Origin of the sequence: Pantoea phosphatilytica (assembly GCF_051025615.1) — a bacterium.
GTDB lineage: Bacteria > Pseudomonadota > Gammaproteobacteria > Enterobacterales > Enterobacteriaceae > Pantoea.
Genome location: NZ_JBPFDF010000001.1, coordinates 1,415,667 through 2,149,231, shown reverse-complemented (window position 1 = coordinate 2,149,231; position 733,565 = coordinate 1,415,667). Strand labels below are relative to the sequence as shown.

Sequence of the window (733,565 nt, the reverse complement as noted above, 5' to 3'; positions counted from 1 at the left end):
CAGAATCTGCCTGGCGGCTTTAGCGCGGTGGTCCCACCTGACCCCATGCCGAACTCAGAAGTGAAACGCCGTAGCGCCGATGGTAGTGTGGGGCCTCCCCATGCGAGAGTAGGGAACTGCCAGGCATTGTATAAGTGAAGAAGCCCCGCACGCGAGTGCGGGGCTTTTTTACGTCCTTAATCTGCTACTTTGTGCTGAAATTCTCATCAATAAGCCTGCTATCTGCTCACTGTATCCCGCCGGACATCTGCAAAAAACCGCAGCAACCCGCTGATTTCCCGATAATTAGCGATGCAGCTCACAATAACAATCTCAGAATAGGTCGCCTTTACCTTCAGTAGACTTAAATGCTTTACTCACCCTTTATACGCTGTTGATCAGCAAGGAGCAGAGGTAAAGCATGACACACACAAACAATAATATTCAGCCGGATGATGCAAAGAAACGGATCTGGGCGATCGTCGGTGCCTCATCAGGCAACCTGGTCGAGTGGTTTGACTTCTACGTCTACTCATTCTTCTCACTCTATTTCGCGCACATCTTCTTTCCCCAGGGCGACACGACAACGCAGCTGCTACAGACGGCCGGTGTATTTGCAGCCGGGTTTTTAATGCGTCCGATTGGTGGCTGGCTGTTCGGCTATATCGGCGATAAGCATGGCCGGAAAAATTCGATGCTGGTTTCGGTCTGTATGATGTGTTTTGGTTCACTGGTGATCGCCTGCTTACCCGGTTATGCCACCATCGGAGTCGCGGCTCCCGTCATTCTGCTGCTGGCACGCATGTTTCAGGGCTTGTCAGTCGGTGGGGAATATGGCACCAGCGCAACCTACATGAGCGAAGTGGCACTCGAAGGTCGCAAAGGGTTTTACGCCTCCTTTCAGTATGTCACGCTGATTGGCGGGCAGCTGGCGGCGGTCCTGACGGTCGTGGTGCTGCAGTTCCTGCTTACGGATGCTGAGCTGCGAAGCTGGGGCTGGCGTATTCCGTTCTTCCTTGGCGCGCTGCTCGCCGTTGTCGCACTCTGGTTACGCCGCTCACTGGAGGAGACATCAGACAAGAGCAGCCGCGAGCATCGCGATGCCGGCAGCGTCATCGGCTTACTGCGCAACCATACCCGACCTTTCCTGATGGTGCTGGGTTTCACCGCGGGCGGCTCTCTGAGCTTCTATACCTTTACCACTTATATGCAGAAGTATCTGGTGAACACCTCGGGTATGGATCCCAAAACGGCCAGCGGCCTGATGACCGGTGCGCTGCTGGTCTTTATGCTGATTCAGCCGCTTATCGGTGCGCTGTCAGATAAAATCGGTCGTCGCACCTCAATGATGATTTTTGGTGCGGGCGCGGCCATCTGTACGGTGCCGATTCTGACCCTGCTGCAAAGCGTACAGAGTCCCGGCGTCGCGTTTCTGCTGATCATGCTGGCCCTGCTGATCACCAGCTTCTACACCGCCATCAGCGGCATTCTGAAAGCCGAAATGTTTCCGCCCCAGGTGCGCGCGCTGGGCGTGGGACTCTCTTATGCGGTAGCGAATGCGATTTTCGGAGGATCGGCGGAGTATGTGGCACTGCTAATGAAGCAGCAGGGGATTGAGACGACCTTCTTCTGGTATGTTTCCGCGATGGGCGCGGTCGCGTTCCTGGTGTCGCTGTTGCTGCACAGGCGCGGCAAGGGCATTAAACTCTGATACGCCTGCTGGCTGAAATTCCACAGGGCGATGCCGCTGGCTGCACCGGCGGCATCCCAGGCGAAATCTTTCCAGCGCCAGCCAGCGCAGCGGCGGCAAAAAAGTGTTCCGCTTTATCCCGTCCGGTTCAGGCATCCTGTGCCATATGGGCACATCCACTACACACCAGCACAGCAGGCAGTACAGTTCGCATAGCAGATGCCCCGCAGGCGGCGCACATTAGAGAATACGGCTGATCAGGCGATCGATTCGGATCCGACGCAGACGACGGATCAGTTTCCGCACCTTAGCCGGGTAATCGGCAATGCTCTCCAGTTCGCGGAAGTGAGTGACGACCTGGGTATGCTGCCGGATCAGCGTCAGCTCTTTTTCACGCTGAGCCGCTAACTGCTGATGAGGATCGTGGATCAGTACCGCATTTTCCAGATCGAGTCGCCACGCGCGCGGATTGAGGTTATTACCGGTGATCAGCTGCCATTCGTCATCCACCCACATCCCTTTAAGGTGATAGCTGTTCTCGCCATCCTTCCAGAGCCTCACCACCAACTGATTGGTGGTGACGTAATATTGCAGACGGCTCAGGAAGCGGCGCAGGTTGATTTCATAGAGATAGGGCAGGGCGCCGATGATTTTAAACGGCTGATCGGGCGCAATATAAAAATCATTAGCGGTTTTATCACCGACGATGATTTCGACCTGTTTTCCCTGTCGCAGCAGATGAATGATGTTCCGCACCAGCAGGGCAGGCAGGTTGAAGTAGGGGGTACAGATGACCAGCTTCTCTTCCGCACAGGGCATCAGATGGAAGATGGTTTTATTAAGCAGGCTATGCTTGCCCAGGCCGACCAGCGGCGTGACGGCCAGCTCTTCGTTACCGGCATCCCCTTCAAACTGATAGTTAAAGCCGCGCAGATCCTGACGGAACTGCCGCGTTTCATTTTTGATTTCAGGGCTGGAGGGACGCTCCGCGAAGTCCAGACGGTTCACCGCTTCGGCCGGCTTAAGATTGAGGGTGATCCACTCATACATGGTATCAGTCAGCCGGGCATTGCGGATAAGCTGGTAGCGGTCGTAACGATACTTATCGTGCTGATGCAGATAGACATCGTTGATGCTGGCACCGCTGTAGAGCAGCGTATCGTCGATGATAAAGCCTTTAAGATGGAGTACGCCGAGCGCCTCACGGGTATTCACCGGAATGCCATAAACCGGGATGGCGATATCGGGATAGCGGGTCGCCATTTCGCAGTACCAGTCGGCGTTGGTCACGCCCCGCGCGGCACCAATCCGGCCACGCTGCGCGCGATGCCAGTCCACCAGAATCGAAATATCCAGCTCCGGTCGCGCCTGCTTAGCCTGGTAAAGAGCATCCATGACCGCACGTCCGGCATCATCGTTTTCCAGATAGAGCGCAACGATGCAGATGCGTATTTGTGCGGCCGCAATCTTTTCCAGCAGCGTGGTGCGAAATTCGGCAGGCGAATAAAGTGTCGACACATCCGCAACGGATTGTGACAGTTTCGGCAACTGTGCGAGGTGTTGTTGATGTTTGTTACGTTTGAATTTAGACAACATCGCAGTGCACTTCTTCTCTGTTCATTGCATGGCCTTTTGCCATCAAATCAGGGTTATAACCATAAATAATAACATCAACTCCGTCGATTCGAACGTTTTTTACCTTTCTCTACAAGGTTAGTTGATCTCATTCTGTAAAGGCAGTTTAAGGCTGACAATACCCTCATCCAGTTGAATATCAACATGAAAGTTAAGTTTTCGTGCCAGCGTAATCATGCCGCGATTATGGGGCATAGTGATACCGTTCAATTGTTGCAAGCCGTGATGCCGGGTGTAACGGATCATTTTTTCCAGCAGACGACGCCCCATGCCTAATCCTTTCAGATCAGAGCGGACCAGCACCGAAAACTCCGCATCAATGTTATCGGCATCCGAGATGGCGCGGGTCACGCCGATGATCTCCTGACCGCCCTGATGCGGACGCACCGCCACAATCGCCATCTCGCGGTCATAATCAATCTGAGTCATGTTGGCGAGGTCATCATGCGTAAACTCATTGATTTCGCTGAAGTAGCGATAGTAGAGATCCTCTTTGGTGACCTGACTGATGAAATCGCGCAGCAGCGGTTCATCTTCAGGCAGGATGGGCCGAAACAGGCAGAATTGCCCATCCTTTAACTCCACCTGCTCTTCCAGATGCTGAGGATAAGGGCGGATGGCCAGACGCGCTTCGTTGTCGCCACTGAACGGTGCCAGCGTCAGGGTGACATCCAGCAGGGTAAAATCATTGCCCGCCGCCAGCAGCGGATGGATATCGAGCCGCTGGATTTCCGGGCAGTCCACCACCAGATCCGAGACCTGAACCAGCAGCTGACTCAGACCAGGGATATCCAGCGGATTCAGCCCGCCGCGGCTGCGGATTTTGCCGCTCTTGATCGCCTGAATGACCAGATAGCGTGCCAGCGTCATATTCAGCGGAGGCAGGGCGACGGCCGCCTGTTTGTCGGCCTGCCACTCCACGCCACCTTCGCCCAGCATAATAATGGGGCCAAACAGCGCATCCTGCTCCACCACTACCCGCAGCTCCTGTGCGCCCGCGCGGCTGGCCATGCTCTGCACCAGTAAGCCCTCAATACGTGCCTGCGGCAGCGTCTCGCGAACCCGGTCAAAAATGGCCTCCGCGGCATGCTCCACTTCGCTGGCGTTGCGCAGATAGAGCATCACGCCCTGAACCTCTGACTTGTGCGCGATATCCGGCGAGCGCAGTTTCAGCGCCACCGGATAGCCAATCTGGTCGGCGATTGCCACGGCGGCCGCGCTGTCGCTGGCGATCCAGGTCGGCAGCGTAGCCAGACCGTACGCCTGCAACACCGGCTGCACCTCGTGGGTATCCAGCGCAGTCACGCCGCGCGCCAGCGCCTGCGACAGCAGCCGGTGAGCATGGGCGCTGTCCTGGTTCAGCGTTGCGGGCAGGGCGGGGGTTTCGCGCAGCTGCTTCTGATTGCGGCGGTATTCAACCTGATGCATAAAGGCGGTCACCGTACCTTCCGGCGTACGCCAGGTCGGAATGCCTGCCTGGGTAAACGCCCGGCGCGCGGCCTGGGAGGAGAACTCACCACACCAGTTGGTCAGCAGCGTTACCAGCTTACCGCGCGGATGACGGGCGAGGGTCTCGATCAGATGCGTGGCCGTTTCAGTGGCGGGCGCGACCGCGCTGGGCGCATGAATAATCATCAGCGCATCCAGCTCATGGCTGTCGAGCAGGACCTCAATACAGGCCGCATAACGCTCTGCCGTAGCGTCATCTTTTAAGTCCAGCGGATTGCCGCGACCCACACCGGCGGGCAGCAGCGCCTCAAGTCGCTGAAGGGTCTGCTCGCCAGGCTGCGCCAGCTTGCCGTTGCGCGCATAGAGTTCATCCAGCGCCAGCGCGGCGGGCGCGGCGCCATTACTGACGATCATCAGACGGTCGCCACGCAGCGGCCGCATATGACTCAGCGACTCCACGGCGGAGAACAGCTCATGGGTGTCCTGCACCCGCAGCAGCCCCGCGCGCTGAATGGCGGCATCCCAGGCGGCGTCCAGTCCGCTGTGCGTGCCCAGCAGCGCCTGTGCTTCGCGGCTGCGCCCACTCTTGATCACCAGGATCGGTTTATTGCGCGATGCGCTGCGGGAGGCGGAGACAAAGCGTCGCGCATCGCTGAGGTGCTCCAGATAGAGCAGGATGGCGCTGGTCTTACCGTCGCGGGCCAGGAAGTCGAGCAGGTCATCGACATCGGTATCCAGACTGTCGCCCAGCGCGATAAACCAGGAAAAGCCGAGGTTACGCTGCTGAGCCCAGTCGAGGATGGTATTGGAGACGGCGGCCGACTGAGAGATAAACGCGATACGCCCTTTAGCGATCGGCACCGGCGAGAAGCTGGCATTTAACCCCTGCCAGGGTGCCAGCAGCCCCAGACTGTTTGGCCCCAGCAGCCGTATCTGCCACTGGCTGGCGCAGGCTTTGAGTTCGGCCAGCTGGCTGGCGGGCGCAGAGAGGATAATGCAGGCTTTGCAGCCTTTCTCGCCGAGCTGCTGCAGCAGAGTGAGATTACGCTTTGAATGGGTGCAGATCACCGCCAGGTCGGGCGCAAAAGGCAGGCTGTCGATCGTGGGCCAGGCCAATACGCCGCTGACCGCCTTATATTTTGGCGTGACAGGCAGGACCGGGCCACTGAATCCGCCCGCCAGCAGGTTGCGCATCATGAAGTAGCCTGCACGCCCGGGCGTCACCGAGGCACCAATTACCGCAATTGATTTAGGTCGTAACAGTGCTTCCAGTCCGCGTTGGCTCATCTCGCCCTCCAGAGATCGGGATTTGCGTGATTGTAAACGCTTTTTGCGGGCGCTGCTTCCGGGCAGATCGCAGGCTGTGCATCGCAATCCCCTTATCGCTACAGGCAGGCATCCGCCCGCCAGAAGAGAACGAGGGGGTTAAGCCTGACCGGCGTGATGCGGTTTACCCGCCAGGTAGGCCGTGCGGAACCGATCGAAATGGTGTGAGAGCGCCTCTGCCGCCTGCGCGTCACCCACCTGCGCCAGCAGCGCCGCGGCCACCTCTGCGGTACAGTGCTGGCCTTCACCGTGCGCTTCACGCAGCGTGTAGCGTGAAGGTGCGCTGACCGCCAGTGACATCACCGGAAAGGCGTCCAGCCACGGGCTTTTGCGAAACATTTTGCGCGCTTCGGTCCATGTGCCGTCGAGCATAATAAACAGGGGCGGCTTGCCCTCAGCCGGGGGCGCTGTCAGCACTTCGCGGCCCGGATCGGCATAGGCGGCCGGAAAGACCACCACCGGCTGATAGTCGGGATTGCGGACGGCCGCCAGCAGCAGCGGGTCCGGCTCGGTGCGTGACCAGCCAAACGCCTGGGTGTCCGGCAGAATATCGGCAATCAGACGGCCGGTATTGCTTGGTTTCATCGGCTCGGTATCGAACATCACCAGGCAGAAACGGCTTCGGGCGGCGTGCGGGACGATCTGGCTGCAGAGGCAGTGGGCTTCAGGCAGCAGACAGCCCTGGCAGCGAACTACCCGGTTTCCACGCGCGAGGAATGGGCGGGTGGCACGGGCCAGACGTTGGGTGCGCAGGCGCAGAACAGCATTATCAGACATGGGCATTCAGGGCAGGAAAAACGTCAGTGTAATCGAAGCGCAGAGGAAAAGGAAAAGGCCAGACAGGCTGGCCTTAATGGTCAGAGCGATTCATCCAGCCATTCGTTGAACGGCGCTTTGGGCATCGCTCCGTTCAGCATGTCGACCCGCTGGCCATTTTTAAACAGCATGATGGTCGGAATGCTGCGGATGTTAAAACGGGCACTCAGGGCCGGTTCTGCCTCGGTGTTCACTTTAATAAAGCGGACTTTGCCGCTGCGCTCACTGGCGACATCTTTAAACACTGGCGCAAAATTAACGCACGGCCCGCACCACGGGGCCCAGAAATCGATCACTACGGGCAGATCGTCCTGCAGATATTTGTCAAAGTTGGCGCTGGTGGCATTGACCACTTCGCCATCGAACAGCGCATTTCCACAGCGACCACATTTCGCCACGTCGGCAGGGCGATCGTCAGGAACGCGATTGGTTGCCTGACAGGAAGCGCATACCGTATTCATAGGAACCTCTGATGTTGAAAAGTGTCAGTCTGGCAATAGTCGGTCATTATGAAAGGGGGCGGATTTTCGCTCAATCTGTATTGCTCTATAGGTTCAATAGTTGATAGCTAAGCGCCAGCACATCAGGTAATCTGCGCGCTCTCAATGCAGGAGGAAGATATGAACGACGAATTTAAAGGTAAAAGCGGTAAAGTTAAGGTGATGTACGTGCGTGGCGAGGACGATAAAAGCGCGCGTGCGCCGAATCCTCGTACAGGCAAAGGTGGTCACTCTGCTGCCCGCCCGGATGATAACCGTCGTTCATCTGGCTCCCGTACTGAACGCAGCCAGGAAGGGGGCCACTCAGCTTCCGCGGGTCGTCGCAGCGACGACGCCGGTCGCAGCAGCTCACCACGCCGTGCTGACGATGGACGTGGCGCACCGCGCCGCAACGATCGGGGCGATGAGCGCCGTGGCGGCTATGGCAACAGCGATTCACCGTGGCGCACCGTCTCCCGCGCGCCTTCCGCGGATCGGTCAGCGGCGGCTGATAATGATAAGTCGGATCACGGCGGCATCAGCGGCAAAAGCTTTGTCGATCCGGAGCAGATCCGTCGTCAGCGTAACGAAGAGACCCGCGTCTACGGTGAGAATGCCTGTCATGCGCTGTTCCAGAGCCGCCCGGAAGCGATCGTTCGCGCCTGGTTCGTGCAGGAAGTGACCCCTCGTTTCCGCGAAACCCTGCGCTGGCTGGCGGCCAACCGCAAAGCCTATCATGTGGTGGAAGATGCCGAGATCACCAAAGCCTCAGGCACTGAGCATCACGGTGGCGTCTGCTTCCTGATCAAAAAGCGCATGGGGATGGCCGTGGCGGAATGGCTGAGCCAGGCGAATACCAAAGATTGCGTGCTGGCGCTGGAAGATGTCAGCAACCCGCATAACCTCGGCGCGATTATGCGCAGCTGCGCGCACTTCGGCGTAAAAGGTCTGCTGGTAAACGACGCCTCACTGCTGGAGTCCGGTGCGGCCGTGCGTACCGCAGAAGGCGGTGCTGAGCATGTGCAGGCCATCAGTGGCGCCACCTTCAGCGAAGGTCTGGAAGCGTTCCGTAAAGCGGGCTATACCATCGTGACCACCTCCAGCCATCAGGGAACACCGCTGGCGCAGGCAACGCTGCCGGAGAAAATGGTGCTGGTGTTAGGGCAGGAGCGCGAAGGCCTCTCCGATACCGCTTTCCAGCAGGGTGACATGAGCCTGTCGATTGGCGGAACCGGCAACGTGGAAAGCCTCAACGTCTCGGTGGCAACCGGTGTTCTGCTCGCCGAATGGTGGCGTCAGAACGCATAAAAAAAACGGGCCGAAAGGCCCGTTTTTTTATGTCAGCGTCAGTGTGCACCACCGCCGCCACCGCCTGCACCAAATGGCGGGCGGGCAAACCAGATCAGCACCAGCAGGATCAGGAAGACGCCTGCCGACGCCCAGAAGATTTCATTCGCTGAAATAATCAGTCCCTGATTGGTAATCTGCTGTGCGATCCAGGCGGACGCCTGCTGCTGCGTCATCCCCATGCTCTCCAGCTGGCTGTACATCTGCTGCGAATTGACGTTGTAGGGGGTTATCGACTCCGCCAGATAGCTGTGATGCATCGACTCGCGATTCGTCCACATGGTGGTAGTGATCGAGGTGCCTATCGAACCGGCCAGCGTTCGCACAAAGTTTGACAGACTGGAGGCGGCGGCCAGTCGCTCCGGCGGCAGTCCCGACAGCGTAATGGTGGTCAGCGGCATAAAGAAGCAGGCCACGGCAAAGCCCTGGATAAACTGCGGCCACGCCGAGGCACCAAAATCCATGCCCGGTTCAAAGGTATAGGCGCGCCAGTAGAAGCAGACGGCATACATAATGAAGCTGAAGGTCACCAGCCGGCGCATGTCGAGTTTATGGGCGAAACGACCAATAATCGGCGACAGGATCACCGGGATAATCCCCACCGGCGCTGAGGCCAGCCCGGCCCAGGTGGCTGTATAGCCATAGACCTCCTGAAGCAGCTGCGGCAGCAGAACGATCGAGCCGAAGTAGAGCATGTAGGCCAGGCTAATCGACAGGCAGCCGATGGTGAAGTTGCGCGATTTAAACAGAGAGAGGTCGACGATCGGATTATCATCCGTCAGCTCCCAGACCAGCAGCACCGCCAGCGCAATGACAGCTATTACCGCCAGCACGATGATCTCCGTTGAGCTGAACCAGTCGAGCTCTTTACCGCGATCCAGCATCACCTGCAGACAGCCGATTCCCACCACCAGCAGCACCAGGCCGACCATATCAATCGGGCGGATCTCGGTTTTGGTTTCGCGACCGCGCAGGGTCTGCAGCGTCAGCAGTACGACAACCGCACCAATCGGCACGTTGATAAAGAAGATCCAGCCCCAGTGATAGTTATCGCTGATCCAGCCGCCCAGAATCGGGCCGCAGATTGGCGCGACGATCACCGTCATTGCCCAGAGCGACAGCGCGATGCTGCGCTTCGCGGGCGGGTAGTTGCTGAGCAGCAGGCTCTGCGACAGTGGAATCAGCGGGCCTGCCACGATCCCCTGCAGCACGCGGAAGAAGATCAGCATCTCCAGGCTCTCTGACATGCCGCACGCCCAGGAGGCGACAGCAAACAGAATGGTGGCCCAGGTGAACAGCTTCACTTCGCCCACGCGCTTTGCCAGCCAGCCGGTGATCGGGATGGAGATCGCGTTAGCGACACCAAACGAGGTGATCACCCAGGTGCCCTGTGAGTTAGAGGCACCCAGATTACCGGCGATGGTCGGAATGGCCACGTTGGCGATGGTCGAGTCCAGAACCTGCATGAACGTCGCCAGCGACAGCGCAATGGTCATCAGGACCAGCGGCATCCCTTCAAGCGGTTTTTTTGCCATTACAGCCTCCGCGTCATCATCCGGCGTTGGCACGGACGATATCGGTGATCAGCTGATTGACCGGTGCAAGGTCAATCGCCAGGGCGTTGCTGCTGTAAGCGGCCTGCTGACGGACGCTGGTGGCCAGTGTACTGCCCTCCTGGTTAGCGGTGTCGATTTTAACCAGCGTGGAGAGACCGATACGCAGGGGATGTCTGGCGATATCTTCCTGATTCAGTTCGATACGTACCGGCAGACGCTGAACCACTTTGATCCAGTTACCGGTGGCATTCTGTGCGGGCAGCAGAGAAAAGGCGCTGCCGGTGCCCATATCCAGACCCACGACTTTGCCGTGATAGACCACATCGTCGCCGTAGATATCGGCAACCACAGTGGCAGGCTGACCGATGCGCACGCCCGCCAGCTGGGTCTCTTTGAAGTTGGCATCGACCCACAGGTTGGTGGCCGGTACGACGGCCAGCAGCGGGGTGTTGGTGGTAATCTGCGAACCGACCTGCACGCTGCGACGGGAGACAAAGCCATCCATCGGGCTGCGAATCTCGGTACGCTGCAGCGCCAGCCAGGCGTCACGCAACTCCGCGGCACTCTGCTGCACGGCAGGCTGATTTTCCAGCGAGGTATTGAGGATCATCGCCTGGTTCGCATTATATTGCTGAATCGCCACGTCGAGCTGCGCTTTGGCGGTCGCGACGGCATCGCGGGCGTGCTGCAACTCTTCCCGACCAATCAGGTTAGCGGCACCCAGCGGTTCACGGCGTTTCAGATCGGCCTGAGCCTGATCCAGCGCGGTCTGCCGCAGCGTAATGCTGGCCTGATACTGTTTGCCGTTAATCATCAGCTGATGCGTCTGACGAACGCTGGAGGCGAGGGCCGTCTGCGCTTTTTCAAACGCCTGCTCCGCATCGGTCTTATCCAGGGAGACCAGCACATCACCTTTTCTGACGAAGTCGGTGTCTTCAAACCAGACTTTATTTACGCTGCCGGAGACCTGTGCCATCACCTGCACCTGATTACCTGCAACGTAGGCGTCATCGGTTTCCTGGAAATGACGCAGGACCAGGAACCAGTAAACGCCCCAGGCAATACCCGCCAGTACAATGATCAGCGCCAGCACAATCAGCACATTTTTGCGCTTCTTCTTTTTGTTGGCTGACGGTTGCGGGCGTTGTGCTTCTGCCGTTGCACTCATGACTTTCTCCACATTTTCCATTTAGTCGGGGGGCAGCGATCCCTGTCCGCCAGCGCCCGGGTCGAAAAAAGCCAGCGCCTGAGCGCTGGCCAGATAAAAAAGGAAATTAAAATAACGATTCCGACAGGTGATTGTGTCGCACTTATTGCTATTAGCGGGACAGCGAGGCGATCAGTTGATCTTCATCCATTTTATCGAGACGGTTAAGCAGCTTACGGGTGATCCCTTCCAGCTGAGACTTCTCATCACCGGACAGCGAAGACCAGAGGTATTGCAGGCTCTGATGCTGAGGTGGCAGCAGCTGCCGCAGGAACTCCATGCCTTTATCGGTCAGATGCAGGTGCAGGCAGCGACGGTCGTGATCGCTTTCACGACGTTCGATCCAGCCGCGTTTCTCCAGTTCATCAGCAATGCGCGTTGCATTGGTGCGTGAAGAGCCCAGCGCAGAGCTGAGTTCAGACGGCTGAATGCTGTGATTTTCCTGCGCATCCAGCGTAATCAACGCCATGAACAGAGTCTCATTGATGCCCTGTGCTTTCAGCATCTTGTTACGGTTGTCCAGCAGTTTACCCTGCATATGCATACAGAGACGCGTCAGGATAATTTCCTGCAACGGAAAATCCTTATGGCGATTGGCACGGATGTTTAGCATCTGCTCAATGGGAGTAAACGAACTTTCCATTAAAAAAAACCTCACTAATTGCAACTTGTATAATAACTATGGTGACAGGCTAAGCGTAGTCACTTTTTGTCAGGTGATCGCTGTCAGATTCTCGCTGCACCATCAAAGGCATTCCAGGCCATTCCCTGGCCCTGGGTCAAAAACCCGTCCGCCCGGCGACAATGACGGTGCCGGGACGTTATCAAAAAGGGGGCAAATTTAATAATATCGCGAGGAAAAATAACTGAAGTGAATAGGTTTGCTACTAACCATAACAAACCTAACCATTTGTGACCAGATGCAATACGCGCTCCGGGCAGCGTTCAGTTGATTTTTTCCGGCTCAAAACGCGATCCACCTGCCCAGATCAGCAGATTCATCAGCGTCAGCAGCACGCCCGCGCCACAGACGCCATACCAGCCCGCCAGGTGGTAGGCAGTGGCGGAAAGCAGTGAACCGGCGGCCCCGCCGATAAAATAACTGGTCATGTATCCCGCATTCAGACGGTTGCGCGCGTCCGGCATCTGCGCATAGATCACGCTCTGATTGGTGATGTGCACGGCCTGTACCGCCAGATCCAGCAGCAGGATGCCCAGGATCAGCGGCACAAGCTGCTCTGCTCCCCACGCAATCGCGGCCCAGGAGACGAGCATAATCAGCAGGCCCAGCCGGGTCGTCAGCTTCGCTTTGCCTTTGTCGGCCAGCGAACCGGCCTGACGGGCAGCCAGCGCACCCGCCGCCCCGACCAGCCCCAGTAAACCAATCTCACCTTCGGAGAAGTGGTAGGGCGCGCCGGAGAGCAGGAATGCCATCGAGGTCCACAGCAGGCTGAAGTTGGCAAAGGAGAGACAGCCCGTCCAGGCGCGGGTGCGGATTACCCGGTTACCGGCATAAAGACGAAAGATAGAGGCCAGCAGCTGCGGGTAGCGCAGGGGAACGGACTGTTTAACGCGCGGCAGCGACCGCCACAGCGCCAGGGCCATCACGGTCATCAGCAGGCTGGCGGTCCAGTAGACGGTCCGCCAGCCACCGAGCTGGGCCAGGCCTCCTGCGGCCGTACGCGCCAGCAGGATCCCGAGCAGCAGACCGCTCATGACCGTTCCGACGATCTTACCGCGCCGTTCCGGCTCAGCCAGTGTCGCGGCCAGCGGCACCAGGATCTGGGCGGCGACCGAAAACAGACCAGTCATCACCGTGCCCAGCAGCAGTAACGCAAAGGTGTGCGAAAGGGCGATGATCACCATTCCGGCCGCGGCCAGCAGGATCATCGTCACAATCAGACTGCGGCGTTCAAACCGATCGCCCAGCGGCACCAGCAGCAGCAGGCCGCAGGCGTATCCGAGCTGCGCCGTGGTGACGATAAAACCGGCGAGGCTTACCGAGAGGTCGAACTGTCGGGCAATCGTATTCAGCAGTGGCTGAACATAGTAGTTACTGGCGACGCAGAGGCCGGTGGCTACCGACATCAGCATCACCAGGGCAGGCGTCAGCCCCTGGCGCGTCATATTCATAAACCGCATCGGTCGCTAATAATCATTTGAGGTTAATAATAACCTAAAAAACTATTTCAGACGTATGTTTATTAACAGGCCATACCAGTCATGACAAGAGGTTTAAACAGGGGCAGCGGCGGCGTCTCCTGCCTGCCATCAGAAGTTCCAGTCCTCATCTTCCGTTTCAACGGCTTTGCCCATCACATAGGAGGAGCCTGAACCGGAGAAGAAGTCGTGATTCTCATCAGCGTTGGGCGACAGCGCCGACAGAATCGCCGGATTGACCGCCGTCAGCGCCGCCGGGAACAGCGCCTCATAGCCCAGATTCATCAGCGCCTTGTTGGCGTTGTAGTGCAGGAAGGTTTTCACCTCCTCTGCCCAGCCAACTTCCCCATAGAGCGCCTCGGTGTAGGCCACCTCATTCTCATAGAGCGCCAGCAGCAGATCATAAGCAAACTGCTGTAATTCCTCGCGACGGCGATCGTCGGTGTCGGCCAGCGCCCGCTGATATTTGTAGCCGATGTAATAGCCGTGTACCGCCTCGTCGCGGATGATCAGGCGAATCAAATCTGCGGTGTTGGTCAGTCTGCCCCGGCTTGACCAGTACATCGGCAGCCAGAAGCCGGAATAGAACAGGAAAGACTCCAGGAAGACGCTGGCGATCTTCTTCTTCAGCGGATCGTCGGCCCGGTAATGCTGCAGAATGATGCGCGCCTTATTCTGCAGCGGCGCATTCTCTTCGCTCCACTGGTAGGCGGCATCCACCTGCTGAGTGTTACACAGGGTGGAGAAGATCGAACTGTAGGAGCGGGCGTGCACGGCTTCCATGAAGCTGATGTTAGAGAGCACGGCCTCCTCATGCGGGGTGATCGCATCGTCTATCAGCCCCGGCGCGCCGACCACGTTCTGGATAGTGTCGAGCAGCGTCAGCCCGGTAAACACCCGGATGGTCAGCTGCTGCTGCTGTTTATCCAGCGCCTGCCAGCCGGGCAGATCGCCGGAGAGCGGCACTTTCTCCGGCAGCCAGAAGTTGCTGGTCAGACGGTTCCACACCTCAAGATCTTTCTCATCCTGCAGGCGGTTCCAGTTAATGGCCTGAATCTGTTTACGTTTCATCATATTTATCACAGGGAGCAGGAGACGCAGCCCTGAACCTCCGTACCCTGAAGCGCCATCTGACGCAGGCGAATGTAATAGAGCGTTTTGATCCCTTTTTTCCACGCGTAGATCTGCGCTTTGTTGATGTCACGGGTCGTGACGTCATCGCGGAAAAACAGGGTCAGCGATAATCCCTGATCGACGTGCTGCGTGGCTTCCGCGTAGGTATCAATAATCGCTTCCGGCCCAATCTGGTAGGCATCCTGATAGAGATGGCGATTCTCGTTGGTCATAAAGGGCGCGGGATAGTAGACGCGGCCGGTCCTGCCCTCTTTGCGGATCTCGATCGGGGAGACAATCGGATGGATGCTGGAGGTGGCATGGTTGATGTAGGAGATCGATCCGGTGGGCGGGATCGCCTGCAGGTTCTGATTAAACAGCCCGTGCTGCATCACCGCCTCGCGCAGCCTCTGCCAGTCCGCCTGAGTGGGCAGCGTTATGCCTGCGTCGGCAAACAGCTTTGCTATGCGTGGGGTGCGTGGCAGCCATTCGCGCTGCAGATATTTATCGAAGTAGACGCCGCTGGCGTAGTCCGACGCCGCAAAGCCGTCGAAGGTCTGCTGATGCTCCTGCGCCAGCTGATTCGACGTCGAGAGCGCATAGTAGGTGATGCAGCAGAAGTAGAGATTGGTGAAATCCAGCGCTTCCGGTGAACCGTAGGCGATCCCTTCACGCGCCAGATAGCCATGCAGGTTCATCTGCCCCAGGCCGATGGCGTGCGACCGGCGATTGCCCTCGGCAACCGAGGGCACTGAGCCGATCTCGCTCATCATCGACACCGCCGTCAGCGCCCGCACCGCCACATCCACGGTGCGGGCCAGATCGCCGGAATCCATTGCGTGCGCGATATTCAGAGAGCCGAGATTGCAGGAGATATCTTTGCCGACCCGGCGATAGCTGAGATCCTCGTGGTACTCGCTGGCGCTGTTTACCTGCAGGATCTCGGAGCAGAGGTTACTCATATTGATACGACCGGCAATCGGGTTACTGCGGTTTACGCTGTCCTCAAACATGATATAGGGATAGCCCGACTCGAACTGAATCTCGGCCAGCGTCTGAAAAAGGTCGCGTGGCTGAATCCACGTTTTGCGGATGCGGTCGTCGGCTAGCATCTCATCATACTTTTCGCTGATGCTGATATCGCCAAAGGCCCTGCCGGTGACCCGCTCCACATCATAGGGCGAGAAGAGCGCCATCGGTTGATTCTCTTTCGCCAGCCGGAAGGTGATGTCGGGGATCACCACGCCCAGCGACAGCGTCTTGATGCGGATCTTCTCGTCAGCGTTTTCGCGTTTGGTGTCCAGGAAGCGGAGGATATCGGGATGATGCGCGTTGAGCCAGACCGCCCCGGCCCCCTGACGGGCGCCCAGCTGATTGGCATAGGAGAACGCATCCTCCAGCATTTTCATCACCGGAATCACCCCCGACGACTGATTTTCGATGCGCTTGATCGGCGCACCGGACTCGCGCAGGTTCGACAGTAAAAAGGCGACGCCGCCGCCCCGTTTCGAGAGTTGAAGTGCCGAGTTCACGGCGCGGCCAATCGACTCCATGTTATCTTCGATGCGCAGCAGGAAGCAGGAGACCAGCTCACCGCGCTGCTGTTTGCCGCAGTTGAGGAAGGTCGGTGTGGCCGGCTGGAAACGGCCGCTGAGGATCTCGATCAGGATGGCACGGGCCAGCGCGGCATCGCCCCGGGCCAGCGTCAGCGCCACCATGCAGGCGCGCTGCTCAAAGGTTTCCAGATAGCGTTTGCCGTCAAAGGTTTTCAGGGTGTAGCTGGTGTAAAACTTCCAGGCCCCGAGAAACGTTTTAAATTCGAATTTCCAGTTCTCCGCGAACGTATGCAGATCGATCAGGAAGTCAGGATCGTACTGATTAAGCACCGCCGCCTCGTAGTAGTTCTCCTGCACCAGATAGCGTAACCGTTCGGCGCAGCTGGCGAACGGCACGGTATTGGGCTGCACATGCTGCAGATAAAACTGACGCACCGCGTCGCGATCCCTGTCGAACTGGATGCGACCCTCCGCGTCGTAGAGATTGAGCATGGCATTAAGGGCGTGATAGTCGGGCGTCACGGCGTTGAAAATCTCTGTTGTTGCCAAAATTGGGTTACTCCCGCTTTTACTTTCGCAATGTCGTCCGGGGTGCCCATCAGCTCAAAGCGATAGAGGCAGGGCACCTGACATTTGGTTGCAATGATGCTGCCGGCCAGGCCGTAACCGGCTCCGAAGTTCCGGTTGCCCGCCGCGATGACGCCACGGATACCGCGGCGGTTTGCTTCATCATTCAGAAACTGAATCACCTGACCGGGCACCGCACCGCGCCGGGTGCCACCGCCATAGCTGGGCACCACCAGGATATAGGGTTGGTCGATATGCAGCTGTTGCCCGGCATCGATCGGGATGCGGCGGGCGGGCAGGCCCAGGCGTGTAATAAACCGGTGGGTGTTTTCCGACTGGCTGGAAAAATAGACCAGCGGGAACATCTGCTTATTCCCCGACAGCACAAAGTGAACGCAGGGTCGCGATTTTGTCCGGGCGGAAGCCGCTCCAGTGGTCGCTGCCGGCCATTACCACCGGCACCTGACGGTAACCCAGGGCTTTCAGGCTGTCGGCCGCCTCCGGCTGGCTGTCGAGGTTAACGAGCTGATAGGTCAGGCCCTGACGATCCAGAGCATTTTTCGTTGCCGTACACTGGACACAGTGATCTTTGGTGTAAATAATAATGCGCATGATTCGTATTTACCTCTATGGGCGGATTCACTGTCGGGTCAGAAAGCTCAGGTACAAATCGCGAGCTTTATTCCGGCAGGAACCAGAGCGTGTAGTGATGAGATAAATACTAGATGTAGCGGTTATGGCGGTCAAGCCTACCATATATGGGGTTTCTCGGTTTTTCTTTCCGCAGGCGACGCAAAGCCAGCAGGCATGCGCTTTATGGCCCGCAAAATTTTTTTCTGCCGCGCAGTCGCTGAAAAAAAGCAAAAAAAAGCCCCGCACGGGGCAGGGCTCGGGGGATTTAGTGAGTGCTTAGCGGCGTGAAGCCAGCAGGATACCAATGACGATACCGACGGTCGCGCCGATACCCACACCGTGCCATGGCTTGTCATGCACGTAGGTGTCAACCTGCGCACCAGCGTCACGCGCGGCCTGTGATACGCGGTTGCTGCCGCCGTTGAGTTTAGCGCGGGTCTGCTTCAGCAGCGCCTCTGCCTGACTGCGCGCGGAGTCCACTTCATCTTTTGCGTCACTGCCGTAGGATTTCAGCAGGGCTTCCAGTGAATCAGCCAGCTCGTTAACGTCCTGATTGATATCAATGTCATCGTTTTTTACAGTGCGATTAAACATTTTTTAGCTCCCTTTGAATTAAAAACGTAATACTAGTGTAGACGACCCTGAGATAAACGAGACGCGGGGGGGTTCTTTAGGGAAAAATCCGAATGCCCACTCTGTCATGCTGTTGTAAGGTTGCGAAGCTTTTGAAAGAGGAGAGGATCGAGCATGTATTTACGACCAGATGAGGTAGCGCGCGTACTGGAAAAAGCGGGTTTCGAAGTCGATGAGATTACCCCACGGGCCTATGGCTATCGCCGTGGAGAGAACTACGTTTATGTGAATCGCGAGGCGCGCATGGGGCGCATGGCCTTAGTGATCCACCCGACGCTGAAAGAGAAGAGCCAGCCATTTGCTGAACCCGCTTCAGAAATGAAGACCTGCGATCACTACACCCAATTCCCTCTCTACCTGGCGGGTGATTCACAGGAACACTATGGCATCCCGCACGGATTCAGTTCCCGCATGGCGCTGGAACGCTACATTCAGAGCGTTTTCGGTTAATGCATCAGGCCCCGCCGCGACGGGGCACTGAACCTTCTGTATTACCTCCCTGTTTCCCTGCCGTTGCAATTCCCGGCTGTGACGCGTATAAAATTGTCCACTATAGATGTTTAGACGTCCATACGGATAAAAGTGATGAGCGAACAGCCAACTTCCTCGCAGGAAAAATTTAAACGCACCATGAAAGTGCGCCATCTGGTGATGTTATCGCTGGGTGGTGTCATCGGCACCGGCCTGTTTTTTAACACCGGCTATATTATCTCCACGACCGGCGCAGCGGGCACGCTGCTCGCCTATCTGATCGGCGCGCTGGTGGTCTGGCTGGTGATGGTCTGTCTGGGTGAACTCTCGGTGGCGATGCCGGAAACCGGCGCTTTCCACGTCTACGCCGCACGCTATCTCAGCCCGGCCACAGGCTACACCGTAGCCTGGCTCTACTGGCTGACGTGGACCGTGGCGCTCGGCTCCAGCCTGACGGCGGCCGGTTTCTGTATGCAGTACTGGTTCCCGCAGATCCCGGTCTGGGCCTGGTGCCTGGTCTTCTGCTGCGCCATCTATCTGCTGAACGTCATCTCAACCCGCTTCTTTGCGGAAGGGGAGTTCTGGTTCTCGCTGATTAAAGTGGTGACGATTGTCGCGTTTATCCTGCTTGGCGGCGCGGCGATGTTCGGCTTTATCCCGATGAAAGATGGCACCCCCGCACCGGGCCTGAGCAATCTTACCGCGCACGGCTGGCTGCCCCACGGCGTCCTGCCGATTCTGATGACGATGGTGGCCGTGAACTTCGCCTTCTCCGGCACCGAACTGATCGGCATTGCGGCTGGAGAAACGCAGCAGCCGGAGAAAGTGCTGCCGCTGGCGATCCGCACCACTGTCGTCCGGCTGATTATCTTTTTCATCGGCACCGTGTTCGTGCTGGCGGCGCTGATCCCGATGGACCAGGCCGGCATCGTCAAAAGCCCGTTTGTGCTGGTGTTTGAAAAGATCGGCATCCCCTATGCGGCCGATATCATTAACTTTGTGATCCTGACCGCTATCCTCTCGGCAGCCAACTCCGGCCTCTACGCCTCCGGGCGGATGCTCTGGTCGCTGGCCAATGAAAATACGCTGCCGCGCGCCTTCGCCCGGGTAAACAGACGCGGCGTGCCGCTGCTGGCGATCACCGTCAGCATGGCGGGCGGCTTACTGGCGCTGATCTCCAGCGTGGTGGCACCGGATACCGTGTTTGTCGCGCTGTCAGCCATCTCTGGCTTTGCGGTGGTGGCGGTCTGGCTCAGCATCTGCGCCTCCCATTTTATGTTCCGTCGCCGTCATCTTCAGCAGGGCAAATCGCTGGCCGAGCTGACCTATCGTGCGCCGTTCTATCCGCTGGTGCCGGTGCTGGGCTTTCTGCTCTGCCTGCTGGCCTGTGTGGGACTGGCGTTCGATCCCACCCAGCGCATTGCGCTGTGGTGCGGCATCCCGTTTGTCCTGTTCTGCTACGCCGCTTACCATCTGACCCACAAAGCATCCACCCGGCCTGAGGAGGCTAACGATGTCGCATAACCCTGTCGCACAGGCTTTAACGGAGTCACCGCTGCTGATTCTCGATGGCGCCCTGGCCACCGAACTGGAAGCCCGCGGCTGTCATCTGGCCGATGCGCTCTGGTCAGCCAAAGTGCTGATGGAAAATCCTGAACTGATCTATCAGGTTCACTACGACTATTTTGTTGCCGGTGCACGCTGCGCCATCACCGCCAGCTATCAGGCGACCCCGCAGGGGTTTGCCGCGCGCGGTCTGGATGAGGCGCAGTCGCTGGCGCTGATTGCGCAGAGCGTGGAGCTGGCCCGTCGCGCCCGTCAGGACTATCTGGCGGTGCGGCCCGACGCGAAAACGCTGCTGGTGGCGGGCTCGGTCGGCCCCTATGGCGCATTCCTGGCGGATGGTTCGGAATATCGCGGCGACTATACGCTGCCGGAAGCGGAGATGATCGCGTTCCACCGTCCGCGCGTGCAGGCGCTGCTGGCAGCCGGTGCCGATCTGCTGGCTTGCGAAACCCTGCCCTCCTTTGCCGAAGCGCAGGCGCTGGTGAAGCTGCTGGCGGAGTTTCCTGAGGGCCGGGCCTGGTTCTCGTTCACGCTGCGCGATGCCGGACACATCAGCGACGGCACGCCACTGACCGAGGTGGTGAGCTGGCTGAATCAGCAGCCGCAGGTTGTGGCGCTGGGCATCAACTGCGTGGCGCTGGAGAGCGTCACGCCCGCGCTGCAGCAGCTGCAGAAACTCACCGACAAGCCGCTGGTGGTCTATCCTAACTCCGGCGAACAGTATGATGCGGGCAGCAAAACCTGGCACTCCGCGCCGTCGGGCTGCACGCTGCATGACAAGCTGGGTGAGTGGCAACAGGCGGGCGCCAGGCTGATCGGCGGCTGCTGCCGCACCTCACCCAACGACATCGCCTCTATCGCCCGCGCTTGTCAACCGCAATAAGCTGGCTGAATCGGGCGATGATAGCCCGATTGAGTTGAAAAGGGCGGTCTACACTCTGATCATTGATCACTCTGTGGACCCCTTCATGAAACAGCGAATTCTGGCTCTGGCCGCCGCGCTGCTGCTCAGCGGCTGTGCCACCATCGTCGGCAATGAAACCCAGCTGGTGCGCATCGACTCTCTGCCGCAGGGCGCGCGCTTTACGGTGCAGGATGAGCGTGGCTATGCGGTCGCGCAGGGTTTCACGCCGCAGACCGTAGAGCTGGCGAAATCAACCGGCCGCTACTTCGGTAAAAAACATTACCTGCTGATGCTGGAAAGTCCGGGCTATGTGCCGGTGACGGTGCCGATCGAAGCACGCGCCAACCTCTGGTATCTGCTGGGCAATATTCCGCTGGGCGGTTTCCCCGGCTGGCTGCTGGTCGACCCCTTCTACGGCGGCATGTATGACCTTAAGCCGGACCACCCGCGTCCCTATATGAACCCGGTTGGCGCGCGCGGCTGATTACTGTGCGGTAGGCTTCACCATTCCGCCTGGCGTTTTGTGGTGCTCCAGATACTGATGCTGGAAAATGCACATGCGGATGGTGTTGCGATACTCCCCGTTAATAAAGAACTCATGCTTCAGCACGCCTTCAATCCCGAAGCCGAGCTTGGTGTAGATGTGGATCGCTTTCTCATTCTCCTGATCGACAATCAGGTAGAGCTTATAGAGATTAAGCACCGAGAAGCCGTAATCCATCGCCAGCTTCGCTGCCTGCGTGGCCAGCCCTTTGCCCTGATGCGCCGGGTCGATAATGATCTGAAACTCGGCGCGACGATGCACATGGTTAATCTCGACCAGCTCCACTAATCCCGCCTTCTGCCCGCTGTGCTCCACCACAAAGCGCCGTTCGGTCTGATCGTGAATATGCTTGTTGTAGAGGTCGGACAGCTCCACAAAGGCCTCATAGGGCTCCTCAAACCAGTAACGCATCACGCTGGCGTTGTTATCGAGCTGGTGGACAAAGTGCAGATCTTCCCGCTCCAGCGGACGCAGTTTTACCGTCATGACCTTTTCCTCTTCTGAAAAAATTGCCGCGATTATATCCCATCAGCCCGCCGCTGCGTTTTGATCGACGCGCGCAGGCGGTGCCATTCCGGCATCAGATCGGAAAGGGCAGCGTGAAAAACAGCGAGAGGCAGGTGCAGGCAGGGGGAAAGGCGGAGCAGGGCGAGACAGACCGGACAGCCACGGGGGCCGTCCGGCCTGGCGTCAGGCTGAGATCTGCTCGATGATGCGGCCCTGCGCCATCCGCACGGCGCGATCGCACATGTGGTCGATCACATCGGGATCGTGGCTGACCAGCACCATCGTCAGGCCATCCTGCTGTTTCAGATCGTTGAGCAGGTTTAAGATCTCCGCCTGCACTGACATATCCAGCGCCGACGTCGGCTCATCGAGCAGCAGGATCTTCGGCTGCAGCAGCAGCGCGCGCACGATGGCGACACGCTGACGCTGACCGCCGGAGAGCTGATGCGGATAGCGGTCGGCCAGCGCGGGATCGAGGCCGACGTGGCGGAAGCCCTGGTCGATCCGGTCATTGATGTTGTCGCGTTTCAGCAGCTTCAGCGGCTCTGCCAGGGTGCGGCGCAGCCGGTGACGCGGATGCAGCGAGGCATAGGGGTCCTGAAACACCATCTGTACTTCCTGCCGCAGCGCACCGGTGAAGGCTTTGCCTGGCGTAACCGGATGACCGGCCAGCTGCATCTGGCCCTGCCAGTGCGGATTGAGGCCCGCCAGCACCCAGAGCAGCGAAGACTTGCCGCAGCCCGACGGCCCGACCAGGCCGAAACACTCGCCCGCGTTAACCTCCAGGTTAACCTCATGCACCACGGTGCGCAGATCGTAGCCCTGCTTATGGGCAACGCTGAGATCGGTCAGCTTAATCATATTTTGCCTCCAGCGCCGCGCGATCCAGCACCGGCAGTGGCTGACCGTGGGTCGCTTTGCCCGGCCGGCAGGCCCAGAGTGTGCGGGTGTAGGGATGGGTGGCACGCGGCAGATCGGCGGCCGGCAGCGTATCCAGCAGACGCCCCTTGTACATCACTATCACGCGTTCACAATGTTCCGAAACCTGCTGCAGGTCGTGGCTGATCAGCAGCAGTCCCATGTTGCGCGCTTCCACCAGACCGCGGATCAGCGCCAGTACCTGGTCGCGCATCGCATGATCCAGCGCGGAGGTGGGTTCATCGGCGATCAGAAAGTCCGGATCGGTGATCAGGGCGATCGCCAGCATGACGCGCTGGCCCATTCCGCCTGAGAGCTGATGAGGATACTGCTGCATCAGGCGACGCGGATCGGGCAGGCCGACCGCATCCAGCATGTCGCACACTTTCTCTCTGCGTTCGTCGCGGCTCAGACGGCGATGCAGGATCAGCGGCTCTTCCACCTGCCAGCCAATGGTGCGCGTCGGGTTAAGCGCATACTTCGGGTCCTGCATCACCATCGCCACGCGATTACCGCGCAGCTGGCTCCAGCGGCGCTCGCTCAGCGTCAGCGCATTCTCACCGGCGACCTGAAGCTGGCTGGCCTGCAGATGCAGCGCGGGCGACAGCAGCCCCATCAGGCTGCGGGCGGTGAGTGACTTGCCGGAACCGGACTCGCCGACCAGCGCGACGCGCTCGCGACCCACGGAAAAACTGATGTGATCGACCAGCAGCGCATCATCACTGCGGATGGTCAGCCCCTCAGCATAGAGAAGATTATTTTGCATGACGGGTATCCAGTCGGTCGCGCAGGCCGTCGCCTGTCAGGTTAAAGGCCAGGCTGGCAAACAGGATTGCCGCGCCCGGAGCGGCGGCCACCCACCATTGGTCGAAGATTACTTTACTGCCTTCGGCCACCATCGAGCCCCATTCGGCGGTGGGCGGCTGAACGCCCATCCCCAGGAAACCGAGCCCGGCCGCGGCCAGGATAATCCCGCCCAGGCTGAGCGCCGCCCGCACCACGGCCGTCGGCAGGCAGAGCGGCAGAATATGACCGAACATCAGGCGGAAGCCGGTGATGCCCTGCATCCGGGCGGCAGCCAGATAATCGCTGCGGCGCAGCGCCAGAGTTTCAGCGCGCGCCTGGCGGGCAAAGGGTGGCCAGCTGGTCAGCGCCAGCGCCAGTGCGCCGTTCATCAGGCCGGGGCCAAGGATCGCCACCAGCGCCAGCGCGATCACCAGGTTCGGCAGCGACAGGAAGATATCCGTGATGCGCATCAGCAGGCGTTCGGTCCAGCCGCCGACGTAACCGGCGGTGATGCCGATCAGCAGGCCAGCCGGAATGGTCAGCAGCAGAATCAGCGACACCAGCAGCAGCGTCGGCCGCGTGCCATAAATTACGCGCGACAGCAGATCGCGGCCAAAGCCGTCGGTGCCAAACCAGTGCTGCGCCGAGGGCGCCAGCAGGCGGCTCGACATGGTCTGCACATTCGGATCGAAGGGCGCAATCAGCGGGGCCAGCAGCGCCATCAGGATAAGAATTGCGACCAGCGTCAGCCCTACGGTTAACGAGGTCACGCGTTGACGGCGGCGACGTGGTCGCACCGTTTCGAGTTCAGAGAGTTGTTGCGTCATCGGGTTCTCGGATCGGTTAACCAGGTTAAGACATCCGCCAGGGTGTTAATCAGGATAAAGCAGGTGCCGATTAACAGGGTTGAGCCCAGAATCGCCGGCACATCGCCGGAGAACAGCGCGTTGGTCATGTAGCGGCCGACACCCGGCCAGGCGAAGACGGTTTCGGTCAGCACGGAGCCTTCCAGCAGGGTGGCGTAGGAGAGGGCGATCACCGTCACCAGCGTACCCAGTACGTTGGGGAAGATATGGCGCAGCAGGATGCGCACCCGACCCGCGCCTTTGGCACGCGCCAGCACCACATACTCTTTGCTGCTCTCTTCCAGCAGCGCCGCACGCAGCAGACGGGTAATGCCCGCCATCGCCAGCAGGCCCAGGATCACCACCGGCAGCCAGAGATGGGCTATCGCATTGCGGAACATCTCCGGTTCGCCCGACAGCCAGCTGTCGATCAGCACAAAGCCGGTCTTCGGCTCCAGGGTGTAGACCCAGATATCATCCAGCCGTCCCGGCCCGGCGGACCAGTGCAGCACGGCATAAAAGAGCAGCAGGCCCAGCAGACCGAGCCAGAACACCGGCACCGAGTAGCCCAGCAGCGAGATAAAGCGGGCGAGGTTATCGATCCAGCTGCCCGGTTTCCAGGCGGCCAGCAGCGCCAGCGTGACGCCAAAGACTACGGCGAAGATCATCGCGCAGGTCGCCAGCTCGATGGTGGCGGGGAAGGTGGTCATCAGATCGCCGCTTACCGACTGGTTGGTGAGGCGGGAGACGCCCAGATCGCCGTGGGCTAAATGTTCGATGTAGCGCCAGAACTGCATCAGCACCGGCTGATCGAGACCGAGGTCGTGACGCACCTGGGCATAGGTCGCTTCACTGGCGTGATCGCCGGCAATCTGCTGCACCGGATCGATTGGCGAGAGATGCGACAGCATAAAGGTAAAGGCGAGCAGGCCGAGCAGCGTGACCAGCAGCGACAGCACGCTACCGATCAGACGCCCGCCACGCTGCCAAAAAAGCCGGGCGAACCCGGCTGAAGGAACAGACTGTGCCATTACTTAGTGACCTGCGAGTAATACACCATGTCCGGGTTGATGCCCTGAACATAGCCTTTCAGGTTGTCGCGCAGCGCGATCAGGTTCTTCGCCTGCATCCCAATCACATACGGGGAGTTCTTCATCACCTCACGCTGCATCGCTTCATACAGGGCGATACGCTTCTTCGGATCGCTTTCGGCCGTGGCGGCAATAACCTGCTTGTTCAGTTCCGGGATATGCCAGTCTGAACGGTAAGCGATGGTTTTACTGCCATCTTCCGGGTTGTAAGCAAAGGAGGCAGCGTTGGTATTCGGATCGAAGTAGTCGGAGCCCCAGGCGTTCAGCGTCGCTTCATATTTATGCGCTTTCACGTTGGTCGAGACTTCAGAACTCAGGCCCGGCACCACTTCCACCTTCACACCGCCTTTAGCAAAGCTGCCCTGCAGCGCCTGCGCGATATCCAGATAAGGCGGCTGGTTGCTGGTAGAGAGTTTAAAGCTGACGTTGTTCAGGCCCGCTTTCTTCAGGATCGCTTTGGCTTTCTCCGGGTCGTAGCTGTAAGGCGTGTCGTTGATTGCGCCCAGGAAACCTTTAGGCAAAAAGCTCTGATGCACGTCGAACTGGCCTTTCAGCAGCTCGTTAGCGATGCCCTTGTAATCCCACAGGTAGCGCGCCGCTTCCCAGAAGGCCGGGTTCTTCAGCGTATCGTTGCCGCCGATGTTGAACTGGATGTAGTAGAGCGACGCCATCGGAATGGCTTCGGTCTTCACGCCCGGTTTGCCGTTCAGCGCCGCGATCTGATCGGCACCCAGGTTACGGGCGATATCGGCATCACCCTGCTCCAGCAGCAGACGACGCGCCGCAGGCTCCGGGACGTTCTTGATCAGGATGTTCTTCATCTTTGGTGCGCCCGCCGGTGAAGAGGGGTTGGCGCTGAGCAGCACGGCCTGATGCAGGACGACCTTGCGGATCTGATACGGGCCGCTGCCCGCAGAGTGCGTGGCCAGCCAGGCGTTACCCAGGTCACCGCTCTTCTGGTTGGCCATAACGGTTTTTTCATCGACGATCGAGGAGACCGGGGCGGAGAGCAGGCTCAGCACATAGGTCGGGCTGACGTCGGCAGTCCAGCTGATCTGCACATGATTGTCGTCAACCTTCTTCAGGAAGCCATCGACGTTATCTTTGGTCCAGCCGAGCTGCGTCAGGATGAAAGAGGGGTCGAGGTTCAGCTTCACCACGCGGCCCAGCGAGAAGATCACATCTTCCGGGCGCAGCGGATTGCCGGTAGAGAATTTTGCATCTTTACGCAGTTCAAACGTCAGGCTGCGGTTGTCGCTGCCTGGCTGCCAGGAGGTGGCCAGCGTCGGCTTCAGATCCACCGGATTCTGCGGGTCGGACTGAACCAGACGCTGATAGATGTTCGTGAAAGCCTGTACGCTGGTGAGTTCAAACCCTTTGGCCGGGTCAAAGCTGTCGGCATCGTCCGTTGACTGGGCAATGACCAGCGTATCTTTGGGTGTTGCGGCCTGGGCTGTGAAAGCGGCAGCCAGCGTCAGCGCCAGCAGGGATGGAATTATAGTTTTCATGAAATTTCCTTGCCTCTAAAAAGTTACGCGAGTTTACGAAAGGGGAGATATGAAGAATAGTCGAATATGGGCTAATCATATGACTAAAAGTTATAAGGGTGAGGTTGTTGTTATAAGAAAATCGCCATTTTGTTAGCGAAGCGGCAGGCGGAGCAGAAACAAATCCTCAACAGGGCGTTTATTTGTGCCTGAACAGCTTTACCCGGACTTTCCTCTCTTTATAATAGCGGCAAATCATTTCAGGAGAATTCAGTTGGACAGTCACCCTGGTTTAATCATTATTCTGGCAAGCTGATTCTTCTCTGCTGCTTGCCACCCGGCGAGCAGCGATCCCCGCTTTAATTCACGATCGCGCTCCTTATTTTTAATCCTGTCATTTACAGGAGTGCGCGTTATGCTGCTGTTTATTCTTGCACTTTTTCCTCCGCCTCGATCGGCGTAGCCCTGGCTGCGCCCGAACGCCGATATCAGACCTTTATTACGCTGAGTAAAACCAGCGTCATGTTCACCTGCGCGCGTCACTATTTCTGGCGTGGGCGAAATATTTTCAAAGGTCGTCAGAGTAAATAACCCGGCTCTGCCAGGTTCCTGCCATGCACATTATTTTCGTGCAGGACAACACATGCTTTAAATCAGGGAGATGTCGAAATGAGCGACATGAAACTGGAGCAGGTTGCGATGCGTTCATCCGGCAACCGTAACGATAAAAAAAGTAAAAAAATGTACGCTGTGGCACAGCATGCCGGTCAGCACGTTGAGATGACACTGGCCGATCTCCGCAGCCATCGCCAGGGACTGACCGGGGACGAGGCCGCGAAGCGCCTGGCCATCTATGGCCGTAATGAAGTGGCACATGAGAAAGCGCCCCCCGCGCTGGTTCAGCTGCTGATGGCGTTTAACAACCCCTTCATCTATGTCTTACTGGTCCTGGCGCTGGTGAGTCTGTTTACCGACTATATCCTGCCGCTGCGCGCAGGCGAGGAGACGGATCTCTCCGGGGTGATCATCATCTGCACGATGGTGATCCTGAGCGGGCTGCTGCGCTTCTGGCAGGAGTTCCGCACCAACCGGGCGGCGCTGGCTCTGCAGTCACTGGTTCGCAGCCAGGTGACTGTGCTGCGGCGTGAACCGGGCAGCGAAACTGCCCGGCGGCAGGATGTGGATATGAGTGAGCTGGTGCCGGGCGATGTGATTCTGCTGAGCACCGGCGATCAGGTGCCTGCCGATGTCCGCCTGCTGAGTGCACGCAATCTGTTTATCAGTGAAGCCGTGCTGACCGGTGAGTCACTGCCGGTGGAAAAGCAGAGCAGTGAAGCAGGCATCAAAGAGGAAGGACAGACCGTTCAGGAGCGGCTCTCATCAGCCAATATCGGCCTGATGGGCACCAGCGTTGCCAGCGGCACCGCCAGCGCAGTCGTGGTCGCCACCGGCGGCGACACCTGGTTTGGCTCGCTCGCCTCATCGCTGGTGGGAAGCCGTCCGCAGACCGCCTTCGATCGCGGGGTCAACAGCGTCAGCAAGCTGCTGATCCGCTTTATGCTGGTCATGGTTCCGGTGGTGCTGCTGATCAACGGCTTCACCAAAGGTGACTGGATGGATGCCACGCTGTTTGCGCTGGCCGTCGCGGTCGGCCTGACGCCGGAGATGCTGCCGATGATCGTCAGCGCCAACCTCGCCAAAGGGGCGATTGCGATGTCGCGCCGCAAAGTGATCGTGAAAAAGCTCAACGCCATCCAGAACCTGGGCGCGATGGATGTCCTCTGCACCGATAAAACCGGCACGCTGACCCAGGACACCATCCTGCTGGCGCATCATCTGGATGTGCACGGCCGGGAAGATCAGCAGGTGCTGCTGCTGGCCTGGCTCAACAGCGGCAGTCAGAGCGGCGTAAAAAATCTCATGGACCGCGCGGTGCTCTGCGCGGGTGACAGCGTGATTTCACCGGCTCAGCGCAGCCAGTTCCAGCTGGTCGATGAGCTGCCGTTCGATTTTACCCGCCGCCGGGTATCGGTGCTGGTGGAGGATCTGACGCAGCACCGTTCGCAGCTGATCTGCAAAGGGGCCGTGGAAGAGATGCTGGCGGTCAGCGTCGCCGTGCGGCAGGGCGATGCGGTGGTGGCACTGGATGCGGACCAGCGTGCCGCGCTGATGGCGCAGACCGAACGCTATCATCAGCAGGGCTATCGTGTACTGCTGGTCGCTACCCGGGAGGGGGCGCTGCATACGCCGCTCAGCGACAGTGATGAGCGCGACCTGGTTATCCAGGGGATGCTGACCTTCCGCGATCCGCCCAAAGCCAGCGCAGGCAGGGCGATCACAGCGCTGCGCGACAGCGGCGTGGCGGTGAAGGTGCTGACCGGTGACAATCCGCTGGTCACTCAGCGGGTCTGTGCCGATGTGGGGCTGACCGATCCGGCGATGCTGACCGGCGATCAGATCGAGGCGATGAGCGATGAGGAGCTGGCGCAGGAGGCCGAACGCTGCACGCTGTTTGCAAAACTGACGCCGCAGCAGAAATCCCGGCTGGTGCGCCTGCTGCAGCAGAACGGTCACACCGTGGGTTTCCTGGGCGATGGCATCAACGACGCGCCTGCGCTGCGGGCCGCCGACACCGGCATTTCCGTAGACAGCGCGGCGGATGTGGCGAAAGCCTCTTCAGATATCATCCTTCTGGAGAAGGATTTACAGGTGCTGAATGAGGGGGTACTCAAAGGACGCGAGACCTTTGGCAACATCATCAAGTATCTCAACATGACCGCCAGCTCAAACTTCGGCAACGTCTTCTCGCTGCTGGTGGCCAGCGCCTTTATTCCGTTTCTGCCGATGCTGTCGATTCATCTGCTGATTCAGAACCTGATGTATGACGTCTCCCAGCTGGCGCTGCCGTGGGACAAGGTGGATCGGGAGTTCCTGAACAAGCCGCGCAAATGGGATGCCGGTAACATCAAACGCTTTATGCTGTGGATGGGCCCGACATCGTCAATCTTTGACGTCACCACCTTTGCGCTGATGTGGTTCATCTTCGGCGCGAACCATGCGGGCGTGCAGTCGCTGTTTCAGTCCGGCTGGTTCATTGAGGGGCTGCTGTCGCAGACGCTGGTGGTGCACATGCTGCGCACCCGGAAGATTCCGTTTATTCAGAGCCGCGCCACCTTACCGGTCATGCTGACCACGCTGGCGGTGATGGCGCTGGGCATCCTGATCCCGTTCTCACCGCTGGGCACGATGGTCGGACTGGTGCCGCTGCCATGGCAATATTTCCCCTGGCTGGTGCTGACGCTGTTCAGCTACTGCCTGGTGGCGCAGGGCATGAAACGGTTCTATATCCGTCGCTTTGGTCAGTGGTTCTAGGATCACAGGGAGGCAAAGATGAAAAGAAACCGGCTCGACAGCGTTTTTGTCGGCGTGATGGTCATCGGCTTAACCCTGATCGCGCTGACGGTAGTGGTACGCTAATCCCCGCTTAAACTAACAGGCAGCGAAGTGATTCGCTGCCTTTTCTGTTTAATCGCTGTCGCGCTCGCGCCTGGCGCGCTGGCGCTCGTAATGGTCATCCTCTGCGGTAATGATCTCATCCAGCAGCGAATCCATATCGACCGCGCGCTCCACTTCCACAAAGTGTCCGGTCAGCGGCGTCTCAGGCGTCAGTTTGCCATCTTCATAGAGCTGCCAGATCTCTCTGGCGTAGCGCGTCTTCAGCAGCTGCGGGGCGAACTGGCCGTAGTACGCGGTAATGTTATTCACGTCACGTCTGAACATCGACCCGGCATGGTTGTTGGCCGCCGCATCGACCGCCTGCGGCAGATCGATAATCACCGGGCCCTGATCATCCAGCAGAACGTTGAATTCAGAAAGGTCACCGTGCACGATGCCCGCACAGAGCATGCGGACGATATTACGGATCATGGTGTTGAAGTCGGTAATCGCCTGCGCTTCGGAGAGGGTGACATCGCTGAGGCGCGGCGCGACCGCGCCATTGTCGTCGGTGACCAGCTCCATCAGCAGCACGCCGTCAATGCAGAGGTAGGGCTGAGGCACGCGAACCCCCGCGTTTGCCAGGCGGAACAGCGCATCGACTTCGGCAGTCTGCCAGGACTCTTCCTGCTGCTTACGACCAAACTTCGAGCCTTTCTGCATCGCGCGGGCATTGCGGCTGTTGCGGGTTTTGCGGCCTTCCTGATACTGGACGGCCTGTTTGAAGCTACGCTGAGACGCTTCTTTATAGACTTTGGCGCACTGCACCTTGTCGCCGCATAGCACGGTGTAAACGTCTGCTTCCTTGCCGCTTTTGAGCCGCTGCAGCACATCGTCAATCAGGCCGTCATCGACCAGAGGCTGGATTCTGTTTGGGATCTTCATGCAGCGTTAACCCTTATTTCACCCGCTTTTCGTATCAATCTGCGATGATGGAAGCCGTGATAATCACGGAAAGAAGTCTCTGATTCTACCCTGGAAAATGGCTTAATGGGGATGATCCTTGATGAGATACGCTTCTGAGCGCGCTTTTCGCCTGACCCGCCAGGCGGTGCGGCGAAGCGGACGACGCTCAGCCAGCGGATTGCGCCAGCGTAATCGGCGTGTGGGTTTTAAAAAGGCGTCGGCTGACTGTCAGGCAGGCTGGCCGGGCATGGGCGGGCAGGCCCCCGGCCAGCCTGAAGATTACTTCAGGCTTTTGAGCAGCTTAACGGTGCTCTCAACGTCGATCTCATCTTCAGAGAAGATCAGGGTCGTGCCCTGGAAAGTGGTGACCGCCAGTTTCTTCAGGGAGCGCATCTCACCCGCTCTGATGTCAGATTTTGGCCGGATATTATTCAGCAGCAGACCCACTGACAGCACCGCATTCTCTTTATCAATACCGGTATCTGCCGGGACCTCTTCGCTGTAGACCAGGTAAGATTTAATCGAAGTTATCTTGATACGTTCACCGGCGATAAAGATATATTTGCTTTCCGGGGCCACCTTCACCGCATAGGCCGACAGGCCTTTGTTGTTGGTGGTCGGCTCAAACGTCACCGCCGCATCTTTCTTAATCAGATCAGGATTGGCGACCTTGATCACATGAAAATAGCGGTTGTCGCCGTTTTCATCTTTGATAAAGCCGAATCCTTTATCTTTAAACCAGGTTGTGATTGTTCCGTTCATCGCCATTTTTTGCCTGCTTAATCTACTCAGTTTTTTACAGCGCGCAGTGTAAAGCACAATGCCTGCGCAGACTATATCAGTCTGGATGATAATTCAGGGCGGTGCCAGAGGGCAGGTGCCGCGTGGAAGGCGTGGCTGCCCGACCCGGAGAAGGAGGAGGCGCAGGCTCAGATGCACGCCTCAGGCTGACCGGATGCGCCGCTTCAGCTGCACCAGGCCGCTTCTGCGTTACTCATTGCCCCAGCGGTTCAGGAACTCAGCGATATCATCGATACGCTCCTCGTCGATGCCGGCTTCACGCGCCATCTCCTGCTGCGATTCTTCGCTAATCTCTTCGTTGTTCATTAAACGGGTGATCAGCAGCTGAAAGTAGTAAGCCAGCGGCGTGCGCTCGGCTTCGCTCACCGGCTTAGCGGACTCCGTCGCATACTCATCTGCAACATCGTAGTATTTGAGAGAAATTTCGTTATTCATAATGGGGTCCGCAGCGTTGAGGTTAGGTTCAGGCCGCGCCAGCATCTGTGGCCCGGCTTACCGGGGGATTATTTCGTGTTTAGACCGGGGCTGTAAAGGGGAAGCGGCGGCCTTCCTGAATACGTCAGGTAAAACGCGCATGCTGCCCTATTTATAGTCAAAGGTCAGCGTATAATCGGCGCTGAAACTGCCTGTCGGTGCCGGAGAGGATGCCAGCTGCGGAGAGAATTTCAGCTGGTAAGTGTTAATCCCCTGTTGAAAAACCTGCGTGCTGGTCTGATTTAAAACGACCGGAGAACCATTCCGGGACACCTGCATGTTCAGACCGGCGAGTGACGTTTTTGACAGGCCCTGTGTCGCGTTCACAATTGGCTTACCGGCGTTCAGCTGCACATCGACATTGGTCCGTGCCGGACAGTTTACCGCGATCGCCAGCTCGCGGTAGGGATTGTCAGACAGACGGTTATCCAGATCGCCAAAGTTAACCGCGAAATTTGTATCGGCGACGGTACAGGGCCTGGCTGCAACGGTATAGGTGTAATAAAAACTGGTGATCTGTTCTGAATATCCGACCAGAACTCTGGGAGTTTGATATAAATTTATTTTTCCTACAAAAGTTCCGATTCCAGCAAGATTGATTAATATACGGTATCGCATGGAAAAAGAGAGCCTTGAATTAGCGCCCAGAGGAAAGTTGCAGGCGAAATTAGTAGGCCCGATACATATATTTGTCGGTTTATTAATCTGGTAGGTCGGAACCTGGGTGTTATTATAAACCATAGGGATCAGGAAGCCAGCTTTCAAACCATTGACGGGTTCGCTTTTATATGAAAGTGAGGCGCCATATAAAAAACTCCTGTTTACATTGCAGGTAAATTGATTAAGAGGTCCATCGATATAAGCATTATAATCAGTGGTGACCCCTTGCTGAACAACCCCTAAATCCACCATCATAAGAGACGGTGTACATACCATATCTGCGGCTTTACAGGTAAAGGCAGAAATCAGGAGAATCAAGATAAACCCTGTCTTTAAAATAATGGACATAACGCTCTCCTGGAAAAATAGTAAAAATATAAAATTGCTGATCTTACACAGCAAATATCAGCGGTACTCAATGCTCAGCAGGGCTGATGCAGAATAACTCCCGGCGGCTGCGCGGCTCTCATCGATAATGACCGGCCTGGCCTTTATGATGAACAGCGCCTCATTCAGCAGTGCGTGATTAATTGTCTCGCCAGGTTTAACGAGTCCGGTCAGGACGCCTGCCTGACTCAGGCCGTAGCCCATCTCCAGGCCGATGCCACTCAGATCCGTTTTCACCACGCCTGTCGGATCCGTCTGATCGGTTCGCAACGTAAAACTGACCGCAGTCAGCTTGTAGCAGCGTATTTTTATCGTTGCAGAGGTGGGTTTACTCTCCCCTTTGTAGAGCTGAGCAAGGCTCACCTCGGGAAGCGTAACGAGGCTGTCCGCGGGGAGTTCGGCCGTACAGGCCGGAGCCAGCAGATTCCCGCTGACATTCACATCCAGCCCCAGGGCGCCGCGACAGAGCGCAATATACATCACTCCCGCCATCATCCATCGTTTCATCAATACCGCCAGCCCGTCAGTCGTAATCAAGTTCAACGGTGAAACTGGCGCTGAAACTACTGACGCCCAGATCGGCCAGTTTAACCAGCCTGGCCGTCATTGAGAGATCGGCCTGACCAGAGAGCCCGCTGAGTATTCTGTTGCCGGTCAGGCTGACCCGTTGTTGTTGTCCACCGGTCAGCGCCTGAGTCCCGCTCCACCAGAGCTCTATACCCAGGTTCCTGTAGCTGGTGACCGCCGTTGTCGTTGAACCACTGGCCAGTGAGGTTCCGCTGCCTGGCCGGACTGTTACCGTGACGGCTGAACCCGGCGGGCATTGTAATATCAGCGGAATATTTCCCGAGACAGTGTCATATTTGTCATAAGTGACCTCTCCCATATTGACACTGATTGATTTACTGGCAGCGTAAGTACAGGGTGGTTTTTTCAGCGAGCCGGTCACGCTGATATTCACCGTGTCTTTGGCATAAAGCGCATGAAAAGCGGTGAGAATATAAATAACGACTATCCGGGACAGAATTAATGACATAAGGTATTCACCTTTATAACGCCTGATTTAGCGGATTGATGATTGCGGGTGGCGATTTCTCCGGCGCACCAACGCTCACTGTTAACTTTAATTTCAAAGCGCGCGTTGTCCGGCACGCCGGTTAAATAGGCGCTGCCATTATCGGACACCAGCGCGTCTGGCGTTATCTGCGCCTTTTCGGCGTCGATAAATACTTCAGCAGCGAAAGGTGCCGTCTCCCCCTGGCCATTTACGGCGTGTAATATAATTTTGTTGCCTTTCCTGCCGGAGAAATCAATGACGCTGAATGCCCCGCGTGTTGGCGTCACTTCGCCGACAAGTTTCTCAATTTCAACATTGTCATCCAGCGTATTGGTCCTGACCGACACCCGGTTCCGGGTATAGGGCGACGCATTGGTTAACATCGCATAGCCACTTTTATTGGTCCGGCTTTTTGACTGAAAATCAAAACCGACATTTTCGATGTTATTTGTCCGGGCAATAATGTTCGTCTCACCCAGCGTGGGCGATGCGATCAGCGAACCCCTATACAGCGTTAACCCGCCTTCGCCGCCGATATCCAGCTGATTGCGCAGATCGCTGTGTGACAGGTTGGTTCGCAGATTGCCTTTCGCACCGCTGTACTGCGCGGAAACGCCATAAGCCTGGGTCTTTCCCACGTCACCACGCATTGAGGATGCGTTGGCGCTGTAACTTAATCCCGGCAGGCTGTCCGAGGTATCCGATATCGTCACGCTATTGTTCAGGTTATTCGCGCTGTAACCTGACGTGGTGAAGAGACGCGGAGAGTGGCTGGTTGCACTCAACGGCATGCTGAAGGAGAGGGCAAACGCCGAGGTCTGCTTCTCCTGCAGATGACTGAATGTCCCGGAAAGCGTAATGCTTGCCCGACCGACGTTAAAACTGTACCCGGTCTGTAGCGTCTGGCGTGCCCGCTGTGACTGCCAGAAATCATCTTTGTTGTAGTTCAGATAGACGCTGCTGTTGTCGGTTAACCGCTGTGAAACCGTGGCAGAGACGCTGTTTTTCAGGCCGGATGTCAACAGGATGGCGTCACTGCTTTGCGAAACGGCGCGAGAATCGTCAAAGGCTTCACTGAATCGTCTGAACCCGCGGGTGTTATACCGATAGCCCGCCAGCGTCAGGTTAGTACCGGTGCCGCTGAAATCTTTTGCATAGCGCAGGCGAAGCGCATTGCCGCGCTGCGGCGCATCCGCTGCGCCTGCAGGCTTAAACACCGACAGCGTCGAGTCTGCGGACAGTGCACCATATCCCGCAAGATTGCGTGAAAAGCCCAGGTTATAGGCCTGATAGTTGCTGTTCAGTAAGGTACCGCCAAACAGGGTGGTGCTGCCGTTTAAGCCGTAGCGCGCCGTGCCCGCCACAAAGTAAGGTTCGGGCGTGTGATTCCCCGGATAGAGCGTGCGATATTCACCGGCGTTAACTTCATAAAAGAACTGGCCGCCGCGCACCATCACCGGCAGAGCGGACGCGGACTGGCGGTAAAACTGCTTCTCTCCGGCTTCATTTTCAATCGTGACCAGCAGGTCATCCCCGCCGCTGACCGAGGGGATATTGCCGATATTAAACGGGCCGGATGGCACCCAGCGCTCGAAGATCTTAAATCCGTTCTGCGAAACCGACACTTTCGAGCGGCCATTCGCCGTTCCCCGCAGGGTGGGCGCAAATCCCTGCGATTCGACGGGCAGCATGCTGATATCAGACGCCAGCTGCACGCCGCGATAGTTAATGCCCTCCAGGATCTCGCCATTTGAATAGACATCTCCCAGACTCAGGTTGGCATCAAGCTGCGGCAGCGGACGCTGCACATAATTCTGCGGTGAGGTGATCTCTCGCCTGTTCTCGCCATCATCCTGAATGTAGGTGACGTTCCTGAATCGCCAGGCACCATAGTTGAAGCCATTATTGAGTGAGGTAAAAGATGTCTTCTTACTCTTAACGGCGCTGTTTGCCGACCAGATTTGGGAATGGCTGAGGCTGTAGCCTGAAAAAAGAACGGTTTCGCCGTTATCCCAGCCCGCCTTGATCCGCGTTCTGTCTGCATCGTTCAGAAACGCCTGCGGAAGAGTGATCAGGAGTTTCTGCCGGGCGAAGTCATAGACGAAGTCAGCCCCCTCTAACGCCTCTGTGAAGGCGACACAGTTCCCCGAATGCTGCAGGCGAGACCACGCATCCTCCTTTAGTCCGGCATTTTTAAAAAACTCGCTGTCAAGGCAGGGCGTAATTTTATCGCGCTTTTTATCGTAGCTGAAATTAACCGACTGCTTCGCATACAGACTCTCGTTGATATAGATCTCAACCCAGTATTCACCGGCAGGCTGCGTGCGGGAGATATTGTCAACCTGCTTTTTAAGAGCATCCATATCTGCCGGGCTGCCGTTCAGCTCCAGGAATGAGGTGTTAAAACTGACGTCAGCAAACGAGAGTGTTGTATTAAACAGCAATAAAAAGGCCAGACAGGATACTTTATTCATGGCGGTAATATTTCTATTCTTTCTTTATTTTTGTCTTAACGACACCACCGTAGTCATTGATATATTCAATCCCGATGTCGCTGATGTTTTTCTTCTGAATGTTCAGGGTCATCTTGCCTTTTGCCGGTAAACTGCTCTGTGACACTGCAGTCTGAACACCATTAACGTCCACTTTCGTTATCGCGATATTGAACGGCGTAGGGTTAATCAGGGTGAGGTTGTCAGCCGACTGCCGCCATGTGACTTTTCCCGCCTCATCTTCCAGCTTTATATTTTTCATCAATGCCGGGCGGTAAAACAGTTTGATGCTGGTTTTAATCGCAATCTGCAGCGTATTCGCGGATTTATCTTTATCGGGGGCTGGCGGAATCGCTTTGACGTTAATTTTAAACAGGCTCTCTCTGTCATTCGGTAACGCAGAAGAGGTGTCCACAACCCGCAGCAGATTCTCTTCGCCCGGCCCCATCTTAAATAGCGGTGGCGTTAATAAAAACTGGTCGGTCGTTTTATCACTTTTCGCCGGGTCGCTTATCCAGGACTGCACCAGAAACGGTGTTTCGCTGGCGCTGTTGCGGACGAACAGGGTCACATCTTTACTGCCTTCATTAAAAATGACGCGCGTCACGCCCAGGCTGATGCTGGCCTGACAGCCCCAGGTGAGGGTGGCAAAAAATAAGCCAATTAAAAAACGCATTACACATCTCCGAATCCAGGGGCTGGGCAGCCCCTGTGGGTTTAGTTATATTCGACGTTAACAGCCGCTTCGGCATAGACATCGCCCGGCACGATGCCTGGAATAGCGTCACCGTCATTAACAGCGGTGTCGGCAATAGTTCTGACCAGTCCCGCCTGGAAATTAAAAGAGTTTTCACCATTACGGAGCGTATCCGTAAATGTATTACTGGTAAGCTGGACTTTATTTGAATCAGCAAGCACGACAGCAACGCCTCTCGCGCGTGAGGCACCCGTTAAACCAATATAATTTCCATCTGGCTGAGCAGCCTGGAAAGAAATTTTAACGTTGTTTTTAGTCGTTTTACGACAGTCCGTAAGTGAAATGGTAAAGGGTTTCCAGCTTTTAGCGTTAACGTCGCCGACATTCGCGCCGAAATCTGCCGAACGCACTTCCGGCATATCCACTTCAAGGCGGCCATTGGTACCGACATTTACCAGACAGGCGGCATCATTAACCTTGCCTTTAAAGACGATGGTATTATCGTCGGCACAGGCGGTATGGACGACCGTTGAAAGAAGTAATGCTGACAGACTCATGCTGAACTTTTTATTCATTTTTTATTCCTTTCAATTTTATTAATTACGCCTGTGAACTGGCGTGTAAGCAGGTTGATTTGCATGCCATAGCGTGACAACGCATCGATTACCGGCCTGTATCTGTCAGGCAGATTAGTGATGCGGTTCAGGGATGTTCATGCAGACTCAGCAGCCAGCATAATAAGAATCGCCAGGGGCGGGTTCAGGCTGCTAAGTTGCGATGAACTTTAAAAAAAAAGCGGATGGGTGTCATATTAATTAAAATTTAGTTGTTTTTAATTTTAATTAAATGCAGCGTTTCTTTTAAACCGCCAGGCGAGCAGGAAAATTCTTAAGTGGACTAAGTGCCTGCTTTGTAAGCGATTATGGTTTAGTTAAGAGAAGTAAAAAGTGCATCGGGATGACATCTTATCGCGCAGTGGGATGAATGAACGACGCATTTCATCCCACTTACGCTGGATTAATGGCGGCAGCGTCAGTGCCGCTGAGTACAGACATAATAGGGAACGAACTCACCGGAGAGCATTACTGAATTAATATTCAACCGGGAAATAAACAGTTCGACCTTACTTTTTGGCTCACGATAAAATGTTGGAAACCACGCGCTGGCCATTTCGGGTGTGAGTTTATCGTCAATCGAAGCGAGGATCTCATCCGAGACCCAGGTATACCGCGAGCCAACATGATGACTGGTAAAGACCACCGTCCGGTTTACATTTTCCCGGGTGCCATCTTCGCGAGTTACAAACCCGTTCATTGAGAGTGTTCCGCTATTTTCATCAATATTCAGTTTCGTCGAAAGACGCAGAATACCCGACTCTCTGTGAAAGTTTACGTTGCCGGAGCAGGAGAAGCCGGACGTAATGCCATATCTATACCAGATCGTAAAAGCCGTCAGTGCGACAGCCAGCCCCACGGTTGAGAGAAAAAAAATCCTTTTAATCATGATAATAACCCGTGTCTTTGTAAATAAAATAGTTTGAATAGCAGATGTCGTCCGAGAACAGGGCGATCTTTTCGCGGCAGTTTATCGCGGAGACCTTATTGCTGTAGGGATAATTGGTCAGATAAAGCACCCTGGGCTCTTTACAGAAACGACTGAGGTAATCCACCATTTTAAGATTTTTGAAATCGTAAGCACGGTTATTCTGATAAACCTCACAGGCCCCCAGTTTTCCCGTATTAACATAATTCCCGGGGGAAACCGCAGGGTAGAGGATGAGTGAGCAGGCGATAATCAGCAGGATGCTGAACAGCAAAATATAACGCGGCCACGCAATGGTGACAGCACGCTTTTTTACCGCTGGCCCGCACGAAGTGTCTGATGTTCTGACAGAGGCCGAATAATTAATCGTTACTCCCTCGGGCTGAATCAGGCCCGGACTGCTGAATGTCTCACTGCTGCTTTTCATCTCTGACTTAGCCTTTACTGATTCTGTCTCACCGGCCTGCCGCGGAGCAGGGCGGGTTTCCGGCGGATTCGCCTGTCCGGCCATTGCGCGTGGCGCGTCGCTGTTTTGCTCCTCAGCCCTTTCACTCTCTGCCGGGAAGAGAAAGCCCTCCGCGTCATCGCTGTCCTGATCCTGCTCCTCCGCCTGCATCGTTTCTTCTTCTTCAGGCGTGTCCATATTGATATAGGTTAGCGCAACAGAAACCTGCAGATTGAAGATAAAGCCCCGCCGGTGAATGGTTTCGATAATCCCATTGTCGAAATCCCCCGCCTGATTCAGCATTTTTCGTAAATAGAAAATGGTGTTATGCAGCACATTCAGCGAAGCTGTCATGCCAAAGCGTTCCCAGCCGAATTTATACAGGTCATCGTGGGTGACCAGTTTGCCATGATTTTCAAGCAATAATAGCAGGCAAAAGGCCGCTGATGCCCTTAATTTGACTTTAGTATCATTGTCCAGCCTGACCAGACATTTTTCAGAAAGGATAAATTTGACGTTATCGCCAATAATGTAAATGCGTTTCATTTTTATTAAAGCCCTGGCAGGTGATTGAAACAACGCTCTGTGAAAGGCGTTTTAATTATTTTTATCGCTGTTACTGTGCGTCTAAGAAAATTCCTAATCATTATTTATAATCCATCCGGCGGAAAAAAGTAAATATTTTGAGTAATGTACCCGCCTTTATCCGTTGGTTTTCCTGAGGATACCAGGCGATCGCTTTTAAACTAAAAATTTAAATTACTGAATGCAAAGGGATTTTCATGGGTTATTAAAGTAAATAAAATTTAAGATGCTCTGCAGTCAGATTTTCTTAAGATGGGTTTACTTTTTTATAAGAATGACTAAAACCCATGCAACACAAAAGGTTTTTACCTGAAAGAGCAGAGCAGAATACAATGCGCGTTATTAACACCGCCGGAACCGAAATTCGCCTGAAGAGTCAGGAGGTTTGTATCATCTGGTTTCTTATGACCGGCATGAAACCCAGGGATATCTCGCTGTTCCTGCAGATAACCGAGCAGAATGTGAGTTATTACAAAAGAAAAACCATGAAAAAGTTGCAGGTGAAAAACAACTTTGAACTTTTTTCATGGTTCCGGTGTAACAGAAGTGTGTTTAACAGCGAGAAGGCTGAGTCTTATATATTAAAGCGCAGTGAATTCTGACAGTATTGATAATTACCGTTATAAATTAACTGGCTTCGAAGGGGCGTAAGATGAGTGAATCTTTTAGTGATGCAGAGAAAAAAATTATCAGTGAGACAATCACGTTCTATGTTGAGAAACTGATCAACGACACTGTTGAGCTTATTCATCAGACCGAGCGTGAGGCGGATAAGCGACTCAGTGAAGCCGGCATTCAGTTCGACCTCTATTCGCCGGCAAACCGCGATTACCTTACCGCAGTACTGCACGAGAATCTGTTTGACCGTCTGCACAAAGGTGACCCTGAAACAGCCAGGCTCATTCTGACCATGAACGGTAAGCGGGTGGGCGTCTATAAAGATGATGAGGCGTGACATCCCTGAGAGGAGAAAGACGTGGGACATTCTGTGCCACGGCGCGTTCACTCACGCACTCCAGGTGTGATGCGCCGCGCGGAGACACAGCATCGCGCGGCCGCCCTGATGCCCTGCACTCGTTGACGTACTGACGGCAAACGCGCTCAGCAGGCGGCCCTGCTGAGCCTGACCTCAAAGCCGCCTGTGTTCAGATGACATCGCCGCAGATGCGGCCTCTCTGCTCAGGCGGTAAGACTCTCAATCGGTTCGACAATGCACTCCGGGTGCGCCTGCAGGCGTGCCAGCGCCTCGGCATAGGAGGGCATGGAGTCGGCCGCGCCAGCACGCTCGACACAGAGTGAGGCAAAGGCCGCAGCAAAGCGCGCCGCCTGCGGCAGATCGTCGCCGGACGCGAGCCGGGCGGCAAGCGCGCCGTTGAAGGCATCACCCGCGCCGGTGGTATCGCGCGGCTGCGCCGGAAAGAGCGGAATGCGCTGCTGCGCCTGAGGCGTTGAGAGCAGGGCGCCCGCTATGCCCAGCGTAATGATCACCTGACGCGCCCCTTTCCGATGCAGCACCGCCGCGGCACGGCGGGCACTGTCGAAATCGGTGACGGTTATGCCGGTGAGCTGGCTCGCTTCGGTGCTGTTAGGCGTCAGCAGATCGACCTTTGCCAGCAGCGCATCGCTGACTTTCTGCCACGGTGCCGGATTGAGGATCACGAAGGTGCCGCTGGCACGGGCATTATCGATCATGCGCTGAATGGCGCTGAGGTTATTCTCCAGCTGCACCAGCAGGATATCTGCGGCGGCTACCGTTGGCTGGCAGCGCGTCACCTCTGCGGCAGTCACGGTGGTATTGGCTCCCGGATAGACCGAAATCATATTTTCCGCATCATCGCCTGCGACATAGATTAGCGCGTTACCGGTGGGCTTCTCCTTGCAGGTAAACAGCGTAATGGCGTCAAAGCCGGTTTTTTCCAGATGACGACGCGCAAAGAGGCCGAAATCGTCATTACCCACTTTGCCGATGTAGTGCACCCGCGCGCCCGCGCGCAGCGCCGCCGTGGCCTGATTCGCGCCTTTACCGCCTGCGCCCATCATGCTGTGGTGCGCCGTCAGCGACTCACCCGGTAGCGGAAAGCGACGCATCACGGCCACGACGTCGAGGTTAAAAGAGCCGAAAACACACACTTTTCCTTTCATCCTGCGCTCCTGAACAGGCGTTCGGCGGCGAGACAGGCACCGCGACAGCCCGTGTAGTCGGTTGAGTGGCTGAAAATAATCTTCAGGTTTTCGCGTGTGACCGGTGGCCGCAGATGCTGCTGGATCTGGCTGCGCAGCAGGGCCAGCGGAAAATCTGCCATCGCCAGCACGCCGCCGCCAAGGATCAGATATTCCGGGTCGAGTATATTCATCTCGGTGGCGATCAGCTGCGCCAGCCGTCGCACAAACGCCTGAAGCTCCGGCTGTTCCCCGTGGCGGGTAAACAGCGCGGCGATCGGGGTGTCGGCGGCGTTCTGCGCGGCCCAGTGACTCAGCCAGTGGCCTGAGGTCAGGGTCTCCGCGCAGCCGCGATTGCCGCACGGGCAGGGGAGATCGTTCCCCGCGACCGGCACATGGCCCAGTTCGCCTGCGCCGCCATGCTCGCCGTGATAAAAGTGACCGTTCAGCCACAGGCTGTTGCCCATCCCGGTGCCGGGGTAGAGACCCACGGCGTTATCCGGCAACTGCTCCAGCTGCAGCAGGTCCCACAGCATCAGATGGTTCACATCCTTGTCCATCGCGACCGGCACGCCGAGCTGCGCCGCCAGACGCGCCGCCACCGGCTGATGATCCAGTGCCTGAATAAAGGGCAGGGAGATCACCTGTTTTCTGTCGCGGCTGAGGATGCCGGGCAGCCCCAGCATGATGCCGCTGACCGGCTGCTGCTCCAGGGTTTCGTCAATCAGCTGTGCCAGCGCCTGCAGCGCGTCGGGCTGCTGCGCCCAGCTGGCGGTGGGCACCTTGCGAAAGCTGCTCCAGACGCCCCCCTCTTCCATCAGCTGCAGCCGGGTACCGGTGCCGCCGATATCGATACCGAGCCAGCGTGATCTCATGCGGACACCTTCGTCAGCCCCTGGGCCTCATCAATGCTGTCGCGCATCATCTCCCACGCGGTGGCCAGATCGTCATGAATGTTGAACAGGCCGGAGGTGCCGACAATCAGCACTTCCGCGCCCGCGCCGATCAGCTGGTGGTAGGTGCGGGTGTTGCAGGAGCCGTCGATCTCGATCAGGTAGTGATAGCCGTGCTGCTCCTTCAGGGCTTTCAGCTCCCGCACCTTCTCCACCATCTCCGGGATAAAAGGCTGGCCGGCATAGCCGGGATCGACCGTCATCACGGTGATCTTATCCAGCAGATGGATATAGTGCTGGATGTAGGACACCGGCGTCGCCGGATTCAGCACCACGCCCACCTTTTTACCGAAGCTGCGGATCAGGTTAATGACGCGGAACGCATCGCGGTTGATGGTCTCCGCATGCGGACAGATATAGTCCGCCCCCGCCCTGGCAACCGCCTCAATAAAATCGGTGGGCTCTTCCACCATCAGATGCACGTCGATCGCCACACGGGTAAAGGGACGGATCTGCTCAATAAAGAAGGGGGAGAGCGTAATGTTCTTAACGTAGTGACCATCCATGATATCCACATGAAGAAAGTCAGCGCGCGAGTCGAGAACCTGCAGCTGGTGCTTGATCTCCATCAGGTTCATACACATCAGTGACGGGGAGATTTGAGTACGCATCATACTTCCTTCTTTTCAGTCAGAGGATTAAGCACCGCGGCCAGCCTGCTGAGCTTTACGGCACGGTGTTCGTTGAATCGGGTTTTGAATTGTTTAAAGGCGAGAACCACAATCAGCACCGCGCCCCACATGGCCAGGCTGACGTGCTGGCTGATGTTCATCAGATTGAAACCGGTGGAGAGCACCTGCAGCGCGATCAGCGCCAGCACCACGCCGGTCACACGGCCGAAACCGCCATTGGGGTCGGTGCCGCCGAGAATAATCGCCAGCACCGTCAGCAGCAGATAGGCGTCGCCGTAGCCCATGCGGGCGGAGTTGAAGCGCGCCATCATGATCAGCCCGGCCAGTACGCAGAGCAGGCTGGAGATCACATAGACCAGCATCACCATGCGATGGGTATTGATCCCGCTGAACCAGGTGGCGTTGATGTTGCTGCCGCCCATATAGATACATTTACCGGCGCGGGTTTTACCCAGGAACAGCGCCAGCAGCGCGGCGGCGACCAGGAACACCCAGAGCGGCAGCGGCATACCCAGCAGCGTATCGGCACCCAGCGCCTGCACCACCGGCGGCATACCGCTGACGGCCGCGCCGTGGGTCAGCCAGATCCCGATGCCGTTCAGCGTCATCATCGTCGCCAGCGTCACCAGAATCGGGTGTGCGCCGATCCGCGTCACCATCAGCCCGGTCACCACACCGATGGCGGCTGCGATCAGCATGGCCCCCACGATAGCGATAAACAGCCACAGCAGCTGCAGCGCCATTCCGGCACCCGCGGGCAGGGCGCTCATCAGCGTCCAGGCGATAAACAGCGCCGTGAGGTTCGCGGTCGCGATGATCGCCAGGTTCAGGCCGCCGCTGAGGATGGCGATAAACATCGCCAGCGTCAGTAAACCGAGTTCCGGCAGCTGAAACGCCATGCTCATAAAGGTGGAGTCGGTCAGGAAGCGACCCGGCAGCATCACCGTGAAGGTGGCCAGTGCCAGCGCGATCAGCAGCATCAGGCCGATGTTGGTTCCGTCGGGTCGCAGTGCAGTCAGTGATTTCATCATCAGTGCCCTCGGTCACACGAAACTGACGTCAGTTTCTTTGCGTTTCTTGTAGTGGGTCACGGCGATCGCAATCATGATGACGCCGCCGACCACGATGTTCATGAAGTAGTTCGAGACGCCGACCAGGTTGAGGCCGTTCTTCAGAATGGCGATCAGGAAGACCCCCATCAGCGTGCCGCTCACCGTGCCTTTGCCGCCCATCAGGCTGGCACCGCCCAGCACCGTGGCGGCCAGTACGTCCAGTTCGCCGCCAACCAGCGCATTGGGCACCACCTCGCCCATGCGATAAACCTGCACCAGCCCGCCGATGGCCGCCATCGCGCCCAGCCAGCCGTAGGCGAACACATGAATCAGACCGACGCGGATACCGATACGACGGGCCGACTCCGCATCGCCTCCGACGGCGTAGAGCTGGCGTCCGAGATTGGTTTTGTTCAGCAGCAGGGCGGTGATCGCGGCGATCAGCAGCATGGTGACCAGCGGCAGTCCGACCTGGAAGCTCTCACCCTGCCAGCTGAATGGCAGCACGTTGCGCAGCGTGATCCACCACTCCGGCAGCGAGTAGAGGCTGCGGCCGCCGGTGACCCACATCAGCAGCCCGAACAGCAGCGACTGCATGCTGATGGTGATGATGATCGAGACCACCCGCAGCGTGGTGATCAGCAGCGCGTTGATCACGCCGAACAGCGTGCCGCACATCACGGCCAGCAGAATGCTGAGCAGCGCACTGTCGAACTGGAACTGCACAAACAGCGACGCCAGCAGGTACTGCACCACCGAGGCGACGGCCGCAAACGAGATATCGATCCCGCCGGTGACCAGCACCACAAACAGGCCCAGCGCGAAGATGCCGGTGACGGCGTAGCTCTCCGCCAGATCCAGCAGATTCTGCATGGTGAGAAACTGATCGCTGGCGATCGAGAAAAACAGAATGAACGCCAGCAGCACCCAGGCGAGCCAGCCCTGACTGGAGTGCGGACGGAAACGGGAAAAGTCAGGCATTGATTACCTCCGCCAGTTGCTGCTGTTCGACGCTATCGGGTTGGTATTCGGCATGGATCGTGCCATCGCGGAAGTGCAGGATCCGGTCGCAGTTGTACCAGACCTCCGGCACCTCATCGGAGATCAGGATGATCGACAGCCCCTCTTTTGCCAGCTCGTGGATCAGCTGGTAGATGCTGGCCTTCGCACCCACGTCGACGCCGACGGTGGGGGAATCCAGGATCAGAATGCGCGGCTGGGTCAGCACCCATTTCGCCAGCACAATTTTCTGCTGGTTGCCGCCGGAGAGAGTGGAGATGGCAAGATTGGGATCGGCGACCCGCACGCCAAGCTGCTGGATCCACTGCAGGATCAGCTTGTTTTTGCGATACTCATCGATCAGGTGAAAACGGTTCTGCAGCTTGTCGAGGATCGGCAGCACCATGTTGTCCGCCACCGACTGCTGCTGCACCAGGCCCAGCGTCAGCCGATCTTCGGAGACGTAGCCGATGCCCGCCTTGATCGCATCCTCATGGCCGCGAAAGCGCACCGGCTTGCTGTCGAGCCAGATCTTACCGCTGTCGGGACGGGTCATGCCGAACAGCGACAGCGCCAGCTCCGTGCGACCGGAGCCGAGCAGGCCGCACAGCCCCAGTACTTCGCCTTCATAGAGTTTAAAATTAACGTCGTGATACTGCCCGGCGCGGGTTAACGACTCGATCTCCAGAATGGCGCGATCGCCGTTGCGCGTCGGGGCTTTGAGCTGGTAGTCGAGCTTCAGGCCGGTCATCAGCTCCGTCAGATGGTGCGGCGTCATCTCCCGCGCAGGCCAGCAGCCCATTTTGCGCCCGTCGCGGATCACCGTGACGCGGTCGGAGATCTCCAGCACCTCATCCAGCCGGTGGCTGACAAATACCACGCAGATATTTTTGTCCTTCAGGTAGCGCACGGTACGCAGCAGCTGATTGACCTCGGTGCGGGTCAGCGAGGCGGTCGGCTCATCCATGATCACCAGCCGCGCATCGGCGACCAGCGCCCGGCAGATCGCCACCTGCTGACGCTGCGCGATAGAGAGCGCAGCGACCTTTTCATCCAGATCGAGATCGAACTTCAGTTCGGTAATGATATTGCGCGCGCTCTCCCGCAAACGGGCGCGGTGGTGCCAGCGCAGCAGGCCGTTGAGGTTATGCTCAAAGGCGATGTTCTCTGCCACGCTGAGGTTAGGGAACAGCGACAGATCCTGATAGATCACCTGGATACCGAAGTCGCGCGCCTGCCGGGTGGTGAGGCGCGGCAGCGTCGGGCCGTCGCCCAGCGTGATGCGGCTGCCGCTGTCCGGGGCGTGTACCCCGGAGATAACTTTGATCAGAGTGCTCTTGCCACAGCCGTTGGTACCAGCGAGACAGTGCACTTCACCTGCCAGCAGGGTCAGGGAGATATCGCTCAGCGCGCGGTTACCACCAAATGTTTTCGACAGATTCTCGAGCGCAATCAGCGTCTGTGGAATGACCTCTTGCATATCAGAGCCCCATTTTGACCAGTTTTGGCAGGTTGTCTTTGTCCAGACTTTCGGTGCTGTTGCCCAGAATGGTGTGGGTGGCTTCATCCACTTTGACTTTGCCCAGCCCCTCAATCGTCATGCCGTCGGTGATTGGCTCTTTCTTCTGCATCATGTCGGCGATGCGGACAAAGACTTCGCCAGCGGTCTGCGGATTCCAGATGTAGCCGCCCTTAATGGCGTTACGCTGCACCAGCGAGGCACCCTGGCCCGGACTGAAGGAGCCAATGACGCAGACCTGGTCGATTTTTTTCCGGTTCATAACCGCACGACCCGCGCCGATAGGTCCCTGTGAGCCAAACGCCAGGATCCCTTTCAGATCCGGGTATTTGGACATCAGCTCATTGGTGGTACGGATGGAGTCATCCAGCGATTCGCCGACGCCAAATTTGTCGGTGACCAGCTGCATTTTGGGATAGTGCGCTTTCTGATAAGTGAGCGCGGCGTCGGTCCACTGCTGATGCAGCGGCACCGTCAGGCTGCCGACATACATGGCATATTTGCCTTCGTCGTGCATGCAGTTCGCCAGGGCTTTCATGTGGTTGATGCCGTGGGTGGTCGCATCGACCAGTTCGAAGTCCCAGTTGGCGCCCTGCTGGCCGGGGGACTCATGCGTAATCACTTCGATACCGGCGTCACGCGCCCGTTTCAGCACCGGCTCCAGCACTTTCGGATCGTTGGGCACGACGCCGATGATATCGACCTTCTGCGCGATCAGATCTTCAATGGCGCGCACCTGAAGCGCCGGGTCAGCGGCGGTCGGCCCGACCATCCACGCATCAATACCGCGTTTGGCGGCTTCGCTTTTGATGCCCGTTTCCATGGCATTAAACCAGGGAATACCGCCTATTTTGACCACGATCCCCATACGTAATTTATCAGCGGCCTGCGCACCGGTGGCGGCAAACAGGGCAAGCAGAGAGCAGGCAATAAGATGTTTTTTCATACAGACTCCTGGTTAATTTTTAATTAGCTGCATGGATTGATAACGCTGAGAACAGACAATGACGTTGACACCATTCCATGCCAGTTCCTGTTCAAGCTCTTTATCTTTTAATTGGTCGGTAATAAGAAAATCGACATCACGGTAGTGACAGATACGGGCAAAAGAGGGGCGCAGAAATTTACTGCCATCCATTAAAAGATGTTTTCTTTCTGCGGCCAGCAGCATCTGTTGTTTCAGGTGCGCATTATTCTCATTGCCTTCGCGTAAATATCCGTCGTTGCCCAGACTGCTACAGGAAAAAAAGATTTTATTAATCTGAAATTCGCGCAGCGGCTGTTCGGCCACCACGCCGTGAAAATCTTCATCGCGATCGGAATATTCCCCACCCAGGCAGATGGTACGGATACTGCCGCGCGCCGCCAGCGTCTGCACGATGCGCAGCGAATTGGTTAATACCGTTAACTCAATGTCCGGCAGCTGTCGCGCCAGATACCAGCAGGTGGTACTGCTGTCCAGCAGGATACAGTCACCGGGGCTGATAAAGTCGAGCGCACGCTTGGCGATGATCATTTTTTCATCAGCGTGCTCATTAATGCGCTGACGGAATGATAATTCATTCTCTTTAGCGATCCTGTTATTTCCCGCCGTGCCGGTGCTCTGTTTTTTTATCAATACCGCACCGCCGTGGCTGCGCTGTAATAAACCGCGCTTTTCGAGCTGGCTTAAATCCCGGCGAATGGTTTCCTGTGAAACCTGACACAGCGTGACCAGTTCTGAGACAATTACCCGGCCATTAATATTAATCTCATTAATAATTCTCTGCTGTCTTTCAATCGGCAACATACATTTCCTCCGATGGAGATAAATTACTGGAAGCGAGTACGGGAAAATGTGGACTGGGCAGGAGTCCACGCGGGCAAATAGCGACGCCCTGTATTAAGTGATGAAGTCAAAATAAATCATGCAAAGCCATGCGATTAATTGCATGTAAAGGTGATTTGACTCACGTATTTTCGCTCTGCGGGCCGGTGAAAATAAAATACCGGACAGACAGACTACACCGCTATTGCGGTGACAGCATGACTGTTTATGACCGTTTGTGTGGGTTTGACCGTTTTAGCTCACGCTTTCACGTCTTCAGTCAGCAGACGACGATAGAGGGAAGCCGGGCAGGGGAGATCGCGTGGCGATTCAAATGTAAATCGAATTGATAATAGTTATCGTTTCTTTTATTGTTTGCACCTCTTCAGGGAAACGTAAAGGAATCGGAAGAAGATGACTCTTTATCAGAAAACAGACAGAGCGTTTTTGGGCAGACAGCTGGCTGCCGGATTAGCCGGACTGACGCTGGGCCTGCTCAGCTTCACGGCTCAGGCGGTTACCGTTACCGATGTGGCGGGGCGCACCGTCACCGTGCCGGATGACGTTCAGCGCGTGGTGCTCGGCGAAGGGCGGCTCTTCTTCGCGCTTTCGCTGCTGGAAGGGCAGAAACCTTTTGACCGCATCGTCGGCTGGCAGGGCGATTTTCGCAAGCTGGACCCGCAGACCTACGCCACGTACCGGGCGAAGTTCCCACAGATCGACAACATCCCGCTGATCGGCACCACCAGCGCCGACAGCATCAGCCCGGAAAATGTGCTGAAGCTGAATCCGCAACTGGCGATTTTCGGGTTGTCGGGTCACGGGCCGGGCCGCGAAAGTGAGCTGGTTAAGCAACTGCAGAAGGCGGGCGTGCCGGTGGTATTTGTCGACTTCCGCACCTCGCCGCTGAAAAATACGCTGCCGAGTATGGCACTGCTGGGCAAGGTGCTGAACCGCGAGAAGCAGGCGCAGGACTATATCCGCTTCTATCAGGAGAACATCAGGCGCGTTACTGACGTCACGCAGACCATCCCACAACAGGATAAACCCACCGTCTTTATCGAGCTGCGCGCCTCCACGGCGGATGAGTGCTGCCGCTCGGCCGGCAAGGGCAACATGGGCGATTTTATCGATCTGGCGGGCGGAGTGAATATCGCCAGGCCGCTGCTGCCGGGCCCGCTTGGTCAGGTGAACCTGGAAAAGGTCATCGACGCGCAGCCGGATGTCTATCTGGTCAGCGGCGGAGCCAGACCGCCGAAAGCGGGCGATCCGCAGCCTGCCGGTTTAGTGCTGGGTGCGCAGACCACGCCAGCGCAGGCAAGCGCCAGCCTGAAGCCACTGCTGGCGCGCAAAGGCATCAGCACGCTGAAGGCGGTGGAAGCGGGCCGCAGTTTCGGCATCTGGCATAACTACTACAACTCCCCCTATAACGTGCTGGCCGTTCAGGTTTTCGCCAAAGCGTTTTATCCGCAGAAGTTTGCCGATCTCGATCCGCAGCAGACACAAAAACAACTTTATAAACAGTTCCTCGCCGTCGAACCGACCGGCACTTACTGGACAGAGTAAAAAGGGACGCGGCTCCGGGCTGCCGGGGCTTTTTACCTCACGGAGAGAAAAAGCGTGAAGATTTCAATGACACCGGCAGTGAAAGCCGGGCTGCTCGCACAACTGATTGCCGCCGCGATGCCGGTGATGGCGGAGGATGTCCGCGAAGCTGACGACAGTGAAGATCAGATGGTGGTGACGGCCTCTGCGATCCAACAGAACCTGAAGGATGCGCCAGCCAGTATCAGCGTGATTACCCGCGACGATCTGCAGAAAAAACCGGTACAGAACCTTAAAGAGGTGCTGAAGGATGTGCCTGGCGTGCAGATCACCAACGAAAGTGACAACCGCCAGGGGGTCAGCCTTCGCGGACTGGGCAGCAGCTATACGCTGATCCTGATCGATGGCAAACGCGTCAACTCCCGCAACGCCGTCTTCCGCCACAACGACTTTGATCTGAGCTGGATCCCGGCCGACGCGATCGAACGCATCGAAGTGGTGCGCGGGCCGATGTCCTCCTTATATGGTTCCGATGCGCTGGGCGGTGTGGTCAACATCATCACCCGTAAAGTGGGCACCGAATGGCACGGCACGCTGAGCGCCGACACCACCGTTCAGGCGCACCGCGATCGCGGCGACAGCGGCAACGGAAGCTTCTTTACCAGTGGGCCGCTGGTGGAGGATTTACTGGGCGTGAAAGTCTATGGCGCGCTGGGTAAACGCAACAAAGATCAGGCCCGCTCCGCCAGCGGCAGCACGGGTCAGCCGCGCATCGAAGGCTCGACCTCACGTAAGGCCAACGTCGAATTCTCACTGACACCGGACAAGGATCAGGACATCACGTTCGGCTATGGAAAGGATCGTCAGGATCGGGATTCCGACACCCTGGATAAAAACCGTCTCGAACGCGAAAACTACTCGCTCGGCCATACGGGCCGCTGGGGCGGGGCAAATACCGAACTGCGTTTCTACGGTGAGAACATCGAAAATAAAAACGCGGAAACCATCACGTCAAAAAACAACTCACTCGACGGCAAAGTGGTGATTCCGCTGGGCGAATATACCCAGTTCCTGACGTTCGGCGGCGAATACCGCAACGATAAGCTGGACGATGCCGTAAACATGAAAAACGGCGGCAGCACGCAGGCAAATCAGTATGCGCTGTTCCTGGAAGATGAGTGGCACATCCTGGAAAATCTGGCGCTGACCGGCGGCGTGCGTATGGATGACCACGAAAACTATGGCGTCAACTGGAGTCCGCGTGCCTATCTGGTCTATGACGCGACGGAGAGCATCACGATGAAAGGGGGCTGGGCATCTGCATTTAAAGCGCCGTCGCTGCTTCAGCTCAGCCCGGACTGGCAGAGCACCTCCTGTCGCGGCAGCTGTAACGTCGTCGGCAGTAAAGATCTGAAAGCGGAAACCAGCGAAAGTCTGGAGTTCGGCCTCTATTACACCGGTCAGAAAGGGCCGCTTGAGGGCGTCACCGCCAGCGCGACGGTGTTCCAGAACGACATCGACGATATGATCACGGTGATCCGCACCGCTAACCGCGGTCTGGCCCCGACCTATCAGAACTTTGCCGGCTTCGACGCCAGCGGCAATCCGATCTTCCGTTATTACAACGTAAACAAAGCGCGTATCCGCGGGCTGGAAACCGAGCTCGGCCTGCCGTTGAGCGACACGCTGAACCTGAAGCTCAATTACACCTACAACGACGCCCGCGACCTGAGTAATGGCGGCAATAAACCGCTGTCTGAACTGCCGTTCCACACCAGTAACGCCACGCTCGACTGGACGCCGCTGGTGGACTGGAGCTTCTACCTTTCCGCGAACTACAAAGGTCAAAGCCGCACCGTCACCAACGGCAACGCCACGCCAGGCGGCTACACGATCTGGAATGCGGGCGGGTCATATCAGGTGAGTAAAGCGGTGAAGATTCGGGCCGGGGTGCTGAACCTGACCGATAAAGATCTCAATCGCGACGACTACAGCTACAACGAAGATGGCCGCAGATATTTTGCGGCGGTGGATTACAGTTTTTAAGGGGAAGTGCTGGCCGGGGCTTCGGGTCCCGGCTAAGCCCATCATGTTTGAGTCGCCAGCGTCCATTCCGGCCAGCCCTCGCGGGGCAGGGCAGCACTGAATACGGCTGATGCTATCCGCTTCGCCGGACAATCATCTGACATCCTTATCAACCGGAGAACCAGTCGCCTGGGCTGACAGCGCCATCTGAGATTCCACAGCAGGCAGGCGACCGGGGTTCGCGGCTTTTAAAATTACTGCTGCGCACGCATAAATCGTGCCCGCCACGGCTTAAGAACCCATAACGCCAGCCCGGCAGTAATAAAGTCGAAGGTGATCGCGCAGCCAAAAACTAAATGCCAGTTGTGGGTGTGCTGATACATCAGCGCCGCCAGCGGGCCGCCGAAGATCGAGCCGATTCCCTGAGAGATGTAGAGCCAGCCATAGTTGGCTGAGGCATTTTCACTACCGAAAGTGTCGGTGAGCGTGGAGGGGAACAGCGAGAAGATTTCACCCCAGCCGAAGAAGACGACACCTGAGAGCAGGACGAACAGCAAGGGGTCTTCGCGGCATGCCAGCCACAGCGTCATCGCCACGCCTTCCAGCGCGAAAGCAATAAACATGGTGTTTTCGCGGCCATAACGGTCGGAGATAAAACCAAACAGCGGTCGCGTCAAGCCGTTGGTAAAACGATCGATGGTGAGCGCGAGGGGCAGTGCGGCCATACCGAAAACCACCGCCTTGCTGATGCCGAAGTCTTCGGCAAAAATCGCCATCTGCGACGTCACCATCAGTCCCGAGGTCGACATCATCGTCATCATCATGAACATCAGCCAGAACAGCGGCTGGCGCAGCATTTCCCCGGATTTAAACTGGCGCTGCCCCACTACGGGTGCGGATTTTCTGCTGACCGGTGTCATCATGCTGGTTTCAGGCAGCCTTAAGTACTGGCTGGCGAGAAGACCCACGGCGGCGAAGATCAGGCCAAAGACCGTCATGGTCTGTTCGAGGCCGTAACTGTTAAGCGAGATGGAAATGGGGAAGGTGGTAAAAATCGCGCCCATGCCGTAGCCCGCTGCCACGGTTCCAGCAGCAAAACCGCGCTGCTGTGGAAACCACTTCATCACCAGACCGACCACGCCAATATAAACGATCCCCGTACCCAGCCCGCCCAGGCAGCCATAGACCAGATAGAGGGAGGCCAGGCTATTGACGTGGGCGGCGATCACCCAACTGAAGCCAGCCATCAGCGTACCGATAGAGATCAGTAGTCGCGGGCCAAAACGCTCGACCAGCCGACCCTGAAAGGGTGAGAAAAAGGTCTGCAGAATAATCAGCAGCGAGAAGGTCACCTGCAGTTCCGCGAGCCCCACGCCAAGTTTAGCTATCATCGGTTTAGTCAGCAGCGTCCAGACATACTGCGGGCTGGAAATCGCCGCCATGCAAAGTAAGCCAAGCAGAAGCTGCACCCATTTACTGTGTTTCGCTATTACCACCGGTTCGCTAATTGAGGTCATTGCACTCTCTCCCAGAATTACGCTCTGTTATGCAGCCAGATTCAGCCTGCTCTGTTCAGAATTTGCTGATGTCGTCTGCATCCAGACGGTTAATGGCTGATGCAGGTCTGAGATCCTCAGCCCTGCAGAGCTACGTAATTAAAAAGTTTGCAGGAACTGTGCCAATGTAAAAAACTTTTATTATCAATGGGTAAGTAAATTATCGAAGTGATAAGTGTGATGCAGTGCAAAATATCAGTGCGCTGGGTTGGTGCGGTGAAAAGGGATGCGCGTGGGAAGAGGATCGAGGGTAACTGAGCTTAAGATGGGCAGGTTAGAGTGGTTTTTGGGAAATTAAAGAGACGAAAAAGCCTGCGGGGTTGCAGGCTTTTTAGGGGGAGGTGGGGGGGATTGTTAGTCAGGGCTGGTGGAGTGCAAACAGATAGGTCGATCTGTCCTCTTTCGGGTTATTCGATTCTTTTTTTGCGCCTCACCGGGCACTTATTTTTCCTCATCAAACTCACCTCCCAGACGTTTATTTCTCAGACGAAAGCTTTCGCACTGTCATCAGAAATTCATGTGCAGTGGTTTCCCAGAGTTCAGGTGAGAAGTCAAACTCGTATCGTTGCCTGAACGCCTCTTCAACACCAGAGCCATAAGCGGCGATAAATTCGTCCACCTCTTCAATAAGATCGATAAGCATCCAGTCTGGCGCAGACTTTTTGTATAACCGGATGATTCACTCGATCGTATCCTCACCATCATTGATGATGTCAGCGTCCTGGTTGAAGTAACCAAAAACCAGTTGATCAAGAAATTAGAAGTTTTGCATTTTGTACCTATCAATCCGGGAACGCGGTGAGAATGTAATAAGGTTTGCCGTTATAGCGTTGAAACTCAATGATGATGACCAGCTACCCGTTGATTAACACACCGCGATGTTAGTCATGTCTTCATCAGTCACATGAGGACTCCCCCATGAAGAAGCGTTTTTCAGACGAACAGATCATCAGTATTCTCCGCGAGGCTGAAACCGGGGTTTCTGCCCATGAACTCTGCCGTAAGCACGCTATTTCCGACGTCCCTTTTACACCTGGCGCAAGAAGTATGGCGTCATGGAGGCGCCCGGGGTTAAGCGCCTGAAGTCGCCTCAGGAAGAGAACGCCAGACTCAAGAAATTGCTTGCCGAAGCCATGCTGGATAAGGAGGCACTCCAGGTGGCTCTGGGGCGAAAGTACTGACGACAGGCCAGAAGCGGGAGGTCGTGATGTTAATGTGTGATGTGACCGGTCTGTCGCAATGTCGTGCCTGCAGGCTGACAGGTTTGTCCCTGTCGACCTGCCGCTATGAGGCTCAGCGTCCGGCGACTGATGCGCATTTATCAGAGCGCATCACTGAGCTGGCACTGGAGCGCAGGCGTTTTGGCTACCGCCGCATCTGGCAGTTACTGCGCCGTGAAGGCCTTCATATTAATCACAAGCGCGTGTACCGCCTTTATCATCTGAGAGGGCTGGGCGTAAAACGCAGACGGCGTCGTAAAGGGCTGGCAACAGAACGTCTGCCGCTGCTCCGCCCGGCGGCGCCCAACCTGACCTGGTCGATGGATTTTGTCATGGACGCGCTCGCCACCGGTCGCAGGCTCAAGTGCCTGACCTGTGTGGACGACTTCACGAAGGAATGCCTGACGGTCACTGTTGCCTTTGGGATTTCAGGCGTGCAGGTGACACACATTCTGGACAGCATTGCGCTGTTTCGAGGCTATCCGGCGACGATAAGAACTGACCAGGGGCCGGAGTTCACCTGCCGCGCACTGGATCAATGGGCTTTTGAGCATGGTGTTGAGTTGCGCTTAATCCAGCCGGGCAAGCCAACGCAGAACGGATTTATTGAGAGCTTTAACGGACGATTTCGCGATGAATGTCTGAATGAGCACTGGTTCAGCGATATCGTTCACGCCAGGAAAGTCATTAATGACTGGCGGCAGGATTATAACGAGTGTCGTCCGCATTCAGCACTCAATTATCAGACGCCATCAGAGTTTGCAGCACGGTGGCGGAATGGAAAATGTGAGGGTAAACAAACCGACATTACTAACTGATGGTTGTATCTAATACTGGGGGCAGGTCACCAGAGGGATGAGTAGGGAATATATCATTGAAGGGTTCAAATTCCCTCTTGGAAATACATACGAAATCACCTATACATTGTTGCGGCATGAAACCGCAGGTATTATTTTTGGGCCAGTAATGGTTGGAGGGTTGATGTATAATGTTTGGTATGGAGTTCAGCAATGATAACGGAAAGTAAAGCTGTTGAAATTGCCAAAGAATATGCGAGAGAAACCGGTCATGGTTGGGATGAGCGTTTTCATGAGGCTGTGAGAACCTCTTTTGATGGTAAGTCTGTTTGGGTTATTTCAACTTCAGATTTAAAATTCTCTGAGGTTCTTCCATGGATGATGGAAAGTATGCCTAATCCAATTAAATATTATATAGATGTCTATAGTGGCGAATGTATTGCTGTAGGGGGGAGAGGTAGTGCGATTCTTCGATTGAACAAATGAAGGTGTTCATCAATGACTTTATAAAGCATGAGAGTGTTTTCTCGAAGATTTAAATGCTTTGTCTGCAGGTTTCAAAGGAATAAAGTTATAGGGAATCATGAAGCCTGCTAACAACGTTATCGAGTAAGATACAAGGTTTTCTTGTATGCCACTGCGAATGGTATAAATGAGTGCTGCAAGAAGGATGGCGATTAATATCATTGCAACTATGGATCATCCGTAAGCATATGGGCATTTCAAGCTATCCAAACCTTCTTAATAATCCCCTCTATCAGACAGGCAGCGATAGCTTAGTTCTCTGACTCTTAGCGTAATCACTCCACTATTGCATCAAGTACTGTCGCTCTATCAGATATTCTGCACGATTGTATGCTGCGATAATTTCATCTTTTTTTTGGGTGAGCAAGTGCTGCCTCGAGAACTTCAGATCTGTAATTACCGGACTCTTCTGCCACTGTTCCTGCAATAGAACGTATGCCGTGAACTACAAGCTCACCTCCAAACCCCATTCAGATGATAGCTGCATTGCGTTTGGTTCATACATATGATTAAGCGGCGCTTTAATACTGGGGAAAACCTATTCTCTATGGCAACTTATTGATTTCATCAATTCAAGGACGCCCAAAGCTTCTTTACTCAAAAGAACTTTGTGAGGCTTTTTCATGAAATCAGCAGGAAGGTTCCAAATGCTGTTGGTTGTATCGATATCAGACCATCTTGCACGAACGGCTTCACCCGGACGCACCCATGTTTATCATTGCCATTCAATCAGCAGCCATGTCTCCAGTCGAAAGGATGCATTGTTTAATGTAGTCAGAAAGCGCGGTAATTCAGAAGGTGGTAGTGCTGGCATATTCTGCTTTGTGGGCTTTTAAAGCGCTGAGCAAGCTTATCAGCAGGGTTGAACTCAATCAGTTCCTCAGTAGCTGCCCAACGGAAAATTTCGTATAGCCGTGAGATAATGCGCCTCAGGGTTTCAAGAACCCATATTGTTCAAATGGGTCTAGCTGTTGCTTCAAGAGTTTGGGGCGAATCTGTTTTATCGGAATATTACCCAAGCCGGGGAAGACGTTACCTCGGTGGACTGCTACAGACACAAAAAAGCCCGCAGGACTTGTGCCGTGTGGGCTTTCAGGACTTCAGCAGGCAATCCTGATATCGCCGCAAAAGAATTTTAGGCTGGCGGAGTCTGAATAAATTCCGCAAGTTCATGTAATTTTGGATATTTTTTTATATTCAACTTTGTGTTGTGTACCTAAACGTGTACCAATTATTGGATCTCATGTCTTTGAACGGCTTGGCAAAGATAATGAACGCTTGGCAGTAAGCCTCCAAAAAAAATGATTTTAAGAAAAGGTGTTCACACTCTTCACGTCTCTAATTATATCTTTTAAAATCAATGAATTATTCCGATCATGATATGAGGTGAAATGTGCATGAGTGTACACTAAAAGTGATCACCGCGACTGAGACAATAAGAAACCGGCCTAAGCCGGTTCATAAGTAAGATTATAGGTTTGCTTCATGATTCTTTAAACTGAATACAATCATTAGGCTACTTTGGGGCTGCTATTTTATTGTTGATGAGTGTCTTGAGGTCTTCGATATCCATGCAACCATTCTTATTATTTATGGTTTTGTTGTGAACGATACGGTGGCAGTTTGCACAAAGTAAGATTAAATCAGAAAGGGTCGTTTCAGTTTCACCAGAATTGGCTAATTGATTCTTATGGTGACACTCAATGTAATCATTTTCATCTCCATACACGTCACTAAACGAAAAATTACAAACCTCACAAAAAACTTTACCGTGTTGTGCTCGAAATCGCGACTTTTTTAGTTTAGCCAAGTTCGAATTACGTTCGATGTGTTTGGTTATTCGATATTTTGTGGCACCTTCTTTGGCTACCAATTCAGGTTGTATTATCGAAATTGGTTGTGAATTGTATAGAGTGATATTTTCTAACGCAGCCACATCTCCTTTGCCGTGGAAGGATAAAAGTGCTTTTTTTACCAAATCATGGCCTCTGAAATCCGCAGTAAACAGAGCATCTGGTTCCACATACTCAATCTTGAAGTTGAATCGGTGTTCATATGTTTCATCATTCCACAATTGCTGTGATGAACTATAGTAATCGCTTGTAATAACTCCATAAGCGATTTCTTCTGCTACACCTTCAAATCGAGTGTACTCATCATTTTTCACCCTTGGAAAACCGGGCGCAGGTTCAGGGAATAAATTTTTGGGAGTTGTGAGGTTAAAAATAAATGTTATTTTGTCGCCAGCCATTATTGATTGGAATTCAGAATTCTTTTTTAGCTTCTTGATGCCCCAAGTCCCATGCTCTTTTCCCATCTCGTAATTCTTTAACGCTCTTCCATTGACATAAATCACCCAACTATTCAATGTTTTCTCCTTGTTATTATAATTGCCGTTTTTTTATCAGTGATATTAGATTCAATCTTAATAGTTCATCTAACTGGCATCAATAACAATAAACCGGCCTGAACCGGTTTGTGTTTTGCAAAGGTCAGTGATTGCATGAGGGCAGCCAATCTGCCTCGCTGTCATCATGTAGCATAAGATTTGTTTGTATACCGTTATTCGTCCTCCGCTTGAGCAGCACGCGCTCGTACTCCTTCAGCGTCTGCGGCACCGCGTGGCCGAATGCAGTCAGGCTCAGCGGGTGCTGATGGCCGCGTGACTCCATGAATGACAGGTAGGCATGGTACAGATAGCGTTTCGGATTTAGCGGGCGGATATTGGCATTACCGATAAACAGCCCATTGGGTGTGCTCAACGGCATCAGATAAACACAGAAATCGACCAGCGGGTCAGCCTGGCGTTTAATCTCCAGCGCCTCGCCAGACGTCTGCTGCGCCTGTAACAGCTCGCGCGCTTCATCGGGTGACGTGAAGCGCTGCATCAGATGACGAACAATCACGGCCAGCTCGGTACTGATTTTGTCCAGTAACTGCGGATCGCGCTCTTTTGCCGGTATGACTTCCGGGAACGTCAGGATAACCCGGCGGCGCGACACGCCGCCGCTGCGGTCGCTGAAGCGCATCGGATTGTTGTTCACCGCCAGAATGACCGCCGGGATGTGCGTTGAATAGGCGTCACGGTATTTCGGATCGATTGCCACCGCATCGCCGCCAGTAATCGCCTTGATGCCCGCGCCGTCGCCGCTCCATTTCTCCTGGTCAGGCAGGATAATCAGCGAGAAGCCCACCACGCTGGCGCGCTCGCGCGAGGACTCCAGCGTGTCGATGGTGGCCGACGTGGTGTTGTCTTTTCCGGCCAGCAGAGTGGCTATCGAGGCCATCACACTCTTGCCGCTGCCGCCGGGGCCGGTGACTTCGAGAAACATCTGCCAGTCATAGCGGTTTGCCAGCACCATAAATAACGCCGCGAGAATACGCTCCTGCTTGTCGTGATTGTGTCCGGCAGCCCGCGTTAACCAGCGCCAGAAAGCCGGAGCGTGGTCTGCGATGTTTTCACCCGGACGCGGGGCGGTAGAGTCCACGCTGTTGACGGTGCGCATCCACTAACCGCAACGGAGCGGGCTGGATGTAACGGTGGCGATATGAAACATGGCGTCATAAAAGCCAATCTGAGGAATGCCAGCCCTGACAATTAATTCGCTCTAAGTTCAGTACAGGCAGGCTGCCTTGCCAGTCGATTAGCGTGCATCAGCGTTTCGTGGACTACAGCGAGTCTTTTCAGAGAGTTACAGACACAAAAAAGCCCGCAAAGCTTTCACCTTGCGGGCTTTCAGGACTTCGTTGAAGGTTCTGGTAACCGTCAACCAAGAATTTTGGTGGAGCTGGCGGGAGTTGAACCCGCGTCCGAAATTACTACACCGTCGGCACTACATGCTTAGTCAGTTTTTACATTCGCCGGTTAGCTGCGAACAGACACGCCACTAACAGACTATCCTGATTGGATTTAACGCTTCAACCCCAGGCAAGGCATCCACGCGATCTCTTTTGGGTTTGACCTCTCTTGATCCCCGTCTTAAGAGCGGAAGCTAGGGAGAGAGGGCTCAGAGCAGGTTATTAAGCTGCTAAAGCGTAGTTTTCGTCGTTTGCGACTATTTTTTTGCGGCTTTTTACGAGGCAAACCGCCCCTCGGCATGCTCCTAAGGCTTCACAATCCCGTCGAGTCCAGAATCAGCCCCAGAACTTCAAATACTAGCAACTAAACAGCTTAAAATCCAGTGGTTAGCGCGCTGAATTCTTCATAATACGTGCTTTATCCAGCTTCCATTCGCGGTCTTTGATGTCGTCACGCTTGTCGTGCTCTTTCTTACCGCGTGCAACACCAATCTTCAGTTTGCACCAGGCGTTCTTCCAGTACAGCGACAGCGCCACGATGGTGTAACCTTCGCGATTGACGCGGCCATAAAGGGAGTCAAGTTCACGTTGCTTCAGCAGCAGCTTACGGCTGCGCGTCGGGTCACAGACCACATGGCTGGAGGCAACGGCTAAGGGTTGAAAGGTTGAACCGAACAGAAAGGCTTCCCCATCGCGCAGCAGAATATAGCTGTCGCTGATGTTGGCTTTACCGGCACGAAGCGATTTGACTTCCCATCCTTGTAACGATAATCCCGCCTCATACTCCTCTTCGATGAAGTATTCGTGACGGGCGCGTTTGTTCATGGCAATAGTGGCAGAACCGGGTTTGTGTGCTTTTTTCTTTGTCATAGTGCGGCGTATTTTACATCACTTAGTCGGTTATCGCATCCCCAGTCCAGCAGGGCGGCAGGAAACGGGATATTCTAGCACACCCTTACTCAGGGACATTTTTGTTTAATCGCTGAAAATGCTATTATTCAGCGGTTTCGTGATGAACAGGAACCATTATGGCTCAGATTAGTCGTTCGGCGCTGGTCCCGTTTAGTGCCGGGCAGATGTACCAACTTGTAAATGATGTGGATGCCTATCCGCAATTCCTGCCGGGCTGCACCGGTAGCCGCGTACTGGATGCGTCTGAAAATGAGATGACCGCGTCGGTGGACGTGTCGAAAGCGGGCATCAGCAAAACATTTACCACCCGCAACACCCTGACCGACAACCAGAGCATTCATATGCAGCTGGTTGACGGGCCGTTCCGCAAGCTGACCGGCGGCTGGAAGTTCGTCTCGCTGGGCGATGACGCCTGCAAGGTTGAGCTCAGCCTGGAGTTCGAATTCACCAATATGCTGGTTGAGATGGCCTTTGGACGCATTTTCAAAGAGCTGGCCAACAGCATGGTGCAGGCGTTCACGCAGCGCGCCAAAGAGGTCTACCGTGCCTGATGATATCACCGTCGAGGTGGTCTATGCGCTGCCCGATAAGCAGTATCAACTCTATGTGAAGGTGGAGCAGGGCAGCACGGTCGAACAGGCCATCAACGCCTCCGGATTACTTGAGCTGCGTCGGGAGATCGATCTCAGCAGCAACAAAGTGGGCGTTTACAGCCGTCCGGTGAAGCTGGATGACGTGATTAATGAGGGCGATCGTATCGAGATTTATCGTCCGCTGATTGCCGATCCTAAAGAGCTGCGGCGTCAGCGCGCAGAGCGCGCGGCGGAAAGCGAAAAGTAGGGCCATGTCGCGCCAGTGCTGGCGGATAACGGCCATAAAAAAAGGCGCTCAGTGCGCCTTTTTGCTGTCTGTCGTGCAGACTCTCCGGGATGCAGACGGTCTGCTGTTCGATCAGTTGCCGCTCTGGGAGAGATTCTGCTTGTTATCGATGTTGGTCAGTACACCGTTGCCATCGAAGGTCAGCGTCAGCGTCTGCTGTTTCACATCTTCATGACCCGGCTCCTGACGGAAAATGTAATACCAGACGTTGCTGCCGAACGGATCTTTCATCATCGGTGTGCCCAGCGTATAGGCCACCTGCTGCTGTGTCATACCGTTATGGATCTTGGCCACATCGTTGGCAACCAGGTAGTTGCCCTGGTTGATATCAGGACGATAGACCACGCGCTCTAAGGTGGAACATCCGGCGGTCATCATTAACATTACCACTGCCGCGGCAGTCAGCGTTTTACAGCGCATCTAAACATTCCTTTTCCGGGGCCAAACGCCTTTAACAGGCGGTTTCTTGCCATCAAAATCTGAACTCTGCCTGCGGCAGGCTTTATTACTCTGGCGACATAAGTGCCGATGATAATAAACCTTTTCGCTGTTGGAAACCTCTACAGAGCAAGCATATGACCACGGTGGGTTAAAAAAGTGCGCTGCTATGCGGCTAAAAGTTCTTTTGCGTTCGCCAGGGTATTGCGGGTGACCTCGCTGCCGCCCAGAAGTCGCGCCAGTTCCTGCAGACGCGCCCGCTTGTCCAGCGGCTGCATGTGGGTTTCGGTCATCGCGCCATCGGTCTCTTTACTCACGTAGAAGTGCTGATGACCACAACCCGCGACCTGCGGCAGGTGCGTCACACACATGACCTGCGTGGACTCGCCCAGCTGACGCAGCAGTTTACCGACCACCGCAGCGGTCGGGCCGCTGATCCCGACATCGACTTCATCGAAAATCATCGCCGGGGTTTCCATTTTCTTCGCGGTGATCACCTGAATCGCCAGCGCGATACGGGACAGCTCACCACCGGAGGCGACTTTGCCCAGCGGCTGCAGAGGCTGACCCGGGTTGGTTGTCACCTGGAAATCGACGCGGGTGGCACCGTCTGCGGTGAGCTGGTCCGGATTAAAGGCCAGCGCGATGCGGAACTGGCCATGCGGCATAGAGAGCAGGTGCATACTCTGGGTAATCAGTTGCTGCAGCTCATCGGCGTAGTGACCGCGCTGCTGATGCAGCTGCTCCGCGCTTTTCAGCGCGGCCTGATAGTGCTCACCAACCAGTGACTGCAGGCTCTCCTGGTCGCTCTCATGCTGTGACAGCAGCTCGGCTTCTGCCAGCAGCTGCTGATGCAGTTCAGGCAGCCCTTCCGGCGTGACGTGATGCTTACGCGCCAGAGCAATCTGACGCGAAATACGCTGTTCCAGTTCATACAGGCGGTTCGGATCCAGATCCAGGCTGTCGCAGTAGTGGCGCAGCTCGTCGCTGGCTTCGCTCAGCTGAATCGCCGCCTCTTCCAGCAGGTTGTGCACGCCGTTCAGCTTCTCATCCAGCGAGGTGAGTTCAGCGATCATCTCACGCGCGCTGTAGAGCAGACTGTGAAGGTTGTTGTCATCGCTGTCAGCTAACAGTTGCAGCGCCTGCTGACTGGTGGAGAGCAGCTGGCCGCTGTTGGCCAGGCGCTTGTACTCTTCGTCGATCTGCTCATATTCGCCCTGCTGCGGCGCAAAGTCATTCAGCTCTTTCAGCTGATACTGCAGCAGCTCGCGACGTGCTTCGCGCTCCTGCGCCTGCTGCTGATGCAGCGCCAGGGTGCGACAGCTCTGGTGCCAGGTCTGATAGCTGGCGCGCATCTGCTGCAGCAGATCGTCGTGACCGGCATAGGCATCCAGCAGATGTTTCTGGTGATCGGGCTTAAGCAGAAGCTGATGGGCATGCTGACCGTGGATCTGAATCAGTAACTGGCCGAGATCGCGCAGCTGAGAAAGCGGCACGGCCGTGCCGTTGATAAAGCCGCGGGAGCGACCGTCTGCACTGATGACGCGGCGCAGCAGACACTCGTTGCCGTCATCCAGATGGTTTTCTGTCAGCCAGCGCTGGGCAGAAGGGGAGGATTTAAGCTGGAAGCGGGCGCAGAGATCGGCCCGGCTGGCACCCTGACGCACCATGTCGGCATCGGCACGACCACCCAGACATAACCCCAGCGCATCGATCGCAATGGACTTACCGGCACCGGTCTCACCCGTGATTGCTGTCATACCGCGTTGGAAATCAATGTCGAGCTCACGAACGATAGCAAAGTTACTGATGGTCAGTTGGGCCAGCATAGGTTCACCTGTACGAATAAACACATATGGTTTTTCATACAGTATAAACTGGTTTTTTATCCAGTAAAGAGGGGAGGCCGGATTTCAGAACAATTTTTTTGACCAGCCCAGTTTAGAGCTCAGCGTATTGAAATAACTGTAATTTTTCGGGTGAATCAGGTTGAGATGATGGGCGCTGCGCCGGATAAGCACATCCTCACCTTCCTGGATCGGCAGTGCGATCTGGCTGTCGCAGCTGATTTCCAGGTCGCTGCGGCGCGAAGAAAAGCGCAGTCGAATGGTGCTGCTGCTATTGATCACCAGCGGTCTTGCCGAGAGCGTATGCGGGAACATCGGCACCAGCACGATAGCTTCCAGAGAAGGTGTCAGGATAGGCCCGCCCGCAGAGAGAGAGTAGGCTGTCGAGCCGGTCGGCGTGGAGATAATCAGTCCGTCGGAGCGTTGAGAGAAGGCGAACACTTCATCGATATAGACTTCGAATTCGATCATGTGCGCGACTTTACCGGGATGCAGCACCACCTCATTGATGGCGGAGCCGATGCGCGGCGAGCAGTCCGACTTACAGACCTGCGCTTCCAGCAGAAAGCGGCTCTCGACGAAATAGTTGCCCTGCAGCACCTCATCCAGCTGCTGCTGCGCATTGTCCGGGTCCAGGTCAGTCAGAAAGCCCAGGTTCCCGCGGTTAATGCCGATCACTTTGATGTCATAACGCGCCAGCACGCGCGCCGCGCCCAGCATGTTGCCGTCACCGCCGACCACGACCGCTAAATCCGCCTGCTGACCAATCTCCGCCAGCGTGCCCGTTTCTACGTCGTGAAGCGACAGCTCCTGCGCAATCTGCTTCTCAACGATCACTTGATAACCTTTGGCCGTCAGCCAGCGCCAGAGCATCTCATGCGTGGTTAACGCGGTGGGATGGCGCGGATGACCCACAATACCAATGCAGTTAAAGTGTTTGTTCATCTGGTCGGTGTTCCTTATAAGCCAAAACGGCAAGGCAATGTGATAGGTTCCCTTGAATCCGTCATACCAATCCCCATAATAAGCCAACCAGCGAAATGAATGTGCAAAACGCGGAGAAATTCATGAGTAGTAAAGAACAGAACACCCCAAACGAGCAAGTCTCAGACGAAATTCAGCAGGATCAGCAGCAACCTCAGGACGCGGAGACAGCAACAGAGGTGGATCCGCGTGATGAGCGTATTGCTCAGCTCGAAGCTGAATTAGCGCAGTCGCAGACCGGTGTACGCGATGCCCAGCTGCGTGCGCAGGCTGAAATCGAGAACATTCGTCGTCGTACTGAGATGGACGTTGAGAAGGCGCACAAGTTCGCGCTGGAAAAGTTTGCCAACGAACTGCTGCCGGTTATCGACAGCCTGGAACGTGCGCTGGAAGTCGCGAACAAAGAAGACCCACAGCTGGCGTCGATGATTGAAGGGATCGAACTGACCCTGAAAGGCCTGCTGGGTGCCGTGCGTAAGTTCGGTGTCGAAGTGGTCGGAGAGACAGGCGTGCCGTTCAACCCGGAAGTGCATCAGGCGATGTCGATGATGGAGTCTGAAGAGTTTGAGCCGAACCATGTCATGCTGGTGATGCAGCGTGGCTATACGCTGAATGGTCGCCTGCTGCGTCCGGCGATGGTGGCGGTGGCCAAAGCCAAAGGCTGATTCATCCCGGAATCCCTGACACGGCCGCGCACTGACGCGGCCGTGTGCGTTCTGGCGTTAAGCCGGTAACACCGGCGTCCAGTCCACCGGCTTTTTACCGGCCGCAGTCAGCAGTTCATTGGTGGTGGAAAAGTGTCTGCTGCCGAAAAAGCCGCGATGCGCGGAGAGCGGCGACGGATGCGGCGCCTGCAACACATGATGGCGCTGGCGATCGATGATGCTGCCTTTCTTCTGCGCGTGGGATCCCCACAGCAGGAAAATCACCCCTTCGCAGTGCTGATTGATCGCCGCGATCACGTTGTCCGTAAACGTCTCCCAGCCGAATTTCGCATGAGAATGCGCTTTCCCCGCCTCAACCGTTAACACCGTGTTCAGCAGCAGCACACCCTGTTTAGCCCAGCTTTCGAGAAAACCGTGGTCAGGCTTCTCAAAGCCGGGAATATCCTGCACCAGCTCTTTATAGATATTCTGCAGCGAGGGCGGCACCTGAACGCCAGGCAGCACCGAGAAGGCCAGGCCGTGCGCCTGATGGGGGCCGTGATACGGATCCTGACCCAGGATCACCACGTTAACGTCTCCCAGTTCCGTCAGGCGAAAGGCGTTGAACACATCTTTCTGGGGCGGATAGACGGTCACGCCCGCCGCACGTCGATCGGCGACCTGCTTCAGCGTCTCGACAAAATAGGGTTTCTCTTTCTCTTCGGCCAGCACGTCGTGCCAGGTCAGCTTCTCAGCCATATTTCACTCCCTTCGCGTTAATGTCAGTAAGCTTAGCGGTTCCGGACACAGAGCAGAAGGTAAAATAATTTGAAAAAATACAAATTAAGTTGAAAGCGAGGGCGTTGTGAGATCAAGGGGTTAGCGTGAAAGGCGCTTTTATGGCTGATTAATATTGATACAGGTCAAAGCTGCCATAAATTTAGGGTGGTATACCGGGGCCTCAAAATTGATTTATTCACGTATTACCCGGGAGACGCAATTATGATCACTGGAATCCAGATCACTCAATGCAGCAATGCAGAATTACTGAACTCATTCTGGCTGCTGGACGAAGAGAAAGGCGAAGCACGCTGCCTCTGTGCCAAAGCGGGCTATGAAGAAGATCAGGTCGTCGCCATCCGTGAACTGGGCGAATTCACTTACCGTGAAGTGCCGGTTGAAATCAAGCCTCAGGTGCGTGTGGAAGGCGGACAGCATCTGAATGTCAACGTTCTGCGCCGCGAAACGCTGGAAGATGCCGTTAAGCATCCGGAAAACTATCCGCAGCTGACCATCCGTGTTTCAGGCTACGCGGTGCGTTTTAACTCTCTGACGCCAGAGCAGCAGCGCGACGTCATTACCCGTACTTTTACTGAAAGCCTTTAAGCGCCTGAGTTTACGGGTGCTGAAAAAGAGCGCAAAGCGCACACAGCAACTATTAGCAGACAAATTAAGGGGATAGGGCATCTGACTCTGGATGCCCGGTCAGCACTTTTTTAAAGCGCATACGCTGACCGTAAAAACGGGATGAAAGGGCTGTTACTCTCTGTTAAATAAAAAAAATCGCCTCCTGCGAGGCGATTTTTTTATTGCGGCGACGATTTATTCCGCATTCTCGTTCGCTGGTGCACTGCCGCTTGCCTTGCGGCGTTTGCCGACATTTTTCGCGTCGCGATGACGTTTCTTCACGCGCGGTTTTTCCGTTTCGCTTGCTTTCTTCTCGGCACGCTTCGCCAGAACCTTTTTCGACGGTTTTCCGGTGGTTTTAGGACTCGGTGCGCGCGTGACCGGGCGCAGCTCATCAATCACACGCGCTTTGATCGGCTCGTTCACGTAACGGGTGATCTTGCCCAGCAGAACGAAGTCATGCGCCTCAACCAGCGAAATGGCGATGCCTTTACGGCCCGCGCGACCGGTACGGCCGATGCGGTGCAGATAGGTATCGGCGGTGCGTGGCATATCATAGTTGAAGACGTGGCTGACCTCCTCAACGTCGATACCGCGTGCGGCGACGTCGGTCGCCACCAGCACGTTTACGCGGCCTTCGCTCAGGCGTTTAATCGCTTCGTTACGCTTGGCCTGCACCATTTCGCCTTCGAGATAGCTGGTGCGAATCCCCGCTTCGTGCAGCCAGCTCACCAGCTCATGCAGACGTTCACGCTTGCGCACGAAGACGATGCTGCGCGTCACGTCCTCCTGCTTCAGCAGGTGGATCAGTAATTTGGTCTTGTGGTCCAGATCGTCCGCGCGGTAGTACCACTGCTGGATCTTTTTGCGCTCGCGGCGGCTCGGATCGGCCTCCAGCTCCACCGGATCGTTCAGCAGACGCTCCGCGAAGTCGCGGATGTTGTCGCCTTCCAGCGTGGCGGAAAAGAGCAGCGTCTGTTTGCGCCAGCGGGTTTCTGCCGCGATGGTTTCGATATCCTGGGCAAAGCCCATATCAAGCATCCGGTCCGCTTCATCCAGCACCAGCGTCTCGACGGCGCGGCAGTCGAAGTTCTCTTCTTTGATGTACTGCAGCAGGCGGCCGGTGGTGGCGACCACGATGTCCTGGTTTTCGCTGAACACTTCGGCGTGGTTCATATAGGCCACACCGCCCGTGATGGTGGCGATATCCAGATGGGTATGTTTCGCCAGCTCACGCGCATGGTCGGCGACCTGCATCGCCAGTTCGCGGGTCGGGGTCACGATCAGGATACGTGGCGGGCCGGATTTCTTGCGCGGAAAATCAAGCAGGTGCTGCAACGCCGGTAACAGATACGCGGCCGTTTTCCCGGTCCCGGTAGGTGCCGAACCCAGAACGTCGCGGCCCTCCAGTGCGGGCGGAATTGCAGCAGCCTGGATCACTGTTGGGCGCGTAAAGCCTTTTTCCTGCAACGCTTGTAGCAGGCTTTCGTCAAGTTCGAGTTCGGAAAATGTGGTTACTGTCATGGTCTACCTCAGTTTGGGGCGCTGATTATAGACAGATCAGAGTGAATCTTCATCTGTTAATCCGTTCCGGCTGTGTCCGGCGTTGTCTGTTACGTGAAATCACGCTGTTGTCACGTTACACTCATGCGCTGCCGGACGGCAGGAAAAATCGATGGTAGTGACGAATGATGCAGGATAAGCCGCGTAAACGGCCACAGTTAAACAATAACGGATTTACCTTTAAACAATTTTTTGTCGCACACGACCGCTGTGCGATGAAGGTGGGCACCGATGCCATTCTGCTGGGGGCCTGGGCGCCGGTTGCCGGGGTCAGGCGCATTCTTGATATCGGCAGCGGCAGCGGACTGATCGCGCTGATGCTGGCGCAGCGTACGCCGTCAGATATTGCCATCGATGCGGTGGAGCTGGATGCCGACGCCGCGCAGCAGGCGCAGGAAAATGTGCAGCAGTCACCCTGGCCGGCGCGTATCGCAGTTCATCAGCAGGATATCGCCAGCTGGGCGGAGGCGTGCGATAAACGCTATTCGCTGATTGTCAGCAATCCGCCCTATTTTGCGCCGGGCGTAGCCTGCGCCAGCGCGGCCCGCGACAGCGCCCGCGCCACGGCCTCGCTGGACCATCAGACGCTGTTGCGCAGTGCGGCGTTACTGATCGAAGAGGAGGGGATGTTCTGCGTGGTGCTGCCCGTGGACATTGGTCAGACATTTATCACGCTGGCGCAGGCCGATGGCTGGCATCTGCGCTTCCGGCTGGACGTGGCGGAGTATGCTCATCGTCCGCCACACCGCGTCGTGCTGGGGCTCTCGCCGCAGGCCGGAGAAACGCTGCTGGAGCGCCTCGCTATCCGCGCGCCCGACACCCGCTATTCGGATGAGTGGTGCGGCCTGACGCAGGCGTTCTACCTTTTTATGTAGCCAGAAGGGGCCAGCACGGTCGGCAGCGCCTCCGGCAGTAATGCCGGATAGTCGCGGATAAAGTGCAGGCCGCGACTCTCTTTCCGCGCCAGCGCACAGCGCACCATCAGTTCCGCCACCTGCACCAGGTTCCGCAGCTCCAGCAGATTATTGGAGAGGCGGAAATGACGATAATATTCATCTATCTCCTGCTGAAGCAGAGTGATGCGGCGTAATGCCCGCTCCAGCCGCCGGGTCGTGCGGACAATGCCGACGTAATCCCACATGAACAGCCGCAGCTCGTGCCAGTTGTGCTGGATCACCACGCGTTCATCCGCATCATCCACCTGGCTCTCATCCCAGGCGGGCAGCGCCGTAACGGCCTCAATGGCGGGCAGGGTGCGCATCAGCTCTTCGGCCGCGGACCAGCCGTAGACCAGACACTCCAGCAGCGAATTGGACGCCATGCGGTTCGCGCCGTGCAGGCCGGTGTAGCTCACTTCACCGATGGCAAACAGGCCGCTGACGTCGGTCTGTCCATGCTGGTCGACGACCACGCCGCCACAGGTGTAGTGCGCGGCGGGCACAATCGGGATCGGCTCTTTGGTGAGATCAAAGCCAAAGGTCAGCAGCTTCTCATAGATCATCGGGAAGTGGGCGCGCACAAAGGCTTCGGGCTGGTGGCTGATATCCAGATACATACAGTCGACGCCGAGCCGCTTCATCTCATGGTCGATGGCCCGGGCGACGATATCGCGCGGGGCCAGCTCTGCGCGTTCATCGAAGTCGGGCATAAAACGGCTGCCGTCGGGACGCAGCAGCCAGGCCCCTTCGCCGCGCAGGGCTTCGGTTAACAGGAAATTCTGCGCCTGCGGATGAAACAGGCAGGTTGGATGAAACTGATTAAACTCCAGATTGGCGACCCGGCAGCCCGCACGCCACGCCATCGCGATGCCGTCACCGGAGGCGATATCGGGGTTGGTGGTGTATTGATAGACTTTGGCTGCGCCGCCGGTGGCGACCACCACGGCTCGCGCCTGACAGGTTTCAACCTGCTCGCGGTTCCGGTTCCAGATCCAGGCCCCTATCACCCGGCGGGGGCCAGGCAGGCCGCTTTTGTCTGAAAGGATGAGATCGACCGCGTTGGTTCGCTCCAGAATCCGGATGTTGGGATGGCTTAGCGCCTGGCTTACCAGAGTGGTTTCCACCGCGTGGCCGGTGGCGTCCGCGCTGTGCAGAATACGGCGATGACTATGGCCGCCTTCACGCGTCAGGTGATAGCGCATATCGCCAGCGGCCTGGGGATCGAGGTCAAAGGCCACGCCATTGTCGATCAGCCACTGCACGCAGTGACGCGCATTGCTGGCCACAAAGGAGACCGCCTCGCGGTCGCACAAGCCTGCGCCAGCAATAAGCGTATCTTCGATGTGTGACTCGATGCTGTCTGTCTCATCAAATACCGCAGCAATGCCGCCCTGTGCATAGAGCGTCGAGCCTTCATTAACCTGCGCTTTACTGAGAACGGTCACCTGATACTGCTTTGCCAGCCGTAACGCCAGCGACAATCCGGCAGCACCGCTGCCGACAATTAAAACATCACACTGATAATCCGGGGTTGTTTTCATCATAATGTTTAATTTACTAAACAGGACCTGACCTGAGCATAAGCCCGAACGGGTCTGCTGTGAAGTATTTTAAACAGCGCAGTGTGTGTTTTGGCGAACGGCTTTCTGAATCCGAATCTGATCAATGAGTTAAAATGGTGCGCTTCTTCGTCATGTTTTTTATAGCAAACGCATAAAACCTGACGGATTTAATGATGAAAAAGCTGTTGTCATAGGTTACTCTGCCAGCGATTTGTGCTCCTTACACTGAACGAAAACGAACAACCCGTGTAACGGCCATCGGAGCGGTAAATATCAGGGCGAAAAGTGAACTTCGCACCACATCACAACTCTAAGCGCATGCTTGCTCAGAATGATGAGATGTGCTGGCAGTTACTTTATGCATTTAGAATTTGGGGAGACATTACCTCGGATGAGCGAGCAGTTAACGGATCAGGTCCTTGTCGAGCGGGTACAGAAGGGAGATCAAAAAGCGTTTAACTTACTGGTGATTCGTTACCAGCACAAAGTGGCGAGTTTGGTTTCACGCTATGTTCCTTCGGGCGACGTGCCAGACGTAGTACAGGAATCCTTTATTAAAGCGTATCGCGCACTGGACTCTTTCCGGGGCGATAGCGCGTTTTATACCTGGCTGTACCGCATTGCGGTTAACACAGCGAAAAATTACCTGGTTGCTCAGGGGCGTCGTCCGCCATCCAGCGATGTGGATGCGATTGACGCGGAAAATTTCGAAAGTGCGAGTGCATTAAAAGAAATTTCGAACCCTGAGAACTTAATGTTGTCTGACGAATTGAAACAAATTGTCTTTCGTACCATCGAGGCGCTACCCGAGGACTTGCGTATGGCAATCACCCTCAGGGAACTGGACGGTCTGAGTTATGAAGAGATCGCCGTCATTATGGATTGCCCGGTAGGCACTGTTCGATCACGTATCTTTCGTGCGCGAGAGGCCATTGATAACAAAGTTCAACCGCTTATCCAACGTTAGTGATAACGGCTACTGGAAGGGTACATAGGCATGCAGAAAGAAAAACTTTCCGCTTTAATGGATGGTGAAACCTTAGACAACGAGCTGTTTTCCGCCCTGTCGAAGGACGCAGAATTACAGAAAAGCTGGGCGAGCTATCATCTGATTCGCGACACAATGCGCGGTGATGTTGGCGAGCATCTGCATTTTGATATCTCTGCGCGCGTTGCGGCGGCCATTGAAAAAGAGCCGCTGCGTACGGTGACTACGCTGATCCCTGAAGCTCAGCCAGAACCTTCCCGCTGGGAAAAAATGCCGTTCTGGAAAAAAGCGCGTCCGTGGGCTGCGCAACTGACCCAGGTGGGCGTCGCGGCCTGTGTTTCTCTGGCGGTCATTGTGGGTGTTCAGCACTACAACCAGCCGCAGGGCAGTGCCACGCAGACATCCGACTCGCCGGTCTTCAACACGCTGCCAATGATGGGCAAAGCCTCTCCGGTCAGCCTGGGCGTACCTTCTGATGCGTTTGATACCAACAGCGCCAATCAGCAGGTGCAGGACCAGCGTCGTCGTGTAAACGCTATGCTGCAGGACTATGAACTTCAGCGTCGCCTGCACGCGGATCAGCTGCAGTTTGAAACCAGTGCGCCAAAACAGGCTCAGGTTGATGTTCCCGGAAACCAATCATTAGGACAGCAGCAGCAGTAATGAAGCCGCTTTGGTATGCTGTTAGCCTGCTGGCAGGCAGTCTGTTCTGGTCATCTGCGGCCCCGGCGCAAACCTCTGCGTCCGGGGCGCTATTGCAGCAGATGGAGCAGGCAAGCCAGAACCTCAACTACGAATTCGCCTATATCAACGTCTCCCGCATCGGCATTGAATCGCTGCGTTATCGTCACGCGGTGATCGATAACCGGATTTTTGCGCAGCTGCTGCAGATGGATGGACCGCGCCGGGAAGTGATCCAGCGTGGCAACGATATCAGCTATTTTGAACCCGGACTCGATCCCTTTTCCCTTCCCGGCACGCACATCATCGATGCACTGCCTTCGGTGATTTTTGCGGATTTCGCCAGGCTCTCCTCCGCCTACGATTTCATCACGGTTGGCCGCTCGCGCATCGCCGATCAGATGTGCGATGTGCTGCGCATCGTGTCGCGTGACGGCACCCGCTACAGTTATGTGGTCTGGCTGGACGTGGACACCAGGCTGCCGCTGCGCATCGATCTGCTCGACCGCGATGGTGAAACGCTGGAGCAGTTCCGTGTTATCAGCTTTGCGGTGGATGAGGGCGTACGCAACCTGATGCAGGGGCTGGAAAAGGCGAATCTGCCGCCATCGCTCTCCGTGCCGAAAGGGGACGCGGTGACGCTCAGCTGGCAGCCTGGCTGGTTACCCGCCGGGATGTCGCTGGTGTCGCAGAACCGTCGTACGCTGCCGGGCCTGAATAAAAATATGGAGTCAAAGCTCTACAGCGATGGACTGTTTAGCTTTGCCATTAACGTGACGCCGGCCGATAAAACCAGTAACACGCAGACATTGCGCACTGGACGTCGTACGGTCCAGACCGTTGTGCGCAATAATAGCGAGATTGCGGTGATCGGCGAACTGCCGCCCTCTACCGCGAAACGCATTGCGGACAGTATTGACCTGGGGTCACAAAAATGATGAGAGAATGGGCCACCGTGGTGGCATGGCAGGATGGTATCGCCACGCTGCACACGGAAGCAAAAACCTCCTGCAACAGCTGCCAGGCCCGTAAAGGCTGCGGCAGCCATATGCTCAACAAGCTCGGCCCGAAGAATGCGCATGTGATGCAGATCGCCAGCAGCAAGCCGCTGCAGCCGGGCCAGCGCATTGAGCTGGGCATTAAAGAGAGCAGCCTGCTCGGATCGGCACTGCTGGTCTACATGACGCCGCTCTTTGGTCTGTTTCTGGTGGCGGGGCTGTTTCAGTCGCTCTTCGGCAGCGACCTGGCGGCCGCCTGTGGCGCGCTGCTGGGCGGCATCGGTGGATTCATCGTCGCCAAAGGCGTGTCGATGAAATTTGGCGATCGCGAAGCCTTTCAGCCCGTCATTCTCAGCGTTGCCTTACCGCCCGATGCGCTGCGTGTTGAAAGCGAAGCGTAACCTGTGTCCAGGCCGCGTACTCCGCGGCCTTTGTCTGTTCTGCCCTGCGCAGATATCTGTTTCGCTTCCACCACGTTCCATTCTTTTATGCGCGGCGTTAACAGTGTAATATGCGTCGTCATTAATGAGGCTGACAGGATTGTGGGTAAAGAGCGATCTTCCTGAATGTGTCTGTGCTCAGATTTTCAACTGAATTTTAAGCGAAGATATCCCAATAAATGAAGCACATAAGAAATTTCTCCATCATCGCTCACATCGACCATGGTAAATCTACGCTCTCTGACCGCCTTATTCAGATCTGTGGTGGCCTCACTGACCGTGAGATGGCTGCGCAGGTTCTCGATTCCATGGATCTGGAGCGCGAGCGTGGCATTACCATCAAAGCCCAGAGCGTGACACTCGATTACCACGCGAAAGACGGCGAAACTTACCAGCTCAATTTCATCGATACCCCGGGCCACGTTGACTTCTCCTACGAAGTCTCCCGCTCACTGGCAGCCTGTGAAGGCGCACTGCTGGTGGTGGACGCCGGTCAGGGTGTTGAAGCGCAGACACTGGCGAACTGCTACACCGCGATGGAGATGGATCTGGAAGTGGTGCCGGTTCTGAACAAGATTGACCTGCCCGCCGCCGATCCCGAGCGCGCCGCGCAGGAAATTGAAGATATCGTCGGTATCGACGCTGCCGATGCGGTGCGCTGTTCCGCCAAGACCGGCGTTGGCGTACCGGACGTGCTGGAACGTCTGGTGCGCGATATTCCGCCGCCGGAAGGCGACCCGGATGGCCCGCTGCAGGCGCTGATCATCGACTCCTGGTTCGATAACTACCTGGGTGTTGTCTCGCTGGTGCGTGTGAAAAACGGCACCATGCGCAAAGGCGACAAGATCAAAGTCCTGAGTACCGGTCAGACCTACAATGCTGACCGTCTGGGGATCTTCACGCCGAAACAGGTCGACCGCACCGAACTGAACTGCGGCGAAGTGGGCTGGCTGGTCTGCGCCATCAAAGACATTCTCGGCGCACCTGTGGGCGATACGCTGACCACCGCGCGTAATCCGGCGGACAAAGCGCTGCCAGGCTTTAAAAAAGTGAAGCCGCAGGTTTATGCCGGTCTGTTCCCGATCAGCTCTGATGACTATGAAGCCTTCCGCGACGCGCTCGGCAAACTGAGCCTGAACGACGCCTCCCTGTTCTATGAGCCGGAAAGCTCAACGGCGCTGGGCTTTGGTTTCCGCTGCGGCTTCCTGGGTCTGCTGCACATGGAGATCATTCAGGAGCGTCTGGAGCGCGAATATGACCTCGATCTGATCACTACCGCCCCGACGGTAGTCTATGAAGTGGTGACCACCAGTGGTGAAGTGGTGTATGTCGACAGCCCGTCCAAGCTGCCGCCGCTGAACAACATCGAAGAGCTGCGTGAGCCGATTGCCGAATGTCACATGCTGCTGCCGCAGGAGTACCTGGGCAACGTCATTACGCTCTGTATTGAGAAGCGTGGCGTGCAGACTAACATGGTTTATCACGGCAAGCAGGTTGCGCTGACCTATGAAATTCCGATGGCAGAAGTGGTGCTCGACTTCTTCGACCGTCTGAAGTCAACCTCGCGCGGTTACGCCTCGCTGGATTACAACTTCAAACGCTTCCAGCCTTCGGACATGGTGCGCGTTGACGTTCTGATTAACAGTGAACGTGTGGATGCGCTGGCGCTGATTACGCACCGCGACAACGCCCCTTATCGCGGACGCGACCTGGTGGAGAAGATGAAAGATCTGATCCCGCGTCAGCAGTTCGACATCGCGATTCAGGCTGCCATCGGCAACCACATCATCGCCCGTTCGACGGTAAAACAGCTGCGTAAAAACGTGCTGGCCAAATGTTATGGCGGCGACGTCAGCCGTAAGAAGAAACTGTTGCAGAAACAGAAAGATGGTAAGAAACGCATGAAGCAGGTAGGTAACGTTGAGCTGCCACAGGAAGCGTTCCTCGCCATTCTGCATGTCGGTAAGGACAGCAAATAAGGATTTCTGATGGCTAATATGTTCGCCCTGATTCTGGCGATAGCGACGCTGATTACTGGCATCGTCTGGGTTATTGATCGGTTCAAATGGGCGCCTGAGCGTCGTGCGAAACAGGCGGCGGCCCAGGCCCAGACCGGTAATGCGCTCGACAGCAAAACGCTGGCGAAGGTCTCTTCTCAGCCAGGCTGGGTGGAAACCACCGCCTCCGTGTTCCCGGTGCTGGCCGTGGTCTTCATCGTGCGTTCGTTTATTTACGAGCCGTTCCAGATCCCGTCGGGCTCGATGATGCCGACTCTGCTGATTGGCGATTTTATTCTGGTGGAGAAGTTTGCCTACGGCATCAAGGATCCGATTACCCAGACCACGCTGATCCCGACCGGTGAGCCAAAACGGGGTGATATCGCGGTATTCAAATACCCGAAAGATCCGAGCCTGGACTACATCAAGCGCGTGATTGGCCTGCCGGGCGACAAAGTCATCTATGATCCTTACAGCAAAACGCTGACGGTGAAACCGGCCTGCACCGATGAAAAAGCCTGCGTGTCGGCGTTAGCGGTGACCTACACTGACGTGGAACCGAGCAATTTTATTCAGACCTTCAGCGGCTTTGATGGCAACGAAACCGGCAACGGCTTCTATCAGGTGCCGCAGGGCGATACGCTGCGCGGCGGACTGCGCCTGGGAACCCGCAAAGAGACCATCGGCAACGTTACGCATGACATCCTGCTGGTTAACGAAGCGCAGAGTCAGGCGGGCATGTATTTTCAGCAGCCGGGTCAGCCGCAGGCGACCTGGGTAGTGCCGAAAGGGCAATACTTCATGATGGGCGACAACCGTGATAACAGCGCCGACAGCCGCTACTGGGGCTTTGTCCCTGAGCGTAATCTGGTGGGTAAAGCGGTCGCTATCTGGATGAGCTTTGAGAAACAAGAAGGGCAGTGGCCAACCGGCGTGCGATTCAGTCGCATCGGCGGTATTCACTAAATTATTGTCTGATTAACAGGCAAATCGGGTGGCCTCCTCAGGGAGGCCACTGCACACCAAACGGAACGTGTTGGATTGCCAGCCCCGTTTGGTATGCAGAGTCACAGACGCAACAAAGAACTGGAATCGCATGAACCCCATCCTGATTAACAAGCTTCAGCGCAAACTGGGCTACACTTTTACTCATTCGGAACTGTTACAGCAGGCCCTGACTCACCGCAGCGCCAGCAGTAAGCACAATGAACGCCTGGAATTTCTTGGCGACTCTATTCTTAGCTATGTGATTGCAAATGCCCTCTATCACCGCTTCCCGCGGGTTGACGAAGGTGACATGAGCCGCATGCGCGCCACGCTGGTACGCGGTAATACGCTGGCGGAGATGGCGCGCGAATTTGACCTCGGCGAGTGCCTGCGTTTAGGGCCGGGTGAGCTGAAAAGCGGCGGTTTCCGTCGCGAATCAATCCTCGCTGATACGGTGGAAGCGCTGATTGGCGGTATCTTCCTCGACAGCAGCATTGAACGGGTTGAGCAGCTGATCCTGGACTGGTATCAGACCCGCCTCGACGAAATCAGTCCGGGCGACAAGCAAAAAGATCCGAAAACGCGACTGCAGGAGTATCTGCAGGGGCGTCATCTGCCGCTGCCCAGTTATCTGGTGGTGCAGGTCCGTGGCGAAGCCCACGATCAGGAATTTACCATTCACTGTCAGGTGAGTGGCATGGCCGAGCCGGTTGTCGGTGTCGGCTCCAGCCGCCGTAAAGCTGAGCAGGCAGCAGCGGAACAGGCGCTGATAAAATTAGGTCTCGAATAGTTCTGCCGGCGTCACGGCGTCCGCTGTGGCGCGATAACACCAGACGCAGAGCTGTCCCGGCGTCAGCAGACGCTGAATGACACACGATTCAAATAGCACTCTTTCGGCGCCCTTTCAGGCGCTGAACAATTCAGGACTCGAATGAGCGAAAACGTTACTTATTGCGGCTTTGTCGCGATTGTTGGCCGACCCAACGTCGGTAAATCCACCTTACTGAACCAGTTGCTGGGGCAGAAGGTGTCGATCACCTCGCGCAAGCCGCAAACCACGCGCCACCGCATCATGGGCATTCACACCGAGGGCGACTATCAGGCGATCTACGTCGATACCCCCGGCCTGCACATGGAAGAGAAGCGTGCCATTAACCGTCTGATGAACCGCGCAGCCAGCAGTTCGATCGGCGACGTTGAGCTGGTGATCTTCGTGGTCGAAGGCACGCGCTGGACACCCGATGACGAGATGGTGCTGAACAAACTGCGCGACAACAAAGTGCCGGTGGTGCTGGCGGTCAATAAGGTCGACAACATCCAGGACAAAACCGTTCTGCTGCCGCATCTGCAGTTCCTGAGCCAGCAGATGAACTTCCTCGATATCGTGCCGATCTCGGCGGAAAGCGGCAAGAACGTCGATACCATTGCGGCGATTACCCGCAAGCATCTGCCGCAGGCCGATCATCACTTCCCGGAAGATTACATCACCGACCGCTCTCAGCGTTTCATGGCGTCGGAGATGATCCGTGAAAAACTGATGCGCTTCCTGGGCGCGGAACTGCCTTACTCGGTGACGGTGGAGATCGAGCGTTTCGTGACGAACGAACGCGGCGGTTACGACATCCACGGCCTGATTCTGGTTGAGCGCGAAGGCCAGAAGAAGATGGTGATTGGCAACAAAGGTGCCAAAATTAAAGTCATCGGCACCGAAGCGCGCAGGGATATGGAAGAGATGTTTGAAGCCAAAGTGCATCTCGAACTGTGGGTGAAAGTGAAATCCGGTTGGGCAGACGACGAACGTGCGCTGCGCAGCCTGGGTTATACAGACGATCTCTGATTCAATGGAAGGCTGGCAACGCGCCTTTGTGCTGCATAGTCGTCCCTACAGCGAAACCAGTCTGCTGCTCGACCTGTTCAGCGAAAACGAAGGGCGGGTGCGGGTACTGGCTAAGGGCGCCCGGTCGCGGCGCTCGCAGCTGAAAGGTGCGTTACAGCCTTTTACTCCGCTGCTGGTGCGCTGGAGCGGGCGCGGTGAAGTTAAAACCCTGCGCAATGCCGAAGCGGTGTCGCTGGCCTTACCGCTCAGCGGCATCACGCTCTACTGCGGTCTTTACGTCAATGAGCTGGTCTCCCGCGTGCTGCAGCAGGAGTTTCCCTTCTCCGAACTCTTCTTCGATTATCTCAACTGCCTTCAGGCGTTAGCCTCCACCCACGGTCAGCCGGAACCGGCGCTGCGCCGCTTTGAGCTGGCGCTGCTCGGTCATCTGGGTTATGGCGTCGACTTCCTGCACTGCGCCGGCAGTGGCGAGGCGGTCAGCGATGAGATGACCTACAGCTACCGCGAAGAGCGCGGCTTTATCGCCAGCCTGGTGGTCGGTCAGCGCAGCTTTACCGGCCGCGAACTGCGGGCCCTGTCTGAGCGGAATTTTCCTGACGCCGCCACGCTGCGCGCCGCCAAACGCTTTACCCGCATCGCCCTCAAACCCTATCTGGGCGGCAAGCCGCTGAAAAGTCAGGAGCTGTTTCGCCAGTTTGTCCCGAAGAAAAAGCCTGAACAGGCAGATGAATAGCGCGGGTCGTACCGCCTGGCGTGGTTTGCGCGGTACACTCAACATCACGATGGAAAAGAAGTGAGGATGGTCATGGCTGAGTTGCTGTTAGGCGTCAATATCGATCACATTGCCACGGTGCGTAATGCCCGCGGCACAAACTATCCCGATCCGGTGCAGGCGGCGTTTATCGCCGAGCAGGCGGGCGCGGATGGCATTACCGTTCACCTGCGCGAAGATCGGCGTCATATCACCGACCGTGATGTGCGTATCCTGCGTGACACCATCCAGACGCGCATGAATCTGGAGATGGCCGTTACCGATGAGATGATCGGCATCGCCTGTGATATCCGCCCCCATTTCTGCTGCCTGGTGCCGGAAAAACGTCAGGAAGTGACAACCGAAGGCGGTCTGGATGTGGCCGGGCAGCAGGAGAAGATGAACGCGGCGGTGCGTCTGCTGAGTGATGCGGGCATTCTGGTGTCGCTGTTTATCGATGCCGACCATCGCCAGATCGAGGCGGCGGTGGCCAGCGGCGCACCCTACATCGAGATCCACACCGGTGCCTACGCCGAAGCACCAGAGGGGCTGGCACGCGACGCCGAGCTGGCGCGGATCCGTCACGCCGCGACCTTTGCCGCCAGCCTGGGGCTGAAGGTGAATGCCGGTCACGGTCTGACCTACCACAACGTGCTGCCGATTGCGGCGCTGCCGGAAATGCACGAGCTGAACATCGGCCATGCCATTATCGGCCGGGCCGTGATGAGTGGCCTGCCGGATGCCGTGAAAGAGATGAAACAGCTGCTGCGTGAAGCGCGTCGCTGATGGCTATTCTGGGACTGGGCACCGACATCGTTGAGATTGAACGCATCGCCGGGGTGATTGAACGCGCCGGTGACAGGCTGGCGCGTCGGGTCCTGAGCGAAGCGGAATGGCAGCAGTATCAGGCCCATCATCAGCCGGTGCGCTTTCTCGCCAAGCGGTTTGCGGTCAAAGAGGCGGCGGCCAAAGCCTTTGGCACCGGCATTCGCGGCGGGCTGGCGTTTAATCAGTTTGAAGTTTACAACGATGAGCTGGGCAAGCCGGGGCTCCGTTTCTTCCAGCATGCGGCGGAAGTGGCGCAGAACCTGGGGGTAAACCGGGTTCATGTCACCCTGGCCGATGAGCGTCACTACGCCTGTGCCACGGTGATTATCGAAAGCTAGCCGTGCAGCAGCACAAACTTCTCCCACAGCGCATCGCGTGATTCGATGTGCTGTGGGTTGGTAATAATGGTGTTGTCGATAGGGCAGACCTGCTGACAGGTCGGCACCTCATAGTGGCCGACGCATTCGGTACAGCGACTGACATCGATTTCATAGATCGCATCGCCCAGTGAAATGGCCTGGTTCGGGCACTCCGGTTCACACATATCGCAGTTAATGCATCGGGACGTAATCAACAGCGCCATCTTTCCCACCTGATAACAACAGAAAAAGCGCGGGTATTATACGCGCTGCCGCTGATCAGACCAGCTTTTTCACCAGCGCCTCGCTGTGGCGGATATGGCTGGAAGCGCGTTCAGGATCGTTCTGCACCAGCGCCATAAACAGCAGATCGGTCAGCGCCAGCTGCGCCGTGGTGGAGGAGATCGCCGCACTGCGGGTGCTCTGCTCTTCGGCCACCGTGTAGAGACAGTAGCTGGCACTTTGCTGCAGCGTATTAGGGGTAAAGCCGGTAAAGGCCACCACGTCGGCGCCCACCTGCGCGGCTTCCTGCGCCGCCAGATTGATCTCTCGCCGCTCTCCGGTATAGGAGATAGCGAGCAGCACGTCGCCAGGCCCCATCGCCTGAACGCTGGCCAGCAGCGCGTGCATGTCCTGCTCCGCGACCGCATTGATGCCGATCTTCATCAGCTTCCAGGAGAAATCTTTTGCCACCAGGCCCGATGCGCCGATGCCCACCAGCAGAATACGCCGGGCATTCTTCAGCAGCTGCAGCACGTCGTTAAGCTTCTCTTCGCTGTTAATATCCAGCGTGGCACGGATCGCCGAAAGTTTTTCGGTCAGCAGCTTTTCGCCCACCATCTTGAGCGGGTCGTCGCTGAGGATATGGTTATGCACGGTAATGGCATCCTTGTCCGCCAGTGACTCACTCAGGGCCAGCTTCAGCGCCGGGAAACCTTTGTATCCCAGTTTCTGGGCAAACTTGACAACGCTTGACTGGCTGACGCCGGACTCTTCCGCCAGCTTCTGCGAACTCAGGTGGCGCGCCCGATCGGGCTGCGACAGTAAAAAATCCGCCAGCCGACGCTCGTTCAATGCCAGACGGGGATAAAGCTGGCGAATGCGCAGCAATGAACTCATGCCCAATCCTCAATATTCAGGGATAATCGGAGAAGAATAAACTATTCATCAGGCATTGTAGTCATCGGAATTAAAAATGACACACATCGCCGAGCCGCCTGATGATGGCTACACTACTCTTAACATCCCGGAATCTGTCTGAAGGAGAGCTGTTTGACCAGGGGAACACATCGTCGCATCGTATTTTTCGACCTGGATGGCACATTGCACCAGCAGGATATGTTTGGCACCTTTATGCGCTATCTGCTGCGTCGCCGCCCGCTCAATCTGCTGCTGGTGGTACCACTGCTGCCGGTGGTGGGGATCGGCCTGCTGCTGAAAGGGCGGGCAGCCCGCTGGCCCATGAGCCTGCTGCTCTGGTCGATTACCTTTGGCCGCTCAGAACAGACCCTGCTGCGGCTGGAAGCCGAATTTGCGCAGTGGTTCCGTCTGCGCGTCAGAGCCTTTCCGGTGGTGCAGCAGCGCCTGACCGAATATCTGGGCAGTGATGATGCCGATGTCTGGCTGATTACCGGATCGCCGCAGTCGCTGGTGGAGCAGGTCTATTACGACTCGGCGTTTCTGCCGCGGGTCAAACTGATCGCCAGCCAGATGCAGCGCGGCTGGGGCGGCCGGGTGCTGTCGATGCGCTGCCTGGGGCATGAAAAGGTGGCGCAACTCGAAGAGAAAATCGGCACACCGCTGCAGCTCTACAGCGGCTACAGCGACAGCAAGCAGGACAACCCGCTGCTCTTTTTCTGTCAGCATCGCTGGCGCGTGACACCTGCCGGTGAGCTGCAACAGCTGGAATAAGTTTCGACACGCAGGAGGAGATCGCTATAATGCGCCGCTTTTCAGTCGCCTGGAGTGGTCTGCATGAAAGAACAAGATGAATACTGGATGCGCCATGCGCTTGACCTGGCACGCCGTGCCTGGGCGCAGGGCGAGGTGCCGGTCGGGGCCGTGCTGGTGCAGAACGATCGGGTGATTGGCGAGGGTTGGAACCGGCCCATCGGCCAGCACGATCCCACGGCGCATGCGGAGATCATGGCGCTGCGGCAGGGCGGTAAGGTGCTGGAGAATTATCGTCTGCTGGATACCACGCTCTACGTCACGCTGGAGCCATGCGTGATGTGCGCCGGTGCGATGGTGCACAGCCGCATCACCCGGCTGGTCTATGGCGCGCACGATATCAAAAGCGGGGCGGCGGGGTCACTGCTGGATGTGCTCGGCCATCCCGGCATGAACCATCAGGTTGAATTACACAGCGGCGTGCTGGCAGAGGAGTGTGCTGCCATGCTGAGCGACTTTTTCCGTATGCGGCGCGAGCAGAAAAAAGCGCTGCGTCAGGCGCAACGCCAGGGTTAGTTCATGGCGATTGTCGGTTCGACCGCCGGATAGCCTCTGGCCAGCTCCGCCTGCGCTTCCGTCTGCCGTGCCAGGCGCTTCTCCTGCTCCTGCAGGTAACCCACCAGACTTATCTGATATTTGCGGATATTTTCGACATAGTTATAGGCTTCGTGCCCGCGCGCGTAGCCATAGGTCGTCTGCGCGTAGTAGCGCTTCTGGCTCAGCATCGGCAGGCGCAGCTTCACATCCGCCCAGCTATCCGGGTTTCCGCCCTGACGCGCCGTCAGCTTGCGCACATCCAGCATATGGGCATAGCCCATGTTATAGGCCGCCAGCGCAAACCAGATGCGCTCATCTTCAGGGATGGTCTGCGGCACCTTCGACATCATATCCTGCAGGTACTGACTGCCGCCGCGAATGCTCTGTTCCGGATCGGTCCGGTCGCCCACGTCCAGACTGTCGGCAGTGTTACGGGTCAGCATCATCATGCCGCGCACGCCGGTGGGCGAGGTGGCCTGCGGATTCCAGTGCGACTCCTGATAAGAGATGGCCGCCAGCAGCCGCCAGTCGATGCTGGTGGCATACTTCTCAAACAGCGGTTTGATGTCGGGCAGCGTATTGTCGATGGCGCGCAGGAAGGTGCGGGTATCGACATAATCGAAGGTGCCGACATGGCCGAGGTATTTCTCCTCCAGCCGCGCCATCGCCCCTTCTTCGCCCATGCCATTAAAGAAGTCGAGCATCGCGGCATTCAGGCTGTCATCGTCGCTGTGACGCACATACCAGGTGACCGGCTCTTCATCAGTTACGTCGAATGCCACCGCCAGTTGCGGATAGATGCGCTGCAGCAGGGCGATCGTCACGGAGTCGCCAATCGTGTAATCCAGCTTGCCGTCGGCCACCGCTTCCAGCAGGGCTTTAGGACTCTGGTCGGTGGCGATCGCCCAGTCCAGGTCGGGGAACTGACTGGAACGCGCGCTCTTAAGCGTGGAGAGATAGGCCGAACCGGAGGCGACCGTGAGCCGCCCCTTTAAATCACCGAGGTTTTTAGGGCGCGGCTTATCCACGCGATAGACCAGCTGCTGCGAAACATTGTAGTAACCCGGCCCGGTCTGATAGCGGGTCAGGCGCTCGCGGTTGTAGTTCAGGCCCGCAGCCAGCACATCGGCTTTGCCATCGTCCAGATCGTCAAACAGGTCGCTCAGGTTAGGTCGAACCGTCACTTTGAGTTTAACGCCCAGATAATCGGCGAAGCGTTTTGCCAGCTCATAATCCATACCGGCCGGAGATCGGTTCACTGTGTAGTAAGTTAACGGGGAATTGATGGTACTGACACGCAGCACTCCCCGTGATTTGATCTGTGAAATCGCGTCCTGACCGCCCCCATACCAGGGAACGGAGGGCCACAGCGCCAACGCAAGCAGCACGGCAACCAGACCGATAAACAGATAATTAAATTTTAGGCGTTTCAAATATTTATCTCTCGCTGGCTCTAAGGCCTCTGTCTTTTAAAGGCAGTATTTATCTTCTTTGAACTCCCAGAGCGAGGGGCATTCTGCGCAACAAAATGACGCTGAGCAACTTTTATAGCAGCTTTTGCACAAAATTCAGGCAAATCCGGGTCGCCAAAAATTCTGCGCAAACGGTTTCGTCGCGAGGTCGCTTTCTCTATAATACGCCCCGTTTTCCCTGTTGCGCCCAATTTGCGTCGCCCGGCGCCCTGACGAGAGACTTATTAATGGAAATTCTGCGTGGTTCGCCCGCCCTGTCGGCATTTCGTGTAAATAAACTGCTGACCCGCTTTCAGGACGCTCATCTGCCGGTGAGTGATATTTACGCTGAGTACATCCATTTCGCTGATGTCAGCACGCCCTTAAGCGCCGACGAACAGAGCCGTCTGCAGCGCCTGCTGAAATATGGTCCCTCTCTGGCTGAACATGCCCCGCAGGGGCGTCTGCTGCTGGTGACGCCCCGTCCCGGTACCATCTCCCCCTGGTCCTCCAAAGCCACCGACATTGCCCACAACTGCGGACTGCCGCAGGTGCGCCGTCTGGAGCGCGGTCTGGCCTTTTATGTGCAGGCTCCGCAGCTGACGGAAGCACAGTGGCAGACGCTGGGTACGCTGCTGCACGATCGCATGATGGAAACGGTCTTCAGCGATCTGGCGCAGGCTGAGCAACTCTTCGCGCACCATACGCCGCAGCCGGTGAAAAGTGTGGATCTGCTGGGCGAGGGCCGTGAGGCGCTGGTTCAGGCAAACACCGCGCTGGGTCTGGCGCTGGCCGACGATGAAATCGACTATCTGGTGGCAGCGTTTACTGCCCTGGGCCGCAATCCAAACGACATCGAACTCTATATGTTCGCCCAGGCGAACTCGGAGCACTGTCGTCACAAGATCTTCAACGCCGACTGGGTGATCGACGGCGAGAAGCAGCCGAAATCGCTGTTTAAGATGATCAAGAATACGATGGAGCAGACGCCGGACTACGTGCTCTCTGCTTATAAAGATAACGCCGCCGTCATGGAAGGCTCCGAAGTGGGACGCTTCTTTGCGGACGCCGGAGAGGATGAATATCGCTGGCATCAGGAAGCGGCACACATCCTGATGAAGGTCGAAACGCATAACCACCCAACGGCGATCTCGCCGTGGCCAGGTGCGGCGACCGGTTCCGGGGGGGAAATCCGTGATGAGGGTGCCACCGGACGCGGCTCCAAGCCAAAAGCGGGCCTGGTGGGCTTCTCGGTCTCTGACCTGCGTATCCCGGGCTTCGAACAGCCGTGGGAAGAGGACTTCGGCAAACCGGCCCGCATCGTCAGTGCGCTGGAGATCATGACCGAAGGCCCTCTCGGCGGCGCGGCGTTTAACAATGAATTTGGTCGTCCTGCGCTGAACGGTTACTTCCGTACCTATGAAGAGCAGGTGACCAGCCACAACGGCACCGAACTGCGCGGCTATCACAAGCCGATCATGCTGGCGGGCGGCATCGGTAATATCCGTGCCGACCATGTGCAGAAAGGGGAGATCTCCGTAGGCGCGAAGCTGGTGGTGCTGGGCGGTCCGGCCATGAATATCGGCCTGGGCGGCGGTGCGGCGTCATCAATGGCCTCAGGTCAGTCGGATGCCGATCTCGACTTCGCCTCGGTCCAGCGTGACAACCCGGAGATGGAACGCCGCTGTCAGGAAGTGATCGACCGCTGCTGGCAGCTGGGCGACAAAAACCCGATTCTGTTTATCCACGACGTGGGTGCAGGCGGTCTCTCCAACGCCATGCCGGAGCTGGTCAGCGACGGCGGTCGTGGCGGCCGCTTTAACCTGCGCGACATCCTGAGCGACGAGCCAGGCATGAGCCCGCTGGAAGTGTGGTGCAACGAATCGCAGGAACGTTATGTGATGGCCGTGGCCCCTGACCAGCTGGCGCAGTTTGAGGCGATCTGCCAGCGCGAGCGCGCGCCGTTCGCCGTCATCGGCGAAGCGACCGAAGAGCTGCATCTGAGCCTGGAAGACAGTCACTTCGGCAATAAGCCGATCGACATGCCGCTTGATGTCCTGCTGGGTAAAACACCGAAGATGACGCGGGATGTCGTCACCCTGCAGGCTCAGGGCGAGGCTCTGCAGCGTGACGGGATCACGCTGGTCGATGCGGTGAACCGTGTCCTGCATCTGCCCGCCGTGGCAGAAAAAACCTTCCTGATCACCATCGGTGACCGCAGCGTGACCGGCATGGTGGCGCGCGACCAGATGGTCGGTCCGTGGCAGATCCCGGTTGCCAACTGCGCGGTCACCACCGCCAGCCTCGACAGCTATCACGGCGAAGCCTTTGCGCTGGGCGAACGTTCGCCGGTGGCGCTGCTGGACTTCGCGGCCTCGGGACGCCTGGCGGTCGGTGAAGCCCTGACAAACCTGGCGGCCACTCAGATTGGTTCACTGAAGCGCGTGAAGCTCTCGGCCAACTGGATGTCTGCAGCCGGTCATCCGGGTGAAGATGCCGGGTTATATGCGGCGGTGAAAGCGGTCGGCGAAGAGCTTTGCCCGGCGCTGGGGATCACCATCCCGGTCGGCAAAGATTCGATGTCGATGAAAACCCGCTGGCAGGAAGGCACCGAACAGCGTGAGATGACCTCGCCGCTGTCGCTGGTCATCACCGCCTTTGCGCGCGTCGAAGATGTCCGCCGCACGGTTACGCCACAGCTGCAGGCCGATCAGGATAACCTGCTGCTGCTGATCGACCTTGGTAATGGCGCGAACACGCTGGGCGCAACCGCGCTGTCGCAGGTCTATCGCCAGCTTGGCGACAAACCGGCGGACGTGCGTGATGCCACACAGCTGGCCGGTTTCTTCAATGCGATTCAGGCGCTGGTGGCGGAGCAGAAACTGCTGGCCTATCACGACCGTTCCGATGGCGGTCTGCTGGTGACACTGGCGGAGATGGCCTTTGCGGGTCACTGCGGCGTCGACGTGGATATCGCCTCGCTGGGCAGCGATGCCCTGGCCGCGCTCTTCACCGAAGAGCTGGGCGCGGTGATCCAGATCAACGCCGCCGATCGCGCAGCGGTTGAGCAGATCCTGGCGGATCACGGCCTGGCGGCCTGCACTCATCTGCTGGGCAGCGCACAGCCGGGCGATCGCTTTGTGATCCGCGCCGGAGAGAGCGCGGTCTACAGCGAAAGCCGCACCACGCTGCGCACCTGGTGGGCTGAAACCACCTGGCAGATGCAGCGCCTGCGTGACAACCCGGCGTGTGCCGATCAGGAGCATGACGCGAAGAAAAACGACAGCGATCCTGGCCTGAACGTCCATCTGACCTTTAATCCGCAGGAAGATGTGGCGGCGCCGATGATCGCGACGGGCGCACGGCCAAAAGTGGCGGTGCTGCGTGAGCAGGGCGTTAACTCACATGTAGAGATGGCGGCCGCCTTTGACCGGGCCGGTTTTACCGCGATTGACGTGCACATGAGCGATCTGCTGGCCGGACGCCGCGATCTGGATGGCTTCCAGGCGCTGGTTGCCTGCGGCGGCTTCTCTTACGGCGACGTGCTGGGTGCCGGTGAAGGCTGGGCGAAATCGATTCTGTTTAACCCACGCGTGCGTGACACGTTCGAAACCTTCTTCCACCGCCCGCAGACCCTGGCGCTGGGCGTCTGTAACGGCTGCCAGATGATGTCGAATCTGCGCGAGCTGATCCCGGGCAGCGACCTCTGGCCGCGCTTCGTCCGCAACCAGTCTGAGCGTTTTGAAGCACGCTTCAGCCTGGTCGAAGTGGCCGCCAGTCCGTCACTGCTGCTGGATGGCATGGCCGGTTCACATATGCCGATCGCCGTTTCCCACGGTGAAGGCTTTGTGGAAGTTCGTGACGCTGCGCACCTGGCGGCGCTGGAGTCGAAAGGCCTGGTGGCCCTGCGCTTTGTCGATAACTTCGGCAAGGTGACAGAAACCTATCCGGCTAACCCGAACGGTTCACCGAACGGCATCACCGCCGTGACCAACGAAAGTGGTCGCGTCACCATCATGATGCCGCATCCGGAGCGCGTGTTCCGTACCGTCAGCAACTCCTGGCATCCGGCCGAGTGGGGCGAGGATGGTCCGTGGATGCGTATCTTCCGTAATGCGCGCAGGCAACTGGGTTAATACCGACCGCTGAAAAAAAACAGGAGGCCAGTGTGCCTCCTGTTTTTTTGTGATGCTGTTGGCAAATAGCGACAGCGGGTACAGGGCACTGTCGCTGTATGGCGACATCTATCCTGTTGATTTTCAATGACAGCGTCCGGGCCGCCGATTAGTGTCGCCTGTCGGAGACAGATCGGACAATGACCATCAGACTTTTCGCAGCCTCTCAGCGGCATAAAGATTCAATCCGCTGAAAAATATAATGATTTATTTTCTGGCACGGAACTTGCTATAATTCTGGCACTGCTCATTCACCTGTTTATGATTGCCCCGCCTGGCGGAAAAGAGCTCATAAAGCCCGAATGACGCACCAAACGGAGCCTGCCGTCCACCTGACCGATAATCGCTTGCGTTATCAACCACCGGACGTCACGTTGAGTAAGGCTCCACCCATTTTTACGCGATGCCTCACGCGTCGCGCCAGCGGCAGGCCATTGAGCCTGCCGTTTTCTTTTCTTCCCCTTTCTTCCGCCAGCAGAGTCCGCTAGCATCCAGACAGCAACTTTCTGAGGAAACGGCTGCGTGAAAAAATGGCGTTTATTTCCCCGCTCGCTGCGTCAGCTGGTGCTGATGGCGTTTGTTCTGGTCCTGCTGCCGTTACTGGTGCTGGCCTGGCAGGCGTGGGAGAGTCTCTCTGCGTTAAGCGAACAGGCCGCGGACACCAACCGCAACACCTTCACCGACGTGCGCAGAAGTGAGGCGATGGCACGAACGGCTGTTGAGCTGGAGCGCGGCTATCGTCAGTATTGTGTGCTGGATGATGCCTCGCTGGCTCGCCTCTATCAGACTCAGCATACCCGTTACAGTCAGATGCTGAACTCGCACAGCGCCAGCCTGCCTGAGCTGCCGGTGTTCCGGATTTTGCAGGCGACCCTGCCGCTGCTGACGCCGCTGCAATGTGATAACGGCAACCCCGTTCCGCGCGCCGCCGAGGCGCTGGACCGCTTCTCCGTCACCAACGCGCAGATGGTGCAGGAGACGCGCGAGGTGGTCTTTTCGCGCGGCCTGCAACTGCAGCGCGAAATCGCCGATCGTGGCCAGTTTTTCGGCTGGCAGGCGCTGATTCTGTTTATCATCAGCCTGGCGCTGATGCTGCTGTTTACCGGCATGATCATCGGCCCGGTTAAGCGCATCGAACGCATGATCAACCGGCTGGGAGAGGGCCGGGAGCTGGGCAACAGCGTAATATTTCGCGGCCCGCGTGAGCTGCGCTCGCTGGGGCAGCGTATCGTCTGGCTCAGCGAACGGCTGCAGTGGCTGGAGTCGCAGCGTCACGAGTTTCTGCGCCATCTCTCTCACGAGCTGAAAACGCCGCTGGCCAGCCTGCGCGAAGGCACCGAGCTGCTGGCTGATGAGGTCGCCGGATCGCTGAACGCCGACCAGAAAGAGGTGGTGACCATCCTCGACGGCAGCAGCCGCCATCTGCAGCGCCTGATCGAGCAACTGCTGGATTACAACCGCAAACTGGCGGATGGCCCGATTCAGCTTGAACCGGTCAGCGTGACGGAGATCGTGGAGAACGTGGTTAACGCCCATGCACTCTCTGCGCGCGCCAAACTGATGCAGACGGTGGTCGATCTCCAGGTCAGCCACTGCCTTGCTGAACCGACGTTACTGATGCGGGTCATTGATAACCTCTATTCGAACGCCGTGAACTACGGCAGCGAATCCGGTACCATCTGGCTGCGCAGTCAGCAGCAGGGCGACAGGATATGGATTGAGGTCGCGAACAGCGGAACGCCGATCCCGCCGGAAGAGCAGGCGATGATTTTCGAACCCTTCTTCCAGGGCAGCCAGCAGCGCAAAGGGCCGGTAAAAGGCAGCGGGCTGGGACTCAGTATTGCCAAGGATTGCCTGCGCCGGATGCACGGCGACCTGACGCTGGTCCCCTGCGAGCAGGCTGACGTCTGTTTTCGAATTGAACTGAACACCACAGCCGGGAATGTCTGACCGATGAAATATTTACCCGCTTTGCTGCTGAGCACGCTGCTGCTCTGCGGCTGTACGACCTCCCCGGCCACCTCCTCTCTGCCGTCAGGCCATCAGGTGGCGGAACCCGAGGTCAGAGTCGCTGATTATCTGGCGATCCGCTGCAACGACCTGTGGCCGGTGGAGAAGGGCGAGGCGCTGAATAATCCCCTCTACTGGATGCGGGCGATCGACTGCGCGGAGCATCTTTCCCCCGCCGAAGCCCGGGCAGAAGCCCACCGCTGGCCAGCTGAGAGCTGGTCGCGCGCCTTTAAGCAGGGCGTGCTGATGTCCAACGGCAACGTCACGCCCGTCGAGCGTCGTCGCTATGTGGAAACCCTGGATCGCTACAGCAGCGACTTCCCCTCCTCTTTGCGCCCGCTGATTCAGCTCTGGCGCAGCAATCAGACCGCGCAGCTCGACCTGAGCGAGGCACGCACCCGTTATGCGCATCTCCAGCAGAGCAGCGATGCCCAACTGGAGGCGACGCGCCAGCAGATGGTGAAACAACAGCAACAACTCAGTGACACACAGCATAAGCTGGAGCGGCTGACTGACATTGAGCGTCAGCTCTCGTCACGCAAAGCGCCGGATGTCTCTGACAACGGTCACGGCACGGCGCTGCCGCAGGAGGAGGAACAGTAATGGTCAGACAGGCGGCAAAACTGCTGCTGGTGGATGACGATCCCAGCCTGCTGAAGCTGCTGGGAATGCGTCTGCGCAGCGAAGGTTATCAGGTCACCACAGTGGCCAGCGGACCCGAAGCGTTACGTCTGCTGCAGAAAGAGAAAATCGAACTGGTGATCAGCGATCTGCGGATGGATGAAATGGATGGCCTGGCGCTGTTTGGCGAGATTCAGAAACGCCATACCGGTCTGCCGGTGATTATCCTGACCGCGCATGGCTCCATCCCGGATGCTGTTTCCGCCACTCAGCAGGGCGTGTTCAGCTTCCTGACCAAACCGGTGGATCGGGATGCGCTCTATAAAGCGATTGATGAGGCGCTGGCTCAGCAGGCACCGGTCAGCGACGACCGCTGGCGCGAAGCGATTGTTACCCGCAGTCCGCTGATGCTGCGGCTGCTGGAGCAGGCGCACATGGTGGCGCAGTCAGATGTCAGCGTGCTGATTAACGGCCAGAGCGGCACCGGCAAAGAGATGCTGGCACAGGCGATCCACGCCGCCAGCCCGCGCAACGGTAAACCCTTTGTGGCCATCAACTGCGGCGCACTGCCGGAGCAGCTGCTGGAGTCCGAGCTGTTCGGACATGCGAAAGGGGCTTTCACCGGTGCGGTCAGCGCCCGTGACGGCCTGTTTAAAACCGCGGGCGGCGGCACGCTGTTCCTGGATGAGATCGGCGACATGCCTCAGCCGCTGCAGGTAAAGCTTCTGCGGGTGTTGCAGGAACGCAAGGTCAGGCCGCTGGGCAGCGATCACGATATTGATATCGATGTACGTATCATCTCTGCGACGCATCGCGATCTGCCAAAAGCGATGGAGAAAAAAGAGTTCCGCGAAGATCTCTTCTATCGCCTCAACGTGGTGAACCTGAAAATTCCGGCGCTGCATCAGCGCACGGAGGATATCCCGCTGCTGGCGAATCATCTGCTGCGTCAGGCCGCGGAGCGCCATAAACCTCAGGTGCGCAGTTTTTCGGTCGATGCGATGAAGCGCCTGATGGCCGCCAGCTGGCCGGGCAACGTCCGCCAGCTGGTGAACGTGATTGAGCAGTGCGTTGCGCTCAGCTCATCGCCGGTGATCAGCGATGCGCTGGTGGAGCAGGCGTTAAGCGGCGAAAACAGCGCGTTGCCGACCTTTGCGGAGGCCCGCAATCAGTTCGAGCTGAACTACCTGCGAAAACTGCTGCAGATGACCAAAGGCAACGTCACCAATGCCGCACGCCTGGCCGGACGCAACCGCACCGAGTTTTACAAGCTGCTCTCCCGCCATGAACTGGATGCCAGTGATTTTAAAGAGTAGCCCGGAAACACCTTGTGCTGACCGGGTGTGCCACGGCCCGGATCGGTCGCAGTACCTGGCGTAGTCTGACAGCGCTTGCGGCCGCCCGAAGAATCCCGGATATTACCGCCCGACAGCGCCAGCAACATTTATACTTGATATACCCTCTGACCATGGAGGGAGTGAAAAAGGGTCTGACATGAAAAAGATTGATGCGATTATTAAACCATTCAAACTCGATGATGTTCGTGAAGCCTTAGCGGAAGTGGGCATCACCGGGATGACCGTGAGCGAAGTCAAAGGTTTTGGCCGCCAGAAAGGGCACACCGAGCTCTATCGCGGCGCAGAATATATGGTCGACTTTTTACCGAAAGTGAAAATCGAGATAGTGGTTGGCGACGATATCGTTGATACCTGCGTCGAGACCATTATGCGCACCGCGCAGACCGGCAAAATCGGTGACGGTAAGATCTTTGTCTTTGACGTGGCGCGCGTCGTGCGTATCCGTACCGGCGAAGAGGATGAAGAGGCGATCTGATTCTCTCTTCGGCAGAACAAAAAGCCCGCGCTGCGGGCTTTTTTTATGGGGCTGTCACATCCCTTTATGCGGGCCAAAGAGTTCGTAGTGGATATGTGTTTCTGTCACCCCGGCATCACGCAGCTGCGCCACCACATGCTGCATGAAGGCCAGCGGACCACAGAGGTAAAAGTGCGTTTCGGGTAAGGTGAGCCGCGCAGAGAGCTGACTGATATTCATCACGCCCTCCGCATCATAACGACCGGCATCGTCAGCCGTAGGATGGCGATACCAGACCCGGCTGGCGAAATCGCAGAGCGGTGCCCCCGTGTCACGAACTTCTTCGGCAAAGGCGTGCTGTTTACCGTTCTCCGCCGCGTGCAGCCAGCTGACAGGCGCAGGATGGTGGCTGGCCGCCAGCGCATGCAGCATCGCCAGCATCGGCGTCTGCCCGACGCCCGCAGAGATCAGCGCCACCGGGGTGACAGAGTCGATATCCAGGAAGAAGTCGCCGTGCGGCGCGGCCAGCTGCAGCACATCGCCCACCCGGCCGTGCTCATGCAGCCAGCCTGAGACCGTGCCCTGCGCCTCACGTTTCACCGCGATACGATAATCTTTGCCGTTGCTGAGGTGCGTCAGTGAATACTGACGAATCTGGTGATGGGCGAAACTGGCGGGTTGCAGATGAATCGTCAGATACTGACCTGGTTTAAAGGCGGCAACCGGGCCGTCACCGACCGGCGTGAAGGTAAAGCTCTTGATCGCCTCGCTCTGCGGCTCAATGGCGCTGATGCGAAAGGCGCGGGTGCCGCGCCAGCCGCCGGTCTGCTGTTCTGTTGCCTGATAGATCTCCTCTTCCCGCCGGATAAACAGATCCGCCAGCACGCCATAGGCGCGTCCCCATGCCGCCAGCACCTCATCGCCCGGATTCAGCATTTCCTGAATGGTCGCCAGCAGATTCTCGCCAACGATGGCGTACTGCTCAGGCTGAATATTCAGGCTGGTGTGTTTCTGGGCGATCTTCTCTACCGCAGGCAGCAGCACGGCCAGGTTCTCCAGGTTAGCACCGTAGGCGCAGATCGCATTGAACAGTGCTTCCCGCTGATCGCCGTTGCGCTGGTTGTTCATGTTAAAGACATTTTTGAGTTCCGGATGGCGCGACAGCATGCGGTCATAGAAGTGTGCGGTCAGCGCCGGGCCGCAGGCGGCGATGGCAGGCAGGGTCGATTTAACGGTGGCGATTGTCTGGGCATCAAGCATAAAAAGGACCTCAGGTTAAAAGATGTATTTTAAATGCATCTTATGGCTGAACGGTCCACGCTGTAAATATGCGGCTCCTTTTTCAGGCTGTCAGAGTGGCAACTTTTGTGTGCATGGCATAAAACGGCGGTCGCGGGCGGGGGAGGAACACCGTGTGGCAGGCACGGCAAAAGGTGTAAAAAGGCGATGCCAGTCGCTAGCCAAACGTTTGCGTAAAAAGAGGCGGTTCACCCTACCTTCACCTGTTAAAACGGTTTACACTGTGGGCCTTCGCCCCTGAAGAGGGGTAAATACCGTCAGAAAGTTAGCTGAGTCAGGAGATCCGGATGTTAAAGCGTGATATGAACATTGCCGATTACGATGCCGAGTTGTGGCAGGCAATGGAGCAGGAGACAGTGCGTCAGGAAGAGCACATTGAACTGATTGCTTCTGAAAACTACACCAGCCCGCGTGTTATGCAGGCGCAGGGTTCTCAGCTCACCAACAAATACGCTGAAGGTTATCCGGGCAAACGCTACTACGGCGGTTGTGAATACGTTGATATCGTTGAGCAACTGGCTATCGACCGCGCTAAAGCGCTGTTTGGTGCCGATTACGCTAACGTGCAGCCACACTCCGGTTCCCAGGCTAACTTTGCGGTTTACACGGCGCTGCTGCAGCCGGGCGATACTATTCTTGGCATGAACCTGGCGCACGGTGGACACCTGACTCACGGTTCACCGGTTAACCTGTCAGGCAAACTCTATAACGTCGTGGCTTACGGTATCGATGAAGCCGGTAAAATTGACTACGACGAACTGGCTGAACTGGCGAAAACCCACAAGCCAAAAATGATTGTCGGCGGCTTCTCAGCTTACTCCGGCGTCTGCGACTGGGCGAAAATGCGCGAGATCGCGGACAGCGTCGGCGCCTGGCTGTTTGTTGATATGGCACACGTTGCCGGTCTGGTGGCCGCTGAGGTCTACCCAAGCCCGATCCCGCATGCCCATATCGTGACCTCCACCACCCACAAAACCCTGGCGGGTCCGCGCGGCGGCATCATCCTGGCGAAAAACGGCGACGAAGAGTTCTACAAGAAACTGAACTCGGCGGTCTTCCCGGGCGGTCAGGGTGGTCCTCTGATGCACGTTATCGCCGGTAAAGCCGTGGCCTTCAAAGAGGCGATGGAGCCGGAATTCAAAACCTACCAGCAGCAGGTAGCAAAAAACGCCAAAGCGATGGTAGAGGTGCTGATTGCGCGCGGCTACGACATCGTTTCTGGCGGCACGCACAACCATCTGTTCCTGATCGATCTGGTGAGCAAGAACCTGACCGGTAAAGAGGCGGATGCGGCGCTGGGCCGTGCCAACATCACCGTCAACAAAAACAGCGTACCAAACGATCCGAAAAGCCCGTTTGTTACCTCCGGTATCCGTATCGGCACTCCGGCAGTAACCCGTCGTGGCTTCAAAGAAGCTGACGTGCGTGAACTGGCGGGCTGGATCGCCGACGTGCTGGACAACATCAATGATGAAGCGACCATTGAGCGCACCAAACAGAAAGTGCTGGATATCTGCGGCCGTCTGCCGGTTTATGCATAATCGCTAACCCGTTGTGAAACAGCATAAAAAGGATGGCATCTGCCATCCTTTTTTATTGCCTGTACCGCGGCGCTCTGCCAGAGTAGCGCCCACTTATGCTGCCATGCGGCACACCTGCTGGAGGGAATATGGCAATCGCGTCTGCCAGATGGCTCGGACTGGGCTACTTCACTTACTTCTTCTGTTACGGCATCTATCTGCCATTCTGGGGCGTCTGGCTGAAAGGCACCGGGCTGGATGCGGAAAAAATTGGCCTGCTGCTGGGCTGCGGTATGGTGGCGCGTTTTGTCGGCAGCCTGCTGATCGCCTCGCAGGTCCGTAATCCCGGCCGGCTGATCACCGCACTGCGCCTGCTGGCACTGATGACCTCTCTGTTTGCTGCTGGTTTCTGGGCAGGGGAGCAGTGGATGTGGCTGCTGACCGTGATGATCGGTTTTAACCTCTTCTTCTCGCCGCTGGTGCCGCTTAGCGATGCACTGGCCGCGACCTGGACGCAGCAGATTGGCCTGGCGTACGGGCCGGTCAGATTGTGGGGATCGCTGGCCTTTGTGGTCAGCTCAGCCTTAACCGGCGTGCTGGTCAGTGCTTACTCCTCTCAGGCGATTCTGCTGCTGCTCTCCGTCGGCGTTATCGCCATGCTGAGTGGGATGATGCTGAAGCCCGCGACTCAGCCGCACGGCAACGAACGGCAGAGCGCCGCAGGCGGCGGCTGGCAGGTCTGGCGTGACCTGCTGCGGGAAAAGGCGGTCTGGCGATTTATGCTCTGCGTGACGCTGCTGCAGGGGGCGCATGCCGCCTATTACGGCTTCAGTGCGATCTGGTGGCAGGAGAGCGGCTATTCTGCCTCGATGGTGGGCTATCTCTGGTCGCTGGGCGTGGTGGCGGAAATCATCATCTTTGCCCTGAGCAATCGCCTGTTCCGCCGCTGGAGCGCGCGCGATCTGCTGCTGCTCTCGGGCGTCTGTGCCCTGATCCGCTGGAGCCTGATGGGAGCCAGCACCGCGCTGCCGCTGCTGATTGTGGCGCAGATCCTTCACTGCGGCAGCTTTACTGTCTGTCATCTGGCGGCGATGCGCTTCATTGCCGCGCGGCAGGGCGCGGAGGTAATCCGGCTGCAGTCGCTCTATTCGGCGCTGGCGATGGGCGGCGGGATTGCGATCATGACCATGATCTGCGGGGTGCTGTTCGCCCATCTGCAGGGACATCTTTTCTGGGTGATGGCACTGGTCGCGCTGCCTGCGCTGTTTCTGCGTCCGGGCTACGACTCCAGCAAATAACGAATGCGCTGCTGATGGTGTAGCGTCAGCGGCAATTCAGCATGCACCAGCGGCGGCGAGAAGAGCGGCAGTGAGGTGGGGTAGGGTGAAATGATAATGTCCACATCCCGCGGCGCGCCCTCCCGCTGAAACAGTTTCACATCCTGATAGGTAATGTTGACGGGCAGCAGGGTAATCTCCCGGATCTGCTGCTCAACATCCTGTTCCAGATCGGCATCGTCACCGGTCAGCAGCAGCACCTGCTTCTCCTGCAGCGCGCTGCCCTGCATCAGCCAGGCCCCAAAAATGATGGTCACTAAACTGACCTCTTCCTGAGAAAACGTCACCTGATAGTGCTGCTCAAACCGCTGCAATGCCTGTTGCGTGGTGCGCAGCAGCCGGGGATAGAGGCGGCTGACATCCAGGGCCACGCTATTATCAATACCGATACTGAAATGGGTGCGGTCCAGCGCCTGGGTCAGGTGCGGATAGAGCTGGTGCAGCAACTCGGCGCGGTCGGCGAAGGTGACCCCGGCACACTGCTCAAAGTCATCGATCAGCTGCTGAGTGGCCTGCAGAAGTTGCGTTTCCGCAGGATGGGCAACTGTCTCCACGCCAGGCGTATGGATCTGGCTGAACAGCAACGTCCAGAAGTCCGTTTCACTGACGGGCGGGGCAGGATTACAGCGTTTTCGCCAGTGATGAATCACATCCTCTGCGGCCTGGCGTTCAGCTTTATGCTGTAGCCACGCGCGCTGGGTTTCACTGAACAGCACCGGCTGACGCTGACACAGGCCATACTTCATATAGATTTGCAAAAACAGCCGGTCGCGGTCGCTGAAATCACGCTTCATGCGCAGGCTGCAGTGCTGGATCAGCGCCTGCAGATTGGTCTCATCCCACAGCGCCTTCTCGATCTTCATTACCTTCAGGCGCTGACGCAGGGGGGCGGCGAACTGCTCGCAGACGAAATCCGTCGACAGGCGCAGACTGCGTCGCAGGTTGTGCAGCAGACAAAGGCGTCGATCCAACTCTGTACCATGAAGGCGAAAGCTGCCATCGACCATCTGGTGCAACTCCAGCTGGTGATATCGCTGTATCTCAAGGCCCACATCCGCGATATCCTGTCGGGCAACAGCAGGATCGACGCCATTCAGCTGGCAGACTTTTTCAAGTGTAAGCGCGGGTGTTGGCAGAAATAGCAGCAATAAAAGATGGCACTGACGCTGTGAACGGGTGAAGAGTGGTGCCAAAGGGGTAGCAGAACTCATCAATCAGATTTCCAGCAGGCTATTTTGAGCTAAGAATAGTCAACCCCGTTAGCGGTTGCGCGGTTTGCGCGGTTTATTTGCCGGAGGTTTAAGGCGGGTCACAAAATTTAGTTACCTCTGGATCCTTTTCATCGGAAACGTTACTTTATAACATTATGAAACGTGCACTTTTTCTTTTGCTGATGACCGCGAGTCCGGCGCTGCTGGCCCATCCGCATAGCTTCATCGACATGAAAACTGAGCTGGTGGCGAAGGATGACACCTTTACCGGCCTGAAGATGATCTGGACCATGGATGAGATTACCTCTGCCGATCTGCTCTATGACGCAGGCGAGGCGAAGCCTGGCAGCGTGGTGTGGAAGAAGCTGGCGGCGGAGGTGATGGCCAACGTGCTGGGACAGCACTACTTTTCGGAAATCTGGCATAACCAACAGCGGGTAAAGTTTTTGAATCTGCCAACGGAATACAACCTGTCGCGCAGCGGCCACAAAGCAGTGCTGGAGTTCATTCTGCCGCTGGCGGAACCGCCAACGCTGGCCGGACAGCGCTTTGAGATCCTGACGTTCGATCCCACCTATTTTGTCGATATGTTCTATGACAACCCCGGTGCCCTGACGCTGCCACCCGCGCTGCAGACGCGCTGCCGGTTTACCCTGAACACGCCAAAGCCTGACGACGCGCTGAAGCAGTATGCGCTGTCACTGGATAAGGCGGACGCACCGGCGGAAGAACTCGATCTGGGTCGCCAGTTTGCGCAGACGGTGGTGCTGACATGTCAGTGATCGCCCGGTCGAACCGGATCGCCCGGCGCTGGCCACTCTGGCTGATGGCGGTACTGTTTATCAGCACTGCGGGGCTGGTCTGGTTCTGCTGGCCGCAGATCCTGCTGCAGAGCGTCCTGTGGCAGAAAGATCTGCACCAGCAGATGACCTGGCTGTTACAGCAGGTGGCGGCGCAGCCTCATCAGGCTGGCCTTTCACTGGTGATCTTCAGCCTGCTCTATGGCGTGCTGCACGCGCTGGGGCCGGGCCACGGTAAAGTGGTGATCACTACCTTTCTGGCGACCCATCCGGGCCGCGTAAAAACCAGTATCAGACTCACGCTGCTGGCCTCCCTGCTGCAGGGCTCGGTGGCGATCGCCCTGGTGACGGTGATGCTGGTGCTGCTGAAAACCTCGTCGCGTCAGCTGCACCTCAGCAGTTTCTGGCTGGAGAGGGGCAGTTACCTGCTGGTGATGGGGCTGGGGATCGTGATGGGGTATCGGGCGCTGCGGGCGCTGTGGCGGGCGCTGCGTCCGCGAGCGGCACCGCCGTTTCAGTCGTTCCAGCCGCTGACGCCGCATTCCCCTCACCATCAGCACAGCGATCAGTGTGGGTGTGGTCATGCACATCTGCCGACTCCGCAGCAGCTGAGCGGCAATGTCAGCGTGAAAACCCAGCTGCTGGTGGTGCTATCGATGGGACTGCGCCCCTGTTCCGGCGCGATTATGATGCTGCTGTTCGCCAAAGTGATCGGAGTCTATCTCTGGGGCGTTCTCTCCGCTGCGGTGATGGCGCTGGGCACGGCGCTGACGATTTCGGCCATTGGTCTGCTGGTTCAGCAGGCGCGTACGGTGGCGCAGCGCCTGGCGCAGCCGAGCGAAGAGGCCGGAACGTCCCGGCTGCTCATGCCGCTGCTGACCCTGATCGGGAGCCTGATTTTAATCGTAGCCGGAGTGGCCTTATGGCAGGCCGCCCGGATGACGCCAGCCGGTGGTATTCGTCCTTTCTGACTGAAACGCAGCGGGAATTAAATTCCCGCCGTCCGCGTTTCCCCGTTAATTATCTTTAAATTCACTCCGTTAATTTTTTCTCTATCCGCTTTAGTGGAGAAAAAACTATTCCCTGTCTACGCTGTTAATACCTAAACGGCATTCCGCCGTCAGGATGATAAAAGTTCAGAACAGTTTCTGTTTATTGTGAGGAGTATATTTCATGGCTGATACCCGTTTTAATAATGGCTACACCGAAACGCTGGCGACCGGGCCCGCGGGATTACCGTTAAAGCGTATTTCCTGGAGCGCCGTATTTGCCGGTGTTATTTGTGCGTTAATCGTTCATATCATTCTGACGCTGCTGGGTACGGCCATTGGTGCCACCACCATTGATCCGATGAAAGAACAGAACCCTCTCGACGGCATTGGTACTGGTGCACTGGTCTGGACGGCCATTGAAATGCTGGTCGCGATGGCGGCGGGTAGTTATGTCGCAGGCCGTCTGGCTCAGCGTGAAGGCGCCATGCACGGTTTACTGATGTTCGGCGTTAGCACAATTTTCACTATTTACCTGGCGATTGCGCTGGCAACCAGCGTATTAGGTGGTGCCATGAATATTCTGGGTTCCGGTTTCCAGGCACTGGGCAGTGGTATTTCCGCCGCCGCGCCTTCGGTTACTCAGATGGCGAAAGAAAAACTGCAGGAAAATAATATTAATCTCGACAGCCTGCAGAATGAACTGGAAACCACTTTACGTCAGACCGGCAAGCCGGAATTACAGCCAGAGAACCTGAAGCAGGATGCGAATAATGAAGCGCAGAACGCTGAGAACCAGGCAAGTAATACCGCGAATCATCCTGAGACAGCTGATACTGATCTGACTAACTGGTTAAAAGGCGTGATGGATCGTCACTCGGATACGCTGCAGGCTGCCGACCGCGATGCGCTGAAAAATATTATCAAAGCCCGCACCGGTAAAAGCGATGAAGAAGTGGATCAGATCGTAGCTAAAGCCGAGCAGAACTATCAGCAGGCGATGCAGAAATATCAGGAACTGAAACAGCAGGCTGAACAGAAAGCGCGTGAAGCCGGTGAGAAAGCCGCTGCCGCGACCGCTAAAGCAAGCTGGTATGCCCTGATCCTGCTGGTTATCGAAGCTGTGCTGGCTGGCGTGATGGGGATGGTGGGTCGTCGTACTCAGCCTCGTCAGGTGCTGTCACACGAACGTCGTTAATCGGCCTTAACAGGCAATAAAAAAGGCGGCCAGGAGGCCGCCTTTTTTTGCGTCTGCAACTTAGCGTTTTAACGCTTCGCTCAGCTCATCGCGCATGCCTGACAGCATCGCTTTCACCACGCGCGGGTTACCTGCCACCAGGTTTCCTGACAGCAGATAGCCGTGGTTACCGGTGAAGTCGGTGACCAGACCGCCCGCTTCACGCACCAGCAGTTCGCCCGCGGCGAAATCCCACGGCTTCAGGCCAATCTCGAAGTAGCCATCCACGCGACCGGCCGCGACATAAGCCAGATCCAGCGCAGCAGAACCGGTGCGGCGGAAATCGGCGCACTGCGTAAAGAGCTTAGTGAGGATGTTCATGTAGGCAGGCGCATGCTGCTTCATTTTGAACGGGAAACCGGTCGCCAGAACGGTGCCATCCAGATCGCGTGCAATGCTGCCGCGCAGACGGTAGCCGTTCAGCTGCGCGCCCTGACCGCGTGACGAGGTGAAGAGCTCATTACGCATCGGGTCGTAAACCACCGCGACTTCAGTGCGGCCTTTGATGCGCACTGCGATAGAGACGGCAAAGTGGGGTAAACGTTTAATAAAGTTGGAGGTGCCATCCAGCGGATCGATAACCCATTGAACGTCCTGATCTTCACCCGCCAGTTCACCGCTTTCTTCGGTGATGATGGTGTGTTTTGGATAAGATTTACGAATAATTTCGATAATCAGGCGTTCTGCTTCGCGGTCAACATTGGTTACGAAGTCGTTGCTGCCTTTCTGGCTGGCTTCGACGGCGTCCGGGGTTTCATAATATTTGGCAATTAAATTTCCGGCCTTGCGCGCTGCGCGCACGGCAATGTTGAGCATTGGATGCATCGGTATCTCTCGCTGGATGTTAAAGAACGGGGAAAACGGCGCCGAGTATAGCAGTGTGTTCGGTAAATGTCCTGCTTTATGTTAGGATTCTCTCCACTGATTTTACTGACCCGTTTCTGAGTATCCCTAATCATGTTGCAAAATATCCGTATCGTGCTGGTCGAAACTTCCCATACCGGTAACATGGGTTCCGTGGCCCGCGCCATGAAAACCATGGGCTTAACCAACCTCTATCTGGTGAATCCGCTGGTCAAGCCTGACTCCCAGGCGATCTCCCTGGCGGCCGGTGCCAGCGATGTGATCGGCGACGCTAAAATCGTCGACTCGCTGGATGAGGCGATTGCCGGATGCAGTCTGGTGGTGGGCACCAGCGCCCGTTCCCGTTCGCTGCCCTGGCCGATGCTGGATGGACGCGAATGTGGCGTGAAAAGTGTGGAAGAGGCCCAGCAGGCACCGGTTGCGCTGGTATTTGGTCGCGAACGTGTTGGCCTGACCAATGAAGAGCTGCAGAAGTGCCACTATCATGTCGCCATTCAGGCGAACCCGGAATACAGCTCGCTGAATCTGGCGATGGCCGTGCAGATCATCGCCTATGAAGTGCGTATGGCCTGGCTGCAGTCGCAGGAGCAGGCGACCCCACAACCGACGTATGAAGCGTCTCCCTATCCGCTGGTCGATGACCTCGAACGCTTCTATCAGCATATGGAACAGATGATGCTGAACAGCGGCTTTATCCGTGAAGCGACGCCGGGCCAGGTGATGAGTAAACTGCGCCGTCTCTACACCCGTGCGCGTCCCGAACGCGACGAACTCAATATTCTGCGCGGGATGCTCTCGTCGTTTGAAAAGCCGAAAAGCGATAAAAAATAAGCCGTTAATAGTTGAGTAAATTACCAGGTTAAATACCTGAGTGTTTTACCAGGTTAAATAGTTGACCAATTTACTCAGGAATGTCAGACTTCATCGCATCTGTTGCTAATCCTCCGATAACCGGACGCTATTGAGGTCGTACGCTATGAGACTGACATCCAAAGGACGTTATGCCGTGACTGCCATGCTGGACGTTGCCCTTCACTCTCATGAAGGCCCCGTTCCGCTGGCTGATATTTCTGAACGTCAGGGCATCTCGCTCTCCTATCTGGAGCAGTTATTTTCGCGGCTGCGTAAAAACGATCTGGTCTCCAGCGTCCGTGGGCCGGGCGGGGGTTATCTGCTGGGCAAAGCATCCAATACCATCTCCGTCGGGGAAGTGATCACCGCTGTTGATGAGTCCGTCGATGCCACGAAATGTCAGGGTAAAGAGGGCTGTCAGGGGGGCGAACGTTGCCTGACCCACGTCCTGTGGCGCGACCTGAGCGTGCGCATCAGTGATTTCCTGAACAACATCACGCTGGCGGAGCTGGTAAACAATCAGGAGATCCTGGATGTGGCCGACCGCCAGAATGCCAACGATAATCGTCGCTTCCAGAGCCCGCGCGCTCAGGAAATTAACGTTAACCAGCGCGCCTCCTGATCCCCGCTGTTCCGGCCCTTACTGCTAACGCGGTCAGGGCCGAATCTGCTATAAAGACGTATGATTTTTAATACGGAGCTGTAGCGCAATGAAATTACCGATTTACCTGGATTATGCCGCCACCACGCCGGCCGATCCGCGTGTGGCCAGCAAAATGATGCAGTTTCTGACGCTGGATGGCACGTTCGGTAATCCGGCCTCGCGATCGCACCGTTTTGGCTGGCAGTCTGAAGAGGCGGTGGATGTCGCCCGCAATCAGATCGCCGAACTGGTCAATGCCGATCCGCGCGAAATCGTCTTCACGTCCGGCGCTACCGAATCGGATAACCTCGCGATTAAAGGGGCGGCCCACGCTCATCAGGCGCGCGGCAGACATATCATCACCAGCCAGACAGAACATAAAGCGGTGCTCGACAGCTGCCAGCAGCTTGAGCGCGAAGGCTTTACGGTCACCTATCTGGCTCCGGCTGCAGACGGCATTATCTCGCCCGACCAGCTGCGCGCGGCGCTGCGTGATGACACCATTCTTGTCACCCTGATGCATGTGAATAATGAAACCGGCGTGATTCAGGATATCGCCGCCTTTGGCGAACTCTGCCGCGAACGGGCGATTCTGTTTCATGTGGATGCGACCCAGAGCGTTGGCAAACTGCCGATCGATCTCAGTGTGCTGCCGGTGGACCTGATGTCCTTCTCTGCCCACAAACTCTATGGCCCGAAAGGGATCGGTGCGCTTTATGTGCGGCGCAAACCGCGCGTGCAGATTGCGGCGCAGATCCACGGCGGCGGCCACGAGCGCGGTATGCGCTCCGGCACGCTGCCGGTGCATCAGATTGTTGGAATGGGGGAAGCCTGTCGTATCGCCGCCGAAGAGCGCGAAACCGAGATGGCGCAACTGCAGCGCCTGCGCCTGCGCCTGTGGGAGGGGATCAGCGTGCTGCCCGGCGTTTCTCTTAATGGCACTCTTCAGCAGGGCGCGCCGAACATTCTCAACCTCAGTTTTGCTGACGTTGAGGGGGAATCCCTGATTATGGCGCTGAAAGATCTGGCGCTCTCTTCCGGCTCCGCCTGTACTTCTGCCAGCCTGGAGCCCTCTTATGTCCTGCGGGCGATGGGGCTGAACGAGGAGCTGGCGCACAGTTCGCTGCGCTTCTCGCTGGGGCGTTTTACCACAGAAGAAGAGATTGACTACGCCATTGCCCTGGTGCAGAAATCCGTGACCCGCCTGCGCGCCGTCATGAAATCCTGACACCCGGCCATAATCCGGAAACGGCGTCCTGTGATGCCGTTCGCTGGCAACCGCTGACGGAATCTGTTATCAGGTCTCTGCGAGTTACATTTAACATCTTATTAAAGCCGTTATAACAATCAGGCTGGATGAAACAGATAACGACTATGGAGCTTTTCGATGACCACACAACCGATGAACATTACGCTTAGCAGCCAGCCCGCCGATGCGCGCTGGGGCGAGAAAGCGATTCTCAGCAGCAACGACAGCGGCATGACGCTGCATCTGACCGGCGCAGATGCGCTGAATATCATTCAGCGTGCGGCGCACAAAATCGACAGCCAGGGGATCCGCCATGTGGCGCTGACCGGCGAGGGCTGGCACCTTGAGCAGTGCTGGGCATTCTGGCAGGGCTTCCGTGGTCCCAAAGGCCAGCGTCAGGTAGAGTGGCCTGCGCTCGGTGAGCATGAGCAGGCCGAGTTCGATCGCCGCCTGAAAATCATCGACTGGGTGCGCAATGTCATTAACCTGCCAGCGGAAGATCTGGGGCCGGAGCAGCTGGCGCATAACGCCATCGATCTGATCAGCGAAGTGGGTGGCAGCGCGGTCAGCTACCGCATCACCAAGGGTGAGGATCTGCGTGAGCAGGGCTATATGGGCCTGCACACCGTTGGTCGCGGGTCGAACCGTCCGCCGGTCTTCCTGGCGCTCGACTACAACCCGACCGGTGACGACAACGCTCCGGTCTACGCCTGTCTGGTCGGTAAAGGCATCACCTTTGACACCGGCGGCTACAGCCTGAAGCAGAGCAGCTTCATGGACTCCATGAAATCGGACATGGGCGGCGCGGCAACCGTTACCGGTGCACTGGCGATGGCGATCTCACGCGGCCTCAACAAGCGCGTGAAACTCTATCTCTGCTGCGCCGACAACATGGTCAGCAGCAACGCCTTTAAGCTGGGCGACATCATTCGCTATCGCAACGGTAAATCGGTGGAAGTGATGAACACCGACGCGGAAGGGCGTCTGGTGCTGGCCGACGGATTGATCGACGCCAGCGAGCAGAATCCGACGATGATTATCGACGCCGCCACGCTGACCGGCGCTGCCAAAACCGCGCTGGGCAACGACTACCACGCGCTGTTTACCTTTGATGAGGTGATGGCGCAGTCGCTGATGGGCAGCGCGGTCAGTGAGAACGAACCCTTCTGGCGTCTGCCGCTGGCCGAGTTCCATCGCAGCCATCTGCCGTCTAACTTCGCCGATCTTAATAACATCGCCAGCCCCTCCCATGCGGCGGGTGCCAGCAGTGCGGCGGCCTTCCTCTCTTACTTCGTCAGCAATTATCAGCAGGGCTGGCTGCATATCGACTGTTCCGCGACCTATCGTAAAGGCGCGGTCGATCAATGGGCGGCGGGTGCCACCGGTCTGGGCGTGCGCACGATTGCCAATCTGTTACTGAAATAAGCCGAACGCTGCGGTGACCAGAGTCACCGCTGTTCAGAGGGGAAGTATGAACCGTCTTGAAGAGGTGCTGAAGCTGGCGGCGACCGAGCCCGCCCATCGGCCCGAATTTTTTCAACTGCTGCTGGCGTCGGATGTCTGGGTGCCAGGCGAAAGCACCCAACAGCAGTTTGATGCCAGCACGCCCGTCGATCTGCAGCACTGGGAAAAAGAGGATGGCAGCAGCGTCATTCCTTTTTTCACCTCGGAAGAGGCGATGAGCGAAGCGGTCAAAGGTGAACAGGCCTGGCTGCGTCTGCCGGTGCGGACGCTGTTTGAGATCACGCGCGGCGAGACGCTGTTTCTCAATCCCCGACTTCCTTCCGGCAAGGAGTTTACCGCCTCCGAGATCACGCATCTGCTGGCGGAAGAGGGCAGTGCGCTGACTCAGCAAACCGTGCTGGAGGGCGGCACCTCGCTGCTGCTTTCTGAAGTGGCCGAACCGCCTGCGCAGATGATCGACTCGCTGACGCAGCTGTTCAGCAAGCATAAGCAGGTGCGTCGCGCGTTTATCGCCACCCTTCGTGAGCAGGCCGATGAGGCGCCGAATCTGTTGATTGGGATCGAAGCGGACAGCAACATCGAGGCGATTATTCAGGCCGCGGGCAGCGTGGCAACCGACACGCTGCCGGACGACGCGCCAATCGATATCTGTGAGGTGAGGGCAGAGGAACGCGGCATCAGCCACTTCTTCACCGCCCACATCACGCCCTTTTATGAACGTCGCTGGGGCAGTTTCCTGCGTGACTTTAAGGGCAGCGAACGGATTATCTGACAGGCAAAAAAAGAGGCGGCTCACGGGCCGCCTCTTTTTATTTCGCGATCGGTAAGTCGTCGCGACTGCCCCATTCACCCCAGGAGCCGTCATACAGCGTGGCATCCCGAACGCCCAGCGCGGTCAGTGCCAGAATCAGGACGACCGCCGTGACGCCTGAGCCGCAGCTGGCGACCACCGGGCGGCTGATATCCACGCCCGCGTCGGCAAACAGTTGGCGCAGTTCCGCATCCGGTTTCAGTTTTCCCTGCTCGACCAGCATATTCCACGGCACGTTCAGGCTGTTGGGAATATGCCCGCGATGCAGGCCGGGACGCGGCTCGTCCACCTCTGCGTTAAAGCGATTAGCGGCACGCGCATCCACGATCTGTGCGCCGCCCTCATGGCTGATCAGCAGCACATCCGTCAGGCGTTTCACCCGGCTGTCATCTGCGTGCGCCTCAAACTCACCCTCCGGCAGATCCACCTCGCCAGTTGCCAGCGCATACCCGGCGGCTTTCCAGCCCTGCAATCCGCCCGCCAGGATCGACACCTGCGCCACACCAAAGGTGTGAAGCATCCACCAGGCGCGCGGAGCGGAAAAGAGATTCCCCTCGTCATAGACGATCAGGTGCTTATCGCTGCTGATGCCCAGTTCGCGCATGGCGACGGCAAAAGCCTCGGCACGCGGCAGCATATGCGGATAGGGACTGGTGTGATCGGAAAGGGCTTCGATATCGAAGTAGGGCGCATCGGGCAGATGCTCCGCCAGATATTCAGCCTGAACATCGCGCACCGTCTCCATCCCGGGTGGCAGCAGCCGGGCATCCAGCACCTGAAGCCCCTCATCATCGTAGTGCTCATGCAGCCAGTCGGCGGACACAAACAGGGGAGTCGTCATAACAACCTCATCTCAGCAATCTGTCGTACCAGTGTCGGGGAATGTGCGCCCCATCTCAAGAGAAGCGTTGATTAAATGCGAGCATTGATATGAAATTGCCCTGCGTCATCAATTGACACTCTCTGCGTCCCGGTGAAGGAACTACCATGAAAAAACGCACTAACCGACTGCTGTTCAGCATGTTGTTCGGAGGGTCGCTGCTGGCAGCCACCCTGTTTCCCGTTCTGCCGCTCTACGCGGCTGAAGCCCCAGCGACAACCCAGGTCAGCAAACCGCTGACGATTATCGACCTTTCAGAACTGCAGATCGACGGTGCCGCCGCGCTGGTTCTGACCTTCAGTCAGCCGCTCGATGAGAAACAGGATTTCGCGCAGAGCGTCAGGCTGACCGACGACAAACAGGGCCGGGTGGATGGCGGCTGGGAGCTTTCCGGCAATCGCAGGACGCTGCGCTTCCGCCATCCCGAACCCTCACGTCACTTTACCGTCACGGTCGCGGCGGGCCTGCGCGCCGCCAGCGGTGAGACGCTGGCCGCCGGTTACAGCCAGAAAATCGTCACCCGTGATATCCAGCCGATGGTAGGCTTTGCCAGCCGCGGCGCTCTGCTGCCGCTGCGCATTACTCAGGGGCTGCCGGTGCTGGCGCTCAACGTGGATCAGGTCGATGTCGATTTCTTCCGGATAAAGAATGCGGGCCTGGCGGAATTTCTCGCGCAGTGGAACTACGGCAACAATCTCTCTACCTGGCAGTCTGAAGATCTGCTGAAAAGTAGCCAGCTGGTCTATTCCGGGCGCTTTGCACTCAATCCGGCGCGCAACACCCGCGAAAAACTGCAGCTGCCGATGAGTGATATCGCCGCGCTGCAGCAGCCAGGCGTCTATCTGGCCGTGATGAAGCAGGCCGGGACCTATCGCTACAGCCAGCCTGCCACGCTTTTCACCCTCAGTGATATCGGCCTGTCGCTGCATCGCTTCCCGGCGCAGCTCGAACTGTTCGCCCAGAGCCTGGCTAACGGCCAGCCGTTGTCTGGCGTCAGCGTCCGGTTGCTGGATGAGAAAGGGCAGGTGCTGCAGAGCGGCACCAGTGACGGGAGCGGCCATCTTCGCCTCAGAGCGGAGGAGAAGGGCAAGCTGCTGCTGGCCGTGCAGGGTGAGCAGACCTCGCTGATCGACCTGGCGCGTCCGGCGCTGGACCTGGCGGAGTTTCCGGTGGCCGGGCCGCAGGGCTACGAGAAGCAGCTGTTTGTGTTCGGGCCGCGCGACATCTATCGGCCCGGTGAAACGGTCATCGTCAATGCGCTGCTTCGCGATGCCGATGGCAAGCCGTTGCCCGCCCAGCCGATTAAAGCCGAGCTGGTTCAGCCCGATGGTCAGGTGATGCGGACATTTGTCTGGCAGCCGGAAGCGGGGCTCTATCAGCAGCGTCTGCCGATCCCTGACGCCGCCATGACCGGCGACTGGATGCTGCGGCTCAATACCGGCGATAACCTTAAGCGCGAGTGGCGGTTCCACGTCGAGGATTTTCTGCCGGAGCGCATGGCCTTGACGCTGAAAAGCGACCCGCAGCCACAGCCCGCGGATGCCAGCATTGAGTTTGGTATCGAGGGGCGCTACCTCTACGGCGCGCCTGCGGCGGGTAACACGCTGCAGGGGCAACTCTATCTCCGGCCCGCGCGCGAAGCGGTGGCGGCCCTGCCGGGTTATCAGTTTGGCGACATTACCGAGGACGGGCTGAAGCGCACGCTGGATGAGGTGGAGCTGAAACTCGACGCCAGCGGTAAAGCGACGCTCGCGGTCGAAAATCAGTGGGATCAGCTGCACTCGCCGCTCAGCCTGATCCTGCAGGCCAGCCTGCTGGAAACCGGTGGCCGCCCGGTAACGCGCCGGATTACGCAGGCGATCTGGCCCGCCGGGGCGCTGCCCGGCATCCGGCCGCTGTTCGGCAACAAGGCGGTCTATGACTACCGCACTGACCGCTACCACGATGAGCCTACCGTACCGGAAGGCGGACTGGCCGAATTTGACATCGTCTATGCCAGCAGTCAGGGCAAAAAACTGGCGGCAGATAAGCTGACGGTGCGACTGATTCAGGAGCGCCGCGATGACTACTGGAGCTTCTCAGACAGCGAAGGCTGGCAGTCGCAGTACAGCAATAAAGATCTGCAGGAAGATGAGCGGATTATCGCGGTGCCTGCAGACGGCAGCACCCGGGTCAGTTTCCCGGTCGAGTGGGGCCACTACCGGCTGGAAGTCCAGGCGGGCGAAAAGATCGTCAGCAGCGTGCGGTTCCAGGCGGGATATGACTGGCAGGACAACACCAACGGCACGGGCGCATTGCGGCCCGATCAGGTCAGGCTGAAGCTGGATAAAGCGGCCTATCAGCCTGGTGACACGGTGCACCTGCAGGTTGAATCACCGGCCGCCGGGAAGGGCTATCTGATGGTGGAGTCGGCCAGCGGCACGCTCTGGTGGCAACCGCTGACGGTGCCGCAGGGTGGCATCCAGGTCGATGTGCCGGTAGCGGAGAGCTGGCGGCGACACGATCTTTACTTCAGCGCCATCGTGGTGCGCGACGGCGATAAGGCCAGCGGTGCCACGCCGAAACGTGCGGTGGGGCTGCTGCATCTGCCGATGGCAACAGAGGCGCGGCGTCTCACTCTGACGCTGGATGCGCCCGACAAAATCCGGCCTGAACAGACGCTGACGGTCAGGGTTCATGCCAGTCGTGACGGCGGCCCGCTGCCTGAAAAAGTCAACGTACTGCTCTCTGCGGTGGACAGCGGTGTGCTGAGCGTAACGGATTTCAGAACGCCCGATCCATGGCAGGCTTTCTTTGGCCGCAAACGCTACAACGCCGATCAGTATGATGTCTTCGGGCAGCTGATCGACGGCGGGGGCCGGCTGGCGGCGCTGCGGTTTGGCGGCGACGGGGATGACGATTCGATGACGCGCGGCGGTAAAAAACCGGTTACGCACGTCAATATTGTGGCGCAGCAGCTTCAGGCGGTAACACTGGATAAAGCGGGCAACGGCGTGATAACGCTGCCGGTTCCGGCTTTTAACGGAGAGCTGCGGCTGATGACCCAGGCCTGGAGCGAGGACAGCTTCGGGGCGGCAGAGCGCAGGCTGACCGTGGCGGCACCGCTCATCAGTGAGCTGGCGACCCCTCGCTTCCTCGCCAGCGGCGACTCGGCGTCCCTGGCGCTGGATATCACCAACCTGACGGATCTGCCGCAGACCCTGAGCGTGGATCTGAGCAGCACCGGGCTGGTGGATCTGGCCGGTGCGGCCAGCCAGCGCGTGACGCTGGCCAAAGGTGCGCGCACAACCCTGCAGATTCCGGTCACGGCGAAAACCGGCTTTGGTGATGGTGCGGTGACGGTGGCCATCTCCGGGCTGAATCTGCCCGGCGAGACGCTGCGGCCCATGAAACAGCAGTGGAAAATCGGTGTCAGGCCGCCTTATCCGGCCAGCACGCTGAGCTTTGATGCGGTCATTAATCCTGATCGGCCCTGGCAGGTCGCGGCCGCCGCCTTTACCGGGCTGGATCCTCAGACCCTGAGCGGACAGCTGACGCTGAGCAATCGTCCGCCGCTCAATATTGCCCGCTATATCAGCGCGCTTTATGCCTATCCGTACGGCTGCCTGGAGCAGACCACCAGTGGCCTCTGGCCGTCTCTCTACACCCGCCACGCCGAACTGAGCGCGATGGGAATAAAAACCAGCAGCGATGAGGCGCGCCGGGCCGCGATCGATACTGGCATAGCCCGCCTGGCCGGGATGCAGCGGGCCAACGGCAGTTTCGGGCTGTGGGATAAACAGAGTGAAGAGGAGTTCTGGCTGACGCCTTACGTAACGGACTTCCTGCTGCGTGCCAGCGAGGCGGGCTATGCGCTGCCGGATAATGTGGTGGATCGCGCGAACGCCCGTCTGCTGCGCTATCTGCAGGATCCCACGCAGATTAGCGGTGGCGACAGTGACAGTCACGCCGCCCTGCGGTTCAGCGTTCAGGCTTACGCCGGACTGGTGCTGGCGCGTCAGCAGCGCGCGCCGCTGGGGGCGCTGCGCGCGATCTATGAGCAGCGTGAGCATGCCCGCTCCGGTCTGGCGCTGATGCAGCTGGGTGTGGCGCTGAAGCTGATGGGTGACGGGCAGCGCGCGCAGCAGGCGATCATGCAGGGGGCCACGCTGACGCGACCAGAAAAAACCTGGTATGGCGATTACGGCAGCACGGTGCGCGATGAGGGGATGATGATCGCCCTGTTAGCGGAGTATAAGCTGCAGCCTCAGCTGCAGAACAGTCTGCTGCTGGCGCTGTCGAAAGAGGTCAACGGTAAACGCTGGTTCTCAACCCAGGAAAATAACGCGCTCTGGCTGGCGGCTCACACGCTGCAGCAGGGGCAGGGTGGCGGCTGGCAGGCGCTGCTGGCGGGCTCGCCACAGCCTTTGCAGGGCGATGCGCCACTGAACAGAGGGCTGGGGGCTGAGCGGTTATTGCAGGGCGTTGAGGTGCAAAATCCGGGCAGTGCGCCGCTCTATGGTCGTCTGGATGTCACGGGCTATCCGCTGACCGCGCCACCACCGGAGAGCAACCAGCTCGGAATAAAACGCGACTATTTCACTCTGGATGGTAAAGCTGCCGATCTCAGCAATCTGCGCAGCGGTGAACTGCTGGTGGTCCGTCTGACCGTTTCTTCGAAGCGTAGCATCAGCGATGCGCTGGTGGTGGATCTGCTGCCTGCCGGACTGGAGCTGGAAAACCAGAACCTGGCAGACAGCAGCGCCAGCCTCGGTGACAGTGCGGATGCGCTCAAAGAGAGCATGGGTGACATGCAGCAGGCGGACATCAGGCACATCGAGTTCCGCGACGACCGCTTTGTTGCCGCGCTGGCGATCGACTCTTATCGTCCCGCGACGCTGGTCTATCTGGCGCGGGCGGTAACGCCGGGCCGTTTCCTGATGCCGCCACCCCAGGTCGAATCGATGTATGTGCCGGAGTGGCGCGCGACCGGTAGCACACCGTCGCAGCTGCACATTCAGTAAGTGACGGGACCTGTGATAAAACGCAGTCGCCTCAACAGGCGGTGGCTCGCGCTGCCGCTTTTTTTCCTGATGCTGTGGCTGGCGGTCTGGGGGCTGGATCGTCTGTTCCCGCTGCCGCTTAAGCAGGTGCAGCCCGCGCGGGTAGTGGTGGCCAGCGACGGTACGCCATTATGGCGTTTTGCCGACGGCAACGGGATCTGGCGTTATCCGGTAACGCCGGAGGAGGTCGCACCGGCCTATCTGCAGGCGCTGCTCACCTATGAAGATCGCTGGTTCTGGTATCACCCTGGCATCAATCCGCTGGCGCTGCTCCGTGCCGCCTGGCAGGATCTGCGTCATCAGAGCGTCATTTCTGGCGGCAGTACGCTGACGATGCAGGTGGCGCGTTTGATCGATCCGCAACCCCGTACGCTGCGCGGCAAGCTGATCCAGGCGTGGCGGGCGCTGCAGCTGGAGTGGCATCTCTCGAAACGTGACATCCTGACGCTCTACCTGAACCGCGCCCCCTTTGGTGGCACGCTGGAGGGTGTGGGGGCGGCCAGCTGGAGCTGGCTCGGAAAAGCGCCGTCGCAGCTGACGCCGGGCGAGGCGGCGCTGCTGGCCGTCCTGCCCCAGGCGCCCAGCCGCCTGCGCCCCGACCGCTGGCCCGACAGGGCGGAGGCCGCCCGCAACAAAGTGCTGGATCGGCTGGCGGAGTATCACATCTGGTCTGCCGGACAGGTCGCCGAAATCCGTCAGGAGCCGGTCTGGTTGCCGCCGCGCCAGATGCCGCAGATGGCGCCGCTGCTGGCCCGGCGACTGCTGTCCGTCAGTCACCGCGACAAGATTGTCTCTACGCTCGATCCCGCCCTGCAGCGTGAACTGGAAAACCTGGCGCTGAATGTTAAAAATCAGCTCCCGCCACGCACCTCGCTGGCGATGCTGGTGGTCGATCACACCACGATGGCGGTGCGCGGCTACGTGGGCTCGGCTGATTTCAGCGATGACAGCCGGTTTGGTCATGTCGATATGATCGCCAGCGTACGGTCGCCCGGCTCGGTGCTGAAACCCTTTGTTTACGGCATGGCGCTGGATGAGGGGCTGATCCATGCCGAATCGCTGCTGCAGGATGTGCCGCGCCGCTTCGGCGATTACCGGCCCGGCAACTTCGACACCGGCTTTCACGGGCCGGTCAGCGCCAGTGATGCGCTGGTCCGATCCCTGAATCTCCCCGCTGTTCAGCTGCTGGAGGCGCTGGGACCGAAGAATGTTACAGCGCGCCTGCGCAATGTCGGTCTGCCGTTACGTTTTCCATCTGGCGCCGAACCGAATCTTTCGCTGATTCTGGGCGGCACCGGCGCGCGCATGGATGAGCTTGTGGCGGCCTACAGCGCCTTTGCCCGCCACGGCTACGCCGCTCAGCTGCGCTGGATGCCCGATCAACCCTTGCAGCAGCGGCCGCTGCTGTCGCCGGAATCGGCGTGGATCATCCGGCGTATTCTGGCTGGTGAAGCCCAGCCTGCGGCCAGTGGCATCGTCCCCGACGTGGTGCCTCTGGCCTGGAAAACCGGCACCAGTTATGGCTATCGCGATGCCTGGTCGGTGGGCATCAATCCCCGCTATCTGATCGGCGTCTGGGTCGGGCGACCGGATGCCACGCCCGTCGCCGGACAGTTCGGTTTTGCCTCTGCCGTGCCCGTGATGAATCAGATCAACAGCCTGCTGATGAGCCGCCTTAACCGGCGGGATGTTCCGGTCGATCCGCGCCCGGCGACGGTAACGGTGGCGACTATCTGCTGGCCTGGCGGTCAGCCGCTGCCCGACGGGGATGAAAACTGTCGGCAGCGCCGGCAGAGCTGGGTCGCCGCCGGAACACTGCCGCCCACGCTGCTGGCTGCCGGGCAGGAGAGCCTCAGCGGATTGCACCTGAGCTACTGGCAGAACCGGCAGGGGCTGCGCGTGGCCGCCGATTGCCCCGATGCGACCCGCCGCGAACTGCTGGTCTGGCCGCTGCCGCTGGAGGCCTGGCTGCCGCCTCAGGAGCGGCGCGCACAGCGCCTGCCGCCGGTGGATATGCGCTGTCCGCCGTTACAGCAGGGCAGTGGCGCACCGCTGATCGTCACCGGCGTGACGGAGGGACAGATCGTCAGACCGCTGCCGGGCAGAGGTTCGCTGACTATCCCGGTTGCGGTACAGGGCGGGCAGGGCACACGGCGCTGGTGGTTTCTGAATGGTGAACCGCTGGTGACGCAGGACGCCGCCACACACCTGGCGCTGCCGCTCGATCGACCCGGTGAATATCAGCTGGTGGTGATGGATGAAGAGGGGGGCGTGGTCTCGGTCACTTTCCGGCGGGATTGACGATTTTTTGCGCTAAATCATAATATTGGCGCCTCTGCTTCGACTCAGATCAAGAATTTTCACCAAATTAGGGATCTCTGATAGGCAATGCCGGACTCAGCCCCTATAATCGGCGCCGTTTCTTAACCGGGGCGGATGCCACCGGTTTCTTCAGAACGTCAAGACAGAGGTCATCATGGCAATCGAACGTACTTTTTCTATCATCAAGCCAAACGCCGTCGCTAAAAACGTGATTGGTGCTATCTACAACCGTTTTGAGAGCGCAGGCTTCAAAATCGTTGGCGCAAAAATGCTGCAGCTGAGCAAAGAGCAGGCTGAAGGTTTTTACGCTGAGCACCAGGGCAAGCCATTCTTCGATGGCCTGGTTGAATTCATGACCTCTGGCCCGGTTGTTGTTTCCGTGCTGGAAGGTGAAAATGCCGTTCAGCGTCACCGCGACCTGATGGGTGCCACTAACCCGGCAAACGCACTGGCTGGCACACTGCGTGCTGACTACGCTGACAGCTTCACCGAAAACGCGACCCACGGTTCAGATTCTGCTGAATCCGCGGCCCGCGAAATCGCCTACTTCTTCGGCGAAAACGAAATCTGCCCACGTACCCGTTAATCGCCTGGCGATAAACGTTACAGCGGCTTTACAAAAATCTGCCTGGGGGAGGTGACTCCCGCCTGTTATCAGGCCGCAGATGTTGTACAATATTGCGCCTTCATTGACTCCGCTTAATGAAGGCGCAATTTTTTCACCTATCCCTGAACAGCGCCATAACGTGTAACAACGAGGCCAGAGAATATTATGTCCGAACAGATTGTGACGTCCGCGTCCGCATCCCCCATTGTCGTTTCCCCGAAAAGCCAGAAAATCAACCTGCTCGATCTCAACCGTCAGCAGATGCGCGAATTCTTCCAGTCGCTGGGCGAAAAGCCGTTCCGCGCTGACCAGGTCATGAAGTGGATCTATCACTACTGCTGCGACGATTTCGAGCAGATGACCGACATTAATAAAAAGCTGCGTAACCGGCTGATGGAACTGACGGAGATCCGCGCGCCAGAAGTGGCGGAAGAGATGCGCTCCACCGACGGCACCATTAAATGGGCGATTCGCGTGGGCGATCAGCTGGTGGAAACGGTCTACATCCCGGAAGGAGACCGCGCCACGCTCTGCGTCTCTTCCCAGGTTGGATGTGCACTGGAGTGTAAATTCTGTTCGACCGCACAGCAGGGCTTTAACCGTAACCTGCGGGTGTCAGAAATTATTGGTCAGGTGTGGCGCGCGGCGAAGATTGTCGGCGCAGCTAAAATCACCGGCCAGCGTCCTATCACTAACGTTGTGATGATGGGCATGGGCGAGCCGCTGCTCAACCTCAACAACGTGGTTCCGGCGATGGAGATCATGCTGGATGACTTCGGATTTGGTCTGTCGAAGCGTCGTGTGACCCTCTCCACCTCTGGCGTGGTGCCTGCCCTGGATAAACTGGGCGATATGATTGATGTCGCGCTGGCGATCTCCCTGCACGCGCCTAACGACAAACTGCGTGACGATATCGTACCGATCAACAAAAAGTACAATATCGAAACCTTCCTGGCGGCGGTAAAACGCTACATCGGCAAATCCAACGCCAATCAGGGTCGCGTAACGATTGAGTACGTGTTGCTGGATCATGTTAATGACAGCACAGATGATGCGCATGAACTTGCCGCATTACTGAAAGAAACACCGTGTAAAATCAACCTGATTCCCTGGAACCCCTTCCCGGGCGCGCCGTATGGCCGTAGCTCCAACAGCCGCATCGATCGTTTCTCCAAGGTCCTGATGGACTACGGTTTTACCACCATCGTGCGCAAAACCCGAGGCGACGACATTGATGCTGCCTGCGGTCAGTTAGCCGGAGAGGTCATCGACCGTACCAAGCGGACCATGCGGAAAAAGATGGCGGGTGAAGCCATCTCTGTGAAGGCGCTCTAGAAGCGTAATCGCAGACGTTTCCTGACGGGATAACGCGTGGCAGGCTGCTGCCTGTGAACGTCAACCGGAGGGAAACGATTATGCGTAACGGATTACTGCTGGCGCTGTTAGTTGTAAGCGGGTGTGTCAGTCAGCCTCATCAACCCGGCGCTGCAGAGGTGCGTCTGCAACTCGGCATGCACTATCTGGCCGGGGGCGACTACGCCGCCGCAGAGCGAAACTTCCTGCGTGCGCAGGCCGCCGCTCCCGGGGATTACCGGGTCTCGCTTGCGCTGGCACGACTGGCACAGGCGCAGGGGAATCAGACAGCGGCGCAGGCTCGCTTTATACTGGCACAGCAGCAGGCGCCGGATAATGGTTTCGTCGCTAACAATTACGGTGCGTTTCTCTGCGCTTTAAGGCAGTATGATGAAGCGCATCAACAGTTTAGTCGGGCAAGAGCAGCACAGCAGTCTGATGCACGTAATGACGCGCTTGAGCTGGCAGGATATTGTTATCTGCAGGCTGGCGAATATGCCGCAGCCCGCAGGACGCTACGGCTGGCCATTGAAGCAGACCGTCGCAAGGCGGACGCGTTGCTGGCTGAAGCTGAAAAGCAGATGAGTGATAACCATCTGACAACCGTGCCGGTTTTGCTCGACGTTTACCAGCACTCGCTGCCTGAAACGGCACGAAGTCTGGCGTTACACTTACGTTTCGCCGCGCTACAGGGAAATGCCGCTGACGTTTTACGTTATGGCGACCAGTTAGCGCGACGTTTTCCGCAATCGATACAGTACCAGCGTTATTTAGCTAATGAATACTGAAGCCACTCAAGAAAACTCTGCATTACACTCTACAGGCGAACGCCTGCGTCTGGCTCGTGAGCAGATGGGGCTGACGCAGCAGAACGTTGCTGAACGCCTGTGCCTGAAACTGACCACCGTGCGTGATATCGAGGAAGATAAATCACCTGTCGATCTCGCCTCGACGTTTTTGCGCGGTTACATCCGCTCCTATGCGCGTCTGGTGCACATTCCTGAAGAGGAACTGCTGCCGATGATGGCGAAACAGACGCCGGTCCGGGCAGCCAAAATTGCGCCCATGCAAAGTTTCTCCCTGGGCAAGCGCCGCAAAAAACGCGATGGCTGGCTGATGATTTTCACCTGGCTGGTGCTGTTTGTTGTCGTGGGGCTGACCGGTGCCTGGTGGTGGCAGAACCACAAGGCGTCACAGGATGATCTGGTGTCAGTGACCGATCAGAACGGCAGCGGAGATAACAGCCAGTCTATTCCGCTGGGTGAAACCAGCGGTGACAGCGCGACCCCGGCGGCGCCTGACGAAAGCAACAGCGCCAACAGCGACAACAGTGCAGCAGCCAGCACGCCTGCCACGGCGGCACCGGCTGCCAGCGCCAGCAACAGCACCGCCACTACTCAGCCGGATGCGGCCAGCAACACTGTGGTGTCGCCGAGCCAGGCACCGACAGAGAATACGGCGGCAGCGCCTGCTGCGACCAGCAGCACCGGCACCGCCTCTCAGATGCCCGTCGGAGCTGCCGCAGTCAGTGAACCTGCAGCTGACCCGAATGCGGTCGTGATGACCTTCACTGCGGACTGCTGGCTGGAAGTCAGCGATGCCACCGGCAAAAAACTGTTCAGCGGCACGCAGCGCAGTGGTGGTAAACTCAGCCTGGCAGGAACACCTCCGTATCGTCTGAAAATTGGCGCGCCATCGGCGGTTCAGGTGCAATATCAGAATCAGCCCGTTGATTTAAGTCGTTTTATCCGTAATAACCAGGTTGCTCGCCTGACATTGGGTGCGCAATAACAGCGTATTCTGTACCGGGCAATTGTGGAGAAGAAATATATGCATAACGAAGCACCCATTATCCGTCGTAAATCTAAACGTATTTACGTCGGCAAGGTGCCGGTCGGTGACGGCGCCCCAATCGCTGTTCAGTCGATGACCAACACCCGCACCACGGACGTGGAAGCGACGGTAAATCAGATCAAAGCCCTTGAGCGCGTCGGTGTCGACATCGTGCGTGTCTCGGTGCCTACCATGGATGCCGCAGAAGCATTCAGGCTGATCAAGCAGCAGGTAAACGTGCCGCTGGTGGCAGATATTCATTTTGACTACCGCATCGCCCTGAAAGTGGCTGAGTATGGCGTCGACTGTCTGCGCATCAATCCCGGTAATATCGGGAACAATGAGCGCATCCGCATGGTTGTCGACTGCGCACGCGACAAAAATATTCCTATCCGGATTGGCGTTAACGCCGGTTCGCTGGAAAAAGATCTGCAGGAAAAGTATGGCGAGCCGACGCCGCAGGCGTTGCTGGAATCCGCCATGCGCCACGTCGACCATCTTGACCGCCTCAACTTCGACCAGTTTAAAGTCAGCGTAAAAGCGTCTGACGTCTTCCTGGCCGTCGAATCCTATCGTCTGCTGGCGAAGCAGATCGAACAGCCGCTGCATCTCGGCATTACCGAAGCGGGCGGCGCGCGTGCCGGTGCGGTGAAATCCGCGATCGGACTCGGCCTGCTGCTTTCCGAGGGCATCGGCGATACGCTGCGTATCTCGCTGGCGGCCGATCCGGTAGAAGAGGTCAAAGTTGGCTTCGACATTCTGAAGTCACTGCGCATCCGTTCCCGTGGGATTAACTTTATCGCCTGTCCGACCTGTTCACGTCAGGAGTTCGACGTTATCGGCACGGTCAACGCGCTGGAGCAGCGTCTGGAAGATCTGATCACCCCGATGGATGTCTCTATCATTGGCTGCGTGGTTAACGGACCGGGCGAAGCGACCCTCTCGACGCTGGGCGTGACCGGCGGCAGTAAGAAGAGCGGCTTCTACGAGGATGGCGTGCGTCAGCGCGATCGCCTCGACAACGACAATATGATCGACCAGCTGGAAGCGCGTATCCGTGCCAAAGCGTCGATGCTGGATGCCAGCCGCCGTATCGACGTGCAGCATCTGGAAAAATAATGGCGTGCGCGGCCTGCGTACGTGACTTTTTTGACTGAACCTGTGCGGTTTCATCCTCATAAGGTATGATGCCGGACAGGTTTTTTTGCATTAAGAGATTTTAACGTGGCGAAGAATATTCAGGCGATTCGCGGGATGAACGACTACCTGCCTGCGGATACGGCCCTCTGGCAACGGATTGAAGGCGTGCTCAAGCAGACGCTGGCGAGCTACGGTTACAGCGAAATTCGCTTACCGCTGGTGGAGCAAACACCACTGTTTAAACGCGCCATCGGTGAAGTCACCGATGTGGTTGAAAAAGAGATGTACACCTTCGAGGACCGCAACGGCGAAAGCCTGACGCTGCGCCCGGAAGGGACCGCAGGCTGTGTGCGCGCCGGTATTGAACACGGCTTACTCTATAACCAGGAGCAGCGTCTCTGGTATATGGGGCCGATGTTCCGCTATGAGCGTCCGCAGAAAGGCCGTTATCGCCAGTTCTACCAGATCGGCGTGGAAGTCTTTGGTCTGCAGGGACCGGATATCGATGCGGAACTGATCATGCTGAACGCCCGCTGGTGGAAAGCGCTTGGGATCGCCGATCATGTCCGTCTGGAACTGAACTCTATCGGTTCGCTGGAAGCGCGCGCGCACTATCGTGACGCGCTGGTCGCGTTTCTGGAACAGCATAAAGCGTCGCTGGATGAGGATTGCAAACGCCGCATGTACAGCAATCCGATGCGCGTGCTCGACAGCAAAAATCCTGAGATTCAGCAACTGCTGAACGATGCGCCGCAGCTTGGCGACTATCTGGATGACGAATCCCGCGAACACTTCAGCGGCCTGTGTGCCCTGCTGGACGATGCCGGCATCGGCTATACCGTCAATCAGCGTCTGGTGCGCGGGCTGGACTATTATAATCGCACCGTGATCGAGTGGGTCACCGATAGCTTGGGTTCTCAGGGCACGGTCTGCGGCGGCGGCCGCTACGATGGCCTGGTCGAGCAGCTCGGCGGTCGCGCCACGCCAGCCGTAGGTTTCGCGATGGGAATGGAGCGGCTGGTGCTGCTGGTTCAGGCCGTTAACCCGGAATTTGAACCGACGAGCAATGTGGATGTCTATGTAATCGCTTCCGGTCAGGGCGTGCAGTCTGCTGCGATGCAGCTGGCTGAGAAACTGCGCGACGAAGCGCCGGAACTGCGGCTGATGACAAACTTCGGCGGCGGCAACTTCAAAAAACAGTTTGCCCGTGCTGACAAGTGGGGCGCGCGCGTCGCGCTGGTGTTAGGCGAGGATGAAGTCAAAGCGGGTCAGGTCGTGATTAAAGATCTGCGCCGTGGCGAGCAGCAAACGCGGGATCAGGCAGAGGCTGCTGCTGTATTACGTTCGCTGTTACAGTAAGCGTGACGCAGCACCAACCATAGAAAGGAGAAGGATTGCGTGGAAGTGTATAGCAATGAAAACGAGCAGACTGAAGCGCTGCGCAACTTTTTTGCCAACAATGGGAAAGCGTTAGCCATTGGCGTGGTAATCGGCATTGCTGCGCTGGGGGGCTGGCGTTACTGGAGCAGTCATCAGGACGATACGGCGAAGACAGTCTCCGCAGAGTATCAGCAGCTCACCACCGCCATGCAGGCGGACAAACCTGAGACGCTGGAAGCCGTTAACCGTTTTGCCAGCGAAAACAGCAACACTTACGGTGCGCTGGCCGCGATGGATCTGGCAAAGCAGTATGTCGACGCCGGTCAGCTTGATAAGGCCGCAACGCTGCTGCAAAACGGACTGAAAGATACCAAAGATGCCAATCTGCAGGCGGTGATTAACCTGCGCCTAGCACGCATTCAACTGCAACAGAATCAGGCGGACGCGGCGCTTAAGACCCTTGACGGTGTGAAGGGTGATGGCTGGACAGCCATTGTGGCCGACATCCGCGGCGAAGCGCTGCTGACTAAAGGCGACAGGCAGGGCGCGCGCGATGCCTGGAGTAAAGGGGTGGAGTCTGACGCCTCTCCGGCACTGAAGCAAATGATGCAGATGAAGATGAATAACTTAAGCTAAGCCAGTCAAGAGAGAGCGCATGGAATTACGTAAATACCTGCTGCCGGGACTGATTTCAGTCACTTTGCTCAGCGGTTGTTCGCTGTTTAGCGGCGAAGAAGATGTAGTGAAAATGGCCCCGTTGCCTCAGGTGGAAAATCAGTTCACGCCACAGAAAGTGTGGAGCACCTCGGTAGGCGATGGCGTCGGTGATTTCTACTCAAACCTGCATCCTGCCTGGCAGGACAGCACGGTTTACGCTGCTGACCGCTTTGGTATTGTCAAAGCACTGGATGCCGCAGACGGTAAAGAAAAATGGAAGGTCGATCTCTCTGAGAAAACCGGCTTCTTTTCGAAAAATCGTTCCGCGCTGTTATCTGGCGGCCTGACGGCAGATGGCGACCGCGTCTATGTCGGCAGCGAACGCGGACAGGTTTATGCCCTGAACAGTAGTGATGGCAGCCTGGCCTGGCAGACCAAAGTCGCCGGTGAAGCGCTGTCGCGTCCGGTGGTCAGCGATGGCCTGGTGCTGATTCACACCAGCAACGGTATGCTGCAGGGTCTGGACCAGAGCAGCGGCGCCGTGAAGTGGAGCGTCAACCTGGATATGCCTGCGCTGTCTCTGCGCGGTGAGTCTGCCCCTGCGGTCGCATTTGGCGGCGCTATTGTGGGGGGTGACAACGGACGCGTCAGTGCGGTTGTGATGAACCAGGGTCAGCTGATCTGGCAGCAGCGGATTTCTCAGGTGAGCGGCGCCACAGAGATTGACCGTCTTAATGATGTCGATACGACGCCGGTGATTGTCAACGGGGTGGTTTACGCGCTGGCTTACAATGGCAACCTGACGGCACTGGATCTGCGTTCCGGTCAGATTTTGTGGAAACGCGAAATTGGCGGCGTGAAGGATCTGATTGTCGATGCGGGCCGCATCTACCTGGTGGATCAGGACGACCGTGTGATCGCACTGAATGCTGACGGCGGCGTGGCGATCTGGCGTCAGAGCGATCTGCTGCATCGCAACCTGACCTCACCAGTGCTCTACAACGGCTATCTGGTGGTCGGCGACAGCGAAGGCTATCTGCACTGGCTGAACACCACCGACGGTCGTTTCGTCGCACAGCAGAAACTGGACAGCTCAGGCTTCCAGACCGAGCCGGTGGTCGCCAGCGATAAGCTGCTGATCCAGTCGAAAGATGGTGAGGTTTACGCGATTACCCGCTAACGGGTAAACGTCCGGCAGGGAAAATCCTCCGTTCCGACGGCTCCTGATTTAATCAGGGGCCGTTTCGTTTTTAGTCAGGCATGGTATTCTTTGCGCCTTAAGCCTGAACTTGACGGCCAGAGCCGTTATAATCACGCCATTCGGGCGATTCATTTTCTATTGAGGCATTTTGTTATGGTACCTGTGGTCGCGCTGGTTGGGCGTCCCAATGTGGGAAAATCTACGCTATTTAACCGCTTAACCCGCACTCGTGATGCGCTGGTAGCGGATTTTCCTGGACTGACTCGCGATCGCAAATATGGTCGCGCCGAAGTGGAAGGGCGCGAATTTATTGTTATCGATACCGGCGGTATCGACGGCACCGAAGAGGGCGTCGAAACGCGGATGGCTGAGCAGTCACTGCTGGCGATTGAAGAAGCGGACGTCGTGCTGTTTATGGTTGACGCGCGTGCCGGCATGATGGCGGCCGATCAGCAAATCGCGAAACATCTGCGTTCCCGTCAGAAAGCGACCTTCCTGGTGGCGAACAAAACGGACGGACTGGATCCCGATCAGGCAGTAATCGACTTCTACTCCCTGGGCCTGGGCGAAATCCATGCGATTGCCGCCTCCCACGGTCGTGGCGTCACCAGCCTGATCGAAACGGCGCTGCTGCCGTGGATGGAGAAGGTTGAGCAGGTCGAACTGACCGAAGAAGAAGAGAACCAGGCCTACTGGGCGGCGCTGGACGCTGAAGAGTCGGCGGGACAGCAGGCTGCAGAGGAAGAAGAGAACTTCGACCCGACGGGCCTGCCGATCAAACTGGCGATTGTTGGCCGTCCGAATGTAGGTAAATCAACGCTTACCAACCGTATCCTCGGTGAAGACCGCGTTGTGGTCTATGACATGCCGGGCACCACCCGCGACAGTATCTATATTCCGATGGAGCGCGACGAACGTGAATACGTTCTGATCGACACCGCAGGCGTGCGTAAGCGTGCCAAAATCTCAGACACCGTTGAGAAATTCTCGGTCATTAAGACGCTGCAGGCGATCGAAGATGCCAACGTGGTTATGCTGGTTATCGATGCCCACGCCGGTATTTCCGATCAGGACCTCTCGCTGCTGGGCTTTATCCTCAACAGTGGCCGTTCGCTGGTGATTGTGGTCAACAAATGGGATGGCCTGTCGCAGGAAGTGCGTGACGAAGTCAAAGAGACGCTGGACTTCCGTCTGGGCTTTATCGATTTCGCGCGTATCCACTTTATCTCTGCGCTGCACGGTAGCGGGGTGGGTAACCTGTTCGAGTCGATCACCGAAGCCTATGACTGTTCGACCCGTCGCGTAAACACCTCGCTGCTGACCCGTATCATGAACATGGCGGCAGATGACCATCAGCCACCACTGGTGCGCGGCCGTCGCGTGAAGCTGAAATATGCGCACGCCGGAGGCTATAACCCGCCTATCGTGGTGATCCACGGTAATCAGGTTAAGGATCTGCCGGACTCTTACAAACGCTACCTGATGAACTACTTCCGTAAATCACTGAACGTGATGGGAACACCTATCCGCATTCAGTTCAAAGAGGGTGAAAACCCTTATGAAGGCAAGCGTAACCTGCTGACACCGACTCAGCAGCGTAAGCGTAAGCGTCTTATGGCGCACATGAAAAAGAACAAGCGTTAAACGGAGAGGGCCAGCAGGCCCTCTTTTTTTGCCCGAAACCGGCTACCGGAGGTGCAGAATGTGTGAGCGTTGTGAAACCTGTCAGCATCCGCTGTTGCTCCGCGACGGTGAATTTATCTGTTCTGCCTGTGGCGCTCATTTTCCTGCGCAGCCCTGCTGCCCGACGTGCCAGGCGCCCCTTGAGGTGCTCAGAGCCTGCGGCGCAACGGACTATTTCTGCCGCAACGGACATGGCCTGATCGCCCGCGCGCGCCTGCTTTTCCGCTTACCGGCCCACTGAGCCTGCTTTTTCTCCTCTGCCAGGACCGGGTTACTGCGGCCTTTTTGTAGCAAAAATGCTATTGCGTCGTAACAAATGCGTTGTATATGTTCACTCTGTAATGTACCAGGTGGTACAATCCTGCCGCGTCGTGGGAGAGGCAGCGCAATTCATGCTCTTCCGGCCCACAGAAACTCACGGACGCGGGTCTGTTTATATTCGATTTGAAACTGAGCAACGCTCTGTGCAGCGCTAATCGCGCGGCAGAGTCAGGATGCGTCCTGTCCGGTCGCTCTGTTTATTCAGGAGAGTAAGTGTTATGGCTGAAACATCCCCCCACTCCGGAAAGGGGCTGGGAATTGCATCCGTGCTGCTCGGGCTGGTGCTGCTTGCCACCGGTCTGTTTTTTGCCATCGGCGGCGGCAAACTGGTCGCCCTTGGCGGCAGCTGGTACTTTTTAATTGCGGGTATCGTCACGATCCTCTCCGCAATTCAGTTCTTCCGCCGCAAATCGTCGGCAGCGATTCTGTTCCTGCTGGTCTTCGTCGGCACCCTCATCTGGTCGCTGTTCGACGCGGGTCTGGAGTTCTGGCCGCTGGTCTCCCGTCTGATGGTGCCTGCCGGACTGACGCTGCTGGCCTTCCTGATCTGGCCTTCACTGCGCAGGCAGGAAGGTAAGCACGCACTGGCAAAACCCGCTTATCTCTTCTCTGCGCTGCTGGCAGCCGGCATGGTGGTGACCCTGGTGCAGATGTTCCAGCCGCACCCGACCGTGGCAGGTACAGGCGAAGAGCTGCCGCTGATCCCGGTGGATAAGGCAAAACAGCAGAAAGACTGGGACAACTACGGTAACACCCCTCAGGGCAGCCGCTTCGTCGCGCTGGATCAGATCACCCGCGACAACGTGAAAGATCTGCAGGTGGCCTGGACCTTCCGCACCGGCGATACCCCAATCAGCCCGACCGGTAACGGTGCAGAAGATCAGCAGACCCCTCTGCAGGTCGGCAACACGCTTTACCTCTGCACGCCGCACAACAACGTCATCGCCGTTGAAGCTAATACCGGTAAGCAGATCTGGAAACGCGAAATCAACGCTCAGGCGGAAGTCTGGCCACGCTGCCGTGGTCTGGCCTACTTTGATGCGACCAAACCGCTGCAGCAGCCAGACAAGCCTGACTCCACCCCGGTGCCTGCCGCTGTGCTGCCCGCCGGCGACAGCTGTCAGCGCCGTATCCTGATGAACACCATCGATGCGCGTCTGATTGCCATCAACGCGGATAACGGTGAGTTCTGCGAAAACTTTGGTAATCACGGCATTGTCGATCTCAAAGCGGGCCTGGGTCAGGCGCCGGATCCGCAGTATCAGCTGACGTCCGCGCCAACCCTGGCGGGCACCACCGTGGTGGTCGGCGGTCGTGTTGCCGACAACGTGCAAACAGACATGCCGGGTGGGGTCCTGCGTGGCTTCGACGTCATCACCGGCCAGATGCGCTGGGCGTTTGACCCGGGCAACGTGGATCCGAATGCGATCCTGATGCCAGGCAAAGATTACACCCGCAGTACGCCGAACTCCTGGGCACCGATGTCTTACGACCCGGAAATGAACACCGTGTTTATTCCGATGGGCAGCTCGTCGGTTGACCTCTGGGGCGCAAACCGTACCGAACTGGATCACAAATATGGTGCGTCGGTTCTGGCGCTGGATGCCACCACCGGCAAAGAGAAATGGGTCTATCAGACCGTTCATAACGATCTGTGGGACTTCGACCTGCCGATGCAGCCAAGCCTGATCGACTTCCCGCAGAAGGATGGCAGCACCACGCCAGCGGTGGTGATTGGCGGTAAAACCGGCATGATCTTCGTGCTTGACCGTATGACCGGCAAGCCGCTGACTAAAGTCGAAGAGCTGCCGATGCCGCAGGGTCATATTCCGAACGAGCAGTACACCAAAACTCAGCCACACTCGACCGGCATGCCGCAGATTGGCAACCAGACGCTGAAAGAGTCTGACATGTGGGGCGCAACGCCGTTTGATCAGCTGGCGTGCCGCATTGGTTTCAAATCAATGCGCTACAACGGCCTGTTCACCGTACCGGATACCGACAAGTCTCTGAGCTTCCCGGGTTCGCTGGGGGGAATGAACTGGGGCAGCATGTCGATGGATCCGAACAACCATCTGCTGTTCGTCAATGACATGCGTCTGGGCCTGTGGGTGCAGATGATCCCGGCGGATACCCGCAACACGGCGCGCGGCAGCAACGGTGGTGAAGCGATCAACACCGGTATGGGGGCGGTTCCGCTGAAAGGCACGCCTTATGCCGTAAACAAAAACCGCTTCATGTCACCGCTGGGCATCCCCTGTCAGAAACCGCCATTCGGTACGCTGTCAGCGATCGATATGAAAACCCAGAAAATCGTCTGGCAGGTTCCGGTCGGCACGGTGCAGGATACCGGTCCGTTTGGCATCAAGATGCGCATGAAAATGCCAATCGGTATGCCAACGCTGGGCGGTACGCTGGCAACTCAGGGTGGCCTGGTGTTCATCGCCGGTACGCAGGATTACTATCTGCGCGCCTTTGATGCCTCAACCGGTAAAGAGGTGTGGAAAGCACGTCTGCCGGTCGGCAGTCAGGGCGGCCCGATGAGCTACGTCTCGCCAAAAGATGGCAAGCAGTACATTGTGATCTCAGCGGGTGGCGCACGCCAGTCACCGGACCGGGGTGACTATGTGATTGCTTACGCGCTGCCAGACAGCAGATAACGACCAGCAAGCAAAAGGGCCGACACTGTCGGCCCTTTTTTTATTTCCCGTCACGCCAGAGCGCCTGCAGTTCAGGCGGCGCCACCTGTTCCGGAATCAGCAGCACGATGGTGCCGGACTCACGACGGGTCGCATACTGAATCTGAATGCGGAAATAGCGCTGGTCGCCGCTGCCCACCTGTGCGGCCTTCTCCTCGGGTTCTCCTAGCGGCATGGCCTGCTCCAGCGCATGACAGACCCGCTGCTTCTCAGGCGGAGGCAGTTCGCCCAGCATAAAGCGCCGCTCGGCGCGCAGCCCCGGAATAAAAGCCATGCCGCCTTCCCGTGCGACGACGACGGTAGCATCATCGGTAAGTTCGGGCAGGTCACTCATAGCACGCCAACCTCCTTCCACGCCTGTTCAATCGCCCCGCTGACCGACTGATTAAACCGTTTTTCGCCGTGCTGAACCGTGAAGCGGGCAAAGGTTTTGAAGTCCGCATCCTGCGGGAGTTCATCGTCACACAGGGTGTCATACCAGGCGTAACCCGCCTGTTCCCATGCATAGCCGCCCAGCGCCGTGGCCGCCAGATAGAACGCGCGGTTAGGAATGCCGGAGTTGATATGCACGCCGCCATTATCCTCGCGCGTTTTCACATAGTGATCCATATGCGCAGGCTGTGGGTCTTTGCCCAGCATCGGGTCATCATAGGCGGTGCCCGGATCAGACATGGATCGCAGGCCACGCCCGTTAATCCCTTTTGCCAGCAGACCTTCGCCGATAATCCAGTCCGCCTCATCGGCACGCTGTTTTTTACTGAACTGCTTCACCAGCGAGCCAAAGACATCGGACAGCGATTCGTTCAGCGCGCCCGCCTGCTCGAAATAGATCAGCCCGGCTTCATTTTCCGTGACGCCATGGGCCAGCTCATGTGCCACCACGTCGATCGCAATCGTGAAGCGATTGAAGATCTCGCCGTCACCATCGCCAAAGACCATCTGCTGACCGTTCCAGAAGGCGTTCTGATACTTATCACCGTAGTGGATGGTACCCGGCAGCTTAAGGCCCTGACCATCCAGCGAGTTACGCTGATACGCCTGCCAGAAGAAATCGTAGGTGACGCCCAGATAGTCCCAGGCTTCATCCGCCGCCACGTCGTCATTGCCCGGCAGGCCCTCCTGGCGGATCAGCTTACCCGGCAGGGTCTGCTGGCGCTGGGCATCATAAATTTCACGATCCACATGACCGCCTGCGGCCGTTTTTGCCACTGCCGGCTTCTGCCAGTGTTCGGCCATCAGGTGCTGAACGTGGGTCAGGGTGCGGCGCGCCTGCTCCTGCTGATGGCCGGAACCGTGAGCGATGATCTTACGAAGGATATAGGGAGGAATAACGCAGTAAGCCATGTGAGACTCCTTGGCATCAGGAATGGTCCAGAAAGTATAGACCCTCAGGCTGGATGGGCCTCATCCGTGAGGCCAGCGTTAATCAGAGAAGCGGGCAGGGCGGCGGAATCAGGCGAAGTTTTTGCGGCGGCGTTTTTTCTCGGGCACTAACTGCGTGACCTGGCTTTCCACCCAGCCATCATCAAGACGGGTGCGCAGCAGGTCGCCGCTCTGAAGCTGTCCGGTGTTTTTCACCACCTGACCGGCGGTGTCGGTGGTCACGCTGAACCCTCGCGCCAGCGTGGCCAGCGGACTGACGCCTTCCAGCTGAGCGACCCGCTGACCAAAGATCTGTTTGCGGCTGTTCAGCTGTTTTTCCATGCTCTGCTGCAGGCGATAGTGCCAGCTCTGCAGCTGTTTCTGCGCCTCAAACACACGCTGCTGCGGCTGCTGCGCGCTGAGGCGATGGAGCAGACGATCCTGCTGGCGCGTGGCGTGGCGCAGACGATTTTCCATCGCCTCACCCAGACGCTGCTGCAGACGGAACAGGGCCGTCTGCTGGCGGGCCAGGCGCAGCTGAGGATGCTGCTGTTGCAGGCGATGCTCCAGACGACTGTAGAGCCGCTGCTGGCGGGCCAGATAGTAATCCATCGCCATCTCCAGCCGCTGCTGCTGCGACTGTAACTGACGCAGCAGCTCAACCTGATTCCGGCTGACCAGCTCGGCCGCGGCGGAGGGGGTGGGCGCACGCAGATCCGCCACAAAGTCGGCAATGGTCACGTCCGTTTCATGGCCGACCGCGCTGACGATGGGAATGCGGCTGGCAAAGATGGCGCGCGCGACGCGTTCGTCGTTAAAGCTCCACAAATCTTCCAGCGATCCGCCGCCGCGACCGACAATTAACACGTCGCATTCATTGCGCAGGTTCGCGATTTCGATCGCCCGGACGATAGCCGCCGGGGCATCAACGCCCTGAACCACGGTGGGGTAGATCACGACGGGCAGGGAGGGATCGCGACGATGCAGCACGCGCAACACATCATGCAGCGCCGCGCCGGTAGAGGAGGTGATCACCCCGACCTGACGCGCCGGGTCCGGCAGCGGTTGCTTGTGCTGTGGCTCGAACAGACCCTCGGTTGCCAGCTTTGCCTTCAGCAGTTCAAACTGCTGCTGCAGCAGACCTTCGCCCGCCGGATGCATACTTTCGGCAATCAGCTGGTAGTCGCCGCGCGGCTCATAGAGTGTGATATTGGCGCGGACCAGCACCTGCTGACCATGCTGAGGCCGGAAAGTCACGCGGCGGTTGCTGTTGCGGAACATGGCACAGCGAACCTGCGCGCCATCATCTTTCAGCGTGAAGTACCAGTGACCGGATGCCGGCTGGGTGAAATTGGAGATCTCGGCGCTGATCCAGACCAGGCCCATCTCTTTCTCCAGCAGCTGACGCACTGTCGTATTAAGGCGGCTGACGGTAAAAATATTGGCGATCGGTGGCAGCGACATGTGACGAAGATCAAATTCCAAATCAGGAGGTTAATTCATCGATACTACAGTCCTGCCAGAGCGGATCAAGAGTTTTTCTTAAAAAATAGTGGAGGCAATCGATTACGGCCTGTATAATGCCGCGGCAATATTTTATCTAATCTCAATCACCCGAGGTGGAGTATTGCCATGTTAAGAATCGCTAAAGAAGCACTCACTTTTGACGACGTTCTGCTCGTTCCTGCTCACTCCACCGTCCTGCCAAACACGGCCGACCTCAGCACGCAGCTGACCAAAAATATCCGTTTAAATATTCCGATGCTCTCCGCCGCGATGGACACCGTAACCGAAGCGGGCCTGGCGATTGCGCTGGCACAGGAAGGCGGTCTGGGCTTCATCCATAAAAACATGTCAATCGAACGCCAGGCAGATGAAGTGCGCAAGGTGAAGAAGCACGAGAGCGGCGTCGTTACCGAACCGCAGACCGTTCTGCCGACCACGCCGCTGTCTGACGTCAAAGCGCTGACCGAGCGTAATGGCTTTGCGGGCTATCCGGTGGTGAACGGCGACAACGAACTGGTGGGGATCATCACCGGTCGTGACGTGCGCTTTGTGACCGATCTTTCTCAGCCTGTTTCTGCCGTCATGACCCCGAAAGATCGCCTGGTCACGGTGAAAGAAGGCGAGGCGCGCGACGTTGTTCTGCACAAAATGCATGAAAAACGTGTCGAGAAAGCGCTGGTGGTGGATGACAGCTTCCACCTGCTGGGCATGATCACCGTTAAAGATTTCCAGAAAGCCGAACGTAAACCTAACGCCTGTAAAGATGCGCAGGGTCGTCTGCGCGTCGGTGCGGCTGTCGGTGCGGGTGCCGGTAACGAAGAGCGTATCGATGCGCTGGTCGCGGCGGGCGTTGACGTGCTGCTGATTGACTCTTCTCACGGCCACTCCGAAGGCGTGCTGTCACGTATCCGTGAAACCCGTGCAAAATATCCCGATCTGGAGATCGTTGGCGGTAACGTGGCGACCGGTGCGGGCGCACTGGCGCTGGTTGAAGCGGGCGTGAGCGCGGTGAAAGTAGGTATCGGCCCAGGCTCTATCTGTACGACCCGTATCGTGACCGGCGTGGGTGTACCGCAAATCACGGCCGTTTCTGATGCCGTCGCCGCGCTGGAAGGCACCGGGATTCCGGTGATTGCCGATGGCGGTATCCGCTTCTCTGGTGACATCGCGAAAGCGATCGCTGCTGGCGCATCCTGTGTGATGGTCGGTTCGATGCTGGCAGGAACCGAAGAGTCTCCGGGGGAGATCGAACTTTATCAGGGCCGTGCATTCAAATCGTATCGCGGTATGGGTTCACTGGGCGCGATGTCCAAAGGCTCATCTGACCGCTACTTCCAGACCGATAACGCTGCCGACAAACTGGTGCCGGAAGGTATCGAAGGCCGCGTAGCCTATAAAGGCCGTCTGAAAGAGATCGTTCATCAGCAGATGGGCGGACTGCGTTCGTGCATGGGCCTGACCGGTTGCCCGACCATTAACGACCTGCGTACCAAAGCGGAGTTTGTCCGCATCAGCGGCGCGGGCATCAATGAGAGCCATGTGCATGATGTGACCATCACCAAAGAGTCACCGAACTACCGCATGGGTTCATAATCCCGATTTCCCGCCCGGCTTTAGCCGGGCGCTTTTATTGTTCAAGTCACCGTTCTGGAAAACCCTCAATGACGACGGAAAATATCCATAAGCACCGCATTCTGATTCTCGATTTCGGCTCACAATACACTCAGCTGGTCGCACGCCGCGTGCGCGAACTCGGCGTCTATTGTGAACTCTGGGCATGGGATGTCACCGAAGAGCAGATCCGCCAGTTCAACCCAAGCGGCATCATCCTTTCCGGTGGTCCGGAAAGCACCACCGAGCTGAACAGCCCGCGCGCGCCTGAATATGTTTTCAACGCGGGCGTGCCGGTGCTGGGCGTCTGTTACGGTATGCAGACCATGGCGATGCAGCTGGGCGGTAAAGTGGCGGGCTCAACCGAGCGTGAGTTTGGTTATGCGCAGGTGGAAGTGACCACGCCAAGCGCCCTGGTTCGTGATATCGAAGATGCGATAAGCGCCGCCGGTAAACCGCTGCTGGATGTCTGGATGAGCCACGGTGACAAAGTCACGGCTATCCCGGCAGACTTCGTGACCGTTGCCAGCACAGAAACCTGTCCGTTTGCCATCATGGCCAACGAAGAGAAGCGCTTCTACGGCGTGCAGTTCCACCCGGAAGTCACCCATACCCGCCAGGGTCTGCGGATGCTGGAGCGCTTCATCATCGACATCTGTGAATGTGAAGCCCTGTGGACGCCCGCCAAAATCATCGAAGATGCGGTTGAGCGCCTGCGTGAGCAGGTGGGCAACGACAAAGTGATCCTCGGTCTGTCCGGCGGTGTGGACTCCTCCGTAACCGCGATGCTGCTGCATCGTGCGATCGGCGACCGTCTGACCTGCGTATTTGTGGACAACGGCCTGCTGCGCCTGAATGAAGCACAGCAGGTGATGGATATGTTCGGCGACCACTTTGGTCTGAACATCATCCATGTCCCGGCCGAAATGCGCTTCCTGGACGCGCTGGCTGGCATCGACGATCCGGAAGCGAAGCGTAAAACCATCGGTCGCGTCTTTGTGGAAGTGTTCGACGAAGAGGCGCTGAAGCTGCAGGACGTGAAGTGGCTGGCGCAGGGCACCATCTACCCTGACGTGATTGAGTCGGCGGCGTCGGCCACCGGTAAAGCGCACGTCATTAAATCGCACCACAACGTCGGTGGCCTGCCGAAAGAGATGAAGATGGGCCTGGTTGAGCCGCTGAAAGAGCTGTTCAAAGATGAAGTGCGCAAGATTGGTCTGGAGCTGGGCCTGCCGTATGACATGCTGTTCCGTCATCCCTTCCCGGGTCCGGGTCTGGGCGTGCGTGTGCTGGGCGAAGTGAAGAAAGAGTATTGCGACCTGCTGCGTCGTGCCGATGCCATCTTCATCGAAGAGCTGCACAAAGCGGATCTCTACAACAAAGTCAGCCAGGCATTCACCGTCTTCCTGCCGGTCCGTTCGGTTGGTGTGATGGGCGATGGTCGCAAATATGACTGGGTTGTCTCGCTGCGTGCGGTGGAAACCATCGACTTTATGACTGCTCACTGGGCGCACCTGCCGTATGAGTTCCTGGGCCGTGTCTCTAACCGCATCATCAACGAAGTCGACGGCATCTCCCGCGTGGTGTATGACATCAGCGGTAAGCCACCGGCAACGATTGAGTGGGAATAATCCCTCACCGGCGGATTAACGCCTGACCCTTTTGAAGCCCGCAGACACGCGGGCTTTTTTACCGGCTTAATCTCCCGCCACGCCCGTTTTAACCTTTCAGCACATCCACACCGGCCACTGACGGTTTTCTGTTCACTTTGCCAGGAAATACGCTATTCTCCCTGCAGTAAAAGCCTGCACCTGCCACTTGTTGTGTCCCGCTTTTATCCGCCGCTTTGATAATCCGTATCCTCAAGCCGCTTACTGAAATGCCTGCTGATCGGGCGCTTTGTGATCCTTACGCCATCAGGAATGTTGTCATGCTCTCACTGAAAGTGTTCAGCCTGTTTTTTGTTGCCGTACTGCTGCTGTCGCTGGGTGCCAGCATCGCGCAGGCGACGCGTCACGGCGAAACCGCAGAGTCGGGCGGCTGGGCAACGGCCCGCCGCGATTCGGCCGGCATTGCGCCCGACCCGCGCGCGCTATACAGCCTGGCTATCGTTCAGGTCTACGCCGCGCCGACCTATGGCTGGAAAGGGCGGGTAGCGGTGCATCCCTGGATCATCTTCAAACGTGCCGGTGAAACGCGCTACACGCGCTATGAAGTGATCAGCTGGGGCAGCGGCGATAAAGTTCGCCGCAACACTAACCTGCCGGATGGCTACTGGTATGGCGCAAAACCCAGGCTGCTGGTGGATCACCGTGGGCCGGAAGCGCAGGCGATGATCCCGCAGATTGAGGCCGCGATTCAATCTTATCCGTGGCCGAACACTTACCACGCCTGGCCAGGGCCGAACAGCAACACCTTCCTGGCGCATATCGGCCGGGAAGTGCCAGCTCTGAAGCTTGATCTGCCTGCCAACGCGCTGGGTAAAGATTACCGGCCACTGTGGCGTCCGGTCGGGCTGCCACCCTCCGGGCGCGGCGTGCAGGTGTCGATTCTGGGGGTGGCGGGCGTGACGCTGGGCGCGGAAGAGGGGTTTGAAGTGAATCTGCTGGGGCTGAATATGGGGCTTGATTTCATGCCGTTCCGGCTGCGGCTGCCGTTCATTGGCGGGCTGGGCAATGACAATCTTCAGCAGGATAAGCCCTGATGGTCAGGCCCCGACAGGGGCCATTTCACTTCAGCAGACGCCAAAGTCACCCTCTTCGTGATAGAGGTTGACGCTGTCTGCTTTGACTTCAATCTCCTTCTTTGTCGCATCATCCACCCGTGCACACCACAGGGTGTCGCCTTCTACCCGAAGCACCTGCATTTTAGGGCCGCCGGTTTTCGACTGAACAAAATCCTCTGCTTTAAACATCCTGCCTCCGCTGTTTGCTGTTGATGACGCCATGTAAAAAGTGGCACTGATGATTTTTTGCGTACCGTTTTCCAGTTTATACCCTGGCTGTTTTACTGTGAGAAAAAGTCTGCGCATGCTGAGCCGCACGAAGATATTTTCACTGAGTTGTCAGTTGACAACTATTCAGTTCAGCGTCATGCTAGGGAAAAAATATGGCAAGGAAACGGCATCCCAACAAAGAGATCGAGACGGCTTTGCGTTACGCCGAATCTCATGGCTGGCTGGTGGTTACCAGCGGCCATCACGCCTGGGGAAAGATGTACTGCCCGAAAAATCTGCTGACGTGCCGATGCGGGGAATTTTGTCTGACCTGTATCTGGAGCACACCCAGAAATGCACATCAGCATGCCTGCGCACTGCGGCGGGTGGTCGATAACTGTCACTATCTGAAGTCCTGATGCAGCACAAGGAGAGGCATATGGAATATTGTTTTACACTGCGGTTCAGCCTGCCGGACGGGCATGAGCCGGCAGACGCGATGCTGGAAACGCTGGCCGCGGCAGGCTGTGATGATGCGCTGATCGGCCTGGGGATGCCAGGCCGGATCGCCCTGGAGTTTACCCGGGAAGCGGACTCCGCAGCGGCGGCGCTGATTCAGGCGGAAGAGGATGTGCAGCGTGCCATCCCGGGCGCGACGCTGGTGGAGGCCGCACCCGATTTTGTCGGCTTAACCGATGTAGCAGAGATGGTCGGCATGACCCGGCAAAATATGCGCAAGCTGATGCTCAGCCATCGTCCGCCCTTTCCGCTGCCAGTGCATGACGGCAAAACCGCCATCTGGCACCTGTCAGATGTGCTGGAGTGGTTGAGCCAGCGCGGTGACTATGCGCTGCCTGCCGCAACCCGCGAGCTGGCCCGGGTCACCCGGCAGCGCAATCTCAGCGGGTCGCTGCAACGCTATGGCGTACAGGCCTGATCAGTGCGGCAGCAGGAAAAGTGTTGCCAGACCCAGGAAGATAAAGAAGCCGCCGGTATCAGTCAGCGCGGTGATCAGGACGCTGGAACCCACCGCCGGATCGCGCTTCATTTTGGTCATGACCAGCGGCACCAGGACGCCCATCAGTGCGGCCAGCAGGAGATTCAGCGCCATCGCCAGCATCATCACGCCGCCGAGCGCCATATTGTCATACATCAGCCAGGTAATGGCGCCCATGATGCCGCCCCAGAACAGGCCGTTAATCAGCGCGACGCCGAGTTCACGGACGATCAGAAACGAGAAGTTACCCGGTTCAACCTGATGTAAGGCCAGCGCCCGCACAATCATGGTGATGGTCTGGTTGCCGGTATTACCGCCGATACCGGCGACGATCGGCATCAGCGTTGCCAGAGCCACGATCTGGGAAATGGTGCCTTCAAACAGGCCGATGACCCGGGATGCGACAAAGGCGGTACAGAGGTTGATAGCCAGCCAGGCCCAGCGTTTACGCACCGATTTGCGGACCGGCGCGAAGACATCCTCTTCCTGACTGATACCGCCCATTTTACGGATGTTGCTTTCGTTTTCGGCATTCACCAGGTCGATGATGTCTTCGATGGTGACACGGCCAATCAGTTTGCCCTTTGCATCAGTGACGGCGGCAGAGATCAGGTTATAACGTTCAAAGGCGCTGGCCGCATCTTCGGCTTTGTCATTAAGCTGAAAGGTGGTCGGCCGCGGATTCATCACGTCGCTGACCTGCGTGGCAGGCTTGTTGAGCAGGATATCGGTCAGCATCAGCTCGCCCAGCAGCTGATTCTGTTTATTGGTAATAAAGAGTTTATCGGTACCGCCAGACATGCTTTTGCGCTTGCGCAGAAAACGCTGCACGGTCGCCAGCGTGACATCTTCGCGCACCGTCAGAATATTGAAATCCATCACCCGGCCCACGCGGTCACGGTCAAGCTGCACCATGCTCAGCATACGGGCACGCAGCGCAGGCTCGACGGTCGCCAGCAGGCGTCCGGTGAGGTCGCGAGGCAGATAACGCGCCAGCCAGACCTGATCGTCGATGTCCAGCGGCTGGATGGCACGCAGGATATCGCGGTCGCTCATCTCTTCGGTGAGGCTGGCCCAGACCGTTTCAGAGGCTTCTACCAGCACATGGCCGCGCCGTTCATTCGGCACCAGTCGCCACAGCGCCTGACGCTCCTCCTCGGGCAAGGCTTCGAGAATATCTGCGAGGTCAGCGGCGTGCAGTTGCAGAATGTCCTGTTCCAGCGCATCGCGCCGGGCCGCATTTTCACGTTGCTGCTCAGGGCTGAGATCGCCGGATTTCTCCAGCAGCGCATCAACCAGATCGTGCTCGTTGAGCAGCAGCGTCAGAATGCGATGACGTATTTCACTTAAACGTTGAGAGTGAGAGGCAGACACAATTTATCCCTTTAGTCTGAAAGCACCAGCACGAAGTGTAGCGTTTCGCCTGAAAAAGGGGTGCAGAAATGCGTCCGGTTGTCCGGATTATGTTCAGATTTCAGGCGAAAAAATCACGATTCGTTAGCGCGTATCACCTGTTGTGATGACAACCGGCTCGGGGATCGTTTTCTGTTGCTGATGGTGCTCAAAGGCAGCAGGCAGGATAAAAATCAGGCGGCTAAAAAGAATGATAAAACTGATCAGCAACACAATACGGGTCATGGTGCCGGTTTTCTGACGTCTTCGGGGAGAAATAGCGCTGTTCACGCGGGGTGGTTCCTGTGATGACCCATGCAGGGCGACTGCAATATTTAGTCACAGTCGCCTGATGAAATCAATCGCTGTAGAAAAAAACAGCAAATAAAGATCAGTAGCTCGCCTTCTGCGCCAGCAGCGTAGCGAAACGGCAGGTAATGCGGTTGCCATTTTCGTCAGTACGATGCAGCTGGCCGGGATGCTCGTTGTACTTCACGATGTGCCAGTTGCGGTAGTAGTGACTGAGTTCGCCCGACTTAAACGCAAAGGCGAAATCGGACGGGCAGGGCATATCCGGCGTGTTCATTGCCGCAACAATCAGGTTATACCCATTTCTGACGGTGCAGGCCTGCATATCAGCAATCAGCTGAGGGATGGTCTGCGGCTGCAGAAACATCATCACCACGGTCGACAGCACAAAGTCGAAGCCGCCATTGAAGCGGGTATTATTCAGGTCACGCTGCTCAGTATGAATGCCACTGAGCGCCTCCTGCTCAATAATCGACTGCAGGCGCGCCAGGCTCTGCGGGTTATGATCCCACGCCGTAACGTCAAAACCGTGCTGGTTCAGAAACAGCGTATTGCGGCCCACGCCACAGCCCAGATCAAGTGCCTTGCCGACGGTCAGCTGAGGCAGCGCCGCCACCACTTCGGAGTGGGGCGGCGTCAGGCCATAGGTTTCGGCGAAATAGTTATCGCCTGAAATCGGTGCGGTTGGTTGTGTCATCGTCTTCAGTTCAGTTAAAAGGGCGCCAGGCGCCCGGGTAATCAGGCTTCTTCTTCGAGGATCAGTTTCCATCCCGTGACGTCATTCCAGTAAACCTGCTCGCGTTCAAGATCGAGCTGGACCAGGTTGTTCTGACTGAAGTAGCCCGCCGGGAAAACCAGCGTCCAGTGGCCATCATCACACTTCAGGGTTAAGGAGTCGGGACGGGTGGTGGCCTGGCGCTGATTATTCAGCAGCGTACCCAGGCGCAGCAGGAAAATCAGCGGCACAAACTGCTTTTTCTTAAACAGCGTGACGCGCGGCAGCTCATCAAGCTTCACCGCTTTACGGTGGAATCTCACCAGCGCCGCCAGCAGCATCTGCTGATCCTGATTGAAGCCTGGCAGATTAGTATTTTGCAGGATATAGGCCGAGTGGCGTTGCAGGCCGCTGTGATTGATGGTCAGACCCACTTCATGCAGCATCGCCGCCCATTTCAGCAGGGCAGCCAGCTGCGGGTTTGCCAGTTTCGGGTTCTGCTCGCGCCATTGCAGATAGAGCTGCTCGGTGGTTTCCAGCACACGACGCGCCTGATCGCTGTCAATGGCGTAGTGGTTCGCCAGGCTCTGCGCGGTCCGGCTGCGAATATCCTGATGACGGAAACGGCCTTCCATCTCATACAGCACGCCTTCACGCAGCGCGCCGTCGGAGAGGCGCAGCTCACGAATCGCCAGCGCATCAAACACACCACACAGAATTGCCAGCCCCGGCACAAACACTCCTTTGCGCTCTTCGGAGAGGCCCGGCAGGCTCAGGGCCGCAAAGGATTTGTGTTTCATCACCTCGTCATAGAGTTTGTCGAGGCGCTCCGGCGTAATCAGCTTCTCTTTCTCATCCATCGCCTGCAGCACTTCGCAGGCGGCTTTGATGGTTCCGGAGGCGCCCAGCGCATACTGCCAGCCGTGCAGACGATATTGCCACGCCAGTGTTTCCAGTTTCTGCGCCGCCGCTAAACGGGCTCGACGGAAGTTTTCACGGCTGATTTCGCCTTTCGGGAAATAGAGCTGGGCGAAGCTGACGCAACCCATACGGCGGCTCTCGACCAGCTGGGGTTCAAAATCCTCGCCAATGACCAGCTCGGTGGAGCCGCCGCCGATATCGATCACCAGCTTACGGCCTTTCTCCGGCTGCGTGTGCTCCACGCCCATGAAGATCAGACGTGCCTCTTCATGGCCCGAAATCACCTCGATAGGGTAGGGGATCACCTCGGCAGCGCGCTGCAGGAAGGTTTCGGCGTTCACCGCTTCACGCAGCGTATGGGTGCCGACGATCGTCACGTTGCTGGGGCTGAACCCCTGCAGGCGCTCGGCGAACAGGGCCAGACAGGCCAGCCCGCGCTCCATCGCTTCCTCACTGAGGTTGTGCTGTGCATCCAGACCATCAGCCAGGTGAACGCGCTGCTTAAGGCGCCCCAGTACCTGCATCGCACCATCGACAACCCGCGCGATCACCATGTGGAAACTGTTCGAGCCCAGGTCAATCGCCGCAAACTCCTGGGGTTTTGGCGTACTTTTATGAGAAATTGGCATAGGATTTATTCAGGTTGTTCCAGGTTCTTGATGTAATCATATATCGCCAGCTGTGAGCGCACTTTACGACGGTTGCCGCGCTGGACGTAGTGATTACTCAGCTCTTTATCAACGATGCGGGCTTTCACCGTATCACTCAACTGAATCGCAATAATGTCGAGTATGCGCTGCCGGATGCGGGGATCGAGGATCGCCACGGCCACTTCGATGCGGTAATCGATGTTACGCGTCATCCAGTCAGCGGAGGAGAGGAACACCTTTTTATCGCCGCCATTCTCAAAAATATAGACGCGATCGTGTTCCAGATAACGGTCAACAATACTGATGACGCGAATATTTTCACTGATCCCGGGCAGATCCGGGATCAGCGAGCACATTCCGCGCACCAGAAGATTCACCTTCACCCCTACGCTGGAGGCTGTATAAAGCCGATCAACCAGCCCTTTGTCCACCAGATTGTTGATTTTCAGAGTAATGCCGGAAGGCTTATTCTGCTGGGCGTTGGCGATTTCAGTGTCGATCAGCTCATACAGCATCCGGCGCGAGTTCTGCGGTGACACCATCAGGTGATCGAAGGTGACGGGCCGGTAGGGATTCTCAATGAAGTTGAAGACCCGGCGCACCTCATTCGTGATGCGCGCGTCGGCCGTCAGCAGGGAGTAGTCCGTGTAGAGTCGCGCGGTTTTCTCGTTAAAGTTACCGGTGCCGATATGCGCGTAGCGCACAATCTCTTCGCCTTCGCGGCGCGAGATCAGGAACAGCTTGGCGTGGATCTTCAGACCCGGCGCGGAGAAGATAACGTGAACGCCCGCTTCGGTCAGGCGCTTGGCCCAGTAGATATTGGCCTCTTCATCGAAGCGCGCCTGCAGCTCCACCACCACCGTAACCTTTTTGCCGTTATAGGCGGCATGGATCATCGCATCCATAATGCGCGAATGTTTCGCAACGCGGTAGATGTTGATCTTGATCGCCAGCACGCTGGGGTCAAACGACGCCTGACGCAGCAGTTCCAGCACATGTTCAAAGGTGTGATAGGGATAGTAGAGCAGCACGTCGCGGTTGCGAATCGCATCAAAGCCGTTGCGGAAGCCATCGAAGCCGATGTGACGGATCTGCGGCAACGGTCGATTGATCAGGTTGTTTTTGCCGACGTTCGGGAAGCCGATAAAATCTTTGAAGTTGTGGTAGCGGCCGCCCGGCAGTATGGAGTCAAAATTCGAGATAGAGAGTTTGTGGCAGAGTAATTCGACCATCGCCTCAGGCATATCGCGCTGATAGACGAAGCGCACCGGCTCTGCAGTCAGACGTTGTTTGAGGCTGGAGGACATCAGCTCCAGCAGGCTGGACTCCATCTCCGTCACCAGATCGTACTCCGCGTCACGCGTCATTTTCATTGAATAGGCGTTGAGCGCGTCGTAGTCATAGAAACCTTTGAAAATGTCATCCAGGCAGTAACGCAGAATGTTATCCAGCAGGATCATCGGCTTGCGGCGACGCGGCGGCTCTGCCGGCAGGTTAATAAAGCGCGGCACCTTATCGGACGGGATCTCCAGCAGCGCATAGCGGATGTCGTCACCGCGAATAATCTCTACCGCCAGGTAGGTGTAATCATCTTTAAGAAATTCGGTCAGATCGGTTTCATGCGTGATCAGAATCGGCGAGATATGCTGACGCAGTTCATGCTTGAAATAGTGGCGCAGCCACGCCTGCTGGTTAAGGGAGAGCTGACGTTCGTTGATCAGGAAGATCTGATTGCGCGCCATCTCCAGCAGCAGCTCGTTATAGAGCGCATCAAACTCCTGATCGGACTTCATTACCCGCTGCTGAATTTTCTTGAACAGATGGCGTGGCGTACTGGCGGAACCCTGCTCTTCACCAATCAGAATGCGGCGTTTCAGATCGGCAAACCGCACTTTATAAAATTCGTCGAGATTGTTGGAGTAGATGCCCAGAAAGCGCATCCGCTCAATCAGTGGATTGCTTTTGTCTGCGGCTTCCTGCAAAACCCGTTCATTAAAAGATAACCAGCTTAATTCTTTTTCAATGTAAAGCTTTACCTGACCCATTCTCACTCCATTTAGCGGTTGCAGGACTGAAGATCCAGTATCCACAAACATTATGGCGAGAGTATGGCAGCGTTGTCCAACGCCAGCAGTTGTCTTATCAATCGGCTACGGGCAACATAGCGGCTTATTTTAGCCTGCTACCGGAACCGCATGAGCGTAAACCACATTCCTGTCCAATTCAGCGATCGTAAGCGTCGTGCCGTTGATCGGCTGACGCGGCGGCTGATCACCTGCTGTGGCGTGGCGATCCTGCTGTTAATGCTGCTGCTGTTTTGCTGGCTGATTGGCGTGGTGCTTCCGCTCTTCAGTGCGCCGGGCGTGCAAGTGATGCCCAGCCAGCAGCTCTGGGATCGTGCGCCTGCTGTCGCAACAGGCAATCTGGGCCGGATAGGCTGGCGTATCAGCAGCCAGGGCGCTGCGCGTTTTATTCCGCTGGATGGTCAGCCTGCTGAACCGGCGCTGGCGCTGACGCCGCCGCCCGATGAGGTGGTGCGGAGCAGTGATGAACAGACGCTGCTGCTGAACATGCAGGGCGCGCTGACGCTGTTACAGCCCACCACTGACGGGCAGTGGCATTTTCCGCTGGGCGACAAACCCTTTCATCTGCCCGAGGGTGCGGTGACAAAGATGGCGCTGGCAACGCGCCAGGCCGGTCAGTGGCGTATCGCGGCGCTCACGGGTGCCGGACTGCGGGTGCTGACGCTGGGCACCGATCGCCAGGCCTCAGTGTTCTCACTGCCTCAGGATCAGCTGGATCTGCTGGTTCTCTCTCCCTCAGGCGATCTGCTCTACACCACGGAGGGCAGCCTGCTGCGCGTCTGGCAACTGGATGACGATCGGGCGCATCTGCGCGAAACCCACACGCTGCCGCAGCGCCCGCAAAGTTTGCATCTGCTGGTGGGCGGCAGAAGTCTGCTGATTCAGGATCGCACCGGCGTGACACAGTGGTTCGCTGTCGCCAGCGAGCAGGGGCCGCGCCTGCAGCGTATCCGGACGTTTGCCGACAGCCGCAGCGACGACGGCACGCTGCTGGTGACAGAATCACAACGGCGGGTATTTGCGACGATCAGCCCGCAGGGGCTGTTACGCCTCTTTGCCAGTAAGCAGCCTGGCCCGATTCTGGAGCGTCAGCTGGCGCCTGGCATTGTGCAGGCGCAGTTTTCACCTCAGGGCGACAGCCTGCTGATTGAGCGGGCGGGAAGCTGGCAGCGCCTGCGGCTGGATAATCCCTGGCCGGACGTCACCTGGCGCAGTTTCTGGCAAAAAATCTGGTATGAAAATTATCCCGGACCGGACTGGGTCTGGCAGTCCACTGCGGCGGGCGACAGCTATCAGGCAAAATTCAGTCTGATGCCGATGGTGACAGGAACGTTAAAAGCGGCCAGCTTAGCGCTGCTGTTTGCCACACCGCTGGCGCTGGCCGCGGCGATGTACACCGCCTGGTTCATGTCGCCCGGATTACGGCGCTGGGTAAAGCCAGCTATCGAGATGATGGGCGCGCTGCCGAGCGTAGTGGTGGGGCTGATTGCCGGGATCTGGCTGGCGCCGCATATCGGACAGGCGCTGGTGGGCGTCCTGCTGCTGCCGCTGACGCTGGCGGGCACGCTACTGCTGTGCGGCATACTCAGCGCCCGCTTACCGTCGCGCTGGCGGCGGCCGGGCCGTGAGGTGCTGATTCTGCTGCCGCTGTTGCTGCTGGTCACGCTGCTGACGCTGTGGCTGCCCACGCTGTTTATCCCGGATGCGGGCGACTGGCTGCCCCACTATGAGCAGCGCAATCTGCTGGTCGCGGCGCTGGCGATGGGCTTTGCGCTGGTGCCCCTGATTTTTACGCTTTCCGAAGATGCCCTGTTCAGCGTCCCGGCCGCCCTGGGACAGGGGTCGCTGGCGCTGGGGGCCACGCCGTGGCAGACCCTGACACGCGTCGTCCTGCCCGGTGCCTCGGCCGGTATCTTTGCCGCGCTGATGATCGGGCTGGGGCGGGCCGTGGGCGAAACCATGATTCTGCTGATGGCCACCGGTAATACGCCGCAGAGCGAAGGCGGACTGTTCAGCGGCCTGCGCGCGCTGTCGGCGAATATCGCTATCGAGATGCCCGAAGCGGTGGCGGGCAGTGCCCATTATCGCGTGCTGTTTCTCAGCGCCCTGATGCTGCTGATCTTTACGCTGGTGATCAACACCGTGGCCGAACTGATCCGTCAGCGGCTGCGCCAGCGTTACAGTCAGCAGGAGGAGCAGGCATGAAGGCGATGCGACAGAACGACCGCTGGCGCTGGTTAACCGCCGGGGCCGTAGCGGTCTGCCTGCTGGCCTTTACGCTGCTGATCGGGCTGCTGGCCTGGCAGGGGGTGCGTGCCTTCTGGCCGCAGCGGGTGGATCTGTATACGTTCAGCCAGCCAGCGGGCGGCGAGACGCGCCTGCTGGGCGAAACCCTGGATCATCAGCGTCACTTTCCGGCTCCGGCCGATGAACAGGGCAATAGCGGCGGGCAGGTTCACCGCTACCTGGTGAAAACCGGTAACCGCGACTGGGATGCGCCAGACTTCCGGGTCATCTACAGCCGGAGTGCGGCGAAGGTCAGCCAGCCAGCGGAGGTCATGGTGCTGCAGCGGCGCAGCCACGGCCTGGCCTATGGCTGGTTTGTCGGCCTGCGGGAGGACAATGAAGAGTTAACCGCACAGCATCCCGATGCGCTGCTGCATCAGCGGCTGGGGCAGGTACAGATGCTGGTGCGGCAGGCGAATCAGATCCGTCGGGTCGATATGGCGCGCCTGAATAACCAGCGTGAAGATCTTGACGAGCAGGCAGCCAGAAACCGCGCTGCCGGGCGCTTCGATCTGCAGGCCGAATCGGAATATCAGGCCAATCAGGCCGCCCTGCAGCGCCGCTTTAATCAGCTGAGCGAGACGCTCGCGGCTCTGCAACTGCAGAGTCAGCGTGATCAGCTCATCCTGCGTGATGTCCAGGGCACTGAACATGCGATCCCGCTGACCGAAATCGTCGACAGCTGGCAGCCGAACGCCATGAAGCTGAGCGGCAAGATAGTGCATTTTCTGCATCAGTTATGGCGGTTTGTCAGTGATTCACCCGCCGAAGGGGAAAGCGAATCCGGGGCGTTTCCGGCCATCTTCGGCACCGTGCTGATGGTGCTGCTGATGTCGGTGGTGGTGATGCCACTGGGCGTTGTCGCCGCTATCTGGCTGCATGAATATGCGGGGCGTCATGCGCTGACGAGGCTGGTACGTATTGCGGTAGTCAATCTGGCTGGCGTGCCCTCCATCGTCTATGGCGTCTTTGGCCTGGGATTCTTTGTCTGGCTGGCTGGCGGCACGATTGATCGGCTGTTTTTCAGCAGCGCGCTGCCCAATCCCACGTTTGGCACGCCCGGCCTGCTCTGGGCGTCGCTGACGCTGGCCCTGCTGACGCTGCCCGTAGTGATTGTGGCGACCGAAGAGGGGCTATCCCGCATTCCCAACAGCCTGCGTCAGGGATCGCTGGCGCTGGGGGCCACTCAGGCGGAAACGCTGTGGAACGTGGTCCTGCCGATGGCGGTGCCCGCCATGCTGACCGGTCTGATTCTGGCCGTCGCGCGTGCTGCCGGGGAAACCGCGCCGCTGATGCTGGTGGGCGTGGTCAAGATGGTGCCGGAGCTGCCGGTGGACGCAGTGTTCCCTTATCTGCATCTGGACCGCAAGTTTATGCATCTGGGCTTCCAGATTTACGATCTGGCGTTTCAGAGTCCGAATATTGAAGCAGACCGTCCGCTGGTCTTCGCGACCGCACTGCTGCTGGTGCTGATTATTCTCTCACTGAATCTGCTGGCGATGGGTCTGCGTCACCGTCTGCGTGAACGCTTTCGTCTTATGACTCAATAACAGGCTATGACTATGACGTCCGACACGGATATCGCGCTGACCGTTAACCATCTGTCGCTGTGGTATGGCGAGCGCCAGGCGCTGCAGGATATTTCGCTGCAGGTGCCAAAAAACAGAATCACCGCGCTGATTGGTCCTTCAGGCTGTGGTAAATCGACGCTGCTGCGCTGCTTTAACCGCATGAACGACGTGATCGATCACTGCCGGGGCGAGGGTGACGTGCTGCTGGGATCGCAGTCGATCCTGCGCCCCGAACAGGATCTCTCGGCGCTGCGCCGTCGGGTCGGCATGGTGTTTCAGCGGCCCAACCCCTTTCCTAAATCGATCTATGAAAATGTGGTCTACGGACTGCGTCTGCAGGGCGTGCGCGATCGGCGGGTGCTGAACGAAGCCTGCGAACGGGCGCTGCGGGCGGCGGCGCTCTGGAGTGAGGTGAAAGACCAGCTGTCGCAGAATGCGCTGACGCTCTCTACCGGCCAGCAGCAGCGTCTGGTGATCGCCCGCGCCATCGCGATTGAGCCGGAAGTGCTGCTGCTGGATGAGCCGACTTCCGCGCTGGATCCCATCTCTACGCTGGTCATTGAAGAGCTGATGACCACGCTCAGGCAGCATTTCACGCTGGTGCTGGTGACGCATAACATGCAGCAGGCGTCGCGCGTCTCCGATTACACCGCATTTATGCATCAGGGCACGTTAGTGGAGTTTGACGAGACCGATCGCATCTTTACCGCGCCGAAACAGCGTCGGACCGAAGATTATATTACGGGGCGCTACGGCTAAGTCGGGGGCAGGGGGCAGACGGCTTTCAGGGCGGCTCATGTCATCGAAGCGATAAAAGCCTGTGCCCGCAGTAGCAACTGACGGGCCAGGGATAAAAACGCCGGGAGCGTTTTCAGACATCGCAAAATGTTAGCCTTCAGGGAGGGGACGTCATCGCCTGCGCTGAGCGAGGGCTTTTTTTTACCGCTTTGCTCAGGCTCGCTGCGCCGTTACTCTGCCAGAAAGCACCGGCTTTCCCCGCCGCCTCAGTCGTTAGCATAGCCCTGTGGCGGCAGCGGTTTGCCATCCAGCCAGGCTTTACCGTCACGCATCGTCAGCCTGCCCTCGACAAACCAGCCGATCACCAGCGGATAGATCGCATGCTCCTGATGCTGAACCCGTTCGGTAATCTCCGCTTCACTATCGCCAGGGAAAACCGGGACTTTCGCCTGCAGGATCACCGGGCCACCATCCAGCTCTTCGGTGACAAAATGCACGGAGGTGCCATGTTCGCTGTCGCCATTCTCCAGCGCCTGACGGTGCGTATGCAGGCCCGGATATTTCGGCAGCAGAGAAGGGTGGATATTCAGCAGGCGATTGTGAAAATGGGCGACGAACGCGGGGCTGAGGATCCGCATATAGCCCGCCAGCACAACCAGATCGGGCGAGTACGCCTCGATCGCCGCGATAAGCTGGCGATCAAAGGCTTCACGGTCGGCGAAGTCGCTGGCGGCAAGCGCATGCGCGGGCACGCCCGCCTCCTGCGCCCGCGTCAGGCCATACGCGGCGGCACGGTTGCTGAACACGGCAGCCACGCTGCCGTGAATCCGCCCGCTTGCACAGGCGTCAAGGATGGACTGAAGGTTACTTCCGTTGCCGGAAATCAGTACAACCAGCTTTTTCATCCGTTAATAACCACACGCTCTTCAGCATCAGATGCTTTGATCACGCCCAGCTTCCAGGCTTTCTCGCCCGCCGCCTGCATCAGCGCAATCGCCTTATCGGCGTCGGCCGGACTCAGGGCAATGACCATGCCCACACCGCAGTTAAAGGTGCGATACATCTCGAAACGGCTGACGTTGCCCGCCTGCTGCAGCCAGCTGAAGACGGCCGGCCACTGCCAGCTCTTCTCGTCGATGACCGCCTGGGTGTTGTCAGGCAGCACGCGCGGAATATTTTCCCAGAAGCCGCCGCCGGTCAGATGCGCAATCGCGTGCACATCGACCTGCTCAATCAGGCTCAGGATGTTCTTCACATAGATGCGGGTCGGTTCCAGCAGATGGTCGGCCAGTGGTTTGCCTTCCAGCTGTTCAGACAGCGGATCGGTGTTGCTGACTTCCAGAATTTTGCGCACCAGCGAATAACCATTAGAGTGCGGGCCGCTGGAGCCGAGGGCGATCAGTACGTCGCCATCCTGCACCTTGCTGCCATCAATGATTTCTGACTTTTCGACCACGCCGACGCAGAACCCGGCCACGTCATAATCTTCGCCGTGATACATGCCTGGCATCTCGGCGGTTTCACCGCCTACCAGCGCACAACCTGACTGCAGACACCCTTCAGCGATACCGGTAATCACCGCAGAGGCCGTTTCCACATCCAGTTTCCCGGTGGCGTAATAGTCGAGGAAGAAGAGCGGCTCGGCGCCCTGAACCACCAGATCGTTGACGCACATCGCGACCAGGTCAACGCCGATGGCATCGTGACGTTTGAGATCCATCGCCAGACGCAGCTTGGTGCCCACGCCATCGGTGCCGGAAACCAGCACGGGTTCACGGTATTTCTGCGGCAGCGCGCAAAGCGCACCAAAACCGCCCAGTCCACCCATCACTTCCGGGCGACGCGTCTTTTTCACTACGCCTTTAATACGGTCAACCAGAGCGTTACCAGCATCAATATCAACACCGGCGTCTTTGTAACTGAGAGAGGTTTTGTCGGTCACTGCGAGGTCCCCACGCGAGTTGCGGTTGGTGGTTTAAAATAAAGCGCGGCAATTCTATCAGTGCAGGCAAACGTTTGCGAGTCCGGGATTGCCCATCGGACGAATTTCATCAATCCTCTGTTTATCCCTGTAAAAGCCGCGGTATTGCGCAAGGAGAGGTGGCGCGCCGTCCAAAAGGCGGTATAATCCCGCGATTTTTTTTAGCTCAACTCATTCCGGGAGAACACCAATGAAGATCGTGGAAGTCAGACACCCGCTGGTCAAACATAAACTGGGCCTGATGCGTGAGCATGATATCAGTACAAAGCGTTTTCGCGAGCTGGCGTCGGAAGTGGGCAGCCTGCTGACCTACGAAGCGACTGCCGATCTGGAAACAGAGCGCGTCACCATTGAGGGCTGGAACGGCCCGGTAGAGATCGACCAGATCAAAGGCAAAAAAATCACGGTGGTGCCGATTCTGCGTGCCGGTCTTGGCATGATGGAAGGGGTGCTGGAGCACGTTCCCAGCGCCCGTATCAGCGTGGTGGGCGTCTACCGCGATGAAGAGACGCTGGAGCCGGTGCCTTACTTCCAGAAGCTGGTGTCTAACATCGAAGAGCGCCTGGCGCTGGTCGTCGATCCGATGCTGGCTACCGGTGGCTCTATGATCGCTACCATCGACCTGCTGAAGAAAGCGGGCTGCTCCAGCATCAAGGTGCTGGTGCTGGTGGCGGCGCCGGAAGGGATCGCGGCACTGGAGAAAGCGCATCCGGATGTTGAGCTGTACACCGCATCAGTGGATCAGGGGCTGAACGAAAAGGGTTACATCATTCCCGGACTCGGCGATGCCGGGGACAAAATTTTCGGAACCAAATAAATCGCATAGCCGACCAGAGAGTCGGCTTTTTTTTGGCAAAAAAAAGTGCCCGGAACGGGCGCGCCTGCTGCTGCGGCGCGGACCGGCGGGAGAGATAACCTAAGGGGATAAATGATGACTCGTCGCGCCATTGGCGTCAGTGAACGACCGCCGTTACTGCAAACCATTCCGCTCAGCCTGCAACACCTGTTCGCCATGTTTGGCGCCACCGTGCTGGTGCCGATTCTGTTCCATATCAACCCGGCCACCGTGCTGCTGTTCAACGGGGTGGGCACACTGATTTATCTCTTTATCTGTAAGGGCAAAATCCCCGCCTACCTGGGATCCAGTTTTGCGTTTATCTCGCCGGTGTTGCTGCTGCTGCCGCTGGGCTATGAGGTGGCGCTGGGCGGATTTATTCTGTGTGGCGTGCTGTTCTGCATTGTGGCACTGATCGTCAGACGCGCCGGGACCGGCTGGCTCGACGTGATGTTTCCGCCCGCAGCGATGGGGGCGATTGTCGCCGTCATTGGTCTGGAACTGGCTGGCGTGGCCGCCAATATGGCGGGCCTGCTGCCCGCTGAAGGCAGTGCGCCCGACAGTAAAACGGTACTGATCTCGCTGGTGACGCTGGCGGTGACGGTATTCGGTTCGGTGCTGTTCCGCGGTTTCCTGGCGATCATCCCGATTCTGGTTGGGGTGGTCGTGGGATATCTGCTCTCCGCAGCGATGGGTATCGTGGACTGGAGCGGCGTCGAGCGCGCGCCGTGGTTTGCCCTGCCAACCTTCTACACGCCGCGTTTTGAGTGGGTGGCGATGCTGACGATTCTGCCTGCGGCGCTGGTGGTCATCGCCGAGCATATCGGTCATCTGGTCGTTACCGCCAATATCGTGAAAAAGGATCTGATCCGCGACCCGGGTCTGCATCGTTCGATGTTTGCCAACGGCTTATCGACGGTCATCTCCGGCTTCTTCGGTTCCACGCCGAACACCACCTACGGCGAGAATATTGGCGTGATGGCGATTACCCGTGTCTACAGTACCTGGGTCATCGGCGGCGCGGCAATTCTGGCGATCCTGCTCTCCTGCGTCGGCAAGCTGGCGGCGGTGATCCAGGCGATCCCGGTGCCGGTCATGGGTGGCGTCTCGCTGCTGCTGTATGGCGTGATCGGCGCATCCGGTATCCGCGTACTGATCGAATCTAAAGTCGATTACAACAAGGCGCAGAACCTGATCCTCACCTCCGTGATCCTGATCATCGGCGTCAGCGGCGCGAAGGTGCATATCGGCGCGGCGGAGCTGAAAGGCATGGCGCTGGCGACGATCGTGGGTGTTGGCCTGGCGCTGATCTTCCGTGTGATCTCGCTGCTGCGCCCGGAAGAAGTGGTGCTGGAAGCCGACGAACCGCGCGAACCGTGATCCCGGCCTGAGTCACGGGATCGGGGCAGGGACGCCCCATTCATCTCTTTCTGAAAACTGTGTTAGACTTCCCCCGATTTTTTGCTTGTTCTCTTGCTGAGGTGCTTCTGAACACGCCGGCACAATTGTCATTGCCACTTTATTTACCAGACGACGAAACCTTCTCCAGCTTCTGGCCGGGGGAAAACCCGTCGCTGATTGCCGCACTGAAAGGCGCTCTTAATCAGCAACATGGCAGCTATCTCTACTTCTGGTCACGCGAAGGGGGCGGACGAAGCCATCTGCTGCATGCCGCCTGCGCGGAGATGTCAGCGCGCAATGAGGCGGTCGGCTATGTGCCGCTCGATAAACGTACCTGGTTTGTGCCGGAAGTGCTGGAAGGGATGGAGCAGCTGTCGCTGGTCTGCATCGATAACATCGAATGTATTGCCGGCGAGCCGGAGTGGGAAATGGCGATCTTCGATCTCTACAACCGTATCCTCGAAACCGGTAACACGCGCCTGTTTATTACCGGCGATCGTCCACCGCGTCAGCTTAATCTGCAACTGCCCGATCTCGCGTCACGGCTGGACTGGGGCCAGATCTATCGCCTGCAGCCGCTCTCTGATGAAGATAAACTCCAGGCACTTCAGCTGCGCGCCGGATTACGCGGATTTGAACTGCCGGAAGATGTGGGCCGTTTCCTGCTGAAGCGGCTGGATCGTGAAATGCGCACCCTGTTCGATACACTGGATCGGCTCGATCGCGCTTCTATCAGCGCCCAGCGCAAACTCACCATTCCATTCGTAAAAGAGACGCTCGGCCTTTAAAGAATGTCGAGCACCGCTTCCGGCGGACGGCCGATGCGTGCCCTGTCGCCATTAATTACAATCGGCCTCTCAATCAGCACCGGATTATTCACCAGCGCATCCAGCAGCACACTTTCGCTTTTGTCGCTGAGTGCCAGCTCGCGATAGATCGTCTCTTTAGTCCGCATCAATGCCCGTGCGCTCTGCATCCCCAGCTTCTGCAACAGGATTTGCAGCGTTTCGCGATCGGGTGGTGTCTGCAGATAGAGCACCACCTCCGGCTCTATGCCGCGAGCGGTAAGCAGCGCCAGCGTTTCGCGGCTCTTGCTGCAGCGCGGGTTATGATAGATCGTCACCATCCTGATTCTCCTTCTGTGGCGGTGAATTTTACCCTTTCTGATACTGTTTAAAGCGCTGCTGTAACTGACGCAGCTGGTCGATACGGGCGTCGTAGCGCGCCTGCTTCAGGCTGCCGAGCGGCACCTGGGCGCTGGCGCTGCTGAGGGTGGTAATCGCCTGGTCGAGCTGACCATTCAGCGCCAGACTCTCCGCCCGCGCGGAGAGCTCTTCATCATTCAGTCCCTGCTGGGCAGACGCCTGCGCCAGCAGGTCCCAGCCGTTGGGGTCATCTTTGTTGGTCCAGGTGTAGCGATTCAGGATCCGGCTGGCGCTGGCATACTGCTTCGCTTCGACATAGGCATTGGCGAGGTTAAGCTGGACCACCGGGCTGTTTTTGGCTCCGCTGGCGGCGCTCAGCAGCGCAATGGCCTGCTGCGGCTGATTCAGGCCGATGTCGATGTCCGACATGATATCCAGGAACCAGATATTGTTGGGCTGCTTCGCCAGTAACGGCGTCATGATGCGCTTCGCATCGGCAAAGCTTTTCGCCTGCAGAAACTGTATGGCTTTGCCATATTGTGACGCCATCTGCTCACGGGCATTGCCGCCCGCATACTGACTCAGCAGTTCGTCGGTCAGCTGATTGCGTCCGGTCGGGTACATCCCCAGCGCACGCACCTTCGCCAGATAGAAATCTTCCGTCGACTGCACCACTACGGGCCGCATCTGATTCGCCCGGTTGCGGGCATCCGCCAGACGGCTGTCGGGCAGCGGGTGCGTCAGCAGGATCTCAGGCGGCTTTGAGGAGAAGCGGCTCTGATCGGCCAGCTTCTGCAGGAAGTTCGGCATCGCCTGAGGATCGAACCCGGCACGCTGCAGAACCTGAATCCCGATACGGTCGGCCTCCTGCTCATTACCCTGGGTAAAGCTGATGATGCCCTGCTGTGTGCCTGCCAGGGTGCCGGTCAGGGCGGCCATGCCCGCCTGCGGACTGGCCATCGCCAGCAGAATTGAGCCCAGCGCGCCGACCCAGGTCAGCGGCGCATTGCGCTTCTGGTCTTCCATCGCGCGTGCCAGGTGGCGCTGGGTAACGTGTGAGATCTCATGCGCCATCACGGACGCCAGCTGGCTTTCATTCTCGGTAAAACGGAACAGGGCCGAGTGCAGCACCACGTTGCCCCCAAAGAAGGCAAAGGCATTAAGCTCATCGTTCTGGATCAGGAAGAAGTGGAAAGGCGTTTTCACGGCGTCGGCGTGCGAAACCAGGCGCTGGCCCAGCTGATTGATGTACTGATTCAGCAGCGGATCGTTAATCAGCGGGGCACTGGCGCGCAGCTGGCGCACATAGAAGTCGCCCATCTGCAGCTCCTGATTAATCGACAGCGTCGAACCGGCTGTGGTGCCGATATCGGGAAGCGAATCACTGATATCGGCATAAGCCGGTGAGAGTGTCGTGAAGATGAGTGTCGGAAGGAGCGCGGCGATCAGCGTTTTCTTTAACCGGTTCAACATGCCTTAATCCTGTAGAGGGGCCCTGAGAATGGACAGATGCGCAGCGGGAACGTTCCCCATTTCGCCGATCGCAGCAGTCCGGCCCTATCTTAACCAGAGCACTAAAAGAAAGAAATGGCGTTTTCTGCCTGCTGCCCGGCGTAATTTGTGCAAGATCGTGGATTTTGGCGAAAAAAATTGAATATAACGGTAACCTAAACGGCAGTTAAACGATAGCAGCCCTGAAGGGATTGCCGCGTGAGCGAAGAGGAAAATGGCGGGTTATTCAATGGATCCGCTCAGGCATCGCCAGAATAGAGCAGAAAATGCTGGGTGAGGATAAAAAGGGTGCCGGCCCTTTTTTTAAAGTTATGTAAATTCACTCAAAAAAATTGAATGTGGCACGGTTTTTTCCAGGTCTACTCTGAAAAAGTCACGCCAGAAATTCAGAAATCTTTTATTCTGCCATCGACAAATTAAATCGTTATTCCCCTTTCTCTTTTTTTTATTCCAGCTAAGCCTGGCTGCTTTTTATTTCTTAATGGCGAGAAACTGTGAGGTGAAGGGTTGAATCATCAGGGCCATTTCTAAGAATACCCTTTTTCACGCTGTATGAAACTTTTCGATTAATTCTGCCGGTGAATCATTTTGGCGGGTTATCACTGTGGTGCTGACCTGAATTTACACAGGCGTGAGTTATACCCGTGCTGTGATATAGATAGCCGACCAGATTCAGTCCTGAATCTGCCAGACCTTATTTGATTTGCCGGAGAGAAGTAATATGCGTTCAGTGGTTTCTTACGCGTTAATCGCCATTATTGGCGGCGTTGTTGGCGCGGCTGTCACTCAGAGTGGCGATATTTATGACAAAGTTTCACGCCATTTTGCAACCGAGCCTCAGGAAGCCGAAGGATTCTGGAGCACACCCGCCATTGAAGGATACGGCAAAATTCATTACGAGCCTGATGCCGCGTTTAAACCGGTCGCGGGCCTCAGTAATAAAATCGTTTTTCAGATCACCCGCAGCGACGGCGCCATGACCGCCCCTAATCTGGGACTGGAGCGCGTGGCGCGCGTGGTAAATCTCTATATCGCCTCGGGTGTCCCGGCGGATCAGCTGAAGTTTGTGGTTTCGGTCACCGGTGATGCGACCCCGGCCATGCTGGATAACGCCCATTTCAGACAGTTTTATGGCATCGACAATCCCAACCTCAAGCTGATTAATGAGCTGAATCAGGCGGGTGTGAAAGTCTCAGTCTGCGATCAGTCTGTGGCATTCCATCACTATCCGAATAACTGGATTGATAAATCGGTCATCCATGCGCTTTCCAGTCCGACCACCGTATCAACCCTGCAGAATCAGGGCTACGCGTGGCTGGCAATGTAATGAATATTTTTAATAACCAGGAGAAGAGTGAATGCGTCCAGCAGCGTTAGTGGTCATGGCGGCCGTGGCCGGATTTATCGGGGGCAACGTTTTACAGTTGCCGGCGTTATTTGACAAAGTCAGCGGCAAAGTAGCAGATAATAAAGCTGAGCCTGCTGATTTCTGGAGTACGCCAGCCATTGAAGGCTACGGAAAAATACATTATGTCGATACGCCCGCGTTTAAACCCGGCACCACCGCTGGTCTGAGTAATAAAATTGTTTTCCAGATCAACCATAATGAAGGGGATATCCGCAAGCCGAATCTGGGGCTGGAGCGCGTGGCACGCGTTACTAACCTCTATTATGCGGCGGGTGTACCACTCGACCAGCTGAAATTTGTGGTCTCGATTAATGGCGATGCGGTTTCTTCAGCCCTGAATAATGCGCAGTTCAGCAAAGCCTACGGCGTGGATAACCCGAACCTGAAGCTGATTAGCGAACTGAAAAAAGCGGGCGTGCAGGTCACCATCTGCGACCAGTCAGTGGCGTTTCATCAGCTTGAGCGCAACTGGATCGACCCGATGGTTACACACACCATCTCCAGCGGCACCACTGTGGCGACACTGGAAAACAGCGGCTACGCCTTCCTGATGCTGTAAACGTCTGACAGCGGCGTCACTGCCGCTGTCACCTGCTGCTCCCTCGTCAATCCTGCTTCCCTTATCTGTTCCCGGCCCGCGCAGAGGGCTGTCGTTCGTTGTCAATGACAGCGACAAGGTCAGATGTCATCACTCATTCTCCCTTCTCCTGGCGTACTGACAATCTTGCATAGACGTGAATCAGGGCCGGGCTAATCTGGATTCTGTACGCTAAAATTTGTCTTAATGCTGCTCAAAAAGAGTGACACCGTGTAGACTTACGCCCGGATATCAGGGCTTCTGGCACATTAAAATAATCAGGCATTCAGGACATGACACTCTTCTTCAGGGCGGCGACGCCATGCTAAAGCTCTTTCGGCCCAAGGCCGATTTGCGCAATCTGATCGCCCTGCTGGTGATTGTCAGCATTGTCATCACGCTGGCAAACACGCTTTACGCCACCTGGCGGGTACAGCGGCAGGTGCTGATTGATACTACGCTCGAAGCTAACCGGGCCTATGCCGCCAAGCTGGCTTCCACCAGCGAAATTTTCTTCCAGCTGGCGCAGTCCCAGCTCCATTACAGCGCCAATCAGCTGAGCCGTGACTTTTACAATGATGCGCTGCTGAAAAGCGAGGTTAACCGCCTTCGTGAACAGACCACCAGTTTCAACTCGGTGGCGGTGGTAGATGCGCAGGGGATGGTTAAAGCGATTTCGCCGGAATCACTGACGCTGCAGGGAATACGTCTTACCAGCGACGCCTCGCGGGAAGCGCTGACCCTGCGGCAGCCGATCATCAGTAAGCCAACGCTTTCTGCCGCCAATAATCTGCTGGTGTTTGTCTCCTGGCCAATCTGGAGCGCCGATGGCGACTATCTCGGCTATGTCGGCGGCACGATCTATCTGAAGAAAAAAAGCATTCTGAATGCGCTGCTGGGTGAGCAGTTCTACCGGGATGGCACCACGGTTTATGTGCTCGACAGCAATAATGAGGTGCTCTATCACCAGAATCGTCAGCTGATAGGCAAAATTCTGCCCGCCATTGTCAGCCCCCGTGACGAGCAGACCAATGGGTCGCTGATACTCGACGGCTCCGGGGAATCCATGCAGCTGGCCGGATTTGCAGTGGTGCCGACGACAGGCTGGACGGTGGTGGCGCTGAAGCCAATCAATACGACGCTGAATCCGCTCTCGGGCCTGTTGATGAAAGTGCTGAAAAACTCGGTCCCCTTTGCGCTGCTGACCCTGCTGGTTGCCGTGGTGCTGGCGCGACTGATTGCCCGTCCGCTTTTCCAGCTGGCCCGCAAAGCCAGCCGGATGGATGTGCAGGGGGTCTCGAAGGAGATTGGCGGCATCACCGCATGGTATTTCGAGGCGGCGCAGGTCAAGCGGGCGCTGCTCACCGGCATCGGTCTGGTGCAGGATAAAATCGGCCGTCTTAACTCGGAAGCGCAGACCGATCCGCTGACCCAGTTGCTGAATCGCCGGGGGCTTAACGCGGTGCTGGAGTACTACCGCACGCTGCGTCAGCCATTTGCGGTGCTGGCACTGGATATCGACCACTTCAAAAACGTTAACGACACCTGGGGACACGACGTAGGCGATCGGGTCATTCAGCAGGTGGCGAGCACGCTGCGGGCCAGCGCCCGTCAGTCTGATGTGGTGTGTCGCAACGGCGGAGAGGAGTTTCTGATGCTGCTGCCGGGAACGTCACTGGATGAGGCGCAGATCATCGCAGAGCGCGTGCGGCTTGGTATCGCAGAAGCGTGGCTCACCGATGTCGGCAGGATCACCCTCTCTATCGGCGTGGCGGCCTGGAACGGGTCAGCGGAGGGGGGGCTGGAAGGCAGCTTAAAACAGGCGGATGCGGCGCTTTATCAGGCGAAAAATGCCGGGCGCAACTGCGTGATTGTTGCGGCGTCCTGAAGTCCGGGCGAGAAAAAGGGGCAGCGCAGGGATAACGCGGGGCAGGCAGGGCGCGGCTCAACGGCCGCGCCCCTGAACATCAGGCTGACTTAACGTACTCCAGCACCATGTCATGATGATTCGAGGTTTTAAAGTTATCAAAGACTTTTTCAACCTTGCCTTCAGCATCGACCAGGAAGCTGATGCGATGAATACCGTCATAGGTTTTCCCCATGAACGTTTTTTCACCCCAGACGCCAAACGCCTGGCAGACTTCATGATTCTCATCTGAGAGCAGGGTAAAGTTCAGCAGCTCTTTTTCAGCAAAGCGTGACAGTTTTTCTGGTTTGTCAGTGCTGATACCCAGCACTTCCACGCCCGCTTTCTTCAACTCATCCATATTGTCACGCAGACCGCACGCCTGCACGGTGCAGCCCGGTGTCATCGCCTTCGGGTAGAAGTAGACCAGAACGCGCTGTCCCTGGAAGTCGGTCAGATTTACGTGTTCACCATCCTGATCGGGCAGGCTAAATGCGGGTGCGGTATCTCCGGCTTTCAGTGGATTCATCACATCTCTCCATTTTTTTATTCAGGCTGTGGGTAATACACTATCCGGCCAGAAACGGCCAGAGGCAAAATCACCTTCAGGGGTATTTCACCACATAGCCGCATACTCAGCCGCCAGTCATGTGGAGAAATACCTCCGGCTTACAGACCAAGCTTAGCGTACTGCGCTCACAGATTCGCTGCTGTCGGCATCTGATGCGCTATAGAGGCGCAGCGACCCCTGCGCATTCAGCTCCTGACAGAGCGCGTTAAACGCCTGCTCAAACGTTGTGCCGCTGGTCCGTGTCGGACAATGGGCTGTCATTTGAATATAGAGCGTTGGCGGCAATTCGCGCTGCGCGGGTATAATGCGCGACACCAGTTCCGCCACATTCATCTGATGTTTATCGATCAGATCGGTAAAGCGTTCAATGGTATGCGGCGAATCGGCGACCTCAACCTGAATAAACGCGGTGTCGGGCATTGGCGGACGCAGCCGGGCATTGGTGCGCTTCATCACGATCAGCAGTTCCAGCTCTGCGCCTTTCAGCGGCAACGTCGACTCAATCAGCGTAATGGCGTTCCAGCTGCCCGACAGCAGCATAATAAAGGTGAACTCATCCCCAAGCATGGCAAGACGGCTATCTTCGATATTGCAACCGCAGCTGCTGACGTGTCGGGTAATGGTATTGACGATACCCGGACGGTCAACACCGAGGGCGGTGATCACCAGATGATGGGGCTGAGATGGCGACAAAATGGCTTTTCCTCTGCTTTCGCTAATAACCATAAGGTAAACATAAAAAAAACTGCTGACAAGCGCGGGAATAGCGAGGCTGGCTTGCTTTTCCCTAAGTGTAAAACGTACCATGAAGCACTTGTTTGTCGAGGGGATCGCCAATGTTTACGGGAAGTATTGTTGCACTCGTTACGCCAATGGATGACAGCGGTAATGTCTGCCGGTCGAGTCTGAAAAAACTGATTGATTATCATGTCGCCAGCGGCACCGCGGCGATCGTTTCCGTGGGCACCACAGGCGAATCCGCTACCCTGAGCCATGAAGAACATGGTGATGTGGTGATGCTGACCCTGGAACTGGCCGATGGCCGTATTCCGGTGATTGCCGGAACCGGCGCCAACGCCACCGCTGAAGGCATCTCTCTGACGAAGCGTTTTGAACATTCCGGTGTGGTGGGCTGCCTGACCGTCACGCCTTATTACAACCGCCCGACGCAGGAAGGGTTGTTCCAGCACTTTAAAGCCATCGCGAACAGCACCAGCCTGCCGCAGATGCTCTACAACGTGCCTTCGCGCACCGGGTGTGACATGCTGCCGGAAACCGTCGCCCGCCTGGCCGAAATCAAAAATATTATCGGAATCAAAGAGGCGACCGGGAACTTATCGCGGGTTAGTCAGATCCAAGAGCTGGTTGATGACGATTTCATTCTGGTCAGTGGCGATGACGCGACTGCACTGGACTTTATGCAACTGGGCGGCAAAGGCGTCATTTCGGTGACGGCAAACGTGGCTGCGCGCGAAATGGCTGAACTGTGTCAACTCGCACAGCAGGGCAATTTCGTCGAGGCTCGCCGCCTGAATCAGCGTCTGATGCACCTGCACCAGACGCTTTTCTGTGAACCCAATCCTATCCCGGTGAAATGGGCTGCGAAACAGCTAGGATTAATCGCTAACGACACGCTGCGTCTGCCAATGACGCCACTGACTGCAGCCGGCCAGCCGAAAGTGGAGCAGGCGCTGGTGAAAGCGGGTTTGCGATAATTTAGGGAGTTTGAATGAATTACTCAGTAAAGCGGTCAACAGTCGCCACAGTAGTGGGCCTTTCTACTCTGATGCTGTTGTCGGCCTGTTCCAGCGATCAGCGTTATAAACGTCAGGTCAGCGGCGACGAATCTTATCTTGAAGCCAGCCAGTTGAGCGAGCTCAAAGCGCCTGCCGGCATGATCCTGCCGGTTCAGCGCGGTGACTATGACGTGCCGCGCACCGCCAGCCAGGCACCTGTCGGCAAACAGCTCGACATTCGTCCGCCAGCCCAGCCGCTGGCGCTGATGAACGGCACCCGCGCACAGTTCAGCAACAACAGCGGCGCACTGATGATTGAAAACAGCCGGGGTTCAGTCTGGCCTCAGCTCGTTAACGTTGTACAGTCTTACAACTTCCCTATCGCTTCACGTAATGATGCAGGCCAGCAGCTGACGACCGACTGGGTGCAGTGGAACCGCGCCGATGAAGACCAGCAGTATCGTGGTCGTTACCAGATCAGCGTGCAGTCCCAGAGCTATCAGCAGCAGGTGACCGTGCGTCTGCTGGAACTGCAGCAGGCGGGTAAAACCGTCACTTCGCCGGTGCAGATCCAGCGTTACACCGCACAGATGCTGAACGATCTTAGTACCGGTCTGGATAAGATCGAAACGGCCAGTGAAAACGCCGCCTCCGGCCGCGTGACCGGATCGATTGACGTGCAGAGCGGCGCGGACGACACCGGCCTGCCGATGCTGATCCTGCGGTCACCGTACAACACGGCCTGGCAGCGACTGCCGGATGCGATGAAGCGTGTCGGCATGGAAGTCACGGATACCACCCGCTCAACCGGCAGCATGAAGGTGACCTATAAGTCACTGAGCAGCAGCGAATGGGATGAGATTGGCGCGAAAGATCCTGAATTGCCGAACGGCGATTACAAGGTGCAGGTCGGCGATCTCGACAACCGCACCAGTCTGCAATTCATCGACCCGAAAGGGCATGTGCTGACCCAGTCGCAGAACGATGCGCTGGTGGCCGTGTTCCAGGCGGCGCTGAACAAATAAAGTTGCCTCGGGCCGGAGATTCTCCGGCCTTTTTTTTTTGTTTTTGGCATAATAGCGCGCGGCGAAGTAAACGATTGCGTCAAGGCAATCGCCGCAGCGGCACTGGCCGCTCACCACCCGTTATTTCAAGTCTGGAGTGAACAAGATGCAAAAGCGAGCTGAGTTGTATCGCGGTAAAGCGAAAACCGTATACAGCACCGATAACCCGGATCTGCTGATACTCGAATTCCGCAATGATACGTCAGCAGGTGATGGCGCCCGAATCGAGCAGTTTGATCGCAAGGGAATGGTTAACAACAAGTTTAACCACTTCATCATGACCAAATTGCAGGAAGCGGGGATCCCGACCCAGATGGAAGCGCTGCTGTCGGATACCGAAGCGCTGGTGAAGAAGCTGGAGATGGTGCCCGTAGAGTGCGTGGTTCGCAACCGCGCCGCAGGCTCGCTGGTAAAACGTCTGGGCGTGGAAGAGGGAATGGTGCTCAATCCGCCGCTGTTTGATCTTTTCCTGAAGGATGATGCAAAGCATGACCCGATGGTCAACGAATCCTACTGCGAAACCTTCGGCTGGGTCAGCAGACAGAACCTGGCGCGTATGCAGGAGCTGACCTTTAAAGCTAACGACGTGCTGAGCAAACTGTTCGACGATGCGGGCCTGATCCTGGTCGACTTCAAGCTGGAGTTTGGCCTGTTTAACGGCGAAGTGACGCTGGGCGATGAGTTTTCGCCAGACGGTGCCCGCCTGTGGGACAAAGAGACGCTCGACAAAATGGATAAAGATCGCTTCCGTCAGAGCCTCGGCGGCGTGGTGGAAGCCTATGAAGCGGTCGCGCAGCGTCTGGGTGTCACACTCGACTGAGTCTGCCCAGCGCACCGCAGCAAAAGGAGAGCCCCGGCTCTCCTTTTTCATTTTGGCGTAAAGCTGGTGATTGCGTCGTCACACAACTAAAATCATGCCATCTGAAAATGTCTGAGGGAATACAGCATGCGCTGGCAAGGGCGTCGCGAAAGCGACAATGTAGAGGACCGTCGTGGTCAATCGTCCGGTTTTGGCGGCGGAGGCCGTCAGATTCGTCTGCCGCGCGGCAAAGGTGGCATTGTCATTCTGATTGTGGTGGCCATTGCCGGTTATTACGGCTACGACCTGACCGCGCTGCTGACGGGGGGCGAGGTGGCACCGACCAGTCAGCAGCAGACGCGCAGCGTCAGCGCCAATGATGAAGAGGCCGCGAAATTCACCAAAGTCATTCTGGCGACCACCGAAGATACCTGGGACAAACTGTTCCGGCAGATGAATAAACAGTATGTCGCCCCGAAACTGGTGATGTATCGCGGCGCAACCCGTACCGGCTGCGGCACCGGACAGTCGGTAATGGGGCCGTTCTACTGTCCTGCCGATCAGACCGTCTATATCGACCTCTCTTTCTATGACGAGATGAAAACTAAACTCGGCGCGGGCGGCGACTTTGCGCAGGGCTATGTCATCGCGCATGAAGTGGGCCATCACGTTCAGAAGCTGCTGGGTATTGAACCGAAAGTGCGTGAGATGCAGCAGGGCGCCAGTCAGAAACAGGTCAATCAGCTCTCTGTGAAGATGGAGCTGCAGGCAGACTGCTTTGCCGGCGTCTGGGGACACTATATGCAGCAGCAAAATATCCTTGAGGCGGGCGACCTGCAGGAAGCACTGAATGCCGCCGAGGCGATTGGTGATGACCGGCTGCAGCAGAAAGGTCAGGGCCGCGTCGTGCCGGACAGCTTTACCCACGGCACCTCCGAGCAGCGTTACACCTGGTTTAAGCGCGGTTTTGACGGTGGCAATCCGGGACAGTGCGACACCTTCGCCAGCAACTGATGCCTTTGCAGCGTCTGACGCAGGAGATGGAACAGGCCGGTGTGCGTCGTCTGGCGGTGATCAGCGGCGACCCGGCCTGGTGTTTATCGCAGGCGGCAGAGTGGCGTCACACGCTCGCGGGTGACTGGCCGATCGTCAGTCCGGCACCGCTATTTGCGGATCCGGCTGACGCACCGGCTCTGCACGTACCGCCTGCTGCGGTTCGCACGCTGCTTGGCCGTGAATTTCGTCATGCCCTGTTCGACGCCCGTTACGGCTTTCACGCCGAGGCGTTCGCGGCGCTGGCTGGTACGCTCACCGCCGGAAGCTGGCTCCTGCTGCTAGTGCCGCCCTGGGATCAGTGGCCGCAGCAGCCCGATGGTGACAGCCTGCGCTGGGGGGACGTTGCCAGCCCCATCGCCACGCCGCATTTTGTTCATCATCTGCAACAGCTCATCACGGCGGACGACCAGCTCCTGCTGGCGCGTCAGCATCAGCCCTGCCGGTTTCCGTCCCGGCCCGCGTGGCCGCGATGGCACTGCCAGGCACCGCAGCAGCAGCAGGCGATACTCCATCAGCTGATGGCTATGCCCTCGGGTGTGGCGGTACTGACCGCTGCCCGGGGCCGCGGTAAATCGGCGCTGGCGGGAATGCTGGCGCGCCAGGCGGGTGCCTGTCTGGTCACGGCCCCCGCCAGAGCCTCCACGACGGTGCTGGCTGCCTTTGCCGCTGAGCAGTTTCACTTTATGGCACCGGATGCGCTGCTGGCGCTGGAGACGCCGCCCGCGGCGGAGTGGCTGATTGTGGATGAGGCTGCGGCCATCCCGGCGCCGTTGCTGCAGGCGCTGGTCGGCCGCTATCCCCGCGTTCTGCTGACGACCACCGTTCAGGGCTACGAAGGCAGCGGGCGCGGCTTTATCCTGAAATTCTGCGCCGGACTGGCGGACGTGCACTATTTTACGCTGGATGAGCCTCTGCGCTGGTCGCGTGCTGACCCGCTGGAGCAGTGGCTGAATCAGGCGCTGCTGTTTGAGGATGCGGCGGCGGTCGAACCGGCATCCGCTGCGCCGGTCACGCCGCAGCGGGTAGCACCGGGCGATTTCAGCGCGCTGGAGGCCGCTTACCGTCTGCTCACCAGCGCACACTATCGCACCTCGCCGCTCGATCTGCGCCGCCTGCTGGATGCGCCCGGTATGCAGTTGTGGCGCGCTGGCTCGCTGTCCGCCCTGCAGGGCGCGCTCTGGCTGGTGGAGGAGGGCGGGCTGGAGCCGGACCTGGCGCAGGCGGTCTGGGCGGGCACCCGGCGACCCCGGGGCAATCTGGTAGCGCAGTCGCTGGCGGCGCACGCGGGACTGCCGGAGGCGGCGACCCTGCGGTCGCTGCGGATCAGCCGCATAGCCGTGGCGGCGGAGAGCCGTCGTCAGGGCATCGGGCAGCAGCTGGTGGCCGCCGCGGCCAGCGCGGCCGCCGGGCACGACTATCTTTCCGTCAGCTTCGGCTACACTCATTCACTCTGGGCCTTCTGGCGCGCCTGTGGTTTTACGCTGGTGCGGATAGGTACCCAGCGTGAAGCCAGCAGCGGCTGCTACGCCGCGATGGCGATGCGGCCCTGTTCGGCGGCGGGCAACGCATTGCAGCGCCGCGCCGTCGCGCAGCTGGCGCGCGACTGGCCACGGATGCAACACTTTCTTGAGCTGGAACTGACGCTGGAAACCGTCGCGGATGACGGCCTGAACGATCAGGATATTCAGCTGGCCGCCGGTTTTGCCTGGGCGCAGCGGCCACTGGAAGCAAGCCTGCCGGTGCTGCAGCGTCTGGTGGAGGCTGCTGCCGTGCCCGATCCACTGCTGCTGGCGGCGGTGACAACCCCTGAAGCGCTTAGCGAACTCGCTCAGCAGGCGGGCGTCAGCGGACGTAAAGCGCTGATTGCGGTGCTGCGTCAGCGAGCTGCAGCCGGACTCCATTCCCTGGGTGTGACAGCGGAGCAGCTCTGCCTGCCGTTGAAATAATTCGACCAGCGGGTTCAAATAATCCCCCTGTCATTTTGCGTCAGGCGGCGTAGAGTGGCTTCAGGAGGTCAACATGACACTGAAATATGTAATCGTTCAACAGCCAGCCACCGCCGCTCAGCTATTTCTGCTCTACCACGGCGTCGGCGATAACCCCGATTCAATGGGTGAAATCGGCAGCTGGTTTGCCAGGACCTTCCCGGAGGCGCTGGTGGTCTCCGTCGGCTCGCCGGGCGCAGTGCGTCAGTGGTTCGGTGAAACGGACCTGCACGATCAGACTATCCAGCAGCGGGTGGATGCGGCGATGCCGCAATTCGTGGAGTCGGTGCGTCACTGGCAGAAGAAGAGTGGCGTGCGGTCGGAGGCGACCGCCTTAATCGGCTTTTCGCAGGGCGGCAGTATGGTGCTGGAAGGGGTTAAGGCGCATGCCGATCTGGCGAGTCGTGCGGTGATCTTTAACGGGCGGTTCATTACGCTGCCGGAAAAGGCCACGACCCGCACCACGATCCATCTGATCCACGGTGATTACGATGAGCAGATCCCGCTGCATCATGCGCAGCAGGCGGAGCAGCGTCTGATTGCCCGCGGCGGCGACGTGACGCTGGATATCGTTGACGATCTGGGCCACGCTATCGACCACCGCAGCATGGAACTGGCGCTCAATCATCTGCGTTATACGGTGCCGAAACGCTACTTCGATGAGGCGCTGAGCGGCGCAAAACCCGGCGACGATGATGTGATCGCGATGATGTAAAAAAAGCCCCTGCATCACAGGGGCTTTTTTCATTTACTTCTTCTTCGGCCAGTCGTCTTCGTCATCCCACTTATCGTTGAAATCACGATGCGGCGGCAGATCCGGTTTGTTCTCCATAAACTTTTTGTGATCGATGCGTTTCAGATCTTTATAGACGTTCATCAGCACGCCAACCATCAGCAGGATCACCAGGATCCACCAGTAATCTTTAATAAATTCCATTTGCTGCTCCTTTAAACCGCCGTCAGGCGATCAGTTGTTCCATGATGCGCTGGTACATCCGGCTCAGCATCTGCAGGTCGGAGGCTTTCACACACTCATTGATTTTATGAATGGTGGCATTCACCGGCCCCAGCTCCACCACCTGCGCACCCATCCGGGCAATAAAGCGGCCATCGGAGGTGCCGCCCGTGGTCAGCAGCTGTGGCTTAATTTCATTATAGTGCGCTACAGCTTTTACAACGGCATCAACCAGCTTACCGCGTGCGGTCAGGAAGGGCTGACCGGAGAGTTTCCACTCGATGGTGTAACGCAGCTGGTGACGATCCAGCAGCTCTGCCACCCGCTGACGGATCAACTCATCGGTCAGTTCGGTGCTGAAGCGGAAGTTAAACTGCACAAACAGCTCACCGGGGATCACGTTGTTGCTGCCGGTGCCCGCCTGCACATTGGCAATCTGCATGCTGGTCGTCGGGAAAAACTCATTCCCCTGATCCCACTCGGTTGCCACCAGCTCATTCAGCGCAGGCATCGCCCGATGCACCGGGTTATCTGCCAGATGCGGGTAGGCGACGTGGCCCTGCACACCGTGAATGGTCAGGTTGGCTGTGATTGAACCGCGACGGCCATTCTTCACGACATCACCGACGACTTCGGTGCTGGAGGGCTCGCCGACCAGACAGTAGTCGAGCCGTTCCCGGCGCGCCATCAGCCGCTCTACCACTTTTACTGTGCCATTGGCCCCGCTGGCCTCTTCGTCCGAGGTGATCATAAAGGCGAGCCGTCCTCTGTGATGCGGACGCGCCGCCACAAAGCGTTCGGCCGCGACCACCATCGCCGCCAGCGACCCTTTCATGTCAGCCGCACCGCGACCAAACAGCATGCCGTCGCGGATGGTGGGCTCAAACGGCGGATTGATCCAGCGACTGGCATCGCCAGGCGGCACCACATCGGTATGGCCGGCAAATGCCAGCGTTTCCCCTTCGCCCCGGGTGGCCCAGAAGTTCAGGGTGTCGTCGATGTTCATGGTTTCGATCTTAAAGCCAATGGCTTCAAGACGGGCGATCAGCAGAGCCTGACAGCCGGCATCATCGGGGCTGAGAGAGGGGCGACGAATAAGCTGCTGCGTCAGCTCAATGACCGGGCAAAACATATTATGACTTCTCCTGGATAGCATTCTGATAGGTGGCTTCGTTAAAACCGGCGAGCAGGGTGCCATCCGGAGTGCGCAGCAGTGGACGCTTAATCATGGCGGGATGGGCCAGCATCAGTGCGCGGGCGCTGCTGGCGTCGGTGACGGCTTCACGCTCAGCGTCGGGCAGTTTGCGCCAGGTGGTGCCACGAGTGTTGAGCAGTGCCTCATAGCCCAGCGCATCGATAAACGCCTGCAGCAGGGCTTCGCTCAGGCCATCGGCACGGTAGTCGTGAAAGTGATAGTCGATACCCGCCGCCGTTAAAAAACGCCGGGCTTTTTTTATGGTGTCGCAATTTTTAATCCCGAACATCACCCACTGCGTGCACATCGCCTGATCCTTATTGTCATGTTGAGCGTTAAGCTGAAAAAAGCAGCCAGAGCGCGAGTTTAGCATAGTGTGATCCGTTGCGGCATCTGCGCGGACGCGGGAAACGGCCCCGAATGAACCGGCGGCCATGCGCCGTTTCTCAGTGGGTAATCGCTATCAATTTCATCTGCAATCATTACGTTTGTCATCATTGGCACATTAAGAATTTCGCTATGTTGATAAAATCGTCTACCGCTGGGCTTAAAAAAAATTAATTTCAACCGTCTCAGTCAGTTGCTGAAATGTGCGTCAGCTTACAAAATCAGCAACATTCATGTTTTTCGTGCTGCTGCCGATAAAGTTAACAGGTGTAACCGTATTCACCTGAATAAAAAAAAGGCGTAACATTGCCATCACAATAAGAGAGGGCATCATGATTGACACCGAAATGGGAACCTGGAAAGAATTTATCGAAGCGATGTTACGTAACAAGTAACCCACCTCGGGAATAGCAGGACCATCCCGCTTGCTGGAATTCTTACCACACACAGAAACAAGGCGGTCACTGATTTCAGTGGCCGCTTTTTTATTGGGCGCTAGTCTTGCGGCTTCTCTTTCAGCGGGAAGCGACGGCGGACCAGCACAAAGAACAGCGGCACAAAGAAGATCGCCAGCAGAGTGGCAGAGATCATCCCACCCATCACGCCGGTTCCCACAGCATGCTGGCTGCCAGAGCCTGCTCCGCTGCTGATAGCCATCGGCAGCACCCCGAAGATAAAGGCCAGCGAGGTCATCAGAATCGGCCGCAGGCGCTGACGTGACGCCTCCAGCGTTGATTCCACCAGTTCACGGCCTTTACTGTTAATCTCGTTGGCAAATTCCACAATCAGGATGGCGTTTTTCGCGGAGAGGCCTACCACCGTCAGCAGACCCACCTGGAAGTAGACATCGTTTTCCAGGCCGCGCAGCCAGGTGGCAATCAGCGCGCCGACCACCCCCAGCGGCACCACCAGCATCACCGAGAAGGGGATCGACCAGCTCTCATACAGTGCGGCCAGGCAGAGGAACACTACCAGTAGTGAAATGGCATAGAGCGCCGGAGCCTGGGAGCCGGAGAGCCGCTCCTGATAGGAGGCACCGGTCCACTGGAACCCCACGCCCAGCGGCAGCGCGTTCACCAGCTTCTCCATCTCATCCATCGCCGTGCCGCTGCTGACGCCGCTGGCCGCTTCACCGACAATCTCCAGCGAGGAGTAGCCGTTGTAGCGTTCGAGTCGCGGTGAGCCGGTCTCCCAGCGGCTGGTGGCAAAGGCGGAGAAGGGCACCATGCCGCCGCTGCTGTTGCGCACGTACCATTTGTTGATGTCATCCGGCAGCATGCGGAATTCGGCGGCGGCCTGCACATAGACCTTTTTCACCCGGCCGCGATCCAGGAAGTCATTGACGTAACTGGAGCCCCAGGCGGTGGTCAGGGTGTCGTTGATGGTATCCAGCGAGACGCCCAGTGCCTGCGCTTTACGCGCATCCACATCAATCTGCAGCTGCGGACTGTCATCGAGACCATTGTGACGCACCCGTGACAGCGCCTTATCGTTACCCGCCATCTCCAGTAGCCGGTCGCGCATCGCCATCAGCTGAGTATGGCCGATGCCCGCATGATCCTGCAGTTGCATATCGAAGCCGGAGCTGCTGCCCATGCCGGTGATGGCGGGCGGACTGCTGGCAATCACCCGCGCCTCGGTGATCTTCTGAAACGCCCGGGTCGCGCGTTCAATAATCGCGAAAGAGGTGCGATCAGCGCCGGGTCGCGCTTCCCAGTCTTTCAGCCGCACAAACAGGCGCGCCACGTTCTGCCCATTGCCACCCGGACCAGCGCCGATGGTGGCGAAGACCGACAGCACGTTCGCCTTCTCCTCCGTCAGGTAGTAGTTTTCGACCTTCGCTACCACGCTGGCCGTCTGCTCAAGCGTGGCGCCAGCCGGAAGCTGAACCTGTGTCAGGAAGACCCCGCGATCCTCCAGCGGCAGAAATGAGGTGGGCAGACGCAGAAACAGGAAGGCCATCAGGCCGATAAGGGCGAGATAGAGCAGCAGCCAGCGACCGCCCCGTCGCAGCAGCGCCGCCACACCGCGCTCATAGCGGTCTGCGTTGCGATTGAAGTGACGGTTAAACCAGCCGAAGAAGCCGCGCCGCGCGTGCGGATCGCCCCCGGCGACCGGTTTCAGCAGCGTAGCGCACAGCGCCGGGGTCAGGATCATCGCCACCAGCACGGACAGCACCATCGCCGAGACGATGGTAATCGAGAACTGACGATAGATGGCCCCGACGGTGCCGCCGAAAAAAGCCATCGGCACAAACACCGCAGAGAGCACCAGCGCGATGCCGACCAGCGCACCCTGAATCTGCCCCATCGATTTTCGTGTGGCGGCGCGGGGCGAAAGTCCCTCTTCCTGCATCAGCCGTTCCACGTTTTCCACGACCACGATGGCGTCATCCACCAGCAGCCCGATCGCCAGCACCATGGCAAACATGGTCAGAGTATTGATGCTGAACCCGCAGGCGTAGAGCACGCTGAAAGTGCCGAACAGCACCACCGGCACCGCAATCGTCGGGATCAGGGTGGCGCGGAAGTTCTGCATAAACAGATACATCACGCCAAAAACCAGCACGATCGCCTCCAGCAGCGTCTTTACCACGTCCGTAATTGACGCCTTAACGAACGGGGAGGTTTCATAGGCAATTTTTGCTTCCAGCCCGTGCGGGAAGTAGTGCGATAACTCCTCAATGCGCGCCCGCACCAGCTTGTCGGTGTGCATCTCGTTGGCGCCGGAGGCAAGCTTCACCCCCAGGCCAGAGGCAGGCTGACCGTTGTAGCGACTCAGATAATCATACTTCTCGGCACCCAGCGCCACGCTGGCGACATCCCCCAGCGTGACCACGGAACCGTCGGGATTGTTTTTTAAAGTAATCGCCCGGAACTGCTCGGGCGTCTGCAGCATCGACTGGGCGTTCACCGTGGCGTTCAGCGCCTGTTTCTCCACCGACGGCAGGCCACCCACCTGACCCACGGCCACCTGACTGTTCTGGGACTGAATGGCGCTGACCACATCATTGGTGGTCAGCGCGTAGGCGATCAGTTTGTTGGGATCGAGCCAGATGCGCATCGCATACTGTGAGCCGTAGGCGTCAACCTGACCCACGCCGTCGATGCGGCTCAGCGGATCCTGAATATTACTGGCCACATAGTCTGAAATATCCTGCTTATCCATGCTGCCGTCGGTGGAGACAAAGGCCACCATCAGAATGTTGCTGTCACCGGTTTTGTTGACCGTAACGCCCTGCGACTGCACCGCCTGCGGCAATTTACGCAGCGCCGACTGCAGCTGATTCTGCACCTGCTGACGGGCTTCATCGGGATTGGTGCCGGCGCGGAAGGTGAGGGTGATTTGCGCCTGGCCGGTGTTACTGCTGTTGGAGGACATGTACATCAGGTTGTCGATGCCGGTCATGTTCTGCTCGATCACCTGGGTGACGGTATTTTCCAGTGTCTGAGCGGACGCGCCCGGATAGTTAGCGGTGATCCGCACGTTGGGCGGCGCCAGGTCGGGATACTGTTCCACAGGCAGTGACATGATCGACAGGGCTCCGCACAGACAGAGCAGAATCGCCAGCACCCAGGCAAAGATGGGGCGGTCGATAAAGAAATTCGACATTAAATCGACACTCCTCAGTATTTATTATACTCGGTCAGCCCCACCAGCCACGGGCGCACTGGCAGACAATCGGATGGTCTTTGCCACGATTCTCCTCCGCCATTTACTCTACGTGCGGCGGCGGGGGAAATCGTGGAGAAATTGAGGAGAAAGTGTAAATTCGTTGGCTATTTGCGGCTTTCCAGCCACATCACCGTGGCCGCCACCCGTGAGCGGACATCCAGCTTGCGCAGCAGATTGCGGATATGCACTTTCACGGTCTCTTCCGAGATATGCAGAATGGCGGCAATCTCCTTATTCGACAGGCCGCGCGCCACCTCCTGCAGGACATCCCGCTCACGTTCGGTGAGCTGACGCAGCGGATCGGCGCTGTGCTGACGACTGGACAGATAGCTGGCAACGCCGTCGCTGAACACCTTCTCACCACGCGATGCCTGCAGGATATGTTCCAGCAGGATATCCGGCTCGCTGTCCTTAAGCAGATAGCCGTCGGCACCGGCGTCCACCATGGCAAAAATATCGCTGCGGGCGTCGGAGACCGTCAGCACCAGAATGCGTGAATGAATGCCATCCTGACGCAGCGCCTTCAGCGTATCCAGCCCGGACAGGCCCTTCATATTCAGATCCAGCAGAATGATGTCAGGTTCCTGACGGCGTGCCTCTGCCAGCGCCTCGGTGCCGTTGCTGGCTTCGGCAATCACCGACAAACGGGGCTCCAGCGCCAGCAGCTGACGCACACCGCGGCGCATCAGCGGATGGTCATCCACAATCATCAGGGTTAAAGCGGGCTGTTGCATAGTTTCTCCTGTTTTCGGTTTCAGACGATGACGGCGCAGGGGGGTGGGGGTCACTGTCTGTGCTGTCCCGTAACGTCTGCTGTCAGGCTAAAGGATCGTTTTAATCGGGCCCGGCGCGCTACTCCAGCGCGCGTGCGGGCTGCGGTGGAAAGCGCAGCGCAACCTGGGTGCCGCGCTCCCGGGCGAGAATGGTCAGCTCGCCGCCGAGGCGCTGGGCGCGTTCCGCCATAATCGTCAGTCCGTAGTGGCCGGGCGGTTCCTTCGTGCTGCCGATCCCCGAGCCATCATCCGTAATTGTCAGTAAGTGCTCACCTTTATCGCTGTGCTGATAATCCACCCGGATGACTCTGGCGCTGGCGTGCCGGATGGCATTCAGTAACGCCTCCCGGGCAATCTGCAGGAGATGTACCTGCTGCTGCGCCTCCAGCGTCTGCAGGCCGCGCTGATAGTTAAATTCGATCGCTGCGCTGCTCTTCTCCTGCAGCGAGGCGATCATTGCTTCCATCGCCGCAACCAGATCTGCCTGTTCGATGGTGAGACGGAAAGTGGTCAGCAGCTCACGCAGCTGGCGATAGGCGTCGGCCAGCGCCTGATCGAAATCCGCGATAATGGTATGTGCGGCGTGGTCCTCTTTATTCACGGTGCGGCGCAGCAGGGTCAGCTGGATGCGTAAAAAGGAGAGGGACTGCGCCAGCGAGTCATGTAACTCGCGGGCGATCGTGGTGCGTTCTTCAATCAGCAGCATCTGCTGGTACTGCTGCTGCGTCTGCCAGATCCAGAGTGTCCGTCCCAGCATCCCCGCCAGGCTGCGCATCAGCGCCTCCGGCGGAGAGAGAGCGGCGATCTGCCAGCGCAGTTCGCCAATCGGCTGATCGGCCTGCTGCAACGGCAGGGCGTGCCACTCACCGGCGGCCTGTTCACTACCGGCGGAGAACGAAAACTGTTTGCTGTCGAGCCGGATGGCCCTCAGCTTCTCGCGCTGCAGCACCGTGGTTAATACCGCTTCAAACAGCGCCGGATGCAGTGGACTGGCGGTCAGCATCTGGGAGCTTTCATAGAGCAGCGACAGGGTGCGATTGGCCTGGGTCAGATCTTCCGTTTTCGCGCGTACCGTGCTTTCCAGCAGCTGGTAGTGCGAGTGCAGACGTGCCGCCATGCCGCTGAAGGCGTGCGAGAGTACCCGCAGTTCATTCTGCTGCTCCACCTCTAGCGGCGGAAAAGCGAAATTGCCGCTCTCGACGTAACGGCTGGCCGTGACCAGCGCATTCAGAGGGCGCACCACCTGCTGACGGGTAAAGTGAATCGTCATCAGCGCCAGCGCCACAATCGCAATGACCCCCACCAGACTGCTGGCGGCCACCAGGTGCATCTTCAGTTCGGTATAGCGTTGCAGGCTCAGAACAAAGCGGTCGATTTCGCCGACATAGATTGGGATCTGCTGCTGATAAGCCGCAATGTTTTCCTGCTGTAGCTGCTGCTGCAGCGCGGGCCAGGCGGCGCGCAGACGTTGATAGCGAACGCTTACTTCACGAGGTACCCAGGGTCGATCCAGTTTCTGCAACACCGGGGCATCCAGCGTTTGCTGATAGCGTGCCAGATGAACAGGCAGATTCTGCGGCTGACGGCTGGCATCCCAGGCCATGCGATAGCTCTGCATACGCAACGAGCCCGCCAGATTGATCGCCTCTGCATCACGCTGGCTGCTGAGCAGCGTGACGAGTGCCAGGCCGGTGGTCAGCAGCGACAGCAGAACGATGGCGCTGAGCGCCTGAGCGATGCTCTGAGTTACGGAACGTTTAACAATCACATGAATAGCCCTGTCTGAAGTGTGGGAATTATAAGAGGGCCGTCACCTCACGCCAATGATCCATTCCCTGTTTATCGCACAGGGCATTACACATCGCACACAAAATGACCGCAACTGACAGTTCCCAGGAATAGCTGCGGTTTGGCGGCTAAAAAACGAACAGGTTTACATCGGCCCGATGTTGCTTTTCATTGCAGCGCCAATAATTTCTCCAGTCATTACTCACCACCTCAATCCCTGAATGCAGATTAAGGAGCACCCAATGAAAAAACTGACTGTTGCACTGGCGGGCGCACTTCTGGCTGCCACCTCATTTGGTACCTTTGCCGCCGCGCCGGTCGACCCTTCTCAGGCGCAGAACATGCAGAGCCTCGGCAGCGTATCGGTATCCGGTGTACGTGGCTCACTGGATGACGCCAGCCGCCAGCTGTCGCAAAAAGCGGAGGAGATGGGCGCCAGTCACTACCGCGTGATCGGTGTCGATAATCCCGGCGACTCCAGCCTCTGGAGCGGAACCGCAGAGATTTACCGCTAACCTTACCCTCCTGTTTCCATCCCTGTAGCGTTTACCGGCCTGAATTGGCCGGTTTTTTTGTTTTTGTGCATCAGGATGGATTCTTACAAATCAGCCTGTGCATTCGCCCGGTATATTTTGCTTCGTTCTTGCAGAACGGGTAGGATTCATCGCCGTAAATTCCCGCGTTGCCTGGCACTCACTCACTGGCCAACGCATAGAGGAAATACCCCATTTCACAGAGCATTACGCCTGCACTGGGGTAGCAACGACTGATGGTTCGGACAAACAGGAATGCTATGAAATCTATAAAGAAAACCCCAGGCGAGATGCGCGCTGCGAAACGACGCTGGCTCAACTCTCATGACGCCGGTTACCAGAAGGCGATGGGTAACCGTCACGTACAGATGATTGCGATCGGCGGTGCCATCGGTACCGGTTTGTTCCTGGGCGCAGGGGGCCGTTTACAGGCTGCCGGCCCTGCGTTAGCCATTATCTATCTGGTCTGTGGCATCTTCTCCTTCTTTATTCTGCGTGCGCTGGGCGAACTGGTGTTACACCGTCCGAGCAGTGGCAGCTTCGTCTCTTATGCCCGTGAGTTCCTCGGTGAAAAGGCCTCCTATGTGGCCGGCTGGATGTATTTCGTCAACTGGGCGATGACCGGCATCGTCGACATCACCGCTGTGGCGCTCTACATGCACTACTGGGGCGCGTTTGGCGATGTGCCGCAGTGGGTCTTTGCGCTGGGTGCGCTGGCGATTGTCGGCACCATGAACATGATCGGTGTGAAATGGTTCGCCGAGATGGAGTTCTGGTTCGCGCTGGTCAAAGTGCTGGCGATTGTGGTCTTCCTGGTGGTGGGTGTCATCTTCCTGGGCACTGGCAAACCGCTGGATGGCAACAGCACCGGCTTCCATCTGATCACCGATAATGGCGGTCTGTTCCCGCACGGCTTGCTGCCTGCGCTGGTGCTGATCCAGGGTGTGGTATTCGCCTTTGCCTCTATCGAGCTGGTGGGCACGGCTGCGGGAGAGTGTAAAGATCCCAAAACCATGCTGCCGAAAGCGATTAACAGCGTGATCTGGCGTATCGGCCTGTTCTACGTGGGTTCTGTGGTTCTGCTGGTGCTGCTGCTGCCGTGGAACGCCTACCAGGCGGGTCAGAGTCCGTTCGTGACCTTCTTCTCGAAGCTCGGCGTGCCCTACATCGGCAGTATCATGAACATTGTGGTGCTGAGCGCGGCGCTCTCCAGCCTTAACTCGGGCCTCTACTCCACCGGACGTATCCTGCGCTCCATGTCGATGGGCGGTTCTGCGCCGAAATTTATGTCAAAGATGAACGGTCAGCAGGTGCCTTACGCCGGTATCCTGGTCACCATCTGCGTCTACGTGATCGGTGTGGTGCTGAACTACTACGTGCCTTCTCAGGTGTTTGAGATCGTGCTGAACATCGCCTCGCTGGGCATCATCTCCTCCTGGGCCTTTATCGTGATTTGCCAGCTCCGTCTGCGCAAAGCGATCAAAGAGGGCAAGGCGGATGATGTCAGCTTCAAGCTGCCGGGTGCGCCGTTTACCTCATGGCTGACGCTGCTGTTCCTGTTCAGCGTGCTGGTACTGATGGCGTTTGACTACCCGAACGGCACCTATACCATCGCCTCCATTCCGCTGATTGCCGTGGTACTGGTGCTGGGATGGTTCGGAGTGCGTAAGCGTGTGAACGCGATTGCCGCGACAGAACACGATCACCATGAAGAGGATGCGAAGCCTGCACAGCTGGCTGACGACACCTCACGCTAACCGGCCCTGCCGCGATCAGGCCAGCCTCCGGGCTGGCCTTTTTTATGCGCGCCGCCCGCCACGCGGCGGGTGAAAATAGGATAGTTTTTCCGCCAGCCAGCCCCTATGATGATAGGCTCCCTGTATGCGGTAGCGGAGTCATCGTGTCCTTTAAGATCAACATTATCAAAGACAAACTCCTGTCTGAAAACTGGTTTGTACTGCGTAACTACACCTATGAGATCACCGATGGCCGGGGTGAGCCGATCCGCCATAAACGCGAGGTTTACGATCGCGGAAACGGGGCGACCATTCTGCTTTATAACCGTGAAAAGAATAGCGTGGTGCTGACGCGCCAGTTCCGCATCGCCACCTACGTCAACGGAAACGAAGGCGGCATGCTGATCGAAGCCTGTGCCGGTTTGCTGGACGACGACTCCCCGGAAGATTGCATCCGCAAAGAGGCGATTGAAGAGACGGGCTATGCGGTAGGCGAGGTGGAGAAGCTCTATGCCTGTTACATGTCGCCGGGCGGCGTGACGGAACTGATCCACTTCTTTGCCGCCGAATATCACGAATCGTTGCGCGAAAACGCAGGCGGCGGCGTCGACGATGAGGCGATTGATGTGCTGGAACTGCGCTTCCCCGAGGCGCTGGCGATGGTCGCCGATGGCCGGATCTGCGACGGCAAAACGGTGATGCTGTTACAGCATGCGCTGATCGCGGGCTGGCTGACGCCCTGACCGGGCCTTTAATCGTGCTGAGCAGAGTAGCAGCAGAACTTAATGCTTTTATGCACGCTTTTTAAGCAGTTAGCTGCGCTTTTTGCACCGGTTCACAGAATGCGAACTCTGCCTGGCGCATTGATGCGCTATCCTCTTCTCTCTGGCTATTCGGAGATCGATTTTCTTAATGTCGTACTGGATGAAATCGCTGTGGCTGTTGCCATCTTTGTGGGCTGCCTCTGGTCAGGCGGAACCGTTGCAAAAGTCATTCAACGACTGGCAAATCACCTGTAACAACGAGGCCTTTTGCGTGGCACGCAATATTCCGGGCGACAAAGGGCTGGTGATGACGATTTCGCGTCATGCGGGCGTCAGCGATCGCCCGTTGCTGCGAATCGACTACGGCAGCGCCTACAGCGGGGCGTTGCCTGGCGGTCCGCTTAAAGATAACCTGCTGCTCGATCAGCGCCGTCTGAAACCCGACCTCAAGCACTGGACGGTCGAACCTCATCATCTCGCGACCAGCAACGCCATCGCCATCGACGAATTTCTCGATCTGGTAATGGAGGCGAAAGCCCTGCAGCTCACCTACGACCCGAATGCACTCATCTCCCTGCGGGGCATGAAAGCGGCCCTGCTACTGATGGATGATACACAGGGGCGAATTAACAGCATGAGTGCCTGGGTCAGGCGTGGCAATCGCGCCAGCTGGGACGTTCCACCGCCGCCTGCGCTGCCGCCTCTGCCGCCGGCCGTGATGCCGCCTGCGGCACTGACGCGCGAAGAGACCAGCGGCTTGATCGATTATGGCACCTGGCGGGTGAATACCGACGCCTGCTCGCTGGACCCGCTGCGCCGTGAGGTCAGCGTGGCACCGCTGACCGACCAGCGCGCGCTGCTGCTGGTGAGCTGTGAGATGGGGGCCTACAACGTGATCGATCTGGCATTTGAAGTGACGCGCAGCCCGCCTTTTGTGGCGCGCGGTATCACGCTGACGCTGCCGTTCACGCCACCGGGTGCCAGTGATCGGCAGCTTGAGCTGATCAACGCCGATTATGATGCGGCCAGCGGTCAGCTTTACACCTTTGTCAAGGGTCGGGGGCTGGGGGATTGCGGCAGCGCCACACGCTGGCAGTTCGATGGCACCCGCTTTGTGTTAGCGGAGTATGCGGAAGAGTCCACCTGTGACGCCTGGCACAGCAGTGACGACTGGCCAACCCTGTGGGTCAGCCAGCCTGATGGCGGTGTACAGCAGCGTTAGCGGATCGCCTGCACCATCATCGGGGAGCCGGACTGGTTGCCAACCAGTTCGGCCAGCAGGTTATTCACGCCGTCGCTCATCGGCGTAAAGCGGGTCAGCGGTGAGCGGGTCACCACCACAAAGACGCCCACGTTATGCTGCGGCACCATCGCCATATAGGTAATGAATCCGCCGCCGCCGCCGGTTTTCTGGATGATGCCAGGGCGACCGCTTTTCGGCCCCATATAGACCCAGCCCATACCCAGCGCATCCGCCTTGCCCGGCACATCCATGCCTTCCACTTTGTTCAGCTGGTCGCGACGATAGATCAGCGTCTGCAACCGGTCGATCTGCGGCGTGCGGTGGTTAACCGAAGAGTTCAGGAACTGCTGCATCCAGCGGCCCATGTCATCCGGGGTAGAGTAGACGCCGCCGCTGCCAATCGCCGCCAGGGTGTTGTTGCAGGGGCTTGCCCCTTTTTCCGCCACCATCAGGCGGCCGCACTGCTCTGGCGATGGCGTAAAGGTGGTATCTTTCATGCCGAGCGGGCGGGTGATTAACTGCTGAAACAGCGCCGGATAGGGGGTGCCGCTGGCGCGTGCCAGCGCATCGCCCAGCAGATCGTAGCCCAGGTTAGAGTAAGCAGCGCTGCTGCCCGGGGCTGCTTTGAGGTTCGCGTGCGACAGCCAGTTCCAGCGTTCGCTGCGTGTCGGCCAGACAAAGACCGGACGCTGCGCTTTACCGCCAGGCTGCTCACGCGGCAGTCCGCTGGTGTGGGTCGAAAGGTTAATCAGGCGAATCGGCTGGCCGTTCCAGGCGGGCACGCGGGTGCCGGGCGGCGCATATTTACTCAGGGGATCGTCGAGCCGAATCTGTCCGCGCTCCGCCAGCTTCACCATCACCTCGCTGGTCATCAGCTTACTCAGCGAGGCGATGCGAATCAGCGAATCTTTCTGCGGACGGATGTTGTTGCCGGGGCGGGTTTCACCGAAGCTGGCAAAGACCCGCTGATTGCCATCAATCGCCACCAGCGCCATGCCGGTCGCGCCACTGCCGTAGAAGATATGCTCGGCATAGCGATCGACAATCTGTGAAGCCAGCAGCGGATCGGGCGCGACCTGCGCCATGCTTTTCAGGGGAAGCAGTGAAACTATCAGGGCCAGTAAATAGGGAGTGCGCATGTTCAACGGAGGTGGCTTCGCTATAAGAATCAGTGGAAATCTGCCTTAACCCGGCGGGAACAGACCCGGTCAGCAGGGTGTCAGCCCGGGGAAACAACCGCAGGAACAGACGCACAGCCGTGCAGAGGCAGCATTAAACAGGTGTTCTATAGTAATCAGTTTACGCAGGGCGTGAAGGGGGGCGGGGAGATTTTTTTCGGTGGCGGACAATAAGATGAAATGGCCCTTCCCGCCGCAACGGAAAGGGCCAGTGCATTATGCAGGTTTCAGAAGTGCTTCAGCGTGGCTGACGATGTTCTCTACCGTGAAGCCAAACTCCGCGAAGAGATCGCTCGCTGGCGCGGATTCACCGAAGGTGGTCATACCGACGATCGCGCCTTCCAGGCCCACATACTTAAACCAGTAGTCGGCAATGCCCGCTTCGACCGCCACACGCGCTTTCACGCCAGAAGGCAGAACGGATTCGCGGTACGCGGCATCCTGTGCATCAAACAGATCAGTCGACGGCAGTGAGACGACACGGACCTTGTGACCGCCCGAGGTGAGCTTCTCCGCCGCGCCCAGGGTAATCTCCACCTCTGAACCGGTGGCGATCAGAATCACGTCCGGCGTACCGTCGCAATCCTTCAATACATAGCCGCCGCGTTTGATGTTGTCGATCTGCGCCGGGGTACGTTCCGGTTGCAGCAGATTCTGACGGGAGAGGATCAGCGCCGTCGGACCGTGATGGCGTTCGATCGCCGCTTTCCACGCCACCGCCGTTTCCACCTGATCGCACGGACGCCAGACGCTCATGTTCGGCGTGAGGCGCAGGCTGGCGATCTGCTCAACCGGCTGGTGCGTCGGGCCATCTTCGCCCAGACCGATGGAGTCATGGGTGTAGACCAGAATCTGACGGGCCTTCATCAGCGCCGCCATACGCGCAGCGTTACGCGCATATTCCACGAACATCAGGAAGGTCGCGGTGTACGGAACGAAACCGCCATGATGCGCGATGCCGTTACCAATCGCCGTCATCCCGAATTCACGGACGCCGTAGTGAATATAGTTACCGGCCGGGTCCTCTTTAATCGATTTAGAGCCTGACCAGATGGTAAGGTTACTCGGCGCGAGGTCAGCGGAACCGCCCAGAAATTCAGGCAGTAATTTGCCGTAGGCTTCCAGCGAGTTCTGCGAGGCTTTACGGCTGGCGATTTTCTGCGGATTCGCCTGCAGTTCCTGAATGAAGCGGGTCGCTTCAGTCTCCCAGGTGGAAGGCATCTCGCCGTTCATGCGGCGTTCATACTCTTTCGCCAGTTCAGGATGGGCCGCTTTATAGGCCGCAAATTTCTCATTCCAGGCTTTTTCGCGCTCGGCTCCGGCGGCTCTGGCATCCCACTGCTGATAGATTTCAGCCGGGATCTCAAACGCCGGATAGTTCCAGCCAAGCTGCTTACGCGTCAGGGCGACTTCGGCCTCACCCAGCGCGGCACCGTGCGACTCCTCTTTACCGGCCTTGTTCGGTGAACCGAAACCGATAATGGTGCGGCAGATAATCAGCGACGGCTTATCGGTCACGCTCTGCGCTTCCTCGATTGCCGCCCGGATAGCGTCGGCATCATGGCCGTCAATATCGCCGATGACGTGCCAGTTATAGGACTCGAAGCGTTTATGAGTGTCGTCGGTGAACCAGCCTTCGGTTTCACCATCGATCGAAATGCCGTTGTGGTCGTAGAAGCCGATTAATTTGCCCAGACCCAGGGTGCCTGCCAGTGAGCAGACCTCGTGCGAAATCCCCTCCATCAGACAGCCATCGCCCATAAACACATAGGTGTGGTGGTCGACGATCTCGTGGTCCGGACGGTTAAACTGCGCGGCCAGGGTGCGTTCAGCAATCGCTAAGCCCACTGCGTTCGCCAGCCCCTGGCCCAGCGGACCGGTGGTGGTTTCCACGCCGGGGGTGTAGCCGATCTCCGGGTGACCCGGCGTTTTAGAGTGCAGCTGACGGAAATTCTTCAGCTCTTCAATCGGCAGGTCGTAACCGCTCAGGTGCAGCAGGCTGTAGAGCAGCATCGAACCGTGGCCGTTGGAGAGAATAAAGCGGTCGCGGTCAAGCCAGGCGGGATTGGTCGGGTTGTGCTGAAGGAAGTCGCGCCATAACACCTCGGCGATATCGGCCATGCCCATCGGGGCGCCGGGGTGGCCGGAGTTTGCCTTCTGTACCGCATCCATACTGAGTGCACGGATCGCGTTTGCCAGTTCTCTGCGTGAGGACATAAAGTTCTCCCTTATTAAGCATCAGGGCGGGAAAGTCCCGCCCGACTAAAATGAAGACTACAGGCGTGCGGCAAGCACATCTTCCAGCTTCTGCTGGTCAACGGCGAACTGACGAATACCGTCAGAGAGTTTTTCCACGGCCATCGGGTCCTGGTTATGTTCCCAGCGGAACTCCGCTTCGGAGAGCGGCGACGGCTGATGGAAGCCTTCGGTAGAGGGCTCCAGCTTGCGCTCCAGCGGCGCATCGCTGTTCTGCAGCTCTTCCAGCAGGTTAGGTGAGAGGGTCAGGCGGTCGCAGCCGGCCAGCGCAATGATCTGCTCCACTTTACGGAAGCTGGCACCCATGATGATGGTGCTGTAACGATGCTTTTTGTAGTAATCGTAGATACGACGCACGGATTTCACGCCCGGATCTTCATCCGCCACGTAGGGTTCCATCGGTTTACGCGAGTTATACCAGTCGTAGATACGGCCTACGAACGGCGAGATCAGATAGACGCCCGCTTCGGCACAGGCACGCGCCTGAGCAAAGGAGAAAAGCAGCGTCAGGTTACACTGGATGCCGTTCTTCTCCAGCTCTTCCGCCGCGCGGATGCCTTCCCAGGTGGAGGCCAGCTTGATCAGCACGCGGGAGCGGTCGATGCCGTGCTCTTCATACATCCTGATCAGTTTTTCTGCTTTGGTCACACACATGCCACGATCGAAGGAGAGGCGCGCATCCACTTCGGTCGAAACACGGCCCGGTATGCTTTTGAGGATCTCCATACCGAGATTAATCGCCACTTTGTCGCTGGCGTTGATGATCTGCGTCTCTTTGCTGCCACCCTGCTTTTTCGCGTACTCAATCGCATCATCCATCAGGTGCTTATACCCTTCGAGACCGGACGCTTTCAGAATGAGTGACGGGTTGGTGGTGGCATCTTCCGGGTGATAATGACGAATCGATTCGATATCACCACTGTCAGCCACCACGGTGGTGAACTGTTTTAGGGCTTCTAGCTGGTTCATCTCTAAACTCCTTGAAAAGAAAAGTGACAGCGAACAGGGAGCACCTCAGGCCTCGCAGCCGGTCTGTGGCGAATTCTGCTACCGGTAACGTGAACCCATAACATTGCAACAGCGCGTTTCTGATGAAAATGCGGTTTCTCTGATTGTTGCGCTGCGAGGCGGTGCGAAGAAGCCGTCATGCGGTGTAAACCGTGGGGTGCGCCATATTCCATCCTTAAGCATAGCAGTCAGGACAAATGACGCAGGCAACACTGTAGCAATCCGTGCCCTGTGATTCGGGAGATGCAGAAGGGGAGAGCGGTAAGCGCAGCGCGGGGTCAGGCCCGCGCTGCGGCGGCAGGCGCAATCAGCGGGGCAGGTTGAGCCAGTTTTTCACCGGCAGGAAATCGCGATAGAGGGCGGCTTCCGGCGAGCCCGGCTCGGGCTGATAATCATATTCCCAGCGCACCAGCGGCGGCATCGACATCAGGATCGACTCCGTACGGCCACCGGTCTGCAGACCAAACAGCGTGCCGCGGTCCCAGACCAGATTGAACTCGACATAGCGGCCACGGCGATAGAGCTGGAACTGGCGCTCGCGCTCGCCAAACGGGTGATCTTTGCGGCGCGCCACAATCGGCCGGTAGGCGTCGATGAAACCACGGCCCACCGCCTGCATAAAGCTGAAGCTCTGCTCAAAGTCGGGCGTATTGAGATCGTCGAAGAACAGACCGCCGATGCCGCGCTGCTCATCCCGGTGTTTCAGATAGAAGTAGTCGTCGCACCACTTTTTATAGCGCGGATAGACATCCTCGCCAAACGGCTGGCAGAGATCGGCGGCCGTCTGATGCCAGTGCAGCGCATCTTCTTCGAAGCCGTAGAAGGGCGTCAGATCAAAGCCGCCGCCAAACCACCACACCGGATCGGCTCCTGGTTTCTCGGCGATAAAAAAGCGCACGTTGGCGTGGCTGGTGGGCACGTAAGGGTTGTTCGGGTGGATCACCAGCGACACGCCCATCGCTTCAAAGCTGCGACCCGCCAGTTCGGGACGGTGTGCCGTCGCCGAGGCGGGCATCTGATCGCCGTGCACATGGGAAAAGTTTACGCCTGCCTGCTCAAATACGGCACCGTTGCGCAGAACGCGGCTCTGACCGCCGCCGCCGCCGGGACGCTGCCAGCTATCCTCGGCAAACTGCGCACCGCCATCTTCAGCCGCCAGCTGGTTACAGATCTCATCCTGCAGGGCGAGCAGGAACGCTTTTACGCGGGAAATATCAGCCATCTTTTCGCTTATCGTTTGTCAAAGTCTGACGCGATTATACGCCAAACCGCGCCGCTTGCATGAGTGTGGCGCGCGGCAGGGCGCAAACCGGCCCGTCGCATCAGGCATTGCGCCGGTCAAACTCATCAAAGTAGTTAACGATGCCGCTGGCAATCGCAGAGGCGATTTTCTGGCGAAATGCGGTGGTGCCGAGCAGTTGCTCTTCGCGCGGATTGGTAATAAAGGAGGTTTCGACCAGCACCGACGGAATCGACGGTGACTTCAGCACCGCGAAGGCCGCCTGCTCCGTATGCTGGCTGTGGAGATGATGCACCGGACGGATCTGATCCAGCACATGCTTGCCCAGCGTCAGGCTGTTCCTGATGGTGTCGGTCTGCACCAGGTCGAACAGAATCTGCTGCAGATAGTGATCCTGCTGCTGCGCTTTCACGCCGCCCACTTTGTCCGCATCATTCTCGCGCTGAGAGAGGTAGCGCGCCATCGAGCTGCTGGCTCCGCGATTGGAGAGCGCAAACACAGAGGCGCCACTGGCCTCAGGGCTGGTAAAACCGTCGGCGTGGATGGACATAAACAGATGCGCGCCGTGCTGATGGGCGATCTCCACCCGCTGATAGAGCGGAATAAAGTGGTCGCTGTCGCGGGTCAGTCGCACTTCGATGCGTGGATGGCTCTGAAGCTGGCGTTTCACATTACCGGCAATCTCCAGCACGATGTGCTTCTCTTCCGATCCCTCTTCGCCAACGGCACCCGAATCGATGCCGCCGTGACCGGGATCGATCATCACGATGCGCTTACCGTTTTTAGTCGGTGGTGCCGGGCGCGGATGACGCGGGTTCTCTGTAAGAGCCGACTGCTCTCTGGCCTGAACCGCGCGCGGCGATAAAATGGCCAGCGCCAGCCCGGAAAGCAGTAACTGACGACGGTGAATCAAACGTTTAAGCAGATGCATGTGCGGGTCCGGTAACAAAAATCCTGCCGGTGTTATAGCCTAAGGCTCCGCTGCCTGCGATCACAGAACCATTTCAGGGCATTACTTTGTATTGCAGGCCGCAAACAGAAAATTTGCGCTTTTTTATTTGCCGCCACTCAGACCAGGGTTGCGTGCAGCAGAGAATGCGTGATAATCAGCAAATTGTGCTTATTTACAGGTAAAGAAGATGGAAATCCGCGCCTTCCGCCAGGAAGATTTTGAAGAAGTGATCACCTTGTGGGAACGTTGCGATTTGTTACGGCCATGGAACGATCCGGAGCTGGATATCGAACGCAAAATGCAGCACGACCCCGATCTCTTTCTGGTTGCGGAAGTGGGCGGGGTGGTCGTGGGCACGCTGATGGGGGGGTACGATGGTCATCGCGGTGCGGCCTATTATCTGGCCGTGCATCCTGACTATCAGGGACGCGGCTTTGCCAATGCCCTGATGAACCGTCTGGAGAAGAAGCTGATTGCGCGTGGCTGTCCGAAACTGCACCTGATGATCCGCGAAGAGAACGATCAGGTTGTGGCGTTCTACGAGAAGCTCGATTACGAACCGGTGGACGCGCTGCTGTTTGGCAAACGCCTGATCGAAGATCGTGAGTACTAAACCGTCGCCGCGCTATCTGCCGGACGAATATGATGCGAGAGGGCAGCTGCGGCTGCCGTTTCTTTTCTGGCTGATCCTGTTGCTTCAGGCGCGGACATGGCTGCTGCTGGTGATGGCCGGTGCCTCGCGTCAGCAGGGCAACGATCTGCTGGCGCTCTTTTATCCGGATCGTCAGGCGTTCTGGATTGGCCTGGCGCTGGGCCTGCCGGCGCTGGTCGGGCTGCTGCTGACCGGCTATCGTCTGCGCCTGCCGCGATTCTGGCAGCACTGGCGCAGCGTGCTCTCGCTGTCGCTGCTGGTGAACCTGATCTGGCAGACCATGCAGTTTATTCAGGGCGACCTGCTGAGTTCACCGCTGCCCCTGATGCTGACGCTGTTCGACCTGCTGGCGCTGCTCTGGCTGCATTTCAGCCAGCGCTGCCGCGACTGCTTTCTGCCCGAACATCATCTTAATTAAACTTTTTGGCGCTTTGCGACTCCAATCAGTTCCGCCTTTCCGGCCTCGTATTAACAGGAGTTTTCATGAAAGCTGTTCGTTCCACGTTACTGCTCGCCGCTGTGGTGTTGAGCGGCTGTGCCAGTTCGGGTTCCGGCACAGACAGCAGCCAACAGGTAAGCTGGTGGAATCCGCTCAGTTATCACTGGTCCTCGGCGCTGCCGTGGAACTGGTTTGGTGGCACGTTAACCGCGACTGAACAGGGTGTGGGCGGCCTCACGGCCTCGACCGCCATGAAAGAGGAGGCGATTAACGCCGGGCTGAACGGTGACTATACGCTGCGTCAGGGGATGCGCAGCCAGAATGGCCAGGTGGTCTCTTTCTGGCAGGCGCTCCGTGATGGCAGGGTCAGGCTGGTGATAGAAGGGCAGTCGCAGGTCGAGCGCATTGAGGTGATGGACAGTGCGATTGTCAGCCACGACGGCAGCAAAGTGGGTGACGCCTTCAGCGACAGGTTCACGAAAGCCTTCAACAACTGCACCCTGGCCAGCGGCGCCGATGCGCGTGACGTGGCCTGTCGTGCGCCGGGCAGTCAGCATCTGACCTATCTTTATCACGGCGACTGGCATGGCCCAGAGGGACTGATGCCTTCTGACGATACGCTGAAAAGCTGGAAAATCAGCAAGATTATCTGGCAGCGTTAAGTGCCCGCCCTGTCAGCGTGCCGCCCGCGAGGCGGCCGCTGACGCACGCCCCATCCCGCTCCGCACACCGCTTATCATCCCCATCGGCTTTTGCTGAATTCAGCATAAACTCTGCCGCCGTCTTATGCTTTTTTCGACTTTGAAATCATCAAACGATATATAAAACCGTTACTCGTTTTCACGGAGTTATAAATAAACTGATGCATCAGCGGGCGAGATCCGCATCAAACTTTTTCAGGGTGCCAAATGACATTACAAGCGATGAATAAAATCGTGAGCGGTATCGCGTTGTCGCTGAGCCTGGCTGGCGCAGTCAACGCCACTGAACTCCTTAACAGCTCTTACGATGTGTCGCGGGAGCTGTTTGTTGCCCTGAATGCCCCCTTCGTTAAACAGTGGGATGCCGCGCATCCGGCCGATCCGCTGACCATTAAGATGTCACATGCCGGTTCATCGAAGCAGGCGCTGGCGATTCTGCAGGGACTGCGTGCGGATGTAGTGACCTATAATCAGGTCACGGACGTGCAGGTGCTGCACGATAAAGGCAACCTGATCGCCGCAGACTGGAAAAGCCGTCTGCCGAACAACAGCTCGCCTTTCTACTCCACCATGGCGTTTCTGGTGCGCAAAGGAAATCCTAAACAGATTCACGACTGGTCCGATTTAACCCGCAGCGATGTGAAGCTGATTTTCCCCAATCCGAAAACCTCCGGCAATGGCCGCTATACCTATCTGGCCGCCTGGGGCGCAGCAGATAAGGCGGACGGTGGCGACAAGGCTAAGACCCGGGCCTTTATGACGCAGTTCCTTAAGAACGTGGAAGTGTTCGACACCGGCGGCCGCGGCGCGACCACAACCTTTGCCGAGCGCGGACTGGGTGACGTGCTGATTAGCTTTGAGTCGGAAGTGAACAACATCCGCAACCAGTACGGCAAAGATGAATATGAAGTCATCGTGCCAAAAACCGATATTCTGGCGGAGTTTCCGGTTGCCTGGGTGGACAAGAACATTGCCCTTAATAACACCAAAGACGCCGCCAGTGCCTATCTGAACTACCTCTACACGCCTGAAGCGCAGAATATCATCACCCGGTATTACTACCGCGTGAACAACCCTCAGCTGATGTCGGCGCAGAAAGATCGCTTTCCGCAGACGACGCTGTTCCGGGTAGAAGAGGCGTTTGGCGGCTGGGATAACGTGATGAAGACCCATTTCGCCAGCGGTGGCGAGCTTGATCAACTCTTAGCGGCGGGGCGCGGATAATGTTTGCAGCCAGCCATAAACGTGTTCTGCCTGGTTTTGGCCTCAGCCTTGGCACCAGCCTGCTCTTTACCTGTCTGATTCTGCTGCTGCCGATCAGCGCCGTCATCATGCAGCTGTCGCAGATGACGCTGCAGCAGTACTGGGATGTGGTGACCAATCCGCAGCTGGTAGCGGCCTATAAAGTCACGCTGCTCTCGGCTGGCGTCGCCTCTCTGTTTAATGCGGTGTTCGGCATGCTGATGGCGTGGATCCTGACCCGTTATCGCTTCCCGGGCCGCGCGCTGCTGGATGGCCTGATGGATCTGCCGTTTGCGCTGCCGACCGCAGTCGCGGGTCTGACGCTGGCCGGCCTCTTCTCCGTCAGCGGCTGGTACGGACAGTGGTTAGCCCATTTCGACATCAAAATCTCCTACACCTGGATCGGTATCGCCATTGCAATGGCCTTTACCAGCATCCCGTTTGTGGTGCGTACCGTACAGCCGGTGCTGGAAGAGTTAGGCCCGGAGTATGAAGAGGCGGCCGAAACCCTGGGCGCGACGCCGTGGCAGAGTTTCCGCCGCGTCGTGCTGCCGGAAGTGGCGCCGGCGCTGCTGGCGGGCACGGCGCTCTCGTTTACCCGCAGCCTGGGCGAGTTCGGTGCGGTCATCTTTATTGCGGGCAACATTGCCTGGAAAACGGAAGTGACCTCGCTGATGATTTTTGTCCGTCTGCAGGAGTTTGACTATCCGGCGGCCAGCGCCATCGCGTCGGTTATCCTGCTGGCCTCGCTGATTCTGTTGTTCGCTATTAACACATTACAGAGCCGCTTTGGCCGTCGTCTGGGAGGTCACTAATGGCTGAGGTTTCGCAACTCAATCACGCGGCGCGTCAGCCGGTGAACTGGAGCAAATGGCTGCTGATTGGCATCGGGGCGCTGGTCTCGATTCTGCTGCTGGTGGTGCCGATGATCTCCATCTTCTGGGAAGCGCTGAATCACGGGCTGATTGCGGCCCTGAGCAATCTCTCCGACCCGGACATGCTGCACGCGATCTGGCTGACGGTAATGGTGGCGCTGATCACCGTACCGGTTAACCTGGTGTTCGGCACGCTGCTGGCCTGGCTGGTGACGCGCTTTACCTTCCCGGGACGCCAGCTGCTGCTGACCCTGTTCGATATTCCTTTTGCCGTGTCGCCGGTGGTGGCTGGTCTGATGTATCTGCTGTTCTGGGGCGTCAACGGCCCGGCGGGCGGCTGGCTGGATGCCCACAATATTCAGATTATGTTTGCCTGGCCGGGCATGGTACTGGCGACGGTGTTTGTGACCTGTCCGTTCGTCGTTCGCGAGCTGGTGCCGGTGATGCTGAGCCAGGGCAGTCATGAAGATGAAGCGGCGGTGCTGTTGGGCGCTTCCGGCTGGCAGATGTTCCGTCGTGTGACGCTGCCGAACATTCGCTGGGCGCTGCTGTACGGCATCGTGCTGACTAATGCCCGTGCGATTGGTGAGTTTGGTGCGGTCTCGGTGGTCTCGGGATCGATTCGCGGTGAGACCTATACGTTACCGCTTCAGGTTGAATTATTGCATCAGGACTACAACACGGTGGGCGCCTTTACAGCGGCCGCGCTGCTGACCCTGATGGCAATTGTGACGCTGTTTCTGAAAAGCATTCTGCAGTGGCGCTTAGAGCAGCAGCACAAACGTCTGCAACAGGAGGGAAATCATGAGCATTGAGATTAACAAGATCAACAAATCCTTTGGTCGCACCTCGGTGCTGAACGATATCTCTCTGGATATTGCCTCGGGTGAAATGGTGGCGCTGCTTGGTCCATCAGGCTCGGGTAAAACCACGCTGCTGCGCATTATTGCCGGGCTGGAGCATCAGAACAGCGGCCAGATCCGCTTCCATGGTAACGATGTCAGCCGCCTGCATGCGCGCGATCGCCAGGTCGGCTTTGTGTTCCAGCACTATGCGCTATTCCGTCATATGACCGTCTTCGACAACATCGCATTTGGTCTGACCGTTCTGCCACGCCGTGAGCGCCCTTCCACGGCGGAGATCCGGCAGCGTGTCACCCGTCTGCTGGAGATGGTGCAACTGGGCCATCTGGCGAACCGTTTTCCGGCGCAGCTTTCGGGCGGTCAGAAACAGCGAGTGGCGCTGGCGCGTGCGTTAGCGGTGGAGCCGCAGATCCTGCTGCTGGATGAACCTTTCGGTGCGCTGGATGCACAGGTGCGAAAAGAGCTGCGCCGCTGGCTGCGCGAGCTGCACGAAGAGCTGAAATTTACCAGCGTGTTCGTGACCCACGACCAGGAAGAGGCGATGGAAGTCGCCGATCGCGTGGTGGTGATGAGTCAGGGCAACATTGAGCAGGTCGGTACGCCAGACGATGTGTGGCGTGAACCGGCGACCCGTTTTGTGCTGGAGTTCCTGGGCGAAGTGAATCGCTTTGATGGCGAGATCCAGGGATCGCAGTTCCACGTCGGCGCGCACCACTGGCCGCTGGGCTACACCTCTGCCCATCAGGGCGCGGTGGAGCTGTTCCTGCGTCCGTGGGAGATCGACGTGTCGCGCCGCAGCAGCCTGGAAACGCCACTGCCGGTTCAGGTGCTGGAAGTCAGCCCGCGCGGCCACTTCTGGCAGCTGGTGGTTCAGCCTGCGGGCTGGCAGAGCGAGCCGTTCTCGCTGGTGTTTGAAGGCGAGCAGACGGCCCCGATTCGCGGTGAGCGTCTGTTTGTGGGATTACAGCAGGCGCGCCTCTACAAGGGCGATAAGCCGCTGCGCGCAGTTGCCTTTGCGCAGAGCGCCTGATATTTTCACCTCAACAGCGGGCGGGAGTCTCACTCCCGCCTTTTTTTCGCCTCTCGTTTGTAACAGGCCAGGAACCACACCGTGACGACTCTTGAGAACACCATCGGCAATACGCCGCTGATCAAATTGCAGCGCCTGACGCCCGCCAACGGCAGTGAGGTCTGGCTCAAGCTGGAGGGCAATAATCCGGCCGGTTCGGTGAAAGATCGCGCGGCCTGGTCGATGATCCATCAGGCGGAACTGCGCGGGGAGATTTCACCCGGCGACCAGCTGATCGAAGCCACCAGTGGCAACACCGGCATCGCGCTGGCGATGATCGCGGCCATGAAAGGCTACCGTCTGCGTCTGCTGATGCCGGACAACATGAGTCAGGAACGGCAGGATGCGATGCGGGCCTACGGCGCAGAGCTGATTCTGGTGCCACGGGAGCAGGGCATGGAAGGCGCCCGCGATCTGGCGCAGGCGATGGCCGCACGCGGTGAAGGCCGGGTGCTGGATCAGTTTAACAATCCCGACAACCCGCTGGGCCACTATCAGACTACCGGCCCGGAGTTGTGGCAGCAGTCGAACCAGCGCATGACCCATTTTGTCTCCAGCATGGGGACCACCGGCACCATCACCGGCGTCGGACGCTATCTCAAAGAGCAGAACAGCGGTGTGCAGGTGATCGGTCTGCAGCCCAGTGAAGGCAGCAGCATTCCCGGCATCCGGCGCTGGCCGCTGGCCTATCTGCCGGGGATCTACCGGCCCGATCTGGTGGATGATGTGATGGATATGACGCAGAAAGAAGCGGAAGAGACGATGCGGGAGCTGGCACGACGCGAGGGGATTTTCTGCGGCGTCAGTTCAGGCGGTGCGGTCGCGGGGGCGCTGCGTATTGCGCAGGCCAATCCGGGCAGCGTGGTGGTGGCGATCGCCTGCGATCGCGGCGATCGTTATCTCTCTACCGGGCTTTATCATCAGTAATCTTCACTGAGACGGTATCAGATCTGTGCGCGCGTGCATCGCCCACAGGTCTTTTTTTTGGCCAGAATCGCCTGCTGCGGGGATAATGAATCTGTAAGGATCGCGTAAAACAGGCTGCGTGAACGCCGGCTACAGGACAAAATAGCGCCAGTTCTGCTGAGAGATAACAATGAAAATTTTGCTCGTTGATGATGATGTTGAGTTAGGCACGATGTTAAGCCAGTACCTGATTGCCGAAGGGTTCGATGCCCAGCTGGTTCTGACTGGCAGCGCCGGAATAGAGGGGGCGCTTTCGGGGGCGTTCACCGCCCTGATTCTGGATATCATGCTGCCCGATATGAGCGGCATCGATGTGTTGCGTCAGGTGCGTCAGAAAAGCCGGATACCGGTGATTATGCTGACCGCGAAGGGCGACAACATTGATCGGGTCATCGGTCTGGAGATGGGGGCGGATGACTATATGCCTAAGCCCTGTTATCCACGCGAACTGGTAGCGCGTCTGCGTGCAGTATTACGCCGTTTCGAAGAGCAGCCGCTGCAACCCGAGTCGAAAGAGCCGCTGCGCTGGGGCGAGCTTACGCTCAATCCCGCGACCCGCATCAGTGAGTGGCAGGGTACGCCGTTTGACCTGACCGCCTCGGAATTTAACCTGCTTGATCTGCTGCTGCGTGCACCGGACAGAGTGGTCTCTAAAGATGAGCTTTCAGAAAAGGGGCTGGGGCGCCCGCGCGAAGCTTATGATCGCAGTGTTGATGTGCATATCAGCAATATCCGCCAGAAGCTCAGTGCGCTGACGGCAGACAGCATTAATATCGAAACCGTTCGCAGCATCGGCTACCGCATCCGATGAAGCAGAGTTACCGGGGACGCATGTTCTGGAAGATCTTCATCGGCTTCTGGATCGTGTTCGTCATCATGAGCCAGCTTATCTGGCTCGGTTTTACGCTTTCGGGTAAACGGCATGAGCCGCCTGAAATCGTGGCGATTCGGCGCATTGTCGATCTGCAGATGACCTCTGCCGCGTCGGTGCTGGAGCGCAACGGTCCTGAGGCGCTGAATGTGATGCTGTCGGACTGGAATGAGAGTGACCGGCAGTTCTTCCACGTCACCCGGCAGGCACAACCGTTGCCCGCTGAGAATCGCGTCAATCAGGATATCCGTGGACGTTTTCCTGAAGAGGTGGTGCGCCAGGTGCAGGGCGCGGATGGCAACGCCTATCAGCTGCGCTATGACCTGGATGGCATGCGCAAAGACAGCATCATGAACAGGATGCCACGCCGGTTCCTGAACATCCCGGAACCGATGTTTATCTTTGCCGGCTCAGTGGGACTGCTCTTCAGTCTGCTGCTGGCCTGGAACCTGACGTGCCCCCTGCGTCAGCTGCGGGAAGGCTTTTCCCGGGTCGCAGAGGGGGATCTGCGCGTCCGGCTATTTCCGGCCATGCGTAAACGCCGCGACGAACTCTCTACCGTTGCGCAAGCTTTTGATGCAATGGTCGAACGGCTGGATACCCTGGTGCGCGCCCGTGAAGAGCTGCTGCACGACATCTCTCATGAGCTGCGTTCACCGCTGGCGCGGCTGCAGCTGGCAACCGGACTGGCACGCCAGACGCCCGAAAATGTCAGCAGTTCACTCGATCGCATTGATGAAGAGGCGCGCCGGCTGGATAAGATGATCGGTGAGCTGCTGACGCTGTCACGAGCCGGGCATGAAAGCATCCCGGATGAGCAATATTTCGATCTTACCGGCCTGCTTGAGGCCGTAATCGCCGACGTGCGCTATGAAGCGCAGATCCCTGGCGTGCAGGTGGTGCTGCAGGTGGACGATCGGGCGGATTACACCGTTCGCGGTAACGCGGAGCTGATACGGCGCGCCACCGAGAATGTGCTGCGCAACGCGCTCCGCTTCTCCCTGCCGGGGCAGCGTATCGACGTGCATCTGCGCACGGATCAGCAGTGGCTGGCGATTCAGGTGCGCGATCAGGGCCCGGGCGTGGATGAGGAGAAACTCTCCAGCATCTTTGACCCCTTTGTCCGGGTTAACTCTCCGCTGATGGGGAAGGGGTATGGTCTGGGGCTGGCTATCGTGCGTAAGGTGGTGCTGGCACATCATGGGGAAGTCGAGGCGCGGAATCGTCCCGAAGGGGGGCTGGAGCTGACGCTGCGTCTGCCACGCTGGCAGCCTTAAGCCTTAAGCGCGTACAGCAGAAACAATAACGGCACCCGCAGGTGCCGTTATGTTACAGATAAACGCTTACTTTCTGATGCGAATTACCGGGGTTTCCCCCACGGTAACCTGGCCAGACAGCTTAATCAGTTCCTTGATCTCATCCATGTTGGAGATGACGACCGGGGTCAGGGTTGATTTTGCTTTCTCTTCCAGCAGCGGCAGATCGAACTCGATGACCACATCGCCTTTTTTGACATTCTGGCCTTCTTCAGCGATACGCTTGAAGCCTTCGCCTTTCAGTTCAACGGTATCGATACCGAAGTGGACGAACAGCTCAATGCCGTTGTCAGATTCGATCGAAAAAGCGTGATTGGTTTCAAAAATCTTGCCGATAGTCCCATCAACAGGGGCAACCATTTTGTTGCCGCTTGGCTTGATGGCAATACCGTCGCCCACGATTTTTTCTGCAAACACCACATCTGGTACGTCTTCAATATTCACGATTTCGCCTGACAGAGGCGCTACGATATCAATAGTCCCAGCGCTATCCGTTTTTTCGCCAAAAAGTTTAGAAAACAAACCCATGATCTTCTCCTAAGCAGTAATTTGGGGCCAGCATCATGCAGATTAGCAGAGCGTTTTTTCCTTAATGAATCTGTTGACCAGGTTCATTAAATCTTCCGCAGTCGGTTGAGCCAGTGCCTGCTCTGCTAATGCCTTCGCATCTTCAAAATTAGTATTACGAATGATTTTCTTGATGCCAGGGATAGAAATGGCACTCATGCTGAACTCGTCCAGCCCCATTCCCAGTAACAGTAGTGTAGCACGTTCATCACCTGCCAGCTCACCACACATGCCGGTCCATTTACCTTCAGCGTGAGATGCATCAATGACTTGCTTAATTAAGTTAAGCACAGACGGCGTCATTGGGTTGTACAGGTGCGAGATCAAATCATTACCACGATCGACCGCCAGAGTATACTGCGTCAGATCGTTTGTGCCGATACTGAAGAAATCAACTTCTTTCGCCAGGTGGTGGGCGATCACAGCTGACGCCGGGGTTTCCACCATGATGCCGACTTCGATGCTTTCATCAAAGGCTTTGCCCTCTTCGCGCAGCTGCGCTTTCAGCAGTTCGAGTTCGGCTTTCAGGCTGCGGACTTCTTCAACCGAGATGATCATCGGGAACATGATGCGCAGTTTACCGAACGAGGAGGCGCGCAGGATAGCACGCAGCTGAGCATGCAGAATCTCTTTGCGGTCCATGGCGATACGGATTGCGCGCCAGCCGAGGAACGGGTTCTCTTCTTTCGGCAGGTTCATGTAAGGCAGATCTTTGTCACCGCCGATATCCATGGTACGCACGATAACGGCCTGTGAACCCATCGCTTCCGCGACGGCTTTGTATGCCTGGAACTGCTCTTCTTCGCCTGGCAGCGAGTCGCGGTCCATGAACAGGAATTCGGTGCGGTAGAGGCCTGCGCCTTCTGCGCCGTTACGCTCAGCCCCGGCGATATCGCGCACGGTACCGATGTTGGCACAGACTTCAACCTGATGACCATCCAGCGTGACCGCGGGCAGATCTTTCAGCTTGGCTAATTCATGTTTTTCCGACAGATACTGGTTCTGTACGGCTTTCAGCTCTTCCTGAATCGCTTCTGAAGGGTTGACGTGAATCGTGTTGTTGACACCATCCAGAATCAGGAAATCGCCGTTTTTGATCGTGGCGGTGACGTTACCGGTGCCGACAATGGCCGGGATCTCCAGCGAACGCGCCATGATAGAGGTGTGCGAGGTACGGCCACCCAGATCGGTAATAAAGCCCAGCACCTTTTTCAGGTTCAGCTGTGCGGTTTCTGACGGCGTTAAGTCTTTGGCCACCAGAATGGATTCTTCCTGAATCGCGCTCAGGTCAACGATGTGCAGACCGAGAATGTTTTGCAGCAGACGCTTACCGATGTCGCGCACGTCAGCCGCACGCTCTTTCAGGTATTCATCATCTAACTCTTCCAGTGCTTTCGCCTGGCCATCGATGACTGAGTAGGCAGCGGCATCGGCAGACGCGTGATCTTTCTTGATCAGGTCAATGATTTCCTGCTCCAGCTCTTCATCTTCCAGCAACATGATGTGGCCTTCGAAGATCGCTGCTTTCTCTTCACCCAGGGTTTCACCCGCTTTGACGCGAATCGCTTCCAGTTGTGTTGCCGCTTTGCTACGGCCATCAAGGAAGCGCTGAACTTCCTGCTCAACCTGGTCATCAGAAATTTTCTTGCGATTGATGACGATCTCGTCTTCTTTCAGCAGCAGTGCTTTGCCGAAAGCGATACCTGGTGATGCTAAAATGCCTGAAATCATAACGCTACCTTTTAATCACGATGGCTGATGGGACTCTTTGCGGTGCCATTGTCGCGGGACACGTACTCTACGAAAGCAATAACGCGGACAGGTTGTCCGCGATCAAGATGTTTGCACTCAATGGCGCAGAGGAGTCGATTTGCTGGAGAGCTGAGCGGAGATTACTCCAGTTCAGCCATCAGTTTGACCAGATGTTCAACGGCCTTCTGCTCATCTTCACCTTCTGCAGAGAGTGTCACGACGGTGCCCTGAGTCAGACCCAGCGTCTGCAGTTTGAACAGGCTTTTCGCACTCGCTGATTTACCGTTAGAGGTCACGGTAATTTCTGACTGGAAAGCTTTGGCTTCTTTAACGAATTGCGCAGCTGGGCGAGTATGCAGGCCGTTTGGTGCAGTAATAGTAACTTCTTGCTGGAACATTCTATTTCCCCAACGTTATCAGAATGAGTTTTATGGATCTAAAGTCTAGCCTGGAGCCTCTACTTTAGCCTGTGTCGGTGCGCGGGTATAGCATCCTGCTGACCAGAGACGCGCATGCGTCAATACGACAATCCGTTGCGTCTCAAAACCGATTCTACACGTCACCGGTTAATTATGCCGTGATTCGCCGTTTCACTGAATCCGTAAATCGATTCAGCTTGATCCACTTCAAACGCGGATTAATTTCAGGCATCGAAATAATTGGCAGTCTAAATACCAGAGCGGCATCACTGAAATCAATCTGCCGGGTGATGAAAGTGAGATCTGCGCCACAAAAAAGCACCCGTGCGGGTGCTTTTTTATCCATTTTAAGACTTTCGCCGCGACTAGGGCTGCAGCTCTTTTTCGGTGAAAAGATCGGCAAACAGCGCAGTACTCAGGTAACGTTCACCGGAAGAGGGGAGGATGACAACGATATTTTTGTTGGCGAAGGTCTCATCTTCCTGCAGCTTCAGCGCAGCAGCAACCGCAGCACCGGAAGAGATACCGGCCAGAATACCTTCCTCTTCCATCAGACGACGCGCCGTGCTAATCGCCTCTTCGTTGGTAATTGCCACGACGCGATCCACCAGGTTCAGCTCCAGGTTACCTGGAATAAAGCCTGCACCGATGCCCTGAATCTTGTGCGGGCCTGGTTTGATCTCCTCACCGGCCATCGCCTGAGCAATCACCGGCGAATCGGTCGGTTCAACCGCAACGGTAATCAGATCTTTTTTGCCTTTGGTGTTTTTGATGTAGCGGCTCACGCCGGTCAGCGTACCACCGGTGCCGACACCGGCAATAAAGACGTCTACTTCGCCATCGGTGTCTTCCCAGATTTCCGGGCCGGTAGTCTTTTCATGAATTTCCGGGTTGGCCGGGTTGCTGAACTGCTGCAGCAGAACATATCTGTCTGGATCGCTGGCGACAATCTCTTCCGCTTTGCCGATAGCGCCTTTCATACCCTTTGCGCCTTCGGTCAGAACCAGCTTCGCGCCCAGCGCTTTCAGCAGCTTACGACGCTCCACCGACATGGTTTCCGGCATGGTCAGCGTCAGTTTATAACCGCGTGCGGCTGCCACATAGGCCAGCGCGATACCGGTGTTGCCGCTGGTCGGCTCCACCAGTTCAACACCCGGTTTCAGAATACCGCGTTTTTCTGCGTCCCAAATCATATTGGCACCGATACGGCATTTTACGCTGAAGCTCGGGTTACGGGATTCAACTTTCGCAAGGATGCGGCCGTTACCGATGCGGTTCAGTCGAACCAATGGCGTATGACCAATTGTCAAAGAGTTGTCTTCATAGATCTTACTCATAGCCTGTCCTTAACTGTATGAAATATTGGGAACCCTATGAGCATACCTGTTCTGCCTGGGGGCGGAAGGAAAGAAATCGTATATCTATATGTCACCCGGCAATAAGCCTCTGTGAAAAGAGCATAAGGCGCGCTGATGGTTTCAGCGCACGTCGCTGCGAGCCAGCTGCGACCGATAGCGATCCACCCACATAGCCGTCGCACCGCAGACGGCTACCGGCATGATGACCAGGTTCAGCACCGGAATCATGGTGAACAGGCTGGTCAGCGCGCCAAACTGCATGTTGGCCGTTTTGTGCTGACGCAGGGCATTACGCATCTGCCGGAACGGCACTTTGTGGTTATCGAACGGATAGTCACAATACTGGATAGAGAGCATCCAGGCGCTGAACAGAAACCAGAGCACTGGCGCAATGGTCTGACCAAACCCCGGAATAAAGTAGAGCAGCAGCAGGCCCAGCGCGCGGGGCAGGTAGTAGCCCAGTTTCTGCAGTTCCCGCTTCATGATGCGCGGCACATCTTTCACCATCGCCGCCCAGCCGCTGTCGGGCAGTGGTTTACCGGTCAGACGGCCTTCAAGCTGTTCTGCCAGCAAACCGCAGAACGGGGCGGCAATCAGGTTGGCCAGCGTCGAGAAGAAGTAGCTGAACACCAGCACAATCGCGATAACCGACAGCGGCCACAACAGATAACTCAGCCACTGCAGCCAGTCGGGAATATGGGCCATCAGGCGCGGGATCCAGTCGCCCAGCCGATAGAAGAGCCAGACGAAAGCGCCGCCCAGCATGATGATGTTGATCAGCAGCGGCATCACGACAAAGCGGCGAAGGCCAGGCAGGCGCACCAGTTTCCAGCCCTGGTTAAAATAGTGCATGCCATTAAAATCTGAGACGGAATTCTCACGGGCCATAAAGCCATTTCTCCTGAAGGTGTGAAGGCGCGCTCACTATAACCTGGCTTTTTCTCCAGTCCAGGTACCGTTTGGGTAAAAAAACAGCGAAAAAGCGTGGGTTGCCTATCTTATTTGTCAGAAAATAGTGCACAGACTTGCACTTGTGTAGCAGGGCAAATACAGTTAGAGGATAAAGTTTGCCGCGGTGGCAAGGTATTGGAACAACAGAGAATACAATGATGCAGGATTTGCGTCTGATATTAATCGTTGTTGGCGCGATCGCCATTATAGCGCTCCTTCTTCACGGACTGTGGACCAGCCGTAAAGAGCGTTCGTCAGTGTTTCGCGATCGCCCGCACAAACGTCTGAAACAACGTGATGACCATGATGAGCAGGACCTGACAGACGACGAAGATGACGGCGTCGGCGAGGTTCGTGTTCGTTCTGAGCGCAGCGTACACCAGGAACCGCGTTTCGATGCGATCCGCGACCCTCAGCCAGAAGCGCCGCGTCAACAAGCGCCTGCTGAGCCTGTGCGTCAGCCTGCGCCACGTCCCGCACCGCAGCCCGAACCTGAAAGCGATCCGCTTTTCAGCTCAGCACCGCAGCCTGCTCCGCAGCCGCGTCCTGAACCGGTTCGTCAGCAGCCTGCGCCGACTTTTGTCGCGCCGCCTGTTCAGGCCGATCCGCTGCTGGATCTCGATCCGCTGGAACCGGTACAACCTGCACCGCAGTACCAGGCAGAACCTGAGCCTCAGCCTCAGCCTCAGCCTCAACCCGTGCAGCCTGAACCGGCCCCGGCGCCTGCGCCAAAAGCCGCAGCGGAAAAACCGAAAGAAGCGGTGCTGGTGCTGCATGTTGCCGCGCATTCGGGTGGTGAGCTGAACGGTGAAGCGTTGCTGCAGGGGATTCTGCAGGCGGGCTTCCAGTTTGGCGAAATGAACATTTTCCACCGTCATCTTAGTCCGGCAGGCAGCGGTCCCGTGCTGTTCAGCCTGGCGAACATGGTTAAGCCTGGCTCGTTCAACCCGGACCTGATGACCGATTTCAGCACGCCAGGCATCTCTATCTTTATGATGGTGCCTTCTTACGGCGATGCGAATCAGAACTTCAAGCTGATGCTGCAGTCGGCGCAGCGTATCGCTGATGATGTCGGTGGCGTTGTGCTGGATGATGAGCGTCGCATGATGACGCCGCAGAAGCTGGAAACCTACAAAGCGCGAATCCGCGATGTGACTGGCGCCTGAGCATTGCGCTAATCACTGTCTGAATTGTTAAAACAAACCCCCGCCTGTCGGGGGTTTTTTATCTGATGGGGCTTTATGAAATCCGTCCAGGATCACATCACCGAACTGCGCACCACGTTGCGCCATCATGAATACCTCTATCACGTCATGGATGCGCCGGAAGTCCCGGATGCTGAGTATGATCGCCTGATGCGCGAACTGCGTCAGCTGGAAGAGGATCACCCCGAGCTGGTTACCCCTGACTCGCCCACCCAGCGCGTCGGGGCGGCACCGCTGACGGTATTTGAGCAGGTACGTCATGAGGTACCGATGCTGTCGCTGGACAACGCCTTTGATGAAGCCACCTTTATGGCCTTCAACAAGCGCGTGCAGGACCGGCTGAAAAGCAGCGATGATCTGACCTACTGCTGTGAACTCAAGCTCGATGGCGCGGCGGTCAGCCTGATGTATGAAAATGGCCTGCTGGTCAGGGCCGCCACGCGCGGCGACGGCACCACCGGTGAGAACATTACCGCCAACGTCCGCACCATCCGCGCCATTCCGTTGCGGCTGAAAGGGGACAACATCCCGGCCCGGCTGGAAGTACGTGGTGAAGTCTTCATGACGCAGCGTGGCTTCGAAAAGCTGAACGAGGAAGCGCGCCGAACCGACGGCAAAGTCTTTGCGAATCCGCGCAACGCGGCAGCAGGATCGCTGCGTCAGCTGGATCCGCGCATCACCGCCAGACGCCCGCTGACCTTCTTCTGCTACGGGTTTGGTCTGCTTGAAGGCGGCGAAATGCCGCACAGCCACATGGGGCGTCTGCAGCAATTAAAAGCCTGGGGCCTGCCGGTCAGCGATCGCATTAAGCTGGTGCATAACGCGGAAGAGGCTCTGGAGTTCTACCGCGATATTGAGCAGCAGCGGCCGACGCTGGGCTTCGACATTGACGGCGTGGTCATCAAGGTCGATTCGCAGGCGCTGCAGGAGCAGCTGGGCTTTGTGGCGCGCGCCCCGCGCTGGGCGATTGCCTTTAAGTTCCCGGCGCAGGAGCAGCTGACCTGGGTGCGGGATGTTGAATTCCAGGTCGGGCGCACAGGGGCGATTACGCCGGTTGCGCGTCTTGAACCGGTGCAGGTGGCGGGCGTGATCGTCAGCAATGCCACCCTGCACAATGCGGATGAGATAGAACGCCTGGGCTTACGCATCGGCGATCGGGTCGTGATTCGCCGCGCAGGGGATGTGATCCCGCAGGTGGTCAACGTCGTTACCGCCGAGCGCCCCGCAGAGACGCGTGAGGTGGTGTTCCCGGCGCATTGTCCGGTCTGCGGCTCCGAAGTAGAGCGGGTCGAGGGCGAATCGGTCACGCGCTGCACCGGCGGCCTGATCTGCGGCGCTCAGCGTAAAGAGGCGCTCAAGCACTTTGTGTCGCGCCGGGCGCTGGATGTGGACGGTATGGGCGACAAGATTATCGACCAGCTGGTCGAGAAAGAGTATGTCAGTACGCCAGCCGATCTGTTCCGGCTGACGGCGGGCAAGCTGACCGGGCTGGATCGCATGGGGCCGAAATCGGCACAGAACGTGGTCGACGCGCTGGAAAAAGCGAAATCAACCACCCTGGCGCGCTTCCTTTATGCGCTGGGGATACGCGAAGTCGGCGAAGCGACTGCGGCGAATCTGGCCAACCATTTTGGCGAGCTGCAGAAGGTTATGGATGCTGATCTTGATGCGCTGATTGCGGTGCAGGATGTCGGCAAAGTCGTCGCTACTCATGTGCGCAACTTCATGGAAGAGGAGAGCAACCGCGAAGTTATCCGCCAGCTGACAGAAGAGATCGGCGTGCACTGGCCGCAGGTGGTGGTGGTGAAGGCTGACGAGATCGACAGTCCGTTCGCCGGTAAAACCATTGTGCTGACCGGTTCCCTGTCACAGATGAATCGCGATGATGCCAAAGCACAGCTTATCGCGCGGGGGGCTAAAGTCATTGGCAGCGTTTCGAAGAAAACCGATCTGCTGATCGCCGGTGAGGCGGCCGGGTCAAAGCTGGCGAAAGCGCAGGAGCTGGGCATTGAGGTGATTGATGAAGCCGAAATGATCCGTCTGCTGGGAGCCTGAGATGGATGAGCACCAGCTGGTGGCGATAGCCAACACGCCGATGCCGTTTGGCAAATACAAGGGGCGGATGCTGATCGACCTGCCGGAGCCTTATCTGCTCTGGTTCGCCCGCAGTGGCGATTTTCCATCCGGTCAGCTGGGCGATCTGATGCAGCTTACGCTGGTCATCAAAACAGAGGGTCTGGAGGGGTTAGTCAGACCGCTCCAGACCCGCAGCTAATCGTGCCCGCGCAGGCGGGCCCGGTTACTTCTGTGACTCCATTACGGAACCTTTCACCTGCAGCGCCTGCTGCTTCTCGTTGCTCTTCTTGTAGCGTCCGGCAATAAACGAACAGACCATCAGCTGCACCTGATGGAAGATCATCAGTGGCAGCACGATAATCCCCACCGTACTGGCCGGGAACAGGATGTTCGCCATCGGCACGCCATTCGCCAGACTCTTCTTCGAGCCACAAAACAGCACCACGATCTCATCGGCGCGTTTAAAGCGGAACAGGCGCGACGCCAGCAGATTGATAATCAGCACGGCGGCCAGCAGCAGAACAGAACCCGCCACGATCCACATCAGCGTCGTCAGACCCACGCGATGCCAGATGCCGTTCACCACCGCTTCGCTGAAGGCGGAGTAAACCACCAGCAGGATCGAGGTCTGGTCGGTTTTACCAATCAGGCTGCGGTGTTTCTCAATCCAGCCGCCAATCCAGCGACGTGAGAGGTGGCCCAGCATGAACGGGACCATCAGTTGCAGCATGATTTTGCCAATCTGCTCCAGACCGTCGCTCGGCGCGCTGCTGTGAATATCCATCACCAGATTGACCAGTAACGGCGAAATAAAGACGCCCAGCAGACTGGATGCCGAGGCGCTGCAGACAGCAGCCGCAACGTTACCCCCGGCCATGGAGGTAAATGCAATGGCGGACTGCACTGTGGCAGGCAGGATACAGAGATAGATAAAGCCGGTATAAATTTCCGGGCCGACATCGACCGGATGCCACCAGACCAGCAGCAGGCCCAGCGCCGGGAAGAGCACAAAGGTGCTGAACATAATCCAGAGATGCAGCTGCCAGTGGCTGCTGCCGGCGATGATCTTTTCTCGCGACAGTTTGGCACCGTGCATAAAGAACAGCAGGGCTATCGCGGCCGTCGCAAGGTAGCTGAAGATATCGACATAGATCCCTTTTGCGGGCAAAAAGGAGGCCAGTAACACCGTGATGATGAGTTTGACCATCATCGGATCAAGCTTTAAAAATCCCATTGTTAAATTCCGGTAAATTTTCAATAGGGCGATTGTGCGTGAAACGTGTTTAGAAATAAAATTGATTTATTAAATTAATCTATGAGCGTAATCGATGAATTATACCCTTCGGCAGCTTCGCACCTTTATCGCCGTCGCACACTACGGGGGTTTCAGTCAGGCCGGACAGGCGATAGGTCTGAGCCAGTCGGCGGTCAGCCACAGCATCAAAGAGCTGGAGGCGGAAACCGGCGTCCGTTTGCTGGATCGCACCACCCGCGAAGTGATGCTGACCGAAGCGGGTAAACAGCTGGCGTCACGCATGGAGCGGCTGCTGGAGGAGATCCACACCACGCTGCTGGATATCCGCAGTTTTGGCGAGCAGCGCAGCGGCACGGTCAGAGTCGCAGCCAGTCAGACTATCTCCGCCCATCTGATGCCCCAGTGTTTGGCCGCCAGCCAGCACCATTTTCCCGATATCAAAGTGATCCTGCACGATCGTGCTCAGCATTGGGTGCTGCAGAGTGTGCGGAATGCGGAAGTGGATTTTGGCATTGTGATCGGGCCACTCAGCGACACCGACTTCGACAGCATCGCGATTCTGGATGAGCCTTTCCTGCTGTTATGCCGTGAAGACGATCCGCTGGCGCAGGTGGAAAGGGCGGAATGGCCGATGCTGGAGGGGCGGATGATGGTGTTGCAGGATTACGCCTCCGGCAGCCGGATACTGATTGACGCGGCAATGCAGCAGCAGAATGTCAGGGCCGAAGTGGTACAGGAGATCGGCCATCCCGCAACGCTCTTCCCGATGGTGGAAGTGGGGATTGGCATCAGTATTCTGCCCGCGCTGGCGTTGCCGTTGCCCGCCGATCGCGCATTAACGGTGCGGCGGATCTACCCGGAAATTAATCGCAGCCTGACCCTGATAAAACGGAAAAACCGCTCGCTGACGCCCGCAGCCGAAGCGATCTGGCAGGAGGTGCGCCAGCAGGCGGCGCTGCTGGCGCAACAACGCGCGGCCAGACCGGCGTTTTAGGGTCAGATATAAACGTTTACTTTATTGCTGTCGGTTGGCCGGTTAATGCCATCCGCCTTGTTCTCACTGACGGTCATCGGGTCACTTTTCGGCTGATCCTGCTCGGCCTGCTTCTGTTCCAGCTGTGCAATCTGAGCCTGAATCATGGTGATTTGTGACTGGTACATCTGCTGCATTTCGGCTTTCTGTTCGTCAGTCAGCTCGTGGTTGTCGGCCAGTTCTTTAACCTGGGTTAAAACGTTCTGAATCTGTTTATTCAGCGCAGAGATCTGCGAGGCAATACTGCCACCGCTGCTGTCACCGCCACTGACGGCACTGCTTAAAATTCCGGAAATTGAAGACATCATTTTCTCCCTGTAAGTCGTCACCTACGTTATCGGCACGCAGCGAAACGACTTGAATGAATAGGGTAGTAAAAGGACGTAAAGAGGAAAGCCCGTAAATGGCGGTTCAGCAGAAACGAAAAAAGCGCCTTAAAGGCGCTTTCTTCTGAATGGGTGGGTCGTGCAGGATAGCCATCAGCCCGATGGGTGAGGCTGTCGCCTCAGCCTGAATCGCAGGCGATTCAGTCGAACCTGCTGCAGGTTCTCATCCTGCACGATTATCACTGTGCGTCAGAAACGAAAAAAGCGCCTTAAAGGCGCTTTCTTCTGAATTGGTGGGTCGTGCAGGATTCGAACCTGCGACCAATTGATTAAAAGTCAACTGCTCTACCAACTGAGCTAACGACCCGAAGTGGTGGGTGATGACGGGCTCGAACCGCCGACCCCCTCCTTGTAAGGGAGATGCTCTACCAACTGAGCTAATCACCCACTTCGTACTTCAGTACTGCTTTAACAGATAAGATATGGTGGGTGATGACGGGCTCGAACCGCCGACCCCCTCCTTGTAAGGGAGATGCTCTACCAACTGAGCTAATCACCCATATCTTCATACCTGTTCACTGCGGGCACCCTGTTAAGAGTGGTGGGTGATGACGGGCTCGAACCGCCGACCCCCTCCTTGTAAGGGAGATGCTCTACCAACTGAGCTAATCACCCCCGCTGTGTGGAGTCGCATTATAGGGATAGTTGATTTTGAGTCAACGCTTTTTAAAACATAAATGTGCGTTCGGTTTATTTTTAAACATCCTGTCGCGCTTTTAGCCAATGTGCTGGTTTTTCTGGCAGAAAAGCGCCTTTTCACGGCGGCCAACTGGCGGGCACGCATTGAGGATTCACCATCAGATGCTAGAATGTGCCCACTGTTTTTCGCGTCTAACCTGTTTTTTGTCATCCAGACAGAGAACCTGCGCATCTAAGGCACTATTTAATGAAAATCAAAACACGCTTCGCGCCCAGCCCGACGGGCTATCTGCATGTCGGTGGCGCTCGTACCGCTCTTTACTCCTGGCTCTTTGCCCGTCACAACCAGGGCGAGTTCGTACTGCGCATCGAAGACACCGACCTGGAACGCTCCACGCCGGAAGCGATCGAAGCCATCATGGATGGCATGAACTGGCTGAGTCTCGACTGGAATGAAGGCCCTTACTACCAGACTAAACGTTTCGATCGCTACAACGCGGTCATTGATGAAATGCTGGAAGCCGGTACAGCCTATAAATGTTACTGCTCCAGAGAGCGTCTGGACGCGCTGCGTGAAGAGCAGATGGCGAATAATGAAAAGCCGCGTTATGACGGCCGCTGCCGTGACAGCCATGAACACCACGCCGACGATGAGCCGTGCGTCGTGCGCTTCCGCAATCCGCAGGAGGGGTCGGTGATCTTCGACGACCAGATCCGTGGCCCGATCGAGTTCAGCAACCAGGAGCTGGATGACCTGATTATCCGCCGCACCGATGGTTCGCCAACCTACAACTTCTGTGTGGTGGTGGATGACTGGGATATGGGGATCACCCATGTTATTCGCGGTGAAGACCATATCAACAACACGCCACGTCAGATCAACATCCTGAAAGCGATTGGTGCACAGGTTCCGGTTTATGCTCACGTTTCAATGATTCTGGGCGATGACGGCAAAAAACTCTCCAAACGTCATGGTGCGGTCGGGGTGATGCAGTATCGTGATGATGGCTATCTGCCAGAAGCCCTGCTCAACTACCTGGTGCGTCTTGGCTGGTCACATGGCGATCAGGAAATTTTCAGCGTAGCCGAAATGGCAGAGCTGTTCACCCTGGATGCCGTCAGCAAGTCCGCCAGTGCGTTCAACACCGAAAAACTGCAGTGGCTGAACCACCATTACATTAATGCGCTGCCGCCGGAATATGTGGCAACCCATCTGCAATGGCATATCGAGCAGCAGAATATCGATACCCGCACCGGCCCCGAGCTGGCGAAGCTGGTGAGTCTGCTGGGCGATCGCTGCAAAACGCTGAAAGAGATGGCGGCATCCTGTCGCTACTTCTATGAAGACTTTGCTGAGTTTGACGCCGATGCGGCGAAGAAACATCTTCGTCCGGTGGCGCGTCAGCCGCTGGAAGTGGTGCGTGACAAGCTGGCTGCCATCACGGAGTGGACAGCAGAAAACGTGCACCAGGCTATTCAGAGTACCGCAGATGAACTGGAAGTCGGGATGGGCAAAGTCGGCATGCCGCTGCGTGTCGCCGTGACCGGTGCCGGTCAGTCACCCGCTCTGGATGTCACCGTCGAGGCGATTGGTCGCAGCCGTAGCGTGGCCCGTATCGAGCAGGCGCTGGCCTTTATCAGTGAGCGTGAAGCGCAGGCTTAATCTATACAGCCGGAAGCATCACGCTTCCGGTTTCTTTATGCTTCCTCACCAATACCCAGTCGCTGCAACACGCCTTTAATCCCTTCACGTAAGATTAATGCGGTGAACTGATCCTGCTCATCCTGACTCATTTGCTGGACAGAACTTATCAATAACGCAGGTAACGAATTGGTGACCGCGCCATAGGTTGCTGCGGGTTCATTGAGATTGCGGGTTGACTGAATAAAACTTTTTACACGTTCGTCAATATGGATAAGACGTGCCTTACCGCCCTGTACGCCGGGCTTTGGCGTGGTTGTCCAGTTTTCCCGCTTGATCCATTTATTTACCGTTTGCCGACTGTAACCCGTTTCTGCAGCCAGCTCTTCGGGAGTAAGCCATTCCTTTTTCACGATGCTGTCCCTGTTCAATACATTAGCGGTACATATTACAGCAAAACGTAACGGGAGAAAGTAACTGAAGCTGAAATTGCCTTTTGTCACCGGACAAAAGGCAAAACAGAATTACTGCGGATTGCTGACAGGTTCAGCGGCAGGACGGAAGGCCAGGAAGTAGGCCAGACCGACGAAGACGGCACCACCCACGGCATTACCCAGGAAGACGGCAACAAAGTTTGGCAGGTATTCTGCCCAGCTCATCTGACCGGCAAAAATGGCGGCAGGGATGATAAACATGTTGGCAACAACGTGCTGGAAGCCGATCGCGACAAACGCCATAACCGGGAACCACATACCGAAGATCTTGCCGACCATATCTTTACTGGCAAACGCCAGCCACACCGCCAGACAAACCAGCCAGTTACAGCCGATACCGGAAATAAAGGCGTGCAGGAAATCGGCATGGACTTTGGCAGAAGCGATTGCCACGGTTTTCTTCAGGTAGTCACCTTCAGTCATGCCCAGCATGTGTCCAAAGAACCACGCCACGGCCACGCTGCCGATAAAGTTAGCCAGGGTAACCCAGAACCAGTTGCGCGCCACGCTCGTAAAACGGATGCGGCGGGCGAACCAGGCGACTGGTAAGGTCATCATATTGCCGGTCAGCAGTTCACCGCCAGCCAGCACGGTCATGATGATCCCGACCGGGAACACGGCCGCGCCTAACAGGCCGCCAAAGGAGCCCCATTCGGCAGGCAGGGAGTTAATCACATGCAGATCCAGCAGGAAGCCGGTCGCAATAAATGCGCCCGCCATAAAGCCAAGGATCAGGAGGGTGCTGACAGGCGAACGGCTTTTAGCCACGCCTGACTGGATCGCCAGTTGGGCGATTTCTTTGGGTGTATGCAGCGACATAGTATCTCAGTAATTTTTTATGATTAAGGGGACGTTAACGCCTGGTGGACGCGGGGTGCGCGGGAAAGGGTCCCGGCTGCCATTCAATTAGCGGGCTAAGTTTTGCATGTGAAAAAGCCGAAGACAAGAAAATTCCTATAACATATTTAACCGGGAATTAACCTGAGGAGAGTCTTAATAACAGTTCAGAGGCGCTATCTGTTGAGCTGGCACGATTTTCCCCTGCGGCATGCTACTGAAATCTGGCAGGTTGCCGCCTTTTTCAGCGATCAGACACAGAATGTCATTTTGCCGTTGACACCCAGAGGGCGGTTTCATATTATGCCGTCCGTCGCTTAACGCGATAGTTTTTCGGTTCGGGGCTATAGCTCAGCTGGGAGAGCGCCTGCATGGCATGCAGGAGGTCAGCGGTTCGATCCCGCTTAGCTCCACCAAACTTCTTCCCAAAAGTTTGGCACTGAAAAACGATTCCAGATGTGGGGGTATAGCTCAGCTGGGAGAGCGCTTGCATGGCATGCAAGAGGTCAGCGGTTCGATCCCGCTTATCTCCACCATTTTCTGACACGTCGCTGTCAACTTTCTGCTTATCAATCATCACGTCGTCGTTTCGCACGGATCTGAATCGCTGTTGCGTATTCTGCTGCAATCCAGTTGTCGTCTTAAATCGCTTTACTGTCGCGTCTGGCAGGGCTTTGTGCTGTCTGTGGCATGGCGCTAAGACGTGGTCATGGCGTGCAAGCGAGAGAGGACAGAAGGGGATTCAGGCGGGCAGAGAAGAGAACGGAAGAGAAGGGCGAGACCGGCTCGCCCTTTTATCGCTGGAATCGTACTTAGAACGCCAGAACCAGACCGGCGATAGCGGCAGAGAGCACGCTGACCAGGGTTGAGCCGTAGAGCAGCTTCAGACCAAAGCGGGAGACCACGTTGCCCTGTTCTTCGTTCAGGCCTTTGATCGCACCGGCCACAATCCCGATAGACGAGAAGTTAGCGAACGACACTAGGAACACGGACAGAATCCCTTCTGAGGTCGGCGACAACTGACCGGCGATTTTCTGCAGATCCATCATGGCCACAAACTCATTCGAGACCAGCTTGGTCGCCATAATACTGCCGACCTGCAACGCTTCGCCAGACGGCACGCCCATCATCCAGGCAAACGGATAGAAGACAAAGCCGAGCACGCCCTGGAAGCTGATGCCGAAGATCAGGTCAAACAGCGCATTCAGACCGGAGATCAGCGCGATAAAACCGATCAGCATCGCAGCTACGATAATCGCAACGCGGAAACCGGCCAGGATATATTCACCCAGCATCTCAAAGAAGCTCTGCCCTTTGTGCAGATCCTGCAACTGCAGATCTTCTTCGTTCTCGACGCGGTAAGGGTTGATCAGCGACAGCACGATAAAGGTACTGAACATGTTGAGTACCAGCGCGGCGACCACATACTTCGGCTGCAGCATGGTCATGTAGGCACCGACGATAGACATCGAAACGGTCGACATCGCGGTTGCGGCCATGGTGTACATGCGGCGCTGTGACATCTTGCCCAGGATATCTTTATAGGCGATGAAGTTTTCTGACTGTCCCAGTATCAGCGAACTCACGGCGTTGAAAGATTCCAGTTTTCCCATGCCATTCACTTTCGACAGCACCGTACCGATAGCGCGGATAACCCACGGCAGGATACGGAAATGCTGCAGAATACCGATCAGGGCAGAGATAAAGACGATAGGGCAGAGTACGTTCAGGAAGAAGAAGGCCAGACCTTTGTCGCTCATGTTACCGAAGACAAAGTTGGTTCCCTGTGCAGCATACTTCAGCAGGTGGTCAAAGAAGCCGGCGAAGCCTTTGACAAAGCCCAGTCCCGCTTCGGAGGTCAGGAAGAACCAGGCGAGCACAATCTCAATCACCAGAAGCTGTATAATGTAGCGAACGCGAATAGATTTACGATCGTGACTGACCAGCAGGGAGAGTATCCCGACCACCACCAGTGCGAGAAGAAACTGCAAAATATGGGACATGATTGCTCCAAATTTGAGGAGGATTGTATTTTGCTGCGTATTCTATGTAACGCGTTACTTAAAAACGAGATCTGAACCACAATATAAGTATTCGCTATCGCTATATTTTCCAGAAAAGTTCCAGAGATCACGTCCTGTTTACAAATCATTCACCTCAAATATCCACATAATGATTGTCTATATTTTACTCCGGGCGTAGAGTGACATCATTGCTCACATTTTTAGCAATCACGTCCTTTACTGTAAGATATAGCAATGGCTATACTTTATAGCAGCATCTATTACACCGATAACAATAAACAAATTTCACTTGCACAGGCTAACCCCTAAGCTGCCGGGGCAGGCTAATCGTCGACAGGGTACCGGATATGTTTGAGAGTCGTACCGCCGAGCGTGCCGCTCGCGGAGTCAGAAAAGTCAAACTCGCACTGCTGGGGCCCGCCTTTATTGCCGCTATCGGCTATATCGATCCGGGTAACTTTGCCACTAACATTCAGGCGGGCGCAGCCTATGGCTATAAGCTGCTGTGGGTGGTGGTGTGGGCCAACGTTATGGCCATGCTTATTCAGCTGATGTCCGCCAAGCTGGGTATCGCCACCGGCAAAAATCTCGCCGAACATATCCGTGACCGCTTTCCCCGTCCTGCCGTCTGGTTCTACTGGGTGCAGGCGGAGATCATTGCGATGGCGACAGACCTGGCGGAATTTATCGGGGCGGCCCTGGGGTTCAAACTGCTGCTCGGCATTTCATTGATGCAGGGCGCGGTGCTGACGGGGATCGCCACCTTTCTGATACTGATGCTGCAGAGCCGTGGACAGAAACCGCTGGAGCTGGTGATTGGCGGGCTGCTGCTGTTTGTAGCGGCAGCCTATATTGTCGAACTCTTCTTCTCTCAGCCCAATGTCCGGGAGCTGGTCGCGGGTATGGCCGTGCCCGCATTGCCAACGTCGGATGCCGTTCTGCTGGCGGCGGGCGTGCTCGGCGCCACCATTATGCCGCATGTGATCTATCTGCACTCTGCACTCACCCAGGGCAAGAGCGAGGACAGCAAAGCCCAGCGTTACTCTTCGACCAAACTGGATGTGGCTATTGCGATGACCATTGCCGGATTCGTCAATCTGGCGATGATGGCGACTGCTGCGGCGGCCTTTCACTTCAGTGGCCACAGTAAAATCGCTGAACTCGACCAGGCCTACCTGACGCTGCAACCGCTGCTGGGTCAGGCGGCGGCGACGGTATTCGGTCTCAGCCTGGTAGCCGCAGGCTTATCTTCAACGGTAGTGGGCACCCTGGCGGGACAGGTAGTGATGCAGGGCTTTATCCGCTTTCATATTCCGCTCTGGGTGCGGCGTACTATAACCATGCTGCCCTCTTTTATTGTGATATGGGCTGGCTGGGACCCGACCCGGGTGCTGGTCATGAGTCAGGTGCTCCTGAGCTTCGGTATTGCGCTGGCGTTGATTCCGCTGCTCGCCTTTACCGGCAATCGCGAGTTGATGGGGGAGGATATGGTTAACTCCCGTCTGATGCAGAACACCGGACGGCTGATCGTCGTGCTGGTGATCGCGCTGAATCTCTATCTGCTGGTGGGAGAGGCGCTGGGGCTGTAAGGGCTTCGCAAAAGAAAAAACGCCCGGGTTTGCCGGGCGTTTTTTTAGTGGCGATCGTGACCGTGCGGGCCGGGACCACCGGGGCCATGAGGCCCAAAGCCGTGCGGGCCAGGGCCGCGATAGTCATGACGATCCCAGTCGCGATCGCGGCGATGCTGATGTTCCCAGCGGCGTTCACGGTCGCGCTCATGCCAGCGGCGCTCACGCTCCCACTGCTGGCGACGACGCCATTCCTCATGACGCCACCAGCGCCGTTCGTTGTAGGTATAGCGGTCATTCCACCAGCGTGGTTCACGCCAGCGTCCCCCATCCCAGTAATATCCCCGGCGATCGCGATCGCCAAGATTCAGGGTGACGCCAGGAGCCAGAGTAATAGAGGCGCTGGAGGCCTGGGCTGTGTGGTGTGCCAGCGGCGACAAGGTGGCCAGCAGGGCAGCAAAAATAAGCGCTTTTTTCATTTTATTCTCCTCATCAACAGTCTGATGCTGTTGCGGCGCAGTCAGCCTGCGTAGTGCTGTTGTTACCACATTATTGTGTCGGAAAATTGTGAGGAAATTGGGGAGAAGCGGGGGTTTGAGACTATTCTGGCGCAGAAATCGCCCGGCCTGCACCGGGCGGTAAAACTGTTACAGCAGGGCCGCGTCAATCGCCGCTAATTCGCTGTCACTAAACTGACGGCGTGCCAGCATCGCCACCGCGTCATCGACCTGCGCTGTTTTACTGGCACCAATCAGCACCGAGGTAACACGTTCATCGCGCAGGACCCACGCCAGTGCCATCTGCGCCAGCTTCTGTCCGCGCTGCTGCGCTATCAGGTTCAGCTTACGGACCTTCTCCATCTTCTCTTCGGTCAGCTGACTCTCACTCAGGAATTTGCTGCCGCTCGCCGCGCGTGAATCATCCGGGATGCCCTGCAGATAGCGATCGGTGAGTACGCCACCGGCCAGCGGCGAGAAGGCGATACAGCCGACGCCTGCATCTCCCAGCGTCTGAAGCAATCCCTGCTCGGGCGTGCGTTCAAACATCGAATAGCGCGGCTGGTGAATCAGGCAAGGCGTGCCGAGATCGCACAGTATCGCGATCGCCTGCGCAGCCCGATCTGCCGGATAGTTAGAGAGGGCCACATACAATGCTTTTCCCTGGCGCACAACGTGGTCCAGCGCCCGCATCGTCTCTTCCAGCGGTGTGTCCGGGTCGGGACGATGATGATAAAAAATATCGACATACGACAGCCCCATGCGCTTCAGGCTCTGGTCCAGGCTGGCGACGAGATATTTGCGCGAACCCCAGTCCCCATACGGCCCCTCCCACATGGTATAGCCCGCTTTGGTTGAGATAATCAGCTCATCACGATGGGCACGAAAATCTTCGCGCAGGATCCGGCCAAAATTTTCTTCCGCAGAACCGGGTGGCGGGCCGTAGTTGTTGGCTAAGTCAAAGTGCGTGATGCCCTGGTCAAACGCGTGACGCAGCAGGGCACGGCTGTTATCGACCCGGGTCGCGTCACCAAAGTTATGCCAGAGCCCCAGCGAAATAGCGGGCAGTTTAATACCACTGCGACCGCTGCGACGATATTCCATCTGTTGATAGCGATCGGGATGAGGAAAAGAGGACATTCAACGCTCCAGGTTAAAAAACGGGAATTTGTGCCAGAACGCTATCAGTGTATACGGTTACACTCAGTGACAGCGCGCTGCAGATCGCGCTTTTACAGAATATTCCGCCAGCGTAACGCCGGCTTTCCAGGCATTGTGGCTGGCGAAAAGCGTTCTACACCTCGCTAATTTAATCGTCTGTCAGATACTTAACCCAACTCTTCCCTGAAAGGAATGCACAATGTCCACGTTCACTGTTGGAGATTACCTGTTGACCCGTCTGCAGGAGATTGGTATCAGGCATCTGTTTGGCGTGCCGGGCGACTACAACCTGCAGTTTCTCGATCGGGTTATTGCGCATCCGCTCATCAGCTGGGTGGGCTGTGCCAACGAGCTGAATGCCGCTTACGCGGCAGACGGCTATGCCCGCTGCAAGGGCGCAGGCGCGCTGCTGACCACCTTCGGCGTCGGTGAGCTCAGTGCGATTAACGGCATCGCAGGCAGTTATGCGGAGTATCTGCCGGTGATCCATATTGTCGGCGCACCGGCGACCCAGGCGCAGCGTCAGGGTGACTGTGTGCATCATTCGCTGGGGGATGGCGATTTTCAGCACTTCATTCGCATGGCCGGAGAGGTGAGTGCGGCTACGGCACTGCTTACCGCCGATAACGCGACGGCCGAAATTGATCGGGTGATTGCCAGTGCGCTGCAGGCCCGCCGCCCCGGCTATCTTTCAATCGCTGTTGACGTCGCGGCCCATGAAGTCGCTCCGCCGACGCAGCCGCTGCAGATCGTGCAGCCCGCATCGGCGGCGGTTCGTCATGCGTTCCGCGAGGCGGCGCAACGCCTGCTGGCACCCGCAGAGCGGGTTTCCCTGCTGGCTGACTTTCTGGCGCTGCGCTGGCAGCAGCAGTCTGCGCTGGCCGCGCTGCGCAGAGAGCGTGCCATTCCCTGTGCCTCGCTGCTGATGGGTAAAGGAGTAGTGGATGAGCAGCAGCCCGGTTTCGTCGGCACCTATGCCGGTGCGGCGAGCGCGGGTCAGGTTCGTGAGCAGATAGAGCAGGTGGATGTGGCCATCTGCGTTGGGGTGCGCTTTACCGATACTCTGACCGCAGGCTTCACGCAGCAGTTTGACGCGGCACGACTGATCGATCTGCAGCCGTTCAGCGCCACGGTGGCGGGTGAAGATTTTGCGCCGCTGTCGATGGCGGACGCGCTCGCTGAACTGCAGCCGCTGTTCAGGCGCTATGGCGCGCAGTGGCAGCTCGCCGCCGCGCTGCCTGAAACGTCGTCAGCTGAACCGGCGGCCGCGATCAGTCAGCACGCCTTCTGGCAGGCGATGCAGCGCTTCCTGCAGCCGGGCGATCTGATCGTGGCCGATCAGGGTACCGCCGCCTTTGGCGCGGCGGCGCTGAGGCTGCCTTCGCAGGCGCAGCTGCTGGTCCAGCCATTGTGGGGCTCAATCGGCTATACTCTTCCGGCAGCGTTTGGCGCACAGACCGCCCATCCCGATCGCCGGGTGATCCTGATTATCGGCGACGGTTCGGCGCAGCTGACCATTCAGGAGCTGGGTTCAATGCTGCGCGATCGGCAGCCGCTGATACTCTTTTTACTGAACAATGAAGGGTATACTGTCGAACGCGCGATTCATGGCGCCACGCAGCGCTACAATGATATCGCGCAGTGGAACTGGACAGCCCTGCCGCACGCCTTCAGCCTGCAGGAGCAGGCGCAGAGCTGGCGCATCAGTGAAACGGTGCAGCTGGATCAGGTAATGGCGCGGCTGGCTGAACCTCAGACGCTGTCGCTGATTGAAGTGATCATGCAGAAAGAGGATCTGCCGCCACTGCTTCGAAAAGTCACCGCCTGCCTGAATCAACGCAACGGCGGCTAAGATTCAGATAGTTGCCGCTGTGCAGGGTGGCCTATCGCGGTTAGGCTGTAGCGCACCTGAGTAAGACGCTCACCAATCGCACCGGTGAGCGTTGTTGTTTTATGGGCAGAAATTTATAGTGTCCTCCAACTCTTAAGACCCCAAGCGGAGCAACAGAAGAATGACAACTTATGCCTTGGTCGGCGATGTCGGCGGTACTAACGCACGCCTCGCCCTTTGTGAGGTGGACAGCGGCAGCATCACCCAGGCCAAAACATTCTCAACATCAGAATACGACAGCCTCGAAGCCGTCATCCGCCACTACCTTGATGAACAACAGCAGGATGTTAAAGATGGCTGTATTGCCATTGCCTGCCCGATTACCGATGACTGGGTTGAAATGACCAACCACGACTGGGCGTTTTCCACGCGCAAGCTCAAAGAGAACATCGGTTTTGAACACCTGGAAATCATTAACGACTTCACCGCGGTATCTATGGCGATCCCGATGCTGACTGCCGATAACGTGATTCAGTTTGGCGGCACCGAGCCGGTTAAGGATAAACCTATTGCGATTTATGGTGCCGGAACCGGACTGGGCGTCAGCCATCTGGTGCACGTCGACAAGCGCTGGGTGAGTCTGCCGGGCGAGGGCGGTCATGTCGATCTCGCGGCCAACAGTGAGGAAGAAGATCAGATTCTGGAAGTGCTGCGCGAAGAGCTGGGCCATGTTTCAGCCGAACGTGTGCTGTCAGGCGCGGGTCTGGTTAACCTCTACCGGGCGATTGTGAAGGTCGATAATCGCGTGCCGGAAAACCTGAAGCCGAAAGATGTGAGCCAGCGTGCGCTGGATGACAGCTGCATCGACTGCCGTCGTGCCCTGTCAATGTTCTGTGTCATCATGGGGCGTTTCGGCGGTAATCTGGCGCTGAATCTCGGCACCTTTGGCGGCGTCTATATCGCGGGCGGCATTGTGCCTCGCTTCCTGGAGTTCTTTAAGGCTTCCGGCTTCCGTGCTGCTTTCGAAGATAAAGGACGCTTCCGTGACTATGTGGCCAGCATCCCGGTCTATATGATCACGCACGATCAGCCAGGCCTGCTGGGCGCGGGCGCGCATCTGCGTCAGACGCTGGGTCGCATTCTCTGATTCTGCTTTATCCCGCCTGAATTTCCGGTCCGCCCTGTCTGACGACGCCGGATCGGAAATTCCGCCACCCTTATTATTCTCTCTCCTGCCTGACCAGGTCTACAGACGCATCAGCTGTCGGAACTGCTTCACCTTACTGCGGCTGACGGGCACCTGAAACTCCAGATCGCGCAGCTTCAGCAGATAGGTATTATTAAACCAGGGTTCGATTTCGCGAATCTTGCTGAGGCTGACGCAGAAGGAGCGGTGGCAGCGGAAAAACTGCTGTTCCGGCAGGCGTGAGCAGAACTCGGTGATGTTCATCGACATCACGTAAGATTCGCGCCGGGTATAGACAAACGTCAGCTTTTCATGCGCTTCCACGTAGTAGATATCATTCACGTCAGTAACGATAATCCGCTCATCCTTAATCAGGTTCACCGTCTGCGGCGCGGAGGCGGCGTGAAGCGGATTGACCGCCTGCTGCGCCTGAGCCGTGGCCTCCAGTTTGTTCAGCATGGTGACGATCCGCGACTCCTGATAGGGTTTGAGTATGTAATCAAACGCCTCCAGCTCAAACGCCTCCACGGCATGCTCTTTCCACGCGGTGATAAAGACAATCAGCGGCTTATGCGCAAACTGATGGATATTCTTCGCCAGCAGCATCCCATCCAGTGAGGGGATGTTGATGTCGAGGAAAATCACATCAACCCGATGCTGCTGCAGATACTTCAGCACGTCGAGGCCGTCGTCGAAACAGGCCGCAATCTCAATGTTGCTGTGATGCTGGATCATCCAGCTCAGCTCCTGCTGGGCCAGAAATTCATCTTCCACAATAATGGCTTTCATAACAGATTCTCCGCCAGGCGCTGGCCGTTCTTGCTGAGCGTAAAGGCTATCTCTGTGCCTGGCTGATGACGCTCGATCTGTAATCCCTGGCCCGACAGCAGTTTAACCCGGTGATGAACGTTGAGCAGGCCGATTTTATTGCCGGGCATCTCGTTGCGCGCCACCCGCGCCATCACATCATCGCTGATGCCCTGGCCGGTATCCCGCACCGCGATCCGCACCCGATCGCCCAGATCCCTCACGCTCAGCGTCACCACGCCTTTACCCTTACAGGGCTGGATGCCGTGCACGATGGCGTTCTCCACCAGCGGCTGGATCAGCAGGCTCGGCAGAAGAAAGTGCAGATCGTCATCAACGTCATAGATCATCGTCAGCTTGTCGCCAAACCGTGCCTGCTCAATAGCGATGTAATCTTTGACCTGCCAGAGCTCCTTGCGGATGTCGATCAGCTCGTCGTCATTCAGCTCCAGGTTGTAACGCAGATAGCGCGACAGGTTAATGACCAGCTGGCGGGCAGTATCAGGATTGAGGCGGATAGAGGAGGAGATAGCATTCAGCGCGTTGAACAAAAAATGGGGATTTATTTTGCTTTGCAGCGCGCGCAGTTCCGCTTTATTGGCCATCTCGCGCAGCTGCTCCGCGCGGGAGACCTCAAGCTGAGTGGAGATGATTTGCGACAAGCCGATCGCCATCTCCTTCAGCGAACCGGTGATCCGGTGAGCGCGGCGATAGTAGATTTTCAGCGTGCCGGTCACCTTGCCTTTCTCCCAGAGCGGGATCACGATCATCGAATGGATATCTTTGGTGCGGTGCGCTTCATCGTTGTTTTTGATAATAATCTTACCGCTGGCGATCGACTGTGCCGTGGTGGGGCTGATGCCATCATCCCCGTGCTGATAGTTGTGTTCACCGTAGCCGACATAGGCCAGAATCTGCTTTTTATCGGTCATTGCGACGGCATCAGCCTTAATCTCCCGCCGGATAATGTCACAGACGTTGCGCAGCGAGTCGCTGTTGACCTGCCGGAACAGCGGCAGGGTTTTGTTGGCGATCTCCAGGGCCAGCTTGGCCTGACGGGCAGCGATCGCCTCTTTTTCACCCTCCACGCTCTGCACCAGCAGCACGATAATCCCGATGCTGGAGGCGCCGAGGATCATCGGCAGGGCGATCTCCGATACGATCGCCAGCCCGAGTGAGGTGGGGCGCGCCCACAGCACGATCAGCACCATCGTCAGGGCTTCGCACAGCATGCCGCCGAGGATTCCGGCGCGCCAGCGATGCTCTTTTAACACCCGGCGGTTGATGCCGCCCGCAACGATCCCGGCAATGACGCTGGTAATCAGGCAGGGCACGGAGGTCACGCCGTGAATGTCGATCAGGAAACGGTGCACGCCGGCAATCATGCCGGTTGCGATGCCGACCCAGGGACCAAACAGGATGCCGCCAGCCATCACGGCGATCACCCGCACATTCAGCAGCGAGCCATCGACATTCACACCCGACCAGGTACTGAACAGCGCAAACAGAGAAAAGATAACGGTAACCGCGATTTTCTCCGCGCGGGTATGTTCATCCTTCTGCAGCAGCTGGCGAAACGAACGGGTACGCGTCAGAAAAAACAGGCAGATCAGCATCAGGGCGGCGCGATCAAACACTGCCAGTAACATCGTAAAGTGGGAGGACACGGGCGCCTCGTCGGCAATGGAAAGTCTCTCTATGATAAAAAATGTGATCGGGAACCGCTAGCGTCCTGACAACGCATGCCGTCAGAGGCTGTTCCAGATCAATTCTGGCACCATCCGGTTAAAAAGGGGAAAAGTTGAGTCAGCATAAGGGGAACTGTTTTTCCCCCTCCGGGACTGGTCGCTGCGATCGCGTTTTGCTATGTTGCGCGATAACGCATTTCAGCGACTGCTGGAAATCGCGTCCATCGGGAGCCGCACATGCAACTTGTTACCCCCAGACTCACCCTGAGTAAACTGCAGCCGGAAGACTGGCAACTGTTCCGCGCCGTACACGAAGATCGCGACACCATGACCTGGGTCAGCGACATTCCGGACGAAGCGGATATCCGTCAGCGTTTCACTGAGCGTCTGGCCCCCTGGCAGCCGGGCAGTTTTCATATGCTCTGTCTGGTGGCGCGGCGTCGCGACAACGGCGAGCCGATTGGCCTGTTTGGCTGCAGCCCGGAATGGGAGCCGCACCGCCAGGCGGAGATCGGCTACATGCTGCTGCATCGCTACTGCGGCCAGGGATATGGCAGTGAGGCGCTGGCCGCGCTCTGCCAGTTTCTGTTCGACGCCGAATTCCACAAACTCACCGCAATGGTCATCGAAGGAAACGGGGCCTCACGGCGTATTCTGGAGAAGAACGGCTTTCAGCTTGAGGGAGTACTACGGGATAATTATCTGCTGAACGGCTGCTGGGTGAACGATTGGCTGCTGGGACGACTGAATCCGCAACAATAAAAATATTTTCCCCCACGCTCGACAAAATGATCCTCAGCACGTTATGTTCGTAACGGGTCACCACCGTGACCCGCGTCGCTCGGACGGTCCGGGCGCTTACGTAATCCAGAGGTCATCATGGCTGATAACAGCACACCCCGTCGTTTCTCGCGTATTGAACGTTTACCCCCTTACGTTTTCAACATCACCGCTGAACTGAAGATGGCTGCGCGCCGGCGCGGCGAAGATATTATCGATTTTTCGATGGGCAACCCGGATGGGGCCACACCGCCGCACATCGTCGAAAAGTTATGTCAGGTGGCACAGCGTGACGATACCCACGGCTACTCCACTTCACGCGGCATTCCGCGTCTGCGTCGGGCGATATCGCGCTGGTACGCTGAACGTTATCAGGTGGAGATTGATCCCGAATCTGAGGCGATTGTCACCATCGGCTCCAAAGAGGGACTGGCGCACCTGATGCTGGCGACGCTGGATCACGGGGATACCGTGCTGGTGCCGAACCCCAGCTATCCGATTCATATCTACGGTGCGGTGATCGCCGGGGCGCAGGTGCGCTCGGTGCCGCTGGTGGCGGGCGTCGACTTCTTCAACGAGCTGGAACGCGCCATTCGCGAGAGCTACCCCAAGCCAAAAATGATGATCCTGGGTTTCCCCTCTAACCCAACGGCGCAGTGCGTGGAGCTGGACTTTTTCGAACGGGTTATCGCGCTGGCGAAACAGTACAACGTGCTGGTTGTTCACGATCTGGCCTACGCTGACATCGTCTACGATGGCTGGAAAGCGCCGTCGATCATGCAGGTGCCAGGCGCACGCGACGTTGCCGTCGAGTTCTTCACGCTGTCAAAAAGCTACAACATGGCGGGCTGGCGCATCGGTTTCATGGTCGGCAACAAAGAGCTGGTCGCCGCGCTGGCGCGGATCAAAAGTTATCACGACTACGGCACCTTCACACCGCTGCAGGTGGCAGCAATTGCGGCGCTGGAGGGGGATCAGCAGTGCGTGCGCGATATTGCAGAGCAGTATAAACGGCGGCGCGATGTGCTGGTGAAGGGCCTGCATGAGGCGGGCTGGATGGTGGAGAATCCGAAAGCATCCATGTACGTCTGGGCAAAAATTCCCGACCACTATGCGCAGCTGGGATCGCTGGAATTTGCCAAAAAGCTGCTGCAGGATGCGAAAGTCTGTGTCTCACCCGGCATCGGCTTTGGCGACTATGGCGATACACACGTACGTTTTGCGCTAATCGAAAACAGCGATCGCATTCGTCAGGCGGTACGGGGGATTAAGGCGATGTTTCGTGCCGACGGTGTCCTGCCAGGCAGTCTGAAAACAGAAGAGGCGGAGTAACAGCTAGCAGGGGCGACTCAGAGGTCGCCCCGTAGCGGCACTGTCGCGCCATTACTTCAGCAGCAGAACGAAGGTTCCGAACCAAAGTAACGCGAAAAATGATATTCCCATCAAGGCATATTTCACAAAGCAACTCCTCTGAGCGGTTACGATGATGGCGATCCCAGACCAGTGCAACGCGAACAGACAGGGAATCGAGGTCACCATTATTCTGTATGGCTTACTCTCTTCCGGGTTGATCTGAATAACTCAGAACAGGATCGAGCGCTAATTTACGCGGAATCCGGACCAAATGAAATAGGTCCGTTCTGAGATATTGCTCACAATTCTATTTCACGTCAATTTCGGGGATCGCCGACATGCCGACACGTAACTGGGCCAGATGCTGTTGGTCACTATCCAGCACAATTTTCACCGGCAGACGCTGAACGACTTTAGTGTAGTTGCCCGTGGCGTTATCGGGTGCGATGGCAGAAAAAGTTGCACCCGTCGCCGGGGCGATGCTGTCGACATGGCCGGTAAAGGTCAGACCCGGCAGGGCATCGATCCGCACGCTGACCGGCTGACCCGGACGCACATCGCGTAGCTGCGTCTCAAGATAGTTAGCCGTAATATAAGTCTGCTGCAGGGGCACCACCGCCAGCAGGCGGGTGCCGGCTGAAACATAGGCGCCGGTGCGCACCGCGCGCTGACCGACCATCCCATCCACCGGCGCGGTAATCCGGGTATAGGAGAGATTCAGCCTGGCCTGATCGACGCTGGCTTTCGCCGCCGCGACATCCGCCTCCGCTGAACGTACCGCAGCCTGGAGCACCCCCACCTGTTTCATGGCCGACGCCAGCGCCGCCTGACTCTGCTGTACGGCCGCCAGCGCGGAACGCTGGTTTGAGCTGGCTTTCTGCTGGTCGTCGGCAGCTACCGTGCCGCTCTTATAGAGACGGTTGTAGCGATCGGCGCTCTGCCCGGCATACTGCGCGGACGCCTGGCTCGCCGCCACGCTGGCTTTCTGCTGATCGATGACTGACTGCTGCTGTTCCAGCTGCGCCTGGCTGCTCAGCAGCTTTGCCTGACTCACCTGCAGATCGGCTTCGGCACTCTCCAGCGCCACCCGGTAATCGCGATCGTCGAGCGTGGCCAGCAGCTGGCCCGCCCTGACCGGCTGGTTATCCTGCACCTCAACGCGGCTGACATAACCCGATACCCTGGGTGCGACCAGGGTGTAGTCGGCGTTGACGTAAGCGTCATTGGTTCGATGATCGTTGCCGCTCATCAGTGACCAGACCACAAAGGCCACGGCCAGTAACACCAGCAGCATCAGGCTCAGCAGCAGGGTTCTTCTCATTTCGAAAGCACGCATATTTATTTATTCCGGAGGGGGTTTTGAATCAACGTCTGCGGCGGCCAGACCCGTTTAGGCAGGATGGCGGTCAGCATTAACAGGCAGGCGGCGAAGCCGATCAGCATCAGCCAGCTGTCGCTCAGGCCGAGCACCGTCGCCTGGTGTCTCACCAGGGTGGCAAAGCCGCTGAGATTTTCGCCGTTGCTGATGCTGCCATCCGGCAGCAGCGGCAGGCTTCGGCTGGCCTGACCGGCCACCGGCGCGGTCATCAGCCAGCTGCGATCGGCCGCCTGACTGAGCAGGACACTGGAGTGAAACTGCTCACGGTGTGAAAGAAAGACCTCAACCAGCGTGGAGGCGGCGATGCTGGAAAAACCGCGCACGGTATTAAACATCGCCGAGGCAAAGGGACCTTCGGGTGGCGCGACCACGCTGGTGGCGCTCATCAGTATCGGCAGAATAATCATCGGCTGTCCGAACGCCTGCAAAATCTGTGGCAGCCAGAAATTCTGCCGCGCCCACTCACTGGTGATCTGCGAGCCGAGCAGGCAGGCGGTCACCAGCAGACCGACGCCCGCCGTCAGTACCCAGCGGCAGTCAATCCAGCGGATAGTGAGCAGGGCGGCAATCAGCGGTGCAATCAGCAACTGTGGCAGACCGACCGTCAGCGCCAGCGGAGCAAACTCAAGCGGACGGAAACCGCTGACCTGCGCAAAATAGACTGACGGCAGCGCGGAACCGGAAAGCCCGAGGATCAGTACGCAGGCCAGCCCCAGCAGGCCGTGCGCCAGATTGGGGCGGCGGAGCATCTGCAGTCTGAACAGCGGCAGTGGGTGATACCACTCATTGATCAGGAAGACCAGCAGCAGCGGCAGTGCGGTCAGCAGCATGCCAGCAATCAGTGGCGAATTGAGCCAGTCAAGGCGTTCGCCCTGCGTCAGCACCAGAACCAGCAGCGCCACACTGCTGCAGCCGGTGACCATGCCAAACAGATCGATCTGCTGAAAACGTTCCGGCCGCAGCGGATCCTGAGGTACGCCCCAGCCGATCAGCAGCATCGCAATCAGCATGCCGGGCACCACCTGCCAGAACACCATCATCCAGCTGACATGATCGGTCCATAACGACGCCAGCGAAGCTGCCATGTTGGGGCCGAACGTGGCAGTAAGGGCATAGCCCGCCAGACCAAACAGCTTAAACGGCGGCGGCAGAAAGCGCAGGGCGACGGTCATCAGCATCGGCGGTAAGGCACCGCCAAACAGCCCCTGCAGAACGCGCAGGCTGATAAACAGCGTGGGATCCGGCACCAGCGGCAGCAGCAAACCGGTCAGCATAAAGCCCGCCGAGACGCCGAGCGTAAAACGCCGCAGCGACAGGGTGACGGCAAACCAGGGCGCGATCATCATGGCGGCGACTTCGGCCGCCTGATAACCGGAAATAATCCAGCTACCCTGATCGTAACCGAGGCCAATAGCGGCACGGATATCGGACAGGGCAATATCACTGACGCGATCGTTCAGCCCGGAGGTCAGTGCGGCGATAAGCACGCCAATCAGACCGAGTGCCAGTCGCAGTGTAAAAGGATGGGGGGCCGGCGCAGGCGCAGGCTGGGTAGTCATGGCAGGCGATCTCGTTATTATGATGCAGTGTACTGCAATGTGATACAGCGCGTAATATTACATCCCGGTATGCTGTATTGCAATGTGGTACAGGGTGTAAAACGTGCGCCATTCGCGCTACAGTAAGGCAGCTCAAACAGGACGACGCTATGGCACATCAACCCTCCAGCCGTGAGGATGAAAAATCGGGCGGTATTCAGGTCATTGCCCGTGCGGCAAAAATTCTTAATGCCCTCGGCGAACAGCCGGGCGGCATGAGTCTGGGTGAGATCGCCCAGGCGGTCGCGCTGCCCCGCTCAACGGTTCAGCGTATTGTCGCTGCGCTCGACAGCGCAGAACTGGTGCGCAGCACCGGTGCGGGCGGCCTGCGCCTGGGACCGGCGCTGTTAAAACTCATCTCCAGCGTTCATACCGATGTGGTTGATCTGGTCAGCCCGCTGCTGGAAAAACTCTCCTCTGACACCAACGAAACCGTCTCACTGGCACGCGCCAGCGGCAGCCAGCTGGCGATAATCCATCATGTGGTGGCGTCGCGTGAACTGCGGGTGGTGCCGCATATGGGCCTCAATCTGCCGCTCTACAGCACCTCCGGTGGCCGGGCATTACTGGCGCTGGAGTGCGAAAAAGATGTGCAGACGATCGTTGGCGACGCCTGGCAGGAGTTAACCGATATGACGGTAAAAACGCTGCCGCAGTTGCTGGAATTGATCAGGGAGGTGCGCGAAACCGGTATCGCCGTGGATCGCGGTGAAACGCTGGAAGGTATCTCGACTATGGCGTTTGCGCTGGATACGCTGTTTGGACGTTTTTCTGTCTCTTTGCTGGTGCCCTCTGCTCGTTTTCTGCGTCATGAAGCGCGTTTTCGTGACGAGATGCTGAAGTGCAAAGAGGCGCTGGTGCGTGAAATCGGCAAAGTCGCCGCGATTGAAGGATAAGCCCCTGATGAAAACTCTGCTGATGGCCATTGACCACTCTCCGATCGCCGAAAAAGTGGTCGCGTTAACGATTGAAGAAGCGCTGGCGCATCGCGCCGGGGTCGTAGTGCTCTGCTGTGTCGATCCTGCCTACTCCGCCTGCAATCAGCCGATGGAGATCGATGCGGGTGAAGATCCCACTGATTTTGTGGCGGCACAGGATGAGCAGAATACGGCTGAGATGGCGGTACGCCATGCCCTTGCACCGCTGCTGCGCGCGGGTATCGATGCGCGTGGCATGATTCTGGCTGGCGAAGCGGCCGATACCATCGTCGCGCAGTCGCAACAGCTCAAGGCCAGTATGATTATCATGGGCCGACGCCATCTCTCCTCGTTCAACCGGCTGTTAAAAGGCTCGGTCAGCGCGTCGGTTATCGAACGCGCTCACTGTCCCGTGCTGATTGACGTGCGTAAGGATTAACTCCGCAGCATGAACTTACTGCCTGTTATGACGCTGGCGGCGTTTGCGCTGCTGGCACTGATCGTCATTGTGTTGATCAAAACTACCCGGCTGCGTCTCTGGCAGGGGCTGCTCATCTTCCTGCTGCCGCTGATCGTGGCGAATCTGCTCTGGTTCAGCTGGGTTGCGCCGCAACAGAGACAGGCCGCTCAGCGTGAGCAGGCGGTCAGCCAGCTGTCAGCGATGCCCGGCTTCCGGGTGCTGCAGACGCAGGAACCAACGCTCTGGCTGCTGCTGACTCAGGAGCTCACGCGACGTATCCGCGCCGGAGAACCGGCGGATAAGGCCACGGGCGAGCTGCGGGGCTGGCTGATTGAGGTGATCAATCAGCGGCTGATGCGCGGTACAGATGCCGCCGTTGTTCATTACATCAGCGTCTCGGTCGAAGAGATGCAGGCGCTGAACCAGATCGATCCGGGCCTTTGCTTCCGCTATCTCTATCCGCAGGTGAGCGGGGGCATTAATCTGCAGACCACGCTGTCACCGGCTCTGAACCGCAGAGAGGCGGAAGCGATGGAGCAGCTGCTGCTGAACAGCCCGCCGCCGGAGCAGCCACTGGATAAAACGCAGGCGCAGGCCGATCTGCAACAGATCACAGGCCAGCTTTATCAGAAGTGGGGCGACAGGCTGCAGCAGCTGAATATGCCTGCTGACACCGCCGTGGATCGCTCATCGCTGTGTGCCATGTCAATTGACCTCTACAGTGCGATTCTGGCATTACCTGACAAGCGCGCCGCAAACCTGTTACGTAGAATGATTGCAGTGACTGGCCAGTAACCGGCAGCGATAGCGGGCGAAAAAAAGCCCGCTAAGCGCGGGCAGGGAAGAGAGAGAGGCAGAGTCTTATTATTGGCATTTCCTGGTGTGGTGCACTTTTCGTATCGTCTGAGTGCATACTGTCATGCCTGACACGATAGTAAAAGCCATTTAATCGTATTGAATTAATCGGTAAAAGCTTCGTAATTTTTCGTTTTTTCGCGCATTTATCCTATGGATGCGTGACAGGCTGCGTCTTAAACTGCGCGGCAACGTGAGGACAATCTGATGAAAAAACTCATTACCGGCGCGGTAGCGCTGATATTGCTGACAGGCTGTACTGCCAGCAAACCCGGGGCATTTGAACGTGTTGATGAAGATCCGACCTCAAATACTGTGCAGTATCGTTTTGATCCGCTCAAGGTCAATCGTGATGCGATGGATATCGATCTGGCGAATTACTGCAGTAATAAAGGATTCGATAAAGTCGAGGCGCTGCCAGCGCAGGAAAGTCATATTCCGGGACTACAGAAAGCGTGGTTCCAGTGTAATTATGCGTTGAAAAGTTAAATAAATCGGGCGGGATAATTATCCCGCCCTTAAAGTGTGTTTCTTTTATTTTATGCTGTGTGACATCTTTGCCCGTCAGTGGCGATGGTGACCGCCATGATACCCACCGTGATAGCCTCCATAGTAGCCTCCATAGTAGCCTCCGTGATACCCGCCGCCACCTCCGCGGTGCCAGCCGTTATCATGTCTGGGAGTGATGATACATCCGCTTAATAACGTCATCAGCGCAATGACCGAAGCGACTTTTATCAATCTCTTCATAGGAATTCTTCTCCTCTTTTCCCATGAGGACAACACTACGCTGAAAAAGTGGAGTAAAGATGCAGGCTTTGTAGAGTTATTTAATCAGATATGACGAAATATTTCAGAATGCGGATTTTTGCAGCGGATCGAAATAAGAGAATCAGAATGGGCTGAATAATAAATACTATCAGAGAGAATAGTCTCAAAATCAAGCGAAAATAATCTTCCTCTGAAAGTTTTTACAACTACATTATTAGCATGTCAGTTCAACAGGAGAGAAACATGGCGCACGACGTGAAACATAGACTGGCTTTGCAGGCAGAGCTGGGCGAATGTCCGCTCTGGTCGGTCAGGGAACAGGTGCTGTGGTGTGTCGATATTCTGGCACCCGCCATTCACCGGTTTGACCCGGTCAGTGGCGAGCTGCAAACCTTTCCGCAGGCGGAGCATGTGGGCTGCATCGGTCTGCGTGAGCAGGGAGGGCTGATCGCCGCTCTGCGTAGTGGTGTCTGGCTGCTGGATGCGCAGGGTAAACCGGAGAAAAAGATTGCAGACAACCCTGGTGAGGCCGCGCAGAGCCGCTTTAACGATGGCCGCGTCGATCCGTGGGGCAATTTCTGGTGCGGCAGCCTGTGGGAACCACAGGATAAAAATGGTGGGCTGCTGTGCCGCGTAACACCCGACCTCAGGCTGGAGGTGAAAGCGCGCGACATTAAAATCTCCAACGGACTGGCCTTTTCGCCTGACCGGCGCTGGATGTATCACAGCGACACGCCGAATGCGGCGCTCTACCGCTATCCGTTAGATGAACAGGGCGAACCGGGTGAGCGCACGCTGTTCCGCCGTTTCGACGCCAAAGGCGGCTTACCGGATGGCGCAGCGGTGGATAGCGAAGGTTTCTACTGGTCAGCACAGTTCGATGGCGGGCGCGTGGTGCGTATCGATCCTCAACGTGGAGAGATCGTCGATGAGATCCTGCTGCCGGTGAAGTGGCCAACGATGGTGGCTTTTGGCGGTGCCGATCTGAAAACGCTGTTTATCACCAGTTCGCGGGAAGATCGCACGGTAGAGGAGCTGGCGCGCTATCCACACTCCGGCGATATTTTTGCGGCGGAGGTCGCTGTCGCAGGTATGGCAGAGCCGCTGTTTCGCGGTTAGAGAGAAGCGGGCCACGTAAGGCGGCCCGCGCTGTTTAATGACGTTGCAGAACCGGCGCCGTCGTGACGGAACTCTGTGGTAAGCGGATGGTGAGTGACAGGAACAGGGAGATAACCAGCAGCGTCATGATCAGGCTGAAGGTGACGGTGAAACCGCCAGACAGCGAGGCGACCAGGGAACCCAGCACGCTGCCGATACCAAATCCCAGATAGAGCAGACCGTAGTTTTTGGTCAGATTGTTGAGACCGAAAAAGTCACTGACCAGCGACGGGAACACCGTGATGGTTCCGCCAAAGCTGAAGGCGACACAGGCGAGCGAGAGGAAAAAAGTCACCTCGTTCATCCGGGTAAAGAGCAGCACGCTCATGCCGATCAGTGAGACGATCTGCGCCAGCGAGATAACCCGGATACGCAGCATTCTGTCAGACAGCACTCCAAGCACCAGACGGCCGCTCAGGTTAGCGATCGCTATCACGGTGACGGCGCTGGCGGCACTCTGAGTCGAAAGATGCACCAGACCTTCGCCGATATCTTTGGCGACACCGATAACGTAGAGCCCGCTCATGCAGGCGGTCAGAAACATCAGCGCCAGCATCCAGTACTGCGGCATACGGACGGACTGGGCCAGTGTGTAATCCCGCGCAGGCTGTTGTCCCTGATGACGGGAACTTTTTTCCTGAACGGGCGCGTCACGCATCAGCAGCGCACCCAGGATGATCATCGACATCGCTATCACGCCCCAGATCATAAAAGTCTGCTCCAGACCGATCGTCGCCAGCAGGGCCCCGCAGATAAATTTGAAGCCCAGGCTGCCCAGACCATACGCGCCAATGGCGCAGGCGGAGATCATCCCTTTGCGTTCCGGGAACCACTTCACACAGTTAGAGAGCGTCATCAGATAGCCCGCGCCATCGGCCAGACCGACCAGCAGACCGGCGCTGAAATAGAGCATCATCAGGTTATCCGCCTGCGACGTAAGCCAGAATCCCATTGCCATCAGGATCCCGGCGCCAATCGTCACGCGGCGTACCCCAAACCGCTCCTGCAATTTACCGGCCAGCGACGAGGCAATAGCCAGACCCAGACTCAGCAGGCCAAACGAAAAAGCAACCTGACTGATGGGTGCATCCAGCTTCTGCGACAGCTGGCCGTTGAACAAACTCCATGTATAAACTGACCCCAGTGCGAACTGAGTGATGACGGTGCCGAATAATGTCAGCCAGCGTGAACGCTGGTAAGAAACCTGCTGAGTCTGGTTCATCATTTATCTCTCCCATCCGGGAATCTGGAAACTGCGGTCAGCATAAAGCAGTCGCGTGCGCGGGCAGGCGGCAAAGGTATGAACGGAACGGATCGGGGAATGAAATGCCTTTCATCGGGTATGAATGGCATTGCGTCGTAAATCGCGGCACGGCGGTGCTGCGTGAAAAGTAACCAAAAAGGCAGCTTAATCAGGAAGCGTAACCACCCGTAAGATAATGTTTCAGCGCGTCGGTTAGGTGTGCAGGTTTGCGGATTATTTGCCAGGCTAATAGTTCACTTAACAGGAGGAAATATGAAAGACCGGACATATGAATCCACCACCAGTGAGGATGAAGTTTGCTGCATCATCGGTCAGGCCGTGATTGAACTGAGTACAGAACAACAGCCTGTGACCAAATCGACGCTGGCATTGAAACTGCTGTCGATGGCCGATCGCGACAGCGATGATGAGCGTGTTCTGCTCTACTGGATCGCCCGTAAGGCGATCAATCAACCACAACAACTTCTTCAGCAGCAGTGGGCATAGTGCCTCTCCGGATGCGGGCCACCGCCCACTCTCTTGTCAGACGGTGACCCGGCGACGGCTTGACGGCCAGCGGGCAAACATCACGATATTGCCCAGCAGAATCATGACAAGGCCAGGGATGGCGCTGGCATGCCATTCATATCCTTCGTAACGGGTAGAGAGTGCCAGCGCCACCAGCGGAAACAGAACCGTCGTATAGGCTGCCCGACTGGCGCCAATCCGTCCCACCAGTGTGAAGTAGGCCCCGAAACCGACCACCGATCCTACGATAGCCAGATAAGTTAACGCCCCCAGCCACTGCGTATTCCAGGTCGGTTGCAGTGAAACGCCCTGCAACAGCGAAACCAGTGCCATGATCAGCGCACCGTACAACATGCCGTAACTGTTGGTGGTCAGCACATCGCGTTGTAACCGCTGATGCCGCTGGCTGATCATATTGCCGAAGGAGAAGCCCAGCGTGCCCAGCGCACTCAGACCGATGCCCCACATCAGTCCGGCCGAGGCTTCCGTATTGCGCAAATCGTGCCAGAACAGCGCAACGATGCCGGTCATCCCCAGTACGATGGCCGGGATCAGGCGTACGGAAGGGCGCTGACGGAAGAACAGCCAGCCGTTGATGGCGTTATACATCACGGCCATCGAAAAAATGACCGATTCCAGGCCACTGCTGATATAGCCTGAAGCGTAATAAAAACAGACAAAATTAAAACCAAAGACGCAGCAGCCCTGCAACAGACAGAAAAGATGGTCCTGCAGCGTCAGCGTGTGAAGGCGCTTTATCAGTTTAAGCAGCACTAGCATCACCAGCGAAGCCAGCAAAAAACGCCAGAACACCGCGACGGTAACCGCGCCGATGCCCGCAGACTGTTGCGCGTAGATCGCAATCCAGGTCGTTCCCCAGATCAGCACGACAGAGAGATACAAAAACAGGTTCATCGCCAGGTCTCCTCCATAAAACACTGATTTTGCCCCTGAAGCCGCCTCTGCGCTTGCAACGGGTTGCGCCGGTTTTGCAAAATCTTGCGCATTTTTACCCTCTGTTCCGCTACGGTCTGTTTTCTGGCGAGCGCAACCCGTAAACTGGCACCCTGTTTAATCTGAACTGACACGCCGATGAGCCGATACCAGACCTTTGACATGCTGCAGCGCCACAAAGCCCAACTGCGTGATCAGGTGCAGCTTCAGAGCGGTATTCAGCTGGCAGCCTGGTTTAACAGCGGCGACCGCGTAACCAACCACAGCGATCACCATACGCTGAGCCTCTATGTGGCGGGCGGTTACGACGCCTGGCACAAAACACCGCATGGCTGGCGCAACGGTGGCGCGCCGGATCGTTTCTGCCTGATGCCCGCCGGTACAGAATCTACCTGGGATCTGCGCGCCGATCTCGCCTTTGTGCATCTCTACTGCAGCGAGGCCTATCTGCGACAGATGGCCGAACGGGTCTGGGATCGCAGTCCGGCGCAGTTAACGCTGGATGAGAAAATCTTTTCTACGGACGATCGCATCACCCAGCTCTATCGGCACTTTCTGTTAAGCAGTGACTGGCAGCAGCCCGCCAGTCAGTTAATGCTGAGCAGCGCCTCCACGCTGCTGCTGACCCATCTGCTACAGCACTACAGTGAAGTGAACTGGCAGCTGCCTCCGGTGCGGGGAGGGCTGGCGCCGGTGGTATTACGCCGGGTGCTCGACTTTATCGATGCCCATCTCGACCAGCCTTTAACACTCTCCGTGCTGGCGCACGAAGCGGCGCTGAGTGAGTTTCACTTTGCCCGTATGTTCCGTCACACTACCGGCGAAGCACCGCACCAGTTTGTGATGCGACGCCGTATGGATCGTGCCCGGATGCTGCTTGAACGGCCCGACCTGACCCTGACCGCCATCGCCTTACAGTGTGGTTTTCACTCGTCAGCCCACTTCAGTCACCGTTTTCGCCAGGTGTATGGAACCACACCCTCTGCCTGTCGCCGGGCACTCAGCTAAGCATTCTGTCCTGCGTAACGGTTTTTTCTTTCTGCGTACAGCCTCAGGCCTGAGCGGAAAGCATGAATGCCGGGAGCGTCAATAAAAGGCTCTGCCGTCAGGCCTCGTTTCTGACTCTTCTTACCTGCTTCTGATTGCTGTTAATCATCCTCTCATCTGACAGCATCAACCCGGTAAGGGTAAAACAGATTACCTGATTGTATATTCCGTAATATAAGTGTTAAAAAAATCAGTCATGGTTGACTCTGGATTTAAATCATTAATCTGGATCAATTTAATTATTTTTTATCACCCATCTGTTGTTTAATTTATCAATCCCGACATAAATGTTTGCCTGATAGATATAGAACAGTTCAATTAGCTAATATAGCAGAACTTTTCTCCTTTCTTCCGTGGCATAAAACGCTTGAGAAAATTCTTATTGAAGTTTAATGGTCTGTATGTTTGATCTTTCGTCGATCTTTATTCTATTATCGCGTGCAGAGAGCCCAGGGCTGAAAATATCTATGGCGATAAGAAAAGGACGATGAAATGGCTGAAAGTTTCCAGAACGAAGTGCCAAAAGCACGTATTAATTTAAAGCTTGATCTTCATACGGGAGGCGCAGGTAAGAAAACAGAACTTCCTCTTAAATTACTGGTTGCAGGTGATTTCAGTAATGGGCAGGATGCTTCACAATTATCGGAGAGGAAAAAGGTTAATTTAGATAAAAATAATTTTGATTCTGTTCTTTCCGAATATTCCCCAAAAGTGAACCTTACCGTTAAAAATACACTCGCGGGTGACGGCAGTGAAGAAAACATCAGTCTGACATTCCGCAGCATCAGGGATTTTTCTCCGGAACAGATCTCCCGGCAGATACCTCAGCTTAAGGCGATGCTCTCCATGCGCAATCTGCTGCGTGATCTCAAGGCCAACCTGCTGGATAACCAGGCCTTTCGCAAGGAGCTGGAAAAAATCCTGCTCGATCCGGCCTTAAGCGCAGAACTCCGGGCCGAACTCTCCGCGCTGGCCCCTCAGCAGCCATAACTTTCGCGATGAATTAATGGATTAATAAGGAAGATGTTGATGTCTGTACAAAATGAGAACGCCACGGGTGGCGACTATGCGGTGACTGAGCGTCCTGCTGCGGGTGGGGTTTATGCCTCTCTGTTTGAAAAAATTAACCTGAACCCGGTTTCAGAGCTGAGTGCGCTGGATATCTGGCAGGACGCACAGGCCATGTCGGATGCCACCGCAGATGAACGAATCACGGCCGGTATGCAGGTCTTTCTCGAATGCCTGACTAAATCAGGCTCTAAGGTCGAAAAACTCGATAAAAACCTGATTGACCAGCATATCGCCGAACTGGATTACCAGATCAGTCGTCAGCTCGATGCCGTAATGCATCATGAAACTTTTCAGGCGGTAGAAAGTTTGTGGCGCGGCGTAAAGTCACTGGTCGACAAAACAGATTTCCGTCAGAACGTAAAAATCGAACTGCTGGATATGTCCAAAGAGGCGCTGCGTCAGGACTTCGAGGACAGCCCGGAAATCATTCAGAGCGGGCTCTATAAGCAGACTTATATCGATGAGTATGACACGCCGGGCGGTGAACCGATTGCTGCTCTGATCTCGGCATACGAATTTGATGCGTCGGCACAGGATGTGACCCTGCTACGCAATATTTCGAAAGTGTCCGCTGCAGCGCATATGCCATTTATCGGCTCTGCAGGCCCGGCATTCTTCCTGAAAGATTCCATGGAGGAGGTAGCGGCCATCAAAGATATCGGCAACTATTTTGATCGTGCCGAATACATCAAGTGGAAATCCTTCCGCGAAACCGATGATGCCCGCTATATCGGGCTGGTGATGCCGCGCGTTCTGGGTCGTCTGCCGTATGGTCCGGACACCGTTCCGGTGCGCAGCTTTAACTACGTCGAAGAGGTGAAAGGCCCGGATCACAACAAATATCTGTGGACCAACGCCTCCTTTGCCTTTGCGGCCAATATGGTGCGCAGCTTCATCAACAACGGCTGGTGTGTGCAGATCCGTGGCCCGCAGGCGGGCGGTGCCGTTCAGGATCTGCCGATTCATCTCTACGATCTGGGCACCGGCAATCAGGTGAAGATCCCGTCTGAAGTGATGATCCCGGAAACCCGTGAATTTGAGTTCGCCAGCCTGGGGTTCATTCCGCTGTCGTACTATAAAAACCGCGATTACGCGTGCTTTTTCTCTGCCAACTCCGCCCAGAAACCTGCGCTGTATGACACGGCTGACGCGACCGCGAACAGCCGCAGCGCCGACCTTCAGCGCTGGCAGGCTATCCCGATGAACCACTATTCCCCGAAAGCGCAGGCCCTGCACGCCCTGCAGCAGGATGCATTGTTGCTGGAGCGCTGGCAGCGTCAGGGAGAGCCATATCGCTACGGGCTCGGGCTGTATCCGGGCAACTGGTCATGAATGACATTACCCAACGTAAGATTAAAACCGGCGGTGACCCGCGCTCGCTACCGGACTATGCCGCCCTGCGTGATGAACTGAGTAAGCTGACACATCCGGCTCGCCCGGATGTGAACTGGCGTTATGCAGAAAAACTCTGTCTCTCACTGTTTGAGCAGAACGGCGTGGAATTGCAAACAGCAGCCTGGTATACGCTTGCGCGTACGCAGCTGGCCGGTTTATTCGGGCTCAATGAAGGGCTGACGATACTCGAGGCCCTGATAAGCCATCAGTGGGCGGCTCTGTGGCCTCAGCCAGTCCATGCGCGCATGGAAATTCTCAGCAGTCTGAGTCAGCGTCTGCAGCAACGAATGCGCTCGCTCCCGCTGAATTACAGCGACCTCAGCCAGTTGTACCGGGCGGAGCAACTGCTTACAGGTCTGGGAGAGGTACTGCAGCGTCTGGAGCTTAAGCATCTGAGTCAGCTCGATACGTTGCGTACCCTGATGCACAACAGTGCTGTTCGGCTGGAAAATAGCGATGGTATAACCACTACCGGGTCGAGCATTCAGCCTGGTATCGTATTGCCCGCCACCGTGATGAATGAGGCGACAGCATCCACGAGAGACTTTGCTGGTGGACCGGATGAAGATAAGTCAGAGAGTGCAGTGAAGTGGGTTTACGTTGCGCAACCGGAACCGCAGTCGAATGTGGAAGTGCTGTCGACAATACCTGTTCCGGTTAAAAAGTGGAAATCCTTCGCTGCCGGCATGTGTACCATGCTGGTGATAAGCATCATTACAGTGTGGAGCTGGCAGTATGTTCACCGGCCAGACCCGCTGCGGACTCAGCTTGCTGCTTCATTGGCACCGTTCCCCGTACCTCTCACGTCTGAACAGCTGGGGATGTTGCGTCAGCAGACTCCGTTACCTCAGGACCTTATCGCACAGACACAGCAGCAGCTTGCCCGACTGGATAAGTTGCCGCCTGACTGGGATATTGCATACAGCAGAAAACTCATCGAACAGGTTCAGGTATTGTGGCCGGAACAGGCTAAGCCCCTGATACAGCAGTGGCAACAGCAGATTAATATCTCAGTTCTTCCTGTCGATAAAACGAACGGCTGGCATGAAGGTATGACGCAGCTTCAGGCTCTTGCCGATAAACTGAATGCACTTGATGGTCAGAAGGGAAAATACATCACCGTCAGTGAACTTAAATCGCAGGTCTTTGGCATGCTGACGAGTTTCCGGCAGACCGTGCCGGTGGAAGAACAGCTTCGGCAGTTGAAGCTGCTCCCTGAAGACTCTCCGCAGCGTCAGCAGCAGATTCAGCAGGCTGAGCAGCACCTCCGGGCTCAAGTCTATATGCTGGCGCAGGAAAAACATCGTGAGTGATGTAAAAGGAACTGACGGGGTGGGTAAAACACAGCGACACCGTAATCACCGGACACAGTGGACGGTCGCCGAAATTACGTTTGTGGAACGACATTATGGTCAGCTGTCTGCCCGTGAAATCGGGGAGCGGATTGGCCGGTCATCCAATGGGGTGGCCCGGATTGTTCAGCTTTACGGTCTGTCCCGGGGCGTGGCACCGCCCTGGTCTGAAGAGGAGCTGGCATTGCTCCGGACCCACTATGCAGAAGGCATAGAGTATGTCATGTCACTCTTGCCCGGGCGTTCACGCAAGGCTATCTTCCGGCAGGCGTCCCTGGCAGGGATCACCAGTCGTGGCAGCTGGAGCAGTGAAGAGAAGGCATTTCTGGAAAAACATTACAGAAATCTGCCAACAAAAGAGATTGCCGCCAGACTGGGCAGAAGCGTCAGTGCAGTGAGGGCGGCAGTGGTCAAATTTGACCTTGGAACAGGGAAAAACAGACCCTGGACGGAAAGGGAACAGGTGTTGATGCAGGCACACTACAGTAATGGGATTGATAAAATAAAAGCGTTGCTGCCGGATCGTACCCGGGAGGCCATTTTTGCCCAGGCCGGAAAAATGGGGCTGACTGAGGCCCGGCTCTGGCAGCCAGTTTAGGATTGCGTATTAAGGGATATATATCCTGAAAGAGGTGTTCCAGGTGTGCGGGAGAGGCTTCCCCACAGGACGCTCCCTGCTATCAAACATCGGGTGAAGGCTTTGGGGCTGAGGTCCTTCAGAAGGAAAAATGGATAAAAGGAGGTCATGTGAACCAAGAAGATGATGAGAAGTATCCAGCCAGATTGAAGCCGGTTATTCCTGATTATGACTTGAGCATATTCGGAGGCAGGGTCATGCACCGCCATTATTAACTGGCGGTTGTATCTAATCCTGGGGGCAGGTCAATCGCTTTGTTAACATCGTTGCGTCCTGCAAAAATAAGCTGGTAGGTTCCTGTTAGTTCTTTCAGTTGACAAAGAGCGCTCAAGGATTGAGCCGATAACGGGATTACATGAGGACGTTTCATTTTCATTCTATTTTTGGGAATTTCCCAGATACGATTATCGAAGTCAATTTCACTCCATTCAGCCAGACGTAACTCTACTGTTCTCAAGCCTGTCAGCATGAGCAAACGGGTTGCAAGAAGAGTAATAAGACTTCCAGAGTAGCTTGATAGCTTTTGCAAAAACTCCGGCAGCTCACCGGCGGTAAGGAAGGGATAGTGCTTTTTCTCATGGCCTTGCAAAGCGCTACCAAGATCAGCAGCAGGGTTGTATTCGGCACGACCTGTAACAATCGCGTACCGAAAAACCTCACTACAACGCTGGCGTACTTTGCTTGCAAGCTCAGGCGCTCCCCGCTTTTCCATTCGTTGTAATACGGACAAAAGCTCCAGTGGTTTTATTTCATTAACTGGCTGAGAGCCTAGATAGGGGAAGACATTATTTTTAAAAGCTCGCTTGACGTAATCAGCATAACTCTTTGACCAACCAGATACTTTTGCGCTGTACCATTCGAGAGCTATTGCTTCAAATGTGTTGGTAACCGAGAGTTTTTTAGCTAATTGCGTGGCTTTTTTGACCTCTCCGGGATCCTTATCATTCGCCAATACCTTTCTTGCCTCATCTCGTTTAGTGCGAGCTTCCGAAAGTGAGATGTCCGGGTAGGTTCCGAATGAGAGCTTTTTCTCTTTCCCGGCAAATCGATATTTCATGCGCCAGTACTTTGAACCGTTAGTATTGACCATGAGATAGAGTCCTCCGCCATCAGCGAGCTTATAGGCTTTGTCTCTTGGCTTTGCAGTCTCGACCTGACGCGCATTTAAGGTCATTTTTGGGGGTCTCGTTTTTCATTGAACAGGATAAGCCCCCACTAAGGCCCCCAAGTGTTTATTGATTCACGTTGAAATGGGTAGACATCAGTTGACGTCGCATAGCCAGAATAGAGGGTTTCTCACTGATTATAAGAGGGTTTTATTGAATTTGGTGGATGTCAGGAGAGGTGTGTATGGTGTCCCCTGCAGGAATCGAACCTGCAACTAGCCCTTAGGAGGGGCTCGTTATATCCATTTAACTAAGAGGACCGCGGCGCGCAGTATAGCGCAAACAGGCCGGGAGATTCACTACATCGGTGTGCGTTTGCTCATTCCGCCAGCAATCGGGTAATTTGCCTGAGCATAACAGGGCACCACGTGGCGGAAACCGTTACATTCTGGCGCGGGATGATGCTCAGTTGCAGAGGCGGTGGTAACCGGCAGAACAGAGGCGCGTGCGGCCAGGGCGGGTGCAGGCGTTGCTGCACCCGTTAAGTTCCCGCTGGCGGCGCAAACGCTCAACTGCTGCACTATCTCAACGCAGAAAGCAGACCGGTCCGCTAAAGTGGCGCTGTCTGCCAGAGCGTTACTCTGCGTTTTCCTGCTCTTCGCGCTGACGGCGCTTCTCCTGCTTACGCTTCTCCGCCTTCGCTTTAGCCACGGCAGCTTCACTCATGTCATTGCGGATCTGCGCATGACTGATCAGGGCAAAAATCAGCGTGCCGCCGGTAATGTTGCCGAGCAGGGTCGGCAGGGCAAACGGCCAGAGGAACTCATGCCAGCTTATGCTGCCACTGAACACCAGATAGAGCACTTCTACCGATCCTACGACGATATGCGCCAGATCGCCCAGCGCAACCAGCCAGGTCATCATCACAATCACCAGCAGCTTGGCCCCGCCCGCAGAGGGGAACATCCAGACCATAGTGGCGATAATCCAGCCGGAGATCACCGCATTGGCAAACATCTCGCCAGGCGTGTTCTCCATTACCTTCTTACTGATCTCCGTAAATGCCTGACGGGTCGCCTCGTCGAATATCGGCATCTCATTAAAGGCCAGCGCACCCAGCGCTGTGCCAATCAGGTTACCCAGCAGCACAATCCCCCACAGCCGTAACAGCAGCCCGCCATTACCCCAGGTGGGCTTATGCATCACCGGCAACACGGCGGTCACGGTGTTTTCGGTAAAGAGTTGCTGCCGGGCCATGATGACGATGACAAAACCAAAGGTATAGCCGAGGTTCTCCAGCAGGAACGCACCCGGAACGCCATCAAGGTGGACCTGGAATATACCTTTCGCCATCAGTGACGCGCTCATAGAGAGGCCCGCCGCAATCGCAGACCAGAGCAGCGCCATGCCGTCGCGCTCCAGCTCTTTTTCCCCATCCTGGCGGATCTCTTCATGGATTGCCGCTGCACGGGAGGGCAGCGCCTCCTCATCGACTTCAATATCAGTGCCCTGTTCCTTCTCTTCACTGTCTACGTCATTAGGACCCTGTTCATTACCTGATGAAGGCTTCATATTTTCTCCTGGTGATAGTGCTGCTGCGTAATAAGCGTAGCCCTTTTTTATTTGCCGATAATGTTACGGCTGATGCGAATAAGCGTAACAACCTTTTTCAGAACTGCATTTTTATTCAGATGCCAGGCAATACCGCACGAATAAGCCGCTGAGAGCAAAACTGAGCGGTAGCTCACACTTCGGCCCGCAGCAACATTGTGGTAATATCCCGGCCACTTTTTAGCTGGTGTGACTCCCCCCTCGATGTTGGAAATCATTACGCTCACTTGTGCTTATGACGAACGTTCGCTGTTCCGTCGGCTCTCATTTCGCGTTTCCGCAGGTGACATTGTGCAGATTGAAGGGCCCAACGGGGCGGGCAAGACGTCGCTGCTGCGCCTGCTGGCGGGCCTGAGCCGTCCGGAGGAGGGTGAAATACGCTGGCAGCAGCAGCCGATTCAGCGGCAGCGTGAAACCTGGCATCAGGCGATGCTCTACCTGGGTCATCATCCGGGCATCAAAGGCGTGCTCACGCCACTGGAAAATCTGCGCTTTTATCATCCCGACCGCAGTGACGCACAGATCTTTGCGGCGCTGGAGGCGGTGGATCTTACGGGGGAGGAAGAGGTGCCGGTCAGCCGTTTATCCGCGGGGCAGCAGCGCCGCGTGGCGCTGGCGCGACTCTGGCTCAGCCCGGCGCGCATCTGGATCCTCGACGAGCCACTCACCGCCATCGACAAAGCGGGTGTTGAAAAATTAATGGCACAATTTGCCCGCCATGCCGATAACGGGGGCGCTGTGATCCTGACCACCCATCAGGATCTGCCTGCGGAGGCGGCACGGGTGCGCAAAATCCGTCTCGGCGATGAGGAGGCTGACTGATGCTGTTTCGCCTGATCCAGCGTGAACTGCGCATCGCCTTTCGTGGCGGGGCGGATGTGATTAATCCGCTCTGGTTTTTCCTGATCGTGATTACGTTATTCCCGCTGGGCATCGGACCCGATCCGCAGCAGCTGGCGCGCATCGCCCCGGGGGTGGCCTGGGTTGCCGCCCTGCTGGCGTCGCTGCTGGCGCTGGAGCGGCTGTTTCGTGACGACTTCAGCGACGGTTCGCTGGAGCAACTGGCGCTGCTGCCAACGCCGCTGCCGGTCATCGTCATCGGTAAAGTGATGGCGCACTGGCTGGTGACCGGCGTGCCGCTGATTGTCCTGTCACCGCTGGCCGCACTGCTGCTGTCGCTGGATATAAACGGCTGGTGGGCGATGGCGTTAACGCTGCTGCTGGGCACACCGACCCTCAGTTTCCTCGGGGCGATTGGCGTGGGACTGACCGTAGGTTTACGGCGCGGCGGTGTGCTGCTCAGCCTGCTGGTACTGCCGCTGGCGATTCCGGTTCTGATCTTCGCCAGCGCGGCGATGGAGGCGGCCAGTCAGGGATTGCCGGTCGGCGGTTATCTGGCGATTCTCGGCGCGATGCTGCTGGGCAGCGCCACGCTCTCGCCGTTTGCCACGGCGGCGGCGTTACGCATTACTTTGCAATAACCGGTGTGGGAGTAACGCGCGTAAAAGACGCGGCAACCCTTTTTTATCGTTAATGTGAGCACTTGATATGTGGAAAGCGTTACATCAGCTGAGCAGGCCCGAACGGCTCTATCAGTTGTCAGGGCGACTGGTGCCCTGGTTCGCCATTTCAGGGCTGGCGGCGTTGCTGCTGGGCTGGGTCTGGGGATTTGGATTTGCACCCGCTGACTATCAGCAGGGCGACAGTTTTCGCATCATGTACATTCATGTGCCCGCCGCGATGTGGTCGATGGGCATCTACGCCTCTATGGCCATCGCCGCTTTCATCGGCCTGGTGTGGCAGCTGAAAATGGCCGATCTGGTCTCTGCCGCGATGGCACCAGTGGGCGCGATCTTTACCTTTATTGCGCTGGTCACCGGGGCCGCCTGGGGCAAGCCGATGTGGGGCACCTGGTGGATCTGGGATGCACGCCTGACTTCGGAGCTGGTGCTGCTGTTTCTCTATATGGGCGTGATTGCGCTCTATCACGCGTTTGACGATCGCCGCACCGCAGGCCGGGCCGCGGGCGTTCTGATTCTGGTCGGCGTGGTGAATCTGCCCATCATTCACTTCTCGGTGCAGTGGTGGAATACCCTGCATCAGGGATCGTCGGGCATTCTCCAGCAGGCGATTGCGCCGGTGATGCGCACGCCGCTGCGCTGGGCCATCATCGGTTATCTGCTGCTGTTTGTGACGCTGACCCTGATGCGGCTGCGCAACCTGATTCTGTTAACGGAACGTCACCGCCCCTGGGCCCTGACGGTTGCAACACGGGGAGAGCAGGGATGACGCCAGCCTTTTCCTCCTTGCATGCCTTCTTTGCGATGGGGGGCTACGCCTTCTACGTCTGGCTGGCGGTGGCCTTCACGCTGCTTCCGCTGATCGGTCTGACGCTGCACACGCTGCTGCTGCGCCGCCGCCTGCTGGCTGAGATCCGCCAGCGCGAGGCGCGTGAACGTCGTATCCGGGCAGCAAAAACTAAAAAAGCCGCAGCTGAAGCGGCAGGAGAGAGATTGTGAATACCCGTCGACGCAACCGCCTCTATGCGGCGGTGGCGATTCTGCTCGGCCTTAGCCTGGCGACCGCGCTGGTGATGTATGCGCTGCGCTCAAACATCGATCTCTTCTATACGCCGGGTGAAATCCTCTACGGCAAAGGCGAGTCACACGAGAAGCCCGAAGCGGGCCAGCGACTGCGCGTGGGCGGCATGGTGATGCCGGGCAGCGTCCGGCGCGATCCGAAAACGCTGGCCGTCTCCTTCAAACTCTACGATGCCCGCGGCGTGGTCAGTGTCACTTTCGAGGGCATCCTGCCGGATCTGTTCCGGGAAGGGCAGGGCGTGGTGGCGCAAGGCGTTCTCACTGCGGGTAACCGGGTTGTCGCCAAAGAGGTGCTGGCGAAACATGATGAAAAATATACGCCGCCGGAGATCGAAAACGCGATGAAGAGTCATCCGGGTGACCCGCAGTCGCCTTACCTGGCAGGAAGTAAATCATCATGATGCCAGAAATTGGAACCTTTCTGCTCTGTCTGGCGCTGGGCCTCGCGCTGCTGCTGAGCAGCTATCCGCTGTGGGGGGCCGTGCGTCAGGACGCCCGCCTGATGGCGATGGCGCGACCGCTGGCCGGTGGCCTGTTTGTCTGCATCGCGGCGGCGTTTGCCCTGCTGGTCTGGGCCTTTGTCAGCAACGATTTTACCGTTGCCTACGTTGTCACCAACTCGAACAGCCTGCTGCCGGTCTACTACCGTATCGCCGCCACCTGGGGCGCACATGAGGGGTCGCTGCTGCTGTGGGTGCTGCTGCTCAGCACCTGGACACTGGCGGTGGCGATCTTCAGTCGCGGGATGCCGCAGGATGCGCTGGCGCGGGTGCTGGCGGTGATGGGGATGATCAACCTCGGCTTCCTGCTGTTTATCCTGCTGACCTCCAATCCCTTTGCCCGCACGCTGCCGGACTTCCCGATCGACGGGCATGACCTGAATCCGATGCTGCAGGATATCGGCCTGATCTTCCATCCGCCGCTGCTTTACATGGGCTACGTCGGCTTTTCCGTGGCGTTCGCTTTTGCCATCGCCTCGCTGATGGCCGGACGGCTGGACACCGCCTGGGCGCGCTGGTCGCGTCCCTGGACAACGGCAGCCTGGGTCTTTCTGACCATCGGGATTGTGCTCGGCTCTGCCTGGGCCTATTACGAGCTGGGCTGGGGAGGCTGGTGGTTCTGGGACCCGGTAGAGAACGCCTCCTTTATGCCGTGGCTGGCGGGAACGGCCCTGATACATTCGCTGGCGGTTACCGAAAAGCGCGGCACCTTCAAGGCCTGGACCGTGCTGCTGGCTATCACCGCGTTTTCACTCAGCCTGCTGGGCACCTTCCTGGTGCGCTCCGGTGTGCTGGTGTCGGTGCACTCTTTTGCCTCCGATCCGGCGCGCGGGATGTTTATCCTCGCGTTTCTGGTGATTGTGATCGGCAGTTCGCTGCTGCTCTACGCCATTAAAGGCGGTCAGGTGCGTGGCCGGGTGCAGAATGAGACCTGGTCGCGCGAATCGTTTCTGCTGGGGAACAACGTGCTGCTGATTGCCGCGATGCTGGTAGTGCTGCTCGGTACGCTGCTGCCGCTGGTGCACAAACAGCTGGGCCTGGGCAGCATTTCGGTCGGCGAGCCGTTCTTCAACACCCTGTTCAGCTGGCTGATGGCACCCTTTGCGCTGCTGATGGGGATCGGCCCGCTGGTGCGCTGGCGGCGTGATGAGCCGCAGAAACTGGCTAAGCGCCTGGCGCTGGCGCTGGTCGTCACTCTGGCCTGTTCCATCATCATTCCGTGGTGGCTGCAGGATCGCATCGCGGCGATGAGCGTGGTGGGTCTGCTGATGTCCCTCTGGATTATCATCCTGACGCTGCTCGAACTGCACGAGCGCGCCACGCATCGCCATCGCTTCTTTGCCGGTTTACGGCACCTGTCGCGCAGCCACTGGGGAATGGTGCTGGGGCATCTGGGCGTGGGCGTCACGGTTATCGGCATCGCGTTCAGCACGCAATACAGCGTGGAGCGCGATGTCCGCATGAAGGCGGGCGACAGCATTGATATCCATCACTATCACTTTGTTTTCCGCGGCGTGCAGAATCTGCAGGGGCCTAACTACAGCGGCGGCATGGGGATCATCGAAGTCACCCGCGACGGCAAACCGGAAGCGACACTGCAGGCAGAAAAGCGCTTTTATACGGCTGCCCGCACCATGATGACCGAAGCAGCGATTGATGGCGGCTTCAGCCGCGATCTCTATGCGGCGCTGGGTGAAGAGCTGGATGACGGCGGCTGGGCCGTGCGCATCTACTACAAACCCTTTGTGCGCTGGATCTGGGCCGGTGGCGTGCTGATGGCGCTGGGCGGCCTGTTCTGCCTGTTTGATCCCCGTTACCGTTCGCGCAAAAAAGCCGAACGTGAGGAGCGGACGTGAACAAAAAAATTCTGTTTATTCCCCTGATGCTGTTTCTGCTGCTGGCGGCGGCGCTGCTGTGGCAGCTGACACGCAACGCAGAGGGCGACGATCCGACCCGTCTCGAATCTGCCCTGATTGGCAAGCCAGTGCCGCTGTTCCGGCTGGAAGCACTGGATCAGCCGGGCCAGACCTACGATCAGCGCGTGCTGACGGAGGGTAAACCGATCCTGCTGAACGTCTGGGCAACCTGGTGCCCGACCTGCCGCGCCGAACATCACTACCTGAACAGCCTGGCGGAGCAGGGGATTCGGGTGGTGGGACTGAATTACAAAGACGATCGTCAGAAAGCGGTGAACTGGCTGAACACGCTGGGGAATCCCTATGCGCTGAGTCTCTATGATGGCAACGGCATGCTGGGGCTGGATCTTGGCGTCTATGGCGCGCCGGAGACCTTCCTGATCGACGGCAAAGGCATTATCCGTTATCGCCACGCGGGCGATCTCAATCCGCGCGTCTGGGAGCAGGAAGTGAAACCGCTGTGGGTGAAATACAGCGCGGAGGCGGGATCATGAGAGCGCTGATAGTGATCTGCGGCCTGCTGTTCAGCTTCTCACTCTGGGCCGCCATCGACACGTTGCAGTTTGACTCGGTCGCGCAGGAGGAGCAGTACCGCGATCTGACCGCCTCGCTGCGCTGCCCGAAGTGCCAGAACAACAGCATCGCCGATTCCAATGCGATGATTGCTGCCGATATGCGCCTGAAGGTCTATCAGCTGATGAAGCAGGGCCAGAGCCGCCAGCAGATCATCGACTATATGGTGGCGCGTTACGGCAATTTCGTCAGCTATTCGCCGCCGGTCACCCCTGCAACGCTGATTCTGTGGGTAGGGCCTGCGCTGTTTGTGCTGCTGGGCGGCGCGGTGATTATCGTGCGCAGCCGTCAGCGCAAAACCCGCAGTGAGCTGAGTGAAGATGAACAACAGCGTCTTGATGCGCTACTGAAATCTGACAGGAAGCCGTCATGAGTGCATTCTGGATCACCCTTTTTCTATTACTGCTGGCGGCCTGTACGCTGTTTCTGGCCGCAGGCTGGCGGCAGCGTGAGGCCAGCCCGGGCGATCGCGACCGTCTTAACCAGCGTTTCTACCATCAGCGGGTTGAAGAGCTGGCACAGGATGAGGCGCAGGGCGTCGTTGCTGAGCGACCGCTGATGGAGCGGGAGCTGCAGCAGACGCTGCTGGCAGATATTCCGCCAGCAGAAGCCCAGGCCTCACACCGCAGCCACCGCTGGATTCTGCTGCCGGGCGTTGTCGTGCTGGTTGTGGTCTCGCTGGGCACTTATCTGAAAACCGGCGGCCTGGCACAATTCTCCGGCTGGATGCAGGTCCGGCAGGCGTATCCTGAACTGCGGGCTCGCCTGATGGACCCTGGCGCGAAACCGCTGAGCATGGAGGAGCTGGCGCGTCTGCAGCTCGGATTGCGTACCGCACTGCAGCAGGAACCGGATAATCTGGCCGACTGGACGATGCTGGGACGGCTCGGCATGGTGCTCAACAATGCGGAGATCGCCAGCCAGGCCTTTGAGCGCGCATTGCAGCTCGCTCCCAACGATCTGGCGCTGAAGCAGGATTATGCAGAGGTACTGACGCGATCTTCCGATCCGCAGGATAACCGTCAGGCGACCCTGCTGCTGCAATCGCTGCTCAAAGCGGATCCGCAGAATCTGCGCACCCTGAGCCTGCTGGCGTTTAACGCCTACGGGCAGCAGCAGTACGATCAGGCTATCGACGCCTGGCAGACGCTGCAGGGGCTGCTGCCAGCGGGCGATGCGCGCCATGCGATGATCGCCCGCAGTATCGAAAAGGCCCGGAGTGCGGCCGGACAGCAGGGGCGTCAGCTGGCGCTTAAGGTGACGCTGACGCCGCAGGCAGAAAAAATGTTACCGCAGGACGGAGTGTTGTATATTTCGGTTTCTGACGGGGTGTCACCGGTGCCGGTGGCGGTTAAACGCCTGCCGCTCAGCCACTTCCCGCTGGCGCTGACGCTGGATGACAGCAACGCCATGATGCCGGATCGTCTGCTTTCGGCGCTGCATCAGGTGGCGGTCCGGGTGCGGATCTCCCGCGACGGCAGCGCCACTCCTCAGCCGGGCGACTGGCAGGGCCAGAGCGCGGTAACGCCCTGGGACGGGCAGCAGCCGATAGCGGTAGAGATTAGCCAGCAGACCCCCTGATGAGGCTCTGCGACAACATTAATAACCACAGGTGCCATTGCCTGCTGCCTCTGGCACAAAGTCAGCTATGCTCATCGGGTAAGCCGCTTCGATACCCGGCCGTAACCTGAACGATGGGTAGACCTTTTTCATCCGCACAGGGAGATTGGAATGAATTTTCGCCTGACCAGCCTGGCTGTTGCCAGCGTCCTTCTGGTGGGTTGTGCCAGTTCAAAGCCGGCGAATAGCGATCCTGCTGAACGCAGCGATCCGTTCGAAGGCTTTAACCGCACGATGTTTAACTTTAACTACAACGTGCTGGACCCCTATCTGCTGCGTCCGGTAGCGGTGGCCTGGCGTGACTATGTGCCGGTCCCGGCGCGTACCGGCCTGAGCAACTTCCTGGGCAACCTTGAGGAGCCAGCCAGCATGGTCAACGCCATTCTGGTAGGGGATGGACGCGATGCGGGCATTCACTTTACCCGTTTCTTCCTGAACAGCGTGCTGGGTCTGGGCGGTTTCATCGACGTTGCCGGTAAAGCGAACCCGGCGCTGGCGCGTGAAGAGCCGCACCGTTTCGGGACCACGCTCGGCCACTATGGCGTCGGCTATGGCCCCTACGTCGAACTGCCTGCGTACGGCAGCTTCACGGTCCGTCAGGATGGCGGCGACTACGTGGATACGCTCTATCCGATCCTCGGCTGGCTCACCTGGCCGATGTCGATCGGTAAGTGGACGCTTGAAGGGATTGAGTCCCGTGCGCAGCTGCTGGATTCCGATGGCATCCTGAAACAGCAGCGCGACCCTTATGCCTTTATCCGCAACGCCTACTTCCAGCGTCACGACTTCCTGGCGCGCGGCGGTAAGCTGAAGCCGGAAGATAATCCTAACGCGGCGGCGATTCAGGATGACCTGAAGGATATCGACGCGCCGTAGTTGCAGGCGAGCAGGCTGCGGATCCGGTATGCGATCCGCAGCCATAAAAAAAAGGGCGACTCATCCGGGTCGCCCTTTTTTTCATGCCGTCTGTCAGAACTTATAGTTAAAGTTTGCGCCGTAGAGCCACGCCTTACCTTCAGAGGTAAAGGTATAGGGGCCTTCTTTCACCGTCACTTTCTGTCCATGCATGTAAGAGATGCCTACATCCACCGAGGCATCATCGTTAAAGGCATAGGAGGTCCCGGCGCTCAGCCACAGACGATCCTGGTCGGGAATGGAGATGGAACGCTTGTCGGCGGGCACCGGACTGTCGTCAAACGCGATACCGGTGCGGAAAGTCCAGTTTTTGTCGTAGGAGTAGGTGGTGCCCAGCGCGATGCGGTAGGCATCGTGGAAGCTCTCATCTTTATAGAACAGCGTCTGGCCATTCGATCCGGTCGCTTTCAGCTCCTGGAACTGACTCCAGCTGGTGTACGCCATGCTGTAGTGCACTGCCCACTGCGGTGCCACTTTATGCCAGCCCGACACTTCCCACATCTCAGGCAGATTCAGGGTCAACGCACCCGGAACGGTGGTGCCGCTGGTGCCATAAGGGATGCCGGTCACGGTCGGATTGTTCACCGCATTCAGGCGCGATGAGAGGCTGCTCTTATAATCGCCATCGAAATCGACTTTGACTTCTGAACGGTAGGTAAAGCCGAAGCGGTTATTCTCATCCACTTCATACAGGACACCGGCGTTCCAGCCGTAGCCCCACTCGTCGCCTTTCAGATGGGCCACCTGCGTGTCTGCCGGTACGCCCAGTCTCGCGCCGGATTCACCCGCATAACGTTCAATTTTAGCTTTTGCATAGACCGCATCAAAACCGACGCCCACGCTGAAATGTTCATTTAACCGGTAGGCGGTGCTCAGATTGAAGTTGCCGGTGACCAGGTCGGTCTTGCCGCCATAGCCGCCTGCGGTGTAACCATTATTAAACTCTGTTGCTAAGCCGTAGTTAGAGGTGGCTGACGCCCCGATCCACCACTGATCGTTAATAGGCTGAACGTAATGAATATTCGGCACCCACTGATTCGGGGCAATATTATTCGCATCCAGGCTGCGTCCGCTGGGACTGCGACCACTGATATTGACGTCCGGCGCAATATACACCGCACCGATAGAAAACTCGGGGCGATCCATTAACGCCATGGTTGCCGGGTTACGGCTGGCGGAGGCTGCCGTATCACCCATTGCCCCTTCGCCTGAATATGCGCGACCTAAACCAATCGAAGAGAACTCATTTAACTGAAACCCAGCTGCGTAAACGTGTGAAGAGACAAGCGCCACTGCAGCCGCCACGGCTGACTTTGCAAACAGGTTTTTATGGTTCATGACCACAACCTCATGTGAATTATTATTTAACGCTATAACGTCGCGTAACAAAGGACGGCGGATTGTAGGGACTGACGTAAAGCGCACATATCAGACCAGTGCGGAGAGTATAGGTCCGACCTGTGTGCAAGTTGCAATATTGTTTTTAAAATATTTCAGGTTTGATCGTTTAAAAGTCGATCTGCATAACAAAACTGACCTGATTCTGCACAGCATACCGATTCCAGTTTGTTCTGGATCAATTTCTATTGTGATATTCGTCACTTAGCGCCAGGCGCGTGGCACATCCTCAGGCAAGCGGGTAAAATTTCGGCCATAAAATCGCTCAACCACCCGATTGCGGGTCAGGAGAATGAAATGACTGATGCCATTAAAAAATGCAGTGCGAATGAAACCGCCGCCTGCTGTTGTGTCGATGTGGGTACGGTGATGGATAACACCGATTGCACCGCCAGCTGGTCTGAGTGGTTTGCCAGCCGCGCGGAAGCGGACGCTAAATTAGCGCAGCTGACCCGGCGCGCCCGCGAGGTAGAGTCGGAACCCTGTGTCATTGCAGCCCGCTTCAGCGACGTGAATCAGGGCGTGCAGCTCGACATCGATTTCACGTTCAGCTGCCAGGCAGAAACCCTGATTTTCCAGCTCGGTTTGCGCTAAATCCCCCGACGCCGCGTCACTGCGGCGTTTTTCATTTTCGTGTTTCTCTTCGCACTTTTTCCTTTCCGGTATTGGCGGCTCACCCGCTTGTGGTTAACACTGATCAGGTCAGACCTCTTCAGGCAATGATGCCACAGTCCCAGCCACAGGTGAGAACAATGAGCAAAGCGCAGCCGCTGCTGACGCGCGATGGTGAACGCATCGCAATAACCCACGGGTTACGCACCCCTTTCCTGCGCCAGGCGACCGGCTTTCATGGCATCCCCGCCATTGAGCTGGGGCGAATGGTGGTCAGCGAATTAATGGCGCGCAGTGAGCTGCCGCCGGAGGTTATCGAACAGCTGGTCTTTGGTCAGGTGGTGCAGATGCCGGAAGCGCCAAACATTGCGCGCGAGATTGTCCTGAGCAGCGGGCTCGGCGTGCAGACCGATGCTTACAGCGTCAGTCGCGCCTGCGCCACCAGTTTTCAGGCGGTTGCCAACGTGGCGGAGAGCCTGATGGCGGGCACCATCTCGGCGGGCATCGCCGGTGGCGCGGACTCCTCGTCCGTGCTGCCTATTGGCGTCAGCAAAACCCTGGCGCGTGCGCTGGTGGATCTCAACAAAGCCCGCAGCGTCGGACAAAAACTGCAGATCCTGCGCCGTCTGCGCCCGCGCGATCTGCTGCCGGTGCCGCCCGCCGTGGCGGAGTACTCCACCGGGCTGCGGATGGGCGACACGGCAGAGCAGATGGCGAAAAGTCACGGCATTACGCGGCAAGCCCAGGATGCGCTGGCGCTGCGTTCTCATCAGCGTGCCGCCCGAGCCTGGCAATCCGGCGTTCTGCAGCAGGAGGTGATGGCAGCCTTTGTGCCGCCGTGGAAAAGCGCCATCGATCAGGACAACAATGTGCGCATGGACGCGAAAGCTGAAGATTACGCCCGGCTGCGTCCGGCGTTTGACCGTCAGCACGGCAGCGTCACCGCCGCCAACAGCACGCCGCTGACCGATGGTGCGGCCGCGGTGATTCTGATGCGCGAAGGCCGCGCCCGGGAGCTGGGCCTCAGCCCGCTGGGCTATCTGCGCAGCTACGCCTTTACGGCAATTGATGTCCAACAGGATATGTTGCTGGGGCCTGCGTATGCCTCGCCGCTGGCGCTGGATCGGGCCGGGGTCACGCTGGATGATCTGACGCTGATTGATATGCATGAAGCTTTTGCAGCCCAGACGCTGAGTAACCTGCAGCTGTTCCGCGATGAGCGCTTTGCCCGGGAGGTGCTGAATCGTCCGCATGCGCTGGGCGAAGTAAATGAAGAGCGCTTCAACGTGCTGGGCGGATCGATTGCCTATGGTCATCCGTTTGCCGCGACGGGCGCGCGCATGATCACGCAGACGCTGAACGAACTCCGGCGGCGCGGCGGCGGGCTGGGACTGGTCACGGCCTGCGCGGCGGGTGGTCTGGGTGCGGCAATGGTTCTGGAGGCCGAATAATGGAGCAGAAAGCGTTTCATCTGACGATGCGCGGCGATCACGTCGGCATCATTACTATTGATGTTCCCGGCGAGAAGATGAACACCCTGAAAGCGGAATTTGCCGCAGAGATCACGGCCATTATTGCGGAGGCGCGGCGCGATCCGCAGCTGGCGGGGCTGGTGCTGATCTCCGGTAAAACGGACAACTTTATCGCTGGCGCAGACATCAACATGATCGACCGCTGCCAGAGTGCGCAGGAAGCCGAAGCGCTGGCAAAGCAGGGCCAGGAGGTGATGGCCGCCCTGGATGCGCTGCCGTTTCCGGTGGTCGCGGCGATTCACGGCGCCTGTCTCGGTGGCGGCCTGGAACTGGCGCTGGCGTGCGATGCGCGCATCTGCTCGCTGGATGATAAAACCCGGCTCGGGCTGCCGGAAGTACAGCTCGGCCTGCTGCCGGGGTCAGGCGGTACCCAGCGATTGCCGCGGTTGATCGGCGTCCGGCAGGCGCTGCCGCTGATCCTGACCGGCAAAAGCGTGCGGGCGAAGCAGGCGCGCAGGCTGGGGATCGTTGACGACGCCGTGCCCCGGTCGATTCTGCTGGAAACCGCCATCGCCAGGGTAAAGAAAGGCAAGGTCAGCGGACGAGCGCTGCCGCTGCGTGACCGTCTGCTGCAGGGTCCAGCCGGTCGTCAGGCGCTGTTCACGCTGGCGGCCCGCCAGACGGCCGCGAAAACCCAGGGTAACTATCCGGCGGCACAGCGCATCATCGATGTAGTGCGCACCGGGCTGGCGCAGGGCAGCCGGGCCGGTCACGAGGCGGAAGCGCGCGCCTTCGGTGAACTGGCGATGACGCCCGAATCAGTCGCACTGCGCGGGATTTTCTTCGCCACGACCGCCATGAAAAAGGAGCGGGGCGGAGAGGCGGAACCCGCCAGCGTCAGACATGTTGCGGTGCTTGGCGGCGGTCTGATGGGCGGCGGTATCGCCAGCGTCACCGCCATCCACGCCGGCTTGCCGGTGCGCATCAAAGATATCAGCCTGGAAGGGGTTAACCACGCGCTGAAAAGCAGCTGGGAACTGCTGAGCAAAAAGGTCAGGCGACGTCAGATTACTCCGGCACAGCGTCAGCAGCAGATGGCCCGCATTACCGGCGGCATCGATTATCAGGGCTTTGCCCGGCGCGATGTGGTGATCGAAGCCGTCTTTGAGGATCTGGCGCTGAAGCAGCAGATGGTTCGCGAAGTGGAAGCACACTGCCAGCCCCATACGCTGTTTGCCTCCAACACCTCCTCGCTGCCGATTGCGGAGATCGCCGCAGGTGCGCAGCGCCCGGAGAATGTGATCGGGCTGCACTACTTCAGTCCGGTAGAGAAGATGCCGCTGGTGGAGGTGATCCCCCATCTCAATACCTCCACCGCGACGCTGGTGACCACGGTGGCGCTGGCGCGCAGCCAGGGCAAAACGCCTGTTGTGGTGGCGGACAAGCCTGGCTTTTATGTTAACCGTATCCTGACGCCCTACATCAATGAGGCGATGCGTTGTCTGCTGGAAGGGGAGCCGATCGACCATATCGATCGCGCGCTGGTGAAGGCCGGGTTCCCGGTAGGGCCGCTGCAGTTGCTGGATGAGGTCGGTATCGACGTTGGCAGTAAAATCAGCCCGATTCTGGAGCAGGCTTACGGTGAACGCTTTGCCGCGCCCGCCGCGTTTGATGCGGTGCTGAAGGATGGGCGCAAAGGCCGTAAAAACCGCAAAGGCTTCTATCGCTATGACCAGCCTCGCTGGCAGCGTAAAAAACCTGATGCTTCGCTCTATGCGCTGCTGAAGGTGACGCCGCAGGCCCGTCAGAGCGAAGCGGAGATTGCGGAACGCTGCCTGATGATGATGCTCAATGAGGCGGCTCGCTGTCTTGATGAACAGGTGATTCGCTGTGCCCGCGATGGGGATATTGGCGCGGTGTTTGGCATCGGTTTTCCGCCTTTCCTGGGCGGTCCGTTCCACTACATCGACCGGCTGGGGGCGGCAGAAGTTGTTAACCGATTAACCCGGCTTACGCAGCGTTATGGCGACCGGTTTATCCCCTGTGACGCGCTGATTCAGGCGGCCAGAAAATAGACGAAATTTTACATTTCTGCTGAAAGTGGAATAACCAACCCAATTCAGCGGGTTAGAAATGCGCCGCCAGAGTGTGCGGCGCAGCATGATTCTGAGAAGTGCTTATTTAATAAACAACCGGTTGACTATACTGAAGTCATTAGGGTAAAACACAGCGTTCACTCGCAGAGTGAAGAGTCAGGCGCGACGCGCCGGGCGATATCGACAAACAACAGCGGTGCTTTATGCAAGTTTTTATCATGCGTCACGGCGATGCGGCTCTGGAAGCAGCCAGTGATTCTGTCAGGCCTTTAACCTTATGTGGCTGCGATGAATCCCGTCAGATGGCTCACTGGCTGAACAGCCAGACGCCGGAAATTGAGCGTGTCCTGGTGAGTCCCTATTTACGCGCGCAGCAGACGCTCGCTACCGTGCGTGAAGCCTTCTCCCTGCCTGAAAATCAGGATGTGCTGCCGGAGTTAACGCCGGGTGGCGATCCCGAACGCGTCGGCTGCTATCTGCAGATGCTGGCGAACGAAGGCGTGAAATCGGCTCTGGTGATCTCACACCTGCCGCTGGTTGGCTATTTAGTCTCTGAGCTCTGCCCGCAGGAAGCACCGCCGATGTTTGCCACGTCTGCGATCGCCTGCGTAGAGTTTGACCCTGCAGAGCATGCCGGCAAACTGCTCTGGCAGGTCAGTCCGAAAAAGCTGGCCAAAGCTATCTGATCCCGCCGGGCCGCTAACACCGGCCCTCTTCTCAAGGCAACACGGGCGGTTGCCACTCCTCAATTTCAATCAGCACCAGCAGCGCGGCGTCGCCGCCGAACAGTTTCGGTGCCTGATGAAAAGCCATCACCCACGGATGCTGGGCCAGCCAGAGCGGCGTCTGCTGCTTCAGAATATGTTTTCCATGACCGGTCATAACGCTGGCGCAGAACAGATGTTCACGGCGGCAGGCGGCGATCAGAGCGCCCAGCTCCTGCTTGGCCTGCTGCTGTGTCAGGCCGTGCAGGTCGAGGAAAATTTCCGGCGTGTAGTCGCCGCGACGCAGTTTTTTCAGCTCAAAGTGGCTGACGTCGGCGCGCACATAGCGGGTTGCGCCTTCGGTCGACAGCAGCGGCTGAAACTCATCCGAGAAGTAGTGGCTGTTGTCCGCCTGCTCTGAAAGCAGACGTTTTATCGGCACCTGGCGCGTTTTTACTGGCGCTTTATGGACAAAAGTGTCCTGTTTTAACTGACGCGTGCCAGTCATTAACTGGCGAAACAGCGCCTGATCATCCGGGCTTAAGGGCGTTTTTTTACTCATGGCAGGTCAGTCATATCAGAAAAGGCTGTCACACAGCAGAGCCGATACCTTACCGTTAAGTATGATTAATTGTCAGCTTTTTCACCTCGCTGCGCTGAATTCTCTCCGGCTTCATGGCACACTACTGGCCGATTTAGCAAAAGGCCTGCGGAGGGCTACGTGGACAAAATTTTCGTCGATGAGGCAGTGAACGAACTGCACACTATTCAGGACATGCTGCGCTGGGCGGTCAGCCGCTTTTCCGCTGCCGGAATCTGGTACGGGCATGGCACAGATAACCCCTGGGACGAAGCCGTTCAACTGGTCCTGCCGTCACTCTGGCTGCCGCTGGATATTCCTGAAGATATGCGCAATGCGCGTCTGACCGCCAGCGAACGTCTCTTAATCGTTGAACGCGTGATCCGTCGCGTCAACGAGCGCATCCCGGTCGCCTATCTGACCAACAAAGCCTGGTTCTGCGGCCACGAATTTTTTGTGGATGAGCGCGTGCTGGTGCCGCGTTCACCCATCGGCGAACTGATAGAGAACCGCTTTGCCGGTCTGGTCAGCACACCACCACGTCATATTCTTGATATGTGTACCGGCAGCGGCTGTATCGCGATCGCCTGCGCCTACGCCTTCCCGGAAGCGGAAGTCGATGCGGTTGATATCTCGACCGGTGCGCTGGCGGTGGCCGAGCAGAACATCGAAGAGCATGGCCTTATCCATCAGGTTACGCCAATCCGCGCCGACCTGTTCCGTGAACTGCCGCCGCTGAAATATGATCTGATCGTCACCAATCCGCCTTATGTGGATGCGGAAGATATGGACGATCTGCCGAACGAATATCGCCACGAGCCGGAGCTTGGTCTGGCGGCCGGCAGCGACGGCCTGAAGCTGGTGCGCCGCATTCTGGCCTGCGCGCCTGACTACCTCAGCGAGCAGGGCGTTCTGGTCTGCGAAGTGGGTAACAGCATGGTGCACATGATCGAGCAGTATCCTGATGTGCCGTTCACCTGGCTGGAATTCGACAACGGCGGGGATGGTGTCTTTACCCTGACGCGCCAGCAGATCGTCGACGCACAACACCATTTCTCTTTTTACAAAGACTAAAAGTGGGGCGACGCCTCGCCCGCCGAACTCTGACAAGGAAACAGCATGGCCGGAAACAGCATCGGGCAATTTTTTCGAGTAACCACCTTTGGCGAATCCCACGGTCTGGCGCTGGGCTGTATCGTTGACGGCGTGCCGCCGGGCATTCCGCTGACGGAAGCCGATATCCAGCACGATCTCGATCGTCGTCGTCCTGGCACCTCCCGCTACACCACACAGCGCCGCGAGCCGGATCAGGTGAAAATTTTGTCGGGTGTTTTTGAAGGGGTCACCACCGGCACCTCCATCGGCCTGCTGATTGAGAACACCGATCAGCGGTCGCAGGATTACGGTGCCATTAAAGATCTCTTCCGTCCGGGCCATGCTGATTACACCTACGAACAGAAATATGGTCAGCGCGACTATCGTGGCGGTGGCCGCTCGTCAGCGCGCGAAACCGCGATGCGCGTGGCGGCGGGGGCGATTGCCAAAAAGTATCTGCAGATGAAGCATGGCGTGGTGGTGCGCGGCTATCTGGCGCAGATCGGTGACGTCGCCTGCGAGCTGAAGGACTGGAGCATTGTTGAACAGAACCCGTTCTTCTGCCCGGATGCCGACAAGCTGGAGGCGCTGGATGAGTTGATGCGTGGCCTGAAAAAAGAGGGCGACTCCATTGGCGCAAAAGTCACGGTGATGGCGGACAACGTGCCGCCGGGCCTGGGCGAGCCGGTGTTTGACCGTCTGGATGCCGATCTGGCGCATGCGCTGATGAGCATCAATGCGGTGAAAGGGGTCGAAATCGGTGACGGTTTTGCCGTCGTGAACCAGCGCGGCAGCCAGCATCGCGACGAAATCCGCCGCGAGGGTTTCCAGAGTAACCATGCGGGCGGCATTCTGGGCGGCATCAGCAGTGGCCAGACCATCAGCGCCAACCTGGCGATGAAACCGACCTCCAGCATCACCGTACCGGGCAAAACCATTACCCGTGACGGCGAAGAGGTGGAGATGATCACCAAAGGCCGCCACGATCCCTGCGTCGGGATCCGCGCTGTGCCGATCGCCGAGGCGATGATGGCGATCGTCCTGATGGATCATCTGCTGCGCCAGCGGGCGCAGAACGGTGACGTCAACAGCACCGTGCCGCGCTGGTGATGGGATGAAGAGACTCCTGCTTATCCTGAGCGCGCTGCTGGTCAGCGCCTCCAGCCTGGCAGCCACGCCGTGGCAGCGTATTCAGCAGCCTATCAGCGGCGCACCGCAGTCCATCGGTGGCTTCGCCAACGGCTGCATTGTCGGCGCCGAGGCGTTGCCGCTCAATTCGCCTCACTATCAGGTGATGCGTCAGGATCAGCGTCGCTATTTCGGTCATCCCGATCTGATTCAGTTTATTCAGCGACTCAGTAACCAGGTGCACAACCTGCAGCTGGGCAATGTGCTGATCGGCGATATGGGGATGGCAGCAGGTGGCCGCTTCAGCAGCGGTCACGCCAGCCACCAGACCGGGCTCGACGTCGATATCTGGCTGCAGCTGCCGAAAACCAGCTGGAGCGCACAGCAACTGCTGAAGCCGCAGCCGCTGGATCTGGTGGGGCCGGGCGATCGCAATGTGATTGCCCGCCACTGGCAGCCGGAAATCGATAGCCTGATCAAACTGGCTGCGAAAGATGATGAAGTCACACGCATTTTCGTCAATCCGGCGATCAAAAAGCAGCTGTGTGCCGATGCCGGAAGCGACCGGGCATGGCTGCGAAAAGTGCGTCCGTGGTTCGCTCATCGCGCCCATATGCATGTGCGGCTGCGCTGCCCGGCGGGCAGTCCCGGCTGTGAAGAGCAGCCAGAACCGCCTGTGGGTGACGGCTGTGGTGCCGAGTTGCAGAGCTGGTTCCTGCCGAAGCAGCCAGGTTCCGGTGCGCCCGTGAAACGCGAGCCGCCACCGCTTCCGCCTGCCTGTCAGGCCCTGCTAGATAAACATCTACTGTAAGGGATTCCATGGATTGGTTTGTGGTCAGCCCGCTGCTGGTCGGGCTGCTGTTTTTAATCGCTATGCTCGCCGGTTTTATCGATTCCATCGCGGGTGGCGGCGGGTTACTGACCGTGCCTTCGCTGCTGGCTGCGGGTCTCTCTCCGGCTCAGGCGCTGGCGACCAATAAACTGCAGTCGGTTGGCGGATCGTTCTCCGCCAGCCTCTATTTTGTCCGGCGCGGTGCCGTCAAACTCAATGAGCAGTGGCTGAACATCGCCATGACGCTGCTGGGCTCGGTGCTGGGGGCAATCCTGATCCAGCGCCTGCAGGCTGATTTCCTGCGCCAGATGCTGCCGCTGTTTTTAATCGCTATCGGCCTGTGGTTCCTGCTGATGCCCCGCCTGGGGGAAGTGGATCAGACGCGCCGCCTGCACGGCCTTGCCTATGCGCTGGTCGGCGGCGGGGCGATTGGATTTTACGACGGATTTTTCGGACCCGGAGCAGGCTCCTTCTATGCGCTGGCGTTTGTCACGCTCTGCGGCTACAACCTCGCCAAAGCGACTGCCCATGCCAAGGTGCTTAACTTCACCTCCAACGTGGGCAGCCTGCTGTTCTTTATGTTTGGCGGCAAAGTTGTCTGGGGAACCGGTCTGATTATGATGCTCGGTGCGTTCTGTGGCGCACGCATGGGCGCCCGGCTGGTGCTGAGCCGCGGACAGAAACTGATCCGCCCGATGGTGGTGATTGTCTCCGCCGTCATGAGCATGAAATTATTGTGGGACAGCCACGGCAGCGCCGTTATGGCCTGGCTTGCCACGCTGCAATCGTAACTTTTCGCGTGATACCGTCATGAACCCGACCCATCATTACGAACAGCTGATTACGCTGTTCGATCGCTGCTTCAGCGATGAATTTCAGACCCGTCTAATTAAAGGCGACGATGAACCCATCTATCTTCCCGCTGACGAAACGTCGCCGTGGAACCGGGTGGTCTTCGCCCACGGCTTTTACGCCAGCGCCCTGCATGAAATCTCTCACTGGTGCATCGCCGGGGAAGCCCGTCGCAGGCTGGTCGATTTTGGCTACTGGTATTGCCCGGATGGCCGCGATGCACAGACGCAGAGCCAGTTTGAAGCGGTCGAAGTGAAGCCGCAGGCGCTGGAGTGGATGTTTTGTACCGCGGCAGGCTTTCCCTTCAACGTGAGTTGTGACAATCTCGATGGAGATTGTGAGCCGGATCGCATTGCGTTTCAGCGTAAGGTACATGCTCAGGTGATGAGTTATCTGGCGTCGGGCATTCCCGCTCGTCCCGCGCGTTTTATTACCGCCCTGGCGGAATTTTATGGCAGACCGCCATTAACCGCGTCACAGTTTCCCTGGCCGGACGATCTGTGATGCAGCAAGGCATGATTAAAAGAGGAATTGAGATGATCGCAGAATTTGAAGCGCGTATTCTGGCCCTGATTGACGACATGGTTGATCATGCCAGCGACGATGAGCTGTTCGCCAGCGGTTATCTGCGCGGGCACCTGACTCTGGCGGTCGCGGAAGTCGAGCAGCTGGATGAACACACCCCGGAGGCGCTGCAGATCCAGGTGTCACGCAGCCTGCAAAATGCCATTGCCGCCGGTGAACTCTCGCCGCGCGACCAGGCCCTGGTCGTCGGCATGTGGGATAACCTGTTCGTTCAGGCTCGTCAGATTTCCGCGTAAATCGTGTCGGGCGGCGTGCCGCCCGATGCGTCTGTCAGACTGCTTTTCCCTTCAGTAATTTTCTGACCCAGTAACGATTCGGATTGAGCGCCGCCAATGTCGCAGCATCCAGCGGCTGCGGTTCGCCCGCCAACTGGGCTGCCAGCACTTCGGCCACCAGCGGTGCACTGCACAGGCCGCGTGAACCCAGCGCGCCAGCGATAAACAAGCCCGGCAGATCGGGTGCCTCAGCGACCTCACCGCCGCTGGCCAGTGTAGCCTGCAGGTCGGCATACTGCGCCAGCGTCGCCGCATAATCGGGTACGCTGCCCACCATCGGCAGGTGATCGCGCGATGCGCAGCGCACGCCCATTCTCGCTTCGCCGTCACTGACATCGACGGTTCTGGCCCACTCGCCGTCCGGCAGACAACGCACCAGGCGACTGCGGTTCTCCTGCTGATCCGCTTCGCGATAATCGGTGGCCGTCTCGCCCCGACGGTAGCTGGCACCAATGCAGTGCGTTCCAAACTGCGGGCTGACAGGCGTCAGATAGCCGTCGTAGCAGAGCACCGTCTGCAGCGCATCGAGGCCCGGCGTAGAAGGAACGTGGCTGACCTGACCGGCCACCGCATAGGTCGGCAGCGGGGCGCTTTGGATAAAGTCAGCAATCGTGTGACCGTTCGTCAGCACGACGCTGGTGTGGCGAACCGCCGGACGATCGCGGAAGGTCAGCGTCCACTGTTCATCTTCGCGTGAAAGCGCCTCGACACGGTGCAGCCAGTGAATGCGCAGACCCTGGGTTTCGCCCCAGGCCAGCATCGCTGTGGTCAGTTCAGCCGGTGAGAGCCAGCCGCCCTGCGGATAGAAAATACCCTCATGACCATGTTTAACATTCGCCAGCCTTTCTGCCTCAGCGACATCGACACGATGGGCGATCGTCTCAGGCAGCCCCATCGACAGCATCTGATCGATCTTTTTACGGCTCTTCTCATCCCAGCCCAGCTGTAGCACGCCGCTCCAGGCGTGTTCATAGCTGACGTTCAGCTGGTCATAGCACCGCCGGGCGAAGCCAAAGGCCGCCGGAAAGAAGGTCGCCAGGGCTGGATCGTGCTGGTTAAGAAGCGGATAGAGCGCCCCCTGACGGTTGCCGGAGGCACCCAGTGCAGGCGCTTCATCGGCACAATAGAGCGTCACCCGCCAGCCACGACGCAGCAGCGCCAGCGCCAGGGTGGCACTGGCAACGCCACCGCCAATCAGGGCCACCTCGCGCTGTTCAGCGGCGCGACGGTGATACCACGGCTGCGGGCAGCGCAGTAAAGGCGCATCCTGCAGTGTGCCGCACAGCATCTCCCGCTTGGGGCCAAATCCTTTGCGACGGATAACCTCAAAGCCCGCCTGCTGCAGCCCGCGCCGCACAAAACCGGCGGCGGTGAAGGTAGCAAAGGTCGCCTGCGGCCGCGTCAGCCTTGCCATCATGCCGAACAGCTCTGGCGTCCACATATCGGGGTTCTTCGAGGGGGCAAACCCATCCAGGAACCAGGCATCCACCTGGCGATGCAGACTTTCATCCAGCTGATCCCTCAGCGCGTTTATATCCCCCAGCCAGAGATCCAGCGTGACGCGGCCGCCATCAAACAGCAGCCGCTGACAGCCGGGCAGGGCGGCAGGCCACTGCGCCTGCAGCGCCCCGGCCCAGTGTGCCAGTTCAGGCCAGTGCTGATGGGCCGCCGCCAGATCGGCGCGGGTCAGGGGGAATTTTTCAAAGCTGATAAAATGCAGCCGTCGGAGGGTGGCATCCGGCTGTTCACGCTGGAAGGTGTCAAACGCCTGCCACAGTGTCAGAAAATTGAGGCCGGTGCCGAATCCGCTTTCCGCCACGATCAGCAGGTCGCGTGGATGCGCAGCAAAACGTTGGGGAAAACCGTTCCCGCCGAGGAAGACATAGCGCGTCTCCTCCAGACCGTTGTCATTGGAGAAATAGACGTCATCAAACGCTCGGGAAACAGGTGTACCCTGTTCATTCCAGTTTAGCTGTGCATGTTCAACCGGGGTTAATTTCACGGCAAAGGCTCATTTTTCAGGCAGTGGCGCGATTCTAACGACCCGCGTGACATGACGCAAATTTACAAAAGGAAATAGCTGATCGGACTTGTTCGGCGTACAAGTGTACGCTAGAGTGCATGCCAATTAAGAAGAAGTGGATGAGGAAGATTGAATGAAACGTGCTGTGATTACTGGCTTAGGGATCGTTTCCAGTATTGGTAATAACCAGCAGGAAGTGCTGTCATCTCTGCGTGAAGGACGCTCTGGCATCACCTTTTCTGAAGAGATGAAAGATTCCGGCATGCGTAGTCACGTCTGGGGTAACGTTAAATTAGATACCACCGGCCTCATCGATCGCAAAGTTGTGCGTTTTATGAGTGATGCGTCCATCTATGCTTATCTCTCCATGGAAGAAGCGATTAAAGATTCCGGCCTCAGCGCTGAAATGTATCAGAGCAACCCGCGCGTGGGTCTGATTGCAGGTTCAGGCGGCGGTTCGCCACGTTTTCAGGTCTTTGGTGCCGACGCCATGCGCAGCCCGCGTGGTCTGAAAGCCGTGGGTCCCTATGTCGTGACTAAGGCGATGGCTTCCGGTGTCTCTGCCTGCCTCGCCACGCCATTTAAAATTCATGGCGTAAACTACTCGATCAGCTCCGCCTGTGCCACCTCTGCGCACTGCATCGGTAACGCGGTTGAGCAGATTCAGCTGGGCAAACAGGATATCGTTTTTGCCGGTGGCGGCGAAGAGCTGTGCTGGGAAATGGCCTGTGAGTTTGATGCGATGGGCGCACTCTCTACCCGCTACAACGACACGCCAGAAAAAGCGTCACGCACCTATGATAACGAGCGCGACGGCTTTGTTATCGCCGGTGGCGGTGGCATGGTTGTGGTTGAAGAGCTGGAGCATGCGCTGGCCCGTGGTGCGCACATCTATGCCGAAATCGTCGGTTACGGTGCAACCTCCGACGGTGCAGACATGGTTGCGCCGTCAGGCGAAGGCGCAGTGCGCTGTATGAAGATGGCGATGAACGGTGTGGATACCCCAATCGACTATCTGAACAGTCACGGCACCTCCACGCCGGTGGGTGACGTGAAAGAGCTGGGTGCCATCCGTGAAGTGTTCGGCGACAACACGCCATACATCTCTGCAACCAAAGCTATGACCGGTCACTCACTGGGTGCGGCGGGCGTGCAGGAGGCGATCTACTCACTGCTGATGCTGGAACATGGCTTTATCGCGCCAAGCATCAACATCAGTTCACTCGATGCGGCGGCGGAAGGCATGAATATCGTCACCCAGCCGATGGAAAAAGAGCTGACCACGGTGATGTCCAACAGCTTCGGCTTCGGTGGCACCAACGCTACGCTGACCATGCGTAAATATCAGGCGTAATCGTTACGTCAGGACAGAGAAGGGCCGGCCTGCCGGCCCTTTTTATTTGCCCGCCGCCGCGCGCTTCGCTGTCACATTGACGTTTCACCTGGCGTAGGGCGCATCCGTCTGAACGCTCCCTCCCCGCACCTGTTTCACGCTCCGCCTTAACCCGCCTGCAGCAGCTCTGACAATTTTTCGCATCCTGCCACGATCTCGTCCGGCGTCAGCGCCGCAAAGCCCAGGATCCAGCCCTGCTGGGGCATGGGCCCGGCATAGAGCGGGCTCAGACGCGGCAGCAGCAGACCCCGTTGTGCCGCCAGCGCCGTGAGTCGCACCTCCTCCTTTGGTGCCTGCTGCTGAAGTTTCACCGTGACCTGCAGGCCGCCGCCGCTGGCCATCGGGGTGAGCCAGGGTGACAGCCGCTGCGTAATCTGCGCCAGCAGAAGATCCCGACGACTGTGATAGAGCTGCCGCATCAGCCGCAGATGGCTGGCGAAGTGTCCCTGTTGCAGAAAAGCGGCGGTGATCGCCTGTGACAGCAGGGCACTGTGGCCGTCCAGCACGCTGCGCGCCTGGCCGAGAGGGGTAATCAGCGCGGGCGGAACCACCATCCAGGCCAGCCGCAATGAAGGAAACAGCGACTTAGAAAAGGTGCCCAGCGTGATCACCCGCTGACAGCGATCCAGGCCCTGTAGCGCCGGAATGGGACGTTCGTCGTAATGAAATTCGCTGTCATAATCGTCCTCGATCAGCCAGCTCTGGTGGCGCTGCGCCCACGCCAGCCACGCCAGACGTCGTGGCAGGCTCAGCGTGACGCCCGTGGGATAGTGATGCGAGGGGGTCAGGTACATCAGCTTTGCGCTGTCGCTGGCGGGCAGGGCACCTTCAGCGTCCACCTCAATGCCGCGCACCTGCGCGCCTGCGGCCAGAAACGCATTGCGGGCGCCGGGATAACCGGGCTCCTCCATCCACACCTCATCACCCGGATCGACCAGCATCATAGCCAGCAGCTGTAGTGCCTGCTGCGAACTGGTTAGAATGATGACCTGCTCCGGCTGGCACACGACGCCCCTGGCAAGCGACAGATAATCGGCGAGGGCGCTGCGCAGCGGCAGATAGCCGCACGGGTCGCCATACCCCATGGCAGCACTGCCCAGGCTGCGCTGCACGCTGCTGGTTAACCGCCGCCAGAGATCGTGAGGAAACGCGCGCAACTCCGGCGAACCGGCGGCAAACGCATGGGGAAAAGGGGGATCCTGACAGCCGCCGGTCGCCAGCACCTGCCGGCCTCGCGCCGAGAACCGGGCAGGCTGAGGGCGGACCGGCGACGACGGCGGGCTGACGGGAACGGTAATGGCAACAAAGGTGCCACGGCCTGTCTCGCGTCGCAGATAGCCTTCACTCTCCAGCTGCCCGTAAGCCGCCTCCACCGTGACGCGGGAGAGTCGCAGGTCCTGCGCCAGCTGTCGGCTGGAAGGCAACTGCTGCCCGGCGTGCAGATGGTGACGGTGGATTGCCAGCCGCAGTGTGGCGCAGAGACGTTCCCGCACGCCGCCGCTCGTCTGATGCTGAAAAAGCTGTAACAGCGGAGAGCTCATATGGGTCTTATACCTGATGGGGAATGGGTATCAGAAAGCAGTCCAATTTGCCCTAAACTGGTCGTTCACCACAACAGGAGAAGCGCGATGTCATCAGTTTTACGCACAGCGGCCGCAACGCCGCAGGAAAGCCTGGCGTATTTACAGGCAAAACTCACTTACTACACCGATGCCTGGGATCTGGCGGAAGACTTAGGGCAGCAGTGCACCGGGATCGTGGTGATCGATGCGCGCGCCCCGGACGCCTATCGCGCCGGGCACATCAGCGGCGCGATTAACTTCCCGCATCGCAGCATGAACGCGGAGACCACGGCCCGGCTCGACCGCAGCAAAGTCTATGTCACCTATTGTGACGGCATCGGCTGCAACGGCTCGACCAAAGCGGCCCTGAAGCTGGCTTCGCTGGGATTTCAGGTCAAGGAGCTGACTGGCGGGCTGGATTTCTGGAAACGGGAGGGTCATCCGCTGACGTGGGGGGAGGCGGCGGGCGAATGGCCCGTTTCCGGGCCTGCGGCATCCTGTGGCTGCTGATTCAGAACACCAGCCAGAGCAGGAAGATGACTAAGAGCGCGACAAACAGGCCCAGCAGGGGACGCTGAGCCAGAGGTTGCAGGCCCGCGGGCAGGGAGGCGACAAACGGCGACCAGATCGGCTGCGGCCTGATCTCGCCGGGCGCCAGCGGCTGCTCATGCAGCTTTTCTGCCCGCTCAGCGCGACGGCTGAACAGGAAGTTAAGCAGATCCTGCGTCTGGGTCACGGTGAGCACGGTCTGCGGCGTCGCCTGGAAACGCTGCTGGCTGTACTCCTCCAGCTGACTCTGCTCCTGCTTATCCAGCGGCTGTTTCAGGGACGCTTCCAGCAGTTGCAGCGTCGGTGCGCTCTGCTGGCTCAGCGTCTGGCGCACCTGCAGATACTGGGTCAGCAGCGGAAAGTGGCGCGACGGGATCGGGTCGCCGCTGGTCAGATTCACCAGCTTCAGGGCCGCCGACCACAGCTTGCCGGTTGATTCACCGGTAGCAGCCGCCAGACGAATGACCTGCTGGTTCAGCGTATGGTGCTCGGCAGGCAGCAGGGTGCGATCGCTGACGCGGATCTGCTGCGGCTGCGGGATCGTCATCTGCCCGTTCTGCAGCATGGTCAGCACCTGGCGCAGCTGATCCTGACTCAGTGCGCTCAGCACGGTCTGACCAAACTGCTGACGGATAAAATCGCTGACCGCCTGACGGTTGTTGCCTTTTGGCAGCAGTTCGGTGAGCTGGGTCATCAGCTGACGCGTGGCATGCCCGTTCTGGGCCTGGGTCAGACGGCTGTTAAGATACTGTTCCGCTAAGGGAAAGTGGCGCGACTGCAACTCAGCTTCGCTCTTCACGCCGACCTCATGCCGCACACCCGCCCAGAGTTCAGGCGCTTTGAGATTGCTGAGCGAAGAGATACGCACGATCAGACGTTCTAAGGTGGTGCGCTGAGCAGGGGAGAGCGGCTGCTCACCCGCCACCGAACCGTGACGTGACGCGCCGGTTTGCGGATTGACAGATGAACGATCGCCGACCGGCACACCGGGGCCGCTGAGAGGTTGCATGGCGGATTCCTTGGAAAAACAGAACAGCGTGGGGTGCGCCGGAATAAGAATAGGCCATGATAGCAAAAGCCCCCGTGAAATCCCACGGGGGACATCTGTTTGATGTGAGATTTACTCTTCCGCCAGCTTCAGGCGATGACGACGCCAGCGTTTCCAGAGTGGCGGGACAAGCAGGACTGCAATCGCCAGCACCAGCAGCACTTTGCAAATCAGGCTTTCCCACAGGATCACCAGATTGCCGTTACTGATCGACAGGGCGCGGCGCAGGTTCTGCTCCAGCATTTCACCCAGCACAAAGCCCAGGATCAGAGGCGACATCGGGAAGTCCATTTTGCGCAGGATATAACCGAATATCCCCAGGCCGACCATCAGCAGCAGATCGAAGGTGGTGCTGTGCACGGCATAAACGCCCACGGCGGAAATCGCGGCGATGGCTGGCACCAGGAACCAGAGCGGGATGCTCAGCATGCGGGCGAAGACGTTGATCATCGGAATGTTCATCACCAGCAGCATAACGTTGCCAATCAGCAGTGCCGCGATCAGACCCCAGACGATATCCGGCTGCTCGACAAACATCGCCGGCCCCGGCGTGATGTTATAGAGCGTCAGGGCGCCGACCATCACCGCCGTCGTGCCGGAGCCAGGGATCCCCAGCGTCAGCATCGGGATAAAGGAGCCACAGGCGGAGGCGTTGTTTGCCGCTTCCGGGGCGGCCACGCCGCGAATATCACCTTTACCGAACTGGTCACTGCCGCTGATTTTTTTCTCCGTCATATAGGCGATGGCGCTGGCGATGGTCGCACCGGCACCCGGCAGAACGCCGACAAAAAAGCCCAGGAAGGAGGAGCGCAGCGTTGCACCGGTTGCCATCGCCGCCTCTTTCATGTTGAACATCATGCGGCCGCTGGCCCGCACCGCCTTCTGACCACTGCTGGTGGATTCCAGCATCAGCAGAATTTCACTCACCGAGAACAGGCCAATTACGACGACCACAAACTGAATGCCGTCGGAGAGGTGGACGCTTTCGAAGGTAAAGCGGTAGACGCCGGTATTCGCATCCACCCCGACCGTCGCCATGCCCAGGCCGATTAAGGCGGCAAGGAACGACTTCAGCGGATTGTGGCTCATCATGCTGCCCAGGCAGGCGATGGCGAACACCATCAGGGCAAAATATTCTGCCGGGCCGAACGCCAGCGACCAGCTGGCCAGCAGCGGAGCAAACAGAATGATCCCCAGGATAGCGATGGTGGAGCCGATAAAGGAGCTGACCGCCGAGATGGAGAGGGCAACGCCCGCTTTGCCCTGTTGCGCCATCGGGTAACCATCCAGCGCGGTCATGATGGCTCCGGCATCGCCCGGCACGTTGAGCAGAATCGAGGAGATTCGCCCTCCATATTCACAGCCGATGTAAACCGTTGCCAGCAGGATCAGCGCCGATTCGGCCGGCAGGTGCAGCGCAAACGCCAGCGGCATCAGAATCGCCACCCCGTTAATCGGGCCGAGACCAGGCAGCAGGCCGACGATGGTGCCGATAAAGCAGCCGATCAGGGCAATCAGCAGATTCTCTGGCGTCATGGCGACGGCAAAGCCCTGCATTAAAAAGGACCAGGTATCCATGATGCTCTCCTTAACTCAGCCAGCTGCCGAACGGAAGCGTGACTTCCAGCAGACGGTCAAATGCGTAAAACAGTGAGGTGCCCATCACCAGCCCGGCCAGCGCGGCGGCCCACCAGCGCGCGCCAAACAGCAGGCCAATGCCAAAGGTCAGCAGCGTCGTGCAGATGGCAAAGCCCAGCGTCTCGAACAGCCAGCCATAGAGCATCATCATCACCGCCAGCGCCGCCAGCCGTTTCAGGGTGCCGCTGGCAGGCCACTGAATAGTGTCCGGTTTACGAAAAAGCATCAGCACGGCGCAGATAGCCATCAGGCCCAGGATCGCCATCGGGAACGGACGCGGCCCCACCGGTTCGTAACTGTATTCACTCTGGATCTGCCAGGCCACCACCATGCCGCCGAGGCACAGTGCCAGCCACAGGGCAGCAAAAATACGATCGCTCATCATCTGCTCCCGTTATTTGTTATTTGGCCAGGCCAAAGGATTTTGCCTGCTCACGGTAATCTGCCACCTGCTTCTTCACGTAGCTGTCGAGCGCCTGACCGGTCAGGTTAAACTCGAACAGGCCGCGCAGGTCGCGCTGCTTTTTGAACTCCGGCGTCTCTGTCATCTTTTTGAACGCCTCTTCCCACCACTGATAATCGGCATCGCTGACTTTGGGACCCAGGTAGTAGCCGCGGATCACCGGCCAGACGATGTTAAAACCCTGCTCTTTGGCGGTCGGCACCTCCGCCAGCTGGCCCGGCAGACGCTGATCGGACATCACGGCCAGCACCCGCATTTTGCCGCCCTGCAGGTGCGGCACCATTTCACTCATGTCACCGGAGACCACCTGAATGTGGTTGCCGAGCAGCGCCGTCACCGGCTCACCGCCGCCCTCAAAGGCGACATAGCGCATCTTGCGGGGATCGATACCGGCTTCGCGTGCCAGCAGCGCGGTCTTCATCCAGTCCTGGCTGCCGATGGACGCTCCGGCACCCACCACCACTTTGGTGGGATCTTCTTTCATAGCCGCCATCAGCTCACCCAGGGTTTTCCACGGCGCGTCATCACGCACCGCCACCATGCCGTAATCGGTGCCGACGGCCGCCAGCCACTTCACGTCGTCAACGGTATAGCGGCCAAATTTGCCCTGAGAGAGGTTGAGCAGCGAGCCGCCGGAGAAGGCGACAACGGTGCCCGCTTCGGCCGGACGCTGGGCGATAATGGCGTTATAGGCGACCGCACCGACGCCGCCGGGCATGTAGGTGACGCGCATCGGCGTCTTAATCTGGCCGGTTTCCTGCAGTGAGACCTGCAACAGTTTGCAGGTCAGATCAAAACCGCCGCCGGGTTTCGCGGGCGCGATACATTCGGTGCGGCCCGGCCCCTCTGCGGCGACGGCATGGGTCGCCATCAGCGTCAGCAGGGTGGTGGCGAGGGCGGCAGGCATTAATTTTTTCATTGCAGGCTCCATTCATTCATCCAGAGTGTGATTGCTGCTGAAACATCAGCGTTATCGAATTGTTAAGACAGCTACCTTTCATTTACCTTTCAGGGAGCGGATTTAATAACAGGATGTGATATGCGTCTCTTACTGGTGGAAGATACGGCTGACCTGGCGCGCTGGCTGCAGAAGGCGCTGACGCAAAAAGGGTTTGCGGTTGACTGGGTAGCGGATGGCGTGGCGGCCGATCACGCGTTGCAGTGTGAAGCCTATGCGCTGGTGGTGCTGGATGTCTCTCTGCCTCGGATCGATGGCCTGGAGGTGCTGACCCGTCTGCGGCGGCGGGGTCAGAGCGTGCCGGTGCTGTTGCTGACCGCGCGCAGCGCGCTGGACGATCGGGTGCGCGGCCTGAACCTGGGCGCGGATGACTACCTGACCAAACCCTTTGAGCTGGATGAGCTGGAAGCGCGGCTACGGGCGCTGCTGCGGCGCAGTCAGAGTCAGACCCCGCAGAATCAGTCGCTGGGCCAGCTGAGGCTGGACAGCGAAGGCTATTTCCTGCTGGCCGACAGGCCGCTGGCGCTGACGCCGCGCGAATCGAGCGTCCTGACGACGCTGATGCAGCGTCATGGCCGGCCGGTCTCCCGGCAGTTTCTCTATGAGCAGACCTTCAGCCTGGCGGATGAAGCCAGCCCGGAGAGTATCGAGCTTTACGTGCACCGCGTCAGAAAAAAACTGGCAGGCAGCGATGTGGCGATTGTGACGCTGCGCGGGCTGGGCTACAGCCTGGAAACGCTGCCATGCGGCTGACGCATTCGCTGCGGGGTGAGCTGCTGGCCTGGTTTGGCCTGCCGCTGCTGTTGCTCTGGGCGCTGTCGGTTTACACCCACTATCAGAGCGGGCTGGCGGCCGCGAATCAGGCTTACGATCGCTCGCTGCTGGCGTCCGCCCGGACGGTGGCGGAGCGGCTGGTGGTGCGGCGGCAGCATCTGGAGGTGGATGTCCCCTGGGTCGTGCTCGACAGTTTTGAGCGCAACATGAACGATCAGCTCTTCTACCAGGTGATCTCCCCGGAGGGCAAAACGTTATCCGGTTACAACGACCTGCCGCCGATCCCCATCACCAGCAAAATGTCCACTGCCTATCCGGCGCTGGTGCACTTCTATGACGGCCGCTATCACCAGCAACGCATCCGGGTTGCAGCACTCTGGCAGCCGGTGAGCGAGTCAGGTGTGGATGGCATGGCGCTGGTGCTGGTGGCCGAAACCATTCACTCCCGGCAGGAGTTTGCCCGCGGGCTGATGCGAACCGCGCTGATCAGCCAGAGCGGACTGGTACTGATGACACTGCTGCTGGCGGGCCTGATGCTGCGCCGGGTGTTGCGCCCGCTGCGGCGGCTGTCCCGCACCGTGTTACAGCGCGACGGCGGTGAATTGACGCCACTTCCCTCGCTGCCCTGGTCGGAACTGCAACCGCTGATCATCGCCTTTAACCGCTATCTTGCCCGGTTGCGGGGGCTGCTGGCGCGCCAGGATCGTTTCAGTGCTGACGCGGCGCACCAGCTGCGGACGCCGCTCACCATCCTGAAAACGCAGGTCAGCGTTGCGCTCAGCAGTGAACGTCCCGAAGCCTGGCAGGAGAGTCTGCTCGGTATGCGCCATACGCTGGATGAGACTATTGTCCTGACCGATCGGCTGTTGCAGTTAGCCCGCATCAAAGCGCGTCACGGCGAGGATAAACCGATGACGCGGGTGGATCTGGCGGCCATCGTGCGCGACGCCTGCTTCAGCCGCTATACGGCGGCCCGCACCCGGCAGATCGATCTGGGCTATGAAGGGGAAGAGAGCAGCCTGATCGCGGGCGATGGCGTGCTGATTGGCGAACTCTGCGCCAATCTGCTGGACAACGCGATTAAATATACCCCCTGTCACGGCATTGTCACCGCCCGGGTAAGGGCGGGCGGGCTGGAAATTGAGGACAGCGGGCCGGGCATCGAGGGGGCGGAGCAGCTGAAAGCGTTACAGCCTTTTCAGCGGCTGGACAATGCCGGGATGCAGCCGGGCGCCGGTATCGGCCTGGCGCTGGTGCAGGATATCTGCGCCTGGCATGGCGCGACCCTGCAGCTGGATCGCAGTTCGCAGCTCGGCGGACTGCGGGTGACGGTACGGTTTACAACGGATGCAGGTTAGTCGCTTTTCGCCGGGTGAGGGGAGTACGCAGCCGCTGCGCCAGGATCACACCAGCGAGGGTCAGACCGCCACCGATCCAGTGGTAGCTGTGCAGATGTTCATGCAGAAACAGCACGGCGATCAGGGCGGTAAACAGCGGGATCAGATTCATAAAGATACTGGTGGTGCTGGCCCCCAGGCGCTGCACGCCGTGGATCCACAAAAAGGGCGCGATGATCGAGGCGAACAGGCCGGCAAACAGCACCAGCGGCAGGTTGTGCAGGTTCAGTGCGATCGTCGGTGCCAGCAGGAAGCCTGGCAGTAACAGCAGCACACCAAAGAAAATCTGTACGTAGAGGCTGTGCCAGATCGGCAGCGGCAGCGCCCAGCGGCGGGTCAGCACGCCATAGAGCGCATAGGCAGTCGAGGCGGCCAGCATCATCAGTTCTCCCTTGCCCAGCCCCTGGCTCAGCAACCGGGTGACGTTGCCCTCGCTCACCAGCCACACCAGGCCGGTAAAGGAGATCACACTGCCGAGCAGGATCCCGAGCGTCGGGGCAATCCGCAGGATCACCACGCTCAGCAGCACCGTAAGCAGCGGGATCAGCGCACCAATAATCCCCATAAAGAGCGCGCTGACGCTGTGCGCGGCGTAATAGGCCAGGCTCTGATAAAGTGCCATTCCCAGCAGACCGAGCAGTGCCAGCCGCCACAGATGCGGCTTAATCGTCTGACGCGTGCGCCAGACGCCAGGCAGCACAAACGGCGTCAGCACCAGCAGCGCCAGCAGCCAGCGATAGAATGAGATCGCCGAGGGATCGATCGCGCTGGCCGAAAGCTTGCTGACAATCGAGTTAATCGACCAGATCACGACCGCAACAAGCGGGTAAAGAAAAAACATGCTGACGCTCCGGAAACCTTAAAGAGGCGCAGTGTACGCTTCTGCGGATTTATTCCGATAGTGAATATCGGACAAAATAATGTGTCAGGGGGACAGAATGATCCTGCAAGTCACCAGGCAGCCGCCGATGGATACGCCGCAGTCAGGCTACGTTCTGCGTCATGAGCAGGCAGGCACACCGTCAGATCGCTACCGCGCGCGGTTAGGCTAACGCGCCGCTTTATGCCAGAATAATCCCCCTCATATGTAACTGACAGGAAAGCCGTGGTGAAAATTCTGGTCGATGAAAATATGCCCTATGCCCGTGAGCTGTTCAGCCGGACCGGCGAGGTGGTTGCGGTGCCGGGGCGTCCGCTGCCGGTGGCAGAACTGGCCGACGCTCAGGGGCTGATGGTGCGCTCCGTCACCCAGGTTAATGAGGCGCTGCTGGCGGGCACGCCGGTGAAGTTTGTCGGCACCGCCACGGCAGGCACCGATCATATCGACGAGGCGGGACTGCAGCGGGCAGGCGTCGCGTTCTCCGCAGCGCCCGGCTGCAACGCCATCGCGGTTGTGGAGTATGTCTTCTCCGCGCTGCTGCTGCTGGCGGAACGTGATGGGTTCCAGCTGCGCGATCGTACCGTCGGGATTGTGGGGGTTGGCAATGTTGGCGGGCGGCTGCAGAAGCGGCTGGAAGCCTGGGGCATCCGCACCCTGCTGTGCGATCCTCCGCGCGCCGATCGCGGTGATGAAGGCGAGTTTCTGTCGCTGGACGCCGTGGCAGCGCAGGCCGATATCCTGACGTTCCACACGCCGCTGTTTAAAGAGGGCCCCTACAGGAGCTGGCATCTGGCCGATGCGGCGCTGCTGATGGGGCTGAAACCCAATACTATTCTGATTAACGCCTGTCGCGGCGCGGTGGTGGACAACGCCGCCCTGCTGGAGGTGCTGAACATGCGGCACGATCTGAGCGTGGTGCTTGATGTCTGGGAGCCGGAGCCGGATCTCTCGCTGGCGCTGCTGGACAAGGTCGATATCGCCACGCCCCATATCGCGGGCTACACGCTGGAAGGTAAGGCGCGCGGCACGACCCAGGTGTTCGAAGCCTGGTGCGACTTTATCGGTCAGCCGCAGCAGGTGCCGCTCAGCACTTTACTGCCGGTGCCGGAGTTCAGCGAGATCACCCTGAATGGCCCGCTGGATCAGCCAACGCTGAAACGCCTGGCGCATCTGGTGTATGATGTGCGCCGCGATGATGCCCCCTTGCGTAAAGTGGCGGCAAAACCCGGTGAGTTCGATCGCCTGCGTAAGCAGTATCAGGAGCGCCGCGAGTGGTCATCGCTGCAGGTAAACTGTGATGATGCCGCCACGGCGGCGATGCTGAATCAGCTGGGCTTTAATGCACTCTTCTCCCCAACATAATACCGGCTGCGGGCCTGCCAGCTGTTTCCGTATGGAATAAGACGGAACGGTCGCGGTGCGCAGTGCTGACGCCCCATCGGACGGCGGGTTAAAGGGGGGGATAAATCTGAATCCCCGGGCGGTGAATATCACCGCCTTCTGTTTTTATGTCATTGTCTGGAGTAAACCAACATGTCTGACGGCTGGAATATTGCGCTACTTGGCGCGACAGGCGCAGTAGGGAACGCTGTACTGGAACTGCTGGCGGAACGCCAGTTCCCGGTTGGTGAATTATATTTACTGGCCAGCGAGAACAGCGCGGGCGAAACGAAACGCTTCGAGGGCCGCTCGCTGCGGGTTGAAAATGCAGAGTCGTTCGACTGGTCACAGGCGCAGCTGGCCTTTTTCGTCGCGGGACGTGACGCCTCCGCGCGCTACGCCGACGACGCGGCCAACGCGGGCTGTCTGGTGATCGACAGCAGTGAGCTGTTTGCGCTGGAACCCGACGTGCCGCTGGTGGTGCCGGATGTAAACCCGCATGTGCTGGCGGATTATCGCAATCGCAACATTATCAGCGTGGCCGATAACCTGGTGAGCCAGCTGCTGACCGCCATTAAACCGCTGGTGGATGTGGCGGGCCTGGGGCGTCTGCAGGTGACGAATCTGCTCTCCGTCTCCAGCTACGGCAAAGTCGCCGTGGATGCGCTGGCGGGTGAAAGTGCCCGTCTGCTGAATGGTATTCCGGCCGATGAGCACCATTTTGGTCGCCAGCTGGCCTTTAACCTGATGCCACAGCAGGCCGATGCCGAAGGCAGCGTGGAGAGCGAGCGCCGTCTGATCGATCAGGTGCGTAAGGTGCTACAGGACGAAGGCTTACCGATTGCGGTCAGCAGCGTGCAGGCGCCGGTGTTTTACGGCAATGCGCAGATTGTCCACATCGAAAACCTGCGTCCGCTCTCGGCGGAAGAAGCGCGTGCCGAACTGGCGCTGGCGGCAGATATCCGTCTGAGCGAAGAGGATGAGGTGCCGACACCGGTGACGGATGCGTCGGGCAATGGCGAGCTGAGCATTGGCAGCGTGCGCAATGACTACGGTATCCCGGAGCTGCTGCAGTTCTGGTCTGTAGCGGACAACATTCGCTTTGGTGGCGCGCTGATGGCGGTGAAAACCGCCGAGAAACTGGTTCAGGAGTACCTGTAACCATGTCAGAAGGTCAGACGCACAAACTGGCGCTCGGCATCGAGTATGACGGCAGCCACTACTATGGCTGGCAGCGTCAGAACGAAGTCCGCAGCGTGCAGGAGAAGGTGGAGCGCGCCCTGTCGAAAGTGGCTGACCATCCGGTCAGCATTTTCTGCGCGGGCCGGACCGATGCGGGCGTGCATGGAACCGGGCAGGTGGTGCATTTCGACACCACCTCGCAGCGACCGGATGGGGCCTGGACGCTGGGCGTCAACGCCAATCTGCCGCCGGATATTGCAGTCCGCTGGGTAAAGGCGGTGCCGGACGATTTCCATGCCCGTTTCAGCGCCACGGCGCGACGCTATCGCTACCTGATCTACAATCAGCGCCTGCGTCCGGCGGTGCTGGCGAAGGGCGTGACGCATTTTTATCATCCGCTGGATGCGGAGAAGATGCATCGCGCCGGGCAGTGCCTGCTGGGCGAGAATGATTTCACCTCGTTCCGCGCGGTGCAGTGTCAGTCACGCACGCCGTGGCGCAACGTGATTCACCTCAACGTCACGCGCCTGGGCGCTTACGTGATTGTGGATATCAAAGCCAACGCCTTTGTGCATCACATGGTGCGCAATATCGTGGGCAGCCTGATGGAGATAGGCTGCGGCAATCAGCCGGAGTCATGGATGGCAACGCTGCTGGCGGCGAAGGATCGGACATTAGCTGCAGCCACAGCCCGGGCAGAGGGGTTATACCTGGTGGCGGTGGATTATCCATCGCACTTTGCGTTACCACAGCCGCCGATGGGACCCTTGTTCCTCGCGGATTAATTCACTTTCAGGACTTTAAAGGGCGCGCTATGGAGTTTCTCCATTTTCTGGTTGATTTTATTTTGCACATTGATGTGCATCTTGCCGAACTGGTTGCGCAGTACGGTGTCTGGATTTACGCTATTTTGTTCCTGATTCTGTTCTGCGAAACCGGACTGGTGGTCACGCCGTTCCTGCCAGGTGACTCGCTGCTGTTTGTCGCGGGCGCGCTGGCGGCGCTGCCGGGCAACGATCTCAATGTGCACCTGATGGTGACATTGCTGGTGGTGGCGGCCGTGCTGGGCGATGCGGTGAACTACACCATTGGCCGTCTCTTCGGTGAGCGGTTGTTCAGCAACCCGAACTCGAAGATTTTCCGTCGCAGCTATCTGGATAAAACCCATGCGTTTTACGCCCGTCACGGCGGAAAAACCATTATCCTGGCGCGTTTTGTACCGATTGTCCGGACTTTTGCGCCGTTTGTGGCCGGAATGGGCCATATGTCTTATCGCCACTTCGCGCTGTTCAACGTGACGGGTGCGCTGTTATGGGTGCTGCTGTTCTCCTATGCCGGCTACCTGTTTGGCGATCTGCCGGTGGTACAGGAAAACCTGAAGCTGCTGATTGTGGGCATTATCCTGGTCTCTGTTCTGCCGGGTGTGATCGAAGTCTGGCGTCATCGCCGTCAGGCTAAGCAGCAGAAGCTGCCATAACGTTTCGCTCAGGGGTAAGACCAGATTTTTATCCACAGTCTGAACAGGTTGTGGTTTAATGAGCGACATTTACCGTCTGCTGAAGCGGTTTTCAGCAGTATCAAGACGACTGGACCAGGTCAGTTTTAAACAGAAAGGTCATCAATGAGCTGGATTGAACGCATTCTTAATAAAAGCACCACGACGCCTGCGCGCAAAGCTAGCATCCCGGAAGGGGTGTGGACGAAGTGTGACAGCTGTGGACAGGTGCTGTACCGCGCTGAACTGGAGCGCAATCTTGAGGTCTGCCCGAAGTGTGACCACCACATGCGTATGCATGCCCGCGAGCGCCTCGGCAGTTTCCTCGATCAGGGCACTATGGTTGAGCTTGGCAGTGAACTTGAACCCAAAGATCTGCTGAAGTTCCGTGACTCGAAAAAGTATAAAGATCGTCTGGTTGCAGCGCAGAAAGCGACTGACGAGAAAGATGCGCTGATCGTAATGAAAGGTCAGCTGCACGGCATGCCGGTTGTGACAGCCGCCTTTGAATTTGCCTTTATGGGCGGCTCAATGGGCTCTGTCGTCGGCGCCCGTTTTGTCCGTGCCGTTGAGCAGGCGCTGGAAGATAACTGCCCGCTGATCTGCTTCTCCGCCAGTGGTGGCGCACGTATGCAGGAAGCACTGATGTCGCTGATGCAGATGGCGAAAACCAGTGCGGCGCTGGCAAAGATGCAGGAGCGCGGTCTGCCTTACATTTCTGTGCTGACCGACCCGACCATGGGCGGCGTCTCCGCCAGTTTTGCCATGCTGGGCGACCTCAACGTCGCGGAACCGAAAGCGCTGATCGGCTTTGCCGGTCCACGCGTTATCGAGCAGACCGTGCGTGAAAAACTGCCGCCGGGCTTCCAGCGCAGTGAGTTCCTGATTGAGAAGGGCGCGATCGATATGATCATTCGCCGCCCGGAAATGCGCTACAAACTGGCGAGCCTGCTGGCAAAAATGATGAACCTGCCGGCACCGCTGCATGACGGTGAACAGTCCGTTCCTGCGACGACTGAATCGGAAAGCAACGAGGCCTGACAGGAGATAGAGAGGCACGCCCGTCGTGCCTCTTACCAATGCACCGTATACCGCAGCATCAGTCTGACGGGTATCAATAAGCAAAACGGGACATATGGACAATCTTCACCTTCCTCAAGCCACGTCGCCTTTGGCCGCGTGGCTTTATTATCTTGAGCACCTGCATACTCAGGCTATCGAACTGGGTCTGGACCGTATTCGCCAGGTGGCACAACGTCTCGACCTGCTGAAACCCGCCCCTTTCGTCTTTACCGTCGCCGGAACCAACGGCAAGGGCACCACCTGCCGCACGCTGGAAGCGCTGCTGATTGCCGCAGGCTATCGCGTGGGCGTCTACAGTTCGCCACATCTGGTACGCTACACCGAACGCGTCCGGGTGCAGGGTGAGGAGCTGAGTGAGGCGCAGCACTGCGCCAGCTTCGCGGAGATCGAGGCCGGACGTGGCGAAATCTCGCTGACCTACTTTGAATTTGGCACGCTCTCGGCGCTGAACCTGTTCCGCCAGGCGCAGCTCGATGTGGTGATCCTCGAAGTCGGTCTGGGCGGACGGCTGGATGCCACTAATATTGTGGATGCCGATGTCGCCGTCATCACCAGCATCGCGCTGGACCATACTGACTGGCTTGGCCCGGATCGCGAAAGCATCGGGCGCGAAAAGGCCGGTGTTTTTCGAGCCGGCAAGCCGGCCGTCGTCGGCGAAGCTGATATGCCGCAGAGCATTGCCCGCGTTGCGCAGGAAAAGGGCGCGCAGCTGCTCCAGCGCAACATTGACTGGTCATGGCATGCGCAGGCCGGGAGCTGGTCGCTGCGCGACGCGATCGGTGAACTGAACGATCTGCCACTGCCGCAGGTCCCGCTGCCGAATGCGGCGACCGCGCTGGCGGCGCTGCGGGTTTCCGGGCTTACGGTCAGCGAGGCGCAGATCCGCGCCAGCCTGCCGCTGGCGATGCTACCGGGGCGCTTTCAGACCCTCAGCGAGTCACCGCGCGTGATTCTGGATGTTGCTCACAATCCGCACGCAGCGACCTATCTGGCGTCGCGGCTGGCGGCGCTGCCGAAAAAGGGCAAAGTGCATGCCGTTGTGGGCATGCTGCATGATAAAGATATCGCCGGTACGCTGGCGGCGCTGGTACCGGTCGTCGATGCCTGGTACTGCGCGCCGCTGGAAGGACCGCGCGGCGCTACGGCTGAGCAGCTGCTGGATGCGCTGCCGCAGGGCGAGGCGTTTGGCTCGGTTGAGCTTGCCTGGCAGCAGGCACGTCAGCGTGCCGCGCCGCAGGATATTGTGCTGGTCTGTGGTTCATTCCACACCGTAGCACAGGTCATGGAATCGATTAAAACGGAGAAAGGACGTGGCGAGTAAGTTTCAGAACCGTTTAGTCGGTACCATTATTCTGGTGGCCGTGGGCGTGATTGTGCTGCCCGGCCTGCTGGATGGTCAGAAAAAGCATTACAAAGAGGAGTTCGCCGCCATTCCGCTGGTGCCCAAACCCGACGATCAGCAGGATAGCGAGATGGTGCCGCCGGTCACGCAGTCGTTACCGGCTCAGCCGCCGGAAGGCGCGGGCAGTGCGGTCAGCAGCAGCAACAGGAGTAACGCTACGGCGGAGCAGGGGCGGACGCAACCTGAAGAAGAGAGCGAGCCGGTTGTGGTGTCGCCACCGCCTGTGCATCAGTCTGTGCCTGCACAGACGGTGACGAAGCCGAAAGCGGAAGAGACGCGCAAGCCCAAAGTGACCGAGCAGACGAAGCCGAAAACGGTCGAGCAGCAGAAGCCAAAAACGGCAGAGCAGCCTAAACCGAAGCCGGTCGAACAGCCAAAAGTGGTGGAGCAGCCGAAGCAGGAGCAGCCGAAGCAGGAAGAACCGCCGAAAGCCGCAGAGAGCACGGCCCCGGCAGGGCAGGCTTACGTTGTACAGCTGGGTGCGCTGAAGAACGCCAGCAAGGTGAATGAGATCGTCGCGCAGCTGCGGCTGTCGGGCTACCGCGCCTTTACCGTGCCTTCCACGCCGGTACAGGGCCAGATCACCCGCATTTATGTGGGACCGGATGCCTCCAAAGCCAAAATGCAGAGCGCGGTGGGCGAGCTGAAAAGTATCTCCGGGCTGGGCGGCGTCGTGAAGCCGTACAGCGCACGCTAAGGGATCATTGACGCTGCCGATAGCAGTAACAGGCAGCGTCTTTGCGCCGCCAGACTCACCGGTTAAGCCGGTCTCTGGTCTGAAAATATGAAGATTTTCAACGGATTGTCTGGCTGAAAATCACCCGGGCGATGGTCTTTTTTTTCATCGCCCTTTTTATGGATGCAGAAAAAGAAAACCGCTACGCAAACGTTTTCTTTTTCTGTTAGAATGCGCCCCGAACTGGATGCAGGGGTGCAATTGCACTGGCGCTGGAAAAGTTCATGATCTGGATTGATTACGTCATTATTGCGGTAGTTGGTTTTTCGGCTCTGGTCAGCCTCGTTCGCGGGTTTGTCCGGGAAGCCTTATCTCTCGTTACCTGGGGATGCGCGTTTTTTGTCGCCAGTCATTACTACGCCTACCTTGCAGTCTGGTTTACAGGCTTTGACGACGAACTGGTTCGTAACGGTATCGCCATCGGTGTGCTGTTTGTGGCTACCCTGATTGTGGGGGCTATCGTGAACTACGTTATCGGCTCGCTGGTGGAAAAAACCGGCCTGTCGGGAACCGACCGGGTGTTGGGCGTCTGTTTCGGGGCGTTGCGGGGTGTGCTGATCGTAGCCGCTTTGCTGTTCTTCCTTGATACATTCACTGGCTTTTCCAGAAGTCCGGACTGGCAGCAGTCCCAACTCATTCCCGAGTTCAGTTATATCATCAGGTGGTTTTTTGATTACCTGAAAAGCACGTCGAGTTTTTTACCCCGGTGATGTGACCGGGAGTGCGGCTTAATGAGGAAATGACAACATGTGCGGTATTGTCGGTATCACCGGTTTCATGCCGGTCAACCAGTCGATCTATGACGCGTTAACGGTGCTCCAGCACCGCGGGCAGGATGCCGCAGGCATTTGTACTATCGATGCGCTGAAATGTTTTCGCCTGCGAAAGGCAAACGGCCTGGTCAGCGACGTTTTCGAAGCACGCCACATGCAGCGTCTGCAGGGCAACATGGGGATTGGTCACGCGCGGTATCCCACAGCGGGAAGCTCCAGTGCCTCTGAAGCGCAACCTTTCTACGTAAACTCGCCGTATGGTATTACCCTGGCGCACAACGGTAACCTGACTAACGCCCATGTGCTGCGTAAGCACCTGTTCGAAAAGGGCCGTCGTCACGTTAACACCACATCAGATTCTGAAATCCTGCTGAATATCTTTGCGCAGGAGTTAGACCGTTTCCAGAACGACCCGCTGGAAGCCGACAACATTTTTGCGGCGGTCGCCGCCCTGCATCAGCAGGTGCGTGGCGCCTACGCCGTCGTCGCAATGATTATCGGTCACGGTATGGTCGCCTTCCGCGATCCGAACGGCATCCGTCCGCTGGTGCTGGGTAAGCGCGTCATCGCGGATGGCCGCACCGAATACATGGTCGCCTCCGAGAGCGTGGCGCTGGATACGCTGGGCTTTGAGTTCATTCGTGACGTGGCACCCGGCGAAGCGGTCTATGTCACCGAGCAGGGCCAGCTCTCGACCCGCCAGTGTGCGGAAAACCCGAAGAGCAATCCGTGCCTGTTCGAGTATGTCTATTTTGCCCGTCCTGACTCTTTCCTGGACAAAATCTCGGTCTACAGCGCCCGCGTTCGCATGGGCACCAAGCTGGGCGAGAAGATTGCCCGCGAATGGGAAGATCTTGATATCGATGTGGTGATCCCGATTCCGGAGACCTCAACCGATATCGCGCTGGAAATTGCCCGTATTCTCGACAAACCCTATCGTCAGGGCTTTGTGAAGAACCGCTACGTGGGCCGTACCTTTATCATGCCAGGTCAGCAGTTACGCCGCAGCGCGGTGCGCCGCAAGCTCAACGCGAACCGTGCCGAATTCCGTGATAAAAACGTGCTGCTGGTGGATGACTCGATCGTGCGCGGCACCACCTCCGAGCAGATTATCGAGATGGCGCGTGAAGCGGGCGCGAAACGGGTCTATCTGGCCTCTGCGGCCCCGGAGATCCGTTTCCCGAACGTCTACGGTATCGATATGCCGAGCGCCACCGAACTGATCGCACACGGTCGTGAAGTGGAAGAGATTCGTCAGCTGATCAAAGCCGATGCGCTGATCTTCCAGGATCTGGACGATCTGATCGAGGCGGTGCGTGAAGAGAACCCGGAGATTGCCCAGTTTGAGTGCTCCGTGTTCAACGGCGTCTACGTCACCAAAGATGTCGATCAGCAGTATCTGGAGTATCTCGAATCGCTGCGTAACGATGATGCCAAAGCGCTGCAGCGTCAGAACGAGGTCGAGAACCTTGAGCTGCACAACGAAGGCTGATGCGGTGTTAAGCCGGGTCGCATAGAGCAGGGCGGGAGCAATCCCGCCCTGTTTGTTTTCAGAATCCCGCTGGCCGCGTATGATGGCGCACTGGCAGACATAAGGTTGGACTATGAAACGACTCATCATTGGCATCTCTGGCGCAAGCGGGGTGATCTACGGCGTGCGCATGCTGCAGGTGCTGCAGCAGGTGGAAGGGGTGGAAACGCATCTGGTCATGAGCAACGCGGCGCGTCAGACCCTGGGGCTGGAGAGCGACTATTCGCTGCGCGATGTGCAGGCGCTGGCCGATGTGGTGCATGACGTGCGCGATATTGCAGCAAACATCTCGTCCGGCTCGTTTAAAACCCTGGGCATGGCGATCTTACCCTGCTCGATGAAAACGCTGTCGGGCATCGTACATAGCTACAGCGATTCGCTGCTGACCCGCGCCGCTGATGTGGTACTGAAAGAGCAGCGCAAGCTGGTGCTGTGCGTGCGGGAAACTCCGCTGCACGTGGGACACCTGCGGATGATGACGACCGCGGCAGAGCTGGGGGCGATTATCATGCCGCCCGTGCCGGCGTTTTATCACCGTCCTGAAACCATCGACCAGCTGATCGATCAGACCGTAAACCGGGTCATCGACCAGTTTGATATTGAACTGCCGGAAGATCTTTTCACGCGCTGGCAGGGTGCATAAAGTTCCGCTGGCGCACTTATTTAGTGCATAAGCGCGCCACGGATCACTCTTCGTGCATTTGATGCACCAAAAGTTAACAACGTCGCTTTTTCTCTTTTACTTCGCTGCTATATTCCCCTCACAAACACAGCGTTTTCACCTGTCTGACATCACGCTAACTGCGTGGATTACTTGCAGAACTGGCATGAAACATGCAGATTAATTTGCGCAAGCACATCATGAACCACATAACAAAAAGCACTTTACTTGAGGGTAATCTATGAAAAAGCGTGTTCTGGCTCTTTCCCTGATGCTGGGCTTATCCAGTGCTGCCAGCGTTTTTGCGGCGGTACCGGGTTCCATCCGTATCGGCACAGACCCAACTTACCCACCGTTTGAGTCGAAAAACGCGCAAGGCAAGTTAGTGGGCTTCGACATCGACCTCGCTAACGAAATCTGTAAACGCATTCATACCCAGTGTACCTACGTGGAAAGTGACTTTGATGCGCTGATCCCGTCGCTGAAAGCGAAGAAAATCGACGCCATCATCTCCTCACTCTCGATCACCGCCAAACGTCAGGAAGAGATCGCCTTCTCAGAAAAACTCTACGCGGCAAATGCGCGTTTAGTGGCACCGAAAGGCTCTAAAATCGAACCGACCATCGAGTCGCTGAAAGGGAAAAATATCGGTCTGCTGCAGGGCACCACGCAGGAAACCTATGCCAATGAGAACTGGCGGCCAAAAGGGGTGACCATCACGCCTTACGCCAACCAGGATCTGGTTTATCAGGATCTGAATGCCGGACGTATCGATGCGGCCTTCCAGGATGAAGTGCAGGCCAGTGAAGGTTTCCTGAAGCAGCCGGTCGGTAAGAACTACGCGTTCGCCGGTCCTGCCGTGAAAGATGACAAGATTTTTGGCGTCGGCACCGGCATGGGTCTGCGTAAAGATGACAGCGAGCTGAAAGCGGCCATCGACAAAGCGTTTACTGAAATGCGTAAAGATGGCACCTACGACAAGATTGCGAAGAAATACTTCGACTTTAATGTGTACGGCGACTAACCATCCTGTCGCTTTATCCGCTCTGCAGTACGCCGTTCTGCCCGCCTGAGCCGCTTCGCTCAGGGCAGAGGGTGTCTGCAACCACGAGATAGAGCTAAACTGCCCGTCGGACGCTGGCGGGCAGCGTTTCGTTTTCACCCCACGACAGGACCCTCTCGATGCTGTATGGCTATTCTGATGTAATTCTTCGGGGCACCCTGGTGACGCTGGAGCTGGCGCTGACCTCTGTGCTGCTGGCAGTGCTGCTGGGCCTGATAGGCGCTGGCGCAAAACTGTCGCGCAACCGGCCACTGGCGTTCGTCTTTGAAGGCTACACCACGCTGATTCGCGGCGTACCTGACCTCGTACTGATGCTGCTGATCTTCTATGGTCTGCAGATTGTCCTCAACCAGGTTACCGATGCGCTGGGCATGGCGCAGTTTGATATCGACCCGATGGTGGCCGGTATCATCACGCTCGGCTTTATCTATGGTGCCTATTTTACCGAAACCTTCCGTGGCGCCTTTATGGCGGTGCCAAAAGGGCAGATCGAAGCGGCCACCGCGTTTGGCTTTACCAGCGCGCAGGTGTTTCGTCGTATTCTGTTCCCCGCCATGATGCGCTATGCGCTGCCGGGGATCGGCAATAACTGGCAGGTCATTCTGAAAGCCACCGCACTGGTTTCGCTGCTGGGGCTGGAGGATGTGGTGAAGGCGACCCAGCTGGCAGGCAAAAGCACCTGGCAGCCGTTCTACTTCGCCATTGTCGCCGGTGTGATCTATCTGGTGTTTACCACCCTCTCCAACGGGGTGCTGTGGTGGCTGAACCGGCGCTATACCGTCGGCGTGAAGAGGGCGAGTTATGATTGATATTATTCAGGAATACTGGAAATCGCTGCTCTGGACCGACGGCTACCGTTTTACCGGCGTCGCCATCACCCTGTGGCTGCTGATCCTGTCGGTGACGCTGGGCGGATGTCTGGCGATTCTGCTGGCGATCGCGCGGGTTTCGCCTAACCGCTTTATCAGTTTTCCGGTCTGGCTTTTCACCTATGTGTTTCGCGGTACGCCGCTCTATGTGCAGCTGCTGGTGTTCTACTCCGGCATGTATACGCTGGAAGTTGTGAAGGGCTCGGAACTGCTGAACGCCTTTTTCCGCAGCGGACTGAACTGTACGCTGCTCGCGTTTACGCTCAATACCTGCGCCTATACCACGGAAATCTTCGCGGGAGCGATTCGCTCGGTGCCGCACGGCGAGATCGAAGCGGCGCGGGCCTACGGCTTCTCCACCTTTAAACTCTATCGCTGCATCATCCTGCCCTCGGCGCTGCGGACGGCGCTGCCGGTTTACAGCAACGAAGTGATCCTGATGCTGCACTCTACGGCGCTGGCCTTTACCGCCACGGTGCCGGATCTGCTGAAAATCGCGCGGGATATTAACTCCGCAACCTATCAGCCGTTTACCGCTTTTGGTCTGGCGGCTGTGCTCTATCTGATTATCTCTTACGTGTTGATCAGCCTGTTCCGCCTGGCGGAACGCCGCTGGCTGGCTCACGTGAAACCCTCTTCATCGCATTGAGTAGAACTATGGCTGACAACAAATTAAGCGTCACCGAATTGCATAAGCGTTACGGTGAACATGAAGTGCTGAAAGGGGTCTCGTTGACGGCTCAGGCGGGCGATGTGATCAGTATCATTGGCTCGTCCGGTTCAGGGAAAAGTACCTTTTTACGCTGCATCAACTTCCTCGAAAAACCGAGTGAAGGCGCCATCGTGGTCAATAATCAGCAGATCACGCTGGTACGCGACAAAGATGGCCAGCTCAAAGTGGCGGACAAGGAGCAGCTGCGGGCGTTACGCACCAGCCTGACCATGGTGTTCCAGCACTTTAATCTCTGGAGCCACATGACGGTGCTGGAGAATGTGATGGAAGCACCGATTCAGGTGCTGGGGCTGAGTAAAGCGGACGCGCGTGAACGCGCCATACGCTATCTGGATAAAGTGGGCATCGATGCGCGCGCCCAGGCGAAGTATCCGGTGCACCTCTCAGGGGGCCAGCAGCAGCGCGTGTCGATTGCGCGCGCGCTGGCGATGGAGCCGGAGGTGCTCCTGTTCGACGAACCGACCTCTGCGCTGGACCCGGAGCTCGTCGGTGAGGTGCTGCGTATCATGCAGAAGCTGGCGGAAGAGGGCAAAACCATGGTGGTTGTTACCCACGAGATGGAGTTCGCCCGTCACGTCTCCAGCCATGTGATTTTCCTGCATCAGGGCAAAATCGAAGAGCAGGGGCCGCCTGCCGAGCTGTTCGGCAATCCGCAAAGCCCGCGTTTACAGCAGTTCCTGAAAGGGTCGCTGAAGTAAGCCACTGCCCGCGTCGGATCGGCGCGGGCAGAAGCTTAAGCCTTCACCACATCCTGCAGCGCCTCCTGCAGATCGTACCAGCGGAAGCCAAAGCCTGAGGCTTCCAGCCGCTTTGGCAGCACATGCTGTCCCCCCAGCACCAGAACCGACGACTCTCCCATCATCAGCTTAATGGCGCTGGCCGGCGTGCGCATAAAGGCCGGACGATGCATTACCCGGCCCAGCGTGGCGGCGAACTGCTCATTGCGCACCGCGTAGGGCGCGACCATGTTGAACGGGCCGCGCAGATCGTCATGATCCAGCAGCCAGAGGATGGCGTTGACCATATCATCCAGATGGATCCACGGCATATACTGCTTGCCGCTGCCGAGCGGGCCGCCGATCCCGAGCTTAAAGGGCAGTTTCATCCTGCTGAGCGCGCCACCTTCGGGGGCCAGCACGACGCCGGTGCGCAGCAGGCAGACGCGGGTTCGTTCGCTCTCCGCCGCCAGCGCAAGCTGCTCCCAGCGGGCGCAAAGCTGATGGGTAAACTCATCGTGACCCTGATCCTCTTCCGTCAGCACCAGATCGCCGGTATTGCCGTAATAGCCGGTCGCCGATCCTGAGATCAGCACGGCGGGCGGCGTACTGCTGGCGTTGATCAGGGAGGCGATCTGCTCGGTGATCTGCCAGCGACTCTCGCACAGTTGCTGCTTGTGAGGCTCCGTCCAGCGTTTATCGGCGATCGGTTCGCCCGCCAGATTAATTACCGCATCGATATTATTCAGGTCCGGCTGCTGTGCCAGACCGGACCAGAGCGCGACCTGATCGCCCAGTTTCTCACGCGCGCTGACCACATCCCGCGTCACCACGCTGATCTGATGCCCCAGCTGCTGCAGGCGCGGAATCAGGTGACGGCCAATCAGTCCCGTGCCACCGGTAATGAGAATGTGCATGTTGCGGCTCCCTTGATGTTTTTGTTATTTGCACCTTTCAGCATAGAAGAGTCGTGCCACTCTATCGTGCGTCGCGTCGCGCTTTCTTCTTCCGGCAGCAGAGATCGGATGAGCCCGCCGTTGCCTTCCCAAAAAAAAATCGGTAAACATGATGCAACCCTGACAGCCAATTGAGGTAACCGATGAATTATCCGCCCATCACCCTGTGGTCCGATTCATCATTTTTCAGTCCTTACGCCATGTCGGCCTATGTTGCTCTCTCCGAAAAAGGGATCCCCTTTCAGCTTAAACGCGTCGATTTGTCTCAGAATCAGCAATATGCCGAGGCGTACCGCGCGCTGTCGCTGACCTGCCGGGTTCCGACCCTGCAAATCGATACTTTTCTGTTAAGCGAATCTTCGGCAATTACCGAATATCTCGAAGAGCGGTTCCCGGCACCCGAATTTGAACGCCTGTATCCCCGTGACCGGGAGAAGCGCGCCCGCGCCCGGGAAATCCAGGCCTGGCTGCGCAGCGATTTTCTCTGGATCCGTCAGGAGCGACCGACCGAGGTGCTGTTTGCCGGAGAACGCTTTGCGCCGCTGACGGCCTCCGCGCAGCAGGCGGTGGATAAACTGATTACCGCGGTCGAGCGCCTGCTGCCGGACGGGCAGCAGAACCTGTTTGGCGAGTGGTCCATTGCCGATACCGATCTGGCGGTGATGCTTAACCGGCTGGTCCTGCATGGCGACCCCTTGCCCGCTCGTCTTCGGCATTATGCTGAGTTTCAGTGGCAGCGAGCCTCGGTACAGCTGTGGTTAGCAGAAAGTGGTAAAAATCGGTAAGCGCCAGGGCTTGCTCAGGCTGGCGGAAGTGATTACCTTACGCCACATAAAAATAACGACGTGGCAAACTGCGTACCCAGGTGTACGCCAAACTGGAAAGGGTTACTGATGGTGGATCAAACCGCGGGTGACGGCATCGAGTGGGTCGATATCGTTAACGAAGAGAATGAAGTCGTTGCTCAGGCGACACGCGCGCAGATGCGTGCTCAGTGTCTGCGTCATCGTGCCACCTATATCGTGGTTCATGACGGCATGGGCAGGATTCTGGTGCAGCGCCGCACTGAGATAAAAGATTTTATGCCGGGCAAGCTGGATGCGACCGCAGGCGGCGTAGTGCAGAGCGGTGAAGATATGCTTGAATCTGCGCGCCGTGAAGCAGAAGAGGAGCTGGGGATTGCCGCGGTGCCGTTTGCTGAGCATGGCAAATTCTACTTCGAAGATCAGCACTGCCGCGTCTGGGGCGGTCTCTTCAGCTGCGTCTCGCATGGGCCTTTCGCCATGCAGGAGTCGGAAGTCGATGAGATTATCTGGATGACGCCCGATGAGATCACTGCGCGCTGTGACGAGTTCACTGACGATTCGCTGAAAGCGCTGTCACTCTGGATGAGCCGCAACGGCGATAACCGCGCCTGAGTGAACGCTCCCGGTCGCGTGACCGGGCGTATTGCCGGCTAACCGGCAAAAAAAAAGGCATGCCCTGCGGCATGCCTTTTTCGTGAGCACCAGAGGTTAGCCTTCCGCCTGCTGGGACTGAATGGCGGTCAGAGCGATGGTATAGACGATGTCATCTACCAGTGCGCCGCGCGACAGGTCGTTGACCGGCTTACGCATACCCTGCAGCATCGGCCCGATAGAGATCAGGTCAGCTGAACGCTGTACCGCTTTATAGGTGGTGTTACCGGTGTTGAGATCCGGGAAGATGAACACCGTTGCGCGACCGGCAACCTGCGAGTCTGGCGCTTTCGATTTCGCCACATCTTCCATGATCGCGGCGTCATACTGCAGCGGACCATCAATCACCAGATCCGGACGTTTCTCCTGAGCGATACGGGTCGCTTCACGGACTTTCTCCACATCGCTGCCTGCACCTGATGTGCCGGTAGAGTAGGAGATCATCGCCACGCGCGGATCGATGCCAAAGGCTTTGGCAGAATCGGCTGACTGAATAGCAATCTCTGCCAGCTGCTCAGCCGTTGGATCGGGGTTAATCGCGCAGTCACCGTAGACCAGCACCTGCTCCGGCAGCAGCATAAAGAACACGGAGGAGACCAGTGAGCTGTTCGGGGCGGTTTTGATCAGCTGCAGTGGCGGACGAATGGTGTTGGCGGTGGTGTGTACTGCACCGGACACCAGACCATCGACTTCGCCGCTCTCCAGCATCATGGTGCCCAGCACCACGTTATCTTCCAGTTGCTCCTGAGCGACCACTTCGGTCATGCCTTTATTCTTACGCAGTTCGACCAGGCGCGGCACGTAGTTTTCACGCACCTGTTCAGGATCAACAATCTCTACGCCTTTACCCAGTTCAACACCCTGAGCCGCAGCGACGCGCTGGATCTCATCCGGGTTGCCCAGCAGAACGCAGGTCGCGATACCGCGTTCGGCACAGATGGCGGCGGCTTTCACCGTACGCGGCTCATCGCCCTCTGGCAGCACCACGCGTTTGCCCGCTTTACGCGCCAGCTCGGTCAGCTGATAGCGGAAGGCTGGCGGTGAAAGGCGACGGCTGCGCTCTGAGGTGGCGGTCAGGGACTCAATCCACTCCGCGTTGATGTAGCCGGCGACATACTCCTGCACCTTCTCAATGCGCTGCGTATCGTCAGCCGGCACTTCCAGGTTGAAGCTCTGCAGGCTCAGTGAGGTCTGCCAGGTATTGGTTTTCACCATAAACACCGGCAGGCCGGTCTGGAAGGCGCGTTCACAAAGACGGGCGATGCGGTCGTCAATCTCGTAGTTACCGGTCAGCAGGATGGCACCGATCTCAATGCCGTTCATGGCGGCCAGACAGGCGGCGACCAGCACATCGGGGCGGTCGGCTGAGGTGACCAGCAGTGAGCCCGGACGGAAATGTTCCAGCATGTGCGGGATACTGCGCGCGCAGAAGGTAACCGATTTTACCCGGCGGGTCTGAATCTCACCTTCGTTAATGATGCGGGCATCCAGATGGCGGCACATATCGATCGCACGGGTTGCGATCAGATCAAAGCTCCACGGTACGCAGCCCAGCACTGGCAGCGGGCTGTCCGAAAAGAGCTGTTTAGGATCGATGTTGGCGATGCTGGCTTTGGACGAGTCATCGAAAATCTCTGACAGGTCAGGGCGGGTACGCCCCTGATCGTCAACCGGCGCGTTGAGTTTGTTGATGATCACGCCGGTGATATTTTTGTTCTTCTGGCCGCCGAAGCTGCTCTGTGTCAGCTCGATGCGCTCTTTGAGCTGTGCCGGAGAGTCATTGCCCAGCGCCATCACGAAGACGATTTCCGCGTTCAGGGTTTTGGCGATTTCATAGTTCAGCGCGTTGGCGAACTGATGTTTACGGGTCGGCACCAGACCCTCAACCAGCACCACCTCAGCATTCTGGCTGCTGGCATGGTAACGGGAGATGATCTCTTCCATCAGCGCATCCTGCTGGTTCGAACCCAGCAGTGATTCCACGCGTGACATCTGCAGCGGTTCGGCGGCAGGAATGGAGGAGTTTTTACGGATGATGGTGGTGGTCTGATCCGGGTTGTCGCCGCCGCTGCGTGGCTGGGCAATCGGCTTGAATACGCTGAGGCGGACGCCTTTGCGCTCCATCGCGCGGATCACACCGAGACTGACGCTGGTCAGGCCGACGCTGGTGCCGGTCGGAATGAGCATTATTGTACGTGACACGTTTAAACCTCTCAGTCATGGCTGGGTGTCAGAAACAACGCCGTCAGCCTGGGCTGACGGCGAAAAGGACTCAGGCGGTCAGACGCGCGGCGTCCTGGGCGATGACCAGCTCTTCGTTGGTCGGGATCACCAGCGCCGGGCGGGTGCCTTCCTTATTGATGTAGCCTGACTTGCCGAAACGGGCTGCCAGGTTGCGATCGTGGTCAACATCAAAGCCGAGCAGCGCGAGCTTTTTCAGTGAAAGTTCACGCACCATCGCGGCGTTCTCACCAATGCCGCCGGTAAATACCACGGCGTCAAGGCGGCCATCCATCAGCGCAGTGTAGCTGCCGATATATTTCGCCAGACGATGACAGAAGACATCCATCGCACGCTTCGCATCTTCTTTAGTGGCGTAGTTATCTTCCACGTAACGGCAGTCGCTGGTCACTTCGGTCAGGCCCAGCAGGCCGGACTCTTTGGTCAGCAGTTTATTGATGGCGTCGACGCTCATGCCCAGGGTGTCGTGCAGGAAGAAGACGATGGCCGGGTCGATGTCACCGCTGCGGGTGCCCATGACCAGACCTTCCAGCGGGGTCAGACCCATGGAGGTGTCTACGCACTCGCCGTTGCGAATCGCGGAAACGGAACCGCCGTTGCCGAGGTGACAGGTAATGATGTTCAGTGACTCAAGCGGCTTGTTCAGCATTCTGGCGGCTTCGTGGGTCACGTAGAAGTGGCTGGTGCCATGCGCGCCATAGCGACGGACGCCATGCTCTTTATACAGTTTGTACGGCAGGGCGTAGAGATAGGACTCTTCCGGCATTGTCTGATGGAAAGCCGTGTCGAATACCGCCACATTCTTATCTGACAGGTGAGGGAAGTTTTTCATCGCTTCATCAATCCCGATCAGGTGAGCCGGATTATGCAGCGGTGCAAAAGAGGCGGCATCTTTAATGCCCTGAACTACCTCTTCCGTAATGACGACAGACTGCGTCAGCTTCTCGCCACCGTGAACGATGCGATGACCGATTGCAGCAATTTGTGCCGAAAGCTCAGGTTTTTGTGCCAGAATGGTTTTAACGATAAAGTTCAGCGCTTCGCTATGCGCTGCGCCAGCACCCAGAGGCGCTTCCTGTTTTTCGCCTTCCAGCTTCCATTTGATGCGGGCTTCAGGAAGGTGGAAACATTCTGCCAGGCCCGACAGGAATTCTTCACCGCTTGCAGGGTTAAGGATGGCAAACTTGAGGGAAGAGCTGCCACAGTTCAGGACCAGAACTAACTTACTCGACATGGAAGTACCTATTTTTTGAGAGTGGCTAAATAAAACGCAATCAGACTAACAGCGTAGCCCATGAAAGCTGGTAGATTAATGACAAACATCATGCGGTAGACAGAATTCTGCTTTTCCGCAAAAAATTTCGTTAATCTTACGTGAAAATTTGAAAATTGCCTTGTCGAAAATAGGGCTCAGGCCTCTTCCCAAAGGCGCATTCCGCATCCGAAGGGTATCGGAGCGGCGTCAGGATAGCCGGAGTCCCCTTTAAAGACAAAAATAATTGAAGGATGTCACGTAAAGTTGTGTAGTTGTAACTATTTTTTAATCTTTGCAGTATTAGTTGAGGTGAGCCATGGCGAATGAATCTGGCAGTACCAGTTGGTTTCGGATATTTCAGCGCGGCCAGCACTATATGAAGACCTGGCCTGCTGATAAGCGCCTGGCACCCGTGTTCCCGGAAAATCGCGTTTCAACGGCGACCCGTTTCGCCATTCGTTTTATGCCGCCTCTGGCGATCTTTACGCTGACCTGGCAGATTGCGATGGGCGGGCAGTTAGGTCCGGCCGTGGCGACGGCGCTGTTTGCCTGCAGCCTGCCGATGCAGGGGTTGTGGTGGCTGGGTAAACGCTCTGTCACGCCACTGCCGCCGACGCTGCTGAACTGGTTTCACGAAGTGCGTACCCGGCTGGAAGAAGCGGGGCAGGCGATCGCTCCGGTAGAGGGCAAGCCAACCTATCAGGCGCTGGCCGATCTGCTGAAGCGGGCGTTTAAACAGCTCGACCGCACTTTCCTCGACGATCTCTGATCTTTCCCGGGCTGGCGGTAAAATATTTACCGCTGACCTGCGGCCAAATCAATGAAAGGCGATACGGCGATGTCCGTGTCGCTGACGCTATGCAATCATCACGCTATTGTCGGTTAACTGAGCGGTCTCTGACCGGGAGCGAATGATGGAAATGACCCATGCACAGCGTTTGATACTCACCAACCAGTATAAAATCATGGCCATGCTTGAACCGGAGAATGCCGAGCGCTTTCGCCGCTACCAGACCATTATCGAACGCGGTTACGCGCTGCAGATGCGGGAGCTGGACAAGGAGTGTGGCGAACTCAGCGAAACGGTCTGCCGGACGGTTATCGACATCATGGAAATGCATCACGCGCTTCACGTCTCCTGGTCGAATCTCAAAGAGCGCCCGCAGCTGGATGAACGGCGGCTCGCTTTCCTGGGCTTCGATGCCGTCACAGAAGCCCGCCTGCTGGGCTATGTACGCTTCATGGTCAATACAGAAGGGCGTTACACTCACTTCGATTCCGGTACGCACGGCTTTAATGCGCAGACCCCGATGTGGGAAAAGTATCAACGCATGCTGGCTTTATGGCAGACTTGTCCGCGCCAGTACCATTTGAGTGCAAATGAAATTGCGCAAGTGATTAATGCCTGATGAGGAGGAGCGCGTGACCTACAGAGGTTTTCTTTTTGATTTAGACGGCACGCTGGTGGATTCCCTGCCAGCCGTTGAGCGAGCCTGGAGCCAGTGGGGTGCCCGTCATGGCATCGCGGCGGATGAGATTCTGGATTTCATTCACGGCAAACAGGCGATTACCTCTCTGCGTCATTTTATGGCAGGCCAGCCGGAAGCCGCGATTCAGGCAGAGTTTATCGCGCTGGAACAGGCGGAGGCGGCGGACACAGAGGGCGTGCAGGCGCTGCCAGGCGCAGCATCGCTGCTAAACCAGCTGAATGCGCTGCAGATCCCCTGGGCGATCGTCACGTCCGGCTCAATGCCGGTGGCGCAGGCGCGTCATCGGGCTGCGGGCTTACCGACGCCTGACGTGTTCATTACGGCGGAGCAGGTTGCAAAAGGAAAACCCGAGCCCGATCCCTATCTGCTGGGCGCGGAGAAGCTCGGCTTAGCGGCATCATCCTGTGTGGTGGCCGAAGATGCTCCCGCAGGCATCGTATCCGGCCTGAGCGCGGGCTGTGCGGTGGTCGCGATCAAGCCCTCCGCGCACACGCCACGCCTGGATGAGGTCGCGCTTCAGCTCGACTCACTGGCCCAGCTGGCGATAACCCGTAAGTCTGACGGCAGCTTCAGCTTCGGTCAGAAAGAGTAAGCAGAGCCCGGCGGCCTGGCCGTCGGGTTACAGCGGTGTCTCCTGCGAGATCTCATCCAGCGACAGGCTGAAACTCGGAATAAATACCTCAACGAAGTAATCCATCTCCGGTGAACGCCGCTGCGCCAGCGTCTTCTCCAGCCGCGCTTTGGCCAGTAAGAACTCGTTGTTCCCGGCAGAGAGCTCCTCAAGGCATTTTACATAAGCACAGAGCGCATCCGCCTGCTTTACGACGGCCTGCTCCTCTTCGCTGTGCTGATGTTCGTCGATCAGCGGCGCATAGACCGCCTGAAACTCTTCGGGCAGCATCGCGATCAGCTTCTGCTGGGCAATCTTCTCGATCTTCTTATATTCGTGGGCGATCTGCGCGTTGTAATACTTCACCGGCGTTGGTAAATCCCCGGTGAGTACCTCACTGGCGTCGTGATAGAGCGCCAGCATCGCAATGCGATCGGCATTGAGCGTTCCGCTGAACTTAAGGTTTTTGATCACGGCCAGGGCGTGCGCCACCATGGCGACCTGCAGGCTGTGCTCGGACACATTTTCGGTACGCACATTGCGCATCAGGGGCCAGCGATTGATCAGCTTAAGACGTGAGAGGTGAGCAAAGAAATGGCTTTGAGTCATGCGCGTTCCTGTTGACCGGCAGGGGAGAGATCGGCTCTCCCCAAATAGCGTCAGTATACGCGCGCGTGATTACTGACGATAGCCTTGCAGGAAACGGCCAAACTTATTGATCGCCATCTCCAGATCGTCCACACGCGGCAGCGTCACGATGCGCAGATGATCGGGCCACGGCCAGTTAAACGCGCTGCCCTGAACCAGCAGCACTTTCTCCTGCAACAGGAAATCCAGCACCATCTTCTGGTCGTCGAAGATATTGAATTTTTTTGCGTCAATTTTCGGGAACATATAGAGCGCACCCTGTGGCTTCACACAGCTGACGCCCGGGATGTCGTTAATCAGTTCCCACGCGCGCTGGCGCTGCTCATAAAGACGACCGCCCGGCATGATAAATTCGCTGATGCTCTGATAGCCGCCCAGAGCCGTCTGAATAGCATGCTGTGCCGGCACGTTGGCGCAGAGACGCATAGAGGCGAGCATCTCAAGCCCTTCAATGTAACCTTTTGCATGCTTTTTCGGCCCGTTCAGCACCATCCAGCCCTGACGGAAACCGGCAACGCGATACGTTTTGGAAAGGCCATTGAACGTAACCGTCAGCAGATCGGGTGCCAGTGCCGCAATAGAGTGATGCTGGGCCTCGTCATAGAGGATCTTGTCGTAAATCTCATCGGCGAAGATGATCAGGTTGTGCTGACGCGCAATCTCCACCACTTCCAACAACAGCTCTTTGCTGTACACCGCGCCGGTCGGGTTGTTGGGGTTGATAATGACGATCCCGCGCGTGCGGGGAGTGATCTTGCTGCGGATATCATCCAGATCCGGGAACCAGCCTGCTGACTCGTCACACAGATAATGCACTGCTTTACCGCTGGAGAGCGAAACGGCGGCGGTCCATAAGGGATAGTCCGGGGCGGGCACCAGCATCTCATCGCCGCTGTTCAGCAGCGCCTGCATCGCCTGTACGATCAGCTCTGAAACGCCGTTACCAATGTAGATGTCCTCTACCGTGACATCGCGCATCTCGCGTGCCTGGTAATGCTGCATGATCGCTTTACGGGCGGAATAGAGACCCTTGGAGTCGCAATAGCCCTGCGCGCTGGGCAGATTACGAATCACATCAACCAGAATCTCATCGGGCGCTTCGAAACCAAACGGCGCGGGGTTGCCGATGTTCAGTTTAAGAACTTTGTTGCCTTCTTCTTCGAGGCGCTTCGCCTCTTTCAATACCGGACCACGGATGTCATAGCAGACGTTATCGAGTTTTCCGGATTTATCAATTTGAAAAGTCATTGTTACCGCCTTAATGGGCAGCATCCTTTCGGCTGCCACAGAAATCGAACCAGCACAATGTACTCTCCTCACGGACACAAAAGAAGGGCGGTGCCCCGTTTTGGCGGGTTCAACAACTTTTCGCCCGGCGCACAGCGTAAAAATGATAGAGTGGGGAGAAGGGCGGTTAATAAAACCACTATTGATTACTGTTTCGATATTTTAATCTGGTGAAAGCCGAGCCCAGCCCACATATCGCTTTGCAGATGGTCGGGCAATAAAGAGGGTACGCCGCAACGTTTTTCCCGGAACAGGAAATACCCACTTAGTGAAATAGTTAAAATATATTTTACAAACGATCAATTTTCAGGCGTTTTTGGGCTATCCGCCAGGATGACGCCTTAACAGCGCTTAAGGGTCGCCATTTTAAGGCCATGCAAGCGCGGAAAAAGTGCCTGAAGAAGAGGCGCATATGAGACTCAGGTCGCACGATTGTGAGCCGCACTTAACACTTCCTCACTAAATTTCAGAATGCTGAAGGCTTAAAAAGTGATCAGTAATGTGGCATAAGGGTCCGTAAATGCCTTTGGCACAAAATTTACAGCGCTTTTCACAAAATCATTTCCATTTTGAAGTCAAAAATGATTAAGTATAATTTATTATTTAATGCACTTTGCCGCATCGTTCTGCCAGCGAGCAAAGCGTTATTTTTGTCCCGTCCGACACGTCCGGAGGGAATTGAGACAATTACGCAGCTTCCTGCATTTCCGCACCCAGTGCCATTGGTTCAGAAGTTGTCTCTGTCTTGAGGCGCATTGTGACCCCGTCAGGAGCGTCATCAGTGCAGGCTCCACATGAAAATTTCTTTGTGCCAGTCTTCACACAGGACTGTCATTGAGCACCATTACTGCTTATCACTTTGATAAGCCTGTAATAACACCAGGGTAGTAGTTCGTAAAAATCTTATAAGTGAAGAAAAAACATGACTAATGCAAATCGTCCGATACTGAATCTCGACCTCGATCTGCTGAGAACTTTCGTTGCCGTTGCGGATTTGAATACCTTTGCAGCTGCCGCTGCAGCGGTCTGCAGAACCCAGTCAGCAGTCAGTCAGCAGATGCAGCGTCTGGAACAATTGGTAGGTAAAGAGCTGTTTGCCAGACATGGACGTAATAAGTTGCTGACAGAGCACGGGATCCAGCTTTTAGGCTATGCCAGAAAAATCCTTCGTTTCAACGATGAAGCCTGTACCTCTCTGATGTACAGCAATATTCAGGGTGTCCTGACCATCGGTGCCTCTGATGATACCTCAGACACGATTCTGCCGTTCCTGCTGAACCGGGTGACCTCGGTTTATCCGAAGCTGGCAATCGATGTGCGGGTCAAACGTAATCCATTTATGATGGAGATGCTGAATCAGGGGGAAGTGGACCTGGTTGTGACCACCTCCAGCCCGGGCAACTTTACCTATCAGGTACTGCGTACTTCACCCACATTGTGGTACTGCGCCGCAGACTATATCTTCCAGCGCGGCGAAGCCATTCCGCTGGTGCTGCTGGATGAGCCAAGCCCTTACCGTGACATGGCGATCGACCACCTCAATGAGGCGGGCATTCCGTGGCGTATCTCCTATGTGGCTTCGACCCTGGCTGCTGTTCGTGCCGCGGTGAAAGCAGGCCTGGGCGTCACCGCACGTCCGGTAGAGATGATGAGCCCGGAACTGCGTGTGATGGGGGCGGCCGAAGGTCTGCCGGTACTGCCGGATACGCAGTATCTGCTGTGCCGCAATCCTGACAGCGACAATGAGCTGGCGCTGGCTATCTTTAATGCCATGCAGTCCACCAACGATCCTTATAACCTGAGCAACAACCCGGACGGTGCGCTGCTGCTGGATGACGAAGAGTAATATCGTTAACGTGTTCTCCTCAATGTCCGCTGGGCTGTCTTAATAAACGCTTATAAATAAGCCTCTCATTCCCTGAAGAGAACGAGAGGCTTTTTTATGCCTGATTCCCTCTTTTTACCTTTTTTCAGTTAACCCTCCTGCCTTTATCCTGTCTGTAAATTCCACTCAAGCCTGAACTGAAATTTATCAGCCGAAAAAATGAACGCGCCGTTTCGTATCGCCATTTGAAGTGGAGAATTTTCACGCAAAAAGGGCAAAAGTGTGTTCTGGATCAAGAAAATACCCCTGGTAAGGGGAAGGAAAACAGAGTGATACCTGTCAAAATATGTTTGTTAAATGCACGATCCATGCATGTGAATACCCGCTACACTAAAATTAACCCTACAGACTGAAGCGATTTAGCTGGAAAGCGGGGCATCATTTGTTAATAATATGATGCAGGTGTGAAATAATGTTTGGATACTTTTGTCAAAGTTGACAAAAGGTTATAGAAAGGAGTAAAAAACCCCATAAAATTGCTGTTTATTAAATAATAACAGCAACATTTAAAAGGTTTTTACCCTTCCCTTGAATCGATGTGGTCAGTTTGCTGCGGGAAACGCGTGCAGGATGCCAGCGCCACTTTTGATGAGTAAGCAATGAGTATGTCAACTACCACCGAAATCATCGCTCAGCACTGGGCGTTTATCGTCTTTATCGTTATTGCCTTTGGCCTGTGTGCTTTCATGCTGACCGGAGGATGGCTGCTTGGCGGCAGAGCACGCGCACGCTACAAAGATACGCCATTCGAATCGGGCATCGAATCCGTTGGTGATACCCATATCCGCCTGTCGGCAAAATTTTATCTGGTTGCGATGTTTTTCGTCATCTTCGACGTCGAAGCCCTCTTTTTATACGCATGGGCGACCTCGATCCGTGAAAGCGGATGGGTCGGCTTTGTGGAAGCCGCAATTTTCATTTTGGTGCTCCTGGCGGGTCTGGTCTATCTGGTACGCATCGGCGCACTGGACTGGGCGCCAGCTCGCCGTCGCGTAGTGGTGAAAACGACTACGGTCAGTCACACCAATCCTCATAAGCAGTAAAAGAGAGGCAATAAGATGGACTATACGCTCACCCGCATAGACCCGAACGGTGGTGAGAACGACCGTTACCCTCTGCAAAAGCAGGAAATCGTCAGTGATCCGCTGGAGCAGCACGTTCACCGCAGCGTTTACATGGGCAAACTCGAAAATGCCCTGCATGACATGGTGAACTGGGGACGTAAAAACTCACTCTGGCCTTATAACTTCGGCCTGTCCTGTTGTTACGTGGAAATGACGACCTCGTTCACCGCGGTTCACGACGTCGCCCGTTTCGGTGCAGAAGTTATGCGTGCCTCGCCACGTCAGGCTGACTTTATGGTCATCGCCGGCACCCCTTTCACCAAAATGGCACCAGTGATTCAGCGCCTCTACGATCAGATGCTGGAACCGAAATGGGTCATCTCCATGGGCGCCTGTGCGAACTCCGGCGGCATGTATGACATCTATTCGGTTGTGCAGGGCGTCGATAAATTCCTTCCGGTTGATGTTTATATTCCAGGCTGCCCGCCACGTCCGGAAGCGTACATGCAGGCGCTGCTGCTGCTGCAGGAGTCGATCGGCAAAGAGCGCCGTCCGCTCTCATGGGTAGTGGGCGATCAGGGCGTTTATCGCGCCAATATGCAGTCGGAGCGTGAAAGAAAACGCGGCGAGCGCATCGCAGTCACAAACCTGCGCAGCCCGGACGAAGTTTAACACCGTATGGATGGACAATCGCGCCTGCAGCAGAACATCACAATTTAATGCATGGCCCCATCCTGACGCCTTCATTTGAGTGCCTGAGACCAGGCCGGAATGGTGAGTAACGTATGACAGATTTGACCACGCAAGATCTCGCTCAGCCATCATGGCAAACCCGTGATCACCTCGATGACCCGGTGATCGGCGAGTTGCGTAACCGTTTTGGGCCGGATGCCTTTACCGTTCAGCCAACCCGTACCGGTATTCCGGTGGTGTGGGTAAAGCGTGAACAGATACTGGAAATCACCGAATTCCTGCGTAAATTACCCAAGCCTTACGTCATGCTGTATGACCTGCATGGCGTCGATGAGCGTTTACGTACCCACCGCGCAGGCCTGCCTGCAGCGGATTTTTCCGTTTTCTATCACCTGCTGTCGATTGAACGCAATCGCGACATCATGCTCAAGGTGGCGCTGTCTGAAAATGACATGCACCTGCCCACCATTACCCGCCTGTTCCCGAATGCCAACTGGTATGAGCGTGAAACCTGGGAGATGTTCGGGATTACTTTTGACGGTCACCCGCACCTGACGCGCATCATGATGCCGCCGACCTGGGAAGGGCATCCGCTGCGCAAAGATTACCCGGCGCGCGCGACCGAATTTGATCCCTTTACGCTCACCAAACAGAAAGAAGATTTAGAGATGGAGGCGCTGACCTTCAAGCCCGAAGACTGGGGCATGAAGCGCAGTACCACCAACGAAGACTTCATGTTCCTGAACCTCGGGCCTAACCACCCGTCTGCGCACGGTGCGTTCCGCATCATTCTGCAGCTGGATGGTGAAGAGATCGTCGACTGCGTTCCCGACATCGGTTATCACCATCGTGGTGCCGAGAAGATGGGCGAGCGCCAGTCCTGGCACAGCTACATTCCTTACACCGACCGTATCGAATACCTCGGTGGCTGCGTCAACGAGATGCCTTACGTTCTGGCGGTGGAAAAGCTGGCCGGTATCGTGGTGCCCGATCGCGTTAACGTGATCCGCGTGATGCTCTCCGAGCTGTTCCGCATCAACAGTCATCTGCTCTATATCTCCACCTTTATTCAGGACGTCGGCGCCATGACGCCGGTGTTCTTTGCCTTTACCGATCGTCAGAAAATCTACGACGTGGTCGAAGCCATTACCGGTTTCCGTATGCACCCGGCCTGGTTCCGTATCGGTGGCGTGGCGCACGACCTGCCGCGCGGCTGGGAACGTCTGCTGCGTGACTTCCTGGACTGGATGCCGAAGCGCCTGAAAGAGTATGACAAGGCCGCACTGCGTAACTCGGTGCTGATTGGCCGTTCTAAAGGCGTCGCCGCTTACAATATGGAAGAGGCGCTGGCGTGGGGGACCACCGGTGCCGGTCTGCGCGCCACCGGTCTGGACTTCGACGTGCGTAAATGGCGTCCTTATTCAGGCTACGAAAACTTCGATTTTGAAATCCCGGTCGGATCGGGCGTCAGCGATGCCTACAGCCGTGTTCAGCTGAAGATGGAAGAGATGTGGCAGTCGCTGCGTATTCTTGAGCAGTGCCTCAACAATATGCCAGAAGGGCCGTTCAAGGCGGACCACCCGCTGACCACGCCGCCACCGAAAGAGCGCACGCTGCAGCACATCGAAACCCTGATCACGCACTTCCTGCAGGTTTCGTGGGGACCGGTCATGCCCGCCAATGAATCCTTCCAGATGATTGAGGCGACCAAAGGGATCAACAGCTACTACCTGACCAGCGACGGCAGCACCATGAGCTACCGCACCCGCGTGCGTACGCCAAGCTTCCCGCATCTGCAGCAGATTCCTTCGGTAATCCGCGGCAGCCTGGTATCCGACCTGATCGTCTATCTGGGTAGTATCGATTTTGTTATGTCAGACGTGGACCGCTAATTATGCACGATCAACACATTGCCATTAAAACGATCGACCCTAACGAGGTCTTCGTGCTGAGCGCGGAAGAACATCACGCCATCGAGCACGAAAAACACCACTATGAAGATGCGCGTGCAGCCTCAATCGAAGCGCTGAAGATCGTGCAGAAGCAGCGCGGCTGGGTGCCGGATGGCGCTATCAACGCGATTGCTGAGGTGCTGGGCATTCCGGCCAGTGACGTGGAAGGCGTGGCGACATTTTACAGTCAGATCTTCCGTCAGCCGGTTGGCCGTCATGTGATTCGTTACTGTGACAGCGTGGTCTGTCATATCACGGGTTATCAGGGCATTCAGGCTGCGCTGGAGCAGCAGCTGAACATTAAACCAGGCCAGACGACGGCCGATGGCCGCTTTACGCTGCTGCCAACCTGCTGTCTGGGCAACTGTGACAAGGGGCCAACGATGATGGTGGATGAAGATACGCATGTTCATCTGACGCCGGAAGGCATCCCGACTTTGCTGGAGCAGTATCAATGACAATGAAAACGATCATTCGTACTGCTGAAACCCATCCGCTGACCTGGCGGATGCGTGATGACAAACAACCAGTCTGGTTTGACGAATACCGCAGCAAAAACGGCTACGCCGGTGCGGATAAAGCGCTGAAGACCATGTCACAGGATGAAATTGTCACAGCCGTTAAAGATTCCGGCCTGAAAGGGCGCGGCGGTGCAGGCTTCTCTACCGGACTGAAGTGGAGCCTGATGCCGAAAGATGAGTCGATGAACATCCGTTACCTGCTGTGTAACGCCGATGAGATGGAGCCGGGCACCTATAAAGACCGTCTGCTGATGGAACAGATGCCGCACCAGCTGGTGGAAGGCATGCTGATCAGCGCCTTTGCCCTGAAAGCGTATCGCGGCTACATCTTCCTGCGCGGCGAATATATCGAAGCTGCGGTGCATCTGCGTCGTGCGATTGCCGAAGCGACCGAAGCGGGCTATCTGGGGAAAAATATTCTCGGAACCGGTTTCGACTTTGAGCTGATCGTCCACACCGGTGCGGGCCGTTATATCTGCGGTGAAGAGACGGCGCTGATTAACTCGCTGGAAGGCCGTCGTGCTAACCCGCGTTCCAAACCGCCATTCCCGGCGAGTGCGGGCGCGTGGGGTAAACCGACCTGCGTCAACAACGTCGAAACCCTCTCCAATGTCCCGGCAATTCTGGCTAACGGCGTGGAGTGGTACAAAGGCATCTCGAAAAGCGAAGATGCCGGCACCAAGATGATGGGCTTCTCCGGACGGGTGAAAAATCCCGGCGTCTGGGAGCTGCCATTTGGTATCACCGCGCGTGAAATTCTTGAAGATTATGCCGGTGGCATGCGCGACGGACTGAAGTTTAAAGCCTGGCAGCCCGGTGGCGCCGGTACGGACTTCCTGACCGATCAGCATCTGGATCTGCCAATGGAGTTCGCCAGCATCGGTAAAGCCGGAAGCCGTCTGGGTACCGCGCTGGCGATGGCGGTGGATCACGAAATCAACATGGTCTCGCTGGTACGCAATCTGGAAGAGTTCTTTGCGCGCGAATCGTGCGGCTGGTGTACACCTTGCCGTGATGGTCTGCCGTGGAGCGTAAAAATTCTGCGTGCGCTGGAGCAGAAGCAGGGTCAGCCTGGTGATATCGAAACGCTGCTGCAACTCTGCCGTCAGCTTGGCCCGGGTAAAACCTTCTGTGCGCATGCGCCGGGTGCGGTTGAGCCACTGCAGAGTGCCATCAAATATTTCCGTGAAGAGTTTGAAGCCGGCATGGCACCGCAGGTGTTTGGTAATACCCGCGCGATTGGCGGTATTCAGCCTAACCTGCTGAAAGCACGCTGGTAATCCGCCGCAGAACACGGAACAGGCCTGGTGCCGCCGCCCCGACAATGTCGTGTGTCGGGGCAAGAATATGATTAACGCTCGTCTCTGACGAGCCTTACGGAAGCATGTCACTATGGCTACAATTCATGTAGACGGTAAAGAGTATGATGTGAACGGAGCGGACAACCTGCTACAGGCATGTCTTTCTCTGGGCCTTGATATTCCTTACTTTTGCTGGCATCCGGCGCTGGGAAGCGTTGGGGCCTGCCGCCAGTGTGCGGTAAAGCAATTCCAGAATGCCGAAGATACCCGTGGTCGTCTCGTCATGTCCTGCATGACGCCGGCCTCTGACGGCACATTCATCTCCATCGATGATGGCGAAGCGAAAGAGTTCCGCGAAAGCGTGGTGGAGTGGCTGATGACCAACCACCCACACGACTGCCCGGTGTGCGAAGAGGGCGGTAACTGTCACCTGCAGGATATGACAGTGATGACCGGCCACAGTTTCCGCCGCTATCGCTTCACCAAACGTACCCACCGTAATCAGGATCTCGGTCCGTTTATCTCCCATGAGATGAACCGCTGTATCGCCTGCTACCGCTGCGTGCGTTACTACAAAGATTATGCCGACGGCAAGGATCTGGGTGTCTACGGTGCGCACGACAACGTCTACTTCGGCCGCCCGGAAGATGGCACGCTGGAGAGCGAATTCTCCGGCAACCTGGTGGAGATCTGCCCGACCGGCGTCTTCACCGACAAGACCCACTCCGAACGCTATAACCGTAAATGGGACATGCAGTTTGCGCCGAGCATCTGTCAGCAGTGCAGCGTCGGCTGTAACACCAGCCCGGGTGAGCGCTATGGCGAACTGCGCCGTATCGAAAACCGCTACAACGGCAGCGTCAACCACTACTTTCTCTGCGACCGTGGCCGCTTCGGCTATGGCTACGTGAACCGTAAAGATCGTCCGCGTCAGCCGATGCTGCTGCGTGGCAACGACTGGGTCACGCTGAACGCCGAACAGGCGGTCAACGCCGGTGCCGATCTGCTGCGTCAGGCGAAAAAAGTGATTGGTATCGGCTCGCCGCGCGCCAGCATCGAAAGCAACTTCGCGCTGCGTGAGCTGGTCGGTGCAGAAAACTTCTCGACCGGGATGCCCGCCGATGAGCAGGCACGTCTGGAACTGATGCTGAAAGTGCTGCGTGAAGGTGGGATCTATACGCCATCGCTGCGCGAAATTGAAAGCTACGATGCGGTGCTGGTGCTGGGTGAAGATCTGACGCAGGTCGGCGCCCGCGTCGCCCTGTCGGTGCGTCAGGCGGTGAAAGGCAAAGCCCGCGACATGGCGGCGGCGCAGAAAGTGGCTGACTGGCAGATCGCTGCGATCCTGAACATCGGTCAGAACGCGAAGCATCCGCTGTTTGTCACGCACGTCGATGAAACCCGTCTGGATGATATCGCCGCGTGGAGCTATCGCGCGCCGGTTGAAGATCAGGCGCGTCTCGGCTTCGCGATCGCCAGCGCGCTGGATGAATCCGCGCCTGCGGTTGCCGATTTCGACAGCGCGCTCAGCGGAAAAATGGATGTGGTCGTTCAGGCGCTGGCCGGAGCGAAAAAACCGTTAATTATCTCCGGCACCCACGCGGGCAGCACGGCGGTAATTGAAGCCGCAGCGAACGTGGCCAGAGCCCTGAAAGCGCGCGGCGCGGATGTCGGCATTACCCTGCTGGCCGATCACGCTAACAGCATGGGCCTGGGCATGATCGGCGGTAATCCGCTGGAGCATGCGCTGGAGCAGCTGAGCAGCGGTGAAGCGGATGCGCTGGTCGTGCTGGAAAACGATCTCTATCGCCATGCGCCAAAAGCGCAGGTGGACGCCGCCCTGGCCCAGACCACCAACGTTATCGTGGTTGACCATCAGCGCACTGCAACGCTGGAAAAAGCCGGTCTGGTGCTGTCGACCGCCAGCTTCGCAGAGAGCGATGGCACCTCGATCAACCATGAAGGTCGCGCTCAGCGTTTCTTCCAGGTTTACGATCCGGCGTACTACGACAACAGCGTGGTGATGCTGGAGAGCTGGCGCTGGCTGCATTCGCTGCACAGCACCCTGGAAAGCCGTCATGTGGACTGGACGCAGCTCGATCATGTGATCGATGCCGTGGTGGCCCGTCTGCCGCAGCTGGCTGGCATTAAAGAAGCGGCACCGGATGCCAGCTTCCGTATTCGCGGTCAGAAACTGTCGCGCTCGCCTATTCGTAACAGCGGACGCACAGCGGCACGCGCCAATATCAGCGTGCATGAACCGCGCCAGCCGCAGGATCAGGACACGATGTTCGCCTTCTCTATGGAAGGGAACAACCAGCCTTCGGCGCCGCGTTCGCAGATTCCGTTTGCCTGGGCGCCAGGCTGGAACTCACCGCAGGCGTGGAACAAGTTCCAGGCCGAAGTGGGCGGCAAACTGCGTCACGGCGATCCGGGCGTGCGCCTGTTTGACGCCAGCAGCGCTCAGCTGCCGTGGTTCACCACCGTTCCGGCTGCCTTCAGTCGTGATGCGCAGTGGCGCGTAGCGCCGCTTCATCGCCTGTTCGGCAGCGAAGAGATGTCACAGCGTTCACCGGTCTTCCAGCAGCGTATGGCCGAGCCTGCGCTGGTGATTAACCCGGAAGATGCAGCGAAACTGGGCCTGAACCAGGGCGCAGCGGCAGAGTTCAGCTGTGCCGGTGAAACCGTGCGTCTGCCGGTTCGTCTCTCGGCGTCACTGCAGGCGGGACAGATTGGCCTGCCGCTGGGCATGCCGGGCGTTCCGCCATTCCTGGCGAACGGTAAAATTGAGACTCTGCAGGAGGCGGCGCAATGAGCTGGTTAACACCGGACGTTATCGACATTCTGCTGGCCATCGTTAAAGCCATCGTCATTCTGCTGGTGGTCGTGGCCTGCGGCGCGTTCATGAGCTTCGCCGAGCGTCGTCTGCTCGGCCTGTTCCAGAACCGTTACGGACCTAACCGCGTAGGCTGGGGCGGCTCGCTGCAGCTGGTCGCGGACATGATCAAGATGTTCTTTAAAGAGGACTGGGTCCCGCCGTTTACCGATCGCTTTATCTTTACCCTGGCGCCGGTTATCGCCTTCGTTTCACTGCTGCTGGCCTTTGCTATCGTGCCGGTGTCGCCGACCTGGATGGTGACAGACCTGAACATCGGTCTGCTCTTCTTCCTGATGATGGCGGGCCTGGCCGTGTATGCCGTGCTGTTTGCTGGCTGGTCGAGTAACAACAAATACTCGCTGCTGGGTGCTATGCGCGCCTCGGCGCAGACCCTGAGCTATGAAGTGTTCCTGGGGCTGTCGCTGATGGGCGTCGTCGCACAGGCGGGCTCGTTCAATATGAACGACATCGTTAACAGCCAGACGCATCTGTGGAACATCATCCCGCAGTTCTTTGGTTTCGTGACCTTCTGTATTGCGGGCGTGGCGGTGTGTCACCGTCACCCGTTTGACCAGCCGGAAGCGGAACAGGAGCTGGCAGATGGTTATCACATCGAATATGCCGGTATGAAGTTCGGCCTGTTCTTTGTCGGCGAATATGTGGCTATTACCACCGTATCAGCCTTGATCGTGACGCTGTTCTTTGGTGGCTGGCACGGCCCATTCCTGCCGCCGTTCATCTGGTTCGCCCTGAAAACGGCGTTCTTTATGATGATGTTCATCCTGATCCGTGCTGCGCTTCCGCGTCCACGTTACGATCAGGTGCTGTCATTCGGCTGGAAAGTGTGTCTGCCGTTGACGCTGCTGAACCTGCTGGCTACGGCCGCAGTGATTCTCTACACAGCGTCGTAAGGGGTTAACAAATGACTTTGAAAGATATTGTCGTAGGCTTTGGCACGACAGTTCGCAGTATCTGGCTGATCGGCCTGCACGCCTTCGCCAAACGTGAAACTCAGATGTACCCGGAAGAGCCGGTTTATCTGCCGCCACGTTACCGTGGTCGTATCGTGTTAACCCGCGACCCGGATGGCGCCGAGCGTTGCGTCGCCTGTAACCTCTGTGCGGTGGCCTGTCCGGTCGGCTGTATTTCGCTGCAAAAAGCAGAAACCAAAGATGGCCGCTGGTATCCGGAGTTTTTCCGCATCAACTTCTCACGCTGCATCTTCTGCGGCATGTGTGAAGAGGCCTGTCCGACCACGGCGATTCAGCTGACCCCCGATTTCGAACTGGGTGAGTTCAAGCGTCAGGATCTGGTGTACGAAAAGGACGATCTGCTGATTTCGGGACCGGGTAAATATCCGGAGTACAACTTCTACCGCATGGCGGGTATGGCGATTGACGGCAAAGATAAGGGCGACGCGGAAAACGAAGCGAAGCCTGTCGACGTCAAAGGCTTATTACCTTAAGGAGCAAGGCATGGAATTTGCGTTTTATCTTTGCGGACTGGTAGCGGTGCTGACGACGTTGCGCGTCATTACCCATACTAATCCGGTACATGCGTTGCTGTACCTGATCGTGTCGCTGTTATCGATCGCCGGTGTCTTCTTCTCAATGGGTGCCTACTTTGCCGGTGCGCTGGAGATCATCGTTTACGCCGGGGCCATTATGGTGCTGTTCGTCTTCGTGGTCATGATGCTGAACCTGGGCAAACAGACTGAGAAGCAGGAGCGTGAATGGCTCAGCCCGTCACTGTGGATTGGACCGGGTCTGGCTTCGATGCTGCTGCTGGTGGTGATGGTCTATGCCATTCTGACGGCAAATGATCAGGGCATCGATGGCACCGTCATCGACGCGAAAGCGGTCGGCATCAGCCTGTTTGGTCCTTATGTCCTGGCCGTTGAGCTGGCTTCCATGCTGCTGCTGGCGGGGCTGGTCGTGGCGTTCCACATTGGTCGTGAAGAGCGTCAGGGTGAAGTTCTGAGCAACCGTCCTGCTGACGCCGCCCAGGTGAAAAAGGAGAGCGCATGATCCCGTTACAACATGGATTGATTCTTGCCGCCGTGCTGTTTGTCCTCGGACTGACATCACTGGTGATACGCCGCAATCTGCTGTTTATGCTGATCGGCCTTGAAATCATGATCAACGCCGCCGCTTTAGCTCTGGTGGTTGCCGGAAGCTACTGGGGTCAGGCCGATGGACAGGTGATGTATATCCTGGCGATCAGCCTGGCGGCAGCGGAAGCCAGTATCGGTCTGGCACTGCTGCTTCAGCTCTATCGTCGTCGTCAGACGCTGAACATTGATACTGTGAGCGAGATGCGCGGATGAATCTTCTCTATTTAACTGTCTTGTTTCCGCTAATCGGCTTTCTGCTGTTAGCGTTTTCGCGCGGTCGCTGGTCTGAGAACCTGTCGGCCACGGTAGGTATGGGATCGGTGGGTCTGGCGGCCCTGACTACGGCGATGATCGGTTTCGACTTCTTCGCTAACGGTCAGCAGGCTTACACCCAGTCACTCTGGACCTGGATGCATGTCGGCAACTTTGACATGAAAGTTAACCTGACGCTGGATGGCCTGTCGCTGACCATGCTGTCGGTCGTGACCGGCGTCGGCTTCTTCATTCATATGTTCGCCTCCTGGTATATGCGTGGAGAAGAGGGCTATTCCCGCTTCTTCGCCTATACCAACCTGTTTATCGCCAGCATGGTGGTTCTGGTGCTGGCCGATAACCTGATGCTGATGTATCTGGGCTGGGAAGGGGTAGGGCTCTGCTCCTATCTGCTGATCGGCTTCTACTACAGCAACCCGGAAAATGGCAAAGCGGCGATGAAAGCGTTCATCATCACCCGCGTCGGCGACGTCTTCCTGGCTTTCGGCCTGTTCATCCTCTACAACGAGCTGGGCACGCTGAACTTCCGTGAGATGATGGAACTGGCACCGGCACATTTCGCTGCTGACAACCATATGCTGCAGTGGGCAACGCTGATGCTGCTGGGTGGCGCGGTCGGTAAATCGGCGCAGCTGCCGTTACAGACCTGGCTGGCGGATGCGATGGCCGGTCCGACCCCGGTTTCGGCTCTGATCCACGCCGCGACCATGGTGACGGCGGGGGTTTATCTGATCGCCCGCAGCCACGGTCTGTTCCTGCTGACGCCGGAAGTGCTGCATCTGGTGGGCATTGTCGGCGCGATTACGCTGGTGCTGGCAGGTTTTGCGGCGCTGGTGCAGACCGACATCAAACGCGTTCTTGCGTACTCCACCATGAGTCAGATTGGCTACATGTTCCTGGCGCTGGGTGTTCAGGCATGGGATGCGGCGATTTTCCATCTGATGACGCACGCTTTCTTCAAAGCGCTGCTGTTCCTCTCGTCGGGCTCCGTCATTCTGGCCTGCCATCACGAGCAAAACATTTTCAAAATGGGTGGCCTGCGCAAGAGCATTCCGCTGGTCTACACCTGCTTCCTGGTCGGTGGCGCGGCGCTGGCGGCACTGCCGCTGGTGACGGCGGGCTTCTACAGTAAAGATGAGATTCTGTTTGGCGCACTGGCTAACGGTCACATCAATCTGATGGTGGCGGGTCTGGTCGGGGCGTTCCTCACCTCCATCTACACCTTCCGCATGATCTTTATCGTGTTCCACGGTGAAGAGAAAATCCACGCGCACGCCGGCAAGGGTATTACTCATCACCTGCCGCTGATCGTGCTGCTGCTGCTCTCCACCTTCATTGGTGCGCTGATCACGCCACCGCTGGCGGGCGTTCTGCCAGCCAATGAATCTGGTGAAGCGGGCAAAGTGGGACTGGAAATCACCTCTGGCGTTGTCGCAATCGTCGGCATTCTGATCGCGGCTGCGCTGTGGCTGGGCAAACGTGAACTGGTTACCCGTATCGCAAACAGCGCACCGGGCCGTTTCTTCGGCACCTGGTGGTTTGCGGCCTGGGGCTTCGACTGGCTCTACGACAAAGTGTTCGTCAAACCTTATCTGGGCATTGCGTGGCTGCTGAAGCGCGACCCACTGAATGGCGTGATGAACCTGCCTGCACTGCTGTCACGTGTAGCTAACAAAGGCCTGGTGGTCAGTGAAAACGGCTACCTGCGCTGGTACGTGGCGTCAATGAGCGTCGGTGCCGTGCTGGTGCTGGCTCTGCTGCTGGTGATTTAAAGATTGATGAGCGGGGTGAGTTCGCTCACCCCAATGAAGAATGTCAAAATAACCTGAGTAATGAGCGTTATCGACGCAGCCCGTTTCATCACCGCCAGCGCACAGCGACCGGAGCATACTAAGGTATGTGAGGGTTGCCAGCACTGCCGGGGGTGAAAATGGCGAGTAGGGTAGCTCAGAAAAGGAAATATAAGGGAAGTGTGCCGTGTTATTACCTTGGCTAATTATCATACCCTTCGTCGGCGGTCTGATCTGCTGGCTCACTGAGCGCCTCGGCGCGAAGGTGCCACGCTGGATCGCGCTGATTACCATGGGGCTGACGTTGGCGCTTTCGCTGCAACTCTGGTTGCAGGGAGGCTATTCACTGACGCAGGCAGCGGGCATTCCGCAGTGGCAGTCAAGTTTCTCCGTTCCCTGGATCCCACGCTTCGGCATCAGCTTCCATTTAGCCATTGATGGGCTGTCGCTGCTGATGGTGGTGCTGACCGGCCTGCTGGGTCTGATGGCGGTGCTCTGCTCCTGGAATGAGATCTCAAAGTATCAGGGCTTTTTCCACCTGAACCTGATGTGGATCCTGGGCGGCGTGATCGGTGTGTTCCTCTCCATCGACCTGTTCCTGTTCTTCTTCTTCTGGGAAATGATGCTGGTGCCGATGTACTTCCTCATCGCGCTCTGGGGTCATAAAGCGTCAGACGGTAAAACCCGTATCTCCGCGGCGACCAAATTCTTCATCTATACCCAGGCGTCGGGTCTGGTGATGCTGATTGCGATTCTGGGACTGGTGTTTGTTCACTACAACGCGACCGGCGTCTGGACATTCAGCTATGAGCAGCTGCTGCAGACCCCGATGTCGAGTGGCGTGGAATACCTGCTGATGCTGGGCTTCTTCATCGCCTTCGCCGTGAAGATGCCGGTGGTGCCTTTGCACGGCTGGCTGCCGGACGCGCACAGTCAGGCACCGACCGCGGGCTCCGTCGACCTGGCCGGTATTCTGCTGAAAACCGCAGCGTACGGTTTGCTGCGCTTCAGCCTGCCGCTGTTCCCGAACGCCTCCGCCGAGTTTGCGCCGATTGCCAACTGGTTGGGCATCATCGGTATCTTCTACGGCGCCTGGATGGCTTTCTCGCAGACCGATATCAAACGCCTGATCGCCTACACCTCGATTTCGCACATGGGCTTTGTGCTGATTGCCATCTACACCGGCAGCCAGCTGGCGCTGCAGGGTGCGGTGATTCAGATGATTGCGCACGGCCTCTCCGCCGCCGCACTCTTCATCCTGTGTGGTCAGCTTTATGAGCGTCTGCATACCCGCGATATGCGTCAGATGGGTGGACTCTGGTCGCGCATCAAGTGGATCCCGGGTCTGTCGCTGTTCTTCGCGGTCGCCAACCTCGGTATGCCGGGTACCGGTAACTTCGTCGGCGAGTTTATGATCCTGACAGGCAGTTTCCAGGTGGTGCCGACGATTATCGTCATCGCGACCTTTGGTCTGGTGTTCGCCTCCGTTTACTCGCTGGTGATGATGCAGCGCGCTTACTACGGCGAAGCGAAATCGAAAGACCCGCTGCCAGGCATGTCCCCGCGTGAGTTTATGACCATCGGTGTTCTGGTGGTGCTGCTGGTGCTGCTGGGCGTCTATCCACAGCCGATTCTGGATACTTCGCACGCTGCCATGAGCAATATTCAGCAGTGGTTTACCGCTTCAATTTCAACTACAAGGCCGTAATTCGCCATGACAATAACTCCTCAACAATTGATTGCGTTGCTGCCGCTGTTAATCGTCGGATTGACGGTGGTGGTTGTGATGCTCTCCATTGCCTGGCGACGCAACCACTTCGTTAACGCCACGCTAACGGTGGCTGGCCTGAACCTGGCGCTGCTCTCGCTCTACTTTGTCGGGCAGGTCGGCGCGATGGATGTGACGCCGCTGCTGCGTATCGACGGCTATGCGATGTTCTATACCGCGCTGGTGATGCTGGCCAGTCTGGCGACCTGTACCTTTGCCTATCCGTGGCTGGCAGGTTATCCCGATAACAAAGATGAGTTCTATCTGCTGGTCCTGATTGCGGCCCTGGGCGGCATCGTGCTGGCCAGCGCTAACCATCTGGCCTCGCTGTTCATCGGGATTGAGCTGCTGTCACTGCCGCTGTTTGGTCTGATTGGCTACGCATTCCGCCAGAAACGTTCGCTGGAAGCGGCGCTGAAATATACCATTCTGTCGGCGGCGGCCTCCTCATTCCTGCTGTTTGGCATCGCGCTGATCTACGCGGACTCCGGCAACCTGAGCTTTGTGGCGCTGGGCAAAAGTCTGACTGACAGCATGATCCATGAACCGCTGCTGCTGGTAGGGCTGGGCATGATGATCATCGGTCTGGGCTTTAAGCTTTCGCTGGTGCCGTTCCATCTCTGGACGCCGGATGTCTATCAGGGTGCGCCTGCGCCGGTCTCCACCTTCCTGGCCACCGCCAGTAAGATTGCGATCTTCGGTGTCATCATGCGCCTGTTCATGTATGCGCCGGTGACCGACAGCGAAGCCGTTCGCACCGTGCTGGCAGTGATCGCCTTCGTATCGATTCTGTTCGGTAACCTGATGGCGATTTCGCAGAGCAACATCAAGCGTCTGCTGGGGTACTCCTCGATCGCGCACCTCGGCTATCTGCTGGTGGCGCTGATCGCGGTAAAAGATCATCAGCTGTCGCTGGAAACCTCCGGCGTCTATCTGGCAGGTTACCTCTTCAGCAGCCTGGGCGCCTTTGGCGTGGTGAGTCTGATGTCCAGCCCGTATCGTGGCCCGGATGCCGACTCGCTCTACTCCTATCGTGGTCTGTTCTGGCATCGTCCAATCCTCTCTGCGGTCATGACCGTGATGATGCTGTCGCTGGCCGGGATCCCAATGACGCTGGGCTTTATCGGTAAGTTCTACGTCATCGCATCAGGCGTCAGTGCCCACCTCTGGTGGCTGACCGGTGCCGTGGTGGCGGGCAGTGCGATTGGTCTCTACTACTATCTGCGCGTGACCGTGAGTCTCTACCTCAGCCCGCCGGAACTGCATACCCGTGACACTCCGGCGAACTGGGCGTTTACGGCCGGTGGTGTGGTGGTGCTGATCTCCGCCATTCTGGTGCTGCTGTTAGGGGTGTACCCGCAGCCGCTCATCAGACTGGTGCAGCTGGCCCAGCCACTGATGTAAACCGCACTCTGCGACGAATTAATCAGGCCTTCGGGCCTGATTTTTTTTATCTGCAGTTCGGGGCACCGGCAGGTGCGGGGGATGGCGCGCTCAGGTAATGTATCCCTTTCATTCAGCAGGGAGAGACCATGGACATTGAGTGGCAGGACAGACATCACAGTGAACTCACGCCGCATGAACTCTATGCGCTGCTGGCCTTGCGCAGCGCCGTGTTCGTGGTGGAGCAGCAGTGCGCCTATCTGGACGTGGATGGTAACGATCTGCGGGCAGACAACCGCCATCTGCTGGGTATGGCCGGGGGACAACTGGTGGCCTATGCGCGACTCCTCTCCCCGGAGGATGAGAGCAGTCCGGTGAAGATCGGACGCGTCATCGTTTCGGGTCGGGTGCGGGGTGCACGGCTGGGCAACCGTCTGATGGAGCAGGCCATCGCCCGCTGTCAGCAGCACTGGCCGGGGCGAGACCTGTTTCTCTCCGCGCAGGCTCATCTGGAAAACTTCTACCAGCAGCACGGCTTTATCGCGGTGGGGGAGACCTATCCGGAGGATGGTATTCCGCACGTTGATATGCGAAAGCGCGCGCCATAAGACATAAGAAAAGGCGAGACCGGAGTCTCGCCTTTTTTCATCAACCCACCGTCATCTGACGGTCGTCGACATATTTCCGCTGATCCGGCGCAGGCGGGTGGTACTGATAGAGCCAGGTTTCGCTCAGCGTCTCCTCTTTGCTGCGCAGGAACAGGCGCATCTCCACCGGCTGCGTGGAGTCGCTGTTCGGATACCAGTCAAACAGGATGCGATAGCCTTTCAGCGGATCGACATAGAGGATCTCAACCTGCTTCACGCTGCCGGATGAGACGGTGATCACCGGCTCAATGCCTTTGGGGGCCGCGGCCTGCAGGTCACCACCAATAAAGTCGATAGCGAAGCGGCGGCACCAGGTTTCCGGGAAGTGTTCGCCAGGCGCCCAGCCTTCCGGGAAGCCACCGATACCGGTACGGGTGGCGTCAACGCGCGCCAGACCGCTGCGCACCGGCGGCAGACCGCTCCAGTAGAGTTTATAGGCGAAGCTCAGCTCGCTGCCCGCTTTGACCGGCTCAGATGGCTGCCAGAAGCAGACGATATTATCCAGGGTTTCACCGGTGGTCGGGATCTCCATCAGGTTGATCGCGCCTTTGCCCCATTTGCCGACCGGCTCCACCCACAGGCTTGGCCGTTTGTCATACCAGCCAATCACATCCTGATAATCTTTGAAGTCGTGATTGAGCTGCAGCAGGCCAAAGCCACGCGGATTCTCATCTTCGTAGGCGTTGAACTGCAGACGCTGCGGATTGTTGAGCGGACGGGCAATCCATTCACCTTTCCCGGTCCACATCGCCAGGCGATCGGAGTCGTGGATCTGCGGATGATAGGTGTTGCACATGCGGCGCTCGTTGGTGCCGCAGCTGAACATACTGGTCATCGGCGAGATACCAATCTGACGGATCTCTTTACGGGCGAACAGGTGGTTTTCCACCTCCATCACCACGCGCTTCTCTTCGCAGTGGATAATAAACTTGTAGGCGCCGGTGAGGCTGGCACCATCCAGCAGGGCGTAACAGGTAAAGGTGGTGTCCTCCGCTTTTGGCGTTTCAAACCAGAAGGCGGTGAAATCCGGGAACTCTTCCTGTCCATTGCTGAAAGTGTTGATGGCGACGCCGCGTGCGGAGAGGCCATACTGGAAGGTTTCGTCAACCGCGCGGAAGTAGCTGGCACCGAGGAAAGAGACGATATCGCGACGAGCCAGTTCTGGTTTTTTAAAGGCGCGGAAACCGGCGAAGCCGAGATCAGTCTTGCCCTCCAGCTGCTTTGTGTCGACACCGGCATTGTTGTAGTTGAACAGCTCCGGGCGGAAGTGAATTTCGCGCGCCTCACGGCTCTCGCCATCCACAGAGAACATACGGATGCGCCGCTTAAAACCCATGCCTACATGGAAGAACTGCACATCCAGCTGACGGTCCGGCAGATTGTTCCACAGCGAGTGATTCGCATCATACTGAATTTCGTTGTACGCCTGCGGCGTCAGCGTGGCCAGGGTCTCCGGCAGTGCGCCAGGCGCGCCGCTCCAGGGCTTTTTCGCCAGTGCCGCCGCGTTTTTTTTCAGTACGTCGAAATCGAAGCGCACGGCATTCCCGTCAGCAATGCCATCTTCTGCCCATGCGGATTGCGCAAACAGCGTGGAGAGGCCGGTCATGCCGCTGACGGCCGAGAAGGCCATTGACGCTTTCATAAACATTCTTCGATTCATGCCAGAAATCATTCCTTAGCTGTTCGAGGGTGTCGTGACTGTCGTGCAGAATGCACTTTCATGGCCCGATAATCACAGGCAACAGAGGGGTACGACAGCAGGGTTACTGGAAAATTCAGTCACGTTAAAATTTATCAGATTAATCAAAGAAGCGAAGCGAAATTCAGGGGCGGCGGCCGGGTCTTACACTTCTTTGCGCAGCGAAGCGGAAGGCCGCCGGGATCGTCCGCTTTTAGCAGATGAAAAATCAGGGGATTCCTGGCGCAGGAAATCAGCAGTTCGCCAGATTGTGACTATAGTTAATGAACTGCTTTGCAATTCACACGGAGGAAACGATGGTAAATCAGACAAATCAATTCGAAACGGGCCTCGATGACGATATTGCGTTACTGACTGAAACGCTGGAAGAAGTGCTTAAATCATCAGGCGATCCGGCCGATCAGAAGTACATTGAGCTTAAAAGCAAAGCCGAACAGGCGCTGAACGACGTGAAATCCCGCGTCAGCCAGGCGTCCGACAGCTACTACTATCGCGCGAAACAGGCCGCATACCGGGCTGACGACTATGTGCACGAGAAACCGTGGCAGGGTGTCGGTATCGGCGCAACGGCTGGCCTGGTTCTGGGTCTGCTGCTGGCGAGTCGCTAATCGCGACCGGCTGACACCATGAACGTGAATAAATAAACGGCGGGGCGATCCCGCCGTTTTTGTTTTCCACTCCTGCGCCATTCCCCGGTTTTATACGCTACGTGCTGCTCCGGACGTCACAGCCATATTCGCTGACGCGACCAATTGTGTTTCTCTGGCGGACTTCCTACAGTTAAGCAAACGTGAAAAGGAGAACCCGACGTGATTAGAGTAGAGATGCTGTCAACGGGGGATGAGGTGCTGCACGGCCAAATCGTCGATACCAACGCCGCCTGGCTGGCGGATGTGCTGTTTCAGCAGGGGCTGCCCATGACCAGCCGCACCACGGTAGGCGATTCACTGGAGTCGCTGATTGCCACGCTGCAGTCACGCAGCCGCGAGGCCGACGTGCTGATTGTGAATGGCGGGCTGGGACCGACCAGCGACGATCTCAGTGCGCTGGCCGCCGCCAGAGCCTGTGGCGTGGCGCTGGAGATGCAGCACGAATGGCTGGCACAGATGGAAGCCTGGTTCGCCAGCCGGGGGCGCGTCATGGCTGCCAGCAATCGCAAGCAGGCTGAGATCCCGGCTGGCGCGGAATTGATCGATAATCCGGTTGGCACCGCCTGCGGTTTTGCTTTGCAACTTAATCGCTGCTGGATCTTCTTTACGCCCGGCGTGCCGTCGGAATTTAAAGTGATGGTGGAGCAGCAGATCATCCCGCGACTGAAAGCAAAATTCTCGCCGCCTGAGCCACCGATCTGCCTGCGGCTCACCACCTTTGGTCGCGGTGAAAGCGACATCGCCGCGGAGCTGGAGCCGCTGTCGCTGCCGGAAGGGGTGGTGATGGGTTATCGCTCCTCTATGCCGATCATCGAGATCAAGCTCACCGGCCCGGCGAGCCAGCGGGTGGCAATGGAGCAGGTGTGGCAGCAGGTTCGTCTGCAACTGGCAGAGTGCAAGATTTTCGAAGGTACGGAAGGGTTACCGGCGCTGCTGGCCCGCGAGCTGGTGCAACGGGGTGAGCTGCTCGCGGTCAGCGAGCAATACACCGCCGGGCTGCTCTGCTGGCAGCTGGCGTCGGCCAGCGTACCGCTGCGCGGTGGAGATATTCTGCCGCCGCAGACGGAGACGCTGGAGCAGCAGGTCGCCCGCACCCGCCAGCTTGCAGCGCAGCAGCAGGCGACCCTCGCGCTTTCGGTGGGCAGTCTGGATCAGGAGGCGATTTCAATCGCGCTGCACACGCCGGACGGCAGCGTGGGTCAGCGTGTGAAGTTCAGCACCGGTCGCCATAATCTGGAGACGCGGCAGAAGGTGGTGGCAATGATGGCGATGAACATGCTGCGCCGCTGGCTTCACGGCAGTGAGGTTAGCACGGGTCACGGCTGGATTGAGGTAGTGGAAACGGTCCGGCAGTAACATCTGCACATTAAAACGGGCGCCTGAGGCGCCCGTTCTGATTCTGACCTTTGCCTGCGCTGACGCGACTTCACGCAGCGCGAGATCTCCTGGCCAGCCTTATAACTCAAGCTCAATCTCGCCTTTGGCTTTGCAGCAGCAGGGCAGGATCTCATCCTGCTGCACAAAAGCCAGTGGCTGCTGCGGGTAGTGTACTTCGCCTTTCAGCAGCCGCATCCGGCAGGAGCCGCAGTAGCCTTCGCGGCACTGAAACTCCACACAGAAGTTATTCGCCTCCAGCAGCGTCAGCAGGCTGGTGTGCTCGTCCGTGCATTCCAGCCGGGTGCCGGAACTGCGCAGAATAACAACGTCGCGGCTCATAATCAGAGCTGGAAGTCGTCGAAGTCGTTAGCGCCCACTTCAGAATCGATCTGACCCACCAGATAGGAGCTCACTTCCACTTCCTGTGGCGCGACCTGCACGTTGTCAGAGACCAGCCAGGAGTTGATCCACGGAATCGGGTTTGAGCGGGTCTGGAACGGCAGATCCAGGCCCACTGCCTGCATACGGATGTTGGTGATGTACTCGATGTACTGGCAGAGGATATCTTTGTTCAGGCCGATCATCGAACCGCCACTGAACAGATAGTCCGCCCACTCTTTCTCCTGCAGTGCGGCTTTCTTAAACAGCTCGAAGCACTCTTCGCGGCACTCTGCGGCAATCTCTTTCATCTCGGGATCGTCTTCGCCGCTGCGCAGCAGGTTCAGCATGTGCTGCGTGCCGGTCAGGTGCAGGGCTTCATCGCGGGCGATCAGTTTGATGATTTTGGCATTGCCTTCCATCAGCTCACGCTCAGCGAAAGCGAACGAACAGGCGAAGCTGACATAGAAACGGATCGCTTCCAGCGCATTGACGCTCATCAGGCAGATATAGAGCTGCTTCTTCAGGGCGCGCAGGCTGACGACGACCTGTTTGCCGTTAACCTGATGTGTGCCTTCGCCCAGCTGATGCCAGTAGTTGGTCATCTCAATCAGATCGTCGTAATAGCGCGAGATATCCTGCGCACGCGCCAGGATCTGCTCGTTGGTGACGATATCGTCGAACACCAGCGCCGGATCGTTGACGATGTTACGGATGATGTGGGTGTAAGAACGGGAGTGGATCGTCTCGGAGAACGCCCAGGTTTCAACCCAGGTTTCCAGTTCAGGAATTGAGATCAGCGGCAGCAGTGCCACGTTCGGGCTGCGGCCCTGAATCGAATCCAGCAGCGTCTGGTACTTCAGGTTGCTGATGAAAATATGTTTTTCATGCTCAGGCAGTGCCTGGTAGTCGATGCGGTCGCGCGAAACGTCCACTTCTTCCGGGCGCCAGAAGAAGGAGAGCTGCTTTTCAATCAGCTTTTCAAAGATGTCATATTTTTGCTGATCGAAGCGCGCCACGTTTACCGACTGACCGAAAAACATCGGCTCTTTCAGCTGATCATTTTTGTTCTGTGAGAAAGTGGAGTAAGCCATAAATGTTGTCCAAAAAAGTAGACGAAGCCAGGCCTCGTGAAATGAATGAGGCGGGAGGGATCTCCCGCCTGACCATTAGATCTTACAGGCGCCGCTCTCGCAGCCATCATCCTGGATAGAAGGTGCCAGGTCATCCTGCGCATCTTCTGCACCGTCACGGGTGTTCTGATAGTAGAGCGTTTTCACGCCGAACTTATACGCGGTCAGCAGATCTTTCAGCAGCTGCTTCATCGGCACCTTGCCGTTGGCAAAGCGTGACGGATCGTAGTTGGTGTTGGAGGAGATCGCCTGGTCGATGAATTTCTGCATCAGACCCACCAGCTGCAGGTAGCCGTCGTTGTTTGGCATTTCCCACAGCAGCTCATACTGATCTTTCAGACGGTCATACTCCGGCACCACCTGGCGCAGGATGCCATCTTTGGAAGCCTTGATGCTGATGTGGCCGCGTGGCGGCTCAATGCCGTTGGTGGCATTGGAGATCTGCGATGAGGTCTCAGATGGCATCAGTGCCGACAGCGTGGAGTTGCGCAGGCCGTGCGTTTTGATCGCTTCACGCAGCGCTTCCCAGTCGAGATGCAGCGGTTCATTGCTGATCGCATCCAGGTCTTTCTTGTAGGTGTCGATCGGCAGAATGCCCTGCGCATAGCTGGTTTCATTGAACCACGGGCAGGCACCTTGCTCTTTCGCCAGTTCGTTTGAGGCTTTCAGCAGGTAGTACTGAATGGCTTCAAAGGTTTTGTGCGTCAGGCCATTTGCACTGCCGTCGGAGTAGCGCACACCATGTTTCGCCAGGTAGTAGGCGTAGTTGATGACGCCGATACCCAGAGTACGACGACCCATTGCACCACGCTGTGCAGCCGGAATCGGGTAGTCCTGATAATCGAGCAGGGCATCGAGGGCGCGGACGGCCAGGGTCGCCAGCTCTTCCAGGTCATCGAGGCTTTCGATCGCACCGAGGTTGAAGGCGGAAAGCGTACAGAGGGCGATCTCACCGTTTTCGTCGTTAACGTCTTCCAGCGGTTTGGTCGGCAGGGCGATTTCCAGGCAGAGGTTAGACTGGCGAACCGGCGCGATGCTCGGATCAAACGGGCTGTGCGTGTTGCAGTGGTCAACGTTCTGGATGTAGATACGGCCGGTTGAGGCGCGTTCCTGCATCATCAGCGAGAAGAGATCGACCGCTTTCACGCGCTGTTTGCGGATGCTCTCATCCTGCTCATATTTGGTGTAAAGGCGCTCAAATTCATCCTGATCAGCGAAGAAGGCGTCATACAGGCCAGGCACGTCAGACGGGCTGAACAGCGTGATATCTTCGCCTTTCAGCAGGCGCTGATACATCATCTTGTTGAGCTGGACGCCGTAGTCCATGTGACGCACGCGGTTGCCTTCAACACCACGGTTGTTTTTCAGCACCAGCAGGCTTTCGATTTCCAGATGCCACATCGGGTAGAACAGCGTAGCGGCACCGCCACGCACGCCGCCCTGAGAACAGGACTTCACTGCGGTCTGGAAATGTTTGTAGAACGGGATACAGCCGGTGTGGAACGCTTCACCGCCGCGAATCGGGCTGCCCAGCGCACGGATACGGCCCGCGTTGATGCCGATACCGGCACGCTGAGAAACATATTTCACGATGGCGCTGGAGGTGGCGTTAATGGAGTCGAGGCTGTCGCCGCACTCGATCAGCACGCAGGAGCTGAACTGACGCGTTGGGGTACGCACGCCGGACATGATCGGGGTCGGCAGCGAGATTTTAAACGTCGAGATCGCATCATAGAAACGCTTGATGTAATCCATACGTGTGTCGCGCGGATAGCCGGAGAAGAGGCAGGCCGCGACCAGAATGTAGAGGAACTGCGCGCTCTCGTAGATTTCACCGGAGACGCGGTTCTGTACCAGATATTTGCCTTCCAGCTGCTTCACGGCGGCATAGGAGAAGTTCATGTCGCGCCAGTGGTCGAGAAACTCGTCCATCTGTGCAAACTCTTCCTTGCTGTAATCTTCCAGCAGGTGGCGATCGTATTTGCCCAGATCAACCATTTTAACCACCTGGTCGTAGAGCTTCGGCGGCTCAAACTGACCGTACGCTTTTTTGCGCAGGTGGAAGATAGCCAGGCGGGCGGCCAGGTACTGATAGTCAGGGGCATCGCGAGAGATAAGGTCTGCTGCGGCCTTGATGATGGTCTCATGAATGTCAGAGGTTCTGATGCCATCATAGAACTGAATGTGAGAGCGCAGTTCCACCTGTGAGACAGAGACGTTGTTCAGCCCTTCGGCAGCCCAGTCCAGCACACGGTGAATTTTGTCGAGGTCAATGCGCTCCTGGCGGCCATCGCGTTTAGTAACGAGCAGACTCTGGTTCATGTCGCGTTTTTACCTTTGCGTGAGTATCCAAAAATTAAAAGAAATCCCGGTTTATACACAGCCTATTCATTGTGAATAATATGTGGATAAACACTACATCTAGGGGGTGATGGGAAAAGCCACAACTACATGGAGGCATATTTTAGTATTTTGCGGCGGGTTAACAAGAGCAAAAAATGATGGCGGGAGGGGTTGTAATTCTGCCGAAAATTCTCAGGCCACGCCTTGTAAGGGCTGCCATCGTGTCAACCAGATCACACTTTTTTTTCTAACTTTGATCGGGCGCGTATTTCTTATTCAATCCTCCCGATTCTTCGCCAGCGGGGAGGAAAAATAGTCAAAAGCCGCTAGCAGGGTCATCGGCAGCCTGAAATCCGGCGGTCGCAAACGTGGCCTGAGCGCCGTAACCTGCTGGTAAGGCTCAGAATAGCGCGGGATGAAAAGCGGGCGGGGAGATGATGAGGCCCGCCCGGATTCGGGCGGGCGGCTCGCTTACACGGCGCGGTGGGTGTGGACCATGTAATTGACGTCGGTCCCAGGTGCCAGTTTGAAACGGTTGGTCACCGGGTTGTAGTGCAGGCCAATGATGTGGCGTTCGCGCAGAGCGGTTTCATCAACCCAGCCCAGCAGCTCAGAAGGGCGGATAAACTTTTTCACGTCATGCGTTCCGCGCGGCACCATGCGCAGCACATATTCTGCGCCAAACACCGCCAGCAGCCAGGCTTTTGGATTGCGGTTCAGCGTAGAGAAAAAGACGTCGCCGCCCGGTTTGACCAGCTTTGCACAGGCGTGAACCACCGAGCGCGGGTCCGGGACGTGCTCCAGCATCTCCATGCAGGTCACCACATCATATTTCCCGGCATGCTCTTCCGCGTGCGCTTCCACGGTCTGCTGCACGTAGTCCAGCGTGACGCCGCTCTCCTGCGCATGCAGGCGCGCCACGGCCAGCGGTTCCGCGCCCATGTCCAGGCCGGTGACGATCGCGCCTTCACGCGCCATGCTTTCGGCTAAAATGCCGCCGCCGCAGCCGACGTCGAGCACGGTTTTACCAAACAGGCCGTTGCTGTGCTCGGCGATATAGCCCAGGCGCAGGGGGTTAATACGGTGCAACGGTTTAAATTCACCCTCCAGATCCCACCAGCGCGAGGCAACGGCCTCAAACTTGGCAATTTCCTGCGCATCGACGTTCTGCTGATGATTCTGCGGTTGTGCATTCATTGAATCGTAACTCCTGACAAAATGTGCCCACAGTATAAACGCTTAACCGCAGATGGCACACCTTTCAGGCGGAAGGAAAAGCGGGCGATATCGGTGGTTAACGTTCACCAGAGGATTGCAGTGTGATATACTTTCGCACCTTTAAAATCCGGGATTAAGTAGAGGGATAGCGGCTCCATGAGCGACCTTGCGAGAGAAATTACACCGGTCAACATCGAAGAAGAATTAAAAAATTCTTACCTCGGTTACGCCATGTCGGTCATCGTTGGCCGAGCTTTACCCGATGTGCGTGATGGCCTGAAGCCGGTTCATCGTCGTGTACTTTATGCGATGAGCGTACTGGGTAACGACTGGAACAAACCCTATAAAAAATCTGCCCGCGTTGTCGGTGACGTTATCGGTAAATATCACCCGCATGGTGATTCCGCCGTTTACGACACTATCGTACGTATGGCCCAGCCTTTCTCCCTGCGTTACATGCTGGTGGACGGACAAGGCAACTTCGGTTCCATCGACGGCGACTCCGCCGCGGCGATGCGTTATACCGAAATTCGCATGTCGAAAATCGCCCACGACCTGTTAGCTGACCTGGAAAAAGAGACCGTCGATTTCGTGCCGAACTACGACGGCACTGAGCAGATCCCTGAGGTTCTGCCGACCAAAATCCCGAACCTGCTGGTGAACGGCTCTTCCGGTATCGCCGTAGGTATGGCAACCAATATCCCGCCGCACAACCTGCGCGAAGTGATTAACGGCTGCCTGGCTTACATTGAAGATGAGAATATCAGCGTTGAAGCGCTGATGGAGCACATTCCGGGGCCTGATTTCCCGACCGCCGCCATCATCAATGGACGCCGTGGCATCGAAGAGGCGTACCGCACCGGACGCGGTAAAATCTATATTCGTGCGCGTGGCGAAGTCGAGGCCGATGCGAAAACCGGCCGCGAAACCATCATCATTCATGAGCTGCCCTATCAGGTGAACAAAGCCCGCCTGATCGAAAAGATTGCGGAGCTGGTGAAAGAGAAGCGTGTCGAAGGCATCAGCGCACTGCGTGATGAGTCTGACAAAGACGGCATGCGCATCGTGATTGAGATTAAGCGTGATGCGGTCGGCGAAGTGGTGCTGAATAATCTCTACTCGCTGACGCAGCTGCAGACGTCGTTTGGCATCAACATGGTTGCCCTGCATCAGGGTCAGCCAAAGATTATGGCGCTGAAGGAGATTCTGGACGCCTTCGTTCGTCATCGTCGTGAAGTGGTGACGCGTCGTACCATTTATGAACTGCGCAAAGCCCGTGACCGTGCCCATATCCTGGAAGGTCTGGCGATTGCGCTGGCGAATATCGATCCGATCATCGAGCTGATTCGTCGTGCGCCAACGCCGGCAGAAGCGAAAGCGGGTCTGATCGCACAGGCGTGGGATCTCGGTAATGTGTCCGCGATGCTGGAGCGTGCAGGCGATGACGCTGCGCGTCCGGAGTGGCTTGATGCGCAGTTTGGTATCCGCGACGGTCGCTACTATCTGACCGAGCAGCAGGCTCAGGCGATTCTGGATCTGCGTCTGCAGAAACTGACCGGCCTTGAGCATGAGAAGCTGCTGGACGAGTACAAGGCGCTGCTGGAGCAGATTGCCGAGCTGCTGCACATTCTGTCGAGCGCCGAGCGTCTGATGGAAGTGATCCGCGAAGAGCTGGAGCTGATGCGCGACCAGTTTGGCGACGATCGTCGTACCGAGATCACCGCGAACTCTGCCGATATCAATATCGAAGACCTGATCAATCAGGAAGACGTTGTGGTGACGCTGTCGCATCAGGGCTACGTGAAGTATCAGCCGCTGAGCGACTATGAAGCGCAGCGTCGTGGTGGTAAAGGCAAGTCGGCCGCACGTATCAAAGAAGAGGACTTCATTGATCGTCTGCTGGTGGCCAATACCCACGATACGATCCTCTGCTTCTCAAGCCGGGGCCGTCTCTACTGGATGAAGGTGTATCAGCTGCCGGAAGCCAGCCGTGGCGCGCGCGGACGTCCAATCGTCAACCTGCTGCCGCTGGAAGCCAACGAGCGTATTACGGCGATTCTGCCGGTACGCGAGTATACCGAAGGCTTCAATATCTTTATGGCGACCGCGCTGGGAACCGTGAAGAAGACTGCGCTGAAAGAGTTCAGCCGTCCACGCAGTGCGGGCATTATTGCCGTGAATCTGCGTGACGACGATGAGCTGATCGGCGTGTCGCTGACCAACGGTAACGATGAAGCGATGCTGTTCTCCGCAGCCGGTAAAGTGGTGCGCTTTGCAGAAACCGCTGTCCGTGCGATGGGGCGTACCGCCTCGGGCGTACGCGGCATCAAGCTGGCGGAAGGCGATCGCGTCGTGTCGCTGATTGTGCCGCGTGAAGAGGGTGCCATCATGACCGTGACGCAGAATGGTTACGGTAAGCGTACGGCCAACAGCGAATATCCGACCAAGTCGCGTGCGACGCAGGGTGTGATTTCCATCAAAGTGACCGAGCGTAACGGTCCGGTGATTGGCGCGGTTCAGGTTGTCGATAGCGATCAGATTATGATGATCACCGATGCCGGTACGCTGGTACGTACCCGCGTGTCAGAAGTGAGCGTCGTGGGTCGTAATACCCAGGGTGTGATTCTGATTCGTACCGCAGAGGATGAGAATGTCGTGGGTCTGCAGCGTGTTGCTGAGCCGGTTGAAGAAGAAGAGCTGGATTCCATCGACGGCAGCGTAGCGGAAGGCGAAGATGATATTGCGCCGGAAGCAGAGATCGATGATGAAGAGATTGCACCGGAAGAGGATGCTGACGGTGAAGACGACGCGGCGGAAGACGAAGAGTAATTTGTCTGGAATAAGCTAAGGTCGTTGCAGAAACGGCAGGTCAGGGGAAACCCGGCCTGCCGTTTTTTTTTGGCTGTCGGTAGAGGAGGGGTAAATCGCTTTGAGCCGGGCGCTGCCGAAAGACCCGCTATGCCCGATTGCCAGGGAGGCCCGCATCCCTGCGGATCGGCCACGCCCTCCCTGGCGTGGACGCTTTGCTCCTGGGGCATGGCGGCTCTTGCCCGTTTAAAGGTGGAGTTGCTTAAGATTATTGTGAACAGGTGTTGGTTTATGGAGCAGAAGCGACCCTCCGGGGCAGGCGTTAACGATGTTGTTACGCTGTCCTAAAAGCGTCTCAAATCCCGCGCTAAGCCTGCGGCTGGCTGGCTTTTTACGCCCGATAAAGCTAGTGTATGAGCATTAAAAATCGACGATGCGACTAACCTTGCCAACTGCGAGTTACCTTTGAAATATCCTGTCTCTTTCCGCACCACGCTTCGCATCTCGCGTTATCTTTTCCGCGCGCTGGCGCTGCTAATCTGGACGCTGGGCGCCGTTCTGACGGCGTTTTACATCATCAGCGTGCTGCACAATAAAGAGACGCAGGTTCGTCAGGAGTTTGCCAGCAACTACGGCACGATACAGTGGTATGTGCGCCATTCGGCGGACATGATGCGTGAGCTGAAATATATCACCGAGAATCGTCTGACCAACGCCAGCAGCGGGCTGGATGTCCTGACGGGCATGATGCCGGGCAAAACCACCCAGCCGCAGTTTACACCGCTGTTTTCTGATGGCGACTGCACCGCGATGAGCAACACCTGGCGCAACTCGCTCGATTCCCTGAGTTACTACATCAATTACTGGAAAAGCAATTTCGCCTCGTCCTATGAACTGAATCGGGTGTTCTTTATCGGTGGCGAGAGCCAGTGTCTGGCCGACTTCACCATCGGCAGCAGCAATGCTGACCGGGAGCGCAGCCTGAAATCGCTGCGTGAAAATGTGCTGCGCTACCGCAACAACAGCGAGGAAGAGCGCCGTAATCCGATGTACTGGATCAACAGCAGCGCGCAGCCCGGCGTCGGCACTTTCTATATGGTGGTGCCGGTTTACGTCGCGAATAAACTGCAGGCGCTGCTGGGTGTTGAGCAGAACATCCGGCTGGATGAGTTTATCCAGCCTGGCAGCCTGCCGATTATCGCCTCCATTACCGATGAAAATTACCGTCCGCTGCTGAACTCGCGGCGCGGCGGGCTGGGCTTCTCGCTCGATAGTCTGCCCGACGATAAAACCTGGTTCGGCTACCTGAACGGTTATCGTCAGCTGGTGCTGAAAAAGCCGCTGCCGCCTTCAGATCTCAACGTGGTCTGGTCGATACCGACCGACGTGATGGTGGATCAGCTTAAGCTGATGATTATCAATGCGCTGCTGCTCAACATTTTCAGCGCCGTGATCCTGATTACACTTGCCTGGATATTTGAGCGCCGGATGTTCCTGCCGGCAGAAGAGAACGCCCATCGGCTGGAGGAACATGAGCAGTTCAACCGCAAGATTGTCGCCTCGGCGCCGGTCGGGATCTGTATCTTACGCACCAGCGACGGCACCAATATTCTGAGTAATGAGCTGGCGCATAACTATCTGACGCTGCTGACTCAGGAAGATCGTCTGCGGCTGAATGAGATCATCGGCGGGCAGCAGGTCAACTTTGTCGATGTGCTGACCGGCAGCAATACCAACCTGCAAATCAGTTTTGTTCATTCGCGCTATCGTAACGAGAACGTGGCGATCTGCGTGCTGGTTGATGTTTCGGCGCGCGTGCGGATGGAGCAGTCTCTGCAGGAGATGGCGCACGCGGCAGAGCAGGCCAGCCAGTCAAAATCGATGTTCCTTGCCACGGTCAGCCATGAGCTGCGAACGCCGCTCTATGGCATTATCGGTAACCTCGATCTGCTGCAGACCAAAGAGCTGCCCAGCGGGATCGATTCGCTGGTAACGGCGATGAACAACTCCTCCAGCCTGTTACTGAAGATCATCAGCGACATTCTCGACTTCTCGAAAATCGAGTCGGAGCAGCTGAAAATTGAGCCGCGTCCGTTTGCCCCGCGTGAAATTGTCACTCACATCGTCGGCAACTATCTGTCGCTGGTGGTGAAGAAGCGGCTGACGCTCTACTGCTTTATTGAACATGATGTTCCACAGGTGCTGGATGGCGACCCGCTGCGCCTGCAGCAGGTGATTTCGAACCTGCTGAACAACGCCATCAAGTTCACCCACACCGGCTGTATCATCCTCCACGCCTATGTGGAGCAGGGCTATCTGGCGTTTCGTGTGCGTGACACCGGCGTGGGGATCCCGGCCAAAGAGCTGCCGCGCCTGTTTGACCCCTTCTTCCAGGTGGGAAATGGCGTACAGCGTAATTTCCAGGGCACCGGGCTGGGGCTGGCGATCTGCGAAAAACTGATCAATCTGATGGATGGCGATATTGAGGTCGACTCCGAGCCGGGTATGGGCAGCCAGTTCATCGTGCGCATTCCGATTTACAAAGGGCAGAAACCGTCAATGCTGCTGCTGGAAGATTTACAGGATAAGAAGATCTGGCTGGCCATGCGCAACGACTATCTTGCCGCCTTCATTACGCGGCAGATCCAGCAGCAGGGTATACAGGTGGCGGAGTACAACGGTAAGTCTGGCCCCGACGATGTGGTGATGACCGACTACGATTTCGAACCCGAACTGCCGCTGCGTGCGCTGGTCACCTTCGACGGATCGCATGTGGATATGCCGCGTGAACGTCAGCCCGGTCACTGGGTCCACTCTACCGCCACGCTGCATGAGGTTCCGGCGCTGCTGGCGCGCATTTACCGGATCGCGCTGGGACAGGATGCAGCGGATGCGCTGCTGCTGGCCGCACCGGTCGAAGAGAAGGTGCATAACGATGACATCATGGTGCTGATTGTTGATGATCATCCAATCAACCGTATGCTGCTGTCGGAACAGCTGGGTACGCTGGGCTATCAGGTGAAGACCGCCCAGGATGGCGTCGATGCGCTGAATGTCCTGAGCCGTAATGAGATCGACATCGTGCTCACCGACGTCAACATGCCGAACATGGATGGTTATCGTCTGACACAGCGGCTGCGCCAGCTGGGTCACCTCTTCCCGGTTATCGGTGTCACAGCGAATGCGCTGGCGGAAGAGAAGCAGCGTTGTATGGATGCGGGTATGGACAACTGCCTGTCGAAACCGGTGACGCTGGATGTGCTGAAGGGAACGCTGGCAATCTATGCGGAGCGGGTACGTAAAACGCGGGCAGGATAGGGCAGGTGAGGAGAGGCGGTACGGGCTGTACCGCCTCAAAAACACGTTAGTCTCTTTCGACCTGCGTCTGGCTGACAGATGACAGATAGTTCAGCAGTGCGATATCGTTATCCACGCCCAGCTTCATCATCGCTGATTTCTTCTGGCTACTGATAGTTTTGATACTGCGGTTCAGTTTCTTGGCGATTTCGGTCACCAGGAAGCCTTCGGCAAACAGGCGCAGCACTTCGCTCTCTTTCGGTGACAAACGTTTGTCGCCGTAACCGCCCGCACTGATCTTCTCCAGCAGTTTCGCCACGCTTTCCGGCGTATATTTTTTGCCTTTCTGCAGTGCAGCCAGGGCTTTTGGCAGATCCGTTGGCGCACCCTGTTTCAGCACGATCCCTTCGATATCGAGATCCAGCACGGAGCTGAGGATAGCCGGGTTATTGTTCATGGTCAGAACAATAATCGAGAGATCAGGGTAGTGACGTTTAATATATTTAATCAGCGTAATGCCGTCGCCATACTTCTCACCTGGCATAGAGAGATCGGTGATCAGGACGTTGGCGTCGAGCCTGGACAGATTATTGATCAGTGCTGTTGAGTCTTCGAACTCACCTACAACGTTGACCCATTCAATTTGTTCCAGAGATTTTCGGATACCGAAAAGGACAATTGGATGGTCATCGGCAATAATTACATTTAAGTTATTCATCTTATTGGTTACCTTGCTGCAGCAGTTGATTGACGTAAGCGTCAATATCACTGGTGGTATTTGTAATGTTTGAATCGTCACACGCTTTAATGTGGTGTTCTAACTCTTCACAAAGCTGTTTGCCGGGAGTCAGATTGAGCATGGCAAACACGCCCTTCAGGCGATGCGCTGTCTGAGCAAGCGAAGCGTAGTCCTTTTCCGCCGACTCAGTATACAGTCTCTTCACATCATCCGGTACTGTCTCCGTAAACAGCTGGAAATAGCCACCGCTCATCAATGGCGTGGCTGCGTCGTCTTCCGTGTCGTTATCCATCACATCATGCGACAGTTGCTTCTCAATCAGGGCCAGCAATGCATCAAGCAGCGCATTACTGAGATTGAAGTTAACCCGATACTGCTGGTCGTTGAGGGCATGATGCCCCAGTTCATCCCCGGCCAGCAGCAGTGCCCAGCCGCTGAGCTTTGAGGGATCGTCGGTGACCAGCACATCGTGATCCTGACCGGAGATACGCTCGTCAGGCGTCAGACAACGCGCTCCCCAGTTTTCCAGATGCCGGCAGACGATCTTATGCACGTCCTCCACGGTGATCTCCACCAGCGCGGTCACGCCATCCAGAATCTTTTCCTCTTCTTCTTCCTGCTTCTGCTCCAGGGCCAGCGGCAGCTGCATGTTGTAGCGCGTGCCGATATCCGCTTTGGCCACGATATCGAGACTGCCGCCCATCTGCTTGCAGAGCTGCTTACACAGGAAGAACGCCATGCCTGACGCCTGCCCGTAGCGATCCTGACTGGTGTCGCCCAGGAACGGGAAGTCAACGTTAGCCAGCTCATCTACCGTCAGTCCGGCCCCGGTATCGACCAGTTCGATGATCAGTCTGTCGGGCTGCTTTTCTGTCGTCTTCACTTCCAGGGTGATTTTTCCCCAGCGGGTGGTTGTCAGAGCATAGTGCATCAGCGTGGTCAGCACCTTGCGCAGGGCGCGACGGTCGCCAAAGCGCGTCTCGTCATTCGCCCGATGGTTGTTCACCACCAGCGACAGCCCTTTGCGTCGCATCAGCGGCAGGCTCTCCAGCGCAATCTCATCCAGCAGATCCTGCAGGTTAAAGACCGTCGCATCCGGTGACCAGTCGTGCGCCTCCAGACGGTTGAGCAGAACGATATCATCGACCAGCCGCGCCAGCCCCTGGCTCTCATCGAGCAGGTCGAGCACGGTTTCATCGGCATCGCGCTGACTCAGCTGCACCAGTTGCGCCACCATCTTCTCCAGCGGCTGATTCAGCGCATGGCCCAGATTGTGCAGCAGCTGCTGCCGCATCTGGTGGTTGCGATCCAGCACCTGCTGCGCCTTCTGCAGTTTTTTGTTCACCAGCAGCTCGCGATCCTGATCGCGCATCATAAACAGCTGCGTATGCGGCGACAGCACGCTGCGGGCGTGGCGGATCTCATACACTTCATTGTTGATCGTAGCCTGAAGCACGCCCTGATGCTGGTCGGACATATTAATAATCTTCTGCAGATTGAGGTGAGGCAGAAGATGTTCGGCAATTTTATTGCTCAGCAGGGTGCGGTTGCTGGCGAAGTCATAGACCAGCAGGCCAACCGGCAGGCTGGCCACGATCTCTTCATTCAGTACCCGCAGCGAATCGAGTTCCGCGCTCTGGTTTTCGCTGGGGCGCAGCGACTGCTGACGCAGCAGCACAATCCCGGCCAGCGACAGCAGGAACAGCAGCAGGTTGATCAGCAGCGGCCAGAGCAGGTTGTAGAGGCTGTCGAGGAGCAGACGGGTAATCGGCACCTGATAAACCAGCTGCAGCGAGGTGCTGGGCAGGGTCGCTGTGATTTCGATGTTCGGGTTCACCAGCGAGATGCGGGTGTTTTCCACCTCCTGCTGATCGCTGCTGCTGGCAGGCAGGCTGCTGTCCTGGCGCAGCTGGAAATTCTCCAGCGGCATGTTCTGCGGAATCAGGTCGTTGACTGGCAGATCGAAGGCGACCACCGTCGCCAGGTGGCCCGGCTGGTTAAAGGTCGTGCGCAGCGTGAAGTAGTGATCGTTCTGGAAAGCGAGATGGCGAAGCGGCGAGAAACTTTCCCGCTCATCCAGCGCATTGGCCTGCTGCAGCATCTCCGCGCGGCGCCCGTCAACCATAGAGCTGATGGCGCTCTCTTTGTAGCGCGTTGCCATATCTTTCAGCGGCAGGGTCGAGATCATAATCAGGCTGTTATCCTGACCGTTGAGAAAATACATCGACCAGGTGGGATTTTCCGCGCCCCACAGGGTATCGAGATAGTTCGACATCCGCATCGTCATATCCAGCGTGCTGCTGTCGTGCGAGCCGAAAATCAGTGCTTCGGTTTTACGCCGGGTTTTTTCCAGATAATAGACATCAGGACGCAGCCGCGTCTCCTGCAGATTATTGCCGGGTGTCGCACCTGCCGCGCTGGTGGAGAGATTTTCATAGATCTGCCAGGTCGCAAAGCGATAGGCGTCGATGCGCTTCTGTACGTCGCGCGCCAGATCGTCCATGGCATAACGTTTCCCGGTCAGCCAGGCATTCACCGAGTTATGCACCATAAAGCCCAGCGCCAGCAGGAGCACCAGATTGAAAACCACAAAAAAGCGGGTGACGTTGCCGGAGGTCAGTGGAAACTTATACAACATAGCGTGTCAGGTACCTGAATTATCGCGCAACTTTTCGCGCACTGGCGGCTACCGCTAACAGCAACAGGGCGATCACTAAAAATGCACCACTGAGGCTAATCCATTGCGAAATGAATCCGATTAAAGCCGGACCTGAGAGAATACCCGCATATCCCAGCGTTGTCATGGCAGAAATCGCCAGGTTCGCAGGCATATCCCGTTGATTCCCGGCAGCATTGAACAACATCGGCACCGTATTAGATAAACCAAAGCCGACCAGCAGGAAGGCGAGCAGGGCGATCTCCGGCCACGGCAGCCAGACGGCCAGGCTCATGCCCGCCGCGGCGGTCAGCGCACCCGTCAGCATCACCGGATAGCGGCCAAAGCGTGCGATGACCTTATCGCCGCTGAAACGACCCAGTGTCATTGCCACTGAGAAGATCGCATAGCCCAGTCCGGCGTAAGCCGGCGTCATCGCCGGATTCTGCAGCAGCAGCAGGGCGCCCCAGTCCAGGACGGCGCCCTCCGCCAGAAACAGAATAAAGCAGAGCAGGCCAAGAAATGCGACCCAGCCGCGCGGGATCACCAGCCAGGGCTGGTCGGGCTGGTGCAGGCGTTCGTTCATTAACACCGGCAGCCGCCACAGCAGCAGGATCAGCATGACCGCCATCACTACCAGCGTGGCGGCCAGCGGGGTAAAGGACTGGCTCAGCAACAGGCTGACCGTGCCCGCGCCCAGAATGCCGCCCAGACTGAAGAAGCCATGAAAGCCGGACATCATCGGTTTGTCAGCGGCCTGCTCGACCTGCACCGCCTGATAGTTCATCGCCACATCCAGCATGCCCAGCCCGGCACCAAACAGCATCAGCGCCGCCGCCATCACCAGATGCGAGTCAGCCGTTGCCAGCAGCGGCATCATCATCAGCACCAGCAGCGTCGAAAAGGCCATCACCCGGCGGCAGCCAAAGCGTGCCACCAGCGTGCCGGTTACCGGCATGGCGGCGAGCGACCCGATTCCCAGACAGAGCAGCAAGGCACCCAGCGAAGCGCCGCTGAGCTGCAGGCGATCGCGGGCAAACGGAACCAGCGGTGCCCAGGCGGACATCCCTAAGCCATTGATCAGAAAGATGGTGCGCGTGCCCCAGTTCAGGCGGCTCTGCTGTTTATGTTGTTGTGCAGCGTCCAGTGCGGTCATAGGTCAGATTCATCAAAGGTAAAGCGGAAAAGTGTAGCACTGGCCGTGAGTGAGCGGCCCTTGCACCTCTTATCAGAAGTCGTGCAGCAACATCGTATAAATCATAAAGCCGGGAGTTTACCGACTTTTATTGCGCCGCGAATTTTTTCCAGAACTTTCCTGGCATCAGTCGGCGGTGCGCCTGTCGACTTAACGCAAATTTCCTGCTCGCTTTGAACGGGTTAACGGCGGCCAGCGAAAAAAGGGCCACCAATAAATGCTGGCCGACTCGCATATTTAACAAATTTTTTAACGCGCCATAAAGTTTCTGAAACGCGGGTTTGTTCACCTTTTTACATCATTTATGGAAACAGTCAGCAATAAATTGACATGAAAAAACAATGGGGAAGCGCATTTTCAGAAAACGCTTTTCCACGTTTCTCTTATGTAAAAAGTATTAAATCATAATGAAATCTGCACATTGAAATTGATTTTTCATCGGGCTACGCTAAAAATCAATCTGTCAGAACCGTTACGTTTCCCGCGAGTCTGTACGAAAACTCCAACAAAAAAATAGCGACACTTCCCGTGATGATTCGGGTCTTTGCCGTAGTTTTGCTGCGCCGTTTATCCGGCCACCAGGTGGATATGCCTTCCGTTTCCGGGAGGATAACCTACATGTGAATTTCATAAGCATAAAAATAATTTATGTTTATGGATTCAGTATATTAGCCAGTCTGGTGGAATAGAGGTTAAAAATGGCAGAACTCACGCAAGGCCGTGTAGACATTATCTCGCGCGAAAATGGCACGCTCATCTCGCAATCTGTTGGCGGTTCATCACAATCCATTAACCTCACCGAGCCCAGCGTCGTGCGCATCAATGGCACGCGCGCCCTGGTGACCCAGTATGAACGTCAGGGCAACGACCTGGTGCTGCACATGCGCGATGGCAGCACCGTTCGCTATCAGAAATTCTTTCTGGACGACGCTGATGGCCAGCACAGCGAGCTGGTGTTCGACGATGGCGTCAATCCGCCGGAACATGCGCTTTTCCCGCAGACTGCCGAGAGCGCTGAACTGGCATCCAGTTCGGTTACGCCTACCTATGAATCCCTGGACAGCGTAGAGCCGCTGCTGCTGGCCGATAACACCAACACTTCGATGGGCGTGATCACGGCGGGCGGTCTCGGTGTGCTGGGCTTAGCCGGACTGGCCGTGGGCTTAGGCGGTGGTGGTGGCGGCGGCGGTGGCGGGGGGAACGGTGGCGGCAGCGATCCCGGAACCCCGGTCACGCCAGGCACCCCCGCCATCACCCTGAACGCCTTTGCCGGCGATGGCGTGCTGGATAACGCCGAGAAAACCAGCGATCAGGTGGTGAGCGGCAGCACCAGCAATGTCGAAGCGGGCCAGATTGTCACCGTGACGCTGGGCGGCCAGACCTACAACACTACCGTCGGGGCGGACGGCAGCTGGAGCGTCACCATTCCGGCCGCCGCGCTGGCGGCCCTCCCGGCGGGCGCCACCACCATCGATGTCAGCGTCACCAACGGCGCGGGCACGACGGCGAATGGCAGCCTGCCCGTCACCGTGGCCGCACCGGATCCCGGCACGCCCGCCACGCCTGGTATCAGCGTCAATCCGTTTGCCGGCGACAATCTGCTGGATAACAACGAGAAAACCTCACCGCAGACCCTCTCCGGCAGCACCAGTAACGTCGAGGCCGGGCAGATCGTGACGGTCACCCTGGGCGGTCAGACCTATAACGCCACCGTGGGCGCAGATGGCAGCTGGAGTGTCTCCATTCCGGCCGCCGCGCTCTCCGCGCTGGCCGCAGGCAGCAGCACCATCAACGTCAGCGTCACCAGCGCCGCCGGCACCACGGCATCCGCCAGTCTGGGCATTCAGGTGCAGGCCCCGGATACCACGCCTGGCGTGCCAGCCCTGACCATCGCGCCGTTTACCGGCGATGACGTGTTGAGCAACGCCGAAAAAACCACGCCGCAGACGCTCTCCGGCAGCACCAGCAACGTCGAGGCCGGACAGATCGTGACGGTCACCCTGGGCGGGCAGAGCTACAGCGGCAGCGTCGCGGCCGACGGCAGCTGGAGCATCACCGTGCCTGCCGATGCGCTGGCGGCACTCGCCTCCGGCACCACCACCGCCACGGCCACCGTCACCAGCCAGGCGGGCACCGTCGCCAGCGGCAGCCTGACCTTTACCGTCGAGGCACCGGTGACGCAGCCGGGCACGCCGGTTATCACCATCGATCAGTTTGCGGGGGATGACATCCTCAGCAACAGCGAGAAAAACAGCGACCAGCTGCTGAGCGGCAGCACCGCCAATGTGGAGGCGGGGCAGGTTGTGACCATCACGCTGGGCGATCAGACCTACAGTGCGGTGGTGGATGCGCAGGGCAACTGGAGCGTCACGCTCTCGTCTGCGGCGCTGAATACGCTGGCCGCCGGATCGCTCGCAATCTCCGCCGTCGTCACTAACCAGGCAGGCGCTCAGGCCAGCGAAAACCGCACCATCAGCGTTGATACGCCGGTGGTGACTGGCCCGCCAGCGATCACGCTGGATGACTTTACCGGCGACAACCAGCTGAGCAATGCCGAGAAGACCACCGACCAGACCGTGACCGGCAGCACCAGCAACGTGGAGCCGGGTCAGCTGGTGACGGTAACCCTGGGCGGACAGACATACAGCGGCACCGTGGACGCGCAGGGCAACTGGAGCGTGACGCTGCCCTCAGCGGCCCTGAGTGCGCTGGCGGCGGGCACGACGACCCTGACGGTGTCGGTCAGCAATGCGGCCGGTGACACCGCGACCAACAGCCTGCCGCTGAATGTCGAGGCCCCGGTCACGCAGGCGGGCGATCCTGTGATCACTATCGGTCAGTTTGCCGGGGATGACATCCTGAGCAATGACGAAAAAGGCACCACCCAGACGCTCTCCGGCACCACCACCAACGTCGAGGCGGGTCAGACGGTGACCGTCACCCTGGGCGGCCAGACTTACCTGGGCACCGTGGATGGCGATGGAAACTGGAGCGTGAGCATCCCGGCCGCCGCGCTGGGGGAGCTGCCTGCAGGTTCCAGCGCGATCGACGTATCGGTCAGCAACGCCGCGGGCGTCATCGCCACCGAAACCCGCGACATTGCGGTGGAGGCTCCGGCCACGCAGCCGGGCGAGCCGGGTCTTATCCTTGATAACTTCGCGGGCGATAACCTGCTGAGCAACGAAGAAAAAGCGGTCGGTCAGCCGGTCAGCGGCACGACCACCAATATTGAACCTGGTCAGATTGTCACGGTCACTCTGGGCGGGCAGACCTACAGCGCCAGCGTACAGAGTGATGGCAGCTGGAGCGTCACGGTGCCTTCAGAGGCTCTCAGCGCGCTGGCGGCAGGCAGCACCACGCTGACCGTTTCGGTCGCGAATGCGGCGGGCGACAGCGTTACCGCCACACTGCCGATCACCGTCGAGGCCCCGGCAACGCAGCCGGGCGCCGCTACCCTCACCATCGACGCCTTTGCCGTGGATGACATCCTCAGCAACAGCGAAAAAGCCAGCGATCAGCTGCTGAGCGGTGGCACGACCAACATCGGCGAAGGCCAGCAGGTCTCCATCACCCTGAACGGAGAACGCTTCACGGCTACGGTTGGCGCGGATGGCCGCTGGAGCGTCACGATCCCGGCCAGCTCGCTGGCGGCGCTGAACGCTGGCAGCGCAACCCTGAGCGCCACGGTCAGCGATCAGAACGGCACGGCGGTCAGCGAAACGCGTGACTTCCTGGTCGAGGCATCCGGCACCGCGCCCGGCGCGCCGACCCTGGTCATCAACGTTTTTGCCGGTGATAACATCCTCAGCAACGATGAGAAGCTGGAGGCGCAGGCAGTCTCCGGCAGCACGACTAACGTCGAGGCGGGCCAGCTTGTCACGGTGACGCTGGGCGGTCAGAGCTACAGCGGCACGGTCAACGCCGACGGCAGCTGGAATATCGCCATCCCGGCGGATGCGCTTGCCGCCCTGGCCGCCGGAACGGCCACTCTGGTGGCCACGGTCAGCAACGCGGCGGGAACCGCCGTCAGCGACAGCCTGCCGATCACCGTTGAGGCGCCGGTGACCCAGCCGGGCGAGCCCGTGATCACCATCAATCCGTTTGCCGGTGATGATGTGCTGAACAACGATGAGAAGAACAGCGAACAGCTGCTCAGCGGCACCACCTCGAATGTCGAGGCTGGTCAGATCGTGACGGTCACGCTGGGCGACCAGACATACAGCGCCACGGTCAACGGGGATGGCAGCTGGAGCCTGAACGTTCCCCCCAGCGCCCTGGCCGCTCTGGCGGCGGGAAGTGTGACCATCAGTGCCAGCGTCACCACCCAGGCCGGGATCGTAGCGAATGAAGATCGGGCGATTGTGGTAGAGACCCCGTCACAACCGGGCACACCGGCGATCGCGATCGCCATCTTTGCCGGTGATGACCTGCTCGATAACAGCGAGAAAGCGCTGGATCAGACCCTCTCCGGCAGCACCAGCAATGTGGAGGCGGGCCAGACGGTCCTGATAACGCTCGGCGGCCAGAACTACAGCAGCACGGTCAATGCCGACGGTAGCTGGAGCGTGTCGATTCCGTCTGCGGCACTCAGCGCCCTGGCGGCGGGGAGCGCCACCATCGCGGTCAGCGTTTCGACGGCGGCGGGGCTTCAGGCGACCAACAGCCGCGACATCAATGTGGAGCCCGCGCCAGGACAGCCGGGTGTTATCACGATCACCGAACCTGTCAGCCTGGATGGCTTCCTCAACCTGCAGGAGCTGAGCAGCGACTTGGTTATCAACGGCTCTGCGGTGGGTGTCAATCCGGGACAGGCGGTGCTGGTTGATTTCAACAACAGCACCTACAGCGCGGTGGTGAACAGCAACGGGTTCTGGAGCATCACCGTACCGGCGGGCGATCTTGCGGGGATCACCGACGGCATCAAACTGATTTCGGCGACGACCACCGACGCCACCGGCGCGCTGCTGACTGACGCCGCCCAGCTGAACGTGGTGGTGAACACGCTGCCACAGATTACGCTGGCAGAGAGCGCGATCAGCGATGGCGTTCTCAGTCAGCTGGAGGCGGGCAGCGATCTGCTGATCGGCGGCAGCACCGGGAAAGCCGTGGCGGGCCAGCGGGTCGAGCTGCAGCTTAACGGCAGAACCTACAGCACCACCGTCAACGATGACGGAAGCTGGAGCCTGTCGCTGCCAGCGGGCGATCTGGCTCTGCTGCCGCAGGGTGCCAACAGCCTGACGGTCACGGCGATCGATGAGGCGGGCAACCGCGTGGACGAGACGCTGAACTTCAGCGTCAATACGCTGCCGCCGGTTCTGATTGTGGGGGAGATCGCGGGCGGCGATGGCATCCTCAACAGCCTTGAAGTGGCGGCAGGCGTGCCGGTCAGCGGTTCAGGTGCCCGGCCGGGCGAGGTCGTTTCTGTTTCGCTGAACAACCAGACCTACACTGCTACCGTGGATGGGGAAGGCAGCTGGCGTGTGGATCTGCCTGCGAGCGCGCTGCAGGCGCTGGCCGATGGCAGCAGCTATCCGCTGACCATAACGCTGACCGACGCCAGCGGTAACACGGCTTCGCAGACCGAAACCCTGACGGTCAGCACGCAGCTTCCGGTGGCCACCGTCAATGCGCCGGGCGGCGATGGTGTCCTGACAAACAGTGAACTGACGGTGCCCCTGCAGATCAGCGGCACCGGTCAGCCAGGCGACAGCGTGTCGGTGACGCTCAATAACAAAACCTACAGCGCCCTGGTTGGCGATGACGGCAACTGGAGTGCCGCCGTACCGGTAGCCGATCTGACTGTGCTGCCGAATCAGACCCTGCCGGTGACGGTCACGGTGACCGATCCGGCCGGGAACAGCAGCACCCGGAGCACCGCGCTGCGGGTGTCGACGGCGCTGCCGTCGCTGACGCTGAACGATCCTGCTCCGGATGGGGTGATTAACGTCGAAGATGCCCGGCAGCCGCTGATCGTCAGCGGAACCGGCGATGAAGGCGATATCGTTCGCGTCACCCTGAACAACCTGACCTATTCCGCTGTTGTGGCGCAGGATGGCAGCTGGAGCGTGACCGTTCCGGCCGCCGACCTGACCCGTGTGCCTGACGGCACGCAGCTGATATCGGTCGTAGCGACAGACGCCGATGGCAACAGCACCCAGACCGGCAGTTCGCTGATCTTTGCGACCACACCGCCGCTGCTGGAGCTCGCTACGCCAGCCAGCGATGGCTATATCAATATTGTGGAACATACTCAGGATCTGGTGCTTGACGGACGTGGCGGCGCGCAGGGCAACCTGGTCAGCGTGACGTTCAACGGTGAAACCTACACGGCGACCGTGGGCACTGATGGCCTCTGGAGCGTGACGGTGCCTGCCGCGATCGTCAGCCAGCTGGGCGATGCGAACTATCCGATTAACGTGGTGCTCAGCGACGCCTATGGCAACAGCAGCACGCTGAGCTCCGGCGTCACTGTGCTGGCGGAGAACCCGCCGGTGCTGACCATCAATGCCGTCACCGGCGATAACCAGGTCGACAGCGCCGAACAGCTGACGGACATTCTGGTAACGGGCAGTGTCACCAATGTTCCGGCAGGCCAGCCGGTGCTGCTGACCATTAACGGTCAGTCTTACGATGGCGTCGTCCGGGCTGACGGCAGCTGGCTTGTCACGCTGCCCGCCGGATCGCTGGGCGCGGCGGGGGATAAACCCTTTACCGTGGCGATTTCGGACCTGGCCGGTAACCCGGCGCAGCCTTCCGGCGGACAGCTCACCGTCGTCACCTCTGCGGAACCGCTGCTCTCGATTGCGCCAGTCAGCGATGATGGCACGCTGAATGCGCTGGAAGCGGAGAGTGATCTTATCCTTAGCGGTGCATCGGCGAACCTGCCCGCAGGCAGCCCGATTAGCGTGACTCTGGTGCCGGGCGGCACCCTCTATACCACCCTGACTGATGAAAACGGTGGCTGGACGCTGAGCATACCGGCCGCCGATCTGGCGAATCTGCCGCAGGGCACGCTCACCGTCACCGCGTCGTCAGGTGGGGTGCAGGCCAGTCAGCCCCTGCTGGTGGCGACCACACCGCCAGGCGAACCGCAGGTGAATACGCCTTTTACCGATGGCATTCTCGATACGGCGGAAGCCAGCGTGGCGCAGACGCTGACCGGCTCGGTCGAACCGGGGCAGGCGGTCAGCGTGACCCTGGGCGGTATCAGTTATCCGGCCACGGTTGAGGCGAACGGCAACTGGAGCGTGACGCTGCCGCCGTCCGTACTTCAGGCGCTGGCGCAGGGCAGCAACCCGATTACCGTGACGGTCACGGATGTCGCGGGCAACAGCAACAGCATCAGCGTACCGCTGACGGTCGATACCGGACTGCCGGTGCTGACCGTCGATCCGATTGCCACCGATGGCATCATCAGCGCGGCGGAAGCGGCAGCCGATCTGACCATCAGCGGATCCGTGACGCCAGGCAGCAGCGTCAGCCTGACGCTGAACGGGGAGTCCTATGACGCGGTGGTGGACGCTGCTGGTCGCTGGACCGCCACGCTGCCCTCTGCCGACCTGCAGTCGCTGAACGATGGACGTTACGATCTTAACGTGACCGTGACCACGGCGAACGGCAATGTGGCTACCACGCCGTTCCCGGTGACCGTCGACACCGCCGCCCCGGACTTCAGCCTGAATACGCCTGCCGGGGATGGCATCCTGAATAACGCCGAGCAGGCGGCCGGCTTCAGCTTCAGCGGGTCGGGAAGCGCGGGCGACCGCGTCAGCGTGACGCTGAATGGCGTGACCTACACCGGCACGGTTGACGAGGCGGGTAACTGGTCACTGCCGGTGCCGCCTGCGGCGCTTGCCGGACTGACCAATGGCAGCAGCTATCCGGTGGTGGTGACCGTGACCGATGCCATCGGGAACAGCAACAGCCAGAACAGCGTGCTGACGGTAGACACCACGCTGCCGCCGCTGGCCGTCGCCCCGATCGGCGGGGACAATGCCCTGAACAGCAGCGAAGTCCTGCAACCGCTGCAGGTAAGCGGCAGCGGTCAGAATGGCGACATTGTCACCGTTCAGTTTAATGACCAGCTCTACAGCACCACCGTCGGTGTCAACGGTCAGTGGACGCTGCAGATTGCGCCTGAGGCGCTGGCTGCGCTGCCGCCGGGCACGCTTCCGGTTACCGTTACCGAAACCGGCACGAACGGCAACCAGAGCAGCCAGGTAGTGAATCTGAACGTTGCCACTGCGCCGGAGATCCAGCCGGTGCTGAGTGTCGACAGCAGCACCTTTGCCGGCGACGGCATCGTCACGGCGGCCGAGCAGCTGCAGCCGATTACGGTCAGCGGCAGCAGCAGTAACGTCGAGCCGGGGCAGCAGGTCATCCTCTCCCTGAATGGCACCGACTACAGCGGGGTCGTCGGGGCCAGCGGCAACTGGCGTATTATTCTGCCTGCGGGTGCGCTGGCGGAGCTGGGTGAGGGCAGTCAGAGCCTGAGCGTCAGCGTGATCAACGCCGTGGGGAACAGCACCAGCAGCCAGCTTGATTTCACGGTCGACACTACCCTGCCGTCGCTGGCGCTGGCGCCGATCAGCGGCGACAACTACCTCAGCGCGCTGGAGCGGGGTGAGCCTGTCGCGGTCAGCGGCAGCACCAGCGGCCTGCCTGCGGGCACGCTAATCACCGTGGTCGCCAGCGGCGCCACGGCCAGCACGACGGTAAATGCCGATGGCAGCTGGAGCCTGACGCTGCCGCCGGAGACCTTCAGCACGGCGGCCGATGGCCCGCAGACGATCTCCGCGACCGCCAGCGACGTTAACGGAGTGACGCTGGCAACCGGCGACGCCACCCTGACCGTGGTGGCCAGCGCCCTGCCGGTCGCCACACCGGGCGTGGCCTTTACGGATGGCATTCTCAACGCTGAGGAAGCCGCTGCCGGTGGCGCGATCACCGGCAACACCGGCGTGACGGGCGACGGCCAGACCGTCAGCATCACCCTGGGCGGGATCAGCTACAGCGGCACGGTCGATGCCGCAGGCAACTGGCAGGTGGCGCTTCCGCCACAGGCGCTGGCTGCGCTGCCCCAGGGCAGCACCCCTTACACCGTGGAAGTCAGCGATGTCGCGGGCAACAGCAGTCAGGCCGGGGGGACGCTGCAGGTCGATACGCTGCCGCCGGCGCTGAACTTTATCACCCCGTCCGATGGCATCATCAACGCGGTGGAGAGTCAGCAGCCGCTGACGCTGAGCGGCAGCAGCGACGGCAATGCGCTGATCGTGGCCAGCTTCAATGGCACCACCCTGAGCACCACCGCTGACATCAACGGCAACTGGTCGCTGGCGCTGCCCGCCACTGTTTACAGCGGGCTGGGCAACGGCAGCTATCCGCTGACGGTCACCGCCACCGATGAAGCCGGAAACAGCACCACCAGCAGCCGGGATCTGACGCTGAAAGTGGAGGCGGGCACGCTGCCCACCCTGACGCTGGATGCCTTTGCCGGTGACAACGTGGTGGATGGCGCGGAACGCCTGACCGATCAGCGTCTGACCGGCACCACCACCAACGTCGAAGCGGGCCAGCTGGTCACGCTGGCGTTCGACGGTACGGTTTACAGCGGCGTCGTGCAGGCCAGCGGGGCATGGAGCCTGATCGTGCCAGCCGGTGCGCTGGCCGCCCTTGCCGATGGCAGCGCCACCTTCACCGTGGCCGTCAGCGATGCGGCGGGCAACACCACCACCCGTGATCTGACCTTCGACGTCAACAGCAACGCCTCTGGCCTGTCGCTTGACGCCATCAGCGGTGACAACTACCTGAATGCGCTGGAGCTGGGTCAGCCGCTGATCGTCACCGGCAGCGCCGTCAACGTGCCGCAGGGCGATCTGGTTACGCTGCTGTTCAACAGTGTCAGCTACACCGCCCAGGTGTCGGCCGACGGCCGCTGGAGCGTTATCGTTCCGGCTGAGGCGCTGACGGCGCTGGCTGACGGCCCTTACACGCTGACGGTCACGGCGACGGACAGCGGGGGGGCGGCCCTGAGCAGCGAAGCCTCGCTCAGCGTGCTGACCACGCCGCCGGCACCCCAGATTGTGTCGGCCTTCGGTGACGGCACGCTCAACAGCAGCGAGATCGCCACCGCCCAGACGCTGAGCGGCACCACGGGCACCACAGGCGACGGTCAGACGGTCAGCGTGCTGCTGAATGGCCTCACCTACACCGGCACGGTCGACAGCAACGGCAACTGGCAGGTCAGCGTGCCCGCCACGGCGCTGGCCGATCTGCCGGAAGCGGTGGTGGACTACACCGTGACGGTTCAGGATGCCGCCGGGAACAGCGGCAGCAGCCAGGGCAGCGTGACGGTCGATCTGACGCCACCGACCCTGACCCTGAATGCCGTCGCGGATGACAACATCGTCAATATCGCTGAAAGCCTTGCCCCGATTGAACTGAGTGGCAGCAGCAGTGCGGAGGCCGGACAGCGGGTCACCGTGACCCTGAATAATCAGATTTGGACCACCACCGTGGGCCAGGATGGCGACTGGAGCCTGACGCTGCCTGCCGGGGCGCTGGCGGGCATTCCGGCCGGGGCCTATATCCTGACGGTAACGGTCAGTGATGCGGCAGGCAATCCGGTGACTGAAACGCGCGAGATCAGCGTGGCGACCGGCGACCTCGCGATCAGCCTTAACACCCCGTTTGGCGACGGCTATCTCAACCTGGCCGAATCGGCGCTCAGCCAGACGCTGAGCGGCACCACCGGCGTAGCGGGCAGCGGCCAGTCGGTAACGGTAACGCTGGGCGGAAATGATTACTCTGCGACTGTGGATGCGCAGGGCAACTGGACACTGACCTTAACGCCGGAACAGCTGCAGTTACTGGCCCCGGGCGTCAATGATCTGGTGGTCACGGCCAGCGATGCCGCCGGTAACAGCGGGTCGCTGACCCGCGCGGTGACGGTGGATCTGACGCCACCGGCGCTGACCCTGAATCCGATCGGCGGTGACAACATCATCAACTCACTGGAGGTGCTGGAACCCGTCACCATCAGCGGCAGCGCGTCGGTCGGGGATGCCGGACAGACCGTGACCGTCAGCTTCCAGAATGTGGATTACACCACCCTGGTACTCTCTGACGGCAGCTGGCAGGTCACGCTGCCCGCCAGCGTCCTTCAGGGGCTGGCAGACGGCAACTATCCGGTTGAGGTGACGCTGACGGATGCGGCGGGCAACCCGACCACGGTGCCGCAGACCCTGACGCTTGCTGCGGACAGCGCGAATCTGCCTGCCCTGACCATCGATCCCATCAGTGGCGATAACTTCCTGAATCAGGCCGAAGCGCAGCAGGATCTGGCTATCAGCGGCGGCAGCACCAACCTGGCGACAGGCCAGCTGGTGACGGTTACGCTGAACGGGATCCAGTACAGCGGCACGGTCGACGGAGAGGGACTCTGGACGGTGACCGTTCCTGCCGCCGATCTCGCTAATCTGCCGGATGGCGACCAGCTGCTGGTGGTGGTCTCCGCCGATGCATCGGGCAATCCGGCCAGCAGCAGCGCCTCGCTGGTCGTGCTGGCCAGTGATCAGGTTCAGCCGACGCTGACGCTCGATGTGGTGGCCGGGGATGATGTGATCAATGCGATTGAGGCCGCCGCGGATGTGGTGGTCAGCGGCGCCAGTACCCGGCTGGCCGCCGGCACGCAGGTCACGGTATCGTTTAACGGCAATTATTACACCACCACACTCGACGCTGACGGCAACTGGAGCGTAACGGTGCCGTCCGGCGCCTTTACCGGCCTGGCGTCCGGCAGCACGCAAACCTTTACCGTCACGGCCAGCGACGCGGCCGGTAATCCGGCCACCGTCAGCCAGGAGGTCAGCTTCATTACCACCCCACCTGCACTGACCGGCATCACGGTCAGCGCAGGTGATATCCTGGACGTGGCGGAATCGCTCCAGGATCTCACCATCGGGGGCACCACCACTGGTGGCCTGCCGGTCACGGTGACGCTCAATAACGTCAGCTACACCACCACGGCCGCGGAGGACGGCAGCTGGTCGGTCACGATACCCACCGCCGATCTGCAGCAGCTGGCGGATGGCACGAACGGCATCAGCGTGTCGGTCACCGACGCCGCGGGCAATGTCACGACGAACAGCGATCTGTCGATCGACGTGGCGATTAATGCGCCGCCCGCCCTGACCCTGCAGACGCCGTTTGGCGATGCGCTGGTCAGTGACGCCGATATTGCAGGGTCGCTGACGCTGAGTGGCGGCAGCACCAACCTGGCGGAAGGCACCGTACTGAGCATCACTGTCGGTTCGCAGCCGTTCAGCACCACTACCGATGCCAGCGGCAACTGGACGCTTACGCTGGATCCGGACGCGCTGGACGCGCTGGTCGATGGGGTGACGCAGGTGGTGGTCACCGCCACAGATGCGGCCGGCAATCCGGCGCAGGTAACCGCAGACGTGGAGGTCCTGAGGACACCTCCGGTTTCCGCCGTTTTCACCGATATTCTGTTTGGTGACAACATCATCAACATTACGGAAGCGGGTGTGGTTCAGCAGGTCACCGGCACCTCAACGGTGGTGGCCGGTCAGACCCTGAGCGTCACGGTGGGCGATCAGAACATCCCGCTGGCAGTCACGGTTGACGCCAGCGGGAACTGGAGCGCCAGCCTGACGCCGGAGGTGATCGCCAGCCTGGGCGCCGGTGTGCACACGCTGACCCTGGTGACGACCGACCGCGCAGGCAACACCAGCCAGCTGAGCAAAACCTTCACCTCGGCACTGACGCCACTGGCGGAGCCGACGCTGGATACGCCCTTCACCGATGGCCGTATCAATGCCGCAGAGGCGGCCGAGGGCGGTTTCCTGACCGGGGCCGTGAACAGTCAGGATGCCGAGAGCGTGACGGTGACCATCAATGGCACGCGCTATGACGCGGAACTGAGTGCAGACAGGACGCGCTGGACGCTCGACCTCTCTCCGGCCCTGCTGCAGAGCCTGCCGGACGGTAACTGGCCGGTCAGCGTGACGGTCACCTCCGCCAGTGGCAACAGCGCCAGCATCAACGGCACGGTGCTGGTGGCCATCAACACGCTGCCGGATGTCACACTGAATCTGCCGTTTGGCGACGGGGCGCTCAACGTGGCCGAGGCGCTCAATCCGCAGGTTCTGACGGGATCCACCGGTATTACCGGTGCCGGACAGACGGTGGCGGTGCTGATCTCAGGTTTCAACGACAATGAGCCACTGGCCGCCACGGTGCAGAACGATGGCAGCTGGTCGCTGACGCTCTCGCCAGATCAGTTAGCGACCTTTACCACCGGCAGCCACACCATCACCGTGACCGCAACAGACATCGCCGGTAACAGCGACAGCACCGCGCTGAACGTGGTGACGGCGGTTACCCTGCCGGTACCGACCTTTAGTCCGGACACCTTTGGCGGCGATAACCAGCTGAACATCAGCGAAGCCGCGGCCGGGGTCACTCTGACCGGTACTACCGGCAGCACCGGGGCAAATCAGGCGGTCAGCATTACCGTTGACCTCAACGGCAGCCGCTATTCCGGTACGGTGGATACGGACGGCAACTGGACGGTGGACATTCCGGCCAATGCCCTGAATTCGCTGACGAATGGCGCGCAGACGCTGACGGTTAACGTCGTGGATGCGGCGGGCAACAGCGCATCAGCGCAGCTGCCGTTCTTCGCCAGCTTCATCGCACCGAAACCGGTGGTCAGCCCGGATTTCCTGGGCAGCTATGTGAATGCTGATGAGGCTGCCGCCGGGATTAACCTGAGCGGCACGACCGGCAAGGCGGAGCCGAATCAGCGCGTCGAGCTGACGCTGGGGGGCGAACGCTACACCACCACGGCCGATAGCAGCGGTAACTGGGCGGTGCCGCTGACAGCGGACCAGCTTTCGGCGCTGACGGATGGCACCTATCCGGTCACCATCACGGTCACCGATGGCGCGGGTAACAGCGCGACGATTAACAGCTCGCTGGTGCTCGACACCACGCCGCCGGTGCTCAGCATCACGGACTTTACCGGCGACAACGTGCTGAATTACGGCGAGAGCATTCAGCCGCAGCTGCTCAGCGGCACGGCGACTGGTGCCGAACCGGGAACTGTGGTGACGGTTTCGCTGAATGACACGCTGCTTGGCACCGCGATTGTGGCGGCCAACGGCAGCTGGAGCGTGACGCTGACGCCAGAGCAGATGGCGACCTTTGGCACTGCCACAACCCTGAATCTGACGGTGACCGATCTGGCCGGCAATACCGGCACGGGCTCGGTCAGCCTGGCGGTCGATCTGACGCCTCCGCCAGGGCCGCTGGTGACGCTGGGCACCGTCTCGGGTGACAACATTATCAGCACCCAGGATCTGGCGGGCGGGGTGGTCGTGAGCGGCACCTCATCCGGGCTGGGTGCCGGTGGCGTGGTCACGGTGGTGATCGCGGGGCTGGATTACAGCACCACGCTGGATGCGCAGGGCAACTGGTCAACGGCGGCCCTGCCGGTCAGCGCGTTTGGGGAGGCGGACGGCAGCGTGACGATCACGGTGAATGCCACTGACGGCACCACGCCGGTCAGCACCAGCGGAGATATTCTGATCGACCTGACGCCACCGGCGCTGTTTATCAATAACTTTGCCGACGATAACCAGGTGAACAGCAGTGAAAGCGGTGTCAGCCAGGTCATCAGCGGCACCACCGACGCCAGCGAAGCGGGCCGCCAGGTCACCGTCACCTTCGATAATCAGACCTACAGCGCCGTTGTGCAGAGCGACGGCAGCTGGTCCACCACCGTACCCGCCAGCGCCATGCAGGCGCTGACCGACGGCTCGACGCTGGTGATCACCGCGCAGCTCACCGATCTGGCGGGCAACGTGGGCACAGCCAGCCAGCCGGTCACGGTGAATACCTCTGCGCCGCTGGTGCAGGTGGATGCATTCCTGGGCGACAACCTGATCAACGCCGCTGACCTGGTGACCAGTCAGGTGCTGACCGGCAGTGCGCAGGGGGCCGAGGGCCAGACGATCGCTCTCTACCTGGGCGATGCGGCGCCTCTCGCCACCGCGACCGTCGGTGCGGATGGACGCTGGAGCCTTAACCTGACGCCGGAGGTGCTGGCGGGCCTGACGGAAGGTGTGCTGGTGTTTGGCGTGCGGGTCAGTGACGGCGCCGGAAACCAGACAGACGCCACGCTGACGGTCAACAAAGTGGTCAACAGCGCGCTGACGCTGGTGGTCGATTCGGTGTTTGGCGACGGCACGCTCAGCGCGCTGGACGCCACCGTGGCGCAGACGATTTCCGGGGTGGCGACCTCGGCGGGCGTGGGCGCGACCGTGTCGGTGCTGCTGGGCGGAACCACGCTCTCCGCCAGCGTAGGTCAGGATGGAAAATGGGCCATCGTGGTGCCGCCGTCGGTGCTGGGTCTGTTGGGCGATGGCAATCTGGCGTTTAACGTGACCCTGACGGATAGCGCGGGCAACACCCGTACCGTGGGGGAATCCGTGACGTCGATTGTCAATGCGGTGCCGGTGGTGGGTGAGCTTACCGGGCTGTTTGGCGGCGATAACCTGCTGAACATCGCGGAAGCCGCGGCCGGGCAGCTGGTCGGCGGCGTGATCCAGAATGCGGCGGCCGGTTCGCAGGTCACGGTTACCTTTGGCAGCAAGAGCTACACCACCACGGTGCAGGCGGGCGGGGCCTGGAGCGTAAACCTGCCGGCCAGCGATCTGACCGCACTGCTCGATGGCAACCTGACGCTGGGCGTCAGCGTCCGGGATGCGGCCGGCAACGTGGCCTCCGGCAGCACAACCATCGGTGTCTTTACCCAGGCGCCGTCGGTTTCGCTGACGTCGCTGTTTGGTGATGGCGTGCTGAACCTGGCCGATATCGCCACCAGCCAGGTGATCAGCGGCGTGGTGACCAACGTTGCCCAGGGCGCCACGGTGACGCTCACGGTCGGCAACAGCCAGGTCACCGCGACGGTGGGTGCGGGCGGGGCGTTCAGTGCCACGGTCACGCCGGATATTCTGGGCACGCTGGCGCAGGGCAACCTGACCGTCGGCGCGTCGGTGACGGACGCGGCGGGCAACACCGCGTCCACCAGCGCCGGGTTCCGGGTCGATACGCTGCTGCCGACCATCACCATTAATCCGCTGTTTGGCGACGGTCTGCTGAATGTGGCAGACGCGCTGCTCGCGCAGACGGTGGGTGGAGTAATTGGCGGCGCGGAAGCGGGATCGCGCGTGGTGGTTTCTGTCGGCGCGCAGCAGTTTGTCACGTCGACCGATGTGAACGGCAACTTCAATGTTCCGCTGTCGCCAGCCCTGCTGCAGGGGCTGGCGGATGGCACGCTGACGGTCGGCGTCAGCGTAACCGACAGCGCCGGTAACACCAGCAGCGCGAATGCCACCGCCCTGGTCGGCATCCACACTCTGCCAAAAGTCACGCTGAATCCGCTATTCGGGGATGGCGTGCTGAACCTGGCGGAATCGCTGGTGACGCAGACCATCAGCGGCACCGTTTCCGGGGTCGCAGCAGGCAGCCGCGTCACGCTGGCGATTGGCAATACCACCGCCACGGCGCTGGTCAACGCAGACGGCAGCTTCTCAACGACGGTGTCGCCAGCGGTGCTCTCGACGCTGCTGAACGGTAACTTCACCGTCAGCGCGTCGGTGACCGACCTGGTCGGCAACGTCAGCAGCACCAGCGCGGGCGTTTCGCTGGGGCTGGTTCAGCCCACGCTCTCCGTCAATACGGTGTTTGGCGATGGCGTGCTGAGCGCGGCGGATCTGGCCTCTAACCAGACGCTGAGCGGCACCTCCAGCCTCTCTGCAGGCTCTGTGGTCAGCGCCACGCTGAATGGCCTGACCTACACCACCAAAGTGGTCAGCGGCGGAAACTGGAGCATCAGCGTACCGAAGGCGGATCTGACGGCGATCACCGATGGCACGAAGACCGTCACGGTGACCGGTACGGACGCCTACGGCAACGTGGTCAACAGCAGCGGTACACTCAGCGTCATCAGTCAGTCGACGCCGGTGGTCGCCATTACCTCACTGTTTGGCGACAGTGCCCTGAGCGCCGTGGATGTGAAAACGGCCCAGACCATCAGCGGCACCGCCAGCAACGCCGAGGGATCGGTGGTGCGGGTGACGCTGGGCGGCCAGACCTACAGCACCACGGTCAGCAGCAACGGCAACTGGAGCCTCTCCGTGCCGGCGGCTAACCTCGCCGCCATCGCGGATGGCCTGCAGACCGTGACCGCCAGCGTGGTCAACGGCGCAGGCAGCACCGGTACAGTGTCGTCGTCGCTGGCGGTGGTGAGCCACACGCTGCCGACGGTGAGCGTGAACAGCTTCTTTGGCGGCGATGGTTACCTCAACATCGCGGAAGCAAACAGCGGTGAAATCATCCGGGGAAGCAGCACCAACGCGGTGGGCGGCAGGGTCACGGTTAACGTGGCGGGTGCGGTTCTCACCACCACGGTCGGGGCGGATGGCACATGGAGCGTCAGCGTGCCGTCAGCGACGCTGAAAGGGATCGCGGACGGCAGTCATCCGCTGACCGTGACGGTGGCGGATATCGGTGGCAACACCGCGACCAGCAACAGCACCTTTACCGCGCTGTCGCATAACCAGCCGCTGGTCGGGGTCGATCCGGTGCTCAGCCTGGTCGGTTCTGCGCTCTATGGCCTGGTGGTGCAGGGCGGTTCGCTGAATGCGGCCCAGGGCTCGAAAGTCAGTGTGACGCTGCTGCTCTCCAACGGCAGTAACGGACCAACGCTGACGACCACGACCGATGCGCTGGGACGTTACGCCGTTAACTTCTCACCGTCGCTGCTGTCGGTTGGCGGTCTGCTGCTGTCGCTGAATACCCTGGCCAAAGTCTCGATTGTCGATGCGGCCGGAAACAGCTACACCACCACCAACACCCTGATCCTGGGCTCGCTGCTGCCGGTGACGCTGGCGGCAACCGAGTCGGTTGCCCTGTTCTCGGTGGTGGATGACAGCGCCACGCTCGCCAGTGTCGGCTCTGAGACGCAGCACACGGCCAGCACCAGCGGCGAGGAGAGCAGCGCCACGGTGGCGGTAGCCTCCACGCTGGTCACGGAGGCGGATAGCGTGACGCCGGTCAGCAGCAGCGAAACCGCTCCGGTCAGTGAGACCGTGGCGGCAGTGGCCGCAGACCCGGCCCCGGCAGAGGAGGTGGGCTACACCATCGGCGGCGTGGTGATCACGCTGGCAGATGGCAGCACGGCAGAAGGCGCCTCGGTGGTCGGCAGCAGCGGTGCGGATATCGTGACGGTCAGCGACCTGAACTTTACCCACATCGACGGCGGTGCAGGCACCGATACCCTGGTGCTTAACGGTGAGAATCTCACGCTGGATCTCACCGCGCTGGGCCTGAAGGTCGAACACATTGAGGTACTCGACCTGGGCAGAACCGGCACCAACGCCGTGAAGCTCGATCTCAATGAGGCACTCAACATCACGGATAAACAGAGTGACGATCTGCTGATCAAAGGGGCGGATGGCAGCCAGGTGACGCTGGCGAACAGCAACGGCGGGATCTGGGAAGTCAGCGGCGAGCGCACGGTGGAGGGCAGAGTCTTTGAGATCTACCACAACTCGGCACTGAGCAGCGATAACACGCTGGGGGATGTGCTGGTGCAGCAGAATCTGCAGGTTCACGTCGTGTAACGACCCCGAACGCTGACAGAGTAAGGGACGAAGCGGGTGCGAAAGCACCCGCTTTTTTGCGTGTCTTCATCCCGGCACTTTCCAGACTATCGCCACTATCCATCAACAGCCTGAAAGTTTAGGGTAAGCGCAGCAAACGGCATCGCACCAGGGGGCCCGTTCCGGCGCTCTGTATCAGCGGCCCGCGCTGACAGGTCAGACGGTTCCGGAAGCGTGACAGAGGGTGCTGTTGCCTGTTTCAGGTGGCTGATTCAGAACGGCGTCACGCGATCACTACAGACCCGCTTAAACAGCGGCTGACGCCGTCTGCGGCACGCCCGGGATCAGGCGCGAATACATTAATAAAATCACTGCCTGCTGCGCCGTACTGTTCACTCAGCCTGGCGGCATGTGAGGCTGGCAGGTGGCTATTTTTCAGCCATCCGGCAGAAATATCAAAGATTTCATCTGTTTTTAGCAGGAATCTGCGCGTGAAATGATCTAATAATGTTAAAGGTCGTGAAGCGTCTGGCTTGCGACCCATAAATAAAATATTGAAAAAGTACCATCAGCTTCTGAGCAGCACCCCTTTTGCACGCTTTGTTCACCGGGAAAAACACCATGATGATAAGAACCCCTGTTGGTATGGATAATGAACAAAGCGCGATTAACTTTTTTGCTCTACGCCCTGAGTGGTGTTGTCACTCCTGCGGCACTGGCCGCACCCTTACCTAAAGCCGAATTTAACTGGCGTGCCGCCCCCAGCGAAGAGCAGGTTGCCAGCTTAACGCTGCGTGACGCCATTCTCCGTGCCTTCGCCCGCAATCCGAAAATCTCGGAAGCGGCGGCACAGATTCATGTGGGGCAGGGCGATCTGGATGCCGCCCGCAGCGCCTGGTATCCGCAGATTGCCCTGCAGGGCGCGGCGGGGCGCTCTCATCAGACCGACTCCGCTGGCAGCCTGAACAACAACGGTTCGGGCGGGATTACGCTCAGCCAGCTTCTCTATGACTTTGGTCGCACCGGCAGTGCCATCGATGAGCAGCATGCGCTGTCGGATGCCTATCGCTATGGGTTGTTCGACTCGATGACGACCGTGGCAGAAGATACCCTGCAGGCCTACCTCGAAGTTAAACGCTATCAGGCGCTGGCCGACACGGCGCGCACCAATATCGCCTCGCTGCAGCGGGTACGCGATATTGCAAAACTGCGCGCTGATGCCGGGCTCAATTCGCAGTCAGATGTGCTGCAGGCGGAAACCCGCATCGCCGCTATGCAGGCAACGGTGGAGCAGTATCGCGCGCAGCTTCGTTCCGCTACCGCGCAGCTGACCGTGCTGACCGGCGTCGTCCCCGCCACGCTGCCTGAACTGCCTCAGGCGCTGCTGAAACAGCAGATCACCCTCGACCGGATCGCCTACGAAAGCAGCGCGGCGGTGCGCAGCGCCCAGGCGAAGCAGGAGGCGGCCCGTGAGCGGGTGCGTCAGGCCGAATCGGGCCACTGGCCGACCATCAAAGTGCAGGCGGGGCGAACCCGTTATGAAAACGATCGCCAATCCTACTGGGACGATGAAGTGCAGCTGCAGGTGGAAGCCCCGCTTTATCAGGGCGGCCTGGTCAATGCCAGAACCCAGTCAGCCGAGGGGGATCGTGAGGCGGCTCAGGCCGCGGTTCAGCAGGCCAAGCTCGCCATCAATCAGAACGCCTCGACGGCCTATGCTGACATGATCGGCGCACAGCAGCGACAGGCGGCCGGGGAAGTACAGCTCGCCAGCGCCGACCATACCCGCAATGTCTACGCCGATGAGTATCGCCTGAGTAAGCGCAGCCTCAACGATCTGCTCAGCGTAGAACAGGATGTCTTTCAGGCTGACAGCTCACGCATTACCGCGCTCTACGATGGCTGGGATGCGACCGTGCGTTATGCCGCCGCCGTAGACAATCTGCTCGACATCATGGGCATCGATCGCCAGCAAAGCAGCGGCGATCTCCTTCCTTCGCTGCAATAGGGATAAGGCATTAATCATGAGTATGAATACGGACAACTGGATCGCCGCCATGCTGCGTGTGGCCGCGCGATTCGGCAAGCCTGCCGAGGGTAAAACCCTGCGTCAGCAGATGCGCTGGTTCGAACATCTGCCGGTGGCACAGCAGCTCGAACGGCTCTCCGGGCTACTGGGGCTGCATCTGACCATGGTGCCGCAGGATTCGCTGCGCTGGCGCCAGGAGATCACGCCGGTGGTGCTGGTGCTGGAGAATGCCAGCGTGGCGGTGCTGGAGGAAATTGATGCCGATGAGAGTGCGCGTTACTGGCTCAGTGAAGGCGGCGATGTGGTGCGTGAGAGCCCCCTGTCAGAACTGCTGGCACGCGCCAGAGGTGATGTCGGTGTCGTGGGCGTGGCCGCGCGTGGCCGGGATGCGCGCATCGACGAGTTCATTCAGCCCTATGAACCGCACTGGTTCTGGAAAAATTTTCGCGGCATGGGACGGCGCATCACCGAGATCTCGCTGGCTTCGGTGGTCAGCAACGTGCTGGCGCTGGCCGGGATCCTCTTTTCGATGCAGGTCTATGACCGGGTGATCCCGGCCCAGTCGGAATCCACGTTATGGGTGCTGTTTGTCGGGGTGCTGATCGCGGCGGCCATTGAATATCTTATCCGGCTGATGCGAACCCAGGTCTCCGACCTGATGGGGAAACGCATCGACCTGAAAGTCTCGTCTATGCTGTTTGCCCGGGCGATGAGCATCCGCAATGAGGCGCGACCAAAATCGACTGGCTCCTTTATCTCGCAGCTGCGTGAGATTGACCAGGTGCGAGAGCTGCTGACCTCGACTACGGTCGGGGCGGCGGCCGACCTGCCGTTTGTGATCCTGTTCCTGTTTATCATGTCGTTTGTGGGCGGCTGGCTGGTGTTGATCCCGCTGGCGGCGATCCCACTGATCGTCATTCCCGGCCTGCTGGTGCAGATCCCGATGGCGCGGCTGGCGAAAGAGGGGTTGCGGGAAGGGGCACTGCGCAATGCGGTGCTGGTGGAAACCATCGAAGGCATTGAGGATATCAAGGCGCTGCAGGCAGAACCCTACTTCCAGCGTCAGTGGGAGCAGACGCACGAAGTCAGTGCCTCAATCAGTAATCAGCAGCGGCTCTGGGGCGCGCGTCTCACCGGCTGGGCCTCAACCGTACAGCAGCTGACCTACGCAGGAATGCTGGTGTTTGGTGTCTATCTGGTGCTCGACTCGCAGATTACCACCGGGACGCTGGTCGCCTGTAGCCTGCTCTCCTCGCGCACCATCGCGCCGCTGATGCAGCTCACCATGGTCTTCTCGCGCTGGCAGCACGCCAAAATGGCGATGAAAGGGCTCGATGAGCTGCTGAAAAAGCCGCTCGATCAGCCGGACACGGCGACCCTGGCCCACTGTCCGACGCTCACCGGCCAGTACGATCTGCGCAATGTGCATTACAGCTATGACGAGGAGAACGAAAAGAATGTGCTGAATGTGCAGCAGCTGCAGATTAAGCCCGGCGAGAAGATCGCCATTCTGGGCAAGGTCGGGGCGGGCAAATCGACGCTGCTGAAAATTCTGGCCGGTCAGGCGCTGGCGACCCAGGGCAAAGTGATTGTCGATGGCGTGGACATTGAGCGTATCGACCCCATCGATTTACGCCGTCAGCTTGGCTGGCTCTCGCACGACTCCCGCCTCTTCTTTGGCACGCTGCGGCAGAATCTGATGCTCGGCAATCCTCATGCCAGCGAGCAGGAGATGCTGCAGGCGCTGCGCATCAGCGGCGCGCTGTCGCTGATCCAGCAGGATGCGGCCAGCCTGGATCGGATTATCAATGAAGGCGGGCGCGGCCTCTCGGGCGGTCAGCGGCAGATGGTGATGCTGAGCAGGATGATCCTGCGTCAGCCGCAGGTGGTGCTGCTTGATGAGCCCACTGCGGCGATGGATGAGCAGCTTGAGGAGCATGTGATCCGTCAGCTGCAGGGCTGGATCAGCGGCCGGACCCTGCTGCTGGTCACGCACCGTCCGGCGCTGCTGAAGATGGTCGATCGTATTGTGGTGATGGATAACGGCCGGATCGTGGCCGATGGCCCGCGCGACGAGATCCTGCGCCGCGCGACGGTGCCGGCGACCTCGCCATCAACGAATAAAGGAGAGGGCGTATGAGTCTGGTTATCGTGGATAAAGATCTTGCCCGTCATGAACGCCGCACCTCGGCGATTATCTGGCTCTGCACCGCCGCGCTGGCGGTTTTCCTGATCTGGGCACACTTCGCGATACTCGATGAGGTCACGGTCGGCAGTGGCAAAGTTACGCCCTCCAGTCGCGCACAGGTGATCGACAGCCTGGATGGCGGCATCGTCAAACAGCTCAACGTGCACGAAGGTGACATTGTTGAGAAAGGGCAGGTGCTGGCAACGCTTGACCCGACCCGCTTTCAGTCAAACTTCGGTGAGGCGCAGGCTAAAGTGCGCACGCTGCGCGCCTCCTCGGAGCGACTGGAGGCGGAACTGGCGGGCACGCCGCTGACCTTCAGCGCCGAAACGCTGAAGGAGCCGCAGCTGGTGCAGCGTGAACGCCAGCTCTATGAGTCACGGCGTCGCAACCTTACGGAAACCATCAGCAACCTGCAGCAGTCGCTGCGGCTGGTCCAGGATGAGCTGCGGCTTACAGAACCGCTGGTGGCTAAGGGCGCGGCAGGGCAGGTAGAGGTGATCCGTCTGCGTCGTCAGGTCAGCGATCTGCGCGGCAAAATCGATGAGGCGCGCAACGACTATCTGGTGCGCGCCCATGAAGAGCAGGTAAAAAACAATGCGGAGCTGGATGCGCAGTTGCAGGTTGCCGCCGGTAAAGAGGATCAGCTGACACGCGCCACGCTCTACTCGCCCGTTCGCGGTATCGTAAAAGATATTCAGGTGACGACGGTGGGGGGCGTTCTGGAACCGGGCGGCAAACTCATGGAGATCGTGCCGCTGGAGGATCAACTGCTGATCGAGACGCGCATCAACCCGCGCGATATCGCCTTTATCCGGCCGGGCCTGGCGGCGATTGTCAAAGTGACCGCCTATGACTCTTCTATCTATGGCGACCTGCCCGGCGAGGTGGAAACGGTCTCGCCAGATACCCTGCAGGATGAGGTGAAACGTGACCAGTACTACTATCGCGTCTACGTCCGCACGCAGAAAGCGGAGCTGACCAACCGTGCAGGCCGAAAATTCCCGATTGTGCCCGGCATGGTGGCCAACGTGGAGATTAAAACCGGACAGAAATCCGTCATGGATTATCTGATTAAGCCACTGAATAAAGTCAAAGAATCGCTGCGTGAGCGCTGATCATCCGGCGCACCCGAAATCGCCGCCTGCTTAATTACGCAGGGAAATTAACATGGCGGATATTTCACCACCACGCGACCCGACAGCGCCGGAATTTATCAATCTGTGCGGAAAGAAGGTGGGGTTATTTTAATCCGGTGAAGAAAGTTGACAGAGATATAGCGAAACGGCGGAGAGCAGGCAAAAAAAAGCCGGACGAATAGTCCGGCGGGAAATATTAAGTTATACATCTCATTCGGGGAGAATGAAGGTAATAATGGAATAAATGATGATAGCGGGGGCTATTCTATTCCCGGATGAGACATAAGTTTTATCATTCAGTGCTTCGGAATGGTCTGATGTAACCCCTTGATAATCATAATTGCGGATCCGGATTAACGATTCGTGCGCCATTTTTTATCGATCTGTGCTGATGATAAGTTCCCCGAAAATTACATCCTGAAATAACTGTTTCGCATTATGAAACAGTTTTGGAAATTTCGTAGCATTTTCCTGGTGGATTATTACCCGCTATAAAACAACAATGGCCTGCCGGCTGAATTTTTAAGCGTTCAGCTCGCAGTGGCAAATAATAAAAGGCACATAACAGAGGGTAATAAAATGAAACGTCGCGTTCTCTCCCTGATGATCCCTGTATTGCTGGTGGCAGCAGGATCAGCAAACGCAGCTGAAATTTATAATAAAGATGGCAATAAACTGGACCTGTTCGGGAAGGTAGATGGCCTGCACTACTTCTCTGACAACAGCAGCGCCGATGGCGACCAGTCCTACGTGCGCTTTGGCTTTAAAGGCGAAACCGAAGTCAGCGATCAGCTGACCGGCTATGGCCAGTGGGAATACCAGGCGGCTCTGAACAACTCTGAAGATGAAGGCACCGCCAACAGCTTCACCCGTGTCGGCTTTGCCGGGGTGAAATTTGGTGATGCAGGCTCGTTCGACTACGGTCGTAATTACGGCGTAGCCTATGATATCGGCGCATGGACCGACGTGCTGCCTGAGTTCGGCGGCGACACCTATGGCGCGGATAACTTCATGTATCAGCGCGGTAACGGCATGGCGACCTACCGCAACAACAACTTCTTCGGCCTGGTGGATGGCTGGAACTTTGCCGTGCAGTATCAGGGCAAAAATGGCAACAGCAGCGAGTCACCGAACGGTCGTGACGTGCTGGGGCAGAATGGCGACGGCTGGGGCCTGAGCACCACTTATGATCTGGGTTCAGGCTTTGGCATTGGTGCGGCGACCTTCCAGTCCGACCGTACCAACGACCAGAACAGCGCCACCTCCGGCATCCTGGGCCGTGGCGACAAAGCCCAGGTCTACACTGGCGGTCTGAAATATGATGCGAACAACGTCTACCTGGCGGCGATGTACTCACGCTCACTCAACGCAACCCGCTTCGGCGACAGCAGCAACTCCTCAGCCTTTGGTTACGCGGATAAAGCGGATAACTGGGAAGTGGTGGCACAGTATCAGTTCGACTTCGGCCTGCGTCCGTCTCTGGCCTATGTCACTCAGCGTGGCACCGACGTTCAGAACTGGGGCAAACAGAATCTGAAAAAATATATCGACGTTGGCGCGACCTACTACTTCAACAAAAACATGTCTACCTACGTGGACTACCAGATCAACCTGCTGGACGACAACGCGTTCACCGACGCCGCCGGTATCAATACCGACGACGTAGTGGCGCTGGGCCTGGTTTACCAGTTCTGAGTTGTCAGGGCGCGCGGTTACGGCTGCGCGCCCGCCTGATCCTGCTGGCGGGGGGCATCTGCCTTTCGCCATGTCGTGGCTTTTGCCGCCACGGTCGCCGACGGCACGACGCAGCCGAAACGTGCGCCTTCAAACGCCACGCCTGCCAGGGTGAAGGCTGAAAAGCTCAGCCAGTGCTGCCAGACCGACTGCCACTTCTGTGAATTTTTCATTCTGCACCTCTCAGGGATAAACACTGTTTCAACAGTGCAGAATTCATGCCAGCTCTACCGCTCTCACAGCCACAGACGTTTCGCCCGTTTTGGTACACTTGCCGCGCTGGTCACGGCTGCGTTGCCCCAAACTGGTGCAGTAAAGCCTGTTAATGGCGCGGACGTGACGGGGCCATGTGGCGATGACGGCGCTGTTCGATGGCTTTATAACTGCCAAAAACAAACAGGCCGAGGGCGATGGCGAGAATCATATAGATCATCTGCTGCTCCTTTATGTGATTCAGAGGGATCGCCTGTCGACAGGCGGGCTCAGGATAGATGACGGGTGAATGTTCTCGTGGTTCGGAGGAAGATTCAACGCTCTTTAAGCTAATTTACCCGAAGTTTATGCTTTGTAGTGGCTATTAATAAAGTGTTACATGCGAGGAATGATGCGTTATAAGATTAATCTGCTGTTTGTGCCGCTGCTGGCGCTGATGCTGACCGGTTGCGATAAACCTGCGGCGACCTCCGCGCTGGTGCTGGAAGGTAAAACCATGGGCACCGTCTGGCGGGTAAGTCTGGCTGGCGTGGACAGCGAACGCAAAGCGGAGCTGCAGCAGCGTATCCAGCAGCGGCTGGACGCCGACGATGCCGAGCTTTCCACCTGGAAGCCGGACTCCGTGCTGTCGCGCTTTAACCAGAGCCGCGATCTCTCACCCCAGCCAGTCAGTGAGAACATGGCCGATATCGTCACCACCTCCCTGCGGATCGGCCGCAAAACCGGTGGCGCGATGGATATCACGGTCGGCCCGCTGGTCAATTTATGGGGCTTTGGCCCGACGAAACAGCCTCTGCATACCCCGGATGCGGCACAGATCGCGGCCGCCCGGGCAGAGACCGGATTACAGCATCTGCGGGTGCTGCAGGGCGCAAACGGACAGTGGCTGCAGAAAGATCTGCCGGGCCTCTATGTCGATCTCTCCACGGTGGGTGAAGGTTTTGCCACCGATCACCTGGCGCGACTGATGGAGCAGCTGGGGATAAATAACTATCTGGTGTCGGTGGGGGGCGCCGTGCTGAGCCGCGGCCTCAATGCGCAGCAGCAGCCGTGGCGGGTGGCGATTCAGAAACCCACTGACCAGGAAAACGCGGTTCAGGCGCGTGTGGATCTGCAGGGGCATGGGATCAGCACTTCCGGCAGCTATCGCAACTATTATGAACTGGACGGCCACCGCATTTCTCATGTCATCGATCCCGTTACCGGACGACCGATTGAGCATAAACTGGTGTCGGCCACGGTGATCGCCACTACGGCGCTGGAAGCCGACGGCTGGGACACCGGGCTGATGGTGCTTGGCACCGAGAAAGCCAAAGCGCTGGCGACCCAACAGCATCTGGCGGTCTATCTGATCAGCAAACAGGGCGATAAGTTTGTCAGCTGGATGTCGCCACAGTTTGCTGCTTTCCTGATCCCCGCCGAATCCGGAGAAAACTGATGTTAGATCTTTTCAGTGAAGAGCAACCCTGGCAGGAGACGCTGGCTGAGGGTGCGGTCATCCTGCGGCGCCGGGCGCGCGCTGACGCAGAGGCGCTTTATCAGCAGCTGCTGGCGATTGCCGAACAGAACCCCTTTGCCCATCGCATCACGCCTGGCGGGCATCGCATGTCGGTCGCCATGACCAACTGCGGCGATTTTGGCTGGTCGGTGGATTCGCGCGGCTATCGCTATCAGCAGGAGGACAACCTGAACGGACGTCGCTGGCCGGCCATGCCGCCGCTGTTCCGGACGCTGGCGCAGGAAGCTGCGTCAGAGGCGGGCTTCGCCGGGTTTAACCCGGATGCCTGCCTGCTTAACCGTTATGAACCGGGCGCAAAGCTGACGCTGCATCAGGATAAAGATGAGAAAGATATGCGCCAGCCTATCGTGTCGGTGTCGCTGGGCTTACCGGCGGTCTTTCAGTTCGGCGGCTTCGAGCGGGGCGATGCGACCCAGCGCGTGCTGCTGGAACATGGCGATATTGTGGTGTGGGGCGGGCCGTCGCGCCTGCGCTACCACGGTATCCTGCCGCTGAAACCGGGCGTGCATCCGCTGGTCGGCGCCTGGCGCTATAACCTGACGTTTCGCCGCGCCTTTTAATCCGTCATGCCTGCAGCGGCATGATGCGAATAACTATTGCTATCATTTGGCATCCTATTACACTGCAGGCAGTTTTTTGCTGATGGATTGCCTGCATGACGTTGCTAAGCGTTGTTTTTCGCCAGTTCCGCTGGCCTTTTATCGGGGTGATTGCGCTGACGCTGCTCAGCGCCGTGCTGGGGATCGGCATGATCGCCTTTATCAACCGCGAGATGATCGTCGCGATAAACACTTCGTTTGCCGTCCTGCCACAATTTCTGCTGCAGCTGGTGCTGCTGATGGCGGTAACGCTAGCGTCACAGCTGGCGCTGACGATACTCGGCCATCAGTTTGTCTGGCGTCTGCGTGGCGAATTTATCAAGCGGATCCTCGATACCCGGATCGAACGCATTGAGCAGCTCGGCAGCGCCCAGCTGCTGGCGGGACTGACCAGCGACGTGCGGGCCATTACCCTGGCCTTTGTGCGTCTGCCGGAGCTGTTCCAGGGCGTCATCATCACACTCGGCTCGGCGATCTACCTGGCCTGGCTCTCACCCGCGATGTTGCTGGTCACCAGCCTCTGGCTGGGCGTGATGCTGGTGGGCGGCTGGATGCTGGTGTCGCGGGTCTATCAGCACATGGCGAAGCTGCGGGAGATCGAAGATAACCTCTATCGCGATTACCAGACGGTGATCGAAGGGCGCAAAGAGTTGCAGCTCAATCGTTCACGCGCGCAGCAGGTCTATGACACCGTCTATCAGGAGGATGCCCGCGCCTGGCGTCACCACATCGTCCGCGCCGACACCTATCATCTCAGCGCCGTCAACTGGTCGAATATCATGACCCTGGGCGCTATCGGCATGGTTTTCTTCATGGCTAACAGCCTGGGCTGGGCCAACACCGCCGTCGCTGCAACCTTTTCTCTGACACTGCTCTTTTTACGCACGCCACTGCTCTCGGCGGTTGGCGCACTACCCACGCTGCTCAGTGCTCAGGTCGCCTTTCGTAAGCTCAACGCTTTTGACCTCGCCCCCTATCAGCCGGGATTCCACCCCCCTTCGGCCACCACTGAGTGGCAGACGCTGGAGCTGCGCGATGTCGCTTTTCATTATGGCGACAACGGTTTTCAGGTCGGGCCGGTTAACCTGACGCTGCGCCGGGGAGAGCTGGTATTCCTGATTGGCGGCAACGGCAGCGGGAAATCGACCCTGGCGATGCTGCTGACCGGACTTTACCGGCCGCAGTCCGGTACGCTGCTGCTGGATGGCAAACCGATCACAGCGGACGAACTCGACCACTGGCGCAGCCATTTCTCGGCGGTCTTTACCGATTTGCATCTGTTTGACAGGCTGATCGGACGCGAAGGCGTCGCGGCGAATCCCGCCCTGGTTCAGCAGTGGCTGGAGCGGCTGAAGATGCAGGATAAGCTGAAGATTGAAGGTAACAGGGTGCTGAATCTGCGGCTCTCCAAAGGGCAGAGCAAACGGCTGGCGCTGCTGCTGGCCGTCGCAGAGGAGCGCGACGTGCTGCTGCTGGACGAGTGGGCGGCGGATCAGGATCCCCATTTCCGTCGCATCTTCTATCGCGAACTGCTGCCGTGGCTGCAGCAGGCGGGGAAAACGGTGCTGGCTATCAGCCATGACGACCACTATTTCGTGCATGCCGACCGGCTGCTGGAGATGCGCGAAGGTCAGCTGACGGAGCTGACGGGCGGAGAGCGCGATCTTGCCACGCTCGACGCGGTAAAACGCACCGACACCGGCCTTTGAACGCGGCTGGCATAACTTAGCAGAAATGCGCACTGGCGCCTCTGCCGTGAATCAGGCTACGTTAGCCAGCGGCAGACGCGCCGGTTTCGGCCATCCTGAATATCTTCTTTTATCTGTGTTAACCCGGCTAAACCGCACACGCCCCGCAGCGTACTGTTTAGCCGGTTTTTTTACAGCGGATGGGTCACCTGCGTCATCACCTGATCCGCCTGCCACAGGAAGCTGGCCTGCAGTAACGTCCCCGCCGGAAAGCCTGTACTGAACGTCTGCGTCAGTCGCAGCGTGGCGCGCCCCTGCGTCCAGTCGACCGCCTCCAGCGCCGCATCCGTAAAGTCCATCGGCTGATGCAGTTGTGGCCACAACGCCTTGTACAGACTCTCTTTCAGCGAAAAGAGCAGGGTCGCGGCCGCGTGGAAGGGCACGGGCAGGGTGCCTAACAGCTGCTGCTCCTGCGCGTTCATCAGATACGCCGCCGTTTCACGCGCGGTCGTCTCAGACATCCACTGCTCAACATCGACACCAATAGCCAGATTCTGCCGGGTAGCCACGACAACGACGGTGCCTGTTGTATGCGACAGCGACGCCTGAATACCGGCGGGCCAGCGGGGGGAGCGGTCAGGGGCGCTGTTGAGAATAAAATCCGCGATGCCAAACTCCGCCATTACGGCGCGGACCAGCAGGCGGCTGGCCAGATATTCGGCCCGCCGTTTGACCACGGCGCGCTGCAGCCGCTCAGGGAGTGTAAGACCCCACTCCTCAGCCAGCGCGTCATGATAGTGCTGCGGATCAAAGTAGCAGACCGCCAGTAACGGATCACCGCGGTGAAGAAGACGGGAAAGAATAAAGCCGCCTGAAACAGGCGGCAGCGGCTGATCGGGAAAGTGCATGCGAAACCGTGACAAGGGCTAAAAAGCCATTAAATCAGGCGCAGCAGAGCAGGGCAAGGCGCCCGCGGCGATCAGTCGTTAGGCGGGATGGCAAAACTTTTCAGGGAAACGACGAAATGGTGATGACCTCTGCTGATGCGCGCGCCCCTGTCGCACCAGTGGCTTGCGAGACGAAAGAAGTCGTCGCTGCCAATGTCATACGCCAGTTCCACTTTGCTGATGCCCGAGTGCAGTAACGCTTCTGCATCTTTCAGGCTTTTCGCTTTGATCGGCATGATATTTATCCAACAATTTCCGGGGAGTTCAGAGTAAGTATTTTCTGTGACATTTTTGTTTCAGTTTGATGAAAAAGCGCTGAACGTGGCGAGTTTTGTGAGGCGGATCAGGTTATGAAATGCAGGCTAACCTGCTGTTTAGGAAGGAAATAACGGTTAAATGGGAAAACTCTGAATCTGTCATGAAGCCGGAGCAGAAACAGAAAGGCCGCGTCGGACGCGGCCCTGTGGGTTACTTCTGGTCTGGCGGGGAAGGTTGCTTGTCGCCAGATTCCGGTGCTTCAGTTGGATCGTCTTTTTCGATAAAGGTCATAAACTCTCCTCTGCTTACCCACGGACGTTTAAGTATAGAACGGATTACGCAGGGTGCCTCTTAAATCCGGACTTATAGGAAAAATGAGAGACACGAATCTCTGTTCATAAACGTATAAATTATAATTCTCTGTTTGCTTCACTACCCCAATCTAAGCTTCTTCGGACGGATCAGGTGGCATTGCATGCTTTAGTAAAATTCATTCAGCAAGGGGGGCCTTTGAGGATACGTTATTAACGGTGTAGGCGGGAATGAGTGGGATACAGGTGGTCGCTGGCTTTGAAGTCATAGCCGCTTCAGCTGCAACCGCAAATCTGACAGGGGTTGAATTTGGTGCGATGCTTTCACTTCATAGAGTGAATGGCATTCAGGAAACTGTAATGAATGTCATCGCTGGAAAAAACTATCCTGGTGTAGTTAAAGAATTTGATAGCGGATAAGAATAGCAATCAACCCAAGTAGCAGACAGCATGAAAAACCCAATAAAAACGTATAGTAAAGTGGTCTGATGCTGTTGATCTTTTTTTGATTACTTTCTTCCTGGGGAAATTTATAAGCATGGTTATTACTGTCTAAAAAAATGATTTTTTTATTCTTTTTCAACCGGGTAAAAAAGTAGGTCATTAGTGGCGAACCTAAGTACCCCATATTACTATGCAAAAGATAAGGGGTTGGCAGAGTGTGCTTTTTCTGAAAGTCGGAAATCAACTTCTGGTAGCGCGATCTGTTGGTCAGATACAAAACAACGCTAACCACTAAGCAAACTAAAGGAAGCATAATTAAAACCATGATGACCGACTTCATTTTCAAATTCCCATGTATTCATAGATAGTATCCATGATAGAGTCGCTCGCTTTGGCACCAGCATAACCGGCAGCGATCGAACCAACTGCTGCGCAGACTACCGCTCCGGTTCCCGCAGTGGCTATCCCTATTGCTGCACATGCCCCTAATCCTGCTAAAGAATCTGCTGCACCAGCCCCCACTCCTGTTAAAGTTGAAGCGCCAAACTTCCCATACTCTTTGAATGCTGTCCTTTTACATTCGCTTTCACGCCCTTTAACGCAGGCATTGACCACGTCATTCGTTGTTCCGGCAAAGGAAAAACCTATACCTATATAGCCACCAGATTTTAAAAATTTTGCCGCTTTAGCTGCATTACCTGCATAAGTTGAATAGCCTGGTATCCCCCCAAGTCCTACTGTGGACCATTCATGTACTATAGAGCGGCTGGATAGATTCAGTGCTCTGCGCATGTCTTCGTAAGGTCTGAATTTAACCGTATTACGTATCAACGATTTTAGTAGCGGCTTGTTTACAAGCTCTTTTAGTTGAGTGAAGAGCTGGTTACGCTCTGCGAAGAATTGCTGACTAATCAGTGTTCCCTGCGTACGAAACTGGTTTTGATAGCTGACTTCTATCTTTTTAAGGGTATTCTCGATTTCTGAAAAATATCTCTCACCCACGTCACCAATAGTGCTAAAAATTTTATCTCCCGCAGTTGTGAGTGCAGCGATCAAACCGTAGTGTTGCTGCATGAAACTCGCTTCTTCAGAAGTTACGCCAACGAACGCAATATTGGTTTTTTGTTTAGCTTGCCTTAGCGTGCTCAACATTTGTGCAGTTTGCGCAGAAGCTGGGTCTGCTACAATGACTATCTGACCTGGGTTCAGCCATGGCGTGTCTGCATTGGTTTTTATAAAGAGGCGTGCAGCTTCTGAATTGCTGTCATTGAAAAGCATCCTTGCCTGAAATCCTAGACTGCCAGATTGCTGAACTACACAATATGCAGGGGAGAGGTTGCGTGACATTCCATTTGCTCCGCTAAAACAATGATTTAAAGAATGAGCCAAGCCTGTTGGTCCTGAATAGCCTGAATCAATTGTGCCGGGTACTGTAAATAAATTTAATGATTATGGCAAAAACTATCACCTCTTTACCGGGGGCAGGCAACGAAAAATTTCTCCTGAAAGCAGATACAACACTACCTCTGTAATATCGTGATGTTTTTCCCTGTTTCCGTTTAGCTGTAGAGTACAAATCTAAAAGACAGGCTCAGGTAGGTTAGTGATGTTTGTGAGCAGTTTTCCTGATAGCCTGCCATTTTGCTGACAATGCTGTTCTGTCTTTCCGTACCTTCAGGGAAGATCGCTTTGCTGAAAATCGCGGGCAGACTCACCATGCTGGCGAACTCTTGAAAGCGAAGGGAAGGGGATAAACCAAAGCTGGTCGTGATGCATTCAGGCGTCCGGGGTCGGTAGTCACGACATCTTCAGAACTGTGTAACTCCGGCAGTGACCTGTGATTCCCCTTCCAGGACCAATATCCGAATGTATGCCTGGCAAACGGCATCAGGCAGGTTTTGATCAGAAAACAGCAGGTCGTGAGAAGCAGATGTTCAGAGGATTTGCACTGACAGCAGCAGGCAGAAACGAAAAAAGCAGCCTTTTGGGCTGCTTTTCGGGAGAATTTGGTCGGCACGAGAGGATTTGAACCTCCGACCCCGGACACCCCATGACCGTGCGCTACCAGGCTGCGCTACGTGCCGAACACTGGAGGATTAGTCTACTGGTTATCGTCATGAATGCAAGATACCTGTTGACTATTTGCCTGATAATTAATCAGTTAGCGATAAATCGCTTCTCTTCCGTTAATACCTGCAACAACAGTGTCAGTTCCGGCTTGTGATCTTTCAGCGCATTGCCCTGTGCATCATACGCGCGATAGCTGCCGTTGTTGTTGAGCACCAGCGTCACCTGCGGCGTGGTTATCACCAGCTTATTCTCTTCGCTGCTGGCAACCCAGTCGTGGCGACGACGTGCCGCGAACAGATCCTCACCCTGCGAGTAGTTCACCGGATTGGTCCGCACATGCAGCAGTCGCTGCATCAGCGTGGTCATCACATCCTGATGATCGGAGAGCCGATCGACAGTCTGCGCAGGCGTGTCGGGCCAGTGGATCACGAGCGGCACCTGCAGCGTCTGGCGATTACCGGCGCTGTCAGGATTGCCATCCAGCGCCAGACCGCGCTGTGCGGTGATCACCACCACGGTGTTCTTCATCAAATCACGCGCCTGCAGTTCGTTAAGCACGGCGCGAATCTGATCGTCCACCGCAGGTGCCTGACGCAGATAGCTGCGCTGACGCGCCTTCGCACTCTCACCGGTTACGTCAGGGCCGTTCAGGGCAATCCATGAGAACCACGGTGCCTGCGAGCCTTTCTGCCTGTCCAGCCAGTTCTGCCATTGCGCTACGGTACTGGCGTTAGGCTGGCTGTTGGTGGCAGGCAGCGAATAGTCGGTCAGCAGCGCCTGTCGGTAGAGCGGCGGATTAAAGCCTTCCGACGAGAAGAGGCCAAACTGATAACCCTGGGTGCTCAGCGCGCCGAGAAGGGCGGACGGCGTCCGCGAGGCCAGAATACCGTTCATATAGCTGGAGGAGATGCCGTAGAACAGGCCAAACAGCCCTTTCTCCGGGGTATCTCCGGCGCTGTAGTGCTGCGTGAAGCGCACGTTCTCGCTGGCGAACTGATTAAGTGCCGGCAGCGCCTTAGGCAGCGTAGCGTTGTTCAGGCCATCGACCGTCAGCACCAGCAGGTTGTTGCGTGTGCCGCCATCGCGGAACGTAATATCACTGAGCGGATACTCCACCGCCAGTGCTTCCGGGTCGCCCTGTTGTACCAGCCGGCGCTGATACTCCTGCGCATCCAGCAGACCATGACGCTCCAGGAAGCGACGGGCGGTCATCGGGTAGGAGAGCGGCAGGTTGGCGCGCTGCATTGTAATCGGGCGATAGAAGTTCGCATCGGCCCAGATATACATCAGGTGGCTGGCAAAGAAGGCGCTGATAAACAGGCCAGCCAGAGGCTTGCCAAACGAACGGCGGTTCAGGCTGCGCAGTTTCTGCCAGCTCCAGGTCGCAAACAGCATCTCGACCAGGAATATCAGCGGCACGCTGATAAACATCAGCTGCCAGTCACGCGCCATCTCGCTCTGATCGGGGTTAATGACCAGCTCCCACACCACCGGATTAAGGTGCAGGTGGAAGCGGCTGAAGACCGCGCTGTCGACCATCACCAGCGTCAGCCCGGCGGTGGCGACGACGGCCGATAACACCCGCATCAGCCGTTGCGACATCACCACAAAGGTCAGCGGGAAAATAATCAGCAGGTAAGTGGCGAAAACGATAAAACTGAAGTGGCCTACCCAACTGGTATAGGCGTAGATACGCCCCGCCAGAGAAGAAGGCCAGTCGGCGACCAACAGGTAGCGACTGCCTAAAATCAGCGCGAATAGGATATTAAACAGAGCAAACCAGTGCCCCCAGCTAATCATCTGAGAGACTTTTTCGCGGTAGCGCTGCCGGTTGGTTACCATATTATAAAATCAAATCAGCTAATTAATGGGCGTTGTCGTCACGCACGGATGCCTGCAGGGCATCGGCGAAAGAGCGGGCCAGTGAGCGACGCTGCGCCGGCGCGACATCGCTGTTAATTAAGTTAGTCACCATGTTTCCCAGCACCATCAGGGAGAGGTCGGTGGGGGCTTTATCCTTGTGCAGGATTTGGGCCAGATCCGCGAGGAGTTGTTCCACGCGTTCGTCACTGTAACGGGATGATTGTGCCATATCGTCGTCTAAGCTCATTTCAAAAGGCGATATATTACCGGAACAACGCACTTTTTACCGCAATTTTATCGAAAGCAGCGCGTTCGCTTTACGCATGGAGTTGAAAGCCGATGCTGGCGGTGTTTGAATACGCGCCTGTGCTAAAAGGAGAGTCTACCATGAGTCTGGATATCGACCAGATTGCCCTGCATCAGTTAATCAGACGCGATGAAAACCAGCTGGACGTGGCGCTGCGCGATTCGCTGCTGCCTGCGACCCAAACCGTCAACGCGATGGTGGAGGAGTTACACCGGGTTTACAGCGCAAAGAGCAAAGCCTACGGCCTGTTTAATGCGGAAAGTGAACTGGCAGAAGCCCTGCGCGATTGTCGTAAGGGCAACGACGATTTTCTTGCTTTTAGCCGTGCCGCGACGGGCCGCCTGCGCGACGAACTGTCAAAATATCCCTTCGCCGAAGGCGGCGTGGTGCTGTTTATCCACTATCGCTATCTGGCCGTGGAGTATCTGCTGATTGCGGTACTGAACAGCCAGTCCAGTATGCGGGTGAATGAGCAGCTGGATATCAGCAGCACTCACTATCTCGACATCAATCATGCCGATATCGTCGCGCGCATCGATTTAACCGAGTGGGAGACCAATCCTGAGTCGAGCCGTTACCTGACCTTCCTGCGCGGCCGCGTCGGCCGGAAAGTGGCGGACTTCTTTATGGACTTCCTTGGTGCCGAAGTCGGGCTGGACACCAAGGCGCAGAACCGTGGGCTGCTGCAGGCGGTGGATGACTACTGCAACGAGTCGGCGCTGGATAAGCAGGAGCGGCAGAACTATCGCCAGCAGGTCTACAGCTACTGTAACGAGCAGTTGCAGGCGGGCGAGGAGATTGCGCTGGAAGATCTGTCGAGCGAGCTGCCTCCGCTGGGCGAAAAAAGCTTCCAGGCGTTTACCCAGGAGCAGGGCTATGAGCTGGAAGAGAGTTTCCCGGCTGACCGCTCGACGCTGCGTCAGCTGACCAAATTCGCCGGCAGCGGCGGGGGACTGACCCTGAACTTTGATGCGATGTTGCTGGGCGAACGTATTTTCTGGGATCCGGCAACGGACACTCTGACGATCAAGGGAACGCCACCGAATCTGCGCGACCAGCTGCAGCGCCGGACCAGCGGCAAATAAAAAAGCCGGGCTTAGCCCGGCTTTTTTACCCCTCCCGGCGATAAGTTTCACCGGGAGGGGACAAAACAAAAGGGCCGGTTTCGCAACCGGCCCTTCTGCTTTTCAACTCTGTCAGCGATTAAGCGCGAACGAAGTCGATATGGAACAGTTTCGGCTTGAACGGGTGACGCTGAACAGCCTGAACTTTCACTTTGGTTTCTTTACCGTCAACAACCAGAGTCAGCACTTCTTCGTAGAAACCAGGCTTAGCCTGCATGTTCATTACGGAGTCGTGATCCAGGTCGATGGCAACAGCCGCTTCAGAACCACCGTAAACGATAGCCGGGAAACGGTTAGCTGTACGCAGGCGGCGGCTCGCACCCTTACCCTGCTCTTTACGTTCTACTGCATTGATAGTGAACATTAATACGTCTCTTTATATATTTCCTGCTACAGGCGACCCAGTAACAGGCAGGTTATTCAACACTGCTGATGCACATGCAAAAGCGGGCGGCATTATAGCCGTAATGCCAGGCGGTAGCAAACGATATACCCATCCGCTCGGGGCCGGGCGGTCAGCGCAGCTCATTGGCCCGGCGATAGCGCCCCTGATAGTCGAACATCTTCTCGCGGATCTGCCAGTACTGGCCTTTGGCGCGCGCCACCACAAAGTCGGGATGGCGTAACAGCGGCTGCAGCGCCACGACGTCAGCGGCGGTCTGCCAGCCCAGCGGCACGCCGGGCGCGCGCTGGTGCGGACGCATAAACAGCTGCTCGAAGGCTTTGCGCTGGGCTGGCGTCTGCAGGCGAAATCGTTCGCTGACGCTGGTGCCGTCCTCGTCAAAATAGGTCGCCTTCAGCCATTCGCCTTTGGCATCCGCCCCCTGTTCCAGCGTCATGCCGCCACAGCGCAGCACCAGCGCATCTTTGAGTTTCAGCGCCGCTTTAAGCATATCGTCCGGGTCGACCAGAATTTTGTCGCACTGGTGGCAGCGGCGGGCGGCAATATCGTTCTCTGCGCCACAGTCCGGGCAGCTCTTAAAGCGGAAGCGGAAGTCACACTGCTCACGTTCGCCCTCATCATCTTCCAGCACACCCTGGCAGCGGCGGCCAAAATGCTCGATCACCATGCCATCTTCTGTCGCTTTGCCCCAGAAGGTGTTGGCGAAACCGCAGGCCGGGCAGAAGACCTGTACCGGCTGGTTATCGCTGGCCCCTTTGGGCGCGCCGACTTCCGGCGTGAAGAGATCGTGCGGATTACCGGCATAATCGAGGATCAGACAGCTGGTTTTACCTGGCGAAAGCCGCAGGCCGCGTCCGACGATCTGCTGATAGAGGCTGACCGACTCGGTGGGGCGCAGGATGGCGATCAGGTCAACGTGCGGCGCATCAAAGCCGGTGGTCAGCACCGCGACGTTCACCAGGTATTTCAACTCCTGCGCCTTAAAGGCCAGAATCAGGGCGTCGCGCTCACGGGCGGGCGTTTCGGCGGAGATCAGCGCGCTGTTGTCGGGCAGCAGCCGCAGGATTTCATGCGCATGATCCACCGTGGAGGCGAAAATCATCACCCCGAGCCGCTCCTCCGCAAACTCCACAATCTGACGGATGATATGCGGCGTAACGCGCTGCTGCTGTTTCAGTTCACGATTGAGATCGGCCTCGCTGAACAGGCCACTGGCCTGCGCCGTCAGCCGGCTGAAGTCATACTGTACCACCGGCATATCCAGCCGCTCCGGGGGCACCAGAAACTGATGTTTGATCATGTAGCGCAGCGGCAGTTCATAGATACAGTCGCGGAACAGCGATTTTTCGTCGCCGCGCACCATGCCGTGATAGTGGAACTGATAGATCCAGCCTTTGCCCAGCCGGAACGGTGTGGCGGTCAGGCCCAGCAGACGCAGTTGCGGATTGTGTTGCCGCAGATGATTAAAGATCTGCTGATACTGACTCTCTTTGTCATCGCCAATGCGGTGACACTCATCCACGATCACCAGCGAGAAGGCGCTGTCGAACTGGTCGAGGTTGCGCGCGACGGACTGTACGCTGCCGAACACCACCTTGCGCTGGCTCTCTTTGCGCTGAAGGCCCGCCGCAAAGATATCCGCTTCCAGACCATAAGCCTGATATTTGCTGTGGTTCTGCGCCACCAGCTCTTTGACGTGCGCGAGCACCAGCACCCGGCCACGCGCCAGCCGGGCCAGTTCAGCGATGACCAGACTCTTTCCGGCACCGGTCGGCAGCACAATCACCGCAGGCTGGTGATGACGACGGAAATGCGACACGGTGGCATTCACCGCATCCTGTTGATAGGGGCGTAAGGTAAAGGACATGTTGCTCACTTTTGCAAAACTGGTGGCAATTATGCCACGAAAGGGCGGTAAACGCGCTGTCAGGCTGGCGTGGATCACGTTATACTTCCCGCACATTTTCAACGGTTAACCAGGCCGTTTCAGATTCCCTCCGCAGTAACAGGCAAAACGAATTCATGCGACTCGACAAATTCATCTCTCAGCAACTGGAAATCAGCCGCGCCATCGCCCATCGCGAGATCCGTGGTCAGCGTGTCACCGTGAACGGTGAAGTGGTGCGCGATACCGCGTTTAAACTGCTGCCCGATCACGAAGTGATGTATGACGGTAACCTCCTGCAGATGCTGACCGGCCCACGCTACTTCATGCTGAACAAGCCGCAGGGCTATGTCTGCTCTACCGACGATCCCGATCATCCCACCATCCTCTATTTCATCGAAGAGCCGATGGCCTTTAAGCTGCATGCAGCAGGGCGCCTCGATATCGATACCACCGGGCTGGTGCTGCTGACCGACGATGGCCAGTGGTCACACCGCATTACCTCGCCACGCCACCACTGCGAGAAGACCTATCGCGTCACGCTGGAGTCGCCGGTCGCGGACGATACCGCCGCACAGTTTATGGCGGGTGTGCAGCTGCACAACGAGAAGAGCCTGACCAAACCGGCCCGGCTGGAGGTGATTACGCCGACAGACGTGCGGCTGACGCTGAGCGAAGGGCGCTACCATCAGGTGAAACGGATGTTTGCGGCCGTGGGCAACCGGGTCGTGGAACTGCATCGCGAGCGCATCGGTGAGATCGTGCTGGATGAGGATCTGGAACCGGGTGAATACCGTCCGCTGACCGAAGATGAGATTGCCAGCATCGGTCTGCCAAAAGAGCTGCAGGCAAAATAGGGCCTGCGTCAGGATGATAAGGAGAGGAGAGGGCGTGCGTAAGGAAAAAAATTCGCCAACGGGATTGGTCGTTATCCTGGGGCTGTTAGCCATGCTGATGCCGTTATCGATCGACATGTATCTGCCGGCCATGCCGCAGATTGCCCGTGAGTTTGGCGTCTCCGCCGGCAGCGTGCAGATGTCGCTCAACCTCTATATCCTGGGCTTCGCGATCGGTCAGCTCATCTACGGGCCGCTGGCCGACAGCTATGGCCGCAAGCCCGTGATCGCGCTCGGTACGCTGATCTTTGCCTGTGCCGCCGCAGCCTGTGCGCTGTCGCAATCGATCGACCAGCTCATCCTGATGCGCTTTCTGCATGGCCTGTCGGCCGCCGCCGCCAGCGTGGTGATCAATGCGCTGATGCGGGACAGTTACTCGAAAGAGGACTTCTCGCGCATGATGTCCTTTGTGATGCTGATTACCACCATTGCGCCGCTGCTGGCCCCGATTATCGGCGGCTGGCTGCTGGTGCTCTGGAGCTGGCACGCCATTTTCTGGGCGCTGGCCGGGGCCGCGTTAGTGACCACCGTGCTGGTGACCACCCAGATCCGTGAAACCCTGAAGCCCGAGCAGCGGCAGCGCTTTCATCTGCGCACCACGCTGGGCAATTTCGTCACGCTGTTTCGTCACAAGCGCGCCTTCAGTTACATGCTGTCGAGCGGCTTCTCCTTTGCCGGGCTGTTTACCTTCCTCAATGCCGGGCCGTTTGTGTACATCGAACTGAATCACGTCTCACCGCAAAACTTCGGTTACTACTTTGGTCTTAACGTGGTGTTTCTGTTTGTGCTGACGCTGATTAACAGCCGCGCGGTGCGCCGCTTTGGTCCGGTAGCGATGTTCCGGCTGGGGCTGCTGATTCAGTTCTGCATGGGGATCTGGCTGTTGCTGGTCAGCGCCTTTGACCTGGGCTTTCTGCCGCTGGTGATGGGCATCGCGATGTTTATCGGCTGCGTGTCGATGGTCTCCTCCAACGCAATGGCGGTGATCCTGGATGAGTTTCCGCATATGGCCGGCACCGCGTCGTCGCTGGCGGGCACGCTGCGGTTTGGCGTCGGTGCGTTTGTCGGTGCACTGCTCTCCCTGCTGAGTTTCAACAGTGCCTGGCCGATGGTCGGCACCATCGCGCTCTGTGCCTCTCTCTCGCTGCTGCTCTTCTTCTACGCTTCCCGGCCCCGCGCATCCTCCCGCTGATTCGGCGCATTTTGCTGCCCGCCATCTCCGGCGGGCGGCGCGCCAGCACTATGTTTATTTAATGTGAAGATTTTTAGTTAAAAAAGTAACCATATTGCGTCTAAAATGATTGTTAACAGCGTGTGAACGCGGTAAATATAGCCTGAAGTGCGACATGAGTCGCAAAAATGCGCTTCTGCAGTTCGCACGGCGAAGAGATCCTGCCGGATTCCGCCACCACCGGCCGTTTTCGCGTCGGTGTCTGTGCGTTGCGACATACACTCATCCGGGGAGAGTAAATTATGCTGCAACTTTCAATCGTGCATCGCCTGCCGCAGCGTTTTCGCTGGGCCAGCGATCACCACAGTACCATCGAATCCGATGACGCTGTGCTGGATGATCAGGAGTTTGTGGCGCTGCGGCTGATCAGCCATGACGGCATACCGGCATGGGAGATCCTGCAGCAGCTGAAAGAGGTGCTGGCTGGCATTCAGGTTGACTGTAAAGTGGCCGAGTGTGAAGGACAGCCCTGCCTGTTCATTCGCCGTCGTGACGAAAGCGCGACCAACTGCTGCCTGAAAAATCAGGGCGTGGCGATCGCCGAAACCTTTATCGCAGGCTAGCTGGCGAGGCCTGCAGCAGCGCCCGGGTATACGCCGTCGCAGGTGACGTAAACAACTTTTCGCATTCGCCCTGTTCCACCACTTCCCCCTGACGCAGCACAATGAGCTGGTGACACAGGGCGCGCACCACATCGAGATCGTGACTGATAAAGAGATAACTGAGCTGGCGCTGCTGCTGTAAACGGCGTAACAGCGTCAGGATCTGCTTCTGCACCGTGCGGTCCAGCGACGAGGTCGGTTCATCCAGGATCAGTAACTCCGGTTCCAGAATCAGCGCCCGCGCGATAGCGATACGCTGCCGCTGCCCGCCGGAAAATTCAGCCGGATAGCGATGACGACTCTCAGCATCCAGGCCCACCTCTGCCATTACCGCCATCACCCGCTGCTGCTGCTGCTCCCGATCGAGCGCGGGCTGATGCACCGCCAGCCCTTCAGCGATAATCTGCTGAACCGTCATGCGTGGATTAAGCGAAGAGTTCGGGTCCTGAAAGACCACCTGGATGCGCTGCCGCAGCGGCAACAACGCCCGGCGCGACAGCTGATGCAGGGGCTGCCCCGCAAACCAGACATCACCGCGTGAGGCAATCAGCCGCAGCAGCGCCAGGCCAGTCGTGCTTTTCCCCGATCCCGACTCGCCCACCAGCCCGAGACTTTCGCCCCGGCGCAGGCGGAAACTCAGACCGCTCAGCACCGTTTTCTCATCGTCCTGCCGCCGGAACAGGCTGCGCCGCCGTGGAAAAGTGACCGCAAGCCGATCGACCTGCAGAATGACCGGCGCATCTGCGGGCAGCGGCAGCGCCCGTCCTTCCGGCTCGGCGGCCAGCAGCTGCTGACTGTAGGGATGCTGCGGCTGACTCAGCAGGATCGGGCTGCGGTTCTGCTCCACGATGCGCCCGTTACGCATGACGCTGATGTTATCCGCCAGCTGGCGCACGATGTGCAGGTTGTGAGTGATAAAGAGCATCGCCATGTTGCGCTCACGCTGCAGGTCGCGCAGCAGCGTCAGGATCTGCGCCTGTACCGTCACATCCAGCGCGGTGGTCGGCTCATCGGCAATCAGCAGCTGAGGCTCTGTCAGCAGCGCCATTGCGATCATCACCCGCTGACGTTCTCCCCCCGACAGCTGGTGGGGAAAATCATTGAGCCGGGCGGCGGGCTGGCGGATACCGACCCGATCAAGCACGCTGAGGATCTCCATCCGCGCGGCCGCGCGCCGCAGCCCGCGATGCAGCGACAGCACTTCATAAAGCTGCTTCTCTACGGTGTGCAGCGGATTGAGCGACACCATCGGTTCCTGAAAAATCATCGCGATCTGGTTGCCACGAAGGGCGCGCAGCCGCGGCTCCGGCGCCCGCAGCAGATCCTCACCGTTAAACAGGATCTCGCCGCCGGGATAAGCCACCGTCGATTCATGCAGCAGCCGCATCACGGAGAGCGCCGTCACGCTCTTGCCGGAGCCCGACTCACCGACCAGCGCCAGCGTTTCACCTGCCGCAATATGCAGGGAGAGATCATCCACCACCTGGCGAAGCGTCTCACCCTGACGAAAGGCGACAGAGAGGTGGTTAATGGCAAGCAAGGGCGTTGTCATCTAGGCTCCTTTGCCCGGATCAAAGGCGTCGCGCACCGCTTCGCCAATAAAAATCAGCAGCGACAGCAGGATCGCCAGAGTAAAAAAGCCCGCCAGGCCCAGCCAGGGGGCCTGCAGATTATTCTTGCCCTGCAGCAGCAGCTCACCCAGCGAGGGCGAGCCGAGCGGCAGACCAAAACCCAGAAAATCGAGCGAGGTCAGGGTGGTAATCGAACCGCACAGGATAAAGGGCAGAAAGGTCAGGGTGGCGACCATCGCGTTAGGCAGCATATGACGCAGCATAATCCGGCCATCGCTGACGCCCAGCGCCTGCGCCGCACGGATATAGTCAAAGTTGCGGGTTCGCAGAAACTCCGCCCGCACCACGCTCACCAGACTCATCCAGCCAAACGCGACGGTGACCAGCAGCAGCCACCAGAAGCCCGGCTGGATCACGCTGGAGAGCAGAATCAGCAGGAACAGCGCAGGCATCCCGGACCAGACCTCAATCAGCCGCTGCCCGATCAGGTCTATCCGCCCGCCGAAATAGCCCTGCAGCGCACCGATTACGATCCCGATGACGCTGGAGATAAGCGTCAGCAGTATGCCGAACAGCAGGGAGATGCGGGTGCCGTAGAGCAGTCGTGCCAGGACGTCGCCGCCATTCGCATCCGTGCCCAGCCAGTTCTGCGCCGACGGCGGCGAGGGGAAGGGAACCCGGGTGGCAAAATTGATGGTGCTGTCGCTGAAGCGGATCGGTGCCCATAGTGCCCAGCCGTTCTGGCTGATGCGCTGCCGCAGCCAGGGATCCTGATAATCCGCCGTGGTCGCCAGCACGCCGCCATAGTCGGCCTCGCTGTAGTCAGACAGCAGCGGGACCATCCAGCGCTGCTGATAGTGCACCAGCAGCGGCTTCTCATTGGCGATCAGGTCGGCGCCCAGCGACAGCAGGAAGAGGATCAGAAAGATCCACAGCGAACAGTAGCCGCGCCGGTGATGGCGAAAGCGCTGCCAGCGCTGCTGGTTAAGAGGAGAGAGCGGCATCAGCGGCGTCCAAAATCAATGCGGGGATCGACCAGCATATAGGTCAGATCGCTGAGGATATTCATCAGCAGACCTATCAGCGTAAAAATATAGAGTGTGCCAAACATCACCGGATAGTCGCGCTGCAGGGTAGCGTCGTAGCCCAGCAGCCCCAGGCCATTAAGGGAGAACATCACCTCGATCAGCACCGAACTGGTAAAGAACATGCTGATAAAGGTGGCAGGAAAGCTGGCGATCACCAGCAGCATCGCATTGCGAAACACATGGTGATAGAGGATACGTCGCTCCGGCACCCCTTTCGCGCGTGCGGTGACCACATAGAGCTTGCGGATCTCATCCAGAAAGGCGTTTTTCGTCAGCATGGTCAGCGTGGCGAAGCCGCCGATCACGGTAGCCAGCACCGGCAGGGCGATATGCCAGAAATAGTCCAGCACTTTGCCATACCAGGGCAGGGTGTCGGACTGCGCGGAGGTGAGCCCGCGCAGCGGAAACCAGTCGAGATAGCTGCCACCGGCAAACAGCACGATCAGCATGATCCCGAACAGAAACGCGGGGATGGAGTAGCCGATGATAATAAAGGCGCTGCTCCAGACATCAAAGGCGCTGCCGTTGCGCACCGCTTTGCGGATCCCGAGCGGAATCGACACCAGATAGATGATCAGCGTGCTCCAGAGCCCCAGGCTGATCGAAACCGGCAGGCTCTCTTTGATCAGCCCGATCACCGAGGCGCTGCGAAACAGGCTGTCGCCAAAATCCAGCCGCAGATAATTCCACAGCATCTCGCCATAACGCTGCCAGATCGGCTTATCGAAGCCGTAACGTTTTGTGATCTCCGCAATGACTTCCGGGTCCAGCCCGCGCGCGCCGCGATAGGTATTCCCGGCCGGGTTCAGCGGCGAGACGCTGGCGCGTGCACCGGCGCTTTCCGTCGCGCCGCCGGGCATACCGGTGGTCTGCCCGAACTGAATATTCGCCAGCGCCTGATCGACAGGTCCGCCCGGCGCAATCTGGACGATAAAGAAATTGAGCGTGATGATCGCCCACAGGGTGGGAATAATCAGCAGTAACCGGCGCAGAAAATAGACGGCCAACGGTTCTCTCCTCAGCGTTTGCTGGCCGGCAGACGCCCGGCTTTGTGCGTGTCATACCACCAGTTGTCCAGCCCGCTGCTGTAGGCGGGCTTGATGGCGGGATGAGAAAACTTATTCCAGTACGCCAGCCGCTGCTCGGCGCTGTACCACATCGGGATCATATAGGCATTCCACAGCAGCACGCGGTCCAGCGCCTGGGCCAGCGGCCGCAACGCAACGGGATCGCCCTGATGCGCGACAATCTGCTTCACCAGGTGATCGACCAGCGGATCCCGGACCCGCGCGGTATTCCACGACGAGGCGATATAGTCAGACTGCCACAATATCTCCAGGCTGGAGGTCGGAATCGGCATCGCGCCATAGACGGTGGCTATCATGTCATAGTCCCCTTTGCGCAGGCGACGCAGATATTGTGAGCTGTCGACCTGCCGCAGGTTCAGCGCAATGCCGAGCCGGGAAAGATTGTGCTGCAGCGGCAGCGCCCAGTCGATGTTGCTGCCACTGCGCAGCAGCAGCTCCACGGTAAAAAGCTGACCGGTTTTCGCATTCACCAGACGGCGATCTTTTATCTGCCAGCCCGCCTGTTGCAGCAGGTCATAGGCTTTTAACAGGCTGGCGCGATCGTAGCCGCTGCCATCGTTCACCGGCGGCTGATAGGACTGGCTGAACAGCTCAGGCGGGAGCCGGGCGCGCCAAGGTGCGAGCAGGGCCTGTTGTTCTGCGTCGGGCAGCCCGCGGGCGGCGTATGCCGTGTTCTGGAAATAGCTGCTGGTGCGCTGCCAGGCACCATAATAGAGGGCCCGGTTCATCCATTCAAAATCAAACATCTGTGAGAGGGCCTGACGAACGCGGCGATCCTGAAACAGCGGGTTTTCGTTGTTAAACGCCAGCCAGCGGGTATCGGTGGCGGCGCGAAAGGGCGTCGTCTCTTTGACGATGCTGCCTCTGGCGAAATTGCCGCCGCGATAGCGGGTCGCCCAGTTCTTTGCTGAGGTCTCTTCACGCCAGTCATAAGCGCCCGCCTTGAAGGCTTCAAAGGCCACATTGTCATCCAGATAGTAGTCATAGCGCATCCGGTCGAAATTAAAACGTCCGCGATTGACCGGCAGATCGGCGGCCCAGTAATCCTTTACCCGGCTGAACTCAATAAACTGGCCCAGTTTCCAGCGCGTGATGCGATAAGGTCCGCTGGAGAGCGGAGGGGCGCTTAACGGCTCATTAAACTTTTTATCATGCCAGAACGCCTCCGCGATCACCGGCAGCGTCAGTAATCCCAGCATCAGATCTCTGTCCGGTCTGGTGGTCTCAATACGCACCGTCCGCGCGTCCAGGGCTTTCAGGCTCACCCCACGGTAGGCGACGCGGAACGGCGGCACACCTTCGGTCATAAATTTCTGAAAGGTGAAGGCCACGTCGCGGGCGGTGATCGGGGTGCCATCCTGAAAACGGGCGCGGGGATTCAGGCGAACCTCAATCCAGCTGAAATCGCTGGCGTAGCGTGCAGATTCGGCGATCAGCGGATAATAGCTGCCCGGTTCGTCGTCGGAGCTGGTGTAGAGTCCATCATAAAGCGCGCCGGTGTTGATGCCCGGATTGCCGCGTGAGGCGTAGCGGTTAAAATTATCGTAGGTGCCAGCCACCGCCAGCGTGATGCTGCCGCCTTTGGGCGCATCGGGATTGGCATAGTCATAATGATGGAAGCCGGGGGGATATTTCGCCTCACCGAGCTGCGTAAAGGCGTAGCTTTGCAGGACGGTTACCGCCTGAAGCGAACCGCTGAGCAGGGCGCACAGCAGCAGAAGTCCGGAACGAAGCAGCATAGCGGTCTCTTCTCCTGTCAGCGATCAGCCGTTATAACGCCGGAAATAGTCTATCAGCGTTTCCGGCCGCAGCGGACGGCTGAAGATGTAACCCTGCAGATGTGTCACACCACGATTGATCAGCCAGGCCGCCTGCTCGCCGGTTTCGACCCCTTCCGCCACGCTCTTCAGGTTCAGTTTCTTCGCCAGCTGTAGCACGGTATCCAGCACCGGTGAGGTCAGCGTCTCCGTTCCGATACTCTGAACAAAGCCGCGATCGATTTTCAGGTAATCAAACGCATAACGCTCCAGGTAGATCAGCGCGCTGTGACCGGTGCCGAAATCGTCGATCGCGATATGGATCTGCTGCTGATGGAGCCAGTCAAACTGCTCGCCGACATTGTCGTCGCGCACCATCGCGCGTTCGGTGATCTCAAACACATAATTAAAGTGAGCCGCAGGCATGGTATCCAGCCAGCGCAGCACATCCTGACGGAAACTGCTGTCAGCCAGATGCAGAGGCGAAATGTTGAGACTGAGACAGGCGTGGCGGGGAATGGTATGGCACAGCAGATGCGCATCGCGGGATACCAGCTGAAACAGATGCCGGGTCAGGGGGATAATCAGGCCGTGCGACTCAGCATAGTGAATAAACACATCGGGCGGAATCGCACCCTTCGTCGGATGGGTCCAGCGGAGTAATGCCTCCATCCCATAGGGCTGCCCATCGCGCGAGGTCACCAGCGGCTGATATTCAACGTGAAACTCGCCGCGTTTCATGCCCTGAATCAGCTCTTTACCCGGACGCAGATAGATCGACAGCAGCAGCCAGCAGGCCCCGGCCACCAGCAGCGACAGCAGCAGACTGCTCAGCAGGATGGCCTGATAATCGCTGAACGCCAGCGTGGAGCCGTAGAGCGCCAGCCGGAGCGGGTAGCCTGTCAGCGCCTGCTGATCCAGCGCCGCTGGCAGATTCTGACGCTCGATGATACCGGGCTGCCAGCTGGTCAGGGCGCTGTACGGGTCGATCAGCGCCACCCCGGTGATCTCCGGCCGCGTTGACGCCATCAGCTGATAGGGCGCCAGGGTAATATTCAGCGTGGCGAAGACGCCGGATTGCAGATTGCCGGGATTTTTAATCCACAGTGCGAGCGCCGGTTTATTGGGCTGCAGCGGCGTGCCGGGCATCAGCCGCAGATCGAGATCGCGCGAAATATCACTCTGCGGCGCAATCACATTGAGCGGCAGACTGAAGCTGCCGGTCGCCGAGGAGCAGAAAGCGTTGCCATTATTGACCAGCAGGATGGCGCGGAGATTTCCGGCGAAGGCGGCGCGTGAGGTGAGTTCACGATTAATGGTATGGCAGGCGGTCTGGGTGAACGGAAGCAGGGGGCTGAGGGTACTGTTGAGCAGCGAAGAGAGCGTCTGCTGTAATGCCGTACGGCTTTTTTCCAGCAGCTGCTGATGCTGCCGTTCGCGCTTTTGCCAGGTCTGATGAAGCGTCAGTGCGGCAAACAACAGAAAAAATAAGCCGCCCGCCATCGCGCTACTCCATGCGATACGGCGAGGATAGTTGGTGTGGCGCCGCAGCGCCCCCGACAGTGGCATGAGGTGCTTCCCCTGATCAAATTATTATTATGTTATTGCGCACGACTGCTTCGGTTTAAGCGACCGAGAATATAACGAGAACGTCCGTAATGTCTCGTTAATAATCTGAAATGCAATGCTTTTATCTTATGTCACCGCTGACGCTCAGAACAGGCAAAAAAAAACGCTGCATAGGCAGCGTTTCCTGTTCTCTGGCTGAGAGAAGATCGAAGGTGATTGTCAGCTCGGGTTACGGCTTAACACGCGGCGTCCTTCACGGTAACGCTTTTTCCAGTAGTCATCATTGAGGCTGGAGATCATCACACCACTGCTGGTGGAGGCATGAACGAAGTTGTCATTGCCCAGATAGATGCCGACATGGCGGCCGGTGGAGCCAGCACGGAACATCACCAGATCGCCAGGACGCAGTTTACTGCGGGTGATCTCTCTGCCGGTGTCCTGCTGCTCAGAGGTGGAGCGCGGTAATTCTAAGCCAAACTGATCGCGGAAGGTGCGCTGAACAAAGGCGGAACAATCGATCCCGCGTTTGGTATCGCCACCAAGGCGATAGCGCACACCTTTCCAGACGGCGTATTGTTCCATGATGCGCGACTTAACGTCGACATTACGCACCATTTCTTCAAACTCATCCTGAGACGCCTGAAGTAAAAAACCATTCTGGTTGTTAACTTCATGATTCTCGTTATTCGCGTTTTGACTGCTATGGGTACTGCTACATGCTGAGAGGAGTGTTGCCAGCGCCAGTGCGGGCACGATCCGCAAGATATATCTCAGTATTGGTTGAGACTTGACCATTATTCGGGTTTTCCTTCGGGTTCCTTACGACACAATTGTCGCCAGCCAGATGACAAAGCAGGGAGATTAATAAGCGAAACAGACTAAGACAAATCCTTAATCACAAAAATGTGTTAATGGACACATTTTAATGTAAAAAAAACTGGCTTTTCTGACGCTGTGGCCTCACTGCGACTGAGGTTAACTGATTACAGACGCCGTGGCGAGTGCTTTTAATCAATTTCACATAGGTTTTTTTGATGAGAATCAAAACGTAACACAATGACTAATTTAGCGACAATTGTGAGCGAATGATGGTGAGAACAGGCGGTGAAACGGGCGTCAATTCAGGGCATAGCCCCGTTTTCGCGGTTTTCTGAAGAATTAACAGGGAATGATGACTATTTAACCGGTCTGCGGAAAAGATAACCTTTTCTTTTCGTCATATTAATTAGCAGGCTAATAGTGAGAGGGTGTTTCTTATAAGCGCGGACGGTTCAGTGGCGGATGATTAAACCGACCGCGCTTATCATTTACATCACGGGCTTATATTTGCCCGGTAATTTGCGATTAAACCAGTTAACTAGCACGTCGCTGGCTGGCGTTAATAACCACCAGCTCAGCCCGACCAATACCACCGACAGCGATCCGACGGCAATATCAGTAAACCAGTGCGCACCGGCCATAACGCGCGGCAGCGAAAATAGCACCACAATGGCGGCGGCAATTAAAAAACGGCTGAAACCAAAATAACGCCAGATAAAGCAGGCAAAAATAATCAGCATCATACCGTGGTCGCCAGGGAAGCTATCTTTCGACGCATCCTTCGCCGGGATACCGGTGAGTTCGCTGACACGATGCACATTCTCAAAGAACAGCGTCGGGCTGGAATGCTTCACCGGCAGCAGGTGGCCCAATTGATTGAGGATAACGGCCGTCAGCAGCATGGTGATGCCGATCGCCAGCATCCGGCGCCGAGCGGGCGGTGTCTCCTGACGCCAGATCGACAGATAGAGCAGGCCCATCGCCAGCAGTGATACCACATCAAAACCCCGGAAGTTGGTGATCGCGACGATCAGGGCAAACAGGGGATGAGTCACCATCTGGTTATTGAAGCCATAAAAGATCGCTTTATCGATGCCGAACCAGAAACCATGTTGTGGTGGCAGATACCAGGACAGAAACAGTACTACACCCAGTGCATTCAGCAGCAGGATGGTAACGAGGCGGGTTGCGCGCATAAGTAAACTCATTTCAAAAAAATAACCGCCGACAATACCTTTACTAGCGTAAACGGCACTTCAACAACGCCGATTGTAGTCGATTCCAGTCAGCCTGCTGAGAATGAATGACTTCAATACGGCTATCGGGTGGCGACACAGCAGAGGTTTCACTGTGCAGCGCTTTTGCCTCGCCGTTAATACGCATTGTGCCTTCGGCCGTGCGCATCACCCCTTTTATCCGATCAACCTGCGCCTGCTGCGCCCACGCCAGCAGGGCGGCGCTGTCGAACCGGGTCTCGCCATCGAACAGCCAGCCGCAGGCGCTGTAGCCCTGGCCCTGATTCAGCGACCGGCGCCAGCGCGCGCCACCCGTCAGCCGCAGCGCCGCTACGCCGCTGGCGGGCACGGCCGGATGATGATGGTGCGGAAGGGGAAGCGCGCGAGGCTGATGGGGCGCATCCAGCAGATGAAGGGGGATGCGGCCAAATTCTGTTTCTGTCACGGGACGTGGCGGCTGGCTCTGCTGCAGCCACTCAGTCAGCCGCTGGCGATCCTGCGTGTCCCAGCTATCGCGCTTGCTGGCGATGATGATATCGGCGGCCGCCAGCTGATCGCGAAAGTTTTCATTGGCTGCGATACGCGGATCGGCGAGCTGACGGGGATCAAGCAGCGTCAGGGTGGCATTGAGCTGCAGCCAGGTCTGATAGACCGGGGACTTCAGTATTTCCAGCACCCGGCGCGGATGACCGAGGCCGGTAGGCTCAATCAGCAGCCGGTCGGGCTTATCTTTCAGCAGCAGATTCAGCCCGACCTGCAGCGGCAGACCATTCACGCAGCACAGGCAGCCGCCGGGGATCTCTTTAACGGTTGCGCCACGATCGGTAAGCAGCGCACCATCGATTCCGATCTCGCCAAATTCGTTGACCAGCACCGCCCACTTTTCGTTCTGCGGCCGGGCGGCCAGAAGATGGCAGAGCAGCGTGGTTTTTCCGCTGCCCAGAAAACCGGTGATCAGATTAACGCGTGTCATGGTGCGGGCTCCTGCCTGGAATGCTGATAATGTTATATTATAACACTACCAGACTCCAGCCTGCGCCAGTTAATCGGCACGACCCATATAGCGGCGTTCAGCGATATGAATACGGATGCGGTCACCGTTGCTGAGGTATTCCGGAACCTGAATGGAGAGACCGGTACTCATTCCGGCGGGTTTGGTGCGGGCGCTGGCGGAAGCGCCTTTGATGCCCGGCGAGGTATCGACGATCTCCATATCCACCGTCTGTGGCAGCTCCAGCGCCAGCACCTGGCCATCCATCGTCAGTACGTGAATGCCAGGAATGCCGCCTTCGGGGATAAACAGCAGCTCTTCTTCGATCTGGTCCTGCTTAAAGGCGTAGGGGGTGTAATCCTCATCATCCATGAAGATATATTCGTCACCATCTATATAAGAGAAGGTGACGCTGCGACGGCTGAGCGAAATCGCATCAATAATCTCGTCGCCCTTGAAGCGCTCTTCCACTTTTAAACCGGTGCGGACATCGGTAAAGCGCATTTTGTAGAGGGTCGCCGCACCGCGTGCGCTGGGGCTCTGGACATCAATATCTTTAACCAGCAGCAGTTTGCCGTTGTGCGTGACGGCCATCCCTTTTTTGATTTCATTGGCTTTTGGCATTGCTGTTCTCGCTATCATGAGAGTGAAGTGCGCGCAACGTTACCCGCGCCAGGGAAAACTGGCAATATCGCGGGTGCGAAATTTTGTGCCAGGCCGTGGCTTTCATGGTAATTGTCGTCACGGGCTGCTATTGTCAGCGCCTCTTTTTCTGCCGGAGCACAGCATGCAATGCCGTAGCCAATGCGGTGCCTGCTGCACAGCACCCTCTATCTCATCGCCTATCCCCGGCATGCCTGACGGCAAGCCTGCCAACACGCCCTGCGTTCAGCTGGACGACGATCTTCGCTGTAAACTGTTTGGCTCGCCGCTGCGGCCTGCCGTCTGCGCCAGTCTGCAACCCTCATTCAGCATGTGTGGTCAGTCGCGCCAGCAGGCGATGACCTGGCTGCTGAAACTTGAAGCCGATACCGCCCCCTGAAAGGCTGACACAGCTGACGCTTTTTGCCTGATGAGTGGGACGTGACAGCAACCGCGTCAGCCTGACTCTTCGCTGGTCCTCTTCCTGCCGCCGAAATGTGCGTAACGTCAAAAATCTGCTACGCCGTTTGCGCATTTTCTTGCCTGACGAAAGCGTCTGCATCACAATTCCTGAAACGTTTCAGCGGTGACGGGGCTGGCTGACAGAGACAGCAAGGCGTGAAAACCTGCCTGCTAGCTGAAACGATTCAATCTCAGCAAGCGAGGAGAATTATGTTCCAGCTCGAATTGCAGGCCATCCACACCGGAGCCAGCGCCCAGAATAAAGAAGAGGCCATTCGTCAGGTTGCTGCCGCGTTAACCGCGGCGGGCAATGTGGCTGAAGGCTATGTCAACGGTATGCTGGCGCGCGAACAGCAGACCTCCACCTTTCTTGGCAACGGCATCGCAATCCCGCACGGCACCACCGACACCCGCGACCTGGTGCTGAAAACCGGCGTCCAGGTGTTTCAGTTTCCGCAGGGTATTGCCTGGGGTGACGATCAGACCGCCTATGTCGCGATCGGGATTGCCGCGAAGTCAGATGAACATCTGGCGCTGCTGCGTCAGCTGACGCATGTGCTCAGCGATGACTCCATTGCCGAACAGCTCAAAACCGCCTCTGCTGAAGATCTTCGTGCGCTGCTGATGGGCGAGAAACAAGCCGCCGAATTCAGCTTCGACACCTCACTGGTGACGCTTAACGTCGCGGCCAGCGATCTGATTACCCTGCAGGCGATGAACGCCGGCCGGCTGCAAGCCGCGGGCGTGGTTGATGCCAGCTACGTCGCCGATGTCGTCTCAACCCCGCCGCTGAGCCTGGGGCAGGGCATCTGGCTCAGCGACAGCAGCCTGGGCAATCTGCGCAGCGGCGTGGCCGTCAGCCGTACCGAGCATGCCTTTGAACATCAGGGCGAACCGGCGTCGATGCTCATCAGCGTGTCAGCCACCGATGAACGTCCGCTGGAAGTGCTGGGTTACCTCAGCGCGCTGCTGCAGCAGGGCAAAGCTGATCGTCTGCTGAAAGCCGATGCGGCGGGTGTCTACGCCCTGCTGACCAGTGAAGTCGATGAGCAGGCCGACGTGCTGACCGCCGAATTTACCATTCGTAACGAACATGGCCTGCATGCCCGTCCGGGCACGGCGCTGGTCAGTGTGATCAAGCAGTTCAACAGCGACATCACCGTGACCAACCTCGACGGCAGCGGTAAACCGGCTAACGGTCGCAGCCTGATGAAAGTCGTGGCGCTGGGCGTGAAGAAAGGCCACCGCCTGCGCTTTACCGCCAGCGGTGAAGATGCACAGCAGGCGCTGAACGCGATTGAAGAAGCGATCACCAGCGGTCTGGGTGAGGGGGCAGCATGAGCAGACGTGTCGCCACCATTACGCTGAATCCGGCGTATGACCTGGTGGGATATACCCCTGAAATTGAACGCGGCGAAGTCAACCTGGTGAAAACCACCGGACTGCACGCGGCGGGCAAGGGGATCAACGTCGCCAGAGTCCTGAAGGATCTGGGTATTGATGTCACCGTCGGTGGCTTCCTGGGCAAAGAGAATCAGGATGGCTTTCAGCAGCTCTTCAGCGAGCTGGGCATTGCCAACCGTTTCCAGGTGGTGCCGGGCCGGACCCGTATCAACGTTAAACTGACCGAACAGACCGGTGATGTGACCGATCTGAACTTCTCCGGTTTTCAGGTGACGGCGCAGGACTGGGATCGTTTTACCAGCGATTCACTGACCTGGCTGGGCCAGTTCGATATGGTCTGCGTCAGTGGCAGCCTGCCAGAAGGTGTGGATCACGAAGCCTTTACCCGCTGGATGACCGAACTGCGTACCCATTGCCCCTGCATCATCTTCGACAGCAGCCGCGAGGCGCTGGTGGCAGGACTGAAAGCCGCACCGTGGCTGGTCAAACCTAACCGTCGTGAGCTGGAGATCTGGGCCGGTCGTAAACTGCCCACCTTGCAGGATGTGATTGGCGCGGCGCACGAGCTGCGCGAACAGGGCATCGCCCATGTGGTGATCTCGCTGGGCGCAGAAGGCGCGCTGTGGGTCAACGCGTCTGGCGAATGGATTGCGAAACCGCCGGTGTGTGAAGTTGTCAGCACCGTCGGTGCCGGTGACTCAATGGTTGGCGGGCTGATCTATGGCCTGCTGATGCGTGAATCCAGCGAGCACACGCTGCGTCTTGCGACGGCGGTGGCGGCCATGGCCGTCAGCCAGAGCAACGTTGGTGTGTCCGATCGTACTCAGTTGGCCGCAATGATGGCGCGCGTCGACTTACAACCCGTTAACTGACAGCAGGAGAGCGATAATGAAAACGCTGCTGATTAAAGACCCTACACTGGGACTGGCCTCCGCCTATATGGCGCAACAACGTCTGGCTGCCGCGGCGGCGGCGGCAGGCCTGACTCTGACTGAAAACCCTGCTGAGGCGGAACTGGCGATTGTGCTGGGCAAAAAGGTGCCGGACGATGCGGCCCTGAACGGCAAGCCGGTCTGGCTGGGCGACCTCCAGCTGGCGGTTCGCGAGCCGGAAAACTTCCTGAACCGGGCGAAGGCAGAAGCCAGAACCTGGCAGGCTCCGGCTGCGGCGGCAACCCCGGCGGCGGCGTCAGCCGCGACCCCGGCGCAGGCGGGTGCACCAAAACGTGTGGTTGCCGTGACAGCCTGTCCGACCGGCGTCGCGCACACCTTTATGGCGGCTGAGGCGATCCAGGCCGAAGCGACCCGTCGCGGCTGGTGGGTCAAGGTTGAAACCCGCGGTTCCGTAGGTGCCGGAAACGCGATTACGCCAGAAGAAGTGGCGGCGGCCGATCTGGTGATCGTGGCGGCGGATATCGAAGTGGATCTGGCGAAATTTGCCGGTAAGCTGATGTACCGCACCTCAACCGGCCTGGCGCTGAAGAAAACCGCGCAGGAGCTGGATAAAGCGGTCGCAGAAGCGAAGCCTTATAAAGTGGCGGCCAGCGGCCAGAGCACGGCAAACAGCGAAGAAGAGAAGAAACAGGGCGGTGCGGGTGCCTATCGTCACCTGCTGACCGGGGTGTCCTACATGCTGCCGATGGTGGTGGCGGGGGGGCTGAGTATCGCCCTGTCGTTCGCCTTTGGTATCACCGCCTTTAAAGAGCCAGGTACGCTGGCTGCCGCGCTGATGCAGATCGGCGGAGGCAGCGCCTTTGCCCTGATGGTCCCGGTGCTGGCGGGCTTTATCGCCTTCTCCATCGCTGACCGTCCGGGTCTGACGCCGGGTCTGATTGGCGGCATGATCGCCACCAGCATCAACGCAGGCTTCTTAGGCGGGATTATCGCGGGCTTCATTGCCGGTTATGCGGCGAAGCTGATCAGCGGCAAAGTGAAACTGCCGCAGAGCATGGAAGCATTGAAACCGATACTGATTATTCCGCTGTTCGCCAGCCTGATCACCGGCCTGCTGATGATCTATGTGGTCGGTAAACCGGTGGCGGGTATCATGAGCGGCCTGACGCACTGGCTGGCAAACATGGGTACGGCGAATGCGGTCCTGCTGGGCGCGATTCTGGGTGGCATGATGTGTACCGATATGGGTGGCCCGGTAAACAAAGTGGCCTACGCGTTTGGTGTCGGCTTACTGAGTTCGCAGACCTATGCACCGATGGCCGCCATCATGGCAGCCGGTATGGTGCCGCCGCTGGCGATGGGTCTGGCCACCCTGGTTGCCCGTCGTAAATTCAACAAAGGTCAGCAGGAAGGCGGTAAAGCGGCACTGGTACTGGGTCTCTGCTTCATCTCTGAAGGTGCGATTCCGTTTGCTGCCCGTGACCCGATGCGCGTTCTGCCATGCTGTATCATTGGTGGCGCCGTGACCGGTGCGATCTCAATGGCGATTGGTGCCAAACTGATGGCCCCGCACGGCGGACTCTTTGTACTGCTGATCCCTGGCGCGATTACACCGGTGATCGGTTATCTGATGGCGATTGTCATCGGCACCGCAATTGCCGGTCTGAGCTATGCAGTTCTGAAACGTCCGGAAGAGCAGCTGGCGAAAGCCTGATTAACGCGGAAGTGAAGATAACAGGGAGCCGAAAGGCTCCCTGTTTGTTTTTGCAGCGGGCGCAGGCAGAGCAGGGCAGGGATGGCAGGGCACAGATTTTCTGAAGCTGCAGGCGATAGCCGCGAAAAGGGAGCCAGACGGCTCCCTTTGATTATCCCTGCTGCTCGGCTTTCAGCCAGGCAATCTCATCTTTCCAGATATCGGGATTGATGGTCTCCAGAATCAGCGGGATCCCGTCAAACCGGGGATCTTTCATCAGCCAGCTGAATACCGTCCGGCCGATGTTGCCTTCCCCCAGGCTGTGATGGCGGTCAACGCGGCTGTCAAAGGCGCTTTTGGCATCGTTGAGATGCATACCGCGCAGATAATTGAAACCGACGACGCGCTCAAACTCTCTGAATGTCGCTTCGCAGTCCGCTTCGGTACGGAGGTCATAACCGCCGGCAAACGCATGGCAGGTGTCAATGCAGACGCCGACGCGCGACTTATCTTCGACATGCTCAATGATGGTTGCGAGGTGCTCGAAGCGGAAGCCCAGGTTACTGCCCTGGCCTGCGGTGTTTTCAATCACGGCGGTGACGTTCTGCGTCTGATCGAGCGCGACGTTAATCGACTCGGCGATCCGCTTCAGGCAGGCTTCTTCCTCGATCTGATGCAGATGGCTGCCGGGATGGAAGTTCAGCAGCGTCAGGCCCAGCTGATCGGCCCGGCGCAGTTCGTCGATAAAGGCCGCACGGGATTTCTCCAGCGCCTCCTCAACCGGATGACCGAGGTTAATCAGGAAGCTGTCGTGCGGCAGGATTTGCTGCGGGCTGAATTTATAGGTCTCGCAGGCGGCGCGAAAAGCATCAATCATCTCTGTGGAGAGCGGGGCGGCCTTCCACTGACGCTGATTCTTGGTAAAGAGCGCGAAGGCGGTGGCTTCCAGTTCATGGGCGCGAATCACTGCCTGATCCACGCCCCCTGCCGCACTCACATGTGCGCCGATATATTTCATGCCTTTCTCCTGGGGCTATGCACGGATGAAACGGCATGATACCTGATGGCGTCAGCCCATGAAATGTTGCACCAGCAGATTGATGGTGCCGCCCCCCGCGATTAACCAGCCAGAGACCAGCGCGCCCAGCAGGAGCGGCCTGACGCCCGCCTCGCGCAGCGCCCCGAAACGGGTGGTCACGCCCAGCGCGGCCATCGCCATCGCCAGCAGCAGCCCCGCCAGCGCATTCAGCGTGGCCACCAGCGCCGCAGGCAGCAGTTGCAGTGAGTTAAACAGGGCAACGGCGATAAACAGCAGCGCAAACCACGGGAACGTCACCGGCTGACGGGCATTGCCCGCGTGGCGTTTACCACGGATGACCGCACTCAGGCAGAGCAGGAACGGAGCCAGCATCATCACCCGCAGCATTTTGGCGATCACCGCGCTGTTTTCCGCCGCCGGGCTGATGCTGTGCCCGGCGGCCACCACCTGCGCCACTTCATGGATGGTGGATCCGGTGAAGACCCCGAACTGTGCCGCACTCAGTCCCGGCAACAGATGGTGAGCCAGCGGCCACAGCAGCGGATAGACAAAGATCGCCAGGGTGCCGAATAGCACCACGGTCGCGATCGCCACCGCGACTTTCGACGGCGCGGCTTTCACCACCGGCTCGGTCGCCAGCACGGCCGCAGCACCACAGATACTGCTGCCCGCGCCAATCAGCCAGACGGTATCTCGGTCCAGCTTCAGCAGCCGGACGCCCAGCAGGCAGGTCACAAAGAACGTGCTGCTCAGCGTCAGCGCATCGATCAGGATGCCGCTAAAACCGACATCTGCGATCTGTTGTAAGGTGATACGAAAGCCAAACAGGATAATGCCCAGCCGCAGCAGCTTCTGTTTCGCCAGCACCACGCCGCTGTCGCAGCGGGAGGCCAGCGGGTGATAGAGGCTGTTGCCGACCACGATGCCCAGCATAATCGCCAGCGTCAGCGAGCCCAGCCCCAGTGAGGCGATCAGAGGCTGCTGCGCCAGCCAGCTGGCGGCGGCAGCAATAGCGGCAGTCAGCAGCAGGCCGGGGAACCAGAGCGAAAGAGGGTGGTGTGGTTTAGCGATGCTCAGTTCGGTCATGGTGGTCACTCCTCGTGGTTGAGTCATGATCATGAAGGCGACTGGCTTAAAAGTGAAATTGATAATATATTTATAATTGACCAGAATTTACGATAAGGCTGCTGTCATGATAGTGTCACGTCTGCGCCGCTGGGCGACGCTGATCAAACGAGATGTGTTTGTGCTGGGGTTCGCCTTCCGCGATCCGCGCACGCCCTGGTGGAACAAGCTGGGGATGCTGGGGCTGGTTGCGTACGGCATCAGCCCGATCGATCTCATTCCCGACGTAATCCCCTTTGTGGGGTTGCTGGATGACGCGGTCATTATTCCGACGGGCGTCATGCTGCTGCTGCGGTTACTGCCGAAAGAGGTGCGCATCAGCAGCCTTGCCCGGGCAGAGGCGCAGCGCAGCCGCGGCAAAAAGATCGCCGGCTGGCTGGTGGCGATGGGGCTGATCTGGCTGGCGCTGATCGTTTATCTCGTCAGGCAATCACTGAGTTAAGAGGCAACCATGCACATTACGCTGCGGCAGATTGAAGTGTTTACCGAAGTGCTCAAGAGTGGTTCCACCACCCAGGCGTCTCAGCTGCTGGCCCTGTCGCAGTCGGCGGTCAGCGCGGCGCTGGCCGATCTGGAGAGTCAGCTCGGGGTGCAGCTGTTTGACCGGGTCGGTAAACGGCTGGTGCTGAATGAACATGGACGGCTGCTCTATCCGCGTGCGGTCGGGCTGCTGGAGCAGGCGGGTGAGATCGAGCAACTGTTCAAAGAGGACAACGGCGCGATCCGCATCTTCGCCAGCAGCACCATCGGTAACTATCTGCTGCCCGGCATGATGGCGGCCTATCGTCGCGATTTTCCCGGCCTGCCGCTGGAGCTGAGCGTCGGCAACAGTCAGGATGTGATCCAGGCGGTGTCCGATTTCCGCGTGGATGTGGGGCTGATTGAAGGGCCGTGCCACATGACCGAACTGGTCAGCGAACCCTGGCTGGAGGATGAACTGGTGGTGTTTGCCGCGCCCGATGCGCCGGTTCTGCAGCAGCCGGTGACGCTGAAAACCCTGGCGGAGGCGCCGTGGATCCTGCGCGAACGCGGCTCCGGCACGCGGGAAATCGTCGATTATCTGCTGCTGTCACATCTGCCCAGTTTTCAGCTGGGAATGGAGCTGGGTAATTCTGAAGCCATCAAACATGCGGTGCGGCACGGCATGGGGATCAGCTGCCTGTCACGCCGGGTGATTGCCGATCTGCTGGAAGCGGGGACGCTGGTGGAACTGGCTATCCCGCTGCCGCGGCTGACCCGCACGCTCTACCGTATTCATCACCGGCAGAAGCATGTTTCAAAAGCCCTGACGCGCTTTCTCTCCTACTGTCGTGAGTGACTGCTAATAATCCGGGCGCGATCATGAACTTAACTAATAACAGCATGGCATCGCTATACAGAGGCGGTCTGGCTGCTACAATCGCGCCTCATTTTTACCCAGCGTAGCGTTAACACATGCATAATGACTCAAAAACAACACAACAACCTGCATTACGACGTGCGTTAAAAGCCCGTCATCTGACGATGATTGCCATCGGCGGCTCCATCGGTACCGGCCTGTTTGTGGCCTCGGGTGCCACCATTGCCCAGGCCGGCCCCGGCGGCGCACTTCTCTCCTATATCCTGATCGGCCTGATGGTCTACTTCCTGATGACCAGCCTGGGCGAACTGGCTGCCTTCATGCCGGTGTCAGGCTCCTTTGCCACCTATGGCGCAAAATATGTCGAAGAGGGCTTTGGTTTCGCGCTCGGCTGGAACTACTGGTACAACTGGGCGGTGACCATCGCGGTTGACCTGGTGGCCTCACAGCTGGTGATGAACTACTGGTTCCCCGACACGCCCGGCTGGATCTGGAGCGCACTGTTCCTGGGGCTGATGTTCCTGCTCAACTACATCTCGGTGAAAGGCTTTGGCGAGGCGGAATACTGGTTCTCGCTGATCAAAGTGGCGACAGTGATTATCTTTATCGTGGTCGGCGTGCTGATGATCACCGGGATTATGCGCGGCGCGGAGCACGCGGGCTGGCATAACTGGCAGGTCGGGGATGCGCCGTTTGCGGGTGGCTTTGCCGCGATGATTGGCGTGGCGATGATTGTCGGATTCTCCTTCCAGGGCACCGAGCTGATCGGTATCGCGGCGGGCGAATCTGAAGATCCGGCGAAAAACATTCCGCGTGCGGTCCGGCAGGTCTTCTGGCGTATCCTGCTGTTCTATGTCTTCGCTATCCTGATCATCAGCCTGATTCTGCCCTATACCGACCCGCAGCTGCTGCACAACGATATCAACGATATCAGCGTCAGCCCGTTCACTCTGGTCTTCCGCAATGCCGGTCTGCTCTCGGCGGCGGCGGTAATGAACGCCGTGATCCTGACGGCGGTGCTGTCGGCGGGTAACTCCGGCATGTACGCCTCCACGCGCATGCTTTACAACCTGGCCTGCGAAGGCAAAGCGCCGCGCATTTTTGCGAAGCTCTCAAAGGGCGGCGTGCCGCGCAATGCACTCTGGGCGACTACCGTGGTAGCCGGGCTCTGTTTCCTGACCTCGAAGTTCGGGAATCAGGAGGTCTACCTGTGGCTGCTGAATACCTCCGGCATGACCGGTTTCATCGCCTGGCTGGGCATTGCCATCAGCCACTATCGTTTCCGCCGGGGCTACATCGCCCAGGGATATGACCTGAACGATCTGCCTTACCGTTCCGGCTTCTTTCCGCTGGGGCCGATTTTCGCCTTCGTGCTCTGCCTGATCATCACGCTGGGTCAGAACTATCAGGCGTTTCTCAACGAGAGCATCGACTGGTACGGCGTGGCGGCGACCTACATCGGCATTCCGCTGTTCCTGATTATCTGGTTCGGCTACAGGCTGGTGCGCGGCAGCCGTCTGGTGAAGTACAGCGAGATGGAGTTCCCGGTTCATAAGGATTAACGCTGTACGCTGACGCCGTTCAGTCAGCGAGCAGACACAGCGCGTTGAGGTGCCTCTTCTGCCACTTCAATGTGTTGTGTCTGCACTTTCCCGCCCATATCAACACCCTTTTTTACTGTTTTTTCGCGTCTCGCTTGTGCTAACGAATTGATAATTATTATCACCTGGACTATTGTGGCTGCGTTTTCTGACGTGATAGCCACACAGGGTTAAAACATGACTACCGAAACTTCGCTGCTGGCGGGGGAAGAAACGCTTCACCACACCATGCAAAACTATCATCAGGTGCTGCGTCGCCGCCTTGTCTGGATTGGCGTGCTGCTGCTGGCGATCGTCGCCTCGCTGATCCTCGATTTCACGCTGGGTCCGGCCGGACTCTCCCTGGATACGCTGTGGAATACGCTGCTCAATCCTGACAACGTCGATGCCGGCACCCGCGTTATCGTCTGGGATATTCGTCTGCCGTATGCGCTGATGGCGCTGGTGGTGGGGCTGTCGCTGGGCCTGGCGGGCGCGGAAATGCAGACCATCCTCAATAACCCGCTGGCGAGTCCGTTTACCCTGGGGGTTTCCTCGGCGGCAGCCTTTGGCGCGGCGCTGGCCATCATCCTTGGCATCGGGATCCCCGGCATTCCCGATCAGTGGTTAATCTCGGCCAACGCCTTTGTTTTTGCGCTGTTAGCCGCGCTGATGCTCGATGCCGTTACCCGCTGGACGCAGGTCTCCTCGGCGGGTGTGGTGCTGTTCGGTATTGCACTGGTCTTCACCTTCAACGCGCTGGTCTCCATGATGCAGTTCATCGCCAGCGAAGATACCCTGCAGGGCCTGGTGTTCTGGACCATGGGCAGCCTGGCGCGCGCCTCCTGGGAGAAGCTGGGGGTGCTGAGCCTGGCGCTGATTATCCTGGTGCCGTTCTCGATGATGAGCAGCTGGAAACTCACGGCGCTGCGTCTGGGCGAAGATCGTGCGGTTAGCTTTGGCATCGACGTGCGTCGTCTGCGCCTGACCACCTTACTGCGCATCAGCGTGCTCTCCGCGCTGGCCGTGGCGTTTGTCGGGCCGATCGGCTTTATCGGCCTGGTCGCGCCGCACATTGCCCGCATGATGTTTGGTGAAGATCACCGTTTCTATCTGCCTGCCAGTGCGCTGGTCGGCGCCCTGGTGCTGTCGCTGGCATCGGTCGCCTCGAAAAACCTGATCCCTGGCGTGATCATCCCGGTCGGCATCGTGACCTCACTGATCGGTGTGCCGTTCTTCCTGAGTATTATCTTGCGTCATCGGGGGACAGTATGATGGAACAGGGTCTGACCTTACGCGGCTTCTGCGCCGGGTATCCCAAACATAAAGTGATTGAGAACCTGAACGTTGCGCCACTGCCGCGCGGCGAGATCACGGTGCTGCTGGGGCCGAATGGTTGTGGTAAATCGACGCTGCTGCGTGCGCTGGCAGGGCTGAATAAAGGGCAGGGCGAGATGTGGCTGAACGGCGAGGATCTGATGACCCAGCCGTTTGCCCGCCGTGCAAAGAATGTGGTCTATCTGCCGCAGTCGCTGCCTGCGGGTGTACATCTGCATGTCCTGGAGTCCATCATCGTGGCGCAGCGCGCCTCGGGCGGGCTGCACAGCGCGAGCAGCGAAGCGGAAATCATGCATCTGCTGGAGCAGCTTGGCATCGCGCATCTGGCAATGCGCTATCTCGATCAGCTCTCCGGGGGGCAGAAGCAGCTGGTCGGTCTGGCGCAGTCGCTGATCCGCCGCCCGGCACTGCTGCTGCTGGATGAACCGCTGAGCGCACTGGATCTCAACTATCAGTTCCACGTCATGGACCTGGTGCGGCGCGAAACAGCCCTGCGTAACATCGTTACGGTGGTGGTGGTGCATGATATCAATATCGCGCTGCGGCATGCGCAACATGCCCTGATGCTGAAGCAGGGGGCGCTGGTGGCGCAAGGGCAGCCGGATAAAGTGATCACGCCTGACACGCTGGCGAAGGTCTATGGGGTGAATGGCCGAATCGAACACTGCTCACGCGGCATTCCGCAGGTGATGATCGATGGGCTGACCGGCCCGGCGCTGGTCTGACAGGGCTGAAGCCCGTGATGAGGCGAGCGGCAGTAACCTTAATCCTCTCCCGCAGTAAAAATTCAGGGCCGCTAATGCGGCCCTGAAAGTCAGCTACACCAGCAGATGCTGGGCATGGAAACGCAGATGATCTTCCACAAAGCTGGCAATGAAGAAGTAGCTATGGTCATAACCCGGCTGAATACGCAGGGTCAGCGGGAAGCCCACGTCGCGGGCAACCGCCTCTAACCGCTCCGGCTGCAGTTGATCGGCCAGGAACTGATCGTTGTCCCCCTGGTCAATCAGCATCGGCAGCCGGTGTGACACCTCTGCCATCAGCTGGCAGCTGTCATACTCACTCCACCCCGCCCGATCCTCGCCCAGATAGGCCGTAAAGGCTTTCTGCCCCCAGGGCACCTGCATCGGATTGACGATGGGTGCAAAGGCAGAAGCCGAGGCGAAACGGTTGCCCAGACGCAGCGCCAGCATCAGCGCGCCGTGACCGCCCATAGAGTGCCCCATAATCGACTGACGTTCACTGACCTTGAAGTTATCCGCAATCAGGGCAGGCAGCTCGCTGCTCAGATAGTCGAACATGCGGAAATGGCTGGCCCAGGGTTGCTGAGTGGCGTTGAGATAAAACCCCGCCCCCTGGCCCAGATCGTAAGCCTCATCATTTGCGACCCCTTCGCCACGCGGGCTGGTGTCCGGCATAATCAGCACCAGACCCAGCTCCGCCGCCACCCGCTGCGCGCCCGCTTTGGTGGTAAAGTTCTCATCGTTGCAGGTCAGCCCGGCCAGAAACCAGACGACCGGTGGCGGCGCATCACCGTGCGGATCGGGCAGATAGATGCTGAAGGTCATTGGGCAGTTCAGCACCGCTGACGGATGCCGCCAGCGCTGCTGCCAGCCGCCAAAGATACGGTGTTCTTCCAGTAGCTCCAGAGTGGATGCCATAACGCCTCCTGATTACTTATTAAAATGCACGACCGAACGAATTGATTTCCCTTCATGCATCAAATCAAAGGCGTCGTTGATCTCTTCCAGCGACATGGTATGGGTGATGAAATCATTCAGCGCAAATTTGCCGTCGAGATAATCCTGCACGATGCCCGGCAGCTGCGAACGTCCCTTGACGCCGCCAAAGGCGGAGCCACGCCAGACGCGACCGGTCACCAGCTGGAAAGGACGAGTGGCGATCTCTTCACCGGCACCGGCAACGCCGATAATCACGGACTCGCCCCAGCCTTTATGGCAGCACTCCAGCGCCGAGCGCATCACGTTGACGTTACCAATACATTCAAATGAGAAGTCCACGCCGCCGTCGGTCAGCTCGACAATCACATCCTGAATCGGCTTATCGTAATCTTTCGGGTTGATCAGATCGGTGGCACCCAGCTTGCGCGCCAGATCGAATTTGCTGGTGTTAAGGTCGATGGCGATGATGCGGCCCGCCTTCGCCATCTTCGCCCCGATCACGGCGGAAAGACCGATGCCGCCGAGACCGAAGATCGCCACGGTGTCACCCTCTTTGACCTTGGCGGTGTTCATCACCGCGCCCATACCGGTGGTGACACCGCAGCCCAGCAGACAGACCTCTTCCAGCGGCGCTTCTTTGCTGATTTTAGCCAGCGCGATCTCCGGGATGACGGTGTATTCAGAGAAGGTCGAGGTGCCCATGTAGTGGAAAATCGGTTTGCCATCTTTGAAGAAGCGGGTAGTGCCATCCGGCATCAGCCCTTTGCCCTGGGTGGCGCGGATTGCCTGGCAGAGGTTGGTTTTGCCCGACAGGCAGAACTTACATTTGCCACATTCCGGCGTATAGAGCGGGATCACATGGTCGCCCACTTCCACACTGGTCACGCCTTCGCCCACGGCTTCCACGATGCCGCCACCTTCATGGCCCAGGATCGCCGGGAAAACGCCTTCCGGATCGGTACCGGAGAGGGTATAGGCATCGGTATGGCAGACGCCGGTCGCGACAATACGCACCAGCACTTCGCCTTTCTGCGGCGGCATCAAATCCACTTCTTCGATTTTCAGCGGTTCGCCAGCAGCCCAGGCAACAGCGGCACGGGTTTTGATCATGTTCATGCAATCCCTCTTCCAGTCAGATTGTGGCGCGCAGACGCGCCGGGTGGTCGTGATGATTCAGGGCCGGATGGGCCAGACTCTTAAACATAGCGCGGAACGCTTATTCCGCCGCCTGTAATGGATGTATCAGCTCATCATTGAGCGGACGATCGTCAAACTGTTCGATAATCAGGTACTTCAGCGCCTCAACATTCGGCGTAAAGGCGTCGCGTCGCCACATCAGCCAGGTGGCCGTGTCGCGGTAAGCGGGAGGCAGCGTGTGGACCTGCACACGCGACCGATCCGCCATCTGTTTCAGCACCGACGCCGGGATCATCGCGACCCCGGCGCCGCCCGCCACGCAGGCCAGCATGGCGTGATAGGACTGAATCTCCATCACATTATCGGGCGCGGTCTGGCTGTCGCGATACCAGCTTTCCAGCTTGACCCGGTAGGAGCAGCTGTTGCGGAAGGCGAACAGGGTGTCGCCCTGAACGTCGCGCGCTGTGGTAATCGGCGCATGGTCGAGCCCGGTGATCAGCACCATCTCCTCACGAAATGCGATGCAGCCATTCAGGTCGTCGTGGGCGACCGGGCCATCCACCAGTGCGGCAGCCAGGGTGCCTTCACGCACCCGATCGATAATTTCGCCCGAGGTGCCGGTGATCAGCGACAGCGCCACCGCCGGAAAACGCTGGTGATAGGCGGCGAGCAGGCCGGGCAGACGGGTCGCTGCCGTGCTCTCCATGGAGCCGAGCGCAAAGTTGCCCGCCGGTTTACCGGTGCGGGTCATGCTCATCGCTTCTTCGCTCAGTGTCAGGATGCGCTGCGCATAGTTGAGAAAATTATGGCCCATCGGCGACAGGCGAATGCGCTGCTTCTCACGAATAAAGAGATCCACCCCCAATTCTTCTTCCAGCTGGCGCAGCCGCGTGGTGAGATTAGAGGGAACGCGATGCAGCTGCTCTGCCGCGCGAGCCAGTGAACCCGTTTCGGCGACGGAACAGAACATACGCAGCTGAACCAGATCCATATCTTCTCTTCCTGTAAACAAGTTGGTTAATAATATTCACTTTCCGTGAGTTTAGTCATCCTGCATGCTGTTAGCAAGTCAGATGAGATCTCAGGGCAGCACAGCAGGAGTTCAGCAATGGCGTTACGCGTCGCGCTCAGCGCGTTTTTAACTTTATTTGTGGCTATGGGGATTGGCCGCTTTGCCTTTACGCCCCAGGTGCCGCTGATGATTCAGGCACACCAGCTGACGCTTACCAGCGCCAGCCTGGTCGCCGCGTTTAACTATCTGGGCTATCTGTGCGGCTCGTTTGATGCGATGCGGGCGCACAGACGGGTCGAGCTGCGGCTGCAGGCGGGCGTGTGGGGCGCAGTGATCCTGACCCTGCTTTCCGCCTTCGCCAGCGGGCCATGGCTGCATGGCGCAATCCGCTTTCTGATTGGCTGGGCCAGCGGCTGGGCGATGGTGCTGGTCGCGGCCTGGAGCAATGAACAGCTGCATCGTCACGGGCGGGCAGGGCTGTCGGCCGCCGTTTTTGCCGGGCCAGGGTGCGGCATTTTTGTCAGCGGCCTGCTGGGCGTGCTGCTGCATACGCTGCAGGTCTCTGCCGGTGTGGCCTGGGCCGCCTACGGTACGCTGGCGCTGCTGCTGATCGCGCTCATCACCCGACATCTGCCGCGTCCGGGTGAACTGCATCGCCCCGATCAGACGCCTGTACCGCTGGTGCTGGATCGCAACCTTAAACGTCTGGTCGCGAGTTACACGCTGGCGGGCTTCGGCTACATTCTGCCCGCCACCTTTTTGTCGCAGATGGCGGCCACGCGCTTTCCTGACGGCATCTTCGCGCAGTTTGTCTGGCCCGTTTTTGGGGGCGCAGCGGTGATCGGCATCGGGCTGGGGATCCTGACACGCCGATGGGGGCACAGCCACGTCCGGCTGGCGCTGGTGCTCTGGGCGCAGGCGCTGGGCGTTTTTGCTGCGGCTCTGCTGCCAGGCTTCAGTGGTCTGCTGGCAGGCGCGTTGCTGGTGGGCGGCGGCTTCCTCAGCGTGGTGCAGCTCTCAATGCTCTGTGCCCGCGAACTGGCACCTGACCATCTGCGCTACATGGCGGGCCTGCTCACCACCGGCTATGCGATCGGCCAGCTGGCCGGGCCGCTGCTCTCCTTTCTCTCTGCCATCCTCTGGCACCGGCTGGAGCCTGCCCTGTGGGTCGCCGGGATCAGCCTGGTCTGGGCGGGTCTGCTGGTCTGGCGACGAACCGGATAAAAAGCTTTCTTCACCAATCTGATTGATTGCTGGATTCCCCGCAAAGAAAGTTTCACAATACGCGCCTGATTACAGGGCCCGCTGGCAAAGGCTTGCGGGCGCAACACCAGCCGGAGAAGAGTACGATGAGCACCTTAAGTCAGGAAGCTGCCCTGGTCCATGAAGCGCTGCTGGCGCGAGGACTGGAAACGCCGTTACGTGCACCGACGCGCGACATTGATGACGAAACGCGTAAGAGCCTGATTGCCGGGCACATGACGGAGATCATGCAGCTGCTGAATCTGGATCTGGAAGATGACAGCCTGATGGAAACGCCACACCGCATCGCCAAAATGTATGTGGATGAGGTCTTTTCCGGTCTCGACTACGCCAACTTCCCGAAAATCACCGTTATCGAAAATAAGATGAAGGTTGATGAGATGGTGACCGTGCGCGACATCACCCTGACCAGCACCTGTGAACACCATTTTGTGATCATCGACGGTAAAGCCACCGTCGCCTATATCCCGAAAGATAAGGTGATTGGCCTGTCGAAAATCAACCGCATCGTCCAGTTCTTTGCCCAGCGTCCGCAGGTGCAGGAGCGTCTGACGCAGCAGGTTCTGGTCGCGCTGCAGACGCTGCTGGGCACCAATAATGTCGCCGTCTCCATTGATGCGGTGCATTACTGTGTGAAAGCGCGTGGCGTGAAAGATGCCACCAGCGCCACCACCACGACCTCCCTGGGCGGTCTGTTTAAGTCCAGTCAGAATACCCGCCAGGAATTTTTGCGCGCGGTGCGCCATAGTTGAATTTACGGCGGGCGCATAACGTAGCCCGCCTCATTGGGGCAGGGTGCCGCATGCAACGCTATCACGCGCTGGATTTCATTCGTGGCTGTGCCATTCTCGGCATTCTGCTGCTTAATATCGTCGGCTTTGGCTTGCCCTCGGCCGCCTATCTCAATCCCGCCTGGCAGGGCAGTGTCACCCTGAGCGATGCCTGGACCTGGGCGCTCTCTGACACCTTCGCCCAGCTCAAATTCCTCACCCTGTTTGCCCTGCTGTTTGGCGCGGGTCTGCAGCTGCAGCTGCCGCGTGGCAGCCGCTGGCTGACGGCCAGGCTCTCACTGCTGGTGATAATCGGTTTCCTGCATGCGGTTTTTTTGTGGGAGGGCGATATCCTGCTGGATTACGGTGTGATCGGGCTGGTGGTCTGGCGGGTGTTGCGCGACGTTCCATCCACCCGCAGTCTGATGAATACCGGTATTCTGCTCTATCTGGTGGGCTGTGGCGTGCTGCTGGTGTTCGGGTCGATCTCCGACCCCGAACCGACCCGTTCCTGGCTGCCAGGCGCTGCCGATCTGCAATATGAACAGTACTGGAAACTCACCGGCGGGTGGGAAGCCGTACAGAACCGGCTGGACCATCTCTCTTCCGGGCTGATGGCGCTGGCGGCGCAGTATGGCTGGCAGCTGGCGGGCCTGATGATGATCGGCGGCGCACTATTACGCAGCGGCTGGCTGACCGGTCAGTTTTCCGCGCAGCACTATCGCCAGGCGGCGGCACGACTGCTGACGCCCGGATTCGCCATCGCGGTTGCCGGGGTGGCCGCGCAGTGGCTGTTACACTGGGAGTTTCGCTGGAGCGGCTTCTATCTGCAGACGCCGCGCGATCTCGCCAGTCCGCTCATCAGCCTGGGCTATGCCGCGCTCTGTCTGGCTTACTGGCCGCAGATAGCGCGCTGGCGTATCAGCCATGCCATCCAGTGTGTTGGCCGCATGGCGCTGACCAACTATCTGTTACAGTCACTTATCTGCACCACGCTTTTTTATCGCTTTAACCTCTATATGCACTTTACCCGGCTGGAACTGGTCATGATGGTGCCGCTGATATGGCTCATCAATATCCTGTTTTCACTCATCTGGTTACATTTCTTCGCTCAGGGTCCGCTGGAGTGGCTGTGGCGGCGGCTTACGCTGTTCTCCGCCGGTAAATCGCGCCTCACCGATCGCGCAGGATAATGACCGCCATCACAAAGGTTACAGAATTGTATGTAACCGTTTTCATTGATGTGACGCAATTCACGCTGCACATTGCCTGCCCCTGACAAAATAGCGCCGGTGTACAACCCGGCGTGATGCCCTCTTTTTCCTTTCTGGAACTGCTGCATGATAACAATCCGTGATGTTGCCCGTCAGGCTGGCGTATCCGTAGCGACCGTGTCGCGCGTGCTTAATCAGAGCAACGCCGTGACCTCTGACACCCGCGACGCCGTGTTACAGGCAGTCGAAGCGCTGGGCTATCGTCCCAATGCCAACGCCCAGGCGCTGGCCACGCAGGTCAGCGACACAATCGGGGTGGTGGTAATGGATGTTTCCGATCCCTTCTTCGGGGCGCTGGTGAAAGCGGTCGATACCGTGGCGCAGCGCGTCCATAAGCATGTGTTAATCAGCAACTCCTGGCATCAGGAAGAGAAAGAGCGCCATGCGATCGAAGTGCTGATTCGGCAGCGCTGCAGCGCCCTGGTGGTCCATGCCAAGACCCTGCCGGACGCGGAGCTGGCGGAGTTTATGCAGCATGTGCCGGGCATGGTCGTCATCAATCGCATCGTCCCCGGCTTTGAACATCGCAGCGTCAGCCTTGATAACGTTACCGGGGCACTGATGGCCTCACGCACTCTGTTACAGCAGGGACATAGCCGCATCGGTTATCTCTGCTCCAGCCATCCTATCGAGGATGTGGCACAGCGTCGCGAGGGCTGGCTGCAGGCGATGGCAGAGCAGGGCATCCGGCCTCAGGAGAGCTGGATCGCCAGCGCGGAGCCGGATATGCAGGGGGGTGAAGCCGCGATGGTGGAGCTGCTGGGACGAAATCTGAATCTCACTGCCGTGTTTGCCTACAACGACGGCATGGCGGCGGGCGCGCTCACTGCGCTGAAAGATAACGGCATTCAGGTGCCACAGCATTTTTCTGTCATTGGCTTTGATGACATTCCTATCTCACGTTACACCGATCCGCAGTTAACCACCGTCCGCTATCCCATTATTTCTATGGCAAAAATCGCCACTGAGCTGGCGTTACAGGGCGCGGCTGGCGTGCTTGATGACACCGCAACACACATCTTTATGCCGACCCTGGTGCGGCGTCATTCGGTGGCGCTGCGGCAAAATGTGGAGTCCGTCACTAATTCAGGCGATTCAGGCATGTAACCGTTTTCAATCTGTGATTACATTCACAGTTAATTAACATTGCCCTCACTATGATGGCAGCGTCTTACCGGACTGAAACATTATGTAACGCCAGTGTAACGGCATCAGTTGTGGTCTCAGTAGCCGGTTATCGGGTTTACACCCGCCTCAGGGAAGCATTCTGGCACAGGGAAGTCAGGTTTGAGATGGCGTTCAAAGGCTTAACGCCCTTATTACGTTAGCCAGCGCGCCCGTCTGTTTTACCGATTGGTCTGCCGCCTGGTTGCGCGGCAGCGCTAAAAAGACCCTGCATAATAAAACCGGAGATACCATGAATAAGAAGGTTTTCACGCTTACCGCCCTGGTCGCCAGCATGATGTTTGGCGCAACCGCTCACGCAGCTGATACCCGCATCGGGGTAACCATTTACAAATATGATGACAACTTCATGTCAATGGTGCGCAAAGATATCGAGAAAGAAGCGAAAACCATCGGTGGCGTGCAGTTGCTGATGAATGACTCGCAGAATGACCAGTCTAAACAGAACGACCAGATTGACGTGCTGATGGCTAAAGGCGTGAAAGCACTGGCGATTAACCTGGTTGACCCGGCCGCTGCTGCGGTGGTGGTGGATAAAGCGCGTGCCAACGACGTGCCGGTTGTCTTCTTCAACAAAGAGCCGAATGCCAAAGTGCTGGCCGGTTACGACAAAGCCTATTACGTGGGTACTGACTCTAAAGAGTCCGGCATTATCCAGGGCAAGCTGATTGAGAAGCACTGGAAAGCGACGCCAGCCTGGGATCTGAACAAAGATGGCACCATCCAGTTTGTGCTGCTGAAAGGCGAGCCAGGCCACCCGGATGCGGAAGCCCGTACCAAATATGTGATCGACACCCTGAACAAAGATGGCCTGAAAACGCAGCAGTTAGCGATGGATACGGCGATGTGGGACACCGCGCAGGCTAAAGATAAGATGGATGCGTGGCTCTCTGGCCCGAACGCGAAGAAAATCGAAGTGGTGATTGCTAACAACGACGCCATGGCGATGGGTGCGGTTGAAGCGCTGAAAGCGCATAACATGTCCTCTATTCCTGTCTTCGGCGTCGATGCCCTGCCAGAAGCCCTGGCGCTGGTGAAATCCGGTGCGCTGGCCGGTACCGTGCTTAACGATGCTGAAAACCAGGCGAAAGCGACGCTGGATATTGCCAACAACCTGGCAAACGGCAAAGCCGCTACTGACGGAACCAACTTCAAGATGGTTGATAAGATCGTCCGCGTTCCTTACGTGCCGGTTGATAAAGAAAACCTGTCTCAGTTCCAGAAATAAGATCGATTACGGGCGCGACCGCTGTCGCGCCTTTTTTATGTCACCACCGTTTTTTAGCCAGGTAAATTATGGCCAGTGATAATACGACCGCGCAGCGAGAATATCTGCTGGAAATGACGAATGTCTCTAAATCATTTCCCGGTGTTAAAGCGTTAGATAATGTGAATTTAAAAGTGCGGCCTCACTCTGTTCATGCATTAATGGGCGAGAACGGTGCCGGGAAATCCACCTTATTAAAATGCCTGTTTGGTATTTATAAAAAAGATACCGGCAGTATTCTGTTCCAGGGTAATGAGATCGATTATAAAAGTTCCAAAGAGGCGCTGGAAAATGGCGTGTCAATGGTGCATCAGGAATTAAACCTGGTTCTGCAGCGTACGGTCATGGACAACATGTGGCTGGGACGTTATCCGCGCAAAGGATTCTTTGTTGATCAGGATAAAATGTACCAGGATACCAAAGCGATTTTTGACGAGCTGGATATCGATATCGATCCGCGCGACAAAGTGGCCAATCTGTCTGTCTCACAGATGCAGATGATTGAAATCGCCAAAGCGTTCTCCTATGACGCGAAAATTGTGATTATGGATGAGCCGACCTCCTCGTTAACCGAGAAAGAGGTTAATCATCTGTTCACGATTATCCGTAAGCTGAAAGATCGCGGCTGTGGCATTGTTTATATTTCGCACAAGATGGAAGAGATTTTCCAGCTGTGTGATGAGATCACGATTCTGCGCGATGGTCAGTGGATCGCCACTCAGCCGCTGGAAGGGCTGGATATGGATAAGATCATCGCCATGATGGTCGGCCGTTCACTGAATCAGCGTTTCCCTGATCGTACCAACGTGCCGGGTGAAACGATTCTTGAGGTGCGTAATCTCACCTCTCTGCGTCAGCCTTCGATTCGCGACATCTCATTTGATCTGCGTAAAGGGGAGATCCTCGGCATTGCCGGGCTGGTGGGCGCCAAACGTACCGATATCGTCGAAACGCTGTTTGGCATTCGCGAAAAGTCGGGCGGCACCATAAAACTCCATGGCAAACCGATTAATAACCACAGCGCCAATGAAGCCATTAACCACGGCTTTGCGCTGGTGACGGAAGAGCGCCGTTCGACCGGTATTTATGCTTACCTCGACATTGGATTTAACTCGCTTATTTCCAATATCAAAAAATATAAAAACAGTATGGGGCTGCTGGATAATAAACGCATGAAGAGTGATACCCAGTGGGTGATCGATTCAATGCGGGTAAAAACGCCTGGCCACCATACCCAGATTGGTTCGCTTTCGGGCGGTAACCAGCAAAAAGTGATTATTGGCCGCTGGTTATTGACCCAGCCTGAAATCCTGATGCTTGATGAACCTACGCGCGGTATTGACGTGGGGGCAAAATTCGAAATTTACCAGTTGATTGCTGAGCTGGCGAAAAAAGAGAAGGGCATCATTATTATCTCATCCGAAATGCCGGAGCTGTTAGGCATTACCGACCGTATTCTGGTAATGAGTAACGGACTGGTGGCAGGCATAGTTGATACCAAAACGACCACGCAGAACGAAATATTGCGTTTAGCGTCATTACACCTTTAATGAAGCAAGGGCTGTTAACATGAAAGCGACTACAAAAAAGAATGCGCTAACCTGGTTAAAAGAGGGCGGCATTTATGTCGTTCTGCTGGTATTGCTGGCTATTATTATTTTCCAGGATCCTTCATTCTTAAGTTTAATGAACCTGAGTAATATCCTGACTCAGTCGTCGGTGCGTATTATTATTGCACTGGGTGTGGCAGGGCTGATCGTGACCCAGGGTACGGACCTGTCAGCCGGTCGTCAGGTAGGTCTGGCGGCGGTGGTTGCGGCAACACTGTTGCAGGCGATGGATAACGCCAACAAAGTCTTCCCGACGCTGGATACGGTGCCAATCCCTCTGGTTATCCTGACCGTGTGCATCATCGGCGGGGTGATTGGTCTGGTCAACGGTGTGATTATCGCGTACCTGAAGGTCACGCCATTTATCACCACGCTGGGCACCATGATCATCGTTTATGGTATCAACTCTCTCTATTACGACTTTGTGGGTGCATCACCGATTGCGGGTTTTGATGCCGGGTTCTCTAAATTCACCCAGGGCTTCCTGCGTTTCGGTGATTTTAAACTCTCCTTCATCACCTTCTATGCCGTGATTGCCATTGTTTTCGTCTGGGTGCTGTGGAACAAAACCCGCTTTGGCAAAAACATTTTTGCTATCGGCGGTAACCCGGAAGCGGCGAAAGTGTCAGGTGTGAACGTGCCGTTGAACCTGATCATGATCTATGCGCTGTCAGGTGTGTTCTATGCCTTTGGCGGGATGCTGGAAGCGGGTCGTATCGGTTCGGCGACTAACAACCTCGGCTTTATGTATGAGCTGGATGCGATTGCTGCCTGCGTGGTCGGCGGCGTCTCCTTCGCCGGTGGTGTGGGAAGCGTGGCGGGTGTGGTTACCGGTGTGTTGATCTTCACCGTAATCAACTACGGTCTGACCTATATCGGCGTTAACCCTTACTGGCAGTACATTATCAAAGGCGGCATCATCATTTTCGCCGTGGCGCTGGATTCACTGAAGTATTCGCGCAAGAAGTAAGGCTGATCGAACAACAGGAAAGCGACCTTCGGGTCGCTTTTTTTATGGGTCAGATAGGGGGTAATGCTGTGAGATGGCGTAAGCGAGTGGAACAGCAGGGCTTCAGAAGATGCTAAGCAAGTCCCTGAGGCGCCCGGTCCGCTCGTTTCAGGCGGAGTGCTGTGCGGTGACGCTGTCAGACGGAGCAGGCGCAGGGAACAGGGTCAGATCGGAAAGACGCTAAACCTGTCATCCGTGACACGCTCGGCCCGCGTCGTCACTGACGCGGGACGCTTTCCTCTTCTGAACCTGTTCCCTGCGCGCTGAGCTTATTGATTGCGGTGAGAACTACCGGGCTCTGCGCATCAGCGCCGGAACTGCTTTTGTGTCGCTATTTGCGCAGCTTCTGCTCGAGTTCCAGCAGCTGCTCCGGCGTCACTGCCGGATAACTTTGCGTATCTTCGGGCACATCGCGCACGGCAGGAATTGGCACCAGCGGACCCAGGAAGCGGGGCTCGCGTTTCAGCAGGAAAAGATCCGCCAGCGCACCCAGCCGGGCACCGACCTCACGGAAGCGTACGCTAAGCATATTTTTTGGCGATGGCACGGCGTAGCACTGCGCCTGAATACCGAGTTGCAGGGCAATAAACAGGGCCCGCTCACAGTGGAAGCGCTGCGTAATAATAATGAAGTCGTTGGTGTCGAATACCTTGCGGGTGCGCACTATCGAATCGAGCGTGCGGAAGCCGGCATAATCGAGCACGATATCAGCCGGATCGACCCCTGCCTTGATTAAATCGCGGCGCATGGTCATTGGCTCGTTGTAGCTCTGCTGCGCGTTATCACCGCTCAACAGCAGATAGTTTATTCTGCCGCTGTTATAGGCGTTCAGCGCACCCTGTATGCGGTAGAGATAATACTGATTGATGACGCCGGTCCGATAATATTTCGCCGTTCCCAGCACCACGCCAACCTGACGATGAGGCAAAGAGGCGACATTCTCGTAGATAAAGGGCGCAGTTTTCCAGCTGATCCAGCGATCAAGGCCGAGCGCCGTCGCCATCATCAGTAAGATGATGAAAAGCAGACCAATGAGAACGCGTTTCAGCATGCGCCTGGAGACTCGATGTCAGAATTTTGAGATGGGACAAGGCTACTTGAGCTGTCGCAGCGAAGCAAGTTAGCGGCGGCTGGCTGTGCTCTTTTTGAACACTGCCGGATCGAAAAGCGATCCGGCAGTCTGAAGATTAAATCGAGGTACGGCGATAATGACGATACTGCGGCAGCCAGAAGTTATTGGCGATAGCCTGCGACAAGACATCTTCAGAAGTTACGACGGCAACGCCGGCCAGCTGCGCGGCTTTACCCACTTCCATCGCAATAATCTTCGAAACGCCCTGAATATCTTTGATCTCCGGCAGAACCGGACCTTCACCTTCGTTCACCAGTGGCGAGCAGTCGGCGAGCGCACGGCTGGCGGTCATCAGCATGGTGTCAGTCACGCGGCTGGCACCCGAGGCGATCACGCCCAGACCAATACCCGGGAAGATATAGGAGTTGTTGCACTGCGCAATCGGGTAGGTTTTACCATTCCAGCTCACCGGTGAGAACGGGCTGCCAGTGGCAACCAGTGCAGCACCGTCGGTCCAGGCAATGATATCGGCAGGTGTGGCTTCCACGCGTGATGTCGGGTTCGACAACGGCATCACGATAGGGCGGCTACAGTGCTTGTGCATCTCGCGGATAATCTCTTCGGTGAACAGGCCCGGCTGGCCGGAGACGCCAATCAGGATATCCGGTCTGGCATTGCGCACCACATCCAGCAGTGAGATAGAGTCGTTGGTGACATCCCAGTCCTGCAGGCTTTCGCTCTTCTGCACCAGCTTGCTCTGGAAATCGAGCAGGTTCGGCAGTTTGTCCGTGAGCAGACCAAAGCGATCCACCATCAGAACGCGGCTGCGTGCTTCATCATCACTCAGACCTTCAGACTTCATCTGCGCGATGATCTGTTCCGCGATGCCACAACCGGCGGAACCGGCTCCCAGGAACACCACTTTCTGCTCACACAGGCGGCTTCCGGCGGCGCGACTGGCGGCGATCAGCGTTCCCACGGTCACGGCGGCGGTGCCCTGAATGTCATCGTTGAAGCAGCAGACTTCATCGCGATAGCGGTTCAGCAGCGGCATGGCGTTCTTCTGGGCAAAATCTTCAAACTGCAGCAGCACTTTCGGCCAGCGGCGTTTCACGGCCTGGATAAACTCGTTCACGAACGCGTCATACTCTTCGCCGGTGATGCGCGGATGACGCCATCCCATATAGAGCGGATCGTTCAGCAGCTGCTGGTTATTGGTGCCGACATCCAGCACCACCGGCAGGGTGTACGCCGGGCTGATGCCGCCACAGGCGGTATAGAGCGAGAGCTTACCGATCGGGATACCCATGCCGCCGATGCCCTGGTCGCCGAGGCCCAGGATACGCTCACCGTCGGTGACCACAATCACCTTCACATTCTGTTTGGTGGCGTTCTGCAGCATGTCTTCGATGCGGTCGCGGTTAGGGTAGGAGATGAAAACCCCACGCGCACGGCGGTAGATTTCAGAGAAGTGTTCACAGGCAGCGCCGACGGTCGGCGTGTAGATAATCGGCATCATCTCTTCGAGATGGTTATCCAGCAGGCGGTAGAACAGCGTTTCGTTGGTGTCCTGAATGTTTCGCAGGTAGACATGCTTATCGTTATTGTTTTTGAAGTCCTGGAACTGACGCCAGGCGCGCTTCGCCTGCTCTTCGATCGACTCCACCGCTTCTGGCAGCAGACCGTTGAGGTTAAATTCGTTACGTTCTTCGAGGGTAAAGGCGCTGCCTTTGTTCAGAAGGGGAAATTCCAGCAAAATCGGGCCAGCATAAGGGATATACAGCGGGCGTTTACTTTCGTATTCGAGTTCCATGCAGTGATGCTCCGGTTGCAGTGTTGTCTGGCGTCACGCCGGACAGGTAGCGCCAGTTTTTTTACTTCTCATAGTTCAGACTGCAGGCCCGGCAACGGCAGCGTGCCGCTGCCGAAAAATTCACGACCGTGCTGCCATCCCGCAACCTGAATTATTCAGAGTAATTTGTAATGACGTGAATTCTGGCGCCAGATCCTATGAAATTTCCCACAGAAATACAGCGTTTTTTCATAAAAGCTCACAAAAGTGTGGCCGCGCTGGCAGCGGGTTATGCTTTGTGCAGCGTCACCTGTAGCAGCTCACGGCAACCAAATGTCTCAAGCGTCGCCTGTGTGGCGGCGAACTGGCTTAACGTGGCATTTTCTGCTTCCGCCAGTACCGCTTTTTTTATCTGATGCACATCGCCACCCTGCATATTCAGCAGGACCAGCGCCGCCTGAAGCGGGGGAAAGCTCGGGTTAAACGCCGCGTTTTCGGCATAGCGACCGGCGACGATCGTACCGTTTTCAGTCAGGAGCGCCACGCCTGCGTGTGACTGACTGTAAGGCGCGTGGCTGGTATTGGCTGCGGCCACCGCCGCCTGCACCAGCTCGTCGCCTGCGGCTTTATAACCATGATCCACCTCATCCATCAGGAAGGTGGTGATATCGAGATCACGCGGGCCAAACGCATCCGGCAGATAGTCGGCCAGCGTACTGACCGCACGTTGCGGCAGGCTGATCCGAATGGTGGTGCCGCTGTTCAGCTCGTTCATGAACTGACGGCAGTGGCCACACGGCGTGTAATTCACGGTGATGGTTTCTATCTGGCGTTCACCCCGCAGCCATGCGTGCGTAATGGCGCTCTGCTCGGCGTGCACCGTCTGCTGCATAGGGGTGCCGACAAACTCCATATTGGCCCCGAAGTACCAGTTGCCGCTCACGCCACGGGCGATCGCGCCGACGTTGAAATGGGAGACCGTGGCAACCGCACAGGCGGCCGCCAGCGGCAGCAGCGCCAGCGCCAGGGCATCGGCTTCCATCCGGGTCTGTTGCTGCAGCAGGGCGACCTGGTCGGCGCTGAGTACCGCCTGAAAATCGGGATCGTTCAGCAGGGGAGCGAGTGCGGTCTGCAGCGTTGACGGCAATGCCTCAAACGCAGAGAGGAAACGGGATTGCATGTGAGCCTCATTAAAGTCAGCAGGGCGATATGCCGGTCAACGGTTTATATGTGATCTACATCGCTCTGACAATGTAACCTGCGTTGCATGTTTCAACTTTGCGAGATCTCTCGCAAACTTTCAGCTTAAGCTGTGCAGCAACAGCGGGAAAATAAACGGTGCCAGAAGTGAGGTGATAATCCCGCAGATCACCAGCGCCAGCGAGCTGAAGGCCCCTTCCTGAAAGTCCAGTTCGGCGGCGCGCGCCGTGCCGAGCGCATGCGAGGCGTTGCCGATTGCCAGTCCTCGTGCTGCTTTCGATTTCACGCCGAGCAGATTCAGCACCATATGTCCGAAGACTGCGCCCAGCACACCGGCGATCAGCACGCAGATCGCACTGATGGCGGGAATGCCATGCAGCGATCCAGAGACGGCCATCGCGATAGGCGTGGTCACTGATTTGGGGACAATCGTGGCGGCAATTTCGGGCGTCGCGCCGAGCCACAGGGCAATGGCGGTGCCGGAGGTCATGGCGGTGAGGCTGCCGATAAAGCAGACGCCGATAATGGATTTCCAGCGGGCACGAATCTGGTGCATCTGCTCATACAGCGGCAGCGCCAGCGCCACCACGGCGGGCTGCAGGAGCTGATTGAGAATCTGGCTGCCCGCGAAATAGCGCGAATAGGGCAGATGCAGCAGCAGCAGGATCGGAATAATAATCGCCATCGCCACCAGCAGCGGGTTAAGCAGCGAAATTTTCAGCCAGATTGCCAGCCTGCGCGCCAGGAAAAAGGCGGCCAGCGTCAGCGGCAGCGACCACCATATTTCACTCATCGTCGGCGTCTCCTGCCGGGCGGCGGCTGTGCAGATGCTGGGCGCTGACACCCACAATCGAGAGCACCAGAAACGTGCTGACGACGCAGGAGATGACGATAGGCCCGAACTGGGCGCTCAGAATATCGGTGTAGCTCATCACCCCGACGCTGATTGGCACAAACAGCAGCGCCATATAGCGAATCAGCAGATGGCAGCCCGGTTTAACCCAGTTTACCGGCAGGATCTGTGAGGCCAGCAGTGCGAACAGGATCAGCATGCCCAGAATACTGCCGGGCAGTTTAATCGGCAGCAGGGCGGCGAGGCCGATGCCGGCGTACAGGCAGAGATAGATAATGATAAAGGCGCGAAGATATCGGCCGCAGACAGAGAGTAGGGTGCGCATGGCAGGCTCCTGTTTTTACTGCGTATCATCATACGCATTAACCGCTTAGCGTGCTAGCGATCACATTTACAGGGCAGGGTGACAGACAGAAGAACGAAGATTGTGCGCAGAGGAAGAGAGTGACCCTTTGCGCCTGCGGGCAGACGCAAAGGGTCAGGACAATACGTCACCGTGGTTTACGCGGCGGCGTGCAGCGGCTTACTTAACCGGCATGCCCGGAACGGCACCGCTGTCTACGGAAAGCACAAACAGATCTTTGCCGCCCGGTCCGGCGGAGAGCACCATACCTTCAGAGATACCGAAGCGCATTTTACGCGGCGCGAGGTTCGCCACGATGATGGTCATCTTACCGACCAGCACAGACGGGTCCGGGTAGGCCGCGCGGATGCCGGAGAAAATCTGGCGCTTCTCACCGCCCAGGTCGAGTTGCAGACGCAGCAGTTTGTCTGACCCTTCAACCAGTTCCGCCTGCTCAATCAGGGCAACGCGCATATCCACTTTGGCAAAGTCATCAATGGTGATGGTGTCACCAATTGGCGCGTCTGCCAGCGGACCGGTGACGGCTGGCGCATTCGCGGCGGCAGCATCCTCTTTCGACGCTTCAATCAGCCCCTCTACCTTCGCCATCTCAATGCGACTGTAGAGTGCTTTAAACGGCGCAACCTGATGATCGAGCAGTGGCTGTGCAATCGCATCCCAGCTCAGTTCGGTGTTCAGGAAGCTCTCTGCACGGGCGCTCAGTGAAGGCAGCACCGGCTTCAGCCAGGTCATCAGAATGCGGAACAGGTTGATGCCCATTGAGCAGATCGCCTGCAGATCGGCATCGCGGCCTTCCTGCTTCGCCACCACCCACGGAGCCTGCTCATCGACATAACGGTTTGCCAGGTCGGCCAGCGTCATGATCTCGCGGATAGCGCGGCTGTACTCACGGCTTGCCCAGGCTTCGCCAATCTTCTCAGAAGCCTCAACAAAGGTCTGATAGAGCGCCGGATCGGCCAGCTCAGAGGCCAGCTTGCCGTCGAAGCGTTTGGTGATGAAACCGGCGTTACGCGACGCCAGGTTAACCACTTTATTGACGATGTCGGCATTCACGCGCTGCACGAAATCTTCCAGGTTAAGGTCGATGTCGTCGATACGGGAAGAGAGCTTCGCCGCATAGTAGTAACGCAGGCTGTCGGCATCCAGATGCTGCAGCCAGGTGCTGGCTTTAATAAAGGTGCCGCGCGACTTCGACATTTTGGCACCGTTGACGGTGACATAGCCGTGTACGAACAGGTTGTTTGGCTTGCGGAAGTTGCTGCCTTCCAGCATCGCTGGCCAGAACAGGCTGTGGAAATAGACGATGTCTTTACCGATAAAGTGATAGAGCTCGGTAGTGGAGTCTTTGCGCCAGAACTCGTCGAAGTCGATGTCGCCACGTTTGTCGCACAGGTTCTTGAACGAGCCCATGTAACCGATAGGCGCATCCAGCCAGACGTAGAAATATTTGCCTGGCGCGTCCGGAATTTCGAAGCCGAAGTAAGGCGCATCGCGGGAGATATCCCACTGCTGCAGGCCGGATTCGAACCACTCCTGCATCTTGTTCGCCACCTGATCCTGCAGCGCACCCGAACGGGTCCAGGCCTGCAGCATCGCGCTGAACGACGGCAGATCAAAGAAGAAGTGCTCGGAATCACGCATCTCCGGCGTCGCGCCAGAGACCACCGATTTCGGCTCAATCAGTTCGGTCGGGCTGTAGGTCGCGCCGCACACTTCGCAGTTATCGCCATACTGATCGGCCGCTTTACATTTCGGGCAGGTGCCTTTCACAAAACGGTCCGGCAGGAACATCCCTTTTTCCGGATCGTAGAGCTGGGAAATGGTGCGGTTCTTAATAAAACCGTTCTCTTTCAGACGTCCGTAGATCAGCCCGGCCAGCTCACGGTTCTCGTCGCCGTGGGTCGAGTGATAGTTGTCGTAGCTGATATCGAAACCGGCAAAGTCCGCTTCATGCTCGCTTTTCATTTCGGCGATCATCTGCTCCGGTGCAATTCCCATCTGCTGGGCTTTCAGCATGATAGGCGTGCCGTGCGCATCATCGGCGCAGATGAAAAAGACCTGATTGCCACGCATTCGCTGATAACGCACCCAAATGTCTGCCTGGATATGCTCGAGCATGTGGCCGAGATGGATTGATCCGTTTGCGTAAGGCAGTGCGCACGTTACCAGTATTTTTTTAGCGACTTGAGTCATAGTTTGCGTAGCTTTCTGTTGATTGAAAAAACGGGCTTAGATGGTAACTGAAGGCTTCTCCGGCGTAAACACAAGGGATTCACCCCCGCCAGTCGCCGCGAACCGACGTGCATCTGATATCATTGAGATTACCTCGCTGAGACACAGCGTAAGCAGAGCAGAAATAAGGAGCAGGGGATGACAGCACAATCCCGGGAAACGCATACGCCAGAAGGGCTGCGCGCCATTGTCGCGGGCGTATTAAGAAGCTTTGAGCATCCGACCCTTAAACAGAATCTCACCGCCCTGAAGGCGCTGCATCATGTGACGCAGCTCGACGGAACGCTGCATGTGGAACTGCTGATGCCGTTTGCCTGGGCCAGCGGCTTTGACGCGCTGAAAGAGCAGGTCAGCGCCGAGCTGCTGCGTCAGACGGGCGCACGCGCCATCGACTGGCGGCTCAGCCATGAAATTGCCACCCTGAAGCGGGTAAAAAATCAGCCTGGCGTGAACGGCGTCAAAAACATCATCGCGGTCAGCTCCGGCAAAGGCGGCGTCGGCAAATCCAGCACCGCCGTCAACATGGCGCTGGCCCTGGCCGCAGAAGGGGCGCGGGTCGGTATTCTCGACGCCGATATCTATGGCCCGTCGGTGCCGGACATGCTCGGCACTCAGGACCAGCGGCCTACCTCGCCGGATGGCACCCATATGGCCCCGATTATGGCGCATGGACTGGCGACCAACTCGATCGGCTATCTGGTCACGGATGACAACGCGATGGTGTGGCGTGGGCCGATGGCCAGCAAAGCCCTGATGCAGCTGCTGAACGAAACCCTGTGGCCGGAGCTGGATTATCTGGTCCTGGATATGCCGCCGGGCACCGGCGACATTCAGCTGACGCTGGCGCAGAATGTGCCGGTTACGGGCGCGCTGGTGGTGACGACGCCGCAGGACATCGCGCTGATCGATGCCCGCAAAGGGCTGGTGATGTTTGAAAAGGTCAACGTGCCGGTGCTGGGGGTGGTGGAAAACATGAGCATGCATATCTGCAGCCAGTGTGGTTTCCACGAGCCGATTTTCGGCACCGGCGGCGCCGAAAAACTGGTCAGGGATTATCAGACGCAGCTTCTGGCACAACTACCGCTGCACATCGATCTGCGTGAAGATCTCGATGAGGGGCAGCCGACGGTCATCCGCCGACCGGAAAGCGAGTTCACCACGCTCTATCGCCAGCTGGCCGGACGGGTCGCCGCACAGCTCTACTGGCAGGGCGAGGTCATCCCGGGCGATATCGCGTTCCGCGCGCTCTAAGTCCGACCCGACCCGCTGGCAGAGTGCGAGGCCAGCGGATAGTGCATTAAGACATAGCCGCCGTGCTCGCCTTCCCCCTGCGAAATCTTCTTCCAGCCATGTTTCAGGTAGAAAGCCTGCGCTGCGGTGTTCTTCAGCAGGCACTTCAGCGCGCCGGTGGAGGTAAAATGCGCCTCGGCCGCCCTGAGCAGGGCGCTGCCGATGCCGCGCCCCTGCCAGTCAGGATCCACATAGAGGCTGTGCAGAAAATTATCGTTCTCCAGCAGGCCGGCAAAGCCGGTACGCCGCCCGTCCGTTTCGGCGACCAGCACGGTTTCCCCCAGGATTACCTCATCGAAATCTTCCAGTTGCCACTCGCTGCCGTCCAGCCAGTGCCAGTTATGCCGGCGTGCCGCCAGGAAAAGCGTACGCAAAAAGGGACGATCGGCTTCAGTAAACGGACGAATCTCCACAAGTCAGCTCCTTTATCATCGGGTCTTACAAAATTAGCAGCGATTCGCGGAAAGGGTTGCAGAGGATAAAGCGGGTTTCATGTCAGGGAAATCGCTGTACACTGCCTGCCGGGCCAGAGAGCATGAGGCTTTCAGCGTTTGATAGCTTTCGTTAATCAGATTGATAACGTCTGCATATTAGATGTTGGCCCGGAAATTATGTAACCTGCATCACATATTTTAACGGAGGCCACCAGATGTCTATTATCAATACCAAAATCAAGCCGTTCAAAAACGCAGCATTTAAAAACGGCGAATTCATCGACGTAACCGAGAAAGACGTTGAAGGTAAATGGAGTGTGTTCTTCTTCTATCCAGCTGACTTCACCTTCGTCTGCCCGACCGAACTGGGCGACGTGGCTGATCACTACGAAGAGTTCCAGAAACTGGGCGTAGATATCTACTCCGTTTCGACTGATACCCACTTTACCCACAAAGCCTGGCACGGTTCTTCTGACACCATCGCAAAAATTAAATATGCGATGATCGGTGACCCGACTGGCGCGCTGACCCGTAACTTCGAAATCATGCGTGAAGACGAAGGTCTGGCTGACCGTGGTACGTTCATCGTTGACCCGGAAGGCGTTATCCAGGCTATCGAAATCACCGCTGAAGGCATTGGCCGTGACGCCTCTGACCTGCTGCGTAAAGTGAAAGCGGCTCAGTACGTGGCTTCACACCCAGGTGAAGTATGCCCGGCAAAATGGAAAGAAGGTGATGCTACCCTGGCGCCATCTCTGGACCTGGTTGGTAAAATCTAATTCCGCTTCGGCCTTTCGACCATTCTCCAATCGGGTGCTGCGGCACCCGATTTTTTGACCAGGATATCACTATGCTCGACACTAATCTGAAAACACAGCTCAGGGCTTACCTTGAGAAATTAACAAAACCTGTTGAGTTGATTGCCACCCTGGATGAGGGCGCAAAATCAACCGAGATCCGTGAACTGTTGGTTGATATCGCTGAACTGTCTGACAAAGTCAGCTTCCGCGAAGAGAACGATCGTCAGGTGCGCAAGCCCTCTTTCCTGATCACGAACCCAGGTTCGAACAGTGGCCCGCGTTTTGCCGGTTCGCCACTGGGTCACGAATTTACCTCACTGGTGCTGGCCCTGTTACAGACCGGTGGGCATCCGTCGAAAGAAGCACAGAGCCTGCTGGATCAGATCGCAGCGCTGGACAGTGACTTCCACTTCGAAACCTACTATTCGCTCTCATGCCATAACTGCCCTGACGTCGTTCAGGCGCTGAACCTGATGGCGGTGATTAACCCGCGCATCAGCCACACCGCGATCGACGGTGGCCTGTTCCAGAACGAGATTCAGGAACGAAACGTTATGGGCGTGCCAGCTGTTTTCCTCAACGGCAAAGAGTTTGGCCAGGGCCGTATGAGCCTGGCGGAGATCGTCAGCAAAGTCGATACCAATGCTGACAAACGTGCGGCCGACGAACTGAACAAGCGTGACGCTTATGACGTGCTGATTGTCGGCAGCGGCCCGGCGGGCGCTGCTGCTGCTATCTACTCGGCACGTAAAGGGATCCGTACCGGCCTGCTGGGCGAACGCTTCGGCGGCCAGGTGCTGGACACGGTCGATATCGAAAACTATATCTCCGTGCCGAAAACTGAAGGGGCAAAACTGGCGGGTTCACTGCGCGCTCACGTTGATGATTACAACGTCGATGTGATTGAGAGCCAGAGCGCGATTAAGCTGATCCCGGCCGTGAAAGAGGGCGGCATGCACGCCATCGAAACGGCATCAGGTGCCGTGCTGAAATCGCGCAGCATCATCCTGGCGACAGGCGCACGCTGGCGTAACATGGGCGTGCCGGGCGAAGAAGAGTACCGCACCAAAGGCGTGACTTACTGCCCGCACTGCGATGGCCCGCTGTTCAAAGGCAAGCGCACGGCAGTTATCGGTGGCGGTAACTCCGGTGTGGAAGCGGCTATCGACCTGGCGGGCATCGTCGAACACGTTACGCTGCTGGAGTTTGCCGGTGAGATGCGCGCCGACAAAGTGCTGCAGGATAAACTGCGCAGCCTGAAAAACGTCGATGTGATCCTGAATGCACAGACCACCGAAGTCAAAGGTGACGGCAGCAAAGTTACCGGTCTGAACTACATTGACCGCACCACGCAGACAACCCGTGAGCTGGCGCTCTCCGGTATCTTCGTCCAGATTGGTCTGCTGCCGAATACCCCGTGGCTGGAAGGGGCGGTTGAGCGCAATAAGATGGGTGAGATCATCATCGATGCTAAATGCGAAACCAGCCTGAAAGGCGTATTCGCGGCAGGTGACTGCACCACCGTACCGTACAAGCAGATTATTATCGCCAGCGGTGAAGGTGCAAAAGCCTCGCTGAGTGCGTTTGACTATCTGATTCGGACCCAGTCGGCAGAGTAATCTGCCGCAGACTGAAAGCCTCCCGTCATCGCGACCGGGAGGCTTTTTTTTTGCCCGTAAGCGTCACGCTGTATGACGGCCTCTTTGTATCGCTTTGCCGGTGTGCGACGCGCACTGTTAAGCGCTTGCAGGCGTCTCTGCGCAAAAAGCGCAGACTGACCCGTTTGTATCATTACGCAGAGTCAGGCGTTGTCATCTTCCGGGGTAATAAGCATATCAATTGAAAAGCGCGCGCCGCCGGACGCCCCGGCAGCATTGACAGCGAAACCTGACCGCCAGCGACGTGATGTTGTTCTGTCTGACCCATTTCATCCCAGCCAGCGTCGCGCCTGGCGATCGCTGATATCACGATAATAGATACGATGGATAGTTTCACCGCAGCCTGAACACCAGGCGGAAAGAGAGGTGGAGAGATAATATCTGCCATTGGGAGCGATAGCACCGCGCCGCTCGATAATAATATTCTGCCATCGATGACAGTGTGGAATAATCGCTGAAAATCGCATCATACGTCCTGAATAGTATGAAGTTCAGTTTCTGAAATAACCTGGCCGGGTGCGTAAAACTTAATGTGAAGCCCGATATTTACCGACAGCCATCGCGGCCACTGCAACAAAAAGGCGTTCTGAAAATGACTTTACGGGTGATACCTCTAAAGAGGTATTTCACTGGCCCGCAGCATTAGGCCTCTTTTTGCACCACGCGGTGTTGATCAGGATCATAGTAAAGAGGCGATGCAACCCGGTTTTCTCAGCCTGACGCCATGCTGAATTGCAGCAGGAGGCGTGCAAAGGCGACCGATCATGACCTGTCACGCTTTCCGTTTTATTACTCGCAACCTTGAGTCTCTGTTTGCGTGCCCGGGTGACATTACCGCCATAATATCTCTTTATTCAGGTGATCTGATTCACAGTTGCTAAGAAACGGAACGGGAGTTTTAAAAAAAGTAATTGCGGCAAACAGAGGCGGTGCTGCATAAATCAGACATGGAAAGTCTGAGGTAAAAATTAATGGAACAGGTAAAAGAAAATGACTCTTTCTGCTGGTTAGTCGAACGGGAGAATATCAGATCGTTATTCAACGACAACGCGCTATATATTAACGCTATCCTTTTCCCGGATATAGCGTCACCTGTGCTCGACAATCTGAAAAAAGAGTTTCTCTCTTTTTCACCGACGATGGCAGAAAAGGGTAAAAGATTCATTTTCAGCTTAGACGGCGATGGGCGCAGGGCCGGAAGTTTTACTCTGCGTCACGATGAACAGGTTATTGAAGTCTCGGCCAGTGAGATGACCGGATTACTCTATGGCTGGTTTGAGCTGTTAAAACGTCTCCGGCTGAACGATTTTTCCTGCGGCACGTACATCTCCGACTCTCCCGCCATCACTATCCGGATGCTGAATCACTGGGATAACATGGATGGCACCATCGAGCGCGGCTATGCTGGCCGGTCACTGTTCTTTGCTGATAACAGATTCACGGGCGATCATGAGAAAACAGGCCGCTATGCGCGCCTGCTGGCCAGCGCGGGCATCAATGCGCTGACCATCAATAACGTCAACGTTCATCAGGTAGAGACACGGCTGATTACGCAGGAATACCGGCAGGCGCTGATTGAGTTGTGTGACCTCTTTCGCGGATGGGGGATTCAGCTCTTTTTATCCGTGAATTACGCCAGTCCGATAGAGCTGGGGGATTTAACGACAGCCGATCCACTCGATGCGCAGGTCAAAGCCTGGTGGCGTCACTGTTTTGATGCGCTTTATCGCGACATTCCCGATTTCGGTGGCGTGGTGGTGAAAGCGGACTCAGAGCATCGTCCCGGCCCCTTTACCTATCACCGAACCCATGCGGACGGGGCCAACATGCTCGGCGAGGCGCTGGCTCCCCACGGCGGACTGGTTTTCTGGCGCTGCTTTGTCTACAACTGCCAGCAGGACTGGCGCGATCGTCAGACCGACCGGGCGCGCGCCGCCTGTGAACATTTCGCGCCGCTGGATGGTCAGTTCCGTGAAAACGTGATTCTGCAGATCAAAAACGGCCCGATGGATTTTCAGGTGCGTGAACCGGTTTCGCCGCTGCTGGGGGCAATGCCTGCCACCAATCAGGTGCTCGAACTGCAAATCACCCAGGAGTATACCGGGCAGCAGATCGACCTGTTCTGGCTGGTGCCGCAGTGGAAAACGATTCTGGCGTTTGATACCCGACTCTCATCCGGCCCCTCCACCATCGAAGATCTGGTCTGCGGGCGGGCAAACGGAATGCCACATGCCGGTGTAACTGCGGTCGCTAATACCGGCGACGACCGCTTCTGGACCGGACATCTGCTGGCGCAGGCCAATCTCTATGGCTATGGCCGGCTTCTCTGGGATCCAGCTATCGAAGCTGAGGGGCTCGCCAGGGAGTGGAGCCAGTTAACCTTCGGGACAGATGCAGAGGTGACCCGCACGGTCAGTGAGATGCTGCTGTCCAGCGGTCAGATCTACGAAGATTACACCGCGCCGCTGGGCGTGGGCTGGATGGTCAATCCCCATCATCATTACGGACCAAACATTGACGGCTATGAATATGACGTATGGGGAACGTATCACTATGCCGATCGCAATGGCCTGGGCGTGGATCGCACGCTCGAAAGCGGCACGGGCTATGTCTCGTTATATGCGCCAGAAAATTGCCAGCTTTATAACGATCTGCAGCGTTGCCCTGATGAATTAATCCTCTTTTTCCATTTTCTGCGTTACGACCACCGTCTGAAAAATGGTAACAGCGTCATTCAGCATATTTACGACACCCATTTTTCTGGCGTTGAGGCCGTAGACGAGTTTATTCATCGCTGGCAAACGCTGGCGGGTTTAATGCCCTCTGATATTCATGAGCACGTCGCTGAGCGTCTTCAGAAACAGAAAAAGAATGCCAGCGAATGGCGTGACAGAATTAATACCTATTTTTACCGCAAGTCGGGAATTGACGATAACAAGGGACGGAAAATATATAAATAACGTTTGAGGACGGTGGGCAATCGTGCCCACCCTACTGCATGGAGCTGATTATGAAAGAACCTCGTAAGATAACCTTAAAAAATTATATGGGTTATGGTGTCACCGATATACTCGGCAGTGGCGCTTTTGCCGTAATGGGTGCCTGGCTGATGTTTTTCTATGTCACCTATTGCGGCTTAAGCCCGATGCAAGCCGGTTCAATCCTCTTTATTGCCCGAATCCTGGATACGATTATCAGTCCGCTGGTTGGCTATTTGACGGATAATATCGGCAATACCCGTATCGGACGGCGATTTGGCCGTCGCCGATCTTTTTTATTACTCTGCTGCCCGCTGCTGATTATCTTCAGTCTGATGTGGGTGGAGGGGATGCACTATTTTTATTACCTCGCCACCTATCTGTTAATGGAAGTGGTTGCGGCCATGATCATTATTCCCTATGAAGCGATCGCCTCGGAGATGACCAGCGACTATAAAGAGCGAACCCGGCTCTCAGCTTCAAGGATTATTTTTGCCGGACTGGCCGCCTCACTGGCTACCTTTATTCCGGGGCAGCTGTTTAAATTATCAGGCAATAAATCTGCGCAGGCGTTCCTGATTAATGGTGTCATCTTTACGGTGCTCACGATGATTGCGGTGATAATTACCTATCTGACAACCTGGGAGCGCGACGACGCGGCTGACGCACGGCGTCCGGAACCGTGCAGATCCGGAAGGAAAGTCGTTTCATCGGTTATCAGAGAGATGCTCACAAGCCTGAAGGTCAAAGCCTTCAGACAGCTTCTGCTGATGTATCTTCTCTCCTTTACCGCACTGGATCTGCTGAGTTCCGTCTTTGCTTTTTTCATCATCTTTGCCCTTCATCAGGATGCGACCCTGGCTGCGAACCTGATGTCAGTAGGGATCTTCTGCTTCGGCTGGGGAACGGCGCTTTTTGCCTGGGCTTTTATCCGCTATAAACCCGCCAGATTACTGCAGCTCTGTTATCTGATGGTGATGCTATGCATGCTGGCATTTACCGCTTTCTATTTTTATCAGCCTGCCTGGATGATTCCGGCGCTCTATGGCATCGCCTTTATCTACCAGTTATTTAAGGGTGGCTATGTCTACCTGACCTGGAATATCTATCCGTTTATTCCCGACGTGGATGAAGTGATCACGCGAAGACGTCGTGAAGGCATTTTTGCCGGCATGATGACCTTTGCGAGAAAAAGCACCCTGGGGGCATCCGCATTGATTGTGGGCGCACTTCTCGAAATGAACGGCTTTGTCTCAGGGGCTGCGACGCAGACAACCTTAGCGACAGAGACGGTTGTGGGTATTGTCTGCCTGGGCACGCTGGGGTTACTGCTTCTCGCGTTTCTCGTCTCTACCCGCTTTGCGTTAGATCGCCGCACGCATCAGATCCTGCTTGAGGAAGTGGCGCGCCTGAAAGAGACAGAAGGCGACCTCACCAACAGCCCTGTCGGGACACGCGCTGTAATTGAAAGCCTGACCGGAATTAAATATGAAAATATCTGGCAGGGTGAAAGCCGCGCGCATCCTCACTCCAGCCCTGATCCGTCCGAAAGGAAAGACGCAAACAGCGCAGAGCCAGCTACGTCGGATCGGTAAGTTTCAATCACACAGAGGTTATTCATGGATCGTCATTATCAGGATCCCTCATTGCCTGCGGAGGCGCGTGCCCGCTATCTGCTCAGCCAGATGACACTGGACGAGAAAATCGCGCAGATGCATGGTTACTGGCTGATGGTTTCAGATGAGGGAGCGGTCACCGAACGGCAGGATGCCAGTGACCAGTTCAGCCACCGGGACGCGCAGGCATCGTTTGAACAGAAGATGGCGCTGGGGGTGGGGCAGATTACGCGGCCCTTTGGTTCCGGGATGCTGAATGCTGAAACCGGGATTGCTCTGTTTAATGCGCTGCAAAAACGCATTATGGCAGCAGGCCGTTTCGGTATTCCGGCGATGTTTCATGAGGAGTGTCTGACAGGATTGATGTGTATGGGGGCGACCCTGTTTCCGTCATCGCTGAATATGGCCTCCACCTGGCATCCCGGGCTGATAAAGGCGATGGCGGACTGTATTGGCAGAGAGGCACGCAGCATTGGCTGTCGTCAGGCGCTGGCGCCGGTTCTTGATGTGTCGCGCGATTTGCGCTGGGGCCGTACAGAAGAGACGTTTGGCGAAGATCCCTATCTGGTCGGGATTATGGCGACAGAATATGTGAGGGGGCTGCAGGGAGAGCAACGTGATCTGCTGGCGACGCTGAAACACTATGCGGCGCACTCGTTCAGCGAGGGGGCACGTAACCACGCACCGGTTCATCTGGGGTTCAAAGAACTTAATGATATCTTTCTGCTGCCTTTTGAGATGGCGGTTAAGCTGGCGAATGCGGGATCGGTGATGCCCGCTTACCATGATATCGATAATCAGCCCTGCCATAACGATGCCTTCCTGCTGACCGAAATATTACGCAACCGCTGGGGATTCGACGGGCTGATCGTAGCCGATTATGGCGGCGTCAGCCTGCTGCATCAGCATCATGGCGTCACTGCCGATCGCGCCGAATCAGCTGCCAGTGCCTTTAACGCCGGCCTCGATGTGGAGTTGCCGAAAGATGACTGCGCGGCGGCCCTGACAGAGGCGCTGGCACGGGGGCTGATCGCGGAGGAGAAAATCGATCAGATCGTCGCCAGAATCCTGACGGAGAAATTCAGAACGGGACTTTTCGACAATCCCTTTATCCCGGATGCCCGGCCCGATTTTCAGTCGGTGCGGGCGCGTCAGGTTGCCCGGCAGGTGGCACTGGAATCCATGATCCTGCTGGAGAATGACGGCACCTTACCGCTGCGGGCGTCAGCACTGGAGTCGGTCGCGGTCATCGGCCCGACGGCGGATGACCCACTGGCGCTGTTATCGGGATACAGTTTTCCCGTGCACCTGATTCTGAATGATACCGAGGCGAATACCAGCCAGGTCACCACGCCATTAACTGCTCTGCAGCAGGCGCTGCCAGAGTGCCGGATCACGTATCGGAAAGGGTGCCATATTCTGACGGAGCGTGCCGCAGGAACCCCGGTGTTTCCGGGGGATGTCGGCAGGCCGCTGGCCGTCTCACCGGTGTCGCGCGATGAATCGCTGATCGCCGACGCGGTTCAGGCTGCGCAAGAGTCGACGCTGGCGATCTGCTTTGTGGGCGATCTGGCCGGGCTGTTCCAGAGTGGCACGGTCGGCGAGGGATCGGACAGCGATACCCTGAACCTGCCTGGCGTACAGCAGAAATTGCTAGAGGCGGTGGTGGAGACGGGCGTTCCGACTATCGTGGTTATGACCAGCGGCCGCCCCTACAGCCTGCAGGGGCTTGAAGATCGGCTGGCGGGATTTCTGATGGCGTGGCAGGCCGGGCAGGAGGGGGCCTGCGCCATTGCAGACATTCTGACGGGCAGGCAGAGTCCCGGTGGCAGACTGGTCGTTTCAGTGCCGGGAAACGTGGGGGCGATGCCCTATTTTTATAATCATAAAATGAAGAGCAGCGGCACCCCGGTCGCCTTTCATTTTCCACCGCGCTACGCCTTTGGTTACGGCCTGAGCTACTCGTTATTCAGACTTTCGGCCCTCACTTTACCAAAGATGATTTTCACTATGGATGAGGCGGTGACCTTTACCGTGACGGTGGAAAATAGCGGAGAGCGGGAGGCCGACACCGTCATTCAGGTCTATGTCCGCGATATACAGGCTTCACTGGTGCGCCCGGTTAAAGAGTTAAAAGCGTTTCAGCGTATTCGGCTGGCCCCGACGCAGTCGGCGGACATCAGCTTCACGCTTCCGGCAGATATGCTTAACTTTACGGATAATCAGGGCAGGCGCAGGGTAGAGCCGGGAGACTTTATTTTAATGATTGGTGAAGCCTCAGATAATATTGTGCTTCAGCAGACGATTACGCTGGCAGGGCCGCTGCGCATTCTGGATGAGCACTGGTCAATGGAGAGTCATGCCACCATCAGTTATCGCTCACCATCCACAACCTGATTATTCCAGCCAGATCTATCCTGCCTCTGTTTTCTATTCACCGCTCTCCGGAGCGGTTTTTTTAATTAAACCTTTAACGTAATGGCTCTCTTGTTTTTTATATTTTGCACACAGTCACAGTTGCTATATTTAATAATTAGCCAGTAAAAAATGATAAAATTATACTCATGCGCTTTCGGTTATTCTATAACCATAAAAAGGATTACTACCATAAAGGGAAAAGACGATGAAAGCGATGATGAAAAAACAGGCGTTAGCCAGTGCAGTAATAATTTCTGCTATGCCACTTTCTGCCTTTGCGTTAGATTTCTCATCCACAGGCGTGGATATTCGTGAAGCCTATACCACCGGCAGTAAAATGTTCCAGACCCGACTGCAGATTTCAACCGTGATTAATGACAGTGTTTCTTTCTCATATCAGAACACGATCAACAACGGCAGTAATTACACTGAATTTAAGAACAACTACTCAGAGGTAGAGGTCACCTACGCGATTCCGCTGACAGACCGGTTTTCGTTTATTCCCGACATGGTCTTCAGCTGGGGGCACAAGGGCAGCCACATCGATCCCTACCTGAAGTTTAATTATCAACTCAGCCCTCAGTTCGGCGTGATGGCCGGGTATCGCTACTATCACTACAACTATAAAACACCCTGCCTGGATGACAGTCTGCAACGAAACAGCTCGCACGAATATGATCTATGGCTGAACTGGCAGGTCACGGATAAGTTATTTGTTAACTATAACCCGGTCTATCTGCAGAAGCAGAACGATTTTCACTTCGGAAATAACAAAAAAGAGATGTGGCAGCATACGCTCTATCTCAGCTACCAGTATGACTCACACTGGAAACCTTTTGGTGATATTTCCGATCTGGGCCGGGCAGGAAACGGCGATAAAGAGTACCGGATGCGTATCGGCCTGAAATATCTGTTCTGAAGCATTCTCTCTGGCGGGCCGGCGTAGATTTTAAACGTGCCTTCCCGCCAGAAAATACGGTTTCGCTGACGGATAGATTCAGCCAGTTAACTGGCACGATTCTGCTCCTGATAACGGCTGCGGTAGGCTTTAGGGGTCAGATTATAGGTTTTTCTGAAGACCAGATAGAAATACTGAACAGAGGGATAACCCGCAATCAGTGAGATCTCTTTCATCGGGAGATCTGTGGTGATGAGTAAGTTGCGGGCATGTTCGATTTTTTCATTATGAATGACGGTGTGAATGGTCGCACCCAGATGCGCTTTAAAACGGATTTCCAGACTGGTTCGTGAAATACCGGTAAAACTGATGACCTGTTCAGCCTTGATACCCTTACAGGCATTATCGCGGATAAAGTTCATTGCCCGGATAACATAGGGATCGACAATAGAACGATAATTGCTCGAACGGCGTTCCACCAGTTTCAGCGGGGGAACCACCACGCGCTGCAACGGCAATGACTCTCCCTTTAAGAGTTTATGAAGAATTTCAGCCGCGCAGGAACCCATTTTTATTGCGCCATGAACCACGGAGGAGAGACTGATGCTCGACAGATGTTGCGTTAACTCTTCATTGTCGATGCCAATAATGGCTAACTTTTCCGGCACCGGGATCCCTATATTTTCACAGATCTGCAGTAAATGTCTGGCGCGGGAATCTGTCACCGCGACGATGCCGGTGCCCTCTGGCAGAGACGTTACCCAGTCAGCCAACTGGTTCTGCGCCGTCTGCCAGTTATCGATAGTGATATCATGGCCGCGATAAATTAAACCGGTCCGGTCCTTTTGCTGCAGGATCGCAGCAAATGCGTTCTCACGTTCGGTTGCCCAGCGTTTATCCGGACATACAGGGAAGCTGTACAGGGCAAAATGTTCCATACCCTTGTTAATCAGATGCTCCAGCGCGGTCGCGACCAGGCTGTAGTTATCAGTAGCCACATAGTGCAGATTCGGAAAAGCCTTTCCGGAGGAGTAGGAGCCACCAATACCGACAACAGGCATGGTCAGCTTATTGAGTTCCTGTTCAACCGCCAGCACATCGCAGTCAGCAATTACACCATCCACGTTCCAGCCATTGATGCTGTCAATGTTACTGCGGAAATCGTCTGCGATGTAAACATCCCACAGGGTACGGGAACGCTGCAGGTATTTACCCACGCCCTCGATTATCTGGCGGTCATACGCCTTATTCGCATTAAATAAGAGCGCGATATGAAAGGTCTTCTCCATTCCGTCAGCCTCCCTGGCAGGTTTATCCTGCACTGTGAATAGCACAGGTCGGTGCTTTCTTTAACCGTTTTGTGTTTGTCCTGTAAGCTGGCGCACTCTTTTTCTGCGTTGCGTGAAAAAAGTCCAGTGCGGCAACGCGTGTAGTGTGTGAAAAAGATAAATGCCCAGATTGATCAGACAGTTAACCTGTATAGGTAATCTGGAACGCGACAGGTGAAAGCTGCGCGAAATAAACGGGATCGCCTGGTAAAGTGTTACGGGTTTCTTCGCGAATCCGGATGTGGCAGAAGCGGGGCAGCGCAGACTGCCCGCGCGGTTTCTGCCGGTGAGTGAGGACGCCAACGGAGTCCGGGAGTGATGCCGTAATCGTGCGGTATGCGTTTACAGGACCGCCTGCTGACATTACTATCCTGACTGACTGAATTTAGTTAAACGACTCGGGGTGCCCTTCTTTGTGAAGGCTGAGAAATACCCGTATTACCTGATCTGGATAATGCCAGCGTAGGGAAGTCTGATGCCTGACCGCATTCGCCTTCTTGTTCGCCGGTTGGGAGCTATGATGTCACAGCCATCTCAACACCTTTCTGCCGCGCACTTCGCGCCCTGTCTGCACGCTTTTCGCCGTCACTCACCGCTGGTCCACTGTATGACCAATGAGGTGGTACAGAACTTCACCGCCAACGTGCTGCTTGCACTGAACGCCTCGCCGGCGATGGTCATCGATGCTGACGAAGCCGCTGAGTTCAGCCGCTTTGCCGATGCGCTCCTCATCAATGTCGGCACTCTGACCCGCGAGCGCCAGCAGGCGATGCAGGCCGCCGTCAGCGCCGCCCGAGAGGCAGGCACCCCCTGGACGCTCGACCCGGTCGCCGTCGGTGCTCTGACGCTGCGCAGTGACTTCTGCCAGCAGTTATTGAGCCAGGAACCGGCTGTGATCCGCGGCAACGCTTCAGAGATTCTGGCGCTGGCAAAGCAGGCCAGTGGCGGACGCGGCGTGGATACGCTGCACCAGGCGGATGCGGCGCTCGATGCCGCCCGTCAGCTCGCCATTCGCTGGCGCACGCTGGTCATTGTCAGCGGTGAAGTGGACTACGCCACCGATGGCACGCGGATCTTTGCGCTTCGCGGCGGCTCGCCCCTGATGACGCGGGTGGTGGGAACCGGCTGTGCGCTCTCTGCGGTCGTGGCAGGGTTCAGCAGCCTGCCCGGCGATCGGCTGTTAAATGTGGCCGCCGCCTGTCAGGTGATGTCGTCAGCGGGAGAAAGGGCAGCATCTCAGGCCGCCGCGCCGGGCAGTTTTGCCACGGCGTTTGTCGATGCACTCTGGACGCTGGAGGCGCATCATGAAGCGCATTAATGCCCTGACGATTGCCGGGACCGATCCCAGCGGCGGCGCCGGGATTCAGGCCGATCTGAAGACGTTCTCCGCGCTGGGTGCCTATGGCACCAGTGTGATCACCGCGCTGGTGGCACAGAACACCTGCGGGGTTCAGTCGGTCTGCCGTATTGATCCGGACTTTGTGACCGCTCAGCTCGATTCGGTGCTGAGTGATGTCCGCATTGATAGTGCGAAAATTGGCATGTTGTCGGAAACGGCTATTGTGGAGCAGGTGGCCGCCCGGCTCAGGCAGGCGAGCATCCCCTTTGTGGTGCTGGATACGGTGATGGTGGCGAAAAGCGGGGATGCGCTGCTTTCACCGGCTGCCGTAGCCAGTGTCCGTGAGCTGTTATTGCCGCAGGTCTCGCTGATTACCCCTAATCTGCCGGAAGCGGCAGCCTTACTGGAGTGTGCCATCGCCACCGACGAGGCGGAGATGCGCAGGCAGGGGCGGGCACTGCTGGCGCTGGGCTGTCAGGCTGTGCTGATGAAGGGCGGTCACCTGGCCGCGGGCGAAAGCCCGGACTGGCTGATCGCGCCCGACGCAGAGCAGCGATTCAGCACGCCGCGCGTCAACACCCGCCATACGCACGGCACGGGTTGTACGCTGTCGGCGGCCTTAGCGGCCCTGCGTCCGCGCCATGCTGACTGGGCGGAAACGCTCGCAGAGGCGAAAAACTGGCTGCAGCAGGCGCTGTTGCAGGCGGATTCACTGGAGGTCGGGAAGGGCATCGGGCCGGTTCACCATTTTCATCAATGGTGGTAGTGATGCAGACCCTCATCGTCCTGGCGGACGGTGAGGGCCTGGCTCAGGGGGTTTCAAACCAGGCGCTGTTGCGCTCGGCAATCGGGGTGATAGAGAAGATCATCTCCTGCAGGTGCAGACGCATGGCCGTTTCGGCCGCATCCGCATCGTGAGACGTCAGCGCGGCAAAGATCTCTTCATGCTGCTCAATCAGCTTTTCCGGCGGCGAGACTTCACTCAGCGTCAGAAACCGAACCCGGTCCATGGTGGCTTTGATGTTCTCCACCGTTTCCCAGGCGAGCCTGCAGTCAATGCTTTCCGCGATCAGGCGATGAAACTCATCGTCGAGGCTGAGAAAAGCCTGGCTGTCGTGACGTGATGCGGCCATGCGCTGCAGCTGCAGATTATGCTCCAGTGCCATCAGCGATGCTGCCGTAATCTCCTGCGCTGCACGACGCACGACCGAGATTTCCACCGCTTCACGGATAAAGCGGCCATCCGCGACCCGTTTGGCAGAAATTTTCCGCACGAAGGTGCCACGTTGCGGCAATACCTGTACCAGTCCCGCTTCGGCCAGCTTAATAAATGCTTCCCGCACCGGCTGGCGCGAGACGTTAAAGCGCGCGGAAACCTCTTTTTCTGAGAGCAGCGAACCCGGCTCAATTGCGCAGGTGACAATATCTTTGCGCAGATAGCGGTAAATCTGCTGATTCACCGGTTCGCTGGTTGTAATGGTATAGGCGATCGACATGCAGCAATATCCATATTACGGCTGGCCGGGACCAGCGCGATGGGAAAGTGTCAGTCTAATCAGCACGCTGCATCTGCGCCAGCCCTTTGTTAACCCGCTGCTGGCGGCGATCGAGGCAGTGATGCACCGTCGCGCGCGCGCCCTGTTCAGAGAGTTGCTGATACCAGTCGGTCAGCCGCGCGACTACATCAGCATTCTGCAGCAGATCCTCGCCAAACACCTCGCGCAGGGAAAGGAGTGCGCGCACGCGCGCCTCGCCCTCTTCGCTGGCGGCCACACATTCCGCCAGCTGTTTCTTCATCGGATCGCGGATCTCAATCGGCTGGCCCTGTTCGTCCACGCCGCCGACGTAGCGCATCCAGCCCGCCACTCCCAGCAGCAGCAGGTCGCAGTCGTTACCGCGCTGCAGATGCCAGCGCAGGCTGTCGAGAAGACGCTGAGGCAGCTTCTGGCTGCCGTCGGTGGCGATTTGTCCGGTGCGGTGTTTGATCGCGCGATTCTCATAACGGGCAATCAGCGAATCGGCATAGGCGTTAAGGTCCACACCCTGGGTGCGCAGGGTAGGGGCCTGCTCATCCACCATCAGTGAACGGGCGGCGGCACGAAAGTGGGGATCGGCCATGCAGTCGCTGATGTGCTCATAGCCCGCCAGGAAGCCGAGATAGGCCAGAAAAGAGTGGCTGCCATTCAGCATGCGCAGTTTCATCTCTTCATAAGGCAGGACATCGCTGACCAGCTCTGCGCCCGCTTTCTCCCAGGCCGGACGACCACTGACGAAGTTATCTTCAATGACCCACTGAAAAAACGGCTCTGCTTCCACGGCGACCGGATCGCAGGAACCCAGGCGCGCGCTGAGTGCGCTAAACGCGGCATCGGTCATGGCCGGAACGATGCGATCCACCATGGTGGACGGGAAGGTGATCTGCTGCTGAATATAATCGGCCAGCGTTGGATCCTGAAGCCGGGCCAGCTGCACAATAACGTTGCGGGTGACATGGCCATTCTCCGGCATGTTGTCACAGGACATCACGCTGAAGGGCGGCAGATCCCGATCCCGGCGGCGGCGAATCGCGGCCAGAATCAGTCCCGGCAGTGAGCGCGGTGCGTCCGGGTTCTGCAGGTCATGCACAATATCGGGGTGATCCGGGTTTAAGTGACCACTGGCCGGCTGGTGGCAGTAGCCTTTCTCGGTCACGGTCATCGAAACAATCGCGACATCGGGCTGAGACATCGCCTCGATCACCGCCTCAATTCCATCACTTTTACCGTGCAGCGCCTGGGTAATAACGCCAATTACCCGGGTGTGCAATGCGTCATCGGCCATCTCCGTCAGGGTATAGAGGAGATGCTGCTCGCGCAGAGCCTGAATCAGTGCGCCGCTGTTGAGATTCACTTCGCAGTATCCCCACTCGCTGCCTTGGTCAGCCAGTTTATCGCTGCACAGGGCCTGATGGGCGCGATGAAAGGCACCGAAACCGATGTGCACCATGCGGGTTTTTAACTGACTGCGATCGTAAGCGGGGCGCCTGATCGCCGGGGGCAGGCGGTCGATCTGTAACATAATCCGTCCTTATGGCAAAGGGGGCGAAAAGCGCCCCAAATAAAGGTTCTGTCAGAAATAACTTCAGACCGAAACCGGTTTATCGCGGATCTTCGGACTGCGAATGACAAACAGCACCAGGAAAGCACCCAGCGCAGCAACACACCCGGCCAGTACGAAGGCGCTGTCAAATTTACCGGTGTGCTGAACAATAAAGCCCGTGACAACAGGCCCGATGATGCCGGAGAGACTCCCTGTCAGATGGATAAAACCGCTGATGCTGCCGATGCGGCTCTTGTGGACCACATCCTGAATAATGGCCCAGTAGATCGCGCCGGTGATATAGAGAAAGAAGATCGACACCGACATCATCATTACGGCGGGAACCACCTCTTTTATCGTACCCGCCAGTGCCACACAAATTGCGGCTGCCAGCAGTGAGACCACCAGCACAATTTTGCGCGACAACAACAGTTTGCCGGTAAGGTTGAAAATCTTATCGGAGATCCAGCCGCCCAGCGCCAGGCCGACGAAGCCCACGATCCACGGAATCATCGTCGTGATACTCATCGATTTAATATCCAGCCCGTGCGCCTGCACCAGGTAGGCCGGGAACCAGCTCAGGAAGAAGAACAGGATATAGTTGTAGCAAAAGAAGGCGAAGGCGGTGACCAGGATAATCGGCTGGCGCAGGTAGTAGCCAAAGGGATGCGGTGTCTCTGAGAGATCGACCTCATCATTCGGGTTCGCGCTCTTCAGGCGCGCGATCAGCTGACGTTCCTCCTCCGTTACCCGTTTACTTTTCTCCGGATTATCCGCAGCAAAAAAGAGCCAGAATGCCATCCAGACCAGACCGATGCAGCAGACAATGACGAAGGCCGGTCGCCAGCCGAAGGCCAGCGCCAGATAGCCTATGATCGGGCCAGCGACAGCTCCTCCCAGCGGTGAACCGGCACTCAGCAGCCCCATAGCCGTCGCGGCCTGTTTCCTGGGAAACCAGCCGTTGATCGCTTTGTTAGCCGACGAGCAGATCGGCCCCTCCGCCATGCCGAAGAGCACGCGCAGAATCAGCAGCGACCAGAAGCCGGTCGCGAGGGCAGTCATGCCGCAGAAAATGGACCAGGCCCCCACCGCCACGGCCAGCACGATTTTGGGGCCGAAGCGATCGGTGGCCAGACCGCCGACAAAATTAAACAGGGCGTAGCCAAAGAAGAAGCTGCCGAAAATGATGCCGAACTGCTCAGCATTAATCACCAGATCTTTTTCAACCAGCGGCACCGTCAGCGACAGGGCAACGCGGTCCAGATAGTTAATCATGTAAACCAGGAACAGCAGTAAAACGAGGGTCCAGCGCAGGTTCTTGAACATACAAACTCCGGGGTCTGTTTTATCGTTTTAAGGGTGCCCGCGAAAATGTACCGGCACCGCCTCGGCACAGCGGCTGTTAATCCATTTGCAGGATCACTTTGCAGCAGGTGCGCGGATCTTTTTCAAACAGGGTCATTGCGCGTTCCACCTCCCTGAGCGGAAAGGCGTGTGTCACCAGTTTTTCGGGCTGGAGTAACCCCTGTTCCATCCAGCCAATGACCTGTGGGAAGCGGTTACTGTTAAGGCGCGAGGTAAACAGCGACAGCTCTTTACTGGTCAGGCTCTGCTGCGTAATGCTGCAGGGTTCGCCAGAGAAGCCCAGCAGGCCGATGCGACCGGCCGGTGAGGCGAGCGCCGCCGCTTCAGCCAGAATGGCGGGATGGCAGGCGGCGTCAATAATCAGCGTCGGCTGCACACCGCTGAGCTGCTCCGCCAGCGGGATGTCACCGTTATCGAAGCACTGGTCCGCACCGCTCTGCGCGGCCAGTGCCAGCCGTTCCGGCAGCCGATCTGCCACCATCACGCTCTTCACGCCATAGACCCCTTTCAGCACCTGCACGGCGGTAAGTCCCATCGGACCGGCACCGTAGATCAGGGCGATATCGTCGGGACGCGGCTGAAGAAACGCCGTGATGTTGGCGGCGATAGTGAATGGCTCAATCAGGCTGGCGAGCCGATCGGGGATCGTCTCCGGCAGCGGCCAGGCATTGCGGGCGGGCGCCAGCGCATAGTCGCTGAAGCCGCCATCGCGGTGCACGCCGATCACCTGCAGCGTGGTGCAGACATTGGGTCGCCCGACAGAGCAGGGATAGCAGCTCCCGCAGCTGATGACCGGATCGACCGCAACGCGCTGACCCAGACGGGCCGCGTCAACCCCGTCGCCCACCGCATCGATCACACCAAAAAACTCATGGCCGATGACCCGGGGATAGCTGGCGAATGGGTTGTGGCCGTGCCAGATATGGATATCCGAGCCGCAGATGCTGGCACAGGTCACTTTTACCCGCACTTCGCCCGACACCGGTTGAGGCAGGGGGCGCTCCGCGATCGCCAGTTTTCCCGGCTGTTCAATCACTACGCTTTTCATCCGTTTCTCCTTACCAGTTCCAGAGGGTGCCATCTTCAAGACGGGCGACCGGCAGATAAGCAGGCTCATAGGGATATTTCGCCGCCAGTTTTTCGTTAAAGTCGATGCCGAGGCCGGGCTTGTCGCCAGGATGCATGTAGCCCTGGTCAAAGCGCCAGCTCGCATCAAACAGCGCCATCATCTGTTCAGAGAAGCCCATATACTCCTGCACGCCGAAATTCGGCACCCAGAGGTCAAAGTGCAGCGCCGCCGCCATGCAGATCGGCGAGAGATCGGAAGGACCGTGCGAGCCGGTGCGTACCTGATAAAGCGAGGCAAAATCAGCGATACGCCGCATGCCGGTAATGCCGCCTGCGTGTGTAATGGTGGTGCGGATGTAGTCGATCAGCTGCTCTTCAATCAGCTGCTTGCAATCCCAGATGCTGTTGAACACTTCGCCCACCGCAATCGGGGTCACGGTGTGCTGACGGATGAGGCGGAAGCAGGCCTGATTTTCCGCAGGCGTTGGATCCTCCATCCAGAACAGGCGATAGTCCTCCACGCTCTTGCCAAAGCGGGCCGCCTCAATCGGCGTCAGGCGATGGTGCATGTCATGCAGCAGATGCTCATCGAAACCAAATTTATCGCGGATGGCGGCGAACAGTTTTGGGGTGAAGTCGAGATACTTCTCGGTTGACCAGAGCTGCTCTTCCGGCCAGTTGCCTTTGGTCGCCGGTTCATACGCCAGCCCTTTGCCTTTCGCCATGCCATAGGTGGTTTTCATTCCCGGCACGCCGCACTGCGCGCGAATCGCTTTAAAACCCAGCTCTTTGTGCCTGGCGTAATCATCCATGACTTCATCGATAGAGTGGCCGGTGGTGTGGCAATAGACCATCACCCCGGTACGGGAAGCGCCGCCCAGCAGCTGGTAAACCGGCATATTTGCGGCTTTGCCTTTGATATCCCACAGCGCCATATCGACGGCAGAGATCGCGGACATCGTTACGGGACCGCGACGCCAGTAAGCGCCCTTATAGAAGTATTGCCAGATATCCTCGATCTGATGGGCATCGCGGCCGATCAGTTGCGGACAGACATGATCTTTCAGGTAGGAGGCGACCGGCAGCTCGCGGCCGTTGAGTGTGGCGTCACCCACGCCGGTCAGGCCCTGATCCGTGGTGATCTTCAGCGTGACAAAGTTCCTGCCTGCACAGGTGACAAAGACTTCCGCCTTAACAATTTTCATTCCGGGTACCTTCCGTCAGTGTTTAATGACGAAAAAATACGCGCATTAATACTACCATACAAGTAAGGCTGGCAGAGTTGTGAAGGGAATCACAGAGTGCAGTGCAGGGGAAATCACAGGGCAGAAAGGCGGCGGCGTGGCAGGGGACGGGTTGACAACAGGGCGTAAGCAGATAGCAGACGGGGGCTATCACCCCCGTTAACGATAATCAGGAAAGCAGGGCGCACTGCGGCGGCAGGCGGCAGCTCAGCGCCCCAGCCATAACCTCAATAACAAATTCGCGGCCGGAAAGCGGCTCACCGTCCAGGTTAAAGGTCATCTCATGTGGAGAGCGGATGGTCAGAGATTCGAGCTGCGTGGTGACGATACCCGGATTGTCATCGTCGCCGGTCAGGGAGTGTAGCAGCGTGGGCAGCAGCTCCTGAGCGGTCACGATACTCACATCCAGCCGGCCATCGTTGATCAGGGCAGAAGGGCATAACCGCTGACCGCCGCCCGCCTGGCGACCATTACCGATGCCGATCACCAGCGCATCGCCCTGCCAGGCGAAATCGGGACCGCTGATTTCACAGGTGTCGGGTTTGAGCGTATCCATGCGCATCAGGCCGTGAATAAAGTAGGAGACGCCGCCCAGCGCGGACTTGAGCTTTTCCGGTGTCTCAGTCGTGATACGGGTGCCAAATCCACCGGTCGCCATATTAATGAAGTAGTGGCTCTGGTTAACCCGGGCCAGATCGATAGCATGCGCCTTACCCTGGATCGCCAGCCGCAGAGCGGGTTCCATCTCTTCGGGAATGCCGACGCTGGTGGCAAAGTCATTGGCGGTGCCCAGCGGCAGAATGCCCAGAGCCGGACGATATTCCGCATCAGACGCGGCCAGCGCCGTCGCGATTTCATTGATGGTGCCATCGCCACCGCCTGCCACTACGGTTTCCGCCCTCAGCGCAATCGCCTCTTTGACGTAACGGTCGCCGTCCCCTTTTTCAAACGTGACACGCACCGCAATGTTGAAACCTTGTTCACGCAGGGCAGTAATCGCGTCGCGCAGATCTTCATTACCCGCGCCTTTTCCGTTCAGGATGAGCAGCGTAAGCGGTTTATTATCCATTTTGCGTTCCTTGAGGATCTACAGAGTAAGAGAGGAGTTTATAACATAGCTGCCAGCAGCAAATTATTGGAGAAAGAGAGAAAAAAGAAAACCCGCACGGGGGAGCCGGGCGGGTAAATGAGGTGGTTCCTGATAATTCTGCCGTTTATTGTTACTCGTTAGCAGCAGGCGGGACTATAAAGCAGTGGCTGGCAAGGGTCTGTGATCCTGTTCTGATTTCAACAAATTGTTTCCGTTGGTAAACGGTTGTGCGGATCGCGGGTATCCTCGCCGTGATCGAAGTTACGCAGCAGCAGGGCAAACTGCAGATCCACCTCTTCAGGGACCTGCAGCCAGACGCGATGACCATCGCCCGGCGCAATCTCCGTGGGCTCACCGCGCGCATTCTGCAGCGCATCGATCCGACACTGCAGATTCCCTGCCGGTGTCATGATCTCTGTGCTGTCATGCAGCATAAACTTGTTCTTCACCGCCACTTCCGCCCACGTACCCCGGCGCTCACCGGTAAATTCACCGACAAACTGCTGGCGATCTGAAACCGAAAAGCCCTGCTGATAGTTCTGATAGCTGTCATGGGTGTGGCGGCGCAGAAAGCCTTCGGTATAACCGCGATGGGCCAGACCTTCCAGGGTCTGCAGCAGCGAAGGATCAAAAGGTTTACCGTCGGCAGCATCATCAATCGCCCGGCGATAGACCTGTGCGGTCCGGGCGCAGTAGTAGTAGGACTTGGTGCGGCCCTCAATTTTCAGCGAATGCACGCCCATCCCGCTGAGCCGCTCCACATGGGCGACCGCACGCAGATCGCGCGAATTCATAATGTAGGTGCCGTGCTCATCTTCGAATGCGCTCATCACCTCGCCCGGTTTCATCTTCTCTTCCAGCAGAAACACCTTATCAGTCGGCTGGCCTACGCCCAGCGTAGGGGTCACATCCTGTACCGCGATGGGCTCATGGATACCCACAATATTGCCCACCTCATCCTGCTGACCTTCGGCCACTTTGTACTCCCAGCGGCAGGCGTTGGTGCAGGTGCCCTGATTCGGGTCGCGTTTGTTCATGTAGCCCGACAGCAGACAGCGACCGGAATAGGCCATGCAGAGCGCACCGTGAACAAAGACTTCCAGCTCCATCTCCGGTACCTGCTGGCGGATCTCGGCGATCTCCTCCAGCGACAGCTCACGCGACAGGATCACCCGGCTCAGCCCCCTCTGCTGCCAGAATTTTACCGTCGCCCAGTTGACTGCGTTGGCCTGCACCGACAGGTGAATCGGCATCGACGGAAAGGCCTCCCGCACCAGCATAATCAGGCCGGGATCGGACATGATCAGCGCGTCGGGCTGCATGGCCACCACCGGCGTCAGGTCGCGGATAAAGGTTTTCAGCTTGGCGTTGTGCGGCGCAATGTTGACGACCACATAGAATTTTTTGCCCAGCGCGTGGGCCTCGCTGATGCCCAGCGCAAGATTCTCGTGGGTAAATTCGTTGTTGCGCACCCGCAGGCTGTAGCGCGGCTGGCCGGCATAGACGGCATCGGCACCGTAGGCAAAGGCGTAACGCATGTTTTTCAGCGTGCCGGCGGGGGAAAGAAGCTCAGGTTTCATGTTTTTCTCACTGATGTCAGGTCAGCATGCCGCCGCAGGCGGCAGGTGCAGGGCCTTAAGCCCTGCAAAAGGTGCGGAATTGTAGGCAGTGAGAAAAGGGAAGTAAATTGATCAGGATCAAACTAGATCAAATGACAGGCGTCGGCCTCCCAGCGATACCCCATGCCGTAAACGGCGCGGATAAAGGGTTGCTCGCTGTCGAGCAGCTCCAGCTTGCGGCGCAGATTCTTGATGTGGCTGTCGATTGTGCGATCCGTCACCACGCGATAGTCATCATAGAGATGGTTAAGCAGCTGTTCGCGTGAAAAGACCTTGCCCGGCTCCAGCGACAGCGTTTTCAGCAGGCGGAACTCCGCAGGGGTGAGATCAAGTGGTTTCTCGCGCCAGCTGGCGGAGAAGCGGCTTTCATCGACCCGCAGCAGCGAGGCACTCTGCGGCTCCTCCGCTGAACGTCTGACCCGACGCAGAATGGTTTTCACCCGCGCCACCACCTCACGCGGACTGAAGGGTTTGCAGATGTAGTCATCCGCGCCCAGCTCCAGCCCCAGCAGCCGGTCGATCTCTTCGGTGCGCGCCGTCACCATAATAATCGGCAGGTCGGAATGGCGGCGGATTTCGCGGCACAGCGTCAGGCCGTCTGTGCCGGGCAGCATTAAATCCAGCAGCATCAGATCGGGTGGCGTCTGGCGGACATACTCCAGCACCGCACTGCCGTCGGCAATGTGATGGGTACGGTAATTTGAGGCGAGCAGATAATCGATCATCAGCTGCGCCAGTTTCGGCTCATCTTCGACCACCAGAATCAGCGGATCGGGGGTTTCCTGGCTCATAAGCGTCTACACAGGGGGAACATAGCGCAAGTGTAGCGCGATTTTCAGTCCACCTAAATCAGAGTGCGCCGCATGAAGGTCGCCACCATGCGCGGCCGCAATATTTTTGCAGATCGCGAGGCCGAGGCCTGAGCCGCCGCTGGCACGGTTGCGTGACCCCTCGGTGCGGAAGAAACGCTCAAAAATCTGCGCCTGATACGCCTTGTCCACGCCGGGCGCACTGTCATCAAATTCGATATGCCAGTCGGGAGCCTCATAGCGGAGCGTCACCTCTACCCGGCCTCCGCTGTCGGTGTAGCGCAGGCTGTTCTCCAGCAGGTTGGTGAAGAGTTGCATCAGGCGGTCGGGATCGCCAAAGAAGGGGGCCTGGTCGGGCAGATTCAGTTTCAGCGTCAGCTGGTGCGCGCGATAGCGTTCGGCAAAGCTGCCCGCCGTCACCTCCAGCAGCTGTACCAGATCGGTCGCCTGTTTGCGGTAGGCGAGGGCTCCCACGTCAGAGAGCGACAGCTGATGCAGGTCATCCACCAGCTTGGTCAGTACCACCACTTCACTCTGTAACGAGGCGATCGCTTCCGGCGTCAGCTTGCGCACCCCATCCTGCATCGCTTCCAGCTCACCCCGCAGAATCGCCAGCGGGGTGCGCAGCTCGTGGGAGATATCGGCCATAAAGGCGCGACGCATGCTTTCGTTTTTCTCCAGCGAGCGGGCGAGAAGGTTGAAGTCGCCCGCCAGCTGACCCAGTTCATCCCGGCTGCTGACCTCGACGCGGGTGGCGAAGTTACCGGCCGCCAGATGATGGGTGCCGTCGACCAGCCGCTTAACCGGGGCCAGCAGACCGCGCGCCATCAGCCAGGTCGCCAGCGCCGCCAGCAGGGTCGAGAGGCCGACGATGATCCAGCTGGTGCGCCGCTGCTGAAGATCAAAGTTAATATCGGTACTGCGCGTCAGCCGCTCCGGTGGAGAGCCGATCACCCAGCCGACTATCCTGCCCGTGCTGGTGATGATATTGCGCCGCGTGCCTTCCGGCGGCACCGGCCCCGGCGGGCCGACCATCACCTTGTACTGCTGATCGAGCACCCAGAACTGGGTACGCCAGCCGTGGGGCGGCAGCTGACTGCTGCTGTCCGGGTTCTGCTCCAGCGAACGCAGCATGGTGAAAATCAGCCGATCGTTGTGACGCAAAAAATCCCAGTTGCCGTGCTGCTCATACTGGTCAGCCAGCGCATCGCTGAGCAGGTTCAGGCGCTGCTGATTGCCGCGCTTGATGTAGTCGACGAAGCCATGCTCGAAGCTGAGCCGCACGCCCCAGTGCATGGTGATCAGCACCAGCATGCAGGTGGCGAAGATCGCCATAAACAGTTTCGCCCCGATACCCAGGCGCAGGTTCACTCTCATTTTTTTCTCCGGCGTCGCAGATCGACGTTGGTACTCACCTGGGAGGGAACGCGCCAGAATACCAGCGCGGGCAGGATGATAATCAGCGACATGCAAAGGTAGGTATAAATAAACATCTGGTGCTCTGCGGCGCTGCCCGCCACGCTCTCCTGCGCAAACGCCCCCAGCAGCAGCCCGGCCACGGTGACGCCAATACTCATCGACAGCTGCATGATCATCGACAGCAGGCTGTTGCCGCTGGAGGCCAGCTCATCGGGCAGCTCCTTCAGCGTCAGGGTATTCATCGACGAGAAGCGAATGGCGTTCACCATCCCCTGCAGAAACAGCACCAGCGGCAGCAGCCAGACCCAGCCCAGCATCGCCACCAGCGGGAAGAGCAGCACCACCAGCGCCAGCGCCACGGTCGACATCACCAGCACCCGGCGATAGCCATAAAGATTAACGATGCGCACCACGATGCGCTTCATCCCCATATTGCCCAGCACCATCGGAATCATCATCAGACCAGCGTGGAACGGGCTGTAGCCCATGCCGAGCTGCAGAAATATCGGCGTCATAAAGGGCAGCATGCCACTGCCGATGCGGCCGGTGAAGCTGCCGAGCAGGCCGATGGCGTAAATCGGGTTATCGAACAGCTTCAGGCTGAACAGCGCATTATCATTGCCGCGCGCATGCAGCAGATAGAAGAGCAGCGAGAAGGTGCCCGCCAGAATCATGCCGCCCAGCAGCAGGGGAGAGCCGCCGCTGCTGCGCTGACCATCCAGCGCCAGGGTCAGGGTCGCCATGCCGGCGGCCAGCAGGATAAAACCGGCAAAGTCAAAGCGCCGCGTCTGCATACGGTAGTTGGGCATCAGCATCAGGGTGGCGATAGCGCCCGCGATGCCGACCGGAATATTGATCAGGAAGATCCAGTGCCAGCTGGCGTACTCCACCAGCACGCCGCCCAGCGCCGGGCCGAGCAGCGGGCCGATCTGACCGGGCAGGGTGACAAAGGTCATCGCGGACATGTACTGCTCACGCGGCACGATCTTCATCACCGTCAGGCGGCCCACCGGCACCATCATCGCGCCGCCAATCCCCTGAACCACCCGCGACAGCACCAGCTGATCCAGCGTGGCGGAGAGGGCGCACAGCAGCGATCCCAGACTGAACAGCAGAATCGCGCTGAAGAAGATGTTGCGCACGCCAAAGCGATCCGCCAGCCAGCCGCTGACCGGCAGCATCACCGCCACCGTCAGCACGTAGTAGACGATGACCGCGTGCATGTGCAGCGGGCTGACGCCCAGATCGTGCGCCATAGCGGGGATCGCCGTGTTCACGATGGTGGTATCCAGCGTCTGCATAAAGAAGCCGATGGCAACGATCCATAACTGCCAGCGGACGTTAGTGCTTTGCGTACTCATCGCTCCCCCCGATAACGGCCTTACCCCCGATGTCTCACGCTACTGCCGCCATTACGGCTGCGGCGTGGCGACCAGCGGACGTTTTTTGCGCCGCAGTTTATCCATCATCAGATAGACCACCGGCGTCGTGTAGAGCGTCAGCAGCTGGCTCATCACCAGACCGCCTGCGATGGTAATCCCCAGCGGCTGACGCAGCTCCGCGCCATCGCCGCTGCTCAGCACCAGCGGCAGCGCACCAAACAGGGCAGCCAGCGTGGTCATCATAATCGGCCGGAAGCGCAGCAGGCAGGCCTGGAAGATCGCCTCGCGCGCGCTGAGCTGGCCGTTGCGCTCCGCTTCCAGCGCGAAATCGACCATCATGATAGCGTTCTTTTTCACGATGCCGATCAGCAGCAGAATGCCGATCAGCGCAATCAAGCTGAAAGGCGTATCGAACAGCTCCAGCGCCAGCAGCGCGCCCACGCCCGCCGAGGGCAGGGTAGAGAGGATGGTCAGCGGATGCACATAGCTCTCATAAAGGATCCCCAGCACGATATAGACCGCCCCGATTGCCGCCAGCATCAGCCAGAGCTGGCTGCTTTGCGACTGCTTAAACACCTGCGCCGTTCCGGCAAAGCTGCCGCGCACGCTGGAGGGAACGCCAATGGCAGTCATGGTGCGATCGATCGCCTCTGACGCCTGCGACAGCGACACCCCTTCCGGCAGGTTAAACGAGATAGTGGATGCGGCCGACAGGCCTTCATGGTTCACCGACAGCGGCGCGTTGGCGGGCTGCCAGTGCGCGAACCACGACAGCGGAATCGCTTTACCCGCGTCATTAATCACAAACATCTGCGACAGGGCGCTGATATCCTGGGTGTAGCGCGGATCGACCTCCATGACCACTTTGTACTGATTGAGTGGTTGATAAATAGTGGATATCTGACGCTGCCCAAAGGCGTTGTTCAGCAGATCGTTGGCCTTTGAGACGTCGATACCCAGCCGCGCCATGCTCTCCCGATCGTAAGTCAGCGCCATCTCGCTGCCCTTATCCTGCTGATCGGAGTTCACATCTGCCAGCTGCGGCAGGGCAGAAAACGCCTCGCGGATTTTCGGCTCCCACGTCCGCAGGGCGCCCAGATCGTCCGACAGCAGCGAATACTGGTAGCTGGCGTTCGCCTCCCGTCCACCGGCGCGCAGATCCTGCACCGCATTCAGATAGAGACTGGCGCCTGGCTCTTTTGCCAGCTTGCCGCGCAGCCGGGCGATAACCGCCTGCGCGCTCTCTTTGCGCTCAGAGAGCGGTTTCAGCGAGATAAACATTGAGCCGCTGTTGGTGCGCATTCCGCCGGTAAAGCCCACCACGCTGTCCACAGCCGGATCGGCCCCGACAATCTCCATAAAATCCTGCAGTTTACTGCGCATCGCCTGGAACGAAATACTCTGGTCGGCAGAGATAAAGCCGGAGAGCCGTCCGGTATCCTGTTCCGGCATAAAGGTTTTCGGCACATGCACAAACAGCCAGCCGGTCAGGACAATGGTGGCGACAAACAGCAGCATGACCCAGCGCGCATGGTTCAGCACTACCCTGAGCGAACGGCCATACCCCTGCTGGATCGCCATCAGCAGACGACCTGCCCCGCGACGACGTGGCTGGCTGCGCGGCGCGTGCGGCTTCAGCAGATAAGCGCACATCATCGGCGTCAGGGTGATTGAGATAAACAGGGAGATGACGATAGAGACCGACAGGGTAATGGCAAATTCTGAGAAGAAGCGGCCAATCAGCCCGCCGATCATCAGCAGCGGCAGGAACACCGCCACCAGCGACAGGCTCATCGACAGCACGGTAAAGCCGACTTCCTGCACCCCTTTCAGCGCGGCCGCCAGCGGCTTCATGCCCGCTTCGACGTGGCGGGCAATGTTCTCCAGCACCACGATCGCGTCATCCACCACAAAACCGGTGGCGATGGTCAGCGCCATCAGCGACAGGTTGTTCAGGCTGAAGCCGCAGAGGTACATGGCAGCGAAGGTGCCGATCAGTGAAACCGGCACGGCAACGGCGGGGATCAGCGTGGCCCGGCCTGAACGCAGGAAGAGAAATACCACCATGATCACCAGCAGCACGGCGATGATCAGTGACTGCTCGACCTCATGCAGCGAAGCACGAATCGTTGGTGAGCGATCCTGCGCAATCTGCAGGTCGATAGCGGCCGGGATCACCTCATGCAGCCGGGGCATTTCAGCGCGGATACGGTCCACGGTGTCGATCACGTTAGCGTCAGGCGTTTTGCGGATCAGCAGCAGCACCGCAGGCTTGCCGCGCGACATCCCGGCGTTGCGCACATCCTGTACCGAATCCTGGACCGTGGCCACATCCGACAGCCGGACGGCCGCACCGTTTTTATAATGGACGATCAGTGGCTGATACTCACGCGCGGTCTGCAGCGCGTCATTGGTCCGAAGCTGCCAGCGCCGCTGGGTATCATCCAGTGCCCCCTGCGGACGTCGCTGGTTGGCACTGGAAATGGCGGTGCGCACGTCATCCAGAGAGACACCCTGGTTAAACAGCGCCTGCGGATTCAGTGCCACGCGAACCGCAGGCAGCGAGCTGCCGCCTACGGTTACATCACCCACGCCCTCAATCTGCGACAGCTTCTGCGCCAGCTGGGTGGAGGCGTAGTCGTAGAGCTGACCCGGATTGTAGGTATCCGACGTCAGCGTCATGATCATGATCGGCGCATCGGAAGGGTTAACCTTGCGCCACGTCGGACGCGACGGCATCCCGGTCGGCAGCAGGCTCTGCGCGGCGTTAATCGCGGCCTGCACGTCGCGCGCGGCTCCGTTGATGTCACGGTCGAAATCAAACACCAGGATGATGCGGGTGTTGCCCAGCGAGCTGGTGGAGGTCATTTCGCTGACGCCTGAGATCCGTCCCAGCGAACGCTCCAGCGGCGTGGCCACCGATGACGCCATGATCTCCGGCGCGGCACCCGGCAGCGAGGCGGAGATCACGATCACCGGAAAATCGACCTGGGGCAGCGGGGCCACCGGCAGCAGGCGGAAACCCAGCACCCCGGCCAGCGCGATAGCCAGCGTCAGCAGGGTGGTTGCTACGGGCCTGTGGATAAAGAGGGTAAAGAACTTCACTCTGCGGCCTCCCTGCGGCTGAAGCGGCGGCGTGTCGCGTGAGCCAGCCGATCAAACAGCAGGTAGATCACCGGCGTCGTAAAGAGGGTCAATACCTGGCTCAGAATCAGCCCGCCCACCATCGCAATGCCCAGCGGATGACGCAGTTCGGCACCGACGCCCGTGCTGAGCATCAGCGGCAGTGCGCCGAGCAGGGCCGCCAGCGTGGTCATCAGAATCGGACGGAAACGCAGCAGGCAGGCCTGATAGATGGCGTCATAAGGCGTCATCCCCTCTTCACGCTCGGCCGCCAGCGCAAAGTCGATCATCATGATGGCGTTCTTTTTCACGATGCCGATCAGCAGGATGATGCCGATGATCGCCACAATATCCAGCTCATTGCCGCTGAGCATCAGCGCCAGCAGCGCGCCGACCCCGGCGGTAGGCAGCGTGGAGAGAATGGTAATCGGATGAATAAAGCTCTCATAGAGCACGCCCAGCACGATGTACATCGCAACGATGGCCGCCACGATCAGCCAGACGGTGCTGCTCAGCGCCGCTTCAAACGCCAGCGTGCTGCCCTGGAACTGAGTCATCATCTCTGCAGGCATGCCCAGCGCGGCTTCCGCCTGCGACACCGCCTTCACCGCATCCTCCAGAGAGTAGCCCTCCGCTACGTTGAACGAGAAGGTTGCCGACGGGAACTGGTCGAGGTGATTAATCGTCAGCGGCGCGAACCGCTGTTCAATACGGGCAATGGCGCTGAGCGGCACGCTGCCGCCGTCGCTGCTGTTGAGGCGAATCGCTTCCAGACTCTCCAGCCCTGGCGTGGCGTGATTATCCTGCTCCAGCACCACGCGATACTGATTCGCCTGGGTGTAGATGGTGGAGATAAGCCGCTGCCCAAAGGCGTTGTAGAGTGCATTGTCCACGTCCGCCATGCTGATGCCGAGGCGGCTGGCGCTGTCACGGTCAACGTTAACAAACGCCTCCAGCCCCTGATCCTGCCAGTCGCTGCTGACATCACGCAGTTGTGGCAGCGTATTCAGCCGGGTCAGCAGGGCCGGAACCCAGGTGCTGAGCGAGGTGAGCGAACCGGACTGCAGCGTAAACTGGTAAGGCGTCCGGCTCGCCTGGGTATCGATAGTGAGATCCTGCACGGCCTGCAGCCAGAGCTGCACGCCCGGCACCTGACTCACCGCCCTCTGCAGACGCTGCTGAATCGCCGGAATCCGGTCGTCGCGCTGGTCCAGCGGTTTGAGGTTGATCTGCAGCCGGGCGCTGTTGAGCGCGGCATTGGTGCCATCTACGCCGACAAACGAAGTCAGGCTCTGCACCGCCGGATCTTTCATGATGATGGAGGCGACATCGCGCGTGCGCTGCGCCATGCTGGCGTAGGAGACCGACTGCGGCGCCTGCAGCGTGCCCTGAATAATGCTGTTGTCCTGCTGCGGGAAAAAGCCTTTCGGGATAATCATCCACAGCATCAGCGTCAGCATCAGGGTGCCGACCGCCACCGATAGCGTCAGCCAGGGGTGATTCAGCACCCGGCGCAGGCCACGGCCATAGAAGGCCACGATGCGGTCAAACATCGCTTCGCTGGCGCGGGAAAAACGGTTCTGTTTGCGCAGCGACTCCGCGCTGAGCATCCGGGCGCACATCATTGGCGTCAGGGTCAGTGAGACTACCGCCGAGATCAGGATGGCGACCGCCAGCGTCACGGCAAATTCGCGGAACAGCCGGCCAATGACATCCCCCATAAACAGCAGCGGGATCAGCACCGCAATCAGCGAGAAGGTCAGCGAGATGATGGTAAAGCCGATCTCGCCAGCCCCTTTCAGCGCGGCGGTCAGCGGTTTTTCACCCTTCTCGATATAGCGTGAGATGTTCTCGATCACCACGATGGCATCATCGACCACGAAACCGGTGGCGATGGTCAGCGCCATCAGCGTCAGGTTGTTGATCGAAAAGCCCAGGAAATACATGGCGGCGAAGGTGCCGATCAGCGACAGGGGAACCGCCACCGCCGGGATCAGCGTGGCAGGCACGTTGCGCAGAAACAGGTAGATAATCATCACCACCAGTGCCATCGCCAGCACCAGCTCAAACTGGGTGTCGCTGACCGACGCGCGGATGTTGGTGGTGCGGTCGGTGAGCAGCGTCACCTCAACGGACTTCGGCAGGGTCGCGGTCAGCGCAGGCAGCATGGCGCGGATATTGTCCGCCGTGGCGATGATATTGGCGCCAGGCTGACGCTGGACGTTGAGCACGATCGCCGCATCGCGGTTGGCCCAGGCACCCAGCCAGCTGTTTTCTGCACCCTGTTCGATGGTGGCCACGTCGCCGAGCCGCACCGGGGCGTTGTTTTTATAGCTGATAATCAGCTGGCGGTAATCTTCCGCGGACTTCATCTGGTCATTGGCCGACAGCGTGACAGAGCGGGTCGGGCCATCCAGACTGCCTTTGGCGGAGTTGACGTTGGCGTTGCTGATGGCGGTCCGTACCGTTTCGCTGGTCAGGCCGAGTGCCGACAGCGCCTGCACGTTCAGCTTAACCCGCACGGCCGGACGCTGACCGCCCGACAGGGTGACCAGCCCGACGCCACTCACCTGTGAAATCTTCTGCGCTATCCGGGTTTCGATCATGTCCTGCACCTGCGTCAGCGGCATGCTGCGGGTGGTGACGGCCAGCGTCATGATGGGCGGATCGGCGGGATTCACTTTGTTGTAGACCGGCGGATTAGGCAGGTCGTTGGGCAGCAGGTTGGTGGCGGAGTTAATTGCCGCCTGCACTTCCTGCTCAGCCACATCCAGCGGCAACGTCAGCTGAAACTGCAGCGTCACCACCGAGGCACCGCCGGCGCTTTGCGACGACATCTGCTTCAGGCCGGACATCTGACCAAACTGATGCTCCAGCGGGGCGGTGATGGAGGAGGTGACCACATCCGGGCTGGCACCCGGATAGAGGGTGACGACCTGAATGGTCGGATAATCCACTTCCGGCAGCGCCGAAACCGGCAGAAAGCGATAACCCAGCACGCCAGCCAGCAGAATCGCAATCATCAGCAGCGTGGTGGCGACCGGGCGCAGAATAAACTGGCGAGACGGTCCGCCATGCTGATCGGGAGGCATGACCTGCATTACTCACGCTCTCCTTTTGACGGCAGCGTGGCGCGACTGCTGCGCGGCGCGCTGCTCTGCGGTGCCACAACCTCCACTTTTGCCCCCTCCGTCAGGCGGTCCAGACCATCCGTGACCACGCGCTCACCCGCCTCCAGACCGGCCGTGATCACCACCTTCTGGCTGTCCTGCAGGCCGGGCACCACGCTTTTCTTACTCACTTTGTTATCGCTGTTGACGACCCAGACAAAGTTCCCCTCGTTGCCCATCTGCAGTGCAGCAGGCGGGATGACAATCGCATCCTGCAGCGTGTTGACCTTCAGGCGCACATTAACGAACTGATTAGGAAACAGCGCGTCATCCTGATTATCGAATCGCGCCTTGATTTTGATGGTGCCGGTGGTGACATCAATCTGGTTGTCCAGACTCAGCAGTTTGCCGCTGGCGATCAGGTTTTTATTGCTGCGATCCCAGGCCTCAACCAGTAGCGGCTGGCCGCTTTTCTGCGCTTTCAGAATGGCGCTGATGCTGTTCTCCGCCAGCGTGAAGAGCACATCGATCGGATGCGTCTGGGTGATCACCACGATGCCGGTGCTGTCGCTGCTGGTGACGTAGTTGCCCACATCCACCTGCTTCAGGCCGACCCGCCCGGAAATCGGCGCGGTGATCCGGCTGTAGGTCAGATTAAGCTGTGCGCTGGCAGCGTTTCCTTCATCCGCCTTTAGCGTGCCGAGCGTTTCAGCGACCAGTGAACGCTGGGTATCCAGACTCTGTTGCGACACCAGGGACGTTTTCGCCAGCTTCTCGTAGCGCGCCAGGTCGCGACGGGCATTCGCCAGCGTGGCCTGATCCTTGACGACCTGGCCCTGAGCCTGTGCCAACGCCACCTGGTAAGGGCGCGGATCGACCTCCGCCAGAAGATCGCCTGCTTTAACCTGATCGCCTTCGGTAAAGTGGATCGCCAGCAGATCGCCGTTGACCCGGCTGCGCACGGTGGCCGTATTGGCGGCGGTGACCGTACCCAGTCCGCTCAGGTATTGCGGCACGCTTTCGCGAGTGGCGGTGGCAGCCTGAACAGGGGCCAGTGGGCGATGCGCGCCCTCACCACGGCCTTTGTCGCCCGGGGCAGACGCATCACGCTGGCTGCCGCTTTCCGGTGCCGCACTGCGCTGCCAGCCATAATAACCGCCTGCCGCGACAGCAATCAGGGCCAGCACAATCAGGGTTTTCTTCATAACAGGATGTCGGGTGCTCATGATTCGGTGCTCTCCAGCAGTGACGTAGTCCCAGGCGCAGGCATCAAAAGGTTAGCCTGCAAACGACAGATTGTAGTCGCCTCTGACGGGCAGAAGTTGAAGGAAATAAGGAATCTCTGTCAGGGCGGGGTCATTATGCCTGTTCTTTCATTAATCGCAGCACAATCGTCATAAAGAGGCAAAACCCCTTTGCTATGCTGAGAAACAGGCAGTTTTTCCGGTAAATAAGGAGCCAGAAATGCATCAGAATCAGACACGGCAGTTAGGTAACAGCGGTATCGCCGTTCCGCGACTGACGTTTGGCGGCAATGTGTTTGGCTGGACGGTGGATCGCGCTACCTCATTTTCTCTGCTGGATGCGCTGGTGGAGCGGGGGCTCTGGTTTATCGATACGGCCGACGTCTATTCCCGCTGGGTGCCGGGCAACAAAGGCGGTGAATCGGAAACCCTTATAGGCGAGTGGCTGCAAAAAAGTAGCAAACGGGACCGGATCGTTCTGGCAACCAAGGTGGGGATGGAACTGTCCCCGGCGAAAACCGGGCTGAAACCGGACTATATCCGTCAGGCAGTCGATGCGTCGCTGCGCCGTTTACAGACGGACTATATCGACCTCTATCAGGCGCACCGCGACGATGCAGATACGCCCCTGGCGGAGACACTGAGCGCCTTTGACGGCCTGATCCGCGAAGGCAAGGTGCGGGCTATCGGGGCTTCAAACTACAGCGCCGCACGACTGCAGGAGGCGCTGGCGATCAGTGACGCGCAGGGACTGGCGCGCTACGAAACCCTGCAGCCGGAATATAACCTCTATGACCGCCAGCCCTATGAGTCGGAGCTGGAGCCTGTGGTGCAGGCGCACGGACTGGGCGTGATCAACTACTATTCTCTCGCCAGCGGTTTCCTCAGCGGCAAATACCGTGAAGCAGCGGATGCGGCGAAAAGTGCGCGCGGGCAGAGCGTGGTCGAAAAATATCTCAATCCGCGCGGGTTGCGGATCCTCGACGCGCTGGATGCCATCAGCGCAGCGCAGCAGGTGACGCCGACGCAGGTGGCGCTGGCATGGCAGATCGCCCGTCCCGGCATCACCGCGCCGATTGTCAGCGCCACATCGCTGAAACAGCTCGACGATCTGACCGGGGCGATGCAGCTTACGCTCTCACCCGCAGAGATTGCGCAACTGGACCAGGCGAGCCGTTAAGCGCAGGGGCCATCGTGCCCCTGTTTTGCGCTGACCCGGCAGAAACTGCCGTTTCTGGCTGAAACGTAACCGCTAAGAGATCCCGATCACAGTTACGCGAACAATCTGCTGTTTCCGGAAAGTATGCGCACGTATTTACAAAAGCCGTTCAATAGCCAGCACTATCCTCTGCGCGTCACTTTCGGTCACTTACATAAGAATCAGCACGATGAAAAACAGAAAAGCCCGCTTTCCCTCTGCCCGTGTGGCAACCGGTACCCTGCTTATGGCCATGCTTTCCACGTCAGCCCTGGCCGCTGACGCGCTGAGTCCCGACTCCGAATGGATGGCTGGTGACTGGGGCGGTTACCGGACGCAGCTGCAGGATGACGGCATTAAATTTGACGTCAACTACACCATGGAAAGTGCGGCCAATCTGGGCGGTGGCGCGGACAGCAACACGACTATGCGCTACAGCGATCAGTGGACGTTTGGCACCAATTTTGACCTGGAAAAACTGCTGAACTGGCAGGATGCCGAGTTCCAGATGACCGTGACCAATCGCGACGGTCAGAACCTGTCGGATCAGGTAGGGGACCGACGCGCCGGGATGCTCTCTTCGGTTCAGGAGGTCTACGGTCGCGGCCAGACCTGGCGCCTGACGCAGTTCTGGCTGCGCAAAGGACTGTTTGACGATGTGGTCGATGTGAAAGCCGGCCGGGTCACGGTGGGCGAAGACTTCGATAACTTCGATGGCAATCTGTTCCAGAACCTGGCACTGGGCAGCGGCCAGGCGGGGAACTGGCGCGGCGATCGCTGGTTCAACTGGCCGGTGTCGCAGTGGGGCGGCCGCATTAAGTTCAATCTTACTCCTGAGCTTTTCTTCCAGGTCGGTTTCTATAATCAGAACCGCGCCAACTACGATCGCGGCGACGGCTTCCGTCTGGACACCCGCCATTCTGAAGGCAATCTGGTGCCGATCGAGCTGGGCTGGAAACCGACCTTCGGGCCGGAAAAACTGCCGGGTAACTACCGCATCGGTTACTACACCTCGTCGGTGGATGGCGATGTCTACAGCAGCTGGCGCAACGGCGGCTATCAGGATCAGGCGCGTGCCTATGGCGGCTATCTGTTATTGCAGCAGCAGCTGACCGCACAGAGCGGCGATGTAAATCGTGGACTGGGCATTCGCCTGCAGGCGGTGATGAACGACCACAAGACGTCAAAAACCGACAACTATCAGTCGCTCGCCCTGACCTGGACCGGGCCGTTTGATGCCCGTCCGCAGGATGAGATTGGCGTGGGCGCAGCACGTATTCATGTGAACAGCGACTATACCCGGTCACTGCGTCAGCAGAATCAGGCTAACGGCGAAAGCCGCTTCGACAGCCCGACTTATCTGCCGGTTCAGTCAGGTTCGGAATACAACTATGAGATCTACTACAACGCTAAAGTCACAAACTGGATGTCACTGCGCCCTAATCTGCAGTATGTCGTGGCACCGGGCGCGGTCAGCGAAGTGAAAGATGCGTTTATTGGCGGTATCAGCGCCAATATCGCCTTCTGATAAAGAGTGAAAGGATGGCGTACCGGACAGACGGCCTGGACGTGCTGAGCCCTGTGAGCCTGCGCCTGCTCATCGCCGTTGTCGGCAAATAAAAATGGCACCCTCGGGTGCCATTTTTGTTGTCGCAGGGCAGGATTAGCGGAACATCACTTCTGCCCAGCGGGCCAGTCCGGCGGTGACCGAGGCGAAGTCGTCGCCGCCCGCAATCGGCGTATCCGGCAGCGTCTGCTGCAGGGCTGCACGCAGCAGCGGTGAACGCGCGCTGCCGCCGGTCAGGTAGATCACATCAGGTTTAATCTGGCTGGTGGCCAGCGCCAGCTGCACCTGCTCCAGAATTTTCTCCAGCGGCTGACTGATCGCCTCCTGCAACTGGTTCACCGCAATCTCCGTCTGCAATGCCGCGGCAATGAAGTCGAGCGAAGCGGTATGGGCCGGGCTGGCTGACAGCGCGATCTTGCTCTCTTCGGCCGCTCGTACCAGACGATAGCTCAGTTTCTGCTGCCACACCTTCAGCAGGCGGGCCACGACGTCGCCCTGTTCGGCATCGCGCACCAGATCCCGCAGCCATTTTCCACAGGCCGCACTGTAGAAGTCGCTCTGTGCCGGCACATCATTGATGGCAATCGCATTCCACCACGGCAGGGCGGGCAGGGCGGTGCCTTTCTGGGTGTTGCCGCCGAGCCCCAGCAGAGGCATCAGGGTTTTAAACGCCAGCATGATGTCCAGGTCGTTTCCGCCAACGCGGCAACCGCTGTGGCCCAGCAGGCTTTCACGGCGGTCCGCCTTGTCGCGCCATTTCGGCCCCATCAGCAACATTGAGCAGTCGGTGGTGCCGCCGCCGATATCGACGACCAGCACCCGCGTCTCCTGCTGCAGCGTCGCCTCGAAATCGAGTCCGGCCGCGACCGGCTCGAACTGAAACTCGACGTCGCGGAAACCGGCACGGTGTGCGGCGCGCAGCAGAATACCTTCAGCCTGCTGGTTAGACTCTTCGCTGCCCGCGCCCTGGAAGTTGACCGGTCGGCCGATGACTGCCTGCTGAATGGTCTGACCGAGCTGGCTCTCGCCCTGCTGACGGATGTGTAGCATCATGGCGCAGACCAGATCTTCAAACAGGGCAAGCTGCTGAGACTTCAGGCCGCTGGCACCGAGAAACGATTTGGGGGATTTAACGAACCAGACATCTTCCGGGTCAGCCATGTAGTGCTGCAGCGCGGTCAGGCCAAACTGCACGCTGTTCGCCTGAACCTCGATATCCTCTTCGCGGTTGAACCGCAGTGCGCGCTGTAGCAGTGCCGTGGTTTCGCTGTCCGGCGTCGCAACCTGATGATGACGATAAAGCCATTCGCTGATCGACTCGCGTGTCGGCGCACAGATCATTGATGGCAGCAGGCGCTGATCGTTTTCCAGCGTTAACAGGCGTGGCGTGCCCTTTTCGCTGACTGCAATAGAGCAGTTAGCCGTGCCGTAATCGAATCCTATGAACATTTTCGCCCCCATGCCGGAAAAAAGGGGGCGACTTTAGCGCAGCTTCAGCGGGGTGGCAAGCGGCCAGCGCGGGAATTAACGGATAGCGAAGAGGCGAGCTTCGGCCAGCGAACGCAGCGGCTGACGCTCGGCGACAGCACTGCCCCAGACGCCATCCACATCCAGCGTCGCCAGGGTATTCAGCACGGCTGGCACGGAAACCGGACCGGCCAGTACGGAAATGTGTCGCTGCGTGGCCTGCCCCTGAATAATGGTCAGCAGCATCTCATCCATCAGACTGGCATGCACGTTTGCCACCAGATCAGGTGCCAGCACCAGATAATCGACCACGTCATCACTCAGCAGATTGAAGGCATCCAGATTACGGCCAAAATGCTGCAGGACGATACGGCAGCCGCACTGCCGCAGTTGCCGCAGCGCTGCATAGATCTGATCGCCTTTACCGATGACGCTCGCCGCCGGAAAAGCAAAACCTGCGCGGCTATCGGCCAGACCGGCGGCGACAAAGCGCTGACAGAGCTGGTGCACAAAGGCGGCATCACTCAGTATCTGCGCATGCAGTGGCAGAACCACCGGAATGCCCTTGTGATTCAGCGCTTCTACGTCGTGGCGGAAAAAAGCCTCCAGAATGTTGTTATCCAGCCGGCGACGCAGCGCCTCATCGGCAAGGTTACTGCGCAGCAGCGTTTCATCCATCAGCAACCCGTCCGCGCTTAACAGCTGGACATCCAGCAGCCAGATAAAGGCCGCCTGCGGCGTTTTCGGCGGAGCAACAGCCCAGGCGGCCAGTTCGATCTGCAGGGCATCGATCATGCCGGCATCCAGACCCTGATGATGACCCGGCAGTGGCAGGCGATGCTGTTCATAGATCATCAGCCGTCCGCGACCGCTGCGTTTGGCGTTGTAACAGGCGATATCGGCCTGCGACAGCACGTCGCTGCTCTGACAGTTTTCGGCGGAGATCTGGGTCACCCCGGCGCTGGCACCGACCTGGTACAGGCGACCCAGCCACTGGAAGCGGTAGTCATTGACTGCGGCAACGATACGCTGCACCACGTCATGCGCCTGCGCGACCTCACAGTCAGGCATCAGCAGGGCGAACTCATCGCCGCCCAGTCGGGCCAGAAAATCGCTGCTGCGAAGATGGTGCTGCATCAGTTCAGAGAGTTCGCGCAGGAGTGCATCCCCGGCGGCATGGCCGGCGCTGTCGTTAATGGCCTTAAACTTGTCCAGATCGATAAACACCAGCACATGGTGATGATGATGCTCCGCGGCATCGAACAGCAGACGCTTAAGCTGCAGTTCGAAGCTGGCGCGGTTAGGCAGGCTGGTCAGCGTATCATGCAGCGCACTGTAGCTCAGACGCTTCATCAGCTTACGTGACTCACTGACATCCTGAATAATCATTACGGCACCCTGTTCCAGACCGGCTTCTGAACGCAGCGGGGTGATGCTGTAGTGAATATCAATATGACTGCCATCGGGGGCATGCAGCACCAGATCTTCCGCAAAATCCGGGGTGACCTTTTCTGGCGGCAACTGGCACAACAGAAGATTTTCGACCTCGGGGCCGTTGCGGCCCTGAGTAATGTGCAGCACCTTACTCAGCGGCTGACCTGTGGCCTGCTCCTGCGTCCAGCCACTCATCTTCTCCGCTACCGGATTCATAAAGGCCACGCACATCTCTTTATCGGTGCTGATCACCGCTTCGCCGATCGAATCAAGGGTAATCGCCATGCGCTCTTTCTCCTGAAACAGCGCCTCATTCAGGTTGCGCAGCGGCGTAATGTCCTGACAGATACCCAGCATCCGCTCAATGCGTCCCTCTTTACTCAGCAGCCGGTTAGCCTGGGTTCGCACCCAGCGCTGTCCCTGCCTGTCAACGACGCGATACTCCATATGAAAGGCGCTGCGCAGCTCAATGGCCTGCTGCACCGTCAGCGCCGCGTATTCGCGATCGGCGGGATGCAGCAGATGGATCCAGAGGTCGTAGCTCGGCGACTCATGTGGTTCCAGACCAAACAGGGCGTACATACGCTTATCCCACAGCATCTCGCCGGTCAGCAGGTTCCACTCCCAGACGCCGATGCCGCCCGCTTCGTTGGCCAGCGTGATACGCTCCATCAGCCGCCGGTTCACCTGTTCGCTCTGCTTCAGCTCAGAGATATCGATGATCTGCGCAATGAAGTAGAGGGGGGCATAGCTGCTGTCACGCACCAGCGAGACCGTCAGGCGTGCCCAGACGATTTCGCCATCTTTGCGGAAGTAGCGTTTCTCAAAGGTATAGGTGTCGATGTCGCCTTCCAGCAGTCGGCCTACATGCTGCATATCCTTAGAGAGATCGTCGGGATGCGTGATCTGCTGAAAGGTCAGTCGCTTCAGCTCATCCGCCGGGTAGCCGAGGATCTGACAGAGTGAGCGGTTGACCTGCAGCCAGTTGCCCTGCGGGGAGACCAGCGCCATACCGATTGCTGAGTACTCCATGGCATGACGGAAGCGGGTTTCACTGTCGGAAATATGCAGTTTCTCGCGCCGGGAGGCATCCATCACCAGCGACATGATATGGCTGGGTATCAGCACCAGCAGAAACGGCAGCCAGCTGGAGACCGGACCCAGCGCGCTGTTGTTGCTGACCACGTTGACCAGATCTAAAGCCAGCAGCATGGAGATAAAACTGGCGTTGAGAAAGAACAGGATAAACGCCTGCAGTTTAGGCAGGCGAACGGCGCACCAGAACAGAATCACCACAATAAAGGTAAAGGGCCAGGGCAGAAAGCGCAGTGACAGGTAACTGGAACCGAGGGTAAGCAGCAGCGTCAGGGCGAGTTCGGCCAGACGCAGATCGCTGAACTGCGCGCGACGCAGCGGCCAGGGCAGCAGCAGCAGCATCGGGCCGAGCACCAGCATACCGATGATCTCGGAGATCACCCAGGTATAGAAGAAGGGAAACGACGCCTGGCCGCTGACCTGGAGCGTCCAGAGCGCCAGCAGGCCGCCGAGCACCGGCGTCATAATGCCCACCGACAGCACCAGTCGTGCCCAGTCACTCAGCGAATCCAGCGGTGTGCGCCGATCCAGCAGAGCGCGCAGCAGCATACCGCCGACACCCGCCTGAATCAGGTTGAGCAGCGTAAATTTAAGGTTAGAAAAGGCGGGGCCGATGACCAGGGCGTTAGCACTCGCGGTGCCCAGGACGCAGGCTGTCAGCAGCAGCGGCAGCTGGCGCGTCGGACAGCGGAAAACCACGACGGTCATCAGCGTCGTGGGGAACCAGAGCGGGGAAATCTTCCCGCTGACCACAATCAGTTCAAGACAGAACAGCGTCAGGAAAAAGAGTATCCCGCCCAGAACCAGCGCCTGAAGCCAGCGGTTGGGCGTGTTGTTTTGCGGGGATAAAATCTCAGTCATGCGGGCTTCCGGCAGGGTGCAGGGCTCCGCAACGGCGAATCAGGCACCAGTCATTCTCTGACTGCATGCTAGCACATTCGGCAAAGAAAAAAGGGGTGAAATCAAAATTGCCCGTTATTCGGCGAATTGGCGGGCAGGGGGGGATGACGAGCCAGCCTATTGATTACTGACGGAAAAGATCGGCACGGGTGTAAGGTTTTTCCATCCCCGCAAGGCTGGCAGAGAACCGCTCCAGAAACTGCTGCGTGGTAGCGACGCGCCCGTGACTCATCAGAATAAAGGGTATGACCAGTGCAGCGCCGACCTGGGTCCAGCTAAAGCCTTTGAGCGTGGTGCGCCGCTGCGAGATCAGAAACGCGGTGCTCAGCGTGAAACCCAGCAGCAGACCGGTCGCGACCTCGCTTCTGGAGTGCGCATGGATCACCAGACGGGAGAATCCCACCATCAGCGGGATAAGGTAGCCTACCCCGATCGCCACCACGCGACCCGGCAGCGACCAGCGACCCGAGATCAGCCACAGCATCACCGGCCACAGCGTAGCGGACATCGCACTGTGACCGCTGAAACCGGTGAAATTAAAACGGGCGCTGCCGATGCCGAATCCCAGGAACAGAATCTTCGAAATGCTGACCGTGAGCCCGGCCAGGCCGAAAGCGACAATCCAGTAGAGGACGGTAAGACGGTTGTCACTCTTCCAGGGTAAAATCAGCGCAATAATCACGGCTGTCGGAATCAACAGCATGCTGTCGCCAAAATAGGTCAAAGTCTTCCAGTGCATACTACTCCTGCTGCCTTCTCGGGTCGTTATGAGAGCGTCGCGCGCGGGCTGTCCGGCACGCTGAAGGGGCCATTTTAGTTATAATTGGCTGTGACAACAGTTTATCGGTGAAATGAGTGGCGTCCAAAGGGGAAAGTCTGAAAAGTCGCCGACGCCATTTCTCTGGCATCAAAAGACCGAAATCCCTATACTTAGCGCGAACACACCCTCTCCATTTCGGCCCGTCCGCTGCCCGCGTAATGTGTGTCCAGTGGCAGGCTCCAGTTATCAGGTCTTAAAAAAGTATGACTGACAAGTCTCATCAGTGCGTGATTGTAGGCATTGCCGGCGCTTCCGCATCCGGTAAAAGTTTAATTGCCAGCACGCTCTATCGTGAAATCCGTGATCAGGTAGGTGACGAGCACATCGGGGTCATCCCGGAAGATGCTTATTACAAAGATCAAAGTCACCTCACCATGGAAGAGAGGGTTAAAACCAATTATGACCATCCGAGCGCGATGGATCATGATTTACTGCTGCAGCACCTGCAGGCGGTGAAAGCCGGTCAGGATATTGAACTGCCGGTCTACAGTTACGTTGAACACACCCGTACGCAGCAGACCCAGCATCTGAAAGCCAAAAAGGTGATTATCCTGGAGGGCATTCTGCTGCTGACCGACGCCCGTCTGCGTCAGGAACTCAACTTCTCAATCTTCGTGGATACGCCGCTCGACATCTGTCTGATGCGCCGTATGAAGCGCGATGTCAATGAGCGCGGGCGCTCGATGGATTCAGTAATGAGTCAGTACCAGAAGACGGTTCGTCCGATGTTCCTGCAGTTCATCGAGCCCTCTAAACAGTACGCCGATATTATCGTGCCGCGCGGCGGAAAAAACCGTATCGCCATCGATATCCTCAAGGCAAAAATCAACCAGTTTTTTGAATAATCCACGTCCGGTGGGACGTGGCGCAGACCGACGGCAGGCAGACTGAAGTCGGTTCGCTACACTTATGTCATGGAGTTTCCGCAATGAGATTATGCGATCGCGATATTGAAGCCTGGCTCGATAGTGGCAAACTGGCCATTGAGCCGCGCCCGCCGGTCGAACGCATCAATGGTGCTACGGTCGATGTGCGGCTGGGTAATCAGTTCCGTACCTTCAGCGGGCATACCGCGGCCTTTATCGATCTGAGCGGGCCGAAGCAGGAAGTCAGTGCCGCCCTGGATCGGGTCATGAGCGATGAGATCGTGCTGGCAGAAGGCGAAGCCTTCTTCCTGCACCCGGGCGAACTGGCGCTGGCGGTCACGCTGGAGTCGGTGACGCTGCCCGATGATCTGGTCGGCTGGCTGGATGGGCGCTCGTCGCTGGCGCGTCTGGGCCTGATGGTGCACGTCACGGCTCACCGCATCGATCCGGGCTGGCAGGGCCGTATCGTGCTGGAGTTCTACAATTCAGGTAAACTGCCGCTGGCACTGCGTCCTGGCATGTTAATCGGCGCACTGAGTTTTGAACCCCTTTCCGGCCCGGCTGCGCGCCCCTATAACCGCCGTGAAGATGCGAAATATCGCGGTCAGCAGGGTGCTGATGCCAGCCGTATCGACAAAGATTAATCTGAGGATGTAATGAAAAGAGTGATAACCACGCTGGCCATCCTGTTAGTGGTGGTCGTATCGGGAATGAGCGCGCTGGTGCTGCTGGTCAATCCCAACGACTTTCGTGCCTATATGGTACAACAGGTTGAACAACGCAGTGGTTATCGGCTGGAGGTCAGCAGCGATCTGCGCTGGCACGTCTGGCCTCAGCTCAGTATCCTCGCCGGCCGGATGAGCCTGACCGCACCAGGGGCCAGTCAGCCGCTGGTGTCGGCCGAAAATATGCGGCTGGATGTCAATCTGTGGCCGCTGCTCTCCCACCAGCTCAGCGTCAGTCAGGTGATGCTGAAAAATGCGATAGTGCGTGTCACCCCCGACAGCAGTCCACAGCCCGCCAAAAACGCGCCGCAGGGACCGCGTGATGCGGAGCCTGCGTCACCCGCCAGCGGCTGGTCTTTTGACATCGCAAAACTGCGCGTTGCCGACAGTCTGCTCATCTGGCAGCAGCCGGGCGGCGATGAGTACAATTTCCGTGACCTCAACATCAGCATGGATCAGGATGCCAGCAATCTGGCGACCCTGGCGCTGAGCACCAGCCTGATGCGCAACCAGCGCAACGTCACCCTGTCGCTGAAGGGGCAGCTCGACGCCTCACAATATCCTCATCGTCTCAGCGGCCAGTTGCAGCAGCTGGATTATACCCTCTCCGGTGCGGATATCCCGGTGCAGGGCATTAAAGGCTCGCTGAGTCTGCAGGGGGAGTGGAATGGCGACCGCCAGCGCTTCGCGTTCAGCAATCTGCAGCTCACCGCTAACGACAGCACGCTCACCGGGCAGGGCAGCGGTCACCTGATGCCTCCGCAGCAGCTGGCGCTGGATCTGAAAGCCAGTTCGCTCAACCTCGATAATTTACTGACCAGCGCGCCCGCGTCTGAAACGGCAGGCGCGCAGCACGCCACAGTGGCCCGTTCACCGGTGATTGCGGTGCCACGCGAACGCATTAATGCTGACTCTCCGCTGAACGACATGGATCTGGCGCTGAAGCTCCAGGCAGAGAGTGTCGTCTGGCGCGGCCTCGCGCTGACCGGCCTGACGCTCGACGCCAGCAATCAGCAGGGGCTGATGACGCTTAATACTCTTAGCGGTAAGCTGGGCAATGGCAGCTTCTCGGTTCCCGGCCGCATTGATATCCGTCAGCCAGAGACGCAGGTGACGCTGAAGCCGCAGCTCCGGCTGATTGCGATTCAGCCCCTGCTGAAAGCCTTTAACCTGCCGGAAAGCCTGCAGGGCAATCTGAGTCTTGACGGCGATCTGGCGGGCGACACGCTGAGTGTCGAGGCAGCTAAACGTCGCTGGCAGGGCAGGGCGACCCTGAGCGCCAGCAACCTTAAGCTGGCGCAGCTCAATCTGCAGCAGATGGTGCAGCGCGCCGTGGCGCGGGTCAGCGATAAGGTCAGCCGTGAAGAGGCGGAAGATGCGGCCGATGAGGGCATTGAGTCGATCAGCGGCCAGGTGGCCCTCAATAAAGGCGTGCTCAGCTTCAGCGATATCAACGGCAACGGCCATAATCTCGACCTGCAGGGTGCCGGCAAAGTGGATATGGCGCAGCAGCAGCTGGATGTGACGCTGGGGCTGAAGCTCAGCGGCTGGCGGGGTGCTGAGACGCTGGTGAAAGCCCTTGCCGATCAGCCGGTCCCGCTGCGCATCTACGGCGACTGGAACAACCTGCAATATTCGCTGCCCGTGGATGACGTGCTGCGCGAACGCCTGCAGAGTGAGGCCAGGACACGGCTGAACCAGTGGATCGATCGACAGAAAGAAGAGAGCAAAAAACCGAATCTGAAGAAATAAGGGCGCCTGGGAAAGACACAGCGCCCTGGACGTCCTACTCCCTATCGGGCTGCTGCAGGATCTCGACCTTCTGTACCCGATGATTCTCGACCTGCAGGGTACGCAGCTGATAGCCCTCCAGCTGCAGCACTTCGCCTTCCTGCGGAACGTGCTGCAGCCTGTCCATCAGTAACCCGGCCAGCGTGTGGTAGTCGCGCTGCTCATCCAGCGGCAACTTCACATAGAGCGCCAGATCCTCCAGCGGCATATGGCCGTTGGCAATCCAGTGACCTTCGCCCTGAATCTGAATATCGTAACGGGCATCAATTTCACCCGCCTCATTCGGCAGATTTCCGGCGATGGTCTCCATCACATCGCTCAGGGTCACGACGCCTTCTACCGAACCAAACTCATCGACCACAAACGCAAAGTGCGTATGCGCCTGGCGGAACTGTTCCAGCGCCTGCAGCAGCGTCAGCCGTTCAGGAAAGACCAGCGGCTGCCGGATAAGGGCGCGCAGGTCGAGCGAATGATGATGCAGTGACTGATGCAGCAGATCGATAACGTGGACCACGCCCAGAGGTTCGCTGGAGTTATTGGTGATCAGGATGCGCGTGTGCTGGTTGCGATCCAGCCGGGCCATAATCTCAGCCGGATCGTCACTCAGGTCGATATGCTCCACATCGTGACGTGAGGTCATGATGCTGTTGACGTGGCGCTGACCCATACCCAGCACCCGGGCAATCATCACCCGTTCCTGGCGGTTAAACAGCACGCTGGCATCGCTGTCCGCAATCAGTGACGAGGTTTTCGCATCCAGCTCTGCCGGTTCTGCCGCGCCACGCAGCATACGCAACACCGCTTCCGCCGTCCGCTGCCGGAGCGGACGACCTGCTGACAGCACCCGACGGCGATTGAAGTGCGCCAGCTGGTTCAGCGCCTCAATGATCACTGAGAAACCAATCGCGGCGTAGAGATACCCTTTGGGGATCACAAAACCAAACCCTTCCGCCACCAGGCTGAAGCCTATCATCAGCAGGAAGCTCAGACAGAGGATCACAATGGTGGGGTGGTTATTCACAAAGCGGGTTAAAGGTTTACTGGCGAGCAGCATCAGCAGAATCGCGATAGTCACCGCCAGCATCATGACCGGTAGATCGTTGACCATACCCACGGCCGTGATCACCGCATCCAGCGAGAAGATGGCATCCAGCACCACAATTTGCGCCACCACCGGCCAGAATTTAGCGCCGCCTTTTTGTTGACCGGACGCCTCATCATGACCCTCAAGCCGCGCATTTAACTCCGTCGTGGCTTTGAACAGCAGGAAAATCCCGCCTGACAGTAGCAGAAGATCGCGCGCACTAAAGGGGTGATTCGCCAGCGTAATCCAGGGCTCCTTGAGCGTAACCAGCCAGGAAAGCGAAGCGAGCAGCAGGATCCGGCACGCTAACGCCAGCAGCAGTCCGATGACGCGCGCGCGGTCGCGAAGCGGCCCCGGCAGCTTTTCAACCAGGATGGCAATGAAAATCAGATTGTCGATGCCTAAAACCAGTTCCAGAACGATTAGCGTTACTAATCCCGCCCATAGCGAGGGATCGGTAATTACCTCCAGCATCTCTTATTCACCTGAATGTCTTAAATTGCGTTTTCTCTGATGATAGTGGAGTGACAGGCCGGGCACAAATGGCAGGGCAGGGGAGAGGTGGCCGGGCCGGACCACGCGATTGTGCAAAATGTGACCATAAATGCGTGACGGTTTGATTAATTCCGCAGAGGGGAACAGAGATAATTCTGGGCCGGATTGTACCGGAAAGATGATATTCACCTGCCGGGCTTATGCGATTTATCTTATCGCGGGTATGGCATTAATCCGAATTGTGCGGAAAGGATTGCACTCTCTGTCCGGCATCAATACTAATTGCTGGTAGTCTTTTTCCTAAAATAGTCCAGGGATGGCGGGACCTGCTTGTAAACAAGCCAGTAATAACTAGTATAGCAACAAGTTAGCAAACTCTGCCCCAGAGTCGTAATTTGCGTAGCGATTCGACTTTACCCGTGATGTCACGAATAGGTAATTCATCATTCAACATCTGCATGATGCGTTACCGAAACGCTGACGCATTTTGGGGAGCAATATGAATGATGACAGCGATATTGGCAGCGACAGCCAAGGGCGGTAGCGTGCCTGAATCGCGTTTTTCGTTGATAAAATGAGCAGCGCTGGCGATGATTAAAGTCAGAGTAATCTGTTGGTATTCATCACAATATTATTGGTTTTATGGTTAAGATCATTGGCGTAAACGCCGCAGGAGCTCCCCTCAGAAACGGCTCAGTCTTGAGAGGTTACATCGCTCAACGATTAAACAGGCGATAGCCGTTGCGGGTTAAAGGAAATAAAATAAAGAGTTAAATATGCGCGATACAGAATTTACGTTTAAAAGTCTTATTACCAAATTAATGCTGGCCTGTTCAGATTTAATTTGTTTCAACGCAGCGTTATTTATAGCGATGATGCTAATTAATGTTCAGTCAGATTCGCCTCTGGCAGATATTTCTGAAAAAGAACTGCATTTAAAAATTGCTACACACATTTGTCTGTCAGTAATTTGTATTGGCTGGTTCTGGGTAAGGCTTCGTCACTATACTTACCGCAAACCTTTCTGGTTCGAATTAAAAGAAGTTTTTCGTACCATTCTGATATTTTCCGTCATAGACCTGTCGATTACCGCGCTGTCCCAGTGGCAGATGTCGCGCTTCGTCTGGTTGCTGACCTGGGTACTGGCACTGATTTTAATTCCGACCTGCCGCGCGCTGGCCAAACGTCTGCTGAATAAAAATGGCCTGTGGAAAAAGCAGACCATCATTATCGGCAGCAGCAAAAACGCGCACGAAGCCTGGCAGGCGCTGCAGAGCGAAGAGGTGATGGGTTTCGACGTTATCGCCTTCTACGATGTCGACGGAACCTGTCCGCAGGAGATCATGAACGGCGTGCCGGTGCTGCGTGATGAGCAGGAGCTCTGGAGCCTGACCAGCAGCGAAACCCAGTTTATTGTGGCCGTTGAGTATGAGCAGAGCCAGTATCGCGACATGTGGCTTAAGTCGCTGGCGATGCACAACTGCCGTTCTGTTTCCGTGATCCCGACCCTGCGCGGCGTGCCGCTCTACGGCACCGACATGGCCTATATCTTCAGCCACGAAGTGATGATCCTGCGGGTTCAGAACAACCTGGCAAAACGAACTTCGCGCTTCCTGAAGCGGACGTTCGATATCGTGGGCGCACTGTCAATTATCCTGATGCTGATGCCGGCGCTGCTGGTACTGGGCTTCCTGGTGGGCCGTGATGGCGGACCGCCGATTTATGGTCACGAACGTGTTGGTATGAATGGCCGCAAATTTAAATGTCTGAAATTCCGCTCGATGGTGATTAATTCCAAAGAGGTGCTGGAAGAGGTGCTGCGCACTGACCCGGTTGCTCGTGCGGAGTGGGATAAAGATTTCAAACTCAAAAATGATCCCCGTATTACTAAAGTGGGCCATTTCATCCGTAAAACCAGTCTCGATGAGTTACCTCAGCTCTGGAACGTGGTGCGCGGTGATATGAGTCTGGTCGGCCCGCGTCCGGTCATTGAAGATGAACTCTGTCGTTATGCAGGCGATGTTGATTATTACCTGATGGCTAAGCCGGGCATGACGGGATTGTGGCAGGTCAGCGGTCGTAATGACGTTGACTATGAAACCCGCGTCTATTTCGACTCGTGGTATGTAAAAAACTGGTCGCTGTGGAATGACATCGCCATTCTGTTCAAAACAGTGGGCGTGGTATTGAAACGCGACGGTGCTTATTAATCGTGAGTCGGGAGCGTGTTAACGCACGCTCAGAGGGGTTGTGCCGTTGTCAGGCGTGTCGTTGTTCGTGGCCATCATCAGGGATATCGTCGCGCATCATGAGTCCGATATGATGCGTAGCGTTTCGGGTAGACCCTGACAGATGGTTATGACGTATAACAAGTGGAGCAAGGATAATGAACGACAGGTTCAGAGCTTAAGTCAGCCAGGATTTACTTTTTGTTGGACGCTTACACAGCGGCGGTTTCGCCTCTATCAATAAATAACTGATAGCGAAGATCTAAATGATTACAATCAAAATGAAATTGATACCCTTGCTGGTATCCGCCACAATCCTCAGCGGGTGTACGATCGAACCCGGTCAGCATCTTTCTACATCGGGAAAAAATGTTGTTGAGCAGCAGGATAGTAACTTTGACATTGATAAATATGTCAACGTCTTCCCGTTAACCCCTTCGCTGGTTGAGAAGATGCGTCCGAAGCCACTGGTGGCCCAGACCAATCCTTCTCTGCAGAACGAAATTCAGAACTACGAATACCGTATCGGTGTGGGCGACGTCCTGACGGTGACCGTCTGGGATCACCCGGAACTGACGACCCCAGCGGGTCAGTACCGTAGCGCCAGCGACACCGGTAACTGGGTGCACTCTGATGGCACCATCTTCTATCCCTACATTGGCCGTGTGCGTGTAGCGGGCCGTACCGTGGGTGAAGTGCGTAACGAAATCGCGCGTCGCCTGGCACAGTACATTGAGAGCCCACAGGTCGATGTCAGCATCGCCTCCTTTAAATCGCAGAAAACCTACGTCACCGGTTCGGTCACGACCTCAGGTCAGCAGCCGATCACCAACGTGCCGTTGACGGTGCTGGATGCAATCAACGCCGCAGGCGGCCTGGCCGCCGATGCGGACTGGCGTAACGTCGTGCTGACGCATAACGGCCGCGAACAGCGCATCTCGCTGCAGGCCCTGATGCAGAATGGCGACCTGAGCCAGAACCACCTCCTCTATCCGGGCGATATCCTTTACGTTCCGCGTAACGATGACCTGAAGATCTTCGTGATGGGTGAAGTGAAACAGCAGACCACCCTGAAAATGGACCGCAGTGGCATGACGCTGGCGGAAGCCCTGGGCAATGCGGCGGGGATGGATCAGACCACCTCTGACGCCACCGGTGTCTTCGTTATTCGTCCACTGCACGGCACCGATCGCAACAAGATTGCCAACATCTATCAGTTGAACACCAAAGATGCGGCATCCATGGTGATGGGAACCGATTTCCAGCTTCAGCCTTATGACATCGTCTATGTCACCTCAACGCCGCTGACGCGCTGGAACCGTGTGATTTCGCAACTGATACCAACCATCGCCGGTATCAACGATGCGACACAGGCCGCATCGCGTATCCGTACCTGGGGAAGATAAGGTCCGTCCATGATTACGTCCGTGCTCGTCGTTTGCGTCGGCAACATCTGTCGCTCTCCTACCGGAGAGCGGATGTTTAAACGCGCGTTGCCTGATTTAGATGTCCGCTCGGCCGGCCTGGGGGCGCTGGTTGGCCACCCGGCCGACAGAATGGCGTCTGAGGTCGCTGCGGCACAGGGTCTGTCGCTGGAAGGACATCAGGCGCAACAGTTGACGGCAGAGATGTGCCGCAACGTTGATCTGATTCTGGTGATGGAGAAGCGGCACATCGATCAGGTGAACCGCATCGACCCGGCAGCACGGGGTAAAACCATGCTGCTTGGACACTGGCTGAATCAAAAAGAAATTGCGGATCCGTACAGAAAGAGCCGTGAGGCCTTTGAAGAGATTTACGGGTTACTGGAAAACGCTACCCAGAAATGGGTCAACGTATTAAGCCGATAGTTGGGATTATCCATGAATATAAAAAATAAGGTCAGTACCGCGCCGGGAGAGGATTCGAATGGATGGGATCTGGCGCATCTTGTGGGACAGCTAATTGATCATCGCTGGATCATTGTTGCCGTTACCGCTTTTTTCATGCTGGCGGGAACACTCTACACACTCTTTGCAACACCGATTTATAGCGCCGATGCGCTGGTTCAGGTTGAGCAGAAGAATGCCAGTACCGTTCTGAACGAAATTGACAGCATTCTGCCCCCGACGCCTGCGTCAGATACGGAGATCGAGATTCTGGAATCCCGTATGGTCATCGGTAAAACCGTTGACGATCTGGGTCTGGATACCGTGGTTGAGCAGAACTACTTCCCGGTGATCGGTAAGGGTCTCTCCCGCCTGATGGGTAACAAGCCCGCCACGATTGCGATTTCGCGCCTGGAAATCCCACGCACTATCGACAAACGTAACGTTGAACTGGAAGTGACCGGCCCGGACAGCTACACCGTTTCTAAAGATGGTGATGAGCTGTTCAAAGGTAAAGTAGGTCAGCTGGAGTCGCACGGCGACGTCAGCATGCTGGTCAGCGACATCAAAGCTGACGAAGGCACCAGCTTCACTGTAACCAAGCTGAACGATCTGCAGGCTATCCGCTCTGTGCTCTCTAACCTGACCGTGGCAGACAAAGGTAAAGATACCGGCGTTCTGGGTCTGGAGTATCTGGGTGAAGATCCGGATCAGATCAGCAAAGTGCTGAACCAGATCGTGAACAACTATCTGCTGCAGAACGTTGAGCGTAAATCAGAGCAGGCAGAGAAGAGTCTGCAGTTCTTACGCACTCAGCTGCCTGCCGTGCGCAGCAAGCTGGATGAAGCGGAAGATAAGCTGAACACCTTCCGTCGTCAGAACGAATCGGTTGACCTGTCACTGGAAGCGAAGTCTGCACTGGACTCTTCTGTCAGCGTCCAGAGCCAGCTGAACGAACTGACCTTCCGTGAAGCCGAAGTTTCTCAGCTGTTTACCAAAGATCACCCGACTTACCGCGCGCTGCTGGAAAAACGCAAAACGCTGGAAGGTGAGCAGGCGCAGCTGAACAAGAAAATTTCGGCCATGCCACAGACTCAGCAGGAAATTCTGCGTCTGACCCGTGACGTTCAGTCCGGTCAGGAGATCTACATGCAGCTGCTGAACCGTCAGCAGGAGCTGGGCATCAGCAAGGCGAGCACCGTGGGTGATGTCCGCATCATCGACAGCGCGCAGACCGCTAATGCGCCGGTTGCACCGAAGAAACTGCTGATCATCGCGGCAAGCCTGATTGCAGGTCTGTTCGTGTCAGTGGGCCTGGTGCTGCTGAAAGCCCTGCTGCATCACGGCATCGAAAACCCGGATCAGCTGGAAGAGCTGGGCATGAACGTCTATGCCAGCGTGCCGCTCTCTGACTGGCAGCGTAAGAAAGATACCGAGGCTCTGGCGCGCCGTGCCAGCAAGTCGAAGGTGAAGACCGACCCGCATGAAACACTGCTGGCGCTGGGTAACCCGACTGACCTCTCCATCGAAGCGATTCGTAGCCTGCGTACCAGCCTGCACTTCGCGATGATGGAAGCCAAAAACAACATCCTGATGATCACCGGTGCCAGCCCGGGTATTGGTAAAACCTTTATCTGTGCCAACCTGGCGACCCTGATTGCGAAAGCCGGTCAGCGCGTCCTGTTCATCGATGGCGACATGCGTCGTGGTTACACCCACGAACTGCTGGGCGCAGAGAACAAAGCGGGTCTGTCAAACGTCCTCTCTGGCAAAACTGAGTTCAGCCCGGCGCTGATTCAGCAGGGTGTTTACGGATTTGATTTCCTGCCACGCGGTCAGGTGCCACCTAACCCGTCTGAGCTGCTGATGCACCGCCGCATGGGCGAGCTGCTGGACTGGGCGAGCAAAAACTACGATCTGGTATTAATCGATACGCCACCGATTCTGGCCGTCACCGACGCCTCCATCATCGGTAAGCTGGCGGGTACCTCGCTGATGGTGGCGCGCTTCGAAGCCAACACCACCAAAGAAGTGGATGTCAGCTTCAAACGCTTCGCCCAGAACGGTATTGAGATTAAAGGTGTGATCCTCAACGCCGTGGTGCGTAAAGCCGCCAATGCGTATGGCTACGGTTACGACTACTACGCCTACGACTACGGTAAGACAGAGAAAAGCTGATTACTGAGCAATAAACAGGGGGCGGTCTGACCGCCCCTTTTTATCGTCTCTCTGAATGACGACACGCAACAATTTACACAGGTTATTCTGTCCAACCCAGATAAGCGATGAATCTATACATCGCATGGCGAACGTCACTCAACAGAATTCATTACCAGCATGGCATCGCCTGCACACCGATTGTCACCGTGCTGACAGGCTTGCTGAAAAGCCAGCCGGGAAGGCGAAGCGGGATTATTGCTGGCATGAGCACTTGTGGAATTAAGGAATCACACCATGGCTCCATATTGGTATGTATCAGGTTTTTTACTGCTGCTTTCACTGTTTGAAATCGCGCTTAAAAAAGACGAACGCACAAATCATGTTCTGACCTGGCTGCTCTGTTTTGCCGCCGTTGTTTTAATTATTTTCGGGGGGATCCGCGGTCTCGGCACCGGCATGGATGACTTCCAGTACCGCAGTTTCTTCGAAGACTTTGTCCGTCGTATCGAGATCAATGGCTTTTTCAAAACCGTGGCGTTTTTCCGCTACGAACCGCTGATTTTTGTGACTGCCTGGCTGACCAGCCTGATTTCGCATAATGCCAGCATCTTCCTGTTTGTCTTCTGCGCCATCGCGGTTTCCATTAATACTTACTTTTTCAGAAAGATGTCGCCCTATCCGGTGCTGGCACTGGTGCTCTATTCGGCGCACATCTTTATCAACAAAGATATTAACCAGATTCGCTTTGGCCTGAGTTCTGCGCTGTTCCTCGGCGTATTGTGGTCGATCTATCTCAGGCACTACTGGTGGGCGTTCGTCTTCTTTATTCTCTCGTTCACCAGCCACAACACCGGTGTCATGGTCGTCACGCTGATTCCATTCCTGTTTATTCGTGACTGGCGCTGGTGGCCGGTCATTATCATCGTTGCCAGTCTGCCGCTGTCCGTGGTGGGGGGATCGAGCTTTATTGCCCTGATCGCCGGGCATCTGGGTTCGCTGGGGGAGAGGGCGTCGGGCTATAACAATGACCCCTCCTACGCCATGGGTGGCAGCATCCTGGCCGTGTCGAACCTGAAAAACATCATGCTGGTCTTTGTCTTCTTCTATTTCATGCTGACCGATGAGCTGAAGCGGGAAAACTATGCGCAGTATCGCCTTAACTACCTGCTGATTCTGAGTTTTGCTATCGGCGGCGCGATCAGGATCTTCCTCTACAACTTCCCGTCAGGTTCGCGTCTCTCCAACTACCTGCAGCAGGTGGAGCCGATCATCCTGACCTCGCTGATCTACCAGGCCAGACGATCCTGGAAGCCCGTGCTGTTTGGCATGCTGGTCTTCTTCCTGCTCTATTACCTCTACTACAACACCATTTCGACCAAACAGGCGGTAACCGGTTATGAAGTGGCGCGGGAGTTTTGGTTGATCCATTAATTAACCCGATGACCGGCCTGGTGTGAAAAGCGTCACGCCGGGCCGGCCATCGGTCAGAACACCGGTTTTTCATCGACCCTTGTCGGATGAACGGTCTATTTTTGAACTATTTTAATGAGGTGCTGGCAATGAAGGACATTCGTTTCTCCATCGTAATTCCGGCTTATAACGCGTCAGAATCGATTGTCACGACGCTGGATTGCGTTAAAGCACAGACGTATCGCAATTTCGACGTCATCATCGTGGATGACAAATCGGCGGATGCGGCGGCGCTGGCGGAGGTGGTTCGCAGCGAACGCTATCAGGATCTCGACATCAATCTGGTGCTCTCTGAGGTCAAACTCAACGGCGCGGGCGCGCGCAACAAAGGCATTGAGCTGGCCACCGGGGATTATGTCAGCTTCCTTGACGCCGACGATGAGTGGGCCGCCGACAAACTGCAGCAGGTCAGTGAAAAGATTGCCCGGCTGGAGGCCCAGGGCAAACAGAACTTCATTATTTTCAGCCAGGTGAATATCTATCAGGATGGGTCCTTCCTGAAGGTGATGCCGATGCAGCCACCGGGCAAAAATGAGACCGTCGCCGAATATCTGTTTGGCTGCTACGGCTTTATCCAGACCAGCACCATTGTATTGAAGCGGGAAGACGCGGCGAAGATTCAGTTCGATACCCGTTATATCCGCCATCAGGATTATGACTTCTGCATTCGTGCCGACCGCATGGGCTATGAATTTGTGATGATCGCCGCGCCGCTGGCGAACTACCATCTGATCACCAAATTTGGCTCGAAACACAAAGGCGAATCGGTAAAGTATTCGATGTTCTGGCTCGACGCTATGAAACCGCATCTTACCCCGCGTGATATCCACACCTACAAAGCCTTTAAGCTGCCGCTGCGCTACAAGATGGATGGCAAATCGCTAATGGCCAGCCTGAGCTTTGCTCGCTACTTCTTCCTCACCAATAAAGACAACCGTGCTTATTTCATGAACCGTGTCCGCGACAAGGTCAAAGCGCGTTTTGGCGGTGAGAAAGCGATCTCCTGACGCGCAGCGCGCCTCGCCTCGCTCCTGAAGCTAGGAGCCCCTCTCTATTTCATTACATTCAGGGTTGAAGATGAATACTTCTGTTGGAACCGTTGGCATTGTCATGCCGATGTATAATGCCCGTCAGACGGTGTTACGCGCTGTGCAGTCGGTGATCAATCAGCACTATACCGACTGGCACCTCTATCTGGTGAATGATAAATCGACCGATGATTCGCTGGAGTTTGTGCGTGAACATTGTCAGGACCCGCGTATTACTATTCTCGATAACGCGGTCAACATGGGCGCCGCCGAGACCCGCAATGTCGGGCTGCGTGCCGCCACGGAAGAGATTATCGCCTTTCTGGACAGCGACGATGAGTGGCATGCGGACAAACTGACGCAGCAGGTGGCCGCCATCGCTGCCGGCGACGATTTCGTGATCACCGAGTATCACTACAAAACCCGCAAGGCCGAGCACGACATTACCTACGGCAAACCCTATCTGCAGCAGGAAAACTTTGTGAAGAAACAGTATCGCGTCTGTTTCTCCTCGGTCTGTTTCCGCCGTCCGCCGCAGGGGCTGTTCTTCCAGCGCAAAGGCCATGAAGATTTCCTGTTTTTGTATGAATTATTCACCCGCTATAAGCAGGCGCGCGTAATTCAGACGATTCTGGTCAACTATTACGAATTAGGTGATTCCCTTTCCCGTAATAAGAACAAAGCCGCCCAGTGGCACCTTGAATTATTAAGAATTATCTATAAAAACAATCCTTTAAAAATCTATTACTATTACGCCTGGTATATGGTGAATGGTGTGCTGTTTACCCTTAAGCATCGTTAAGCCCGTCGGCAGGATTGTCTTTAAAATTTGAGGTGGATAGCGTTTCATGAAAAAAATTGTCCTGGTGATCAAAGATGCTTATTCGTATGCGGGCACCGAAAACATCTGTAACTTTATGTCAGAGTGTCTTGGCGAAACGCACGACGTCACCATCTACTCGCTGGAAGGCAGCGGAAAAACCTTCTATCCGTTTGAACATGTCAGAGAGATTGTCAGCTTTGAAGGGCAGAGCAACCCGATTAAGAGCGCGGTCACCCGGATTAACAGAGAGGGGTTTGATACCGTCTTCCTGATCAGCATGGGTCGCCTGAGCGTGATGTTCGCCTTCTGGAACCTGCTGGCAATGAAGAAGAAGCGGGGCAAAGCCTACGCCTGCGAACACATCGCCATTAACTCCTTCAGCAAACCGATCAGGTTTCTTAAGTTTCTGCTGCTGCGCTACTACGACCGCGTGATCGTGCTGACCGAAAAAGATCATCAGGTGTTCAGCCGCTGGCGCATTCCGAGCATGCCCATCCCCAATCCGGTGGTTTACAAAAACTATCCGCGTCAGACCCGTCATCGCCAGGCGCTGGCGGTAGGCCGTCTGGATAATCAGAAGGGCTTTGATCTGCTGCTGGATATCTGGCGCGACTTCGCCCGCAACCATCCGGACTGGACGCTGGTCATCGCCGGTGACGGCGAACTGCGTCAGCAGCTGCACGACCAGGCGGCCGTGCTGGGCATCACCGACAGCGTGAAGTTTGTCGGCAAGGTCAGCAACATCAATGACTACTACCGCGACAGCGACATGGCGCTGATGACCTCGCGCTATGAAGGCCTGCCGCTGGTGCTGCTGGAGGCTAAATCCTGGTCACTGCCGGTTGTGGCGTATGACTGCCCGACCGGCCCGCAGGAGATCATCAACCACGGTGAAGATGGCTTCCTGGTGCCGATGAATGACAAAGCGACCTTCCTGGCCCGAATGGAGCAGCTCGCCAGCGATGATGCGCTGTTCTATGCCATGAGCGAAAAAACCAAACAAACCGCGCTGAAATTCGACGGTAATCAGATCAGGCAAAGCTGGCTGTCACTGGTTTAACCGGAGCTGGAAAAGCTCACTTGCGACGTGCCTCAGGGACACCGCCATGGCCACTGGCCTTATTGACTACGGGAATTGATGCATGAAAAGAAGAGAAGTTTTACAGACCGCCGCCTCCGCCCTGGTGGGGGCTCTCTCCGTGAGCACCTTTTCCAGCTATGCGGCTAAAAGTAACGGTATTGCCCTGAAGCCGGTTGACGCCACGGATGTGCCAAAAGGCGACGTCCCTATTCTGACGCCGGAAAACGTCTACGCTATGCCCCCCCAGTTCTGGCAGGGCTTCGAAGGGAAACTCTGGATCGGTAAAGCCGGGGCGGATGCCAGCAAGCCGGGTAATCAGATCCCGGTTTACCTGCGTGATGCCAGCGGCAAAGTGTCGCAGATCGCCCAGCCTATCGCGCTGAATAAAGGCAACTTTGCCCAGTTTATCCAGGACAACGCTGCGCTGATTGCCGACCCCTCGCACTCCATGGCGGTCGAGGACAGCAACGGTCAGACGCTGTTTAACATTACCGACGTGAGCCGTCCGGGCGCGGCAGATTTCAGTCAGCGTCTGGCACAGCCTGCGGGCTATCAGCTGATTGGCGAGATCCCCTCTGTGGCGGAGCTGCGCAAGACCCGTCCGCTGTTTGAAGGCGCCAAGGTGAAGCTGAAAAGCTGGCACGAAGGGCGGGAGGTTGGCGGCGGTGAGTTCGTCGGCAGCTTCCAGACCGCGCAGAACGATGGCGGCGTAAACTTTTCCGGTGAAGGCTTTTACTGGCGTCGTGTGGTTGACGATTTCAACCGCCTGACGCTGTTCGATTTTGGTGCGATTGCTGACGGTAAAACCGACTGTGCGCCCGCCATTATGGCGATGTTCCAGTGGTCGCAGCAGGCCAACCAGCAGATCTGTGTCCAGTTTCCGGCGGGTACCTTCATGGTCTCCGCCTGTAACCTGGGCGACAAGTATCTCAACTTCTTCCGCATCTCTGGTGCGATGGTGAACTTCGGTTACTTCCCGGCGACCACGATCGTCTCCGATGGTAAGTCCGATTTCGTCTTCCAGATGAATGCCCGTCGTGTTGAGCTGTCGAACCTGATTTTCAACGGCAACAGCGATAAAAGTCCAAACCAGCAGGGCTTTTTCCACAACACCTGCCCTGGCGGACAATATTTCCGCGGGGCCTGCCTGCGCTTTAACGCCGTCGGCGGCACCGCCATCAGCCTGCAGGACACCCTCGACTGTAAGATCGACCAGTGGTACGCCTCACGCTGCAGCGGCGATGTTATCAAGTCGGGCTGGTCAGGTCAGAAGCAGGGCAAATGGGACCACAGCACGGCGATCGAGCTGTCCAACTTCAACGCGCAGCACTGTCGCGGCGGTAAAGTCCTGAACCTGCCACGCTGCGGCCAGTCGATTATTCACAACGGCTGGATTGAGCATTGCGATAATCCGGGCGATCTCTCCAACGGTCAGTGGATCGTCGATGCGCTGAGCCTGGAGGATTGTAAGAATCCGCTGATCGCCCATAACACCCGTCTGAACATGCGGCAGACCAGCCTGCAGTCCGGCAGCTGGATCGACAACTCCATGCAGGGCGAGCGTCTGCTCAGCATCTGGGAGATGGGCTCAACCCGCGTGGAATCCTGGGGCGTCGCGCTGGATGGCAGCCTGAAATATAACTACCTCACGTCGCGCTGGCGGCTGGAGAACAACACCAATCAGGAGACCTGGTTCGATCTCGGCTCGCTCTATTCTCCGACGGTGGGGGATTCATGGGAGATCGAAATCTTCGGTCAGTCGCAGTTCAGCAACGGCAGCGGCGACAAGCCACTGATGAATCTGATCGGGGACAAGACCACCGGCGGCCGCGCGGTCATCCATGTGCAGCGCAAGAAAGATCGCTCAGAAGCGAGCTGGTCAGCAGAGGGCAGCTCGCCGGTTATTGATGTTCGTTATGTGGCCGAGCATGACACCGATGTCCGAATCTTCGTCAAACTGGCTGGCTGGACGCCATCGGCCGGCGTGCTGGTGAAAACCAACGGTAAAGATCGCTTTGTCACCGGCCGCTGCGCGCGGATTAACGCCCGCATGGAAAAATCCAATCCACCTGCGGGCGATGCCACCAAACGCGCGCCGCAGCGCTTCAGCCTGCACAACGGCAAAGCGGGCGTGGGCGCGAACGAGCAGGGCGATCTGCTGATGGCATCCCGGCCGCTCTCCGCCGATCAGGTCGACACCAGCAAACCGGAAGGCTTTGTTTCGGTGGTGATCAACGGCAGGCAGGTCGCACTGCCTTATTTCGCCATTAAGTCTTAACACTTTGCAGGACGGCCGCCACAACGGAGGCGGCCGGGTCAGACAGGAGCACTACCTTTGGGTGCGTTATCCCGTAAAGCATTACTTTAATCAGAGTCCATTTTGCCCATTTCGGATCCGGGCGGCTTAGAGAATTAAAAAAAATTCATTCGGAGTTGTTATGAAAATTTTATTGGTGGGTAACCATACGTGTGGGAATCGCGGGGATGGCGCGATTCTTCGTGGACTGATCGATTCGATGCGGTCCGCACGCAGTGATTTAGACATTGATGTGATCAGCCGTTATCCAACCAGCTCCGGTTATCTGCTCCAGCAGGATATTCAGCAGGATGCGCTCTACCTGCACAACAGTAAGTCAGGCAAGGGCCTGGTCGGTTCGTTTAAGCGTAAGGTTGCCAACCGTCTGATGCCTGACATCATGATGGCGCATCTGGGCAAAGGCGGCGTCTTTAAGTCGTTTGCCGTGCCACCGCACCTGAAAGCCTTTACCGAAAGCCTGGCAAAATATGATGCGATCATTCAGGTGGGCGGTTCGTTCTTCGTCGATCTCTATGGCGTGACCCAGTTTGACCACGCGCTCTGTGCGCTGATGGCGAAAAAACCGATCTACCTGATCGGCCACTCGGTCGGACCTTTCCAGAACCCGCGCGTCAATGCGCTGGCGAACTTTGTGTTTGACCGCGTTGACAGCCTGGTGCTACGTGAATCCGTCAGCCTCGATCTGATGAAGCGCGATGGCGTGACCAGCTCGAAAGTGGCCCCTGGCGTTGATACGGCCTTCCTGGTGCGTGCGCGCGAGGTGGAAAATCCGAGTCATAATCTGCTGCACTGGCAGGGCATTATCGACGGACGTAAAACCATCGCCATCACCGTGCGTGAACTGGCGCCGTTTGATAAACGTCTGGGCGTGACACAGAAAGAGTATGAGGCGGCATTTGGTCGGGTGATCAACGCGATGATCGCCGAAGGCTATCAGGTCGTGGCGTTCTCGACCTGCACCGGTATCGACAGCTACGCCAAGGATGACCGCATGGTCGCCCTGACGCTGCGCGACCACGTGACGCAGCCTGAACATTATCATGTCATCATGGATGAGTTTAATGACCTTGAGCTGGGCATCCTGCTGAGCCACTGCCATCTGACCATCGGCACGCGCCTGCACTCGGCGATTATCTCCATGAACTTTGGCACCCCGGCCGTGGCGATCAACTACGAGCACAAGTCGATGGGCGTCATGAATCAGCTTGGTCTGCCACAGATGGCAACCGATGTAAAAAGCCTGATGGATGGCTCGCTGATCGACAAGGTCAAAACTGTCCTTGCCGACTACGACAACATCAAGGCGAAGGTCGACACGGCCGTTGCGAATGAAAGGGAAATTGGCAACCGGATCACTGAAGAGATTCTTAAAGTATTAGGGTAATGTGATGAAACTGACTTTTTTCACCATGCGTTTCCCGGTTGCCTCTGAGACATTCGTTTTAAATCAGGTAACCCACTTTATTGATGCCGGTTACGAGGTGGAGATTATTTCAGTCTTTCCCGGCGATTTAGTGAACCGGCATGCCGCGTTTGACGAGTATGGCCTGGCGGCCAAAACCCACTATCTGCTGCCGGAAGAGAAGATCTCGATCGTCGATAAGCTGAATCAGCGCATCAGGCTGGTTCTGCCTAAAGTGACGAAGCCTTCGCTGCTGCGTTCACTGAATATGCGCCGCTACGGCGCGCAGTCCAGCAAACTGCTGCTGCCGTCGATTGTGGCCAATGCGAAACAGGTCTTTACCGCCGATGTGTTTCTGGTGCATTTCGGATATGCCGGTGCGCTGGCGAACAAGCTGCGTGAACTGGGCGTGCTTCAGGGTAAGCAGGCGACCGTGTTTCACGGTGCCGATATCTCCCGCCGCCATATCCTGGAAGAGCACAAGCTAGACTACGTCAATCTGTTCCGTCAGAGCGAACTGATGCTGCCAATCAGCCACCTGTGGAAGAACAAGCTGATTGAGATGGGCTGCCCGCCGGAAAAAATCCATGTCACGCGCATGGGCATCGAGCCGGAGAAGTTTAATTTCCAGCCCCGCCAGGCGTTTCAGAAACCGCTGCGCATCGTCTCGGTGGCGCGTCTGACCGAGAAAAAGGGGCTGGATGTGGCCGTTAAAGCCAGTGCCATCCTGAAGCAGCGTGGCGGTCAGTTTCAGTACACGATTATCGGCAACGGCGACCAGGATGAGATGATGCGTGATTTCATCGCCCGTGAGGGAATGGAAGATTGCGTCAGCATGCCGGGCTTTAAGCCACAGGAGGAGATCCGTCGTGCGCTGAGCGAGGCGGACATCTTCCTGCTGCCCTCCAAAACCGCCGCAGATGGCGATATGGAGGGTATTCCGGTCGCGCTGATGGAGGCGATGGCGGTCGGTCTGCCGGTCGTTTCAACCTTCCACAGCGGTATCCCCGAGCTGATCGAGAACAACGTCTCCGGCTGGCTGGTGGATGAGGATGACCCCGAGGCGCTGGCGGAGACGCTGCTGAAGCTCTCTCAGGGTGAAGTGGATGTGGCGCCGGTGGTTGCGGCGGCGCGCCATAAAGTTGAGACTGAATTTAATCAGCATATCGCCTATGGCGAACTGGCGCAGATTCTGGAGCGACTGGTGTGAGTGGATTTAAGTCACAGGCGATTTGGCTGTTTGGCAGCACCTGCTTCTCGGCGGTGCTGCAGGTTGCGCAGCTGAGCTTTCTCGCCCGCAAACTGGAGACCCACGAGCTGGGGCTGCTGGCCATCATCAACGCCATCCTGGCGGTGGCGGGGGTGCTGCAGGATATGGGGATGAGCAGTTATCTGGTGCATCGCCAGAACATTACCCGTCGCGAGCAGAGTACCATCTACTGGGTGAACGTCTCGCTCAGCTTGTGTACCGGCCTGATCATGCTGCTGATCGCCTTCCCGGTCTCCTGGTTCTATCATCTGCCGGAGCTGACAGGGTTGATCATGCTGACCAGCCTGAACTTCCTTGTGCTGGGGCATCTGTCGCAGTATCAGGCGCATTACATCAAAACCAAGCGGATGGTATCGCTGGCGAAGATCGAGATGGGCACCAAGCTGTTGGCCTTCCTCTGTGTGGTAGCGATGCTGGAGTTCACCTCGCTGACGGTAGCCGCGGCGATTCTTGGTCTGTTTATCAACGCCTTTACCCGTATCCTCTGCATGATTGCGCTGGGTGAGAAGTCGTGGCGTCCGACCTGGGAGTTCGACAAGGCGACCTTCTTCGGTGCGATTCGTTACGGCAGCTACCAGCTCGGCTCACAGACCATCAACCAGCTGCGCACCCAGGCGGATGCACTGGTGGTCGGTAAGGTGATGGGGGCCGAGATGCTGGGCGTCTACTCGCTGGCGAAAGAGCTGGTGCTGCAACCGCTGAAGCTGGTGACGCCGGTGATCAACCGTCTGGCGCTGCCGCGCTTTGCGGAAAAGCAGCACGACCCCGAGCAGCTGAAGAAGCTGTTCCTGAAGGGGACGCTGGGTATCATGCTGTTCAGCAGCGCCATGTACCTGGCGATTGGCATCCTCTCACCGGTTATCGTCCGTCTGCTCTACGGCCCGTCACATGAGCAGGTTTATCACCTGATTCCACTGATGCTGCTGTTCGGGATGCTGCGGCCGATGGGCGGCCTTACCGGGGCGATTTCGCAGGCTAACGGACGCACCAACGTTGAGTTCTACTGGAACATTGTGGCGAGTATCGTGGTGCTGGCCGTTCTGGCAACCACCTTTATCTGGCCAAACGTGCTCTATGTTGCGCTGACGCTCTCTATCTCGCAGATCCTGATTTCCGCCCTGGCGCATCCGTTCTTTATCAGGCCGGTAATTGGCATTCGGTTTATACCCTATGCCCGCCAGTGGGTCGCGGTGTCGGTGGTGTTTGTCGGCGTAATGCTGCTGGTTAATCACTTTAATCTGTTTGTGATGCCAGAGTGGTTTGAGGGCTGGCTGTAATCACCAGATGAATATATTTGCGGGCGACCTCCGGGTCGCCCGTTTTCATTTATGGCTGGCCTCAGCGACGTCGTGCGCATTTGCAAAAAGAGCAGTGACTATCTTCGATTACTGATTGTCTTTGTTCAGTTTATGCTGCCACTGGCAATGGGCAAAATGCCGAATTTCTAAGTTATCACAGAGAGTTACTGTCCGCTTTTCAGATAAAGATTATACTTGCACTTCCGGCCGATCCTGCATAATCGACCCACATCTTCATTTTATTAAACGGAATAAATATGACCAAGCTTAAAGCAGTAATCCCGGTTGCGGGCCTCGGTATGCATATGCTCCCTGCGACTAAAGCCATTCCGAAAGAGATGCTGCCCGTCGTCGACAAACCGATGATCCAGTACATCGTTGACGAATGTGTTGCCGCGGGTATTAAAGAAATTGTGCTGGTCACGCATGCCTCAAAAAATGCGGTCGAAAACCACTTCGACACCACCTATGAGCTGGAAGCTCTGCTGGAAGCGCGCGTGAAGCGTCAGCTGCTGAGCGAAGTGCAGTCTATCTGTCCGCCGGGCGTAACGATCATGAACGTGCGTCAGGCACAGCCACTGGGTCTGGGCCACTCCATTCTCTGCGCCCGCCCGATGATCGGTGATAACCCGTTCGTCGTGGTGCTGCCGGATGTCCTGCTGGATGACTCTACTGCAGACCATATGCGCTATAACCTCGCGGCGATGGTAGCCCGTTTCGAAGAGACCGGCCACAGCCAGGTTCTGGCGCAGCATATGCCCGCGACTGATCTCTCCGAATACTCGGTCATCACCACCGAAGAGCCAATAGCTCATCCGGGCGATATCAGTAAAATCAAAACTTTTGTTGAGAAGCCAGAGCATCCGGCTGAACTGAACTCCGATCTGGCCGCTGTAGGGCGTTACGTGCTCTCTGCCGATATCTGGGCCGAACTCGAGCGCACCGAGCCAGGTGCCTGGGGCCGTATTCAGCTGACTGATGCGATCGCCAGCCTGAGCAAACATAAAACCGTTGATGTTTCACTGCTGACCGGGCACAGTTTCGACTGCGGCCGCAAGCTCGGTTATATGCAGGCGTTTGTCTCCTATGGACTGCGCAACAACGCGCAGGGTCGCGATTTCCGCGAAGCGATTCAGACCATTCTCGCCAAACAAAAGTAATGAATTTGCCGCGCGCTGCGCGGCCGATTGAAAGGAGTTCACATGGCCATTTTAGTCACGGGCGGAGCAGGGTATATCGGCTCCCATACGGTACTGGCGCTGCTGCAGCGCGGTGATGATGTTGTAGTGCTGGATAACCTCTGCAACGCCTCACGCGAAGCGATCAATCGCGTTGAAAAGCTGGCGGGTAAAAAAGCGACCTTCGTCGAAGGCGATATCCGCGATCGTGCCTGTCTGCGTGACCTGTTTGCAGCCAACAGCATTTCTGCGGTCATCCATTTCGCAGCACTCAAAGCGGTAGGTGAATCGACCCGTATGCCGCTGGAGTATTATGAGAACAACGTTGCAGGCACCGTGGTTCTGCTGGAAGAGATGCGCAATGCCGGTGTCTGGAACTTTATCTTCAGTTCATCAGCCACGGTCTACGGCGCAGATGCGCCGGTTCCTTATGTGGAAACGACCCCGATTGGCGGCACGACCAGCCCTTACGGCACCTCCAAGCTGATGACCGAATTCGTTATGCGCGACTTCGCAAAAGCTGAGCCGAAGTTTAAGGCAATTGCGCTGCGTTATTTCAACCCGGTTGGCGCGCATGAGTCAGGCGAAATCGGTGAAGACCCTACCGGCATCCCGAACAACCTGCTGCCCTATATCGCCCAGGTGGCCATTGGCCGTCTGGAGAAGCTGGGTGTCTTTGGTGGCGATTACGATACGCCAGACGGGACCTGTCTGCGCGACTACATCCATGTGGTCGACCTGGCGGAAGGGCACCTGAAAGCGCTGGATCACCTGAGTCAGGTCGACGGCTATACTGCCTTTAACCTGGGCGGGGGCAAAGGCTTCTCCGTGCTGGAGATGATCAGGGCGTTTGAAAAAGCGTCTGGCAAAGCGATTCCTTTCGAGATCAAGCCACGTCGTGACGGCGACCTGCCGGCGTTCTGGGCCGATGCCTCGCTGGCGAACACGAAGCTTGACTGGCGCGTGACGCGCGGCATCGACGAGATGATGCGCGATACCTGGAACTGGCAGAGCAAGAACCCGGATGGGTTTAAGTAATTGAAAAAAAGGCGAACTTCGGTTCGCCTTTTTTTTTACTAAATTATAGCTGTTACTGAACTGGATGGTAATGTATCGAACTCATTACGCAGTGGCATCATACTTGCGGGCTAATTTCCGGCCTTTATTTCGTAAAGGCACTTCCAGATAGCGATAACTCATTTCGGATGAAATAAAAATCAGCCCTAAGGCGATTATCGTCATCAATAACGATCTCAGATACGAATCACCAGCGGGAAAACCGTAGTGAACCATGATGCGTATCGTAGATTCCTGTACAAAATAGATTACAGGCATGTGCGCCAGATAGATACTGTAGGATCGGGACGCTATCCAGTTCATCGAACGAGACACGATGCCTTCACTTTCGAGCACCATAAAATAGCCTCTATTCCAGGAAGCTATATAAACCAGTATCGTAGAAACGAGTGCTAAAGAGCCAAAAAGGTAAACCGAACCTTTCAAGGCAGCTGGAATAGCGAAAAGCGAAAAAAGCAGTAAAAAATTCACCAGATAGCGTAGATACCATTGCCACAGAATAACCGGTTTGATTTTATCGCCCAGCGACAACTTCAGCATAGCTAAGAAAACACCAAAAATAAGGCCGTGGTAGCGGAAGTTAGGAGTCCAGTCACCTTGCTGAACAGTGTAGAGCAGGAAAACGGCAATGAGTGAGAGTGTGATTACTTTCCAGCTCGTTTTCATGAAAAGAAGGACAAATGGCGTAACAAAATAGAATTGTTCTTCTAATGATAGTGACCAGTACGGACCATACGTTGGCAAATAACCTTGCTCAAGAAGATAACCGGAAAAAATATTGAAAGAGAATGTAATAATAGTGATGCAATAAGTAATATTATGCCTGAACTCTCCAAATGCCTGAGTAACATTATAAAACGCTGAAAAAAAGAGGATAACAAACATCCAGAACCATGATGCTGGTAATAATCGGTATACTCTTTTAACAAAAAAAGGAAAAATTGTGTGCCGGAGTATTTGCGTAGGCGATTGTTTTTTATCCATCTGGGTGAGGAGATTTGTGGTAATCAAATAACCGGAAATGGCAAAAAAAAGATCTACACCAGGCCAGAACTCGACATATTTGTTGATATTTTGAAGCAATTGATGTTTGCTCCAGATATATAGGGTAGGTAAATGCTCAAAAAGAACAGCAATTATTGCAAAAAATCTCAGGTACTCGATTTCAAAATTGAGAGTGCCTTTTTTTCCCATGCTCATCACCACTTCAAAGGGATTATGGCGGGAAAACCCGCCTGAAGATTATTTAACTAATCCCATAAGATACTGGCCATATTCCGTCTTAGACAATTTTTGACCTTCATTATAGACATCCTGGCTTGAAAGCCAGCCATTTTTGAAGGCGATCTCTTCAAGGCAGGCAACTTTGAACCCCTGTCTTTTTTCAATCGTATGAATAAACTGAGAAGCTTCGATCAGGCTGTCATGCGTACCAGTGTCAAGCCAGGCAAAACCGCGGCCCAGAAGTTCTACATTCAGCTTGTTTTGTTCTAAATAGATACGGTTAAGATCAGTAATTTCTAACTCACCACGGTGCGAAGGTTTTAAGGTACGCGCGTAATCCGTGACGTTGTTATCATAGAAATATAGGCCTGTGATAGCCCAATTGGATTTTGGTTGAGCAGGTTTTTCTTCCAGCGATAAAGCCTTAAAATTCGTGTCAAACTCGACCACACCAAATCGCTCAGGATCTTTAACCTGATACCCAAACACAGTAGCTCCATTGGTATTCGCAGACGTGCGCGCCAAAACTGGAGCAAATCCCTGACCAAAGAAAATATTATCACCGAGAACTAATGCGCAACTTTCATTGTTGATGAATTTTTCACCGATAATGAATGCCTGTGCAAGACCATCCGGACTCGCCTGAATTGCATAACTTAAATTAATTCCGAACTGGCTGCCATCACCCATCAGTCTGACAAAAGAAGCGTGATCATCAGGTGTAGTGATAATCAGTATATCCCTGATACCTGCCAACATAAGAACAGAGACAGGATAGTAAATCATAGGCTTATCGTATACAGGCAGTAGCTGCTTAGATACACCTTTGGTGATTGGGTATAAACGAGTACCAGAACCACCAGCAAGAACGATGCCTTTCATTATAAATCCTCACCTGTATTATTTTCTAAACCCAGTCGCTGTCCCTGATAAGATCCATCCTGAACGCGTTTCCACCACCACTCATTTTCAAGATACCACTTAACAGTTTTGCGCAAGCCGGTAGTAAAAGATTCCTGTGGAACCCAGCCTAATTCATGTTCAATTTTAGAAGCATCGATTGCATAGCGAAGATCATGTCCTGGGCGATCTTTAACGAATGTAATTAGCTCACGGTAACTGCTGAGATTTGGCTGAGTTGACGGAGAGAGTTCATCAAGGATGTCACAGATAGTCTGAACTACGGTCAGGTTTGTCTGTTCATTGTGGCCGCCAATATTATAGGTCTCGCCAATGAGACCTTTCCTGACAACTTCATAAAGTGCTCTGGCGTGGTCTTCAACATATAACCAGTCACGAATCTGGCTGCCGTTACCGTAGACCGGTAGAGGCTTACCATGAAGAGCATTAAGAATAGTAAGGGGAATCAATTTTTCCGGGAAATGATAAGGACCATAGTTATTAGAGCAATTGGTCACCAGAACCGGAAGGTTATAGGTCCGATGCCACGCTCTTACCAGATGGTCGCTGCTCGCTTTTGAAGCAGAGTAGGGACTGCTTGGAGAGTAGGGCGTCGTCTCGGTGAACAAATCAGAGGTGTTGTGCAGATCGCCATATACTTCATCTGTTGAGATGTGATGAAAACGGAAATTAGCTTTATCAGAACTACTCAACTGATTGTAATACAGGCGTGATGCTTCCAGCAGATTGTAGGTGCCGATAATATTAGTCTGTATAAATGCTCCGGGCCCATCGATTGAGCGATCTACATGACTTTCAGCAGCTAAGTGCATGATTGCATTAGGTTTAAATGAGTTTATCACTGATTTCATTGCTTCAAAATCGCAGATATCAGCTTCAACAAAAGAAAATCCAGGTGAATTTTCAATCGTTTTTAAGGAATCGAGATTACCTGCGTAAGTTAAAGCATCAACAACTAATACCTCATTATCCTCATCAGCAACCAGAAGCCTCACTACAGCTGACCCGATGAAACCTGCACCGCCAGTAACTAAAATTTTCATACTTTTCCCGAAGATTAGCATTTTGTTGTACGGCCTGATTATCTCATATCGTACGAAACTGATGTCAATAACTCATCATTATGACGAGTTAATGCATCCTTGACCAGTTCAGGACACAACGACAAGAACAAATCGATCGTTGAGTTAAGGCATATGGTTAGCATTGAAATTAGTAGGTTGCATATAATAACTGTGTCACCAGAGTGCGGGTTTCATACGATGCATCAATTTTTTTATGCAGAAGATCACTTTACAATCCCTGCGCCATATTTCGAAGAAAGGTGCTACCGTGTTAGAATTAAGAGGTTTTTTCCCTGGACAGCTAAAGCATGGAATGTCATTTTTTAACCAGTTAAAATTGAAAAAATTATATAAATCAATAGCTTAAGTTTTTTTGCTAAGAGTGATGAAGTTTTATTGAGCACTTTAGTTGCTAAAGCTAAGGGCGGTAGCGTGCTTTTTTCATCATATTTTCCTATGAAATTGACTTATCCCGATTAAGAAATTTCTACTTCAAGCAAGGCTATTTTTAGGGTTAATCTTATGGAAATTAAAAAGGTAGACCAGTTTGTGCGTGGTTGGTTTGTTGGTGGTTTCGAGCCGACGCTTTATAAAACAACGGATGTAGAAGTTGCTGTACAGCACTTCAAAGCCGGTGATAAAGAAGCAAGTCATTGCCACAAAATCGCTACAGAGATCACCGTCATCGTCACTGGTAAAGCCTTAATGAACGGTAATCTGGTCAGTGCGGGAGAAGTCATTAAAATATCTCCTGGTGAGTACACAGATTTCGAAGCTCTTGAAGACACTGTAACTACAGTGGTGAAAGTTCCCGGCGCATTAAATGATAAATATCTTAAGGCAGAATAAAATGTTAAATATCGTTGTTCCTATGGCAGGTAGAGGCAGTCGGTTCGCTAAAGAAGGTTACGCTGATCCGAAACCTTTAATCCCTCTCAACGACAAGCGCATGATTGAAGTTGTTATTAACAATCTTAAACCTAATCAACCTCACAGGTTTATTTTTATCTGCCAGCAAGAACATATTGAAAAATACGATTTATCAACCAAGCTCAAAGAATGGGCACCAGGATGCGAAATTGTTGGTATCGATGGTATCACTGATGGAGCAGCCTGTACGGTACTGTGTGCCAAAAAATTCATCGATAATGAACAGCCGTTAATGATTGCCAATTCTGACCAGTGGATTGATATCGATATCAATGATTATCTGAAATATATGGACGATAAAAATCTATCCGGTCTGATTATGACTATGTCAGCTAGCGATCCAAAATGGTCTTATGCTGAGTTAAACAGTGACGATAAAGTTGTTCGCGTTGTCGAAAAGGAAGTGGTATCCGAAGAAGCAACCGTAGGTATTTATAATTTCAGGCATGGTGCAGACTTTTGTCGTAACGCTAACAAAATGATTGAACTTGACGAGCGCACCAATGGTGAGTTTTACGTAGCCCCTGTATATACCTGGATGTATCGCGATGAGGATGCAGATATCGGCGTTTATAACATTGGTGCTGAAGCAGACGGAATGTATGGTTTAGGAATCCCTTCTGATTTGAAATTGTTTTTATCGCTGGATGTTTCAAAGAAAGCGCTGGACTTTTAAGTATGATTAATGCCAAGAAAAAAATATGCCTGATTGGTCATGAGTGTGGCTATTATAAAGGACAAGGTGGTATTGCCACTTATATTGAGCATACCGCAAAAGGATTTAGCAAGTTAGGATACGAAGTTCATACAATTTTTTTGCATGGCAGCGATCTGGATGATCCAGCCATCACTTGCTGGAAAATAAAAGATAATTTCAGCATTTTCAAAAATTCCAAAGCAATTGATGATGTACTGTCGCAAATAAAGCCTGACTTTGTAGAAGTTACTGACTTCATTGGTCTTGCGAGTTATACGCTTGCAAAACGCGCGATTGATGGATTGGACTATTCATGTCGTTTTATCACGAATAATCATACTGGCATCCGTGAAGTATGGGAGTGGGGTACAGCACTGAATTTTATGGAGTGTGCACCTCCGTGGATGATAGAAATGTATCAGTATGAGAGAGCACAATCGATTCTGAGTGATGCCAATTTCTCAACATCTCATTTTCTTGCCGATTATCTCAGCAACTTACACGATACAACAGTCCATACCTGCCCGTCCTATTATCCGCTGGCTGAACAAACTATTCCGCCAGTCAGAGATAAAAATAACACTATTGAAATTCTTTCCCTGGGCCGCTTTGAGCTTAGAAAAAAACAGGAACTATTGATACTAGCGGCCTGTGAATTAATGGTTGAAGGCTATGACCTGCATGTAACATTAATCGGCAACAGCGGAGACGACTTTTACGATCGTCGCGACTATATGGATACATGCTATGGTCTTATTCCGCTAGAACTGAAAAAGAAATTTAGTTTTTATGATTTTATTCCTTATAAGGAATTACAAAAACAATATAAAAACTATGATCTGTTTGTCATTCCATCGCCTTATGAAAATTTCCCAAACACAGCGCTGGAAGCCATTAACTATGGTCTGATTGTGGCTGGAAGTAAAACAAGTGGTATCGCAGATATGAGCGGACCCGCGGCTGAAAAACTCTGTTTCGAGAAAAATTCTGTTGATTCCATCAAGAAGATGCTGACAGGGTTTAGCAGTATGAGTCGTGAAGAAAAAGAAGAGATCAGAAAAGTTCAGCGCGAATCATTAAAATCTCTGGTTAGCTTTGAAAGTGCTATTGTCAACCGAGTGAGTCAGTACGAAAGTATCGAAATTAAATCGACCCCGGTACGGCCTCAACGTGAAAAATGTCTCTTTATTACTATGAGAGATGATGCGCGTCTCGAATATTTGGTGTTAGGTGATAAGAAGATTCATGTTGATAGCAATGAAGCGCATCAGCTAATAAATGCCGCAGAGTATATGATTATTTTGCCTGCTGATAATGTTAATGATGTGAATCTGGAAAAGAATTATTTTCCTGAGAAAAATATTATATCTGCGACTTCTTATCACCATCCCTACGGAACCGTATTGGACATCAATAAGTCCAGAAAAGCTTTCTCGCAAATCATCATCAACGTTGCTGATATTTCTATCAATAAACATGTTAAAACGTCCAGATTGATTGCAGAAATACTGTTCTCCTGTAAAGATGTTGTTTTCTTCAAGGAGGAATCATCAAGGGTAGAAAAGGGTATTGGCATTGATTTAATGTATGAACTTGACCTGTTGAGATATAAATATAATGGCTAATAATATTTCGGTAATTATTCACGGTCCTCTTGAAGAGGATTTTTTAGAAAAAAACTTAAAAGCAATACAAAAACAACTTAGCAATGCGAAAGTTATCATCTCGACTTACATAAAAGATGCTGAAAAAGTCCAGACTCTCTTAAAAAAATTGAATCCTGGTGCCTATGAAAAGATACAAGTAATAGGCTGTGATGACGTTTTTAATCCAGGCTTTTTTAATATAAATCGTCAGATTAACCTGGTTAATGCGGCACTTGATGTAATTGATGAGAATTCTTTTGTCATCAAAGTCAGGATGGATCAGACCGTTAACTTTGCGTCTTTGATGAGATTAGTGAAGAATTTTACATCAGATGTTAAGGATAAGTTGATAACGACCAACTGTTATACGCGCGCTGACCGCTGGTACCATCCATCAGATATGTTGCTTGCAGGCGAATACAGGGTATTAAGAGATTACTATCCTGTCGAGTTTTTTAAAGAAACTCATATGGATAATATTCTGTTAATCAGAGAATTAGTTAAAAATAATCATGTAAAAGATTTTTATAACTACTGGCCTGAATCCCGTCTTTTTACTAATTTCGTTAAAAAGAGGGGGGGCGTTATTAAAGAGTCTCCTGAAGATAGTTTTGAAAAGCTAAAAACACATGTATTTATTATCAATAGTTGGGATATCTCCCTGAAGTGGAAGAAGTTCCTGAAAGGATGGATTCCTGTTCTGCCCTATACTTTTAAAATGGCTCCTTTCAGAGATGGACCTGAAGAGGATGCGTATAATTTTAAAGCAAGCGATCTTAATGTGGTTCCTTCAAAAATTAAAGAGAGTGTGTTCATCAAACTTTCTACGATTTATTTTAAAACTGGAATGTATCATTTCAATCCACTCTTTTTTAGTTATCGCAACTTTTTATTAAGAGTGGGACGTAAGGTCTTTGATATTTCTTTAAAATTTATTCCTCCTATTTTTCATCATACTCTCGTTACAATAGGACGAAAGTTTTATTATGCTATCAAGTAATCTCTATATCGTTGGTTGGCGTGGCTATATAGGTCTGTCTCTATTAAATTATTTAAGCAATACAAGTTTTAAGAAACAGATATTTCTATATAGCCGCGATAAAGAAGCCAGCGACGTTGCTCCAGACTTCGTTAATGCTACTTTGTGCCGGCACGATGATTTTGTAAGCAAAATCGTGCATGATGATAATCCCGTTGTTTATTACCTTGCAAATAGTTTCTCCCCGGCAGAATCGCAGAGCCATGCGCTCGAGAGCGTTAGCTCTAATTTATTGCCCTTTATTCGTCTTCTTGAAGATATAAAGTTCGTAGCCAGCAAGATTACTTTTATTTTCTCTTCATCTGGTGGGACTATTTACGGAGATACTGGTGGCGAGAAATGTCGTGAAGATCATGCTCTTTCACCAAAAACTATTTATGCAGCAAATAAACTGGCTCAGGAATCGTATCTGCAGGTTTATCTTTGTAACTATGGGTTGAACTATCGGATACTACGGATTGCCAATCCCTATGGACCGGGACAAATTTTCAAAGGTGGACAAGGACTCATTCCTGCAATAATGGACTCCTACAAAAGGAAGTTACCTGTAAAAATCTATGGTGATGGCACAGCTTCACGTGATTATATTTATATTGACGATCTCCATAAGTGCTTCATAAAGTCAGCTTTATATGAAGGAGATGTGAGAATCTTTAATGTCGGTTCAGATTCAAAGTATTCTATTTTAGATATTATTGAGCATTTTCATCGGCATGGCATTGTTGTCGATACTGTCAAAGTGAAAAGCGATGTATCAGTTGTTAATTCTATAGCCCTGGATATTTCGCGCGCTAAAAGAGAGTTTAACTGGTCACCTCAAACAAGTCTTGAGATTGGTTTGAAAAAATACATTGAATGGTATGAATCAACCTTACAATAAATCAAGACATGAATTCTAAGTAACGTGGACAATGCATCCTGATAATCTGATCTTACAGAGTGAAGTTTCCATCATTATTCAGGGGGGGATTTTAACGGCCTCTCGCGAATTAGATAATGACTTTATTTTTAATCTAAACCTGACATTGGATAACTTTCCAGAAGCAGAAATCATTGTTTCTACATGGAAGACAGATGATGTCATTGAAGATAGCCTCAAAGTTTCCTATCCCAGCATCAAATTTTTATTCAACGAGGATGTAGGATCGATCTCCAAGAATATTGATGGCGTGAACGTTGTCAGTAATGTCAATCGAATGCTAGTGTCCAGCCTTAATGGGTTAAGATGCGCGTCGAAAAAGTATTCGATAAAAATGAGGACGGATTCATATTTATATAATGACAGTATTCTTTCTTACCTGGGTGATTACTTTATCAAAAACAAATTCTTGTCTGTAAAAGATATTATGCGACAGGAAGAGTATGCTGTTTTTAGCCGTCACCTCATCAACTGCAACTTATTCGCTCGTAACCCATACAGTCAGCTTCCTTTCCTCTATCACCCAGGTGATATTATGGTGGCAGGTTTGACAGAAGATGTTTTACGCTTCTTCGACATTTCACTTGCTGATGAAAGTATTTTCCAGCATTGCAAAAGCTTAATGAATGCATGTTACATGCGTTATGTACCAGAGCAATATGTATGGGTGAAAAACTTAGAGCGTTCCATTAAAGGGTTTGAATTCCCAGGAAATTTTTTCAGAAATTCAGTAGAGGTGGAGCGTTCTGAAAAAATGTATCTTAACAATTTCCTGCCTTTGGATTCAGCAAGGCTGGGTTTTGTCTGGCGTAAACATAAAGAGGTCTATTTTAACAAAGGCTGGTCCAGTCTATATCAACCTTTTGACTGGATTTATTTGTATTCCAGATATATCAAAAAACAGAAAAGTTCTCGTCCAGTAATCTGGTATTTAAGATCGCTGCAAATAACGCTGATGAAGGTTTATTTCTTTTTCAGAACTCAACTGCTTAAGTTGCCTTATGTGCGTAAAATTGCTTATCGCTTATTTGTAAAGAGAGGAAATTGATGAAAGGTTTTGTATCCACTCCGCAGAGCAGGACGACTTTAGCGGAAGTATTAGGTTCTATGAATTTGATAAAGGAGTTTATTCGAAGAGATTTCAATGTTCGTTATAAACAGACAAGTTTAGGGATCCTGTGGGCAATAATTAATCCAGGTGTCAATATACTCCTTTATCTGTTTGTATTTGGGTTGCTGGTAAAAGTGCCGACGCCAGAATATAATGCGCCTTATGCCGCTGTTTTGATTTCTGGTATTCTTTTCTGGAATCTTTTTGCTACAAGTATGATGGCTGCAAGTGATGCAATAATAAATAATATGCATCTTTTAACAAAGGTCTATTTTCCGAGGATATCGCTATGTATAGCAAGTGTATTTGTAGCGTTTATTGACTTCGTTATAGCTTTCATTGTTTTTATACCTCTCGCTATCTTTTATGGTGTACATTTTGATTTCTCGCGTCTCTTTTTTCTCATACCCTGCATAATTATTACGCTTATGCTCGGCTGCGGCGTGGGTTGTTTTATGGCAATTCTGAAATTACGTTTTCGCGATTTACGGCACGTACTTCCCTTAGCAACGCAGGCTCTTTTCTTTGCTTCTCCCGTTGTATATACGCTTACAATAGTGCCGAAAGAATTTCATCAATATTACTCTTTCAACCCAATGACAGGTATTGTTGCTCTATCTCGCTGGGCCTTGCTTGGCGGTAATAGCATTGATGTCACTACGTTATTGTATAGTTTCATTACTGCCATTGTTTTAGTCATCTTTGGTGTGTACTACTTTATCAAAAATGATAGATTAATTGCGGATTACGAATGATTACCTTTGAATCTGTTACACGTGAATTTAGTGTTGGAAATTACCAACACAGTACTCTCAAAGAACTTTTTTCGTTTAACAAAAAACGTTCTCAACCAGAGAAAATATACCGAGCTGTTGATGACGTCTCATTTTCAATTACACCAGGACAGGCAGTGGGCGTACTGGGCCGAAACGGAGCTGGTAAGTCTACTCTGCTCAAACTTTTGACCAGAATCATTGCCCCAAGTTTCGGTAAAATAACAGTCGATGGATCTATATCCTGTTTGCTTGAGGTTGGAGCTGGATTTCATCACGAGCTTTCAGGCTATGAAAACATTTTTTTGAGTGGTTCAATCTTAGGTATGAGCCGCAAAGAAATTGAAACAAAAATTGAAAGCATTATTGAGTTTGCAGAAGTCCGGGATTTTATCTATGAGCCGGTAAAATATTATTCATCTGGTATGTACGTAAGACTTGCCTTTTCAATTGGTGTCCATCTGGATTCAGAAATTCTGGTCATTGATGAAGCGCTGGCAGTTGGCGATGCCAACTTTCAGGCGAAATGTTTAAACAAGATAAATGAAGTTAAAGAAAGTGGGAAAACGATTTTCTTTGTAAGCCATAACGTGCATCAGGTAGAAAGTATCTGTGATGCTTGCCTCGTTATGGAAAAGGGAAAACTCATTTATCAGGGTGAAACTGCTCAGGCTGTTCAAATCTACGATCAGTTAATTAAGTAAAGAAGGTTAAAAATGATAGTTATCTCTCATCGTGGCTACTGGAAGTCTTTACACGAAAAAAATACTGAAGCAGCTTTTATCCGTTCGTTTCAGCTTGATCTTGGTACAGAGACTGACTTGCGAGACTTCAATGGTGAAATCGTAATCAGTCATGATATACCTGATGCTTCTTGTATGACATTCCAACATATGCTTGAGTTATACAAAATGCATACAACATCAAATCCGCCTTTAGCGCTTAATGTTAAAGCTGACGGTCTTCAAAAGAAAGTTAAAGATATTCTTGAACTTATGGGTATTACAAACTACTTCTTTTTTGATATGGCCCTGCCTGACTCTCTTGCATATTATCAGCATGATTTAAAAGCTTTTGTGAGATATAGTGAATTTGAATGCCTTAATTCACTTTATGATATGTCTGAAGGAGTCTGGTTAGACGGATTTAAAAAAGATTTGGTGGAAGAGGACTTATTAAACAAAATCTTATCGGATGGAAAGAAAGTTTGTATTGTTTCTCCAGAGTTGCACAAAAGGAATCACATTGAAAGCTGGGAGAAATATAAAAAGTTCAATGATAAACTACTTTCCTCGTCTAATTTAATTATTTGTACCGATTACCCTGAAGAATGTATGGAGTTTTTTAATGGCTACTAATATTAAAGCTGTTATTTTCGATATGGACGGAGTCCTTATCGATGCTAAAGATTGGCATTATGAGGCATTGAATACTGCTTTGGATCTGTTTGGACTGACAATTTCTCGTCAGGAACACTTGACAACTTATGATGGTTTACCGACTAAAGATAAGCTCATCATGCTAAGCAAAGATAAAGGTTTATCAACTAATCTTCATAGTTTTATTAATGAAATGAAACAGCAGTATACAATGGAGATTGTGAATAATAAATGTAAGCCAATGTTCCATCATGAATATGCACTTTCCATGTTAAAAAAAGATGGTTATAAAATGGCTGTTGCTTCAAATTCTATCAAGCACTCAATTGAAGTCATGATGGAACGTGCGCATCTTGCACAATATCTGGAGTTTTATGTCTCTAACCAGGATGTTGTCAAGGGCAAACCTGATCCGGAAATGTATAATAAAGCGATTTCGATGCTTGGTTTAAAACCTACTGAGTGCGTCATTGTTGAAGATAATGAAAATGGTATCAAAGCAGCCAGAGCCAGTGGGGCACATGTGCTTGAAGTTGAAACTGTCTATGATGTTAATTACGCGAACATAAAAAGGTTCATCTCTTTGGTAGAGAGCGAGGTTTGATGGCATGTTAAATATTATTATTCCAATGAGTGGAGCCAGTCTTTATGAAACCAGCGCTGACTTCATATATCCAAAAATCCTGACAGAAATCAATAATCGTACTTTACTGGAATATTCCCAGGATATATTTTCTACGTTGACTGAAGAGCACAAAAGCCTTTTTGTTGTTCCTGCAGATAAACTATCAAAGCTTGCCCTGGGTAATATTATTGAACTGATATCTCCTCATGCTGTTATCATCCCATTGCAAGGTATGACTAAGGGTGCTGTTTGCAGCAGTATGATGGCGATTGACCACATCAATCTTGATGATGAATTGATTATTGCTTCTGCCGATCATTACATTAATGATGATCTTCAGCAGGTACTGGAGTATTTCAGAAGCCTGAAGGCGGATGCCGGGGTACTAACCTTTGAATCTGTCCATCCAAAATGGTCTTTTGTTAAAACTAACGAAGAAGGTTTGGTCGTACAGACTGCTGAAAAGAATGCGATTAGTCGCAATGCCGTGGCAGGGCTTTACTACTTCAAACGTGGATCTGATTTCATCGAGGCTGCCAAGGAGCTAATTCGTAAGGATAACGCTATCGATAATAATTTCTATCTTTCCTCCTCATTAAATGAACTGGTCCTGAAAGGTAAGAAGATAGTAATGCGTCCTCTTGGGGATTCGGTGTATCACAATTTTTATGATGCACATGCTGTGAAGGCTTTTGAATTGTCACATGCTAATCCTTTACCACCCGTTAAAAAATTGACTGAAAAATATATTGCTGCTTTCAATTCGCGTTCTTTACATGATGTGGTTGAAATGTTTGACCGTAATGCCACCCTGACCGATCCAGGAAATCACAAGATTGGTCAGGAAAATATCCGTGGTATGCTTGTACAACTTTTCAGTGATGTTAAGTTGCTCGAATTCAATGCACTTTCTATCATCGCGGAACAAAACAGATCGGTCATTGAGTTTGAACTCAAGCTTGATGATAAGTTGCTGCGTGGTGTTGATATCATTGACTGGAATAATAAAGGCCATATTACAAAACTTAATGCTTATTTGTATTAATTTGTATAGGATTTTTATAACACCAGGGTTGTCAGGGCTATTTAACAGCATCATTTTCTAACTGGTTGATGCTTACCTGGGTTAACATGTTTGCCACTTTTGTTCACAAACCACTGCGTTTGTGAAGTGACCACAGACAGGAGTATGTAATGTCCAAGCAACAGATCGGCGTTGTAGGTATGGCAGTGATGGGCCGCAACCTGGCTCTTAACATTGAGAGCCGCGGTTACACTGTTTCTATCTTTAACCGTTCACGCGAAAAGACTGATGAAGTCATCGCCGAGAATCAGGGCAAGAAGCTTGCTCCTTTTTACACCGTTGAAGAGTTCGTTGAATCGCTGGAAAAACCACGTCGTATCCTGCTGATGGTTCAGGCGGGTGAAGCGACCGATAAAACTATCGCCTCGCTGACGCCTCATCTGGATAAGGGCGACATTCTGATCGATGGCGGTAACACCTTCTATAAAGATACCATCCGTCGTAACAAAGAGCTGTCTGACCAGGGCTTCAACTTTATCGGTACCGGTGTGTCTGGCGGTGAAGAGGGCGCACTGAAAGGCCCATCCATCATGCCTGGCGGTCAGAAAGAAGCTTACGAGCTGGTTGCACCAATCCTGGACAAGATTGCCGCGCGTGCCGAAGATGGCGAAGCCTGTGTAGCTTACATCGGTCCGGACGGCGCCGGCCACTACGTGAAGATGGTCCACAACGGCATCGAATACGGCGACATGCAGCTGATCGCGGAAGCCTACGCACTGCTGAAAGGCGCGCTGGGTCTGAACAACGAAGAGTTGGCTCAAACCTTCACCGAGTGGAACAATGGCGAGCTGAGCAGCTACCTGATCGACATCACCAAAGATATCTTCACTAAGAAAGATGAAGAGGGTAAATACCTGGTCGATGTGATTCTGGATGAAGCGGCGAACAAAGGCACCGGTAAATGGACCAGCCAGAGTTCTCTGGACCTCGGCGAGCCACTGTCATTGATCACCGAATCTGTCTTCGCCCGTTACCTCTCTTCACTGAAAACGCAGCGTGTAGCCGCCTCTAAAGTGCTGAGCGGCCCTCAGGCTCAGGCCTTTACCGGTGACAAAGCGGAATTTATCGAGAAAGTGCGTCGTGCGCTCTATCTGGGTAAAATTGTCTCTTATGCACAGGGCTTCTCGCAGCTGCGTGCCGCATCAGAAGAGAACAACTGGGATCTGCACTACGGTGAAATCGCGAAGATCTTCCGTGCTGGCTGCATCATCCGCGCCCAGTTCCTGCAGAAGATCACTGATGCTTACGCAGAAGATGCAGGCATCGCAAACCTGCTGCTGGCGCCGTACTTCAAAGATATCGCGGATCAGTATCAGCAGGCGCTGCGCGATGTGGTTTCCTACGCGATTCAGAACGGTATCCCGACGCCGACCTTCTCTGCCGCGATTGCTTACTACGACAGCTATCGTTCAGAAGTTCTGCCTGCCAACCTGATTCAGGCGCAGCGTGACTACTTCGGTGCGCATACCTATAAACGCATTGATAAAGACGGTGTGTTCCACACTGAGTGGTTAGATTAATCACTAAAAAGGGCTTCCTTCGGGAAGCCCTTTTTTTATCATGGCAGTAATCAAAGGGCTTCCTGCGGGAAGCCCTTTTTTATCATGCCAGCAAATCCCCACTCCGAATCTCCTGCTCGCCCGCCAGCCTGACGACCAGCATGCCTGCCGTCGCAAAGCGCACCCAGTGCCTCGCATAGAGAATGCCGCCATATTCGGCGACCAGCGGCGTAATGTGATCGGTAACGGGATCGACAATCTCGGCCACGACTTCGCCAGGCCGGATTTGGGCACCCAGCGGCTTACGATGCAGGATCAGACCTGACACGGGTGAGTGGATATATTCGCAGGCCGCTAACGGCGTCGGCGGATTTTTCAGGGCAGGGGAGGAGGCCGACGTTCCTTCGCTGTGACGCTCCTTAATCACTCCTGTCTCTCCCGGCGCTTCCGTCACCTCAGGCACGGTCAGGCCGATGGGGCCATCGTTTATCGCCACTACATCATCGCCCGCCGCATTCGCCGGCACCAGTTCATCCCCGCCAATCACCGGTGCAGCCACCTCTACCGAAATAGCCGGTTCGCTATAGGCGATATAGCCGCCCTCCTGCAGTGCTGCAATAATCGCATCTGCATCCTTCTCCGCCTGTTCAGGTGTCACATCCCGTACGCCACGCAACTCCAGCGTCACCGGCAGTAATCCGCGCGGCATCGGATACGCCTCCCCAAAGCGTTCAGCCAGCGTCAGCCAGGGTTCACAGCAGGCCTCATCAAACGGCTCACCACCGGAGATCTGCGCCAGCAGTTGCACCTCACTGCCCAGCCAGCGCGCCAGTGGCTCAATCTCCGGCCACGCATGTGGTGTGGTGTAGAGATGCGGCACAGCTTCCCAGTCACAGTGCAGGTCAATCATCAGGTCTGCCTGACTGGCCATGCGCATCAGCGTGAAACGCTGTGCATCCAGCTCGGTTTTTGGCACGGTGTCACGGTAGTGGCGATCGATTGCCTCGCGGATCAGGTTGCGGTTCTGGGACTCGCTCTGCGTCAGGCTGTCGGCCAGAGTGGCCGCCAGGGTCGCGCCCAGAGAGGGAAAGCGACGATTAAAATCCTGCCCAGAGAGCGTATGGTAGCGGCCAAGATGGGTGCCATGCCAGTGCTGTCCCAGCGCCAGAGGATTGGCAACCGGTACGAGAGTGAAGGCGGCTTTAAGTTGTCCGGCGGACTCCAGTGCCTGCAGCCGCTGCTTTAAAAACCAGGCCACCGCCATACCGGGCAGTTCATCGCCATGCAGCGCAGCCTGAATATAAACCTGACGTTCATGATCCCCGGCAAAGTGGAAACTGATGATTTCACGCTGGGTGCCTAAAGAGGCGCTTAACAGTGGATGATGTTGTTGATGCATACCGTGTTAATGTCCTTTAATCGGCAAAGGACGACAGCGCGCCGTCCCGAAAAAGTAACAGTATAGTGTCGGATCGCGGTGAGGACGAACGGCGGCGACCGGACCTTACTGCTGGATGGAGATATCCGTGGCAAAGTAGCGTTTCTGAATCTGATCAAAGGTGCCGTTCTTTTTGATCTCAGCAAAGGCGTTGTCCAGCGCACTCTTCAGTTCACTGTCTCCTTTCCGCAGGCCAATAGCGGTGCCGGGGCCGATAATCGGATCCTGAATAATCGGACCGGCCAGCTCAAAATCTTTGCCCTGTAGTTGTTTCAGGAAGCCGATGGCCGCCTGCGCCGCATCGGTAAAGACGGCATCCAGCCGGCCCGACACCAGATCGCTTTCCACCTGCGCCTGATCGCCATAGGGCACCACGGTCACGCCATAGGGCTGCCACTTCGCCAGCGCATAGCGCTCCTGTACCGTTCCCTGTTCCACACCGACAGTTTTGCCCTTCAGTGAATCCACCGCAGGCAGGATGTTGGCGCCTTTACGGGCGATAAGCTGAGTATGGGTGTCGTAAAGGGGAACGGTGAAATCGATCTGTTTCAGGCGCTCTTCGGTGATGCCCATATCGGAGAGGATGGCGTCAAACTTACGCGCTTTCAGAGCCGGGATCATGCCGTCAAACTGGCTTTCAACCCAGACGCACTTCGCCTGCATCTGAGCACAGAGCGCATTGCCCAGGTCGATATCAAAGCCGACCAGCTTGCCCTGCGGCGTCTTTGATTCAAACGGCGGATAGGTCGGATCGACGGCGAAACGAACCTGGTCGATTTTTGCCTGGGCGCCGAACGCGCAGCCTGCCATGACCGCTACAGCCAGCGTCTGGCGCAGACGTTGAGGGAAAATGTTCATGATTTTGCTCTTATTCTGTCGTGATGAGTGTTTCTGCAGAGTATCGCCGGGCTGGCGGGATGGCAATTACTGTGTGATCTGCACCACTTCTGCCGCGCAGAGCGCCCGATAATCCTCGGTGTTCAGGATCACTGAGCGTTCCAGCAGACCGGCGTTAAAGGCGATCTCCGGATAACGTTCAAACAGCGCAGGGTCCACGATGAGTCTGAGGTCGGGATGAAAACTAAAGGGTGGGATCGCGCCGAAGACGCAGCCGGTCAGTTGGGCGGTCTCCGCCGGGCTGGCGAGTGAGGCGCGACGTCCTCCCGCAGCGACGGCGACTTTGCCGAGATCGGCCTGCCGGTCGGCCGGTAACACCGCCAGCACATGCTGCTTCACACCATTGCCTTTCACATGGCAGACCAGCGCTTTCGCACCCTGGCCGATTTCGGTGCCGCGAATCGCCGCGACCGCTTCACATTTTCCGGTGGCCTCATGCTCCATCAGGCGATAGCGGGCCTGATGCTGGTCGAGCAGGGCGATGAGTTTCTCATAAGTCGTCACGTTTCTCTCCTGCTGTCAGTTGCAGCATCAGTGTCTCCAGCATATGCGATTGACGCGGCAATAGGCCGGTTTTCACACCCAGGGGGTTAAGCGCCCGGTTGAGGGGAGCCAGCGTGCTATTCTCCCTGTCCAGCTCAGTGTAGGGCCAGTGCGGCATAACGTCCCTGAGAGAACCCCAACACATTTTGCGAAGCTGCATCAGAAGCTCACCTTGCGATAATTTCTCTTCAGGTAACAGCTGAAGAAGATCCGGTAGCATCGACTCACGTTCAAAAGGGGACAGCGTTTTTTTCATCGTTACCAGCCTTCAATAGGCGGATCCAGATAATTGAATCCCATCGCAGGTATCGTCAGAAGGGATGCCGGAACGCCCCTCCGCTGCAGGCGCTCTCTGAGCCCGGTTACTGGAATTTTTGAGAAGAAGTCTGCTCAGAATTTGCATAAAACGTCATTCTGAGCAGTTTTTTGCATAATTACTGGTGGCGGGCGCGCAGGTTATGGATGACGGCGCTGAAGTCGAGATCCTGATCCTGCAACAGCACCATCAGGTGATAGACCAGATCGGAGGCTTCGTTCGTCAGCTCGTGACGATCGTTGACCGTCGCCGCCAGTGCGGTTTCGACGCCTTCCTCCCCCACTTTCTGGGCGATACGCTTGGTGCCGCTGGCGTACAACCGCGCGGTATAGGAGCTCTCCGGGTCGGCCGTTTTACGCGAAGCCAGCAACTGCTCCAGCTGATAGAGGAAGGTCCACTCCGGCGCGGCGGGTGAGAAGCAGCTGGTGGTGCCGAGATGGCAGGTGGGGCCAATCGGGTTCGCCAGCACCAGCAGGGTGTCATTATCACAGTCAGGCGTGATGCTCACGACCTGCAGAAAGTGACCGGAGGTTTCGCCCTTGGTCCATAAACGGTTTTTGGTGCGAGAGAAAAAGGTGACATTGCCTTCAGCCAGGGTTTTATTCAGCGCCGCCGGGTTCATGTAGCCATGCATCAGCACTTCGCCGGAGACGTTGTGCTGCACGATGACCGGTATCATGCCCCCGGTTTTATCCCAGTCGAGAAGGGCCAGTTGTTGTTCGGTTAGCACGCGCGAATCTCCACTCCGTTGTCGATAAGAAAGCTCTTCAGCTCACCAATATTAATAATCTGTTTGTGGAACACTGACGCGGCTAACGCGCCATCCACGTTTGCCTCAGTAAAGGCGTCGAGGAAGTGCTGCATCGTGCCTGCGCCGCCAGAGGCGATCAGCGGCACCTTGCAGACGTCGCGCATCTTCTTCAGCTGCACCAGGTCATAGCCGTTACGCACGCCATCCTGATTCATCATGTTCAGCACGATCTCACCTGCGCCCAGCTTCTGCACTTCCTGCACCCAATCCAGCGTTTCCCACTGGGTTACGCGGGTACGCGCTTCGTCACCGGTGTACTGATTGACCTGATATTTGCCGCTGGCTTCATCGAACCAGGTATCGATCCCGACCACGATACACTGCACGCCAAAGCGGTCGGCAAGCCGGGTGATCAGCGAGGGATCTGCCAGCGCCGGTGAGTTAATCGAAATCTTATCCGCGCCAAACTCAAGGATACGCGCCGCGTCTTCCGGCGTTTTGATGCCGCCCGCGACGCAGAAGGGGATATCGATCACTTCAGCGACCCGCGATACCCAGCTCTTATCCACGACCCGGCCATCAGAGGAGGCGGTGATATCATAAAAGACCAGCTCGTCGGCACCTTCGGCCGCATAGCGCTGTGCCAGCGGGACGATGTCACCGATGATCTCGTGATTGCGGAACTGTACGCCCTTGACCACCTGACCGTCACGAACGTCAAGACAGGGGATTATCCGTTTTGCCAGCATGCGATCGCCTCCGAAACCGTAAATTTATCTTCCAGCAGCGCGCGTCCGACAATCACGCCCTGCACGCCGCAGCCGCGCAGGGCGGCAATATCGTTGAGGTCGCCAATACCGCCCGATGACTGGAAAGCAATCTCCGGGAAGCGCGCCGTTACTTCCTGATAGAGCGCGACGTTAGAACCGCTCAGGGTGCCGTCGCGGGAAATATCGGTGCAGAGCACATGCTTCAGGCCCATCTGCCGGAAATCGGTGATTACCTCTTCCAGCGTGACACCCGCCGCTTCCTGCCAGCCACTGATCGCCACCTCTTTACGGTTGCTGGCGTCAATACGCACATCCAGCGCCAGCACAATCGCCTCTGCACCAAACTCCGCAAACCAGCGTTTAACCTCATCGGGCTGTTTCACGGCGGTGGAACCCACCACCACGCGGCTCGCACCGGCCGCTAACAGCGCCTCGACGTCGTCACGGCTGCGGATGCCGCCGCCGACCTGCACCGTCACATCAACGCCATCCAGCAGCGTTTTCAGCAGCGCAATCTGCCGTTTTGCCGGATCTTTCGCACCGGTCAAATCCACCAGATGAAGCAGGGTCGCGCCCTGGCTTACATAATCCTGCAGACGCGGCAGCGGATCGCTGCCGTAGTCGCGCTGCTGGCCATAGTCGCCCTGATGCAGACGCACCACTTTGCCATCAATTAAATCTAACGCGGGGATAATCATTACATCTCCAGGAAGTTTTTCAGCAGCTGCGCACCGGCTTTACCCGAACGTTCCGGGTGGAACTGGACGCCAAAGAAGTTATCTTTCTGCACCGCGGCGGTGAAGGCTTCACCGTAGTGGCACTGCGCGATGGTGCTGGCGTTTACCGGCATCGCATAGCTGTGAACAAAGTAGAAGTAGGAACCTTCATCGATGCCACGGAACAGATGATTGCCCGCCTGGGCGGTGATCTGGTTCCAGCCCATGTGCGGCAGGGGCAGGCCGTGCGTATCCATCAGCGAGACTGGCTCATCGATAATGCCCAGCGTCGGCACGCCGCCATTCTCGTCGCTGCCGCGCCCCAGCAGCTGCATACCCAGACAGATCCCCAGCACCGGCTGGGTACAGGCCTTGACCAGGTCGATCAGGTCGCGCTCCTGCAGCTGATTCATCGCCGCCTGCGCGGTGCCCACGCCGGGCAGAAAGAGTTTGTCGGCGCGCAGCACTACATCGGGATCGCGGCTCACTTCCGGGCTGTAGCCCAGACGTTCAATCGCCCATTTCACCGATGAGAGGTTGGCGCATCCGGTATCCATGATCACCACGTTCATCACAGCACTCCTTTTGAGCTCGGCAGGGTATTCCCCTCAACGCGGATCGCCTGACGCAGCGTTCGGCCAAAGGCTTTAAACAGGCTCTCAACACGGTGATGGTCGTTTTTGCCTTTGGTTTTCAGGTGCAGGGTGCTCATCATGGCGTAGGAGAGCGAGCTGAAGAAGTGCTCGACCATCTCGGTGCTGAGATCGCCGACACGCTGATAATTGAACTCGGCTTTAAATTCGATGTGCGGACGGCCGGAGATATCCAGCGCACAGCGGGCCAGACATTCATCCATCGGCAGCACAAAGCCAAAACGACCGATTCCGCGCTTGTCGCCCAGCGCCTTCAGCAGGGCTTCGCCGAGTGCCAGACCGGTATCTTCCACCGTATGGTGATCGTCGATGTAGAGATCGCCTTTGACGTCGATGTGCAGACGGAATCCGCCATGCACGGCGATCTGATCCAGCATGTGGTCGAAGAAGCCGACGCCGGTATTAATTTTGCTGCCACCTTCGCGATCCAGCCAGAGTTCGACCCGGACCTGCGTCTCTTTGGTGTTGCGCTGCACCAGCGCATGGCGGTCGCGCTGGGTCAGACGCTGCTGAATGGTCTGCCAGGTCTGGCCGTCAGCGCCGTAGCGGATGGAGGGGATACCCATGTTCTCCGCCAGCTGTACGTCAGTCAGGCGGTCACCGATAACGTAGCTGTTGCCGGTGTCCAGCGCGCCCTCAGCCAGCCAGGCCTCCACCATCTTCGTTTTCGGCTTGCGGCAGTCGCAGTGATCGTCCGGCATATGCGGACAGATCAGCACATCGTCAAAGGCGATGCCCTGCGACGTCAGAATCTGCATCATCAGATTGTGCGGGCCATCGAAATCGGCCTGCGGGAATCGGGAGGTGCCCAGCCCATCCTGGTTAGTGATCATCACCAGGCGATAACCGGCGGCCTGCAGCGCCAGCAGCGCCGGGATAACGTCTGGCTCAAACGCCAGCTTATCCATACGGTCCACCTGAAAATCTTCAGGTGGCTCAGAAATTAACGTACCGTCGCGGTCGATAAAAAGGGTCTTCTGGCTCATGCTTGCTCCACAGTAAAGGCTTGCAGCGCGGCGATCACTCGCCCGCACTCTTCACGCGTGCCGATGGAGATGCGCAGACATCCCGACAGGCCCGGATTTTTGTTCTGATCACGCAGGATAATGCCCTGATCCCACAAGGTTTTGAAGACTTTCGGTGAATCGGTAAAGCGTGCCAGCACATAGTTGGTTTCGCTGGGGAAAACCTGCACGACGCACTCCAGCTTCGCCAGTTCAGCCAGCAGCCAGCCCCGGTTATCATTCAGCAGCGCCACATGCTCACGCATCAGGGCGATGCCTTGCTCACTCAGGGCCTGACCCGCCACATCGGCCACCGGCGTTGCCAGCGGATAGGGCGCAATCACCTTCATCAGCAGGTCGATCACCGGCTTGTTCGCCAGCGCAAAGCCGCAGCGTAGTCCTGCCAGCGCAAAGGCTTTGGAGAGCGTGCGCAGGATCACCAGGTGCGGATACGCCTTCAGCCAGCCGGTCAGGGTCGCCTGCGGGCAGAATTCGATATAAGCCTCATCTGCCACCACCAGGGCTTTTCCGGCGGTCATCGCCAGCAACTGACGGATGTCATCCTGATTGATCAGGTTGCCGGTGGGGTTGTTCGGGCTGCAGAGGTAAACGACCTTGACGCCATCCAGCTGTTCCGCGATAGCAGGCAGGTTAAGCTGCCAGTCGCTGAGGGCCGGAACGGTACGGTATTCGATGCCGATGGTTTCGGCGCTGACGCTGTACATGCCGTAGGTTGGCGGACAGAACAGAATCGCATCCTGGCCCGGCTCACAGAAGGCGCGCATGATCAGTTCGATCGCCTCATCCGCGCCGCGGCTGACCAGCACCTGCTCCGGCGTTAAGCCTGCGTAGGCGGCGTAACGCTCAATGACCACCTTAGGCTGGCACTCGGGATAGCGGTTCAGCGTCTGCTGCGACAGCTCAAACGGCACCGGCAGCGGAAACTCGTTGGCATTCAGCCACACGTCGCCATTGCCGCCCAGGCGGCGCGCCGACATATAGGGGGTCAGGGCGCGCACATTGGCGCGTGCCAGCTGCTCAATATCCTGACTCATGCTTGCTCCTTGAGTGCGGCAACGCGCAGGGTAACGGCATTTTTATGGGCATCCAGCTGCTCGGCGGCGGCCAGGGTTTCGATAGTAGCAGCCAGATTCAGGAAGCCCTGCGGGGTCAGTTCCTGAACGGTCATGCGCTTCTGAAAATCGGCCAGTCCCAGGCTGGAACAGGTCGAGGTGTAACCGTAGGTCGGTAAAACGTGGTTGGTGCCGGACGCGTAGTCGCCCGCCGATTCCGGTGACCAGTCGCCCAGGAACACCGAACCGGCGCTGGTGATCGCGTCCACCAGATCGCGCGGCTGACGGGTCTGCAGGATCAGGTGCTCCGGGCCGTAGAGATTGGAGATCTCAATGCACTGCTCAAGATCCCGCGCCACGATCAGGCGGCTGCTCTCCAGCGCCTGACGTGCGGTGCTGGCGCGTGAGAGCTGCGCCAGCTGCTGCTCTACTGCCTCCGCCACGGCCTCTGCCAGCGATAAGGAGGGGGTCAGCAGAATGACCTGGGAGTCCGGGCCGTGCTCGGCCTGCGAGAGTAAATCGGAGGCGACAAACGCGGGCGTCGCGCCTTCATCTGCAATCACCAGCACTTCGGACGGTCCGGCCGGCATGTCGATCGCTGCCCCATCCAGGCGCTGACTGACCTGACGTTTCGCCTCGGTCACCCAGGCGTTGCCCGGGCCAAAAATTTTGTCCACGCGCGGCACGCTTTCTGTACCAAACGCCAGTGCGGCGATGGCCTGCGCGCCGCCCACCTGGAACACCTCTTCCACGCCGCAGAGCTGTGCGGCATAGAGGATCTCATCGGCAATCGGCGGCGGCGAACAGAGCACGACACGGCTGCAGCCGGCGATACGCGCCGGGGTAGCCAGCATCAGCACCGTCGAGAAGAGGGGGGCGGAGCCACCCGGAATATAGAGGCCAACCGACTTCACCGGACGGGTAACCTGCTGGCAGCGCACGCCAGGCTGGGTTTCTACATCCACCGGCGGCAGGATCTGCGCGTTGTGGAATGTCTCGATATTTCCCACAGCCACGGCCATCGCCTGCTTCAGTTCATCGCTCAGACGTGCGCTGGCTTCTGCAATCTGCTGCGGGGTAACGCGCAGATTCTCCACCTGGGCTTTATCAAAGCGGGCGCTGAATTCGCGCAGGGCCTTGTCACCGTTCAGCCTGACCTGCTCCAGCACGTTACGCACCGTCAGCGTGACGTTCTCCGACGCGGCGATGGCCGGACGTAACAGCAGCGCCTGCTGCTGTTCGGCAGTGCACGCCTGCCACTCGATAGGGGTAGAAAAGGCCATGGCTTACTCCATCATCTTCTCAATTGGCAGCACCAGAATTGAACTGGCACCCAGCGCTTTCAGTTTTTCCATGGTTTCCCAGAACAGGGTTTCGCTGCTGACCATGTGCATCGCCACGCGGCTGACATCGCCTGCCAGCGGCAGCACGGTCGGACGCTCTGCGCCAGGCAGCAGGCTGATCACCTCTTCCAGACGCTCACTCGGCGCGTGCAGCATGATGTACTTCGATTCACGCGCTTTAATCACGCCCTGAATACGGGTCATCATCTTATCGATCAGCTCCTGCTTGGCGGCAGGCATCTCACCGTCACGCTGGATCAGGACCGCTTTGGAGCGGTAGATCACTTCCACTTCACGCAGGCCGTTGGCTTCCAGCGTCGCACCGGTCGAGACCAGGTCGCAGATGGCGTCAGCCAGCCCGGCGCGGGTCGCGACTTCCACAGAACCATTCAGCATACAGGTTCTGAAGCTGACGCCTTTCTTATCAAGGTACTGTTTCAGCAGGTGCGGGTAGGAGGTGGCGATGCGGGACTTATCCAGGCACTCCGGGCCGGTGTACTCGGCATCGGTCGCCATCGCCAGTGAGAGACGGCAACCGCCGAAGTCCAGGCGGCGCAGCGTAAAGTAGCGGGGATCTTCACCCTGAGCACGACGCGAGAGCAACTCCTCTTCCAGCACGTTCTCACCGATGATGCCTAAATCGACTACACCATCCATCACCAGACCAGGAATATCGTCATCGCGCACACGCAGGATGTCGATGGGCATATTCTCCGCAAACGCAATCAGGCGCTGTTGCTGAAGATTGATTTTAACGCCGCAGCGTGCCAGCAGTTCGCGTGAATCATCACTTAAACGGCCGGATTTCTGCATAGCTATGCGTAAACGGGTGTTATCTAACATGGTTCCTGTCCTCTTAATCCTGTCCTGAATCGCTGGTTACGTCAGCCCATAAAAAAACCCCCGGAAGACGATCTTCCGGGGGTTCTCTTGCGTTCACACCACTGGAAGATCCTGAAAGTCTCCCAGCACCAATCGCCTGAAAGACTAGTCAGGGTGATGGTGGTGATGATGGTTGAACTGAACGCGTGTCATAATAATCTCGTCGATGAATGAGTATTCATTTGTGGGGTTTAACCTAGCGAAGATGGCTGCGCTTGGCAACACTTTTTTAAACATGACGTTCGGAAAGCGCTGAAACAGGTTGTTCCGGTTTGCAATCCGGGCGCAAACTACGGTGAAGTCAGGGTGGATGTTTTACGTCAGGAGTGAACATGAAAAAGGTCGCGATTGTGGGGCTGGGCTGGTTAGGTATGCCGCTGGCCACCGCGTTAACAGCCCGGGGCTGGCAGGTTACCGGCAGCAAAACAACGCCGGACGGGGTGGATGCGGCGCGCCGCTGCGGCATCGAGGCATTTCAGCTGGAGCTGACGCCGGAACTGCAGTGTGATGCTGCAGATATCGAGCCGCTGTTTAACGTGGATGCGCTTATCGTCACGCTACCAGCGAGCCGGACCGCCGAAGGGGGGGAAGCCTATCTGCAGGCGGTGCAGAACGTGGTCGATACGGCGCTGGTCTATAAGGTGCCGCGCATCATCTTTACCAGTTCAACCTCCGTCTATGGCAGCCGGTCAGGGCCTAAGCGGGAAAACAGCCCGCTGGAGCCCGAAACGGTAGCCGGGAAAACCCTGGTCAGGCTGGAAAACTGGCTGCACGATCTGCCGGGTACCAGTGTGGACATTGTGCGCCTGGCCGGTCTGGTCGGGCCTAAGCGTCATCCCGGACGCTTCCTGGCGGGTAAGCAGGGTGTGGCCAACGGCTCGCAGGGCGTGAATCTGGTGCATCTGGATGATGTGGTGGAAGCGATCACGCTGCTGCTGCAATCGCCGAAAGGGGGCCGGATTTACAACCTCTGCGCGCCAGCCCATCCGTCGCGCGACACCTTCTATCCGGCGGTCACGCGCCAGCTGGGCCTGCAGCCGCCGCAGTTTGCGCCTGAGGCGGTGAAGGAGAGCGGCAAGCTGATCGACGGTTCCCGCATCTGTAGCGAACTCGGTTTCGACTATCGCTACGATGACCCGGTGAAGATGCCGCTGGAGTAACAAGGGAGGCCGCACCAGGGCGGGGGCCGTTCGCTCCCGCTTTTTTATGGGCGGGATCCCTGTGACACATAGTTACAACATACTAAATGCCAGGTTACGGCAGGTGCCCCGCCCTAACCTCATAGCCGGGCGGGGCAGGGGTAAGAGTAAGAGCTTGCCTTACACCCCCAGTCGATCCCGCAACGCATACCATACCGCGCCCATCGCGGTCAGCGGCACGCTGAAGCGCCGGCCGCCGGGAAACGGCAGGTGGGGCAGGCGGGCAAAGGCATTGAACCGCTCGGCGTTGCCGCGCAGCAGTTCGCTGATCAGCCTGCCGGAGAGATGGGTGCTGGTCACGCCGTGACCGCTGTCGCCCTGCATAAAATAGACGTTGTTCTCCAGCTGGCCAAACTGCGGCATACGCGACAGCGTCAGCAGGAAATTGCCGCTCCAGCCAAAGTCCAGTTTCACGTTCTGCAGCTGGGGAAAGGTGCGCCGCAGTTTGGGGCGGATCAGGGCTTCGATGTCAGCGGGTTCCCGTGCGCCATAGACGACGCCGCCGCCATAGAGCAGGCGGTTGTCCGCAGTCAGACGGAAATAGTCCAGCAGATAGTTACAATCTTCGACGCAGTAGTTGTTCGGCAGCAGCGACAGCGCCTGATCCGGCGACAGCGGCTCGGTCGCAACAATCTGCGATCCGCAGGGCATGCTTTTCCGGCTCAGTCGCGGTTCCAGATGGGGAGCCAGATAGGCGTTTCCGGCGAAGATCACAAAGGTCGCGCTGACCTCGCCCTGGGCTGTTTTCACGCGGTTGGGGGAGCCATACACTACTTTTGTCGCCGCCGACTGTTCATAGATGCGTCCGCCATGCCGGCGAATCGCTTCGGCTTCACCCAGCGCCAGGTTCAGCGGGTGCAGATGGCCGCCGCGCCGATCCAGCAGTCCACCCGCATAACGATCGGTCGCGACTTCGCGGCGAATAGCGCGTTCATCCAGCAGCTCCAGATCGTGATTGCCATACTGCTGCCACAGCGATTTCTGCTTCTCCAGATGCGCCATCTGACGCGCATTCAGAGCCGCAAAGATGCCGCCAGGCCGGTAATCACAGTCGATAGCGTAACGATCGATGCGATCGCGGATGATCGCCGCCCCTTCAAACATCATATTGCCCAGCATCCGGGCGCTCTCCTTGCCGTAACGCTGCTCAATCACATCCACATCGCGGCTGTAGGAGTTCACCACCTGACCGCCGTTTCGTCCGCTGGCGCCAAAGCCGACCCGCGCCGCCTCCAGCACCACCACGTCGTAACCCACCTCGGTCAGATGAAGCGCCGCCGACAGGCCGGTGAAACCGCCGCCGATAATGCAGACGTCACACTGAATGCTCTCCTGTAATGTTGGCCACGGCGCATGGGGATTGGCGGTCGCTGCGTAATAACTCTCCACGTAATTCATAACAACCTCCAGGAAGCGCCTAAAAATTGGCTGGCGTATGGGCACTGACAATGCGGCAGGGAACTTCAGCCCGATTCGTAAAGCTGTGTGGCAGACCGGTATCGATGACGTAGCTCTCTCCGGCCGTGAGATGAAACTGCTGACCATTAATGACCAGTGTAATTTCGCCCTCCAGCAGCGTGCCGGTCTCTTCACCCGGATGGCGCAGCTTTTCGCCCGTGCTGGCACCGGGCTGATAGGTTTCCAGCAGCATCCCCAGCGTGCGCTGTGTCTTGCCGTTGTCGATCAGCCTGAGCGAAACGCCCTGGCTGCCAATCTCCAGCAGCTCGCTGGCGCGCACAATCACTCTGGGCACAGCGTCCGGTTTTGGTTCCGAAAAGAACTCTGACAGCGACAGCCCGTAGACTTTCAGCAGCTTCTGCAGAGTACTGACGGCCGGGCTGACCTTATCCTGCTCGATGGTGCTGATGGCGCTGTGGGTCAGTCCGGCCAGTTCCGCCACACGCCGCTGCGACAGGCCCAGCGTCTGCCGGATTTGTGCCAGTCGGCGTCCCGGAGCCAGCGTGGCGTCACTCATCCTCTTTTCCTCTGTGATAGTGAAGGGCGGCCTGAATAAAGCCCTGGAACAGCGCCAGGGATCCCGCCGTCTGTTCCGGCTGCCATTCGGGATGCCACTGCACCGCCAGGGCAAAAGGGTGATGGCGCAGGCTCACCGCCTCAATCAGCCCATCCGGCGCGCGCGCTTCAACGCGCAGCTGCGGACCCGGCTCGCGGATACCCTGATGATGGAGTGAGTTAACCTGCAGCGGCTGGTGGCTGTCCAGCAGCGTCGCCAGCAGGCCGTCCGGCTCAATGGCGACCGTATGTGCAGGCGCATACTGTTGATCGAGTGGCTGCGTCTCATCTTCGTGATGCCCCTGCAGGCCCGGCTGTTCGCTGAGCTCCCGCCAGAGCGCGCCGCCGTTCGCCACCACCAGTTCCTGCATCCCGCGGCAGATGCCGAACATCGGCATTTTATGGCTGGTGGCCCAGGTAATCAGCTGAAAGGCGAGACGGTCCCGGCCGGGATCGGCGTGCGGCTCCTCCCCGGCCTCGCCATAATGCCAGGGTTCGATATTGCTGGGACTGCCCGTCAGCAGCAGACCATCCAGCACAGCCATAGCGTTTTCTGATAGATGCGGCGCTGCGAGCAGGCTGTGAGGCAACGCGAGGGGGACGCCGCCCGCCTGGACAAGCGCATCGATATATTTGTTATGAACCGTCTGCGTGGCGTGACCCCCCAGTTCTTTCTGGCACATCACTACGCCAATCAACGGCTTGTCAAAAATAATGCCCATCTCACGTCCTCGCATCGCTGTTCGAAATATCTACCGAAAGGGCACGTCTGGCGGTTAAGTGTGCAATATTTTTTCAATCTAGCAATCCACTGTTTGTTCTTCAAACAGATTTGTTACATTTGCACACTTTTTATGTTGGCGCTATGTTAGTGTTGTGGCCGTTATTTTGAGCATTACGCAAACCTTACAGGGGCGGGTGAGATCATGACTAACCTGGTAGAAGTGGAAGACTTCACGCTTCACAGTGAAGAGAAACGAACCAGCGCGTTCCAGCTTGAGGTGAAAACCTGGCTGGAGCGCCATCCTGACACGCAGTATGTCGATATCCTGTTAAATGATTTAAATGGTGTTTTCCGCGGCAAGCGCATTCCGGTCTCTGCGCTGCCTAAGCTGGAAAAAGGATGTTATTTCCCCGCCTCGGTGTTTGCGATGGATATCCTGGGCAACACGGTGGAAGAAGCGGGACTCGGCCAGTCACTGGGCGAACCTGATAATCTCTGCCTGCCCGTTTCCGGTACCTTAGTTCCCTCCGCGTCTGACCCTCAGCACATTGCGCAACTGCTGCTGACCATGTGTAACCAAGATGGCACTCCCTTTGACGTTGAACCCCGAAATGTCCTGAACCGGCTGTGGCAACAGCTGCGTAACCGCGGGCTGTTTCCGGTGGTAGCGGTAGAGCTGGAGTTCTATCTGGTGGACAAAAAGCGCGATGCGGAAGGCTTTATTCAGCCGCCGTGTTCGCCGGGTAGTGATGAACGCAATATGCAGAGCCAGGTCTATTCAGTCGATAATCTCGACCACTTTGCCGATGTCCTGCGCGATATCGACGACCTGGCGCGACTGCAGGGGATCCCGGCCGATGGTGCGCTGGCGGAAGCCTCGCCCGGACAGTTTGAGATCAACCTGCATCACACACGCGACGTTCTGCGCGCCTGCGACCATGCGGTTCAGCTTAAGCGCCTGATCCGTCAGGTGGCGGAGAACCACGGCATGACCGCCACCTTTATGGCCAAGCCCTATGAGGAGTATGCGGGCAGCGGGATGCATGTGCATATCAGTATGCTGGATGCGGCCGACCATAACGCCTTTGCCTGCGACGACGGCAGTGATTCCCCGCTGATGAAGCGTGCGCTGGCCGGAATGATTGACCTGATGCCCGCCTCGATGGCGCTGCTGGCACCCAACGTCAACGCCTACCGCCGCTTTGTGCCGGATGCCTATGTGCCGTTACAGGCGTCGTGGGGGCATAACAACCGGACCGTTGCGCTGCGGGTCCCCTGTGGCGATATCGACAATCATCGTATCGAGTACCGGGTTGCCGGGGCGGATGCGAACCCCTATCTGGTGGTCTCGGCCATTCTCGCCGGGATGCTGCACGGGCTGGATACCCAGCTGCCGTTGCCGCATCCGGTCACCGGCAACGGTCATCACGCCGAAGGGCTGGCGCTGCCGATCCGTCAGAGCGATGCCCTGTATGAGTTTGACAGCAGCTATCCTTTACAGAAGCTGCTGGGCGAACGTTTTGCCAGTGTCTGGCATAGCTGCAAGAACTATGAACTGATGCAGTTTGAGCGGCTGGTGACGGCAACAGAAATTGACTGGATGCTGAAAAACGCCTGATGCCCCTTTTATGTGCAAAGTGGCTTACTTTTTTTGCATAAGATGCCCCGATGGCTTGAATTTCTGCCACGGGTTAGGGCAGAATACGCGGCCTGCAAAATCAGATGATAACCGTCGCTCTCAGCGCCGGTTATTTTTTTTGCATCCAGTTTTAACAGAGCGTTTTTGCTGACTTAACCGAGGCCGGGCACGCACCCGGATAGATAAACACTGAAAACACGCACATGCGTGAGATTGAGGATTACAAAGATGGGGATGTTTTACACTCTGCCAGCCAATGCTGGCACGCGTTTTCGTGATGACTACGGCGCCGTGTCAACCACCAGCCTGACTCCCTGTCGCTTAATGCGCAGTTGCCCTGTGACCCAGCCCAGCCAGGTTGTCGCACATGGGGGACTGAAGCATGTCGCTTAATACCTCCGCCGCACCACAGCGTGCGCAACTCAAAAAAACACTTACGTTACTTCCGGTCGTCATGATGGGCTTAGCCTACATGCAGCCTATGACCCTGTTCGATACCTTTGGCATCGTTTCCGGGCTGACCGATGGTCACGTCGCCACCGCCTATGCTTTCGCGCTGATTGCGATTCTGTTCACTGCTGTGAGTTACGGTAAGCTGGTACGCCGCTTCCCCTCTGCGGGCTCCGCTTATACCTATGCTCAGAAGGCGATCAGTCCGCACGTCGGCTTTATGGTGGGCTGGTCATCCCTGCTGGACTACCTGTTCATGCCGATGATCAACATCCTGCTGGCGAAAAACTATTTCGAATCGCTGGTGCCGGGTATTCCGTCGTGGATTTTTGTGGTGCTGCTGGTGGGCTTTATGACGCTCTCCAACCTCAAGGGCATCAAAACCGTCGCCAACTTTAACAGCGTGATTGTGGTGTTGCAGGTCGTCGTCATGGTCGGGATCACCGGCATGGTGATCTACGGTGTGGCAAGCGGCGTAGGTTCCGGCACGCTGGTGAGCAGCCGTCCGTTCTGGTCTGAGAATGCCCATGTAGTGCCGATGATTACCGGTGCGACGATACTCTGCTTCTCGTTCCTCGGCTTTGATGGCATCAGCTCGCTGTCGGAAGAGACGAAAGATGCAGAACGCACCATCCCACGCGCCATTTTCCTGACGGCGCTGATTGGCGGTGTGATCTTTATTGCTGCATCCTATTTCCTGCAGCTCTATTTCCCGGACATCACCCGCTTCCAGCACCCGGACTCTTCACAGCCTGAAATCATGCTGTTTGTAGCCGGTAAAGCGTTGCAGGTCGGCATCCTGATCTTCTCGGTGGTCACGGTACTGGCATCCGGTATGGCGGCGCACGCTGGCGTATCGCGTCTGATGTATGTGATGGGTCGTGATGGCGTATTCCCGGAGCGTTTCTTCGGCTATATCCATCCGAAATGGCGTACCCCGTCGCTCAACGTCCTGCTGGTGGGAGCGATTGCCCTGATGGCGATCAACTTCGACCTGGTGACCGCCACGGCGCTGATTAACTTTGGTGCACTGGTCGCGTTTACCTTTGTCAACCTGTCAGTCATCGCGCAGTTCTGGATCCGTGAGAAGCGTAACCGCACGCTGAAAGATCACGTACAGTATCTGCTGCTGCCGCTGCTTGGCGCGCTGACCGTGGGTGCACTGTGGGTGAATCTGGAAGAGAGCTCCATGGAACTGGGCCTGATCTGGGCCGCCATCGGCGTGATCTATCTGGCCTTCGTGACCCGCAGCTTCCGTAATCCGGTGCCGCAGTTCAGCGAATAAGCCTCATCGCGTTGACGTTGCCGCCTTCCTGAAGCCGGGAAGGCGGCGACAGCGACATCAGCTTCCCGCCTCCTGCCACTCCGGCAGCAAACCTAACCCGCCAGCACCAGCTCCCAGCTTCCCGCACTTAACTGCGCCAGCGCCGCTTCGCCCAGTTTTTTGTCGGTCACCACCTGATCAAACGTCTCCATCGGCAGTGCCAGAAACGTCGCAATCCTGTTGTATTTCGAACTGTCACTCAGCAGCACCCGCTTGCTGCTGACGTCGCTGACCGCCTGCTTGACCATCACTTTATCTTCATCCGGCGTAAACAGGCCGCGTGGCCCCCAGCAGGAGGCGGAGATAAACGCAATATCAATGGCCAGATGCCGCAGGCTGCGCGCCGCCGACTCACCCACACAGGAGCGGTTTTCGCGACACACGCTTCCGCCCGTGTGAATCACCCGACACTGACTCGTCTCCATCAGCAGATTCGCCACCATAAAGTCGTTGGTCACCACCAGCAGATCATCGCGATCGACCAGCTCCCTCGCCAGAGCCAGGGTGGTGGTACCCGCATCCAGATAGATGCAGCTGTTACGGGGAATATGGCGTGCTGCGGTCCGGCCAATCGCACGTTTCTCATCATTGAACAGGGCGCTCTTTGTCAGATGTGAGGGTTCAGCCGCCAGACGATCCGCGGTACGCACGCCGCCGGAGACCGACAGCACGGCACCCTGTTCCTCCAGCTTCTGCACGTCGCGGCGAATGGTCATGTGTGACACCCCCAGCCGCTCCGTAAGCTCAGCAATACTGACTACGCCGCGATCGGCCACCAGCGCCAGAATCTGTTGATGACGTTCAACCGGAATCATATCTGCTCCCTGACAATTACCATTTTTTCACATTGTAAGGGATCTGCCGCCCAACCAGAACAGAAAATAACAGCCAGCGTCAGGCTCCACGTTACGGGAAGACCAGCCAGGCAGGCATGTTGCGGTGGACACAGCGATGTTAAAAATTGTTCCACTTCACATCGATGATGTTTTTTTGTGAGGCGAGACACGTTTTTACCGGCAGGAAGCTGGCAGGATTAACACTAACAAACAAATAATCACTTAATTTAACAGAGGAGGCCTGTCGTGCCAGCTGAAAATATCTGTGTTATCGGGTTAGGCTCAATGGGTATGGGTGCCGCCCAATCCTGTCTGCGCGCCGGGCTGAATACCTGGGGCGTAGATCTTAATCCCGCCGCGCTGGAGAGCCTGCGCCAGGCCGGGGCGCGTGATGCGCAATCTTCAGCGTCCGCTTTTGCTGACCAGCTCGATGCCGTTTTGCTGCTGGTGGTCAACGCGCAGCAGGTCAACGCTATTCTGTTCGGCGAGGATGGCCTGGCACCAAAACTGCGCCCCGGCACGGCCGTGATGGTCTCCTCCACGCTCTCCGCCCGGGATGCGCAGCAGATCGAACAGCAGCTGGCGCACTACCAGTTGCTGATGCTGGATGCACCGGTTTCGGGTGGCGCAGCCAAAGCCGCCAGCGGCGAGATGACGGTCATGGCCTCCGGCAGTGACGCCGCCTTTGCAAAACTTCAGCCGGTGCTGGATGCGGTAGCGGCCAGAGTCTACTGCGTCGGCAGTGAGATTGGACTCGGCTCAACGGTGAAAATCATTCATCAGCTGCTGGCCGGGGTGCATATCGCGGTCGGCGCAGAAGCGATGGCGCTAGCGTCCCGCGCCGGTATCCCGCTGGAAACCATGTATGAAGTGGTCACCAATGCGGCGGGCAATTCGTGGATGTTTGAAAACCGCATGAAGCACGTCGTCGATGGCGACTACAGCCCAAAATCGGCTGTCGATATCTTCGTGAAAGATCTTAACCTGGTCGCCGATACTGCGAAGTCACTGCACTTCCCGCTGCCGCTGGCTTCTACCGCGCTCAACATGTTTACCGAAGCCAGCAACGCCGGGTATGGACGCGAAGATGACAGCGCGGTCATTAAAATCTTCAGCGGCATCACGCTGCCGCAGGCCGGGGAGAAAAAGTGATGCGTCTTGGTGTGATAGCAGACGACTTTACCGGAGCAACGGATATCGCCAGCTTCCTGGTACAGAACGGTCTCAGCACGATTCAGTTTAACGGCATTCCCGGCGGAGAAACGGTCACGGAGGCGCAGGCGATTGTGGTCAGCCTGAAGAGCCGTTCCTGCCCGCCGGAACAGGCTGTTGAGCAGTCGCTGGCCGCGCTGACATGGCTGCAGCAGCAGGGCTGCGAACGCTTCTACTTTAAATATTGCTCGACCTTCGACAGCACCGCGCAGGGCAATATCGGTCCGGTGACCGACGCGCTGCTGAAGGCCCTGGGTGAGACGCAGACGGTGATCTGCCCGGCGCTGCCGGTGAACGGACGCACCGTCTATCAGGGCTATCTGTTTGTCGGTGACCAGCTGCTGTCGGAGTCAGGTATGCGGCACCATCCGGTGACGCCGATGCATGACAGCAACCTGCTGCGCGTGATGAGTGCGCAGGCCAGCGGCAAAGCGGGCCTGATTGCGGCCGCGCAGGTTGATCAGGGCGCCGCCTCGGTCCGTCAGGCGCTGGATCGGCTCGCGGAGCAGGGCGTGAACTACGTGGTCACGGACGCGCTGCATCAGGATCACCTGCTGACGTTAGGCGAGGCCGTGCGGGATCTGCGGCTGGTGACCGGTGGCTCCGGTCTGGCGATCGGTCTGGCTCAACAGTGGGCGGGCGGACAAACAGATGCCTGCGCTGAGCAGGCGGGCCGTCCGCAGGGCGAGCGCGCCGTGGTGCTCTCCGGCTCCTGCTCACAGATGACTAACCGTCAGGTCGCCGCCTACCGCCAGCTGGCTCCAGCCTGTGAAGTAGAGATCGCACCCTGTCTGGACGATGCGGATGCCTATGCCCTCCGGCTGTGCGACTGGGTGGAAGCTAACCACCATCAGCCGCTGGCGCCACTGCTGTTTGCCACGGCGGATGCGCAGCAGTTACAGGCGATCCAGCAGCGCTATGGCGCCGCGCGCAGCAGCGAGGCTATTGAACAGCTGTTCGCTGCCGTTACCCGTGAGCTGAAACGGCGGGGCTGGCAGCGCTTTATCGTGGCGGGCGGTGAAACCTCCGGCGTGGTGGCGCAGAGTCTGGGTGTGACGGCCTTTCACATCGGCCCGACGATCTCTCCCGGCGTGCCCTGGGTTCGCGACATTCATCAGCCGCTCTCACTGGCGCTGAAATCGGGCAATTTTGGCGACGAAGCGTTCTTCCGCCGGGCACAAACGGAGTTTACTTATGTCTGAATCAACCTCTTCTGCTGAGCAGCAGGCGCGCGACGAGATGGTGCGTCTGGGTGCCTCTTTCTTTCAGCGCGGCTATGCCACCGGCTCGGCGGGCAATCTGTCGATGTTGCTGGATGACGGCAATCTGCTGGCGACCCCGACCGGCTCCTGCCTGGGAGAGCTGCAGGGCGATCGGCTGTCAAAGGTGACGCCCGAAGGGGAGTGGCTTTCCGGCGATAAGCCCTCCAAAGAGATCGCGTTTCACCGCGCGCTCTATCTGAACAATCCCGACTGCCGGGCGGTGGTGCATCTGCACAGCCACTATCTGACGGCGCTCTCCTGTCTGGAGGGGCTGGATACCACAAACTGCATTCGTCCCTTTACCCCCTATGTGGTGATGCGGGTCGGCGACGTGCCGGTGGTGCCTTACTACAAGCCGGGCGATGAACGACTGGCGGCGGATCTGGCCGCGCTGGCGCCGCACTACCGCGCCTTCCTGCTGGCGAATCATGGTCCTGTGGTCGTGGGGAAATCCCTGCGGGAGGCGGCCGACAATACGGAAGAGCTGGAAGAGACGGCCCGTCTGATATTCACCCTGGGTGACCGTCCGATCCGTTATCTCAACGAAGCCGAAGTGGCTGAGCTAAGGAGCCGATAATGCCGAAGTTTGCTGCTAACCTCTCAACGCAGTTTACCGAGCTGCCCTTTGCTGAACGCTTCGCGGCGGCGGCAGAAGCCGGTTTTACGGCGGTCGAGTTCCTCTTCCCTTACGACTATCCTGCCACGCAGATCAGAGAGTGGCTGGATGAGAACCAGCTGCAACTGGTGCTGTTCAACACCGCACCCGGTAACGTCGCGGCAGGAGAGTGGGGCGTGTCGGCCATCCCCGGACGGGAAGCGGACGCCAGGGCGGATATCGATCGTGCCCTGAGTTACGCGCTGGCGCTGAACTGTCCGCAGGTGCACATCATGGCCGCGACGGTACCGCCTGAAGCCGACCGTCAGCGTTACGTCGACACTTTTATCGCCAACATGCGCTATGCGTCTGAACGCTTTGCGCCGCACGGCATTCATCTGCTGATCGAGGCGCTTAATCCGGTCACCAAACCTGGCTATCTCTATGCCAGCCAGTATCAGACGCTGGAGATGGTTGATCAGATCGATCGGCCCAACGTCTTCACCCAGCTCGACCTGTTTCACGCACAGCGGGTGGATGGCAACCTCAGCCATCTGATTCGCCACTATGCCGGACGCTATCGCCATGTGCAGATCGCTTCGGCACCGGATCGCCATGAGCCGGATGAGGGCGAAATTAACTATCCCTGGCTTTTTGCGCTGCTGGATGAGGTCGGCTACACCGGCTGGGTAGGCTGCGAATATTTTCCGCGCACCACGACCACGGCGGGCCTGGGCTGGTTCGCCCCCTGGCGCACACGCCACTGATCACCCGCAGCGATGCCCCCCCGTTTGTCCGCCAGACGGGGTGAATCGCTGCAGCTTAATGACACCAGTGCTGAATTAAAAAAAACATAACTTACTGAAAATTATAATTAATCAGAGGTCTTCCGATGTCCACTACGCTGCTGTTATCCATCGCGCTGGTCAGCGTGATTCTGCTGTTGTTGCTGGTGATCAAAGCCAAAGTCCATCCCTTTATTGCCTTGCTGATTGCCAGTCTGTTTGTTGCCATCACCACCGGTATTCCGGCCGAAAACATCATGAAAGTGATTCTGGGCGGGATGGGAAGCCTGCTCGGCAGTATTGCCGCCATTATCGTGCTGGGCGCGATACTCGGCGCAATTATTGAAACATCGGGCGGTGCGGACCAGCTGGCGAACCGCTTTGCCCGGCTCTGCGGGCCACAGCGTATGGTCGCTGCGCTGACGACCGTTGCTTTCATCCTGGGGCTGCCGGTATTTTTTGACGTCGGATTTATCATCGTGGTGCCACTGATCTACGGTTTTACCAAAGTGATGCGCGTCTCGCCGCTGAAATTCGGCTTACCGATGGCGGGGATGATGCTGATGGTGCATGTGACGGTGCCGACCCATCCGGGCCCGGCAGCGGCAGCGGGCCTGCTGAATGCGGATCTTGGCTGGCTGATGATGACCGGTATCGCCCTGTCGATCCCCACGGGCATTGTCGGTTACTTCGTGGCGAAAGTGTTAAACCGCAAAAAATATCACCTCTCCGTTCAGGTGCTGGAGCAGCTGCAGCTGACGGAACCCTCCGGCCAGACGACGCCGGACAGCAACAAAGAGGCGCCAGGGGCGCTGCTGATTTCGGGCTTAATCGTTCTGCCGATCCTGCTGATTATGCTCGGGACCCTGCTGCCGCCGCATCTGACCCCAGGCAGCCTGCCGCTGCAGATCCTGACGCTTGTCGGATCACCGGCGGTCGCGCTGCTGACTACGCTGGCGCTCGCCGCCTGGCTGCTGGGACTGCGGCGCGGCTGGACGACCGAGAAGCTGGAGACGCTGTCGAACAACGCTATCTCTACTGCGGCGGGCGTGATTTTAGTCTCAGGAGCCGGGGGGGCGTTTGGCAAGGTGCTGGTGGAGTCGGGCGTCGGTAAAGCACTGGCGGGTTCCCTGCAGACTATTCATCTGCCCCTTATCCCGGCGGCGTTTATTCTCTCGCTGGCACTGCGCGCCTCGCAGGGCTCGGCCACGGTGGCGATTGTGACAACCTGTGGTCTGCTGAGCACGGCCGTAACGGGACTGGGCGAGATGCAACTGGTGCTGGTCGCGCTCTCCGCCTGCTTTGGTGCGCTGGGACTGTCTCACGTCAACGACTCCGGCTTCTGGGTCGTGACGCGCTATCTCGGGCTGTCGGTTGCTGACGGGCTGCGCAGCTGGACGGTACTGACGACATTGATGGGATTGTGCGGTTTTGCGCTGACCTGGGGGGTGTGGACGCTGCTGTAGGTCACGCCATTTCAGCAAGAGACAGTCTGACCCGGCGCAGGTGTCCGGGTCAGTGTGTTTCAGGCGGTCAGGAAACCAGCTCCTGAGCATAAAGATAGAGCGCCTTCAGCTGCCCCAGTTTCTCAGCATCCGCTTCATGCAGGTTAGCCAGCCCCTCCAGCTCCTGCATAAAGGCCTGCACCCGATCGCTGTTAAGCACTTCGCGGCGGTGCTGCAACCAGCGCTGCTGTTCAGCATCATCCAGCGTGCCGGGGAAGTTACGCGCGCGATAGCGGAACAGCAGTTTCGCCACCCGGGCGCTCTCAAAACTCAGATCCAGCGCAGGCAGGTTAGCCGGGGCGGTCTGCCGGATGATGTTCATCCCGGCGCGATCGGCATCACTGAAGAAACCATCATAAAGCTGGGTGTCCACGTCATCTGACGGCGTAAAAGGTTCGGCTTCGGCAAACAGCGTAACCAGTTTTTCCCGCACCTCGGGCTGCTGACGCAGCAGGGCCAGATTATCCAGGCAGTGCTGACGATCGATACCCAGCCGGGCCGCATCCTCCGGCCGCAGCGTACTGGCAGGGGCCAGCACCGGGCACTTGTTGATGTGCACCAGTTTCACCGGCACCGCAGGCAGATCGCCGAGGTCATTTTTCGGGGTGTAAAGGCGCTCGCGCAGCGTGTCGGCATCCAGTTGCAGCAGCGGCGACATATCGCCCGCCAGATCGACCACGATCAACGCATTGCGGTTATCGGGATGCCAGGCCAGCGGCACAATCCAGCTGGTGTTGCCGCGCGCCGCGCCGAACATGCCGGAGACGTGAACCAGCGGTTTCATCTGCGGAATATCGATCAGGTTCATCAGCTTGTTTTTGTTTCGATGAGTAAACAGAAACGAAAACAGCTTTGGCTGCTTCTCTTTAACCAGCTTCGCCATCGCCAGCGTGGCATAGACATCGGACATCGCATCGTGCGCATTTTCATGCGCCACACCGTTGGCTTTGGTCAGATGTTCCAGCCGGAAGCTGGGAAAACCCTCCTCGTTTTCCGGCCAGTTGATGCCTTCCGGACGCAGTGCGTAGCAGGCACGCATAACGTCGAGCAGATCCCAGCGTGAGTTGCCGTTTTGCCAGCTCCAGCCATAGGGATCGAAGAAGTTGCGATAGAAGAGATTACGCGTTACTTCGTCATCGAAACGGACATTGTTGTAGCCCACCACACAGGTCTGCCCGGTGGTGAACAGGGTATGAATACGCTCAGCAAATTCTGCTTCACTGACGCCGCGGCTCATCGCTACCTGCGGCGTAATGCCGGTGATCATGACCGCTTCCGGCTGGGGCAGGTAGTCATCAGGCGGACGGCAGTAGAAGACCTCGGGTTCGCCCACCGGATTGAACTCGCTGTCGGTGCGGAGGCCGGCAAACTGGGCGGGCCGATCCCGCGAGGGGCTGGTGCCAAAGGTTTCATAATCGTGGAAGAGGAAAGTAGGCTCTACGCGGTCGTTATTCAAATTTCATATCCGTTCATTGCGTTCACTGACTTAATGAACAAAGTGCGATAAAACGCCGCTCTGTTCGCTCTGTATCGGGTTACACGCCGCAGGGTGAGTGAGTGTCATTATCTGACGGAAAATTCCGTTGTGCAGTGCCAGTATAGTGGCCCGGGCGGCGTCTGAGGCTATGCCTGTATGGTAAACCAAATTGGGGCGTCACAGAAATATCAGACACGCCGGACGGAGTCTGTGCTTATCCCGCGCCGGGTGTGCCGTTAACACTATCAGCTGACGCACGCGCTACGCACAGAGAGGAATCAGTGCGCTACACGCTAAAACTCACACGGGGGAGAGGGGACACGCGCCAGCATTACCAGCGAACACACGCACAGGCCTGATTCTCAACCCGACGGAAAATTTCATACTTTTTTTCAATTTAATCAAACCTTCACAACGCTTTTGCCGTAAAACGTGCGGCTGTTTCCGTTTCGTTTTAGAAATTATCTCCCGTGCAATTAAGGATGAAGTGTTGAAAAGGCGTCTGCTGTTCACCGTTACCGCTACTGTTTTCTGGACCTCACTGGCACAAGCTGATGCGATCCCCTTTCCTGTTACGCCTCCGGCGATTGATGCGGCGTCCTGGGTCCTGATGGATGCCACGACTGGCCAGGTTCTGACCGCAGGCAATCCCGATGAACGCCGTAATCCTGCGAGCCTGACCAAACTGATGACCGGCTATGTGGTGGATCGCGCCATCGACCAGAAGAAAATCAGCCGTGATGACATGGTCACCGTCGGAAAAGATGCCTGGGCGGCGGGCAATCCGGTATTTAAAGGCTCCTCGCTGATGTTCCTGAAGCCGGGCGATAAGCTGAGCGTCCGGGATCTAAGCCGTGGGGTGATCATCGATTCCGGTAATGATGCCTGTGTTGCGCTGGCTGACTACGTGGCGGGCAGCGAAGCGAACTTTGTTGGCATGATGAACCACTATGTCGAAAAGCTCGGCCTGCAGAACACCCATTTTGAAACGGTGCATGGTCTGGATGCGCCGGGTCAGTACTCCAGCGCACTGGATATGGCGAAGCTGTCACGCGCCATTATTGATGGTGAGCCTGACTTTTACGCGATGTACAGCGAGAAGACCCTGAGCTGGAACGGTATCACCCAGAACAACCGCAACGGCCTGCTGTGGGACAATAATCTGCACGTTGACGGACTGAAGACCGGTCATACCGAGACCGCGGGCTTTAACATCATCGCCTCAAACGTGGTGGGCAAACATCGCCTGATCGCCGTTGTGATGGGCGGCAAAAGCCCGAAAGGGCGCGAAGAGCAGGCGCGTAAACTGCTGGTCTGGGGTCAGAACACCTTTGACACCGTTCAGCTGTTCCACGCCGGTAAGAAAATCGGCAGTGAAAACGTCTGGTACGGCAATCCGCATCAGGTCGATGTGGGCACCGCAGACGATGTTTATCTCTCTCTGCCGCGCAGCGAAGTGCAGAACGTGAAGGCGAAATATGTCATCGACCGCAAAGATCTGGAAGCCCCGCTGAAGGCTGATGAGGTCATCGGTGAAATCCAGGTGATGGATAAGGATCAGGAGATTGCGCACTATCCGCTGGTGGCGCTGAGCGCGGTCGAACCGGCAGGCGTGATCACCCGTCTCACAGACTACCTGAAGCAGAAGTTCTGATCAGCCGGTTACCGGTTTATCAACGGGCAGCCCGCAGGCTGCCCGTTTTACGTTCCGCCACATGAGCCGTGCCCGTTACCAGCAGCCAATAAAGGTTAAAAAACCTGGTTGCGTTGTTTTTATCTTGCGGCCAGTGATGTGAGGTGAATGTTGATAATTGTAAGGGAACGTCAAAACCGATTTGAAACCGCAGGGCAATGCTGAGTCTGCGCCTGATTCAGGGTTAAGATAGCCGCATCATCATCCCGCAACCGGAAAGTCACTTTGCGTTCTGACAAGCCTATCTCAAAACTGGAGTTCTGGTTTTATCGCCACTATCGCTCCGTCCACGGCGTGCGTATTGCGATCGCCTTTATACTCTGCTTTATCTTTGTCCGGGCGACCGGGATCCCGGAAGGCACCTGGCCGCTGATTACGCTGGTGGTGGTGATGGGGCCCATCTCGACCTGGGGAAATGTCTTTCCGCGCGCGCTTCAGCGCATCAGCGGCACGGTGGCGGGCTCCATCTCCGGCCTGATTGCCCTTAAGCTGGAGCTGATCTCCATGCCAGTGATGCTGGCCTGGTGCGGTCTTATCATGGTGATCAGTGGCTACCTGACGCTGGGCAAACATCCCTATATGGCGCTGTTAATCGGCATCACGCTGAGCGTGGTGGTGGGGGCACCGACCGGTGATTTCACCGTCGCCCTGTGGCGCGGCGGCGATGTCATTCTGGGATCGCTGATGGCGCTGCTGTTTACCGCGATCTGGGCGCAGCGTGCCTACACCCACTGGCGCATTCAGCTCTCCGACACCCTGGCGGCCATGGCGAAAATCTATCACGCCGGTTTTTCGCCTAACCTGGTTGAAAAGCCGCGCCTCAATAAGCCGCTTGGCAAACTGCTGAGCAGCGTCATCAAAATGCGGGCGCTGCTGGAGCCCTCCAGCAAAGAGACGCGCATCCCGAAGTCGGTGCTTGAAGCCATTCAGACCATAAACCGTAATATGGTTTACACCATTGAGATGCAGATTAATGCCTGGTGGGCCTCACGCGAGAGCCATCTGATCATGCTTAACGCGCCCGCGCTTCGCCGTATGCAGCAGATGACCGAGAACACGCTGCGGGCGCTGTCGGTGATGGCAACAGAGGGCGTTACGGATGAGGTGGTGGCGAACAGTCATGAGCTCACCGAAATCAGCACTGAACTGCGGCGGCTGATCGCCGATGCGCGCAACGACGGACTGGAGGAGACGCCCATTTACGGTTACGTCTGGCTGACGCTGGAACTGGCGAAACAGCTGGAGCGGATGACCGACCTGATGCGCATGGCGCTGCGCAAATAATCACCTCAGACAATGACTTAATGTGAAACCGGGTTTCTTTGCGCTAAGATAAGAGCCAGTCTGAATTTAGCTGTGAAAATTGCTTACCTGGCGGGCTAGCCGCTAAGCTGATCGTTTTGACTCTCTCCCTGCGTCAGCAGGCTCAAAGAAAGGTGCCATCATGGAAAATGCCAAGCAATCATTTCAGGACGTACTGGAGTTCGTACGTATGTTCCGCCGTAAAAACAAGCTGCAGCGTGAAATTGTCGACAACGAGAAGAAAATCCGCGACAACCAGAAGCGCGTACTGCTGCTGGACAACCTGAGCGAATATATCAAGCCGGGCATGAGCGTAGAGGCGATTCAGGAAATCATCGCCAGCATGCGTGTTGACTATGAAGATCGCGTGGATGAGTACATCATCAAGAACGCCGACCTGTCGAAAGAGCGCCGCGAGCTGTCGAAAAAAATCAAAGCGATGGGCGTGGGCGAACACCCGAAAGCCTGATGTCAGCCGGTTGTGCCTGAAAGCGCGATCGGTCTGAGGCGAACCCGCATCCACTCCGGTGATGCGGGTTTTTTATTGCCTGTCACCCGGCGGTTTACTCGCCTGCCAGCCTGCGGGCAATCTCCTGCAGCTGCTGCGACAGCGCCGCGAAATCGGCCCGCTTATCACCCGGCGCCGCCGTGGTCTCACGGATCACCAGCGTGGGTTTCAGCGCATCGTTTTCCGGCTCTCTGGCCTGCAGCCGGGCCAGCATCCGCTCAACGCTTTGTGCGCCCAGCGCCTGCAGATCCTGCCGAACCGTGGTCAGCGGCGGCTGATACCAGGCGCTTTCAGCCGTATCGTCATAGCCGATCACCGAGATCTCACCCGGAATCGCCACGCCATACTGATGCAGCGCGCGCATCGCACCCAGTGCCATCTGGTCGTTGGCCACCAGCAGCGCCTGCGGCAGATTCGCCGGGAGCTGCGCCATCAGCGCCTGATAGCCGGACTGCGCGCTCCAGTCACCGCGCAGCGAACAGTGCGGCGTTAACTGATGTTCCGCCAGCGCCTGCCGCCAGGCGTTCTCACGCTGCCGGGCCGACACCGACCGCTGCGGCCCGTTGAGCAGGCCGATCTGACGATGCCCCAGCGCCACCAGATGCTCAACGGCGGCACGCGCGCCAGCGTCATTGGGATACTGACACTGCGCGACAGCGGCCTGAGGTTCCACATCCAGAAACAGCACCGGCTTGCTGCCACACAGTTGCTGGATTTGCTGCGCCGCCTCCGCCTCCAGCGGCAGGTTGATGAGCAGTCCATCGACCCGCTGCGCCAGCAGTTCATTCACGGTAGCGGCGGCATCGTTGCCGCTGTCCATTGCAATCACCAGATGATACCCCTCGCTGGCGGCGCGCTGCTGAATCGCCGAGGCAATCTGCGCAGGCGCCATCAGGGCCAGATCGCTGGTGGCGAGACCCAGAGTGCGCGTCGCCTTGCCCGCCAGCTGCTGCGCCACACGATTCGGCACATAATTGAGCTGCTGCATCGCCGCCTCAACCTTTTCCCGCGTGCGCAGAGAGACCTGTTGAGATCGATTTAAAACGCGTGAAACGGTCTGGTATGAGACGCCAGCCAGTTGAGCAACATCATCGAGGGTCACAGAGCGGGAAGTCATTGAACTCTCCAAAAAATAGAGCGGTGAGTGTAGCAAATTTTCCCGCTGCGCTGCTGCTGCAAACCACACTTTCACCGTCACGCAGGCCGGATGCACCAGGGCATCCGGCCTGCTCAGGTCTGTAACAGGTGAAGTTATCGCTGCTGCAGATAGACCTGCAGATTCACATCCACGGCATTCAGCAGCGGCGTGACGAGGCTGTGGCGTTTTGCCCGCAGCAACAGGTCGCCAATCACCTGATCGGCCTCTATATCATAGCCCTGGGTGAGATCGCGGTACATGGAGGAGGTCATCGGCGTCGCCGGGTTGTTTAACAGTTCGAAAATGCGGGCGGTTGCTGCCGGACGTGGCTGATAGCCTTCGGCAGTGATCACGCTCAGGATCTCGGCGAAAACAGCCTGGAGCAGGGCTTCGCCGCCGCGTGAAGTGAGAATCTGCCGGGTGTCGCCCCGCGCCAGACAGCAGACCGCGCCGAGCGTACTGAGCAGCAGCCACTTCTCCCACAGTTCATCCATGATGTTATCGCTGAAGCGGGTGTCGACCCCGGCATCGCGCAGTGCCGCATCCACCCGCTGCAGCCGCGCATCATTATTGCCATCCAGCGCGCCATAATAGATCTGATGCAGCGGCGTCATCTGGATCACCTCGCCATTATCACCCAGCGTAGCGTTGATTTTGCACAGGCCGCCGATCACCTTATCTTCGCCAAAACGCTGTTGCAGCGTAGCGATGTGTCGCATGCCGTTGAGAATCGGCATGATCAGCGTCGCCGGTCCGACCGCAGGTGCAATGTCATCCATCACCTGCTCAAGGCCAAAACTTTTTACCGTCACGATAATCAGATCATAGTGGCCCGTCAGGGTGCTGGCCTGCGCCAGTTGCGGTTGCAGCGTTTCCGTGCCCTGCGGCGTCTGTAACACCAGCCCATGAGCCTGAAGCTGCTGATAACGCCGCTCGCGCACCAGAAAGGTGACGTCCTGGCCTGCCTGAGCCAGTCGGCCACCAAAATATCCGCCGGTCGCGCCAGCGCCTGCCATCAGAATGCGCATATCACTCTCCCTCTGCTGAAAAGCTCTACCTTAAAACGGTGTGGCCGGGCTTGCCAGCGTTAACCGCGACTGAGGTGGCTAAGCGAGCAGGGCAGGCAGGGGGAGAGATAAAATGGCACAGGAAAAGCCGGACAGGTTACAGCCGGGTGACGCCACGTCCGGCGGCCTGTTTGCCTGACCGCGTCGCTATGTCGAAAATCCTGAATATGGCGCTGAAAGATATTGACTATCAGTGGCAGCAAAGAGGGCGTAACCTTTCACGTATCAGAAATTGCCTTTGTCTGCGGGCGTTTCAGGCCCGTCAGGAGAAACACAGATGAAAAATATTGGCTTCTTATCGTTTGGTCACTGGACGCCGTCGCCGCAGTCCGCCACACGCACCGCGCAGGATGTGCTGCTGCAGTCGATCGACTTAGCGGTGGCCGCCGAAGAGCTGGGCGCAGATGGTGCCTACTTCCGCGTTCACCATTTTGCCCGGCAACTCAGCTCGCCGTTTCCGCTGCTGGCCGCCGTGGCGGCGCGCACGAATAAGATTGAGATCGGCACCGGCGTCATCGATATGCGCTACGAGAACCCGCTTTATATGGTCGAGGATGCCAGCGCGGCAGACCTGATCTCCAATGGTCGTCTGCAGCTGGGTCTGAGCCGTGGTTCCCCCGAGCAGGTTATCGATGGCTGGCGCTATTTTGGCTTCGAACCGAAAGCGGGTGAGAGCGATGCGGATATGGGCCGCCGTCACACCGAAGAGTTTCTGGAAGTCCTGCGCGGTGAAGGCTTTGCTAAGCCGAATCCTCAGCCGATGTTCCCGAATCCACCGGGACTGCTGCGTCCTGAGCCGCTCTCTGAAGGACTGCGCGACCGCATCTGGTGGGGCTCCGGCTCCAATGCCACCGCCGAATGGGCGGCAAAAATGGGAATGAACCTGCAAAGTTCCACCCTGAAAGATGATGAAACCGGTGAGCCGTTCCATATCCAGCAGGCGAAGCAGATCCGCGCCTACCGTGAAGCCTGGAAAGCAGCGGGGCATCAGCATACGCCACGGGTTTCCGTCAGCCGCAGTATCTTTGCGCTGGTGAATGACAGGGATCGGGCCTACTTTGGCCGCAGCGGTAACGATCGGGATTCCGTGGGCTTCCTCGATGAGAAAACCCGCGCCATCTTCGGCCGCAGCTACGCCGCTGAACCTGAGGTGCTGATTAAGCAACTGGCGCAGGATGAGGCGATTGCCGAAGCCGATACGCTGCTGCTCACCGTGCCGAACCAGCTTGGCGTGGCCTACAACGCCCATGTTATTGAGGCGATTCTGAAGTATGTCGCCCCGGAACTTGGCTGGCGTTAAGCCTCTGACAGCGTGCCCGCAGACGCCGGGCGCGCTCTATCCGCCTCTTTTCCCGCAGTTTTCCCCTCTCTCTCTTTCTTTTTATCCTGTTCCGTTGCATGACGATCGCGCGATTCAGACACCTGTCCGCCTGACTGTGACAGAGCCAGCGAATTGTGATCCTGCCCGTCATAAGCGGGTTGTGAAACCGTGTCGGCCGGAATAGTCTCAGGGTAGCCTGCCGCTTCGCTGGCCTCGTCAGCGCAGTAAAGCGTGTCAGTTCATTGTTTTCAGCTTTTGAAGAAGGTGTATAAAAAGGTAAAAGCTATCAAACAGATAGGATGAGACAGGTGTGCGATCCTGAAAATCCTCTATAGAGTAGCGATGAAAATACAAAAAAGAGGTGTGACCATGAGCAATTCCGTTGATGAAGATGCAAAAGATGCCAAGCCTATCGCCGAAGCCGATCGCGAAGCGCCCGAAAGCAAATGTCCTTTTCATGCAGGTAAGTCTGCTCAGCCGAATCAGGCGCCGGGTGGCGGCAGGACTAACCGCGACTGGTGGCCGAACCAACTCCGTGTTGACCTGCTGAATCAGCACTCATCCCGTTCTAATCCGCTTGATGACACCTTCGATTACCGTAAAGAATTTGCAAAACTGGATTATTCAGCACTGAAAGCCGACATAAAAGGGTTGCTGACCGAGTCTCAGGCCTGGTGGCCGGCTGACTGGGGCAGTTATATCGGCCTGTTTATTCGCATGGCCTGGCACAGCGCCGGAACCTATCGCTCCGTTGACGGACGCGGTGGTTCAGGTCGTGGTCAGCAGCGCTTCGCTCCGTTAAATTCCTGGCCGGACAACGTCAGTCTGGATAAAGCGCGTCGCCTGCTGTGGCCAATCAAGCAGAAATATGGTCAGAAGATCTCCTGGGCCGACCTCTACATCCTCGCGGGCAACGTCGCGCTGGAAAACGCCGGCTTCCGCACCTTCGGTTTCGGTGCCGGTCGTGAAGATGTCTGGGAACCGGACCTGGACGTGAACTGGGGTGAAGAAGCTGCCTGGCTGGAACACCGTCATCCGGAGTCTCTGGCGCAGTCTCCACTCGGTGCAACCGAGATGGGCCTGATTTACGTCAACCCGGAAGGGCCGGAACACAGCGGCGATCCCGCGTCGGCTGCCCCGGCGATTCGTGCGACCTTTGGCAACATGGGTATGAACGATGAAGAGATCGTGGCACTGATCGCAGGCGGCCATACGCTGGGTAAAACCCACGGTGCGGCACCCGCCAGCCATGTTGGTGTCGACCCGGAAACCGCGCCGATCGAAGCCCAGGGTCTGGGCTGGGTGAGCAGCCACGGCAGCGGTGTCGGTGCCGATGCGATTACCTCCGGTCTGGAAGTGATCTGGTCGCAGACGCCGACACAGTGGAGCAACTACTTCTTCGAAAACCTCTTCAAATATGAGTGGGTTCAGACCCGCAGTCCGGCGGGGGCTATTCAGTTTGTCGCGGCGGATGCGCCGGAAATCATTCCTGATGCCTTCGACAGCACGAAGAAGCACAAGCCCACTATGCTGGTGACCGATCTGACGCTGCGTTTTGACCCGGAGTTTGAAAAAATTTCGCGTCGCTTCCTTAACGATCCGCAGGCGTTTAACGAAGCCTTTGCCCGCGCGTGGTTCAAGCTGACTCACCGTGATATGGGGCCGAAAGCGCGCTACATCGGACCTGAAGTACCGCAGGAAGATCTGATCTGGCAGGATCCGCTGCCTGCACCGGTGTTCCATCCGACCGTTGCGGACATCGCGCAGCTGAAAGAGAAGATTGCCGCCTCCGGCCTGAGCGTCAGCGAGCTGGTGTCGGTGGCCTGGGCTTCAGCCTCGACCTTCCGTGGCGGCGACAAACGTGGCGGAGCCAACGGCGCACGTCTGGCCCTGCTGCCGCAGCGCGAATGGGACGTTAATGCCGTTGCCGCACGGGTTCTGCCGACGCTGGAAGCCATTCAGCGCGAAGCCCACAAGGCTTCACTGGCGGATGTGATTGTGCTGGCAGGTGTGGTCGGTGTGGAGCAGGCGGCGAAAGCGGCGGGCGTCCCGATTGATGTGCCCTTTACCCCTGGCCGGGTGGATGCGCGTCAGGATCAGACCGACGTTGAGTCGTTCAACCTGCTGAAACCGCGTGCAGATGGTTTCCGTAATTACGGCACCGGCTTTGGCAAAACCACCACCGAAAGCCTGCTGATTGATAAGGCGCAGCAGCTGACGCTGACCGTACCGGAGTTAACGGTGCTGGTGGGCGGGATGCGTGCGCTGGGCGCTAACTTTGATGGCAGCCAGCACGGTATCTTCACGCAGCATGTCGGTTCACTGAACACTGACTTCTTTGTGAATCTGCTGGATATGCGCACCGAGTGGAAAGCTGCCGATAACAGCAATGAGAAGTTTATTGGCCGCGATCGCGTCAGTGGCGAAACCCGCTTTACCGCCACCCGTGCCGACCTGGTATTTGGTTCCAACGCGGTGTTACGCGCCTCGGCGGAAGTCTATGCCAGCAGCGACGCCCGCGAAAAATTCGTCAGAGACTTTGTGGCCGCCTGGACCAAAGTGATGAATCTGGACCGGTTTGATCTCTAATCGCTGAAACCCTCTGACAGACCACTGCACCCCAAACGCTGGCATACCCGCTGAGTAGGGTGCAGTTTTTTTTCGTTCCTCTTTGTCCGCCCGCTGTCTGTAATCAGCAGAGGCCAGACGCGCACGCATTCTTTCATCCGTTCTGACAGCATGATTCGGCCTGGCCGGACGCCATTCTGAACTGAGTATCTGAGAAGGGGAGAACGCCAGCCAATAAAAAACCCGCTCAGGTTACCCTGAGCGGGTTTCTCGAATCTGGCTCCTCTGACTGGACTCGAACCAGTGACATACGGATTAACAGTCCGCCGTTCTACCGACTGAACTACAGAGGAATCGTTTGAACGGGGCGCATAGTAACGGCCACGCCGGGTCATGTCAAAGCTCTTTTTCATAAATCTTTCTGACTGCTGAAATAGTCGCCACTTCGGCGTGCCAGGCCCCGAAAATGCGCCTGAGCAGGCTGATGAAGCCGCTGAAAGCGGCGGAAAAACTGAGGTGTTTATGAGGTGTTCTGGTGCGGCCCGACGCTTGTCAGACTGCATCAGGCGTGATTTTAACGGATAGTTTTTTACTGCCGTCACAAACTGCTGTTTCCGGCTTTGTCAGCACCAGAAACGAAACGTAGATTTCATTTCAACCCTGAACTGAATCCCCGGAGTTGAAATGAACAAAGTCAGAATCGGTATGATCGGCAGCGGCTACATCGGGCGCTGCCACGCGATAGCCTATGCGCAGGCCCCGACCGTGTTTGCGCTGAAAGGTGAAATCGTGCGGGAGATGCTCGCCGAGGTGAATCCTGAGCTGGCAGCCCGCCAGGCCGCTACCTTTGGCTTTGCACGCTCGACGGGCGACTGGCGTGCGCTGGTCAGCGATCCGGCCATTGATGTGGTGGATATCTGCGCGCCCAATTTTCTGCACAAAGAGATGGCGCTGGAGGCGATACGCCACGGCAAGCATGTCTATTCAGAGAAGCCGCTCTCCTTAAGCGTGGCGGATGCGCAGGAGATGGTGGCGGCCGCGCAGGCCGCCGGAGTTAAAACCCTGGTCGGCTTTAACTACATGAAAAACCCGACCAGCCAGCTGGCGAAAGAGATTATCGCCGGTGGCGAGATCGGTGAGGTCGTTCATTTCTACGGCACCCATAACGAAGATTATCTCGCCCGCGCGGAAACGCCGCTCGACTGGCACTGCCAGAAAGCACTGGCGGGACTGGGCGCGCTGGGCGATCTCGCCGCGCATATCGTAAACATGGCGCACTATCTGGTGGGGGAGATTGCGGAGGTCAGCGGCGATATGATGACGGTCATCACCTCACGGCCGGACCCGAAAGCGCCCGGGCAGCGACTGCCGGTAGAGAATGAGGATCAGGCCAGCGCGCTGCTGCGGTTCAGCAACGGGGCGCATGGTGTGATTGAAACCTCACGCATCGCCTGCGGGGCAAAAATGGGTCTGACCTACGTCGTTACCGGCACCAAAGGCACGCTGCGCTATACCCAGGAGCGTATGGCCGAGCTGGAACTCTATCTGCACGATGAGCCTGCGGGACGGCAGGGGTTTAAAACCCTGCTGACCGGGCCAGCTCATCCGGACTACGCCAGTTTCTGCGTCTCCGCCGGGCACGGCATCGGCTTTAACGACCAGAAAACGGTGGAGATCCGTGACCTGATCAACGGGATTGCGGCGGGCGATCGGATGTGGCCTGACTTTGCAGAGGGACTACAGGTTCAGAAGGTGCTGGAGGCGATTGCGCAGTCTGCGGAGCAGCGTCGCTGGATTAGCGTGTAAGGGCGGACACCAGCGGACAGGCATAACCCTGCAGGGCGGGGAACCGGGGTTTCCCGCCCGTGTGCATCAGATCAGGCCGCTTTTTTCCCACCACAGCCTGTCGAGCGCATAAAAGCGGTCGCGCTCACTTTCGGGCTGGTTAAGATCGCGCTTCCACGGCTTGGCCAGAATATAGTGCAGGTTCTTCACCTGATTATCCTGCCAGAGACCGCTGTGCTGGAACGGCAGCGTTTTTAACGCATTGTAGATGTAAGAGAGGGGTTTCCAGCGTCCGGCAAAGACTTCGTTCAGCAGATCCTGCTCGGAGAAGGGATAGGCGCTGAGATCGTCAATGGCGGCAATGCGCTTTTCCAGCTCATCAAACACCGCGTTATCCGGCTCAAGCACCAGAAAACCGCCGTTCAGATAGACATCCAGCTCAGCAGGGGCCGTTTCACCGCGGGCCTGCCAGGTGTAATGGCACTGCTCGGGCTGCCACGCTGGCGGATAAGAGGCGATCTTATTCGGGTTACAGCGGCAGGCGTGACAGGCAGCCAGCGCATTATCTTCGAGATCCAGGGTAAACAGCTCATCCATGTTTTTCAGTACCAGCATATCGGCATCCAGAAACACCACGCGCTGATAATCGGTGAGCTGCCAGGCTCGCAGCTTGGTCCAGACTTCGCCGAACTGCGCCGATGCGTAATGCTGCGCCAGGTCGTCACGCGGATAGAGTGGCACTACCGGCTTAATCACACAGCCCGCATCCTGCAGGATCTGACAGTCAGCCTCAGAAATCGCTGGGGTGGTCATCACCACCAGCGGCCACGCGCTCTGGCTCTGTTGCAGTGAACGGTGCAGCGCTTTGACGCCCACCAGATAATCGGGTTGTGTTAACAGCGTTACCCAGGCAAACATAGCGTTCCTCAATCAGTCAAAAAGTGGCGTGATATAGTCATTGCCCAACCGACCCCGGGGATCGAGCTGGCTGCGCAGGGCGCGGAAGGCGTCCCACTGCGGATAGAGCTCACGCCAGTTATAGCGTTCTTCATCGTAATATTTACCCCAGTGCGGGCGGCCACCCTCCTCAGCCAGCAGTTTTTCCACTTCGGTCAGGAAGTGCAGCCCCTCCTGCGACAGCGAACCGTCGTCGGCGTAATAGACCACAAAGCCGAAGAAACAGGTGGGCTGATCCGCCGCCGGACTGAGCCACGCGGATGACGCACCGGTGCAGCGCAGGATAATCGGGTAGTGCATATGCGGACGATTCTCCGCATACCAAGCCTTGATCCGGCGGATAATGGCGGGCGTTTTGGCCAGCGGCACGCCGATCTCTACGTTGATCTGGGGCACCGCAATGCCGCGGCAGAAGAGCTGGTAAATATCCCCGGTCACATCGGTAAAGTCGCGGAAACGGGTAACGGTGCGAAACTGCTTGCCGCCTTTGCCGTGAATCTGCGTATCGCGGTGCATATGCGCCAGCGTCTGGTCGATGGTGTCGTTAAGACTTTCGTCAACGTCACCCTCGTGTTCTACCACCTGGCGGCCCTGTGCTTCGTAGCGCTGACGCTCTTCATCACTGGCTTCGTGCGCGTTCCAGACGTGCATCAGGTTATCGTCAACAAACCACCAGGCTTTGCTCAGCGTATACTCCTCATTCCAGCGCAGCAGATCCTCTTCCAGCGAGTCGGCAGAGACGGCGTTTTTATGGCAGGTAAAGATGCGGAACGGCTGCGTGCGCAGCGTTACCGCCGTCACGATCCCCAGCGCGCCCAGTGACACCTGCGCCGCCGGGAAGTCGGCTTCACCGCGCACAAATTCGCGCACGCTGCCATCGGCCAGCACCATCCGTACAGAGAGCGCCTCATCGGCTATCGAACTCTGCTGCAAACCCTGGCCGTGGGTGCCTGTGGCCATCGCGCCAGCCAGGGTCTGAATCGCAATGACGCCTGGCGACGAGGCCAGCATACGATTCATTTCGGTCAGGCAGCGATAAACCTGCTCCAGCGGCGTCGCGCCAGCAAAGGTGACGCTGTGGTCGTCATGGGCGATCAGGCCGCGCAACGCGCTGAGATCAAGCAGTAAATCGTCTTTGCCGACCTTCAGCATACGGCCCGGCGAAAGTTTGCTGCCAATCACCCGGATCTGACCGTGGGACGCCTGGATAAGTTTCTGCAACGCCGCTTCGCTGGCAGGGCGATGGACCTGGTGGCGTGTGCCGATTTGCGCATTCTGTGCCCAGTTCCACAGCGCATCATCGTCGGGTTCAATATGGGTCTGGCGAAGCGGATAGAGGCGTGCGTCTCTGCTCACAACAGCATTCCTTTTACAGGGTTTAATGACATAGATTTACTAAGCGTAGACCATGTGTAAGCGGAGCCCGGGCAACGCCCTGTTATTTGCGGATATAGCGAAGTGTTGCGGTCACAGCCAGCTGACGATTGCGCCGGATACTCTCCTCTTCGCTGTTGTCCGGCGTGAAGAGGGCGCTGAAGGTATAGCGGTTTGAGACATGATGCACACAGATGCTGCTGATCAGGCGATGGACATCAAGGGTTTCGACGTCGGCAGTGAAGATCCCCTGCTGCTGGCCGCGTGACAGGATGTCATCCAGCAGATCGAGCGCGCTGCGGTTAACGGTTTTAATCTGCGGCGACTGGGTGATGTAACGGCCACGCAGGAGGTTTTCACTGCAGACCAGCCGGATAAAATCGGGATGGGCGACGTGATAATCAAAACTCGCCTCCACCAGACGCGTCATCGCCAGTTCCGGCTCCATCGCCGCCAGATTCAGGCCCGTTTCATGCTGGCGAATCTGCTGATAAACCTGTTCCAGCACGGTAATGTAGAGCTGCTCTTTGCTGCCAAAGTGATAGACCACCATACGTTTGGTGGTCTGCGCATGTTCGGCAATCTGCTCCAGCCTGGCGCCCTGCATACCAAACTCCGCAAAGGATTTCAGCGCGCCGGCAATAATGCGTTTCTTCAGCCCTTCAGGGTCATTTTTACGTTTTGTTAATTCAGACATGGTACTCAACAGGGTGATTTTGACCGGAGAATGGTAGCACAGTGTGCAGGGGGATCCCGCTATCGCCGCGGCCGCCTGGCACACGCCTGGCGATTACGGGTATAATCCGGGGAATACTTTAACAGGTTCAGAGACGACAATGACAAAACTCACCTTGCAGGAGCAGATGCTGAAAGCGGGACTGGTATCCAGCAAAAAAATGGATAAGGTTAAGCGAACGGCAAAAAAATCCAGGGTTCAGGCCCGTGAAGCCCGGGCAGCGGTGGAAGATAACAAAAAGGCCCAGCTTGAGCGGGATAAGCAGCTGAACGAGCAGCAGAAGCTGGCTGTGCTGTCGAAAGAGTACCGGGCGCAGATCAAACAGCTGATCGAAATGAACAGGATCGACGTGTCGCGCGGCACCATCAGCTTCAACTTTACCGACAACAACCTGATTAAGAAAATCATGGTCGATAAGCCGACGCAGACTCAGCTGATCAATGGCCGCCTCGCCATCGCGTGTCTCGTTGCGGAGAAGGAAGGTGAAAACCAGTACGCGATTATCCCGGCCAGCGTGGCGGACAAAATTGCCCAGCGTGATGCCAGCGCCATCGTCTTAAACAGCGCATTAAGCGAAGAGGCTGAGGACGAAGACGATCCTTATGCGGACTTTAAGGTCCCGGACGATCTGATGTGGTAATGCCCGGCCGGGTCAGAACGGGCTGGGCGCGGAAAGCGTCAGGCGTTCACCGCTGACCGGATGCGTCAGCGTCAGTTCGCTGGCGTGCAGCATCAGCCGCGCTGCCTGCTCTGACCCGGGCAGTAATCTGCCGCCATAGAGGTCGCAGCCCAGAATCGGATGACCCCGTTGCTGGCAATGAATGCGCAGCTGATGGGTGCGTCCGGTTTCCGGCGTCAGCGTCACCCGCGTCACCGGCAATGCCCCATTGCCATTTCCCGGAAACATCCCCCGTTCAATAACCCGATAGCGTGAGCGTGCGGGTTTACCCGCGATTGCACAAATCACCATTCTGGGAAACTGCGCCGGATCTTTCGCTATCGCGGCATCAATCACCCCATCATCATCGGCAAGATGGCCGCACAGCAGGGCCTGATAGCTTTTGCTGACGCGACGCTGGCTGAACTGCTGACACAGCGCCGCATTAATCCCCTTGTTGCGTGCCACCACCATCAGCCCGGACGTGCCAAAGTCGAGCCGATGAACCAGCGTGCAGCCGGGAAAACGCGCCACCAGCCGATGATGCACGGAATCGAGATTCAGCGGATTTTTACCGGACAGGCTCAGCAGTCCGCTGGGTTTATTGATAACCAGCAGATGCTCGTCCTGAAAAATAAGGGTAATCGCCTCAACGCAGGGCGGGGCGATAAACGTATCGTTAATGGCAGACATCGGGCAACCAGCAGCAGAAGGGCAGCGGATTATACCCGATTGCCGGAGTAATCACGACGTCGGGCAGGATGTGCATTTTATGTCAGGATTCGTCGCTTTCTGTTACGGAAGACAGGCTCAGCTGCTGCGAGGCAAGATGGCCATAAGCCGTAAAAACGGAGCAGACCGTCGCCGCCAGCAGCGTAAGGAGAACAGAAAGTTTCATGGTGACATCCGGAAGCAGAATGATCAGCAAGTCTGGCAGGCCGGGTGGGCAGCGACAAACAGAACAATCCGGAAAAAATAGTAAGTACGTTTGTTCAGCAGGTTTCGCGATTATTAGTGATTTATTCGGGCAGTTATTCTTTTTACGACTACAGTCTCTGGTGAGGTTGTCATCAATTCGTACCTAATGGAGGATTTTCTGTGTTAATTCAAAACGACGAGAAAGGCCACGTCATTATTGGTGAAGCGGCACTTAGCCTTGCCCTGGGTGAAAAAGAAATCAGTATCGCAACGCTTTTTACTCAGTTGGGTTACATGGCGAAATCTGAAAGCAACGCTCATCGGCTGGCGCAAATCTCCGAAGCCAGAAACTGGCTGAGTAGTTTTAAGTCACCGGCGGTTGCTCAACAGCAGGTGCCGTACCTGCAGACACTTGCAGGCCTGAACGACGAACTGAACTAGCAGCAACTGAACTGACGCCAGTGGACGTAGTCCGGCTCCGGCCGGAAAACGACGAAGCGGACGACCTCATCGGTTGCGCGAGAGCGTAGACCGGCCGGAGAAACTGTCAGGGACGACACTCCTCCAGCCACACTGCCTTTTCTTACCTGAGCCTGGCCCCTCACAGAATCTCTTCAGACGCTGGCCAGACGGTTTCAGCTCTCACCATCAACCATAACGTTCTCCTCTGCCGCATCTTCGCAGACGTGCCTGTTCAGCAGAGACGTGTCAGGCAGAGAGGCGATCCCGGCCAGCCTCCTTTCAGCAAGGCTGGCGGGATGATTACGAATCGGTTGAGCCTGCCGTCAGAAGCTTTCCCAGCCTGCATCTGAGGAAGCTTTAACCGGCATGGCGGGCACCAGACGTGGCGTCACGACCGGCGCAGCCCGGCTGATGCTGTGCTGCACCGCAGAGAGACGGAACACGGCGACCGTTTTTTCCAGCTCATCCGCCTGGGATTCCAGCGACGTAGCGGCTGCGGATGACTCCTCAACCAGCGCCGCGTTCTGCTGGGTCGTGGAATCCATCTCAGCCATAGCGGTAGCGATTTGCGAAATGCCGCGGTTCTGCTCATCCGAGGCGGCAGCAATCTCACCCATAATATCCTTGACCTGACTGACCGAACGCACGATGTCATTCATGGTTGTTCCGGCGCGTTCCACATATTCAGAACCATCCTGCACCCGATCGAGTGACTCGCGAATCAGCGTTTCGATCTCTTTCGCGGCCAGTGAACTGCGCTGGGCAAGGTTACGCACCTCTCCGGCAACCACCGCAAAGCCGCGGCCCTGTTCACCGGCGCGTGCGGCTTCAACGGCAGCGTTCAGCGCCAGAATATTGGTCTGGAACGAGATGCCGTTAATGACGTTAATGATCTCACCAATTTTGCCCGAGCTGTGGCTGATGCTGCTCATGGTAGTGATGACGTCGCGGATAATCTCACCGCCGCGTCCGGCATTGACCGACGCCTCTGTCGCCAGCTGACTGGCATGGTGAGCGTTCTCCGCGTTCTGTTTCACGGTGGAGGAGAGCTCTTCCATGCTGGTTGCCGTCTGAACCACGGCGGCAGACTGCTGTTCGGTGCGGGAGGAGAGGTCGGTATTGCCTGCCGCAATTTCGGCTGAGGCGCGAGCCACGCTGCTGACGCCATCCCGTACCTTGCTGATGATGGTCTGCAGGCTGACGCTCATGGCATCGACGGCCTGCATCAGCTGGCCTAACTCATCTCCCCGTGTGGTGTTCAGGGAGGTGGTTAAATCCCCCTCAGCAATGCGCTGGGCCACATTCAGTGTCTCTTTGATCGGGCGTGTGATGCTGCGGGTAATCTGCCAGGCGATCAGCAGGCTCATTACGACGCAGATCAGTGACGCCACGCCAATGCGCCACTCTGCCTGCTTAATAAAGGCGGCGGAAGAGCGGGACTGGAAGGCAAAGATATCGGATACCGCGGCGTTAAGTCGCTCTGCGCTGGTGGTCAGTTCTGCGGAGTCGCTTTTTTCTTTCTCTGCAGCTGCGAGGTAGAGCGTAACCGGCTGGCGCTGCTGGGCCAGCATGGTAAGGACGGCGCGGGTGAGATCGTTGATCGCCGGCTGGTTAAAGCCGTTCAGCTGCTCACTCAGGGTGGTGATGACAGTATATTTGTCGATGACCGCGTCACGGCCCGCCTCGGAGGGTTGTGCCAGAAACGTTTTTTCCGTATTCACCACGTCGAATAATGCAGCGGCCAGGCGGAAAACCGGGAGCCCGGCATCAGGCGTCTGAGCCAGATCCAGCGATTCGAGCTGATGCGCCACGGCACCCAGCTGGTCGGTTTTAATTAATTCCAGATCGCGGTTGGTTGACTGAGCGGAGGCCACGAACTTCTCGCGCTGTTTAAGATACTGATCGAGCAGTTGCCCCATTGCGGTGACTTTCTGCTGGCCGGTTTCATCCCATTCAAAGGCAGAAAGACGTTTATAGAGGGTTTCCAGCTCGTTCAGCGCCTGAACGTTCAGCGCGGCAAACTTAGGATCTTTGGTGTACTGGAAAAGGGTGCGGTTCAGGCGCGCCTTGCTGAGGGTGTTGACCATCTCGACCGTCACCGTTCGCCGGGCGGAGTTGTCTTTGATACTGCGGAAACAGTCGAAAGCCATAAAGGTAATAGCAAGCGAAGCCGCGATAACGAGAATAAATCCGGCGCCCAGTTTTTTTCCGATTTTAATATCAGAGATGCGTTGAGAGAGGCCCATAGGTTTTACCTTTAGTGAGAAGCAGAGAACAGAAAAATGATTAAATTTAAGGCTGATCTTCTTATCGTCCGCTATCACAAAAACTTTAAGTTTATTTACCTTTAAGCCGGTAAATTTATTAATGAGATCTCCCAGGGTTTAACGACGAGGCTAACTGTCTGCCAGTGGATCCATTATTTATTTAAATTTATGATTTATAATGATTTATTTAAGGATGGGACAGCTAAGTTAATACATTTTTAAGACCGTTTTAAAAACATTGATCCTGATCAATTTAATCAACATTAAGTGTAAAAATGGAGCGCAGGGGATAAAAGATTTCAGCGATCCTTATCAATATAATGATAAGGATCTTAATCTTTAGCCTTTTAATGCAGTGAACTCCCCAGCTCCACACCCGTTATTGTTTCTTTTGATCTTTATTGCCGGGATCTGTGCCTTTATTTGCAGCCTGTCCGCTCCGCTTAAAACAGCGCCACCTCGCTATTACCGGATTTCAGCAAAGGAGTGCCATTTTTAGCATTTGTGATCGCCGTCGGTCTTCACTGAGAATGACAATCGAAGGTTACGAGAATGATAAAAGTGCTGAATTCCTCGTTTAATCAAACTTTCAGCGCTGAACGGTCACGATCATTTTTCCCTCTGGGGGGAACAGTTTAACTATCAGGAGAAAGGTTCCAGTGAAATTTATAAAAGGAATGTCCGTGTTAGCTCTGGCGCTCAGCGCACAGGCCAGCTTTGCCGCCGAACCCTCAGTGCCTGCGGAGAGCAGCGTGCATGTTAACGCGGATCCGGCGCTGAAGAGCCTGCTGCCTGCTGATATTCTCAAACGGGGTTACATCGTGGCAGGAACCAATCCCAACACACCGCCGACGACCTTCTATAAAGAAGATAATAAAACGCTGGCCGGTCGTGAAATTGACATCATGAATGCGGTAGGTGAGCGTCTGGGTATCGCCGTGCAATGGCGCGACACCGGCGGCTTTGACAATATTATTCCCGGTCTGAAAACCGGACGTTATGACGTCGCGCTGTCAAACATCAATGCCACGCCAGCCCGCCTGAAACAGATCGACTTCGTCGGTTACTACAGCGCCAGCCTGCTGGGCATTATCTCCCGCAAAGATGCGGGTGTAACGCCTTTTAAATCCCTGAACGATGTGTGCGGCAAAGAGGTTGGCGCTGGCTCCGGTACTACCCAGGTGACGCGGCTGGAAGAGGCCAGCAAAGCCTGTGAGACAGCGGGTAAGCCACCGATCAGGGTCGCGATATTCCCGGATCGTCCGGCTGGCGTGCAGGCGGTGGTCAGCGGGCGGGTTCCATTCTTCCTCGGCCCTTATGAGGGGCTGCTGTGGCAGACCAAAGTGATCAAACCACTGACCATGAGCGGCGAAATCACCGTCAGCGATGCACCGGTTTCTGTAGCGTTTCCAAAAGCCTCCCCGCTGGAACCAGCCGTGCAGGCGGCTCTGAATTCGTTAATCAAAGATGGCAGTTACCGGAAAATCCTCGATAACTGGGGAATCGGATTCGGTGCCGTAACCGAAGCGCGGCGCAATGAAGAGATTTTTAAATGAGCGAGATTCCGGACCACACTGACGATCTGAAAATCGTGGGCAAACGCTACTACGGACGCTGGCTGAGTGCGCTGGTGGTGCTGTTCTGCGTGGTGGCGATGGCACATTCGATGATTAACAACCCGCGTTTTGAGTGGGGGGTGATTGCGGAAAATTTTACGGCGCCCTCTATCCTGCAGGGTGTCATCATGACGCTGCAGCTCACCGTGATATCGGTGGTGCTGGGGTTCGCCTTTGGCACGGTGCTGGCGCTGATGCGCCTCTCCTCAAACCCTGTGCTGGCTGGGGTGAGCTGGGCTTACACCTGGTTCTTCCGGGGTGTGCCGATGCTGGTGCAGCTCTTTCTCTGGTACAACATTGCCGCCCTCTATCCCCGAATCGCGCTGTCCATTCCGGGGTGGGGGGAAATCTGGAGTGCGCAGTCTAATGCACTGGTCAGTCCGTTCAGTGCGGCGGTCATCGCGCTGGTGATGCATCAGTCCGCGTATGCCGCTGAAATTGTGCGTGCCGGTATCCAGAGCGTAGGCGACGGGCAGATTGAAGCCGCTCGCGCCCTGGGTTACCGCCCGGCGCAGATTTTCCGCCATACCGTCTTACCTCAGGCGATGCGCGCCATCCTGCCCCCGGCGGGCAATGAGATTATCGGCCAGCTGAAAACCACCGCCGTGGTCTCGGTCATCTCGCTGCAGGATGTACTGTTTTCGGCGCAGATTATTTATCAGCGCACCTATGAAGTGATACCGCTGCTGCTGGTCGCCACGCTGTGGTATCTGCTGATGACTTCCGTACTCTCTGTCGGTCAGTATTATGTCGAACGCTACTTTGGTCGCGGTGTGACGCGACGGGAGAGGCGAAGCCTGTTTGCGTCATTAGCGCGTGCTCCACTTCCCAAAACCCAGAGGAGCGTGAGCAATGGCTGAAGCAATCGCACTGCGCAAAGTCACCAAACGCTTCTCTGGTGTCACCATTCTTGATGAGGTTAACCTCGATATCCCTGCCGGGTCGGTCACGGTAATCCTGGGGCCATCCGGTTCCGGTAAATCGACGCTGCTGCGCTGTATCAATCATCTCGAAAAGCTGGATGGCGGAACAATCCGCATCGGTGGCCAGATGGTGGGATACCGGCAAAAAGGTCAGGCGCTGCATGAACTCAGCAGCAGTGCGATTGCCCGTCAGCGTGCAGAAATTGGCATGGTGTTTCAGCAGTTCAACCTGTTTCCCCACCGTACCGTCTTGCAGAACATCACTGATGCGCCGATGCGGGTGAAAAAGCAGAGTCGCCATCAGGCCACCACCAAAGCGCTGGCGCTGCTGAAGCAGGTGGGGCTCTCTGGCCGCGAAGATGAGTGGCCACAGAATCTCTCTGGTGGTCAGCAGCAGCGCGTGGCGATTGCCCGCGCACTGGCGATGGATCCCGGCGTGATGCTGTTTGATGAGCCGACCTCCGCCCTTGATCCTGAGCTGGTGGGGGAGGTGCTGCAGGTCATTAAGCAACTGGCACATTCCGGTATCACGATGGTGGTTGTCACCCATGAAATCGGCTTTGCCCGTGAGGTCGCCGACAACATTGTGTTTATGGAGAATGGCCGGATTGTGGCAGCCGGCCCGACGCAGCAGGTTCTCGACGATCCAGACAACGGACGGGTCAGAAACTTCATTGCAACGGTGCGCTGAGCACCGTCTTTCAGGGTAATCAGGAATCAGCATGACGCAGAAACCGGTAATGCACAGCGCTCACTGGGGCGCTTTTCACGTCCAGAACAGTGACGATCAACTGCTGATTGAACCCTTTCGTGGCGATCCCGATCCCAGTCCGCTATTGCAGAACTTTCGTCAGGCACTGAATCATCCGGCTCGCGTCGCGCAGCCGATGATACGCCGTGGCTGGCTGGAAAACGGGCCAGGTCCGGATGAGCGTCGCGGAGCGGACGAATATGTCGCAGTGAGCTGGGAAGAGGCCAGTCAGCGGGTGGCACAGGAGCTTCAGCGGGTCGGAGAGTCTTATGGTCCGGAAGGCATTTTTGGTGGATCTTACGGCTGGTCAAGCGCAGGCCGCTTTCATCACGCACAAAGCCAGGTGCACCGTTTCCTGAATACGGTGATGGGGGGATATGTCCGTTCGGTCAACAGTTACAGTTCCGGTGCGGCCTCGGTCCTGCTGCCGCATATTATCGGTGACATGAACGAGATCGCACGACGTGGCGTCAGCTGGGAAGAGATTGCCGGGCACAGTGAAGTCGTTCTGGCGTTTGGCGGTCTGGCGCTGAAGAATTCGCAGGTCGCCAGCGGCGGCCTGAGTGAGCATACCGAGCGCGGTTTTATAGAGCGTGCCGCCCAGCGCGGAACCCGTTTTATCTCAGTGAGTCCGCTGAAAAGCGATCTGCCTGATGAGGCGCAGGGCGAGTGGCTGGCACTGCGGCCCGGCACGGATGCGGCATTTATGCTCGGACTGCTGGCCGTGCTGATTGCGGAATCGCTGACTGATGAGGCGTTTCTGGCGCGTTACTGTGTCGGCTGGCCGCAGATGGTCGCTTACCTTCGCGGTGAGGAAGATGGCATCGTCCGTGACGCGCAGTGGGCGGCCGCAATCTGTGGCGTCAGCAGTGACATCATCAGTCAGTTTGCGCGGCAGCTTCACGGCAAGCGCGTTCTCATCACCGTAGCTCATGCGTTGCAACGTGCTGAGCATGGTGAACAGCCAGTATGGCTTGGCCTGGTGCTGGCGGCAGCGCTCGGACAACCGGGACTGCCCGGTGGTGGATACACCTATGCCTTAGGGGCGCTCGGCCACTATGGCAAGCATCACAATCTGGTCAGTTTTCCAGCCCTGCCGCAGGGTAAAAATGGCATCGACCGCTTTATTCCGGTGGCCCGTATCGCCGACATGCTACTCCATCCCGGTACCCGATTTCACTACAACGGTCGTCAGCTTACCTATCCCCATGTCCGGCTGGCCTACTGGGCAGGTGGCAATCCGTTTCACCATCATCAGGATCTGGCGCGGCTGCGCCAGGCATTCTGCCAGCTGGACACGCTGATCGTTCACGAGAGCGCCTGGACTGCCACGGCACGCCATGCGGATATCGTTCTGCCTGCCAACATGACGCTGGAGCGCGAGGATATCGGTGGTGCGCCGACCGATCGCCATTTAGTCGCCATGCAACCCGTGGCCGCGCCCTATGCCGAAGCCCGGGATGATTATACGATTTTCCGTGACCTGGCCCGGCGTCTGGGCAGGGAATCGGCGTTCAGCGAAGGGCGCGATGCGCGTGACTGGCTACAGCATCTCTACGGTCAGCTGCAGGAAAAACTGGCGGCTCATGCGATACAGACGCCTGACTTCAGCCAGTTCTGGCAGCAGGGCGTGCTGGAGCTACCGCAGGTAAAGGATGGTGGCCGCATGATGAGGGCGTTTCGTGACGACCCCGACGCCGCGCCGCTGCCAACGCCAGACGGAAAAATTGAGATCTTCTCCGCGGTAATCGCCAGCTTTGGATATCACGACTGTCCCGGTCATCCCGTATGGCGCGAGCCGCAGCAAAAGCCCAGTACCAGCTATCCCTTCTGGCTGATTGCCAACCAGCCTGCTTCACGGCTGCACAGTCAGCTCGATTTTGGCGATTACAGCCAGAGCACCAAGCGGAGCGGTCGGGAAGTCTGCACTCTGAACCGGGCCGATGCGGTCGCGCAGGCGATCGCGGAGGGGGATATCATCGAACTCTTTAATGATCGGGGTCATGTGCTCGCCAGCGCCCGTCTCACCGACACCATCATGCCCGGTGTGGTTCAGCTGCCCACCGGCGCCTGGTACGACCCGGTGGATCCCACCGCGGCCCGCCCGCTATGCCGTCACGGAAATCCTAATGTGCTGACGATGGATATCGCTACCTCCTCGCTCACACAGGGATGCAGCGGACAGATTACCGTCGTCCAGGTGAGAAAGTTCGCCGGGGAGATTACGCCCGTTCAGGCGTTCACTCCCCCGCAATAGCAGACTAGCGGTTCAGTGCTCCGGTCAGCGTCTGCAGGTCGGCTGCTGACCGCAGGGCACTGACAGCAGCAAGGAGTTCGGGCGGCGCGTCATCCAGCGCCCGGTGGAGCTTGCTGTCGACATCCACGCCTTCCGCCAGCGATGCCTGTCGCGTCCGCCGCTGATGCCGCGTTGTGCCATCCGAAAGCCTCAACGTGACCACATGAAAGCGCAGGGCAGGATTAAGGGCATCCGGCGGCGCAGTCTCATCCGGCGTCCGCCGTACGCGGCTGGCCAGCGGCATCACCTGCTGATTGAGATTGCCTTCGGCGAAATCCTCCAGGCGCAGGTCGCCATAAATCAGCATGGCGGCGATCACATATTCCAGGCTGAATCGCGCTTCAATGCCGTTAGCCGGCGTCCGGATTGAGGCGGCAATATCACCGCCCGGTGGAAAGGCAACGGTGATCTCAACGATCTGGCTGAGCAGGGCATCCAGAGATTTGCCCGCCGCCAGCCACTGCTGACGCAGAATGCGGGCGGCTTCTGCCGCGCTATGGGTGCCCGCGCAGGTCGGGAAGGGTTTGAACTCCAGTCCTGGCGTAATGATTCGCCAGGGGCTGCCCCAGTTTTCAATTACCGTCTCCGGCTGCGCCTGACCTGCGCTACTGGCGGCAAGGAAGGCTTCAATGACTCCCTGCTGGCGGCCATCGAATCCGGCCAGGGTAAGCTGAGCCGCCGTTACGGCACGTTCAGCGGCGAAGCCTGCATGAAGCGGTTTTACCGCCGATCCAAACTGCGCCCGTAAACCGCTGGCCTGGGTCGCCGCAATGCCGAGCAGGGTGGCCGTAGCCTCTCTCTCCATCTCCAGCAGGCGCGCCAGCGCCGCCGCCGCGGCAAGGGTGCCCAGCGTTGCTGTATTGTGATACCCCTGTGCATAGTGCTGCTGAGTGGCGGCCAGCCCAAGACGACCGGCCATCTCCACACCGGTAACGTAGGCATCCAGAAACTGCTCAGGGCGTTTGGGCTGATACTGCTGCCAGGCAAAGAGCGCAGGCAGGATCACTACGCTGGGATGACCGCGGAAATCAGCATGAAAGTCGTCGTAGTCCAGCGCATGTCCCGCATAGCCCAGCAGCAGCGCCTGCGAACGCAGGCTACGATCCTGCCAGAGGTGACGAAGAGCCGGTAAGCCACTATCCGGCACCTTGCCCTGGAGTATCGGCCAGCTCACTGCCAGAAAATCCCGGATGCCTTCGCGTGCATGCTCGTGCGCGGCGGCATCCGGCTGACCGTCGAGGATCGCGGCAGCCAGCGCCGCAGTCAGGTTCATTGGGGACGCCCCGCTGAGCTGAGTGCCGCCCGCGCAAGGTTGGCCAGATAGCGCGCCGTGGGAATCAGCACCTCATCATTAACCCGGAAAGCAGGGTGATGCAGCGCATAGGGTTCACCGGTACCCACCATCATAAAAGCGCCTGGCAGCCGCTGCTGGTAGAAGGCAAAATCTTCTCCAATCGGACTCGCCTCAACCACGCGTGCTTCAAATCCACTGCGCTCCGCCTGCTGTAAAGCCACGTCCACCCAGTGCGCATCGTTGACCACCGAAGGTGGCCCGGCATGCCAGTTAAAACTGATCTGTGCATCAAAGGCGGCCCCGATGCCCGCCACAATCGTCCGGAAGCGTTGCTCAAGGCGCTGCCGGGTTGATTGTGAAAATGTCCGAACGGTGCCCTCCAGCCAGGCGCTGTCCGGGATGACGTTCCAGGTGCTGCCGCTGTGGATCTGGGTGACAGAGACCACGGCGTTGTCAGCAGAAGGGGCATTGCGGCTGATCAGCGTCTGCGCAGCAGCAACAATCTGGGCCGCAATAACGATGGGATCATTACCCTGATCCGGCTTAGCGGCATGACTGCCAGTGCCGCTAATCGCAATCTCAAAGTGGTCGACGGCGGCGGTCAGCGGCCCGGCTTTTGAGCCAATGACGCCAGCGGGCAGGGACGGATCGTTATGAATACCGAAAATCGCCAGCGCATCGGTTAATGCCCCGCTGGCAATCACCTCCGGCGCACCCTGGCCCGTCTCCTCCGCGGCCTGAAAGAGGATCCGTACCCGACCGGGCAGATTCTCTTCCTCTTGCTTTAACAGGATCGCCGCGCCCAGTGCCGCCGCGCTGTGAAAATCGTGTCCGCAGGCGTGCATCACGCCAGGACGCTGTGAGCGATAGCTGACGCCAGATTGCTCTTCAACAGGCAGCGCGTCGATATCGGCCCGCAGAACAATCAGCGGGCCTGCTGACGCGCCAATCTCTGCGACCAGGCCGGTTTTCAGCGGCAGACTGAGAATACGTATCTGATGCTTTTCCAGCTGCGCGCGCAGGCGGGCTGTGGTGTCGAACTCCTGATTCGATAATTCCGGAAACTGATGCAGTTCATGACGGAATGCGATTAGCTGATCGTCTAATGTGGCGGAAATAGTGATGCTCATGGTGCGCTCCCTTGTTCTGCTGTCTGACGGCGTAACCAGACATCATGTGCCGCCGGGTCCAGAATTTTTTTCATGTAGAGGGTGATATGGCCTTTGCCAAGATCGCGGGTATGCATCGGCTGGAAGCCGCGCTTCAGGTACATCGCCTGCAGCCACGGATGGCTGGTGGCCGTGCCCAGAGAGACTGCCGGGGCGCGCAGCTGACCCGTCAGAATCTCCTGTTCGATCCACTCCAGCACCTGGCGACCAAAGTGCTGGCCGGGATAGTCAGGATGCGCGCCAAACCAGCCAATATGTGGCAGGCCAAAGGGGCCAGGCAGAGGTCCCCAGGGATAGCGAACGGTGGCTGAAGAGACCATCTTCTCGTCAGCATAGAGCGCATACACGCCATGACTCTGCAGATGGTGTAGTGCCATCGCGCGGTCAGCGGTGGCGGCATCAAATTTAATGCCCAGCGCTTTAACGGGCGCATAAGCAGCATGCATCAGAGCCAGATAAACATCGGCTTCATCCTCTCTGACCTGGCGAAAATCGAGTTGCATGTTATTTTCCGGAAATTGCGCTGCGTAGAGTGAATTAATTCAGCCGGAGGAGAAGAGTAACAGTAAAGCGTCAGACTGCTATATGTGAAAAATAACTAACCTCATGCAGATTTGTGAATAAAGAATGGCGGGTTTTCAATTGCTTAAATGAGTGATTACCGTACTATTTAAATAAGAAGTAACTCTATTTTCAGTCAGCAACTTAATGTATTTGAATCCCTTTTTGGCCTAATTTTTATAATCAGGATACCGCTGTGTTAGCAATTACCTCTCCGCGAGCCTATGCACATGAGGCGGGCCAGCGTGCACGCGTCGGTGAGTTTATAAAGCCTTATTCCCGCCATATCCGGATAGTAACGTCGCCGCGCGCGTGGCAGGCGGTTAACCCCGAATTAAGCCAGAGTCTGGCGGCGTCTGATATTCGCTGGCAGCTGGACTTTTTAACGAGTGAATGTACCGAAGCGGCTATTGCCCATGTCAGACAGCAAACCGAACAGCAGGGTGCAGAATTGCTGCTGGCGATTGGTGGTGGACGGGTACTGGATACCGCCAAAGCCGCTGCCAGCCAGCTACCGGGGCTGACGCTAATCAACTTCGCCACTCAAGCCGCCACCTGCGCGGCATGGTCACCGCTTGCGATTATTTACGACGAGACGGGCGGGCATCTGCGCAGTCAGCCGCTGGAAAAAATGCCAGAGCAGGTGCTGGTGGACAGTGAGGTGATCGCCAGGAGCGATGTGCGCTTTCTGAAAGCGGGTATTGTGGATGCGCTGGCAAAATATTATGAATTCCGGCCTTACCAGAAGCATAACCCGAACGATCTGGCGCTGGATTTGAAGGTAATGACAGCGCGACAGGCCCTGGACGCTTTCAGGCACTATGGCGAGGCCGCGATCGCCGCCTGTCAGCAGCAGCAGGTCACGCCTGAGCTGGTAAAAGTTATTGATGCCTCAATCGTGCTGGCCGGTCTGGCAAACAGCGTGCGTGATGCGCTGCCGACGCCGGGGCTGGCGCATGCCATCCATAATCGCCTGACACATCAGCCAGAACTGCATCACTGGCTGCATGGTGAAAAAGTAGGGTTCAGCCTGCTGGTGCAGTCGCTGCTGGAACAGGCGGAAGAACCCGATGCAGAACTGCTTACGCTACTGCGCTATTACGACATGCCATTAGTGCTGCCTGCGCTGTCGGGCGATCGGCAGGCCGCACTGCGCAATATTGCACAGCAGGTCAGATTCCCCAAAGCCAGTGCAGAACGCCTGCCTTTTAACGTCTCCGCCAGCGCAATCGAGCAGGCTCTGCGGGCAACAGACACCCTTTTACAGGCGCGCTGAGGCGTGCTTTTTCACTTTTCATATCAGGAATAACATATGCATGCTGCCACTTCACCCCGTCACCTGCGCCTCGGCCTGTTTGTTCAACCTGTGGGCCAGCACGTCAGCGGCTGGCGCCTGACGGAACAGCTGGGCGATCCCACCGACATCGACTGGCTGATCACCCTGGCGAAAAAAGCCGAAGCAGGGAAATTCGACCTCTTCTTTGTCGGTGATGCGCTGGCAACCAGCATGTATCGTCTGCCATCGACCATGGCGCGTCTTGAACCACTGACGATGCTGGCGGCGCTGGCGGTCAATACCCGGCATATCGGCCTGGCCGCGACCGCCTCTACTACTTTCAGCGATCCCTTTACGCTGGCGCGCAGCTTCTCATCGCTGGATCACATCAGCCGGGGTCGTGCCGCGTGGAACGTCGTCACCTCGTTTTCCGCCGACGTTGCACGTAACTTCAGCCGCAGCGATATGCCCGATCATGCTGCACGCTACGCTCGTGCGCGTGAGTTTCTCGACGTAACGAATAAACTGTGGGAGGGCTGGGAAGAGGGCGCCGTGCAGCCAGACAAGGCGACCGGGCGCTATTTCGTCGATGAGAAGATTAAGCCAATTCATCATCAGGGTGAACATTTTCAGGTTCAGGGTCCGCTGAATATCACCCGTTCGCCGCAGGGCCGACCCGTAATTATCGAAGCAGGTTCTTCTGCTGATGGTCAGAAGCTTGCAGCGGAGACGGCGGAAGTGATCTTTACCGCATCTGCCAGCCTGGAAGAGGCGCAGGCCTTCTATCGTGCGCAAAAAGCGCAGGTAGCGGCGGCGGGGCGCAGCCCGGACCAGGTGGTGATCATGCCGGGCGTCATGCCGATTATTGGCCACACGCGTGAAGAAGCGAAGGCGCTCTGGAAAGAGCTGAACACGCTGGTGGATATTGAGAATGGGCTGAGCCAGCTCTCACTGCGGTTCAGCATGGATCTCAGTCACTATCCGCTGGATGGCCCGGTGCCGGAGGTGCCACTGGGCGAGGGGAACCAGAGCCGTGTCAGACTGATGACCGATATGGCAAAACGCGAAAACCTGACGCTGCGCGAGCTGGCCGCCGTTGCCGCCGGTTCACGCGGACACCGCGTGATTGTCGGCACGGCTGAAGATATCGCCGATGACTTCCAGCTATGGCTGGAGCAGGGCGGCGCAGATGGTTTTAACATCATGCCCGCCATCATGCCGGAACAGCTCGATCTGTTTGTGGAACAGGTGATCCCGGAACTGCGCCGTCGCGGACTGTTTCGCGAGGAGTATGCGTTTGCGACCCTGCGTGAGAATCTGGGGCTGCCGCCGGTGTAAAAGGGCCTTACTGGCCGCCGCAGTGGATAATTACCAAAAAAGATAGCGGGTCGCTATAGTGGTGATCTCCCCTACGGACGATGAGGACAGGCGATGTCAGACTACTGCTTTTTTACCAGAGGCAAAGAGACCGTTGTGCTGCGAAGCTCAGAACGGAAGTGTGCTGCAGAGCTGGCGGAGCAGGGTTACGTGAGAGAGCCTGAAGAGATTGATGCGACCGATGAAAAGAAGGCGCTTGCCCGACTGAACGACATACGGAAAGAACAGGCTATCGATCAGCATAACTTCCTTTCCGGTGCGTTTGCGATGCCACTCATCAGTGTGCTGACCGCGCTTGCGGCCTGTCTGTTCTGGCGAAAAAAGCGATAACGTCAGCCTGAATGGCGGCACGCTCATTAGCCTCCGGCATGTCAGGAACATTGCTGACATTTACGACCGCTATGCATTACGGCGGCCCCATCTTCTTCATCAGCCCGCTCTGTAATGCCTGAGCGGGTTTTTTGTTGCAGTACGCCGGTTCACCCGCGCTCCGTTCACTGCACCCTTGCTCGCAAAACAGTGACGTCCTGATGTAATCACGCCGAAAAGGCCGGGCACCTCTTTCCGTTTCTGTTCATCGCACAGGCATCCGGTGAGGCGTTGCTGCACACTCGATTATCGCTGTGCAGCTACATAGCTCCTGACCTGTATCAGAGGATGTCCTGTGTGGACGATTAAAACGACGGAGCGATTTAACCGCGGGTTTTCTCTGCCTGATGACAGCGACCGTACTGCGTGCTGGCAGCATTGATGATGTGGCGGGAGTAGGGGCCGGTCTTTCCAGGCCGTGTGCGGACCCGCTCAGAGGCTCCGTTTATCTGAACATATAAGAGTTACGCATCCAGAGCGGTGGCAAGCCGATCAGCGCGTTCTTTGCATTTGACCCACAGCGAACGGCGATCCTGCTTTGGTCCGGAAATAAGGCGGGCAATGAACAGCGTTGCTATCAGGAGAGGATTCCGGTCGCCGATGGGGAATTCACACACTGGCTGAAGACGCTTAAACACCAGGAGTCAGGTGATGGGCAGAACGCTGGAACCGCTTGTTGCCGATGAAAACCCGGAGGTCGTTGCCGACGCGCAGGCTATGGCGACAAACATCCTGCTCAATATGCACCTCGCTGAACTGCGTGAAAAAGTGAAGAAGACGCTGGCAGAAATGGCGGGAGCGCGGGGTATCACGCAGCCTGCCGTGGCGGGCATGGAAAAGCCGGGACGAGACCTGAAACTTTCCACGCTGAAACGCTATGTCGATGCGGCAGGGGGGAAGCTGAAACGGGCGGCAGAAGGGCCAGATGGTTCGCACGACGGTTTCCGGGTGTAATCACAGGGGCGCAGACCCCCGGACGCGCAAAAGCAAAAAGCCCGCTCAGGTTTCCCTGAGCGGGCTTTTCTAATTCTGGCTCCTCTGACTGGACTCGAACCAGTGACATACGGATTAACAGTCCGCCGTTCTACCGACTGAACTACAGAGGAATCGCTTGAACGGGGCGAATATTAACGGCACGGATCCCGCTTGTCAAAGCCCTGTTTACTGAAATGCGTTCAGATGCTCGTAAAAGCAGCGGATTGATGATTTTTCCCCATATCTGCTGGCTTTTCAAACTGCCAACAGGATCTCACTTTGCGGGCATTTCTCTACAGATGTTAGAGGCATGTCAAAGTTTTGTTGTTTGCCGATGTTAAAACAACCATTTCAGTGCTTTTATGATAAAAATTTCAAAACTGAATTATATGGAACAAATAAACTGCTTATCATCACGGTCGTCACTATCGGCCGGAAATGAAACGGCATTTTGAAAGTAACTGTCTGTAGATCAAGTGATTGTGAAAAGGAGCGGTCGATCACAAAAATAGTCGTAACCCAGAGTCTTACCTCAAATTTCCCGAAACAGACGCCAGTCAGACTGGATGAATGTAAAAGATATTTTTCATTCTCAAAGCGCTGCTGAGCAAGTTAACAAATAAGAAGGGTACCTATGAACATCAAAAAAACGATTGTCGCCTCACTGTTAGCCTGCATGTTACCTGCCGCGGTTATGGCAAAAGATATCTCGGTAGGCGTCTCTATGGCGCTGTTTGACGACAACTTCCTGACCATTCTGCGCAATTCAATGCAGAAAGAGATGCAGAAAGATAACGTTAAAGGGCAGGTTGAAGATGCGAAGGGCGACGTTTCACAGCAGCTGCAGCAGGTACAGAACTTTATCGGCCAGGGTGTTGATGCCCTGATCGTCAACCCGGTCGACACCAATGCGGTGAAACCGATTATGGATCAGGCGAGCAAAGCCGGTATCCCGCTGGTCTTCGTTAACCGCCGTCCTCAGGCAGAACTGACCGGTAAAATGGCCTACGTCGGTTCCGACTCTGAACTGGCCGGACGCTTACAGATGGAAGCGCTGGCTAAGGCGATGAACGGCAAGGGCAACGTCGCCATCCTGATGGGCGATCTGGCAAACGAAGCGACCCGTGACCGTACCAAAGGGGTAGAGCAGGTGGCGGCGAAATTCCCTGGCATCAAAATTGTTCAGAAGCAGACCGCTAAATTTACCCGTAACGACGCGGTGGATGTGGTGAGCAACTGGTTAACGGCAGGCGATCAGATCAATGCCATCGCCTCTAACAACGATGAAATGGCGATTGGTGCGCTGCAGGCGCTGGGCAAAAACCCGGATAAAATCCTGATCGCCGGGGTGGATGGAACGCCTGATGCACTGCAGATGCTGAAGCAGGGCAAGATGGTCGCGACAGTCTTCCAGGATGCGAAGGGTCAGGGCGAGGGTGCCGTACAGACGGCCATCAAACTGGTGAAAGGCGAACAGGTTCAGAAAGTGATCAATATCCCTTATCAGCTGATCACGAAAGAAAACATGGAACAGTTTACCAATCGTAACCTGAAATAATCGTTCCCGACCCAGCTGTACGGAGGTGATAAATGAACGCGTTTGCGCTTGAAGCCGAAGGCATCAGCAAGTTCTTCCCCGGCGTTAAAGCCCTCGACAACGTATCGTTGCGGGTGCGTCCGGGAACGGTACATGCCTTGATGGGCGAAAATGGCGCGGGCAAATCCACTTTAATGAAGTGCCTTATCGGGATGTATCGTCCCGATAAGGGCACCATCAAAATTAAAGGGGAGCCGGTGCAGTTTCAGGACACCATGGACGCGTTGCGTTCCGGCATTTCGATGATCCACCAGGAGCTTAACCTGGTGCCCTACATGACCGTCGCTGAGAATATCTGGCTGGGTCGCGAACCAATGAAGTTCGGCTTCGTCGATCACGCCCGACTGAATCAGGTGACGCAGGAGCTGCTTAACCGCCTCAATATCCGGCTCAAAGCCGAACGGATGGTGGGAGAACTGAGCATTGCGTCGCAGCAGATGGTCGAGATTGCCAAAGCGGTCTCCTGGGACTCAGACATTGTCATCATGGATGAGCCGACTTCCGCACTGACGGAAACCGAAGTGGCGCACCTCTTTACTATCATTCGTGACCTGCGCGAGCAGGGCAAAGCAATCATCTATATCAGCCATAAGATGGATGAGATTTTCACCATCACCGATGAGGTCAGTATCTTCCGTGACGGCAGCTGGATCGCCAGCGACCAGACGGCGAAGTATACCCGTCAGTCGCTGATCACCCAGATGGTCGGACGCGAACTGACCCAGCTGTTCCCGAAATTCAACAGCGCCATCGGCGAGGAAGTGCTGACGGTGCGCAATCTCAGCTGTCGGGATCGTTTTACCGACGTCAGTTTCAGCGTGCGGCGGGGGGAAATCCTCGGCGTTGCCGGACTGGTGGGCGCAGGGCGCAGCGAGGTGATGGAGAGCCTGTTCGGGATGGAGAGCTTTGACAGCGGCGAAATCTTAATTGATGGCGTGCCGGTGAAGATTGACTCGCCGTCTACCGCCATTGAAAAGGGCATGGCCTTTCTCACCGAAGATCGTAAAAAGTCCGGGCTGTTTCTGGTGCTGTCGGTGATGGAGAACATGAGTATCGTCAATATGCCCGAATACAGCGGCAAAAGTGGCTTTGTCAGTCATGTGAAGATGGCGCAGGACTGTATGGACCAGATTCGCCGCCTCAATATCAAAACCCCGACCATGGATCAGATCATCAACAACCTCAGTGGCGGTAATCAGCAGAAGGTGCTGATTGCCCGCTGGCTGCTGGCACAACCGAAGATCCTGATTCTGGACGAACCAACGCGCGGCATCGACGTTGGTGCAAAAGCAGAAATCTACCGCTTAATCAGTGAACTGGCCAACCGTGGCGTTGTAATCATCATGGTCTCATCTGAGCTGCCCGAAATTCTGGGCATGAGTGACCGGGTGATGGTCATGCACGGCGGGCGTATAACCGGCATCCTCGATAAAGAAGACGCCGATCAGGAAACCATTCTGTCGTTGGCATCCGAATGAGGCGCGAGAATACTATGAGCAATATGAAAGCTACTGCCACCCCGGCAGCCCCGCAGCAACCCTCTTTTTTTGCCAGCCTGCGTCATAAATTGCCGAAAGACACCGGCATTTTTGTGGTGATGGTCGGGATTGCGCTGATTTTTGAAATGTTTGGCTGGTACGTGCGTGACCAGTCTTTCCTGCTCAACACCAACCGTCTGATCCTGATTGTGTTGCAGGTGGCGATTATCGGGATCATTGCCGTCGGTGTAACTCAGGTCATCATCACTACCGGTATCGATCTCTCTTCAGGGTCTGTAATCGCGCTGGCGGCAGTGGTGGCCGCAAGTCTGGCGCAGACCTCTGACAGCCTCTCGCCGATGTATCCGTCTCTGGTCAATATGCCTGCGGTCATCCCTATTGCGGCCGGGATCGGTGTCGGCCTGCTGGCCGGTGTGGTCAATGGGGTGTTAATCACCCGCACCGGAATTCCGCCCTTTATCGCCACGCTGGGTATGATGGTGTCGGCTCGCGGTCTGGCGCAGTATTACACGCAGGGCAATCCCATCAGCTTCCTGTCTGACGGCTTTACCTCCATCGGCCAGGGTGCCATGCCGGTGGTCATTTTCCTGGTGGTGGCGCTGCTGTTCCACATCGCCCTGAAACATACCCGCTACGGCAAATATGTCTACGCCATCGGCGGCAACATGACCTCGGCGAAGGTCTCCGGTATCAACGTTAATAAGTATCTGATTATCGTCTACACCATTGCCGGCGCACTCTCTGGCCTGGCGGGTGTGGTGCTGGCGGCGCGCGTCAGCAGCGGCCAGTCAAGTATGGGGATGTCCTACGAGCTGGACGCGATTGCCGCGGCCGTGATCGGCGGTAGCAGCCTGATGGGGGGCGTAGGCCGGATCACCGGCACATTAATCGGCGCGGTCATTCTCGGGCTGATTAAAAGCGGATTCACCTTCGTCGGCGTCGATGCCTACATTCAGGACATCATCAAAGGCATCATCATTGTGGCGGCAGTTTCTATCGATATGCACCGTAACCGCAAAAAACGTTAACCGGCAGGCGTTGCCCTCTTCAGAACAGGGGAGAGGGCAGCGTTTGCTCTTATCTCTGCCCGCCCGTAATAAGTCTTCGTGCTGATAACGCTTACACCATTTCCCTCCGTTTATCCCGCTTTTCAGGCCTGGCAGGCTCCTTTCACAGGTGCCGGGTCCGCACTGGCTTAATAGGGGGCACGTCTGTCATCACTTTTCTGCACGTCTGACTCGCAGCGTCTGCACTGTCATAGTGCGATCGGTCGCTGACCCCGCAGGAATGCGCTATCGATGATCCTTATTAACCCATCAGAGGTAATCAGAAACGCTTATTTTTCGGGCCGTTATAAAACATCCTTCTCCTGCGCGCATGACAGCCTTTAAACCTGGCCTGCATCTTGCAAAATTTCTCTCATCAGGGCGAAAAGCTGAGACCTTTTCGCGAATCGGGGTGAGTGACGGAGGCAGGATGAATTTAAGACGACTGAAATACTTTGTGAAAATCGTCGATATCGGCAGTCTGACGCAGGCAGCAGAAGTGCTGCATATCGCCCAGCCTGCACTCAGTCAGCAGGTGGCAACGCTGGAGAGTGAGCTGGACCAGCAACTGCTGATCCGCACCAAGCGTGGCGTGACGCCGACCGAGGCAGGCAAAATTCTTTATGGTCATGCGCGGACGATCCTGCGCCAGTGTGAGCAGGCGCAGACGGCGGTCATCAATGCCGGGCAGGTGCTGAGCGGTCAGGTGTCGATTGGTCTGGCACCAGGTACGGCAGCCTCATCGCTGACCATGCCGCTGTTGCAGACGGTGCGCGATCAGTTCCCGGAAGTGCTGGTCTACCTGCATGAAAACAGCGGCAGCGTGCTGAACGAGAAAGTGATGAACGGTCAGCTGGATATGGCGGTGCTGTACGACCGTGCGCCGACAGCCGGGATCAGCAGCATGGCGCTGATGAAAGAAGATCTCTATCTGGTGGGCGCCACCGACTACCCGGGCGCCAGCGTTGACCTGGCCGATGTGGCGCAGATGAGCCTGTTTTTACCGCGCGACTACAGCGCGGTGCGCAAGCGGGTCGATGAGGCATTTTCACTGCGCCGCCTGAGTGCGCGTATCATCGGCGAGATCGAATCGATCTCTACGCTGACCGCCGCCATTTCGAGCGGCATGGGCGTAACGGTATTACCCGAATCGGCCGCCCGTGCACTGGTGGGCTCGGCCGATGCCTGGATGTCGCGCATCAACAGCCCCTCACTGAGTCTGCCGCTTTCGCTGAATATCTCCGCCCGCTTGCCGCTGTCGCCTTCCGCGCAGGCTGTAAAAAATATTCTGCTGTCGCTACTCAATAAGCCGCTGAGTGAAGAGCGTGAGTTGATGTTAGTGGGGTAAGGGCGTTGGCGTGAGGGCAGGTGTGGCGGGGGTTCACAGAACAGCCGTTGAGCGTTGCGGGAGAACGTCACTACGGATTTGCGCTGAGCGGGTTTCGTCCGCCAGGCTGCGGGGTGTTTCAGGTTGCCCGTGCGGGCGGGCGCCTCCTGACAATTCCGGCCTCCGGTTCTCTTCGCGCCCCGCTTTGCGGGGTTACTTCTCTGCCCTGTGGCTCACGATCCGGCTCTTCGCCGATCTTCTGTCGGCTCCTTATACCTCCGGTTTTTTCCCTGGCGCTGCGAAAACTTCTCTCACGCCCCTACACCTGTAAGTTCTTTTGTTTTTTGCGATGCAGTGTTGTCTGCTGGCCCTGAAGTCAGAGCCAGCCCGTTAACTTAAAGCGATATAGCATCTAACTCAGAAAGAAGACGTTACAGCGGGAAGGGAGGCCGTCAGAGCCGCTGAGCGTATGAGGGATTTCAGGACTAGCGACAGGGATGTCGCGAAGAGGCGGGCTCGCGCCAGGGATGGCGCGTCCCGCCGGTCCGTGAGAAATCCGGAATATGCGAAGGGACCGCGAAGCGGCGGTGATGCAGGCCGGAGCCCGGGGTCAGGGGGGCGCGGCGACTGGCGCCCCCTTGCCGGTCGCCAGCAAAGGCGGCCTGAAACTGCCCGGCCTGCCAGGCGAACGAAACCCGCTCGGTGTCGTTTCACGCATCAATGCCGTATCTCCACCGGCAAGCAGAACTGACTGAACCTCTTATAGGACTACCTTATTCCTCCCGTTATTCCCTAAATTCATAAAGGTAAATTTTTTAGTATTTCCTGTTATCAATAATAGTTCTTACCATCAGGGAATCAGATTATGTAAAGGGAGGTAAATACCGTGAATTTCCAGCAACTTAAAATCATCCGCGAGGCGGCCCGCTGTGAGTTTAACTTAACGGAAGTCGCTAACACGCTATTTACGTCCCAGTCAGGCGTCAGTCGTCACATCCGCGATCTGGAAGATGAACTGGGCGTTGAGATCTTTATCCGTCGCGGCAAGCGTCTGCTGGGCATGACGGAGCCGGGCAAAGCACTGCTGACGATTGCCGAGCGCATCCTTGACGAAGCGGGAAAAGTGCGACGGCTGGCCGATGTCTTTACCAATGAAACCAGCGGTATCCTGACCATTGCCACCACCCATACCCAGGCGCGCTACAGCCTGCCGAAAGTGATTAAAGCCTTCCGCCAGCTCTATCCCAACGTCCGGCTCGAACTTAACCAGGGATCGCCGCAGGAAATCGTCACTATGCTGCTGGCGGGAGAGGCGGATATCGGCATCGCCAGTGAAATGCTGGTGAATAACAGCAGTCTGGCGGCATTTCCCTGGTTCAGCTGGCATCACGCGCTGCTGGTGCCCGCCGGGCATGAGCTGGTGCAGAATCAGCCGGTGTCACTCAGCACGCTCAGCCGCTATCCACTCATTACCTATCGCCAGGGGATCACCGGCCGGTCGCGCGTCGATCGGGCCTTCCAGTCGGCGGGGCTGAAACCGGATATCGTGCTCAGTGCCCAGGACTCCGACGTGGTCAAAACCTACGTTAAACTGGGGTTAGGTGTCGGGATACTGGCCGATCAGGCGTGTGAAACCGGGGAGAGCGAAGAGCTGGTGCGCATTGATGCCACGCATCTGTTCGACCCCAGCACGGTCTGGCTTGGCCTCAAGCGCGGCCAGCTGCAAAGAAACTATGTCTGGCAGTTCCTTGAACTCTGTAATGCTAACTTCTCACTGGAGGAGATTAAGCGGCAGGCGCTCTCCTACAGCAGCGACGATGAACCGGTTATCGACTTCCAGATCTGAATCGTGGCGCACCCGACGGAGGCGTCGGACGCCTGCACGGCATAAAATTTCAAATCCGGGCCAAAAACCTGCTGGCCCGCCTTTCTTATTTTGCACAACAACATCCTGCACGCATCAGGCGCGATAAAGTGGAATTTGCTTACCACAAGGGGATGTTATGTCGCGACTACAACTCAACGACAGCGATCTGCTGCGCCAGCAGGCGCTGTTTGCCGGACGCTGGCAGGATGCGCATCAGGGTGCCACGCTGCCGGTTACCGATCCGGCGACAGGCGAAACCCTGGCTACGATCCCGGCCCTGGGTCGGTCAGAGACAGAGCAGGCGATAGCCTGCGCGGAATCCGTGCGCATCAGCTGGGGCAAAACGACACATGCCAGCCGCGCCGCGCTGCTGGAAAAATGGCATCAGCTGATGCTGGACCATGCTGACGATCTGGCGATGATCATGACCGCTGAGCAGGGCAAACCGCTGGCAGAAGCCCGGGGTGAAGTTCTCTACGGTGCCAGTTTTGTAAAATGGTTCGCGGAGGAGGCCCGCCGCATCTACGGTGACACCATACCCGCGCCCAGCGACGATCGCCGCATTCTGGTACTGAAACAGCCGGTAGGGGTGGCCGCCGCGATTACACCGTGGAACTTCCCGATAGCGATGATCACCCGCAAGGTCGCTCCCGCGCTGGCGGCAGGCTGCCCGATCATTGTGAAACCGTCGGAATTAACGCCGCTCTCGGCACTGGCGCTGGCCGTGCTGGCGGAGCGTGCCGGTTTTCCGCCGGGGGTGTTGCAGATGCTCACCGGCCTGCCTGCAGAAATTGGTGAGACGCTGACTGAAAGCCAGACGGTGCGCAAAATCTCCTTTACCGGCTCGACCCGGATCGGGCAGCTGCTGATGCAGCAGAGCGCCAACAGCCTCAAGCGCCTGAGTCTGGAGCTGGGCGGCAACGCGCCGATGATCGTGTTTGATGATGCCGATGTTGAGATTGCAGTTGCGGGCGTCATGCTCAGCAAGTTCCGCAACGCCGGGCAGACCTGCGTCTGCGCCAACCGCATTCTGGTTCAGCGGAACATCTATCCCCGCTTCACTGCACGCCTGCTGGAGGAGGTCGCCACTCTGAAGGTAGGGGATGGCTTTGCACCGGGCACTACGATCGGTCCCCTGATCAATGCCCGCGCAGTGGAAAAAGTGAATGGTCACATCGACGATGCGCTCAGCCAGGGCGCAACGCTGTTGACCGGGGGCATCAGTCAGGACCAGGGGACTTTCGTTCAGCCCACCGTGCTTGGTGAGGTTACGGTGAAGATGCGCATCGCCCGTGAAGAGACCTTTGGCCCTGTGGCACCCTTGTTCATCTTTGATGAGGAAGAGGAGGCGATTGCGATGGCGAATGACACCCCATACGGTCTGGCTGCCTATTTCTTTACCGAAAACATCCGGCGGGCATGGCGGGTCGCGGAATCGCTGGAGGCGGGCATGGTGGGCTTTAACACCGGCGCGGTCTCTCTGGAGGTGGCGCCCTTTGGTGGCGTGAAGCTCTCGGGTCTGGGGCGCGAAGGTTCCCGCTACGGAATAGAAGAATATCTGGAGCTGAAAACCTTTCATATTGGCAGTCTGTAATAAAAATAATAACGCGCCAGCCGATCAATCCGGCTGGCTTTTTTTTGCGGGTAAGAAAGCAGAAACGTCCCGGCGTCAAACAGTCTCTTTTAAAAATCTAAAAAATTTATCAGAGGTGTGAATCGGGTCAGTAAATCGCCGTGTGACGTGCGGCGAAATGAGCCCTCTTCGCCGGAATATCCGCGTTGGTGCAATTTTCATGCAGGCTGCACCCACAGGGTGCATAAATTTTGTGAAGTAAATCATCTGTTTAATGCTTCGGCAATTCCGCAAAAAATCGCGGGACAATACGGCAGAAAATTTTTTTGCGCAGTTTTAAACGCATTTTTATTTTTTGTCCGGCTGGCATACTTTCTGCATTAGTTAATTAACAGCGCAGAAATGGGTGGTCATAAAAAGTGATAATCCAGCCACTGATGGGTGTAACAAATAAGGAATGCTTCCATGTTAAGTTTCGACCCTGAAAAAGTTTCTCTTCCAGCCGGCCATTATATTGGCGGCCAGCACTGTCAGTGTCAGGGCGCCGCTTTCCAGGTAAAGCGGCCTTCTGATGGCCGCGTCTGTGCCACGCTGCAGGACGCCACGCCGCAGGATGTCGACCGCGCGGTGACCGTCGCCCATCAGGCGCTGAAAACCAGTGGCTGGTCCGGCTGCGCGCCCCGCGAGCGTGGACGGGTATTGCGGCGCTGGGCCGACCTGATTGAGCAGGATCCTCTGCTGGCCCGGCTGGAAGCCCTGGGTTCGACCCGGCCAATCAGCGACGTGGTGCTGCATGAAATTCCCTTTACTGCCGAAGCGATTCGCTTCTATGCCGAATGCGCCGACAAATACAGCGGTGACCTGTTTCCGACCCGTGACAGCAGCCTCGGCATGCTGATTGCCGAACCCTATGGCGTTATCGCCGCCATTACCCCGTGGAATTTTCCGCTGTCGATGGCGTCATGGAAATGCGGCCCGGCGCTGGCGGCGGGCAACGCGGTGGTGCTGAAACCCTCTGAGCTGACGCCGTTTTCAACCGTGCGCATGGCGGAGCTGGCGATTCAGGCGGGCTTACCGGCGGGGGTGCTGAATATTGTCCAGGGCAGCGGTGCCGTTACCGGCAGCGCGCTGGTCACTCATCCGCTGGTGCGCAAAGTCTCCTTTACCGGATCGACCCTGACCGGCGCGCGCATCATGAGCGATGCTGCGCAGCACGGCATGAAGCCGGTCACGCTGGAGCTGGGCGGTAAAAGTCCGCAGCTGGTATTTGATGATGCGGGCGACCCGGACATTCTGGCCCAGCGGATCCTGCGCGGCTTCACGGCCAACGGCGGCCAGGCCTGTGTGGCAGGCACCCGGCTTATCGTGCAGCGCAACATAGCGGAACCGCTGACAGAGCGGCTGATAGAGCTCTGTCAGGACGTCAGACCGGGCGTGACCTGGCAGGAGGAGAGTCGCTACGCGCCGTTAATCGACGAGCGTCAGGGCCTGAAGGTCAGCTCGGTAATCGAGGCGGCGAAAGCGCAGGGCGCTGAAGTGCTGGTGGGCGGAGAACGTTTCGCCGGCACCGACGAAGGCTGGTTCTGGCAGCCCACTCTGCTGAGTCAGGTTACGCAGGACAATCCGGCGGTGCAGCAGGAGATTTTTGGCCCGGTGCTGACGGTGCAGACGTTTGATGAGGAGGAGCAGGGCCTGGCGATGGCGGCACATGACACCTATGGCCTCTGCGCCGGTGTCCACACTCTGAGCCTGCCGCGAGCGTTACGTGCCATGCGCGCCATCGAGGCGGGCACCGTCTGGATTAATCGCTATGGCCGTTCCGGCGACTTCATCATTCCGACCGGCGGCTTTCTCGGCTCGGGCATTGGTAAGGATCTGGGCCGTCAGGCGTTTCAGGCCTGCCAGCGGCAGAAGAGTGTACTCATCGATTTTTAAGCGCAACTGACAAGACGAGGGCGTTACATGGCACTGTTTAAACCGAAATTTATCACGTTCGACTGTTACGGCACGCTGATCCGCTTTGACATGGCGGGCGCAGCGCAGCGCCGCTTTAGCGACCGCGTCGATCCGGACGACATGCACGCCTTTACCACCGATTTTTCCAGCTACCGTCTGGATGAGGTGCTGGGCGCATGGAAGCCGTATTACGACGTGGTCAGCAATGCGATTCAGCGTACCTGCAAAAAGTGGGGTGTCCGCTGGGACAAAGCAGACAGTGACTTTATCTACACCGACTGCGCCAGCTGGGGGCCGCATCCCGATGTGCCCGCCGGGCTGGCGAAAGTCGCCACAGAGTTTCCGCTGGTGCTGCTGACCAACTCGATGAAAGATCTTATCCCACACCATATCCCTCGCCTGGGCGCTCCAATCTACATGACCATCACGGCGGAAGAGGCGGGGGCCTATAAACCGCAGATGAAGGGCTTTGAGTACATGCTCGACAGGCTCGGCTGCGGCCCGGAGGAGATCCTGCATGTTTCTTCCAGCTTCCGCTATGACCTGATGACCGCTCACGATCTCGGTATTAAAAACAAAGTCTGGGTCAATCGCGGTCATGAGCCGGCCAATCCTTACTACCAGTACACCGAAATCAACGATATCGGCGGCCTGCCCGGCGTAGTCGGACTCTGAGGAACTCCCTATGAAACTGGAATCGTTCTGGCAGGCCACCGCCCCGGCGTTTACCGGCGCCGCCCGCGAACCGCTGCCCGCTCAGGCGGACGTGGTTGTGATCGGTGGCGGTTTCACCGGTATCTCGGCCGCGCTCAGTCTGGCACGCAGCGGTATCCGCGTGGTGGTGCTGGAGAGTGGCGACGTAATGAGCCAGGCGTCGGCGCGCAACGGCGGCCACTGCAATACCGGGGTGGCCCACAATTTCGCTTCGCTGGTGGCGAGCCAGGGTCTGGAGCAGGCCAGTCGCTTTTACCGGGCATTTGACGATGCGGTGAGCTATGTCTGCCAGCTGATTCAGGAGGAGCAGATCGATTGTGACTTCCGGCTGTGCGGCAAGCTCAAACTGGCCAGCAAAGCGTCGCATATGGCCGGTCTGCGGGAAGCCTATGAACTGATGCGTCGCACTGTGGATCCGCAGATCGAACTGCTCGACAAAACGGCGGTGCGCGACGAGATCGCCAGCGACGATTTCCACGGCGGCCTGCTGCAGAAGCGGGGCGGCCAGATGCACATGGGGAAATTTGGCGTCGGCCTGGCGGAGGCGGCGGCCCGCAGCGGGGCGAAGATCTATCCGCACCACGCCGTGACGAAGCTGGAGCGCCTCAGAGGCTATCAGCATCGGATTCACACCGCGCAGGGCGCGATTCTGGCCGATAAAGTACTGATGGCGACGGGCTGCTCCAACGTCGGCCCGTTTCCCTGGTTTCAGCGCCGCATCGTGCCGGTCGGCAGCTTTATTGTGGTGACCGAAGCCCTCGATCCGGCGCTGCTGCGTCAGGTGCTGCCTCACGATCGGACCTACGTGACGTCGCTCAACATCGGCAACTATTTTCGCACCACCCGCGATCACCGGCTGGTTTTCGGCGGGCGGGCGCGGTTTGCGGTCAGCAATCCGACCTCTGATTCGCGCAGCGGCGAGATCCTGCATCACGCCATGACGCAGATGCTGCCACCGCTCCGCCAGGCGCGGGTGGACTACTGCTGGGGCGGCATGGTCGATATGACCGCCGACCGTCTGCCCCATGCGGGTGAACAGGAGGGGCTCTTCTATTCACTGGGCTACAGCGGACACGGCACACAGATGTCGGTCTGGATGGGGCGCGTGATGGCCGATCTGCTGGCCGAAAAGCGCACCGAAAATCCCTGGCAGCGTGACGCATGGCCCGCGCTGCCCGGTTATCACGGCAAGCCATGGTTTTTACCGCTCGCAGGACTCTATTACAAAGCAAAGGATCGCCTTTCTTAACGTCCCGTCGGGTGCTGGTCGCCAGGTCATCAGCACCGCCAGACCCTGTTCCCGGTTCGCCTGACTATTGAGGGTAGAGAGATGAGTAAATTTGATAATAACGACGCTGATGCGGTAAATCCGGCACTGACGCGCATGATCACCGAGGGTTCCCTGTCCCGCCGCAGCCTGATGAAAATCCTCTCCGCCGGTGCGGTGATGAGCAGTGGCCTGGTCGGTTTTTCCGGGGCTGCACGGGCGGACGACAAGCCGGTCAGGGGCGGTAAACTGCGCGCGGCGATGTCGAACGCCTCCGCCACCGATACGCTCGATCCGGCCAAAAGCAATAACAGCGCCGACTATACCCGCCAGTTTATGTTCTACAGCGGCCTGACCGAGCTGGATAAAAACCTGACCGCGCAACCGGCGCTGGCGGAATCGCTGGAGTCCAGCGACGGCATTACCTGGCACATTAAGCTGCGTAAGGGAGTCACCTTCCACGATGGCAAACCGCTGACCGCCAGCGATGTCATCTTCTCGCTCAGCCGCCACAAAGATCCCGCCATCGCCTCTATCGCCTTTAAGCTGGCCGATCAGTTCAAAGCTTTCAGCGCCGTCAGCGACAGTGAGGTGCAGCTGGAGCTGAACAGTGCCAACTTCGATGTCCCTTACATGCTGGCGACGCCGCCGTTTTTAATCGTCAAAGAGGGCACGACCGATTTCAGTAAAGGCATCGGTACTGGGCCGTTTATCTGCAAAACCTTTATGCCGGGAACCCGCACCATCGGCACCCGGAACCCCAACTACTATAAGCCGGGACTGCCGCATCTGGATGAGGTGGAGCTGATTGGCGTCACCGACGGCGCGGCGCGCGTCAACGCCCTGATGTCGGGCGATCTGCAGATGGTCTCCACGCTTACCGCCGCCGACTGTAAACGTCTCAACGCCAGCGGTGAGTTTGGCGTACTGGAGAGTAAGTCAGGGATGTACACCAACCTGATTATCCGCACCGACATGAAGCCGGGTAACAACGAAGATTTCGTGCTGGCGATGAAATATCTGCAACCGCGTGAAATGCTGGTGAAAACGGTCCTGCAGGGCTACGGCGACGTCAGTAATGACACGCCGGTGCCACCGTGGCATCCACTCTATAACGCCGACCTCAAACCCCGTCCGCTGGATGTGGAAAAAGCGAAGTTTCATATCAAAAAAGCGGGCATGACCGGTTCCACCGTCGAGATCATTACTACGCCGAATATCGAAGGAGCGAACGAAGGCGGTCAGCTGATTCAGCAGACGGCGCGCGGGGCGGGGCTGAATGTCAAAGTGCGACGCGTGCCGTATGACGGTTACTGGTCTTCGCACTGGATGAAAGATCCGCTGGGATATGGCTCGATAAACCCGCGTCCCACGCTGGATATGCTCTTCTCGCAGTTTTATCTCTCAACCGCACCGAACAACGAATCGGGCTGGAAAAATCCCCGGTTCGATCAGCTGGTGGTCGCGGCGCGCGGCGAGCGCGATCAGGCCAGACGCAAGCAGATGTATGGCGACATGCAGACGCTAATTTATGACCACTGCGGCACCATCATCCCGACCTTTATCAGCTCGACCGATGGTTACAGCAAAAAGGTCAAAGGCGTCGAGCCCTGGCCGTCAGGCATGATGATGGGCTATCGCTTCCATGAATTTGCCTGGCTGTCCGCCTGATCTCCGCCTGCTCCATCAGGCTACCTATAGGGAGTTCGCCGATGAACCGATACATGCTGTTTCTGATTGCCCGGCGCACGGGTGCCGGCATCCTGACGTTGCTTATCGTCTCGGCGGTGGTGTTTTTCATCACCAGCCTGCTGCCCGGTGACGCGGCGCAGATGATCCTGGGCCAGAACGCCACGCCGGAAACGGTGGCGGCGTTACGGCAGCAACTGGGCCTCGACCAGCCTCTGTTGATGCGCTATCTCCACTGGCTGGCCGGGCTGGTGCAGGGTGATTTTGGCATCTCGTTTGCCAGTCATCTGCCGGTCTCGCAACTGGTGGCGCAGCGCATCCCCGCGACCTTTGAACTGGCGGCTATCACCACGCTGATCTGCGTGCCGCTGGCGCTGCTGATCGGCATCCTGGCCGCGATGAATCGTGGCTCCCGGCTCGATCGTGCGCTGGTCATTGCGACGATGGCAACGGTGGCGGTGCCTGAATTTCTGGTAGCGACCGTGGCGGTGCTGATCTTTGCCGTCCGGCTGCACTGGGTGTCAGCCATGTCATTCGGCAGCCCCGACAGCGACCTGCTGAGCTACCTCAAAGCGTACGCGCTGCCGGTGCTGACGCTCTGCTGCGTGCTGGTGGCGCAGATGGCCCGTATGACCCGCGCCGCCATTATCAATCAGCTCGACAGCCCCTACCTGGAGATGGCGCAGCTGAAGGGCGTGTCGCCGCTCAGGGCCGTTCTGCGTCACGCGCTGCCCAACGCGGTCGGGCCGATTGCCAATGCCATCTCGCTCAGCCTCTCCTATCTGTTTGGCGGCGTCATCATCATCGAAACCATCTTCAGCTATCCCGGTCTGGCCAGCCAGCTGGTCGATGCGGTCAGTAACCGCGATCTGCCCGTGGTGCAGCTCTGCGTCATGCTGTTTGCCGCCTGTTACCTGGTGCTGCTGCTGCTGGCCGATATTCTGACTATCGCCTTTAACCCGAAATGGAGAAGCGCATGAATACTCTCTTGTTGCCGTGGCGTTTCCTGCAGTCGCTCTCCTGGTCAGGACGGCTGGGGCTGCTGGTGTCGCTGTTCTGGCTGCTGATGGCGCTGTTCGGCACCGCCCTGGCGCCGCACAGCATTGACGATATCGGCGGCGGTCCGCTGATGGGAGGCCTGACCGCCGAGAACCTGCTGGGAACCGACTACCTGGGACGCGACATGCTGAGCCGCATTCTCTACGGTGCGAAGTTCTCTATCGGTCTGGCGCTGAGTGCCGCGCTGCTGGCCAGTCTGGTCGGCACGCTGCTGGCGCTGCTCGCCGCCGTAACCGGACGCTGGCTGGAAGAGCTGCTGGGCCGCATCAATGACGCGCTGCTGGTGCTGCCGGGCAAAGTGCTGTCGCTGATGATCGTGGCGGTGTTTGGCTCCTCGCTGCCGATGCTGGTCCTGACCGCCGTCTTTACCTACTGGCCGGGTGCCTTCCGCATCGCCTTTGCCATGGCCAGCTCGCTGCGCAGCATGGACTACGTGCGCGCCTCACGGCTGCGTGGTGAAAGCCGCTGGTATATCGCCATCCACGATATTCTGCCCAACATGGTGCACCCGATGCTGACTGACTTTGGCCTGCGCTTTGTCTACATCGTTCTGCTGCTGAGCGGCCTGAGTTTCCTCGGCCTGGGCGTGCAGCCGCCTTACGCCGACTGGGGCACGCTGGTACGTGAAAATATGCAGGGTCTGTTTGACGGCTCGCCTGCGGTGCTGATGCCTGCGCTGGCCATCGCCAGCCTGACTATCGGGGCCAACCTGTTTATCGACAGCCTGCAGGCGATGCGTCCGATGACCCTGGCGAAGGAGGGAGCATGAACGTGACACCACATACCGCAATGCCTGTCATTTCCGTCGACAAACTGCGCGTGACGGCGCAGACCGATCGCGGTGAAGAGATCGACCTGGTTTCTGACATTCACTTTACGGTGCAGAAAGGGGAGGTACTGGCACTGATTGGAGAATCCGGTTCGGGTAAAACCACTATCGCAATGGCGCTGATGGGCTATGCCCGCAGCGGCTGCCGCATAGCCGAAGGGCATGTGCACGTTGCGGGCACCGACGTTAACAGCCTCACACCGGGTCAGCTGCGCGCCTTTCGCGGCAACAAAGTCGCCTATATCGCGCAGAGTGCGGCGGCGTCGTTTAACCCGGGCATGAAAATAATGGATCAGGTGATCGAGCCGGTCGTCATTCATGGCACGCTGACCCGCAGGGAGGCAAAAGCCAGGGCGATCGGCCTGTTCCGTGAGCTGGCGCTGCCGGATCCGGAGACTATCGGCGATCGCTATCCGCATCAGGTCTCGGGCGGCCAGTTACAGCGTCTGATGACGGCGATGGCGCTGATCGGTGAACCGGACGTGGTGATCCTGGACGAACCGACCACCGCGCTGGATGTGACGACGCAGGTGGAGGTACTGAAGGCGTTTCGCCGCGTGGTCCTGCAGCGTGGCGTCACTGCGATTTATGTCAGCCACGATCTGGCCGTGGTGGCGCAGATGGCTGACCGGATCCTGGTGCTGCTGCGGGGCAGAATGGCGGAGTATGGTTCGACCGCACACCTGATGGGCGCGCCGCAGGCGGACTACACCCGTCAGCTGATGGAGGCCGCACGGCAGAAAGAGCGGCCCAGCAACTGGTGCCCGGACTCGGCCGATATCCAGCCGTTGCTGGAAGTGCGCGACCTCAGTGCAGGATATGGCCCGCGAGGCAGCGACGGACAGCCAAAAATCCCTATTCTGGCGGGGATCAATCTTCAGCTGTGGAAAGGGCAGGCGATCGGCATTATTGGTGAGTCAGGCTCCGGCAAAACCACACTGGCCCACGCCATCGCCGGGCTGAATGCGCCGAGTCAGGGGCATATTCTTTTCAACGGCCACTACATCGCGGGCGATATGCAGAAACGCCCGGATAACGAGCTGCGGCGTATTCAGTATGTGTTTCAGATGGCGGACACGGCGCTGAACCCGGCCCACAGCGTGGAGCGGATCCTGTCGCGACCGCTGACGCTGTTTCACGGCCTGAGCGGAGCGGCCCGGCAGCAGCGGCTCTGGCAGCTGCTGGATCTGGTGCAGCTGCCGCGCAGCGTCCTGTGGCGGCGTCCCTGGGCGCTGTCGGGTGGGCAGAAGCAGCGTGTCAACCTGGCACGGGCGCTGGCGGCGGAGCCGGATCTGATCCTGTGCGACGAGGTCACCTCGGCGCTGGATACCGTGGTCGCCGCCGCGGTGCTCGACTTAATCAGCGAACTGCGCCGTGAGCTGGGGCTGGCCGTGATCTTCATCAGCCATGACATGCATGCGGTGCGCGCGGTGTGCGATGAGATTGTGGTCATGAAGAGTGGCCGCATCGTCACGCAGCTGGCGCGGCAGGACTACGATAAGCCAACCCGCGAACTCTATTTTGAGCGGCTGAAACGGGCAGTGCCGGAGCTGCGTCAGGGATGGCTGGACGAACACGAAGAGATTTTAAAAGCGGAGTAAGCGGCACGCTTTCAGCGAGGCTGAATGCGCCCACATTTACCCGTCTCTGCCGCCATTGCGGGCGGTGAGACGCACGGGTCAGTTGCAATGCGGCGATATTGCCGTGCAGCCGATCGGTTACTGACAACAGAGGTTCTCTTTTTATGCCTGCACCCCTTCGTTACGTACAGGATAGTGTCAATTTCCCCGATTCCGCCGATGTGGTGGTCATTGGTGCCGGTATCGCCGGGGCTGCGGCCACCTTTGAACTGGCGAAACAGGGCGTGAATGTCGTGCTCATCGAAAAAGGTCTGGTCGGGGCAGAGCAGTCGAGCCGCAACTGGGGCTGGTGTCGCCAGCAGAATCGCGATGAGCGTGAACTGCCGCTGATTATCTATGCGCTGCAGCGCTGGGGCGAGCTTAACGCGGAAACCGGGGAGGAGCTGGGATTCCGTCGCAGCGGGCTGGTCTACGCCACACAGGAGGAGTCAGAGATTGCGGCCTGGGATAAGTGGAACCAGATGGCCAAAGGCTACGGTATGCAGAGTTCCATCCTGACAGCGGAGCAGGCCAAAGCCATGACGCCCGGCAGCACCTCGAACTGGCGGGGCGGCCTCTCCTCGCCCACCGACGGTCACGCTGAACCACGGCTGGCTGCGCCAGGGCTGGTGGCGGGCGCCCAGAAAAAAGGGGCACTGCTGTTTCAGCAGTGCGCCGTTCGCGGACTGGATATCGCTGCCGGACGGGTCAGCGGCGTCTGGACCGAGCGCGGGCTGATCAAAACCAGCCGGGTGATCTGTGCGGCGGGTGCCTGGACCTCCATGTTCTGTCGTCGCCACGGCATCGATCTGCCGCTCGGCAACGTGATAGGTACGGCCTTCCGCACGCAGCCGATCGAACAGGCGATCGCCATGCCGCTCTATACGCCCGGCTTTGCCTGCCGGCCCCAGCTGGATGGCAGTTATACCGTGTCGGTCTCCGGCCGGGGACGGCTGGAGCCGGGGGCGCAGGGGCTGCGCTATGCGCGTCAGTTCTATCCGACCTTTAAAAGTCGCCGGAAAAACCTCACGCTGAACCTCGGCCTGTCGCCGTTTTTCAATGGCCCGGAAGCGATGGGACGCTGGGCTTTTGACCGCGAGTCGCCGTTTGAACGCATGCGAATTCTCGATCCGGCTGCCGATGCCGGGATTGTCGAAGAGGGGCTGGCGGCGATGCGACGGGAATATCCGGCGCTGGCCGGTCTCAGGCTGGCGCAGGCGTGGGGCGGCATGATTGACAGCACCCCGGATGCCATTCCGGTGATCTCGGCGGTGGCAAAAGTGCCGGGACTGATACTCTCGGCGGGTTACAGCGCCCACGGCTTCGGCATCGGACCGGGCGCCGGACGACTGGCCGCCGATCTGGCAACCGAAGCCACACCGGTGGTGGATCCGACACCTTACCGCTACAGCCGTCTGGTTGACGGCAGCGGACTTGATACGCCAGGCATGATGTAAGGAGAACGCGAATGAGCCTGACACTACGCGCAATGACACCTGATGATCTCGACGCCTGCTTCCAGATGACGCAGGCGCTGAAATGGCCTCACCGCCGGGAAGACTGGCAGCTGGCGCTGCAACTGGGTGAGGGGACGGTGATTGAAGAGCAGGGCCGGATCATCGGCAGCGCGATACTCTGGCGCTGGGGCGAGCGCGCCGCCACGCTGGGGCTGGTGATTGTGGATAATCAGCAGCAGGGGCGCGGGCTGGGCAAACAGCTGATGCTGGCCCAACTGGAAAAAGTGCCCGACTGTCATGTCCGGCTGCACGCCACTGAAATGGGCAAGGGGTTGTATGAAAAGCTCGGTTTCGTCACCTGCGGCGAGATCCGCCAGCATCAGACCCGCGCCCTGACCACGCTTCCGGCGGTGGCGATCCCGGCGGGGCTGCAACTGCGTCCGGCGACCCTGGCCGATCACGCCGCGCTGGTGACGCTGGATCAGCAGGCAAACGGCATGTCCCGTCCGGCACTCTATGAACATTTGCTGCGGGACTGCCAGACAGTGCTGCTGGAGGATGCGGCACAACAGATTCAGGGCTTCGCCAGCCTGCGCCGTTTCGGCCACGGCTGGGCGATTGGCCCGGTGATCGCGGCGGCGTTCCCGGTCGCGCAGGCGCTGGTCGCCACACTGATGCAGTCGCTTGAGGGGCAGTTTCTGCGCATCGACACCGATGCCCGCCTGCCGATGGCCAGCTGGCTTCATACCCTTGGGCTGGATCAGGTTGATGCCCCTGTCACGATGGTGCGCGGCACGCCCTGGACGCCGCAGGGTATGCAGGCATTCGGACTCATGACTCAGGCGATGGCCTGATGCACATCGTTTATAAATCCGAACCGGAACGTGGCCGCATCTGGCAACGCTGGCTGGCAGAACATGCGCCCGATATTCAGCTGCATATCTGGCCTGAAACCGGCGATCCGGCGCAGGTGGAGGCGCTGGTCGCCTGGCTGCCACCGGCTGATATTCCGGCACGCTTTCCCCGTCTGAAGCTGCTGTTTTCAGTGGGAGCCGGAGCCGATCAGTTTGACCTGCATGCGCTGCCGCCCGACCTGCCGGTGATCAGAATGGTTGAGCCGGGACTGACGCAGGGCATGGTCGAATATGTCACCTTCGCGGTGCTCGGCCTGCATCGCGACATGCCACGCTATTTCCATCAGCAACGTCAGCAGCAGTGGCTGGCTCACAGTGCCACACCCGCCGCGCAGCGTCGGGTGGGCGTGATGGGAATGGGGGAGCTGGGGCAGGCTGTGCTGGCGCAGCTGGTGGCGCTGGGCTTTGACTGTGCAGGCTGGAGCCGCACGCCGCGCCACTCTCCCGCTGTTCGCTGCTGGCACGGCGACGATCAGCTGGCGGCGTTTCTGGCGCACAGCGAGATTCTGGTCTGCCTGCTGCCTCTGACCGAAACCACGCGGGGTCTGCTCAACCGGACGCTGTTCAGTCAGTTGCCACCAGGTGCGGCGCTGGTGCAGGTCGGGCGAGGCCCGCAACTGGCAGAGGACGATCTGCTGCAGGCGCTGGCAGGCGGTCAGCTGCGCGCCGCCGTGATTGACGTGACCGACCCGGAGCCGTTACCGCCGGACCACCCCTTCTGGCACCATCCCGCCATCTGGCTGACACCGCACATCGCCAGCCAGACACAGAATGAGAGTGCTATTGCGGCCCTGCTGGAAAATCTGCGGCGTTATCAGCGAGGCGAGCCGCTGCACGGTGAAATCGACCGTTCGCGAGGATATTGAGATGGAACACTTAGTGGCCCTGCGCCGCGATTTACATGCCCACCCGGAGCTGGGTTTTCAGGAGCAGCGCACCAGCGACATCGTGGCCCGTTTTCTGCAGGAGCAGGGCATTGAAGTGCATCGCGGGATCGGTAAAACCGGTGTCGTCGGGATACTGAAAAAGGGCAGTAGTCCGCGCATGATCGGCCTGCGGGCGGACATGGATGCGCTGCCGATGCGGGATCAGAGCGGCACGGCCTGGCAGAGCGGAACCGAACAGGTGAGTCACGCCTGCGGCCATGACGGCCATACGGTGATGCTACTTGGCGCTGCCGAAACACTGGCGCGCGACGTCCATTTTGACGGCACGGTCTGCTTTATCTTTCAGCCTGCGGAAGAGGGGCTGGCGGGCGCCCGGGCGATGATTGATGACGGCCTGTTCAGCCGGTTTCCCTGCGATGCCGTCTACGCCATTCATAACTGGCCGGAGCTGCCGCTCGGCCAGGTGCAGACCCGGCCCGGTCCCATTATGGCGGCGGCCGATCGGTTCGATATCCGCGTGCTGGGCGGCGGCGGCCATGCCGCGCAGCCTCACCTGACGGGCGATACCCTGCTGGCGATCAGCGAGCTGGTAGTGCAGCTCAATACGCTGGTTCCGCGCGCGCTCGATCCGTGCGAAACGGCGCTGCTCACCGTGACCCGGATGCAGGGGGGCTTTTCGCACAACATGATCCCCTCAGAGGCGAGCATCACCGGCACGGTGCGCACCTTCAGCGCGGCCGCGCAGGATACGATCGAAGCCCGGATGCGTCAGATGGCAGAGCACATCACCGCTGCCCACGGCCTTCAGGCCGAGGTCAGTTACCTGCGCTACTACCCGGCAACGCTGAACAGCGGGGCGGAGGCGCAGTTCTGTCTGGAGGCCCTGACAGCCGCTGGCATCCGGGCGGATCTCGCGCCCCGGCCTGCGCTCACCTCCGAAGATTTTGCGTTTATGCTGCAGGCGCGCCCCGGTGCCTATCTGTGGCTGGGTTCGGCACCCAGTAAGCCGCTGCACCACGCCGCGTATGACTTCAATGATGCGCTGATTCCATATGGCGTTGACGTTTTTGTCACGCTGATCCGCCAGGCGCTGGCGGAGAAATTTCCCTGCTGAATGCTGCGGGATTTTGACAGGAAATGCCGCTGCATGGGGAATTACGGCAGCGTAATAAACCCGTGCATTGCGATACTTGAGCCAACCGAACGTTACGTGGATGAGGGTTTAGAATGCAGAATGTCATGGCAGAACAGCAAGCATACTCCGATAACAGCCTGTTACTGGATGCACGTGAGCAGAACGTCCCGCGCGGAGTTGTGACCGCCCATCCGCTGGTGATCGAACGCGCCAGAGGCAGTGAAGTGTGGGACGTAGAGGGCAACCGCTATCTCGACTTCGTCGGCGGCATCGGCGTGCTGAATGTCGGCCACAATCACCCGGCGGTGGTCAGTGCGGTTACCCGCCAGCTGGGCCTGGTCTCTCACGCCTGTTTTCAGGTGGTGGCCTATCCGGGCTACATCGAGCTGGCGCAACGGCTGAACCGGCTGGTCGGCGGTGATGAGGCGTATAAAAGCGTCTTCTTTACCAGTGGCGCGGAAGCCGTAGAAAATGCGGTCAAGATTGCCCGCTCGCATACGCAGCGGCCTGGCATCATCGCATTTGATGGGGCGTTTCATGGCCGGACCCTGCTGGGCGTCACCCTGACCGGTATGTCCGCGCCTTACAAACAGAACTTTGGCCCGTTCCCCGGGGATATCTACCGGCTGCCTTTTCCGAATCCGCTGCACGGCATCACCGAAGCGGACTGCCTGAAGGCGCTGGATCAGCTCTTTGCCGTGCAGATCCTGCCGGAGCGGGTCGCGGCGATCATTATTGAGCCGGTGCAGGGCGACGGCGGATTCCTGCCTGCGGGTCCGGCCTTTATGCAGGCGCTGCGGCGGATCACCAGTCAGCACGGCATTCTGCTGATCTGCGATGAGGTGCAGTCCGGCTTCGGGCGCACCGGCACGATGTTCGCGTTCCAGCAGCTGGGCATAAAACCGGACCTGATCACCCTGGCAAAAAGTCTGGGCGGCGGCCTGCCGATTTCCGGTGTGGTCGGCCGGGCAGAAATCATGGATGCGCCGACGCCGGGCGGGCTGGGCGGCACCTACGGCGGTAATGCCCTGGGTTGTGCGGCGGCGCTGGCGGTACTGGATCTGTTTGAGCAGGAGAACCTGCTGCAGCGTTCCTGCCAGCTCGGTGAGCAGCTTAATGGACGACTGCGCCAGCTGGCAGAAAAATATGCCTGCATCGGTGACGTGCGCGGCGTGGGCTTTATGCAGGCGGTGGAGATTCTCGATTACGAAACCGGCCGTCCCGATGCGGCGCTGACCCAGAAGATCCTGGACAGTGCCTGCCAGGAAGGGCTGCTGCTGATTAAATGCGGTCTGCATCGCAACACCATTCGCTTCCTCGCGCCACTGGTCACCACCGACTCACAGCTGGAAGAGGCGCTGCATATTTTTGATATTGCACTGGCCCGCGCCACCGGCCGGTTGGGATAAAACCGTTCCTCATTGATTTTGTTAAAGTAAGTCGAAAATCTCCCGCTGGTATAACCACTGCGAAGCACTGGCGCATTAACTGTAAAGCGTGTTATATCTTCGGGAGGTTCTGCACATTTAACTAAGAGCCTATCCGGTCAGGCTATTTAAATTGTCAGTCTGCTTTGGGCAGTGCTCACCATCCCGACGGCTCTCTGTTCGTGCTGGTTGTTCCGCGCTGTCCCTCTCCGGACTGCCTGCCACCATGACGCCTGCCGGTACAGGCTCTGACAGTGAGGGGATGCTATGAACGGCTTAATGAAACTCGACCGCATTGACATCAATATTCTGGTGCAGCTTCAGAAAGATGGCCGTATCAGCAACGTAAACCTCGCCGATGCCGTAGGTCTCTCGCCCAGCCCCTGCCTGCAACGGGTCAAACGTCTGGAGCAGGCCGGATTTATCACCGGCTATGAAGCGCACATCAATCTTACCCGTATTACCGATTCGGTAACGGTTTTTACCGAAGTCACCCTGTCAGGCCATCGTCGCGAAGACTTTATGAAATTCGAAAGTGCGATGCGCGACGTGGATGAACTGATGGAGTGTCATCTCATCACCGGCGGCTACGACTACCTGCTGCGCTTTATTACCCGCAGTATTGAGCACTATCAGGAAGTTATTGAGAAGCTGCTTGATGCTCAGATCGGCATTGATAAATACTTCAGTTATATCGTGATTAAATCCCCGATTATGAAAAGCAGCGTGCCACTGCGATCGCTGATCGGCAAACATAACTCCGTCGAGTTCGGCGTATAAGGGGCGGCCAGGCATTGCCCCTTTCTTGATGCACTCTGAATGCGGGCCGTCATCCCGGTCCCGCGCCTCCTTTCCGGCCGTTTCGTCCTGCACGCTTTTCCCGCGCGAATCTGACGATCCTGCATCAGCATAAAATTTTTTTCCGCTGTTAATTTCAATGGCTTTACCGGGTTTTGTCGCCCGTTACAGCCTCAACCGTTGCATGAATCCTCTTACACTGATTTTCACAGAACAAGGAGTTGTCATGGACTCATTACAGATTGCTGACCAGCAGTGGCAGCGCGAGGCGTTCACCATCTCGACCTGCCGCCAGCGACTCGATCTGGACTGGATTCACCACCAGCTGGCGGAAAAATCGTACTGGGCCAAAGGCCAGCCGGAAACGAAAACCCGCAGGGCGATAGCCGGGTCGCTGCCCTTTGGCCTCTATGACCAGACGTCACAGATTGGCTTTGCCCGGCTGATCACCGACTACACCCGCTTTGGCTGGCTGTGCGATGTGATGATTGACGAAAACTGGCGTGGTTACGGGCTGGGCAGCTGGCTGGCGACCTGCGTCCGTGAACATCCGGAGCTGCAAACGGTGCATCGCTGGATGCTCTCAACCCAGGATGCTCACCAGGTCTACCAGCGGCTCGGCTGGCGCGTGGTGCAGCACCCCGAAACGCTGATGGAGTTCCCCCCTTCCTGACACAGGAGTTAACCCGATATGCGATACCGCGTTGGCGTGGATATTGGTGGATCCTTTACCGATTTCGCCGTGCTTGATCAACAGACCCACCAGATCCACACCCTGAAAGTCCTGTCGCGACCGGATAAGCCCGGTAGCGAGATCGTGACCGGGCTGACGCAGTTTCAGCAGCAGCAGGGCATTGACCCTGCGGAGATTGGTTACTTTACCCACGGCACCACGGTCGGGATCAACGCGGTTATTCAGCGGCGCGGCGTGCGCCTGGCGCTGTTTACCACCGAAGGCTTCTGCGACGTGCTGGAGCTGGCCCGGCTGAAAATCCCCCATATTCATGACCTTTTCTCGCGGCGAGCGGCACCGCTGATCACCCGCGACCGGGTGTTTGCCATCCGCGAGCGCAGTGACGCGCACGGCAAGGTGCTGCAACCGGTGGATCGCCAGAGCGTGCTCAACGCTATCGACCAGGCACGCGCCGCAGGCTGCCAGGGCATTGTGGTCTCGCTCCTGCACAGCTATCGCAACCGGCACAACGAAGCGGCAGTGAAAGCGATTATCGATGAGGTGGCGCCTGAACTGCTCACCTCCTGCTCTGCGGACATCTGGCCGATTATCCGCGAATATGAACGCACCATTACCGCCACCATCAATGCCTACGTGCAGCCGATGGTGATCCACTACCTGACCTCTTTTGAACAGGCGCTGAAACGGCTGGGCGTCAGGCCGCCGCCGCGCATTACAAAATCCAATGGCGGCGTCATGGGCGTCGAACAGGCGAAGCGTGAATGCGTGCAGATGGTACTTTCCGGGACGGCGTCCGGGGTAATTGGTGCCAGCTATCTCGCCAGCGCCTGCGGTTTTGACAAAATCCTCAGCCTGGATATTGGCGGCACCAGCGCCGATGTGGCGGTGATTATCAATGGGAACGTGGCGCAGGGTAACGGTGAGATCATCGGCGACTTCCCGATATTTATTCCTTCGGTTGCCGTGACCTCGGTGGGTCAGGGCGGCGGCTCGCTGGCGTGGATCGACGGGCAGGGCGTGTTGCAGATGGGGCCAGACAGTGCAGGCTCGCTGCCCGGACCCGTCTGCTTCGGGCGCGGCGGAACGCAGCCCACGGCCACCGATGCCTTCGCTGCCTGCGGCATGATGGGCCACGGCGCGCTGGGATACGACGCGGTGACGGTCGATGTTGATGCCGCCTGTCAGGCCTTTCAGCCCCTGGCTGAGGCGCTCAACATTTCGGTGCAGGAAACGGCAGAAACCGCCATCCAGCTGGCGATCTCCAGCATGTACAGCGACACCAGCGGCCTGCTGTCGCGCTTTGGCCTTGATCCGCGTGAATTCTGGTTTCTCGCCTTTGGCGGCGCGGGGCCGATGATGGGCTGTTTTCTGGCCCGCGAACTCAATATGAAAGGGGTGATTGTGCCGCCGACGCCGGGCGTCCTTTCCGCGCTGGGCGGTCTGGTGGCGGACATCCGTAACGACTTTATCCGCACGCTTTACGGCGATCTGACGCCCGCGCTGGCCGATACCCTGGCCAGTGAAGCCGCGGCACTGCAGCAGAGGGCCTGCCACTGGCTGGCAGAGGAGCACGGCAGCAGGATGCCCTATAACCTGCAGTTCAGCGCCGACATGCGCTATCGCGGCCAGTCGTTTGAAATCGATGTGCCGCTGGAGGCGGAGTGGCTGGCACAGGCGGATTTCACCGCCCTGCATGACGCCTTTGATCGTCAGCATCATCAGCTGTTTGGTCACTGCGACCCGCAGGCGCCCGTGCAGCTGATCACGCTGCGGCTGGTGATCGTCTCACCCACGCCAAAACCCGTGATAAGCCCGTTGCCCGTGGCGACGGACGCGGTGCCGGTGCTGAAGCAGACCCGGGCGTGGATAGACGGCGGCTGGCATCAGGTCGATCTGGTGCTGCGCGCGGCGCTGCGTGCGGGGCATGAACTCTGTGGCCCGGTCATTATCGCTCAGGACGACTGCACTACCTGTGTTCCGCCAGGGATGGGCGTCAGGGTCGATTCATTCGGTAACCTGCTGATTACGGCGAGCGAGGCATAACATGGCGATTGATGGTCGTAACTTACAAATTCTGGCGAACTACTGCGCCGCGGCGGCCGATGCGATGGCCTTTACCCTGATGCGGACCGCGCACTCCACCTTTGTAAAAGAGACGGAAGATTTCTCCTGCCAGATTGTCAGCCGAAGCGGGCTGGCTTTTGCCTCGCCGCGCAGCTTTGGCGCGCCCTGGTACAGCGGCATTGACTACGCGCCGGTACTGGCGCTGATTGAGGAGTATGCTGAGGGCGACATCTGTATCACCAACGACGCCTACGCCGGTAACGTGGCCACGCACTCGCCCGACATCCATATCTGGAAACCGGTGTTCCATCAGGGCGAGATTGTCTGCTTTGTTGTGGGTCACATCCATAACACCGACGTGGGCGGCGCGGTGCCGGCTTCTCTGTCGCGCTCGCTGACCGATATCGTGCAGGAGGGGATCCGCATCCCGCCGCTGAAGATCATGCGGCAGGGTCAGCTTAATGAAGAGGTTGCCAGTATTATGCGGCTCAACGTCCGGGTCCCAGAACAGAACTGGGGCGATTTCAAAGCGCAGCTGGCGTCGGTGAACGTAGGGGAGCGTAAGATCCATGACATCATTGCCCGCTTTGGCCTCGACGATTTTCTGCAGGGTATTGAGGGCATTCTCGATTACGCCGACGCGCAGGCGCGCGCCATCATCAGCACCATCCCCGATGGCGAATACTTCTATGCCGACTACGCCGATGAAGATGGTGAGGGCGGCTATCCCTGTCGCATCGCCGTTACGCTCCGGGTCGAAGGCGACCAGCTGACGCTGGACTACACCGGCAGCGATCCGCAGCTGGCCTCGTCGCTGAACATGCCGACCGGCGGGCGGGAGCGGCATCCGCTGGCGCTGGTGGGCGTGACCTATGTGCTCTCAACCCTGGACCGCTCGCTGCTGCTCAACGCGGGCACGCTGCGGCCAACCCGGGCCATTCTGCCGCCCGGTACGGTAATGAACTGCGAGGCACCGGCGGCGGTCGGGATGCGATCGCTGACCTGCGCGCTGTCGCAGATTGCGACCCTCGGCGTCTTCTCGCTGGCGATGCCGGAACGCCTGCCGGCGAACTCGCCCGGCGGCAACTCCATTATGAATATCCGCACGCAGATCCATGACCGCAGCGTCGTCGCCTCGCTGGGGCCGGTAGGCGGCGGAGCAGGCGGTACGCCGCGTCATGATGGCCCCGATGGTTCCGGCGGGCTTTCCGCCTTCCTGAAAAACACCCCGATAGAGATCAACGAGGCGGAAGTCCCGATTCATTTTCATCGCTACGGACTGGCGCAGGACAGTGCCGGCGCGGGTCAGTTCCGGGGCGGCTTAGCGACTGAAATGGCCTTTGAGATCTTCTCGCCTGATACCACCATTACGGCGCGCAACCGTAACCGATCGGTGTTTGCCTCGGCGGGCGTACTGGGCGGACGCAGCGGCGCGCTGTCCACCTTTTGCACCCGGCGCAACGGCGGGATCATTCATCACGGCAACACGGATGTGATCCACTGCCAGCCGGGCGATGTGGTTGAGGTGCGCGGCCCCGGCGCGGGCGGATATGGCCTGCCGTCGCAGCGCGATGTGGAAGCCGTGATGCAGGACGTGCGCTGCGGCTATCTCAGTATCGCAGCGGCCAGAAGGGAGTATGGCGTGGTGATGACAGATAACCGCGTAGATCATGACGCCACAGCGTGCCTGCGTGCCAGTATGCCGCAGCAGGCAACCCGCCATTTTGAGCATGGGGACGCCCGGCAGCGCTTTGAAGCACTCTGGACGCCAGCGCGTTATCAGTTGCTGACGGCTTTTCTGGCGAGCGTGCCGGTCAGCTGGCGTCACTTCCTGAAAACCCAGGTTTTCCGCAGGGTTGAGGAATCAGGCGAAACGGCGGAGATGGCGCAGATATTCAGTGATTTGCGTCAGAAGTACCCGCTTATCGCGAACAATTAAAGGCAAAGGCTCATCGTCTACTACGCTTTAAGTCTGCATGGACTACGAGGGGAAACGCGACGATGAGCATGAAAACCAGTGATTTTTTTGTCCAGCGCCTGAAAGAGTGGGGTGTGACACGCATCTACGGCTATCCGGGAGATGGCATCAACGGGGTGCTGGGCGCGATTCAGCGTGCGAATGCTAAAGGCGAAGGCATCGAATTTATTCAGGTGCGGCACGAAGAGATGGCCGCTTTTATGGCCGCCGGACATGCAAAGTTCACCGGCGAACTGGGGGTCTGTCTCTCTACCGGCGGACCGGGTGCCACCCACCTGCTGACCGGCCTTTACGACGCGAAAATGGACCATGCGCCGGTACTGGCGATTGCTGGTCAGGCGGAAGCGACCGCCCGCGGGGCCAGCTATCAGCAGGAGATGAATCTGGATCGCATCTTCTCCGACGTCGCTGACTTTGTTCAGGAAGCCTCGGCGACGAGCCAGGTGCGGCATCTGCTGGACCGGGGCGTGCGCATTGCCAAAGCGCAGAATGGCGTGGCGGTCATCATCATTCCCAAAGATATTCAGGATGAAGAGTGGCAGCCGCCTCAGCATCTGCACGGTTTCACCCATTCCGGCAGCGGTTATCAGCGTCCGAAAGTGATCCCCTATGAGAGGGATCTGCAACGCGCCGCCGACGTCCTCAACGCCGGTAAAAAAGTGGCGATTCTGATTGGTGCAGGCGCGCGCGGCGCGGCCGTTGAGGTGGTTCAGGCCGCCAATGTGCTGGGTGCCGGTGTGGCAAAAGCCCTGCTGGGCAAGGATGTGCTACCGGACGATGCACCCTTTGTCACCGGGTCGATAGGCCTGCTGGGCACCAGACCCTCCTCCGATTTGATGAAGAACTGCGATACGCTCCTGATGATCGGCAGCGGCTTCCCGTGGACAGAATTTCTGCCGGAAGAGGGCAAGGCGCGTGCGGTGCAGATCGACATCGATCCGGCCATGCTTGGCCTGCGCTATCCCAGCGAGGTCAATCTGCACGGCGATGCGGCGGAAACCCTGCGTGCACTGTTGCCGCTGCTGGAGCACAAGCAGGATCGCAGCTGGCAGGAAGAGATTGCCGTGCAGGTGCGTGACTGGTGGACCCTGATGGAGGAGCGCGCCCTGGCACCCGCGAATCCGGTTAACCCGCAGCGGGTAGTGTGGGAGATGTCCCCCCAGCTGCCCGATAACGCGATTGTGACCTCCGATTCCGGCTCCTGCGCTAACTGGTTTGCCCGCGATTACCGGGTTAAGCAGGGGCAGCGTGCTACGCTCTCCGGCGGTCTGGCCTGTATGGGCGCGGCGGTGCCCTACGCGATTGCGGCAAAATTTGCCCATCCGGAAAAACCGGTGGTGGCGCTGGTGGGTGATGGCGCCATGCAGATGAACAATATGGCCGAGCTGATCACCATTCAGAAATACTGGCAGCAGTGGGCCGATCCGCGCCTGATTGTCTGCGTGTTCAATAACCAGGATCTCAACCAGGTGACCTGGGAGCAGCGCGTGATGGAGGGCAACCCCCGTTTCGATGCCTCGCAGCAGTTGCCGGATGTGAAATATGCCGAATTTGCCCGCTCGCTGGGGCTGGTCGGGATTTATGTCGATAACCCGGACGAGCTGGCGGCGGCCTGGCAGCAGGCACTCAGCGCCGACCGGCCGGTTTTACTGGAGGTGAAAACCGATCCCGAAGTCGCCCCGTTGCCGCCGCACATTACCTTTAAACAGGCAAAAGCCTTTATGGCGTCGATGGTAAAGGGCGATCGCGGTGCGGCGCAGATCATCAGTGACACCGCCAGTCAGCTGTTTCATAAAAAGCAGCAGGGCTAAGTGAGGCCGTCGCGCTTCACTGACCTATACGCCCGGATGCTTTCGCGTCCGGGTTATCCGCCATTTCATCACACTCAACGGGAGTCTCTGTATGACTGCTCACTCTGCCCCTGTCTGGTTAATATCAGGCTGTTCGACCGGTTTTGGTCGTGAACTGGCCCGGCAGACGATTGCACGGGGTTTTAACGTCGTCGTCACGGCGCGTCATACCGACGCCATTACCGATCTGGTCGACGGACACGACAATGCGCTGGCGGTGGCTCTGGATGTCACACAGCAGGCGAGCATCGACCAGGCCGTAAAGGCGGCGCTGGACGCTTTCGGCACGATCGACGTGCTGGTGAATAACGCCGGTTATGGCTATCAGAGTTCGGTGGAAGAGGGCGTGGAGAGCGAAATCCGTGCGCAGTTCGATGCCAACGTATTCGGTCTGTTTGCCCTGACCCGCGCCGTGCTGCCGGTCATGAGAAAAGCGCGAAGCGGCCACGTCATCAACATCACTTCAGTCGCTGGCTTAATCGGCTTCGCCAGCTCCGGCTACTACTCTGCCAGCAAACATGCGGTGGAGGGCTGGTCCGATGCGCTGGCGCTGGAAGCGGGGCCGCTGGGCATTCACGTCACCTGCGTCGAGCCTGGCCCGTTCCGCACCGACTGGGCGGGACGTTCACTGCGTCAGACGCCGGGCACGCTGCCGGATTATGCAGAGACCGCAGCCGCACGGATGAAAGCGACCGCCGAAAGCAGCGGCACCCAGAAGGGCGATCCGGCGCGCGCCGCCAGGGCGATGATTGCTATCACGGAGGAGGATCGTCCGCCACGCCATCTGGTGATGGGTGCCTGGGGGCATGAAGCCGTCATCGGCAAGCTTAAAGAGAGGCTGGCGGAGGTCGAAGCCTGGAAAGAGACGTCGGTCGGAACTGATTTTCCTGATTAAGGCGAGTGCGGTGTGAGCGGCGGGACGCCGCGTGCGGATGAGCCTGAAGAGCGTGAAAACAGAGAAGGCCCTTAGCGGGCCTTGCAGAGTTAAGTGCGTGTTCCGGCTTCCTGCATTTCGCGCGCATTAAACTCTTTCAGTTTGCGGCGCAACAGGGCTGACGACGAGCGCTTTTTCGCCTGATCTAACTGAGCGTAAATCGCGGGCAGATCAGGTTGTGCCAGCCACGCCGCAATCAAGCGCGATCTGACCTTCCTGTACCGGGCATCCACTGATTCCAGAGGGGTAGTTTCGTGTTTTCCGTAAAACGACATAGCAAGCTCTCCCTGTAGTTACGACTTTATAAGCCCGGAAACAGTCCGGGATTAAAGGTTGCGGTGCGTTCTTCGGCAACCCGGTCCTGCGATTGTAGCGTAGTTCATTTTTTAACCCAAGTATCGCGTCATAGATCTCTTCCAGCGGCGTCGGACGATTGCGGTCAGCGATTTCGCCCGATGCAGCCTGAAAGACAAAACCACCGGTTGAGAAGCTTTCATGGTGGGCCATCAGCGCGGGTATCACGTTTTTTAAAACAACAGCGCTGCCCAGGCCTGCCAGCCTGATATGGCGGAAATCGCTCAGGCATTCCAGACCATCGAAAACGTCAAAACAGATCTCAGCCAGGCCATTAGCCGGGAAGGACATTCCCGGCGGCATCTGATAACCGATGCGGGCAAACGCCTCTTCATCAGCTAAATGACCCGCGATGACGGCATACGTTTCACTCGCGGCAACGAATACGTAGCTGTAATAGTCCTGACGACCGTAGATAAATCTTTTCCGCCTGATCGCATAATTTTCGAGATAGATATCTTCCTCAACGCGCACGTGTCATCCCTGCCGCCAGCCTGCGAATCCTCTTGCCGGAGTTTTCAGCCAGAGACCCGATTCGTCAAACAGCCCTATCAAAAATGGGGTTATCCCTTCCAGGCTGTCAGCCCTTGTTGCTGCTGACCGACAAGACGTTGTAAGCCAGCTCGCAACTCACGCCCCCTTATCGCGCAGCCCTGCGCCATCGTTGTGATGAAAAAATAAACAGCTGCCCGCGCCTGACATCATAAGAATTCGATCTTGTATCCCAGGCCGTATTCCATCTGGCATCCCGCTTTCGGGAGGGGGATACGCCCGCTATCTGGCACGCTTCATGCACTCGCTGACAGGTACATTTCTGGCGAGGTAACCCATGTTTGACTCCTTATTAGACGACGATGCCACCACGATGGCCGCACGCATCCGCAGCGGAGAAGTCTCGGCCTGTGAGCTGACCGGGGCGGCGCTGGCGCGGATGGCGGAACGGGAACCGGCGATACGGGCGTTCTGTACGCCCACGCCCGACCTGGCGATGGCTCAGGCCCGCGCAGTCGATGCCCGCCGCGCGCGCGGGGAAACGCTGGGGGCGCTGGCAGGCGTTCCGCTGGCGGTAAAGGATCTGATCTGCACGGCGAACGTCAGAACCACCTCCGGCTCGACGGCCTACCGCGATTTCGTGCCGGAAGATGACGACATTGCGGTGGAACGGCTGCTGGCCGCCGATGCGATCCTGCTGGGTAAAACCACCGCACCGGAATTTGGCTACAGCGGTGTCGGGCACAATCCGCTCTTCCCTTCGCCGCGAAATCCCTGGGATCTCACTATGACGCCCGGCGGCTCCAGTGCGGGATCGGGGGCTGCCGTGGCGGCGCGACTCTGCCCGATTGCGCTCGGCAGTGATGGCGGCGGCTCGGTTCGTATCCCGGCGGCGCACTGCGGCATTTTCGGCTTCAAAGCCTCAATGGGGCGGGTGCCGTTATGGCCCGGCTGTCGTGATGAACGCTATCCCGGTGTGTCGGGGTGGGAGTCGCTGGAGCATATCGGGCCGATGACGCGCAGCGTCCGCGATGCGGCCCTGATGCTCTCCCTGATGGCCGGGCCGGACATGCGCGATCGCCACTCTATTCCCTGCAGCGACGTGGACTGGCTGGGTGCGACACAGCATCTGCCAGGTAAGCTGCGCATCGCCTTCAGCGCGGATTTTGGCTATGTGGCCGTGGACCCGGCGGTGCGGGCGGTGGTCAGCACGGCGGTGCAGCGGTTTGCCGCTGAAATCGGTGCAGAGCTGGAGCTGGCCGATCCCGGCTTCAGCGATCCGGCCGCTGCCTTTGGCGCACTGGTGGCGATGGAGAGCGATCTGACGGGAATGCGCCAGATGATGGCGGAGCAGGGCAGCGCGATGTCGCCGCATCTGGTGGCGATGCTGCAGCGCGACTGGCGGGCGGAGGACTTTACTGATGCCATCGCCACCCGAAAAGCGGTCAGCAACAGCCTGTGGCGCTTTATGCAGCGCTTTGACCTGCTGATTACCCCGACGCTGGCGGTGCCGCCGTTTCCGCTGGGGATGCAGGGGCCGGAGATTATCGATGGCCGCATGGTCCGCAGCGATCACTGGCTCTCCTTCTGCTACCCGTTCAATTTTACCGGCCAGCCTGCCGCGTCACTGCCCGCCGGTTTCACCGCCAGCGGCCTGCCCGTCGGGCTGCAGATTGTCGGGCGTCATCTTGATGATGCCTTAGTGCTGGCTGCCAGTGCCGCTTTCGAGCGCATTCAGCCGTGGAATCACCTTCAACCCGGGATTGCCCAATGAAAACCTCATCTTCACCTGCGCTGGAGCAGGAGTTTGAACATCAGCCGGTGCCGCTGTCGCATCGTCACTCAACCCGTTCCGTCTCGGCGGTCTGGTTTGGCTTTCCGATGATCCTCACTAACGCGCTGTTTGGCGGCATCATCACCTGGCATCTGGGCTTCTGGCCCGCGCTGACCGCCATCCTGCTGGGCAATCTGGTGCTGTTTGCCTATGTCGGCGCGCTGAGCTGGTACGCCGGCAACAGCGGCATGAACTTCGCCTTGCAGGCCCGGCGCACCTTCGGCAGTAAAGGCTTTATCCTCGTCTCCGGCTTTCTTTCAACGGTGGTGATCGGCTGGTATGCCTTCCAGACCGGGCTGACCGGCACCGTCATCAATCAGACCTTTGGCTGGAATGCGCTGGCGGTGACGGCATTTGCGATGATCCTCTATACCGGCATCACTTTTCTGGGTGTACGGGCGCTGTCGGTGCTCGGCATGATCGCGGCACCGCTGTTTGTGGTGCTGGGCGCGGTGGCGCTGTGGCTGATCAGCAAACAGCATGACTTCTCCGTCGTGACCCAGTGGAAGGGCAGCGCCAGCGCCGCCGGCGCCATGAGTATGGGCACCGCCGTCACTATGGTGGTGGCGGGTTTTGCCGACTCCGGCACCATGACCGCTGACTTTACCCGCTGGTCGAAGAGTGGTCACTCGGCCGTGATTGCCGCCTTCTCCGCCTTTCCTGTTGCCAACGTAATCTCCTACCTGTTCGGCGTCGTGATTGTCGCTGCGGGAGCCGCGGTCGATCCGCTGACCAACGGCGGCAATTTTCTGCCGATGCTGATGGGGCATGGCGCCTTCCTGTCGGTCGTGGCCTGTCTGTTTGTCTTTATTAATCTCGGCTCGGTCTGCACGCATTGCCTCTATAACGGCGCGGTGGGCTTCAGCCACATGTTCAGCAGCAAAATGCGGCTCTGGACGCTAATCCTCGGAGCCATCGGCGGCGTGCTGGCGCTGGCGGGTGTCTGGTCCTATTTCCTGGAGTGGCTGAGCCTGCTGGGTATTGTGGTGCCGCCGTTTGGCGCGGTGATGATTGTGGATTTGATTTTTATGGCGCGCATCAGCGAGCAGCGTCCGGCGCAGCGTTTCCGGGGGGACGCCTTTGCGGCCTGGGCCATTGGCAGCCTCTGTGCGGTGATCGCCCATCTCGCCTTTCCACAGTTCGGTGAAGCGGTGATCGGTCTGGTCACCGCCGCAGTGAGCTACAGCCTGATCAGCAGAGTGCGCCTGCCGCGCCCCGTTATGGAGAAGAGCAATGTTTAGTGTTAATTCCACACCTTACAGCTGGCCGTTTGACGGCAGTTTCACCCCGGCCGATACGGCGCTGATTGTGATCGACATGCAGACCGACTTCTGCGGCGTGGGCGGCTACGTCGACAGCATGGGCTATGACGTCAGCCTGACCCGTGCGCCGATCGCCCCGCTGCAGCAGGTGCTGGCGGTGATGCGTGCCCGGCAGTTTCCGGTTATCCATACCCGCGAAGGGCACCGGCCCGATCTCAGCGATCTGCCCGCCAACAAACGCTGGCGTTCGCGTCGTATGAACGCCGGCATCGGGGATACCGGGCCCTGTGGCCGCATTCTGGTGCGTGGCGAACCGGGCTGGGAGATTATTCCCGAGCTGGCACCCTTACCGGATGAAGTGGTAATCGACAAACCGGGTAAAGGGTCGTTTTACGCCACCGATCTGGCGCTGATCCTCCGCAGCCAGGGCATCCGTAATCTGATCCTCACCGGGATCACGACCGACGTCTGTGTCCACACGACGCTGCGCGAGGCCAACGATCGCGGCTTTGAGTGTCTGGTACTTTCCGACTGCTGCGCGGCGACCGAGCGGCGTCATCATGAGGCGGCGCTGAGCATGATTCACATGCAGGGGGGGATTTTCGGTGCAGTTGCCTCCTCGGCTGCGCTGCTGGACAGCCTGGGAGCCGGGACGTAAAAAGCCAGCCTGAGCGCACAGCGGCGCTCAGGCTGCTTCTGGCGCTCACGCCTGTTGCGGGGAGGACTCAATCAGGGCCGCGAGCCGGTCGGCGGGCACGGCCTGGCTGAAGAGATAACCCTGCAACTGATTGCAGCCCGCATTCGCCAGCGCAGACATCTGCCCCGGCGTTTCAACGCCTTCTGCCGTGACCATCAGCCCCATGGCGTGCCCCAGTTTCACCACTGACTCCACAATCGCCACTGAATTTTCGGCCACGCCCAGCGACTGGGTAAAGGATCGATCGATTTTGATTTTATCGACCGGGAACGTGCTGAGATAGTTGAGGCTGGAGTAGCCGGTGCCGAAGTCATCCAGCGCAATACGGAAGCCCGCGTCGCGCAGCGCCACAATAATCGCGCGCGCCTCGCGTTCATCTTCAATGAGCACCCCCTCGGTGATCTCCAGCTCCAGGCGCGTCGGATCGCCGCCATGCTCGCTGACGATAGCCATCACCCGATCAACGAAGCCGGTCGCGCGGAACTGAACGGGTGAAACGTTGACTGCCACCAGCAGCGTGGGGAAACGCTGCTGCGTCGCGCAGGCTTCGGCCAGCACCCATTCGCCCAGCGGAATAATCAGGCCGGTCTCTTCGGCAATCGCGATAAACTCACCGGGTGCAATCGGGCCGCGGGTCGGATGATGCCAGCGCAGCAGCGCTTCGACGCCCACCATCTGCTGTCCGCTGATCTCCATCAGCGGCTGATACCACACCGCCAGCCCCTGATGCTGCTGCAGCGCGATCCGCAGGTCGGCGGCGATAGCCTGACGGGTGCGCACCGACTCATCCATCGCCCGTTCAAACTGACGGTATCTGCCCCGTCCGCCGCTTTTGGCCTCATAGAGTGCGATATCCGCCTTGCGCATCAGCTCCAGCCGATCGATGCCATCTTTGGGGGCCAGCGTTACGCCGATACTGGCCCCGCTCCAGATATCGCTGCCGAACAGCGTAAAAGGCCGGCCCAGTTCGTCGATGATGCGCTGCGCCAGACGCTGCACCTGACCGATGCTTTCCACCTCCGGCATCACCACGATAAACTCGTCGCCGCCCAGGCGGCCGACGGTATCGCTGGCGCGCACCAGACGGCTCAGACGCTGCGCCACCGCGATAATCAGCTCATCCCCGGCGTGATGGCCGTGGGTGTCATTAATGGTTTTAAAGCGGTCGAGGTCGATGAGCAGCAGCGCCACCCGCTGATCGTGACGTGTCGCCAGCGCCAGCGCCTGAGTCAGGCGATCCTCAATCAGCGCACGGTTGGGCAGCCCGGTGAGCACATCATGAAACGCCAGATGCTGCGCCTGGGCCTCCGACGCGCCGAGCCGGAGCATCGACTGGGAAAGGTTCACCGACGAGTGCCAGAGCCGCCGCACCATATAGAGGCAGAGCAGGGAGATCGCCAGCACCGCCAGTCCGGTAGAGGGGCCGATGGTCCGCAGCATGTCCGCACCGGGACGGGAGGGGATCCAGTTGAGATAGCCTACCGGATCGCCCGCCTGGGCAATCAGCAGATAGCGGGCGCTGGCCTCCGGCTGGGAGGCGCCATCGGAGAAGTGCAGCCCCTGCAGCTGATTGCGCTCCGCCAGGCTGGCCAGATAGCCATCATCGAGAAATTTCAGACTCACCAGCCGGAACCGTGGCTGGGTATCGCTATCCTGCTGGATCGCCCCCACGGCCAGCGCCGCCGCGCGCTGGCTTACGCGGGTATAATCGGCATCATCCTGGCGACCCGGATCGCTGACCAGCGGGTTCTGTAATACCTCACCAGTCAGCGGGTCGTTATCCGGGGCGGCGATCGGCTGGCCTTCACGCCAGACCCGGACAATCTGGTTTTGCGGGTCCAGCACCATGATCAGCTGATGGCCGAACATCTCATAGAGCCACTCGCCAATATTCTCATCCAGCCATTTGTCACTGTGACTTTCCGCCAGATGCTGCTGCAACGGTGCCCAGCGTGACAGGCTGTGCAACTGGCGTAGATGTTCACTCAGGCTCTGCGAAAAAGAGGCTTCGATCATCCGTTGCTGCTGATGCCGCGCTTCGCTGTTGGTCAGCGACGTGCCGGCAAACAGCGCAGCGCCCGCGCCGGTAAAGGTCAGCAGTAAGATCGCCACCAGCGGCACCAGCACCTCGCGCAGGAAACTGCGCCGGAAATCAGAGGAAAGTTTAAGTGTGCTAATCATACTGTTGTTCTTCTCAGCATCAGGGGAACAGCTTAAAAATTAGCAGATGCCAGCCGATCGTCCATGCCTTGCCCGGTTTAATCGGCGGCTGAATGACGTTTTTCGCGCGTGGCGCACCGCGACGGTTGCGAATGGTCAGGCGGGAAAATTGCGCCTTTCATCAGTGAATCTAATGAAGCGAGGCGGCCGGAAGGGTAAACAGCGTCTGTCCCGCGCGGGGTGAACGCGGGCTTTCCCGCATTCCCTGTGAACTTCGCGGCTATGGTTCATACTTGTCTGTGCTGATTGACGAACGGATAACCGTGAACACAACGGTTACTGCATGTATCACTTGCCTGCCAGCCTGAGGCTGTCAGCTTACTGAAAGGGAAGATAATGCCTTTGTTATTCGGTGAGTTATCTGGTTTCCCCTCGTGGGTGCCTGTTGTATTACTCGTCTCGCTCTCGTTTATTCTGGGTTTTCTGGCCCGCCTGATCCTGCTCGGCTTTATCCGCTACTGGCAGATCCGCGACAGAAAACTGTTTAAATCCCTTGAGAAACACCTCAGGGGTTCCATGTTTTTCTTCATTCCGCTGCTGATGATCAATGTCGGTATCAACTACATTAACTTCCATCCTGATTCACTGGAGTTAATCACCAACATCATCAACGTCTTTATCATTATGTCCTTCTGCTCGGTCTTAATCCGGCTGACGAATGTGGCGCAGGATATGCTCTATATCCGCTATGACATCAACATCTCCAATAACCTGCGGGCGCGCAAAATCCGCACGCAGATTATCTATGTTAAAAAAGTGGTGATTGTCATCCTGGTGCTCTTCTGCGTTTCGCTGATCCTGCTGAGCTTTCCTGGCGTCCGCAAATTCGGCACCACCATCCTGGCCGGTGCCGGTGTGGCCGGGATTATTATCGGTTTCGCCCTGCAGAAGTCGCTGGTCAATCTGTTTGCCGGTATCCAGATCGCCTTTACCCAGCCGATTAAGATTGATGATGCGGTGGTGGTGGAGAAAGAGTGGGGCTGGATAGAAGAGATCAACCTGACCTATGTGGTGGTGCGTATCTGGGATCTGCGCCGTCTCGTGCTGCCGATCACCTATTTTACTGAAAACCCGTTCCAGAACTGGACGCGCAATAACGCCCAGATCTTAGGCTCGGTGTTTCTCTACGTTGATTACTCGATGCCGCTGGAGCCGCTGCGCCGGCATTTTGAAAAGGTGCTGAGCGAAACCCGCCTGTGGGATGGCGAAACCCAGGTTCTGCAGGTGACCGACACCACCGAGAAGACCATGACCATCAGGATGCTGATGACCGCACAGAACTCCCCGATCGCCTTCGACCTGCGCTGCTACGTCCGGGAAAAGATGATTGAGTTTATTCAGCAGAACTACCCGCAAAGCCTGCCGCTGGTCAGGGCGTCGCTGACGGATAGCGAAAGCGGGAAGGTGGTGCGCGAGAGCGCAGAGTAACGACGTTCAGAGAGCAGGGCGGCCGTCCGCAAAGGAAACCCGATCAGACGGGCGGCTGTCCGGCTTTTATCCTCTGCACATTCAGGCGATTTCTCCCGGAGAGCGAACGACGCGGATGCGCCGGATGGCTGCTGAACGCGGCGGCGTCACCCGTCAGGAAATAAGTCGCAGAAGCGCCTCTGTTTTATTCCCCTCTTTCAGGGCCGCACGGTGATGTCTGAAATCACGCAGGCGGATAAATCCTGCCTGCTGAACAGGTCGAGCCTATTCTGAGCATGGGTCGGCTTCTGGCTGTCAGAAATAATATCTGAGCAGACAACTTCCCGCCGGACTGACGCCTGACGATTTGCGTTTTCATAGACGGTTGCTGCACTTTTTCCAGCCAAAAATATTGTCATGGCAATGTCAGATGCTGATAGAAATGGTTTTCTGAAAAGCGGGGTAATTTATAAATAAATGATAAATAGCGTTTTTATTTAAATTCCGGGGTGGCCTGCGGCGTAAAGAGGCAGTCGGCAGGACATCACCAGAAACAGTTCATTACATTGTCAGGTTATGTAAAGGAGAAAAAATGTCCGAAAAAGAGACTTATTTAAACAGTTTTTTTGAAAATTAACGCTTGCTGCGCCTGTGACAGGCAGAAAGTTAATCCCGCCATATACTTTGAGCATATTCAGGCAATGAATATAAACGGGATTTTAACGCTAAATATTGCAGCACTGCGGACGTTTTCCGGCGTCTCAGTTCAGGAGAGAACAAAATGGATCAAACCGCGTTTATGATCGGATTTTCGATCATGGCTATTGCGTCACTGGTTATTTACGCCACAGGCGGAAAACAGTTTCCTGCCCGTCACCATACGCTGATGCACGCTTCCGTGCCCTTTATCGCCGCGACCGCCTATCTGGCAATGGCGATGGGATTCGGCAACCTTACGCTGGACAATGGCGCGACCCTCTACCTGGCACGCTATGCCGACTGGTCTGTCACCACACCGATCCTGCTGGCTGGCCTCGTCATGCTGGCCTTCCATGAGGAAGGCAAACCGGGCGAAATGGGGGGCTTTCTGACGGCCATCATCGTGCTGGATGTAATGATGATCATCACCGGTCTGGTCTCTTCGCTGGCTGAAAGCAGTGTTGCGAAGTGGGTCTGGTATCTCTGGTCCTGTGCCGCCTTCCTGGGCGTGGTTTACCTGCTCTGGGGGCCGCTGCGCACCATCGCCGCAACGCGGGGACGTGCCCTGGCAGCGGCTTACAACAAAGACGTGGCGCTGCTGACCATTGTCTGGTTCATCTATCCGATCGTTTTTCTGGTGGGTCCGGAAGGGCTCCGGATGATTACCGATCCGACCTCAGTCTGGGTGTTTTTAATTCTGGATGTCATCGCTAAGGTCTTCTACGCCTTCTACGCCGCCGGAAACCTGAAAAACGCGCTTTCGCAGAGCCGCTATGAGGGTGCTGCAAGCGCATGATCCGGCTAAAGCAGGGCGGATGGGCGGCGCTCTGGGGAGCAGCCTTTGTTGCCTCCCTGAGCCCCCTGTCTGTTCAGCTGGCCTTTGCGGTGATGGCGATTGGCTTCCTCGGGATGGCACACGGTGCCAGCGATCTTGAGGTGGTCAGACGCGAGCGTCGGCTGCCGTTTCTGCTCGCCTACGCGCTGGTTATCGTGCTCTGTCTGTTCTGGTGGCATGATGATTCAGCCCTGGCACTGCCCGGCTTTTTGCTGGCCTCCGCAATACATTTTGCCCTTGAGGATGCCCCGCGGGGGCATCTTATTGAACGTCTGGCGCGGGGGATCGGCATGATCGCGGCACCCGCCGCCCTGCATCTGAGCCAGTTCAGTACCATTCTGCAGCAGGCCGGGCTGACTTCAGCCATTCCGCGTTCTGTGGCAGCAGGCGTAGCGATAACGGGTGGGATATGTGCGGCGGGCCTGATCGTTACAGGCGTACGTCGTCACGACGGCTCACTGATTACCGGCATACTGGCGCTGGTGGTACTGCCGCCGTTTGTCGGTTTTTCGATGGGCTTTTTAATCCTGCATGCGCTGCCGCAAACCCGCTTACGGCGCGATCAGCTCGGGTGTGACAGCTACAACGGCTATCTGCACGCCACCTGGCCGGTACTGACGGCAGCCATTCTGCTGGCGGCGGGAACCGCAGTGATGCTTCATCCTGCCGACAGGGCGGGTATCCAGTCACTCTTTGCTGCGCTGGCGGCGCTGGCGATTCCCCATATGGTGATCACGCCCTGGTTTGAACGACGGCAGCCGGCATAACAACACCTTTCTCAGGCGTTCAGTGCTTACACCGACCGCAGAGCGGATGGCGCTAACTTAGCGAAAAGCCGGGATCAGCGTGCTGCGCCTTATGGACGAACTGCGCGATGTGCGATCCCAGTTGTGCAATATGGTCGTAGCTGATGCTTTTAAAGAAGTCGCTGTCACTACTCTGGCTGACCATCTGCCGGAAGCCGGACAGCCATCCGGCGCTGCTGTCTGTTGCATCCGTGAGGCTGAAGAGGGCATCGCGTTCTTTCTGCGTCTCATGCTCCCCACGGCTTAGCAGATCTAACTGCTGCTGAAACTGGTTTACGCCTGCGCTGTCGCCATACTGTCGGGCTATGTCCAGTGACTGCCGGGTAAGATCGTGCAGGAGCGTATCCTGCGTTTTTACCTTATCGGCGACAAATTTTGCCACTTCACGGAAGCTGTCGGCCTGTTTTTCCCCGGGGACAAAACGTTCAACCAGCTTATTCAGCATGCCTTTTGTGACGGCAAGATCCATAGAAAGCGTCGTGGAATTACCGGAACCGCTGTAGGATTGCAGCGCATCTGAAATCAGTCCGGACATATCAGTTGCAGAGAGCGTGGCGTCGGACTGCAGCGCGGAAAACCAGGTGTCGATCTCGTTGGTAATACCATGGGTGGCAGCACGGCTTTTATCCATTATCCCGTTACGAAGCTGAACCACCTCACTCAGATTTTTATCGCGGGCCGCCTGACTGAGCTGCGGCAGGGCGGAAGGGGTCGGGTCGATCAGTTTACTGACCTGTTCTTGTGTCAGCGTGATCGTTCTGGGCAGACTCTGCTGCTTGCTGAATACGTCTGCGCCGATCAGGCTGTTTTCAGATGCGCTAATCATTACTCTCTCCATGTTGTGTTAAAGACGCCTGCTTAGAATATCGGTCATCCGTTAACCAACTTTATATTTCCCGCCGGGCGGATTGCCGTTTTGTCACCGTGGTCAAAAAAGCGTGTGCGGCAAAAAGGCCGTGGCTGAAGCCCCGTCGTCTGCTTTAACTGTTTTTCCACGGCCGGTTCCGGGGTGTTCGCTGACGCATCCCGGTGCACACCTCTCCATCAGGTTCACCACTCCTTCACCGCGTCGTCACGGTTCTGTCATCTGATCCCCGCAAGCTACTCCCATCCCGCAGCGTCTTGTCACTGCGTTCCCACTCTGTAACCCGTGAGGATTTCATCGTGATGGAGTTATCCAGACATCCGACCACTGTCTATCAGGCCGTTGCCGCCCAGCTGGAGCAGGCGCTGAAAGAGCGTTATCGCTGCGGTGACTATCTGCCCTCCGAGCAACAGCTCGCCGATCACTATGCGGTGAACCGCCACACGCTGCGCCGGGCGGTGGATGAGCTGGTGCAGAAAGGCCTGCTCCAGCGCCGCCACGGCGTCGGCATCCTGGTGCTGATGCGGCCCTATGACTATCCGCTGCATGCCCAGGCGCGCTTCAGCCAGAACCTGCTGGAGCAGGGCAGCCACCCCACCAGTGAACGGCTGCTGGCGGTGCTGCGTCCGGCCAGCAACGACGTCGCCAGTGCGCTGGGCGTGAAAGAGGGCGACAACGTTATCCATCTGCGCACCCTGCGCCGCGCCAACGGCGTGCCGCTCTGCCTGATTAACCACTTCCTGGCCGATCTCAGCTGGTGGCCGCAGCTTCAGCACTTTAACAGCGGCTCGCTGCACGACTTTCTGGTGGAGCACACCGGCAAACAGCTGGTGCGCACCCAGACGCGCATCAGCACCCGCCGCGCGCAGGCCAAAGAGTGCCGCCAGCTCGATATCGCCCTGCACGCGCCGCTGCTCTGCGTGCGCACCCTGAACAAAACCTGCGATGGCGCGCTGGCGGAATACTCCGTCAGCCTGACGCGCGGTGACATGATCGAACTGACCCTGGAGCACTAATGGAACAGCAAACGGATCGCCAGCGCTGGCTGTCGGTACTGGCCCACAGCAACGCCGCCATGCTGGAAACCCACTGGCAGGCGCTGAATCTCCAGCCCGCATTCACCCTGGTCCGTCCGGCGGAGATCGGGCTGACGCGGCTTCAGGCGCGGATGGGCGCGACCGGCAACCGCTTTGTCATGGGCGATGCCACGGTGACGCGAGCGGTGGTGCAGCTGGAGGATGGCACCCTGGGTTACAGCTATCTGCTGGGGCGCGACAAAGCGCATGCCGAGCGCTGCGCCCTGCTGGATGCGCTGCTGCAGCAGCCGGAAACCCGGCCGTTGCTGGAAGAGAAGATTATTACCCCGCTGGCGGCGTGGCGTGAGGAGCAGCGTCAGCTGCGCGCCCGTGAAATCGCCAGCAGCAAAGTGGATTTCTTTACGCTGGTTCGCGGAGATAACTGATGACTTTACTGGCAAGTTTTAACCATCCGGTGGCGGATGCACAGCGCGCGTTTCGCCGCATTCTGAAAGCGATGAGCGAACCGGGCGTGATGGTCTCGCTGCCCCTGCAGCAGGGCTGGGGGGCACTGTCGCCTGCCGCCACGGCGCTGCTGCTGACGCTGGTCGATCAGGAGAGCCCGATCTGGCTGGATGCAAAAATCGACAGCGAGCAGCTGCGCAGCAACCTGCGTTTTCATACCGGCGCGCCGATCAGCAGCGGGCAGGATGCCCCGTTTGCCCTGAGCCATGCGGCGGCGCAGCCCGATCCGGCGCAGTTTGCGGCCGGTGACAATCTCTCACCGGAAAAAAGCACCACGCTGATTATCGAAGTGCCGTCGCTGAATGGCGGCTTAACGCTGCGCCTCTCCGGACCGGGCCTGCGGGAAACCCGCGCCATTGCGCCGCAGCTGCCGGAGAGCGTGCTGGAATACCTGCGCGCCCGGCCGCATCCGTTCCCGCAGGGCGTGGATCTGATCTTCACCTGTGGCGAAGCGATGATGGCCGTGCCGCGCACGACCGTTGTGGAGGTGTGCTGATGTATGTCGCGGTCAAAGGGGGCGAGAAAGCGATAGCCCATGCCCATCAGCTGCAGGCCGATCTGCGGCGGGGCGATCGGGCGGTGGCGGAACTCGGCTGCGACCAGGTGGCGCAGCAGCTCGGGCTGGCGGTCGATCGGGTGATGACCGAAGGCGGCATTTACGATCCGGAACTGGCGGCGCTGGCGATCAAGCAGGCCAGCGGCGATCTGGTTGAGGCGATCTTCCTGCTGCGGGCCTATCGCACCACGCTGCCCCGGCTGGCGGAAAGCACGCCGCTGGCGACCGGCGCGATGCGCATCGAACGCCGCATCTCCGCCGTCTATAAAGATTTGCCGGGCGGCCAGGTACTGGGGCCGACCTATGACTACAGCCACCGTCTGCTCGACTTTACGTTGCTGGCCAACGGTGAGACCCCGGCCGCGCCGCGCGACGATCGCCAGACGACCGGGGCGTGCCCGCACATGTTCAGCATGATGAGCAGTGAAGGGCTGGCCACCGAAGAGGTGGATGATGGCAGCGAGCCAGCCGATATCACCCGCGAGCCGCTGCATTATCCCGCCTCGCGCGCCGCACGGCTGCAGCAGCTGGTGCGCGGCGACGAAGGCTTTCTGCTGGCGCTGGGCTACTCGACCCAGCGCGGGTATGGCCGCACCCACCCGTTTGCCGGTGAGATCCGCACCGGTTATGTCAGCGTCAGCCTCTGTCCCGAAGAGCTGGGCTTTGAGCTGGAGATTGGCGAACTGCTGCTGACGGAGTGTGAAATGGTCAACGGCGTGGCCCACAGCGAGGCGGCGGCACCGCACTTCACCCGCGGTTACGGCCTGGTCTTTGGCCGCGCCGAACGCAAGGCGATGGCGATGGCGCTGGTGGATCGGGCACTGCAGAGCCGCGAACATCAGGAGCGCATCACCAGCCCGGCGCAGGATGAGGAGTTTGTGCTGTCGCACGCCGACAACGTTGAAGCTGCGGGCTTTGTCTCACATCTCAAGCTGCCGCACTACGTCGATTTCCAGGCCGAGCTGGCGTTGCTTAAGCAGCTGCAGCACGATTATCAGGAGCGCAACCATGGCTGAACTCACCGGCTATAACAACGGCTATCTCGACGAGCAGACCAAACGCACCCTCCGCCGCGCAATCCTGAAAGCGGTGGCGATCCCCGGCTATCAGGTGCCGTTCGCCGGACGCGAGATGCCGATGCCCTATGGCTGGGGCACCGGCGGTATCCAGATCACCGCCAGCGTGATTGGCGATCAGGATGTGCTCAAGGTGATCGATCAGGGCGCGGATGACACCACCAATGCGGTGTCGATCCGCCAGTTCTTTAAGCGGGTCAGCAATGCCGCCACCACCGAGCGCACCGCCGATGCGACCCTGATCCAGACCCGTCACCGCATCCCGGAAACGCCGCTGGAAGAGGATCAGATCCTGATCTTTCAGGTGCCGATCCCGGAGCCGCTGCGGTTTATCGAGCCGCGCGAAACCGAGACCCGCACCCTGCACGCGCTGGAGGAGTACGGCATCATGCAGGTGAAGCTCTACGAAGATATCGCCCGCTATGGCCATATCGCCACCACCTACGCCTATCCGGTCCGGGTCAACGATCGCTATGTGATGGACCCCTCGCCGATCCCCAAATTCGACAACCCGAAAATGCACATGATGCCCGCACTGCAGCTGTTTGGTGCCGGCCGCGAAAAACGCATCTACGCGTTGCCGCCTTACACCCGCGTGGAAAGTCTCGACTTCGAGGATCACCCCTTCACGGTTCAGCAGTGGGATGAACCCTGCGCGCTGTGCGGCTCGCGCCACAGCTATCTGGATGAGGTGGTGATGGATGACCAGGGCACGCGGATGTTTGTCTGCTCCGACACCGATTTTTGCCATCAGCAGCAGGAACAGCACCATGCACAGTGAACAGCCGCTGCTTGCGGTCAGTCAGCTCACCCATCTCTATGCGCCGGGCAAAGGGTTTGAGCAGGTCAGTTTCGATCTTTATCCCGGCGAAGTGCTGGGGATTGTCGGCGAGTCCGGCTCCGGTAAAACCACGCTGCTGCAGAGCCTGTCGGCGCGCCTGGCTCCCCAGCAGGGCACCATTCTCTATCGGGGAGGCGATCTCTGGCAGATGAGCGAGAGCGAGCGCCGTCGCCTGCTGCGCACCGAGTGGGGGGTAGTGCATCAGCATCCGATGGCGGGGCTGCGTCCGCAGGTCAGCGCAGGGGGCAACATCGGCGAACGGCTGATGGCGACCGGGCAGCGCCACTATGGCGACATCCGCGCCGAGGCGAGCCGCTGGCTGCAGGCCGTGGAGATCGATGCCGGTCGCATCGACGATCTGCCCACCACCTTTTCCGGCGGCATGCAGCAGCGTCTGCAGATCGCCCGCAATCTGGTGACGCAGCCGCAGCTGATGTTTATGGATGAGCCAACGGGCGGGCTGGATGTCTCCGTGCAGGCGCGCCTGCTGGATCTGCTGCGCACGCTGGTGCGTGAGCTGAATCTGGCGGTGATCATCGTCACCCACGATCTCGGCGTGGCGCGACTGCTGGCGCATCGCCTGCTGGTGATGAAACAGGGGCGGGTGGTGGAGAGCGGTCTGACCGACCGCGTGCTGGACGATCCTCATCATCCCTACACTCAACTGCTGGTCTCTTCGGTGCTCAATTAAATGACGACGAATACTGCCCGCCTGCGGGTTGAAAATCTCTGCAAGACCTTTGTGCTGCATAACCAGAATGGCGCGGCGCTGCCGGTGCTGCATAACGCCAGCCTCACGGTGGGCGAGGGCGAATGCGTGGTGCTGCACGGTCACTCCGGCAGCGGCAAATCCACGCTGCTGCGGGCGCTGTATGGCAACTATCAGCCCGACAGCGGTCATATCCGGATCGCCCATCAGGGTGACTGGATCGACATGGCGCAGGCCCCGGCGCGCCAGATTATTGCGCTGCGGCGCGATACCCTGGGCTGGGTCAGCCAGTTTCTGCGGGTCATTCCGCGGGTGCCGACGCTGGAGATCGTGATGCAGCCGCTGCTGGAGCGTGGCGTTGAGCGCACCCTCTGCGAGGCGCGGGCCGCTGAACTGCTGAGCCGCCTCAACGTTCCGCAGCGCCTCTGGTCGCTGGCGCCCTCCACCTTCTCCGGGGGCGAGCAGCAGCGGGTTAACATCGCCCGCGGTTTTATCGCCGACTATCCGGTGCTGCTGCTGGATGAGCCGACCGCCTCACTCGACAGTGTGAACAGCGTGGCGGTCGTTGAACTCATTGAACAGGCGCGCGCCCGGGGTGCCGCCATCGTCGGTATTTTTCACGATCGGGCGGTGCGTGAGCGGGTGGCTGACCGGCTGCACCTGATGCAGCCGATCGAAACAGGAGCGCAGGCATGATTATTAATAACGTCAGACTGGTGCTGGAAAATGAAGTGGTGAGCGGCTCGCTGGAGTTCCGCGATGAGCGCATCAGCAGCTTCAGCGAAACCAGCAGCCAGCAGCCGGGTGCGCTGGATGGGGAAGGGGCCTGGCTGCTGCCGGGGCTGGTGGAGCTGCACACCGATAATCTCGACAAGTTTTTCACGCCACGACCCAAAGTGGACTGGCCCGCGCATTCGGCGATGAGCAGTCACGATGCGCTGATGGTCTCCAGCGGCATCACCACCGTGCTGGACGCGATTGGCGTCGGCGATGTGCGCGACGGCGGACACCGGCTGGACAACCTCAGTAAAATGATCGACGCCATCCGCGACAGCAACCGCAAAGGGCTGAACCGGGCCGAGCATCTGCTGCATCTGCGCTGTGAGCTGCCGCATCCCACCACGGCGTCGCTGTTTGAGGCGCTGATGGGCACCCCGGAGCTGGCGCTGGTGTCGCTGATGGACCATTCGCCGGGCCAGCGGCAGTACGCCTCGCTGACCAAATATCGCGAATATTATCAGGGCAAATATCAGCTCAATGATGCGGAGATGGATCAGTTCGAACATGACCAGCTTACCCTGGCGGCGGCGTGGTCGCAGCCTAACCGTGAGACGATAGCCGGGCTCTGCCGGGAACATGGTATCGCCATCGCCAGCCACGACGATGCTACCGCCGCGCACGTTGAGGAGTCGCACGCGGCGGGCAGCCGCATCGCCGAGTTCCCGACCACGCTGGAGGCGGCGCGCGCCTCGCGCTATCGCAACATGCAGGTGCTGATGGGCGCGCCCAACATCGTGCGGGGCGGCTCCCACTCCGGCAACGTCGCCGCCTGGGAGCTGGCCGCCAGCGGGCTGCTGAACATTCTCTCTTCCGACTACTACCCGGCCAGCCTGCTGGATGCCGCGTTCCGGCTGGCACAGGATGCGCGCAACAGCCTGGGCATGGCGCAGGCGATCGCCCTGGTCACCTGCAATCCGGCGCGCGCGCTGGGGCTGTTCGATCGCGGGGTGATCGCCGAAGGCTGCCGCGCCGATCTGGTGCTGGCCCATACCGCCCACGGCTATCCGCATGTGCGGCACGTCTGGAGCAAAGGGCGGCAGGTGTACTGATGGCGCGGCTCATCTGGCTGACCGGGCCCTCCGGCTCAGGCAAGGATAGCCTGCTGGATGCGCTGCGTGCGTCACCGCCGCCCCGGCTGCTAATCGCGCATCGCTACATCACCCGCGCCGCCGATGCGGGCGGTGAGAACCATGTGCAGCTGAGCGACGCGGAGTTTGCCCGCCGCGCCGCGCTGGGGCTGTTCGCGGTGAGCTGGCAGGCGCACGGCTTCTCCTATGGCATCGGCTGTGAGGCGGAGCAGTGGCTGGCGCGCGGACAGAGTGTGGTGGTGAACGGCTCCCGGCTGCATCTGGCGCAGGCGCAGGCCCGCTTCGGCGCGCAGCTGCTGCCGGTCTGTCTGCAGGTCTCGCCCGCGGTGCTGGCGGCGCGGCTCCGTCAGCGCGGACGGGAAGATGAGGCGGAGATTGCCCGGCGGCTGGCCCGCGCGGCGCAGCCGCAGCCCGACGGCTGTCTGATCCTGAACAACGATGGCGCCCTGGCGGAGACCGTCCGGCAGTTGCGCCAGCTTCTGGAGGCGCATCCATGACGCGGACGCAACCCGGCACCGGTTCCGGTGCGGATAACAACACATCGGCCTCTCTGAGACTCACGTTTCTGGGCACCGGCGGGGTGACGGCGGCACCGCTGCCGGGCTGCCGCTGCCGCGCCTGCCAGCGGGCCACACACGACCCCCGTCTTGCGCGGGCGCCCTGCAGCGCACTGATTGAGTATGGCCGCGAGCGGATCCTGCTGGATGCCGGGCTGCCGCTGCTGGCGTCCCGTTTCCCGCCCGGCACCCTGTCGCGCATTCTGCTGACGCACTACCACATGGATCATGTCCAGGGGCTGTTTGCGCTGCGCTGGGGGCAGGGCGACTCGATCCCGGTCTGGGGGCCGCCCGACCCGCGTGGCTGTGACGATCTCTACAAACACCCCGGCCTGCTCGATTTCCGGCCCGCCCTGACGCCGTTCGTGGCGCACGCCTTTGGCGAACTGCAGGTCACGCCGCTGCCGCTGCAGCACTCCCGGCTGACGCACGGCTATCTGCTGGCGTGGCATGACATCCGCATCGCCTGGCTGTGTGACACCTGCGGCCTGCCGCCCGACACCGCCGACTTCCTGCGCGGTCAGGCGCTGGACCAGTTGGTGATTGACTGCAACGATCCGCCGCGCGCCGCGCCGCGAAACCACAATGATGTGACGCAGGCGCTGGCGATCGTGGCGCTGCTGCGACCGCGTCAGACCTGGCTGACGCACCTCAGTCATGAGATGGATAACTGGCTGGCAGAAAATGCGCTACCGGAGGGCGTGCAGCCTGCCCGTGATGGACAGACGCTGCGGTGCGATGCCGCGTGGCCTGTCACAGTTTGATCATCTGGCTGTCATCCCGCGTTCATCGCGCCACGCCTTAATAAGCCGCAGAACGTAATCAGCGATGACGGAGAACAGCATGGCACAGGCCCTCTTGAAAACGGTGGTCGATAACGATCTGCCGCCAGCCAGCCAACGCGGACAAAAAGTGTTGTCAGTGCAGAAACTGAGCAAAGCGTACGGCGACACGACGGTGCTGGATCAGGTCAGTTTCGACCTGCATGCCGGGGAGCTGGTAGGGATCATCGGCCGTTCAGGGGCCGGTAAATCGACCCTGTTGCATATGCTCAACGGCACCATCGATGCCACGTCCGGCGCGATTATCAGCGCGCAGGGGGAGGCGGAGCGTAACGTGGTGACGCTCAACAGCCGCCAGATGCGCGAGTGGCGCAGTCAGTGCGGCATGATCTTTCAGGATTTCTGTCTGGTGCCGCGCCTCGACGTGCTGACCAACGTCCTGCTGGGACGGCTGAGCCAGACCGGCACGCTGAAATCCTTCTTTAAAATTTTCTCTGACCGCGACCGGGCGCACGCTATCGAACTGCTGCAGTGGATGAACATGCTGCCGCAGGCGCTGCAGCGCGCTGAGAACCTCTCCGGCGGGCAGATGCAGCGCGTGGCGATCTGCCGTGCGCTGATGCAGAACCCCAGGATCCTGCTGGCCGACGAGCCGGTGGCGTCGCTGGATCCGAAAAATACCAAACGCATCATGGATGTGCTGCGCCAGGTCAGCCAGCAGGGCATCAGCGTGATGGTTAACCTGCACTCCATCGAGCTGGTGAAAAGCTACTGTACCCGGGTGATTGGCATTCAGCGCGGCGTCGTGCTGTTTGATGATCATCCCTCCCGACTGACCGACAGCCTGCAGCAGCAGCTGTACGGTGATGAACTTAACCAAATCCATTAACGTCCACTGTAAGAGAACCACGTCGAATGAAACTGACTTTATTAGCACTCCTGACCTCCGTCATGGCATTGGGTGTCAGCGCAGCGGATGCGCCACAACAGCTTAACCTGGGCATTCTCGGCGGCCAGAACGCCACGCAGCAGATTGGCGACAATCAGTGTGTGAAGACCTTCTTTGATAAAGAGCTGGGTGTCGATACCCAGATGCGCAACGCCTCTGACTATTCGGGTGTGATTCAGGGCCTGCTGGGTGGCAAGATCGATATGGTGCTGAGCATGTCGCCCGCCTCGTTTGCGTCGGTCTACATTCAGAACCCGAAAGCGGTGGATGTGGTCGGCATTGTGGTTGATGACAAAGATCAGTCGCGCGGCTACCACTCGGTGGTGATCGTGAAGGCGGACAGCCCCTACAAAAAGATCGACGATCTCAAGGGCAAATCGTTTGGAATGGCCGATCCCGACTCGACCTCCGGCTTCCTGATGCCGAACCAGGCGTTTAAGAAGATGTTCGGCGGTTCGGTGGATGACAGATATAACAATACCTTCTCCAGCGTCACTTTCTCCGGCGGTCACGAGCAGGACATTCTGGGCGTGCTGAACAACCAGTTTGATGGCGCGGTCACCTGGACCTCGATGGTGGGTGACTACAACAGCGGCTACACCTCCGGCGCATTTGGCCGTCTGATCCGCATGGACCACCCGGATCTGATGAAGCAAATCCGCATTATCTGGCACTCTCCGCTGATCCCCAACGGTCCGGTGCTGGTCAGCAACAGGCTGCCCGCTGACTTCAAAGCGAAAGTGGTGTCGGCGATTAAAAAGCTGGATAAAGAGGATCACGCCTGCTTCGTGAAAGCGGTGGGCGGTCAGCAGCATATCGGTGAGGCGACGGTCGCCGACTATCAGAACATCATCGACATGAAGCGCGACCTGATGAAAGGCAGCCGCGGCTGACACTGACTTATCTTCCCCGCGCAGGCGGGAAACGCGGGATGCGGCCGTCGGCTCGTTATCCCGCTGCTTTTGTGCCGGAGATCCCCCTTTGACTGAATTCGAACACTACTACCAGCGCATCCGCCGTCAGCAGAAACGTGACACGCTGATCTGGTCGCTGCTGCTGGTGGCACTCTATCTGGCGGCGGGCAGGGTCGCCGAGTTTAATCTGCTCACCGTCTGGCAGTCGCTGCCGCACTTCTTCGACTATCTGCATGAGATCCTGCCGGTGCTGCACCTGCCGCTGCTGTTTGCCGACGGTAAAACCGAAGGCTCGCTGGCGTACTGGGGCTATCGCTTGCCCATTCAGCTGCCGCTGATCTGGGAAACCCTGCAGCTGGCGCTGGCCTCCACGCTGGTGGCAGTGGGCGTGGCGGCGGTGCTGGCGTTCTTCGCCGCCGACAATACGCAGACGCCGATCAGCGTGCGGCTGGCGATTCGTGCGTTCGTCGCTTTTCTGCGCACCATGCCGGAGCTGGCGTGGGCGGTGATGTTTGTGATGGCGTTCGGCATCGGCGCCATTCCCGGCTTCCTGGCGCTGGCGCTGCACACGGTGGGCAGCCTGACCAAACTGTTTTATGAGGCGATCGAGTCGGCGTCCGATAAGCCGGTGCGCGGTCTGGCGGCCTGTGGGGCCAGCAAACTGCAGCGGATGCGCTTCGCCTTCTGGCCGCAGGTTAAGCCGGTTTTTCTCTCCTACAGCTTTATGCGACTGGAGATTAACTTCCGCTCCTCGACCATTCTCGGCCTGGTGGGCGCAGGTGGAATCGGTCAGGAGCTGATGACCAATATCAAACTGGATCGCTACGATCAGGTGAGCATCACGCTGCTGCTGATCCTGATTGTCGTGTCGCTGCTGGATAGCGTATCCGGCCAGCTTCGTCGCCGTGTAACAGGAGATCGCGCATGATCAGCCACGTACCCGATATCGCGCAGATGAAGCAGCAGCATCGCGCACTCTTCGCCGCGCAGCCGCGCTACCTGCGTCGTCTGGCGCTGATTGCGCTGGCGGTGCTGCTCTACTACCTCTTTTTCTTCTCGGTGTTCGGGCTGGAGTGGTCGCGCCTGCTGGCGGGCTGCCAGCAGCTGGGGCGCTATTTTCTGCGGATGTTTGTCTGGCATGCGTTCGCCAGCTGGCCCTTTGGCTACTATCTGTCGCAGGTCGGCATCACCCTGGGGATCGTGTTTGCCGGTACGCTGACCGCCTCGCTGCTGGCCCTGCCACTGTCGTTTCTGGCGGCGCGTAACGTGATGCACGACCGCGCCGCTAAACCGCTGGCGTTCCTGATGCGGCGTCTGTTCGACGTGCTGCGCGGCATCGACATGGCGATCTGGGGGCTGATCTTCGTGCGGGCAGTCGGGATGGGGCCGCTGGCCGGGGTGCTGGCCATCATCCTGCAGGATGTCGGTCTGCTCGGTAAGCTGTACGCCGAGGGGCACGAAGCGGTGGAGCGTTCGCCGGGACGCGGGCTGAGTGCCGTCGGAGCCAGCAGCCTGCAGAAGCACCGCTTCGGTATCTTCACCCAGTCTTTCCCGCAGTTCCTGGCGCTGAGCCTTTACCAGATCGAGTCCAACACCCGCTCGGCGGCGGTGCTGGGTTTCGTCGGCGCGGGCGGGGTCGGTCTGGTCTATGCCGAGAACATGCGGTTGTGGAACTGGGACGTGGTGATGTTCCTGACGCTGATTCTGGTGGTGGTGGTTATGGTGATGGATGTGATCTCCAGCCGCCTGCGTAAACGCTACATCAGCGGGAAGCCGGTGCCGCTGTGGCAGCCTGCTGCGCGCGATTAAGCCGTTCGCTGCGCTGCCAGGCGCGCTGCAGCGCCTGCACCAGCTGGGCCTGCTGCCAGGGTTTTGCCAGCCGTTCACACAGCGGCAGCGTCACCGGCTGGTGGCGCAGATCCTGACCGCTGATGAGCAGTGTCGCCAGCTGCGGCCAGTTCTGCTGCGCCTGGCGGATCACCTCTGCGCCGTTGATCTCGCCGGGCAGCATCAGGTCGCTGATCAGCAGGTCAATATCGGGGGTCTGCCGCAGCAGCGTCAGCGCCTCTTCGCCGTCGCCACACTCCAGCGTCAGATAACCCAGCTGATGGAGGTGCTCGCACAGGGTCTGGCGCACCGCCGGTTCATCATCCAGCACCAGCACCAGCCGGTTGCTGCCGGTCCCGGCGGGCGCAGGCGGGGGCGGGGCGACCGCCGGAGTCACGGCGGCGTCTGCTGCACGCGGCAACAGCAGTCTGACCGTGGTGCCCTGGCCCGGTGCGGTTTCCAGCTCGATCTGACCGCCCGACTGCCGCACAAAACCGTAGACCATCGACAGCCCCAGTCCGCTGCCGCTGCCGGTCGCTTTGGTGGTGAAAAAGGGCTCAAACACCTGTTCGCGCACGGCAGCAGACATGCCGCAGCCGTGGTCGATTACCTCGATTGTGACGCGGTCTCGTTTTTCAGCCCCCTCCATCCGGCGCTGGTTCCAGATACGCAGCCGGATTTCACCGCTCTGCTGGTGCATCGCATCGCGTGCATTGACCACCAGATTCATCAGCGCATTCTCCAGCTGACCGGCATCGATCCAGGCGGGCCAGCCGGGACGCTGCGCATCGATAATCAGCTGCTGTCCGGGCAGCAATGAGTGCTGCAACAGCCCCTGCAGATTATCCACCAGCGTCACCACCGACACCGAACGGGGGAACAGGGCCTGCTTGCGCGAAAAGGCCAGCAGCCGCTGGGTCAGCTGGGCGGCGCGGTCGGCGGCCTGACGCGCCCGCTCAATGCGGCTGGCCAGCGGACCGGGCATCGGCTGGCCCTCGGTCAGCGCCAGGCTGCCGATGATCACCGCCAGCAGATTATTGAAATCGTGTGCCAGCCCGCCGGTCAGCTGCCCGACCGCCTTCATCTTCTGGCTGTGCTGCAGTGCCTCTTCCAGGGTTTTGCGTGAGGTGCGATCCAGCACGGTGTTGACCATGCCCCGGCGCGGGATCGGGCTGAAGCGCAGCTCCAGCGTGCGGCCATCGGCCAGCCGGATCTCCTGCGGTTCACCCGGATCGTGCAGATCCACCGCCAGCGGGGCCAGCAGCTGCTGATAGTGGACGCCGCGATGCAGCGCGCGTGGCGCAATGCCGAGCAGCTCCGCGTACTGAGCGTTCCACACCACCAGCTGACCGCCATTGTCGAACAGGGCGAAGCCGTCGCGCATCGCCAGAAACGTCGATTCCAGCTGGTTACTCTTCTCCTTCAGCAGCCGCGAGGTGTGCGCCAGCGAGGCGGTATTGCGCGCAAAGACGTTGAAGGCGCGCGCCAGCTCGCCCAGCTCATCGCGGCGTTGCACCCCCGGAACGCTGACGTTCTGCTCGCCCTGGGCCAGCCGCGTCATCGCACCGGCAATCGCCGTCAGACCTGAACCGAGGTTGCGGTAGATATAGATCCCGGCATAGCCGGTGATCGCCAGTGCCAGCAGCACAAACAGCGCGATAAAGCCGATGATTGAATCCAGCTCGCGATGGGTGGCCAGCGTCCGCGCCTCGCTCTGCAGCGCCACCTGCTGCACCGAGGCGCTGATATCCTCATTCAGCATCGCCACCAGTGCTTTAATCCGGTAGGTGGCGTAAGCGATCGCCAGGTCGCTCTGCTCCAGGGCTTCCGCCAGCGGCAGCAGACGCTGCTGCGTCTCCAGCAGTCGCCTGACTTTCTCGCCGGTAACGCCAGCCAGTGGCACGGCCCGCCACGCGGTCATCAGCTGCTGAAGCTGCTCAATGACCGCGATCGGCGAGGGCGTGCGGATCGCGATCGTAATCAGCCGTTCAGTCTGCTCGCGCAGCGCGGCATCCGGCAGGGTCCGCTGTTCCCGCTGCACCAGCAGGCCGATATGACTGAGCAGAATCTGTGCCTGCCAGAGATCGCTCAGCATCGTGTTGCGCTGCAGATGGCGCTGATGGCCGGTCAGCAGCAGGCGGTTAATGGTCTGTTCCAGCATCAGGCTGCGGGCGCGGATCCGGGCGAGGCGCTCGGGCTGACGGGCCGCCAGCGGCGCGCTGGCCAGCAGGCTCAGCGACTGCTGCAGCGCCCGCTGATTCTGCTGCAGCCGCTGCGATTCGCTCTGATACTCCAGCGCCCCGACCACCTGCGACAGCCGGACCGCCGCCGTCGCGACGTTGGCGGTGTCCCGCGCCAGCGCCAGGCTGCCGTTCATGTCTGCCAGCGTCTGTGCCTGCGCCTGCTCCTGAATCGCCCCGGCGTGGCGGAAGCCCACGATCGCCACCACGCTCACCATCAGCGTGACCAGCACTACCAGCAGATTAAACAGCAACAGGCGCCCACGCGCCCCGGCCTGCCACGGATAACTGTGCTGCATCCCACGACCTCTTTATCACTGCAACAGTGGGCCGAGTATAGGAGCGGTCAGGCCGCGCTTTATGACAAATATGAACGGCCGCTGACATTTTCCATTTATCTGGCGTTGCTTTACTGGCGGCTATTCACAGTCGGCAGGAGCGAGGCGATGACAGCCAGACCCATACTGGAAATGCGGGGTATTACCCGGCGCTTCGGCAGCTTTTATGCCCTGAAGGGCGTCGATCTCACCGTTTATCCTGGTGAGGTTCACGCGCTGATGGGGGAGAACGGCGCAGGAAAAAGCACGTTAATGAAGATTCTGGCCGGTGCCTATACCGCCAGCAGCGGGGAAATCCTTATTGAGGGCCAGCCGTACGCCCTGAAAGGGCCGAAAGAGGCGCTGGCCGCCGGGATCACCCTGATTTATCAGGAGATCAATCTGGCTCCCAACCTGACGGTGGCGGAGAACATCTTTCTGGGCAGCGAAATCGCGCCGGGCGGGCTGGTCAGACGACGGGCGATGGCGGAAGAGGCGCAGCGGGTCATCGATCGGCTCGGCGCGCAGTTCAGCGCCTGGGATCTTGTCAGCCGGCTGAGCATCGCCGAGCAGCAGCAGGTGGAGATCGCCCGCGCGCTGCAGCGCAACAGCCGCATTCTGGTGATGGATGAGCCGACCGCCGCGCTCTCCAACCGGGAAACCGAACAGCTCTTTGCGCTGATCAAACGGCTGCGCAGCGATGGTATGGCCATCATCTACATCAGCCACCGCATGGCGGAGGTGTATGAGCTGTCCGACCGCGTCAGCGTGCTGCGCGACGGGGAGTATGTCGGCAGCCTGACGCGGGAGCAGCTTAACGCCAGCGAACTGGTGCGGATGATGGTGGGACGGCCGCTCAGCGACCTGTTTAACAAAGACCGCACCATCGCTTTCGGTGATATCCGGCTGGCGGTCAATCATCTGACCGACGGCGGCAAAGTGCACCCCAGCAGTCTGGCGGTGCGGGCCGGGGAGATCGTGGCACTGGCCGGGCTGGTGGGCGCGGGTCGCAGCGAACTGGCGCAGCTGATCTTCGGGGTTCACAAGCCGAAGGAGGGTGAGATCTGGATCGACGGTGAGAAGGTCACCATCCAGTCGCCGCGCGACGCGATTGCACGCGGCATCGGCTTCCTCACCGAAAACCGCAAAGAGCAGGGGCTGTTTCTGGAGATGGCGGCGCAGGAGAACATCGTGATGGCGACGCTGGAGCGGGATGCCAGTTACGGGATGCTCAATCGCCGCAAAGGCCAGAGCATCGCCTCTGAGGCGATCGCCTCGCTCAATATTCGCGTGCCGCATGCGCAGGTCCGGGCGGGCGGCCTGTCAGGCGGCAATCAGCAGAAGTTGCTGATCTCACGCTGGGTAGCCATCGGGCCGCGCATTCTGATCCTGGATGAGCCGACCCGAGGCGTTGATGTCGGCGCCAAAAGCGAAATCTACCGGATGATGCAGCAGATGGCGCGGCAGGGCGTGGCAATTCTGATGATCTCCAGTGAGCTGCCGGAAGTGGTCGGGATGAGCGACCGCGTTTACGTGATGCATGAAGGCACCATCGTCGGTGAGCTGGAGGGCAGTCACATCAGTCAGGAAAATATTATGACGCTGGCAACCGGTGCGCACAGCGCGTCTGCCAGCGAAGTTTAAGGAGACCACGATGACTCAACTGGCCCGCACCAAAGCGCCAACGCTGAAACGAGCCCTGATGGGCGACCTGCTGCAAACGGTGGGGATCCTGCCGATTCTTATCCTGATTGTCGCGGTGTTTGGCTTTATCACCCCCAATTTCTTTACCGAAGCGAACCTGCTCAATATTACCCGCCAGGCCTCCATCAACATCGTGCTGGCGGCAGGCATGACCTTTGTGATCCTGACCGGCGGGATCGACCTGTCGGTGGGGTCGATGCTGGGGACGACGGCGGTGGTGGCGCTGGTGGCATCGCTCGACCCGATGCTTGCCTCCCTGACTATCCCGATGGCGCTGGGGGCGGGCCTGATCATGGGGCTGTTCAACGGCATCCTGGTCGCCTGGGCCGGCCTGCCGCCCTTTATTGTGACGCTCGGCACCTACACCGCGCTGCGCGGCGCCGCCTACCTGCTGGCGAACGGCACCACGGTGATCAACTCCGATATTAACTTCGAGTGGATCGGCAATGGCTATCTCGGCCCGGTGCCGTGGCTGATTGTGATCGCCTTTGCGGTCATCGCCATCTGCTGGTTTATCCTGCGCCGTACCACGCTGGGCGTCCATATCTACGCGGTAGGTGGCAATATCCAGGCTGCGCGGCTGACCGGCATCAAGGTGGGCGTCGTGCTGCTGTTTGTCTACGGCATGAGCGGTCTGCTGTCGGGGCTGGGGGGCTTAATGAGCGCCTCGCGGCTGTACAGTGCCAACGGGAACCTCGGCGTCGGTTATGAGCTCGATGCGATTGCGGCGGTGATCCTCGGCGGCACCAGTTTTGTCGGCGGGATCGGCACCATCACCGGCACGCTGATTGGCGCGCTGATTATCGCCACGCTGAACAACGGCATGACGCTGATGGGCGTCTCCTATTTCTGGCAGCTGGTGATCAAGGGGGCGGTGATCATCATTGCGGTGCTGATCGACAAATACCGTACCCGTCACCATGTGAGCTGAGATTTAACAGGGCGGACGCGTGAAGCCGTGTCAGCCCCGGTCCAAACGCCATTAAGTGGTTGGCACTCTGAAAACAGCAGGAGAAGGTCTATGCGTTTTAATCCGATTGTAACCGGGCTGCTGGCGGCAACGCTCTTCAGTTCCGGCCTGGCTCAGGCAAAAGAACTTAAATCTATCGGCGTCACGGTCGGCGATCTGGCTAACCCCTTCTTCGTGCAGATCACCAAAGGCGCGGAGATGAAGGCGCGTCAGCTGGCGGGCGATAAAGTGAATGTGACGCTGGTCTCCAGCGGCTACGACCTCGGCCAGCAGGTCGGCCAGATCGACAACTTCATTGCGGCGAAAGTGGACATGATTATCCTCAACGCTGCGGACTCCAAAGGGATCGCCCCGGCGGTGAAGCGGGCGCGTGACGCCGGGATCGTGGTAGTGGCCGTGGACGTGGCGGCCGATGGTGCCAATGCGACCATCACCTCCGACAACACCCAGGCGGGCGCGATGGCCTGTAAATACATCTCGGACCGCCTGAAGGCCAAAGGCAATGTGGTGATTATCAACGGGCCACCGGTCTCGGCGGTGCAGAACCGTGTGGAAGGGTGTATGAACGAGCTGAAAACCCATCCTGATATCAAGCTGCTCTCTTACAACCAGAACGCCAAAGGCAGTCGTGAAGGCGGCCTGGAGGTGATGACCGGGCTGCTCTCCGCCAATCCCAAAATCGATGCGGTGTTTGCGATCAACGACCCCACGGCTATCGGGGCTGATTTAGCAGCGAAACAGGCGCAGCGCAGCGAATTCTTTATCGTCGGCGTCGATGGTTCGCCGGACGGTGAAGAGGCGCTGAAGCGCAAAAACTCGCTGTTCGTGGCGACACCGGCACAGGATCCGCAGGTGATGGCGGCCAAAGCGGTGGAGATTGGCTATGACATCCTGCAGGGTAAACCGGCGCCGGATAAGCCGGTACTGATCCCCGTGAAGCTGATCGATCGCGATAACGTCGGCAGCTATCAGGGCTGGACGGTGAAATAAGGGACGGGGCGGCACCGCCGGGTGCCGCCCTCAGGAGGCAATCATGCAACGTTCAGCGGTCAATCACTACCTGCAACAGACCCGCGAGTTTTTCCGGCAGCAGGATGTCCATCTGCCGCCGTGGGCCGACTACGGATTGAGCCAGTGGCGCACCCGCGATCCTGATGTGATGCAGGAGATTCTGGCGCTGCGGCTGGGCTGGGATCTCACCAGCTTTGGCGCGGCAGATTTCCTGCAGACCGGGCTGACGCTGTTTACCCTGCGTAACGGCTCGCCGGGTGGACGACCCTGGCATAAACCCTACGCTGAGAAGATCATGCACGTCCGCGAAGGGCAGCTCACGCCGATGCACTATCATCCACGCAAGATGGAGGACATCATCAACCGCGGCGGCGGGAATCTGATCGTCGAACTGCATAACCGGGAAGGGGACAGACTGGCGGATTCACCGGTAGCGGTGTCGCTGGATGGCCAGCGCCAGACACACGCGGCCGGTTCACAGCTGCGGCTCTCGCCGGGTGAAAGTGTGACGCTGGAGGCGGGCGTCTGGCACAGTTTCTGGGGAGAGCGCGGCTACGGCGACGTGCTGGTGGGCGAGGTATCGATGCCCAACGACGACGAAAATGACAATGTCTTTCTGACGCCGCTGGCCCGTTTCAATCCGCTGGACGAAGATGAGGCACCACGCTGGCTGCTCTGTAACGACTATTCGCACGGTTTTTTCTGAGACAACATGCAAGGCCTGGGCGTGCGCAGTGCTGCGGCGCCAGTTTTACGCGCGGCTCACCGGCGGGAATCTGTGCCGTTCTGCCTGAACAGCCTGAGGCTGCGGGCAGGGGGCAGGCCGAACAGGCGGGTATATTCCCGGGTAAACTGCGTCAGGCTCTGATAGCCCACATCGGCTGCCACGGCGGCGACGTTTCCGGGATGCCGCGCCAGTGTTTTTCGCGCCGCATAGAGCCTGAGCTGTTTCTGATACTGCAGGGGAGAAAGCCCGGTGCTGGCGCGAAAGCCGCGATGAAAAGCAGAGAGGCTCATGCCCGCGATCGCCGCCAGTTCTTCCATACAGCAGGCAGTGGCATAGTGCGTTCTCAGCCAGAGCAGCACCTTGCGAATGTTTGTGAAATGGCCGTTCACCGCCGCCGCCTGGCGCAGCAGTCCACCCTGCGGCCCCTGCAACAGCCGAAAGAGGATTTCGCGCTCCACCAGCGGGGCCATCACCCGCAGCTCATCCGGTTTTGCCAGCAGACGCACCATCCGCAGCCAGGCATCCGCCAGCGCATCCTCCACCTTATGGACGGCGATGCCGTGTGACGTCCCGGAAAAATCGGTCGCGGGCATCTGCTGAAGCAGATCGCGGATGGCCGCAAAATCGAGTGTCAGACGCACGGCCAGATAGTGTGACGCTTCGCTGGCATCGGTGATTTCACCCGTCGCGGGCAGATCGCACAACGCGGTAAAGCTCTCCGGCACAGTGACGAATTGACTGATTGCCCACCTGAAGCCTTTTCTCACCCTGGAGGATCAGGCTGACGAACGGCGGGTAGATTGCTTGTGGCAGGGCGATGGGCTGACTGACGCGATAGAGATCGACGCGCGGAATCGCGGTTGTCGTCAGGTCATCCGCCACACAGGTCAGTACCGCCTCTCTTAACGCTTCAAGCCCGGTCATCTCCGATCTCCCCGGCACGCGGTGCCAGAATGGGTGAAAAAGCAGGAACAGGCAAATTTTAGGCAGGATTGCAGCCGCCACGCAATCCGCTGAGGAGTACGCTGGCTTTCTGAATGTGTATGGCGGGGAGAAGAGACGAATATTAACGAATCCGTGATCGTGATTACCGGCGCTTCGTCGGGTATCTGGGAAGCCACCGCCCATGCGGCGTTACAGGCGGGTGCGCGGGTAATCCTGCTGGGGCGGCGTAAAACACGTCTGGATGCCCTGGCCGGAGCGTCTGCGCTGGCGCTCACCTGCGATGTGACCGATGCTGACCAGATTGATCATGCTGTCAGGGAGGGCGTGGCACGCTTTGGCCGGATCGATGTGCTGATCAACAATGCCGGGCAGGGGCTGTATGCAGCGGTTGAGGAGATTGATATCCCGCGGTTCAGGGCGCTACTCGACCTGAACCTGGTGGCCCCGCTGATGATGATGCAGGCCGTGATCCCCGTGATGCGACGTCAGGGCGCAGGCCACATTGTCAACATCAGTTCCGGGGCAACGCTGGCAACCTATCCGGGTTCGGCGGCCTACACCAGTTCCAAAGCGGGGCTGAACGAGCTCTCAGACGTGGCCAGGCTGGAGCTGGCTGACGCCGGGATTAGGGTGTCCACCCTCTATCCGTTTATGACTGACACGGAATTTTATCAGTCGGTATCCTCAGGGCAGGATGCGGCGATGGCACAGGCGCAGCAGGGTGCAGGCTTTGCGCATACTCCCGGCCGGGTCGAGGAAAAGATCCTGACAGTGATTGAAAGCGGGGAGGCTCATGCCGATCTGGTACCGCGCGCGTGGGGGGGAACGCTTGAGGGATAGCCGCGGGCCGGCTGTGTTCAGGCCCGCGCTGATTCAGGCGATCTGGCTGGCGCGCGACGCGATCTCCGGCCTGACTACATCCGCCGAGAAGACATAGCCCAGCCCGCGGATGGTGCGGATCAGATCCGGCTGATGGGGGTTGGTTTCGATTTTCCGCCGCAGCCGCATGATCAGCACATCGATGGTGCGGTCAAACACATCAAGGCTCTCGCTATGGGTCAGCTCCAGCAGCTGATCGCGGGTCAGTACCTTGCGGGCGTGGCGAACCAGCGCCCGCAGCAGGCTGTACTCTCCCTGGGTCAGCGGCACCAGCTCGCGCTGCGGATTAAACAGCTGGCAGCGTCCATCGTCCAGTTGCCAGCCACCAAACCGCCAGCCCGTCTGGCCGGGATCGGCTAATGCCGTCCGCTCGCTGCGCCGCAGAGCCGCCCGGGCGCGCGCCACCACCACGCGGGGATTAAAGGGTTTCGCAATATAGTCATCTGCGCCCATCTCCAGGCCCACCACCATTTCTGCTTCCGATCCCATACCGGTAAGCATAATCACCAGCACCTCCGGCCGCTGCCGGTGCAGCTCCTGCAGTACCAGCAGCCCGTTGGTGTCGGGCAGCATCATGTCCAGCATCACCAGCGAGATTTCCGGGTGGTTGCTGAGCATCAACAGCGCCTCTCGTCCCTGATGACAGCGGTAAACCGTTAGCAGATGTTCACTTAACGCATCCTGCAGGACATCGCAGACGGCAGGATCATCATCCACCACCAAAATCGCTGGCTTCATGGCGCGGCCTCAATGTTGCGAAAGAGTTAATTCTGGAGTCTACACAGGCCAGAAAAGGTTGCTTAGCGAGCGTGCTGAAACGTGACCAGCTTCGCCTGTGAGAGTGCAGAAGCGTGCGCTGACGCAGAGTTTTCAGGGGGTGCGCATCCGTCGCAGGAAAACGATTGCGCAGGAACGGTGCATTGCACCATAATCGCGCCTCGTTTTGGCTCGGAATTGTCTCAGGCTTCTCCGGCCCTGCCAGGTAATCGATTGCGTCGTAAGATGGCATGGCAATTGCTTTTGGCAGTGGGTTAGTCACGGATGTCAGGCGAAATCGGTTTGTCAGTATGCAGCGGCCGCTCTCCCTTTCCCGGAAACAGAATAATCAGCATGCAACCCCCTTTGGCAAGAGAGACGGCTGTCTCCTGTATCGAGAGATGATGATGTTAGAAAAACTATTCAAACTCAAAGCGCATAACACCACGGTTCGTACCGAAATTATCGCCGGGTTCACGACCTTCCTGGCGATGGCTTATATTCTGTTTGTAAACCCGAGCATTCTGGGCGCGACCGGCATGGATAAGGGCGCGGTATTTGTCGCCACCTGCCTGGCCGCGGCGATTGGCTGTTTACTGATGGGCCTGATCGCCAACTACCCGATTGCGCTGGCGCCCGGCATGGGGCTGAACGCGTTCTTCACCTACACCGTGGTGCTGCATATGGGCTACACCTGGCAGGTTGCCCTGGGCGCCGTATTCCTCTCGGCAGTGATCTTCTTTGCGATGTCGCTGTTTAAAATCCGTGAGTGGATTATTACCAGTATTCCGCTGCCTTTGCGCGCCGGGATTGGTGCCGGTATCGGCCTGTTCCTGGCGATTATTGCGCTGGAAGGTGCGGGCATTGTCGTTGATAACCCGGCGACGCTGGTGGGCATTGGCGATCTGACCAAACCGGGGCCGCTGCTGGCGATGCTCGGCTTTATTGTCATCGTGGTGCTGGAAGCCCGTCGCGTAACGGGGGCGGTACTGATCGGTATTCTGCTGGTCACCTTTATTTCTATGGGCATCGGCCTGTCGCCGTTTGCCGGTGTCTTCTCTGCACCGCCGTCGATTGCGCCAACTTTTATGCAGCTTGATATCGCGGGTGCGTTTAACGTCGGTCTGGTCAGCGTGATTTTTGCTTTCCTGTTCGTGGATGTGTTTGATAACACCGGGACGCTGCTGGGCGTGACCAAACGCGCCGGACTGGCGGATGAGCAGGGTAACGTGCCGAAGATGGGCCGTGCGCTGATTGCTGACAGTGCGGCTGCGCTGTTTGGCTCACTGCTGGGTACTTCGACCACCACCAGTTATGTGGAATCGGCGGCGGGCGTGAGTGCAGGTGGCCGCACCGGCCTGACGGCGATCGTGGTCGCTGTACTGTTCCTGCTGGCGCTGTTTTTCTCGCCGCTGGCGTCAAGCGTACCGGTCTATGCCACCGCGCCTGCGCTGCTGTTTGTGGCGGTGCTGATGGCATCGGGCCTGGCCGAAATTGACTGGAAAGATATCACCACCGCCGCGCCGGTTACGGTGACGGCGCTGACCATGCCGCTGACCTATTCAATCGCAAACGGCATCGCGTTTGGTTTTATCACCTGGACGCTGGTGAAGCTGCTGAGCGGTCGTGCGAAAGAGGTGAATGCGGCGCTGGTGATCCTGTCGATTCTGTTTGTGATTAAGCTGGGATGGCTGAGTGCCTGAGTGATGCCTGGCGGCAGGGGAACATTACGCTGGGGCGCAGCGCAGGGGCTTCGTTTACATCGGGCTGGCGCCCGCCCCTTAACAATCCCGGCGTCCGGCTGCCACTGCGCCCCGCGAAGCGGGGTGCCCTCGTCACACCCTGCGGGCTGCGGACCGTCCGGACGCGCCGTGATAAATCCGGAAGAAGCGAAGGGAGCGCGAAGCGGCAGTGATGCAGGCCGGAGCCCGGGATCAGGGGGGCGCGGCGACTGGCGCCCCCTTACCGGTCGCCTGCAGAGGCGTTACTGAAGCTGCTCAGGCGAACGAAACCTTCCTCATAGCCCGTTTGCGCAGCGAACAATCCCACTCTCTGTGCCTCAGGTCATCAGCACATGTCCTTTGTTCAGAAAAAAAGGGGGAATGTAGTTATCCCACCCCTCCTGCATACAATGCTGCTTTAATGCAGCGATGTTAGTCACACCTGTTTTGTCGTAACAGCGTATAAGCCGGTTGCGAAGGGCCGGAGCACTGATGCCCAGAATCTCCGGCATAAGGTTCTGCTTTACCCCACAAAACAGCAACAGAATCACTTCCCATTCTCTGTCGGTGAAGGTTTTCGCGGGCCGGGTAAAGACAAAGGGTTTTCTTCCGCGTGGTCTCAGAAACGTTGAAAAGTAAAGATTGGTGATCTCAAGGTAGGTGCAGATAATAGCGTCGCTTCCGTCACTCAACGTCCACGGGCGTTTCTCGACCATAAAGGTTTTCAGCCTGTTTTCTCTTCCATATTCGAAAGTTTTAAGAACAATGCTCATTTCTTTTGTTTTGAGGATCTTTTTATCGTCATGCAGAAAATGATGATAATAATCGCTGATATCTGGCGTCAGGTCGGTATCAAATGTTCCTGCTATTGTTCCTGACGGAATGTTGAAATAGCGGTGTGCAATGCTGTTCGCATAAACATAACGTGAGGCGCTATTTTTTATAGCCCAGCCAAAGCGTGAGTTATCAAAGTAATATTTAACAGGGTCCAGCTTTGAGAACATCTGTTCATCCTTTTATTATAATATGGCCTTTCTTCAGGAAAAACGGTGGAATATAGTGATCTAACTGATTATCACGACAATACCCAATCAGCGTGGCAAGCGAGTTCAGGTTAGTCTTTCTGTAACAACTTCTTAATCTGCCATTAATGGCGTCTGCTGAAACCCCCAGTATGCTGCTTATCTCTTTTATGCTCATACCACAGACCAGCAGATACACGACTTCCCACTCTTTTTCGGTGAAAATGGATGAGGGCGATTCAAAAGTCGCATGCTGAATGATTTTACCGTCGAGTAAGGCGCCTGGTGTGATAATCCTCACAGGCCTGACGCTGACCAGCGTACCTATGCAGTGCTGTGCATCGTCGTAGAGTGGCTCCTGAACGCTGTATACAGGCTGCATGATCTTTTCTTTGCCCTGTATGTGAGTGGTAATGGCTCTGACTGCCAGACCCGTTTTTTCAATCTCTCTTTCCTGCTGGCTGAAAAGGTCAGCAAACTCTGCGACCGGCGCAGGAATATCCCTGATATGGCGACCTTCATAGTCAAATCGTGTTGAAAGCGTTTGCCAGCTCTTAAAGGTATTATTGACATAAATAAATCGGGACTGAGTATCTTTCACTCCCCAGCCAACAACAGGATCGCTTTCAAACATTCTGATAAGCCTGGCAGGCAACATAGTTTCTTTCATAAACGTGTCCTTACATTTTTCGTTACTCTACATTAATTTGACCTTGCAACTTAATAATCCTACAGAGAAATAACGTATTATATCCATCACCGTACTTTAATCGTACCTTTTGGTATGCAGAGATGAGTATAAAATTAATATCACAAGCCAACGCTCAGGGAAAGTTTGTTGAATAATAAAAAAGAAGTATGCCCATTACCGAAAGGTTATGGGCTTTTTTTTAATAAACCCGGTAATGATGGTTTCTGATTACGATAAACGAGAGAGCATCATGGTTCACAGCGCATTCATCTGGCTACGGATTTGCGCTGCGCCTCTTTCGCATGTCGGTCGTGGATGCGTTTCAGCTCGCCCGGATAGGCGAACGCCTATCATAATTCCCGCCAGTCATACTTTCAGGTTTAATTTGGTGCTGGGTTGGAAGCCAGAGTCAGAGCCGGAAATTCACCGCGATAAAGAGTTCAGCATGATAATCAGCGATAACTGCGGAAGGGTTGGGGAGGCCGTCAGAGCCGCTGAGCGGATGCGGGCCAGGGATGTCGCGAAGCGGCGGGTTCGCGCCAGGGATGGCGGGTTCCGCCGGTCCGTGAGAAATCCGGAAAAGGCAGAGGGAGGGCGAAGCGGCGGTGATGCAGGCCGGAGCCGGGGTCAGGGGGACGCGGCGACCGGCGCCCCCTTGTCGGTTGCCTGCTGAAGCGGGTCCGAAACGGCCCCCTTCACCACGCGAACGAAACCCGCTTAACGCCCGTTCAGGCAACAACCCTGCACCGCCACCAGACGAACCCTCGCCAGCAGCAAAATCTTACCGGAATGGCGGCTCGTTAAAGGTCCGCAACTTACGGGAATGCAGCTTATCGCCTTCAGCCCGCAGCAGCTCAACCGCATGGATACCAATCTGCAGATGCTCTGAAATCGCACCCTCATAGAAACGGTTTGCCTGACCCGGCAGCTTGATCTCACCGTGCAGCGGCTTATCGGAAACGCACAGTAGCGTGCCGTAAGGCACACGGAAGCGATAGCCCTGGGCGGCAATGGTGGCGCTCTCCATATCTACCGCGACCGCGCGGCTCAGGTTGAAGCGCAGCGCCGACGCCGAGTAGCGCAGCTCCCAGTTACGGTCATCCGTGGTCACTACAGTGCCGGTGCGCAGCCGCTGCTTCACCTCTTCGCCTGGCATGTTGCTCACCGCTTTGGTGGCGTCATAGAGCGCGCGCTGCACTTCGGCGATGCTTGGGACCGGAATATCCGGCGGCAGCACGCTATCCAGCACATGGTCGTCACGCAGATAGGCGTGGGCCAGTACATAATCACCAATCCGCTGGCTCTCGCGCAGGCCACCACAGTGACCAATCATCAGCCAGGCGTGCGGACGCATGACGGCAAGATGGTCGCAGATGGTTTTGGCATTCGACGGGCCGACGCCAATGTTTATCAGCGTGATACCACGGCGATTCGGTGACGTCAGGTGCCAGGCGGGCATCTGATGCCTCTTCCACGCCAGATCCGAAAGCATCGATTCGCTGTCGGTGGTGTCGGCGGTCAGCACCACATCACCGGCACAGGCCAGGCTGTCGTAAGGGGTGCTGGGATCGCGCACCTGCTCAATCGCCCAGCGCACAAACTCATCGACATAACGGGTGTAGTTGGTGAACAGCACAAACGGCTGGAAGTGCTCTACGCTGGTGCCGGTGTAATGACGCAGACGCGCCAGAGAGAAGTCGGTGCGCAGCGCGTCGAAGTGCGACAGCGGGAACTGTGCATCTGCGTGGAACAGGCCATCGGTCGTCTCATCGCCAATCTGTGACAGCTCGGTGGTCGGAAAATGGCGAGCAATACCGGCGCTCATGGTGCGATCCAGGGAGAGATCGGAACCGTCGATCACATAAGGATAGGGGATCTCCTGGCTGGATGGCACCACGGCAATCTCCAGCTGATACTCCTTCTCCAGCATCTGAAGCTGTTCCGCAATATAGTGACGCAGCAGCGCCGGACGGGTAATGGTGGTGCTGTAACTGCCGGTATGGGTAAAGCGTCCCCAGGCGCGCGTGCGGTTCTGCTGTGGCCCTTCACCGTGCCAGGTGATACGCAGCTCGGGGTAAACAAAGAGCCCCTGCGCCCGCTTGTCGGCATCGGGCAGTGTGCCGTTTTCCGTAAAGGCTTTAATCGCCGCGCGCAGCGCCTCAACAGCGCCCTCATACAGGCGTTCAAGTTCATCCAGCGCCTGCTGGCTGGTCAGGTTTTTCCGTTGTGTCGGCATGGTTTCTCCTTCCATTTTTTTCCGCGATTTGCCCCAAGCTTAGCGGGTTTGTTGCCGGGATTGGTGAAGAATATTGAGTTGCTTTTATTTTACGCGGAAATCGCGCGTTATCTGATCAGCGCGACGCGACGGCAGAAAAGAGAACATAAAAAGTCGTTAAGGAAACCTTTAGGATCCAGGGAGGAAAATGCCCCCTGAAGCAGCAGCAGGACACTTAATACGCCGTAACATCAGCGTCAGGTAACACAGCGTCACGGCAGGGAAATCGTCAGGCCGACTGAAGCTGGCAGCGCACTGCGACAGAATCTGCCGGTACGACCCTAAAAAGTTTGTAACTATGATTAATTTCCACCGGAAAGACTTTGCATATTTCTCTGACCCCTATCATCATAATATCTCGTCAGTCTCTTCTGATTTGGTAATCCTTTGCAAAATCCCGGCGTAGCAGTGATGCAGGCGATCAGACGCACGGCGTGGTATCCGAAACGCCGCTCTTATCGCACGCTCTACTGGCGTGAAATATCGCCACTGGCAGTGCCTATCTTTTTCGAGAACGCCTGTGTGTTGTTGATGGGTGTGCTGAGCACCTTCCTGGTCAGCTGGCTGGGCAAAGAGGCGATGGCGGGCGTAGGCCTGGCCGACAGCTTCAATATGGTGATTATCTCTTTCTTTGCCGCTATCGATCTGGGCACTACGGTCGTGGTGGCGTTCAGCCTTGCTAAACGCAACGGTAAGCGGGCGCGGGCCGCTACGCGTCAGTCGCTGGCCATGATGACAATCTTCGCCTTTGTGCTGGTGATCGCTATCGAGTTCTGGGGTCATCTGATCGTCGATGCGATAGCGGGAGCCGCAGACCCGAAAGTGAAAGCCCTGGCACTCAGCTACCTGCAGACCTCCGCCTGGAGCTATCCGGCGGCGGCCATTACGCTCATCGGCAGCGGGGCGCTGCGGGGCGCAGGAAACACCAAAATCCCGATGCTGATAAACGGCGGCATGAACATCCTTAATATCATCATCAGTAGCGTGCTGATCTACGGCTGCTTCTCATGGGACGGTTTAGGTTTTGTCGGGGCTGGACTCGGGCTGACCATCACCCGTTATATCGGGGCGATTGCGGTGATCTATGTGCTGATGATCGGCTTCAACGCCTCGCTGAAAATCACGCTGTCGAGCTACTTCCGGCGCTGGAACAGCAGCATCCTGATGGAAGTGCTGGGGATCGGCGTGCCTGCCAGTATCGAGTCCGTGCTGTTTAACGGCGGTAAACTGCTGACTCAGGTCTTTGTCGCGGGCATGGGCACCAGCGAGATTGCCGGTAACTTCATCGCCTTCTCGGTCGCTTCGCTGATTAACCTGCCGGGCAATGCGCTGGGGTCGGCGTCGACCATTATTACCGGTACCCGCCTGGGCAGGAATCAGGTGTTCCAGGCGGAGCGTCAGGTGCGGCATGTATTCTGGCTGGCAACGGCCTGTCTGAGTGCCATTGCGCTGTTGACGGTGCCGCTGGCCGGGCTGCTGGCGCGTTTCTATACCAGCGATCCGGAAGTAATTAATGTGACGAAGCATCTGCTCTGGCTGAATGCACTGTTTATGCCGCTCTGGGCCGCCTCCTGGGTGTTACCCGCCGGGCTTAAAGGCGCCCGCGATGCGCGTTATACCATGTACGTGTCAATGTTCAGCATGTGGGGTGCGCGCGTGGTGGTCGGTTATCTGCTCGGCATCCAGTTCGGGATGGGCGTGACCGGCGTCTGGCTCGGGATGTTCCTGGACTGGACGGTGCGCGGGATTTTCTTCTGGTGGCGACTCAACAGCGGTAAATGGCTCAACCGCTATCAGAAAATGATCGAGAAAACCGGTTAGCGCCTTTGCCTTCCTCCGGCGGCGGGGGAAGGCACTATCAGAAATCCCTGCGCCGTCACATCTCCAGACTTTCGCGCCTGATTTCAGACGGTTGCACAAAGCCACTCTCGCCTCACCGGGTTAGCGTAAACCCTGCTGCGCACTGGCGCAGATCAAACTTATCGAGGTGACCCTATGACCCGTCTTAAACCGGCGCTGGCCCTGTTGCCACTGCTCTGCAGCAGCCCACTGTGGGCGACAACCTTTGTTTATGTGTCGAACGCTGAATCCGGCACGGTATCCCGCTATCAGCTCAGTGAGAAAGATGGCGGCCTGACATGGCAGGGCGATACCCCCGCCGGGAAAAAGATTATGCCGCTGGTGGCCAGCCCGGATGGTGAACATCTCTATGGTGCGCTGCGCACGCCGCCCTATGCGATCGTCAGCTGGCGCGTGACCCGGCCACAGGGTGTGCTGCAGAAGCAGGCGGTGACGCCGGTGTCCGCCAGTTTTCCCTGGATCACCACCGACAGACAGGGTCGCTATCTGCTCGCCGCCTCGTATGACAGCGATATCGTCATCAGCTACCGGATTGATGATAAGGGTGTAGTGACAGCGCAGGTGACCAGTGAGGTGAAGACCGGGCCGCACGCCCACTCGGTTATCACCGACGTCAGCAATCAGTCGCTTTATGTGGGCAATCTGGGTGCGGATCGGGTGCTGCAGTACCGATTCAGCGCTGATGGGGTGATAACGCCGCTGGGAACCGGTTTTGTCCAGGGTGAGAAGAACAGCGGTGCGCGGCATTCTGTGATCTCGCCGGATAACCGTTTCCTCTATAACCTCGCAGAGATGAGCGGCACCATCACCCAGTTCCGGCGTGCAGCGGATGGCTCCCTGACAGAACTGAAACGCTGGCCGAACGCGGTGGCAAAGCAATATAACCTGCAGCATGGGGTGCAGCGTCCGGCGGGCTACAGCGATCCGACGCCGCGCATCTGGGCGGCAGACATTAAAATCACGCCGGACGGGCGGTTTCTGTTTGTGACCGAGCGCACCTCCAGCACCGTCACGGGTTATCGGGTCGATAAGCCGTCGGGCGAATTAACCCTGACGGGCAGCTGGCCGGTCGAGAGACAGCCGCGCAGTATTGCGATTGATGCGCAGGGTAAATGGCTGATCGTCAGCGGAGAGAAGAGTGCCGTCATTGGCAGCTACGCCATCGATTCCGCCCGCGGCACGCTCACACGGGTCGCTGAAGCGCCGGCAGGGAAGGGCGCCAACTGGGTTACGCTGATCACGCAGTAGCCAGCCTGAAGCGGGCTTTCAGCCAGTCAGAATCCGCTTTGTCATTTCTGGCATAAGCAGCGCAGAAATTTTTGCTTCTGTTGGCGCGTGCAAGCGGGTTTACTCAGGGCATCAACTGAAGCGGAGAACCTGAGATGAAACAGAAACTGAAAGCCTGGTTTGAGCAGCTGCTGAGTGGTTCTGCGGCAGAGGCAGCCGGGCATGATATCAATGTTGAACTGCTGCTGCCGCTGGGCCAGCTTTATGGACTGGAATATTATCCGGCCGTGCATCGCTACCATGAAAAATAAGGGTGGCTTTGTTTTTTCCGGTTAAAGGCTCGCTATTCCGCGGGCCTTTTTCATTTGTGGGGAAAGGTGTAGTCCGGTGGGTTTTATGTGGATATCTTCACCGTTTTATTCGTCTAAGTCAGCCTTAAGCTATTGCGTCGAAGGAAAAACAGCCTTAAGTCAGATGTTCACATTTGCCACCGAATAGATTTTTCCTTTTAGTTATTAGTTCAGGTGCAGCCTCTTTTATGGCTTTTGTATCATTTTTTAATCGTTAAAGGTCTGACGTTAATGCTCTGCTCAGAAGTGTGAAATTTTTATCAGAAGCTGAGTGAATCATGGTGTGGGGGAATATTATTTATAAAAATAAAATACATTATTTTTCAGAGGGAAGTCAGTGACAGCTATTCCGGTTTTTCGACGTTGCATGATATGCAGTGGGTAGTTGTGTCGGTCCGAACCACACCAGGGTAAATTCTTCCTGTTTTTCTTATTGACACACCCAACCCAAAAGATAAAAGCCCACTACTTTAGCCGCAGGCTTTTATCCCCCGGTTGCCTTACGCTTAGTGTGTTAACTGACTGACCAGCCCGGTTAAATCGGCTTTCTTGTCAATTACGCCTGCGGAAGAGGCTTTATCAACCAGCTGAGGCAGATATTTTACCAGCAGGTTCAGTGCGTCGCTGGTGTTAATGCCCATTCGTGCAGCGAGCTGTTCAATGGCCTCAGAGTTAATCATCTTCTGCACCAGATCGCTGCTCAGGGCAACGTTCTGCTGATCGCCGAGCCAGGAATTAACCACTTCGCTGTACTCGCCGTTCTGAAGATGACTGACGATCGTGTGCAATCCGCCTTGCTGCTCAACCCACTCCAGCACGCCTCTCACTTCCTGACTGGTCTGATTATTCAGGCCGCACATCGCCAGCACCGTATCCAGTAAACTCATTCTGCTATCCCCTGAAAATTAATCCGTTACGCCTGCTTGCACGCTCTGATTTTATGAATAACGAACAGCACAATAATGGCACCGACGGTGGCAATCGCGATGCTGAAAATATTAAAACCACTGACCTGGCCAAAGCCCAGCGCCGTACTGACCGCACCACCAATCAGCGCGCCGATAATACCCAGAACAATGGTCATAAAAATACCCATGTTCTCTTTGCCCGGCATGATGCATCTGGCGATGACACCGGCAAGCAGTCCGAATAAAACCCATGACAATATACCCATTCTCAACATCCCTCTTTTTATAAAATTAATTCGCGTTTAACAGTGGTTTAATCCACAAAATTAAAGCGGGTGTATCGTACGCCGCGAAGTAATTGTCTGGCAATCCTGTTTTTTTAATTAAAGTAAACGTTTCAGAAACGATAGGGGAGTAAATATGAGCATTCTGGATAATATTAAAAATATTGGCGGTGAGTTGTTAAATGCTGTTGATAAAAATGTTGAAGATAAACCCGCGACGGCAGCGGGCACGCGCAGCTATACCGTGAAGTCCGGTGATACGCTGAGCGCAATTGCTAAACAGTTTTACAATGATGGCGCACAATATATGAAAATCTTTGAGGCGAATAAGGGCATCCTCAGTAACCCGGATCATATTGCACCGGGTCAGGTGCTGACGATCCCTGAATAATATTGTCAGTCGACTAAGCCAGCCGGTCTGTTTTGACGGCTGGTTTATAGCGGATCGCTTTGCCTGTAGCCCGGTGAAATAGGGAATTGTGGCTGTGCAGAAAATTAACGCCAGCGGCTTTTTCGTTATCGGCAGGGGAGATGACAACAAGCGTGCGCAGGAGAAATCTGCGGCTTTCGAAAAGCAAAAAAGCAGATATCCGGAGATATCTGCTTTTTCTAATCTGGCTCCTCTGACTGGACTCGAACCAGTGACATACGGATTAACAGTCCGCCGTTCTACCGACTGAACTACAGAGGAATCGTTGGAACGAGGCGAATATTAACGACGTCGCCCGAAGGTGTCAACAGCAAAAAATACATTATCATTCAACTGGCTAGCTTTAAAGCAAAGCGATCACGATTTAAGCACTTTGGGCCGTCTCTGCGGTTATTCTGCTCAGAGGGTCCTGCTGATAAAAGTGCTGAAGATGCTGATACATGGACGGAAAGCGTTCAGCCAGCAGAACCGGGGCCGTAAAAAAGTATTCAGAGAGGACGGCGAAGCACTCCGCCGGATCGCTGGCGGCGTAGGGATCGAGAGTCGCTGCCTGTTCACCGACCAGTTCCACTTCCGTTTCAATCTCTGCCATCGCGGCACGCAGATCTTTTTCCCACTGCGCCACATCGCGCAGTGGCATCATGGGCACGCCGCTGGTGTAACCACTGCCGCGTGCATCCAGCTTGTGGGCCACTTCATGAATGACCAGATTGAAACCGGAGAGATCAAACGAATCCTGAATATCGAGCCAGTTGAGCACCACCGGCCCCTGCGTCCAGCTCTGTCCGGCATGAACGGCGGGTGAACTGTGAACCAGCCCATCCTCATCCTGCCACTGATCCGCCACGCTGAACGGTTCAGGATAGATAAGTACGTCATGAAAACCGTCCAGCCACTCCAGGCCCAGTTCCAGCACCGGCAGGCAGAAGAGCAGGGCGATGCGCACGCTGCGCAGTTCATCCAGCTCAGCGCCTTCCATCACCACCAGCTTTTTCTGTTGCAGAAAGCGCGTCGCCAGCGCGACCAGCGTCTGCCGCTCGGCCTCACTGAGCGGGCTGAAGATCGGTTGCGCCAGTCCCTGCTGCCAGGGCAAGGCAACCAGCCTGTCGTTATGCGTTTTCCAGGGCCATTTAAACATCGTAACTCCTGCACAGAACCGGACTCTCTGGCTATCCTGACGCGCCAGACATAAAAATGCCAGCATCGAATGCTGGCATCAGATTCTGACTTAAGGGCTGAAGGCCTATTCAACCCGTTAGCGCGGCCGTTGTCTGTGATTTAACCCGCAAAGCGCGGTTCTGGCGGGTTATTTGCGTTCAACACGCTGAAATTCAATGACCCAGACCCAGGGGTTAACTTCCCAGCTGGTGGCACCGTACTGTTTTTGCCACGCTTTGCGGTACGCCTCTTTGGGCGACTCCGAATTGACGTTCATGGTGAAGAAATTATTGAGGAAGTGCGAATCGGTCTGTACGCCTTCCGCCATGATGTCATCTTCACTGATATCCTGAATTTTTTCCGCACGTACGCCCGTAATCTCCAGATTGATGCGGCTGGCCCAGCGCGGCATGTGGATGGCGGTCTGCCAGCCAAACTCTTCGGCTTCCGGCGTACTCATCGCATGCTGACCCAGTTCGTTGCTGTCTGCCCGGTACTGGCAAAATTCCGGCTGACGAAACGGCGTCGGGTCGCGGTCATATTCTGCCAGATCGTGCTCTGGCACCATGGGACCACGCCAGGTTTCACGCACCCAGAGAATGTCGCCGGGTTTGCCATACGGGCACTGGTAGCTGATGTCCGTCATCGACATCATCTTATAGCCATGAAGATGGTTCGCGCTCACATCGAAAGCGTGTACGCCTTCGTGATGATCCTGTCCCGGACCAAAAGCCTGCGTTTTCATAATGCGCCGGGTTTGTGTTTGCTGGCCAACCAACAGGGCACGAACACGCTGTTCGGAAAAAAGAATCGGCCGTTCTTTCATGGATTACCTCTTTTTATTAGTAGAACCCGGTTACTGCTGTAAACGTCCATTTGCTTCACATCTGAGAGTTATCATAAAGGCTTTAAATCATTCTGCTTAATAATTTGTCGCCTGACAGTCACTTTGAAAGTGCCACTTTGATAGTTGAAAACCAGCAAAATGCAAAAAGCGCACCAACGCTCTCTGTCCAGGCGGCAGAAAGCGATGAAGAGCACGGATACAGTACGTTATAACGGTAAAAATAGGAACCTTTTCAGCTTTTTTCCCCTGTCATCACACATAATTTTACAATCACCGATGATGAAAAAAAAAGTTTAAACGGACCCGTAAAGGGTTCTCAGACAGAACAAAACATTACGCCTGTTAAACTAATTTTCTTAGCAGCAATTCACTGAGGAAAGACTGAAAACCGCCGAAATTGCGGTTATTGTGTAACAGAGATGCTATACAGATGATCCAGATCTCATTTTTCTGCCAGAAATCGCTGGCAGCGCCGCGCTTTTCGACCGCACTGTAAAAAAAGTGTCATTAGCCAGTCGCTATGATGGCTTGCCGTTCGCGCACTGATCACGACAGAGAAACCGCTGTCGATCACTACAGGGAGACAGACTATGTCACTTACACTCTGGCAGACTCGTTACGAAAGCTGGTTTCAGGCGAACTGGATCCACGATGATGGCGCACACGATATCGCCCATCTGCGGCGCGTATGGATGAGCGCACAGCGAATCATGACCGGCACACCGGCCGATCCGCTGGTGGTGCTTACCGCCTGTTATTTCCACGATGTGGTTAATCTGCCCAAGAATCACCCGGAGCGTCATCTCGCCTCAACGTATGCCGCAGCGGAAACCCAGCGCATTCTGCAGCAGGACTTTCCTGACTTCCCGGCTGAGCGCATTGAAGCCGTCATGCATGCCGTGAAAACGCACAGTTTCAGCGCCGGCATTCCGCCGCAGACGCTGGAGGCGAAAATTGTGCAGGATGCTGACCGGCTGGAGTCGCTGGGTGCGATCGGGCTGGCGCGGGTTTTTTATACCGCGGGTGCGCTTAACCGTCCGCTGTTCGACAGCCAGGATCCCCTGGGCAAAGACCGCGAGCTGAATGACGTCAAATGGACGCTGGATCACTTCCAGAAGAAACTGCTGCGCCTGCCGGAGACAATGCACACGGAAACGGGTCGCATGCTGGCAGAACACAACGCAGATTTTCTGGTGCGGTACATGGCCAAGCTCTATGCCGAACTCCAGGGCAATCTGGTGGGAATCGATGAGGGTGTGCTGCGGGATTTCACCCCGTTGCGCACCGAATATTAAATTTTTATGACAGTATGTTAATCGAAACGGTCATCCGGTAGCGTGTAGCAATAACAAAAAGGAGTGGCGCAATGACCGAAACTGTTAATTTAACGATTAAAATTGACCCTGAACTGAAAGAAACGATCAAACAGCTGGCGCTGGAAAATCAGATTTCAATGAGCCAGGAGATTGTGCAGCGCTTACAGGCCAGCCTGGAAACGCATCCGCATCCGGCCATTGATAGTCAGGACATCACTGAAGAGTCAGCAGAGAAAGCAACGTCTGCTGATGAAAAGGCTGATGGGCTGACCGCGACCGAGCTGAAGCAGATTCGCCTGCTGCTGAAGAAGCAGGGTAAGAAAAAGAAATAAAACAGAAACCCGTCGAAAGACGGGTTTTTTTCAGCGCGATTCAGCGCGATGACGAGGTCAGCTGGCGGATATGCGGCAGCAGGAGCTGAGCCACCGCGGCGAACACCGGCACCACAACTGAATTGCCAAATTGCTTATACGCCTGGGTGTCTGATACCGGAATGCGGAAGGGCGCCTGGCCTGGCACATCAAACCCCATCAGGCGGGCGCACTCACGCGGCGAGAGACGACGCGGACGGCGGGCCATATTTTCCGCATCCTGAAACGCTGCTTCTCCCAGCGCATTGTCCCAGCCACGGTCGATCAGGATTTCTGAACCATCTTTGTAATAGCGCGCTGACAGCGTTCGCACGCAGCAGTCAGGATTTCGCGGGTCGTTCAGGCCAAAACCAAACCCGTTGCCTCTGGCTTTATGTTTCTTCGCGTACTCATAGAGGTAGCGCCACAACACCGGCGACAGGATATATTTGTCGTCCGGGGCGTGCTCCAGCAGGCTCTGCAGGGTCGGCACCTGCGCGGGATAGAAGCGGCGGATATCGCGCAGCGTAAAGTCCTGCTTTTTCAGATCGCGACGGATGCCCACCAGCACAATGCGTTCGCGATGCTGGGGCAGAAAGTGACGTGCATCGATCACTTTGGCGTCCGGGCTGACAGCACCGGCATCGGCGATGTCATAACCCAGTTCATCCAGCGTCTCCATGATAATCGCAAAGGTCCGGCCTTTATCGTGGCTTTTCAGGTTCTTCACGTTTTCCAGCACAAAGAACGGCGGCTTTTTGGCAGCCAGGATGCGGGCCACATCGAAAAATAGCGTGCCCTGAACCTGACACTCAAAGCCATGTGCGCGACCCATCGCATTCTTTTTGCTGACGCCTGCCAGTGAAAAGGGCTGGCAGGGAAAACCCGCCAGCAGCACCTGATGATCGGGGATGGCGGCATCAATTGCCCGATAGATCTCGTCATCACCGGTCAGCCCTTCCGGCTGGGTGACCTGACGGATATCGGTATTGAAGTGATGCTCCAGCGGATCGCTGTAGTGGTTCGCTTTATAGGTGCGCACCGCCTCTTTGTTCCATTCACTGGTGAAAACGCACTTGCCGCCAATCGCCTCAAAGCCTTTGCGAATACCACCAATCCCGGCAAAGAGATCGATAAAACGGAATTCGGGATCGTCATAATGGGCGGGCCGCGACGGCAGCAGTGACTGCAGCAGCAGCAACTCTGCCTCACACAGCGGTGGCAGGGCGCTTTTACCCTGACGTACCCGGTTCAGCAGGGCTGGCGTCCAGCCGGTAAAGCCAGCCTGCTGCAGGCGGGCCGTGAGATCACGCACCGAATAGATTTCCAGCACCTGCTGCACGAGTTCAGCGCTATCGGCAGAGGAAGGGGCGGCAGAGAGTGGTTCAGCGAGGAGGGCGGGATGCATGCATTTTTCCTTAACAGTAAGGCGCCTATGCTATCACTCCCGGCGCTGCAGGGAAATTCCGGGATGTGCCCTGCAGTGGCACCCCGGAATCTTCTGCTTTTACGGCCCCGCATCCAGAGTCAACCGGCGGCGACTTTCGCTTTTCGCGGCGCAGGCTAAAGTTACATAACCAGCAAAAAAGGAGAGGTTATGGCTGATGTTCACTCCAGCGAAACACGCAGCAAGAATATGCGTGCGATTCGCGCTCAGGATACGGCCATTGAGCAGCGTATTGCGCTGCTGCTGAAAGACCGTGGCTTCAGCTACCGCGTGCAGGATAAAAATCTGCCGGGACGGCCCGACTTCGTTCTGACCGACCAGCAGGCAATTATTTTTGTGCATGGCTGCTTCTGGCATCGTCATCACTGCTATCTCTTTAAGCTGCCCGCAACGCGCACCGAGTTCTGGACCGGAAAAATTAACAGTAACGTTGAGCGCGATCGGCGTTACGTACGCCAGTTGCAGGAGGCGGGCTGGAAGGTGCTGATCATCTGGGAGTGTGCGCTGCGGGGCAGACTGCGCCTGACGGATCAGGATCTGCTGGAGCGGCTGGAGGAGTGGCTGCTGGTGATGTCAGAGAGCGCCGAGATCGATCATCAGGGCATTCATCATTACCACGCAGATTGCTAATCCCGGACATAATTGGTTAGATCTGCGCTTTCTCCGTGGCCAGGAGGCCGAAATGAGCAGCATAAAACTGACGGTAAAACGCCTTTATCAGATCCGTGACGAGCGGATGGTCAACACCAAAGCGACCGCGCGGGTCTATAGCGGCGAGAGACTGATTGCCACGGAGGCGATCACCGGCATGACCGAAAGTCCGGTCAGTAAATATCTGCATGCGGAAGGCACAGCAGGTGAGACGGTGCGGGTAGAGTGGGATTGTGAGGGCATCGCCGAGATGACCGTGACGGAAATTGAGCGCTGCCCATGTTGTCAACATAACGAACCAGACTAAGGATAAGATTTTGGCGGGAACCAGTTTACTCACTTTACTTGATGATATTGCAACACTTCTGGATGATATTTCCGTCATGGGCAAAGTGGCGGCGAAAAAAACGGCGGGGGTGCTGGGTGACGACCTGTCACTGAATGCCCAGCAGGTCACGGGCGTCAAAGCCAATCGCGAGCTGCCGGTGGTCTGGGGTGTGGCCAAAGGATCGTTTCTTAACAAACTGATTCTGGTGCCGCTGGCGCTGATCATCTCCGCGTTTGCGCCCTGGCTGATCACGCCGCTGCTGATGATTGGTGGTGCCTATCTCTGCTACGAAGGCGTGGAAAAGGTGCTGCACAGCCTGCAGCACGACAGGCAGAGCAAATCACCGGAAGCGCGTCAGCAGCGACTGGATTCGCTGGCGAATCAGAACGCGGCAGAGTTTGAAAAGAAAAAAATCAAAGGTGCGGTGCGGACCGATTTTATTCTCTCTGCGGAGATCGTCGCCATCACCCTGGGGATCGTCTCAGAGTCCCCGCTGCTGAATCAGGTGATTATTCTGGCGGGCATCGCGATTCTGGTCACTATCGGCGTCTATGGCATCGTCGCGGCGATTGTGAAAATCGATGACCTGGGATTCTGGCTGCGTGAAAAATCGTCCCGCCTGGCACAGGGCATCGGCAGTGTGCTGCTGGCTGCCGCGCCCTGGCTGATGAAGATCCTCACGGTGGTCGGCACGATTGCGATGTTCCTGGTCGGCGGCGGCATTGTGGTGCACGGCATCGCGCCACTGCATCATATGATTGAAGAGGTCAGCGGCGGCTTCAATGGCTGGATCGCGATGCTGCTCAGCAACGGTGCTAACCTGGTGCTCGGCTTTATCATTGGGTCGATCGTGCTGTTAGTGGTTAACCTTATTGCCAGAGTGCGCGGAAAATCGGTATAAAGCGCACTGTGATTTACGGTCAGGAGAATGACGATGAACGACGACATGTTTGAATTTGATATTGACGCACAACTGGAGCAGGCTGAAGCGAAAGCGGAGAAAAAAGCCAGCGAAGTGCCGGACGATCTCGGTGACGAAGCCGACTGCGAAGGGTGCAAGATCTGACGTCAGCGCCTTAACCTTTCCTCAAAGCGGGTAATATTTTTTATCCGCTTTGTTTATTTTCCGCATATCTCTCTGCTTAATTCTGAATTTGCCCTTTTTTTGCGTGCCTTAACAGGCAGGAACCCCGTTCGCCTGCTATAAAGGAAATCATCACCCCGGTTATTAACATTCGTAAAAGGAGCGCATCATGGTTTTTGCAATCAGTGAGGAAGTGCAACACAAGGAAGAGGGCCAGACAATGGTGGTGACCGGCTACGCCAGTGGCATGGTCGAGTGCCGCTGGTATGACGGCTACGCGATGCGCAGTGAAGCTTTCCGCAGCGATGAGCTGTGTGCGACAGCACCGGCGCAGCAGCTGGCGGGCTCAGGCCTGCAGGTCTGACGACCAGGCAGGCCCGGTGAGCAAAACGCTGTGGCGGGCACACTCTGTGCCGCCCGCTCAGCTTCAGACGTTGCCGTCGTTATCCTCTTCAACGGCCTGGTAGATGCGTTGTAAGACATCCGGGAACGCAGACTGCACCCGGCTCCAGCTCGGAATAAACGGTTTGTCGTTAGGCCGTTCGATAAAGGCCTGACCCGCTTCCAGGATCGACTGGGTGAACATCTCCACCGCCGCTTCCTCGACATGCTGATCAAACTTCAGGCCGTTCATCGCCGCCTCATGGTTATAGGTTTCCATCATATCCAGCGCATTACGGTAGTAGGTCGCCTTCAGCACCCGGAACGAGTCACTGGTCAGCGGCACACCCATCGTGGCGAGCTTACGCAGCAGCGACTGAACAATGTCACTGCTCATACGTTTCAGGCCGCCGGTGCCATCATCTTCCGCCAGCGGCTGATGCTTGTGATCGTAGTTATCGGCGATCTCCACCTGACATGACTGGCGGGTAGTATAGTTACGGTAAATCTCCGACAGCACACCGATTTCCAGCCCCCAGTCTCCCGGAATTTTGATGCCGTTCAGCACATGCGTCCGCATGGCAAACTCGCCGGACAGGGGATAGCGGAAACTCGACAGATAATCCAGATACTCGGAATGACCGTAGACTTTCTGCAGCGAGCGCAGCAGCGGGCCGACCAGCAACCGTCCTACGCGGCCATTGAGCTTGCCGTCGGCCACGCGTGCGTAGAAGCCTTTGCAGAACTCATACTGAAAGGCCGGATTAGCCAGCGGGTAGAGCAGGCGGGCCAGCATTCCGCGCTCGTAGGTGACGATATCGCAGTCATGCAGGGCGACGCAGCTGGTGCGGTCGGATGCCAGCGTATAACCGGTGCAGAACCAGACGTTACGTCCCTTGCCGGGCTGGGTAGGGGATAAACCCTCCTTATCCAGCTCGGCATCAATAGCCTTCAGACGCGGGCCATCATTCCACAGAATGCGATGCCGCTGCGGCAGCCGGGAGAAAAATTCGCGCGCATAGAGAAACTGGTCGCGGTCAGCCCGATCCAGACCGATGACAATTTCGTCCAGATAGGGCACTTTCGCCAGCTCATCGACGATATTCGTCAGTGCCGGGCCTTCAAGTTCGGAAAACAGCGATGGCAGGATCAGCCCCATTTTGCGTTTGCGGGCAAAGCGTACCATCTCTTTTTCCAGCGACTCCACGCTGCGGTGGGTCAGATTGTGGAAATTGGTGATTACGCCATTCTGATAAAAGTCACTCATCGCATCATCCTTTTAATGCCCGCGGGCAGCTTATTGAGGTTGAGTCAAAAAATAGTCCAGCCCTTCACGCCAGCCCTCGGGGCCGTGATGCGCCGTGTGATAAACCTGCTGCTGATCGGTGCGGGTAAGGGTGACCGGTGTTTTACTGTAGCCCCGGATCACCACGGCGTAGTCCACCGCATCCAGCATCGGGGCATCGTTGGGCCCGTCGCCCAGACCGATGGTGACGCGCGACTCACCGGGTGAGTGATCCAGCAGCCAGCGCAGCGCCTGGCCCTTGCCGCAGCCCGCGGGCATCACATGCCAGAAACGGCCACCCTGAGTCAGGGCCAGGCCTTCAGCGCCCAGCGCCTCGCGAAACTGCGCCAGCGCCTCCTCACTGTCGCGCCAGACCACCACCTCGGAGGCGTCGCGCTGACGCGACAGCGCCGCATCTGCCTCGCTCAGGCCGGTCATCGAAGCCACGTCCGGGTCGGAGAAGTCATGAAAACCGGTGAAGCGCCAGGTGGCTTTCATGGCGGCCAGCCGTTCGCAGATCGCCTCATAGGTCTGCGTGTCATCCAGGCGAACCCGCTGCTGATCGTGCGTCTGTACCACGGCGCCGTTCTCCGCAATAAAGGGCGAGCCGCTGATACCCAGCCTTTTCTGCAGCGGAATAATCTCGGCGGCCGTTTTACTGGAACAGATCACCAGCGGCACGGCCTGCTGTTTCAGCGTGGCAAGCCATTCGCTGGCCGCATCCCAGCGATAGGTGTGATGGTCGAGCAATGAACCATCCAGGTCGGTAACGATCATTAACGGTTGATGGAGAGTGGGCATTAACAGGCTCCTTTCATCACGTTCGCGGCTAAAGCAGCGATTTTTCAATATTATAGTTGAATCTGGCGCACACTTTTTTTAATGCGCCGTCTGCGATGAATCCAGGATTAATCTTAAAAATTTGTGCCGGAACAGGCGACGTGCGCGAAGTGCGCAGAGGCTAAGTGGCTGTCTGACGCGGTATTTTCGGTAACTTCAGAACTGAAATTTCCGGATAGGGTGCAGAAATGTGCATATCAGGTGCTTGTTTCGCCTGTGGGATAGCGTAATCTGCACAGGTGTTAAGAATTCCCTGGTGTAACGAATTGAATTTTTACCCGGCCATCCCGCCGGGTATTTTTTTGAAATCGATTTCAGCGATTCGCTTCACTGGCGCGGTAATCGCAGATATCGATTTCGAATGCCTCAGCCAGTTCGCTGTAAGAGTGGAAAATCCGGCCATCCGCTTCCAGCCGTGGCGCCTGCTCCTGCTCCATATAATCCCGCACCTCTCCCGATGTCCTGGCCTGAATCGCCGCCAGTAATCCCTCGATATCCACCTTCAGTTCGGACGGTTGCCCGTCGCTGTGCTGTTTTTCGTCTGTCATGTGCTGACCTCCGGATGCAAACAGAGTGATCAGTATAGAACGCGGCAGTAAAAGGGGAGTCCAGGCAGATCGCAGAAAAAAAGCCCGCGCTGCGCGGGCAAAATCCTTGTTACTAACAGGTTGGCTGCACCTCTGGGGGGGCAGCAGCAGGATGAGTGTAACGGCCCGGCACGTCAGAAGTCCGGCAGCGAACTGTCAGGAAAGCGAAAAGGTGTAACCTTACTCAGATTTACCTGACTTTTCGCCTGAAGAGAGCAGATTCAGCTATAGTTGAAGATAAAGCTGATTTATTTCAACACCTAAAGGAAGGGTTATGGACATCTTAAAAATTATTATCGCTATCCTGTTGCCACCGCTGGGCGTGTTTATGCAGGTCGGTTTTGGCGGCGCTTTCTGGCTGAATATTCTGCTGACTCTCTGTGGTTATATTCCTGGTATCGTTCATGCTGTCTGGGTGATTGCCCGTCGCTAACGCGCTGCATCGCCACGGTTCTTCGTTTAGACTGTATTCAGCTACTCATCAGGAGAACCGATAATGAAGGTCAATGACCGCGTCAGCGTCAAAACCGATGGCGGCCCGCGCCGCACCGGCACTATTCTGGCTATGGAGCCATTTAATGAGGGCACCATGTTTCTGGTCGCGCTCGAAGATTACCCGCTGGGAATCTGGTTCTTTAATGAGCTGCATCAGCCGGATGGGATTTTTGTTGAGCCTTACGAGGACGCCTGAACCTGACGTGACGTAAAAAAGCCGCCTTCCCGCAAAACGGGAAGGCGGCTTTTTGCTCTCTGAGGCCGGGTGGCGACGGGCGTCACGCACTCATCCGGCCGGTTGTTCGGTTAAAGTGGCCGCAGTGTCAGCCGCCTGACTCAGAAGGTTTCCCAGTTATCGTTACCGGCGGCCAGCGCCGGACGGGAGGCAATAGCAGGGCTCTTTAACGCTGCCGCCTCACGCGCAGGCGTGCGGAGGGCGGCGGGCGCGTCCTGCAGACGGAACGCTGCCACGGCCTGGGTCAGTTTGCCTGCCTGATCTTCCAGCGAGGCGGCTGCGGCGGTGGCTTCTTCCACCAGTGAGGCGTTCTGCTGGGTCACATTATCCATCTCGGTAACGGCCTGGCTGACCTGCTGAATCCCCCGGCTCTGCTCGTCCGACGCCGCCGCGATCTCCGACATAATATCGGTCACGCGACGCACCGCTTCGACAATTTCACCCATGGTGTTGCCGGCGGCACCAACCTGATGCGAGCCGTCATTAATCAGCGTGACCGACTCGGCGATCAGGGATTCAATCTCTTTAGCCGCCTGCGCACTGCGCTGTGCGAGATTCCGCACCTCACTGGCCACGACCGCGAAGCCACGACCCTGTTCACCGGCACGCGCGGCTTCAACCGCCGCATTCAGCGCCAGGATGTTGGTCTGGAAGGCGATACTGTTAATGACGTTGGTGATCTCGGCAATCTTCTTCGAACTGCCAGAAATATTGTTCATGGTTTTCACCACGCTGCCCACCAGTTCGCCCCCGCTGCGCGCTTTGCCGGAGGCATCGGCCGCGAGCTGACTGGCGTGGTGTGCATTCTCGGCGTTCTGTTTCACTGTCGCGGTCAGCTGCTCCATGCTGGCAGCGGTCTGCTCCAGCGCGGCGGCCTGCTGCTCGGTGCGTGACGAGAGGTCGGTGTTACCGGCAGAAATCTCACTGGAACCCTGATAGATCGCCACCGCACCTTCACGCACCGTTCCCACGGTGGTGACCAGCGCCTGCTGCATCAGCTGCAGGTTATAGATCAGCGTGCCGATCTCACTGCGGCCATGCGGCAGAGGCGGGGAGGTCAGGTCACCCTGAGCAATACGTTCGATACGCTGCACCGACAGGCGCAGCGGCGTGATGACTACGCGGCGCAGGAAGACAAAGGTCATCAGCACCAGCACCAGCGCGGCGGCAAAGGCCACCGCCATTGAGATAAAGCCGACGCGCGACTGATGGTCCGCCTGCGCATTGATCGCCATCGCCCGGTCAGTACGGATCTTAATCGCCTTCAGCAATACCGCGTTGTAGTCATCATCCAGCTTGCGGGTTACATCGGTTTCCTGAGCGATAATGCCCTCGAAGCTGCCCTCTTTACCGGCGTTGATCATCGGGATCAGGCCTTTGGTGATGTAATCGTTGAAGCGGGCCTTCAGGCTGCTATCGAGTTCCGTGTCGGCGGGCGATTTTACCTCCCGCGCTTCATACACGGCGAAGCCCTCTTTGGCCTGCTGGATGCGTTTTTCGGCCGCTGCCACATTGGCACGAAACTCATCCATTTCCCCGATACGCGCGGCGGCACCGGCCTGGATAATAGTCAGGCGGGCGGTACGCAGATGGTTCGAACTGTTTGAAAGGCCCATGCGAACCTGAATCTCGTTGGTCGCATCATCAAGAGAGTGATTGCTTAAAATCAGGAAGTAACTGGCGACACCGATACAGAGTGCAAACAGCAGCAAAATGCCGCCGAAGATCAGGCTAAACAGCGGCACCAGACGGAGATTCTGCCAGAGGCCCGCGCTTTTCTGTCCATCATTATCTACTGCAGTGTTCATATCCATGCTCTCATGAGGCTGATTGTTATAAAACTTAACATCGGCAGCCGGAGCAGAAGACTTAACAGCCAGAGTGAGACGCAGATCGCAATTTCGCGCAATAAAAAACCGGCCATAAAGGCCGGTTCCTGTGCTGCGACAATCAGCGAATATTAACGTAAATACCCGAGGTCACATTATCCGTCAAACGAACAACATGATAAATAACCTGCTTATTATGGGTTTTGATTTTGCGTTTAATATTCCCTTTGTGCGACGAAACCGTCTTGGCCTTAATTTGCATCTTGTCTGAAATCTGGATGGTATCATGACCTGACATCCACATTTTCAGCATGTTTGATTCAGTCTGGCTCAGCGTCAGCGGATGTACATCCATGCCCGAAGAGATGCGCGCAGACTGGTTAAGCTTCTTCTGCAAATAGGTACTGAGTAAGGAATCAAGGGTCGAAGTCTTCATCGATTTTGACGTAATAATCAGGTTCTTACGAACGTAGAGATATTCCTCAAAATGGATATTGCTGATCGCCATGAATATAAAAAACAGTGTGTCAGGATGCTGTGTAATAATGCTGCGAATGCGTTCGCTGGAGTCAGACTCATGAATGAAGCAATCTTCATTAATAAAGACGACACCAGGATTTAATTGCTCACATTTTTGCTGTAGTTGTTCAATATCGGAGACAGACGAGATGTTCTTCTTCTTAACTCCTTTTAAAGACATGTAGTCTGTTAATCCCAGGCGTGTGTAGTTGCAGGAATCCATAATAATAGTTGGCATAATAGCGACCCTCACCAATTTGTTATCCGTTTAAATCAACGATGAATACGCGTTGCGGTACGAGAGAGATTTCTTAGGTACTTTTTTATTCTGCTCGTGCAGTTTGGCAACAGGCAACCGCCCGTAAAAGTCTTCATCCCTGACCCGTTCTGCAAAAATTTTGTGCTGCCCTGACGTCATACATTCTCCGGCCGTGGCGGGGAATGCCAGTGAAGTGCCGGAGGTTAAGTAAAACGCGTTTTTTGAGAGCAAAATCACTATCCCTGAAAACACAGAGTTTTCTGATAGGATAATTCTCAAAAGCATTTGTTTTACGAAAGTGTGACGCCTCAGCGTGCGATGACAATGCCGGAAAAAACATTTTTTAACAAGAAAAATCACTTAAAGTTTTTTTTCTATCAAATTCATGGGTTTACCGGATTTGCCCGCCAATTCACAGTCTAAGTGCTTCCGTGAACCACCCAACTAAAATACGCGAAGCCCGGTTTAATAAGAATTATTTTCAGACTCTGCGCACATTTATCAGAATTTCCTTAGTTGCATTCTGAAAAACATGGTTCGGAAAATGCACGTATGGTTTTGCGATACTTAAGTTTAATGAGACGAAAGTAGTTAGAAACTTAATGTTCAGGGACGGGATAGTTCTGTCAGGAACAGGGTGAGTAAATCAAAGACTTCCCCGAACAAATGCTCGCAGAACGGGGCGAGAAGGGGCATCAGCAGGCTGATGGTTAAAATTCCGACTGTTAAGGTAATCGGAAAGCCAATTGCGAAGATTGATAACTGTGGTGAAACACGGTTTAACAAACCTAGTACCAGATTTAGCATGAGTAACAAAACGATTAAGGGTAGCGCTAACATCATGCCATTAAGGAAAATTAATCCGCCCGATTTCACCAGCGCCATAAACGCATTGGCATTCAGCGGGTGTCCGCCAATCGGCAGCGTATGAAAACTGTCCGCCAGCAGCGAGATCAGCCATAAATGCCCGTTGAAGGTCAGGAACAGTAACATCGCCAGCATGTCGAGGAAACGGGCCAGTACCGGCATGTTAAGACGGCTGCCGGGATCGAAAAAGGTGGCGAAGGAGATGCCCATCTGCAGACCAATCACCTCACCGGCGCAGCGCACAGCCGCAAAGGCAAACTGCATGGTAAAGCCGAGCGCGATACCAATCAGCATCTGCTGAATAAGCAGCCAGAAACCCGCCGGAGAAAACAGGGTGACATTCACTGCAGGTAACAGCGGCATCAGCAGCCAGGTGATCATCACCGCCAGACCGATTTTGACACGCTTGCTGACAGATCGTTCACTGAGGATGGGTGCGGTGGCGAACAACGCCATGATGCGCACCAGCGGCCAGAAGAACTGGCTGACCCACTGAACCAGCTGACTGCTGTCGAGAGTAATCATCAGCCGATGATATAAGGCAGGTTAGTAAAGACGGTACGGATGTAGTCCAGAAGCAGATTCAGCATCCAGGGTCCGGCAATGATACCGGTGGTGGCGACCGCCAGGATCTTGGGAATAAAGGATAAGGTCTGTTCGTTGACCTGGGTCGCCGCCTGGATCAGGCTGATCAGCAGGCCGCTGACCAGCGCGGCCAGCAGCAGCGGGGCGGCCAGCATCAGGGCGACGCGCATCGCTTCCTGTCCCATTACCATTACTGATTCAGGTGTCATGTGTTGCTCCGGTAAAAAAGGGGGATCAGGAGTAGAAACTTTGCGCCAGTGAACCGACCAGCAGTTGCCAGCCATCGACCAGAACAAACAGCATCAGTTTAAACGGCAGCGATATGGTCGCGGGTGGAACCATCATCATCCCCAGCGCCATCAGCACGCTGGCTACCACCAGGTCAATGATCAGGAACGGAATAAAGACGGTAAAGCCAATCTGGAAAGCGGTCTTGAGTTCACTGGTCACATAGGCTGGCAGCAGAATGCGCATCGGCACGGCTTCCGGACCGGCAATCGGCGCGGTATTGGCCAGCCTGGCAAACAGGGCGAGATCCGCCTCGCGAGTCTGACGCAGCATAAAGTCACGCAGCGGCTGAGCACCTTTCTCAATCGCGACATCCATGCTGATCTTGTCCTGACTGAACGGCAGATAAGCATCCTGATAAATTTTGTCGAAGGTCGGCGCCATAATAAAGAAGGTCAGAAACAGCGACAGACCGAGCAGAACCTGGTTCGGCGGCGCCGAGGGGGTGCCCAGGGCGTTACGCAGTAAACCGAATACAATGATGATGCGGGTGAAGCTGGTCATCATCAGCAGCACCGCCGGGATAAAGGTCAGGGCGGTGATAAAGACCAGCGTCTGAACCGGCAGGGACCAGCTCTGACCGCCGCCAGGCAGCGAGTGACTCACCAGACCCGGCAGCTGGGCATGGGCAGCCGGTGCCAGTAACAGCAGTGGCAATAAAGCAAGCAGTCGACGCATCATTGTGGTTTTCCGGGACGTTTAACCAGATTCTGTAATAACTGACGAAAATCCTGTGGCGCACGATTGTCCGGCGTCACGGAGACCGGCTGACCCGGTGGCAGCGTGTGCAGATGGGTAATCTGCTGCGCGGTGACGCCCAGCACCAGACGGGCATCGGCCGTATCAACAATCACGACGCGCTCACGCTGGCCAACGGAGACGCTGGCGGTGAGCTTCAGCTCCTGGCTACTGACTTTCTTCGGCGCGAAGCCGGCACGACGTGCCAGCCAGGCGCAGGCCAGAATCAACAGAATAATTACGGCTAAGACGCTGCTGACCTGCGCCAGCATAGAGCCGGTAGAGATCGCCTGCGCGTGCGGCGTCGCCGTCTGCAGCGTTTGATTCTGGCTGTTCATAGTCAGTGGCTCTTTAGCGACTCAGACGACGCATACGTTCAGACGGGGTGATGATGTCGGTGATGCGCACGCCATATTTGTCGTTCACGACCACCACTTCCCCCTGCGCGATCAGGTAACCGTTGATCAGAATATCCAGCGGTTCACCCGCCAGGCCATCCAGTGACACCACGGAACCCTGCGTCAGACGCAGCAGCTCTTTGATCGTCATCTTGGTGCGGCCCAGTTCTACGGTGAGCTTCACCGGGATATCCATAATCAGGTCGATATCCTGCAGCGAGCCAGCGACGTTGCCGCTGTCGAATGATTTAAAAACGTCATCGGTCTGCGGCGCGCTGCTGCTGCCGACCTGCTCATTCATCGCTTCAGCCCACAGATCGTCTGCAGAGATATCGTCAGACGGTTTATTACTGTCAGTCATGGGGCTGTTCCTCGTTCAGCGAATTCAAAATCGGGTTAATCAGGTGTTCAACACGGAGCGCGTACTGACCATTCATCGTGCCATACTGGCTGGTTAAGACCGGGACGCTATCCACATGCGCGATAATGCGTTCCGGCTTCTCAATCGGCAGCACATCGCCAGGTTTCAGCTGCAGGATCCGTGACAGACGCAGTGAGGTTTCGGCAAAGTGTGCAATCAGTTCCAGCTCAGAGTGCTGCACCTGTTTGACCAGGTTGTCACGCCAGTGGTTATCTTCCTGACGTGAGTTTTCGAGCGGTGGATTCACCAGCAGCTCGCGCAGCGGTTCAATCATTGAAAACGGGATGCAGATATTAAACTCACCTACCAGGTTACCGATCTCCACCTGGAACGGCGTGTTGACCACGATATCGTTCGGTGAGGTGGTAATGTTGGTGAACTTCACCTGCATTTCTGAACGTACATACTCGACGTCCAGAGGATAAATCGCTTTCCAGGCATCGCTGTAACCATCCAGCGCCAGCTTCAGCATGCGGCGGATGACGCGCTGCTCGGTATGGGTAAACTCACGGCCTTCGACTTTGGTCGGAAAGCGGCCGTCGCCACCAAACAGGTTATCGACGGCAATAAACACCAGGCTCGGTGAGAACACCACGAGTGCTGTGCCGCGCAGCGGTTTCAGGTGGATCAGGTTCAGGTTAGTCGGCACCGGCAGGTTGCGGGCAAACTCATGATACGGCTGAATCTTGATCGTCCCGACGCTGATATCCGGGCTGCGGCGCAGCAGGTTAAACAGCGCCATACGGAAACTACGGGCAAAACGCTCGTTAATAATCTCCAGCGCCTGCAGACGCTCGCGCACCACGCGACGCTGGGTATTCGGGTCGTAAGGACGAATGTCGCCTTCCGGCCCGCTTTGTTTCTTTTCTTCTTCCGCGCTGCCGCTGTCGCCGTTCAGAAGGGCGTCAATTTCAGCCTGGGAGAGAATACTATCGCCCATTGATTCACCTCAAAATGAAGGCAGTAAACAGCACATCGTTTACGACCTGCGGAGGTTGACCTTTTACCAGCGGTGGGGCCAGCGCCTGTTTGATTTGTTCAACAAGCGCCTGTTTTCCCTGCTCGGTCGCCAGCGCCGCAGCACTCTGACGCGAGAGCAGCAGCAGCAGACGGCTGCGCACCTCAGGCAGATAATCATTCAGCCGACGACGGGTATCCTCATCGGCCAGACGCAGGGTAAAGCCTACGTAAAGCACGCGGTCAGGATCGTTGTCGGGATTGACCAGGTTAACCGTAAATGTATCAAGTGCAAAAAAGACCGGAGCGGGAGGCGGTTCAACTTTCGCCACCTCAGGCTTATCACCCTCGTGTTTGTTCATCATTCGCCAGACTGCATAGCCTGCCACGCTGCAAGCGGCCAGCGTCACAATGAGCAACACCGGTATTAAGAGTTTACGTTTGCGGCCTTTTGCTTTTGCGTTTTCAGACATGGTTGCAGTTACTTCCTGTGAATTATGGGCAAGCCTCTCGGCTCACGGGACAGATTATCCCGCGTCTTAAGTCAAACCAATGGGAAGAAAAGACGCGGGTTTTACGCTTACCTTCAGCGTTTGTCGCTGTCAGGCAAAAGTGTCGACGGCGCTGTTGCCGCTGACGCGAGCCTGAAGGGCGGCGGGGACGGCAATCGGCGTGATGTCGGTGTCACTGTCCTGGGAGAGGGAGAAGCGGCCATGCTGTCCATCGCGAGGCGCCTCCTGCTGCTGGAAGCTCTGGCCCTGCGCGGAACTGTCACTGCTCACCTGACTCTCGCCCAGGTTAATACCGCTCTCTGCCAGTGCGCTGCGCAGCTGCGGTATCGCGGCTTCCAGCGCCGATCTGACATGGCTGTGGCTGGAAACCAGACTAATTTGTGCCTGGTCGTTATCCAGTTTCAGGCTGATCTGGATAGCGCCAAGATCTTCCGGGTGCAGACGCAATTCCGCATTCTGCTGACCGTTGCGGCTGAACATGACAATCTGCTGACTCAGCGCCTGCTGCCATTCGTCGCTGCCCAGCTGCGCATTCAGCATCGGCGTGGCTGGCGTGCTGCTGGTCGCAGAGGCGGTCACCGGGGCCGGCAGGCTGCTGGCGCTGCTCACTGGCGGCGCGGTGAGCGCGTTATCGCTGTTGCTGGCTTTCACCGCCGCCTGGTCATCCTGCTTCACGAGCATGTTCAGCGCCTGCTGGAAACCGGCATCGGGCGTCAGGCCAGTGCCGGTTGCGCTTTTCGCCGGGGCTGAACCCTGGCTGGCTGCGCTGCCGGCCGCAGAGGCATCCGCGGCGGCACCTTTCGCGTCATGTTTCTCAGCTTTATCCGCTGGCGCAGTAGTCTGTGCACTGTTGAGCAGTTGCATCAGCGGGTTCTGTGCTTTGCGGTCGCCGCCAGCCTGAGCTATCAGCTCGCCGGCCTCACCGCTGACCGGGGTCGGCGTTGCGGCAGCGGCGGTTGTCACGCCGGGTAACATGGCGAACAGCGCCTGCACATTCTGCAGCTCGCTGGCGCTCAGGGCGGCCACGTCCGGCTTGTCTTTATCATCGGCTGATTTTGGATCAGCTTTAATATTTTCCGGTTTAAACAGGCCACTCAGTGCAGCCGGATTTTCCAGTGCCGCCATTAGCGCATTCAGGGTAGGTTTGGCCCGCGCGTCATCGCCTTTTTCGGCTTTCATATCAGCCGATTGCAGCGTTTTTCCGGGCTGCTTAGCCAGCCCCAGAAGCTGGTTGCCCAGCGCGGTCAGAAAGTCCTGTGGCAGGGCATCATTGCCCGCTGTGGCATCAGCTGAAACTGATGGTTCAGCGTCAGTTTTCACCGCCGCTTTTGTGGCAATGTGTGGCAGCGTAATCATTCGCCTCTCCTCAATGCGGCCCGTTGGGCAAATTCGTCCATCCGTTTCTGATCGAGACGGTTTTCCTGTCGTGATGCGTTTTCTGCTGCCCGCGTAATCAGGGTCTGATAGGCATTCAGCCGCTGCTGCTTGTCGCGCCAGTTAATCAGCGCCTGTTCGAGCCGCTGATTCCAGTGATTGAGCTGGTTACGGTGCTGCTCGATCGCTTTTTCCAGCGTCTGAATAAACTGGTGATAGTTGGTCCAGCGGGTGCTGGCGATACCTGATGACATGTCATCGTTGAGTTTGTTGCGATATTCGTCCTGATAATCGAGCAGCATCGTCAGCTGCTCGTTGGCGGCATGCTGGCCGCGACGCATATCGCCTAAGTAGATGGCGGCGCGTTCGAGATCCTGCTCCGCTAAATCACGCAGCGTGTCGATGGCATTTGCAGTTTTCATTGCCGTTACCTCGCGTTAAAGGGTGTTACTGTCCAAACAGCGCATGCAGATGCAGGGTGGCGTCGTCGTAATCGCTGCGCTCAAAAATCCCCTGCTGCAGGAAGGCTTCCATCTGCGGATAGAGTTTGATGGCTTTATCGAGCATCGGGTCGCTCCCGGCGGCGTAGGCGCCGACGCTGACCAGATCCCGGTTACGCTGGAAGCTGGAGAGCAACTGCTTGAACTGGCGTACCTGCGCATAGTGGTTCTCATCGATCAGATGTGTCATCGCACGGCTGATCGAGGCTTCAATATCGATGGCCGGGTAGTGACCCGCTTCGCCCAGCCGGCGTGACAGCACGATGTGGCCGTCAAGGATGGCGCGCGCGGAGTCGGCGATCGGATCCTGCTGATCGTCGCCCTCGGTCAGAACGGTATAGAAGGCGGTAATCGAACCGCCGCCGTCGATGCCGTTACCGGCGCGTTCAACCAGCGCAGGCAGTTTGGCGAACACGGAAGGCGGATAGCCTTTGGTGGCGGGCGGCTCACCGATCGCCAGCGCAATCTCACGCTGCGCCATGGCGTAGCGGGTGAGGGAGTCCATAATCAGCAGGACGTGCTTGCCGCGATCGCGAAAATCTTCCGCAATGCGCGTGGCGTAGGCGGCACCCTGCATACGCAGCAGCGGGGAGACATCGGCCGGGGCGGCGATGACCACTGAACGGGCGCGGCCTTCGGCACCGAGAATATTCTCGATAAAATCTTTGACCTCGCGGCCACGTTCACCGATCAGGCCGACCACGATGACGTCCGCTTTGGTATAGCGCGCCATCATGCCCAGCAGCACGCTTTTACCCACGCCCGAACCGGCAAACAGGCCCATACGCTGGCCACGGCCAACCGTCAGCAGCGCGTTGATTGCCCGCACGCCGGTATCCAGCACGTCGGTAATCGGCGTACGCTGTAAGGGGTTAAAGGGCGGGGTGATCAGCGGCGCACGATAGCCGGTATCCGGCGACGGCAGACCATCCAGCGGACGGCCACTGCCGTCAAGAACGCGGCCCAGCAGTTCCGGCCCCAGCATCAGCTGCTTGCCTGCCTGCGGGTTATCGCCATTCTGACGGGCATAGACTCGCGCGCCAGGTAAAATGCCGTCCACCTCTTCCAGTGGCATCATCAGCAGTTTCTGGCCGTTAAATCCCACCACTTCGCTTTCGATTTCGCTGATGGCTTTGCCATCGTTGCGTTCAATGATGCAGGTTGCCCCCAGCGGTAACTGCAGGCCGGTCGCTTCCAGCACCAGACCGGTGGCGCGGGTCAGGCGACCATAACGGCGCACCGGTTGCACCTGGGCGATGCGTTTCTCAAAGGCGTCCAAAGATCCCAGCCAGCGGTTCAGACGGGTGGTCATTAAATTTCTCCTGGTGCCGCAAGACGGCAGAGTTCCTGCCAGCGCGTGGCGACGCTGGCATCCAGGTCACCATCTTCTGCGCTGAGTTTGCAGCCGCCGGGATGGAGGGTGCTGTCGGCGATCAGACGCCAGCCGTGCAGATCCAGCGTCGGGCCCAGGGTCTGCTCAATGCGCTGTAAGTCATCCGGATGAACACGCAGCTGCGGTTTGCCGCTGAACATCGGTTCCTGCTGCAGTAAGCCCTGAATCTGGCGCAGCAGGGCAGTGCCATCGACGGCGGTTGCCTGGCCGATAACGGAGCGTGCCGCTTCCAGAGCCAGCTGCATCAGACGCGCGGCGATCACGCTGTCCAGGGATTCCAGGGTGTTCTGGAACTCGGTAACCAGCTGCTGCATCCGCGCCTGAAGCGGCGCCTGCTGCTGCTGGGCATCCACCAGGCCCTGCTGAAAACCGGCGTCATAGCCCGCTTTCTGACCTTCGGTCATGCCCTGCTGATAGCCTTCGTTGTATCCCTGGCCCTGCGCCTCTTTCCGCATCTGCTGCTGCAGGCGTTCGAGCTGCAGTTGCTGCTCATCGACGCCATCATCCGATTCGGTAAATTCAGGCTCCGGCGCGGCTTCAGGCTCATCGAAACGGCCTAAATCTGTGGGCTGCCACAGCTGCCAGGGACGGGCAGAAAATGCATCAGACATACGTTTCCTCACCACCACCAATTACCATCTCGCCCGATTCGGCCAGGCGGCGAACCACCAGCAGGATCGCTTTCTGTTCGTTTTCCACCGCAGACATACGCACCGGCCCCCGGTTTGCCAGATCGTCGCGCAGAATATCGGCTGCACGGGCTGACATGTTTTTGAGGAACTTCTCGCGCAGTGGCTGTTCGGCACCTTTCAGCGCCACCAGCAGCTGCTCGGACTCCACTTCCTGCAACAGACGCTGGATGCTGCGGTCGTCCACTTCCACCAGGTTCTCGAACAGGAACATCTCGTCGATAATTTTCTGCGCCAGTTCGCCATCGAAGTCGCGTACCGCTTCGATAACCGCCTCTTCCTGCTGCGTTTTCATCAGGTTGATGATCTCGGCTGCGGTTCTCACGCCGCCCATCTTCGCGCGCTTGAGGTTGGTACCGTCCAGCAGCCCGTTCAGCACTTCGGTCAGTTCGGCCAGCGCGGCTGGCTGCACACCACCAAAGGTGGCGATACGCAGCATCACGTCGTGACGCAGACGCTCGTCGAACAGCGCCACGATGTCGGCGGCCTGGGCACGTTTCAGGTGTACCAGAATGGTGGCGATGATCTGCGGATGCTCGTCGCGAATCAGGTCGGCAGCAGCCTGCGGCTCCATAAAGTTGAGTGTTTCCATGCCGCTGGTGGTGTCGCGCGTTTCGAGGATGTCCTCCAGCAGGCTGGAGGCGCGCTCTTCGCCCAGCGCCCGGGTCAGTACCGAACGCAGATATTCGTTGGAGTTCAGGCTCAGCGCCGCGAACTGCTCGGCATCCGCTTCGAACTCACGCAGGACCTCGGTCAGCTGTTTGTGCGACACCTGACGCATATTCGCCATCGCGCCGCTCAGGTGCTGCACCTCACGCTGGTTCAGGTGTTTGAAGACTTCCGCCGCGCGCTCTTCACCAATGGTCATCATCAGGATGGCGCTTTTTTCAGTTCCGGTCAGACTCATAGCTCTTTACTCATCCATTCACGAATGACCAGCGCTACCACACGCGGATCGTTTTCTGACATGTCGCGGATGCGTTGACTCATCACTTCTGCGCTCATGCGGTTGTTAGACTTACGTTCCTGCTCCAGCTCATCTTTGCTGAGCTGTACGCTAAAGGCTTCTTCTTCCGGCTTCTCGGCAGCGCGGGCGGCAATGGCTTCAGCAGCGGCTTTGTCTGCGGCCTGCTTGCGAACCAGATGCGGACGAACCAGTTTGCGATAGAGAATGAAGGCGACCAGGGCAACCAGCAGCCACTTACCGGCATCCATCAGCTGTTCAAAGAACGACTGCTGTTGCCAGAAGGGCAGGTCGACGCTCATCGGCTCGGTGGTGTTAAACTGCGAGTTCACCACGTTGACGCTGTCACCACGATTCTGAGAGTAACCCATCGCTTCACGGGTCAGATCTTCAATCTGTTTCAGCTGCTGCTCATTCAGCGCAATGGCTTTGCCTTTATCATCCGCACGGTAGTTCACGACGACCGCAACCGACAGACGCTGCACGTCGCCGACGTTCATTTTGGTGTGACGAATGGTGCGATCCAGTTCGTAGTTCACCGTGTCGTCACGACGTGAGTTCGTCGGCGTTGCGCTGGCGGCGGTGCTGGTGGCCTGCGTGGCGTTGTTAGCCGCATTGTTCTGACCGTTCGCGTTCTGACCATTGGCCGCATTGTTGTTCGGCGTCGTTACCGGCGCAGTGTTGGCTGGCGCAGGCTGATTGGAGAGCGCGCCCGGCACGCCGCCCGGATATGGGGAACCAGACTGGTCACTGGTGCTGGTCTGCCGCGAACGGATAGCGGTGTTCGACGGGTTAGCGTTAGGCTGATATTTCTCATCTGTCTGCTCGCTGGTGTCGAAGTTAATCTGTGCGGTGACCTGTGCATGAACGTTACCCTGACCGAGAATCGGATTCAGGATCGCTTCAATACGTTGCTGATAGCGCGCTTCAACTTCTGCGGCATATTTCAGCTGCGCATCATTGAGATCGCGACCGGCGGCATCGGAGCGGGTCAGCAGGCGACCGGCCTGATCGACGACGGTGACGTTGCCTGGCGGTAAACCTGCAACGCTGCTCGACACCATGTGCGCGATCGCCTGAATCTGGCCTTCATCCAGCGCACGGCCGGGCTGCAGGGTTAAGGTGACAGAGGCGGAGGGCGCTTTCTGCTCACGCACAAACAGGGTCGGTTTAGGCATCGCCAGATGGACGCGGGCGGTTTTGACCGGACCGAGTGATTCAATGGTGCGGGCCAGTTCGCCTTCCAGCGCACGCTGATAGTTCACCTGCTCGCTGAACTGACTGATGCCAAACTTCTCTTTATCCAGCAGCTCAAAGCCTACAGAGCCACCTTTCGGCAGACCCTGCTGAGCCAGACGCAGACGCAGCTCATGCACATTCGCTTCCGGCACCATCAGCGCGCCGCCGTTTTCAGCGAAACGGTAGGGGATGTTCATCTGCGTCAGCTGAGTCACGATGGCGCCGCCATCCTCATCTGAGAGGTTGTTATAAAGAACGCTGTAGCTGGGCTGCTTTGCCCACAGCACCATCGCGATCACGATCGCTACCACTGCGGCAGCGGCAACGATTAAAGGGATACGCGGGTTTGCGCGCAGGCGAGCGAGCAGGTCACCGAAGCCTTTCTTATCTTGTTCTGTTGTGGCGGCTGTGCTCGCATTCATGACCGATTCCTGCCTGACGTAATTGACCGGGTAAGTTGAGATGGCAAAACAGACTCCCTGACCTGCGTAGATAAAATTTCCACTTCAATGCCAGGCATTATTAGGTGATAAGCAAAATTCGATGGCTGGATAAGGTAGGTTTTTTGCTGTCATTTAGCGGCTTTGTCTCATTGACAACGTGCTAACTTTTGAGCACAGAAAAAATAACTCCTCTTTAAAAGGTATCGTTTATGTCCATTCAGGCAATCGACGGCGTGCTGCAGCAGCTGCAGGCGACCTCACTGCAGGCCAGCAACCGCAGCAGTGAAGCCACCCATCAGATCGATTTCGGCGCCACCATGAAAGCGGCGCTGGATAAGATCAGTGAGACCCAGACCACCGCCCGCACTCAGGCGCAGGATTTTGAGATGGGGAAACCCGGCATTGCCCTGAATGATGTGATGGTCGATCTGCAGAAATCTTCAATCTCGATGCAGATGGGGATTCAGGTCAGGAATAAGCTGGTGTCAGCGTACAGCGAAATCATGAATATGCAGGTGTAGGTTGCCTGAGAGCTGAATAATCACACAGCGCCACGCCTTCCGCGTTCTGAAGCCGGAGCAGGCAGGTCCGCCAGTGATAAGGTGACCGCGCCCGGCTATACTTCTGTTTACTTCAGCGCGTGGCAGACAAAAGGGTCCTCCGTCTGCCGCGCTTTTCCGCTTTTCTGTGAACAGCAGGACGCTCACCTATGTTTAAAACGCTCACCCTTATCGCCTGTTTAACCGCGCTCTCTTCTTCGGCCCTGGCCTCCACGCAGTGCGGACCATTCACCCTTAAACCGGACAGCAGCGGCTGGTTCTCCGTCAATGGGGAGCGCGCAAAGACGCAGAAGGTCACGTTTACAAAACAGAAGGGCGATTACGATAACGCGACGATTAAGCTGCGGGTCAAAAACAGCCGGGCACCGGGGATGGTGGATATGGAGCAGACGACACGGGATGGCAAAGGGATGTTAAGAGCCGAAATCGTCCGCACCAGCCAGAGCCAGATCCGCATACGGGGCGCGTATGATTGCGAACAGGTGAAGTAAATCCGCTGAGGAGAACAACGGGTCATCGCAGCCTGGAAACCGGGGGATGCCTCAGGTGAAAAGGGGAAAACGCCGACAGACTTCGGCGCCGCCTGAATCCTGCAATCCGCGCGCCCGTCGGGCGCGCCATTGGCCTTAGCTGGCTTTAAAGGGATCCTTTTTATCATCCTGGCTGTCGTCGTTTTTACGCGGCACTTCGCCATGATCTTTCGGCGCATCCGTCGCGGGATGATCGTCCTCTTCATACATATTTCCTGCGTGCGGGGCTGCTTCCGGCAGGCTCTTGCTGACATCACCTTCTTTATTACGTTCTTCGTTCGAATTGTGCTTAAACATGCGTCGCTCCTTTTTTCAGTCTCTTAAGTCTAGACCAGCCTGAGCGTCTTATCCGCGCTGAGTTGAGGATGACTTTCAGCAGCAGAGTCGCTGCGAGTGACGTATCCGTTCTGGATTTTGTGCAATGGCCATTCAAAGCAAAAGCCAGACAGCGTCGTAAGCAGATTCAGGCTGGCGATCACTGTCAGGCAGTCCCATGTCGATAAATAAATTCGATTGAAATGATTAAATAAAAGCATATAGTGACCAGCGTTACCAGGAGGTGGATACAATGTTAAGAGACTATTTAAAAATTGAAGCTGACGATCAGCTGATTGAGCAACGCTCGCTGAGCCTGAAGAATCGGGGGCAGGAAGAGGTCACGGAATGGATTATCGTCAATGGTCAGGGGATGAAGACCGGTGGCGTGACCCTGTTTGATAAACTCAGTACCCGCCGCTCGTGGCCGGTCAGTTACCGTATCATGCAGACCGACCTGCAGGGTAACGTGGTGGTCGATCAGCTCACCGACGCCCTGTAACCCCGCAGGCTCCCGCCGGAACCTGGTCTGTGCCAGGTTTTATGCCTGGCGATAGCGGCGCAGTTCGACCAGCGTGCCGATCAGTTTCAGGCTGTCCCGGCTGGAATGCAGATCGGGAAAGTTAATGTTGACCGGGGCGAGTTCAAACTGCACGACACCATCCTGCGGGCCGCGCTGACGCCAGGTGCGCAGCAGGGGAGTCTGCTGCTGCAGGGCCAGCACGCAGTCGCCGGGCTGAGGTGACTGCGTGGGATCGATAATCACCACATCATTCTGCAGGATTGCGGGTGCCATCGCCTGCTCCTCCACACGCATACCAAAGCTCTGCTGCGCAAGCGCCATGTCGTTGTGCATCAGCCACTCACACTTCACAGCCTCCGCATCCGCCAGCCACTGCGTTAGGTTCCGCTGACTCACCAGCGGGATCTGGTGCAGGCCACCCCACGCGCTTTCGCTGAAAACAGGGCCATCCCCATCTATCAGAAACGAGGGCGCGCAGCCCAGCGCTTCGGCGAGCCGCAGCAGGTTCTCGCCGCGCGGCAGCGTCTCCTCTTTTTCCCATTGTGAAACAGCGACATGGGACACGTTTACCTGCTGAGCCAGCTGTTTCTGCGTTAACTGCAATGCCTTACGGCGGAGTCGGATGCGGTCACCCAGGGTTCTGTTTTTCATTGGCTTGACTTTTTGATGAAGTGTGGCTTAAGTATACTTAAGTTGGTAATTTAAGCAATCTTAAATTCCTGGCGGGGATCGTGTCTGATAAGCACGCAGTAAGTTCCAGAGACCTTACCGGATTAAGGGGTGTGGCATGGAAAGTAGTCTGATTACCAGTATGGGTGCGTTAGTTCTGGGTGGGGGGGCAGCAGCACTGTTCTGGAAACCGTTACTGGCAGGGATTGCCTCAATCGTGACCAGTAATCGTGCAGGCGGCGAAATTATTACCAGTTACAAAGAGCAGGTGGTGTTGCTGAAAGAGAGTAATCAACTGATGCGGGAGGAGAACGACGAGCTGCGTGAACGTCATGACAGGAATCTGCGGCGGATTGCGACACTCGAAACCGATCTTCGGTTAATCAAGAACGCGGTAGGGATATTACTGGCCATGACCGAAACCGATCACAACGACAAATTTCGTATCGAGATTGATCGGCTTATCTCAACTCTGGAGGATCGCAGTGATGACAACGATTAATGGTAGTCACTCTCCGATGTCATACCGGCGCAAAGTCATTCTGGGCTGTATTCTGCTGAGCTGCTCAATGATCTGCATCCTGATGACAATTATTTTTCTCTATGTCAGCAACACCGCAAATAAGCGGGTGGAGGAGATCCGGGCAGATTACCGGGTGATCGCCGCGCGACGGGATGACAGAGTCGATCTGCTGACGACGCAGGTGGCGGCGCTGCAGCATAAACTGGATGCCATTCCTGACCGCACCGCGGACAAGACGGTCATCAAAGTCAAAGAGGTGGTGGTGGATGGTGAACTGCCACCGGTCAAAGCGAACGCAAAACCGTAACTTCCGATTATTCTTAGTGCGGCTTCGCTATTATCGACTACATTTAAATCTCACGGCGACATTTTATCTCTTAATGTGCGCTGGTTGATTGGCCGGTTGATGAACCGCTAAGCCTAATCACTTTGGATAACTGACCAGAAGGAAATTCAGCATGAGCGATTCAACTGAAACCAAGACCAAAACTGAATATCTGCGTGACGTGACCTCTCAGCTTAAAGAGATGCGCCACTACGCGCAGACCAACACCGAAACCCTTTCCAGCCATTGGTTAGCGTTTGATGCCGGTGAGTATAAAGACAAAACCAACGCCGACCGAATTGATGCGTTGCTGAATAAGCAGGGAAAACTGCTGGAAGATCTGGATGCCGCGATTCAGGACATCGAGATTGAAATCAATCACAGCGAGCAGGAGAGTTAAGTTTTCTCCCGCTGACTGATGCGGTGGCCGTTAAGGGATTAATCGGCCACCAGCCACATTTCCGCTTCGTCGAACATCTCTTCAACAATCCGCGCAACCGTCGCTTTATCATTCTTACTTAAATCAGTATCAATCGCGTTACGCTCCATCGGCTTAACCCTGACTTCGAGATCAGGAAACACCCGATGCACCCGCTTTTCCAGCTCCTCACGAATCATCTCGCGGGCACCCGGCAAACCGGCAACGTTGCGCTTGTCATAAATCAGTTCAACAAACATGATGGCAATCCATTCTGAGTAAAATCGCTGACCTATGATACTGTAAATAAAAACAGTAGCAAGGCGGCGCAGCCGATTTCGGGCAAAATTTTCAGGGTAAACGGGGTGTCATCTTAAACTGGCAAAACAGGCACGCCTCACGACATAATGGCGGCTTACTTTTCAGGAGGTGCGCGATGCGACAACTGGTGATTGATATTCTGCTCAAGCTGGCAAAAATGGACGTCGATGCTAAGGAGCTGACTGCACAGCTGGAGGCTCAGTCCCTGCTGGTTGCCGCGCTGCTGGTGCAGGCCAAACAGGATAACTCCCTGACCATTACGGAAACGGTTCAGGATGCGATTATCACCGCCTCGCAGTCCTCCGCGGAATTTATGCAGTCCGACGTTGACCTGTTGCTGACCCACATCAATCGTCTGCTGGCCGTGGCCAGTTATGTGGAAGTGAAGGGCAGAATCGCGGAAGAGAGAGAGTAACAGCAGGTTCACGCGCGTCCTGCGTTACCACAGAGCGCCGCCGTTTCAGGGCCATTGAAAACCAGAGTTTACCTGCAAAATCCGTTCAGGGGGCCCGTCGCACCCGCATGATGGTCGTGGTGCAACGGCCCGAAAGCCATCACCTGGCTTTCCAGTACAGCGCCGATCAGAGTTCGTTTTTGATGCAGAATTCTTCCCAGCTCATCCCCAGCGATTCCGCGTGAGATTTGAGGTAGGTCTCGATCGCCTCCGCCGCCACCGCTTTATCCGGCTCGGCGAGCTGAATAGAGAAGATCATCCCATCCAGATTCTTCTGCCGTAAAAAAGCGGCATAGATGCGTTCTGCATGCCATGCGCGCAGCTCGCGCAGCGACAGATTGGCGGCACGGGCATCGCTCTCAGTTAACTCATCAAGCGCAGCCTGAAAGTCGGGATGCGCGGTGAAAAACATCTCGCGCGCCTGGGCATAGTAGGCTTCTGGCGTTTTCATACTCATATTCCTGAAAAAGTGTTGCAGCGCGCCAGTGTAGCGGGTTGTGTTTCGCTTGTCAGGTGCGACAGACCCGCATCAGGAACCTCTCACGGGGAGCATCAGCCAGCCGAAGAGGGCAGGCGGCAGGCGCTGCGGATGAAATACGGCTTTTATTGGTTCTTCGTCGCCTGCCAGACACCAGATACCTTGCGCAACGCGGGGGAAAAATTATAACGTAGCCGCCATTGACGCGATCTTAGGGATTAAACATGAAAAAGTGGATGCTGATTGCTGCGCTGGCATTGGGTGGCTGTGCGCAGATTAACGATTATGAAAATGCGGTGCAGACGCCAGCGCCAGCGGAACTGCAGGGGAACTGGCAGACCGTCGGTCCGCAGAGCAACCTCGTCAGCGACCAGGCCATCGGCAGTCTGCTGATTACTGCAGAGGGCACCACGCTGGATTGCCGTCAGTGGCAGCGGGTGATTGCGAAGCCGGGTAAACTGACCCGACTGAACGGGGACTATGTCAACATTACGCGTCAGATGCGGGTGATGCCGCTCAACGTAGATAATGGTGAGCTGAAATATGACGGACTGGCCCTGCGCAAAGTGGCGCGTCCGACCGTTGAGTGTCAGCAGGCGATGAAGGAAGTAGCGAAACAGCCCAAAGCGGCGGTGATCCAGAACATCGAGCCGCAACTGCTGCGGACGGCGATCACCGAACACAACGCCGGTTAAGCCCACCCGCCTGAAATGCATCGCCCCGACGGACAGATGGCGTCCTTTACGCCTCCGCCCGCCGGGGCGGTGCTGTTTTCACGGCTTAGGTTATTCTGCTAACACCCAGACGCTGACGCTGCCTCCGTTGCAGGCAAAGACCGCAGTGCCGTGCTCGTCGGCGGTAATGGTCTCTTCCCGGTTACCCAGATGATCGCGCCAGACCTTGCCGGCAAAGCCTTCGCCCATTGGCACACTCTTCTCGCCCGCATCGCCGTTCGACATGATGACCACACAGCCCGGCTGTGTTTCGGTCCCGCTGCGGCTGAACGCCACGCAGTTCGGATGATCAAAATAGTCGGTCTGGACACCCCAGCCATACTGCTGACGGGCGCGGATTAACCCTTCCAGTTCCGGGATCACCGGCATTTCGATTTTGTGCTTCTCGCCGTCACCGCCTTCATCTTCATAGGTCGCCCCGAACAGATCCGGATAGAAGATGGTCGGCACGCCCTGTTCGCGCAGCAGAATCAGCGCATAGGCCAGCGGTTTGAACCAGGCTTCCACCGGCGCTTCCAGTGACTGCAGCGGCTGCGTATCGTGGTTGGCTACGATGGTCACCGCGTGCCACGGATCGGCCACGACCAGGGAGTTCGCGAAGATCTGGCTCATGTCGTAGGCGCTGCCGGCCGTAGAGGCCTGATGGAAGTTCATGTGCAGGGGAGCATCAAACAGCATGGTTTTGCCCTCCACCTGATGCACATACTCCTGCAGTTTTTCGGTTTCAAACGACCAGTATTCCGCCACGATGAACATCGGCTCCCGGGCGGCTTCCTGGATATGGTCGATCCACTCTTTATAGAACCAGGCGGGAATATGTTTGACTGCATCCAGGCGGAAGCCGGTGCAGGGCACCTGTTCCATCACCCAGCGCGCCCAGTATTTCAGCTCTTCCCGGACCGCGTTATTCCGGAAATCGATATTGGCACCCATCAGATAGTCGAAGTTGCCCAGCTCGTTATCGACCTGATCGTTCCAGCCTTCGGCAGTGTAGTCGTTGATGACTTTGAAGACGCCGTTTTCGTCCGGATTTTCGATGTGGTCTACGCCGCTGAAGCATTTGTGATCCCAGACGAATTTCGAATATTTTCCTTCACGCGCCGGAAAGGTGAATTTGGTCCAGGCCTCACACTCTACGACCTCGTCATAGATTTCATCACGGTTGTCCGGATTGACGCGGTTGACGCTGATCGCCTCTTTCTCGTCGGCACCCATTTTGTGGTTCAGCACGACATCGAGCAGCACCCCAACGTTATGGCTGCGCAGCGCCTCTGTTGCCGCCAGTAACTGCTGTTTATCACCATATTTGGTGGCAACGCCGCCTTTCTGATCGAATTCACCCAGGTCAAAAAGGTCATAGGTGTCGTAACCGACAGAATAGCCTCCTGAATCCCCTTTGTAGCTCGGAGGGAGCCACGCCATCGTAATGCCAATTTCACTGAGCCAGGCTGCACGTTCGGCGACTTCAGGCCACAGTTTGCTGCCATCCGGGTAATACCAATGGAAAAACTGTAATAACGTCGGGTTTTGCATTTACCACACTCCAGGGGATGATGAAAATTAAGTATGGAGTAAGCGGCAGAAAAGAGACGCCGCGCAGAAAAATAAATCTGGCGGCGTGAAAAGCAGGGTATCAGGAGAGGGTTTCGCGCGGCACCATAACGACGCCGCCCTGCTTCCCATAGGCGGAGAGTACCGATTTCTGGCGGCTGTTCTGGCTCACTAACGAGGCCAGCTCATCCATTCGCGCCTGCAGCAGGCGTTTGACTTCGCTTTCATTATCCAGAATACGACGCAGTACCGGGCGCAACTGCTCCTGCGTCTGCGAGGAGGGCGATACCGCCTCTGTCGAGTGCGCTAAATTCTGCACCGCGCTGACATATTCCGTCTCCCTGCTGATTAATTCATCCCATTCGCCCTGTACCGCATGATGCAGCATCCCCTGGCTGAGGTCGAGTAACTGTTGGTAAACGGCAATCAGATGCGGTGCAGTTGTCATTAAACGGCGTCCTGAATAGGGTTAGGTTGAACCACTTCTTTCCACGCGTCTGCGATGTTGCGGAGGAGGCCTTCGACCTCCTCAATCGCGGCAACATCATTGTGCAGGTTGGCCTCTAACAGGCGACGCGTCATGTAGTTGTAAAGATCCAGCAGGTTATCTGCCAGTTCATCACCACGGTTTTCAGCCAGACCCTCTTTCAGGCCCGCTTCGATGATATTGATAGCTTTGGAGATGGATTTGCCTTTGCCTTCAATATTGCCATCCTGCATAAACAGGCGTGCGCGGATTAACGCGCTCAGTGCGCCGTCGAACAGCATGACAACCAGCTGCTGCTGGCTGGCGCTCATGACGGCGCTTTCGACGCCAATTTTTGCATAGGCCTGGGTGCCTGTAGCGGTGTACATGGTCACTCCTACGATTTATTGGAAGAATTAGACGTATCGAACTGCTGCGTCAGATACGTACTGGTCGAGTTAAGTTTACTGATCGCTATATCCAGCTGGGTAAACTGCGTCTTATATCGGGCGATATCCGCATCGATGCGATCATTAGTGGTGTTATAAAGCGCCGTTAAGTTATTCAGGGTCTTACTGACACCGTCGGTGGCAGACTGAACGATCCCCTTGGATGATAACCAGCCGGTAATGTTGGTCGCAATTTTAGTGGTAATGCCGGTGGTCTTACCGTCACCCACAATCATCTCTTTTACGCCTGCGGCATCTTTATCCAGTGCGGCACTGACTTTAGTCGCATCAATCTTCAGTGAACCGGTGGTAGGGTCAGTGGTGATACCGATCTGCCCCAGCGATTTGTAAGCTGATGTGCTCTGCGCATTGGTCAGCATACTTTTCAGCTGGGTCTGAATAGTCCGGAGCGTGCTGTCACCGAGCAGTGCACCGTTGCTGCTGTCCTGAGTACCCGTGTTGGTGTCGACCTTGGTGTACTTGGTCAGCGTATTAAACTGATCCAGAAGGGTATTATAAGCATCCACCCAACTGCTGATGGCGCTGGACGCTTTTGAGGTGTCTTTGGTGATCGTCAGTGTCTGATCGCCTACCGTCTGCGCAGTCAGATTCAGTGTAATGCCTTCCAGCGCGTCGCTGATCTGGTTGCTGCTGTTCTCAATGGCCACATTGTTCACGGTCAGTTTAGCGTTCTGCGCCGCGACACTCTGCGTCATCGGATTGCTGCTGGCGCTGGCGTCAAAACCGACGATCCCCTGCAGGGTACTGTCGCCAGTGACGGCAACAGAAGCGACTGCATTGTCGCTGCCGGTCTTGTTAGCACTCATGGAGAGACGGAAGCTGCCATCCGAGACCTTGATAATCGTGGCGGTCACGCCGGCATTTGCGCCGTTAATTGCATCGCGCATGCCGGTCAGCGACGTCTGGTCGTTACTCAACGTAACGCTTTTGCTGGTGCCATCTTTCAGGGTGATGGCGATGCTGCGGCTGCTCACGGAGCTGTCGCCCAGTGCAGCGGTGTTGCTGCTCTGCACCGCCGAGGTCAGGACCTGCGCCTGCGCCAGCTGCGTCACGTTGATCGAATATTTACCGGCCACGGTGCTGCCAGAGGTCGTGGCACTGAACGCGGTCGAACTGCTGGTCGCTGTAGTGGCGGTAAACAGATCGGCACTGTTCAGCTTGGTATTAGCGGTCTGGAAAGTGGTCAGCGAGCTTTTCAGAGTAGCATAAGCACTCAGCTTGGCAGTGTAAGCTGTCTGTTGCGTTGAGATAGGTTTCAGCGCCGCTTTTTCCGCGGTCTGCAGATTATCAAGCATCGTACTGAGTGGCAGGCCGGAACCGACACCAAGGTTGCTAAAACTAGCCATGTTTATTCCTTTATAAGGTCGACAGGGAAATTGATACCGGAGTTATCGGCCTTGATTAAGGAAAGTTTAAAGCTATTTGCCTTAGGGTAATGGGATAAATAAGCGCTATAGAGAAGGGCAATTCAGCGGCTAGAAAATTAATGAATTAAGTCTAAAGAAGTCGGAACCGGTGGCGATAACTTACAACGTGACAGGCAGAAGCAGAAAAGTTCGCCTGGTACTAAAAAAATTCTAAAGGTTGTTTGACGGCAGACGATAACAACTTTGACGGCGCTGAAGCCGGCGGGTTGAAGCCCACACCTTAACCGAAAGACTTGATTAACAGGAAAATTTATCATGGCCCAAGTCATTAATACCAACAGCCTCTCGCTGATCACTCAGAACAACATCAACAAGAACCAGTCAGCTCTGTCTACCTCTATGGAGCGTCTGTCTTCTGGCTTACGTATCAACAGCGCGAAAGATGACGCTGCGGGTCAGGCGATTGCCAACCGTTTCACCTCTAACATCAAGGGCCTGACTCAGGCTGCACGTAACGCCAACGACGGTATCTCTGCTGCGCAGACCACTGAAGGCGCACTGTCAGAAATCAACAACAACTTACAGCGTGTTCGTGAACTGACCGTACAGTCACAGAACGGCACCAACTCTGATTCTGACCTGTCTTCAATCCAGGACGAAATCAAATCACGTCTGAGCGAAATCGACCGCGTATCTGGTCAGACTCAGTTCAACGGCGTGAACGTGCTGGCGAAAGACGGCGCAATGAAAATTCAGGTTGGCGCAAACGATGGTGAAACCATCAATATCGACCTGAAGAAAATCGACTCTTCAACTCTGGGTCTGTCAGGTTTCGGCGTCTCTAAAAACGCACTGAAAACCAGCGATGCAATCACCCAGGTTGGCGCAAGCGGTTCACTGAAGGATGTTAACCTGTCAGCTGTTGCAACTGCTCTGAAAGTTGACGCAAGCTCACTGTCACTGAGAAACGTACAGACTGCTGCTGGTGCCGCCACTGCAACTTACGTTGTCTCTTCAGGCAGCGACAACTACGCAGTATCTGTTGACGACGCGACTGGTAACGTTTCTCTGAATACCACTGACGTTTCTTACACCGACTCAGCTAACGGTGTAACTGCAGGCACCATGTCTGGCCAGTTCGTTAAAGTTGGCGCAGATTCTACCGGTGCAGCGCAGGGTTACGTGACCGTTCAGGGCAAAGATTACAACACTGCAGCAGCAGCAATTGTAAATGGTAGCGCAGCCGGTACTACTGCTGTAGCTAGCAACATCGGCGATATCGCTGACACCGCTAACGCTAACGCTCACAAAGGCTCAGCAACTGCTAACCCGCTGGCACTGCTGGACAAAGCTATCGCATCTGTTGATAACTTCCGTTCAAGCCTGGGTGCTGTTCAGAACCGTCTGAACTCAGCGGTTACTAACCTGAACAACACCACTACCAACCTGTCTGCAGCACAGTCTCGTATTCAGGATGCTGACTACGCAACTGAAGTTTCAAACATGTCTAAAGCGCAGATCGTACAGCAGGCTGGTAACTCCGTATTGGGCAAAGCCAACCAGGTTCCACAGCAGGTTCTGTCTCTGCTGCAGGGCTAATCACTCTAAGTAAGTCCGATAAAAACCCCGCCCTGGCGGGGTTTTTGCGTTATTGAATTAAGGTGGTATCAGCCATTTGCGGAAAGCGACAGCTAAATTGCAGATACCTGGGTTTTTATTCCCAGCGAGGTGAAATTTTTACCTAGACCTTTCCCCTTAATCTCCCCCTCCCGTTACAGTTCCCCCACGGCCTGCCGATAACTCTTCACAGAACAACATCATTTTGATTTTCACTTTATGGAGTGTCTATGCGCTTCAATTACGACCTGTTGCCGGGCGAGCGGCTGACCTTCGAGGAGATCGCCCGGCGTTATGCTCTGCAATACCCTGATGACAAAGAGCTGACGGCGCGCGCCTTACTTAGTCCCTCAACCGGCCTGCGGACGCTGAAAATTCGTGCGGTCTTCGCCCGTGAAGAGAGCAACAGCCCGCTGGAGGATCTGCTGTTTATCTCCAGCGACAACGAGCGAAAAAATTACCTGCGCCGCTTTGAGCACTACCTGAAACAGCATCTCTCATTTCTCTATTTCCGTCGCAGCGAAAACGAGAAGCGCGACAACCTGTGGAGGGTGATGGGCAGCAGTCAGGTTTTTGCGATGATCGATCCGCAATCGGCTACGGCGCAGAACCTGCTGAGCAGCCGCGGCTATAAGCTGGTGCTGATGCATCAGGACGATGACGAGGCTTACTGGCAGCTCTTTAATCCGCAGGCGAATCCCTGTTTTCCGCAGTCCCGACGCATTCAGTTCATCGTGGTGCTGAGCACACCACACCTCAAAGTGCCCGCGGCGGTAATGCCGGGAACGGAGGTCGGGCGCCGTGTCAAGGCCAGGGTGCTGCAGCGCGCCAGTCAGGCCGAATTCAGCGCCGGTGTCAAAGCGCGCTACGGTGCCTGCGTCATGACCGGCACCGAACTGACCGAACGGCACAACTGGCCCTGGGTGGAAGCCTGTCACATCGACACGCGAGAGGGGGAAGACGGGCTGCTGGCCGACAACAGCATCGACAACGGCCTGTTTTTGCGCAGCGATTTGCAGCGGCTGTTTATTAACCGATTGATTAGCATTGATGGTGAGTCGGGCGAGATTCATGTGCACCCTGGCGAGGAGGCGCGGCAGCATATTGCGCCCTGGTATCAGGAGCTGGATGGACGTGTCTGTAGCCTGTGGTCAGCCGTGCCGCCCGCCACGCGGCAACGGCTGCGAGCCCGTCGTTAATCCCGACTGATGAGTGCAGAGGGATCTGCGCTCTGATGCAACAAAAATGAAATAGCCTCGTTTTACCCCGCCTATTCATCCAATCGAAAACGCTACAGAATTGGATAATCATGCCGATAACTTCATTAACGCAGGGTAGTCAACGTGAACGATTTCTATACCGCCGAAGGCGTGATGGACAAACATTCGCTCTGGCAGCGCTACGTGCCGCTGGTGCGCCATGAAGCGTTGCGTTTGCAGGTTCGCCTGCCAGCCAGCGTGGAGCTTGACGACCTGCTGCAGGCCGGAGGGATAGGGTTGTTAAACGCTGTGGAGCGCTACGATGCGCTACAGGGCACAGCCTTTACCACCTACGCCGTGCAGCGCATTCGTGGCGCAATGCTCGACGAGCTTCGCAGTCGGGACTGGGCTCCGCGCAGCGTTCGTCGTAACGCGCGTGAAGTGGCCGGAGCAATGCATAAAGTGGAGCAGGCGCTGGGGCGCTCTGCTTCCGAGCAGGAAGTGGCACAGCAGCTGAATGTCTCTATGGAGGAGTACCGGCAGATCCTGCTGGACACCAACAATAGTCAACTCTTTTCCTACGACGAGTATCGGGAAGAGCACGGCGACAGTGCGGAACTGGTGACGGAAGGCCATGAAGAGGCCAATCCGCTTCATCAGCTACTGGAAGGGAGTCTGCGTGAGCGCGTCATTGAAGCGATCGAAGCGTTACCCGATCGTGAAAAGATGGTGCTGACACTGTACTACCAGGAAGAACTGAACCTGAAAGAGATTGGCGCGGTGCTTGATGTGGGGGAATCCCGTGTCAGCCAGCTGCACAGTCAGGCGATTAAACGCCTGCGTGCCCGACTTACGGGAGCGCGCTAGCAGTATCAGTTCCTGGCGATTCAAATTATAAGAAACCGGGGACTCAGTAATGGGAGCCAAAACCAAGGCCAGACCGTTAAGTCGTTATCTTAAAGACTATAAACACAGCCAGAGCAATTGTTCACACTGTGGCAAGGTATTAGATCGAATGGCGCTCGTTTTTCGTGGCCAGATCATCAATAAAGAGGCCATCGCGCGAATGGACCAGATGATTGATGAGCAGCTGTGGCTGAAACTTCAGCCCGAGCTGACCGCGCTTTGTCGTTTTTGCAGTGATATTTTTTGCAATACGCATCCTAATTATTTCGACATTATGTCGTTTAAACAGTATCTGTTTGAGCAGACAGAGATGAGCCCCAGCACGATTCGCGAATATGTGGTGCGGCTGCGTCGGCTGGATGAGATGCTGAAAGCCAAAAATTTCCCGGCCGACAGGCTGCAGGGAAACAGCTGGCATCAGTGTCTGGAAAGCGATCTGCCCGATGCCGGTAATAACAATTACCGCATTGCGCTGCGCAAGTACGATCAATTCTTAGGCTGGCAGCAGGGTTAATCCTGTTCTGCACCGATTGCTCCCCCTTGTGCCTGTGGCACATTGCCCTGTTGCCCGCGCGCCGGGTAACGGGGAAGGGGGAGCACGGCGCCGCCTGCGGTTTTACTGCCCCCTGTTTTATCACGGCCTTTTCGTTACCGCCTCTGCTGACACCTGAATCAGGATGATCCTTTCTGTATCTTCTGTAACACTGTAGAGATGATTCCCGTGCCCATACGGAGGCCGCTTTGTCTTTACACCTGTTACACCAGTTTCCCCGTCTTGAACTGCTGGGCGCACCGACGCCGCTGGAGCATCTGCCACGACTGTCCGATTACCTGGGACGCGATATTTTCATCAAGCGTGATGACTTTACCCCGGTGGCGATGGGCGGCAACAAGCTGCGTAAACTGGAGTTCCTGGCTGCGGATGCGCTGCGCGAAGGCGCCGATGTGCTGCTGACCGCGGGCGCGATTCAGTCTAACCATGTGCGTCAGACGGCCGCCGTTGCGGCCCGGCTGGGTCTGAAGTGCGTGGCGCTGCTGGAAAACCCGATCGGCACCGACGCTGAAAATTATCTCACCAACGGCAACCGTCTGCTGCTGGATCTGATGGATGCTGAAGTGATCATGGTGGAGGCGCTGCATAATCCCGTGGAGCAGCTGGCTGAGGAAGCCACCCGGCTGGAGGCGCAGGGCTTCCGGCCTTACATCGTACCGGTTGGCGGCTCCAATGCGCTGGGTGCGCTGGGCTATGTGGAGTGCGCACAGGAGATTGCCCATCAGAGCGAAGGCGTGGTCGATTTCGCCGCCGTTGTTGTCGCCTCAGGTAGTGCCGGCACCCATGCCGGGCTGGCCGTTGGCCTGGAGCATCTGTTACCACAGAGCGAACTGGTCGGCGTGACTGTTTCCCGTCAGGTTGCGCAGCAACAGCCGCTGGTTGAGCGGTTGCGTGACGCCCTGGCTGAGAAGCTGGAAGTGCAGGCGACAGCGCCAGTCACCCTGTGGGATGACTATTTTGCGCCACGCTATGGTGAGCCGAATGAGGAAGGCATGGCGGCGGTAAAGCTGCTGGCGCGACTGGAAGGGATCATGCTGGACCCGGTCTATACCGGCAAGGCGATGGCCGGATTGCTGGATGGCATCAGCCGGAATCGCTTCCGCCGTGAAGGTCCGCTGCTGTTTATTCATACGGGGGGTGCACCGGCGTTATTTGCTTATCATCCTTCGATCTGAGACAAGCCAACAAAACAGTTTATACTCCGTGCGTTATCATTCTGGACTGGCAGCGACTCGCGGTGCTGCCCTTATAAAAAAACACACACACAATACTGTCAATAATGGGGTGAATATGTCCTTTTCTCGTGCAGGTCGTCAGATGATGATGGGCGTCATGGCTGTGGCGCTGATTGCGGGCGTTAACGTTAAAACCTTTGCAGCAGAAAACCTGCTGAACAAAATCAAAGAGCGCGGCACGCTGCTGGTGGGTCTGGAAGGCACCTATCCGCCGTTCAGCTTCCAGGATGAAAAGGGCAAGCTGACCGGCTTTGAAGTGGAGTTTGCCGAGCAGCTGGCGCAGCATATGGGTGTTAAAGCGAGCCTGAAGCCGACTAAATGGGATGGCATGCTGGCGTCACTCGACGCGAAGCGCATCGATGTGGTGATCAACCAGGTCACCATCTCCGATGAGCGTAAGAAGAAGTATGACTTCTCCACGCCTTATACCGTTTCCGGTATCCAGGCGCTGACCATGAAAGCCAATGCCAGCACCATTACTAAACCGGCCGACCTGGCGGGTAAAAAGGTGGGTGTGGGTCTGGGCACCAACTATGAGCAGTGGCTGCGTGAAAACGTGAAGGGCGTGGACATCCGTACCTATGATGATGACCCGACCAAATATCAGGATCTGCGCTCTGGCCGTCTGAATGCGATTCTGGTTGACCGTCTGGCTGCGCTGGATCTGGTGAAGAAGACCGGCGATACCATGGCCGTTGCCGGTGACGCCTTCTCGCGTCAGGAGTCGGGCGTCGCCATGCGCAAGGGCAATGAAGACCTGCTGAAAGCGGTCGATCAGGCCATTGCGGATATGCAGAAAGATGGCTCGCTGAGCAAGCTGTCGCAGAAATGGTTTGGCGCGGACGTGACGAAATAATGCAGGAAAGCCTTCAACTGGTGCTGGATTCAGCACCTTTTTTATTCAAAGGCGCGCTCTTTACGCTACAGCTCAGCATCGGCGGCATGTTCTTCGGGCTGCTGCTGGGCTTTGTTCTGGCCCTGATGCGCCTGTCGCGCATCTGGCCGGTTCGCTGGCTGGCGCGTATCTATGTCTCGATCTTCCGTGGCACGCCGCTGATCGCCCAGCTCTTTATGATCTACTACGGTCTGCCGCAGTTTGGCATTGAGCTGGACCCGATCCCCTCTGCGATGATTGGCCTTTCCCTGAATACGGCCGCTTACGCGTCGGAGTCTCTGCGCGGCGCGATTTCCTCGATTGAGCGCGGGCAGTGGGAAGCGGCGGCCAGTATCGGGATGACGCGCTGGCAGACGCTGCGCCGGGTTATTCTGCCGCAGGCCGCCCGCACCGCGCTGCCGCCGCTCGGCAACAGTTTTATCAGCCTGGTTAAGGATACCTCGCTGGCCGCCACCATTCAGGTGCCGGAACTGTTCCGTCAGGCGCAGCTGATCACCTCGCGCACGCTGGAAGTCTTTACCATGTATCTGGCGGCCTCACTGATCTACTGGGTGATGGCGACGGTATTATCTGCCCTGCAGAACCGGCTGGAGCAGCATGTTAATCGTCAGGATTCGGAGTCGAAATGAGCGCCATCGAAGTCAGAAAGCTGGTGAAATCTTTTAATGGCCAGAGGGTGCTGCACGACATCGACCTCGATGTGGCCGCGGGTGAAGTGGTGGCAATCATCGGCCCCAGCGGCTCAGGCAAGACGACGCTGCTGCGCAGTATCAATCTGCTGGAAGTGCCGGATAGCGGCACCATCCGGGTCGGCGATATCACCATCGATGCGGCGCTGGCCGAGAGTAAGCAGAAAGAGCAGGTGCGTCGTCTGCGTCAGCAGGTCGGGTTTGTCTTTCAGAACTTCAATCTGTTTCCGCACCGTTCGGTGATCGATAACATCATTGAAGGGCCGGTTATCGTTAAGGGCGAGCCGAAAGCGGAGGCGGCAGCTCGCGCCCGCACGCTGCTGGAAAAAGTCGGACTGCAGGGCAAAGAGGCGAGTTTTCCACGTCGCCTCTCGGGCGGGCAGCAGCAGCGTGTGGCGATTGCCCGGGCGCTGGCGATGCGACCGGAAGTCATCCTGTTTGACGAACCTACGTCGGCGCTGGATCCTGAGCTGGTGGGCGAGGTGCTCAGCACCATTCGCGCACTGGCTGAAGAGAAACGCACGATGGTCATCGTCACGCATGAGATGAGCTTCGCCCGCGACGTGGCCGACCGTGCCATCTTCATGGATCAGGGGCGGATTGTGGAGCAGGGCGATGCAAAGGCGTTGTTCAGCAATCCCCGCCAGCCACGTACCCGTCAGTTCCTCGACAAATTCCTGAATCAGTAATCACACTGCCTTCTCCGGAAGGCAGTTTTTATCTGCCCATCTGATTGCGCCTCCGCTCTGGTTATACCACTCTGATTTCTCCGCCATCATAATTATTTAATTGTCCGTTAAACCTTTTGACGCATCTGACAAAACTTTTCCTTTCATCAGAAATTAACTGGCTTCTGCAGTGACGCCTTTTTCTTAATTATATTCATCGCTTTATCAAATAATGATTATCCTTTGCTGCGGATCTGGCGGGGCTAATTCCCGTTATCCATTGCTATTCGTAAGTGTAAGGAAACGTTCTTCTGAGTAAATAACTGTGGCATCAGGGCCACTGCGCGGCTTTTAAGAGTTTCGCTACATTCATCAACCTTTCAAAGGCGAATAATTGCCGGATAACGATAAAGCAATAGTGATTTCCTCGCTTTGACTTTTCACTCTTCTGACCTACACAGCAGGAGTCATTGAATGAATCAGACCAAGTCAGACAAGATACTGTGGGTGGACACCCTCAAAGGCGCCTGCATCATGCTGGTAGTGCTTTATCACACGGTACTGCCCGGTTTCGAAGGCACACTGAAATATCTCTCTGCCGGCTGGATCCCTGCCGAAATATGGGTACAGTTTAATACGGTCCTGTCGCCATTACGGATGCCCGCCTTTTTCTTTGTGTCGGGATTACTGGCGACCAACGGTATTGTTAACCGTCCCTGGAAACAGGTCTTTACCAGTCGCATCACTAATCTCTTTTATCTCTATATTCTGTGGGGATTTATTCAATGGTGGTCAATCGTTGGTATCTCGACAGAAATAACCGGCCAGCGTATTTCGCAGAATCTTAATGCTGCCTATGCCGGTTCGCTGTGGGAATTTCTCCGGCTGACCTTTATGGCCATGAGTACCTCATGGTATCTGTATGGGCTCGGGATCTATTTCCTCTGTGCCAAAATTTTCCGTGAATATAAGCTGGCCCTGGTGGCGGTAGCGGTGCTGCTGAATTATCTGGCGGTGGAAAAAGTGATCCCTTACTGGGGACCCCAGAGTCTGGCGCAATATTTCCTCTTCTTCCTGCTAGGTGCGTTCTGGAGCCAGGCCATGCTGCGCCTGAGTGAATGGCACCGGGAGAATCTGGTACCCTGGGCGGTGCTGGCGGCGGTGGCCGGTATTCATGTGATATTCGGTCTGGATAAGAGTCTGTTCCTCTGCGTGCTGGCAGTGCTGTTCAGTATCGCCGCCTGCCGCTGGCTGAATCAGCACTTCAGTATGCGTTATCTCAACTGGGTAGGGCGCAATACGCTACAGATTTACGTCCTGCATCGTATTTTTATCGAGTTCTTTGGTATGACCGCGATTCAGTTTGCGCAGCGGCATCATCTGTTTGAGCAGGCGTGGTTTTCATGGCTCTGGGCCTGTTTTTATCCGGTGGCCATCGTGGGACTCTGTTCACTCAGTTCGGTAGCGATCTGGTCGCTGACCAATCGCGGTGTCGGTCAGTCGCTGTTTGTCTTCCCGACGCTGCTGAAAAGGACGCCTGGCGGCGTGAGCCGGGGATAGCACGGGATTGTGGTAACAGGCTGGCGCTGAGCGGGTTTCGGATGACAGCAGATTTACCCTGAGCGGGTTTGGGATGGCAGCAGATGTACCCTGAGCGGGTTTCGCCCGCCATGCGAGCGGAAGTTTCAGGTTGCCCGTGCGGGCGGACGCGTCAGGGGGCGGACGCCCGCCCCTTAACAATCCCGGCGTCCGGCTGCCTTCGCGCCCCGCTTCGCGGGGTGCCCTCGTCACGCCCTGCGGCCGACGGACCGTCCGGACGCGCCATCCCTGGCGCGAACCGTCCTTTCGCCGACGTCCTGTCGGCTCATCCTGGCCTCCGGTTGTTCCTCGGCGCTGCGGACGCCTCTCCCAATCCCCGCCTGTAAGTTCATAGTGTTTTTGACGTGCAGCGTTGTCTGACAGAGTTGTAGCCAGCTCCGCTATCGGCAACGCCAGCAAAAGCACTGAATATGATGATGGGCACATGCAGGAATAGTGCGTGCCCCTGATTGAGTCAGAACCAAAGTCACCGCAAGGCAGAAGACTTACCGCGATGAAAGACCGAAAGTCAGAAGAAGAAATAACAGCGGGGGAGGGAGGCCGTCAGAACCGCTGAGCGGATGAGGGATTTCAGGACGAGCGACAGCGATGTCGCGAAGAGGCGGGTTCGCGCCAGGGATGGCGCGTCCCGCCGGTCCGTGAGAAATCCGGAAGAAGCGAAGGGACCGCGAATCGGCGGTGATGCAGGCCGGAGCCCGGGGGCAAGGGGGCGCGGCGACTGGCGCCCCCTTGTCGGTCGCCTGCTGAAGCGGGCCTGAAACTGCCCAATCCACCAGGCGAACGAAACCCGCACCATACCCCGTTCAGGATACCCCGTTCAGGCAGCAACTCTGCACCGCTGCCCAGGCGAACAAAAATTCCCGTTCGCCCACCGCCCCTTTATTTCCCCATTACCCGATAGTCATCAGACTGGCATTGCCGCCTGCCGCAGCGGTATTCACACTCAGCGAACGTTCAATCAGCAGACGCTCCAGCAGCAGATTCGTCTCGCCGCGGGCGAAGCCCTGCACCGACACAATCGCGCCGTCACGCGCCGCGATCTGTTCACACAGGGCGCGCAACTGATCGGCATCGCCGTGATAAATCACCGCATCAAACTCTGCCGCTAACGGATCGCGCGCCAGTTTAATACGGGCCTTAACCGCATCCGGCAGCGAGGTCAGTAAGGCGCGATGCAGCTCATCATCCTGCCACAGGGCTTTACTGCCGACGCTGGTGACCGCAGCCAGCTGGATCAGCGCATCCTGCTCGTTGTCCGCCAGGCAGAGTACCCGATCGCGAGGCAACAGCGAGAAGGTGTTACGTTCGCCGGTCGGGCCAGGCAGCAGCCGGACGACGCCCGCCTGGGCCAGTTCGCCGTAGTGCTGGCACAGCTCAGCCAGGGCGGGCTTCTCTTTCGCCCAGAGGCTCAACGCCTGATGCGGAGCCAGCAGAGACTGGCGCAGCGTACTGTCTGCCGGACGCTCCGCATCCTGACGATCAAAGGTCAGACGCAGTGCGCTATCCGGGCGATGAGCCAGCAGTCGATAGAGGTAGAGCGGACCACCGGCCTTCGGACCTGTGCCAGACAGACCTTCGCCGCCAAACGGCTGCACGCCGACCACCGCGCCTACCATGTTACGGTTAACGTAAAGGTTACCGACCCGGGCATTTGCCGTGACCTGGGCGATGGTCTCATCGATACGGGTGTGGACACCCAGCGTCAGACCGTAGCCAGAGGCGTTAATCTGATCGATCACCTGAGGCAGCGCGGTGCGGCTGAAGCGCACGACGTGCAGCACCGGACCAAAGATCTCTTTGTCCAGATCGCTGACCTGATTCAGTTCAATCAGGGTGGGTTTCACAAAGGTGCCGCTGTTCCACTCTTTACTGTCCTGCGGGTTATCCTGCACCGCCTGATAAACGGTAAAGCCTTTATTGCGCATCGCCTGAATATGGCGGTCGATATTGGCTTTCGCTTCGGCATCAATGACCGGGCCGATGTCGGTTGAGAAACGCTCCGGATTGCCCATGCGGCACTCTGCCATCGCACCACGCAACATCTTCAGCGTATGGTCAGCCACATCTTCCTGAATACAGAGCAGACGCAGCGCCGAGCAGCGCTGTCCGGCACTGTCGAAGGCTGATGCGACGATATCGACTACCACCTGCTCGGTAAGTGCGGAAGAGTCAACGATCATGGCATTCATGCCGCCGGTTTCTGCAATCAGCGGCGTCGGGCGACCCTGTGGATCAAGACGACCGGCCAGGTTGCGCTGCAGCAGAGTCGCGACCGCCGTCGAGCCGGTAAACATAACGCCGCGAACCCGATCGTCGCCGGTCAGCTGCGCGCCCACGGTTTCACCCTGACCCGGCAGCAGCTGCAGAACGCCAGCGGGTACACCCGCATCCAGCAGGATCTGAACCGCCTGTGCCGCAATCAGCGGCGTCTGCTCGGCCGGTTTTGCCAGCACGCTGTTGCCCGCAGCCAGTGCAGCAGCAATCTGACCGGTGAAGATCGCCAGCGGGAAGTTCCAGGGGCTGATACAGACCACCGGACCCAGCGGACGGTGCGTCTCGTTGTCGAAATCGTCACGTACCATCCCGGCGTAGTAATAGAGGAAATCTACCGCTTCACGCACTTCGGCGATGGCGTTGTTGTAGGTCTTGCCCGCTTCACGCACCAGGATGCCGATCAGCTGCTGCATCTGGCCTTCCATGATCTGTGCAGCACGTTCCAGAATGGCCGCACGCTCCTGCGGCGGTGTGGCGAACCAGATCGGCCCGCTGTTCACAGCAGCATCCAGCGCCAGGGAGACTTCCTGCTCCGTCGCTTCACGTACCTGACCAACCCGATCGTTCGGCGCAGCCGGGTTCAGAACGTCACGCAGTTCACCGGCACCGGCTTCCCCCTCGATCATCGGTTCAGCCAGGCAGGGCTGTGCGGCGCTGCTCAGCAGGGCGCTGGAGAGGGAGGCAAGACGATGCTCGTTAGCCATATCCAGTCCCGCTGAGTTCACGCGGTTTTCACCGTAGAGTTCGCGCGGCAGCGGGATCTTCGGATGCGGCAGGCCAATGGTGCCTTCGCTGACGCCCAGCTTTTCAACGGCGCTGACCGGATCGGCCACCAGCTCATCGATTGGCAGCGAAGTATCGGCGATGCGGTTAACAAAGGAGGTGTTCGCGCCATTCTCCAGCAGGCGGCGAACCAGATAGGCCAGCAGGGTTTCATGGGTACCGACCGGCGCGTAAATGCGGCAGGGACGGTTCAGTTTGCCGTCCGCCACTTTGCCGACGACCTGCTCGTAAAGCGGTTCGCCCATTCCGTGCAGACACTGGAACTCATACTGACCCGGATAGTAGTTATTGCCCGCCAGCTGATAAATTGCCGCCAGAGTGTGGGCGTTGTGCGTGGCAAACTGTGGATAGATCAGGCTCGGTACAGATAGCAGCTTACGGGCGCAGGCCAGGTAAGAGATGTCGGTATAGACCTTGCGGGTGTAAACCGGATAACCCTCCAGTCCTTCCATCTGCGCGCGCTTAATTTCGCTGTCCCAGTAGGCCCCTTTCACCAGACGAATCATCAGGCGACGACGGCTGCGCTGCGCCAGATCGATCAGTTCATCAATCACAAACGGGCAGCGTTTCATGTAGGCCTGAATGACGAAGCCGATACCGTTCCAGCCTTCCAGCTCCGGTTCGAAACAGAGCTTCTCCAGCAGATCCAGTGACAGCTCCAGACGGTCGGCCTCTTCGGCATCGATGTTGATGCCGATGTCATAGGAGCGGGCCAGCAGCGTCAGCGATTTCAGAATCGGGTAGAGCTCCTCCATGACGCGCTCATACTGCGCACGGCTGTAGCGGGGGTGCAGGGCGGAGAGCTTGATGGAGATACCCGGGCCTTCATAGATGCCGCGGCCATTTGAGGCTTTGCCAATCGCGTGGATCGCCTGCTGATAAGAGAGCAGGTAGGCTTTGGCATCACCAGCCGTCAGCGCCGCTTCACCCAGCATGTCATAGGAGTAGCGGAACCCTTTCTCTTCCAGCTTGCGGGCGTTCGCCAGGGCTTCCGCAATCGTTTCGCCGGTGACGAACTGCTCACCCATCAGACGCATCGCCATATCCACGCCTTTGCGGATCAGCGGCTCGCCCCCTTTACCGATAATGCGGTTCAGCGAGCTGGAGAGGTTTGACTCGTTGTGAGTCGAAACCAGACGACCGGTAAACAGCAGGCCCCAGGTGGCTGCGTTGACAAACAGAGAGGGGCTGCGTCCCAGATGCGACTGCCAGTTGCCGTTGCTGATCTTGTCACGGATCAGCGCATCGCGCGTTGGCTTGTCAGGAATACGCAGCAGCGCCTCGGCCAGGCACATCAGCGCCACGCCTTCATGAGAGGAGAGAGAGAACTCCTGCAGCAGGCTCTGCACCATACCGGCGCGTCCGGTTGCACCTTTCTGGTGCCGCAGCTTGTCGGCGAGCTGGTAAGCCAGCTGGTGAGTTTTCTCTGCCAGCGCCGCCGGTAAACGGGCCTGCTCCAGCAGCATCGGCACCGCATCGGTCTCCGGGCGACGCCACGCGGCAGTCACGGCAGAGCGGATCACGGACTGAGGTAAAATCTGCTCTGCGAAGTCGAGGAACGGCTGGTGCATCTCCTCGGGCTGGATGTCGTCAGCCTCAGTGGCCGCCTGAGCAGAAAGGGGGATCTCTGGCAGACTGTCGCCGGTTTCCAGTTGGCCCAGATAGGTAAAGATCGCCTGTTTAATCAGCCAGTGTGGCGTGCGATCAATACGCTGCGCAGCCAGTTTGATGCGCTCACGCGTTGCGTCATCCAGTTTTACACCCATGGTGGTTGTACCCATGACTCCAGAGCTCCTTAATAGTGGTTCGATACGGCGTTGGCTGCACTATCACTTAAGTTGCAACTTTGTGCAACCTTGTTAAATGTGAGCCAGTTAACACCCTTTTAACGTGGTCAAATGTTAAATCCGACAATGCGGCATGAATCTTGCTGCAAGATCCTCGCCAGGTTTGCAGGCCCGTTAAACAGCGGGTTCTCGGCAGGTAAAACCCGGGTGCAACCAGATAACTGTGAGCGAGTGCAACCTCTGAGCACGTTTTAACATCTGGTTAGTGAAATCACTGTAACGCCTGTGTTAAATCCATTGTGCGCGCTCCGGCTTTCCGGCAGGATACCGCGCCGCTGGGAAATGAGTGACCCCTGACACAGAAAATCGGCCCGCGCTGCCCCGTTCCGGCAGACGGGCGGCTGGCGATTTCTCTGGGATATCAAATAATAAGTGGAGAGACAGATGAGTGTAAGTACACCAATGCTGGTGACCTTTGTAGTTTACATACTTGGGATGGTGTTAATTGGTTTTGCTGCCTACCGCTCAACCAAAAACTTCGACGATTACATCCTGGGTGGCCGCAGTCTGGGTAGCGTGGTCACGGCACTCTCTGCCGGTGCATCCGATATGAGCGGCTGGCTGCTGATGGGATTGCCTGGTGCCATCTTCATCTCCGGTATCTCAGAAAGCTGGATTGCAATTGGTCTGACGATCGGGGCCTGGCTTAACTGGAAAATTGTTGCGGGTCGTCTGCGGGTGCAGACCGAACATCACAACAACGCGCTGACCCTGCCGGACTTCTTTACCAGCCGCTTTGAGGATCACAGTAAAATTCTGCGGGTCATCTCTGCCATCGTCATTCTGGTGTTTTTCACTATCTACTGTGCCTCGGGCGTGGTCGCTGGTGCGCGTCTGTTTGAGAGCACCTTCGGCATGAGTTATGAGACCGCCCTGTGGGCTGGTGCCGCTGCAACCATTCTCTATACGCTGATTGGCGGTTTCCTGGCGGTGAGCTGGACCGACACCGTGCAGGCCAGCCTGATGATTTTTGCGCTGATCCTGACGCCGGTCTTTGTGATCATCGCGGTCGGCGGCTGGTCAGATTCGATGGCGGTCATTCAGGCGAAGAGCCTGGAAAACCTCGACATGCTGAAGGGCCTGAACTTCGTGGCGGTCATCTCGCTGCTGGGCTGGGGCCTGGGCTACTTTGGTCAGCCGCATATTCTGGCGCGCTTCATGGCGGCCGATTCGCATCGCTCTATCCGCACGGCGCGTCGCATCGGTATGGCGTGGATGGTGCTCTGCCTGGCCGGTGCCGTGGCGGTGGGCTTCTTTGGTATCGCCTACTTTCAGAATAACCCGGCGCTGGCGGCTGGCGTGAACGCCAACGCCGAGCGGGTCTTTATCGAGCTGGCGCGTATCCTCTTCAACCCGTGGATTGCCGGCATTCTGCTCTCCGCGATTCTGGCGGCCGTGATGTCCACCCTGAGCTGTCAGCTGCTGGTCTGCTCCAGTGCGCTGACTGAAGATCTCTACAAAGGCTTCCTGCGTAAGAAGGCGAGTCAGAAAGAGCTGGTGTGGGTAGGGCGTCTGATGGTGCTGCTGGTGGCGCTGATTGCGATTGCACTCGCCTCCAACCCGGAAAACCGGGTCCTGGGCCTGGTAAGCTACGCCTGGGCAGGTTTTGGTGCCGCCTTCGGTCCGGTTGTCCTGTTTGGTGTCTGCTGGAAACGCATGAACCGCAACGGCGCGCTGGCGGGGATGATTGTCGGTGCCCTGACCGTACTGGTGTGGAAACAGTATGGCTGGCTGGGACTGTATGAAATCATTCCGGGCTTCATTTTCGCCAGCATCGCGATTGTTCTTTTCAGCCTGATGGGCCGTGAACCTTCAGCGGCTGCGCAGCAGCGCTTTGCTGCAGCGGAAGCGGAGTATCAGGCGAAATAAGCCAGGCTACAGACTATCAGGCCCGCCCCGCAAAGGGCGGGCCTTTTTATTGCAAAGATAAATCACCCAAAGATGAAATTATCTCCGCCGGTAACTTGTTTTTTTTGTAGCGATAATGATAATCGGTATCGTTTACGCTTTACCTGATTTTACTGTTGATTGACGCTGCTTAACATTCAAGAGGTTGGCAATGTTTGTTCCCTTTCTCATCATGCTGCGTGAAGGCATCGAAGCCGCTCTGATTGTCAGCCTCATCGCCAGCTACCTCAAACGCACCCAGCGTACCCAATGGTTTCCGGCCATGTGGGCTGGCGTATTTATCGCCGCCGCGCTCTGCCTGGGCCTGGGGCTGTTCATCAATGCCACCACGGGCGAATTTCCGCAAAAAGAGCAGGAGCTGTTTGAAGGCATCGTGGCGCTGATTGCGGTGGTGATCCTGACCTCTATGGTTTTCTGGATGCGCAGGGTGGCGCGCAACATCCGCGTGGAGCTGGAGCAGGCAGTCGATCAGGCACTGCAGCGTTCAGGTCGTGGCGGGATGGCGCTGGTGCTGATGGTGTTTCTGGCCGTGGCGCGTGAAGGGCTGGAGTCGGTGTTCTTCCTGCTGGCCGCCTTTACCCAGGACGTGGGCTATGCGCCGCCGATGGGGGCCGTGCTCGGGCTGGCGACGGCGGTGGTGCTGGGCATGCTGCTCTACTGGGGCGGGATTCGCCTGAACATGGCGCATTTCTTCCGCTGGACCAGCGTTTTCATCCTGTTTGTGGCGGCGGGCCTGGCGGCGGGGGCGATTCGCGCCTTCCACGAGGCCGGGTTGTGGAACCACTTTCAGGAGGTGGCCTTTGATCTCAGCAATACCTTATCGACCCATTCGCTGTTTGGCACCCTGCTGGAAGGGGTACTGGGGTATCAGGAGGCACCCAGCGTCAGTGAAGTGACCCTCTACGTCGTCTACCTGATTCCGGCGCTGATTCTGTTTTTCATGCCTGCGCGACCTGCTGCGTCGGCCACTGTGTAATGCACCATTTAACGGGCGCACCTTGTGCCCGCAACGTGATAGGGAAAGAGAGATGACAATGCGTTTCCGCCGCAAGGCACTGCTACTTCCTCTGCTGGCGATCTCCGCTTCGGCGGCCGCGGCGGTTCCTCAGGTCACCGTAAGCGTCAACGACAGGCAGTGTGAGCCGATGCGCCTGACGGTCAAGGCTGGTAAAACCCAGTTCCTGATTAAGAACAACAGCCAGAAGGCGCTGGAGTGGGAGATCCTGAAAGGGGTACTGGTGGTTGAAGAGCGTGAAAACATCGCGCCGGGCTTCAGTCAGAAGCTGACCGCCACGCTGGAGCCGGGCGAATATGAGATGACCTGCGGCCTGCTGAGCAACCCCAAAGGTAAGCTAATCGTCGAAGCGGGCGAGGGGGCGGCCAAAGGCGCCACCTCGGCGCGTATGCAGCTTGAAGGGCCGATCACCGCCTATAAAGCTTACGTTACCGGGCAGGTCAGCCAGCTGGTGAGCAGCACGCAGGCCTTTACGGATGCGGTGAAAGCGGGTGACACAGAAAAAGCCAGAGCCCTGTTTGCGCCGACCCGCCAGTACTATGAGCGTATTGAGCCAATTGCTGAACTCTTCTCTGACCTCGACGGCAGCATTGATGCCCGCGAGGATGATTATGAGAAGAAAGCCGCCGATCCCAAATTCACCGGTTTCCACCGTCTGGAGAAGGCCCTCTTCGGGGATAACAGCACCCAGGGCATGGCAGACTATGCGGACCAGCTTAATAAAGATGTCAAAGATCTGCAGGTGCGCATCAGCGAACTCGCCTTTCCGCCAGCCAAAGTGGTCGGCGGTGCAGCGGGCCTGATCGAAGAGGTGGCCTCCAGCAAAATTTCCGGTGAGGAAGATCGTTACAGCCGCACCGACCTGTGGGACTTCCAGGCCAACATCGACGGCGCGCAGAAAATTGTTGAACTGCTGCGTCCGCTGATCGGTAAAGAGAACCCGGCGTTGCTGGCGAAAGTGGATGCTAACTTTAAGAAAGTGGATGCGATACTGAGCAAGTACCGCACGGCTAGCGGCTTCGAATCTTACGAGAAACTGACCAGCGCCGACCGTAATGCGCTGAAAGGGCCGATCACCGCGCTGGCGGAAGATCTTTCATTACTTCGTGGCACTCTGGGTCTGGATTAATCATGAGTCGTAAGGAAGATGACGCGCAGCCTGCGCGTCGTCGTTTATTAAAAGGGCTGGGGCTGCTGGGCGGCGCAGCGGCCCTGGGCGGTGGCTGTCCGTTCCACGCCGCCCGCGCTGATAATTTTTCACCGGGCACCGTCACACCGCAGGCACGGCAGCAGAGTCAGCCGTTTTACGGTCAGCATCAGGCGGGCATCACGACGCCGCAGCAGGCCTCAATGATGCTGGTGGCGTTTGACCTGCTCAGCAGCGATAAGGCGGAGCTGGTGCGTCTGTTTCGTCTGCTGACCCAGCGCATCGCCTTTCTGACCCACGGCGGACCGGCACCGGTGGTGAAAAATCCGCAGCTGCCGCCGATGGATTCCGGCATTCTGGGGCCGACGATCGCGCCGGATAACCTGACGATAACCGTTTCTGTGGGTCACTCCCTGTTTGACGAACGTTTCGGGCTGGCCCCGCACAAGCCGGCAAAGCTGCAGCCGATGACGCGCTTTCCTAACGATTCGCTTGATGCCAGCCAGTGTCATGGCGACCTGCTATTGCAGATCTGCGCCAACACCCAGGATACGGTGATCCATGCTCTGCGTGACATCATCAAACACACGCCTGACCTGCTCGGCGTACGCTGGCGGCGTGAAGGCTTTATCTCTGAACATGCTGCGCGCAGTCAGGGGCAGGAGACGCCGATCAACCTGCTGGGTTTCAAAGATGGCACGGCCAACCCCGATACCCGCGATCCGGCGCTGATGAATCAGCTGCTCTGGGTAACGGCCGATCAGCAGGAGCCCGCCTGGGCGCGCGACGGCAGCTATCAGGCTGTGCGATTAATCCGCTTCCATGTGGAAATGTGGGACCGCACCCCGCTGGGTGAGCAGCAGACTATCTTTGGCCGGGAGAAGCTGAGCGGCGCACCGCTGGGAATGCAGCATGAACATGACGTGCCGGATTACGCCCGAGACCCGGACGGCGAGGTGATCGCGCTGGATGCCCACATCCGTCTCGCCAATCCCCGAACGCCGGAGACAGCCAGCAGTCTGATGCTGCGCCGTGGCTACAGTTACTCGGCAGGGATCTCCGCCGCCGGACAACTGGATATGGGCCTGCTGTTTGTCTGCTATCAGCACGATCTGGAGCGCGGCTTTCTCACGGTTCAGCAGCGTCTGAATGGTGAGGCGCTGGAAGAATATATCCGGCCTTTTGGCGGCGGTTATTTTTTTGCGCTGCCCGGCGTCCCCGACGCGAGCCATTATTTAGGGCAGTCGCTGCTGGAAGCCTGATTAAAATATCATCACAACGGGCGTGCCGTTGACCGGCCGCCCGTCATTACCGGTTTATGCGCGTGACGCGGTGAGTTTTTACTGAGATTACACAGATTGTCAGCCACCCCGAAATAAACCAAGACATTGTAATTATTCAGTTTTACATTTTATCGAAAAAGAAATGTTTACCTGCGATTAGCAATTCCTTTGCCAGCAGATAAAATTAGAGTTGCAAAGGCCCAACAAAATGGTGCACTTTATTAAACAGGCGTAATCGGATGTGTTGCTGTATCACACTGGAGTTCGCGCATGGGTCGATTCTTTTCTGGAAAGTCACTGCCGTTAAATAAATTGCGCCTGAACGCGAGGGCAATTCTGCCTCGTAATCTCTCCCTTTCTTCAACCCTTTCTTTTGTTATGCAACCTGTATTATCCGGTGTTCAGCAACGTCTGTGCGCGGCTGCATACCCATTATCCTGTTCTGTCATGGCTCTGAAGGAAGCCAACTGAAACCTCTAAAGCGTTCACGTAATCGCAACGGGCTACGCGCCTGACGCGGGAAATGAAACCAACTGAAAGGTGCCACTATGGGAAGACAGAAAGCAGTGATCAAAGCACGTCGTGAAGCAAGAAGAGTGCTTCGCAGTGACTCGCGGAGTCACCGTCAGCGTGAAGAAGAGTCGGTCACTTCGCTGGTGCATATGAGTGGACTGGACGCAATCGGCATGGCGCGCGACACGCGTGACCGCTTACCGATTGAGGCCCGTAATGAAGCTCAGGCGCACTATCTTAACGCCATAGAAACCAAGCAGCTGATCTTCGCAACCGGTGAAGCCGGATGCGGTAAAACCTGGATAAGCGCCGCGAAAGCGGCTGAGGCCCTGATTCATAAGCATATCGACAGGATTATTGTTACGCGCCCGGTACTTCAGGCAGATGAGGATTTGGGATTCCTGCCCGGTGATATTTCTGAGAAATTCGCCCCTTATTTCCGTCCGGTCTATGACATTCTGGTTAAACGTCTTGGCGCATCATTTATGCAATATTGTCTGCGTCCGGAAATCGCCAAGGTCGAGATTGCGCCCTTCGCCTATATGCGAGGACGTACTTTTGAAAATGCCGTGGTGATTCTGGATGAGGCGCAGAACGTCACCGCCGCGCAGATGAAAATGTTCCTGACCCGACTGGGCGAAAACGTCACGGTCATCGTTAACGGCGATATTACCCAGTGCGACTTGCCCGCTGGGGTGCCTTCTGGTCTCGCGGACGCGCTGGCGCGTTTTGAAGAGGACGAGATGGTTGGCATTGTCCGCTTCGGCAAAGAGGATTGTGTGCGGTCTGCGCTGTGTCAGCGCACCCTGCACGCGTATAGCTAGCGTTTGATTGAGTAAGAAGTGTAGCGCCCAAACCCGGCTCCGGCCGGGTTTTCTTTTTTTAATCGCAGTAAGTTTTCACGGTCAGAAGCGTCAGGCTGAACGCCGTCAGCGTCAATGAAAAGCGTTCTTTTCGCCGGGCAGCTTCCGGTTTTTACGTGGCCCCTCCAGCCGGGCGTGATGATTTCAGTCCGCCGCTGAAACCGCCTTTAACCCCTTTCTCCCGGATAGCTCAGCGATATTCGTCTCTCACGGCGTTGCTGCTGACGCAGGGAGAGCCGCGTTAACGCGCACAGATCGATCCGATCACAGATCTGCGCTTTACCTGCCATGAAATAGGTGAAGTGACTCCCACATTCTTATGAAACCGGTTGCATGGCTGCTGTTACGGGGTACGGTGAAACCGGTTGCATGGTCATTGTTCCGGATAGCTACAGAGGCAGTCTCGCCTTTTGTGAGACGCAATTACTGAATGAAGAAGGAAAAACTGCATGGCTGTTATCAGGGATTACAACAGGTTAGCCAGTGACATCCTCCGGGAAGTGGGTGGGGAGAAGAATATCGTCAGTTTCAGTCGCTGTGCCACCCGCCTGAGGCTGGTGCTGAATGAAACCCCGACGGAAGCGAAGCAGAAGGTACAGAGTCTGCCGGGCGTGATTGCGGTGGTGGAGAGCGGTGGGCAGTTTCAGGTGGTTATCGGCACACATGTCGCCGATCTCTTTAATGCGATGTCGGGCCTGGTGAAAGAGAGTGGCCCCGCTGACAGCCAGCCGACGAAAACGCGCAGGCTGGATGCAGTGATCGCCACTATGTCGGCAGTCTTCGCTCCTATCGTTTATATCCTGGCGGCGGCAGGGATCCTGCAGGGGCTGCTGATTGTTGTCACGCTGATTGATGCTGATGTCAAAACGACGGGCACCTTCGCTGTGCTCAACTTTATGTCCTGGACCCCGTTCGCTTTTCTGCCGGTCTTTATCGGCATGACGGCAGCCCGGCATTTCAAATGTAATCCCTTTATTGCCGTACTCTGCTGTTGTGCCTTGATCAGTCCGGACTGGGCGACCCTGGCCGGACGGATCGCCGGCGGGGAGAGTATCCGTTTCCTCTTCTTTCCACTCTCCGAAACGGTCTACACCTCGTCGGTTTTACCGCCGCTGTTTCTGGTCTGGGCGCTTTCCCTGTTTGAACGCCGTGTGGAGAAGTGGATACCAGAGGTGGTCAGCCCGCTCTTTACGCCTCTGATCTGTTTTGTGGTTATCGTACCGCTGACGCTGATTGTGATCGGTCCGATTACCACCTGGGCCGCAATGGGTGTCGCGGGTGGTTACAACGCCCTGTTCCAGGCGGCTCCGCCAGTGGCGGCGGCGGTGATTGGTGGGGTGTGGCAGATTATCGTTATTTTTGGGGTTCACTGGGGCATTACGCCCGTCATCATGGCGAACTTCGACACGCAGGGGTATGACTCTTTTCAGGCTTACCAGACGATTGCGGTTATCGGTCAGATGGCCGCCGTATTTGGCGTGTTCCTGAAAACCCGCAACACGCAGTTAAAAGCTACCTCCCTGTCTGCCGGTATTACCGCTGTTTTCGGTATCACCGAACCGGCCATTTATGGCGTGACGCTGCGGTTTAAAAAACCCTTTATTTGTGGCTGCATCGGTGGAGCGATCGGGGCGGTGGTTGCCAGCCTGTTCGGCAGCCTCTACTACGCCTATGCAGCATTGCCGGGCCTGTTTACGCTGGTTAATGCCATCAGCCCTGCGGCGCCCATGTCGTTTATGGGTGAGCTGGCAGGTGCCGGGACCACGATTGTACTGACGATTCTGATGGTGCAGTTTGTAGGTTTTGACGATCCCGTCAATGAGAACGCGATCCCGTCACCAGAGGTCAGAACCCGGACCGCCCCGGACGCCGCATTATCCGGCGGCATGGACATCCTCAGCCCGTTAAAAGGCAACGTTGTTGTGCTGGAGAGCGTGGCGGATGAAACCTTTGCCAGGAAATTCCTGGGCGACGGACTCGCGATTAAGCCTGACGAGGGGAAGGTGGTGGCGCCGTGCAAAGCGACGGTCGCAACACTGCTTCCTTCGCATCATGCCATTGGCTTAGTCTGCGAAAATGGTGCGGAGTTACTGATCCATGTTGGCTTAAATACCGTTGAGCTGCAGGGCGAACATTTTCATCCGTTAGTGAAAGAGGGCGACGTGGTCAGCGCGGGAACGCCACTGCTTGAGTTTGATCAAGCCAGTATCGAACGCCAAGGTTATGACCTGACGACGCCGGTTCTGGTCGTGAACAGCGAGGCATTCACGTTGACGAAGTATCGGTCTCAGGGGGCTGTCAGCACTGGTGTGCCTCTGATGTCGCTGGCATAAACGTCTACACGCCAGGGCGGGATGCGCAGGCTTCAACGGCTGCGCGTCTCCTGGCGCTCTATTCACTGGTTCAGACGGGCCTGATGTGACTCATCCATTGATTGAGGTGTTGAATGGTAACCATACTGGATGTCGCCAGACTGGCCGGCGTGTCCAAAGCGACCGTTTCACGCGCACTGAGCGGCAAAGTCTTTGTGCGGGAAGAGGTGAAAGCCAGAATTTTGCAGGCGGTGGCGGAGACCGGCTATCGGCCCAATCGACTGGCGCGTAATCTGTCCAATAATGCCACCCATTCGATCGGGCTGGTCATTACCAACGCGCTCTACAACGGCCCGTTCTTTTCGGGGATGGTTTATCAGGCGGCCACCCTCAGCGAAAAACACAACCGCCAGCTGGTGCTTGCGGACGGGAAACACAGTGCGCAGGATGAGCGTGGGGCGATTGGATTACTCCTTGAACTGCGCTGCGAAGCCATCATGATCTATCCCAAATATCTGTCGGTCAGCGAACTGGATGAGATTATTGATGAGAACCAGACGCCGATAGTGGTAATCAACCGCGAACTCATCCGAAACCGCAATCGCTGCGTGTTTACTGATCACCGGCGGAGCAGTGAAGAGATGATGGCGCATTTACTGGCGCTGGGACATACCCGGATCGCCTTTGTCACGGGAAGCCCTGGCTCACCGACCGGCGAGCAGCGTTTAGCGGGCTACCGTCATGCGCTGCAGAAGGCGGGCATCAGTCTGGATCCGCAACTGGTGGTGCAGGGTGCCTGGAGTACCGGGAGCGGTTACGCGGCCGGATGTGAGCTGCTGGGGCGGAACGTGGCGTTTACCTGTGTGCTGGCCGCCAATGACGATATGGCGATTGGTCTGGCAAAAGCCTTTCAGGAGGCGGGTAAAAGCGTGCCGGAAGCGATCTCGCTTGCTGGTTTCGATGATGCGGTGATAGGAAAGTACTACACGCCCTCCTTAACGACCATTCATGTTCCAGTAGATGAGATGATCCGTGACGCGATGGAAATTATTTTGCGGCCTGAAGAGAGCATCCTGTTTTCGCATCAGGGGACGCTGGTAAGCCGGGATTCGGTGGCCCGCTGCGCGGAAGCCCCTTAAGCAGACAGACTTCTCACCCCCTCTCGCAGTGCAATATGCAAAAAAAAGCCTGAACTTTCGTTCAGGCTCTTCTTTGGAATGTGGCGGTGAGAGGGGGATGGATTCGCTGCGCTCACCCTGCGGGCAGCGTCGCAGGCTCCGCTGTCCAGCGCGTGGCGCTGTCGAACCCCGGCGGGGCTTCTCACCCCCTCTCGCAGTGCAATATGCAAAAAAAAGCCTGAACTTTCGTTCAGGCTCTTCTTCAGAATGTGGCGGTGAGAGGGGGATTCGAACCCCCGATACGTTGCCGTATACACACTTTCCAGGCGTGCTCCTTCAGCCACTCGGACACCTCACCACATTTACTTCGCTGACCGCGCTGGGTCAACGGGGCGCTACTATAGGGAGTCGGCTGAAAACGGTCAAGCACTATTTTTTTCTTTTGATCTATTCGCTTAAGCTCTGTACGAATCGATTTGCCACACTGCAAAACCGCTGATTTATACGCCTTTCTCTGCCGAAATCTTCAGCGTTACGCGGTCCAGGCCAGCGATAAAGATCGCATGAGGGCGACATCCGCGGCGTAACTGACCGCACGATGTCCCCCCGGTGAATCAGCTTTTTACGCGGTTAGCGAAACTTTTACGCAGTTTCTGCAGCTTGGGCGGGATCACCGCCATGCAGTAGCCGTTGCGCTGGCCTGCACCTTCCCAGTAATCCTGGTGATAGGCTTCGGCAGGATACCACTCTTTCAGCGGCTCAATGGTGGTGACTATCGGCACCTCATGGTCCGCCTGAGCGCGAGCAATGGCGGCGCGCGCTTCCGCTTCCTGTTCCGCATTGGCCGGAAAAATCGCCGAGCGATACTGCGTGCCGATATCGTTACCCTGACGGTTAAGCTGCGTCGGATCATGCGTTACGAAGCTGATATCCAGCAGATCGCCGAAGCTCACTTTCTCCGGGTCAAAGCCAATACGAATCGCTTCGGCATGACCGGTGGCGCCGCTGCAGACCTGCTCATAGGTAGGATTAGGCCGGGCGCCGCCGGTATAGCCACTTTCCACTGACTCAACGCCAATCACATCCTTAAACACGGCTTCGGTGCACCAGAAACAGCCACCTGCGATCACTGCATATTCGATTGCCATAATATTTTACTCCTGTCAGGTCGAAAGAGTTGAATGGGGGCGGGATAACGGGCTTTCAACTAAAACAGCATCTCAGGTTTAAAATCGCCGCTCTTATCCAGCATTTTATCGCCCATCACGCTGAACCGGCCTTCGCCGGTGTAGTGCAGGGTCGCGGGGTACTCCGGCTGTTCAGCGACATGTGCTTTGACAATTTCAAAAACAAACAGGTTATAGCGGTCCACCATCGCGTCGTCATAGAGCTGACATTCGAAGCTGGCAAAACATTCGGCGATCATCGGCGCGTTCACCACCTGGGCCGGTTCCGGCGTCAGGTTAAAGGCGCTGAATTTATCCAGCCGATCGCCGTGGCTGTTGCCGATGGCAACCACTTCATTAATCAGCGAGGCGGAGGGGATATTCAGGACACACTGGCCGCTGTGGCGGATCAGCTCATGGCTGTGATTTACCCCCGCGATCATACAGCCGACGAGGGAGGGCGAAAACTCCAGCACGGTGTGCCAGCCGAGGGTCATGATGTCATGGTGGTCCTGATACTGCGAACTGAGCAGCAGCACCGGACCAGGTTCCAGATATTTGCGGGCTTTACTGACCGGAAAAGCATATTTGTGCATGCGCGGGCTCATAGCGTCACTCCGTCAACGGAACGTAGCCATTAAGTGTAGAGCACGCTTCGGATGCAGCAGGCGGGTGGCGGGTTAGACGGACGGTTTACCGCCATTTTCGCGGCAGCATCCTGAGCTTAAGGTTTCCTTAATATGCAGTCGCGATAATGCCTGCTCCAACTGAGGAGGATGCCATGAAAACTGTCTCTGCTGACCTGCCTGTTACCACCCCGCGTCCGGTCAGCGAATATGCTGCACTGCTGATTGCCGCCGCGACGGTCGTTCTGTTTCTCTCGGCCTGGTTCAGCGCCTAAAACCGGACCACGGCCCGACAGCCGCTTTGATCGCGACGGTTCTCCAGGAAAAACTGAAACCGGTGTAACTGGACGATGCGGCTGACGATGCTCAGCCCGAGACCTATCCCGCCATAGCGGCTATCCATCCGGATAAAAGCTTTGCTCAGTTCGCCACTTTTACTCTCATCGATCCCCGGTCCCTGATCTTCCACCACCATCATCGGCTGCGGTGACGCGAGCAGATGCACACTGATGGTGCTGTTCTCCGGGCTGTAACGATGGGCGTTCTCCACCAGATTCCGCAGCAGCATCTTCAGCAGTGTCGCATCACCGCGGACAAACTGCTCCTGCGGCAGGTCGAACAGCAGCGTCTGCTTGTGCGCCTCCAGCATAATGCTCAGCTCCGCCTCCATCGGCAGAATCACATCTTCAATCAGCCCCACGTTCTGATAGGTGCCGGAGGTAAAGGATTGTCCGGCGCGCGCCAGACTCAGCAGCTGCGACACGCTGTGGGTCATCTGATCCAGCCGCTGAACCAGCGGCTGAACTTTGACATCGCTGTGACGTTCGATTAACTCCAGATGCAGGCGCAGACCGGCCAGCGGCGTGCGCAACTCGTGCGCCACATCGGCGGTAAAGAGGCGCTCACGCTCCAGGCTGCTGTTCAGACGGGCCACCAGCTGGTTGATCGCCTGGGTAACCGCGTCGATCTCATGTACCTGGCTGTGGCAGGCCACCGGGTCGAGATTCTCTTCGCTGCGGCTTTCCAGTTCTCTCTGCAGGCGATAAAGCGGCCGGGTGATCCATTTCACCGCCTGATAGCAGAGCAGCAGGGTCAGGGTGATCATCACCAGACTCGGCACCGCCAGGCTGGCCACGGCTTCGCGGACTTCGCGCTCGACGTTGCTGTCCATATTGCGCTTCTGCAGATGCGCTTCCACCAGAAACTGAATCTGCTCTTTACTCTCGTGCCAGAGCCAGACCACGCTGATCACCTGGAACACCAGCAGGATCAGGCCAATGGTCAGAATAAGGCGAAAGCGCATACTGCGATGATCGAAACGTCTTATCATGTTGCCTCACGAAGCGCATCCTGCGTGACCAGCGCATAACCAAAGCCGCGCACGGTGCGGATGGCGCTTTTGCCAATCTTGTCGCGCAGATTATGGATATGCACTTCCAGGGTATTGGTCGAAGGCTCAGTTTCCCAGTTGTAGATATCCTGATAGAGAATTTCGCGGTGCACCGGATTGCCGGCCTTGAGCATCAGGCGTGACAGAATCGCGAACTCTTTAGGCGTCAGGTCCAGTAACACATCGCTGAGCGAGATCTGACGATGCGTCATATCCAGCGCCAGTGCGCCCACTCTCACCTGAGTGTCACCCTGATTGACGTTACGACGGATCAGGGCGCGGATCCGCGCCAGCAGTTCATCCAGCGAAAACGGTTTAATCAGATAGTCGTCAGCGCCTGCGTCAAGTCCGGCGATGCGCTCACTGATGGTGTCGCGCGCGGTCAGGATTAGCACCGGCGTCATCTTCTTCTGCCGCCGCAGACGGATCAGGAAATGGAGCCCATCCTCGTCGGGCAGACCCAGATCCAGCACCACCAGACTGTAGAGGCCGCTGGCAAAGTGCGCCTCGGCATCGCGCACCCGCGACACGCCGTCGCAGACATAGCCTTCACCTTCCAGCGCCAGCATCAGCCCCTGCAGCAGCAGGGCGTCATCTTCAACAATCAGTATCTTCATTAAGGTTGGCTCCGACACGATGTCAAAATATCATCCGCAGGCACATATTCGTGGGTTGCGGTGCCGGTTAATCCCAGCAGGGTGGAGAACAGATTATCCTGAGAGAAATCGTCTGTCGCGGCCAGTTTGTTCAGACAGCTGCGGTTAACCGTGAAACGTTGCTGATAATCCTGTGACAGCCAGAGCAGCAGCGGGACATGTTTCTGCGTGTCCGGGGCGATAGCGTAGGGCAGGCCATGCAGATAGGCACCATTTTCGCCCAGCGATTCCCCGTGATCAGAAAGATAGACCAGGCTGGTGGTAAAGCGATCCTGATGCGCACGCAGGATGCCGATGGCCTTATCAACAATGTGATCCACGTTTAATATCGTGTTGTCATAGGTGTTGATGAGCTGCTGCTGCGAGCAATCCTGAATCTGATTGGTGTCACAGGTCGGGGCAAACTGACGCAGCTGCGGCGGATAGCGATGGCTGTAAGTTGGCCCGTGGCTGCCAATCGTGTGCAGCACAATCACCGCGTTGCCCTTCAGCTGGCTGATGTACGTCTCCAGACCGTGGAACAGGACATCGTCATAGCATTCGCCATCGATACACATGCCGGGCAGATTCAGGCTGGTCATATCCTGATGCGGAACCCGATCGCAGGCGCCTTTACAGCCCCCGTCATTCTCATTCCACAACACGCGGATCCCGGCACGCTGAATCACATCCAGCAGCCCCTCCTGATGGGCGGCCAGCACATCGTCGTAGTGGGCGCGCGGCATGTTGGAGAACATGCAGGGCACCGACACTGCGGTCGCCGTGCCGCAGGAGGTGGTGTGCGGGAAGTAGATCACATCATCTTTCGCCAGCAGAGGGTTGGTCAGCCGCGCATAACCGCCCAGCGAGAAGTTCTGCGCGCGCGAGGTCTCGCCCAGCACCAGAATGGTGAGCTGAGGTTTACCTGTGCTGTGATCGGGCAGCAGATGCGCATCTTCACCGATGCGCACCAGCGGTACGTTCTGCAACTCCTGATGCTTATACCAGGAGAGCGTCGCGGCGATGCTGTTCGACGGACTCAGTGCTTTTACCAGTTCACGGTTGTTGCGGAACAGCGAGGCGTAATCTTTGTAGAAGAGCAGGGCGACCAGCACGATCAGCGCAGCCGAAAGTACCACGCTGAGCAGGCGTGCCAGCATCCCGCGCCACTGCTGCCGTTTCACCCGTGGCCAGAACACCAGCAGGGCCATCAGTACGCCAGAGGTCAGCAGCGTAAAAATCAGCTGCGGCGTGATGAGTGCAAAGGTTTCTGACGCCGTGGTATCCATCATATTGGTGATCATCGAGCGATCGATCACGATGTGATAGGTCTGAATAAAGAACTGCGCCGAGGCGGAGACCAGGATAAACAGGGCGGCCAGCAGCCTGTCCAGCCAGAGAAATGAGGCCAGGGTAAGCACGATATTGATGACGCTGAAGGCGACCAGCGGCATCGATAAAAATACCAGCGTGGTGTGAAGGCTATCCAGCGGCATCACCGCCAGCACCTGCCGGTAATAGGCGATATTCAGAAATACTGCGATGTAGATCGCAGCGACGATCAGCAAGCTGAGGCGGCTAATCAGCGGCCTTTTAAGGGTAAACGCCATGTGAGCAGAAACCAGAATAATAAAAGTGTCATGAGAGTGCGCTTTCAATATTAGGAATACCTTAAGAGCCTTAAGGATTGAGCGCGGCCTGCTGGACAGCCCGCTGCACAGAATGAACTCCAGCCATTGGCGGACCGGAACCGGCGGCATCCTCTGAAAGAGCGCATGCTGACGGAGCGATTTTCTGCTTATTTAACCGCAGCGGCTGGCATAAAAACTGCATATTTCTGGCGTAACCCCTGTCAATGACTACACTTAATGCAAAGGTGTTCTCAGTTAGCCAGTATTGTCAGCAACGCGTTTGCACGTTTGAGGAGAGTGATCTATCCAGGTACCACGTTTTACCCCTCAATCACCGCCTTTCAGAATTTCCCGCTTGCTGACCTGACTGCGTCAGGACATTCTTGTTTTAACTCAATGATTTATTCAATACGATTTCAGGAGAAGTGACGTGAACCAGGTGGCAGACCCCCATCCCAGTTACCCGACATTAGCGGGCGGAGAGTACGCCTTCTTTTTTGATGTCGATGGAACGCTGGCAGCAATTCAGTCCCGTCCCGAAGCGGTCTTTATTCCTGAGCAGGTTATCGCCCAACTCCAGCAACTTTCTGCCCACGCGCAGGGCGCACTTGCGCTGGTTTCCGGCAGACCCATTACACAACTCGATGCGCTGGCCGCGCCCTGGCAGGGGCCGGCGGCGGGCGTGCACGGCGCTGAACGCCGTAATGCGGAAGGGCAGCTGCAGCGCATCAGCCTGCCTGTTGAGGTCGAGCAGGCACTCAGGACAGAACTGCAGGATGCGATGGCCGCCTGGCCGGGCACCCAGCTGGAAGTTAAGGGCATGGCCTTTGCTCTTCACTATCGCCAGGCGATGCAGCATGAACAGGATGTGCTGCGACTGGCTGAACAGTCCGTAAAACGTTTTCCGGGGCTGGCGCTCCAGCCGGGAAAATGTGTGGTCGAGATTAAACCGCAAGGTATCGATAAAGGCGCTGCCATTAGCGACTTTATGCAGCAGCCCCCGTTTGCCGGACGGACGCCGGTCTTTATCGGCGACGATCTGACAGATGAGAAGGGCTTTGCCGCCGTGAACGCCCGGCAGGGCATCTCCATCAAAGTGGGTGAGGGTGCCACGCAGGCGCACTACCGGCTGAAGGATGTCAATGCGGTTTACGGCTGGCTGGAAAAAACATTATTACTATCAGAACAAGACAACGTCGGTAAGGAGTTTAGGTTATGAGTCGTTTAGTGGTTGTATCTAACCGTGTCGCCATGCCAGATGGGTCTAAAACCAGCGCAGGCGGCCTGGCCGTCGGCATTCTCGATGCACTGAAAAGCACCGGTGGGTTGTGGTTTGGCTGGAACGGCGAAATCAGCGAGTTCTCTGGCGAAGAAGAGGAAGAGGTCAAAGTCCAGGAGCACGAAGGTATCGAATATGCCTCCTTCCCGCTGAGCCAGAACGATTACGATCTCTATTATTGCCAGTTTTCGAATACGGTCATCTGGCCCGCTTTCCATTATCGTCTCGATCTGGTGCAGTTCCAGCGTGAAGCCTGGGAAGGCTACTGTGACGTCAATGACGCGGTGGCGCAGCGTTTAAAGCCGCTGATTAAGCCGGATGATATTGTCTGGATCCACGATTATCACTTTTTACCCTTCGCTGCCGCGCTGCGTCGGGCAGGCATTAATAACCGTATCGGTTTCTTCCTGCACATTCCTTTCCCGACCCCGGAAATATTCAACGCGCTGCCGCCGCATAAAGAGCTGCTGGAGATGCTGTGTGAATATGACCTGCTGGGCTTCCAGACGGAATCGGATCGCGTGGCCTTCCTGGACAGTGTCAGCCAGCTGACGCAGTTGCAGAACAAAGGCGACAAAAAACATCGCGCCTTTGGCAATACCTTTATGACTGAGGTTTATCCGATCGGGATCGAGCCAGACAGTATTAAAGAGATGGCCGAAGGACCGCTGCCGCCAAAAATGGCCGCAATGAAAAAAGAGCTGGGTGATGCGCGTAATATTATCGCCTGCGAACGCCTCGACTACTCCAAAGGTCTGCCGGAACGTTTTCTTGCCTATGAAGCCCTGCTGGAAAACTACCCGGAGCACCGTGGCAAAATCCGCTACTCGCAGATTGCACCGACTTCACGCGGAGATGTGCAGGCCTACCAGGATATCCGTCATCAGCTGGAGACCGAGGCAGGGCGCATCAATGGTAAGTACGGTACGCTGGGCTGGACCCCGCTCTACTACCTTAACCAGCATTTTGACCGTCGCCTGCTGATGAAGATCTTCCGCCTGACCGATGTGGGTCTGGTCACGCCGCTGCGTGACGGTATGAACCTGGTGGCGAAAGAGTATGTGGCGGCGCAGGACCCGGACGATCCGGGTGTGCTGGTGCTGTCGCGCTTTGCCGGTGCGGCCAACGAGCTGACCTCTGCGTTAATCGTCAATCCTTATGACCGCGATGAGGTGGCCGCTGCGCTGGATAAGGCGATCACCATGCCGCGTACGGAAAGGATCTCCCGCTATAACGACATGATGGCCGTTTTACGTAAGAACGACATTACCGCCTGGCGTGAGAGCTTCCTGAAAGACCTGGAACGCATCGATCCGCGCAGTGTGGATCATAACACCGCCAACAAAGTTGCGACCTTCCCGAAACTCGCCTGATTAGGCTGACAGCGGCAGCGGTATCCTGTGATACCGCTGCCGTTTGCTTTTCTCGCCCCACGCCCCCTTTTTTGTTTCACATTGCCAGCGCCCTGTTCCTTACTGCGTCCGTGACGCGCGGCACAGAGTGGCCCGATTCCTGCAGGGATCGCTGCAAGCCCCTGTCGCCCGTGGCTGGTCACTTTCTTTAGCTTTTTTACTCAAGTTTTTCGCCAGGCTGCCGATAGAGACAGAGGCGAAGCATAACTTGTTGTTAATTCATTCATCTTTCTTATATAAACCCTTGTTACACAGGCTGCCGGAGCCTTAACGTTCTGCTGCAATTGTTAACAACAGGTTGTCTGAAACCCCCCACACTGCCGCTAAAACCTTAACGCTTTCATTACTCACGCTCCGCGACACTTCCTTTAAGTGACTAATTTAACAGTAAATACCGACCTCTCTGTGCAGCATAAAATGCTGACAATCTCTTATTAGTTGGTTCTAAATAGGGTGATAAAACGATTAACACCTGATATCCATTTCATCATGTTTAAAGCGTCGAATAACGCTGTATTTACCCCCTATTAAACCTTTCTCAGGACAAATTGGACTTAAAAACGCAAATTTCTGCTCAGAATTTGACCAGAAGGTTAGCGATGGTAAAGGGTTGCTGAAGAAATTTGCCTTAAAAGTGTGATCTACGTCACACTTTATCTAAAATTTCATCTGGCTGTCGTTGTATGTCGAAAACAGACGATATAGATTTGCGTTGTTTTCGGATTAGTCCTAAAAAACGTAAGAAGACATCACGGAAGGTGACCAGAACTCGAAAATAAAATGGCATGGATTTTTGACCTTCGGTGGGTCTGAAACCCACAAAAAACAGAAGGCAGAAAGCATGGCATTAAGGTTAGCTGAAGGTTTCTTTGCCATCTTTTGATTTAATAAACAGCAGCTCGAACCGCAGATAATTTTCTGCGATACAGTTACGTCTCATCTCTCAGGATGGAAAAAAATGGGCACCTCTGAAGTACTGAAACATATTTACGACCTCAACTTGTCTTATTTACTGCTCGCGCAGCGTTTAATTAACCAGGATAAAGCCTCTGCGATGTTTCGCCTCGGAATCGATGAGAAAATGGCGAATGCCTTATCTGAATTAACATTGCCTGAGATGGTAAAAATGGCGGAAACCAATCAACTGGTTTGTCAGTTCCGTTTTACCGACAGCACAGCGATCAATCGTTTGACACAGGAATCGCGCGTGGATGATTTACAACAAATCCACACCGGTATTTTATTATCGAGTGGTTTACTGCGTAATGCGTCTAAAGATGATCTGCCTGCTAAAAAGAGAGCGATGTCATGAGTGAAAAAAGTATTGTTCAGGAAGCCCGTGATATTCAGCTGGCGATGGAACTGATCACCTTAGGTGCGCGCCTGCAGATGTTAGAGAGCGAAACCCAGCTGAGCCGTGGCCGATTAATTAAGCTTTATAAAGAGCTGCGTGGCAGCCCGCCACCAAAAGGTATGCTGCCGTTCTCGACTGACTGGTTCATGACCTGGGAGCAGAATATTCACGCCTCGATTTTCTGCAACGCGTGGAAATTTTTGCTGAAAACCGGACTGTGCAGCGGCGTCGATGCTGTGATCAAAGCCTACCGGTTATATCTTGAACAATGTCCGCAATCGGACGAGGGCCCGCTGTTGGCGCTGACCCGCGCCTGGACCCTGGTCCGATTCGTTGAAAGCGGCATGCTGGAGCTGGCGGATTGCAAGTGCTGCAATGGCAGCTTTATTAACCATGCGCATCAGCCAGTTGGCAGCTTCACCTGCAGCCTGTGCCAGCCGCCATCACGCGCCGTAAAAAGACGTAAACTTTCTGCAGAACCTGCCGATATGTTTCCACAACTGCTGGATGAACAGGTTAAACACGCCGTTTAAGTTTGTTCGCATTGTGGAAGTCATCCAGCAGCGGTTAATACCGCTGCTTTTTTTTGCTTGCGGTTCAGGAATAACAGCTGCGGCGCTGGCGTCACTTCCACCAACACGTTTCGGACGTAAGGAATTTTTGTGCTGATAATTATAGGTTACCTGGTTGTTTTAGGCTCCGTGTTAGGCGGATACGCGCTGGTAGGTGGCCATCTGGGCGCGCTTTATCAGCCGGCCGAATTATTAATGATCGGGGGCGCCGGTGCCGGTGCTTTTTTAGTCGGCAACAACGGTAAGTCGATTAAAAAAACGATGAAGGCGCTGCCTTTATTATTTCGCGGGTCAAAATACAACAAAGCGGTTTACATGGATCTAATGGCGCTGCTATATCGCCTGATGGCAAAGTCGCGTCAGCAGGGGATGTTATCGCTGGAACGCGATATTGAAGATCCCAGCCAGAGCGAAATTTTTGCTAATTATCCCCGTATTCTTGCCGATAAACAGTTAGTGGATTTTATTACTGACTATTTACGCCTGATGGTGAGCGGCAACATGAACGCCTTTGAGATCGAAGCGTTGATGGATGAAGAGATCGAGACCTACGAACACGAGTGTGACGTACCAGCGCAAAGTATTGCTGCGGTGGGTGACGGTCTGCCGGCTTTCGGTATCGTGGCCGCGGTGATGGGGGTTGTGCACGCGCTGGCCTCAGCTGACCGTCCGGCGGCAGAGCTGGGTGCGCTGGTGGCCCACGCGATGGTGGGCACCTTCCTGGGGATCCTGCTGGCTTATGGCTTTATCTCGCCACTGTCGTCGGTGCTGCGCCAGAAGTGTGCGGAAACCACCAAGATGATGCAGTGCATCAAGGTGACTCTGCTGTCGAGCCTCAACGGGTATGCGCCACAGATTGCGGTGGAATTTGGTCGTAAAACGCTTTACTCCGCCGAGCGCCCGTCGTTCAGCGAACTGGAAGAGCATGTGCGTAACGCCAAGAACCCGGCTAAACAAACTTCGGACGAGACTTCATGAAACACGGCAATCGCCCAATTGTGCTGATCAAAAAGCGCAAACATAAAGGCCATGAAGGCAGCCACGGATCGTGGAAGATTGCCTACGCCGACTTTATGACGGCGATGATGGCCTTTTTTATGGTGATGTGGCTGCTGTCGATCGCCAACCCGCAGCAGCTGGTGCAGATCGCAGAGTATTTCAAAACGCCGCTGAAGGTGGCGATTACCGGCGGGGCGCGCAGCAGTGACAGCGAAAGTCCCATTCCGGGTGGCGGTGACGATCCGACGAAAAAAGAGGGCGAAGTAAAAAAGGCTGTCGATATGGATGCCCAGAAACGTCAGCTGGATGAGATTCGACTTAACCGGCTGCGTGAAAAGCTGGACCAGATGATTGAAGCCGACCCGCGCCTGAAAACGCTGCGTCCGCATCTGATTATCAACATGGTGGAAGAGGGGCTGCGTATTCAGATTATCGACAGTCAGAACCGCCCGATGTTCAAGACCGGCCGGGCCGAGGTTGAGCCCTACATGCGCGACATTCTGCGCGCGATAGCGCCGATTCTGAATGACATTCCTAACCGCATCAGCCTGGCCGGACATACCGACGATTTTCAGTATGCCAGCGGCGAAAAAGGCTACAGCAACTGGGAACTGTCGGCCGACCGCGCCAACGCCTCCCGCCGGGAACTGGTGATGGGCGGTCTGGATAGCGGCAAAGTTTTACGGGTGTTAGGCATGGCCGACACCATGCGCCTGAAAAATCGCGGCGGGAATGACGCAGTAAACCGCCGCATCAGCCTGCTGGTGTTGAACCACGACACCGAAGCAGCAATAGAAAAAGAAAATGCAGAAAGTGATGCCGTCCAGATCAGCGATCCGGCGGCGATTGAACAGATTCGCGCACCGCTGGCAACACCAGGCAGCGCGGTGAATACAGCAGCCCCCTCACAACCGAGGTGATTCCCGTGAGTATGGACATCAGCGATTTTTACCAGACGTTTTTTGATGAAGCCGATGAGCTATTAGCGGATATGGAACAACACCTGCTGGGTCTTGACCCACAGGAGCCAGATTCGGAGCAGCTCAACGCCATCTTCCGTGCCGCTCACTCCATCAAGGGTGGGGCCGGAACCTTTGGTTTTACGGTATTACAGGAAACGACTCATATCCTGGAAAACATTCTGGATGGTGCTCGTCGCGGCGAGATGCAGCTCAGCACCGACATCATCAACCTGTTTTTGGAAACCAAAGATATTATGCAGGAACAGCTCGATGCTTATAAAACCGCGCAGGAGCCTAACGCGGAGAGCTTCAAATATATCTGTGAAGCACTGCGCCAGCTGGCGCTGGAGGCAAAAGGTCTGCCGGTTGACGTGCCTGCCCCTGCTGTCGCGGCCACTGCTGAACCGGTGAGCGCAGGCGCGGCCAGCACCGGCGGCCTGCGTGTTCAGCTGATCGATCTCAAAGAGAAAGAGGTCGATCTGATGCTGGAAGAGATGAGCAATCTTGGCACCCTGACCGACGTGAAGAAGGGCACCAGCACGCTGGATGTCTGCATCGATGGCGTGGGTAAAGATGACATCGTCGCCGTGCTCTGTTTCGTTATCGACGAAGCGCAGATCCGCTTCCCTGAAGCCGACAATGCCACAGCCGCTCCGGTGGCGCTGGCCGCTGCACCCCAGGTTGAAGAGGTCCATACCGCCAGCGTCACCGAACTGCCGGTGGCAGCGGTGAAGCGGGAGAGCAAGCGCGCTGCGGCGCCAGCCAAATCGAGCGAATCCACCAGTATCCGTGTGGCGGTCGAGAAGGTCGATCAGCTGATCAACCTGGTAGGCGAACTGGTGATTACCCAGTCAATGCTCGCTCAGCGTTCCGGTGAACTGGATCCGGTGGCGCATGGCGACCTGCTGAACAGCATGGGTCAGCTGGAGCGTAACGCCCGCGACCTGCAGGAATCGGTCATGTCGATTCGTATGATGCCGATGGAATATGTCTTCAGCCGCTTCCCGCGTCTGGTGCGTGACCTGGCCAGCAAACTGGGCAAAGAGGTCGAACTGACGCTGCTGGGCAGCTCAACCGAACTCGACAAGAGCCTGATTGAGCGCATCATCGATCCGTTAACGCATCTGGTGCGTAACAGCCTTGACCACGGCATCGAAACGCCGGAGAAACGTCTGGCAACCGGTAAAACGGCAACCGGTAATCTGACGCTCTCTGCGGAACATCAGGGCGGCAACATCTGCATCGAAGTCTCAGACGATGGTGCAGGTCTGAACCGTGAACGTATTCTGGCCAAGGCGCTCTCTTCCGGCCTGCCGGTCCATGAAAATATGAGCGACGAAGAGGTCGGCATGCTGATCTTCGCGCCGGGCTTCTCCACCGCCGAACAGGTGACGGATGTGTCAGGGCGCGGCGTCGGAATGGACGTGGTGAAACGAAACATTCAGGAGATGGGCGGTCACGTCGAAATCGCCTCGAAGCAGGGCAAAGGCACCACCATCCGTATCCTGCTGCCGCTGACGCTGGCGATCCTGGATGGTATGTCCGTCCGGGTAGCTGATGAAGTCTTTATCCTGCCGCTGAATGCGGTGATGGAATCGCTGCAACCGCGCGCCGAAGAGCTGAAACCGCTGGCCGGTGGCGAGTGCGTGCTGGAAGTGCGTGGCGAATATCTGCCGCTGGTCGAGCTGTGGAACGTCTTTGATGTGCAGGGCGCGAAAACCGAAGCCACACAGGGCATTGTGGTGATCCTGCAGAGCGCGGGCAAACGCTACGCGCTGCTGGTCGATCAGCTGATTGGTCAGCATCAGGTGGTAGTGAAGAACCTGGAAAGTAACTATCGCAAGGTGCCGGGCATCTCAGCAGCAACCATTCTGGGTGATGGTAGCGTGGCGCTGATTGTTGATGTTTCAGCACTGCAGTCACTTAACCGTGAAAAACGTGTGGCCGGCGCTGCCGCCTGATTGATAACGAAAGGGTAAATATTATGAATGGAATGGCAACCGTGACAAAAATCGCTGACGAAACTGTGGGTCAGGAGTTTCTGGTCTTCACACTCGGCGACGAAGAGTACGGCATCGATATCCTTAAGGTTCAGGAAATTCGCGGCTACGATCAGGTCACGCGCATCGCGAATACCCCTGATTTCATCCGCGGCGTCACGAACCTGCGCGGTGTGATCGTGCCGATTATCGACCTGCGCGTGAAATTTGCGCAGCCCGATGTGGAGTACAATGAGAACACCGTGGTCATCGTGCTGAATCTGGAAAGCCGTGTGGTCGGTATCGTGGTTGATGGTGTGTCAGATGTGCTCTCTCTGACCCAGGATCAGATCCGTCCTTCGCCGGAGTTCGCTGTCACCATGTCCACCGAGTACCTGACGGGTCTGGGTGCGCTGGGTGAACGTATGCTGATTCTGGTCGACATCGAGAAGCTGCTGAGCAGCGACGAGATGGCGCTGGTCGATAACCTGCGTAGCGCGTAATTCCCGCATAACGGGCCGGTCATAACCGGCCCGTGATAGTTTCATCTCGCAATAAATCCTTTTAAAATCATCATCTCAGCACGATCTGATCCTAATTTCCCGCCCGCTGCTGCCGATAACCTTTGCGTCACCCCTTAATCACCTACTTTTGTCAGGGTTAATTATGTTAACGAAAATCCGTGTTGTCACCAGCCTGTTTCTGGTGTTGCTGGTCTTTGGGCTGCTGCAGGCCTTGTCCGGTTCTGTTTTCTATTCGGCGTTAAGCCACGATAAAGAGAGCTTCGCTGTCTCGCAGCTGGCAACGCAAAACACGCAGTCGCTCAATGATGCCTATATGAGCCTTAACCAGAGTCGTGTGCTGCTGACCCGCATTCAGCTGCGCTTCGCGACCAGCAAACTGGAGGGAAAAACGGCGGACGTGGCCGGTCTCTTCGGGGAGAGCAAAGGTTTTCTGCAGGCGGCTGACGGCTACTACAAAGATTATAAATCCACGCCGGATACACCGGGATCGGACCCGCAGCTTAACCGTCAGCTCGACCAGCGTTTTAACGACTATGCTGCCGCACTGAACAGCATGCAAAACGCGCTGCAGGCCAGCGATCTGGCGGCTGCCGGAAAAATCCCGGTCGCCCCCAGCCAGAGCGCCTTCCTGACGCTTTACCGCGAATGGCGTGCCGACCAGAATCGCCTGGCGATGCTGGGTGTGGAGAAGAACAGCGAAGCATACAGCAGTATGATGTGGGTCCTGGCGTGCATTATGGCCGCAGTGCTTGCGGTGATCGTGCTCTGCTGGGCCGGACTGCGCCGCATCGTGCTGACCCCTCTGAACAGCAGCATCAATCATATTCAGCACATCGCCCAGGGCGATCTGACCCAGCCGATTGTGGTAGTGGGGCGCAACGAGATGGCGCAGCTTGCGGCCAGCCTGCACGACATGCAGCAGTCTCTGGTGCGGACCGTCACCCAGGTGCGTGAAGGGTCAGATGCGATTTTGACCGGTGCCAGTGAAATCGCCGCCGGTAACAACGATCTTTCTGCCCGTACGGAACAGCAGGCGGCCTCCCTGGAGCAGACCGCGGCCAGTATGGAGCAGCTCACGGCCACGGTAAAACAGAACGCCGAAAATGCCCGTCAGGCGTCGAAACTGGCGCTCAGCGCGTCGGAAACGGCAGAGAAAGGGGGCAGCGTGGTCAATGGGGTGGTGAAAACCATGAGTGACATCGCGGGCAGTTCGAAAAAGATTGCCGACATTACCAGCGTGATCGATGGCATCGCTTTCCAGACCAATATTCTGGCACTGAACGCTGCGGTGGAAGCTGCGCGCGCGGGTGAACAGGGGCGCGGTTTTGCGGTGGTCGCGGGCGAGGTGCGCAACCTGGCTCAGCGCAGTGCGCAGGCAGCCAAAGAGATCAAGGGGCTGATCGATGACTCTGTTAACCGGGTCAATATCGGTTCTCAGCTGGTCGGCACCGCAGGCGAAACCATGAGTGACATCGTCAATGCGGTTACACGCGTCACCGATATCATGGGCGAGATCGCCTCGGCGTCAGATGAACAGAGTCGCGGCATCGATCAGGTCGGCCAGGCGGTCACCGAGATGGATCGCGTGACCCAGCAAAACGCCTCACTGGTTGAGGAGTCCGCCACGGCTGCCGCCTCGCTGGAAGATCAGGCCAGCCGGTTAAGCCAGTCTGTTGCCCTGTTCAGAATCAAACGCGACACCGTGCAGCAGAGCCTGACGAAACATCTGCCGATTGCGGCGCCTGCTACGGCGGCACAGACGCCGCGCAAAGCGCTGACCGCGCCGGTCAGTGATACCCACTGGGAAACCTTCTGAAAACAGGCTGCGCATTCTGCGGGATGCGCAGCCTCCGCCTGCGGCGCTTCCGCAACCTCAGCCCTCCTGAATGATAAAAATAGTTACAAAAGCGCATTCTTACCGGAAAGCGTCGAAAAGCGTTAATTAATCGCGTAACTGCGCCGATATAGCCGCTGCACCTTAATCAACCTGCAGGGGAACAAGATGTTAAAAAAAATAAAAGTGGTCACCAGTCTTATCGCGGTACTGGTGATCTTTGGCGCACTCCAGTTACTTTCTGGCAGCCTTTTCTGGTCAGCACTCAACAAAGACAAAACGGCCTTTGCACTGTCGCAGGTCTCTAATCGCAATGTCACCGAGATGACGGACGCCTATATCTCGTTAAACAACAGCCGTACCACACTCAACCGCGGCATGCTGCGCTTGCAGACCAGCATGGCCTCGCAGATGAACGGCGGTCAGCTTGATGAGCTGATCGCGAAAGCACAGAAACAGTTAGTGGAAGCCGATCGCCACTTTAAGATCTACTACCACCTGCCGACCACGCCGGGCCTGGATGAAACCCTGGGCGATAAGCTGGAAGCCGACTACGCCAGCTACGAGAATGGCCTGAAGGCGATGGTAAAGAGTCTGCAGGCGCGCGATCTGGAAGGGATGTTCAGAGAGAACATTGAACAGAAGCAGGTTGCCATGCAGGGCAGTTATGACCAGTGGCGGGCCCGCCAGACCGCGCTCTCCGATCAGGGTATGGCGCAGAATCAGAAAGCCTTTACGCAGATGATGTGGCTGCTGGCGACCATTGGCGTGGTCGTGCTGGCGGTGATTATCACCTGCTGGTTTGGCCTGCGTCAGGTACTGATTCAGCCGCTGCAGCAGCTGCTGGTGCAGATTCGCACTATCGCCTCCGGGGATTTGACGCAGCCGATTGTGGTGGAAGGACGCAATGAGATGAGCCAGCTGGCCGCCGGGATCCATGAGATGCAGCAGTCGCTGGTGATGACGGTGGGCAACGTGCGCGACGGTTCGGATGCCATCTTTACCGGCGCCAGCGAAATCGCCGCCGGCAACAATGACCTCTCTGCCCGCACCGAAGAGCAGGCCGCCTCGCTGGAGCAGACCGCAGCCAGTATGGAGCAGCTCACCGCGACCGTGAAGCAGAATGCTGACAATGCCCGCCAGGCGTCTAAGCTGGCGCTGACCGCCTCTGAAACCGCGCAGCAGGGCGGCAAAGTAGTGGATGGCGTGGTGACCACCATGAAAGAGATCGCGGGTAGCTCGAAGAAGATCGCCGACATCATCAGCGTGATCGACGGCATCGCGTTCCAGACCAACATCCTGGCGCTGAACGCGGCAGTGGAAGCGGCCCGGGCCGGAGAGCAGGGGCGCGGTTTTGCCGTCGTCGCCGGGGAAGTGCGCAGCCTCGCGCAGCGCAGCGCCCAGGCGGCCAAAGAGATCAAAGGGCTGATTGAAGACTCCGTCTCCCGCGTTAACAGCGGCTCACTGCAGGTGGAAAGCGCCGGCAGCACCATGAGTGAGATCGTGGGTGCCGTGACCCGCGTGACTGACATCATGGGCGAGATTGCCTCTGCCTCCGATGAGCAGAGTCGCGGTATTGAGCAGGTCGGGCAGGCCGTCACCGAGATGGATAGGGTGACGCAGCAGAACGCCTCGCTGGTTGAGGAGTCAGCCGCCGCGGCCGCCGCGCTGGAGCAGCAGGCCAGCGTACTGACCCAGGCGGTCTCTGTTTTCAGGATTTCCCGCGCCTGATTTTCCCCCCGTCCACCACAGCGGCGGCGTTAAGCCGTCGCTGTGCATAAAGTTCCCCCCCTCGCCGCCGATAAATAAACACGAATCGCCAACCAATGAGGTGTTTATGTTTAGTCGAGTTCGTGTTGTTACCGGCCTGCTGTGTGTGCTGGCGCTCTTTGCGCTGCTGCAGCTCTTTTCCGGTGGTATGTTTTTTAAAACGGTCAGTTCAGATAAAGAGAATTTTGCTTATAACCAGCGTTTAAACACCCTGCAACAGGCGATGGGCACTTCATGGGTTTCGCTGGTTCAGGCGCGCAACACCCTGAACCGCGCCGGTATTCGTTTTCTGCAGGATGCGCAGATGTCAGGTTCCGGTGCCAGCGTAAAAGATCTGGTGGCACTGGCAGGCGAGGAGCTGAAACAGGCGGAAGTAAACTATCAGATCTTTAACGACAACCTGTCAGAGCAGGGCAAAACAGCCGAAAACGTTCTGACGCTGCAGGCGAATTACAAGGCCTATCACGATGCGCTGGCCGAGCTGATGGTTTTCTTCACCACCGGCAACTTCAAAGGGTTTGTGGATCAACCGACCCAGAGCTATCAGGACAAGTTTCAGAAAGATTACAGCGCCTGGCTGGAGCATAACAAAGAGCTGGCCCAGCAGGGTGTGGAAGCTAACCAGCAGGCTTACAGCCGTTCTATCACCATCGTCATCGCAACGCTCGCCGTTACGCTGCTGATGATTATCCTGGTCTGGAACCTGATGCGCACGGTGCTGATCCGCCCCCTGCGTCAGAGTATTGAACATATCCAGCACATCGCACGCGGCGACCTGACCCAGCCTGTTGAGATTAACGTCCGTAATGAAATTGGCGACCTGCTGACCTCATTACAGCATATGCAGCAGGAGCTGGTGCGCACCGTGCGTACCGTACGCGACGGCTCGGAAGCCATCTATACCGGCGCCAGCGAGATCTCCATCGGCAACAACGACCTCTCTTCACGCACTGAGCAGCAGGCTGCCGCGCTGGAGCAGACGGCGGCCAGCATGGAGGAGCTGACGGCGACCGTGAAGCAGAATGCCGAAAACGCCCGTCAGGCGTCGAAGCTGGCGCTGACCGCCTCCGAAACCGCGCAGCAGGGCGGCAAAGTGGTGGATGGCGTGGTCACCACCATGAAAGAGATTGCCGGCAGCTCCAAAAAAATTGCGGATATCACCAGCGTAATCGACGGTATCGCCTTCCAGACCAATATCCTGGCGCTGAACGCCGCAGTGGAAGCTGCGCGTGCCGGTGAACAGGGGCGAGGCTTCGCGGTGGTGGCAGGAGAAGTGCGCAGCCTGGCGCAGCGTAGCGCCCAGGCGGCCAAAGAGATCAAGAGCCTGATTGAGGATTCGGTCAGCCGTGTGAATACCGGTTCGGTGCTGGTAGAGAGCGCCGGTGACACCATGAGCAATATCGTCAGCGCGGTCACCCGCGTCACCGACATCATGGGTGAAATCGCCTCAGCATCAGACGAGCAGAGCCGTGGTATCGACCAGGTGGGCCTGGCCGTTACCGAGATGGATCGCGTTACTCAGCAGAACGCCTCGCTGGTGGAAGAGTCCGCTGCGGCGGCTGCCGCGCTCGAAGATCAGGCAAGTCATCTCAAACAAGCGGTTTCAGTGTTCAATATTGGTAAAGAATTTGTCGCTCAGGCCGTTAACAAGACAACGGCGATAAAAACGCGCCAGTCAGACGCACCGTTAGCCGTTGGTCGTTCCGCTGCGGCACGCAGCGACGACAACTGGGAAACCTTTTAATCGCCCGTCGCCCGGCCGCCATGAAGCCGCCGGGCATCGCAGCAGACAGTTATTCTATTCAGTTCGGGCCAGGTGCAATGATGAAGAAATCGACAGTATTAGATCAAAACGAGACGACAACGCTGCTGTCGCAGATGGTGCAGCGTTTACCGCTCTCCGATACGCATTTTCGCCGTATCAGCCAGCTGATCTATCAGCGTGCCGGTATCGTACTGGCCGACCACAAACGTGAGATGGTGTACAACCGCCTGGTTCGTCGTCTGCGCACGCTGAATATTGACGATTTTGGTCGTTACCTGGCGCTGCTGGAGTCCGACCCCAACAGCGCCGAGTGGCAGGCCTTTATTAACGCCCTGACCACGAACCTGACCGCGTTCTTTCGCGAAGCGCATCACTTTCCGATTCTGGCGGAGCACGCGCGCAAGCGTCACGGCAACTACAGCGTCTGGAGCACGGCTGCGTCAACCGGTGAGGAGCCGTACTCCATCGCCATGACCCTGGCGGAAACGCTGGGCACCGGGCCAGGTAAGTTTCAGGTTCATGCCAGCGATATCGACACCCAGGTGCTGGAAAAAGCGGTAGCGGGTGTCTATCGCCAGGAGGAGCTGCGCACGCTGTCACCGGCTCAGATGCAGCGCTTCTTCTTGCGCGGCACCGGTCCCCATGCGGGGATGGTGCGGGCGCGACCCGAGCTGACCAATATGGTCACCTATGCGCAGCTTAACCTGCTGGCAAATGAGTGGTCGCTGCCGGGACCGTTTGACGCCATTTTCTGTCGCAATGTGATGATCTATTTCGATAAAGAGACGCAGGAGAAGATTCTGCGTCGGTTTGTCCCGCTGCTGAAGCCCGGCGGCATCCTGTTTGCCGGTCACTCTGAAAACTTCAGCCAGATCAGTAAAGAGTTCTGGCTGCGTGGACAAACCGTCTATGGACTGACGAAGGAAAGATGATGAGCAAAATCACCGTGATGTGCGTGGATGACTCTGCGCTGATGCGGCAGTTGATGACAGAAATCATCAACAGCCATCCGGATATGGAGATGGTCGCTACGGCGCCCGATCCGCTGGTCGCCCGCGATCTGATTAAGCAGTTTAATCCGCAGGTGCTGACACTGGATGTGGAAATGCCGCGCATGGATGGCCTCGATTTCCTGGAAAAACTGATGCGGTTACGGCCGATGCCCGTGGTGATGGTCTCATCGCTGACCGGCAAAGGCTCTGAAATCACCCTGCGGGCACTGGAGCTGGGCGCGGTCGATTTCGTTACCAAGCCGCAGCTCGGGATCCGTGAAGGGATGCTGGCTTACAGCCAGATGATTGGCGACAAAATCCGTGCGGCTGCCCGTGCCCGCGTGCATAACCGTGCCGCGATGCCGGTGCCCGCCTCGCTGAAAGCGGGGCCGTTGCTGAGTAGTGAGAAGCTGATTGCGATTGGCTCCTCCACCGGTGGCACCGAGGCGATACGCCATGTGCTGCAGCCGCTACCGGCGACCAGCCCGGCGTTATTGATCACGCAGCATATGCCGCCAGGCTTTACCCGCTCTTTTGCCGAGCGTCTGAACAAGCTCTGCCAGATCACGGTAAAAGAGGCGGAAGATGGTGAGCGTATTCTGCCGGGCCACGCCTATATCGCACCGGGCGCGATGCACATGGAGCTGGCCCGCAGCGGGGCCAACTATGTGGTGAAGCTAAATGAAGGGCCACCGGTTAACCGGCACAAACCTTCCGTGGATGTGCTGTTTAAATCGGTGGCAATCAACGCAGGCCGGAATGCGGTGGGGGTGATCCTCACCGGCATGGGCAACGACGGGGCCGCCGGAATGCTGGAGATGCACCGGGCGGGTGCCTGGACCATCGCCCAGAATGAAGCCAGTTGTGTGGTATTTGGCATGCCGCGTGAGGCGATTGCCACAGGCGGCGTGAGCGAAGTCGTGGATTTAAGCAACATCAGCCAGCATATGCTGGCGAAAATTAGCGCCGGACAGGCATTGCGTATTTAACAGGCCCGTCCTGCCGGGCGAGACAACTCAGGAGTAGATATGGCTGATAAAAACATGCGCTTTTTGGTAGTAGACGACTTCAATACGATGCGTCGTATTGTACGTAACCTGCTGAAAGAGCTGGGCTTCAATAACGTAGAAGAAGCGGAAGATGGTGTGGATGCCCTCGGCAAACTGAAAGCGGGTGGTTTCGACTTCGTGATTTCCGACTGGAACATGCCAAACATGGATGGCCTGCAGCTGCTGCAGACCATTCGTGCCGACGCGGCGATGAGTTCACTGCCGGTGTTGATGGTCACTGCGGAAGCGAAGAAAGAGAACATTATCGCCGCCGCCCAGGCGGGAGCCAGCGGCTATGTCGTGAAGCCATTCACGGCGGCTACCCTGGAAGAGAAGCTGGGTAAAATTTTCGAAAAACTGGGCATGTAAGGAGATGTGATGAGCGACCTTCCGAAACCAACGATGGATGCCTCGGCACACGACATCATTACCCGCATTGGCTCTCTGACGCGTATGCTGCGCGACAGTCTGCGCGAGCTGGGACTGGATAAAGCCATTGCCGATGCGGCTGAAGCCATTCCTGATGCCCGTGATCGTCTGGACTACGTTGTACAGATGACCGCGCAGGCCGCCGATCGTGCGTTGAACTGCGTTGAAGCAGCACAACCTCATCAGGATAAAATGGAAGCCGGGGCAACCCAGCTGAAAAAACGTTGGGATGAGTGGTTCGAGAACCCAATCGAGCTGAGCGATGCGCGTGAGTTGGTGACGGATACGCGCGCATTCCTCACCGATGTTCCCGAGCATACCTCATTTACCAACAAGCAACTGCTTGCCATTATGATGGCGCAGGATTTCCAGGATCTTACCGGCCAGGTTATCAAGCGCATGATGGATGTGATCCAGGAGATCGAGCGCCAGCTGTTGATGGTGCTGCTGGAAAACATGCCAGAAGTCAGCGCCGAGAAGCGTCAGGAGGGCACCAGCCTGCTGAACGGTCCGCAGATCCACGCCGATGCACCAGGCGTGGTCGCGAACCAGGATCAGGTTGATGACCTGCTGGACAGCTTAGGATTCTAATCCTCCGATCGCCCGCCTGCGGGCGGCCGATCGGCCAGCGGTTAAGCAATACAGGGGCACCCCGACGGTGGCCCCGTTCCGCATTGTCAGACTCATCCCCGAAAGAACGCCTGTTTTCCCCATCTTATCCCCGCTTTGACTTAAGCCAGATTTGGCATCCTATGCTCAGAATTCCTGCCAACCGAGGTTTGTCGTGTCTGAAGAAAGTGACGAGGACAAAACAGAATCGCCCACGGCCCACCGACTTGAGAAAGCGCGTGAAGAGGGCCAGATTCCGCGTTCGCGCGAACTGACATCCTTACTGATGCTGCTGGCAGGCATCATGATCCTGTGGATTGGCGGCAACATGATGGCGCACCGGCTGGCGGCGATGGTGGCCACCGGACTGCGCTTTGACCACGGCATGGTCAGGGACGATAAGATTATTGTCGGCCATATCGGCAGCCTGATTACCCAGGCACTGATGGCGCTGCTGCCGCTGATGGGCGGCCTGGTGCTGGTGGCGATCGCGGCCCCCATGCTGCTCGGTGGCATCGTATTCAGCGGAAAATCGATCAAGTTCGACCTGAAAAAACTCAGCCCGATGGCGGGCTTCAAACGCATGTTTGCCGCTCAGGCCTGGACCGAACTGTTTAAAGGCATCCTCAAAACGATCTTAGTCGGTGCCGTGGGCTGGTGGTACATCTGGAGCCACTGGCCCGAGATGCTCCGGCTGATCAGCGAATCACCGGTCACCGCGCTCATTCACGGCATGGAGATGATCGCGGTCTGCTGTTCGCTGGTCATGCTGGGGCTGGTCCCGATGGTGGGGTATGACGTCTTCTGGCAACTCTACAGCCACTTCAAAAAGCTGAAGATGTCGATGCAGGAGATCCGCGACGAGCACAAACAGCAGGAGGGTGACCCGCATGTGAAGGGGCGTATCCGCCAGCAGATGCGTGCCGCCGCCCGCCGCCGCATGATGGCCGATGTGCCTAAAGCCGACGTCATCGTGACGAACCCGACGCACTACTCGGTGGCGCTGCAATATAACGAGAAGAAGATGAGTGCGCCAAAAGTGATTGCCAAAGGCGCGGGTGAAATCGCCCTGAGAATTCGTGAACTGGGTGCCGAACACCGCATCCCGGTTCTGGAAGCACCGCCGCTGGCGCGTGCGTTATACCGTCACACTGAGATTGGTCAGCACATTCCCGGCGCGCTCTATGCGGCCGTGGCCGAAGTGCTGGCGTGGGTCTGGCAGTCGCGTCGCTGGAAGCGCGAAGGCGGCCTGATCCCAGCCAAACCTAAAAACCTGCCGGTGCCGGCAGAGATGGACTTTGCAGGAGAGAGCAAAAACGATGGCTAATAACCTGGCCGCAAAACTACGTTTACCGGGCAACCTGAAAGATATGCAGTGGCAGGTGCTGGCCGGGCCGGTGCTGATCATGATGATCCTGTCGATGATGGTTCTGCCATTGCCGCCGTTCATCCTCGATCTGCTGTTCACCTTTAACATCGCACTGTCGATCATGGTCCTGCTGGTGGCGATGTTCACCCAGCGAACCCTGGAGTTTGCGGCATTCCCGACCATTCTGCTCTTCTCAACCCTGCTGCGCCTGGCACTGAACGTGGCCTCCACCCGTATCATCCTGATGGAAGGGCATACCGGTGCCGCAGCGGCCGGTCAGGTGGTTGAAGCGTTCGGCCACTTTCTGGTAGGCGGTAACTTCGCCATCGGGATCGTGGTGTTTATCATCCTGGTCATCATCAACTTTATGGTCATTACCAAGGGTGCCGGTCGTATCGCCGAAGTGGGCGCACGCTTTGTGCTGGACGGGATGCCCGGTAAGCAGATGGCGATTGACGCCGACCTCAACGCCGGTCTGATCGGTGAGGATGAGGCCAAGCGCCGTCGTGCCGAAGTTACCCAGGAAGCGGACTTCTACGGTTCGATGGATGGTGCCAGTAAGTTCGTTCGCGGTGATGCCATTGCCGGGATCATGATTATGGTGATCAACGTCATCGGCGGCCTGCTGGTGGGCGTGGTTCAGCACGGGATGGATGCGGGACATGCTGCCGAGACCTATACGCTGCTGACCATCGGTGATGGTCTGGTTGCGCAGATCCCGGCGCTGGTTATCTCAACCGCAGCCGGTGTTATCGTGACGCGCGTTGCCACCGATCAGGATGTCGGCGAGCAGATGGTGACGCAGCTGTTCAAAGATCCGCGGGTTCTGATGCTCAGCGCCGGGGTGATTGGCCTGCTGGGTCTGGTGCCTGGTATGCCGAACTTCGTCTTCCTGCTCTTCACTGCCGCCTTGCTGGGGCTGGCCTGGTGGCTGCGTGGCCGCGAAATGCAGCCGAAGAAAAAACCGGAAGTGACAGGCGGCATCACCAAAACGCCGGATACCCCCGCCACGACGGAGGCTTCCTGGACCGATGTGCAGCTGGAAGACACGCTGGGCATGGAAGTGGGCTATCGCCTGATTCCGATGGTCGATCATCAGCAAAACGGCGAACTGCTGGGCCGTATCCGCAGTATCCGTAAGAAAGTGGCGCAGGATGTCGGTTTCCTGCCGCCGGTGGTGCATATCCGCGACAATATGGAGCTGCCACCGGCACGCTATCGCATTCTGATGAAAGGCGTGGAGATTGGCAGCGGTGATGCCTATCCCGGGCGCTGGATGGCGATTAACCCCGGTACGGCGGCGGGTTCGCTGCCGGGCGAAGCGACGGTCGATCCCGCCTTTGGGCTGGCGGCGGTCTGGATCGATAGCGCGCTGAAAGAGCAGGCGCAGATTCAGGGCTTTACCGTGGTGGAGGCAAGTACCGTTGTGGCGACCCACCTGAACCATCTGATTGGTCAGTATGCCAGCGAGCTGTTTGGCCGTCAGGAAGCGCAGCAGCTGCTGGATCGGGTGACGCAGGAGATGCCGAAGCTGACCGAAGATCTGGTGCCAGGCGTGATTACGCTGACCACGCTGCATAAGGTGCTGCAGAACCTGCTGGTTGAGCGGGTGTCGATTCGCGATATGCGCACCATTATCGAGACGCTGGCGGAACATGCGCCGGTGCAGAGCGATCCGCAGGAGCTGACCAGCGTGGTTCGTGTGGCGCTGGGCCGCGCGATTACGCAGCAGTGGTTCCCGGGCAACGACGAGGTGCAGGTGATCGGTCTGGATTCCACGCTGGAACGCCTGCTGCTGCAGGCGTTGCAGGGCGGCGGCGGACTGGAGCCGGGCCTGGCCGACCGGCTGTTAAGTCAGGCTCAGGCGGCCCTGCAGCGTCAGGAGATGCTGGGTGCGCCGCCGGTGCTGCTGGTCAATCATCCGCTGCGGGCGCTGCTGGCGCGCTTCCTGCGCCGCAATCTGCCGCAACTGGTGGTGCTCTCTAATCTGGAGCTGAGCGATAACCGCCAGATCCGCATGACGGCAACGATCGGAGGCAAATAATGCGTGGGCTAATCCTGGCGCTGATGCTGCTGCCTCTGGCGGCGCAGGCGGGCGGCGGCGCATGGAACGCCAGTGCCAGCGGCCCGCCGCTGGCGAATCGCGGCAGCTGGCAGCGTTCGCAGCCGCTGGTTCCGCCTGCGGATATCGCGGGTGAGGTCAGCGTCATCAGCTGGCGTTATCAGCTGAGCCGACCGGCCCCCTCGGGACTGGAGGTGCGGCTGTGCGGTGAGCAGCGCTGCACAACGCTGGAGGGCGCCAGCGGCATCACGCGCGGGCTGGCTCACCTGAACGCCAGCGAAACGTTGCACATGGTGTTTGGCTTTGCCGGCAGCGGGGCGCTGCCGCCCGGATTACGGGTGGTCAGCAGCGAAGTGATGGTGAATTACGAGTAAGTGACGCTCTGCTGCCATCACCCTGCGCGAGTCAGCCAATAACGACAGCATTCCTTTTCATAATGGTGCGGGCTGCCACTCCTCAGGATACGCCCGCTTAACGCCCCTGTGCCGCCAGCGTGGCAGCGCGTTTTATGCCACCTGATTCTCTTTCTGCGTCATAAAGGTAGCCGGTTTACGGGTTGCCTGATCCATAGTTTTGCTCTCTTTATTCACTGAGCGGAAAGAGGGGATTTCATGCTGCCCGACCGCACCTGAAGCCGCGCATTACCTGTGCGTTTTATAACAATGTTTATCCAGAAAAGGCCGACGGCCTTGCCTTCGATTCATCTGAAGATCAGCCGCTGTTGCTCATTGACCCGGATCGAAGCGTACCCTTCAGGGGGCGGATTCAGCCTTTAATGTTTCTTAACATCGCCACCGGATCACCCCCTGTATCAGGGTGAAATGAGATCAACGCACCGCAGCACGGTGCGCTAGTGCGCCACAACTCCTCAGGCGTTAACGCCTTTCATGCCTTCTTCAGAGTAACGACCGCCTTTTATCTCCACCTGCTGATGGAGGGTGTTCAGCAACCGGATATCGTCCGCGTCCAGTATCAGATCGGCGGCTTTCGCATTCTCGGTCAGATAGGTCAGCTGTTTAGTGCCCGGAATCGGCACAATCTTTTCATACTGAGCCAGCAGCCAGGCGAGCGCGATCTGCCCGGTGGTCGCGTGATATTTTTCTGCCAGCGGCGTCATCACATTCAGCAGTCGCAGATTGTGGTCGAGATTTTCCTGGCGGAAGCGGTCATTGTTTTTGCGGAAATCGCCTTCGGCAAAATCGCTGTTCCTGCGGTATTTCCCGGTCAGAAAGCCCCGGCCCAGCGGTGAGTAGGGCACCAGGCCGATACCGAGTTGCTTCACCATTGGCAGGATCTGCTCTTCAATGTCACGCGTCCAGAGTGAATACTCCGTCTGCAGAGCGGTCAGCGGATGGACAGCATGGGCCCGCGCAAGCGTCGATGCGGCGGCTTCACATAACCCGATGCGGGCGATTTTTCCCGCCTGCACCAGACGGCTGAGGCACTGCATGCTCTCCTCAATCGGCGTCACCGGGCTGATGCGATGCAGATAGAAGAGATCGATACGTTCGACACCCAGCCGTTTCAGGGAGGCCTCGCAGCAGCGGGTAATGTAGTCGGGCTGATTATTGATGGTACGGGCATACGCCTCTTCAGCCGGGCGCTCAATACCGCATTTGGTGGCAACGCTGACGTTCAGCCGATCGGCCGGCCTCAGCCCGGACAGAAACTGCCCGATCAGCTGCTCATTGTGACCGCGACCATAGAGATCGGCGCTGTCGATAAAGGTGATGCCCAGGTCGTGCAGCGTGTTCAGCAGTTGCAGTGACTGACGGTCATCGGTCTGACCATAAAATTCGCTGAGCCCCATCGCGCCATAGCCGATTGCGCTGACTTCCAGATCCTGACCTAAGGTTCGCTTTTCCATTGTCTCTCCTCGTGAGTGAGCGGCGATTGTTCCACTCCCGCCGGTGACACTGAATTGCTCTTTGCGTTATGCAAAAAAGGTATCACCACGCAGGGCGGTAGCGAAAAGGGCAGCGACGGATTCTCTGCGCCACGCTAAGCGGCTGGGTGATCAGGGAGAGAGGTGGTGCAGGGCAGTGAGAACCGCCTCGCGCTTTTCATCAGCACGAATGGCGGCGTACACATCAATCGCCAGCGGCCCGCTGGCATCGGCGGTAAGCGGACGGTAGCAGAGTCCTGCCTGTTCAAAGGTACATTTCGACTGCGGCAGCAGGGCAAAGCCTTTGCCGCGGGCAATGTGCGACAGCATCAGCAGAGCGTCATCCGGCTCCCTGACGCGCCTGAGGGCAAAGTTCAGCGTGGAAAAGTAGCGCTCACATTTATCATAAAACAGCGGGTTGGCACTGCGCGTAAACCAGAACAGCGGCAGGTCAGCCAGCATCGCCAGCGAAACCTGCGCTTCCCGGCTGGCCGCGTGCGCGGCGGGTATCGCCGCCAGCAGTGGCTCGCGGCAGAGCCATACGTATCGCAGGCTCTCCGATCCTTTTTCGCCGGTAATGACCAGATCCAGGTTGTTTCGGATCAGGCTCTGCAACAGCTGGAGAGAGGTCTGGCTGGGCATCTCTATCTCATCGCGGGCGTGCAGCTCCGCAAGCTGCCGGCTGAGGGGCGCAATCCGTTCAATGTTCAGTGTCCGGGTCAGGCCGATGCGCACACGGGAAGGCGCGGGCTGTGCCTCCTGCTTCAGCGCGCTCAGCGCACTCAGGATCGCTTCCGCTTTCCCCACCAGAGCCTGGCCCGCATGGGTCAGCGTCACAGCATGCGTATTGCGATCAAACAGCGCCTGCCCCAGCAGACCTTCCAGACTCTGAATCTGTCGGGTCAGCGGCGGCTGCGTCATGCTGAGCCGTTCTGCAGCCCGGCGAAAGTTAAGCTCGTGCGCGACGGCCAGGAAACACTGCAGCTGCTTAATCGAGGGAAGGTGACTGCTGATAAGGTGCGTGGCTACAGACATCAGGTCATCCTGCGGCTGAGAAGGAGGCGATAAGAAGGGCAGGATCAAAAACGGAGAGGGGAGTCCTCTCCGTTTCCGGGATTACATGCGCTCGACGGTATCGATGCCCAGCGTATCCAGACCCTGCTTCAGCGTTTTCGCAGTCAGCGCGGCCAGTTGCAGTCGGCTCAGACGGATGGCCTCTGATTCGGCACTGAGGATCGGGCAGTGCTCATAGAAGCCCGAGAACAGCCCGGCCAGATCGTAAAGGTAGGCACACATGACGTGCGGCGTCCCGTCACGCGCCACCTGCATGATGATCTCTTCAAACTGAAGCAGACGTGTAGCGAGCTGCGCTTCGCGCTCTTCGCTAATTACGATCTCCGCATCCAGCGATCCGGCGTCGATGCCCGCCTTGCGGAACACGGAGAGCACGCGGGTGTAGGCGTACTGCATGTAAGGCGCCGTGTTGCCTTCGAAGGCCAGCATATTGTCCCAGTCGAAGATGTAGTCAGTCGTGCGGCTCTTGGAGAGGTCGGCATATTTCACCGCACTGATCCCCACCACTTCGGCCAGCGCTTTCACTTCCTCTTCGCTCATCTCCGGGTTCTTCTCACGCACCAGCGTGTAAGCACGCTGCCAGGCTTCATCCAGCAGATCGGCGAGCTTGATGGTACCGCCGCTGCGGGTCTTGAACGGACGGCCATCTTTGCCCAGCATCATGCCAAACGCGTGGTGCTCCAGCGGCACCGATTCCGGCACGTAGCCCGCTTTACGGACGATAGTCCAGGCCTGCACCAGATGCTGGTGCTGACGGGAGTCGATGTAGTAGAGCACGCGGTCGGCTTTCAGGGTTTCATAGCGGTATTTCGCACAGGCGATGTCCGTGGTGGTGTAGAGATAGCCACCATCCTTTTTCTGGATGATGACGCCCATCGGCTCACCTTCTTTGTTCAGGAACTCATCCAGGAACACCACCGTCGCGCCTTCACTCTCGACCGCCAGGCCTTTCTGCTTCAGATCGGCGACGATGCCGGGCAGCATATCGTTGTAAAGGCTTTCACCCATCACATCGTTGCGCGTCAGCGTGACGTTCATTCGATCGTAGATTTTCTGGTTCTGACTCATGGTGATGTCAACCAGCTTCTTCCACATCTGACGGCAATATTCATCGCCGCCCTGCAGTTTCACCACGTAACCGCGCGCGCGCTCGGCAAATTCAGGATCTTCGTCATAGGTGCGTTTGGCTTCACGGTAGAAGCCTTCGAGATCGGCGAGCGCCATCTCGGCGTGATCTTCATTCTGCTGCTTTTCCAGGAACGCAATCAGCATACCGAACTGCGTACCCCAGTCGCCGACGTGGTTGGCGCGGATTACATTGTGACCCAGAAACTCCAGCGTACGTACCGCCGCATCACCGATGATGGTGGAGCGGACGTGGCCGACGTGCATCTCTTTCGCCACGTTAGGCGCAGAGTAATCCACCACAATGGTCTGGGGTTCAGCCAGCTGCACGCCCAGACGCGGCAGCGTCAGCGCTTCGCGGGCATGTTTTGCCAGCCAGGCGTGGTCAAGAAAGATATTGATGAAGCCCGGGCCGGCGATTTCAACTTTACTGGCGATACCGGTCAGATCGAGGTGCTGGATCACCGCTTCCGCTAACTGTCGCGGAGCCTGTCCCAGCTTTTTCGCCACGGCCATGATGCCGTTAGCCTGATAGTCTCCAAACTGAACCCGTGCGGACTGACGAACCTGAGGTTCGCAATCGGCGGGCGCGCCGGCTAAAACCATTGCCTGACTGACTTTTTCGGAAAGAAGTGCCTGAATATTCACCGCGTTACCTTCATGTGCTGAACAACGCCCTGCCTGCGAAGCCGGGCTGTCATCATCCTGCCTGAACAGACCGCGTCACCGGAACAGCGAAACGGACAGGTCAGACAAAACGGAAAAAAATGAGGGGAAAAGTATACGTGAAATGTCAGTGGGCGTCAGTAGTTGGATGAAGTGGGGAAACAGAGCTGAATAAGATGTTTCCCGGAGGCATTAACGGCGTCGTAAGTGACGGCGAGGATTCTTTACGCTTTTATCTTCACGCACCTTCCAATGGCGGGAAATTGCAAATCCCATCAGTGCGATAAGGACAGCGACAACGATGAGCATAGACATAGAGCCATTCCTTTTAGTTGTGTTAGGTCAAATTTATAGGAAGGCAGGGAGGGCTGCAATTGTTTCGTCTTCAAATAAGAGTTATCTTATTGTATCAAAGAAGTCTATATAAATCATTTGCTTATGCTGCATTCATCAAGCAATTCATGGTCCTAAACAGAAGATAAATCCGAAATGAAAGATGTTATTATAAGGTTTTGCGTTAAATTTCCGGGCAAATAAGATGAATCTTATCATTATGTAGCGTCAGGCAGGCGGCGCACAATAAACCAGACTGATTATAAATGCTAAACAAATTATGAGGAATCGGGATAGTGGAAAGATCTTTTCCGGCAGAATTGGATGATTTAAAGACAGATTTAGCGCGTTTTGAAGAATCGTTGCTGAATTTTGCGCAGCGACTGGGTGTACGCCTTAACGATCTGGAAATTGACCATATTGCCGTGCGTTGTCATCAGGAGACGACCGCGATGCGCTGGCAGCAAGGCTTGCAGCAGATGGGGCATCAATTTTCGGCCGCCACGATCAACGGACGGCAGATTTGCCTGTTTAAGCTACATGATCCACTGCGGGTGGCCGATCGGGCGATCGATGTGGTAGAGCTGCCCTGGCCGGGTGAAAAACGGTATCGTCATGAGGGCTGGGAGCATATCGAGGTGGTGCTGCGCGGCGATCATCAGACGCTGGGGGTACGCGCCATGGCGTTACTCTCCGACGAGGCCCTGACGCAGCCGGGTATCTCCTTTAAAACCAGCTCGCCACAGGGCGAAAATGAACGCCTGCCCAATCCGACCCTGGCGGTGACGGACGGGCAGACGACCATTAAGTTTCACCCGTGGCGGCTGGAAGAGATTGTCGCCAGCGAACAGGCCTAAATGCGGGCGGCCAGCGCGCGCTTCAGGCGCGCAACGGCCTCATCCAGCAGCGCACGGGTACAGCCGAAATTGAGCCGCACAAACTGATCGTTGCCAAACTCTCGTCCGGCCGTCAGGCCGAGTCCATATTTTTCAAAATAGAGTGCCGGACTGGCAACGTTCAGCGCGCTGGCGTCGATCCAGGCGAGATAGGTCGCCTCCGGTGAGGCGACGCTCAGGCCGTTCATCTTGTTGACCTGGGAAACCAGCCAGTCGCGGTTGCTGCGCAGATAGGCAATCTGGGCCTTAAGCCAGGGTTCCCCCTCGCGCCAGGCGGCCGCCGCGGCCGTGATCGCCAGAATATCCACCTCCGGCACAATGCCGCGCCGCAGCCGGTTAAAGCGGGCACGCAGCTCTGCGCTGGGGATAATGGCGATGGAGGCACCCAGCCCGGCGATATTAAAGGTCTTGGAAGGGGACATCAGCGTGACGCTGCGCTGCGCCGCATCCTCACTCAGTGAAGCAAACGGAATATGCTGAACGCCTGGCTCCAGCAGCAGATCGCTGTGTATCTCATCGGAACAGACGATCAGATCGTGCTTCTGCGCAAATTTCAGCTGGGCTTCCAGCTCCTCGCGATGATAGACGGTGCCGCCCGGATTCTGCGGGTTACAGAGCATTAACAGCCGCTCTTTTCCGGTCAGTGCATCTTCCGCGCTCGCCATATCAGGCAACCAGCGGCCCTGCTGCAGCGTCAGAGGCAGGTTGAGCTGACCCCGCTCGGCCAGTCTGGCGGCACCGCGAAACGGTGGATAGATAGGCGTGGGCGCAATGGTCAGCTCATCAGGGGCGGTAAACGCCCGCACGGCCAGGTTAAGCCCGCTGACGACGCCCGGCAGAACCACGATCCACTCGGGATTAACGTGCCACTGATAGCGCGAGGCGAGCCACGACACTGCGCTGTCGATAAAAGCCACTGGCGTATCGCCATAGCCAAAAATCCCATGCTCAGCGCGGGTTTTAATCGCCTCGATCACACAGTCAGGCGATCGGAAATCCGTATCGGCCACCCACAGCGGCAGAATGTCCTGGTCCGCATATTTGTTCCATTTCAGGCTATCGCTGTGACGACGGTCTATCCGTTGGTCGAAATTGAATGCCATAGTTAACTTTCCCGGTAAACTCATTCCAGCAGCCAGACTAACTGATGAATCTGCCTTGAACCAGAGTCATGTACAGGAGAAAAGAATGACCACACTGGAAATTTGCTGCTATGGCGTGGATTGCGCCGTGACCGCACAGCAGGCGGGCGCCGATCGGGTTGAACTCTGTGCCGCTCCCCGTGAAGGCGGACTGACCCCCTCGATAGGGGCACTGCAGGCTGCCCGTCGTGACGTTTCGATTCCGGTTCATCCGATTGTCCGGCCCCGTGGTGGCGATTTCTGTTATACCTCCCGGGAGTTTGAGGCGATGAAATCCGATGTAGCGCTGATCCGCGAACTCGGTTTTCCCGGTCTGGTTATCGGGATGCTGGATGAGGATGCCCACGTTCATCTGGGGCAGATGCGGCAGATTATGGCGCTGTGTGATGGCCTGGCGGTGACCTTTCATCGTGCCTTTGATCTCTGTCACAGCCCCAGGCGCGCCCTGGAGATGCTCACGGATTTAGGGGTAGCGCGTATTCTGACTTCGGGTCAGCAGCAGAGTGCGGAAAACGGAATTGCATTACTCAGGGAACTAAATGAGAGCAGCACCGGTCCTATTATTATGGCGGGTGCGGGCGTACGCCTCAGCAACCTGCAAAAGTTTCTCGACATGGGGATAAATGAAGTGCATAGCTCGGCCAGTCACCTGATGGTGTCGCCGATGCGCTACCGCAAAGCGGGCGTCTCCATGTGTTCTGAAGCCGAAACCGATGAGTTCAGTCGCTACTGTGTTGATGGCGACGTGGTCGAGGCGATGAAAAGCGTGATGCAGATGAGCACCGTTCGGGTCGCCTGAACCACAACAGATTTTGCCGCGCAGCACGCCGATCATTGACGTGATGTTTGCAAGTACCAAACCCCAGTACGCTTGCTGGGGTTCTTTTTGTGCAACGTTTGCTGCGGACACTGATTCACGCTTCCACGTTCCTGTGGCCGGGCGATTCTTATCCGTTTACTTCCCGTTCCGGCCTGGAGAGATTTAAGGCCACCCGGCATGTTCAGACTATTGGCTATCAGACTGTGCGTCTGTCCGCTACGCGGTGTCGCGGGCTGGAATCTGCCGGGAGGGCGGCGGCCCGCCGCCGCAGCGTTTACACTCAAAGCATCATCGCCTGGAGCTTACCCTATGAAACGGAATCTGATGGCTCTTCTGATCCTGACGCTGACGGCCTCCTGCAGCAGCCATGCTGCGACCAGCGGATGCCTCCCGAACCGGGCGGCCGTGGCTAACAGCAATCAGCTGATTCTGCTGGGCGGCAACGCCAGAGGGGCAGTGAAGCAGGTGGTGGCCGGGGAGTTTGGTAAGGATGTGAACTCGCAGAAGCGGGTGCTGGGACAATTTGATGCCTGCGGCGAACTGACGGTGGCCGACGTCAGCTATGACAAAAGCGAACGCAATGTGACCCTCAGCATGGAGCAGCACATCGCCCGGGTACAGGGCGGCTGGGTCGCCGACTATGCCTGGCTGGTTAAAGTGCTGAAAGCGGGAAAAGAGGAGGTGGTCGAAAACCGGCAGGGGACAATCAACTGGCAGAAGGGCGAGCACGGCAATATCACCAGCGCCTCTGACCGCTTTACCTCGATGGGCAAAAGCGGCTTTACCGACACCACCTATCACTACGATCGCCAGCTCCGGCTGGAAAAGAGCGTGGCACGCGGCAGCGATCCGCTGAGCAACGGTGAATTTTACTATCACTGGAATCCGCAGGGGCTGGTGACGCATACTACCTCTGCCCGCGGCAGCGACAGATACAGCTATGATGCGCAATGGCGTGAACAACGACTCGACACGCAGGAGAAGACCCCACTCAGCACTATTCGCTCAGTCGATGAGTGTCAGTCCTGGGATGAGGTCGGTAACTGCACCCTGAGTTACCAGCATGAGACAGAAGTCTTCACGCGTGGCACCCTGGAACGTCATCTCAGCTCCGCCTACAAATATGAGTACTGGGACTCGCCGTCTGCGGCGGAATCTGCGGCGAAAGAGTAACAGGCGATCCGGCGATCGCCTGCTGAAGGACTATTTCACCGTGCGGCTGAAGGCATCCAGCGCCAGCAGCGCGTTGGCAATATCCTCCGGCGCAAGATGAGGATTAAGGTTTTTCAGCGTATCGCCGTCGCTGTTTGCCAGGGCACCGATCTTCACCAGATTCTCCCAGCTTTCATTCTCCAGATGCATCTCCCTGAGCGTCGTCGGCATGTTGATTGCGCGATAGAAGCGAATATAGCGGGCAATCTCTTCATCCGGGCGCTGCTCCAGCACCATCTGCGTCAGCGTGCCATAGGCCACTTTTTCGCCGTGGGTCAGATGGTGGATCTCACCCTCAATCGCGGTAAACCCGTTGTGGATTGCGTGTGCCCCAGCCAGTCCCCCGTTTTCAAAACCCAGCCCGGAGAGCAGCGTGTTCGCCTCGACCACCGCCTCCACGGCGGGCGTGACCCGCTTTTCCGTCACGGCGATATAGGCGCTGTAACCCCATTTGAGCAGCGTCTCTTCACAGGTGCGGGCAATCGCCAGTCCGGCCAGGGTCGGATCCCCATTGACCATCGATTTGGCATGGGAACGCGCCACCGCCTGCGCTTCAACCCAGGTAGCCAGACCGTCGGCAATGCCCGAGGCGAAGAGACGTGCCGGGGCGCTGGCGCAGACGGCCGTATCGACCAGCACCAGGTCAGGGTTTTTGCTGTAAAAGCGATAGCTCTCGAAAACCCCGCTGTCGGAATAGATCACCGACAGGGCGCTGCAGGGCGCATCGGTGGAGGCGATCGTCGGCACGATCGCCACCGGCTGTTTCAGCTCATCCGCTATCGCCTTCACGGTATCCAGCGTTTTACCGCCGCCCAGCCCGACCACCACGTTACAGCCCTGATCCTGCGCCAGCTTACTGAGGCGGGTGATTTCGTTACTGGAGGCCTTGCCGTTAAATTGCTGCCAGCTGAAGCGGATACCGGCCGACTGCAGCGTCCGCTGCGTGCGTTCACCAATCAGTTTCCAGACGACATCGTCCGCCACCAGAAACGCCTGATCGCCCAGCTCTGCCAGCCAGGTTCCCAGTTCATCCAGTACGCCGGCGCCCTGCACATATTTTCGGGGTGACGAAAAAATAAATTTGCTCATAACCACAACTCCGTGACAGGAATGAATTAACCTGATCCAGCCTGGCACATTCTGGCTGTCCTGGCACCCGGCTGCCCGCGCCGTTACCTGGCGTGAAAAAACGTAGGGAGTGATAAAGAGATTATGATGACCGCCACGCTGTTCTCCTTTCTGTTTGCGATAACCATCCTGACGCTGACCCCTGGCTTTGATACGGCGCTGGTGCTGCGCACCGCGATTGCGCAGGGCTGGCAGCGCGCCTGGGCTACCGCCTTTGGTGTCACGCTGGGCTGTCTGCTCTGGGGGATTGCGGTGGGGCTGGGGCTGGGGGCGCTGCTGATGGCCTCTGAACTCGCCTATAACCTGCTGAAGTGGACTGGCGCAACCTGGCTGCTCTATCTGGGGATCCGGCTGCTGCTCAACCCGCGTCAGGAGCCGGTGACAGCGGAAGATGAGGCAGCGGCCAGGCCGCAGGGCTATCTGGCCTGCTTTATGCGGGGATTAACGGGAAATCTGCTGAACCCGAAAGTGGGCGTGTTTTATGTTACCTTCCTGCCGCAGTTTATTCCGGCGGGCGCGTCAGTGGCGCTCTGGTGCAGCCTGATGGCGCTGGCGCATATGCTGCTGGGACTGATCTGGAATGCGGCGCTGATTGCGGGCAGCCACTATTTCGCCGGTCATCTGCGGAAACCGTCGGTCCTGAAGGTGATGGATCGCCTGACCGGCTGCGTGTTTATTGGTTTTGCGGCGAAACTGGCATTGTCTCGCCGCTAAGGCCTTAAGGTTTAGTGGCGACCAGCACGGCACGCAGGGGCGCGGGATAGCCCTCAATCGTTTTGGCGGGATCGTCGGGATCGAGGAATTCCGCCAGTGACTCGCTGGTCATCCAGTCGGTACGGCGCTGCTCTTCGGTGGTGGTGCGGGCGAAATCGACGATGCGGACATCGACAAACCCGCTTTTTTCCAGCCAGCTCTTCAGGGCATCGGCGGAGGGGATAAAGAAGACGTTGCGCATCTGTGCATAACGCTCGCCCGGCACCAGTACCTGGTTAACCTCCCCCTCAATGACCAGCGTCTCCAGCACCAGTTCGCCGCCGCTCACCAGCTGATTCTTCAGCTGCAGCAGGTGATCCAGCGGAGAACGGCGGTGATAGAGCACCCCCATCGAAAAAACGGTGTCAAAGGCCTGCAGCGCCGGTAACTGCTCGATCCCCAGCGGCAGCATATGCGCCCGGCGATCGTCATTCAGCAGCTTGCGCACCGCTTCGAACTGCACCAGGAACAGCTGCATCGGGTCGATGCCGACCACCAGATGGGCGCCTGCACCAATCATCCGCCACATGTGATAGCCGCTGCCGCAGCCGACATCCAGCACCGTCCGGCCCGCCAGCGGGGAGATGTGCGGAATCACGCGCTCCCACTTCCAGTCTGAGCGCCATTCGGTATTGATATGGGTGCCATAGAGGAAATAGGGGCCTTTGCGCCACGGCATCAGGTTGCGCAGTAATTTTTCTATGCCCTGACGATGACGATCGCTGATGTCATCGCGGTCGGCGGTCACGCTGTGCAGCAGGTCGAGCTTCTGCGGTTCCAGCAGCGGCAGATACTCCAGCGACTTGTACCAGTCACGGAAGTGTCCATGCAGGTTTTCACGCTGCCATTCGCTGATCTGCGCCGGTAATACCTCCAGCCACTTCGCCAGCGGACCCACGGCGATTTGCTGATAAAAACGGCCAAAGTCGATCATTTCAACGCCACCAGTGAACCAAAGTTAAAGCACTGGAACCAGAGTTCGGCGTGCGGGAAACCGGCCTGTTTCAGGCGGGCTTTATGGGTTTCAACGCTGTCCGTCAGCATCACATTTTCCAGCATGCTGCGCTTCTGACTGATCTCCAGTTCGCTGTAGCCGTTGGCGCGCTTGAAGTCGTGGTGCATGTTGAACAGCAGTTCGCCGACATCGGCATCTTCAAAACTGAACTTCTCCGACAGCACCAGCGCGCCACCCGGTTTCAGTCCCTGCCAGATCTTCTGCAGCAGCGCCAGTCGGGCAGGCGGCTCCAGAAACTGCAGCGTAAAGTTGAGCACCACCAGCGAGGCATTTTCGATGGGAATATCGCGGATATCCGCTTCCAGCACCGTGACCGGCGTGTCAGCGCGGAAGGCATCCAGATGACGACGGCAGCGTTCGACCATCGCCGGAGAGTTATCCACGGCAATAATCTGGCAACCCGGCACATGAATATTGCGGCGCACCGACAGGGTCGCCGCGCCCAGCGAACAGCCCAGATCGTAAACCTGGCTGTCCGGGGTGACAAAACGTTCAGCCAGCATACCAATCATCGAAATGATGTTGGAGTAGCCCGGCACCGAGCGCTGAATCATGTCAGGAAAGACTTCAGCAACGCGCTCGTCAAAGGTCCAGTCGCCCAGTTTTGCAATGGGCGCTGAGAAAAGTTGATCGCGGTCAGACATATCGAAAATCCGAAGAGACGACGGAAAGGGCGCTATTCTGGCAGAAAGTGGGGCGGGCTGCACCCCTTAACCCCGGCTGGCTCAATGCAGCGTCAGGACCAGCTCCCACGGCAGGTAGATCAGGTTAAAAATGACCATGCCACATAGTGAAAACAGCGTCAGCATCATGCCATATTTGCGGCCTGCCATCGCGCTGCTGCGTAAACCCCAGGCGTGCAGCAGACGGCTGATGAAAAACAGCAGACCGGTGAGATGCACCATCCAGATATCAGCGCCGTTCATCTCCATCATGACCAGCAGCAGCAGCGCCAGCGGAACGGTTTCGATGGCATTGCCGTGAATACGAATGGCCATTTTCAGGTCGTGATAGCCACCGTCGCCGTAGGCCACATGATAGAAACGACGATAACGCACCACATCCAGCGTAAATTTCATCACCAGTATTGCACCCAGCACCACATATAATGCGCTAATCATCGTGACTCCTGTCACTCAGGGTAAAGTGGTTATTCTAGCCAGCGGAGCGGGCGCTGTCCTGTTGTCTCATCAAAACAGTGAGCTCTGTTGCGGCCAGTCAGGTCCGTTGCCGATGCCGGGGTCGATCTGCTGAAGCTGCGGCCAGAGTGCCTGCACCAGCGGAAAAACCTGGCCCATATCGGGCGTATGCAGAAACAGCATCACATCGCCCTGCTGCTGCCACGCCATGAGCTTGTCATGCCAGATCTGAAACAGCGGCACGCTCTCTTCCACGCTGTCACTGCCGATAAAGCGTACCATCGGCTGCGATCCGGTGCGCAGGGCGTGCGGCGGCACGCGGGGCTTCTGGGAACGTGCGACCAGCGCCGCCGGACTCTGCGAGGTGGAGGCGTGAACCGGGCGGCTGTCGAGCATCACGCGGTTAACGCCGCGCGCCAGCAGACCCCGGTTCAGCGCCCGCTCCGCGTCGCCTTTGGCAAAGAACGCCGGATGGCGGACCTCGACGCCATAGTGAAAACGACGCGGCAGGCTGTCCAGAAACGTCCAGAGCGCCTCCAGCTCCGCCGGTGAGAAGCTGGCCGGCAGCTGCAGCCAGTACTGACCGATACGATCGGCCAGTGGCTCCATCAGGCGCAGAAAATCGGTCAGCAGATCGTCGCTGTGTTGCAGTGCTGCCTGATGGCTGATGGTGTT

643 protein-coding genes, 12 tRNA genes, 1 rRNA gene, 2 other RNA genes, 5 pseudogenes, 1 riboswitch and 1 other annotated feature (1 of these 665 only partly in view) are annotated in these 733,565 nt (G+C 57.4%); of the genes and pseudogenes, 385 read left to right on the top strand and 278 right to left on the bottom strand.

Annotation, left to right across the window (positions count from 1 at the left end; translation table 11 throughout):
* Positions 1-9 precede the first annotated feature (9 nt).
* Both rrf and ACR6AS_RS10285 read left to right on the top strand, forming a co-directional pair.
* Positions 10-125, top strand: a 5S ribosomal RNA gene (gene rrf, locus ACR6AS_RS10290).
* 275 nt (positions 126-400) lie between these two features.
* A complete protein-coding gene (locus ACR6AS_RS10285) occupies positions 401-1,690 on the top strand; it encodes an MFS family transporter (RefSeq protein WP_434161944.1) in 1,290 nt (429 codons plus the stop codon).
* A gap of 219 nt (positions 1,691-1,909) precedes the next feature.
* Here ACR6AS_RS10285 and pssA read toward each other — a convergent pair whose 3' ends face one another.
* The 4 genes from pssA to trxC form a co-directional block, all read right to left on the bottom strand.
* Positions 1,910-3,265 carry a CDP-diacylglycerol--serine O-phosphatidyltransferase gene (gene pssA, locus ACR6AS_RS10280; RefSeq protein ID WP_367395738.1) on the bottom strand — a complete coding sequence of 452 codons (1,356 nt, stop codon included), beginning with the start codon at positions 3,263-3,265 and terminating at the stop codon, positions 1,910-1,912.
* Between the two features lie 117 nt (positions 3,266-3,382).
* A complete protein-coding gene (locus ACR6AS_RS10275; protein WP_293773091.1) occupies positions 3,383-6,040 on the bottom strand; it encodes a bifunctional acetate--CoA ligase family protein/GNAT family N-acetyltransferase in 2,658 nt (885 codons plus the stop codon).
* 138 nt (positions 6,041-6,178) lie between these two features.
* Positions 6,179-6,856 (bottom strand): tRNA-uridine aminocarboxypropyltransferase, encoded by a 678-nt coding sequence (locus ACR6AS_RS10270; protein ID WP_434161941.1) that lies wholly within the window; start codon positions 6,854-6,856, stop codon positions 6,179-6,181.
* An 80-nt stretch (positions 6,857-6,936) separates the two neighbouring features.
* A complete protein-coding gene (trxC, locus tag ACR6AS_RS10265) occupies positions 6,937-7,356 on the bottom strand; it encodes a thioredoxin TrxC (RefSeq protein WP_434161938.1) in 420 nt (139 codons plus the stop codon).
* Between the two features lie 159 nt (positions 7,357-7,515).
* Here trxC and ACR6AS_RS10260 point away from each other — a divergent pair, with 159 nt between their 5' ends.
* On the top strand, positions 7,516-8,682 hold the full coding sequence (locus tag ACR6AS_RS10260) for a tRNA/rRNA methyltransferase (RefSeq protein WP_434161935.1): 1,167 nt from the start codon (positions 7,516-7,518) through the stop codon (positions 8,680-8,682).
* Positions 8,683-8,720: 38 nt separating this feature from the next.
* Here ACR6AS_RS10260 and emrB read toward each other — a convergent pair whose 3' ends face one another.
* The 9 genes from emrB to ACR6AS_RS10215 all read right to left on the bottom strand — a co-directional run bounded on the left by emrB (position 8,721) and on the right by ACR6AS_RS10215 (position 18,107).
* Positions 8,721-10,256, bottom strand: coding sequence for a multidrug efflux MFS transporter permease subunit EmrB (gene emrB, locus ACR6AS_RS10255; RefSeq protein WP_111139913.1), 1,536 nt, complete (start codon positions 10,254-10,256; stop codon positions 8,721-8,723).
* A gap of 16 nt (positions 10,257-10,272) precedes the next feature.
* Positions 10,273-11,445 carry a multidrug efflux MFS transporter periplasmic adaptor subunit EmrA gene (gene emrA, locus ACR6AS_RS10250; RefSeq protein WP_111139947.1) on the bottom strand — a complete coding sequence of 391 codons (1,173 nt, stop codon included), beginning with the start codon at positions 11,443-11,445 and terminating at the stop codon, positions 10,273-10,275.
* Between the two features lie 151 nt (positions 11,446-11,596).
* A complete protein-coding gene (gene mprA, locus ACR6AS_RS10245; protein WP_111139914.1) occupies positions 11,597-12,127 on the bottom strand; it encodes a transcriptional repressor MprA in 531 nt (176 codons plus the stop codon).
* Positions 12,128-12,429: 302 nt separating this feature from the next.
* Positions 12,430-13,617, bottom strand: coding sequence for an MFS transporter (locus tag ACR6AS_RS10240; RefSeq protein WP_293773078.1), 1,188 nt, complete (start codon positions 13,615-13,617; stop codon positions 12,430-12,432).
* Between the two features lie 138 nt (positions 13,618-13,755).
* Positions 13,756-14,715 carry a class 1b ribonucleoside-diphosphate reductase subunit beta gene (nrdF, locus tag ACR6AS_RS10235; protein ID WP_111139948.1) on the bottom strand — a complete coding sequence of 320 codons (960 nt, stop codon included), beginning with the start codon at positions 14,713-14,715 and terminating at the stop codon, positions 13,756-13,758.
* Between the two features lie 8 nt (positions 14,716-14,723).
* Positions 14,724-16,862, bottom strand: coding sequence for a class 1b ribonucleoside-diphosphate reductase subunit alpha (nrdE, locus tag ACR6AS_RS10230; protein ID WP_111139916.1), 2,139 nt, complete (start codon positions 16,860-16,862; stop codon positions 14,724-14,726).
* Complete coding sequence (nrdI, locus tag ACR6AS_RS10225) at positions 16,832-17,245, bottom strand: class Ib ribonucleoside-diphosphate reductase assembly flavoprotein NrdI (protein WP_111139917.1); 414 nt, start codon at positions 17,243-17,245, stop codon at positions 16,832-16,834. Before nrdI ends, nrdE begins: the two co-directional genes overlap by 31 nt.
* 4 nt (positions 17,246-17,249) lie before the next feature.
* The gene (nrdH, locus tag ACR6AS_RS10220; protein ID WP_111139918.1) at positions 17,250-17,492 is read right to left on the bottom strand and encodes a glutaredoxin-like protein NrdH; all 243 of its coding nucleotides are present in this window, start codon (positions 17,490-17,492) and stop codon (positions 17,250-17,252) included.
* Positions 17,493-17,789: 297 nt separating this feature from the next.
* Positions 17,790-18,107 (bottom strand): DUF883 family protein, encoded by a 318-nt coding sequence (locus tag ACR6AS_RS10215; protein WP_111139919.1) that lies wholly within the window; start codon positions 18,105-18,107, stop codon positions 17,790-17,792.
* 153 nt (positions 18,108-18,260) lie between these two features.
* Between ACR6AS_RS10215 and ACR6AS_RS10210 the strand changes: the two genes are divergently transcribed.
* The 4 genes from ACR6AS_RS10210 (at position 18,261) to ACR6AS_RS10195 (ending at position 21,571) form a co-directional block, all read left to right on the top strand.
* Entirely contained in the window at positions 18,261-18,596 is a 336-nt protein-coding gene (locus ACR6AS_RS10210; RefSeq protein WP_003850360.1) for a DUF2002 family protein, read from the top strand.
* 135 nt (positions 18,597-18,731) lie between these two features.
* A complete protein-coding gene (gene mmuP / locus ACR6AS_RS10205; RefSeq protein WP_111139920.1) occupies positions 18,732-20,141 on the top strand; it encodes an S-methylmethionine permease in 1,410 nt (469 codons plus the stop codon).
* On the top strand, positions 20,131-21,066 hold the full coding sequence (gene mmuM, locus ACR6AS_RS10200) for a homocysteine S-methyltransferase (protein ID WP_367395734.1): 936 nt from the start codon (positions 20,131-20,133) through the stop codon (positions 21,064-21,066). Before mmuP ends, mmuM begins: the two co-directional genes overlap by 11 nt.
* A gap of 85 nt (positions 21,067-21,151) precedes the next feature.
* Positions 21,152-21,571, top strand: coding sequence for a hypothetical protein (locus tag ACR6AS_RS10195; RefSeq protein ID WP_128085597.1), 420 nt, complete (start codon positions 21,152-21,154; stop codon positions 21,569-21,571).
* Here ACR6AS_RS10195 and speG read toward each other — a convergent pair whose 3' ends face one another.
* The 6 genes from speG to ACR6AS_RS10165 all read right to left on the bottom strand — a co-directional run bounded on the left by speG (position 21,572) and on the right by ACR6AS_RS10165 (position 27,286).
* A complete protein-coding gene (gene speG, locus ACR6AS_RS10190; protein WP_111139923.1) occupies positions 21,572-22,117 on the bottom strand; it encodes a spermidine N1-acetyltransferase in 546 nt (181 codons plus the stop codon).
* A 204-nt stretch (positions 22,118-22,321) separates the two neighbouring features.
* The gene (locus tag ACR6AS_RS10185) at positions 22,322-22,999 is read right to left on the bottom strand and encodes an ABC transporter ATP-binding protein (RefSeq protein ID WP_293773061.1); all 678 of its coding nucleotides are present in this window, start codon (positions 22,997-22,999) and stop codon (positions 22,322-22,324) included.
* Complete coding sequence (locus tag ACR6AS_RS10180) at positions 22,992-23,822, bottom strand: ABC transporter ATP-binding protein (RefSeq protein WP_434161928.1); 831 nt, start codon at positions 23,820-23,822, stop codon at positions 22,992-22,994. The genes ACR6AS_RS10185 and ACR6AS_RS10180 overlap by 8 nt, the downstream gene beginning before the upstream one ends.
* Positions 23,812-24,669: an ABC transporter permease gene (locus tag ACR6AS_RS10175; protein WP_111139926.1), complete on the bottom strand. Its 858-nt coding sequence runs from the start codon at positions 24,667-24,669 to the stop codon at positions 23,812-23,814. The genes ACR6AS_RS10180 and ACR6AS_RS10175 overlap by 11 nt, the downstream gene beginning before the upstream one ends.
* Positions 24,666-25,718 (bottom strand): ABC transporter permease, encoded by a 1,053-nt coding sequence (locus tag ACR6AS_RS10170; RefSeq protein ID WP_111139927.1) that lies wholly within the window; start codon positions 25,716-25,718, stop codon positions 24,666-24,668. Before ACR6AS_RS10170 ends, ACR6AS_RS10175 begins: the two co-directional genes overlap by 4 nt.
* Complete coding sequence (locus ACR6AS_RS10165) at positions 25,718-27,286, bottom strand: ABC transporter substrate-binding protein (RefSeq protein WP_111139928.1); 1,569 nt, start codon at positions 27,284-27,286, stop codon at positions 25,718-25,720. The genes ACR6AS_RS10170 and ACR6AS_RS10165 overlap by 1 nt, the downstream gene beginning before the upstream one ends.
* Positions 27,287-27,934: 648 nt before the next feature.
* Between ACR6AS_RS10165 and mgtA the strand changes: the two genes are divergently transcribed.
* Both mgtA and mgtU read left to right on the top strand, forming a co-directional pair.
* Positions 27,935-30,637 carry a magnesium-translocating P-type ATPase gene (gene mgtA, locus ACR6AS_RS10160; protein WP_434161926.1) on the top strand — a complete coding sequence of 901 codons (2,703 nt, stop codon included), beginning with the start codon at positions 27,935-27,937 and terminating at the stop codon, positions 30,635-30,637.
* Positions 30,638-30,655: 18 nt separating this feature from the next.
* Positions 30,656-30,742: a magnesium transporter protection protein MgtU gene (gene mgtU / locus ACR6AS_RS10155; protein WP_353887348.1), complete on the top strand. Its 87-nt coding sequence runs from the start codon at positions 30,656-30,658 to the stop codon at positions 30,740-30,742.
* A 48-nt stretch (positions 30,743-30,790) separates the two neighbouring features.
* Here the strand turns inward: mgtU and ACR6AS_RS10150 are convergent, their stop codons facing one another.
* The 11 genes from ACR6AS_RS10150 to ACR6AS_RS10100 all read right to left on the bottom strand — a co-directional run bounded on the left by ACR6AS_RS10150 (position 30,791) and on the right by ACR6AS_RS10100 (position 40,767).
* Entirely contained in the window at positions 30,791-31,645 is an 855-nt protein-coding gene (locus ACR6AS_RS10150; protein ID WP_111139930.1) for a PA4780 family RIO1-like protein kinase, read from the bottom strand.
* A gap of 300 nt (positions 31,646-31,945) precedes the next feature.
* Complete coding sequence (locus ACR6AS_RS10145) at positions 31,946-32,434, bottom strand: cold-shock protein (RefSeq protein WP_111139931.1); 489 nt, start codon at positions 32,432-32,434, stop codon at positions 31,946-31,948.
* Positions 32,435-32,656: 222 nt separating this feature from the next.
* Positions 32,657-32,902 carry a DUF2543 family protein gene (locus ACR6AS_RS10140; RefSeq protein WP_111139949.1) on the bottom strand — a complete coding sequence of 82 codons (246 nt, stop codon included), beginning with the start codon at positions 32,900-32,902 and terminating at the stop codon, positions 32,657-32,659.
* 147 nt (positions 32,903-33,049) lie between these two features.
* Positions 33,050-33,949: a hypothetical protein gene (locus tag ACR6AS_RS10135; RefSeq protein WP_418803938.1), complete on the bottom strand. Its 900-nt coding sequence runs from the start codon at positions 33,947-33,949 to the stop codon at positions 33,050-33,052.
* 57 nt (positions 33,950-34,006) lie between these two features.
* Positions 34,007-34,495, bottom strand: coding sequence for a fimbrial protein (locus ACR6AS_RS10130; protein WP_111139933.1), 489 nt, complete (start codon positions 34,493-34,495; stop codon positions 34,007-34,009).
* Between the two features lie 16 nt (positions 34,496-34,511).
* Positions 34,512-35,024, bottom strand: coding sequence for a fimbrial protein (locus tag ACR6AS_RS10125; RefSeq protein ID WP_111139934.1), 513 nt, complete (start codon positions 35,022-35,024; stop codon positions 34,512-34,514).
* Positions 35,015-37,519 (bottom strand): fimbria/pilus outer membrane usher protein, encoded by a 2,505-nt coding sequence (locus ACR6AS_RS10120; RefSeq protein ID WP_434161920.1) that lies wholly within the window; start codon positions 37,517-37,519, stop codon positions 35,015-35,017. Before ACR6AS_RS10120 ends, ACR6AS_RS10125 begins: the two co-directional genes overlap by 10 nt.
* A 13-nt stretch (positions 37,520-37,532) precedes the next feature.
* On the bottom strand, positions 37,533-38,213 hold the full coding sequence (locus tag ACR6AS_RS10115) for a fimbrial biogenesis chaperone (protein ID WP_111139936.1): 681 nt from the start codon (positions 38,211-38,213) through the stop codon (positions 37,533-37,535).
* A gap of 41 nt (positions 38,214-38,254) precedes the next feature.
* Complete coding sequence (locus ACR6AS_RS10110) at positions 38,255-38,809, bottom strand: fimbrial protein (protein ID WP_111139937.1); 555 nt, start codon at positions 38,807-38,809, stop codon at positions 38,255-38,257.
* A 457-nt stretch (positions 38,810-39,266) separates the two neighbouring features.
* Positions 39,267-39,737, bottom strand: coding sequence for a hypothetical protein (locus ACR6AS_RS10105; protein WP_111139938.1), 471 nt, complete (start codon positions 39,735-39,737; stop codon positions 39,267-39,269).
* Positions 39,730-40,767 (bottom strand): winged helix-turn-helix domain-containing protein, encoded by a 1,038-nt coding sequence (locus ACR6AS_RS10100; protein WP_111139939.1) that lies wholly within the window; start codon positions 40,765-40,767, stop codon positions 39,730-39,732. The genes ACR6AS_RS10105 and ACR6AS_RS10100 overlap by 8 nt, the downstream gene beginning before the upstream one ends.
* A 326-nt stretch (positions 40,768-41,093) precedes the next feature.
* Between ACR6AS_RS10100 and ACR6AS_RS10095 the strand changes: the two genes are divergently transcribed.
* Complete coding sequence (locus tag ACR6AS_RS10095; RefSeq protein ID WP_111139940.1) at positions 41,094-41,408, top strand: LuxR C-terminal-related transcriptional regulator; 315 nt, start codon at positions 41,094-41,096, stop codon at positions 41,406-41,408.
* A 50-nt stretch (positions 41,409-41,458) separates the two neighbouring features.
* Positions 41,459-41,761, top strand: coding sequence for a hypothetical protein (locus ACR6AS_RS10090; protein ID WP_111139941.1), 303 nt, complete (start codon positions 41,459-41,461; stop codon positions 41,759-41,761).
* A 224-nt stretch (positions 41,762-41,985) separates the two neighbouring features.
* On the opposite strand, the gene ACR6AS_RS10085 is transcribed toward ACR6AS_RS10090, so the two are convergent.
* From ACR6AS_RS10085 to ACR6AS_RS10050, 8 genes are read right to left on the bottom strand one after another with little or no spacing between them, the layout of a single operon-like run.
* Positions 41,986-42,948 carry a ribokinase gene (locus tag ACR6AS_RS10085; protein ID WP_434161916.1) on the bottom strand — a complete coding sequence of 321 codons (963 nt, stop codon included), beginning with the start codon at positions 42,946-42,948 and terminating at the stop codon, positions 41,986-41,988.
* Entirely contained in the window at positions 42,945-43,841 is an 897-nt protein-coding gene (alsK, locus tag ACR6AS_RS10080) for an allose kinase (protein ID WP_418803944.1), read from the bottom strand. The genes ACR6AS_RS10085 and alsK overlap by 4 nt, the downstream gene beginning before the upstream one ends.
* A complete protein-coding gene (gene alsE / locus ACR6AS_RS10075) occupies positions 43,838-44,530 on the bottom strand; it encodes a D-allulose 6-phosphate 3-epimerase (RefSeq protein WP_434162021.1) in 693 nt (230 codons plus the stop codon). Before alsE ends, alsK begins: the two co-directional genes overlap by 4 nt.
* Positions 44,530-45,579 (bottom strand): ABC transporter permease, encoded by a 1,050-nt coding sequence (locus ACR6AS_RS10070; RefSeq protein WP_293773108.1) that lies wholly within the window; start codon positions 45,577-45,579, stop codon positions 44,530-44,532. Before ACR6AS_RS10070 ends, alsE begins: the two co-directional genes overlap by 1 nt.
* A 15-nt stretch (positions 45,580-45,594) precedes the next feature.
* Positions 45,595-46,584: an ABC transporter permease gene (locus ACR6AS_RS10065; protein WP_111139945.1), complete on the bottom strand. Its 990-nt coding sequence runs from the start codon at positions 46,582-46,584 to the stop codon at positions 45,595-45,597.
* Entirely contained in the window at positions 46,577-48,082 is a 1,506-nt protein-coding gene (locus ACR6AS_RS10060; RefSeq protein WP_293773014.1) for a sugar ABC transporter ATP-binding protein, read from the bottom strand. Before ACR6AS_RS10060 ends, ACR6AS_RS10065 begins: the two co-directional genes overlap by 8 nt.
* Position 48,083: 1 nt before the next feature.
* Complete coding sequence (locus tag ACR6AS_RS10055; protein ID WP_111140630.1) at positions 48,084-49,067, bottom strand: substrate-binding domain-containing protein; 984 nt, start codon at positions 49,065-49,067, stop codon at positions 48,084-48,086.
* A 12-nt stretch (positions 49,068-49,079) separates the two neighbouring features.
* On the bottom strand, positions 49,080-49,910 hold the full coding sequence (locus ACR6AS_RS10050) for a DeoR/GlpR family DNA-binding transcription regulator (protein ID WP_111140629.1): 831 nt from the start codon (positions 49,908-49,910) through the stop codon (positions 49,080-49,082).
* A gap of 432 nt (positions 49,911-50,342) precedes the next feature.
* Between ACR6AS_RS10050 and ACR6AS_RS10045 the strand changes: the two genes are divergently transcribed.
* The gene (locus ACR6AS_RS10045; RefSeq protein WP_111140628.1) at positions 50,343-51,494 is read left to right on the top strand and encodes an ABC transporter substrate-binding protein; all 1,152 of its coding nucleotides are present in this window, start codon (positions 50,343-50,345) and stop codon (positions 51,492-51,494) included.
* A gap of 66 nt (positions 51,495-51,560) precedes the next feature.
* A complete protein-coding gene (cirA, locus tag ACR6AS_RS10040) occupies positions 51,561-53,519 on the top strand; it encodes a catecholate siderophore receptor CirA (RefSeq protein WP_434162017.1) in 1,959 nt (652 codons plus the stop codon).
* 233 nt (positions 53,520-53,752) lie between these two features.
* On the opposite strand, the gene oxlT is transcribed toward cirA, so the two are convergent.
* Together oxlT and ACR6AS_RS10030 are read right to left on the bottom strand one after the other, a co-directional pair.
* On the bottom strand, positions 53,753-55,015 hold the full coding sequence (gene oxlT / locus ACR6AS_RS10035) for an oxalate/formate MFS antiporter (RefSeq protein ID WP_111140626.1): 1,263 nt from the start codon (positions 55,013-55,015) through the stop codon (positions 53,753-53,755).
* Positions 55,016-55,529: 514 nt separating this feature from the next.
* Positions 55,530-55,730, bottom strand: coding sequence for a contact-dependent growth inhibition system immunity protein (locus tag ACR6AS_RS10030; protein ID WP_434162014.1), 201 nt, complete (start codon positions 55,728-55,730; stop codon positions 55,530-55,532).
* A 242-nt stretch (positions 55,731-55,972) separates the two neighbouring features.
* Here ACR6AS_RS10030 and ACR6AS_RS10025 point away from each other — a divergent pair.
* Together ACR6AS_RS10025 and ACR6AS_RS10020 are read left to right on the top strand one after the other, a co-directional pair.
* Positions 55,973-57,092: pseudogene (locus ACR6AS_RS10025) on the top strand (IS3 family transposase).
* Between the two features lie 192 nt (positions 57,093-57,284).
* Entirely contained in the window at positions 57,285-57,557 is a 273-nt protein-coding gene (locus ACR6AS_RS10020; RefSeq protein ID WP_434161909.1) for a PepSY domain-containing protein, read from the top strand.
* A gap of 912 nt (positions 57,558-58,469) precedes the next feature.
* Here the strand turns inward: ACR6AS_RS10020 and ACR6AS_RS10015 are convergent.
* The 5 genes and pseudogenes from ACR6AS_RS10015 to smpB all read right to left on the bottom strand — a co-directional run.
* A pseudogene (locus ACR6AS_RS10015) lies at positions 58,470-58,630 on the bottom strand (phage integrase central domain-containing protein); the annotation flags it as partial.
* A gap of 482 nt (positions 58,631-59,112) precedes the next feature.
* The gene (locus ACR6AS_RS10010; RefSeq protein ID WP_111140623.1) at positions 59,113-59,964 is read right to left on the bottom strand and encodes an HNH endonuclease; all 852 of its coding nucleotides are present in this window, start codon (positions 59,962-59,964) and stop codon (positions 59,113-59,115) included.
* 124 nt (positions 59,965-60,088) lie between these two features.
* Positions 60,089-61,105, bottom strand: a pseudogene (locus ACR6AS_RS10005) (DNA primase family protein); the annotation flags it as partial.
* A gap of 271 nt (positions 61,106-61,376) precedes the next feature.
* Positions 61,377-61,738, bottom strand: a transfer-messenger RNA (tmRNA) gene (gene ssrA / locus ACR6AS_RS10000).
* Between the two features lie 43 nt (positions 61,739-61,781).
* A complete protein-coding gene (smpB, locus tag ACR6AS_RS09995; RefSeq protein WP_111140615.1) occupies positions 61,782-62,264 on the bottom strand; it encodes an SsrA-binding protein SmpB in 483 nt (160 codons plus the stop codon).
* Between the two features lie 158 nt (positions 62,265-62,422).
* Here smpB and ACR6AS_RS09990 point away from each other — a divergent pair, with 158 nt between their 5' ends.
* Positions 62,423-62,857 (top strand): type II toxin-antitoxin system RatA family toxin, encoded by a 435-nt coding sequence (locus ACR6AS_RS09990; RefSeq protein WP_111140614.1) that lies wholly within the window; start codon positions 62,423-62,425, stop codon positions 62,855-62,857.
* A complete protein-coding gene (locus ACR6AS_RS09985; RefSeq protein ID WP_434161905.1) occupies positions 62,850-63,146 on the top strand; it encodes an RnfH family protein in 297 nt (98 codons plus the stop codon). Before ACR6AS_RS09990 ends, ACR6AS_RS09985 begins: the two co-directional genes overlap by 8 nt.
* A 111-nt stretch (positions 63,147-63,257) precedes the next feature.
* On the opposite strand, the gene bamE is transcribed toward ACR6AS_RS09985, so the two are convergent.
* From bamE to nadK, 3 genes are all read right to left on the bottom strand, one after another.
* Positions 63,258-63,605: an outer membrane protein assembly factor BamE gene (gene bamE / locus ACR6AS_RS09980; protein WP_111140612.1), complete on the bottom strand. Its 348-nt coding sequence runs from the start codon at positions 63,603-63,605 to the stop codon at positions 63,258-63,260.
* A 185-nt stretch (positions 63,606-63,790) separates the two neighbouring features.
* Positions 63,791-65,452, bottom strand: a complete 1,662-nt coding sequence (gene recN, locus ACR6AS_RS09975; RefSeq protein WP_293772992.1) for a DNA repair protein RecN — start codon at positions 65,450-65,452, stop codon at positions 63,791-63,793.
* A gap of 84 nt (positions 65,453-65,536) precedes the next feature.
* Positions 65,537-66,415 (bottom strand): NAD(+) kinase, encoded by an 879-nt coding sequence (nadK, locus tag ACR6AS_RS09970; RefSeq protein ID WP_313655405.1) that lies wholly within the window; start codon positions 66,413-66,415, stop codon positions 65,537-65,539.
* A gap of 122 nt (positions 66,416-66,537) precedes the next feature.
* On the opposite strand from nadK, the gene grpE reads away from it, so the two are divergent.
* Positions 66,538-67,119, top strand: a complete 582-nt coding sequence (gene grpE / locus ACR6AS_RS09965) for a nucleotide exchange factor GrpE (protein ID WP_288476905.1) — start codon at positions 66,538-66,540, stop codon at positions 67,117-67,119.
* Positions 67,120-67,176: 57 nt separating this feature from the next.
* Here grpE and ung read toward each other — a convergent pair whose 3' ends face one another.
* Positions 67,177-67,857, bottom strand: a complete 681-nt coding sequence (gene ung / locus ACR6AS_RS09960) for a uracil-DNA glycosylase (protein WP_111140609.1) — start codon at positions 67,855-67,857, stop codon at positions 67,177-67,179.
* Between the two features lie 243 nt (positions 67,858-68,100).
* On the opposite strand from ung, the gene grcA reads away from it, so the two are divergent.
* Complete coding sequence (gene grcA / locus ACR6AS_RS09955) at positions 68,101-68,484, top strand: autonomous glycyl radical cofactor GrcA (protein WP_111140608.1); 384 nt, start codon at positions 68,101-68,103, stop codon at positions 68,482-68,484.
* Between the two features lie 216 nt (positions 68,485-68,700).
* Here the strand turns inward: grcA and srmB are convergent, their stop codons facing one another.
* Positions 68,701-70,029, bottom strand: a complete 1,329-nt coding sequence (gene srmB / locus ACR6AS_RS09950) for an ATP-dependent RNA helicase SrmB (RefSeq protein WP_128084393.1) — start codon at positions 70,027-70,029, stop codon at positions 68,701-68,703.
* Between the two features lie 164 nt (positions 70,030-70,193).
* Between srmB and trmN the strand changes: the two genes are divergently transcribed.
* On the top strand, positions 70,194-70,943 hold the full coding sequence (gene trmN, locus ACR6AS_RS09945) for a tRNA(1)(Val) (adenine(37)-N(6))-methyltransferase TrmN (RefSeq protein ID WP_367395703.1): 750 nt from the start codon (positions 70,194-70,196) through the stop codon (positions 70,941-70,943).
* Here trmN and nadB read toward each other — a convergent pair.
* A complete protein-coding gene (nadB, locus tag ACR6AS_RS09940; RefSeq protein ID WP_434162012.1) occupies positions 70,928-72,547 on the bottom strand; it encodes an L-aspartate oxidase in 1,620 nt (539 codons plus the stop codon). The genes trmN and nadB overlap by 16 nt on opposite strands.
* 412 nt (positions 72,548-72,959) lie before the next feature.
* On the opposite strand from nadB, the gene rpoE reads away from it, so the two are divergent.
* The 11 genes from rpoE (at position 72,960) to acpS (ending at position 82,413) form a co-directional block, all read left to right on the top strand.
* Positions 72,960-73,535, top strand: a complete 576-nt coding sequence (gene rpoE / locus ACR6AS_RS09935) for an RNA polymerase sigma factor RpoE (RefSeq protein WP_111139166.1) — start codon at positions 72,960-72,962, stop codon at positions 73,533-73,535.
* Between the two features lie 30 nt (positions 73,536-73,565).
* Positions 73,566-74,219 carry an anti-sigma-E factor RseA gene (rseA, locus tag ACR6AS_RS09930; protein ID WP_111139114.1) on the top strand — a complete coding sequence of 218 codons (654 nt, stop codon included), beginning with the start codon at positions 73,566-73,568 and terminating at the stop codon, positions 74,217-74,219.
* Positions 74,219-75,175, top strand: a complete 957-nt coding sequence (gene rseB, locus ACR6AS_RS09925; protein WP_111139115.1) for a sigma-E factor regulatory protein RseB — start codon at positions 74,219-74,221, stop codon at positions 75,173-75,175. Before rseA ends, rseB begins: the two co-directional genes overlap by 1 nt.
* Complete coding sequence (gene rseC, locus ACR6AS_RS09920) at positions 75,172-75,636, top strand: SoxR-reducing system protein RseC (RefSeq protein ID WP_111139116.1); 465 nt, start codon at positions 75,172-75,174, stop codon at positions 75,634-75,636. Before rseB ends, rseC begins: the two co-directional genes overlap by 4 nt.
* A gap of 218 nt (positions 75,637-75,854) precedes the next feature.
* Positions 75,855-77,654 (top strand): translation elongation factor 4, encoded by a 1,800-nt coding sequence (lepA, locus tag ACR6AS_RS09915; RefSeq protein WP_111139117.1) that lies wholly within the window; start codon positions 75,855-75,857, stop codon positions 77,652-77,654.
* Between the two features lie 9 nt (positions 77,655-77,663).
* A complete protein-coding gene (lepB, locus tag ACR6AS_RS09910; RefSeq protein ID WP_367395702.1) occupies positions 77,664-78,638 on the top strand; it encodes a signal peptidase I in 975 nt (324 codons plus the stop codon).
* 130 nt (positions 78,639-78,768) lie between these two features.
* Entirely contained in the window at positions 78,769-79,449 is a 681-nt protein-coding gene (gene rnc, locus ACR6AS_RS09905) for a ribonuclease III (protein ID WP_010257656.1), read from the top strand.
* 141 nt (positions 79,450-79,590) lie between these two features.
* Positions 79,591-80,496 carry a GTPase Era gene (era, locus tag ACR6AS_RS09900; protein WP_111139119.1) on the top strand — a complete coding sequence of 302 codons (906 nt, stop codon included), beginning with the start codon at positions 79,591-79,593 and terminating at the stop codon, positions 80,494-80,496.
* A gap of 4 nt (positions 80,497-80,500) precedes the next feature.
* The gene (recO, locus tag ACR6AS_RS09895) at positions 80,501-81,229 is read left to right on the top strand and encodes a DNA repair protein RecO (RefSeq protein ID WP_111139120.1); all 729 of its coding nucleotides are present in this window, start codon (positions 80,501-80,503) and stop codon (positions 81,227-81,229) included.
* A gap of 72 nt (positions 81,230-81,301) precedes the next feature.
* Positions 81,302-82,033: a pyridoxine 5'-phosphate synthase gene (gene pdxJ / locus ACR6AS_RS09890; protein ID WP_111139167.1), complete on the top strand. Its 732-nt coding sequence runs from the start codon at positions 81,302-81,304 to the stop codon at positions 82,031-82,033.
* Positions 82,033-82,413 carry a holo-ACP synthase gene (acpS, locus tag ACR6AS_RS09885; RefSeq protein WP_111139121.1) on the top strand — a complete coding sequence of 127 codons (381 nt, stop codon included), beginning with the start codon at positions 82,033-82,035 and terminating at the stop codon, positions 82,411-82,413. Before pdxJ ends, acpS begins: the two co-directional genes overlap by 1 nt.
* Here the strand turns inward: acpS and ACR6AS_RS09880 are convergent.
* Both ACR6AS_RS09880 and ACR6AS_RS09875 read right to left on the bottom strand, forming a co-directional pair.
* On the bottom strand, positions 82,410-82,658 hold the full coding sequence (locus ACR6AS_RS09880; RefSeq protein ID WP_111139122.1) for a YfhL family 4Fe-4S dicluster ferredoxin: 249 nt from the start codon (positions 82,656-82,658) through the stop codon (positions 82,410-82,412). The two genes, acpS and ACR6AS_RS09880, sit on opposite strands and share 4 nt — an antisense overlap.
* 55 nt (positions 82,659-82,713) lie before the next feature.
* Positions 82,714-83,553: a MurR/RpiR family transcriptional regulator gene (locus tag ACR6AS_RS09875; protein ID WP_111139123.1), complete on the bottom strand. Its 840-nt coding sequence runs from the start codon at positions 83,551-83,553 to the stop codon at positions 82,714-82,716.
* Positions 83,554-83,706: 153 nt separating this feature from the next.
* On the opposite strand from ACR6AS_RS09875, the gene yfhb reads away from it, so the two are divergent.
* Entirely contained in the window at positions 83,707-84,345 is a 639-nt protein-coding gene (gene yfhb, locus ACR6AS_RS09870; protein WP_111139124.1) for a phosphatidylglycerophosphatase C, read from the top strand.
* 63 nt (positions 84,346-84,408) lie between these two features.
* Positions 84,409-84,900 (top strand): tRNA adenosine(34) deaminase TadA, encoded by a 492-nt coding sequence (gene tadA / locus ACR6AS_RS09865; RefSeq protein ID WP_434161897.1) that lies wholly within the window; start codon positions 84,409-84,411, stop codon positions 84,898-84,900.
* Here the strand turns inward: tadA and mltF are convergent.
* Positions 84,897-86,354, bottom strand: a complete 1,458-nt coding sequence (gene mltF / locus ACR6AS_RS09860) for a membrane-bound lytic murein transglycosylase MltF (RefSeq protein ID WP_434161895.1) — start codon at positions 86,352-86,354, stop codon at positions 84,897-84,899. The genes tadA and mltF overlap by 4 nt on opposite strands.
* A 266-nt stretch (positions 86,355-86,620) precedes the next feature.
* Here mltF and purL point away from each other — a divergent pair, with 266 nt between their 5' ends.
* The 5 genes from purL (at position 86,621) to glnB (ending at position 95,011) form a co-directional block, all read left to right on the top strand.
* On the top strand, positions 86,621-90,508 hold the full coding sequence (purL, locus tag ACR6AS_RS09855; protein WP_434161893.1) for a phosphoribosylformylglycinamidine synthase: 3,888 nt from the start codon (positions 86,621-86,623) through the stop codon (positions 90,506-90,508).
* A 561-nt stretch (positions 90,509-91,069) separates the two neighbouring features.
* Positions 91,070-92,497 carry a sensor histidine kinase gene (locus ACR6AS_RS09850; protein WP_293772955.1) on the top strand — a complete coding sequence of 476 codons (1,428 nt, stop codon included), beginning with the start codon at positions 91,070-91,072 and terminating at the stop codon, positions 92,495-92,497.
* Between the two features lie 3 nt (positions 92,498-92,500).
* The gene (qseG, locus tag ACR6AS_RS09845; protein WP_111139129.1) at positions 92,501-93,160 is read left to right on the top strand and encodes a two-component system QseEF-associated lipoprotein QseG; all 660 of its coding nucleotides are present in this window, start codon (positions 92,501-92,503) and stop codon (positions 93,158-93,160) included.
* Positions 93,160-94,494 carry a two-component system response regulator GlrR gene (gene glrR, locus ACR6AS_RS09840; RefSeq protein ID WP_434161889.1) on the top strand — a complete coding sequence of 445 codons (1,335 nt, stop codon included), beginning with the start codon at positions 93,160-93,162 and terminating at the stop codon, positions 94,492-94,494. Before qseG ends, glrR begins: the two co-directional genes overlap by 1 nt.
* Before the next feature lie 178 nt (positions 94,495-94,672).
* Entirely contained in the window at positions 94,673-95,011 is a 339-nt protein-coding gene (glnB, locus tag ACR6AS_RS09835; RefSeq protein ID WP_111139131.1) for a nitrogen regulatory protein P-II, read from the top strand.
* Between the two features lie 54 nt (positions 95,012-95,065).
* On the opposite strand, the gene hmpA is transcribed toward glnB, so the two are convergent.
* Positions 95,066-96,250 carry an NO-inducible flavohemoprotein gene (gene hmpA, locus ACR6AS_RS09830; RefSeq protein ID WP_434161887.1) on the bottom strand — a complete coding sequence of 395 codons (1,185 nt, stop codon included), beginning with the start codon at positions 96,248-96,250 and terminating at the stop codon, positions 95,066-95,068.
* A 326-nt stretch (positions 96,251-96,576) separates the two neighbouring features.
* Between hmpA and glyA the strand changes: the two genes are divergently transcribed.
* The gene (glyA, locus tag ACR6AS_RS09825; protein ID WP_111139133.1) at positions 96,577-97,830 is read left to right on the top strand and encodes a serine hydroxymethyltransferase; all 1,254 of its coding nucleotides are present in this window, start codon (positions 96,577-96,579) and stop codon (positions 97,828-97,830) included.
* Between the two features lie 128 nt (positions 97,831-97,958).
* Positions 97,959-99,107, top strand: coding sequence for a 3-phenylpropionate MFS transporter (locus ACR6AS_RS09820; RefSeq protein ID WP_111139134.1), 1,149 nt, complete (start codon positions 97,959-97,961; stop codon positions 99,105-99,107).
* On the opposite strand, the gene csiE is transcribed toward ACR6AS_RS09820, so the two are convergent.
* Positions 99,089-100,357 (bottom strand): stationary phase inducible protein CsiE, encoded by a 1,269-nt coding sequence (gene csiE, locus ACR6AS_RS09815; RefSeq protein ID WP_111139135.1) that lies wholly within the window; start codon positions 100,355-100,357, stop codon positions 99,089-99,091. The genes ACR6AS_RS09820 and csiE overlap by 19 nt on opposite strands.
* Before the next feature lie 155 nt (positions 100,358-100,512).
* On the opposite strand from csiE, the gene ACR6AS_RS09810 reads away from it, so the two are divergent.
* The 3 genes from ACR6AS_RS09810 (at position 100,513) to ACR6AS_RS09800 (ending at position 103,344) form a co-directional block, all read left to right on the top strand.
* Entirely contained in the window at positions 100,513-101,139 is a 627-nt protein-coding gene (locus ACR6AS_RS09810; protein WP_111139136.1) for a DUF1007 family protein, read from the top strand.
* Positions 101,130-102,128 (top strand): nickel/cobalt transporter, encoded by a 999-nt coding sequence (locus ACR6AS_RS09805; protein WP_434161883.1) that lies wholly within the window; start codon positions 101,130-101,132, stop codon positions 102,126-102,128. Before ACR6AS_RS09810 ends, ACR6AS_RS09805 begins: the two co-directional genes overlap by 10 nt.
* Before the next feature lie 202 nt (positions 102,129-102,330).
* Positions 102,331-103,344 carry a TIGR04086 family membrane protein gene (locus tag ACR6AS_RS09800; RefSeq protein WP_111139138.1) on the top strand — a complete coding sequence of 338 codons (1,014 nt, stop codon included), beginning with the start codon at positions 102,331-102,333 and terminating at the stop codon, positions 103,342-103,344.
* A gap of 60 nt (positions 103,345-103,404) precedes the next feature.
* Here the strand turns inward: ACR6AS_RS09800 and suhB are convergent, their stop codons facing one another.
* Positions 103,405-104,208 (bottom strand): inositol-1-monophosphatase, encoded by an 804-nt coding sequence (suhB, locus tag ACR6AS_RS09795; protein ID WP_111139139.1) that lies wholly within the window; start codon positions 104,206-104,208, stop codon positions 103,405-103,407.
* Positions 104,209-104,340: 132 nt separating this feature from the next.
* Here suhB and trmJ point away from each other — a divergent pair, with 132 nt between their 5' ends.
* The 5 genes from trmJ (at position 104,341) to sseB (ending at position 109,227) form a co-directional block, all read left to right on the top strand.
* Positions 104,341-105,078 carry a tRNA (cytosine(32)/uridine(32)-2'-O)-methyltransferase TrmJ gene (gene trmJ / locus ACR6AS_RS09790; RefSeq protein WP_367395695.1) on the top strand — a complete coding sequence of 246 codons (738 nt, stop codon included), beginning with the start codon at positions 104,341-104,343 and terminating at the stop codon, positions 105,076-105,078.
* Between the two features lie 145 nt (positions 105,079-105,223).
* Complete coding sequence (iscR, locus tag ACR6AS_RS09785; protein ID WP_111139141.1) at positions 105,224-105,721, top strand: Fe-S cluster assembly transcriptional regulator IscR; 498 nt, start codon at positions 105,224-105,226, stop codon at positions 105,719-105,721.
* An 88-nt stretch (positions 105,722-105,809) separates the two neighbouring features.
* On the top strand, positions 105,810-106,970 hold the full coding sequence (locus tag ACR6AS_RS09780; protein ID WP_434161880.1) for an IscS subfamily cysteine desulfurase: 1,161 nt from the start codon (positions 105,810-105,812) through the stop codon (positions 106,968-106,970).
* 159 nt (positions 106,971-107,129) lie between these two features.
* On the top strand, positions 107,130-108,416 hold the full coding sequence (gene pepB, locus ACR6AS_RS09775; RefSeq protein ID WP_111139143.1) for an aminopeptidase PepB: 1,287 nt from the start codon (positions 107,130-107,132) through the stop codon (positions 108,414-108,416).
* A 46-nt stretch (positions 108,417-108,462) separates the two neighbouring features.
* On the top strand, positions 108,463-109,227 hold the full coding sequence (gene sseB / locus ACR6AS_RS09770; protein WP_111139144.1) for an enhanced serine sensitivity protein SseB: 765 nt from the start codon (positions 108,463-108,465) through the stop codon (positions 109,225-109,227).
* 37 nt (positions 109,228-109,264) lie between these two features.
* On the opposite strand, the gene sseA is transcribed toward sseB, so the two are convergent.
* Positions 109,265-110,107 carry a 3-mercaptopyruvate sulfurtransferase gene (gene sseA, locus ACR6AS_RS09765; protein ID WP_111139145.1) on the bottom strand — a complete coding sequence of 281 codons (843 nt, stop codon included), beginning with the start codon at positions 110,105-110,107 and terminating at the stop codon, positions 109,265-109,267.
* A 146-nt stretch (positions 110,108-110,253) separates the two neighbouring features.
* Here sseA and ACR6AS_RS09760 point away from each other — a divergent pair, with 146 nt between their 5' ends.
* From ACR6AS_RS09760 to ACR6AS_RS09700, 13 genes are all read left to right on the top strand, one after another.
* Complete coding sequence (locus ACR6AS_RS09760; protein WP_434161877.1) at positions 110,254-115,149, top strand: alpha-2-macroglobulin family protein; 4,896 nt, start codon at positions 110,254-110,256, stop codon at positions 115,147-115,149.
* A 12-nt stretch (positions 115,150-115,161) separates the two neighbouring features.
* Positions 115,162-117,489, top strand: coding sequence for a peptidoglycan glycosyltransferase PbpC (gene pbpC, locus ACR6AS_RS09755; protein WP_293772930.1), 2,328 nt, complete (start codon positions 115,162-115,164; stop codon positions 117,487-117,489).
* A 175-nt stretch (positions 117,490-117,664) separates the two neighbouring features.
* The gene (gene ndk, locus ACR6AS_RS09750; protein WP_003848684.1) at positions 117,665-118,096 is read left to right on the top strand and encodes a nucleoside-diphosphate kinase; all 432 of its coding nucleotides are present in this window, start codon (positions 117,665-117,667) and stop codon (positions 118,094-118,096) included.
* 186 nt (positions 118,097-118,282) lie between these two features.
* Positions 118,283-119,452: a dual-specificity RNA methyltransferase RlmN gene (gene rlmN / locus ACR6AS_RS09745; protein WP_111139148.1), complete on the top strand. Its 1,170-nt coding sequence runs from the start codon at positions 118,283-118,285 to the stop codon at positions 119,450-119,452.
* A gap of 80 nt (positions 119,453-119,532) precedes the next feature.
* The gene (gene pilW / locus ACR6AS_RS09740) at positions 119,533-120,258 is read left to right on the top strand and encodes a type IV pilus biogenesis/stability protein PilW (RefSeq protein ID WP_111139149.1); all 726 of its coding nucleotides are present in this window, start codon (positions 119,533-119,535) and stop codon (positions 120,256-120,258) included.
* Positions 120,248-121,261, top strand: coding sequence for a cytoskeleton protein RodZ (gene rodZ, locus ACR6AS_RS09735; protein ID WP_293772922.1), 1,014 nt, complete (start codon positions 120,248-120,250; stop codon positions 121,259-121,261). Before pilW ends, rodZ begins: the two co-directional genes overlap by 11 nt.
* Positions 121,262-121,300: 39 nt before the next feature.
* Positions 121,301-122,422: a flavodoxin-dependent (E)-4-hydroxy-3-methylbut-2-enyl-diphosphate synthase gene (gene ispG, locus ACR6AS_RS09730; RefSeq protein ID WP_111139151.1), complete on the top strand. Its 1,122-nt coding sequence runs from the start codon at positions 121,301-121,303 to the stop codon at positions 122,420-122,422.
* A 105-nt stretch (positions 122,423-122,527) separates the two neighbouring features.
* Positions 122,528-123,802 carry a histidine--tRNA ligase gene (gene hisS / locus ACR6AS_RS09725; RefSeq protein ID WP_111139152.1) on the top strand — a complete coding sequence of 425 codons (1,275 nt, stop codon included), beginning with the start codon at positions 122,528-122,530 and terminating at the stop codon, positions 123,800-123,802.
* A 39-nt stretch (positions 123,803-123,841) separates the two neighbouring features.
* Complete coding sequence (locus ACR6AS_RS09720; protein WP_111139153.1) at positions 123,842-124,459, top strand: YfgM family protein; 618 nt, start codon at positions 123,842-123,844, stop codon at positions 124,457-124,459.
* A gap of 19 nt (positions 124,460-124,478) precedes the next feature.
* Complete coding sequence (gene bamB, locus ACR6AS_RS09715) at positions 124,479-125,660, top strand: outer membrane protein assembly factor BamB (protein WP_111139154.1); 1,182 nt, start codon at positions 124,479-124,481, stop codon at positions 125,658-125,660.
* A gap of 174 nt (positions 125,661-125,834) precedes the next feature.
* The gene (gene der, locus ACR6AS_RS09710; RefSeq protein ID WP_111139155.1) at positions 125,835-127,325 is read left to right on the top strand and encodes a ribosome biogenesis GTPase Der; all 1,491 of its coding nucleotides are present in this window, start codon (positions 125,835-125,837) and stop codon (positions 127,323-127,325) included.
* Positions 127,326-127,383: 58 nt separating this feature from the next.
* On the top strand, positions 127,384-127,605 hold the full coding sequence (locus ACR6AS_RS09705; RefSeq protein ID WP_293772910.1) for a zinc ribbon domain-containing protein: 222 nt from the start codon (positions 127,384-127,386) through the stop codon (positions 127,603-127,605).
* A 298-nt stretch (positions 127,606-127,903) separates the two neighbouring features.
* A complete protein-coding gene (locus ACR6AS_RS09700; RefSeq protein WP_434161872.1) occupies positions 127,904-130,345 on the top strand; it encodes a glucose/quinate/shikimate family membrane-bound PQQ-dependent dehydrogenase in 2,442 nt (813 codons plus the stop codon).
* A 40-nt stretch (positions 130,346-130,385) separates the two neighbouring features.
* On the opposite strand, the gene ACR6AS_RS09695 is transcribed toward ACR6AS_RS09700, so the two are convergent.
* The 3 genes from ACR6AS_RS09695 to xseA all read right to left on the bottom strand — a co-directional run bounded on the left by ACR6AS_RS09695 (position 130,386) and on the right by xseA (position 133,210).
* Complete coding sequence (locus tag ACR6AS_RS09695; RefSeq protein ID WP_111139157.1) at positions 130,386-130,718, bottom strand: protealysin inhibitor emfourin; 333 nt, start codon at positions 130,716-130,718, stop codon at positions 130,386-130,388.
* Positions 130,715-131,728, bottom strand: a complete 1,014-nt coding sequence (locus ACR6AS_RS09690) for a M4 family metallopeptidase (protein WP_434161870.1) — start codon at positions 131,726-131,728, stop codon at positions 130,715-130,717. Before ACR6AS_RS09690 ends, ACR6AS_RS09695 begins: the two co-directional genes overlap by 4 nt.
* A 108-nt stretch (positions 131,729-131,836) precedes the next feature.
* Complete coding sequence (gene xseA / locus ACR6AS_RS09685) at positions 131,837-133,210, bottom strand: exodeoxyribonuclease VII large subunit (RefSeq protein ID WP_434162009.1); 1,374 nt, start codon at positions 133,208-133,210, stop codon at positions 131,837-131,839.
* Positions 133,211-133,378: 168 nt separating this feature from the next.
* Between xseA and guaB the strand changes: the two genes are divergently transcribed.
* The 3 genes from guaB (at position 133,379) to ACR6AS_RS09670 (ending at position 137,567) form a co-directional block, all read left to right on the top strand.
* On the top strand, positions 133,379-134,845 hold the full coding sequence (gene guaB, locus ACR6AS_RS09680; protein WP_111139159.1) for an IMP dehydrogenase: 1,467 nt from the start codon (positions 133,379-133,381) through the stop codon (positions 134,843-134,845).
* A gap of 68 nt (positions 134,846-134,913) precedes the next feature.
* Positions 134,914-136,494, top strand: coding sequence for a glutamine-hydrolyzing GMP synthase (guaA, locus tag ACR6AS_RS09675; RefSeq protein ID WP_111139160.1), 1,581 nt, complete (start codon positions 134,914-134,916; stop codon positions 136,492-136,494).
* 299 nt (positions 136,495-136,793) lie between these two features.
* Positions 136,794-137,567 (top strand): DUF3750 domain-containing protein, encoded by a 774-nt coding sequence (locus ACR6AS_RS09670; RefSeq protein WP_293772899.1) that lies wholly within the window; start codon positions 136,794-136,796, stop codon positions 137,565-137,567.
* A gap of 30 nt (positions 137,568-137,597) precedes the next feature.
* Here ACR6AS_RS09670 and ACR6AS_RS09665 read toward each other — a convergent pair whose 3' ends face one another.
* A complete protein-coding gene (locus ACR6AS_RS09665) occupies positions 137,598-137,777 on the bottom strand; it encodes a DUF2158 domain-containing protein (protein WP_293772896.1) in 180 nt (59 codons plus the stop codon).
* Between the two features lie 194 nt (positions 137,778-137,971).
* Between ACR6AS_RS09665 and ACR6AS_RS09660 the strand changes: the two genes are divergently transcribed.
* Together ACR6AS_RS09660 and ACR6AS_RS09655 are read left to right on the top strand one after the other, a co-directional pair.
* Positions 137,972-138,217 carry a hypothetical protein gene (locus ACR6AS_RS09660; protein WP_313655471.1) on the top strand — a complete coding sequence of 82 codons (246 nt, stop codon included), beginning with the start codon at positions 137,972-137,974 and terminating at the stop codon, positions 138,215-138,217.
* Between the two features lie 20 nt (positions 138,218-138,237).
* Positions 138,238-138,735, top strand: a complete 498-nt coding sequence (locus ACR6AS_RS09655; RefSeq protein ID WP_293772890.1) for a helix-turn-helix transcriptional regulator — start codon at positions 138,238-138,240, stop codon at positions 138,733-138,735.
* Here the strand turns inward: ACR6AS_RS09655 and mgtE are convergent, their stop codons facing one another.
* The 5 genes from mgtE to ppk1 form a co-directional block, all read right to left on the bottom strand.
* A complete protein-coding gene (gene mgtE / locus ACR6AS_RS09650) occupies positions 138,736-140,169 on the bottom strand; it encodes a magnesium transporter (protein WP_434161866.1) in 1,434 nt (477 codons plus the stop codon).
* Positions 140,170-140,292: 123 nt separating this feature from the next.
* Positions 140,293-140,478: a YfgG family protein gene (locus ACR6AS_RS09645; protein ID WP_111142250.1), complete on the bottom strand. Its 186-nt coding sequence runs from the start codon at positions 140,476-140,478 to the stop codon at positions 140,293-140,295.
* 100 nt (positions 140,479-140,578) lie between these two features.
* On the bottom strand, positions 140,579-141,193 hold the full coding sequence (gene tehB / locus ACR6AS_RS09640; RefSeq protein WP_111142249.1) for a tellurite resistance methyltransferase TehB: 615 nt from the start codon (positions 141,191-141,193) through the stop codon (positions 140,579-140,581).
* Between the two features lie 41 nt (positions 141,194-141,234).
* Positions 141,235-142,761 (bottom strand): exopolyphosphatase, encoded by a 1,527-nt coding sequence (ppx, locus tag ACR6AS_RS09635; RefSeq protein WP_111142248.1) that lies wholly within the window; start codon positions 142,759-142,761, stop codon positions 141,235-141,237.
* A gap of 5 nt (positions 142,762-142,766) precedes the next feature.
* Entirely contained in the window at positions 142,767-144,827 is a 2,061-nt protein-coding gene (ppk1, locus tag ACR6AS_RS09630; RefSeq protein WP_293772886.1) for a polyphosphate kinase 1, read from the bottom strand.
* A 150-nt stretch (positions 144,828-144,977) separates the two neighbouring features.
* Here ppk1 and ACR6AS_RS09625 point away from each other — a divergent pair, with 150 nt between their 5' ends.
* Genes ACR6AS_RS09625 through pstB form a run of 3 tightly spaced genes read left to right on the top strand, consistent with a single transcriptional unit; the run spans position 144,978 to position 149,482 of the window.
* Positions 144,978-147,071, top strand: coding sequence for an ABC transporter permease subunit (locus tag ACR6AS_RS09625; protein WP_293772884.1), 2,094 nt, complete (start codon positions 144,978-144,980; stop codon positions 147,069-147,071).
* Positions 147,068-148,702: a phosphate ABC transporter permease PstA gene (pstA, locus tag ACR6AS_RS09620; protein WP_434161863.1), complete on the top strand. Its 1,635-nt coding sequence runs from the start codon at positions 147,068-147,070 to the stop codon at positions 148,700-148,702. The genes ACR6AS_RS09625 and pstA overlap by 4 nt, the downstream gene beginning before the upstream one ends.
* Positions 148,703-148,714: 12 nt before the next feature.
* On the top strand, positions 148,715-149,482 hold the full coding sequence (pstB, locus tag ACR6AS_RS09615) for a phosphate ABC transporter ATP-binding protein PstB (RefSeq protein WP_434161861.1): 768 nt from the start codon (positions 148,715-148,717) through the stop codon (positions 149,480-149,482).
* A gap of 245 nt (positions 149,483-149,727) precedes the next feature.
* Here pstB and purN read toward each other — a convergent pair whose 3' ends face one another.
* Both purN and purM read right to left on the bottom strand, forming a co-directional pair.
* Entirely contained in the window at positions 149,728-150,366 is a 639-nt protein-coding gene (purN, locus tag ACR6AS_RS09610; RefSeq protein ID WP_111139320.1) for a phosphoribosylglycinamide formyltransferase, read from the bottom strand.
* Positions 150,363-151,403 (bottom strand): phosphoribosylformylglycinamidine cyclo-ligase, encoded by a 1,041-nt coding sequence (gene purM / locus ACR6AS_RS09605; protein ID WP_111139321.1) that lies wholly within the window; start codon positions 151,401-151,403, stop codon positions 150,363-150,365. Before purM ends, purN begins: the two co-directional genes overlap by 4 nt.
* A gap of 229 nt (positions 151,404-151,632) precedes the next feature.
* Here purM and upp point away from each other — a divergent pair, with 229 nt between their 5' ends.
* The 3 genes from upp to hda all read left to right on the top strand — a co-directional run bounded on the left by upp (position 151,633) and on the right by hda (position 154,466).
* On the top strand, positions 151,633-152,259 hold the full coding sequence (gene upp, locus ACR6AS_RS09600) for a uracil phosphoribosyltransferase (protein WP_111139322.1): 627 nt from the start codon (positions 151,633-151,635) through the stop codon (positions 152,257-152,259).
* 114 nt (positions 152,260-152,373) lie between these two features.
* Positions 152,374-153,657 (top strand): uracil permease, encoded by a 1,284-nt coding sequence (gene uraA, locus ACR6AS_RS09595; protein WP_111139323.1) that lies wholly within the window; start codon positions 152,374-152,376, stop codon positions 153,655-153,657.
* Positions 153,658-153,764: 107 nt separating this feature from the next.
* Complete coding sequence (gene hda, locus ACR6AS_RS09590) at positions 153,765-154,466, top strand: DnaA inactivator Hda (RefSeq protein ID WP_233498975.1); 702 nt, start codon at positions 153,765-153,767, stop codon at positions 154,464-154,466.
* Here the strand turns inward: hda and arsC are convergent.
* Both arsC and bepA read right to left on the bottom strand, forming a co-directional pair.
* Entirely contained in the window at positions 154,463-154,804 is a 342-nt protein-coding gene (gene arsC, locus ACR6AS_RS09585) for an arsenate reductase (glutaredoxin) (RefSeq protein WP_111139325.1), read from the bottom strand. The genes hda and arsC overlap by 4 nt on opposite strands.
* Positions 154,805-154,832: 28 nt before the next feature.
* Entirely contained in the window at positions 154,833-156,296 is a 1,464-nt protein-coding gene (gene bepA, locus ACR6AS_RS09580) for a beta-barrel assembly-enhancing protease (RefSeq protein ID WP_111139326.1), read from the bottom strand.
* 760 nt (positions 156,297-157,056) lie between these two features.
* On the opposite strand from bepA, the gene ACR6AS_RS09575 reads away from it, so the two are divergent.
* From ACR6AS_RS09575 to ACR6AS_RS09565, 3 genes are all read left to right on the top strand, one after another.
* Positions 157,057-157,662 carry a DsrE family protein gene (locus ACR6AS_RS09575; RefSeq protein ID WP_111139327.1) on the top strand — a complete coding sequence of 202 codons (606 nt, stop codon included), beginning with the start codon at positions 157,057-157,059 and terminating at the stop codon, positions 157,660-157,662.
* Between the two features lie 31 nt (positions 157,663-157,693).
* Complete coding sequence (locus ACR6AS_RS09570) at positions 157,694-158,302, top strand: DsrE family protein (RefSeq protein ID WP_111139328.1); 609 nt, start codon at positions 157,694-157,696, stop codon at positions 158,300-158,302.
* A gap of 340 nt (positions 158,303-158,642) precedes the next feature.
* Positions 158,643-160,208, top strand: a complete 1,566-nt coding sequence (locus ACR6AS_RS09565) for a sensor domain-containing diguanylate cyclase (protein WP_111139329.1) — start codon at positions 158,643-158,645, stop codon at positions 160,206-160,208.
* A 79-nt stretch (positions 160,209-160,287) separates the two neighbouring features.
* On the opposite strand, the gene bcp is transcribed toward ACR6AS_RS09565, so the two are convergent.
* Positions 160,288-160,755 (bottom strand): thioredoxin-dependent thiol peroxidase, encoded by a 468-nt coding sequence (gene bcp / locus ACR6AS_RS09560; protein WP_111139330.1) that lies wholly within the window; start codon positions 160,753-160,755, stop codon positions 160,288-160,290.
* 153 nt (positions 160,756-160,908) lie between these two features.
* Complete coding sequence (locus tag ACR6AS_RS09555; protein ID WP_111139331.1) at positions 160,909-161,490, bottom strand: glycine cleavage system transcriptional repressor; 582 nt, start codon at positions 161,488-161,490, stop codon at positions 160,909-160,911.
* A gap of 143 nt (positions 161,491-161,633) precedes the next feature.
* Here ACR6AS_RS09555 and dapA point away from each other — a divergent pair, with 143 nt between their 5' ends.
* The 6 genes from dapA (at position 161,634) to ypfH (ending at position 168,152) form a co-directional block, all read left to right on the top strand.
* A complete protein-coding gene (dapA, locus tag ACR6AS_RS09550; protein ID WP_111139332.1) occupies positions 161,634-162,512 on the top strand; it encodes a 4-hydroxy-tetrahydrodipicolinate synthase in 879 nt (292 codons plus the stop codon).
* Between the two features lie 14 nt (positions 162,513-162,526).
* A complete protein-coding gene (gene bamC / locus ACR6AS_RS09545) occupies positions 162,527-163,558 on the top strand; it encodes an outer membrane protein assembly factor BamC (RefSeq protein ID WP_111139333.1) in 1,032 nt (343 codons plus the stop codon).
* A 145-nt stretch (positions 163,559-163,703) separates the two neighbouring features.
* Complete coding sequence (gene purC, locus ACR6AS_RS09540) at positions 163,704-164,417, top strand: phosphoribosylaminoimidazolesuccinocarboxamide synthase (RefSeq protein WP_111139334.1); 714 nt, start codon at positions 163,704-163,706, stop codon at positions 164,415-164,417.
* Between the two features lie 126 nt (positions 164,418-164,543).
* Entirely contained in the window at positions 164,544-165,410 is an 867-nt protein-coding gene (gene ypfJ, locus ACR6AS_RS09535; protein WP_111139335.1) for a KPN_02809 family neutral zinc metallopeptidase, read from the top strand.
* The gene (locus ACR6AS_RS09530; protein ID WP_434161854.1) at positions 165,410-167,398 is read left to right on the top strand and encodes a tRNA(Met) cytidine acetyltransferase TmcA; all 1,989 of its coding nucleotides are present in this window, start codon (positions 165,410-165,412) and stop codon (positions 167,396-167,398) included. The genes ypfJ and ACR6AS_RS09530 overlap by 1 nt, the downstream gene beginning before the upstream one ends.
* Positions 167,399-167,471: 73 nt before the next feature.
* Positions 167,472-168,152, top strand: a complete 681-nt coding sequence (gene ypfH, locus ACR6AS_RS09525; RefSeq protein WP_111139337.1) for an esterase — start codon at positions 167,472-167,474, stop codon at positions 168,150-168,152.
* 33 nt (positions 168,153-168,185) lie between these two features.
* Here ypfH and ACR6AS_RS09520 read toward each other — a convergent pair whose 3' ends face one another.
* From ACR6AS_RS09520 to ACR6AS_RS09510, 3 genes are read right to left on the bottom strand one after another with little or no spacing between them, the layout of a single operon-like run.
* Positions 168,186-168,374 (bottom strand): YpfN family protein, encoded by a 189-nt coding sequence (locus ACR6AS_RS09520; RefSeq protein ID WP_111139338.1) that lies wholly within the window; start codon positions 168,372-168,374, stop codon positions 168,186-168,188.
* Between the two features lie 22 nt (positions 168,375-168,396).
* Positions 168,397-169,524 (bottom strand): succinyl-diaminopimelate desuccinylase, encoded by a 1,128-nt coding sequence (gene dapE, locus ACR6AS_RS09515; RefSeq protein WP_111139339.1) that lies wholly within the window; start codon positions 169,522-169,524, stop codon positions 168,397-168,399.
* Between the two features lies 1 nt (position 169,525).
* Positions 169,526-169,894, bottom strand: a complete 369-nt coding sequence (locus ACR6AS_RS09510) for an ArsC family reductase (RefSeq protein WP_111139363.1) — start codon at positions 169,892-169,894, stop codon at positions 169,526-169,528.
* Positions 169,895-170,306: 412 nt separating this feature from the next.
* On the opposite strand from ACR6AS_RS09510, the gene ypfM reads away from it, so the two are divergent.
* A complete protein-coding gene (ypfM, locus tag ACR6AS_RS20540; RefSeq protein WP_376747919.1) occupies positions 170,307-170,369 on the top strand; it encodes a protein YpfM in 63 nt (20 codons plus the stop codon).
* Between the two features lie 100 nt (positions 170,370-170,469).
* On the opposite strand, the gene acrD is transcribed toward ypfM, so the two are convergent.
* The 3 genes from acrD to narQ form a co-directional block, all read right to left on the bottom strand.
* Positions 170,470-173,586 (bottom strand): multidrug efflux RND transporter permease AcrD, encoded by a 3,117-nt coding sequence (gene acrD / locus ACR6AS_RS09505; protein WP_434161851.1) that lies wholly within the window; start codon positions 173,584-173,586, stop codon positions 170,470-170,472.
* Positions 173,587-173,753: 167 nt separating this feature from the next.
* On the bottom strand, positions 173,754-174,383 hold the full coding sequence (locus ACR6AS_RS09500) for a response regulator (RefSeq protein ID WP_111139341.1): 630 nt from the start codon (positions 174,381-174,383) through the stop codon (positions 173,754-173,756).
* 118 nt (positions 174,384-174,501) lie between these two features.
* Positions 174,502-176,190 (bottom strand): nitrate/nitrite two-component system sensor histidine kinase NarQ, encoded by a 1,689-nt coding sequence (gene narQ, locus ACR6AS_RS09495; RefSeq protein ID WP_434161849.1) that lies wholly within the window; start codon positions 176,188-176,190, stop codon positions 174,502-174,504.
* A gap of 262 nt (positions 176,191-176,452) precedes the next feature.
* On the opposite strand from narQ, the gene ACR6AS_RS09490 reads away from it, so the two are divergent.
* The 5 genes from ACR6AS_RS09490 to ACR6AS_RS09470 all read left to right on the top strand — a co-directional run bounded on the left by ACR6AS_RS09490 (position 176,453) and on the right by ACR6AS_RS09470 (position 180,465).
* A complete protein-coding gene (locus tag ACR6AS_RS09490) occupies positions 176,453-176,725 on the top strand; it encodes a YdgH/BhsA/McbA-like domain containing protein (protein WP_111139343.1) in 273 nt (90 codons plus the stop codon).
* 278 nt (positions 176,726-177,003) lie between these two features.
* Positions 177,004-178,500 carry an L-asparagine permease gene (gene ansP / locus ACR6AS_RS09485; RefSeq protein WP_111139344.1) on the top strand — a complete coding sequence of 499 codons (1,497 nt, stop codon included), beginning with the start codon at positions 177,004-177,006 and terminating at the stop codon, positions 178,498-178,500.
* Between the two features lie 143 nt (positions 178,501-178,643).
* Entirely contained in the window at positions 178,644-179,222 is a 579-nt protein-coding gene (nudK, locus tag ACR6AS_RS09480; protein ID WP_111139345.1) for a GDP-mannose pyrophosphatase NudK, read from the top strand.
* Positions 179,223-179,321: 99 nt separating this feature from the next.
* Complete coding sequence (locus ACR6AS_RS09475; protein ID WP_233498973.1) at positions 179,322-179,498, top strand: hypothetical protein; 177 nt, start codon at positions 179,322-179,324, stop codon at positions 179,496-179,498.
* Complete coding sequence (locus ACR6AS_RS09470; RefSeq protein ID WP_367395685.1) at positions 179,461-180,465, top strand: DUF1176 domain-containing protein; 1,005 nt, start codon at positions 179,461-179,463, stop codon at positions 180,463-180,465. Before ACR6AS_RS09475 ends, ACR6AS_RS09470 begins: the two co-directional genes overlap by 38 nt.
* Here ACR6AS_RS09470 and ampH read toward each other — a convergent pair.
* From ampH to amiA, 5 genes are all read right to left on the bottom strand, one after another.
* Positions 180,462-181,625 (bottom strand): D-alanyl-D-alanine-carboxypeptidase/endopeptidase AmpH, encoded by a 1,164-nt coding sequence (gene ampH / locus ACR6AS_RS09465; RefSeq protein ID WP_199559987.1) that lies wholly within the window; start codon positions 181,623-181,625, stop codon positions 180,462-180,464. The two genes, ACR6AS_RS09470 and ampH, sit on opposite strands and share 4 nt — an antisense overlap.
* 255 nt (positions 181,626-181,880) lie before the next feature.
* Positions 181,881-183,881: a transketolase gene (gene tkt / locus ACR6AS_RS09460; protein WP_111139348.1), complete on the bottom strand. Its 2,001-nt coding sequence runs from the start codon at positions 183,879-183,881 to the stop codon at positions 181,881-181,883.
* Between the two features lie 57 nt (positions 183,882-183,938).
* On the bottom strand, positions 183,939-184,889 hold the full coding sequence (gene tal / locus ACR6AS_RS09455; protein ID WP_111139349.1) for a transaldolase: 951 nt from the start codon (positions 184,887-184,889) through the stop codon (positions 183,939-183,941).
* A 346-nt stretch (positions 184,890-185,235) separates the two neighbouring features.
* Positions 185,236-186,150 carry an oxygen-dependent coproporphyrinogen oxidase gene (gene hemF, locus ACR6AS_RS09450; RefSeq protein ID WP_111139350.1) on the bottom strand — a complete coding sequence of 305 codons (915 nt, stop codon included), beginning with the start codon at positions 186,148-186,150 and terminating at the stop codon, positions 185,236-185,238.
* A gap of 100 nt (positions 186,151-186,250) precedes the next feature.
* Entirely contained in the window at positions 186,251-187,099 is an 849-nt protein-coding gene (gene amiA, locus ACR6AS_RS09445) for an N-acetylmuramoyl-L-alanine amidase AmiA (protein ID WP_418804001.1), read from the bottom strand.
* A 208-nt stretch (positions 187,100-187,307) separates the two neighbouring features.
* Between amiA and ACR6AS_RS09440 the strand changes: the two genes are divergently transcribed.
* The 10 genes from ACR6AS_RS09440 to ACR6AS_RS09395 all read left to right on the top strand — a co-directional run bounded on the left by ACR6AS_RS09440 (position 187,308) and on the right by ACR6AS_RS09395 (position 196,075).
* On the top strand, positions 187,308-187,733 hold the full coding sequence (locus ACR6AS_RS09440; RefSeq protein ID WP_111139352.1) for a GNAT family acetyltransferase: 426 nt from the start codon (positions 187,308-187,310) through the stop codon (positions 187,731-187,733).
* Positions 187,723-188,190, top strand: a complete 468-nt coding sequence (locus tag ACR6AS_RS09435) for a DUF2919 domain-containing protein (RefSeq protein WP_111139353.1) — start codon at positions 187,723-187,725, stop codon at positions 188,188-188,190. The genes ACR6AS_RS09440 and ACR6AS_RS09435 overlap by 11 nt, the downstream gene beginning before the upstream one ends.
* A gap of 65 nt (positions 188,191-188,255) precedes the next feature.
* Positions 188,256-188,873 carry an RpoE-regulated lipoprotein gene (locus ACR6AS_RS09430; RefSeq protein ID WP_111139354.1) on the top strand — a complete coding sequence of 206 codons (618 nt, stop codon included), beginning with the start codon at positions 188,256-188,258 and terminating at the stop codon, positions 188,871-188,873.
* Between the two features lie 246 nt (positions 188,874-189,119).
* Complete coding sequence (locus ACR6AS_RS09425) at positions 189,120-190,136, top strand: sulfate ABC transporter substrate-binding protein (RefSeq protein WP_418804004.1); 1,017 nt, start codon at positions 189,120-189,122, stop codon at positions 190,134-190,136.
* The gene (gene cysT, locus ACR6AS_RS09420) at positions 190,136-190,969 is read left to right on the top strand and encodes a sulfate/thiosulfate ABC transporter permease CysT (RefSeq protein WP_434161843.1); all 834 of its coding nucleotides are present in this window, start codon (positions 190,136-190,138) and stop codon (positions 190,967-190,969) included. Before ACR6AS_RS09425 ends, cysT begins: the two co-directional genes overlap by 1 nt.
* Entirely contained in the window at positions 190,969-191,844 is an 876-nt protein-coding gene (gene cysW / locus ACR6AS_RS09415) for a sulfate/thiosulfate ABC transporter permease CysW (RefSeq protein WP_111139357.1), read from the top strand. Before cysT ends, cysW begins: the two co-directional genes overlap by 1 nt.
* Positions 191,834-192,922, top strand: a complete 1,089-nt coding sequence (gene cysA / locus ACR6AS_RS09410; protein WP_111139358.1) for a sulfate/thiosulfate ABC transporter ATP-binding protein CysA — start codon at positions 191,834-191,836, stop codon at positions 192,920-192,922. The genes cysW and cysA overlap by 11 nt, the downstream gene beginning before the upstream one ends.
* 81 nt (positions 192,923-193,003) lie before the next feature.
* Positions 193,004-193,888, top strand: a complete 885-nt coding sequence (gene cysM / locus ACR6AS_RS09405) for a cysteine synthase CysM (protein ID WP_111139359.1) — start codon at positions 193,004-193,006, stop codon at positions 193,886-193,888.
* 169 nt (positions 193,889-194,057) lie between these two features.
* Entirely contained in the window at positions 194,058-194,738 is a 681-nt protein-coding gene (locus ACR6AS_RS09400) for a response regulator transcription factor (RefSeq protein ID WP_111139360.1), read from the top strand.
* The gene (locus ACR6AS_RS09395) at positions 194,735-196,075 is read left to right on the top strand and encodes an ATP-binding protein (protein WP_111139361.1); all 1,341 of its coding nucleotides are present in this window, start codon (positions 194,735-194,737) and stop codon (positions 196,073-196,075) included. The genes ACR6AS_RS09400 and ACR6AS_RS09395 overlap by 4 nt, the downstream gene beginning before the upstream one ends.
* 66 nt (positions 196,076-196,141) lie before the next feature.
* Here the strand turns inward: ACR6AS_RS09395 and crr are convergent, their stop codons facing one another.
* From crr to cysZ, 6 genes are all read right to left on the bottom strand, one after another.
* Positions 196,142-196,642 (bottom strand): PTS glucose transporter subunit IIA, encoded by a 501-nt coding sequence (gene crr / locus ACR6AS_RS09390; protein ID WP_434161840.1) that lies wholly within the window; start codon positions 196,640-196,642, stop codon positions 196,142-196,144.
* Positions 196,643-196,684: 42 nt separating this feature from the next.
* Positions 196,685-198,412, bottom strand: coding sequence for a phosphoenolpyruvate-protein phosphotransferase PtsI (gene ptsI, locus ACR6AS_RS09385; RefSeq protein ID WP_434161838.1), 1,728 nt, complete (start codon positions 198,410-198,412; stop codon positions 196,685-196,687).
* Positions 198,413-198,573: 161 nt separating this feature from the next.
* Positions 198,574-198,831, bottom strand: a complete 258-nt coding sequence (ptsH, locus tag ACR6AS_RS09380) for a phosphocarrier protein Hpr (RefSeq protein ID WP_003848868.1) — start codon at positions 198,829-198,831, stop codon at positions 198,574-198,576.
* 172 nt (positions 198,832-199,003) lie between these two features.
* The gene (locus tag ACR6AS_RS09375; RefSeq protein ID WP_111142243.1) at positions 199,004-199,198 is read right to left on the bottom strand and encodes a hypothetical protein; all 195 of its coding nucleotides are present in this window, start codon (positions 199,196-199,198) and stop codon (positions 199,004-199,006) included.
* A gap of 19 nt (positions 199,199-199,217) precedes the next feature.
* Complete coding sequence (cysK, locus tag ACR6AS_RS09370; protein ID WP_111142244.1) at positions 199,218-200,189, bottom strand: cysteine synthase A; 972 nt, start codon at positions 200,187-200,189, stop codon at positions 199,218-199,220.
* Between the two features lie 141 nt (positions 200,190-200,330).
* The gene (gene cysZ / locus ACR6AS_RS09365; RefSeq protein WP_293772843.1) at positions 200,331-201,098 is read right to left on the bottom strand and encodes a sulfate transporter CysZ; all 768 of its coding nucleotides are present in this window, start codon (positions 201,096-201,098) and stop codon (positions 200,331-200,333) included.
* A gap of 218 nt (positions 201,099-201,316) precedes the next feature.
* Here cysZ and zipA point away from each other — a divergent pair, with 218 nt between their 5' ends.
* The 3 genes from zipA to ACR6AS_RS09350 all read left to right on the top strand — a co-directional run bounded on the left by zipA (position 201,317) and on the right by ACR6AS_RS09350 (position 204,641).
* Positions 201,317-202,327: a cell division protein ZipA gene (gene zipA / locus ACR6AS_RS09360; protein ID WP_434161835.1), complete on the top strand. Its 1,011-nt coding sequence runs from the start codon at positions 201,317-201,319 to the stop codon at positions 202,325-202,327.
* Positions 202,328-202,402: 75 nt separating this feature from the next.
* On the top strand, positions 202,403-204,421 hold the full coding sequence (gene ligA, locus ACR6AS_RS09355; RefSeq protein WP_434161833.1) for an NAD-dependent DNA ligase LigA: 2,019 nt from the start codon (positions 202,403-202,405) through the stop codon (positions 204,419-204,421).
* A 1-nt stretch (position 204,422) separates the two neighbouring features.
* Positions 204,423-204,641, top strand: coding sequence for a DUF3820 family protein (locus tag ACR6AS_RS09350; protein WP_128085986.1), 219 nt, complete (start codon positions 204,423-204,425; stop codon positions 204,639-204,641).
* Positions 204,642-204,665: 24 nt separating this feature from the next.
* On the opposite strand, the gene ACR6AS_RS09345 is transcribed toward ACR6AS_RS09350, so the two are convergent.
* Positions 204,666-205,676, bottom strand: a complete 1,011-nt coding sequence (locus ACR6AS_RS09345) for a bile acid:sodium symporter family protein (protein WP_434161831.1) — start codon at positions 205,674-205,676, stop codon at positions 204,666-204,668.
* A 94-nt stretch (positions 205,677-205,770) separates the two neighbouring features.
* Between ACR6AS_RS09345 and ACR6AS_RS09340 the strand changes: the two genes are divergently transcribed.
* Positions 205,771-206,691, top strand: a complete 921-nt coding sequence (locus tag ACR6AS_RS09340; protein WP_293772837.1) for a LysR family transcriptional regulator — start codon at positions 205,771-205,773, stop codon at positions 206,689-206,691.
* Positions 206,692-206,693: 2 nt separating this feature from the next.
* Here the strand turns inward: ACR6AS_RS09340 and ACR6AS_RS09335 are convergent, their stop codons facing one another.
* From ACR6AS_RS09335 to ACR6AS_RS09315, 5 genes are all read right to left on the bottom strand, one after another.
* Positions 206,694-207,035, bottom strand: coding sequence for a FlxA-like family protein (locus ACR6AS_RS09335; protein ID WP_111142087.1), 342 nt, complete (start codon positions 207,033-207,035; stop codon positions 206,694-206,696).
* Between the two features lie 312 nt (positions 207,036-207,347).
* A tRNA-Lys gene (locus tag ACR6AS_RS09330) sits at positions 207,348-207,423 on the bottom strand.
* 4 nt (positions 207,424-207,427) lie between these two features.
* A tRNA-Val gene (locus ACR6AS_RS09325) sits at positions 207,428-207,503 on the bottom strand.
* A 36-nt stretch (positions 207,504-207,539) separates the two neighbouring features.
* Positions 207,540-207,615, bottom strand: a tRNA-Val gene (locus ACR6AS_RS09320).
* Between the two features lie 40 nt (positions 207,616-207,655).
* Positions 207,656-207,731: transfer RNA gene (locus ACR6AS_RS09315), tRNA-Val, on the bottom strand.
* 271 nt (positions 207,732-208,002) lie between these two features.
* On the opposite strand from ACR6AS_RS09315, the gene gltX reads away from it, so the two are divergent.
* Positions 208,003-209,418, top strand: a complete 1,416-nt coding sequence (gene gltX, locus ACR6AS_RS09310; protein ID WP_293772835.1) for a glutamate--tRNA ligase — start codon at positions 208,003-208,005, stop codon at positions 209,416-209,418.
* A 35-nt stretch (positions 209,419-209,453) separates the two neighbouring features.
* Here the strand turns inward: gltX and ACR6AS_RS09305 are convergent, their stop codons facing one another.
* Entirely contained in the window at positions 209,454-209,810 is a 357-nt protein-coding gene (locus ACR6AS_RS09305) for a YfeC-like transcriptional regulator (protein ID WP_111141162.1), read from the bottom strand.
* A 111-nt stretch (positions 209,811-209,921) separates the two neighbouring features.
* Positions 209,922-210,710, bottom strand: coding sequence for a formate/nitrite transporter family protein (locus ACR6AS_RS09300; protein WP_111141163.1), 789 nt, complete (start codon positions 210,708-210,710; stop codon positions 209,922-209,924).
* A 358-nt stretch (positions 210,711-211,068) separates the two neighbouring features.
* On the opposite strand from ACR6AS_RS09300, the gene ACR6AS_RS09295 reads away from it, so the two are divergent.
* Together ACR6AS_RS09295 and ACR6AS_RS09290 are read left to right on the top strand one after the other, a co-directional pair.
* Positions 211,069-211,144 (top strand) — tRNA-Ala (locus tag ACR6AS_RS09295).
* 44 nt (positions 211,145-211,188) lie between these two features.
* Positions 211,189-211,264, top strand: a tRNA-Ala gene (locus ACR6AS_RS09290).
* 276 nt (positions 211,265-211,540) lie between these two features.
* Here the strand turns inward: ACR6AS_RS09290 and ACR6AS_RS09285 are convergent.
* Positions 211,541-212,731: a NupC/NupG family nucleoside CNT transporter gene (locus tag ACR6AS_RS09285; protein WP_111141164.1), complete on the bottom strand. Its 1,191-nt coding sequence runs from the start codon at positions 212,729-212,731 to the stop codon at positions 211,541-211,543.
* A 368-nt stretch (positions 212,732-213,099) separates the two neighbouring features.
* On the opposite strand from ACR6AS_RS09285, the gene ACR6AS_RS09280 reads away from it, so the two are divergent.
* Positions 213,100-214,341, top strand: a complete 1,242-nt coding sequence (locus tag ACR6AS_RS09280) for an Nramp family divalent metal transporter (RefSeq protein ID WP_293772832.1) — start codon at positions 213,100-213,102, stop codon at positions 214,339-214,341.
* Positions 214,342-214,385: 44 nt separating this feature from the next.
* Here ACR6AS_RS09280 and ACR6AS_RS09275 read toward each other — a convergent pair whose 3' ends face one another.
* Together ACR6AS_RS09275 and mgrA are read right to left on the bottom strand one after the other, a co-directional pair.
* Positions 214,386-214,799 carry a DUF2502 domain-containing protein gene (locus tag ACR6AS_RS09275; protein ID WP_111141166.1) on the bottom strand — a complete coding sequence of 138 codons (414 nt, stop codon included), beginning with the start codon at positions 214,797-214,799 and terminating at the stop codon, positions 214,386-214,388.
* A gap of 168 nt (positions 214,800-214,967) precedes the next feature.
* Positions 214,968-215,957: an L-glyceraldehyde 3-phosphate reductase gene (mgrA, locus tag ACR6AS_RS09270; RefSeq protein WP_434161828.1), complete on the bottom strand. Its 990-nt coding sequence runs from the start codon at positions 215,955-215,957 to the stop codon at positions 214,968-214,970.
* 220 nt (positions 215,958-216,177) lie between these two features.
* Here mgrA and ipdC point away from each other — a divergent pair, with 220 nt between their 5' ends.
* On the top strand, positions 216,178-217,830 hold the full coding sequence (gene ipdC / locus ACR6AS_RS09265; protein WP_293772827.1) for an indolepyruvate decarboxylase: 1,653 nt from the start codon (positions 216,178-216,180) through the stop codon (positions 217,828-217,830).
* A 160-nt stretch (positions 217,831-217,990) separates the two neighbouring features.
* Positions 217,991-218,956 (top strand): glucokinase, encoded by a 966-nt coding sequence (glk, locus tag ACR6AS_RS09260; RefSeq protein WP_111141169.1) that lies wholly within the window; start codon positions 217,991-217,993, stop codon positions 218,954-218,956.
* Positions 218,957-219,055: 99 nt separating this feature from the next.
* Here glk and ACR6AS_RS09255 read toward each other — a convergent pair whose 3' ends face one another.
* Both ACR6AS_RS09255 and ACR6AS_RS09250 read right to left on the bottom strand, forming a co-directional pair.
* Positions 219,056-219,784, bottom strand: a complete 729-nt coding sequence (locus ACR6AS_RS09255; protein WP_111141170.1) for a LytR/AlgR family response regulator transcription factor — start codon at positions 219,782-219,784, stop codon at positions 219,056-219,058.
* Positions 219,781-221,451, bottom strand: coding sequence for a sensor histidine kinase (locus tag ACR6AS_RS09250; RefSeq protein WP_111141171.1), 1,671 nt, complete (start codon positions 221,449-221,451; stop codon positions 219,781-219,783). The genes ACR6AS_RS09255 and ACR6AS_RS09250 overlap by 4 nt, the downstream gene beginning before the upstream one ends.
* A gap of 276 nt (positions 221,452-221,727) precedes the next feature.
* Between ACR6AS_RS09250 and ACR6AS_RS09245 the strand changes: the two genes are divergently transcribed.
* Complete coding sequence (locus ACR6AS_RS09245) at positions 221,728-222,252, top strand: GNAT family N-acetyltransferase (RefSeq protein WP_434161826.1); 525 nt, start codon at positions 221,728-221,730, stop codon at positions 222,250-222,252.
* Between the two features lie 117 nt (positions 222,253-222,369).
* On the top strand, positions 222,370-223,602 hold the full coding sequence (gene alaC / locus ACR6AS_RS09240) for an alanine transaminase (protein ID WP_111141173.1): 1,233 nt from the start codon (positions 222,370-222,372) through the stop codon (positions 223,600-223,602).
* Between the two features lie 51 nt (positions 223,603-223,653).
* Here the strand turns inward: alaC and ypdK are convergent, their stop codons facing one another.
* The 3 genes from ypdK to ACR6AS_RS09225 all read right to left on the bottom strand — a co-directional run bounded on the left by ypdK (position 223,654) and on the right by ACR6AS_RS09225 (position 226,560).
* The gene (gene ypdK, locus ACR6AS_RS09235; RefSeq protein ID WP_099257831.1) at positions 223,654-223,728 is read right to left on the bottom strand and encodes a membrane protein YpdK; all 75 of its coding nucleotides are present in this window, start codon (positions 223,726-223,728) and stop codon (positions 223,654-223,656) included.
* Between the two features lie 202 nt (positions 223,729-223,930).
* Positions 223,931-224,959, bottom strand: a complete 1,029-nt coding sequence (locus ACR6AS_RS09230; protein ID WP_111141174.1) for an HlyD family secretion protein — start codon at positions 224,957-224,959, stop codon at positions 223,931-223,933.
* 2 nt (positions 224,960-224,961) lie between these two features.
* A complete protein-coding gene (locus ACR6AS_RS09225; protein WP_434161823.1) occupies positions 224,962-226,560 on the bottom strand; it encodes an MFS transporter in 1,599 nt (532 codons plus the stop codon).
* A 149-nt stretch (positions 226,561-226,709) separates the two neighbouring features.
* Between ACR6AS_RS09225 and ACR6AS_RS09220 the strand changes: the two genes are divergently transcribed.
* The 5 genes from ACR6AS_RS09220 (at position 226,710) to ACR6AS_RS09200 (ending at position 230,721) form a co-directional block, all read left to right on the top strand.
* Positions 226,710-227,495: an IclR family transcriptional regulator gene (locus ACR6AS_RS09220; RefSeq protein WP_111141176.1), complete on the top strand. Its 786-nt coding sequence runs from the start codon at positions 226,710-226,712 to the stop codon at positions 227,493-227,495.
* 7 nt (positions 227,496-227,502) lie between these two features.
* Positions 227,503-227,955: a universal stress protein gene (locus tag ACR6AS_RS09215; protein WP_111141177.1), complete on the top strand. Its 453-nt coding sequence runs from the start codon at positions 227,503-227,505 to the stop codon at positions 227,953-227,955.
* A 9-nt stretch (positions 227,956-227,964) separates the two neighbouring features.
* A complete protein-coding gene (locus ACR6AS_RS09210) occupies positions 227,965-228,771 on the top strand; it encodes a hypothetical protein (RefSeq protein WP_434161820.1) in 807 nt (268 codons plus the stop codon).
* Positions 228,772-229,038: 267 nt separating this feature from the next.
* Positions 229,039-229,320, top strand: coding sequence for a lipoprotein (locus tag ACR6AS_RS09205; RefSeq protein WP_111141179.1), 282 nt, complete (start codon positions 229,039-229,041; stop codon positions 229,318-229,320).
* A gap of 525 nt (positions 229,321-229,845) precedes the next feature.
* The gene (locus tag ACR6AS_RS09200; protein WP_111141180.1) at positions 229,846-230,721 is read left to right on the top strand and encodes an SMP-30/gluconolactonase/LRE family protein; all 876 of its coding nucleotides are present in this window, start codon (positions 229,846-229,848) and stop codon (positions 230,719-230,721) included.
* A 34-nt stretch (positions 230,722-230,755) separates the two neighbouring features.
* Here ACR6AS_RS09200 and ACR6AS_RS09195 read toward each other — a convergent pair whose 3' ends face one another.
* Positions 230,756-231,982, bottom strand: coding sequence for an L-lactate MFS transporter (locus ACR6AS_RS09195; protein WP_111141181.1), 1,227 nt, complete (start codon positions 231,980-231,982; stop codon positions 230,756-230,758).
* Between the two features lie 294 nt (positions 231,983-232,276).
* On the opposite strand from ACR6AS_RS09195, the gene ACR6AS_RS09190 reads away from it, so the two are divergent.
* The gene (locus ACR6AS_RS09190; RefSeq protein WP_111142270.1) at positions 232,277-232,510 is read left to right on the top strand and encodes a hypothetical protein; all 234 of its coding nucleotides are present in this window, start codon (positions 232,277-232,279) and stop codon (positions 232,508-232,510) included.
* A gap of 36 nt (positions 232,511-232,546) precedes the next feature.
* Here the strand turns inward: ACR6AS_RS09190 and ACR6AS_RS09185 are convergent, their stop codons facing one another.
* Positions 232,547-233,446 (bottom strand): DMT family transporter, encoded by a 900-nt coding sequence (locus ACR6AS_RS09185; protein ID WP_434161817.1) that lies wholly within the window; start codon positions 233,444-233,446, stop codon positions 232,547-232,549.
* Positions 233,447-233,623: 177 nt separating this feature from the next.
* Between ACR6AS_RS09185 and ACR6AS_RS09180 the strand changes: the two genes are divergently transcribed.
* From ACR6AS_RS09180 to ACR6AS_RS09160, 5 genes and pseudogenes are all read left to right on the top strand, one after another.
* Positions 233,624-234,493 carry a helix-turn-helix domain-containing protein gene (locus ACR6AS_RS09180; RefSeq protein WP_434161815.1) on the top strand — a complete coding sequence of 290 codons (870 nt, stop codon included), beginning with the start codon at positions 233,624-233,626 and terminating at the stop codon, positions 234,491-234,493.
* Between the two features lie 531 nt (positions 234,494-235,024).
* On the top strand, positions 235,025-235,522 hold the full coding sequence (gene tssB, locus ACR6AS_RS09175) for a type VI secretion system contractile sheath small subunit (protein ID WP_111142029.1): 498 nt from the start codon (positions 235,025-235,027) through the stop codon (positions 235,520-235,522).
* A gap of 33 nt (positions 235,523-235,555) precedes the next feature.
* Positions 235,556-236,770, top strand: a pseudogene (gene tssC / locus ACR6AS_RS09170) (type VI secretion system contractile sheath large subunit); the annotation flags it as partial.
* Between the two features lie 161 nt (positions 236,771-236,931).
* The gene (locus ACR6AS_RS09165) at positions 236,932-238,311 is read left to right on the top strand and encodes a VasL domain-containing protein (protein ID WP_434161813.1); all 1,380 of its coding nucleotides are present in this window, start codon (positions 236,932-236,934) and stop codon (positions 238,309-238,311) included.
* Positions 238,304-238,948, top strand: a complete 645-nt coding sequence (locus ACR6AS_RS09160) for a hypothetical protein (protein ID WP_434161812.1) — start codon at positions 238,304-238,306, stop codon at positions 238,946-238,948. The genes ACR6AS_RS09165 and ACR6AS_RS09160 overlap by 8 nt, the downstream gene beginning before the upstream one ends.
* 286 nt (positions 238,949-239,234) lie before the next feature.
* Here ACR6AS_RS09160 and ACR6AS_RS09155 read toward each other — a convergent pair.
* The 4 genes and pseudogenes from ACR6AS_RS09155 to ACR6AS_RS09140 all read right to left on the bottom strand — a co-directional run.
* Positions 239,235-240,161 (bottom strand): annotated as a pseudogene (locus ACR6AS_RS09155) (tyrosine-type recombinase/integrase); the annotation flags it as partial.
* A gap of 177 nt (positions 240,162-240,338) precedes the next feature.
* Positions 240,339-240,413, bottom strand: a tRNA-Arg gene (locus ACR6AS_RS09150).
* A 316-nt stretch (positions 240,414-240,729) separates the two neighbouring features.
* A complete protein-coding gene (locus ACR6AS_RS09145) occupies positions 240,730-241,665 on the bottom strand; it encodes a formate/nitrite transporter family protein (protein ID WP_293772083.1) in 936 nt (311 codons plus the stop codon).
* A 47-nt stretch (positions 241,666-241,712) separates the two neighbouring features.
* Positions 241,713-241,922, bottom strand: a complete 210-nt coding sequence (locus ACR6AS_RS09140; RefSeq protein WP_199560047.1) for a hypothetical protein — start codon at positions 241,920-241,922, stop codon at positions 241,713-241,715.
* On the opposite strand from ACR6AS_RS09140, the gene ccmA reads away from it, so the two are divergent.
* The 10 genes from ccmA to mlaA all read left to right on the top strand — a co-directional run bounded on the left by ccmA (position 241,909) and on the right by mlaA (position 249,789).
* Positions 241,909-242,526 (top strand): cytochrome c biogenesis heme-transporting ATPase CcmA, encoded by a 618-nt coding sequence (gene ccmA, locus ACR6AS_RS09135; RefSeq protein ID WP_111141970.1) that lies wholly within the window; start codon positions 241,909-241,911, stop codon positions 242,524-242,526. The two genes, ACR6AS_RS09140 and ccmA, sit on opposite strands and share 14 nt — an antisense overlap.
* The gene (ccmB, locus tag ACR6AS_RS09130; RefSeq protein WP_111141971.1) at positions 242,526-243,185 is read left to right on the top strand and encodes a heme exporter protein CcmB; all 660 of its coding nucleotides are present in this window, start codon (positions 242,526-242,528) and stop codon (positions 243,183-243,185) included. Before ccmA ends, ccmB begins: the two co-directional genes overlap by 1 nt.
* Positions 243,186-243,252: 67 nt before the next feature.
* Positions 243,253-243,993, top strand: a complete 741-nt coding sequence (locus ACR6AS_RS09125) for a heme ABC transporter permease (protein ID WP_111141972.1) — start codon at positions 243,253-243,255, stop codon at positions 243,991-243,993.
* Positions 243,990-244,223 carry a heme exporter protein CcmD gene (gene ccmD / locus ACR6AS_RS09120; RefSeq protein WP_293772077.1) on the top strand — a complete coding sequence of 78 codons (234 nt, stop codon included), beginning with the start codon at positions 243,990-243,992 and terminating at the stop codon, positions 244,221-244,223. Before ACR6AS_RS09125 ends, ccmD begins: the two co-directional genes overlap by 4 nt.
* Positions 244,220-244,705, top strand: coding sequence for a cytochrome c maturation protein CcmE (gene ccmE / locus ACR6AS_RS09115; RefSeq protein ID WP_111141974.1), 486 nt, complete (start codon positions 244,220-244,222; stop codon positions 244,703-244,705). Before ccmD ends, ccmE begins: the two co-directional genes overlap by 4 nt.
* Positions 244,702-246,660 carry a heme lyase CcmF/NrfE family subunit gene (locus ACR6AS_RS09110; protein WP_367395665.1) on the top strand — a complete coding sequence of 653 codons (1,959 nt, stop codon included), beginning with the start codon at positions 244,702-244,704 and terminating at the stop codon, positions 246,658-246,660. The genes ccmE and ACR6AS_RS09110 overlap by 4 nt, the downstream gene beginning before the upstream one ends.
* On the top strand, positions 246,657-247,214 hold the full coding sequence (locus ACR6AS_RS09105) for a DsbE family thiol:disulfide interchange protein (RefSeq protein ID WP_111141421.1): 558 nt from the start codon (positions 246,657-246,659) through the stop codon (positions 247,212-247,214). Before ACR6AS_RS09110 ends, ACR6AS_RS09105 begins: the two co-directional genes overlap by 4 nt.
* Complete coding sequence (locus ACR6AS_RS09100; RefSeq protein WP_199560032.1) at positions 247,211-247,666, top strand: cytochrome c-type biogenesis protein; 456 nt, start codon at positions 247,211-247,213, stop codon at positions 247,664-247,666. Before ACR6AS_RS09105 ends, ACR6AS_RS09100 begins: the two co-directional genes overlap by 4 nt.
* Positions 247,663-248,874, top strand: a complete 1,212-nt coding sequence (gene ccmI / locus ACR6AS_RS09095; RefSeq protein WP_434161808.1) for a c-type cytochrome biogenesis protein CcmI — start codon at positions 247,663-247,665, stop codon at positions 248,872-248,874. The genes ACR6AS_RS09100 and ccmI overlap by 4 nt, the downstream gene beginning before the upstream one ends.
* A gap of 150 nt (positions 248,875-249,024) precedes the next feature.
* Entirely contained in the window at positions 249,025-249,789 is a 765-nt protein-coding gene (mlaA, locus tag ACR6AS_RS09090; RefSeq protein WP_111141419.1) for a phospholipid-binding lipoprotein MlaA, read from the top strand.
* A gap of 93 nt (positions 249,790-249,882) precedes the next feature.
* Here mlaA and fadL read toward each other — a convergent pair whose 3' ends face one another.
* Entirely contained in the window at positions 249,883-251,166 is a 1,284-nt protein-coding gene (gene fadL, locus ACR6AS_RS09085) for a long-chain fatty acid transporter FadL (protein ID WP_111141418.1), read from the bottom strand.
* 357 nt (positions 251,167-251,523) lie between these two features.
* Here fadL and ACR6AS_RS09080 point away from each other — a divergent pair, with 357 nt between their 5' ends.
* From ACR6AS_RS09080 to sixA, 4 genes are all read left to right on the top strand, one after another.
* Complete coding sequence (locus ACR6AS_RS09080; RefSeq protein WP_111141417.1) at positions 251,524-251,820, top strand: YfcZ/YiiS family protein; 297 nt, start codon at positions 251,524-251,526, stop codon at positions 251,818-251,820.
* Positions 251,821-251,978: 158 nt separating this feature from the next.
* Positions 251,979-253,289, top strand: coding sequence for an acetyl-CoA C-acyltransferase FadI (gene fadI / locus ACR6AS_RS09075; protein WP_434161805.1), 1,311 nt, complete (start codon positions 251,979-251,981; stop codon positions 253,287-253,289).
* Positions 253,289-255,385: a fatty acid oxidation complex subunit alpha FadJ gene (fadJ, locus tag ACR6AS_RS09070; RefSeq protein ID WP_434161804.1), complete on the top strand. Its 2,097-nt coding sequence runs from the start codon at positions 253,289-253,291 to the stop codon at positions 255,383-255,385. The genes fadI and fadJ overlap by 1 nt, the downstream gene beginning before the upstream one ends.
* A 224-nt stretch (positions 255,386-255,609) precedes the next feature.
* Entirely contained in the window at positions 255,610-256,092 is a 483-nt protein-coding gene (sixA, locus tag ACR6AS_RS09065) for a phosphohistidine phosphatase SixA (protein WP_111141414.1), read from the top strand.
* Positions 256,093-256,123: 31 nt separating this feature from the next.
* Here the strand turns inward: sixA and smrB are convergent, their stop codons facing one another.
* Positions 256,124-256,672, bottom strand: a complete 549-nt coding sequence (smrB, locus tag ACR6AS_RS09060; RefSeq protein WP_111141413.1) for an endonuclease SmrB — start codon at positions 256,670-256,672, stop codon at positions 256,124-256,126.
* 159 nt (positions 256,673-256,831) lie between these two features.
* Here smrB and prmB point away from each other — a divergent pair, with 159 nt between their 5' ends.
* The 6 genes from prmB to ACR6AS_RS09030 are packed head-to-tail and all read left to right on the top strand — an operon-like array spanning position 256,832 to position 261,418.
* Positions 256,832-257,764, top strand: a complete 933-nt coding sequence (gene prmB, locus ACR6AS_RS09055; RefSeq protein WP_111141412.1) for a 50S ribosomal protein L3 N(5)-glutamine methyltransferase — start codon at positions 256,832-256,834, stop codon at positions 257,762-257,764.
* Between the two features lie 45 nt (positions 257,765-257,809).
* Positions 257,810-258,895: a chorismate synthase gene (gene aroC / locus ACR6AS_RS09050; RefSeq protein ID WP_111141411.1), complete on the top strand. Its 1,086-nt coding sequence runs from the start codon at positions 257,810-257,812 to the stop codon at positions 258,893-258,895.
* Positions 258,896-258,899: 4 nt separating this feature from the next.
* Positions 258,900-259,724: a penicillin-insensitive murein endopeptidase gene (mepA, locus tag ACR6AS_RS09045; protein ID WP_434161802.1), complete on the top strand. Its 825-nt coding sequence runs from the start codon at positions 258,900-258,902 to the stop codon at positions 259,722-259,724.
* A gap of 8 nt (positions 259,725-259,732) precedes the next feature.
* Positions 259,733-260,536: a sulfite exporter TauE/SafE family protein gene (locus tag ACR6AS_RS09040; RefSeq protein WP_111141409.1), complete on the top strand. Its 804-nt coding sequence runs from the start codon at positions 259,733-259,735 to the stop codon at positions 260,534-260,536.
* 19 nt (positions 260,537-260,555) lie between these two features.
* Complete coding sequence (locus ACR6AS_RS09035; protein ID WP_367395663.1) at positions 260,556-261,101, top strand: elongation factor P hydroxylase; 546 nt, start codon at positions 260,556-260,558, stop codon at positions 261,099-261,101.
* Between the two features lie 32 nt (positions 261,102-261,133).
* Positions 261,134-261,418 (top strand): YfcL family protein, encoded by a 285-nt coding sequence (locus ACR6AS_RS09030; protein ID WP_111141407.1) that lies wholly within the window; start codon positions 261,134-261,136, stop codon positions 261,416-261,418.
* 34 nt (positions 261,419-261,452) lie between these two features.
* Here the strand turns inward: ACR6AS_RS09030 and mnmC are convergent, their stop codons facing one another.
* Positions 261,453-263,459, bottom strand: a complete 2,007-nt coding sequence (gene mnmC / locus ACR6AS_RS09025) for a bifunctional tRNA (5-methylaminomethyl-2-thiouridine)(34)-methyltransferase MnmC2/FAD-dependent 5-carboxymethylaminomethyl-2-thiouridine(34) oxidoreductase MnmC1 (RefSeq protein ID WP_293772048.1) — start codon at positions 263,457-263,459, stop codon at positions 261,453-261,455.
* 154 nt (positions 263,460-263,613) lie between these two features.
* On the opposite strand from mnmC, the gene fabB reads away from it, so the two are divergent.
* The gene (gene fabB / locus ACR6AS_RS09020) at positions 263,614-264,834 is read left to right on the top strand and encodes a beta-ketoacyl-ACP synthase I (RefSeq protein ID WP_111140438.1); all 1,221 of its coding nucleotides are present in this window, start codon (positions 263,614-263,616) and stop codon (positions 264,832-264,834) included.
* 146 nt (positions 264,835-264,980) lie between these two features.
* On the opposite strand, the gene pdxR is transcribed toward fabB, so the two are convergent.
* Entirely contained in the window at positions 264,981-266,414 is a 1,434-nt protein-coding gene (gene pdxR, locus ACR6AS_RS09015) for a MocR-like pyridoxine biosynthesis transcription factor PdxR (protein ID WP_434161799.1), read from the bottom strand.
* 87 nt (positions 266,415-266,501) lie between these two features.
* Here pdxR and ACR6AS_RS09010 point away from each other — a divergent pair, with 87 nt between their 5' ends.
* On the top strand, positions 266,502-266,945 hold the full coding sequence (locus ACR6AS_RS09010; protein WP_111140440.1) for a rhodanese-like domain-containing protein: 444 nt from the start codon (positions 266,502-266,504) through the stop codon (positions 266,943-266,945).
* A gap of 1 nt (position 266,946) precedes the next feature.
* On the opposite strand, the gene flk is transcribed toward ACR6AS_RS09010, so the two are convergent.
* The 4 genes from flk to ACR6AS_RS08990 all read right to left on the bottom strand — a co-directional run bounded on the left by flk (position 266,947) and on the right by ACR6AS_RS08990 (position 271,052).
* Positions 266,947-267,993 carry a flagella biosynthesis regulator Flk gene (gene flk / locus ACR6AS_RS09005; RefSeq protein WP_111140441.1) on the bottom strand — a complete coding sequence of 349 codons (1,047 nt, stop codon included), beginning with the start codon at positions 267,991-267,993 and terminating at the stop codon, positions 266,947-266,949.
* Positions 267,994-268,104: 111 nt separating this feature from the next.
* Entirely contained in the window at positions 268,105-269,610 is a 1,506-nt protein-coding gene (locus ACR6AS_RS09000) for a tripartite tricarboxylate transporter permease (protein ID WP_111140442.1), read from the bottom strand.
* A 10-nt stretch (positions 269,611-269,620) separates the two neighbouring features.
* Positions 269,621-270,052 carry a tripartite tricarboxylate transporter TctB family protein gene (locus ACR6AS_RS08995; protein ID WP_434161797.1) on the bottom strand — a complete coding sequence of 144 codons (432 nt, stop codon included), beginning with the start codon at positions 270,050-270,052 and terminating at the stop codon, positions 269,621-269,623.
* 19 nt (positions 270,053-270,071) lie between these two features.
* Positions 270,072-271,052 (bottom strand): Bug family tripartite tricarboxylate transporter substrate binding protein, encoded by a 981-nt coding sequence (locus ACR6AS_RS08990; protein WP_293772035.1) that lies wholly within the window; start codon positions 271,050-271,052, stop codon positions 270,072-270,074.
* A 120-nt stretch (positions 271,053-271,172) separates the two neighbouring features.
* On the opposite strand from ACR6AS_RS08990, the gene tctD reads away from it, so the two are divergent.
* Both tctD and ACR6AS_RS08980 read left to right on the top strand, forming a co-directional pair.
* On the top strand, positions 271,173-271,844 hold the full coding sequence (tctD, locus tag ACR6AS_RS08985; protein WP_111140445.1) for a transcriptional regulator TctD: 672 nt from the start codon (positions 271,173-271,175) through the stop codon (positions 271,842-271,844).
* Positions 271,835-273,223, top strand: a complete 1,389-nt coding sequence (locus ACR6AS_RS08980; protein ID WP_418797596.1) for a sensor histidine kinase — start codon at positions 271,835-271,837, stop codon at positions 273,221-273,223. The genes tctD and ACR6AS_RS08980 overlap by 10 nt, the downstream gene beginning before the upstream one ends.
* Here the strand turns inward: ACR6AS_RS08980 and ACR6AS_RS08975 are convergent.
* Positions 273,204-274,103 carry a DMT family transporter gene (locus ACR6AS_RS08975; protein ID WP_111140447.1) on the bottom strand — a complete coding sequence of 300 codons (900 nt, stop codon included), beginning with the start codon at positions 274,101-274,103 and terminating at the stop codon, positions 273,204-273,206. The genes ACR6AS_RS08980 and ACR6AS_RS08975 overlap by 20 nt on opposite strands.
* A gap of 267 nt (positions 274,104-274,370) precedes the next feature.
* On the opposite strand from ACR6AS_RS08975, the gene pdxB reads away from it, so the two are divergent.
* The 14 genes from pdxB (at position 274,371) to hisP (ending at position 287,748) form a co-directional block, all read left to right on the top strand.
* A complete protein-coding gene (gene pdxB, locus ACR6AS_RS08970) occupies positions 274,371-275,504 on the top strand; it encodes a 4-phosphoerythronate dehydrogenase PdxB (RefSeq protein WP_293772028.1) in 1,134 nt (377 codons plus the stop codon).
* A 171-nt stretch (positions 275,505-275,675) separates the two neighbouring features.
* Positions 275,676-276,683 carry an aspartate-semialdehyde dehydrogenase gene (locus tag ACR6AS_RS08965; RefSeq protein ID WP_434161795.1) on the top strand — a complete coding sequence of 336 codons (1,008 nt, stop codon included), beginning with the start codon at positions 275,676-275,678 and terminating at the stop codon, positions 276,681-276,683.
* Between the two features lie 2 nt (positions 276,684-276,685).
* On the top strand, positions 276,686-277,489 hold the full coding sequence (gene truA / locus ACR6AS_RS08960) for a tRNA pseudouridine(38-40) synthase TruA (RefSeq protein ID WP_111140450.1): 804 nt from the start codon (positions 276,686-276,688) through the stop codon (positions 277,487-277,489).
* Positions 277,490-277,518: 29 nt separating this feature from the next.
* On the top strand, positions 277,519-278,181 hold the full coding sequence (locus ACR6AS_RS08955) for a DedA family protein (protein WP_111140451.1): 663 nt from the start codon (positions 277,519-277,521) through the stop codon (positions 278,179-278,181).
* Positions 278,182-278,325: 144 nt separating this feature from the next.
* Complete coding sequence (accD, locus tag ACR6AS_RS08950) at positions 278,326-279,240, top strand: acetyl-CoA carboxylase, carboxyltransferase subunit beta (protein ID WP_111140452.1); 915 nt, start codon at positions 278,326-278,328, stop codon at positions 279,238-279,240.
* A gap of 94 nt (positions 279,241-279,334) precedes the next feature.
* Complete coding sequence (gene folC, locus ACR6AS_RS08945; protein ID WP_434161792.1) at positions 279,335-280,603, top strand: bifunctional tetrahydrofolate synthase/dihydrofolate synthase; 1,269 nt, start codon at positions 279,335-279,337, stop codon at positions 280,601-280,603.
* A complete protein-coding gene (gene dedD, locus ACR6AS_RS08940) occupies positions 280,593-281,381 on the top strand; it encodes a cell division protein DedD (RefSeq protein WP_111140454.1) in 789 nt (262 codons plus the stop codon). The genes folC and dedD overlap by 11 nt, the downstream gene beginning before the upstream one ends.
* A 263-nt stretch (positions 281,382-281,644) precedes the next feature.
* Positions 281,645-282,130, top strand: coding sequence for a colicin V production protein (cvpA, locus tag ACR6AS_RS08935; RefSeq protein WP_111140455.1), 486 nt, complete (start codon positions 281,645-281,647; stop codon positions 282,128-282,130).
* 37 nt (positions 282,131-282,167) lie between these two features.
* Entirely contained in the window at positions 282,168-283,685 is a 1,518-nt protein-coding gene (gene purF, locus ACR6AS_RS08930; RefSeq protein WP_111140456.1) for an amidophosphoribosyltransferase, read from the top strand.
* A gap of 112 nt (positions 283,686-283,797) precedes the next feature.
* A complete protein-coding gene (locus ACR6AS_RS08925) occupies positions 283,798-284,367 on the top strand; it encodes a UbiX family flavin prenyltransferase (RefSeq protein ID WP_293772011.1) in 570 nt (189 codons plus the stop codon).
* A gap of 259 nt (positions 284,368-284,626) precedes the next feature.
* Positions 284,627-285,409 carry a lysine/arginine/ornithine ABC transporter substrate-binding protein ArgT gene (gene argT, locus ACR6AS_RS08920; RefSeq protein ID WP_111140458.1) on the top strand — a complete coding sequence of 261 codons (783 nt, stop codon included), beginning with the start codon at positions 284,627-284,629 and terminating at the stop codon, positions 285,407-285,409.
* Positions 285,410-285,567: 158 nt separating this feature from the next.
* Positions 285,568-286,257 carry a histidine ABC transporter permease HisQ gene (locus ACR6AS_RS08915; protein ID WP_111140459.1) on the top strand — a complete coding sequence of 230 codons (690 nt, stop codon included), beginning with the start codon at positions 285,568-285,570 and terminating at the stop codon, positions 286,255-286,257.
* Positions 286,250-286,966 (top strand): ABC transporter permease, encoded by a 717-nt coding sequence (locus ACR6AS_RS08910; RefSeq protein ID WP_293772006.1) that lies wholly within the window; start codon positions 286,250-286,252, stop codon positions 286,964-286,966. The genes ACR6AS_RS08915 and ACR6AS_RS08910 overlap by 8 nt, the downstream gene beginning before the upstream one ends.
* 8 nt (positions 286,967-286,974) lie before the next feature.
* The gene (gene hisP, locus ACR6AS_RS08905) at positions 286,975-287,748 is read left to right on the top strand and encodes a histidine ABC transporter ATP-binding protein HisP (protein WP_111140461.1); all 774 of its coding nucleotides are present in this window, start codon (positions 286,975-286,977) and stop codon (positions 287,746-287,748) included.
* 35 nt (positions 287,749-287,783) lie between these two features.
* Here the strand turns inward: hisP and ACR6AS_RS08900 are convergent, their stop codons facing one another.
* Positions 287,784-288,683 (bottom strand): TIGR01777 family oxidoreductase, encoded by a 900-nt coding sequence (locus ACR6AS_RS08900; RefSeq protein WP_367395660.1) that lies wholly within the window; start codon positions 288,681-288,683, stop codon positions 287,784-287,786.
* Positions 288,684-288,865: 182 nt separating this feature from the next.
* On the opposite strand from ACR6AS_RS08900, the gene yfcF reads away from it, so the two are divergent.
* Positions 288,866-289,507: a glutathione transferase gene (yfcF, locus tag ACR6AS_RS08895; RefSeq protein ID WP_111140463.1), complete on the top strand. Its 642-nt coding sequence runs from the start codon at positions 288,866-288,868 to the stop codon at positions 289,505-289,507.
* Positions 289,508-289,615: 108 nt separating this feature from the next.
* The gene (yfcD, locus tag ACR6AS_RS08890; RefSeq protein ID WP_293772003.1) at positions 289,616-290,140 is read left to right on the top strand and encodes an NUDIX hydrolase YfcD; all 525 of its coding nucleotides are present in this window, start codon (positions 289,616-289,618) and stop codon (positions 290,138-290,140) included.
* Between the two features lie 96 nt (positions 290,141-290,236).
* Here yfcD and pta read toward each other — a convergent pair whose 3' ends face one another.
* Both pta and ackA read right to left on the bottom strand, forming a co-directional pair.
* Positions 290,237-292,366, bottom strand: coding sequence for a phosphate acetyltransferase (gene pta, locus ACR6AS_RS08885; protein WP_111140465.1), 2,130 nt, complete (start codon positions 292,364-292,366; stop codon positions 290,237-290,239).
* An 85-nt stretch (positions 292,367-292,451) separates the two neighbouring features.
* Positions 292,452-293,654 (bottom strand): acetate kinase, encoded by a 1,203-nt coding sequence (gene ackA / locus ACR6AS_RS08880; protein ID WP_111140466.1) that lies wholly within the window; start codon positions 293,652-293,654, stop codon positions 292,452-292,454.
* Between the two features lie 337 nt (positions 293,655-293,991).
* On the opposite strand from ackA, the gene yfbV reads away from it, so the two are divergent.
* From yfbV to ACR6AS_RS08865, 3 genes are all read left to right on the top strand, one after another.
* Positions 293,992-294,444 carry a terminus macrodomain insulation protein YfbV gene (gene yfbV, locus ACR6AS_RS08875; RefSeq protein WP_111140467.1) on the top strand — a complete coding sequence of 151 codons (453 nt, stop codon included), beginning with the start codon at positions 293,992-293,994 and terminating at the stop codon, positions 294,442-294,444.
* A 145-nt stretch (positions 294,445-294,589) separates the two neighbouring features.
* Complete coding sequence (locus ACR6AS_RS08870) at positions 294,590-295,084, top strand: YfbU family protein (RefSeq protein ID WP_293772133.1); 495 nt, start codon at positions 294,590-294,592, stop codon at positions 295,082-295,084.
* Between the two features lie 13 nt (positions 295,085-295,097).
* On the top strand, positions 295,098-295,757 hold the full coding sequence (locus ACR6AS_RS08865; protein WP_293771999.1) for a sugar phosphatase: 660 nt from the start codon (positions 295,098-295,100) through the stop codon (positions 295,755-295,757).
* Positions 295,758-295,784: 27 nt separating this feature from the next.
* Here the strand turns inward: ACR6AS_RS08865 and yfbR are convergent, their stop codons facing one another.
* Together yfbR and ACR6AS_RS08855 are read right to left on the bottom strand one after the other, a co-directional pair.
* Positions 295,785-296,384 carry a 5'-deoxynucleotidase gene (yfbR, locus tag ACR6AS_RS08860; protein ID WP_434161788.1) on the bottom strand — a complete coding sequence of 200 codons (600 nt, stop codon included), beginning with the start codon at positions 296,382-296,384 and terminating at the stop codon, positions 295,785-295,787.
* A gap of 69 nt (positions 296,385-296,453) precedes the next feature.
* A complete protein-coding gene (locus ACR6AS_RS08855) occupies positions 296,454-297,671 on the bottom strand; it encodes a pyridoxal phosphate-dependent aminotransferase (RefSeq protein WP_293771996.1) in 1,218 nt (405 codons plus the stop codon).
* Between the two features lie 961 nt (positions 297,672-298,632).
* Between ACR6AS_RS08855 and lrhA the strand changes: the two genes are divergently transcribed.
* The 15 genes from lrhA (at position 298,633) to ACR6AS_RS08780 (ending at position 315,939) form a co-directional block, all read left to right on the top strand.
* Positions 298,633-299,556: a transcriptional regulator LrhA gene (lrhA, locus tag ACR6AS_RS08850; protein ID WP_003854247.1), complete on the top strand. Its 924-nt coding sequence runs from the start codon at positions 298,633-298,635 to the stop codon at positions 299,554-299,556.
* 638 nt (positions 299,557-300,194) lie between these two features.
* Positions 300,195-300,638 (top strand): NADH-quinone oxidoreductase subunit A, encoded by a 444-nt coding sequence (locus ACR6AS_RS08845; RefSeq protein WP_003854246.1) that lies wholly within the window; start codon positions 300,195-300,197, stop codon positions 300,636-300,638.
* A gap of 15 nt (positions 300,639-300,653) precedes the next feature.
* Entirely contained in the window at positions 300,654-301,331 is a 678-nt protein-coding gene (locus ACR6AS_RS08840) for a NuoB/complex I 20 kDa subunit family protein (protein ID WP_009089012.1), read from the top strand.
* Positions 301,332-301,444: 113 nt separating this feature from the next.
* Positions 301,445-303,244 (top strand): NADH-quinone oxidoreductase subunit C/D, encoded by a 1,800-nt coding sequence (gene nuoC, locus ACR6AS_RS08835; protein ID WP_293771992.1) that lies wholly within the window; start codon positions 301,445-301,447, stop codon positions 303,242-303,244.
* 2 nt (positions 303,245-303,246) lie between these two features.
* Positions 303,247-303,762, top strand: coding sequence for an NADH-quinone oxidoreductase subunit NuoE (gene nuoE / locus ACR6AS_RS08830; protein WP_111140112.1), 516 nt, complete (start codon positions 303,247-303,249; stop codon positions 303,760-303,762).
* Positions 303,763-303,764: 2 nt separating this feature from the next.
* A complete protein-coding gene (gene nuoF, locus ACR6AS_RS08825) occupies positions 303,765-305,105 on the top strand; it encodes an NADH-quinone oxidoreductase subunit NuoF (RefSeq protein ID WP_199560007.1) in 1,341 nt (446 codons plus the stop codon).
* A 112-nt stretch (positions 305,106-305,217) separates the two neighbouring features.
* Positions 305,218-307,941, top strand: coding sequence for an NADH-quinone oxidoreductase subunit NuoG (gene nuoG, locus ACR6AS_RS08820; RefSeq protein WP_367395658.1), 2,724 nt, complete (start codon positions 305,218-305,220; stop codon positions 307,939-307,941).
* A complete protein-coding gene (gene nuoH / locus ACR6AS_RS08815) occupies positions 307,938-308,915 on the top strand; it encodes an NADH-quinone oxidoreductase subunit NuoH (protein ID WP_009089020.1) in 978 nt (325 codons plus the stop codon). The genes nuoG and nuoH overlap by 4 nt, the downstream gene beginning before the upstream one ends.
* A gap of 11 nt (positions 308,916-308,926) precedes the next feature.
* Complete coding sequence (gene nuoI, locus ACR6AS_RS08810) at positions 308,927-309,469, top strand: NADH-quinone oxidoreductase subunit NuoI (protein ID WP_111140108.1); 543 nt, start codon at positions 308,927-308,929, stop codon at positions 309,467-309,469.
* A 10-nt stretch (positions 309,470-309,479) separates the two neighbouring features.
* Positions 309,480-310,031 carry an NADH-quinone oxidoreductase subunit J gene (gene nuoJ / locus ACR6AS_RS08805; RefSeq protein WP_111140107.1) on the top strand — a complete coding sequence of 184 codons (552 nt, stop codon included), beginning with the start codon at positions 309,480-309,482 and terminating at the stop codon, positions 310,029-310,031.
* Positions 310,028-310,330, top strand: coding sequence for an NADH-quinone oxidoreductase subunit NuoK (nuoK, locus tag ACR6AS_RS08800; protein WP_003854236.1), 303 nt, complete (start codon positions 310,028-310,030; stop codon positions 310,328-310,330). The genes nuoJ and nuoK overlap by 4 nt, the downstream gene beginning before the upstream one ends.
* Positions 310,327-312,162 carry an NADH-quinone oxidoreductase subunit L gene (nuoL, locus tag ACR6AS_RS08795; protein WP_111140106.1) on the top strand — a complete coding sequence of 612 codons (1,836 nt, stop codon included), beginning with the start codon at positions 310,327-310,329 and terminating at the stop codon, positions 312,160-312,162. The genes nuoK and nuoL overlap by 4 nt, the downstream gene beginning before the upstream one ends.
* 205 nt (positions 312,163-312,367) lie before the next feature.
* The gene (gene nuoM, locus ACR6AS_RS08790) at positions 312,368-313,888 is read left to right on the top strand and encodes an NADH-quinone oxidoreductase subunit M (RefSeq protein WP_128084683.1); all 1,521 of its coding nucleotides are present in this window, start codon (positions 312,368-312,370) and stop codon (positions 313,886-313,888) included.
* Between the two features lie 6 nt (positions 313,889-313,894).
* A complete protein-coding gene (nuoN, locus tag ACR6AS_RS08785) occupies positions 313,895-315,352 on the top strand; it encodes an NADH-quinone oxidoreductase subunit NuoN (RefSeq protein ID WP_111140104.1) in 1,458 nt (485 codons plus the stop codon).
* Positions 315,353-315,480: 128 nt separating this feature from the next.
* Entirely contained in the window at positions 315,481-315,939 is a 459-nt protein-coding gene (locus ACR6AS_RS08780; protein ID WP_434161782.1) for a GNAT family N-acetyltransferase, read from the top strand.
* 40 nt (positions 315,940-315,979) lie between these two features.
* Here the strand turns inward: ACR6AS_RS08780 and ACR6AS_RS08775 are convergent, their stop codons facing one another.
* Positions 315,980-317,638, bottom strand: a complete 1,659-nt coding sequence (locus ACR6AS_RS08775; protein WP_434161780.1) for a glucan biosynthesis protein D — start codon at positions 317,636-317,638, stop codon at positions 315,980-315,982.
* Positions 317,639-317,973: 335 nt separating this feature from the next.
* Between ACR6AS_RS08775 and elaB the strand changes: the two genes are divergently transcribed.
* Together elaB and ACR6AS_RS08765 are read left to right on the top strand one after the other, a co-directional pair.
* Positions 317,974-318,285, top strand: a complete 312-nt coding sequence (elaB, locus tag ACR6AS_RS08770; RefSeq protein WP_111140114.1) for a stress response protein ElaB — start codon at positions 317,974-317,976, stop codon at positions 318,283-318,285.
* Positions 318,286-318,486: 201 nt separating this feature from the next.
* On the top strand, positions 318,487-319,683 hold the full coding sequence (locus ACR6AS_RS08765) for a nicotinamide mononucleotide deamidase-related protein YfaY (RefSeq protein WP_434161778.1): 1,197 nt from the start codon (positions 318,487-318,489) through the stop codon (positions 319,681-319,683).
* Between the two features lie 99 nt (positions 319,684-319,782).
* Here ACR6AS_RS08765 and yfaE read toward each other — a convergent pair whose 3' ends face one another.
* The 4 genes from yfaE to ubiG form a co-directional block, all read right to left on the bottom strand.
* Complete coding sequence (gene yfaE / locus ACR6AS_RS08760; protein WP_111140100.1) at positions 319,783-320,043, bottom strand: class I ribonucleotide reductase maintenance protein YfaE; 261 nt, start codon at positions 320,041-320,043, stop codon at positions 319,783-319,785.
* A 2-nt stretch (positions 320,044-320,045) separates the two neighbouring features.
* Positions 320,046-321,176, bottom strand: a complete 1,131-nt coding sequence (gene nrdB / locus ACR6AS_RS08755; protein ID WP_111140099.1) for a class Ia ribonucleoside-diphosphate reductase subunit beta — start codon at positions 321,174-321,176, stop codon at positions 320,046-320,048.
* A 75-nt stretch (positions 321,177-321,251) separates the two neighbouring features.
* Entirely contained in the window at positions 321,252-323,537 is a 2,286-nt protein-coding gene (gene nrdA / locus ACR6AS_RS08750; protein ID WP_434161775.1) for a class 1a ribonucleoside-diphosphate reductase subunit alpha, read from the bottom strand.
* Positions 323,538-324,029: 492 nt separating this feature from the next.
* Positions 324,030-324,755, bottom strand: a complete 726-nt coding sequence (ubiG, locus tag ACR6AS_RS08745; protein ID WP_111140097.1) for a bifunctional 2-polyprenyl-6-hydroxyphenol methylase/3-demethylubiquinol 3-O-methyltransferase UbiG — start codon at positions 324,753-324,755, stop codon at positions 324,030-324,032.
* Positions 324,756-324,932: 177 nt separating this feature from the next.
* On the opposite strand from ubiG, the gene gyrA reads away from it, so the two are divergent.
* Both gyrA and rcsC read left to right on the top strand, forming a co-directional pair.
* Positions 324,933-327,605, top strand: coding sequence for a DNA topoisomerase (ATP-hydrolyzing) subunit A (gene gyrA / locus ACR6AS_RS08740; RefSeq protein WP_111140096.1), 2,673 nt, complete (start codon positions 324,933-324,935; stop codon positions 327,603-327,605).
* A 444-nt stretch (positions 327,606-328,049) separates the two neighbouring features.
* Positions 328,050-330,902 (top strand): two-component system sensor histidine kinase RcsC, encoded by a 2,853-nt coding sequence (gene rcsC, locus ACR6AS_RS08735; RefSeq protein WP_434161772.1) that lies wholly within the window; start codon positions 328,050-328,052, stop codon positions 330,900-330,902.
* Between the two features lie 46 nt (positions 330,903-330,948).
* Here the strand turns inward: rcsC and rcsB are convergent, their stop codons facing one another.
* The 4 genes from rcsB to ACR6AS_RS08715 form a co-directional block, all read right to left on the bottom strand.
* The gene (gene rcsB, locus ACR6AS_RS08730) at positions 330,949-331,599 is read right to left on the bottom strand and encodes a response regulator transcription factor RcsB (protein ID WP_111140094.1); all 651 of its coding nucleotides are present in this window, start codon (positions 331,597-331,599) and stop codon (positions 330,949-330,951) included.
* A gap of 1 nt (position 331,600) precedes the next feature.
* Complete coding sequence (gene rcsD / locus ACR6AS_RS08725; RefSeq protein ID WP_293771965.1) at positions 331,601-334,258, bottom strand: phosphotransferase RcsD; 2,658 nt, start codon at positions 334,256-334,258, stop codon at positions 331,601-331,603.
* Positions 334,259-334,277: 19 nt separating this feature from the next.
* The gene (locus ACR6AS_RS08720; protein WP_434161769.1) at positions 334,278-335,432 is read right to left on the bottom strand and encodes an MFS transporter; all 1,155 of its coding nucleotides are present in this window, start codon (positions 335,430-335,432) and stop codon (positions 334,278-334,280) included.
* 127 nt (positions 335,433-335,559) lie between these two features.
* Complete coding sequence (locus tag ACR6AS_RS08715) at positions 335,560-335,760, bottom strand: hypothetical protein (RefSeq protein WP_146240850.1); 201 nt, start codon at positions 335,758-335,760, stop codon at positions 335,560-335,562.
* A gap of 409 nt (positions 335,761-336,169) precedes the next feature.
* On the opposite strand from ACR6AS_RS08715, the gene ACR6AS_RS08710 reads away from it, so the two are divergent.
* The 5 genes from ACR6AS_RS08710 (at position 336,170) to ompC (ending at position 361,214) form a co-directional block, all read left to right on the top strand.
* Positions 336,170-354,184 carry an Ig-like domain-containing protein gene (locus ACR6AS_RS08710; protein ID WP_434161767.1) on the top strand — a complete coding sequence of 6,005 codons (18,015 nt, stop codon included), beginning with the start codon at positions 336,170-336,172 and terminating at the stop codon, positions 354,182-354,184.
* A gap of 631 nt (positions 354,185-354,815) precedes the next feature.
* Positions 354,816-356,171 carry a TolC family outer membrane protein gene (locus ACR6AS_RS08705; RefSeq protein ID WP_111138720.1) on the top strand — a complete coding sequence of 452 codons (1,356 nt, stop codon included), beginning with the start codon at positions 354,816-354,818 and terminating at the stop codon, positions 356,169-356,171.
* A gap of 16 nt (positions 356,172-356,187) precedes the next feature.
* Positions 356,188-358,332, top strand: a complete 2,145-nt coding sequence (locus tag ACR6AS_RS08700) for a type I secretion system permease/ATPase (RefSeq protein WP_111138721.1) — start codon at positions 356,188-356,190, stop codon at positions 358,330-358,332.
* Positions 358,329-359,498 (top strand): beta-barrel domain-containing protein, encoded by a 1,170-nt coding sequence (locus tag ACR6AS_RS08695; RefSeq protein ID WP_111138722.1) that lies wholly within the window; start codon positions 358,329-358,331, stop codon positions 359,496-359,498. The genes ACR6AS_RS08700 and ACR6AS_RS08695 overlap by 4 nt, the downstream gene beginning before the upstream one ends.
* Before the next feature lie 600 nt (positions 359,499-360,098).
* On the top strand, positions 360,099-361,214 hold the full coding sequence (gene ompC / locus ACR6AS_RS08690) for a porin OmpC (RefSeq protein WP_111138723.1): 1,116 nt from the start codon (positions 360,099-360,101) through the stop codon (positions 361,212-361,214).
* Positions 361,215-361,231: 17 nt separating this feature from the next.
* Here the strand turns inward: ompC and ACR6AS_RS08685 are convergent, their stop codons facing one another.
* Entirely contained in the window at positions 361,232-361,426 is a 195-nt protein-coding gene (locus ACR6AS_RS08685; RefSeq protein ID WP_111138724.1) for a hypothetical protein, read from the bottom strand.
* A gap of 149 nt (positions 361,427-361,575) precedes the next feature.
* Positions 361,576-361,686, bottom strand: a complete 111-nt coding sequence (locus ACR6AS_RS08680; RefSeq protein WP_199559966.1) for a response regulator — start codon at positions 361,684-361,686, stop codon at positions 361,576-361,578.
* A 168-nt stretch (positions 361,687-361,854) separates the two neighbouring features.
* Here ACR6AS_RS08680 and apbE point away from each other — a divergent pair, with 168 nt between their 5' ends.
* The 3 genes from apbE (at position 361,855) to ACR6AS_RS08665 (ending at position 365,293) form a co-directional block, all read left to right on the top strand.
* Positions 361,855-362,904 (top strand): FAD:protein FMN transferase ApbE, encoded by a 1,050-nt coding sequence (gene apbE, locus ACR6AS_RS08675; protein ID WP_140917198.1) that lies wholly within the window; start codon positions 361,855-361,857, stop codon positions 362,902-362,904.
* A complete protein-coding gene (gene alkB, locus ACR6AS_RS08670; RefSeq protein ID WP_111138726.1) occupies positions 362,904-363,545 on the top strand; it encodes a DNA oxidative demethylase AlkB in 642 nt (213 codons plus the stop codon). The genes apbE and alkB overlap by 1 nt, the downstream gene beginning before the upstream one ends.
* 95 nt (positions 363,546-363,640) lie before the next feature.
* A complete protein-coding gene (locus ACR6AS_RS08665; RefSeq protein WP_434161762.1) occupies positions 363,641-365,293 on the top strand; it encodes a multidrug ABC transporter permease/ATP-binding protein in 1,653 nt (550 codons plus the stop codon).
* Positions 365,294-365,463: 170 nt separating this feature from the next.
* Here the strand turns inward: ACR6AS_RS08665 and ACR6AS_RS08660 are convergent, their stop codons facing one another.
* Both ACR6AS_RS08660 and ACR6AS_RS08655 read right to left on the bottom strand, forming a co-directional pair.
* Positions 365,464-366,180: a 4'-phosphopantetheinyl transferase family protein gene (locus ACR6AS_RS08660; protein ID WP_418797562.1), complete on the bottom strand. Its 717-nt coding sequence runs from the start codon at positions 366,178-366,180 to the stop codon at positions 365,464-365,466.
* Between the two features lie 71 nt (positions 366,181-366,251).
* Positions 366,252-366,455, bottom strand: coding sequence for a hypothetical protein (locus ACR6AS_RS08655; protein WP_111138729.1), 204 nt, complete (start codon positions 366,453-366,455; stop codon positions 366,252-366,254).
* Positions 366,456-367,019: 564 nt separating this feature from the next.
* Between ACR6AS_RS08655 and ACR6AS_RS08650 the strand changes: the two genes are divergently transcribed.
* On the top strand, positions 367,020-367,208 hold the full coding sequence (locus ACR6AS_RS08650; RefSeq protein WP_434161760.1) for a DUF4225 domain-containing protein: 189 nt from the start codon (positions 367,020-367,022) through the stop codon (positions 367,206-367,208).
* A 366-nt stretch (positions 367,209-367,574) separates the two neighbouring features.
* Here ACR6AS_RS08650 and ACR6AS_RS08645 read toward each other — a convergent pair whose 3' ends face one another.
* The 4 genes from ACR6AS_RS08645 to ACR6AS_RS08630 all read right to left on the bottom strand — a co-directional run bounded on the left by ACR6AS_RS08645 (position 367,575) and on the right by ACR6AS_RS08630 (position 371,394).
* Positions 367,575-368,579, bottom strand: a complete 1,005-nt coding sequence (locus ACR6AS_RS08645; protein WP_434162001.1) for a hypothetical protein — start codon at positions 368,577-368,579, stop codon at positions 367,575-367,577.
* Between the two features lie 660 nt (positions 368,580-369,239).
* A tRNA-Pro gene (locus tag ACR6AS_RS08640) sits at positions 369,240-369,316 on the bottom strand.
* A gap of 73 nt (positions 369,317-369,389) precedes the next feature.
* On the bottom strand, positions 369,390-371,144 hold the full coding sequence (gene yejM, locus ACR6AS_RS08635) for an LPS biosynthesis-modulating metalloenzyme YejM (RefSeq protein WP_293771940.1): 1,755 nt from the start codon (positions 371,142-371,144) through the stop codon (positions 369,390-369,392).
* Between the two features lie 22 nt (positions 371,145-371,166).
* Positions 371,167-371,394, bottom strand: coding sequence for a YejL family protein (locus ACR6AS_RS08630; RefSeq protein WP_111138780.1), 228 nt, complete (start codon positions 371,392-371,394; stop codon positions 371,167-371,169).
* Between the two features lie 158 nt (positions 371,395-371,552).
* Between ACR6AS_RS08630 and yejK the strand changes: the two genes are divergently transcribed.
* Positions 371,553-372,557: a nucleoid-associated protein YejK gene (gene yejK, locus ACR6AS_RS08625; RefSeq protein WP_111138734.1), complete on the top strand. Its 1,005-nt coding sequence runs from the start codon at positions 371,553-371,555 to the stop codon at positions 372,555-372,557.
* 118 nt (positions 372,558-372,675) lie between these two features.
* Here the strand turns inward: yejK and rplY are convergent, their stop codons facing one another.
* On the bottom strand, positions 372,676-372,960 hold the full coding sequence (rplY, locus tag ACR6AS_RS08620) for a 50S ribosomal protein L25 (protein WP_111138735.1): 285 nt from the start codon (positions 372,958-372,960) through the stop codon (positions 372,676-372,678).
* A gap of 151 nt (positions 372,961-373,111) precedes the next feature.
* Positions 373,112-374,866 (bottom strand): DNA repair helicase RadD, encoded by a 1,755-nt coding sequence (gene radD, locus ACR6AS_RS08615; protein WP_111138736.1) that lies wholly within the window; start codon positions 374,864-374,866, stop codon positions 373,112-373,114.
* A gap of 155 nt (positions 374,867-375,021) precedes the next feature.
* On the opposite strand from radD, the gene rsuA reads away from it, so the two are divergent.
* The 3 genes from rsuA to ACR6AS_RS08600 all read left to right on the top strand — a co-directional run bounded on the left by rsuA (position 375,022) and on the right by ACR6AS_RS08600 (position 377,574).
* Positions 375,022-375,741: a 16S rRNA pseudouridine(516) synthase RsuA gene (gene rsuA, locus ACR6AS_RS08610; protein WP_111138737.1), complete on the top strand. Its 720-nt coding sequence runs from the start codon at positions 375,022-375,024 to the stop codon at positions 375,739-375,741.
* Positions 375,742-375,775: 34 nt separating this feature from the next.
* On the top strand, positions 375,776-376,972 hold the full coding sequence (locus ACR6AS_RS08605) for a Bcr/CflA family multidrug efflux MFS transporter (protein ID WP_111138738.1): 1,197 nt from the start codon (positions 375,776-375,778) through the stop codon (positions 376,970-376,972).
* A 281-nt stretch (positions 376,973-377,253) separates the two neighbouring features.
* On the top strand, positions 377,254-377,574 hold the full coding sequence (locus ACR6AS_RS08600) for a YejG family protein (RefSeq protein ID WP_111138739.1): 321 nt from the start codon (positions 377,254-377,256) through the stop codon (positions 377,572-377,574).
* Here the strand turns inward: ACR6AS_RS08600 and yejF are convergent.
* The 9 genes from yejF to yeiP all read right to left on the bottom strand — a co-directional run bounded on the left by yejF (position 377,561) and on the right by yeiP (position 388,355).
* Complete coding sequence (gene yejF / locus ACR6AS_RS08595) at positions 377,561-379,165, bottom strand: microcin C ABC transporter ATP-binding protein YejF (RefSeq protein WP_293771923.1); 1,605 nt, start codon at positions 379,163-379,165, stop codon at positions 377,561-377,563. The genes ACR6AS_RS08600 and yejF overlap by 14 nt on opposite strands.
* Positions 379,166-380,188: an ABC transporter permease gene (locus tag ACR6AS_RS08590; protein ID WP_111138741.1), complete on the bottom strand. Its 1,023-nt coding sequence runs from the start codon at positions 380,186-380,188 to the stop codon at positions 379,166-379,168.
* Positions 380,188-381,279, bottom strand: a complete 1,092-nt coding sequence (gene yejB / locus ACR6AS_RS08585) for a microcin C ABC transporter permease YejB (protein WP_434161756.1) — start codon at positions 381,277-381,279, stop codon at positions 380,188-380,190. Before yejB ends, ACR6AS_RS08590 begins: the two co-directional genes overlap by 1 nt.
* A gap of 11 nt (positions 381,280-381,290) precedes the next feature.
* Positions 381,291-383,099 (bottom strand): extracellular solute-binding protein, encoded by a 1,809-nt coding sequence (locus ACR6AS_RS08580; RefSeq protein ID WP_434161755.1) that lies wholly within the window; start codon positions 383,097-383,099, stop codon positions 381,291-381,293.
* 24 nt (positions 383,100-383,123) lie between these two features.
* Positions 383,124-384,686: a cyclic di-GMP phosphodiesterase gene (locus ACR6AS_RS08575; RefSeq protein WP_434161753.1), complete on the bottom strand. Its 1,563-nt coding sequence runs from the start codon at positions 384,684-384,686 to the stop codon at positions 383,124-383,126.
* Positions 384,687-384,905: 219 nt separating this feature from the next.
* The gene (gene mepS, locus ACR6AS_RS08570; protein WP_046102239.1) at positions 384,906-385,481 is read right to left on the bottom strand and encodes a bifunctional murein DD-endopeptidase/murein LD-carboxypeptidase; all 576 of its coding nucleotides are present in this window, start codon (positions 385,479-385,481) and stop codon (positions 384,906-384,908) included.
* A 512-nt stretch (positions 385,482-385,993) separates the two neighbouring features.
* Positions 385,994-386,701 carry a phosphatase PAP2 family protein gene (locus ACR6AS_RS08565; protein WP_293771910.1) on the bottom strand — a complete coding sequence of 236 codons (708 nt, stop codon included), beginning with the start codon at positions 386,699-386,701 and terminating at the stop codon, positions 385,994-385,996.
* 43 nt (positions 386,702-386,744) lie between these two features.
* Positions 386,745-387,713, bottom strand: a complete 969-nt coding sequence (locus ACR6AS_RS08560; protein WP_418803133.1) for a CobW family GTP-binding protein — start codon at positions 387,711-387,713, stop codon at positions 386,745-386,747.
* A 69-nt stretch (positions 387,714-387,782) separates the two neighbouring features.
* Positions 387,783-388,355 carry an elongation factor P-like protein YeiP gene (gene yeiP / locus ACR6AS_RS08555; protein WP_111138747.1) on the bottom strand — a complete coding sequence of 191 codons (573 nt, stop codon included), beginning with the start codon at positions 388,353-388,355 and terminating at the stop codon, positions 387,783-387,785.
* Between the two features lie 163 nt (positions 388,356-388,518).
* On the opposite strand from yeiP, the gene ACR6AS_RS08550 reads away from it, so the two are divergent.
* From ACR6AS_RS08550 to fruA, 4 genes are all read left to right on the top strand, one after another.
* A complete protein-coding gene (locus ACR6AS_RS08550) occupies positions 388,519-388,773 on the top strand; it encodes a YkgJ family cysteine cluster protein (protein WP_111138748.1) in 255 nt (84 codons plus the stop codon).
* A 272-nt stretch (positions 388,774-389,045) separates the two neighbouring features.
* Positions 389,046-390,176, top strand: a complete 1,131-nt coding sequence (fruB, locus tag ACR6AS_RS08545; RefSeq protein ID WP_111138749.1) for a fused PTS fructose transporter subunit IIA/HPr protein — start codon at positions 389,046-389,048, stop codon at positions 390,174-390,176.
* On the top strand, positions 390,173-391,111 hold the full coding sequence (gene fruK / locus ACR6AS_RS08540) for a 1-phosphofructokinase (protein ID WP_111138750.1): 939 nt from the start codon (positions 390,173-390,175) through the stop codon (positions 391,109-391,111). The genes fruB and fruK overlap by 4 nt, the downstream gene beginning before the upstream one ends.
* Positions 391,112-391,127: 16 nt before the next feature.
* Entirely contained in the window at positions 391,128-392,846 is a 1,719-nt protein-coding gene (gene fruA, locus ACR6AS_RS08535; RefSeq protein WP_434161751.1) for a PTS fructose transporter subunit IIBC, read from the top strand.
* Positions 392,847-392,997: 151 nt separating this feature from the next.
* Here the strand turns inward: fruA and nfo are convergent, their stop codons facing one another.
* Complete coding sequence (gene nfo, locus ACR6AS_RS08530) at positions 392,998-393,843, bottom strand: deoxyribonuclease IV (protein WP_418797546.1); 846 nt, start codon at positions 393,841-393,843, stop codon at positions 392,998-393,000.
* 51 nt (positions 393,844-393,894) lie between these two features.
* A complete protein-coding gene (locus tag ACR6AS_RS08525; protein WP_111138753.1) occupies positions 393,895-394,950 on the bottom strand; it encodes a YeiH family protein in 1,056 nt (351 codons plus the stop codon).
* Between the two features lie 106 nt (positions 394,951-395,056).
* On the opposite strand from ACR6AS_RS08525, the gene ACR6AS_RS08520 reads away from it, so the two are divergent.
* From ACR6AS_RS08520 to ACR6AS_RS08500, 5 genes are all read left to right on the top strand, one after another.
* Complete coding sequence (locus ACR6AS_RS08520; RefSeq protein ID WP_111138754.1) at positions 395,057-395,431, top strand: YkvA family protein; 375 nt, start codon at positions 395,057-395,059, stop codon at positions 395,429-395,431.
* Positions 395,432-395,440: 9 nt separating this feature from the next.
* Positions 395,441-396,307: a DNA-binding transcriptional regulator YeiE gene (yieE, locus tag ACR6AS_RS08515; RefSeq protein ID WP_111138755.1), complete on the top strand. Its 867-nt coding sequence runs from the start codon at positions 395,441-395,443 to the stop codon at positions 396,305-396,307.
* Between the two features lie 116 nt (positions 396,308-396,423).
* Complete coding sequence (locus ACR6AS_RS08510; RefSeq protein WP_111138756.1) at positions 396,424-397,890, top strand: amino acid permease; 1,467 nt, start codon at positions 396,424-396,426, stop codon at positions 397,888-397,890.
* A 216-nt stretch (positions 397,891-398,106) separates the two neighbouring features.
* Entirely contained in the window at positions 398,107-399,183 is a 1,077-nt protein-coding gene (locus tag ACR6AS_RS08505) for a FecCD family ABC transporter permease (protein ID WP_111138757.1), read from the top strand.
* Complete coding sequence (locus tag ACR6AS_RS08500) at positions 399,183-399,971, top strand: ABC transporter ATP-binding protein (RefSeq protein ID WP_293772126.1); 789 nt, start codon at positions 399,183-399,185, stop codon at positions 399,969-399,971. The genes ACR6AS_RS08505 and ACR6AS_RS08500 overlap by 1 nt, the downstream gene beginning before the upstream one ends.
* A gap of 93 nt (positions 399,972-400,064) precedes the next feature.
* Here ACR6AS_RS08500 and fghA read toward each other — a convergent pair whose 3' ends face one another.
* The 3 genes from fghA to ptrR form a co-directional block, all read right to left on the bottom strand.
* Complete coding sequence (gene fghA, locus ACR6AS_RS08495) at positions 400,065-400,907, bottom strand: S-formylglutathione hydrolase (protein ID WP_434161748.1); 843 nt, start codon at positions 400,905-400,907, stop codon at positions 400,065-400,067.
* Between the two features lie 12 nt (positions 400,908-400,919).
* Complete coding sequence (locus ACR6AS_RS08490) at positions 400,920-402,044, bottom strand: S-(hydroxymethyl)glutathione dehydrogenase/class III alcohol dehydrogenase (protein WP_434161747.1); 1,125 nt, start codon at positions 402,042-402,044, stop codon at positions 400,920-400,922.
* A 100-nt stretch (positions 402,045-402,144) separates the two neighbouring features.
* The gene (gene ptrR / locus ACR6AS_RS08485) at positions 402,145-403,056 is read right to left on the bottom strand and encodes a putrescine utilization regulator PtrR (protein WP_111138760.1); all 912 of its coding nucleotides are present in this window, start codon (positions 403,054-403,056) and stop codon (positions 402,145-402,147) included.
* 117 nt (positions 403,057-403,173) lie between these two features.
* On the opposite strand from ptrR, the gene ACR6AS_RS08480 reads away from it, so the two are divergent.
* From ACR6AS_RS08480 to mglC, 7 genes are all read left to right on the top strand, one after another.
* Positions 403,174-404,301, top strand: a complete 1,128-nt coding sequence (locus ACR6AS_RS08480; RefSeq protein ID WP_111138761.1) for a YbfB/YjiJ family MFS transporter — start codon at positions 403,174-403,176, stop codon at positions 404,299-404,301.
* Positions 404,302-404,426: 125 nt separating this feature from the next.
* Complete coding sequence (gene folE / locus ACR6AS_RS08475) at positions 404,427-405,092, top strand: GTP cyclohydrolase I FolE (protein ID WP_111138762.1); 666 nt, start codon at positions 404,427-404,429, stop codon at positions 405,090-405,092.
* A gap of 50 nt (positions 405,093-405,142) precedes the next feature.
* On the top strand, positions 405,143-406,303 hold the full coding sequence (yeiB, locus tag ACR6AS_RS08470) for a DUF418 domain-containing protein YeiB (protein WP_111138763.1): 1,161 nt from the start codon (positions 405,143-405,145) through the stop codon (positions 406,301-406,303).
* A gap of 147 nt (positions 406,304-406,450) precedes the next feature.
* Complete coding sequence (gene galS / locus ACR6AS_RS08465) at positions 406,451-407,491, top strand: HTH-type transcriptional regulator GalS (RefSeq protein WP_111138764.1); 1,041 nt, start codon at positions 406,451-406,453, stop codon at positions 407,489-407,491.
* Between the two features lie 310 nt (positions 407,492-407,801).
* Positions 407,802-408,797, top strand: a complete 996-nt coding sequence (gene mglB / locus ACR6AS_RS08460) for a galactose/glucose ABC transporter substrate-binding protein MglB (protein ID WP_111138765.1) — start codon at positions 407,802-407,804, stop codon at positions 408,795-408,797.
* Positions 408,798-408,865: 68 nt separating this feature from the next.
* Positions 408,866-410,386: a galactose/methyl galactoside ABC transporter ATP-binding protein MglA gene (gene mglA / locus ACR6AS_RS08455; RefSeq protein WP_111138766.1), complete on the top strand. Its 1,521-nt coding sequence runs from the start codon at positions 408,866-408,868 to the stop codon at positions 410,384-410,386.
* Between the two features lie 19 nt (positions 410,387-410,405).
* Entirely contained in the window at positions 410,406-411,416 is a 1,011-nt protein-coding gene (gene mglC / locus ACR6AS_RS08450; protein WP_111138767.1) for a galactose/methyl galactoside ABC transporter permease MglC, read from the top strand.
* Positions 411,417-411,786: 370 nt separating this feature from the next.
* Here the strand turns inward: mglC and sanA are convergent, their stop codons facing one another.
* The 6 genes from sanA to metG all read right to left on the bottom strand — a co-directional run bounded on the left by sanA (position 411,787) and on the right by metG (position 418,929).
* Entirely contained in the window at positions 411,787-412,506 is a 720-nt protein-coding gene (gene sanA, locus ACR6AS_RS08445; RefSeq protein ID WP_111138768.1) for an outer membrane permeability protein SanA, read from the bottom strand.
* 136 nt (positions 412,507-412,642) lie between these two features.
* Positions 412,643-414,340: an NAD-dependent malic enzyme gene (locus ACR6AS_RS08440; RefSeq protein WP_111138769.1), complete on the bottom strand. Its 1,698-nt coding sequence runs from the start codon at positions 414,338-414,340 to the stop codon at positions 412,643-412,645.
* 268 nt (positions 414,341-414,608) lie between these two features.
* Positions 414,609-415,499 (bottom strand): cytidine deaminase, encoded by an 891-nt coding sequence (cdd, locus tag ACR6AS_RS08435; RefSeq protein WP_111138770.1) that lies wholly within the window; start codon positions 415,497-415,499, stop codon positions 414,609-414,611.
* 120 nt (positions 415,500-415,619) lie between these two features.
* Positions 415,620-416,312, bottom strand: coding sequence for a CidB/LrgB family autolysis modulator (locus ACR6AS_RS08430; protein ID WP_111138771.1), 693 nt, complete (start codon positions 416,310-416,312; stop codon positions 415,620-415,622).
* Complete coding sequence (locus ACR6AS_RS08425; protein ID WP_111138772.1) at positions 416,305-416,697, bottom strand: CidA/LrgA family protein; 393 nt, start codon at positions 416,695-416,697, stop codon at positions 416,305-416,307. Before ACR6AS_RS08425 ends, ACR6AS_RS08430 begins: the two co-directional genes overlap by 8 nt.
* A gap of 198 nt (positions 416,698-416,895) precedes the next feature.
* Complete coding sequence (gene metG / locus ACR6AS_RS08420) at positions 416,896-418,929, bottom strand: methionine--tRNA ligase (protein ID WP_111138773.1); 2,034 nt, start codon at positions 418,927-418,929, stop codon at positions 416,896-416,898.
* Positions 418,930-419,106: 177 nt separating this feature from the next.
* On the opposite strand from metG, the gene apbC reads away from it, so the two are divergent.
* Complete coding sequence (apbC, locus tag ACR6AS_RS08415; protein ID WP_418803126.1) at positions 419,107-420,219, top strand: iron-sulfur cluster carrier protein ApbC; 1,113 nt, start codon at positions 419,107-419,109, stop codon at positions 420,217-420,219.
* Here the strand turns inward: apbC and ACR6AS_RS08410 are convergent.
* Complete coding sequence (locus ACR6AS_RS08410; RefSeq protein WP_111138775.1) at positions 420,216-420,671, bottom strand: GNAT family N-acetyltransferase; 456 nt, start codon at positions 420,669-420,671, stop codon at positions 420,216-420,218. The two genes, apbC and ACR6AS_RS08410, sit on opposite strands and share 4 nt — an antisense overlap.
* 236 nt (positions 420,672-420,907) lie before the next feature.
* Between ACR6AS_RS08410 and ahpC the strand changes: the two genes are divergently transcribed.
* Both ahpC and ahpF read left to right on the top strand, forming a co-directional pair.
* Entirely contained in the window at positions 420,908-421,471 is a 564-nt protein-coding gene (gene ahpC, locus ACR6AS_RS08405; protein ID WP_111138776.1) for an alkyl hydroperoxide reductase subunit C, read from the top strand.
* A gap of 71 nt (positions 421,472-421,542) precedes the next feature.
* Positions 421,543-423,111, top strand: coding sequence for an alkyl hydroperoxide reductase subunit F (ahpF, locus tag ACR6AS_RS08400; RefSeq protein ID WP_111138777.1), 1,569 nt, complete (start codon positions 421,543-421,545; stop codon positions 423,109-423,111).
* A gap of 308 nt (positions 423,112-423,419) precedes the next feature.
* Here the strand turns inward: ahpF and ACR6AS_RS08395 are convergent, their stop codons facing one another.
* Positions 423,420-423,617: a hypothetical protein gene (locus ACR6AS_RS08395; protein WP_111138778.1), complete on the bottom strand. Its 198-nt coding sequence runs from the start codon at positions 423,615-423,617 to the stop codon at positions 423,420-423,422.
* A gap of 504 nt (positions 423,618-424,121) precedes the next feature.
* On the opposite strand from ACR6AS_RS08395, the gene ACR6AS_RS08390 reads away from it, so the two are divergent.
* The 4 genes from ACR6AS_RS08390 (at position 424,122) to ACR6AS_RS08375 (ending at position 431,081) form a co-directional block, all read left to right on the top strand.
* Positions 424,122-426,110: an alpha-glucuronidase gene (locus ACR6AS_RS08390; protein WP_418797543.1), complete on the top strand. Its 1,989-nt coding sequence runs from the start codon at positions 424,122-424,124 to the stop codon at positions 426,108-426,110.
* 50 nt (positions 426,111-426,160) lie between these two features.
* Positions 426,161-427,723 (top strand): MFS transporter, encoded by a 1,563-nt coding sequence (locus ACR6AS_RS08385; RefSeq protein WP_434161740.1) that lies wholly within the window; start codon positions 426,161-426,163, stop codon positions 427,721-427,723.
* Between the two features lie 24 nt (positions 427,724-427,747).
* Positions 427,748-430,141 carry a glycoside hydrolase family 3 N-terminal domain-containing protein gene (locus ACR6AS_RS08380; RefSeq protein ID WP_434161738.1) on the top strand — a complete coding sequence of 798 codons (2,394 nt, stop codon included), beginning with the start codon at positions 427,748-427,750 and terminating at the stop codon, positions 430,139-430,141.
* A 226-nt stretch (positions 430,142-430,367) separates the two neighbouring features.
* Positions 430,368-431,081 (top strand): oligogalacturonate-specific porin KdgM family protein, encoded by a 714-nt coding sequence (locus tag ACR6AS_RS08375; protein ID WP_111142197.1) that lies wholly within the window; start codon positions 430,368-430,370, stop codon positions 431,079-431,081.
* Between the two features lie 86 nt (positions 431,082-431,167).
* Here ACR6AS_RS08375 and ACR6AS_RS08370 read toward each other — a convergent pair whose 3' ends face one another.
* Positions 431,168-432,349: an AraC family transcriptional regulator gene (locus tag ACR6AS_RS08370; RefSeq protein ID WP_418803122.1), complete on the bottom strand. Its 1,182-nt coding sequence runs from the start codon at positions 432,347-432,349 to the stop codon at positions 431,168-431,170.
* Positions 432,350-432,777: 428 nt separating this feature from the next.
* Positions 432,778-432,874: riboswitch (TPP riboswitch) on the top strand.
* Positions 432,875-432,908: 34 nt separating this feature from the next.
* Between ACR6AS_RS08370 and thiM the strand changes: the two genes are divergently transcribed.
* Both thiM and thiD read left to right on the top strand, forming a co-directional pair.
* The gene (thiM, locus tag ACR6AS_RS08365; protein WP_367396346.1) at positions 432,909-433,706 is read left to right on the top strand and encodes a hydroxyethylthiazole kinase; all 798 of its coding nucleotides are present in this window, start codon (positions 432,909-432,911) and stop codon (positions 433,704-433,706) included.
* A complete protein-coding gene (gene thiD, locus ACR6AS_RS08360; protein ID WP_111139170.1) occupies positions 433,693-434,493 on the top strand; it encodes a bifunctional hydroxymethylpyrimidine kinase/phosphomethylpyrimidine kinase in 801 nt (266 codons plus the stop codon). The genes thiM and thiD overlap by 14 nt, the downstream gene beginning before the upstream one ends.
* A gap of 43 nt (positions 434,494-434,536) precedes the next feature.
* Here the strand turns inward: thiD and ACR6AS_RS08355 are convergent, their stop codons facing one another.
* The 13 genes from ACR6AS_RS08355 to ACR6AS_RS08295 form a co-directional block, all read right to left on the bottom strand.
* A complete protein-coding gene (locus tag ACR6AS_RS08355) occupies positions 434,537-435,223 on the bottom strand; it encodes a GntR family transcriptional regulator (protein WP_418803121.1) in 687 nt (228 codons plus the stop codon).
* Between the two features lie 55 nt (positions 435,224-435,278).
* Positions 435,279-436,784 (bottom strand): mannitol dehydrogenase family protein, encoded by a 1,506-nt coding sequence (locus ACR6AS_RS08350; protein WP_434161735.1) that lies wholly within the window; start codon positions 436,782-436,784, stop codon positions 435,279-435,281.
* Between the two features lie 63 nt (positions 436,785-436,847).
* On the bottom strand, positions 436,848-438,131 hold the full coding sequence (locus ACR6AS_RS08345; protein ID WP_111139173.1) for an MFS transporter: 1,284 nt from the start codon (positions 438,129-438,131) through the stop codon (positions 436,848-436,850).
* A 76-nt stretch (positions 438,132-438,207) separates the two neighbouring features.
* The gene (locus ACR6AS_RS08340; protein ID WP_293771826.1) at positions 438,208-439,218 is read right to left on the bottom strand and encodes a Zn-dependent oxidoreductase; all 1,011 of its coding nucleotides are present in this window, start codon (positions 439,216-439,218) and stop codon (positions 438,208-438,210) included.
* Between the two features lie 10 nt (positions 439,219-439,228).
* Positions 439,229-440,443 carry a D-mannonate dehydratase ManD gene (manD, locus tag ACR6AS_RS08335; RefSeq protein WP_111139175.1) on the bottom strand — a complete coding sequence of 405 codons (1,215 nt, stop codon included), beginning with the start codon at positions 440,441-440,443 and terminating at the stop codon, positions 439,229-439,231.
* A 208-nt stretch (positions 440,444-440,651) separates the two neighbouring features.
* Complete coding sequence (gene yegS, locus ACR6AS_RS08330) at positions 440,652-441,551, bottom strand: lipid kinase YegS (protein ID WP_111139176.1); 900 nt, start codon at positions 441,549-441,551, stop codon at positions 440,652-440,654.
* 218 nt (positions 441,552-441,769) lie between these two features.
* On the bottom strand, positions 441,770-443,152 hold the full coding sequence (trhP, locus tag ACR6AS_RS08325) for a prephenate-dependent tRNA uridine(34) hydroxylase TrhP (RefSeq protein WP_434161732.1): 1,383 nt from the start codon (positions 443,150-443,152) through the stop codon (positions 441,770-441,772).
* 122 nt (positions 443,153-443,274) lie between these two features.
* Positions 443,275-443,982 carry an envelope stress response regulator BaeR gene (gene baeR / locus ACR6AS_RS08320; protein WP_111139179.1) on the bottom strand — a complete coding sequence of 236 codons (708 nt, stop codon included), beginning with the start codon at positions 443,980-443,982 and terminating at the stop codon, positions 443,275-443,277.
* Between the two features lie 6 nt (positions 443,983-443,988).
* Positions 443,989-445,377, bottom strand: coding sequence for an envelope stress sensor histidine kinase BaeS (gene baeS, locus ACR6AS_RS08315; RefSeq protein ID WP_434161730.1), 1,389 nt, complete (start codon positions 445,375-445,377; stop codon positions 443,989-443,991).
* Positions 445,374-446,780 carry an MFS transporter gene (locus ACR6AS_RS08310; protein WP_293771817.1) on the bottom strand — a complete coding sequence of 469 codons (1,407 nt, stop codon included), beginning with the start codon at positions 446,778-446,780 and terminating at the stop codon, positions 445,374-445,376. Before ACR6AS_RS08310 ends, baeS begins: the two co-directional genes overlap by 4 nt.
* A gap of 51 nt (positions 446,781-446,831) precedes the next feature.
* Positions 446,832-449,906 carry a multidrug efflux RND transporter permease subunit MdtC gene (gene mdtC, locus ACR6AS_RS08305; RefSeq protein ID WP_434161729.1) on the bottom strand — a complete coding sequence of 1,025 codons (3,075 nt, stop codon included), beginning with the start codon at positions 449,904-449,906 and terminating at the stop codon, positions 446,832-446,834.
* Positions 449,903-453,025 carry an MdtB/MuxB family multidrug efflux RND transporter permease subunit gene (locus ACR6AS_RS08300; RefSeq protein WP_367395636.1) on the bottom strand — a complete coding sequence of 1,041 codons (3,123 nt, stop codon included), beginning with the start codon at positions 453,023-453,025 and terminating at the stop codon, positions 449,903-449,905. The genes mdtC and ACR6AS_RS08300 overlap by 4 nt, the downstream gene beginning before the upstream one ends.
* Positions 453,025-454,260: an MdtA/MuxA family multidrug efflux RND transporter periplasmic adaptor subunit gene (locus ACR6AS_RS08295; protein ID WP_111139184.1), complete on the bottom strand. Its 1,236-nt coding sequence runs from the start codon at positions 454,258-454,260 to the stop codon at positions 453,025-453,027. Before ACR6AS_RS08295 ends, ACR6AS_RS08300 begins: the two co-directional genes overlap by 1 nt.
* Positions 454,261-454,498: 238 nt before the next feature.
* Here ACR6AS_RS08295 and ACR6AS_RS08290 point away from each other — a divergent pair, with 238 nt between their 5' ends.
* Positions 454,499-455,458 carry an aldo/keto reductase gene (locus tag ACR6AS_RS08290; RefSeq protein ID WP_367395635.1) on the top strand — a complete coding sequence of 320 codons (960 nt, stop codon included), beginning with the start codon at positions 454,499-454,501 and terminating at the stop codon, positions 455,456-455,458.
* A 208-nt stretch (positions 455,459-455,666) separates the two neighbouring features.
* Complete coding sequence (locus ACR6AS_RS08285) at positions 455,667-457,004, top strand: carbohydrate porin (protein WP_434161727.1); 1,338 nt, start codon at positions 455,667-455,669, stop codon at positions 457,002-457,004.
* Positions 457,005-457,139: 135 nt separating this feature from the next.
* Here the strand turns inward: ACR6AS_RS08285 and yegD are convergent, their stop codons facing one another.
* The 3 genes from yegD to ACR6AS_RS08270 all read right to left on the bottom strand — a co-directional run bounded on the left by yegD (position 457,140) and on the right by ACR6AS_RS08270 (position 462,678).
* Positions 457,140-458,492: a molecular chaperone gene (gene yegD, locus ACR6AS_RS08280; protein ID WP_434161726.1), complete on the bottom strand. Its 1,353-nt coding sequence runs from the start codon at positions 458,490-458,492 to the stop codon at positions 457,140-457,142.
* Positions 458,493-458,567: 75 nt separating this feature from the next.
* Positions 458,568-461,900, bottom strand: coding sequence for a diguanylate cyclase (locus ACR6AS_RS08275; protein WP_434161724.1), 3,333 nt, complete (start codon positions 461,898-461,900; stop codon positions 458,568-458,570).
* A gap of 163 nt (positions 461,901-462,063) precedes the next feature.
* Positions 462,064-462,678: a phosphatase PAP2 family protein gene (locus ACR6AS_RS08270; protein ID WP_111139189.1), complete on the bottom strand. Its 615-nt coding sequence runs from the start codon at positions 462,676-462,678 to the stop codon at positions 462,064-462,066.
* Positions 462,679-462,962: 284 nt separating this feature from the next.
* Between ACR6AS_RS08270 and udk the strand changes: the two genes are divergently transcribed.
* From udk to asmA, 3 genes are all read left to right on the top strand, one after another.
* Positions 462,963-463,604 carry a uridine kinase gene (gene udk / locus ACR6AS_RS08265; RefSeq protein ID WP_004571279.1) on the top strand — a complete coding sequence of 214 codons (642 nt, stop codon included), beginning with the start codon at positions 462,963-462,965 and terminating at the stop codon, positions 463,602-463,604.
* Positions 463,605-463,687: 83 nt separating this feature from the next.
* The gene (gene dcd / locus ACR6AS_RS08260) at positions 463,688-464,269 is read left to right on the top strand and encodes a dCTP deaminase (protein WP_111139190.1); all 582 of its coding nucleotides are present in this window, start codon (positions 463,688-463,690) and stop codon (positions 464,267-464,269) included.
* Between the two features lie 12 nt (positions 464,270-464,281).
* The gene (gene asmA / locus ACR6AS_RS08255; RefSeq protein ID WP_434161722.1) at positions 464,282-466,102 is read left to right on the top strand and encodes an outer membrane assembly protein AsmA; all 1,821 of its coding nucleotides are present in this window, start codon (positions 464,282-464,284) and stop codon (positions 466,100-466,102) included.
* Positions 466,103-466,136: 34 nt separating this feature from the next.
* Here the strand turns inward: asmA and ACR6AS_RS08250 are convergent, their stop codons facing one another.
* Positions 466,137-467,699 carry a TerC family protein gene (locus ACR6AS_RS08250; protein ID WP_111139192.1) on the bottom strand — a complete coding sequence of 521 codons (1,563 nt, stop codon included), beginning with the start codon at positions 467,697-467,699 and terminating at the stop codon, positions 466,137-466,139.
* A gap of 797 nt (positions 467,700-468,496) precedes the next feature.
* Between ACR6AS_RS08250 and wbaP the strand changes: the two genes are divergently transcribed.
* From wbaP to galE, 14 genes are all read left to right on the top strand, one after another.
* Complete coding sequence (gene wbaP / locus ACR6AS_RS08245) at positions 468,497-469,930, top strand: undecaprenyl-phosphate galactose phosphotransferase WbaP (protein ID WP_111139193.1); 1,434 nt, start codon at positions 468,497-468,499, stop codon at positions 469,928-469,930.
* Between the two features lie 284 nt (positions 469,931-470,214).
* A complete protein-coding gene (locus ACR6AS_RS08240; RefSeq protein WP_111139194.1) occupies positions 470,215-471,354 on the top strand; it encodes a polysaccharide export protein in 1,140 nt (379 codons plus the stop codon).
* A gap of 9 nt (positions 471,355-471,363) precedes the next feature.
* Positions 471,364-471,798, top strand: coding sequence for an arsenate reductase/protein-tyrosine-phosphatase family protein (locus ACR6AS_RS08235; RefSeq protein WP_111139195.1), 435 nt, complete (start codon positions 471,364-471,366; stop codon positions 471,796-471,798).
* A gap of 12 nt (positions 471,799-471,810) precedes the next feature.
* Positions 471,811-473,994 (top strand): tyrosine-protein kinase Wzc, encoded by a 2,184-nt coding sequence (gene wzc, locus ACR6AS_RS08230; protein ID WP_111139208.1) that lies wholly within the window; start codon positions 471,811-471,813, stop codon positions 473,992-473,994.
* Positions 473,995-474,270: 276 nt separating this feature from the next.
* Positions 474,271-475,407 (top strand): EpsG family protein, encoded by a 1,137-nt coding sequence (locus tag ACR6AS_RS08225; protein ID WP_111139196.1) that lies wholly within the window; start codon positions 474,271-474,273, stop codon positions 475,405-475,407.
* A gap of 128 nt (positions 475,408-475,535) precedes the next feature.
* Complete coding sequence (locus tag ACR6AS_RS08220; RefSeq protein ID WP_367395630.1) at positions 475,536-476,453, top strand: glycosyltransferase family 2 protein; 918 nt, start codon at positions 475,536-475,538, stop codon at positions 476,451-476,453.
* A gap of 70 nt (positions 476,454-476,523) precedes the next feature.
* Positions 476,524-477,276, top strand: coding sequence for a glycosyltransferase family 2 protein (locus tag ACR6AS_RS08215; protein ID WP_010670978.1), 753 nt, complete (start codon positions 476,524-476,526; stop codon positions 477,274-477,276).
* Between the two features lie 46 nt (positions 477,277-477,322).
* The gene (locus ACR6AS_RS08210) at positions 477,323-478,357 is read left to right on the top strand and encodes a glycosyltransferase family 4 protein (RefSeq protein ID WP_367395628.1); all 1,035 of its coding nucleotides are present in this window, start codon (positions 477,323-477,325) and stop codon (positions 478,355-478,357) included.
* A gap of 82 nt (positions 478,358-478,439) precedes the next feature.
* Positions 478,440-480,656 (top strand): phage tailspike protein, encoded by a 2,217-nt coding sequence (locus ACR6AS_RS08205; protein ID WP_293771773.1) that lies wholly within the window; start codon positions 478,440-478,442, stop codon positions 480,654-480,656.
* Positions 480,657-480,816: 160 nt separating this feature from the next.
* The gene (gene wcaK, locus ACR6AS_RS08200) at positions 480,817-482,079 is read left to right on the top strand and encodes a colanic acid biosynthesis pyruvyl transferase WcaK (protein WP_111139199.1); all 1,263 of its coding nucleotides are present in this window, start codon (positions 480,817-480,819) and stop codon (positions 482,077-482,079) included.
* A 4-nt stretch (positions 482,080-482,083) separates the two neighbouring features.
* Positions 482,084-483,307 carry a glycosyltransferase gene (locus tag ACR6AS_RS08195; RefSeq protein ID WP_111139200.1) on the top strand — a complete coding sequence of 408 codons (1,224 nt, stop codon included), beginning with the start codon at positions 482,084-482,086 and terminating at the stop codon, positions 483,305-483,307.
* Complete coding sequence (locus ACR6AS_RS08190) at positions 483,304-484,644, top strand: lipopolysaccharide biosynthesis protein (RefSeq protein ID WP_367395626.1); 1,341 nt, start codon at positions 483,304-483,306, stop codon at positions 484,642-484,644. Before ACR6AS_RS08195 ends, ACR6AS_RS08190 begins: the two co-directional genes overlap by 4 nt.
* Positions 484,645-484,922: 278 nt before the next feature.
* On the top strand, positions 484,923-485,825 hold the full coding sequence (galF, locus tag ACR6AS_RS08185) for a UTP--glucose-1-phosphate uridylyltransferase GalF (protein WP_418797526.1): 903 nt from the start codon (positions 484,923-484,925) through the stop codon (positions 485,823-485,825).
* 42 nt (positions 485,826-485,867) lie between these two features.
* Positions 485,868-486,881, top strand: coding sequence for a UDP-glucose 4-epimerase GalE (gene galE, locus ACR6AS_RS08180; protein ID WP_111139203.1), 1,014 nt, complete (start codon positions 485,868-485,870; stop codon positions 486,879-486,881).
* An 84-nt stretch (positions 486,882-486,965) separates the two neighbouring features.
* Here galE and ACR6AS_RS08175 read toward each other — a convergent pair whose 3' ends face one another.
* Genes ACR6AS_RS08175 through rfbB form a run of 3 tightly spaced genes read right to left on the bottom strand, consistent with a single transcriptional unit; the run spans position 486,966 to position 490,108 of the window.
* Positions 486,966-488,114: an acyltransferase family protein gene (locus ACR6AS_RS08175; protein ID WP_434161716.1), complete on the bottom strand. Its 1,149-nt coding sequence runs from the start codon at positions 488,112-488,114 to the stop codon at positions 486,966-486,968.
* Positions 488,115-488,162: 48 nt separating this feature from the next.
* Positions 488,163-489,026: a glucose-1-phosphate thymidylyltransferase RfbA gene (rfbA, locus tag ACR6AS_RS08170; RefSeq protein ID WP_434161714.1), complete on the bottom strand. Its 864-nt coding sequence runs from the start codon at positions 489,024-489,026 to the stop codon at positions 488,163-488,165.
* Positions 489,026-490,108 carry a dTDP-glucose 4,6-dehydratase gene (rfbB, locus tag ACR6AS_RS08165; RefSeq protein ID WP_434161712.1) on the bottom strand — a complete coding sequence of 361 codons (1,083 nt, stop codon included), beginning with the start codon at positions 490,106-490,108 and terminating at the stop codon, positions 489,026-489,028. The genes rfbA and rfbB overlap by 1 nt, the downstream gene beginning before the upstream one ends.
* A gap of 543 nt (positions 490,109-490,651) precedes the next feature.
* Here rfbB and ACR6AS_RS08160 point away from each other — a divergent pair.
* The 12 genes from ACR6AS_RS08160 (at position 490,652) to gnd (ending at position 501,852) form a co-directional block, all read left to right on the top strand.
* Positions 490,652-490,978, top strand: a complete 327-nt coding sequence (locus ACR6AS_RS08160) for a hypothetical protein (protein WP_375717043.1) — start codon at positions 490,652-490,654, stop codon at positions 490,976-490,978.
* 1 nt (position 490,979) lies between these two features.
* Complete coding sequence (locus ACR6AS_RS08155; protein ID WP_434161710.1) at positions 490,980-491,735, top strand: glycosyltransferase family 2 protein; 756 nt, start codon at positions 490,980-490,982, stop codon at positions 491,733-491,735.
* Between the two features lie 2 nt (positions 491,736-491,737).
* Entirely contained in the window at positions 491,738-493,381 is a 1,644-nt protein-coding gene (locus ACR6AS_RS08150; RefSeq protein ID WP_434161708.1) for a glycosyltransferase family 4 protein, read from the top strand.
* Positions 493,374-494,402 (top strand): WavE lipopolysaccharide synthesis family protein, encoded by a 1,029-nt coding sequence (locus ACR6AS_RS08145; protein WP_434161707.1) that lies wholly within the window; start codon positions 493,374-493,376, stop codon positions 494,400-494,402. Before ACR6AS_RS08150 ends, ACR6AS_RS08145 begins: the two co-directional genes overlap by 8 nt.
* Positions 494,389-495,321, top strand: a complete 933-nt coding sequence (locus tag ACR6AS_RS08140; protein ID WP_434161706.1) for an NAD-dependent epimerase/dehydratase family protein — start codon at positions 494,389-494,391, stop codon at positions 495,319-495,321. The genes ACR6AS_RS08145 and ACR6AS_RS08140 overlap by 14 nt, the downstream gene beginning before the upstream one ends.
* Positions 495,322-495,352: 31 nt before the next feature.
* Positions 495,353-496,408 carry a WavE lipopolysaccharide synthesis family protein gene (locus ACR6AS_RS08135; protein WP_434161705.1) on the top strand — a complete coding sequence of 352 codons (1,056 nt, stop codon included), beginning with the start codon at positions 495,353-495,355 and terminating at the stop codon, positions 496,406-496,408.
* A complete protein-coding gene (locus tag ACR6AS_RS08130; RefSeq protein ID WP_434161703.1) occupies positions 496,408-497,226 on the top strand; it encodes an ABC transporter permease in 819 nt (272 codons plus the stop codon). Before ACR6AS_RS08135 ends, ACR6AS_RS08130 begins: the two co-directional genes overlap by 1 nt.
* Positions 497,223-497,948: an ABC transporter ATP-binding protein gene (locus tag ACR6AS_RS08125; RefSeq protein WP_434161701.1), complete on the top strand. Its 726-nt coding sequence runs from the start codon at positions 497,223-497,225 to the stop codon at positions 497,946-497,948. Before ACR6AS_RS08130 ends, ACR6AS_RS08125 begins: the two co-directional genes overlap by 4 nt.
* Positions 497,949-497,960: 12 nt before the next feature.
* The gene (locus ACR6AS_RS08120) at positions 497,961-498,602 is read left to right on the top strand and encodes a PI-PLC domain-containing protein (RefSeq protein WP_434161699.1); all 642 of its coding nucleotides are present in this window, start codon (positions 497,961-497,963) and stop codon (positions 498,600-498,602) included.
* Positions 498,592-499,227 (top strand): HAD family hydrolase, encoded by a 636-nt coding sequence (locus tag ACR6AS_RS08115; protein WP_375717034.1) that lies wholly within the window; start codon positions 498,592-498,594, stop codon positions 499,225-499,227. Before ACR6AS_RS08120 ends, ACR6AS_RS08115 begins: the two co-directional genes overlap by 11 nt.
* Positions 499,228-499,231: 4 nt before the next feature.
* Positions 499,232-500,293: a nuclear transport factor 2 family protein gene (locus ACR6AS_RS08110; protein ID WP_434161697.1), complete on the top strand. Its 1,062-nt coding sequence runs from the start codon at positions 499,232-499,234 to the stop codon at positions 500,291-500,293.
* Positions 500,294-500,442: 149 nt separating this feature from the next.
* On the top strand, positions 500,443-501,852 hold the full coding sequence (gene gnd / locus ACR6AS_RS08105) for an NADP-dependent phosphogluconate dehydrogenase (RefSeq protein ID WP_111141976.1): 1,410 nt from the start codon (positions 500,443-500,445) through the stop codon (positions 501,850-501,852).
* A gap of 82 nt (positions 501,853-501,934) precedes the next feature.
* Here gnd and ACR6AS_RS08100 read toward each other — a convergent pair whose 3' ends face one another.
* The 13 genes from ACR6AS_RS08100 to hisL all read right to left on the bottom strand — a co-directional run bounded on the left by ACR6AS_RS08100 (position 501,935) and on the right by hisL (position 512,370).
* Positions 501,935-503,230, bottom strand: coding sequence for a succinylglutamate desuccinylase/aspartoacylase family protein (locus tag ACR6AS_RS08100; RefSeq protein WP_293771735.1), 1,296 nt, complete (start codon positions 503,228-503,230; stop codon positions 501,935-501,937).
* Between the two features lie 105 nt (positions 503,231-503,335).
* Complete coding sequence (locus tag ACR6AS_RS08095; protein ID WP_434161695.1) at positions 503,336-504,127, bottom strand: ABC transporter substrate-binding protein; 792 nt, start codon at positions 504,125-504,127, stop codon at positions 503,336-503,338.
* A gap of 66 nt (positions 504,128-504,193) precedes the next feature.
* Complete coding sequence (locus tag ACR6AS_RS08090; protein ID WP_418797520.1) at positions 504,194-504,670, bottom strand: YbaK/prolyl-tRNA synthetase associated domain-containing protein; 477 nt, start codon at positions 504,668-504,670, stop codon at positions 504,194-504,196.
* Positions 504,657-504,965 (bottom strand): transcriptional regulator, encoded by a 309-nt coding sequence (locus ACR6AS_RS08085; protein ID WP_434161693.1) that lies wholly within the window; start codon positions 504,963-504,965, stop codon positions 504,657-504,659. The genes ACR6AS_RS08090 and ACR6AS_RS08085 overlap by 14 nt, the downstream gene beginning before the upstream one ends.
* Positions 504,966-505,143: 178 nt before the next feature.
* Positions 505,144-505,755: a bifunctional phosphoribosyl-AMP cyclohydrolase/phosphoribosyl-ATP diphosphatase HisIE gene (hisIE, locus tag ACR6AS_RS08080; RefSeq protein WP_434161692.1), complete on the bottom strand. Its 612-nt coding sequence runs from the start codon at positions 505,753-505,755 to the stop codon at positions 505,144-505,146.
* Complete coding sequence (gene hisF / locus ACR6AS_RS08075) at positions 505,749-506,525, bottom strand: imidazole glycerol phosphate synthase subunit HisF (protein ID WP_128084194.1); 777 nt, start codon at positions 506,523-506,525, stop codon at positions 505,749-505,751. Before hisF ends, hisIE begins: the two co-directional genes overlap by 7 nt.
* Positions 506,507-507,244 carry a 1-(5-phosphoribosyl)-5-[(5-phosphoribosylamino)methylideneamino]imidazole-4-carboxamide isomerase gene (hisA, locus tag ACR6AS_RS08070; RefSeq protein ID WP_434161690.1) on the bottom strand — a complete coding sequence of 246 codons (738 nt, stop codon included), beginning with the start codon at positions 507,242-507,244 and terminating at the stop codon, positions 506,507-506,509. The genes hisF and hisA overlap by 19 nt, the downstream gene beginning before the upstream one ends.
* Complete coding sequence (gene hisH / locus ACR6AS_RS08065) at positions 507,244-507,834, bottom strand: imidazole glycerol phosphate synthase subunit HisH (protein ID WP_434161688.1); 591 nt, start codon at positions 507,832-507,834, stop codon at positions 507,244-507,246. The genes hisA and hisH overlap by 1 nt, the downstream gene beginning before the upstream one ends.
* On the bottom strand, positions 507,834-508,901 hold the full coding sequence (hisB, locus tag ACR6AS_RS08060) for a bifunctional histidinol-phosphatase/imidazoleglycerol-phosphate dehydratase HisB (RefSeq protein WP_111142174.1): 1,068 nt from the start codon (positions 508,899-508,901) through the stop codon (positions 507,834-507,836). Before hisB ends, hisH begins: the two co-directional genes overlap by 1 nt.
* Positions 508,898-509,974, bottom strand: a complete 1,077-nt coding sequence (hisC, locus tag ACR6AS_RS08055; protein WP_111142175.1) for a histidinol-phosphate transaminase — start codon at positions 509,972-509,974, stop codon at positions 508,898-508,900. Before hisC ends, hisB begins: the two co-directional genes overlap by 4 nt.
* Positions 509,971-511,275, bottom strand: coding sequence for a histidinol dehydrogenase (gene hisD / locus ACR6AS_RS08050; protein ID WP_367395617.1), 1,305 nt, complete (start codon positions 511,273-511,275; stop codon positions 509,971-509,973). Before hisD ends, hisC begins: the two co-directional genes overlap by 4 nt.
* 3 nt (positions 511,276-511,278) lie before the next feature.
* Positions 511,279-512,178, bottom strand: a complete 900-nt coding sequence (gene hisG / locus ACR6AS_RS08045; RefSeq protein ID WP_111141500.1) for an ATP phosphoribosyltransferase — start codon at positions 512,176-512,178, stop codon at positions 511,279-511,281.
* A 48-nt stretch (positions 512,179-512,226) separates the two neighbouring features.
* Positions 512,227-512,347, bottom strand: a sequence feature (His leader region).
* Positions 512,323-512,370, bottom strand: coding sequence for a his operon leader peptide (gene hisL / locus ACR6AS_RS08040; protein ID WP_100396937.1), 48 nt, complete (start codon positions 512,368-512,370; stop codon positions 512,323-512,325). (Overlaps the previous feature by 25 nt.)
* A 179-nt stretch (positions 512,371-512,549) precedes the next feature.
* Here hisL and ACR6AS_RS08035 point away from each other — a divergent pair, with 179 nt between their 5' ends.
* Entirely contained in the window at positions 512,550-513,377 is an 828-nt protein-coding gene (locus tag ACR6AS_RS08035; RefSeq protein WP_434161684.1) for an SDR family oxidoreductase, read from the top strand.
* A gap of 159 nt (positions 513,378-513,536) precedes the next feature.
* On the opposite strand, the gene ACR6AS_RS08030 is transcribed toward ACR6AS_RS08035, so the two are convergent.
* The 3 genes from ACR6AS_RS08030 to puuD are packed head-to-tail and all read right to left on the bottom strand — an operon-like array spanning position 513,537 to position 516,151.
* The gene (locus tag ACR6AS_RS08030) at positions 513,537-514,814 is read right to left on the bottom strand and encodes an NAD(P)/FAD-dependent oxidoreductase (RefSeq protein ID WP_293771712.1); all 1,278 of its coding nucleotides are present in this window, start codon (positions 514,812-514,814) and stop codon (positions 513,537-513,539) included.
* Positions 514,815-514,833: 19 nt separating this feature from the next.
* A complete protein-coding gene (gene puuR / locus ACR6AS_RS08025) occupies positions 514,834-515,391 on the bottom strand; it encodes an HTH-type transcriptional regulator PuuR (RefSeq protein ID WP_111141494.1) in 558 nt (185 codons plus the stop codon).
* Complete coding sequence (gene puuD, locus ACR6AS_RS08020; RefSeq protein ID WP_111141492.1) at positions 515,384-516,151, bottom strand: gamma-glutamyl-gamma-aminobutyrate hydrolase; 768 nt, start codon at positions 516,149-516,151, stop codon at positions 515,384-515,386. The genes puuR and puuD overlap by 8 nt, the downstream gene beginning before the upstream one ends.
* Positions 516,152-516,355: 204 nt before the next feature.
* Between puuD and ACR6AS_RS08015 the strand changes: the two genes are divergently transcribed.
* Positions 516,356-517,771 carry a glutamine synthetase family protein gene (locus ACR6AS_RS08015; RefSeq protein ID WP_367395615.1) on the top strand — a complete coding sequence of 472 codons (1,416 nt, stop codon included), beginning with the start codon at positions 516,356-516,358 and terminating at the stop codon, positions 517,769-517,771.
* Positions 517,772-518,174: 403 nt separating this feature from the next.
* Positions 518,175-519,527, top strand: coding sequence for an APC family permease (locus ACR6AS_RS08010; RefSeq protein ID WP_111141489.1), 1,353 nt, complete (start codon positions 518,175-518,177; stop codon positions 519,525-519,527).
* A 92-nt stretch (positions 519,528-519,619) separates the two neighbouring features.
* On the opposite strand, the gene ygbI is transcribed toward ACR6AS_RS08010, so the two are convergent.
* A complete protein-coding gene (gene ygbI, locus ACR6AS_RS08005; protein ID WP_434161681.1) occupies positions 519,620-520,381 on the bottom strand; it encodes a DNA-binding transcriptional repressor YgbI in 762 nt (253 codons plus the stop codon).
* Positions 520,382-520,648: 267 nt separating this feature from the next.
* Between ygbI and ltnD the strand changes: the two genes are divergently transcribed.
* From ltnD to ACR6AS_RS07980, 5 genes are all read left to right on the top strand, one after another.
* Positions 520,649-521,554: an L-threonate dehydrogenase gene (gene ltnD / locus ACR6AS_RS08000; RefSeq protein ID WP_111141485.1), complete on the top strand. Its 906-nt coding sequence runs from the start codon at positions 520,649-520,651 to the stop codon at positions 521,552-521,554.
* Positions 521,554-522,816: a 3-oxo-tetronate kinase gene (otnK, locus tag ACR6AS_RS07995; protein ID WP_293772115.1), complete on the top strand. Its 1,263-nt coding sequence runs from the start codon at positions 521,554-521,556 to the stop codon at positions 522,814-522,816. The genes ltnD and otnK overlap by 1 nt, the downstream gene beginning before the upstream one ends.
* On the top strand, positions 522,809-523,453 hold the full coding sequence (otnC, locus tag ACR6AS_RS07990) for a 3-oxo-tetronate 4-phosphate decarboxylase (protein WP_111141483.1): 645 nt from the start codon (positions 522,809-522,811) through the stop codon (positions 523,451-523,453). The genes otnK and otnC overlap by 8 nt, the downstream gene beginning before the upstream one ends.
* Complete coding sequence (locus tag ACR6AS_RS07985; protein WP_293771697.1) at positions 523,453-524,238, top strand: HPr family phosphocarrier protein; 786 nt, start codon at positions 523,453-523,455, stop codon at positions 524,236-524,238. Before otnC ends, ACR6AS_RS07985 begins: the two co-directional genes overlap by 1 nt.
* Before the next feature lie 125 nt (positions 524,239-524,363).
* A complete protein-coding gene (locus tag ACR6AS_RS07980) occupies positions 524,364-525,722 on the top strand; it encodes a GntP family transporter (protein WP_434161679.1) in 1,359 nt (452 codons plus the stop codon).
* A 67-nt stretch (positions 525,723-525,789) separates the two neighbouring features.
* Here the strand turns inward: ACR6AS_RS07980 and sbcB are convergent, their stop codons facing one another.
* The gene (gene sbcB / locus ACR6AS_RS07975; protein WP_293771692.1) at positions 525,790-527,217 is read right to left on the bottom strand and encodes an exodeoxyribonuclease I; all 1,428 of its coding nucleotides are present in this window, start codon (positions 527,215-527,217) and stop codon (positions 525,790-525,792) included.
* A 511-nt stretch (positions 527,218-527,728) separates the two neighbouring features.
* Here sbcB and dacD point away from each other — a divergent pair.
* The 3 genes from dacD (at position 527,729) to tmaR (ending at position 530,702) form a co-directional block, all read left to right on the top strand.
* Positions 527,729-528,892, top strand: a complete 1,164-nt coding sequence (gene dacD / locus ACR6AS_RS07970; RefSeq protein ID WP_199560053.1) for a serine-type D-Ala-D-Ala carboxypeptidase DacD — start codon at positions 527,729-527,731, stop codon at positions 528,890-528,892.
* A gap of 264 nt (positions 528,893-529,156) precedes the next feature.
* The gene (locus ACR6AS_RS07965; protein WP_111142096.1) at positions 529,157-530,215 is read left to right on the top strand and encodes an FUSC family protein; all 1,059 of its coding nucleotides are present in this window, start codon (positions 529,157-529,159) and stop codon (positions 530,213-530,215) included.
* A 160-nt stretch (positions 530,216-530,375) separates the two neighbouring features.
* Positions 530,376-530,702 carry a PTS system regulator TmaR gene (tmaR, locus tag ACR6AS_RS07960; protein ID WP_004571340.1) on the top strand — a complete coding sequence of 109 codons (327 nt, stop codon included), beginning with the start codon at positions 530,376-530,378 and terminating at the stop codon, positions 530,700-530,702.
* A gap of 94 nt (positions 530,703-530,796) precedes the next feature.
* Here the strand turns inward: tmaR and ACR6AS_RS07955 are convergent, their stop codons facing one another.
* Together ACR6AS_RS07955 and ACR6AS_RS07950 are read right to left on the bottom strand one after the other, a co-directional pair.
* Positions 530,797-531,858 carry a LacI family DNA-binding transcriptional regulator gene (locus tag ACR6AS_RS07955; protein WP_293771685.1) on the bottom strand — a complete coding sequence of 354 codons (1,062 nt, stop codon included), beginning with the start codon at positions 531,856-531,858 and terminating at the stop codon, positions 530,797-530,799.
* A 134-nt stretch (positions 531,859-531,992) separates the two neighbouring features.
* Positions 531,993-532,907 (bottom strand): ketopantoate reductase family protein, encoded by a 915-nt coding sequence (locus ACR6AS_RS07950; RefSeq protein WP_111142097.1) that lies wholly within the window; start codon positions 532,905-532,907, stop codon positions 531,993-531,995.
* Positions 532,908-533,223: 316 nt separating this feature from the next.
* On the opposite strand from ACR6AS_RS07950, the gene ACR6AS_RS07945 reads away from it, so the two are divergent.
* Positions 533,224-534,246, top strand: a complete 1,023-nt coding sequence (locus tag ACR6AS_RS07945) for an LLM class flavin-dependent oxidoreductase (protein WP_111142098.1) — start codon at positions 533,224-533,226, stop codon at positions 534,244-534,246.
* Positions 534,247-534,636: 390 nt separating this feature from the next.
* Positions 534,637-536,856: a catalase/peroxidase HPI gene (katG, locus tag ACR6AS_RS07940; RefSeq protein WP_293771680.1), complete on the top strand. Its 2,220-nt coding sequence runs from the start codon at positions 534,637-534,639 to the stop codon at positions 536,854-536,856.
* Between the two features lie 256 nt (positions 536,857-537,112).
* Here katG and ACR6AS_RS07935 read toward each other — a convergent pair.
* A tRNA-Asn gene (locus ACR6AS_RS07935) sits at positions 537,113-537,188 on the bottom strand.
* 331 nt (positions 537,189-537,519) lie between these two features.
* On the opposite strand from ACR6AS_RS07935, the gene ACR6AS_RS07930 reads away from it, so the two are divergent.
* Positions 537,520-538,641 carry a Gfo/Idh/MocA family protein gene (locus tag ACR6AS_RS07930; RefSeq protein WP_111140697.1) on the top strand — a complete coding sequence of 374 codons (1,122 nt, stop codon included), beginning with the start codon at positions 537,520-537,522 and terminating at the stop codon, positions 538,639-538,641.
* A 66-nt stretch (positions 538,642-538,707) separates the two neighbouring features.
* Here ACR6AS_RS07930 and ACR6AS_RS07925 read toward each other — a convergent pair whose 3' ends face one another.
* The 3 genes from ACR6AS_RS07925 to ACR6AS_RS07915 form a co-directional block, all read right to left on the bottom strand.
* Positions 538,708-539,538: a glycosyltransferase family 8 protein gene (locus ACR6AS_RS07925; RefSeq protein ID WP_111140696.1), complete on the bottom strand. Its 831-nt coding sequence runs from the start codon at positions 539,536-539,538 to the stop codon at positions 538,708-538,710.
* Positions 539,539-539,550: 12 nt separating this feature from the next.
* Positions 539,551-540,933 carry a D-arabinono-1,4-lactone oxidase gene (locus tag ACR6AS_RS07920; protein ID WP_111140695.1) on the bottom strand — a complete coding sequence of 461 codons (1,383 nt, stop codon included), beginning with the start codon at positions 540,931-540,933 and terminating at the stop codon, positions 539,551-539,553.
* A gap of 82 nt (positions 540,934-541,015) precedes the next feature.
* Positions 541,016-541,648: a TetR family transcriptional regulator gene (locus tag ACR6AS_RS07915; RefSeq protein ID WP_434161678.1), complete on the bottom strand. Its 633-nt coding sequence runs from the start codon at positions 541,646-541,648 to the stop codon at positions 541,016-541,018.
* Positions 541,649-541,787: 139 nt separating this feature from the next.
* Here ACR6AS_RS07915 and ACR6AS_RS07910 point away from each other — a divergent pair, with 139 nt between their 5' ends.
* The gene (locus tag ACR6AS_RS07910) at positions 541,788-542,327 is read left to right on the top strand and encodes a DUF2058 domain-containing protein (RefSeq protein WP_434161676.1); all 540 of its coding nucleotides are present in this window, start codon (positions 541,788-541,790) and stop codon (positions 542,325-542,327) included.
* A gap of 12 nt (positions 542,328-542,339) precedes the next feature.
* Here ACR6AS_RS07910 and ACR6AS_RS07905 read toward each other — a convergent pair whose 3' ends face one another.
* Positions 542,340-543,038, bottom strand: a complete 699-nt coding sequence (locus ACR6AS_RS07905) for an RluA family pseudouridine synthase (protein WP_111140692.1) — start codon at positions 543,036-543,038, stop codon at positions 542,340-542,342.
* A gap of 82 nt (positions 543,039-543,120) precedes the next feature.
* Entirely contained in the window at positions 543,121-543,243 is a 123-nt protein-coding gene (locus tag ACR6AS_RS07900) for a hypothetical protein (RefSeq protein ID WP_434161674.1), read from the bottom strand.
* 200 nt (positions 543,244-543,443) lie between these two features.
* On the opposite strand from ACR6AS_RS07900, the gene ACR6AS_RS07895 reads away from it, so the two are divergent.
* A complete protein-coding gene (locus tag ACR6AS_RS07895; RefSeq protein WP_111140690.1) occupies positions 543,444-543,704 on the top strand; it encodes a hypothetical protein in 261 nt (86 codons plus the stop codon).
* Positions 543,705-544,048: 344 nt separating this feature from the next.
* Here the strand turns inward: ACR6AS_RS07895 and ACR6AS_RS07890 are convergent, their stop codons facing one another.
* The gene (locus ACR6AS_RS07890) at positions 544,049-545,971 is read right to left on the bottom strand and encodes a methyl-accepting chemotaxis protein (RefSeq protein ID WP_434161672.1); all 1,923 of its coding nucleotides are present in this window, start codon (positions 545,969-545,971) and stop codon (positions 544,049-544,051) included.
* Positions 545,972-546,669: 698 nt separating this feature from the next.
* Between ACR6AS_RS07890 and ACR6AS_RS07885 the strand changes: the two genes are divergently transcribed.
* From ACR6AS_RS07885 to ACR6AS_RS07870, 4 genes are read left to right on the top strand one after another with little or no spacing between them, the layout of a single operon-like run.
* Positions 546,670-547,548 (top strand): ABC transporter substrate-binding protein, encoded by an 879-nt coding sequence (locus ACR6AS_RS07885; RefSeq protein WP_375717121.1) that lies wholly within the window; start codon positions 546,670-546,672, stop codon positions 547,546-547,548.
* Positions 547,545-548,468 carry an amino acid ABC transporter permease gene (locus tag ACR6AS_RS07880; RefSeq protein WP_288474886.1) on the top strand — a complete coding sequence of 308 codons (924 nt, stop codon included), beginning with the start codon at positions 547,545-547,547 and terminating at the stop codon, positions 548,466-548,468. Before ACR6AS_RS07885 ends, ACR6AS_RS07880 begins: the two co-directional genes overlap by 4 nt.
* Positions 548,461-549,222, top strand: a complete 762-nt coding sequence (locus tag ACR6AS_RS07875) for an amino acid ABC transporter ATP-binding protein (protein WP_128084518.1) — start codon at positions 548,461-548,463, stop codon at positions 549,220-549,222. Before ACR6AS_RS07880 ends, ACR6AS_RS07875 begins: the two co-directional genes overlap by 8 nt.
* A 31-nt stretch (positions 549,223-549,253) precedes the next feature.
* Positions 549,254-551,539 (top strand): molybdopterin-dependent oxidoreductase, encoded by a 2,286-nt coding sequence (locus ACR6AS_RS07870; RefSeq protein ID WP_434161670.1) that lies wholly within the window; start codon positions 549,254-549,256, stop codon positions 551,537-551,539.
* Between the two features lie 4 nt (positions 551,540-551,543).
* On the opposite strand, the gene ACR6AS_RS07865 is transcribed toward ACR6AS_RS07870, so the two are convergent.
* Genes ACR6AS_RS07865 through ACR6AS_RS07855 form a run of 3 tightly spaced genes read right to left on the bottom strand, consistent with a single transcriptional unit; the run spans position 551,544 to position 554,544 of the window.
* Positions 551,544-552,851, bottom strand: coding sequence for an MmgE/PrpD family protein (locus tag ACR6AS_RS07865; protein WP_434161668.1), 1,308 nt, complete (start codon positions 552,849-552,851; stop codon positions 551,544-551,546).
* The gene (locus ACR6AS_RS07860; protein WP_293771650.1) at positions 552,848-554,002 is read right to left on the bottom strand and encodes an amidohydrolase; all 1,155 of its coding nucleotides are present in this window, start codon (positions 554,000-554,002) and stop codon (positions 552,848-552,850) included. The genes ACR6AS_RS07865 and ACR6AS_RS07860 overlap by 4 nt, the downstream gene beginning before the upstream one ends.
* On the bottom strand, positions 553,999-554,544 hold the full coding sequence (locus tag ACR6AS_RS07855; RefSeq protein WP_140916865.1) for a GNAT family N-acetyltransferase: 546 nt from the start codon (positions 554,542-554,544) through the stop codon (positions 553,999-554,001). The genes ACR6AS_RS07860 and ACR6AS_RS07855 overlap by 4 nt, the downstream gene beginning before the upstream one ends.
* Before the next feature lie 254 nt (positions 554,545-554,798).
* Here ACR6AS_RS07855 and ACR6AS_RS07850 point away from each other — a divergent pair, with 254 nt between their 5' ends.
* The 5 genes from ACR6AS_RS07850 to proR all read left to right on the top strand — a co-directional run bounded on the left by ACR6AS_RS07850 (position 554,799) and on the right by proR (position 558,578).
* Positions 554,799-555,878 carry an iron-containing alcohol dehydrogenase family protein gene (locus ACR6AS_RS07850; protein ID WP_434161666.1) on the top strand — a complete coding sequence of 360 codons (1,080 nt, stop codon included), beginning with the start codon at positions 554,799-554,801 and terminating at the stop codon, positions 555,876-555,878.
* A gap of 36 nt (positions 555,879-555,914) precedes the next feature.
* Complete coding sequence (locus tag ACR6AS_RS07845) at positions 555,915-557,216, top strand: LLM class flavin-dependent oxidoreductase (RefSeq protein WP_288474874.1); 1,302 nt, start codon at positions 555,915-555,917, stop codon at positions 557,214-557,216.
* 93 nt (positions 557,217-557,309) lie between these two features.
* Positions 557,310-557,585, top strand: coding sequence for a hypothetical protein (locus tag ACR6AS_RS07840; RefSeq protein ID WP_293771634.1), 276 nt, complete (start codon positions 557,310-557,312; stop codon positions 557,583-557,585).
* A 509-nt stretch (positions 557,586-558,094) separates the two neighbouring features.
* Positions 558,095-558,310 carry a hypothetical protein gene (locus tag ACR6AS_RS07835; RefSeq protein ID WP_434161997.1) on the top strand — a complete coding sequence of 72 codons (216 nt, stop codon included), beginning with the start codon at positions 558,095-558,097 and terminating at the stop codon, positions 558,308-558,310.
* Positions 558,276-558,578 carry a transcriptional regulator ProR gene (gene proR, locus ACR6AS_RS07830; protein ID WP_293771631.1) on the top strand — a complete coding sequence of 101 codons (303 nt, stop codon included), beginning with the start codon at positions 558,276-558,278 and terminating at the stop codon, positions 558,576-558,578. Before ACR6AS_RS07835 ends, proR begins: the two co-directional genes overlap by 35 nt.
* Before the next feature lie 76 nt (positions 558,579-558,654).
* Here proR and ACR6AS_RS07825 read toward each other — a convergent pair.
* Positions 558,655-558,730: transfer RNA gene (locus tag ACR6AS_RS07825), tRNA-Asn, on the bottom strand.
* Between the two features lie 503 nt (positions 558,731-559,233).
* On the opposite strand from ACR6AS_RS07825, the gene ACR6AS_RS07820 reads away from it, so the two are divergent.
* From ACR6AS_RS07820 to ACR6AS_RS07705, 24 genes are all read left to right on the top strand, one after another.
* Positions 559,234-560,157, top strand: coding sequence for a sugar ABC transporter substrate-binding protein (locus ACR6AS_RS07820; protein ID WP_111140678.1), 924 nt, complete (start codon positions 559,234-559,236; stop codon positions 560,155-560,157).
* Positions 560,158-560,189: 32 nt separating this feature from the next.
* Positions 560,190-561,674 carry a sugar ABC transporter ATP-binding protein gene (locus tag ACR6AS_RS07815; RefSeq protein ID WP_434161663.1) on the top strand — a complete coding sequence of 495 codons (1,485 nt, stop codon included), beginning with the start codon at positions 560,190-560,192 and terminating at the stop codon, positions 561,672-561,674.
* 23 nt (positions 561,675-561,697) lie between these two features.
* Complete coding sequence (locus ACR6AS_RS07810) at positions 561,698-562,723, top strand: ABC transporter permease (protein ID WP_181162214.1); 1,026 nt, start codon at positions 561,698-561,700, stop codon at positions 562,721-562,723.
* A gap of 448 nt (positions 562,724-563,171) precedes the next feature.
* Positions 563,172-564,089 carry a nitrogen assimilation transcriptional regulator NAC gene (nac, locus tag ACR6AS_RS07805; protein ID WP_111140676.1) on the top strand — a complete coding sequence of 306 codons (918 nt, stop codon included), beginning with the start codon at positions 563,172-563,174 and terminating at the stop codon, positions 564,087-564,089.
* A gap of 865 nt (positions 564,090-564,954) precedes the next feature.
* On the top strand, positions 564,955-565,914 hold the full coding sequence (gene cbl / locus ACR6AS_RS07800; protein WP_434161661.1) for an HTH-type transcriptional regulator Cbl: 960 nt from the start codon (positions 564,955-564,957) through the stop codon (positions 565,912-565,914).
* Positions 565,915-566,071: 157 nt separating this feature from the next.
* The gene (locus ACR6AS_RS07795) at positions 566,072-567,529 is read left to right on the top strand and encodes an NAD-dependent succinate-semialdehyde dehydrogenase (protein WP_293771624.1); all 1,458 of its coding nucleotides are present in this window, start codon (positions 566,072-566,074) and stop codon (positions 567,527-567,529) included.
* 444 nt (positions 567,530-567,973) lie between these two features.
* Positions 567,974-569,443, top strand: coding sequence for an aldehyde dehydrogenase family protein (locus ACR6AS_RS07790; protein ID WP_418803076.1), 1,470 nt, complete (start codon positions 567,974-567,976; stop codon positions 569,441-569,443).
* A 27-nt stretch (positions 569,444-569,470) separates the two neighbouring features.
* A complete protein-coding gene (locus ACR6AS_RS07785; RefSeq protein ID WP_293771618.1) occupies positions 569,471-570,139 on the top strand; it encodes a haloacid dehalogenase type II in 669 nt (222 codons plus the stop codon).
* A 10-nt stretch (positions 570,140-570,149) separates the two neighbouring features.
* Positions 570,150-571,427, top strand: coding sequence for an NAD(P)/FAD-dependent oxidoreductase (locus tag ACR6AS_RS07780; RefSeq protein WP_418797431.1), 1,278 nt, complete (start codon positions 570,150-570,152; stop codon positions 571,425-571,427).
* Positions 571,428-571,508: 81 nt separating this feature from the next.
* A complete protein-coding gene (locus ACR6AS_RS07775) occupies positions 571,509-573,116 on the top strand; it encodes an ABC transporter substrate-binding protein (protein ID WP_434161657.1) in 1,608 nt (535 codons plus the stop codon).
* A gap of 41 nt (positions 573,117-573,157) precedes the next feature.
* Positions 573,158-574,114, top strand: a complete 957-nt coding sequence (locus tag ACR6AS_RS07770; RefSeq protein WP_111140669.1) for an ABC transporter permease — start codon at positions 573,158-573,160, stop codon at positions 574,112-574,114.
* A complete protein-coding gene (locus tag ACR6AS_RS07765; RefSeq protein WP_111140668.1) occupies positions 574,111-574,962 on the top strand; it encodes an ABC transporter permease in 852 nt (283 codons plus the stop codon). The genes ACR6AS_RS07770 and ACR6AS_RS07765 overlap by 4 nt, the downstream gene beginning before the upstream one ends.
* Positions 574,959-576,623, top strand: a complete 1,665-nt coding sequence (locus tag ACR6AS_RS07760; protein ID WP_128084501.1) for an ABC transporter ATP-binding protein — start codon at positions 574,959-574,961, stop codon at positions 576,621-576,623. Before ACR6AS_RS07765 ends, ACR6AS_RS07760 begins: the two co-directional genes overlap by 4 nt.
* Before the next feature lie 143 nt (positions 576,624-576,766).
* Positions 576,767-578,098, top strand: coding sequence for an NAD(P)/FAD-dependent oxidoreductase (locus ACR6AS_RS07755; RefSeq protein ID WP_434161655.1), 1,332 nt, complete (start codon positions 576,767-576,769; stop codon positions 578,096-578,098).
* An 11-nt stretch (positions 578,099-578,109) separates the two neighbouring features.
* A complete protein-coding gene (locus ACR6AS_RS07750; protein WP_434161653.1) occupies positions 578,110-578,952 on the top strand; it encodes a GNAT family N-acetyltransferase in 843 nt (280 codons plus the stop codon).
* Positions 578,952-579,878 (top strand): 2-hydroxyacid dehydrogenase, encoded by a 927-nt coding sequence (locus tag ACR6AS_RS07745; RefSeq protein ID WP_111140664.1) that lies wholly within the window; start codon positions 578,952-578,954, stop codon positions 579,876-579,878. The genes ACR6AS_RS07750 and ACR6AS_RS07745 overlap by 1 nt, the downstream gene beginning before the upstream one ends.
* Position 579,879: 1 nt before the next feature.
* A complete protein-coding gene (locus ACR6AS_RS07740) occupies positions 579,880-581,013 on the top strand; it encodes a M20 aminoacylase family protein (protein ID WP_434161651.1) in 1,134 nt (377 codons plus the stop codon).
* Between the two features lie 113 nt (positions 581,014-581,126).
* Positions 581,127-582,443, top strand: coding sequence for a 4-aminobutyrate--2-oxoglutarate transaminase (gene gabT / locus ACR6AS_RS07735; RefSeq protein ID WP_111140662.1), 1,317 nt, complete (start codon positions 581,127-581,129; stop codon positions 582,441-582,443).
* Positions 582,444-582,728: 285 nt separating this feature from the next.
* The gene (locus ACR6AS_RS07730) at positions 582,729-583,241 is read left to right on the top strand and encodes an Lrp/AsnC family transcriptional regulator (protein WP_111140661.1); all 513 of its coding nucleotides are present in this window, start codon (positions 582,729-582,731) and stop codon (positions 583,239-583,241) included.
* 244 nt (positions 583,242-583,485) lie between these two features.
* Positions 583,486-583,932, top strand: a complete 447-nt coding sequence (locus ACR6AS_RS07725; RefSeq protein WP_434161648.1) for a GNAT family N-acetyltransferase — start codon at positions 583,486-583,488, stop codon at positions 583,930-583,932.
* 18 nt (positions 583,933-583,950) lie between these two features.
* Positions 583,951-585,996, top strand: a complete 2,046-nt coding sequence (locus tag ACR6AS_RS07720; RefSeq protein ID WP_434161646.1) for a hydantoinase/oxoprolinase family protein — start codon at positions 583,951-583,953, stop codon at positions 585,994-585,996.
* Position 585,997: 1 nt separating this feature from the next.
* Positions 585,998-587,956: a hydantoinase B/oxoprolinase family protein gene (locus ACR6AS_RS07715; protein WP_434161644.1), complete on the top strand. Its 1,959-nt coding sequence runs from the start codon at positions 585,998-586,000 to the stop codon at positions 587,954-587,956.
* Between the two features lie 62 nt (positions 587,957-588,018).
* Positions 588,019-589,806 (top strand): thiamine pyrophosphate-requiring protein, encoded by a 1,788-nt coding sequence (locus ACR6AS_RS07710; RefSeq protein ID WP_434161642.1) that lies wholly within the window; start codon positions 588,019-588,021, stop codon positions 589,804-589,806.
* 91 nt (positions 589,807-589,897) lie between these two features.
* Entirely contained in the window at positions 589,898-590,740 is an 843-nt protein-coding gene (locus ACR6AS_RS07705) for an oxidoreductase (protein ID WP_367395595.1), read from the top strand.
* Positions 590,741-590,950: 210 nt separating this feature from the next.
* Here ACR6AS_RS07705 and ACR6AS_RS07700 read toward each other — a convergent pair whose 3' ends face one another.
* Positions 590,951-591,607, bottom strand: a complete 657-nt coding sequence (locus ACR6AS_RS07700; protein WP_434161640.1) for a hypothetical protein — start codon at positions 591,605-591,607, stop codon at positions 590,951-590,953.
* 355 nt (positions 591,608-591,962) lie between these two features.
* Here ACR6AS_RS07700 and ACR6AS_RS07695 point away from each other — a divergent pair, with 355 nt between their 5' ends.
* The 3 genes from ACR6AS_RS07695 to biuH are packed head-to-tail and all read left to right on the top strand — an operon-like array spanning position 591,963 to position 595,379.
* Entirely contained in the window at positions 591,963-593,399 is a 1,437-nt protein-coding gene (locus ACR6AS_RS07695; protein WP_418803058.1) for an amidase, read from the top strand.
* Positions 593,396-594,700, top strand: a complete 1,305-nt coding sequence (locus tag ACR6AS_RS07690) for a purine-cytosine permease family protein (protein ID WP_434161637.1) — start codon at positions 593,396-593,398, stop codon at positions 594,698-594,700. The genes ACR6AS_RS07695 and ACR6AS_RS07690 overlap by 4 nt, the downstream gene beginning before the upstream one ends.
* Entirely contained in the window at positions 594,693-595,379 is a 687-nt protein-coding gene (biuH, locus tag ACR6AS_RS07685; protein ID WP_111141382.1) for a biuret amidohydrolase, read from the top strand. Before ACR6AS_RS07690 ends, biuH begins: the two co-directional genes overlap by 8 nt.
* Before the next feature lie 45 nt (positions 595,380-595,424).
* Here biuH and ACR6AS_RS07680 read toward each other — a convergent pair whose 3' ends face one another.
* Entirely contained in the window at positions 595,425-597,599 is a 2,175-nt protein-coding gene (locus ACR6AS_RS07680; RefSeq protein ID WP_434161635.1) for a putative bifunctional diguanylate cyclase/phosphodiesterase, read from the bottom strand.
* A gap of 375 nt (positions 597,600-597,974) precedes the next feature.
* Between ACR6AS_RS07680 and ACR6AS_RS07675 the strand changes: the two genes are divergently transcribed.
* The 3 genes from ACR6AS_RS07675 (at position 597,975) to ACR6AS_RS07665 (ending at position 601,346) form a co-directional block, all read left to right on the top strand.
* Positions 597,975-599,066 (top strand): mechanosensitive ion channel family protein, encoded by a 1,092-nt coding sequence (locus ACR6AS_RS07675; RefSeq protein WP_111141384.1) that lies wholly within the window; start codon positions 597,975-597,977, stop codon positions 599,064-599,066.
* Between the two features lie 760 nt (positions 599,067-599,826).
* A complete protein-coding gene (locus ACR6AS_RS07670) occupies positions 599,827-600,540 on the top strand; it encodes a bacteriorhodopsin (RefSeq protein WP_434161633.1) in 714 nt (237 codons plus the stop codon).
* Positions 600,537-601,346 carry a Brp/Blh family beta-carotene 15,15'-dioxygenase gene (locus ACR6AS_RS07665; protein WP_434161631.1) on the top strand — a complete coding sequence of 270 codons (810 nt, stop codon included), beginning with the start codon at positions 600,537-600,539 and terminating at the stop codon, positions 601,344-601,346. Before ACR6AS_RS07670 ends, ACR6AS_RS07665 begins: the two co-directional genes overlap by 4 nt.
* Before the next feature lie 52 nt (positions 601,347-601,398).
* Here the strand turns inward: ACR6AS_RS07665 and ACR6AS_RS07660 are convergent, their stop codons facing one another.
* A complete protein-coding gene (locus tag ACR6AS_RS07660; protein WP_418803049.1) occupies positions 601,399-602,211 on the bottom strand; it encodes a hypothetical protein in 813 nt (270 codons plus the stop codon).
* Between the two features lie 341 nt (positions 602,212-602,552).
* Between ACR6AS_RS07660 and phnF the strand changes: the two genes are divergently transcribed.
* From phnF to phnE (ACR6AS_RS07590), 14 genes are all read left to right on the top strand, one after another.
* Complete coding sequence (phnF, locus tag ACR6AS_RS07655) at positions 602,553-603,266, top strand: phosphonate metabolism transcriptional regulator PhnF (protein ID WP_111141388.1); 714 nt, start codon at positions 602,553-602,555, stop codon at positions 603,264-603,266.
* The gene (gene phnG, locus ACR6AS_RS07650; protein WP_111141389.1) at positions 603,266-603,712 is read left to right on the top strand and encodes a phosphonate C-P lyase system protein PhnG; all 447 of its coding nucleotides are present in this window, start codon (positions 603,266-603,268) and stop codon (positions 603,710-603,712) included. Before phnF ends, phnG begins: the two co-directional genes overlap by 1 nt.
* Positions 603,712-604,287, top strand: coding sequence for a phosphonate C-P lyase system protein PhnH (gene phnH, locus ACR6AS_RS07645; protein WP_111141390.1), 576 nt, complete (start codon positions 603,712-603,714; stop codon positions 604,285-604,287). Before phnG ends, phnH begins: the two co-directional genes overlap by 1 nt.
* Positions 604,287-605,363 (top strand): carbon-phosphorus lyase complex subunit, encoded by a 1,077-nt coding sequence (locus tag ACR6AS_RS07640; protein ID WP_434161627.1) that lies wholly within the window; start codon positions 604,287-604,289, stop codon positions 605,361-605,363. The genes phnH and ACR6AS_RS07640 overlap by 1 nt, the downstream gene beginning before the upstream one ends.
* Positions 605,356-606,204: an alpha-D-ribose 1-methylphosphonate 5-phosphate C-P-lyase PhnJ gene (locus ACR6AS_RS07635; protein ID WP_293771540.1), complete on the top strand. Its 849-nt coding sequence runs from the start codon at positions 605,356-605,358 to the stop codon at positions 606,202-606,204. Before ACR6AS_RS07640 ends, ACR6AS_RS07635 begins: the two co-directional genes overlap by 8 nt.
* A complete protein-coding gene (gene phnK / locus ACR6AS_RS07630) occupies positions 606,194-606,955 on the top strand; it encodes a phosphonate C-P lyase system protein PhnK (RefSeq protein ID WP_111141393.1) in 762 nt (253 codons plus the stop codon). The genes ACR6AS_RS07635 and phnK overlap by 11 nt, the downstream gene beginning before the upstream one ends.
* Positions 606,956-607,669 carry a phosphonate C-P lyase system protein PhnL gene (gene phnL, locus ACR6AS_RS07625; protein ID WP_293771534.1) on the top strand — a complete coding sequence of 238 codons (714 nt, stop codon included), beginning with the start codon at positions 606,956-606,958 and terminating at the stop codon, positions 607,667-607,669. It abuts the gene before it with no gap.
* Positions 607,666-608,802: an alpha-D-ribose 1-methylphosphonate 5-triphosphate diphosphatase gene (gene phnM / locus ACR6AS_RS07620; RefSeq protein ID WP_111141529.1), complete on the top strand. Its 1,137-nt coding sequence runs from the start codon at positions 607,666-607,668 to the stop codon at positions 608,800-608,802. The genes phnL and phnM overlap by 4 nt, the downstream gene beginning before the upstream one ends.
* Positions 608,802-609,338, top strand: coding sequence for a ribose 1,5-bisphosphokinase (phnN, locus tag ACR6AS_RS07615; RefSeq protein ID WP_434161625.1), 537 nt, complete (start codon positions 608,802-608,804; stop codon positions 609,336-609,338). The genes phnM and phnN overlap by 1 nt, the downstream gene beginning before the upstream one ends.
* Before the next feature lie 53 nt (positions 609,339-609,391).
* Positions 609,392-610,162, top strand: coding sequence for a phosphonate metabolism protein PhnP (phnP, locus tag ACR6AS_RS07610; RefSeq protein ID WP_293772103.1), 771 nt, complete (start codon positions 609,392-609,394; stop codon positions 610,160-610,162).
* Between the two features lie 79 nt (positions 610,163-610,241).
* Positions 610,242-611,069 (top strand): phosphonate ABC transporter ATP-binding protein, encoded by an 828-nt coding sequence (gene phnC, locus ACR6AS_RS07605; protein ID WP_434161623.1) that lies wholly within the window; start codon positions 610,242-610,244, stop codon positions 611,067-611,069.
* A gap of 26 nt (positions 611,070-611,095) precedes the next feature.
* On the top strand, positions 611,096-612,022 hold the full coding sequence (gene phnD, locus ACR6AS_RS07600) for a phosphonate ABC transporter substrate-binding protein (RefSeq protein ID WP_111141535.1): 927 nt from the start codon (positions 611,096-611,098) through the stop codon (positions 612,020-612,022).
* Between the two features lie 88 nt (positions 612,023-612,110).
* Positions 612,111-612,971, top strand: a complete 861-nt coding sequence (gene phnE, locus ACR6AS_RS07595) for a phosphonate ABC transporter, permease protein PhnE (protein WP_111141537.1) — start codon at positions 612,111-612,113, stop codon at positions 612,969-612,971.
* Positions 612,968-613,852: a phosphonate ABC transporter, permease protein PhnE gene (phnE, locus tag ACR6AS_RS07590; RefSeq protein ID WP_111141540.1), complete on the top strand. Its 885-nt coding sequence runs from the start codon at positions 612,968-612,970 to the stop codon at positions 613,850-613,852. The genes phnE (ACR6AS_RS07595) and phnE (ACR6AS_RS07590) overlap by 4 nt, the downstream gene beginning before the upstream one ends.
* Here the strand turns inward: phnE (ACR6AS_RS07590) and ACR6AS_RS07585 are convergent.
* Complete coding sequence (locus ACR6AS_RS07585) at positions 613,806-616,409, bottom strand: ATP-binding protein (RefSeq protein ID WP_418797409.1); 2,604 nt, start codon at positions 616,407-616,409, stop codon at positions 613,806-613,808. The genes phnE (ACR6AS_RS07590) and ACR6AS_RS07585 overlap by 47 nt on opposite strands.
* 147 nt (positions 616,410-616,556) lie before the next feature.
* Here ACR6AS_RS07585 and ACR6AS_RS07580 point away from each other — a divergent pair, with 147 nt between their 5' ends.
* From ACR6AS_RS07580 to ACR6AS_RS07565, 4 genes are all read left to right on the top strand, one after another.
* Complete coding sequence (locus ACR6AS_RS07580; protein ID WP_434161619.1) at positions 616,557-618,071, top strand: sugar ABC transporter ATP-binding protein; 1,515 nt, start codon at positions 616,557-616,559, stop codon at positions 618,069-618,071.
* Positions 618,072-618,081: 10 nt separating this feature from the next.
* Positions 618,082-619,062, top strand: coding sequence for an ABC transporter permease subunit (locus ACR6AS_RS07575; RefSeq protein WP_111141546.1), 981 nt, complete (start codon positions 618,082-618,084; stop codon positions 619,060-619,062).
* A 90-nt stretch (positions 619,063-619,152) separates the two neighbouring features.
* Positions 619,153-620,091, top strand: a complete 939-nt coding sequence (locus ACR6AS_RS07570) for an ABC transporter substrate-binding protein (RefSeq protein ID WP_111141548.1) — start codon at positions 619,153-619,155, stop codon at positions 620,089-620,091.
* A gap of 43 nt (positions 620,092-620,134) precedes the next feature.
* Positions 620,135-620,818, top strand: coding sequence for a D-lyxose/D-mannose isomerase (locus tag ACR6AS_RS07565; protein ID WP_111141550.1), 684 nt, complete (start codon positions 620,135-620,137; stop codon positions 620,816-620,818).
* Positions 620,819-620,874: 56 nt separating this feature from the next.
* On the opposite strand, the gene ACR6AS_RS07560 is transcribed toward ACR6AS_RS07565, so the two are convergent.
* Entirely contained in the window at positions 620,875-621,543 is a 669-nt protein-coding gene (locus ACR6AS_RS07560; RefSeq protein ID WP_434161617.1) for an AraC family transcriptional regulator, read from the bottom strand.
* Complete coding sequence (locus tag ACR6AS_RS07555) at positions 621,518-621,763, bottom strand: AraC family transcriptional regulator N-terminal domain-containing protein (RefSeq protein ID WP_418803039.1); 246 nt, start codon at positions 621,761-621,763, stop codon at positions 621,518-621,520. Before ACR6AS_RS07555 ends, ACR6AS_RS07560 begins: the two co-directional genes overlap by 26 nt.
* A 153-nt stretch (positions 621,764-621,916) precedes the next feature.
* Here ACR6AS_RS07555 and ACR6AS_RS07550 point away from each other — a divergent pair, with 153 nt between their 5' ends.
* Entirely contained in the window at positions 621,917-622,624 is a 708-nt protein-coding gene (locus tag ACR6AS_RS07550; protein WP_293771516.1) for an SDR family oxidoreductase, read from the top strand.
* A gap of 33 nt (positions 622,625-622,657) precedes the next feature.
* Here ACR6AS_RS07550 and ACR6AS_RS07545 read toward each other — a convergent pair whose 3' ends face one another.
* The gene (locus ACR6AS_RS07545) at positions 622,658-623,401 is read right to left on the bottom strand and encodes a response regulator (protein WP_293771513.1); all 744 of its coding nucleotides are present in this window, start codon (positions 623,399-623,401) and stop codon (positions 622,658-622,660) included.
* Between the two features lie 422 nt (positions 623,402-623,823).
* Between ACR6AS_RS07545 and ACR6AS_RS07540 the strand changes: the two genes are divergently transcribed.
* Complete coding sequence (locus ACR6AS_RS07540; protein WP_233499003.1) at positions 623,824-625,122, top strand: NCS2 family permease; 1,299 nt, start codon at positions 623,824-623,826, stop codon at positions 625,120-625,122.
* A gap of 356 nt (positions 625,123-625,478) precedes the next feature.
* Here the strand turns inward: ACR6AS_RS07540 and ACR6AS_RS07535 are convergent, their stop codons facing one another.
* The 3 genes from ACR6AS_RS07535 to ACR6AS_RS07525 form a co-directional block, all read right to left on the bottom strand.
* A complete protein-coding gene (locus ACR6AS_RS07535; protein ID WP_111141203.1) occupies positions 625,479-626,144 on the bottom strand; it encodes a PAS domain-containing protein in 666 nt (221 codons plus the stop codon).
* Positions 626,145-626,148: 4 nt separating this feature from the next.
* Positions 626,149-626,832, bottom strand: coding sequence for a helix-turn-helix transcriptional regulator (locus tag ACR6AS_RS07530; protein ID WP_111141202.1), 684 nt, complete (start codon positions 626,830-626,832; stop codon positions 626,149-626,151).
* An 802-nt stretch (positions 626,833-627,634) separates the two neighbouring features.
* Positions 627,635-629,089 (bottom strand): AMP nucleosidase, encoded by a 1,455-nt coding sequence (locus ACR6AS_RS07525; protein ID WP_434161613.1) that lies wholly within the window; start codon positions 629,087-629,089, stop codon positions 627,635-627,637.
* A gap of 450 nt (positions 629,090-629,539) precedes the next feature.
* Between ACR6AS_RS07525 and ACR6AS_RS07520 the strand changes: the two genes are divergently transcribed.
* The 3 genes from ACR6AS_RS07520 (at position 629,540) to ACR6AS_RS07510 (ending at position 632,526) form a co-directional block, all read left to right on the top strand.
* Positions 629,540-630,949, top strand: a complete 1,410-nt coding sequence (locus ACR6AS_RS07520) for an EmmdR/YeeO family multidrug/toxin efflux MATE transporter (RefSeq protein WP_128084378.1) — start codon at positions 629,540-629,542, stop codon at positions 630,947-630,949.
* 174 nt (positions 630,950-631,123) lie between these two features.
* Positions 631,124-632,236 carry a lactonase family protein gene (locus ACR6AS_RS07515; protein WP_434161611.1) on the top strand — a complete coding sequence of 371 codons (1,113 nt, stop codon included), beginning with the start codon at positions 631,124-631,126 and terminating at the stop codon, positions 632,234-632,236.
* Positions 632,237-632,370: 134 nt separating this feature from the next.
* The gene (locus ACR6AS_RS07510; protein WP_167498253.1) at positions 632,371-632,526 is read left to right on the top strand and encodes a hypothetical protein; all 156 of its coding nucleotides are present in this window, start codon (positions 632,371-632,373) and stop codon (positions 632,524-632,526) included.
* Positions 632,527-633,071: 545 nt separating this feature from the next.
* Here the strand turns inward: ACR6AS_RS07510 and ACR6AS_RS07505 are convergent.
* On the bottom strand, positions 633,072-633,452 hold the full coding sequence (locus ACR6AS_RS07505; protein ID WP_293771502.1) for a YidB family protein: 381 nt from the start codon (positions 633,450-633,452) through the stop codon (positions 633,072-633,074).
* Between the two features lie 26 nt (positions 633,453-633,478).
* Positions 633,479-633,739, bottom strand: a complete 261-nt coding sequence (locus tag ACR6AS_RS07500) for a GlsB/YeaQ/YmgE family stress response membrane protein (protein WP_111141197.1) — start codon at positions 633,737-633,739, stop codon at positions 633,479-633,481.
* Positions 633,740-633,893: 154 nt separating this feature from the next.
* On the opposite strand from ACR6AS_RS07500, the gene ACR6AS_RS07495 reads away from it, so the two are divergent.
* Positions 633,894-634,148, top strand: a complete 255-nt coding sequence (locus ACR6AS_RS07495) for a LysM peptidoglycan-binding domain-containing protein (RefSeq protein WP_111141196.1) — start codon at positions 633,894-633,896, stop codon at positions 634,146-634,148.
* 224 nt (positions 634,149-634,372) lie between these two features.
* Here ACR6AS_RS07495 and ACR6AS_RS07490 read toward each other — a convergent pair.
* The 3 genes from ACR6AS_RS07490 to ACR6AS_RS07480 form a co-directional block, all read right to left on the bottom strand.
* Positions 634,373-634,448 (bottom strand) — tRNA-Asn (locus ACR6AS_RS07490).
* Positions 634,449-634,551: 103 nt separating this feature from the next.
* On the bottom strand, positions 634,552-635,325 hold the full coding sequence (mtfA, locus tag ACR6AS_RS07485; protein WP_233499002.1) for a DgsA anti-repressor MtfA: 774 nt from the start codon (positions 635,323-635,325) through the stop codon (positions 634,552-634,554).
* A gap of 168 nt (positions 635,326-635,493) precedes the next feature.
* Entirely contained in the window at positions 635,494-636,171 is a 678-nt protein-coding gene (locus ACR6AS_RS07480) for an ASCH domain-containing protein (RefSeq protein ID WP_111141194.1), read from the bottom strand.
* Positions 636,172-636,782: 611 nt separating this feature from the next.
* Here ACR6AS_RS07480 and ACR6AS_RS07475 point away from each other — a divergent pair.
* Entirely contained in the window at positions 636,783-637,487 is a 705-nt protein-coding gene (locus tag ACR6AS_RS07475) for a phosphohydrolase (RefSeq protein WP_111141193.1), read from the top strand.
* Between the two features lie 71 nt (positions 637,488-637,558).
* Positions 637,559-637,840 carry an Arc family DNA-binding protein gene (locus ACR6AS_RS07470; protein WP_111141192.1) on the top strand — a complete coding sequence of 94 codons (282 nt, stop codon included), beginning with the start codon at positions 637,559-637,561 and terminating at the stop codon, positions 637,838-637,840.
* Positions 637,841-637,880: 40 nt separating this feature from the next.
* Here ACR6AS_RS07470 and dcm read toward each other — a convergent pair whose 3' ends face one another.
* On the bottom strand, positions 637,881-639,266 hold the full coding sequence (dcm, locus tag ACR6AS_RS07465) for a DNA (cytosine-5-)-methyltransferase (protein WP_111141191.1): 1,386 nt from the start codon (positions 639,264-639,266) through the stop codon (positions 637,881-637,883).
* A gap of 189 nt (positions 639,267-639,455) precedes the next feature.
* On the opposite strand from dcm, the gene ACR6AS_RS07460 reads away from it, so the two are divergent.
* The 5 genes from ACR6AS_RS07460 (at position 639,456) to ACR6AS_RS07440 (ending at position 641,732) form a co-directional block, all read left to right on the top strand.
* Positions 639,456-639,935 (top strand): very short patch repair endonuclease, encoded by a 480-nt coding sequence (locus ACR6AS_RS07460; RefSeq protein ID WP_111141190.1) that lies wholly within the window; start codon positions 639,456-639,458, stop codon positions 639,933-639,935.
* Positions 639,936-639,987: 52 nt separating this feature from the next.
* On the top strand, positions 639,988-640,263 hold the full coding sequence (locus tag ACR6AS_RS07455; RefSeq protein ID WP_293771487.1) for a hypothetical protein: 276 nt from the start codon (positions 639,988-639,990) through the stop codon (positions 640,261-640,263).
* Positions 640,264-640,273: 10 nt separating this feature from the next.
* On the top strand, positions 640,274-641,185 hold the full coding sequence (locus ACR6AS_RS07450; protein WP_434161606.1) for a DUF808 domain-containing protein: 912 nt from the start codon (positions 640,274-640,276) through the stop codon (positions 641,183-641,185).
* 33 nt (positions 641,186-641,218) lie between these two features.
* Complete coding sequence (locus ACR6AS_RS07445; RefSeq protein WP_003854444.1) at positions 641,219-641,350, top strand: hypothetical protein; 132 nt, start codon at positions 641,219-641,221, stop codon at positions 641,348-641,350.
* Positions 641,351-641,537: 187 nt separating this feature from the next.
* Positions 641,538-641,732 (top strand): YodC family protein, encoded by a 195-nt coding sequence (locus tag ACR6AS_RS07440; RefSeq protein ID WP_434161605.1) that lies wholly within the window; start codon positions 641,538-641,540, stop codon positions 641,730-641,732.
* A 63-nt stretch (positions 641,733-641,795) separates the two neighbouring features.
* On the opposite strand, the gene ACR6AS_RS07435 is transcribed toward ACR6AS_RS07440, so the two are convergent.
* From ACR6AS_RS07435 to ACR6AS_RS07425, 3 genes are all read right to left on the bottom strand, one after another.
* Entirely contained in the window at positions 641,796-643,016 is a 1,221-nt protein-coding gene (locus tag ACR6AS_RS07435) for a glycosyltransferase family protein (RefSeq protein ID WP_111141186.1), read from the bottom strand.
* Positions 643,017-643,046: 30 nt separating this feature from the next.
* On the bottom strand, positions 643,047-643,835 hold the full coding sequence (locus tag ACR6AS_RS07430) for a mannosyl-3-phosphoglycerate phosphatase-related protein (protein ID WP_111141185.1): 789 nt from the start codon (positions 643,833-643,835) through the stop codon (positions 643,047-643,049).
* A gap of 353 nt (positions 643,836-644,188) precedes the next feature.
* Positions 644,189-644,422 carry a DUF2525 domain-containing protein gene (locus tag ACR6AS_RS07425; RefSeq protein WP_111141184.1) on the bottom strand — a complete coding sequence of 78 codons (234 nt, stop codon included), beginning with the start codon at positions 644,420-644,422 and terminating at the stop codon, positions 644,189-644,191.
* A gap of 313 nt (positions 644,423-644,735) precedes the next feature.
* Between ACR6AS_RS07425 and ACR6AS_RS07420 the strand changes: the two genes are divergently transcribed.
* On the top strand, positions 644,736-644,894 hold the full coding sequence (locus tag ACR6AS_RS07420) for a YqaE/Pmp3 family membrane protein (protein WP_111141183.1): 159 nt from the start codon (positions 644,736-644,738) through the stop codon (positions 644,892-644,894).
* Positions 644,895-644,957: 63 nt separating this feature from the next.
* Positions 644,958-645,152, top strand: a complete 195-nt coding sequence (gene dsrB, locus ACR6AS_RS07415) for a protein DsrB (protein ID WP_111141182.1) — start codon at positions 644,958-644,960, stop codon at positions 645,150-645,152.
* 140 nt (positions 645,153-645,292) lie between these two features.
* Here dsrB and ACR6AS_RS07410 read toward each other — a convergent pair whose 3' ends face one another.
* The 15 genes from ACR6AS_RS07410 to fliF all read right to left on the bottom strand — a co-directional run bounded on the left by ACR6AS_RS07410 (position 645,293) and on the right by fliF (position 659,145).
* Positions 645,293-646,999: a methyl-accepting chemotaxis protein gene (locus tag ACR6AS_RS07410; protein WP_111141205.1), complete on the bottom strand. Its 1,707-nt coding sequence runs from the start codon at positions 646,997-646,999 to the stop codon at positions 645,293-645,295.
* Positions 647,000-647,141: 142 nt separating this feature from the next.
* Entirely contained in the window at positions 647,142-647,777 is a 636-nt protein-coding gene (gene rcsA / locus ACR6AS_RS07405) for a transcriptional regulator RcsA (RefSeq protein ID WP_009089542.1), read from the bottom strand.
* A 627-nt stretch (positions 647,778-648,404) separates the two neighbouring features.
* Entirely contained in the window at positions 648,405-649,190 is a 786-nt protein-coding gene (gene fliR, locus ACR6AS_RS07400; RefSeq protein WP_367395571.1) for a flagellar biosynthetic protein FliR, read from the bottom strand.
* Entirely contained in the window at positions 649,190-649,459 is a 270-nt protein-coding gene (fliQ, locus tag ACR6AS_RS07395) for a flagellar biosynthesis protein FliQ (protein ID WP_003854466.1), read from the bottom strand. Before fliQ ends, fliR begins: the two co-directional genes overlap by 1 nt.
* Positions 649,460-649,484: 25 nt before the next feature.
* Positions 649,485-650,216 carry a flagellar type III secretion system pore protein FliP gene (gene fliP / locus ACR6AS_RS07390; RefSeq protein ID WP_111142214.1) on the bottom strand — a complete coding sequence of 244 codons (732 nt, stop codon included), beginning with the start codon at positions 650,214-650,216 and terminating at the stop codon, positions 649,485-649,487.
* Positions 650,216-650,614: a flagellar biosynthetic protein FliO gene (gene fliO, locus ACR6AS_RS07385; protein WP_111142211.1), complete on the bottom strand. Its 399-nt coding sequence runs from the start codon at positions 650,612-650,614 to the stop codon at positions 650,216-650,218. Before fliO ends, fliP begins: the two co-directional genes overlap by 1 nt.
* A 13-nt stretch (positions 650,615-650,627) precedes the next feature.
* Positions 650,628-651,035, bottom strand: coding sequence for a flagellar motor switch protein FliN (gene fliN / locus ACR6AS_RS07380; protein WP_003854471.1), 408 nt, complete (start codon positions 651,033-651,035; stop codon positions 650,628-650,630).
* Positions 651,028-652,035 (bottom strand): flagellar motor switch protein FliM, encoded by a 1,008-nt coding sequence (gene fliM / locus ACR6AS_RS07375; RefSeq protein ID WP_293771461.1) that lies wholly within the window; start codon positions 652,033-652,035, stop codon positions 651,028-651,030. Before fliM ends, fliN begins: the two co-directional genes overlap by 8 nt.
* Before the next feature lie 4 nt (positions 652,036-652,039).
* The gene (fliL, locus tag ACR6AS_RS07370) at positions 652,040-652,525 is read right to left on the bottom strand and encodes a flagellar basal body-associated protein FliL (RefSeq protein WP_111139993.1); all 486 of its coding nucleotides are present in this window, start codon (positions 652,523-652,525) and stop codon (positions 652,040-652,042) included.
* Positions 652,526-652,654: 129 nt separating this feature from the next.
* Complete coding sequence (locus tag ACR6AS_RS07365) at positions 652,655-653,920, bottom strand: flagellar hook-length control protein FliK (protein ID WP_434161600.1); 1,266 nt, start codon at positions 653,918-653,920, stop codon at positions 652,655-652,657.
* Complete coding sequence (fliJ, locus tag ACR6AS_RS07360; protein WP_111139991.1) at positions 653,917-654,360, bottom strand: flagellar export protein FliJ; 444 nt, start codon at positions 654,358-654,360, stop codon at positions 653,917-653,919. The genes ACR6AS_RS07365 and fliJ overlap by 4 nt, the downstream gene beginning before the upstream one ends.
* Before the next feature lie 25 nt (positions 654,361-654,385).
* On the bottom strand, positions 654,386-655,750 hold the full coding sequence (gene fliI, locus ACR6AS_RS07355; protein WP_140916955.1) for a flagellar protein export ATPase FliI: 1,365 nt from the start codon (positions 655,748-655,750) through the stop codon (positions 654,386-654,388).
* Positions 655,750-656,442 carry a flagellar assembly protein FliH gene (gene fliH, locus ACR6AS_RS07350; protein WP_111139989.1) on the bottom strand — a complete coding sequence of 231 codons (693 nt, stop codon included), beginning with the start codon at positions 656,440-656,442 and terminating at the stop codon, positions 655,750-655,752. The genes fliI and fliH overlap by 1 nt, the downstream gene beginning before the upstream one ends.
* Positions 656,435-657,427 (bottom strand): flagellar motor switch protein FliG, encoded by a 993-nt coding sequence (gene fliG, locus ACR6AS_RS07345; protein ID WP_008926874.1) that lies wholly within the window; start codon positions 657,425-657,427, stop codon positions 656,435-656,437. The genes fliH and fliG overlap by 8 nt, the downstream gene beginning before the upstream one ends.
* The gene (gene fliF / locus ACR6AS_RS07340) at positions 657,424-659,145 is read right to left on the bottom strand and encodes a flagellar basal-body MS-ring/collar protein FliF (protein WP_111139988.1); all 1,722 of its coding nucleotides are present in this window, start codon (positions 659,143-659,145) and stop codon (positions 657,424-657,426) included. Before fliF ends, fliG begins: the two co-directional genes overlap by 4 nt.
* Positions 659,146-659,375: 230 nt before the next feature.
* Between fliF and fliE the strand changes: the two genes are divergently transcribed.
* Both fliE and ACR6AS_RS07330 read left to right on the top strand, forming a co-directional pair.
* A complete protein-coding gene (gene fliE, locus ACR6AS_RS07335) occupies positions 659,376-659,687 on the top strand; it encodes a flagellar hook-basal body complex protein FliE (protein WP_111139987.1) in 312 nt (103 codons plus the stop codon).
* Positions 659,688-659,875: 188 nt separating this feature from the next.
* Positions 659,876-660,217, top strand: coding sequence for a hypothetical protein (locus ACR6AS_RS07330; protein WP_293771442.1), 342 nt, complete (start codon positions 659,876-659,878; stop codon positions 660,215-660,217).
* Positions 660,218-660,352: 135 nt separating this feature from the next.
* Here ACR6AS_RS07330 and ACR6AS_RS07325 read toward each other — a convergent pair whose 3' ends face one another.
* Positions 660,353-660,553, bottom strand: a complete 201-nt coding sequence (locus ACR6AS_RS07325; RefSeq protein WP_111139975.1) for a hypothetical protein — start codon at positions 660,551-660,553, stop codon at positions 660,353-660,355.
* A gap of 271 nt (positions 660,554-660,824) precedes the next feature.
* Between ACR6AS_RS07325 and ACR6AS_RS07320 the strand changes: the two genes are divergently transcribed.
* Complete coding sequence (locus ACR6AS_RS07320; protein WP_128084347.1) at positions 660,825-661,073, top strand: hypothetical protein; 249 nt, start codon at positions 660,825-660,827, stop codon at positions 661,071-661,073.
* Between the two features lie 39 nt (positions 661,074-661,112).
* On the opposite strand, the gene ACR6AS_RS07315 is transcribed toward ACR6AS_RS07320, so the two are convergent.
* Positions 661,113-661,745: a helix-turn-helix domain-containing protein gene (locus ACR6AS_RS07315; protein WP_434161596.1), complete on the bottom strand. Its 633-nt coding sequence runs from the start codon at positions 661,743-661,745 to the stop codon at positions 661,113-661,115.
* Positions 661,746-661,881: 136 nt separating this feature from the next.
* On the opposite strand from ACR6AS_RS07315, the gene ACR6AS_RS07310 reads away from it, so the two are divergent.
* The 3 genes from ACR6AS_RS07310 to ACR6AS_RS07300 all read left to right on the top strand — a co-directional run bounded on the left by ACR6AS_RS07310 (position 661,882) and on the right by ACR6AS_RS07300 (position 663,011).
* Positions 661,882-662,265, top strand: coding sequence for a hypothetical protein (locus ACR6AS_RS07310; protein WP_111139972.1), 384 nt, complete (start codon positions 661,882-661,884; stop codon positions 662,263-662,265).
* Positions 662,252-662,593 (top strand): hypothetical protein, encoded by a 342-nt coding sequence (locus tag ACR6AS_RS07305; protein ID WP_128084346.1) that lies wholly within the window; start codon positions 662,252-662,254, stop codon positions 662,591-662,593. Before ACR6AS_RS07310 ends, ACR6AS_RS07305 begins: the two co-directional genes overlap by 14 nt.
* 151 nt (positions 662,594-662,744) lie before the next feature.
* Positions 662,745-663,011, top strand: coding sequence for a hypothetical protein (locus tag ACR6AS_RS07300; protein ID WP_111139970.1), 267 nt, complete (start codon positions 662,745-662,747; stop codon positions 663,009-663,011).
* A gap of 38 nt (positions 663,012-663,049) precedes the next feature.
* Here the strand turns inward: ACR6AS_RS07300 and ACR6AS_RS07295 are convergent, their stop codons facing one another.
* Positions 663,050-663,289 carry a DinI-like family protein gene (locus ACR6AS_RS07295; protein ID WP_111139969.1) on the bottom strand — a complete coding sequence of 80 codons (240 nt, stop codon included), beginning with the start codon at positions 663,287-663,289 and terminating at the stop codon, positions 663,050-663,052.
* Between the two features lie 176 nt (positions 663,290-663,465).
* Between ACR6AS_RS07295 and iraP the strand changes: the two genes are divergently transcribed.
* Positions 663,466-663,765, top strand: coding sequence for an anti-adapter protein IraP (iraP, locus tag ACR6AS_RS07290; protein WP_293771432.1), 300 nt, complete (start codon positions 663,466-663,468; stop codon positions 663,763-663,765).
* Between the two features lie 166 nt (positions 663,766-663,931).
* Here iraP and ACR6AS_RS07285 read toward each other — a convergent pair whose 3' ends face one another.
* On the bottom strand, positions 663,932-664,255 hold the full coding sequence (locus ACR6AS_RS07285; RefSeq protein WP_293771430.1) for a DUF6388 family protein: 324 nt from the start codon (positions 664,253-664,255) through the stop codon (positions 663,932-663,934).
* Between the two features lie 251 nt (positions 664,256-664,506).
* Between ACR6AS_RS07285 and yedD the strand changes: the two genes are divergently transcribed.
* Positions 664,507-664,977: a lipoprotein YedD gene (gene yedD / locus ACR6AS_RS07280; RefSeq protein WP_434161593.1), complete on the top strand. Its 471-nt coding sequence runs from the start codon at positions 664,507-664,509 to the stop codon at positions 664,975-664,977.
* A 90-nt stretch (positions 664,978-665,067) separates the two neighbouring features.
* Here yedD and amyA read toward each other — a convergent pair whose 3' ends face one another.
* The 4 genes from amyA to fliD all read right to left on the bottom strand — a co-directional run bounded on the left by amyA (position 665,068) and on the right by fliD (position 668,849).
* On the bottom strand, positions 665,068-666,549 hold the full coding sequence (amyA, locus tag ACR6AS_RS07275) for an alpha-amylase (RefSeq protein ID WP_111139965.1): 1,482 nt from the start codon (positions 666,547-666,549) through the stop codon (positions 665,068-665,070).
* Positions 666,550-666,649: 100 nt separating this feature from the next.
* The gene (fliT, locus tag ACR6AS_RS07270; RefSeq protein WP_293771424.1) at positions 666,650-667,015 is read right to left on the bottom strand and encodes a flagella biosynthesis regulatory protein FliT; all 366 of its coding nucleotides are present in this window, start codon (positions 667,013-667,015) and stop codon (positions 666,650-666,652) included.
* Positions 667,015-667,422, bottom strand: a complete 408-nt coding sequence (gene fliS / locus ACR6AS_RS07265; protein ID WP_111139963.1) for a flagellar export chaperone FliS — start codon at positions 667,420-667,422, stop codon at positions 667,015-667,017. Before fliS ends, fliT begins: the two co-directional genes overlap by 1 nt.
* Before the next feature lie 8 nt (positions 667,423-667,430).
* Entirely contained in the window at positions 667,431-668,849 is a 1,419-nt protein-coding gene (gene fliD, locus ACR6AS_RS07260; protein ID WP_434161590.1) for a flagellar filament capping protein FliD, read from the bottom strand.
* A 336-nt stretch (positions 668,850-669,185) separates the two neighbouring features.
* Between fliD and ACR6AS_RS07255 the strand changes: the two genes are divergently transcribed.
* The 9 genes from ACR6AS_RS07255 to ACR6AS_RS07215 all read left to right on the top strand — a co-directional run bounded on the left by ACR6AS_RS07255 (position 669,186) and on the right by ACR6AS_RS07215 (position 678,192).
* On the top strand, positions 669,186-670,469 hold the full coding sequence (locus ACR6AS_RS07255; RefSeq protein WP_434161588.1) for a FliC/FljB family flagellin: 1,284 nt from the start codon (positions 669,186-669,188) through the stop codon (positions 670,467-670,469).
* A 248-nt stretch (positions 670,470-670,717) separates the two neighbouring features.
* Positions 670,718-671,686, top strand: a complete 969-nt coding sequence (locus tag ACR6AS_RS07250; RefSeq protein ID WP_434161586.1) for an HNH endonuclease signature motif containing protein — start codon at positions 670,718-670,720, stop codon at positions 671,684-671,686.
* Positions 671,687-671,830: 144 nt separating this feature from the next.
* A complete protein-coding gene (locus tag ACR6AS_RS07245; protein ID WP_128084334.1) occupies positions 671,831-672,553 on the top strand; it encodes an RNA polymerase sigma factor FliA in 723 nt (240 codons plus the stop codon).
* 49 nt (positions 672,554-672,602) lie between these two features.
* The gene (gene fliZ, locus ACR6AS_RS07240; RefSeq protein ID WP_111139956.1) at positions 672,603-673,106 is read left to right on the top strand and encodes a flagella biosynthesis regulatory protein FliZ; all 504 of its coding nucleotides are present in this window, start codon (positions 672,603-672,605) and stop codon (positions 673,104-673,106) included.
* A gap of 227 nt (positions 673,107-673,333) precedes the next feature.
* Complete coding sequence (locus ACR6AS_RS07235) at positions 673,334-674,320, top strand: D-cysteine desulfhydrase (RefSeq protein WP_434161584.1); 987 nt, start codon at positions 673,334-673,336, stop codon at positions 674,318-674,320.
* Between the two features lie 115 nt (positions 674,321-674,435).
* The gene (tcyJ, locus tag ACR6AS_RS07230) at positions 674,436-675,236 is read left to right on the top strand and encodes a cystine ABC transporter substrate-binding protein (RefSeq protein WP_111139954.1); all 801 of its coding nucleotides are present in this window, start codon (positions 674,436-674,438) and stop codon (positions 675,234-675,236) included.
* Positions 675,236-675,904 carry a cystine ABC transporter permease gene (tcyL, locus tag ACR6AS_RS07225; protein ID WP_111139953.1) on the top strand — a complete coding sequence of 223 codons (669 nt, stop codon included), beginning with the start codon at positions 675,236-675,238 and terminating at the stop codon, positions 675,902-675,904. The genes tcyJ and tcyL overlap by 1 nt, the downstream gene beginning before the upstream one ends.
* The gene (gene tcyN, locus ACR6AS_RS07220; protein WP_293771404.1) at positions 675,901-676,653 is read left to right on the top strand and encodes an L-cystine ABC transporter ATP-binding protein TcyN; all 753 of its coding nucleotides are present in this window, start codon (positions 675,901-675,903) and stop codon (positions 676,651-676,653) included. Before tcyL ends, tcyN begins: the two co-directional genes overlap by 4 nt.
* 453 nt (positions 676,654-677,106) lie before the next feature.
* Complete coding sequence (locus tag ACR6AS_RS07215) at positions 677,107-678,192, top strand: acyltransferase family protein (RefSeq protein ID WP_434161581.1); 1,086 nt, start codon at positions 677,107-677,109, stop codon at positions 678,190-678,192.
* Positions 678,193-679,121: 929 nt separating this feature from the next.
* Here the strand turns inward: ACR6AS_RS07215 and putA are convergent.
* On the bottom strand, positions 679,122-683,069 hold the full coding sequence (putA, locus tag ACR6AS_RS07210; RefSeq protein ID WP_434161580.1) for a trifunctional transcriptional regulator/proline dehydrogenase/L-glutamate gamma-semialdehyde dehydrogenase: 3,948 nt from the start codon (positions 683,067-683,069) through the stop codon (positions 679,122-679,124).
* A gap of 450 nt (positions 683,070-683,519) precedes the next feature.
* Between putA and putP the strand changes: the two genes are divergently transcribed.
* The 7 genes from putP to ACR6AS_RS07175 all read left to right on the top strand — a co-directional run bounded on the left by putP (position 683,520) and on the right by ACR6AS_RS07175 (position 693,315).
* A complete protein-coding gene (gene putP, locus ACR6AS_RS07205) occupies positions 683,520-685,004 on the top strand; it encodes a sodium/proline symporter PutP (RefSeq protein ID WP_293771395.1) in 1,485 nt (494 codons plus the stop codon).
* 190 nt (positions 685,005-685,194) lie between these two features.
* Positions 685,195-686,019 (top strand): iron uptake transporter permease EfeU, encoded by an 825-nt coding sequence (gene efeU / locus ACR6AS_RS07200; RefSeq protein WP_111141951.1) that lies wholly within the window; start codon positions 685,195-685,197, stop codon positions 686,017-686,019.
* 52 nt (positions 686,020-686,071) lie between these two features.
* Positions 686,072-687,187: an iron uptake system protein EfeO gene (efeO, locus tag ACR6AS_RS07195; RefSeq protein ID WP_293771388.1), complete on the top strand. Its 1,116-nt coding sequence runs from the start codon at positions 686,072-686,074 to the stop codon at positions 687,185-687,187.
* Between the two features lie 2 nt (positions 687,188-687,189).
* Positions 687,190-688,467, top strand: a complete 1,278-nt coding sequence (gene efeB / locus ACR6AS_RS07190) for an iron uptake transporter deferrochelatase/peroxidase subunit (RefSeq protein WP_367395562.1) — start codon at positions 687,190-687,192, stop codon at positions 688,465-688,467.
* 569 nt (positions 688,468-689,036) lie between these two features.
* The gene (gene phoH / locus ACR6AS_RS07185) at positions 689,037-689,825 is read left to right on the top strand and encodes a phosphate starvation-inducible protein PhoH (protein ID WP_293771381.1); all 789 of its coding nucleotides are present in this window, start codon (positions 689,037-689,039) and stop codon (positions 689,823-689,825) included.
* A 488-nt stretch (positions 689,826-690,313) separates the two neighbouring features.
* Positions 690,314-692,197 carry a glucose PTS transporter subunit IIA gene (locus ACR6AS_RS07180; protein ID WP_367395561.1) on the top strand — a complete coding sequence of 628 codons (1,884 nt, stop codon included), beginning with the start codon at positions 690,314-690,316 and terminating at the stop codon, positions 692,195-692,197.
* A gap of 113 nt (positions 692,198-692,310) precedes the next feature.
* A complete protein-coding gene (locus tag ACR6AS_RS07175; RefSeq protein ID WP_293771375.1) occupies positions 692,311-693,315 on the top strand; it encodes a LacI family DNA-binding transcriptional regulator in 1,005 nt (334 codons plus the stop codon).
* Positions 693,316-693,396: 81 nt separating this feature from the next.
* Here ACR6AS_RS07175 and ACR6AS_RS07170 read toward each other — a convergent pair.
* The 7 genes from ACR6AS_RS07170 to eptA all read right to left on the bottom strand — a co-directional run bounded on the left by ACR6AS_RS07170 (position 693,397) and on the right by eptA (position 698,721).
* Positions 693,397-693,520, bottom strand: a non-coding RNA gene (locus ACR6AS_RS07170) — RtT sRNA.
* A gap of 44 nt (positions 693,521-693,564) precedes the next feature.
* Positions 693,565-693,652: transfer RNA gene (locus tag ACR6AS_RS07165), tRNA-Ser, on the bottom strand.
* Positions 693,653-693,908: 256 nt separating this feature from the next.
* Complete coding sequence (gene msrA, locus ACR6AS_RS07160) at positions 693,909-694,442, bottom strand: peptide-methionine (S)-S-oxide reductase MsrA (protein ID WP_111141576.1); 534 nt, start codon at positions 694,440-694,442, stop codon at positions 693,909-693,911.
* Positions 694,443-694,501: 59 nt separating this feature from the next.
* On the bottom strand, positions 694,502-695,068 hold the full coding sequence (locus ACR6AS_RS07155; RefSeq protein WP_199560035.1) for a flavin reductase family protein: 567 nt from the start codon (positions 695,066-695,068) through the stop codon (positions 694,502-694,504).
* Positions 695,069-695,357: 289 nt separating this feature from the next.
* Positions 695,358-696,416, bottom strand: coding sequence for a two-component system sensor histidine kinase PmrB (gene pmrB / locus ACR6AS_RS07150; RefSeq protein WP_288475427.1), 1,059 nt, complete (start codon positions 696,414-696,416; stop codon positions 695,358-695,360).
* On the bottom strand, positions 696,413-697,093 hold the full coding sequence (gene pmrA, locus ACR6AS_RS07145; protein ID WP_111141572.1) for a two-component system response regulator PmrA: 681 nt from the start codon (positions 697,091-697,093) through the stop codon (positions 696,413-696,415). The genes pmrB and pmrA overlap by 4 nt, the downstream gene beginning before the upstream one ends.
* On the bottom strand, positions 697,093-698,721 hold the full coding sequence (eptA, locus tag ACR6AS_RS07140) for a phosphoethanolamine transferase EptA (protein ID WP_434161576.1): 1,629 nt from the start codon (positions 698,719-698,721) through the stop codon (positions 697,093-697,095). Before eptA ends, pmrA begins: the two co-directional genes overlap by 1 nt.
* 451 nt (positions 698,722-699,172) lie before the next feature.
* Between eptA and otsB the strand changes: the two genes are divergently transcribed.
* The 18 genes from otsB to flhE all read left to right on the top strand — a co-directional run bounded on the left by otsB (position 699,173) and on the right by flhE (position 720,076).
* Positions 699,173-699,961, top strand: coding sequence for a trehalose-phosphatase (gene otsB, locus ACR6AS_RS07135; RefSeq protein ID WP_111141570.1), 789 nt, complete (start codon positions 699,173-699,175; stop codon positions 699,959-699,961).
* Positions 699,958-701,394 (top strand): alpha,alpha-trehalose-phosphate synthase, encoded by a 1,437-nt coding sequence (gene otsA / locus ACR6AS_RS07130; protein ID WP_111141568.1) that lies wholly within the window; start codon positions 699,958-699,960, stop codon positions 701,392-701,394. Before otsB ends, otsA begins: the two co-directional genes overlap by 4 nt.
* 997 nt (positions 701,395-702,391) lie before the next feature.
* On the top strand, positions 702,392-702,745 hold the full coding sequence (flhD, locus tag ACR6AS_RS07125; protein ID WP_111141566.1) for a flagellar transcriptional regulator FlhD: 354 nt from the start codon (positions 702,392-702,394) through the stop codon (positions 702,743-702,745).
* Positions 702,742-703,320 carry a flagellar transcriptional regulator FlhC gene (gene flhC, locus ACR6AS_RS07120; RefSeq protein WP_111141564.1) on the top strand — a complete coding sequence of 193 codons (579 nt, stop codon included), beginning with the start codon at positions 702,742-702,744 and terminating at the stop codon, positions 703,318-703,320. The genes flhD and flhC overlap by 4 nt, the downstream gene beginning before the upstream one ends.
* 129 nt (positions 703,321-703,449) lie before the next feature.
* The gene (gene motA, locus ACR6AS_RS07115; RefSeq protein WP_111141562.1) at positions 703,450-704,337 is read left to right on the top strand and encodes a flagellar motor stator protein MotA; all 888 of its coding nucleotides are present in this window, start codon (positions 703,450-703,452) and stop codon (positions 704,335-704,337) included.
* Positions 704,334-705,278 carry a flagellar motor protein MotB gene (motB, locus tag ACR6AS_RS07110; protein WP_111141560.1) on the top strand — a complete coding sequence of 315 codons (945 nt, stop codon included), beginning with the start codon at positions 704,334-704,336 and terminating at the stop codon, positions 705,276-705,278. Before motA ends, motB begins: the two co-directional genes overlap by 4 nt.
* An 11-nt stretch (positions 705,279-705,289) precedes the next feature.
* Positions 705,290-707,281, top strand: coding sequence for a chemotaxis protein CheA (gene cheA, locus ACR6AS_RS07105; RefSeq protein ID WP_199560036.1), 1,992 nt, complete (start codon positions 705,290-705,292; stop codon positions 707,279-707,281).
* 23 nt (positions 707,282-707,304) lie between these two features.
* Positions 707,305-707,802, top strand: a complete 498-nt coding sequence (gene cheW, locus ACR6AS_RS07100) for a chemotaxis protein CheW (RefSeq protein WP_111141558.1) — start codon at positions 707,305-707,307, stop codon at positions 707,800-707,802.
* A 163-nt stretch (positions 707,803-707,965) separates the two neighbouring features.
* Positions 707,966-709,639, top strand: coding sequence for a methyl-accepting chemotaxis protein (locus ACR6AS_RS07095; protein WP_293771356.1), 1,674 nt, complete (start codon positions 707,966-707,968; stop codon positions 709,637-709,639).
* 186 nt (positions 709,640-709,825) lie between these two features.
* Positions 709,826-711,388 (top strand): methyl-accepting chemotaxis protein, encoded by a 1,563-nt coding sequence (locus tag ACR6AS_RS07090; protein ID WP_111142240.1) that lies wholly within the window; start codon positions 709,826-709,828, stop codon positions 711,386-711,388.
* 106 nt (positions 711,389-711,494) lie between these two features.
* The gene (locus ACR6AS_RS07085) at positions 711,495-713,171 is read left to right on the top strand and encodes a methyl-accepting chemotaxis protein (protein ID WP_293771351.1); all 1,677 of its coding nucleotides are present in this window, start codon (positions 711,495-711,497) and stop codon (positions 713,169-713,171) included.
* A gap of 80 nt (positions 713,172-713,251) precedes the next feature.
* Positions 713,252-714,124: a protein-glutamate O-methyltransferase CheR gene (gene cheR / locus ACR6AS_RS07080; protein ID WP_111142288.1), complete on the top strand. Its 873-nt coding sequence runs from the start codon at positions 713,252-713,254 to the stop codon at positions 714,122-714,124.
* Positions 714,124-715,173: a protein-glutamate methylesterase/protein-glutamine glutaminase gene (locus ACR6AS_RS07075; protein WP_293772093.1), complete on the top strand. Its 1,050-nt coding sequence runs from the start codon at positions 714,124-714,126 to the stop codon at positions 715,171-715,173. Before cheR ends, ACR6AS_RS07075 begins: the two co-directional genes overlap by 1 nt.
* Positions 715,174-715,212: 39 nt before the next feature.
* Positions 715,213-715,602 (top strand): chemotaxis response regulator CheY, encoded by a 390-nt coding sequence (gene cheY / locus ACR6AS_RS07070; protein ID WP_010258559.1) that lies wholly within the window; start codon positions 715,213-715,215, stop codon positions 715,600-715,602.
* 9 nt (positions 715,603-715,611) lie between these two features.
* On the top strand, positions 715,612-716,253 hold the full coding sequence (gene cheZ, locus ACR6AS_RS07065; RefSeq protein WP_111139804.1) for a protein phosphatase CheZ: 642 nt from the start codon (positions 715,612-715,614) through the stop codon (positions 716,251-716,253).
* A 193-nt stretch (positions 716,254-716,446) separates the two neighbouring features.
* Positions 716,447-717,598 carry a flagellar biosynthesis protein FlhB gene (gene flhB / locus ACR6AS_RS07060; RefSeq protein ID WP_111139803.1) on the top strand — a complete coding sequence of 384 codons (1,152 nt, stop codon included), beginning with the start codon at positions 716,447-716,449 and terminating at the stop codon, positions 717,596-717,598.
* Positions 717,591-719,684 (top strand): flagellar biosynthesis protein FlhA, encoded by a 2,094-nt coding sequence (flhA, locus tag ACR6AS_RS07055; RefSeq protein ID WP_111139802.1) that lies wholly within the window; start codon positions 717,591-717,593, stop codon positions 719,682-719,684. The genes flhB and flhA overlap by 8 nt, the downstream gene beginning before the upstream one ends.
* Positions 719,684-720,076: a flagellar protein FlhE gene (gene flhE / locus ACR6AS_RS07050; RefSeq protein ID WP_111139801.1), complete on the top strand. Its 393-nt coding sequence runs from the start codon at positions 719,684-719,686 to the stop codon at positions 720,074-720,076. Before flhA ends, flhE begins: the two co-directional genes overlap by 1 nt.
* A 494-nt stretch (positions 720,077-720,570) precedes the next feature.
* On the opposite strand, the gene ACR6AS_RS07045 is transcribed toward flhE, so the two are convergent.
* The 3 genes from ACR6AS_RS07045 to argS form a co-directional block, all read right to left on the bottom strand.
* Positions 720,571-721,569, bottom strand: coding sequence for an aldo/keto reductase (locus tag ACR6AS_RS07045; RefSeq protein WP_293771342.1), 999 nt, complete (start codon positions 721,567-721,569; stop codon positions 720,571-720,573).
* Between the two features lie 150 nt (positions 721,570-721,719).
* Positions 721,720-722,622: a LysR family transcriptional regulator gene (locus ACR6AS_RS07040; protein ID WP_111139799.1), complete on the bottom strand. Its 903-nt coding sequence runs from the start codon at positions 722,620-722,622 to the stop codon at positions 721,720-721,722.
* Between the two features lie 81 nt (positions 722,623-722,703).
* Positions 722,704-724,434, bottom strand: a complete 1,731-nt coding sequence (gene argS, locus ACR6AS_RS07035; RefSeq protein ID WP_111139798.1) for an arginine--tRNA ligase — start codon at positions 724,432-724,434, stop codon at positions 722,704-722,706.
* A 647-nt stretch (positions 724,435-725,081) separates the two neighbouring features.
* Here argS and ACR6AS_RS07030 point away from each other — a divergent pair.
* On the top strand, positions 725,082-725,642 hold the full coding sequence (locus ACR6AS_RS07030; protein WP_111139797.1) for a VOC family protein: 561 nt from the start codon (positions 725,082-725,084) through the stop codon (positions 725,640-725,642).
* On the opposite strand, the gene ACR6AS_RS07025 is transcribed toward ACR6AS_RS07030, so the two are convergent.
* Complete coding sequence (locus ACR6AS_RS07025; RefSeq protein WP_434161568.1) at positions 725,639-726,784, bottom strand: MalY/PatB family protein; 1,146 nt, start codon at positions 726,782-726,784, stop codon at positions 725,639-725,641. The genes ACR6AS_RS07030 and ACR6AS_RS07025 overlap by 4 nt on opposite strands.
* Positions 726,785-726,869: 85 nt before the next feature.
* Here ACR6AS_RS07025 and cutC point away from each other — a divergent pair, with 85 nt between their 5' ends.
* Positions 726,870-727,622 (top strand): copper homeostasis protein CutC, encoded by a 753-nt coding sequence (gene cutC / locus ACR6AS_RS07020; protein WP_293771331.1) that lies wholly within the window; start codon positions 726,870-726,872, stop codon positions 727,620-727,622.
* Positions 727,623-727,952: 330 nt separating this feature from the next.
* On the top strand, positions 727,953-728,816 hold the full coding sequence (locus tag ACR6AS_RS07015; RefSeq protein ID WP_434161566.1) for a hypothetical protein: 864 nt from the start codon (positions 727,953-727,955) through the stop codon (positions 728,814-728,816).
* A gap of 30 nt (positions 728,817-728,846) precedes the next feature.
* Here ACR6AS_RS07015 and ACR6AS_RS07010 read toward each other — a convergent pair whose 3' ends face one another.
* A complete protein-coding gene (locus tag ACR6AS_RS07010; RefSeq protein ID WP_434161564.1) occupies positions 728,847-729,944 on the bottom strand; it encodes a glycerol dehydrogenase in 1,098 nt (365 codons plus the stop codon).
* Positions 729,945-730,070: 126 nt separating this feature from the next.
* Here ACR6AS_RS07010 and ACR6AS_RS07005 point away from each other — a divergent pair, with 126 nt between their 5' ends.
* A complete protein-coding gene (locus tag ACR6AS_RS07005) occupies positions 730,071-730,697 on the top strand; it encodes a LysE family translocator (RefSeq protein WP_367396345.1) in 627 nt (208 codons plus the stop codon).
* 4 nt (positions 730,698-730,701) lie between these two features.
* On the opposite strand, the gene cmoB is transcribed toward ACR6AS_RS07005, so the two are convergent.
* The 4 genes from cmoB to ACR6AS_RS06985 all read right to left on the bottom strand — a co-directional run.
* Positions 730,702-731,670: a tRNA 5-methoxyuridine(34)/uridine 5-oxyacetic acid(34) synthase CmoB gene (cmoB, locus tag ACR6AS_RS07000; RefSeq protein WP_111139790.1), complete on the bottom strand. Its 969-nt coding sequence runs from the start codon at positions 731,668-731,670 to the stop codon at positions 730,702-730,704.
* Positions 731,667-732,395: a carboxy-S-adenosyl-L-methionine synthase CmoA gene (gene cmoA, locus ACR6AS_RS06995; RefSeq protein WP_111139789.1), complete on the bottom strand. Its 729-nt coding sequence runs from the start codon at positions 732,393-732,395 to the stop codon at positions 731,667-731,669. The genes cmoB and cmoA overlap by 4 nt, the downstream gene beginning before the upstream one ends.
* A gap of 81 nt (positions 732,396-732,476) precedes the next feature.
* Positions 732,477-732,872 (bottom strand): MAPEG family protein, encoded by a 396-nt coding sequence (locus ACR6AS_RS06990; protein ID WP_111139788.1) that lies wholly within the window; start codon positions 732,870-732,872, stop codon positions 732,477-732,479.
* 69 nt (positions 732,873-732,941) lie between these two features.
* Positions 732,942-733,565, bottom strand: the 3' portion of a protein-coding gene (locus ACR6AS_RS06985) for a DUF72 domain-containing protein (protein WP_434161562.1). 198 nt of this gene lie beyond the right edge of the window; the window shows 624 of its 822 coding nt (coding positions 199-822); the start codon falls outside the window, past its right edge; its stop codon occupies positions 732,942-732,944.

Excerpts from the sequence above, each read along its gene's own strand:
- folC (WP_434161792.1), top strand. The coding sequence starts at position 279,335 with ATGGACAATCTTCACCTTCCTCAAGCCACGTCGCCTTTGGCCGCGTGG.
- ligA (WP_434161833.1), top strand. The coding sequence starts at position 202,403 with ATGAAATCCGTCCAGGATCACATCACCGAACTGCGCACCACGTTGCGC.
- pmrB (WP_288475427.1), bottom strand. The coding sequence starts at position 696,416 with ATGATAAGACGTTTCGATCATCGCAGTATGCGCTTTCGCCTTATTCTG.
- ACR6AS_RS09760 (WP_434161877.1), top strand. The coding sequence starts at position 110,254 with ATGAAAAAACGCACTAACCGACTGCTGTTCAGCATGTTGTTCGGAGGG.
- cysA (WP_111139358.1), top strand. The coding sequence starts at position 191,834 with ATGAGCATTGAGATTAACAAGATCAACAAATCCTTTGGTCGCACCTCG.
- ACR6AS_RS08035 (WP_434161684.1), top strand. The coding sequence starts at position 512,550 with ATGAAAAAGGTCGCGATTGTGGGGCTGGGCTGGTTAGGTATGCCGCTG.
- nuoF (WP_199560007.1), top strand. The coding sequence starts at position 303,765 with ATGAAAACGATCATTCGTACTGCTGAAACCCATCCGCTGACCTGGCGG.
- tcyJ (WP_111139954.1), top strand. The coding sequence starts at position 674,436 with ATGTCCTTTTCTCGTGCAGGTCGTCAGATGATGATGGGCGTCATGGCT.
- fadL (WP_111141418.1), bottom strand. The coding sequence starts at position 251,166 with ATGAACCATAAAAACCTGTTTGCAAAGTCAGCCGTGGCGGCTGCAGTG.
- qseG (WP_111139129.1), top strand. The coding sequence starts at position 92,501 with ATGAAATATTTACCCGCTTTGCTGCTGAGCACGCTGCTGCTCTGCGGC.
- guaB (WP_111139159.1), top strand. The coding sequence starts at position 133,379 with ATGTTAAGAATCGCTAAAGAAGCACTCACTTTTGACGACGTTCTGCTC.
- ACR6AS_RS09000 (WP_111140442.1), bottom strand. The coding sequence starts at position 269,610 with ATGGATACCTGGTCCTTTTTAATGCAGGGCTTTGCCGTCGCCATGACG.
- ACR6AS_RS08695 (WP_111138722.1), top strand. The coding sequence starts at position 358,329 with ATGAGTCTGGTTATCGTGGATAAAGATCTTGCCCGTCATGAACGCCGC.
- ACR6AS_RS07420 (WP_111141183.1), top strand. The coding sequence starts at position 644,736 with ATGGACATCTTAAAAATTATTATCGCTATCCTGTTGCCACCGCTGGGC.
- mlaA (WP_111141419.1), top strand. The coding sequence starts at position 249,025 with ATGAATTTTCGCCTGACCAGCCTGGCTGTTGCCAGCGTCCTTCTGGTG.
- yegD (WP_434161726.1), bottom strand. The coding sequence starts at position 458,492 with ATGTTCATAGGATTCGATTACGGCACGGCTAACTGCTCTATTGCAGTC.
- hisD (WP_367395617.1), bottom strand. The coding sequence starts at position 511,275 with ATGGCCTTTTCTACCCCTATCGAGTGGCAGGCGTGCACTGCCGAACAG.
- cvpA (WP_111140455.1), top strand. The coding sequence starts at position 281,645 with ATGATCTGGATTGATTACGTCATTATTGCGGTAGTTGGTTTTTCGGCT.
- ACR6AS_RS08700 (WP_111138721.1), top strand. The coding sequence starts at position 356,188 with ATGAGTATGAATACGGACAACTGGATCGCCGCCATGCTGCGTGTGGCC.
- ACR6AS_RS10285 (WP_434161944.1), top strand. The coding sequence starts at position 401 with ATGACACACACAAACAATAATATTCAGCCGGATGATGCAAAGAAACGG.
- ACR6AS_RS10140 (WP_111139949.1), bottom strand. The coding sequence starts at position 32,902 with ATGAATAACGAAATTTCTCTCAAATACTACGATGTTGCAGATGAGTAT.
- ACR6AS_RS10055 (WP_111140630.1), bottom strand. The coding sequence starts at position 49,067 with ATGAAAAAACATCTTATTGCCTGCTCTCTGCTTGCCCTGTTTGCCGCC.
- nuoJ (WP_111140107.1), top strand. The coding sequence starts at position 309,480 with ATGGAATTTGCGTTTTATCTTTGCGGACTGGTAGCGGTGCTGACGACG.
- baeS (WP_434161730.1), bottom strand. The coding sequence starts at position 445,377 with ATGAGAGTGAACCTGCGCCTGGGTATCGGGGCGAAACTGTTTATGGCG.
- ACR6AS_RS09165 (WP_434161813.1), top strand. The coding sequence starts at position 236,932 with ATGAATGACATTACCCAACGTAAGATTAAAACCGGCGGTGACCCGCGC.
- tcyL (WP_111139953.1), top strand. The coding sequence starts at position 675,236 with ATGCAGGAAAGCCTTCAACTGGTGCTGGATTCAGCACCTTTTTTATTC.
- argT (WP_111140458.1), top strand. The coding sequence starts at position 284,627 with ATGAAAAAGCGTGTTCTGGCTCTTTCCCTGATGCTGGGCTTATCCAGT.
- ACR6AS_RS07480 (WP_111141194.1), bottom strand. The coding sequence starts at position 636,171 with ATGAAAGAACGGCCGATTCTTTTTTCCGAACAGCGTGTTCGTGCCCTG.
- ACR6AS_RS08125 (WP_434161701.1), top strand. The coding sequence starts at position 497,223 with ATGATTACCTTTGAATCTGTTACACGTGAATTTAGTGTTGGAAATTAC.
- ACR6AS_RS08720 (WP_434161769.1), bottom strand. The coding sequence starts at position 335,432 with ATGACCGCACTGGACGCTGCACAACAACATAAACAGCAGAGCCGCCTG.
- nrdF (WP_111139948.1), bottom strand. The coding sequence starts at position 14,715 with ATGAAACGTAAACAGATTCAGGCCATTAACTGGAACCGCCTGCAGGAT.
- apbE (WP_140917198.1), top strand. The coding sequence starts at position 361,855 with ATGATGCGTTATAAGATTAATCTGCTGTTTGTGCCGCTGCTGGCGCTG.
- ACR6AS_RS09820 (WP_111139134.1), top strand. The coding sequence starts at position 97,959 with ATGGCAATCGCGTCTGCCAGATGGCTCGGACTGGGCTACTTCACTTAC.
- cmoB (WP_111139790.1), bottom strand. The coding sequence starts at position 731,670 with ATGATCGACTTTGGCCGTTTTTATCAGCAAATCGCCGTGGGTCCGCTG.
- nuoI (WP_111140108.1), top strand. The coding sequence starts at position 308,927 with ATGACTTTGAAAGATATTGTCGTAGGCTTTGGCACGACAGTTCGCAGT.
- dcm (WP_111141191.1), bottom strand. The coding sequence starts at position 639,266 with ATGCATCCCGCCCTCCTCGCTGAACCACTCTCTGCCGCCCCTTCCTCT.
- ACR6AS_RS08780 (WP_434161782.1), top strand. The coding sequence starts at position 315,481 with ATGGACATTGAGTGGCAGGACAGACATCACAGTGAACTCACGCCGCAT.
- ACR6AS_RS07075 (WP_293772093.1), top strand. The coding sequence starts at position 714,124 with ATGAGCAAAATCACCGTGATGTGCGTGGATGACTCTGCGCTGATGCGG.
- ACR6AS_RS10180 (WP_434161928.1), bottom strand. The coding sequence starts at position 23,822 with ATGCAAAATAATCTTCTCTATGCTGAGGGGCTGACCATCCGCAGTGAT.
- ACR6AS_RS07815 (WP_434161663.1), top strand. The coding sequence starts at position 560,190 with ATGAACGCGTTTGCGCTTGAAGCCGAAGGCATCAGCAAGTTCTTCCCC.
- ACR6AS_RS07255 (WP_434161588.1), top strand. The coding sequence starts at position 669,186 with ATGGCCCAAGTCATTAATACCAACAGCCTCTCGCTGATCACTCAGAAC.
- ACR6AS_RS09180 (WP_434161815.1), top strand. The coding sequence starts at position 233,624 with ATGAGCCGATACCAGACCTTTGACATGCTGCAGCGCCACAAAGCCCAA.
- recN (WP_293772992.1), bottom strand. The coding sequence starts at position 65,452 with ATGCTGGCCCAACTGACCATCAGTAACTTTGCTATCGTTCGTGAGCTC.
- ACR6AS_RS07470 (WP_111141192.1), top strand. The coding sequence starts at position 637,559 with ATGACCGAAACTGTTAATTTAACGATTAAAATTGACCCTGAACTGAAA.
- ACR6AS_RS08980 (WP_418797596.1), top strand. The coding sequence starts at position 271,835 with ATGCGGCTGACGCATTCGCTGCGGGGTGAGCTGCTGGCCTGGTTTGGC.
- ACR6AS_RS09530 (WP_434161854.1), top strand. The coding sequence starts at position 165,410 with ATGCCTTTGCAGCGTCTGACGCAGGAGATGGAACAGGCCGGTGTGCGT.
- ACR6AS_RS07820 (WP_111140678.1), top strand. The coding sequence starts at position 559,234 with ATGAACATCAAAAAAACGATTGTCGCCTCACTGTTAGCCTGCATGTTA.
- ACR6AS_RS08310 (WP_293771817.1), bottom strand. The coding sequence starts at position 446,780 with ATGAGTACGCAAAGCACTAACGTCCGCTGGCAGTTATGGATCGTTGCC.
- ACR6AS_RS07310 (WP_111139972.1), top strand. The coding sequence starts at position 661,882 with ATGGAAAGTAGTCTGATTACCAGTATGGGTGCGTTAGTTCTGGGTGGG.
- fliF (WP_111139988.1), bottom strand. The coding sequence starts at position 659,145 with ATGAATGCGAGCACAGCCGCCACAACAGAACAAGATAAGAAAGGCTTC.
- ACR6AS_RS09220 (WP_111141176.1), top strand. The coding sequence starts at position 226,710 with ATGGCACATCAACCCTCCAGCCGTGAGGATGAAAAATCGGGCGGTATT.
- phnN (WP_434161625.1), top strand. The coding sequence starts at position 608,802 with ATGGCGCGGCTCATCTGGCTGACCGGGCCCTCCGGCTCAGGCAAGGAT.
- ACR6AS_RS07025 (WP_434161568.1), bottom strand. The coding sequence starts at position 726,784 with ATGGCATTCAATTTCGACCAACGGATAGACCGTCGTCACAGCGATAGC.
- phnK (WP_111141393.1), top strand. The coding sequence starts at position 606,194 with ATGCACAGTGAACAGCCGCTGCTTGCGGTCAGTCAGCTCACCCATCTC.
- yedD (WP_434161593.1), top strand. The coding sequence starts at position 664,507 with ATGAAAAAGTGGATGCTGATTGCTGCGCTGGCATTGGGTGGCTGTGCG.
- tcyN (WP_293771404.1), top strand. The coding sequence starts at position 675,901 with ATGAGCGCCATCGAAGTCAGAAAGCTGGTGAAATCTTTTAATGGCCAG.
- ACR6AS_RS08095 (WP_434161695.1), bottom strand. The coding sequence starts at position 504,127 with ATGAACATTTTCCCTCAACGTCTGCGCCAGACGCTGGCTGTAGCGGTC.
- mepS (WP_046102239.1), bottom strand. The coding sequence starts at position 385,481 with ATGGTCAAGTCTCAACCAATACTGAGATATATCTTGCGGATCGTGCCC.
- bcp (WP_111139330.1), bottom strand. The coding sequence starts at position 160,755 with ATGAATCCACTGAAAGCCGGAGATACCGCACCCGCATTTAGCCTGCCC.
- ACR6AS_RS07710 (WP_434161642.1), top strand. The coding sequence starts at position 588,019 with ATGAGCATGAAAACCAGTGATTTTTTTGTCCAGCGCCTGAAAGAGTGG.
- ACR6AS_RS07690 (WP_434161637.1), top strand. The coding sequence starts at position 593,396 with ATGAAAACCTCATCTTCACCTGCGCTGGAGCAGGAGTTTGAACATCAG.
- ACR6AS_RS09475 (WP_233498973.1), top strand. The coding sequence starts at position 179,322 with ATGCGAACTCTGCCTGGCGCATTGATGCGCTATCCTCTTCTCTCTGGC.
- ACR6AS_RS07915 (WP_434161678.1), bottom strand. The coding sequence starts at position 541,648 with ATGTCTGAATTAACAAAACGTAAAAATGACCCTGAAGGGCTGAAGAAA.
- cysZ (WP_293772843.1), bottom strand. The coding sequence starts at position 201,098 with ATGGCCCGTGAGAATTCCGTCTCAGATTTTAATGGCATGCACTATTTT.
- ahpC (WP_111138776.1), top strand. The coding sequence starts at position 420,908 with ATGTCTATTATCAATACCAAAATCAAGCCGTTCAAAAACGCAGCATTT.
- alkB (WP_111138726.1), top strand. The coding sequence starts at position 362,904 with ATGTTAGATCTTTTCAGTGAAGAGCAACCCTGGCAGGAGACGCTGGCT.
- ACR6AS_RS10095 (WP_111139940.1), top strand. The coding sequence starts at position 41,094 with ATGCAACACAAAAGGTTTTTACCTGAAAGAGCAGAGCAGAATACAATG.
- ACR6AS_RS07885 (WP_375717121.1), top strand. The coding sequence starts at position 546,670 with ATGTCCGTGTTAGCTCTGGCGCTCAGCGCACAGGCCAGCTTTGCCGCC.
- guaA (WP_111139160.1), top strand. The coding sequence starts at position 134,914 with ATGACGACGGAAAATATCCATAAGCACCGCATTCTGATTCTCGATTTC.
- ACR6AS_RS08915 (WP_111140459.1), top strand. The coding sequence starts at position 285,568 with ATGCTGTATGGCTATTCTGATGTAATTCTTCGGGGCACCCTGGTGACG.
- sixA (WP_111141414.1), top strand. The coding sequence starts at position 255,610 with ATGCAAGTTTTTATCATGCGTCACGGCGATGCGGCTCTGGAAGCAGCC.
- ACR6AS_RS07285 (WP_293771430.1), bottom strand. The coding sequence starts at position 664,255 with ATGAAAACGCCAGAAGCCTACTATGCCCAGGCGCGCGAGATGTTTTTC.
- ACR6AS_RS08665 (WP_434161762.1), top strand. The coding sequence starts at position 363,641 with ATGACGTTGCTAAGCGTTGTTTTTCGCCAGTTCCGCTGGCCTTTTATC.
- xseA (WP_434162009.1), bottom strand. The coding sequence starts at position 133,210 with ATGTCGCTGCCACCGATCGCCAATATTTTTACCGTCAGCCGCCTTAAT.
- ACR6AS_RS10115 (WP_111139936.1), bottom strand. The coding sequence starts at position 38,213 with ATGCGTTTTTTAATTGGCTTATTTTTTGCCACCCTCACCTGGGGCTGT.
- thiD (WP_111139170.1), top strand. The coding sequence starts at position 433,693 with ATGAAGCGCATTAATGCCCTGACGATTGCCGGGACCGATCCCAGCGGC.
- ACR6AS_RS08560 (WP_418803133.1), bottom strand. The coding sequence starts at position 387,713 with ATGACACGCGTTAATCTGATCACCGGTTTTCTGGGCAGCGGAAAAACC.
- ACR6AS_RS07300 (WP_111139970.1), top strand. The coding sequence starts at position 662,745 with ATGAGCGATTCAACTGAAACCAAGACCAAAACTGAATATCTGCGTGAC.
- ACR6AS_RS10020 (WP_434161909.1), top strand. The coding sequence starts at position 57,285 with ATGATAACGGAAAGTAAAGCTGTTGAAATTGCCAAAGAATATGCGAGA.
- ACR6AS_RS07015 (WP_434161566.1), top strand. The coding sequence starts at position 727,953 with ATGAAACGGAATCTGATGGCTCTTCTGATCCTGACGCTGACGGCCTCC.
- rseA (WP_111139114.1), top strand. The coding sequence starts at position 73,566 with ATGCAGAAAGAAAAACTTTCCGCTTTAATGGATGGTGAAACCTTAGAC.
- ACR6AS_RS07315 (WP_434161596.1), bottom strand. The coding sequence starts at position 661,745 with ATGAAAAACAGAACCCTGGGTGACCGCATCCGACTCCGCCGTAAGGCA.
- ACR6AS_RS10135 (WP_418803938.1), bottom strand. The coding sequence starts at position 33,949 with ATGTCCATTATTTTAAAGACAGGGTTTATCTTGATTCTCCTGATTTCT.
- fliT (WP_293771424.1), bottom strand. The coding sequence starts at position 667,015 with ATGACAACTGCACCGCATCTGATTGCCGTTTACCAACAGTTACTCGAC.
- ACR6AS_RS07665 (WP_434161631.1), top strand. The coding sequence starts at position 600,537 with ATGATCCGGCTAAAGCAGGGCGGATGGGCGGCGCTCTGGGGAGCAGCC.
- ACR6AS_RS07090 (WP_111142240.1), top strand. The coding sequence starts at position 709,826 with ATGTTAAAAAAAATAAAAGTGGTCACCAGTCTTATCGCGGTACTGGTG.
- ACR6AS_RS08650 (WP_434161760.1), top strand. The coding sequence starts at position 367,020 with ATGAGTGGGATACAGGTGGTCGCTGGCTTTGAAGTCATAGCCGCTTCA.
- ACR6AS_RS09400 (WP_111139360.1), top strand. The coding sequence starts at position 194,058 with ATGAAAATTTTGCTCGTTGATGATGATGTTGAGTTAGGCACGATGTTA.
- oxlT (WP_111140626.1), bottom strand. The coding sequence starts at position 55,015 with ATGACCTCAATTAGCGAACCGGTGGTAATAGCGAAACACAGTAAATGG.
- emrA (WP_111139947.1), bottom strand. The coding sequence starts at position 11,445 with ATGAGTGCAACGGCAGAAGCACAACGCCCGCAACCGTCAGCCAACAAA.
- ACR6AS_RS08440 (WP_111138769.1), bottom strand. The coding sequence starts at position 414,340 with ATGGAACTCGAATACGAAAGTAAACGCCCGCTGTATATCCCTTATGCT.
- ptsI (WP_434161838.1), bottom strand. The coding sequence starts at position 198,412 with ATGATTTCAGGCATTTTAGCATCACCAGGTATCGCTTTCGGCAAAGCA.
- nrdB (WP_111140099.1), bottom strand. The coding sequence starts at position 321,176 with ATGGCTTACTCCACTTTCTCACAGAACAAAAATGATCAGCTGAAAGAG.
- yeiB (WP_111138763.1), top strand. The coding sequence starts at position 405,143 with ATGCAACGCTATCACGCGCTGGATTTCATTCGTGGCTGTGCCATTCTC.
- bamB (WP_111139154.1), top strand. The coding sequence starts at position 124,479 with ATGGAATTACGTAAATACCTGCTGCCGGGACTGATTTCAGTCACTTTG.
- motB (WP_111141560.1), top strand. The coding sequence starts at position 704,334 with ATGAAACACGGCAATCGCCCAATTGTGCTGATCAAAAAGCGCAAACAT.
- yejK (WP_111138734.1), top strand. The coding sequence starts at position 371,553 with ATGAGTCTGGATATCGACCAGATTGCCCTGCATCAGTTAATCAGACGC.
- ACR6AS_RS09195 (WP_111141181.1), bottom strand. The coding sequence starts at position 231,982 with ATGAACCAGACTCAGCAGGTTTCTTACCAGCGTTCACGCTGGCTGACA.
- ACR6AS_RS09335 (WP_111142087.1), bottom strand. The coding sequence starts at position 207,035 with ATGTCTTCAATTTCCGGAATTTTAAGCAGTGCCGTCAGTGGCGGTGAC.
- amiA (WP_418804001.1), bottom strand. The coding sequence starts at position 187,099 with ATGCATCTGCTTAAACGTTTGATTCACCGTCGTCAGTTACTGCTTTCC.
- ACR6AS_RS08380 (WP_434161738.1), top strand. The coding sequence starts at position 427,748 with ATGGATCGTCATTATCAGGATCCCTCATTGCCTGCGGAGGCGCGTGCC.
- biuH (WP_111141382.1), top strand. The coding sequence starts at position 594,693 with ATGTTTAGTGTTAATTCCACACCTTACAGCTGGCCGTTTGACGGCAGT.
- ACR6AS_RS09510 (WP_111139363.1), bottom strand. The coding sequence starts at position 169,894 with ATGTGCACGCAGTGGGTGATGTTCGGGATTAAAAATTGCGACACCATA.
- tmaR (WP_004571340.1), top strand. The coding sequence starts at position 530,376 with ATGGAAAATGCCAAGCAATCATTTCAGGACGTACTGGAGTTCGTACGT.
- ACR6AS_RS10100 (WP_111139939.1), bottom strand. The coding sequence starts at position 40,767 with ATGAAACGCATTTACATTATTGGCGATAACGTCAAATTTATCCTTTCT.
- pta (WP_111140465.1), bottom strand. The coding sequence starts at position 292,366 with ATGCTCATTCCGACCGGCACCAGCGTCGGCCTGACCAGCGTCAGTCTC.
- ACR6AS_RS08390 (WP_418797543.1), top strand. The coding sequence starts at position 424,122 with ATGGAACAGGTAAAAGAAAATGACTCTTTCTGCTGGTTAGTCGAACGG.
- alaC (WP_111141173.1), top strand. The coding sequence starts at position 222,370 with ATGGCTGATAACAGCACACCCCGTCGTTTCTCGCGTATTGAACGTTTA.
- ACR6AS_RS07180 (WP_367395561.1), top strand. The coding sequence starts at position 690,314 with ATGGCTGTTATCAGGGATTACAACAGGTTAGCCAGTGACATCCTCCGG.
- ACR6AS_RS08975 (WP_111140447.1), bottom strand. The coding sequence starts at position 274,103 with ATGTTTTTTCTTTACCCGCTTGTTGCGGTCGTGATCTGGTCGATTAAC.
- ACR6AS_RS07675 (WP_111141384.1), top strand. The coding sequence starts at position 597,975 with ATGCCTTTGTTATTCGGTGAGTTATCTGGTTTCCCCTCGTGGGTGCCT.
- nrdH (WP_111139918.1), bottom strand. The coding sequence starts at position 17,492 with ATGCGCATTATTATTTACACCAAAGATCACTGTGTCCAGTGTACGGCA.
- ACR6AS_RS07985 (WP_293771697.1), top strand. The coding sequence starts at position 523,453 with ATGCCGAAGTTTGCTGCTAACCTCTCAACGCAGTTTACCGAGCTGCCC.
- dsrB (WP_111141182.1), top strand. The coding sequence starts at position 644,958 with ATGAAGGTCAATGACCGCGTCAGCGTCAAAACCGATGGCGGCCCGCGC.
- ACR6AS_RS07500 (WP_111141197.1), bottom strand. The coding sequence starts at position 633,739 with ATGGGTATATTGTCATGGGTTTTATTCGGACTGCTTGCCGGTGTCATC.
- ppx (WP_111142248.1), bottom strand. The coding sequence starts at position 142,761 with ATGCCAATTTCTCATAAAAGTACGCCAAAACCCCAGGAGTTTGCGGCG.
- ACR6AS_RS08175 (WP_434161716.1), bottom strand. The coding sequence starts at position 488,114 with ATGGGAAAAAAAGGCACTCTCAATTTTGAAATCGAGTACCTGAGATTT.
- ACR6AS_RS08120 (WP_434161699.1), top strand. The coding sequence starts at position 497,961 with ATGATAGTTATCTCTCATCGTGGCTACTGGAAGTCTTTACACGAAAAA.
- ACR6AS_RS08150 (WP_434161708.1), top strand. The coding sequence starts at position 491,738 with ATGATTAATGCCAAGAAAAAAATATGCCTGATTGGTCATGAGTGTGGC.
- ACR6AS_RS10170 (WP_111139927.1), bottom strand. The coding sequence starts at position 25,718 with ATGGCACAGTCTGTTCCTTCAGCCGGGTTCGCCCGGCTTTTTTGGCAG.
- hisG (WP_111141500.1), bottom strand. The coding sequence starts at position 512,178 with ATGTTAGATAACACCCGTTTACGCATAGCTATGCAGAAATCCGGCCGT.
- nrdI (WP_111139917.1), bottom strand. The coding sequence starts at position 17,245 with ATGTTCCCGCTGGTCTATTTTTCCAGCCAGTCGGAAAACACCCACCGG.
- ACR6AS_RS07250 (WP_434161586.1), top strand. The coding sequence starts at position 670,718 with ATGCGCTTCAATTACGACCTGTTGCCGGGCGAGCGGCTGACCTTCGAG.
- ACR6AS_RS07535 (WP_111141203.1), bottom strand. The coding sequence starts at position 626,144 with ATGTTCTCAAAGCTGGACCCTGTTAAATATTACTTTGATAACTCACGC.
- ACR6AS_RS08505 (WP_111138757.1), top strand. The coding sequence starts at position 398,107 with ATGACTACCGAAACTTCGCTGCTGGCGGGGGAAGAAACGCTTCACCAC.
- ACR6AS_RS07495 (WP_111141196.1), top strand. The coding sequence starts at position 633,894 with ATGAGCATTCTGGATAATATTAAAAATATTGGCGGTGAGTTGTTAAAT.
- ACR6AS_RS09500 (WP_111139341.1), bottom strand. The coding sequence starts at position 174,383 with ATGCAACAGCCCGCTTTAACCCTGATGATTGTGGATGACCATCCGCTG.
- ACR6AS_RS09145 (WP_293772083.1), bottom strand. The coding sequence starts at position 241,665 with ATGAAGCCTTCATCAGGTAATGAACAGGGTCCTAATGACGTAGACAGT.
- ACR6AS_RS08385 (WP_434161740.1), top strand. The coding sequence starts at position 426,161 with ATGAAAGAACCTCGTAAGATAACCTTAAAAAATTATATGGGTTATGGT.
- ACR6AS_RS09280 (WP_293772832.1), top strand. The coding sequence starts at position 213,100 with ATGTTTGAGAGTCGTACCGCCGAGCGTGCCGCTCGCGGAGTCAGAAAA.
- ACR6AS_RS10070 (WP_293773108.1), bottom strand. The coding sequence starts at position 45,579 with ATGAAATCACTGACTGCACTGCGACCCGACGGAACCAACATCGGCCTG.
- yejM (WP_293771940.1), bottom strand. The coding sequence starts at position 371,144 with ATGGTAACCAACCGGCAGCGCTACCGCGAAAAAGTCTCTCAGATGATT.
- iraP (WP_293771432.1), top strand. The coding sequence starts at position 663,466 with ATGCGACAACTGGTGATTGATATTCTGCTCAAGCTGGCAAAAATGGAC.
- ACR6AS_RS07695 (WP_418803058.1), top strand. The coding sequence starts at position 591,963 with ATGTTTGACTCCTTATTAGACGACGATGCCACCACGATGGCCGCACGC.
- ACR6AS_RS07755 (WP_434161655.1), top strand. The coding sequence starts at position 576,767 with ATGCCTGCACCCCTTCGTTACGTACAGGATAGTGTCAATTTCCCCGAT.
- uraA (WP_111139323.1), top strand. The coding sequence starts at position 152,374 with ATGACTCGTCGCGCCATTGGCGTCAGTGAACGACCGCCGTTACTGCAA.
- ACR6AS_RS09080 (WP_111141417.1), top strand. The coding sequence starts at position 251,524 with ATGACTGATGCCATTAAAAAATGCAGTGCGAATGAAACCGCCGCCTGC.
- ACR6AS_RS07680 (WP_434161635.1), bottom strand. The coding sequence starts at position 597,599 with ATGATTAGCACACTTAAACTTTCCTCTGATTTCCGGCGCAGTTTCCTG.
- crr (WP_434161840.1), bottom strand. The coding sequence starts at position 196,642 with ATGGGTTTGTTTTCTAAACTTTTTGGCGAAAAAACGGATAGCGCTGGG.
- phnE (WP_111141540.1), top strand. The coding sequence starts at position 612,968 with ATGATCAGCCACGTACCCGATATCGCGCAGATGAAGCAGCAGCATCGC.
- ACR6AS_RS07545 (WP_293771513.1), bottom strand. The coding sequence starts at position 623,401 with ATGAAGCCAGCGATTTTGGTGGTGGATGATGATCCTGCCGTCTGCGAT.
- dapA (WP_111139332.1), top strand. The coding sequence starts at position 161,634 with ATGTTTACGGGAAGTATTGTTGCACTCGTTACGCCAATGGATGACAGC.
- ACR6AS_RS07520 (WP_128084378.1), top strand. The coding sequence starts at position 629,540 with ATGCAGGCGATCAGACGCACGGCGTGGTATCCGAAACGCCGCTCTTAT.
- rodZ (WP_293772922.1), top strand. The coding sequence starts at position 120,248 with ATGAATACTGAAGCCACTCAAGAAAACTCTGCATTACACTCTACAGGC.
- ACR6AS_RS10050 (WP_111140629.1), bottom strand. The coding sequence starts at position 49,910 with ATGTTGCCGATTGAAAGACAGCAGAGAATTATTAATGAGATTAATATT.
- ACR6AS_RS09700 (WP_434161872.1), top strand. The coding sequence starts at position 127,904 with ATGGCTGAAACATCCCCCCACTCCGGAAAGGGGCTGGGAATTGCATCC.
- puuR (WP_111141494.1), bottom strand. The coding sequence starts at position 515,391 with ATGAGTGACGCCACGCTGGCTCCGGGACGCCGACTGGCACAAATCCGG.
- ACR6AS_RS09695 (WP_111139157.1), bottom strand. The coding sequence starts at position 130,718 with ATGAGTGACCTGCCCGAACTTACCGATGATGCTACCGTCGTCGTCGCA.
- der (WP_111139155.1), top strand. The coding sequence starts at position 125,835 with ATGGTACCTGTGGTCGCGCTGGTTGGGCGTCCCAATGTGGGAAAATCT.
- ACR6AS_RS08660 (WP_418797562.1), bottom strand. The coding sequence starts at position 366,180 with ATGCACTTTCCCGATCAGCCGCTGCCGCCTGTTTCAGGCGGCTTTATT.
- pmrA (WP_111141572.1), bottom strand. The coding sequence starts at position 697,093 with ATGAAGATACTGATTGTTGAAGATGACGCCCTGCTGCTGCAGGGGCTG.
- ACR6AS_RS07770 (WP_111140669.1), top strand. The coding sequence starts at position 573,158 with ATGAACCGATACATGCTGTTTCTGATTGCCCGGCGCACGGGTGCCGGC.
- pepB (WP_111139143.1), top strand. The coding sequence starts at position 107,130 with ATGACCACACAACCGATGAACATTACGCTTAGCAGCCAGCCCGCCGAT.
- yegS (WP_111139176.1), bottom strand. The coding sequence starts at position 441,551 with ATGGATAATAAACCGCTTACGCTGCTCATCCTGAACGGAAAAGGCGCG.
- ACR6AS_RS07515 (WP_434161611.1), top strand. The coding sequence starts at position 631,124 with ATGACCCGTCTTAAACCGGCGCTGGCCCTGTTGCCACTGCTCTGCAGC.
- ACR6AS_RS09430 (WP_111139354.1), top strand. The coding sequence starts at position 188,256 with ATGAAAGCTGTTCGTTCCACGTTACTGCTCGCCGCTGTGGTGTTGAGC.
- ACR6AS_RS09035 (WP_367395663.1), top strand. The coding sequence starts at position 260,556 with ATGAACCCGACCCATCATTACGAACAGCTGATTACGCTGTTCGATCGC.
- ACR6AS_RS10275 (WP_293773091.1), bottom strand. The coding sequence starts at position 6,040 with ATGAGCCAACGCGGACTGGAAGCACTGTTACGACCTAAATCAATTGCG.
- rnc (WP_010257656.1), top strand. The coding sequence starts at position 78,769 with ATGAACCCCATCCTGATTAACAAGCTTCAGCGCAAACTGGGCTACACT.
- ACR6AS_RS08655 (WP_111138729.1), bottom strand. The coding sequence starts at position 366,455 with ATGCCGATCAAAGCGAAAAGCCTGAAAGATGCAGAAGCGTTACTGCAC.
- ACR6AS_RS07325 (WP_111139975.1), bottom strand. The coding sequence starts at position 660,553 with ATGTTTAAGCACAATTCGAACGAAGAACGTAATAAAGAAGGTGATGTC.
- suhB (WP_111139139.1), bottom strand. The coding sequence starts at position 104,208 with ATGCATCCAATGCTCAACATTGCCGTGCGCGCAGCGCGCAAGGCCGGA.
- cutC (WP_293771331.1), top strand. The coding sequence starts at position 726,870 with ATGACCACACTGGAAATTTGCTGCTATGGCGTGGATTGCGCCGTGACC.
- trmJ (WP_367395695.1), top strand. The coding sequence starts at position 104,341 with ATGTTGCAAAATATCCGTATCGTGCTGGTCGAAACTTCCCATACCGGT.
- ACR6AS_RS08235 (WP_111139195.1), top strand. The coding sequence starts at position 471,364 with ATGATTACGTCCGTGCTCGTCGTTTGCGTCGGCAACATCTGTCGCTCT.
- yieE (WP_111138755.1), top strand. The coding sequence starts at position 395,441 with ATGCACATTACGCTGCGGCAGATTGAAGTGTTTACCGAAGTGCTCAAG.
- ACR6AS_RS09670 (WP_293772899.1), top strand. The coding sequence starts at position 136,794 with ATGCTCTCACTGAAAGTGTTCAGCCTGTTTTTTGTTGCCGTACTGCTG.
- ACR6AS_RS07580 (WP_434161619.1), top strand. The coding sequence starts at position 616,557 with ATGACAGCCAGACCCATACTGGAAATGCGGGGTATTACCCGGCGCTTC.
- fruB (WP_111138749.1), top strand. The coding sequence starts at position 389,046 with ATGTTCCAGCTCGAATTGCAGGCCATCCACACCGGAGCCAGCGCCCAG.
- ACR6AS_RS07910 (WP_434161676.1), top strand. The coding sequence starts at position 541,788 with ATGACAAAACTCACCTTGCAGGAGCAGATGCTGAAAGCGGGACTGGTA.
- ACR6AS_RS09185 (WP_434161817.1), bottom strand. The coding sequence starts at position 233,446 with ATGAACCTGTTTTTGTATCTCTCTGTCGTGCTGATCTGGGGAACGACC.
- ACR6AS_RS09490 (WP_111139343.1), top strand. The coding sequence starts at position 176,453 with ATGAAAAAACTGACTGTTGCACTGGCGGGCGCACTTCTGGCTGCCACC.
- ansP (WP_111139344.1), top strand. The coding sequence starts at position 177,004 with ATGAAATCTATAAAGAAAACCCCAGGCGAGATGCGCGCTGCGAAACGA.
- nfo (WP_418797546.1), bottom strand. The coding sequence starts at position 393,843 with ATGAAATATATCGGCGCACATGTGAGTGCGGCAGGGGGCGTGGATCAG.
- ACR6AS_RS09140 (WP_199560047.1), bottom strand. The coding sequence starts at position 241,922 with ATGATTTCCAACATCGAGGGGGGAGTCACACCAGCTAAAAAGTGGCCG.
- fliM (WP_293771461.1), bottom strand. The coding sequence starts at position 652,035 with ATGGGCGATAGTATTCTCTCCCAGGCTGAAATTGACGCCCTTCTGAAC.
- ACR6AS_RS09425 (WP_418804004.1), top strand. The coding sequence starts at position 189,120 with ATGACATTACAAGCGATGAATAAAATCGTGAGCGGTATCGCGTTGTCG.
- ACR6AS_RS07175 (WP_293771375.1), top strand. The coding sequence starts at position 692,311 with ATGGTAACCATACTGGATGTCGCCAGACTGGCCGGCGTGTCCAAAGCG.
- manD (WP_111139175.1), bottom strand. The coding sequence starts at position 440,443 with ATGAAAATTGTTAAGGCGGAAGTCTTTGTCACCTGTGCAGGCAGGAAC.
- ACR6AS_RS09350 (WP_128085986.1), top strand. The coding sequence starts at position 204,423 with ATGGATGAGCACCAGCTGGTGGCGATAGCCAACACGCCGATGCCGTTT.
- ACR6AS_RS08275 (WP_434161724.1), bottom strand. The coding sequence starts at position 461,900 with ATGACTGAGATTTTATCCCCGCAAAACAACACGCCCAACCGCTGGCTT.
- ACR6AS_RS07925 (WP_111140696.1), bottom strand. The coding sequence starts at position 539,538 with ATGTTTGCCTGGGTAACGCTGTTAACACAACCCGATTATCTGGTGGGC.
- nuoE (WP_111140112.1), top strand. The coding sequence starts at position 303,247 with ATGCACGATCAACACATTGCCATTAAAACGATCGACCCTAACGAGGTC.
- ccmI (WP_434161808.1), top strand. The coding sequence starts at position 247,663 with ATGAGTGCATTCTGGATCACCCTTTTTCTATTACTGCTGGCGGCCTGT.
- ACR6AS_RS07085 (WP_293771351.1), top strand. The coding sequence starts at position 711,495 with ATGTTTAGTCGAGTTCGTGTTGTTACCGGCCTGCTGTGTGTGCTGGCG.
- pstA (WP_434161863.1), top strand. The coding sequence starts at position 147,068 with ATGAAGGCGATGCGACAGAACGACCGCTGGCGCTGGTTAACCGCCGGG.
- ACR6AS_RS08510 (WP_111138756.1), top strand. The coding sequence starts at position 396,424 with ATGCATAATGACTCAAAAACAACACAACAACCTGCATTACGACGTGCG.
- ACR6AS_RS07410 (WP_111141205.1), bottom strand. The coding sequence starts at position 646,999 with ATGAACACTGCAGTAGATAATGATGGACAGAAAAGCGCGGGCCTCTGG.
- ACR6AS_RS08370 (WP_418803122.1), bottom strand. The coding sequence starts at position 432,349 with ATGGAGAAGACCTTTCATATCGCGCTCTTATTTAATGCGAATAAGGCG.
- phnH (WP_111141390.1), top strand. The coding sequence starts at position 603,712 with ATGACTTTACTGGCAAGTTTTAACCATCCGGTGGCGGATGCACAGCGC.
- phnL (WP_293771534.1), top strand. The coding sequence starts at position 606,956 with ATGACGACGAATACTGCCCGCCTGCGGGTTGAAAATCTCTGCAAGACC.
- ACR6AS_RS08110 (WP_434161697.1), top strand. The coding sequence starts at position 499,232 with ATGTTAAATATTATTATTCCAATGAGTGGAGCCAGTCTTTATGAAACC.
- ACR6AS_RS09300 (WP_111141163.1), bottom strand. The coding sequence starts at position 210,710 with ATGTCGCTGCATACACCCAAAGAAATCGCCCAACTGGCGATCCAGTCA.
- ACR6AS_RS08995 (WP_434161797.1), bottom strand. The coding sequence starts at position 270,052 with ATGAGCGATCGTATTTTTGCTGCCCTGTGGCTGGCACTGTGCCTCGGC.
- rcsB (WP_111140094.1), bottom strand. The coding sequence starts at position 331,599 with ATGAATAACTTAAATGTAATTATTGCCGATGACCATCCAATTGTCCTT.
- ACR6AS_RS08195 (WP_111139200.1), top strand. The coding sequence starts at position 482,084 with ATGAAACTGACTTTTTTCACCATGCGTTTCCCGGTTGCCTCTGAGACA.
- rseB (WP_111139115.1), top strand. The coding sequence starts at position 74,219 with ATGAAGCCGCTTTGGTATGCTGTTAGCCTGCTGGCAGGCAGTCTGTTC.
- ACR6AS_RS08520 (WP_111138754.1), top strand. The coding sequence starts at position 395,057 with ATGATAGTGTCACGTCTGCGCCGCTGGGCGACGCTGATCAAACGAGAT.
- ACR6AS_RS09205 (WP_111141179.1), top strand. The coding sequence starts at position 229,039 with ATGAAAAAACTCATTACCGGCGCGGTAGCGCTGATATTGCTGACAGGC.
- hisA (WP_434161690.1), bottom strand. The coding sequence starts at position 507,244 with ATGATTATCCCCGCGTTAGATTTAATTGATGGCAAAGTGGTGCGTCTG.
- ampH (WP_199559987.1), bottom strand. The coding sequence starts at position 181,625 with ATGCGCACTCCCTATTTACTGGCCCTGATAGTTTCACTGCTTCCCCTG.
- ndk (WP_003848684.1), top strand. The coding sequence starts at position 117,665 with ATGGCAATCGAACGTACTTTTTCTATCATCAAGCCAAACGCCGTCGCT.
- ACR6AS_RS08910 (WP_293772006.1), top strand. The coding sequence starts at position 286,250 with ATGATTGATATTATTCAGGAATACTGGAAATCGCTGCTCTGGACCGAC.
- purC (WP_111139334.1), top strand. The coding sequence starts at position 163,704 with ATGCAAAAGCGAGCTGAGTTGTATCGCGGTAAAGCGAAAACCGTATAC.
- ACR6AS_RS10120 (WP_434161920.1), bottom strand. The coding sequence starts at position 37,519 with ATGAATAAAGTATCCTGTCTGGCCTTTTTATTGCTGTTTAATACAACA.
- ACR6AS_RS10145 (WP_111139931.1), bottom strand. The coding sequence starts at position 32,434 with ATGGCGATGAACGGAACAATCACAACCTGGTTTAAAGATAAAGGATTC.
- ccmD (WP_293772077.1), top strand. The coding sequence starts at position 243,990 with ATGACGCCAGCCTTTTCCTCCTTGCATGCCTTCTTTGCGATGGGGGGC.
- ACR6AS_RS10130 (WP_111139933.1), bottom strand. The coding sequence starts at position 34,495 with ATGAAACGATGGATGATGGCGGGAGTGATGTATATTGCGCTCTGTCGC.
- ACR6AS_RS08955 (WP_111140451.1), top strand. The coding sequence starts at position 277,519 with ATGGAGTTTCTCCATTTTCTGGTTGATTTTATTTTGCACATTGATGTG.
- ACR6AS_RS07215 (WP_434161581.1), top strand. The coding sequence starts at position 677,107 with ATGAATCAGACCAAGTCAGACAAGATACTGTGGGTGGACACCCTCAAA.
- ACR6AS_RS10125 (WP_111139934.1), bottom strand. The coding sequence starts at position 35,024 with ATGTCATTAATTCTGTCCCGGATAGTCGTTATTTATATTCTCACCGCT.
- tadA (WP_434161897.1), top strand. The coding sequence starts at position 84,409 with ATGAAAGAACAAGATGAATACTGGATGCGCCATGCGCTTGACCTGGCA.
- rcsA (WP_009089542.1), bottom strand. The coding sequence starts at position 647,777 with ATGCCAACTATTATTATGGATTCCTGCAACTACACACGCCTGGGATTA.
- ACR6AS_RS08965 (WP_434161795.1), top strand. The coding sequence starts at position 275,676 with ATGTCTGACGGCTGGAATATTGCGCTACTTGGCGCGACAGGCGCAGTA.
- ACR6AS_RS07010 (WP_434161564.1), bottom strand. The coding sequence starts at position 729,944 with ATGAGCAAATTTATTTTTTCGTCACCCCGAAAATATGTGCAGGGCGCC.
- ACR6AS_RS10110 (WP_111139937.1), bottom strand. The coding sequence starts at position 38,809 with ATGAATAAAAAGTTCAGCATGAGTCTGTCAGCATTACTTCTTTCAACG.
- ACR6AS_RS09565 (WP_111139329.1), top strand. The coding sequence starts at position 158,643 with ATGCTAAAGCTCTTTCGGCCCAAGGCCGATTTGCGCAATCTGATCGCC.
- accD (WP_111140452.1), top strand. The coding sequence starts at position 278,326 with ATGAGCTGGATTGAACGCATTCTTAATAAAAGCACCACGACGCCTGCG.
- hisB (WP_111142174.1), bottom strand. The coding sequence starts at position 508,901 with ATGAGCCAGAAGACCCTTTTTATCGACCGCGACGGTACGTTAATTTCT.
- cysK (WP_111142244.1), bottom strand. The coding sequence starts at position 200,189 with ATGAGTAAGATCTATGAAGACAACTCTTTGACAATTGGTCATACGCCA.
- ACR6AS_RS07530 (WP_111141202.1), bottom strand. The coding sequence starts at position 626,832 with ATGAAAGAAACTATGTTGCCTGCCAGGCTTATCAGAATGTTTGAAAGC.
- ACR6AS_RS09010 (WP_111140440.1), top strand. The coding sequence starts at position 266,502 with ATGTCATCAGTTTTACGCACAGCGGCCGCAACGCCGCAGGAAAGCCTG.
- gyrA (WP_111140096.1), top strand. The coding sequence starts at position 324,933 with ATGAGCGACCTTGCGAGAGAAATTACACCGGTCAACATCGAAGAAGAA.
- gabT (WP_111140662.1), top strand. The coding sequence starts at position 581,127 with ATGCAGAATGTCATGGCAGAACAGCAAGCATACTCCGATAACAGCCTG.
- ACR6AS_RS07945 (WP_111142098.1), top strand. The coding sequence starts at position 533,224 with ATGAAAAATATTGGCTTCTTATCGTTTGGTCACTGGACGCCGTCGCCG.
- ACR6AS_RS08290 (WP_367395635.1), top strand. The coding sequence starts at position 454,499 with ATGCATCAGAATCAGACACGGCAGTTAGGTAACAGCGGTATCGCCGTT.
- ACR6AS_RS07525 (WP_434161613.1), bottom strand. The coding sequence starts at position 629,089 with ATGCCGACACAACGGAAAAACCTGACCAGCCAGCAGGCGCTGGATGAA.
- ACR6AS_RS07445 (WP_003854444.1), top strand. The coding sequence starts at position 641,219 with ATGAACGACGACATGTTTGAATTTGATATTGACGCACAACTGGAGCAG.
- efeB (WP_367395562.1), top strand. The coding sequence starts at position 687,190 with ATGAGTCGTAAGGAAGATGACGCGCAGCCTGCGCGTCGTCGTTTATTA.
- glrR (WP_434161889.1), top strand. The coding sequence starts at position 93,160 with ATGGTCAGACAGGCGGCAAAACTGCTGCTGGTGGATGACGATCCCAGC.
- purL (WP_434161893.1), top strand. The coding sequence starts at position 86,621 with ATGGAAATTCTGCGTGGTTCGCCCGCCCTGTCGGCATTTCGTGTAAAT.
- ACR6AS_RS08565 (WP_293771910.1), bottom strand. The coding sequence starts at position 386,701 with ATGCGCGCAACCCGCCTCGTTACCATCCTGCTGCTGAATGCACTGGGT.
- fliP (WP_111142214.1), bottom strand. The coding sequence starts at position 650,216 with ATGCGTCGACTGCTTGCTTTATTGCCACTGCTGTTACTGGCACCGGCT.
- ACR6AS_RS08840 (WP_009089012.1), top strand. The coding sequence starts at position 300,654 with ATGGACTATACGCTCACCCGCATAGACCCGAACGGTGGTGAGAACGAC.
- ubiG (WP_111140097.1), bottom strand. The coding sequence starts at position 324,755 with ATGAATGCACAACCGCAGAATCATCAGCAGAACGTCGATGCGCAGGAA.
- ACR6AS_RS07810 (WP_181162214.1), top strand. The coding sequence starts at position 561,698 with ATGAAAGCTACTGCCACCCCGGCAGCCCCGCAGCAACCCTCTTTTTTT.
- gltX (WP_293772835.1), top strand. The coding sequence starts at position 208,003 with ATGAAAATCAAAACACGCTTCGCGCCCAGCCCGACGGGCTATCTGCAT.
- mglB (WP_111138765.1), top strand. The coding sequence starts at position 407,802 with ATGAATAAGAAGGTTTTCACGCTTACCGCCCTGGTCGCCAGCATGATG.
- ACR6AS_RS10060 (WP_293773014.1), bottom strand. The coding sequence starts at position 48,082 with ATGCAAGAGGTCATTCCACAGACGCTGATTGCGCTCGAGAATCTGTCG.
- ACR6AS_RS08500 (WP_293772126.1), top strand. The coding sequence starts at position 399,183 with ATGGAACAGGGTCTGACCTTACGCGGCTTCTGCGCCGGGTATCCCAAA.
- ACR6AS_RS08480 (WP_111138761.1), top strand. The coding sequence starts at position 403,174 with ATGGCGTTACGCGTCGCGCTCAGCGCGTTTTTAACTTTATTTGTGGCT.
- ACR6AS_RS07795 (WP_293771624.1), top strand. The coding sequence starts at position 566,072 with ATGTCGCGACTACAACTCAACGACAGCGATCTGCTGCGCCAGCAGGCG.
- ACR6AS_RS09665 (WP_293772896.1), bottom strand. The coding sequence starts at position 137,777 with ATGTTTAAAGCAGAGGATTTTGTTCAGTCGAAAACCGGCGGCCCTAAA.
- yejF (WP_293771923.1), bottom strand. The coding sequence starts at position 379,165 with ATGACAACGCCCTTGCTTGCCATTAACCACCTCTCTGTCGCCTTTCGT.
- ACR6AS_RS10090 (WP_111139941.1), top strand. The coding sequence starts at position 41,459 with ATGAGTGAATCTTTTAGTGATGCAGAGAAAAAAATTATCAGTGAGACA.
- tal (WP_111139349.1), bottom strand. The coding sequence starts at position 184,889 with ATGAACCAGCTAGAAGCCCTAAAACAGTTCACCACCGTGGTGGCTGAC.
- rfbA (WP_434161714.1), bottom strand. The coding sequence starts at position 489,026 with ATGAAAGGCATCGTTCTTGCTGGTGGTTCTGGTACTCGTTTATACCCA.
- ACR6AS_RS08345 (WP_111139173.1), bottom strand. The coding sequence starts at position 438,131 with ATGTTCAAGAACCTGCGCTGGACCCTCGTTTTACTGCTGTTCCTGGTT.
- bamC (WP_111139333.1), top strand. The coding sequence starts at position 162,527 with ATGAATTACTCAGTAAAGCGGTCAACAGTCGCCACAGTAGTGGGCCTT.
- grcA (WP_111140608.1), top strand. The coding sequence starts at position 68,101 with ATGATCACTGGAATCCAGATCACTCAATGCAGCAATGCAGAATTACTG.
- hmpA (WP_434161887.1), bottom strand. The coding sequence starts at position 96,250 with ATGCTTGATGCCCAGACAATCGCCACCGTTAAATCGACCCTGCCTGCC.
- yeiP (WP_111138747.1), bottom strand. The coding sequence starts at position 388,355 with ATGCCAAAAGCCAATGAAATCAAAAAAGGGATGGCCGTCACGCACAAC.
- purN (WP_111139320.1), bottom strand. The coding sequence starts at position 150,366 with ATGAAAAAGCTGGTTGTACTGATTTCCGGCAACGGAAGTAACCTTCAG.
- sseA (WP_111139145.1), bottom strand. The coding sequence starts at position 110,107 with ATGACGACTCCCCTGTTTGTGTCCGCCGACTGGCTGCATGAGCACTAC.
- ACR6AS_RS08375 (WP_111142197.1), top strand. The coding sequence starts at position 430,368 with ATGAAAGCGATGATGAAAAAACAGGCGTTAGCCAGTGCAGTAATAATT.
- ACR6AS_RS08680 (WP_199559966.1), bottom strand. The coding sequence starts at position 361,686 with ATGATCTATATGATTCTCGCCATCGCCCTCGGCCTGTTTGTTTTTGGC.
- upp (WP_111139322.1), top strand. The coding sequence starts at position 151,633 with ATGAAGATCGTGGAAGTCAGACACCCGCTGGTCAAACATAAACTGGGC.
- ACR6AS_RS07725 (WP_434161648.1), top strand. The coding sequence starts at position 583,486 with ATGGACTCATTACAGATTGCTGACCAGCAGTGGCAGCGCGAGGCGTTC.
- nrdA (WP_434161775.1), bottom strand. The coding sequence starts at position 323,537 with ATGAACCAGAGTCTGCTCGTTACTAAACGCGATGGCCGCCAGGAGCGC.
- ACR6AS_RS07780 (WP_418797431.1), top strand. The coding sequence starts at position 570,150 with ATGAAACTGGAATCGTTCTGGCAGGCCACCGCCCCGGCGTTTACCGGC.
- ptrR (WP_111138760.1), bottom strand. The coding sequence starts at position 403,056 with ATGGATCTGGTTCAGCTGCGTATGTTCTGTTCCGTCGCCGAAACGGGT.
- fadJ (WP_434161804.1), top strand. The coding sequence starts at position 253,289 with ATGGAGCAGAAAGCGTTTCATCTGACGATGCGCGGCGATCACGTCGGC.
- ACR6AS_RS08430 (WP_111138771.1), bottom strand. The coding sequence starts at position 416,312 with ATGAGTGAAATATGGTGGTCGCTGCCGCTGACGCTGGCCGCCTTTTTC.
- ACR6AS_RS08350 (WP_434161735.1), bottom strand. The coding sequence starts at position 436,784 with ATGTTACAGATCGACCGCCTGCCCCCGGCGATCAGGCGCCCCGCTTAC.
- ACR6AS_RS09395 (WP_111139361.1), top strand. The coding sequence starts at position 194,735 with ATGAAGCAGAGTTACCGGGGACGCATGTTCTGGAAGATCTTCATCGGC.
- ACR6AS_RS07740 (WP_434161651.1), top strand. The coding sequence starts at position 579,880 with ATGGAACACTTAGTGGCCCTGCGCCGCGATTTACATGCCCACCCGGAG.
- ACR6AS_RS09660 (WP_313655471.1), top strand. The coding sequence starts at position 137,972 with ATGGCAAGGAAACGGCATCCCAACAAAGAGATCGAGACGGCTTTGCGT.
- era (WP_111139119.1), top strand. The coding sequence starts at position 79,591 with ATGAGCGAAAACGTTACTTATTGCGGCTTTGTCGCGATTGTTGGCCGA.
- ACR6AS_RS09225 (WP_434161823.1), bottom strand. The coding sequence starts at position 226,560 with ATGACTACCCAGCCTGCGCCTGCGCCGGCCCCCCATCCTTTTACACTG.
- ACR6AS_RS08145 (WP_434161707.1), top strand. The coding sequence starts at position 493,374 with ATGGCTAATAATATTTCGGTAATTATTCACGGTCCTCTTGAAGAGGAT.
- ACR6AS_RS08340 (WP_293771826.1), bottom strand. The coding sequence starts at position 439,218 with ATGAAAAGCGTAGTGATTGAACAGCCGGGAAAACTGGCGATCGCGGAG.
- ACR6AS_RS07750 (WP_434161653.1), top strand. The coding sequence starts at position 578,110 with ATGAGCCTGACACTACGCGCAATGACACCTGATGATCTCGACGCCTGC.
- yfcD (WP_293772003.1), top strand. The coding sequence starts at position 289,616 with ATGGTGGATCAAACCGCGGGTGACGGCATCGAGTGGGTCGATATCGTT.
- ACR6AS_RS07425 (WP_111141184.1), bottom strand. The coding sequence starts at position 644,422 with ATGACAGACGAAAAACAGCACAGCGACGGGCAACCGTCCGAACTGAAG.
- ACR6AS_RS09810 (WP_111139136.1), top strand. The coding sequence starts at position 100,513 with ATGAAACGTGCACTTTTTCTTTTGCTGATGACCGCGAGTCCGGCGCTG.
- ACR6AS_RS10270 (WP_434161941.1), bottom strand. The coding sequence starts at position 6,856 with ATGTCTGATAATGCTGTTCTGCGCCTGCGCACCCAACGTCTGGCCCGT.
- nuoN (WP_111140104.1), top strand. The coding sequence starts at position 313,895 with ATGACAATAACTCCTCAACAATTGATTGCGTTGCTGCCGCTGTTAATC.
- fliH (WP_111139989.1), bottom strand. The coding sequence starts at position 656,442 with ATGTCTGATGCATTTTCTGCCCGTCCCTGGCAGCTGTGGCAGCCCACA.
- ACR6AS_RS07880 (WP_288474886.1), top strand. The coding sequence starts at position 547,545 with ATGAGCGAGATTCCGGACCACACTGACGATCTGAAAATCGTGGGCAAA.
- ACR6AS_RS07460 (WP_111141190.1), top strand. The coding sequence starts at position 639,456 with ATGGCTGATGTTCACTCCAGCGAAACACGCAGCAAGAATATGCGTGCG.
- nac (WP_111140676.1), top strand. The coding sequence starts at position 563,172 with ATGAATTTAAGACGACTGAAATACTTTGTGAAAATCGTCGATATCGGC.
- ACR6AS_RS07855 (WP_140916865.1), bottom strand. The coding sequence starts at position 554,544 with ATGCAACTCGATTTTCGCCAGGTCAGAGAGGATGAAGCCGATGTTTAT.
- ACR6AS_RS07330 (WP_293771442.1), top strand. The coding sequence starts at position 659,876 with ATGTTTAAAACGCTCACCCTTATCGCCTGTTTAACCGCGCTCTCTTCT.
- ahpF (WP_111138777.1), top strand. The coding sequence starts at position 421,543 with ATGCTCGACACTAATCTGAAAACACAGCTCAGGGCTTACCTTGAGAAA.
- ACR6AS_RS08775 (WP_434161780.1), bottom strand. The coding sequence starts at position 317,638 with ATGAATCGAAGAATGTTTATGAAAGCGTCAATGGCCTTCTCGGCCGTC.
- folE (WP_111138762.1), top strand. The coding sequence starts at position 404,427 with ATGAGCACCTTAAGTCAGGAAGCTGCCCTGGTCCATGAAGCGCTGCTG.
- srmB (WP_128084393.1), bottom strand. The coding sequence starts at position 70,029 with ATGACAGTAACCACATTTTCCGAACTCGAACTTGACGAAAGCCTGCTA.
- ACR6AS_RS08870 (WP_293772133.1), top strand. The coding sequence starts at position 294,590 with ATGGAAATGACCCATGCACAGCGTTTGATACTCACCAACCAGTATAAA.
- ACR6AS_RS08270 (WP_111139189.1), bottom strand. The coding sequence starts at position 462,678 with ATGCACTGGAAGACTTTGACCTATTTTGGCGACAGCATGCTGTTGATT.
- fliO (WP_111142211.1), bottom strand. The coding sequence starts at position 650,614 with ATGAACAGCCAGAATCAAACGCTGCAGACGGCGACGCCGCACGCGCAG.
- hisH (WP_434161688.1), bottom strand. The coding sequence starts at position 507,834 with ATGAACGTGGTGATCATGGATACCGGATGCGCCAACCTCTCATCGGTG.
- fliE (WP_111139987.1), top strand. The coding sequence starts at position 659,376 with ATGTCCATTCAGGCAATCGACGGCGTGCTGCAGCAGCTGCAGGCGACC.
- fruA (WP_434161751.1), top strand. The coding sequence starts at position 391,128 with ATGAAAACGCTGCTGATTAAAGACCCTACACTGGGACTGGCCTCCGCC.
- trmN (WP_367395703.1), top strand. The coding sequence starts at position 70,194 with ATGATGCAGGATAAGCCGCGTAAACGGCCACAGTTAAACAATAACGGA.
- ACR6AS_RS07720 (WP_434161646.1), top strand. The coding sequence starts at position 583,951 with ATGCGATACCGCGTTGGCGTGGATATTGGTGGATCCTTTACCGATTTC.
- asmA (WP_434161722.1), top strand. The coding sequence starts at position 464,282 with ATGAAAAGAGTGATAACCACGCTGGCCATCCTGTTAGTGGTGGTCGTA.
- ACR6AS_RS09040 (WP_111141409.1), top strand. The coding sequence starts at position 259,733 with ATGGATTGGTTTGTGGTCAGCCCGCTGCTGGTCGGGCTGCTGTTTTTA.
- ACR6AS_RS09805 (WP_434161883.1), top strand. The coding sequence starts at position 101,130 with ATGTCAGTGATCGCCCGGTCGAACCGGATCGCCCGGCGCTGGCCACTC.
- ACR6AS_RS09285 (WP_111141164.1), bottom strand. The coding sequence starts at position 212,731 with ATGTCCCATATTTTGCAGTTTCTTCTCGCACTGGTGGTGGTCGGGATA.
- radD (WP_111138736.1), bottom strand. The coding sequence starts at position 374,866 with ATGTCCTTTACCTTACGCCCCTATCAACAGGATGCGGTGAATGCCACC.
- nadK (WP_313655405.1), bottom strand. The coding sequence starts at position 66,415 with ATGAACAAACACTTTAACTGCATTGGTATTGTGGGTCATCCGCGCCAT.
- fliR (WP_367395571.1), bottom strand. The coding sequence starts at position 649,190 with ATGATTACTCTCGACAGCAGTCAGCTGGTTCAGTGGGTCAGCCAGTTC.
- ACR6AS_RS08925 (WP_293772011.1), top strand. The coding sequence starts at position 283,798 with ATGAAACGACTCATCATTGGCATCTCTGGCGCAAGCGGGGTGATCTAC.
- rplY (WP_111138735.1), bottom strand. The coding sequence starts at position 372,960 with ATGTTCACTATCAATGCAGTAGAACGTAAAGAGCAGGGTAAGGGTGCG.
- acrD (WP_434161851.1), bottom strand. The coding sequence starts at position 173,586 with ATGTCGAATTTCTTTATCGACCGCCCCATCTTTGCCTGGGTGCTGGCG.
- ACR6AS_RS08250 (WP_111139192.1), bottom strand. The coding sequence starts at position 467,699 with ATGCTGGAGGTAATTACCGATCCCTCGCTATGGGCGGGATTAGTAACG.
- ACR6AS_RS09655 (WP_293772890.1), top strand. The coding sequence starts at position 138,238 with ATGGAATATTGTTTTACACTGCGGTTCAGCCTGCCGGACGGGCATGAG.
- ACR6AS_RS07635 (WP_293771540.1), top strand. The coding sequence starts at position 605,356 with ATGGCTGAACTCACCGGCTATAACAACGGCTATCTCGACGAGCAGACC.
- fruK (WP_111138750.1), top strand. The coding sequence starts at position 390,173 with ATGAGCAGACGTGTCGCCACCATTACGCTGAATCCGGCGTATGACCTG.
- ACR6AS_RS08575 (WP_434161753.1), bottom strand. The coding sequence starts at position 384,686 with ATGCCACTGTCGGGGGCGCTGCGGCGCCACACCAACTATCCTCGCCGT.
- cheR (WP_111142288.1), top strand. The coding sequence starts at position 713,252 with ATGAAGAAATCGACAGTATTAGATCAAAACGAGACGACAACGCTGCTG.
- ACR6AS_RS10105 (WP_111139938.1), bottom strand. The coding sequence starts at position 39,737 with ATGATTAAAAGGATTTTTTTTCTCTCAACCGTGGGGCTGGCTGTCGCA.
- msrA (WP_111141576.1), bottom strand. The coding sequence starts at position 694,442 with ATGGCAATCGAATATGCAGTGATCGCAGGTGGCTGTTTCTGGTGCACC.
- ACR6AS_RS07095 (WP_293771356.1), top strand. The coding sequence starts at position 707,966 with ATGTTAACGAAAATCCGTGTTGTCACCAGCCTGTTTCTGGTGTTGCTG.
- ACR6AS_RS06990 (WP_111139788.1), bottom strand. The coding sequence starts at position 732,872 with ATGATTAGCGCATTATATGTGGTGCTGGGTGCAATACTGGTGATGAAA.
- ACR6AS_RS07295 (WP_111139969.1), bottom strand. The coding sequence starts at position 663,289 with ATGTTTGTTGAACTGATTTATGACAAGCGCAACGTTGCCGGTTTGCCG.
- ACR6AS_RS07905 (WP_111140692.1), bottom strand. The coding sequence starts at position 543,038 with ATGTCTGCCATTAACGATACGTTTATCGCCCCGCCCTGCGTTGAGGCG.
- ACR6AS_RS08100 (WP_293771735.1), bottom strand. The coding sequence starts at position 503,230 with ATGCATCAACAACATCATCCACTGTTAAGCGCCTCTTTAGGCACCCAG.
- lepA (WP_111139117.1), top strand. The coding sequence starts at position 75,855 with ATGAAGCACATAAGAAATTTCTCCATCATCGCTCACATCGACCATGGT.
- efeU (WP_111141951.1), top strand. The coding sequence starts at position 685,195 with ATGTTTGTTCCCTTTCTCATCATGCTGCGTGAAGGCATCGAAGCCGCT.
- ACR6AS_RS08135 (WP_434161705.1), top strand. The coding sequence starts at position 495,353 with ATGCATCCTGATAATCTGATCTTACAGAGTGAAGTTTCCATCATTATT.
- dcd (WP_111139190.1), top strand. The coding sequence starts at position 463,688 with ATGAGATTATGCGATCGCGATATTGAAGCCTGGCTCGATAGTGGCAAA.
- sseB (WP_111139144.1), top strand. The coding sequence starts at position 108,463 with ATGAACCGTCTTGAAGAGGTGCTGAAGCTGGCGGCGACCGAGCCCGCC.
- ACR6AS_RS07705 (WP_367395595.1), top strand. The coding sequence starts at position 589,898 with ATGACTGCTCACTCTGCCCCTGTCTGGTTAATATCAGGCTGTTCGACC.
- ACR6AS_RS08355 (WP_418803121.1), bottom strand. The coding sequence starts at position 435,223 with ATGTCGATCGCCTATACCATTACAACCAGCGAACCGGTGAATCAGCAG.
- putA (WP_434161580.1), bottom strand. The coding sequence starts at position 683,069 with ATGGGTACAACCACCATGGGTGTAAAACTGGATGACGCAACGCGTGAG.
- ACR6AS_RS08085 (WP_434161693.1), bottom strand. The coding sequence starts at position 504,965 with ATGAAAAAAACGCTGTCCCCTTTTGAACGTGAGTCGATGCTACCGGAT.
- aroC (WP_111141411.1), top strand. The coding sequence starts at position 257,810 with ATGGCCGGAAACAGCATCGGGCAATTTTTTCGAGTAACCACCTTTGGC.
- ACR6AS_RS08295 (WP_111139184.1), bottom strand. The coding sequence starts at position 454,260 with ATGAGCACCCGACATCCTGTTATGAAGAAAACCCTGATTGTGCTGGCC.
- pstB (WP_434161861.1), top strand. The coding sequence starts at position 148,715 with ATGACGTCCGACACGGATATCGCGCTGACCGTTAACCATCTGTCGCTG.
- ACR6AS_RS08285 (WP_434161727.1), top strand. The coding sequence starts at position 455,667 with ATGAAAAACAGAAAAGCCCGCTTTCCCTCTGCCCGTGTGGCAACCGGT.
- nuoH (WP_009089020.1), top strand. The coding sequence starts at position 307,938 with ATGAGCTGGTTAACACCGGACGTTATCGACATTCTGCTGGCCATCGTT.
- ACR6AS_RS08845 (WP_003854246.1), top strand. The coding sequence starts at position 300,195 with ATGAGTATGTCAACTACCACCGAAATCATCGCTCAGCACTGGGCGTTT.
- ACR6AS_RS09250 (WP_111141171.1), bottom strand. The coding sequence starts at position 221,451 with ATGTTACTGGCAGTGTTTGATCGCGCCGCCCTGATGCTGATCTGCCTG.
- proR (WP_293771631.1), top strand. The coding sequence starts at position 558,276 with ATGGGCAGAACGCTGGAACCGCTTGTTGCCGATGAAAACCCGGAGGTC.
- wbaP (WP_111139193.1), top strand. The coding sequence starts at position 468,497 with ATGCGCGATACAGAATTTACGTTTAAAAGTCTTATTACCAAATTAATG.
- ACR6AS_RS07930 (WP_111140697.1), top strand. The coding sequence starts at position 537,520 with ATGAACAAAGTCAGAATCGGTATGATCGGCAGCGGCTACATCGGGCGC.
- fliJ (WP_111139991.1), bottom strand. The coding sequence starts at position 654,360 with ATGAAAACTGCAAATGCCATCGACACGCTGCGTGATTTAGCGGAGCAG.
- hemF (WP_111139350.1), bottom strand. The coding sequence starts at position 186,150 with ATGGCTGATATTTCCCGCGTAAAAGCGTTCCTGCTCGCCCTGCAGGAT.
- fliQ (WP_003854466.1), bottom strand. The coding sequence starts at position 649,459 with ATGACACCTGAATCAGTAATGGTAATGGGACAGGAAGCGATGCGCGTC.
- ACR6AS_RS10260 (WP_434161935.1), top strand. The coding sequence starts at position 7,516 with ATGAACGACGAATTTAAAGGTAAAAGCGGTAAAGTTAAGGTGATGTAC.
- ACR6AS_RS09625 (WP_293772884.1), top strand. The coding sequence starts at position 144,978 with ATGAGCGTAAACCACATTCCTGTCCAATTCAGCGATCGTAAGCGTCGT.
- ACR6AS_RS08300 (WP_367395636.1), bottom strand. The coding sequence starts at position 453,025 with ATGCAGGTCATGCCTCCCGATCAGCATGGCGGACCGTCTCGCCAGTTT.
- glyA (WP_111139133.1), top strand. The coding sequence starts at position 96,577 with ATGTTAAAGCGTGATATGAACATTGCCGATTACGATGCCGAGTTGTGG.
- metG (WP_111138773.1), bottom strand. The coding sequence starts at position 418,929 with ATGACTCAAGTCGCTAAAAAAATACTGGTAACGTGCGCACTGCCTTAC.
- rpoE (WP_111139166.1), top strand. The coding sequence starts at position 72,960 with ATGAGCGAGCAGTTAACGGATCAGGTCCTTGTCGAGCGGGTACAGAAG.
- ypfJ (WP_111139335.1), top strand. The coding sequence starts at position 164,544 with ATGCGCTGGCAAGGGCGTCGCGAAAGCGACAATGTAGAGGACCGTCGT.
- ACR6AS_RS07320 (WP_128084347.1), top strand. The coding sequence starts at position 660,825 with ATGTTAAGAGACTATTTAAAAATTGAAGCTGACGATCAGCTGATTGAG.
- ACR6AS_RS07765 (WP_111140668.1), top strand. The coding sequence starts at position 574,111 with ATGAATACTCTCTTGTTGCCGTGGCGTTTCCTGCAGTCGCTCTCCTGG.
- ACR6AS_RS08600 (WP_111138739.1), top strand. The coding sequence starts at position 377,254 with ATGCTGCAACTTTCAATCGTGCATCGCCTGCCGCAGCGTTTTCGCTGG.
- ACR6AS_RS07660 (WP_418803049.1), bottom strand. The coding sequence starts at position 602,211 with ATGATTAGCGCATCTGAAAACAGCCTGATCGGCGCAGACGTATTCAGC.
- ACR6AS_RS07455 (WP_293771487.1), top strand. The coding sequence starts at position 639,988 with ATGAGCAGCATAAAACTGACGGTAAAACGCCTTTATCAGATCCGTGAC.
- ACR6AS_RS07860 (WP_293771650.1), bottom strand. The coding sequence starts at position 554,002 with ATGAGCATCACTATTTCCGCCACATTAGACGATCAGCTAATCGCATTC.
- ACR6AS_RS07900 (WP_434161674.1), bottom strand. The coding sequence starts at position 543,243 with ATGAAACTTTCTGTTCTCCTTACGCTGCTGGCGGCGACGGTCTGCTCC.
- alsE (WP_434162021.1), bottom strand. The coding sequence starts at position 44,530 with ATGCGTACTCAAATCTCCCCGTCACTGATGTGTATGAACCTGATGGAG.
- pssA (WP_367395738.1), bottom strand. The coding sequence starts at position 3,265 with ATGTTGTCTAAATTCAAACGTAACAAACATCAACAACACCTCGCACAG.
- ACR6AS_RS07865 (WP_434161668.1), bottom strand. The coding sequence starts at position 552,851 with ATGAACCTGACTGCGGCGCTGGCTGCCGCGATCCTCGACGGTCAGCCG.
- ACR6AS_RS07570 (WP_111141548.1), top strand. The coding sequence starts at position 619,153 with ATGCGTTTTAATCCGATTGTAACCGGGCTGCTGGCGGCAACGCTCTTC.
- fliS (WP_111139963.1), bottom strand. The coding sequence starts at position 667,422 with ATGTACACCGCTACAGGCACCCAGGCCTATGCAAAAATTGGCGTCGAA.
- rlmN (WP_111139148.1), top strand. The coding sequence starts at position 118,283 with ATGTCCGAACAGATTGTGACGTCCGCGTCCGCATCCCCCATTGTCGTT.
- ACR6AS_RS08590 (WP_111138741.1), bottom strand. The coding sequence starts at position 380,188 with ATGCCGCTCTCTCCTCTTAACCAGCAGCGCTGGCAGCGCTTTCGCCAT.
- ACR6AS_RS08015 (WP_367395615.1), top strand. The coding sequence starts at position 516,356 with ATGACTAACCTGGTAGAAGTGGAAGACTTCACGCTTCACAGTGAAGAG.
- ompC (WP_111138723.1), top strand. The coding sequence starts at position 360,099 with ATGAAACGTCGCGTTCTCTCCCTGATGATCCCTGTATTGCTGGTGGCA.
- ACR6AS_RS08030 (WP_293771712.1), bottom strand. The coding sequence starts at position 514,814 with ATGAATTACGTGGAGAGTTATTACGCAGCGACCGCCAATCCCCATGCG.
- ACR6AS_RS08550 (WP_111138748.1), top strand. The coding sequence starts at position 388,519 with ATGCAATGCCGTAGCCAATGCGGTGCCTGCTGCACAGCACCCTCTATC.
- ACR6AS_RS07955 (WP_293771685.1), bottom strand. The coding sequence starts at position 531,858 with ATGACTTCCCGCTCTGTGACCCTCGATGATGTTGCTCAACTGGCTGGC.
- fliG (WP_008926874.1), bottom strand. The coding sequence starts at position 657,427 with ATGAGTCTGACCGGAACTGAAAAAAGCGCCATCCTGATGATGACCATT.
- hisF (WP_128084194.1), bottom strand. The coding sequence starts at position 506,525 with ATGCTGGCAAAACGGATAATCCCCTGTCTTGACGTTCGTGACGGTCAG.
- ACR6AS_RS07305 (WP_128084346.1), top strand. The coding sequence starts at position 662,252 with ATGACAACGATTAATGGTAGTCACTCTCCGATGTCATACCGGCGCAAA.
- ppk1 (WP_293772886.1), bottom strand. The coding sequence starts at position 144,827 with ATGGGTCAGGTAAAGCTTTACATTGAAAAAGAATTAAGCTGGTTATCT.
- ACR6AS_RS07040 (WP_111139799.1), bottom strand. The coding sequence starts at position 722,622 with ATGTCTGTAGCCACGCACCTTATCAGCAGTCACCTTCCCTCGATTAAG.
- ACR6AS_RS09375 (WP_111142243.1), bottom strand. The coding sequence starts at position 199,198 with ATGGATAAAAAAGCACCCGCACGGGTGCTTTTTTGTGGCGCAGATCTC.
- phnC (WP_434161623.1), top strand. The coding sequence starts at position 610,242 with ATGGCACAGGCCCTCTTGAAAACGGTGGTCGATAACGATCTGCCGCCA.
- speG (WP_111139923.1), bottom strand. The coding sequence starts at position 22,117 with ATGACGGTAAAACTGCGTCCGCTGGAGCGGGAAGATCTGCACTTTGTC.
- cheZ (WP_111139804.1), top strand. The coding sequence starts at position 715,612 with ATGAGCGACCTTCCGAAACCAACGATGGATGCCTCGGCACACGACATC.
- katG (WP_293771680.1), top strand. The coding sequence starts at position 534,637 with ATGAGCAATTCCGTTGATGAAGATGCAAAAGATGCCAAGCCTATCGCC.
- ypfH (WP_111139337.1), top strand. The coding sequence starts at position 167,472 with ATGACACTGAAATATGTAATCGTTCAACAGCCAGCCACCGCCGCTCAG.
- alsK (WP_418803944.1), bottom strand. The coding sequence starts at position 43,841 with ATGAGATCACGCTGGCTCGGTATCGATATCGGCGGCACCGGTACCCGG.
- fliL (WP_111139993.1), bottom strand. The coding sequence starts at position 652,525 with ATGTCTGAAAACGCAAAAGCAAAAGGCCGCAAACGTAAACTCTTAATA.
- ACR6AS_RS08130 (WP_434161703.1), top strand. The coding sequence starts at position 496,408 with ATGAAAGGTTTTGTATCCACTCCGCAGAGCAGGACGACTTTAGCGGAA.
- udk (WP_004571279.1), top strand. The coding sequence starts at position 462,963 with ATGACTGACAAGTCTCATCAGTGCGTGATTGTAGGCATTGCCGGCGCT.
- ACR6AS_RS07435 (WP_111141186.1), bottom strand. The coding sequence starts at position 643,016 with ATGAGTGACTTTTATCAGAATGGCGTAATCACCAATTTCCACAATCTG.
- ACR6AS_RS08685 (WP_111138724.1), bottom strand. The coding sequence starts at position 361,426 with ATGAAAAATTCACAGAAGTGGCAGTCGGTCTGGCAGCACTGGCTGAGC.
- tctD (WP_111140445.1), top strand. The coding sequence starts at position 271,173 with ATGCGTCTCTTACTGGTGGAAGATACGGCTGACCTGGCGCGCTGGCTG.
- ACR6AS_RS08010 (WP_111141489.1), top strand. The coding sequence starts at position 518,175 with ATGTCGCTTAATACCTCCGCCGCACCACAGCGTGCGCAACTCAAAAAA.
- galE (WP_111139203.1), top strand. The coding sequence starts at position 485,868 with ATGGCCATTTTAGTCACGGGCGGAGCAGGGTATATCGGCTCCCATACG.
- yfbR (WP_434161788.1), bottom strand. The coding sequence starts at position 296,384 with ATGACTCAAAGCCATTTCTTTGCTCACCTCTCACGTCTTAAGCTGATC.
- ACR6AS_RS09210 (WP_434161820.1), top strand. The coding sequence starts at position 227,965 with ATGAACTTACTGCCTGTTATGACGCTGGCGGCGTTTGCGCTGCTGGCA.
- ACR6AS_RS08490 (WP_434161747.1), bottom strand. The coding sequence starts at position 402,044 with ATGAACATGATCAAAACCCGTGCCGCTGTTGCCTGGGCTGCTGGCGAA.
- bepA (WP_111139326.1), bottom strand. The coding sequence starts at position 156,296 with ATGTTGAACCGGTTAAAGAAAACGCTGATCGCCGCGCTCCTTCCGACA.
- ACR6AS_RS07760 (WP_128084501.1), top strand. The coding sequence starts at position 574,959 with ATGAACGTGACACCACATACCGCAATGCCTGTCATTTCCGTCGACAAA.
- ipdC (WP_293772827.1), top strand. The coding sequence starts at position 216,178 with ATGTCCACGTTCACTGTTGGAGATTACCTGTTGACCCGTCTGCAGGAG.
- bamE (WP_111140612.1), bottom strand. The coding sequence starts at position 63,605 with ATGCGCTGTAAAACGCTGACTGCCGCGGCAGTGGTAATGTTAATGATG.
- ACR6AS_RS10185 (WP_293773061.1), bottom strand. The coding sequence starts at position 22,999 with ATGATTAAGCTGACCGATCTCAGCGTTGCCCATAAGCAGGGCTACGAT.
- ACR6AS_RS07980 (WP_434161679.1), top strand. The coding sequence starts at position 524,364 with ATGTCCACTACGCTGCTGTTATCCATCGCGCTGGTCAGCGTGATTCTG.
- ACR6AS_RS09230 (WP_111141174.1), bottom strand. The coding sequence starts at position 224,959 with ATGCGTGCTTTCGAAATGAGAAGAACCCTGCTGCTGAGCCTGATGCTG.
- otnC (WP_111141483.1), top strand. The coding sequence starts at position 522,809 with ATGTCTGAATCAACCTCTTCTGCTGAGCAGCAGGCGCGCGACGAGATG.
- apbC (WP_418803126.1), top strand. The coding sequence starts at position 419,107 with ATGACAGCACAATCCCGGGAAACGCATACGCCAGAAGGGCTGCGCGCC.
- mmuP (WP_111139920.1), top strand. The coding sequence starts at position 18,732 with ATGAGCGAACAGCCAACTTCCTCGCAGGAAAAATTTAAACGCACCATG.
- ACR6AS_RS07640 (WP_434161627.1), top strand. The coding sequence starts at position 604,287 with ATGTATGTCGCGGTCAAAGGGGGCGAGAAAGCGATAGCCCATGCCCAT.
- ACR6AS_RS09030 (WP_111141407.1), top strand. The coding sequence starts at position 261,134 with ATGATCGCAGAATTTGAAGCGCGTATTCTGGCCCTGATTGACGACATG.
- rsuA (WP_111138737.1), top strand. The coding sequence starts at position 375,022 with ATGCGACTCGACAAATTCATCTCTCAGCAACTGGAAATCAGCCGCGCC.
- ACR6AS_RS08630 (WP_111138780.1), bottom strand. The coding sequence starts at position 371,394 with ATGGCACAATCATCCCGTTACAGTGACGAACGCGTGGAACAACTCCTC.
- ACR6AS_RS07430 (WP_111141185.1), bottom strand. The coding sequence starts at position 643,835 with ATGCCCACTCTCCATCAACCGTTAATGATCGTTACCGACCTGGATGGT.
- ACR6AS_RS07475 (WP_111141193.1), top strand. The coding sequence starts at position 636,783 with ATGTCACTTACACTCTGGCAGACTCGTTACGAAAGCTGGTTTCAGGCG.
- ACR6AS_RS08990 (WP_293772035.1), bottom strand. The coding sequence starts at position 271,052 with ATGAAAAAATTAATGCCTGCCGCCCTCGCCACCACCCTGCTGACGCTG.
- ACR6AS_RS09990 (WP_111140614.1), top strand. The coding sequence starts at position 62,423 with ATGGCTCAGATTAGTCGTTCGGCGCTGGTCCCGTTTAGTGCCGGGCAG.
- efeO (WP_293771388.1), top strand. The coding sequence starts at position 686,072 with ATGACAATGCGTTTCCGCCGCAAGGCACTGCTACTTCCTCTGCTGGCG.
- cmoA (WP_111139789.1), bottom strand. The coding sequence starts at position 732,395 with ATGTCTGACCGCGATCAACTTTTCTCAGCGCCCATTGCAAAACTGGGC.
- mgtU (WP_353887348.1), top strand. The coding sequence starts at position 30,656 with ATGAAAAGAAACCGGCTCGACAGCGTTTTTGTCGGCGTGATGGTCATC.
- smpB (WP_111140615.1), bottom strand. The coding sequence starts at position 62,264 with ATGACAAAGAAAAAAGCACACAAACCCGGTTCTGCCACTATTGCCATG.
- mmuM (WP_367395734.1), top strand. The coding sequence starts at position 20,131 with ATGTCGCATAACCCTGTCGCACAGGCTTTAACGGAGTCACCGCTGCTG.
- ACR6AS_RS08225 (WP_111139196.1), top strand. The coding sequence starts at position 474,271 with ATGGCTCCATATTGGTATGTATCAGGTTTTTTACTGCTGCTTTCACTG.
- ACR6AS_RS08645 (WP_434162001.1), bottom strand. The coding sequence starts at position 368,579 with ATGTCACGCAACCTCTCCCCTGCATATTGTGTAGTTCAGCAATCTGGC.
- ACR6AS_RS08525 (WP_111138753.1), bottom strand. The coding sequence starts at position 394,950 with ATGACCGAACTGAGCATCGCTAAACCACACCACCCTCTTTCGCTCTGG.
- ACR6AS_RS10240 (WP_293773078.1), bottom strand. The coding sequence starts at position 13,617 with ATGAATATGACGCGCCAGGGGCTGACGCCTGCCCTGGTGATGCTGATG.
- truA (WP_111140450.1), top strand. The coding sequence starts at position 276,686 with ATGTCAGAAGGTCAGACGCACAAACTGGCGCTCGGCATCGAGTATGAC.
- smrB (WP_111141413.1), bottom strand. The coding sequence starts at position 256,672 with ATGAGTAAAAAAACGCCCTTAAGCCCGGATGATCAGGCGCTGTTTCGC.
- ACR6AS_RS08705 (WP_111138720.1), top strand. The coding sequence starts at position 354,816 with ATGAACAAAGCGCGATTAACTTTTTTGCTCTACGCCCTGAGTGGTGTT.
- ACR6AS_RS07875 (WP_128084518.1), top strand. The coding sequence starts at position 548,461 with ATGGCTGAAGCAATCGCACTGCGCAAAGTCACCAAACGCTTCTCTGGT.
- ackA (WP_111140466.1), bottom strand. The coding sequence starts at position 293,654 with ATGTCGAGTAAGTTAGTTCTGGTCCTGAACTGTGGCAGCTCTTCCCTC.
- ACR6AS_RS07365 (WP_434161600.1), bottom strand. The coding sequence starts at position 653,920 with ATGATTACGCTGCCACACATTGCCACAAAAGCGGCGGTGAAAACTGAC.
- ACR6AS_RS07505 (WP_293771502.1), bottom strand. The coding sequence starts at position 633,452 with ATGAGTTTACTGGATACGGTGCTGGCGATGTGCGGCCTGAATAATCAG.
- ACR6AS_RS08425 (WP_111138772.1), bottom strand. The coding sequence starts at position 416,697 with ATGCGCACCCTACTCTCTGTCTGCGGCCGATATCTTCGCGCCTTTATC.
- mglC (WP_111138767.1), top strand. The coding sequence starts at position 410,406 with ATGAAAGCGACTACAAAAAAGAATGCGCTAACCTGGTTAAAAGAGGGC.
- rcsD (WP_293771965.1), bottom strand. The coding sequence starts at position 334,258 with ATGTTGTATAAGTTTCCACTGACCTCCGGCAACGTCACCCGCTTTTTT.
- ccmB (WP_111141971.1), top strand. The coding sequence starts at position 242,526 with ATGCTGTTTCGCCTGATCCAGCGTGAACTGCGCATCGCCTTTCGTGGC.
- lrhA (WP_003854247.1), top strand. The coding sequence starts at position 298,633 with ATGACTAATGCAAATCGTCCGATACTGAATCTCGACCTCGATCTGCTG.
- wcaK (WP_111139199.1), top strand. The coding sequence starts at position 480,817 with ATGAAAATTTTATTGGTGGGTAACCATACGTGTGGGAATCGCGGGGAT.
- ACR6AS_RS07730 (WP_111140661.1), top strand. The coding sequence starts at position 582,729 with ATGAACGGCTTAATGAAACTCGACCGCATTGACATCAATATTCTGGTG.
- ACR6AS_RS09340 (WP_293772837.1), top strand. The coding sequence starts at position 205,771 with ATGAATTATACCCTTCGGCAGCTTCGCACCTTTATCGCCGTCGCACAC.
- ACR6AS_RS09100 (WP_199560032.1), top strand. The coding sequence starts at position 247,211 with ATGAGAGCGCTGATAGTGATCTGCGGCCTGCTGTTCAGCTTCTCACTC.
- cysW (WP_111139357.1), top strand. The coding sequence starts at position 190,969 with ATGGCTGAGGTTTCGCAACTCAATCACGCGGCGCGTCAGCCGGTGAAC.
- ACR6AS_RS08155 (WP_434161710.1), top strand. The coding sequence starts at position 490,980 with ATGTTAAATATCGTTGTTCCTATGGCAGGTAGAGGCAGTCGGTTCGCT.
- ACR6AS_RS08115 (WP_375717034.1), top strand. The coding sequence starts at position 498,592 with ATGGCTACTAATATTAAAGCTGTTATTTTCGATATGGACGGAGTCCTT.
- phoH (WP_293771381.1), top strand. The coding sequence starts at position 689,037 with ATGGGAAGACAGAAAGCAGTGATCAAAGCACGTCGTGAAGCAAGAAGA.
- ACR6AS_RS07585 (WP_418797409.1), bottom strand. The coding sequence starts at position 616,409 with ATGCAGCACAGTTATCCGTGGCAGGCCGGGGCGCGTGGGCGCCTGTTG.
- recO (WP_111139120.1), top strand. The coding sequence starts at position 80,501 with ATGGAAGGCTGGCAACGCGCCTTTGTGCTGCATAGTCGTCCCTACAGC.
- ACR6AS_RS09125 (WP_111141972.1), top strand. The coding sequence starts at position 243,253 with ATGTGGAAAGCGTTACATCAGCTGAGCAGGCCCGAACGGCTCTATCAG.
- ACR6AS_RS10215 (WP_111139919.1), bottom strand. The coding sequence starts at position 18,107 with ATGTTTAATCGCACTGTAAAAAACGATGACATTGATATCAATCAGGAC.
- cheA (WP_199560036.1), top strand. The coding sequence starts at position 705,290 with ATGGACATCAGCGATTTTTACCAGACGTTTTTTGATGAAGCCGATGAG.
- ACR6AS_RS10210 (WP_003850360.1), top strand. The coding sequence starts at position 18,261 with ATGTATTTACGACCAGATGAGGTAGCGCGCGTACTGGAAAAAGCGGGT.
- ACR6AS_RS09440 (WP_111139352.1), top strand. The coding sequence starts at position 187,308 with ATGGAAATCCGCGCCTTCCGCCAGGAAGATTTTGAAGAAGTGATCACC.
- eptA (WP_434161576.1), bottom strand. The coding sequence starts at position 698,721 with ATGGCGTTTACCCTTAAAAGGCCGCTGATTAGCCGCCTCAGCTTGCTG.
- ACR6AS_RS07890 (WP_434161672.1), bottom strand. The coding sequence starts at position 545,971 with ATGGGCCTCTCTCAACGCATCTCTGATATTAAAATCGGAAAAAAACTG.
- pdxJ (WP_111139167.1), top strand. The coding sequence starts at position 81,302 with ATGGCTGAGTTGCTGTTAGGCGTCAATATCGATCACATTGCCACGGTG.
- arsC (WP_111139325.1), bottom strand. The coding sequence starts at position 154,804 with ATGGTGACGATCTATCATAACCCGCGCTGCAGCAAGAGCCGCGAAACG.
- ACR6AS_RS07045 (WP_293771342.1), bottom strand. The coding sequence starts at position 721,569 with ATGGAAAAGCGAACCTTAGGTCAGGATCTGGAAGTCAGCGCAATCGGC.
- flhC (WP_111141564.1), top strand. The coding sequence starts at position 702,742 with ATGAGTGAAAAAAGTATTGTTCAGGAAGCCCGTGATATTCAGCTGGCG.
- ACR6AS_RS07555 (WP_418803039.1), bottom strand. The coding sequence starts at position 621,763 with ATGACCGGGCTTGAAGCGTTAAGAGAGGCGGTACTGACCTGTGTGGCG.
- lepB (WP_367395702.1), top strand. The coding sequence starts at position 77,664 with ATGGCTAATATGTTCGCCCTGATTCTGGCGATAGCGACGCTGATTACT.
- fliN (WP_003854471.1), bottom strand. The coding sequence starts at position 651,035 with ATGACTGACAGTAATAAACCGTCTGACGATATCTCTGCAGACGATCTG.
- ACR6AS_RS07670 (WP_434161633.1), top strand. The coding sequence starts at position 599,827 with ATGGATCAAACCGCGTTTATGATCGGATTTTCGATCATGGCTATTGCG.
- ACR6AS_RS07575 (WP_111141546.1), top strand. The coding sequence starts at position 618,082 with ATGACTCAACTGGCCCGCACCAAAGCGCCAACGCTGAAACGAGCCCTG.
- nuoK (WP_003854236.1), top strand. The coding sequence starts at position 310,028 with ATGATCCCGTTACAACATGGATTGATTCTTGCCGCCGTGCTGTTTGTC.
- tssB (WP_111142029.1), top strand. The coding sequence starts at position 235,025 with ATGGCTGAAAGTTTCCAGAACGAAGTGCCAAAAGCACGTATTAATTTA.
- ACR6AS_RS08215 (WP_010670978.1), top strand. The coding sequence starts at position 476,524 with ATGAATACTTCTGTTGGAACCGTTGGCATTGTCATGCCGATGTATAAT.
- ACR6AS_RS09190 (WP_111142270.1), top strand. The coding sequence starts at position 232,277 with ATGAAAGACCGGACATATGAATCCACCACCAGTGAGGATGAAGTTTGC.
- ACR6AS_RS08205 (WP_293771773.1), top strand. The coding sequence starts at position 478,440 with ATGAAAAGAAGAGAAGTTTTACAGACCGCCGCCTCCGCCCTGGTGGGG.
- sanA (WP_111138768.1), bottom strand. The coding sequence starts at position 412,506 with ATGCTGAAACGCGTTCTCATTGGTCTGCTTTTCATCATCTTACTGATG.
- ACR6AS_RS07785 (WP_293771618.1), top strand. The coding sequence starts at position 569,471 with ATGGCACTGTTTAAACCGAAATTTATCACGTTCGACTGTTACGGCACG.
- baeR (WP_111139179.1), bottom strand. The coding sequence starts at position 443,982 with ATGAGCCAGGAAACCCCCGATCCGCTGATTCTGGTGGTCGAAGATGAG.
- mepA (WP_434161802.1), top strand. The coding sequence starts at position 258,900 with ATGAAGAGACTCCTGCTTATCCTGAGCGCGCTGCTGGTCAGCGCCTCC.
- nuoC (WP_293771992.1), top strand. The coding sequence starts at position 301,445 with ATGACAGATTTGACCACGCAAGATCTCGCTCAGCCATCATGGCAAACC.
- flhD (WP_111141566.1), top strand. The coding sequence starts at position 702,392 with ATGGGCACCTCTGAAGTACTGAAACATATTTACGACCTCAACTTGTCT.
- ACR6AS_RS08220 (WP_367395630.1), top strand. The coding sequence starts at position 475,536 with ATGAAGGACATTCGTTTCTCCATCGTAATTCCGGCTTATAACGCGTCA.
- ACR6AS_RS07155 (WP_199560035.1), bottom strand. The coding sequence starts at position 695,068 with ATGAGCCCGCGCATGCACAAATATGCTTTTCCGGTCAGTAAAGCCCGC.
- mprA (WP_111139914.1), bottom strand. The coding sequence starts at position 12,127 with ATGGAAAGTTCGTTTACTCCCATTGAGCAGATGCTAAACATCCGTGCC.
- ACR6AS_RS09570 (WP_111139328.1), top strand. The coding sequence starts at position 157,694 with ATGCGTCCAGCAGCGTTAGTGGTCATGGCGGCCGTGGCCGGATTTATC.
- ACR6AS_RS07790 (WP_418803076.1), top strand. The coding sequence starts at position 567,974 with ATGTTAAGTTTCGACCCTGAAAAAGTTTCTCTTCCAGCCGGCCATTAT.
- gnd (WP_111141976.1), top strand. The coding sequence starts at position 500,443 with ATGTCCAAGCAACAGATCGGCGTTGTAGGTATGGCAGTGATGGGCCGC.
- ACR6AS_RS10165 (WP_111139928.1), bottom strand. The coding sequence starts at position 27,286 with ATGAAAACTATAATTCCATCCCTGCTGGCGCTGACGCTGGCTGCCGCT.
- phnF (WP_111141388.1), top strand. The coding sequence starts at position 602,553 with ATGGAGTTATCCAGACATCCGACCACTGTCTATCAGGCCGTTGCCGCC.
- fadI (WP_434161805.1), top strand. The coding sequence starts at position 251,979 with ATGAGCAAAGCGCAGCCGCTGCTGACGCGCGATGGTGAACGCATCGCA.
- ACR6AS_RS08210 (WP_367395628.1), top strand. The coding sequence starts at position 477,323 with ATGAAAAAAATTGTCCTGGTGATCAAAGATGCTTATTCGTATGCGGGC.
- ACR6AS_RS09110 (WP_367395665.1), top strand. The coding sequence starts at position 244,702 with ATGATGCCAGAAATTGGAACCTTTCTGCTCTGTCTGGCGCTGGGCCTC.
- tehB (WP_111142249.1), bottom strand. The coding sequence starts at position 141,193 with ATGACACAACCAACCGCACCGATTTCAGGCGATAACTATTTCGCCGAA.
- ACR6AS_RS07440 (WP_434161605.1), top strand. The coding sequence starts at position 641,538 with ATGGTTTTTGCAATCAGTGAGGAAGTGCAACACAAGGAAGAGGGCCAG.
- ACR6AS_RS09200 (WP_111141180.1), top strand. The coding sequence starts at position 229,846 with ATGGCGCACGACGTGAAACATAGACTGGCTTTGCAGGCAGAGCTGGGC.
- yfbV (WP_111140467.1), top strand. The coding sequence starts at position 293,992 with ATGGCGAATGAATCTGGCAGTACCAGTTGGTTTCGGATATTTCAGCGC.
- cheY (WP_010258559.1), top strand. The coding sequence starts at position 715,213 with ATGGCTGATAAAAACATGCGCTTTTTGGTAGTAGACGACTTCAATACG.
- emrB (WP_111139913.1), bottom strand. The coding sequence starts at position 10,256 with ATGGCAAAAAAACCGCTTGAAGGGATGCCGCTGGTCCTGATGACCATT.
- mglA (WP_111138766.1), top strand. The coding sequence starts at position 408,866 with ATGGCCAGTGATAATACGACCGCGCAGCGAGAATATCTGCTGGAAATG.
- cysT (WP_434161843.1), top strand. The coding sequence starts at position 190,136 with ATGTTTGCAGCCAGCCATAAACGTGTTCTGCCTGGTTTTGGCCTCAGC.
- galF (WP_418797526.1), top strand. The coding sequence starts at position 484,923 with ATGACCAAGCTTAAAGCAGTAATCCCGGTTGCGGGCCTCGGTATGCAT.
- ACR6AS_RS10175 (WP_111139926.1), bottom strand. The coding sequence starts at position 24,669 with ATGACGCAACAACTCTCTGAACTCGAAACGGTGCGACCACGTCGCCGC.
- acpS (WP_111139121.1), top strand. The coding sequence starts at position 82,033 with ATGGCTATTCTGGGACTGGGCACCGACATCGTTGAGATTGAACGCATC.
- ACR6AS_RS09345 (WP_434161831.1), bottom strand. The coding sequence starts at position 205,676 with ATGGGATTTTTAAAGCTTGATCCGATGATGGTCAAACTCATCATCACG.
- ACR6AS_RS09255 (WP_111141170.1), bottom strand. The coding sequence starts at position 219,784 with ATGAAAGCCATTATTGTGGAAGATGAATTTCTGGCCCAGCAGGAGCTG.
- nadB (WP_434162012.1), bottom strand. The coding sequence starts at position 72,547 with ATGAAAACAACCCCGGATTATCAGTGTGATGTTTTAATTGTCGGCAGC.
- ACR6AS_RS10195 (WP_128085597.1), top strand. The coding sequence starts at position 21,152 with ATGAAACAGCGAATTCTGGCTCTGGCCGCCGCGCTGCTGCTCAGCGGC.
- nuoG (WP_367395658.1), top strand. The coding sequence starts at position 305,218 with ATGGCTACAATTCATGTAGACGGTAAAGAGTATGATGTGAACGGAGCG.
- glk (WP_111141169.1), top strand. The coding sequence starts at position 217,991 with ATGACAACTTATGCCTTGGTCGGCGATGTCGGCGGTACTAACGCACGC.
- rseC (WP_111139116.1), top strand. The coding sequence starts at position 75,172 with ATGATGAGAGAATGGGCCACCGTGGTGGCATGGCAGGATGGTATCGCC.
- flhA (WP_111139802.1), top strand. The coding sequence starts at position 717,591 with ATGGCTAATAACCTGGCCGCAAAACTACGTTTACCGGGCAACCTGAAA.
- ACR6AS_RS07540 (WP_233499003.1), top strand. The coding sequence starts at position 623,824 with ATGATGTTAGAAAAACTATTCAAACTCAAAGCGCATAACACCACGGTT.
- dapE (WP_111139339.1), bottom strand. The coding sequence starts at position 169,524 with ATGTTTTGCCCGGTCATTGAGCTGACGCAGCAGCTTATTCGTCGCCCC.
- fliD (WP_434161590.1), bottom strand. The coding sequence starts at position 668,849 with ATGGCTAGTTTTAGCAACCTTGGTGTCGGTTCCGGCCTGCCACTCAGT.
- ACR6AS_RS07565 (WP_111141550.1), top strand. The coding sequence starts at position 620,135 with ATGCAACGTTCAGCGGTCAATCACTACCTGCAACAGACCCGCGAGTTT.
- tkt (WP_111139348.1), bottom strand. The coding sequence starts at position 183,881 with ATGTCCTCACGCAGAGAACTGGCAAACGCGATCCGTGCACTCAGTATG.
- mgrA (WP_434161828.1), bottom strand. The coding sequence starts at position 215,957 with ATGTCCTCTTTTCCTCATCCCGATCGCTATCAACAGATGGAATATCGT.
- trxC (WP_434161938.1), bottom strand. The coding sequence starts at position 7,356 with ATGAATACGGTATGCGCTTCCTGTCAGGCAACCAATCGCGTTCCTGAC.
- amyA (WP_111139965.1), bottom strand. The coding sequence starts at position 666,549 with ATGCAAAACCCGACGTTATTACAGTTTTTCCATTGGTATTACCCGGAT.
- iscR (WP_111139141.1), top strand. The coding sequence starts at position 105,224 with ATGAGACTGACATCCAAAGGACGTTATGCCGTGACTGCCATGCTGGAC.
- yfcF (WP_111140463.1), top strand. The coding sequence starts at position 288,866 with ATGAATTATCCGCCCATCACCCTGTGGTCCGATTCATCATTTTTCAGT.
- ACR6AS_RS07870 (WP_434161670.1), top strand. The coding sequence starts at position 549,254 with ATGACGCAGAAACCGGTAATGCACAGCGCTCACTGGGGCGCTTTTCAC.
- ACR6AS_RS09690 (WP_434161870.1), bottom strand. The coding sequence starts at position 131,728 with ATGGCTTACTGCGTTATTCCTCCCTATATCCTTCGTAAGATCATCGCT.
- cdd (WP_111138770.1), bottom strand. The coding sequence starts at position 415,499 with ATGCAATCCCGTTTCCTCTCTGCGTTTGAGGCATTGCCGTCAACGCTG.
- flk (WP_111140441.1), bottom strand. The coding sequence starts at position 267,993 with ATGCAACCTCTCAGCGGCCCCGGTGTGCCGGTCGGCGATCGTTCATCT.
- nuoL (WP_111140106.1), top strand. The coding sequence starts at position 310,327 with ATGAATCTTCTCTATTTAACTGTCTTGTTTCCGCTAATCGGCTTTCTG.
- otnK (WP_293772115.1), top strand. The coding sequence starts at position 521,554 with ATGCGTCTTGGTGTGATAGCAGACGACTTTACCGGAGCAACGGATATC.
- ygbI (WP_434161681.1), bottom strand. The coding sequence starts at position 520,381 with ATGATTCCGGTTGAACGTCATCAACAGATTCTGGCGCTGGTGGCCGAT.
- ACR6AS_RS09780 (WP_434161880.1), top strand. The coding sequence starts at position 105,810 with ATGAAATTACCGATTTACCTGGATTATGCCGCCACCACGCCGGCCGAT.
- ACR6AS_RS10085 (WP_434161916.1), bottom strand. The coding sequence starts at position 42,948 with ATGAAAGGAAAAGTGTGTGTTTTCGGCTCTTTTAACCTCGACGTCGTG.
- csiE (WP_111139135.1), bottom strand. The coding sequence starts at position 100,357 with ATGAGTTCTGCTACCCCTTTGGCACCACTCTTCACCCGTTCACAGCGT.
- ACR6AS_RS08140 (WP_434161706.1), top strand. The coding sequence starts at position 494,389 with ATGCTATCAAGTAATCTCTATATCGTTGGTTGGCGTGGCTATATAGGT.
- fliZ (WP_111139956.1), top strand. The coding sequence starts at position 672,603 with ATGGGAGCCAAAACCAAGGCCAGACCGTTAAGTCGTTATCTTAAAGAC.
- ACR6AS_RS07005 (WP_367396345.1), top strand. The coding sequence starts at position 730,071 with ATGACCGCCACGCTGTTCTCCTTTCTGTTTGCGATAACCATCCTGACG.
- ACR6AS_RS09705 (WP_293772910.1), top strand. The coding sequence starts at position 127,384 with ATGTGTGAGCGTTGTGAAACCTGTCAGCATCCGCTGTTGCTCCGCGAC.
- ACR6AS_RS09800 (WP_111139138.1), top strand. The coding sequence starts at position 102,331 with ATGGCTGATACCCGTTTTAATAATGGCTACACCGAAACGCTGGCGACC.
- putP (WP_293771395.1), top strand. The coding sequence starts at position 683,520 with ATGAGTGTAAGTACACCAATGCTGGTGACCTTTGTAGTTTACATACTT.
- ACR6AS_RS07745 (WP_111140664.1), top strand. The coding sequence starts at position 578,952 with ATGCACATCGTTTATAAATCCGAACCGGAACGTGGCCGCATCTGGCAA.
- ACR6AS_RS10045 (WP_111140628.1), top strand. The coding sequence starts at position 50,343 with ATGACTCTTTATCAGAAAACAGACAGAGCGTTTTTGGGCAGACAGCTG.
- ACR6AS_RS09875 (WP_111139123.1), bottom strand. The coding sequence starts at position 83,553 with ATGAGTTCATTGCTGCGCATTCGCCAGCTTTATCCCCGTCTGGCATTG.
- ACR6AS_RS08160 (WP_375717043.1), top strand. The coding sequence starts at position 490,652 with ATGGAAATTAAAAAGGTAGACCAGTTTGTGCGTGGTTGGTTTGTTGGT.
- ACR6AS_RS09275 (WP_111141166.1), bottom strand. The coding sequence starts at position 214,799 with ATGAAAAAAGCGCTTATTTTTGCTGCCCTGCTGGCCACCTTGTCGCCG.
- fghA (WP_434161748.1), bottom strand. The coding sequence starts at position 400,907 with ATGGCATCCACTCTGGAGCTACTGGAAGAACACCGTATCTTTGGCGGC.
- ptsH (WP_003848868.1), bottom strand. The coding sequence starts at position 198,831 with ATGTTCCAGCAAGAAGTTACTATTACTGCACCAAACGGCCTGCATACT.
- ACR6AS_RS10065 (WP_111139945.1), bottom strand. The coding sequence starts at position 46,584 with ATGCCTGACTTTTCCCGTTTCCGTCCGCACTCCAGTCAGGGCTGGCTC.
- ACR6AS_RS09520 (WP_111139338.1), bottom strand. The coding sequence starts at position 168,374 with ATGGAATTTATTAAAGATTACTGGTGGATCCTGGTGATCCTGCTGATG.
- yfaE (WP_111140100.1), bottom strand. The coding sequence starts at position 320,043 with ATGAGCCGCGACGTTGTTATTCTGCGCAGTTCCGGCACCCGGCTGGAA.
- otsA (WP_111141568.1), top strand. The coding sequence starts at position 699,958 with ATGAGTCGTTTAGTGGTTGTATCTAACCGTGTCGCCATGCCAGATGGG.
- hisC (WP_111142175.1), bottom strand. The coding sequence starts at position 509,974 with ATGAGTCAGGATATTGAGCAGCTGGCACGCGCCAATGTGCGCGCCCTG.
- hisP (WP_111140461.1), top strand. The coding sequence starts at position 286,975 with ATGGCTGACAACAAATTAAGCGTCACCGAATTGCATAAGCGTTACGGT.
- ung (WP_111140609.1), bottom strand. The coding sequence starts at position 67,857 with ATGGCTGAGAAGCTGACCTGGCACGACGTGCTGGCCGAAGAGAAAGAG.
- phnM (WP_111141529.1), top strand. The coding sequence starts at position 607,666 with ATGATTATTAATAACGTCAGACTGGTGCTGGAAAATGAAGTGGTGAGC.
- ACR6AS_RS07840 (WP_293771634.1), top strand. The coding sequence starts at position 557,310 with ATGTCAGACTACTGCTTTTTTACCAGAGGCAAAGAGACCGTTGTGCTG.
- mtfA (WP_233499002.1), bottom strand. The coding sequence starts at position 635,325 with ATGTTTAAATGGCCCTGGAAAACGCATAACGACAGGCTGGTTGCCTTG.
- elaB (WP_111140114.1), top strand. The coding sequence starts at position 317,974 with ATGGTAAATCAGACAAATCAATTCGAAACGGGCCTCGATGACGATATT.
- fabB (WP_111140438.1), top strand. The coding sequence starts at position 263,614 with ATGAAACGTGCTGTGATTACTGGCTTAGGGATCGTTTCCAGTATTGGT.
- pilW (WP_111139149.1), top strand. The coding sequence starts at position 119,533 with ATGCGTAACGGATTACTGCTGGCGCTGTTAGTTGTAAGCGGGTGTGTC.
- ispG (WP_111139151.1), top strand. The coding sequence starts at position 121,301 with ATGCATAACGAAGCACCCATTATCCGTCGTAAATCTAAACGTATTTAC.
- wzc (WP_111139208.1), top strand. The coding sequence starts at position 471,811 with ATGAATATAAAAAATAAGGTCAGTACCGCGCCGGGAGAGGATTCGAAT.
- puuD (WP_111141492.1), bottom strand. The coding sequence starts at position 516,151 with ATGGGCATTATTTTTGACAAGCCGTTGATTGGCGTAGTGATGTGCCAG.
- cheW (WP_111141558.1), top strand. The coding sequence starts at position 707,305 with ATGAATGGAATGGCAACCGTGACAAAAATCGCTGACGAAACTGTGGGT.
- grpE (WP_288476905.1), top strand. The coding sequence starts at position 66,538 with ATGAGTAGTAAAGAACAGAACACCCCAAACGAGCAAGTCTCAGACGAA.
- ACR6AS_RS10150 (WP_111139930.1), bottom strand. The coding sequence starts at position 31,645 with ATGAAGATCCCAAACAGAATCCAGCCTCTGGTCGATGACGGCCTGATT.
- fliI (WP_140916955.1), bottom strand. The coding sequence starts at position 655,750 with ATGACCACCCGTCTGAACCGCTGGCTGGGATCTTTGGACGCCTTTGAG.
- ACR6AS_RS08855 (WP_293771996.1), bottom strand. The coding sequence starts at position 297,671 with ATGACTTTTCAAATTGATAAATCCGGAAAACTCGATAACGTCTGCTAT.
- glnB (WP_111139131.1), top strand. The coding sequence starts at position 94,673 with ATGAAAAAGATTGATGCGATTATTAAACCATTCAAACTCGATGATGTT.
- ACR6AS_RS08240 (WP_111139194.1), top strand. The coding sequence starts at position 470,215 with ATGATTACAATCAAAATGAAATTGATACCCTTGCTGGTATCCGCCACA.
- cirA (WP_434162017.1), top strand. The coding sequence starts at position 51,561 with ATGACACCGGCAGTGAAAGCCGGGCTGCTCGCACAACTGATTGCCGCC.
- ACR6AS_RS08580 (WP_434161755.1), bottom strand. The coding sequence starts at position 383,099 with ATGCTGCTTCGTTCCGGACTTCTGCTGCTGTGCGCCCTGCTCAGCGGT.
- phnG (WP_111141389.1), top strand. The coding sequence starts at position 603,266 with ATGGAACAGCAAACGGATCGCCAGCGCTGGCTGTCGGTACTGGCCCAC.
- thiM (WP_367396346.1), top strand. The coding sequence starts at position 432,909 with ATGTCACAGCCATCTCAACACCTTTCTGCCGCGCACTTCGCGCCCTGT.
- ACR6AS_RS07950 (WP_111142097.1), bottom strand. The coding sequence starts at position 532,907 with ATGCGCATTCTGATGGCAGGCGCTGGCGCGACCGGCGGATATTTTGGT.
- ACR6AS_RS07715 (WP_434161644.1), top strand. The coding sequence starts at position 585,998 with ATGGCGATTGATGGTCGTAACTTACAAATTCTGGCGAACTACTGCGCC.
- ACR6AS_RS09215 (WP_111141177.1), top strand. The coding sequence starts at position 227,503 with ATGAAAACTCTGCTGATGGCCATTGACCACTCTCCGATCGCCGAAAAA.
- ACR6AS_RS07775 (WP_434161657.1), top strand. The coding sequence starts at position 571,509 with ATGAGTAAATTTGATAATAACGACGCTGATGCGGTAAATCCGGCACTG.
- ccmA (WP_111141970.1), top strand. The coding sequence starts at position 241,909 with ATGTTGGAAATCATTACGCTCACTTGTGCTTATGACGAACGTTCGCTG.
- ACR6AS_RS09575 (WP_111139327.1), top strand. The coding sequence starts at position 157,057 with ATGCGTTCAGTGGTTTCTTACGCGTTAATCGCCATTATTGGCGGCGTT.
- ACR6AS_RS08395 (WP_111138778.1), bottom strand. The coding sequence starts at position 423,617 with ATGCGATTTTCAGCGATTATTCCACACTGTCATCGATGGCAGAATATT.
- phnD (WP_111141535.1), top strand. The coding sequence starts at position 611,096 with ATGAAACTGACTTTATTAGCACTCCTGACCTCCGTCATGGCATTGGGT.
- ACR6AS_RS08900 (WP_367395660.1), bottom strand. The coding sequence starts at position 288,683 with ATGCACATTCTCATTACCGGTGGCACGGGACTGATTGGCCGTCACCTG.
- pdxR (WP_434161799.1), bottom strand. The coding sequence starts at position 266,414 with ATGAGCTCTCCGCTGTTACAGCTTTTTCAGCATCAGACGAGCGGCGGC.
- rfbB (WP_434161712.1), bottom strand. The coding sequence starts at position 490,108 with ATGAAAATTTTAGTTACTGGCGGTGCAGGTTTCATCGGGTCAGCTGTA.
- trhP (WP_434161732.1), bottom strand. The coding sequence starts at position 443,152 with ATGAAACCTGAGCTTCTTTCCCCCGCCGGCACGCTGAAAAACATGCGT.
- ACR6AS_RS07845 (WP_288474874.1), top strand. The coding sequence starts at position 555,915 with ATGCATGCTGCCACTTCACCCCGTCACCTGCGCCTCGGCCTGTTTGTT.
- ACR6AS_RS07510 (WP_167498253.1), top strand. The coding sequence starts at position 632,371 with ATGAAACAGAAACTGAAAGCCTGGTTTGAGCAGCTGCTGAGTGGTTCT.
- flhE (WP_111139801.1), top strand. The coding sequence starts at position 719,684 with ATGCGTGGGCTAATCCTGGCGCTGATGCTGCTGCCTCTGGCGGCGCAG.
- purF (WP_111140456.1), top strand. The coding sequence starts at position 282,168 with ATGTGCGGTATTGTCGGTATCACCGGTTTCATGCCGGTCAACCAGTCG.
- ACR6AS_RS08710 (WP_434161767.1), top strand. The coding sequence starts at position 336,170 with ATGGCAGAACTCACGCAAGGCCGTGTAGACATTATCTCGCGCGAAAAT.
- zipA (WP_434161835.1), top strand. The coding sequence starts at position 201,317 with ATGATGCAGGATTTGCGTCTGATATTAATCGTTGTTGGCGCGATCGCC.
- mgtA (WP_434161926.1), top strand. The coding sequence starts at position 27,935 with ATGAGCGACATGAAACTGGAGCAGGTTGCGATGCGTTCATCCGGCAAC.
- ACR6AS_RS09880 (WP_111139122.1), bottom strand. The coding sequence starts at position 82,658 with ATGGCGCTGTTGATTACGTCCCGATGCATTAACTGCGATATGTGTGAA.
- galS (WP_111138764.1), top strand. The coding sequence starts at position 406,451 with ATGATAACAATCCGTGATGTTGCCCGTCAGGCTGGCGTATCCGTAGCG.
- ACR6AS_RS09245 (WP_434161826.1), top strand. The coding sequence starts at position 221,728 with ATGCAACTTGTTACCCCCAGACTCACCCTGAGTAAACTGCAGCCGGAA.